We start from the raw sequence: 908,346 nt of genomic DNA on the forward strand, positions 1-908,346 counted from the left end.
CGCCCGGCTTGAACAGGCTGTTGATCCAGTCGGCGATGGCGCCGCCCGAAACGGTTGCGAGTTCCATCTTGCTGATTTCACGCATGATTCACCTTCTGACGAAATCGGATTGGCATGGCCGGCATGCCGGCCGGTGCTATGACGGCAGCAGGCACCGCAGGAACGGTGCCCGGCCTCGCATTACTTCGGTGCCGGCAGGTTCGGGTCGAACAGGCCTTCCATCACGCGGTTGAAGACCTTGAGCGTCTGCTGCGCCCCATTGACCCAGCCGTAGACCTTGCCGCCGAGCAGGCCCAGTCCGGCGCCGACGAGCAGGCCCACACCGGCACTGAGGATGCCTGCGCCCAGGATGCCGCCCGTGCTGCCGCCCGTTGCGGCACCCTTGAAGCCGCCGGCAACCAGGCCTGCAATGCCGCCCAGCACCCCCGCCCCCATGTTGCGGAAAAAGCCGCCGCTTACTTCATTCAATTCCATCGTGGTCAACTCGCGCATTTGAAGTTCTCCTTACAGTTACGCATTGCCGATCGTCGAAAGCCGGATCGGCATCGGCTTTCCCGTCGCGCATCGCGCGCGACGGGCACTCCACTTGCGGCGGCGCTAGGCGGCCGCCGGATCGAACCGCGCGTCGACGCCCATTTCGCGTGCGCTGCCTCGCGCGAGTTCGACGACGCGATCCGCGCTCCGGATCGTCTCCGGCCGGTGCGCGATGATGATCCGCGTGATGTTCATCGCGCGCACCGCGTCGTTGATCAGCCGCTCGCGTTCGACGTCGAGATGGCTGGTCGCCTCGTCGAGCACGAGAATCGCGGGTTTCCGGTAGAACGCGCGGGCGAGCAGCACGCGCTGGCACTGGCCGCCGGACAGCGACGAGCCCATGTCGCCGACGAGGCTCTGATAGCCCATCGGCATCGCCGCGATGTCGTCGTGAATCTGCGCGAGCCGCGCGGCTTCCTCGATGCGCGCCTGGTCGGGCTGCGGATCGAAGAAGCCGATGTTGTCGGCGATCGAGCCGGCGAACAGGATGTCGTCCTGCATCACGCAGCCGATCAGCTCGCGGTGCTGATGGAGCCCGAGCTTGCGGATGTCGACGCCGTCGACGCGCACGCTGCCGTGCTCGGGCGTCAGCAGGCCGAGCAGCACCTTCGCCATCGTGGTCTTGCCCTGGCCCGACGGCCCGACGAGCGCGACCGATTCGCCCGGCGCGATCGAGAACGAGCAGCCGTCGAGCACCCACGGTTCGGTCTCCGTGTAGCGAAAGCGCACGTCGCGCACGTCGATCGCGGGCGCCGCCGCGTGGCCGCCCGCCGCCGGCGCGCGCGGCCTTCGCTTCCATGTCGGCTTCGGCGTCGGTCAGCACGATGTCGGCGAGCCGCTCGCCGTGCAGCCGCAGCATCCGGAAATCGATCACCGTGCCGATCAGGCCCGCGCCGCGCGCCATGAACTGATCGGCAAAGCTGACGAACGCGACCAGCATCCCCGCCGAGAACTGCCCGTCGATCACCTGTTTCGCGGCCAGCCACACGAGCGCCACGCGGCCCGCGCCGGAGATCACGCCCTGCAGCGTCGAGAAGCCGATCGACAGCCGCTGGATCACGACGTTCTTGTTGGTCGTCTCGACCACGGCATTCGCATAGGTCGCCACGCGCGCCTCCTGCTTGTTCGCGAGCTTGATCGCCTGCACGCCGCGGATCGACTCGAGCAGGTTCGATTCCGCGCGGGCCGCGTACACGATGTGTTCCTCGTTCGCCTGCCGGAACGGCCGGTATGCGAGCCAGCGGATCGCGCCGTACGCGGCGAACAGCCCGAGCACGAGCCACGTGAGCGTCGGGCTGTAGACGAACAGCATCGCGAGCGTGACGATCGCCATCGCGCCGTCGAGCAGCGCACCGACGAATTGCGTCGTGAGCGTGCCCTGGATCGTGCCGATCGCGCCGAACCGCGACACGACGTCGCCGATGTGGCGCTGCTCGAAGTACGTCATCGGCAGCCTGAACAGGTGCGAGCAAACGTTTGCCGTCCACTGCACGCCAAGCAGGCTCGAGAACCACGTGACGACCCACGAGCGCAGCGCCGCGACTGCGTTCTGGAACAGCACGACGAGCAGGAAGCCGATGCCGAGCAGCGTCAGCAGATCGGCATCGGCCGACACGAGCACCTGGTCCATCACCCACTGCATGTAGAACGGCGTGACGATGCCGAACACCTCGAGCGCGACCGACAGCAGCAGCACCTGCGCGAATGCCGCGCGGATGCCGGTGACGCCGCCGATGAGCGTCGCCATCGAGATCGATTCGCGCTCGCGCGCCCGCGCGAACGACGGCGACGGCATCAGCTCCAGCGCGACGCCCGTGAAGTGGTCGGACACCTCGGCAAGCGGCACGTCGCGCACGCCGCGCGCGGGATCGTGGATCGTGATCCCGCTGCGCGACACCGACTTCAGCACGACGAAGTGATTCATGTCCCAGTGCAGGATGCACGGGCGCCGCAGCTTGCCGAGCTCGTCGAGTTCGAGTCGCAGCGCGCGCGACGCGAGGCCGAGCCGGTAGGCCATCAGCATCACGTCGTTGAGCGTCGCCCCTTTCAGCGACGGGCTGAAGCGTCTGCGCAGGCTGACGAGGTCGAGATCGCGGCCGTGATAGCTCGCGATCATCCCGACGCACGCGAGCCCGCACTCGGCCGCCTGCGTCTGCAGCATCACGGGCAGGCGGCGGCGCCAGCCGAATTGCAGGGCATCCATCCATTTCATCGTTCAACAGGCTCCATAGCGAATCGAATGCGCGGGGCGTTCATGCCGACGCGCGGCGGCCGAGCGCGTACAGCGGCTCGAGCACCCACTCGATCAGCCGGCGCTGGTCGATCAGCACGTCGGCCTCGAGCGCCATCCCGGGTCGCAGCGTTTCGCGCTTGCCGTACGCGACGATGTCCTGGCGATCGAGCGCGACGACCACGCGGTACAGCTGCTCGGGCACGTTGGTGCGCCCGGTGAGGTTCGCGACCTCCTGAGGCGACAGCGCGGTGCGCGACACGTCGGTCACGCGGCCGAACTGCTGGCCGAATTTCTGGAACGGGTAGGCCTCGTAGCGGAGCACGACGCGCGCGCCGGTGCGCACGAAGCCGATCGCGCGGCTCGGCACCATCAATTGCGCCTCGAGCAATGCGCCCTGCGGCAGCAGCGACACGACCGACTGGCCCGCGTTGACGACCTGCCCCGGTTTCGCGAGCAGCGTCGCAACGACGCTCGCCTGAGGTGCGCGCAGAATCACCGCGCGGCGCGCCTCGTTTTCGGCGATCGACTGGTCGACGTCGGCGAGCTTGCGCTCGATGTCGTTCTGCTGATTGCGGGTATTGAGCGGCAATTCGCGCAGTTGCTGGCGGATCTGGTCGAGCTGCTGCTCGACGTCGAGCCGCTGGCGCGCGAGATCCTGCAGCCGCGCCTGCGCATCGAGCAGCGCGGCTTCCTGCTGCTCGACCTGGCTGTTCGACGCGTAGCCCTGCTCGCGCATCGACTGCAGCTTGCCGAGCTGCCGCTGCGCGAGTTCGGCCTGGCGCGTGCGCTGCGTCTTCTGCAGCGCGATCTGAGCGAGCTGGTCGTTCAGCGCCGCGGTGCGTGCATGCAGCCCGCGTTTCGCCTCGCCGCTCAGTTGCGACTGGCTCGCGAGATCGGTCTCGAGGCGCGCACGCTGAAGATCCAGCTGTTCGCGGACCCGCTCGCGCGTGCCGCCGAGCTCGGTCGCGACTTCGGCCGACACGGCCATCAGCTCGGCGCCGGCCGCGACGGTCTGCCCCTCGCGCACGCGCGTGTCGATCACCGTGCCCGTCAGCGGCGGGATGATGGCCAGCAGCCCTTTCGCGGGCAGCAGCTGGCCGGCGACGCGCTCGCGCTTGGTGTAGGTACCGAGCACGAAGAACGCGACGACCGCAAGCGCCGCAGCCGTCGCGACACCGATCGTCAGCCAGCGCCACGGCGGCGAATACAGGCTGACCGTGCCCATCAGCTTGTGCTTGGTCGCGTCGAGCGCTTCCTGACGGAACAGCGAATCAGTCATGTGTCGCTACCGGTGGGATCGAATGGAGGGAGACGGAATCGCGCATGGTCAGCCTGCCGGGCGGCATGCAATCGCGGCGACGTCCGCTTCGCCGAGCGTGCCGAGCGCGGCCGACAGTTGCAGCCGTGCGCGCAGATAGCGATAGCGCGCGTCCGCGAGATCGCGGATCGCCTCGAAATAGCGCTGCTGCGCGTTGAGTTCGTCGATCTGCGTGCGCAGCCCGACCTCGCGGCCCAGGTGGGTCGACTTCACCTTGCTGTCGGCCGACGCGAGCGCGCGCTCCTGCGCGCGGATCAGCGCGAGGCCGTTGGTGATGCCGAGATAGGCGGCACGGGCGCGCTCGCGGGCCTTGCGGCGTGCATCCTCGAGCGCGTCGCGTGCCTGGTCGCGCCGCCTGTAGGCTTCGCGGCTCGCCGACAGCGGGCCGCCGCCGGCGAACAGCGGGATCGTGACCGTCACGCCGATCATCGACGAACGGGTTTTCGACGTCGTGCCGAACACCGAGTCGAGCCCGTTCTCGTTGGCGCCGCGGCTCCAGTTCGTGCCATAGCTCGCCTGCAGGTTCACGACCGGCAGGTGCGCGCCCGTCGCGGCGACGATGTCGGCCTGCGACTGGTCGAGCTGCTTGCCGGCGATCCGCACGTCGACGTTGTCGCGCGTCGCACCGTCCATCGCGGTCGCTAGATCGGCCGGTGCGGCCGGTGTCGCACATTGCCACGAGATCGGCGCCAGCTCGGCCGCCGTCAGCCCGGTGATCCGCTGCAGCGTGCCGCTCGCGACCGCCAGATCCGTTTGCGCGCCGACCGTGCGCGCCAGTGCTTCGTCGAGATTCGCGCGCGCCTCGTCGACGTCGGTGCGCGTGCCGTCGCCGATCCGCAGCGCAGCCTGCGCCTGGTCGAGTTGCTTGCTGAACGCCTGCTGTGCGGCTTCGGCAGCCTGCAGCACTTCGCGTCCGTACAGGACGTCGAAATAGGCGTTGGCGACGTCGTTGATCAGCGTTTGTGCGGCCTTCTCGTACTCGATGTCCGCTTGGTCGGCAAGCGTGCCGCCACGCTTGAAATCGGCGACGCGCGACACATCGAACAGCGGCTGGGTGACGGTTGCGGAAGCGCTGTGACGGCGGACCGCTGCCGCATACGCCGCAGTGGGCTGGTCCTGCTTCGTGTAGTTGCCGGTGAGTTCCGCGCGTGGCAGCAGCCCGGCAAGACCCTGCCAGCGTTTCTCGCGACCGGCGAGCTGCGCGTTGCGAGCCGCGCCGATGCCCGCATCGAAGCGCCGCGCCGCGTTCACCGCGTCGAGCAGGTCGGCCGCATGCACCGGCCATGCGGCGCCGAGCCAGCCGAGAACGGCCACCAGCCGGAAGGATCGTGTCGAAATCATCTGCCTGTATGCGCCGCTGCATGTCGGTCGCAAGAACCGCGGCGAGGTTACGCCGCAAAGCAGGGGATTATTCAGTCATGCGTGACGGCACGATATCGCCGTTTGTCCAATTTTCGGCTGGTACCGGCGGAGCCGCGAAGGGCGGAATGCGACGGAGCACCGAACGGGGATACCGGCTCGCTGCGCAAAGCACAGGTATGCGCAGCGCTGCAAAAAGGGGAACGCCGAGGAAGTCAGGCCGGAGCGAAATGCGGCCACCAGCTAACGAATCGACAGTTTGACAAGCTAGTCGGTTGCGACGGCAGCGGGTGAGCGCAGCAGAAAGCGGGGGAGAGCGGCGCGTCAGCGCCAGCCGAGCAGCACACGCCCCATCGCATCCAGCCCCATGTCGAACAGGTGCGACACGAACGGCACGAGGTTCGGCACCATCAGCTGCACGAGCAGCAGCCCGACCAGCATCGTCACGGGAAAGCCGACCTGGAACACGCCGATCTGCGGCGCCGCGCGGTTCAGGATGCCGAGCGCAAGGTTCGCGATCAAGAGCGCCGAGACCACCGGCAGCGCGAGCAGCAGCCCCATCTCGAACACGGTCGCGCCGAATGCGGCAAGCGTGCGCCAGCCGGGCGCGTGCAGCAGATCGGCCGACACCGGCAGCGACTGGAACGATGCGGCGAGCGCGGCGAACACCTGCAGATGGCCGTCCACCGCGAGGAACGCGAGCATCGCGACCGCGTTCAGGAAGCGCCCCATCACGGGCGTCGCGCCGCTCGTGTGCGGATCGAAGAAGGTCGCGAAGCCGAGGCCCATCGACAGCCCGATGAAGTCGCCGGCCGCCTCGACGGCCGCGAACACGAGCTGCATCGTGAAGCCCATCGCGACGCCGATCAGGAACTGCGTGACGACGATCCAGATCCCCTGCGCGGAGAATACGGTGACGTCCGGCATCGCGCCGAGCGTCGGCGCGACGACCAGTGCCATGAACGCCGCGACGCCGATCTTCACGCGCACGGGCACCGCCGCGTGACCGACGACGGGCGCGGTCGCGACGAGCGCGAGCATCCGCACGAACGGCCACAGGAAGGCGGTGAGCCAGCCGTTGAGCTGCGCGTAGGTAACCGAGAACATCGCCGCCGGGCGTTAAGCGCGCCTCAGCCGGCGCCGAGCGTCGCGACGTGCAGCAGCGTCTGCCGCAGGTAGTCGAGCATCGTCGTCAGCATCCACGGGCCGGCGATCACGAGCGTCGCGGCGACCGCGAGCAGCTTCGGGATGAACGACAGCGTCGCCTCGTTGATCTGCGTCGCGGCCTGGAACAGGCTCACGACGAGGCCGACCGCGAGCGCGACCAGCAGCAGCGGAGCAGCGAGCAGCAGGCCGACCATCATCGCCTGGTGCGCGAGGGTCATCACTTGTTCGGGCGTCATTGCGCGATTCCTCCGTTGCTCACGTGAAGCTCTGCGCGAGCGAGCCGATCAGCAATTGCCAGCCGTCGACCAGCACGAACAGCATCAGCTTGAACGGCAGCGACACGGTGGACGGCGACACCATCATCATCCCCATCGACATCAGCACGCTCGCGACGACCATGTCGATGATCAGGAACGGGATGAAGACCGTGAAGCCGATCTGGAAACCCGTCTTCAGCTCGCTCGTGACGAACGCGGGCACCAGCAGCGACAGCGGCACGTCCTCGGGCCCCTGCATCGGCGCGGCCTTCGAGATCTTCGCGAACAGCGCGAGATCGGTCTCGCGGGTCTGCTTCAGCATGAAGGTCTTGAACGGCGCGATGCCGCGCTGCACGGCCTGCTCCATCGGCATCGTGCCGTCGGAGAACGGCTTGTAGCCGTCGTTGTACGCACGGTCGAGCACCGGCGACATCACGAAGAAGGTGAGGAACATCGCGAGGCCGACGAGCACCTGGTTCGGCGGCGTCGTCGCGGTGCCGAGCGCCTGGCGCAGCAGCGACAGCACGATGATGATGCGCGTGAAGCTCGTCATCATCAACACCATCGCCGGCAGGAACGACAGCATCGTGAGCAGCAGCATCGTCTGCACGCTCAGCGAATAGGTGGTGCCGCCGTGCGGGCCCGGGCTCGCGTTGAACGCGGGCAGGCCGTTCGCCTGCGCGTACGCGAGCGCAGGGGCGACGCAGAGGATCAGCACGGGCGCGAAGCGCGCCGCGCGACGCAGGAATTCGTGTTTCATCGGAAGGCGGGAACGGAAAGAGGGCGCGGCGCCATGTCAGCGGTCCTTGCCGCGACCGAGCCGCTTCGCGGCTTCGCCCGCGAGCGCGTCGCGAAACCGCGAACCGAACGTGCCGGGCAGGCCGCCTTCGGACGGGGCGGCGCCGGCGGGTGCGTCGGCCGAACCCGATGCCGCGGCGGCGGTTGCCGCCGCCGGGCCGGCCGGCAGCGTGTGCAGCAGCCGCACGTTGCCCGGCGCGACGCCGAGCACGAGCCAGGTGTCGCCGATCTCGACGATCGTCGCGCTTTCCTTCGCGCCGAGCCCGACGCTCGACACGACCTTCAGCGGGCCGCCGCGCCGCGCGGGCTGGAAACCGAAGCGGCGCGCGAGCCACGCGCACGCGAATACGAGACCGATCACGACCGCGAGCCCGACGAGCGTCTGCAACACCGCGCCGATGCCGAGCGACGGCGCGGCCGAGCCGACCGTCACGCTCGACGCGATCGAACCGGCGTGGTTCACCGCGTTCATGTCGGCGGCGACGGCAGGCGCGCTGGCGAGCGACACGAAAAGCGAAGCGGCGACGGCAGGCGCCGCCGCGATCGCGATACGCGCGCGGCGGCCGGGCTTCACGACGTTCACCGGTTCAGCTTCCGGATGCGTTCGGCCGGCGTGATGATGTCGGTCAGGCGGATGCCGAACTTGTCGTTGACGACCACCACCTCGCCCTGCGCGATCAGGCAGCCGTTCACGAGCACGTCCATCGGCTCGCCCGCCATGCCGTCCAGCTCGACCACCGAGCCCTGCGCGAGCTGCAGCAGGTTGCGGATCGCGATCTTCGTGCGGCCGAGCTCCACGGTCATCTTGACCGGGATGTCGAGGATCATCTCGATGTCGTTGTGCGTCGAGTTCGCCGCGGCCTTCGACAGCGGCTGGAACACGCCGGCGCCCGTCGCGCCCGCCTGCACCGGCTGATGGTTCTGCTCGGCAAGCGCGGCGGCCCAATCGTCCAGGCCCTGTTCCTCTTCCGCAGCGGCCGGTGCCGCCTGCGCGTCGGCGGCCGATGCCGCGAGGGCCGCATCGGCGATGGCTTGCACGTCGTCCTCGGGCGTCTGGTTCAGCTCACTCATATCCACCTTCCTTCATCGAATCGCCCGCGCTGATCATCTTCTGCACGCGCAACGCATATTGACCATTGAAAATTCCGTAGCCGCACTCCATCACCGGCACGCCGTCGACCTTCGCGGTGATCGTGTCGGCGATTTCCAGCGGCAGCACGTCGCCCGCGCGCAGGTTCAGGATCTTCTCGAACGTCGACGGGATCTCGGCAAGATTCGCGCACAGCTCGACTTCGGCGGCCTGCACCTGCTGCGACAGCACGCGCACCCAGCGGCGGTCGACTTCGAGCGCCTCGCCCTGGATCGGCGAACTGAGCACGTCGCGGATCGGCTCGATCATCGAGTACGGCATGCAGATGTGCAGCGTGCCGCCCGTCGGCCCGAACTCGATCGAGAACTGCGTGACGATCACGATCTCGTTCGGCGTCGCGACGTTCGCGAACTGCGTGTGCATCTCCGAGCGCACGAATTCGAACTGCAGCGGCCGCACGCTCTTCCATGCGGTCGCGTAGTGCTCGAACACGAGGTTCAGCAGCTTGCCGATGATCCGCTGCTCGGTGGCCGTGAAATCGCGGCCTTCGACGCGCGTGTGAAAACGCCCGTCGCCGCCGAACAGGTTGTCGACGACGAAGAACACGAGGTTCGGGTCGAACACGAACAGCGACGTGCCGCGCAGCGGTTTCACGTGCACCAGGTTCAGGTTCGTCGGAATCGGCAGGTTGCGGGTGAACTCGCTGTACTTCTGCACCTTCACCTGGCTCACGGAGATTTCGGCCGTGCGCCGCATGAAGTTGAAGATGCCGATCCGCAGCAAGCGCGCGAAGCGGTCGTTGATGATCTCGAGGCCGGGCATCCGGCCGCGGACGATTCGCTCCTGCGTCGCGATGTTGTAGGGGCGGACGCCCGATGTGTCGCGCAGCTCGTCGACTGAATCGGTTTCGCCCGTGACGCCCTTGAGGAGGGCATCGACCTCCTCCTGGGACATGAACTCCTGGTGGCCCATGCGCGCTCCTTTCGCGGCCGCGTTACTGGACGACGAATTCGGTAAACAACACGTCGTCGACCTTCGCGCGCTGGTTGCCCGGCTGCGTCGGCTGCTCGATCAGTTCCCGCAGTTCCTTCGAGAGCGAACGTTTGCCGTCCGGCGTCGCGAGATCCTCGGGATGCTTGTTCGACAGCGCGAGCAGGATCCGGCTGCGGATCTCCGGCATCCGCGCGGTCAGTTGCTCCTGCGCCTTCGGGTCGGTGAGCTTCAGCGACAGGCCGACGCGCAGGTAGTGCTGCGCGCCGTCGTCCGACTGCAGGTTCACGGTCAGCGGGTCGAGCGGGAAGAATACCGGCGCGGCTAGCGGCGGCGGCTCGGCGGGCGCGCTCGCATGGCCGACGCCTTCCTTGCTCAGGAACACGTACATGCCGCCGGCTGCGGCGGCGGCCGCGCCCAGCGCGATGACGGCGATGAGCGCGATGCGCTTGAACTTGCCGGAGGAAGCCGGCTTGTCGGCGGTCGGGTTTGCGGTCGTGGAGGCCATGTGAATGCGTGCGTGATGTCTCGTAGCATGCATTGTTCGGCATCCGGGCCGAGCCCGATGGGCGGAAAAGAGGGGGGATTTGCGGCTATCTCAGCCGATTGTCGGCCGGCGCGGCCCGATGCAGGGTGGGAGCAGCGGCGGAAGGCCGTCATTCAGGGCGCGGCCGGGGGTGGCCCGGCACGACCGGCAGGCGCCGGCCGCCCGGCGCGGGTGCTCAGATCGGCAGCAGCGTCAGCAGCGGCGCGATCAGTACCATCGCGACGCCGGCGATCATCATCGTGAGGCTCGACACGACGCCTTCTTCGCTGCCGATCTCGCGCGCCTTCGCGGTGCCCACGCCGTGGGCGGCCGCGCCGAACAGCGCGCCGCGCGCGAGCCGCGTGCGCATCGGCACGAGCGCGAGCACGATCTCGCCGAGCAGCATCCCGCAGATGCCGGTCGCGATCACGAACAGGGCCGTGAGGTCCTTCGGCGCGTGGATCTTGTCCGACACGGCGAGCGCGAACGGCGTCGACACCGAGCGCGTCATCAGCGAGCGCTGCAGTTCGGGCGACAGGTGCAGCAGCTTCGCGAGCAGCAGCGACCCGCACACGCCCGCGCCGATCCCGACCGCGACGCCGACCGACAGCGACAGCCAGTGCCGGCGGATCAGGTCCCGATATTCATAGATCGGCACCGCGAACGCGATCGTCGCCGGGCCGAGCAGCCACATCAGCCAGCGCGTGTCGCGGAAATAGACCGAGTACGGGATGCCGGTCAGCAAGACGAGCAGCACCAGCACGCCCGGCACGAACACGAGCGGCGAGAACAGCAGCGTCTTCCTGTACGCGTAGAGCCGCTTCGACACGAAATACAGCACGACCGTCAGCACGAAGCAGCCGAACGAGATCGCGGTATTCACCTTGTCGGCGGACAGGTTCGACAGCAAGGCAGGCATGCGCGGCTCCGGCTCAGTGGGCGGACACGGCGCTCAGGCGCGCACGGCGGCGTTCGGCGAACACGCGCTGCGCGGCGAGCCGGCGTTCGAGCTTCGCGGCGAGGTCGACCGCGACGGCCACCGCGACCATCACGAACGCGGTGCCCGCGAGCATCACCAGCGCGATGCGCCAGCCGTCCTCGCGGAACAGCCCGCCGTACTGGACGGCCGCGACGGCGGCCGGCACGAAGAACAGCAGCATGTCGGACAGCAGCCAGTTCGCGCCGTCCTTCACCCACGCGGGCGCGACGCGGCCCGAGAACAGCAGCACGAGGAGCACCGCGAGGCCGATCACGCCGGACGGGATCGGCAGCCCGACCGTGCGCACGGCCCAGTCGACCGCCAACCACAGCGCGCCGAGCGCGGCGGCTTGCAGCGCGATCCGGCCGGTGCGCGTCATGCTGCCCGAAGCGGCGGGGCGGGCGGCGGCAGTAGCGGTCGGCTTGGTCATGGCAGGCTCCATACAGATATTCCGTTGATGATGTGAGTATAGGGTTTCCCCTAACCATAAATAAAATGACTTGTCTCTATCCTTTACATTCCAATTCGGAATTCGGTTTGCAACCGTTGCACCAATGTGGGGAGTTTTCGATGGAATTGCGCGCGCTGCGGTACTTCGTCGAGGTGGTCCGCCAGCAGAGCTTCACCGCGGCGGCCGACAAGCTGTTCGTGACCCAGCCGACCATCAGCAAGATGGTGAAGGCGCTCGAGGACGAGATCGGTTCGCCGCTGTTGCTGCGCGACGGCCGGCAGATGGTGCTGACCGACGCGGGGCGGATCGTGTTCCAGCGCGGCCAGGACGTGCTCGCCGCGCAGGCGCAGCTGCAGTCGGAGCTGAACGATCTCGGCACGCTCGGACGCGGCGAGCTGACGATCGGCATCCCGCCGCTCGGCGGTTCGCTGTTCACGCCGATCATCGCCGCGTACAAGCAGCGCTATCCGAACATCGAGCTGAAGCTGTTCGAGCAGGGCGCGCGGATGATCGAGGCGGCGCTGATGTCGGGCGAACTGGAGCTGGGCGGGCTGCTGGAGCCGGTCGATCCGGCCGTGTTCGAGCGGCTGCCGATGGTGCGCGCGCCGCTGTGGCTCGTCGCGCCGCGCGAGTCGCGCTGGGAGGATCAAGCGACCGTGCCGCTCGCGGATCTCGCGCGCGAGTCGTTCGTGTTCTATGCGGAAAGCCTCGCGCTGCACGACGCGGTGCTCGACGCGTGCAGGAAGGCCGGCTTCACGCCGTCGATCGTGAGCCGCAGCGGCCATTGGGATTTCATGGCCGCGCTCGTGCATGCGGGCGTCGGCATCGCGCTGCTGCCGGAGCCGTACTGCCGGCGGCTCGACGCGGGGCAGTTCACGTGCCGGCCGATCGTCGAGCCGGAGATCACTTGGGCGATCGCGCTCGGCTGGCTGAAGAAGGGGTATCTGTCGCACGCGGCGCGCGCGTGGCTGGAAGTGGCACGGGCGACGCTGCCCGTCGCGCCCGTCGACGATCTCGCGTTCGGCGGGTTGCGGGCGAGGGAGTGACGACCGGACGTGGGGACGATCAGACGTGCTGGACGGGGCCCGGATACCGGGCGACGGTGTGATCGTGCGTGAGCAGGGTGATGCCCTCGGAAATCGCCTGCGCGATCAGCAGGCGATCGAACGGGTCGCGATGCACCGGCGGTAGCTGCTCGACGGCGAGGACGTGTGCGCTCGTGATCGGCAGCTCCACATAGCCGGCGTCGAGCAGATTGCGGCGAAGTACATGCGGCTCGACCTGGAAATCGTCACGGTCCAGCCCACGCTTGATGACGATCTCCCAAAGACTCGCCACGCTGAAGAGCAGGGTATGGGCGGAATCCTCGATGAGCGCACGGGCGCGGCCCGGCAGTTCCGCCGCGTCGGCGGCGGCCCAGAGGATCAAATGGGTATCGAGCAACAGCTTCACGCGTCGCCCTCGAACAGTTTCCGGATGTCGTCCCCGCCCATCGAGTCGAAATCGTCCGGGACGCGAATCTGTCCCTTCATGAAACCGATCCGGCTCGGCGGAGCCGGTTCCCGCGTATCGATCGGCACCACCTTGACAAGCGGCTTGCCGGCTTTTGCGATCACGAACGGTTCACCGGCATGGACGGCTTCGTCGATCAGGCGCGATAGATTCGTCTTCGCGTCGTGCATGTTGTAGGTCTGCATGGCATCCCCAATTAAACTAAGTTTAACAACAATTCGGGCTTAGTTTAATTGAGCAGTGAGATCTGCGCAATCAGCCGGAAGATCTAGGACACACGCCGCTGCGCCATGCCGCCATCAATGCCCCATCGCCGGCCCCGCGCCCTTCCTCGGCTTCGTGATCCACACGAGCGCCGCGAGCGCGATGAACATCACCGCCGACAGGTGGAAGAAGTCGTTGGTCGCCATCATGAAGCCCTGCTGCGTGACGAGCTGGTTGAGCTGCGCATTGGCCGTCTGCCCGACGATGCCGAGCTGCGCGAGCGCGCCCTGGTAGTCGGTCGTGTTCTGCGTGTAGACGCTCACCGATTCCGACAGCCGTGCATGGTGGTAGATCGCGTCGTTTTCCCAGAACGTCGAGCTGGCCGCGGTGCCGATCGCGCCCGACAGCGTGCGCAGGAAGTTCGACAGCCCCGACGCGCTCGCGAGCCGCTCGTCGGAGATGCTCGACAGCGTGATCGTCGTCATCGGCACGAAGAAGCACGCGACGCCGATCCCCTGCACGAGCCGCGGCAGGATCACGTGGTTGAACGGCACGTCGAGCGTAAACGTCGCGTTCCACAGCGACACGCCCGCGAACACGATGAACGCGAAACTCGCGACCATCCGCAGGTCGAGCCGGTGCATGTTGCGGCCGATCAGCGGTGACAGCACCAGCGCGAGCAGCCCGACCGGCGCGGTCGCGAGGCCGGCCTTGCCGGCCGTGTAGCCCATCACCGTCTGCAGCCACAGCGGGAAGATCACGACCGAGCCGAAGAACGCCATGAAGCCGAACGAGATGATCAGTGCGCCGAGCGCGAAGTTGCGGTCCTTGAACAGCGACAGGTCGACCACCGGCTCCTTCTCGGTCGCCTCCCACACGAGCATGAACGCGAGCGACACGACCGCGATCAGCGCGAGCGCGACGATGAACGACGAGTTGAACCAGTCGCGGTCCTTGCCGAGGTCGAGCATCATCTGCAGGCACGACACGCCGATCACGAGCAGCGCGAGGCCGACCGCGTCGATCCGCTGCTTCGACGTCTTCGTCTCGCGGCCGCGCAGCAGGAAGTACGCGCAGGTCGCCGAGAACACGCCGATCGGCAGGTTGATGTAGAAGATCCACGGCCACGTGTAGTTGTCGCTGATCCAGCCGCCCAGCAGCGGGCCGAAGATCGGCGCGACGATCACCGTCATCGCCCATAGCCCGAGCGCGAGCCCGCGCTTCGCGGGCGGGTAGCTGCGCATCAGGATCGTCTGCGACAGCGGCACCATCGGCCCCGACACGAGGCCCTGCAGCAGCCGGAACGCGATCAGCGTCTCGAAGTTGGTCGCGAGGCCGCACAGCGCCGACGCGACCGTGAACGCGAGCACCGACAGCGTAAACAGCCGCACCTCGCCGACCCGCCGCGCGAGCCAGCCGGTCAGCGGCACCGCGATCGCGGACGCGACCGAATATGACGAGATCACCCACGTGCCTTCGCTCGTCGCGACGCCGAGGCTGCCCGAGATGGTCGGCACCGCGACGTTCGCGATCGACGTGTCGAGCACTTCCATGAAGGTGCCGAGCGCGAGCCCGACGGTGAGCAGCGCGAGCGCGCCGCCGGTCAGCGGCGCGGGTTCGGCGGCGGGGGAGGCGGCGGATGCCGTGGTGGCGGACATCGGAATCTCCTAGACGCGGCGCGCGCGACGCGCCGGCACAACGCACGGGTGCGCGACGCGGCGCAGCCCGGCCGGGTGGAACGGATCAGGAAAGAAACGCAGCACGTGCCTTGTCATCTTCTGCCCAGACAGAGAAATAAACGAATGCTTAACCTACACATGAGGCCTCCGCGCGCATCAGCAGTCCGGTTCGTCGGGCTTCGGGCAACCGGTCGTGCCGGGCCCGTTGGCGATGAAGCGCTGCAACAGGCCGGTGAGCGTCGCGAGTTCGTCGGCCGAGAAACCGTCGAGCTGCGCGTTGAGCGCGGTCGCGATCAGCGACGGCAGCGCGCGGGCCGCATCGGCGCCGCGCTCGGTCAGCGTCAGCTCGATCATCCGGCGGTCCTGCTCGCTGCGCGAACGCGCGACCAGCCCCTTGCGTTCGAGCCGGTCGAGCATGCGCGTCATCGAACCGCTGTCGTACGACATCTTGCGGGACAGCTCGAACGGCGTGCGCGCATAACCTCGCGACAGCAGCAGGATCACGCCGATCTGCTGTGCGGTGAGGTCGAGCGGCTCGAGCGCGCGATCCATCCGCTCGACGAGCGCCTGCTTCGCCTTCGACAGGTAATAGCCGAGGCTCGTTTCCAGCGCGATGTTCTCGGGATCGTAGAGGCCGCCGGTCATACGATTGCGCACGCAGCAATAGTGCGTTTCAGGTTAAAACGCGCCCAGTATCTTGAAAAATGATTGCTTAGTCAATATTATTTGAGGCAACCAGTTACGACGTGCATGTTGCACTGCCGGAGACTATGTTCTGACCGATTCGCCCGCGCTGCCGGGCACCCGAGGATGTTCGCGATGCTGTTCCTGAAAAATGCCGCCGGCGCGCTGCGCCGCAACCTGACCGATACCGCTCATCATGTGTTTTCCGGGCCGCACCGCGGTTGGAAGATCGCGCTGTACGTGACGATGCTGGTCGTGCCGGGCGGCTCGCTCGCGGCGCTCGGGTTCGCATGGTTCGATCATCGCCGGCAGCGCAATGTGAAGGGCGGCGCACGCCGCACGAGCCAGCCGGCCGCGGCGGAGCCGTCGTCATGGCGGCCCGCCACCGAGCCCGTCCCGGTGCCCGTGCGGTGCCACTGACGTCGCGTCACTCCCGCTTTCCCGACTGTCCTGCCTGTTCCGACTGATCGCCGGCCGCGCCCGCTGCGGCCGCTGTCGCGCGGCTGTCTCGCCGCAAGCGATCCGTAATGGCCGGTAACCCGGCCGCTCGCGCCGGTAACACATTCCGGCCGCCGCGCACCGTACCCTTAGGGCTGCGCGGCTTCCCCGCCGTCAGTTACCATTTGTCCGCCAGCGGCATGACGACCGCATCGCGCGACGCCGCTCGCCGGCCGTCGCGCCCAGACAGGAAAACCACGATGCCGTACGCTCCCCTCCCGCGCGCCCTTCGCCCGCTGAGCGCCGCCGTCGCCGTTGCGACGGCCGTGCTGCTCGCCGGCTGCGCCGTCGGGCCCGACTATCACCGGCCCGACACGTCGATTCCCGCCGCATTCAAGGAAGCGCCGGCCGGCTGGAAGGTCGCGCAGCCCGCCGATCGTGCCGACCGCGGCCCGTGGTGGACGGTCTACAACGATCCGCAGCTCGATGCGCTGATCGGCAAGCTCAATGCGTCGAACCAGACCATCGCGCAATCGGCGGCCGCATACCGGCAGGCGCGCGCGCTCGTCACCGAGGCGCGCGCCGCGTATTTCCCGACCGTCGGGCTGACCGCGTCGGGCTCGCGCGCCCGCACGCCGCGCACGTCGCTGTCGTCGGGCTCGTCGTCGAGTTTCGGCAGCGGCTCGTCCGGATCGATCAGCAACAGCTACAGCGTCGGCCTCGACGCGAGCTGGGAACCCGACCTGTGGGGCAAGGTGAGCCGCACCGTCAGCGCGCAGCGCGCCGGCGAAGCGGCCGCCGCGGCCGATCTCGCGAACGCGCGGCTGTCGCAGCAGGCGCTGCTCGCGCAAACCTATTTCCAGCTGCGCACGTCCGATGCGCTGCAGAAGCTGCTCGACGACACCGTGAAGTCGTACGAACAGTCGTCGAAACTCACGCAGAACCAGTATGCGCAGGGCGTCGCCGCGCGCGCGGACGTGATCCAGGCGCAGACGCAACTGCAGAGTGCGCAGGCGGCGTCGATCGACAACGGCGTCGCACGCGCGCAGTACGAGCATGCGATCGCGACGCTGATCGGCGAACCGGCGTCGACCTTCTCGCTGCCGCCGAACCCGCTCGCGGCCGAGCCGCCGATCACGCCGGTCGACGTGCCGTCCGCGCTGCTCGAGCGCCGGCCCGACATCGCGGCCGCCGAGCGCCGCGCGGCTTCCGCGAACGAACAGATCGGCGTCGCGATTTCCGCATTCTTCCCGACGCTCACGCTGTCGGCCACCGGCGGCTTCCAGAGTTCGGTGTGGTCGCAGCTGTTCACGCTGCCGGCGCGTTTCTGGACGGTCGGCCCGCAACTCGCGGCCACGCTGTTCGACGCGGGGCTGCGCGCCGCGCAGACCGACGCCGCGCGCGCGACCTACGACCAGGACGTCGCCGCGTATCGCCTCGCGGTGCTCACCGCATTCCAGGACGTCGAGGACAATCTCGCGTCGCAGCGCATCCTCGCGCAGGAAATCGACGTGCAGCGGCAGGCCGTCGACAGCGCCGAGCACTCGCTCGCGATCGTCACGAACCAGTACAAGGCCGGCACGGTCGCGTACCTGAACGTGCTGACCGCGCAGACCACCGCGTTCACCGCGCAGCAGAAGCTCGCGACGATCGCCGGGCAGCGGATGGTGTCGTCGGTCGGGCTCGTGAAGGCGCTCGGCGGCGGCTGGGATGCGTCGGACATGACGCGCGAAACGGGCGACATGGCTGCGCCGGCGCCCGTGCCGGCGCCCGGTGCGGCCGCGCCTGCGGCAACCGCATCGTCGGCCGCCGCGCCGCTCGCGCAGAAGTAGGAAGAGAAGAGGGCGACGCGCGCGTCAGCGCATCGCGTCGCCGAAGATCAGCGACACCTCGTTGTTCCCGATCGGGTGGCCGAGCAGGTTCAGCAGCCCCGCGAGGTTCGCCTGCTGCTCGGGCGCCGCATGCGCGGTACCGCGGAACGATCCCTGGCCTGGGCCGAAGCTGCCGTGTCCGTCGAGGAACAGCGGGCCCTGCGTCGTCGACAGGTCGAGATCGGCGCCCGCCCCCTTCGCCTGCAGCACAGCGCGGTACGAACCGAGCGGCTTCACGCGCGACACGCGCGAACTCATCGAGTCGATCGTCACCGTCAACTGGCCGAACGCGTTGTTGCCGAACAGGCGCCAGTCGGTCCAGCCGAGCCGCACGTCGCCCTGCAGGTCGAGCGTGTTGAACGGCGCGCCGAGCCCCGCGAGCAGCGACGCCGGCACGGCCATCGTGCCCGCCGACAGCACCGCGCCACGCCACGTCGCATCGAGCGTGACGGCATCGGGCATCGCCTCGGTCTGGCGCATGCGCATCTGCACGCGCCCGGTCAGCAGCGGCCAGAAGCCGGTGGTCCATTCGACCCGGCCCGGCAGCAGCGTCGCCGCGCTCTGGTCGGCGCCCGGCGCGAGCATCAGCGTGCCCGAGCCGTGCCACAGCGACCCGTCCGGATCGACGAGATTCACGTGTCCGCCGGTCGCGCGCGCGAACTGCGGCGCGATCCACGCGGCCGGCGCGAGCGCGACGAGCGTCACCGCCGTCGCCAGTCCGCCCGCCAGTACCCACGGCAATGCGGTGGCGAGCCGCTTCGTCCATGGCCTCATCGGCCGACCGCCACTTGCGTCATCCACTGCGTCATTTCTGCGTCGACGGTTGCATCACGGCCGTCAGGTCGACCTGGCCGTCGTCCTTCAGCGCGGTCGCGTGCGCCTCGCCGACCTGCACCTTGAACTGCCGGCGCGCATCGTCGAGCCACTGCGTCCACGCCGGAAACGACACGTTCTTCATCTGGATCTGCACGCCGTTGCCGACGATCTGCACCTGCGCACCCTGCAGCCCGTGATCGGACAGCGACGCGGTCAGCGCGTCCTTCAGCGCCAGGCCGGTCGGCGCGACGCCCTGCGCGGCGGCCGTCAGCGACTTCGCCTCGTTCGCCTGCGCGGTCATCTGCGCGAGTTCGCGGCGCATATTCGGCAGCTCGCGCTGGATCCGCGCGCGGCCTTCCTGCGCCGGCGACCACAGCACCGAATACGCGATCGCGACCGCCAGCACGGCGCCGCCCCAGCCGAGCAGCATCTTCTCGCGCTGCGAGCGCTCGCCCCAGAACTGGGTCAGCGTCTGGTTCAGTTGTTCCGTCTTCATGAGCGGCTCCGGATCGTCCATTTGCCCGTATTGCTGTCGACTTCGCCGGACAGGCCGTTGCGCGCGAGGCGCTGCGTGAAATCGGGATCGACCTTGACCTCCGGCTTGAAGCCGACGTCGAGCCGCCGGTCGTGATAGTCGAGCGACGCGATGCCGTTCAGCGGCAGCGCGCCCATCGAGCGCGTCAACCCGCTCGCCAGCGCGAGGAAATCGTTCGGCGACAGCTCGCCGGCCGCCAGGCGCAACTGGTCGAGCTGGCGCTGCATCTGCGCGGGCGGATCGAGCACCGTCGTCGTCTTCGGGAATGCGGACAGCAGCGTCTCGGTGATCTGCGCGGACAGCGCATCGCGCTCGCGCGACAGCTTCCACCAGTGCAGGTTCATCCCGACCACCGCGACGCCGAGCGTCGCCGCGACGAGTGCGATCGGCACGCGCAGGCGCTTCACCGTCGCGCGGTCGAAGCGCCACGGCTGCGATTCGAATTCGAACTGGCACAGATCGAAACGCTCGGTCAGCGCGCGCCGCGCGAACGTGTCGAACGACAGCGGCGCGGCACCCGGCAGCAGCGGGCCGTCGGTGCGGCCGACCGACGCGAGCCGCGGCTCCGCGCCCGGCTCGCCGAGTTCGTACAGTTCAACGTCGCCGCCGCCCGCGAGCGCGGCCAGCGTGCCGGCCGCGCGCGACGCAGGCGCCGCGAAGCCTTCGCCGAGCGCACCGCGCGCAACCGCGAGTTCGAGGCGCGGCGCACCGGCCACGGCCGGCAGCGCGCCGGCTTCGACGAGCGCCGGTTCGACCGCCGTCGCGAGCCCGAGCACGGCGGCGACCGTCGCCGGGCGGGCGGGCGGCTCGACGGCGTCCGCGACAAGCGCGGCATCGGCCGCGACGGCCGCTTCACCGTCGACCGGCGCGGCCGAAGCCGTTTCGGCCGACGTGCGCGGCGCCGGCAGGCAGCGGGTCGCGGGCACCGCGCTCAGGTGCCGGTGGCCGGCCGCCGCGAACGCGTCGCAGATCGCGCGGAACCACGCGCGATCGACCACGGCCAGCACGCGGCGCCCGTCGGGCAGCGCGACCGGATCGAGCGCGATGTGGCAGCCGAGCGGATCCTGGATCAGCTGATCCTCGACGATGTTGGGCAGCGCCTGGCGCAGCTTAGGCCCCTTGAGCGGCGGCACCTTCGCGGCCAGCAGCAGCACGTCGCGCGCGGCGACGATCAGCACCGTCGCATTCGCGCGCGGCAGCAGCGCGAGCGCGGCGCGGCCCGCGCGCTGCACCTGGCCGGCCTTGTCGACGAGCGTGAACGGCAGCTCGGGCCACTGCCATTCCTGCAACGGCACGGCAGGCTCGCGCGGCGGCAAAGAAACAATCAACGTGCTCACAAGAGCTCCTCTCCCGAATGGCGTCGTTATAGCTGGTCGCGGATACGCACGACCCGCGTCGAGTGCGTGGTCGGATCACGATACACGAGCGAGGTGCGATCGACCTCCGCACGTTCGTGCTGGATCCGGCCATGCACGATGAAATAGCTCGAATTGACGTCGACGAGGCTCGAGTCGAGCGTCACGTTCGGCGCGCCGGCGCCGCGCAGCGCGAGCTGCACGTCGCCGACGTTGCGGAAAAACACGGTCTCGCGGCGCGACACCAGCGCCTGCGCGGACGACACGCTCATCCCCGGCATGAGCGCCGCGATCACCTCGGCCGGCGCGGTGTTCATGTTCACGGGCGTCGTGGTCGGCAGCACGGTGACGAACGGGCGCAGCCGCGCGACCATCTCGGGCGTCACGCCGTCGACGTCGAGCAGGCTGTCGACGCCCGTCATCATCAGCGGCGCGGGCCCGCGGTCGCCGCCGGACATGCCGGGATCGTCGGTGAAGCCGCCGCCCTGCTGGTCGGTGGTCACCGGCGCGGTGGCCGGCGCCGTGCCGCCGCCGCCCGGCAGCGTCGGCATCTGGAAGCGCGTGGCCGAATGCATGAGGCCCGCGCGCACCTGCAGCGCGATGCGTTTCGCGAACGCGCCGTCGTAGCCGAGCGTCGTCAGCAGGCGCTGGAACGCCTGCAGCTGCGTGACGTTCAACTGCAGCACGCCGGGCGCCGGCGACGCCACGAGGTTGCGCAGGTTGAACTTCGCCTGCGCGTCCTCGATCGAGCCGGAGATATAGGTATCTTCGCCGCCGTTGTCGTTGGGCGCGCCGATCCGGCCGAGGAAGTCCGACAGCTTCGTCTTCGCGATCGGCACGCCCCAGATCCCGCCGAGATACGTGATGCCGGGCGCCGTATCGCCTTCGGAGCGCAGGATCATCCGCGTCCAGTCGAGCGCACCGCGCGCGACCCACTGCGCCTGCGCGATCACGCGCTGGTTCTCGATGCGGCGGATCTGCACCTGCTGGCGCCACAGCATCCCCGAGACGAGGATCGCCGACAGCGCGACGACGAGCAGCGCGGTGATGATCGCGGCGCCGCGCTGGCGGCCGCGTGCATGCGCGCGCGCGGCGGCGCGGTTGGCGAGCGATGAACGGTGAGGGCGCGCGCGCATCGTCATTCCCCGACGAGGAACACGCGCGTGACCGGCACGCGCAGCGACGTCGCGCCGATGCTGACCTGCAGCCCCGTCACCGCGCGCGGCGGCGGCGCGTTGCCGATCTGCGGCACCTTGAGCGCATCGTTGTTCTGCGCGAGCGCGTCGTCGGCCGTCTGCAGGTTGGTGGTCCAGCCCACGCGCGGCACGTACAGCTTCGCGTCGATCGCGCCGACGCCGCCCATCAACGCGACCCAGCTCCAGCCTTCGACGCTGCTGTCCTTCAGCACGCCTTGCAGCCGGTTCGCATCGTCGAGCGGCGGCGACGCGTAGCGCACGACGCGCCCGCCGGCGATCCGGTAGCGGACCACCTGCAGCCGCGGCGCGGCGCCCGGCACGTCGAATTCGCGAACGATCTGCAGCGTGTTGCCGGCGACGCCGATCGCCGGCTGGCCGGCCTCGTCGTCGGTCGCGGCAAGCCGCGCGTCGATGCGCATCTGGTCGAACATCTGCGCGAACACGCGCTCGTCTTCCATCGCGGACGCAACCTTGTCGCGGCCGCGCATGACCTGGTCGAGCCCGCGCCACGCGAGGATGGCGACCACCGCGAGGATCGCGATCGCGATCATCAGCTCGATCAGCGTGAAGCCCCGGGCGGGGCGCGCGTGCGGGCGTCGCATCGGCGCGTCAGAGCGGACGGCTGGTTTCATTCGCGACCACCGTCACCATCTGCGCGAGCACGCCGGCGCGCCCGGGCATGCTCACCGACACCCGAACGCGCCGGAACACGGGGTTCGGCGTGGCGCTCACGCTCTGCGTGCAGACGAGCTGCACGTTGCCTTGCGAACAGTCGAAGCTCTGGTCGCCGATCTGCGGCCACGCGTGCGTGAGCCGCAACTGCGCGAGCGCGTTGTCGGCGCTCCAGCCGGCCAGCAGCCGGCGATGGAGGTCGGATGCGTTGGTCGCCATCGTGCCGACCGCGCGGATCGACGCGGCGAGCGCGACCGCGATGATCGCGAGCGCGACCAGCACTTCGATCATCGTGAAGCCGCGCGACGAAGAAACGGGGAAGGGCAGGCGACGACGCATCGTCATTGCACCTCGTAGCGGCCGTTGCCGGTGCCGACGATCGTCGCGCTGCCGACGGCCGAATGCAGCGTCACGCGCACCGGCGTGTCGACGCTCTCGGTGCCGAACACGACGCGATTCGCGCGCGTGTCGGAACCCGGGTAGTCGATGTCGGCGCCCGTCACACCGCCGTCCCAGTCGCGCGGGCGCAGCAGGTCGTCGCGCAGCGTGCGCCAGCCGTCGGGCGAGCTCACGTCGAAACGGAAGCCGTGCGCGGTCGGTTGCCATGCGATCGGGCGCGCGCGCACTTGCGCCTCGTCACCGGCCGTCTCGAACAGCAGCGCGATGCGCTGCGCTTCCTCGCGCAGGTCGGTGCGCGGATTGCGCGTCAGCGACAGCGACGCGAGCGACACGAGCAGCCCCGCGATCACGAGCACGACCAGCATTTCGAGCAGCGTGAAGCCGCGCGCGCGTGCGCGCCGCACGCCATGCGTCACCGGCCCGCCATCGGCGCGCGCCGATACGGACGGCGCCGCGCCGCGATGCGCACGGCAATCGCGGCCGCAGCGGGAAGTCGTGCGAATGGCGAGCATGAAGAGCGGGAACGAAGCGTCGGGACGATCAGCGCCGGCTTATTGCCACGAACCGATGTCGGAGTCGTTGCTCTCGCCGCCCTCCTTGCCGTCGGCACCGTAGCTGAACACGTCGATCTCGCCGTGCACGCCCGGATTCAGGTACTTGTACCCGTTACCCCACGGATCGTTCGGCAGGCGCTCCAGATAGCCGCCGTCCTTCCAGTTGTTCGGGATCGGATCGGTGGACGGCTTCTGGATCAGCGCGTTCAGGCCCTGTTCCTGGGTCGGATAACGGCCGTTGTCGAGACGGTACAGCTTGAGCGCCTGCATGATCGTGCCGATGTCCTGCTTCGCGGCGATGCGGCGTGCCTCGTCCGGGCGGCTCATGATCTTCGGCACGATCAGCGCCGCCAGGATCCCGAGGATCGCGACCACCACCATGATCTCGATCAGCGTGAAACCGCGCTGACGACGCACGGCCGCGTTGCGGCGAGTGATCCACGTTTGCATGACTGACTACCTCTTTCCAAAAAATGTCGTCGATTGAGTGACGCGCCCGGCACACCGGGACGATTACCTGACAGCAACCTTCCGGACCCGCGGGCGCGGAGCACGCATTGTAAGGCGCGCATCGCCGAGGGCTTTCACCCAACGCAAATTTCATATACATCCGTACAATAGCGCGCATGAACGCGCTCTCGATCCGGATCCTTTCCCTAGCCCTCTTCGCGGGTTTGTGCGCGACGGCCACCTACTGGGTCGTCACGCTGTCGGCCCGCGAAGCGCCGCTGCCCGCCGCCGCCGCGCGGCCGCCGATCCGCACCGAGGACGCCGCGGCGCTCTTCGGCGGTCAGCTCGACAAGAATCCCGTGCAGGACATCCACCTGTTCGGCATCCTCGCGCTCCAGCGCGGCGCCGCGGCGATCATCGGCGTCGGCGGCGAACCGCCGCGTGCCGTGTCGCTCGGTGCCGAGGTCACGCCCGGCGCGAAGCTCGCCGAAGTCCGCCCCCGCTCGATCATCGTCGACCGCAACGGCGCCCGCGCCGAAATCCAGCTTCCGGCGAACACGCCGTCCCCCGCGATCTACATGCGCTGAACGGAACGGCGACGGCCTCGCCAACCAGTCAGGCCGTCACTGCACCATGTTGTTCAGCTCGATGATCGGCAGCATCACGGCCAGCACGATCACGAGCACGATGCCGCCCATCGCCAGGATCAGCAGCGGCTCGAGCAGGCTCGTCAGGAACATCGTGCGGCGTTCGAGCTCGCGCGCTTCGCCTTCGGCCGCGCGATCCAGCATCGTCGTCACGTCGCCCGTCGCTTCGCCGGAACGGATCAGGTGCACGAGCACCGGCGGAAACGTCTTCACGTTGTTCAGCGCGCGCGACAGCGCGGAGCCTTCGCGCACGCGCACGATCGCGTCGTCGATGTTCGCGCGCATCGCGCGGTTCGACAGCGTCTCGCCGGCCGCCTGCAGCGCGCGCAGGATCGGCACGCCGGCCGCGGTGAGGATGCCGAGCGTGCTCGCGAAGCGCACCGTGTTGTAGCCGCGCACGAGCTTGCCCGCGAGCGGCGCGGTCAGCACCCAGCGGTCGAACGCGAGCCGCGGCCCGTCGCGCGACAGCGTCGCCTTCACGAACCACACGATCAGCGCGACCGCGATCATGATCGCCCACCACCAGTGCCGCACGAATTCCGACAGCGCCATCATCACGACCGTGAGGATCGGCAACTGCTGTTTCGTGCTCGCAAACACGTTGACGACCTGCGGCACCACGTAGCTCAGCAGGAACGTGACGATGCCGAACGCGATCAGCGTGACGATGCCCGGATACGTGAAGGCCAGCAGGATCTTCTGCTTCAGCGCATTGCTCTGCTCGATGTAGTCGGCCAGGCGCGACAGCACGATGCCGAGCTTGCCCGTATGCTCGCCCGCCGCGACGAGCGCGCGGTAGATCTCCGGAAAATCGCGCGGATGCTGGCCCAGCGCATTCGCGAGCGAATGGCCGCCGAGCACCTCGGCGCGGATCGCGGCCATCAGCTCGCGGATGTAGTCGCGCTCGGCCTGCTCGGTCAGCACGCCGAGCGCCTCGTCGAGCGGCAGCCCCGCGATCAGCAGGCTCGCGAGCTGGCGCGTGAGGATCGCCTGTTCGCGCTGCGACAGCTTGCGGCCGAACGCGAGCCGCTGCGTACGCGCGCCGCGCGTTGCGCTGGCGGCCGGCTCGACGACGAGCGGCGTGAGCCCCTGCGTGCGCAACTGGCCACGCGCGGCACGCGCGCTGTCGGCATCGATGACGCCTTTCTGTGGGTGTCCCGCCGCATCGATCGCTTCGAAACGGAATGCCGGCATCGCGCTATGCGCCTCCCGTCACGCGCAGCACTTCCTCGAGCGACGTCGCGCCGGCCGCGAGCCAGCGTTCGGCGTCGTCGCGCAGCGTGCGCATCCCTTCCGCGCGGCCGGTGGCCAGGATCTCCGCGTCGGCCGCGTTGCGATGGATCAGCGAGCGGATCGAGTCGTCGACCAGCAGCAGCTCGTATACGCCGCGCCGGCCCGCGTAGCCCGAATGCCCGCACTTGTCGCAGCCGACCGGATGCCATAGCGTGCGGCCATCCTCGTGCCGCTCTTCCTTGCAGACGGGGCAGAGCTGCCGCACCAGGCGCTGCGCGAGCACGCCGAGCAGCGACGATGCGAGCAGGTACGGCTCGACGCCCATGTCGGTCAGACGCGTGACGGCCGATGCCGCATCGTTCGTGTGCAGCGTCGCGAGCACGAGGTGGCCCGTCAGCGACGCCTGCACCGCGATCTGCGCAGTTTCGAGGTCACGGATTTCGCCGATCATGATCACGTCCGGATCCTGGCGCAGGATCGAGCGCAGCGCACGGGCAAAGGTCATCCCGATCCGCTCGTTCACCTGCGTCTGGCCGATGCCGCCGAGGTCGTATTCGATCGGATCCTCGACGGTCATGATGTTGGTCGTCGCGGTTTCGAGCCGCGACATCGACGCATACAGCGTCGTCGTCTTGCCCGAGCCCGTCGGGCCCGTGACGAGCACGATGCCGTGCGGTCGCGCGATCAGCTTGTCGAACTGGACGAGCGTGTCGCGACCCATCCCGAGCGCTTCGAGGTTCAGGCGCTTCGCATCCTTTTCCAGCAGACGCAGCACCGCGCGCTCGCCGTGCCCGGTCGGCAGCGTCGACACGCGCACGTCGACCGGCCGGCCGCCGACGCGCAGCGTGATGCGGCCGTCCTGCGGCAGCCGTTTCTCCGCGATGTCGAGCTGCGCCATGATCTTGATCCGCGAGATCAGTGCGCCGTGCAGCGCCTTCTTCGGGCGCACGACGTCGCGCAGCGTGCCGTCGACGCGAAAACGCACGACGGACGAGTTCTCGAACGGCTCGATGTGAATGTCCGATGCCTGTTCGCGCGCCGCTTGCGTGAGCAGCGCGTTGATCATCCGGATGATCGGCGCGTCGTCTTCCGATTCGAGCAGATCCTCGACCTCGGGGATGTCCTGCATCAGCCGCGACAGATCGACTTCGCCTTCGACCTCGCCGACCACCTGCGCGGCGCTGCCGTCCTGGCGCGCGTATGCCTGGTTGATCGCCTGCGCGAGCTCGTCGGCCGGCACGCGGTGCACGGAAATCGAGCCGAAGTTGCGCGCGATCTCCGCGAGCGCGGCGTCGCTCGTGCGTTCGCTGATCCACACCTCGAGCGTGTCGTCGAGCTGGTGCGCGATCAGCACCTGGCCGCTCTTCGCGAAGCCGTACGGCAACAGGCGCGCAGCGAGCGGCGACGGCGGCTGCCGTTCGCCCGGCGCGCCGTCGTGGGCGGAAGACGCGCGCACGTCGCTCACTGCGAGGCTCCCGGGGCGGTCAGCGGCTGTTGCGGCACCGCCTGCTGCGGCACGCTCTGCGGCTGCGCGGGCGTCTGCTCCGGCAACGGTTGGGCCGGGACCGGCACGACCTGACGCTGCACCTGCTGGCGGCGCATCTTGTCGAGATCGAACAGGTTCCCTGCCGGTGTGCCACCCTGGCTCGGGCCGAGCGGCATCGGCGGGACGATCGGGTCGTCCTTGTCGCGAATCACGTTGTTGTCCGACTTGTACGCGCCCGTCACGCCCCGGATGTAGTCGTAGCGGTTGGCCGTGACTTCCTGCGCGGTACTGCGATCGGAGATGATCACCGGACGCAGGAACACCATCAGGTTGGTTTTCGCGCGCTGCTTCGATTCCGAACGGAACAACTGGCCGATCCACGGGATGTCGCCGAGCAGCGGCACCTTGCTGTTCGACACCTGATAGTTGTCCTGCATCAAGCCGCCGAGCACGATGATCTCGCCGTTGTCGGCCAGGATCGTCGACTGGATCGAGCGCTTCGTGAAGGTCGGGCCGGTCTGCGCGCTCGTGGTGCCGGCGACGACCGCCGAATCCTCGGTATAGAGCTGCAGCTTCAGGATCCCGCCGTCGGTGATCTGCGGCTTCACGTGCAGCGTCAGGCCGACGTCGCGACGGTCGTAGGTATTGAACGCATTGCTCGTCGTGCCGCTCGTCAGGTTCGAATACGAACCGGTCGCGATCGGCACGTTCTGGCCGACGACGATCTTCGCTTCCTCGTTGTCGAGCGTGATCAGGTTCGGCGTCGACAGCACGTTCGCATCGCTCACGCCCGCGAAATACTGCAGCAGTGCTCCGAGCCCCTGCACGCCGAACATGTTGTGCAGCCAGCCGATGTTGAGGCCCTGGGTCAGCGTCGAGAGGTTGGCCGCCAGCCCGGTGGTGGCTGCCGTGCCGCCGGTCGTCAGGTTGACGATGCTGTTGCCCAGACCTTGCGTGGGGTTCAGGTTCGTGCCGCCGAGAAACTGGCCGCTCGCCACCTGCCACTGGATGCCGAGGTTGCCCTGCGTCGTCGAGTTCAGCTCGACGATCAGCGCTTCGATATAGACCTGCGCACGCCGCGCGTCGAGCTGGTCGATCACCGAGCGCAGGTTCCGGTAAACCGGATCGGACGCGGTGATGATCAGCGAGTTGGTCGCCGCATCGGCCTGGATCATCCCGCCCGGCTGGTTGTCGTCGCCCTTGTCCTTGTCGCCGCCGAGCAGGCCGGCGCTGCCGAGACCGCCACCGCTGCCCGACGAGCCGCCGTACCCCCCCGACGAGGACGACGAACCGCCGAGACCGCCCGACGGCAGCGGCGGGGTGCCGGACGTGCCGGTCGAGAAGTTGCCGCTCGACGACGAGCCGCCGCTCTGGTTGAAGCTGTTCGCATCGTTGGACGATGCCGACGAGCCGCTGTCGCTGCCGCTCTTGCCGAGCATCCCGCGCAGCGTCTTCGCGAGCTTCACCGCGTCGGCGTTGCGTAGCGGCACGACGTGCATGTTGCCGGGCACCGCGCTCGGCGCGTCGAGCTGCTGCACGAGGCGCTTCGCGGCCGCGAGGCGCGATGCGCTCGACGCGCGCAGCATCAGCGAGTTGGTGCGCGGGTCGGCCGTGACCGACACCTTCAGCGTTGCATCGCTGTTGCCGATCGCGCCCGGATCGAGCATTTTCTGCAACTGTGCGGCGAGGTCGATCGCGTTCGCGTTGCGCAGCGGAACGACCTGCACCTGCGCGCCTGCGGCGCTGTCGACGCCCGCGATGATCTGCGCGATGCGGCGCACGTTGTCCGCATAGTCGGTCACGACGATCGTGTTGTTCGCCGGGTAGGCCGTCACCGTGTTGTTCGGCGAGATCAGCGGCCGCAGCACGGGCAGCAGGTTGTTCGCCGATTCGTTGTGCAGCTCGAACACCTGCGTGATCACCTGGTCGCCGCGCGCCTGCGGCGCATTGCCGACATAGGTCGGCACGCCCTGCAGCTTCGCGTCGGCCTCGGGCACGACCTTCAGTACGCCGTGATCCTGCACGAGCGCGAAGCCCTGCATGCGCAGTGCCGACTGCAGCGTCTTCAGCGCCTGGTCTTCCGGCACCGGACGTTCGGCAACGAGGTTGAGCTGCCCCTTCACACGGGGGTCGACGATGATGGTCTTGCCGGTTGCGGCGCCGATCGCCTTCGCGACCTGGTCGATATCCGCATTCACGAAGTTGAGCGTGACCTGAGCGTAGGCGGCCTGCGAGACGATGATGCCGGCGACGACGAGGGTCGTGGCAATGCGCCGCATAACGAAGCGATTTCTTGTCATGGATGAATGGGTCGATGCCGGCTCAGGCCGCTTCCGGCGGTAGTGCTGGGATCCAAGTCCGAAAAAGGCGACATTAGCAGTTTTTCATGTCCGAAATATCACATTGATCCGAAGACTGTCTCACATACGACATGTATCGGGCGAGTCGTATGTGATATGTAAGATTCGGTGCTATATCGGCATGCCGGCCATCGCCCCCGTTTCGAGATGAACCGACACGGAAATGCGGTATAACCCGGCTGTCGTATTTCCGCATGTCGCAACCTGACGGACTGTCGGTATGATACGTGCGACGGGTTTCTCGCCGCACGAATAACAGGCACGGGTTTTCCCGACTCTCACGCATTTTCCTTTCGTTTTCGCACCATGAACAGACGGTTCGCTTCGATTGCGTGGATCGCCGCCGGCGTGTGGTTCGCCAGCGCAAACGCTCGCGCGGATTGTTTCGACGAAGCGGCCAGATACCAGCAGGTCAATCCGCTGATCCTGCGCGCGATCGCCTGGCAGGAATCGCGCAACCGGCCCGGCGCGCTGAACAAGAACACGAACGGCTCGATCGACTACGGCCTGATGCAGATCAATTCGGTCCACCTGTCGACGCTGTCGCGCTACGGGATCGACCGCGGCACGCTGATGGAACCGTGCAAGAACGTATACATCGCCGCGTGGCATCTGAAACAGAAGATGAACCGCTACGGCAACACGTGGCAGGCCATCGGCGCCTACCATTCCGAAACGCCGTCGCTGCGCGACAAGTACGCGCGTCAGATCGCCGGCATCCTGACGCAATGGAAGCTGCTGCCGCCCTCGCCGTGACGCCGCGCCGCATCGCGGCCTGACGCGGCGCCGGCCGGCCGGCGCGCGTTTGATGCACAATGCGGGCTCACGCCGCAGGTTCGCCCGTCCGCGGGCCGATCGCGCCCCGGAAGGGCGCCGCGGCCGCTTTTTCATCTTTTCCGTTGGTGTGTACCGCAATGAACCAGCCGTTGCCCGTCACCGTGCTGTCCGGCTTCCTCGGCGCCGGCAAGACCACGCTGCTCAATCACGTCCTCGCGAACCGAGCGGGCCTGAAAGTCGCCGTGATCGTCAACGATCTCGCGGCGGTCAACATCGACGCGTCGCTCGTGCGCGACGCGCAGGCGCTGTCGCACGTCGAGGAACGCCTCGTCGAAATGTCGAACGGCTGCATCTGCTGCACGCTGCGCGACGACCTGCTCGTCGAGATTCGCAACCTCGCGTCCGAAGGCCGCTTCGACGCGATCATGATCGAATCGACCGGTATCGCGGAGCCGATGCCGATCGCCGAAACCTTCACGTTCGTCGACGACGACGGCGAGTCGCTGTCGAAAATCGCGCGGCTCGACACGCTCGTCACCGTGGTCGACGCGTACAACTTCCTGCGCGACTACGGCTCCGACGACGCGCTCGCGACGCGCGGCATCGCCGCATCGGACGAAGACGACCGCACGCTCGTCGAACTGCTGATCGAGCAGATCGAATTCTGCGACGTGCTGGTGATCAACAAGGCCGATCTCGTCGGCACGGACGAACTCGCGCGCCTGCAGCACATCCTCGCGCGGCTCAATCCGCGCGCGCACCAGGTCGTGTCGAGGTTCGGCAACGTGCCGCTCGACGAAGTGCTGAACACGGGCCGCTTCGATTTCGACGAGGCCGCGAATGCGCCGGGCTGGCTCGCGTCGCTCGATCACGATCACACGCATTGCGACGACCCAGACTGCCATGACGAACATCATGCGCACGTGCACGGCGAAGCCGACGAATTCGGGATCGGCAATTTTGTTTACCGCGCGCGCCGGCCGTTCCATCCGGCACGACTCTGGGCGCTGCTGCACCAGGAGTGGCCGGGCGTGCTGCGCAGCAAGGGCTTCTTCTGGCTCGCGACGCGCAACGACATCGCGGGCTCGCTGTCGCAGGCGGGCGGCGTATGCCGGCATGGCCCGGCGGGTCTCTGGTGGGCCGCGCAGGATCGCGCGGAATGGCCGGACGACGACGAGCTGCTCGCCGAAATCCGCGCCGAATGGCACGGCGATCTCGACGATCGCACGGTCGGCGATCGCCGGCAGGAACTCGTGCTGATCGGCATCGCGCTCGATGCCGATGCATGGCGCGAGAAGCTCGACGCGTGCCTGCTGACCGATGCGGAATTCGCCGTCGGCGCGGCGGGATGGAGCGCGTTCGACGATCCGTTCCCGGCGTGGGATGTCGATTCGCACGACGACGACGATCACGGCGACACGCAAATCGTGCACGCGTAACGGCGTGGTAACGGCTTGTAAAAACAACCGTTAAATCTTGCAAGAGCGGCGCGGACTGTGGCGAAAATGCCGCGCGCGCCCAACAAAAAACCCGCCGAAAGGCGGGTTTTTTTCTGGAACAGGCGCTGGTTTAACGCTTGTTGACGGCGTCCTTGAACGCCTTGCCAGCCGTGAACTTGACCGTCTTGGCTGCCGGGATCTTGATGGTTTCGCCGGTCTTCGGGTTGCGGCCCGTACGTGCTGCGCGCTTGCCCGAACCGAAGCTGCCGAAGCCGATCAGCTGAACCGCATCACCCTTCGACACGGCCTTCTTGATGACTTCGAGCAGCGTGTCCAGCGTTTCGCCGGTTTGAGCCTTGCTGGCGCCCGTTTGGGCGGCGACGGCGTCGATCAGTTCCTGTTTGTTCATTAAGGTTCCTTTATCAGGTTAGGTTGACACGAACAGCGCGAACGCGCCGATTATACGTGCGCGAACCGTGCCGTCGAGAGTCAGACTCCGACGACACAGCGCCGAATCCTGGCCCGCGCGACGCGCCCTCCGGCTTGCCGGCGGCCACCCCGCGGTACGGCGTTGCTATGATAGCGCAGCGCAAACCCAATAACGACAAGGGTTTCAAAGATTTTCATCAGTATTTCGCCGAATGAATCGTCGATTGCCCGTTTTTTGACCTGCGCCAACCGGACAGGATACGCAGCGCGGTCCGCCCGTGCGCCGCCCCGTTGGCTTTTTCCAACGGCCGCTCGGACGACCCCGCGCAATCCCTTGCCAGGCTTGGCTGCCACGTTTTTTGTTTCGCATGCCCGACCGACTTGTTCCCGCCACGCTCGCGCTTCGCGACGACGGCACGCTCGTTTCGCCCGAGTACGGCGACCTCCATCGCGGCGCATCAGGTGCGCTTGCGCATCACCTGTGCGTCTCCGGCAACGGGCTGCCGGCGCGCTGGCAAGGCCGCCGCGCATTCACGATCGTCGCGACGGGATTCGGCGCAGGCAGCCACTTCCTCGCGACATGGGCCGCGTGGCGCGACGATCCGGTGCGCTGCGAGCGGCTGCATTTCGTCGCAGTCGAGCCGCATCCGTTCTCGCGCGACGATTTGCGCCGCGCGGTTTCGCATATCGTTGCGAACACAACCATATCGGCCGACGTCGATGCACTGGTCGACGCCTGGCCGATGCTCGTGCCGGGCCTGCACCGGCTCGAATTCGACGCAGGGCGCGTGGTGCTCACGCTCGCGTTCGGCGATGCAGTCGACATGCTGACCAAGCTCGTCGCGCGCGCCGATGCGTTTTATCTTGACGGCTTCACGTCGTCGGGCGACGCGGATCTCTGCGCGACCGACGTGGTTCGTGCGCTCGCGAAAATCGCCGGCGAAGGCGCGACGTTTGCAACGCATGCGAATTCCGGCGCCGTGAAACACGCACTCGGCGAATCGGGTTTCACGTATCGCGAAGTCGACGATTCGCTCGTCGGCGAATATGCGCCGCGCTGGCGCGCGCGCCGGCACGAGCCGCCGCGCGCACTGCCCGTTGCGGCGCGCCGCGCGATCGTGATCGGCGCGGGCCTGGCCGGCTGCGCGGTCGTCGAACGCCTGGCCGCGCGCGGCTGGGAAGTCACGCTGATCGAGCGGCACGAACGGATCGCGAGCGAAGCGTCGGGCAATCCGGCCGGCGTATTCCATCCGCTGATGACACGCGACGACAACGTCGCAAGCCGGCTCACGCGCAGCGGCTTCCTGCACGCGATCGCACGCTGGCGCGCACTCGAACGCGCGGGCCATGCGTTCGCGCGCAGCACGCACGGGATGATCCATCTCGCCGAATCGGCCGACGACTTCGCGCGGATGCGCGATGCATTCGATGCGTTCGGCGCACCATCCGACTATGCGTCGCTGCTCGATACCGATGCCGCGCGCGCGCATCTGAACCTGCCGGTCGCGCATGGCGGCCTGCTGTTTCCGCATGGCGGCGCCGTCTGGCCGGCCGGGCTGTGCGCGGCGCAATGCGCGGCGGCCGGCGAACGCGTGCGCTTGCTCGCGTCTACCGGTGTCGCGCGGCTCGAGCGGCGGGGCGACACATGGCATGCGTTTGATTCGACGGGCGGCACGCTGGCCGAAGCGCCCGTCGTCGTGCTTGCGAACGCGGGCGACGCCGTGCGTCTCGCGGGGCTGCAGCATGTCGTGCTGCAACCGGTGCGCGGTCAACTCACGCTGCTGCCGCCCGGCACCGCGGCGCCGTTGCCGTGCCCGGCGATCGGCGACGGTTACGCGGTGCCGCTCGACGACGGCACGCTGCTGATCGGCGCGACGTTCGAACCCGACGACGTCGATCCGGCGATGCGCGCGGCCGGTCACATCGAAAACCTCGACCGCGTGCGGCACCTGCTGCCGGGCCTGATCGGCGACGTGCCGGACCTGGGCACGCTGCGCGGCCGCGTTGCATTCCGCTGGGTCGTCGCCGATCGCCTGCCGCTGATCGGACCGCTCGCGGACGAAACGCAGGCCGTTGCGAACGCACGCGCGCTGAGCGGCGCAAAGGCGCGCGACCTGCCGCGCACGCCCGGCCTCTACGGCGCATTCGGCTTTGGCTCGCGCGGCCTCGTGTGGGCCGCGCTCGGCGCCGAACTGATCGCATCGCAGCTCGAAGGCGAGCCGTGGCCGCTCGAGCGCGAACTCGCCGAAGCCGTCGATCCCGCCCGCTTCCTGATCCGCGCGCTGCGCGCGCGCCGCGTCGGCTCGGCCGGCTGACCGGCTTCCTGTCGCACGAATCGCTCACAGTTTTCCGGCTTCCCCGTGCAAGGTTATCCACCCGGCGCTGTGGATAACCTTGCGAAATCCACACGCACTTCATGTGTAATCACAGTGGACGTAAACTGGGCAACTCGGCACAGCTGTGAAACGGCCCCAAAGTTGCTCATCTCAAACTTCTGTGCACGAACAGCCTGTGCAACGGGTTATGGTTTCGCCAACGCATTGATCCGTCAGCGTAAACCGAAGTTATCCACAGAACTGTGCGTCCTTTGTTAACTTCTACTACGTATATATACAGGTAAACCTTTGAAACCAAAGACCTGTGGTGCCGCACAGCGCCGCGAGTCGATTCAATGGGTTCCAGACCGAAAAAGCTGTGGCACAATCGGTTTCCTTCGCGTTCGTCCGGCCAGGCGCCGGACAAGCTTCAATGGAACGGTCGGCACGGTTTCGAATCTGAATCTTCGAGACTGCGCAGTCCGTTCACACACCAGGCCGACAATCCAGATCGGCAACCTGTGCGACTTTCCGCCGGATGGCGGAACAGGCGGACCCCATGTCCCGCCGTCGTCGACCACAACAATCACATTCGGGGCGATACCCAGCCGGCGCGCATCCATTTCTGACGCTTGACCCCGCGTCGCTGGCGGTTGCTTCCAAAGGAGAAGTCACCACGATGAAGTCGGCGTTCTCATTCCTGCCCAACTGGCCGCTCGCGCCGGATGCCGTGTTCTGGGCCGGGCTCGCGCTGTTCGCGGCCGGCCTGTGTGGCGAACTGTGCTATCGCGCATGGCGCCTGCCGCGCATCACCGGTTATGCGGTGATCGGTCTCGTCGCCGGTTCGTTCGGATTCGGCGTGATCGACGCGAGCACCGACGAAACCTCGCGGCTGCTGATCGACGTCGCGCTCGGCCTGCTGCTGTTCGAGCTCGGCAGCCGCCTCGACCTGCGCTGGATCCGGCGCAATCCGTGGCTCGTCGCGTCGAGTCTCGCGGAAGCCACGCTGACGTTCGTGCTCGTGCTGTTCGTGATGCTTGCGCTCGGTGTGTCGGGAATGGTTGCACTCGTGCTGTCGGCGATCGCGATCGCGACGTCGCCGTCGATGGTGATCCAGCTCAAGACCGAACTGCGCGCGGAAGGGCAGGTGTCGCAGCGCCTCATCACGCTGACCGCGCTCAACAGCGTGTACGCGATCGTGCTGACCAAGCTCGTCACGAGCTGGCTGCACCAGGAAGCGTACGGCAACGTGTTCGCGACGATCCTGCAGCCGCTCTACCTGATCGCCGGTTCGTTCATCGTCGCGTATCTCGTCGCGCGTTCGTGCAATTTCCTGTTTCGCCACATGACGTCGACGATGCGCGACGAGCATTCGTTCGTCGCGCTGTTCGGGCTCGTGATGCTGGCGATCGCGGTGGCACAGGCGCTGAAGCTGTCGACGCTGCTCACGCTGCTGCTCGCGGGCATCATCGTGAAGAACCTCGAAGCGCGTCCGCAGCTGTGGCCCGAGCATTTCGGCACGGCCGGCTGGCTGCTGACGGTGGTCCTGTTCGTGCTGACGCTCACGTCGTTCACGTGGGGCGACATCGCGCTCGGCGGGCTGCTCTCGATCGTGCTGATCGTCACGCGGCTCGTCGCGAAGCTGGCCGGCGTCGTCGCGTTCGCGAAGCCGAGCGGCATCGGGATGAAGCAGGGCGTCGCGCTCGGCATCGCGCTCACGCCGATGTCCGCGCTGTCGTACCTGCTCGTCGACGACACCTACCAGCTCTATCCGAATTTCGACCCGCACCTGCGTGCGATCGTGATGTGCACGATCGTGATCCTGCAGCTCGTCAGCCCGTTCGTGGTCTACCGCTGCCTGTCGGCGGTCGGCGAACGCAGCGACAGCAACTGATTCCGGAACCTGCCATGGCACTCGAAACCTTCGTCAATTCCGAACCGTTCACGTTCGGTGTCGAACTGGAGATCCAGGTCGTCAACACGCACAACTACGACCTGACCAAGGCTGCATCCGACCTGATGCGCCTGATCCAGGGCGAGACCTTTCCGGGCAACATCACGCCCGAAATCACCGAGAGCATGATCGAGCTGTCGACCGGCATCTGCCATTCGCACGAGCAGGCGGTCAGCGAACTGCACGCGATCCGCGACGTGCTCGTGAAGGCGGCCGACCAGCTCAACGTCGGGCTCGCCGGCGGCGGCACGCACGCGTTCCAGCAATGGAGCGACCGGCAGATCTACGATGCGCCGCGCTTCCAGTACATCTCCGAGCTATACGGCTATCTGGCCAAACAGTTCACCGTGTTCGGCCAGCACGTGCACATCGGCTGTCCCGATCCCGACAGCGCGCTGTTCCTGCTGCACTCGATGTCGCGCTTCATTCCGCACTTCATCGCGCTGTCCGCGTCGTCGCCGTTCGTGCAGAACGTCGACACGGGCTTCCATTCGGCACGCCTGAATTCGGTGTTCGCGTTCCCGCTGTCGGGCCGCGCGCCGTTCGTGCTGACCTGGGACAGCTTCGAGGAGTACTTCATGAAGATGGTGAACACGGGCGTCGTCAACTCGATGAAGGACTTCTACTGGGACATCCGCCCGAAGCCCGGCTACGGGACGATCGAGGTGCGCGTGATGGATACGCCGCTGTCGGTCGACCGCGCGGCGGCGATCGCCTGCTACATCCAGACGCTCGCGCGCTACCTGCTGACCGACCGGCCGCTGAAGCTGTCGGAGGACGACTACCTCGTCTATACGTTCAACCGTTTCGAAGCGTGCCGCTTCGGGCTCGAGGGCACCTGCGTGAATCCTCAGACAGGTGAACGCCGCACGATCGCAGAAGACATCCTCGACACGCTCGACCGGATCGCGCCGCATGCGGCTGCGCTCGGTTCTCGCGCGGCGCTCGACGAGATCGGTGCGCTTGCCAAGGCGCGCGTGAACGACGCATCGTGGTTGAGAACCGTTTTCAAACAGGAAAAATCGCTGAACGAAACGGTCCGGCAGCAGTGCTTACGCTGGCGCGAATGAAAAAATGTTTTGCAGATTACAGGCTCGACCGCGTCGCGATTCGCTGAACGACGGTCGGCCCGGTTTCAGGCCGAAATCGTTGCCAGTCGCCCTGAAAATCTGTGGATAACCCGACATTCCTCTGCAAAGTCAACGCTCTGCGGGCGGGGTAACCCGGTGGATCATTGCCATTCCCCCGATGGCCGATCCGAACAGGAAAATGCCGATGCGCCCCGTTCCGCGGGTGCGCGGCATTGCAGGCACAACGAAAAAATTCAGTTATCCAGCGATTTTCCACAGAATGCAGGGGATAACTTAGCTGTGCGATTTTCCGCTCTCGCTTAGAATGTCGGCTTTGCGGACACCGGAACGACGCGTGTCTCACCGGTCGCCGCGAATGCGACCGCCGCGTGTGCCTCGCGACGGCCGTGCTGACGCACTCGCAAGAGCGCGTCTGTTTTGAGATGGACATTCGATCTCCACACTACGGCCGCTCGGCATTCCGGGCGGCGGCAAAGCGAAAAGACTATGAGCGAAGGCGTTTACGGGAACCAGGCTTCGGGACGTGTCACCCACAGCCTGCTGCGGTTGAGTACGGCCATGCGAAGCCAGGCATGGGATTGGGCGGAAGGCGCGGGCCTGACGCCGACGCAGGGCGAGATCCTCGTGCTGCTGCTGCAGCGCAAGGGCCCGATGCGGCTCGGCGAGATCGCGCGCGAGACGCAGCTCACCGCGGCGACCACGAGCGATGCGGTCAGCACGCTCGAGACGAAGGGGCTCGTCGAGAAGCGTCGTGCGCTGGACGACGGCCGCGCACTGGCCGTGCGCCTGTCGGCCCGTGGCCGCACGGCCGCGAAGAAGGCGCTGCAATGGCCTGAATTCCTGACGAAAGCGGTCGGCAAGCTCGGCGCGGACGAGCAGGGCGCACTGTATCGCGCGCTGCTGAAGACGCTGCGCGAGCTGCAGGTGGCCGGCGCGACGCCGCCGCAGCGCATGTGCGTGACGTGCGCCCACTTCCAGCCGGGCAAGCTGTCGAAGAAGACCGTGCATTACTGCGCGGCGCTCGACATCTCGATGGCCGACAGCGACCTGCGTCTCGACTGCTCGGTGCAGGAAGAAGCCGACGCGGCGACGCAGAAGAAGACCTGGAAGATTTTCGCAGGCTGACGTCCGTCGATCGACCGGGAGGCCGATGATGAACGCTGAAGTCGTGGCGATCCGCCATGTGCATTTCGAGGATCTCGGGAGCTTCGAGCAGGTGCTCGGCGAACGGGGCCGGCGGGTGCGCTATGTAGACGTCGGGTCGTCGCGGTTCGAGGTGCTCGACGTGCTCCAGCCGTCGCTGTTCGTCGTGCTCGGCGGGCCGCTCAGCGTGTACGACGATGCGCAGTATCCGACGATCGCGCCGCTCGCGGCGCTCGTGCGCCAGCGCATCGACGCTGGGCTGCCGATCCTCGGTATCTGCCTCGGCGCGCAGTTCATCGCCCGTGCGCTCGGTGCGAGCGTCTATCCGGCCGCGCAGCACGAACTCGGCTGGGCGCCGCTGACGCTCACCGATGCCGGCCGCGCGTCGCCGTTGCGCCATCTCGATGGCGCGGCGACATCGATGCTGCACTGGCACGGCGATACGTTCGACCTGCCGGGCGGCGCGATCCATCTCGCATCGACGCCGGCCTGCCGCCACCAGGCATTCGCATGGGGGCAGCACGTGCTGGCGCTGCAATGCCATCCGGAAATCCGCACTGACCGCTTCGAACCCTGGCTGATCGGGAACGCCGGCGAAATCGCGGCGACGCCGGGCATCGACGCCCGCCAGTTGCGCGCCGATACCGCGCAACACGGCCCCGCGCTCGAGACGGCCGCGCGGCGCATGTTCGCGGAGTGGCTCGACAGCATCGGGCTGTGACGCCGCGGGCGGCGCCGTTCGCCGCGAATCCTTGGCCCGGCCCGCATCCGTTGCAGGCCGGCGCATTGCTGCTTGCAACGCGGTTCCCGCCGCGCCGGCAACCTGCTGCCGGCCGTACCTGACCATCCGCTTACTATCGTTTGGGCCATCTGCACGCTTCGAGCCTGCGTGCTACGCTCGTTCGCTCTTTCCCTTTCCAGGCGAGCGGCTTCCATGACTGCGCTGTTTTCCCCGTTCACGCTGCGCGGCGTGACCCTTCCGAACCGGATCGTGATCTCCCCGATGTGCCAGTATTCGGCCGAACGCGGCGAAGCGACCGACTGGCACATGATTCACCTCGGCCATCTCGCGCTGTCGGGTGCGGGCCTGCTGTGCATCGAGGCGACTGCGGTGGAACCCGACGGGCGCATCACGCACGGCGACCTCGGCCTTTGGGACGATGTAACCGAAGCCGCGCTGAAGCCCGTGCTGGCCGCGATCCGCAAGCATTCGCCGGTCCGCGTCGCGATGCAGTTGTCGCATGCGGGGCGCAAGGCGTCGAGCGACGTGCCCTGGCAGGGCGGTCAGCTCGTGTCCGTCGCCGACGGCGGCTGGCTGCCGCACGGGCCGTCGGCCGTACCGCACAAGGAAGGCGAGACGCCGCCGCTCGCGCTCGACGCCGCGGGCCTGAACCGGATCCGCGATGCGTTCGCGGCTGCCGCGAGGCGTGCCGCGCGGCTCGGCATCGACGCGATCGAAGTGCATGCGGCGCACGGCTACCTGCTGCACCAGTTCCTGTCGCCGCTCGCGAACCGGCGCACCGACGAATACGGCGGCTCGCGCGAAAACCGGATGCGTTTTCCGCTCGAGATCTTCGAGATCGTGCGCGCGGCGTTTCCGGAGGACCGGCCGGTCGGCGTGCGCGTGTCCGCGACCGACTGGGTCGAAGGCGGCTGGGAGCTCGACGACACGATTGCGTTCGCGCACGAACTGAAGCGCCGTGGCTGCGACTGGATCGACGTGTCGTCCGGCGGCGTGTCGCCGCTGCAGAAGATTCCGCTGTCGCCCGGCTACCAGGTGCCGTTCGCACAGGCCGTGAAGCGCGCGGTCGGCATGCCGACGATGGCGGTCGGCCTGATCAACGAGCCCGCGCATGCGGACCGGCTCATCGAGGCCGGCGATGCCGATTTCGTCGCGATGGCGCGCGCGATGCTGTACGACCCGCGCTGGCCGTGGCACGCGGCGGCCGAGCTCGGTGCGCAGGTGACGGCGCCGCCGCAGTACTGGCGCTCGCAGCCGCGCGAGCACAAGGCGTTGTTCGGCGACATCGCGTTCGGCCAGCGTTGACGCGTCGAGCGCGCAATATTGCGCGCGATGTTGAACGAAGCAATATCGAACGTGTAGGATGCGGGTGATTCGCCGCATGCCCCGACGCGGCACCGACCGGTGCCGCGTTTTCGTTTGGCGCGCGCCAGGTCGCGATCGCGGCTGTCTTCCATTCATTCGTCTTCACAAGGATTCGTTCGATGAGTTCACGCAGGATCGCGGTGCGCCGCTCGGGAGTACACGGCAAGGGCGTGTTCGCGGTGGCGCCGATCAGGGCCGGCGAACGCGTAGTGGAATACAAGGGCGAGCGAATCTCGTGGAAGGAAGCGCTGCGTCGCCATCCGCACGATCCGAGCGAGCCGAACCATACGTTCTACTTCGCACTGGACGAAGGCGGCGTGATCGACGGCAAGATCGACGGCAACAGCGCGCGCTGGATCAACCATTCGTGCGCGCCGAACTGCGAAGCGGAGGAGGTCAAAGGCCGCGTATATATCCACGCGCTGCGCGACATCGGGCCGGAAGAGGAGCTGTTCTACGACTACGGCCTCGTGATCGACGCGAAGCTGACGAAGAAGCTCAAGCGCGAATACGCATGCCATTGCGGCGCGGCTTCGTGCCGCGGCACGCTGCTCGCGACGTCGGACGACGGCGAGAAGAAGAAAAAGAAGAAGGACAAGAAGGACGGCAAGTCCGAGTCCGGCGCGAAGGACAAGAAAAACAAGAAGTGAAACCGGCGGCGGCGCATCGTGCGCTGCCGATTCCGCAGACGGCCGTCGCGTTGCGCGGCAGTCCTTCCCGTTTCCTTATCCGTCGGGCGGCCCGGTCAACGCTCGCCCGACGCGAATCGCCCGATGGCCGCTCAATGCGCCGACGCGGCGGCCGGCGTTTCGCTGGCCGGTTTCTCCGTGCGCTGGGCGAGCGGCACCCGCACCACGAAGCGCGAACCGCCTTCCGACGCATCCTCGTACGACACGGTGCCGCCATGCATCGCGATGATGTCGTGCACGATCGCGAGGCCGAGCCCGGCCCCCGTCTCGACGCCGTTGCCGCTTTGCGCGTCGCCGCGGAAGAAGCGCTTGAACAGGTCGGACTGCTGGTTCGCGGGCACGCCCGGGCCGTTGTCCTCGACGACGATCTCGGCGGCCGGCTGGCCGTCTTCGAGCGCACTGCGTGCGACGTTCACCGTGATCCGCGCGCCGTCCGGCCGCGCGAGCGGCACGTATTTCAGCGCATTGTCGAGCAGGTTCGCGATCACCTCGCGCAGCAGCACCGGGTTGCCGCGCACGATCAGCTTCTCGTCGTCGCCGGGGTCGTCGCTGCGCTGGAAGCCGAGGTCGACATGCGACGCGAGCGCACGCGGCACCCACTCGGCACCCGTTTCGAACGCCATCGCCGCGAGATCGACGTCGACGAACCGCGCGGCCTGTTCGCCCGGCTCCGCGCGCGCGAGCGACAGCAACTGGTTCGACAGCCGCACCGCGCGGTCGGCGGCCGCGCGCAGTTCGCGCACCGCGGCGAAGGTCTGGTGCGGGTCGCGTGCGACGGCCGCCTGCTCCGCATGCAGCTTCACGGCCGTGAGCGGTGTGCGCAACTGGTGCGCGGCATCGGCGATGAACTTGCGTTGCGCGTCGAGCGCGGTCTTCAGGCGGCCGAGCAGCGCATTCATCGCGCTCGTCAGCGGCCGGATCTCCAGCGGCACCTCGGTTTCGTCGACCGGTTCCAGCGACGTGTGAGTCTGCCGGTTCAGCGAATCGGCGAGATGCGTGAGCGGGCCGAGCTGCTGGTTCACGACGCGCCACACGATGCCCCAGCCCGCGAGCAGCAGCAGCAGCAGTGGCATCATGATCGCGACGAGGAATTCGGCCGCGATCCGGTAGCGGTGCCGCACCGGCTGCGCGACCTCGACGACCATCGGCTTGCCGCCTTCGACATCGTCGACGCGCACCTGCGCGACGCGCACCGCACGGTTGTCGTACTCGGCCTCGAACACGTACGCGTGATGCATGCGGCGCACGTTGATGCCTCGCAGCGGCAGCTTCGGATCGCCGGCGAGTTCCTGTTCGCCGTCGCTGATCCGGTAGATCAGCGCTTCGGCCGGATCGGAGAACATCGCCTGCGCGAGCGGCGGCACCGTGAACGGCGCATCGGGGCCGGCGATCTGGATCTGTTTCGAGATGGCGGTCGCGAGATCGGCGAGCGAGCGGTCGATCACGTGCTGCGTGTATTGCCACGCGAGCCAGTAGGCGATCAGGCCGCTCATCAGCGCGAGCATCGACAGCGGTGCGGCGAGGCGCCGGAGCAGCGAGCGGCGCAGGCTGGTGGTCACAGCCGGATCAGGAGACATTTCGACGGGCAAATGGATAAGCGCCGCTCACGGGGAGCGGCGCGGTCGTGCGCCGGGTGGCGACGCGGAGCAGGGCACACATGCCGGCGGCACGCGGCCGGCCGGTGTGCGGCCGCTCAGACGCTCGCCGTCTGGCGGATTTCCTGCAGCAGGTAGCCGAAGCCGCGCACCGTGACGATTTCGACGCGGCACTGCTCGAGTTTCTTGCGCACGCGGTGCACATAGACTTCGATCGCGGTATCGCCGAGATCGCCGCCGAAGTGCGTGAGGTGATCCTGCAACTGGGCCTTGCTGACGACGCGGCCGTGACGCAACAGCAGCATCTCGAGCACCGCGAATTCGCGCGGCGACAGTTCGAGCGGCTTGTCGTCGTTGAAGATGCGGCGGTCGACGCCCGACAGGCGGACGCCGCCGAGCGACACTTCCGGACGCGGCATGTCGCTGTGCGGGCCGCTGCGGCGCATCACCGCGCGGATGCGCGCTTCGAGCTCGGCCGGCTCGAACGGCTTGAGCATGTAGTCGTCGGCACCCGAGTTCAGGCCCTGGATCCGGTCGTTCAGCTCGTCGCGTGCGGTCAGCACGATCACGGGCGTGTGGCGGTTGGTCTGGCGGAAGCGCGTGAGCAGCGTCATTCCGTCGATGCCCGGCAGGCCGAGGTCGAGGATCACGAGTTCGTGGCGGTTTTGTGCCAGCGCCTGTTCGGCAAAAATGCCGTCATGCACCATGTCGACGGTGAAGCCAGCCTGCTCGAGGCTGCTCTGGATACCGCGTGCGATGGGGCGGTCGTCTTCGATCAGAAGGAGTCGCATGAAGTTCGCTCAAGTACAATGGGTTGGCGGTTCAGGCACGCGGACAGCACGAAGCCGTTTCCACAGGGGCGCCGCATCGCGTGACATCAAGCATGGCGGCCAGCGAACGATTAAATCCAATCATGTCCGATATTTCGATCAACGACCTTGAAGCCGCGATCAATTTCTGGCGCGCCCGCTCGCCGTCGAGCGGCGACGAACTCAAACTCTGCGAAGAGGCCAGCGCGCTCTCCAAGCCGTATGCGCTGCTGATTGTACAGCGCGAAAGCGCGCTGCAACTGGAAGGTTTGGACCCCAAGGCGCGGAAAGCGTACGAGACTTACGTGCGGCTTAAGGATGGCTTGGAAAGCTGAAGGCTTTCGCTGACTACATCCTAGAAAACGTTCAGCGAAATGAAAAGTTGACGCGCCGCGCACCGAACGATGCGCGGCGGTAGAGGAAGGGCTCAGGCGGCGGGTTTCGCGTGCGCGCCGGCGCGGTCGATGAACAGCGCGAGCTCGATGTCGCGTTCGGTCAGGCCGTCGGCGTCGTGGGTCGACAGCGTGACGTCGACGCGGTTGTACACGTTGAACCATTCAGGATGGTGGTTCATTTCCTGCGCCTTGATCGCGACGCGCGTCATGAAGCCGAACGCTTCGTTGAAATCGGCGAAGCGCAGGCTGCGCTGGATCGCGTCGCGGCCCGGCACGGCCGTCCAGAGCGGCAGGCCTTCGAGCCGGGTCTTGCGTTCTTCTGATGTGAGCTTGTGGATCATCTTGCACCTCTCGTTCGGTAACGGCGCTCGTGCGCGGCTGCGCCGCGCGGCGCAGCCGGCACCGGTCATTGTTTCATAGTTGTGGGACGGCCATCCGGGGACGGGCGGACGGGCACCCGGCATCCGGCATCCGGCATCCGGCATCCGGCATCCGGCGCGCGCTGGCGCGCGCTGGCGCGTTACGCGTCGGCGTCGTCGGGCCAGCCTTCGCCCGTGCCGCGATGCAGCACGCGGTCGGTATCGAGCACCGCGCCGGCCGCGAATTCGGGCAGGGCCGCGAGCCGGTCGCCCAGCGCGCGGCCGTCGACGTCGGCGAGCGCGAACAGCTGCGCGAAATCGTCGATCACGAAGTAGGTCTTCTGGAACGTGTCGATCCGGTACTTCGTGCGCATCACGCGTTCGAGGTCGAAGCCGAGCCGGTTCGGCGCCGCGCTTTCGAGGCTGTACAGGCTCTCGCCCTTGCTCGACACGATCCCGGCGCCGTAGATCGACAGCCCGTTCGTGCCGCGCGGGTCGCGGATCAGCCCGAATTCAACTGTATACCAGTAGAGGCGCGCGAGCCGCGCAAGCGCCGCTTCGTCGTCGGCGACCGCGAGCGCGGTGCGGCCGTACGCCTGCATGTAGTCGGCGAACACCGGGTCGATCAGCAGCGGGACATGGCCGAACAGGTCGTGGAAGCAGTCGGGTTCCTGCAGGTAGTCGAGCTGGTCGGGACGGCGCATCCACCAGGTGACCGGAAAACGCCGGTTCGCGAGATGCCCGAAGAACACGCGGTCTGGCACGAGGCCCGGCACCGCGACGATCTCCCAGCCCGTCGCGGGCTTCAACTGGCGGTTCACGTCCGCGAACGACGGCACGCGATCGGCCGGCAGGTCGATCTTGCCGAGCCCCGCGACGAACGCGTCGCAGGCGCGCCCGCGCAGCAGCGCCGACTGGCGTGCATAGAGCTGCTTCCACACCGCATGGTCGACCTGGCCGTAGCGTTCGAGCGGCTGGTCGATGGTGAAATCTGCGCGGGTTTCGAGGCCCGCGTCGAACTGCTCCTGCAGTTTCGCGGTGACGACGGTGGACATGATCAGGCTCTGCACGCTGTGGTTGGGAACCATGCAAGTGTAGAGCGGCCTTCGCGCGGAATGGGCGCAAAGTTGGCGTTGATTTGCCTGATGATGCGATAATCTCGCATCAAATCACGAATCAATGCGGAGAATGCTCATGCTGGAACTCGATCACTTCGATCTCGCGCTGCTGGACGTGCTGCAGCGCTTCGGTCGCGCGACGCATCAGCAGCTCGGCGAGGAGGTGCCGCTGTCGCCGTCGCAGATCGGCCGGCGGCTGCAGCGGCTCGAGGCGGCCGGCGTGATCGAAGGCTACCGCGTGATGCTGCGGCCCGAAAAGCTCGGGCTCGGCGTCACCGCGTTCACGAGCCTGAAGCTCAAGCACCACGGCGATTCGATCATCGAGCAGTTCCAGCAGCAGATCGACGTGCTGCCGGAAGTGCTCGAATGCCATGCGGTGGTGGGCGATGCCGACTACCTGCTGCGGATCGTCGCGCCCGACCTGAACGCGCTGTCGCAGTTCGTGATGAAGAAGCTGATGCGCGTACCGGGCGTCGACAGCGTGCGCTCGAATATCGTGCTGACGACCTTCAAGCGCAACGGCGCGCTGCCGCTCGCGCACCTGGCGCCCGGCGCCGCGTGACGCGGCGGCCAGAGCAAGCCCGCTATTAGCGGGAACCGGCCCCAAGCGGCGCGTACCGCACCGTCGCCGGCGGGGCCGGATCAGGCCGTTTCGTGCGGCGTGTCGGCGTTCAGCAGGTCGACGTACGCGACCGCGACGAGATCGTCCTGCGACACGCCGAGCTTCGTGAACACGTCGTGCGCTTCGGCCTCGCCGCCGGCTTCGTCGTCGTCGGGGCCGAGCACGACTTCCAGTTCGATGAAGTCGCCGAGGCCGTCGACGCGGTCGAGGTGGATGCGCGTGCGGCCTGCGAGGTACACGTGCCGTTCCTTCGTCACGATCCCGCGCGTGGTCAGCGCGGTCGCGAGCAGCGCGTGCATCGCGTCGGGATTCGTCACGGGGCTGCGCGTGTAGTACGACGCCTTCGGGCCGTCGCGGTCGTCGCGCTGGTAGAAGATCAGTTCGGCCGGCGTGCCGTCCTCGAAGCGGCGCAGCTTCAGCCGGCCGCGCGGCACGTCATAGAAGAAATCCTGCTGGCGGTAGAACAGCGGCGCTTCGGCCGCGAGCGTCGCCGCGCGTTCGCGCAGCTGGTCGAATTCGCGGGCGCGGGCTTTGATCTCGATGTTGCGGGCCATGCGGGTCTCCTTCAATCGGGGTCTCGCGGTGTGCGAACGCACAATCTAGCAAAAAGGCGGGGACGGCGGCGTGACGACGGGCAGGGGGCGGCGAGATGACGCGTGTTGCGCGTTGTGCGCGACGCTGGTGCACGGCGTGTGGCGTGTGGCGTGTGGCGTGTGGCGTGTGGCGTGTGGCGTGTGGCGTGTGGCGCGCGGCCCGCGGCCCGCGGCGGCTGCGCCTTCATCAGCACCGCTCATATCGCCCACTGGGCTTCGATCAGCCGCAGCGCGGCTGCGATCGCCGGCTCGTCGCGCCGCTCGGCGAGCGTCACGAACGTCAGTTCGGTCGGCACCGTCACACGTTCGACGATTGCCAGCGCGTGCGCATGCGCTTCGGCCAGCGCGGTCGAGTCGCGCGCGAGCGTCAACCCGATGCCCGATTTGACGAGGTCGAGCATCGACTGCTCCTGATCGACCTCGGCGACCTTCACGGGCTGCGCGCCGGCTTCCGCAAAGCGTCGCGACAGCAGCCGGTGATGCGCGGACGCCGGCGGCGTCCAGATCCACGGCAGCGCGGCGAGCGCACGCCAGTCGTGCGCTCGCTGCACGCGCTCCTTCCAGCCGGCCGGCGCGAGCACGCGGTACTGGAAATGCGTGAGCGTGACGGTGTGGAACAGCGCGCCGTCGAGCTGATCGTCCTCGCCCGGCCGGCCGATGTAGTAGCCGACGTCGAGCGCCTGTGCGCGCACCTGTTCGATCACCCAGCCCGACATCCCGTGCCGCAGCGTCGTCTCGATCTGCGGATGGGTCTCGACCAGCGCGCGCAGGAAGCCGCCGAGCCGCAGGAAACCCGGATCGAGGATCGTGCCGATCCGCAGCCGGCCGCGCACCTCGTGCCGCAGCGCAGCCGCGGCGCGCTGCACGTCGGCGGCCGCGGCGAGCGCACGTTCTGCGTGCGGCAGCAGCGTCTGGCCGTCGCGCGTGAGCGCGAGCCCGCGCGATGTGCGCGTGAACAGCGTGACGCCGAGCGTTTCCTGCAGATGCTTGATCTGCAGGCTGACGGCCGGTTGCGTCAGGTGCAGTTGCGCAGCGGCGCGCGTCAGGTTGCCTTCGCGCGCGACCGTCGCAAACGCGCGGAGCAGGGTGAGATCCATCGTCGTGATATGAGCGCTGCTTATAACGCAGTTCAGCATAACTCATTGGATCGGCGGCCGGCAGCCGGAGTACGCTTCATCGGTCGCGTCGCCCGGCGCGTTCCGGCCGGCATCTGGCCGGGGGTATGGCAGGGCAGGCGGGCGCTGCTGCAGACACCCGCCGTGACGCACTATGCTGGAAATGATGCGCGGTATCGCAGCGCGCGGGATAAAACAACGAGATTGCATGGGACCAGCGTAAGCGCTAACTCCATCCAACCACGCCATGGGACCCGAGTAAGTGCTAAAGCATTAACTCAGGTCGACCGCCGTGGGGATGGAGTAAGTGCTGAAGCGCCAACTCCATCCAGCCACGCCATGGGACCCGAGTAAGTGCTAAAGCACTAACGCTGGTCGACCGCCGTGGGGATGGAGTAAGCGCTGAAGCGCTAACTCCATCCAGCCACGCCATGGGACCAACGTAAGCGCTAAAGCGCCAACGCTGGTCGACAGGAGACAAACAGTGACTACTCAACGCACGCTCGAAGGCGAATTCGATTACGTGATCGTCGGCGCGGGCACCGCAGGCTGCGTGCTCGCGAACCGCCTGACCGAGGATCCCGACATCCACGTGCTGCTGCTCGAAGCGGGCGGCAAGGACGACTATCACTGGATCCATATCCCGGTCGGCTATCTGTATTGCATCGGCAACCCGCGCACCGACTGGCTGTACAAGACGCAGCCCGAAGCGGCGCTCAACGGCCGCGCGCTGTCGTATCCGCGCGGCCGCGTGCTCGGCGGCTGCTCGTCGATCAACGGGATGATCTACATGCGCGGCCAGCGCGAGGATTACGACAGCTGGGCGCAGGAAACCGGCGATGCGGGCTGGTCGTGGGACAGCGTGCTGCCGATCTTCAAGCGCAGCGAGGATCACCATGCGGGCGCGAGCGACGCGCACGGCGCGGGCGGCTTCTGGCGCGTCGAGAAGCAGCGGCTGCGCTGGGAGATCCTCGAATCGTTCGCGCAGGCCGCGCAGCAGACGGGCATCCCGGCGACCGACGATTTCAACCGCGGCGATAATTCCGGGGTCGGCTATTTCGAGGTGAACCAGAAGCGCGGCGTGCGCTGGAATACGTCGAAGGCGTTCCTGCGGCCCGCGATGGCGCGCCCGAACCTGACCGTGATCACCGGCGCGCAGGCGCAGCGCGTGATCTTCGAAGGGCGGCGCGCGGTCGGCGTCGAGTATCACGGCGGCGGCACCGATTATGTCGCGCGTGCGCGTGCGGAAGTGCTGCTGACGTCCGGTGCCGTGAATTCGCCGCAACTGCTCGAACTGTCGGGTATCGGCTGCGGCCGGCGGCTGCAGGCGCTCGGCATCGACGTCGTGCAGGATCTGCCGGGCGTCGGCGAAAACCTGCAGGATCACCTGCAATTGCGGATGGCGTTTCGCGTCGAAGGCGTGCGCACGCTCAACACGCTGTCCGCGCACTGGTGGGGCAAGCTGATGATCGGCGCCGAATATGCATTGCTGCAGCGCGGGCCGATGTCGATGGCGCCGTCGCAGCTCGGCGCGTTCGCGAAATCCGATCCAGACGATCCCGCGCTCACGCGCCCCGATCTCGAATACCACGTGCAGCCTCTGTCGCTCGAACGCTTCGGCGAGCCGCTGCACAGCTTCAACGCATTCACGGCATCGGTCTGCCATCTGCGGCCGACGTCGCGCGGCAGCGTGCATGTCACGACCGCCGATCCGGGCATCGCGCCCGCGATCGCGCCGAACTATCTGTCGACCGACCACGATCGCCATGTCGCCGCGAACGCGCTGCGCCTCACGCGCAGGATCGCGTCCGCGCCGGCGCTTGCGCGCTATCGTCCCGAGGAAATCCTGCCGGGCGCACAGTATCGGACCGAGGCCGAACTGATCGAAGCGGCGGGCGCCGTCGGCACGACGATCTTCCATCCGGTCGGCACCTGCCGGATGGGGCGTGCCGACGATGAGCGCGCGGTGGTCGACAGCCGGCTGCGCGTGCGCGGCATCGCGGGGCTTCGGATCGTCGATGCATCGGTGATGCCGTTCATTACGTCGGGCAACACCAATTCGCCGACGCTGATGATCGCCGAGCGCGCGAGCGACATGATTCGTGCCGATCGCCGCGCGGCGCGCGACGCGACGCCGGTGCGAACGGAGGCCACGGTGACGGCCGCATGACGGCACGCTGACACGCGCGACAGCGGGCCGTCATGCGGGCGCCTGCTGATTCGATATGCGAAACAAGCTGCGGTGCCGTTGCAGCGGCCATGCCGGTTGCGGCGGTTCGAGCGGCAAGATCCATGCGAGCCGCGCTGCTTTTTCAATTGCACGCGTACTGCGCCGTGCGGGCGATCAACAGTCGATGATGCACGTGTCAAAAAAGCGTGGTGAAAAACCGTGCATGGCCGCATGCGGCATCGCGGCCAGCCCTATAAGTGCAAATCCCGATGATTGCACTGCACCAACGGCGCGACAATGTTGCGCAATGTGCATACGCGTCGGCGCGGGAGACCACCCTCGAGGCGTACCACGGCGCCCGGGGGCAGCCGGCTGATCCGCTGACCTGTTCGCGGCCGCTTGCGCCACGCTTCCCGGTGCTTCGCCTGACTTCGTACGGAAGGGAACATGATTCTCGGCGACACGATTCTGGAAACACGCGGACTGACGAAGGAATTCAGGGGTTTCACCGCCGTGAACGGCGTCAACCTGCGTGTGCGGCGCGGCGCGATTCATGCGCTGATCGGGCCGAACGGCGCGGGCAAGACGACCTGCTTCAACCTCCTCACCAAGTTCCTGACACCGACGGCCGGCCAGATCGTCTTCAACGGGATCGACATCACCGACGAGCGGCCTGCGCAGGTGGCACGGCGCGGCATCATCCGCTCGTTCCAGATCTCGGCCGTGTTCCCGCACCTGACCGCGCTGCAGAACGTGCGCATCGGCCTGCAGCGCGCGCTCGGCACCGAATTCCACTTCTGGCGCAGCGAACGCACGCTGAAGCGGCTCGACGATCGCGCGATGGATCTCCTCACGCAGGTCGGCCTCACCGATTTCGCGCACGTGCCGACCGTCGAACTCGCGTACGGCCGCAAGCGTGCGCTCGAGATCGCGACGACGCTCGCGATGGAGCCCGAACTGATGCTGCTCGACGAGCCCACGCAGGGGATGGGCCACGAGGACGTCGACCGCGTGACCGCGCTGATCAAGAAGGTTGCGAGCGGCCGCACGATCCTGATGGTCGAGCACAACATGAACGTGATCGCGGGCATCTCCGACACGATCACCGTCCTGCAACGCGGCGAGGTGCTGGCCGAAGGCTCGTATGCGGAAGTGTCGAAGAATCCGCTCGTCATCGAGGCCTACATGGGCAGTGCCGATGCGGCGCTCGCGGGGGCGCACGCATGAAGCACAGCGAACGGGAGGAACGCGAATTGAGCGGCGTCGAGAGCGGTACGCCCGCGCTGGAGATCACGGGCCTGGAGGCCTGGTACGGGGAATCCCACATATTGCACGGTGTCGACCTGACGGTGCATCGCGGCGAGGTCGTCACGCTGCTCGGCCGCAACGGCGCGGGCCGCACGACGACGCTGCGCGCGATCATGGGCCTCACGGGGCGCCGCAGCGGGTCGATCAAGGTCGCGGGCAACGAGACGATCGGCCTCGCGACGCACCGCATCGCGCATTTCGGCATCGGCTACTGCCCGGAGGAGCGCGGAATCTTCTCGAGCCTTTCATGCGAGGAGAACCTGATGCTGCCGCCGCCGATCGGGTCGCGCGAGCATGCGATGTCGCTCGACGAGATCTACGCGATGTTCCCGAACCTCGCGTCGCGCCGGCAGAGCCAGGGCACGCGGCTGTCCGGCGGCGAGCAGCAGATGCTCGCGGTCGCGCGGATCCTGCGCACCGGCGCGAACCTGCTGCTGCTCGACGAGATTTCCGAAGGCCTTGCACCGGTGATCGTGCAGGCGCTCGCGCGGATGATCGTCGCGTTGAAGGCGCGCGGCTACACGATCGTGATGGTCGAACAGAATTTCCGCTTCGCCGCGCCGCTTGCCGACCGCTTCTACGTGATGGAGCACGGCCGCATCGTCGAGCATTTCCTCGCGGCCGAACTGGAAAGCAAGATGCCGACGCTGCACGACCTGCTCGGGGTGTGACGCCGCCCCGTTTCCCTTGCCGCTAGCCGTGGCGGCCCTCGAATAACCACAACGCATCAGAACAACAGGAGACGTCAATGAAAATGAAGACCCTCGCACACGCCTGTCTCGCGCTCGCGACCGCCGCGTTCACTGCCGGCGCCGCGCATGCCGCGGATACCGTGAAGATCGGCTTCGTCACCGACATGTCGGGGCTTTACGCGGACATCGACGGGCAGGGCGGCCTCGAGGCGATCCGCATGGCGGTCGCCGACTTCGGCGGCAAGGTGCTCGGCAAGCCGATCGAGGTCGTGTACGCGGATCACCAGAACAAGGCGGACATTGCCGCGTCGAAGGCGCGCGAATGGATCGACCGCGGCGGGCTCGACCTGCTCGTCGGCGGCACGAATTCGGGGACGGCGCTGGCGATGGCCAAGCTCGCCGCGGAGAAGAAGAAGGTCTACATCAACATCGGTGCGGGCGCGGACACGCTGACGAACGAGGAGTGCACGCCGTACACAGTGCACTATGCGTACGACACGATGGCGCTCGCGAAAGGCACCGGCTCGGCGGTGGTGAAGCAGGGCGGCAAGACGTGGTTCTTCCTGACCGCCGACTACGCGTTCGGCAAGGCGCTCGAGAAGAACACGTCGGACGTCGTGAAGGCGAGCGGCGGACAGGTGCTGGGTGCGGTGCGGCATCCGCTGTCCGCGTCGGATTTCTCGTCGTTCCTGCTGCAGGCGCAATCGTCGAAGGCGCAGATCCTCGGCCTCGCGAACGCGGGCGGCGACACGATCAACGCGATCAAGGCCGCGAAGGAATTCGGCATCACGAAGACGATGAAGCTCGCCGGGCTGCTGATGTTCATCAACGACGTGCACAGCCTCGGCCTCGAGACGACGCAGGGCCTCGTGCTGACCGACAGCTGGTACTGGAACCGCGATGCGGCATCGCGCCAGTGGGCGCAGCGCTACTTCGGCAAGATGAAGAAGATGCCGTCGAGCCTGCAGGCGGCCGACTATTCGTCGGTGACGACCTACCTGAAGGCCGTGCAGGCCGCCGGCACGACCGACTCCGACAAGGTGATGGCCGAGCTGAAGAAGATCAAGATCAGCGACTTCTACGCGAAGGGCTATATCCGCGCGGACGGCAGCATGATCCACGACATGTACCTGATGGAGGTGAAGAAGCCGTCCGAATCGAAGGAGCCGTGGGATTACTACAAGGTGATCGCGACGATTCCGGGCGAACAGGCGTTCACGACCAAGCAGGAAACGCGCTGCGCGATGTGGAAGTAAGTGCGACGTAGCGGCGCGCAGGGGCGCGCCGCGCGATGGCGGCTGCAGCGATGTGCCCGCTGCGCCGCCCGCGTGTGCAATGCAGAAAGGTTGCGCACGCAACGAAACTCATTCTGACGGCTAAGTCGATGGAAATCTTTGGCATTCCGTTGCCGGCGATGCTGAGCCAGTTGCTGCTCGGGCTCGTCAACGGCTCGTTCTACGCGATCCTGAGCCTCGGGCTCGCGGTGATCTTCGGGCTGCTCAACGTGATCAACTTCGCGCACGGCGCGCTGTTCATGCTGGGCGCGATGCTCGCGTGGATGGGGCTGTCGTATCTCGGGCTGCCGTACTGGGCGATGCTCGTGCTGGCGCCGCTGGTCGTCGGTGCGTTCGGGATCGCGATCGAGCGCTCGATGCTGCGCTGGCTGTACAAGCTCGATCACCTGTACGGGCTGCTGCTGACGTTCGGCCTGACGCTCGTCGTCGAGGGCGTGTTCCGCTCGATCTACGGCGCGTCGGGCCAGCCGTACGACGTGCCGTCGCAGCTTTCCGGCGCAACCAACCTCGGCTTCATGTTCCTGCCGAACTATCGCGCGTGGGTCGTCGTCGCGTCGCTCGCGGTGTGTCTCGCGACGTGGTTCGTGATCGAGAAGACGCGCCTGGGCGCGTACCTGCGCGCGGGCACCGAGAACCCGAAGCTCGTCGAGGCGTTCGGCGTGAACGTGCCGATGATGATCACGCTCACCTACGGCTTCGGCGTCGCGCTCGCCGCGTTCGCGGGCGTGCTGGCCGCGCCGGTGATCCAGGTGTCGCCGCTGATGGGCCAGCCGATGATCATCACCGTGTTCGCGGTGGTCGTGATCGGCGGGATGGGCTCGATCCTCGGTTCGATCGTCACGGGCCTGATGCTCGGCGTGATCGAGGGTTTCACGCGCGTGTTCTATCCCGAAGCGTCGGCCACCGTCGTGTTCGTGATCATGGCGATCGTGCTGCTGTTCCGCCCGGCGGGCCTCTTCGGCAAGGAAAAATGATGCAGAGAAAAGTGCTCTACGGCGTGCTGCTCGCCGCACTGCTCGCCGCGCCGTTCATCGGCGCGTATCCGGTCTTCGTGATGAAGGTGCTCACGTTCGCGCTGTTCGCGGCCGCGTTCAACCTGCTGATCGGCTATACGGGGCTGCTGTCGTTCGGCCATGCGATGTTCCTCGCGACCGCCGGCTATACGACCGGCTATTCGATGCAGACGCTCGGTTTCACGCCGGAGCTCGGCGTGCTCGTCGGCACCGTCACCGCGACGCTGCTCGGGCTCGTCGTCGGGTTGTTCGCGATCCGCCGGCAGGGCATCTACTTCGCGATGATCACGCTCGCGTTCGCGCAGATGGTCTACTTCATCTACCTGCAGGCGCCGTTCACGCGCGGCGAGGACGGCCTGCAGGGCGTGCCGCGCGGCCACCTGTTCGGGCTGCTCGACCTGACGAACGACGTCACGCTGTACTACGTCGTGCTGGCGGTGGTCGTCGCCGCGTGCGCGTTCATCGTGCGGGTCGTCCATTCGCCGTTCGGGCAGGTGCTCGTCGCGATCAAGGAGAACGAGGCGCGCGCGATCTCGCTCGGCTACGACACCGACCGCTTCAAGCTGCTCGCGTTCATCCTGTCGGCCGCGCTCGCGGGGCTGGCCGGCTCGCTGAAGGTGCTCGTGCTCGGCTTCGAGACGCTCTCCGATGCGCACTGGACGATGTCGGGCCTCGTCGTGCTGATGACGCTCGTCGGCGGGATGGGCACGCTGTTCGGGCCATTGCTGGGCGCGGCGCTGATCGTCGCTTTGGAAGACCGGCTCGGCGACATCGGCGAATGGCTCGCGTCGACGACGGGCGTCGCGTGGTTCCATTCGCTCGGCGAATCGACGACGATCGTCACCGGGCTGATCTTCATCGCGTGCGTGCTCGCGTTCCGGCGCGGCATCGTCGGCGAGATGGTCGCGCGGATCAAGCCGCTCAGGGCGTCCTGAGCGTGTGCCGCATGCGTCGCCGCACGTTGATGCGAAGCACCATCCGGCGCGCTCCGGAACGGCGCTGCAGCGGGCTCGAGACGGTGCCGCGCGGCAGGCTGGTGCCCCATTTTCGTGCGGCGATGCACCATAGGGGTAAATGCTAAGTTGCCGTGGTGCTTAAGCCTCTTTAAGATTCACTTCAGTTCTGATGCACCGCGAAACGAATTTGCAGGTGGAGAACGAGGAGACAATCGAGGCACAAAGTGCCCGGACCCCAAAGCGCTGTTGGACGGAATCCAACAGCGCTTTTTCATTTGCGTGCACGGATTTCCACCGATGGTGCATCGGCCTGCGCAATTGCCGTATTCCGCGCTTGCGTTCGCATCGCGTCTTTTCCGCGCTTCGCCGCGTCCCCCGCTTTTCCCTTTCCCGCAATCCGGTCGCAGACGGCGTGTTGCGATGCGCAGGCTGTCCGGGCTTACCCGGTTGGCGTGCGCGAAACGCGTCCGTTACACTTGGCTTTCGCCGACCGCGCGGTCGGGAAAATCGGTCGGCAGTTCTCCTACAAGCACAATGCAGAAGAGGGAGTACGGTTGGATGAGCAGCGCAGGACGATGGACCGGGGCAGGAAGGGCGGCTGGCGCCGCTCGTTCGTCATTGGGTGCGCATCGCGGTATTTCCCGGCCTTCCCGAGCCGTCCTGCGGCCGGTACGCGCGTTCCGGCGCGATTCGCCGGCATGGCGCCTTCGCCGGTCGTTGCGCTCGCACCCGTCTCGGCATGAACCGCCGCTTGTCCGATCTTTCGCCGCGGGCGCGCGTGGCCGGGCCGAGCCTGGCCGGCGCACCTTCCGGCGATCGTTGCGCACGCATCGATTGCCCGCGCGATCCCGCATTTCTTTGCCTTCTTCATCCCGGCGACACTGCTGCTGCGCATCGTGGCAGTCGAACGAACGTGTCGGCCGCGATGTACGCGCACGTGCATGCGCCGCGCTGTCGGGATCCTGTCGCGGTGGCGGCGTTTCACGGGAAAACGAGCGTAGGCGCGGCAATTAGAGATAGTTAAATTATTAACTTGTTTGGGAAACGGGAGCCGCCCGAGCGACCCGCGGATTTTTCGAGCAGCGTTTGGAGACAACGTAAATGAAGATGAATCGATGGATGGAGGCCGTGCTTGCCGCTGGCCTCGTGTGCGCGGCGGCTACGGCGTCGGCGCAGGTGAAGATCGGCGTGACGCTGTCGGCCACCGGGCCGGCCGCGTCGCTCGGGATTCCGGAAAAGAACACGATCGCGCTGCTGCCGAAGGAAATCGCGGGCAAGAGCGTGCAGTACATCGTGCTCGACGATGCGTCCGACACGAGCCGCGCGGTGCAGAACGTGCGCAAGCTGATCGACGAAGACCACGTCGACGCGATCATCGGTTCGTCCGTCACGCCGAATTCGCTCGCGATGCTCGACCCCGTGTCGCAGGGCAAGACGCCGACGATCTCGCTCGCGGCGAGCGCGCAGATCATCGCGCCGATGGACGCGAAGCGCGCGTGGATGTTCAAGGTGCCGCAGAACGACCAGCTGATGGCCGACGCGATCGCCGGCTACATGGCGAAGCACGGCGTGAAGACGGTCGGCTTCATCGGCTTCGCCGATGCGTACGGCGACAGCTGGTACAAGACGTTCAGCGCGGCGGCCGAGAAGAACGGCCTCAAGATCGTGTCGAACGAGCGCTTCAACCGCACCGATGCATCGGTGATGGGGCAGGTGCTGAAGCTGATGGGCTCGAATCCGGATGCGATGCTGATCGCCGGCTCCGGCACGCCGGCCGCGCTGCCGGCCAAGACGTTGAAGGAGCGCGGCTACAAGGGCAAGGTGTACCAGACGCACGGCGTCGCGAACAACGACTTCCTGCGCGTGTGCGGCAAGGACTGCGAAGGCGAGATCCTGCCGGCCGGTCCGGTGCTCGTGACCGACCAGCTGCCGGATTCGAACCCGGTGAAGAAGGCGGCGCTCGGCTACAAGGCCGCATACGAGAAGGCCTACGGCGCGGGCTCGCTGGCGACGTTCGGCGGCCATGCGTGGGATGCGGGGCTGCTGCTGCAGCGCGCGATTCCGGAGGCGCTGAAGAAGGGCCAGCCGGGCAGCGAGGCATTCCGCGAGGCGCTGCGCGCATCGCTCGAAAGCGTCAAGGATCTGCCCGTGTCGCACGGCGTGATCAACATGACGTCGACCGATCACAACGGCTTCGACACGCGTGCACGCGTGATGGTGCAGATCGCCGACGGCAAGTGGAAGCTGCAGGCCGAGTAAGTATCACGTGAAACCGGCGTGCGCGGCGCGAACGGCGCCGTGCACGCCGTGGCAGGGCGCCGGGCCTGACGGGCCGCGCCCGTGCCGCCTGGAACCACCGGGGCTCGCCGCGTGGCGCGCCGACGCGCCGATCTTGCCGTCCGTGCGCGCCGGTTGTTCCCGTCGCCGTTTTTCCGCAGCATTCTCGATACAAGACACGTATGGATCTCTCGATTGCGGCGATCCTCGCGCAAGACGGCATCACGACCGGCGCCATTTATGCATTGCTGTCGCTGGCGCTCGTGCTGGTGTTTTCCGTCACGCGGGTGATCTTCATTCCACAGGGCGAATTCGTCGCCTACGGTGCGCTGACGCTTGCGGCGTTGCAGGCGCAGAAATTTCCCGCCACCTGCTGGCTGCTGTTCGTGATGGGCGTCGCGTGCTTCCTGCTCGAAGTCGGCGGCCTGATCCGGCATCGCGAACGGCGCCATCAGCTCGGCCGCACGCTCGCGACGCTCGGCAGCCGCTACATCCTGCTGCCGCTAGCGGTGTTCGCGATCACGCGCAGTTTTGCCGTGCAGCCGATGCCGATGCTCGCGCAGATCGCGCTGACGCTTGCGATCGTCGTGCCGATGGGGCCGTTCGTCTACCGGCTCGTGTACCAGCCGATCGCCGAGGGCACGACGCTGCTGCTGCTGATCGTGTCGGTCGCCGTCCATTTCGCGATGGTCGGCCTCGGGCTCGTGATGTTCGGTGCGGAAGGCTCGCGCACCAACGGATTCTCGGATGCGTCGCTGTCGATCGGCAGCATGACGGTGTCGGTGCAGAGCATCCTGGTGGTCGTCACGGCGCTCGTGCTGATCGGTGCGCTGTACGTGTACTTCGGCCGCACGATCGCCGGCAAGGCGCTGCGCGCGACGTCGGTGAACCGGCTCGGCGCGCAGCTCGTCGGCATCGGCACGACCGAAGCAGGGCGGCTCGCGTTCACGTTCGCGGCGGGGCTCGGCGTGCTGTCCGGGATCCTCGTCGGCCCGCTGACGACGATCTATTACGACTCGGGCTTCCTGATCGGCCTGAAAGGCTTCGTCGGCGCGATCATCGGCGGCCTCGTCAGCTATCCGCTCGCGGCCGCCGGCTCGCTGCTCGTCGGCGTGCTCGAATCGTATTCGTCGTTCTGGGCGAGCGCATACAAGGAGGTGATCGTGTTCACGCTGATCATTCCGGTGCTGCTGTGGCGGAGCTTCGTGACGCCGCATGCGGAAGAGGAAGAGGAGTGACGCGATGAAGACGATGGTACGCAACAAGACCTTCTGGGTGTTTCTCGTGGTGCTGTTCGCGCTGCCGGTGCTGCCCGGCGCACTGCAGGTGCCCGAGTACTGGATCACGCTGCTCAACTACATCGGCCTCTATGCGATCGTTGCGATCGGGCTCGTGCTGCTGACGGGCGTCGGCGGGATGACGAGCTTCGGGCAGGCCGCGTTCGTCGGCATCGGCGCGTATGCGACCGCGTTCCTGACGACGCGCTACGGTGTGTCGCCGTGGCTCGCGCTGATCGTCGGCGTCGTGCTGACGGCGCTCGTCGCGCTCGTGCTCGGCGTGGTCACGATGCGGCTGTCCGGGCACTTCCTGCCGCTCGGCACGATCGCGTGGGGCCTCGCGCTGTTCTACCTGTTCGGCAACCTCGAACTGCTCGGCAAGTACGACGGGATCAACGGGATTCCGGCGCTGAACCTGTTCGGCATCACGCTCGAAAGCGGCCGCAGCCTGTATTTCCTGATCTGGGCCGTCGTGCTGGCCGCGATCGTGTCGGTGCAGAACCTGCTGAACAGCCGGCCGGGCCGTGTGATCCGCGCGCTGCGCGGCGGCGGCGTGATGGCCGAGGCGATGGGCGTGAACACCGCATGGATGCGCGTCGTGATCTTCGTCTATGCGGCCGTGCTCGCAGCTGTGTCGGGCTTTCTGTACGCGCACCTGCAGCGCGCAGTGAACCCGACCCCGTTCGGCCTGAACCACGGGATCGAATTCCTGTTCATGGCCGTGGTCGGTGGCGTGTCGCACGTGTGGGGCGCGGTGCTCGGCGCAGCGATCCTCACCGTGCTGCAGGACTACCTGCAGACGCTGCTGCCGAAGCTGCTCGGCTCGGAAGGCAACTTCGAGATCATCGTGTTCGGCGTGCTGATGGTGCTGCTGCTGCAGTACGCGCGCCAGGGCGTGTGGCCGTTCGTCGCGAGGCTGTTCCCGCGTGGGCCGCGTGCGCATGTGCCCGAGCACGCCGAACCGTTGCCGCAGCGCGCGAAGCCCGCGGCCGGCGAGCCGCTGCTCGTCGTCGACAACGCACGCAAGCAGTTCGGCGGGCTCGTGGCCGTCAACGACGTCAGCTTCGACGTGAAAGCAGGGCAGATCATCGGGTTGATCGGCCCGAACGGCGCCGGCAAGTCGACCACGTTCAACCTCGTGACGGGCGTGCTGAAACCGACAGGCGGCGCGATCACGTTCCGCGGCGAACGCATCGACGGGCTCACGTCGCGCCAGATCGTCCGGCGCGGCATCGGTCGCACGTTCCAGCACGTGAGGCTGCTGCCGGCGATGACGGTGCTCGAGAACGTCGCGATCGGCGCGCATCTGCGCGGCCATACCGGTGTCTGGCGCAGCATCGCGCGGCTCAATGCACACGAAGAAGCGCAGTTGCTGGCCGAAGCGGCACGCCAGATTCGTCGCGTCGGGCTCGAAAAGCACATGTACGACGAAGCGGGCAGCCTTGCGCTCGGTCAGCAGCGGATTCTCGAAATCGCGCGTGCGCTGTGCTGCGACCCGACGCTGCTGCTGCTCGACGAGCCGGCCGCCGGGCTGCGCTACCAGGAGAAGCAGCAACTCGCCGACCTGCTGCGACGGTTGAAGGCGGAAGGCATGAGCGTGTTGCTCGTGGAGCATGACATGGACTTCGTGATGAACCTCACCGACCGGCTGGTGGTGATGGAGTTCGGCACGCGGATCGCGGAAGGTCTGCCGCAGGACGTGCAGCAGGACCCGGCGGTGCTCGAAGCGTATCTGGGCGGGGTGGAGTGATGACGGACACGACGATGCCGATTCTCGACGTGCGCGGGCTGGCAGTCCGGTACGGGAAAGTGGAGGCGCTGCACGGCGCGGCGATCAAGGTCGGTGCGGGGCAGATCGTCAGCGTGATCGGCCCGAACGGCGCAGGCAAATCGACACTGCTGAACGCGATCATGGGCGCGCTGCCGGTGACCGGGCATGCGTCGGGCGCGGTCGTGTATCGCGGCAACGACGTCGGCGCATTGCCGGTCGAGCAGCGGGTCGCGCGCGGGATGTGCCTCGTACCGGAAAAGCGCGAGCTGTTCAGCACGATGACGGTCGAGGACAACCTCGTGCTGGGCGCGTATCGGCGCAAGCAAGCTGGTGAATCGAACTTCCTCGACCAGCTCGATCACGTGTTCGCGCTGTTTCCGCGGCTGAGGGAGCGGCGCAAACAGGCGGCCGGCACGCTGTCAGGCGGCGAGCGGCAGATGCTCGCGGTCGGCCGCGCACTGATGGGCAAGCCCGACCTGCTGATGCTCGACGAGCCGAGCCTCGGGCTCGCGCCGCTGATCGTGAAGGAGATCTTTCATATCATCAGTGCGTTGCGCGGTACGGGCGTTGCAACGCTGCTGATCGAGCAGAACGCCAGGGCCGCGTTGCAGATCTCCGACTACGGTTATGTGCTGGAGACGGGCGAGTTTGCGCTGGAAGGGCCGGCGGCCGAACTTGCGCAGAATCCGCGCGTGATCGAAACGTACCTCGGGTTGGCGAAGAAGACGGCTTGATAGTCGCGGCGGTTGGCGGGAAACGGACGGCGTGTTTCACGTGAAACACGCCGTTTTTGTTTGTGGGGTTGGAGTAATGTCTCGATGGCCGGTGGTTTGCGGCCAGGGGATAAGTGTCGGGGGAATAGTCGGAAGTTCTGTGTGGTGGCGGTGGGTAATGTGTCCACAGATTCCTGGCGCATGGGTCTCTGCACAGGCTGACGACGTGTCGAATCTCGGGGGATAAGTGCCGGACCAATAACAGGGAAGTCTGTGAGGAGGCGGTGGCACAGGATCTGGCGCCAAGGTTGTCGCGCCGGCCACAGGAATCGATGTCGGTCTGTCCTCTGCGGGCCATTTCCACGCTGATCTGTTTTTTGCACAGCCACGACGATGTGCGCCATTCCGGCCCAGAGCCTTGCTGCAGAAGGCGCGACCCCACGAATTCATTCATCCACAGTCGAAAAAACGCCTAAATGAACGGACCCTACCATTCGGACGGCCTTCGAGTGAAAAGCGAACCCGCTATAATTCGGCCCATACATTTCTCTGATAGGTTCGTGCGCAGCCCTGCGTACGGAATCCACCATGCTTTTTCCCACAGAATTTGACGTCATCGTCGTCGGTGGCGGTCATGCCGGCACGGAAGCGGCGCTGGCGTCCGCCCGAATGGGCGCGAAGACGCTGCTGCTGACCCACAACATCGAAACGCTCGGGCAGATGAGCTGCAATCCGTCGATCGGCGGCATTGGCAAGGGCCATCTGGTCAAGGAAGTCGACGCCCTGGGCGGCGCGATGGCCGCGGCGACGGACGAGAGCGGTATTCAGTTCCGGATCCTCAATTCGTCGAAGGGCCCGGCCGTGCGTGCGACGCGTGCGCAGGCCGACCGCATCCTGTACAAGGCCGCGATCCGCCACCGGCTCGAGAACCAGCCGAACCTGTGGCTGTTCCAGCAGGCCGTCGACGACCTGATGGTCGAGGGCGACCGCGTGGTGGGCGCCGTCACGCAGATCGGCATCCGCTTCCGCGCTCGCGCGGTCGTGCTGACGGCCGGTACGTTCCTCGACGGCAAGATCCACGTCGGCCTGAACAACTATACGGGCGGTCGCGCGGGCGATCCGGCGGCCGTGTCGCTGTCGTCGCGCCTGAAGGAGCTGAAGCTGCCGCAGGGCCGCCTGAAGACCGGTACGCCGCCGCGTATCGACGGCCGCACGATCGACTTCTCGAAGCTGGACGAGCAGCCGGGCGACCTCGATCCGATCCCCGTGTTCTCGTTCCTGGGCCGTGCAGAGCAGCATCCGCAGCAGTTGCCATGCTGGGTCACGCACACGAACGAGCGCACACACGACATCATTCGCGGCGGCCTCGACCGTTCGCCTATGTATACAGGCGTGATCGAAGGCGTCGGGCCGCGTTATTGCCCGTCGATCGAAGACAAGATCCACCGGTTCGCATCGAAGGAATCGCACCAGATCTTCCTCGAGCCGGAAGGGCTGACGACCAACGAGTTCTACCCGAACGGGATCTCGACGAGCCTGCCGTTCGACGTCCAGCTCGAGCTCGTGCATTCGATGCGCGGCCTCGAGAACGCGCATATCCTGCGCCCCGGCTACGCGATCGAGTACGACTACTTCGACCCGCGCGCGCTGAAGGCATCGCTCGAGACGAAGGCGATCAACGGGCTGTTCTTTGCGGGCCAGATCAACGGCACGACCGGCTATGAAGAGGCGGCCGCGCAAGGCGTGCTGGCCGGCCTCAACGCGGGCCGCTACGTGCAGGAGAAGGACGCATGGTGCCCGCGCCGCGACCAGGCATACCTTGGCGTGCTGGTCGATGATCTCGTGACGCGCGGTGTGGCCGAGCCGTACCGGATGTTCACGAGCCGCGCCGAATATCGCTTGAGCCTGCGTGAAGACAACGCCGACATGCGCCTGACCGAGATCGGCCGCGAACTGGGCCTCGTCGACGACGTGCGTTGGGACGCATTCAACCGGAAACGCGACGCTGTTTCACGTGAAACCGAACGCCTGAAATCGACGTGGGTCACGCCGAAGACGCTGCCGCCGGAAGAGGCGACCGCGCTGCTCGGCAAGGCGATCGATCATGAATACAGCCTCGCCGAGCTGCTGCGCCGTCCGGGCGTCAGCTACGACGGCGTGTGCGGCCTGAAAGGCGGCGAATGCGGCCCGGCCGAGCCGCTCGCCGACGATCCGGTGCTGCTCGAACAGATCAAGGAGCAGGTCGAGATCGGCATCAAGTATCAGGGTTATATCGAGCGTCAGGCATCCGAGATCGAACGCAACGACGCGAACGAGAGCACGCGTCTGCCGGACGGTATCGATTACCGCGAAGTGCGCGGCCTGTCGTTCGAGGTGAGTCAGAAACTCAACGAGTTCCGGCCGGAAACGATCGGGCAGGCGTCGCGCATTTCGGGCGTCACGCCGGCGGCGATCTCGCTGCTGATGGTGCACCTGAAGCGCCGCGGCCTCGGCCGCCGTAATGGCACTGCCGCAGAGGCAACGGAGCAGGGGGACGGCGCCGTCCCGACGCAACAATGACGGCGCGTCGCGCGCCGGCGGTTAATCGGGACGTACTGGAACAGATGCTCGTCGACGGCACGACGGCGCTCGGCCTCACCCTGACGGATGCACAACGCAACCAGTTGCTCGACTATGTCGCGCTGCTCGGCAAGTGGAACGCGGTCTACAACCTGACCGCGATCCGCGACCCGAAGCAGATGCTGATCCAGCACATCCTCGATTCGCTTTCGATCGTCCCGCATCTGCGTGGCCGCGCGTCGGCCCGCGTGCTCGACGTCGGCTCGGGCGGCGGGTTGCCCGGGATCGTGCTGGCGATCGTCGAGCCGGACTGGCAGGTCACGCTGAACGATATCGTGCAGAAGAAGTCGGCATTCCAGACGCAGATGCGCGCGGAACTGAAGCTCGCGAACCTGTCGGTGGTCACCGGGCGGGTCGAATTGCTGCAGCCGGGCGTCGAAGTGCCGGAAAAATTCGACATGATCGTATCCCGCGCCTTCGCTGATCTGTCCGACTTCGTTAAACTTGCTCGACATCTGGTCGCGCCGGGCGGATCGATTTGGGCAATGAAGGGCGTACACCCGGACGACGAGATTGCACGGTTGCCGGAAGGCAGCCGTGTGAAGCAGACGATGCGGCTGACGGTGCCGATGCTCGATGCCGAGCGGCATCTGATCGAAGTGGCCGTCGACGAAGCGAAATGAAGGCGCGCGGTACGCGCCGTTTGTTTGAAGGTAAAGGGAACACACCAACGATGGCAAAGATCTTCTGCGTTGCGAACCAGAAGGGGGGCGTCGGCAAGACGACGACATCGGTCAATCTCGCCGCAAGCCTTGCAGCGCAGGAGCAACGAGTCCTGCTGATCGATCTCGACCCGCAGGGCAACGCGACGATGGGCAGCGGGATCGACAAGGCCGCGTGCGAATCGACCGTGTACGAGGTGCTGGTCGACGGCGTGTCGGTGACCGATGCACGCGTGCGTCCGGAAGGCGTCACCTACGACGTGCTGCCCGCGAACCGCGAGCTGTCCGGTGCCGAGATCGAACTGATCAGCATCGACAACCGCGAGCGCCGGCTGAAGGCGGCGCTCGAGCACGTTGCCGACGACTACGACTTCGTGCTGATCGATTGCCCGCCGACGCTGTCGCTGCTGACGCTGAACGGGCTGTGCGCGGCGCATGGCGTCGTGATCCCGATGCAGTGCGAATACTTCGCACTGGAAGGGTTGTCGGACCTCGTCAATACGATCAAGCAGGTTCACGCGAACATGAACCGCGACCTGAAGATCATCGGCTTGCTGCGCGTGATGTTCGATCCGCGCATCACGCTGCAGCAGCAAGTCTCCGATCAACTGAAAGCGCACTTCGGCGACAAGGTGTTCGACGCGGTGATTCCGCGCAACGTGCGCCTGGCGGAAGCGCCGAGTTACGGGCTGCCGGGCGTCGTGTTCGACCGCAGCTCGCGCGGTGCGCAAGCGTATCTGCAGTTCGGTGCCGAGATGATTGAACGCGTTCGCGCGTTCGAGGTGTCGTGATCCGGACATGAGCGAAGCGAGGAAGAAAGACATGAACGCGGTACCAAAGAAGAAGGGCTTGGGACGTGGCCTCGAAGCGCTGCTCGGCGGCAGCGCCGATATCACCGAAGCGGTGAAGATCGAAGGCGCACCGAACACGCTCGCGCTCGGCAAGCTGCAGGCCGGCAAGTACCAGCCGCGGACGCGGATGGACGAAGGCAGCCTGCAGGAGCTCGCGGCAAGCATTCGCGCGCAGGGCGTGATGCAGCCGATCCTGGTACGGCCTATTTCATCAGACAAATACGAGATCATCGCGGGCGAGCGGCGTTTCCGCGCGGCGCGCCTGGCAGGCCTCGACGAAGTGCCGGTGCTCGTGAAGGACGTGTCCGATCAGGCCGCCGCGGCGATGGCGCTGATCGAGAACATCCAGCGCGAGGATCTGAACCCGCTCGAAGAGGCGCACGGCATCCAGCGCCTGCTCGACGAGTTCGGTTTCACGCACGAACAGGCGGCCGAATCGGTCGGCCGTTCGCGCAGCGCGGTGTCGAACCTGCTGCGCCTGCTGAACCTCGCTTCGCCGGTGCAGACGATGCTGCTGGCCGGCGATCTCGACATGGGGCACGCGCGCGCGCTGCTCGCGGTCGATGCGGCAACGCAGATCACGCTCGCCCATCAGGTCGTCAACAAGCGCATGTCGGTGCGCGAAACCGAGAAGCTCGTCGCACATACGACGAAGGAAGCGCCCGCCGTGAAGGCTCGCGCGAAGGACGACGGCGGCCGCGACACGCGCCGTCTCGAGGAGGAGTTGTCTGACCTGCTCGCGTCGACGGTGAAGATCAAGCTCGGCCGCCGCGGGCGAGGGCAGGTGATGATCGACTTCGGCAACCTCGATGCGCTCGAGGGCATTCTCGCGCGGCTGCGCGGCAACGTAGCGACCGAAGAGTAACGAGTTGGCGATGACTGAGACGGGCGCACCGGCGCCGCGCCGGTGGCTCGGATGGCTTGCGCAGGAGCCCGTGCTATCGGTGCTCGTGCTTGGCCTGATCGTGCTGCAATGGGTGCGTCCGCAACCATTTTCCGTACTCGCCGGCCGCGTCGACTGGCAGACGGTCGCGACGCTCGCGGGCCTGCTGATGCTGACCAAGGCGCTCGAGTTGTCCGGCTGCCTGATGTGGCTCGCGCACCGCATCGTGCATCACGTGCATTCCGAGCGCGGGCTCGCGATGCTGCTCGTCGTGTTCGCGGCGGTGCTGTCGATGTGGCTGACCAACGACGTCGCGCTGTTCGTCGTCGTGCCGTTGATGGTGTCGTTGCGCGCGCTGACGCCGCTGCCGTTCCGGCGGCTCGTGATTGTCGTCGCGCTGGCCGTCAACGCGGGGTCCGTCGCGACGCCGCTCGGCAATCCTCAGAATCTATTCCTGTGGCAATTGAGCGGCATGTCGTTCGGCCGATTCGTGGTCACGCTCGGGCCGCTCGCGATCGCGCTGATGGCGCTGCTGCTCGCGCTGACCGCGTGCGCGTTTCGCGCAAAACCGCTCGACCTGTCCGGCGACGTCGTCGCATTGCCCGTGCAGCGCATGCACGCGCTGATCGCCGCGGTGCTGTTCGCGGCATTCGTGCTGCTCGCCGATGCGCACCATCCGCTGCCGGGTCTGGTGGCGGTCGCGATCGTGCTGTTCGTCGTAAAACGTGACGCAGTCCTGAAGATCGACTGGCTGCTGCTGCTGATCTTCGTCCTGATGTTCGTGGTGCTGCGCAGCGCGGCTGCGCTGCCCGTCGTTCACGACGCGATTGCGCATGCGCGTCTCGATTCGCCGCTGCGCGTATTTGCGGCCGGTGCCGTCCTGTCGCAAGGGATCAGCAACGTGCCGGCCGCGATCCTGCTATCGGAATTCACGCACGACTGGCGTGCGCTCGCGTTCGGCGTATCGGTCGGCGGTTTCGGTTTCGCGATCGGTTCGCTCGCGAACCTGATCGCGGTGCGTCTCGCGAAGGAGCCGCGCATGTGGCTGCCGTTCCACCTGGTCTCGATTCCGTTCGCGCTCGTGAGCGCGGCACTCGGCGCGTGGCTGCTCGTGCACGGTTGAGCGTTGCGGATGCGTGCGGCACTGGCGTGCCGTTCGAGTGGCGGGGAGGGGGCGCGACGTTCGCGATGATTGCGAGGCTGTTGATAAGGGCTGCGATTCACAGTCGATCGCCTGTGGTGGTGCGACAACTGATTGGATGATTCGACGCGTCGGCATCCGATCGAATTTCGTGCATCGGGCACGGTTGACCGGCCACAGTGTTTTGCTTGTCCCGGGTGTCGGGCCGAGTCGTTCCGGGCAGCTGCTTCACAGCGGTTTTTCGACGGCGATCGTGCCGCTTCGTTCGAGCCCGCGTCGGGCATCGCTTCCACGCCATCTACCATCACCGGACATTTTTCGAGCAAGAAATACCGGTGCAAAAATTCGACCTTACAACTGTCATCGTACGTCGTCGAATCGCGTGTTTTTCACATGATGAGGCGTCGTTTTACGCAGGTTTTTGTCGCGTCTAAAGCCTTGAATCACTTGCAACTATCGCTTACAATCGCCCGGATTTGTTAGCTAGGCACCCCTGAAAGCTTTCGGAAAGCTTGGGGCCGGGTTCAAGGATTTTGCGGAAGATTGCGATGGCGGGTCAGGCGCCGGACGACAGGCACGATGATCAGCGCACGCAACGCACCGCTTCGGCGGCCGGCGAGCGGCGCGAATCCGACGATGACTGGGATGCCGAGCAACAAGATAACAACATCGTTCCGCTCACGCGGGCAGAAGCCGAGAGGCTGTTCGGCCCGGACGTGAGCAAGCCCTCGCGCGTGACCCCCTACAAGGTGGTGATCGCGCAAGTGGTCTTGTCCCTGGTTGCAACGCTGGCGTGGTGGCTGTTTTCGAAGTCGCCGGGCGCCGCTGCGCAATCCGCGTTTCTGGGTGGAGCGATCGGCTGGGTACCAAGTGCGCTGTTCGTGGCACGACTGAAGGCAGGTGGTTCGGCCACCGTGATGAGCTGGGTGATGGGCGAAGCCCTGAAGCTCGGCCTGACGATCGGGATGTTCGCAGCAGTGGCGTTCGGCTGGGCCGGCGTGCACTGGGTGCCGTTCCTCGTCACGTACCTCGTCGTGCTGAAGACGTACTGGATCGCACTGGCCTGGCGGTAAGCAACAAGCAGCGTGCGGTTTCGACAACGAACCGCACCGGCCCGTTCCCGCAATAGCGTGTTGCGGAACAGGCAAAACGATTTTCGACAATTTGGGTGGCATTAACGATATGGCAGCTAGCGAAGGCACGCGCGGTCCGGATCCGTCCGAGTACATTGCGCACCACTTGCAGAATTTCTCCACCTCGCATCAGACGTCGATTTTCGACATCCACGTCTGGAATCTCGACACGCTGTTCTGGTCGATCGTATGCGGCATCGTGACGATCCTCCTGCTGCGTCTGGCCGCCCGCAAGGCGACGTCGGGCGTGCCGGGCCGTTTCCAGTGCGCGATCGAGATGCTCGTCGAAATGGTCGAAGACCAGTCGAAGGCCATCGTCCACGGCAATCGCACCTTCATCGCTCCGCTCGCCCTCACGGTGTTCGTGTGGGTCGCGCTGATGAACTCCCTCGACTTTCTCCCCGTCGACCTGCCGGGCCGCGTCATCGGCCTGCTCGGTCTGTCGGACGTGATTTCCCACCATCGCATCGTCCCGACGGCCGACCTGAACGGCACGCTCGGCATCGCGCTCGGCGTGTTCGTCCTGATGATCTACTACAGCATCAAGATCAAGGGCGCGGGCGGCTTTGTGCATGAGCTGCTGTCGGCCCCGTTCGGTGCCCACCCGCTGCTGTGGATCCCGAACCTCGCGCTCAACATCGTCGAATATCTCGCGAAGACCGTCTCCCTCGGTATGCGGCTGTTCGGCAACATGTACGCGGGTGAGCTGTTGTTCCTGTTGATCGCCCTGCTCGGCAGCATGTGGAGCTTCGGTGGCGACGCAACGTTCCTCGGCTTCGTTGGTCACGTGATCGCGGGTAGCGTCTGGGCAATCTTCCACATCCTGATTGTTCTGTTGCAGGCATTCATTTTCATGATGCTGACGCTGGTGTATCTCGGCCAGGCGCACGACACGCACTAAGCGCGGCGTGCAAGAAAGAGTCTTCGTTTTAGTTTTTTAAATCTCAGTTCCAAGTCTTTTCACAAAGGAGTGATCATGCAAGCTTACATCGCCAACATCCAGGGTCTGACCGCCATCGGTATCGGCATCATCATCGGCCTGGGTGCAATCGGCGCCTGTATCGGTATCGCGCTGATGGGTGGCAAGTACATTGAAGCCTGCGCACGTCAGCCGGAACTCATCAACCCGCTGCAAACGAAGATGTTCCTGCTGGCTGGTCTGATCGACGCTGCATTCCTGATCGGCGTTGGTGTCGCAATGCTGTTCGCGTTCGCGAACCCGCTCCTGTCGAAGCTCGCAGGCTAAGGTTCCTCGGAAATTTGCGTCCGGCGTGAGCCGGCGCAGGGCGGAACGGAGACTTGGGGCGCTGATCGAATGCAACTCGATGAGCGCCTTACCGTTTCATTTTTCCGGAATAGCAGATAAGGAAACACCGTGAATCTCAACGCAACTCTGTTTGCGCAAATGGTCGTGTTCCTGGTCCTCGCGTGGTTCACGATGAAGTTCGTGTGGCCGCCGTTGATCAACGCCCTCGACGAACGTTCGAAGAAGATCGCCGACGGCCTCGCCGCCGCGGAGAAGGGCAAGGCGGAACTCGACGCAGCGCACAAGCGCGTGGACCAGGAACTCGCGCAGGCCCGCAACGACGGCCAGCAGCGCATCGCCGACGCTGAAAAGCGTGCCCAGGCGGTCGCCGAGGAAATCAAGGCCAACGCCCAGGCTGAAGCCGCCCGCATCGTCGCCCAGGCGAAGGCGGAAGCAGAACAGCAAATCGTGAAGGCGCGCGAAGCGCTGCGTGGCGAAGTCGCCTCGCTGGCCGTGAAGGGCGCCGAGCAGATCCTGAAGCGCGAAGTCGATCAAACGGCCCACGCCCAACTGCTGAATCAACTGAAAGCCGAGCTCTGATCATGGCCGAACTTGCAACCATCGCCCGCCCTTACGCAGAAGCGCTGTTCCGCGTGGCCGAGGGCGGTGACATCGCCGCCTGGTCCACGCTCGTGCAAGAGCTGGCCCAGGTTGCGCGTCTGCCGGAAGTACTGTCGGTCGCGTCGAGCCCGAAGGTGACGCGCACGCAAGTAGCCGAGCTGCTGCTTGCTGCGGTGAAGTCGCCGCTCGTGGCCGGCGCCGAAGCGAAGAACTTCGTGCAGATGCTGGTCGACAATCATCGCATCGCGCTGCTGCCGGAAATTGCCGAGCAGTTCGAGGCGCTCAAGAACGAACGTGAAGGTGCTGCCGACGCCGAGATCGTGAGCGCGTTCCCGCTGAACGGCGCGGATCTCGAAAGTCTCGTCTCGGGCCTCGAACGCAAGTTCAAGCGCAAGCTGAAACCGACGGTCGAAGTCGATTCGTCGCTGATCGGCGGCGTGCGCGTGACGGTCGGCGACGAAGTGCTCGACACCTCGGTTCGCGCGCGCCTCGCATCGATGCAGGCTGCCTTGACCGCCTGAGCGCCACGCCGGCACGCAACAGAATTGACTATCAGGAGCGAATAATGCAACTCAATCCCTCTGAGATCAGCGAGCTGATCAAGAGCCGGATCCAGGGCCTTGAAGCGAGCGCAGACGTTCGCAACCAGGGCACCGTGATCTCCGTGACCGACGGTATCGTGCGTATCCACGGCCTGTCGGACGTGATGCAGGGCGAAATGCTCGAGTTTCCGGGCAACACGTTCGGCCTCGCGCTGAACCTCGAGCGCGACTCGGTCGGCGCGGTGATTCTCGGCGAATACGAACACATCTCGGAAGGCGACGTCGTCAAGACGACGGGTCGCATTCTGGAAGTCCCGGTCGGCCCGGAACTCGTCGGCCGCGTGGTCGATGCGCTCGGCAACCCGATCGACGGCAAGGGCCCGGTCAACGCGAAGCTGACCGACGCGATCGAAAAGATCGCCCCGGGCGTGATCTGGCGCAAGTCGGTGTCGCAGCCGGTGCAGACGGGCATCAAGTCGATCGACGCGATGGTGCCGATCGGCCGTGGCCAGCGTGAGCTGATCATCGGCGACCGTCAGTGCGGCAAGACCGCGGTGGCGCTCGACGCGATCATCAACCAGAAGGGCAAGGACCTGATCTGTATCTACGTCGCGATCGGCCAGAAGGCTTCGTCGATCATGAACGTGGTTCGCAAGCTCGAAGAAACGGGCGCGATGGAATACACGATCGTCGTCGCCGCCACGGCATCGGATTCCGCAGCAATGCAGTATCTGGCACCGTACGCCGGCTGCACGATGGGCGAATATTTCCGCGACCGCGGCCAGGACGCGCTGATCATTTATGACGACTTGACCAAGCAGGCTTGGGCATACCGTCAGATCTCGCTGCTGCTGCGCCGCCCGCCGGGCCGTGAAGCGTACCCGGGCGACGTGTTCTATCTGCACTCGCGTCTGCTGGAGCGTGCGGCTCGCGTGTCGGAAGAGTACGTCGAGAAGTTCACGAACGGCGAAGTGAAGGGCAAGAGCGGTTCGCTGACGGCACTGCCGGTCATCGAAACGCAGGCAGGCGACGTGACCGCATTCGTTCCGACGAACGTGATCTCGATTACCGACGGCCAGATCTTCCTGGAAACCGACCTGTTCAACGCAGGCATCCGCCCGGCAATCAACGCCGGCGTGTCGGTGTCGCGAGTCGGTGGCGCCGCTCAGACGAAGGTCGTGAAGAAGCTGTCGGGCGGTATCCGTACCGACCTCGCGCAGTACCGTGAACTGGCCGCATTCGCGCAGTTCGCATCGGACCTCGACGAAGCGACCCGCAAGCAGCTCGAGCGCGGCCGCCGCGTGACGGAACTGCTGAAGCAGCCGCAGTACCAGCCGCTGCAGGTGTGGGAACTGGCTGTGTCGCTGTACGCCGCGAACAACGGCTACCTCGACGACCTCGACGTGAAGCAAGTGCTGCCGTTCGAGAAGGGCCTGCGCGAAAGCCTGAAGACCAGCAACGCTGACCTCATCAAGCGCATCGAAGACACCAAGGATCTCTCGAAGGACGACGAAGGCGCACTGCGCTCGGCGATCGAATCCTTCAAGAAGTCCGGTGCCTATTGATCCGCGAGTGACACACTGAGGCCGCGCGGGTGCTGATGCGCCCGCGCCGCTTCGGTCAAGGAGCAAGCTATGGCTGGAATGAAGGAAATTCGCGGCAAGATCAAGAGCGTGCAGAACACGCGCAAGATCACGAAGGCGATGGAGATGGTGGCCGCATCGAAGATGCGCCGCGCGCAGGAACGCATGCGCGCTGCTCGTCCGTACGCGGACAAGGTCCGTGCCATCGCCGCGCACATGAGCCGTGCGAACCCGGAGTACCGCCACCCGTTCATGGTGGCGAACGACGGCACGAACACGGCCGGCATCATCCTCGTCACGACGGACAAGGGTCTGTGCGGCGGGCTGAACACCAACGTGCTGCGTGCGACGGTGCAGAAGTTCAAGGAGCTGGAAGAGAAGGGCCAGAAGGTCGAAGCCACCGCGATCGGTAGCAAGGGCCTCGGGTTCCTGAACCGCTTCGGCGCGAAGGTGATGTCGCAGGTCGTGCACCTCGGCGACACCCCGCATCTGGACAAGCTGATCGGCGCGGTGAAGACGCAGCTCGACCTGTACTCGGAAGGCAAGCTGTCGGCGGTTTATATCGCTTACACGCGCTTCGTCAACACGATGAAGCAGGAAGCCGTGATCGAGCAGCTGCTGCCGCTGTCGTCGGAGCACTTCGAGGCCGATGACGGTACGCCGGCCACGTCGTGGGACTACATCTACGAGCCGGACGCGCAGGCAGTCGTCGACGAACTGCTCGTGCGTTACGTCGAGGCGCTGGTGTACCAGGCCGTCGCGGAGAACATGGCGTCCGAGCAATCGGCGCGGATGGTCGCGATGAAGGCCGCGTCCGACAACGCGAAGACGGTGATCAGCGAACTGCAGCTCGTGTACAACAAGAGCCGTCAGGCCGCGATTACGAAAGAACTGTCGGAGATCGTCGGCGGCGCAGCCGCTGTTTAAGCGCGCGCCCGGACGACAACTGCGCCTTTGCGCGAGTAAAGAATCAGGTATTTAAAGGAAAAGCGATGAGTACTGCTGCTTTGGTAGAAGGCAAGATCGTACAGTGCATCGGCGCCGTTATCGACGTGGAATTCCCGCGCGACAGCATGCCGAAGATCTACGACGCGCTTATTCTCGATGGCTCGGAACTGACGCTCGAAGTCCAGCAGCAGCTGGGCGACGGCGTGGTCCGCACCATTTGTCTGGGTGCATCCGACGGCCTGCGCCGCGGTCTGACCGTGAAGAACACGGCAAATCCGATCTCGGTGCCGGTCGGCAAGCCGACCCTCGGCCGGATCATGGACGTGCTCGGCCGTCCGATCGACGAAGCCGGCCCGATCGTGAGCGAACACACGCGCTCGATCCACCAGAAGGCTCCGGCGTTCGACGAACTGTCGCCGTCGACCGAACTGCTCGAAACGGGTATCAAGGTCATCGACCTGATCTGCCCGTTCGCAAAGGGCGGCAAGGTTGGCCTGTTCGGCGGTGCTGGCGTGGGCAAGACCGTCAACATGATGGAGCTCATCAACAACATCGCGAAGGAACACGGCGGTTACTCCGTGTTCGCGGGCGTGGGCGAGCGTACCCGTGAAGGGAACGACTTCTACCACGAAATGAAGGACTCGAACGTTCTCGACAAGGTCGCGCTGGTGTACGGCCAGATGAACGAGCCGCCGGGCAACCGTCTGCGCGTCGCGCTGACCGGCCTGACGATGGCCGAGCACTTCCGTGACGAAGGCCTCGACGTGCTGTTCTTCGTCGACAACATCTACCGTTTCACGCTGGCCGGTACCGAAGTGTCGGCACTGCTCGGCCGTATGCCGTCGGCAGTGGGCTATCAGCCGACGCTGGCTGAAGAAATGGGCAAGCTGCAAGAGCGCATCACGTCGACCAAGAAGGGCTCGATTACGTCGGTCCAGGCCGTGTACGTCCCTGCGGACGACTTGACCGACCCGTCGCCGGCTACGACCTTCGGCCACTTGGACGCAACCGTCGTTCTGTCGCGTGACATCGCTTCGCTGGGTATCTACCCGGCGGTCGACCCGCTCGACTCGACGTCGCGCCAGATCGACCCGAACGTGATCGGTGAAGAGCACTACTCGATCACCCGTCGCGTTCAGCAGACGCTGCAGCGCTACAAGGAACTGCGCGACATCATCGCGATTCTGGGCATGGACGAACTGTCGCCGGAAGACAAGCTGTCGGTCGCGCGCGCACGTAAGATCCAGCGTTTCCTGTCGCAGCCGTTCCACGTTGCTGAAGTGTTCACGGGCTCGCCGGGCAAGTACGTGCCGCTGAAGGAAACGATCCGCGGCTTCAAGATGATCGTCGACGGCGAGTGCGACCACCTGCCGGAACAGGCGTTCTACATGGTCGGCACGATCGACGAAGCCTTCGAGAAGGCCAAGAAGATCCAGTAAGGGTCATGTGATCGGAGTAAGCGCTGAAGCGCTAACTCCCGTCGACCGCCGCAGGGCAAGAGTAAGCGCTGAAGCGCTAACTCTTGCCAACCGCGGCATGGGGCGGGAGTAAGTGCTGAAGCACTAACTCCGGTCGACCGCCGCGGGGCAAGAGTAGACGCTGAAGCGCCAACTCTTGCCAACCGCGGCATGGGACGGGAGTAAGCGCTAAAGCGCTAACTCCCGTCGACAGGAGTCGATATGGCAACCATCAAAGTAGACGTCGTCAGCGCGGAAGAGCAGATCTTCTCGGGCGAGGCGAAATTCGTCGCGCTGCCGGGCGAAACGGGTGAGCTGGGTATTCTGCCGGGCCACACGCCGCTGATCACGCGGATTCGTCCGGGTGCGGTGCGCATCGAAGTCGAGGGCGGCAACGACGAATTCGTGTTCGTCGCGGGCGGCATTCTCGAAGTGCAGCCGGGCGCCGTGACGGTGCTCGCCGATACCGCGATCCGCGGCAAGGACCTCGACGCGGCGAAAGCCGAGGAAGCGCGCAAGCGTGCCGAGGAAACGCTGCAGAACGCGAAGTCGGATCTCGACCTCGCGAAGGCGCAATCCGAGCTCGCGACCGCGATGGCGCAGCTCGAGGCGATCCAGCGTCTGGCGAAGATCCGCAGCCGGCACTGAGCCGCGCCGCGTATCCCGCGAAAGGAAAGCAGCCTTCGGGCTGCTTTTTTTTCGCCTGTCCTTTGCGTGCCGCGGTGTTTCGTCCGGTCGTGCTATTTCATCCGTCCGCCGCGAATTGATGTCAGAGTGTCGTCAGCGGAGCGCGTCATCATCCGCAGTCCGGCCGCCCGTCGCGAGTGTGGCGACGGAGGCGGGCGCAGCAAGCGCCCGCGGTCCGATCAGACAAAAAAGACGGAGACATTCATGGCAGCAGACCTTGGCGTGGGGGCGCTGATCGCGCCCGAAAACGGACTGTCGTATGTGCGCGGCGCGACCGACGTGCCGCTATCCGAAGCGACGATCGGCAGGTTCCTGCGCGATACCGCCGGCCGCTTTCCCGACCGTCCGGCGGTCGTGTTCCGCGAGCAGCAGGTGCGCTGGACCTGGCGCGAATTCGCGGACGAGGTCGACGTGCTCGCGGCCGGCCTCGCCGCGCTCGGGATCGTGAAGGGCGACCGCGTCGGCATCTGGTCGCCGAACCGCAGCGAATGGCTGCTCACGCAGTTTGCGACCGCGCGTATCGGCGCGGTGCTCGTCAACATCAACCCGGCCTACCGGCTGTCGGAACTCGAATACGCGCTGAACAAGGTCGGCTGCAAGGCCGTGATCGCGGCCGAGCGCTTCAAGTCGTCGGCGTATGTCGAGATGCTGCAGACCATCGCGCCGGAGCTCGCGACCGCGACGCCGGGCGACCTGCAGGCGGCACGCGTGCCGAGCCTGCGTACGGTCGTGTCGATGGGCGACGTCGCGCCGGCCGGCATGTTCCGTTTCGCGGACGTGATGACACGCGGCCGCCAGGCCGTCGACCCCGCGCTGCTCGATGCGATCGGCGCGACGCTCGAGTCCTCCGACGCGATCAACATCCAGTTCACGAGCGGCACGACGGGCAGCCCGAAGGGCGCGACGCTCACGCACCGCAACGTCGTCAACAACGCGCGCTCGATCGCGATGGCAATGCGCTTCACCGAGCAGGATTCGCTTTGCATCCCGGTGCCGCTGTATCACTGCTTCGGGATGGTGCTCGCGGTACTCGCGTGCGTATCGAAGGGTGCGGCGATGGTGTTCCCGGGCGAAGCATTCGACCCGGTCGCGACGCTCGCGGCCGTGGCCGACGAACGCTGCACCGCGCTGCACGGCGTGCCGACGATGTTCATCGCCGAGCTCGATCACCCCGAGTTCCCGACATTCGACCTGTCGACGCTGCGCACGGGGATCATGGCCGGCTCGCCGTGCCCGATCGAGACGATGAAGCGCGTCGTGTCGCAGATGCACCTGTCGGAGATCACGATCGCATACGGGATGACGGAGACGAGCCCGGTGTCGTTCCAGAGCTCGACCGACGATCCGCTCGAGAAGCGCACGACGACGGTCGGCCGCATCCAGCCGCATCTCGAAGTGAAGATCGTCGATCCGAGCGGCGACATCGCGCCGGTCGGCGCGACGGGCGAGCTGTGCACGAAGGGCTACTCGGTGATGCTCGGCTACTGGGACGACGACGCGAAGACGCGCGAGGTGCTGGTCGACGGCTGGATGCATACGGGCGACCTCGCGACGCTCGACGCGGACGGCTACTGCAACATCGTCGGCCGGCTGAAGGACATGGTGATTCGCGGCGGCGAGAACGTCTATCCGCGCGAGATCGAGGAATTTCTGTTTCGGCATCCGAAGATCCAGAGTGCGCAGGTGTTCGGCGTGCCCGATGCAAAATACGGCGAGGAGCTGTGCGCGTGGATCGTGCTGCGCGCGGACGAGCAGATGACCGAGGACGACGTGCGCGCGTTCTGCAACGGGCAGATCGCGCACTACAAGATTCCGCGCTACATCCGCTTCGTCGACGAGCTGCCGATGACGGTGACGGGCAAGGTGCAGAAATTCGTGATGCGCGACCGGATGATCGAGGAACTGAAGCTCGACGTGCAGAAGACCGCGTAAGTTGGCCTGCGGCCCGGCGGCGGAAAAACGCGGCGGCCTGCGGGCCGTTGCGTTTTCGATGGACGAAAAAAAGCGGGCTTATTAGCCCGCTAAAAACCACACGCTACGGGGTTAGCGCGAGGAGACCAAAGATGAAACCGAGTCCGGCGGGGGGCCGGAAACGACTCCAACAGGGATGCCCCTGGGAAGGGCTTCGGTACGTGACCGACTGGCTCGCAGCGCTTCGCGTCCGCTCACACTTGGCACACGAGACCGCATCCGTGTTGAAACCGTTGAGGCCATTGTGGGCGAATTACCGACCCATCGCGGTAACAAAGTGTTTCAGGTTGTAACGCCCGCCAGATAAGGCTTTCCGGGATTTTTTGCTGTTTTCGGGGTCCTGAAAAAGGTCATTTTTACCCATATTTTCCGCAGCGTTTTCATCATATGCATACGGCGCGTTTTTCACGCGTATCGGGCGCGATGAATTGCCGATTTACACGTGAGAAAACGCACCGCGCGGCAGATACCGCGCATGACGATTCATTCGTCGGAAAGATTTTGAAACGTGATCGGGATGTGTGGAAGTCGGCCGTTTGGCCGATTCGGGTGATTTCGCGCGGCCGCGGAGTGCCGGGGCAAGGTGGCGATGTGTAACTGCAGCAGGCCGGCCGCCGCCGCGCAGCGATTTCAGCGGGCAGCGGCCACGGGGTCGGTGCCCGTCATCGGCCGCCGCAAAACATGCGCGCTTACTTCAGCCACTTGTCCGAAATCGCCTGGTATTCGCCGGTCGACAGTGCGAGATGCAACCACTGGTCGACGTACTGCTGGAACGCGACATCGCCGCGCGGCACCATGTACGCCTTCTCGCCGAACTGGAACGGCTTGTCCGGATGGACCGAGCACAGCCCCGGATTCAGTTTTTGCTGCAGCTGCGTCTCGGACGCATCCGTCACCATCACGTCCGCCTTGCCCGCGAGGATCTGCTTGAAGATCGTCACGTTGTCCGGATAGACGGTCAGGTTCGCGTGCGTGAAGTACTGCTTCGCGAAACGTTCGTTGGTGCCGCCCGGGTTCACGATCACGCGTGTTTCGGGCCGGTCGATCTGCGCGACGGTCTGGTATTTGTCGGCGTCCGCGCAGCGCACGATCGGCGTCTTGCCGTCGACGACGTACGGCTGCGTGAAGAACACGCGCTTCTGGCGCTCGAGCGTCGTCGATATGCCGCCCACCGCGACGTCGCATTTCGCGACGAAATCGCCGGTCAGGTTCGACCAGCTCGTCTTCACGTAGTCGGCCTTCACGCCGAGCGACTTCGCGAGCGATTCGGCCATGTCGATGTCGATGCCCTCGAAGCGGCCGTCCGCGCGGTAGTACGAATACGGCTTGTAGTCGCCCGTCGTGCAGACGCGCAGCGTGCCGCGCGCGAGCACGTCGTCGAGCCGCGAGCCGGCGCCCGGGGCGGCAGGGGCGCTGCCCGCGCCGGTCTGCGCGTGCGCGGCGGCGCAGCAAAGCAATGCGGCCGCGGCGAGCGTGGCGAATGTCTTCATCGGTCTCCTCCTTCGTTCGGTTCGATATGAGCGTCCGATCATAACGGAGCCATCGCGCGCGTCATATGGCCGCCATCGCATCGGCATGCGCAGCCTGACGCCGGCTGTCCGGTAAAATGCCGCTTTGCCTTCGCATCGTCGCTCCTACCGTGGCCCATAACCTGCTCAACGACACCTTCCTGCGTGCGCTTCTGCGCGAGCCGACCGACTACACGCCGATCTGGCTGATGCGCCAGGCCGGCCGCTACCTGCCCGAATACAACGCGACGCGCGCGCGCGCCGGCAGCTTCCTCGGCCTCGCGAAGAATCCCGACTACGCGACCGAGGTGACGCTGCAGCCGCTCGAGCGTTTCCCGCTCGACGCCGCGATCCTGTTCTCGGACATCCTGACGATTCCGGACGCAATGGGGCTCGGCCTCGACTTCCAGGTCGGCGAAGGGCCGAAGTTTGCGCATCCGGTGCGCACCGAGGCCGACGTCGCGAAGCTCGCGGTGCCGGACATCGAAGCCACGCTCGGCTACGTGACCGGCGCCGTGCGCGAGATCCGCCGCGCGCTGACCGACGGCCAGGGTCGCCAGCGCGTGCCGCTGATCGGCTTCTCGGGCAGCCCCTGGACGCTCGCGTGCTACATGGTCGAAGGCGGCGGCTCGGACGATTTCCGCACGGTGAAATCGATGGCGTATTCGCGCCCCGACCTGATGCACCGGATCCTCGACGTGAACGCGCAGGCGGTGGCCGCATACCTGAACGCGCAGATCGAAGCGGGCGCGCAGGCCGTGATGATTTTCGATACGTGGGGCGGCGCACTCGCGGACGGCGCATACCAGCGCTTTTCGCTGGACTACATCCGCCGCGTGGTCGCGCAGCTCAAGCGCGAGCACGACGGCGAGCGCGTGCCGGTGATCACGTTCACGAAGGGCGGCGGGCTGTGGCTCGAGGAGATCGCGGCGACCGGCGTCGACGCGGTCGGGCTCGACTGGACGGTCAACCTCGGCGCCGCGCGCGAGCGCGTCGCGGGGCGGGTCGCGCTGCAGGGCAACCTCGACCCGACGATCCTGTTTGCGCCGCCGGCCGCGGTGCGCGAACAGGCGCGCGCGGTGCTCGACAGCTACGGCAACCACCCGGGCCACGTATTCAACCTCGGGCACGGCATCTCGCAATTCACGTCGCCCGATCACGTCGCCGAACTCGTCGACGAGGTACATAACCACAGCCGCGCGATCCGTAGCGGAGCCGCCGGCTGAACGCAAGCGCTGTCATGCTGCACTGCGGGGTGACAGCGTTTCGCTGCCGGCGCTAAACAGGGCGCAACCCCGTACCGGTTGCCGATTCGTTGCTTGTCAAGACTTGACTTATACACATTTTCCACGTTGCAGCGCGGTAGAGCCCTGTGTCGGTCAAATTGTCTCGCTATGGTTTGGTAATTTGAATAGCAGCCTTATGGAATAAGGCTCCGCGGGGCACCGCCGCAAACGGCGGAAAACCGCGGAAAACACGGCCCGGCGCGCGTTGCGGCCATTGAGCGGCGAGTTCTCAACAAAGTTATCCACAGGCTGGGCAGGGTATACGGCGATTCCTAATGCGAATCCAAAACTTAGCGCCGAATCTGAAGTTTTACTTTAAGTTCGCTGCCGCGATGCGGGTGCGAGTGCAAGCCGTCCATGCGGCACGTACCGCCGCCGGGGCGCCGTGATGAACGGCACCTACCTGCGCGTCGCGCTCGACCATCCGCTCGCGACCCTGTTCGACTACCGCTGCGATGCGCAACCGGCACCCGTGCCCGGCACGCTCGTGCAGGTGCCGTTCGGCAAGCGGCAGGCCGTCGGGCTCGTCTGCGAAGTGACGACTCACACCGACGTGCCGCCGTCCCGGCTGCGCGCGATCGATGCGATCTGCACCGACTTGCCGCCGCTGTCGGCGGACTGGCTCGCGCTCGTGTCGTTCGCGGCCGACTACTATCAGCGCGGGCGCGGCGAGGTCGCGCTGCCGGCGCTGCCGCAGGCGCTGCGCGACGCCGGACGCTGGGGGCGGCTGCTGGCGCCCGAGGTGCGCTACCGGCCGACGGAAGCCGGTCGTGCGGCACTGCCCGATGCGTTGCCCGCACGCGGGGCCGCGCTGCGACGGCTCGCGCAGGCGCTCGTCGACACCGGCTCGCTGGGGCTGCCCGACGCGCGCGCGCTGCATCCGAAGGCGGCTGCGACGCTCGACGACTGGGCGGCGCGCGGCTGGGTCGACGTCGAGGAGATCGGCTGGAACGACGCGCCTGTACCCAAAGCTGTGGATAACCTGTTGACAACCGGTGGACGAGCCGTGCCGCCGGCGCTCACCGACCAGCAGGCCGAGGCGCTCGACGCGATCCGCGCTGCGCAGGGTTTCGCGCCGTTCCTGCTGCACGGCGTGACGGGCAGCGGCAAGACCGAGGTCTATCTGCATGCGCTTGCGTCGCTGCTCGACGCGCGACCGGACGCGCAGGCGCTCGTGCTCGTCCCTGAAATCAACCTGACGCCGCAGTTCGAGGCCGCGTTTCGCGCGCGCTTCGCGGGTGCGCTCGCCGACGACGCGATCGTCACGCTGCACAGCGGGCTTGCCGAGGGCGAGCGCGCGCGCAACTGGCTTGCCGCGCACACGGGCCGCGCGCGGATCGTGCTCGGCACGCGCCTCGCGGTGCTCGCATCGATGCCGACGCTCGCGTTGATCGTCGTCGACGAGGAGCACGAGCCCGCGTACAAGCAGCAGGAAGGGCTGCGCTACTCGGCGCGCGATCTCGCCGTGTGGCGCGCGAAGCAGCTCGGCATCACGGTCGTGCTGGGCTCGGCGACGCCGTCGCTCGAAACCTGGTGGCAGGCCGAGCAGGGCCGCTACACGCGGCTCACGCTGTCGCGCCGCGCGGTGGCCGACGCGACGCTGCCGACCGTGCGGCTGATCGATCTCGAGGAGGAGCGGCGGCGCGGGCGCGCGTCGATGGGCGGGCTGTCGGGGCCGCTCGTCGGCGCGCTGAAGGCGCGGCTCGAGCGTGGCGAGCAAAGCCTCGTGTTCCTGAACCGGCGCGGCTACGCGCCGCAACTCGCGTGCGACGCATGCGGCTGGGTCGCGGGCTGCCCGCGCTGCAGCGCGTACGTCGTGCTGCACAAGCCCGAGCATGCGCTGCGCTGCCATCACTGCGGCTGGGAGGCGCGCATTCCGCGGTCGTGCCCCGAGTGCGGCAACGTCGACATCGCGCCGCTCGGGCGCGGCACGCAGCGCATCGAGGAGGCGCTCGCCGAGGCCGTGCCGGGCGCGCGCGTGCTGCGGATCGACGCGGACAGCACGCGCCGCAAGGGCAGCGCGCAGGCGCTCTTTTCCGACGTGCACGCGGGCGAGGTCGACATCCTCGTCGGCACGCAGATGATCGCGAAGGGGCACGACTTCCAGCGCGTGTCGCTCGTCGGCGTGCTCAACGCCGACACCGCGCTGTTCTCGCACGACTTCCGTGCGAGCGAACGGCTGTTCGCGCAGCTGATGCAGGTGAGCGGCCGCGCGGGCCGCGCCGGGCTGCCGGGCGAGGTGATGGTGCAGACGCGCTACCCGCGTCACGCGCTGTACCACGCGCTCGGGCGGCAGGATTACGTCGGCTTCGCGAATTCGACGCTCGGCGAGCGCCGCGACGCGCACCTGCCGCCGTTCGTCTACCAGGCGCTGTTGCGCGCCGAAGGGCGCACGCTCGACGCGGCGCTCGCGTTCCTGCTGCAGGCCGCGGCCGCGTTGCCGGGGCTGCCGGGCGCCGATCGCGTGACCGTGTACGACGCGGTGCCGATGACGATCGTCAAGGTCGCGAACGTCCACCGCGCGCAGTTGCTGCTCGAAAGTGCGTCGCGGGCGGCGCTGCAGCATGCGCTGCGCGCATGGCAGCCGGAGCTGCGTGCGCTGAAGGGCGTGCTGCGGTGGAGCGTCGAAGTCGATCCGCTGGATATCTGAGCGGCGCCCGCGCAGCCGTCGCGCGGTGCGCCGCCGCGTTGAAGCCCGGGCCGCCGGGCCCCCTCCGAACCGTCTCTCGTCGCGCGCTCATACCAGGCGGCACACTCGTCGCCACACCCAGTGCAACCCGTTTTCGTCCGCCGCCGTGCGCGCCGGAGGTTGCACGCGCATGTCGAATCGGCTCGATCAGGGAAAACACCGATCCCCGGACCGCGGGCAACTCCTAGGTTGCAACCTTCTAAGTGGCTGATTATATTGACTAACTCAAGGGTGCAACCCATCTCTCAATTTGGTTGCACCTTTTTATTGCGTGCCGTAGGATTTCGCGCATCCTCTCACACCACATTGCCGGGCTCGCACCGGCGCACGAACCCACCATGGCAAGCACGACTCTCGGCGTCAAAGTCGACGACATTCTCCGCTCGCGCCTCAAGGACGCCGCCGCGCGTCTGGAGCGCACTCCCCACTGGCTGATCAAGCAGGCGATCTTCGCGTATCTCGAGCGGATCGAGCACGGCCAGCTGCCGCCCGAGCTGTCGGGCCACAGCGGTGTCACGGAGCTCGCCGACGGTCAGACTGCGGACGGCGACGACGACAACTCGCCGCATCCGTTCCTCGAGTTCGCGCAGAACGTGCAGCCGCAGTCGGTGCTGCGCGCGGCGATCACGGCCGCGTACCGCCGCCCCGAGCCGGAATGCGTGCCGTTCCTGCTCGGCCAGGCGCGCCTGCCCGCGAACCTGCAGGCGGACGCGCAGGCGCTGGCGACGAAGCTCGTCGAGGCGCTGCGCGAGAAGAGTTCGGGCGGCGGCGTCGAAGGGCTGATCCACGAATTCTCGCTGTCGAGCCAGGAGGGCGTCGCGCTGATGTGCCTCGCCGAAGCGCTGCTGCGCATTCCCGATCGCGCGACGCGCGATGCGCTGATCCGCGACAAGATCAGCAAGGGCGACTGGCGCTCGCACGTCGGCCATGCGCCGTCGCTGTTCGTCAACGCGGCGACCTGGGGGCTGATGATCACCGGCAAGCTCGTGACGACCAACAGCGAAGCGGGCCTGTCGTCGGCGCTCACGCGCCTGATCGGCCGCGGCGGCGAGCCGCTGATCCGCAAGGGCGTCGACATGGCGATGCGCCTGATGGGCGAGCAGTTCGTCACCGGCGAAACGATCTCCGAAGCGCTGGCCAACAGCCGCAAGTACGAAGCGCGCGGCTTCCGCTACTCGTACGACATGCTCGGCGAAGCGGCGACGACCGAAGAGGACGCACAGCGCTACTACGCATCGTACGAGCAGGCGATCCACGCGATCGGCAAGGCGGCCGGCGGCCGCGGCATCTACGAAGGCCCGGGCATCTCGATCAAGCTGTCGGCGCTGCACGCGCGCTACTCGCGCTCGCAGCAGGACCGCACGATGAGCGAGCTGCTGCCGCGCGTGCGCGCGCTCGCGCTGCTCGCGCGCCGCTACGACATCGGCCTGAACATCGACGCGGAAGAAGCCGACCGCCTCGAACTGTCGCTCGACCTGCTCGAGGCGCTGTGCTTCGATCCGGATCTCGCGGGCTGGAACGGCATCGGCTTCGTCGTGCAGGGCTACCAGAAGCGCTGCCCGTTCGTGATCGACTACCTGATCGATCTCGCGCGCCGCAGCCGTCACCGCCTGATGATCCGCCTCGTGAAGGGCGCGTACTGGGATAGCGAGATCAAGCGTGCGCAGGTCGACGGCCTCGAAGGCTATCCGGTCTATACGCGCAAGATCTACACCGACGTGTCGTACCTCGCGTGCGCGAAGAAGCTGCTCGCGGCGCCCGACGCCGTCTACCCGCAGTTCGCGACGCACAACGCATACACGCTGGCCGCGATCTACCAGCTCGCGGGCCAGAACTACTACCCGGGCCAGTACGAATTCCAGTGCCTGCACGGGATGGGCGAACCGCTGTACGAGGAAGTCACGGGCCGCGACAAGCTGAACCGCCCGTGCCGCGTGTACGCGCCGGTCGGCACGCACGAGACGCTGCTCGCGTACCTGGTGCGCCGCCTGCTCGAGAACGGCGCGAACACGTCGTTCGTGAACCGCATCGCGGATAAAACCGTGTCGGTGAAGGAGCTGGTCGCCGATCCGGTCGATGAAGCGATGAAGGTCGTGCCGCTCGGCGCGCCGCACGCGAAGATTCCGCTGCCGCGCAACCTGTACGGCGACGAGCGTCCCAACTCGATGGGCCTCGACCTGTCGAACGAACACCGTCTCGCGTCGCTGTCGTCCGCGCTGCTCGCGAGCGCGCATTTCCCGTGGCGCGCGGCGCCGATGCTCGCCGACGACGCGCTCGCCGACGCGCCGGCCCGCGACGTGCGCAACCCGGCCGACCAGCGCGATACGGTCGGCACGGTCAGCGAAGCGACGGCCGAACACGTGAGCGCGGCGCTCGCGCACGCGGTGGCCGCCGCGCCGATCTGGCAGGCGACGCCGGTCGACGCGCGTGCCGATTGCCTGGTGCGTGCCGCCGACCTGCTCGAAGCGCAGATGCATACGCTGATGGGCCTGATCGTGCGCGAAGCCGGCAAGTCGCTGCCGAACGCGATCGCCGAGATCCGCGAAGCGGTCGACTTCCTGCGCTACTACGCCGCGCAGATCCGCGACGAATTCTCGAACGACACGCACCGCCCGCTCGGCCCCGTGGTCTGCATCAGCCCGTGGAACTTCCCGCTCGCGATCTTCATGGGCCAGGTGGCGGCGGCGCTCGCAGCCGGCAACACGGTGCTCGCGAAGCCGGCCGAACAGACGCCGCTGATCGCCGCGCAAGCCGTGCGCCTGCTGCGCGAGGCCGGCGTGCCGGCCGGCGCGGTGCAACTGCTGCCGGGCGACGGCGAGACCGTCGGCGCGGCGCTGGTCGCCGATCCGCGCACGCGTGCGGTGATGTTCACGGGTTCGACCGAAGTCGCGCGCCTGATCAACAAGACGCTCGCCGCGCGCCTCGATCCGGACGGCAAGCCGATTCCGCTGATCGCGGAAACGGGCGGCCAGAACGCGATGATCGTCGATTCGTCGGCACTCGCGGAGCAGGTCGTCGCGGACGTGATGCAGTCGTCGTTCGACTCGGCCGGTCAACGGTGTTCGGCGCTGCGCGTTCTGTGTCTGCAGGACGATGTCGCGGACCGCACGCTGACGATGCTCAAGGGCGCGATGCACGAGCTCGCGCTCGGCAACCCCGACCGTCTGTCGACGGACGTCGGCCCGGTGATCGACGGCGAAGCGAAGCAGACGATCGATACGCACGTCGCGGCGATGAAGGACAAGGGCCACGCGGTCACGCAGCTGCCGACGCCCGATGCGTGCGCGCACGGCACGTTCGTGCCGCCGACGCTGATCGAGATCGGCAGCATCGACGAGCTCAAGCGTGAAGTGTTCGGCCCCGTGCTGCACGTCGTGCGCTACCGCCGCAACCAGCTCGACAAGCTGCTCGAGCAGATCCGCGCGACGGGTTACGGCCTGACGCTCGGCATCCACACGCGGATCGACGAGACGATCGCGCACGTGATCTCGAACGCACACGTCGGCAACATCTACGTGAACCGCAACGTGATCGGCGCGGTGGTCGGCGTGCAGCCGTTCGGCGGCGAAGGGCTGTCGGGCACGGGCCCGAAGGCCGGCGGCGCGCTGTACCTGCAGCGCCTGCTCGCGACGCGTCCGTCGGGCCTGCCGCGCTCGCTCGCGCAGACGCTGATTGCGGACGGCGCGGTCGAAGGCGATGCGCGCGGCAACCCGGCGGCGGCGCTCACGACGCTGCGCGACTGGCTGATCGAGCAGCGCGAACCGGCGCTGGCCGCGCGTTGCGACGGTTATCTCGCGCAGGTGCCGGCCGGCGCGACCGCGGTGCTGACCGGCCCGACGGGCGAACGAAACACGTATACACTCGGCCCGCGCGGCACGGTGCTGTGTGTCGCGGCGACGCCGGGCGGCGCGCGCGCGCAGTTCGCGGCGGTGCTCGCGACCGGCAACCGCGCGTTGTTCGCCGGCGCGGCCGGCGAGGCGCTCGTCGCCGCGCTGCCGGCGTCGCTGAAGCCGCACGCGGCCGTGCGCAAGCAGGCCGACGCGGCGTTCGACGCGGTGCTGTTCGAAGGCGACAGCGACGAACTGCAGACGCTCGTGAAGGACGTCGCGCAGCGGCCGGGCCCGATCGTGTCGGTGCAGGGCGTGTCGGTGGGCGCGTTCGAGAACGGCGACGCGGAAGACTACGCGCTGGAGCGGCTGCTGACCGAGCGCTCGGTCAGCGTGAATACGGCCGCGGCGGGCGGCAATGCGAATTTGATGACGATCGGCTGATCATCCTTGCCGTTCGGATCAAACAAAGAAGCGGCAAGGCGATCCCGAAGCCGCTTCATTTACCCTGGTACCAAGGAGATGCTATGCAACACACGATGAAAAAGGTGGCAGGCGCGACGTTCGTCGCGGTCATGTCGCTGGCGGGGACGGCCCATGCGGATGACGTGAAGATCGGTTACGCAGGGCCGATGACGGGCGCGCAGGCGCACTACGGCAAGGATATGCAGAACGGGATCGTGCTCGCGCTGGAAGACTTCAACGCGACGAACCCGAAGATCGGCGGCAAGCCGGTGAAGTTCGTGCTCAGCACGCAGGACGACCAGGCTGACCCGCGCACGGGCACGACGGTCGCGCAGAAGCTCGTCGACGACGGCATCAAGGGCATGCTCGGCCACTTCAACTCGGGCACGACGATCCCGGCTTCGCGCATCTACGCGAATGCGGGCATTCCGGAAATCGCGATGGCGACCGCGCCGGAATACACGCAGCAAGGCTACAAGACGACCTTCCGCATGATGACGTCCGACACGCAGCAGGGCTCGGTGGCCGGCACGTTCGCGTCGAAGGATCTCGGCATGAAGAAGATCGCGATCGTCGACGACCGCACGGCCTACGGCCAGGGTCTCGCCGACCAGTTCGAGAAGGCCGCGAAGGCCGGCGGCGCGACGATCGTCGACCGCGAATTCACGAACGACAAGGCAGTCGACTTCAAGGCGATCCTGACCAAGCTGAAGGCGGCGAAGCCGGACCTCGTCTACTACGGCGGCGCGGATTCGCAGGCAGCGCCGATGGTCAAGCAGATGAAGGCGCTCGGCATCGCGGCACCGCTGATGAGCGGCGAAATGGTGAAGACGCCGACGTTCCTGAAGATCGCGGGCAACGCATCGGAAGGCACGATCGCTTCGCTGGCGGGCCTCCCGCTCGAAGAGATGCCTGGCGGCAAGGCCTACGCCGACAAGTACAAGAAGCGCTTCGGCGAAGAAGTGCAGACCTACTCGCCGTACGCCTACGACGGCGCGATGGCGATGCTCAACGCGATGAAGAAGGCCGATTCGACCGATCCGGCGAAGTACCTGCCGGTGCTCGCGAAGAGCGACATGGCGGGTGTCACGTCGACGCACGTCGCGTATGACGCGAAGGGCGACCTGAAGAACGGCGGCATCACGATGTACAAGGTCGAGAAGGGCGAGTGGAAGCCGCTGAAGAGCATCGGCGGCAAGTAAGCAGCCTGTGAATCGCGGGCGGCGGCGAAGGTCGCTGCCCGGCCGATCATGCGAAAAAGCCACCGGGCCGTCGGGCCTGGTGGCTTTTTTTATCGGCGTGAGCGGACGCTACTCCTTGCGCACGCGCAGCAGGAATTTCTGCAGCTTGCCGGTCGGCGTGCGCGGCAGCGCCTGCGCGAACGCGAACTCGCGCGGGATCTTGTACGCGGCGAGCCGCTCGCCGCAGAACGCGCGCAGCGCGTCCGCGTCGGGCGCCGCGCCCGCACGCATCACGACGTGCGCGACGACCGTCTCGCCCCAGTCCGGATGCGGGACGCCGACGACGGCCGCCTCGGCGATGTCCGGATGCGCGCCGAGCACGTCCTCCACTTCCTTCGAATAGACGTTCTCGCCTCCGGTCACGATCATGTCCTTCAGCCGGTCGACGATGAACAGGTAGCCATCCTGATCGATTCGCGCGACGTCGCCGGTGCGATACCAGCCGCCCGGTGCGAACGCGGCGCGCGTCGCGGCCGCGTCGTCGAGATAACCGAGCATCATGCTGTCTGCCTTCAGCCAGATCTCGCCGGTCTCGCCCGGCTGCGCATCGATGCCGTCCATCCGCACGACGCGCAGGTCGACGCCCGGGCCGCCGTGGCGGCCGATCGAACCGGCCTTCGCGATCTGCTCGTCCGGATACAGCGTCGTGCCGGCCGGCCCCGTTTCCGTCATCCCGTACACGTGGAAGAACGCGTCGCTGCGATACGCGCGCGCGAGCCGTTCGGCCTGCGCGGCGCCGATCGGGCCGCCGCCGTACAGCCACGCGCGCACGCTCGACAGGTCGAACGCCGCGAAACCGTCGATCGTGTCGAGCGGCAGCGTGTACGACACCGGCGCGCCGAAATACAGCGTCACGCGCTCGCGCTCGACGGTTTGCAGGAAGCGTAGCGGATGGTATTCGCGCAGCAGCACGACGGTGCCGCCCGCGACCAGCGTGCCGCCGAACCAGTTGTTGAGCGGCGACGAATGCCAGATCGGCATCGCCATCAGCGTGCGCTCGTTGCGGCCGATGCCGATCGCGAGCGCCGCCGACATCGCCGCAAGCGTCACGGTGCGGTGGCTGTGCACGCAGCCTTTCGGGCGGCCGGTCGTGCCGGACGTGTAGAGGATCTGCGCGACATCGCCGTCGGCCGGTTCGATGCCCGCGACGCCGTCCATCGTCGCGCACATCGTGTCGAAGCACGGCACGCCGTCGAGCTCGCCTTCGGTCACGAGCCGCCGCGCCGGATGAACGATGCGTTCGATCACCGGCGCGAGCGCCACGTCGAACAGCAGCGCCTTGCTGCGGCTGTGTTCGAGCACGTAGTCGACTTCCGGCGCCTGCAGCTTGTGGTTGACCGGCACGAACGTCGCGCCGAGCCGCCACACGCCGAACATCAGGTCGACGAAGGCCGGCGTGTTGAAGCACATCGCTGCGACGCGGTCGCCGGCCGCGATGCCGAGCGCGCTCAGCACGGCCGCTGCGCGGTGCGAGCGCTCGCGCGCGGCCGCATAGGTGATCGTCGCGGATTCGCTGATGAGGAACGGCTTGTCGGGCGTCGCGCGGGCGGCGCGGTCGAGGGCGGCGACGAGGTTCATCGGGGCTCCGGGCGGGGCGAACGAAGGCGAACGAAGGCGAGCGAACCGGCGTCAGGCCGGATACGCGCGCTGCAGCAGCGCGGCGACGTCGATCGCATGCGGATCGAAGCCGCCCGCGATGCGGCCCCAGTCGGGCGCCGCGAGCCGCGTCACGACGAACGCGTCGGCGACGGCCGCCGGCGCATCGCGGCGCAGCAGGCACGCCTGCGCGACGATCGCGAGCCGCTGCGCGAACACGCGGCCCGACGCCTCGAGCGTGTCGGCCGGCGCGGCAAGCATCGCGCGCAGCGCATCGAGCGCCGCGCGGATGCGCGGTTCGCCCGCACCGAGGTCGGCGAGTTCGGCGAACAGCGCGGCGGCCGCGTCGGGCTCGCGCGACACCGCGCGCAGCACGTCGAGGCACATCACGTTGCCCGAGCCTTCCCAGATCGAGTTGACGGGCGCCTCGCGGAACAGCCGCGCGATCGGGCCGTCGTCGACGTAGCCGTTGCCGCCGAACACTTCCATCACCTCGCCGGTCAGCTCGACCGCGCGCTTGCAGACCCAGAATTTCGCAGCCGGTGTGACGATGCGCTTCCACGCGCGTTCGCGCGGCGAGTCGTCGCGCTCGAACGCGTCGGCAAGACGCATCGCGAGTACGAGCGCGGCCTCGCTTTCGAGCGCGAGATCGGCGAGCACGGTGCGCATCAGCGGCTGTTCGGCGAGCGCGCGGCCGAACGCGTGGCGCTGGCGCGTGTACGCGATCGCCTGCACGACGCCCTGGCGCAGCATCGCCGCGCTGCCGAGCACGCAATTCAGCCGCGTATAGGTGGCCATCTCGATGATGGTCGGAATGCCGCGGCCTTCGTCGCCGAGCATGATCCCCCACGCGTCGTTCAGCTCGATCTCGCTGCTCGAGTTGCTGCGGTTGCCGACCTTGTTCTTCAGCCGCTGGATCTCGACCGCGTTCTTCGTGCCGTCCGGTCGCCAGCGCGGCACGTAGAAGCACGACGGGCTGCCGCCTTCGGTGTGCGCGACGACGAGGTGCGCATCGCACATCGGCGCGGAGAAGAACCACTTGTGGCCGCGCAGCAGGTATTCGCCGCCGCGCCCGCCCGCGCCGACGGGCGTGGCGAGCGTCGTGTTCGCGCGCACGTCGGAGCCGCCCTGTTTCTCGGTCATCCCCATGCCGAACCAGATCGAGCGCTTGTCGGCGACCGGCACGTCGCGCGGGTCGTAGTCGTCGCTGTAGAGCTTGTCGCGCAGCAGGTTCCACAGCGCGGGCTCCTTCTGCAGCACGGGAATCGCGGCCTGCGTCATCGTCGCCGGGCACAGCGTGCCGGCCTCGATCTGGCCGTGCAGGTAGAAGCCGGCCGCGGTCGCGGCCCAGCGGCCGCGGCGCGTATCGCGGAACGCGAGCGACACGAAGCCTTCGTGGCGATACTGGCCGAGCAGCGCGTGCCACGCCGGGTGGAAATCGACGCGGTCGATGCGCCGGCCGCGCCGGTCGAACGCGTTCAACTCCGGCGGGTGCTGGTTCGCTTCGTCGGCGAGTTGCGCGGTGTCGGCGCTGCCGAGCCGCGCGCCGTACGCATCGAGCTGCGGCATGGCCCAGTCGGCGCCGGCGCGGGCGAGCGCGTCGCGCAGCGCGACGTCCGTCGCGAAGAGGTTATAGTCGACCAGTTCGTCGAACTGGTTCGTGATGGCGTGAGTCGATTCGGTCATCGAAGTTGTCTCCGGTCTCATGCTTCGCGGGCGGCCGGCGTCATGCAACACGGGTGGCGCTGCGGCGCTGGTTCCGGCTCCCGGTAAACGCATTCCCTGCTGAATTCCAGAGTAGCAAATATGCCGCCGCGACATGTTCAGGTTCCGGCGCCGCCCGGCCAGCCGGCGGCGCAACCCGCGCCCGCGTTGCGCCGCCGGCCGCGCCAGTCGCGCGCACAGGCGAGCTCCGACGCGCTGCAGCAGGCGTTCGTTCAGCTTTTGCTCGAACGCGGCTACGCGAAGGCGACGATTCGCGAGATCGCGGCCGTCGCGGGCGTCAGCATCGGCACCTTCTACGAGTATTTCGGCGACAAGCAGAGCCTCGCGGCGCTCTGCATCCACCGGTATGTGCTGGCGATGGCCGACCGGCTGCGCGATGTGGCGCAGCGGCTGCGCGGCGCGCCGCGGGCCGAACTCGCCGTGGCGCTCGTCGACCTGCAGGTCGACGCGATCGGCGCCGACGCCGCGCTGTGGAGCGCGTTCTTCGCGCTGGAGCGGCAGGTGTCGCCGCTCGCCGCATACCGCCGGCATTACGACGCATATGTCGCGCTGTGGCGCGACGCGCTCGCGCACGCGGCCGATCCGCCGCCGGCCGCGCGGCTCGACGGGCTCGCACGGATGGCGCATACCGTCTGCTACGGCGGCCTCTCGCAGGCATTGCTGACGCTCGGGCCCGCGCTCGACTTTGCCGCGCTGCGTGGCGAGCTGCGGGCCGTGCTGCTCGCGTATCTGGCGGCGGCGGGCGCGTAGCATCCCTTACGGGTAATGCCTGATTCGCATGTCAGGCCGGCAGGCTGGCCTTGCCGCTGCGTGCTTCATACCTTGAGCCATGAGAAAAATGCATGGCCGCCATGACGAACTTTCGATTGTCCGCCGATATTGGCTGGGGCTAAATCATGCGGCAGATGCAGGGCCGCGCGTGTCGCGCGGGCCAGCCCGAAGGACATCAGAAGGAGGAGTCATGCGAAGCGCCACCGCGCCCCGTTCGAAACTGCCCGACGTCGGCACGACGATCTTCACGGTGATCGGCCAGCTGGCCGCGCAACACGATGCGTTGAACCTGTCGCAGGGCGCGCCGAATTTCGCGCCCGATCCGGTGCTCGTCGAAGGCGTCGCGCGCGCGATGCTCGACGGGCACAACCAATACTCGCCGATGGCCGGCGTGATGGCGCTGCGCGAGCGGCTCGCCGAGAAGACCGAGGCGCTGTACGGGGCGCGCTACGACCCGGCGACCGAGATCACGGTGATCGCGAGCGCGAGCGAAGGGCTGTACGCGGCGATCAGCGCGCTCGTGCATCCGGGCGACGAAGTGATCTATTTCGAGCCGTCGTTCGACAGCTATGCGCCGATCGTGCGGCTGCAGGGCGCGACGCCGGTCGCGATCAAGCTGTCACCCGAGCATTTCCGCGTGAACTGGGACGAGGTGGCCGCGGCGATCACGCCGCGCACGCGGATGATCATCGTGAACACGCCGCACAACCCGACCGCGACCGTGTTCTCCGCCGACGATCTCGAGCGGCTCGCGCAGCTCACGCGCGACACCGGCATCGTGATCCTGTCCGACGAGGTCTACGAGCACGTCGTATTCGACGGCGCGCTGCACCAGAGCGTGGCGCGCCACCGCGAGCTGGCCGAGCGCAGCGTGATCGTGTCGTCGTTCGGCAAGTCGTTCCACGTGACCGGCTGGCGGGTCGGTCATTGCCTGGCGCCCGCCGAGCTGATGGACGAGATCCGCAAGGTGCACCAGTTCATGGTGTTCGCGGCCGACACGCCGATGCAGGTCGCGTTCGCGGAGATCCTCGCGCGGCCGGACAGCTATCTCGGCCTGTCCGCGTTCTACCAGGCCAAGCGCGACCTGCTCGCACGCGAGCTGGCCGATTCGCGTTTCGAGCTGCTGCCGAGCGAAGGTTCGTTCTTCATGCTCGCGCGCTTCCGGCACTTCTCGGACGAAAGCGACAACGATTTCGTGCTGCGCCTGATCCGCGACGCGCGCGTCGCGACGATTCCGCTGTCGGCGTTCTATACCGACGGCACCGACGCCGGCGTGATCCGGCTCAGTTTTTCGAAGGACGACGCGACGCTGGTCGAAGGCGCGCGGCGGCTGCGTTCGCTGTAAGTAAGGAAACCGGCGACGAGGACGTCGCATCGACCAGACCCAGGAGATCACGATGAAGCACACGGCAACCCTGAAACTCGCATTCGCACTCGCGTGCGCAATCGGCTCCGGCGCGGCGCTCGCCGATACGCAGACGCTGCGCTTCGGCCTCGAGGCGCAATACCCGCCGTTCGAATCGAAAGCGCCGAACGGCGACCTGCAGGGCTTCGACATCGACGTCGGCAATGCCGTCTGCCAGACGGCGAAGCTGTCGTGCAAATGGGTCGAGACGTCGTTCGACGGCCTGATTCCCGCGCTGAAGGGCCGCAAGTTCGACGCGATCAACTCGGCGATGAACGCGACCGAGCAGCGGCGCCAGGCGATCGACTTCACGACGATCATCTATCGCGTGCCGACCCAGCTGATCGCGCGCACCGGCAGCGGCCTGCTGCCGACGCCCGAATCGCTGAAGGGCAAGCGCGTCGGCGTGCTGCAGGCGTCGATCCAGGAAACCTTCGCGAAGGCGCACTGGGAACCGGCCGGCGTCGCGGTCGTCGCGTACCAGGACCAGAACCAGGCGTATGCGGACCTCGTGGCGGGCCGCCTCGACGCGACGCTGGTGCTCGCGCCGTCCGGCCAGCGCGGCTTCCTGTCGCGCCCGGACGGCAAGGGCTTCTCGTTCGTCGGCCAGCCCGTGCACGACGACCGGATCCTCGGCAGCGGCATCGCATTCGGCCTGCGCAAGGGCGACGACGCGCTGAAGGCGAAGCTCGACGCGGCGATCGACAAGCTGAAGGCGGACGGCACGGTGAAGTCGCTCGGCCTGAAGTATTTCGGCGATATCGACATCTCGACGAAGTAAGCGGGGCCGCGCGCGATGCAGAACCCGAACCCGGCCGCCGCGGGCGGCGAACAGGGCGGCGCGCCGCTGTCGGACGATGCGCTCGATGCCGTGCTCGTCGCCGAACTGGGCGACGCGCTCGTCACGCGCGCGGCCGACATCGATCCGCGCTACTTCACCGCGTACAACGAGCCGGCCGGCGTGCGACCGCGTGCGCTGGTGCGCCCGCGCAGCGTCGACGACGTGTCGCGCACGCTCGCGCTGTGCACGCGGCTCGGCCAGCCGGTCGTGCCGCAAGGCGGGTTGACGGGGCTCGCACGCGGCGCGGTCGCGCTCGGCGGCGAGGTGGTGTTGTCGATGGAACGCTTCACGGGTATCGAAGCGCTCGACGCGGCGGCCGGCACGATGACCGTGCGCGCCGGGACGCCGCTGCAGACGGTGCAGGAAGCCGCGGAAGCGGCGGGCTTCACGTTCGGCGTCGATCTCGGTGCGCGCGGCTCGTGCCAGATCGGCGGCATGCTCGCGACCAATGCGGGCGGCACGCGCGCGATCCGCTACGGGATGATGCGCGAGCAGGTGCTCGGGCTCGAGGCCGTGCTCGCGGACGGCACGGTCGTGTCGTCGATGAACCGGATGTTGAAGAACAACGCGGGCTACGACCTGAAGCAGCTGTTCATCGGCAGCGAGGGGACGCTCGGCGTCGTCACGCGCGCCGTGCTGCGGCTGCATCCGTTGCTCGCCGCGCCGGCCACCGCACTCTGCCGCGTGCGCGACTACGACGCGGTGGTCGGATTGTGGAACCGCGTGCGCACGCTGCCCGAGGTCGTCAGCTTCGAGGCGATGTGGCCGGCGTTCTATGACTACGTCGCGCGCCACACGCCGGGCGTCACTGCGCCATTCGCAGGTGACGGCGGTTTCGCGGTGCTGATCGAGTGCGCGACGAGCGCGCCGGGCGGCGATGCGCATCACGCGCTGGAAACCGGCCTCGCGGCGGGGATCGATGCAGGGCTCGTGGACGATGCGGTGCTCGCGACGTCGGAGCGGCAGGCGCGCGACCTGTGGACGCTGCGCGAAGGCCTCGCGATCGATGCGCTGCCGCAACTCGTCAACTTCGACGTGAGTTTGCCGACGGGCGAGCTCGGCGCGTTCGCCGAGCGCTGCGAGGCGGCGCTGCGCTCGCGCTGGCCGGCGCTCACGTGCCTGTTCTTCGGCCATGTCGGCGACGGCAACGTGCATATCGGCGTGTCGCTGGCCGGGATGACCGACGCGGACGCCGACGCGCTCGATCACTGCGTGTACGCGGTGGTGCGGGACATGGGTGGCTCGGTGTCGGCCGAGCACGGGATCGGGGTGCTCAAACGTCCTTATCTCGCGCACACGCGCAGCGACGCTGAAATCGGGCTGATGCGGTGCCTGAAGGCTGCGCTGGACCCGCGCGGCATCCTGAATCCCGGCAAGGTGCTTTGACCGAGGCGATTCCCGTTGCTGGCGGGAGTCAGCCTTCGTTACTTGTCAGCCGTCCACCCAGCGCAGCGCGCCGATCTTCAGGTGTTCGACGACGCTGCGCGCCCAGTCGAGCTCCGCATTGAGCAGCACGAGCGCGTGTTCGTTCTGCAGCAGGAACAGGCGCGGCACCTGGTCGGCCTGCGCGGCGTTGCGCAGCGCTTCCAGACGCTCGCGCTCGGCGTCGAGCCGGGTAATCCGGAGTTCGAGCTGGTGTCGTGCATCTTCGGCATCGAGCAGCGGCAGGAACGCGAGGCCGGCACCGAACACCGGATATTCGCGCGCGGGCTCTGCGAGCAGTGCATGCAGCCACGCCTGGCCCGCCGTGTGCCCGGCCTCGGTCAGCGCATACAGCGTGCGCTCGGGAAAGGCGCCGTCGCGCTCGGTGTCGTGCACGGCGATCAGCCCGTCGCGCAGCAGCCGGTCGATCGTCTGATAGAGGCTCGTGCGCTGCCGCACGTTGACGACTTCGTCGTATCCGCGGGCCTTCAGTTGCTGCAGCATCCCGTACGGATGCATCGGCGTTTCGGTGAGCGTCGCGAGGACGGCCAGTGCGAGCGGGGACGGGCGGCTCGTTGACATGAATAGTTATGCGGTATCTAGTAAGAATATAACTATTCTCAATCAGACCATCTTATTTCACAAGGGTTTCAGCCGAGGTGCGAGCGCTTCGCGGCCGGCGCGACGGTTTCCATCGTCGCGAGACCGTGCACGATTCCGCAATCCTCGACCGAATGCTCGCCGACACACTGGCGGCGCAATTCGGTGAGCTGGTCGCGCAGATGCGTGAGTTCCGCGAGGCGCGCGTCGACGTGTCCGATGTGGTCGTCGAGCAGCGAATTGATCGAATCGCAGCGGTCGGCAGGCGTGTCGGTGAGCCGCAGCAGTGCGCGAATCTCGTCGTGCGCCATGTCGAGCGCGCGGCAGTTGCGGATGAAGCGCAGCCGTTCCACGTGCACGTCGGTGTAGTTGCGGTAGTTCGCGTCGGTGCGCTCCGCGTCCGGCATCAGCCCCTCTTTCTCGTAGAAACGGATCGTCTCGGGCGTGCAGCGGGCCGCTTTGGCCAGTTCGCCAATCTTCATGCCTTTCTCCCGTGTAAGGGTTGACCTTGTAGTGGCTTCAGGGTGTTAACTCTACACCGTCAAGCCATAAAGGAGGTTGTCATGACCGACGCCCAGCGTACCCACGACCCACGACACCGCCATGCCGGCGGCGCCGACACGTGCTGCGCCGACGCGCGCGACACGCACGCGGCGACCGTTGCCAACGCGGCGCCGGCGGCCGGCGAGCACGCGCACGGCGACGCCGCATCGCGCGGCCATGACCATGATCACGACCCTGCACGCGGCGACGCGCATCTGCACGGTGCCGAGTGCTCGCACGACCATGCCGGTCATGACGATGCAGGCCACGACCACGATCACGATCATGCGCACGGCGGCGCATATGTACACGGTGCCGCGTGCTCGCACGGCCACGCCGCGCACGATCACGCCGGTCACGACCACGACCACGACCACGACCACGACCACGACCACGACCACGACCACGACCACGCGGCCGGCGACTGCTGCGCCCCCGCCGCGTTGACGCTCGCACCGCTGCCGGTCGCGCAGGCGACCGCATCGGGCCACGTGCGCTCCGCGTTCCGGATCATGCAGATGGACTGCCCGACCGAGGAGACGCTGATCCGCAAGAAGCTCGGCGGGATGAGCGAGGTGTCGGCGCTCGAATTCAACCTGATGCAGCGGATGCTGACCGTCGAGCACGTGCCGGGCGCCCAGCCGGCGATCGAAAGTGCGATCCGCACGCTCGGGATGACGCCCGAGGCCGCAGCGGCCGGCGCGCCGGCGGCGCGCGTCGCCGACGCGCCCGCGAAGCCTTGGTGGCCGCTGGCGCTGGCGGGCGTTGCCGCGATCGCGTCCGAGGGGGCGACCTGGGCCGGCCTGCCCGTGTGGCTGTCGGCGGCGCTCGCGCTCGCGGCGGTGCTCGCGTGCGGGCTCACTACGTACAAGAAGGGCTGGATCGCGATTCGCAACGGCAACCTGAACATCAACGCGCTGATGAGCATCGCGGTGACGGGCGCGATGGCGATCGGCCAGTGGCCGGAAGCCGCGATGGTGATGGTGCTGTTCACGATCGCCGAGCTGATCGAGGCGAAGTCGCTCGACCGCGCGCGCAATGCGATCCAGGGCCTGATGCAGCTCGCGCCGGACACCGCGACCGTGCAGGATGCCGACGGGTCGTGGCGCACCATCGAGGCCGCGCAGGTCGCGCTCGGCGCGGTCGTGCGCGTGAAGCCGGGCGAGCGGATCGGGCTCGACGGCGAAGTCGTTGCCGGCCGCTCGACGGTCAACCAGGCGCCGATCACCGGCGAGAGCCTGCCTGTCGAAAAGACGGCCGGCGATGCCGTGTACGCAGGCACGATCAACGAAGCGGGTTCGTTCGAATACCGTGTGACGGCCGTCGCCGCCAACTCGACGCTCGCGCGGATCATCCACGCGGTCGAGGAGGCGCAGGGCGCGAAGGCGCCGACGCAGCGCTTCGTCGACCAGTTCGCGCGCGTCTACACGCCGATCGTGTTCGCAGTCGCGCTGCTGGTCGCGGTGGTGCCGCCGCTCGTGATGGGCGGCGCGTGGCACGACTGGATCTACCGCGCGCTGGTGCTGCTCGTGATCGCATGCCCATGCGCACTGGTGATCTCGACGCCGGTGACGATCGTGTCGGGGCTCGCGGCCGCGGCGCGGCGCGGGATTCTCGTGAAGGGCGGCGTCTATCTGGAAGAAGGACGCAAGCTCGCGTGGCTCGCGCTCGACAAGACTGGCACGATCACGCACGGCAAGCCGGTGCAGACCGACTTCGACGCGCATGCGACCGACGTCGATGCCGAGCGTATCCGGCACCTCGGCGCGAGCCTCGCCGCGCGCTCGGATCACCCGGTGTCGCAGGCGATCGCGGCCGCGGCGCGCGACGCCGGAACGGCGGCGTTCGCCGATGTGCAGGACTTCGAAGCACTGGTCGGGCGCGGCGTGCGCGGCACGATCGACGGCGCGCGCTACTGGCTCGGCAACCACCGGCTCGTCGAGGAACTCGAGCGCTGCTCGCCGGCCCTCGAAACGAAGCTCGATGCGCTCGAGCGGCAGGGCAAGAGCGTCGTGGTGCTGGTCGACGACACGCGCGTGCTCGGCATCTTCGCGGTAGCCGACACGATCAAGGACACGAGCCGCGACGCGATCGCCGACCTGCATGCGCTCGGCATCCGCACCGCGATGCTGACGGGCGACAACCCGCACACCGCGCAAGCCATCGCGCAGCAGGCCGGCATCGACGACGCGCGCGGCAACCAGTTGCCCGAGGACAAGCTCGCGGCGGTCGGGGAACTGTCGGCCGGCGGCGCGGGCGCGGTCGGGATGGTCGGCGACGGGATCAACGACGCGCCGGCGCTCGCGCGCGCCGACATCGGTTTCGCGATGGGCGCGATGGGCACCGACACGGCGATCGAGACGGCCGACGTCGCGCTGATGGACGACGACCTGCGCAAGATTCCCGCGTTCGTGCGGCTGTCGCGCGCGACGCACCGCGTACTGGTGCAGAACATCGGCTTCGCGCTCGGCGTGAAGATCGTGTTCCTCGGCCTCACGGTCGCGGGGCTCGGCACGATGTGGATGGCGGTATTCGCGGACGCGGGCGCGAGCCTGATCGTCGTCGCCAACGGCTTGCGGCTGCTGTCGTCCTCCGGGGCGTTCGGCGGCGCGCAGGCCACGCGTTGAGGAGCGTGCGATGAGTTTTCTGAAACGGATCCTGGGTGGGCACGGCAGCGGGCACGGCGGTGGGCACGGCAACAGCGGTGGCGGGCATCACGGCGGGCAGCGCCGGGACGGGCACGGCGGCCACGATGCGCGTGGCCGCGATCGTCACGGCTGGGGCTGGCAGGCACCGACCGATGGTCAAGGCGGCCAGGGCGGCAACGCGCCGCTGAGCCAGCTCGCCTGCGCGGGCTGCGGCGCGCTCAACGCGGCGGATGCGCGCTTCTGCGCGCAGTGCGGTACGGCGCAACGCGGCAGGGCTTGCAGCCGCTGCCACGCGGCGCTGGCCGCCGACGCGCGCTTCTGCCCGGGCTGCGGGACACAGGCCGGCTAACGTGCAATCGCCGGCCTGGTTGCCCGCGTCAGAATCGTCGCCGACGGCATGGCCTCTGGAACTGGCGTCGCCCTGGAACAGCGCGCCGGCTCGCCCAAGCGTCCCGGCCCTTCGATCAGCGCAGCGGCAGGTAAATCTCGGTGCGCAGGTCGGCCGGCGCCGCATCCATCGGCGTATTGAGGTACAGCTCGAACGGCGGTGCGTCGGCGGCTTCGCGGCCCGAGTGACGCAGCCAGTCGCCGTAGAGCCACTGGTAGGCCGTCTTCAGGTCCGCATACGGCCCCGTATGCAGCAGCACCGCGTATTCGCCGCCCGCTACCGTCGCGCGTTCGACGGGCGGCACGGGCTTGACGTCCGGCGCACCGTCGGCCGGCATGAAACAGGCCTTCGCGCGCAACTGCGGTTCCGGCGTCGTGTCCGGATCGTCGTAGAAAATGCCGATCATCTTCGCACCCGGGCCGATCAGCCCGTGTTGCCCGACCCACGCGCCGATCCGCGCGAACGCGTCGCCGACCTTCAGGTACGCGCCCGTGTGCGCCACCGCGTAGCCGCGCAGTTCCGGCAGGCGCCGGATCTCGACTTCATGCTTGAACATGTCTTCCTCTCCTCTCTGTAGCGGATAGATGGGCCGGTGAACGCCCGTGCGCCGGTGCTGCGCGGGCAGTACGCCGTATGCGTCGCGAAACGCCCGGGCAAACGCGTGCGTCGAACCGTAGCCCGCGCGCCGCGCGATCTCGTCGAGCGGCCGCGCCGTGCAGACGAGATCCTCGGACGCACGCACGATCCGCATCCGCCGCACCGTCAGCACGATCGACTCGCCGTACAGCGCGCGGTAGACGCGCTGCCAGTGATACGGCGACAGGCACGCGACCTCGGCGAGCCGGTTCAGGTCGAGCGGGCCGTCGAGGTGCGCGCGGATGTATTCGTGGACGCGCGCCACGCTGGCCGCATAGCGGACCCATGCGGGCTTTTCGGTTTTCGTTTCGACTGTCATCGGCGTGTCCGGGCAAGAACCGAAGGCACGGTAGCACGGCCCGAATGGATAAATCTTGCGGAAATGCGTAGCGGTCGACAAATCCGCCCCTTTTTATTTGCCGAAATGGGGTCTTGTCCCCCTGCGATCTATGACTAAAGTTAAAGACGGTGAAATCGGGTGAAGGCGTCATTTTTCTCGGGTAAGTTGCTCAAGCGGCAACGCGCGCCATTCGAAGTACGCAGGTAGTTCGTCGATGTTCAATCGCAACGCCACGTTTTCGGGAGAACAAGAAATGGATGCTTCCAGCTTCATCACGTCGCTGCAGACCACGCTAGGCGGATATCTGCCGAAGATCGCCGGCGCGATCGGCATCCTGGTGATCGGCTGGCTGATCGCGGTGGTGGCGCGGGCCGGCGCGCTGCGCTTGCTCAGCGCGCTGAAGGTCGATCAGCGGATCAACGAAAGCACCGGCCAGGGCGCGTACGTCGAGCGGATCATCGCCGGCGGCCTGTTCTGGCTCGTGCTGCTCGTCACCGCGGTGGGCATCTTCAACGTGCTCAACCTGTACGCGGTTTCCAATCCGTTCTCGCTGCTCGTCACGCATATCGTCAACTACCTGCCGAACCTGATCGGCGGCGCGGCGCTGACGCTGATCGCGTGGCTGATCGCGTCGCTGCTGCGCAGCCTCGCGAACCGCGCGTTGAGGGCCAGCAAGATCGACGACAAGCTGTCCGAAGGTGCGGGCATGCAGCCGATGAGCGGCTATCTCGGCGACGTGCTGTTCTGGCTCGTGATCCTGATGTTCCTGCCGGCGATCCTCGCGTCGTTCGCGCTGTCGGGCCTGCTGTCGCCGGTGCAGGGGATGGTCGACAAGCTGCTCGCGATCGTGCCGAACCTGTTCGCGGCCGCGGTGATCGGCTTCGTCGGCTGGGTCGTCGCGCGCGTGCTGCGCGGCCTCGTGACGAACCTGCTCGTCGCCGCCGGCGCCGACCGCCTCACGCAGCGTCTCGACAGCCCGACGCCGGTGCGCGTGTCGAGCCTGATCGGCACGATCGTCTACGTGTTCGTGTTCGTGCCGACGCTGATCTCCGCGCTCGATGCGCTGAAGATCGACGCGATCTCGGGCCCCGCGACCAACATGCTGAACCAGTTCCTCGGCGCGGTGCCGGACATCGTCGCGGCGATCGTGATCGTGCTCGTCACGTTCTACTTCGCGCGCTTCGTCGCGTCGCTCGCGCAGAAGCTGCTGGAAGCCGCCGGCGTCGACGGGCTGCCGGCCGTGCTCGGCGTCGAGCGCGTGTTCTCGGGGATCCTGCAGCCGTCGGTGCTGGTCGCGCGGCTGATCGTGTTCTTCGCGATGCTGTTCGCGTCGGTCGAAGCCGCGAACCGGCTCGGCTTCTCGCAGGTGCGCGACGTCGTCACGCTGTTCATCGAATTCGGCGGCCATGTGCTGATGGGCGGCGTGATCCTCGTGATCGGCGTGTGGCTCGCGGGCCTCGCGCGCCGCGTGATCGAGCAGGCCGATCGCGAGCACAGCGTGCTGTTCGCGCGCATCGCGCAATTCGCGATCCTCGGCCTCGTGTTCGCGATGGGGCTGCGTGCGATGGGCATCGCGAACGAGATCGTCCAGCTCGCGTTCGGCCTCGTGCTCGGCGCGATCGCGGTGGCCGTCGCGCTGTCGTTCGGCCTCGGCGGCCGCGAAGCGGCCGGCAAGCTGCTTGACCGCTGGTTCAACCAGCGCAGCGGCGGCCAGTAAGCGTGGGGGACCCGGCCGCCTCGTGCGGCCGGATGGCACGCGCGACGACCGCGGTTGGCGTTTCCGCAAGCGAAATGTCAGCCGCGATCTTTGCCGAATTTCGATAACACGTCGTTTAATGACTCTCTAGCATCGATTCTCAGTCGCGCAGGCCGTCAGGCCCGGCGCATTTGAGGAGAAAGTCCGATGAAAGCAGAGTCGAATGGCCGGCCCGCCGCCGGCGCCAAGTCGTCCGGCCAGCCCGCGCTGCAGCAGACGCTCGGGACCTGGCAACTGTGGGGCATCGCGGTCGGCCTCGTGATTTCCGGCGAATACTTCGGCTGGAGCTACGGCTGGGCGAGCGCCGGTACGCTGGGTTTCGTCGTCACCGCGCTGTTCGTCGCGGCGATGTACACGACCTTCATTTTCAGCTTCACCGAGCTGACGACGTCGATCCCGCACGCGGGCGGCCCGTTCGCGTATGCGCGCCGCGCATTCGGCCCGACCGGCGGTTATCTCGCCGGTGCGGCGACGCTCGTCGAGTTCGTATTCGCGCCGCCCGCGATCGCGCTCGCGATCGGCGCATACCTGCACGTGCAGTTTCCGGGGCTCGAACCGAAACACGCGGCGATGGGCGCGTATCTCGTGTTCATGGCGCTGAATATCGTCGGCGTGCAGATTGCCGCGACGTTCGAGCTCGTCGTCACGCTGCTCGCGATCTTCGAGCTGCTGGTGTTCATGGGCGTCGTGTCGCCGGGCTTCGCGTGGAGCAACTTCATGAAGGGCGGCTGGTCGGGCGCCGATCATTTCAGCGTCGGCGCCTTCCACGGGATGTTCGCGGCGATCCCGTTCGCGATCTGGTTCTTCCTCGCGATCGAGGGCGTCGCGATGGCCGCCGAGGAAGCGAAGAACCCGAAGCGCTCGATTCCGATCGCCTACGTGGCCGGGATCCTGACCCTCGTCGCGCTCGCGATCGGCGTGATGGTGTTCGCCGGCGGCGCGGGCGACTGGACCAAGCTCGCGAACATCAACGACCCGCTGCCGCAGGCGATGAAGTACATCGTCGGCGCGAACAGCGGCTGGATGCACATGCTCGTGTGGCTGGGGCTGTTCGGTCTGGTCGCATCGTTCCACGGGATCATCCTCGGCTATTCGCGCCAGATCTTCGCGCTGGCCCGCGAAGGCTACCTGCCGGAGTGGCTCGGGAAGGTGCATCCGCGCTTCAAGACCCCGCATCGCGCGATTCTCGCGGGCGGCGTGGTCGGCATCGCGGCGATCTACAGCGACGAGCTGATCCAGTTCGGCGGGCAGACGCTGACCGCGAACATCGTGACGATGTCGGTGTTCGGCGCGATCGTGATGTATATCGTGAGCATGGCGTCGCTGTTCAAGCTGCGCCGCTCGCAGCCGAACATGGCGCGGCCGTTCCGCGCACCGCTGTACCCGATCTTCCCGGCATTCGCGATTCTTGCGGCGCTCGTCTGTCTCGCTACGATGGTGTACTTCAACGGGCTGGTCGCGCTGGTGTTCGTCGGCTTCCTCGCGGTGGGCTACGCGTACTTCCTCGCGACCCGTTCGCAGCGCGCGAGCGCGCCCGGCGACGCGCTGCTGGAGGAGTGAGCATGGCGAAGGTAAACGGCCGTTCCTGACGGCATCCGGCGCGCCCCGTCGAACGGGCGCGCCGTCGGCTTTTGGCAAGGAAGGAGACTCGCACGATGTCCTATACGGAGACGATCGGTCCGCGCACGTACCGCTTCGCGGACCTGAAGACGCTGCTCGCGAAGGCGAGCCCGCTGCGTTCCGGCGACCAGCTCGCCGGCGTCGCGGCGGCAAGCGAGGAGGAGCGCGTCGCCGCGAAGATCGCGCTCGCGGGCGTGCCGCTGAAGGCGTTCCTGAACGAAGCGGTGATCCCGTATGAAGACGACGAGGTCACGCGCCTGATCGTCGACGATCACGACGCTGCCGCGTTCGCGGAAATCTCGCATCTCACCGTCGGCGACTTCCGCAACTGGCTGCTGTCGCCCGCGGCCGACGGTGCGGCGCTCGAACGGATCGCGCCGGGCCTCACGCCGGAGATGGTCGCGGCCGTGTCGAAGCTGATGCGCAACCAGGACCTGATCGCGGCCGCGCGCAAGCGCCGCGTGGTCACGCGCTTTCGCAACACGGTCGGGCTCGCCGGCCGGATGTCGGTGCGGCTGCAGCCGAACCACCCGACCGACGACGTGAAGGGGATCGCCGCGTCGATGCTCGACGGGCTGATGTACGGCTGCGGCGACGCGATGATCGGCATCAACCCGGCGACCGACAGCCTCGCGGCGATCGTGAAGCTGCTCGCGATGATCGACGGGTTCCGCGAACGCTACGGCGTGCCGACGCAGTCGTGCGTGCTCACGCACGTGACCAACACGATCGCGGCGATCGAGAAGGGCGCGCCGGTCGATCTCGTGTTCCAGTCGATCGCGGGTACCGAGAAAGCGAACGCGAGCTTCGGGATCTCGCTCGCGCTGCTCGGCGAGGCGCGCGAGGCCGCGTTGTCGCTGAAGCGCGGCACCGTCGGCAACAATCTCATGTACTTCGAGACGGGCCAGGGCAGTGCGTTGTCGGCGAACGCGCATCACGGCGTCGACCAGCAGACCTGCGAAGTGCGCGCGTATGCGGTAGCGCGCAAGTTCGAGCCGTTCCTCGTGAACACGGTGGTCGGCTTCATCGGGCCCGAATACCTGTACGACGGCAAGCAGATCATCCGCGCGGGGCTCGAGGATCACTTCTGCGGCAAGCTGCTCGGCGTGCCGATGGGCTGCGACATCTGCTACACGAACCACGCGGAAGCCGACCAGGACGACATGGATACCTTGCTGACGCTGCTCGGTGCGGCCGGCATCAACTTCATCATGGGGATTCCGGGCGCGGACGACGTGATGCTGAACTATCAGAGCACGTCGTTCCACGACCAGCTCTACGTGCGCGAGGTGCTCGGCCTGCGCCGCGCGCCGGAGTTCGAGGAGTGGCTGGAGACGATGGAGATCGCCGATGCGCACGGCGCGCTGCGTGCCGCGTCGGCTCGCGTGCCGCTTCTGGCCGGCGCGAACGACTGGATGGGGTTGTCAGCATGAGCGATGCCGTCGAAAAAAATCCGTGGGGCCAGCTGAAGTCGTTCACGAACGCGCGGATCGCGCTCGGCCGCGCGGGCAACAGCCTGCCGACCGCGCCGCTGCTGGCCTTCAACCTGTCGCACGCGCAGGCGCGCGACGCCGTGCACCAGCCGCTCGACGCCGATGCGCTGCGGCGCGAAATCGAGGCGGCCGGCCTGCTGCCGACGCTCGGCGTGCAGAGCGCCGCGCCGGACCGCGACCACTATCTGCGCCGGCCCGATCTCGGCCGCAAGCTTTCCGATGACAGCCGCGGGCTGCTGGCCGGTTACGGCGCGGCGCTCGACGAGGCGCCCGACGTCGTGTTCGTGGTCGGCGACGGGCTGTCGGCGTTCGCGGCCGCGAAGCAGGCGCTGCCGCTGCTGCAGGCGGTGCGCCCAAGGCTCGACGCGGACGGTTGGCGGATCGGCCCGGTGGTGGTCGCGAAGCAGGCGCGCGTCGCGCTCGGCGACGAGATCGGCGAGCTGCTGCGCGCGAAGGTGGTTGCGATGCTGATCGGCGAACGGCCGGGGCTCAGCTCGCCGGACAGCCTCGGCGTGTACCTGACGTGGGCGCCGAAGGTCGGCTGCCACGACGCGCTGCGCAACTGCATCTCGAACGTGCGGCCCGAAGGGCTGCCGCACGCGGCCGCCGCGCACAAGCTGCATTACCTGATGACGCATGCGCGCAGGCTCGGGCTGACCGGCGTCGGGCTGAAGGACGACAGCGACGCGCTGCTGCCGCAGGCGGAAGCGGAGCGGATCGGGGCGGCGTGACAGCGCGGTGCGCGACTGCGTGCGCCGCGGCTACCTGAACAGCCGCTCGCACAGGAAATCGACGAACACGCGCAGCTTCGGCGACAACTGCCGGCTCGACGGCCACACGATCGAGAACTGTCCCGGCGCGATCCGGTAGTCGTCGAGCACGGTCACGAGCGCGCCGTGTTCGAGCGCGTCGCGTGCGAGGAAATCGGGCATGTAGCCGATGCCGAGCCCCGCGAGCACGGTGCCGCGCAGCGCTTCCATGTTGTTGCAGGTCATCGCGGTGCGCAGCTTCAGCGGCGTGCCGTCGTCGGCCGCGAGTGCCCAGTCCTGCAGCTTGCCGGTAGTCGGGAAGCAATAGCGCACGCATTCGTGCGCTTCGAGATCGCGCGGCGTGTGCGGCGTGCCGGCCCGCGCGAGATACGCAGGCGTCGCGCACAGCACGAATGCGAACGGGCCGAGCCGCCGCGACATCAGGCTCGAATCCGACAGCGGGCCGCTGCGGATCACAGCGTCGAAGCCGCCTTCGACGACGTCGACCATCCGGTCGTTGAAATCGAGATCGAGCTCGACGTCCGGATAGCGCTGCCGGAACTCGGGCAGCACCGGCAGCAGGAAGCGGTAGCCGATCACCGGCAGGCTCACGCGCAGCTTGCCGCGCGGGCGCTGCGCCGATGCCGTCACGGTCGCTTCCGCATCGCGGAAATCCTCGAGGATCCGCTGGCAGCGTTCGTAGAAGTGCCGCCCCTCTTCAGTGAGCGTGACGCGCCGCGTCGTGCGGTTGAACAGGCGCACGCCGAGCGACTGCTCGAGTTTCGCGATCGTCTTGCCGACCGCGGACGCCGAGATGCCGAGCGCACGGCCGGCCGCGACGAAGCTCAGCGCTTCGGCAGTGCGGACGAAGGCGACGATGCCGGTCAGGTTTTCCATCGAATCGAAGTGCATGCGCCGACGAGCGCGGCTGAGGGGATTGCGGAATTCTAGTCCGTTATATGTGGAACTTCGCGTGGTTTTTCGCGGATTGAATCGGATTTATCTTCTGTCGCTCTGGCGGCGCATCCGCGCCGGCTTTTCGAGGAGCGATGATGGATCACCCGTTTTCAGCCGTATCGGCGGTTTCGGCGCGCCGGCGCGCGTGGGTGCTGGCCGCCGTTTGCATGGCCGCCGTCGCGCTGCCGCTGTCGTTTTCGGGCGGCGCGGTCGCGACGCCGGCGATCGGCCGCGACCTGCATGGCGGCACGGTCGCGATGAACTGGATCACCAACGCGTTCATGCTCGCGTTCGGCAGTTTCCTGATGGCGGCCGGCGCGCTGGCCGACCAGTTCGGCCGCAAGCGGCTGTTCGCGATCGGCGTCGGCGGTTTCACGTTGATGTCGGTTGCGCTCGCGTTCGCGCCGTCGATGCTCGCGGTCGACCTGCTGCGCGCCGCGCAAGGGCTCGCGGCGGCCGCGGCGCTCGCGGGCGGCACGGCCGCGCTCGCGCAGGAGTTCGACGGCGCGGCGCGCACGCGCGCGTTCAGCCTGCTCGGCACGACCTTCGGCATCGGGCTCGCGTTCGGGCCCGTGCTGGCCGGCGGCCTGATCGGGCACTACGGCTGGCGCGCGATCTTCGTCACGAGCGCGGTGGCCGGCGTGCTGTCGCTCGCATTCGGGCTGCCGCGCATGCATGAGTCGCGTGACCCGCATGCGACGGGGCTCGACTGGCCCGGCACGGCCGCGTTCACCGCCGCACTGACGCTATTCACGTTCGGCGTGATCGAGGCGCCCGCGCGCGGCTGGACCAGCGTGCTCGTGATCGTGCTGCTGGCCGGCGCGGCGCTCGGCGCATGCGCGTTCGTGACGATCGAGACGCGCGTCGCGCGGCCGATGCTCGACCTGTCGCTGTTCCGCATCGCGCGCTTCGTCGGCGTGCAGGTGCTGCCGGTGTCGACCTGCTGCTGCTACATCGTGCTGCTCGTCGTGCTGCCGCTGCGCTTCATCGGCATCGACGGCTTCAGCGAGATCGACGCCGGCTGGCTGATGCTCGCGATCTCCGCACCGATGCTCGTCGTGCCGTTCGCCGCGGCGACGCTCACGCGCTGGCTGTCGGCCGGCGTGATCTCGGCGCTCGGGCTGGTGGTCGCGGCCGGCGGGCTTATGTGGCTGGGTGAAGCGCTGCGCGGCGGCGCGGGGCCGGCGGCGATCGCGCCGATGCTTGCGATCGGCGTCGGCGCCGGGATGCCGTGGGGGCTGATGGACGGGCTGTCGGTGAGCGTCGTGCCGAAGGAGCGCGCGGGGATGGCGACGGGGATCTTCAGCACGACGCGCGTGGCCGGCGAGGGGATCGCGCTCGCGATCGTCGGCGCGGTGCTGGCCGCGCTCGCTCAGACGGGGCTGCGGCAGGCGGCTGGTGCTGCCGGCACGCCCGATGCGACGCTGCGTGCGGCTGCGCGGCTCGCGGCCGGCGATCTCGCGGGCGCGGCTGCTGCGTTGCCGGGCGTCGGTCATGCGGCGCTGCTCGCGAGCTATACGCATGCGTTCGACCGGTTGCTGACCGGGCTGGCCGTCGTCACGGTGCTGTGCGCGGTGGTGGTGTTCGTGTTTCTCGGCGGGCGGCCGGCGGCTGAAGCGGGCGACGACGCGGACGGGCATGCGCCTGCCGACGCGCCCGCGCGCAGCCGGATCGAACCGGCCTGTGCGGAGACGCACGGGCGATGAGTGTTGCGTCGTCACGCATGGGTGCTTTGGCGATGGCGGCCGGAGCGCCCGTGCAGTGCTGTATCACCGCCTTCGCACGCTGACGATCCGCCAATCGCATCACATCACGCCAGCACCAGCGGCGGCAGTGCCGCATCCATGCGCACCTGCGCGTGCTCCACCTCGATCACCACATAGCGCCGCGCGTCGGGCCACAGATGCGCGCGGCTTCCCGCATCCTCGTCGATCGTCGCGCGGCCCTGCACGAGCCAGGTCGTCTGGCGTACGAAATCGACGAACAGCAGCGCGACGGCCGGATTCACGAGCAGGTTGCCGATCGTGTTGAACAGATTGTTGCCTGCGAAGTCGGGCAGCACGAGCGTGCGGCGGTCGGGGATGTCGACGAGCGGTTCGAACGCGCCGTCGGCGCGCGGCTGGCGGCCGCGGTACGAGCAGTCGCTGTCGCCCGTCGCGTCGGCGGTCGCGACGATCAGGAACGCCTGCTCGCGGATGAACGCGACGGCGTCGTCGGTCAGGGGGGCCGGGTCGCTCATGGTGTCGGCCGGCGCGAACGCCGCTGCGTGTGGACGGGATGCGCGATTCGCACGCAAGCGACATGCCATGCGTCGCGACCTGTATGCCTGTGCGGTCCGGCACAGCCGCTGTGGAAATTCAGAACACCGGCTACCCCGCTGCGCAGTCGCGGTGTTCCGAATCGGCACACCCGCCGTGCTGCGTGCGTGAACACGGCACGGCGCGCACGCGGGCCGGCCGTGGTCGTCGTGCTTCCGTTCCGCTCCCGTCCGTTTGGCACGCATGTTGCGTAAACCGATGCAGCGCGATCCAACCGGCGCTGTACTTACACAAGCACGATGAACAGGAGACATGTATGAACCCGTTTGACCTGAAACAACTGGGCCTCGACGTCGAATACCCGTACCGTCAGCAGTACGACAACTACATCGGCGGCAAGTGGGTGGCGCCGGTGAAGGGCGAGTATTTCGAGAACGTGTCGCCGATCAACGGCCAGCCGTTCTGCCGCATTCCGCGCTCGGGCGCCGACGATATCGAGCTGGCGCTGGACGCCGCGCATGCCGCGCGCCGCAAGTGGGGCAAGACGTCCGTGGCCGAGCGCGCGAACCTGCTGCTCGCCGCCGCCGACCGGATGGAAAAGAACCTGAAGCTGCTGGCCGTGGCCGAGACGATCGACAACGGCAAGCCGCTGCGCGAGACGATGGCGGCCGACCTGCCGCTCGCGGTCGACCACTTCCGCTACTTCGCGGGCTGCATCCGCGCGCAGGAAGGCGGCATCTCCGAAATCGACGACAACACCGTCGCGTACCACTTCCACGAGCCGCTCGGCGTCGTCGGCCAGATCATCCCGTGGAACTTCCCGCTGCTGATGGCCGCGTGGAAGCTCGCACCGGCGCTCGCGGCCGGCTGCTGCGTCGTGATGAAGCCGGCCGAGCAGACGCCCGCGTCGGTGCTGGTGCTGATGGAACTGATCGGCGACCTGTTCCCGGCCGGCACGATCAACATCGTGAACGGCTTCGGCAAGGAAGCGGGCGAAGCGCTCGCGACCAGCAAGCGGATCGCGAAGATCGCGTTCACGGGCTCGACGCCGGTCGGCAAGCACATCCTGCGTGCCGCCGCCGACAACCTGATCCCGTCGACGGTCGAACTGGGCGGCAAGAGCCCGAACATCTTCTTCGCCGACGTGCTCGATCGGGAAGATGCGTTCCTCGACAAGACGCTCGAAGGGCTCGCGATGTTCGCGCTGAACCAGGGCGAAGTGTGTACGTGCCCGTCGCGCATCCTGATCCAGGAATCGATCTACGAACGCTTCATCGAGAAGGCCGTCGCGCGCGTCGAGCGCATCAAGTCCGGCCACCCGCTCGACCTGCAGACGATGATCGGCGCGCAGGCGTCGCAGCAGCAGCTCGACAAGATCCTGTCGTACATCGACATCGGCCGCGGCGAAGGCGCGCAATGCCTGACGGGCGGCGAACGCACGGCGCCGGCCGCCGAACTCGGCACGGGCTACTACGTGAAGCCGACGATGCTGCTCGGCAACAACAAGATGCGCGTGTTCCAGGAAGAGATCTTCGGGCCGGTCGCGTCGGTGATGACGTTCAAGGACGAGCAGGAAGCGATCGAACTCGCGAACGACACGTTCTACGGGCTCGGCGCGGGCGTGTGGACGCGCGACGGCACGCGTGCGTACCGGATGGGCCGTGAGATCGAGGCCGGCCGCGTGTGGACCAACTGCTACCACCTGTACCCGGCGCACGCGGCGTTCGGCGGCTACAAGCAGTCGGGGATCGGCCGCGAGACGCACAAGATGGCGTTGTCGAACTATCAGCAGACGAAGTGCCTGCTGGTCAGCTACCAGGCCGAGGCGCTCGGGTTCTTCTGACCCGATCGTCAACGCAGTGGCGAAGCGCCGGGACCGGCCGGTCGGCAAAGCAGCGCCGGCAGTACGGTTGCCGGTGTTCGGCGGTGACACGCGTGATGCGCGGGCTGCGTAGAACGTTCGACGGCCGGGCGATGTTTGCCCGCCCGTCGCGCGGCTCACGCGCGGGTGCGATGTGCTGACTGCCTGCCATCCGGTCACCCGGCACTTCGCCATTTTCGACTTCGACATCCGACACCCGGCGCAGGCCTCGCACCGTCGCGGCCAGCGCCGGAAACGATACCGGCCGCCGCGGGTTCGCTGCGGCCCGGTGTGCCGATGCGTGTAACGAAAACCGGCATGGCAGACCTTCCCCGATCCTTTCCGCGCCACCCCGTATTCCACGCGGGCGAACTCGACGCACAGCACCGCTTCGGCGTGGCGGACGAAGCCGAGCGGATGAGCGACGCCGTCACGACGCGCGTGAGCATCGGCGTGCGGCAGTTCGTCGAAACGCAGCCATTCATGTTCGTCGGCACTGCATGCGGGGGGCGCGCAGCCGTGACCTGTGACATCGTGCAGAGCCTGCGCGACGCGAACGGCGACCTGCTGCCCGTCGTCCGCGTGATCGACACGAAGACGCTGCGGTTCGCGTTGCCCGCGCACGGCGACGGCCGGCTCGACGCGACAGCGTGCGACGGCAGCGGGGTCGGATTGCTGTTCGTCGATTTCGTGCGCGGCATCCGCTACCGGATCAACGGCCGCGCGACGCTGCGTGCCGATTTGCCCGAAGCGGACGCGGCGCCCTGGCCGGCCGGCAGCGCGATCGTCGAGCTGGCGGTCGCGCAGGCGTACGGCAACTGCGGCACGCGGGTCGTGCGGCTGAAACCGGCCGGGTAGCCGGTATTCGGTAGCCGGTGGCGACGGCGGCGAATATGCGCGGTCGCGGCGCGGATCGCACCGGCGGCGTGCGCGGCACGCCGCCTTCGGGTGCGCCCGTATCGCGCGAGCCGGCCGGGTAGCGTGAAATGACGGGTTGTGCGCCGGGCCGCGCGGTTCGGCACGGGACTTGCGTGACAGATGCGGTTCCGGGCAGGTGAGGGAGAACACGATGGATCAACACGTGGCGAGTATCGAAGAACCGACGGCCGAAGACACGCGTCGCAACGCGCAAGGCGACGACGCGCTGGCCGGGCAGGCCGTCGTCAGCGTCGCGCACGACGCGGACGAGCAGGCGCGCAACCTGATCGGCTGGCGGCAGACCTACGACCAGCTCGCGGCCGGCCGCTTCGTCGGCACGCTGACCGAGCTGCCGCTCGACACGATGAAGCTGTTTCGAGAATCGACGAGCCACCTGCTGCGCCAGGCATGCGAGGTGCGCGGCGATGCATACTGGTTCGGCATCCCGCTCGTGTGCGACGGTACGGCACGCGTCGATGCATGCCGGATCGGGCCCGGCGCGCTCGCGTTCCGGCCCGGCAACGTCGAATTCGAGCTGCTGACGCCCGCGCAGTTCTCGATCTACGGCGTCGTCGTGCGCGGCGACGTGCTGCGCCGCTATGCGGAGGAGGTCGAACGCCGCGCGCTCGACGAGCGGCTGTTCACGCAGCGCGTGATGCAGGTCGGCGATGCGCGGCTCGCGCGCCTGTGCGCGCTGCTCGGCCGCCGGCTCGACGGCGCGGTGGCCGTGGCCGGCCCGCTGCCAGATGCGCAGCGCGACGATCTGCAGGCCGAGGTGCTGGCCGCACTGTTCGATGCGTGCGCGCAACCGGGCGACGACGGTGCCGGCCGCGCGCCGTCGACGCGCCGCTGGATCGTCGAGCAGGCGCGCGACTACGTGCTTGCGCACCGCACGCGCCCGGTCGGCGTGCCCGAGCTGTGCGAACAGCTGCACGTGAGCCGGCGCACGCTGCAGTACTGCTTTCAGGACGTGCTCGGGATGGCGCCCGCGACCTATCTGCGCACGCTGCGGCTGAACGGCGCGCGGCGCGATCTGTGCGGGCGCGCGGCCGGCTCGGTGCAGGACGTCGCGGAGGCGTGGGGCTTCTGGCATCTCAGCCAGTTCGCGACCGATTACCGAAGGCTGTTCGGCAAGCGGCCGTCGGAGACGCTGCGCGATCGCGCGGCGATGGTCGCGGCGGGGTGATCACGGCGTTCCGGCTGGCTGCCGCGCGCTGTTTTCTTATCCGGTGATCGCCGCCGCTTCGCGCGGCGCCGGCCACGCGAGCGCATCCCAGTCGATCGCGCGATACGTGGCCTCGACCGCCGCGAGATCGTCCGGCCGCTCGCTGCGATGCAGCCCGTGCAATTCGGCCGGCACGTCGAGCGCGACCGGCACGCAATGCGGATAGTCGCGCACGCGCAGCGCCGGCCCGATCGTCGTGAAACACGCGAGCGTCGGCACGTCGAAACCGTCGGCGAGATGCAGCGCGGCCGTGTCGGGCGCGAACAGCAGGCTGGCACCCTTGATCCATGCGATGAAGCGCGCGGTGTCGGTCGCGTCGCCGCTCACGTCGGTGTAGGCCGGATGCGCGACGGGGTCGAACCCGGCCACCGGCAGCCCGTAGCGTTGCGCGAGCCGTTCCACGAACGCCGCGCGTAGCGCGGGCGGCACGCTGCGCACCGCGGTGCTCGCATTCGGACAGAACAGCACGTACGGCCGCTGCCATGCGGCCGGCAGCGCGGGCAGCGGCAGCCGCGCGAGCCAGCGGTTGCGCTTCGCGGCGGCCGGCACGGCGGCCGGGTCGGCGCCGAGCGCGTCGAGGAAGAAATCGATCATCGGCAGCCGCGCGAACGCGGGCCAGTACAGGTGATTGCCGACGTCGATGCACGGCGCGTCCGCGGGCAGCGCGTCGACGGCGCACGGCAGCGTGCGCGACGGCGCGACGACGTCGGCCGCGAGCGCATACAGCGCGTCGACATAGCGCGGCGTGCGGGCCGGCCGGTACAGCGTGAAACGCAGGCCCGCGTGCGCCGCGCGCAGTGCGGCGAGCGCGGTCAGCCCGATCACCGAATCGCCGAGCGTGACGCCCATCCCGTTGATCACGTGCACATGCCGCGCGGCGTCGTAGTCGAGCCGGAATGGCCGATGCGCGGCATGCAGCAGGCCGAGCGCGGGCGCGGCAGGCACGTGGCCGACTGCGCGGGTGCTGCCGTGCTCGACGTCGTACGGCGCGACGAGCGTGCCGTCCGGCGCGAGCAGCGTGCCGGGGAGCACGAGCGCGTCGTCGTGCGACAGCGCGACGCCGGACGGCGCGGTGCGCGTTTCCACCGTTATCCGCCGCGCGCGCGGCGGCCCTGCTCGCGGATCTGTTCTAGCGTCGCGGCCGGCGTGCTGGCGTCCTGCGGGATGCGGATCTCGATCAGCGCCGGCAGCCCGCAGGTCAGTGCGCGCTCGAGCGCGGGCGCGAAATCGGCGGTGCGCTCGACCGTCTCGCCATGCGCGCCGAACGCGCGCGCATACGCGGCGAAATCGGGATTCGTGAGCCCCGTGCCGTGCACTCGGCCCGGGTAGTTGCGCTCCTGATGCATGCGGATCGTGCCGAAATGCCCGTTGTTGACGACGATCGCGACGATGTTCAGTCCGTACTGCATCGCGGTGGCAAGCTCGTTGCCGGCCATCATGAAGCAGCCGTCGCCCGCGAGCGCGACGACGGCCCGCGACGGGTACAGCGATTTCGCGGCGAGCGCGGCCGGGATGCCGTAGCCCATCGCGCCGCTCGTCGGCGCGAGCTGCGAGCGGAAGTGCCGGTACGCGAAGTGGCGATGCAGCCAGATCGCATAGTTGCCGGCGCCGTTGGTCAGGATCGCGTCGTGCGGCAGGCGCTCGCGCAACTGCACCATCACGTCGCCGAGCTGGACGTCGCCGGGCATCGGCAGCGGCGCATGCCATTCGCGGTACGCGCGATGCGCGTCGGCGGCCGTGCCGGCCCACGCGGGGTGATCGGGCGGTTCGAGCGCGGCGAGCGGCGCGGCGATCTCGGGCATCCCCGACACGATCGGCAGGTCGGCCGCATACACGCGGCCGAGCTCGTCCGCGCCCTGGTGCACGTGGATCAGCGTCTGGCGGGTCTTCGGGATGTCGAGCAGCGTGTAGCCGCCGGTCGTCGCTTCGCCGAGGCGCGGCCCGATCACGAGCAGCAGGTCGGCGTCGCGGATGCGCTTCGCGAGCGCCGGATTGATCCCGAGCCCGACGTCGCCCGCATAGTTCGGGTGCGCGTTGTCGATCGTGTCCTGATAGCGGAACGCGCACGCGACCGGCAGTTGCCAGCGCTCGACGAAGGTGCGCAGGTTCGCGCACGCGTCGGGTGTCCAGCCGCTGCCGCCGACGATCGCGAACGGCCGCTCCGCGCGCGCGAGCCGCTCGCGCAGTTCGTCGATCTGCGCGGCCGACGGCGCGGCGGCGACGCGTTTCGCGGCCGGCACGACGGGCTGCGGCGCGCACGCTTCGGACAGCACGTCTTCCGGCAGCGCGAGCACGACCGGGCCCGGACGGCCCGACATCGCGACGTGGAACGCGTGGCTCAGGTATTCGGGGATGCGGCGCGGGTCGTCGATCTGCGCGACCCATTTCGCCATCTGGCCGAACATCCGGCGGTAGTCGATTTCCTGGAAGGCTTCGCGGTCGAGGTGCTCGCGTGCGCACTGGCCGACGAACAGGATCATCGGCGTCGAATCCTGGAATGCGGTGTGCACGCCGATCGACGCATGCGTCGCGCCGGGCCCGCGCGTGACGAACGCGATGCCGGGGCGGCCCGTCAGCTTGCCGACGGCCTCGGCCATGTTCGCGGCGGCCGCCTCGTGGCGGCAGACGACCGTCTGGATGCGCGCGGTGTCGTCCGCCAGCGCATCGAGTACGGCGAGGAAACTCTCGCCCGGCACGCAGAACACGCGTTCGACGTGATTGGCGAGCAACGCATCGACGAGCAGTCGCGCACCGGTGGTGGCGCGCGGCTCGAGATCCTTGGAATGCGACATGGGCTGCCGTCTCCCTGGGTAGCGGGACGTACAGCTTACGCCTGTCGGCGGGGCCGTGAAAAGTGTCGGAACACGGAGTGATCCGGACGGCGCGTCGCCCGTGTTGGCCGGATGCGGTTGGCCGAAAGGGTGACTTGTGCGTGATCGCTCGAGCTACGGATGTCGAGGCGAATGCGGGTCTCGATCATCGATGCCGCACCTCCCAAGTAACAATAAAACGGGAGGCCATTCAATAGTAAAATTTCCCGGGATGACTAACGGTATCGAGAATCCATCATGGCAACCGAAACGATCGATCAAAAGACGCTCGTCCAGCTCGTCGAGGCCGGCGCCGTGCGCGCCGCGCGCGTGATCGGCTGCGGCAACGGCTGGGCCGTTTCGGCCCGTTGCGGCACAAGCGAACGGCTCCTGTCGGCCAAGCGCGGCGACGTGCGCGTGTTCCGCCGTTTTGAAACGCTGGTCGGGTTTCTGCGCGAAATAGGCATCAGCCGGTTCGATGTGGACGCGTCGGATTTCGACCCGGATGCAGCCGGCCGGGCGACCCGGCCCGATCGTGCGGCCGCGCTGAAAGCGGCCCATGAAGCGGCCGTCCACGACCGCTGGTTTCGCGAGCAGGTGCAGCAGGCGCTGGACGATCCGCGCCCGTCGATTCCCGATGCCGAGGTCAGCGCAGAGTTTGCGTCGCGCCGTGCCGCGCTGCGTCAACGGATCGCGGGCAAGCGGGGTAATGCTGCTTGACCCTCGCGCTGCATTGGCACCCGAAGGCGCGCGAGGACCGCGCCGCGATCATGGACTACATCGGCCGGGACGACCCGCTGGCCGCGCTCGAACTGGACGAGCGATTGGAGGAGCGGGCCGCGGCGTTGCCCGCGTGCGCCGAACTGTATCGGCAAGGGCGCGTGGCGGGCACACGCGAGCTGGTGGTCGCGCCGAACTACGTGCTCGTGTATCGCATCCGGCCGGCCGACAACATCGTGGAGATCCTCCGCGTATTGCATGCGCGGCGGCAATGGCCGTGATGCATCGCGCCGGGCTCGGTGCTCGACGCTATTCACCAAGTGTCGGAACGGGGCTGAATCAAGCCATCAAGCACCGGAGGAACATCATGACGGGAGGGGAAAGATGGAAGTGCCAGTGTTCGCTTACGGATCGAGGCACCGCCCATTGAGCATACCGCTGCCGAACGGATCGTCATGTACACACATGGATTTACATGATATCGGAAACGATCTAAAGTACATCCGACGTACATCCGGATCGGAGATCGACATGCATACCACCAGGGTATTTCGGAACGGCAACTCGCAGGCCGTACGGATTCCAGCAGACCTTGCTTATGAGCGTAGCGATATCGAGCTGGAAATCGAGCGGGTGGGTGACGAAATCCGTATTCGGCCTATGCGGCGGCCTCTGACCTGTGTGCTCGAGAAGTTTGCGAAATTCGGGCCGGATTTCATGTCCGAAGGACGCGGCGATCAGGAGCAGGCTGAGCGCGAGGGTCTGTGATGCCGCGCTACATGCTCGACACCAACATGTGCATCTATCTGATGAGGAATCAGCCGGAGCAGGTCGCAAGACGGTTTGCGCAGTGTTACACGGGGGACGTCGTGATGTCGGCGGTCACGTATGCCGAGCTCGAGTACGGTGTCGCGGTGTGCGCGAATCCTGACCGGGAGCGTCTAAATCTTGCCGCGCTGGTCGAGGATATTCCCGTTGCGCCGTTCGATGTGGCGGCTGCGCAAGCGTACGGTCCTGTTCGCGACGCGACCCGCGAACGGAAGAAGGATCATCTCGACAAGCTGATCGCGGCCCACGCTGTGTCGCTCGATGTCGTCCTCGTGACCAACAACGAGCGGGACTTCGCGAGCTATCCGGGGTTGCGACTGGAAAACTGGCTGAACGATTCGTGTCCGTGACTACGTCCGGCGGTAATGCGGGACGTCAATCCGCCTCGCGTTACCGTCGGACCCGGCATCAGCACTCGACGATATTCACCGCCAGCCCGCCGCGCGACGTTTCCTTGTACTTCGTCTTCATGTCGGCGCCCGTCTCGCGCATCGTCTTGATCACCGAGTCGAGCGACACGTAGTGCGAGCCGTCGCCGCGCAGCGCCATGCGCGCCGCGTTGACGGCCTTCACCGATGCCATCGCGTTGCGCTCGATGCACGGGATCTGCACCATCCCGCCGACCGGGTCGCAGGTGAGGCCGAGGTTGTGCTCCATGCCGATCTCGGCCGCGTTCTCGACCTGCTGCGGCGTGCCGCCGAGCACCGCTGCAAGCGCGCCGGCCGCCATCGAGCAGGCGACGCCCACTTCGCCCTGGCAGCCGACTTCCGCGCCCGAGATCGACGCGTTGAGCTTGTAGAGAATGCCGATCGCGGCGGCCGTCAGCAGGAAGTCGATCACGCCCTGCTCGTTCGCGCCGGGCGTGAAGCGCGTGTAGTAGTGCAGCACGGCCGGGATGATGCCGGCCGCGCCGTTGGTCGGCGCGGTGACGACCCGGCCGCCGGCCGCGTTTTCCTCGTTGACCGCGATCGCGTACAGGTTGATCCAGTCGATCATCGACAGCGGGTCCTGCAGCGCGCGCTCCGGGCTTCCCGTCAGCGTGCGGTACAGCTGCGGCGCGCGGCGCTTGACCTGGAACGGGCCGGGCAGGTTGCCGTCGGCATCGGGGTTGCCGATCCCGCAGCCGCGCGACACGCACGACTGCATCACGGCCCAGATCTTCAGCAGCCCGTCGCGCGTCTCTTCCTCGGTGTGCCACGCGCGCTCGTTTTCCCACATCAACTGCGCGATCGACTTGCCGGTCGACTCGGTCAGCGCGAGCAGCTCCGCGCCGGTGCGGAACGGGTGCGTCATCTGCTCGGCCGCGCTCAGCACCTTCGTGTTCGGCGCACCGGCCGTCACGACGAAACCGCCGCCGACCGACAGGTACGTGCGCTCGACCAGCACCGCGCCGTTCGCGTCGGACGCGCGCAGCTTCATCCCGTTCGGATGCTCGGGCAGCGCCTGGCGGTAGAACGCGATGTTCTCCTTCAGCACGAACGGCACCGGATGCGTGCCGAGCAGCGCGAGCTTCTTCGACTTGCGGACGTCTTCCAGCCGCGCGTCGATCGTGTCGGGATCGACGGTGTCGGGCGCGTCGCCGAGCAGGCCGAGCATCACGCCGCGGTCGGTGCCGTGGCCCTTGCCGGTGGCGCCGAGCGAGCCGTACAGCTCGACCTTCACGTGGGCCGTCGCATCGAGCTGCCCGTCGCGCTCGAGGCCCTGGACGAACATCAGCGCCGCGCGCATCGGTCCGACCGTATGCGAACTGGACGGACCGATGCCGATCTTGAAGAGGTCAAACACGCTGACTGCCATTTCGATACCTGCCTTGCTTATAAGAGTAGTGCTAGCGCGCCTGCAATGGCAGGCACGCGGCGAGCCATGCGGGCGGCGTCGGGGAAAGCTGCTGCGCGACGCGGGCATAGCGCCCGTCCAGCCGCGCGGCCAGATGAAAGAGTTCGGTGGCGTTTTTCGGGTCCCACTGCCCCGTGTAGCCCGGCAGGCCGGCCTCGCGGCGCTTCGCGTCGAACGGCACCGGCGAATTCACGAATTCCTCGTGGGTTTTCTCGCCGAGCGCGTACGGCACGAGCCAGTCGAGCGCGGCCGCGAGCGTCGCGCCGTTCGCGCCGCGCTCGCGCAGCCAGTTGCGGTTGAAGCGGCGCGCGGCGAGCGCAGCCGTCACCAGCGGCTGCAGGTCGTACACCGCGTAGTGCAGCGCATCGCGTTCCTCGAAGTCCCACGTCTTGCCGTCCGGGCCGATGTTGTCGGCGAGATGCTCGACGAACAGCCGCTGCGCGGCGTTCATCATCCTGCGGTCGCCGAGCGTGAACGCGGACAGCGCGATCAGCTTGATCCGGTGGCTCTGCCAGTTGTTGCGCCAGGTGCCGGTGAGCGGACGCTTCTGCGCATCGATCTGCGCGACATAGGCGGCGCCGAGCTTCGCGATGAACGCGGCCGTCGCGTTGCGGGTCTTCACCGGCAGCGCGCTCGCGGTCATGTCGTACGCGATGATCAGGCTTTCGAAGCGCGTCTCGTCGATCGGGTTGAAGCTCGGCTGGTAGGTCGCGACCCACGCGGACAGGAAGCGGTCGACGAGCTGCAGGTAGCGCGGCGCGTTCGTCACGCGCCAGGCGAGCGCCGCGTCGCGCATCAGGTCCATGTCCTTCAGCGCGGCGGCGCTCTGGTCGTAGATGCCTTCGTGCGGCAGCGTGCCCTCGGTGTGCACGCGCGGCATCGCCTTCGGCTGCTCGCCGATGCGCGCGTCGACGCTGCGGATCAGCGCCTGCACGCCCGGCTCGGCCTGGGTCGTCTCGCTCGCCTGCAGTGCCGGCGCCGCGCAGAAATTCATCGCCGCGCGCGCGCTGCCGGCCGCGCCGAGGCCGGCAGCGGCGAACGACAGCGACGCGACGAGCATCGGCACGAACCGGCGCGTGCGCGGCCGCTTCTGCGTTGCACCATGGCCCGGAAACATCGGACGCACCATGCGGAACTCCTTCATTGGCTGGATCGCGTGTGATGTTAGCCGGATTGGCGGACGAACGCGCACCGGTTCCGGCGGCGAACGCAAAAACCGCACGCAACACGGAGTTGCGTGCGGTGCGATCACCATCGGACGGCTCGGGGCCTGGCGCGCGTTATGCGTATTCCGACATCGGCACGCACGAGCAGAACAGGTTGCGGTCGCCGTACGCATTGTCCGCGCGGCCGACCGGCGGCCAGTACTTGTTCGTGCCGAGCGATGCGACCGGGTACGCAGCCTGCTCGCGCGAGTACGCGTGCGGCCATTCGTTCGCGGTGACGACGGCCGCCGTGTGCGGCGCGTGACGCAGCGGGTTGTCCTCGCGGTCGGCGCGGCCTTCCTCGACCGCGCGGATTTCCTCGCGGATCGCGATCATCGCGGCGATGAAGCGGTCGAGTTCTTCCTGCGATTCCGATTCGGTCGGCTCGACCATCAGCGTGCCCGGCACCGGGAAGCTCATCGTCGGCGCGTGGAAGCCGTAGTCCATCAGGCGCTTCGCGACGTCGTCGACGCTGATGCCGCTCGAATCCTTGATCGGACGCAGGTCGAGAATGCATTCGTGCGCGACCAGCCCGCCCGGGCCCGAGTACAGCACCGGGTAGTGCGGCGCGAGGCGCTTCGCGATGTAGTTCGCGTTGAGGATCGCGGTTTCCGTCGCGGCGGTCAGGTTCTTCGCGCCCATCATCGCGATGTACATCCACGAGATCGGCAGGATCGACGCCGAGCCGTACGGGGCGGCCGACACCGCGCCGATGCCGTTTTCGTCGCGCGCGTAGCCGGTCGAACGCTGGTTCGGCAGGAACTTCGCGAGGTGCGCGCCGACCGCGACCGGGCCGACGCCCGGGCCGCCGCCGCCGTGCGGGATGCAGAAGGTCTTGTGCAGGTTCAGGTGCGACACGTCGCCGCCGAACTGGCCCGGCGCGGTCAGGCCGACCATCGCGTTCATGTTCGCGCCGTCGACGTACACCTGGCCGCCGTGCGCATGCACGATCTCGCAGATCTCGCGGACGTTCTGCTCGAACACGCCGTGCGTCGACGGATACGTGATCATGATCGCCGCGAGGTCCTTCGAGTGCTGCTCGGCCTTCGCCTTCAGGTCGGCGATGTCGACGTTGCCCTGCGCGTCGCAGGCGACGACCACGACCTTCATGCCGGCCATGTGCGCGGATGCCGGGTTCGTGCCGTGCGCGGACGCCGGGATCAGGCACACGTCGCGGTGGGCTTCGCCGCGCGATGCGTGGTACGCGTGGATGATCAGCAGGCCCGCGTACTCGCCCTGCGAGCCAGCGTTCGGCTGCAGCGACACGGCCGCGTAGCCGGTGGCCGCGACGAGCATCTGCTCGAGCTGGTCGATCATCTCGCGGTAGCCGACGGTCTGGTCGGCCGGCGCGAACGGGTGGATGCCGCCGAACTCGGGCCACGTGACGGGCAGCATTTCCGACGTCGCGTTCAGCTTCATCGTGCACGAGCCGAGCGGGATCATCGAGCGGTCGAGCGCGAGATCCTTGTCCGACAGGCTGCGCAGGTAGCGCAGCATTTCGGTTTCGGAATGGTGGCGGTTGAACACGTGGTGCGTCAGGTACGCGCTCGTGCGGTCGAGGCCGGCCGGCAGCGCGGCGACGCCGGCGAGGCCTGCGTCCAGCGCGTCGACGGCCGGCGCGGTGCCGCCTGCGGCCTGCGCGAACACGGTGAGGAGATCGGCGAGGTCGTCGCGCGTCGTCGTTTCGTCGACCGACACGCCGACTTGCGTGTCGCTCACGCGGCGCAGGTTGATGCGCTTCGCCTTCGCGAATTCGTGAACCTGCGCGGTGCGCGCGCCGGTGTCGATCGTCAGCGTGTCGAAGAACGTGTCGTTGACGGTCGCGAAGCCGAGCTGCTTCACGCCGGCGGCGAACAGCGCCGCGATGCGGTTCACGCGCAGCGCGATCGTCTTCAGCCCGTGCGGGCCGTGGTAGACCGCGTACATGCTGGCCATGATCGCGAGCAGCGCCTGCGCGGTACACACGTTCGACGTCGCCTTCTCGCGGCGGATGTGCTGTTCGCGGGTTTGCAGCGCGAGGCGCAGCGCGGGCTTGCCCTGCGCGTCGACCGTCACGCCGACGAGGCGGCCCGGCATCTGGCGCTTGAATTCATCGCGCACCGCGAGATACGCGGCGTGCGGGCCGCCGAAGCCCATCGGCACACCGAAGCGCTGCGTGTTGCCGATCGCGACGTCCGCGCCCCATTCGCCGGGCGGCGTCAGCACGGTGAGCGCGAGCAGGTCGGCCGCGACGACCACGTGGCCGCCGGCCGCGTGGATCGCTTCGGTGAGTGCGCGGTAGTCGCGCACGTCGCCGTTCACGCCCGGGTATTGCAGCAGCACGCCGAACGCGTTCGCCTGTGCCGCGTCGGCGGCCGGGCCCGTCTTGATCTCGATGCCGATCGGCAGCGCGCGCGTGCGGATCACTTCGAGCGTCTGCGGCAGCACGTCGTCGGCGACGTAGAACACGTTCGACGCCGGCTTGCCGGTGCGCTGCAGCAGCGTCATCGCTTCGGCCGCGGCGGTCGCTTCATCGAGCAGCGACGCGTTCGAGATCGCGAGGCCCGTGAGGTCGGTCACCATCTGCTGGAAGTTCAGGAGCGCCTCGAGGCGGCCCTGGGAAATTTCGGGCTGGTACGGCGTGTAGGCCGTGTACCACGCCGGGTTTTCGAGCACGTTGCGCAGGATCACCGCCGGCGTGTGCGTGTCGTGGTAACCCTGGCCGATATACGAGCGGAACACCTGGTTCTTGTCCGCGAGAACCCGCAGCGCGGCGAGGGCTTCGGCCTCGCTCTTCGGCTGCGCGAACGGGCCGAGCGGCAGCGTTTCGGCGCGGCGGATCGAGGCCGGGATCACGGCGTCCATCAGGGCGGCGCGCGACGCGAAGCCGAGCGTATCGAGCATGGCCTGCTGGCTGGCGGCGTCGGGGCCGATATGGCGTTCGGCGAACGCGTCGTGCGTTTCGAGCGCGGCGAGCGAGAGGGGCGTGCGGTTCATCAGGCGGTCCGGGTGTTCGAGCTTCATGGCGTGACTCTGGTCCCGCGCGGGACGGGGCGGCTGGCCGGCCCCGCGCGGTTCGGGTAAGGAAATTAGTCGATCAGCTTGGTGTAGGCGGCAGCGTCGATCAGCTTGTCGGTCGATGCGCCGGCCGCGAGCTTGATCTTGAAGAGCCAGCTCGCGTACGCGTCGCCGTTGACCTGATCCGGCGCGTCGACGATCGCGCCATTGACTTCGACGATCTCGCCGGACACCGGCGAGTAGATGTCGGATGCAGCCTTCACCGATTCGACGACGCCGACCGCGTCGCCCGCGGTCACCGACTTGCCGACTTCGGGCAGTTCGAGGAAGACGATGTCGCCGAGCGTGCTCTGCGCGTGATCGGTGATGCCGACCGTCAGCGTGCCGTCTGCTTCGGTGCGGATCCACTCGTGTTCGTCGGTGTATTTCAGATCGGCCGGGACGTTGCTCATCGGATGCTCCTGGATAAAAGGGTGTGATTCGTTCTGCTGGCGTGCCGCCGGGGCGCGCCGGATGTGGTTTGCGCCGGGCGCCATCTCCCGGCTTCCCGGGAGGAGGCCCCCCGGCCGTTACGCAGCGAGGACCTTGCCGTTGCGCACGAACGGCAGTTTTACCACGCGCGCGGGAAGATTCTTGTCGCGAATTTGCACCTGGACCGTGTCGCCGACCTGGACGGCCGCCGGCACGCGTGCGAACGCGATCGATTCCTGCATCGACGGCGAGAACGTGCCGCTCGTGATCTCGCCTTCGCCGTGCGGCGTGACGACCTTCTGGTGTGCGCGCAGCACGCCGCCCGCCTTGCCGTTTTCCTTCTGCAGGATCAGGCCGACGAACGCGGCGCGCGTGCCGTCGCGTTCGAGCGCGGCGCGGCCGATGAAGTCGCGCGGCGCGGTGAGGTCGACCGTCCACGCGAGGCCCGCGTCGAGCGGCGACACGGTGTCGTCCATGTCCTGGCCGTACAGGTTCATGCCGGCCTCGAGGCGCAACGTGTCGCGCGCGCCGAGCCCGCACGGGCGCACGCCGTTTTGCTGCAGTGCGTTCCACAGCGCTACGACGTGCACGGCCGGGACGATCACCTCGAAGCCGTCTTCACCGGTATAGCCGGTGCGCGCGACGGTGAGATCGCCGAACGGCGTGCCGGCGACCTGCGCGGCGTTGAACGGCTTCAGCTCGCTCGTCGCGGCGCGCGCGGCGGGCACCGTCGTCCAGACCTTTTCGCGGGCGTTCGGGCCCTGAACGGCGACGATCGCGAAATCGCGGCGCGGCGCGATCGTGAGGCCGTAGCCGCCTTGCTCGTTGAGCGTGTTGAACCACGCGATGTCTTTCTCGGCGGTGCCGGCATTGACGACGACGCGGAAGAAATCTTCGGTGAAGTAATAGACGATCAGGTCGTCGACGACGCCGCCCTGCGGATTGAGCAGGCACGTGTAGAGCGCCTTGCCGGGCGTCTTCAGCTTGCCGACGTTGTTCGCGATCGCGTGCTCGAAGAACGCGCGCACGCGGCTGCCGGTGAAATCGACGACGCACATGTGCGACACGTCGAACATGCCGGCGTCGGTGCGCACGGCTTCGTGTTCTTCGATCTGCGAGCCGTAGTTGACGGGCATGTCCCAGCCGCCGAAGTCGACCATGCGGGCATTGAGCGCGCGGTGCGCGGCGTTGAGCGGGGTGTGATTCAGTGCAGTCATCGAGGCCTCAGGCAAGGCGCTTGCGCGCGGATCAGAACGGCCATGTGCCGACCACCGCGGCCGACGGGCTGCGAGCGATCCGGTACATGCCCCTCTGTCCTCGATACCTGAGAGATTGCGCCGCGGGCAAAGCCCGGCGAGCGCGCGCCCCTTCGGTGGGCAGCTTGCCCGCGCAGCATGTGCGCAGCGGGCTACTGCCGCTCTCCAGAGTGCGGGGAGTGCGGCCCGCGCAATGCGCGGACGGGATTCCCCGACGCGGTCGGTCCTTTTGCCTGAGAGTTTGCGGGTGTGCCCCTTCGGCGGCGCGACCGGCGTTGCAGCAACGCGGTCACACGCTCTCCCGACGCGTGCGGGCGACTGTACGCGAGCGGGTGGGCCTTGTCAATTTGGGCAAAAAAATGTCGCTTCACGACAAGCGGCGGCAACCGGTGCCGCCGCTTTTTTCCACTCCGGCGGGCGCCGGCGCGTTACTCGCCGATCGCGCGCGCGGCCGTGTCGAGTTCCTGGTTCAGCACGCGCTGCTCGTCGCCGGACAGGCCGCCGCTGTGCTGCGCGGCCATGTCGTTCGCTTCCTGGCGGATCACGTCGAGGCGGTGGTGAAGCTGCGCGCCGTACGGCGGCGGATAGTAGCCGCCGTTCACGCGCGCATCGATGCGGCGGTGCAGGTTGTCGATCCGGCCCTGGATCTGTTGCGCCCGTTCGTTCGCGACGACCTGTGGATTCGGCCGCGGCGGGGGCGCCTGACGGACCGGCTGCTGCGGCTGCACGATACAGGCCGCGAGCGAGGAAACCAGCACGCAGCACACTGCTGCGCGAATCAACCGTTGCATCAACATTCTCCTGACGGATTGGTGTCGGATCGACTTTTTTGAGAAACGCGTCAGACACGTGTACCGCTGACTTTCGTTCCCGCGGCATTTGTAACCGAATGTTCCGGTTGCCCCGGTACACGCGTGCCGGCCGGCTGCAACCGGCCAGCGCGCGGTGTCAGACCATGCGGCGCACGAACGGCAGCCGGCGGCCGTCGTGCTCGCTCTGCGCGGCGAGCTCGATGATCGTCATCACGTCGACGGCGTCCTGCGCGGTGACGGGGAACGGCGCGCCGTCGCGGATCGACGCGGCGAGCGCGCGGTAGAACTCCGCGTACTGGCCGTCGAGCGTCGGCACCGGGCGCTCGACTTCGATTTCGCCGTCGAGCACGCGCAACAGGCCGGGCGGGTTGCCGCCGCCGAACTCGACGTCGTCCGCGGTGAGGCCGGCCTTGAGCTGGTCTTCCTGCGTGTCGAGCCCGAACTTCTGGTAGCTGCCGCGCGTACCGTGCAGCGTGAAGCGCGCGGGTTCGATCGCCGACAGCGCGCTCGCGTGCAACGCAACGTCCTTGTCCGGATAGCCGAGCAGCAGGTGCACGAAATCGGGCGCCGTGCCGTTGTCGCGGCGCGTCTTGACGGTCGCGCTCACTGTTTCCGGCACGCCGAACAGCGCGAGCGCCTGGTCGATCAGGTGCGGGCCGAGGTCGAGCAGCAGGCCGCCGCCGCGGGCGGGCTCCTCGCGCCAGCGCGTGCGCGGCGTCGGCCGGAAGCGGTCGAAGTGCGACGCGAAGTAGGTGAGCCGGCCGAGCTCGCCCGATTCGATGACACGGCGCACGGTCAGGAAATCGCCGTCCCAGCGGCGGTTGTGGAACGGCGCGAACAGCCGGCTGCGCGCGTTCGCGAGCCGCGCGAGCGCAAGTGCTTCGTCGGCGGTGAGCGTGACCGGCTTGTCGACGACCACGTGACGGCCGGCTTCGAGCACCTGGCGTGCGAGCGCGAAGTGCGTGTCGTTCGGCGTGGCGATCACCACGCACTCGATGTCGTCGAGGCCGAGCAGCGTGTCGAGGTCGGGGACGACGCGCGCGCCCGGATACGCGGCCCGTGCGCGATCGGGCTGGCCCGTCGCGATCGCGGCGACTTCAGTGCGGCCGCTCGTGGCGATCACGGGCGCGTGGAACGTCGCGCCGGCGAAACCGAAACCCATCAAACCAATCCTGAGCAATGACGACATGGCAATTCCTGGCTGCGAAGGAAATTAAAGGATGGCGCGCCGAGGCGGCGCGAAGACGACCGGCTATTTTGGCATGGCGCCGCCGCTCGTACTGGCGCGTTGGGCGAAATGCGCGGAGAGACGCGGCGCATGCGCAAAGGAAGCCGGCATTTGCGCGAGACCGCGCACCGTGCGCGCGTGGCTGCCTGCCCGGCTTCGCGGTAAACGGCGCGTCGCGCGGGCGCTGAGCCGTGTCATGCGGCCGCCCGCTGCCGCACGGCGGCCGCGACCTGTGCGGCCCACACGGCGCATGCGGCTGCGCCGGGGTGGAAGCCGTCCGCGGCCATCAGGTGGCGCTCGAGCGGCAGCGCGACCCGCAGGAACGTGCAATGCGGCTGCGCGGCGGCCCAGCCGGCGAGCGCCGCGTTGAGCCGTTTCGCGCGCAGCCCGAGATACCACGCGAGCGGCTGCGGCAGCGCCGGAAAGCGTTCCATCGGCGGTACTGCCGACAGGATCACGTGCCCGACCCGGAAGCGCCCGGCGAGCGTCCGGACGAGTTCTGCCTGCGCCGCCTGCCAGCGCGCCGGCGGCACGCCGCCCGTCACGTCGTTGACGCCGAGCGACGTCACGGCCACGTCGAACGGCTCGGCCGGCTCGGCAGCGAGCCAGTCGACGAGATCCCGGGTGGTCAGGCCCGTGCGTGCGAGCAGCTTCCAGCTCACGCGGTGCGTGGCCGCCAGTTCGCTCGCCAGTTGCCCGGACAGCGCGTCGCGCTGCGTCGCGACGCCGACGCCCGCGGCGGCCGAATCGCCGACCACCAGCACGCGCAGCGGCGGGCCGTCGCCGGCCACGCCGTCGCGCGGGCCGGCCGCCTCGGGCAGCCGCGGCGTGACGCGCCGCACGTAGCGCCCCTGTGCGAACAGCAGCGGGCCGAGGGCGGCGGTGGCGAGCGGGTATCCCATGGTGTCGATCCGGTGGTGTTTCAGACGTTTCAAGCGGTTCAGGCGGGCCCGGCACGGGGCGCCGCCGGTGTGTGCGTATTGTGGCCGATCGGTGCGCGAACGGGGCCGGATTGGCCGGACGGACGGGGTGCGACCGGCCGATCCGCCCGCACGGCCCCGTCCGGCGGCGCTCCCGAAATACGCGCCGCCGACGTGTTAACATGCGCGTCCTGCCCGCGTGTCCGCCTGCTTCGCCAGCCTGCCGCGCACGGCATCCTCCCGGCGTTCCGCCGTCAACCGCAACACCATCCGCCATCATGTCCGCAGGCCTCAATTCCGCCCAGAACGAAGCGGTGCGCTACCTCGACGGTCCCTGTCTCGTGCTCGCCGGCGCGGGCAGCGGCAAGACCCGCGTGATCACGCAGAAGATCGCGCACCTGATCGAAGCGAAAGGCTTCGAGCCGCGCCACATCGCCGCCGTCACGTTCACGAACAAGGCGGCCGCCGAAATGCGCGAGCGCGTGGGGAAGCTGCTCGAGGGCAAGACGCTCACCACGCCCGGCAAGGAAGGCCGCAAGGTGCCCGTCAACCAGCTCACCGTCTGCACGTTCCATTCGCTCGGCGTGCAGATCCTGCGTCAGGAGGCCGAGCACGTCGGCCTGAAGCCGCAGTTCTCGATCATGGATTCGGACGACTGCTTCGGGATGATCCAGGAGCAGCTCGGCACCACCGACAAGGGGCTGATCCGCAAGATCCAGAGCATCATCTCGCTGTGGAAGAACGGCCTGATCATGCCCGACGAGGCGATGGCGATCGCGGCCAACGAGGACGAGCACCAGGCCGCGCTGGTCTACCGCAACTACGTCGCGACGCTGCATGCGTACCAGGCGGTCGACTTCGACGACCTGATCCGCCTGCCCGCCGAGCTGTTCGCGAAGAACGAGCAGGTGCGCGACCGCTGGCAGAACAAGCTGCGCTACCTGCTGATCGACGAGTACCAGGACACCAACGCGTGCCAGTACGAGCTGCTGAAGCTGCTCGCCGGCCCGCGCGCCGCGTTCACGGCGGTCGGCGACGACGACCAGGCGATCTACGGCTGGCGTGGCGCGACGCTCGAGAACCTCGCGCAGCTCGGCAAGGATTTCCCGAAGCTGCACCTGGTCAAGCTCGAGCAGAACTACCGGTCGACGGTGCGGATCCTGACCGCGGCGAACAACGTGATCGCGAACAACCCGAAGCTGTTCGAGAAGAAGCTGTGGTCCGAGCACGGGATGGGCGATTCGATCACCGTCACGCCGTGCAACGACGAGGAGCACGAGGCCGAATCGGTCGTGTTCCGGCTGTCCGCGCACAAGTTCGAGCGGCGCGCGCAGTTCCGCGACTACGCGATCCTGTATCGCGGCAATTTCCAGGCGCGGATCTTCGAGCAGGTGCTGCGGCGCGAGCGGATCCCGTACGTGCTGTCCGGCGGCCAGTCGTTCTTCGACAAGGCCGAGATCAAGGACCTGTGCGCGTACCTGCGGCTGATCGCGAACGCCGACGACGATCCCGCGTTCATCCGCGCGGTCACGACGCCGCGCCGCGGGATCGGCAACACGACGCTCGAGGCGCTCGGCTCGTTCGCTGGGCAGGCGAAGGTGTCGCTGTTCGAGGCCGTGTACATGGGCGGCATCGAGGCGCGGCTGTCCGCGCGCCAGGTCGAGCCGCTCAGGATGTTCTGCGACTTCATCCAGCGCCTGACCGAGCGCGCGGACAAGGAGCCCGCGACCGTCGTGCTCGACGACATGATGGAGGCGATCCACTACGAGGCGTACCTGTACGACGCGTTCGACGAGCGCCAGGCGCAGTCGAAGTGGCAGAACGTCCTCGAATTCCTCGAATGGCTGAAGCGCAAGGGCACGAAGCCCGAGACGGAGGCCGTCGACGGCGAGGCCGAAGGCTTCCACAATGCGGACGGGCTCGCCGATACGGGCAAGAACCTGCTCGGCCTGATCCAGACCGTCGCGCTGATGTCGATGCTCGAGGGCAAGGACGAGGATCCGGATGCCGTGCGGCTGTCGACCGTCCATGCGTCGAAGGGGCTCGAGTATCCGCACGTGTTCCTGGTCGGCGTCGAGGAGGGCATCATGCCGCACCGCGGCGGCAGCGAGGACGACGGCCCGATCGACAGCGAGCGGATCGAGGAAGAGCGCCGGCTGATGTACGTCGCGATCACGCGCGCGCAGCGCAGCCTGCACCTGAACTGGTGCAAGAAGCGCAAGCGGGCGCGCGAGACGGTCGTGTGCGAGCCGTCGCGCTTCATCCCCGAGATGGGCCTCGACGAAGCGCCGCCGCCCACGCCGGAAGAAGCGCCGATGTCGCCGAAGGATCGGCTCGCGAGCCTGAAGGCGTTGCTGCAGAAGTGATGTGATGCGGCGGCGCCGTCGGGCGCACGGCGATCCGGCGGCCCGGCAAAACAAAACCCCCGCGATGCGTGTGCTTCGCGGGGGTTTTTTACGGGTGGGCCGGCGTTACTTCGACGCGTTGACCATGTAGTCGACGGCTGCCTTCACGTCGGCGTCCGACGCGGTCGATCCGCCCTTCGGTGGCATCGCACCCTTGCCGTGCAGCGCGTAGTTGTAGACCGTATCCATCGATTCCTTCAGGCGCGGCGCCCAGTCTTCCTTGCTGCCGAACTTCGGCGCGCCGAGCACGCCTGCCGCGTGGCAGGCCTGGCAGGTCGACGTGTACAGCGCCTTGCCGGCGGTTGCCGCATCGGCGCTGGCCGGAGCGGCCGCGGGCTGTTCGCCGGCCTTCGGGATCGCGGCCATCGCGGCCTGCGCCGCGGCGATCTGCGCGCTCGCGGCGTCGGCCGCACCAGATGCGCCTGCCGCACCGCTGGCGGGCTGCGCCGCGTTGGCGGCCGGCGCGGCCGGTTCGGGGAAGTTCGCGCCGTCGTTGTTCGCCATGTAGACGATCGCACGGGCGATTTCATAGTCGCTGACGTCGTCGGGGCTCGTGCCGCCGCGCGGCGGCATCGCGCCCTTGCCAGCGAGGGCCGTCTTCAGCAGCGTGTCGAAGCCTTGCGAGATGCGCGGCGCCCAGTCGTCCTTGTTGCCGAACTTCGGCGCGCCGGCGGCGCCCGTGCCGTGGCAGGTCACGCAGACGGCCTTGTAGACTGCCTCGCCGGTCTTGTACGTGCGGGGCGCGTTGGCGTCCTTCACGTCGACCTGCGCGAGCGGCTTGATACGTGCGGCGACCTGCTCGTCGGACAGCGCGTCCGTGCCGGCGCCGGAACGGAACGCATGGTTCGCATAGGTGGCGAACAGGATGATCAGGACGATCGGGATCGCGAACGACGCGATGATGACGGCAACCAACTGCCCGGGGGTTTTGACGGGAGATTCGTGGGGTGCTTCGCTCATGCTTGCCTCGTCTCCATGAATAGGAATTGTGAGCGCGGTGCAACGGCAAAATGGCAGTCCAATGAAGCACGGACGATTATAGACGGAACGTTTACATCACGGCGAGCGGCGCGATGGCGCGTGTTTACCCGCACGCAGCGCGGCCCGGCGGCGATTCGGCAGGCAAGGTGGACGCGTCATGGGAAACCGGGTATCCTTGCCGTCTTGCCAATTGTGGGCGGCCTGTATATTGGGGTCGTTTCACTGTCACACGCGCCCGTAGCTCAATGGATAGAGTACTGCCCTCCGAAGGCAGGGGTTGCTGGTTCGATCCCAGCCGGGCGCGCCAAAACATGCCTGTTCAGGCTCTCGTCGGTTTCTCCGTACTACCGCTTCCCTTCCCGCAGTGAAATCGCAGCCAACTGGCGGCCATCAGCGCCTTTCGGTGTCGTGATCCTTGATCGGCTGAGTCTGTGCTTGCCTAGCGTCCCCCTTCCGAGCCAATCGCATCGCACGGCTCCGGGCAGGACCGGCGGACAGGCGTCTCACCGCATCGCCGTTATGCGAGAATCGCCCGCAACGACAACTCCAAGCGTCGATCGCGGCGGCCGTCCGCGCATCGCGCCGACTCCCGATGGCTGCCATCCCGTCTTCCTCGACCGCAGTCGATGCCCGCACGCTGACCGATGCGCAGCAAGCCTTGCTCGCGCGCCTGCACGCGTATTCCCCCGACGACCCGAACGCGCCGCTGCCGTACAGCCGGCGCCTCGCCGACGCCGAAGGATGGTCGCACGAGCACGCGCTGGCCGTGATCGACGAATACAAGCGCTTCGCGTTTCTCGCGCAGGCGGCCGGGCACCCGGTCACGCCGTCGGTCGCGGTCGATGCCGCGTGGCATTTCCACCTGCAATACACGCTCGAATACTGGGACGTCTTCTGCGCCGGTGTGCTGCGCGCGCGGCTGCATCACATGCCCGGCACGGGCGCGCCGGACGAAGCCGCCGTGTACGCGCAGCGCTATCGCGACACGCTCGACAGCTATCGACGGCTGTTCGGCCGCGAGCCGCCGGAGTCGATCTGGCCACCTGCGGACCTGCATGCCGCGCCCGGATCGCCGCAGCCGGACCTGCCGGCCGCGGACGAGCCGGTCGAACCGGATTCGCCGGCCGCCCCGCCGGCCGGCAGGACCTGGCGCAACCGGCTGCCGAAGCTCGTGTGGCCGGCGGCCGCCGCGAGTGTCGCCGCGACCTGCGCATCGGCGCAGGACTTCGACGTGCTGGACTACACAGGGCCGCAGTTTCTCGCGTTCTACGTGCCGGCCTGCATCGTCGCGTTGCTGCTGATCGTGGGCCTGCAACAGATCGAGTATCGCTACCGGCGCTGGGGCGCGCGCGCTCGCGAAGCACCGTCGAACCTGACGGTCGAGGAAGTCGCGTATCTCGCCGGAGACGAATCGAGGGCTGTGCAAGTCGCGACGCTGTCGCTCATCCAGGCGGGCGCGATCGACCTGAGGATGGCGGGGCGACTGGGCGCGCGCGTGCAGAGCATCGACGTGACGCGCGCCGGCGCATATGCGGACGAATGCTACTGGCTGGATGGGCAACCGGGCGGGGAGGCCAGCTTCGGCGCGTTCCGGCAGCTTCTGGCGCGTCGGTTCTCCGAATATGCGGATTCGTTGCGCAACTGCGGCTGGTTTTGGGCGCCCGGCGAGATGCGGACGGCGCGCATGGCCGCGCGCACGATTGCGCTGCTGGTGCTCGGCACGGGCGCGGCGAAACTGGCGGTCGGGCTGAGTCGAGGGCGGCCGGTCCTGTTGCTCGTCATCTGCATGGCGGCGTTCGCGATCGCATACTGCTTCGTCGCGCGGCGCCTGACCGGATTCGGGCGCGGCGGCCTGACGGTGGGTGGGAAGGCGTCGCTTGACGCATACCGGAGCGCACGCCGCGGCGAGTCCGATTCGCCGGACGAGTCGCTCTGGGCTGCCGCGCTGTTTGGTGCGGGAGCGTTGGCCGGCACCGCGTGGGCCGTGCATTCGAGTGCGCTGATGGAGCCGCCGCCGTTGATGCGGGCCACGATGGCGGCGCGTACGGGCGGTTCGGATTCGTCCGGCAGCAGCGGCTCGTCGTCGAGCTGCGGTTCGTCGAGTTCGTGCAGTTCCAGCTCATGCGGTTCGAGCAGTTGCGGCGGGTGCTCGTCGAGCAATTGAGCGCGAATGGTGCGGCGTGTGTGGGTGAGGGCGGGTTGGCCGGATCGAGGCGACGCTGCTGCGGAAGTCGACCCCGGGACGCCGTGATGGAACAGCGGGCGCCTGCCGCCGGGCGCCGAAGGCAAGTCCATTTCGATGCCGGCCCTATCCTGGCAGTTGACTCGGGATCAGACCAGCCTCATCGACAGAACAGAAGTCAGAACGCCGTTCTTATTCGTTGTCGGTTGTTGTCGCGTGCTTCCTATACTGCATCGTCCATGATCGCGGCCGATGTGCCGCGTCGTTTCCCCGTTCCTGCCAGGCGGCCCAGGCATCGAGCCGCGGCGCCGGCACACTTGCGATCGCGAATGAACGTTACGACCTCCGACGACTGTATTGGCGTGTTGCCCGACCATCCGTGGGCGAAGCATTTCATTGTGCTGGGCTACCGGGATGGTGCCGTTTCGTCTATTCCAAACAATTTCTTCCGCGACTGGCTCGACGAAGAGGCGCAGGTCGGCACCTTTCATATCGGCCGTTGCTCGGGGCTTGGTGTGGGCTCGATCGTGAAGTACGACCAGGGCCATCAGAAACTCGTGATCGGCAAGAACGTGGCCGGCGGAATGCGCCTGCGTTTCCTGCTGAACGGTCAGCACGAGATGCGCACCATTTCCACGAGCATGTTCAGCATTTACGGTAACGGCCTCGTAAACGCGCCGATGCCGCAATACGCGGATACCGTGATTCACAACGACGTCTGGATCGGCGATGAAGCGCTGTTCCTTGGCGGTAGCCAGATCGAGAGCGGATGCGTGATCGGCGCACGGGCCGTCGTTCCGCCCAATTTCCGCACCGAGGCTTACGGGATCTATGCGGGTTCGCCGGCCCGTCTGGTTCGCTTCCGCTTCACGGAGAAAGTGCGCGAACAACTGCTGCAGCTCGCGTGGTGGGATATGCCGCTCGACTGGATCAAGCAGAACAACGACGCATTTCTTGTCGATCTCACCGCCGACGAAGGGCGTGCGCTCGACACCCTCGCGGCGCTCAAGGAGGCCAAGGACCGTGCTGTAAGCACGTCCGGGCACCCGGCCGCTGCACCGACCGCCATCTGACCGTCCGTTCGCGATGCGGGCACATCGCCGCATGACATGATGTCTGCTTCCGACGATTCCGCGCCCGTTCAACAAGCCGCGACCCTGTGCCAGGACGGACGGTTCGCCGACGCACTGTCGCTCGTCGCGCCGCTGCTCGACGCGCCGGCGCCGGACGTTGCGGCGCTGCACGTCGCAGCCGTCTGCGCGCTCGGCCTGAACCGGCTGGCCGACGCGGAGGCCTGGTGGCGGCGGGCGATCGACGCGATGCCGGTGTTCGATCCGCCATACGACGGCCTCGACGCGCTGCTCGTGTCGCAGGGGCGGCTGCCCGAAGCCGAGGCGATCGTCCGCCGGCAGCTCGCTTCCGTCACGCCGTTGCGTGCATCTCACCATCACCGGCTCGGCAAGGTGCTCGAAGCGCTCGGCCGGCTCGACGAAGCCGAACAGGCGTTCGGGCAGGCGCTGCTGATCGAGCCGCAGTCCGCCGACGTGCTGACCGATCTCGGCAACGTGCTGCGCGTTCTCGGCCGGCCGGCCGAGGCGGAACTCGCGTACCGGCTCGCGATTGCGGTTCGCGCCGACCACGCGCTAGCGCACGCGAATCTCGGCGCGATCCTCATCGACATGCAGCGGCTGCCGGAAGCGGAAGCGGCGAGCCGGCAGGCGCTCACGTTTTGCCCGGACCATCCGGAAGCGCATTACAACCTCGGCATCGCGCTGCAGAATCTCGATCACCTGCCCGAAGCGGAGGCGGCCTATCGCGATGCGATCCGTTGCCGCCCCGGCCTGCCGCAGCCGCACAACAATCTCGGCTGCGTCCTGCGCGCGCAGGGCCGCCACGACGAAGCGACGGCCGCGTTCAGCGACGCGCTCGCGCTCGCGCCGCAGATGGCCGAAGCACATTACAACCTGGGCACGACGTTCGAGCATGCCGGCCGCCACGACGACGCCGAACGCGCGTACCGCCGCGCGCTCGAGCTGCGCGCCGACTATGGCGATGCCCGTTTCGGGCTGGCGACGCTGTTGCTCGGCCTTGGCCGGTTCGAGGAAGGCTGGCGCCGCTACGAATCGCGCTACGAGCTGTCGGCGTTCGTGCATCGCCGGACGCGCGAGGTGCTGCGGTGCGCGCAGTGGCAAGGCGAGCCGCTCGCCGGCAAGACGCTGCTCGTCTGGCAGGAAGACGGCCTCGGCGACATGCTGCAGTTCAGCCGCTATTTCGCGGAATTTCGCGCGCGGCACGCGGCGCGCGTGGTCTTCGCGTGCCAGCCCGCGCTGCATCGGCTGATGGAGACGGTCGACGGCGTCGACGAAGTGCTCGATCACGATGCGGCCGCGGCGCGTGTGCAGGAATTCGACTACTGGACAAGCCTGCTGAGCGCGCCGCTGCACGTCGGTACGACGCTCGACACGATCCCGCCGCCGGTGCGGCTCGTGCCCGATCCCGCCCGCGTCGCACGCTGGCGCACGCGCCTCGATGCGCTGCCGGCCGGCCCGCGCGTCGGGCTCGTGTGGAAGGGCAACCCGAAGCATCACAACGATGCGCACCGCTCGCTGCCGTCGCTGGCTTTGCTGACGCTGTTGTGGAGCGTTTCAGGCGTGAATTTCGTGAGCCTGCAGAAGGGGCAGGGCGAGGACGAGGCGCGCGATCCGCCGGGCGGGCTGCCGTTGCTGCATCTCGGCTCGGAGATCGACGACCTCGCGGATACCGCTGCGATCGTCGCGCAGCTCGATCTCGTGGTGTGCGTCGATACGTCCACCGCGCATCTGGCCGCATCGCTCGGCAAGCGTTGCTGGGTGCTGCTGCCGAATCAGGACGTCGACTGGCGCTGGATGCACGACCGCGACGATTCGCCGTGGTATCCAGGCACGGTGCGGCTGTTTCGGCGTGGGCGCGACGAGAACTGGATTCAGGTGGCCGAGCGCGTGCGCGGGGCGTTTGCGGCGTATTTTGGAGCGAACGACGTGCCGTCTTGCGCGTTCGTGGAGACCGGTGGCAAGCGTTGAATGTCGCGACGACCGCAACGCGCCGGCCGGCCCTTCGCGCGAGCACCGGGAATTACCCGCCTTTGCCGAATCTGTTCGTCGTTTCGAATCGATCGCGCGTCGCTAGAATCAACGCGTTTTCGGGGCAACGTCCGACCGGCAGTATCGGGCACGTGTTCCCGTCATGCATGACATCGACCAAGGCCGGCCATGAATAACTGGAAGTTTGTCCCTGTTGAAAGCCTCGTGAGCGAGGAAGCGCTCGCGCGCGCGCAAGCGTTCGATCTCGATCGCCACGTCGTCGAGACGACGGTGCGCGGGCTCACGTTCCGCTGGCTCGCGCCGAGCAAGCGACTGTTGTGGATGGCGGCGGGTCTCGAATACATCGAACCGGAACTGCTGGACTGGATCGACCGGTTGCCGCCCGCATCCGTCTACTACGATTTCGGCGCGAGCAACGGGATCTTCGCGCTGTATGCCGCAAAGCGCGGCCTGAAGGTGATCGCGATCGAACCCGATCCGTCGAACTACTTCCTGCTGTCGTGGAACGCGTACCTCAACGCGCAGGACGGGCTCGACATCCAGGCGTTCAACGTGGCGGCTTCCGACCGGTTCGCGATCGACCAGCTGTACATCCGCAAGATGGAACTCGGCGCGCACGAGAAGATCGTCGGCCAGCCGTCGCTGGTGTCCGGCGAAACGTTCGCGCCGAACCACGTGCATGCGATCCAGGTCGTCCACTTCGATCGCTGGCGCGAGCAGTTCGGTCTGCCGCAGCCCGAGTACGTCAAGATCGACGTCGACGGGCACGAGGTTCCGCTCATTGACGGCGCGACACAGGGACTGGGCGCGTGCAGGCAACTGCTGATCGAGATCGAGGACGCGAAGATGGACCTGCTCACACGCCGTCTCGGCGAGCTCGGTCTGACGATCGCGAGCAAGCATCCGGTGCAGAACTACGCGGGATTGTGGAACTGCATCTTCGTGCGCTGATCGCCGAGGCCCGCCGCAACGCGGGCCGCGCTCAGAATCCCGACAGATAGACCTGCCGGTCGACGGCGGTACGGTAGGCGCTGACGAATCCGCGATGGCTCCATTGATCGCACGAGAAATCGTCGAAGCGGCACGACAGCGACAGTTTCCAGTCGGTGATGTCGCTGGTGAGTGTCCGGTGCACGAGATAGGGCGACATGAAGAGCACGTTCCCTGCGTCGATCTCGAGGTCGCAGGCGCCGTCGATCTCCTGGTCGTCGAGCACGTAGCCGCGATCGGTCTGCTCGCCAGGCCACAGTCCGCGCCGATGGCTGCCCGGGACGATGCGCAGTCCCGGCGCTCCTTTGCGCACATCGGCGATCGACGTCCATGCGATCACGCCGCGAGAGGACGTTCCCATGCTCGGCCAGTCCTGGTGATACGGCAGCCCGTAGTTGTTGCCGATGCGATCGTTCGCCGTGTAGTGGGTGACGATCGGGCCCGTCTGCACCGGCATCGCGATGCCGAGATGGCGGTCGAGCGCGGCAGTCAGCTCGGGGGAGCAGAAGAAGCGCTTCACGTCGATATCCTCGGCGAGCAGCTTGATGATGTTGCGGTTGCGCATCGCGTCGTCGCCGAATCGCGGAATGAAATGCCGCTCGAACTTCGTCCGCACGACGTGCATCAGCGATTGCAGCGCATTGTTCGCGACGATCGCGTAACCGAGTTCCCGAAAATCGCCAGCGATCACATCCATTCCGTCTCACCCTGTATTCCGCTGCCGACCTGCGCTTGCGCGTAACCGAAGCCGGTCGCGCCGAAGCCGTCGCCGTTGTAGAACATGTACAGGCGCTCGCCGACCTGCACGACTTCGGGATACGCGACCATGAACCCGTCCCAGCCGCTCGGCGACACGTCGAGCCCCGCATCCTCGTCACGTCGCCGCCAGGCGATGCCGTCGGTCGATTCGGCATAGCCGATCCGGTAGCTGACCGACGAGCGCTCGCGGTAGCCGTCGTGGCTGCGCTTGCAGAACCACATCCGGTAAAGGCTGCCGTCGAAATGGACCGATGCGCGTGCCAGTCCGCCTTCGTGGTCGTCGAGGTAGTCGATCGCGACGCGGCCGCCGCGTGTCCAGTGAATGCCGTCGCGCGATTCCGCGTATTTCAGGTGATAGCGCGCCTCGGGCTTGCCGTCGACCAGCGTCCAGCCGGTGCACGACAGATACCAGTTGCGCCAGATTCCATGCTCGATCCGGACGCAGGTCGTGCCGCAGAAATACGGCTCGTCGGCCGTGCGGTCCATCACCGGCCCGTCGAACAGGCGCCGGTAGCGTCGGCCGCCGTCCTCGCTGATCGCGAGGCCCACTGCGTTGTGGTACGGAATCGTATTGCGCACGTTCCAGCCGATGTAATACAGATAGCGAACGCCGTCGTGCTCGACGACCGACGACGGCATCGTGCCGCAATCGTCGAACGCGCCCAGCGCGCCCGGCGGCAGCACCGGTTCCGGATCGATGGAGACGATTTCGGCGGGCGCGCTTGCGCGGACGGCCATGCTCGCGATCGCGCTGCGATTACCAGCGTCGCGGCTGCTGAACAACAGTTGCAGCGTATCGCTGTCGACACCCGCTACCGTCGGAATCTGCGCGTGCGATTTCGCCCAGGGCAGCCGCGCATCGGGCGCATAGATCAGCCCCCGCTTGTCCCAATGTAAGCCTGCCACGGGCTCTCCTAGATCTTCAGGTCGGTGCTGGCCATTGCGAGCTTGACGGCGGGATTGCCCTTGTACACCGACCAGGGTTCGGTCGATTTCGTGATCGCGGATGCCATCGTGACGAACGTGCCTTCGCCGATCGTCACGCCGTCGCGCAGCGTGGCGTTCACGCCGACGAAGCTGTACGCGCCGATATCGCAATGACCGGACATGACGACATGCGAGGTCATCGTCACGTGATCGCCGACGCGCCCGTGATGCCCGATATGGTTGCCGCTCCACAGCACGACGTTGTTGCCGATGGTCGTGAACGGCTGCAGCGTGTTGTCTTCGAGGATGAAGCAGTTCTCGCCGATCGTGTTGTGGCAGACGGTCGCGCGCGAGCTGACATAGCTGATCAGCGAATAGCCGCGGGCCTTGAGCTCGTTGAAGATCTTTTCGCGCTCGCGGTTCATCCGCTTCGGCGACATCGGCGCGAAGAAGCTGAACTCGCCGGGCGGGTGGGACTCGACGACGTCCTCGAACGCGATCACGGGCAGGCCCTTGAACGTGCCGCTTTCCGGCAGGTACTGCCGGTTCACGCAGAACGCGGCCACCGTATGCGGCGAATCGTGCTCGAGGTAGTAGTGCGCGAGTTCCGCATAATCCTGCAGGCCGAACAGAATGACGTTTGCCATCAGTTGTGCTCCCTGTACACGTACGTCGTGTACTCGTACAGCCCGTAGTCGTGCCGCAGTACGTAGTGGCGCGACAGCTCGCGCGACAGGAAGTGCGTCAGCTGCGTGACCGGTACATGGAACAGGTCGTCGCGCTCCCAGTCGACTTCCTTCGACATCACGTTGAACGCGATGCCCTTGCGCGCCTTCGGGAACACGACGCGCAGCACGCGCGAGAAATAGTCGAACATCTCGTCGTAGCCGAGCTCGCGCTTCTCGGTGAAGACGCCGTTCATCACGATGTAGTCGTATTCGCCGAGCCGGTCGGGCTCCGCGAGCACGTCGACGCACTGGTAGGCGTTGTCCGGATACTTGCGTCGGGACAAGTCGCAGAACGCCGGGGACGCATCGAGCCCGGCATAGCGCAGGCCGTCGACGCCGTGGTCCAGCATGTACTGGTACAGATGCGACGCCCCGCAGCCGAAATCGAGCAGCGTGGCGGGCGCCGAGCCGGGCTTCACCAGGTCGAGCATCACGCGATATCGCGTGTCGGCGTCCTCGGCATTGGGCCAGTCCACGCCGCGATGCGTATCGCCGTGACGCTCGAGGCACGACTCGTAGTGACGGATGAGGGTGTTATGAAGATCGTCTTTCATGACAGCGTGGCGCCAGCCAGCAGTTGGTCGATCGACGCGTCGTCGTTGCACATCAGCACGTCGATGATCGACAGCGCGGGAACGAATGCGCCGCGAACGGGCGTGTACGGCGCGAGTCCGGGTGTCAGGAACTTCAGCTGCAGGCCGGCGGCGGCGAAAGCGTGCGGGTCGTACAGTTCCTGCCCGCCGACCGGGTTCACGTAGATGTCCGCGTGCTCCTGCCGGCCGATGTCGATGATGCGCGCCTGGGCCTTCAGGTCCGCGTTCGCGTAGCGTCGCGACGTGGCGACGATGTTCGTGTCGAGCCGCAGGTGGTTGCGCAGCGTGATCAGGCCGTGCAGCAGGAAATCGGCGAGGTTGGGCGCGTCGTGCATCAGGATGCGTTCGACGACCGGAAACACGCGCGCGAAATGCGGCGAGCGTGCATAGCTCTGATGGATCGTGCGCAGGATCCGGGGCCGCCACGCCGCATCGTCCGCGACTTCGATATCGCAGATAAGCCGGTTCTGGCTCGCCTGCCGCAACGGCATGGTGATCATGTGCGGCGCGCCGTTGACGTTGATGCGGTTGCGATTGATCCAGCCGCGATTGATGAAGCTCACGTCGTCGAACACGACGAACGTGTCGACGCTGGCCATCAACTGGAAATAGCCGACGTACGGGAAGAAGTACGGCTGCATGACCGCCAGCGTGCGTTCAGCTTGCATGTTGCGTCAGGCTCGCCTCGGCCAGCACGATGTCGATGATCCGGTCCTGGTCGTGCGCGGTGAGCGCCGGGTAGATCGGCAGGCACAGCACCTGATGCGCGATTTCGCTGGCGACGGGCAGGTTCGAGCGTGCCGACGACGGCAGGCCGCGATAGGTCGGGAACTCGCTGATCAGCGGGTAGAAGTACCGGCGCGCCGCGACATTGTGCGCACGCAGCGCATCGTAGATCGCGTCGCGCGTCACGGGGAAGTCGCGGGTGATGCGCACCGGAAAATACGAATGATTGCGGGTGCTGTGCTCGGGAACCGGGGGGAGCAGCAGGCCCGACACGTTTTTCAATGCCGCTCGATAGCGTTCATCCACGCGCGCGCGACCGTCCGCGATCCGGTCCATGTGCTGAAGCTGCAGCAGGCCGAATGCCGCCTGTACTTCGTTCATCTTGCCGTTGATGCCGGGGCCGATCACCGTCACTTCGTCGACGAAGCCGAAGTTCTTCAGATGATCGATGCGGCGCTTCGTCTTCGCGTCGCGGCAGATGAGCGCGCCGCCCTCGAACGTGTTGAAGATCTTGGTGCCGTGAAAGCTGAGCACGGACATGTCGCCGAATTCGAGCACCGAGCGGCCGTGGCGACGCACGCCGAATGCATGCGCGGCGTCATAGAGCACGCGCAGGCCGTAGGTGTCGGCGATCCGTTCGATCGCGTCGACGTCGCACGGGTAGCCGTAGACATGTACGGGCAGGATCGCGGTCGTCTGCGGCGTGATCGCCGCTTCGATGCGCGCGGCATCGAGATTCATGGTCACCGGATCGATATCGACGAAAACCGGGCGAATGCCGTTCCAGTGCAGCGCGTGCGTCGTGGCGACGAAGCTGAACGGCGTCGTGATGACTTCGCCGGTGATTTTCATCGCCTGCAGTGCGGTGATCAGCGCGAGCGTCGCGTTGGAAAACAGCGAAATATGCTCCACACCCAGGAATTCGCAGAGCGACCGTTCAAGCTCCGCATGGAAGCGGCCGCCGTTGGTGACGATCTTGCTCTCCCAGATCTGGTTCAGATACGGGAGGAACTCGTCCAGCGGAGGCATGTAGGGCTGTGTGACGGGTATGAGCTTGTCCATGATGCTGTCCCGAAGTCGTACGTCTCGAGCGCAAATGCGCACACCGGTGATCGTGAGAACACTCTAGCGGGTGCGACGCCCGGCTGATCGGCCGAGCAGGAGGCGGTTTGCGAGTCAATTCGCGGTAATGCCGCCGCTCGCTCGCCGGGCCGGCCGGTCGCGCCGCATGCAACCGGCCCGTGCGTTCAGCCGGCCGCTTCGTGGACGAGCATCGAGGTCGGCCGGTCGGGCAGGACCGCATCGAACGAGACCGGCGCATCGCCCGCGCACCAGCGGCGCCACATCATCCGCAACGCGACCGACAGCCCCTGCGCGACGACGTCGGGATGGAACGGCGCCGACGCTAGGCAGCGGTCGCGCAGGCCGCTGCGCAGCGTCTGCAGCATGTCGGGATCGTCGGCGAGCGCGATCGCCTTGCGGACGAACTCGTCCTTGTCGTGCGCAATGAAGGCGTCGAGATCGACCCGCTTGAGCCAGCTTGCGGAGCCGCGGGTCGGGATCGAAAACCCGGCGAGCGTCACGGTCGGCACGCCCATCCACAGCGCGTTGAGCGTCGTCGTCGAGCCGGCGTACGGGAACGTGTCGAGGCAAATGTCGACGCGATGATGCTGCTGCAGATAAACGGGGATGGTCGCGCGCGGCTGGAACGTCAGGCGCGCGGGATCGATGCCTTCGGCCGCAAACCAGCCGGCGATCGTGTCGCGATCGCGATCCTGCTCGATCGCGCCGATCACCATCCGCGCGTCGGGCTTCGCGCGCAGCACCGCGGCCCACAGCGCGATCACGTCCTGGCGCAGCTTGTTGAGCCGGTTGAAGCTGCCGTAGGTGACGTAGCCGTTGTGCAGCGCAGGCAAGCCGTTGACGGGCGGGCAGTTCGCCGGCGGCGAGTACGGCGCGAGCGCGGGCATGCGCACGATTTTCTCGACGAACTGGTCGTCCAGCTCGCCGGCCGGCGTGACGATGCTGTCACTGAGGTAGTAGTCGATCGTGCTCATGCCGGTCGTGCCCGGGTAGCCGATCCACGATGCCTGCAGCGGCGCGGGTTTGCGTGCGAGCGCGACCAGGCGGTTGCGGCCGGTGTGACCGGAGAGATCGATCAGGATATCGATGCGATCGTTGCGGATCTGTTCGGCGAGCGCGGCGTCGCCCAGCGTCGTCACGGTTTTCCACGTGGTGGCGTGCGCACGCAGTTTGGCGGTGACGTGATCGTCGATCACGAAGTTGTAGTAGAAGTGCAGCGATAGATTCGGGTCGCGGCTCAGGTGTTCGACGACGGGCAGCAAGTAGTGCGCGACCGCGTGGTTCAGCAGGTCGCCGGACACGAAGCCGATCCGCAACGCGCGCTCGGGGTCGCGAGAGTTGGCGTAATTTTTCGGCAGTACGTGTCTTTCGTGCCGTTTGCCGAATGCGCGATGTTCGTCGAGCAACATCTGCGGCGTGTTGGTGTCGTCGTGAATCAGGCTGAACAGCAGCGAACTGTGCGACACGCTGTCGTTCGGATCGATTTCGATGGTGCGCCGCAGCCAGGGAACCGCTTCCTGCGCGGCGCCCTGGTCCAGCAGCACGAAGCCGAGTGCCCCGTTGGGCGATGCCGCATGCGGCGCCAGTTCCACCGCGCGTCGGCATGCCGCGACGGCTTCCTGCTGGCGCCGCAGCCCGTGCAACGCGATGCCGAGAATCCGGTGCGCCTCCACATTCGTCGCTTGTGCGGCAATGATCAGGCGGCATTGGGTTTCCGCTTCCTGGAGCCGGGTCATGAGTCGCAGCGTATCGGCGAGCAGCGTCCGCAACAGGAGGTCGCCGGGAAAGCCTTCAAGTGCGCGATAGGCGATATCGATCATCTCGGCGTATTGCAGGTCTCTGTAAAGCGAGACCGCAAGGGCACGCAGGCACGCGGCGTCGTCCGGATATTCGGCGACGAGTCGCCGCGCGAGCGCGAGCGCTTCCGCCGATCGTTTCTTGTCGAAGAGTCCGGCGTGCTTCTGCAGCTTGTGCAACGGCGCTTTGCGCACGGGGCCGGCGGGGACGTCGCCGTTGGTGCTTTCGTGGGGCGCGTTCCGGGACGAAATATTCAGCGTGATGCCGGCCGGGCTGCCCGGGCCGGCGGCGGGTGCCGTGGGAAACGTCGCGGTGGGCGTTGCCATTTGCGAGATCAGGCCGTCCAGTGCGGGGCCGTGTACGCCGCGCTGCTGTGCCATTTCGACGGCGATCCATGCGGCAGGTGCCTGGTCCGCCCGGTACAACGCGTTGATGTAGCTGACCCAGCATTGGCCATTGCCGGGATTTTCCCCGAGCGCGATCTCGAAGTGCGGAATCGCGTCGGCCGGCTGCCCGGCGTCGACCAGCAGCACCGCGAGGTTGTAGTTCGCTTCCGCGTGTCCCGGGACGGCATCGAGGATCGCGTCATACAGCGCTTTCGCATCGTCGAACGCGCCGTCGTGATGGCGCTCGATGGCATTCTGCATGACGAGTGCGATATCTTGCTCGAACTGCTGCTCCGGGCTGAGCGTGGCGCGATCGGACGAGTCGAGTGGAAGCATGGCGGGGGACGCGGTTATTCGGTGTTTATCATTATCAGTAACGTGCGGTCGCGCCGAACTCGCGAGATGGTGCCAAAAGCGCGGCCAATTCCATCGATTGGACAGGGATGACGCGGCGGAGCGGCGACATACCGGATGCACAAAAAAACGCCCGCACGAGGCGGGCGGAGGCGAACGAGCACGCCCTCACATCAGCGCGTAGTTCTTGTTGTCGGGTTGGCGCGCGCAGGTTGGCGCGGCGTTTGCGGTGCGTTAGCGGCTCGCGACGTTCTGGTACTGGCCGACGGCCTGCACGCGGCCCATCGCCGCCTGGTATTCGTCGGTCAGCTCCTGCTGCGCGCGTTGCGCGTCGGCGAAGATACGTTCGTTGCTGGCCTGCATGCGGCGGATCGCGGCGATACCGGCCGGCGGCTGGTCGGCCGCGAGCAACGCGACGAGCGGCTCGCGCGCGTCGACGAGGCGTGTCGCCTCGATCCAGTCGGCCATCGATGCCGCATGTTCGATCGCATCGGTGAGCGCGTCGAGCTTCGCGATCAGTTCGGTCTGTTCCATCGTGGCTCTCCTGTCCGGCCGGCGGTCAGCCCTTGTTGTTCGACATCGCGCCGGCGCTGTTCGCGCCGCCGAACAGCTGCGTCAGGTACTGCGAGTTGCTGTTCATCGTCGCCATCAGCGTGTTGAGCGCGGTGAACTGCGCCTGGTACTGCTTGGTCAGCTGTGCCGCGTAGTTCGACAGGTTCGTCTGCTGCGTCGTGACGCTCTTCAGGTCGTTGCTGAGCGCCGTCGTGCGCGCGGCGATCAGCCCGTTCGTCTTCGTGTAATTCGTAATGTTCGTCGTCAGCTGCTCGCCGATTCCGTTCGTCGAGTTGAACAGCGACGCGACGCCCGACGGGTTGCTCTGCAGCGCGGTGTTGAGCGTCGTGCTGTCGGTCTTCAGCGTGCCGTCGGCCTGCAGCGTGACGCCGATCGACGCGAGGTTGATCGTCGAGCCGTTGTTGTTCACGCCGCTCGCGACGATCGACGCAAGCGAGTTCTTGATCGTGTTCAGCGTCGAATCGCCGAGCAGCGGGCCTTGCGACGACGCGCCGGACGTGAAGCTCGACAGCGAGCCCATCGTCGTGACGAGCGTGTTGTAGAGCGTCACGAAGTTGTTGACCGCGGCGGCCTGGGTTTTCGTATCGGTGGCGACCGTCAGCGTCTGGGTCTGGTTCGCGTTGACGGCGGCCGTGGTCAGGTTCAGCGTGACGCCGGTGATCGCGCTCGTCACGGTGTTGCTCGCGCTCGTGCCGGCGATGCCGTTGATCGTGAACGCAGCGTCCTGCGCGGCCGTGCTCTGCTTCCACGCGGCGCTGCCGTTCGCGGACGTGAACGTCGACTGGCCGCCCGTCGTGCTGGCCGTCGACGTGACGCCGAGGCTGGACAGGCCGTTGTCGCCGGACACGTTGCTGAGCGCGACGCTGATCGTGTTCGCCGCGCCGGTCGGCGTCGAGCTGAGCACGAGGTGCGCGCCGTCGCTGCCGTTGACGACCGATGCGACGATGCCCGGGTTGCCGGCCGTGCTGTTGATCGCAGCGGCGATGCCGGACAGCGTGTTGTTCGTGCTGTTGACGTCGACCGTGAACGACTGGCTGCCGAGCGACAGCGTCATCGTGCCGGTGCCGAGCGCCGTCGACGAACCGAACGCGGCCGACGACAGCGACTGCGACGTCGCGATCTGCGTGACGCCGACCGAATAGCTGCCGGCGACGGCGCCGGCGCCGGCGGTCGCGGTAAGGCCGGTGCCGCTCGCGGTCGCGGTGAAGGTGTTCTGCAGCGAGCCGTTCGACAGCGTCGTGAGGCTGGTCTGCAGCGCGCTCAGCGCGGCCGAAAGGGCGCCGTACGCGGAAATCTGGGTGTTGTCGCTGGCCTGCTTCGCGTTGAGCGCGGCGCTTTGACCGGCGGTCTTCGCATTGACGAGCGCCGTCACGAGCGAGTTGACGTCCATCGACGAGTTGCCGGTCGAACCGCTGATGATCGATTGCGCGGCTTGCTGCAGCTGGCTGTTGGCCGCGTTGGTGGCGGAATTGACGGCGGAATTGATCGTCGACATCGTGTTGCTCCGTGCGGCGGATGATCCGTGAAATGCTGGGTGAAGACCTGGCTGCGGGGCGAAGCCCCGCGCGCCAAGCGTTTGCGGCCGGGCCGCGCGTTACGCGGGGCCCGGCCGTCGGTTGCTACGCGATTACTGCAGGAGCTTCAGGACCTGCTGCGGCAGCGAGTTCGCTTGTGCGAGCACCGAGATGCCTGCTTGCTGCAGCACCTGGTTCTTCGACATGTTCGCGGTTTCCTGCGCGAAGTTCGCGTCGGTGATCTGCGACTGTGCCGACGACAGGTCGGTCGATTCTGCCTGCTGCGCCGTTGCGATCGCCGTGAAGCGGTTTTGTGCCGCGCCGAGTGCTGCCTGCACGTTGTTCACCGTTTGCAGCGCGTTGTCGATCGACACCATCGCGACGTTCGCACCGCTGACCGTGCTGATGTCGAGGTTCGACACGGTCTTCGGCGTGTTGACGGCGTTGATCTGCGCGATCGCATTGTTGATCGCCGTCAGCTGTGCGGCGGTGGTGCCTGCGCCCGTTGCGCCCGATTGCAGCGACAGCGCGCCGACTGCCGTGCCCGTGCCGGCCGTTGCGTTCGAGCCGAACACTGCCGTTGCTGCACCAGCGGCAATGCCCTGGCCGTTCTGGTCCGTGAACGAGTAGCCGCCCTTGCCGTCGGAAATCACGTTGATCGCGGTGATCGCTGCGGCCGAACCGGTATATGCGCCGGCTGCGTCAAGGCTCAGGCCCGTCACCGTGCCGACCGTCTGGCCCTTCTGCACCAGGCCGCCGCCGATCTTCGCAGCCGACATGCTTTGGCTCAGGTCCAGCGAAATCGTCTGGCCGACGTTCGCGCCGACCTGGAACGACACGATGCCTGCCGAGCCGTCGAGAATGTTCGTGCCGTTGTACGTCGTTTGCGACGAGATACGGTTCACTTCCTGGATCTGCTGCGCAACTTCCTGTTGCAGTGCTGCCTGGTCGGTCGTGGACATCGTGCCCGTCGACGCCTGGACGGCCAGCTGGCGGATACGCTGCAGGCTGTTCGTCAGCGACGACAGTGCGCTCGATGCCGTTTGGATCATCGACACGCCGTCGTTCGCGTTCGACACGCCCTGGTTCAGGCCGTTGATCTGCGTTTGCATCCGCGTCGAAATCGCGAGGCCGGCTGCGTCGTCGGCTGCGCTGTTGATGCGCTTGCCCGACGACAGACGCGTGATGGCTTGCGACAGTGCGCCTTGCGAGCCGTTGAGGTTCTGCTGAGCAACCAGCGAGTTGATGTTGCTATTAATTCCGAGCATGGAAAAATCTCCTGTTTAAGCCGAAAGCCCTGGAAAGCCGTTTTGGCGTCGGCGGAAGCACTCGTTCATTGCTGGCCGCCTCAGAGCAGGATTTCGGCGTGCCAAAACAAAACTTGAGGGGTGCGTTGAGATTCGTCCCGATTTTTTATCGTTCTTTGTCATTTCGGACGGGGTGGGTCAGATGCCCGGTTAACAGGGGGCAGAGACCGGCCCTGGCGACGGAGTTGCAAGGCTGTGCACACGGAATCGACAAAAGGATGGTTTTGTCTGTGATTCCCTGATATGATGGCGGGCTGAATTGAGATTTCTGTCACGCCTTTGCCGGTTTCGGCATGTCTGCTGGCAGTCAAACGCGGCGCTGCACGCGGTTGTGAAGCGTACTCGCGGTGCTTTCCGCCTCTCTTTTCCGGCCTCCGAGGCCGTATTTCCGCTCGTTTCGCCTGTTGTGGGGACGCTCGGATGGCCGGTGCGTGGCGCTTGGCCGCTACGTTTTTGACCGTTTAAGCAATTTAGGAACGACATGACGACGATTCTTCTGAAAGAAAACGAGCCGTTCGAAGTGGCGATTCGCCGCTTTCGTCGCGCTATCGAAAAAAATGGCCTGATCGCTGAACTGCGCGAACGCCAGTCTTACGAAAAGCCGACCGCAGTCCGCAAGCGCAAGAAGGCAGCAGCCGTCAAGCGCCTGCACAAGCGTCTGCGCAGCCAGATGCTGCCGAAGAAGCTCCACTAAGAGCGTCTTACGGTTTGCCGCGAAACGGCGGAGTGTGTCTCGAAAGAGGCCGCTCCGCCGTTTTGCTTTTGGAGGCCGGGGGAAAGTCCCGATGCCGTGTCGGCGAGGCCGCCGACACGCGCGTGCCGGTGATCTATCTGTCGCTCGCGGTCGGTCGTGCCGGCGTCGTCACGCGCCGCGCGGTGACTGGACGGGGCGGAGCCGATGCAGGCTCACTCAGGGTGATTGGGTTGGCGGCCGTCAGCCCGCCTTGCGCCGGCGTGCCGGCTGCTTGCCGCCGAGTGCCGCGCATTGCGCGTGGCACGGGCAGCCGGCCTCGTGATCGTTGACCATGCCGGTCGCCTGCATCAGCGCATAGCAGATCGTCGAACCGACGAACTTGCAGCCGTACGCCTTCAGCGCGTTGCTGAGCGCGTCGGACTGCTCGGTCGACGCGGGCGCGTCGCGATACGACTCCCATGCGTTCTGGACCGGCGTGTTGCCGACGAACGACCACAGGAACGCGGCGAGCGACCCGTGCTCGTCGCGGATGCGCTGCACGGCGCGCGCGTTGGTCACCGCAGATTGCACCTTCGCGCGGTTGCGCACGATGGCGGGATTCTCCAGCAGTTTCTCGATGTGCTTCGGCGTGAAGCGCGCGACGGCGTCGACATCGAAATCGGCGAACGCTTCGCGATAGCCCGCGCGCTTGTTCAGGATCGTCGACCACGACAGCCCGGCCTGCGCGCCTTCCAGGATCAGCATTTCGAACAGGTGGCGATCGTCGTGCGACGGCACGCCCCACTCGGTATCGTGATAGTGAGCATCCGCTTCCGTCTTCACCCAGTTGCACCGCTGCGACATCGTCTGCCTCGTTTTCAGTGTCGGTTCGATCGCGCCAGCATAGCGGAAGCCCTTTTCGCGGGATAGCCGGCCGAACGGCAGATGGGCGCGCGGTACCGATCCGGTTAAGCTTGGCGCCTGTTCGAATCAGCGGGATGAAGGCATGGCGACATTACTTTTTGCGATCGGCATCGACGGCGGCGGCACGGGTACGCGCGCGGTGCTGGCCGACCGGCACGGGCGCGAGCTCGCGCAGGGGCGCGGCGGCCCGTCGGGGCTCGGTCTCGGCATCGAGCGTGCGTGGGCGTCGATCGGCGCAGCCTGCGCGGATGCGTTCACGCAGGCCGGCTTTGCGTTCGACTGGCCGCAATGCGCGCTCGGCTGCGGGCTCGCAGGCGTCAACAATGCGGCATGGCTCGCCGCGTTCCGCGCGCAGGCGCCGCTCGGCGCGCTCGCAATCGAGAGCGACGCGTATACGACCGTCGTCGGCGCGCACGGCGGCGCGCCGGGGCTCATCGTCGCGCTGGGCACCGGCAGCATCGCGGCGGCGCTCGATGCGGGCGGCGTATGCCGGATCGCGGGCGGCTTCGGCTTTCCGTCCGGCGACGAGGCGAGCGGCGCGTGGCTCGGCGTGCGTGCGCTCGCATATGCGCAACAGGCGCTCGACGGCCGCGTGCCGCGCGACGCGTTCGCCGACGCGCTGCTCGCGGAAACGGGCGCGCAGGATCGCGACGCGCTCGTCCAGTGGTCGTGCGATGCGAACCAGACGATCTACGCGCGGCTCGCGCCGGTCGTGTTCGCGCACCGCTCGCACCCGGTCGCGGGCGCGCTGATCGCGCAGGCCGGCGAAGAGATCGGCAAGATGATCGATGCGCTCGATCCGCAGCAGGCGCTGCCGGTCGCGCTGTGCGGCGGGCTCGCGGATGCGCTCGCGCCGGCCGTGCCGGCGCGCCACGCCGCGCGGCTGCGCGCGCCGCTCGACGATTCGGCGCACGGCGCGCTGCGGCTCGCGCTGCAGGCGCTGCGGGCGGCGGAAGGTGCTTGAATGTGGCTGAACGTGTCTGACGCGGGTTGACGGCGCGCCGCAGCGGCGCCGAAGGCGGCGCCTGACCGGGAACCGTCCGGCGCGCAGCCGGGCGCGACGTTAGAATGGCCGTTCCGCAGAGCCCTGAGCGCCATTCTTCCGTCCCATGTACAAAGTCATCGCCACCGATCTCGACGGTACCCTGCTGAACAGCGACCACCAGCTCGATCCGTACACGATCGATACCGTCCGCCGGCTCGAGCGCGACGGCCTGCAGTTCGTGATCGCCACCGGGCGCCATTACGCGGACGTCGCGGGCATTCGCGACGTGCTCGGCATCCGGCCGTACCTGATCACGTCGAACGGCGCGCGCGTGCATGCGCCGGACGACACGACGATCCACGCGCAGGACATCGATCCCGCGATCGTCCGCGGCCTCGTGCAGCCGGACGTCGTCGGCACGCATGGCCGCGTGATCGTCAACCTGTTCACCGACCAGGGCTGGCTGATCGACCGCGATGCACCGCACCTGCTCGAATTCCACCAGGATTCGGGCTTCCGGTACGACGTGATCGACATGCCCGCGCACGACGGCGCGGATATCGCGAAGGTGCTGTATATCGGCGAACCGGCCGATCTGGCGCTCGTCGCCGAGCAGATGCGCGTGCGGTTCGGCGATGCGCTGTACGTCACGTACTCGCTGCCCGACTGTCTGGAAGTGATGACCGCGAACGTGTCGAAGGGCCGTGCGCTGCGCACGGTGCTCGCGCGGCTCGGCGTCGATACCGGTCACTGCATCGCGTTCGGCGACAACATGAACGACATCGACCTGCTCGAAACCGCCGGCCACGCGTTCATGATGAACAACGCAAATCCCGACCTGGTCGCGCGGCTGCCGCACATCCCGCGAATCGGCAACAACTTCGATGCGGGCGTCGCCCGCCACCTGCGCACGCTGTTCTCGCTCGAGGACAACGTCGCTGCTTCCTGAGCGAACAACCCGAGCGTGCTTCCCGCGCGGCAATGAAAAACGGGCGCCAGGGGCGCCCGTCGAAATTGCCTGCCTCGATGTTCTTCGACAGCGTGAGGCTCGCTGTTCTGCTCGCGTGACCCCGTAGTGTTTTATTCGCTTGTGCGAGCCGATGCCGGCAGCAGGTCGACGGCGTCGTCGCGCCCCGCGACCAGCGGGTAGATGATCCCGGCGAGTACCGCGCCGATCAGCGGTGCCACCCAGAACAGCCAGAGCTGGCCGATCGCGTCGCCGCCGACGAACAGCGCCGGGCCGGTCGAGCGCGCCGGGTTCACCGACGTGTTGGTGACCGGAATCGAGATCAGGTGAATCAGCGTCAGGCACAGGCCGATCGCGATCGGCGCGAAGCCGGCCGGCGCGCGCTTGTCGGTGGCGCCGAGGATCACGAACAGGAAGAAGCCCGTCATCACGACTTCGCAGATGAACGCCGCAGCCAGCGAGTAGTGGCCGGGCGAGCGCTCGCCGAAGCCGTTCGTCGCAAAGCCGCTGCCGACGACGTCGAAGCCCGGCTTGCCGGTCGCGATCAGGTACAGCACGAACGCGCCGAGCGTCGCGCCGACAACCTGCGCGACGATGTACGGCGCGAGATCGCGTGCCGGGAAACGCCCGGCAACCGTCAGGCCGACGCTCACCGCCGGATTCAGGTGGCAACCCGAAATGTGGCCGATTGCGAATGCCATCGTCAGCACGGTCAGGCCAAAGGCAAGTGCGACGCCGGCAAAGCCGATGCCGAGGCCCGGAAAGGCGGCGGCCAGCACGGCGCTTCCGCACCCGCCGAGCACCAGCCAGAACGTGCCGAATACCTCTGCAGCGAGACGCTGAGAAAGATTCATGTAAGGACCTCGTCCAAGTGGATTGAAGACAACCGGTCGACACGACGGATTTATTCCGTCGCCCGGAATTGGTCTGGATTATAGGAAATGAATCGGGTCCGGGAGGGTCAACGATTGTTAAATTTGAATGGCTGACGAATGCCTTTTATTAGAATAAGCCCGCATTCTCGATATAGCCGAATTGGTTAAAGATGACAGTATTTATTTCGAAGGGTAGGGCGGCAGTGCGGATGGCGTAACGGATGTTTGTGTCCCGGTCGGATTCGCCGGGGCCGCATCATCGAAAAGGGAGTCGAAAAAATGTCTCAATACGCGAAACTCAAGGCGCAGATCGCCGATCTGCAGGCCCAGGCGGACGACGTACGCCGCCAGGAAGTGGCGGCGGTGATTGCCGACGTTCAGCGAATGATTGCCGAATACGGCCTGACGGCCCAGGACCTGGGCTTCGCGGAGCGGGCGCGGCGCGGCCGCCCGCCGAAGAAGGCGCCGCTGCCCCCGAAATACCGTGATCCGAAGTCGGGTGCGACCTGGAGCGGGCGCGGCAAGCCGCCGAATTGGATCGCCGGGAAAAACCGCGATCGATTCCTGATCGAATGACTGAAAGCCAAAAAGAAAGAGCCGCATCGTCGATGCGGCTCTTTTGCTTTGCGGTTTTGCGCGCCGATTTCGGCGCGGATTTTACGGAATATTTCCGCGCGGATTTCCGCGTCAGGCGCCTGCGACCCGGCGCAATGCCGGTTGCCTGGTCGCCGTGCAAAGCGATTCGTAAGTCTCGACATAACGCTGCGCCATGGCCTTCGAGCTGAAACGCGTGTCGAAACGTTCGCGGATCGCGGTGCGCGACAGGCTGTCGATCCGGTGCAAGGCGCCGACCGCGCCCTGCACGTCCTCGACGATGAAGCCGGTCACGCCGTCCTCGATCACTTCCGGCACCGAGCCGCGATTGAACGCGACGACCGGCGTACCGCAAGCCATCGCCTCGATCATCACCAGGCCGAAGGGTTCCGGCCAGTCGATCGGGAACAGCAGCGCCTTCGCACCGGACAGGAACGCGGGCTTCTGCGCTTCGTTGATCTCGCCGATGAATTCGACGTGTGCCTGGCCGAGCAGCGGCTCGATCACTTCCTTGAAGTAGTCGGCGTCGGCCTTGTCGACCTTCGCGGCGATCTTCAGCGGCAGCCCGCTTTGCGCGGCGATCCGGATCGCCGTGTCGACGCGCTTTTCGGGACAGATCCGGCCGAGGAACGCGAGGTATTCGGGCTTCACGCCCGGCTGCGGCGTGAGCAGCGTGTCGGGCAGCCCGTGGTACACGGTGCCGGCCCACGCGGCCTGCGGCAGCGGCTTGCGCTGGTTGTTCGAGATCGACACGACCGGCGCGTCCGGGAACGAGTCGAACACGGGCTGCAGCTCCGGCAGGTCGAGGCGGCCGTGCAGCGTCGTCACGTACGGCGTGTCGAGGCGCGACATCAGCGGGAACGGCAGGTAGTCGAGGTGGAAGTGCAGCACGTCGAATTCATGTGCGACGCGGGCGACCTGCTCAAGGAGCCGCATGTGGGGCGCCATCGAATCGCGGATCGACGGGTCGAGCCGCAGTGCGCGCGGCCAGGCCGCCTCGAGGCGGGCCGACGTGACGGAGTCGCCGCTGGCGAACAGCGTCACGTCGTGCCCGAGTTCGACGAGCGCCTCGGTGAGGTAGGACACGACACGCTCGGTGCCGCCGTAGAGTTTCGGCGGGACGGCTTCGTAAAGGGGCGCGATCTGGGCAATTCGCATGGATGTTCTCCGATGTCGATCCGTGTGGGCGCTGCGGCGCCGATGCGGATCCCCTACAAGGTTGCGGAACTCGCCGACGCACGCTGTTGGCGGTACGTGGCCGGGCCCTGGGCGGGGTGCGCGGGGCGCCGGACGGCAAGCTGCGGGGCGGGCCGGCACGGCTCGCGCCGCCGCCCATTGGAGTCCATTATCGGTATCGGCCTGAGGGGTTCGAGTGTTTTTTCAAACACTTAAGGCTTGTTACACGATGAAATACGCAAAAACCCCGAGAAAAAGGGCGGGAAAACATAAATCGAGACAGAATCAACTATTGTTGCGCCATCGTGAAAAACCACTATAATTTTTACCGATCCGATTGTCGGCGGCCTTGCCGGCAAGCCTTCCGCCATTGCGCGGCGGCCATCGGGCCCATCTCGGCCGAATTCGCGCCGTCACCCGCTTTCCCGATTGCCTCCTTTCAATTCGCCTTGTCGGAAAAATTCCTACACGGTTTACAGACAAATCCTGCGCGGCATACGCCACTTCGCTGATACCGACATAAATGCCGTTTGGCCAAAATTCGCCCTGTAAGAATATAAACGAGCCGACTGAGCGCCAGGTGCGCCCTGATCGAGCAAACGTTGTCATAACACGAATGGCCAAAGCAAAGCTCTTTAACGGGGGAATCATGAGCGCTACCAGCGAAATGCTCAGTGAGATCAAAGAGGTCAACCTGTCGTACCTCCTCCTCGCGCAACGCCTGTTGCGGGAAGACAAGGCGATGGGCATGTTCCGCATGGGAATTTCCCAGGAACTTGCCGACGTGCTCGCGAACCTCACGCTCGCACAGACCGTGAAGCTCGCCGCGTCGAACCAGATGCTGTGCCGCTTCCGCTTCGACGATCACGCGCTGCTGTCGTCGCTCGCCGACAAGGGCCGCAGCGATGTCGTCGCGCATGCCCACTCGGCCATCCTGATGGCCGGGCAGCAGGTCGAAGGCGTCCGCTGATCCATCCCGCCTTGCGTTTGTCCCGGCGTGCCGCGCCGGCCGGCAGCGTATTGGCCATCCATCCGAACCACGTCAAGCGGACAGTTATCACCATGGCAAGCAAAAGCGTCGTGATCGAGGTGAAGGAAATCACCCTCGCCATCGAACTGATCGAACTGGGCGCCAGGCTGCAGTTGCTGGAGGCGGAGACGAGCCTGTCGCGGGACCGTCTGATCAAGCTGTACAAGGAACTGAAGGGCGTGTCGCCGCCGAAGGGGATGCTGCCGTTCTCGACCGACTGGTTCATGACGTGGCAGCCGAACATCCACTCGTCGCTGTTCTACAACATCTACCGGTTCATGCAGGACCACGGCCGCTGCGAGCCGATCCAGTCGATCGTGAAAGCGTACCGGCTCTATCAGGAGCACGTGAACCTGTCCGGCGACGAGGCCGCGCTGAGCCTCACGCGCGCGTGGACGCTCGTGCGCTTCTTCGATTCGGGGATGCTGCAGATGACCCCGTGCACGCGCTGCGGCGGCCACTTCGTCGCGCATGCGCATGATCCGCATCAAGGTTTCGTCTGCGGCCTGTGCCAGCCGCCGTCGCGCGCGGGCAAGACCCGCAAGGCCGCCGCCGCGCGCGCCGAACTGGCCGCCGCCGCGGCCTGAGCGCCGGGCAGGGCCGGGCGGGGCGCGAGCGGCTGCCGCGGGCCGCGCGAACCGTCTGCCGACTGCTGGTAAACACCGTCGGGCCGCCGCCGGGCGGCCGCGAAAGTTTTCCTGCCGACTGCCGTAAACCTGTTTAACGGCGATCTTCCCGCCGGTCTTTCATGAGGGACAGGCAGTGCTGATTATCGTGGGAACACTCGTGACGCTGTTGTCGGTCTTCGGCGGTTATGCGCTGGCAGGCGGGCATCTGGGCGCCCTGATCCAGCCCATCGAGATCCTGATGATCGTAGGCGCCGGCGTCGGCGCATTCATCCTCGGCAACGGTGGCAAGACCATCATGGCCACGCTGCGCGTGCTGCCGACGCTCTTCAAGGGCTCGAAATACACGAAGGACGTCTATATGGAGCTGATGGCGCTCCTGTACGTGCTGCTCGCGAAGGCGCGCAAGGAAGGCACGCTGACGCTCGAGGCCGACATCGACGATCCGGAAAAGAGCCCGATCTTCACGCAATACCCGAAGATCCTCGCCGATCACCACATCGTCGAATTCCTGACCGACTACCTGCGCCTGATGGTGGGCGGCAACATGAACGCGTTCGAGATCGAGAGCCTGATGGACGAGGAGATCGAGACGCACCACTCGGAAGGCGAAGGCCCCGCGCACGCGCTGATGCGCGTCGGCGACGCGATGCCGGCGTTCGGCATCGTCGCGGCCGTGATGGGCGTCGTGCACACGATGGCGTCCGCGGACAAGCCGCCCGCGGTGCTCGGCGCGATGATCGCGCAGGCGCTGGTCGGCACGTTCCTCGGGATCCTGCTGTCGTACGGGCTGATCGGGCCGCTCGCGAGCCTCGCGGAGCAGCGCGTCGCCGAGTCGACCAAGATGTTCCAGTGCATCAAGGTGACGATCCTCGCGACGCTGAACGGCTATGCGCCGGCGATCGCGGTCGAGTTCGGCCGGAAGGTGCTGTTCTCGACCGAGCGGCCGTCGTTTTCCGAGCTCGAAGAGCACGTGCGCCGCGTGAAGGCGAAGTGACGCGGAGCGACCAATGAGCAAGAGCAAGGATCGCGCGATCGTCGTCAAGCGGGTGGCCCCGGCGAAGAAGGGCCACCACGGCGGCGCATGGAAGCTCGCGTACGCGGACTTCATGACCGCGATGATGGCGTTCTTCCTGCTGATGTGGCTGCTGAGCTCGGTCACGCCGGTGCAGCTGAAGGGGATCGCCGAATACTTCAACACGCCGCTGAAGGCCGCGCTGTTCGGCAGCGGCGACCGCAACTCGCAGGACTCGAGCATCATCAACGGCGGCGGCCGCGACCTGTCGAGCACCGACGCCGGCACGCTGCGCCGCACCGACGGCACGACGTCGCTCGCCGAGCGCGTCGCGAAGCCGGTCGACGAGCATGCGCAAGCGCAGGCGCAGGGCGCGATCGAGCGGCTCGAGCAGGCGCGCCTGCACGACCTGCAGATCAAGCTGATGGCCGCGATCGAGGCCAACCCGACGCTGCGCCAGTTCAAGCAGCAGATCCGCATCGACTCGACGCTGATGGGGCTGCGCATCGAGATCGTCGATACGCAGAAGCGGCCGATGTTCGCGATGTCGAGCGACCACGTCGAGCCGTACATGCGCGACATCCTGCGCGAAATCGGCAAGACGCTGAACGACGTGCCGAACCGGATCATCGTCCAGGGCCATACCGACGCCGTGCCGTACGCAGGCGGCGAGGGCGGCTACAGCAACTGGGAACTGTCGGCCGACCGTGCGAACGCGTCGCGCCGCGAGTTGATTTCCGGCGGCATGGACGAGGCGAAAGTGCTGCGCGTGCTCGGCCTCGCGTCGACGCAGAACCTGAACAAGGCCGACCCGCTCGATCCGGAAAACCGCCGGATCAGCGTGATCGTGCTGAACCGCAAATCCGAAGAAGCGCTGATGCGCGACGACGCGACGACCACGACGCTGTCGGCCGACGCGGCGGGCTCGAAGCTGCTCGCGCAGCAGCTCGCCGGCCCGGTGCCGGCCGCGCGTCCGGCGGTCGCGAGCGCCGCCGCCGCGGCGCCGAAACCCTGACGTTCCCGAGATTCCGAGACAGACATGATCCGAACCATTCTCGCCATCGACGACTCCGCGACCATGCGTGCGCTGCTGCAGGCAACGCTTGCGCAGGCCGGCTACGACGTGACGGTGGCGCCGGACGGCGAAGCCGGCTTCGACATGGCCGCGACCGCGCCGTACGACCTGGTGCTGACCGACCAGAACATGCCGCGCAAGAACGGGCTCGAGGTGATCGCCGCGCTGCGCAAGCTGACCGCGTATGCGAACACGCCGATCCTCGTGCTGACGACCGAAGGCAGCGATGCCTTCAAGGACGCCGCGCGCGACGCGGGCGCGACCGGCTGGATCGAGAAGCCGATCGATCCGGTCGTGCTGGTCGACCTGGTCGCGACGCTGTCCGAGCCGGCTGCCTCCTGAAATGAACGCGACGAATCCAACCGGTGACCGGGCATGACTCTCGATATCACGCAGTTCTACCAGACCTTTTTCGACGAAGCGGACGAGTTGCTCGCGCAGATGGAGCAGCTTCTGCTGAACCTCGACGTCGACTCGCCCGACCCCGAAGACCTGGCCGCGATCTTCCGCGCCGCGCATTCGATCAAGGGCGGCGCGGCGACGTTCGGCTTTTCCGCGCTGACCGATACGACGCACATCCTCGAATCGCTCCTCGACCGCGCGCGCAACCATGAGTTGACGCTGACCAAGGAGATGATCGACGCGTTCCTCGAGACCAAGGACGTGTTGTCCGACCAGCTCGTCGACTACCGCGCGAGCGCCGAACCGGACGCGGCAGCCGCCGCGACGATCTGCGCGAAGCTCGAACGGCTGAAGGCCGAGAGCGGCGCGGCCGCGCCTGCCGCGCCGGTCGCCGCTGCTGCCGCACCGGCTGCCCCGGCTGCCCCGGCCGCACCGACCGCGGAGCCCGCCGGCGGCGGCGATCGCGCGCCCGATCATGTGGTCGAGCAGGCCGTCGCGGCCGCGCATCCGGCGGCCGACGCGGGCGAAGACGGCCCGCACCTGAAGATCACGCTGGCGGGCGTCGACGCGAAGGACCGGGAACTGCTCAGCGAAGAACTCGGCAACCTCGGCCGGATCGTCGGCCGCGAGGAAGCGGGCGCCGACCTGACGCTGTGGCTCGAATCGGACGTGCCGTCCGACGACATCGTCGCGGTGTGCTGCTTCGTGATCGACGAAAGCCAGATCCGCATCGCGCACGGCACGGCGCCGGCCGCGCCGGCGGCACCGGCTGCCGCGCAGGACGCCGCTGCACCGGCCGCCGAACCGGCTGCCGCCGCGCAACCCGCCGCGCGGGTCGAGGTATTCGCGCCGCAGGCCGCCGCGCCGCAACCGGCCGCACCGGCACCGGCTCCCGCTCCCGCAGCCGTCGAGCCGGCCGCGGCAACGCAACCGCCGCAGCAACCCCAACGGCCGCAGGCCGAACATGCGGCGCAGGCCGCCGCGCATCACGACGACAAGCGCCCGCGCCCGGCCGCCGCGGCCGCATCGGGCGCCGAAGGCAGCTCGATCCGCGTCGGCGTCGAGAAGGTCGACCAGCTGATCAACCTCGTCGGCGAGCTCGTGATTACGCAGGCGATGCTCGCGGAGACCGCGAGCGCGTTCGATCCGGCGCTGCACGACCGCCTGTTCAACGGGATGGCGCAGCTCGAGCGCAACGCGCGCGACCTGCAGGAAGCCGTGATGTCGATCCGCATGATGCCGATGGACTACGTGTTCAGCCGCTTCCCGCGGCTCGTGCGCGACCTCGCCGGCAAGCTCGGCAAGCAGGTCGAGCTCGTCACGTTCGGCCAGGCGACCGAGCTCGACAAGAGCCTGATCGAACGGATCATCGACCCGCTCACGCACCTCGTGCGCAACAGCCTCGACCACGGGATCGAAACCGTCGACAAGCGCGTCGCCGCCGGCAAGGACGCGGTCGGCCAGCTCGTGCTGTCGGCCGCGCATCACGGCGGCAACATCGTGATCGAGGTCAGCGACGACGGCGCGGGCCTGAACCGCGAGCGGATCCTCGCGAAGGCCGCGAAGCAGGGCATGCCGGTGTCCGACAACATCAGCGACGACGAAGTCTGGCAGCTGATCTTCGCGCCGGGCTTCTCGACCGCCGAGACGGTGACCGACGTGTCGGGCCGCGGCGTCGGGATGGACGTCGTGAAGCGCAACATCCAGTCGATGGGCGGCCACGTCGAGATCACGTCGCAGGCCGGCCGCGGTACGACCACGCGGATCGTGCTGCCGCTGACGCTCGCGATCCTCGACGGGATGTCGGTGAAGGTCGGCAGCGAGATCTTCATCCTGCCGCTGAACTTCGTGATGGAGTCGCTGCAGCCGTCGATCGACGACATCTACACGGTCGGCAACGGCGAGCGCGTGGTGCGCGTGCGCGGCGAATACCTGCCGCTGGTCGCACTGCACGAGGTGTTCTCGGTCGAGGACGCGCGCACCGACCCGACGCAGGGGATCGTCACGATCATGCAAACCGAGGGGCGCCGCTTCGCAATGCTGATCGACGAACTGGTCGGCCAGCAGCAGGTGGTCGTGAAGAACCTCGAAACCAATTATCGCAAGGTGCACGGCATCTCGGCGGCGACCATCCTCGGCGACGGCAGCGTCGCGCTGATCGTCGACGTCGCGGCGCTGAACCGAGAAACCCGTGCGACGCACGGCGCCCGAGCCGGCGCCGAGCTCGCGATGTTCTGACTCTCGCCATTCAACCGATTGGGGGCAAACGTGTCTGCTGAAGTCCAAATGATTCATCCGGCCGCGGCGAACGCGGCCAATGCGACAACCGGCCGCCGCGACGCGGCGCAAGGCGACGCGACGGGCCAGGAATTCCTCGTGTTCACGCTCGGCGACGAGGAATACGGGATCGACATCCTGAAGGTGCAGGAAATCCGCGGCTACGACAGCGTCACGCGCATCGCGAACGCGCCGGACTTCATCAAGGGCGTGATCAACCTGCGCGGCATCATCGTGCCGATCGTCGACATGCGGATCAAGTTCCATCTCGGCCGCGTCGAGTACGACCACCAGACCGTCGTGATCATCCTGAACGTCGCGCACCGCGTGGTCGGGATGGTGGTCGACGGCGTGTCGGACGTGCTGACGCTGCAGACCGACCAGATCATGCCGGCGCCGGAATTCGGCGCGACGCTGACGACCGAGTACCTGACGGGCCTCGGCACGGTCGACGGCCGGATGCTGATCCTGATGGACATCGAGAAGCTGATGTCGAGCCGTGAAATGGCGCTGATCGAGACACTCGGCGGGTAAGCGCGCCGCGCGCGCAGGAATTTCGGGAGAATCTGCAATGTTGCATAACTGGTCGATCCGCACGACGCTGACGGCGGTCGGACTCATCCTCGTGTGCCTGGCCGCCGCGGTCGGCGGGCTCGGCCTCTACGCGCTCAATCACGCGAGTCGTTCGCTCGATGAGATCGCGCACGTCGACCTGCCGGCGATCCACACGCTGGACGACACGGCCGCGCACCTGCTGCGCTCACGCGTTGCGCTCGACCGCTTCCGTACGCTGACCGAAGCCGGCAATGCGGCCGAGGCGGCGAAGGTGCTCGACCGGGCGCAGGAGCTGTATGCGAAGTCGAACCAGAACTGGCAGGCGTTCCAGTCGCTGCCGAAGCTCGGTGTCGAGCAGGCGCTCCTCGACGAGCTCACCGCCCGCTACACGACGATCATGAAGGAAGGCGTCGAGCCCGAATTTGCCGCGGCGCGCGCGGGCGACATGGCGGCGTACCACGCGATTGCCGACGCGAAGATCAGCCCGCTGTTCGTCGCGTTCGACCAGACGGCGGCGGCCGTGATCGCGTCGCTGCAGAAGCGCGCGGAAGAGCGCCGTGCCGCGACGCAGTCGCAGATCTCGCTGATGGTCGCGCTGATCGCGGCCGGCATCGCGATTGCGTTCGTGGTCGTGATCGCGATCCGCTTCGCGATGCGCGGGCTGATCGTGAAGCCGCTCGAGGACGCGATCGCGCACTTCGAGCGGATCGCCGGCGGCGATCTCACGCAGCCGGTGAACGTGTCCAGCACGAACGAGATGGGCCGCCTGTTCGGCGGCATCAAGCGGATGCAGGACGCCGTCACGACGATGGTGCAGTCCGTGCATCGCGGCACCGAATCGATCGACGTCGGCGCGCGCGAGATCGCGACCGGCAACATCGACCTGTCGCAGCGCACCGAGGAGCAGGCCGCGTCGCTGCAGGAAACCGCATCGAGCATGGAGCAGCTGACGGGCACCGTGCGGCAGAACGCGGAGAACGCGCGGCAGGCGAGCCAGCTCGCGGTGAACGCGTCGGACATCGCGACGCAGGGCGGCGAGGTGGTCGGCCAGGTCGTGTCGACGATGCAGGACATCGCGACGAGTTCGGGCAAGGTCGTCGACATCATCGGCACGATCGAAGGCATCGCGTTCCAGACCAACATCCTCGCGCTGAACGCGGCGGTCGAAGCCGCGCGTGCGGGCGAGCAGGGCCGCGGCTTCGCGGTGGTCGCGGGCGAGGTGCGCTCGCTTGCGCAGCGCAGCGCGAGCGCCGCGAAGGAAATCAAGCAGCTGATCGGCGATTCGGCCGAGAAGGTCGACAGCGGGTCGGCGCTCGTCGCGCGCGCGGGCTCGACGATGGACGAGATCGTGCAGGCCGTGCGCCGCGTGACCGACATCATGGGCGAGATCAGCGCCGCGTCGGAAGAGCAGTCGACCGGCATCGAGCAGGTCAACCGTGCAGTCAGCCAGATGGATTCGGTCACGCAGCAGAACGCGGCGCTCGTCGAGCAGGCAGCGGCCGCGGCCGCGTCGCTCGAGGAGCAGACGCGCCAGATGAAGGCGATCGTGTCGGGCTGGCGCGTGACGGGCGGCATCGTGCTCGCGCCGGCGCGCGGCGTCGCGCGGCCGGGCGCGCATGGTTCGGCGAGCGTGCCGGCACTGCCGTCGGAGCCGCGTCGCGACGCGGCGCCGGTCGCCGCGCTGCCGGCGCCGCAGGCGGCGGCACAACCGGCACGGCGCGCCGCGCCGGGGTCGCATGCGGCCACGTCGGCGGCGGGCGCAAGCCAAGCGAAGCGCGCGGCGGACTCCGATGCGCGCACGCAGAAGGAAGCACCCGCGTCCCGCGGCGCCGCTGCAGGCGGCTACGGGCCGCGTCTCGCGAAGTCGGCCGCCGCCCCGGCGGACAAGCCGGCCGCGAAGCCCGCGCTCGTGCGCCCCGCGCTGAACGGCGAGAAGCCGGCGCTGGCCGCGGCCGGCACGTCCGACGACGACTGGGAGACCTTCTAAGCCATGCCGAACGCGCGCGCGCCGTTTCGACCCGATGCACCGGATGCCTCGCCTCGCGCGGGCGAGCCGGGGCGCGACTTCGCGTTCACCGGCGCGGATTTTGCCCGCATCCGCGCGCTGATCCACCAACGCGCGGGGATCTCGCTGTCCGAGCACAAGCGCGACATGGCGTACAGCCGTCTCGCGCGGCGGCTGCGCGCGCGCGGCCTCGACACGTTCCGCGACTACCTCGACCTGCTCGAGCAGGAAGACGATCCGCTCGAGTGGGAGGCGTTCACCAACGCGCTGACGACCAACCTGACCGCGTTCTTCCGCGAGTCGCATCACTTCCCGATCCTGTCGGAGTTCGTGAAGGGGCGGCCGGCGCCCGTGTCGGTATGGTGCTCGGCGGCGTCGACCGGCGAGGAGCCGTACTCGATCGCGATCACGCTGATCGAGGCGCTCGGCGAATCGGCGGCGCGCGGCGCGTCGATCCTCGCGACCGATCTCGACACGCAGGTGCTCGCGAAGGCGGAAGCCGGCATCTATACGTACGACCAGGTCAAGCACCTGTCGCCCGAGCGGCTGAAGCGCTTTTTCCTGAAGGGCACGGGCGCGCAGGCCGGCCGCGTGAAGGTGCGTCCCGAGCTGCGCGCGATGATCCGCTTCGAGCAGCTGAACCTGACCGATGCGGACTACGGGATCGCGAAGCCGTTCGACGCGATCTTCTGCCGCAACGTGATGATCTATTTCGACAAGCCGACGCAGGGGCAGGTGCTGTCGCGCTTCGAGCCGCTCGTGAAGCCGGGCGGGCTGCTGTTCGCCGGCCATTCGGAAAACTTCACGTACGTCACGCAGGCGTTCCGCCTGCGCGGGCAGACGGTGTACGAACTGACGCGCGACGCCGCGCAGGGTGCGCGGCCGCGTGGCGCGCAGGCGCCCGCGGCGGCCGCCATGCCGTCGCGCGTGCCCGCACGGGCCGCGGACGCCGCGCCCGCCTATGGAGATCGCGGATGAGCGCACTGCCGATCGCGACCAATCGCTATTTCGACAACCACTTCGGCCGTCCCGGCGTGAAGCTGTTGCCGAACGAGTTCTACACGACGTCCGAGGACATGGTGCTGATGACCGTGCTCGGCTCGTGCGTCGCCGCGTGCCTGCACGACCCGTACGCGGGCATCGGCGGGATGAACCACTTCATGCTGCCCGACGACGGCACCGATCCGGGCGCGGCCGCGTCGGAATCGATGCGCTACGGTGCGTATGCGATGGAAGTGCTGATCAACGAGCTGATCAAGGCCGGCGGGCGCCGCGAGCGCATCGAGGCGAAGGTGTTCGGCGGCGCGGCCGTGCTGGCCGGGATGACGACCATCAACATCGGCGATCGCAACGCGGATTTCGTGCGCCGCTACCTCGCGCTCGAGCGCATCCGCATCACGGCGGAAGACCTGCAGGGCGTGCACCCGCGCAAGGTCGCGTTCATGCCGCACACGGGGCGCGCGATGGTGAAGAAGCTGCGGCTGCAGGTGCCTGGCGTCACCGAGCGCGAAGCCGCGCTCGCGCGCGAGGCCGAGCGCGCCGCACGGCCGCGCGCGCACGTCGAGCTGTTCGCGGCGAAGCGGCCGGCCGCGCCGCAGCCGGCGCGCCCGCGCATCGAACTGTTCGGCGCGCGCAGCGCGAGCCCGGGCGGCACCGGCGCGGGCAGTGCCGGCGGCGTGCGGGCGGCGAACCCATATGCCGGGAGCCCGGGCGCCGGAAGCGCGTACGCGGGGAACCTATCGAAAAAGCAGGAGGCATGACCGCAGTGCAGAAGATCAAAGTATTGTGCGTCGACGATTCGGCGCTGATCCGCAGCCTGATGACGGAGATCATCAACAGCCAGCCCGACATGGCGGTGTGTGCGACCGCACCCGATCCGATCGTCGCGCGCGAGCTCATCAAGCAGCACAACCCCGACGTGCTCACGCTCGACGTCGAAATGCCGCGCATGGACGGGCTCGACTTCCTCGAGAAGCTGATGCGCCTGCGGCCGATGCCGGTCGTGATGGTGTCGTCGCTGACCGAGCGCGGCTCGGAGATCACGCTGCGCGCGCTCGAGCTCGGCGCGGTGGATTTCGTCACCAAGCCGCGCGTCGGGATTCGCGACGGGATGCTCGACTACGCGGAAAAGCTCGCCGACAAGATCCGCGCGGCGTCGCGCGCACGCGTGCGCCAGGCGCCGCAGCCGCAGGCCGCCGCGCGCACGGCGGACAGCCAGGCGGCCGCGCCGATGATCAACAACCCGCTCGTCAGTACCGAGAAGCTGATCATCATCGGCGCGTCGACGGGCGGCACCGAGGCGATCCGCGAAGTGCTGACGCCGCTGCCGCCGGATGCGCCGGCGGTGCTGATCGCGCAGCACATGCCGCCCGGCTTCACGAAATCGTTCGCGCAGCGGCTGAACGGCCTGTGCCGGATCGCGGTGAAGGAAGCCGAGCACGGCGAGCGCGTGCTGCCGGGCCACGCGTACATCGCGCCGGGCCATGCGCACCTGCTGCTCGCGAGAAGCGGCGCGAACTACATCGCGCAGCTGTCGGACGAGCCGCCGGTGAACCGTCACCGCCCGTCGGTCGACGTGCTGTTCCGCTCGGCGGCGACGCACGCGGGCAAGAACGCGATCGGCGTGATCCTCACCGGGATGGGCCGCGACGGCGCGGCCGGCCTGCTGGAAATGAAACGCGCGGGCGCTTACACGTTCGCGCAGGATGAAGCGAGCTGTATCGTGTTCGGGATGCCGCGCGAGGCGATCGCGCTCGGCGGTGCGGACGAGGTTGTGCCGCTCGCCGACATGAGCCGCCGCGTGATGGCGCGACTGGCGACGATGGGCGACCGCGTGCAGCGCGTGTGAATGGAATGTCACGGGGCGCGTGCCACGATACGCGTCCTGACGGAAACGAATCTGGAAAGGAACGACGATGGACAAGAGCATGAAAATCCTGGTGGTGGACGATTTCCCGACGATGCGCCGGATCGTCCGCAACCTGCTCAAGGAACTGGGCTACACGAACGTCGACGAAGCGGAGGACGGTGCGGCCGGTCTCGCGCGGCTGCGCGGCGGCGGCTTCGAATTCGTGATCTCGGACTGGAACATGCCGAACCTCGACGGCCTCGCGATGCTGAAGGAAATCCGCGCGGACGCGACGCTCACGCACCTGCCGGTGCTGATGGTCACGGCCGAGTCGAAGAAGGAGAACATCATCGCGGCCGCGCAGGCGGGCGCGAGCGGCTACGTCGTGAAACCGTTCACGGCCGCGACGCTCGACGAGAAGCTGAACAAGATCATCGACAAGATGGCGAAGACCGGGAGCTGACGTGAACGAGCCGATCCATGCGGCGCTCGCCGGCGCGGGGTTCAGTGCCGACAGCCACCCCGAAGGCGCCGATCTCGCGAGCGACCGCATTCTCGCGCGCATCGGCCAGGTCACGCGCGCGCTGCGCGATTCGATGCGCGAGCTCGGGCTCGACAAGCATGTCGAGCGCGCGGCGGAAGCCGTGCCCGATGCGCGCGACCGGCTGCGCTACGTCGCGACGATGACCGAGCAGGCCGCGGTGCGCGTGCTGAACGCGATCGAGGTCGCGAAGCCCATGCAGGAGCGCATCCAGAACGAGGCTGAGGCGCTTGACGCGCGTTGGGCGCAGTGGTACGCGGCGCCGATCGAGCACGCGGAAGTGCGCGAGCTGATGGACGATACGCGCACGTTCCTGCGCACGCTGCCCGAGTCGACGTCGGCGACCAGCGCGCAGCTGCTCGAGATCATGCTCGCGCAGGATTTCCAGGACCTGACCGGGCAGGTGATCAAGAAGATCATGGACATGGTCTACCTGATCGAGCAGCAGCTCCTCACCGTGCTCGTCGAGAACATCGCGCCCGAGCGGCGCGAGCAGTTCGCGGCCACCGCGGCCGCGCTCGCGGCCGAGCAGATGAGCTCGACCGGCAGCCCGGAGTCGCTGCTGAACGGCCCGCAGATCGCGCCGGAAGGCAAGTCCGACGTGGTCCAGGACCAGGGACAGGTCGACGACCTGCTCGCGAGCCTGGGCTTTTGAGCTTGCTGCAGTGCATCGGCGCGCTCCGTTTCGCGGGGCCGTCCGATGCGCGCGTCACGCCGTTCCCGCCACGTTTTCCCACGCTCGCCGTGCACGCGCGCACCCTGTTCGGGCTGCGTCGAATTGACACTTCGACACACTCAGCAGGCATACTACGCGTCAGCAGTAATGGAGCGTCATTCGTACGATTTCATATGTTGACCGGCGGCGCGGGCACGATGGCTGTGCCGCCGGCAACGAAGCCAGTCCCTTGGGGGGGAACGTGAAGCTGAAACGCTTGGGCTGGGCCGTCGCACACGCGACGGCTGCAATGGGTGTGCTGTGGACCGTCCACGCACACGCGGAACTGGGCGGCGCGCCGATGTCGCCGCCGGCGGACGATCGGGCTGCAACCGTGCGTGCGATGCAGCGCGCGATGCGTTCGGCCGATGGCGTGCAGACGAGCACGGCCGCCTATACCGTCCGCGAGATCACGCTCGGGTCGGGCACCGTCATCCACGAATACACGTCGGCCGCCGGCAGCGTGTTCGGTCTCGCATGGCGCGGGCCGACGATGCCGGATCTCGCGTCGCTGCTCGGCAGCTATTTCCCGCAGTACACCGCCGGCGTCCAGGCGGCGCATGCGGCGCACGGCTGGCGCGCGCCCGTGTCCGTCGACACCAGCGGCCTCGTGATCCGGACGGGCGGCCACATGGGCGCCTTCTCGGGCCAGGCGTGGCTGCCGGCGGCACTGCCTGCCGGCCTCGCCGGCAACGACATCCAGTGACAGCGGGAGAGCGATCTTGAGAATTCCTCGTACATTCAAGCGCTGGCTCGGCGTGCTGGGCCTCGCGGCCGCGACCGCCGTGCTCGTGACGGCATGCGGCGGCGGCGACGACGGCGGCAGCTCCGGCAACAACGGCGGCAGTAACGGTAACGGCAACGGCTCGAGCGTGTCGGACGGCAATACCGCGAATACGGCCGTCATCACCGTCGGCACCGGCGTCGCGAACGTGATCAACATCCCGACCGTCAACGTGAAGGTCTGCGTGCCGGGCACGTCGAACTGCCAGGTGGTCAAGAACGTGCTCGTCGATACCGCATCCTACGGGCTGCGGCTCGTCGGCAGCGCGGTGTCGGGCGTGCTCGGCAACCTGCCGCAGGTGACGAGCGGCGGCGCGCCGGTCGCCGAGTGCGGCAAGTTCGTGTCGAGCTACACGTGGGGCTCGGTGCGCACGGTCGACCTGTCGATCGGCACCGAACAGGCGAACTCGCTGCCCGTGCAGATCATCGGCGACCTCGGCACGACGAGCGTGCCGACCTCGTGCACGAACGGCGGCGCGTCGGCCAACTCGGCGAGCGCGCTCGGCGCGAACGGGATCCTCGGCATCGGGCCGGCGCCGGTCGACTGCGGCACGACCTGCGCGACGTCGACGTCGTCGAGCAACAACTACTACGCGTGCCCGAACGGCAATGCGAGCTGTGCGGTCGCGCTCGTGCCGGTCGCGCAGCAGGTGGCCAACCCGGTTCATCATTTCGCGAACGACAACAACGGCGTGATCGTGCAGATGCCGAACGTCTCGAGCAGCGGGCAGGCCAGCGCGACGGGCCTGCTGATCTTCGGGATCGGCACGCAGGGCAACAACGGGCTCGGCGCGTCGACCGTCATGACGTCGACCACGACGGGCGACGTCAGCGCGTCGTTCCTCGGCAGCACGGTGACGGCTTTCTTCGATACCGGTTCGAACGCGTATTTCTTCAACGATTCGGCGCAGACGGTCTGTTCGAGGAACTCGCAGTTCTACTGCCCGTCCTCGACGACCACCTATACGGCGACGCTGACCGGCCAGAACAGCGCGAGCGGCACCGTGTCGATGCCCGTCGCGAACGCGGATACGCTGTTCTCGAACGCGTCGACGTTCGCGTTCAACGACATCGCGGGCCCGTTCGGTTCGTCCGGATGGCTCGACATCGGCATGCCGCACTTCTACGGCAAGACGATCTACTTCGGGATGGACAAGCGCTCGAGCGGCGGCGCGGCGCCTTTCGTCGCGTTCTGACGCGGCACGGCCGCAGGCAGCAAAGAGGGGGCGAGCGATCGCCCCCTTTTTTATCCGGAGGTTGCGCGCGCACTACGGATCGGATCGCCGCCGTGTGTGCGCGCAGCGCCTACGATGTAAGACCGGCACCGGTGCCGGCACGACATCGAGGAGGCAGCGTCATGAGCCCGCGCATACAACGCATCACGCCGTTCCTGTGGTTCGACCGCGACGCCGAGGCGGCCGCCGGTTTCTACGTGTCGGTGTTCGACAACGCGCGCATCGTGCACGTCGCGCGCTACGGCAAGGCCGGCGCGCACGCGTCCGGACAGGCCGAGGGCACGGTGATGACGGTCGCGTTCGAGCTCGACGGGCAGGCGTTCGTCGCGCTGAACGGCGGCCCCGTGTTCCAGATCACGCCGGCCGTATCGTTCGTCGTCAACTGCCGCGACCAGGACGAGATCGACCGCTACTGGGCGCGGCTGTCCGAAGGCGGCGACGAGCGTGCGCAGCAGTGCGGCTGGTTGCGCGACCGCTTCGGCGTGTCGTGGCAGGTCGTGCCCGCGCAGATGTCCGAACTGATGACGGGCGATCCGGCGCGCGCCGAGCGTGTGATGGCGCAGGTGATGACGATGAAGAAGCTCGATCTCGGCGCGCTGCAGCGGGCGGCGGCCGGTTAGGGCCCAGGCCGGAGGCCGGCGCTTACCGCCGTCGTATGGTCGAGAAAGTGGCGGCCGGGCCCGTACGCGGTGCTTTCGATGCGCGCGGCGGCGGCCGGCGCGACGGCGCGCCCGCCCGCATCGACCGACACCGATTCGATCTCGACGACCGGCACGCACCAGGCCGCGCGAGCGCGTTCCGCCGGTTGGCCATGCGCGTCGAAACAGCGGAACGCGAAGCTCGCGGCGACATCCGGTGCGCGCCAGGTTTGCGTCGACCCGTTCCACGCATAGCGCACGACGATCGTGCCGGGATGCGGCGCGCCCGGCGCCTGCGCACCGGGCGGCAGGTCGGGCGTACCGGGCGTGCCCGCGCAGCCGGCGGCGAGCGCGCAGGCGAGCGACAGCAGCGGAGCGAGCGGATGACGGAACACGATGCGATGCGAGCGGGATCGGGAATGGCGAAGGGTGGCGCGACCGGCGCGCTCGCGTCATGCCGATCGGCCGGTAAATCGAATGCCGCACGCCTGGATCGATTATCGATCGCGTCGGGATTCATTCGGTTGTAATCAAACGCCGGATTATCCGAGGGTATGGTTTCTGTCAGGTCTTCAAGATTATTAAAATGACGCGGCATGCAAGCCGGCGGAGCCGCATTACGCTATGACAGCCGTTCCAGAGCCGGTGCGACGGGGTTTCGCCTGGCCGGCATGCGAAAAGAGATGGAGCCTGTCGAAATTCGAACATATAATTCCCGCGTTGTTTCCGGGGTCGTAAATATAAAACAGGAGGGTAATAAAATGAATTTTTCCGAGGCTGTTCGTTCCGTACTCAATCAATACGCGAAATTCGAAGGCCGTGCGCGTCGTGCCGAATACTGGTATTTCGCGCTGCTGAGCTGCATTCTTTCGATCGCCGCGCAGGTGATCGGCGCGATCGGCCGCGACGCGGGCCTGATCGCGCTGCTGCTGCTGGGCGCGATCTTCCTGATTTCGCTGGCGCTGATCATTCCGGGCATCGCGGTCAGCGTGCGCCGCCTGCACGATACGGGCCGCTCGGGCTGGTTCCTGCTGCTCGGGCTCATTCCGGTCGTCGGCCCCATTCTGCTGCTCGTGTGGATGTGCTCGCGCGGCACCGCAGGCCCGAACCGCTTCGGCTCGGATCCGATCCCGGCGGTCTGAGCGCCGCCTGCCCCGACGCGACGCCGTCGCGTCGGGGCCTGACTTCCCCGTTTTCTCCGCTTCACCGTTCCCCGTTTCACTCCGCCACCGTCCCGTCCGGGAACCTTGCCGGAAACCTCGCTCCACCGTTGCGCCGATCGCCGCGTTTTTCCGCCGCATCGCACCCCGTCGCGCGCCGCTCCGTCCCCATCCAGCCTCGTTCGCACCGGCTCGCCCGATTCCCCGAAATACCCCCCTTTCCCGGCTTTGCTCGACCGATCGGCGTTTGACGCCTCCATGAATAATCGGTGTCACTGGAAAGCGGCATTCCGCCGTACCCGACTGGAGGCCCCGTGGCAGACGAGAGCGATCTCGACAAGACCGAAGCCGCCACTCCCAGGCGCCGCGAGAAGGCGCGCGAGGAGGGGCAGGTCGCGCGTTCGCGCGAACTGGCTTCGTTCGCGCTGCTCGCGGCCGGGTTCTACGGTGCATGGCTGCTCGCGGGCCCGTCGGGTGCGCATCTGCAGGCGATGCTGCGCGGCGCGTTCACGTTCGACCGCGCGACCGCGTTCGACACGAACCGGATGCTGTCGGCGGCCGGCAGCGCGAGCCTCGAAGGCTTCGCCGCGCTGCTGCCGATCCTCGTGCTCACCGGCGTCGCGGCGCTGCTCGCGCCGATGGCGCTCGGCGGCTGGCTGATCTCGCAGAAAACCTTCGAACTGAAGTTCGACCGCCTGAACCCGATCTCGGGCCTCGGCCGGATCTTCTCGATCCAGGGGCCGATCCAGCTCGGCATGTCGCTCGCGAAGACGCTCGTCGTCGGCGGGATCGGCGGCATCGCGATCTGGCGCAGCAAGGACGAGCTGCTCGGCCTCGCGACGCAGCCGCTCGGCGCGGCGCTGCCCGACGCGCTGCATCTCGTCGCCGTGTGCTGCGGCACGACGGTCGCCGGGATGCTGGTGGTCGCCGCGCTCGATGTGCCTTACCAAATCTGGCAGTACAACAAGAAGTTGCGCATGACGAAGGAAGAAGTGAAGCGCGAGCATCGCGAGAACGAAGGCGATCCGCACGTGAAGGGACGGATCCGCCAGCAGCAGCGCGCGATCGCGCGCCGCCGGATGATGGCGGCCGTGCCGAAGGCCGACGTGGTCGTCACGAACCCGACGCACTTCGCCGTCGCGCTGCAATACACGGACGGCGAGATGCGCGCACCGAAGGTCGTCGCGAAGGGCGTGAACCTCGTCGCCGCGCGCATCCGCGAACTCGCGGCCGAGCACAACGTGCCGCTGCTCGAGGCGCCGCCGCTCGCGCGTGCGCTGTATCACAACGTCGAAATCGAACGCGAGATTCCCGGCTCGCTGTACTCGGCCGTCGCCGAAGTGCTCGCGTGGGTCTACCAGCTCAAGCGCTTCCGTTCGGAAGGCGGCGCGTTCCCCGCGGTGCCGGTCGATCTCGACGTGCCGGCCGAACTCGACAAGGGCACGTCGGTGCCCGCCGACGATGAACGCGAGGAAGCCGAAGACACGCTCGGCACGCAAGGAGCCACGTGATGATTAGCCCCCACGCTCACATTCGTTCGCTGCCCCCCGAGGGGGCGGCTGCCTCCCTTGGGGCGGCCCGGCGGGAGGCAGCATGAGCACCCCGACCGGCCTGTTCGCGAAGCGCACGAACCCGTTCGCGGGCACCAACCTGCGCGCGCTCGCGGGCCCCGTCCTCATCTGCATGATCCTGGGGATGATGATCCTGCCGCTGCCGCCGATGCTGCTGGATCTGCTGTTCACGTTCAACATCGCGCTGTCGGTGATGGTGCTGCTCGTCAGCATGTACACGATGAAGCCGCTCGACTTCGCGGCGTTCCCGAGCGTGCTGCTGTTCTCGACGCTGTTGCGCCTGTCGCTGAACGTGGCGTCGACGCGCGTCGTGCTGCTCGAGGGCCACACGGGCCCCGACGCGGCCGGCCAGGTGATCGAGGCGTTCGGCCACTTCCTCGTCGGCGGCAACTTCGCGGTCGGCATCGTCGTGTTCGTGATCCTGATGATCATCAACTTCATGGTGATCACGAAGGGCGCGGGGCGGATCGCCGAAGTGTCCGCGCGCTTCACGCTCGACGCGATGCCCGGCAAGCAGATGGCGATCGACGCCGACCTGAACGCGGGCCTCATCAACGAGGAACAGGCGCGCAAGCGCCGCCTGGCCGTGTCGCAGGAAGCCGAGTTCTACGGGTCGATGGACGGCGCGTCGAAGTTCGTGCGCGGCGACGCGATCGCGGGCCTGATCATCATGGCGATCAACGTGATCGGCGGGCTGATCGTCGGGATGGTCCAGCACGACATGAGCTTCGCGGCGGCCGGCACCAACTACACGCTGCTGACGATCGGCGACGGCCTCGTCGCGCAGATCCCGTCGCTCGTGATCTCGACTGCGGCCGGCGTGATCGTGTCGCGCGTCGCGACCGACGAGGACATCGGCACGCAGATCACCGGGCAGCTGTTCACCAACCCGCGCGTGCTGACGATCACCGGCGTGATCATCGTGATCATGGGGCTGATCCCGGGGATGCCGCACTTCGCGTTCCTCGCGCTCGGCGGCGGCGCGATCTGGCTGGCCCGCACGCAGACGAAGCGCGCGGCGGCCCGCAAGGCGGCCGGCGACGTGACCGACATCGCGCCGCCCGCCGTGCTGCCGTCCGATAGCCACGAGGCGACCTGGGACGACGTGCAGCTGATCGACCCGCTCGGCCTCGAAGTCGGCTACCGGCTGATCCCGCTGGTCGACAAGAACAGCGACGGCGAGCTGCTCAAGCGCATCAAGAGCATCCGCAAGAAATTCGCGCAGGAAATCGGCTTCCTGCCGCCGGTGATCCATATCCGCGACAACCTCGAACTGCGGCCGAACGCATACCGGATCGCGCTGAAGGGCGTCGAGATCGGCATCGGCGAAGTGTTCCCGGGCCAGTGGCTCGCGATCAACCCCGGCCAGGTGACGGCCGCGCTGCCGGGCGCCCTGACGCAGGATCCCGCGTTCGGGCTGCCGGCCGTGTGGATCGACGTCGCGCTGCGCGAACAGGCGCAGGTGTACGGCTACACGGTGGTCGACGCGAGCACGGTCGTCGCGACGCACCTGAACCATCTCGTCGTCCAGCACGCTGCCGAGCTGCTCGGCCGCCAGGAAGTGCAGGCGCTCGTCGAGCGCACCGGCAAGGACGCGCCGTCGCTCGTCGAGGACCTCGTGCCGAAGACGATCTCGCTGACGACGCTGCAGAAGGTGCTGCAGAACCTGCTCGAGGAAGGCGTGCCGATCCGCGACATGCGCACGATCCTCGAGGCCGTGTCCGAACATGCGGGCCGCGGCGACGCGTTCGAGATCACCGCCGCGGTGCGGCTCTCGCTCGGCCGCGCGATCACGCAGCAGTGGTATCCGGGCGCGGGCGAGATGCAGGTGATGGGCCTCGACTCGAATCTGGAGCGCGTGCTGTCGCAGGCGCTCGCCACCGGCGCGAATCCGGGCCTCGAACCCGGCCTCGCGCACAACCTTCTGACCGGCACGCAGCAAGCGATGCTGCGTCAACAGAATCTCGGGCTGCCGCCGGTGCTGCTGGTGCAGCACGCGCTGCGCGCGATGCTCGCGCGTTTCCTGCGCCGCAGCCTGCCGCAATTGAAAGTGCTGTCGTATGCCGAAGTGCCGGACACACGCACGATCAAAGTCGTTAACGTCATCGGGGGTTCCGCTTGAACATTCGCAAATTCACCGGCGCAACGAGCCGCGACGCGCTTCGTCTCGTGCGCGAGGCGCTCGGCGCCGACGCGGTCGTGCTGTCGAACCGCACGCTCGATGACGGCAGCGTCGAAATCGTCGCATTGGCCGATTCGGACCTGGCCGCGGTGACGCCGCCGGCCGCCGCACGGCCGCGCATCGCGGCGCCGCGCGTGCCGGATTCCGTGCCGGCCGCCGCGGTGCCGGGCATCGTGTCGCGCCCGGGCGCCGCGTTCGCGCGCCCGAGCGTCAATCCGTATGCGGCGGGCGATGGCGGGCTGCCGGACGTGTTCTCGTCGGTGTTCGGCGCAAGTGCCGAAGCGAACGAAACGGACGACGCGGACGACGCGGACGAGACGGCGGCGCAACCTTCGACGATCGATGCGGACGCAGCGGCAACGCCGTCGACCGCCGCACCGGCCGCCGGATGGCCGGCCCCCGCTTCCGAACCCGCGCCGTGGCTCGTCGAGCACGCGAAGCGCCTGACGCAGCAGCGCGATGCGCTGATCGCGCGCACGCAGGCGACGCCTGCTGCGCCGCAAGCGAGCGCACCCGCGCCGCAGGGCGCCGCGAGCGCATCGTCGCCCGACTGGGCACGCGACATCGTGCGCGATGCCGAACGCCGGATGCCGGCCGCCGCCCCGCGCAAGCCCGACACGAACGCCGCGAACGCCGCGAACGCCGCGAAAGCGGCCGAGCGCACGCGCCTGTCCGCCGACACCGCCGCCGCGGTGGCCGATGCGGTGAAATCGCGCGTCGAGCGAATCGTCAACGACACGGTGATGCACGAGCTCGGCGAACTGCGCGGGATGATGGAAGAGCAGTTCGACAGCCTGATGTGGCACGACCGCCAGCGTCGCAGCGCCGTGCACGGCGCGCTGACGAAGCACCTGTTCGCGGCCGGCCTGTCCGCGCAGCTCGTGCGGATGCTCGTCGACAATCTGCCGTCCGGCGACGACGCGCAGACCTTCGAACAGGCCGCCGAATGGGCGCAGTCGGTGCTCGCGGCGAACCTGCCGGTGCTCGACAGCGAGGACGCGCTGATGGAGCGCGGCGGCGTGTTCGCGCTGATGGGGCCGACGGGCGTCGGCAAGACCACCACCACCGCGAAGCTGGCCGCGCGCTGCGTGATGCGCTTCGGCGCGAGCAAGGTCGCGCTGCTGACCACCGACAGCTACCGGATCGGCGGCCACGAGCAACTGCGCATCTTCGGCAAGATCCTCGGCGTGCCGGTGCACGCGGTGAAGGATGCGGGCGATCTCGCGCTCGCGCTGTCCGAACTGCGCAACAAGCACATCGTGCTGATCGACACGATCGGCATGAGCCAGCGCGACCGCGCGGTGTCCGACCAGATCGCGATGCTGCACGGCGCGAACGCACCGGTGCAGCGCCTGCTGCTGCTCAACGCGACGAGCCACGGCGACACGCTCAACGAAGTCGTGCAGGCGTACCGCAGCGCGGGCGAGCATCCGGATCTCGCCGGCTGCATCCTCACGAAGCTCGACGAGGCGACCCACCTCGGCGGCGTGCTCGACACGGTGATCCGCTACAAGCTGCCGGTTCACTACGTGTCGACCGGCCAGAAGGTGCCGGAGAACCTGTATGTCGCATCGACCAAGTTCCTGCTGAAGAGCGCGTTCTGTGTGCCGCGCGACGGCTCGCCCTTCGTGCCGCAAGACGAAGACATGCCGACGCTGCTCTCCGCACTGACCGCACGTTCCACCGCCGAGCTGCACGAGGTGCGATTTGGATAAACGAATCATCGACCAGGCCGAAGGGCTGCGGCGCCTGCTGGCCGGGCGCGCGTCGCGCATCGTCGCGGTGACGGGCGGGCCGGCGGGTGTCGGCTGCACGTCCACCACCGTGAACCTGGCGGCGGCGCTCGCGTCGCTCGGCAAGGACGTGCTCGTCGTCGACGAGCGCGCCGACGTGCATTCGGCCAGCGCGACGCTCGCGGGCGCGTGGCTGCGCGACGGCGAGCGCACGCGGGTGGCCGCCGGCTTCGGCCTGTGCGCGGCCGCGCGGCTCGCGCGCGCCGGCTACAGCGACACGCAACTGAGCGACTTCATCGACGGCCCGGCCGACATCGTCCTCGTCGACGCGCAGCTCGGCGCCGACGGCTCGTTCTCGGCGCTCGCGCGCGAAGCGCACGACGTGCTGGTCGTCACGCGGGTCGCCGCGCAGGCGATCACCGAGGCGTACGCGTGCATGAAGCGGCTGCATTTCGCGCACGCGTTCGCGCAGTTCCGCGTGCTGACCAATCACGTCGGCAGCCATGCGGATGCGAAGACGGCCTTCGACAACCTCGCGGGCGTCGCAAGCCGCTACCTGACGGTGTCGATTGCCGACGCGGGCTGCGTGAGCGCCGATCCGCTCGTCGAGCATGCGCGCGAGCTGACGCATGCGGTGGTCGACGCGTTCCCGTCGGCGGCGGCCGCGCGCGACTACCGGCAGATTGCCGCCGACCTGCTGTACTGGCCGATGCGCCCGCGTTCGGGGGCGGACCGCGCCGTTCACGCGGGCGGCAAGCCGTCGTATGAAGCGGGCGCGGCACACGCCGCGTGAGCGCTACCGGAAGGAGAGAGCCATGATGTACAACGCTCAAGGAAAGATGTCCCAGGCCGACGTGCTCGCGCAATATGCGCCGCTCGTGCGTCGCCTCGGGCTGCAGCTCGTCGCGAAGATGCCGGCGAGCGTCGACCTCGACGACCTGATCCAGGCCGGCATGATCGGCCTGATGGACGCGGCCGGCCGCTACAAGGAAGACCAGGGCGCGCAGTTCGAGACCTACGCGACGCAGCGCATCCGCGGCGCGATGCTCGACGAGCTGCGCAGCAACGACTGGCTGCCGCGCAGCCTGCGCAAGACGTCGCGCGAGGTCGAGCACGCGGTGCACCAGGTCGAGCAGCATCTCGGCCGCTCGGCGAGCGAGACCGAGATCGCGCTGCACCTGAACATGCCGCTCGACGAATACCAGGGGATGCTGCAGGACCTGCACGGCAGCCAGCTCATCTACTACGAGGATTTCGACCGTGCGGCCGACGACGAGCCGTTCCTCGACCGCTATCGCGTCGATCACGCCGATCCGCTGTCGGCGCTGCTCGACGAGCACCTGCGCGAGGCGCTCGTCGAGGCGATCGAGCGGCTGCCGGAACGCGAGAAGCTGCTGATGTCGCTGTATTACGAACGGGGTCTGAATCTGCGCGAGATCGGCGCGGTGCTCGAAGTGAGCGAATCGCGCGTGTGCCAGCTGCACAGCCAGGCCGTCGCGCGGCTGCGCGCGCGGCTGCGCGAACAGGCGTGGGTCGGCGCGGAGTCCTGACCCTTTCTCGACGGCAACGCGCGCCGACGCCGCGCGCTTGAATCGCTCGCGCCGCTTGCGCATTTTGCGCGCCGATTTGCTACAATCCCTCCCGTTTTCCGAGGAGCGTTGCGACGGACCACTCTGCGTCCGCCAGGCTCGGAAGGCTTCACCAAGCAGCCGTGCGGCGCGCGTTTCGCGACCGTCGCGCCGGCTCCGCTTCCTGAACGGCGCTCACGTCACCAATCTAGAACTTTTTTAGAAAGGAGGGCGTGATGAACGCCATTATCGATTCGCAAGCTTCCAAGGATTACGTCGTCGCCGACATGGCGCTGGCCGGCTGGGGCCGCAAGGAACTGAACATCGCCGAGACCGAAATGCCGGGCCTCGTGCAGATCCGCGACGAATACAAGGCGCAGCAGCCGCTGAAGGGCGCGCGCATCGCCGGTTCGCTGCACATGACGATCCAGACCGGCGTGCTGATCGAGACGCTGAAGGCGCTCGGCGCGGACGTCCGCTGGGCCTCGTGCAACATCTTCTCGACGCAGGACCACGCAGCGGCTGCGATCGTCGAAGCCGGCACGCCGGTGTTCGCGTTCAAGGGCGAGTCGCTCGACGAATACTGGGAGTTCTCGCACCGCATCTTCGAATGGCCGAACGGCGAATTCGCGAACATGATCCTGGACGACGGCGGCGACGCAACGCTGCTGCTGATCCTCGGCTCGAAGGCCGAGAAGGACCGTTCGGTGATCGCGAAGCCGACCAACGAGGAAGAAGTCGCGCTGTACAAGTCGATCGCGAAGCACCTCGACATCGACGCGACCTGGTACTCGAAGCGCCTCGCGCACATCAAGGGCGTGACCGAAGAAACCACGACCGGCGTGCACCGCCTGTACCAGATGGAAAAGGACGGCCGCCTGCCGTTCCCGGCGTTCAACGTGAACGATTCGGTCACGAAGTCGAAGTTCGACAACCTGTACGGCTGCCGTGAATCGCTCGTCGACGGCATCAAGCGCGCGACCGACGTGATGATCGCGGGCAAGGTCGCGGTCGTCGCCGGCTACGGCGACGTGGGCAAGGGCTGCGCGCAGTCGCTGCGCGGCTTGGGCGCGACCGTGTGGGTCACCGAAATCGATCCGATCTGCGCGCTGCAGGCGGCGATGGAAGGCTACCGCGTCGTGACGATGGAATACGCGGCCGACAAGGCCGACATCTTCGTGACGGCGACCGGCAACTACCACGTGATCAACCACGATCACATGAAGGCGATGCGCCACAACGCGATCGTCTGCAACATCGGCCACTTCGACTCGGAAATCGACGTCGCGTCGACCCGCCAGTACCAGTGGGAAAACATCAAGCCGCAGGTCGACCACATCATCTTCCCGGACGGCAAGCGCGTGATCCTGCTGGCGGAAGGCCGCCTCGTGAACCTCGGCTGCGCGACCGGCCACCCGTCGTTCGTGATGTCGAACTCGTTCGCGAACCAGACGCTCGCGCAGATCGAGCTGTTCGTGCGCGGCGGCGAGTACGAGAACAAGGTGTACGTGCTGCCGAAGCATCTCGACGAAAAGGTCGCGCGCCTGCACCTCGCGCGCATCGGCGCGAACCTGTCCGTGCTGTCGGACGAGCAGGCTTCGTACATCGGCGTGCAGAAGGACGGCCCGTTCAAGCCGAACCACTACCGCTACTGATGCGCCGCCGCCGCCGTGCCGTGCGCGCCCCGCTGCGGGGCCCGCGGTGCGGCGGCGGCACGGCGCCGGATCGCCGGCCGTTGCGTTGCGTCTTCGGGCGCGCGCGGCGGCCGGCGGCGGCCACTGATCGCACTGATCGACAACCGAACCGGAGCACTCCATGAGCGTCATCCTCACCTGGGTCATCAACGCGCTCGCGCTGCTGATCATCACGTACCTCGTGCCGTCGATCCACATCAAGAGCTTCGGCACCGCGCTGATCGTCGCGGTCGTGCTCGGCCTGATCAACACGGTGATCCGCCCGGTGCTGATCCTGCTGACGCTGCCCGTCACGGTCGTCACGCTCGGGGTGTTCATCCTCGTCGTGAACGCGCTGTGCTTCTGGTTCGCGTCGTCGCTGCTGAAGGGCTTCGAGGTGTCGGGATTCTGGTCCGCGTTCTTCGGTTCGATCCTGTACAGCATCGTGTCCTGGCTGCTGTCCGCGCTGATCTTCGGCCAGCGCGACATCGGCTGACCCCTTTCGAATCATGAAACCGATCGAACTCTCGTTTGAATTCTTCCCGCCGAAGACGGCGGACGGCGTCGAAAAGCTGCGCGCAACCCGTGCGCAGCTGCTGCCGCTGAAGCCGAAATTCGTCTCCGTGACGTTCGGCGCCGGCGGCTCGACGCAGCAGGGCACGCTCGATACCGTGCTCGACATGCAGAAGGACGGCCTCGAGGCCGCGCCGCACCTGTCGTGCATCGGCTCGTCGCGCGACAGCCTGCGCGCGATCCTCGACCAGTACCGCTCGCACGGCATCCGGCATATCGTCGCGCTGCGCGGCGACCTGCCGTCGGGGATGGGCGCGGTGGGCGAGCTGCGCTATGCGTCCGAGCTCGTCAGCTTCATCCGCGCCGAGCATGGCGACTGGTTCCACATCGAGGTCGCGGGCTACCCCGAGTACCACCCGCAATCGCGCTCGCCGAAGGCCGATCTCGAGAATTTCGCGCGCAAGGTGAAAGCCGGCGCGAATTCCGCGATCACGCAGTACTTCTTCAACGCCGACGCGTATTTCCGCTTCGTCGACGATGTGCGCAAGCTGGGCGTGGACGTGCCGATCGTGCCGGGCATCATGCCGATCACGAACTTCTCGCAGCTGATGCGCTTCTCCGAGATGTGCGGCGCCGAAGTGCCGCGCTGGATCGCGCGCCGGCTCGAGAGCTTCGGCGACGATCGCGAAGCGATCCGCGCGTTCGGCGCGGACGTCGTCACCGATCTGTGCCGGCGCCTGATCGACGCGGGCGTGCCGGGGCTGCATTTCTACACGCTGAACGCAGCGACCGCGACGCGGACGATCTGCGAACGGCTCGTCGTGTAAGCGCCGCCGCGCGTTTTGCATGCGCAAAAGCCCCGCCGGTCTTGCCGGCGGGGCTTTTTTTCGATGCTTGCGTCAGCGCTGTGCCTGCATCAGCGGCGGGCGGCGGTCGAACCACGGCCGTGCCTGTTCGAGCTGCCGCGCGAGCCTGAGCAGCAGCGCGTCGTCGGTATGGCGCGCGGCGAACTGCACGCCGATCGGCAGCCCGCGCGCATTCCAGTAGAGCGGTACCGACATCGCCGGCTGGCCGGTCAGGTTGAACAGCTCGGTGCAGCCGGCCCACGCGAACGCCTTCTCCGACGACTTCGCGAGCATTTCCTTCAGCAGCGGTTTCACCGGCAGCGCGGCGAGCAGCTTCATCTGCGCCGATTCGAACGGCGTCGGCTGCAGTTCGCCGATCTTCACCGGCGGCCCCGCGAGCGATGCGCACAGGATCACGTCGTAGCGCGACACGAGGCCGGCCACCTGCACGGTGAGCTGGCGCTGCCACTCGAGCACGTCCGGCAGGCGCGTGCGCGCGAGGCGCCGGCCGACCACGGCCATCGCCCACGTCGCCGCTTCGAATTCGCCGCGGCGCGGCGCGCGGCCGGTCAGTGCGCGCGCGCCGAGCACCATCTCCTCGGCGATCGTCGCCCACAGCGTGAGAAAGGTTTCGGCCGCGCGCGCGTAGTCGATGTGCAGCGTCGCCGGCTCGACGTGGTGGCCGAGCGATTCGAGCAGCACGGCTGCGTCGTCGAGCGCCGCGCGCGTGTCGTCGGCGAGCGCCGGCGCGAGCATCGGATCGACGACGAGGCCGATCCGCAGCGGGCCGGGCGGCGTATCGAGTTCGCCGAGGAACGTGCCGGGCGCGCCGTGCGGCAGCGTCTGGCCGGTCGTCACGTCAAGCAGCAGCGCGCTGTCGCGCACGCTGCGCGAAACCGCATGCTGGACGACGAGCTCGCCGTTCGACGGCTGGTCGACGAGCATCGGGTTGCGGCTCGGCTTCAGGCCGAACAGCCCGCAGCACGATGCCGGGATGCGGATCGAGCCGCCGCCGTCGGACGCATGCGCGAGCGGCACGATGCCGGCCGCGACGGCCGCCGCCGCGCCGCCGCTCGAGCCGCCGGGCGTGTGGTCGAGATTCCACGGGTTGCGGCACGCGCCGAACAGTTCGGGTTCCGTGTACGGCATCTGGCCGATCTCCGACGTGTTGGTCTTGCCGAACACGTTGAGGCCGGCCGCGCGGCTGCGCGCGATCACCGGCGAATCGTCGCCGGGCACGAAATACCGGTAGTGCCGGCTACCCATCGACAGCGGCAGCCCGGCGACCGCCGCACCGAGATCCTTGACGAGATACGGAACGCCCGCGAACGGCGCGTCGGCGCCGGGTTCGGGCGCGGAGGCCGCGCGCTGGCGCGCGGCGTCGTAGTCCTGCAGCACGATCGCGTTGATCGCGCCGTTGACCGCTTCGGCCTGGCCGATCGCGGCATCGAGCAATTCGCGCGGGCTTGCCTTGCGGTCGCGTACGAGCGCGGCGAGGCCGATTGCGTCATGCGCGAGATAGTCCGAGTGCATCGCTGTCACCCCCGTTGTGACTCGTGGCGATGAATGGAGAATAACGCGGGCCCGGCGCGATGGGCCCGCGGCGGGGCGTTTTTACAGGTGCTCGGCGAGGAACGTCAGCGTGCGGCCGTGCGCGAGCGCCGCCGCGCGCTGGTTGTACGACGCGCGGTCCGTGCAGTTGAAGCCGTGCTCGGCGCCCGGATACACGTGGAACGATGCGTGGCCGCGGCCGGCGAACGCGGCCTTGACCTGATCGACGGCCGCGAGCGGGATCCCGTGGTCGTTTTCCGCGTAGTGGAACAGGATCGGCTGCGTGACCTTGCCGGCCAGATCGAGCGCGTTCTGGATGCCGCCGCCGTAATAGGCGACCGCCGCGTCGAGCTTGCCGGCTGCGGCCGTGCGGTACGCGAGCTGGCCGCCGAAGCAGTAGCCGATCGCGGCGAGCTTGCCGGCCACTTCGGGGCGCGCACGCAACGCGTCGGCCGCCGCGCCGATGTCCGCGACCGCGAGACCGACGTCGGTCTTTTTCAACAGCTCGATGCCCTTGTCGCGATCCGCGCCTTCGTAGGTCAGCTCGACACGCGGCTGCGTGCGCCAGAACACGTCCGGCGCGAGCGCGACGTAGCCGTCGGCCGCGTACTGGTCGGCGACCGCGCGGATGTGCGAGTTCACGCCGAAGATCTCCTGGATGATGATGACGGCAGGGCCCTTGCCGCGCTTGGGCAGCGCGAGATAGCCGCCGAAGCTGTCGTTACCGGTCGGGATGTCGATCCATTGGGCAGTCACGTTTTGAACTCCTGGCGTACGGGGTGCGCCGAGCGCGCCCCGGGTGGAATAGGGCGGCCTAGTGTGCCACCAATCGTCAGGTGTTGCAGGGCACGCGCAACGCGTGCGCCTGCCGCGCGCGCCCGCTTCTCGCGCAGCGATCGTTTCGATCTCGATTATTCATTTTTCGGCGACGAGCCGCTTCGATAGAGTCGATGTAGCGGCTTTTACAAAGCGCTTTCGCGCATCGTCATCGAAGGATTCGTCATGCCTGCCCGTCCGTATTCCACCCCCTTTTCCGAACGCTTCGGCCTGCGCCTGCCGCTCGTGCAGGCGCCGATGGTCGGTGCGACCACGGCCGCGATGGTCGCCGCCGCATCGAACGCCGGCGCGCTCGGCAGCCTCGGCGCCGGCGCGTTCGAGCCCGACCGTCTCGCGACCGAAGTCGCGGCGATCCGCGCGGCGACCCATCGCCCGTTCGCGGTCAACCTGTTCGTGCTGCCGGACGCCGCACCCGATGCGGCGACCGTCGCGCGCGCACTCGCGGCGATCGATCCGCTGAACGCGACGCTCGGGCTGCCGCCGGGCACCGCGCCCGCGCGCTACGCGCCCGACTTCCGCGCGCAGCTCGATGCGCTCGTGTCGCTGCGCGTGCCGGTCGCGAGCTTCACGTTCGGCGTGCTCGACGCCGCCGACGTCGCGCGCCTGAAGGCCGCCGGCACCTATGTGATCGGCACCGCGACGCACGTGGCCGAAGGGCTCGCGTGGCAGGCGGCCGGCGCCGACGCGCTGTCTGCGCAGGGCGCCGAGGCGGGCGGCCATCGCGGCACGTTCATCGGCGCTGCCGAAGACGCGCTGATCGGCACGTTCGCGCTCGTGCCGCAGCTCGTCGACGCGACGGGCCTGCCCGTGCTCGCCGCGGGCGGCATCATGGACGGGCGCGGGATCGCGGCCGCGCTCGCGCTCGGCGCACAGGGCGCGCAGCTCGGCACCGCGTTCCTGACCTGCACGGAAAGCGCGATCGCGGCGGACTGGAAGGCACGCCTGCTGGCTTGCGCGGATACGTCGACGCAGGTCACGCGCGCGATCACCGGCCGCCATGCGCGCGGGCTGCGCAACACGCTGATGGCGCGGCTCGGCGAGCGTGTGGCCGACGCCGCGCCGTACCCGGTGCAGAACGCGCTGACGCAGCCGCTGCGCCAGGCCGCCGCGCGCGCGAACGACGGCGACTACCTGTCGCTGTGGGCCGGGCAGGGCGCGCCGCTCGCACGGCGGCGCGGCGATGCGTTGACGACGTCGCAGCTCGTCGCCGCGCTCGACGCCGAATGGCGCGCATTGGCCGCCTGAACGGGGCGCTTCATCGACCGCCCGAACCGTTCGTATCGAGCGACGAAACGCGCGTGTTGTCACGCGCGTTTCATTCAATGATCGCGGGCACAAAATACCGAATCGAAATGCCCCGGGAATCGCTTGAAACCACCTTTCGACAAGCTGCCGGAAACTAGCGGAAACCCTTATTCGGCGCGGCTTGTAGCGATATTCGAGTCATCATTCCAAAGTGCGCATATCGGTAGTGTTACCACTACCCCAAAAAAGTCCCACAAATTAATTTGATCACCTACACTTGCGCGCAAGTACGGACGGGCGGTTGCTAAAAGCGGCTGTTTTCACGTGCTTGAGGCCAAGTGCATGAAGGATGCAACCGGCGAATCGTCCAGTGAATGCAAACACAGGGATGGCAGCGGGGCACCGGGCGATGGCGTTTTTTGGGACCGAAACTGGAGACTTACATGAATATCAAAATGCAGAAGCTGTTGCCGATCACCGCAGCGGCGATGCTGTGCGTTGCAGCTGCAAGCAACGCTGCCGCCGATCAAGTCGTCAAGATCGGCCACGTCGCGCCCTTGACGGGCGGCATTGCCCACCTGGGCAAGGACAACGAAAACGGTGCGCGTCTCGCAGTCGAGGAGATCAACGCGAAGGGTCTCACGGTCGGCGGCCAGAAAATCACGCTGCAACTCGACCCGCAGGATGACGCGGCCGACCCGCGGCAGGCCACGCAGGTTGCGCAGAAGCTCGTCGACGACAAGGTCGTCGCCGTCATCGGCCACCTGAACTCGGGCACGTCGATCCCGGCCTCGAAGATCTACAGCGATGCGGGCATCGTGCAGATCTCGCCGTCGGCGACCAACCCGGCCTACACGCAGCAAGGCTTCAAGACCACGTACCGCGTGGTGGCGACCGATGCGCAGCAGGGCCCGGCACTCGCGAACTACGCGCACTCGAAGGGCATCAAGAGCGTGGCGGTGGTCGACGATTCGACCGCATACGGCCAGGGTCTCGCGAACGAGTTCGAGAAGAAGGCGAAGGCGCTCGGCCTGAAGGTGATGTCGCACGACGCGACGAACGACAAGGCGGTCGACTTCCGCGCGATTCTGACCAAGATCAAGGGTGAGAACCCGGACGCGATCATGTACGGCGGCATGGACGCCACCGGCGGCCCGTTCGCGAAGCAGGCGAAGCAGCTCGGCCTGCGCGCGAAGATCCTCGCGGGCGACGGCGTGTGCACGGAAAAGCTGGCCGACCTGGCCGGCGATGCGACCGACAACGTCGTGTGCTCGGAAGCCGGTGCTTCGCTCGAGAAGATGCCGGGCGGCGGCGCGTTCAAGGCGAAGTACGAGAAGCGCTTCGGCCAGCCGATCCAGATCTACGCACCGTTCACGTATGACGCCGTGTACATCGTCGCCGACGCGATGAAGCGCGCGAACTCGGCGGACCCGGCGAAGATCCTCGCGGCGATGCCGGCGACGAACTACACGGGCGTGATCGGCACGACGACCTTCGACTCGAAGGGCGACCTGCAGCACGGCGTGATCTCGCTGTACAACTACAAGGGCGGCAAGAAGTCGCTGCTCGACGAAGTGAAGATGTAACGCAACAGGCGGTCGACAGTAGGGGCGAAAGCGCGCATGCAGCAACGCATGCGCGCTTTCTTTTTGGCCGACGGGCGCGATGCCGTCAGATCTTCAGATGCGCGAGCACCTTCGGCGCGACGGCCGCGACGAGCGCCGCGCACAGCGCGACGACCGACAGGCCGATCGTCAGGTTCGCGGCCTGGGCGACCGCGCCGATCACGACCGGGCCGAACAGCAGTCCGAAATACGCAAGCCCGGCCACATGCGCGAGCCCTTCGGCCGCGTGGATGCCTTTCACGCGCGCGGCGGCCGCGAACAGCACGGGCATCATGTTCGCGAGGCCGAGGCCCATCAGCGTGAAGCCGGTCAGCACGGTGGCCGGATAGGGCAGCAGCAGCGCGCCGATCATCCCCGCGCACGCGAGCGACGCGCTCGCGAACACGAGCTGCGGCGCGCCGAAGCGGGCGCGCACGGCGTCGCCCGCGAAGCGCGCGATGGCCATCCCGCCCGAGAACGCCGCGTACGCGGCGCTTGCGAGCGCGGGGCTCGCCGCGACGACGTCGCGCATGTAGACCGTCGCCCAGTCGTACATCGCGCCTTCGGCGATCAGCGCGACGAGCGCGATGCCGCCGAGCATCCACAGCGCGGGCGAGCGCCAGCGGTTGCCTCCGCCGTGCGCGTGTTCGTGGTGCGGCACATGCGGCAGCACGGCCGGGCTCGCGGCCACGAGCACCGCGGCGCTTGCCGCGGCCGCAAGCGCGAGATGCACGGCCGGCGCCATGCCGGCCGACAGCAGCGCGCCGCCGGCCGCCGCGCCCGACATCCCGCCGATGCTGAACATGCCGTGCAGCGACGACATGATCGGCTTGCCGAGCGCGATCTCGACCGCGCTGGCCTCGGCGTTCATCGCGACGTCGAGCGTCGCCATCGAGAAGCCGAACAGCGCGAGCACGCCGAGCAGCATCCAGTAGTCGGGCACGACGAGGATCAGCGCCGCGCACGCGGACATCACGAGCCCGCCCGCGAGGCACGCGGTGCGCGAGCCGACGCGCGCGATCCAGCGCGCGATGGTCAGCATCGCGGCGATCGAGCCGCCGGCGACCGCGAACAGCGCGATCGACAGCAGGCCGGGGCTCAGCGCGAACTTGTCGCGCACGGTCGGCACGTGCACGCCCCACGACGCGTACATCATGCCGGCGACGAAGAACAGCGCCATCGACGCCGTGCGCGCACGCTGGCGGGCCGGGAGCGGCAGCACGCGATGCGCGTCGGGCGGCGCGGCGAACGGGGACGACGATTCGGGGGAGGCGGATTCGGACACGGAAGGCTCGTCAAAGGATGCGAGGACGCACGCGGCGTCCGTCGGAATCGTCCGATTCTATCGAACCGCTTACGATCCTGCCGGGCGCTGCCCGTTCGGTGGATGATCCGGCGATCCGGTCACGTCGCGGCAGCGCGCCGTCCGTCCGGTGCCTGGCGCCGCATCGGCCGTTCGGCCGATACGCGGCGCGCGGCGCCCGCGGGTAACATCGAAGCGCACGCGGCGTGCCCGAAGCGCCGCCCTTCGACCGCAGGAGTCTTCTTGAACATCGATCCCGCCTTCGCCCTGCATCTGCTGCACCGCTGCGCGCTCGGCACGCTCGCCACCCATGCGCGCGATCCGCAGGGCTTCCCGTATCCGACGGTCGTCCCGTTTGCGCCCGATGCAAGCCATCGGCCCGTGATCCTCGTGAGCGGCCTCGCCGAACACACGCGCAATCTCGCCGCCGATCCGCGCGCGGGCTTCCTCGTCGTCGACGCGCCCGACGGCGACGTGCTGAACGCCGAACGCGCGACGCTGCTCGGCCGTTTCGTGCCGCTCGGCGACGATCCGCACGTCACCGCGCGCTACCTGCGCTACGAGCCGGACGCCGCGCGTTATCTCGCGCTCGGCGATTTCACGTTTTGGGCGCTCGATATCGAGCGGCTGCGCTATATCGGCGGCTTCGGGCGCATGGGCTGGGTCGACGGCACGCATCTCGATGCGCTGCCGCCGCTTCGGTTCGACGAGGAACAGGCACTGTGGGACGCATACGATGCCGGCGATGCGCGCCGCGACGGGCTCGAGTTGCTCGGCGTCGATCGCCACGGCGCCGACTGGCGGTGCGACGGCCGCCGCGTACGCACGCCATTCGACGCGCCGCCGGCCGATGCCGGCGCGCTGCGCGACCGGCTGATCACATGCGCGCGGGATGTGGCGTGACGTCGCGGGTTGCCGGTTTGTCCGTTCAGCAAGCCGCACCATTCGATTTTCGCAAACCTCTCGTCCTATGAAAGCTTTGATTTTTAGTATGCAGGGTAATTGCGTATGTTGATAGCCTTAATAGACGATCGCTAATGTCCTAATCTCTGTGGAGGAGCGTAAAAATTTGAGAAAAGGCCGCATCCGGTCAAAATGACATGTGCGAATTTCAATTGACCTCGGGATTTTCATGAATCCCGCTTCTATCAAATCTTTTTTGTGCTAATCTCTGCCTTCGAAAATCCGAGGCACATATATTTCATGAATGGTGAGCTGGCTGCAGACCGGCGCCATTAGTCAGATAGAAAGGGAAACTATGTCTTCTTACAAGGACCTGCTGGCCCAGCGGGAAAAGCTGGAGAAGCAAATCGAAGAAGCGAAGTCGCGTGAATACGCTGAAGTGCTGAATGACGTGAAGCAGAAAATTGCCGACTACGGCTTTTCGCTCGCCGAACTCGGCCTCAACCGCGCGAAGGCAGGTAAGGTTGGCCGTCCGCGCGCAGGCGTGGCCGCGAAATACCGCGATCCGGAAACGGGCGCGACGTGGTCGGGCCGCGGCAAGCCGCCGCGCTGGATCGCCGGCAAGAACCGCGAACAGTTTGCGATTTAAACGTCTGTTTAAGTCGTCTGCCTCAAAAGAGCCGCGTGTCCGTTCAGGAGCGCGGCTTTTTTGTTTCCGGACACTCGTCGGTGTGCGGAAGTTTGTCATGAAACTGTAATAATCCGGCGTGAATGAAAATGCGACACGTTCGCATAAGCGATTGATTTGAATGAGGAATTTGTTGATATTGGCGAGTCTCGCGGGGCGCTTTTGATAGAATTGCGTATCGCACACCGATATCTCATATTTCATGTCCACGTTTTCCGGCGACGCGCAAAGCGCAGATAAGCACGCAGTTGCGCGCAAGAGTACGCTCGTCAGTATTGTGCTGAATGTCGTGCTTGCGACATTTCAGATCGTCGTCGGCACGATTGCGCATTCGCAGGCGTTGATTGCCGACGGTGTGCATTCGATTTCCGATTTGATCTCGGATTTCGTCGTGCTGGTTGCGAATCGGCATAGCGGCGCATCGCCGGACGCCGACCACAATTACGGGCACAGCCGCTACGAGACGGTCGCGTCGCTGTTTCTCGGCGCTATCCTGATTGCGGTCGGAATCGGCATGCTCTGGCGCGCCGGCGACCGCCTCGTTAATCTCGAAAACATCCCGGCCGTGCATTTTTCCGCACTGGTCGTCGCGCTGACGGTGCTCGTGTCGAAAGAAGCGCTGTTTCGCTACATGCTGCGCGAGGCGCGGCGCGTGCGCTCGGCGATGCTCGTCGCGAACGCATGGCATGCGCGTTCGGACGCCGCGTCGTCGCTCGTCGTCGCGATCGGCATCGTCGGCAGCCTGGCCGGCGTGCGGCTGCTCGACCCGATCGCGGCGGCTATCGTCGGCTTCATGGTTGCGCGCATGGGCTGGACGTTCGGCTATGACGCGCTGCAGGACCTTTCCGACCGCGCGCTCGACACGACCGACACGGCCGAAATCCGTGCGCTGCTCGTGGAGACTCCCGGCGTACGCGACGTGCACGACCTGCGCACGCGCAAGATGGGCGATGCCGCGCTCGTCGACGCGCATATCCTCGTCGATCCGAAGATCTCCGTCTCCGAAGGGCATTACATCGCCGAGACCGCGCGCGCACGTGTACTGTCCGACCCGCGCGTGCTCGATGCGCTGATCCACGTCGACCCCGAGAACGATGCGGCGCGCCGTCCGGCGCTCGCGCTGCCGCCGCGCGGCGAGATCGCGGCACGGCTCGAGGCCGCGCTCGCGCAGCGCGGCCTGCGTGCGGCGGCGATCAACCTGCATTACCTGAGTACGGGGCTCGAGATCGACGTGACGCTCGCGAGCGATCCGGGCGACACCGATGCGGCGCTGGCCGGCCGGCTCGACGCCGACGCGCTCAAGCGCGAGTTCGGCGCGCGCCGGATCGGCTTCACGCGCACGATGCCCGCGCAGGCGTGATGCGATGCCCGCGAGCGCGGGCCGTCCGCGCGGGGCCGCGCGTTACAGCGGCAGTTGCGTGTCGAACTTGATCTCGCGCAGCACGACGCTCGTGCGCACCTGCGACACGGCCGGGATCTTGAAGATGCGTTCGTGCAGGAACACGTCGTAGGCCTTGATGTCGGGTGCGACGATCTTGAGGATGTAATCGGCTTCGCCGGTCGTGCTGTAGCACTCGGTGACTTCCGGGCAGGTCGCGATCTCGCGCTCGAACTGCTCGACGCCGCCTTCGTTGTGGCGGGTCAGGTGCACGTGCGCGAGCGCGCACACGTGCAGGCCGAGCTTCTCGCGATCGAGCAGCGCCGTGTAGCGCTGGATCACGCCCGACTGTTCCATGTCCTTGATGCGGCGCCAGCACGGCGTGCTCGACAGCCCGACCTGGTCGGAGATTTCCTGTACGGAACGGCGCGCGTCGAGCTGCAACAGGCGAAGGATTTTTTGCGAAAAGGAATCGAGCGTCACCTGCGCCTCCATGCGGCAGCTACAACACGCTGAATGTTAGAGGGCCGGGAAAGGAAAGGCAATCTGGCGTGGCGCTGTTGAGCGAGATTCGCTAATTTGCTCGCGGATCCGTGGGGTTTTGTCCCGTCCCCGCGTTTTCCGACCGATCGGTATCCGACACCGCGAGGCCCGCGAGCGCGGCCTGCTGCCGGCGCAGGTCGGCGAGCATGTTGCAGAACAGCGCGCCTTGCTCGATCGCGTCGTCGAGCGCGACGTGCGTATGCGGATGGTCGTCGAACCAGTGCTTCGGAAAGCGCGGCTTGATCGCCTTGCGGTACGGCAGGCCCGTCATCGCGAACGCGAGCGTCTTGATGTCGAGCGCCGACCAGGAGAACGGGCAGCGCCCTGCGAAGCGCATCATGTACCAGAACATGAACGTGAAGTCGAAACCGGCCGGCATCGCGACGAACACGGGCTTGCCGGGCAGCGCCTCGACCCAGTCGACGTACGCGACCAGTGCCGCCTCGGGCGCCTGCAGGTCGCGCCGGCACGCGGCCCACGCTTCGGGCTCCGTCTTCCACCATGCTTCCTGCACCGGATGCGCCTGTGCGCCCGGCAGCGTCTCGAGGTTCGCCGAGAACGTCGCGATCAGCTGCTTGTCCTCGGTATAGGCGGCCGATGCGAAGCTCAGCATCGAATGCGGGCCCGGAATCGGGCCGTCGGCCTCGACGTCGGTGCTGACGTAGATTTCCTGAATGGCGGTCTGGTTCATCCGAACACCTTGTCGGACACGAACGGGTTCGTGCGGCGCTCGTCGCCGAACGTCGACACCGGGCCGTGACCCGGCACGAACGTGACGTCGTCGCCGAGCGGCCACAGTTTTTCCTTGATCGAACGGACAAGGTCTTCATGATTGCCGCGCGGGAAATCGGTACGGCCGATCGAGCCCGCGAACAGCACGTCGCCGACGATCGCGACGCGATGCGCGCGACTGAAGAACACGACGTGGCCGGGCGTGTGGCCCGGGCAGTGAAAGACCTCGAGCGTTTCGTCGCCGAACCGCACGGTGTCGCCGTCGTTCAGCCAGCGGTCCGGCTCGAAGGCTTCGGCGGCCGGAAAACCGAAACGCTCGCTCTGTGTCGGCAGCTTCTCGATCCAGAAGCGCTCTTCTTCCTGCGGCCCCTCGATCGGCACGCCGTAGTGCGTCGCGAGCGTCTTCGCGCCCGCGCAGTGATCGATGTGCCCATGCGTGAGCAGCACCTTTTCGACCTGCACGTTCTGCCGCGCGACTTCCTGTTCGATCCGGTCGAGATCGCCGCCCGGATCGACGACGGCGGCGCGGCCCGTCTTCTCGCAGACGAGCAGCGAGCAGTTCTGCTGGAACGGCGTGACCGGAATGAGCGTGACTTTCATGGAGATACCGGCGGCTAAAAGGAGCGATTGTACCGGTCGCGCGCGCTGCCTGCCGCCCTTGCGGCGCACCGCGCGACGCGCGTCTACGGGCAATCCCGGAGCATGTCGATTGTTACCGCCATAGCGAGAATCAATGGTCCGGCCGGGCGCCTTTTCGAGATGGCGTTTTGATTTATGTATAATGCGCCCCATTGCGCGTGAATTTCACGCAATTCGCTGGTGTTTCGGCCCCGTTAAAAGAGGCGTCGAAATCACCGTCAAGCATCAGCCGCCGGGGAGTCCGGCGGTGTATCCAGCACCGAGCATTCGGTGCTCACGTCTTGTCCGGCCGGGTGCTGCGCGCCCGCCTGCGGCCCTGCTGCCGCGCCGCCGGATGAGGCCTGTGCCGCCGTTCCTGTGCGTTGGTCGTATCGACGCGCGCGAACGTGAAGCCATGTTCGATGGCGGCATGTGGGGTCTGGTCAGGCTGTTGGGGACAGGTTGCGCCAGACGTGAAAGCTAATCAGGACGGTTGCGGCATAGACGAAAGCCGCGCCCATGCTAGCCGCCTGCTCGCATTCGAGCGGGGCGTGCACGCATTTGCCGTCCGGGCCGCGTATGTGCGCTGTGAAACAGCGTCGTGAAGGAGCGGCCCGAACCAGAAGGCGACACGTCGATGAACGTACGATTTCCGAGTCGATTCGGGACCATTGCATTATTTTTTGCGCTGACGGGCTGTGCGGTGCCACCCAGCCAGACCACCGGAAGCGCGAACCAGAAGAACGCGGTCGACAAGACGGCCGCTGCCGCGAAGACGGGCAACGACAAGCAGCAACTGAATTTCGATTCCGCACTGGCGTCGATGCCGGCTGCCGACAGCAAGGACGCGAAGAAGCCGTCGCTGGCGGACGCCGAGCCGATCGACGGCAAGGATGTGTCCGACTTCCGCCAGACGGGGCGCGCCTCCTGGTACGGCCGGGATTTCCACGGCCGCCGCACCGCGAACGGCGAGCGTTTCAACATGAACGCGCTCACCGCCGCGCACCGCACGCTGCCGCTGTCGTCGTACATCAAGGTGACGAATTCGTCGACCGGCAAGTGGGTCGTCGTGAAGGTCAACGATCGCGGGCCGTTCAAGCGCGGCCGTGTGCTCGACCTGTCGTACGCGGCCGCCAAGGTGATCGGCCTCGTGCACGCCGGCACGGGCCGCGTGAAGATCGAAGGGCTGTCGCCGCAGGAAGCGCGCGACGCGCGCGACGAAATGCTCGCGTCGGTCTCGGCGAAGTAACGCGGCGGATCGTCCGCTCATGCACAAAGGGCTGCCTTCCGGCAGCCCTTTGTCGTTTCCGCGCGGCGCCGTCGCGCGTCAGCCTTCCTTCAGCGCGAGCGCGCGCGCATACAGCGTGTTGCGCGACGCGCCCGTCAGCGCGGCCGCGAGCTTGGCCGCGCTCTTCACCGGCACTTCTTCCAGCAGCAGCCTGAGCAGCGCGTCGTGCGCGGTGTCGTCGGCATCGCCGCTCGTCGCAGGCGCACCTTCGACGACCAGCACGAATTCGCCGCGCTGCCGGTTCGCATCGCCGGCGAGCCAGGTCTGTCCTTCGGCCAGGGTGCCCTGGAACAGTTGCTCGTGTAGCTTGGTGAGTTCGCGCGCGATCAGCAGCCGGCGCGCGGGGCCGAACGCGTCGGCGAGCGCGGCGACGGTTTCGGCGATCCGGTGCGGTGCTTCGTAGAACACCAGCGCGTACGGGTGCGACACCAGCGCCTGCAACGCGGTCGCGCGCTGCCTGGCCTTCGGCGGCAGGAAGCCCGCGAACGTGAACGCGCCGGCCCAGCCGCCGGCCACGCTCAACGCGGTCACGGCCGCGCTCGCGCCCGGCAGCGGGATCACCGCGAAGCCGGCCTCGCGCACTGCGTCGACGAGCCGCGCGCCGGGGTCCGAGATGCCGGGTGTGCCGGCGTCCGATACGTATGCCACGCGTTCGCCGGCGCGCAGCAGTTCGATCACGCGCTGCGCGGCTTCGCGTTCGTTGTGCTCGTGCACGGCGACGAGCGGCTTCGAGATCCCGTAGCGGGCGAGCAGCTGGCCCGTGTTGCGGGTGTCTTCGGCCGCGATGCGGTCGACGAGGCCGAGCACGTGCAGCGCGCGCAGCGTGATGTCGGCGGTGTTGCCGATCGGCGTGGCGACCACGTAGAGCGCGGCGCTCGGGTAGTGCTGCGTATGCGCGAGTTCGAGGAGGGCAGTCATGGCAGGCAATGCGCGCAATCGCGGCGCAAGCGGAACAAGGACGGCATTGTGCCACGCGGCGCCGGCGCGGCCGGATGGCGGGCGCGGTTTGCCGCGCGCGGGTGACAACTTTTCCGGTGCGGCGCGATCCAAACCGGTCGGCGCGGCATTCGAACAGCGGGCGCGGCAGTTTCTCGAACGCCGCGGCCTCGTGTGCATCGCGGCGAACGTGACGATGCGCGGCGGCGAGCTCGATCTCGTGATGCGCGAACCCGACGGCGTGCTCGTATTCGTCGAAGTGCGCGCGCGGCGCAGCATCCGGCATGGCGGCGCGGCCGCGAGCGTCGGCTGGCGCAAGCGGCGGCGCCTGGTCGCCGCGGCGCTCCAGTTCTGGGCGCGGCACGGTGCCGGCGCCGCGTGCCGTTTCGACGTCGTCGCGTTCGAGGCCGGGCGGCTCGCATGGCTGCGCGACGCATTTCGTACCGACGATGCGTAGCGGCGAGCTGTGACGAGATGTAAAGAGTTCTTGCCGGACCGCTGGAGAGGGTGCCGGAGTACGGTAAACTCGCCGCACCCACGATGTCGCGCGATGCGTGCCACGCGCCCAGTTCACCAGGAATCGATGTCAGTCGAACGTATTCAGCAACAATTTCGCGACAGCGCGGCGCTTCATGCCGAAGCGGCCGACGCGCTGTCGTTGCCGATCGCAGCCGCGGTCGACGCGATGTTCGCCGCGCTGGCGAACGGCAACAAGATCGTCGCGTGCGGCGACGGCCCGTCGGCCGCCGCCGCACACTATCTCGCGGTGTCGCTCGTCGGCGGCTTCGAGCGCGAGCGTCCGGGCCTGCCCGCGATCGCGCTGGCCACCGATGCGTCGCAGGCCGGCCTCGCGGGCGCGGCGGCCGCCGGGCAACTGTTCGCGCAGCAGGTGCGCGTGCTCGGCCAGACCGGCGACATCCTGCTGGTGCTCGACCCGACCGGCGCGTCGCCGCGCGTGCTGGCGGCCATCGACGAAGCGCACGAGCGCGAGATGACCGTCGTCGCGCTGACGGGCGGCAACGGCCACGCGGTCGCGGCCGCGCTGTCCGACACCGATATTCCGATCAGTGTGCCCGCCGTCCGCGCGGCGCGCATCCACGAAGTCCATCTGCTGACTATCCACTGCCTGTGCGACGGCATCGACGCGATGCTGCTGGGTGAGGATTGAACGAAGGAGAGCCGTCGATGAATCAAAGTCGCGTCAAACAGACGCTCGTCAGAACCACGCTGCTTGCCGCGCTGACGGCGGGCCTCGCCGTGTCGCTGCAGGGTTGTGTGCTCGGGGTCGTGGGTGCAGCGGCCGGCGGCGGCGCGCTGATCGCGACCGATCGCCGTACGCTCGGTGCGCAGACGGAAGATCGCGAGATCCAGGTCAAGGCGCTTTCGCAGATCAACAACGGGCTGCCCGACCAGTCGCACGTGAACGTGACGGTGTTCAACCGCCGCGTGCTGCTGACGGGCGAAGTGCCGAACAATGCGTCGAAGCAGCGTGCCGAGGAAATCGTGCGCGGCATCAACAACGTGAACGGCATCGTCAACGAGCTGTCGGTCGAGCCGGCGGCGTCGCTGTCGTCGCGTGCGAACGACTCGTACCTCGAAGGGCGCGTGAAGTCCGAGCTGATCGCGACGAAGGGCATTTCGGCGAACTACTACAAGGTCGTCAGCGAGCGCGGCAACCTGTACCTGATGGGTCTCGTGACGGTCGACGAAGGCAATCGCGGCGCCGAAGCCGCGAGCCAGGTGCCGGGCGTCGAGAAGGTCGTGAAGGTGTTCCAGTACGTCAAGCCGCAGGACGCGCAGGCGCTGCAGGCCGCGTCGCCCGCGAGCGGCGCATCCGGCACGCAGGCTGCCGCCGCGCCGGCGGACACCGCGACGGTCGGGGCGGTGCCCGACGCGTCGGTGCAGTCCACGCCGCTGCAGCCGCCCGCGCCGATCTCGAATTCGTCGAACGTGCACCCGGGCAACCCGAAGGCACCGCCGCAATGAAGATCGTGCAGATGAAGCAGATGAAACAGTGGATGGTGCAGGGCGCCGCGGCCGCGGTGCTCGTGGCCGGTACGTTAGGCGCCGCGCATGCGGACGTCGGCGACGGCCTGAAGGTGGCGCGCGGCAACGCATGCATGGGCTGCCACGCGGTCGACCGCAAGCTGGTCGGCCCGTCGTTCAAGGATATCGCCGCCCGCTACAAGTCCGATCCACAGGCCGTGGCGAAGCTGCAGAAGAAGGTGAAGGAAGGCGGTTCCGGCGTCTGGGGTGCGATTCCGATGCCGGCGCACCCGCGCATGAGCGACGCCGACGTCCGTTCGGTGGTCGAATGGGTGCTGGCTGGCGCGCCGTCAAAGTGACGCTTCAGGGGTGCTGAAACCCCTATTGCCAAGCGCGGAAATGCATGTGTATGATGGTCGACTGTTGGGGCGGTAGCTCAGCTGGGAGAGCGTCGCGTTCGCAATGCGAAGGTCGGGAGTTCGATCCTCCTCCGCTCCACCAACGGAATTTGAAGGGCTCGGTCGTATGAGACTGGAAGGATAATTTTGCACCGAGTGCAGGGTTATGCTTCTTTTCACAAAGTGCAGCCTTATGTTTCGCAAATAGAAAGCCGGCCTTGCGCCGGCTTTTTGCTTTTCTGTTCGATATCAGCGTGCACGCACGTTTCTCCGCCAGCTCTTTTTCAGCCGCGCGCGCTCCCGCTCGAATTGCTTGAGGCTCTTAACGGCTCCCAGGTGGCCGACATGCCGTTGCCAATTGTTGATCGCTGTTCGCTGGCCCCGTGCTTTTACGCGACCTCGGCGACCGGCGCCTTGTCCGCCTCATGCGGGATTCCGTCAATTTTAGTCAGATTGTGTCGGCAAACGGCATGGATAGTCGTCGGGCGTCGAATTATCCCCACAAATTTGATATCTTCGCTGTCACAAATCGGTAGTGTGACCGTGCCGTGACGCGAGTCGCAAAGCCGAATCCAATACGTTTACAACAATATTGAGAGAACGGCTGTGTCGATAAGCGAAACAATAAGCAGCTTCGCATCGGGGGTGGTCGACTGGAACCGTCGGCCGGTAGCCTTGAATTTTGGCAAGGCGCAAGGCGCATTGGGGCACTTGCTTGCGCTGCAGCACGCGCACGTGCACGAAGGGCTGATGACCGGTATTCACGGGCATCTAACCTGTGTGTCGCCCCGCCACAATCTGTCGCCGCGGTTGTTCCTCGGCGTCCCCGTCTCAATCCGGCTTGTTACCGACCGGGGCCAGTTGCACCTCGTCAATGCAATCGTCCAGGACGTGCAGATCGGCCAGAGCGACGGCGAGTTGTGCGTGTACCAGCTTACCGTGTGCGACGCGTTGTCGTTGATGGACAAGCGTACGAATTCCCGCGTATTCCGCCAGAGCAGTGTCGTCGATATCCTCGCGACGTTGTTCAACGAATGGCGTCATCGCAGCCCGGCGCTGGCTGCTGCCTTCGAATTCGACCTGTCCGGCTTGAGTCGCGACCGGTATCCGGCACGCGAGCTGACCCGGCAGGTCAACGAATCGGATGCGAAGTTTGTGCGCCGCCTGCTGCGGCGCGAAGGCATCACGGTGTTTGCCAATGCTGGCTCGGCCAAAGGCGCGCGCGACAACCACGACGACACGCCCGTACATACGCTCGTGTGCTGTGACGAACCGATGTCGCTGCCCGAAGCACCGGCCGGCACGGTACGACTGCATCCGCGCGACGCCGCCACGGAGGAGCGCGACACCGTCACGCTGTTCGCACTGCATCAGCGGCTGACGCCTGGGCAGGTCGGCCGTCCGTCATGGGACTACAAGAAGGCGCGTATCGACGAGTCGATGGTCGCCACGAGTCTCAATCAGGGCGAGGCCGGCAACGATCTTGCGCAACTGCTGACCGACGTCGCGATCGACATCCCGCATATGGGCGACTCGTGGAACGACCACGAGCGCCTCACACGCGCCCGGATGCTTGCGCATCAGTTCGAAGCCGAGCGTTACGATGGCGTGAGCAGCGTGCGCGACCTGGCCGTCGGCGCTTGGATCACGTTGACCGGCGACCCCGAATGGGACATGCAGACCACGGACAAGCGGCAGTTCGTGATCACGTCAATCGACCACGACGTCTGGAACAACCTCCCGAAAGGACTGACCGACCGAGTGCAGGCGCTGTTTGCGGCGAGCCGGCACCTTGCCTATCCGTCGCCGTCCCGGCAGCCGGCGGCGGCAGCCGAACCCGACACGCGCTACGAGAACCGCTTCACGTGCGTGCGCCGGGGCGTACCGCTCACGCCGGCATACGATCCGAAGATCGACCTGCCACCCGTGCACCTGCTCACCGGTACGATCGTCGGTCAGCAAGGCGAGGAAGTGTTCTGCGATGCCGATGGCCGCGTACGTGTGCGGATCCACGGCCTCGATCCGGTAGATCATGCGCACGCCCAGGGGGCGGGCACGAACGACAACGCCGGCGACAGTGCGCCGATCCGTGTCGGAGCGAGCCTCGCGGGTGGAAGCTTTGGTTCGCTTTTTCTGCCGCGTGTCGGCATGGAAGTCTTGATCGGCAGCCTCGGCGGCGATCCGGACCGGTTGATCATCATCAATGTGCTGAGCAACGGCGTGAACCCGCCGGCGGCCTTCACCCATATCGGCAACCTTCCCGGCAACCGCTACGTGTCGGGGATCAAGACCAAGGAAATCAAGGGGCGTCGGTATAACCAGCTGCGTTTCGACGACACGCCGGGTCAGATTTCCAGTCAGCTGGCGAGCGAACATGCGCATTCTCAACTGAATCTGGGGTATCTGACGCAGCCCCGTCAGGACGGCCGAGGTCAAGACCGTGGAGAGGGCGCGGAATTGCGCACCGACGCGGCCGCCGCGCTGCGGGCCGCACAAGGGATTCTGCTGACGACCTACGCGCGCTCGCAGGCGAGCGGCGGTCAGCTCGATCGTGATGAGTTGCTGCGGCTGCTCGGCGAGTGCACCGAGTTGTTCAAGTCGCTGGGCGACTACGCAGGTCAACATGGCGGACAGGCGAGCGATACGGCGGGCCAGCAGGCAGTCGCCGCGGCGTTCAAGGGCTGGACGCCCGGTAGCGGCGGCGGTGCGTCGGGCACCGGAACCGGCGATGCGGCCGGATCGCAGGCGCTGATGGCGTTCGGTGCGCAAGCCGGCTCGGTCGCGATGACTCCGAAGACCCACGTGACGTACGCCGGCGAGAACATCGACCAGGTCGCGCAGCAACATGTCCAGCTGACCAGCGGCCAGCGCATCACGCTGCACGGCGGCCGCGGTGTCGCGATGTTCGCGCACAGCGATGGCGTCTCGGCGATCGCGAATCAGGGCAAGGTGACGCTGCAGAGCCAGAACGACGACACGCAGATCGATTCCGCGAAGAACATTCAGTTCACTGCGGCCGGTGGCAAGCTCGCCGGCATGGCGAGCGACGAGGTGGTCTTCACGACGTCCGGCGGTGCCTACCTGAAACTGCACGGCAGCGATATCGAGCTGGGGTGCCCCGGCACGTTCACGGTGAAGTCCGCCGGGCACTCGTGGCAGGGGCCGGCGAGCATGAGCACGGACATGCCGAAGTTCGACCATGCGCCGCTCGGGCGCGTGCCGAAGCTCGTGCGACCGACCGACGGTCAGGCCGTAGAGGGCATGCAGGCGGAAATCACGAAAGCGTCGGGCGAGGTGGTGAAGGGGCAATCCGACGCAGCGGGCAAGCTTGCTCCCATCCAGAGCAACCAGTTCGAACCATTCGTCGTGAATTTCTTCAAGAACAAGACCTGACCGGGGGATAAAAAAATCATGGCAGACACTGCCGATACAGCACCGGCTAGTCCGGTTGCATCTGAAAACAATCCGTCGGCGCAGGCCGCAGCGAACGACGGTGGCGGTCTCGATCCGCGCACGCCTTCAGGCGGGGGCGCGTCGGGGGGCGGGGACGATTCGCAGAATCGCTATCTGGTCGCAAACGGCAATGGCGTGATGACGCTCAGCCAATCGGACTACCTGTGCGTGATGCAGATGCCATTGCCGGGCATCGTGATTTTTGTGCATGGGGTGAACTCGGAGGGCGAGTGGTTCGAACCGGGCGAAGAGGGTCTGTGCGCCGGCCTGAACCAGCGGCTCGGACGCCTAGACGATCATCTGACGCATCGCGGTCCGCAGGCCGGCCAGATGGGACCGATGCATTACATGAAGAGCCTGACCGATGATGGGTTCATCAACCCGAAGCTCACGTCGAAAACCTATCTGCAACCGGACGAAAATACCTACTCGCCCGTCATTCATTTCCGTTGGGGCTACAAAGCGAACGCGGAGGAATTGAAGCGCTACGGCGATGCGATCTTCCTGAACGAACAGAACTACTGGGGTGGTGGCCCATTCGCGAATGGTTGCGGCAGCCTGCCGGATTTGTGGAATGCGGGCGTCGATCCGCGCATCTTCGGGTTCATCAACGTGCAGGGCATCAATCCCACGCAGCGCCCGATCTTCGAAACGCCGCCGCGCATGTACAACGTGATGGGGGCGCTGCGTCTGGCGAAACTCATTGGGTCTATCCGCAAGGCTCAGAATGATGTCCCGATCACGGTGGTGTGCCATAGCCAGGGCAATATGGTCGGCATCGCCTCCGCGTTCCTCGGTGACCGGCTGTCGAAGAATGCGGGTGTGAGATGCGTGGCCGACACCTATGTGCTCGCCAACCCGCCGTATGGCATCGTCGGCGCCATCGAGGGGGACAACTCGCCTTTTATGGAGCACTGGACCGAGCGTAACGACCAAGATTCGAAGGGCAACCGCGGTCGGGTCGACTCGCAGGCGCGGGTGAAGACCCTCAAGGCGTTCTTCGAACTGATCGCGCAGAGCAAGGATGCGGAAGATCAGCGCGACCCGCTCGACTACCGGATGATGATGGCAAACATGAAGCCGGGCGAAGACGGCAAGCCCGCCTACGATCCCGATAGTGACAGGAAGCAGTATGGCGTCCAGAACCACACCTATGGGCGCGTGACCCTGTACTCGTGCCCGCACGATCAGGTGATTTCCGCAGCCCCGGTGCAGGGGATGGGCTGGCGAGGATTGCATCCGAAAGAGGTCGAGCTTGTGAAGGGCGCGAGCCTGTTTACGCAGCGCGTGTTCGCCACCAACTTTCAGGTCGGCCAGGCATCCCCTGTCGTCTATCGGACGTGGGAGCATGACTGGCGCTACAACAAGGGCTCGTCAAAGCTGTTTTTCTATCCCACATCGCCCCCCGCCAAATACAACCTGGTCAAGGCGCTGCGAGGCAATGAGCACTGGTATGGCAAGGTTGGCACCATTGCGATTGCTCCTGCGTTGTATATCGTGACGGCGGCGACTTCGGCGTTCGGTATGTTTCGCACCAACGCGGACCCGCCGAAGGATTGGCACGTCCTGTGTGATGCGCCGGGCCTGCCAGAGCCGTTCTTCCCGCAGGCGATCCGCTATGGGGCGGTCGTACACGTCAGGGACGGCAATGCGGAAAGTGATTTCAATGAGGACAACGATCCGGTGGCGGCTGCGCGTAACAAGAACAAGACAAGCATCAACACGACTGATCCGTACGACACGTATAAGGCCAAGGGCAAGCATGCAGCCGAGATGGCACCCAAGGGCGATGCAGACAGCGAGGCGTCACAGCGCTACGAGGATCGTGCAATCGCACGCATGGAGGCCCGTCACAACAATAACCCGGACTGGGTCAAGGACGACGTGGTCATCGGAGAGGCTGGACCCAACGCCCAAATGCCCGAGGGGTATGAAAAGTGGCGAAACAAGCAGATCGTGCACATCCTCGGCCAGGCCGTGAATAACCCGACGAACCATTCGACGATCATGACCAATCCAAAGCACGCCAGGTTGGCGCTGGCCTACGATGTCGCGATCGGCATTTGTCGAATCTCGCTCAAACAGTTGAACGAGTTTCGGGTTGAAGCAGACTGGCGGTTCGGTAATCAGTTGGGTGACGATAATCCCAATAATGTTTATTCAGAATATTTCAACTATGGCACGATGAAAAAGGAATCGCTTGTCGATTGGGTCTCCGGTGACCATGAAGCGACGCTGCCAGATACGATCGACGACACGCGGCAAGGTGGTACATTGCTCGGTATCGGGGAGGTGATATGAGATCGCTTTTTGCCTCCCGCTCACGACGGCTCGCCCTGGCATTCGCGTCAGCATTGCTTGTAATTGGCGCCGTGGCAATTGAAGTGACCGGTTATGGCCACCAGACGCGAAGTATGGGAGAAGAAATGACACGATGGGTAGGATTGCCGGCCTTGGCTGGGATTGCTGTTTTTGCGTTTGCCACGGCATGGTCATCTGCGAACGTGGAGGCCGCACAGCCCGTTTCGGCACAGGCTCCGTCCGCGTCTGTTCAGGAGAAACCATTTGTCGCCCAAGTCGTTGGGCTGGAGTGGCTCAATCCTCTGCAGCGTCGCGACTATCCGACGGAATGGCAATTACTGTGGACGATGGGGCTCGTCAAACCGAACAGGAACGACGACATGGTCAGAACAGACCCCCAGAGCTTTTCATCGGTTAAACCCGTCGCTATCGTTGCGGATGGGAACGGCGGTGATGAATCTTTAAAGGGGTTTTATAAGAAATACATCAGCACTCTACTTATTATGCTTCACAATAAGTACGCGATGAATGGACATTATTTTTATACGGTTCAGCCATCCGACAAGCGACGCTGGCGGGAGTTGGCGGGAATCCGAGTTGAACTCGCGATTCCTGCACGACTCCCTCCTCAGGAGGCCCGTTCGCGTCTTAGCAACGAGATGATCACGGCTTTTTCAATTGGGAGCAAATCTTTCCCCGATCTGTGGAGTAAGGATACGCCACCGGATATTCAGATCCACGTCGGCGGTGCCAATGCCGGCTTCACGTCACTGAACGCAGCGCTCGACTATCTGCAGAAGCATCCGCAGGAAAGTGTGTGGGTGATGAACTGGGACGCGCCAAGCTTTCCGCCCAAAGACGAGCAGATGAACGAAAACCTCACAGTGCTGTTTCTCGCCGGCCCTGATCTGAAGACCGAACGCGAGCCGCTCGCATGGATCGGCAAGGCTGCAACGGGCAAGGTGAGCGACTACGAGGCGAAGGCCGGCACCACGCGTGCTGTCCAGGCATGGAAGGCGACGATCGCGCAGGCTGCCCATAACGCCAACGTCGACCCTGCAAGCATCCAGTTCGTCGTGCACGATGCGGGCAAGGGCAGCGATTCGGCATCGGCGCGTCTGGCCTCGCTGTCGCAGACGCTCACGGAAACGCTGCCTGAATTCGACTATACGAAGCAGGTCTTCAACACGCCGGCGCTGCTCGGCGACATGGGCGCCGGTACGGCGCTGACGAACGTCGCACTCGCGATCGGCCGGATCAATCATTTCGGCGGCAATGCGCTGGTTGCCGGCACAACGGACGCTGGCCATCCGACCGCCGTTGTCATCCTTCCGCCGTCCAAGCTCACACCGATCAACCCGAACGGCGACTGGTTCCGTGCACGCGGCGAAGACAACGCCTATCTCCCGTGGTGGGGGCGTCGTCACGACACGAACTACGGCATCCAGGGTTACTCGTACTGAGGAGCATCCATGCGCGGCATCATTCGTGTAGGCGACGTGCATAGCCACGGTGGTCGTGTGGAGACCGGTGCCGCGAACAGTGAAGTCATGGGGCGCGCTGTCGCGCGCCAGGGAGATCGCTGTACGTGCCCGCTGCATGGCGAGGTTGTGATCGTCGATGGTGAGGCAGGTTTTGATGTGGAGGGCGCCCCAGCGTCGTTCGACGGTCATAAAACGTCGTGCGGCGCGGTGCTGATTTCTTCCGTACCCACCTCTGGGCTTGCCTAAGCCGGACGTGATGACACATCCCGACTTCCCCGGAGCAGCGCAGTATCGCTTCGTTCGATCCGCACCTCTTTGAAAGAACATAGAGCGGAGATATCGGAGCAGCCCTGACCAAGTGCAAAAAGATGTGCGTCACGCGCCAACACTCTGCTGCGGGAACGCCTTGACGGGCGAGAGCTCAAGTGCAGGAAGATGGTACCCGCCGAGTGCAAGAACTTCCGTCCTGTCTCGGTCGCAAAACCGAGCCCTTTTTGTTTTCAGGGCGCTCTGCATGGGGCGACCGCACCCGGCAGCCTCGATCCTATTCATTGATCGCGTCGCGCCCGCGTGCCGATCCGGCCGGCGCACGCTTCACCGCGCGGTAGTGCCGTCGGGCCTTCGCGACGTTGCCGCAGGTCGCCATGTCGCACCACTTGCGGCGTCCCGTCTTGGAACTGTCGATGAACAGCCACGCGCAATTCGATCCTGCGCACATCCGCAGCCGCCCACTCGGCAACGCTTCGAGAAGCGTCACGGCGCCGAGCGCGATTCGGTGGGCGGGCAGATGCAGGTCCACCACGCCTGCCGTGTCGGGTGGGTCGCTGAATGCGACGCGCCCTTCGATCGCGACCAGCCGCCGGCCGTTGATTGCACGTCGCCATGCCTGCTCCAGCGTTTCCAGATCCGCCGCGACCGGTGCGACTTCATGCACGAGCGCGCCGAAGATGCCGAACAGCGCTTCACGCAGGCGCTTGGCGTCGCGCAGCGCGCGGTCGGCCGCGGCCGGCGCTTCGGCCGCGCGGGCCGCGAGCTGCTTCAGGTCGCGCGCGGGCAGGGTCGACGGCGCGGCCAGCCATGCGAGCCAGGCGTCGTAGTCGGGCAGCCAGTCGCGCGGCGCCCGATCGCGACCGGTCACCGTATTCACGAAGTCGAGGGCCAGGTGGCCGCCAACGAAATCGCGGGCCACGAACGTATGGGCTTCCATCGCCGCTGACGTGTTGGACATGGGGTAAATCGATGCTAACCTTTCAAAACACTTTAAAAGGTTAGCACACCCGGCGGGCCGGCGATCGTGCGAGGAGAAATCATGACGGTGTCGACCGCTTCACCCGACCTGCGGGACGGGCATCCGCAAACCGGCGTCGCTCGCCCGGTCGAGTTCATCGCCGCGCCCAGCAGCCTCGGCCTGCGGCCGAACGCGGCCGGCCGCGAGCCCGAGACCTGGCGCGGCCCCGAGGTGCTGCTGGCCACCGGCCTCGCCGCGCGTCTCGGCGCGCGCGTGTCGTGGCTCGCGCATCCCGCCTACGCATTCGAGCCGCAGTCCGGCACGCGCATTCGCAACGGCGTGTCGATCCGCGACTTCTCGCTCGAACTGGCCGGGTATGTCGTCGATGCGCTCGGGCGGCACGCGTTTCCGGTCGTGCTCGGCGGCGATTGCAGCGTGCTGCTCGGATGCCTGCTGGGCAACCGGCGGGCCGGCGGCAGGGGGCTGGTCCACGTCGACGGGCACAGCGATTTCTTCCATCCCGGCAACTACGACACCGCGCAGCGGCTCGGTTCCGCGGCGGGGATGGATCTCGCGCTGGCGACCGGGCGAGGGGAGCCGCTGCTGACCTGCTGGCCGGATCTCGACGGCCCGCTCGTCGACGATCTCGACGCGTGCCAGATCGGCGAGCGCGATGCCGAAACCGACGCCTTCGAGGCTGCGTATGGCGATATCGTTCGCACCGCGATCACGCGCGTGACGATCCAGCAGTTGCTGGCGCGCGGGCCCGGCGTCGTCGCCGGCGAGCTGGTCGACTGGCTGCATCGGCGCTCGCTCGGGCGAACCTGGCTGCACGTCGATCTCGACGTACTCGATCAGGCGCAGCTTCCGGCCGTGGATTCGCCCGGTTCGCCGGGGCTGGACTTCGACGGGCTCGACGCGTTGCTCGGTCCGCTCGTCGCGTCGGGCCGTATCGCGGGGATCGACTTCACCATCTACGACCCGGGGCTCGATCCGGAGCTCGCGTACGCCGATCGAATCGCGCACAGCATCGCCGATGGCGTGGCCGCGCTGCCCGTGCCGCGCGGTTGATAGCGAGCGCGATCGTTCGAACCCGGCGCGCACACGCCGCCATCCGCCTGTCCGTGACGAAGCGCGGCGGGCGGGCGTTTCGGCGCGACGCGAACGTATCGCCGTTCTTATCCCCGCCCGAAACTCGGCCGCTTCGGATCGTACGTCCACCCCGGCACGAGATAGCGCATCGCGACCGCGTCATCGCGCGCAGTGCCGCCCACCTCGTTGTACAGCGCATGCGCGGCCTCGACCTGCGCCATGTCGAGCTCGATCCCGAGCCCCGGCCGCTCCGGCACGGCCACCTTGCCGCCGACGATCGCGAGCGGCTCGCGCGTGAGCCGCGCGTCGCCTTCCTGCCAGATCCAGTGCGTGTCGATCGCGGTGATCGTGCCGGGCGCGGCGGCCGCCGCATGCGTGAACATCGCGAGCGACACGTCGAAGTGGTTGTTCGAGTGCGAGCCCCACGTGAGCCCCCAGTCGCGGCACAGCTGCGCGAGCCGCACCGAGCCCTGCATCGTCCAGAAATGCGGATCGGCGAGCGGGATGTCGACCGCCTGCAGCCGCACCGCATGATCCATCTGCCGCCAGTCGGTCGCGATCATGTTGGTCGCGGTCGGAATGCCGGTCGCGCGGCGGAATTCGGCCATCACCTCGCGGCCCGAATAGCCGCCTTCCGGCCCGCAAGGATCCTCGGCGTACGCGAGCAGGTGGCCTTGCCCGCGGCACAGCGCGACGGCCTCGTCGAGCGACCATGCGCCGTTCGGGTCGAGCGTCGTGCGCGAGTCCGGGAAACGCACCTTGATCGCCGCGATCGCTTCCATCTCGTCGGCGCCGGCCATCACGCCGCCCTTCAGCTTGAAGTCGGCGAAGCCGTAGCGCTCGACCGCGGCCTCGGCCTGCCGCGCGATCGCGGCCGGCGTGAGCGCCGCTTCGTTGCGCAGCCGGAACCACGCGTCCGATGCGTGCGTCTCGTCGCGATACGGCAAATCGGTGCGGCGCCGGTCGCCGATGTAGAACAGGTACGCGAGCATCGGCACCGCGTCGCGCTGCTGGCCTTCGCCGAGCAGCGCCGCGACCGGCACGTCGAGATGCTGACCGAGCAGGTCGAGCAGCGCGGCCTCGATCGCGGTGATCACGTTGTCGAGCCGCAGGTTGATCTCGTGCGGCTGGCGCAGCACGGCCGCTTCGCCGGCCGACGTCACCTCGTGCCGGATCGTGCGGCCCGCACCTGCACCCGCGCCGGACAGCGCCGCGCGCACTGCGTTGAGCGTCGCCTGGTAGCGTCCGATCGACTGGCCGACCACGAGATCCGTCATGCGCTCGAGCGCATGGCGGATCCCTTCGCCGCCCGGCACTTCGCCGACGCCGGTGTGCCCGCTGCTGTCGTCGAGGATCACGAGGTTGCGCGTGAAGTAGGGCGCGTGTGCGCCGCACAGGTTGAGCAGCATGCTGTCGCGGCCGGCGACGGGAATCACCTGCATGCGCGTGACGCGCGGGGTGCCGGCACGGCGGGATTCGGACATCGGTTCGCTCCTGGTTCCGGTGGCGCGCGGGCTGCCGGACGCGCCGGCGCGGCCCGCGCCGTTCAATGAAGCTCGACGCGGCGGATCTCGCCGACGACGAACAGGTAGCAGATCACGGCGACGAGCGCGTGCGCGACGACATAGACGAGCGCGCCGTTGAACGAGCCGCTGCGGTCGACGATATAGCCGATCGCGATCGGCGTCGTGATGCTCGACAGATTGCCGCACGTGTTGAGCAGCGCGCCGCTCAGCCCCGCGATCTGGCGCGGCGCGGTGTCCGCGTTGACGGCCCAGCCGAGCGCGCCGAGCCCCTTGCCGAAGAACGACAGCGCCATGAACAGCACGACGAGCACGTGCGAATCGGTGTAGTTGCAGACGATCATCGACATCGACAGCAGCATGCCGAGCACGATCGGCACCTTGCGCGCGACCGACAGCGAGCGGCCCTGCCTGAGCAGCGCGTCGGACACGACGCCGCCGAGAATCCCGCCGAGGAACCCGCACACGGCCGGGATCGACGCGACGAGCCCCGCGTTGAGGATCGACATCCCGCGCGCCTGCACGAGATAGACCGGAAACCACGTGATGAAGAAATAGGTGAGCGCGTTGATGCAGTACTGCGCGACGTACACGCCGATCAGCATTCGGCTCTTCAGCAGCGCCTTCACGTGACGCATCGACGGGCCGCCGCCGTGCGCGCCCGTCGCCTGGTCGATGTTGACGAGCGCGCCGCCTTCGGCGAGATAGTCGAGTTCCGCGCGGTTGATGTTCGGGTGGTCCTTCGGGTCGTACATCGTGCGGTTCCACACCGCGACGAACGCGAAGCCGAGTACGCCCATCACCGCGAACACCGACTGCCAGCCGAACGCGTGCACGAGCCAGCCCATCAGCGGCGCGAACACGACGGTCGCCGCGTACTGCGCGGCGTTGAAGATCGCCGACGCGGTGCCGCGCTCGGCGGCCGGGAACCACGCGGACACGATCCGGCTGTTGGCCGGAAACGACGGCGCCTCGGCCGCGCCGACCAGGAAGCGCAGCCCGAACAGCAGTGCGAACGCGGCCGCGCCGCCGAAGAAGCCGATCGCGCCCTGCAGCAGCGTGAACAGCGACCAGAAGAAGATGCTGAACGCGTAGACGATGCGCGACCCGTAGCGGTCGAGCAGCCAGCCGCCCGGCAGTTGCGCGACCACGTACGACCAGCCGAACGCGGAGAAGATGAAGCCGATCTGCACGTGGCTCAGGTGCAGCGCGCGGGCGAGGCTCGGTCCTGCGATCGCGATCGCCGCGCGATCCGCGTAGTTGATCGTCGTGACCGCGAACAGGACGGCCAGCACGAGCCAGCGCACGCGCGTGCGCCGGGCCGTTGCCGACGCGGACGCCGGCAGCGCTTGAAGCGGATTCATGACTGTCTCCTCCGAAAGGCGGAAGGTTGCCGTCGTGCGGCAGGCGCGTCGGGTGCGCGCGTTATGGGTGCAGGTGCCGCCGGCCGGAGGCCGGGCGCCGGACGCCGATGCAGGCAGGACGTCCGGGCCATTCTGTCATGTCGATATTTGCGCTTTCATGCCAATTGCTGATTTGATCGATTCAGCATTTGAATCGATCGAGTCATTCGATCGCTCGGGCGCGCGCGCCGTCCACCCCGGCGCCATGATGGCGCTCCACGTGCCGCACGAGAAACTCGACGGCGGCGCGCACGCCGGGCAACTGGCCGCGCCGGTGCGGCATCAGCAGCGTCGTCGTGACGGTGCCCGCCCGCCAGCCGGGCAGCACGCGCGCGAGCGCGCCGGACGCAAGTGCATCGCCAGCGATCCAGTCGGGCAGGCAGGCCATGCCGATGCCGGCCATCGCAGCCTGCAGCAGCAGTGTCGATTCGTCGGCCAGCAGGCGGATGCGCGGCGCCACGTCGACGGTGTCGCCGCCGCGCTGCAGCCGCCACGGCTGCTGGCCCGGATGGAGCCCGTCGTGCCGCGCGAGGTCGGCCGGTTCGTCCGGTGTGCCGGCACGCGCGAGATAGCCCGGCGACGCAACGACGATGATCGGCGACGTCGCGAGCGGTCGTTGCACGAGCGCGGAATCGGGGAGCGGGGCGAAATGGCTGCGCACCGCGATGTCGAATCCTTCCTGAGCGATGTCGACGAGGCGGTCGCTCGCGTGAATCTGCAGCAGCAGCTTCGGGTGCGCGATGGCCAGCGCCGGCAGGCAGGGCGCGAGGATGTGCTGCGCAACCGGCACCGAGCTCGTGATACGCACGATGCCGGCCGGTTCGGCGGCCTGCCGCAGCACCGCGTCGCGCGCGCTTTCGGCCTCGATCACGGCCGCGCGCGCATGGTCGAAGAACTCGGCGCCCACCGGCGTCAGCCGGAAGCTGCGCGACGTGCGATGCACGAGCCGCGCGCCGAGCGTGCGCTCGAGCTCGGCAACGCGCTTGCTCACCGTCGATTTCGGCAGGTCGAGCCGGCGCGCGGCCGCCGACATGCTGCCTGCGTCGACCGCCTGCACGAACAGATAGAGATCGTTCAGATTCACTGTCAGCGTCCACAAAAAGAAACGACGGGTTTCGATTCTAGCGGCTACTGCGTCATCGTTCGCCGTGGGAGCATGACCGCTCGTTCAACTTTCCGCGGAATACCCCGATGTCCCCGATCCTTCTCTACGGCGTTCCCGCCGGCTGCTCGTTCGGCTCGATCGTCGCGCTCGAATGGGCCGGCCACCCGTACCGGCTGTCGCGCATCACGATGCCGGGCCTCGTGACGAGCGACGCGTTCCTCGCATTGAACCCCGTCGCCGAGACGCCGGCGTTCGTGACCGCAAACGGCGACGTGCTGACCGAAAGCCTCGCGATCCTCGGCCACATCGGCGTGCAGGCGCTCGACAGCGGCCTCGCGTTCCGCCAGGGCAGCGTGGATTTCGACCGGCTGAACCGGATGCTGGCCTGGTTGAACACGACGTTCTTCAGCGCGTTCGGCGCGCTCTGGCATGTGTACGAACACGGCAGCGAAGGCGCCGAGAAAGCGGCCTTGCAGGCATACGGCCGCGGCAAGGTGCTGAAGGCGCACCGGCAGCTCGAGGCGCTGCTCGCGCGAGGCGAGGGCCCATGGCTGCTGGGCGCGCAGCGCACGCTGGCCGACGCATACTTCGCCGGGCTCGCCCGCTGGGCCGACTATCACGCGGTGTTCGAGCGCGACGCGTTTCCACGCATCGCCGCGCTGCGTGCGCAGCTCGCCGACGACGCAGGCGTGCGCTTCGCGCACGCAGTCGAGGAAAACCTGCCGCTGCCGGCGTCGCTGGCGTTCGAAGGACATGTGTCGCTCGACGACGTGCTCGCAAGCGCGCACGGCCTGGCGATTCCGCTCCGGACGATCTGATCGCGCAACGCGATCGCCCAAAGGGTGGGGGGGGGCTGGCGATATTTTTACCCGGATGATATTGACATCCAATTTATACCCGGATAAAAATAGCGCCATTCCGATTCCTGCCTGCGGGCGACCACGATGACAACTTCCACGCTCCTTCCTTCGTACACGGCCTTCGACGGCCACCGGCGGCTCGCGTCGGGCCCGCTCGCGACGGTCGCACTCGCGGTCCGGCAAGCCGGCGATGCAACGTCCGGCACGATCCTGATCTTCGACGATGCGACAGGCCGCACGATCGACCTCGACCTGCGCGGCACGGCGGACGATATCCGCGCGCGCTATGCGCCGCCGCCGGCCGACGCGTCGGGTGCGGCCGGCGAGCCGGCCGGCGCGGGCGAGCAGCGCGGCCGCGGCCGGCCGAAGCTCGGCGTCGTGTCGCGCGAGGTCACGCTGCTGCCGCGTCACTGGGAATGGCTCGGCGCGCAGCCGGGCGGCGCGTCCGTCGCGCTGCGCAAGCTCGTCGAGGACGCGCGGCGCACGCATGCGGAGGCCGACCGGCGCCGCGACGCGCAGGCGCGCGCGTACCACTTCATGTCGGCGATGGCGGGCGACCTGCCCGGTTTCGAGGAGGCTGCGCGGGCGCTGTACGCGAACGACGCGGTACGGCTGGCCGAGCTGGTCGCCGGATGGCCGGACGACATACGCGGCCATGCGCTCGCGCTGGCGCGCGGCGACCTGCCGCCGTCCACCGAAGACTGCTGACGGAACGTCCGACGCGATGACCACATTCGATCTGAACCGCGGCGCGATCGCGCCGGTCGCCGACGAGGTCGATCTCGTCGACCTGCGCGTGACCGGCGCCATCCCGAGCGAACTCGACGGCACGCTGCTGCGCAACGGCCCGAATCCGCCGGGCGGCCGCTTCGAAGGGAACGACGTGCTGTCGTGGTGGCCGGAAGCCGCGATGCTGCACGCGATCGCGTTCGAACACGGCCGCGCGGCCGGCTACCGGAACCGCTGGGCGCGCACGCGCCGCTGGGCCGCCGTGCATGCGCCCGCGCAGGCGCCGCATCTGCCGGACACCAATCCGAACGTGAACGTGCTGCAGCACGCCGGCGAATTGCTCGCGCTGGCGGAGGGCGGCGCGCCGTTCGCGATCACCGCCGCGCTCGATTCGCGCGGCGTGTCGGAGCGGCATGCGGGTTTCGACGGCGGGATGACCGCGCATCCGAAGGTCGATCCGGAAACGGGCGAACTGATCGCGTTTCGTGCGGACTGGCGCGCGCCGTGGCTGCGCTACGGCGTCGTCGACGCGCAGGGCGTGCAGCGCGTCGATATCGCGCTCGACGTGCCCGCGCCGTCGATGATGCACGACCTCGCGATCACGGAAACCCGCAGCCTGCTGCTCGACCTGAACGTCGGCTACGACTTCTCGATGCTGAAAGACGGCCACCGGATGCCGCTGCGCTGGCACGACGACCGGGCCGCGCGCATCGGCGTGATCGCGCGCCACGGCGGCGACGTGCGCTGGTTCGGCATCGAGCCGTGCTTCATCCAGCACGTCGTGAACGCGTACGACTGCGACGAATCGTGCATCGTGCTCGATGCGGTGCGCTATCCGTGGTACCTGCGGCTCGACGCGCGTACGGGCCGCTTCGCCGACAACCCGGTCGGCGAGCTGTGGCGCTACGTGATCGATACGGCGAACGGGCTGATCGACGAAGGGCCGCTCGACGACGGCGGCATCGAGCTGCCGCGGATCAACGAAAGCCGGACGGGGCGCCGCTACCGCTATGTGTATGCGGCCGAGCAGCCGAACAATACGGAAATGCGCGGCGTGATGCGCTTCGACCACACGCGCGGCACGACGACGCGCTACGCGGTGCCGGCCGGCGACCAGAACGGCGAGCCCGTGTTCGTGCCGCGCCCGGGCGGCGTCGACGAAGACGACGGCTGGCTGCTGGTGATGGTCTACCGCGCGGCGACGGATACGAGCGACGTCGTGATCCTCGATGCGCGCGCGATCGATGCGGGGCCGGTCGCGACCGTGCACCTGCCGCGCCGCGTGCCGGCCGGCTTCCACGGCGCGTGGGTGCCGCGCGTGCGCTGAGCGGCCGTGCGCGTCACTGCGCGCGCAGCGCGTCGACGATCTTCAGCCGCGCGGCGCGCATTGCCGGCAGGAATCCGCCGACGAGCCCCATCACGAGCGAGAACATCAGCGTCTTCACGACGATCGCGGGCGTCAGCACGAAACGGAACGACAGGTCCGCGAAGGTCTGGAAGTTGGTCGTCGAGAACGACGCGAACTGCATCAGCGACGCGCACGCGAGCCCCGCGACGCCGCCGACGAAGCCGAGCAGCAGCGCTTCCAGCAGGAACGCGGCGAGCACGCTCATGCGCTTGAAGCCGAGCGCGCGCAGCGTGCCGATCTCGGCGACGCGGTTCGCGACCGACGCATACATCGTGATCATCGCGCCGATCATCGCGGCGATCGAGAAGATCGTCGACAGCGTGATGCCGAGGATGTTGATGAACTTCGACAGCGCCTTCGACTGGTCGCCGTAGAAGGTCTGCTCGCGCTTCGCCTCGTCGGTCAGCCGCGGGTCGACGTCGATGTCGGCCTTGAAGCGCGCGAAGCCGTCGGCGCTCGGGATGCGCAGCACCATCGACGAATAGCTGGTGCGCCGGAACGACTGCATCAGCTGGTCGACGTCGCCCCAGATCTCCGAATCGAAGCCGCTGCCGCCCGCGTCGAAGATGCCGACGATGGTCCAGTCGCGCTGCGCGAAATGCAGGCTGTCGCCGAGCTGCGTGCTGCTGAAGCCTTTCGCGATCGCGCTGCCGACGATGATTTCCGACGAGCCGGGCGCGAACATGCGGCCGGCCGCCAGCTTCACGTGCGGGCGCAGCGCGAGGCCGGACGGCGACACGCCGCGGATCACGACGTTCGACGGCTTGCCGCTCGACGTCTTCACGAGCGAGATCAGCACCACGGCTTCCTTCGACACGAGCGGCCGGCCGTCGGGGCCGAGCGCGACGGCCGGGTGCATCTCGAGCGCGTTGGCCTGCTGGTGGTCGATCGAACTCTGGATCTCGGTCTCGGCGCCCTTGCGGATCACCACGGCGTTGTCGGGTTCGCCGGTCGACACGAGCGTCTGGGTGAGCCCCGCGTCGAGCATCTGCACCGTCGCGAACACGAAGATCACGAGCGCCATCCCGCCCGCGGTGAGCGCGGTGGTGAGCCGCCTGGTCCACAGGTTGCGCGCGATGTAGGTAAGCGGGATCGTCATGCGCGTGCCTACCCGATCGCCCGCAGGCCTTCGACGACGCGCACGCGCGCCGCCTGCCACGCCGGCACGATCGCGGCCGCGACGCCGACCGCGACCGAGCACGCGGCCTGCAGCACGACCGTCTCGGCCGACACCCTGAACACCGGGAAGATGCCACCGGCCGCCTGCTTGAACAGGCTCGCGGCGGGCGGCGTCGCGAGGATCCCGAGCCCGCCGCCGGCCACCGCGATCACGACCGATTCGCCGAACACGATCAGCGCGAGGAAGCCGGGCCCGAAGCCGAGCGCTTTCAACGTCGCGTATTCGGCCGTGCGTTCGCGCGCGCTCATCGCCATCGCGTTGGCCATCACGGCCATGATGATCAGGATCACCACGTACGACACCAGGCGGATCGCCGCGATGATCTGGTTCGACATCGCGACGAAGCCGAGCTGGAACGCCTGCTCGGTCTCGGTCAGCGTCTCGGCGAGCGAGTTCTTGAACACGGCGTCGACGTTGCGCGCGATCGTCGCGCCGTCGTCCGGGTTCGCGACGCCGAGCACGAATACGCCGACCTGGTCGGCTTGTTTCGGCGTGCGCTTCCGTACCGTCTCGTTCAGGTAGTCCCAGTGGAACACCATCTGGCGTGTGATCGTCGAATCGTCGCGGCCATCGAGGATCCCGCGCACGACGAAGTCCCACGTACCGGGATAGATCGTGCCCTTCAGCGGGATCACGTCGCCGATCTTGAAGCCGAACTGCGTCGCGAGCTGGCGCCCGACCAGGCAGCCGCGGCGGTCGCGGTTGTAGTCGGCGCGCTGCTGCGCCGGGATGATGAATTCCGGATACAGGTCGAGATAGTTCTCCGACACCGCGAAGCTCGCGAAGAAGTTCTTCGGGTCGCGGTAGATGCCGCCGAACCAGTTCGAGCGGACCACGGCCGTCACGCCGTCGATGCCGCGTATCCGGTTCTCGTAGCTGACCGGCAGCGGAAATACCAGCGAGATCGCATTGCGCGTGACGAGCCGTCCGCTGGACGCGGCGGCCGCGCCCGCGTACCACGCGTCGACGACGGTATGCAGCAGCCCGAACGCCAGCACCGCGATCGTGAGCCCGAGCACGGTCAGCAGCGTGCGCAGCCGGTGCCGCAGCGCGTTGCGCGCGATCAGCTTCAGCACGTACATCGCGCGCGCTCCCGCAGCCGGTCAGCCGGCGTGCCCATCGATCAGCTCCCCTTTTTCCAGATGCACGACCGATCGCGCGGCGTCGGCCGCGTGCGCGTCGTGGGTCACCATGATGATCGTCTTGCCGAGCTCGGCATTCATCCGCTGCAGCATCGCGAGCACGTCGGTGGCCGACGCGCGGTCGAGGTCGCCGGTCGGCTCGTCGGCGACGATCAGCACGGGATCGGTGATCAGCGCACGCGCGATCGCGACGCGCTGCTGCTGGCCGCCCGACAGCTCGGACGGGTAATGGGTCATCCGGTCGCCGAGGTTCACCATGTCGAGCACGAGTTCGACGCGCTCGCGCCGCTCGCGGCGCGACAGGTGCGTGAGCATCAGCGGCAGCTCGACGTTCTCGAACGCGGTGAGCACGGGCATCAGGTTGTAGAACTGGAAGATGAAGCCGACGTTCGCCGCGCGCCATTCGGCCAGCTGCGCCTCCGCGAGCTGCGAGATGTCGAGGCCGCCTACGCGCAGCTCGCCGCTGTCGGGCCGGTCGATGCCGGCCACCAGGTTCAGCAGCGTGCTCTTGCCGGAACCCGACGGCCCCATCAGCGCGACGAAGTCGCCTTCGCCGATATCGAGCGTGATGTCGGTCAGCACGGGCACGATCTGGTTGCCGCGCCGGTACGACTTCGCGACGTGGCTGATCTCGACGAGGGGCGGCGGCGCGTCGTTCACGCTGGCGCTACTTCTTCGCGACGGCCACTTTCGCGCCGTCCTTCAGCTTCGCGCCCGGCGCGAGCACGACCGTATCGCCGGGTTTCACGCCGCGGATCGCGACCAGCTCGCCGATTCGCATGCCGGTGGTCACGGCCGCCGCGCGCACGGTGTCGTCCTTCACGACGAACACGACCGGCCGGCCGTCGCGCTCGACGACCGCGCTCGCCTGCACGGCCGTCACGGGCTGCCGGTCCTGCGCCGACACGGGCTTCGACAGGAACGCGATCTTCGCGCTCATGTCGGGCAGCACGCGGTCGTCGCGGTCGACGAAGCGCACCTTCACGAGCACGGTGGCCTTCGAGCGGTCGACGGTCGGCACGATGCGCGACACGCGGCCCGCGAAGCGCAGGTCGGGCAGCGCGTCGAGCTGGATCTCGCACGGCTGCTCGGCGCGGATCTTCGCGATGTTCGATTCGGCGACGTCGGCCTCGACTTCGAGCGTGTCCATGTCGGCGATCGTCACGACTGCGCCCTTGCTGTCCGATGCGGACGAGAACGGCGTGATGTTGTCGCCGACGTTCGCATGCTTCGCGAGCACGATGCCGTCGAACGGCGCGCGGATCACCGTCTGGTCGACCGCGACCTGCGCGGCCTGCGCATTGGCGTCGGCGGACGCGATCGCGGCTTCGCCGCTGTTGAGCGACGCGCGCGCCTTGTTCACGCGGGCCGTGTCGATGTCGAGCTGCGCGGCCGGCACGGCGCCCTTCGGCGCGAGTACCGCGGTGCGGCGCAACGCGATTTCGGCGTCCTTCAGCTCGGCCTGCTGCACGCCGAGGTTCGCGCGGGCGACCTTCGCCTGGGCGAGCGCCTGTGCCCGCGACGCCTCGACGTCGCGGCTTTCGAGGCGCGCGATGATCTCGTCCTTCTTCACACGCGTGCCTTCGAGCACGCCGAGCCATTCGACGCGCCCCTGGCCCTTCGACGCGACCGCGGCCTTGCGCTGCGGCACGACGTAGCCGGTCGCATTGAGCTGCGTGTCGTTCTGGTACGGGTAGGCGGACGTGACGGACGTGGTTTCGACCGTCGGCCGGCCGGTGAGCGCGACGCCGGCGACGATCGCGACGATGACGAGCGCGGCGGCGACCGCATAGCGGACCCACCGGCGCCGCCGTGGCACCGGTGCGATCGGACGCCGGTCGATTTTCAGTTTGTCCAGATTGTGATCGGGCAATTTGAGCGCCTCGCGACGGCGGCGGTCTGGCGACCGGCCGCGATCCGGTTTCCGGGGAAAGGGACGGATGGACGCCCAGTATAGCGTCGCGGGGCAGCGCGCGAGAGCCGGTTTGCCGGGCCGCCGCGGCTGCCGGCGGACGGGCCGCGCGATGCCGGATACGCATGCCGGGGCGGCCGGAAACCGACGTCGTCGGGGAAAACCCGAGAGGCGCAAGCCGCGTGTCAACTTGCCGCGAAGGCGGCGCGTTATGGAGCCAGTACGTCAGTCTTTGCCGCGGCGAAACGGCGCAAGCCGGTCGCCCGGCGGCGACCGGAAATCCCGGCGCGACTGGCGTTCCGATGCGAATGCCTCGCATCTCTCACCGGTACGTTTGACTTTTTCTCCGCTAAAGGAAGAACAATGAAGAAGACGCTCGCTTCGATCATGACCGCAGCATTCGCACTCGCATCGGTTTCGGCATTCGCACAGGAGTCGGCGTCGTCGCCGGCAGTCGGTGCGGCTCCCGCTTCCGCACCGGCGAAGAAGGATCACAGCAAGCCGAAGCACCAGCTGAAGACCCACGGTTCGGCGAAGGGCAAGGCGAAGGCTGCTGCTGCTTCGGCTGCAGGCACGAACGACAAGGGCACGCAGAACTAAGCGATTCGCCCGGGGCCGGCGCTGCCGGCCGCCCGTCGAAAAACCCCGCATGCTCCGGCATGCGGGGTTTTGTTTTTTCAGGCGTCGCCGGGGCCGGCCGGCGGCGCCGGCGCGCGCATCGCGTCGACCACCGAACGCATGCGCCGCCAGTGCGAGCCTTCCCAGAACACGCGCCGGCAAACGTCGCACGCGGCAAAGCGCCGGTGCCGCTGCCGGACCCCGTCCGGCACGTGCGGCGCGGCGGCCTCCGCGTCGAGCGGATGCAGCGGCGCATTGCAGCGCAGGCACAGCCGGAACGGCCGCATGTGCGGCGCGAGATCGAGCCGTTCGAACAGTTCGCGCAACTGGTCGGCCGGCTGCACCGCGTGCAGGTAGCAGCCTCGCGCGACCGCGCGCCGCTTGAGCAGCTCGCGGTCGCGGGTCAGCACGACCCGGCCCTCGCGGCCGGCGAGCGCCGCGAGCTCGTCGTCGCGGTAGTGGTTGTCGTAGCAGGTGTCGAAGCCGGCGAGGCGCAGCAATTGCGCGAGGCCGCCGAGATGCGCGTCGGCGACGAAGCGCCATTGTTCCGGTTTCGGCGCGGTTGCACCGTTTACCGCCGGCTGCGCGCGCTCCGGAAAGGCTTCGACACGGTCGCCGTCGTCGAGCGGCCGGTCGAGCGCGGCCGGCGCGTCGTTCACGCGGAGCCGGCCGATTTCGGTATGCGGGACGCCAAGCGCCTCGATCGCATGCTTCACCGTCGCATCGCGCGCGCACGCGTGCCCGAACGCGCGGTCGCGCTGCGCGCGCGGGAGAAAGGCGTTCAGTTCGCCGTGGAAGCGGAAGGTCGCGGTCGCCATCCGTGCAGTATCGCACCGCGCCCGGCCGGCGGCAGGCGCTGCAGACGGCCGGCATCTGTGTTTAACTCGCGGCTTCACGGAGCGAAGGAGCGGGCAATGGATCTTGGGTTTATCGGGCTGGGCGAAATGGGGCAGGCGATCGCGACGAACCTGCTGAAGGCGGGGCACACGGTGCGGGTCTGGAACCGGTCGCGCGAGCGGGCCGAGCCGCTCGCGGCATTCGGCGCGCAGATCGTCGACACGCCGGCCGACGCATTTCGCGGCGACGCCGTGTTCTCGATGCTCGGCGACGACGCGGCCGCGCGCGCCGTGTTCGACGACGCGCTGCTCGCGCAGGCGCCGCGCGGCCTGATCCACGTGAACATGGCGACGGTGTCGGTCGCGCTCGCCGAATCGCTCGCGCATGCGCACGCGTCGCGCGGCATCGATTACGTCGCCGCGCCGGTGATGGGGCGGCCCGACGTCGCGGCCGCCGCACGCCTGACGATCATGGCGGGCGGCCCGGCCGAGGCGATCGACCGCGTGCAGCCGTTGTTCGACGCGATCGGCCAGAAGACCTGGCGGTTCGGTTCGCTGCCGCAGCACGCGAACGTCGCGAAGATCGCGGCGAACTTCACGCTCGCGTCGGCGATCGAGACGCTCGGCGAGGCGTCCGCGCTGCTGGGCGCACACGGCGTTGCGATGCGCGACTTCCTCGACGTGATCACGAGCAGCGTGTTTCCGGGGCCCGTCTACGAAGGCTACGGCTCGATGATCGCCGAGCGTCGCTACGAGCCCGCGCGCTTCAAGGCGCGCCTCGGGCTGAAGGACGTCCGGCTCGCGCTGGAGGCCGGCGACGCCACGTCGGTGCCGCTGCCGGTGGCGAGCGTCGTGCGCGACAGCCTGCTCGATGCGCTCGCGCACGGCGGCGGCGAGCAGGATTTCGCGGTGCTCGGCGAAGTCGCGCTGCGCCGCGCGGGCCGTTGATCCCGGGCGCGACAGGAGCGCGGCGCGCACGGCATAATCGGCGTTTCGTCTTTCTACTTTCTTTCACGCAGAGGCGGGCATGAACTTGCATACGTGGTGGCTTTTCGTGGCGACGGTGTTCGTCGTGTCGGCGATTCCGGGCCCGAACATGCTGCTCGTGATGACGCATGGCGCGCGGCACGGGCTGCGGCGCTCGTCGGCGACGATGGCCGGCTGCCTGAGCGCGCTGGTGCTGATGCTGTCGGTATCGGCGGCGGGCCTCGGCGTGTTTCTCGAAGCGTGGCCGACGATGTTCAACGCGCTGCGCTTCGCGGGCGCGGCCTACCTGATCTATCTCGGCGTGAAGGCGTGGCGGGCGCGCGTCGACGATGCGCCGTCGGCCGCCGACGTCGAAACCGTGTCGCGCCAGGCTGCGTCGGCATCGCGCTGGGTACTGTTCCGCAACGGCTTCCTGGTCGCGGGCAGCAATCCGAAGGCGATCCTGTTCGCGGCCGCGCTGCTGCCGCAGTTCATCAACGCGGCCGAGCCGACACTGCCGCAGTTCGGCATCCTCGTCGTCACGTTCGCGGTGATCGAGGTGAGCTGGTACCTCGTCTATGCATCGTTCGGCACGCGCATCGGCGCGACGCTGAAGAGCCAGAGCGTCGCGAAGATCTTCAACCGGCTGACGGGCGGGTTGTTCGTCGGCTTCGGCGCGATGATGGCGCTGGTCCGTCACTGATCCCGGGCTGACTCAGGCGCGCCGAACGCCCCGTCCCTCGCAAGGGGGCGGGGCGTTCGTCTTTGTGCGCCCAGCATGGGCGCACTCCTGCGAGTGAAAGTCTCGCCATGAGTTGATCACAGCGAATGAAGCGAAGCGCAACTGCGTGAGGGTGACCGAGCGTGGGGAGGAAGCGTGGAGCGTAAGCTGCGAGCCGATGGACAAGAATCGGATAGAAGGCGCTGCCGAGCAGGGCGAGCGGGCAAAGAGCCGCGAAGCTCTTGTGATCAAGGCGAAGTGGCGTAAATCCGGCGGTTGTGCAGCGAAGGAGTGCGTTCTTACCTGGGGAGATCTCGCCTCATGCCTGAAAGGGCGACGGTGGTAAGCCGGAGCGAGAAGTCAGCAGAGGCCGTAGTAGCTGCCGGTTGTGGGCGAAGGGCCGAACGAGTAGGAGGGCCGAAGGCCGTGTCGCTCGAACGTGCAGTGCATCAGAAGCCCGCGAGTGCGGGGCGCAATGCGGGAAGGCGAGGTGAAGCCGAGCCTGAAGTAGTGCGTGATGAAGCACGGCCGGCGCGATTCGAAACCGGAGGTTCAGGGCGAGATGACCTGCTTGCGCAGGCGCTCGCGAGAGCGAATCTGGTGATGGCGTGGAAACGCGTCAAAGCCAATCGCGGCAGTGCCGGGGTGGATGGGAAGTCGATCGCCGAAACGGCGGAGGCCCTGAAGACGCACTGGCCCCGGATTCGGGAAGCGTTACTGGAGGGAAGCTACCGGCCCCAGCCGGTGCGGCGCGTCCAGATTCCGAAGCCTGGTGGCGGGATGCGTGAACTGGGGATTCCGACGGTGACGGATCGACTGATCCAGCAAGCCCTGCTGCAAGTCTTGCAGCCCATCATTGACCCGACCTTCTCAGAACACAGCTACGGCTTCCGGCCGGGGCGTCGTGCGCGTGACGCGGTGCTGATGGCCCAACGGCATGTGCAGGACGGCTACCGGGTGGTGGTCGATGTGGATCTGGAGAAGTTCTTCGATCGGGTCAATCACGACATTCTGATGGAAAGGCTGTCGAGGCGGATCGCGGACAAGGCCGTGCTGCGGCTGGTTCGCCATTACCTTGTGGCCGGGATCATGGATGGCGGGGTGGTCATGGAGCGCCACGAAGGCACGCCGCAAGGCGGGCCGCTGTCGCCACTACTGGCCAATGTGCTGCTGGACGAGGTGGATCGTGAATTGGAGAAGCGGGGTCATCGCTTCGTGCGTTACGCCGATGATTGCAACGTATACGTGTGCAGTCGTCGGGCGGGCGAACGGGTGCTGGATGGCTTGCGTAAGCGCTATGATCGACTTCACCTGAAGGTGAACGAAGCCAAGACGGCGGTAGTGGCCGCGCACGGACGCAAGTTCCTGGGCTACGCGTTGCTGCGTAGTGCCGGAGGCCGAGTCAAATGCACGGTGGCCCGAAAGGCGTTGGAGACCTTCAAGCAGCGCATCCGGGAGCTGACTCGCCGCTCGGGCGGACGTAGCCTGCCGCAGAGTGTGGAGCGACTACGGGCGTACTTACTGGGGTGGAAGGCGTACTTCCAGCTGGCGCAGACGCCCAAGGTGTTCCGCGCACTCGACGAGTGGATCAGACACCGGCTGCGCGCGATGCAGCTCAAGCACTGGCGTCGGGGCACGACGATGTATCGGGAGTTGTTGGCGCTCGGCGCCTCGGAAGCGGACGCTCGCAAGGTGGCCGCAAACAGCTGCAGTTGGTGGCATAACAGCCGCCTGCGGTTGAATCGAGCGATGCCGATCGCCTACTTCGACCGTCTCGGCGTGCCTCGACTCTCATGACCTCAACTGCTCGAACCGCCCGGTGCGGACCCGCATGCCGGGTGGTGTGGGAGGGGATCGGTCAGGCTGCCTGACCGCCCCTATCCCGATTTGCGTCCGCTTCACGTTCGCTCATGCACGCGGGCGAGTCGACGCCGCCGCGCCGGCCAGGCGCCCGGCCGAGAGGCCGAATGCGGCGGCCGCACCGGCGAACGTGAACCCGACGCCGCACACCGCACTCCATCCGCCCGATGCCCACGCGCTGCCCGCGAGCGCCGCGCCGAGCGCGCCGCCGACGAAGAACAGCCCGACGAACAGCCCGTTCAGGCGCCCGCGCGCGGCCGGGTTGAGCAGGTTGATCTCGCGGCGGCCGATCGTCTGGTCGACGATGACACCCGCGTCGAGCAGCACCGCGCCGCCGGCGAGCAGCGCCAGTGCGAGACCGCGATGTGCATGCGCGTCGAAGCCGAACCAGCCGGCGCCCGCGATGCCGAGCACGACGAGCGCCGCGAGCATCGTGCCGTGCGCGATCCGCTGCGCGGCCGGGCCGTATCCGCGGTCGCCGGCGCGGCCGGCGAGCGGCGTGACGATCGCGCCGCTGGCGCCGGCGAACGCGAACAGCGCGATCCCGTGCAGGTCGAGGCCGAACGGCGGCTGCGCGAGCCGCAGCCCGACGGCGGTCCAGAACGCGCTGAACGCGGCCATCGCGAGCGCGGCTGACAGCGCATGCCGGCGCAGCACCGGTTCGTCGGCGAGCAGGCGCCCCATCGACGCGAGCAGCGCGCGATAGCCGGCCGTGATCGACGGCGTGCGCGACGGCAGGCGCAGCGCGAGCACGACGGCGATCGCCGCGTTCGCGAGCGCGGCCAGCGCGTAGAACGCGCGCCAGCCGGCCGAGCCCGCGATCAGGCTCGCGAGCGGCCGCGACAGCAGGATGCCGAGCATCAGCCCGCTCATCACGTTGCCGACCGCGCGGCCGCGCTGCGCTTCGGGCGCCATCGACGCGGCCATCGGCACCAGCATCTGGATCACGCTCGACGCGGCGCCGGCTGCGAGCGTCGCCAGCAGGAACACGGAGCCCGACCGCGTGAACGCGGACAGCGCGAGCGCAGCCGCGCATGCAACGAGCGTCGCGACGATCAGGCGGCGGTTCTCGAGCAGGTCGACCAGCGGCACGAGCAACACGAGCCCGGCCGCGTAGCCGAGTTGCGGCAGCATCGCGACGAGGCCGGCGAGGCCCGCCGGCAGGTGCAGGTCGGCGCTGATCGGGCCTGTCAGCGGTTGCGCGGCGAACAGGTCCATCACGATCACGCCGACCGTCGCGGCGAAGAACAGCGTCATGCCCGCGCTCAGCGCGGGCGGCGCGTCGACGGGCGTGCGAACGGCGGCGGGACAGGAGTCGGCAGGGCAGTTCATCGGAAGCCTGGGGTGTGGGGCGAAGGACTTCCCATCGTAGGCGGCGGATGTTTATGCGACAATTGAAATATGTCTAATATGATTATGCGAGTTTGTTTTGAATACGCGTGATCTCCTGGCGTTCGTCGCGGTGGTCGACAGCGGGTCGATGGTCGCCGCGGCTGCGAAGCTCCACCTGACGCAGCCGGGCCTGACGCGGCGCGTGCAGAATCTCGAAACGCTGCTCGGCATGCCGCTGCTCGAACGACAGAGCAAGCCGCTGAAGCCGACCGCCGCCGGGCGCGACGTCTATGCGCTCGCGCGCAACGTGCTGGGCGCGGTCGACGAACTGATGGCGGCGGGTGCGCCGGACAGCGAGCCGTCGGGCGAGCTACGCATCGGCGTCCCGCCGTTCCTGTCCGAGCTGGCGCTCGAGCGGCCGATTGACCGGCTGCGCGACGCGTTCCCGCGCCTGACGCTGCGCGTGACGGCCGGCTGGTCGCCGGCGCTGATGCAGGGCATCGAGCGCGGCACGCTCGACGTCGCGGCCGTGATGGTGCCGGCGAGCGCGGTGCTGCCCGACGCGTTCACCGCGACGCTGCTCGCCACGCAACCGACGGTGCTCGTCGCCGCGCGCGACTTTCCGCTGCCGGACGGTCCGCTGTCGCTCGACACGCTGTCGGGTTTTCCGTGGGTGCTGAGCCAGGACGGCTGCGGGATGCGCTCGGCGCTGAGCCGCGCGCTCGGCGCGGCCGGACTGCCGTTCGACGTCGCGGTCGAGGCATTCGGCTCGGAGCTGCAGCTGTCGCTCGTCGCGCGCGGCGCCGGCATCGGGATCGCGCCGCCGAACGCGCTGGCGCGCAGCGCGCATCGCGATGCGCTGAGGGTGGTGGAAACGGCGGGGCTGGAGACGCGGATCAACGTATGGATCGTGCACGGCGCGCTGCCGGGCCGCCTGGTGCGGCCCGTCGCGCTGCTGCGCGACGCGCTGGCCGAGGTGCTGGACGGGGAGATCGGGAAGGGGTCAGAAGCCAGCGAAGCGATTTAGAGCCGGCGTTCGAGGGAAAATCCTTATTTTCTCTACGGAAATGTTGCATTGCGGAAACCGATTCGCTATAGTGGCACCTGTCTCCTCCATGTCTCCTCTGATATGGATTCAGCCCGCCTCTTAGGCGGGCTTTTTTTTGCCTGCGATTTTGCCGCGGCGTTCCATTCTTTCCATTCGTCGTCCGTCGCCGGGCTCAGAACTTGTACGTCATCCCGACGTAGCTGATGATCGGGTCGGCCTTCAGGTCCGATTTCGACTCTGCGAGCACCGAACCGTCGGCCGCCTTGATCGTCACCGTCGACGTCGTCTTCAGCGGGATATACGTCACCGACGCGATCAGCCCGAAATGCTCGGTCATGTTGTACTGCAGGCCCGCGTTGAACACCGGCTGCCATGACGACGACGCCTTCGCCTCCACCGATGTCGTCCCCGGCTTGCCCGCGCCCGCCGCGAGAATCGCGCCGAGGTTGTCCTGCGTCTGCTTGATGAAGTTCGTGTTGAGCTGCAGGTCGCTGAACCAGTTGTACGACACGCCGAGGCCGAGGAACGGCCGGAACTTCGCGGTCGCCTGCCCGAAGTAGTACTGCAGCAGCACGGCCGGGCTCCACTGCCGCACGCTCTTCACGATCGGGTTGACCGATGCCAGCCCGATGTTCTGCGTGCCGAGCGCGCCGGCCGGGCCGGGCGGCTTGATCGTGCCCTGGCCCGACACCTTGAACACCGGCGGCACGCCGGCCACCGACGTGACCGCGATATGGTCGGTCAGGAAGTGGCTGATCGTCAGGCCGACGGTGTCGGCGCCGCTCGTGCGCAACCCGGTGCCCGGCGACGTGAACGACGGCGGCAGCCGCAGCGGCGTGTTGATCGGCGTCGGCGCGACGTTGGTCGTCATCGGCGTGCTGCTCTGCTGCGGCATCACGTGGAACCAGCCCAGCGTGACGACGTTGCTGCCGGCGCTCTGCGCATGCGCCGCGAGCGGCGCCAGTGCGGCGGCGCCGGCCGCCGCGCAGAGAAGGGTTTTCTTCATCACGGCTTCCCTCCGCTTACTGGACGAACGCGCCGATCGTGAAATACGGCGTCGATCCCGCGTTATCGAGGAAACCGAACACGCCACCCGAGAAGATGAACTTGCCGGTCGGCGACGTGCTGCCCGAACCCGTGTGGATCGTCGTGACCGTACCCGGCACCTTCTGCGTGTAGTCGAGGTCGAGCACTCGCGTGAGCGATGCCTGAGACGGCTGGAACGGATCGAGCAGCGTCGCCTGGGTGTTGATCAGCGCGGTGGTCCGGTAGTTGAACTCGCTGTCGACGCCGATGTACTCGCCGTTCTGCGAGCCGGCCGCGACCGCCGTCTGCGGCGCGAGGATCGAGATGCTCGATTCGTCGTCGGCGGTGAGGCCCGGCACGCCGTTGCTGTCCGGCGTCGGGTTCGGGTTCGCGACGCCGGTGCGCACGAGAATCGGCACGAGCTGGTTGCGCAGCTTGCCGACGATCATGAAGCCCTTGCCCTGCGGCGTCGCCGACAGCGTCGGCTTCAGCTGGCTGCGGTAGTTGTTCGACTGGAACGCGCCGCTGCCGTCCGCGGACTGCACGAAGTTCGTGCCCTGCTGCGCGCACGCGCCGCCGGCGAACTGACCGGTCGTGTCGCACTTGGTCCACGAGCCGTCCGCGTTGATCGTCACCTTCGCGTCGATCGACGCGGGCGCGAAGTTCTGCGACGGCACCTCGCCGAAGCCGACATGGCTGTACGTGCCCGCGACTTTCGTGATGTCGGTCTCGATCGACGAGAAGCCGATGAACGGGTAGTACGGGAATTTCGTGTCGGGCACCGCGGCCTGGCCGAGCACGCCGCCGAACTGGATTTCCTTGCCGGGAATCGTGCCGCCGGCGACGCCGAAGCCGACGAAGATCCGTGCCGGGCGCGTCGAGTCGAGGCTCGCGCCGTTCAGCCGGAATGCGCACTGGTTCAGCTTGTTGGTCGGCAGCAGCGTTTCCTGCGTGAGCGTGCCGCTGTCGACGGTGCCCGCGCGGGTCGGCACGACGGTGCCGGTCGTTTGCGGAACCGCCGATTCGACATACGTGACCTGCCAGGTCATCTTGGTCGTGTCGAGCTGGACCTTGGCGAGTTCGCCGCTGCCCGCGCCGCCGGTAAACACGGTGCTGTAGTCGAGCGACGCGGGACAGAGCCGGTCTTCGACGAGCGGGGGCGGGTTGTCGCTGCCGCCGCCGCATGCGGAAAGAAGGGGGGCGGCAAAGGCCGCCGCCAGAATGAGGTTGCGCTTCATGTTGCTCCTCCAGATTTGTCTTGTGTGGCGGCCAGCTCCCTGTCGGCCGCTTCTGTTGCTTGTGCTCGTCCTGCGTGCGCGGTGCCGCGCGCTTCGTCCGTCGCGCGGCGGCGGGTGTGCCGCCGCCGCGTCCTCGATCGCTACTTGCTGATCTGCGCGCCCACGCCGAAGTACGGTGTCGACGAAGTCGTCGAGTTCGCCGACGTCGACGTGACGCCGCCGTTCACCGTGCCCTGCACGAGTGCCGCGTACAGCCCGCCCGTTGCGATCACCACGCCCGATGCTGACGGGTAGGTCGCGCCGCTCGGCGGCGTCGTCTTCGCGTTCAGCAGACCCGGCGTCGCCTGGCCGTAGTCGAGCGTGAAGCCGTCTTCCTCGGCCTGCGTGGTCGGGTTGATGAACGACGCGTTGCTGCCGCGGATCAGCGCAGCCGTGTACTTGAAGTTCGAGTCCGCGCCCGCGTAGCCGCCGTCGATCGCACCCGACGTGATTGCCGTCGCCGCGCCGAGCACCGCGATGCCCGATTCGTCGTCGACCTGCGCGTCCGTGTGCAGCGGCGGCGTGCCGAGGTTCACGTTGCCCGTGCGCACGATCACCGGCACCGTCGCGCCGTTGAGCTGGCCGATCACCATGTGCGCGGTCGCCGACTTGCCGGTCGCGCCGACGATCGGCAGTTGCGTCTGCGGCAGCGTCTGCGGTGCCTTCGTGCTGTCGAAGTAGCCGCCGTTCGCGCTCGCCTTCCACGGGTCGCCGGTCGTCTGGCAGCCGCCCGAACCGGTCGACGTGCACGCGCCGTTCGCATCGAACGTCTCGCTCGAGTTCGATCCCTTCGTCGCGTAGTTGCCCGACGGCACGAGGTGGTAGATCAGCGCGTTGTACGTGCCCGGCAGCTTCGTGAGGTCGGTCGTCGTATTCGCGAAACCGAGGAACGGATAGAAATCGAAGTGGCGGTTCGGCACCTGGCCGACGTTCTGCACGATGCCCGGGATGATGGTCAGCCCGTCGTACTGGATCGTCGCGCCGGGAATGCCGCCGCCCGCGACACCCATGCCGACGAGCAGCATCGGCGGGTTCGCCTGGTTGAAGTCGGCGGCCGTCGAATAGGTCGAGCCGTCCGGCGCGGGGCCCGTGCCCGGCGTGAGAACGAACGCGCAGCGCGTCTGCTCGGCGGTCGGCAGCGTGCCGGTCGGCGGGTGGATGGCCTTGCCGGTGATCGTCGTGCCGACGCGGCTGGGCGTGACGGTGCCCGTCTTCAGCGGAATCGGCGATTCGAGCCACTTGAGCGTGTACGTCATCGCGACCGCGTCGATGTTGACGCTGACGATCTCGCCGCTACCGGCGCCGCCGAGATACGTGCTCTTCACGATGTCGGCGTTGGCCGGACACAGCGAACCGTTGACGGGCTGTGACGGCGGCGGCCCTTGCGTGCCGCAGCTCGATCCGGAACATTGGGGCGCATTGATCGGCGCGAGCGCGCCGCCGGAATCCCCCCCACCACAGGCAACCAGGAAAGGGGCAATGGCAAAGGCCGTTGCCACCCCCTTCGATAAGGCGTGCGACATGCCGCTGTCTCCAATCGTTTAATTGTGCGAGCTAATGTCGCTGCCTTGATTTTTGCTGTCAATTGATGAACTCGTCTAAAAAAGGCGATTGAAACGGATGCCGTGTTTTTAATCCTTGTCCGACATGGCATTCGGTAAGAATTAAAACGGATGAAGGGCTGTCGAAAGCTGCCGGAGTGGGGGATGTGCCACGCCCGGGAGGCTGTCGAAGAGCCTTCGCGCGTATAACGGTGGCGTTTAAAGCGGGCGGTATCCGGTTTATCCCTATTCGGGATTGACTGGAGAAAGAAGGGGGCAATTAATTCGCTGGTAATCGCGCAATGGAAAGCTTGTAAATAATTGTAAATGCGCGAACAGAATTTTATTTATTGCCTGATATGGGTAAATAAAAAGCCGGCCAGCGGCCGGCTTTGCATCGCAAGAGAGGATGATCAGCGCGTGAGGCCCGCATCCTCGGCCGCGCCGATGCTGAGGTTCATGCACTGGATCGCGGCGCCCGACGCACCCTTGCCGAGGTTGTCGAGGCGCGCGACCGTGACGAAGCGTTCTTCGTTGCCGAACACGAACAGGTCGACACGGTTCGTGTCGTTGTTCGCCTGCACGTCGAAGAAGCCGCCGTCGAGGTTCGCGTCCGCGTTGAACGGCGCGACGCGCACGAACGCTTCGTCCGCGTAGTACTCGGCGAACACGCGCTGCACGTCCTGCGGCGTCGCACGCTTCGCGAGCTGTTCGGGCGTGAAGTAGGTCGTCACCGCGAGGCCCTTCAGGAACGGGCCGACGATCGGCGTGAAGATCGGCGGGTTCGCGAGGCCCGTGTGCGCGGCCATTTCCGGCAGGTGCTTGTGCGTGAGGCCGAGTGCGTACGGGCGCGGGCTCGCGAGCTTGCCGCCCGGCGCCGCGTTCTCGTAGTCCGCGATCATCGACTTGCCGCCGCCGCTGTAGCCGGTGATCGAGTAGCTGTGCGCGGCGAACGTCGGCGCGACGATGCCCGCATCGACGAGCGGACGCATCGCGAGCACGAAGGCCGATGCGTGGCAGCCCGGCACCGCGATACGCTTCGACGTGCGAATCTTCTCGCGCTGCGCGCGGGTCAGTTCGGGCAGGCCGTAGGCCCAGTCGGCGCTCGTGCGGAACGCGGTGCTCGCGTCGATCAGCGTCGTGTTCGGGTTCTCGACGAGCGATGCCGATTCGCGCGACGCGACGTCCGGCAGGCACAGGAACGTGACGTCCGACGCGTTGATCAGGCGGCGGCGCTCGTCGACGTCCTTGCGCTTCGCTTCATCGATGCGCAGGATCTCGATGTCGTTGCGCGCCGACAGGTATTCGAAGATCTTGAGGCCGGTCGTGCCTTCCTGGCCGTCGACAAAAACTTTGGTGCTCATTTCGCTCTCACTGGATGAAACGGGGGCCCGCGCCCGGAGACCGCCATTTTAAGACGTCATCTGGCGCGCCTGCACCGCGCGGGGCGAAAAAAAGACGGCCGGCGGGCCGTCTTGTGTCCCTTTGATGCCTGCCGGCGCGGGCGCCGGGGCGGGCTCAGCGGGCGCCGGCGGTCCAGCGGGCCGTTGCTTCGGCGATGCGCCGGCCAAATACCTTCCCGGTCTCGAGGTCGCCCGGCAGCGGGCCTTCGTCGGGCGTCGCATCGGCCGGCGACTGCGCGAGCAGGCCCGTGGAGCCGCCGAGGTAGTTGATGTCGTTGCGCGTGGCCGCCTTCGAGTTGGCCGGCATCAGGCTCGTGCCGACCCACACCATCCCATGCTGCATCGACAGCGTGACGAAATATTGAATCGTCGAGAACTTGTCGCCGTTCATCGTCGCGGAGTTCGTGAAGCCCGCGGCGATCTTGTCCTTCCACTTCTGCGTGAACCACGCTTTCGACGTCGCGTCGGCAAACTGCTTGAACTGCGCCGACGGGCCGCCCATGTAGGTCGGCGCGCCGAAGACGATCGCGTCGGCCGCGTCGAGGGCGGCCCAGCCCGCGTCGTCGAGGTCGCCGACGGCGATCAGGCGTACGGCCGCGCCGGCGTCCTGCGCGCCCGCGTGAACGGCCTCGGCCAGTTTCTGCGTGTGACCGTAGCCGCTGTGATAGACGATGACGATGTTCGACATGAAGCGTTCTCCGGAAAGGGACGGGAACGGCGGCCGCAGCGGCCTGCCGCGTCACGCGTCGCCGGCGGGCGGCGCGACCGATGCGCGGCGTGTGATGCCGCGACCGGTGACGACGAGTCTAGCAAGCCGAAATGACGGGAAAACGCGCGCATGCGGCGCACTGAAATTCGCGGCGGCCGGCAAGCGCGGCGCGGCGGCGTGGCGTCGCGTGGTGCCCGCTACTGCCGTCACTGCCCGTAGCTGACCGTGAATTGCGCGCTGCCGATCGCGAGCGTGCCGATCTCGTGCTCGAACATCGGCGCGGGTCGGCCCTGCGCGATGCGCAGGTCGTCGCCCTTCAGCGCGTAGACGGTGATCACGTAGCGGTGCGGCTTGCCGGGCGGCGGGCATGGGCCGCCGTAGCCGTCGATCCCGAAGTCGTTGCGCGCCTCGATCGCGCCGATGCGCCGCAGGAAGCCGGACGCGCTCGCGTCGGCGGGCAGGCTCGTGACCGTGGCCGGGATGCCCGCCACGGCCCAGTGCCACCAGCCGCGCCCGGGCGCGTCGGGATCGAAGATCGTGACCGCGTAGCTGCGCGTGCCGGGCGGCGGGTTGTGCCACGCGAGCTGCGGCGAGTGGTTCTTGCCCTTGCAGTCGCCGCGGTCGAACACGTTCGCGGCGCGGACGGGGCCGCCGGGCGTCAGGTCGTCGCTCGACACGATGAACGGGCCTTCCGCATGAACGGGCAGCGCCGCGAAGACGGCGGTGCAAACGAGGAGAGCGATGAACGGAGACGGGCGACCCGATGGCGCAGGCGGAGTGATCCGGCGATCCACACGCATATGGCGCTTCTCCCGTCACGTGGGCCGGACCGATGCTCCCGGCGTTGTTGGCGTTGTGCGTTGCCCGCGTAGCTGATGGCGGCGATGGATCAAGTCTAGCATTAGGGTTCGATGAGCGATGCACACCGCGACCCGCGGTCGCGACCGGTTCTTGCGCGGAACGACGGACAAAAAAAAGCCGCCTGCGATGAAGCAGGCGGCTTTTTCAGCCGGGGCGCCGGCATGCATGCCGGCGCGGCGTCACTCCTGGGCGCCCGTCGCGCCGCCGTGCGCGGCCGACCACTCGGCCGGCGCGTGCAGGAATTTCTCGACTTCGTCGAGCGTCTTCGTCTCGAAGTAGCCCGAAGCCTTCGCGACGCGCAGCACGTCCCACCACGTCGCCAGCGCGTGCAGGTCGACGTCGATGTCCTTCAGGACCGACACGCTTTCCTTGAAGATGTCGTAGTGGAACAGCACGAAGCAGTGGTTCACCGTCGCGCCCGCGGTACGCAGCGCGTTGACGAAGTTGATCTTGCTGCGGCTGTCGGTCGTCAGGTCTTCCACCAGCAGCACGCGCGAGCCTTCTTCCAGATGGCCTTCGATCTGCGCGTTGCGGCCGAAACCCTTCGGCTTCTTGCGCACGTACTGCATCGGCACCATCATCCGGTCCGCGATCCATGCCGCGAACGGGATGCCGGCCGTCTCGCCGCCCGCCACCGCGTCGATCTGCTCGAAGCCGATGTCGCGCGTGATCGTCGTTTCCGCCATTTCCATCAGCGCACGGCGCACGCGCGGATACGAGATCAGCTTGCGGCAGTCGATATAGACGGGGCTTGCCCAGCCGGACGTGAAGATGAACGGTTTTTCGGCGTTGAAGTGCACCGCCTGCACTTCGAGCAGGATTTTGGCGGTCGTATCCGAGATCGACTGACGATCGTAGCCTGTCATGGGCATTCCTTGGGTGTTGAGCGAGGAGCGGGCGCGGGCCCGGTGGCGCAGCACGGGAACCCGGCCGGGGGCTGGGGGCGCGATCGGAAGGCCGATCGCATCGCTGCGCGCGTAGCCCACTATTTTACCCGATTCAGGCCGGTTTTCGGCGGAATTCGCGCGGGTTCGCGATGCCGCCCGCCACCGGCGAAACAAGCGGGGGCGGATCGCTCCGATGCGATGCCGGGGATGCGGCGCTGCACCAACATGTGTCATGCGCGGGGTGTACACTAGGCGACCCTTAGAAATCGTTCAGTACTTTGTACTTTCCTCTTGCCACCCGCCAAGGTTCGATGGCGTGCCGACCCGGCGCGTCGCGTGCCGTCTCGCAGTCGACCATCCCCTCGATTCAAGCAGACGCGGCCGAAGGTGCTGTGTACTGAACCGTCAAAATTTCGCATGTCTCTCGCAGGTCAATCATGGACGAACAACTGAAGCAGGCCGCTCTCGCTTATCACCTGAACCCGAAACCCGGCAAGATTTCGGTCACCCCGACCAAGCCGCTGTCGAACCAGCTCGATCTGTCGCTCGCGTATTCGCCGGGCGTCGCCGCCGCGTGCGAGGCGATCCACGCCGATCCGCTCGACGCGCAGAAGTACACGTCGCGCGGCAACCTCGTCGGCGTCATCACGAACGGCACGGCCGTGCTCGGTCTCGGCAACATCGGCCCGCTCGCCGCGAAGCCGGTGATGGAAGGCAAGGGCTGCCTCTTCAAGAAATTCGCGGGCATCGACGTGTTCGACATCGAACTGTCGGAGTCCGACCCCGACAAGCTCGTCGAGGCGATCGCGATGCTCGAGCCGACGCTCGGCGGCATCAACCTCGAGGACATCAAGGCGCCGGAATGCTTCTACATCGAGCAGAAGCTGCGCGAGCGCATGAAGATCCCCGTCTTCCACGACGACCAGCACGGCACCGCGATCATCGCGTCGGCCGCGATCCTGAACGGCCTGAAGGTCGTCGGCAAGAAGCTGTCCGAAGTGAAGCTCGTGTGCTCGGGCGCCGGCGCCGCGGCCATCGCGTGTCTGGACCTGCTGGTGAACCTCGGCCTGACGAAGTCGAACATCCTCGTCGCCGATTCGAAGGGCGTGATCTACGAAGGGCGCGGCAATCTCGATCCGTCGAAGCAGCGTTATGCGGCCACGACCGACGCGCGCACGCTCGCCGATGCGATCGTCGGCGCGGACGTGTTCCTCGGCTGCTCGAGCGCGGGCGTGCTGAAGCAGGATATGGTCAAGACGATGGGCGACCGGCCGCTGATCCTGGCGCTCGCGAACCCGGAACCGGAAATCCGCCCGGAAGACGCGAAGGCCGTGCGCCCGGACGCGATCGTCGCGACCGGCCGTTCGGACTACCCAAACCAGGTCAACAACGTGCTGTGCTTCCCGTTCATCTTCCGCGGCGCGCTCGACGTCGGCGCGACGACGATCACGGAAGAAATGAAGCTCGCGTGCGTGCGCGCGATCGCCGAGCTGGCCCAGGAAACCGACCAGAGCGAGGAAGTCGCGAAGGCGTATGAAGGCCACTCGCTCGAATTCGGGCCGGAATACCTGATTCCGAAGCCGTTCGACCCGCGCCTGATCATCAAGATCGCGCCGGCCGTCGCACAGGCCGCGATGGATTCGGGCGTCGCGACGCGTCCGATCCAGGACATGGACGCGTACCGCGAGCAGCTCGGCGCGACCGTCTACCGCACCGGCATGGTGATGCGCCCGGTGTTCGCGACCGCGAAGAAGAAGCAGGCCCGCATCGTGTTCGCCGAGGGCGAGGACGAGCGCGTGCTGCGCGCCGCGCAGTTCGTGCTGCAGGAAAAGATCGCACAGCCGATCATCGTCGGCCGTCCGTCGGTCATCGAGATGCGCCTGCAGAAGATCGGCTCGAAGCTGAAGGCCGGTGTCGATTTCGAGATCGTCAATCCGGAAGACGACACGCGCTATCACCGCTACTGGCAGGCGTACCACGACATCGCCGCGCGCGACGGCGTGACGCCGGAAGTCGCGAAGGCCGCGATGCGCAAGTTCAACACGCTGATCGGCGCGATGCTCGTGCACCTGGGCGACGCGGACGGGATGATCTGCGGGATGATCGACACGTTCCACAGCCACCTGAAGTTCATCGATCAGGTGCTGGGCCGTGCGAAGGGCGCCGAGCACTTCGCGGCGATGAACCTGCTGATGCTGCCGGGCCGCAACCTGTTCCTGTGCGACACGTACGTGAACGAGCAGCCGAGCGCCGAACAGCTCGCCGACATGACGATCCAGGCCGCGGCCGAGATCGAGCGCTTCGGCATCACGCCGAAGGCCGCGCTGCTGTCGAACTCGAACTTCGGCAGCGCGCCGTCGTCGTCGTCGCGCCGCATGGCCGAGGCTCGCAAGCTGATCGTCGAACGTGCGCCGAACCTGGAAGTCGACGGCGAAATGCACGGCGACGCGGCGCTGTCGGAAGTGATCCGCAAGCAGGCCTTCCCGGGCACGACGCTGTCGGGCGAAGCGAACCTGCTGATCATGCCGAACGTCGAAGCGGCGAACATCGCGTACAACCTGCTGAAGATGGTCGGCGGCGAAGGCGTGACGGTCGGCCCGTTCCTGCTCGGCGCGGCGCAGCCGGTCCACATCCTGACGCCGGCCGCGACCGTGCGCCGGATCATCAACATGACGGCCGTTGCCGCCGCGAACGTGAACACGAAGTAAGTTCGCGCCCGCGTGCGCCGCGCTTCAGGCGCGGCGCAATGAAAAACGCCACGGAACCTGCGTCCCGTGGCGTTTTTTTATCGTGAATCGCTACCGGCGCGGCGGGTGTCCGAGCTGCGAATGCCCGCCGCGCGCCGTTACGCGACCTGCTGGTGCGACTGGCCGCCCGCCGGCGAACGCCACTTCGCGAGCAGCGTGTTCCACTTCGTGCGAACCGCGCGCAGGTTGTTCTCCTTCACGTGGCCATAGCCGCGAATGCCGTCCGGCAGCGCCGCGAGCTCGAGTGCGAGCGGGCGGTTGGCCGCGTTCAGCCTGCCAAGTACTTCGCCGATCAGCGCTTCGTACTCGCCGATCAGCGCGCGCTCGGTGCGGCGTTCCTCGGTACGGCCGAACGGGTCGAGCCCCGTGCCGCGCAGGAACTTCGCCTTCGCGAGCAGCCGGAACGCCGACATCATCCACGGGCCGTACGCCTTCTTCACGAGATGGCCGTGCGCGTCCGTCTTCGCGAACAGCGGCGGCGCGAGGTGGAACTTCAGCTTCCAGTCGCCTTCGAACTGCGCGGACAGGCGCGCGAGGAACGCCGGATCGGACTGCAGCCGCGCGACCTCGTATTCGTCCTTGTACGCCATCAGCTTGAACAGGTTGCGCGCGACCGCTTCGGTCAGTTGCTCCTGCATCGTGTCGCCGTCCGCCAGCGCGCGCTCGGCCGCGCGCACCTTGTCGACGAACGCCGCATAACGCGATGCGTACGCGGCGTTCTGGTACGCGGTGAGGAATTCCACGCGCTTCGCGATCAACGCGTCGACCGCCTTCTTCGTGTGCAGCGCGATCACCGTGGCGCCTTGCGCGGGGCGCGCATCGCCGGCCGCGGCCTGCTTCACGCTCGCCAGGTCGTATGCGGCGCGCCGGCCCCAGTCGAAGGCCGCGCGGTTCTTCTCCACCGACACGGCGTTCAGCTCGATCGCGCGTTCGAGCGACGCGAGCGTGAGCGGCAGCCAGCCTTTCTGCCATGCGTAGCCGAGCACGAACGGGTTCGTGTAGATCGCGTCGCCGAGCAGCGCGACCGCGAAGCGGTTCGCGTCGATGAAATCGACGGCAACGCCTGCCGCCGCGCGGATGTCGTTCTCCGCGGACACGCCGGGGAACGCCCAGTTCGGGTTCTTGATGAACTCGGCGGTCGGCGTCTGCGCGCTGTTGACGACCACGCGCGTCGCATCGTGCCGCATCCGCGACGTGCACTCGTCGCCGGCCGTGACGATCGCGTCGCAGCCGATCACGAGGTCGGCTTCGCCCATTGCGATCCTCGTCGCGTGGATGTCGGTCGGCGCATGCGAGATCTGCACGTGGCTCATCACGGCGCCGCCTTTCTGCGCGAGGCCCGTGACGTCGAGCACGGTCACGCCCTTGTTCTCAAGGTGCGCGGCCATCCCGAGCAGTGCGCCGATCGTGACGACGCCCGTGCCGCCGACGCCCGTGACGAGCACGCCGTACGCGCGGTCGATGTCCGGCAGCGTCGGTTCCGGGATCGGCGGCAGCGCAGCGCCGTCGACCGAAACCGCCTTCGGCTTCTTCAACTGGCCGCCCTCGACCGTGACGAAACTCGGGCAGAAGCCCTTCACGCACGAAAAGTCCTTGTTGCAGCTCGACTGGTTGATCTGGCGCTTCGTGCCGAACTCGGTTTCCAGCGGCTCGACCGACAGGCAGTTCGACTGCACCGAGCAGTCGCCGCAGCCTTCGCATACCGCTTCGTTGATCACGACGCGCTTGGCCGGGTCCGGATAGGTGCCGCGCTTGCGACGGCGGCGCTTCTCGGTTGCGCAGGTCTGGTCGTAGATCAGGATCGTCGTGCCGGCGATCTCGCGCAGCTCGCGCTGCACGTCGTCGAGCTGGTCGCGGTGATGGATCGTCACGCCCGGCGCGAGCAGCGCCTTCTGGCTGTCGTACTTCTCCGGCTCGTCGGTGACGATCACGATCTTCTTCGCGCCTTCGGACGCGAGCTGGTGCGTGATCTGCGGCACCGTCAGCACGCCGTCGACCGGCTGGCCGCCCGTCATCGCGACCGCATCGTTGTAGAGGATCTTGTAGGTGATGTTCGCCTTCGACGAGATCGCCGCGCGCACCGCCAGCAGGCCCGAGTGGAAATAGGTGCCGTCGCCGAGGTTCGCGAACACGTGCTTCTCGTCCGTGAACGGCGCCTGGCCGATCCACGGCACGCCTTCGCCGCCCATCTGGCTGAAGGTGCTGGTGCTGCGGTCCATCCACACGGTCATGTAGTGGCAGCCGATGCCGGCGATCGCGCGCGAGCCTTCCGGCACGTTGGTCGACGTGTTGTGCGGGCAGCCCGAGCAGAACCACGGCTTGCGCTCGGTCTGCACGTGCGGCTTCGCGAGCGCCATTTCCTTCGCGTTGATCACCGCGAGCCGCGCGGCGATGCGCGCGCGCACGTCGGACGGCAGCTCGAACTTCTCGAGGCGCGTCGCGATCGCCTTCGCGATGATCGCGGGCGACAGTTCGTAGTGCGCGGGCAGCAGCCAGTTGCCCATCGGCACCGACCATTCGCCGCCGGCGCCGTCCTTCTCGTCGAACTTGCCGAACACGCGCGGCCGCTGCGCGTCGGGCCAGTTGTACAACTCTTCCTTGATCGCGTATTCGAGGATCTGGCGCTTTTCCTCGACGACGAGGATTTCGTCGAGGCCGCGCGCGAATGCCTGCGCGCCCTGCGCTTCGAGCGGCCATACGCAGCCGACCTTGTAGAGCCGGATGCCGATCCGCGCGCAGGTTTCGTCGTCGAGGCCGAGGTCGGTCAGCGCCTGGCGCACGTCGAGGTACGCCTTGCCGCCGGTCATGATCCCGAAGCGCGCGCTCGGCGAATCGATCTCGATCCGGTCGAGCTTGTTCGCGCGCACATAGGCGAGCGCCGCGTACCACTTGTAGTCGAGCAGCCGCGCTTCCTGCACGAGCGGCGGGTCGGGCCAGCGGATGTTCAGACCGCCGTCCGGCATGATGAAGTCGGTCGGCAGCACGATCTCGGTGCGATGCGGGTCGATGTCGACCGACGCCGACGATTCGACGACGTCCGTCACGCACTTGAGCGCGACCCACAGGCCCGAGTAGCGGCTCATCGCCCAGCCGTGCAGGCCGAAATCGAGATATTCCTGCACGTTGGACGGGAACAGCACGGGCAGCCCGCAGGCCTTGAAGATGTGCTCGGACTGGTGCGCGAGCGTCGACGATTTCGCCGCGTGGTCGTCGCCGGCGAGCACCAGCACGCCGCCGTGCTGCGACGAGCCGGCCGAGTTCGCGTGCTTGAAGACGTCGCCGGTGCGGTCGACACCCGGGCCTTTGCCGTACCACATACCGAACACGCCGTCGTGCTTCGCGCCGGGGTACAGGTTCACCTGCTGCGAGCCCCACACGGCGGTGGCGGCGAGATCTTCGTTGATGCCGGGCTGGAAGACGATCTGGTGGGCCGCCAGGTACTGCTTGGCCTTCCAGAGCGACAGATCGAGGCCGCCGAGCGGCGAGCCGCGATAGCCGGAGATGAAGCCGGCCGTGTTGAGACCGGCGGCGCGGTCGCGTTCCTGCTGGAGCATCGGCAGGCGCACGAGGGCCTGGATGCCGCTCATGTACGCGCGGCCGCGTTCCAGTGTGTATTTGTCATCAAGCGTGACGGACTTCAGCGCGGCTTCTAGCGACGCGCGTTGGCCTGCGTCTAGCGGGGCATTCATTAACAGTCTCCTCCACCCAGTTTGGGATCACCAAAACTCGACTGCTCCGGCGTCTTGTGAACGCGTCGACAGTGGCCGGCATATTGGCCGGTTTTAAGCGATGGTAGCACTGGGGCAAACCCGCCGCCCATCGGCCGGAATGCGGCGGCGCACCAGGAAAAAGGGCTTGACCATGCGTTACATCATGTAAATGCATGTAAAGCCGGCTCCATCTGCGGGCAAATGCCGTTAATCTTGTCGGCCTGCCGGAGGTGCCCGGCCGCGTTGGTTCGTTTCGACGCAATCGGGGAGGCGCCGGCAGTTTTACAGGAGGTGCAATGAACACACGTCATATCCAGAGTTTCCTGATCGTGTCCGCCGCGTTTTTCGCGATGACCGGCCCGGTGCGCGCGCAAGGCGCGAGCGCACTGGCGGCAGCCGGCGTGCAGATGCGTCAGATCGTGCCGGCCCAGGATGCCGTCGCGCAGCCGGCGGCAGAATGCGTCGTCGAGTCCAAGGCGAACGCGCGTTGATCCGGTCGCGCGGCCGGCAGGCCGCGCCGGAATGTGAAAAGGGCGGGAATCGTCGGATTCCCGCCCTTTTTTTTGTGCCGCCGGATCGTGCGGCCGGCCCGGTTGCCTCGGGCCGCCGCTCGCCGGACGCGTCAGGCCTTGTCCTGCACGACGCCGCGGCGGATCTGGTCGAGCTCGATCGATTCGAACAGCGCCTTGAAGTTGCCTTCGCCGAAGCCCTGGTTGCCCTTGCGCTGGATGATCTCGAAGAAGATCGGCCCGATCTGGTTCTCGGTGAAGATCTGCAGCAGCAGGTCGTCGCGCGCGCCGTCGATCAGGATCTTGCGCTTCTTCAGCTCGTCCAGCGATTCGCCGTGGTTCGGCACGCGGCGGTCGACGAGCTCGTAATACGTGTCGATCGTGTCGAGCAGCTTCACTTCCTTGCCGCGCAGGCCGTCGACCGCGCCGTAGATGTCGTTCGTGCCGAGCGCGATGTGCTGGATGCCTTCGCCGTGGTACGCGTCGAGGTATTCCTGGATCTGGCCGGCCGTGTCCGAGCCTTCCTCGTTGATCGGAATGCGGATCTTGCCGCACGGCGACGTCATCGCCTTCGACTTCACGCCCGTCACCTTGCCTTCGATGTCGAAGTAGCGCACTTCGCGGAAGTTGAACAGGCGTTCGTAGAACTCGGCCCATTCCTGCATGCGGCCGCGATGCACGTTGTGCGTCAGGTGGTCGATGTAGGTGAGGCCGTGACCGACCGGGTTCGGGTTCGCGCCGGCGATCGGCTCGAAGTCGACGTCATAGATGCTGATGTCGCCGATCGCGCCCGGTTGTGCGCCGTTCTTGCCGCGCCAGCGGTCGACGAAGTAGATCAGCGAATCGCCGATGCCCTTGATCGCCGGAATGTTCAGCTCCATCGGGCCCGTCTTGTTGTCGAAGCCCCATGCGCCGAGTTCGAGCGCGTGCTTGTATGCCTTCGCGGCGTCCTGCACGCGGAATGCGATCGCGCAGATCGACGGGCCGTGCAGGCGCGCGAAGCGTTGCGCGAACGAATCGGGTTCGGCGTTGATGATGAAGTTGATGTCGCCCTGGCGGTAGACCGTCACGTCCTTGTGGCGGTGGCGCGCGATCGCGGTGAAACCCATCCGTTCGAACAGTTGTCCGAGCGCTTTCGGGTCCGGCGCCGTGTATTCGATGAATTCGAAGCCGTCGGTGCCGACGGGGTTGTCCCAGTTGGGGATCTGCATGTCGTGTCTCCTGTGCGGGGCGATCGGCCGGGGCGACGTGCGCGTGCCCGGCCCGGTTCGATGTCGAAGGCGGCGCACGCGTCGGCGTGCGCAACGAATCGGTACGTGCGACAAAGTGTAGCGGGCGGCCGCGAGCGGAAACTTGCGAACTTAATCGTCCGTGCCTACGATGACGCAATTTCCAGTCTCTAAACAATCATTGGAGGGCAGAAGATGGCGCAAGCCGAATTGGATGCCATCGACCGGCGGATCCTCGCGATTCTTCAGGAGAACGGGCGCCTGTCGAACCAGGAGATCGCCGAACGCGTGAACCTGTCGCCGAGCCCGTGCCTGCGGCGGATCCGGCGGCTCGAGGAGATCGGCGTGATCACCGGCTATGTCGCGCTGCTGGATCCGCAGAAGCTCGGGCTCGACCTGCTCGCGTACGTGAGCGTGCGGCTCGAGAAGCGCGGCGGCCTGGCGCCGGTGCGGGCCGACGAGACGTCGGCCCGCGCGGGCGCGACCCACGCGGAGCTGTTTCGCGCGGCCGTGCAGACCTGGCCGGAAGTGGTCGCGTGCCACGCGATGACGGGAGACATGGATTACCTGCTGCGCGTGCAGGTCGAGGACATGGCGCATTTCTCCCGCTTCGTGCAGGAGCACTTGCTGCATCACCCGTCGGTGATCGACGTGAAGACGAGCTTTTCGCTCGAATGCTTCAAGGAGACGACGGCGTTGCCGATTCGTTCGGTGCGCTAGCGCGCGCCGATGGCGGAGGAAGGGGAAAAGGGGGCCGGGCGTGCCGCAGCAGCGCGCCCGGTCGGCCGATGTTACGCCGTCAGCGCGGCCGGCATCAGCGATTCGATGAACTTCGACGTGCGGTGCGCCTGGCGCTTGAGCGCGTAGTCGAACACCGCGGCCTGTTCCTGCAGCATCTCGGCGATGATCGTCGAGTGGTCGGCCGGCGGCAGCGACAGGTACGCATCGGCTTCGCCGTACGCGTACTCGATGCGCATCCCGGATTTCTTCGCGATGTGCATCATCGTCGCGTTACGCGACAGGCAGTGCATGTACAGCATCGTCACGTGCGTGTTGCGGCTGCGGATCGCCGCGCGCTCGAACAGCTTCGAGCCGACGCCGCGGCCGCGTGCGCTTTCGAGCACCGACACGCCGAATTCGGCCGTGCGCTTGTCGCCCTCGGCCGGCAGGTAGGCCAGGTGGCCGACGCCGATCAGTTCGAGTTCGTGGTCGAACACGCCGAACACGGTGTCGCGACCGAAGTCGATCGTGCGGACATAGTTCTCGATCACGTGATCGGGCACCATCTGGCCGAAGCGCAGCAGGCGGTCCTCTTCGTCGAGCGAGAGAAAGTGGGTGAGCATCTGCTCACGGTCTTTGGAAGCCAGTTCCCTGACGAGAACCGGCGCACTACCGGCGGTGCCGACGACATCGGCATTGCCGTTCAATTGCGTGTTCATCGTGGGTTCCTCAATATGTGACCGTACAGCGGGTTGTGCAACGCAACAGCATTTTACCCGACCGTCGGCCCCTGGATTGGGGAAAACCCGTATTTAACCTTATTTATGCTGGAGGATGAATTCTAAATCCGCTTAGTTAATCATGTATCTATTTGATTTTTAACGGATTTAAAATTCATCATATGAAATGCGCGACGGGCCGCCGCAGTGTGCCCGTCCTGCAACGCTTGCTGCTGTGCGGCAATCAGGCCGCCGTCGACAGCCCGCGTTCGATCAGGTCGATCACCTGCTCGGCGAAGTCGCGGTAGCCGAGACGGCCGCCCGGCTTCAGCCACGTGAACGTCCAGTTGATCATCCCGAACACCATCATCGTCACGGATGTCTGGTTTTCCTTCGAGATACGGTCAGGGTACGCGCGCGCGAGCTGCCGCGTGAACGCTGCGACGATATCGCGCTGGCGGTCGAGCACGATCTCGCGCTGCGCGTCCTCGAGGTACTTCACGTCGTTGAGCAGCGCGACGTGACGGCTGTGCGACGTCTCGTATTCGGAGAGGAACGCGCGCACGAGCTCCGCGAACGCGTCGCGCTCGCTGAGGCCGCGCCGCTGGCTCGCCCCTTCGACCTCGGCGATGATCAGCATCAGCCGCTTCGTGTAGCGGTCGAGCAGGTCGAACAGGATCGCTTCCTTGCTCTCGTAATAGTGATAAAGGCGTGCCTTCGACGTGCCGCTCGCGGTCGCGAGATCGGACATCGACGTGCTCGGGTAGCTCGTCTGCGCGAATTTCTCGGCGGCGAGATCGAGGATCTGCTCACGCTGGGATTCGTGGTCGGGCGCTCGGGTACGGGCCATGGTCGAATGCGGAAGATTAGCGGTGCGCGGTGGCCGCGCGGGCCGCGCGCACCTGCGTGAAAGAGAGGGCGGCGGGCGCGTCGTCCTGCAGCTCGAGCCGGCCGGCCGCCGCGAGTTCGCGGCAGCGCCACCAGGCGATCGAGTCGCTGACGAACAGGCTGCCGCGGTCGGCGTCGGCCATGATGCTGCCGACGAGGCGCCGCGCGGGCAGCCAGTCGGTTTCCGCGCGCGCGACGATCAGCGCGTCGAGATCGGCGTAGTAGCCGCTCTTGATCGTGTTACTGACCCAATAGCGAAGTTCGGCGTTCAGGTGCTTCGCTTCCTGCCATTCGAGCGCGAGGCGGCCGATCCGCAGCACCGAGATCGGCGCGGCCGCCGGCCGTTTCCGCGCCAGTTCCGCGGGCGAGAACATCCCGGTCGAGCATGCCTGGTCGGTGCGCGACAACGATGCGCGTTGCGCCGAGTCGAGATCGGCGGCCGACAGCCGCACTTCGTTCAGGCGCTGCGGGACATTGCGCAGGTGATAGGCGACGCGGCGCAGCAGCAGCTTGTCGCCGACGCTCGGCGCGTGCCACACGACCACCTGGCCCGCATCCATCGCGAGCTGGTCGAGGCGCGCGAATTCGTCTTCGATTTCCGCGTTCCAGTCGGGGATCTGGTCGCCGAGCACGCGCTCCCAGAAGGCGGCGCGCGTGTCGGGCGTCTCGTCGGCGCCCTTCAGCGGCCCGACGCCGAGATCGTCGAGCAATCCGACGACGCGTTCGTCGCGTCCGGCTTGCGCGAGTGCCTCGCTCAGCGACGCGGCGGCGGTGCCGCCCTGAATCACATGAATGGTACTCATCGGCCTGTCGTCAACAAAAGAAAGCCGCCGGCCGGGCGGACGTTGCGATGTCCAGCCGGCCGGCGGCCCCTAGTGTAAGCGAGATGTGTGACGGCGAGAAACCGTCCGGCGCCGCGACGCGATGCCGCTCAACGCTCGTCGAAGCTCACGACGACCTTGTCGCTGATCGGATGGCACTGGCACGTGAGCACGAAACCGTCCTTCACTTCGTGCGCCTCGAGCGTGTAGTTCTTCTCCATCCGCACTTCGCCCTCGATCACCTTCGCGCGGCACGTGCAGCACACGCCGCCCTTGCACGCGTACGGCAGCGCGAGGCCCGCGCGCAGGCCGACGTCGAGCAGGCTCACGCCTTCGTACGGCAGGCGCAGCTTGCGCTTCTTGCCGTCGAGCACGATTTCCAGCTCGGCGGCCGGCGTCTGGTCGGTGATCTCGACGACCGGCGCGCCGGCCTGCGGCAGCGGCGTGCCGAAGCGCTCGACATGCACCTTCGCCTGCGGCACGCCGGCCGCCTTCAGCGCCGCTTCGGCCGCGTCCATCATCGGCGCGGGGCCGCAGATGAACGCCTCGTCGATCGCGTCGGCCGGCATCAGCGTAGCGAGGAATTCCGCGCATTTCGCCTGGTCGAGCACGCCGTTGAACAGTTCGACGTCCTGCTGGTCGTCCGACAGCACGTGATAGAGGACGAAGCGGTTCATGTAGCGGTTCTTCAGGTCCTCGAGCTCCTCCGCGAACATGATCGCGTCGACGCTGCGGTTGCCGTAGATCAGCGTGAACGTGCTGCGCGGCTCGAGTTCGAGCGTCGTCTTCACGATCGCGAGCACGGGCGTGATCCCCGAGCCGCCGGAAAACGCGACGTACTGCTTGCCGTGGTCCGCGTTCAGGTGCGTGAAGAAGCGGCCGTCCGGCGTCATCACGTCGATCGTATGGCCCGGCTTCAGCGTATCGAATGCGAAATTCGAGAAGCGGCCGCCGCGCACGCGCTTGATGCCAATGCGCAGTTCGCCGTCGCGGTCGTAGTCCGTCGTGCCGACGCAGATCGAATACGAGCGGCGCGTCTCCTCGCCGTCGATGTGGGTCTTCAGCGTGACGAACTGGCCTTGCGTGAAGCGGTACGCGTCGCGCAACTCCGGCGGCACGTCGAAGGAGACGGTCACGGCGTCGGCGGTCTCGGGCCGCACGTCGCGGATACGCAGCGGATGAAATTGCGGGGTCGCCATATTCAGTAGGGTTTGAAGTAGTCGAAGGGTTCGCGGCAGTCGACGCAGCGATACAGCGCCTTGCAGGCCGTGGACGCGAATTGCGCGAGACGCTCGGTGCGGGTGGAGCCGCAGCGCGGGCAGGCGGGCGCCGCGACGGGCCGCGGCACGAAGCGCACGACGTTTTCCCGCGGCGCGGCGCTGCCGCACTGGCCGACCGGCGGCGCGATGCCGTACGCGCGCAGCTTGTCTCGCGCTTCCTGCGTGATCCAGTCGGTCGTCCACGCGGGCGCGAGCACCGTCTCGATCCGGTGCGGCGGGAGGCCGGCCGCCTGCAGCGCGGCGGCGACATCCTCGGCGATCTGCGACATGGCCGGGCAGCCCGAGTAGGTCGGCGTGATCACGACTTCGAGCAGGCCGTCGTCCGCGCGGCGGACGTCGCGCAGGATGCCGAGCTCGCGGATCGACACGACCGGGATCTCGGGGTCGGGCACGGCTTCCAGCACGTCCCATGCACGGGCGAGCAGCGGATCGTCGTGACGCGCGGCGGGCGCGGCGTCGGCGGGGGCGGCGGTCTGGACGGACATCGTCGGGCTCCGTGGCGTTGGCCGGTTACCAGGTCGCGCCGGGGTGCTGGCGCGCGAGGCTCTGCATTTCCGCGAGCAGGTAGCCCATGTGCTCCGAGTGCTCGCCCTGCTTGCCGGTCGTCACGTGCATCACGGGCGCCGGCAGCGTGAGCGTCGCCTCGGCGAGCGCATCGTCCACGTCCGCGCGCCATGCGGCTTCGATCGCGGCCGGCGCCGGGCCGATGCCCGGTGCGGCGATCGCGTCGTCGATCGCATCGGCTGCGAAGAATTCGCGCGTGTACGGGGTCAGGTAGTCGAGCGCATCCTGCGCGCGACGGTGCGATTCGTCGGTGCCGTCGCCGAGGCGAACGAGCCACTCGCGTGCGTGCTGCACGTGATAGCGGGTTTCCTTCACCGATTTCGCGGCGATCGCGGCGAGTTGCGTGTCGGTCGACGTTTCCAGCGCGGTCCACACGTGCAGCATCAGCGCCGCATAGAGGAAGTTGCGCACGATCGTCACCGCGTAGTCCTTGTCGGCGTGCGCGGTGCCGGAGACCGGGCCGTAGTGCGGCAGCTCGGCGAGCGTGAAGTTCGCGAACTCGCGCTCGGTACGGAAGTACGCGTAGTCGTCCTCGGTCTTCGTCGCGCCGGTGAGCTGACGCTCGAGTTCGGCCGCGTGCGTATACAGCATGCGCGCCTGGCCGATGAGGTCGAGGCTCATGTTGGTGAGCGCGATGTCTTCCTCGAGGATCGGGCCGTGGCCGCACCATTCGGCGTTGCGCTGACCGAGGATCAGCGCGTTGTCCGCGAGGCGCAGCACGTAGGAGAGGTGTTCGGGCGTGATCGTCATGGCGCGGGCGTTACATGTGGTTGACTTCGTCGGGCAGCGTGTAGAACGTCGGGTGACGGTAGATCTTGTCGCCCGCCGGCTCGAACAGTTCGGCCTTCTCGTTCGGATCCGATGCGGTGATCGCCGACGACGGCACCACCCAGATGCTCACGCCTTCCTGGCGGCGCGTGTAGACGTCGCGCGCCATGCGCAGCGCCATCGACGCGTCGGCGGCGTGCAGGCTGCCGCAATGCTTGTGATCGAGGCCCTGCTTGCTGCGCACGAACACTTCCCAGATCGGCCATTCCTTGTTCATCACTTTCTCCTGATTCCTGAATTCGATGGTGCCGCTCAGGCGGCGTGCTGTTCGGCGCGGGCGCGGCGCTTCGCTTCGTGCGCGAGCGCGGCTTCGCGCACCCATGCGCCGTCCTCGTGCGCTTTCACGCGGGTCGCGAGGCGTTCCTTGTTGCACGGGCCGTCGCCGTTGACCACGCGCCAGAATTCGTCCCAGTCGATCGTGCCGTAGTCATGGTGGCCGCGCGCGTCGTTCCACTTCAGGTCGGGATCGGGCAGCGTGACGCCGAGCACCTTTGCCTGGTCGACTGTCGCGTCGACGAACTTCTGCCGCAGGTCGTCGTTCGAGATCCGCTTGATGCCCCATTTCGCGGACTGGCTGCTGTGGACCGAATCGGCGTCGCTCGGGCCGAACATCATCAGCACCGGCCACCACCAGCGGTTCACGGCCTGCTGCACCATCGCGCGCTGCGCGTCGCTGCCCTTCATCATCGACAGCAGTGCGTCGAAACCCTGGCGCTGGTGGAACGACTCCTCCTTGCACACGCGGATCATTGCGCGCGCGTACGGGCCGTACGTGCAGCGGCACAGCGGGATCTGGTTCATGATCGCGGCGCCGTCGACGAGCCAGCCGATCACGCCGACGTCAGCCCAGGTCGGCGTCGGGTAGTTGAAGATGCTCGAGTATTTCGCCTTGCCTGCGTGCAGCGCGTCGATCAGCGAATCGCGCGACACGCCGAGCGTTTCGACCGCGCTATAAAGATAGAGGCCGTGGCCGGCTTCGTCCTGGACCTTTGCGAGCAGGATCGCCTTGCGCTTCAGGCTCGGCGCGCGCGAGATCCAGTTGCCTTCCGGCAGCATGCCGACGACTTCCGAATGCGCGTGCTGCGAGATCTGGCGAACCAGCGTCTTGCGATAGGCGTCGGGCATCCAGTCTTGCGGTTCGATCTTGCCGTCCGCGGCCATCACCGCATCGAACCGCGCCTGCTCGGGCGACTCGGCTGCGGCGTCGAGCGGCGCGACGTTGCCGGGGATGTCGAGGGATTGCGTGTACATGGCGAGATTCTCGTCCGGTTGAATGTGTGCGCAGTATAAACCAACCGACCGGTCGGTTAATAAATTTCTTGAGGATTTGCGGTGGGACTCGGGTAAACGAGGGACGTGGGGGCCTGATCAGGTTGCGCGAGCGCGGACCGCCGCGTGAATCGCGCGTCTTCTGCGGCACAATGCCCGCTTTCCGATGAGGATTTTGCCGATGTCATTCCGAAGCAGTTTCGCCGCGGCCGTGCTGGGCGCGGCCGTTTTCGTGTCGCCGTTCGCGGCTTCGGCCGCGCCGGCAGGATGGGTCGCCGCGTGGGCGACCGCGTTGCAGCCGATTCCCGACCTTGCCGCACCGCCGCCGCTTTATCGCGCACCCGACGTGGCCGGGCGTACCGTGCGCCAGATCGTCTACCCGACGGTGTCGGGACGGGCCGCGCGAATTCGCATGAGCAATGCATACGGTCACGCACCGCTGGTCGTCGAGGCCGCGAGCCTCGCGCGCGCCGGCAGCGGCGCTGCACTCGCCGGCGGCGCGGCCGTGCCGGTCCGGTTCGGCGGCAAGGCGTCGGTCACGCTCGCGCCGGGCCAGGAACTCGAAAGCGATCCGGTGGCGATCGACGTGGCGGCGGGGCAACCATATGCCATCAGTCTCCAGATGGGACCGAATCAACGGATGATGGTCTGGCACCGTGTGTCGAACCAGTTCAACTATGTCTCTGCGCCGGGCGATCACGTGAACGATCCGGGCGCCGCCGCGTTCCGCACCCGTTTTACCCAATACGCATGGGTGACCGAGCTGGCCGTCGAGGCCGGTTCCGCGCGCGCCAGCGTAGCCGCGATCGGCGATTCGATCACCGACGGGCTGCGTTCGAGCGTGAACCGGAACCGCCGCTGGCCGGACGCGCTCGCGCGTCGGCTGGCGGCGTCGGGCGCCGATTCGATCGGCGTTGTGAATCTCGGCATCAGCGGGAACCGGCTGCTCAGCGATTCCGCGTGCTACGGCACGTCGCTGGGGGCGCGGTTCGAGCGCGATGCGCTGTCGCGCGCGGGCGTGAAGGCAGCGGTCGTGCTGATCGGGATCAACGACATCAACTTCGCGGCGATGCCGCCGCGCGCGGGGCTCGATTGCGACCATCCGCACACACAGGTCACGGCCGCGTCGCTGATCGACGGCTATCGTCGGCTGATCGACGCGGCACACCGCCAGGGTGTGAAGGTCTTCGGCGCGACGCTCACGCCGGCCGGGTTGCCGGCCGGGCGCGAGGCGATCCGGCTCGAGGTGAACCGGTGGATCCGGAGTGGTGGAGGGTTCGACGGCGTGGTCGACTTCGATGCGGTGCTGCGCGATCCGGCGCGCCCGAGCGTGCTGCAGCGTCGATACGACAGCGGCGACGGCATCCATCCGAGCGATGCGGGCTACACGGCAATGGCCGACGCGGTACCGGTCGAGCAGTTGCAGGCTGCCGTGGGCGGCAAGTGACGCGCTCCTATATATAGAGGAAGCGTTGCCGGCGGCCCGGACGCCAATAGCGACACCCGGCCCATTCTGTTCAAAGCCACCGTGCGCGATAGCGCACGGTGGCTTTTTCAAAATAATTTCACGAAGGGGCTTGCGCGAAGGGTGCGGGGTGCATAGAATCACGCCTCTTTCGCGCAAACGGAAACGCGGCGCGGGAGAGGGAAGCGAAGTCGGTGATGTGCAGCAGGTTGGGCGCACGGCTGGCGCAGGAAGATGAACCCCGCAGTCGCAACGGAGCAGTTAAAAAGTTGTTGACGATCTGCGAAACACGGTTCATAATCTCGCTTCTCTGCTGCTGAAAACGCAGCGCTGCTGAGAAACAAACGGTTTCTCGCAGACATGCTCTTTAAAAATTAACAGCCGATAAGTGTGGGCGCTTGATGGAAGCGAGCTGATCTTCGGATCAGAAAGCGAAAGTATCAAGAGTCTCACACTAAAGTAAGTCAGGTTTATGAAGCAATTCATATTCCTGTCAGCTTTGAGTGAGCGACCGGTTCTTAACTGAACCGAAAACAGTAACAGGTTTAAACTGAAGAGTTTGATCCTGGCTCAGATTGAACGCTGGCGGCATGCCTTACACATGCAAGTCGAACGGCAGCACGGGTGCTTGCACCTGGTGGCGAGTGGCGAACGGGTGAGTAATACATCGGAACATGTCCTGTAGTGGGGGATAGCCCGGCGAAAGCCGGATTAATACCGCATACGATCTACGGATGAAAGCGGGGGACCTTCGGGCCTCGCGCTATAGGGTTGGCCGATGGCTGATTAGCTAGTTGGTGGGGTAAAGGCCTACCAAGGCGACGATCAGTAGCTGGTCTGAGAGGACGACCAGCCACACTGGGACTGAGACACGGCCCAGACTCCTACGGGAGGCAGCAGTGGGGAATTTTGGACAATGGGCGAAAGCCTGATCCAGCAATGCCGCGTGTGTGAAGAAGGCCTTCGGGTTGTAAAGCACTTTTGTCCGGAAAGAAATCCTTGGTTCTAATATAGCCGGGGGATGACGGTACCGGAAGAATAAGCACCGGCTAACTACGTGCCAGCAGCCGCGGTAATACGTAGGGTGCGAGCGTTAATCGGAATTACTGGGCGTAAAGCGTGCGCAGGCGGTTTGCTAAGACCGATGTGAAATCCCCGGGCTCAACCTGGGAACTGCATTGGTGACTGGCAGGCTAGAGTATGGCAGAGGGGGGTAGAATTCCACGTGTAGCAGTGAAATGCGTAGAGATGTGGAGGAATACCGATGGCGAAGGCAGCCCCCTGGGCCAATACTGACGCTCATGCACGAAAGCGTGGGGAGCAAACAGGATTAGATACCGTAGTCCACGCCCTAAACGATGTCAACTAGTTGTTGGGGATTCATTTCCTTAGTAACGTAGCTAACGCGTGAAGTTGACCGCCTCGGGAGTACGGTCGCAAGATTAAAACTCAAAGGAATTGACGGGGACCCGCACAAGCGGTGGATGATGTGGATTAATTCGATGCAACGCGAAAAACCTTACCTACCCTTGACATGGTCGGAATCCTGCTGAGAGGCGGGAGTGCTCGAAAGAGAACCGGCGCACAGGTGCTGCATGGCTGTCGTCAGCTCGTGTCGTGAGATGTTGGGTTAAGTCCCGCAACGAGCGCAACCCTTGTCCTTAGTTGCTACGCAAGAGCACTCTAAGGAGACTGCCGGTGACAAACCGGAGGAAGGTGGGGATGACGTCAAGTCCTCATGGCCCTTATGGGTAGGGCTTCACACGTCATACAATGGTCGGAACAGAGGGTTGCCAACCCGCGAGGGGGAGCTAATCCCAGAAAACCGATCGTAGTCCGGATTGCACTCTGCAACTCGAGTGCATGAAGCTGGAATCGCTAGTAATCGCGGATCAGCATGCCGCGGTGAATACGTTCCCGGGTCTTGTACACACCGCCCGTCACACCATGGGAGTGGGTTTTACCAGAAGTGGCTAGTCTAACCGCAAGGAGGACGGTCACCACGGTAGGATTCATGACTGGGGTGAAGTCGTAACAAGGTAGCCGTATCGGAAGGTGCGGCTGGATCACCTCCTTTCCAGAGCTTCTCGCAAAGTTGAGCGCTCACGCTTATCGGCTGTAAATTAAAGACAGACTCAGGGGTCTGTAGCTCAGTCGGTTAGAGCACCGTCTTGATAAGGCGGGGGGCGTTGGTTCGAATCCAACCAGACCCACCATTGTCTGACGTGTCGGTGATCGTTAGCGCTTTGGCGCTTACGAGTACCCCAAGCCGACCGGCTCACACCTGAGGATATTCTGTACATGGGGGCATAGCTCAGCTGGGAGAGCACCTGCTTTGCAAGCAGGGGGTCGTCGGTTCGATCCCGTCTGCCTCCACCAATCTTCAATGACAAGCGTTCGACGTAGTCGAACTTTTGTCATTGGCGATTGAGCCAGTCAGAGTGATATGAGTAACACCATATCGGCTGTCGTTCTTTAACAATCTGGAAGAAGTAAGTAATTTGGATAGCGGAAGCGTCTTGAGATGGACGTGAAAGTTATCCGGGTTGTGATTGTATCGATGTATCTCAAGATGATTCGAACTCTATGTTTGACTCAATTGGAATACGGCACAACGCGAGAACTCAACCTGTAACGAGACAGACTCGTTATAGGGTCAAGCGAACAAGTGCATGTGGTGGATGCCTTGGCGATCACAGGCGATGAAGGACGCGGTAGCCTGCGAAAAGCTACGGGGAGCTGGCAAACGAGCTTTGATCCGTAGATGTCCGAATGGGGAAACCCGGCCCTTTTGGGTCATCCTGGACTGAATACATAGGTCCAGTGAAGCGAACGCGGTGAACTGAAACATCTAAGTAACCGCAGGAAAAGAAATCAACCGAGATTCCCAAAGTAGTGGCGAGCGAAATGGGATGAGCCTTGCACTCTTTATTTGTATTGTTAGCCGAACGCTCTGGAAAGTGCGGCCATAGCAGGTGATAGCCCTGTAGGCGAAAACAGTATGAAAGAACTAGGTGTGCGACAAGTAGGGCGGGACACGTGAAATCCTGTCTGAAGATGGGGGGACCATCCTCCAAGGCTAAATACTCGTGATCGACCGATAGTGAACCAGTACCGTGAGGGAAAGGCGAAAAGAACCCCGGGAGGGGAGTGAAATAGATCCTGAAACCGCATGCATACAAACAGTCGGAGCCTCGTAAGGGGTGACGGCGTACCTTTTGTATAATGGGTCAGCGACTTACGTTCAGTAGCAAGCTTAACCGTATAGGGCAGGCGTAGCGAAAGCGAGTCCGAATAGGGCGTTCAGTTGCTGGGCGTAGACCCGAAACCAAGTGATCTATCCATGGCCAGGATGAAGGTGCGGTAACACGTACTGGAGGTCCGAACCCACTAACGTTGAAAAGTTAGGGGATGAGCTGTGGATAGGGGTGAAAGGCTAAACAAACTTGGAAATAGCTGGTTCTCTCCGAAAACTATTTAGGTAGTGCCTCGTGTCTCACCTTCGGGGGTAGAGCACTGTCATGGTGGGGGGGTCTATTGCAGATTCCCCCGCCATAGCAAACTCCGAATACCGAAGAGTGCAATCACGGGAGACAGACATCGGGTGCTAACGTCCGGTGTCAAGAGGGAAACAACCCAGACCGCCAGCTAAGGTCCCCAAATATAGCTAAGTGGGAAACGAAGTGGGAAGGCTAAAACAGTCAGGAGGTTGGCTTAGAAGCAGCCACCCTTTAAAGAAAGCGTAATAGCTCACTGATCGAGTCGTCCTGCGCGGAAGATGTAACGGGGCTAAGCTATATACCGAAGCTGCGGATGCGTGCTTTGCACGCATGGTAGGAGAGCGTTCCGTAAGCCTGCGAAGGTGCGTTGAAAAGCGTGCTGGAGGTATCGGAAGTGCGAATGCTGACATGAGTAGCGATAAAGGGGGTGAAAGGCCCCCTCGCCGTAAGCCCAAGGTTTCCTACGCAACGTTCATCGGCGTAGGGTGAGTCGGCCCCTAAGGCGAGGCAGAAATGCGTAGCTGATGGGAAGCAGGTCAATATTCCTGCACCATTGTTAGATGCGATGGGGGGGGACGGATCGCGGAAGGTTGTCCGGGTGTTGGAAGTCCCGGTCGCTGCATTGGAGAAGGCGCTTAGGCAAATCCGGGCGCGTAATTCAAGGGTGCGGCGCGAGCTCCTTAGGGAGCGAAGCAATTGGAAGTGGTTCCAAGAAAAGCCTCTAAGCTTCAGTCTAACGATGACCGTACCGCAAACCGACACAGGTGGGCGAGATGAGTATTCTAAGGCGCTTGAGAGAACTCGGGAGAAGGAACTCGGCAAATTGGTACCGTAACTTCGGGATAAGGTACGCCCTTGTAGCTTGACTGGCCTGCGCCAGGAGGGTGAAGGGGTTGCAATAAACTGGTGGCTGCGACTGTTTAATAAAAACACAGCACTCTGCAAACACGAAAGTGGACGTATAGGGTGTGACGCCTGCCCGGTGCCGGAAGATTAAATGATGGGGTGCAAGCTCTTGATTGAAGTCCCGGTAAACGGCGGCCGTAACTATAACGGTCCTAAGGTAGCGAAATTCCTTGTCGGGTAAGTTCCGACCTGCACGAATGGCGTAACGATGGCCACACTGTCTCCTCCCGAGACTCAGCGAAGTTGAAGTGTTTGTGATGATGCAATCTACCCGCGGCTAGACGGAAAGACCCCATGAACCTTTACTGTAGCTTTGCATTGGACTTTGAACCGATCTGTGTAGGATAGGTGGGAGGCTATGAAACCGGAACGCTAGTTTCGGTGGAGCCGTCCTTGAAATACCACCGGTTTGTTTGAGGTTCTAACCTTGGCCCGTGATCCGGGTCGGGGACAGTGCATGGTAGGCAGTTTGACTGGGGCGGTCTCCTCCCAAAGCGTAACGGAGGAGTACGAAGGTACGCTAGGTACGGTCGGAAATCGTGCTGATAGTGCAATGGCATAAGCGTGCTTAACTGCGAGACCGACAAGTCGAGCAGGTGCGAAAGCAGGTCATAGTGATCCGGTGGTTCTGTATGGAAGGGCCATCGCTCAACGGATAAAAGGTACTCTGGGGATAACAGGCTGATACCGCCCAAGAGTTCATATCGACGGCGGTGTTTGGCACCTCGATGTCGGCTCATCTCATCCTGGGGCTGTAGCCGGTCCCAAGGGTATGGCTGTTCGCCATTTAAAGAGGTACGTGAGCTGGGTTTAAAACGTCGTGAGACAGTTTGGTCCCTATCTGCCGTGGGCGTTGGATATTTGAAGGGGGCTGCTCCTAGTACGAGAGGACCGGAGTGGACGAACCTCTGGTGTACCGGTTGTCACGCCAGTGGCATCGCCGGGTAGCTATGTTCGGAAGAGATAACCGCTGAAAGCATCTAAGCGGGAAACTCGCCTTAAGATGAGATATCCCTGGGGACTAGATCCCCTTGAAGGGTCGTTCGAGACCAGGACGTTGATAGGTCAGGTGTGTAAGCGCAGTAATGCGTTCAGCTAACTGATACTAATTGCCCGTAAGGCTTGATCCTATAACAAGTCTGCCTTGTAGATCGGCGCCGTGCGCAAGCACTGGCTGCGATCCAAAGCGACATGTTGGATTCTCGTGTGTGATACACACAACCCCAAAATTACTGCTTCTTCCCGATTGGTCGCGCTGCGAAGCAACGCGACAACCCTCTTTGCCTGATGACCATAGCGAGTCGGTCCCACCCCTTCCCATCCCGAACAGGACCGTGAAACGACTCTACGCCGATGATAGTGCGGATTCCCGTGTGAAAGTAGGTAATCGTCAGGCTCCCTAAGCCAAGAACCCCCGCCCGTAAAGGCGGGGGTTTTTGCATTTCAGCGGCGGAAATGCAGGGCACGCCAAGCAACGGCGGCGCAGTCGGAGCCAGAGTGCCGAAGGTGTTGATCCGGGCAGTGCCGTCCATCTCCAAGATTCGTCAGGCACGCTCAGGCCAATCAGGTTGCCCCACCCGATGGCAGATCGAGCTGCCGTGACCCATCATCACCCCATCTGCTGCTCGCCGCGACGGCGATTAATTCTGCACCCTGGCTGATCAGGCGGCCGGCAAATTTCTTCGCTGCAACCTCATTCCCCGATCTGCTATCACCGGATACGGACTGGCGTAGCGTAGTCCTGCCTTTCAACGATCAGCCATCTCGCCGTGATCGCCGGCATCTTGAGCGCATCCTCGGCCAAAATCACAATTGTCGTTCAACGGTTTCAGGGTGCCGCTTGTGTCTCCGATCGCCGTATCGATTGCCCGCAACGGTCAACATGAAGAATCATCCGGCGATCACTGATCGACTTGCGCCATTCGCATGAGCCAAACATCAACTGTCGCACGCCAGATTTTCGGAGTGTTTTTGCTGCAAGTTGTGAACAACTTGCGCCACGTAAAGCCGCGCGGTTGTATAGCGTCAAGTCGCTATCGGGCGTTATTTCGTATTCAAAATCACTGATTTTTCTGCAAAGTTGCTTCCTTGGGCGCAGTGGAGGTATGTGGCCGGGCGGCAGGCTGCAAGAAGTCAGGCAGCGTCAGGCAGCAACACCCGCGGGCTCGTGAGGTGGCCGTCCTTAGAAACCCACACGGTTGCTCTTGACCGGCACTGGTCGGCTGTCTCGCAACACGTAGATCTCCTCGGCGAGCGAATAGACGGTACCGCCGAGGCAGCCCCGACCTTCTCCCGTTAGCGTGAAGTGCGCACCACCGATATCTACGGTGGTTGATCGTACCGTGCATGTAGTACTTCGATCGCCGAGCGCGAAGTGTTCGGCCGGCGGAAACCGGTGGGTCGTATTCCGATCTTGATCCAGAATCGGCACGAGCATCGCCGGGCAGCAAGTGACGGACGTCGACAACTGCGCGTCGCAGGTCAGCTTTCCGGCGTCCTCGGATGTATGAGGCGCGGCGAAAGCTCCTGCGCCGAAGCCAGCGCAGACATCCGCGTTCAGTTGAGCGAGGCGGGCATGGCACGGACGGGCGGGATGCCGTGTGAACGCCCGCGGATTCGTTGCGACAGGCCGACAAGTTGCTGCTGTTGGCTGGTTTGCGCGACGGATCGGCTGGAGCAATGCTGCATTGCTGAGCGTCCGCCGCGACGGTGCCGCCGCGCGCGAGGCAATCGGGTGCGTGGGGTGCATATCGTTGCCAAGCAGCGGCCGCAGCACGTCGGGGCTGGCCGTGGTCGGACTGATCTTGTCGCGCGTCATTTCCGGAGCCTACTGCGACGAGGTACACCGATACATCATCGAGCAGCCACGAATATGCGGTCGCATCCAGGCTCGTCGCGCGCGCCAGCGACGCCCGTCGAGCCAAGGTGGCCGGCGCCAGCGTCGAGGACAGGTTTCAGCCGCTCATAGGCGGCAAGTGCGGCGGCCTCCTTCGGGCGTCCCCGAGGCGTGGCTGGTCGGCCAATGCCTGTTGGCGGATCTTCACGATCGTGCTCGAGTGACATCAGGCATCTGCTGGACCGGAGGCACATGACGACCATCACAAGAGCGAGCGGGCGTATCAGGATTCGTACCGGGAACGGGCAGGCGACTCGGCATGCATCGCGCCTTCCGGTGAAGCCGGCTAAGACAGGGGGGGAGGGGCCACGATTCCGTGCCGGAAGCCCGCGCCTGGTCTCAGATGCAACTACCGAAAACGCGCGAGAGTCCTGTTGTGCGTACCGCCTGCAGGTTGCGAACAGGCAGCCTGCAGTACCGGATACGAAGCCTCTGTTTTCCATCGATAGAGAGGCTAAAGGCCCTCACGAACACTGAGCGGGGATCATCGAAGCTGCCCGGCACGAAATTTGCGGAAATTTTGCGTCTACCCGCTTGGCATTGTGCGCGAGAGGTCGTATGATGGCGGTCTTTCGTTTTTAGCGCAGATGCAGATCGGCGCTGAAGGCGGAGTCTGACGAAGATGTGGCGCCGATCGGCAATATCTCGTGCTTGCCTTAGCCGGGCAAGGGCGGAGGATCGGTGGTAGCGCAAGTGTCGGGAAGAGGGTTGAAAATAATCTTCCTGATGTGCTTGACAAGAGTGCGATGCACCCCCATAATCGTCAGTTCTCTACGGAGGGGTGCCCGAGTGGCTAAAGGGGGCAGACTGTAAATCTGTTGGCTTACGCCTACGTTGGTTCGAATCCAACCTCCTCCACCAAGATATCAGCGTAGTTGAGCGGTAGGGAATCGTTAGTAGCCCGTGCGGGTGTAGCTCAATGGTAGAGCAGAAGCCTTCCAAGCTTACGACGAGGGTTCGATTCCCTTCACCCGCTCCAGACCGCGAAGTTGAAGCGTAAAGCGCCCATGTGGCTCAGTGGTAGAGCACTCCCTTGGTAAGGGAGAGGTCGGCAGTTCGATCCTGCCCATGGGCACCAGTAGCAAAAAGTCAGTGTCTTGTTTGCGCGCGGCGCAACCTGTGAAATTCCTTTTGGGAGTTGAAAATGGCCAAGGAAAAGTTTGAGCGGACCAAGCCGCACGTGAACGTTGGTACGATTGGTCACGTTGACCACGGCAAGACGACGCTGACGGCAGCGATCACGACGGTTCTGACGAAGAAGTTCGGCGGCGAAGCGAAGGCATACGACCAGATCGACGCGGCACCGGAAGAAAAGGCGCGCGGCATCACGATCAACACGGCACACGTCGAGTACGAAACGGCTAACCGCCACTACGCACACGTCGACTGCCCGGGCCACGCTGACTATGTGAAGAACATGATCACGGGCGCGGCACAGATGGACGGCGCGATCCTGGTTTGCTCGGCAGCAGACGGCCCGATGCCGCAAACGCGTGAGCACATCCTGCTGGCGCGTCAGGTTGGCGTTCCGTACATCATCGTGTTCCTGAACAAGTGCGACATGGTGGACGACGCTGAACTGCTCGAGCTGGTCGAGATGGAAGTTCGCGAACTCCTGTCGAAGTACGACTTCCCGGGCGACGACACGCCGATCGTGAAGGGTTCGGCGAAGCTGGCGCTGGAAGGCGACACGGGCGAGCTGGGCGAAGTGGCGATCATGAGCCTGGCCGACGCGCTGGACACGTACATCCCGACGCCGGAGCGTGCAGTTGACGGCGCGTTCCTGATGCCGGTGGAAGACGTGTTCTCGATCTCGGGCCGTGGTACGGTGGTGACGGGTCGTGTCGAGCGCGGCATCGTGAAGGTCGGCGAAGAAATCGAAATCGTCGGTATCAAGCCGACGGTGAAGACGACCTGCACGGGCGTTGAAATGTTCCGCAAGCTGCTGGACCAAGGTCAGGCAGGCGACAACGTTGGTATCCTGCTGCGCGGCACGAAGCGTGAAGACGTGGAGCGTGGCCAGGTTCTGGCGAAGCCGGGTTCGATCACGCCGCACACGCACTTCACGGCTGAAGTGTACGTGCTGAGCAAGGACGAAGGCGGCCGTCACACGCCGTTCTTCAACAACTACCGTCCGCAGTTCTACTTCCGTACGACGGACGTGACGGGCTCGATCGAGCTGCCGAAGGACAAGGAAATGGTGATGCCGGGCGACAACGTGTCGATCACGGTGAAGCTGATCGCTCCGATCGCGATGGAAGAAGGTCTGCGCTTCGCAATCCGCGAAGGCGGCCGTACCGTCGGCGCCGGCGTCGTCGCCAAGATCATCGAGTAAGCCAGTTATTCGTTGATCGACAGTTTTGGGGCTGGCAATAGCCGGCCCCAGCATGGTTTAGGGGTATAGCTCAACTGGCAGAGCGTCGGTCTCCAAAACCGAAGGTTGGGGGTTCGATTCCCTCTGCCCCTGCCAAAAAATAGCCACGTGTCCTACGTGGCATTTGTTTTAAGGTGTTATGGCGAATCCATCCGTCGAAACTGTAAATACCTCCGGCGATAAGCTAGTGCTGGCCCTGGGCGTATTGCTGGTGTTGGCCGGATTCGTGGGCTTCTTCTGGCTGGCCAATCAGCAGTGGTATGTCCGCGGTGCCGCGTTGGCGGTAGGTATCATCGCTGGCGTGGCCGTCGGGCTGATGTCCGCACCTGGCAAGAGCCTCATCGCGTTTGCCAAGGATTCGTACAAGGAAGTCCGGAAGGTCGTTTGGCCCACCCGCAAGGAAGCAACGCAAACAACACTCGTCGTGTTCGGTTTCGTGCTCGTGATGGCGATTTTCCTCTGGTTGAGTGACAAATCGATCGAGTGGGTAATTTTCTCGGCGATTCTGGGTTGGAAATGATATGAGCGATACTCCGGCATCCCCGAGCGGAAAACGTTGGTACGTCGTGCACGCCTACTCCGGTATGGAGAAGAGCGTGCAACGTGCGCTTCAGGAGCGCATCGAACGTGCTGGCATGCAGGACAAATTCGGTCAGATCCTGGTTCCGACCGAAGAAGTGGTCGAAGTCAAAGGCGGCCACAAGGCTGTGACCGAGCGTCGTTTCTTCCCCGGCTACGTGCTGGTGGAAATGGAAATGACGGACGAAACGTGGCACCTCGTGAAGAACACCGCGAAGGTCACCGGCTTCGTCGGCGGTGCGCGTAACCGCCCGACCCCGATTTCCCCGAAGGAAGTCGAGAAGATCATGTCGCAGATGCAGGAGGGCGTCGAAAAGCCGCGCCCGAAGACCCTGTTCGAAGTTGGCGAGATGGTGCGTGTCAAGGAAGGCCCGTTCACGGACTTCAACGGCACCGTCGAAGAAGTCAACTACGAAAAATCGCGCGTGCGTGTGTCGGTCACCATCTTTGGCCGCTCAACCCCGGTCGAACTCGAGTTCGGCCAGGTCGAAAAAGTTTGATCCCGATTCGGTGGGCAGCCTCGGCTGCCCACCTTCGCGCTTACGGCCCGCGTTACGGCCGTTGAGGAGCGTCAGTAGCCAGCGGCGAAAGCGCGTTATCACTCACCGAACGCCGCCTGGCGTTCCAACGAGGTTTTCAAATGGCAAAGAAGATTGTCGGCTTTATCAAGCTGCAGATCCCTGCAGGTAAAGCCAACCCGTCGCCGCCGGTCGGTCCGGCACTGGGCCAGCGCGGCCTGAACATCATGGAGTTCTGCAAGGCGTTCAACGCGCAGACTCAAGGCATGGAGCCGGGTCTGCCGGTGCCGGTGGTCATCACGGCATTCGCTGACAAGAGCTTCACGTTCGTGATGAAGACGCCGCCGGCGACCGTCCTGATCAAGAAGGCGGCGAAGGTGGACAAGGGCTCGAGCAAGCCGCACACCGACAAGGTCGGTTCGATCACGCGCGCTCAAGCCGAAGAAATCGCGAAGACCAAGATGCCGGACCTTACGGCAGCTGATCTGGACGCAGCCGTTCGCACCATCGCTGGTAGCGCACGCTCGATGGGCATCACTGTGGAGGGCGTGTAAATGGCTAAGATCTCCAAGCGCCGTCAGGCATTTGCCGCCAAGGTTGATCGTCAGAAGCTGTACGCGATCGAAGACGCACTGAGCCTCGTGAAGGAATGCGCGAGCGCGAAGTTCGACGAGTCGATCGACGTCGCAGTCCAGCTCGGCATCGATGCAAAGAAGTCGGACCAGGTCGTTCGTGGTTCGGTCGTTCTGCCGGCCGGTACGGGCAAGTCGGTTCGCGTTGCCGTGTTCGCGCAAGGCGAAAAGGCCGAGCAGGCTCGTGCAGCAGGCGCGGAAATCGTCGGTATGGAAGACCTGGCTGAGCAGATCAAGGCTGGCCAGATGGACTTCGACATCGTGATCGCTTCGCCGGACACGATGCGTATCGTCGGTACGCTCGGCCAGATCCTTGGCCCGCGCGGCCTGATGCCGAACCCGAAGGTCGGTACGGTCACGCCGGACGTCGCAACCGCCGTCAAGAACGCGAAGGCTGGTCAGGTGCAATTCCGTGTCGACAAGGCCGGTATCATCCACGCGACCATCGGCCGTGCATCGTTCGAGCCGACCGCGCTGCGTTCGAACCTGTCGGCGCTGATCGAAGCGCTGCAGAAGGCAAAGCCGGCAACGAGCAAGGGCGTGTACCTGCGCAAGATCGCACTGTCGAGCACGATGGGCGTCGGCGTGCGTGTCGACCAGGCTACGCTGGCAGCACAGTAAGCAAGTATTCAGGCCGCTTCGCTTGCGAAGCGGCCTTCATGGGCTTTGGGCGGTTGTTCGTGCAGCAAGGCGGGCAACCGGTTATCAAAGACCGTTGGTGGGGCGCAGCAGGCAGGCGATCCCTTAATTCAAGCCAACGCAGATGGCGAACCCGAAAAAGTTTTGCAGTGGTGAAGCCGCAGGCCGTGAAGCGATTCGCGGCGTGAGGTGGAAATACTCCTAACGAGGTCGGACGCCGTTGTTGAACGAGGTACGTGAGGTTTCGTGCCGAACGTATCGTTTCTGGAGGCTAACCGTGCCGCTTAATAGAGAAGACAAGCAAGCCGTCGTAGCTGAGGTTTCCGCGCAAGTCGCGAAGGCCCAGACCGTTGTGCTGGCTGAGTATCGTGGAATTGCGGTTGGCGATCTGACCAAGCTGCGCGCGCAAGCGCGTGAGCAAAAGGTTTACCTGCGCGTGTTGAAGAACACGCTGGCGCGTCGCGCTGTCGAAGGTACGCCGTTTGCTCCGCTGGCAGAGCAGATGACTGGTCCGCTGATCTACGGCATCTCGGAAGATGCAATTGCTGCTGCTAAGGTCGTCAACGACTTCAGCAAGAGCAATGACAAGTTGGTCATCAAGGCTGGTTCGTTCGATGGCAAGGTGATGGACAAGGCTGGCGTGCAAGCGCTGGCAAGCATCCCGAGCCGCGAAGAACTGCTCTCGAAGCTGCTGTTCGTTATGCAATCGCCTGTTTCGGGCTTCGCGCGTGCTCTGGCCGCGCTGGCCGAGAAGAAGCAAGCGGAAGCTGCGTAATCGAACGTGCATCAGCGTCATTGATCGCTGGCTGTATCCGAATTCAATTTAGGAGTATTTCAAATGGCAATCGCAAAAGAAGACATCCTGGCAGCAGTCGAAGGGATGACCGTTCTGGAACTGAACGAACTGGTCAAGGCGTTCGAAGAGAAGTTTGGCGTGTCGGCAGCTGCAGTGGCAGTCGCTGGCCCGGCAGGCGGCGGCGCTGCTGCTGCTGCTGAAGAGAAGACCGAGTTCACGGTCGTTCTGGCTGAAGCAGGCGGCAACAAGGTTGCAGTCATCAAGGCAGTTCGCGAACTGACGGGCCTGGGCCTGAAGGAAGCGAAGGACCTGGTTGACGGCGCACCGAAGGCTGTCAAGGAAGGCGTCGACAAGGCTGCATCGGAAGAAGCCAAGAAGAAGCTGGAAGACGCGGGCGCGAAGGTCGAAATCAAGTAAGTTTCGACGCGCTGTGCGAAGGCTGGCGGTATTTTCACCGCCGGCCTTTTTGTGCTTTGTGGGGACGTTATTCTGGCACTCATTCGGGAGCACGAATAATCGGCCCCAGAGGCCAAAGAAAACCGCCTGATCGTTGTCATTGGTCACGATTGGCGGTTCTCTTTGTCTTCTGAAGCGACTGCAGAAGGCAAGTTTGGTCGGGTAGCGGGCAACACAGGCATCCGCTGCCGTCAGCCAGCGGTTGGTAGCGGCCAACCACCAAGCTTCTCGGCTCGTTCAAGCCGTCGGACGGCCATCGGGTCTCAGTCGGTGAACACTCGGGTTTGAAACGTCCAGGTATTCCGCCTCGATAGCACCCGCCGTGATTCGGAGATCGTATGCAATATTCCTTCACCGAGAAGAAGCGCATTCGCAAGAGTTTCGCGAAGCGCCCCATCGTTCACCAAGTTCCTTTCTTGCTGGCTACCCAGCTTGAATCATTCAGCACGTTTCTGCAAGCCGATGTGCTCGCGACGCAACGCAAGCCTGAAGGTTTGCAGGCCGCGTTCACATCGGTATTTCCCATTGTTTCGCACAACGGCTTCGCGCGCCTCGAGTTCGTGAGCTATGCGCTGTCCGCGCCGGCATTCAACATCAAGGAATGCCAGCAGCGCGGCCTGACGTACTGCTCCGCGCTGCGCGCGAAGGTCCGCCTCGTCATCCTCGACAAGGAATCGCCGAACAAGCCGGTCGTCAAGGAAGTGAAGGAGCAGGAAGTGTACATGGGCGAACTTCCGCTCATGACGCCGACGGGCTCGTTCGTCATCAACGGCACCGAGCGTGTCATCGTCTCGCAGCTGCACCGTTCGCCGGGCGTGTTCTTCGAACACGACAAGGGCAAGACGCACAGCTCGGGCAAGCTGCTGTTCTCGGCACGGATCATTCCGTACCGCGGCTCGTGGCTCGACTTCGAATTCGATCCGAAGGACATCCTGTACTTCCGCGTCGACCGCCGCCGCAAGATGCCGGTCACGATCCTGCTGAAGGCCATCGGCCTGACGCCGGAACAGATCCTCGCGAACTTCTTCGTGTTCGACAACTTCACGCTGATGGACGAAGGCGCGCAACTCGAGTTCGTGCCCGAGCGCCTGCGTGGTGAAGTCGCGCGTTTCGACATCACGGATCGCGATGGCAAGGTCATCGTCCAGAAGGACAAGCGGATCAACGCGAAGCACATTCGCGACCTCGAAGCCGCGAAGACCAAGTTCATCTCGGTGCCGGAAGACTATCTGCTCGGCCGCGTGCTGGCGAAGAACGTCGTCGACGGCGATACCGGCGAAGTGATCGCGAGCGCGAACGACGAAGTCACGGAAAGCGTGCTCGAGAAGCTGCGCGAAGCGGGCATCAAGGACATCCAGACGCTCTACACGAACGATCTGGACCAGGGTCCGTATATCTCGTCGACGCTGCGTGTCGACGAAACGACCGACAGGACGGCCGCGCGCATCGCGATCTACCGCATGATGCGTCCGGGCGAGCCGCCGACCGAAGAAGCGGTCGAGGCACTGTTCAACCGTCTGTTCTACAGCGAAGAAGCGTACGACCTGTCGAAGGTCGGCCGCATGAAGTTCAACCGCCGCGTCAGCCGTGACGAGATCACCGGCCCGATGACGCTGCAGGACGACGACATCCTCGCGACGATCAAGATCCTCGTCGAGCTGCGCAACGGCAAGGGCGAAGTGGACGACATCGACCACCTCGGCAACCGCCGCGTGCGTTGCGTCGGCGAACTGGCGGAAAACCAGTTCCGCGCCGGTCTCGTGCGTGTCGAGCGCGCGGTCAAGGAACGCCTCGGCCAGGCCGAAAGCGAAAACCTGATGCCGCACGACCTGATCAACTCGAAGCCGATTTCGTCGGCAATTCGCGAGTTCTTCGGTTCGTCGCAGCTTTCGCAGTTCATGGACCAGACCAACCCGCTGTCGGAAATCACGCACAAGCGCCGTGTTTCCGCACTGGGCCCGGGCGGTCTGACGCGCGAGCGTGCAGGCTTCGAAGTCCGCGACGTGCACCCGACCCACTACGGCCGCGTGTGTCCGATCGAAACGCCGGAAGGTCCGAACATCGGCCTGATCAACTCGCTCGCACTGTACGCGCACCTGAACGAGTACGGCTTCCTCGAGACGCCGTACCGCAAGGTCGTGGACAGCAAGGTGACCGACCAGATCGACTACCTGTCGGCGATCGAGGAAGGCCGCTACATGATCGCGCAGGCGAACGCCGCGATCGACGAGAACGGCACGCTGATCGACGAACTCGTGTCGTCGCGTGAAGCCGGCGAAACGATGATGGTCACGCCGGACCGTATCCAGTACATGGACGTTGCACCGTCGCAGATCGTGTCGGTCGCAGCCTCGCTGATCCCGTTCCTCGAGCACGACGATGCGAACCGTGCACTGATGGGCTCGAACATGCAGCGTCAGGCCGTGCCGTGTCTGCGTCCGGAAAAGCCGGTCGTCGGTACGGGCATCGAGCGCACCTGCGCGGTCGACTCGGGCACGACGGTTCAGGCGTTCCGCGGCGGCGTCGTCGACTATGTCGATGCAGGCCGTATCGTGATTCGTGTGAACGACGAAGAAGCGGTCGCGGGTGAAGTCGGTGTCGACATCTACAACCTGATCAAGTACACGCGTTCGAACCAGAACACGAACATCAACCAGCGTCCGATCGTGAAGATGGGCGACAAGGTCTCGCGCGGCGACGTGCTGGCCGACGGCGCCTCGACGGACCTGGGCGAGCTCGCGCTCGGCCAGAACATGCTGATCGCGTTCATGCCGTGGAACGGCTACAACTTCGAGGATTCGATCCTGATCTCGGAGAAGGTCGTGGCCGACGATCGCTACACGTCGATCCACATCGAAGAGCTGAACGTCGTTGCACGCGACACGAAGCTCGGGCCGGAAGAAATCACGCGCGACATCTCGAACCTGGCGGAAGTCCAGCTCGGCCGTCTCGACGAATCGGGCATCGTGTACATCGGTGCTGAAGTCGAAGCGGGCGACGTGCTGGTCGGCAAGGTCACGCCGAAGGGCGAGACCCAGCTGACGCCGGAAGAGAAGCTGCTGCGCGCGATCTTCGGCGAGAAGGCCTCGGACGTGAAGGACACGTCGCTGCGCGTGCCGTCGGGCATGAGCGGTACCGTGATCGACGTCCAGGTGTTCACGCGTGAAGGCATCCAGCGCGACAAGCGTGCGCAACAGATCATCGACGACGAACTGAAGCGCTACCGTCTCGACCTGAACGACCAGCTCCGCATCGTGGAAGGCGACGCGTTCCAGCGTCTCGCGCGCATGCTCGTGGGCAAGGTCGCGAACGGCGGTCCGAAGAAGCTCGCGAAGGGCACGAAGATCGACCAGGCTTACCTGGAAGACCTCGACCACTACCACTGGTTCGACATCCGCCTGGCGGACGACGAAGCAGCGGCGCAGCTCGAAGCGATCAAGAACTCGATCGAGGAAAAGCGTCACCAGTTCGACCTCGCGTTCGAAGAGAAGCGCAAGAAGCTCACGCAAGGCGACGAACTGCCGCCGGGCGTGCTGAAGATGGTCAAGGTGTACCTCGCGGTGAAGCGCCGTCTGCAGCCTGGCGACAAGATGGCAGGCCGTCACGGTAACAAGGGTGTGGTGTCGAAGATCGTCCCGATCGAAGACATGCCGTACATGGCCGACGGCCGTCCGGCAGACGTCGTGCTGAACCCGCTCGGCGTGCCGTCGCGGATGAACGTGGGTCAGGTTCTGGAAGTGCACCTCGGCTGGGCCGCGAAGGGCCTCGGCTGGCGTATCGGCGAAATGCTGCAGCGTCAGGCGAAGATCGAGGAACTGCGCGTGTTCCTGACGAAGATCTACAACGAGTCGGGCCGCCAGGAAGATCTGGAAAGCTTCACCGACGACGAGATCCTCGAACTCGCGAAGAACCTGCGCGAAGGCGTGCCGTTCGCAACGCCGGTGTTCGACGGTGCGACCGAGGAAGAAATGGGCAAGATGCTCGACCTCGCGTTCCCGGACGACATCGCGGAACAGCTCGGCATGAACCCGTCGAAGAACCAGGTCCGTCTGTACGATGGCCGCACGGGTGAAATGTTCGAACGTCGCGTGACGCTTGGCTACATGCACTACCTGAAGCTGCACCACTTGGTCGACGACAAGATGCACGCGCGTTCGACCGGTCCGTACTCGCTCGTCACGCAGCAGCCGCTGGGTGGTAAGGCGCAGTTCGGTGGCCAGCGTTTCGGTGAAATGGAAGTGTGGGCACTCGAAGCGTACGGCGCGTCCTACGTGCTGCAGGAAATGCTGACGGTGAAGTCGGACGACGTGACCGGCCGGACGAAGGTGTACGAAAACCTGGTCAAGGGCGATCACGTGATCGATGCAGGCATGCCGGAATCCTTCAACGTGCTCGTGAAGGAAATCCGCTCGCTCGGTATCGATATCGATCTCGACCGCAATTAATCGGACTACGGAGAGAAAGCAATGAAAGCTCTGCTCGATCTATTCAAGCAAGTCCAACAGGAAGAAGTTTTCGACGCGATCAAGATCGGTCTGGCTTCGCCTGACAAGATCCGTTCGTGGTCGTTCGGCGAAGTGAAGAAGCCGGAGACCATCAACTACCGTACGTTCAAGCCGGAACGCGATGGTCTCTTCTGCGCGAAGATCTTCGGGCCGATCAAGGACTACGAGTGCCTGTGCGGCAAGTACAAGCGTCTGAAGCATCGCGGTGTGATCTGCGAGAAGTGCGGCGTCGAAGTGACGCTGGCGAAGGTGCGCCGCGAGCGCATGGGCCACATCGAACTGGCCTCGCCGGTCGCGCACATCTGGTTCCTGAAGTCGCTGCCGTCGCGTCTGGGCATGGTGCTCGACATGACGCTGCGCGACATCGAACGCGTGCTGTACTTCGAAGCGTACGTGGTGATCGAACCGGGCATGACGCCGCTGAAGGCGCGGCAGATCATGACCGAAGAGGATTACTACAACAAGGTCGAGGAATACGGCGACGAATTCCGTGCCGAGATGGGCGCGGAAGGCGTGCGTGAACTGCTGCGCGCGATCAACATCGACGAGCAGGTCGAGACGCTGCGCACCGAGCTGAAGAACACCGGCTCGGAAGCGAAGATCAAGAAGTACGCGAAGCGCCTGAAGGTCCTCGAGGCATTCCAGCGCTCGGGCATCAAGCCCGAGTGGATGATCCTCGAAGTGCTGCCGGTGCTGCCGCCGGAACTGCGTCCGCTCGTGCCGCTGGACGGCGGCCGTTTCGCGACGTCGGACCTGAACGACCTGTATCGCCGCGTGATCAACCGTAACAACCGGTTGAAGCGTCTGCTCGAGCTGAAGGCACCTGAAATCATCGTCCGCAACGAAAAGCGGATGCTGCAGGAAGCCGTCGACTCGCTGCTCGACAACGGTCGTCGCGGCAAGGCGATGACGGGCGCGAACAAGCGTCCGCTGAAGTCGCTCGCCGACATGATCAAGGGCAAGGGCGGTCGTTTCCGTCAGAACCTGCTGGGCAAGCGCGTCGACTACTCGGGCCGTTCGGTCATCGTGGTCGGCCCGACGCTGAAGCTGCATCAGTGCGGTCTGCCGAAGCTGATGGCGCTCGAGCTGTTCAAGCCGTTCATCTTCAACAAGCTGGAAGTGATGGGCGTCGCGACGACCATCAAGGCTGCGAAGAAGGAAGTCGAGAACCAGACGCCGGTGGTGTGGGACATCCTCGAAGAGGTGATCCGCGAGCACCCGGTGATGCTGAACCGTGCGCCGACGCTGCACCGTCTCGGTATCCAGGCGTTCGAGCCCGTGCTGATCGAAGGCAAGGCGATCCAGCTGCACCCGCTCGTCTGCGCGGCGTTCAACGCCGACTTCGACGGTGACCAGATGGCCGTCCACGTGCCGCTGTCGCTCGAAGCGCAGATGGAAGCGCGTACGCTGATGCTGGCGTCGAACAACGTGCTGTTCCCGGCCAACGGCGATCCGTCGATCGTGCCGTCGCAGGATATCGTGCTGGGTCTGTACTACGCGACCCGCGAAGCGATCAACGGCAAGGGCGAAGGCCTGTCGTTCACGGGCGTGTCGGAAGTGATCCGCGCGTACGAGAACAAGGAAGTCGAGCTGGCATCGCGCGTCAACGTGCGGATCACCGAAATGGTCCACAACGAAGACAAGTCGGAAGGCGCACCGGCATTCGTGCCGAAGATCTCGCTGTACGCGACGACCGTCGGTCGCGCGATCCTGTCGGAGATCCTGCCGCACGGCCTGCCGTTCTCGGTGCTGAACAAGCCGCTGAAGAAGAAGGAAATCTCGCGCCTGATCAACACGGCGTTCCGCAAGTGCGGTCTGCGCGCGACGGTGGTGTTCGCCGACCAGCTGATGCAGTCGGGTTTCCGTCTCGCGACGCGCGCCGGCATTTCGATCTGCGTGGACGACATGCTCGTGCCGCCGCAGAAGGAAACGATCGTCGGCGACGCCGCGAAGAAGGTGAAGGAATACGACCGCCAGTACATGTCGGGTCTCGTCACCGCGCAGGAACGCTACAACAACGTGGTCGACATCTGGTCGGCGACGTCGGAAGCGGTCGGCAAGGCGATGATGGAGCAGCTGTCGACGGAGCCGGTGACGGACCGCGACGGCAACGAGACGCGCCAGGAGTCGTTCAACTCGATCTACATGATGGCCGACTCGGGCGCCCGGGGTTCGGCGGTGCAGATTCGTCAGCTGGCCGGTATGCGTGGCCTGATGGCGAAGCCGGACGGCTCGATTATCGAGACGCCGATTACCGCGAACTTCCGCGAAGGCCTGAACGTGTTGCAGTACTTCATCTCGACCCACGGTGCACGTAAGGGTCTGGCTGATACGGCACTGAAGACCGCGAACTCGGGTTACCTGACGCGTCGTCTGGTTGACGTCACGCAGGATCTGGTCGTGGTGGAAGACGATTGCGGCACGTCGAACGGCGTCGCGATGAAGGCGCTGGTCGAAGGCGGTGAAGTCGTCGAAGCACTGCGCGACCGTATCCTCGGCCGCGTCGCGGTCGCGGACGTCGTGAACCCGGAAACGCAGGAAACGCTGTACGAATCGGGCACGCTGCTCGACGAAACGGCGGTCGAGGAAATCGAACGCCTCGGCATCGACGAAGTGCGCGTGCGCACGCCGCTGACCTGCGAAACGCGTTACGGTCTGTGCGCGGCCTGCTACGGCCGTGACCTCGGCCGCGGCTCGCTCGTGAACGTCGGCGAAGCAGTCGGCGTGATCGCGGCACAGTCGATCGGTGAACCGGGCACGCAGCTGACGATGCGTACGTTCCACATCGGTGGTGCGGCATCGCGTGCGGCAGTGGCCTCGTCGGTCGAAGCGAAGAGCAACGGTATCGTGCGCTTCACGGCGACGATGCGCTACGTCACGAACGCGAAGGGCGAGCAGATCGTCATTTCCCGTTCGGGCGAAGCGATGATCACCGACGACTTCGGTCGCGAGCGCGAGCGTCACAAAGTGCCGTACGGTGCGACGCTGCTGCAGCTCGACGGCGCGACCATCAAGGCAGGCACGCAGCTCGCCACGTGGGATCCGCTGACGCGTCCGATCATCACCGAGTACGGTGGTACGGTGAAGTTCGAGAACGTCGAGGAAGGCGTGACGGTCGCGAAGCAGATCGACGACGTGACCGGCCTGTCGACGCTGGTCGTGATCGACGTGAAGCGTCGCGGTTCGCAGGCTTCGAAGAGCGTGCGTCCGCAGGTGAAGCTGCTCGACGCGAACGGCGAAGAAGTGAAGATTCCGGGCACGGAACACGCAGTGCAGATCGGCTTCCAGGTCGGCGCACTGATTACCGTGAAGGATGGCCAGCAGGTGCAGGTCGGTGAAGTGCTCGCACGTATCCCGACCGAAGCGCAGAAGACGCGTGACATTACCGGCGGTCTGCCGCGGGTGGCGGAACTGTTCGAAGCGCGTTCGCCGAAGGATGCCGGCATTCTCGCGGAAGTCACCGGTACGACGTCGTTCGGTAAGGACACGAAGGGCAAGCAGCGTCTCGTCATCACGGATCTCGAGGGCAACCAGCACGAGTTCCTGATCGCGAAGGAAAAGCAGGTGCTGGTCCACGATGCTCAGGTCGTCAACAAGGGCGAAATGATCGTGGACGGTCCGGCCGATCCGCACGACATCCTGCGTCTGCAGGGTATCGAGGCGCTGTCGCGCTACATCGTCGACGAAGTGCAGGACGTGTATCGTCTGCAGGGCGTGAAGATCAACGACAAGCACATCGAGGTGATCGTTCGCCAGATGCTGCGTCGTGTGCAGATCACCGACAACGGCGATACGCGCTTCATCCCGGGCGAACAGGTCGAACGTTCCGACATGCTGGACGAGAACGATCGCATGATCGCCGAGGACAAGCGTCCGGCTTCGTACGACAACGTGCTGCTCGGTATCACGAAGGCGTCGCTGTCGACCGACTCGTTCATCTCCGCGGCATCGTTCCAGGAAACGACCCGCGTGCTGACCGAAGCGGCGATCATGGGCAAGCGCGACGATCTGCGCGGCCTGAAGGAAAACGTGATCGTCGGCCGTCTGATTCCGGCCGGTACGGGGCTCGCGTTCCACAAGGCACGCAAGGCGAAGGAATCGTCGGATCGCGAGCGTTTCGACCAGATCGCAGCAGAAGAGGCGTTCGATTTCGGCACGCCGAGCACGCCTGCTGCGGAAGAGCCGCAACAGCACCCGGCAGCCGAATAAGCGCGGGCGGCGCGAGCCGCCTCGCCTCGCTGTCATCGAAACCGCCCGGTTTTGCCGGGCGGTTTTTTTTATCCGTCGTTCACGCGCATGACGCGCTTGCGCATCGCCGGCACCGGCTGCCTGCGAGCGGCGCTCCACATGGCTGCAGGTGCTGTCGCAGGCATCGCGATCGCTTGCGGTACGGCCTCCGCAGGCCCGTCATGCGCGCGAACGAACCCTGTCCGATCGGCCAACGTTGCACGATTCGCCACGCGTCGCGCGAGCGGGTTGTTAAAATTGCGGTCATCCTTCCGCCGTCCTCGTTCTCACTCATGTCCCGCGCCCTCGAAATTCTCGACGAAGTCTTTGGTTATTCCGCATTTCGCGGCCAGCAGGGCGAGATCGTCGAGCACGTCGCCGGCGGCGGCGATTGCCTCGTGCTGATGCCGACCGGCGGCGGCAAGTCGCTGTGCTACCAGATCCCGGCGCTGCTGCGCCGCGAGACCGGGCAGGGCGCCGGCATCGTCGTGTCGCCGCTGATCGCGCTGATGCAGGACCAGGTCGCCGCGCTGCGCGAAGTCGGCGTGCGCGCGGCCTACCTGAATTCGACGCTGTCGGGCGCCGAAGCCGCGGCGACCGAGCGCGCGCTGCGCGAGGGCGAGATCGACCTGCTGTATGTCGCGCCTGAACGGCTGATGACGGGGCGTTTCCTCGAGTTGCTCGAGCGCGCGAAGATCGGCCTGTTCGCGATCGACGAAGCGCACTGCGTGTCGCAATGGGGGCACGATTTCCGTCCGGAATACATTCAGTTGTCGGTGCTGCACGAGCGGTTTCCGTCGGTGCCCCGCATCGCGCTGACCGCCACGGCCGACGCGATCACGCGCGACGAGATCATCCATCGCCTCGCGCTCGACGACGCGCGCGTGTTCATATCGAGCTTCGATCGCCCGAACATCCGCTACCGGATCGTCGAAAAGGACAACGCGCGTTCGCAATTGCTCGACTTCATCCGCGCCGAACACACGAATGCCGACGGCACGACTGACGCAGGCGTCGTCTATTGCCTGTCGCGCCGCAAGGTCGAGGAAACAGCCGAGTGGCTGAAGGCGCAGGGCGTGCGCGCGCTGCCGTATCACGCCGGAATGGAGTTCGAGGTGCGGCAGAAGCACCAGGAAATGTTCCAGCGCGAGGAGGGCATCGTGATGTGCGCGACGATCGCGTTCGGCATGGGCATCGACAAGCCCGACGTGCGCTTCGTCGCGCACCTGGATCTGCCGAAGAGCGTCGAGGGCTATTACCAGGAAACCGGTCGCGCGGGCCGCGACGGGATGCCCGCGAATGCGTGGATGGCGTACGGCCTCGGCGACGTCGTCCAGCAGCGCAAGATGATCGACGAGTCCGACGCGGACGACGCGCACAAGCGCGTGCAGACGTCGAAGCTCGACGCGCTGCTCGGGCTGTGCGAGACGATCTCGTGCCGCCGCGTGCGGCTGCTGAACTACTTCGGCGAGGCGAGCCAGCCGTGCGGCAACTGCGACACGTGCCTCGAGCCGCCCGATTCGTGGGATGCGACGCGCGAGGCGCAGATGGCGCTGTCGTGCGTGTTCCGCGCGCAGCGTTCGAGCGGCTTCAACTTCGGTTCGAGCCATCTGATCGAAATCCTGCGCGGCGGGCGCACCGAGAAGGTGTTGCAGCGCGGGCATGACCAGCTCAGCACGTTCGGGATCGGTGCGTCGCTATCCGAGCCCGAGTGGCGCGCGATTTTCCGGCAGCTCGTCGCGTACGGCTACCTGGCGGTCGATCATGGCGGCTTCGGCGCGCTGATGCTGACCGAGGCCGCGAAGCCCGTGCTGAAGAACGAGGAGAAGGTCACGCTGCGCCGCTACGTGAAGCCGCAGCGCACGCGCCAGTCGTCGAGCCGCAGCGGCACGCGCGTCGATCCGACGGCCGGCATGGGCACGCGCGAGCGCGCACGGTGGGATGCACTGCGCGCGTGGCGCGCGGAAACCGCGAAGACGGACGGCGTGCCGGCCTACGTGATCTTCCACGACGCGACGCTCGCCGAAATCGCGCGCAACGCGCCGGAGACGATCGACGACCTGCGCCATATCCCCGGCATGGGCGTGCGCAAGCTCGAGCGCTTCGGCGACGAGATCATCGACGTCGTCGAATCGGCCTGACACAGGTGTTCCGACCCTTCCGGTAAACCGCGCGGCCGGCCGGCGAATCACGCAAGCCGTTGACTTAGTTGGTATTTCCGGAATATCATGTTTGGTTCCGGTATTCGGTGGGCCGAGTCGCGTTCGAAGGTTCGCGTCCGTTTCGCCGGTTCGGAAGTCAACTGTGCGCCGATTTTCGCTTTGCCCGAAATCGATGTGCAGATTTTGTTCAATTTCAGGAATAAACAATGCCAACCATCAACCAACTGGTTCGCAAAGGCCGTCAGTCGGAAACGACGAAGAGCAAGAGCCCGGCCCTGCAGGACTGCCCCCAGCGTCGCGGCGTGTGCACCCGTGTGTACACGACGACGCCGAAGAAGCCTAACTCGGCACTCCGTAAGGTTGCCAAGGTTCGTCTGACGAACGGCTTCGAAGTGATTTCGTACATCGGCGGTGAAGGCCACAACCTGCAGGAACACTCGGTTGTGCTGATCCGCGGCGGCCGTGTGAAGGACTTGCCGGGTGTGCGTTACCACATGGTTCGCGGCTCGCTGGATACCCAGGGCGTCAAGGACCGTAAGCAAGCGCGCTCGAAGTACGGCGCGAAGCGTGCAAAGGCTGCCAAGTAAGCAGTTTTTGATCAGGGATCGCCTCTGGGCGGTCAAGGCGGGAGTGCCGGATTGCCGGTGCTGTCGAGTAAGTGGTCACCCGGCCAAGCTGGTTAGTCGTGAAGATGTGATCGGGTTTGTTGGTGGCCGCGGAGCTGGATGCAGCTCCAACTGAACAAGTAAAGGAAGAATCATGCCGCGTCGTCGCGAAGTCCCCAAGCGGGAAGTGTTGCCGGATCCGAAGTTCGGCAACGTTGATGTAGCCAAGTTCATGAACATGCTGATGCTGTCCGGCAAGAAGTCGGTCGCAGAGCGCATCGTTTATGGCGCATTCGAACAGATCCAGACCAAGGGTGGCAAGGACCCGCTGGAAGTGTTCACGGTTGCGCTCAACAACGTGAAGCCGGTGGTCGAAGTGAAGAGCCGTCGCGTTGGTGGTGCCAACTATCAAGTTCCGGTCGAAGTGCGCCCGTCGCGTCGTATGGCATTGGCGATGCGCTGGCTGCGCGAGGCTGCGAAGAAGCGCAGCGAGAAGTCGATGGCCCTGCGTCTGGCAGGTGAACTCTCCGAAGCGGCCGAAGGCCGTGGCGGCGCGATGAAGAAGCGCGATGAAGTTCACCGCATGGCAGAAGCCAACCGCGCGTTCTCGCATTTCCGTTTCTAAGCGCCTGGCTGGGCTGTTAGCGGAAATAAATTCCGGGCGGGTGCGCTTTTCAGGCGCCTCGCCCGTTTGTGTTGAAGCATGATGCAGCAGGGCTGCATCATGCCATCCCAGTAGAGGATCAAAGTGGCTCGCAAGACTCCTATCGAGCGCTACCGCAATATCGGTATTAGCGCTCACATCGACGCCGGCAAGACGACGACGACCGAGCGCATTCTGTTTTACACCGGTGTGAACCACAAGATCGGTGAAGTTCACGACGGCGCAGCCACGATGGACTGGATGGAGCAGGAACAGGAGCGTGGCATCACGATCACGTCCGCTGCTACCACGGCCTTCTGGAAGGGCATGGGCGGCAACTATCCGGAACACCGCATCAACATCATCGACACCCCGGGCCACGTCGACTTCACGATCGAAGTGGAGCGCTCGATGCGCGTGCTCGACGGCGCTTGCATGGTGTACTGCGCAGTGGGCGGCGTGCAGCCGCAGTCGGAAACGGTGTGGCGCCAGGCGAACAAGTACAAGGTGCCGCGTCTCGCGTTCGTCAACAAGATGGACCGTACCGGCGCGAACTTCTTCAAGGTCTACGACCAGCTCCGTCTGCGCCTGAAGGCGAACCCGGTTCCGGTCGTGGTGCCGATCGGCTCGGAAGAAAACTTCAAGGGCGTGGTCGACCTGATCAAGATGAAGGCAATCATTTGGGACGAAGCGTCGCAAGGCACGAAGTTCGACTACGTCGACATCCCGGCCGAACTCGCCGAGACCTGCAAGGAATGGCGCGAAAAGATGGTCGAGGCGGCTGCTGAAGCCAACGAAGACCTGATGAACAAGTACCTGGAAGAAGGCGATCTGCCGGAAGCCGACATCGTCAAGGCGCTGCGCGACCGTACGATCGCGTGCGAAATCCAGCCGATGCTGTGCGGTACCGCGTTCAAGAACAAGGGCGTGCAGCGCATGCTCGACGCCGTGATCGATTTCCTGCCGTCGCCGGTCGACATCCCGCCGGTCAAGGGCGAACTCGAAAACGGCGATTCCGCAGAGCGCCGTGCGGCGGACGACGAGAAGTTCTCGGCGCTCGCGTTCAAGATCATGACCGACCCGTTCGTCGGCCAGTTGATCTTCTTCCGTGTGTACTCGGGCGTGGTGAATTCGGGCGATACGCTGCTGAACTCGACGAAGGACAAGAAGGAACGTCTGGGTCGTATTCTGCAGATGCACGCGAACCAGCGCGAAGAAATCAAGGAAGTGCGCGCAGGCGACATCGCTGCTGCGGTCGGCCTGAAGGAAGCGACCACGGGCGACACGCTGTGCGATCCGGCGAACCCGATCATTCTCGAGCGCATGGTGTTCCCGGAGCCGGTGATTTCGCAGGCTGTCGAGCCGAAGACCAAGGCTGACCAGGAAAAGATGGGCCTCGCGCTGAACCGCCTGGCGCAGGAAGATCCGTCGTTCCGCGTGCAGACCGACGAAGAGTCGGGCCAGACCATCATTTCGGGCATGGGCGAGCTCCACCTCGAAATTCTGGTCGACCGGATGAAGCGTGAATTCGGCGTGGAAGCAACCGTCGGCAAGCCGCAGGTTGCCTACCGCGAAACGATCCGTTCGACGGCGAAGGATGTCGACGGCAAGTTCGTCAAGCAGTCGGGTGGTCGCGGCCAGTACGGTCACGCGGTCATCACGCTCGAGCCGAACGAACAGGGCAAGGGCTACGAGTTCTTCGACGAGATCAAGGGTGGTGTGATTCCGCGTGAATACATCCCGGCGGTCGACAAGGGTATCCAGGACACGCTGAAGTCGGGCGTGCTGGCAGGCTTCCCGGTCGTCGACGTGAAGGTTCACCTGACGTTCGGTTCGTACCACGACGTTGACTCGAACGAAAACGCGTTCCGGATGGCCGGTTCGATGGCGTTCAAGGAAGCGATGCGCAAGGCGAACCCGGTCGTGCTCGAGCCGATGATGGCTGTCGAAGTCGAGACGCCGGAAGACTACATGGGCAACGTGATGGGCGACCTGTCGGGCCGTCGCGGTATCGTCCAGGGCATGGAAGACATGGTTGGCGGCGGCAAGATCGTGCGCGCCGAAGTGCCGCTGTCGGAAATGTTCGGTTATTCGACGTCGCTGCGCTCGCTGACGCAAGGTCGTGCAACGTACACGATGGAGTTCAAGCACTACGCTGAAGCTCCGCGCAACGTTGCCGACGCGATCATCAGCGCGAAGTCGAAGTAAATCTGAAGCTATCAACCGATTATTTTTTGAAAGAAGAGAATCATGGCAAAGGAAAAGTTTGAGCGGACCAAGCCGCACGTGAACGTTGGTACGATTGGTCACGTTGACCACGGCAAGACGACGCTGACGGCAGCGATCACGACGGTTCTGACGAAGAAGTTCGGCGGCGAAGCGAAGGCATACGACCAGATCGACGCGGCACCGGAAGAAAAGGCGCGCGGCATCACGATCAACACGGCACACGTCGAGTACGAAACGGCTAACCGCCACTACGCACACGTCGACTGCCCGGGCCACGCTGACTATGTGAAGAACATGATCACGGGCGCGGCACAGATGGACGGCGCGATCCTGGTTTGCTCGGCAGCAGACGGCCCGATGCCGCAAACGCGTGAGCACATCCTGCTGGCGCGTCAGGTTGGCGTTCCGTACATCATCGTGTTCCTGAACAAGTGCGACATGGTGGACGACGCTGAACTGCTCGAGCTGGTCGAGATGGAAGTTCGCGAACTCCTGTCGAAGTACGACTTCCCGGGCGACGACACGCCGATCGTGAAGGGTTCGGCGAAGCTGGCGCTGGAAGGCGACACGGGCGAGCTGGGCGAAGTGGCGATCATGAGCACGGCCGACGCGCTGGACACGTACATCCCGACGCCGGAGCGTGCAGTTGACGGCGCGTTCCTGATGCCGGTGGAAGACGTGTTCTCGATCTCGGGCCGTGGTACGGTGGTGACGGGTCGTGTCGAGCGCGGCATCGTGAAGGTCGGCGAAGAAATCGAAATCGTCGGTATCAAGCCGACGGTGAAGACGACCTGCACGGGCGTTGAAATGTTCCGCAAGCTGCTGGACCAAGGTCAGGCAGGCGACAACGTTGGTATCCTGCTGCGCGGCACGAAGCGTGAAGACGTGGAGCGTGGCCAGGTTCTGGCGAAGCCGGGTTCGATCACGCCGCACACGCACTTCACGGCTGAAGTGTACGTGCTGAGCAAGGACGAAGGCGGCCGTCACACGCCGTTCTTCAACAACTACCGTCCGCAGTTCTACTTCCGTACGACGGACGTGACGGGCTCGATCGAGCTGCCGAAGGACAAGGAAATGGTGATGCCGGGCGACAACGTGTCGATCACGGTGAAGCTGATCGCTCCGATCGCGATGGAAGAAGGTCTGCGCTTCGCAATCCGCGAAGGCGGCCGTACCGTCGGCGCCGGCGTCGTCGCCAAGATCATCGAGTAATATCGACGATCCGCGGATCCCGACGGGGTCCGCGATTCCACGGTATGCGGTTGTACCGTCGAAACCGGGTGTCCAGCTTGCGCTGGCACCCGGTTTTGTTTTTCCGGTGCTTCGTTGCATGGGCCGAGAAACCCGCACCACCGCTCCAGAATTTCGTGTAGAATCGCGGGCTTAGCAGTGGAAGTACTGTCCGGAACCTGATGTCTCGCTCCCCGCAGGCGTCATGTTTCACGTTCTTTTAGTGTCCGGCGATGCAACATCGCCTCGCTCTTTTCAAGGAATCGTCATGCAGCAACAGAAAATCCGCATTCGCCTGAAGGCTTTCGACTATCGTCTGATCGATCAATCGGCTGCCGAGATCGTCGATACCGCGAAGCGGACTGGCGCAATCGTCCGTGGTCCGGTGCCGCTGCCGACGCGCATTCAGCGTTTTGACATCCTGCGTTCGCCGCACGTCAACAAGACGTCGCGCGATCAGCTCGAAATCCGCACCCACCAGCGCCTGATGGACATCGTCGATCCGACCGACAAGACGGTTGACGCGCTGATGAAGCTCGATCTGCCGGCTGGCGTCGACGTGGAAATCAAGCTGCAGTAAGGCTTCCAGCACCGAACGGCTTGCCGGGCGGTGCTAAGTCTTTGTATTGCTTGCGGAAATCGAGGGGTCGGGCTATACTGTTTGGCTTTTCGCGTATTCGCGTAAAAAAGTTGGGCCTTGCGTGCCCGGCATTTTGTAAATCAGCCCCGACCAATCGCAGTCGGGAATGGAGAAAATGATGAGCCTTGGACTCGTAGGTCGCAAGGTTGGCATGACCCGTATCTTCACGGCTGAAGGGGATTCGATTCCCGTCACCGTGCTGGACGTGTCGGACAACCGCGTGACGCAGATCAAGACTGTTGAAACCGACGGCTACACGGCCGTGCAGGTTGCATTCGGCTCCCGCCGCGCCTCGCGCGTGACGAAGCCGCTGGCAGGTCATCTCGCCAAAGCCGGTGTCGAAGCCGGTGAAATCCTCAAGGAATTCCGCATTGACGCGGCCAAGGCAGCCGAGCTGTCGAATGGCGCCGTGGTCGGTGCAGATCTTTTCGAAGTGGGCCAGAAGGTCGACGTGCAAGGCGTGTCGATCGGTAAGGGCTACGCCGGTACGATCAAGCGTTACAACTTCTCCTCCGGCCGTGCCACGCACGGTAACTCGCGCTCGCACAACGTGCCGGGCTCGATCGGTATGGCGCAGGATCCGGGTCGCGTGTTCCCGGGTAAACGCATGACGGGTCACATGGGTGACGTGACCGTGACGGTGCAGAACCTCGAAATCGCTCGTATCGACGCAGAGCGCAAGCTGCTGCTCGTCAAGGGTGCGATTCCGGGCGCGAAGGGTGGCAAGGTTTTTGTCACGCCGGCCGTCAAGACCAAGGGGGCGAAATAATGGAACTCAAGCTCCTGAACGAAAATGGTCAGGAAGGTGCAGTGGTCAACGCATCGGACGTCGTGTTCGGTCGTGACTACAACGAAGCGCTGATCCACCAGGTCGTCGTCGCTTACCAGGCGAATGCTCGCCAGGGTAACCGCGCGCAGAAGGACCGCGAGCAGGTCAAGCACACCACCAAGAAGCCGTGGCGCCAGAAAGGTACGGGCCGTGCTCGTGCCGGTATGTCGTCGAGCCCGCTGTGGCGTGGCGGTGGTCGTATCTTCCCGAACTCGCCGGAAGAAAATTTCTCGCACAAGGTCAACAAGAAGATGCATCGCGCAGGTCTCTGCTCGATCTTCTCGCAGCTGGCCCGTGAAGGCCGTCTGTCGGTCGTCGAGGACATCATCCTCGAAGCGCCGAAGACCAAGCTGCTGGCCGAAAAATTCAAGACCATGGGTCTCGACTCCGTGCTGATCATCACCGACACGGTTGACGAAAACCTGTACCTGGCTTCGCGCAACCTGCCGCACGTGGCAATTGTCGAGCCGCGCTACGCTGACCCGCTGTCGCTGATCTACTTCAAGAAAGTGCTGGTCACGAAGGCTGCGGTCGCCCAGATCGAGGAGTTGCTGTCATGAGCGAGATTCGCAAGAACGATCATCGTTTGATGCAGGTCCTGCTCGCACCGGTGATCTCGGAAAAGGCGACGCTGGTTGCCGACAAGAACGAGCAAGTCGTGTTCGAAGTCGCGCCGGATGCCACGAAGCAGGAAGTGAAGGCGGCTGTCGAGCTGCTGTTCAAGGTTGAAGTTGACTCCGTCAACGTGCTGGTTCAGAAGGGCAAGCAGAAGCGCTTTGGCCGTTCGATGGGCCGCCGCAAGGACGTGAAGAAGGCGTACGTTTGCCTGAAGCCCGGCCAGGAAATCAACTTTGAAGCGGAGGCCAAGTAATCATGGCAATCGTTAAAGTTAAACCGACTTCGCCGGGTCGCCGCGCGATGGTCAAGGTGGTCAACAAGAACCTGCACCAGGGCAAGCCGTTCGCGGCACTGCTCGACTCGCAGAGCTCGACCGCCGGCCGTAACAACAACGGCCGCATCACCACGCGCCATAAGGGCGGTGGCCACAAGCAGCACTATCGTATCGTCGATTTCCGTCGCACGAAGGATGGCATCCCGGCAAAGGTCGAGCGTCTCGAGTACGACCCGAACCGCAGCGCGAACATCGCGCTGGTGCTCTACGCAGACGGCGAGCGTCGCTACATCATCGCCCCGAAGGGCCTGACCGTCGGCCAACAGCTGATGTCGGGTTCGGAAGCGCCGATCCGTGCAGGCAACACGCTGCCGATCCGCAACATTCCGGTCGGTACGACGATCCACTGCATCGAGATGCTGCCGGGCAAGGGCGCGCAAATGGCGCGTTCGGCTGGCACGTCGGCCATGCTGCTGGCGCGCGAAGGCGTCTACGCGCAGGTTCGCCTGCGTTCGGGCGAAATCCGCCGCGTGCACATCGAGTGCCGTGCAACGATCGGTGAAGTCGGCAACGAAGAGCATAGCCTGCGCCAGATCGGCAAGGCTGGCGCGAACCGCTGGCGCGGTATCCGCCCGACGGTGCGTGGCGTTGCGATGAACCCGGTCGATCACCCGCACGGTGGTGGTGAGGGCAAGACGGCTGCAGGTCGCGACCCGGTGAGCCCGTGGGGTACGCCGGCTAAGGGTTACCGCACCCGCAGCAACAAGCGCACGACGACGATGATCGTCCAGCGCCGTCACAAGCGTTAAGGAGTAGGCAATGGCACGTTCTGTTAAAAAAGGTCCGTTCTGCGACGCCCATTTGCTGAAGAAAGTTGAGGCGGCTGCAGCTTCGCGCGACAAAAAGCCGATCAAGACCTGGTCGCGTCGCTCGACGATTCTGCCGGATTTCATCGGCCTGACGATCGCTGTTCACAACGGCCGTCAACACGTTCCGGTGTACATCTCGGAAAACATGGTCGGCCACAAGCTTGGCGAGTTCGCACTGACCCGTACGTTCAAGGGTCACGCAGCCGACAAGAAGGCCAAGAAATAAGGGGCAATCAAGATGGAAGTGAAAGCAATTCATCGCGGTGCCCGCATCTCGGCGCAAAAAACGCGCCTTGTGGCTGACCAGATCCGCGGTTTGCCGGTCGACAAGGCGCTGAACGTTCTGACGTTCTCGCCGAAGAAGGCGGCTGGCATCGTGAAGAAGGTTGTGCTGTCGGCAATCGCGAATGCGGAGCACAACGAAGGCGCCGATATCGACGAGCTCAAGATCAAGAGCATCTACGTCGACAAGGCTGCATCGCTCAAGCGTTTCACCGCGCGCGCCAAGGGCCGCGGTAACCGCATCGAGAAGCAATCCTGTCACATCACTGTGACGGTCGGGAATTAAGGAGCCATACGATGGGACAGAAAATTCATCCGACTGGCTTCCGCCTGGCTGTCAGCCGTAATTGGGCTTCGCGTTGGTACGCGAACAACAACAATTTCGCGGCGATGCTGCAGGAAGACATCGGTGTTCGTGAGTACCTGAAGAAGAAGCTGAAGAACGCTTCGGTCGGTCGGGTCGTCATCGAGCGTCCGGCAAAGAACGCGCGCATCACGATTTACAGCTCGCGTCCGGGCGTCGTCATCGGCAAGAAGGGCGAGGATATCGAACAGCTGAAGACGGAACTGCAACGCCGCATGGGCGTTCCGGTCCACGTCAACATCGAAGAGATCCGTAAGCCGGAAACCGATGCGCAACTGATCGCTGACTCGATCACGCAACAGCTCGAGCGCCGGATCATGTTCCGTCGCGCGATGAAGCGTGCGATGCAGAACGCGATGCGTCTGGGTGCCCAGGGCATCAAGATCATGAGCGCCGGCCGTCTGAACGGTATCGAAATCGCTCGTACGGAGTGGTATCGCGAAGGTCGCGTGCCCCTTCACACGCTGCGTGCCGATATCGACTACGCGACTTCGGAAGCGAAGACGACCTACGGGATCATCGGCGTCAAGGTGTGGGTGTACAAGGGCGACACGCTCGGCCGCAATGACGCACCGGTGGTGGAAGAAGTAGCCGAAGACAAGCGTCCGCGTCGCAATGCGCGTCCGGGCGATCGTCGTCCGCGCCGTGACGGCGAAGGCGGCGCTCCGGGTGCTCGCCGTGGCGCACCGCGCCGTGGCGCCGGCAAGCCCGAAGACGGCAAGACTGGAGAATAACGATGCTGCAACCGAAACGCAGAAAGTATCGTAAAGAGCAGAAGGGTCGTAACACCGGCAAGGCGACGCGCGGCAACGCAGTGTCGTTCGGTGAATTCGGCCTGAAGGCGATCGGTCGCGGTCGTCTGACCGCACGTCAAATTGAAGCGGCGCGTCGTGCAATGACGCGTCACATCAAGCGTGGCGGCCGCATCTGGATCCGGATCTTCCCGGACAAGCCGATTTCGCAGAAGCCGGCCGAAGTGCGTATGGGTAACGGTAAGGGTAACCCGGAGTACTACGTCGCCGAGATTCAGCCGGGCAAGATGCTCTATGAAATGGACGGCGTAACCGAAGAACTGGCACGCGAAGCGTTCCGTCTGGCTGCAGCCAAGCTGCCGCTGAAGACGGCATTCATCGTGCGCCAGCTCGGCGCCTAAGGAGAAAACATGAAGGCTTCCGAACTTCTCCAGAAAGACCAGGCCGCGCTCAACAAGGAGCTGGCGGACCTGCTGAAGGCGCAATTCGGCCTGCGCATGCAACTCGCGACCCAGCAGCTCACGAACACGAGCCAGCTGAAGAAGGTTCGTCGCGACATCGCACGTGTGCGGACCGTCATGACTCAGAAGGCGAACCAGAAATGAACGATAGCGTGAAAACCTCGCTGAAGCGGACGCTGGTCGGTCGGGTCGTCAGCAACAAGATGGACAAGACCGTCACCGTGCTGATCGAGCACCGCGTCAAGCACCCGATCTACGGCAAGTATGTCGTGCGCTCGAAGAAGTACCACGCGCACGATGAAGCGAACACCTGCAACGAAGGCGATCTCGTCGAAATCCAGGAAACTCGTCCTGTTTCGAAGACGAAGGCCTGGACGGTGTCGCGCCTCGTCGAAGCAGCTCGCGTCATCTAAGCGGGCCGTGCGGTAGGCAGTAACAGGCACTTCTCCACGAAGTGCTTGAAATCGCAAAGTTTTTGCTTGCGTGACCAGGGTTATTTGTTATAATCCTGGTCTTCCCTCTTTATGGGAGCCCCGTCGCGGGCGAAGTTGGTGGGGGAAGCGGACTGGCGCCAGCCTGTCCGAAAGATTCACCGAATTGCGATGGCGGGTTTCGTTTGCCGTCGCTGCTGTTCCAACCCAAGCAGCCGATTGGCTGACGGGACCAAGACTGACCGAATGCATCATGGTGGTGCATCCGGATTAAGTTGGGAAAGACAAACCATGATCCAGACCGAATCTCGGCTCGAAGTAGCCGACAACACGGGTGCACGTGAAGTCCTGTGCATCAAGGTGCTCGGCGGCTCGAAGCGTCGTTATGCCGGCATTGGCGACATCATCAAGGTGAGCGTCAAAGAGGCAACGCCGCGCGGGCGCGTGAAGAAAGGCGAAATTTACAACGCCGTGGTGGTCCGCACCGCCAAGGGTGTGCGCCGTCAAGACGGCTCGCTGATCAAGTTCGACGGCAACGCCGCTGTGCTTTTGAATAACAAGCTCGAGCCGATCGGCACCCGTATCTTCGGGCCGGTGACGCGTGAGCTGCGTAGCGAACGATTCATGAAGATCGTTTCGCTGGCGCCGGAAGTGCTGTAAGGAGTCGCGATGAACAAGATTCGCAAGGGTGACGAAGTGATCGTCGTTACCGGCAAGGACAAGGGCAAGCGCGGCGTCGTGCTGGCTGTCGGTGCTGAGCATGTGACGGTTGAAGGTATCAACCTCGTCAAGAAGCATGTGAAGCCGAACCCGATGAAGGGTACGACGGGCGGCGTGGAAGCGAAGACGATGCCCCTGCATATTTCGAACGTCGCACTGGTCGACGCGAATGGCAAGGCGTCGCGTGTTGGCATCAAGGTCGAGGAAGGCAAGAAGGTTCGCTTCCTGAAGACGACCGGTGCCGTACTGAGCGCCTGACGCAGCGGAGTAAAAAATGGCTCGTTTTCAAGAGTTTTACAAAGAAAAGGTTGTGCCCGGCCTGATCGAGAAGTTCGGTTACAAGTCGGTCATGGAAGTGCCGCGCATCACCAAGATCACGCTGAACATGGGTCTTGGCGAAGCGATCGCTGACAAGAAGATCATCGAGAACGCCGTTGGCGACCTCACGAAGATCGCTGGTCAGAAGCCGGTCGTGACGAAGGCGCGCAAGGCAATCGCAGGCTTCAAGATCCGCCAGGGTTATCCCATCGGCGCGATGGTGACGCTGCGTGGTCGTGCGATGTATGAATTCCTCGACCGTTTCGTGACCGTTGCCCTGCCCCGCGTGCGTGACTTCCGCGGCGTGTCGGGTCGTGCTTTCGATGGCCGTGGCAACTACAACATCGGTGTGAAAGAGCAGATCATTTTCCCCGAAATCGACTACGACAAGATCGACGCACTGCGTGGGCTGAACATCAGCATCACGACGACTGCGAAGACCGACGACGAAGCAAAGGCTCTGCTCGCCAGCTTCAAGTTCCCGTTCAGAAACTGAGGTTACCGTGGCTAAACTGGCACTGATCGAACGTGAAAAGAAGCGCGCCCGCCTGGTCGCGAAGTTCGCAGCAAAGCGCGAAGCGCTGAAGGCGATCGTCGAAGACCAAAGCAAGTCGGAAGAAGAGCGCTACGAAGCACGCCTGGAGCTGCAGCAACTGCCCCGCAACGCAAACCCGACCCGCCAGCGTAACCGCTGCGCGATCACGGGCCGTCCGCGTGGCACGTTCCGTAAATTCGGCCTCGCGCGTAACAAGATTCGTGAAATCGCATTCCGTGGCGAGATTCCTGGCCTGACCAAGGCGAGCTGGTAATAGGAGAAACGTAAATGAGCATGAGTGATCCTATCGCCGATATGCTGACTCGCATCCGCAACGCGCAGATGGTCGAGAAGGTATCGGTCGCGATGCCCTCGTCGAAGGTCAAGGTTGCAATCGCGCAAGTCCTGAAGGACGAAGGTTATATCGACGATTTCGCGGTGAAGGCTGAAGGCGCGAAGGCAGAACTGAACATCGCGCTGAAGTACTACGCTGGCCGTCCGGTCATCGAACGCCTCGAGCGCGTGTCGAAGCCTGGCCTGCGCGTCTACCGCGGTCGTAACGACATTCCGCAGGTCATGAATGGCCTCGGCGTGGCAATCGTGTCGACGCCGAAGGGCGTGATGACCGACCGCAAGGCGCGCGCTACCGGCGTCGGCGGCGAAGTCATCTGCTACGTCGCTTAAAGCCGAGGAGAGAGAAACATGTCTCGAGTAGGTAAGAGCCCGATCGCGCTGCAAGGCGCGGAAGTCAAGCTGGCCGACGGTGCAATCACCGTCAAGGGTCCGCTGGGCACCATCACGCAAGCGATCAATCCGCTCGTGAACGTGGCGAACAACGACGGCACGCTGAATCTGTCGCCGGTCGACGAAAGCCGCGAAGCAAATGCACTGTCGGGCACGATGCGCGCGATCATCGCGAATGCCGTGCACGGCGTGACCAAGGGTTTCGAGCGCAAGCTGACGCTGGTTGGCGTCGGTTACCGTGCGCAAGCGCAAGGCGACAAGCTGAACCTGTCGCTGGGTTTCTCGCACCCGGTGGTGCACCAGATGCCGGAAGGCGTCAAGGCTGAAACCCCGACGCAAACCGAAATCGTGATCAAGGGGATCAACAAGCAACAAGTCGGTCAAGTAGCTGCGGAAGTTCGCGGTTACCGTCCGCCGGAGCCCTACAAGGGCAAGGGCGTGCGCTATTCCGACGAGGTTGTGATCCTCAAAGAAACGAAGAAGAAGTAAGGGTGCGCAATCATGGATAAGACTCAATCTCGCCTGCGCCGCGCTCGCCAGACGCGTATCAAGATCGCTGAGCTGCAGGTCGCGCGTCTCGCCGTGCATCGCACGAACACGCACATCTACGCTCAAGTGTTCTCGCCCTGCGGCACCAAGGTGCTGGCCAGTGCGTCGACGCTCGAGGCAGAAGTGCGCGCCGAGCTCGCCGACAAGTCGGGCAAGGGCGGCAACGTTAACGCCGCGACGCTGATCGGCAAGCGTATTGCCGAGAAGGCAAAGGCCGCCGGCATCGAATCCGTCGCCTTCGACCGCTCGGGCTTCCGCTACCACGGCCGCGTTAAAGCGCTGGCTGAGGCCGCTCGCGAAGCTGGGCTCAAGTTCTAAGGAAGGAATTCGTCATGGCAAAGATGCAAGCGAAAGTTCAGGCTGACGAGCGCGACGACGGCCTTCGTGAAAAGATGATTTCGGTCAATCGCGTGACCAAGGTCGTGAAGGGTGGCCGTATTCTCGGCTTCGCCGCACTGACCGTGGTTGGCGATGGTGATGGCCGCATCGGTATGGGCAAGGGCAAGGCGAAGGAAGTGCCGGTCGCTGTCCAGAAGGCAATGGAACAAGCTCGCCGCAACATGTTCAAGGTGCCGCTCAAGAACGGCACGCTGCAGCACGAAGTGCACGGCAAGCACGGTGCATCGGCCGTCCTCCTCGCTCCGGCGAAGGCAGGTACGGGCGTGATCGCCGGCGGCCCGATGCGCGCAGTGTTCGACGTGATGGGCGTTCAGAACGTTGTGGCTAAGAGCCACGGTTCGACGAACCCGTACAACCTCGTTCGCGCCACGCTGGACGGCCTGCGCAAGCAGTCCACCCCGGCAGACATCGCGGCGAAGCGCGGCAAGTCCGTCGAAGAAATTTTGGGCTAAGCCCGGGTGGTCACCATGTCTGAAAAAACTGTCAAGGTTCAGCTCGTTAAGAGCCTGATCGGGACCCGCGAATCGCACCGCGCGACCGTGCGTGGCCTGGGCCTGCGCCGACTCAACTCGGTCAGCGAGCTGCAGGACACGCCGGCGGTCCGCGGCATGATCAACAAGGTCTCGTACCTCGTTAAGGTCATCGCGTAAGCGGCCCTACGGATCAAGGAGTTGATATGGAATTGAATAACCTGAAGCCGGCAGCTGGCGCCAAGCACGCCAAGCGTCGCGTCGGCCGTGGCATCGGTTCGGGCCTCGGCAAGACGGCTGGCCGTGGTCACAAGGGTCAGAAATCGCGTTCGGGCGGCTTCCACAAAGTCGGTTTCGAAGGCGGTCAGATGCCGCTGCAACGTCGTCTGCCGAAGCGCGGCTTCACGTCGCTGACGAAGGAATTCGTCGGTGAAGTGCGCCTGGGCGACCTCGAGAAGCTGCCGGTCGACGAGATCGATCTGCTCGCACTGAAGCAAGCCGGCCTGGTCGGCGAGCTGACGAAGAGCGCAAAGATCATCGCGACGGGTGAACTGAAGCGCAAGATCGTCGTGAAGGGTCTCGGTGCCACCAAGGGTGCGCGCGCTGCGATCGAAGCGGCTGGCGGTTCGTTCGCCGAGTGACACGCGTAGCGCGTCGTCACTTGCATTCATCGGAGAAGGTACTTGGCTAACAGCCCGAGTCTTGCAAAACCCGGTCGAAGCACGGCGAAATTCGGCGATCTGCGTCGGCGAGCGATGTTCCTGCTCCTGGCGCTGATCGTCTATCGCATCGGCGCGCACATTCCCGTGCCGGGCATCGATCCGGATCAACTGGCTAAGCTGTTCCAGAGCCAGGCGGGTGGCATCCTGGGCATGTTCAACATGTTCTCGGGTGGCGCACTTTCCCGCTTCACGATCTTTGCGCTGGGGATCATGCCGTACATTTCGGCGTCGATCATCATGCAGTTGCTGGCGATCGTCTCGCCGCAGCTCGAGGCGCTGAAGAAGGAAGGGCAGGCAGGGCAACGGAAGATCACGCAGTACACGCGGTATTTCACCGTGGTGCTCGCGACCTTCCAGGCGTTCGGTATCGCGGCTGCGCTGGAAAACCAGCCGGGCCTCGTCACCGATCCCGGCATGCTGTTCCGTCTGACGACGGTCGTGACGCTGGTTACCGGCACGATGTTCCTGATGTGGCTCGGCGAGCAGATTACCGAGCGTGGTCTGGGCAACGGTATCTCGATCATCATCTTCGGCGGGATCGCAGCAGGGTTCCCGAATGCCGTCGGTGGGCTGTTCGAGCTGGTGCGTACGGGTTCGATGAGCATCATTTCGGCGATCATCATCGTCGTTCTGATTGCCGCGGTGACTTACCTGGTCGTGTTCATCGAACGCGGTCAGCGGAAGATCCTCGTGAACTACGCGAAGCGCCAGGTCGGCAACAAGATCTACGGCGGGCAGTCGTCGCACCTGCCGCTGAAGCTGAACATGTCGGGCGTGATTCCGCCGATCTTCGCATCGTCGATCATCCTGTTCCCGGCAACGATTCTCGGCTGGTTCAGTACCGGTCAGCCGACGGGAAGCTGGATTTCCAATACGTTGCATAACGTTGCGGAAGCGCTGAAGCCGGGCCAGCCGGTCTATGTGCTGCTGTACACGCTGGCAATCGTGTTTTTCTGCTTCTTCTACACCGCACTGGTGTTCAACAGCAGGGAAACCGCGGACAACCTGAAGAAGAGCGGCGCGTTTGTTCCGGGCATCCGTCCGGGCGATCAGACCGCACGATATATCGACCGCATCCTCACGCGTCTGACGCTGGCCGGTGCGATCTACATCGTCTTCGTGTGTCTGCTGCCGGAATTCCTGGTGCTGCGCTGGAACGTGCCGTTTTATTTTGGTGGAACGTCGCTGCTGATCATTGTCGTCGTCACGATGGACTTTATGGCGCAGGTGCAGTCGTACGTTATGTCGCAACAGTATGAGTCGCTGCTCAAGAAGGCCAACTTCAAGGGCGGCAACATCCCAATGCGTTAATAAGGACTATGGCCAAAGACGATGTAATCCAGATGCAGGGTGAGGTGATCGAAAACCTCCCGAATGCGACCTTCCGTGTGAAGCTGGAAAACGGCCATGTCGTGTTGGGGCATATCTCCGGAAAGATGCGGATGCACTACATCCGCATTCTCCCGGGCGACAAGGTGACGGTTGAGTTGACGCCTTACGATCTGTCTCGTGCGCGGATCGTGTTCCGGGCGAAGTGATTTGAAAAAAGGGTATTATCATGAAAGTGATGGCATCGGTTAAGCGCATTTGCCGCAATTGCAAGATCATCAAGCGCAAAGGCGTCGTTCGCGTGATCTGCAGCTCGGATCCGCGCCACAAGCAGCGCCAAGGCTGACCGCGCGTTTGTTTGCGCTTTTTGTTTGAGGAAAAACAATGGCTCGTATCGCAGGGGTTAACATCCCGAATCACCAGCATACCGAGATTGGCCTGACGGCAATCTTCGGTGTCGGCCGCACGCGCTCGCGCAGCATCTGCGTGGCAGCTGGCGTGGAATTCTCGAAGAAGGTCAAGGACCTGACCGACGCAGATCTCGAAAAGCTGCGTGAAGAAGTGGGCAAGTTTGTCGTCGAAGGCGATCTGCGCCGTGAAGTGACGATGAACATCAAGCGCCTGATGGACCTCGGTTGCTACCGTGGCGTCCGTCATCGCAAGGGCCTGCCGATGCGCGGTCAGCGTACGCGTACGAACGCACGTACCCGTAAGGGTCCGCGTCGTGCAGCGCAAGCGCTGAAGAAGTAAGCGGAACTGACAGTTACAGGAAAACGTAATGGCTAAGGCTTCGAACACCGCGGCGCAACGCGTTCGCAAGAAGGTTAAGAAGAACGTCGCTGAAGGTGTGGTTCACGTCCACGCGTCGTTCAACAACACGATCATCACGATCACCGATCGCCAAGGCAACGCGCTGGCATGGGCGACGTCGGGCGGCCAGGGCTTCAAGGGCTCGCGCAAATCGACGCCGTTCGCTGCTCAGGTCGCAGCCGAGTCGGCTGGCCGCGTCGCGATGGAATATGGCGTGAAGAATCTGGAAGTGCGGATCAAGGGCCCGGGCCCGGGTCGCGAGTCGGCGGTGCGTGCACTGCATGGCCTCGGCATCAAGATCACCGCGATTTCGGACGTCACCCCGATTCCGCACAACGGCTGCCGCCCGCCGAAGCGTCGTCGTATCTAAGAATGTGCTGGCACGCACGTGCTAGCGCATTGCCTGTCGCCGCTCAGCGTCGACGGGCGTTGCTTTTTTGATTGACTAAGCCCACCGTTCGCCCCAAAGGGAGCGGACTAGCGCGGATTTCGATCCGCGTGACTGATTGATAAAGGAATGCAAAGTGGCACGTTATATCGGCCCCAAAGCCAAGCTGTCCCGCCGTGAAGGCACCGACCTGTTCCTGAAGAGCGCGCGCCGCTCGCTCGCCGACAAGTGCAAGCTCGACAGCAAGCCGGGTCAGCACGGCCGTACCTCGGGCGCACGTACGTCCGACTACGGTACGCAGCTGCGCGAAAAGCAGAAGGTCAAGCGTATCTACGGCGTGCTGGAGCGTCAGTTCCGCCGCTACTTCGCTGAAGCCGACCGCCGCAAGGGCAACACGGGTGAAAACCTGCTGCAACTGCTCGAGTCGCGCCTCGACAACGTCGTGTATCGCATGGGCTTCGGCTCGACCCGCGCTGAAGCGCGTCAGCTCGTGAGCCACAAGTCGATCACGGTGAACGGCGTCGTCGCGAACGTCCCGTCGCAGCAAGTGAAGGCGGGTGACATCGTCGCGATCCGCGAAAAGGCGAAGAAGCAGGCGCGTATCGTCGAAGCGCTGTCGCTGGCCGAGCAAGGCGGCATGCCGAGCTGGGTTGCAGTCGATGCGAAGAAGTTCGAAGGCACGTTCAAGCAAATGCCGGAACGCGCTGACATCGCAGGCGACATCAACGAAAGCCTGATCGTCGAATTGTATTCGCGTTAATCCGATTGACGGCCGAGGTACCCCGATTGCGTTGCGCAAGGAAGGGCCTCGGCTGTTTATTTTCTGGTTGTTACCGGTCAGCCTTATCGGTGTAACGAGCCGAGGGTATTGAAAAGGAAAGCCCATGCAAACCAGTTTGCTGAAACCCAAGATCATCGCCGTGGAATCGCTTGGCGAGAACCACGCGAGGGTGGTCATGGAGCCGTTCGAACGCGGTTACGGCCATACCTTGGGCAATGCGCTTCGCCGCGTGCTGCTGTCGTCGATGGTTGGCTACGCGCCGACCGAAGTCACGATCGCGGGCGTGGTGCACGAGTACTCGACGCTTGATGGCGTGCAAGAAGACGTCGTCAACCTGCTGCTGAACCTGAAGGGTGTGGTGTTCAAGCTGCATAACCGTGACGAAGTGACGGTTACGCTGCGCAAGGAAGGCGAAGGCGTCGTCACGGCCGGCGATATCGAGCTGGCTCACGATTGCGAAGTCATCAACCCGAATCACGTGATCGCGCACCTGTCGAAGGGCGGCAAGCTCGACGTTCAGATCAAGATCGAGAAGGGCCGCGGCTATGTGCCCGGCAACGTCCGTCGCTACGGCGAAGACACGGCCAAGATCATCGGCCGCATCGTCCTCGACGCATCGTTCTCGCCGGTTCGCCGCGTGAGCTACGCTGTCGAAAGCGCACGTGTCGAGCAGCGTACCGACCTCGACAAGCTCGTGATGAACATCGAGACGAGCGGCGTGATCACGCCGGAAGAAGCGATCCGTCAATCGGCCCGCATCCTGGTCGACCAGCTGTCCGTGTTCGCGGCACTGGAAGGCACGGAAACGGCTGCCGAGGCACCGTCGCGCGCACCGCAGATCGATCCGATCCTGCTGCGTCCGGTGGACGATCTCGAGCTGACGGTTCGTTCGGCGAACTGCCTGAAGGCCGAGAACATCTACTACATCGGCGATCTGATCCAGCGCACGGAAAACGAGCTGCTGAAGACGCCGAACCTCGGTCGCAAGTCGCTCAACGAGATCAAGGAAGTGCTCGCTTCGCGCGGTCTCACGCTGGGCATGAAGCTCGAGAACTGGCCGCCGGCTGGTCTCGACAAGTAAGCCCGGTTGTTGCTGCAGTTGGCAAAGATGCGGATTTTCCTTTAAAATCCGCATCTTGCTTTTTTCGTTACCGGCCCGTGCACCCTTTGAGGTGCGATAGAAGAGCTGGATCAAAACTTTGAATCAAGGAAACTGAAATGCGCCATCGTCATGGTCTGCGGAAACTGAACCGCACGAGCAGCCACCGTCTGGCTATGCTCCGTAACATGTCCAACTCGCTGATCGAGCACGAAGTCATCAAGACGACGCTGCCGAAGGCGAAGGAACTCCGTAAAGTCGTCGAGCCGCTGATCACGCTCGGCAAGAAGCCGTCGCTGGCAAACCGTCGCCTGGCGTTCAACCGCCTGCGCGATCGTGACTCGGTGGCGAAGCTGTTCGACGTGCTCGGTCCGCGTTTCGCGAACCGTCCGGGCGGCTACCTGCGCGTGCTGAAGTTCGGCTTCCGCGTCGGCGACAACGCACCGATGGCACTGGTCGAGCTGCTCGACCGTCCGGAAGTCGACGAAACGGAAAACGTGCAAGAAGCTGAATAAGCTTCCGGTACGCAGCAGTATCTGAAAGGGGCCGAGCGATTGCTTGGCCCTTTTTGTTTTTGAGACGCCGGCTGCGATCGATTGTCGCAGGCCGGCCCCGGCAGCGTTGCGCGGGCTGCGCTACGATACGGGGCAATCGGCGTAGTTCCCAGATGGGCAACCCGCGCCGGCAGGAGCCGGTAGACCAGCCAGGAGTGCACGGATGATAGTGGTGCTGATGCTGACGACGGTACCCGATGCGGCGACGGCAACTGCGCTCGCCGACGGTGCGCTCGACGCGCGGCTTGCCGCGTGCGTGTCGGAGCTCGGTGCGATCAAGTCGCGCTATCACTGGCAGGGCAAGGTCGAAACGGCCGACGAGATCCAGTTGTTGTTCAAGACGAGCCCCGTGCGGGCGCTCGAACTGGAGCGATTTATTCTTGCGCATCATCCGTACGAGACGCCCGAAATCGTCTCGTGGCAGGCGACGGCATCGGCCGCGTACGGCCAGTGGGTGACCAGCGAAACTCAACGTCTATTTCATGTTTAACGGTATGGCGCTTCCCGTGCGCGTGCGCGCGCTGCGGCTTCTTGCAGTCCTGTTGTCGTTCGCGCTCTTGCTGGGCGGGCTGTCCGTCGCGCGCGCGGCCGACGATTTCCTCGATCCGGCGGTCGCTTTCAAGTTCAGCGCGAGCGAATCGCCGGGACAGGTGGACGTCCGCTTCAAGGTCGCCAACGGTTATTACCTGTATCGCGAGCGGTTCGCGTTCGCGGTGAAGAGCGGGCAGGCGACGCTCGGCGAGCCCCAATTGCCGGCCGGCCATGTGAAGTTCGACCAGACGTTCCAGAAGGACGTCGAGACCTATCGTGACGAAGTCGTGGTGCACGTGCCGGTCAAGCAGGCGTCGGGGCCGTTCGAGCTCGCGGTGACGTCGCAGGGGTGCGCGGACGAAGGGATCTGCTATCCGCCGGCCGAGCACGTCGTGCAGGTCGACGGCGCCGCGCTGGGTGCAGCCGCATCGTCGTCCGGCGAAACGGCTGCCGCGGGCAACTGGCTCGACAAGGTCACGAGCGCCGATTTCGCGCAGTCGCTGCTCGAAGGGCACGGCTTCTTCACGATCGTCGCGCTGTACTTCGTCGCTGGCGTCGTGCTGAGCCTCCTGCCCTGTTCGTACCCGATGATTCCGATCGTGTCCGCGATCATCATCGGCCAGGGCACGCGCGCGACGCATGCGCGCGGCTTCGCGCTGTCGCTGACCTACGTGGTCGGCATGGCGCTGGTCTATACGGTGCTCGGCATCGCCGCGGCGCTGGTCGGCCAGAGTCTCGGCGCGTGGCTGCAGAACCCGTGGGTGCTCGGCGCGTTCGGCGTGCTGCTCACCGCATTCGCCGTATCGCTGATTTCGGGCAAGGACATCGCGCTGCCCGAGCGCTGGCAGAACGGCGCGGCCGGGGCATCCAGCGCGCGCCAGGGCGGCCATTTCGCCGCGGTTGCCGCGATGGGCGCATTGTCGGCGCTGGTCGTCGGCGCATGCATGACGGCGCCGCTGTTCGCGGTGCTCGCCTTCATCGCGCACACCGGCAATGCGCTGCTCGGCGGTGCGGCGCTGTTCGCGATGGGGCTGGGGCTCGGCGTGCCGCTGCTGGTCGTCGGCGTCGGTGCCGGGACGGTGCTGCCGCGTGCGGGCGCGTGGATGGATGGCGTGAAGGTGTTCTTCGGCATCGTGCTGCTCGCGGCCGCGCTGTGGATCGTGTGGCCCGTGCTTGCGGGCGGCCTGAAGATGGTGCTCGCCGCGTTGTGGCTGCTCATCGCGGCCGCGGCGCTCGGGTTGTTCACGCCGAATGCCGGCGCCGCGTCGATCTGGCGCCGCCTGGGTCGCGGCGTGGGCGCCGCGCTCGCGATCTGGGCGGCGACGCTGCTCGTCGGTCTGGCTGCAGGGTCGACCGATCCCGTCAAGCCGCTGGCCGTGCTTGCGGCTCGCACGGTTGCGTCGGGCGGTGCGGCGGCGGGCGCGGCAGCCGCGCAGGACGGGCCCGCGTTCGCATCGGTGCGCTCCAGTAGCGAGCTCGACGCGCTGCTGAAGACGTCGGGCCGGCCCGTGATGCTCGACTTCTACGCCGACTGGTGCGTGAGCTGCAAGGAGATGGAGCATCTGACGTTTACCGACGCGCGCGTGCAGGCGCGGCTCGCGAAGCTTCACCTCGTGCGCGCGGATGTCACCGCGAACAACCCGGATGACCAGGCGCTGCTCAAGCGCTTCAACCTGTTCGGACCGCCGGGCATCATCTTCTTCGACCGCAGCGGCAACGAAATCGGGCGCGTGGTCGGCTATCAGGCGGCCGAGACGTTCCTGCGCAGCCTCGATCGGGCTGCTGTCCCGACGGTATGACGCTGCCCACTGGGGGCGGCTGTGAACCGGGGTGCTCGCGCGGCATGAGCTGACGATTCGACGTCGGCTGGCAGGCGGCCTCGATCGGCGGCAAAAACGGCGGAACACCGAGGTGTCCCGCCGTTTTTCCTTACGCCTGCCGGCGCGCGATCAGCGTTGCGCTTTCAGCAGACGCGCGGCGTCGAGCGCGAAGTACGTGAGCACGCCGTCTGCGCCCGCGCGCTTGAACGCGAGCAGCGACTCGAGCACGACCTTGTCGTGGTCGAGCCAGCCGTTCATCGCGGCAGCCTTCAGCATCGCGTATTCGCCGCTCACCTGGTACACGTAGGTCGGGAAGCGGAACTCGTCCTTCACGCGACGCACGATGTCGAGGTACGGCATGCCGGGCTTGACCATCACCATGTCGGCGCCTTCGTCGATGTCGAGGCGCACTTCGCGCAGCGCTTCGTCACTGTTCGCCGGATCCATCTGGTAGGTCATCTTGTTGCCCTTGCCCAGGTTGGATGCCGAGCCGACCGCGTCGCGGAACGGGCCGTAGAACGCCGACGCGAACTTGGCCGAGTAGGCCATGATGCGCGTATGGATATGGCCGTCGCTTTCCAGCATCTCGCGGACCGCGCCGATGCGGCCGTCCATCATGTCCGACGGCGCGACGATGTCGACGCCTGCTTCGGCCTGCGCACGCGCCTGGTCGACCAGGATCTCGATCGTGTCGTCGTTGATCACGTAGCCGTTCTCGTCGAGCACGCCGTCCTGGCCGTGGCTCGTGTACGGATCGAGTGCGACGTCGGTCAGCACGCCGAGCTCGGGGAAGCGCTTCTTCAGCTCGCGCACCGCACGCGGGATCAGGCCTTCCGGATTGGCTGCCTCGCGGCCGTCAGGCGTTTTCAGCGACGGCTCGATGGCCGGGAACAGCGACAGCACGGGCACGCCGAGTTCGACGCATTGCTCGGCGACGTGCATCAGCAGATCGACGGACACGCGCTCGACGCCGGGCATCGACGGCACCGGCTGCCGTTCGTTGGTGCCGTCGACGACGAACACCGGATAGATCAGGTCGTCGGTGGTCAGGCGGTTTTCGCGCATCAGGCGCCGGGAGAAGTCGTCGCGGCGCATCCGGCGCGGACGATGAAGCGGATGGAAGCTCATGTCGATTGGGCAGAAATCAGGGCAGTAAGGACCTTACGGAACCCTTAGGTCATTTTCGGGAGCGTTGGTATATGATAGCGATCGAGCGGCACGCGTCGCGTGCAACTCCCCGCTTCTCCTCCCTGAGCGGGTGCCTGTCGTTTTTCGATTAGGCTGTTTGACCCGCCGTTAAACGGCGGGTTTTTTTATGAGCCGGCCGAATCCGCAGGCGCCGTCAGGTGCGCGCCGCCGATCCCGGCCGCGCGTTGCCCGATCATTGTGCTACAGGCTCGCTTTTTTCGTCGGCGACGGACGGCCGCACCCAGCTCTCGATCAGCTCATGCGCCTCGTCGAGCCCCGTGCGCTTCAGCGCGGAGAACAGCTGGACCGTCAGCTTGCCCTGGACGCCCTGGTCGCGATACGCATCCAGCCCCTTTTGCGTGGTCCGCAGCGCATTGATGCTTTCCTGCCGCGTCAATTTGTCGCACTTCGTCAGCAGCGTGTGGATCGGCTTGCCGGTCGGCGTGAACCACTCGATCATGCGGCGATCGAGATCGGTCAGCGGACGGCGCGAATCCATCATCAGGATCAGGCCGCAGAGCTGCGAGCGGGTCGCGAGGTAGGACGACAGCAGCATTTCCCAGTGCGCCTTCGCGGCGCCCGGCACTTCCGCGTAGCCGTAGCCGGGCAGGTCGACGAGGTTCGCGACGGGCTCGGCGGCCGGGCCGACGGAGAAGTAGTTGATATGCTGCGTGCGGCCGGGCGTCTTCGATGCGAAGGCCAGCCGCTTCTGGTTGCACAGCACGTTGATCGCCGTCGACTTGCCGGCGTTCGAGCGGCCCGCGAACGCGATTTCCGGCTGTACCGTCGGCGGCAGGTCGCGCAGATGGTTGACGGTCGTGTAGAAGCGGGCTTGATGGAGCAGAAAGGCCATGGGAACCGGAAGGACGGGCGGCGCGAGCCGCTTGGTGGAGGCGGGGTAGCCCCGATAGGCGCGGGAGCTTTCAACACGATATTGTACAATACGGCGGTTTTACCGAAGGCCACCGGGCGCCTGCCTCGCGCTTTTATGTGGCTTCTGCGGTAGACTGGTCGCCGTCGTTTTTTGCAGAACCTCAAATTCCCACAAGACGAAACAGGGTGTGCGAATGAATCGACTGTGCAAGTCTCTGATGGTGCTTCAGGTTGCAGCAGGGTTCGTAGGTATCGTAGCGGAGGCAAACGCGGCGGATGCGGCAAAGCCGGATCTCGACCGCGGCAAGGCGATTGCCGGGCAGGTCTGCGCGTCGTGTCACGGCGCCGACGGCAATAGCGCGTCGGGCAGTTTCCCGAAGCTTGCCGGCCAGCATCCCGAGTATCTGGTCAAGCAGTTGAACGACTTCAAGACGCAGCCGGGCGCGAAGGGGCCGGTGCGTACCAACGCGGTGATGGTCGGATTCGCGAGTGCGCTGAGCGCGGACGACATGCGCAACGTCGCCGCGTACTACGGGTCGCAGACGACGAAGCTCGGTACCGCACGCGATGCGGCGACCGTGCCGATCGGCCAGAAGATCTATCGCGGCGGCATCGCGGAGAAGGGCGTGCCCGCCTGCGCGAGCTGCCACGGGCCGACCGGGCAGGGGCTTCCGGTCCAGTACCCGCGTCTGTCGGGGCAGTGGGCCGATTACACGGTCGCGCAGTTGACCGCGTTCCAGCAGGGAGTTGGCGCGCGCAACAACAACGACGCGATGCATCAGATCGCGACGCGCCTGTCGGACAACGAGATCAAGGCCGTCTCGGATTACATCGCGGGCCTGCGTTGAGCGGCCGGTCGCGAATGGAATGACCGGGCGCCCGAAGGGCGTCCGGAGTCAGAACAAGAAAAGGGTGGGGCGCCGCACCGTTGCGGTTGCCTCGCCCTTTTTTGTCAGCACTCGCCGGGCCAAGCCGGGATGAAGAGGCTTGCAGGCGATGGGGGGCTGCGCCCCCCAGGCGAACACAGTGAGCGTGGGGGCTGTTTCCCCTTAGTCGGAGTTTGAATGAGCGTTACCACGTCGGGGTTGCAGTCGAAGTCGGGTCAGGGTGCGTCGAAGCGCGCGGTCGAGCTACTGAGCTCGATGCGTTTCGCGATCGCGCTGCTGGTGGTGCTGTCGATCGCGAGCATCGTCGGCACGGTCCTGACCCAGGACGATCCGTATCCGAATTACGTGAACCAGTTCGGGCCGTTCTGGGCGGACATCTTCCGCTCGCTCGGCCTGTACAACGTGTACAGCGCGTGGTGGTTCATGCTGATCCTGATCTTCCTCGTCACGTCGATCTCGCTGTGCGTGATCCGCAACGCGCCGAAGATGCTCGCCGATGCGAAGAGCTGGAAGGACAAGGTCCGCGAAGGCAGCCTGCGCGCGTTCCACCACAAGGCCGAGTACACGGCTTCCGGCACGCGCGCGACCGTTGCGGCGACACTCGCCACGTTCGTCACCAAGGCCGGCTACAAGCACGTCGTGCGTGAAACCGACGGCGCGACGCTGATCTCCGCGAAGCGCGGTGCGATGACCAAGTGGGGCTATATCTCCGCGCACCTCGCGATCGTCGTGATCTGTATCGGCGGCCTGCTCGACAGCAACCTGCCGATCAAATTCCAGATGTGGATGTTCGGCAAGAGCCCGGTCAACACGAGCGCGACGATCAGCGAGATCTCGCCCGACCATCGCCTGTCCGCGTCGAACCCGACGTTCCGCGGTTATGCGTGGGTGCCCGAGGGCCAGTTCGTGTCGACCGCGATCCTGAACCAGCCGAGCGGCTCGCTGATCCAGGACCTGCCGTTCTCGATCCAGCTCAACAAGTTCATCGTCGACTACTACACGACCGGCATGCCGAAGCTGTTCGCGAGCGACATCGTCGTGATCGATCGCGAGACCGGCCGGAAGATCCCGGCGCGCGTCGAGGTCAACAAGCCGTTCACGTACAAGGGCGTGTCGATCTACCAGTCGAGCTTCCAGGACGGCGGCTCGCAGATGCAGATGACGGCCTACCCGATGACGGGCGGCAATGCGAAGACCTTCCCCGTGCAGGGCACGATCGGCAGTTCGGCGCCGCTGCAGATGCCGGGCGCCGACGGCGATACGATCGAGTTCTCCGATTTCCGCGCGATCAACGTCGAGAACATGATCGACGCGAACGGCAAGCCGGACGTGCGCGGCGTCGCGAAGACGGCGTCGCTGAAGGAGGCGTTCGACGAACGGCTCGGCTCCGGCGCGAAGACGTCGAAGCCGGTGCAGCTCCACAACATCGGCCCGTCCGTGCAGTACAAGATCCGCGGCAAGGACGGCCAGGCGCGCGAATTCAACAACTACATGTTGCCCGTCGACATGAACGGCGTGCGCGTGTTCCTCGCCGGCGTGCGCGCGAGCCCGAACGACCCATTCCGCTACATGCGGATTCCGGCCGACAGCCAGGATTCGATCGGCGAATGGATGCACCTGCGCGCCGCGCTCGAAGATCCGGCCGTGCGCGCCGAAGCCGCCGCGCGCTTCGCGCAGCGTTCGCTGCCGGGCACCGACGCATCGCTGCGCGGCCGCCTGCAGGACAGCGCAGCGAAGGTGCTGACCCTGTTTGCCGCCAGCGACGACAGCGTCGGCCGCGGCGCCGACGGCCAGCCGATCGGCGGCTTCCAGGCCGTGGCGACGTTCATCGAACGCTCGGTGCCGAAGGCCGAGCAGGAGAAGGCCGCGAGCCTGCTGCTGCGGATGCTCGAGGGCTCGATGTGGGAGGTGTGGCAGATCGCGCGCGAGCGGGCCGGCGAGCCGTCCGCCCAGCAGGGCACCGACACGATCCGATTCGTGCAGAACGCGATCAATGCGCTATCCGACAGCTTTCTGTATGGATCGCCCGTCTATCTGCAGCTAGACTCATTCAAGCAGGTGCAAGCTTCGGTATTTCAGCTGACGCGCGCACCCGGCAAGAATCTGGTGTATCTTGGCAGCCTGCTGCTGGTCGCCGGCATCTTCTCGATGTTCTACGTGCGCGAACGGCGCCTCTGGTTCTGGCTCAAGGATGCCGGCCCGGGTGTCGAGGTGGTGATGGCGATGTCCACGGCCCGCAAGACCTTCGATTTCGAGAAAGAATTCGTGCAGACGCGCGACGCGGCCGGCGTCGCCTTGCGCGCCGCACCTCGCGACGCCGCGCCCGCCGGTGCGGCATCGACGGCCCGCCCGCCTGCCGGCGGCGGTTCCGATTCCGAGAATTCCACCCGGTAACATCATGGATCTCACGCAAGTTTCCTCTTCCCCCCGGGCGTCGGCCCAGGCCCCGGTTTCGGCGCCGCTGTTCGACGACCGTCCGTTTCTCGCGCGCCTGTCGCTGATCGACTGGCTGTTCGCACTGGCGCTCGTGGCGGGAGCGGGTTATGCGCTCGTGCACTACAACGCGCACATGGATTACTACGACAAGGCGGTGATGCTCGGCACCGTGCCGGCGCTCGTCGCGCTCGGCTGGCGCTGGAAGCCCGCGCGGCTGATGATGGCGTCGATCGCCGTGCTGTCGCTGCTGTCGATCCAGATCTACCAGGGCGATCTCGCGCGCGCCGATTCGGCGTTCTTCCTCAAGTACTTCCTGTCGAGCCAGTCGGCGATCCTGTGGATGAGCGCGTTGTTCGTGCTCGCGACGATCTTCTACTGGATCGGCTTGCTCGCGCGCTCGGAAACGGGCGCCGCGATCGGCCAGAAGCTCACGTGGGTCGCCGTGCTGATGGGCTTCACGGGGCTGATGGTGCGCTGGTACGAGTCCTACCTGATCGGCGCCGACGTCGGGCATATCCCCGTATCGAACCTCTACGAAGTGTTCGTCCTGTTCAGCCTGATCACCGCGCTGCTCTACCTGTATTACGAAGGCCACTACGGCACGCGTTCACTCGGCGCGTTCGTGCTGCTGGTCATCAGCGCGGCGGTCGGCTTCCTGATGTGGTACTCGGTCGCGCGCGATGCGCAGCAGATCCAGCCGCTCGTGCCTGCGCTGCAGAGCTGGTGGATGAAGATCCACGTGCCGGCGAACTTCATCGGCTACGGCAGCTTCGCGCTGTCGGCGATGGTGTCGGTCGCGTACCTGATGAAGGAGCGCGGCGTGCTCGCCGATCGCCTGCCGACGCTCGAAGTGCTCGACGACGTGATGTACAAGTCGATCGCGGTCGGTTTCGCGTTCTTCACGATCGCGACGATCCTCGGCGCGCTGTGGGCGGCCGAGGCATGGGGCGGCTACTGGAGCTGGGACCCGAAGGAAACCTGGGCGCTGATCGTGTGGCTCAACTACGCGGCGTGGCTGCACATGCGGCTGATGAAGGGCCTGCGCGGCGCGGTTGCCGCGTGGTGGGCACTCACGGGCCTGCTCGTGACGACGTTTGCATTCCTCGGCGTCAACATGTTCCTGTCCGGGCTGCACAGCTACGGCAAGCTGTAAGATTTCGGCCGCTCGTCCGACTACAAGACCGCCGGTGCACTGCGTGCCCGGCGGTTTTCTTTTGTAACGGGTGGGCGATCCGGGCGTCGAACGGCGCATGACGGGCCGGGTCGAACGCTGATGAAGCGTGCGCGCGGCGCATGCAGGAGGAGCAGCACGATGTGGATCAAACGCCCTTTGCGGAACGTACTGACCGGCGGTGATATTGCGCACAGCGAGATCACGCCGCGCGCGGTGTTCGAGAACCGGCGGCGCGTCTTGCAGGCGGCCGGTCTCGCGGCGGCGGGCGGGCTGCTCGGCGGCAGCGGCGCGGCATTTGCCGCGTATGCGTCGCCCGACGCGCGGGCGGCGAAGCTCGCGGCGAAAACGAACCCGAAGTTCGTCGCGGCCGACAAGGTGACGCCGTTCAAGGACATCACGTCCTACAACAACTTCTACGAATTCGGCACCGACAAGAGCGACCCGGCGCAGAACGCCGGCACGCTGCGGCCGCGCCCGTGGCGCGTGAGCGTCGAGGGCGAGGTGCTGCACCCGAAGGTGTTCGATCTCGACGAGCTGCTGAAGCTCGCACCGCTCGAGGAGCGCGTGTACCGGCTGCGCTGCGTCGAAGGCTGGTCGATGGTGATCCCGTGGATCGGCGTGCCGCTGTCCGAGCTGATCAAGCGTGTACAGCCGACCGGCAATGCGAAATACGTGCAGTTCATCACGCTGGCCGATCCGTCGCAGATGCCGGGCCTCTCGACACCCGTGCTCGACTGGCCGTATTCGGAAGGGCTGCGAATGGACGAGGCGATGAATCCGCTGACGCTGCTGACGATGGGTGTCTACGGGCAGGTGCTGCCGAACCAGAACGGCGCGCCGGTGCGAATCGTCGTGCCGTGGAAGTACGGCTTCAAGAGCGCGAAGTCGCTCGTGAAGATCCGCTTCGTCGACCAGCAGCCGAAGACGAGCTGGAACACGTACGCAGCGAACGAATATGGCTTTTATTCGAACGTGAATCCGAACGTCGATCATCCGCGCTGGAGCCAGGCGACCGAGCGGCGCATCGGCGAGGACGGCTTCTTCACGCCGAAGCGCAAGACGCTGATGTTCAACGGCTACGGCGATCTGGTCGCGTCGATGTATCAGGGCATGGACCTGAAAAAGAACTTCTGAGCGCGACGGTGAGAAACGACATGCCTCCTTCGACGCTGACGCCCGCGCGCGCAGCCGGCACCGGATCGACCGCACGCGCGACCCGGGCCGGTGCGATTCGTACCGGCGCGCCGCGCTGGCTCGTGCCGGCCAAGGTGCTGGTTTTCGCGGCCGGCCTCTATCCGCTTGCGCGTCTCGTGCTGTTCGGGCTGACCGACCGGCTCGGCGCGAACCCGATCGAATTCATCACGCGTTCGACCGGCCTGTGGACGCTCGTGATGCTTTGCATCACGCTGGCCGTCACGCCGCTCCGGCGCATGACGGGCTTCGCGACGCTGCTGCGCTTTCGCCGGATGATCGGGCTGTTCGCGTTCTTTTACGCGACGCTGCACTTCACGACCTACCTGTGGTTCGACAAGTGGTTCGATGTCGTCGCGATCCTGAAGGACGTCGGCAAGCGCCCGTTCATCACGGTCGGCTTTGCCGCGTTCGTGCTGCTGATCCCGCTCGCCGCGACGTCGCCGCGTTCGATGGTGCGCCGGCTCGGCCGCCACTGGGCGACGCTGCACGGCGCGATCTACGCGATCGCGCTGTTCGGCGTGCTGCACTTCTGGTGGATGAGGGCCGGCAAGCACGATCTCGCGCAGCCGAAGCTTTACGCGGCGATCGTCGCCGTGCTGCTCGGCTGGCGGCTGGCCGCATGGGGATGGCGGCGCGTGCGCGCGTGACGGCACGGCCTGCAAAAACAAAAGGCGATGACCGGGAAGTCATCGCCTTGTTTCGCGATCTGCGCGGACGCCGTCGCGTCGTTACTGCGCGACGGCCGAGCCTGACGCCGGCGCGGGCATTTTCGATGCGCCGCTCGACAGTTCGGGCGTCAGCGTGAGCGGCGTGCCGGACGAATCGGGCACACTGTCGGATGACGCGTTTTCATCGGTCGGCTTCACGTCCGACGGCGGGGTGTCCTGCTGCTGGATCGGCTTGGGCAGCGGAGGCACGGTAGGCAGATAGAGCGGGCCGCTTTGACCGCAGCCGGCAAGAATCGCCAAAGCCGCTACAATCGCGCTCATCCGGAAAACGACTCGCATGATCGTCCCTGAACAATTGAACCGATAGAGTTTAGCATGTCCGATACCGAATACCTGACCCGTGCCGAGGCCGTGCTGACGGCCGTCGAGCGTACCGTCGACACCGCGAACGACGGCGACCACGACATCGATCTGGAGCGCAACGGCAGCGTCCTGACGCTGACGTTCGAGAATGGCTCGAAGATCATCGTCAACCTGCAGCCGCCGATGAAGGAAGTGTGGATCGCCGCGAAGGCGGGCGGATTCCACTACCGTTTCATCGACGGCGAATGGCGCGATACGCGCACCGGCACCGAGTTCTACGCGGCGCTCACCGAATACGCGACGCAGCAGGCCGGCCTGCCGATCACGTTCAGCGCGTGACGGCCGGGGCGCCGGGCCCCGAACGTCGTACCAAAAGAAAAAGCGCCCCGCGGTTCATTCACGGGGCGCTTTTTTCATGTCCGGGGCCGCGGGTCAGTGGCCGCGGAACAGGTTCATGATGTCCTGCTTTTCCTGCTCGTCGACGTGCGGCGCCGGCGCCGCTTCGTCGACGTTCTGCGCGGCCGGCGCCTGCGGCACACCGACCGTCGACACGAAACCGTGCCCCGGCGTGAAGTCGGTGAAGTACAGCTCGCTGCCGAGCGACTCGACGCCGTCCGGCACCGTCGGCTTGAACTCCGGCACGCCCTTCAGCGCCGCGCCCATGTAGTCGATCCAGACGGGCAGCGACAGGCCACCGCCGGTTTCGCGATCGCCGAGGCTGCGCGGGTTATCGTAGCCGATCCACGCGATCGCGGCGAGCGTGTGCTGGTAGCCGGCGAACCACGCGTCGTGCGAATCGTTCGTCGTGCCGGTCTTGCCCGCGAGGTCGGTGCGCTTCAGGACGTTGGTCCGCGCGCCCGTGCCGCGCTGCGCGACGCTCTGCAGCAGGCTGTTCATCACGTATGCGTTGCGCGCGTCGATCGCGCGCGGCGCGTTCTGCTCGGCGACGAGCGGCTGCGCGCGTGCGACGATCGCGCCGTTCGGATCGGTGACTTCGGCGATCAGGTACGGATTGACGCGGTAGCCGCCGTTCGCGAAGACCGAGTACGCACCGGCCATCTGCAGCGGCGTGACCTGGCCCGCGCCGAGCGCCATCGGCAGGTAGGCCGGATGGCGCTCGGCGTCGAAGCCGAAGCGCGTGATGTACTGCTGCGCGTACTTCGTGCCGATGTGGTTCAGGATCCGGATCGACACGAGGTTGCGCGAGCGCTGCAGCGCGGTGCGCATCGACATCGGGCCTTCGAAGCCGCCGCCGTAGTTCTTCGGCTCCCACGGCTGGCCGCCCGTTTCGGCGGCGCTGAAATACAGCGGGCCGTCGTTGATCACGGTTGCCGGCCCGAGGCCCTTGTCGAGCGACGCCGAGTAGATGAACGGCTTGAACGACGAACCCGGCTGCCGCCACGCCTGCGTGACGTGGTTGAACTTGTTCTTGTTGTAGTCGAAGCCGCCGACGAGCGAGCGGATCGCGCCGTCCTGCGGGATGATCGACAGGAACGCGCCTTCGACCTGCGGCAACTGCGTGATCGACCATTTGCCGGCGTCGTTCTTCACGACGCGGACGATCGCACCGGGGCGGATGCGGCGGTTCGGCTGCGCGTTGGTCGACAGCGCGCCCGACGCGAAGCGCAGGTTGTCGCCTTCGATCGTCGCCGTGCTGCCGTCGATGAACGCGACCGTGATCTGGCGCGGGCTCGCGGCCGTGACGACCGCGGCAATCAGTTCGCCGTTGTCGGGGTGCTCGAGCAGCGCGTCGTCGATCGCCTGTTCGCGGTCGTCCGCACCGGCCGGCAGCTCGATGAAGCCTTCCGGCCCGCGATAGCCGTGCCGGCGCTCGTAATCCATGATGCCCTTGCGCAGCGCGGTGTACGCGACCTGCTGGTCCGCGGAATCGATCGTCGTGACGACGTTGAAGCCGCGCGTGTAGGTTTCCTCGCGGTACTGCGCGTACATCATCTGTCTGACCATTTCCGCGACGTACTCGGCGTGCACGCTGAAATCGCGGCCCGGGCCCTTGACGACGAGCGGCTGCGCGACGGCCTCGTCGTACTGCTCGCGCGTGATGAAGTTCAGCTCGAGCATCCGCTGCAGGATGTATTCCTGGCGTACCTTCGCGCGCTTCGGGTTCACGACCGGGTTATACGCGGACGGCGCCTTCGGCAGCCCCGCGAGCATCGCCGCCTCCGCGAGCGTGATGTCCTTCAGGTCCTTGCCGAAATAGACCCGCGCGGCGCTCGCGAAGCCGTACGCGCGCTGGCCGAGATAGATCTGATTCATGTAGACCTCGAGAATCTGATCCTTCGTCAGCGCGCGCTCGATTCGGTACGCGAGCAGCATCTCGTAGATCTTGCGCGTGTAGGTCTTCTCGCTCGACAGGAAGAAGTTGCGCGCGACCTGCATCGTGATCGTGCTCGCGCCCTGCGATGCATGGCCGTTCGTCAGCGCGACGAAGCCGGCGCGGATGATGCCGGTGAGGTCGACGCCGCCGTGATCGTAGAAGCGTGCGTCCTCGATCGCGAGGATCGCCTTCTTCAGCGAGTCGGGCACGTCCTTGAAATGGACGACGTCGCGGCGCTCTTCGCCGAATTCGCCGATCAGCACGTGATCGGACGTATAGATGCGCAGCGGCACTTTCGGGCGATAGTCGGTCAGCGCGTCGAGCGACGGCATGTTCGGCCACGCGACGACGAGCGCGTAGCCGAGCACGAGGCCGCCGGCCACGACGAGGGCCACGCACATCGCGGCGAAGCCGAGCAGGACTTTTTGCCACCAGGGACGCTTCTTCGGCTCCGGGGCGGGAGGCGGGGACGTAGGAGTCGTGGATTGCATAGGCATACCGGAAAACAGTCTCGCGATTATAGCTGCCCGGTAAGACCGGTCCTGACACGGGGGCTGCCCGCCGAAAAGCCGCGGGTTGCCGTGTCTTCAGCATAGCCCGCGCGCGGCCCTTTCGAGCCGATGCTGGCCGTTCGGCCGACTGTCGGCCGAACGCGCCGCTTTGCAGAATCTGGTCTCGGAAACGCGGCGTGGGCCGCGACGATCGCGGGAGGCCGGGATGGCGGGACGATGGATGGCGCGGTTCGCGCAGGGCAGGCACGGGGCGACGGGAATCGACGTCGGGGCGGACGAGGTGAGGGTGGTCGCACTGAGCCGGCGCGCCCGTGCTGTCGATGTGCGCGTCGAGGGGCTCGAGCGGGAGCCGGTCGGGTTGGCGGGCGGGCCGGAAGACGCGCGCTGGGCGGCGGTCGCGCGCTCGCTGGCGGCGGCCGTGTCGCGGCTGTCGGCGGCGGGTGTGCGGTGCGAGGCGTGCGGCGTGATGGCGCTGTGCGATGAAGAGATCCGCACCGCGACGCTCGACCTGGCCGGGCGTGACGACGTCGAGGATGCCGCGCGGCAGGCGGCCGAGCGCATTTCGGGGCTGGCGCCGGACAGCCTCGCGTTCGACTGGCGGCAGGATGACGGCGCGCAGTCTGGCGAGATCGAGGTCGCGGTGGCCCCGCTGGCGCTGCTCGAACGGCGGATCGACGTGGCCGCCCAGGCCGGTGTCGACCTGACGGCCGTCGACGGCGAGTCGGCGGCCGCGCTGCGCGCGTTGCGTTATGCGGCGCAGTTCGAGCTCGACGCGCATGGTCCCTATGCCGCGCTCTGGTTCAGCGACTCGGGCGTGCGAGCGTGGCGGGTCGACGGTGCGCTGGCCGCGCAGGTGCTCGCGCTGTCGGGCGGGGTGCCGGAGGCGTTCTCCGACGCATTGCGCCAGCGCGTGCTCGGGGCCGTGCGTTGCGTACTCGTGGCCGGGGACGAGCGGTGCATCGCCCGCTTCGGGACGTCCGTCGCCGATATCGGCGACGTACTCGGCGTAGTTGCGGTGCCGTTCGACTGCACGGGCTGGGATGGGCAGCCGTGCCCGCCCGCCGGCATGCCGGGCGGCCCGGCATTCGCCGTCGCGTTCGGGTTGGCGTTGCGCGGGGTGTGGGAATGATGACCGGTCGCATGCCGGCACGCGCGTCCGGGCCGGCTGCGGTCGATCGTGCGGGGCTCGGCGGTTTCAACCTGCTGCCGTACCGCGAGCGGCTGGCGCGGGCGTTGCGACGTCGCCGGGCCGCGCAGTGCGGGACGGCAATCCTGCTCGGCGTGCTCGGCGCCGGTCTGTGGACGGGCGCTGCCGCATGGCTGCGGTGGCGCGCGGACGCCGAGCGCGCAAGCGTGGAGACGCGGCTGCGGCAGTTGCAGCCGCGGGTGGAAGTTGCGACGCGCGCCGCCGGTGCAGCGGCCGCCGCCGCTCGGCGCGGCGCGCGGGCAGCCGAGCTCGCCGCGCCTTACCGGCGCGTCGCAGCGCTGCTGGCGACGCTGGCGCAGGTGCGAGACGACGCGGTTCGGCTCGACACGCTGCGCACGACACCGACGGGTGCCGAGCTCGATGCGCGCGCCACGAGTTACCGTGCGGCCGAGCGATGGCTCGCCGGGATGGCGCGCGAGCAGCGGGACTGGCGGATCGATATCGACGCGTTGAAGCCTGCTTCGGATGCACCGGTCGCGTCGACGGGGATGCCGTTCCGGTTCTCGGTCCAACTGCGCTGGCGCGATGCGATGTCGTCGCGGAAGGCGGCGGGAGGCGGCGCATGATGGCGATCGCGCATCGGCCTGCGTCGCGCGGTGAAGCATGGCTGCGCGGCATGCGGCGCGTGTCGCCCGAGGCTGCCCATGCGGCCGGCTGCATATTCGCGTTCGCAACCGTGCTGGCAGGCGGGATTCATCTGGCGAATGCCGCCGACTGGAGCGGGCTCGCGCACAGTCGCACGTTGCTGGCAGAGGCGCAGGTGCGTGAGGCCGATGCACAGCGCGTGCTTGCGGTCGCCGGGCAGCGGCGCAACGCAGATCCGGCACCAGCGCGCGATGACCGCTTGTCGCCTGCGCCGGAATGGGGCGCGCTGATGCTCGAACTGGCCGATCTCGCAGCGTCGAGCGGGCTGCGTCGCGTATCGATCGAACCGCAGCAAGCCGGCGGCGCGGCGCCGGACGGCCGGCGCACGGTGCGTATCGCCGCGGATGGCGGTTTTCGCGCGTTGTTGCACGTGGTCGGCGGACTGGCGAGCTTCCCGGTGCTGGCGGTGCCGTCGGCGCTGCGTGTCGAGCGAGGATTGCAGGCGGCGCGCGTGGAAATGTCCGTCGACGTTTTTCCGGCGCTGCCGGCGGCAACTGGCGCTGGCGGCACGGTGTCGGTTCCGGCAGCGGCGCTCGACGAGGACCCGTTCGACACGGCTGGCTTGTCCGCAGCGGATGATCAGGCGGCCCGCCTGGCCGGCACGATTCGCGACGCGCGCGCCGGTCTCGCGCTGTTCGACGGCGGCGACGGCACGTTCACCGCCGTGGCGCCCGGCGAAGCGCTCGGGGCTGCGCGCGTGGTGCGCGTCGAGCCTGCGGCCGTGACGCTCGCGACGGCGGACGGGGCGCACCGGCTCGTCCTCGATGACGGAGGCCGGCCATGATGAAGTATGGATGTCGGGCACTCGCCGTCGTCTGGGCCGGATTGATGGCGGCCGGGGCAAGTGCGTCATTGCCACCGCTGCCGGCCGTCTGGCCAGCAGCGGTGATGGATGCACAGGTGCCGGGCCTGCCGCCGCCCGGAGGCTTGGCCGATGGCGTGGATGATGCCGTGTCGGCGGAGGTCGGCCCGCAACGGTTCGATCACGCGGCTCACGCGGCGCTTCAGGCGGAAACCGCCGCTCCGGCTCCCCGGCTGGAGGGGCCGCCGATCCCGTTGGCGCCGCCGGCCCGGATCAGCGACGACGCGTCACGGCAACCGGGCGACGCGGACGACACGCGTCGAATCTCGCTGAATCTGCAGGGCGTCGGTCTCGCAGCTGCATTCGACGCGTTCGCCCGGTTCACGGGGCTCAATATCGTCGTCGGCGAGCAGGTGCGCGGCACCGTCACGTTACGTCTGAACAATGTTCGCTGGCGCGATGCATTCGACACGCTGCTCGACACGCACGGGCTCGCGATGTCGCGGCGCGGCAACGTGATATGGGTCACACCGGCGGCCGAACTGGCCGCGCGCGAACGCGAGCGCTTCGAGATGCACGCGCGGGCGGCCGATCTGGAGCCGCTCGCGAGCCGTACGTTCGCGCTGCACTACCCGCGCGCGCAGGACGTGCAACGGCTGCTGGCCGGCGCGACCGGCCAGCGCCTGCTGTCGAAGCGCGGCGCCGCGGCGGCCGATCCGCGCACGAACCTGCTGTTCGTCACCGATCTCGAACCGCGTATTGCACAGATCGCGGGCCTGATCGACGCGATCGACCGGCCGTCGCGGCAGGTCCGGATCGAGGCGCGCATCGTCGAGGGCGAACAGGGCTTCTCGCGCAACCTCGGCGCACGCGTCGCGCTGCGTGCGCAGGGGCGCCCGCCGTCGGGCGACGGCACCACGTTCACGGCGGATGCGCGCAACGCGCTCGACCTTGCCGCGCGGCCGCTCGGCGGCTTCGAGGCGGCAACCGCCGGCTTCACGCTGTTCGCCGCTCCGCTCAGCCGCGTACTCGACATCGAACTGAGCGCACTCGAAGCGCAAGGGCGGGGACAGATCGTTTCGCGTCCACGCGTGGTGACCGCCGATCGCGTCAAGGCCATCGTCGAGCAGGGTTCGGAGCTGCCGTACCAGGCGAAGGTCGGCAACGGCGTGAGCGGCGTGCAGTTCCGCCGCGCGACGCTCAAGCTCGAGGTCGAGCCGCAGATCACGCCCGACGGGCGCGTGGTGCTCGACCTGGACGTGACGAAGGACAGCGTCGGCGAGCCGACGGCGGCCGGCCCGGCGATCCATACGAAGCACGTGCAGACGCGCGTCGAGGTCGAGGACGGCGGGACGGTCGCGATCGGCGGGATCTACGAGCAGTTGCACCGGAACGATGTGACGCGGGTGCCGCTCTTGGGCAAAATACCGATTCTGGGCGCGCTTTTCCGGCACCGCGCGCAGCGCGACCAGCGCAGCGAACTGGTCGTCTTCATCACGCCGACCGTCGTCGATGCGCGCTGCGATGCGCGCGGCACGGCTGGCGCGGATCCCGACAAAACGGGGCCGGAAGCCGCCGGCGCAGGCTCGACAAGGCAGCCGCTTTGCCAGTAAGCTGCGCCACACACCAGCAAGATTGAAGCAGAGGAAGCCGTTGCAAGCGCGGGACCCACATGCAAACGTATTTTTCGTCGGCCTTATGGGAGCGGGTAAGACCACCGTGGGCCGTGCGGTCGCGCGTCGTCTCGACAGGACGTTCTTCGACTCCGACCACGAAATCGAGGCCCGCACGGGCGCGCGCATTCCGGTGATCTTCGAGCTGGAGGGCGAGGCCGGGTTTCGCGATCGCGAAACGCAGGTGATCGCCGAGCTCACGCAGCGCGAGAACATCGTGCTCGCGACGGGCGGCGGCGCGGTGCTGCGCCCGGAAAATCGCGAGTGCCTGAAAAGCAATGGCATCGTCGTCTATCTGCGTGCCAATCCGCACGATCTGTGGCTGCGCACGCGCAAGGACAAGAACCGCCCGCTGCTGCAGACCGAAGATCCGAAGGGGCGCCTCGAAGCGCTCTACGAAGTGCGCGACCCGCTGTACCGCGAATGCGCGGATTTCGTCATCGAGACCGGCCGTCCGTCGGTCAATGGTCTCGTCAACATGGTGCTGATGCAACTCGAACTGGCGGGCGTCATCGCCAAGCCGCTACAAGCATGATTACTGTCAACGTCGATCTGGGCGACCGCGCCTATCCGATTCATATTGGCGCCGGCCTGATCGGCCGCGCGGAGTTGTTCGCGCCTCACATCAAGGGTTCGTCCGTCACGATCGTCACGAACACGACGGTCGATCCGCTTTACGGCGACACGCTGCGCGCGGCGCTCGCGCCGCTTGGCAAGCAGGTGTCGACGGTCGTGCTGCCGGACGGCGAGGCGTACAAGAACTGGGAAACGCTGAACCTGATCTTCGACGGCCTGCTGACCGGGCGCGCGGATCGCAAGACGACGCTCGTCGCGCTCGGCGGCGGCGTGGTCGGCGACATGACGGGCTTTGCCGCCGCGTGCTACATGCGCGGCGTGCCGTTCATCCAGGTGCCGACCACGCTGCTGTCGCAGGTCGATTCGTCGGTCGGCGGCAAGACGGGCATCAACCACCCGCTCGGCAAGAACATGATCGGCGCGTTCTATCAGCCGCAAGCCGTGATCGCGGACATCGGCGCGCTGGCGACGCTGCCCGACCGCGAACTGGCGGCCGGCGTCGCCGAGATCATCAAGACCGGCGCGATCGCCGATGCGGAATTCTTCGACTGGATCGAGGCGAACGTCGACGCGCTGAACCGTCGCGAGCCGGCAGCGCTCGCGCACGCCGTGAAGCGCTCGTGCGAGATCAAGGCGAGCGTGGTCGCGGCCGACGAGCGCGAAGGCGGCCTGCGCGCGATCCTGAACTTCGGCCACACGTTCGGCCATGCGATCGAGGCCGGGCTCGGCTACGGCGAGTGGCTGCACGGCGAGGCGGTCGGCTGCGGGATGGTGATGGCGGGCGACCTGTCGGTACGGCTCGGCATGCTCGACGAAGCGTCGCGGCAGCGGCTCGACGCGGTGATCGCGGCCGCGCACCTGCCGACCCGCGGGCCCGCGCTCGGCGATGCGCGCTATATGGATTTGATGCGCGTCGACAAGAAGGCTGAAGCCGGCGCGATCAAATTCATCCTGCTGAAGCGATTCGGCGATACGCTGATCACGCAGGCGCCGGACGAAGCCGTATTCGCTACACTGGCGCAGACAACCCGGTAACGGCGGCCCGGATGCCCCGGCGCCCCTGACATGGAGGAGACGTGAGCGAGACATCCAGCAGCACACTGCCCGAAGCCGGCCGCGCATCCGCTGCGCCGGTGGCCGAGCCGCCGACGCTGGCGGCGCTGGAAGCCCATCTCGCTCCGTATGCCGCCCACGCGTCGCAATCGTGTGGCCGCCGCCATCCGGAAACGCCGCCGGCGGCGCGCACCGAATTCCAGCGCGACCGCGATCGCATCGTCCATTCGACCGCGTTTCGCCGGCTCGAATACAAGACGCAGGTCTTCGTCAATCACGAAGGCGACCTGTTCCGCACGCGCCTCACGCACAGCCTCGAAGTCGCGCAGATCGCGCGCTCGGTCGCGCGCAACCTGCGCCTGAACGAGGATCTCGTCGAGGCGATCTCGCTCGCGCACGATCTCGGCCATACGCCGTTCGGCCATGCCGGCCAGGACGCGTTGAATGCATGCATGCGTGACCACGGCGGCTTCGAGCACAACCTGCAGAGCCTTGCCGTCGTCGACGAGCTCGAGGAACATTACGGCGCGTTCGACGGGCTGAACCTGTGCTTCGAGACGCGCGAAGGCATTCTGAAGCACTGCTCGCGCGAGAACGCACGCAAGCTCGGCGCGCTCGGCGAGCGCTTCCTGCAGGGCCGGCAGCCGTCGCTCGAAGCGCAGCTCGCGAACATCGCGGACGAAATTGCCTACAACAATCACGACGTCGACGACGGCCTGCGTTCCGGCCTGATCACGATCGAGCAGCTCGCGGAAGTCGAGCTGTGGCAGCGCCACTACGAAGCGGCGCTCGCCGAATTCCCGCATCTCGAAGGCCGCCGCCTCGTGCACGAGACGGTACGCCGCATCATCAACACGCTGATCGTCGACCTGATCGACGAGACGACGCGCAATCTCGCGCGTGTCGCGCCCGCGTCGCTCGACGACGTGCGCGCCGCGCCGCCGCTCGTGTCGCACAGCGCGACGGTCGCCGCGCAGGCGGCCGCCCTCAAGCGTTTCCTCTTCAAGAACCTGTATCGCCACTACAAGGTGATGCGCATGGCGAGCAAGGCGCAGCGCGTCGTCACGGGGCTGTTCGACGCGTTCATCGACGATCCGCGTCTGCTGCCGCCGCCGTACCAGTCGGACGACACAGCGCAGCAGCCGCGTCTCGTCGCGCACTACATCGCCGGAATGACCGACCGCTTCGCGCTGAAGGAATATCAGCGCCTGTTCGTCATCAACGACAACTGACTGTCACAAACGATCACTAGACTTCGCCGGTTCAATGGCGACGGGAATGTTGCATACGCTGTTGGTAACGTTTTCATAGGAGAGGTCGATGAAGAAGAAGCCTGCGGGGACCATGGTTCGTTCGATCGCGCTCGGCGGCGCGCTGATGTTCGGGGTGCAGCACGTGGCGTTCGCCGCGACGGAGATCCAGTTCTGGCATGCGATGGAGGCCGCGCTCGGCGAGCGGGTCAACGCGATTGCCGAGCAGTTCAACGCGTCGCAGAGCGACTACAAGATCGTGCCGGTCTTCAAGGGCACCTACGATCAGGCGCTTGCTGCCGGCATCGCCGCCTATCGCAGCGGCAACGCGCCGGCGATCCTCCAGGTCTATGAAGTCGGCACGGCCACGATGATGCAGGCGAAGAAGGCCGTCGTGCCCGTCTACGACGTGTTCAAGCAGGCCGGCGTGCCGCTCGACGAAAAGGCGTTCGTGCCGACCATCTCGAGCTATTACAGCGACGCGAAGACGGGCCATCTCGTGTCGATGCCGTTCAACAGCTCGACGCCGGTGCTGTACTACAACAAGGACGCGTTCAAGAAGGCCGGGCTCGACCCGAACCAGCCGCCGAAGACGTGGGACGACGTGAAGGCCGATGCCGAGAAGCTGCGCAAGTCGGGGATGGCGTGCGGCTTCACGACCGGCTGGCAGGGCTGGATCCAGCTCGAGAACTACAGCGCATGGCACGGGCTGCCGTTCGCGAGCCGCAACAACGGTTTCGACGGCACCGACGCGGCGCTCGAATTCAACAAGCCGCAGCAGATCGCGCACGTCGCGTTCCTGCAGCAGATGGCGAAGGACGGCACGTTCACGTACGCGGGCCGCAAGGATGAAGCATCGGCGAAGTTCTACAGCGGCGACTGCGGGATCCTGACGACGTCGTCGGGCGCGCTCGCGAACGTGCAGAAATTCGCGAAGTTCAGCTACGGCACGGGCATGATGCCGTACGACGCGAACGTGAAGGGCGCGCCGCAGAACGCGATCATCGGCGGCGCGAGCCTGTGGGTACTGGCCGGCAAGGATCCGGCGACCTACAAGGGCGTCGCGAAATTCCTCGCATACCTCGCATCGCCGGCCGTCGCCGCGAAGTGGCACCAGGACACGGGCTACCTGCCGGTCACGACCGCCGCGTACGACCTCACGCGCCAGCAGGGCTTCTACGCGAAGAACCCGAGCGCCGAAACCGCGATCAAGCAGATGCTGAACAAGCCGCCGCTGCCTTACACGAAGGGGCTGCGTCTGGGCAACATGCCGCAGATCCGCACGATCGTCGACGAGGAGTTCGAGCAGGTCTGGGCGCAGAAGAAGTCGCCGAAGGACGCGCTCGATTCGGCGGCCTCGCGCGGCGACGAACTGCTGCGCCGCTTCGAGAAGTCGGGCGGCTGAGCACGCATCGCTTCGTGCCGCCGGCCGCGCCGCGCATGCGTGCGTGCGTGCGGTCCGGCGGCGCGGTTTCCTTTCCGTTTCGCCTGACCGGATATCCGCGATGCAATCCCGTTCCCGCTTCGGTACGAGCCTGGTGCCGTACCTGCTGATCGCGCCGCAGCTCGCGATCACCGCCGTGTTCTTCCTGTGGCCGGCCGGCGTCGCGCTGTGGCAGTCGACGCAGATGCAGGACGCGTTCGGCACGTCGAGCGAATTCGTCGGCTTCGCGAACTTCACGCACCTGTTCGCCGATCCGCTGTACCTCGATTCGTTTCGCACGACGCTCGTGTTCAGCTCGCTCGTCACGGTGAGCGGGCTCGTCGTGTCGCTGCTGCTCGCCGCGTGCGCCGACCGCGTGATCCGCGGCGCGCGCGTGTACCGCACGCTGCTGATCTGGCCATACGCGGTCGCACCGACGATCGCGGCCGTGCTGTGGGCATTCCTGTTCAACCCGAGCATCGGCCTGATCACCTATGCGCTCGCGAAGGGCGGCATCGTGTGGAACCATGCGCTGAACGGCGAGCAGGCGATGTTCCTCGTCGTGCTCGCGTCGGTGTGGAAACAGGTGAGCTACAACTTCCTGTTTTTCTACGCGGGCCTGCAGGCGATCCCGCGCTCGCTGATCGAGGCGGCGGCGATCGACGGCGCGGGGCCGGTGCGGCGCTTCTTCAACATCGTGTTGCCATTGCTGTCGCCGACGAGTTTCTTCCTGCTGGTCGTGAATCTCGTCTACGCGTTCTTCGACACCTTCCCGGTGATCGACGCGGCCACCGGCGGCGGCCCGGCGCAGAGCACGAAGACGCTGATCTACAAGATCTTCGCGGAGGGCTTCCAGGGGCTCGACATCGGCAGCTCGGGCGCACAGTCGGTCGTGCTGATGATCATCGTCGTCGGGCTTACGGTGATCCAGTTCCGCTTCGTCGAACGCAGGGTGCAATACGCATGATCGAAAATCGCAAGGGCTTCGACCTGTTCTGCCACGCGGTGCTGGTCGCGGGCATCGTGCTGATCGTGTTCCCCGTCTACGTCGCGTTCTGCGCGGCGACGATGAATGCGCAGGAAGTGTTCACGGTGCCGCTGTCGCTGGTGCCGAGCACGCATCTGTTCGAGAACATCGCGTACATCTGGGGGCACGGCAGCGGCGGCACGACGGCGCCGTTCGGCCGCCTGCTCGTGAACAGCTTCGCGATGGCGCTCGGCATCGCGGTCGGCAAGATCGCGATGTCGATCCTGTCCGCGTACGCGATTGTCTACTTCCGCTTCCCGTTCCGCAACACGGCGTTCTGGCTGATCTTCGTCACGCTGATGCTGCCGGTGGAAGTGCGGATCTTCCCGACCGTGCAGGTCGTGTCGACGCTGCACCTGACGAACACCTACGCGGGGCTCACGCTGCCGCTGATCGCATCGGCGACCGCGACGTTCCTGTTCCGCCAGTTCTTCATGACGCTGCCCGACGAGCTGATGGATGCCGCGCGCATCGACGGCGCGGGCGCGCTGCGCTTCTTCTGGGACGTCGTGCTGCCGCTGTCGAAGACGAGCATCGCGGCGCTGTTCGTGATCACGTTCATCTACGGCTGGAACCAGTATCTGTGGCCGATCCTGATCACGACGGAGGCATCGCTGTCGACCGCGGTGGTGGGCATCAAGACGATGATCGCGAGCGGCGACGCCGCGACCGAATGGCAATACGTGATGGCGGCGACGCTGCTGGCGATGATTCCGCCGCTCGTCGTCGTGCTGGCGATGCAGCGCTGGTTCGTGCGCGGCCTCGTCGATTCCGAGAAATGAATGACGGACGGCAACCGGGAGAAAGACCAAGTATGGCTGCGCTGAGCTTGAAGGGCGTCAGGAAATCCTACGACGGCAAGCAGCATGTGCTGCATGGCATCGACGTCGAGATCGCCGACGGCGAATTCATCGTGCTGGTCGGCCCGTCGGGCTGCGGCAAATCGACGTTGCTGCGGATGATCGCGGGGCTCGAGAGCGTGACGGATGGCGAGATCGCGATCGGCGAGCGCGTCGTCAACGCGCTGGAGCCGAAGGATCGAGACATCGCGATGGTGTTCCAGAACTATGCGCTGTACCCGCACATGACGGTCGCGCAGAACATGGGCTACGGGCTGAAGATCCGCGGGATCGAGCGTGCGGCGATCGACTCGCGGGTGGCCGCGGCCGCGAAGATCCTCGAGCTCGAGCCGCTGCTCGCGCGGCGGCCGCGCGAGCTGTCGGGCGGCCAGCGGCAGCGCGTCGCGATGGGGCGCGCGATCGTGCGCGAGCCGTCGGTGTTCCTGTTCGACGAACCGTTGTCGAACCTCGACGCGAAGCTGCGCGTGCAGATGCGGCTCGAGATCCAGCGGCTGCATGCGCGGCTCGCGACGACGAGCGTCTACGTGACGCACGACCAGATCGAGGCGATGACGCTCGCGCAGCGTGTGATCGTGATGAACCGCGGCTACGCGGAGCAGATCGGTGCACCGGTCGACGTGTACGAGAAGCCGGCGACGGTGTTCGTCGCGGGCTTCATCGGCTCGCCCGCGATGAACCTGATGCACGGCCGGCTGTCGGACGACGGCGCGACCTTTACGGTCGCGGGCGGCGGCCCCGCGCTGCCGGTCGCCGGCGCGCCCGGTATCGGCGCGGAGATCGCCACCGGGCGCGACTGGGTGCTCGGCGTACGCCCCGAACACATGACGCCGCAGCCGGGCGTCGCGCAGGCGACGCTGCCCGTCGACTCGTGCGAGCTGCTCGGCGCCGACAATCTCGCGCACGGCCGCTGGGGCAACCACGACGTCGCGGTGCGCCTGCCGCACGCGGACCGTCCGGCGCGCGGCACGGCGCTGGCGGCCGCGCTGCCCGCGCACCGGCTGCATTTCTTCGATCCCGAAACCGGCAAGCGTGCCGGCTGAACCTGCTGCATTTGCCGAGAGGCCGACGATGACTTCCCGTACCGACTGGCCTTATCCGCGCGTCGTCGCCCATCGCGGCGGCGGCACGCTCGCGCCGGAGAACACGCTCGCCGCGCTCGACGAGGGGGCGCGACGCGGTCACCGGATGGTCGAGTTCGACGCGAAGCTGTCGGCCGACGACGTGACGTTCCTGCTGCACGACGACACGGTCGACCGAACCTCGAACGGCCAGGGGGCAGCGGCGGGCATGCGTTATGCGGCGCTGGCCGCGCTCGACGCGGGCGCATGGCTCGACGCGCGCTTCGCGGGCGAGCGGATGCCGACGCTCGAGGCGGCGGCGGCGCGCTGCATCGCGCACGGCCTGGCCGCGAATGTCGAGATCAAGCCGTGCCCGGGGCGCGAGCGCGAGACGGGGCAGCGCGTGGCGGCCGACGCGGCCGCGTACTGGCGCGATGCCGAGATCCCTCCGCTGCTGTCGTCGTTCTCGTTCGATGCGCTGCAGCAGGCGCGCGCGACCGTGCCGGCGCTGCCGCGCGGGATGCTCTACGAGGCCGTGCCGGACGACTGGCATGCGCAGGTCGTCGACGCGCTCGGCTGCGTATCGTTGCATGCAGACCACAAACGGCTCGATGAACCGCTCGTGCGCGCGATCAAGGCGGCCGGGCTGCGCATCCTGGTGTACACGGTGAACGACCTCGAACGGGCGCGCGAACTCGCGCGCTGGGGCGTCGACGCGGTCTGCACTGACCGGATCGACCTGATCGCCCCCGATGCGCTGGACGATATCGCGTAGCGGGGCCGGTCCCGCGCGATGGCGGGTGCGGGAAGACCCTGAGACAAAAAAACGACGCCCCGACGGGAATCCCGCCGGGGCGTTTTGCATCGTGGAGACGTTACGTCACGAAAATTCCGCTACAAATTGCAGCAGGATTAACCATTCCCCAAATATTCGACTACGCTTAGAAGCGGTAGCCGACGTTCAGATACGTGACGATCGGGTTGAGCGAGATCTTCGCTTTCGACGTTTCGGTCAGGGTGCCGACCGGCGTCCGGCGGGCCGTCGTGAAGGTCGCGGTCACGCTGACCGGGATGTACGAGATCGACAGGCCTGCGAACCAGTGTTTCGTGAAGTTGTACGAGAAGCCGGCGTTGAAGACGGGCGCCCACTGGTTGCTGGTCGTTGCGCTGGTCGGGCCGCCGAGCACGCCGTTCTCGAACGTGCCGTTCGTGATCTTTGCGCCGGTGAACCAGACATACGTCGCGCCGACGCCGACATACGGACGGAACTTCGCGTTGGCGTCGTTGAAGTGGTAGCGAAGCAATACGGCGGGGCTCCACTGGTACGCACGGCCGAGTACGCCGAACTTTTCGAACTGACCCTTGCCGGTAATGTCGAACTTCGGCGGTATCCCCATAACGAGCTCGGTGGAGATGTGGTCGGTGACGAAGTAGCCAGTTGCGAGCCCAAGCGTGTCGGCGTCATTGATGCCGGCGCCCGTGTTGGGAATCGATTGGTTGATGGGCGTGCCGCCAACGCGGTACACGAACAGCGGGTCGCTGCTGTCCTGCGGCGACAGGTGGAACCAGCCGGTGCTGACGTAGAAATCACCTGCGGATTGTGCGTGTGCCGTACCGCCCGCAAACGTGAATGCGAGCGCTGCGGCCCCCGTAATGGCCAGTTTTCGTTTCATTGTGTCTCCTCCGATCAAAGGCGTGCTCATTATGACGACTGCGTTTAAAACCAAACAAGCTCGTAAGTTAGAGTTTTCACCCTAGGATTAGTACGACCGTACGTATCCGCGCACCGACAGGACGGGCATTCTACGCAGGTGCGCATTTTCGGACCTCCGGGTATTTCCTAACGCGTTCAAACGGACATTCAGCATGGCACGGTTAGCACGACTCTACGTTCCCGACCAGCCGCAGCACGTGATACTGCGCGGCCTGGATCAGCAACCCGCGTTCGTCGACGACCAGGACTACGAACTCTTCATCGATTGCCTGAAGGCCGCCGCGCGCGATCATCACCTGTCGGTGCATGCCTATGTGCTGCTGCCGCGCCAGGTGCAACTCCTCGTGACGCCGAGCGACGAGGCGAGCCTGCCGAAAGCGATGCAGGCCGTCGGTCGCCGCTACGTCGCGCATTTCAACCGGCGCTATTCGCGGCGCGGCACCCTGTGGGAAGGCCGCTATCGCGCGACCGTGATCGAAGGCGAGCGCTATTTCCTGCTCGCGAGCCGCGTGGTCGAGATGAGCCCGGTGCGCTCGCAGCTCGTCGCGACGCCCGAAGCCTATCGCTGGTCGAGCTACCGGCATCACGTCGGGCTCACCGTCGACAGCCTGATCACCGACCATCCGCTCTACTGGGCGCTCGGCAACACGCCGTTCGACCGCCAGCGTGCGTACAAGGAGCTGTGCGAGCAGCCGCTCGACGAGCGGCAGGCCGACCAGTTGCAGCAGGCGACGCTGAAGGGCTGGGTGCTCGGCGGCGAGAACTACCGCGAGTGGGCGGCGCGCACCGCGAACCGGCGCGTGTCGCCGCTGCCGCGCGGACGCCCCAGAAAGGTGCGCGAGAACACGCCGCCGATCCAGCAATAACGCGGGAACGGCGGCCGGGAAGCGGCGCTGCGGGCGCCGCTTCTTTTTGCACCAAAACGATACAGCCCCAATAAAACAGCACCAGATCGAAGCATCCGTTTAATTGGGGTTCGATCAAGCTGTTTTTGTTGCTATTCCTTTGATTCGTCGCGTATATTCCGAATTCCGGTGGCCCGGGCGAAGCATGCCCACCCACTGTCGGCCGCGCCGTCTCCCGTCGGGAGCGGGATCGACGGCAACAACAAAACGGTTCAACGGCCCTCCAGGCCCCCTTTACGACGGTGTCCCCATGAACGACCACCAGCAGCCGCTCGCCGCGGTGCCCGCCGCACAAGGTCTGTACGACCCGCAAAACGAACACGACGCCTGTGGCGTCGGCTTCGTCGCTCACATCAAGGGCAAGAAGAGCCACGAGATCATCCAGCAGGGTCTGAAGATCCTCGAGAACCTCGATCACCGCGGCGCGGTCGGCGCCGATCCGCTGATGGGCGACGGCGCGGGCATCCTGATCCAGATTCCGGACGCGTTCTATCGCGAGGAAATGTCGAAGCAGGGCGTGATGCTGCCGCCCGCCGGCGAATACGGGGTCGGGATGATCTTCCTGCCGAAGGAAAACGCGTCGCGTCTCGCGTGCGAGCAGGAGCTCGAGCGCACGGTGAAGGCCGAAGGCCAGGTCGTGCTCGGCTGGCGCGACGTGCCGGTCGACCATGCGATGCCGATTTCGCCGACCGTGAAGGCGAGCGAGCCGCTGATCCGCCAGATCTTCATCGGCCGCGGCAAGGACATCATGGTGACGGACGCGCTCGAGCGGAAGCTGTACGTGATCCGCAAGACGGCGAGCCACCGCATCCAGGCACTGAAGCTCAAGCACGGCAAGGAATACTTCGTGCCGTCGATGTCGGCGCGCACGGTCGTCTACAAGGGGCTGCTGCTGGCCGGCCAGGTCGGCGTGTATTACCGCGACCTGCAGGACGCGCGCGTCGTGTCGGCGCTCGCGCTCGTGCACCAGCGCTTCTCGACCAACACGTTCCCGGCGTGGGAACTGGCCCACCCGTACCGGATGATCGCGCACAACGGCGAGATCAACACCGTGAAGGGCAACGTGAACTGGCTGAACGCGCGTACCGGCGCGATCGCGTCGCACGTGCTCGCCGACGATCTGCCGAAGCTGTGGCCGCTGATCTACCCGGGCCAGTCGGACACCGCATCGTTCGACAACTGTCTCGAACTGCTGGTGATGGCCGGCTACCCGCTCGTGCACGCGGTGATGATGATGATCCCGGAAGCGTGGGAACAGCACACGCTGATGGACGAGAACCGCCGCGCGTTCTACGAATACCACGCCGCGATGATGGAGCCGTGGGACGGCCCGGCCGCGATCGCGTTCACCGACGGCCGCCAGATCGGCGCGACGCTCGACCGTAACGGCCTGCGTCCGGCGCGCTACATCGTCACGGACGACGACCTCGTGATCATGGCGTCGGAAGCCGGCACGCTGCCGATCCCCGAATCGAAGATCGTCAAGAAGTGGCGCCTGCAGCCGGGCAAGATGTTCCTGATCGACATGGAACACGGCCGCATCATCGACGACAAGGAACTGAAGGACAACCTCGCGAACGCGAAGCCGTACAAGAGCTGGATCGACGCCGTGCGCATCAAGCTCGACGAGATCGAGCCGAAGGCCGAGGAAGTCGCGGCCGGCCGCACGCAGGGCGCCGCGCTGCTCGACCGCCAGCAGGCGTTCGGCTATACGCAGGAAGACCTGAAGTTCCTGATGGCGCCGATGGCGCTGCAGGGCGAAGAGGCCGTCGGTTCGATGGGCAACGACTCGCCGCTGGCGGTGATGTCGAACAAGAACAAGACGCTCTATCACTACTTCAAGCAGCTGTTCGCGCAGGTCACGAACCCGCCGATCGACCCGATCCGCGAGAACATGGTCATGTCGCTCGTGTCGTTCATCGGCCCGAAGCCGAACCTGCTCGACACGAACAACATCAACCCGCCGATGCGTCTCGAAGTGTCGCAGCCGGTGCTCGACTTCAAGGACATCGCGAAGATCCGTGCGATCGACCAGTACACGGGCGGCAAGTTCAGCGCGTACGAACTGAACATCTGCTACCCGGTCGCTTGGGGCAAGGAAGGCATCGAGGCGCGCCTCGCGTCGCTGTGCGCGGAAGCCGTCGACGCGGTGAAGTCGGGCTACAACATGCTGATCGTGTCGGACCGCAAGACGGACGCCGAGCACGTCGCGATTCCGGCGCTGCTCGCCACGTCGGCGATCCACACGCACCTCGTGCAGCAAGGGCTGCGCACGAGCACGGGCCTCGTCGTCGAAACGGGCTCCGCGCGTGAAACGCACCACTTCGCGCTGCTCGCGGGCTACGGCGCGGAAGCCGTGCACCCGTACCTCGCGATGGAAACGCTCGCGAAGATGGCCGAGGGCCTGTCGGGCGACCTGTCGCCGGAGAAGGCCGTCTACAACTTCACGAAGGCAGTCGGCAAGGGCCTGCAGAAGGTGATGTCGAAGATGGGCATCTCGACGTACATGTCGTACACGGGCGCGCAGATCTTCGAAGCGCTCGGCCTGTCGAGCGACCTCGTCGAGAAGTACTTCAAGGGCACGGCGTCGAAGGTCGGCGGCATCGGCCTGTTCGAAGTCGCGGAAGAGGCGATCCGCCTGCACCGCGACGCGTTCGGCGACAGCCCGGTCCTGCGCGACATGCTCGACGCGGGCGGCGAGTACGCGTACCGCGTGCGCGGCGAAGACCACATGTGGACGCCGGATTCGATCGCGAAGCTGCAGCACGCGACGCGCAGCAACTCATACCAGACGTACAAGGAATACGCGCACCTGATCAACGACCAGACCAAGCGTCACATGACGTTCCGCGGCCTGTTCGAGTTCAAGGTGTCGCCGGCGAAGGCGATTTCGATCGACGAAGTCGAACCGGCGAAGGACATCGTCAAGCGCTTTGCGACGGGTGCGATGTCGCTCGGTTCGATCAGCACCGAAGCGCACGCGACGCTCGCGATCGCGATGAACCGGATCGGCGGCAAGTCGAACACCGGCGAAGGCGGCGAGGACGAAAAGCGCTATCGCAACGAACTGCGCGGCATTCCGATCAAGTCGGGCGAGACGCTGAAGTCGGTGATCGGCGACGAGATTGTCAGCGACATTCCGCTGAAGGACGGCGATTCGTTGCGCTCGAAGATCAAGCAGGTCGCGTCGGGCCGCTTCGGCGTCACCGCCGAGTACCTCGCGTCGGCCGACCAGATCCAGATCAAGATGGCGCAGGGCGCGAAGCCGGGCGAAGGCGGCCAGCTGCCGGGCCACAAGGTGTCCGAATACATCGGCAAGCTGCGCTATTCGGTGCCGGGCGTCGGCCTGATCTCGCCGCCGCCGCACCACGACATCTACTCGATCGAGGATCTGGCGCAGCTGATCCACGACCTGAAGAACGTGAACCCGAGCTCGAGCATCTCGGTGAAGCTGGTGTCGGAAGTGGGCGTCGGCACGGTCGCGGCCGGTGTCGCGAAGGCGAAGGCCGATCACGTCGTGATCGCCGGCCATGACGGCGGCACGGGCGCATCGCCGCTGTCGTCGGTCAAGCACGCCGGTACGCCGTGGGAACTCGGCCTCGCCGAAACGCAGCAGACGCTGGTGCTGAACCGCCTGCGCGGCCGCATCCGCGTGCAGGCCGACGGCCAGATGAAGACGGGCCGCGACGTCGTGATCGGTGCGCTGCTCGGCGCGGACGAATTCGGCTTCGCGACGGCACCGCTCGTCGTCGAAGGCTGCATCATGATGCGCAAGTGCCACCTGAACACGTGCCCGGTCGGCGTCGCGACGCAGGATCCGGTGCTGCGTGCGAAGTTCAAGGGCCAGCCCGAGCACGTCGTGAACTACTTCTTCTTCGTCGCCGAGGAAGTGCGCGAGATCATGGCGCAGCTCGGCATCGCGAAGTTCGACGACCTGATCGGCCGCGCCGACCTGCTCGATACGCGCAAGGGCGTCGAGCACTGGAAGGCGAAGGGCCTCGACTTTTCGCGCGTGTTCTACCAGCCGGAAGAATGCGAGGACGTCGCGCCGCGTCACGTCGACGTGCAGGATCACGGCCTCGAGCGTGCGCTCGACCACGTGCTGATCGAGAAGGCGAAGGCCGCGATCGAGAACGGCGAGCATGTGTCGTTCATCCAGCCGGTGCGCAACGTGAACCGCACGGTCGGCGCGATGCTGTCGGGCGTGATCGCGAAGAAGCACGGCCATGACGGCCTGGCCGACGACGCGGTGCACATCCAGCTGAAGGGCACGGCCGGCCAGAGCTTCGGCGCGTTCCTCGCGAAGGGCGTGACGCTCGATCTCGTCGGCGACGGCAACGACTACGTCGGCAAGGGCCTGTCGGGCGGCCGGATCATTATCCGGCCGACCAACGACTTCCGCGGCAAGTCCGAGGAAAACATCATCTGCGGCAACACGGTGATGTACGGCGCGATCGAAGGCGAAGCGTTTTTCCGCGGCGTCGCGGGCGAGCGCTTCTGCGTGCGCAACTCGGGCGCGACGGCGGTCGTCGAAGGCACGGGCGACCACGGCTGCGAATACATGACGGGCGGCACGGTCGTCGTGCTCGGCGAGACGGGGCGCAACTTCGCGGCCGGCATGTCGGGCGGCCTCGCGTACATCTACGATCCGGAAGGCATGTTCGCGGCGAAGTGCAACAAGTCGATGGTCGCGCTCGAGCCGGTGCTGCAGCAGGCCGAGCAGGAGCGCACGGTCGATCGCGCACTCTGGCACGCAGGCACGACGGACGAAGCGCTGCTCAAGGGGCTCGTCGAGCGTCATTTCCAGTTCACGGGTTCGCCGCGCGCGAAGTCGCTGCTGGAAAACTGGGACGCGGCGCGCCGCCAGTTCGTGAAGGTGTTCCCGCACGAATACAAGCGCGCGCTGGGCGAGATCGGTGCGAAGAAGGCAGCGAAGGAAGTGCTGGCCGCCTGAGCGACGAACGACATAGCGAATGCCGCGCGCGCATGATTGCCGCGCGCGGCTCCCCCACCCGATACACCGAACAGAAGAGCACCTTATGGGCAAGGCAACCGGTTTTCTGGAGTTCGAACGCCGCCACGAGGCGTACGAAGCACCGCTCACGCGCGTGAAGCACTACAAGGAATTCGTCGCGGCACTGACCGACGCGGACGCGAAGGTCCAGGGCGCGCGCTGCATGGATTGCGGCATCCCGTTCTGCAACAACGGCTGCCCGGTCAACAACATCATCCCGGACTTCAACGATCTCGTTTACCGCCAGGACTGGCAGCAGGCGATCGAAGTCCTGCACTCGACCAACAACTTCCCGGAATTCACGGGCCGCATCTGCCCGGCGCCGTGCGAGGCCGCGTGTACGCTCGGGATCAACGAAGACCCGGTCGGCATCAAGTCGATCGAGCACGCGATCATCGACAAGGCCTGGGCGGAAGGCTGGGTGAAGCCTGAGCCGGCTGCGCACAAGACGGGCAAGAAGGTTGCCGTCGTCGGCTCGGGCCCTGCGGGCCTCGCCGCCGCGCAGCAGCTCGCGCGCGCGGGCCACGACGTGACGGTGTTCGAGAAGAACGACCGTGTCGGCGGCCTGCTGCGCTACGGGATTCCCGATTTCAAGCTCGAGAAGTGGCTGATCGACCGCCGCATGCGCCAGATGGAAGCGGAAGGCGTGACGTTCCGCACCAGCGTGTTCATCGGCAAGGATCCGCTGCCCGAGTCGATCGGCAGCCTCGCGAAGGAAACCATTTCGCCGGACACGCTGAAGGAAGAATTCGACGCGGTCGTGATCGCCGGCGGTTCGGAAACGCCGCGCGACCTGCCGGTGCCGGGCCGCGAGCTCGCGGGCGTTCATTTCGCGATGGACTTCCTGCCGCAGCAGAACCGCGTGAACGCGGGCGACAAGCTCGTCGACCAGCTGCTCGCGAAGGGCAAGCACGTGATCGTGATCGGCGGTGGCGATACGGGTTCGGACTGCGTCGGCACGTCGAACCGTCACGGTGCGAAGCAGGTCACGCAGTTCGAACTGCTGCCGCAGCCGCCGGAAGAGGAAAACAAGCCGCTCGTGTGGCCGTACTGGCCGATCAAGCTGCGCACGTCGTCGTCGCACGAGGAAGGCTGCGAGCGCGACTGGGCGGTCGCGACGAAGCGTCTCGAAGGCAAGAACGGCAAGGTCGAGAAGCTGATCGCGGTGCGCGTCGAGTGGAAGGACGGCAAGATGCAGGAAGTGCCGGGCTCCGAGTTCGAGATGAAGGCCGATCTCGTGTTGCTCGCGATGGGCTTCACGCAGCCGGCAGCGCCCGTGCTCGACGCGTTCGGCGTCGCGAAGGACGCGCGCGGCAATGCGCGTGCGGCGACCGAAGGCGATCGCTCGTACTACACGTCGGTCGACAAGGTGTTCGCGGCAGGCGACATGCGTCGCGGCCAGTCGCTGGTGGTGTGGGCGATCCGCGAAGGCCGCCAGTGCGCGCGCTCGGTCGATGCGTACCTGATGGGGCATTCGGAACTGCCGCGCTGAGCTGAATACCGCGAGCGGGTTTCGACGAGAGCCGGGCGTCCGAAAGGGCGCCCGGTTTTTTTGTGGGGCCGGCGGGCGGCGATGGACCGACCGCATGCGGTTCGATGCCGGCCGGCGAGCGACGTCATTGCATCGGCGCTGCCGGGTTGAGCGGAAACATTTGAATCTTCCCGAAGCCCGTGACGCGATGCTCGCAATCGATCGTAGCCATGTAGCTTGCTTCGCGCGACTTCAGATCGAATGCCCACCAGCCGAGCTTGTCGGCATGGTAGCGGGGTGTGCCGGCGAATTCGATTGCGTCCGGATCGATGCCGTGCACTTTGACGAACGTGAGAATTTTCGCCTCGAGTTCCGCGACGGAGGCGTCGGGACAATAGCCGTCGTCCCGCTCGTATCTGGCAATCCCGACGACGAGGAACAACACGACGAGCGCGATGGCTGAAGCGCCGAGAATCAGTACGAGACGAATGGCGTGGCGAGTGAAGGTCGAGATCATGAGCGCGTCCGGAGATTGTTCTGGTCGGTGAAGTTGAATCCCCCTCGCACCCCGTTTCGGCGATCCGGAACGGTGTCCGGGTCTGGTGTCGGACGAGCGGCATCCGAAAGATATTTCGACGTCCGGATTTTCCAGCCGAGTGAGCGAACCTGCTGCCAAGTTCGGTTGTATGGTCGCGCCGACAACACGCAATTTCGCGAAGCGTCGTCTAACCTGATGACATCCAGCCGCGATTTTTCGACATCTCATATCCTTTCGTTTTGTAATAATCCTTGAAAACTGTCATATCATGTCGCCCCTCGGGCCGCGTTCGCGGTGGTCGCATGTGACTGACCCTATTTACAAGGACTCTGGATGGAAGCATTCGTGCATGGGCTGATCGACGCCGTCAACGGCGTGTTGTGGAACTACGTGCTGATTGCGCTGCTGCTCGGTGCCGGTGCGTGGTTCACGGTGCGGTTCCGGATGATCCAGCTGAAGGCGCTGTTCCTCAGCATGAAACTGGTCGGCAGCAAGGGCGAGCCGGGCAGCATCTCGTCGTTCCAGGCGTTCGCGACCGGGCTCGCGAGCCGCGTCGGCACCGGCAACATCGCCGGCGTCGCGGTCGCGCTGACGGTCGGCGGGCCGGGGGCGATCTTCTGGATGTGGATGACGGCGCTGGTCGGGATGTCGTCCGCGTTCGTCGAGGCGACGCTCGCGCAGATCTTCAAGGTGTCGCACCCGGACGGCAGCTATCGCGGCGGCCCCGCTTACTACATCCAGACCGGCCTGCGTTCGCGCGGCTTCGGCGTGCTGTTCTCGCTGTCGCTGATCCTCGCGTTCGGCTTCGTGTTCAACGCGGTGCAGGCCAATGCGATCGCCGATGCGTTCCATACGTCGTTCGGCTGGAGCCGCGAGACGGTCGGCCTCGGTCTCGTGCTGCTGAGCGCGCCGATCATCTTCGGCGGCATCCGCCGCATCGCGACGGTCGCGCAGGTGATCGTGCCGCTGATGGCGATCGGCTATCTCGGGCTCGCGGTCTACGCGGTCGCGACGCACATCGCATTGGTGCCGGACGTGATCGCGCTGATCGTGAAGAGCGCATTCGGCCTCGAGCAGGCGGCGGGCGGCCTGACGGGCTATGCGGTCAGCCAGGCGATCGCGATCGGCGTGAAGCGCGGGCTGTTCTCGAACGAAGCAGGGATGGGCAGCGCGCCGAACGCGGCCGCGACCGCGAGCACGCGGCACCCCGTCACGCAGGGGCTGATCCAGATGCTCGGCGTGTTCGTCGACACGATCGTGATCTGCAGCGCGACCGCGTTCGTGATCCTGCTGTCGGGCCAGTACGAGCTCGGCACCGGCATGGAAGGCGCGGCGCTCACGCAGCGCGCGATCTCGAGCCACGTCGGCGACTGGGGCGGCATCTACATGGCCGTCGCGATCTTCTTCCTCGCGTTCTCGTCGGTGATCGGCAACTACGCGTATGCGGAAGGCAACGTCGAATTCATCACGAAGCGGCGCGGCGTGCTGCCGCTGTTTCGCGTCGCGGTGCTCGGGATGGTGATGTTCGGCAGCGTCGGGCAACTGCCGCTCGTGTGGGCGATGGCCGATACGAGCATGGGGCTGATGGCGATCGTCAACCTGATCGCGATCCTCGCGCTCGGCAAGTATGCGCACGCCGCGTGGGCCGACTATCGCCGCCAGCGCGCGGCAGGTATCGCCGATCCGGTGTTCACGCGCAACACGATCCCGGAACTCGCGCGCGTGCTGCCGGCCGACGTGTGGGGCGAGCACGGTCCGCTGCCGCAGCGTCCGGTTTCGGCCGAAGCGGCGAGCGCGCCGCGTGCCGCGGTGAGCGAGTCATGAACGGCGACCGGCTCCGTGCGTTCGTCGCGCTGATGCCCGATGCGGCGTCGCGCGACGCCCTGCACGCGTTGCCGGTCACCCGCGGTGCGCGGCGCACGCTGCCCGCGCAACTGCACCTGACGCTCGCGTTCATCGGCGCGATCGAACGGGAACGGTGCGACGCGCTGGCCGCGCACCTGCCCGCGCTCGCAGCCGCGCATGCGCTGCCGCTGCTGCCGGTCGAGCGGATCGCGTGGTGGCCGAGCTTGCCGCGCGCGAGGCTGATCGTCGCGGAACTCGAGGCCGATCCGGCCTGCGTCGCGCTGAATGCCGGGCTGGCGGCGCTGCTGGCTGAACTCGGCGTGCCGGTCGACCGGCGGCCGTTCAGGCCGCACGTGACGCTCGCGCGGCTGCCGCGTGACGCGGTCGGACAGCCCGCGCACGGCGGCGCGCCCGGGCGGCCGGTCGTGCTGCGCATCGAAGCGCTGACGCTGTTCGAAAGCCGGCTGTCGCACGAGGGTGTGTCGCATCGGCCGATCGTATCGGCGCCGATCGCATGGGCGGACGGCCGGGCGGTGCGGTGAGCGGTGCTCGCGATGCATGGCGATGGCTGCGCGTATCGCGCCAGCGCATCGCGTCGACGGTGTCGCCCGGCGCCGAGCCTACCGGCCGTAGCGCGCGAGCGTCAGGCCCGACAGGTCGATCTCCGGCTCGCGTCCGGTGACGAGATCCGCGACCACCTTGCCCGAACCCATCGACATCGCCCAGCCCGTCGAGCCGTGGCCGACGTTGAGCCAGAGCCCGTCGATCCCGCTCGCGCCGAGCAGCGGCGGCCCGTCGGGCGTCATTGGCCGGCGGCCGACCCAGAAACGCGCCGATGCGCGATCGGCCGCGTGCGGGAACCAGTCGTCGAGCACCTTCATCAGCGTATCGAGCGCCTGCTGCCGCAGCGCCGCGTGCCGGTTGCCGAGCTCCGCGGTGCCCGCGACGCGCAGCGTCGGGCCGAAGCGCGTGATCGCCGTCTTCAGCGATTCGTCCATCAGCGCGGCGTGCGGCGCCTTTTCATCGTCGACGACCGCGAGCGTCGCCGAGTAGCCTTTCACCGGATACAGCGGCACGTCGATGCCGTGCGGCCGCAGCAGGCCGGCGCTGTCGACGCCGAGCGCGACGACGATCGCGTCGGCGGCGAGCGGGGCATCACTTCGTGCGGCGGCGCCTTCGTCCAGTGAATCGATCCTCACGCCGCGCACGCTGTTGCCCGCGACGTCGAGCGCGCGGATCGCGGTGCGAAAGCGGAACGTGACGCCATTCGCTTCGCACAGCGCGCGCAGTTCGCGCGTGAAGCGTGCGCAGTCGCCGGCTTCGTCGTCGGGCAGGTAGATGCCGCCGACGGGCGCCTGCCGTGCCCAGCGCAGGCCCGGCTCGATCGCCGTGCAGCCGGCCGCGTCGAGTTCGCGAAACGCGATGCCGGCATCGCGCAGCACCTTCAGCGCGGGCTGCATCATCTCGACGTCGAATGCGCCGCGCAACAGTTGCAGGTAGCCGCGACTCGCGCCGTAGTCGAACGGATAACGGTCGCGAAACGCATGCAGGCACGCGCGGCTGTAATACGCGATGCGCTGCATGCGCTGCTTGTTCACGCGGAACCGCTCGAACTCGCATTCGCGCAGCCAGCGCGCGATCCAGCGCCACTGCGCGGCGTCGAGCGTCGGCCGGAAGATCAGCGGCGAAGCGGGCTTGAACAGGTACTTGAGGATCTTGCCGGGCATTCCCGGCGCGGCCCACGGCGTCACGTAGCCGGGCGCGATCACGCCCGCGTTGCCGAGGCTCGTCGCCTGTGCGACGTCGGCCTCGCGTTCGATCACGGTGACGTCGCAGCCTGCTTCGCGCAGGTGCCACGCGGTGGTGACGCCGATCACGCCGGCGCCGAGAACGATCACGTGCATGCGGTTTCCGGAACGAAGAGGGCGCTCACGACGCGACGGCCGGATCGTCGACGAGCGACTTGCCGCGCGTTTCCGGCAGCACGAGCGCGGCGACGATCACGAGCAGGTAGCCGCCGCCCGCGACGAGGCCGATCGCCTTCACGAGCGACATCGATTGCGACAGCGAGCCGACGAGGATCGGGAAGAACGAGCCGAGCCCGCGGCCGAGGTTGTAGCAGAAGCCCTGGCCCGAGCCGCGGATCGCACCCGGATACAGCTCCGACAGATACGCGCCGACGCCCGCGAAGATCCCCTGCACGACGATGCCGAGCGGGAAGCCGAGCAGCAGCATCGCGGTATCGGTGATCGGCAGCATCGTGTACGCCATGCCGAGCGAGAACGAGCCGATCGCGAACAGGATGAACGACGCGCGGCGGCCGAGCCGGTCGGACAGGATCGCGCCGACTACGTAGCCGACGAACGAGCCGACGATCAGCACGACGAGATAACCGCTCGTGTTGAACACGGACAGGTGGCGGACGGTTTTCAGGTAGGTGGGCAGCCACGTCGTGATCGCGTAGTAGCCGCCGAGCATCCCGGTGCACAGCGCGCTGCCGAACAGCGTCGCGCGCAGGTGCGGCGGCGAGAAGATCTCGAGGAAGTGGCCCGACACGCGGCCTTCGTCGCGGGCGCGGCGCGTGGCCGTGTAGATGTCGGGATCGCTGACGTTGCGGCGGATGTACAGGATCCACAGCGCGGGCACGATGCCGATCCAGAAGCACGCGCGCCACGCGACCTGCTCGGGCAGCAGCGCGAAGAACGCCCAGTACAGGATCGCGGCCGCGGCCCAGCCGAACGACCAGCTGCTTTGCACGGTGCCGACGGCCTTCGCGCGATGCTCGGGCGAGCGGATCGTCTCGGCCATCATGATCGTCACGACCGACCATTCGCCGCCGAAACCGAAGCCCTGCAGCGTGCGCGTCGCGAGCAGCTGCCAGAACGAATGCGTGAAACCGGACAGGCACGTGAACAGCGCGAACGTCGCGATCGTCCACTGCAACACGCGCACGCGGCCGTAGCGGTCGGCGAGGATGCCGGCGGCCCAGCCGCCGACTGCCGACGAGATCAGCGAACTCGTCGCGATCATCCCGGCCTCGCTCTTCGTCATTCCCCACGTGGCGATCAGCGTCGGGATCAGGAACGAGTAGATCATGAAGTCGAACGCATCGACCGCGTAGCCGCCGAATCCGGCGTACAGCGTCTTGCGCTCGCGCGACGACAATTCGTTGAACCACTGGAATGCCTGCATGCTTGCCGCCCCCTCTCGTCTCGTCTCGTCTCGCACTGCCGCGTGGCGGTTATTTTACGGTCGCGATGCGGCCGGCCAAAAAGGCCGATGCAGGTTCGTGCGGGAAAGCGGGTAGACGGGAAGGAGGGGGCGATGCCGCTTCAGAGCGTCAGGCCGCCGTCGACGTGGATGACCTGGCCGGTGATCTGCCGCGCCGCGTCCGACAGCAGGAACGCGATCAATGCAGCGACGTCGTCGGGTTCGGCGATCCGGCCGAGCGGTGTCGCCTGTTCGGCCTGCGCCCACGCGGCGGCGTTGCCGGCGCTCGGCCCGTGGTCCTTGCGCGTGAAGCCGGGCGCGACCGCGTTGACGGTGATGCCGCGCGCGGCGAATTCGGCGGCCGCGGTGCGCACCAGCGACTCGAGCGCGGCTTTCGCGGCGGCGGTGGCCGCGAACGGCGCATCGGCGCGGTAGCGGTGCGCGACGAACGAACTGAGCGCGACGATCCGCGGCGCGGCCGACGCTTCGAGCAGCGGCCGCGCGCGGCCCGCGAGCGCGGAGAACGCGCCGGGCATCGCCGCGAAGGCGGACGCGAGCGCATCCGCGGAAAGATCGGAAAAGGCCTGCCGCGCGGCGAAGCCGGCGTTCGCGACGAGCTGGTCGAGCCCGCCGAAGCGCGCGGCGGTTGCATCGACGAGCGTGGCCGCGACGCCCGGCGCGGCGAGATCGCCGGTGAGCGTGATGCATTGCGCGCCGGCCGCCGTGCAGGCGCGCTCGACTTCGGCGAGCCGGGCCCGCGCCGCATCGTCCGCGCCGCGCGCGTGCAGCGCCAGCGCGATGCCGGGCGCCGCGAGCCGCCGCGCGAGCGCCGCGCCGATCCCCGAGCCTGCGCCGGTGATCAGCGCGATCCGCACGATGTGCGCGGCGCGTGCGCTCACGCAGCCACCTTGTCGCCGGCGTTTACGCGCTCGACGTTGATCGTGCCGACGTGGAACGCGGCCAGCGACTCGCGATGCGCGATGCTGACGATCGCGGCTTTCGGCAGCCGTTCGGCGAACAGGTGGTACAGGCGTGCCTCGTTGTCGGCGTCGAGCGCGCTGGTCGCTTCGTCGAGGAACAGGAAGTCGGGCTTGTGCAGCAGCACGCGTGCGCCGGCAAGGCGCTGCTGCTCGCCCGGCGACAGCACGCGCGTCCAGTGCGCGGTTTCGTCGAGGCGCTCGACGTAATCCTCGAGGCGGCATGCGCGCAGCGCGTCGCGGCACGCGTCGTCGCTGAACGTGTCGGGTGTCGCCGGGTAGGTGAGCGCGGCCTTCAGCGTGCCGATCGGCAAATAGCTCGTCTGCGGCACGAACATCATCCGCGCGCCGACCGGCGCGTCGATCGCACCGTCGCCGAACGGCCACAGGCCCGCGAGCGCGCGCATGAACGTGCTCTTGCCGGAACCCGACTTGCCGATCACGAGCCAGCGCGAACCCGGCTCGATCGTGACGTTGCCGATCTCCGCGAGCGCGTTGCCGTTCGGCAGCGCGAGCTTGAGCGACGACGTCGACAGCTTGGCCGCGTCGACGTAGTGCAGGTTGATGCCGCCGTGCTCGGTCGCGGGCGACAGGCTTTCCTTCAGGTGCGACGTGCCCATCACGCGCTTGAATTCGCGCAGACGGTTGACGGTGGCGCGCCATTCGACGAGGGTCGAGTAGCTGTTGATGAACCACGAGAACGAATCGCTGACGGTGCCGAACGCGGACGAGATCTGCATCAGCACGCCGAACGAGAACGCGCCCGCGAAGTACCGCGGCGCGGCGACGACGAGCGGGAAGATGATCGCGATCTGCCCGTAGAAGCTCAGCACGAACGTGAGGCGCTTCGTGTACTTCATCACGCGCCACCAGTTGTCGCGGATGCGCATGAAGAGGTTTTGCGCGTTGCCGGTCTCGGTTTTCTCGCCGTCGTAGAACGCGATCTGCTCGGCGTTCTCGCGCACGCGGATCAGCCCGAAGCGGAAATCGGCCTCGACGCGCTGCTGCTGGTAGTTGATCGACACGAGCGGATGGCCGACCTTCTGGATGATCAGCGAGCCGACCACCGCGTACAGCGCGGCCGCCCACACCATGTAGCCGGGAATCGAGATCGGCGTGGCGCCGAGCGTGAACGTCAGCGCACCGGCGAGCGACCACAGGATCGTGATGAACGACACGAGCGTGACGACCGTCGACAGCAGGTCGAGCGACAGCGCGAGCGTCGTGGTCGAGAACGACTGGAGGTCGTCGGTGATCCGCTGGTCGGGGTTGTCCGCGAGGCGGTCGCGTTCGATCCGGTAGAACGCGCGATCGCCGAGCCACTGGCCGAGAAAACGGTCGGTGAGCCACTGGCGCCAGCGGAAGCCGAGCATCTGCCGCAGGTAGCGGCCGTACACCGCGAGGATGATGAACGCGAACGCGAGCGCGGAGAACTGCATCAGCAGGTGCGGGAAGTCGTGGACGTCCTTCGACTGCAGCGCGTTGTAGAACTCGGCGTTCCACTTGTTCAGCCGGACGTTGATCCACACCACGCAGAGGTTGATCGCGATGATCGTGACCAGCAGCCCCCACGCGATTTTCCATTCGGACGATACCCAGTAGGGCTTGATGAGGCTCCATGCGGATACCGGGCGCTCGTCCTGCGGCGCGTCGGAGGCGGCGGAGCGGACGGGGTCGATCGATTGGGTCATGTGCTTCCTGATGAGTAGCCGGCGCGCGGGCCGGGCGAAGCCGGGTGCGCGCCGCGATACGGCATGCCGGGGCGAGGCGCCGACTGACGGCGGGCGTTGCGGATGGTCGCCCGCGCGTCTTAAACGGCGCTTAAGGGCCGGCGGTGACGCGGCAACCGGCCGCTCGCGCGGCCGGCCTGCGGGCATTGTGCCAGAGCGGCGCAGCGCGCCGGCGAATTTGCCGCAGGGGGACAGTTTGCGGCGCTTTCCGCTTTTATGGTCTAATGGCCGACGACGAAACAGGGGTGCTTTGCATGCGGCCGGCGGAAGTTCAGCGCGGTGCGGCGAGGCTGAGAAAGACCCTTCGCACCCGATCCGGGTAATACCGGCGAGGGAAGTTTCTGATCCCGCCGGGCCGCGCTGGCTGCCATCCCACATGGTCAGCGCCCGAGTCCCGCCCGGCCGGCCTTTGCTGCCGGTTTCGTCCTTTGGGTACGCGCATTGCGCGTTACGGAAGGAATGATGACCGCACAATCTTCAGTCTTTTGCATGGCTCCCGGCCCGATGTCGCGTGCGTTCGCACGGGACGGCGCGTGCGCGTCGACGTTCGTCGTGCGCGCCCGCGCGGTTCGCGAGGAGCGTGCGCGATGAACGTCCAGGATTCACGGCCAGCACGGCCCGATTTCGCGGTGCTCGGCGGCGGCCTCGTCGGCCGCCTGATCGCATGGCGGCTCGCGGGCGACGGGCATCGCGTCGCGCTCTACGAGCGCAGCGGCCCGGACGGCGAGCAATCGGCCGCGTGGATCGCGGCCGCGATGCTCGCGCCGCTCGCGGAAGCGGCGAGCGCGGAGCTGCTGATCACCGAGCTCGGCGCAGCTTCCCTCGCACGCTGGCCGCAGTGGCTCGCCGAGCTGCCCGAACCCGTGTTCTTCCAGCATCACGGCACGCTCGTCGTCTGGCATCACGCGGACCGCGCGGAGGCGCCGCTGTTCGAGCGGCGGGTGCGCGCGAACGCGCCGGCCGACCTGTTCGACGGCGGCTTCGTGACGCTCGCGGGCGCACAGGTCGATGCGGCCGAGCCCGCGCTCGCGGGCCGCTTCGCTCGCGGCCTGTTGCTGCCGCGCGAAGGCCAGCTCGACAACCGTCAGGCGCTGCGCGCGCTCGCGGCGGGCCTCGTCGAACGCGGCGTCGACCTGCACTGGCACGTCGCGATCGACGACGCGAACCTGCCCGCCGCGCATTTCACGATCGATTGCCGCGGGCTCGGCGCGAAACCAGCGCTGCCCGCGCTGCGCGGCATCCGCGGCGAAGTCGCGCGCGTGCATGCGCCCGGCATCGGGCTCACCCGGCCCGTGCGGCTGCTGCATCCGCGCTATCCGCTGTATATCGCGCCGAAGCAGGACGATCTCTACGTAATCGGCGCGACCGAGGTGGAGGGCGAGGACATGTCGCCCGTCAGCGTGCGCTCCGCGCTCGAACTGCTGAGCGCGGCGTTCTCCGTGCATCCGGCGTTCGGCGAGGCGCGCATCCTCGAACTCAATGCGCAGTGCCGGCCGACGCTGCCCGATCATCGCCCGGCGGTGATCTGGGACGGCGCGTCGACGCTCGCCGTCAACGGCCTGTACCGGCACGGCTTCATGATCGCGCCGGAAGTCGCGCACGCGGCGGCGGCGTTCGCCGAAGCCGCACTCGGCGGCGCGTTCGGCGATGCCGACGCGTTCGCCGCGTGGCGCGCTGCCGCGCGCTGGCCGACGCTCCTTCATCACCGCAACGACGCGCGCCAGCCGGCCTGACGCGCGCCGCCGATAGAATCCGACCAAGCCTCATGGATATCCAGATCAACCAACAGACCCTGACGCTGCCCGACGGCGCGACGGTGGCCGACGCGCTCGCCAAGTACGGCGCGCGTCCGCCGTACGCGGTCGCGCTGAACGGCAACTTCGTCGCGCGCACGCAGCATGCGGCGCGCGCGCTCGCGGCGGGCGACAAGCTCGACGTCGTGCACCCCGTCGCGGGCGGCTGAGCGCCGCCGGTTCGTCCCCGCATTTCCAGGAAAACGACATGACGTCCCTCACATCCGCCGACGCGCTGACGCTGTACGGCGAAACCTTCGCGAGCCGCGTGCTGCTCGGCACGTCGCGCTATCCGTCGCTGCAGTCGCTGTCCGATTCGATCGCCGCGTCGCGGCCGGGGATGGTGACGGTCGCGCTGCGCCGCCAGATGACGGGCGGCACGGCCGAAGCCGGCTTCTTCGACCTGCTCAAGCGCCACGCGGTGCCGCTGCTGCCGAACACGGCCGGCTGCCAGACCGTCGCCGAGGCCGTGACGACCGCGCACATGGCGCGCGAGGTGTTCGGCACCGACTGGATCAAGCTCGAGCTGATCGGCGACGACTACACGCTGCAGCCCGACCCGGTCGGGCTGATCGAGGCCGCCGCGCAACTGGTGAAGGACGGTTTCAAGGTGCTGCCGTACTGCACCGAGGATCTCGTGATCGGCCGGCGCCTGCTCGACGTCGGCTGCGAGGCGCTGATGCCGTGGGGCGCGCCGATCGGCACGGGCAAGGGCGTTGTGAACCCGTACGGCTTGCGCGTGCTGCGCGAGCGGTTGCCCGACGTGCCGCTGATCGTCGACGCGGGGCTCGGCGTGCCGTCGCACGCGTGCCAGGTGATGGAGTGGGGTTTCGACGGCGTGCTGCTGAACACGGCCGTGTCGCAGGCCACGCACCCCGAGATCATGGCGCGCGCGTTTGCGCAGGGCGTCGAGGCCGGCCGTGCCGCGTATCTCGCCGGGCCGATGGACGCACGCGAAACCGCGCACGCGAGCACGCCGGTCGTCGGGATGCCGTTCTGGCACCAGGACGGGGGCGACGCATGAGCGCGCGTTTCGCCGACACATTCTGGCCGCCGGCCGACGAACTGGCCGAAGCGGCCGAGCGGATTCGCGCACGGCTCGGCGACTGGCCGGGCACTGCGGCACCGTGGCGGCTTTGCATGGCGGCGCCCGACATGCCGGCCGACGGCGACGTGCTGATCGTGTCGGCCGGCGACCGCACCGCGCAGGCGCGTGCGTCGGCCGCGTCGCGGCCGGCGTCGCCCGATGCGGTCGCGATCGAATTCGACGAGCAGGGCGCGGTGCTGCATGCGGCGGGCGCGCGCTACGCGCTCGACGCCGCGCATCCGCTCGCGGACGACTGGATCGCGGCGCTCGCCGCATTCCTCGATTGCGGCTTCGCGCCGGTCGACGCACTGGTGCTCGCGCTGGCGTGGCGCGACGGCGACGAGACGCGCGCGGCCGACGCGTGGCCGGTCGACGCCGCGCGGTTCCCGCGCGTCGCCGGGCTGCCGGCCGCGCCCGAGCCCGCGTTCGCGCCATGCCCGGCGCAGCTCGGCCTCTATCCGGTCGTGCCGGACGCCGAATGGGTCGAACGCGTGCTCGATTGCGGCGTGCGGACCGTGCAACTGCGCGTGAAAGGTGCGACGCCGGACGCATTGCGCCGGGAAATCGCGCGTGCGGTCGCGGCCGGGCGTCGTTATCCCGATGCGCGCGTGTTCATCAACGATCACTGGCAGATCGCTGCAGATGAAGGTGCGTACGGCGTTCATCTGGGTCAGGAAGACCTCGAGACGGCCGATCTGGCCGCGATCGCGCGCGCGGGCCTGCGGCTCGGGCTGTCGAGCCATGGTTATTACGAAATATTGCGGGCGCTGCACGAGCGCCCGAGCTATCTCGCGCTCGGCCCCGTGTACGCGACCGCGACCAAGGCCGTTGCCGCGCCGCCGCAGGGCCTCGCACGGATTGCCCGCTACGCGCGCTTCGCGGGCGCGCGGGCGCCGCTCGTCGCGATCGGCGGAGTGGGGCTCGACAGGCTGCCGGACGTGCTGGCGACGGGCGTCGGCAGCGTCGCGGTGGTCAGTGCGGTCACGGGAGCAGCCGACTATCGGACAGCGCTTATTGCATTGCAGCAATGTTTTCCCGGACAATTTGACAATCATTGACCGCAGGGCCCGGAACGGCGTCACGACATCATTCCAATGCAGGCCCTATAATTCGGCGTTCTGCGTAAAAGGACTGTCAGCTCCGTGAGCCCCACTCCTACCGAGACCCTGCTGGAACTTCGCGATGTCGACTTTGGCTACGGCGACCGCCTCGTCCTGTCCAACCTGAACCTGCGTTTCGGGCGCGGGCAGGTCGTCGCGGTCATGGGCGGGTCGGGTTGCGGCAAGACGACCGTGCTGCGCCTGATCGGCGGCCTCGTGCGCGCGCGCCGTGGCCAGGTGCTGTTCGACGGCGCCGATGTCGGCGCGCAAACGCGCGACGGCCTGTATGCGCTGCGCCGCAAGATGGGCATGCTGTTCCAGTTCGGCGCGCTGTTCACCGACATGTCGGTGTTCGAGAACGTCGCGTTCGCGCTGCGCGAGCACACCGACCTGCCCGAAGACCTGATCCGCGACCTCGTGCTGATGAAGCTCAACGCGGTCGGCCTGCGCGGCGCGCGCGACCTGATGCCGTCCGAGGTGTCGGGCGGGATGGCGCGCCGCATCGCGCTGGCGCGCGCGATCGCGCTCGATCCGCAGCTCATCATGTACGACGAACCGTTCGCGGGCCTCGATCCGATCTCGCTCGGCATCACCGCAAACCTGATCCGCACGCTGAACCAGGCGCTCGGCGCGACGTCGATCCTCGTCACGCACGATGTGCCGGAATCGTTCGCGATCGCCGACTACGTGTATTTCCTGGCCAACGGCGGCGTGCTCGCGCAGGGCACGCCCGACGAGCTGCGCGCGTCGACCGACCCGAGCGTGCGGCAGTTCATCGACGGCGCGCCGGACGGGCCGTTCAAATTTCATTACACGAGCCCGCCGCTTGCAGCGGATTTCGGGCTCGGCGGAGGGCGCGCATGATCAGCGCGATCGGACGTTACGTCATCGGCGGCCTCGAGCGCACGGGCTACGGCACGCGCCTGTTCGTGCGCCTCGTGCTGGAATTCTTCCCGCTGCTGCGCCGGCCGCGGCTTGTCACGAAGCAGATCCACTTCCTCGGCAACTATTCGTTCGTGATCATTGCCGTGTCGGGGCTGTTCGTCGGCTTCGTGCTCGGCCTGCAGGGGTATTACACGCTGAACCGCTACGGATCCGAGCAGGCGCTCGGCCTGCTGGTCGCGCTGTCGCTCGTGCGCGAGCTTGGGCCGGTCGTCACCGCGCTGCTGTTCGCGGGCCGGGCGGGCACGTCGCTCACCGCCGAGATCGGCCTGATGAAGGCCGGCGAGCAGCTCACCGCGCTCGAGATGATGGCGGTCGACCCGATCAAGACGGTGATCGCGCCGCGCATGTGGGCGGGCATCATCGCGATGCCGTTCCTGGCCGCGATCTTCAACGCGGTCGGCGTGCTCGGCGGCTACTTCGTCGGCGTCGTGCTGATCGGCGTCGATCCGGGCGCGTTCTGGTCGCAGATGCAGGGCGGGGTCGAGGTCTGGGCCGACGTCGGCAACGGCGTGCTGAAGAGCATCGTGTTCGGGTTCGCCGTGACCTTCATTGCGCTGTACCAGGGGTATGAAGCGAAGCCCACGCCCGAAGGCGTGTCGCGCGCGACCACCAAGACGGTCGTGTTCGCGTCGCTCGCCGTACTCGGCCTCGATTTCCTGCTGACCGCGCTGATGTTCAGCTAGGCCTCAGCCAAGCCATATTTTGGGATGACGATGAAAAAGACTGCTCTCGACTTCTGGGTCGGCCTGTTCGTGGTGGTGGGCTTCCTTGCGGTGCTGTTCCTGGCGCTGAAGGTCGGCAACATGAGCTCGCTGTCGTTTCAGCCGACCTATGCGGTGAGGATGAAATTCGACAATATCGGCGGGCTGAAGCCGCGTGCGGCCGTGAAGAGTGCCGGCGTCGTGGTCGGCCGCGTGAAGTCGATCGGCTTCGACACGAACACCTACCAGGCGCTCGTGACGATCGATGTCGACGGCCAGTATCAGTTCCCGAAGGATTCGTCGGCGAAGATCCTGACGTCGGGCCTGCTCGGCGAGCAATATATCGGCCTCGATCCGGGCGGCGACACCGAAATGCTGAAGGCAGGCGACACGATCACGATGACGCAGTCGGCGATCGTGCTCGAGAACCTGATCGGCCAGTTCCTGTACAGCAAGGCCGCCGATGCGGGCGGCGCGAAGCCGGCAGCCGGCGCGTCGGCCGCGCCCGCTCCGGTGGCGGTGCCGGCGTCCGCCGTGTCCGCTGCGTCCGGTTCGGCAGCGCAATAACCACACGAGAGAATACAAGAGGGGAATGACCATGCAGACGATCCGCATCAGGCACGCCGCGCTCGCGGTGGCGGCAGTCGCCGCGTTGAGCGGTTGCGCGACCGTGCAGACGCCGACCAAGGGCGATCCGCTCGAAGGCTTCAACCGGACGATGTACAAGTTCAACGACACGGTCGACACGTACGCGCTGAAGCCGGTCGCGCAGGGTTACCAGAAGGTCGTGCCGCAGCCGGTGCGCGACAGCGTGACGAACTTCTTCTCGAACATCGGCGACGTCTACGTCGCCGCCAACAACATCGTGCAGTTGCGGATCGCGGACGGCGTCGGCGACATCATGCGCGTCGTGATCAACACGGTGTTCGGCGTCGGCGGCCTGTTCGACGTCGCGACGATCGCGAAGCTGCCGAAGCACACGGCCGACTTCGGGGTCACGATGGGCCGCTACGGCGTGCCGTCGGGCCCGTATCTCGTGCTGCCGCTGCTCGGCCCGAGCACGGTGCGCGACACGGCCGGCCTCGGTGTCGACTACGTCGGCAACCCGCTGACCTATGTGAAGCCGGACGGCCTGAGCTGGGGCCTGTTCGGCGTGAATCTCGTCAACACGCGCTCGAACCTGCTCGGCGCGGGCGACGTGCTGGACGCCGCGGCGCTCGACAAGTATTCGTTCGTGCGCAACGCGTACCTGCAGCGCCGCCAGATGCTGATCGACAATGCGCGCGGCGAGGCAGGCTCGACGGCAAGCAACGACGCGCTGCCGAAGTACGACCTGCCGGACGACGGCGCGGCACCGGCGGCCGGCGCGGCCGGTTCGGCGGGTGCAGCGGCGGTGGGTGGTGCGGTGGCACCGGCGGGCGCATCGGGCACGGCGGTTGCTGCCCCGGCATCGGGCGCGGCCGTTTCGCCGAACCCGGCCAGCGAAACGAACGTGCCGGCGATGCAGGTGGCGCCGCCGTCTCCGGGCGGGTTCCGCTTCCCGAGCATCCGGCTGCACTGACGGATTTACATTCGTTACAGCCGGAAACGATTCAGTCGGTAGCGCGCGCGAACTTGCGCGTAAGCTACCTTCTCCAATCTTTGCATCGACTCATTCATGCAGGTCACTATGATGAAAAAACTGTTCCTGATCCCCGTTTTCGCGGCGCTGTTCTCGTTCGGCGGCGCAGCTCACGCGCAAGTCGACCAGTCGAACCCGCAGGCGCTGATCAAGACGGCGACGCAGCAAGTGCTCGACGAAGTCAAGCAGCAGACGATCAAGCAGGGCGACACCAATCGCATCATTACGATCGTCAACAAGGACATCCTGCCGTACACCGATTTCCGCCGCACCACGCAGCTCGCGATGGGCCGCAACTGGCGCACGGCGACGGCCGAGCAGCAGCAGCAGATTCAGGAGCAGTTCAAGCTGCTGCTGATCCGCACGTATTCGGGCGCGCTCGCGCAGCTGAAGCCGGACCAGCAGATCCAGTACCCGCCGTTCCGCGCGGATCCGGCCGATACCGACGTCGTGGTCAAGACGGTCGCGATGAACAACGGCCAGCCGGTCCAGATCGATTACCGCCTGTACAAGTCGTCGAACGGCTGGAAGGTGTATGACCTGAACGTGCTCGGCGCGTGGCTGATCCAGACGTACCAGCAGCAGTTCAACGAGAAGATCCAGCAAAGCGGCGTGGACGGCCTGATCCAGTTCCTGACGCAGCGCAACCAGCAGCTTGCCTCCGGCAAGCAAGCGTCGTGAGCGGCTTCGAAGCCGGCTCCTCGCTGACCGTCGCGAGCGCGAAGTCCGCGCTCGCGGACGGTCTTGCGCGCGTCGGCGCGGGTGCGACCGCCGTCGATTGCGCGGCGCTGACGCAGTTCGATTCGTCCGCGCTCGCCGTGCTTCTTGCATGGCAACGCGCCGCCAAATCGCGCGGCGCGACCCTCGACATCCTCAATCTCCCCCCGAAGCTCGCCAGCCTCGCGCGCGCCTATGGCGTCGACGCGCTCATCGAAGGCGCCGAGCGACATTGACGCTGTCCGACCGGAGCCTGCCGCGCCAGCCGGCGCGCGCAAGCTTCGGGCCGCGCGCCTTCTGCGCCGGCTCCACCAGCCGGTTTGCCCTATAATCAAGCGTTTTGCGGGGCAGCCAATCGGCGTCCGGCCCCCATTTTCTTTCGCAGCAAGCACAGAATAGGCGTCGCGGCCATTGCGTCGCGCACAGTCATGTCAGCCATAGAAATCCGTCATGTCAAGAAGCGCTACAAGTCGCTTCAGGCGCTCAAGGGCGTCAGCCTGTCGGTCGAGGAAGGCGAGTTTTTCGGTCTGCTCGGCCCCAACGGCGCAGGCAAGACCACGCTCATCAGCATCCTCGCCGGGCTTGCCCGGGCCGACGAAGGCAGTATCTCGGTGCTTGGCCACGACGTCGTCAAGGACTTCCGTGGTGCGCGCCGCGCACTCGGCGTCGTGCCGCAGGAACTCGTTTTCGACCCGTTCTTCACCGTCCGCGAGACGCTGCGCATCCAGTCCGGCTATTTCGGGCTGCGTCGCAACGACGACTGGATCGACGAAGTGATGGCCAATCTCGACCTCACCGAGAAGGCCGATGCGAACATGCGCGCGCTGTCGGGCGGGATGAAGCGCCGCGTGCTCGTCGCTCAGGCGCTCGTGCACCGGCCGCCGGTGATCGTGCTCGACGAGCCGACCGCCGGCGTCGACGTCGAATTGCGCCAGACGCTGTGGAAATTCATCTCGCGCCTGAACCGCGAGGGTCACACGATCGTGCTGACCACCCATTACCTCGAGGAAGCCGAGTCGCTGTGCGACCGCATCGCGATGCTGCGCCGTGGCGAAGTGGTCGCGCTCGACCGCACCGACGCGCTGCTGCGCCGCTTCGCGGGGCTGCAGCTCTACCTGCGCCTGGCGACCGGCGCGCTGCCGGCCGAGCTGCGCGGGCTGGAGACCGATCCGGCCGCACGCGCGCCGGGCGAGCACCTGCTGCGCCTCACGAGCTACGACGATGTCGAACGCATCCTCGCGCAGTGCCGCGCGGCGGGCTGCACGTTCGACGAGATCGAGGTCCGCAAGGCCGACCTCGAGGATGTGTTCGTCCAGGTGATGAACGGGGCCGAGGTGATCGAGGGTCTGGCATGAGCGGTTTTCAAACGCTGTTCTACAAGGAACTGCTGCGCTTCTGGAAGGTGTCGTTCCAGACCGTGTGCGCGCCGATCGTGACGGCGCTGCTGTATCTGACGATCTTCGGCCACGCGCTGTCGGGCCGCGTCGAGGTGTATCCGGGCGTCGAGTACGTGAGCTTTCTCGTGCCGGGCCTCGTGATGATGAGCGTGCTGCAGAACGCGTTCGCGAACAGCTCGTCGTCGCTGATCCAGTCGAAGATCACCGGCAACCTGGTGTTCATGCTGCTGCCGCCGCTGTCGTACCGCGACATCTTCGGCGCGTACGTGCTCGCGTCCGTCGTGCGCGGGCTCGCGGTCGGCGCGGGCGTATTCGTCGTGACGATCTGGTTTATCCCGATGCATTTCGCGGCGCCGCTGTTCATCATTGCGTTCGCGCTGCTCGGCTCGGCGATCCTCGGCACGCTCGGCTTGATCGCCGGGATCTGGGCCGAGAAGTTCGACCAGCTCGCCGCGTTCCAGAACTTCCTGATCATGCCGCTGACGTTCCTGTCCGGCGTGTTCTATTCGACGCACTCGCTGCCGCCCGTGTGGCGCGAGATCTCGCGTCTCAATCCGTTTTTCTACATGATCGACGGCTTCCGCTTCGGGTTCTTCGGCGCGTCCGACATCAACCCGTTCGCGAGCCTCGCGATCGTTGCCGGTTTCTTCGTGCTGCTCGCGATGGTCGCGATGCGGCTGCTCGCGACCGGCTACAAACTGCGTCATTGATATCGACAGGCAGCGGCCGCCCCGGGGCGGCGCGCGCCGACAGGAGCCTTACACCATGTTGCCGACTCCCGAACAGGTCAAGCAATACATCGCCGGCGGCCTCGCCTGCACGCATCTGGAAGTCGAAGGCGACGGCCAGCATTTCTTCGCGACGATCGTGTCGGCGGCCTTCGAAGGCAAGCGGCCGATCCAGCGGCACCAGCTCGTCTATGCGGCGCTCGGCGATCGCATGAAGCAGGAAATCCACGCGCTCAGCATGAAGACGCTGACGCCCGCCGAATGGCAGAACGCATAACCGGAATTCACTGAGTGCAAGTCACCGTCAACGAGCGCGACGCCGTCCAGAGCGTCGCCACGGCACACCCGGCCGCCAACGGGGAATTGCAGGGACATGGGATGGACAAGCTCGCGATCGAAGGCGGCCGCCGCCTGTCCGGCGAGATCGTCGTGTCGGGCGCGAAGAACGCCGCACTGCCGATCCTGTGCGCGGGGCTGCTCACCGCCGATCCGGTCGATCTCGACAACGTGCCGAACCTCAAGGACGTGCGCACCACGCTGAAGGTGCTGAACCAGATGGGCGTGAAGAGCGAGACCGACGGCTGCCGCGTGCAGCTCGACGCGTCGCGCGTCGACAACCTCGTGGCGCCGTACGAGCTCGTGAAGACGATGCGCGCGTCGATCCTGGTGCTCGGGCCGCTGCTCGCGCGCTTCGGCGAGGCGAAGGTGTCGCTGCCGGGCGGCTGCGCGATCGGCGCGCGTCCGGTCGACCAGCACATCAAGGGCCTGCAGGCGATGGGCGCCGAGATCAGCATCGAGCACGGCTTCATCGAAGCGCGCGCGAAGCGCCTGAAGGGCGCGCGCATCGTGACCGACATGATCACGGTGACGGGGACGGAAAACCTGCTGATGGCCGCGACGCTCGCGGACGGCGAAACGGTGATCGAGAACGCGGCCCGCGAACCGGAAGTGAGCGATCTCGCACACTTGCTGGTCGGGATGGGCGCGAAAATCGACGGCATCGGCACCGATCGCCTCGTGATCCAGGGCGTCGAGCGCCTGCACGGCGCGCGCCATTCGGTGATTCCCGACCGCATCGAGGCCGGCACGTTCCTGTGCGCGGTCGCGGCGGCGGGCGGCGACGTGATGCTGACGGGCGTGCGCCCGAATATCCTCGACGCGGTGATCGACAAGCTGCGCGAAGCCGGCGTATCGATCGAGGAAGGCGACAGCTGGCTGCGCGTGAAGATGGACCGCCGGCCGTCGGCGGTGACGATCCGCACGTCGGAATACCCGGCGTTCCCGACCGACATGCAGGCGCAGTTCATGGCCCTCAATACGGTCGCGACGGGCACCGCGCAGGTCGTCGAGACGATTTTCGAGAACCGCTTCATGCACGTGCAGGAGCTGAACCGGCTCGGCGCGAACATCACGATCGACGGCAACACCGCGCTCGTGACGGGCGTCGAGAAACTGTCGGGCGCGAACGTGATGGCGACCGACCTGCGCGCGTCGGCGAGCCTCGTGATCGCCGGGCTGCGTGCCGACGGCGAAACGATCGTCGACCGCATCTATCACCTGGACCGCGGTTACGACCGCATGGAAGCCAAACTGACCGCCGTCGGCGCGAACGTGCGCCGCCTCTCCGGGAGCCAAGCATGAGCGTGCCGCTGACCCTCGCCCTGTCGAAGGGCAGGATTTTCGAGGAAACCCTGCCGCTGCTCGCCGCAGCCGGCGTGCAGGTGGCCGAGGATCCGGAAACGTCGCGCAAGCTGATCCTGCCGACGACCGACCCGAACCTGCGCGTGATCATCGTGCGCGCGAGCGACGTGCCGACCTATGTCGAATACGGCGCGGCCGATTTCGGCGTGGCCGGCAAGGACGTGCTGGTCGAGCACGGCGGCTCGGGCCTGTACCAGCCGATCGATCTGAACATTGCGCGCTGCCGGATGTCGGTGGCCGTGCCGGCCGGTTTCGACTACGCGAACGCGGTGCGCCAGGGCGCGCGCCTGCGGGTCGCGACGAAGTACGTCGAAACCGCACGCGAGCATTTCGCGGCGAAGGGCGTGCACGTCGACCTGATCAAGCTGTACGGCTCGATGGAGCTCGCGCCGCTGGTCGGCCTGGCCGACGCGATCGTCGACCTCGTCAGCTCGGGCGGCACGCTGAAGGCGAACAATCTGGTCGAGGTCGAGGAGATCATGGCGATCTCGTCGCGCCTCGTCGTGAACCAGGCTGCGCTGAAGTTGAAGCGCGCGGCGCTCAAGCCGATCCTCGACGCGTTCGAACGCGCGTCGCAGAATGGCGGTTGAGCGCATCACCGTAACGGAACTCCCATGGCCATCACCATCCGCAAACTCGATTCGACGAGCGACGGCTTCGACGCCGCGCTGCGTGCGGTGCTCGCATTCGAAGCGAGCGAAGACGAGGCGATCGAGCAATCGGTCGCGCAGATACTCGCCGACGTGAAATCGCGCGGCGACGCCGCGGTGCTCGAGTACACGAACCGTTTCGACCGGCTGAACGCGGACAGCGTCGCCGCGCTCGAACTGCCGCAGGATGAACTGCAGACGGCGCTCGACGGCCTCGCGCCGAAGGCGCGCGCGGCGCTGGAAGCGGCCGCGGCGCGTGTGCGCGCGTACCACGAGAAGCAGAAGATCGAGTGCGGCACGCATAGCTGGCAATACACGGAAAGCGACGGCACGGTGCTCGGTCAGAAGGTCACGCCGCTCGACCGCGTCGGCCTGTACGTGCCGGGCGGCAAGGCCGCGTATCCGTCGTCGGTGCTGATGAACGCGATTCCCGCGCGCGTCGCGGGCGTCGGCGAGATCGTGATGGTCGTGCCGACGCCGGACGGCGTGAAGAACGACCTCGTGCTCGCCGCGGCGCTGCTCGGCGGCGTCGATCGCGTGTTCACGATCGGCGGCGCGCAGGCGGTCGGCGCGCTCGCGTACGGCACGGCAACGGTGCCGCCCGTCGACAAGATCTGCGGGCCCGGCAATGCATACGTCGCGTCGGCGAAGCGCCGCGTATTCGGCACGGTCGGCATCGACATGATCGCGGGGCCGTCGGAAATCCTCGTGCTGTGCGACGGCACGACCGATCCGAACTGGGTCGCGATGGACCTGTTTTCGCAGGCCGAGCACGACGAACTCGCGCAGTCGATCCTGCTGTGCCCGGACGCCGCGTTCCTCGAGCGCGTCGAGAAGGCGATCAACGAGCTGCTGCCGTCGATGCCGCGCCAGGACGTGATCCGCGCGTCGCTCGAAGGCCGCGGCGCGCTGATCAAGGTGCGCGACATGGCCGAGGCATGCCGGATCGCGAACGACATCGCGCCCGAGCACCTGGAAATCTCGGCGCTGGAGCCGCAGCAATGGGGCCAGCAGATCCGCCACGCGGGCGCGATCTTCCTCGGCCGCTACACGAGCGAGAGCCTCGGCGACTACTGCGCGGGCCCGAACCACGTGCTGCCGACGTCGCGCACCGCGCGCTTCTCGTCGCCGCTCGGCGTGTACGACTTCATCAAGCGCTCGAGCCTGATCGAGGTCAGCGCCGAAGGCGCGCAGACGCTCGGCGAGATCGCGTCCGAACTCGCGTACGGCGAGGGGCTGCAGGCGCACGCGAAGAGCGCCGAGTTCCGGATGAAGGGGTAACCCGCGCGTTCTGCGCGGGGCCGGGGCGGGCGCCGACGCGCCGCCCCCGGTTGAGGAGACGCAGCGCAGGGCGGCAGCCGCCGCCTTGCCGACCATTTGATGCCGGCGCGACGCACGCCGGCTTGAAACCATGACGACGCCACAAGACATCATCCGCCGCGACGTGCTCGCGATGACGAGCTACCCGGTGCCGGACGCGAGCGGGTTCGTGAAGCTCGACGCGATGGAGAACCCGTATCCGCTGCCCGAACCGCTCGCCGCGGCGCTCGGCGAGCGTCTCGCGCAGGTCGCGCTGAACCGCTATCCGGCGCCGCGCCCGGCCGCGCTGCTCGACAAGCTGCGCCACGCGATGGGCGTGCCGGCCGCATGCGACGTGCTGCTCGGCAACGGGTCGGACGAAATCATCAGCATGATCTCGGTTGCGTGCGCGCAGCCGGGCGCGAAGGTGCTCGCGCCGGTGCCGGGCTTCGTGATGTATGAACTGTCCGCGAAGCTCGCGCAGCTCGAATTCGTCGGCGTGCCGCTGAAGGCCGACCTGACGCTCGACGTCGACGCGATGCTCGCGGCGATCGCCGAGCACCGCCCGGCGATCGTCTATCTCGCGTACCCGAACAACCCGACCGGCACGCTGTACGACGATGCCGACGTCGAGCGGATCGTCGCGGCCGCGCGGCACAGCCTGATCGTGATCGACGAGGCGTACCAGCCGTTCGCCGAGCGCTCGTGGCTGCCGCGCGCCGCCGAATTCGACAACGTCGTCGTGATGCGCACGGTGTCGAAGCTCGGCCTCGCGGGCATCCGCCTCGGCTATCTGGTCGGGCGGCACGCATGGCTGACCGAATTCGACAAGGTGCGTCCGCCTTACAACATCAACGTGCTGACCCAGGCGACCGCCGATTTCCTGCTCGACCACCTCGACGTGCTCGACGCGCAGGCGGCCGAACTGCGCGCGGAACGCACGCGCCTCGCGCAGGCCGTGGCCGCGCTGCCGGGCGCGACGGTGTTCCCGAGCGCCGGCAATTTCCTGCTGGTGCGCGTGCCGGACGCGGCCGCCGTGTTCGATGCGCTGCTCACCGAGCGGGTGCTGGTCAAAAACGTGAGTAAAATGCATCCGTTACTGGCCGAATGCGTGCGGCTGACCGTCGGTTCTCCCGACGAAAACGCCCGCCTGCTGGCCGCTTTGAAACTCGCGCTGCCCGGTTGAGCCCAGGGCGCGGCGGCGCGCGACGATCAATCCCCATTTACATCAGACTCAATCAAGGAATTGCCATGCGTGTGGCGGAAGTCGTTCGCAATACCAGCGAAACGCAGATCCGTGTGAAGCTCGATCTCGACGGCACCGGCCGGCAGAAGCTGGCCACCGGCGTGCCGTTTCTCGACCATATGCTCGACCAGATCGCGCGACACGGTCTGGTCGATCTCGAGGTCGAAGCGCATGGCGACACGCATATCGACGACCACCACACGGTCGAGGATGTCGGCATCACGCTCGGGCAGGCCGTCGCGAAGGCGATCGGCGACCGCAAGGGCATTCGCCGCTACGGCCATTCGTACGTGCCGCTCGACGAGGCGCTGTCGCGCGTCGTGATCGACTTCTCGGGCCGGCCGGGCCTCGAATTCCACGTGCCGTTCACGCGTGCGCGGATCGGCACGTTCGACGTCGACCTGTCGATCGAATTCTTCCGCGGTTTCGTGAACCACGCGGGCGTCACGCTGCACATCGACAACCTGCGCGGGATCAACGCGCACCATCAGCTCGAGACGGTGTTCAAGGCTTTCGGCCGTGCGCTGCGCGCGGCGGTGGAGCTGGACGAGCGTGCGGCGGGGCAGATCCCGTCGACGAAGGGCAGCCTCTGAACTTCCGAACGGACGGACGCCAAGGACAACCTCACGGCTTCGGCGCGCGCGCCGGCTTGCGATGGATCTGCTCAAATCGTTCATTTCGCTGCTTGCGCTGATCAATCCGATCGGCGCGGTGCCGTTCTTCCTGAGCCTGACGGCGCAGCAGACGGACATCGAGCGGCGCCGCACGATCCGGATCGCGTCGGTGTCGGTGTTCTGCGTGATGACGGTGACGACGCTGCTCGGGCAGCAGATCATCGACTTCTTCGGCATTTCGGTCGGCTCGCTCGAAGTGGGCGGCGGGATCATCATGCTGCTGATGGCGATCAACATGCTGAACGCGCAGATCGGCAACACGCGATCGACGCCGGAGGAGCGCCACGAGGCCGAGCTGAAGGACAACATCGCGGTCGTGCCGCTGGCGATTCCGCTGCTCACGGGCCCCGGCTCGATCAGCACGGTGATCATCTATGCGGCGAACTCGCGTCACTGGTATGAGCGGGCGGGGCTGATTGCGATCGGCGCGGTCCTGGCTTTGCTGTGTTTCGTCGCGATGCGGCTCGCCGAGCCGATCGCGAACTGGATCGGCCGCACGGGCATCAACATCGCCACGCGGCTGATGGGTCTGATGCTGTCGGCGCTGGCGGTGGAATTCATCGTCAATGGACTGAGGGCGCTACTGCCTGCACTGAGATGAAAACTTCGATTGCGATTGTGGATTATGGGATGGGTAACCTGCGCTCGGTCGCGCAGGCGCTCAAGAAGGCCGAACCGGCCGCCGACGTGGCGATCGTCGACACGCCGGCCGCGATTCGCGCGGCCGACCGCGTCGTGCTGCCCGGCCAGGGCGCGATGCCCGACTGCATGCGCTGCCTCGGCGAATCGGGCCTGCAGGAGGCCGTGATCGAGGCGTCGCGCACGAAGCCGCTGCTCGGCGTGTGCGTCGGCGAGCAGATGCTGTTCGACTGGAGCGCGGAGGGCGACACGAAGGGCCTCGGCCTGCTGCCGGGCAAGGTCGTGCGCTTCGAACTCGACGGCCGGCTGCAGGACGACGGCTCGCGCTTCAAGGTGCCGCAGATGGGCTGGAACCGCGTGCGTCAGACGCAGCCGCACCCGCTGTGGGACGGCGTGCCCGACGACGCGTATTTCTACTTCGTGCACAGCTATTACGTGACGCCGGACAACCCGGCGCATACGGTCGGCGAAACGGCCTACGGTGCGCCGTTTACGTCCGCGGTCGCGCGGGATAACCTCTTCGCGACCCAATTTCACCCCGAGAAAAGCGCGGAGGTCGGGTTGCGTCTGTATCGCAACTTCGTACACTGGAAACCGTGAACGTCGCGTGCGTGCCACAATCGGCGGGCCGGAGAGGCCCGTCTTGCGGGGCTCGCGCGCCTAAGCGCCGAAAGAGTTGTACTAAACTAGCGAGACGGCGCGGTACCGGATTGGCCGGTACGCGCCGGATTCTTTTCTTCCTCCACGACGATACCCGATTGCTATGTTGCTGATTCCGGCCATCGATCTCAAAGACGGTCAGTGTGTGCGCCTGAAACAGGGCGATATGGACCAGGCCACGATTTTCTCCGAGGACCCGGCGGCGATGGCCCGCAAATGGGTCGATCTCGGCGCCCGGCGGCTCCATCTGGTCGACCTGAACGGCGCGTTCGCCGGCAAGCCGAAGAATCTCGAGGCGATCGAAGCGATCCTCGACGAAGTCGGCGATGAAATCCCCGTACAGCTCGGCGGCGGCATCCGCAGCCTCGAGACGATCGAGAAGTATCTCGACGCGGGCCTGTCCTACGTGATCATCGGCACGGCGGCCGTGAAGGATCCGGGCTTCCTGCAGGACGCATGCACCGCGTTCGCCGGCAACATCATCGTCGGGCTGGATGCGAAGGACGGCAAGGTCGCGACCGACGGCTGGAGCAAGCTGACGGGCCACGAAGTGATCGATCTCGCGCAGAAGTTCGAGGACTACGGCGTCGAGTCGATCGTCTACACGGACATCGGCCGCGACGGGATGCTGCAGGGCATCAACATCGAGGCGACCGTGAAGCTTGCGCAGGCGGTCGGCATTCCGGTGATCGCGAGCGGCGGCCTGTCGAACCTCACGGACATCGAGAACCTGTGCGAAGTGGAAGAGCACGGCGTCGAAGGCGTGATCTGCGGCCGTGCGATCTACTCCGGCGATCTCGATTTCGCGGCCGCGCAAAAGCGCGCGGACGAACTGAACGGCGAGCTCGACAACGCGTAAGCGCGGTTGTCCCGTTCGCCGGGGCTGCCCGCAGGGCGGCCCCGACCGGAAGCCTCGCGCGAGGCTTCCGTAACCGGCCGTCCCATCGCGGCATTTGGCGCAACATCATGGCTCTAGCTAAACGCATCATCCCCTGCCTGGACGTGACCGCCGGGCGTGTCGTCAAGGGCGTCAATTTCGTCGAGCTGCGCGACGCGGGCGACCCCGTCGAAATCGCCCGCCGTTACGACGACCAGGGCGCCGACGAACTGACGTTCCTCGACATCACCGCGACGTCCGACCAGCGCGACCTGATCCTGCCGATCATCGAGGCGGTGGCGTCGCAGGTGTTCATTCCGCTGACCGTCGGCGGCGGCGTGCGCGCCGTCGAGGACGTACGGCGCCTGCTGAACGCGGGCGCGGACAAGGTCAGCATGAATTCGTCGGCGGTCGCGAACCCGCAACTCGTGCGCGACGCGGCCGACAAGTACGGCTCGCAGTGCATCGTCGTCGCGATCGACGCGAAGCGCGTATCGGCCGACGGCGAGACGCCGCGCTGGGAAGTGTTCACGCACGGCGGCCGCAAGGGCACGGGCCTCGACGCGATCGAATGGGCGCGCAAGATGGCCGAGCTCGGCGCGGGCGAGATCCTGCTCACGAGCATGGACCGCGACGGCACGAAATCGGGTTTCGACCTCGCGCTCACGCGCGGCGTGTCGGACGCGGTGCCGGTGCCGGTGATCGCATCGGGCGGCGTCGGCTCGCTGCAGGATCTCGCGGACGGCATCAAGGATGGCCGTGCCGACGCGGTGCTGGCCGCGAGCATCTTCCACTACGGCGAGCACACGGTCGGCGAGGCGAAGCGCTTCATGGCCGACCAGGGCATCCCGGTGAGGCTGTGATGAATACGGAAACGAAATCCCTGCCCGCGTGGCTCGACAAGGTCCGCTGGGACGACCACGGCCTCGTGCCGGTGATCGCACAGGAAGCATCGACGAACGACGTGCTGATGTTCGCGTGGATGAACCGCGAGGCGCTGGCGAAGACGATCGAGACGCAGCGCGCGGTCTACTATTCGCGCTCGCGCAAGCGCCTGTGGTTCAAGGGCGAGGAGTCGGGCCACGTGCAGCACGTGCACGAGGTGCGGCTCGACTGCGACGAGGACGTCGTGCTGCTGAAGGTCGAGCAGGTGTCGGGCATCGCGTGCCACACCGGCCGGCATTCGTGCTTCTTCCAGAAATTCGAGGGCACCGTCGACGACGGCGACTGGGTCGCGGTCGAACCGGTGCTGAAAGATCCCGAACACATCTACAAATGACGCAATCGACCGAAGACACGCTGCTGCGCCTCGCGGCCGTGATCGATAGCCGCAAGGGCGGCGACCCCGATCAATCGTACGTATCGCGCCTGTTCCACAAGGGCGACGACGCGGTGCTGAAGAAAATCGGCGAAGAGGCGACGGAAGTCGTGCTGGCCGCGAAGGACGTGCGCCAGGGCGGCGCGCCGACCGCGCTCGTCGGCGAGGTGGCCGACCTGTGGTTCCACTGCCTCGTGATGCTGTCGCACTTCGACCTGAGCCCGGCCGACGTGATCGCCGAGCTCGAGCGCCGCGAAGGGTTGTCGGGCATCGAGGAGAAGGCGCTGCGCAAGCGCCGCGAGCGCGAGGAAAACGGCGGGTGACACGCATCGGCCCGCCGCGGTGGCGACAGTGCGGTAAGCTGTAAGAATTGTCATCTAACGGGGGTAGCATCATGACCGATACGCCAAGCCAGTTTCCGCCGCCGTCGGTGCCGGGGGCCGCGGACGCCGAACGCCTGAACGGGTTGCGCACGCTGACTCACGTGCTCTATGGCCTCTATGCGTTTCATTGGCTGACGGGCGGCGTCACGGGCATCATCGCGATCATCATCAACTACGTGAAGCGCGGCGATGTGGCCGGCACGCCGTACGCCGATCACTTCGAGTGGCAGATCCGCACGTTCTGGCGCGCGCTGATCGCCTATGTGATCGGGTTCGCGCTGGCGTTCGTGGTGGTCGGATTCGCAGTGATGTTTGTCACATGGATTTGGACGCTGTACCGTATCATCAAAGGTTGGCTGTACCTGAACGACAACAAGACGCTCGATCCGCAGGCGTGGTTCTGACCGGCCGCGGCGGGCGTTTCGCAGGAGCAACATGAGTCACGATCCGAATTGCCTGTTCTGCAAGATCGCGGCAGGCGAGATCCCGAGCACGAAGGTGCACGAGGACGACGAATTCGTCGCGTTCCGCGACATCCGCCCGGCGGCCGAGACGCACGTGCTCGTGATTCCGCGCCGGCACCTGCCGACGCTGTCGGCGGTGAGCGACGGCGATGCGCCGATGCTCGGCCGGCTGATGTTGTTCGTCGCGCGCCTCGCCGACCAGCTCGGCGTCGCGTATACGGGAGGCGAAACCGGTTTTCGCACGGTGATCAACACGGGCCCCGGCGGCGGGCAGGAGGTTTACCACCTGCACGCGCATATCCTGGCCGGCCCGCGTCCGTGGCATCGGATGGGTTGACGGCGCGGGGCGTTTTCCCCGCATCGATAGTCGAAGCCGGCGCGTCGCCGGCGATTTGCGCCGCGCAGCGGCGTGGTTGAGGAGAGGTTTCATCATGGGTGGATTGAGCATTTGGCACTGGCTGATCGTGCTGCTGATCGTCGCGCTGGTTTTCGGTACGAAGAAGCTGCGCAACATCGGCAACGATCTCGGCAGCGCGGTTAAGGGCTTCAAGGACGGCATGAAGGAAGGCGAAACGCCGGCCGACGCGCAGCAACTGCCGCGCTCGGGCTCGGTCGACGTCAACGCGAAGGAAACGACGCGTTCCGATTCGAACAAGGCGTAACGCCGGCACGCTGACAGGCATTCGCGATGCTGGATCTCGGTCTTACGAAGATGGCGCTGATCGGCGTCGTCGCGCTCGTGGTGCTCGGCCCCGAGCGCCTGCCGCGCGTCGCGCGTACGGCAGGCGCATTGTTCGGCCGCGCGCAGCGGTACATCAACGACGTGAAGGCCGAGGTCTCGCGCGAAATCGAACTCGACGCGCTGCGGACGATGAAGACCGATTTCGAGTCGGCCGCGCGCAATGTCGAGACGACGATTCACGACAACCTGCGCGAGCACGAGAAGGAACTGAACGACACGTGGCATTCCGCGGTCGGCGGTCTTAACGACGCTTCCGGCGATGCCGGGTCGTACGGTTCCGATACGCCGGCGGCGCCGTCGTGGCGCGGCAGTACGGCCGCGCTCGCGCCGAAGCGCCGCAACTGGCGTGTCAAGCAGGCGGCGACGCCTGTCTGGTACAAGCGCGCGATCACCCGCCGCACGCACGTGCAGTCGGGCGCCGCGCGTGTCGCGCGCCACCAGCCGGCCAGCCTGCGCCGGCCGACGCGCTTCTTCTGAGTCGAGCGCATGCTCGCTCGTCAATCCTACCGAGGGCCGGTGTGAGCGACCCCCAGCAGAACCCGGGCGACGCCCCGGAAGAAACCTTCATTTCCCATCTCGTCGAGCTTCGCGATCGCATCATTCGCGCGGGGCTGGCCGTGATCGTCGTGTTCCTCGGGCTCGTCTACTGGGCGCCCGACATCTTCAAGCTGCTCGCGCGGCCGCTGATGCAGAACCTGCCGAAGGACGGCAAGATGATCGTCACCGACGTCACCGGCTCGTTCTTCGTGCCGATGAAGGTCACGATGCTCGTCGCGCTCGTGATCGCGCTGCCGGTCGTGCTGTACCAGATCTGGGCGTTCGTCGCGCCGGGGCTGTACCAGCACGAGAAGAAGCTCGTCGTGCCGCTCGTCGGCAGCAGCTACTTCCTGTTCCTGTGCGGGATGGCGTTCGCGTACTTCTTCGTGTTCCCGACGATCTTCCGCGTGATGGCGCACTACAACGCGCCGCTCGGCGCCGAGATGACGACCGACATCGACAACTATCTGAGCTTCGTGCTCGGGATGTTCATCGCGTTCGGGGTCACGTTCGAGGTGCCGATCGTCGTCGTGCTGCTCGTCCGGATGGGCGTGCTGACGGTGAAGAAGCTGAAGGAGATCCGGCCGTACGTGATCGTCGGCGCGTTCGTCGTCGCCGCGGTCGTCACACCGCCGGACGTGTTCTCGCAACTGATGCTCGCGCTGCCGCTGATCGTGCTGTACGAGGCCGGGATCCTGGCCGCGCGGTTCTTCGTACCGAAGAAGCGGGCCGAAGAGGGCGAGGCGGAGAACGGCGAAGCCGCGAGTTGACGACGGTGCGCCGGGCGGCGCGCGGCGGATGGCCTTCTTCCGGCCATGCCTGTGCGGCCCGGTGGCGTTGTGGGCGGGAAAGCGGGCGTTGAAGCCATGTCCGCGGCAACAAGGTCTTCGATGCAAAGCAAAAGGGCAGCCACCGGCTGCCCTTTTGCGTTTCCGTTCACGGTCGGCACGCCGACCGTGAACGTCATTCGGTATCGCTGTCCTGTTCGTCGAGCGCCTGCTTCGGCGGCGGCGGGCGCTTGCCGATCACGACGTTCACGTCGAACTCCTTGCCCTTGCGCACGACGTGCACCTTGGTCGGCGTGCCCGGCTTGATCTGCGCGACGACGTTCAGCAGCTTCGTCGTATCGGTGATTTCCTCGCCGTTGACCGTGACCAGGATGTCGCCCGGCTTGATGCCGGCCTTGTCGGCCGGGCCGCCCTGCAGCACGCCCGCGACGATCGCGCCCGATTTCTGCTGGAGCCCGAACGACTCGGCGATCTCCGGCGTGACGTCCTGCGGCTCGACGCCGATCCAGCCGCGCGTGACCGAACCCGTCGTGATGATGCTTTCGAGCACGGTGCGCGCAGTCGATACCGGAATCGCGAAGCCGATGCCGAGCGAGCCGCCCGAGCGCGAGTAGATCGCCGTGTTGATGCCGAGCAGGTTGCCGTTCACGTCGACCAGCGCGCCGCCCGAGTTGCCGGGGTTGATCGGTGCGTCGGTCTGGATGAAGTTCTCGAACGTGTTGATGCCGAGGTGGTTGCGGCCGAGCGCGCTGATGATCCCCATCGTAACCGTCTGGCCGACGCCGAACGGGTTGCCGATCGCGAGCACGACGTCGCCGACCCGCGACTGGTCGGAGCGGCCGAGCGTGATCGTCGGCAGGTTCGTCATGTTGATCTTCAGCACGGCGAGGTCGGTCTCGGGATCGCTGCCGATCACCTTCGCGGTGGCCGTGCGCCCGTCGGCGAGCGCGACCTCGATCTGGTCGGCGCCGTCCACGACGTGCTGGTTCGTTAGAATGTAACCTTCAGGGCTCACGATAACGCCCGAGCCGAGGTTGGCTGCCGGTTCGTCCTGCTGCTTGCGGGCGTTGCGGTCGCCGAAGAAGTAGCGGAACAGCGGATCTTTCGCGCGCGGGTCGGGCGGCAGCGAGCCGTCCTTGCTGGAGAATACGTTGACGACGGCCGGCATCGCCTTCTGCGCGGCTTCGGCGTACGACGTGGTCGCCGGCGCGCCGCCGATGCCCGGCGCGACTTCCCGCAGCGCAACGATCGGCGTCGCGAGCTGCTTGCCGAGCTGTCCTTGCCGTTGCAGCCATTGCGGCTTGAGCGTCACGACGATGAACATCAGCGCGAGCAGCACGGTAACCGCCTGCGCGAAGAACAGCCAGAAGCGTCTAAGCATCTGAATGGATTAGAGGTTTATATGGATCGGATCGAACTTGAATTGTACTTGAACAATACCCTTGAAACCGCGCGCTTCAAGGACTATTGCCCGAACGGTCTCCAGGTCGAAGGGCGCCGCAAGATCGAGAAGATCGCCACCGGCGTGACGGCGTCGCTCGCGTTCCTCGAAGCCGCGCTCGAATGGGGGGCAGATGCCGTGCTCGTCCATCACGGCTATTTCTGGCGCAACGAGGCGCCGCAGATCACGGGCCGCAAGTACCAGCGCCTGAAGCTGCTGCTCGCGAACGACCTGAACCTGTTCGCGTTCCACCTGCCGCTCGACGCGCATCCCGAATTCGGCAACAACGCGCAGCTCGGCGAGAAGCTCGGGCTGATCGGCGAGCAGCGTTTCGGCGACGGCGACCTTGGCTGGATGGCGACGCTGCCGATGCCCGTCACGCTCGAGCACTTCGTCGCGAAGGTCGAGCGCACGCTCGGCCGCACGCCGCTCGTGTTCGGCGATCCGGACCTGCAATTGCGCCGCATCGCGTGGTGCACGGGCGCCGCGCAGAGCTATTTCGACGCGGCGATCGACGCCGGCGCGGACGTGTTCCTGACGGGCGAGGTGTCCGAATACGTGACGCACACGGCCGCCGAAAGCGGTGTCGCGTTCGTTGCGGCAGGGCACCATGCGACCGAACGTTACGGAATCCAGGCGCTTGGCGCCCACTTGTCGGAAGAATTCGATCTCGAACACCTTTTTATCGATATTCATAATCCGGTCTGAACGCCGGATTTGCGGCAGCGCATCGAAATTCCGAAATGTAGCAGGCGCTTAAAAGAGGAATGATTTAATCGCTCCGGTAGTGGGGGATAACCCTTAACTATCAAACACTTCGAAGGGATTTTCATCTCCGGGCCTTGTAAATGACGACTCCATTCGAGCAAACTAGCGGCGGAATGGAAAGTCGTGACGGAAAATCCAACTCAGAAGTGGGGCGTGTGATGCGAGACAAGGAAGAGAAACGCGTCGACAGCGGCCGCCGTACCTGGCTGATTGCGACATCCGTAGCAGGTGGCGTGGGAGGCGTAGCCACCGTCATACCTTTCGCGGCGTCGCTTGCGCCGTCCGCGAAAGCGAAAGCGGCCGGTGCACCGGTCGAGGTCGACATCAGCAGCCTGAAGCCCGGCGAGATGGTCACCGTGCCGTGGCGCGGCAAGCCCGTCTGGATCCTGAATCGCACCGATTCGATGCTGGCCGACGTGGTCAAGGCCGACAAGGAAGTGGCCGATCCGACCACGAAGTCCCCGTATTCGATGCCGTTGCCCGCGTATTGCGCGAACGAATATCGCGCGCGGACCGATCGCAAGAACATTCTCGTCGTGATGGCCGTATGTACGCACCTCGGCTGCACGCCTAGCCAACGCTTCACGCCGGGGCCGCAGCCGAACCTGCCGGACGACTGGCCGGGCGGTTTCCTGTGCCCGTGCCACGGTTCGACCTACGACCTCGCCGGCCGTGTGTTCAAGAACAAGCCGGCGCCTCAGAATCTCGACATCCCGCCCTACATGTTCACGTCGGCGACGACCCTCGTGATCGGCAAGGACGAGAAAGGAGAAGCGTGATGGCCGCCGACAACAAGGAAGTCTCCACGACAGGTCTCACCGGCTGGATCGACCAGCGCTTCCCGCTCACGTCCACGTGGAAGAAGCACGTTTCCGAGTACTACGCGCCGAAGAACTTCAACTTCTGGTACTTCTTCGGCTCCCTCGCGCTGCTCGTGCTCGTCAACCAGATCGTCACGGGCATCTTCCTGACGATGAACTACAAGCCCGACTCGACGCTCGCGTTCGCGTCGGTCGAGTACATCATGCGCGAGGTGCCGTGGGGCTGGCTGATTCGCTACATGCACTCGACCGGTGCGTCGATGTTCTTCGTGGTCGTCTACCTGCACATGTTCCGCGGGCTGCTGTACGGGTCGTACCGCAAGCCGCGCGAGCTCGTGTGGATCTTCGGCTGCGCGATCTTCCTGTGCCTGATGGCCGAGGCGTTCTTCGGCTATCTGCTGCCGTGGGGCCAGATGTCGTTCTGGGGCGCGCAGGTGATCGTGAACCTGTTCTCGGCGATCCCGTTCGTCGGCCCGGACCTGTCGCTGTGGATTCGCGGCGACTACGTCGTGTCCGACGTCACGCTGAACCGCTTCTTCGCGTTCCACGTGATCGCGATTCCGCTGGTGCTGGTCGGCCTCGTGATCGCGCACCTCGTCGCGCTGCACGAAGTGGGGTCGAATAATCCGGACGGCATCGAGATCAAGGCGAAGAAGGACGAGAACGGCATTCCGCTCGACGGCATTCCGTTCCATCCGTACTACTCGGTGCACGATTTCCTCGGCGTGTGCGTGTTCCTGATGGTGTTCGCGCTGATCGTGTTCTTCTCGCCGGAGATGGGCGGCTACTTCCTCGAGGCGAACAACTTCGTCCCGGCGAACCCGCTGCAGACGCCGCCCGAGATCGCGCCGGTCTGGTACTTCACCGCGTTCTACGCGATGCTGCGCGCGACCACCGACCCGTTCAAGCTCGTGCTGATGATCGTGATCGCGGTGCTCGGCGTGCTTGCGCTGATCCGCGCACGCGGCAAGTGGAAGGCCGGGCTGCCGGTGCTGGCCGCGGCGATCGTCGTGTTCATGTACCTGACGGAGTCGAAGTTCTGGGGCGTCGTCGTGATGGGCTCGGCGGTGATCACGCTGTTCTTCCTGCCGTGGCTCGACCGCAGCCCGGTGAAGTCGATCCGCTACCGGCCGCTGTTCCACAAGGTGTTCCTCGGGATCTTCGTCGCGGCGTTCCTGACCCTCGCGTTCCTCGGCACGCGGCCGCCATCGCCGGCTGCGACGCTGATCGCGCAGGCCTGCGCGCTGATCTACTTCGCGTTCTTCCTCGGCATGCCCGTCTGGACGCCGCTTGGCACGTTCAAGCAGCCGCCGGAGCGGGTGCGCTTCAAGCCCCATTAACGTGAGCGAGGAGAGAACGACATGAAGAAACTGCTTTCGACACTCGCGCTTATCGGGGCGACCGCGTGTGCGCTGCTGGCGGCGCCGGCCGTGCGGGCGGAAGGTAATTTTCCGCTCGACCGGGCGCCCGATAACACGGAAAATCTCGTTTCGCTTCAGCACGGCGCGCAATTGTTTGTAAACTATTGCCTGAACTGCCACAGCGCGAACCTGATGCGCTACAACCGTCTGACGGATCTGGGCATATCCCAGAAGGAGATCGAAACGAATCTCCTGTTCACGACCGACAAGGTCGGGAACACGATGTCCGTCGCGATGCGGCCCGAAGACGCGAAGAACTGGCTCGGCACCTCGCCGCCCGACCTGTCGGTCGTGGAGCGCGCGCGCGGCCGCGACTGGCTGTATACGTATCTGCGGAGTTTCTACCGCGACGATACGCGGCCGACCGGCTGGAACAACGCGGTGTTCGAGAACGTCGGCATGCCCCATGTATTGTGGCAACTGCAGGGGCAGCGCATTGCCAAATTCGAAGACAAGACGGACGAGGAGACGGGCGAGAAGGTCCACACGCTCGTCGGCTTCCAGCAGGTCACGCCGGGGACGCTGTCGTCGCCGGACTACGACGCTGCGGTTGCCGACCTGGTGGCCTATATGACATGGATGTCCGAGCCGGCCCAGCAGACCCGCAAGCGCCTCGGCGTGTGGGTGCTGGTCTTTCTCGGTGTCCTGACTTTCCTGGCCTGGCGGCTCAATGCCGCGTACTGGAAAGATATCAAGTAAACACGCCTGACCGGCGTGGGGCCGGCGCAACGCGGAACCCGTGAAAGGGGTTTCGCCGCGTGCCGGCCCTCGGCTTTTTTGAGGAAACGCAAATATGATGGTTCTGTATTCCGGCACAACTTGCCCGTTCTCCCAGCGTTGCCGGCTGGTGCTGTTCGAGAAGGGCATGGACTTCGAAATCCGTGACGTCGACCTGTTCAACAAGCCGGAAGACATTTCGGTGATGAACCCGTACGGTCAGGTGCCGATCCTGGTCGAGCGCGACCTGATCCTGTACGAATCGAACATCATCAACGAGTACATCGACGAGCGCTTCCCGCATCCGCAACTGATGCCGGCCGACCCCGTGCAGCGCGCACGCGCACGCCTGTTCCTGCTCAACTTCGAGAAGGAGCTGTTCGTTCACGTCAGCACGCTCGAGAATGAGAAGGGCAAGGCAGCGGAGAAGAATCACGAGAAGGCACGCCTCGCGATCCGCGATCGCCTGACGCAGCTCGCGCCGATCTTCGTGAAGAACAAGTACATGCTCGGCGAGGAGTTCTCGATGCTCGACGTCGCGATCGCGCCGCTGCTGTGGCGTCTGGATCACTACGGCATCGAGCTGTCGAAGAACGCTGCGCCGCTGATGAAGTACGCGGAGCGGATCTTCAGCCGTCCGGCCTATATCGAAGCACTGACGCCGTCCGAAAAGGTCATGCGTCGTTGATGATGCAATGAAGGCAAGACGGAGCGGGCGGCGCGGCGTGCCGCGCGCCCGCTCCGGGTTCGAGGATTGTGATGCAAGAGATTTCAACGAAGCCTTATCTGCTGCGCGCGTTGTACGAGTGGTGCACCGATAACGGTTACACGCCGCATATCGCGGTGAGGGTCGACAACTCGACGCGCGTGCCGCGTCAGTTCGTGCGTGACGGCGAGATCGTGCTCAACATCAGCTTCGAGGCGACGAGCCAGTTGCAGATGGGCAACGAGTGGATCGAGTTCACTGCCCGGTTCTCCGGGAAGGCGCACAAGATCGAGATTCCGGTTGCCAACGTGCTCGCGATCTATGCGCGCGAGAACGGGCAGGGGATGGCGTTCCAGGTCGATGCGGTCGCGGGCGAAGGTGAGGATTCGGGCACGTTCGACGAAGACGCTGTGCAGGCGGATGACGTGCAGCGCGACGAATCGTCGGCCACGCTGACGCCGGTCGCCGACAGCGGCGCGAACGAGGAACCCTCCGAAGGTGCCGACGAACCGCCGAAAACCGACGGCGACGGCTCGAAAGGCGGCAGCAGACCTCGCCTCAAGATCGTGAAATGAGGTAGAATCTCGCGCTTACGCCGGCTTAGCTCATCTGGTAGAGCAGTTGATTTGTAATCATCAGGTGGCGGGTTCGAGTCCTGCAGCCGGCACCATATTGAACGAAGGGCCGGGAGATTTATTCTCCCGGCCCTTTGTCTTTTCTGCTTCGCAAGGCGACATATGTGACGTCGGCCGCATGCCTGCTTCGGCACACGGAATGTGCCGAAGCAGGCATGCGGGATTTCCTTCGCGACCCGGCGCCGCGCATCGCTAAGCGATGCCGTTGCGCCGCAGCCAGTCTTCCAAGCAGTGCCTGCATACCGATTTCCCGCTTTCGAGCAGGTGGATGCTGCGGTCGCCCGATTCCATTCGATAGATGCCTGCGGAAAGATCGATATCCGGTCCCAACACACGAAGAAGGAAGGCTTCGTCGAACCAGAATTCGTTTTCTGCTTTCGGTGAAATCACGACTACCTTGATTAGCCGACCGTGCGGCACCGCGTCACGCCGATCGATCAAGGCTGCCGTGGTTGGCGATGTGCGCGAACCGAACGCAATCCCGTGGATGTCGCACTTGACGAGCGGGCCGCTCACAGTCGCATTGTCGGCGACGATCGCCGTGTCGAACGCGCGTGACACGGGCGTCGGCGAGTGCGGTTGTTCGCCTGATCGTACGAGCAGCTCATCCAGGCAATCCGGGCAAACGGGCGCGCACGCCTGGTCGAGCAACGCGATCTTTCGCAGCTCAGTAACATGTGCGACGCCGTCGACAGAGTTGGCGGCTACCGCATGCTCGTCCAGATCCGCGCGAGTCATCCATGCAACATGACTCCGTTTGGGGCGATCCAGCGAGACCCGCACCAATTCATCGGGTTCGAATCGTCCGCGCTCGCGGATCCGGTCGCCGACGCGTTTCGCTGCCACGGTGAATGGCCGGACGCCGTGCCTGGGGCACAACGTTGGAGACATCATCTGTCGTTACCTCGTCATCGATTACTTCACACGCGGGCCGACGCCATGTCGGTTGAGGAATGCCCACGCACGCTTGCCCCCCGCCGGAACGTCGGCTCCCCCGGCGTTGAGCACGTCCATCACGTGCGTCATGCAGCTGTTGTTGGACACGTCATAGGCGCCGTCTGATACCTTCGCGCTACCGGCGCGTCTCTTGTCGCGCCGGAATTTCTGTGCTGCACCGACGTCCGGTATATCGAAGGTGGCACTGTTGACCGGTTCACCTGACGTTAGGCTACTGACGCGTACGATCCAGGTTTTGTCACCGTCAATGTCCTGTTCACTGTGCACGTTGCCGGATATGGTCTTGACCGTGTAATGCCCGGTAGCACCACCGATATGGTGGTATCAGTAGATCACGCATTTGCGCAGGATCGTCTGGCCAAGGGCATCGAGCTCGAAAAGAGCACGCCGAAAGACCTCAACAACGAGTTCCACATTACCTTTGCTCAGAAAAAGAAAAATGCAGATCGTTAAGACGTGGTGCATCACCGTCCTGGTTTCGGTGCTGGCGGGCGGCAGTACCGTCGCATTTTCCCGACCGTTGGTGCAAGACTGCCTGACACAGGCCGAGGTCAAGCAGATGGACCGCGACTTCTGGGCGACTTTCCCGTCGCTGGACGGTTTCGCCGCCTACGCAGCGCCGAAGTTTTCGCTGGGTACCAATATCACGGAGCTTTCGCAGTCGCTTGCAGCAACTGCGAGCGGTCCTGCGCGGGCGCGTGTCGTCGCCGCATTCCTTGCCCAGCATCCGGACGTGTTCGGATCGTTCAAGACCGCGCACGACTCGGCATACCTCTACTATCCCGGGCACGATCACAGTCCGGATGCCGTGCGTACTTCGTCGACGTTCCCTGTCGGGCAGTGCGTTTCCGAATTCAATTACTCGACCGATCTGAGTCATGCCCAGTGCGTCGCCGGGCAGCGTATCCGGGCATACAGTCTGTCGTTCATCAAGGACAAGGGGCGCGTGATGCTGCGAACGGGCGTGCTCGGACTCGACTCCTGCAACTGAACTGCGCGCCGCTGCACGGACTGACGCCCTGAGGCTTCTGTCGGGTAAGCGGCATGGCGGCGGCAAGTTGCGACAGTCCTGCGCGTAGAGGCAGATAGCGTCACATCTGCCTGAACAACCCCGCATACGCGCGACTGACCGGCAGCATCTCCCGCTGCCCGCGCACGCGAATCCGCAACCTTCCGAGCAAGTCGCGCTCGACCCGATCGATCGCCGCATACGCGACGATCACGCCGCGGTGCACCTGCGCGAATCGCTCCGGGTCGAGCCGCTGCATCAGTTCCTTCAACGGCGTGCGAATCACGAGCCGTTCGCCGGCTGTGACGACTTCCGTGTACTTGTCCGAAGCCTGGAAATACAGCACGTCGTCGACCGATACGAGCCGCGTCGCATCCTTCACGCCCACGGTCAGCCAGTGGATCGGTGCGGCGTCTCGCGATTGCGCCGCCTGCGCGAGCGCATCGGCGTGCGCGACGGCCGGCCCGCCGCGCTGGAGCTTCGCGATACAGCGCAACAGCCGCTCGTCCGTCACCGGTTTCAGCAGGTAGTCGACCGCCGCGCGATCGAACGCGTCGACCGCATATTCGTCGTAGGCCGTGACGAACACGGCATGCACGTCGGGCACCAGCGCAGCCAGCTTCAACCCGTCGATGCCGGGCATCCGGATGTCGAGAAACGCGATGTCCGGGCGCGGCGACGCGTTCAACGCGGCCAGCGTTTCGACGCCGTTGCGCGGCATCGCGACGATCTCCAGTTCGGGCCAGAGCTGTCGCAGCCGCTGCGCGAGCGATGCGGACAGGTTCGGTTCGTCGTCGGCGATGAGGGCGCTCGGCATGTCATTCGATCGGAATCAGCAGGGTGGCGGTGACACCGTGCGCGGCGCCGGTGTTCGTCTCGACGGTGACGCGGCCGCGCTCGCCGTGCAGCGTCCTGATGCGCGCGGCGACGTTGGCGAGCCCGACGCCGCCATGCAGGTGCGTGTCGCTTTTACCGAGGCCGACGCCCGTGTCGATCACGTTCAATTCGAGCCTGTCTCCTCGCATCCTTCCGCGAATGACGATTACGCCGCCGTCGATCGACGGCTCGATCCCGTGCAGCAGCGCATTCTCGACGAGCGGTTGCAGCAGCAGCGGCGAGAACGGCAACGTGTGCAGATCCGCCGGCACGTCGATCGCATACGACAGCCGCTCGCCGAGCCGGATCGACGCGATCTTCAGCAACGCGTCGACGAGTTCGAGCTCTTCGCCGAGCGTCGACGTCGCATTGCGCGTGCGTCGGAGGCTCGCACGCAGGTATCGGTTCAGGCTGTCGAGCATCGTCGATGCGCGCGCCGGATCTCGCTCGATCAGGCTCTGCACGTTCGCGAGCGTATTGAACAGGAAGTGCGGTTCGATCTGCGCCTGCAGCAGCGCCAGGCGCGCGGCCGTCTCGGCCTGGCGTGCTTCGGCGGCTTCGCGCCGCTCGGTTTCGAGCGTCGCACGCATGCGCATGGATTGCAGGAACAGCGACACGCACACGAACAGGACAGCCGAGACCAGGAACGACGACCCGTAGTTGTCCCACGTGACGATGCGTGCCGAACCGAACACATGCGGCACCGTCCCGCCGACGATCGCCGCCGCGATCTCGAATCCGGCGAAAACGCTGACCGGCGCGATCACGACGGCCTTCAGCGCGAGCCCCGACACGCGTGGCAGCAGCCGGTTGGCGGCAACACTCAACAGCAGCGCGCAGAAGCCGACAGCGTTGGCGACGACGAGGTAGGAGACGACGGGTTCGTTGAAATGGATGACCCAGAAGCCCAGGCCGACGACCGAGTTGAAGCACACAAGCCCGAGCAGCGCGATCGGATCGCGCAGCCATCGCGGCGCGCTGCCGGCGCGCGGCTGCGGAATCGGCGAAGTGTCGGGCGTGGCTCGCATGGTGTCGGGTGAGTGTGGGCGCGCGATGCGCATAGGGCCTGACCTTACCGCCGGATGTGCAGGCAGCGCACGAACTGCGACGAACGGTGCGCGGCTTCGACGAAGCGCATCGGCCGCCGACGGTTGGCCGGTTTCGGTCACGAGTTTAGTGGAACGCGTTGCAGAAGGACATCGGGCGACACCGGTTTCGCGCCGCGCACGAAACGCCGATCGGTCGTCGAAGCTGGGCCTTTCAGACATTTCCGGCTGCCGGATTCGATGGTGTGCCAATCCTTCCGGTTCGCCGAACGACCGTCGCCACGACGCGCAATTCGTCCGCGAATTCCTGCCTCCCGTCGCAAGCCGTGCCGCCGGAAAGGATCGGACAGTACGGTGTAGCCGTGTCCATACCGATCAGGCGACTCCAACCATGTCCGCGCTCTTTCACCTGAAGCCTTACGTGTATGTGATGTTCTGCATGCTGCTCTACATCGGCGTCAAACGCTGTTTCCCGCGCGAGGTGCCGGCGGCACGACCGCTGATCTCGCCCGTTGCGTTCGGGATGCTCGGCATCGTCAGCCTGAACGGACTTTTTCCACGCGCCGGCGTCGACGCGAATGCGATCGCGCTGGCCGCTGTCCTGACCGGCGCCGCGCTGGGCTGGCTGCATGCGAGCCGCTGGCGGCTCGCGTACCGTGCGACGTCGTCGGGCTTGCGCGTGCGCCTGCCCGGCGATGCGAGCCTGCTCGTCACGCTGATGCTGACTTTCGTCGCCGAAACCTGCATGCATTACGCGGTTGCCGCACGCGAGCCGTGGGCAGCCGCGAGCGGCTTCGCGATGTTGTCGTTCGCGGTTTGGGGCGTGCTCGTCGGGATGCCGCTCGGGCGTGCGGTGAACGTGGTCGTGCGCTGCATGCGCGATGCAGGCGAATCGGCACGCAGCGGCATCCCGTATTCGATCGATCCGCGCTGACGGGCGGGCGCGACAAGGAAAGCGGGAAAGCGCGCGGCTGGCGGACACGAACGCGAGGCAGTTCATCTTCGGCAACCGGATCGGCATCGGGCCTGACGCGCGTGCGATGCGCGCCGTTGCGCCCCCGTTTTGCTGTCACGGTCGCGTCACGATGCGCCCATAAGGTTGCACGTTCCCGTCTTGGCGGCATCGCCGGAACCGGGGCGTGCGCAACCTGCTTCCGACGACGTGCCCGCGTCGCAGGCGGGCAACCGGGATCTCGCTCCCGGCGGCGCACCGTCCATGCCCCCCACCATTTCATTCGAAAGCAGGATCGACGCCGATTCGAACCGGATCGCGAACGATCAGGAGACCTGGACCATGTTGAGTCCGCATGAATTCTCGATGCTGCTGCGCATTGCGCGTACGCCGGACAGCGTCGATCAATCGAATCCGGCCTTCGCCGTGCTGGTTGAAAAGCGGCTGGTCGTCGATACGCAGGTGCGCATGAGCGCGGTAGCCGTGCGCCCGGCGCTGACGCCGATCGGCCAGATGCTGCTGGCGCGCTTCGACGAAGCGGCCTGAGAGGAAGCGTCACGCCTTCATCGAGACGAAGGGCGTGACGCATCGAAACGCCGAACCGCTTACTGCGCGACCGGCACCGTCACGTCGCTGCCGAACCAGTGCATCGAGATCTTCTTCAGCGTACCGTCCTTTTGCAGCGAAGCCAGCGCGTCGTTGATCGCCTTCTCGAACTTCGGGTTGCCCTTGCGGAACGGGATCGCCATTTCCTGCTTGCCGCCGTTCAGCACCGCGCCCGCGCGCAGCGGCAGGTTCGACGTCTTGATCATGTACGGCAGCATCAGGCGATCGTCGAGCGTCGCCTCGATCCGGCCCGCGGCGAGGTCGCGCAGCTTCTCCGGCGCGCCCGGATACGTCTGCACCTCGATGCCCGGCACGGTGCGCGCCATCTGGTCGTAGTTGGTGCCGAGCGTCACGCCGAGCTTCTTGCCCTTGAAATCGTCGAGCGACTTGAAGTTGCGCGTGTCGTCCTTGCGCTGGATCAGCTGCGCGGCCGAGTACGTGTACGGCTGGCTGAAGTCGAGCACTTCCTTGCGCTGCGGCGTGATCGTGACCTGGTTGACGATCACGTCGAACTTGCCGGCCTGCAGGCCCGCGATGATGCCGCTCCATTCGGTCGGGATGAACTGCGTCTTCACGCCGAGCTTGCCGGCGACCGCGTTCGCGACGTCGACGTCGAAGCCTTCGAGTTGACCCGACGTGCCGCGCGAGTTGAACGGCGGATACGTGCCTTCGAGGCCGACGCGCAGCACGCCGGCTTTCTTCACCGAATCGAGCAGGTCGTCCGCGTGCGCGGCGACGGCCGTGAAGCCGAGGGCCGACGCGAGCAGCAGGCCCGACAGCAGGAACTTCGAACGTTTCATCGCAGATCTCCAGTGTTCAGTACGGTGTTGTGGTGAGCGCCGGGCGCCGGCCGCGCCCGGTGGGCCGTAATACGGGCACGTAGACACTACTCGCAACCGCGCCGCGCCGGAAGTCGAATTGGCCCTGATTGCAATCGATTTCATGGGGGAGAGGCGACTGACTTACTGTGGCGTGGACAGGAATCGGCTCGGCTGGGGCGAGCAATTCGGTGAGCAGTCCCGCTCGGATATTTTCCGATTGCACTCGAAATGTTCTTTTAAATCAGGTCATATTTCGGGTTCGTGCTGTAATTTGTCTGTAAAATCGCGCGAGCGGAATCAAATGCCGGCGCCATCCGAGGGCGCGTCAAAAGAAGAAAAGGCCGTAGTCATGAACATGCAGAACACAATTGCCGCATTGCGCGGCGGGTTGCTTCAGCAGGACCGGCTGCTGAAGCTCGACACGCCGTTGGGGGCCAATGTCCTGACCGTGCAGCGGGTGGTCGGCCGTTCGCGCATCGGGCGCGCGTACGAGTTCACGCTCGACGTGCTGTCGACCGATAGCGATCTGGAACTCAAAAAGCTGATCGCGCAGCCCGTCACGTTGTGGATCCAGCAGAGCGACCGCAGTTACCGGCCGATCAACGGATACGTGCATACCGCGCGCCGGCTGGGCGCCGACGGCGGGCTCACGACATATCAGCTCGCGTTCGCCGATTTCACCCATTTCCTGAAGTTCCGCCGCGATCAGCGGCTCTGGAACGACGCGACCGTCGACCAGATCATTTCCGACGTGCTGAACAAGCATCCGCAAGCGCAGGGCCATTTCCGCTTCGCATTGTCGAAGCCGCTGCCGAACCGTTCGTACACGCGCCAGCACGACACCGACTGGCATTTCGTGCATCGGCTGATGGAGAACGAAGGGCTCTACTGCGCATGGCAGCAGGCCGACGACGGCAAGTCGCATACGCTCGTGATCACCGACAACCTGCAGGCGTTCGCGCCGCTGTCGCCGGAGGCCGTGCGCTTCTATCACGGCGGCGCGGCCAGCGAGGCCGACGCGTTCACGCAATGGTCGGGCACGCGTACGCTGCAGAGCGTGACGCGCACGACGCGCACGTTCGACTACAAGAATCCTTCGCAGCCGTCGAACCCGAAAGGCACGTCGCTGCCGACGATGGGCGGCCAGGGCGAGTTGCCCGATCAGCTCGAAGTCTACGAGTACACGGGCGCTTATACATACCTGGACCAGACGCGCGGCGACCATCTGACGAAGGTCAGGATGGAGGAATGGGAGTCGCAGGCAAAGCGCTTCCATGGCGCGGGTGGCGTGCGCGCGATCGATGCGGGCCGGCGCTTCACGCTGGCCGACCATCCCGAGCACGATCGCGATCCCGCTGATCAGCGCGAATTCGCCGCGATCGAGGTGGCGTGGTGGATCGAGAACAACCTGCCCGTCGCGAGCGACGGCGCGGACTTTCCATATAGTCTGCGCGAGGCATTGACGCAGGTGCAGGAGCGCTACGGCGCCGATCCCGCATTTCGCGTGCCGCACGAGGATGGCTCGACCGGCTTCTATCTCGTCGAAGTCGAAGCGCAACGCGCGAGCGTGCCGTATCGCAGCCCGTTCGAGCATCACAAGCCGGAGATGCATCTCGAGACGGCGATCGTCGTCGGGCCGCAGGGCGAGGAAGTCTATACGGACGCGTTGAACCGGATTCGCGTGCAGTTCGTGTGGGACCGCCTGAACCCGGGCAACGAGAACGCGTCGTGCTGGGTGCGCGTCGTGCAGTCGGATACGGGGGGCGGCTACGGCGGCGTGCACGTGCCGCGCATCGGCGAGGAAGTACTGATCGACTACGTCGGCGGCGACTGCGACCGCCCGCTCGCGGTCGGGCGCGTGTACAACGGCGCGAACCAGCCGCAGTGGCATACCGACGGGATCCTGTCCGGATATCGGTCGAAAGAGTATTCGGGCGGCGGCTACAACCAGCTCGTGATGGACGACGCGACCGGGCAGAACCGCGTGCAGCTGATGAGCAGCAGCGCGAACAGCCTGCTGCATCTCGGCTACATCATCGACCAGAGCGGCAATTCGCGCGGCGCGTATCTCGGCAGCGGGTTCGACCTGCGCTCGGATGCGTACGGCGCGGTGCGGGCGAGCCAGGGCCTGTACGTGACCACGCATCCGAAGGCGGCGAACAGCCAGCCGCTCGACGTGAAGGAGGCGCAACAGCAGCTCGTGACGGGCGAGAGCCTGGTCGAGGCGATGTCGGGCGTGAGCGAGCAGCATCAGGCGGAAAGCCTGAAGGACGCGCAGGACACGATGCGCGCGTTCACGGACGCGACGCAGGACAGCGCATCGGGCAGCGCGTCCGGCGGACGCACGGCGGGCGGCGGCACGGGCAACGCGAACGCGTTCAAGGAACCGGTGATGCTGTTCGGCAGCCCGTCGGGAATCGGGATGTCGACGCAGCAGTCGGTGCATGTGGTCGCGAACGATCACGTGAACGTCGCGAGCGGGCAGAGCGTGCACGTTGCGGCGGGCAAGTCGCTGATCGGCAGCATCGGGCAGAAGCTGAGCCTGTTCGTGCAGAACGCGGGGATGAAGCTGTTCGCGGGCAAGGGCAAGGTCGAGATCCAGGCGCAGTCGGACAACGTCGAGGTGACCGCGCAGAAGGCGGTGAAGATCGTGTCGGCGACCGACCGGATTGAAATCGCGGCCGATCAGGGAATCTTGCTGACGAGCGGCGGCGGGTATATCCGCATTCAAGGCGGGAACATCGAGATTCACACGCCGGGTGCGGTGGATGTGAAGGGCGCGTCGCATACGTTCGCTGGGCCGGCGAGCATGGGGTATCCGTTGCCGAGCCCGCGGCCCGATCAGCCGGGGCAACTGGAGTTGTTTCACAAGTACGTGAACGGCGAGGCCGTGAAGGGCGGGTTGTTCACGGTGAAAGACGTGAACGGCGCGGTGCTGAAGAAGGGTGCGCTCGACAACAGCGGCTACACGGTCGTGAGCGGGCTGCCGCCCGGTGCGGTGCGTGTCGAGTTCGGCAAGGACCCGCGCGAGTCGGATCAGCCGGCGAACTACTTCAAGCAGGCGAAGTGGCCGGCGGAGCCCGTCGAGCCGTCGCCGGAAGCGGCGCAGGCCACGGCGACTGGGCAGCTTGCCAGCCAGTTGCAGGGGATGACGCCTGCAGCGGCAACGGCTGCCATGGGGCTCGTGAGCGGCGGTGGCGCAGGTGCTGCGCTGGGCGGGCTGGCGAGTTCCGCGTTGCCGGCTGCGGCGACTGCGCTGGGTGGGGCGGGCGTGGCGTCTGCGTTGCAGACGGCTTCGAGCCTGAGCGGTGCCGCGAAGCAGGTGGCCGGGATGGTGCAGGCTGCACGGCAAGGCGGGCTCGCGGCGCTGGCCGCGCCGGCGGCGAACGCAGCATCCGGGGCGCTGCAGGGCGCATTGCCCGGTGTCGCGGGGATTGCGGGCAAGGGCGCGACGACGGTGGCGTCAGCGGCCGGTGCGACTGGCATGAAGCTGCCGACGAGCGGGTTCGGCGGACCGCTGAAATCCTGAGAGGGCGGCGCGTCAGCCGTCAAGAACAACTAAATCGCGATTTGAACGAAAAACGACATGGCACAACAACTTCCACCGGGCGCCGAGAAGGAACAGGCTGTTTCCTGGCTCAGTGATATTTCGCCGAAGGATGTCGCGGCGGGGGGCGATCGCTTCAATCAGTGGTTGCTCCGCATCAGCGGCAATCACATTTCGTTCGAGGATCTCAAGACCGTTGCAAGCGCGGTACCGATCATCGGCAACCTGATGGCGTTTTACGATGCGGTGTGCGACATCGTGACGATCATCGAGAAGCGCAGCGCCAATTTGCTCGATTATCTCGGGCTTGCGATCAACCTGATCGGCGTTATTCCAGTTCCGCCGCCGCTGGCGTCGTTCCGCCTGTCGGCGCGGCCGCTGCTCGGGCTCGTGCGCAATCAGTTGCTGGTGTCGCGCGGCAATCTCGGCGCGGCGATCATTTCGGTGCTCGTCACGCACGTCAATGCCGCAGCCGCGACCGAAATCGAAAATTTCCTGAAGACGCTGCAGGACGTTCTTGTCGAGCTGCTGAACGACTGCGCTGCGAAAGCGCAGGAATTGATGGTCGGGCTTGCGACCGGACTGGAACTCGCGCTCAAAGGACAGCTTTTCGACAGCAGCGCAAACGTGCAGCGTACCAAGCAGATCGCGCGGAAGATGGACGATCGGTCCTGGTACAACCCGATGCTGGTGGTCGACGCGTTCGAGTACGGCTACGAAGGGTCGATCGCGCTGGGCAAGGACGTCGGGAACGCGACGGCCGGGGCTGCCGCAAAGCTCGCGCCGGATTCGTGGCTGCAACCGTTCCGCGATATCGTTACGTTCCTGAAGACCGAGGCACCGAAGGTCGCGAAGGCGATCCGCGATCTGAACGGCAGCGAAGAGGGCAAGATGCTGTGGCTCATCGCGCAGCTGGTCCAGGCGGTTGCACAGGTACGTTTGCGCGGGAAACCCCACGAAAAGACGGCGGATGTGCCGCCCGGAGGCAAGGGGAAGGCGCGGAACGATCGCCCTCAGGAGCCGGTCGGCATGACCGGGCAGCAAGCGCGAGCGGGCGGTGCGGGCCAAAGTCCATGCAAGGGTTGCCAGATCGGCGCGTCGCCTGCATCGATCGATTTCGCATTCGGCGACGAGACGTTCACGCATACGGATTTCGAACTTCCCGGTGCGTTGCCGCTCGTCTGGGCTCGCACGTATCGATCGCGTCTGTCTGCATACGACGACGGCGAACTCGGCGCGCGCTGGCTTACGCCCTATACGACGCGCATCGATGTCGACGGCGATACCTGGTTCTATCGAGACGCGAGCGGACGCAGCATCGAATATCGCGCGCTTGCCGTCGGTGGCGTGCATGACGATCTCGCGGAGAACCTGACGCTGTCGCGCCTTGACGATACGTGGCTCACGATCGCGTACGGTTACGACGCATTGCACGTGTATGAACGGCGCGGCGATGCATTCCGGCTGGCGATGCAGAAGGATCGCGCGGGCAACACGATCACGCTCGATTACGATGCGCTCGACCGCGTCGCGCGGTTGATCGACGCGAGCGGCAACGTGCTGTCGTTCGAGCACGACAAGCACGGGCGGATCGTGCTGATCGAGCAAGTGCTCGATGGCGGCGAGCGTCGCACGCTTGCGCGCTACGCATACGATGACCAAGGCGATCTCGTGCGCGCTACCGATCGGCACGGCAACGCGTGGAGCTATGAGTACCATCGACATCTCGTCACCCGCTACACCGATCGTACCGGCCGCGGGATGACGCTCGAATGGGACGGTGCAGACGCTGACGACAACGCAAATGCGAAATGCGTGCGCGAGTACGCGGACGACGGCAGCCTCGACATCCGTCTTGCGTGGCATCCGAACATTCGTCTCACCTACGTGACCGACGCGCTCGGTCAGATGACGCGCTACTACTACAACATCAACGGCTACGTTTACCGGATCGCCTATCCCGACGGAAACGAGGAATGGTTCCGGCGCGACGCGCACAACAATCTGACGCTGCATATTCTGCAGGATGGCAGCATCGAGCAGATGAGGTACGACGCGCGCGGCAACCTCACGTGGCACGAGCGTCCGGACGGCAGCATTGTCGAGATGGGTTACGACGACAAGGACCAGATGGTTCGGCTCGTCGATCCGAACGGCCATGTCTGGCAGCGCAAGTACGACGATGCAGGCAATCTCGTCGAGGAGATCGATCCGCTCGAGCACTCGACGAAGTACGCATACGGCGACAAGGGATTGCCGACGCAAATCACTGACGCGAAAGGCGGTACGAAGATACTCGAGTACAACAAAGCTGGGCAGCTTGCCAGCTATACGGATTGTTCTGGCAAGAAGACAGAGTGGGCATATGACGATGTCGGTCGCGTGATCTCGACGAAAGACGCAGCGGGCAGCATTACGGCCTATCGCTACACATCGAACGGCCAATTGGCAGAGGCCCGTTCGCCTGCCGGTGTTGAGCAGTTGAATTTCGACGCCGAAGGCCGTTTGCTGCGGCACACCGATCAGTTGAATCGATCGACGCGATACAGTTATGACGCAGCTGGGCGAGTTGCAAGCCGCACTGATGCGCTCGGTCAGATGCTTGCGTATCGCTATGACCGTCTTGGTCGGCTCAGCGTATTGACCGACGCGAATCACGCAACGTATCAATTTCACTACGATCCGGCGAGTCGACTGATTGAGGAGGTTGGTTTCGACGGTAAATTGACACGCTATGAGTACGATCCTCAAAGTGGCAGCTTGGTCGCCGTGCACGAGGCCGGCAATGTGACAACCGTCGATACCGACGCGAACGGCCGTCTGCTCAAGCGTACGGCAGGCGAGAGTGAGGAGCGTTTCGCGTATGACGCTAGTGGTCGCCTGATCGAGGCCTCGAACCGCTATAGCCGCGTACAATTTTTCTTCGATGCGGTCGGCAACCTTGTGCGTGAGCATCACGCCTATCGGGTGTTCGGCGAGCAACGAAGCTACGTGTGGCATCACGAGTATGACGAGCTTGGCAATCGGCGACGCACTGTGCGGCCGGACGGTCATTCGATCGACTGGTTGATTTACGGCTCCGGCCACGTGCATGGGATGCTGCTTGATGGCGAGGAGCGTGTGCAGATCGAGCGGGACGATCTTCATCGCGAGACGGTGCGGATGTTGTCGAGCAAGATTGGGCAGCGCACGAACTACGATCCGGCAGGACGCATGCTGCAGCAGACGATCCAGCGGGCAACGTCGCCCGCACCGCTTGCCGAGCGGTGTTACCGGTATGACGCGGCAGGACAACTGTCTCGGATCGAAGACAGTCGCAAAGGCGGAATCGACTATCGATACGATCCGGTCGGGCGACTGACCGAGGCGATCAGTCCGGTTGCGACGGAACGGTTTGCATTCGATCCAGCGGGCAACATTGTCGATCCGGCGCATTTGCTGACGGAGCGCGCATCGCGGCCAAGTCCCGTGCGGCCAGAGAATACGTTGCCAGCCGAGGTGCCGAAAGTGGTCGGCAACTTGCTGAGGAAGTATGCCGGGATGCATTTCGAATACGACGAAAGGGGGAACCTCATTCGTAAGCGTACGCCGGCGGGTGAGCAGGTGTACGAGTGGGATGGGTTCAACCGCCTTCAGGCGGCGCATGTGACTGAGACGCTGCGGCAGTGCGAGGCAAGATATTTTTACGACGCGTTCGGGCGGCGGATCGCGAAGGAGATGAACGACGAGCGCACCGTGTATGGATGGGACGGCGACACGTTGGCGTACGAAAGTGATGCTACGCGCAGCACGCACTACGTATACGAGGCTGGCTCGTTCGTGCCACTCGCACAATACGTGACGGACCGGGTGGCGGGAATTCCGACACCGGGGTGGAAAAGCACCGATCGGTACGTACCAGAGGAAGATCCGTTACAGAGAGTGCCGGAACGGACCAGCGACGCGGCGGTATTCTATTACCACTGTGATCATATCGGCTCGCCGCAACTGATGACCGACGAGTTGGGTGATGTGGTGTGGGAGGCGTCATACAAGGCCTGGGGTGAGGCGCACGCGGTGATCGAGCGTGTTTCGAAGGTGGCAGGGACTGCGCCGAGGAATCTGCTGCGGTTTCAGGGGCAGCAGATGGATGAGGAGACGGGCCTCGCTTACAGTCGGCACCGGTACTACGACGCAAATGTCGGGCGATTTATCAGCGCCGACCCTATTGGCTTGGCCGGTGGGCTGAATATCCACCTATATGCGCCGAATCCGGTGGGTTGGACCGATCCGCTGGGTTTGTCTCCGGCGACTTTGCTGAAGAATATTGCAGCCGTTAGAGCTGGTCGGAGCGTGACAGTTTGCTCGTTCAAAGAGGCGGCAGCCACGTTGTTCGGGGCGTTCCCTGACGCGCAAAAGTCTGCGGGCTCGGGAAACAAGTCAGCGGAGAAAACCTCTAGAGATAAGGCTGCCTTCAAGGCAAATCGACAGAATGAGAGTGGTCGAGCGTCATATCATATGGATTATCAGGTCAATCCTGAAACGGGGGTTTTATATGGGCATGAATCGCTTCCAGACGGGCATCCGCATAAAACAACGCCGCACATTAATGTGATTACGCCTGATGGTGATAGGCTTGATATCTTTGTTGAGCAAAAAAAAGCGTGCCCATTGAAAAGGAAATGAAATGAGTGAGTGGCAGGTTGACTTTGAAAAGGTGGCTGGCAAGATCGGCGGGAAGAAGGGTTTGTGGGTTAATCGAAAGTATGAGCTCGATGGCGAGCCCGCAAGCAGTGAGTTTTTTATAAAAAAAACGGAGGCTGGATTTAAAGTCGGGTTTGATGATTATTTCGATAAGTATGAGGATGCTGTTGATCTGTATTTTGTTTACTTGAGGGCGAATTTTTCAGAATTGAAGCGTGCTGTCGAGTTTGCGTTGCGCGAAGGGTTTGTTGGTGTTGATGAATTGATGGGGTGATTGGGCTGTTTCTTAATATTGCTACTCAGTCTCAACGCCAGAGAGGGAGCGGTGGAAATTATGCAGCGGAGCGCTGTGTCGCATATAGGGCTCTTCGGCAAGCAGGTCTGTCAGAGAGCGAGACGCGTTGCCATATCATGCGGAGCGATGCTCACTTTGCCAACTTGGATGTGACTGGTGATGCGCCAATCCGAATACCGGGAAATCGAAGCAGTTCGGCTGGGATGTGGTAGCGTGAACGGATGGATTACGTCGGCGATGGTTCTGGAAATCATCAAGATATGTGCTCTGATTTCAAAGAATGATTTTTTCGCTTGGAGGAAGAGGGAAACTTCGAAGTGAGTGCGCCATCCGAAATAAAGACTGTGATTTTGGAGTGCCTGGGAGGGAATTCCCCGAGTGAGAGCGACCTGGTGCGAGTCGGAGTCCCGGATGAGAATTATGTTCTCAGTCATTCCGCCGTGTACGAAATAAATCCCAGTTCGCCATCGGATCGTGACAAGCGAATTCAAATGAATTTGATAGTCGATGGTTTTGAGAGCGACCTGACTCTGATTTTGCGTGCTCACAAGCGAGAAGGGGGGGATGAAGTTCGTATTTACGGTGCTCCCACGCTTTAGGCCGGCACGGGCCGCGTGCGCATGACCGACAAGCTCGAAGGCCTGAATGTCGGTCTGGCACTACGAATATGACGAGCTGGGCAATCGTCGGCGGACTGTACGGCCCGACGGTCACGCGATCGACTGGTTGATGTAGGGATCAGGGCATGTGCACGGGATGCTGCTGGATGGCGGGGAGCGCATGCAGTTTGAGCGTGATGAGCTCCATCGCGAAACGGTGTGGATACTTGTCGAGCAAAGTCGAGCAACGTACGCACTATGATCCTGCGGGGCGCGTGCTGCAGCAGACGATTCAGCGCTCGACGTCGCCCGTACCGCTCACCGAGCGGCGGTATCGCTAACGCGAATCGACGGCAGCCGCAGGGGGGGGCACTGACTATCGGTATGACCCGGTTGGACGCCTGATCGAAGCCGTCAGTCCGGTCGCGGAGGAGCGATTCGCGTTCGATCTGGCCGGTACGTACCGGAGGACGATCCCCTGCAAAAAGTGCCGGAGCGCCGGGCGGAAGCCAAACTGTTCTATTACCACTGCGACCAGATCGGGACGCCGCAGTTGCTGACGGATGACGTCGGTGACATCGTGTGGGAGGGGGCATACACGGCGTGGGGTGAAGTGCGGGAGGTGATCACGCGGGCGTCGACGACCGAGGGGGGCATGCCGAGGAATTCATTGCGATTCCAAGGGCAGCAGGCGGACGAAGAGACGGGGCTCGCCTATAACCGGTATCGGTATTACGATCCTGCAACAGGGCGATTCATCTCAAAGGACCCTATAGGACTTGATGGAGGTATCAACGCTTATCAGTATGCTCCGAATCCGATCGAGTGGGTCGACCCGCTTGGCTTGGCTCGAATTCCGAAATCGGTTAAGGATAAAGTTGCGCAAGAGAATCAAGATTTCTTTGGAAAGGCGACGTGCGAATGCTGCGGCGTTGATGTTGTTCCAGGAAAGAAGAGTCAGCGAGGCGTTACACCGCCAACCAATGAGCGTCAGTTTGACCATATTGAACCAGACGTGCTAGGCGGTGCGAATGATGAGGCAAATACTCAGGTTCTGTGCCGTAAGTGTAATAGGCGACTGTGGGACAGAATCAAGGATAACTTCAAGCGACTCAATCGCTTGGGGCGTACGCCATGCGATAGCTGAAGAGGGAATATGCGAGAAATTCGGAAGATTATTTTTAGATTGAAGAAGGATGAAGATGGATATCCTCCGATGGAATTTGAATCCATGTGGGGGATATTTTCGGATGAGTCATCGTGTGTCGTCGACAATGTGCCGTATTACGTGTATGGAGTAAGTAAAGGAGACGCGGTGGCGATAGAGAATGTCGATGGTGAGCTGTTTGTTTCATCTGTAATTTCTCGGGGAGGGCATTCAATTTTGAGAGTGTTTGCCGAAGATCCAGGCACCAAAGCGTCACTCATTTCTGAGTTGAAATTGCTTGGGGCGCAGTGCTCTGCCACGAGGGGGCTCTCCCTTTTTGCCGTTGATATTCCTCCGGAAATTGACTTTACAAAGATTGACGCATTTCTCGCGTCTCGATGTGATGGCGAGCATCTCGCATATGAAGACGCATGTTTGCAGCACGGTGGCATCGATGGTGATCGGGTACGAGAATGCGAGTCGCTTGCGTCAGTTCCTCTACGACTGCACTGAGGTGCGTAATGCATTGAGAGAGTTACCACCCACCCTTTAATGCTGTCTTCCAGATCGATGCATCGAGTACCAAGGGGAAGAATTAATAGTGTTGGACGCTCGGTTTTCCGGCGATGTTGAAGAATCGCGTATGGTCGGCATACAGTTGCCCATTCAATGAAGTCACGGAAATCGCTCGCTGGGATTCGATCAAGGGCCGCTAACGCGGTCTCTGATGTATGCGGTCACATGTGGGAGGCGTCGTACAAGGCGTTAGGGCGAAGCGCGGGAGGTGATTGCTCGGTTGCCGAAGACAACGGGAATCGTGCGGAGGAATCCGGCGCAGTTTTAGGGACATCAGATTGATGACGAGACGGGGATCGCTTATAACTGGTATCCGTACTACGTATCGAAGCGATGGTCGGCTCGTATCGAAGGACATCATCGGGCTGGTGGGTAGGATCAACTTTGATCAGTATGCTAGATAATCTAGCAGTGCTGGATTGATCGACTTGAGTTCGCGAAGCGATGCGGGTGATCATGTAGCGTTGAGCTACACCTAATCAACCGGGTCCCCGATCGTCTGGCTATCAGAGTTCTCACATCATGCAGCGCGTTGGGTTGTCGCCGCGGCTTCGTAAGCGAGGTTGGGAATTGTCCGATTTGGATAGCCAACTGGAAGATTGACGTTTTGGACTGGTGAAGTCGCCTATGCGAATAGTAATTGTGCCTTTAATCCTTCTCGCGCTTGCGACAGCTTCACATGCTTACGATTTTCGGCCAAGAGCCGCCGCCTCCCCTGATCTGACGCATCCAAAGCTCTTCAAAGCCAACGGCCTGAGCTTCCAGCTCCCTGCGGACTGGAAGGTCACGGCAAACGATCGACTCCGGGACACCGATGGCCGGGGCGTCAGTATCGAAGCCGACAAGTCCGCACTCGAAGTACTGAATCTGGACGTTGTTGTTCAGGTGCTGCGAACCAAGGTCGCACCTTCGTTCGAAGGTACTGCGCAATATCTTTACGAGAGCCAGGTGGACGACAAGTCCGCTCAATACACGAAGCCGGACTTTGCGCCGATCATGCTGAGCGACAAATACCCAGCGCTCGCTTCGCGCTATACGCACAAGATCTTCAACGACGATGAGCTCTATGCGCATCGTCTCGATCTCGTCACCAGCAAGGTCTGCGGCAAAGGTTGGACCTGCGTTGTCTTCTCGTCGGGATTGGCTGCTAACGAGAGCGCTGCGAAGCAAGGTATGGCCAAGATCTATGAAACGATCCGCTATCAACCTTGATATAGCGCGATCGATTCGCACGCGTCGTGACAGTTTTCGTGGCCGTTCAGTCCTCACGAGAAAGCAGCCGAGCAGGCTGCGTCTGTATCGGGGTGGCATCCGCATATCGTGACGCGGCGAGGCATCGTCAACGTGACCTGCCCGGGCGAGCGTCGGAACCGTCAACGTTCGAAACGTCGAGTGTCGAATTTCGTGGTTCATTGGCATAATCACGGCCTTTGACGATACGGATGCGCTGGATGCCACTGTTTCGCGTTCCAGGTGCCGCAGGGCGATAGGACACATCCGCCGAACCCGCAGGGATTCGTTGACGGCACCTGGGTGAAGCGTTCCCGTGCAGCGTGATTCGAATCGGCCGCCGCTTTTATCCGATGCCACGAACGTAATGCCTACCTCGACCGATACGGCGACTGCAGTCAGCCTGAAACAAGTCCTAGAAACCCCCGGCGATTTCTCCGGATGGCTCTGTCTGCCGCCGATGCCGTGGACGCTCGATACCGAGGGCGCATTCTCCGACGACACGAAGGACGCTGACGAACACACGGCGCCCGTCATCGCAACCCAACCCGGCTGGCAGATCACATTGAACAGCTCAACGATCGAGGACATCGTGATCAACGCGCATGACCAGATCGACGAACCTACGCTTGCGCAGTTGTTCGATGCGTTCGTGTTCTACGTCGAAAACGACGCATTCATTCTTTTCTGACGACGCGCAACGAGCGCGCCGAAACAAAAAAAGGACCGCTCAGCGGTCCTTTTCCTCATGAGGCGACGCTCTCGCGAAGCACCCATCAAGGCAACGAAATCGTCAAATTAGCCGACTCCGGCCCCACCTTGATCACCTGCGAATAAGGCGCGAGCGCCTGCAGCGTCTTGTCCTTCAGATACGAGTTGAGTCCGAGGAACCCAAGCAGCGCAACCAGCGCAAACACCGCCCCGATCGCCCAAACCGGCACCTCGCGCTTCAACCGGTGCGCGATCTGATCCGGCAACGGCCAGTGCGGCGCAAACGGAGCCCGCTTGCCCTTCATATGCGCGATCTCGTCCCCCAGCCGCGCCGTCAGATAAGCGAGCTTCTCCGGCCCTTCGAGCAGATACTTCCCCTGGAATCCGAGCAGCAGGCACATATGAAACACCTCGAGCGACTGCAGCCGCGCCGCGCCTTGCGCACGACATTCCTCGAGATACTGAAAGAACTTCTCGCCCGCCAACTGCTCGCCGAACAGCACGAGCTGCAGCGGCCGGCGCTCCCAGTCCGTGCGGATCTTGTACTGCGACGACAGCACCATCTCGTCGATGGCCGCGCAGAACGCGAACTTCGCGGCGTACACATCCTCGGCGGCGATATTCAGCTTCTTCGCGCCGCGCTCGAAATCCGACAGGAATTCCTGGATCCGCGTGCTGAACTCGCTCGCGCTGTCCGGCTCGCGGCCGTTCTTGAGCAGGAACAGCATGAAGAAGCCGTCGTACAGCAAGTCGAGCAGCGAACGGGCCTGGAACGCGGAGTCCGTCGACGCCGGAGTATGCATGGGTGCCGGCGCGTTGTCGCCGAACAGGGAAGGCGCGTAGCTCATGATGTGACCGCGATCAGTTCGAACTTCAGGTCATTGATGCCAGTCGGCGCATAGATCATCGCGGACTGGGCCTGCAGCATGCGCTCGTACAGCGCGCCGCGCGAATCGAGCGAGAAGTAGCACGCGCCCGGCCGCACCGGAATCGCGGGCGGCACCTGCGGCGTGTACGACAGCCGCACGCCGGGCATCGCCGACAGTACGAGCTTGTCGACGTCGTCGGGCGCACCGACCTTGAAGCGGGCCGGCACGGCATCGACGAGCTCGACGCTCGGCATGTCCGCGGACACCGCCAGGTAGAACTCGGTCTTGTCGTCGATCTTGCCCGAATCGAGGCGGCCGAGGTGGAACGACGGACGCACCTCGTCGAGCGTGATCGCGAAGTAGCGTGTCGAGATCACGGTGTCGAGCAGTTCGCGCAGCATCAGGTCGAGACGTGCAAAACTCGGCCCCGGATCGTCGTGGCGGTACACGGGCAGGTCGGCGAGCGTATAGCCCTTCGAGAACGTCATCAGCTGGCCCGCGAGGCGCAGCAGTTCCTGGAACAGCCGCTCCGGATGCAGCGCCGCGTGCTGGTGCAGGTGCGCGAGCGTCGCGAACGCGGCGTTCGCGGTATGCAGCAGCCAGAACGACGCGATGTCACCCGAGCGGAATTCGATGATGTTCTTCGACGGCTCGCGGTGGAACCCGTACAGCGCGTTCACCTTCGCCTGCAGCGCGTCGACCAGCTGGCGCAGCCGCTGGTGCAGGATCGGCGACGCGTCGATCGCGAGGCACGGCGGCACGAAGCTGTCGTCGATCTCGAAACCGGACGTCGCAGTGCGGCGCACGCGCACGAGCGGCACCGACAGCAACTGGTCGCGCGGTTCGCTGTGCGCGATCAGCTTGACCTGCGTCTTCAGGAACGTGATGTCGGCTTCGGCCGCGTCGGTGAAGTTGTCGGCGACGCTCGTCTGCTCGCTGACGAAGCGCGTCATGAAGCCTGCGGCCGGATCGTCGCTGTAGTTGGTGCCGTTCTCGCGCAGCGGGTGCAGCGCGAGATAGAACACGAATTCGTTGATGCCGTCGGGCAGCGTGTCCAGCGCGATCGGCGGCGGCAGGTCGTCGGCCTGCGGCGCGGCATACAGCGCGCCGTCCGGGAACACGAGCGCGAGATCGGCAACCCGCAGCACGTTGCTGCCGAGTGCGTCGCGGTCGATGCGCACGGAGCGCACGCCCCAGTTGTACGGCTGGATCGCCTGGATGGACTCGAACAGGCGCGCCTCGTGGTACGCGTCCTGTCGCTGAAAGTGTTGAGGCCGGAGGAACAGCCCTTCCCCCCACAGCACCTTGGCCGAATAACTCATGTCAAATCCGGTTAATGTGGCGTTGCGATGTAATCGATTTGTTCGTGCCCGAATTAAATCGCCAATTGTTAACTCTTGTTAATTGACATTCGTGCGTCATGTTTAACCGCAGGACACCGAGGAAAGCATATTCAGCGGTTGTGAAGGCGCACCCTGTTGCGGTGCGATGACGGTGCCGTCGGTGACCGTCATCGCGCAATTATGCAGGCCGATGATTATGCCGGATTTCTCCGACTTCGCCGGATCGAACGTCAGTTTCCATCGTTGCAGTGCGGGATCGCGGAACAGCGCGACGATGCCGAATGCCTGCGCTTCGCGCGAGACTTTTTCGGTCGCCGTATAGCGCTGGCCCGGAATCAGCGTGATTTCACGCACATTCAGCAGGTCGGCGCCGAGCGCGGCCTTTTCCTTGGTCGGATCGGTAAACGCGTCGAACGGCGCCTGCTGGAACGACGTCGGATCCTTCAGCGCGTAGAGCCGCACGACGAGCGCGAGCGGCTTGTGGTCGGTCGCGGCATTCAGGTTCGGCGCGGCGGCGAGCGTGATCCCGAGATTGCGCGGCGGCTTCTGCGAGTCCGGCAGCTCGGGCTTGCCGATGCCGGCGGCCTGCATCACGGCGCTTGCGGCCGAGCCGAGCAGCGGGGCGGCCGCGCATCCGGCCAGAAGGGCGCAGGCAACCAGCGGCAGCGCGTAGCGAATCATGGACGATCTCATCGTGTTTCCGGCGTGCCGCCTTTATCCCTGTCAAAACTGCCGGGTATTTCCGCGTTCGCCGCGCATCCCCGACATTGAATCGCTCAACTATTAAGCACGCCTGCGTCGCGGCAAGCGCCCGGAAATTTTTTCCGCCACCCGGGCGGCGCGTCGTGCGGCCAGTAAAACTTGCGCATCCCGGCCGAAGGAAAAACCGCCGCGAGCCCGCAGCGAGAGGTCATTCGAGGGGGTAGCGCCCGGTTTTAAAAGGAATTACTCTTCACACGACGATTGAATTATGAAAAATTGATCGGTACTATACCCGCGCGCTTCTTGCAAAGCAAAAGAACCAGATTCTCAACGATTTTAAAACTCACGCGCCGGTGGATATAACGATGAAAGACCGTCTCTTCGCAAAACTGTCTGGGGTAGTGCTGGCTTGCGGCGTGATCGCCGGCTGTGCGAGCCAGTCGACCACGCCGCCGAGCGCCGAGGTTTTCAACAAGTCGCTGGCCGATGCGGACGCCGTTGCGAAGTCGGGTGATCAGGACAAGGCCCTCGGCCTGTACCAGCAGCTCGCGAAGTCGGATCCGACGCGCGAGGAGCCGTGGTCGCGCATCGCGCAGATCCAGTTCGCACAGAACCACTACGGGCAGGCGATCGTCGCCGCCCAGGAAGCGCTGCAGCGCGATGCGACCGACCGTCAGGCGAAGAGCGTGCTGGCCGTCGCCGGCCTGCGGATCGCGACGCAGTCGCTCGGCGAATTGCGCCAGGATGCGTCGCTCGCGGGCGACGCGAAGTCGGACGCGCAGACGCTCGCGAAGCAGCTGCGCGACACGCTGGGCGAATCGGCGCTGTTCCCGCCGGAGCAGAAATCGCAAACGAAGAAGATCCGCCGCCCGATTCACCGCCCGAAGGTGGCAGCCGGCGCGGCGGCAGCAGCGGACAGCGGCGCCACGACGCCGCCTCCGCCCCCGCCGACGTCGAGCGGCAGCGCGCCGCAGAAAGGCGGCGCCGACCCGTTCAGCGCGCTGCGCAACTGACGCGAAAGCAACTGACGCGAAAACCACAACTAACCTGGGAGCCGTCGATGGCCAAGAAAGAAAGCATTCAGAAAAGCTTGCAGAAAATACGGCCGCCGCGCGTCCAGCTGACCTATGAGGTCGAGAAGGGCGACGCGATCGAGGTGAAGGAGCTGCCGTTCGTCGTCGGGGTCGTCGGCGATCTGGCGGGCCAGTCCGAAATCGAGCAGCCGAAGCTGCGTGACCGCAAGTTCGTCAATATCGACCGCGACAACTTCGACGACGTGATGAAGGCGATCGAGCCGCGTGCCGCGTTCCAGGTGGAAAACCGCCTGAGCCCGGAAGGCGGCAAGTTCGCGGTCGACCTGAAGTTCCGCTCGCTGTCGGATTTCAGCCCGGACGAAGTCGTCGAACAGGTCGAGCCGCTGCGCCGCCTGCTCGAGGCACGCTCGAAGCTCGCCGACCTGCGCAACAAGCTCGCCGGCAACGACAAGCTCGAGGATCTGCTGTCCGAGGTGCTGAAGAACACGCAGCAGCTGCAGGAGCTCGCGAAGGGCACCGGCGGCGACAAAGACGGCGAATGACGACGGAGTGTTGAGATGAACCAGCAAACGGCTGCGGCCCAAGCCAGCGGCGCGGAATACGCCGCCGGGACCTCGTTGCTCGACGACATCGTCGAGAAGAGCAAGGTCGCGAAATCCGATTCCGAACATGCGCGTGCGAAGGACCTGATCGGCGAACTCGTGCACCAGGTGCTCGACGGCACGGTGATCGTGTCGGACAACCTGTCGGCCACGATCGACGCGCGCGTCGCGGAACTCGACCGCCTGATCTCGACGCAGCTTTCCGCGGTGATGCACGCGCCGGAATTCCAGCGCCTCGAAAGCACGTGGCGCGGGATGGATTACCTGGTCAAGGAAAGCAATACGGGCCAGACGATCAAGATCAAGGCGCTGCACGCACCGAAGCGCGACCTCGTGCGCGACTTCAAGGGTGCGAGCGAGTTCGACCAGAGCGCGCTGTTCAAGAAGGTCTACGAAGAAGAATTCGGCACGTTCGGCGGCTCGCCGTTCGGTGCGCTGATCGGCGATTACGAGATCTCGCGCCAGCCGGAAGACATGTACTTCATCGAGCAGATGTCGCACGTCGCGGCGGCCGCGCACGCGCCGTTCATCGCGTCGGCGTCGCCCGAGCTGCTCGGCCTCGAGTCGTTCTCCGACCTCGGCAAGCCGCGCGATCTCGGCAAGGTGTTCGATACCGTCGAATACGCGAAGTGGAAGTCGTTCCGCGACGCCGAGGATTCGCGCTACGTCGGCCTGACGCTGCCGCGCTTCCTCGGCCGCCTGCCGTTCAATCCGAAGGACGGCCAGACCGCGGAGAACTTCAACTTCGTCGAGGACGTCGACGGCACCGAGCACGACAAGTACCTGTGGTGCAACGCCGCGTGGGCGTTCGCTGCGCGCCTGACGGCCGCGTTCGACGACTTCGGCTGGTGCGCGGCGATCCGCGGCGTCGAAGGCGGCGGCCTCGTCGAGGACCTGCCGACCCACACGTTCAAGACCGACGACGGCGAAGTCGCGCTGAAGTGCCCGACCGAGATCGCGATCACCGATCGCCGCGAGAAGGAGCTGAGCGACCTCGGCTTCATCCCGCTCGTCCATTGCAAGAACTCAGATTACGCCGCGTTCTTCGCTGCGCAGTCGGTGCAGAAGCCGAAGAAATACAGCACCGACAGCGCGAATGCGAACGCCGTCCTGTCCGCCCAGCTTCAGTACATCTTCTCGGTATCGCGCGTCGCGCACTACCTGAAGGCGATGATGCGGGACAAGATCGGCAGCTTCGCATCGGCGCAGAACGTGGAGACTTTCCTCAACCGGTGGATTTCGCAGTACGTCCTGCTCGACGACAACGCCTCGCAGGAACAGAAAGCGCAATTCCCGCTGCGCGAGGCATCCATACAAGTGTCGGAGATTCCGGGCAAGCCGGGCTCGTATCGTTCGGTCGCATTCCTGCGCCCGCACTTTCAGCTCGACGAACTCTCGATTTCTCTGCGACTTGTCGCTGATCTGCCCAAACCGGCAAATTCATAAGCGAGTAAATCGCCCGGGCGGGCCGCCTGGGTAGGACGTTAAAACCACCTCTTTGGGGAGTCGAAGGGCCATGTTACATATGCACTTGCAGTTTGGTAGTCCGGCGGTGAAGGGCGAATCCGCGGACAAAGACCATCAGGGCTGGATCGAACTGAAATCGTGGGATCACTCGATCGTTCAGCCGCGTTCGGCAACCGCATCGACCGCTGGCGGTCACACGATGACGCGTTGCGAGCACGGCGACATGATTTTCACGAAGGAAATCGATTCGTCGAGCCCGCTGCTGTACCAGCACGCTTCGGGCGGCACCACGTTCGACGAGGTGACGGTCCATTTCTCGCGCGCAGACGGTGAAGGCAAGCGCGTGCAGTATCTGGAAGTCAAGCTCAAGTACGTGATCATCTCGAGCATCGCCCCGAGCGTTCGCGAAGAAGGTCTGCCGCTCGAGACGTTCTCGCTGAAGTACGCGGCCGTGCAGTGGAAGCAAACCCAGCAGAAGATCGGCGGCAACCAGGGCGGCAACACGCAGGGCGCCTGGAGTCTGACGAAGAACGACAAGACCTACGCGGTCTAAGGTCGGTTGCGGCAACGGGGCGCACGGCGTCCCGTTGCCGTTTTCGTAGTTCATACCGGCCGATGAAACGATTCGAACCCAGTTTTCTCGACAAGCTGTTCGACGACGAACCGCACCTGCCGGCCTCGGCAGCGATGCGGCAATTGTCGCTGGACGAGCTCAAGACCACGGTCGCCCGCGACGTCGAGGCGATCCTCAACACCCGTATCGCGCACACCGAGAACGAGCTGGCCGCGCTGCCGGAATGCCAGAAATCGGTGCTGACCTACGGGCTGAACGATTTCGCGGGGCTGAGCCTCGCGAGTCACTACGACCGCGCGTTCATCTGCAAGTCGATCCAGCAGGCCATCGCGCGCCATGAGCCGCGCCTGCAGCAGGTACAGGTGACGTTCGAGCTGAACGAGCAGGCGACCAATGCGCTCTACTTCGCGATCCAGGCGCTGCTCGTCGTGCACCCGGCCGAGGAGCCGGTGAATTTCGACGCGATGCTGCAGCCGTCGACGCTGCAGTACTCGGTCACGCGCGCACGCGCCGCGAGAATGCAGTAAATCAAGCCGCCGAGCGGGCCGGACCGCCCGGTGGTCGATCAGGTCCGGCAGGAAATATTGAGGTTCGGGGTCGTCGATGGAAGAATTGCTGCCGTATTACGAGCGCGAATTATCGTTTTTGCGGCGCTATTCGCGAGATTTCGCCGAACGCTATCCGAAGATCGCGGCGCGGCTCGCGTTGTCCGGCGAGCATTGCGAGGATCCGCACGTCGAGCGGATGATCGAGTCGTTCGCGCTGCTCGGCGCGCGCATCAACAAGAAGCTCGACGACGACTACCCCGAATTCACCGAAGCGCTGCTGGAAGTGCTGTATCCGCACTACCTGCGGCCGTTCCCGTCGTGCTCGATCGCGCAGTTCACGCCGGCGTCGCCCGGCCAGCAGACCGAGCCGGTCGTGATCGGCCGCGGCACCGAGCTGAAGAGCCGCCCGATCCGCGGCGTGCAGTGCCGCTTCCGCACCGCCTACGACGTGACGCTCGCGCCGATCCGCATCTCGGAAGCGCGCTACACGCCGGTCGCGCTCGCGCCGAGCGCGACGGTGCTGCCGTCCAACGCGACGGGCGTGATCTCGATCACGTTCGAGTCGCTCGCTGCGCAGCTCGATCTCGGCGCGCTGAAGGTGCCGACGCTGCGCGCGCATCTGCACGGCGAGCAGTCGTTCGTCGCCGCGCTGACCGACTGCCTGTTCGTCAACGTGCTCGGCGCGTATGTCGAGCCCGAACGCAACGGCCGCTGGACCGCGCTGCGCAAGCTGCCGATCGAGCAGGCCGGCTTCGACGAAGACGACGCATTGATCGATTACCCGGCGAAATCGCATCCCGCGTATCGCCTGCTCACCGAATACTTCGCGTTCCCCGACAAGTTCGATTTCGTCGATTTCGACCTCGCGGCGATCGCGCGCGCGTCGGGCCGCTGCCAGCGCGCGACGCTGCATCTGGTGCTGCAGGACGTGCGCAGCGATTCGCACGTCGCGCGGCTGCTCGAGCTGCTGACGGCAAGCCACTTCCGGCTGTTCTGCACGCCGATCGTCAACCTGTTCCGGCAGCACGGCGAGCCGATCCGCATCACGCACCGCGCGGTGTCCTACCCGGTGATCGCCGAGGCGCGCCGCGCGTTCGCGTACGAGGTGTACTCGATCGACTCGGTGAAGCTCGTCAGGCAGCAGGCGCATGAGGAATCGGTGATCGAGTTCCGGCCGTTCTATTCGCTGCATCACGGCGAAGCGGCGCGGATCGGTCACTACTGGTTCGCGCGCCGCAACGACTGGGTCGCGCAGAAGAGCCCCGGCTACGAAACCGAGATCTCGATCGTCGACATCGACTTCGAGCCGACGTCGCCGCAGACCGACACGCTGAGCCTCGACCTCACCTGCACGAACCGCGACTTGCCGGCGATGCTCGCGTTCGGCCTCGAAGGCGGCGACCTGTTCCAGGAAGGCGGCGCGCAGACCAGCGGCATCTCGATGCTGCGCCGCCCGACGCAGAGCGTGCGCTTCGAGCGCGGCCGCGCCGCGCACTGGCGGCTCGTGTCGCACCTCGCGCTCAATCACGTGTCGCTGGTCGCGCACGGCCTCGCGCCGCTGAAGGAAATGCTGACGCTGTACGACCTGCGACGCACGGCCGTGTCGATGCGCCAGATCGACGGCCTCGCCGGCATCGAGCAGCGCGGCGCGGTGCAGTGGCTGCCCGGCAAGCCGTTCGCGACCTTCGTGCGCGGCATCGAGATCCGCCTGACGATCGACGAGGAACACTTCGTCGGCGCGAGCCTCGCGTCGTTCGTGCGCGTGCTCGACAGCTTCTTCGGGCTTTACGTCCACCTCAACAGTTTCGTTCAACTAGTCGTCGTGTCGAAACGCACCGGCGAGGAGATCATCCGATGCAAGCCCCGGACCGGCGAATCGATCCTGGCGTAGTCGACGCGCTGCTCGACGAGCCGCACCGCTTCGAATTCTTCCAGGCGGTGCGCGTGCTCGAAGGGCTGTTCGCGCGGCAGGCGTCGGATGCCCCCGGCGCATGGCGGCAGGGCGATGTGGTCGCGCAACGCATCGAATTCCGCAACACGCTGTCGCTCGGTTTTCCGCCGAGCGAGATCGAGGGCGCGCGCTCGTTTGGCGACGACGGCACGCTGCTCGATTCGGGCGAGCAGCGCGGTGCCGCGCTCGCGGCCGGCGAGCTCGGCCACGTCGAGCTGACGCCCGCGTTCTTCGGGCTGCTCGGCGGGCAGGGCGCGCTGCCGCTGCACTACACCGAGCAGATCGTCGCGCGCGAGCACCTGAAGCGCGACCACGCGGCGCGTGCGTTCTTCGACGTGTTCTCGAACCGCGCGACCGCGCTGTTCTATGCGGCGTGGAAGAAATACCGGCTGCCGTTCCACTACGAGCTCGACCGCGACGAGCGCTACCTGCCGCTGCTGCTCGCGATCGCGGGCGTGCCGAGCGACGAGGTGCGCGACAGCCTCGCGGCCGGCGCGGGCGGCGTGCTCGACGAAGCCGTTGCCGGCTACGCGCTGGCCGCGCGGCACCGGCCGATGTCGGCCGCGTACCTGCAGCGCACGCTGTCCGACTATTTCCGCGTGCCGGTGAAGATCGACCAGTTCGTCGGCAAGTGGTACGACGTGCCGCCCGACCAGTTGAGCGTGCTCGGCGAGGTCAACGCGGTGCTCGGCGCGACGGCGCTGGTCGGCGAACGCGTGTGGCAGCGCGACATGCGCGCGCGGATCGTCGTCGGCCCGCTGTCCAAGCGCGACTACGAGGCGTTCCTGCCCGGCGGCGCGCACGCCGTCGCGCTCGAACGGATGCTGACGCTGCTCGCCGGCGTCACGCTCGAATACGAGGTGAAGCTGGTGCTGAAGCGCACCGAGGTCGGCGCGAGCGTGCTCGGCGCGGGCTCGCGGCTCGGCTGGGACGCGTTCCTCTGCACGCGCGACGCGATCGAGGATCGCTCGGACGCCCGCTACGAACTGCACGTGATTCACTGATTCCTAACGACAACAAACACGCAATCGAACCTGAGATCGACGCCATGAGCACGCCTCTGAAGACCCTGATCACGAAACTGAACCCGCTGTGCCGGCACGCGGCCGAGCGCGCGGCGAGCGCGTGCCTGGCGCGCGGCCACTACGAGGTCGATCTGGAGCACCTGTTCCTCGCGTTGCTCGAGGAGCCGGCGGGCGACCTGCCGCTCGCGCTGCGCGCGAGCCGCGTCGATCCGCATGCGCTGCGCGCGGATCTCGAGCGCGAGCTGACGCGCCTGAAGACCGGCAACACGCGTACGCCGGTGTTTTCGGTGCACCTGATCGCGCTGTTCGAACAGGCGTGGCTGATCGCATCGCTCGATTCGCAGCTCGGCCGCATCCGTTCGGGGCACCTGCTGCTCGCGCTGCTGACCGCGCCGGACCTCGCGCAGTTCGCGCAGCGGATGTCGTCGCAGTTCGCGGAAGTGAACGTGACGGACCTGAAGCACAAGTTCGACGAGATCGTGGCAGGGTCGAGCGAAGCCGAGCCGCGCCAGGCCGATACCGACGACGGCGGCGTGGCGCCGGCCGTCGACGGTGCCGCGCCCGCAGCCGGCCCGTCGAAGACGCCCGCGCTCGACACGTACACGACCAACCTCACGCAGCGCGCGCGCGACGGCAAGATCGATCCGGTGATCGGCCGCGAAGCCGAGATCCGCCAGGCGATCGACATCCTGATGCGCCGCCGCCAGAACAATCCGATCATGACCGGCGAGGCCGGTGTCGGCAAAACCGCGGTCGTCGAGGGCCTCGCGCTGCGGATCGCGGCCGACGATGTGCCGCCGCCGCTCTCCGGCGTCGCGCTGCACGTGCTCGACATGGGGCTGCTGCAGGCCGGCGCGAGCGTGAAGGGCGAGTTCGAGAACCGGCTGAAGAGCGTGATCGACGAAGTGAAGAAGAGCGCGCATCCGATCATCCTGTTCATCGACGAGGCGCACACGATCATCGGCGCGGGCGGCCAGGCCGGCCAGAACGATGCGGCGAACCTGCTGAAGCCGGCGCTTGCGCGCGGCGAGCTGCGCACGATCGCCGCGACGACGTGGAGCGAATACAAGAAGTACTTCGAGAAGGACGCGGCGCTCGCGCGGCGCTTCCAGGTCGTGAAGGTCGAGGAGCCGAGCGAGCCGCTCGCGGCCGCGATGCTGCGCGGCATGTCGGGCCTGATGGAGAAGCATTTCAACGTGCGGATTCTCGACGACGCGATCACCGAGGCCGTGCGCCTGTCGCACCGCTACATCAGCGGCCGCCAGCTTCCCGACAAGGCGATCAGCGTGCTCGACACCGCATGTGCGAAGGTCGCGCTCGCGCACAGCGCGACGCCGGCCGCGATCGACGACACGAAGAAGCGCATCGAGCGGATCGACGCGGAAATCGCGTCGCTGGAACGCGAGGCAGCGGGCGGCGCGCCGCACGACGAGCGGCTCGGCGAGCTGCGCGGCGCGCGCGACACGGCGCTGGAGCAACTCGTAAAGGACGACGCGCGCTACGAAGCCGAGCGTGCGATCGTCGCCGAGATCACCGAATTGCGTGACACGCTCGACAAGGCGCGCGGCCCGTCCGAGGACGGCCAGCCGGTCGACGTGCAGGCGACGCGCGACAAGCTCGCGGAGCGCGTCGCGGCGCTGCACGCGCTGCAGGGCGGCGAGCCGATGGTGCCGCTGCAGGTGGATGGCCACGTCGTCGCCGAGATCGTCGCCGCGTGGACGGGCATTCCGCTCGGCCGGATGGTGAAGGACGAGATCGACACCGTGCTGAACCTGCAGCCGCTGCTGACCGCGCGCGTGATCGGCCAGGACCACGCGCTCGACGCGATCGCGCAGCGCGTGCGCACCGCGACCGCGAACCTCGAGGATCCGAACAAGCCGCGCGGCGTGTTCATGTTCGTCGGGCCGTCGGGCGTCGGCAAGACCGAGACGGCGCTCGCGCTGGCCGACATCCTGTACGGCGGCGAGCGCAAGATGGTCACGATCAACATGAGCGAGTACCAGGAAGCGCACAGCGTGTCGGGCCTGAAGGGCTCGCCGCCCGGCTATGTCGGCTACGGCGAGGGCGGCGTGCTGACCGAGGCCGTGCGCCGCAACCCGTATTCCGTCGTGCTGCTCGACGAGGTCGAGAAGGCGCACCCCGACGTGCTCGAGATGTTCTTCCAGGTGTTCGACAAGGGCACGATGGACGACGCGGAAGGGCGCGAGATCGATTTCCGCAACACGCTGATCATCCTGACGTCGAACGTCGGCTCGTCAGCGGTGATGCAGGCGTGCCTGAACAAGCCGGCCGAGGAGTTGCCCGATCCGGACGCGCTCGCCGAGACGCTGCGCCCGCAGTTGTACAAGACGTTCAAGCCCGCGTTCCTCGGCCGGATGAAGGTCGTGCCGTACTACCCGATTTCCGACGACGTGCTGGCCGAGATCATCGAGCTGAAGCTCGAGCGGATCCGCCGCCGGATCGACGCGAACCACAAGGCCGCGTTCGAATGGGACGAGTCGCTCGTCGAGGCAGTGCTCGCGCGCTGCACCGAGGTCGATTCGGGTGCCCGTAACGTCGACCATATCCTGAACGGCACGCTGCTGCCGGAGATCGCGGGCCACGTGCTCGGCCGGATCGCCGACGGCGCGGCCATCGCGCGCATCGCGGTGCGCGCGGACGAGGCGGGCGAATTCGCCTATACGGTCGAATGAGCCCCCGCGCGCGACATCTGATGCATCAACGGATTCACTGAACCATGCCGATCAATCTCCCCGACCTGCTGACGCCGATCAGCGATGCGTCGCCCAGCGGCGACGACCTGCTGTTCTCGAACGAATTCGACGCGATCCAGGACGCGCGGCGCTACGACGATCCGACGCTCGACCAGGGCGAATGGGTGACCGAGATCAAGGAGGCCGACTGGGGCTTCGTCGTCGACCATGCGGGCGAGCTGCTGCGCACGCGCACGAAGGACCTGCGGCTCGCCGTGTGGCTGACCGAGGCGCTCGCGCTCGAGGACGGCGTCACCGGCCTCACCGAAGGCTATGCGCTGCTCGAGGGCCTGTGCCGCGAGTTCTGGGACACCGTGCACCCGCTGCCCGAAGGCGACGACACCGAGTACCGGCTCGGCAACGTCGCGTGGCTGGCCGGCCGCACGGCCGAGCTGCTGCGCGCGGTGCCGTTGACGGACGGCGCGTCGAACGCGTTCAGCACGCTCGACTGGGAAGTGGCGCAGCACGTCGCGCAGTCGATCAAGCGCGACCCCGAACACGCGGACGACATCGCGCGCGGCAAGCCGTCGATCGACCAGATCGATGCGTCGCGGCGCGTGACGTCGATCGCGTTCTACACGGCGCTGCTGGCGAACCTGAAGGCATTCGAATTCGCGCTCGACGCGTTCGAGGAGCGGCTCGTCGAGCGCGCGGGCGATTCGGCGCCGAGCTTCCGGCAGGCGCGCGACGCGTTCGAGACCGTGTACCGGCTCGCCGAGCGCTTTGCGCGCGAGCAGGGCTATACGGGCAGCGCGCCGCACACGCAGGCGGCGCAGCAGGCGCAGCCCGAGCGCATCGAGCCGGTGTTCGGCAATTCGATTCAGACCGAGGAGACCCACGTGCAGTCGCAGACCGCTTTGCGTCCTCCGGTGACGCAGATGATCGCCGGCATCCAGAACCGCGCGCAGGCCGTCGACCAGTTGCGTGCGGTGGCGCGTTATTTCCGCCAGACCGAGCCGCACAGCCCGGTCGCGTACCTTGCCGACAAGGCGGCCGAATGGGCCGACATGCCGCTGCACAAGTGGCTCGAGAGCGTCGTGAAGGACGACGGCTCGCTGTCGCATATTCGCGAGCTGCTGGGGGTGAGGCCGGACGAGCAGTCGTGAGCGGCTGCCTGTTGACCTGAGAGCGCGTGCCCGGCGGGCTCGCGGCAGACAAGAACAGGATTGACGCATGAACGTGAGCGAACTGGCACAGGCGATTCGCGGTGGCCTGATTCAGCAGGACCGCCTGCTGAAGGTGGACATTCCGTCGTTACCGAACAATGCGCTCGTGCCGCGTCGGGCCGTGACCCGTTCCGAACTGGGGCGCGATTTCAGCGTCTCGCTCGATCTCGTTTCCACCGCGAGCGACATCGAGCTCAAGACGCTGATCGCGAAGCCGATGACGCTGTGGATCCAGCAGGCGAACCAGTCGTATTTGCCGATCAACGGTTATATCCATACGGCGCGCAGGCTCGGCGCGGACGGCAGCCTGTCGAGCTACCAGCTGACTTTCGCGTCGTGGATGCACTTCCTCAAGTTCCGCAGCGACATGCGGTACTGGCAGGACCAGAGCGTCGACGCGATCCTCGCCGATGTGTTCGACGCGCATCCGCAGGCCAAGGGGTGGTATCAGTTCGCGCTGTCGAAGCCATTGCCGTCGCGCTCGTACTGCCGTCAGAGCGAAACCGACTGGAACTTCGTGCATCGCCTGATGGAAGACGAAGGGCTGTTCGGTTTCTGGCGGCATAGCGAGGACGGCAACGCGCACACGCTCGTCGTGACCGATGACCTGCATGCCGTCGATGAACTGTCGCCGAAAACCGTCAGGTTCGACCACTCGGGAACGGGTAGCGAAACCGCCGGCTTCACGCAATGGGCAGCGTCGCGGACCTTGCAGAGCACGTTGCATACGACGCGTACGTTCGACTATAAGTCGCCGTCCTCGCCGGGCAACCCGAACGGCACGACGTTGCCGACGAAGGCCGGTCAAGGGGATCTGCCGGGCCAGGCCGAAATCTACGAATACACCGGCGCGTATACGTATGCGGGCCAGGACCGCGGCGAACATCTGTCGAAGATTCGCCTCGAAGAATGGGAGTCGCGTGCGAAGCGCTTCTTCGGCGTGGGCGGCGTGCGCGGGATCGACGCCGGCCGGCGCTTCACGCTGGCGGATCACCCCGAGCACGACCGCGATGCGGCGCAAGACCGGGAATTCGCGGCATTGAAGGCGTCGCGGTACATCGAGAACAACCTGCCGATCTCGGACCACGAAGCGAATTTTCCGCACAGCCTCCAGGATCGGCTTGCGCAGGTGAAAGCCGGCCACGGTGAGGCGGCCGCATTCGAAGTCGGGCATGACGACGGTTCGGCCGGGTTCTATCTCGTCGAAGTCGAAGCGCAACGCGCGGCCGTGCCGTATCGCAGCCCGCTCGAACATCGGAAGCCCGCGATGCAGCTCGAAACGGCCGTCGTCGTCGGGCCGAAGGGCGAAGAGGTCTACACGGACGCACTGAACCGGATCAAGGTCATGTTCGTCTGGGACCGGCAGAGCGACGGTCGCGAAAACGCGTCGTGCTGGGTGCGCGTCGTGCAGTCGGATACCGGCGGCGGTTATGGTGGCGTTCATATTCCGCGGGTCGGCGAGGAGGTGATGATCGGCTACATCGGCGGGGACTGCGACCGGCCGATCGTGATGCATCGCGTCTACAACGGCGCCGCCAAGCCGCAGTGGCATAGCGACGGAATCCTGTCGGGCTTCCGGTCGAAGGAGTATGCGGGATCGGGTCACAACGAGATGGTGCTCGACGACGCGACCGGGCAGAACCGGGCGCGCCTGTTCAGCAGCAGCGCGAATTCGCTGCTGCATCTCGGCTATCTGATCGAACAGAGCGGCAACACGCGCGGCGCGTATCTCGGCTCGGGTTTCGACCTGCGCACGGATGCTTACGGTGCGGTGCGTGCGGCACAAGGGCTGTATGTCACGACGCATCCGAAGCAGGCGAACAGCCAGCCGCTCGATGTGAGCGAAGCGCAGCAGCAGCTCGCCAATGCCGACGGGTTGCTCGAGTCGATGTCGCAGATCAGTGAAATGCATCAGGCCGAAAGCCTCGGTACCGGGCACGATGCGCTGAAGCAATTCACCGATGCCACGAAGAACAGCGTGGCGGGGGCGTCATCGGGCGGCAGGACCGCCGGCGGCGGGACGGGGAGTGCGAATGCGTTCAAGGAGCCGGTGATGCTGTTCGCGAGCCCGGCGGGGATCGGGATGGCGTCGCAGCAGTCGGTGCACCTGTCTGGCGATCAGCAGGCCAATATCGTCAGTGGCCAAAGCACCTTCATCACCAGCGGGAAGTCGTTGATCGCCGGTATCAGGGATCGCATCAGCCTGTTTGCCCAGAATGCCGGGATCAAACTGTTCGCGGGCAAGGGCAAGGTCGAGATTCAGGCGCATGCGGACAGTATCGAGATGACCGCGCAGAAGGTCGTCAAGATCGTGTCGTCGACCGAGAACGTCGACGTGGCCGCCAAACAGGAGATCCTGCTGACCTCAGGCGGCGCGTACGTGCGGATCAAGGGCGGCAACATCGAGATTCACGCGCCGGGGAAGATCGACATCAAGGGCGCCCAGCACGCATTCAGCGGCCCGACAAGCATGCCGTATCCGCTGCCCGCCATGCCGGGCGGCACGTGCAAGCAATGTGTGCTGAATGCGCATAGCGGGCGCGAATCGATGGTCGAGGCGGATTGATGGGTGACGTGAGCAACATCGGCAACGCGGGCGATGGGAGCGATGCAGCCGACATGAGCGAGGCCGTCGACGCCGCGCCGAATCCGCGGGAGCCGGAATGGCCGGCATTTCTGGAGGCGCTGAAGGCGTCGCTGACGGGCGAGACCAGCGAGGGCCGGCCGATGCGACTGTACGCGATCGTCGATACGCGCGGTTATCAGGAGCTGGATACGCAGCTCGTGACGGTGCACGGCCTGCGCTACGCGTCGCTCTGGACGGATACCGGTCTCGACGCCTATACGGATATCGCACCGTACCTGATTGCCTTCGACCGCCAGGCACTCGACGACGAGGGAGGCGAGCAACATCGGCTGCTGCGTCAGCTGTGGCTGGATGCGGTCGATCTGCACGCGGTGACGTGGCTGTGGTCGACGTGGTCGTTCGATGCGCTCGATGCGCATCTGCGCAGATATGTGAAGTACGCGCTGCCGAACGGTCGCGCGTATTACCTGTTCTTCTTCGACAATCATGTATTCGGACGGCTACGGCTGGTGTGGAGCGATACGCAGGCGCAGCAGTTCGCTGCGCCGTTCGGCGAGATCCGCTATCGCAATCGGCGGCTTGAGGAAGTCGTGTGGCGCAACGATGCGCCGGCGTCTGCCGGGGCCGCGCAGGCAGGCGATGTGCAGGGCTTGAGCGAAAAGCAGCATGCGCAACTGATCGAACTCGGCTATCCGGACAAGCTCGTGCTGAAGTTTCGCGAGACGATGGCGGCGGCGGTCGATCACCTGTCCGATGGCGAACTGTACGAGCAGGTTGTCGAGCAACTCGATCGCGCAGCGGGGCACGGGATCTCCGGCGAAGCGGAGCTGCTCTGCTACGTGGTGATGGGCGTGCAGGTTGCACCGAAGTTCGACGAGCATCCGGCGGTCAAGGCGAGCCTCGAAGCGGCGTCACGCGGGGAAACCGGCGTCGACACGGCGCTGATGGCGATCGACGATGCGACGTGGGATGCGATTCGCGATGCGCATGAGCGGGAATTGCTGGAGGCGCGCGGTGGCGTGGCGTAGGTCGGTGCTGGCGGTGGGCCTGGTTGCGGTGGCTTGGAGCGCGTGCGGGAAATCGGAGCCGGTGTATAGCGGGATTTCGGTGATCGCTCACAACTATCTGCCGTACAACCTGGATGGATTTACGATCAGCGATGCTTACGGAAACAAGGCGGGTGGTGGGAATAGCTTGCCGGGTGGCGGAGGGGGAGTGACTTGTTGCTACAAGCTCCAAGGTACTGAGTTCACGGTCAAATGGAACTATGTCGACGTCGACCAGTGGCACAAAGGTAACGAGGAGACGCTTCACGCCGAGGCAAAGGTCGTAATGCCGCCATCGCAGGCACCGGAGAAGGTGGGCGATCGAATTATCGAGGTTCATTTTTACCCCGATCGTCACGTCGAGCTGCAGTTTCCCGGCGCACTGATGGATGCGTCACGCATTCCGATGATCAATGTGTCACGTTGGATGTCGAGCCACTATCAGGCGCAGTTGAGCAAACGATACGACGAGCGTGACGATCAGCAGTTTCGCCGCATTGTCCGCGTGGTAGCGATGGCATGGTTGAAATACCGCCTCACCGATCTCGACGATCTGCAGCAGTACGCGTACTACAACCTACTCGTGAACAGCCGGTTCGATGCGCATCCTGAGGTTCAGCGCGTCCTGCAGTCAACCACCGGCAAGCCGGGGATGTTCGCGAAGTCGATGCAGTCGCTGCCGAAGCGCGTGTTGTCCGTGTTGGCAAACGACGAGTTCGAAGCGGCGGCGGTGCCGGCGATATCCGATGGCTTGCTGCCACCGCCGCATGCGGCGGATGTAGAGCAATGAGATTGCCGATTCTGGTGAGTCGTGTTCTGGCAGGGGGCTTGCTCGCGGTGGCCGTGACTGCATGCGGGAAGTCGGAACCGACATACAGCGGGATTTCCGTCATTGGCCGGAATTATCTGCCGTACAACATGAGTGGCTTCACCATTACCGATGCATTTGGAAACAAGGCGAGCGGAGGTGGCGACGACCCACCGGGAGCGGGGGGCGGTAGCGTGAAATGTTGCTACAAGCTCAAGGGCACGGAATTTTTCGTCAAGTGGAACTACTACGATGTCGACCAATGGCACAAAGGGGACAAGCAGATGTTCCACGGCGAGACGAAAGTGTCGATGCCGCAGTCCCAGTTGCCCGACGAGGTGGGTTCCCGAATTCTCGAAGTGCATTTCTTCCCGGACCGGCATGTCGAGTTCCAGCTTCCCGGCAAGATCCTTGACGATTCACGCCTGCCGATAGTCGATGTCGTGAGATGGATGAAGCAGTATCAGGCGCAACTGGACAAGCGATACGACGAACGCGAAGACCAGCAGTTTCGTCGTATTGCCCGTATCGTTGCGTCTGCGTGGTTGAAATACCGTCTGACCGATCGTGACGATCTGGAGCAGTACACGTACTTCGGTTTGCTCGTAAACAGCCGATTCGATGCCCATCCCGGGGTTCAACGCAGCTTGCAGACGGCGGCCGGTCAGCCGGGTGCGGTCGCGAAGGCAATGCAATCGCTGCCGAAGAATGTGCTGTCCGCGTTGACGAGCAACAACTTCGAACCCGTGACTGTCCCGCTGATTCCGGACGGCTTGCTGCCGCCGCCGCGTGCGGAGGCGGCGCGGCATAGCTGATTGCGTCGGGAGCGGTTCGGGCAATGAGAGGCGGAGGCGCCTGACGACACAGGTGAGCGATACCGATGCAATCGATACGTCGGCAGGGCATGCTGGGCAATATTCGGAAGGAAAACATCAGTGAATAGAGCAATGAGATTTTCGAGTCTGATGAGTCGTGTTCTGGCAGGGTGTCTGCTCGTGATGGCCATGGCGGCATGCGGCAAGTCGGAGCCTACATACAGCGGGATTTCGGTTATGGCCCAGAACTATCTGCCCTATAACCTGGATAAATTCACGATCACCGATGCTTATGGCAACAAGGCTAGCGGCGGTGGCGACAGCATGCCGGGTGGCGGTGGGGGCGTGACTTGTTGCTATCAGCTCAAGGGGACCGATTTCACCGTCAAATGGGACTACTACGACGTTGACCAGTGGCATAAGGGGGACGAACAGACGTTTCACGCCGAAGCAAAGGTTGCGCTGCCTCCGTCAAAGGTTCCGGAGAATGTGGGCACCCGAATTCTTGCGGTTCATTTTTATCCGGATCGTCACGTTGAGCTTCAGTTTCCCGGCGCGCCGACGGATGACTCGCGTATTCCGATGATTGATGTGTCTCGCTGGGTTGCGAGTCACTACCAGGGGCAGTTGAACAAGCGATACGACGAGCGCGAGGATCAGCAGTATCGTCGCATTGCGCGCATTGTCGCCGCTGCGTGGCTGAAATACCGGCTAACCGATGTCAACGATCTTGAGCAGTACGCGTATTTCGATCTACTCGTGAATAGCCGATTCGACACGCACCCCGAGGTCCAGCAGATACTGAAAACTACCGGTAGCAAGCCCGGTTCGTTCTCGAAGTCGATGCAAGCGCTGCCACAGAGCGTTTTGTCTGAACTGAAAAGCGATAAATTCAAGGCGGTTGCGGTGCCGGCCGTTCCCGTGGGGCTCTTGCCGCCGCCGCGGGCAGAGGAGAAAAACCATGGCTGAGAAAATCAAGCTCGACCCGGACGATACGACTCCAACATCGGTGTACATACAGGTTGCCCGCCAAAACGCGACCATGTATCCGAAGGGCGATTGCCTGCCGTGCGGAGCAACGATACGCATGGGATTCTTCTTTGATGCATTTGGCCGCAATCGTGACATTGACGATTCGGCGAGCTCTCAGTACTCGAACATTTCGCGGCTCTGGGAAGCACATCGTGAAATGAAGGACGAGCGACGGCCTGTGAACCAGTTCTGGTATCGCTACTATTACTCGGGCCTGGGTACACCGCTGAACAACGACAGCGATACCGACGCTGTGGGCAATGCAGTCAAGGCTGCAGCCATGATAGGGGCGAAGAAAGCCGTTGGTGCTGCAAAAAAGATTGGCGAGTCATATGCGCGAGTCAAGGCGCCGATTGATCAGGCCGACCTTGGCAAGCGCGCCAAGGCGGCGGGGATGGAGATTCTCGGGGGGGACTTTTCATTCCGGCCAATCGAGAAAGCATTCGAGGATTTCCGCAAGGATATCGAACGCATTCCCGCACAGGCACGGCGCATCACGAACGTGCTGAACGCGTCGCCGGAACGACTCTGGGAACGGACCAAGGCTACCGGCAGGCTACTGTGGCGCAACGCCAAGAATGACGCCAAGGCTAATATCAGGGGTAACCCGATCAAGACGGCATTGGCGGTTGCACGCGGCCTTTTCGTCGGACTGGTGATGGAGAATGTGCCGATCGCACGTGACAACGCGGTCATGGCAGAAGTCTTCGGAACGGGCGTCGATACCCGCCTTATCGCTGCGAAAAAACAGTTCGAGGCTGCATACAAAGAAGTGAAACAGAAGATGCCAAAGATCCGCGTCATTGAGGTATCGGTGTTCGGCGCGGATCGCGGCTGCGTACTGGCTCGGGCGTTCGTCAACGATTTGGCAGAGAAGTACAAGCGCAGGGACGATACAGATCTGGCAATCGACGGCGTCTCCATTCAAATCAAGTTTGTCGGTTTATTCGACGCAGTTTCGTCGATCATGTCGGAAGAGGCTGGCGAACTGATCGGAATGGTGCCTTATATGGGCCTGATCAAACCAAACTATAAAGACCGCCACCTTGGCATACCCGCGAGCGTGCAGCGCTGTGTTCATTTCGCTGCTGCTCATGAAATGCGTTTCTATCAGCGCCTTGACAGTCTGGAAAAGACGCGCGGCGAGCAGTTTCTTTATCCTGGAACGAGTTGCGATGTCGTTGGCGGTGCGGTGAGTGGTTCGCTCGGTCTGAATGCGGAGCTGATGAGGATACCGCTTCGCGACATGCTGCTGGAGGCACTGAAGGCCGGTGTGGCGATAGACATGATGGAGGATCTGTACCTCCATAAGCGAAAGACCTTTGACAAGTTTTCGATCGCTCACCCCATCAACTGCGACGGCAAGCAATACCGCATCAAGCAACTCGTCGACGCCTACCGCGCACTCATCCCTCGCAAACCTGGTGTCGATTTCGTCGAGCACTCGAAAGTATTCCTGCGCTGGATTGCCGTCCGCTACCAGGACCCCGAGTTCCGTCGCACGATGTCCGATCCGGTTGCCGACTGGAAGCGAAACATGTCCGACGCCGACCTGCAGCGCAAGACGGCGAAGTCTCAGCTCGACTGGGAACTGCAGCGGCAAGGCATCAACATGAGCATGCTGGCCAGCCGCAGCCAGGCCGACCAGGCGACGTTGCGCGGAATGAAAGCGGCCAGCGACGCGGCGCAGAAGCGTTACGAGAAGCTGATCGCGGAAGCACCGAAGGACTACACGACCGTGTGGGAGCGACTTCACAAGGAGTCGGAAAAGATGCTGCGCCGCGCGTCCCTTCAGGACGGCCTGCGGCAATCTGCGGAGCGCATCCGCAACATGCCGGATTCGTGGGATTCCAACAACAAGGCGAGCGCGGATGCGGTCGAGGCGTTCATGCTACCCGAAGCCCAGATGGAGCTCGTGTCGGCCTGGAAGGAAGGGATCGACGGCAAGCACCCGCTTCCGCCGGACGTGATGGCGCTATTCGACATGCTCGTCCACGATACGTTGCTGACGAGCTGGCAGGACCACGTGCTCGCGCCGTCGCTGTACTTTCGCACGCGGGACAAGGACGAATTCGGCTCGTCCGATATCGAAAAGGAAGCAAAGAAGCGCAAGAAGGACGATCTTGCAGCCGCGCGTATCGACCAGGCTGCCAAGCAAAGCCAGGAGTGGGCGAGGGGCTACAAGGGGGGCGCAACCCCCACCCATTGAGGGCCGTTCACTGCAAAAGAAAACGGGCGGCGCATCGCTGCCGCCGCCCGTCGTGTGCCGTGCTGCCCCGCAAAGGAGCAGCCGATCGATCCGTTACTGCCCCACCCGGAACTCGATCCTCCGATTCCGCGCCCTTCCATCCGCCGTGTCGTTCGGCGCGATCGGCTGATCCGGCCCGACGCCCGTCGTCGTCATCTGCTGCGGCGGGATGCTCTTCGTGATCAGGTAACCCTTCACCGCGTCCGCGCGCGACTGGCTCAGCGCGATGTTCGACGTCCGGTTCCCCGAGTTGTCGGTGTGGCCGATGATGTCGACCGTGCGGTTCTGCATCTTCGCGAGCGCGGCCGCCATCTGGTCGAGGATCAGCTTGCCCTGCGGCGTCAGCGTCGCGCTGCCCGTCTCGAACTCGATCGTCCGGTTCGCGAGCGTCTGGTCGAGCACGCCCTGCTCGGATGCCGACACGCGCAGCCCGTTCTTGATCGTGTAGGTCGGGTTCAGCGTGTTCGCCATGTCGCTCGCGAGCTGCTGGCGCTGCGCCTCGTTGTGCACCTCGCCCTTCATCTCGATCTGCGTGCCGTTGATCTTCAACTGCCCCTTGCTGATCTGCTTGAGCTGCGCGCCGAGCAGCTTCTGCACGTTCGCGCTCCAGTTCGGCGGCGTCGCGACGTCGCCGACCTCGATCTGGTCGACGACGTTCGCCGCGCCGTAGGTATCGCGCAGCTTCTGCAGCACGGCGGCCTTGGTCGCCTCGTCGGGCACCTTGCCGCCGGCGACGACCTGGCCGGGCGCTGCGTTCGCGGGCGGCGGCGTGATGGTGCCGGCCGTGCCGTGCACCACCGTGCCGGACGCGGTCGCAGGCGCGGCGCCGGGGTTCGGGTTCGACGACGGCAGTGCGGTCGTCGCGACCGAGCCGTTGCCGACCGGCGTGACGGTCGCGCCGGTGTTCTGCGCGAAGGCTGCGCCGCTGGCAACGAGGCCGGCGGCTAACAGAGCGGCGAGGGCGGGCGACAAGCGCGGGCGCCGGGCGTGAATCGTGCGATGCATCCCGTCAGCCTCCGATGAACGCTTCGCGGAACGCGTCGATCGCGACGCGCAGCGAGAGTTGCGGTTGGTCGAGGTAGCTGACGAGCTTGCTGATCTGGTGATCGTTTTGCGCATGGGCGTCGATCCACTCGGGATCGTCGATGTCGATGTTGTGGGCGGCGTAGGTCTGCGGATCGACAACGCTCAGCAGCGTCTTCGCCGACGCGCCGTTGAAGCCGATGATCAGGCGTTCGCGTTCGGCGATCGAGCCGATGAAGATCGCGAGCTCGAAGTCGGCCTGCGCGACGAACGGCGCGATCAGTTCGAGCCAGAACGCGGCGACGAGGCTGCGATAGAACGGATCGACCGGCAGCGGCAGCGTGAGGCCGCGCTCGATGTGCGACGAGCCGCTTTGCATCACCGGCCGCAGCAGCGAGCCGAGCGCGAGCATCGCGCCGCGCAGCCGCACGGGGTGGCCGCTTTCGAGCAGCATCTGCTGCAGGCCATACAGCGACTGGTGTTCGACGAAATCGTTGAAGGTGCCGTCATGCGACGTGCCCGGGCCGCCGACGTCGATCGGCACCTGCGTGTCGCCGAGCGCCTGCAGCGCGCCGGGCGGCTCTTCCTTGCCGAGCAGCGGCGGGATCTGCGTGGCGACGCGCGACCACAGCCGCGCGAACGCGAGCGGGCTGCGCGCGAGGAACGCGAGCGGCCGGTCGACCTCGAGCGCGGTTGCGCCGAGGAACGGGAAGCGGCGCATCGACACGTCGTGGCTCGCGACCATGTGGCCCGCGATCGCGAGCTTGCTGCGCGAGCCGAGGAACGCGAAATGCATCGGCTTCGCATCCTCGTAGACGAGCTTCCAGCGCGGGTCTTCCGCGAGCAGTTCGAGCGCCTGCGCGATCCAGCGATCGAGCGTCTGCAGCAACTGCGGATTGTGCGGGCTCTTCACGAAGTCGCCGCGCGACGGAATCTTGCCGAAGTAGGCGATTTGCGCCTGTACGGTTTGCGTCATTGCGCCCCCTGTGCATTCGTTGCGTTGGCGGCCGCGATGGCCGGCGCTGCGCCCGGCGTGCCCGTGCCGGACTGGGTCGCGTTCTGCGCGGCGCCCGCGCTCGCGTCGGCGACCGACGACGGCAGTTGCAGGCCGCGCAGGCTCTGCTGCTGCGGCTGGTCGCCGCCGCCGCCCGTCGGTTGCGACGTGCTGATGATGCGCATCGTCACCGACACGTTCACGCTGCCCTGCACCCACGTCAGGTCGAAGGTGCCGTCCGGACGGCGCTTGCGCTGCGCCGAGTTGATCAGCTTCTCGAGGCCGTAGCGGCCCGGCTCGTTGACGAGCTGCACCGTGCGGCCGTCGAAGGTCGTCGCGGACAGCGTCGCGCCCGGCGAGCCCTGCGGGTTCGGCCACACGAAGTTGGTCCACTGCGGCGGCGTGTTGCGGTAGCGCAGTTGCTGCCCGTCGATCGCGATCGTGTATTCCGTCGTGCCCGTGCTCGGCTGCGGCAGGATCTGGAACACCGTCTGCGGCTCGGACGCCGCGGCCGCGCCGCCTGCCGCCCCGCCCGCGAGCGGGGCGACCCAGCGCGCGAAGCCGTTCGTGAAGTCCGGCGTGAGCCCGATGCCCATGTCGCCCCACGTGCGGGCGGCGAGCGTGTCGCCGCGGCGCACCGCGAGCGGCCCGAGCGTCGTGCCGACGAACTTCGCGATCGAGCCGTCCGGACCGAATACCTGCGCGATCTCGCCGGCGCCGGCCTCGACCTTCGCATTGGCCGCGAACGGGTACTTCGTCGCGAGCGAGTTCTGGAACGGCTGGTAGACCTGCGCGTTCCACACCTTGTTGACTTCGGCGCTGGCCGGCTGGATCACGACCGCGAACGCCTGCATCAGCGGCCGCACGAGCAGCGGGCGCAGCGACTTGCGTTGCGAATCGGTGAGGCCCGTCAGCATCTGCTCGTCGACGAGCTTCAGCGACTCGGCGAGTTCCGAACCGTTGCCGTCGAGCGTCTGCTGCATCAGCTGGCGCGCGCCGGGGCCCGGGTCGCCCTGGTTCTTGATCACGTTGAAGCGGGTCCGGACCTTCGACAGCGAATCCATGTAGCCCTTGAGCATCGACGTGCCGTCATGCGTCGCGACGATCCGCGCGAGCCCGATGAACTCCTGGCCGACCGGACCCATCGGCACCTCGGCCGGATTGCCGTTGATGTCGATGTTGGCGGCCGCCACCTGGCCGGCCTGCGAGCGCGAGAACAGTTGCTTGACCCAGTTCACGACGCCCGTCTGCGCCTTCTTGATCGCCACGTTCGCGAGCGACGGGTTGTCCCACGACGTCTGGTCGTACGCGGTCTCGAGGATCTTGCGGATCGGCGAATCCTGCGGGTCGCCGAGGCGGTTCATCCCGTCGACGGCCTGGCCGAAGCTGCTGAAGCCCTGCACCGCGATGCCCTGCATGAACTTCTGCCAGTGCTGCGCGTACTCGGTCTTGTACATGCCGACCAGCGTCTTCTGGATTTGCTCGGGGCTGCCCTCGAGCGTCAGGTCGTCCTGCGTCGACGTGTTCAGCACCCAGTCCTTCGCCTGCAGTTCCTTGGTCGCCGCGTCGCGGATCGCCGGCTGCACGTAGTCGAACCACGCTTCGCGCGTGAACGTGCCCGGAATCGCGTAGCTGCCGGCCACCAGCCCCTGGTTGCCGTCGCCGACGATGCGCGCGATGGTCATCGGCGCGAAGCGGGTCGACGCGCGCGCCTTGATTTCCTCGTAGACGCGCTGGCGGGCCGGCATGCCGCGCACCACGCGGCGCAGGTTCTCGCGGGTCTGGTCGACGAGCGCGAGGTTCGCGTCGATCATCGGCCAGTCGTTGTCGTTCACGCGGGCGAGGTAGAACGAGATCATGCGCTCCGCGCTCTTGATCATCTCGTCACGCGGCATGTTGCCGCGATTCGTCTCGAGCCAGCCGCGCCAGAAGCGGGCGAGCTGGTCGGTCAGGTGCGCCTGCTCGACGTGGCGCTTGTCGGACAGCATCAGGTACGTCTTGAGCGCGTTGTACGCGTCCTGCACGTTGGTCGGCGACGCGTCGCTGTAGAGGCCGCCCTGCGGCGCGGCCGGCTGTTGCGGCGCGGCGGCCGGCGCGGTGCCGGACGCGGCCGGTGCGGCGCCTGCCTGCGGTGCTGCGCCCGCCGCGTTCGTCGAGACCGGCATCGTGCCGCCCTGCACGGCGCCCGATTCGGGCGGGCGGGTCATCGGCACGAGCTGCTCGGGGTGCGCGTTCACGTCCTTCATGAACGACGCGAGGTTCTGCGACACGGGGGCCAGCAGGATCTGGCGCACGCCGTTGTAGTACTCGGTCAGCAGGTGCTGCTCGAGACGGTCGCCCTGGTACAGGCCGAGCGACACCGACAGTGGCTTGTCGCGGCGGAACTGCTCGAGCTGCTCGATCCGGTCTTCCAGGATGTCCATCGCCTGCAGGCGCGACTGCAGGTCGTTGCGGCCCTGCTGCAGGCGCGTGACGTTGTCGAGGTCGGCCTGCACGTTCGAGACCAGCTGCTGGTTGCCGATCGTCGACCAGGTCCAGCCGCCGAGCGCGAGCGCGAGCGCCGCGACGAAGCCGAAGAAGGTCGCGTAGCGCAGCCGCGTCTTGGTCGGGCTGGCGAACTGGCGCACCGTCTGGCGGTCCGCGAAGATCACCTTTGAGAACAGGTCGCGCAGGAAGAAGCCGTTCTTCGAGAACGCGCTGTGCGGCTTCGGCAGCGCGGTTGCGTCGAGGCCGAAGCGGTGCGCGATGCGCTGCGCGGCCGCGCTGTTGGTTTCGCCTTCCTGCAGCGCGCTGGTGAAGTAGAAGCCGCGGAAGATCGGCTTGTACTGGAACGGGTTGTTCTCGAACAGCGTCGCGAGGAACGCGCGCAGCGACGGCTTGATCGTCGAGAATTCGAGCGGGAAGCTCAACTGGCCCGGCGACAGCTGGTTGCCGCGCGACAGCGACAGCTGCGCGACGCTGATCTCCTTCAGCCCTTCGTAGAGTTCCTCGAAGTGCGTGTCGAACTGCGCGACCACGTCGCGCTTGTCGTCGGGCTCGTAGGGCAGCGTGGCGCCCCACACGCGGTCGTACTCGTGCTTGTCGCTGCTGCTGAAGAATTCGGTGAAGCCGGTGATCAGGTCGGCCTTCGTGAACATCACGTAGACCGGCGCGAACACCTCGAGCTTTTCCGTCAGCTCCTGAACGCGCTGGCGGAGGTTTTTCGCGAGGTTGATCGCGAATTCGGGGCGGTTGCCGGTGAGTTCGGCGATGCTCGCGGTGACGATGATGCCGTTGATCGGCGCCTTCGGGCGATAGCGCTTGAGCAGGCCGAGGAAGCCGAGCCACTCGCTGCGGTCTTCCTCGTGCACCGAATAGCGGCCGGCCGTGTCCAGCAGGATCCCTTCGGTCGTGAAGAACCAGTCGCAGTTGCGCGTACCGCCGATGCCGTGGATCACGGCGCTGTTCTTGTCCGCGAACGGGAACTGCAGGCCGGAATTGAGCACGGCGCTGCTCTTGCCCGCGGCCGGGTTGCCGATCACGATGTACCACGGCAGTTCGTACAGCGCGGAGCCGCCCGAGACCTGGCCGATCTTCGACGTCTTGATCGTCTTCACCGCGTCCGACAGGCGCGTGCGCAGCACGTCGAGGTCGGCCGTCTTCGCGTCGGGCGCGAGCGCGGCGGCGGCGGCGGCGGGTGCGGCGATCTTGCCGGTTTCCGCCTGCTCTTCCAGCACCTGGCCGAGCTGCTGGTTCGCGCGCTTCACGCGCCAGCGGCGCCACAGCGCGACGACGAGCCACAGCGCGAGGATCGCCGCGAACGCGATCGCCGCCCACAGGAGCGGCAGCTGCAGCATGTCGGCGACGATGAAGAGGATGGCCGCTAGCGCGACGATCCCGACGATCGAGAGCGTACGCGGATGAGTCAGCACGTTGAGGATGCGTTGCATAGGACGTTCAGGTTCCGGTGCGATTCGGTGAGGCGACGCAGGCGCGCCGAGCGGCAAGGGTGGCGCCGCGATGTGTCGCCATGCTGTCAAACGGGATGAAGGGGGCCGGCATCAATGCGCCCGCGGCATCGGAGAAGGCGCGCGCATTAATGAAAGGACGCTGTGAGATTTAAAACGGAAGCGGCGGCCGCAAAAAATCGCGCACCGGAATGCCCGATTTTTTGCGTCGCCCGTATCGTTTCCTGCCGGGATATTAAAAAGCCCCATGCCGCCCTCATTATTTCCTGTCCGGCAGCCCTGGCTAGCTGCCGCGTCCCAGTTTAAAACCGGGTTTATGGTATTCCACGTGCCCGAGATCCATCATTTTCCAGCGGCCCCCCCAGGTCAGGCCGACCTGCTCGGCGACCTGGCCGTACAACTGGTAGCCGCGCATCGCCCACGGATCTTTCTCGGAAATGACCAGCTTGCCGTCGCGCAGGAATGCATTGTCGGCCGCCAGCCCGAATTGGTGATAACTCTGGAAGGCCGCCGCATTGGTCACGTTGCTGCCCATCTGCGCCAGCCGGTTTTGCCGTTCCGGGCTCCGGTAACCTTCCAGCAGCGCCATTTCATAACCGTATTGTTCGTGCATGATCTTGTAGACCAGCAGCAAACGCGTACGGAAATCCGGGTCCAGCAGGTTCCAGTCGCGGCTCGCATCCTTCAGCGCCGGGCGCACCTGTTCGACTTCCCGGGTGGCGAAGACTTCCGGCGGCAGCGGCGGAGGCGGCACGAGCTGTTCGCCCTGCAGCAGCGCGGCGATCTTCTCGTCGGGCACGCGCGCCGTGTCGTCGTACTGGAACAATTGCCGGCCGCGTAACGCAATGGCGACCAATGGCGGCGTCGCAAGAATACCTGCCGATACCGTAATCATCAAGCGCCGCCGAACCAGTAAATTTTGCACATCGTTTAATGCGCCGCGCGTAGCGCTTGCCGATTTAACAATCTGACTCCGCGTACGCGTGGCGCGATCGTTCGCACGGCGCGTAAGACGGCCGTGAAACTGGGCGACGGATTCGAAAACCGTCGCGCGGATACCCGGTAAAAGCAACAGTGCCGCAACCGCGACGGCAAGGGCGAAATAGGCGACGAGTGCGACGGCAATCAACGAAATCCCCGGAAATTGGAATTGATTGTGTTTTGCAATGCTTGCTCTTAGAATCAGGCTGCTTTGAGAGGCCGGGCTATATTATCGCGGTGAATTAAACCAGGATTCAATGAGACGCTGAATGAGTGCGCCGGAAAATTCAAATTCGAAAACTCCACCCAGCCTGCTGTCCGATACTAAACCGGAAGGCAACGGAGGAGCTCAGCAGTCTCGCATTCTCGCGAATCTGGAAGGGCGTGTCACGCCGCCCGCCGAACCGGCGCGCCGTTCGCTGAAGGCACCGATTGCGGCCGTCGTGGCATTGGTGGTTGCCGTCGGCGGCTGGGGCGCATGGCGCATGCAGCAGCATTCGGGCGAGCAGGCCGTCGCTGTCACGGCTGCAGCCGCGCCCGCAGCGGCCGAGCCGGCCAAGGCCGCACCGGCCAGCGGTGCCGCCGTGCAGGTCGCGCAGAATGGCGCGTCCGCCGCGCAGCCGGCCACGATCGTCAACGACGATTCGGCTTCCCGGACCGTTGCGTCCGCATCGTCCGCGTCCGGCGCGGACAACAGCCGCCTGTCGCGCGCGCTCGCCGATGGCGCCGACGACGCATCGGGCACAGCCACGGCCGGCGCTGCCGCAGCCGCCACGGCCGCAGCGGCAGCGACGACGAAAACTGCGAAGGCCGACGCCGCGAAGAGCACGAAGGTCGCGCAGGGCAAGGCCAACACGAAGGCCGAGACGAAGGCTGAAGCCCGCAAGCATCGCAAGGAACAGGAAGCCGAGCTCGCGCAGGCGAAGAAGCGCCGCGATGCGGCGTCGACGCGTACCGCGAATGCGAAGGCGGCCGGGAAGGACGATCCGGATGCCGATCTGCTCGCTGCGCTCGTCGCGCGCACGAAGCCGGCCGACAAGAAACTCGCCGCGCAGAAGGCGCAGGCCGTGCCGACCAAGACGGCGGCGGCGACCGGTTCGCTTGGGGCGCGCGTGAAGGAGTGTTCGGAGCGCGGCTTCTTCGAGGATCAGTTGTGCCGCTGGCGCGTCTGCGACGGCCACTGGGGCAAGGACCCGGCGTGCCCGAACGCCGCGCAGTCGGAGACGCGGCAGTAACGCGTCCTGCGCATGCCGCGATGCCGTATCTGCGCCGCCCGTTGGGCGGCGCGTTGCTTTTGGGCATGGAAGCTGCCGGTATCATGCGGCGTGACACTGTCACGAGTGCGTCACGCCCGTCGGGCATACGTCTCCTTTCTTTTCCCGGCGCGGGCCCGCGACCCGCGATGTGCGGCGCGCCGCGCATCGCACGACTTTCGACACGATGGACCTGATCGTACAGACTTACGGCGCCGATACGTCCGGCATGGTGTGCGGCTTCCGCTTCGTTCCGGGCGGATCCGGCGCAATGCTCGACGCCGATGCGGCCGCCGCGTGGCTGCACACGTGCCGCGAGCGCGACGCGGTCGCGTCGGACGATTTCGTCTGGCTGCACTTCAATCTCGCGCACGGCGCGAGCGAGCGCTGGATGCGCACGCATCTCGGGCTGCCGGACAGCTTCTTCGCATTCCTCCACGAAGGTTCGCGCTCGACGCGCATCGAGCAGGAAGACGGCGCGTTGCGCGCGATCGTCAACGACGTGATGTTCAACCTCGAGCTGACGCCGTCGGAGATCGCGACGCTGTTCGTCCACGTCGAGCAGCGCATCATGGTCACCGCGCGGCTCAAGCCGCTGCGCTCGGTCGACACGCTGCGCGCATGCGTGCGCGACGGCGAGCAGTTCCGGTCGCCAGCGGAACTGCTCGTGCACCTGCTGCGCGACCAGGCCGACCTGCTGATCCAGATCATGCGGCGCACGAGCATCGACGTCGATCGCATCGAGGATCGCTTTTTGTCGCAGCGGCTTACGTCGAGCCGCATCGAACTCGGCGCGATGCGCCGCACGCTGACACGCCTGCAGCGCATGCTTGCGCCCGAGCCCGGGTCGATCTTCCGGCTGCTCGCGAAGCCGCCCGCGTGGCTGCACGTGGAAGACACGCAGGAGCTGCGCGAATCGACCGAAGAGTTCTCGCTGGTGCTCGGCGATCTGTCGGGGCTCAACGAGCGGATCAAGCTGTTGCAGGAAGAGATCGGGTCGCGTCTCGACGAGCAGAACAACCGGACGCTGTTCACGCTGACGCTCGTGACCGTGATCGCGCTGCCGATCAACATCGTCGCCGGCTTCTTCGGGATGAACGTCGGCGGCGTGCCGTTCTCGGAGAACAAGCACGGCTTCTGGCTGATGGTGCTGCTCGTCGCGGGCTTCACCGCGCTCGCCGCATGGTGGGCGTTCCGACGTCGCGACGATCGCTAGCGCCGGCGCCGTTTCGGCGCGTCAGCGCAGCAGCGCGATCGCGCGTTCGCCGATCACCATCCCGAGCAGGCCGACGAGCGCGACGAGCGGCGGGGCCGGCGAGCGCACGTGCAGCAGCGCATACAGCACGCCGACGCCGAGGCCCACCGCGAGCGAAGTCAGGTAATCCATCATGGCGGTCTCCCGTGCGGTCCGGCGTCAGGGCTTGAGGATGACGCGCTCGCGCGCACCGGCCAGCACCGCGCGATACGCGTCGTGTGCGCGTTCGAGCGGGTACACGTAGTCGTCGCCGATCGGGAACGGGCGCAGCGTGCCGTTGCCGAAGCCGGGTGCGAGCGTGTCGAGGATCTGCGCGACCGCGGCGCCGCCGAGCTGCAGCGAATCGATACCCACGTACGTATGCTGGCCGCGATAGAACGCGAAGATGTCGAACGGCACGCTGCGGTCGATCGTCGAGATGAAGATCTGCCGCGCACCGATCGCCATCGATGCGTTCGCTGCTTCGAAATACGGGCTGCCGACCGTGTTGTAGACGATGTCCGCGCCGCGGCCGCCGGTCGCCGCGTGCACGGCATCGGCGACGGGCCAGCGCGACGCGTCGATCATGTGCACGTCGCCCGATGCATGGCCGCGATAGCCGCCGGGGCCGCGCTCGACGCCGATCACGGTCGCGCCGCGCGCGGTCGCCAGCTGGATCGCGGCCTGGCCGACCTTGCCGTTTGCACCGAACACCAGCACGACGTCGTCGGCCGTCGGCATGCCGGCCCGGCGCAAACCCTCGTATGCGGTGACGAACGGCACACCGACGCCGGCCGCTTCGTCGAGCGTCAGCACGGCCGGCTTGCGGCGCACCAGTGCCGCGTCGAGCACGAGCCATTCCGCGTGCGAGCCGTCGCGCCCCACGCCGAGATCGCCGCCCGATCCCCACACGGGCGCGCCGATCGACTCGGCCGGGCCGCTGCGCACGATGCCGGCCCAGTCGCGCCCGGGCGTGCGCGGCCACACCGCGTGCGGCATGCGGCCGAGCGCGGCCTTCACGTCGCTCGGGTTGACGCCGGCCGCGCGCACCTCGATCAGCATCTGGCCGTCGGCCGGCACGGGTTGGTCGATTTCCCTGACGCGCGCGTCGAGCGACTCGATGTCGGCGGCGGGGGCGTCGAAGCGGATGCTGCGCATGATGGTCTCCGTGGCGGATGGCTGCCGCGCTGCCCGGCGGGCCGGCGCGTGCAACGAGTGGAAAGGATGAATGCAGTCTAGTTGGGGCGGTTTGACACGGAAATATGCAAAGGTGGATGATTGTTTTGCGATTTGCGCATAGCAAAACCCGAGGCCCCCTGAATGGACGACTTCCTTTCCCCGCATCTGGCGCTGTTCGTCGACGTGGTCGACCAGCAGAGCTTCTCGGCGGCCGCGCGCCGGCTGGGCGTCGCTGCGTCGTCGGTCACGCGGCGCATCGACCGGCTCGAGGCGCAGCTCGGCATCCGTCTCCTGCATCGCACCACCCATGCGCTGCGGCCGACCGAGGCCGGGCAGTTGCTGTACGGGCGCGCGCTGCGGATGCTGGCCGAGCTGCGCGGCCTGCAGGAAGACCTGCACAGCCAGCACGACGAGCCGAGCGGGCTGCTGCGCGTCGACTGTCCGGCGCCGTTCGGCCGCCTGCACTTGATGGCCGCGCTGGCCGCGTTCATGCAGCGTCATCCGGCGCTGCAGGTCGACCTGGTGCTGACCGACAGCATGGTCGACCTGCAAGGAGCGCGGCTCGGTTCCGACGTCGATCTCGCGGTGCGCATCGGCCCGCTCGAGGACACGCGCTTCGTCGCGACCGTACTGGCGCCGCAGCGGCGCGTGCTGTGCGCGAGCGCGGCCTACCTCGCGCGGCGCGGCGAGCCCGAATCGCCCGACGCGCTCGCCGGACACGACTGTCTCGCGTGGCATGGCGCGCCGCCGCCGGGCGCCTGGCGCTTCGGCGACCGCCGCCACGTGCCGGCGCAGCCGCGGTTTCGCAGCAATCATTCGGAGGCGTTGCTCGAAGCCGCGATCGACGGGCTCGGTCTCGCGCACCTGCCGACCTGGCTCGCCGGGGATGCATTGCGCGACGGACGGTTGCGCGCGGTGCTGCCGCAGTATGCGGCGGCGCCCGAGCACGCGACGATCCACGTGTTGCGCCAGCAGGCGCGCGGCAGCGCGCGTGCGTCGCGGCTCGTCGCGTTCCTGGCAACGTGGTTCGCGCAGCCGGCGTGGGATGCCGCGTGGGCGTGAGCGCAAGAAGGCGCGTCGGGCGATAGCGCCGCGCCGACAGAAAAAAGGGCCTCGCTCGCGAGGCCCGTCAAAGGTCGGGAGGAGGTACGCCGGCCGGCGCCGCAGGCTGCGCGGCACCGGCCGGACGCGCACCGTTACTGCGTCACTACCTTGCGCGGCTTGAAGATGCCCTGGTATTGCAGGGCCGGGCGTTCCTTCGTCGCCGGCGCGATGCCGCCGAAGGTCGGCGTCTGGCGCAGCTTCATCGCGGCCGGCGAAGCGACCGAACCGATCGACGTCGAGCGCGAAGCCGGCGCGAGGTTGTTCGCGACCAGCAGCGCGGCCTCGCTCTTCAGGTTCGACAGCAGCACCGGATCGGACGAGCCGTTGACCTGCGTGAGCAACCCGCTCCAGGCCGCGTCGCTGTAGTTCACGACGTAGTAGTCGAGCCCGCTCGGGTCCGCGACCACGCCCGTGCAACCGTCGATCCGCGTTTGCGTCTGCGTGTCCTTCAGCGCGAGCGTCGTGCGTTGCGCGAGACCCTGGCCGTACGCGAGCGTGATCGGCACCGTCCACTGCAGGCCCGGATACGCGTTCTTGTTCGGGAACGGCTGCTGCTTCAGCGTGACGATCGTCTGGTTCTTCGTCAGGTCGCACTGCGTGTCGAGCGAGATCAGCGGCACGCCGGTCTGGCGCACGTAGCTGTCGCCGATCGCGCCGACCGACTGGCCGCTCGCCTTCGACAGCGCGTCCCACAGGCGCTTCGGCGTGCCGTTGCCGAACGAGTAGTCGACCAGGTACTGCTGCAGACCCTTGCGCAGCGTCTGTTCGCCGAGATAGTTCTCGAGCGTCTTCAGCACGTGGCCGCCCTTGTCGTACGTGAACGCGCTGGCGCTCAGCACGAAATCGTTCGACGCCCAGCCGTTGAAGTTCGGCGCGACCGGGAACGCGTTCGGGCCGATGTCACGATTGATCACGCGGTACTTGTTCTTCACCTGGTCGAGCCAGCTGAACTCGTCGGGGAAGAACTGGATCGTCGTCTTCGTCTCGAAGAACGTCGCGAACGATTCGTTGAGCCACACGTTGTCCCACCAGTCGGTCGTGACGAGGTCGCCGAACCACTGGTGCGCGACTTCGTGCGTCAGCACCTCGTTGCCGTAGCGCGACATCGGCTGGCCCGGCTGCGGCAGGATGTCGTCGGCGAACTCGAGGATCGACCCCCAGTTCTCCATCCCGCCGAAGTTCAGGTCCTTCTGCTCCTTGAACGCGTCGTTCGCGGCGACCGTGTCGAACTTCGTCAGCGGCAGCGCGATGCCGGTGTAGCGGTAGTAGTAGTCGAGCGCCTGCTTGGTGCGGTCCATCGCCGGCTTCGCCCAGTCCTTCATGCCCGGCGGCGTGAACACGCGCAGGTGCAGGCCGCCCTTGCCGCCCGGCAGCGGGCTCGTGAAGTCGTCCTCGTAGGTGTCGAACAGGCCGCCGCCGAAGAACAGCAGGTACGACGGCATCGGCGGGGTCTTCTCGAACTGCACGAGCTTGTAGCCGCCGCCGATGCTGGTGGACGGCTTCTCGGCCGCGTTCGACACGACGCGCCAGCTTTGCGGCACTTCGGCCGTCACTTCATAGGTCGGGCGGAACGCCGGCTCGTCCCAGCCGGGGAACCACTGGCGCGCCAGGTTGGTTTCGCCCTGGGTGAGGATCGCGCCGCTCGTCGTGCCGTCGGTGCTCTTCAGGTCGACGCGGAAGATGCCTTCCGCGGCCGAGCAGCCCGGATACGGATCGTCGCCGCAGCTGCCGCCCGTCTTCGTGACGGGATCGTCATACGACTTGAAGTTGATGATGCCCGACCACTCCATGTGCAGCGAATAGTTGCCCGGCGAGATCGTGCCGCTCACGGGGCGCAGCTGGTAGAAGTCGCCCTTGTCCTGCGGCGTCGCGATCAGCTGGATGTTGCCCGGCTGCAGCGTGATGCGGCCGTTCGTGAACTTGATCCGGTGGCCGGCGATCACGATGTTGTTGACCGGCTTCAGCACCTTGATCTCGACGTCGGCGCGGCCGTCGAACGCGTTCAGCGCTTCGTTCGGGCGGAACCACAGCCGGTAGTTCACGGGTACGACGGTGTCCGGCAGCTCGACAGGCGACACGCTCTTGTCGACGTTGGATGCGCTCGGCGGAGCGGTGACGGCGGGCGACGAGCCCGAGTGCGGCGCGCCGGCGGAGCTGAGCGCGGAAGCCGAGCCCGCGCCGCCGTCGTCGCCGCCGCACCCGGCGAGCGCGAGTGCGGCGACGAGCGGCAGATAACGCATCTTGCGAATGTTGATCGACATGACTGAAACCTCGATTGTTGAAAGAATCGTTCAGTGCTGCGAAAACGCCGGCAAAAGCAATCCCCTCGCCGTTAATCAACAGCGATGAAAATGCCAATGACGGATTATTCGAAAAAGACGGCGGCCGACTACGTGAAGGTAATCATGGTTTACTGCCCCCTCTGGATTTCCGGATGTCGGTTAACTTGCCGGTTCAAAATGGACGAGCGCGTGTTGTACTGAATTGATTTCGCGCGCACGACACGGGGCCGCACGCCCGGCACGGGCGCGCAATCCCTTTGAACCGACGACCTACGGGGCTGGCCGGGCCAGTCCGCAGGACGGAAGGAAGGCGGGTCGCCGTTCCGTAAATTCGCCGTCATGCGGCTTCAAGGTTTGTCGGCCAGCTCGAAGGATGCGTAAATATACTTGATGGTTTTAGGTAAAGGAAACGAAAAATTTAGAAGATGCATCTATTGAATTTTTCCCGCTTCATTGAATGCTGGAAGTCATTAATACGCTTTCCGTTTAGCCGATGGCTTCGTAGTTTTAATCTATTAACGATCTGGCGAGGTTGCGAAAACTACGAAATCCGGCGTGCCGCGGCACGCTCGGTACAATGCATCGACGACCCGTTCACCGATTGCCGCGAGGAGACCTTCCGATGCCACGAGCCCTGTTCCGTATCGCGCCGCTGCGCGCCGTGCTGCTGCTGTTCGCCGCCGTGTTCCTGCTCGGCGGTTGTGCGGGGCTGACGCGCGACCCCGTGCGCGTGTCGGTCGCCGGGCTCGACCCGCTCGTCGGGCAGGGGCTCGAGATGCGTTTCAGCCTGAAGCTGCGCGTGCAGAACCCGAACGATGCGCCGATCGAGTACGACGGCATCTCGGTCGCGCTCGACCTGAACGGCACGCCGTTCGCGAGCGGCGTCAGCGATCGCTCGGGCACCGTGCCGCGTTTCGGCGAGGCCGTGCTCGACGTGCCGGTTTCCGTGTCGGCATTCGCCGCCGCGCGGCAGGCGTGGAACCTGCCCGGCGCGGCTGCGAACGGCGAGCTGCCGTATGCGCTGCGCGGCCGGCTCGCCGGCGGCGTGCTCGGCACCGTGCACTTCAACGACGCGGGCACGCTGCGCCTGCCCGCGATGCCGGGATGGGGCGGATAGCCCGGGCGCCGCGCGGATGCCGGCGCCATGCCGGACGAAGCGGCGCGTGCGCGCCGGCCCTGACGATTCCTGACGATTGAATTGCACCGGCCTTGCGTTTTCCCGGCGGGATCGCGCTTAAACTGGCCGGGTCCGGAGGGCCGGACGAACTTTCACCCGAGGGGATCCCAATGGCAGCGAAATTCGTCATCAAGAAAGCGAGCGACGGTCAGTTCCTGTTCCACCTGAAGGCCGGCAACGGCGAGATCATCCTGCGCAGCGAGCTCTACAAGACCAAGGCGTCTGCGGAGAACGGCGTCGCGTCGGTGCGCAAGAACGCGCCGGACGACGCGCGCTACGAGCGCAAGACCGCGAGCAACGGCCAGTTCATGTTCAACCTGAAGGCCGGCAATCACGAGATCATCGGCACGAGCGAACTGTACAAGGCCGAAGCGGGCCGCGAGAACGGCATCGCGTCGGTGAAGCAGAACGCACCCGACGCGGCGCTCGACGACGAGACCTGACGCGCGCGTCCCGGGCGGCGGTGCGTGCCGCCGCCCGCGCTTTGCCGCGCGGGCAAAGCGCGGTATGGTGTGAGCCGCGCGGCGCGATGCCGCCGCCCGTTGAAGCCAACCGTAACCGAGTTCGCGTGACCGATTTCCCCGTTTTCCACTGGACCGACGCCGACGGCGCCGATCATGCCGTGCGCTGGCGCTCCGAAGCCGGTGTGCAGCCGCCGAAGCGCGCGGTGCCCGCCGACGACCGCCTCACTGCCGACGCGGCCTACCGCCTTGCGTGCGAGGGTACCGCGCTCGTCTGGCAGGGCGACTTCCAGAATGCGCGCCAGCTCGTGCAGGCGATGGCGCGCCGCGTCGAGCGCAAGCCGAAGAAGGCGAAGGCCGCGGCCGGCGCCGACGCATTCAACCTGCATCGTCTCGCGCAGTCGCAGCGCGCCCGCACGCTCGGGATGCTATTGATCCCGCTCGACGCCGATTACACGATCCCGCTGCGCCGCGCGCCCGACGTGCGCGCCGCGTGCGAGGAGGCGTACGGGCCGGGCGGCGCGCCGTCGGTCGTGTCGCTGCGCGAACTGCTCGGCCTCGTCGGCGCGCATGAGTGGCGCAAGAAGGGCGTGCCGATCCCGGCGCTCGGCGGCGCGCCGATCCATCCGCACTACGGCGTGTTCTCGCCGGTGCGCGGCGAATATGTCGAACTCGTCGCGCGCGCGCCGCTGCCGGCGACGTCGCTCGCGTTCGACGTCGGCACGGGCACCGGCGTGCTCGCGGCCGTGCTCGCGTCGCGAGGCGTCGAGCGCGTCGTCGCGACCGACCAGGATCCGCGTGCGCTCGCCTGTGCGCGCGAGAACGTCGCGCGGCTCGGTCATGCGGATCGCGTCGACGTCGTCGAGGCCGACCTGTTTCCGGCCGGCCGTGCGCCGCTCGTGGTCTGCAACCCGCCCTGGGTGCCGGCCCGGCCGAGCGCGCCGATCGAATACGCGGTCTACGATCCCGACAGCCGCATGCTGCGCGGTTTCCTCGCCGGGCTCGCCGCGCATCTCGAGCCGGGCGGCGAGGGCTGGCTGATCCTGTCCGATTTCGCCGAGCACCTCGGCCTGCGCCCGCGCGACACGCTGCTGCAATGGATCGACGAGGCGGGCCTGGTCGTGCTCGGCCGCGACGACATCCGCCCCGCGCACCCGAAGTCGACCGACGCCGACGATCCGCTGCATGCGGCACGCCGCGCCGAGGTCACGTCGCTGTGGCGGCTCGGCGCCCGAGCCTGACCGCGCATTTTCGGTAAACTGTCACTCTCCCTCACGAATTCCCGCCGCCGGGCCGTGGTCGACCGACCGTGGCCCGGCGCCGCATCACGATGTCGAACAAGACCCACGAAATCCGCCCGGAGCAATCCGTCGAGCTGCTGAAGGAACTGCACATCCTCACCCGCGACGGGAAGCTGAACCAGGACAGCCGCCGCAAGCTGAAGCAGGTCTATCACCTGTTCCAGTTCATCGAGCCGCTGCTGGCCGGCGTGCAGGCCGACAAGGGCAGCGTGACGCTCGTCGATCACGGCGCCGGCAAGTCGTATCTCGGCTTCATCCTGTACGACCTGTTCTTCAAGCAGCAGCCGGGGCACGGCACGCCGGCGTTCGCATCGCACGTGTACGGGATCGAGACGCGCGAGGAGCTCGTCACGCGCTCGGCCGAGCTCGCCGCGCGGCTCGGGTTCGGCGGCATGTCGTTCCTGAACCTGTCGGTCGCCGATTCGATCACGTCGCCGCAGCTGCCCGAAACGGTCGACGTCGTCACCGCGCTGCACGCGTGCGACACGGCAACCGACGACGCGATCCGCTTCGCGCTCGCGAAGCGCGCGCAGCACATCGTGCTGGTGCCGTGCTGCCAGGCGGAAGTCGCGGGCGTGCTGCGCCGGAACAAGGGCAAGTCGCTCGCGAACGCGCTGACCGAGGTGTGGCGGCATCCGCTGCATACGCGCGAATTCGGCAGCCAGATCACCAACGTGCTGCGCTGCCTGCAGCTCGAAGCGCATGGCTACCAGGTCAGCGTGACCGAGCTGGTCGGCTGGGAGCATTCGATGAAGAACGAGCTGATCATCGCGCAGTACAAGAACCTGCCGCGCCGGCGGCCCGGCGAGCGGCTGAACGAGATCCTCGGGATGTTCGGGCTCGCCGAACTGAACGAGCGCTTCTTCGTGCCGGAGGCCGCGGCAGCGGGCGGCGAGGCCGTCGAGCCGGCCGAAGGCTGACGCGCGGGCGGGCCGAACCGCGTAGCGGCCGGCGCGAGCGCGCGGCGCATCAGACGTCGTCGCCCGGCCGGCGCATCCATTCGCGCCAGCCGTCGTGGCCGAGGCGGCGCAGCGTTTCCTGATTCTTTTCATAGATCGCGGACGCGTCCGGGAACGCGTCGACCGCACGCGCGATGCTGTCTTCGCGCAGCAGGTGCAGGATCGGATACGGCGCGCGGTTCGTGTAGTTCTCGATGTCGTCGGGGTCGCTGCTTTCGAACCGGTATTGCGGATGGAAGCTCGCGATCTGCAGCACGCCGTCGAGCCGCAGTTGCTGCACGAGCCGATCGGCGAAGAACAGCGCATCGTTGTAGTCGACGAAATCGGCGAACGCATGCGGGAAGATCACGAGCGTCGTGTCGACCTGCTGCGGGTCCGCCGCGTCGAGCGCGCGCAGCTCGGTTTCGAGCTCGGCGAGCGCGTCTTCCAGCGTCGTCGCTTCGCTGATCGCGTAGCGCACCTGTTCCTTCACATAGACGCTTTTCGCGAACGGGCACAGATTGAGCCCGATCACCGCACGCGCGAGCCAGTGCCGCGTGGCAGCGAGGATGTCGTCGTGCGATTCGGGGCGGGTGTCGGTCATCGTGAAACCAGTCGGGCGGTGGAGCGGAGAGGGCCGCATTGTAGCGGGCACGCCGGGTTCGGGCGTGCGCCGCCCGTCATGCGCACGCGGCCTCGATCAACTGCGTGACGAGCGCGGGCGCGATACCGATCGGCGTTTCGCCGTGCCGGTAGGTCTGGCTCGCCGCATAGATGCCTTCGACCACCAGCGCGAGCGCATCGGCGAGCGCCTGCGGCTGGCGGGCGCCGGCGTCTTCGCACAGCGCGACGAGCCGCTTCATCAACTGTTCCTTGTTCTGCGCGACGCGCTCGCGCGCCGGGTGCGACGCATCCGGGAATTCCGCGGCGACGTTGACGAACGGACAGCCGCGATAGTCCTTCTGCGTCGCGCGCTCGGCAAGATCGACGAAATACTGGATCAATTGCGCCTTCGGCTGGCCCGGATGCTTGGCGACGCTCGTGTCGAGACGCTCGAAGAAGCACGCGTCCATCCGCTCCAGGTACGCGAGGATCAGCTCGTCCTTCGACGAGAACTGGCGGTACAGGCTCATCTTGTTGACGCCCGCGCGCTCGACGACCGCCTCGACGCCGACCGTGCGAACGCCTTCCCGGTAAAACAGCTCCTCGGCGGCGCGCAGCAGGTGCTCGTGCGCAGTGGCCCCGTCGATCGGCCGGCGCGTGCGGCGCGCCAGCGGTTTGGCGGCTTCGATGCCGGACATGATGACCCTCGACTACGTGATGAATTGCTTGACATGTTACCGACTGGTAACTACGATCGCAACACAGTTGTGACCGGTCGGTAACAATGCTGGTCGGATCGACAGACAAATGCCAAGCGTCGGCCCGGGTCAGCCGATGCAGTGTGCGGCGGAGGTGGCCTGGCTGGGTAGGGCGGAGCAGGTGCGATGGCGCCGGAGCCGCCAACTGGAGAAGATGACGATGAACTGGGCGGTGACACGAATCGGCGGGCGCTTCCACTACGGATGGCTCGCGGCGGCGGTGGTATTCCTGATCCTGCTGGCGGCAGCCGGCACCCGCGCGACGCCGAGCGTGCTGATGGTGCCGCTCGAACGCGAACTCGGCTGGAGCCGCGCGGCGATTTCGCTGGCGATCTCGGTGAACATCGCGCTGTACGGGCTGACGGGGCCGTTCGCGGCCGCCGCGATGCAGCGCTTCGGGCTGCGCCCGACGATCCTCACCGCGCTCGTGACGATGAGCGCGGGCGTCGCGCTGTCGTCGATGATGACGCAGAGCTGGCAGATGGTGGTGATCTGGGGCCTGATGGTCGGCTGCTCGACGGGCGTCGTCGCGCTGACGCTGTCCGCGACCTTCGTCACGCGCTGGTTCCATGCGCGGCGCGGCCTGGTCATGGGCATCCTGACCGCGAGCACGGCCACCGGCCAGCTCGTGTTCCTGCCGATGCTAGCGGCGATCGCGCAGCGCCATGGCTGGCGGCCGGTCGTGCTGGTCGTCGCGGTAGCGGCCGCGATCGTGATTCCGCTCGTCGCGTTCCTGCTGCCCGAACGGCCGGCCGACGTGCAGTTGCGCCCGTACGGCGAGCCGGCCGATGCGCCGCCCGCGCTCGACGCGACGAAGGACAACCCGCTCGCGGTCGCGTTCCGCACGCTGCTGATGGCGAGCCGTTCGCGCGACTTCTGGCTGCTGTTCTTCAGCTTCTTCATCTGCGGCGCGAGCACCAACGGCTACGTCGGCACACACCTGATCGCGATGTGCAGCGACTACGGGATGACCGAAGTGCAGGGTGCGTCGCTGCTCGCGGCGATGGGCGTGTTCGACCTGTTCGGCACGACGCTGTCGGGCTGGCTGTCCGATCGTTACGACAACCGCGTGCTGCTGTTCTGGTACTACGGGCTGCGCGGGCTGTCGCTGATCTACCTGCCGCATGCGTTCGGCATCGATTTCTTCGGGCTGCCGCTGTTCGCGATGTTCTACGGGCTCGACTGGATCGCGACCGTGCCGCCGACCGTGCGGCTCGCGACCGACGTGTTCGGCAAGGCCGCGGCGCCGGTCGTGTTCGGCTGGATCGTCGCCGGCCACCAGCTCGGCGCGGCATTCGCGGCGCTCGGCGCGGGGCTGCTGCGCGCGAGCCTCGGCACCTACACGATCGCGTCGATGATCTCGGGCGGGTTGTGCATCGTCGGTGCGCTGATCGTGCTGCGAATCAACCGCGGCCCGTCGCGTGCGGCAGCGCAGGCAGCCTGAGCACGGTGGCCCGGCCGGCCGCACCGCATGCGGCCGGCCATTGCAGGCACGGTGATTTGCATAGCGCGGGAGGATCGGGCGCGCAAACGCTCAAGCGGGTATGCTTGCGGTTCGCCAGGCGTTCGCGCCCCTTCATCGATGTCAGCGAGGAACCGCATGTCCGTCAAACCTGCTCCCACCACTGTTTCGATTCACGATCTGATCGCGGGCCGGTGGAGCCCGCGCGCGTATTCGGATGAACCCGTCAGCGCCGGCGATCTGCACGCGGTGCTCGAAGCCGCGCGCTGGGCGCCGTCCGCATACAACGCGCAGCCGTGGCGCTTCATCGTATTCGAGCGCACGCAGGACGAAGACGCATTCAAGCGCGCATTCGCGACGCTGGTGCCGTTCAACCAGGGCTGGAATGCGCCGGCGCCCGTGCTGATCGCGGTGACCGCGCATACGCTTTCGCCTAAGGGCGAACCGGCGCCGACCGCGCTGTACGATGCAGGCGCCGCGGCGATGTCGCTGGTGCTGCAGGCGCACGCGCTCGGCCTCGCCGCGCACCAGATGAGCGGTTTCGACGCGAAGGCGTTCCGCGACGCATTCGCGATTCCGGCCGACGTCGCGATCGTATCGATCATCTCGCTCGGCCACTACGGCAACGTCGACAAGCTCGATCCCGTGCTGCGCGATCGCGAGAAGGCGCCGCGCACGCGCCATGCGATCGGCGAAGTCGTGTATGCGAGCGCGTGGAAGAAGAGCTTCGACGCGGCAGCCTGACCTGCCAGGCGGGCGGCTGCATCGTGCATCCCGTCCGCGCGCATCTCCGGCGCGCCAGGCCGCGCGCCGTCGTCACCGAAGCCCGTTCCGCGGCACCGGTGGCGGGCCCGGTTGTGATCCCGCGGGCTTCATGTTAAAAAGCCCGTCCTTTCCGTTTTCGCGCCGGCCCTGCTGCGGCAACTTCCCATGACTTACTGCGCGATCGATTTCGGCACGTCCAATTCCGCCGTGGCGCTGCCCGACGGCGACGGCATGCGCCTCGCGCCCGTCGAGGGCGACCACCTGACGCTGCCCACCGCGATCTTCTTCAACAACGACGAGGAGACGGTCGAGTACGGCCGCGCGGCGCTGGCGTCCTATATCGACGGTTTCGACGGCCGGCTGATGCGTTCGATGAAGAGCATCCTCGGCTCGCCGCTCGCGGAAACGACGACCGATCTCGGCGACGGCAGCGCGATCGCGTACACCGAAATCATCGCGCGCTTCCTGACGCACCTGAAGCGCAAGGCCGAAGCGCGCGCGGGCGCGCCGATCGGCCGCGCGGTGCTCGGCCGGCCCGTGTTCTTCGTCGACGACGATCCGCGCGCCGACCGTCTCGCGCAGGATCAGCTCGAGGCGGCCGCGCGGTCGGTCGGCTTCGCGGACGTTCACTTCCAGTACGAACCGATTGCCGCCGCGTTCGACTACGAATCGCGCCAGCAGGCCGAACGCCTCGTGCTCGTCGCCGACATCGGCGGCGGCACGTCCGACTTCTCGCTGGTGCGCGTCGGGCCCGAGCGGATGGTGCGGCTCGAGCGCAAGGACGACGTGCTGGCTCACCACGGCGTGCACGTCGCGGGCACCGACTATGACCGGCGTGTCGAGCTGGCGGCGATCCTGCCTGCGTTCGGCTACCGTTCGCTCGACCCGGAAGGGCGCGAGCTGCCGAACAAGATCTACTTCGATCTCGCGACCTGGCACCTGATCAATACGGTCTACACGCCGAAGCGGCTCGGCGAGCTGAAGCTGATGAAGCACCTGTACCAGGATGCGCGGCAATACGACCGGCTCACGAGCGTGGTCGAGCAGCGGCTCGGGCATGCATTGATGGCGCGCGCGGAAGAAGCGAAGATCGGCGTCGCGGCGGGCGGGGAGACGATGATCGACCTGAACGACGTGGAAGAAGACCTGCTGATCGCGTTCGATTCCGATCGTCTCGTCGATGCGAGCCGTGACGACACCGCGCGCATCGTCGACGCCGCGCGCGAGACGGTGCGGCTCGCGGGCGTTGCGCCGCGCGACGTCGGCGCACTGTATTTCACCGGCGGCTCGACGGGGCTCGCGTTCCTGTCGGGTGCGCTCGCGGGCGCATTCCCGGATGCGCAGCCGGTATTCGGCGACCGCCTCGCGAGTGTCGCGACGGGGCTCGGCATTCACGCGCAGCGGCTGTTCGGCTGAATGCAGGCAGCCGCATTCCGCCGTGCCGGATTGGCGCACAAAAACAAAAAGCCCCGCCGAAGCGGGGCTTTTTTACATCAAATCTCGCGCAGAACTTACAGCGGCTTGATGTTCGCAGCTTGCAGACCCTTCGGGCCCGTCTTCACTTCGAACTCGACCTTCTGGTTTTCTTGCAGCGTCTTGAAGCCTTCGGTGCGGATTTCCGAGAAGTGCGCGAACAGATCGTCGCCGCCGCCTTCCGGGGTGATGAAGCCGAAGCCCTTTGCGTCATTGAACCACTTGACGGTACCGGTTGCCATGTTACTTGTTCCTAAAAAGATAAAACGGGGCCGAAGCCCATGGGGTGCGGAAAATCAAGGAAGGGGTAATAGGACCAACCGGAGTACCGTTGATGGGCGAACTACGAAAGAACCAATTCACTCGCCGCTTGAAATCCTGCGAAGTCCTTTATACGGCTAATCGATCGTGTGGTCAACCGTATTTCCATGCTCTCAGGGTTATTGCGTATATCAGGTTTACAAAGCTTGCAGGCGATGCGAATTTTTTGTAGGGGCCGAACGATTTTGGCGCCACGTTCGAGGTGCAACCGTTAAACTACGCGCCGCGCGGACGGGTTGCCCCGATCGGATGACTCGTCCCCCCAAGAATGCGTGCGCGGTGCAGTCCGAGCCGATCCCGGACTGCGGGCCGACCATGCTTTTTGAGACACAGGAGAGGATGTGAAGAGTTCTATTCAACGGAACATCGGCCCGTTTGCATTGATGCTGACGGGGCTGGGTTCGATTATCGGCTCGGGCTGGCTGTTCGGCGCCTGGAAGGCCGCGAAGATTGCCGGTCCGGCGGCGATCTGCGCATGGATCATCGGCGCGGTCGTGATTCTCGCGATTGCACTGACTTACGCCGAACTGGGCGCGATGTTCCCCGAGTCGGGCGGCATGGTGCGCTATGCGCGCTATTCGCACGGTTCGCTGGTGGGCTTCATCAGCGCATGGGCCAACTGGATCGCGATCGTCTCCGTGATCCCGATCGAGGCCGAAGCGTCGATCCAGTACATGAGCACGTGGCCGTATCCGTGGGCGCACAGCCTGTTCGTGAACGGCGAGTTGACGACACCCGGGCTGCTGCTGTCGGCCGTGCTGGTCGTCATCTACTTCATGCTGAACTACTGGGGTGTGAAGGCCTTCGCGCGTGCGAACACCGCAATCACGATCTTCAAGTTCCTGATCCCCGGCCTCACGATCCTCGGCCTGATGCTGACGAGCTTCCATTCGGAGAACCTCGGCACTGCATCCAATGCAAGCTTTGCGCCGTACGGCTGGTCGGCGGTGCTGACCGCGGTCGCGACGAGCGGCATCGTGTTCGCGTTCAACGGCTTCCAGAGCCCCGTGAACCTCGCGGGCGAAGCGCGCAATCCGTCGCGCAGCGTGCCGTTCGCGGTGATCTCGTCGATCCTGATCGCGCTCGTGATCTACGTGCTGCTGCAGGTGGCCTACATCGGCTCGGTGAATCCGGCCGACGTCGCACAGGGCTGGTCGCACTTCAACTTCTCGTCGCCGTTCGCGGAACTCGCGATCGCGCTGAACCTGAACTGGCTCGCGATCCTGCTGTACGTCGACGCGTTCATCAGCCCGAGCGGCACCGGCACGACCTACATGGCGACGACCACCCGGATGATCTACGCGATGGAGCGCAACAACACGATGCCGAAGATGTTCGGCAACGTGCACCCGCTCTACGGCGTGCCGCGCCAGGCGATGTGGTTCAACCTGCTGGTCTCGTTCATCTTCCTGTTCTTCTTCCGCGGCTGGAGCTCGCTCGCGGCAGTGATCTCGGTTGCGACGGTGATCTCGTACCTGACCGGCCCGATCAGCCTGATGGCGCTGCGCCGCGCGGCGACCGACATCGAGCGCCCGCTGTCGATTCCGCTGATGAAGCTGATCGCACCGTTCGCGTTCGTCTGCGCGTCGCTGATCCTGTACTGGGCGAAGTGGCCGCTGACGGGCGAAATCATCCTGCTGATGATCGTTGCACTGCCGGTGTATTTCTACTTCCAGGCGAAGTCGGGCTGGACCGGCTGGGGTGCCGACCTGAAGGCCGCATGGTGGCTGGTCGCGTACCTGCCGACGATGGCCGTGCTGTCGCTGATCGGCAGCAAGGAATTCGGCGGTCACGGCTATCTGCCGTACGGCTGGGACATGCTGATCGTCGCTGCGATTTCGCTCGTGTTCTACTTCTGGGGCGTGAGTACCGGCTACCGGACCCAGTATCTCGACGAGCGCGAGACGCACGACGAGATCCTCGAAGGGGTCGGTGTCTGACGCGTGACCTGCCGCCGGATTCGGCGGCGGCGGGAAGCAGTGAAAAAACCCGCCCGGGCAATGCCCGGGCGGGTTTTTTGTTTGTTGTCGCCGGTTGTCTCGCGGAATTCAGGCGGCCGCGCTCGCGAACACGTAGTTCGTCATCGCGAGCACGCGCTGGTAGGTGCCGAGCGACTGGATGCCGAGCTGGTAGTCGTCGTCCGCCGCGCCGAGCGCCGTGAACACCGGCAGCAGATGTTCGTCGGTCGGATGCATCAGCGCCGCATGCGGTGCCTGCCGGCGGTAGTCGAGCAGCGCGTCGACGTCGCGCGCGGCGAGCTTCTCCTCGAACCAGCCGGTGAATTCCGCCACGCGCGGGTCCGCATCCTCGGGCGCCGCGCCGAAATCGGCTGCGCGCAGGTTGTGCGTGATCTGGCCCGAGCCGATCACCATCACGCCTTCGTCGCGCAGCGGCCGCAGCGCGCGGCCGAGCGCGAAGTGGTGGGCCGCGTCCGCGCGCGGCTGGATCGACAACTGCGCGACCGGCACGTCGGCCTCCGGGAACATCAGCAGCATCGGCACCCACGCGCCGTGGTCGAGCCCGTGCTCGGTCGTCGCGGTCGCGATGCCGGCTGCGTTCAGCAGCGCGGCCGCTCGCTCGGCGACGTCAGGGGCGCCCGGCGCCGGATAGCGGATCTCGTACAGCGCGCGCGGAAAACCGTAGAAGTCGTGGATCGTTTCCGGGTGTGCGGCGACGCTCGCGACCGGCTGTTGCGTGCCCCAGTGCGCGGACAGCATCAGTACCGCGCGCGGGCGCGGCAATTCGGCGCCGAGGTGCGTGAACGCACCGGACGGCAGCGTCGGGTCGATCGGCAGCGTCGGCGCGCCGTGGGACAGGTACAGCGAAGGCAAGCGGTTCATGGCGGTGGCCTGCAAAAGGGTTTGCCTGTGACTATAGGCGTGCACCTGACATTGATAAATCCGCGCCAGAGAATTTGATTGATGCTTGTTTGTTGATAATCGTCGCGATGCAATGCGTTCTGGTGTGGGTAGACGTCAGTACGCGTGAAATCGAATGAATTGCCGATTGAATCGGTGAAGATGCGCGAAGAAGCGGGTGTGGCGATCGGCTTACTGCGCGTGCCGGATGCCGGCCCACGGTGTCGTCAGCGGTGCGCTGAGCGCGAACAGGTCGAGCACGCGGGTGACGGTCTGGTCGACGAGTTCCTCGATCGTCTTCGGCATCGCATAGAACGCGGGCAACGGCGGAAACACGATGCCGCCCATTTCGGTGACGGCGGTCATGTTGCGCAGATGCGCGAGGTTGAACGGCGTTTCGCGCACCATCAGCACGAGACGGCGGCGTTCCTTCAGCGTGACGTCGGCCGCGCGCGTGATCAGGTTGTCGGACAGCCCGTGCGCAACGCTCGCGAGCGTCTTCATCGAGCATGGCGCGATCACCATCCCGTCGGTCGCGAACGAGCCCGACGCGATCGTCGCGCCGACGTCGCGCACCGAATGCACGACGTCCGCACGGCTTTCGACATCGGCCTTCGGCAGCTTCAGTTCATGCTGGATGTTGAGCCAGCCGGCGTTCGAAATCAGCAGATGCGTTTCGACGCCGCCGGCGGCGCGCAGCAGGTCGAGCAGCCGCACGCCGTAGATCGCGCCGGTGGCGCCGGTGATCGCGACGATCAGCCGGCGTGGCGGCGCGCTGGGAGATGCCATCGAAAGGGTGGGACGGGTCGGGCGTGTTAAGCGGCTGCGAACAGTTGCTGCAGCTCGCCCGACTGGTACATCTCCATCATGATGTCCGAGCCGCCGACGAATTCGCCCTTCACGTAGAGCTGCGGGATGGTCGGCCAGTTCGAGAATTCCTTGATGCCCTGGCGGATTTCGTCGTCCTCGAGCACGTTGACCGTCTTGAACTGGTCGACGCCGCAGGCCTTCAGCACCTGCACCGCGCGGCCCGAGAAGCCGCACATCGGGAATTGCGCGTTGCCCTTCATGAAGAGCACGACCTGGTTTTCGTCGACGATTTGCTTGATACGTTGTTGGGTGTCCATGACTGACCTTGCGTTTGCGGGGCGTTAGATCGAAATGATAGCGGATTTCAACCGGGCGGGCCGGGCATCAGCCCGGCAGGCGGCCGCCGGTCGTGCGTTCGATCGCAGCCAGATCGGCGAGCGATTCGACTGCGACGAAGCCGTGCGACGACAGCACTGCGCGGACGGCTTCGGCCTGGTCGTAGCCGTGCTCGATCCACAGCGTGCCGCCCGGTTTCAGGTAGGCGCCGGCGCCCGCGACGATCGTGCGGATCGCGCTGAGGCCGTCGGCGTCGTCGGTAAGCGCGCCGCGCGGCTCGAAACGCAGATCGCCCTGCGCAAGGTGCGGATCGTGCTGCGCGATGTACGGCGGGTTGCTGACGATCGTGTCGAATGCGAGCGCCGGATCGAGCGCCGCGTACCAGTCGCTCTGCAGCCAGTGCAGCGGGCCGCCGGGGCGGTGCGCGTCGAGCAGCTTGCCGGCGTTGCATTGCGCGACTGCGAGCGCGGCCGGCGAACGGTCGAGCGCCCACACGCGTGCATCGGGACGCTCGGCCGCGATCGATACGGCGATCGCGCCGCTGCCGGTGCCGAGATCGAGCACGGCCGGATGCGGCAGCCCGTCGATCGCGTCGAGCGCGGCTTCGACGAGCAGTTCGGTTTCGGGGCGCGGGATCAGCACGTCGGGCGTCACGTCGAACGGCCGGCCGAAGAATTCGCGCATCCCGACGAGCTGCGCGACCGGCTCGCCGGCCACGCGGCGCGCTTCGAGCGCGCGATAGCGTTCGACCGCGGCAGCGTCGAGCGGCGTGTCGCCACGCGTAATCAGTTGCGTGCGGGTCCAGCCGAGCGCGTGCGCGAGCAGCACGCGCGCATCGACCGCGTCGAGCGGCGACGCGCGCAACAGTTCGTCGGCGGTAGTGTCGGGCATCGCGGCCTCAGTCGGCGTCGCCGAGCGACGCGAGCAGTTCGGCCTGGTGCTCGCTGACGAGCACACCGATCAGTTCGTCGAGATCGCCGTCCATGATCGCCTCGAGCCGGTACAGCGTCAGGTTGATCCGGTGGTCGGTCATCCGGCCCTGCGGGAAGTTGTACGTGCGGATCCGCTCCGAGCGGTCGCCGGAGCCGATCAGGCTCTTGCGCGTCGCCGCTTCCTTCGCGTGCTGCTCGTGATACTGCTTGTCCTTGATGCGCGCGGCGAGCACCTTCAGCGCGCGATCCTTGTTCTTGTGCTGCGAACGGTCGTCCTGGCACTCGACGACGATTCCGGTCGGGATGTGCGTGACGCGCACCGCCGAATCGGTCTTGTTGATGTGCTGGCCGCCCGCGCCGGACGCACGGAACGTATCGATCCGCAGGTCGGCCGGATTGATCTCGATCTCGCCGATCTCGTCGGCTTCCGGCATCACCGCGACCGTGCACGCGGACGTATGGATGCGCCCCTGCGTCTCGGTCGCCGGCACGCGCTGCACGCGATGGCCGCCCGATTCGAACTTCAGGCGCGAATACGCGCCCTGGCCCGCGATCCGCACGATCACTTCCTTGTAGCCGCCGAGATCCGACGCGCTCTCCGACATCATCTCGACCTGCCAGCGATGGCGTTCCGCGAAGCGCAGGTACATGCGCAGCAGGTCGCCCGCGAACAGCGCCGATTCGTCGCCGCCCGTGCCCGCGCGGATTTCGAGGAAGATGTTGCGATCGTCGTTCGGATCCTTCGGCAACAGCATTTTCTGCAGCTCGACCTCGAGGCGGGCCATGCTTTCTCGCGCGCTGCGGATCTCGTCCTCGGCGAAATCGCGCATCGACGGATCGGCGAGCAGTTCCTGCGCGGCCGTTTCGTCGCTGCGCGACTGGCGCCACAGCGCGTACTGCTCGACGACCGGGCCGAGTTCCGCATGTTCGCGCGTCAGCTTGCGGTACTGGTCGAGATCGGCCGTGACGTTTTCGCGGCTCAGCAGGTCGTTCAGTTCGGCCAGCCGTGTGGACAGCTGGTCGAGCTTGCGTTGCATGCTCGTCTTCATGGTGTGGAGCGGCGCTCCCGGGCAAGGGTATTCGGAAAGGATAGGCCGGCTCGCGGCCGGCGGCAGGGCAACCGGCCGGCGCTAGTGGCCGGACTGGTCGTTCGACCGCGGCGCGTGCTGGTAGAAGCCACGCATCAGGTCGATCAGCGAATCGCGATCGGCGCCGTTCACGCGGTTGAGCGCGCTCGTCGGGCCGTGGATCAGCTTGTTGGTCAGCGCCTGCGACAGCGCTTCGAGCACGGCGGCCGGATCGTCGCCGCGTGCGAGCAGCTTCTGTGCCTTGTCGACTTCGGCACGGCGCAGCGCGTCGGCCTGCGTATGCATGTGACGAATCACCGGCACGACGCTGCGCGTGTCGAGCCATTGCATGAAGTTCTGCACACGCGTCTCGATGATCGATTCAGCCTGCGCGACCGCCGCCTGGCGCGATGCGTTGCCTTCGCGCACGATCGCGCCGAGATCGTCGACGGTGTAGAGGAACACGTCCTTCAGCTTGCCGACCTCGGGCTCGATGTCGCGCGGCACCGCGAGGTCGACCATGAAGATCGGCCGGTGGCGGCGTGCTTTCACCGCACGCTCGACCGCGCCGAGGCCGATGATCGGCAGCGTCGACGCCGTGCACGACACGATGATGTCGAATTCCTGCATGCGGGCCGGCAGATCCGACAGCGGCATCGCGCGGCCGTTGAAGCGTTCGGCGAGCCGCTGGCCGCGTTCGGCCGTGCGGTTCGCGACGACGAGTTCGCGCGGGCCTTGCGCGGCGAAGTGCGTCGCGCACAGCTCGATCATCTCGCCGGCGCCGATGAACAGCACGCGCTGATCCGACACCTTTTCGAAGATCCGCTGTGCGAGGCGAACCGCGGCGGCGGCCATCGACACCGACTGCGTGCCGATCTCGGTCGTGCCGCGCACTTCCTTCGCCACCGCGAATGTGCGCTGGAACAGCTGGTTCAGATAGGTGCCGAGCGCGCCGGCTTCCGTCGCGGTGCGCACGGCGTCCTTCATCTGGCCCAGAATCTGCGTTTCGCCAAGCACCATCGAATCGAGGCCGGATGCGACGCGGAATGCATGGCGGACCGCTTCCGACTGCGGTAGCGCGTAAACATGCGGGGCGAGCTCGTCGACGGGAATCCGGTGATACTCCGACAGCCAGCGGAGCGCGCCTTCACGTGCTGCGCGATCGTCGGTCGCGCAATACAGTTCGGTGCGGTTGCAGGTGGAGAGGATCGCCGCTTCGGGCGTGTTGGGTGCCTGGGGCCCGAGAAACACGTTCTTGAACGTGACGAGAGCCGGCTTGATCTGCTCGAGCGGAAACGCCACGCGTTCGCGCAGGGCGACAGGCGCAGTGTGGTGATTGATTCCGATCGTGAGGAGTTGCATATCGAGGGCTATCGTTTAGCCCCATATTATAGCGTTTCAGCGATTTCCTCACTCGCCGCATACCGGGCATCGGTGTGGCACGGCCGGGAATTTGGGGGCTCGATCGGCACGCGTTCGAGCTGGTAGCCATAGCCGTAGAGCGGCAACAGGCGGTAGCCATGCTCCGGAAGCAGCTGCAACTTGCTGCGCAGCCGGGACGCATGCGTATCGAGCGTGCGCGACTTCATGTCGCGGCGGCGGGCCCACACCGTTTCGAGGATATGGGCGCGCGACACGGGCCGCGACAGGTTCGCGAACAGCAACTGCGCGAAGCGGAACTCCTTGGGCGTGAGTGAAACGATTGCGTTGCCGAAGCGCACAAGGCAATGCGTGGCGTCGAATGCGTATTCGCCATACATTTCGCGCGAGCGGGTCGGCGGCCGGCGCACGCCGGCGCGCCGGCTCAGCGCGTTGACGCGCGCGAGCAGTTCGGGCCCGCTGACGGGGCGCACGAGGCAATCGTCGGCGCCCGCGTGCAGGCACGATACGATTTCGCTTTCGCGCGGCAACTGCATCACGGCGATGGCCGGCAGCCCGGGCAGGATCGCCTGCGCGCGCGGTATGACTTCCTCGGCGGGCTGGTCGCCGGCCCAGTTGCCGGTGATCAGCATGTCGCAGGTGTCGGTGGCGAGCCATTCGAAGAACGCCGTGCTGGACGAAAACGCGTGGCACACATGACCGCCTGCAAAGAGCAGGCGGTTCAGGAGCGCGGCATGACGCGCCTCCGGATCGATCAGAGCGATTCGCATGAGAGTTTCTTCAATACGGCAGCCGGTGCGCGCTTGCCATAACGTCGAGTCGGCCCCTACACTCGAACGTTCGCGGCGCCCGGCTGGTCTCGGGTTCGATGGATGAATCGATGCTAGCCGCTGGCAACGTTCACGCCTATGGGACGAATCTGAATTTATAGAAGGCGTCGAATGAACTGGTTTGGAATCCTTGTCCTGGGAGCGGCCGTCGGGCTGTTCGGCCGATGGCTGCACCCGATGCGGCGCACGGGCCGGCCGGCGTGGTGGATCGCGGTACTCGTCGGCATCGTGGGTGCGGCTGCCGCCCGCATGGCCGGCAATCTCTCGGGACTGTTTTACGATGGCGAGACGCTCGAATGGCCGGTCTGCACCGGCGTCGCGTTCCTTGCCGTAGCCGTGACGGTCGCGCTGTCGGCCCGTCGCTGAATGCTCTCAGGTGAAATCATGAATGCCCGTCTTCCCGAAGTCTCGTCGGTGCCGGCCCGCCTCGCGCTGCTGCGCGGCGCCATGGCCCGCGAGGATCTGGCCGCCTATCTCGTGCCGTCCGCCGATCCCCATCTGTCCGAATACCTGCCCGAGCGCTGGCAGGCCCGCCGCTGGCTGTCCGGCTTCACGGGCTCGGTCGGCACGCTGGTCGTGACCGCGGATTTCGCGGGGCTGTGGGTCGACAGCCGCTACTGGGTGCAGGCCGATGCCGAACTGGCCGGCACGGGCGTGCAGTTGATGAAGATGACGGGCGGGCAGCAGAGCGCGCCGCACGTCGACTGGCTCGCGCAGAACGTGGCAGCGGGCGCGACGGTCGGCGTCGACGGCGCCGTGCTCGGCGTCGCGGCCGCGCGCGGGCTGACGGCCGCGCTGAGCGCGCGCGGCATCGCGCTGCGCACCGACCTCGACCTGCTCGACGCGATCTGGCCCGAGCGCCCGGGGCTGCCCGGCGACGCGGTGTTCGAGCACGCGGCGCCGCAGGCGGACACGACGCGCGCGAGCAAGCTGGCCGAAGTGCGCCGCGCGATGCACGCGCAGGGCGCGCAGTGGCATTTCGTGTCGACGCTCGACGATCTGGCCTGGTTGTTCAACCTGCGCGGCGCCGACGTCAACTTCAATCCCGTATTCGTTGCGCACGCAATGATCGGTGCCGATCGCGCGACGCTGTTCGTCGCCGACGGCAAGGTGTCGCCGGCGCTGGCCGCGTCGCTCGCGCAGGACGGCGTCGACGTCCGTGCATACGATGCCGCACGCGCATCGCTCGCGGCGCTGCCCGACGGCGCGACGCTGCTGGTCGACCCGCGCCGCGTGACGTTCGGCACGCTCGAGGCCGTGCCGGCCGGCGTGAAGCTCGTCGAGGCCGTGAATCCGTCGACGTTCGCGAAGTCACGCAAGACGTCCGCCGAGATCGAGCACGTGCGCGTGACGATGGAGCACGACGGCGCCGCGCTCGCGGAATTCTTTGCGTGGTTCGAGCAGGCCGTGAACCGCGAGACGATCACCGAACTGACGATCGAGGAGAAGCTCACGGCTGCGCGCGCACGGCGCCCCGGCTATGTGTCGCCGAGCTTCGCGACGATCGCCGGCTTCAACGCGAACGGCGCGATGCCGCATTACCACGCCACGCCCGAGTCGCACGCGACGATCGCCGGCGACGGCCTGTTGCTGATCGATTCGGGCGGCCAGTACGTGACGGGCACGACCGACATCACGCGCGTCGTGCCGGTCGGCACCGTCAGCGACCTGCAGCGGCGCGATTTCACGATCGTGCTGAAATCGATGATGGCGCTGTCGCGCGCACGCTTCCCGCGCGGCATCCGCTCGCCGATGCTCGACGCGATCGCGCGCGCGCCGATGTGGGCGGCCGGGCTCGACTACGGCCACGGCACGGGGCATGGCGTCGGCTATTTCCTGAACGTGCACGAGGGCCCGCAGGTCATCTCGCACTACGCGCCGGCCGAGCCGTACACGGCGATGGAAGAGGGGATGATCACGTCGATCGAGCCGGGCGTGTACCGCCCCGGCCAGTGGGGCATCCGGATCGAGAACCTGGTCGTGAACCGCGCGGCCGGGAAGACCGAGTTCGGCGATTTCCTCGCGTTCGAGACGCTGACGCTGTGCCCGATCGACACGCGCTGCGTGCTGATCGAGATGCTGCACGACGAAGAGCGCGCGTGGCTGAACACGTATCACGCGACGGTGCGCGAGCGCGTCGGCCGGCACCTGAGCGGCGACGCGAAGGCATGGCTCGACACGCGCACGCAGCCGATCTGACGCGACGTGCGATAACGGCCGGACGACGGCCGAACAACAATAGCGAGGGCAACACATGGCGGACACCGCAGTGATCGTGGTCGACATGCAGCGCGGACTGGTGGAGCGGGCGCAGCCCGCGTACCGGCTCGACGACGTGGTGTCGGGCATCAACCGGTTGACGGCGGCGGCACGCGCGGCGAACGCGCCCGTGTGCTTCGTGCAGCACGACGGCGACGCGGACGACGACATCGTGCCCGGCACGCCGGGCTGGGAACTGCATGCGGGGCTGGTCGTCGGGAGCGACGACTGGCGCGTGCGCAAGCAGGTGGGCGACTCGTTCCACGACACGCCGCTCGCGGCGCAGCTCGACCGCCACGGCATCCGTTCGGTGCTGATCTGCGGCTATGCGACCGAGTTCTGCGTCGATTCGGCCGCGCGCCGTGCGGCACTGCTCGGCTACCGGACGACCGTCGTGTCCGACCTGCATACGACGAACGAGCGTGCGCACCTGTCGGCCGCGCAGATCGTCGCGCATCATCACTTCGTCTGGGCAAACAATTCGCTGTCGGGCAACGCGGTCACGCCGCGTCCGCTCGCCGACGTGCTCGCCGCGGAGTTCGCATGACGATCAAGGCGGTGGTGTTCGATTTCGGCGGCGTGCTGATCGACTGGAGCCCCGACTACCTTTACCGGCAACTGATTCCCGACGAGGCCGAGCGTCGCTGGTTCCTCACGCATGTCTGCGCGATGGACTGGGTGATTCGCCAGGACGGCGGGCAGACGATCGAGGAAGGTACGGCCGAGCTCGTCGCGAAGTTTCCGGAGCACGAGGTGCTGATCCGCGCGTTCTACGCACGCTGGCACGAGATGATCGGCGGCGTGCTCGACGAAGGCGCCGCGCTCGTCGACCGGCTCGACGCGCAGGGGATGCCGCTGTTCGGGCTGACGAACTGGTCCGCGCAGACGTTTCCGTATGCGTGGGACAACTTCCCGGTCCTGCGGCGGTTCAGGGACATCGTCGTGTCGGGCCGCGTGAAGCTCGTGAAACCCGATCCGGCGATCTACCGCGAGATGCACGCGAGAATCGATCCGCACCTGCCGGGCATCGCGCCGCGCGAGCTCGTGTTCATCGACGACAACGCGAAGAACGCCGCGGCCGCAACGGCGCTCGGCTGGCACGGCATTCATCACACGAGCGCGGCGCAGACTGAGGCGCGGCTGCGCGAACTGGGCGCGCTCGCGTAGGCGGCGGGCGAGCGATCGTCAGATGAAAAAAGCGGGCCACGAGCCCGCTTTGTCATTTTGCCGATCCGGAAGGAAGCGGCCACCTTCGGCATCCGGCCCCGCGTTGCCGCAGTGCCGGGCGCCCGGGCCGCGCCGCTCAGCGGGTGATCGGCTTGTAGCGCAGTCGGTGCGGCTTCGCGGCTTCCTCGCCGAGGCGCGCGCGCTTGTCGGCTTCGTACTCCTGGTAGTTGCCGTCGAAGAACGTGACCTGCGAATCGCCTTCGAACGCGAGGATGTGCGTCGCGATCCGGTCGAGGAACCAGCGATCGTGCGAGATCACCATCACCGAGCCCGCGAATTCGAGCAGTGCGTCTTCCAGCGCGCGCAGCGTTTCGACGTCGAGGTCGTTCGACGGTTCGTCGAGCAGCAGCACGTTGCCGCCCGAGATCAGCGTCTTCGCGAGGTGCAGGCGGCCGCGTTCGCCGCCGGACAGGTTGCCGACGATCTTCTGCTGGTCGCCGCCCTTGAAGTTGAAGCGGCCGATGTACGCGCGCGACGGCGTCTCGTACTTGCCCACCGTCAGCACGTCGGCGCCGCCCGAGATTTCCTCGAACACGGTCTTCGAGCCGTCGAGCGCATCGCGGCTCTGGTCGACGTACGCGAGCTTCACCGTCGGGCCCATCACGACCTCGCCCGAATCCGGCTGCTCCTTGCCCGTCAGCATCCGGAACAGCGTCGACTTGCCGGCGCCGTTCGGGCCGATGATGCCGACGATCGCGCCGGCCGGGATCTTCAGGTTCAGGTTGTCGATCAGCAGGCGGTCGCCGAACGCCTTGCTGACGTTCTTGAACTCGATCACTTCATTGCCGAGGCGGTCGCCGACCGGAATGAAGATTTCCTGCGTCTCGTTGCGCTTCTGGTATTCCTGGCTGTTCAGCTCCTCGAAGCGCGCGATACGCGCCTTCGACTTCGCCTGGCGGCCCTTCGGGTTCTGGCGCACCCACTCCAGTTCCTTCTTGATCGCCTTCTGGCGCGCCGACTCCGACGCTTCTTCCTGCTTCAGGCGCTCTTCCTTCTGGTCGAGCCAGCTGCTGTAGTTGCCCTTCCACGGAATGCCGTGGCCGCGGTCGAGTTCGAGAATCCACTCGGCCGCGTTGTCGAGGAAGTAGCGATCGTGCGTGACGGCGACGACGGTGCCCGGGAAGCGCACCAGGAACTGTTCGAGCCAGTCGACCGATTCGGCGTCGAGGTGGTTGGTCGGTTCGTCGAGCAGCAGCATGTCGGGCTTTTCGAGCAGCAGCTTGCACAGTGCGACGCGGCGCTTTTCGCCGCCCGACAGGTGCTCGATCTTCGCGTCCCACGCCGGCAGGCGCAGCGCGTCGGCGGCCACTTCGAGCTGCTGCTCGGGGCTGCCGCCGTCGCTCGACGCGAGGATCGCCTCGTACTTCGCCTGTTCGGCCGCGAGCGCGTCGAAGTCGGCGTCCGGCTCGGCATACGCCGCGTAGATTTCTTCAAGCTTCTTGTTGGCCTGGAACAGGTCGCCGAGGCCTTCCTCGACGGCTTCGCGCACCGTCTTCGTCGGGTCGAGCTGCGGTTCCTGCGGCAGGTAGCCGATGTTCAGGTTCGGCATCGGCGTCGCTTCGCCTTCGATGTCCTTGTCGACGCCCGCCATGATGCGGATCAGCGTCGACTTGCCCGAGCCGTTCAGGCCGAGCACGCCGATCTTCGCGCCCGGAAAGAACGACAGCGAGATGTCCTTCAGGATCTGGCGCTTGGGCGGCACGATCTTGCCGACCCGGTTCATCGTGAAAACGTATTGGGCCATTTGGGTGTGAAAGTCAGAAGTTGAGACGGCCGCGCAGCGCGCTGGCAGGGCGGCGTCGGGTGATTCGGTACGGAGCGTGCCGCGCAAGGCGCGGCGGCGTCGCCGAGTGGCGGCGGCGCGAGCGGCTATTGTACTTCGCCGCCGGGTGTCGCTGGCACGACGCAGGCATTCGGGCGCGCGGCGTTCACAGCCACGCGGCGACGCCGCCGTGCCCCGAGCACGTGCCGCGCCGGTGGCGGCTGAAGCTGTACGTGCCGTCGCGGCAGCGCGCGCTTGCGCCGTCGGGCACGCGGCCCGATTTCGAATGGGCGGGCGCATGCACGGTTTCGCCGTCGCGGTTGCGATACGTGTCGTGACGGTCGAGATCGGCTTCGTTGCCGTAGCCGTTGCCGTAGCCGGGCGGTGCGCGGTACGCCTGCGCGGAAGGAGGCAGGGCGGCGCACGCAACGAGGAGCGCGATCGACAGCGTCGCGACGTGTGTCGCGCGGCGGAGCAGGGCAGGCATGGTCTCTCTCGGTCTGTTGTTATCGATGTCGGGCCGATGGCCCGCGCCGCATGTTAGCCGATCGGCCATGGATCGGCGCCGGCGCCTCGCGGTGGAGCGACGTCAAGCCGCGCCGGACATCGATGCCGCGCCGTTGGCCTGTGCGGCGTCGAGAATCCAACGGCGGAACGCGGCGATCTTCGGCCGTTCCGCGTGATGCGGCGGATAGACGAGGTAGTACGCGAAATCGTCGAGCCACGCGACGTCGGCGAGCTGCACGAGCCGGCCGCTTTCGAGCTCGCCGCGCACCATCGCGGCCGGCAGCAGCCCGGCGCCCTGGCCGGCGACGATCGCCTGCAGCAACAGGCCCGAGTCGTCGAACGCGGGGCCGCGGGGCGGGCCGAAATCGTCGATACGCTGTGCGCCGAACCAGATGTGCCAGCCCTTGCGCTCGGCATCGTGCAGGTGCGGCCAGCCGACGAGATCGGCCGGTGTCGCCGGCATGCCGAGCCGCGCGACGAGTTCGGGCGACGCGAGCGCGACGATTTCCACCGTCAGCAGGCGTTCGCTGCACAGCCCGATGTAGCGCCCGAGGCCGTGACGGATCGCGACGTCGACGCCGTCGCGCGCGAAATCCGCGAGTGCATGGCTCGTGACGATCTGCAGGTCGACGTCCGGGCACGCGTGCCGGAACTGCGCGAGGCGCGGCACGAGCCACGCGGACGCGAAGAACGGTGTGACGCTCACCGTCAGCACGCCGCTGTCGGCGGCACCTGACACGCGCTGCGACGCATCGGCGATCTGCCGGAACGCATTGCGCACCGGCGGCAGGTAGTCGCGGCCGGCGGCCGTCAGCAGGATGCCGCGGTTGACGCGCTCGAACAGCTGCACGCCGAGATGCGTCTCGAGCGTGCGGATCATCTGGCTCACCGCGCCGGGCGTGACCGACAGCTCCTCGGCCGCCGACTTCACCGACAGGTGGCGGGCGGCCGCTTCGAATGCACGCAGCGCGTTGAGTGGTGGCAGACGGGAACGATTCATTCAGTTTTTCTAAAGCGAAAGGCCGACGAAATATCGTTTGAGACGACGCGTACGCGCGAGTACCGTTGTCGCATCGGATCGCATTCTTCAGGGCTGCCTCGCGGCGGCCGATGTGATCAACATAGTTCAACTATATCCATGAGGCAATCCGGACGCCGCGCGGCGTCCGGAGGGACCTGAGAGGAGCATCGTCATGAACCGTCCGGGCGCGTCGCGCCTTTTCTACGGCTGGTACGTGGTCGCGGCCGCGTTCGCCGTCACGTTCGTCGGGTTCGGCAGTGCGTATACGTTCAGCGCGTTCGTCGAGTCGCTGCAGCGCGATTTCGCCGCATCGCGCGGGCAGATCTCGCTCGTGTTCTCGCTCGCCGGCTTCCTGTATTTCGGCTTCGGCATCGTCAGCGGGCCGCTTGCCGATCGCTTCGGCTCGCGGCGGCTCGCCGTCGCCGGCATGCTGCTGACGGGCGCCGGGCTCGCCGCCGCCGGCGCCGCGCACACGCTGCTGCAGGTTTATGTCGCGTATGGGCTTGGCGTCGGTCTCGGCGTCGGCTGCGCGTACGTGCCGGCGGTCGGCGCGGTGCAGCGCTGGTTCATCCGCCGGCGCGGCTTCGCGTCGGGGCTCGCGGTCGCGGGGATCGGCGTCGGCACGCTCGCGATGCCGCCGCTCGCGTCCGCGTTGATCGCGCATGTCGGCTGGCGCGGCGCGTATTTCACGCTGGCAGCGATCGCGGTGGTCCTGGGGGCAGGCATGTCGCTGCTGATCGAGAACGATCCGCGCGGGCGCGGGTTGTTGCCGGATGGCGATGCGGCCAGCGACGGCGGCCGGAATACCGGTGCTTCCGGAGCCGGCGCGGCCGCCACGACGGTGCACGCTGGCGCGACGGTGCGCGAGGCCGTCACGTCGCGGCCGTTCGCGAGTCTCTACGCCGCCTGTCTCGTATGCTCGTTCGGCGTATTCGTCCCGTTCGTCCACCTCGTGCCGTACGCGCTCGATCATGGCGTCGCGCCATCGACGGCCGTGCTGCTGCTCGGCGCGATCGGCGTCGGCAGTACGGCCGGCCGCTTTTTCCTCGGCGGCCTCGCCGACCGCTTCGGCCGCCGCGCATCGCTGCTCGCGATGTTCGCGGGCATGACCGTTGCGCTCGTCGCGTGGGCGGGCGCCGGCACCGTTGCGACGCTTGCCGCGTTCGCACTCGTGTTCGGCGTGTTCTATGGCGGCTGGGTCGCGGTGCTGCCGGCGGTCGTGATGGACTATTTCGGCGGCCGCAACGTGAGCGCGATCATCGGCATCCTGTACACGAGCGTCGCGTTCGGCACGCTGATCGGGCCGGCCGCTGCCGGCTTCATCTATGACGCGGGGGGCGGCTATCTCGTGCCGATCCTCGCGAGCGCCGTCGCGAATGCGATCGCGTTCGCCATCGTCGCGACCACCGGACGCGCGCCGGTGGCCGCGCGAGCGACCGGCGGATAGGCGCACATCGCTGGGCGCGCCGCGCGATTTCCGATAGGGTGGCCGGACCGTCAACCGTCGACCAACGGTCGAGGAGGCATCGTGACATTCGACGAAGTCCGGCAGATCGCGCTGGCGTGGCGCGGCGTCGAGGAAGGCACGTCGTACGGCACGCCCGCACTCAAGGTGAAGGGCAAGCTGCTCGCGCGGCTGCGCGAGGACGGCGACACGCTCGTCGTCAAGGGCGTCGGCCCCGACGAACGCGCGTGGCTGATCGAATCGGAACCCGACGTGTATTACGTGACCGATCACTACGCGGGCTCGCCGATCGTGCTGGTGCGCCTGTCGGCCGCGCATCCCGACGCCGTGAAAAACCTGCTTCTGCGAGAATGGCACGCCATCGTGCCTGCCAAATGGCGGGACGAAGCCGCGCGCGGCGGGAACTGAGCGTCCGGCGCGCGACGCTGCGGGATTGCCTTTGACGGAAGCGCCCTGACGGCGCGCGAGCCGGCGCCGACCCGACCAGGCGTTGCATCGGTTCGCGTCGATGCAACAAGTGGTCCCATCGAAATTCTTCAATTGGTTCTTAGTGAAGAACCGTTTGATGCTTACACTCCTTCGCTTCGAAGGCGGCTGACGAAAGCCGACGGAACGGGCGCACGCGATGCGCCGGCGCCTCGTGCGCCGCATCGCCCACGCAGCTTCGCAGACTGCGCGGCGCGTCCCACCGGAACGGTCCCCGATCCGGCCTCGGGCCTGCATGCAATGCAGGCGCCGTGCCTGGCCCGGCTCAAGAACGACAACTCCCCGCGCCGCCTTCACGCGACACCCGGTCGTACCGGAACCGTTTTTTGGAGAGAGACAGATGAGTGGAAGCAACACAGGCCTCGGCACGGGCCTGAAGCAGCGTCACGTGACGATGATGTCGATTGCCGGCGTCATCGGCGCGGGCTTGTTCGTCGGCTCCGGCCACGCAATCGCGGAAGCCGGTCCGGCGTCGATACTCGCGTATGCGATCGCGGGCGTGCTGGTCGTCCTGGTGATGCGCATGCTCGGCGAGATGGCCGTCGCGCATCCGGACAGCGGGTCGTTCTCGACCTATGCCGATCGCGCGATCGGCCACTGGGCCGGCTTCTCGATCGGCTGGCTGTACTGGTGGTTCTGGGTGCTCGTGATCCCGATCGAGGCAACGGCTGCGGCAACCATCCTCAATGCATGGTTCCCGGGCATCGCGACCTGGATCTTCGCGCTCGGCATCACGCTGCTGCTCACCGTCACCAACCTCTTTTCCGTCAAGAACTACGGCGAATTCGAATTCTGGTTCGCGCTGATCAAGGTCGTCGCGATCGTCGTGTTCCTGTGCATCGGCGGCGCGGCGATCGTCGGGATCATTCCGGCGCCGGCCGTATCGGGCGTGTCGAACCTGTTTGCGCATCAGGGCTTCATGCCGAACGGCGCTGGTGCGGTGCTGGCGGCGATGCTGACGACGATGTTCTCGTTCCTCGGCACCGAGATCGTGACGATCGCGGCCGCCGAATCGGACAACCCGCAGCGCCAGATCGTGCGTGCGACGAACTCGGTGATCTGGCGCATCACGCTGTTCTATCTCGGCTCGATTCTCGTCGTCGCGGCCATCGTGCCGTGGAACGACCCGCTGCTGCCGAAGCACGGCTCGTATCAGCGCGCGATGGAGCTGATCGGCATCCCGAACGCGAAGGCGATCATCGACGTGATCGTGCTCGTGTCGGTCGCGAGCTGCCTGAATTCGGCGCTGTACACGGCGTCGCGGATGCTGTTCTCGCTGTCGAAGCGCAAGGACGCGCCTGCGTTCCTGCATCGCACCGATTCGACCGGCACGCCGCGTGCGGCCGTGCTCGCGTCGACGGCATTCGGCTTCGTGACCGTGATCGCGAACTACCTGATGCCGGAGCAGGTGTTCGGCTTCCTGCTCGCGACGTCGGGCGCGATCGCGCTGCTCGTGTATCTCGTGATCGCGATCTCGCAGCTGCGGATGCGCAAGACGCTCGAATCGAGCGGCGCCGACCTGACGCTGCGGATGTGGATGTTCCCGTGGCTCACGTGGGCCGTGATCCTGTTCATCTGCGGCACGCTGACCGTGATGTTCGTCAGCGAGGCGCACCGGATGGAAGTCGGTGCGACGGCCGTGCTGGCGTTGATCGTGTTGTTGGCGTCGTGGCTGAACAAGCGCGGCCGCGATGCGCAGGCGGATGCGGGGCGGCGGGTGTCGGCGACGTGATGGAGTGATGTGACGGCATGGCGGTGAGCCGCCTGTCATGAACGTGGCCCGATCGGCGTTAGCCGGTCGGGCCATTTGTTTTGTCGAGGTAAACGGATGCACTTACCCGTGGCAACCCCGGGCGGTCGGCAATAGGGCGCGGCGTTGAAATTTGGAGTCGCAAAAATCGAATTCGTCTGATTTCATCGACGACGGCAACTTCATACATTGATCACTTCGACAACCGAAGTGAATGATGAAATCGACGCGCGATCAGCGGTCGTGCCGGGAGGGTGGCAGATGGCGAATGAGAACATGCGGTTGAGTGAAGCGGGTTGGGCTGAACTGCGTCTGCGGGAAAGCGCGGTCATGGCGTACTACAACGATCAGGCGAACAACTGTACCTATGGCGTCGGGACGCTTGCTCATACCGGGCCGTGCACCCCGGAAGAACTGCGGAGGCCGGTTACGCCGGTGCAAGTGAATGCGCAACTCGCGGTCCGTGTCGGCCGGGCGGAGGCCGCCGTGCGACGCCATGTCCCGACTCGGCAATTGACGCAGTTGCAATTCGACGAACTCGTCAGCTATACCTACAATGCCGGCAACACTGGCGCACTGGCCGCGCTCCGTTCCGCGAATCAGAGCAACGACGCTGGCGTGGTGTCGCACATGAATCAGCGTGTCTGGATTCATCCGCGAGACGCGAATGGGCGCCGCCTGGCACCTGTTCGTTCGACCGGCCTTGTCAACCGGCGTCGGCTCGAATCGGCGCCGTTCCAGCCACAGCAGGGGGCGCAGTGAGAAGGGCCATGATCGGGTTGTTCGTGCTGGCGTCGGTGAGTGTGTTTGCCGGCCAGACGCCGGCCGATGAGATAGCGGCACGCAGCGGTTTGCCGGCGAGCGAGGTCGACGCGCTGCTCAGCGACTGCGATTCGAATCAGACAAGCATGAATTTCTGTGCGTGGCGCGATCAACTCGTCGCCGAGCGAGAATTGCAGCAGGTTGTCGACAAGCAGGTGAATCAGCAGCCACAGCGCAAGAAGGCGCTCGATGTGCGGATCGCAAAGTGGAAGAAGGCGCGCGACACATCATGCGAAAAATCGGCGCGCAAAGCATGGGGCGACGGTTCGATGCGTCCTGCAGCACAGGCGATCTGCGCGACGGCGGCGACGAAGGAAATGACGAAAAAATTGTCGGCGAGCGCTTCCCGCAAACCTTCATGAGTCGCTTGGGAATAAAGAAAGGCCCGCTGCTCGCGGGCCTTTCCGGGTTTCTGTGACACTGCACGAAACAGCGTCGGTTGATACGCTCAGACGTTGAACAGGAAGTTCATCACGTCGCCATCGTGCACGACATATTCCTTCCCTTCCGCGCGCATCTTGCCGGCTTCCTTCGCGCCCTGTTCACCCTTGTAGGCGATGAAGTCGTCGAACGCGATCGTCTGCGCGCGGATGAAGCCGCGCTCGAAGTCGGTGTGGATCACGCCGGCCGCCTGCGGCGCCGTGTCGCCGGTATGGATCGTCCACGCGCGCACTTCCTTCACGCCCGCGGTGAAGTAAGTCTGCAGGCCGAGCAGCTTGAAGCCCGCGCGGATCACGCGGTCGAGGCCCGGCTCTTCCATGCCCATGTCGGCGAGGAATGCTTCCTTGTCCGCATCGTCGAGATCGGCGATTTCCGCCTCGATCGCCGCGCACACGGCGACCACCGGCGCATTCTCGCTCTCCGCGTACTTGCGCACCGCATCGAGGTGCGGATTGTTCTCGAAACCGTCGTCCTTCACGTTGGCCACATACATCGCCGGCTTCGCGGTGATCAGGCAGAACGGCTTGAGCAGCGCCTCTTCGTCGTCCGACAGCGCGAGGCCGCGCACGGCCTTGCCCTGGTCGAGCTGCGCGCGCACCTTGTCGAGCACCGCGACGAGCTTGGCCGCTTCCTTGTCGTTGCCCGACTTCGCGGCCTTCGAATAGCGCGTGAGCGCCTTCTCGACGGTGCCGAGGTCGGCGAGCGCGAGTTCGGTGTTGATCACCTCGATGTCGTCGATCGGGCTGACCTTGCCGGCGACGTGAATGACGTTCTCGTCCTCGAAGCAGCGCACGACGTGCGTGATCGCATCGGTTTCGCGGATGTTCGCGAGGAACTGGTTGCCGAGGCCTTCACCCTTGCTCGCGCCCGCGACGAGGCCGGCGATGTCGACGAATTCGACGACGGCCGGCACGACACGCTCGGGGTTGATGATCTCCGCGAGCGCCTTCAGGCGCGTATCGGGCACTTCGACGATGCCGACGTTCGGCTCGATCGTGCAGAACGGGTAGTTCTCGGCGGCGATGCCGGCCTTGGTCAGCGCATTGAACAGGGTGGACTTGCCGACGTTGGGCAAGCCGACGATGCCGCATTTGAGGCTCATGGAATCCTTCGAACGGGTAAAGCGGCGCGGCCGGACAGGGCACGGCGGCGCGGGAAAAAGGGCGGCCGGCGCTTGGGGCGCGTCGAGCCGACGGTCAAAGGCGCTATTGTACCGTGCCGACGCCCCGGTTTCCGGGCTTGCGCCGATCGGTCGATGCGGCGGGCCGCCGCGCCGCCGCGTCCACCTGCGATTCTGCTGATTTCCCGCAAAGTCCGGCCGCGTAAGGGTTTGGCCCCACGGCTATAATGCCCGCCATGACTGCCCACCACTCCTTCGACGTCGCCGTGGTCGGCGGCGGGCTCGTCGGCAAGACGGCCGCGCTCGCGCTGACCCAGTCCGGCTACAAGACTGCCTTGCTTGCCCAGCCGGCCACGCCGCGCCCCGCCGATCTCGCGTTCGACACGCGCGTGTACGCGCTGTCGTCCAGTTCGCAGGCCTTGCTCGAGCGGCTGCGGGTCTGGCAGGCGCTCGACCACGGCCGGCTCGCGCCTGTTTACGACATGCGTGTGTACGGCGATGCGCACGCCGAACTGCATTTCTCCGCGTACCAGGCCTCCGTGCCGCAGCTCGCGTGGATCGCCGAATCGTCGCTGGTCGAGACGTCGCTCGATGCCGCGCTGCGGTTCCAGCCGAACCTCACGTGGTTCGATGCGCGTGCGCAGGGCTTCGACGTGCGCGACGATGCGGCCGTGCTCACGCTGTCGTCGGGGCAGGTGCTCGAAGCCGACCTCGTCGTCGGCGCGGACGGCGCGCATTCGTGGGTACGGTCCCAAATGGGGGCCAAAGTAGAACGGCGCGACTACCGGCAGACGGGCGTCGTCGCGAACTTCAAGGCGTCGCTGCCGCACCGCGAGACGGCTTACCAGTGGTTCCACGAAGGCGAGATCGTTGCGCTGCTGCCGTTGCCGGACGGCCACGTGTCGCTGGTATGGTCCGCGCACACCGCGCATGCGGACGAACTGCTCGCACTCGATCCGGCGCAGCTCGCGGCCGAGGTCGAGCGCGTGTCGCATGGCCAGGTCGGCACGCTCGAATGCGTGACGCCGGCCGCCGGCTTCCCGCTGGCGTTGCAGACGGTCGACAAGCTGATCGCGCCGCGCGTCGCGCTCGTCGGCGATGCCGCGCACCTGATCCACCCGCTCGCGGGGCAGGGGATGAACCTCGGCCTGCGCGACGTCGCGGCGCTCGCCGACGCGATCGCCGGCAAGGAAAGCTTCCGCAATCTGGGCGATACGGTGCTGCTGCGCCGCTACGAGCGTTCGCGCCGCGAGGACATCCGCGCGCTGATGGTCGCGACCGACGGCCTGCAGCGGCTGTTCGCGGTGCCGGGCCCGCTCGCGAAGGCCGTGCGCAACGCGGGCATGGCGTTCGTCGGCGCGCAGCCGCTCGTGAAGCGCTGGCTCGTGTCGGCCGCGCTCGGCTGATCGAACCTTCGGCCGATTCGCCGGTCGGACTCGGTTCCGTTACGGCGTACACTGTGCCGTGCATACCGATTGAGCTGAAGGAAGATTTCGATGAAAAAAACGATCCGGATCGCGTCGCTGGCGCTGGCCGTCACGATGGCGACGCTGGGCTGCACCGCGCAGGCCGACCAGACCACCGATAAGCTGAAAGCCACGCTGCAGGCCCGACTCGGCAACGACGCGCCGATCAAGAGCGTGTCGAAATCGCCGGTCGCGGGCCTTTACGAAGTGAACCTCGGCTCGCAGATCATCTATAGCGACGCGGCGGGCGACTACGTGCTGCTCGGCGACCTCGTCGACACCAAGACGCACAAGAACCTGACCGACGCACGCCTGTCCGAAATCAACAAGATCGACTTCGCGAGCCTGCCGTTCGCGAATGCGATCAAGGTCGTCAAGGGCAACGGCGCACGCAAGATCGCGGTGTTCTCCGATCCGAACTGCCCGTACTGCAAGAAGCTCGAGACGACGCTGCAGTCGGTCGACAACGTCACCGTCTACACGTTCCTGTACCCGGTGTTGTCGCCGGATTCGACCGCGAAGTCGAAGGCGATCTGGTGCGCGACCGACCGCGCGAAAACCTGGCAGGGCTGGATGCTCGATCACCGTGCGCCGTCCGGCGCCGGTACCTGCGATACCAGCGCGCTCGACAAGAACCTCGCGCTCGGCCGCGGGATGAACGTCACCGGCACGCCGACGATCTTCCTGCCGGACGGCCGCCGCCTGCCGGGCGCGGTATCGGCCGACCAGCTCAACCAGGCGCTCGCCTCGAGCAAGTAACCGACCGACACGCCGGGCCACGTGGCCCGGCCAGCGAGGGGCGCCCGCATGATCTGCCGGCGCCTCTCTTCGTTTTCGCCGCCGTATTCGACCGATTGCCACGATGACCCAGCCGATCCGTTATTCGATTGTCCCGAAAGATCTTGCCGCGCACCTGTTCGAAGTGTCGGTGACGGTCGCCGACCCCGACCCCGAAGGCCAGCGCTTCTCGCTGCCGGTGTGGATTCCGGGCAGCTACCTCGTGCGCGAGTTCGCGCGCAACATCGTGACGCTCGGCGCGTTCAACGACGCAGGCCGCAAGGTGCGGATCGCGAAGACCGACAAGCATACGTGGCAGGCCGCGCCCGTGACCGGCGCGCTGACGCTGCGCTACGACGTGTATGCATGGGACCTGTCGGTGCGCTCTGCGTATCTCGACGAATCGGGCGGCTTCTTCAATGCGACGGCCGTGTTCCTGAGCGTCGCCGGCCGCGAGGACGCGCCGTGCGAAGTCGACATCGCGAAGCCGTCCGGCGCGGCATTCCGCGCGTGGCGCGTCGGCACCGCGCTGCCCGAGGCGCGCGGCACGAAGCGCTACGGCTTCGGTGCGTATCGCGCAGCGAACTACGACGAGCTTTCCGACCATCCGGTGACGATCGGCGAATTCGCGCTCGCGACGTTCGACGCGCACGGCGTGCCGCACGACATCGTGGTCGCGGGGCGCGTGACGCAGCTCGACCTGGAGCGGCTGCGTACCGACCTGAAGCGCGTGTGCGAGGCGCAGATCGCGTTGTTCGAGCCGAAGTCGAAGAAGGCGCCGATGGACCGCTACGTGTTCATGACGCTCGCGGTCAGCGACGGCTACGGCGGCCTCGAGCATCGCACATCGACCGCACTGATCTGCAACCGCACCGACCTGCCGGTGAAGGGGCGGCCCGAGACGACCGAAGGCTATCGCACCTATCTCGGCCTGTGCAGCCACGAGTACTTCCATACGTGGAACGTGAAGCGCATCAAGCCGGCGGCGTTCGTGCCGTACGACCTGACGCGCGAGAATTACACGTCGCTGCTGTGGCTGTTCGAAGGCTTCACGTCGTATTACGACGACCTGATGCTGGTGCGCAGCGGGCTGATGTCGCAGGACGAATATTTCGCGGCGCTCGGCCGCACGATCGGCGGTGTGCTGCGCGGCACTGGGCGACTCAAGCAGAGCGTCGCGGAAAGCTCGTTCGACGCGTGGATCAAGTACTACCGCCAGGACGAGAACGCGACCAACGCGATCGTCAGCTACTACACGAAGGGTTCGCTCGTCGCGCTCGCGTTCGATCTCGCGATCCGCGCGCAGACGCGCAACCGGAAGTCGCTCGACGACGTGATGCGCCTGCTGTGGCAACGCTACGGGCGCGATTTCTATCGCGGCAAGCAGGCGGGCGTCGCGGAAGACGAAGTCGAGACGCTGATCGAAGAGGCGACGGGCGTCGCGCTCGGCCGCCTGTTCGCCGACGCCGTGCACGGCACGCGCGACCTGCCGCTCGGCGAGCTGCTCGCGCCGTTCGGCGTGACGCTCGCGCCGGATATCGCGAATGGCGCGGCCGCGAAGCCGACGATCGGTGCGCGCTTGCGCGGCGGCGCGGACTGCACGTTCGCGGCTGTCTATGAAGGCGGCGCCGCGCATCGCGCGGGGCTGTCGGCCGGCGACACGCTGATTGCGGTCGACGGGCTGCGCGTCACTGGCACCAACCTCGATGCGCTGCTCGCGCGCTACCGGCCGGGCGACAAGGTCGAGGTTCACGCGTTTCGCCGCGACGAGCTGCGTACCGCGAAACTGAAGCTCGACGGTCCGGAGATCACGCGCTACCGGCTGACGTCGGCCGCGAAGCCGGCCGCGGCATCGAAGGCCCGGGAAGCCTGGCTGAAGGGCTGAGTGCACGGCAGCGGCAATCGGGGCGCGATCGAGGATTGTTCTGCTGCTGCAACAATCCGTCGCCCTGAACCCGCTTTTTCCGGCAAATGCGGCCACGCACAATGGCGTCACTCGCGCTACCGAAGCGCAACCCAACCGGAGCATGACATGACGACCATTCTGCAAATCAATTCCGCTGCGCGTTCGCAAGGCGCGCAATCCACGCTGCTGGCCAACGAACTGACGGCAAAGCTGCAACAATCGAACCCCGGCGCGAAGGTCGTGGTTCGCGACCTGCTGGCCGACGCGCTGCCGCACCTCGACGAATCGGTGCTCGGCGCGTTCTTCACGCCGGCCGACCAGCGCAGCGCGGAGCAGAATGCGATCGTCGCGAAGAGCGATGCACTGATCGCCGAGCTGCAAGCCGCCGACATCATCGTGATCGGCGCGCCGATGTACAACTTCGGCATCTCGTCGCAACTGAAGACGTACTTCGACTGGATCGCACGCGCAGGCGTCACGTTCCGCTACACCGAGAACGGTCCGGAAGGCCTGATCAAGGGCAAGAAGGTCCACGTGGTGACGGCCCGCGGCGGCAAGTACGCCGGTACGCCGAACGACAGCCAGACGCCGTACCTGCGCACGTTCCTCGGCTTCGTTGGCATGACCGACGTGAGCTTCATCTTCGCGGAAGGCCTGAACCTCGGCCCGGATGCGCAGAGCGCCGCGCTCGCCAGCGCACGCGAAGCGATCGCTGCCGCGTAAGGTCGATGCGGGTGCGACGCACCCGCTGCATCGCCAGAAAAAAACGCCGCGTCCCTGAAGGGGCGCGGCGTTTTTGCATTTTGGCCGGCGACAGAACCGGCTCGACCGTTACGCGAGCGTCTCGGCCGCTTCCGGCAGGCGCCAGTCGATCGGTTCGCGGCCTGCTTCGACCAGATAGTCGTTCGCGAGCGTGAAATGGCGGCAGCCGAGGAAGCCGCGGTGCGCGGACAGCGGCGACGGATGCGGCGCCTCGAGCACGCAATGCGCACTCGTGTCGAACAGTGCGCGCTTCGCCTGCGCGTGCGCGCCCCACAGCATGAAGACGAGCCCGCGATGGCGGCCGGCGAGTTCGCGGATCAGCGTGTCCGTGCATTGCTCCCAGCCGCGCTTCGCGTGGCTCGCGGCCGCGCCGCGCTCGACCGTCAGCACGGTGTTGAGCAGCAGCACGCCCTGGCGCGCCCACGTGTCGAGGCAGCCGTGGCGCGGCGTGTCGTGACCGAAGTTCGCGGCGATTTCCTTGAAGATGTTGCGCAGCGACGGCGGCGTGCGGACGGCTGGCGGCACCGAGAACGCGAGGCCGTGCGCCTGCGGCGTGCCGCGATCGTCGCCGTGGTACGGGTCCTGGCCGAGGATCACGACCTTCACGTCGTCCGGGCTCGTGAGGCGCAGCGCGCGGAACACGTCGGTCGGGTAGACCGTCTTGCCGGCCGCACGCTCGTCGTCGACGAAGCGGCACAGCGGCGCGTACGCGTCGCTGTCGGTAAACGGTTTCAGCACGTCGCGCCAGACGGCCGGCAGCGCGTCGAATTGCGCGGCGAGGTGCGGGACGTCGGCGGCAACGGGCTTCGGCGCCGTGGCGGCCGGGGCCGGCGCGGCGGCTTTCCTAGCGGGCTTGCGCCCGGCCGCGGGCGACGCGGAAACCGGGGACGGAATATCGGCCGGTGCCGTTTCCGGCACGGGATCATCGAACAGCGACGCCTGTTGCGGCGCGCGGGAAGTCTTGCGGGTTGCCATGCGTGATGCGTGTTTATTGCGCGCGCAGCCGGTAGCCGCGCTGCGCCTTGCTGATGTTTTCGGGAGCGAGGCCCGGCAGCGCCTGCTGCAGTTCGGCGGCGAGCGTCGCGAGCGCCGCTTCCGGGCCGTCGATCAGTTCGAGTTCGATTTCGCTGATCGGTTCGCGGCGCGTTTCGTGTTCCGCCTGGACGACGATTTCGCCGAGGTCCACCGCGGCTTCGACGGTTGCGCCGCCGATTGCGATGCGCCACAGCGTACGCGAAAAATCCGTGCGGAACAGCGCGGACAGCGCGCCGGCCGCGTCGCTCAGCGCTGCGGCGGCTTCCGGCACGTCGCAGGCCGCGACGAGCGCATCGATCTCGAGCGCGTCGCCGGCCACCGGCAGTTCCCATTCGTGGCGGCGATGCAGGCCGCCTTCCGCGCTGCCGACCGTCTTGAACGTCTGCAACCAGCCGTGCGGCGTGCGGCGCACGCGCACCGCGCTCTTCGAGCGGGCCAGCGCGAGATCGGGCGTGTCGTAATAGACATTCGCGAGCGTGATGTCTTGACCGGGTTCGCCGGTCAGCGTCTCGAAGAAGCGCCGCGCGGCATCGGCCTGGCCGGCCGGCAGCGCGAGCTTGATTTCCTTTTCGATCGCCATCAGAAGAACATCCGCGCGAGTTCCTCGCCCGGCTGGTCGGCGCGCATGAACGCTTCGCCGACGAGGAACGTGTTCACGTTCGCCGCGCGCATCGTGTCGACGTCGATGCGCGACAGGATGCCCGATTCGGTCACGACGATGCGGTCCGGCGGAATCATGTCGAGCATGTCGAGCGTGGTCTGGATCGACGTCTCGAACGTGCGCAGGTTGCGGTTGTTGATGCCGAGCAGCGGCGTCTTGAGCGTCAACGCCTGCTCCATCTCGTTGCGGTCGTGCACTTCGACCAGCACCGCGAGGCCGAGCGAGTGCGCATACGCTTCGAGATCCTGCATCAGCGGCGTGTCGAGCGCGGCGGCGATCAGCAGGATCGCGTCGGCGCCCATCGCGCGCGCCTCGAGGATCTGATATGCGTCGACGATGAAGTCCTTGCGCAGCACGGGCAGCGCGCAGGCTGCGCGCGCCTCTTCGAGGTAGCGGACGCTGCCCTGGAAGAACTGCTCGTCGGTCAGCACCGACAGGCACGCGGCGCCATGCGCCGCATACGAGCGCGCGATGTCGGCCGGCACGAAATGCTCGCGCAGCACGCCCTTCGACGGGCTTGCCTTCTTGATTTCGGCGATCACGGCGGCATCGCCGGCCGCGTGCTTCGCACGCAGCGCACCGACGAAGTCGCGCAGGTCGCGCGCGGATGCGTCCAGCTTCAGTGCCTCGAGCGGCGTGCTGCGCATGGCCGCCGCGACTTCTTCGCGCTTGACGGCGATGATTCGGTCGAGAATGTCGCTCATGTGGGTTCCTGCTTGAGTCGTAAGGGGAGTCAGCGCTTGAACTGCTGCGTGAAGCGCACGAGTTCGTCGACTTTCGCGCGCGCCTTGCCGCTCGCGATCGCTTCGCGGGCGAGCTGGATGCCGTCCGCGATCGATTCGGCGACGTTCGCCGCATAGAGCGCGGTGCCCGAGTTCAGCGTGACGATCTCGCGGGCGACGCCCGGCTGGTTGTCCAGTGCGCCGAGCAGCATCGTGCGCGATTCTTCGGCATTTTCCACCTTCAGCGTGCGGTTCGACACCATCTGCAGGCCGAAGTCCTCCGGATGGATCTCGTATTCGTGCACCTTGCCGTCGCGCAATTCGCCGACGAGCGTCGCGGCGCCGAGCGACACCTCGTCCATCCCGTCCTTGCCGTACACGACGAGCACGTGCTGCGCGCCGAGGCGCTGCATCACGCGCACCTGGATGCCGACGAGGTCGGGGTGGAACACGCCCATCAACTGGTTCGGCGCGCCGGCCGGATTGGTCAGCGGGCCGAGGATGTTGAAGATCGTGCGCACGCCGAGCTCGCGGCGCACGGCCGCGATGTTCTTCATCGCCGGGTGATGGTTCGGCGCGAACATGAAGCCCATGCCCGTTTCGGCGATCGACGCGGCGACCTGGTCCGACTGCAGGTCGATGTTCACGCCGAGCGCCTCGAGCACGTCGGCGCTGCCGGACTTGCTCGACACGCCGCGGTTGCCGTGCTTCGCGACCTTCGCGCCGGCCGCCGCCGTGACGAACATCGACGCGGTCGAGATGTTGAACGTGTGCGAGCCGTCGCCGCCGGTGCCGACGATGTCGACGAAGTTCGAGTTGTCCTGCACGTCGACGTGGTTCGCGAATTCGCGCATCACGGTCGCGGCGGCGGCGATCTCGCCGATCGTCTCCTTCTTCACGCGCAGCCCGGTGATGATCGCGGCAGCCATCACGGGCGACATGTCGCCGCGCATGATGAGCCGCATCAGGTGCAGCATCTCGTCGTGGAAGATCTCGCGGTGTTCGATCGTGCGCTGCAGCGCTTCCTGCGGGGTAATCGTCATCATGAGGCTCCCGTCAGGCGGCTTGTGCGGCCGCGGCGCGGGCCTGCTTCAGGAAATTCTCGAGCAGCGCATGGCCGTGCTCGGACAGGATCGATTCCGGGTGAAACTGCACGCCTTCGACCGGCAGCGTCTTGTGGCGCACGCCCATGATTTCGCCGTCGTCGGTCCATGCGGACACCTCGAGGCATTCGGGCAGCGATTCGCGCTCGATCGCGAGCGAGTGGTAGCGCGTGACGTCGAAATGCTTCGGCAGGTCGGCGAACACGCCGCGGCAGTCCGTTTCGATCCGGCTCACCTTGCCGTGCATGATGGTCTTCGCGCGCACGACGCGGCCGCCGAATGCCTCGCCGATCGCCTGGTGGCCGAGGCAGACGCCGAGGATCGGCTTCTTGCCCGAAAATTCGCGCAGCACGTCGAGCGTGATGCCCGCGTGCTGCGGGTTGCTCGGGCCCGGCGACAGGCAGATCGCGTCGGGATTCAGGCGCGCGATCTCGTCGAGCGTGATTTCGTCGTTGCGGTACGTGTGCACGTCCTCGCCCAGTTCGCCGAAGTACTGGACCAGGTTGTAGGTGAACGAGTCGTAGTTGTCGATCATGAGCAGCATGGTCAGTCTCCGGTCAGAAGTCGCTATCGAGGCCGTCCTGGACCTGTTCGGCCGCACGCAGCACTGCGCGCGCCTTGTTCTCGGTCTCTTGCCATTCGGATTCGGGCACCGAATCCGCGACGACGCCGGCCGCCGCTTGCACATACAGGTTGCCGTTGTGGATCAGGCCCGTGCGGATCGCGATCGCGAGATCCATCTCGCCCGAGAACGACAGGTAGCCGACTGCGCCGCCGTACAGCCCGCGCTTGATCGGCTCGAGCTCGTCGATCAGCTCCATCGCGCGTACCTTCGGCGCACCGGACAGCGTGCCGGCCGGGAACGTCGCGCGCAGCACGTCGTAGTTCGTCATGCCGGGCTTCAGCTTGCCTTCGACCGAGCTGACGATGTGCTGCACGTGCGAGTACTTCTCGATGACCATCTTGTCGGTCACCTGCACCGAGCCGATTTCCGCGATGCGGCCGACGTCGTTGCGCGCGAGGTCGATCAGCATCACGTGCTCGGCGATCTCCTTCGGATCGTTGAGCAGTTCGGTCGCGAGTTCCGCGTCGCGCTCGGGCGTGTTGCCGCGCGGTCGCGTGCCGGCGAGCGGGCGAATCGTGACGATCTGGTCTTCGCCGCGCTTTTCCTGGCGCACGAGGATTTCCGGCGATGCGCCGACCACGTGAAAATCACCGAAGTTGTAGTAGTACATGTACGGCGACGGATTCAGCGAACGCAGCGCGCGATACAGCGACAGCGGATTGTCGCGGTACGGCTTGGTCAGCCGCTGGCCGACCTGGATCTGCATCAGCTCGCCGGCCGCGATGTATTCCTTCGCCTGGCGCACCGCGGCCAGATAGTCTTCCTTCTTGAACTCGCGGAACGTCTCGGTGCGCACGCTCGCCGACGTGACGGGCGGCTGCACGGTCGTGCGCAGGCGCTGCTTCAGTTCGCGCAGGCGCTGTTTCGCCTTCGCGTAGGCTTCCGGCTGGCCCGGGTCCGCATAGATGATCAGGTAAAGCTTGCCGGCGAGGTTGTCGATTACCGCGACTTCCTCGGTCAGCAGCAACTGGATGTCGGGCAGGCCGAGATCGTCGCGCGGCGCGGTGTTTGCGAGCTTCTTCTCGATGTAGCGCACCGCGTCGTAGCCGAAGTAGCCGGCGAGACCGCCGCAGAAGCGCGGCAGGCCCGGACGCTGCGCCACCTTGAAGCGCGCCTGGAACGACTCGATGAACTGGAACGGGTCGCCGTCATGCGTTTCGACGACCTGGCCGTCGCGCACGACTTCCGACACGCCGTTGCGGGTGCGCACGAGCGTGCGTGCGGGCAGGCCGATGAACGAGTAGCGGCCGAAGCGTTCGCCGCCGACCACCGATTCGAGCAGGAACGAGTTGGCGCCCGCGCGTTCGGGCTGGGCCAGCTTCAGGTAGAGAGACAGCGGCGTTTCGAGATCGGCGAGGGCTTCCGCGATCAGCGGGATGCGGTTGTAGCCTTCGTTCGCGAGCGATTGGAATTCGAGTTCGGTCATGTTCCGGTCCTGTTCGGGACGAGCGGCGCGTGCGCCAGGGATCACTTGACGCTGCGCGGGTTGCCGTCGGCGAAAGGGCGGTCGATCGAGAAGTGCCTGTTGCCGGCCGGCAGTCCGGGCGTGAACGTCGCGAGCCTGCGGCCGATCCTGAACGCAAGCGTTCGGACGCGGTGGAACTCGAGGTGGTGCGACGATCGGCGCGCGGATGCGCAGCGAGATAAAAAACGGCGCTGAAGACGTGCTTCAGCGTACCTCATCGAAGAGGTTAGCGCGACCAGCGACGCCAGGGCCAGGCTCCCCGGTCGATGCTGCTCAGACTCCGTTTTTTATTCAGAAACATGCGGATGGAAGAAATAATCAGAGGGTTGGCCGGCCGGCGTTGTGCGCGGTGATCGCGCGGGCTGCGACCAGCAACGAATCGACTATACCATCCGAATTTATCGTTTGTATAGCTTTGCCGTGGTTGTAGCCGTACGGCACCGTCAGCGTCGCCATCCCGGCCGCACGGCCCGCCAGCGCATCGTTTTCCGAGTCGCCGATCGCGACCGCCGCGTCCGGCGCGACGCCGAGTGCGTCGCAGGCCGTCAGCATCGGCAGCGGGTCGGGCTTCTTGCGTGCGACGCTGTCGCCGCCGAGCACGATGCCGAAGCAGTCGGCCAGCCCGTATTGTTCGAGCAGTTCGACCGCGAAGCGGTGCGGCTTGTTCGTCACGCACGCGAGCCGGATGCCGGCCGCGCGCAGCGCGTCGAGACCGGCGGCCACGTCCGGATAGAGGCGCGTATGGCGGCCGTTGATCTTCGCGTATTCGGTCTGGTAGATCGCCAGTGCGTCGTCGAAGCGCGCGTGCGCCTCGTCGGCCGGGAAGCGCGGCTTCAGCACGCTCCGGATCAGGTGTTCGGAGCCCTTGCCGACGTAGCCGATCACTTCGTCGCGCGACGTGGCCGGTGCGTCGAGCCGCGCGAGCATCCCGTTCAGGCCGGCCGTGAAATCGTCGGCCGTGTCGACCATCGTGCCGTCGAGATCGATCAGCGCCGCGTCGATGCGCGGCGCGGCGAAGCGGATCGGGGCGGCGTTCGTTGCGGCCCCGGCCGGCGCACGGCCGGCGAGCGACGATTCGGCCACGGCGTCAGCTCCGCTCGACGGTGGCGAGCGCGGCGCGCATCTCGTCGATCACCTTGCGGTAGTCGGGCTTGCCGAAGATCGCCGAACCCGCGACGAAGGTGTCGGCACCGGCCGCCGCGATTTCCGCGATGTTGTCGGTCTTCACGCCGCCGTCGACCTCGAGCAGGATCTCGCGGCCCGTGCGCTCGGTGTACGCGTCGATACGTGCGCGTGCTTCGCGAAGCTTGTTCAGCGTTTCCGGAATGAACGACTGGCCGCCGAAGCCGGGGTTGACCGACATCAGCAGCACGAAGTCGAGGCGGTCCATCACGTGGTCGAGGTAGTTCAGCGGCGTGGCCGGGTTGAATACGAGGCCGGCCTTGCAGCCGTGGTCGCGGATCAGCGACAGCGTGCGGTCGATGTGATCGGAGCCTTCCGGGTGGAAGCTGATCAGGTTCGCACCGGCCTTCGCAAAATCGGGCACGATCCGGTCGACCGGGCGTACCATCAGGTGCACGTCGATCGGCACCTGCACGTGCGGGCGGATCGCTTCGCACACGAGCGGGCCGATCGTCAGGTTCGGCACATAATGGTTGTCCATCACGTCGAAGTGGATCCAGTCGGCGCCGGCGGCGACCACGTTGCGGACTTCTTCGCCGAGCCGTGCGAAATCGGCCGACAGGATGCTGGGAGCGATGCGGAATTGGGTCATGGCAGGGGGAGCGGGGACGTTGCGGCGCAAAACCGACATTCTACCGCCCGGCGGCCGGCTCGCGGCGGCAGGCCGTGCGGTTGCGGCCCGATTCCGCATCAAGCAGAATGCCGAACCAAAGCGGCGCGTCCGCGGCCCCGTCGCCCATGCCGGCACGGACAGTCACCCTCCAGTGGAAACACCATGAGTCAGTATCAGTTCACCGTTTCGGTGAAAACCAGCTACTTGCCGGAACAATCCGACCCCGATCGCCGTCAATACGCATTCGCGTACACGCTGACGATCCGCAACACGGGGCAGGTCGCGGCGCAGCTGATCGCGCGTCACTGGATCATCACGGACAGCGAGAGCCACGTGCAGGAAGTGAAGGGGCTCGGCGTCGTCGGGCATCAGCCGCTGCTGCAGCCGGGCGAGCATTTCGAATACACGAGCTGGGCCGTGATCGCGACGCCGGTCGGCACGATGCGTGGCGCGTACTTCTGCGTGGCGGAGGACGGCGAGCGTTTCGAGGCACCGGTCGACGAGTTTGCGCTGCACATGCCGCGCACGCTGCATTGAGCGTACGGAGCGCGTCAGCGCGGCTGGCGATCGTTGTTGCGGGCGTGCTTCTTTCTGCCCGACGACGTCCACACGACGATGAAGATCAGCAGGGCAAGCGCTACGAAGGCTTCGAGCGCGAAGATGAGCATCGGATATTGGTCGAGAAAATCTGACATGGCGGTTTCCATCAAGAACGGACATTGTATGTGGTTTGGGCCCCGGCTAGCCGGCTGGGTTGCGGCGGCCGCGGCGGCGGCGCTGCTTGCAGCGTGCGGCGGCGCGCCGACGCGAACGTCTGCGCTGAAACCGCCGACCGGCACGGCGATCGTGTCGGGGCAGGTTGCCGCGAAGCGGCTCACGCCGGTTGCATGGCAGCAGGTGCCGGGCTGGCAGGACGATTCGCTGCTCGGCGCGACGGCTGCGCTGCGGCAGAACTGCGCGCGGCTAGCGCGCCAGCCGGCCTGGCAGCGCGCTTGTGCGGCCGCCGACCGGCTCGACGAACTCGACGTCAGCAGCGCACGCACCTTCTTCGAAACGTATTTCACGCCGTTCCAGCTCGCGAACACCGACGGCACGCTCGACGGGCTCGTGACCGGCTATTACGAGCCGCTGCTGCATGGCTCGCGCGTGCGCCGCGGCCCGTATCAATACGCGCTCTATCGCTGGCCGGCCGGTTATCGCGCGGGCGCCGCGCTGCCTGCGCGCGCGCAGCTCGAGCGCGCGGGCATCCTGAACGGCAACGAACTCGTGTGGGTCGACGATCCGATCGAGGCGTTCTTCCTGCAGGTGCAGGGCTCGGGGCGCGTGCTGCTCGACGATGGTTCGGTGATGCGGGTCGGCTTCGGCGGCACCAACAACCAGCCGTACCGCTCGATCGGCAAGTGGTTGCTCGATCGCGGCGAGCTGACGCCCGCACAGGCGACGATGCAGGGTATCAAGGCGTGGGCGAAGGCGAATCCGAACCGCGTCGATGCGTTGCTCGACACGAATCCGCGGTTCGTGTTCTTCCGCGACATGCCGACCAAGGAAGACGCGCCGCACGGCGGCGCGGACGGCCCGATCGGCGCGCTCGGCGTGCCGCTGACGGCGGAGCGGTCGATCGCGGTCGATCCGTCGTCGATCCCGCTCGGCACGCCCGTGTTCCTGCAGACCACGCGTCCGCTGACGAATACGCCGATGAACCGGCTCGTGTTCGCGCAGGATACGGGCTCCGCGATCAAGGGCGGCGTGCGGGCCGACTATTTCTGGGGACTCGGTGACGACGCAGGCGACCAGGCCGGCCGGATGAAGCAGGTCGGCCGGATGTGGCTGCTGTTCCCGAATTCGTGACGTGAGGCGGCGCCGGCTGCTCGGGGCCGCCCGCGCATGAGGTGCGGCATTCGTGGGCGCGGCGGTGCGCGTGGAGTGCGTCGGTTTGAGAGCGGTGCACCCGTGTGGTTTGAGTCTGTGTGATGCGCCTGTCGCGTTGAACGACGTCGCGGAACACAATAAATAGCCCGATTGGCGTTGGCCGATCGGGCTATTTTTTTGTTGCGCAACGGGATTGCCTCTCCGCGCGACGCACGCGCAGCGTCTGCCGTCAGCCCTTGCGCTTGTCGACGACGCGGCGCGCCTTGCCGACCGAGCGCTCGATCCCGTTCACGGGCAGCACGTTGATCACGGCCGTCACGCCGATCAGCGACTTGATGTCATGCGCGAGCGCCTGTTTCGCCGCGTGGATCGCCGCCGTATCCGGAGCGGTGTCGGGACAGGGCTCGACGTTGAGCGTCAGCACGTCGAGCGGGCCTTCCTTCGTCAGTACGATCTGATAGTGCGGTGCGAGCGCGCGCTGCTTGAGCAGCTGTTCCTCGATTTGCGTCGGGAACACGTTGACGCCGCGCACGATCATCATGTCGTCCGAGCGGCCGGTGATCTTTTCCATCCGGCGCATCGTGCGAGCGGTGCCGGGTAACAGGCGCGTGAGGTCGCGTGTCCGGTAGCGGATGATCGGCAGCGCCTCCTTCGTCAGCGACGTGAACACGAGCTCGCCGAATTCGCCGTCCGGCAGCACTTCGCCGGTTTCCGGATCGATGATTTCCGGATAGAAGTGATCTTCCCAGATGGTCGGACCGTCCTTGGTCTCGACGCATTCGGACGCGACGCCGGGGCCCATCACTTCGGACAGCCCGTAGATGTCGACCGCGTCGATGCCCATCCGCTGCTCGATCGCGACGCGCATGTCGTTGGTCCATGGCTCCGCGCCGAAGATGCCGATGCGCAGCGAGCTCTGCACGGGATCGAGGCCCTGGCGCTCGATTTCGTCGGCGATCGACAACATGTAGCTCGGCGTCACCATGATGATGTCGGGCCGGAAATCCTGGATCAGTTGTACCTGCTTCTCGGTCTGGCCGCCGCCGAACGGGATCACGGTCAGTCCCGCACGTTCGGCGCCGTAGTGCGCGCCGAGCCCGCCGGTGAACAAGCCGTACCCGTAGCTGACGTGTACCTTGTCGCCGCGACGTGCGCCGGCGGCGCGGATCGAGCGCGCGACGAGATTCGCCCACGTGTCGATGTCGCCGGCCGTATAGCCGACGACCGTCGGCTTGCCGGTCGTGCCCGATGACGCGTGGATGCGCGAGATTTGGTCCTGCGGCACGGCGAACATCCCGAACGGGTAACTGTCACGCAGGTCGCCTTTCGTCGTGAACGGGAAGCGCGACAGGTCGGCGAGCGTTTTCAGGTCGTCGGGATGCACGCCCGCATCGTCGAACTTGCGACGATAGACGGGAGAGTGGTCATACGCATGCCGGAGCGACCACTTGAGGCGTTCGAGCTGCAGCGCGGTCAGCTCGTCGCGTGAGGCGGTCTCGATCGGCTCGAGCGGTAGCGGGGTAGTCATGCATGTCTCCAGTGTTTGTTATGTGCGAGCCGTTGACGTCAGCGGTCTTCCGGGATGACCGTGCCCTTGATCTGGGCGGATTTGCCGCGAAACATCGCGACCGTTTCGCCTGTCTGGTTCGTGACACGGATGTCGTAGATGCCTTGGCGGCCGGCGCGCGCCTGTTCGATCGCCTCGGCCGTCAGCACGTCGTTGCCGTGCACGGGGCGCAGGAATTCGATCGAGCAGCCGGCAGCGACCGTGTTCAGGTTGTACGAGTTGCACGCGAACGCGAACGTCGAATCGGCGAGCGTGAAGATGATCCCGCCGTGGCAGGTCTGATGCCCGTTCAGGAATTCGGACCGCACGCGCATCTGCAGGCGTGCGTAGCCGGCGCGTACTTCCGCGATTTCCATCCCGAACGCGCGGCTGCATGCATCGGCGTCGAACATGGCCTGCGCGGTGGCGCGGGCGAGCGCATCGGGATCGAGCGTGGCGGTGGCGGCCGTCATGTCAACGCCCCTCGAAGCGTGGAGCACGCTTCTCGACGAATGCCTTCACGCCTTCCGCGTAGTCGTGCGACTGGCCCAGCTTGCGCTGCATGTCGCGTTCCAGGTCGAGCTGCTGGTCGAGCGTGTTCGTGACGCTGTCGCGCATCGATTGCTTGATCGATGCGATCGCGAGCGTCGGCTGCTGCGCGAGCTGGGTCGCGAGCTGGCGGGCTGATGCGGCGAGTGCGTCGTCGTCGACCGCACGCCAGATCAGGCCCCACTGTTCGGCCTGTTCGGCGCCGAGCTTGTCGCCGGTCAGCGCGAGCCCCAGCGCACGTGCCATGCCGACGCGTTGCGGCAGGAACCATGTGCCGCCTGAATCGGGCACGAGCCCGATCTTGACGAAGGCCTGGATGAAACTGCTCGAGCGGGCGGCGAACACGAGATCGCATGCGAGCGCGAGATTCGCGCCGGCGCCGGCTGCCGTGCCGTTGACGGCGGCGATCACCGGCAGCGGCAGACGCTGCAGGCGGCGGATCAGCGGATTGAAATGCTCGTCGATCAGCGTGCCGAGGTCGGTGGACGCGCCCGGCGTGAAGTCGAGGTCGGCGAGGTCCTGGCCCGCGCAGAAGCCGCGTCCCGCACCCGTCAGAATCAGCGCGCGTGCGCCGGCCGCTTCGACTTCATCGAGAGCCGACTGCAGTTCGCGATGCATCGCCCGCGTGAAGCTGTTCAGCTTGTCGGGGCGGTTGAGGGTGATCGTGGCCACGCGCGCGGCCTGATCGATATCCAGCTGAATCGCCTGATAGGACATGCAGTGTCTCCTTCATGACTTCGTTATAGGCGCGCGGCGCATCGGTTACACGCGTTCGATCGCGAGTGCGATGCCCTGGCCGACGCCGATGCACATCGTACAGAGCGCAAAGCGGCCGCCCGTACGCTCGAGTTGATGGAGCGCCGTGGTCACGAGCCGGGCCCCCGATGCGCCGAGCGGGTGACCGAGTGCGATCGCGCCGCCATTCGGGTTCACGCGCGGATCGTCGTCGGCGACGCCGAGCATGCGCAGTACCGCGAGACCCTGCGACGCAAACGCCTCGTTCAACTCGATCACGTCGAACTGGTCGATGGTCATGCCGAGCTGGCGCAGCAGTTTCTGCGTGGCCGGCGCGGGGCCGATGCCCATCACGCGCGGCTCGACGCCTGCCGTCGCCATGCCGATGACGCGCGCGCGGCGGCGCAGGCCGTACTGATCGGCTGCCTGTGCATTGGCGAGCAGCAGCGCGCACGCGCCGTCGTTGACGCCCGATGCATTGCCGGCCGTTACAGAGCCGTCGGGACGCACGACGCCCTTCAGCTTCGCGAGTGCTTCGAGCGACGTCTCGCGCGGATGTTCGTCGCGCGACACGACCACCGGATCGCCCTTCTTCTGCGCAATCGTGACGGCGACGATTTCCTCGGCGAGCGTGCCGTCCTGCTGCGCACGCGCGGCCTTCTGCTGGCTGCGCAGCGCGAACAGGTCCTGGTCGGCGCGGCTGATGTTGTAGTCGACCGCGACGTTCTCGGCCGTCTCCGGCATCGAATCGACGCCGTGAAGCTGCTTCATCAGCGGATTGACGAAGCGCCAGCCGATCGTCGTATCGTAGATGTCGGCCTGGCGCGCGAACGCGCTCGTGGCCTTGCCCATCACGAACGGCGCGCGCGTCATGCTCTCGACGCCGCCGGCGATCATCAGGCGCGCTTCGCCCGACTTGATCGCGCGCGCGGCCGTGCCGACCGCGTCCATCCCGGAGCCGCACAGCCGGTTCAGCGTCGTACCCGGCACGGCGGTCGGCAGGCCCGCGAGCAGCGCCGACATGCGCGCGACGTTGCGGTTGTCTTCGCCTGCCTGGTTCGCGCAGCCGTAGATCACGTCGTCGATCGCCGTCCAGTCGACGTTGCGGTTGCGCTCGATCAGCGCCTTGAGCGGCACCGCGCCGAGATCATCGGCACGGACATCTTTCAGGGCGCCGCCGTAGCGGCCGATGGGGGTGCGAATCGCGTCGCAGATGTAGGCGTCTGTCATGGGCGTATCGATGAGCAACGAACCCGCCGGGTGGCGGATTCGTTCATGGTAGAGAACTTGGCGGCGTTTGCACGTCCGCCGTTCGGGTTATGCCGTTTGGCCGGCTTCCGCGGGTACCGCCTTCGGGGCAACATGGACGCGGCTTTGCACCACACGGAACCGGTTGGCGACGAATGCCGGGTCGGCCAGCGCCGCGTTGGCAGCCGGGTTGGCTCCCGTGCCGTGGAAATCGGAGAACGCGGCCGACTGGTTGACGAACACGCCGCCCGTCAGATTGATCGACAGCGCGACACTGCCGCGCACTGCTGCATCGTGGGCGGCGTCGACGATTGCGTCGTCGGTGCTGTAGACGGAGAGGGTCAGCGCGCCGTGTTCCGCCGCGATTTCACCGGCGAGATCGAGCGACTGCGCGGTCGAGTCGGTCGCGATCACGAACGAGATCGGGCCGAACCACTCCTGCGTGAATTTCTCGCGATCGGTCACGTCGAGTTGCAGCACGAGCGGTGTGCGCACACGGGCATCGGGGAACGCGGGGTGCTGAAGGGCCACGCTGTCGGCGAGTACGCGGCCGAGCTGGCGGGCGTCGTCGATACGTGCGGTCACGCCGTCGTTCTGAATTGCGCCGATCAGTTCGACCGAGCGTGCCGGGTCTCCGGTGAGTTTTTGCACGGCAACCGCGATGGCTTGCGCGACTTCGTCGAAGCTCGCATGGCCGTCCGCCGTCCGAATGCCGTCGCGCGGCACATAGATGTTCTGCGGCGCCGTGCACATCTGGCCGGAGTACAGCGCCAGCGAGAACGCAATGTTCTTGGCTGCGGCCTTCAGGTCGTCGGTCGAGTCGATCACGATCTGGTTGACGCCGGCCTTCTCGGTGTAGACCTGTGCCTGGTGGGCATGGCGTTCGAGCCACGTGCCGTTCTGCGTGCTGCCCGTGAAGTCGATCAGCTTGATCTCGGGGCGCAGCGCGAGGTCCTGAACGAGGGCGCCGTCGTTGGGCTCGGTCGCAAGGAGCGTGACGACGTTCGGATCGAACCCGGCTTCGCGCAGCACGTCGCGGGCGATCCGGACCGTGATTGCAAGCGGCAGGATCGCACCCGGATGCGGTTTGACGATCACGGTGTTACCGGTTGCCAGATCGGCGAACAGGCCTGGGTAGCCGTTCCAGGTCGGGAACGTGCAGCAGCCGAGCACGAGCCCCGTGCCGCGCGGGACGATCGTGTAGCGCTTGTGCATCGCGAGCGGCGGGTTCTTGCCTTGCGGCTTTTCCCAATGCGCATCGGCCGGGATGCGGCGCAGTTCGTCCCATGCATAGGCGACAGCCTCGAGCGCACGATCCTGCGCGTGCGGGCCGCCGGCCTGGAACGCCATCATGAATGCCTGCCCCGTGGTGTGCATCACGCTGTAGGCGATCTCGAAGCTCGCGCGGTTCAGGCGCGCGAGGATTTCGAGGCTGACGCCGATCCAGGCGCTGGGGCCGGCTTCGCGCCACGTGCGTTGCGCGGCGGCTGCGGCGGCGATCAGTGCGTCGGGCGTCGACTTCGGATACCGGATGCCCAGTGCGATGCCGTACGGCGATCGCTCCGCGCCGACCGCTTCGCCGGACGCCGGCTGGTCGAGTGCGAACGTCTTGTCGAGGTGCGACTTGAAAGCTGCTTCGCCGTCTGCGTTCGCGCTTTCCCCGTACACTTTGGGACTCGGCATTTCGGCGAACGGGCTCCAGTACCCGCGGCTCTCGATGGCGGCGAGTGCGTGCTTCAGCGTGTCTTCGTGCTTCGTGAACAGTGCATGGGTCATGGCGGCGGCCTGATGGACGATGAGAGGGGTTGGATCGATTAATTAACCGACCGGTTGGTCGGAGAATGTTAGCATCAAACTATTCGCATGTGCGAGGCGTTTCTCATTTCATTGATCGAGGAGAAATAGATGGCTTACGAGAACATCCTGGTGGAGACCCGGGGGCGTGTCGGGCTGGTTACGCTGAACCGTCCGAAGGCGCTGAACGCGCTGAACGATGCGTTGATGGATGAGTTGGGCGATGCACTGAAGGCGTTCGATGCGGACGACGGCATCGGCGCGATCGTCGTGACGGGGAGCGAGAAGGCGTTCGCAGCCGGCGCGGACATCGGCATGATGGCCACCTATTCCTATATGGATGTTTACCGGGGCGACTACATTACGCGCAACTGGGAGACGGTCCGTCAGATCCGCAAGCCGATCATTGCCGCGGTGTCGGGTTTCGCGCTGGGCGGCGGTTGCGAGCTCGCGATGATGTGCGACATCATCTTCGCGGCGGACACGGCCAAGTTCGGCCAGCCGGAGATCAAGCTTGGCGTCATGCCGGGCGCAGGCGGCACGCAGCGTTTGCCGCGCGCGGTGTCGAAGGCGAAGGCGATGGACATGTGCCTGACCGCGCGCTTCATGGACGCCGCCGAAGCGGAGCGAGCCGGGCTCGTGTCGCGCGTGCTGCCGGCCGACAAGCTGCTCGACGAGGCGGTTGCGGCCGCGGCGACGATCGCCGAGTTCTCGCTGCCGGCGGTGATGATGGTCAAGGAGTCGGTGAACCGCGCGTACGAGACGACGCTGGCAGAAGGTGTCCACTTCGAGCGCCGGCTGTTCCATTCGCTGTTTGCGACTGAGGACCAGAAGGAAGGGATGGCGGCATTCGTCGAGAAACGGAAGCCCGAGTTCAAGAACCGCTAAGTGGGCTGCGCAGCGGCAGCTGTCTGGCGACTGGTTGGCACCGGTTGCGGCGTAGTCGCCCGGCCCGTCGAGCCCCAAGTCACCGTGCGCGATAGCGCACGGTGACTGTTTCAAAATAATTTCACAAAGGGGCTTGCGCGAAGGGTGCGGGGTGCATAGAATCACGCCTCTTTCGCGCTAACGGAAACGCGGCGCGGGAGAGGGAAGCGATGCTGTTGTGGGGTTGGTGGTAGCGAGCCCGAGCAGCACACGAAGATGAACCCCGCAGTCGCAACGAAGCAGTTAAAAAGTTGTTGACGAGCTGCGAAACACGGTTCATAATCTCGCTTCTCTGCTGCTGAAAACGCAGCGCTGCTGAGAAACGCGAAGTTCCTCGCAGAAACGCTCTTTAAAAATTAACAGCCGATAAGTGTGGGCGCTTGATGGCAGCGAGCTGATCCTCGGATCAGAAAGCGAAAGTATCAAGAGTCTCACACTAAAGTAAGTCAGGTTTATGAAGCAATTCATATACCTGTCAGCTTTGAGTGAGCGACCGGTTCTTAACCGAACCGAAAACAGTAACAGGTTTAAACTGAAGAGTTTGATCCTGGCTCAGATTGAACGCTGGCGGCATGCCTTACACATGCAAGTCGAACGGCAGCACGGGTGCTTGCACCTGGTGGCGAGTGGCGAACGGGTGAGTAATACATCGGAACATGTCCTGTAGTGGGGGATAGCCCGGCGAAAGCCGGATTAATACCGCATACGATCTACGGATGAAAGCGGGGGGACCTTCGGGCCTCGCGCTATAGGGTTGGCCGATGGCTGATTAGCTAGTTGGTGGGGTAAAGGCCTACCAAGGCGACGATCAGTAGCTGGTCTGAGAGGACGACCAGCCACACTGGGACTGAGACACGGCCCAGACTCCTACGGGAGGCAGCAGTGGGGAATTTTGGACAATGGGCGAAAGCCTGATCCAGCAATGCCGCGTGTGTGAAGAAGGCCTTCGGGTTGTAAAGCACTTTTGTCCGGAAAGAAATCCTTGGTTCTAATATAGCCGGGGGATGACGGTACCGGAAGAATAAGCACCGGCTAACTACGTGCCAGCAGCCGCGGTAATACGTAGGGTGCGAGCGTTAATCGGAATTACTGGGCGTAAAGCGTGCGCAGGCGGTTTGCTAAGACCGATGTGAAATCCCCGGGCTCAACCTGGGAACTGCATTGGTGACTGGCAGGCTAGAGTATGGCAGAGGGGGGTAGAATTCCACGTGTAGCAGTGAAATGCGTAGAGATGTGGAGGAATACCGATGGCGAAGGCAGCCCCCTGGGCCAATACTGACGCTCATGCACGAAAGCGTGGGGAGCAAACAGGATTAGATACCCTGGTAGTCCACGCCCTAAACGATGTCAACTAGTTGTTGGGGATTCATTTCCTTAGTAACGTAGCTAACGCGTGAAGTTGACCGCCTGGGGAGTACGGTCGCAAGATTAAAACTCAAAGGAATTGACGGGGACCCGCACAAGCGGTGGATGATGTGGATTAATTCGATGCAACGCGAAAAACCTTACCTACCCTTGACATGGTCGGAATCCTGCTGAGAGGTGGGAGTGCTCGAAAGAGAACCGGCGCACAGGTGCTGCATGGCTGTCGTCAGCTCGTGTCGTGAGATGTTGGGTTAAGTCCCGCAACGAGCGCAACCCTTGTCCTTAGTTGCTACGCAAGAGCACTCTAAGGAGACTGCCGGTGACAAACCGGAGGAAGGTGGGGATGACGTCAAGTCCTCATGGCCCTTATGGGTAGGGCTTCACACGTCATACAATGGTCGGAACAGAGGGTTGCCAACCCGCGAGGGGGAGCTAATCCCGGAAAACCGATCGTAGTCCGGATTGCACTCTGCAACTCGAGTGCATGAAGCTGGAATCGCTAGTAATCGCGGATCAGCATGCCGCGGTGAATACGTTCCCGGGTCTTGTACACACCGCCCGTCACACCATGGGAGTGGGTTTTACCAGAAGTGGCTAGTCTAACCGCAAGGAGGACGGTCACCACGGTAGGATTCATGACTGGGGTGAAGTCGTAACAAGGTAGCCGTATCGGAAGGTGCGGCTGGATCACCTCCTTTCCAGAGCTTCTCGCAAAGTTGAGCGCTCACGCTTATCGGCTGTAAATTAAAGACAGACTCAGGGGTCTGTAGCTCAGTCGGTTAGAGCACCGTCTTGATAAGGCGGGGGCGTTGGTTCGAATCCAACCAGACCCACCATTGTCTGACGTGTCGGTGATCGTTAGCGCTTTGGCGCTTACGAGTACCCCAAGCCGACCGGCTCACACCTGAGGATATTCTGTACATGGGGGCATAGCTCAGCTGGGAGAGCACCTGCTTTGCAAGCAGGGGGTCGTCGGTTCGATCCCGTCTGCCTCCACCAATCTTCAATGACAAGCGTTCGACGTAGTCGAACTTTTGTCATTGGCGATTGAGCCAGTCAGAGTGATATGAGTAACACCATATCGGCTGTCGTTCTTTAACAATCTGGAAGAAGTAAGTAATTTGGATAGCGGAAGCGTCTTGAGATGGACGTGAAAGTTATCCGGGTTGTGATTGTATCGATGTATCTCAAGATGATTCGAACTCTATGTTTGACTCAATTGGAATACGGCACAACGCGAGAACTCAACCTGTAACGAGACAGACTCGTTATAGGGTCAAGCGAACAAGTGCATGTGGTGGATGCCTTGGCGATCACAGGCGATGAAGGACGCGGTAGCCTGCGAAAAGCTACGGGGAGCTGGCAAACGAGCTTTGATCCGTAGATGTCCGAATGGGGAAACCCACTCCTTTTGGAGTATCCATAGCTGAATACATAGGCTATGTGAAGCGAACGCGGTGAACTGAAACATCTAAGTAACCGCAGGAAAAGAAATCAACCGAGATTCCCAAAGTAGTGGCGAGCGAAATGGGATGAGCCTTGCACTCTTTATTTGTATTGTTAGCCGAACGCTCTGGAAAGTGCGGCCATAGCAGGTGATAGCCCTGTAGGCGAAAACAGTATGAAAGAACTAGGTGTGCGACAAGTAGGGCGGGACACGTGAAATCCTGTCTGAAGATGGGGGGACCATCCTCCAAGGCTAAATACTCGTGATCGACCGATAGTGAACCAGTACCGTGAGGGAAAGGCGAAAAGAACCCCGGGAGGAGTGAAATAGATCCTGAAACCGCATGCATACAAACAGTCGGAGCCTCGTAAGGGGTGACGGCGTACCTTTTGTATAATGGGTCAGCGACTTACGTTCAGTAGCAAGCTTAACCGTATAGGGCAGGCGTAGCGAAAGCGAGTCCGAATAGGGCGTTCAGTTGCTGGGCGTAGACCCGAAACCAAGTGATCTATCCATGGCCGGATGAAGGTGCGGTAACACGTACTGGAGGTCCGAACCCACTAACGTTGAAAAGTTAGGGGATGAGCTGTGGATAGGGGTGAAAGGCTAAACAAACTTGGAAATAGCTGGTTCTCTCCGAAAACTATTTAGGTAGTGCCTCGTGTCTCACCTTCGGGGGTAGAGCACTGTCATGGTTGGGGGGTCTATTGCAGATTACCCCGCCATAGCAAACTCCGAATACCGAAGAGTGCAATCACGGGAGACAGACATCGGGTGCTAACGTCCGGTGTCAAGAGGGAAACAACCCAGACCGCCAGCTAAGGTCCCCAAATATAGCTAAGTGGGAAACGAAGTGGGAAGGCTAAAACAGTCAGGAGGTTGGCTTAGAAGCAGCCACCCTTTAAAGAAAGCGTAATAGCTCACTGATCGAGTCGTCCTGCGCGGAAGATGTAACGGGGCTAAGCTATATACCGAAGCTGCGGATGCGTGCTTTGCACGCATGGTAGGAGAGCGTTCCGTAAGCCTGCGAAGGTGCGTTGAAAAGCGTGCTGGAGGTATCGGAAGTGCGAATGCTGACATGAGTAGCGATAAAGGGGGTGAAAGGCCCCCTCGCCGTAAGCCCAAGGTTTCCTACGCAACGTTCATCGGCGTAGGGTGAGTCGGCCCCTAAGGCGAGGCAGAAATGCGTAGCTGATGGGAAGCAGGTCAATATTCCTGCACCATTGTTAGATGCGATGGGGGGACGGATCGCGGAAGGTTGTCCGGGTGTTGGAAGTCCCGGTCGCTGCATTGGAGAAGGCGCTTAGGCAAATCCGGGCGCGTAATTCAAGGGTGCGGCGCGAGCTCCTTAGGGAGCGAAGCAATTGGAAGTGGTTCCAAGAAAAGCCTCTAAGCTTCAGTCTAACGATGACCGTACCGCAAACCGACACAGGTGGGCGAGATGAGTATTCTAAGGCGCTTGAGAGAACTCGGGAGAAGGAACTCGGCAAATTGGTACCGTAACTTCGGGATAAGGTACGCCCTTGTAGCTTGACTGGCCTGCGCCAGGAGGGTGAAGGGGTTGCAATAAACTGGTGGCTGCGACTGTTTAATAAAAACACAGCACTCTGCAAACACGAAAGTGGACGTATAGGGTGTGACGCCTGCCCGGTGCCGGAAGATTAAATGATGGGGTGCAAGCTCTTGATTGAAGTCCCGGTAAACGGCGGCCGTAACTATAACGGTCCTAAGGTAGCGAAATTCCTTGTCGGGTAAGTTCCGACCTGCACGAATGGCGTAACGATGGCCACACTGTCTCCTCCCGAGACTCAGCGAAGTTGAAGTGTTTGTGATGATGCAATCTACCCGCGGCTAGACGGAAAGACCCCATGAACCTTTACTGTAGCTTTGCATTGGACTTTGAACCGATCTGTGTAGGATAGGTGGGAGGCTATGAAACCGGAACGCTAGTTTCGGTGGAGCCGTCCTTGAAATACCACCGTTTGTTTGAGGTTCTAACCTTGGCCCGTGATCCGGGTCGGGGACAGTGCATGGTAGGCAGTTTGACTGGGGCGGTCTCCTCCCAAAGCGTAACGGAGGAGTACGAAGGTACGCTAGGTACGGTCGGAAATCGTGCTGATAGTGCAATGGCATAAGCGTGCTTAACTGCGAGACCGACAAGTCGAGCAGGTGCGAAAGCAGGTCATAGTGATCCGGTGGTTCTGTATGGAAGGGCCATCGCTCAACGGATAAAAGGTACTCTGGGGATAACAGGCTGATACCGCCCAAGAGTTCATATCGACGGCGGTGTTTGGCACCTCGATGTCGGCTCATCTCATCCTCGGGCTGTAGCCGGTCCCAAGGGTATGGCTGTTCGCCATTTAAAGAGGTACGTGAGCTGGGTTTAAAACGTCGTGAGACAGTTTGGTCCCTATCTGCCGTGGGCGTTGGATATTTGAAGGGGGCTGCTCCTAGTACGAGAGGACCGGAGTGGACGAACCTCTGGTGTACCGGTTGTCACGCCAGTGGCATCGCCGGGTAGCTATGTTCGGAAGAGATAACCGCTGAAAGCATCTAAGCGGGAAACTCGCCTTAAGATGAGATATCCACGGGACTAGATCCCCTTGAAGGGTCGTTCGAGACCAGGACGTTGATAGGTCAGGTGTGTAAGCGCAGTAATGCGTTCAGCTAACTGATACTAATTGCCCGTAAGGCTTGATCCTATAACAAGTCTGTTTTACAGACAGCGGTTGAATGACCGCGATGTGCTGATACGCACAACCCCAAAATTACTGCTTCTTCCCGATTGGTCGCGTTGCGAAGCAGCGCGACAACCCTCTTTGCCTGATGACCATAGCGAGTCGGTCCCACCCCTTCCCATCCCGAACAGGACCGTGAAACGACTCTACGCCGATGATAGTGCGGATTCCCGTGTGAAAGTAGGTAATCGTCAGGCTCCCTAAGCCAAGAACCCCCGCCCAAAAGGCGGGGGTTTTTGCATTTCAGCGGCGGAAATGCAGGGCACGCCAAGCAACGGCGGCGCAGTCGGAGCCAGAGTGCCGAAGGTGTTGATCCGGGCAGTGCCGTCCATCTCCAAGATTCGTCAGGCACGCTCAGGCCAATCAGGTTGCCCCACCCGATGGCAGCTCGAGCTGCCGTGACCCATCATCACCCCATCTGCTGCTCGCCGCGACGGCGATTAATTCTGCACCCTGGCTGATCAGGCGGCTGGCAAATTTCTTCGCTGCAACCTCCTTCCCCGATCTGCCTATCACCGGATACGGACTGGCGTAGCGTAGTCCTGCCTTTCAACGATCAGCCATCTCGCCGTGATCGCCGGCATCTTGAGCGCATCCTCGGCCAAAATCACAATTGTCGTTCAACGGTTTCAGGGTGCCGCTTGTGTCTCCGATCGCCGTATCGATTGCCCGCAACGGTCAACATGAAGAATCATCCGGCGATCACTGATCGACTTGCGCCATTCGCATGAGCCAAACATCAACTGTCGCACGCCAGATTTTCGGAGTGTTTTTGACCTGAGACGGAATTTTGTGACCAATCAGGCAGTGAGTCTCGTGTCGATATTATCGGAATCCAGCCAGGCTCGACGGACCGTAGCGGGAGGTTGATAGCGATGTGCGCTATGGGGCCGGCGCTCGTTGTAGAACTGCCGCCAGCGTTCGATGAGCACCTTGGCCTCGGCGCGGCTGCGGAACCATTCCCGGTTCAGCAATTCGTCGCGCAGCTTGCCGTTGAAGCTCTCGACGAACCCGTTTTGCCACGGACTGCCGGGCGCGATGAAGGCCGGGCCGATTTCAGCATCTCGCAGCCAGCGCATGACCTTGGCAGCGGTAAATTCGGCGCCGTTGTCCGACCGAACGAATGCGGGCTTGCCGTACAGCCGCATCAGTCGCGACAGCGTCAGAATCACATCCTGCGACCGCAGGCTGGCGTCGACCTCGATCGCCAGGCACTCGCGGGTGTATTCGTCGATCACGCAAAGCATCTTCAACGCCCGCCCATCCACCAGTTGATCGTGCACAAAGTCGTAACTCCATACCGAATTGGGTTGTGTCGCACCGGGCAGGCGAATGTCGTTGCCACAACGACGACGGCGAGGACGCCGCCGCGGAATGTTGAGCTGCAAGGCTCGCCACATTCGCCGCACGCGCGATTCGCCCAGCGCCAGCCAAGCCGACATCCGCCGGTAGCCGAAACGCGGCACTTCCTGAGCGGCCGCGATCAGTCGCTCGCCCAGGCTCCGATCCTTCTCCGGTTGCTTGAGCGTATAGGTTGCCACCCGGCGACTCAGCCCCAGGTAGCAACATGCCTTGCGTTGCGAGAGCCCCCGCCGAGTCAGGACTTCCAGCGCTTCGCGCCGGCCCGTCGGGGTGCTCATTTTTTTCGGCTGAATTCCTTCAGGCCGTCGATCACCAGCATCTGCTCGGCGATCAGGCGCTTGAGCCGATCGTTCTCCGATTCCAGCTCCTTAAGTCGACGCGCGTCAGCCACGTCCATCCCGCCGAACTTGTTGCGCCAACGATAGAAGGTCTGTTCCGAGATGTTGTGGCGCTTGCACAGATCCTTCACCGGCTCATCCCGGCTCTCGGCCTCTCGCAAGATGCGGATGATCTGCTCGTCGGTAAATCGCTTCTTCATCGAGTTCTCCTTGCCTCTAGGATAAAAGAGAACTCACTTGCCAAATGGCTACAAGAAACGCCTCAGGTCAGACTAAATAACCCAAGATCCGTACGAAATAAACGCTTTATCCGGCGTGCCCACGTAAAATTTGCGAATCCCCATCTCTGCATTCAAAACGATGAACGCCGCCACACAGGTAGCCCGGGCCGTTTGCCCGCACGATTGTCCGGACACGTGCGCCATGCGTGTGACCGTCGAAAACGGCAAGGCGATCAAGGTCACGGGCGATCCCGACCATCCGCCGACGCAGGGCGTGTTGTGCACGAAGGTCAGCCGATATGCCGATCGGGTTCATCATCCCGATCGCCTGACGGTCCCGCTCAAGCGTGTCGGCGCGAAGGGGGAGGGGCGCTTCGCACCGATCAGCTGGAGCGAAGCGTTCGACGAGATCGGCCGCCGCCTCGGTGAAATCGCCGCGCGCGAACCCGAAGCGATCGTGCCGTACAGCTACGCGGGGACGATGGGACTCGTGCAGGGCGAGGGCATCGCCCAGCGGCTCTTCCACAAGCTCGGCGCATCGCGGCTCGAACGCGCGATCTGCGCGGCCGCCGGTGCAGCGGGGCTGCGTTACACGTATGGCGGTAGCCTCGGCATGCACCTCGAGCATTTCGAGGAAAGCGAGCTGATTCTGATATGGGGCGCAAACCCGATCGCGTCGAGCCTGCACTTCTGGACGCGTGCGCAGGAAGCGAAGCGCCGTGGCGCCCGTCTTGTCGCGATCGACCCGTATCGTTCGCTGACAGCGGAGAAATGCCATCAGCACATCGCGTTGAAGCCGGGTACCGACGGCGCCTTTGCGCTCGGCATGATGCACGTGCTGATTACCGAAGACCTGCTCGATCACGACTACATCGCCCGCCATACGCTCGGTTTTGACGCACTCAAGGCGCGGGCGATGTCTTATCCGCCCGAACGCGTCGCGCAGATCTGCGGCATCGACGCGTCGGAGCTGATCGACCTTGCTCGTCGTTACGGTGCGACCCGCAAGGCGTCGATTCGCCTCAACTACGGCATGCAGCGCGTTCGCGGCGGCGGTAACGCCGTGCGCGCGATTGCGAGTCTGCCGGCGCTGACAGGGGCCTGGCGGGATCGGGCTGGCGGGCTGTTGCTCTCGTCGTCGGAATCCGCGCCGGTCAACCAGCAGGCACTGCTGCGCCCGGATTTGATGCCGGGTTGGCCGCACAAGCTGCCGCGCATCATCAACATGAACGCGATCGGCGATGCGCTGTTGCACGCGGGTGACGCAACGTTCGGGCCCAAGGTCGAGGCGGTGATCGTGTACAACTCGAATCCGGTGGCAGTCGCGCCGGATTCCTCGAAGGTTGCAGCAGGGTTTGCGCGCGACGATCTGTTCACGGTCGTTCTCGAGCATTTCAAGACCGATACCGTCGATTTCGCCGACATTGTGCTGCCGGCGACCACGCAGCTGGAGCACCTGGACGTCCACAAATCGTACGGCCACACCTATGTGATGGCAAACCTGCCGTCGATTCCGCCGGTCGGAGACGCGCGGCCGAACACAGAGATCTTTCGCGGCATCGCGCGCAGCATGGGGCTCGACGAGCCGGCGCTTTATCACAGCGACGAAGAGGTCGCGCGCGCGGCGCTCCGGTGGGACGATCCGGCGCTCGACAGCGACTGGGACACGTTGAAGCGGGAAGGCTGGCTGAAGCTGAAGCTGCCGGACGCACCGTTCGCGAATGGCGGTTTCCGCACGCCATCCGGCAAGTGCGAGTTCTACAGCCCGCGGCTCGAGCAGATGGGCATGGACCCCGTTCCCGATTACCTGCCGCCTTTCGAATCGGCCGAGGCCGCACCCGAACTCGCCGCGCGCTATCCGCTCGCGATGATTTCGCCGCCGGCCCGCCACTTCCTGAACAGCACGTTCGTGAACGTCGACAGCCTGCGCACCACGGAAGGCGAGCCGCACCTCGACATGCACCCGTCCGACGCCAGTGCGCGCCGCATCGCGGACGGCGACGTCGTACGCATCTTCAACGACCGCGGATCCATGCAGGCGCTCGCGAGAATTACCGATCGCGCACGTGCTGGGCTCGTTGTCGGGTTGTCGATCTGGTGGAAGAAGCTGTCGCCGGACGGCAGGAACGCAAACGAAGTGACGAGCCAGGCGCTGACCGATCTCGGCAATTCGGCGACGTTTTACGATTGTCTTGTGGAAGTTGAGCGAATTTGATCGAATATTCCCGTATGATCAGACGATTTTTCGCGGAAGTTCGAAGTGGACATCTAACCCTGTTGTCTCGGGACGGGCGAGCCGCTACGATGCGTTTTAGCACGACCATTCGAAAATCTGTGAGGAGACGCGCAGTATGGAAAAAATTTGGCTGAAATCGTACCCACCCGGCGTTCCAGCCGAAATTGACGCGTCTCCTTATCCGTCCGTCCCGGACCTCCTCGACGAAAGCTTCCGGCAGTATCGCGATCGCACGGCATTCGTCTGCATGGGCAAGGGCATCACGTACGGCGAACTCGACAAGCTGTCGCGCCAGTTCGGCGCGTGGCTGCAATCCCGTGGTCTCGCGCGCGGTGCGCGCGTCGCGATCATGATGCCGAACGTGCTGCAGTACCCGGTGACGATCGCCGCGGTACTGCGCGCCGGCTATACCGTCGTCAACGTCAATCCGCTCTACACGCCGCGGGAGCTCGAACATCAGTTGAAGGACAGCGGCGCCGAGGCGATCGTCATCCTCGAGAATTTCGCGTCGACGCTGCAGGCCGTCATTGCGAATACGGCCGTCAAGCATGTCGTCGTCGCGTCGATGGGCGACTTGCTGGGCATCAAGGGATGGCTCGTCAATTACGTCGTGCGCAACGTGAAGAAGATGGTGCCTGCGTGGCAGTTGCCGTCGTTCACGCGCTTCAAGGCAGCGCTGTCGGAAGGCGCGCGACAGGCGTTCAAGCCGCAGAAGATCGGCCCCGACGACGCCGCGTTCCTGCAATACACGGGCGGTACGACCGGCGTCGCGAAGGGTGCGACGCTGCTGCACCGGAACATCGTGTCGAACGTGCTGCAGGCCGGCGCCTGGCACCATCCGGCTCATGAGAAGTACCCGGAGGTGAAACAGTTCGTGACGGTTGTCGCGCTGCCGCTGTATCACGTGTTCGCGCTGACCGTCTGCGGTTTCCTGACGATGCGCACGGGCGGGATGGGCATCCTGATCCCGAACCCGCGCGACATCGGCGGGATGATCAAGGAACTGAAGGGCTACCAGATCTCGACGATTCCGGCCGTCAATACGCTGTACAACGCACTGCTGAACCATCCCGAATTCAGTCAGCTCGACCTGTCGAAGCTCGTGATCGCCAACGGCGGCGGCATGGCGATCCAGGAGAGCGTCGCGAAGCGCTGGTATGAAAAGACCCATACCGCGATCATCGAAGGATACGGGCTGTCCGAGACGTCGCCGGTGGCGACCTGCAACCCGGTGACGGCGACCGAATACAGCGGGACGATCGGCTTGCCGCTGCCGTCGACCGAAGTGGCGATTCGCGACGACGCCGGCAACGACGTCGCGCTCGGCGAGCCCGGCGAGATCTGCATCCGTGGGCCGCAGGTGATGGCCGGCTACTGGAACCGGCCCGACGAGACCGAGAAGGTCATGTTCCCGGACGGCTTCTTCAAGACTGGCGACGTCGGCGTGATGGATGCGCGCGGTTACGTGAAGATCGTCGACCGGAAGAAGGACATGATTCTCGTGTCCGGCTTCAACGTGTATCCGAACGAAGTCGAGGACGTGGTGGCGTCGCATCCGGGCGTGTTCGAGGTGGCGGCCGTCGGCGTGCCGGACGAGCATTCCGGCGAAGCGGTGAAGCTGTTCATCGTGAAGAAGGACCCAGCGCTCACCGACAAGGATATCCTTGCTTACTGCAAGGAGCGGCTCACCGGGTACAAGCGGCCGAAACTGGTCGAGTTCCGCACGGAGCTGCCGAAAACGAACGTCGGCAAGATCCTGCGGCGCGAGCTGCGCGACGGACGCGCGTAACGGACGCGCGTAGCAGCGCGGTTGAACGGAAGAGCCCGGCTTGTGCCGGGCTTTTTTGTTTGCGGCACGGATCGGAAGAGGTGGTTTCCCGCAGCGGCCGGCGTCTGGCCGTGGGTTTTCGCGCAGCGAACGGACACGGAGCTCCGGCGATGCGTGCAACGCGACCGGCCGGTCCGCCGCGCACCCGTCTTGCCACCGCACCGGAAAAGAAAAAGGCGCCCGAAGGCGCCTTCAATATGCTGCGGCTTGTCAGACAAGCTGATTAGAACTTGTGACGGATGCCGACGCGTGCTGCGACCTGGTTGCTGGTGCTCGAACCTGCGAGACCGTTGATCGCTGCCGTTGCCTGAACGACATTGCCTTTCGCGTCGAGCGCGTTGCCCGATGCGTGCTGGTACACGCCGATCACGTAGACGTCGGTGCGCTTCGACAGGAAGTAGTCGACGCCCAGCGAGCCTTGGTGGTACTTGGCTGCCGAGTTGCCGTCGATCTTGCTGCCTTGCGTGTAGTCGTACGCTGCGCCGAGAATCAGCGCCGGGGTCAGCTGATACTTGAAGTTGATTTCGCCGTTGTTGAACGTCGCGGTCTGGTTCACGAACGGACCGACCGAGAAGCCCTTGAACTTCGTGTTCGAGTACGTCGCGCCGATCGTCGCTGCGCCGAACGTGTAAGCGCCGCCTGCACCGATGACCTGGTACGTGTTCGCGTTGTTCGCGTATGCGCCGTAGACCGGCGACGATACCGCCGTCGTCGCAGCCGTCGAGCCGTTGTTGAACATGCCGCCGAAGTTGCCCGGCGTGCGTGCGTTCAAGTAGCCGACACCCAGGACCAGCGGGCCGTTGTTGTAGCCTGCGCCGAGCGACCAGACCTGGTTCTTCGAGAACTGGCCTGCCTGACCGCCGAAGCTGTACAAGCCGCCGAACGTGAAGCCGCCGTACGACGGGCTCGTGAACTTGACCGCGTTGTTTACGCGATAGGCGTTGTTGAAGTTGTCGAGGTCGCCCGGGTGAGCGGCGATGTAGCCGCCCCACTGGTCGCCTGCCTCAAGCGGGCCGACGAAGTCGACGACGGAGTCGTACTGACGACCCAGCGTGACCGTACCGTACTGGCTCGACAGGCCGACGTAAGCCTGACGGCCGAACATCAGGCCGCCCTGACCAAGCTTGCCGCTGTTCACGTCGAAACCGTTTTCGAGGGTGAAGATTGCCTTCAGGCCGCCACCGAGGTCTTCGGTGCCGCGCAGGCCGAAGCGGCTGCCTTGCATCACGCCGCTGGCCATGCTGTACAGGTGCTTGCCACCCGCGTTGTTGTTGAAGAGCAGGCCTTCATCGATGATGCCGTAAAGCGTCACGCTGCTTTGCGCATGAGCAGCGCCAGCGAACGCGCCCAGCGCGACGAGCGCGAGAAGCGACTTTTTCATTAACGGATCTCCAAGAATCACTGAATTTTTTTGGCGGGGCAGATAGTTATGTTCTGTTGACGGGCCCCATCAACTTCGCAAGAAGTCGCACGTAATGTAGCAAAACCGTTTTTTGCCACAAAGCGAAATGCCGCAGCTCAAGGTCGCCATGTTTCCTTTATGCAACAATGGTTAAAATCACGGGTTAACCGCAATTTCCGCTGAATAATCAAGTCGGATACGCAGCGGACTCGTGCTCTCGCCGCCCGCGGCGGCACATGCAGCCAGGAGAACAGGATGGTGTTGGATGAACTGATCAGCGAATTCGATCGCGGCCTGCGATCGCTGACCGGCATTAGCCGGATGAGCCGGCCGGTGCCCGCGCCGGCCGCCGCGCCGGACGTCGAGCTGACGCCCGCGGAGCGTACGCATGCCGCAGGGCTGATGCGCGTGAACCACGTCGGTGAAGTCTGCGCGCAGGCGCTCTATCAGGCGCAGAAACTCACCGCGCGCACGGCGTCGGCGAAGGCGATGTTCGAGGAGGCCGCGCGCGAGGAGGAGGACCACCTCGCGTGGACTGCGCACCGCCTGAAAGAGCTCGATTCGCGTCCGAGCCTGCTGAACCCGCTGTGGTATGCCGGCGCGCTCGCGATCGGCGTGGCGGCCGGCACGCTCGGCGACAAGGTCAGCCTCGGTTTCATGGCCGAGACGGAGCGGCAGGTCGAGAGTCACCTGGAAGGCCATATGTCGGAGCTGCCGGCGACCGATACGGCGTCGCGTGCGATCGTCGACCAGATGCGCATCGACGAGGTGAAGCACGGCAAGGCCGCGACCGACGCCGGCGGAATCGAACTGCCGCTGCCTGCGCGGATGCTGATGCGTGCCGCGTCGAAAGTCATGACGAGCACTGCATACTATCTGTGAGATTTGCGCCGGGCGACGCATGACGTCGCCCCGGCTCACCGCCCCCGATACCGCCCGTTTATTCCACGTTTTCCCTCCCCCGAAAGCCCCGTCCGCACGCCCGTCTGGCCCGTCTTTCTCATGTATCACCTTCACATGTTGCACTAGCTCATTCATTTATAACGGTTTTTGGAATGAGGGGGCGCATGAGCATGTGCGCGTAAGTCCTTGTTCTAACTAACAAAATTCGTCAAAAAAGCGGGCCGCTCCCTTGACCGTGCCACACCCTTCCTCTAAAGTGGGAGACAGTGTGAGAAAGTGTATTTTTGTGTGATTTGGCGGGCTATTCCGGCTAAATTCTCAGCATTGGTCGGGTACTTCGGTGCCCTGAACGGGAGAGCGGAAAGTGTTCCAAGGGGCGTCGGCGCTGACGCTCGATGCGAAAGGGCGGATGTCGGTGCCGGCTCGCTATCGCGAAGCGCTGCAAGGACAGGCAGAAGGACGGGTGACTGTGACCAAGCACCCGGACGGCTGCCTGTTGCTGTTTCCGCGCCCCGAATGGGAAGTGTTCCGCGCCAAGATCGCCGCGCTGCCGATGGACGCGCACTGGTGGCGGCGAATTTTTCTCGGCAATGCGATGGACGTCGATCTCGACAGCGCGGGCCGGATTCTTGTATCGCCCGAGCTGCGCATGGCAGCCGGACTGGAAAAGGAAGTCATGTTGTTGGGAATGGGTAGTCACTTCGAGCTGTGGGATTCGCAGACCTACAACGCGAAGGAGCAGGCGGCGATGGCGCAGGGCATGCCCGACGCGCTGAAGAATTTCACGTTCTGATTGCGGTGACGGAGACGCCCGCGATGGGAAACGAATTGCAGCATCGGACAGTGCTGTTGGATGAAGCGGTCGAGTCGCTCGTGACGCGGCCGGACGGCGTTTATGTCGACGGCACGTTCGGGCGCGGCGGCCACAGCCGCGCGGTGCTCGCGCGGCTGGCGGCGGCCGGGCGGCTGATCGCGTTCGACAAGGATCCGAGGGCGATCGAGACGGCGCAGGGCATCGAGGATGCGCGCTTCTCGATCGTGCATGACAGCTTTGCTTCGATGCGCGACGCGCTTGCGGCGCGCGGCGTCGAGAAGGTGTCCGGTGTGTTGCTGGACCTGGGCGTGTCCTCGCCGCAGGTGGACGATCCGGCGCGCGGCTTCAGCTTCCGCGCCGATGGTCCGCTGGACATGCGAATGGATCCGACGCGTGGCGAGTCGGCGGCCGAATGGCTCGCGCGGGCTTCGGTGCAGGAATTGACGGAGGTGATACGAGATTATGGGGAAGAACGGTTTGCTTTTCAGATTGCAAAGGCGCTTGTTGCTCGCCGGGCAGAGTCCGACCGTCTTGGGCCTCTCGACACCACGGGCGAGCTTGCCCAAATCGTGGGTCACGTCGTCAAAACCCGTGAGAAGGGCAAGGATCCGGCAACCCGCACCTTTCAGGCTATACGGATTCACGTCAATCAAGAGCTTGCGGACCTGCAAGTCGTACTAGACGCGGCACTGTCGTTGCTGGAGCAAGGGGGGCGGCTGGTGGTCATCAGCTTTCATTCACTCGAGGACCGGATCGTCAAGCGATTCATGCAGGCGCACGCCAGTGCGCCTGCGGTCGATCGTCGCCTGCCGATCCGTGCCGTCGATCTCCCGAGCCCGCCGCTCAAGATCATCAGCCGCCAGTTTCCGAGTGAAGCGGAGGTCGCCGCGAATCCGCGCGCCCGGTCCGCCGTGATGCGCATTGCGGAGCGCGTCACGCCATGAGCCGCTTCAATATCTTCCTGCTGATCATCGTGATGGGCTGCGCGCTGTCGGTCGTCAACTCGACGAACCAGCAGCGGCAGATCTTCATCCAGCTGCAGCGCGCGCAGTCGCAGGAGCGTCAGCTCCAGCAGGATTACGCGCAGCTTCAATATCAGCAGAGCGCGCTGTCGAAGACGTCGCGCATCGAGCAGCTTGCGAACGATTCGCTGAAGATGCAGCCGATCACGACCGGCCGCACGCAATACCTGACGCTGCCGCCGGGCGCCGCGAAGGCGATCGACGCGCCGATCCCTGCTTCGGCCGACACGGCCGGCAAGGGCAAGGGGGGCGCGCGATGAAGCCGTCGCAAAAGCGCCAGAACGTGAAATTCACGTCGAGCCCCGTGCTGGGCGTGCATCTGCCGATGTGGCGCTCGAAGCTCGTCGTGTTCATGCTGTTCATGGCGTTCGTCGCGCTGGCCGCGCGGGCGTTCTGGATCCAGGGGCCCGGCAACGCGTTCTACCAGAAGCAGGGCGAAAGCCGCTACCAGCGCACGCTCGAGCTGCCCGCGACGCGCGGCAAGATTCTCGACCGTAACGGGCTCGTGCTCGCGACGAGCCTGCCCGTGCGCGCAATCTGGGCAATTCCCGACGCGGTGCCGGACGATCTCGATGCCGACAAGGTCAACCAGCTCGGCAAGCTCCTCGGCATGACGTCGAAGGAGCTGCGCGTGAAGCTGTCGCAAGACAAGGGTTTCGTCTACGTAAAGCGCCAGGTGCCGATCGACATCGCGGACAAGGTCGCCGCGCTCGACATTCCGGGCATCTATCAGCGCAACGAATACAAGCGTTTCTATCCGGAAGGCGAGATCACCGCGCACCTGATCGGCTTCACGAACGTCGAGGACGAAGGGCAGGAGGGCGTCGAGCTCGGCGACCAGAAGATGCTGTCCGGCACGTCGGGCGTGCGCCGCGTGATCAAGGACCGGATGGGGCACATCGTCGAGGACGTCGCCGAGCAGATCCCGCCGCACAACGGAACCGACGTCGACCTGTCGATCGACAGCAAGATCCAGTACATCGCGTACGCGAACCTGAAGGCCGCCGTCGAGAAGTTCAAGGCGAAGGCCGGCGCGGCGATGGTCGTCGACGTGCGCACCGGCGAGGTGCTCGCGCTCGTCAACTACCCGACGTACAACCCGAACGACCGCTCGCGCATGACGGGCGAGCAGTTGCGCAACCGGATCATGACCGACGTGTTCGAGCCGGGTTCGATCATGAAGCCGTTCACGGTGTCGCTCGCGCTCGACCTGCATCGCGTGACGCCGAACACGCTCGTCGAGACGGGCAACGGGCATTTCGTGCTCGACGGCGCGCCGATCACCGACGACGCGGGTTTCGGCACGCTGACGGTCGGCGGCGTGATCCAGAAGTCGAGCAACATCGGCGCGACGAAGATCGCGATGACGATGCGGCCCGAGGAAATGTGGAATATGTATACCAGCATCGGCCTCGGCCAGGCGCCGAAGGTCGGCTTCCCGGGCGCGGTGGCCGGCCGCCTGCGGCCGTGGAAGAGCTGGCGCCGCATCGAGCAGGCGACGATGTCGTACGGCTATGGCCTGTCGGTGTCGCTGTTCCAGCTCGCGCGGGCGTACACGGCGATCGCGCACGACGGCGAGCTGATGCCCGTGACCATTTTCAAGACCGACCCCAACCAGCAGGTCGCGGGCACGCAGGTGTTCAATCCGACCACCGCGCGCGAAGTGCGCGCGATGCTCGAGACGGTGGTCGCGCCGGGCGGCACGTCGCCGGATGCGGCCGTGCCGGGTTATCGCGTCGGCGGCAAGAGCGGTACCGCGTACAAGCATGAAGGCCATGGCTATACGCGCAAGTACCGCGCATCGTTCGTCGGCATGGCGCCGATGCCGAATCCGCGCATCGTCGTCGCGGTGTCGGTCGACGAGCCGACCGCCGGCAGCCACTTCGGCGGCCAGGTGTCCGGCCCCGTATTCTCGGCGATCGCCGGCGACACGATGCGTGCGCTGAACGTGCCGCCGAACATGCCGATCAAGCAACTGGTCGTGTCTGACGATTCGCCGGCAGCACCTTCCGCAGCGGGGCCGCAAAAGCTGGCCGCGGGTGGCGGTGCGAAGCATATGATCGTGTCCAGCACGACGCGTAATTCACCAGGAGTTGTTCGATGAGCGCCGCCCGCAGTTCCCATCCGGCGCATCAGCAGATCGCAGCCGCGCTTGCGTGGCTGCGTCAGCATGTGGCCCCCGCCGCGCAACTGCATGCCGACACGCGCAGCCTCAAGGCTGGCGACGTGTTTGTCGCGTATGCAGTCGACGGGGCAGACAACCGCGCCTTCATTACCGATGCCGTCGCACGCGGCGCGGCCGCCGTGCTGTATCAGCCGGAAGGGCTGGCCGCTGCGCCGGCCGTGCCCGTCGCGCTCGCGGTGCCGGCGCTCGACCAGCTTGCCGGCGAGATCGCCAGCGGCTGGTATGGCGACCCGAGCGACAGCCTGCTCGCGGTGGGCGTGACCGGTACGAACGGCAAGACCTCGTGCACGCAGTGGATCGCCGCCGCGCTGACGGCGCTGCACCAGCCGTGCGCGGTAATCGGCACGCTCGGCAGCGGGATGCCAGGCCAGCTCGTGCCGACGGGCTTCACGACACCCGACGCGTCGCAGCTTCAGCGCAGCCTTGCGCAGTTGCGCGACGCGGGCGCGCGGGCCGTGGCGATGGAAGTATCGTCGCACGCGCTGCATCAGGGGCGCGTGAACGGTACGGCGTTCGACATCGCGGTATTTACGAATCTCACGCAGGATCACCTCGACTATCACGGCACGTTCGACGCGTACGAGGCGGCGAAGGCGAAGCTGTTCGCATGGCGCGGCCTGCGCGCGGCGGTCGTCAACCGCGACGACGCAGCCGGCCAAAACCTGCTCGAGAAGCTGGCCGGCCGCGTGCGCACGATCGCGTACGGGATCGGCGACGCGCAGGTGCCCGACGCCGATCGCGAACTGGTCGCGCTCGACGTGCGCGCCACCGCGACCGGCACGGCATTCCGCCTGCGTTCGTCGTGGGGCGACGCGGACGTCGAAGTCGGCACGCTCGGCACGTTCAACGTCAGCAACCTGCTAGCCGTGCTCGGCTCGCTGCTCGCGGCCGACGTGCCGTTCGACGCGGCACTCGCCGAGATCGAACGGCTCGAGTCCGTCAACGGCCGGATGCAGCGGCTTGGCGGCCGGCTGCAGAACGACGAACCGCTCGTCGTGATCGACTACGCACACACGCCCGACGCGCTCGAGAAGACGCTCGACGCGCTGCGCCCGATCGCCGCGGCGCGCGGCGGCCGGCTCGTCTGCATGTTCGGCTGCGGCGGCGATCGCGATGCGACGAAGCGGCCGCTGATGGGCGCGATCGCGGAACGGCTCGCCGACGAAATCGTCGTCACGAGCGACAACCCGCGCAGCGAAGATCCGCAGCGCATCATCGACCAGATCGTCGCGGGCATGACCATGCCCGCTCGCGCACGTCGTATCGAGGATCGCGCGAGCGCGATCCTGCAGGCGGTGCGCGGCGCCGCCCGCGAGGACGTCGTCGTGCTGGCCGGCAAGGGCCACGAAGCGACGCAGGAAATCATGGGCAAGAAACGTACGTTCTCCGATCAGGATCACGCGCGGCTCGCGCTGGCAGCGCGAGCGACGCACGGCAAGGGAGGCGGCGAATGACGATGCTCAGTCTCGACGAAGCCGCTCGCCTGATTCCCGGCGCAACCGTTCACGGCGACGCGGGCGTCACGTTCGACCGTGTGTCGACGGACAGCCGCACGGTCGGCCCGGGCGACCTGTTCGTCGCGCTGAAGGGCGAGCGCTTCGATGCGCACGACTTCCTCGGCGATGTCGCGGCGCGCGGTGCTGCCGCGGCGCTGGTCGCGCACGTGCCGGCGGGCCTCGCGATGCCGGCGATCGAAGGCGGCGAAACGCGTGCCGCGCTCGGCGCGCTCGCGCACGGCTGGCGCAAACGATTCCCGCTGCCGCTCGTCGCGGTGACGGGCAGCAACGGCAAGACGACCGTCAAGGAAATGATCGCGTCGATCTTCGCGGCGGCGGTTGGCGCCGACGCGCGGCTCGCAACCGCCGGCAACCTGAACAACGACGTCGGCCTGCCGCTGACGCTGCTGCGCCTGTCGGCCGCGCATCGCCTCGCGGTGATCGAGCTCGGGATGAACCACCCGGGCGAGACCGAAATCCTCGCGCGCCTCACGGCGCCGACGGTCGCGCTCGTCAACAACGCGCAGCGCGAGCACCAGGAATTCATGGCGACGGTCGAAGCCGTCGCGCTCGAACACGCGGCCGTGATTCACGCGCTGCCGCCGGACGGCGTCGCGGTGTTCCCGGCCGACGATGCGTACGCGGGCATCTGGCGCGTCGCGGCGACGGGCAACCGGATCCTCGATTTCGCGCTGAACGATGCCGACCGGCAGACCGAAGCGCAGGTCACGGGCCGTCTGCAAGGCGGCGAACTCGCGATCGACACGCCGGCCGGCGCCGTCACGGTGCGGCTGCGTGCGCTCGGCGAGCACAACGCGCGCAACGCGCTGGCCGCGACGGCCGCGGCGCTGGGCGCCGGCGTCGCGCTGTCGGCGATCAGGCAGGGCCTCGAATCGTTCGAGCCGGTCAAGGGCCGGCTGCAGGTGAAGCAGGCGATCGCCGGCAGCCTCGCGGGCGCGACGGTCGTCGACGATACGTACAACGCGAACCCCGATTCGATGCGTGCCGCGATCGACGTGCTCGCCGCGCATCCGGCGCCGCGCGTGCTGGTGATCGGCGACATGGGCGAAGTCGGCGACGAAGGGCCGGCGTTCCATCGCGAGATCGGCGCCTATGCGCGCGAGCGCGGGATCGACGCGCTGTTCGCGCTCGGCGATGCGTCGCGCGATGCCTGTACGGCATACGGCGACACGGCCCGCCATTTCGACGACGTCTGCGCGCTCGTGTCGGCGCTGCTCGCGGCGGGCTACGGCGCGCAGGCGACGGTGCTCGTGAAGGGCTCGCGGTACATGAAGATGGAGCGCGTGGTCGACGCGCTGACGAACCAACCCGCAGCGGGCGCGACGCCCGCTGCCCACTGAGTAGAAGGAAGGAAGCATGCTGCTGGCGCTGGCGCAATGGCTGCAAGGAGACGCAAGCTTTTTGCGCTTGTTCACGTACCTCACGTTCCGGGCGGTGATGGCCACCATCACCGCGCTGGGGATCGGGCTCGTGTGCGGACCGTGGGTGATCCGCAAGCTGACGCAAATGAAGGTCGGGCAGGCCGTGCGCAAGGACGGTCCGCAGACGCACCTCGTCAAGTCCGGCACGCCGACGATGGGCGGCGTGCTGATTCTGATCGGCATCGCGGTCGCGACGCTGCTGTGGGGCGACCTGACGAACCGTTTCATCTGGATCGTGATGCTCGTCACGTTCGGTTTCGGCGTGATCGGCTGGGTCGACGATTACCGCAAGGTCGTCCACAAGGATCCGCGCGGGATGTCGTCGCGCGAGAAGTATTTCTGGCAGTCGGTGATCGGCCTGTTCGCGGCCGTCTACCTCGCCTTCAGCGTGTCCGAGGCGAACAACGTGCGCGTGTTCGACCTGTTCATGGCGTGGGTGCGCAGCGGGCTGTCGATGGGGCTGCCGGCCCGCGCCGACCTGATGCTGCCGTTCCTGAAGTCGATCAGCTACCCGCTCGGCGTGTGGGGCTTCATCGTGCTGACCTACTTCGTGATCGTCGGCGCGAGCAACGCGGTGAACCTGACCGACGGCCTCGACGGCCTCGTGATCATGCCGGTCGTGCTGGTCGGCGCGTCGCTCGGTGTGTTCGCGTACGTGATGGGCAGCGCGGTGTATTCAAAATACCTGCTGTTCCCGCACATCCCGGGCGCGGGCGAACTGCTGATCTTCTGTTCCGCGATGGGCGGGGCAGGGCTCGCGTTCCTCTGGTACAACACGCACCCCGCGCAGGTGTTCATGGGCGACGTGGGCGCGCTGGCGCTCGGCGGCGCGCTCGGCACGGTCGCGGTGATCGTGCGCCAGGAAATCGTGCTGTTCATCATGGGCGGCATCTTCGTCGCGGAAACGCTGTCGGTGATGCTGCAGGTTTCGTGGTTCAAGTACACGAAAAAGCGCTACGGCGAAGGGCGGCGCCTGCTGAAGATGGCGCCGCTGCATCACCATTTCGAATTGTCCGGCTGGAAGGAAACGCAGGTGGTGGTGCGTTTCTGGATCATCACGTTGATGCTGTGCCTGTTCGGTCTGACCACCCTCAAGCTGCGGTAAAGGAAAGGTAACAAGGATGTCTGGCGAGATGTTTGGAGATCGGCAACGGCCGATGGTGCTCGTACTGGGGCTCGGGGAATCGGGTCTCGCGATCGCGCGATGGTGCGCGAGGCACGGGTGCCGGCTGCGGATTGCCGATACCCGCGAGGCACCGCCCAACCTTGCCGCGCTGCAGGCCGAAGGCATCGATGCGGAGTTCGTCGGCGGGCCGTTCGCGCCTGCGTTGCTCGACGGCGGCGTCGAGATCGTCGGGCTGAGCCCGGGCCTGTCGCCGCTCGAGCCGGCGCTCGCGGCGCTGGTCGCGGCCGCGAACGAGCGCGGGATCGCGGTGTGGGGCGAGCTGGAGTTCTTCGCGCAGGCGCTGCGCGCGCTCGGCACGAGCGGCTACCAGCCGAAGGTGCTCGCGATCACCGGCACCAACGGCAAGACGACGACGACGAGCCTCACGGGCCTGCTGTGCCAGCGCGCGGGCAAGAAGGTCGCCGTCGCAGGCAACATCAGCCCGGCGATGCTCGACCGGCTCGCGGGCGCGATCGACGAAACGGCGCTGCCCGACGTGTGGGTGCTCGAACTGTCGAGCTTCCAGCTCGAGACCGCACGCACGTTCGCGCCCGATGCGGCCGCGATCCTCAACATCACGCAGGACCACCTCGACTGGCACGGCAGCTTCGACGCGTACGCGCACGCAAAGGGCCGGATCTTCGGCGCGACGACGACGCGCGTGCTGAACCGCGACGACGCGGCCGTGATGAAGTTCGCGCCGGCAGCGGGCGTGGCCGACGCGCCGCGCACGGTCACGTTCGGCCTGAACGAGCCGACCCAGGACGGCGACTACGGGCTGTCGCGCGACAACGGCATCGCATGGCTGGTGGAAGCCGTCGATCGCGAAGCGCCGGAGGAAGCGGCGCCGACCCGCCGGCGCAAGCGCGACGCCGCGCATACGCCCGACATCGCGCAGAAGCGCCTGATGCCGGCCGACGCGCTGCGGATTCGCGGGCTGCACAACGCGGCGAATGCGCTGGCCGCGTTCGCGCTCGCGCGTGCGATCGATCTGCCGGCTGCGCCGCTGCTGCACGCGCTGCGCGAATACCGCGGCGAAGCGCATCGCGTCGAGGTGATCGCGACGATCGACGACGTGGACTACGTCGACGACAGCAAGGGCACGAACGTCGGTGCGACGGTTGCCGCGCTCGACGGGCTCGCGCAGAAGATCGTGCTGATCGCCGGCGGCGACGGCAAGGGGCAGGATTTCGCGCCGCTGGTCGCGCCGGTCGCGCGCTGGTGCCGCGCGGTGATGCTGATCGGCCGCGATGCGCCGGCGATTCGCGACACGCTCGCCGAAACGGGCGTGCCGCTCGCCGATCACGCGACGCTCGAAGGTGCGGTGCATGCAGCGGCCGACCTGGCGGAGCCGGGCGATGCGGTGCTGCTGTCGCCCGCGTGCGCGAGCCTCGACATGTTCAGGAACTACGCCCATCGCGCGGACGTGTTCCGTGCGGCGGTCGACGAAATCGCCATCGACAAAGGAGCGACGCCATGAGCTGGTCCGATCGCCTCGTCTCCCGTTTCAACGACCGGCGCGATGCCGGCGGCAACGCCGCGGGCGGTCGCGTCGCGTCGGCCACGCGCGCCGCGACGGGCGGCCTCGCGAGCGTCGTCAACGGCGTGCGCCCGAGCCGCTCGCGGATGCTCGACTTCGACTACTCGCTGCTGTGGGTGGCGATCGCGCTGCTCGGGCTCGGCGTCGTGATGGTGTACTCGGCGTCGATCGCGATGCCCGATTCGCCGAAATACGCGTCGTATCACGATTACGCGTTCCTGATGCGCCACTGCGTATCGCTCGTCGTCGCGTTCATCGCGGCGGTGATCGCGTTCCGCGTGCCCGTGTCGACGTGGGACAAGTACGCGCCGCATCTCTTCCTGATCGCGCTCGTCAGCCTCGTGATCGTGCTGATCCCGCACGTCGGCAAGGGCGTGAACGGCGCGCGCCGCTGGATTCCGCTCGGCATCACGAACATGCAGCCGTCGGAAGTCATGAAGCTCGCGGTGACGATCTATGCGGCGAACTACACGGTGCGCAAGCAGGAATACATGCAGAGCTTCGCGAAGGGCTTCCTGCCGATGGCCTGCGCGGTCGGCCTCGTCGGCGCGCTGCTGCTGCTCGAGCCGGACATGGGCGCGTTCATGGTGATCGCCGCGATCGCGATGGGCGTGCTGTTCCTCGGCGGCGTGAACGGCAAGCTGTTCGGCGGCCTCGTCGCGACGGCAGTCGGTACTTTCACGATGCTCGTTTGGCTGTCGCCGTGGCGTCGCGAGCGGATCTTCGCGTATCTCGATCCGTGGGACGAGCGCTACGCGCAGGGCAAGGCCTACCAGCTCACGCACTCGCTGATCGCATTCGGCCGCGGCGAGTGGTTCGGCGTCGGCCTCGGCGGCAGCGTCGAGAAGCTGAACTACCTGCCCGAAGCGCATACCGACTTCATCCTCGCGGTGATCGGCGAGGAGCTCGGTTTCATCGGCGTGATGGTCGTGATCCTGCTGTTCTACTGGATCGTGCGCCGCGCGTTCGAGATCGGCCGCCAGGCGCTCGCACTCGACCGCACGTTCGCCGGGCTGACGGCGAAGGGCATCGGCATCTGGTTCGGCGCGCAGACGTTCATTAACATGGGCGTGAACCTCGGGCTGCTGCCGACCAAGGGCCTGACGCTGCCGCTGGTGAGCTACGGCGGGTCCGGCATTCTGCTGAACTGCGTCGCGCTCGCGGTGCTGCTGCGGGTCGACTACGAAAACCGGGTGTTGATGCGCGGAGGGAAGGTATGACCTCCTCGCGACGCACGCTGATGGTGATGGCAGGCGGCACCGGGGGCCACGTGTTCCCGGGGCTCGCGGTTGCGCACCGGATGGAAGCGGCGGGCTGGCGCGTCGTGTGGCTCGGCAATCCGGCCGGGATGGAAGCGACGCTCGTGCCGAAGCACGGCATTCCGATGGAGTACGTGCGGTTCGGCGGGCTGCGCGGCAAGGGCTTGAAGACCAAGCTGACGCTGCCGTTCAACCTGCTGCGCGCGTGCTGGCAGAGCCTTGGCGCGCTGCGCCGCGTGCGGCCGGACGTCGTGCTCGGGATGGGCGGCTACATCACGTTCCCGGCGGGCGTGATGACCGCGCTGTCGGGGCGTCCGCTCGTGCTGCACGAACAGAATTCGATCGCGGGCCTGACGAACAAGGTGCTCGCGAAATTCGCGAAACGCGTGCTCGTCGCGTTCCCCGGCGCACTGCCGCACGCGGAATGGACCGGCAACCCGATTCGCACGGAACTTGCGCGCACGGAAGCGCCCAAAGCACGCTATGCCTCGCGCAGCGGCCCGCTGAACGTGCTGGTCGTCGGCGGCAGCCTCGGCGCGGCTGCGCTGAACGAAGTCGTGCCGCGCGCGCTCGCGCTGCTGGCGCCGGGCGAACACCCGCGCATCGTGCACCAGGCCGGCGCGAAGCATATCGACGCGCTGAAGGCGAATTATGAAGCGGCCGGTTTCACGGCCGGCGATGACGTGCGGCTCGTGCCGTTCATCGATGACATGGCGGCCGCGTATGCGGCGGCGGATCTCGTGATCTGCCGCTCGGGCGCGATGACGGTGTCGGAGATCGCGGCGGTGGGCGTGGCGGCGCTGTTCGTGCCGTTCCCTTACGCGGTCGACGATCACCAGACGACCAACGCCGCGTTCCTCGCCGATGCGGGCGGGGCGGTGCTGGTGCAACAACGCGACCTGTCGGCGGATTTGCTCGCCGACTGGCTGCGCGGCCAGACGCGGGCGTCGCTCGCGGACATGGCGGAGCGTTCGCGCTCATTGGCGAAGCCCGAGGCCACCGATGAAGTCGCGCGCGTTTGCGCGAAGGTGGCCGGCGCGAACCTGGAAATATTGCAATGAAACATATCGTCAAACACATTCATTTCGTCGGGATCGGCGGCGCGGGCATGAGCGGCATCGCCGAAGTGCTCGTCAACCTCGGCTACGAGGTCAGCGGCTCGGACCTGTCGCGCAACGCGGTGACCGATCGTCTCCAGGCGCTCGGCGCGCGGATCGCGATCGGCCACGACGCGGCGAACATCGAGGGCGCGAACGCGGTCGTCGTGTCGACGGCCGTGCGTTCGGACAACCCGGAAGTGCTGGCCGCACGCCACCAGCGCGTGCCGATCGTGCAGCGCGCGGTGATGCTCGCCGAACTGATGCGCCTGAAGCAGGGGATCGCGATCGCCGGCACGCATGGCAAGACCACGACGACGAGCCTCGTCGCGAGCGTGCTCGCGGCCGGCGGCCTCGATCCGACCTTCGTGATCGGCGGACGGCTGATCAGCGCCGGCGCGAACGCGCGGCTCGGCACGGGCGACTTCATCGTCGCCGAGGCCGACGAGTCGGACGCGTCGTTCCTGAACCTGTATCCGGTGATCGAAGTCATCACGAACATCGACGCCGACCACATGGACACCTACGGCCACGATTTCGCGCGGCTCAAGCAGGCGTTCATCGAATTCACGCAGCGCCTGCCGTTCTACGGCAGCGCGGTCGTGTGCGTCGACGATCCGAACGTGCGGCAGATCATCCCGTTCATCTCGAAGCCGGTCGTGCGCTACGGCCTGTCGCCGGACGCGCAGGTGCGCGCGGAAGACATCGATGCGCGCGACGGCCGGATGTATTTCACGGTGATCCGCGAAGGGCGCGCACCGCTCGCGGTCGTGCTGAACATGCCGGGCCTGCACAACGTGCAGAACGCGCTCGCGGCGATCGCGATCGCGACCGACCTCGGCGTGGCGGACGACGCGATCCAGCAGGCGCTGGCGGAATTCAACGGCGTCGGCCGGCGCTTCCAGCGTTACGGCGAAGTGCCGACCGCGGACGGCGGCCAGTACACGCTGATCGACGATTACGGCCATCACCCGGTCGAGATGGCCGCGACGATCGCGGCCGCGCGCGGCGCGTTTCCGGGCCGCCGCCTCGTGCTGGCGTTCCAGCCGCATCGCTACACGCGCACGCGCGACTGCTTCGACGATTTCGTCAACGTGCTGTCGACGGTCGATGCGCTGGTGTTGACGGAAGTCTACGCGGCCGGCGAGGCCATGATTTCAACGGCCAACGGCGACGCGCTGTCGCGCGAGCTGCGTGCGGTGGGGAAGGTTGACCCGGTGTTCGTCGCGACGGTCGACGACGTGCCGGACGCATTGGCGAAGGTCGCGCAGAACGGCGACGTGGTGATCACGATGGGCGCGGGTTCGATCGGCGGCGTGCCGGCGAAGCTCGTGCAGAACACACAACAGAAGGCATGACATGAGCGGGATCGATCCGAAACGTTTCGGCAAGGTGGCGGTGTTGTTCGGCGGCGAATCCGCCGAGCGCGAGGTGTCGCTCACCTCGGGCCGCCTCGTGCTGCAGGGCCTGCGTGACGCGGGCGTCGATGCGCATCCGTTCGACCCGGCCGAGCAGCCGCTGTCGGCGCTGAAGGACGAAGGCTTCGTGCGCGCGTTCAACGCGCTGCACGGCGGCTACGGCGAGAACGGCCAGATCCAGGGCGCGCTCGATTTCTACGGGATCCGCTACACGGGCAGCGGCGTGCTCGGGTCGGCGCTCGGTCTCGACAAGTTCCGCACGAAGCTCGTGTGGCAGCAGACGGGCGTGCCGACGCCGCCGTTCGAGACGGTGATGCGCGGCGACGATCTCGCGGCGCGCGCGCCGGAAATCGTCGCGAAGCTCGGCCTGCCGCTGTTCGTGAAGCCGGCGAGCGAAGGCTCGAGCGTCGCGGTGCTGAAGGTGAAGACGGCCGACGCGCTGCCGGCCGCGCTGCAGGAAGCCGCGACGCACGACAAGATCGTGATCGTCGAGAAGAGCATCGAGGGCGGTGGCGAATACACCGCGTGCATCGCCGGCGATCTCGACCTGCCGCTGATCAAGATCGTGCCGGCGGGCGAGTTCTACGACTACCACGCGAAGTACGTCGCCGACGATACGCAGTACCTGATCCCGTGCGGCCTGCCGGCCGAACAGGAAGCGGAGCTGAAGCGCATCGCGCGCCGCGCGTTCGACGTGCTCGGCTGCACCGACTGGGGCCGCGCGGATTTCATGCTCGACGCGGCCGGCAATGCGTATTTCCTGGAAGTGAACACGGCCCCCGGGATGACCGACCATTCGCTGCCGCCGAAGGCTGCGCGCGCGGTCGGCATCAGCTATTCGGAGCTGGTCGTGAAGGTGCTGTCGCTCACGCTCAACGACTGACGCAGGAACGAAACGACGTATGTGGAACAACGTTCGCCAACTTAACCTTGCCGCCAGCGCGCTGTACGCGCTGCTGCTGCTCGTGTTGGCGGCGGCCGGCTGCTACTGGCTGATCCAGCGCCCGACGTTCGCGCTGCGGGAAATCCGGATCGACGGCGACACCGAGCACATCAACTCGCCGACGGTGCGCGCGGGCGTGGTCGGCCGGCTGAAGGGCAATTTCTTCACGGTCGATCTCGATACGGCGCGCGCCGCGTTCGAGCAGATGCCATGGGTGCGGCACGCGAGCGTGCGCCGGGTGTGGCCGAATGCGCTGGCTGTCACGCTCGAGGAGTACAAACCGCTCGGGACCTGGGGCAGCGACCAGCTGGTGAGCGTCGACGGCGAGCTGTTCACCGCGAACCAGGGCGAACTGGACAAGGAGCTGCCGGCGTTCGACGGCCCGGAGGGCAGTGCGAAGGAAGTCGTCACGCGGTATCGCGACTTCGGGAAATGGTTTGCGCCGCTGAAGGCGGCGCCGGAAGAAGTGACGCTGTCGGCGCGGTACGCGTGGACGGTGAAGCTGTCGAACGGCATGCAGGTCGAGCTTGGCAAGGAACGCAACAGCGACACGCTGCATGACCGGAGCCAGCGCCTTGTCGCGGCCTGGCCGGCCGTCACGGAGCGTTGGGGCAACGACATCGAGTACGCGGACCTGCGCTATCCGAACGGATTCGCGATTCGCGCGGCAGGCATGCGGTTCCTGACCGATACCGACAAGCGCAAGAAGTAACGAGAGATCACACGCAAGAGCACTTTATGAGCAAAGACTACAAGGATCTGCTGGTTTCCCTCGACATCGGCACGTCGAAGGTGGTGGCCATCGTCGCCGAGCTGAAAGGCGAGGGTCACTACGAGGTGATCGGCCTCGGCCAGAGCGAGTCGAAGGGTCTGAAGAAAGGTGTGGTGGTCAACATCGAGGCCACCGTGCAGTCGATCCAGCGCGCGCTCGAGGAAGCCGAGCTGATGGCCGACTGCAAGATCACCAACGTGTTCACGGGGATCGCGGGCAGCCACATCCGCAGCTTCAACTCGAGCGGGATGGTCGCGATCAAGGACAAGGAAGTCACGCAGACCGACGTCGCGCGTGTGATCGAGACCGCGAAGGCGATCAACATCCCGACCGACCAGCAGGTGCTGCACATCCTCACGCAGGAATTCATCATCGACGGCCAGGAAGACGTGCGCGAGCCGATCGGGATGAGCGGCATCCGCCTCGAGGTGAAGGTGCACATCGTGACGGGCGCGGTGAGCGCCGCGCAGAACATCGTCAAGTGCGTGCGCCGCTGCGGGCTGGAAGTGAACGACCTGATCCTGCAGCCGCTCGCGTCGTCGCTGGCCGTGCTGACGGAAGACGAGAAGGATCTCGGCGTGGTGCTGGTCGACGTCGGCGGCGGCACGACGGACATCGCGATCTTCGCCGAAGGCGCGATCCGCCACACCGCGGTGATTCCGATCGCCGGTGACCAGATCACGAGCGACATCGCGATGGCGCTGCGCACGCCGACGCCGGATGCGGAAGACATCAAGGTCGGCTACGGGATCGCGAAGCAGGCGCTCGCCGATCCGGACGAGATGGTCGAAGTGCCGGGCCTCGGCGAACGCGGCCCGCGCACGCTGTCGCGCCAGGCGCTCGCGGCCGTGATCGAGCCGCGCGTCGAGGAACTGTTCTCGCTCGTGCAGCAGGTCGTGCGCGAGTCGGGTTACGAAGAACTGCTGAGCTCCGGCGTGGTCATTACCGGCGGTGCCGCGATGATGCCGGGCATGGTCGAGCTCGGCGAAGACATTTTCCTGAAACCGGTGCGCATCGGCGCGCCGGAGTATGCAGGCGGCCTCTCCGACGTCGTGCGCAATCCGCGCTACTCGACGGCGATGGGGCTGCTCGTCGAAGGCAGTGCTCAGCGCATGCGCGGCCGCAAGGTCGCCGTGCAGTCCGGCAACGCGGGGCAGGTTTTCTCGCGGATGAAGGAATGGTTCCTGAGCAATTTCTGACGAACCGAATCGAAATTCGCGCTGGTGCCGGCGGCTGGCGCGCGACAGGGGGTTGCCCGATCTCCTGCCGAATAACGGCCGATTAGCAGTCATTCTCTTGACGGAGGCAACATGGAATTCGAAATGCTGGAAACCGAGACCAACGGCACCATCATCAAGGTGGTCGGCGTTGGCGGCGCTGGCGGCAATGCCGTCCAGCACATGATCAACCGCGGCGTGCAGGGCGTCGACTTCATCGTGATGAACACGGACGCCCAGGCGCTGTCGCGTTCGCGTGCATCGTCGGTGATCCAGCTTGGCAACACGGGCCTCGGCGCCGGTGCGAAGCCGGAAATGGGCCGTGCGGCAGCGGAAGAAGCGCGCGAGCGCATTGCCGACGCACTGCGCGGCGCGCACATGGTGTTCATTACGGCCGGCATGGGCGGCGGTACGGGCACGGGCGCGGCACCGGTGGTCGCGCAGATCGCGAAAGAGATGGGCATCCTGACGGTCGGTGTCGTCAGCAAGCCGTTCGAGTTCGAAGGCGGCAAGCGGATGCGCGTCGCCGAAGCAGGTTCGCAGCAACTGGAGGATCACGTCGACTCGCTGATCGTCGTGCTGAACGACAAGCTGTTCGACGTGATGGGCGACGACGCCGAGATGGACAAGTGCTTCCAGTGCGCGGACGACGTGTTGAACAACGCGGTCGCAGGCATCGCCGAAATCATCAACGTCGACGGCCTCGTGAACGTCGACTTCGAAGACGTGAAGACGGTGATGGGCGAGCAGGGCAAGGCGATGATGGGCACGGCGACGGTCGCCGGTGTCGATCGCGCACGCCTCGCGGCGGAACAGGCCGTGGCGAGCCCGCTGCTCGAAGGCGTCGATCTGTCGGGCGCGCGCGGCGTGCTGGTCAACATCACGTCGAGCCGTTCGCTGCGCCTGTCGGAAACGCGCGAAGTGATGAACACGATCAAGAGCTACGCGGCGGAAGATGCCACGGTGATCTTCGGTGCGGTGTACGACGACGCAATGGGCGATGCGTTGCGCGTGACGGTCGTGGCAACGGGTCTGGGCCGTGCGGCGAAGAAGCAGCAGTCGGCTCCGATGACGCTGCTGCGCACGGGTACGGACAACCAGCCGGTCAGCGCGGTGTCGCATGGCTATGCGCAACCGCATCACGTCAGCACGGCCGACTACGGCGCGCTCGATACGCCGGCGGTGTGGCGCAACTCGCGCGAAACCGCGGCATCGCACGTGCAGGCGCTGCAGGAGAAGGGTGTCGACACCTACGACATCCCGGCTTTCCTGCGCAAGCAGGCTGACTGACGCAAACACAGGCGAAGCCGCGGCGGATTCGCCGCGGTATCGCCGGCGTGACGGATGCTGCGGACCACGACAGGCCGCGTCGGATGCGACGCCGGGCCGGGAAGCGTGCCCTCTTCGCTTCGGCGGGGCGGGATGGGCCGTGCTGTCCGCAACACGCCGAAAAACCGTATCGCTATGAGGGACCAGCCATGATTCAAGTGGGCGACGCGCTGCCCGACGTGCAGTTGTTCGAGTTCATCGACGACGCGCGCGAAGGGTGCACGCTGGGGCCGAATGCCTTCAGCGTGCGCGACCAGGTTGCGGGAAAGCGGGTGGTGATCTTCGGATTGCCGGGCGCTTTCACGCCGACCTGCTCGGCGCAGCATGTACCGGGCTACGTCGAACACGCCGAGCAACTGCGCTCGGCGGGTATCGACGAGATCTGGTGCGTGTCCGTCAACGACGCATTCGTGATGGGCGCATGGGGACGTGATCTGCACACCGCGGGCAAGGTGCGCATGATGGCGGACGGCAGCGCGGCTTTCACTCATGCGCTGGGGCTGACGCAGGATTTGTCCGCGCGTGGCATGGGAATTCGTTCCCTGCGCTATGCGATGGTGATTGACGGCGGTGTGGTCAAGACGCTGGCCGTCGAGGCGCCGGGCAAATTCGAAGTGAGCGATGCGGCGAGTGTTCTCGCGACGTTGACGTCCTGATCGTGCGGTGCGCCGTTGCCTGCCGGCAACGCTGCTCACCAGCCTCAGGACGGTTGTAACACGGGCTGATGACCGGAAACGCCTCCGTTCCGGGCATCGGCCCGTCCCGTATCGGCGCGGGTAAACTGCCGAAACAGGTTGATACGCAGTTTCAAACAGCGTTGAATAGGGAATTACGCTATAATCTCATCTATCGAATATAACTCCTGATTGATATCTTCAATCAAGACGAAGAACACCATGCTGAAGCAGCGCACCATCAAATCGATCGTGAAGACCGTGGGTATCGGTCTGCACTCGGGCCGCAAGGTCGAACTGACGCTCCGTCCGGCGGCGCCCGGCACGGGCATCGTCTTCTCGCGCGTCGACCTGCCCACGCCCGTCGATATTCCCGCATCGGCCATGTCGATCGGCGACACGCGGCTCGCGTCGGTGCTGCAGAAGGATGGCGCGCGCGTGTCGACCGTCGAGCACCTGATGTCGGCGTGCGCGGGGCTCGGCATCGACAACCTGTATGTCGACGTGACGGCCGAGGAAATCCCGATCATGGACGGCAGTGCCGCGTCCTTCGTGTTCCTGATCCAGTCCGCCGGCATCGAGGAGCAGAACGCGCCGAAGCGGTTCATCAAGGTGACGAAGCCGGTTGAAATCCGCGACGGCGACAAGTTCGCGCGTCTCGATCCGTTTTTCGGCTTCAAGCTGAAATTCACGATCGACTTCCGTCACCCGGCCGTCGACAAGACCGGCCAGGAACTCGAGGTCGATTTCGCGAACACGTCGTACGTGCGCGAGATCGCGCGCGCGCGCACGTTCGGGTTCGCCCATGAAGTCGAAATGATGCGCGAGCTCGGCCTGGCGCGCGGCGGCAGCATGGACAATGCGATCGTGCTCGACGAGTACCGGATCCTGAACAACGACGGGCTGCGCTACGACGACGAGTTCGTGAAGCACAAGATGCTCGACGCGATCGGCGACCTGTACGTGGTCGGCCATCCGCTGCTGGCGTCGTACACCGCGTACAAGTCGGGGCACGGGCTGAACAACGCGCTGCTGCGCGAACTGCTCGCGCACGAAGACGCATACGAGATCGTCACGTTCGACGATCCGCAGGCCGCGCCGAGCGGCTTCGCGTTCGACGCGCAGACTGCGTTCGCCTGACCGGCGTTCGGCACCAGCAAAAAAACGGCCTGCGGGCCGTTTTTTTATTGGCAGGCCGCCGCCGGCGGCGCGCTCAGCGTGGCGATTTCGCGCCGTGCCGTGCCGCCATCCTTGCGAGCGCGGCCTGCAGCGGCGACGGTTCGAGGTGGTCGGCGAGGTCGCGCAATGCGGCGGCACCGACCGAGGTCATCCGCGCCTGCTTCACGTGCGGCGGCTCGGGCGCGTCCTTCGGACGCACGCGCACGCGCAGCGTCGCGACGGGCCAGCCGCGCTTCTGGAGATCGCCGAGCAGCCGCGGCTCGACCTGCCGCAGCCGCGCGGCCAGCGCATTGTGAGCGGCAAAGAGGGTCAGGGTGCCGTCCTTGACGAACCCCGGTTCGACATGATTCGCAAGATAGTCGGGCAGGAGCGCGGACAGATCGCGCTGCAGCGACGCGATCTGCTCGACGCCGGCGCGCAGCGCAGTGAACGCGTCGGTGCGGCCGAGCACTTCGGACACGGGTTGCGGGCGATGCGCGGCGAGCGGGCCGAAACGCTTGGAAAATCGGTTCATCGAGGCATTCTTCGGGCGCGCACGCGCGCGGACGTTGACGCCGATTGTACCCGCGCCGGCCCGTGCACGGGCGGCTTTCGCCCCGTCCGCCCGGCCTCGGCGCGCAATGCCCGTCCGGCCGAGACGCGGGCGCACGCGTCCTCGCGTGCTAAAATTCACCGTTTGAGTCCACTAATTCGCTAAGCCGCCGAGGCTCGGGCGTCGGGGCGTGCAATACGCGCCGGACGCCGGTGCTGCGACGCAGGATCCGATCCGATGACAACCGGTTTTCTCCAGAAAATTTTTGGCAGCCGCAACCAGCGGCTCGTCAAGCAATACCAAAAGACCGTCACGACGATCAATGCGCTCGAAACGCAGATCGAGAAGCTGACGGACGACCAGTTGCGCGGCAAGACGGATGAATTCCGCCAGCGGGTCGCGGCCGGCGAGTCGCTCGACAAACTGCTGCCCGAAGCGTTCGCGGTCTGCCGCGAGGCAAGCCGTCGCGTGCTGAAGATGCGGCACTTCGACGTGCAGTTGATCGGCGGCATGGTGCTCCACTACGGCAAGATCGCGGAAATGCGCACCGGCGAAGGCAAGACGCTCGTCGCGACGCTGCCCGTGTACCTGAATGCGCTGGCCGGGCGCGGCGTGCACGTCGTGACCGTCAACGACTACCTCGCGCAGCGCGACGCCGAATGGATGGCGCGCCTCTACAACTTCCTCGGTCTGTCGGTCGGCATCAACCTGTCCGGCATGGAGCACGACCAGAAGCAGCAGGCCTACGCGGCGGACATCACGTACGGCACGAACAACGAGTTCGGCTTCGACTACCTGCGCGACAACATGGTCTACGAGACCGACGCGCGCGTGCAGCGGGCACTGAATTTCGCGGTCGTCGACGAAGTGGACTCGATCCTGATCGACGAGGCGCGCACGCCGCTGATCATCTCGGGCCAGGCCGAGGATCACACCGAACTGTACGTGCGGATGAACGCGCTGCCGCCGCTGCTCGAGCGCCAGATCGGCGAGGAGAAGGCCGACGGCACGGGCGTCGAGAAGCCGGGCGACTACACGCTCGACGAGAAGTCGCGCCAGGTGTTCCTGACGGAATCGGGCCACGAAAAGGCCGAGCGGCTGCTCGCCGAATGGGGCCTGATCGGCGATGGCGAGAGCCTGTACGCGCCGCAGAACATCACGCTGATGCACCACGTGTACGCGGCGTTGCGCGCCCACACGCTGTTCTACAAGGACCAGCACTACGTCGTGCAGAACGGCGAAGTGGTCATCGTCGACGAATTCACGGGCCGCCTGATGGCCGGCCGCCGCTGGTCCGACGGCCTGCACCAGGCCGTCGAGGCGAAGGAACACGTGAAGATCCAGAGCGAGAACCAGACGCTCGCATCGATCACGTTCCAGAACTACTTCCGGATGTACGCGAAGCTCGCGGGCATGACGGGTACCGCGGATACCGAAGCGTACGAATTCAACGAGATCTACGGTCTCGAGACGGTCGTGATCCCGACCAACCGTCCGCCGAAGCGGATCGACAAGCAGGACCAGATCTACAAGACGGCCAAGGAGCGCTACGACGCGGTGATCCGCGACATTCGCGACTGCTACGAGCGCGGCCAGCCGGTGCTGGTCGGCACGACGTCGATCGAGAACTCCGAGCTGCTGTCGCACCTGCTGAAGCAGGCCGGGCTGCCGCACGAAGTGCTGAACGCGAAGCAGCACGAGCGTGAAGCCGCGATCGTCGCGGAAGCCGGGCGTCCGAAGCGCGTCACGATCGCGACCAACATGGCCGGTCGAGGCACCGACATCGTGCTCGGCGGCAACGCCGAGAAGCAGGCCGCGTTCATCGAGGCCGACGAAGCGATCCCGGCCGACGAAAAGGCGCGCCGCATCCAGCAGTTGCACGACGAGTGGGAAACGCTGCACGAGCAGGTGAAGGCCGCGGGCGGCCTGCACATCATCGGCACCGAGCGCCACGAATCGCGCCGGATCGACAACCAGCTGCGCGGCCGTGCGGGCCGCCAGGGCGATCCGGGCTCGTCGCGCTTCTACCTGTCGCTCGACGATCCGCTGCTGCGCATCTTCGCGGGCGATCGCGTGCGCTCGATCATGGATCGCCTGAAGATGCCGGAAGGCGAGGCGATCGAGGCCGGCATCGTCACGCGTTCGATCGAATCCGCGCAGCGCAAGGTCGAAGCGCGCAACTTCGACATCCGCAAGCAGCTGCTCGAATACGACGACGTGTCGAACGACCAGCGCAAGGTCATCTACCAGCAGCGCAACGAACTGCTCGAAGCACACGACATCACCGAGACGATCACCGCGATGCGCCACGGCGTGATTACCGAAGTCGTCCGCCAGTTCGTGCCGGAAGGCAGCATCGAGGAGCAGTGGGACGTGCCCGAACTCGAGGAAGCGCTGCGCAACGACTGGCAGCTCGACCTCGCGATCCAGGAAATGGTGAACGAGTCGACGTCGATCACGGCCGAGGAGATTCTCGACGCCGTGACGACGGCCGCCGACGAGCAGTACGACGCAAAGGTCGCGATGGTCGGCCGCGAATCGTTCAGCGCGTTCGAGCGTTCGGTGATGCTGCAGACGGTCGACCGCCTGTGGCGCGAACACCTTGCGGCGCTCGATCACCTGCGCCAGGGCATCCACCTGCGCGGTTATGCGCAGAAGAACCCGAAGCAGGAATACAAGCGCGAAGCGTTCGAGCTGTTCGCCGCGATGCTCGACGCGATCAAGCAGGAAGTCACGCGGATCGTGATGAACGTGCAGATCCAGTCGCCGGAGCAGCTCGAGGAAGCGGCCGAGCAGATCGAGGAGCGCAGCGGCCATCTCGAGAACGTCGAGTACCAGCACGCCGAGTTCGCTGAAGCCGCCGCACCGGTGGCCGGCGGGGCAGCCGTTGCGGCTGCTGCTGCGACGGCCGACATGGTCGGCAGCGCAATGGCCCACAGCGGCCCCGGCGGCGAGCAGCCGAAGGTCGGCCGCAACGATCCGTGCCCGTGCGGCAGCGGCAAGAAGTACAAGCACTGTCACGGGAAGCTGTCATGATCGACGGCGGCGCGCGTCACGCGCGCCGCTTCGTTCGCAGCTTCGAGTGAGTGATGTGAGTTGCGGCGGCCCGCGCGTGCGGCCGCCGGTTCTTCCAATCGATGCCGGCGTGTGCCGGCATTTTCCATCCGGCAGGTGTGCCCCATGGCTGTCAATTTTCCGTCGATCGATCCCGCCCAACTGCATCCCATCGCCGGCGTCACGCTCGGTTGGGCGGAAGCGAACATCCGCAAGCCGAATCGCAAGGACGTGCTGGTCATCTCCGTCGACGAAGGGGCGACGGTCGCGGGCGTGTTCACCGAAAACCGTTTCTGCGCCGCGCCGGTCACCGTCTGCCGCGAGCATCTGGCGAAGGTGCGCGCGGGCGGCGCGGGCATTCGCGCGCTCGTCGTGAATACGGGCAATGCGAATGCCGGCACCGGCGAGCCGGGCCTCGTGAACACCCGCGAGACCTGCACGGAACTCGCGCGCCTCGCGGGCATCGAGCCGGCGCAGGTGCTGCCGTTCTCGACCGGCGTGATCCTCGAGCCGCTGCCGATCGACCGCCTGAAGGCCGGCCTGCCGGCCGCGCTCGCGAACCGCAAGGCCGCGAACTGGTTTGACGCCGCGCAGGCGATCATGACGACCGACACGCTGCCGAAGGCAACGTCGCGCCAGGTCGCGATCGATGGCCATACGGTTACGCTGACGGGCATCAGCAAGGGCGCCGGCATGATCAAGCCGAACATGGCGACGATGCTCGGCTTCCTCGCGTTCGACGCGAACGTCGCGCAGCCGGTGCTCGACACGCTCGTGAAGGAAGTCGCCGACCGCTCGTTCAACTGCATCACGATCGACGGCGACACGTCGACGAACGACTCGTTCATCCTGATCGCGTCGGGCAAGAGCACGCTGCCTGCAATCACGTCGACCGATTCGCCGGCCTATGCAGCGCTGCGCGATGCGGTGACGGAAGTCGCGCAGGTGCTGTCGCAACTGATCGTGCGCGACGGCGAAGGCGCGACGAAATTCATGACGGTGCAGGTCGAAGGCGGCAAGAGCGTCGCCGAATGCCGCCAGATCGCGTACGCGATCGGCCATTCGCCGCTCGTGAAGACGGCCTTCTACGCATCCGACCCCAACCTCGGCCGGATTCTCGCGGCGATCGGCTATGCGGGCGTCGCGGATCTCGACGTCGGCAAGATCGACCTCTATCTCGACGACGTGCTCGTCGCGAAGGCCGGCGGCCGCAATCCGGCCTACCAGGAAGAGGACGGCCAGCGCGTGATGAAGCAGAGCGAAATCACGATCCGCGTGCTGCTCGGCCGCGGCGACGCGCAGGCCACCGTGTGGACGTGCGACCTGTCGCACGATTACGTGAGCATCAACGCGGATTACCGCTCCTGACCGGGAGTGTTCGAACGACATGGACAAGCTTGAACAGTTTCTGACGCGCGCGGAAGCGCTGCTCGGCCGGCTCGAGGGGATGCTGCCGCCCACGCCGGCGGCCATCGACTGGAACGCCGCGCACGCGTTCCGCTGGCGCAAGCGCCAGGGGCGCGGCTACCTGCAGCCGGTGCCGGCCGTATCGTCGATCACGCTCGGCGACCTGTACAACATCGATCGCCAGAAAGGGCTGATCGAGCAGAACACGCGGCAGTTCGTGCAGCAGAAGCCGGCCAACAACGTGCTGCTGACCGGCGCGCGCGGCACCGGCAAGTCGTCGCTGATCAAGGCGTGCCTGAACGCGTATGCGAAGGACGGGCTGCGCCTGATCGAAGTCGACAAGGACGATCTGCACGATCTCGGCGACATCGTCGACCTGATCTCGCAGCGTCCCGAGCGGTTCATCGTGTTTTGCGACGACCTGTCGTTCGAGGAAGGCGAATCGGGTTACAAGGCGCTGAAGGTCGCACTCGACGGCTCGATCGCCGCGCAGTCGGACAACGTGCTGATCTACGCGACGTCGAACCGCCGCCATCTGCTGCCCGAGTACATGAGCGACAACGAGTCGTACAAGCATCTCCCGGATGGCGAGATTCATCCCGGCGAAGTCGTCGAGGAGAAGATCTCGCTGTCGGAGCGCTTCGGCCTGTGGGTCAGCTTCTATCCGTTCAAGCAGGACGACTACCTCGGCATCGTCGCGCACTGGCTGCGTCATTTCGGCTGCGCGGATGCGGAGATCGAGTCCGCGCGCGGCGACGCGCTCGTATGGGCGCTCGAGCGCGGTTCGCGGTCGGGGCGCGTCGCGTGGCAATTCGCGCGCGACTGGTCGGGTCGCAAGGAGCAGGCATGAGCACGGATTTCGCACAGGGCGCCGTGCGCGCGCCGGATGGCCGCAAGGTGACGGAAGTCGCGGTTGGGGTGATGGTGCAGCCGGATGGCCCGGTCGGCCGCTGCCGTTACCTGCTCGCGCAGCGGCTGCAGGGCAAGCCGTATGAAGGCTACTGGGAGTTTCCGGGCGGCAAGCTGGAGGCCGGCGAGAGCGTCGAGGACGCGCTGGCGCGCGAACTGCACGAGGAACTCGGCATCGTCGTCACGGCGAGCCATCGCTGGCACACGCTCGAACACGATTATCCGCACGCGTACGTGCGGCTTTATTTCTGCAAGGTGACGGGCTGGACCGGCGAGCCGCACAGCAAGGAAGGGCAGGCGTTCGTGTGGCAGCAACTGCCGGTCGACGTCGCGCCGCTGCTGCCGGCGGCGCTGCCGGTGCTCGAACTGCTCGAGAAGGAAGCGGCGTCGCAATGATGCCGCGGCGGCCTGCCTGAAAGGCGGGCCATATCGCCGGCGGGCGGTGCCGCGCGCCGCTCAGCTGTCGCGGCGGTCGTCCGTGCCGTCTTCTTCCGACGAAGGGCCTTCGTCGGACGTACCGCCGATCCGGTACTTTTCCGCAGCCCAGGCGCCGAGGTCGAGCTGCTTGCAGCGAGCCGAACAGAACGGGCGGAACTGATTTTCAGGGATCCAGCGCACTTCGGCGCCGCACGACGGGCATTTCACAACGGTAGTCATACGAAAGCGTCGATCCGGCACGCGGCCGTTACAGATTGCACAGAGTCAGGTGGAACGGTACGTCGATGTCCACCGCGCGCGGCCGCACATCGCCGTCCTGCATGGTGAACCGTACCCACAGCATGTATTTGTTCGCGCTCGCTTCGGGAATGACGCGCAACTCCGGCGGCACGCGCACCTGCATCAACTGGTACGTGCGGCCGGACAGCATCTGCTGGTAGCTGCCCTGCATCGCCATGACCTTCGACGCCTGGCCCGATTCGCGCGCGAGGCGCAGCACGATCGACGCGGCGTCGCGCAGCGGCAGCATCGGCATGATCCACTTCGCGATGTCCTGGCGCCGCTGCTCGGCGGGCCATTGCTGCCACGCGTAGTACGACGGCAGGTCGAACTTGCAGGTGCCGCCGGGAATCACCGCGCGACTGCGGATGCTGGCGAGCCACTCGTTGTCGATGAGGTGCTGCCCGGTCTTGCCCTGCATCTGCGCGAGATTCGCGAGCGTCTGCTCGATTTCGCCGAGCACGGCTTCGAGCGCGTTCTGCTCGATGCCCGGATTACCGCGAAAGGGGGCGAGCGTCTGGCGTTGACGTTCGAGCTCCTTCATCAGATCCGATTTCAGGTCCGCGCGGCCGGTTACCTCGGCGATTTCGAACAGCGTCGTCAGCGCGACGTGGTGTTCACGCGGGTCCTCCTGAGCCAAGAAGAACGCGAAGCGCTCGAACAGGTCTTCGAGGCGCAGCAGCGTGCGAATTCGCTCGTTGAACGGATACTCGTAAAGAATCAAGCGCGCTCGCCTCTAGGGTAGGAATTGAAACAATGCAGCACATTCTAATGCTCACTCTCTACCCTAGCAACGCACCAATTTCGTACGCCATCACGATCGCGCACGAGGGTCAGTGCGCGGCGGCCGCGAATCCGAGATAGCGTTGGTGCAGCGCATCGACCTGCGCGGCGAGCGCATCGGGCGTCGTCGCGTCGTTGACGATCACGTCGTCGGCCGCCGCGAGACGGGCTTCGCGCGTCGCCTGTCTCGCGATGATCGCCTCGACCTGCTCGCGCGTGAACCCGTTGCGCTGCATCACGCGCGCGATCTGCGTCTCGACCGGGCAGTCGACGACGAGCACGCGATTGCTGCGCGCCTTCCAGTTGCCCGACTCGACGAGCAGCGGCACGACGAACATCACGTACGGGCCCTGCGCTTCGCGTGCGTCGCGATCGGTTTCCGCGCGGATCAGCGGATGCGTGATCGCTTCGAGGCGCCGGCGCGCGTCGTCGTCGCTGAAAATCAGTGCACGCATCTTCGCGCGATCGAGCGAACCGTCCGCGGCAACGAAGCTGCGGCCGAATGCCTGTTCGATCGCAGGCATCGCGAGGCCGCCGGGCGCGGTGATGCGGTGGGCGATCAGGTCGGTATCGACGAGCGATGCGCCGCGGGCGCCGAACAGGTCCGCGACGGTCGTCTTGCCGCTGCCGATGCCGCCGGTGAGTCCTACTGCGAACATGTCAGCCTCCGAGCGCCGCGTAGAAAGGGGTGCCGAAAAACAGCGTCGCGACGCCGCCCGCCGCGAGGAACGGGCCGAACGGAATCGGCTCCTCGAAGCGCATGCGGCCGCGCCAGGTCGCGACGAGCCCGACGGTCGCGCCCGTCACCGCGGCGAACAGCACGACCTGCGGCAGTGCGGCCCAGCCCATCCACGCGCCGAGCGCGGCGAGCAGCTTCAGGTCGCCGAAGCCGATGCCCTCGATGCCGCGCAACCATTTGAACAGCCAGTAGATCGACCACAGGAACAGGTAGCCGGCCATTGCGCCGATCACGGCCGAGCGCAGCGACGTGAACGTGCCGCCGAGGTTCAGCACGAGCCCGGCCCAGAGGAGCGGCAGCGTCATCGAATCGGGCAGGTAGCCGGTGCGGATATCGATCGCGCTCATCGCCAGCAGCGCGGCGCACAGCGCGAAGGCGGCAAGCGCGGCGACGGTCGGGCCGAACGCGGCGAGCGAGCCGGCGGCGAGCAGTGCGCACGCGAGTTCGACAAGCGGATAACGGATGCCGATCGCGTGGCCGCAGCGGCGGCAGCGTCCGCGCAATATCAGGTAGCTGACGAGCGGGATGTTTTCCCATGCGCGCAGCACGTGGCCGCAATGCGGGCATGCGCTGCGCGGGCGCCACAGATCGTAGCGCGGCGGATAACCGTCATCGGGGGCGGTGCCGGCGTTGCCGGTCGCTTCGGCGATCTCGGCCTGCCATGCGCGCTGCATCATCACGGGCAGCCGGTGCACGACCACGTTCAGGAAGCTGCCGATGCAAAGGCCGATGACGACCGCGAACGCATACTGCAGCGCGGGCGGCAGCATCGCCAGCGCGAACAGCGTGCTCTCGGGCGAATCGGGAACGGCGGACAGGGGCGCGGGCGTCATGAGGCTCAAGGTTCGGACTAAAAGGCGACAGAATCGGTTGCGATGCTACACCACGTTGCCGAGCTGAAGGATGGGCAGATACATCGCGATCACGAGGCCGCCGACGAGTGCGCCCAGTACGATCACGATCAGCGGTTCGCCGAGCGCCGCGAGCGTATCGAGACGCGCGTCGAGCTGGCGTTCGCACAGCGCGGCGAGGTCGGCGAGCATCGTGTCGAGCGCGCCGGTCTCCTCGGCGACGGCGATCGGCTGCACGACGTCGTCCGGAAAGCAGCCGGCCGACTGCATCGCATCGGCGAGACGCGCGCCGCGCAGCACGCGTGCCGCGATGTGCGCGGTGGCCTGCTCGAACACCGGATGGCCGGCCGTGCGCTCGAGCGTGGCGAAGGCGTCTGCGAGCGGCACGCCGGCACCGAGCAGCGTCGCAAGCGAGCGGCACCAGCGTGCGGCTGCGAACCGCGTGAGCGCGCTGCCTGCGAGCGGGGCGTGCAGCAGGCGCCACGCGAGCGCATGGCGCAGCGGCGCCGAGCGCCGAAGCGCGTGATGAGCGGCAAGCCCCGTTGCCGCGGCACCGGCCACGAGCACACCGCCCCACGCCGACAGCGCGGAGGACAGCGCAAGCAGTGCACGGGTCGGCGCCGGCAGTGCGGTGCCGAATCCGTCGAAGATCTGCCGGAACGTCGGCACGACCCACACCATCAACGCAGCCGAGATCGCGAGCGCGAACAGGATGACGGCTGCCGGATACGCGAGCGCGGCACGCAGCTTGCGCCACTGCGCGTCGGCACGCTCGCGGTGTTCCGCGACCCGTGTCAGCACGATGCCGAGCGAGCCGGACGCTTCGCCGACCTCGATCAGCTGGCGATACAGCGTGCCGAACTGCGCGGGATAGCGGGCGAGCGCATCGGCGAAGCGCTGCCCGCCGACGATCTCGCGGGCGAGGCCCGCGGCGATGCGCGGCACGCCGTCGCGCGTGCGCGTGCGCGCGAGCATCTCGAGCGACGGCGCGAGCGGCAGCCCGGCCTGCAGCAGGCTCGCGAGCTGGCGCGTGAAGCGCGTGATGTCGCGTGCGCCGGCCGTCGGCGGCCGGGCCGGCCCGCGGACGTCGAGCGACAGCACCGCGATGCCGTCGCGCGCGAGCGCGGCGCGCGCAGCCGCGGCGTCGAAGGCAATGACGGCCCCGCGGCGCGGCGTGCCGTCACGGCGGCGGCCGCGCCACGCGAAGCGGGTTTCGCGTGGCGGCGTGCGCATGCTCAGGCCGCCGGTGTCACGGCGACGGCTTCCGCGATGCTCGTCGTGCCGTCCCGGACGCGCGCGAAGGCCGCGTCGCGCAGATTGCGCACGCCTTCGGCCGCCGCGCATTGCGCGAGTTCGCCGACGCTCGCTCGCGCGACGATGCGTTCCGCCAGTTCGGGCGATACCGGCATCGTCTGATGCAGGCCGATGCGGCCGCGATAGCCGATACCGTGACACGCGGAACAGCCGCGCGCGACGAACGGCCGCCATCCGGCTGCCAGGGCCGCCGGGTCGCAGCCGGCTTCCCGCAGTACGCGCGCCGGTGCGTCCGAGTGCATGCGGCACGCGACGCACAAGCGCCGGACGAGGCGCTGCGCGGTGACGAGGTGCAGCGCGGCCGCGAGGTTGTACGGCGCGACACCGATGTCGAGCAGCCTCGCGACGGCGGCCGGCGCGTCGTTCGTGTGCAGGGTCGACAGCACGAGATGGCCGGTCTGCGCGGCCTTGATCGCGACGTCGGCGGTCTCCGCATCGCGAATCTCGCCGACCATGATGATGTCCGGATCCTGTCGCAGCAGCGCGCGCAGCGCCGTCGCGAACGTGAGCCCTGCCTTTTCGGCGACACCGACCTGGCTGATGCCGTCGAGCTGAATCTCGGCGGGATCCTCGACCGTGCAGACGTTGTGTGCGTCGCGATCGAGCATCTGCAGCGCGCAGTAGAGCGACAGCGTCTTGCCGCTGCCGGTCGGGCCCGTGACGAGCACGAGGCCGTGCGGTGCACGTATCGCGGCTTCCATTGCTGCTGCCTGCTGCGCGTCGAAGCCGAGGCGGGCGAGCGTCAGATCGGGCGGCAGCGTTTCGAGGCGACGCAGCACGAGCTTTTCGCCGAACAGCGTGGGCAACGAACTGACGCGATAGTCGCCGCGCGTGCCGCCGTCGATCGCGATGCGCAGCCTGCCGTCCTGCGGCAGCCGCCGCTCGGCGATGTCCATGCGCGCGAGGACCTTGATCCGCGTGACGAGCGCGTCGCGCAGGTGTAACGGCGGCCGCGCATGTTCGTGCAGCACGCCGTCGATGCGCAGGCGGATGCGCCAGCCGGCTTCGAACGGTTCGACGTGGATGTCGGATGCGTCGCGCACGCGTGCCGCGTGAAGCGTGTCGGTCAGCAGCCGCACGGCCGGTGCGTCGTCGAGTTGGGCCGCGTCGAGCGCGTATGGTGCGGCGGCGGGCGACGCATCGGAGTGGGCGGGCGGCGGCTGCGTGCGCAGCGGCGCCCCGGGAGGAGGGAAATGCATGTGAGCCGGCGCGTCGGCCGCCTGTTGAACGTGATCTGCAGATGGTCGCGCGTCGCGGGCGGCGCCGGCAGTCGGCCGTTCGGCTAACGCAGGGCGGTGCGTGCGGTGCGCGCGCCGCGCGGCTTGAAGAGCTTGACGGTGCGCACGGCCTGGTCGTCGCTGCGCATCACCTCGAGCATCACGTCGCCGATTTTCAGGCACACGTCGTCTTCCGGAATTTCCTCGAGGGTTTCGAGAATCAGCCCATTCAGCGTCTTCGGCCCGTCGGTCGGCAGCTTCAGGTGCAGCCAGCGGTTCAGTTCGCGCAGCGGCATGCCGGCCGTGACGATGCATTCGCCGTTCTCGTCCCAGCCGCCCGCGCGTTCGCTGCGCGGCATCGACGTCGTGAATTCGCCGATCAGCTCCTCGATGATGTCTTCGGGCGTGACGAGCCCTTCGAGCTCGCCGTATTCGTTGACGACGAGCGCGGTACGCTGCCGGGTCTCCTGGAAATACTGGAGCTGCTGAACCACCGGCGTGCCCGACGGCACGTAGTACGGCTCGGCGAGCAGCGAGCGCAGCGTTTCGCGGTCGAACTCCTGGTTGTGCAGCGCGGTCAGCGTCTTGCGCACGTGCAGCACGCCGAGCACCTTGTCGATGTCGCCTTCGTAGACGACGAGCCGGTTGTGATAGCAGGTTTCGAGCTGGTGCAGGACGTCGTCGAGCGGCGCATAGAAGTTGAGCGATTCGATCTGGCGGCGCGGCACCATCACGTCGTCGACCGTGATGTTCTCGAGGTCGAACAGGTTGAGCAGGATGCTGCGGTGCTTGGTCGGCATGAAGCTGCTCGACTCGAGCACGATGGCCCGCAGTTCGTCGGTGGACATCCGCTGGTCGCGGCCCTTCTTCGTGTTGATGCGCAGCACCCACAGCACGCCGTTCGCGAGCGCGTTGACGAACCAGACGACCGGCTTGAACACGCGCATCAGCGGCGCGATCACGAGGCTCGCGGGCAGGGCGATGCGTTCGGGGAAGGTCGCGCCGACGATCTTCGGCGCGATTTCCGCGAACACGATGATCAGGAACGCGACGATGCCGGTCGCGATCGACAGCGCGAGATTGTTGCGGCCGAACGTATGGAGCGCGAGCGACGTCGTCAGGACCGGGATGATCGTGTTGAACAGGTTGTTGCCGATCAGGATCACGCTGAGCAGCAGGTCAGTACGCGTGAGAAGCCCCTGGGTGGTCTTCGCGCCGAGTGCGCCCTGGCCGGCGAGATGCTTCAGCCGATGGCGATTGAGCGCCATCATCGCGGTCTCGGAAATGGAGAAGAAGCTGGAACAGAGGAGAAGCAGGAAGACGGCGCCGATTTGCGCCCATAAGGGAATTTGGTCCACGCGTCGGAAAGGGCAGTGAAGGACAGGAATGGAGGGAATATAGCAGAGGCCGGCGACCGCGATGTGTCGTGCGCGACACGATGGGCCCGCAGCGGCCGGGCAAAAAAAAACCGTGCACGCAGTGCACGGTTTTTTACAAATCTGGTCGGGGTGAGAGGATTCGAACCTCCGGCCTCTACGTCCCGAACGTAGCGCTCTACCAGGCTAAGCTACACCCCGATTTGGACTCTTCCGATTTCGCAGTCTTCTTCAAGACCGCTGCGTCGTCGAGCAAGAACATAACTATAACGACGTTTCTTCGAAAATGGAATACCTTGGCGAAGAAATTTTTCGAGACGGGGGAATCGCACCGTGTCGAACGTGCGTCGTCGCAGCAGTGGCGACGACGCACGCAATGCGTTTACGACTGCCGCGACGTCGAGTACGAGCACAGCGCGAGCAGGCTCTCCTTATAGATCGAATCGGGGAACGCGGCGATCGCTGCCGCTGCCGCCTGCGCTTCCTGGCGTGCGCATTCGAGCGTGTGATCCAGCGCGCCCGAACGTGTGATCGCTTCGAAAATCGTGTCGAAGCGATCGGTGCCGCCCTGTTCGATCGCCTCGCGTGCAAGCGCCGACTGTTCCGGCGTGCCGCGTTCGATCAGGTAGATGAGCGGCAGCGTCGGTTTGCCTTCGCGCAGGTCGTCGCCGGCATTCTTGCCCATCGCCTCGACGGTGCCCGCGTAGTCGAGCCAGTCGTCCATGATCTGGAACGCGGTGCCGATCCGGCGGCCGTATTCGGCGGCGGCGGCTTCGGTCGGCGCATCGGCGCCGGCGAGCACCGCGCCGAGACGCGCCGACGCCTCGAACAGTTTGGCTGTCTTGTAGCGGATCACCTGCATGTAGCGCGTTTCGTCGACGTCCGCGTCGTGCATGTTGAGGAGCTGCAGCACCTCGCCTTCGGAAATGATCGTCGTCGCTTCGGACAGGATCTCCATCACGCGCATCTTGCCGACGCCGACCATCATTTCGAACGAGCGCGAATAGAGGTAATCGCCTACCAGCACGCTCGCCGCGTTGCCGAACAGCGCGTTGGCGGTCTGGCGGCCGCGGCGCAGCTCGGATTCGTCGACGACGTCGTCATGCAGCAGCGTGGCCGTATGGATGAACTCGACGACGGCGGCCAGCACGTGCCGCTGGTGCGACGTCTCGCCGAGCGCGCCGGCGACGAGCAGCAGCAACGCCGGACGCAGCCGCTTGCCGCCCGCGCCGATGATGTACTCGGCGATCTGGTTGATCAGCAGCACGTCGGACGCGAGGCTTTGCCGGATAACGCGATTCACCTGCTCCATGTCGCTGGTGATCGGAGCGAGCAGGTGGGCGGCGCTGAGGGTGGGGGAGGCGGTGGACGACGACATGATGATGGAATTGGGTGATGCCGCGGATTATAAGTCGAATCCGAGATCTCCCGGTCTGTCGGACGTGCCGCAGCCGCGATTTTGGCCGTCCGGCCGAGGCCGGCGTACGGCAATCGTCGATCGGTTTTGACTTGGGTGCTAACCCCATGTATAATCACGTGTTTTCCGCGCGTGGTGTGCGGAAAAATTGGATCCAGAGTGAGGTTCTCAATGTACGCGGTCATAAAAACCGGCGGCAAGCAGTACAAGGTTGCCGTTGGCGAAAAACTCAAAGTAGAACAGATACCGGCTGACATTGACGCTGAAATCACGCTCGACCAGGTTCTCGCAGTGGGCGAAGGCGAATCGATTAAGTTCGGTACGCCGCTGGTCAGTGGGGCTTCCGTCAAGGCCACCGTTGTGTCGCACGGTCGTCACGCCAAGGTCACCATCTTCAAGATGCGTCGCCGGAAGCACTACCAAAAGCACGGCGGCCACCGCCAGAACTACACTGAGCTGCGCATCGACGCGATCAACGCGTAAGCGCCTCGGTTAAGGAGCAATCAGATGGCACACAAAAAGGCAGGCGGCTCTTCCCGGAACGGCCGCGACTCCGAGTCGAAACGTCTCGGCGTGAAGGTGTACGGCGGCCAGGCAATCAATGCCGGCGGCATCATCGTGCGTCAGCGCGGCACGCGCATGCACGCAGGCGAGAACGTCGGCATGGGCAAGGATCACACCCTGTTCGCGCTGGTCGACGGTCACGTGAAGTTCGCGACGAAGGGCGCGGACAAGAAGCATCTGGTCATCGTCGTCCCGGCGGCTGCCTAAGTTCAGGCACCCACGGGCTTCGAGCCGAAAGGCCCCGCAGTCTTCGCGGGGCCTTTTTTATTTGGCCGCCGGGCGCATGTGCGTTCCGGCGACCGTCGTGCAACCGGCGTACGATCGGCCGAACGGCAGATTGTTCAAGCGCGCCGGCGCGCGGCACAATAGCGGAAATACTGGGCGGAGTGACGAATGAAGTTCATTGACGAAGCACGAATCGAAGTCATCGCCGGCGACGGAGGCGATGGCAGCGCGTCGATGCGCCGCGAGAAATTCGTCCCGTTCGGCGGGCCGGACGGCGGCGACGGCGGCCGGGGCGGTAGCGTCTACGCGATCGCCGACCGCAACATCAACACGCTGATCGACTACCGTTACGCGAAGAAGCACCTGGCGCGCAATGGCGAAAACGGTCGCGGCTCGGATTGCTACGGCAAGGGCGGCGACGACGTCACGCTGCGCATGCCGGTCGGCACGATCATCAGCGACATGGATACCGGCGAGCTGATCGCCGACCTGACCGAGCACGACCAGCAGGTGATGCTCGCACAGGGTGGCTCTGGCGGCCTCGGCAACCTGCATTTCAAGTCGAGCACGAACCGCGCGCCGCGTCAGAAGACAGACGGCAAGCCCGGCGAGCGGCGCATGCTGAAGCTCGAGTTGAAGGTGCTCGCCGATGTCGGCCTGCTCGGTATGCCGAACGCGGGCAAGTCGACGTTCATTTCGTCGGTGTCGAATGCGAGGCCGAAGATCGCCGACTACCCGTTCACGACGCTCGCGCCGAATCTCGGCGTGGTGCGCGTCGGCCCGAGCAAGAGCTTCGTGATCGCCGACATCCCGGGGCTGATCGAGGGCGCAGCCGAAGGCGCGGGCCTCGGGCATCAGTTCCTGCGTCACCTGCAGCGCACCGGCGTGCTGCTGCATCTTGTCGATCTCGCCCCGTTCGACGAAAGCGTCGATCCGGTCGCGGAAGCGACTGCGATCGTCGGCGAGCTGCGCAAGTACGATGAGGCGCTGTACGAGAAGCCGCGCTGGCTCGTGCTCAACAAGCTCGACATGGTGCCGGAAGACGAGCGCGAGGCGCGCGTCGCGGATTTCCTCGAGCGCTTCGGCTGGGACGGCCCCGTGTTCGAGATTTCGGCGCTGACGGGGCAGGGCTGCGAAGCGCTGTGCTACGCGATCTACGATTACCTGTCCGAGCATTCGGACGCGCATCGCGCGGCGGAGGCGGAAGATCTCGCGGCGGACGTGCGTTTCCGCGATGCGCCGCCTGCGAACGGCGGTGCAGTGCCGGGCGACGACGCCTGAGCGGTTCCGGAATGCGCCGGGCGTGCCGCCCGGCGTCGGCGTTCAATCGCGCCCGGCCGGGCAGGCATCAGATACAGGAGACAGTGCAGGATGCGTTCGATCATCGCGGATTCGAAGCGATTGGTGGTGAAGGTGGGCTCCAGCCTCGTGACCAACGACGGCAAGGGGCTCGATCATGCTGCAATCGGCCGCTGGGCCGCCCAGATCGCCGCGCTGCGCGCTCAGGGCAAGGAAGTCGTGCTCGTCAGTTCGGGCGCGATTGCCGAAGGGATGCAGCGGCTCGGCTGGAGCAAGCGGCCGCGCGAAATCGACGAGCTGCAGGCCGCCGCCGCAGTCGGCCAGATGGGGCTCGCGCAGGTCTATGAAAGCCGTTTCACCGAACACGACATCCGCACCGCGCAGATCCTGCTCACGCACGCCGACCTGGCGGACCGCGAGCGTTACCTGAATGCGCGTTCGACGCTGCTCACGCTGCTGCGGCTCGGCGTCGTGCCGATCATCAACGAGAACGACACGGTCGTTACCGACGAAATCAAGTTCGGCGACAACGACACGCTCGGTGCGCTCGTCGCGAACCTGATCGAAGGCGATGCGCTGATCATCCTGACCGACCAGTCGGGGCTGTTCACGGCCGATCCGCGCAAGGATCCGAACGCGACGCTCGTCGCCGAGGCCAATGCGGGCGCGCCGGAACTCGAGGCGATGGCGGGCGGTGCGGGCTCGAGCCTCGGCCGCGGCGGGATGTTGACGAAGATTCTCGCGGCGAAGCGTGCGGCGCACAGCGGCGCGAACACCGTGATCGCGAGCGGTCGGGAGTCCGACGTGCTCGTGCGTCTGGCGGCCGGCGAGGCGATCGGCACGCAACTGATCGCACGTACCGCGCGGATGGCGGCGCGCAAGCAATGGATGGCCGATCACCTGCAGGTGCGCGGCCATGTCGTGATCGATGCCGGCGCGGTCGAGAAACTGACGGCCGGCGGCAAGAGCCTGCTGCCGATCGGCGTGACCGGCGTGCAGGGCGCGTTCGCGCGCGGCGAGGTGATCGCGTGCGTCGGTCCCGACGGGCGCGAAGTGGCGCGTGGGCTCACGAACTACAGCAGCGCCGAGACGAAGCTGATTCAGCGCAAGCCGAGCGGCGAGATCGAGACCGTGCTCGGCTACATGCTGGAGCCTGAACTGATCCATCGCGACAACCTCGTGCTGGTGTGACTGTCCGCTCCGGATCCGGTAGCCAAATAAAAAGCCCGCGTGATGCGGGCTTTTTGCATGGTGCGGGACGGAGCAGGCGGCTCGTGCCGCGTACCGTCAGCGCAACTGGCTCATTGCGGTGCGGTGAAACCGGATGTTCTCCAGGATCTGCTTGGTCGAGCCTTGCGGCATCTTGTTCGCGCAGAAATAGTCCTGATAGAGCGACGAGTGGTACGCATTCAGTTCGCCGTTCTCGATGCGCCGCCAGTCGTTCTCGACCGTGCGGTCCCAGCCGTCGTGTTCCGCATTCAGGCCGGCGTACTGCCGCCATTCGTAGGTGTCGCAGCGGATGCCTTCGTAGTTCACATTGCGCGCGCCGGCCGGGCTCGTGATGACGACGGCGTAGCGCACGACGCCATCGGTGCCGACCGCGAGCGACTTCGCATCGACGAAGAACTTGAGCGGCGTGTTCTGCGATACGTTGAACGGCAGCAGGTCGCCCGTCTGCGGCAGCGGCGGCAGTGTGTCGACCGCGTTTTCCTTCCAGGTGCCCTGGCGGTCCAGCAGATACACGAACTCGCTGTCATCCTTGTTGGTCGGCGTCTTCGAATTCGCGCAACCGGCCAGCATGGCCGCTGCGGCAATCGATGCGAGCGCGAGAGCAATCGCTTTCAATATGCATTCCTCGTAAAAAAAGGGCGCGACACAAGGTCGCGCCCGGTCATGCAGTCCGACTCGTCATTTGCCGACGATCACGTGGGGCGGCATCTCGTCGAGCGTGCCCGCTTCCACTTCGATCTCCGAACAGACTACCGATGTGTCGACAATCGTCAACGTCTGCTGGGCCTGTGCGCCGATGACGCGCGGATAGCGCGACAGACGCGGCCCGCGCGGCTTTTCGGCTCGCTGCGCCGGGCGGCGCAGGAAGCGCGACAGTTCCGTCAGCGCCAACTGATAGACATCCCGCTTGAACTCGATCACCGCATCGAGCGGCACCCAGTACTCGTTCCAGCGCCACGCATCGAACTCCGGGTGATCGGTCGCGCGCAAGCAAATGTCGCAATCGCGTCCAACCATCCGCAGCAGGAACCAGATCTGCTTCTGGCCGCGGTAATGACCGCGTACTTCGCGTTTGATGAACTTGTCAGGCACCTCGTAACGCAACCAGTCGCGAGTGCGGCCGATTATCTTGACGTGTTCCGGATGCAGGCCCGTTTCCTCGTGCAGTTCCCGGTACATCGCCTGCATGGGGGTCTCGCCGTACTTGATCCCACCTTGAGGAAACTGCCAGGAGTGCTCGCGGAGCCGCTTGCCCCAAAACACCTCGTTGCGCGCGTTCAAGAGGATGATGCCGACGTTCGGGCGAAAGCCTTCACGATCCAGCATACAACCACCTTCGAATCCTTTAAAATTGCTTTGATTATAAACAGATAACGGGCGCTGCGCACCGTGACGGAGCGAATCCGCGCGGGGCACACCGGCTGAATTGTCCCTGATTAGTCTGCTACGTCATCTGCGCCATCGTCGTTCGTCGCGCGCAGCTTTTTCACCTTGAAACTTTTTCGGGCGCCCCGCCTGGGGGCGCCGTTTTTGGAACCGTCCGCATGAAAGCTTCCCGTTTCTTTATCGGCACCCTGAAAGAAGCACCCGCCGACGCAGAGATCGTCAGCCACAAGCTGATGGTACGCGCCGGCATGATCCGTCGCGTCGCCGGCGGCATCTATAACTACCTGCCGGTCGGCCTGCGTTCGATTCGCAAGGTCGAGGCGATCGTGCGCGAGGAAATGAACCGGGCGGGCGCCATCGAGCTGCTGATGCCGGCCGTGCAGCCGGCCGAGCTGTGGCAGGAATCGGGCCGCTGGGAACAGTACGGCCCCGAGCTGCTGCGCTTCAAGGACCGCAAGGACAACGATTTCGTGATCGGGCCGACGCACGAGGAAGTCGTCACCGACATCGCGCGCAACCAGATCAAGAGCTACCGGCAGATGCCGGTGAACTTCTACCAGATCCAGACGAAGTTCCGCGACGAGATCCGTCCGCGCTTCGGCGTGATGCGCGGCCGCGAATTCATCATGAAGGACGCATATTCGTTCGACAAGGATGCGGCCGGCCTGAACGAGTCGTATCGCAAGATGTACGACGCGTACGTGCGCATCTTCACGCGCCTCGGCCTCGAGTTTCGTGCGGTCGCGGCCGACAGCGGCTCGATCGGCGGCAACTTCTCGCACGAGTTCCACGTGATCGCCGACACCGGCGAGGACGCGATCGCCTACTGCCCGACGTCCGAGTTCGCGGCGAACATCGAGGCGGCCGAAGCGCTGCCGCTGATTGCCGAGCGCGCTGCGCCGGCAGAAGCGATGGAAAAGGTCGCGACGCCGGGCAAGGCGAAGTGCGAAGCCGTCGCCGAACTGCTGGCCATCCCGCTCGAGCGCACGATCAAGTCGATCGTGCTCGCGACCGACAACGAAGGCGCCGAGCCGACCATCTGGCTCGTGATGCTGCGCGGCGACCACGACCTGAACGAGATCAAGGTGTCGAAGCTGCCGGGCCTGAAGAACCACCGCTTCGCGACCGAACAGGAAATCGTCGAGTGGTTCGGCACGCCGCCGGGCTACCTCGGCCCGGTCGGCACGAAGAAGCCCGTGAAGGTGATCGCGGACCGCACGGTCGCGAACATGAGCGACTTCGTCGTCGGCGCGAACGAGGTCGACTATCACATCGCGGGCGTGAACTGGGGCCGCGACCTGCCCGAGCCGGACGTCGCCGACGTGCGCAACGTGCAGAAGGGCGACCCGTCGCCGGACGGCAAGGGCGTGATCGACATCTGCCGCGGCATCGAGGTTGGCCACGTGTTCCAGCTCGGCACCAAGTACTCGGAAGCGCTGGGCGCGACGTTCCTAGACGAGTCGGGCAAGCCGCAGCCGATGCTGATGGGCTGCTACGGCGTCGGCGTCACGCGCATTCTCGGCGCGGCGATCGAACAGAACTTCGACGACCGCGGCATCATCTGGCCGGAGTCGATCGCGCCGTTCGAGGTCGTGCTGTGCCCGATGGGCTATGACCGCAGCGAAATGGTGCGCGAGACCGCCGACAAGCTGTACGCGGAACTCGTTGCGGCCGGCATCGACGTGATCCTCGACGACCGCGGCGAGCGTCCGGGCGTGATGTTCGCCGACTGGGAGCTGATCGGCGTGCCGCATCGCCTCGTGATCGGCGAGCGCGGCCTGAAGGAAGGCAAGATCGAGTATCAGGGCCGCCGCGACGCCGAAGCGACGCTGCTGCCGGTCGACGCGGCCGCGGCGACGGTCGCGGAGAAGATCCGCGCCGCGCTCGCGCACTAAGCGCGGCGACCGGGGGACACGATGGAATACACGTTCCTGTCGGCCACCGTGCTCCTGGTGCTGATCACCGATCCGCTCGGCAACATCCCGCTGTTCATTACGGCGATGCGGGACGTGCCGCGCGAGCGGCGCGTGAAGCTGATCCTGCGTGAAGTGGGGATCGCGTTCGTGATCCTGCTGTTCTTCATGGTGGTCGGCGACCGCTTCCTGCGGATGATGAACCTCACCGACCTGTCGTTGCGGCTCGGCGGCGGGATCGTGCTGTTCCTGATCGCACTGCGGATGATCTTCCCGCATCCGGACGGCGCGCTCGGCAGCGATCCGCGTGCGGGAGGCGAACCGTTCATCGTGCCGCTCGCGATTCCGGCACTCGCCGGGCCGTCGGCGCTCGCGACGGTGATGCTGCTGACGTCGCAGGCGCCGGGCAAGATGTTCGAGTGGGTCGGCGCGCTGACGGTCACGATGCTCGTCTGCGCGGTCACGCTGGTATTGGCCGAACGGATCCAGCAGTGGCTCGGCGAGCGGACGGTCGCGGCGTTCGAGCGGCTGATGGGCCTCGTGCTCGTCGCGATTTCGGTCGAGATGCTGCTGGCCGGCATCCGCGCGTTCGTGCACCAGCTGTAGGGCGGCGCGCACACGAAAAAAAGCGGCGCTCCGGGAAACCGGAGCGCCGCTTTCTTTTATATAGCGGGCAGCGCGGCGATCAGACGTTCGCGGTCAGCGCGCGGATCGTCGGCAGGTTGCGCCAGTAGCCCTTCGCATCCATCCCGCAGCCGAACACGTAGCGGTCCGGCACCGAGAAGCCGCAGAAGTCGGGGTGCAGCGGTTTGGCCTTTGCGAGCGTCTTCTCGCACAGCACGGCCGACATGAAGCGCTGCGCGCCCATGTCGAGGATGCGGTCGCGGATCGCGGCCATCGTCTCGCCTTCGTCGAGGATGTCGTCGAGCACGAGCACGATCCGGTCCTTCACCGACTCGCGCGGCGCGACGCGCCAGTGCATCTCCGGGCTGCCCTGCGTCGTGTTGCGGTAGCGGGTCAGGTGGATGTAGTCGAATTCGAGCGGGAAATCGAGATGCGGCAGCAGCATCCCGGTAAACACCGCGGCGCCGCCCATCACCGAGAGAACGAGCGGGAACGCATCGCCGATCTCGGCGCGGATCGCGTCGGCCATCCGGGCGATCGACGCGTTGACGGCGTCGGCCGAGACGATCTCTTCGGAGTGGTCGAAAATGTGGAGGGCTTCTTCGCGGTTCATGTGTTCTGGCGGGCAGTCGGTATACAAATAAGGATGAAGCAGAACGGACGGCGCGCGCTACAGCAAAAACCCGCGCGCCGGCCGACGGGCGGAATCAGCGCATGCCGGGCATCATGCCCTTCAGGCCGCGCATCATCTTCTGCATGTTGCCGCCCTTCAGCTTCTTCATCATCGTACGCATCTGGTCGTACTGGTTCAGCATCCGGTTGACTTCCTGCACCGGCACGCCCGCGCCGGCCGCAATGCGGCGCTTGCGCGTCGCCTTGATGATTTCGGGTTTCGCGCGCTCGGCGGGCGTCATCGAGCTGATGATCCCTTCCATCCGGCGGATCTGCTTTTCGGCCTGGCCCATGTCGGCGCCGGCCGCCGCCTGCTGGAATTGCGCGGGCAGCTTGTCCATCAGCGACGACAGGCCGCCCATGTTCTTCATCTGCGAGATCTGCGCGCGGAAATCGTTCAGGTCGAAGTCGCCGCCCTTCTTGACCTTGTCGGCGAGCTTCTGTGCGGCCTGCACGTCGACGCCGCGCTGCGCTTCCTCGACGAGCGCGAGGATGTCGCCCATGCCGAGGATCCGGTTCGCCATCCGGTCGGGGTGGAACACCTCGAGGCCGTCGAGCTTTTCGGCGACACCGACGAACTTGATCGGCTTGCCCGTGATGTGGCGCACCGACAGCGCGGCGCCGCCGCGCGAATCGCCGTCGAGCTTGGTCAGCACGACGCCGGTGAGCGGCAGCGTGTCGTTGAACGCCTTCGCGGTGTTGACCGCGTCTTGGCCGAGCATCGCGTCGACGACGAACAGCGTTTCGGCCGGCTTCAGCGTGCTGTGCAGCGCGGCGATTTCCTGCATCATCGCCTCGTCGATGCCGAGGCGGCCGGCCGTGTCGACGATCAGCACGTCATGGTAGTGGCGCTTCGCCCAGTCGACGGCCGCCAGCGCGATGTCGACGGGCTTCTGGTCCGGCGTCGACGGGAAGAAGTCGGCGCCGACCTGTTCGCTCACCGTTTTCAACTGCATGATGGCGGCCGGACGATACACGTCGCACGACACGGTCAGCACCTTCTTCTTGTACTTCTCGCGCAACAGCTTCGCGAGTTTGCCGACGGTCGTGGTCTTGCCCGCGCCCTGCAGGCCGGCCATCAGGATCACGGCGGGCGGCGTGACCGCGAGATTCAGCTCGGCGGCCTTGCCTTCGTAGTCGCCGCCGATCACGGCGGTCAGTTCCTTCTGGACCACGCCGACGAGCGCCTGACCCGGCGACAGGCTGCTGATCACTTCTTCGCCGAGCGCCTTTTCCTTGACCTTGGCGATGAATTCGCGGACGACCGGCAGCGACACGTCGGCTTCCAGCAGCGCGAGACGCACCTCGCGGAGCATCTCCTGCGTGTTGGCCTCGGTGAGCCGGGCCTCGCCGCGCAGCGTCTTGACGACGCGCGCCATCCGTTGAGTGAGATTGTCGAGCATGGGGAGCGATGGACAGTGGGGCCCGAAGGCGCGGCGGAACCGAACAAAGGGAGCCGTCGCGGGAAGGGGGCCTAGTGTAAACTTCGAACATGGATATTGTACTGTATGCCCTCACCGCATTCCTGTACGGCGGCCTCGCCGTCGCAGGCTGGCGCACGCACCGCCAGGGTGCGACGCCGCTCGTCGCGAGCGTGCCGGCCGTGCCGGTTCCCGCGTCCGCCGCGTCCGGGATGAGCGGGGCCGGCCGCGCGCTGCTGTTCGCCGCGCTCGTCGCGCACGGCGTGCTGCTCCACATGACGATTTTTCCGAACGACGCGATGGTGTTCGGCTTCGCGTTCGCGCTGTCCGCGATGTTCTGGCTCGGCGCCGGCATCTACTGGATCGAGAGCTTTTTCTTCCCGCTCGACAGCCTGCGCCTGCTGGTACTGCCGCTCGCGTGCGGCGCGTCGCTGCTGCCGCTGGTGTTCGGCGGCGTGCGGGTGCTGCCTTATGCCGCAGCGCCGCTGTTCAAGCTGCACTTCCTGATCGCGAACATCGCGTACGGCCTGTTCGCGATCGCGGCGCTGCACGCGATCCTGATGCTGATGGTCGAGCGGCGCCTGCAGTCGCTGCGCAACGGCGGGCGCGACGGCTCGACCGGCTGGATCGCGAGCTGGCTCGAAACGCTGCCGCCGCTGCTCACGCTCGAGAAGCTGCTGTTCCGCCTGATCGGCGCCGGCTTCGTGCTGCTCACGCTGACGCTCGCGTCGGGCATCCTGTTCAGCGAGCAGGTCGACGCGCGCGCGCTGCGGCTCGACCACAAGACCGTGTTCGCGATCCTGTCGTGGCTGATGTTCGGCGGCCTGCTGGTCGCCCGCAAGACATCGGGCTGGCGCGGGCGCGGCGCCGCGCGCTGGGTGCTCGTGTCGTTCGCCGCGCTGCTGCTCGCGTATGTCGGCAGCCGGTTCGTTTTCGAGGTGCTGCTGCACCGTTCCGTGGTTTGACCGCAGGTTTCCGATGCGACAGATTCTTCTCCTGATTCTTCTCTTCTTCGCCGGTTCGTGGCTCGCACGCAAGCTGCGCCAGGCCCAGGAGCACGCGCAGGCACGCACCGGCCGCGGCGCGGGTGACGGCGGCGCGCCGGGTGCCGGCGCTGCGCGCCCGAACGGCGACACGCGGTCGCTGCCCGAGCCGATGGTGCGCTGCGCCGAATGCGGCGTGCATGCGCCGAAGGGCGACGCCGTCGCCGCGGGCGGCGAATACTTCTGCAGCGCCGAGCACGCACAGCGCCACGCCGCGCGCGCGAGCGGTCACGACGCACGATGAGCGGCGCGCCGCCGTTGTCGGTCGACGCGAACGGCTGGGTGCGCGAAGCGCGCCATGCGCCGTCGCCGAACTTCGAGGCGCGGCCCGCGGGTGCGGTGCCGACGCTCGTGGTCGTCCACAACATCAGCCTGCCGCCCGGCGAATTCGGCGGCGACGCGATCGAGGCGCTGTTCCTGAATCGCCTCGACTGCGATGCGCACCCCTATTACCAGAGTCATCTGCGCGGGGTGCGCGTGTCCGCGCACTTCCTGATCCGCCGCAGCGGTGAGCTCGTGCAGTTCGTGTCGTGCGACGAGCGCGCGTGGCACGCGGGCTCGTCCGAGTTCTTCGGTAGGGCGCGCTGCAACGATTTCTCGATCGGCATCGAGCTCGAAGGCGCGGACGACGTGCCGTTCGACGACGCGCAGTACGCGATGCTCGCCGCGCTCTCGCGCGCGCTCGCCGCACGTTATCCGGTCGACGCATTCGCGGGGCACTCGGACGTCGCGCCGGGTCGCAAGACCGACCCGGGCCCGCATTTCGATTGGCAACGCTTCGCGAGCGATGCCGGTTTTTCCGCCGGATACTTTCCTTTCCGTCAGTACTGATCGCGGGGTTTTTTGACCGGAGAAAGTTTTTTCTCCGACCAATGCCTTGTCGTGTCGGCGCGCGAGCGATGTCAAGACCTCTATCGCAAATTATCCGTTTTGACCTCGTCCGAATGTCCACTATACTTGGTGCCAGTTGAGCAGTTCTGCACTAGATATAGTGTGTGTCGCAGGGGAAACCCCGAGCGGCACCGGCCGGCGGGCAACGCCGGCGGACGGGGTTCTCAGGGCGGCGCGTCGGGCCGGGCGGTCAGAGCGTCGCGATCAGCGCAGCGAATTTCGACGGGGCAGGGTACACATGACGAAGCACACGACCGGCTCGGTTGTCGCGCATCGACCGAACCGGCTTCCCCGACGCATCGCTCGCCTCTTACCGCTCGCGCACCGCATTGCGCAGCGTTCGTTTTAATCCGCGGTTCTCTCCGCACCATCCAACACCAGGAGCTTTGCACATGCAAACCACCGACAACGCGACGTCCCAGTACGAGAGCGCCTCGAGCCGTCCGCTCGGCGGGACCGAACAGGGCGCGCAAGCGCTCGCGCCGCAAGCCACGTTCGCCGACTACAAGGTGATCCGCCGCAACGGCAGCGTGGTGTCGTTCGAGCCTTCGAAGATCGCGATCGCGGTGACCAAGGCTTTCCTGGCCGTCAACGGCGGGCAGGGCGCGGCATCGGCGCGCGTGCGCGAGCAGGTCGAACAGCTGACGCACAACGTGGTGCGCGCGCTCGTGCGCAGCCGCCCGAACGGCGGTACGTTCCATATCGAAGACATCCAGGACCAGGTCGAACTCGCGCTGATGCGCGGCGGCGAGCACAACGTCGCGCGTGCGTACGTGCTGTATCGCGAGAAGCGTCACCTCGAGCGCCAGCATGCGGGCGAGGAGGCAGCGGCGGCAGGCGGCGAGTCGAGCACCGGCATCAACGTCGTCGACAACGGCGTCTCGCGTCCGCTCGACATGAACGCGCTGCGCGCGCTGATCGTGTCGTCGTGCGATGGCCTCGGCGCTGCGGTTAACCCTGAGCCGATCGTCGCGGAGACGGTGAAGAACCTGTACGACGGCGTGCCGATGAGCCAGGTCTACGACTCGGCGATCCTCGCTGCGCGCACGATGATCGAGAAGGACCCGGCATACAGCCAGGTCACGGCCCGCATCCTGCTGCACACGATCCGTCGCGAGATCCTCGGCGAGGAAGTGGTGCAGGCCGAGATGTCGGCCCGCTACGCGGAATACTTCCCGCAGTTCCTGAAGCGCGGCGTCGACGCCGGCCTGCTCGACGACAAGCTGCTGCAGTTCGACCTGAAGCGCCTCGGTGAAGCGCTCGACGCGAACCGCGACCTGCAGTTCGGCTACCTCGGCCTGCAGACGCTGTACGACCGCTACTTCCTGCACGTCGACGGCACCCGCATCGAAATGCCGCAGGCATTCTTCATGCGCGTCGCGATGGGCCTGTCGCTGAACGAGATCGACCGCGAAACGCGCGCGATCGAGTTCTACAACGTGCTGTCGAGCTTCGACTTCATGAGCTCGACGCCGACGCTGTTCAACTCGGGCACGCACCGCTCGCAGCTGTCGTCGTGCTACCTGACGACGGTCGCGGACGATCTCGACGGCATCTATGAAGCGCTGAAGGAAAACGCGCTGCTGTCGAAGTTCGCAGGCGGTCTCGGCAACGACTGGACGCGCGTGCGCGCACTCGGCTCGCATATCAAGGGCACGAACGGCAAGTCGCAAGGCGTGGTCCCGTTCCTGAAGGTCGTGAACGACACGGCCGTTGCGGTCAACCAGGGCGGCAAGCGCAAGGGCGCGGTCTGCGCGTACCTCGAATCCTGGCACCTCGACATCGAGGAATTCCTCGAGCTGCGCAAGAACACGGGCGACGATCGCCGCCGTACGCACGACATGAACACGGCGAACTGGATTCCCGACCTGTTCATGAAGCGCGTGATGGAAGGCGCCGACTGGACGCTGTTCTCGCCGTCGACCTGCCCGGACCTGCACGACAAGTTCGGTGCCGATTTCGAGAAGGCTTACACGGCTTACGAAGAGAAGGTCGCGCGCGGCGAGATCAAGCTGTTCAAGAAGATCCCGGCGCAGCAGCTCTGGCGCAAGATGCTCGGCATGCTGTTCGAGACGGGCCACCCGTGGATCACGTTCAAGGATCCGTGCAACATCCGCTCGCCGCAGCAGCACGTCGGCGTCGTCCACTCGTCGAACCTGTGCACGGAAATCACGCTGAACACGAGCGACACCGAAATCGCGGTGTGCAACCTCGGCTCCGTGAACCTGCTCGCACACCTGGTGAAGCAGGCCGACGGCAGCTACGCGCTCGACCACGACAAGCTGAAGCGCACGATCAGCGTCGCGATGCGCATGCTCGACAACGTGATCGACATCAACTACTACGCGGTGCCGAAGGCGCGTAACTCGAACCTGAAGCACCGCCCGGTCGGCATGGGCATCATGGGCTTCCAGGACTGCCTGCACCTGCTGCGCACGCCGTACGCGTCGGAAGCGGCGGTCGAGTTCGCCGATCGCTCGATGGAAGCGGTCTGCTACTACGCGTACTACGCGTCGACCGAGCTGGCCGAAGAGCGCGGCCGCTACTCGAGCTACCGCGGCTCGCTGTGGGATCGCGGCATCCTCCCGCAGGACACGCTGAAGCTGCTGACGGAAGCGCGCGGCGGCTACGTCGAGGTCGACACGTCCGAGTCGCTCGACTGGACGACGCTGCGTTCGCGGATCGCCGCGCACGGCATGCGCAACTCGAACTGCGTCGCGATCGCGCCGACGGCGACGATCTCGAACATCATCGGCGTGTCGGCGTGCATCGAGCCGACCTTCCAGAACCTGTACGTGAAGTCGAACCTGTCGGGCGAATTCACGGTGGTGAACGAGTTCCTCGTTCGCGACCTGAAGGAACGCGGCCTGTGGGACGAAGTGATGGTCGCCGACCTGAAGTACTTCGACGGCATGCTGTCGCGCATCGACCGCATCCCGGCCGACCTGCGCGCGATCTACGCGACCGCGTTCGAAGTCGATCCGACGTGGCTGGTCGAAGCCGCATCGCGTCGCCAGAAGTGGATCGACCAGGCGCAGTCGCTGAACATCTACATGGGCGGCGCGTCGGGCAAGAAGCTCGACGAGGTCTACAAGCTCGCGTGGCTGCGCGGCCTGAAGACGACCTACTACCTCCGCACGATGGCGGCGACGCACGTCGAGAAGTCGACGGTCGCACACGGCGCGCTGAACGCGGTGCCGACGGGTGGTTCGAGCAGCGGCGGCGCGCAAGGCGCGGCAGGCGGCTTCGGTGCGGCAGGCGGCGATGCGTCGTCGGGCGCGATCGGCGCAGCGGCGGCACTCGCGCCGGTCGAGGCCGACGGTCCGGTGTGCACGATGCGTCCGGGCGATCCGGGCTTCGACGAATGCGAAGCGTGCCAGTAACGCAGCGCGCCTGACCTGAAGATGTGCCGTGCGGCGCGCACGACGACCGATCGAGGTTGAAGTGTGCGCCGCTCTCAACTAAAAAAATGATAAGGAATCTGTAACGCGGCACCAGCGTTGCAGGCAGCGACAAGCGATCGAAACATCCCCGACGACGTCGCGTTTCGATCAGCGTTCGATGCGTCGAGCGCACCTCGCGATACACGCGCGACACACGTCGCGCTCTGCATGAACGACGATGCGTTGCTCAAAGTGTTGTATCGAGGTCGCAACGCGAATCGAAAAAAGGATTTTTCGTGAGCGAACCCTTTTATCGCTCAGGAAAAGATGGTACAAACCGTTCTAAATTGATGGTGAGAATTTATGCTCAACTGGGATGACGAGAAGACTGCCGTAACTCCCGCGAGCGGAGCGCAGCACAATGCGATGCGCGCCCCCGCAGGAGTGGCTGTCGGAATGCAGGCTGCGTCGCCTGCCGCCCATCAGGTCCGCGACATTTTCGAAGGCGATCTTGCGGTGCCGCCGCAAGCATCGGCTGTTCCCGCCGGCGGTTCGGAAGCGCGGGTCAATGTCGCCGACAAGCGCATCATCAACGGCCAGACTGACGTCAATCAGCTGGTGCCGTTCAAATACAAGTGGGCGTGGGAAAAGTATCTGGCCGGTTGCGCGAACCACTGGATGCCGCAGGAAATCAACATGTCCCGCGACATCGCTCTGTGGAAGGACCCGAACGGTCTGACCGAGGACGAGCGCCGCATCGTGAAGCGCAACCTCGGCTTCTTCGTGACGGCCGATTCGCTCGCGGCGAACAACATCGTGCTCGGCACGTACCGCCACATCACGGCGCCCGAGTGCCGGCAGTTCCTGCTGCGCCAGGCGTTCGAAGAGGCAATCCACACGCACGCATATCAATATATTGTCGAATCGCTCGGTCTCGACGAAGGCGAGATCTTCAACGCGTACCACGAGGTCGCGTCGATCCGCGCGAAGGACGAATTCCTGATCCCGTTCATCCACACGCTGACGGACCCGGCCTTCAAGACCGGCACGCTCGAAGCGGATCAGAAGCTGCTGAAGTCGCTGATCGTGTTCGCCTGCATCATGGAAGGCCTGTTCTTCTATGTCGGGTTCACGCAGATCCTCGCACTCGGCCGCCAGAACAAGATGACGGGTGCTGCAGAGCAATATCAGTACATCCTGCGCGACGAGTCGATGCACTGCAACTTCGGCATCGACCTGATCAACCAGATCAAGCTCGAGAACCCGCATCTCTGGACCGCGGAATTCCGCGCCGAGATTCGCGAGCTGTTCAAGCAGGCTGTCGAACTCGAATACCGCTACGCCGAGGACACGATGCCGCGCGGCGTGCTGGGTTTGAACGCGTCGATGTTCAAGAGCTATCTGCGCTTCATCAGCAACCGCCGTTGCCAGCAGATCGGCCTCGATCCGCTGTACCCGAACGAGGAAAACCCGTTCCCGTGGATGAGCGAGATGATCGACCTGAAGAAGGAGCGCAACTTCTTCGAGACGCGTGTGATCGAGTATCAGACGGGGGGCGCGCTGTCCTGGGAATAACCCGCAGCAGCGAACCCGTCACATGATGGAGCAGCCGGCGGCCTCTCGGCCCCGGCCCAAGGTTTAGGAGCAAGAACGCCTGATGCAAAGCATGCCCGGTGCCTTAGCGGCCCAACGACACGACAGGCACTTTGCGAACCCTTCAGTGGGATGGGCAAACTTCCCTCCGGATAAAGCGGACGGCCGTGTGGCGGTCCGCTTGATCAAGCGATTAGGGGTAGCGGCGCGAGGTGCGCCGGCTACCGACTTGATTTGGCGCGCGAGGCCATGTGGTCACGCGCGCCATACCGTATTCATTAGCGTAAGCGCGCGGTATCCGCGTACGCCGATGAATAGCCCGCTTCGAAGCGCACGTCCTGAACAGCGTCCGCGGGAAGCGGGTTTTGACGAAGGGTGTAGTTTGAACTGACTCTCATCTGAACCTGAAGGAGAACAACATGGCTACCGCCAAGAAGAAACCGGCTGCTAAGAAAGTTGCTGCCAAGAAGACCGTCGCGAAGAAGGCCGCTGCTCCGGCGAAGAAGGCCGCTGCAGTGAAGAAGGTTGCTGCGAAGAAGGTCGCGGTGAAGAAGGTTGCCGCGAAGAAGGCAGCACCGGCGAAGAAGGCCGCTGCGAAGAAGGTTGCGGCAAAGAAGGTCGCAACGAAGAAGGTTGCAGCCAAGAAGGTCGCAGCGAAGAAAGTCGCAGTGAAGAAGGTTGCTGCGAAGAAGGCAGCGCCGGCCAAGAAGGCCGCTGCGAAGAAGGTTGCAGCCAAGAAAGTCGCAGTGAAGAAGGTTGCTGCGAAGAAGGCCGCACCGGCCAAGAAGGCTGCTGCCAAGAAGGCCGCGCCTGCGAAGAAGGCTGCTGCCAAGAAGGCTGCGCCTGCGAAGAAGGCCGCTGCGAAGAAGGCTGCACCCGCCAAGAAGGCTGCCCCTGCTGCGAAGAAGGCTGCCGCTCCGGCGAAGAAGGCTGCTGCTCCGAAGAAGGCCGTCGTGAAGAAGGCTGCACCGGCAACGACCGCGTCGACCGCATCGGTTGCGCCGGCATCGGGCGTGAAGACCGCGCTCAACCCGGCAGCGGCATGGCCGTTCCCGACCGGCAGCCGTCCGTAATCGCGGCTGACCAGCATCACCCGGGCACTCACGTGGTGTCCGTGGGTTGAGTAGCGCTACTCAATCAGTCCCGCCATCTGGCTCAGGTGGCGGGATTTTTTTCGTCCGTATTCGCCCATGTACCGGCCGCGGCGAGTACGGACGAAAAAAAACGCATGTGCAGCTTCGCACATGCGTTCGACTGCGGCTTGCGCCGCATGCTGAGGTACCCGGTTAGTGCGTGACGCGCGTGACGCCGCCGCTCGACAGCAGCCGCACACGCTCGCCGGCGCGGAACGCTTCGCCGCTTGCTGCCTGCGTGATCGAGCGCAGGTCGCCGTTGTCGAGGCGCACGGTGATTTCGACACCGTTCGCCGTGCTGAGGTTTTCGCCGACCGCGTTGCCCGCGACCGCACCGACGAGACCGCCGGCGATTGCCGTCAGGATCGATCCCTTGCCGCCGCCGATCGCGCTGCCTGCGACCGCGCCGAGTGCGCCGCCGCCGAGCGTGCCGATCGCGCTGCCGCCGCCGTCGGACTGGATGCGAACCGCACGGACGCTTTCGACCGTGCCCATGCGGACCGTCTGTTCGCGCTGCGCCTGGCCGACGCTATAGACATCTGCCGAACCGGGTGCCGTGAAGCAGCCGGCGAGGGTCAGCGTGGCAGTCAGCATGGCCGCGAGCGTGAGGTTTTTTTTCGTCAACATTTTGGCTCTCCCACAATATTCATTTGAGACTGTAACCGAATGCAGCCTCGAAGCGCGCGTCGATTTCGGTGCGCGTCAGTACGTAAGTCTGGGGCCCCTGGTGAGCGATCTTGATCGAGCCCATCAGGCTCGCGAGGCGGCCCGTGGTTGCCCAGTCGAGGCCGTTCTCGATACCGTACAGCAGGCCGCCCCGGAAGGCATCGCCGCAGCCGGTCGGATCGACGACACGCTCGGCCGGCACAACCGGAATCTGCTCCGTGCCCTGCTTGTGGCGGATGGTCGCGCCGTGCTCGCCACGCGTAATGACGAGGGCGTCGACCCGGCTGGCGATTTCGTCTTCGGACCATCCCGTTTTGTCGCTCACCAGCTTGGCCTCGTAGTCGTTGACCGCGACATAGGTCGCAAGTTCAATGCTGCGGCGCAGCGTCGCGCCGTCGAACAGCGGCAGGCCCTGGCCAGGATCGAACACGAACGGCACACCGGCCTTGGCGAGCTCTTCCACGTGCTGCACCATCCCGTCGAAGCCGTCGGGGCCGACGATCGCGAGCTTGATGTCCGGCGCGTCGCCCGCATGGTTCAGGTGCGACTGCATCATCGCGCCGGGGTGGAACGCAGTGATCTGGTTGTTGTCGAGATCGGTCGTGATCATCGCTTGCGCCGTGTACGTATCGGGCAACACGCGAACGTGATCGCAGCGCAGGCCGAGCTGGTCGAACCGGTCGAGATACGGCTGCGCGTCGAGCGCGCCCATCGTCCCCATCATGCGCGCATCGCCGCCGAGCAGGTGCAGCGCGTACGCGATGTTGCCCGCGCAGCCGCCGAATTCGCGGCGCATCGTCGGCACGAGGAAGCTCAGGTTGATGAGGTGCACCTGGTCGGGCAGGATGTGCTCGCGGAACCGCCCTTCGAAGGTCATGATGGAGTCGTAGGCGATCGAGCCGCAAATCAGCGTAGCCAAGGTGTGCGTTCCTGTAGAAATGAGAGGCCCTGCGCGACAGCGCCGCGCGGAGGGCGCGGCGCGGCAGGGGACAGCGGGGAAATGCTTACTTCAGTGCGGCGAGCGCGGCGTCGTAGTTCGGCTCGTCCTTGATCTCGCCGACGAGTTCCGCGTGGATCACCTTGTCCTGCGCGTCGAGCACGACGACGGCACGTGCGGTCAGGCCGTTCAGCGGGCCGCTCGTCACGTCGACGCCGTATGCGTTCGCGAACGCGCGGCCGGTGCGGAACGTCGAAGCCGTCACGACGTTCGCGAGGCCTTCGGTCGTGCAGAAGCGCGTGGCGGCGAACGGCAGGTCGGCGGACACGACGACCACGACCGTGTTGTCGAGCGACGACGCGGCTTCGTTGAACTTGCGGGTCGACGTCGCGCAGGTCGGCGTGTCGAGGCTCGGCACGATGTTCAGCACCTTGCGCTTGCCGGCGAAGCTGGCGAGCGACAGGTCGGCGAGGTCCTTGCCGACCAGCTTGAAATCGGCGGCTTGGGCGCCGACGGCCGGGAACGTGCCGGCGAGATCGATCGGGTTGCCACCCAGCGTAACTTTGCTCATGTTCGTGCTCCGAAATAGCGCGCCGCTCGGGCGCGCGGGTTGAGACGGGCGCGCAGGCGCGCGCCGCGGCGCGTCACGGATAGAAGATCTGGACGCGGAAATTCGAGGCGGGCGTGCCGTTCGTTTCGACGCGGACGATCATCGTCTGCGTCTTGCCGGGCGGCAGCCCGGCGTCGATCGGCGTGCCCGGGCGCACGTAGTCGCGCGGCGCGAGCACGCGGCGCACGGTCACGTGATTGGTGTCGTCGAGCAGCGTCAGTTCGAGCGACGGGTACGCGAGCGCGACACGGTAGCGGTTCGTCAGCGGCACCTTCAGCTCGAGCACGCGCGGGCCGTCGAGCTGGCGCAGGTCGGTCGCGTCGAGCCGCAGGCCGTCGATCGCGCGCGGCGGCGCGACCGTGCAGCCGAGCGGCGCGCAGGCCTGACGGAACCAGCCCTGCGTGACGGGCCAGTAGATCATCAGCGTCTCGCGCTGCCACCATGCGAGTTGCGCAACGAGCAGGAAGGCCAGTACTGCGGCGACCAGGCCGCCGAAAAAGCCGCCGAGCAACCCGCGCCGCTGCGGCGCGCGCGTCTCGCGCGTGACGGCGAAGGGCGGGCGATCGTCGTCGGTCAGCGCGGCCGGGAACGGCGCGGCGGGCGCGTCGGTGATCGCGGCCGGTGTTTTGTCGTGCCGGGCGACGGCGTCGGGCTCGGATCCGGTTTCGGGTGCGGTTACGGCCGGCGCCGGAGCGAACGCAAAACGCGGCTCGCGCGGCGCGCGCTCGTCGTCCGGTACGGCGAAGTGCGCGTGGCCCACGGGTCCGGTGTCGTCGGTAGCGGCTTCTGCTTCCGACGGAATGTGGGCGACGAAGCGGGGCTCATGCGGGTCGCGTTCGACCGGGGGCACGACGGGCGCGGGCGATGCTTCGGCTTCCTGTTCCGTCTGCGTCGAATGCGGTTCGGCCGGTTGCACGGCGTCGGCGGATGCATCGAGCTCGGTCGGGGACGGGAACGGCGCGGGCGTACCCGACAGGTGAACGATGCCGGCTTCGGTGGACGGGAGCGCGAGCGGCACCAGCGGCGCGGCGCGCACGGTCTGCACGTTGTGCTGCAGCGACGGATCGACGCCGGCGTCGAGCCAGGGCGCCCACATGTCCCAGCCTTCGGGCTTGTAATCGGTGTCGGACGGCAACCCGGCCGGCGCGTCGGCGGCGAACAGCCGTGCGGGCGTGGCCTGATGGTGCGCGTCGCCGTTCTCCGGCGCGGCAGCCGTTTCGGTCAGTGCCGGTTCGGGCTGCTGCGCGTGCTCGGGAACGAGCGATTCCGACGCGTTGAAGACTTCGTGGCAACGCCCGCAGCGCACGAGCCCTTCATGCAGCGAGAGCTGTTCCTGCTGCAGTCGGAAGACGGTTTCGCAATGGGGGCAGCGCGTCGCAAGAAGCATGTCGAGCCGGGCGGCCTGCTGGCCAGAGTGAAGGACAGCGCTATTCTAATGGCTTTCCCGCCGGGTTCCGGCAAGGCAGACCCAACCTTCGTGTTCGCGCCAGACCGAGATGTCGATGTAGCGCGCATAGACGGCTGCGACTTCGTCCGCCTGGCGCGCGAGCACGCCCGACAGCGCGATGCGCCCGCCCGGTTTGACCTTGGACGCGAGCATCGACGCCATCAGCTTCAGCGGGTTCGACAGGATGTTCGCGACGACGATGTCGAATTCGCCGTCCGGGCACGCATCGGGCAGCCCGTACGTGACTTCCGCGCGATTGCGTTCGCTGTTCTGCCGTGCCGATTCGACCGCCTGCGGATCGATGTCGATGCCGATGACGGGGGTCGCCCCGCATTTTTTCGCGAGGATCGCGAGAATGCCGGAGCCGCAGCCGTAGTCGAGCACCGACTGGCCGGGCTTCACCGACTGTTCGAGCCATTCCATGCAAAGGCGCGTGGTCGGGTGGCTGCCGGTGCCGAACGCGAGACCGGGGTCGAGTTCGAGTACGAGCGCGTCGGGATCGGGCGCGTCGTGCCACGACGGCACGACCCAGATCCGCTCGCCGATCGGGATCGGCTCGAACTGCGATTGCGTGAGCCGCACCCAATCCTGTTCCTCGACTTCGCGGACGTCGAATTTCGGTGCCTCGGCGAGGCCGATCTCGTTCGCGGCCGCCGCGAGCAGCACGGCCGGCTCATGGTCGGGCGACAGCAGCGCGACCACGCGCGAGTGCTGCCACGCGGTGCGATCGGGCACGAGGCCGGGCTCGCCGAAGAGCGGCTGTTCGTCGGGCGTGTCGGCGTCGGCGTCCTCGACGGACACCGACAGCGCGCCGAGGTCGAGCAGCGCGTCGGACAATGCCTCCGCATGCTCACGGGCCAGTTCGACGACGAGTTCGCGATAGCTCATGCTTACGCTTCTTCCGGTGCGACCTGCTGCTTCTGCGCGAGCCGGTTTTCGAGGTAGTGGATGCTGGTGCCGCCTTCGACGAACTTCGAGTCGATCATCAGCTCGCGGTGCAGCGGGATGTTGGTCTGGATGCCTTCGACGACCATTTCCGACAGCGCGATGCGCATCCGGCTGATCGCCTGCTCGCGGGTCGCGCCGTAGGTGATCAGCTTGCCGATCATCGAATCATAGTTCGGCGGCACGAAATAGCCATTGTAGGCATGCGAGTCGACGCGCACGCCGGGGCCGCCCGGCGTATGCCACGACGTGATCCGGCCCGGCGACGGCGTGAACTTGAACGGATCTTCTGCGTTGATCCGGCATTCGATCGCATGTCCGCGGAACTGGATGTCGCGCTGGCGCAGCGCGAGCTTCTCGCCGGCCGCGATGCGGATCTGTTCCTGCACGATGTCGACGCCCGTGATCAGTTCCGACACCGGGTGCTCGACCTGCACGCGCGTGTTCATCTCGATGAAGTAGAACTCGCCGTTTTCGTACAGGAATTCGAACGTGCCCGCGCCGAGGTAGCCCATCTTCTTGCACGCGTCCGCGCAGCGGTCGCCGATGCGGTCGATCAGGCGGCGCGGAATGCCCGGTGCCGGTGCTTCCTCGATCACCTTCTGGTGGCGGCGCTGCATCGAGCAGTCGCGCTCGCCGAGCCAGATCGCGTTCTTGAACGCGTCGGACAGCACCTGGATCTCGATGTGGCGCGGGTTCTCGAGGAACTTCTCCATGTACACCTGCGGGTTGCCGAACGCACGGCCGGCTTCCTCGCGGGTCATGTTGACCGCGTTGACGAGCGCGGCCTCGGTGTGCACGACGCGCATCCCGCGCCCGCCGCCGCCGCCTGCCGCCTTGATGATGACCGGATAGCCGATCGCGCGCGCAATCTTGACGATCTCCTTCGGATCGTCCGGCAACGCGCCTTCCGAGCCCGGCACGCACGGCACGCCGGTCTTGATCATCGTCTGCTTGGCGGTGACCTTGTCGCCCATCATCCGGATCGTTTCCGGGCGCGGGCCGATGAACGTGAAGCCCGACTGCTCGACGCGTTCCGCGAAATCGGCGTTCTCCGACAGGAAGCCGTAGCCGGGATGGATCGCCTCGGCATCGGTGACTTCCGCGGCGCTGATCAGCGCCGGCATGTTCAGGTAGCTCAGGTTCGACGGAGCCGGGCCGATACAGACGGCTTCGTCCGCGAGGCGCACGTACTTGGCTTCCTTGTCGGCTTCCGAGTAGACGACCACCGTCTTGACGCCGAGCTCGCGGCACGCGCGCTGGATGCGCAGCGCGATTTCACCGCGATTGGCAATGAGGATTTTTTCAAACATAGCGAGTATTCGTCTCTTCGAGGGGCGCGCGAACGGCGCCTGGCGAGCATCGGCGGCGCGCGGCCGGAAGGCCGCGCAGCGGGCTTAGCCGATCACGAAAAGCGGCTGGCCGTATTCGACGGCCTGGCCGTTCTCGACGAGGATTTCCTTGATCACGCCGGCCTTGTCCGACTCGATCTCGTTGAGCAGCTTCATCGCTTCGATGATGCAGATCGTCTGGCCTTCCTTGACCGTGTCGCCGACCTGGACGAACGGGTCTGCGCCCGGCGACGGCGCGCGATAGAACGTGCCGACCATCGGCGACGTCACGACGTGGCCTTGCGGGACGGCCGGCGCGGCTGCGGCGCCGGCTGCCGGTGCAGCGGCACCGTCGGTCGGCAGCGCGGCCGACGGAGCGGGCGCGCTGATTTGCGGGGCATACCCAGCCGTCGGCTGTACGTAGACCGGCGGTGCGTTCTTGACGATGCGCACCTTGCCTTCGCCTTCCGTCACTTCCAGCTCGGAGATGCCGGATTCGGAGACGAGGTCGATCAGAGTTTTCAGCTTACGAAGATCCATCGGGAATTCCCCTTTCAATACGTGAAAGCGCCGGTTAGGGGCCGGCGCTGAATCTAGATCGCGAATTCAGCCGCGCGACGTGCCTTGCAGCTTGTCCAGCGCGTACTCGAGCGCGTACAGATAACCTTTCCAGCCGAGCCCGCAGATCACGCCTTCGGCCTGGTCGGAAAAGTAGGAGTGGTGCCTGAACGCTTCGCGGCGATGCACGTTCGACAAGTGAACCTCGACGAACGGGATGCCAACGCCGGCGATCGCGTCCCGGATCGCGACGCTCGTGTGCGTATACGCGGCCGGATTGATCAGGATGAAATCGGTCTGTTCCTCCCGCGCGGCCTGGATGCGGTCGACCAGCGCGCCTTCATGGTTGCTCTGGAACGACGACAGTTCGGCGCCGGCTTCCCGGGCGCGCGCGGCAAGCGCCTGATCGATCTGCGCCAGCGTGACGCGGCCGTACACCTCCGGTTCCCGGGTGCCGAGAAGGTTCAGGTTCGGGCCGTGCAGCACCAGCAATCGTGTCATGGTCGCTTCTATTTCTGCGGAATTGCGCGAACTTTAGCGCTATTTAGAGAAATTTGTCTAGTTTTGCCGAACGGCCGAATTCGCCGGACCTGCAAGAATTACCGGTGCGGATGCAAAGTATCGGCGAATTCACGCGAAATTGCGGCGATCGACGGGCAAATTGCCGCGAACGTGCGGGCCGGCGTTCGGGCAGGTTACAGCGCGTCGAGCGTCTTTTTCAGCTCGGCCGGCTGGATTTGTCCCAATTTTGTCTCGCGAATCTTGCCGGTTTCGTCGATGACGACCGTAAACGGCAACGCGCCAGCCGTATTCCCGAAATTACGGGCCAGATCGGCGCCCGCATAACCGCTGACGAAAACCGGATAGTCGACCTTCACTTTCTGCAGAAAGTTCTTCACGTTCTGCTCGGAATCGACGCCGATCCCGATGAAACGGATGCCTTTCTGTTTGTACTGATGCGACAGCGCGACGAGCTCGGGCATCTCTTCGACGCACGGGCCGCACCACGACGCCCAGAAATTGACGACGACCTTCTGGCCCTTGAAGGCGGACAGCGTAGCCGGCTTGCCGTCGACACCCGTCAGCGCCGCCGCCCACAACTGGTCGACCGGGCTGCCCGCTGCGGCGGGCGAGGCGACGGCGGCGCCGTCGTCGGCATTGCCGCGGAACCAATGGCCGGCGGTAATCCCGCCGGCGACGGCGGCGGCCGCGACCACCGCGAGCGCCAACATGCGTTTCATCATCATCGTTGAATCATTCAGGTTCGGAAGGGGCTTTGCCTGCTTCGACGAGCGTGCGCAGCGCGGCGGCATCCGCACGGGCGACCCGGCCGCGCGAGTCGGCCTTGACCGCGCCGCGCAGGTCGTCGCTCGCATAGAGCGCGAGGTGGATGCCGATCGCGTCCACATCGCGCCGCGGGCGCCACAGGAAGCTCAGCGTCTCGACGTCGCCGCGGCCCGCGAAGTGCCGCGTCTCGGACACGTCGTACTGGATGTTCTGGTTCAGCAGGTAGATCGCGACGTCCTTCGGGTTGTCGGTGAATGCCTGCAGATGGATATCCGAATGCGCGTTTGCGGTGCCGTTCAGCACGGCGCCCGTCACATACGGACGGAACTCGGCGAGCCGGCGCATCCAGTCGAGCGCGATCTCGCGCAGCAGACGCAGTTCGTCCGGCTGCGTGTCGCTCTGGAACAGTGCGAGGTACTCGCGCAGTTCTTCCTCGATCTGATCGTTATCCGGCAGCCATTCGCCGGCAACGCGCGAATCGCCGAGCAACTGGCGCGCGGCCTTGCGTTTCGCGCCGGCATAGTCCAGCCCGTCCTCCGCGATCAGGCGGGCGGCGGACTGGGCGATTTCCTCGCGGACGCGCCGCGGGTCGACAAGAGGTTTGCGAGACATGATCCGGCAATCATACTAGATCGCCGCGGCGCCCGAACGCGGGTGCGGCGGCCTGCCGCCCGGTGCGCCGGCGGCGTTCGCGCGCATCGTTCCGGCCGCCGGGCACGGCAGGCCGTCAGTTACAATACTGCTCTTTGTGTCGCGGCGACGAGCGCCGGTCGCACGGCCTGTCCGGCGCGCCGCAGACGCATCTTTTCCGAATCGACGGCGCCCGGCGGCGCGAAAGCATTCATCTATGCACATCCACATTCTTGGCATCTGCGGCACCTTCATGGGCGGTCTCGCCGTACTCGCGCGCGAGGCGGGCCACACGGTGACGGGTTGCGACGCGGGCGTCTATCCGCCGATGAGCACGCAGCTCGAGGCGCAGGGCATCACGCTGATCGAGGGCTACGGCGCCGAACAGATCGACCTGAAACCGGACCTGTTCGTGATCGGCAACGTCGTCACGCGCGGTAATCCGCTGATGGAGGCGATCCTCGATCGCGGCCTGCCGTACGTGTCGGGCCCGCAGTGGCTCGGCGAGCACGTGCTGGCCGGCAAATGGGTGCTCGCGGTCGCGGGCACGCACGGCAAGACGACCACGTCGTCGATGCTCGCGTGGCTGCTGGAAGACGCGGGCCTGAACCCGGGTTTCCTGATCGGCGGCGTGCCGCTGAACTTCGGCGTGTCGGCGCGGCTCACCGATTCGAGCTTCTTCGTGATCGAGGCCGACGAATACGATACGGCGTTCTTCGACAAGCGCTCGAAGTTCGTCCATTACCGGCCGCGCACCGCGGTGCTGAACAACCTTGAATTCGATCACGCCGACATCTTCCCGGATCTCGCCGCGATCGAAACGCAATTCCACCACCTTGTGCGCACCGTGCCCGGTGTCGGCCGGATCGTCACGAACGGCCGCTCGGACGCGCTCGAGCGCGTGCTGGCGCGCGGCTGCTGGAGCGAGGTCGAGCGGTTCGGCGTCGACGGCGGCTGGCAGGCGTTGCCGGCCGAGGACGGCGTGCCGGTCGACGAGCGCTTTGCCGTGTATTCGCACGCGGAGCGTGTCGGCGAAGTCGCGTGGCAGGTGCAGGGCGATCACAACCGGATGAACGCGCTCGCGGCGATCGCCGCCGCGCGCCACGTCGGCGTGCCGCCCGCGCAGGCCGCGGCCTCCCTCGCGGCGTTCCGCAACGTGAAGCGCCGCATGGAAGTACGCGGCAGCGTGGACGGCGTGACCGTCTACGACGACTTCGCGCACCATCCGACCGCAATCGAAACCACGATCGCCGGCCTTCGTGCGCGCATCGGCAGCCGGAATGCCCGCATCCTCGCGGTACTCGAGCCGCGCTCGAACACGATGAAGCTGGGCGTGATGAAGGCGCAATTGCCCGCGAGCCTGGCCGATGCCGATCTCGTGTTCGGCTACGGCGCGCCGACCGGGCGTGACGCGCTCGGCTGGAATCTCGGCGAGGCGCTCGCGCCGCTCGGCGACAAGGCGCGCGCGTTCGACGATCTGCACCTGCTGGTGAAGGCCGTCACCGAGGCCGCACGCCCGGGCGACCACGTGCTCGTGATGAGCAACGGCGGCTTCGGCGGCGTGCACCAGAAGCTGCTCGATGCGCTCGGGAGCCGCACGTGATCCTGTATCTGCACGGCTTCCGGTCGTCGCCGGAATCGCAGAAGTCGCGGCTGCTTGCCGCGCGCATGGCCGAACTCGGCCGCACGGCCGAGTGGCGGTGCCCGTCGCTGTCCGTGTCGCCGCTCGACGCGATCGCCGTCGCGGAAGCCGAGGTTGCCGGTGCGCGCGACGTGACCGTCATCGGCAGCTCGCTCGGCGGCTATTACGCCACGTGGCTGGCCGAAAAGCACGGCTGGAAGGCCGTCCTGCTGAATCCGGCCATCGTGCCGCAGCGCGATCTCGAGCAGCATCTGGGCGAACAGCCGCTGTGGCACGGCGGCGGCACGATCGTCGTCGAGCGCCGTCACCTGCACGAGCTCGACGCGCTGCGCGTGCCGGCGATCACGCGTGCCGAGCGCTACTATCTGTTCGCGGCGACCGGCGACGAAGTGCTCGACTATCGAGAGATGCTGGCCCATTACCCGGGCGCGAAAACGCGCGTGATCGAAGGCAGCGATCACGGCATCAGCGAATTTGCCGACTATGTCGACGACGTTCTCGCGTTTTGCGACGGAAAAGCGCGATAAACCGGCCGCGTGCCGATCGAATCCCCATCATCATGCGGCGCCGCCGATGCGGCGTCCGGCAGTCTGAACGAGAGTACTGAGTGAACGTTTTCTTCGAGGAATCGGGCAGTTTCAAGGCGGGCAGCGTGCTGTCGCGCCAGGGCGACGCATTTCAGGTCGAGTTGCCCGGCGGGCGGCGTGCGAAGGTGCGCGCGAAAGACGTGCTGATCGAATTCGACAAGCCGGCCGCGGGCGAACTGATGCAGGAGGCCGACACGGCCGCGCAGCAGATCGATCTGGATTTCCTGTGGGAATGCGCGCCGGCCGACGAGTTCGCGTATACGGCGCTGGCCGAGGAGTACTTCGGCGCGGCGTACGGCCCGGTCGAGCGCGCGGCGCTGGTGCTGCGGCTGCATGGCTCGCCCGTCTACTTCCGCCGCAAGGGGCGCGGCCAGTACCAGCGCGCGCCGGAAGAGCAGCTCAAGATGGCGCTCGCGGCGCTCGAACGCAAGCGCCAGCAGGCGCTGGTCCAGGCGCAGTATGAAGAGGAACTGAAGGCCGGCAAGCTGCCGGAAGCGTTCGCGGGCAAGGTGCTCGGGCTGCTGACGCGGCCGGACAAGAACGCGATCGAATACAAGGCGATGGAAGCGGCGGCCGGCGCACGCGGCGTGTCGCCGGCGCGGCTGATGCTCGACTGCGGCGGCATCGCGTCGCCGCGTGCGCTGCACGAGGCGCGCTTCCTCGCGGAATTCTTCCCGCACGGCACGGGCTTTCCGCCTGTCGCGGTCGGCGCGCTGCCGGACGACCTGCCGCGCGCGAACGTCGAGGCGTTCTCGATCGACGACATCACGACGACCGAAATCGACGATGCGTTCTCGGTCGAACACCTGTCCGACGGCCGCGTGCGGATCGGCGTGCACATCGCGGCGCCGGCGCTCGGCATCGTGCGCGGCGACGCGGTCGACGCGATCGCGCGCACGCGCCTGTCGACCGTCTACATGCCGGGCGACAAGATCACGATGCTGCCGGACGACGTCGTCGACGTGTTCACGCTGAAGGAGGGCGATTACCGCCCGGCGCTGTCGCTGTACATCATCGTCAACCGCGAAACGCAGGACATCGTCGCGAACGAGACGCGTGCCGAACTCGTGTTCGTGAAGAACAACCTGCGTCACAACACGCTGGACGAGCTCGTCAACGAAGAGACGCTCGCGGCCGGCACCGGCGACTACCCGCACAAGGACGACATCGCCGTGCTGTGGCCGCTCGCGCAGGCGCTGTTCGAGAAGCGCCAGCTCGCGCGCGCGGGCTACGGCCTGAAGCGCGAAGTGCAGCGCAACACCGACTACAACTTCTACGTCGAAGGCGAGCACGTGTCGATCACGCCGCGCCGCCGCGGTTCGCCGCTCGACCTGATCGTGTCCGAGCTCGCGATCCTCGCGAACTCGACCTGGGGCGCATTCCTGCACGACCACACGGTGCCTGGCATCTACCGCTCGCAGCGCGGCTTCGGCGCGCCGGGCCCGAAGCGCACGCGGATGCAGACGACGGCCGCGCCGCACGAAGGCCTCGGCGTGCCGCAGTACGCATGGAGCACGTCGCCGCTGCGCCGCTACGTCGACCTCGTGAACCAGTGGCAATTGCTCGCGTGCGTGCAGCATGGCGTCACCGCCAAGCTCGCCGCGCCGTTCAAGCCGAAGGACGCCGACCTGTACGCGGTCGTGCAGGGCTTCGACGACACCTACACCGCGTATGCCGACTACCAGCGCCGGATGGAATATTTCTGGTGTCTGCGCTGGCTCGCGCAGGAGCAGAAGAAGCAGGTCGTCGCGAGCGTCGTGAAGGGCGATCTCGTGCGCCTCGAGGAAATTCCGCTGCTGCTGCACGTGCCGGGGCTCGGCGTGCATGCGCGCGGCACGCGCGTGCTGCTCGACGTGATGTCGCTCGACGAGCTGACGATCGAGGCGTCGGTGCGGTTGCTGAACGTGCTCGACGCGCCGACCGTGACCAGCGGCGATGCGGCCGAGGAAGAGGATGACGCCGAAAGCGGCGACGACACGCTGATCGACGCGGAAGACGCTTCGGCCGAAACCGAGGCGGAAGCGCTGGCCGAAGCGGACGGTGCGGCGGCAGGTGACGGTGGCGAAGCCTCGCGCGGCAACGACGGCGAACAGGGGCGCGCATCATGAACGCGGTTGCGTCGACGAGCGGCGCCGACCGCTACGTGGTGTTCGGCAACCCGGTGGCGCACAGCAAGTCGCCGTTCATCCACGCGCAGTTCGCCGCGCAGACCGGCGAGGCGATCGAGTACGCGCACCGGCTCGCGCCGGTCGACGGCTTCGAAGCGGCCGTGCGCGCGTTCGTCGCCGAAGGCGGTCGCGGCGCGAACGTGACGGTGCCGTTCAAGCTCGAAGCGCACGCGCTCGCCGACACGCTGTCGCCGCGCGCGGCGGCGGCGGGCGCGGTGAACACGCTGCGCATCGACGCCGACGGAAGCATCTACGGCGACAACACCGATGGCGTCGGTCTCGTGCGCGACATCGAAGCGAACCTCGGCGTGTCGCTCGCGGGCGCACGCATCCTGCTGCTCGGTGCGGGCGGCGCCGCGCGCGGGGTCGTGCTGCCGCTGCTCGAGCGCGCGCCGCTGTCGATCACGATTGTGAACCGCACCGCAAGCAAGGCCGAGGCGCTCGTCGGCCAGTTCATGCAGGCCGCACACGATGCGGGCTGCACGCTCGCGGGCGGCGGCCCCGATGTGGTGCGCGCGGAGCCGTACGACGTGATCGTCAATGCGACGGCCGGCAGCCTCGATGCCGCGCTGCCGGCGTGCGACGCGGCCGCATTCGGCGCGGGCACGCTGGCGTACGACATGATGTACGGCGCGCAGCCGACCGTGTTCATGCAGCATGCGGCGTCGCTCGGCGCACGCACGGCCGACGGGCTCGGGATGCTCGTCGAGCAGGCGGCCGAATCGTTCTTCATCTGGCGCGGCGTGCGGCCGGACGGTGCACCGGTACTTGCCGCGCTGCGCCAGGCGCTCGCGGCGAGCTGAACGGAGCGCGGCACGTGGTGGCGGTAAGCAGCACGCAGCGCACGCGAGCGGTGAGCCCGGCTCGCTGGATCGTCTACGCGGGTGCGGTGTTCGCGGGCGCGTGGCTCGCGACGCAGCTGTTCTATCTCGCGCAGATCGCGTTGTGGTCGTTCGTGAACCCGGGTTCGACCGCATTCATGCGCACCGACGCGTGGTGGCTGTCGCGCGACAAGCCGCCTGCGCAGATCCAGCACCAGTGGGTGCCGTACGACCAGATCTCGCGCAACCTGAAGCGCGCGCTGATCGCATCCGAAGACTCGACCTTCGCGACCAACAACGGCTACGACGTCGATGCGATCCTGCAGGCGTGGGAGAAGAACAAGGCGCGCGGCCGGATCGTCGCGGGCGGTTCGACGATCACGCAGCAGCTCGCGCGCAACCTTTTCCTGTCGCGCGAGAAGAGCTATATCCGCAAGGGGCAGGAGCTCATCATCACGTGGATGCTCGAAACGGTGCTCGACAAGGAGCGGATCTTCGAGATCTACCTGAATTCCGTCGAATGGGGCCGCGGCGTGTACGGTGCCGAAGCGGCCGCGCGCTATTACTACAGGATTCCCGCGAGCCGGCTCGGCGCGTGGCAGTCGGCGCGTCTCGCGGTGATGCTGCCGAAGCCGCGCTGGTTCGACGCGCATCGCGGCTCGGCCTACCAGGCACAGCGCGCGGCAATCATCGCCCGCCGGATGGGTGCGGCCGCGCTTCCGCAATCGGAGTGAACGGCGCGCTCGCGCCGCCGCATTGTCCGTTCTGCCGTCAATGCGCCATTGGTGCGCTGCAGCGCATTCCTGTCGCGTGCATTTCGGGCCACATCCTTTAGACGAATTCATCTATTTCGCTTTGCTGAGCAATGCCCGTGACTGCGCGATTTTGTTTGCCGATATGGCGCGAAATCCGCGCTTTTTTAGTATTCCCGGGTAAACACGAAAGACGTTGAAAGCAGCGCGAAATGCAACGTTTCGCGAACCGAAGCATTCCTGAAAGGTGTGCGCCGCACCGGCCGCCGGCCAAATATTTCAAAATTTTTCAAAGCCGATGTGCTCGCGTATATTGGCCAGCGCCTCGGCTTATCGGCCGCAATCGAGGCGGGGGGCGGCTTATCCGGCTGCTCGACACAAAAAACATCCGAGAGAAGGAAAGCAACGATGCCAGCGAGCAAAGCGAAGCTGTTGTTGGGGGTGGTTTTTTCTTCGCTGATTCTGACGGCCTGCAACGACGACGTGACATCGTCCGCTGCTGCGAGCGCCGACAACTCAGCCGATCCCGCCAGTCAGGTGGACAGGGCGTACAACGATCCGAACAGTTATTCGTCGAGCGCGAACGCGTCGCTCGACGCCTCCGCCGCGGTCGAAAAGGCCGCCGTCACGCATCACCAGATCACGCTGAACGGCAAGACGATCCGCTACACGGCCACGGCCGGCCACCTCGTCGCGCGCAATCCGCAGACGGGCGCGCCCGAGGCATCGTTCTTCTACGTCGCCTACACGGCCGACAACCAGCCCGCGGCGAAGCGGCCCGTCACGTTCCTGTACAACGGCGGCCCCGGCTCGGCATCGGTGTGGCTGCACCTCGGCTCGTTCGGCCCGCGGCGGGTCCAGACGGGCGACCCGAACGCGAACGCGTCGACGTTCCCGTTCGTCGACAACCAGGAAAGCCTGCTCGACACGACCGACCTCGTGTTCGTCGATGCGATCGGCACCGGCTTTTCCGAAGCGATCGCGCCGAACACGAACCAGACGTTCTGGGGCGTCGACCAGGACGCCGGCGCGTTCCGCGATTTCGTGACGCGCTACCTGACCGTGAACCAGCGCAACGATTCGCCGAAATACCTGTTCGGCGAGTCGTACGGCACGCCGCGCACCGACGTGCTCGCGAACCTGCTCGAGACGGCCGGCGTGAAGCTTGCCGGCATCGTGCTGCAGTCGTCGATCCTGAACTACAACACGAACTGCGATATGGCGAGCGACTATGTCGGCAACTCCAACAACGGGTCGAGCCCGGTGAGCTGCGCGGGCTTCGCGCCGTCCTACGGCACCGTCGGCGCGTACTACCAGCTCGACAATCCGAACCCGTCGAACCTGCCGCAGTATGCGGACCAGATGCGCCTGCTGACGGCCGGCAGCTACGCGCCCGCCGTGAACGCGTACCTGGCGAGCCATACGCCGCCGCCGCCGAATCTCGTCACGACGATGGCGAACTCGACCGGCGTGAAGCAGGCGCTGTGGAACGCGAACTTCAACGTGATCCCGACCTTCTTCGACAACAGCTTCCAGCTGTCGCTGATTCCGGGCACGCTGATCGGTCGCTACGACGCGCGCGTGAACGTGCCGGTGTCGAGCCCGCTCGCGGCGGACGGCGATCCGTCGAGCACGTTCATCACGAAGCCGTTCACCGACACGATCGGCAGCTACCTGCCGAACGAGCTGAAGTACACCGCGCAGTCGGCCTACTCGTTGAGCAGCAATGCGATCAACACATGGGACTGGACGCACGACGGCCTCGCGATGCCCGACACGATCCCCGATCTGGCCGCTGCGCTGACGCTGAATCCGTCGTTGAAGGTGCTGTCGCTGAACGGGTATCACGACATCGCGACGCCGTTCTACCAGACCGAGCTCGACCTCGCGCGGCTCGGGACGCAACCGAACCTGACGATCAAGGACTATCAGGGCGGACACATGGTCTATCTCGACGATACGTCGCGTCCGCAGGAGAAAGCCGACCTCGTGACCTTCTACAACGCGGCCGCGCACTGATGCGATACGCGACGCCGGCGAATGGCGCCCCCGGCGGCGCCTCGCCTGCCGTCGACGACCTCATTCCAGACTGGAGCCTGATATGAAGAATCGTTTCATCGTCGTTGCCGCGGCGCTCGTTTGCGCCGCCGCTGCAGCATCCGTATCCGCGTTCGCTCAGGAGAGCGACGCTGCCGCACCGGCGCGTGCGCGCCAGGCGCAGCTCGGCGATCCGTACGTGCCGCCGGCCGCGCGCAAGCCGACCGCCGGCACGCAGACGACGGGCGCCGCGCTGCATGCGCAGGTGGTGCGCAAGCTCGCGCGGCAGTTCGACTCGGCCGATACGCAGAGCACAGGTTCGATCACCGAGGCGCAGGCGCGCGCGGCCGGGCTCGGTTATGTCGCGAACCACTTCCGGCAGATCGATTCGGGCGGCAGCGGCCGCGTGTCGTTCGCCGACGTGCAGCGCTATATGCAGGCACGCAGCACGAGCCAGCAGTAAGCGCGGCGCGTGGTGAACAAACGGGGGCGGAACCTGCTGCGCGGCGGGTTCCGCCCCCGTGCACATGGCGCGGCCGTCGCGTCACGCGCGCAGCGTATCTCGCCTGAATTCTCATTATCTGGACAACGCATTCAAATATTGGAGACGAGTGCGTGCGCTCCTACAATCCGAAGCACATCGACAGCTTCGGACCCACGCATCGCGCGGCGCCCGACGCACACGGAGACACATTCCATGAAGTTCGCCGGGCGCCTTATTCGGTGCATCGACCGCCGCCACGCCGCAGCATCGGACGCAGTTCCGGCGCCGCGCGAGCGGCTTCACCGATTCCGTTGAAGAAGCCCGCCCCATGACCAAGATGCCCGACTCCCTTGCCCTCGATGCCCGGCGCGCGACGCCGGACGATGGGTCGCTGACCGACAGCATCGGCGCGACCAGCACGCCGCTCGATCTCGCCGCACAGCAGGCCGGCACGCAGACGCTGCTGCGCGGTCTCGCGATCCTCGAGGCGATCGCGAACGGCGCGCGCGACATGCGCGCGATCGGCGCCGCGCTCGGCACGACACGCAGCACGACGCACCGCCTCGTCAGCAGCCTCGTGCAGGCGCGCTACCTGCGCCAGGTGCAGGGCGGCTACCTGCTCGGCCCGAAGCTGATCGAGCTCGGCACGATCGCGCTCGAGCAGATGCCGCTCACCGCGGTGGCGCGGCCGCATCTCGAAGCGCTCGCGGAAGCGACGCTCGACACGATCCATCTCGGCGTGCGCGACGGCGACGACGTGCTGTACATCGACAAGATTCCCGGCACGCGCGGCCTCGAGATGCGCTCGCGCGTCGGCCACCGGATGCCGCTCGCATCGACGGGCATCGGCAAGGCGATGATGCTCGACCTCGATCCCGACCTGTGGCGCTCGCTGTTCGAGGCCGCGCGGCGCGCGCTGGCCGGCGTCAATTTCAAGCCCGACAACCGGCCGGAGACGAGTGCGTTCCTGCAGCGCATGGCCCATTACGCGGCCGGCGGCTATACGTTCGACCTCGAGGAGAACGAGGCGTCGATCCGCTGCGTGGCCGCGCCGATCCGCGACGCATCGGGTGCGATCGTCGCGGCCGTGTCGGTCGCGAGCACGATTCCGTACATGCCGCACGACCGGATGGACGAACTGATTCCTCTCGTGCAGCGCGAAGCGCGAGCCATTTCCGCGGAACTGGGCTGGAGCCCGCCGCAGGGTACCCGCAGGATCAAACGATGACGACTTCGACCCGGGCCGTTCCGGTTGCCAGCTCCGCCACCCCGTCGCTGATCGCGCTCGACTGGGGCACGACGTCGCTGCGCGCGTATCTGTACGACGCGCACGGCGCGCTCATCGACACGCGCAGCCGCGCGGCGGGCGTCATGCACGTGCCGGGCGGCGGCGCGCGCGCGTTCGACGCGGTGTTCGAGGACGCCTGCGGCGACTGGCTCGACCGCACGCCCGGGCTGCCGGTGCTCGCCGCCGGGATGGTCGGCAGCGCGCAGGGCTGGCGCGAGGCGCCGTACGTCGCGGTGCCGGCCGGCGCCGACGCGCTTGCCGCGGGTCTTATTACAGTGACGACGTCGCGCGGCGCGACGGTATCGATCGTGCCGGGCGTGATCGCGACGGGCGAATTGCCCGACGTGATGCGCGGCGAAGAAACGCAGATATTCGGCGCGCTCGCGAGCGATCCCACGCTTGATGCAGATCGTTCAGGGGTACTGATCGGCTTGCCGGGTACGCATGCCAAATGGGCGTGGGTCAAGGACGGGCTGATCGAGCGCTTCCAGACCTTCATGACGGGCGAGCTGTTCGCGGCGCTGCGCGACCACACGATTCTCGGCCGCACGATGCGCGCGGGTGCGTTGCCCGATCATGCGGCGTTCGTGCACGGCGTGTCGGTCGCGCGCGGCGCGCAGCGCACGGGGCTGCTCGCGACGATTTTCAGCACGCGCACGCTCGGCCTGACCGACCGGCTCGCGCCCGACGCGCAGGGCGACTACCTGTCCGGCCTGCTGATCGGCCATGAGCTCAATGCACTCGACGCGATGCTCGCGGAGCGCGGCATCGCGCTCGCGGACCAGCCGCTGCTGCTGATCGGCGACGACGGCTTGTGTGCGCGCTACGTCGATGCGCTCCAGGTATTCGGCCACACGCACGCGCGGGTCGTCGCGCATGCGACCGAGCGCGGCCTGTGGCGGATCGCATCGCGCGCCGGGCTCGTGCGCGCGGACGGCGAGCCTATCCTGGCCGACCAATGAACTGATTGCAGAGGAACCCAGTCATGCCGTCCGACCTTACGTTGCCCGCGCCGTACACGCCCCACGCCGCACTGATGCGCGCGTTCGATGCGTGCCCGCTGATCGCGATCCTGCGCGGGATCACGCCCGCCGACGCGGCCGACCACGGGCATGCGCTTTACGAAGCCGGCTTCCGGATCGTCGAGGTGCCGCTCAACTCGCCGGATCCGTTCGACAGCATCGCAAAGCTGCGGCGCGCGTTGCCCGACGATGCGATCGTCGGCGCGGGCACCGTGCTGCGTGCCGAGTATGTCGACCGCGTGCAGGACGCGGGCGGCGCGCTGATCGTGATGCCGCACAGCGACGCGGCGGTGATACGCCGCGCACGCGAGCGCGGCCTCGCGAGCGCACCGGGCGTCGCGACGCCGACCGAAGCGTTCGCGGCGCTCGCGAACGGCGCCGACGTGTTGAAGATGTTCCCGGCCGAGCAGCTCGGCGTGACGGTCGTGAAGGCATGGCGCGCGGTGATCGACCGCGCGGTGCCGCTGATCCCGGTCGGCGGAATTTCGCCGGACAACATGCAGCCGTTCCTCGCGGCCGGCGCGAACGGCTTCGGGCTCGGCTCGGCGCTGTACCGGCCCGGCCAGGCGGCCGACGCGACCGCGGCGAACGCGCGCGCGTTCCAGGCCGGATTGCGCGTCGCGCGCGGCGGAGCCGCATGATGGGCCGCCTCGCGGGCAAGGTCGCGATGGTGACGGGCGCGGGCCGCGGAATCGGCGCCGCGATCGCCCGAGCGTTCGCGCGCGAAGGCGCGGCCGTCGCGCTCGTCGATCTCGACTTCCCGCAGGCGCAGCACACGGCCGCCGCGATCGCGCACGACGTCGACGGCGCGCGCGTGCTGCCGCTGCACGCGGACGTCGCGCGTCAGGATGCGGTGCGCGATGCGCTCGCGCAGACCGAAGCGGCATTCGGCCCGCTCGACGTGCTGGTGAACAACGCGGGCATCAACGTGTTCGCCGATCCGCTGACGATGACCGACGACGACTGGCGCCGCTGCTTCGCGGTCGATCTCGACGGCGTGTGGCACGGCTGCCGCGCGGCGCTGGAAGGCATGGTCGAGCGCGGCCGCGGCAGCATCGTGAACATCGCGTCGACGCATGCGTTCCGGATCATCCCGGGCTGCTTTCCGTACCCGGTCGCGAAACACGGCGTACTGGGGCTCACGCGCGCGCTCGGCATCGAATACGCGGCGCGCAACGTGCGCGTGAACGCGATCGCGCCGGGCTACATCGAGACGCAGCTCACGCGCGACTGGTGGGACGCGCAGCCCGATCCGGCTGCCGCGCGCGCCGAGACGCTCGCGCTGCAGCCGATGAAGCGGATCGGCCGGCCCGACGAGGTCGCGATGACGGCCGTGTTCCTGGCGTCCGACGAGGCGCCGTTCATCAATGCCGCGTGCATCACCGTCGACGGCGGGCGCGCGGCGCTGTATCACGACTGACGCAACGATTCGAAAGACCGCACGTGCGACGGCCGCGCGCACGCTGCGTCGAAACCAACAAGCGGCTGCATCCTGTTCGATGAAAACAAGGAGACACTGGAGATGAAACGCAGAACGTTCGTAACGCTGGCCGCGGCAGCCGCGGTGGTGATGGGTAGCCCGGTTGCGCACGCGGCAGACCCGGTCAAGATCGGCTTTCTGGTGAAGCAGCCGGAAGAGCCGTGGTTCCAGGACGAGTGGAAGTTCGCCGAGATGGCGGCGAAGGAAAAGGGCTTCACGCTCGTGAAGATCGGCGCGCCGTCGGGCGAAAAGGTGATGAGCGCGATCGACAACCTGTCCGCGCAGAAGGCGCAGGGCTTCATCATCTGCACGCCCGACGTGAAGCTCGGGCCGGGCATCGTCGCGAAGGCGAAGTCGCACAACCTGAAGATGATGACGGTCGACGACCGCCTCGTCGACGGCGCGGGCAAGCCGATCGAAGCGGTGCCGCACATGGGGATCTCCGCGTACAACATCGGCAAGCAGGTCGGCGACGGCATCGCGGCCGAGATCAAGAAGCGCGGCTGGAACGTGAAGGAGGTCGGCGCGATCGACATCACCTACGAGCAGCTGCCGACCGCGCACGACCGCACGAGCGGCGCGACCGACGCGCTGGTGGCCGCCGGTTTCCCGAAGGCGAACGTGATCGCGGCGCCGCAGGCGAAGACCGACACCGAGAACGCGTTCAACGCGGCGAACATTGCGCTCACGAAGAACCCGCAGTTCAAGCACTGGGTCGCGTACGGCCTGAACGACGAGGCCGTGCTCGGCGCGGTGCGTGCGGCCGAAGGGCGCGGCTTCAAGTCGGACAACATGATCGGCATCGGCATCGGCGGTTCCGATTCGGCGCTGAACGAGTTCAAGAAGCCGCAGCCGACCGGCTTCTACGGCACCGTGATCATCAGCCCGAAGCGTCACGGCGAGGAAACCTCGGACCTGATGTACTCGTGGATCACGCAAGGCAAGGCACCGCCGGCGCTGACGCTGACGACCGGCATGCTCGCGACGCGCGACAACGTGTCGAAGGTGCGCGAGGAGATGGGGCTCGCGTCGAAGTAAGCGGCCCGCCGGCTGCCGCGGCGATGCGGCGGCCGGCGGTCGATCGATTGGGAAGTGAGGAGACGACGTGTCAGCGGCACTGCGTTTTGACAATATCGGCAAGGTATTTCCCGGCGTGCGCGCACTCGACGGCATTTCGTTCGACGTGCATGCGGGCGAGGTGCATGGCCTGATGGGCGAGAACGGCGCGGGCAAGTCGACGCTGCTGAAGATTCTCGGCGGCGAATACCAGCCCGATGCGGGCAGCGTGCTGGTCGACGGCCAGCCCGTGCAGTTCGCGAGTGCGGCGGCGTCGATCGCGGCCGGCATCGCGGTGATTCACCAGGAGCTGCAGTACGTACCCGACCTGACGGTCGCGGAAAACCTGCTGCTCGGCCGCCTGCCGAACGCGTTCGGCTGGGTGAAAAAGCGCGAGGCGAAGCGCTACGTGCGCGAGCGGCTCGCCGCGATGGGCGTCGACCTCGATCCCGACGCGAAGCTCGGGCGGCTGTCGATCGCTCAGCGGCAGATGGTCGAGATCTGCAAGGCGCTGATGCGCAATGCGCGCGTGATCGCGCTCGACGAACCGACGAGCTCGCTGTCGCATCGCGAGACCGAGGTGCTGTTCAAGCTCGTCGACGACCTGCGCGCGCAGGGCCGCGCGCTGATCTACATCTCGCACCGGATGGACGAGATCTACCGGCTGTGCGATGCGTGCACGATCTTCCGCGACGGGCGCAAGATCGCGTCGCACGATGCGCTTGCCGACGTGCCGCGCGAGCGGCTCGTCGCCGAGATGGTCGGGCGCGAGATTTCGGACATCTACCATTACGCGCCGCGCGCGCTCGGCGACGTGCGGTTTTCCGCCGAAGGCGTCGACGGCCCGGCGCTGCGCGAACCCGCGAGCTTCTCGGTGCGCGCGGGCGAGATCGTCGGTTTCTTCGGGCTGGTCGGCGCGGGCCGCAGCGAACTGATGCGGCTCGTGTACGGCGCGGACCGCCGGCGCGCGGGCGTGCTGACGCTCGACGGCGCGCGCATCGACGTGAAGCGCACCGGCGACGCGATCCGCCACGGCATCGTGCTGTGCCCCGAGGACCGCAAGGAAGAAGGGATCATTGCGATCGCATCGGTCGCGGAGAACATCAACATCAGCTGCCGCCGCCATTCGCTGCGCGCGGGGCTGTTCATCGACCGCAAGACCGAAAGCGAAACGGCCGACCGCTTCATCCAGCGGCTGAAGATCAAGACGCCGAACCGGCGGCAGAAGATCCGCTTCCTGTCCGGCGGCAACCAGCAGAAGGCGATCCTGTCGCGCTGGCTCGCGGAGCCCGACCTGAAGGTCGTGATCCTCGACGAGCCGACGCGCGGGATCGACGTCGGCGCGAAGCACGAGATCTACGACGTGATCTACCGGCTCGCGGAGCGCGGCTGCGCGATTGTGATGGTGTCGTCGGAACTGCCGGAAGTGCTCGGCGTGTCCGATCGCATCGTCGTGATGCGCGAAGGCCGGATCGCGGGCGAGCTGCCGCGCGAACAGGCGAACGAGCACGCGGTGCTGAACCTCGCGCTGCCGCAGACGAGCGCCGCCCAGGCGGCCTGACGCGGCGCACGACATTCGAATCGACCAGGCGCGGCGTGGGCCGCGCGATGCAGGAGCAGGAGACACAATCATGCAAGTCAGGGAAAACCTCGCCGGCGCAGCCGTGAAGCAGTCGGCCGACGCGCTGGTTCCACAGCAAAGCGACCGGCAGAAGTGGTGGCAGCACCTCACCGAGTACAGCCTCATCGCGATCTTCGCGGTGATGTTCATCACGATGTCGCTGACGGTCGATCACTTCTTCTCGATCGACAACATGCTCGGCCTCGCGCTGTCGATCTCGCAGATCGGCATGGTCGCGTGCACGATGATGTTCTGTCTCGCGTCGCGCGATTTCGACCTGTCGATCGGCTCGACCGTCGCGTTCTCGGGCGTGCTGTGCGCGATGGTGCTGAACGCGACCGACAACACGTTCGTCGCGATCATTGCGGCGGTCGCGGCCGGCGCCGCGATCGGCTTCGTGAACGGCGCGGTGATCGCGTACCTGCGCATCAACGCGCTGATCACGACGCTCGCGACGATGGAGATCGTGCGCGGGCTCGGCTTCATCGTGTCGAAGGGGCAGGCGGTCGGCGTGTCGTCGGATACGTTCATCGCGCTCGGCGGCTTGTCGCTGTTCGGCGTATCGCTGCCGATCTGGGTCACGCTGCTGTGCTTCATCGCATTCGGCGTGCTGCTGAACCAGACCGTGTACGGCCGCAACACGCTCGCGATCGGCGGCAACCCCGAGGCGTCGCGGCTCGCCGGGATCAACGTCGAACGCACGCGCGTGTACATCTTCCTGATCCAGGGCGCGGTGACCGCGCTCGCGGGCGTGATCCTCGCGTCGCGCATCACGTCGGGCCAGCCGAACGCCGCGCAGGGCTTCGAGCTGAACGTGATCTCCGCGTGCGTGCTCGGCGGCGTGTCGCTGATGGGCGGCCGTGCGACGATCTCGGGCGTCGTGATCGGCGTGCTGATCATGGGTACCGTCGAGAACGTGATGAACCTGCTGAACATCGACGCGTTCTACCAGTACCTGGTGCGCGGCGCGATCCTGCTCGCGGCGGTGCTGCTCGACCAGCTGAAGAACCGCGGCGTACGCGACTGACCTGATTTCACGGAGACGAACCGCATGACCATCGACACTTCCGCGCACGACCCGCACGCCGCGAGCCATGCGCGCTTTGCGCGATACCCGAGCCTCGAGGATCGCGCGGTGCTGATCACGGGCGGCGCGACCGGCATCGGCGCGTCGTTCGTCGAGCACTTCGTGCAGCAGGGCGCGCGCGTCGCGTTCGTCGACCTCGATGCGGCCGCCGGCGCCGCGCTGGCGGAAAGCCTCGCGCACGCACGTCATGCGCCGCTGTTCATCCAGTGCGACCTGACCGACATCGATGCGCTGCGCCATGCGATCGACGCGATCCGCGCGCGCATCGGCGCGATCGCGGTGCTCGTGAACAACGCGGCGAACGACACGCGCCACGCGATCGGCGACGTGACGCCCGAGTCGTTCGACGCGGGCATCGCGGTGAACCTGCGCCACCAGTTCTTTGCCGCGCAGGCGGTGATCGACGACATGAAGCAGCAAGGCGGCGGCGCGATCGTCAATCTCGGCTCGATCAGCTGGATGCTGAAAAACGGCGGCTATCCCGTCTACGTGATGGCGAAGGCGGCCGTGCAGGGCCTGACGCGCGGCCTCGCGCGCGACCTCGGTCCGTTCGGCATCCGCGTGAACTCGCTGGTGCCCGGCTGGGTGATGACCGACAAGCAGCGCCGGCTGTGGCTCGACGACGCGGGCCGTGCGGCGATCAAGGCCGGCCAGTGCCTCGATGCCGAACTGCTGCCGGCCGACCTCGCGCGGATGGCGCTGTTCCTCGCGGCCGACGACAGCCGGATGATCACCGCGCAGGACGTGATCGTCGACGGCGGCTGGGCCTGACCGTTCGCACCGACCCGCATCGTTTCTTCGACGAAGGAAAGGAGCTCATCATGACCGCCACGCCCTCGCGCGCATCGTCGTCCACGAGCCAGTCGCGCCGTGCCCGCCTGGCCGCCGCCGCGCAGCCGGTCAGCCCCGGCCCGCAGACGGCCGCATTCGCGCAGGGCGTGGGCGCCGCGCATGCGGCGGCCGTCTCGCTGTCGAATGCGTCGCTGCGGCTCGACGTGCTGCCGCATCTGGGCGGCGGCATCGCGCGCTTCGACTGGCGCGGCGACAACGGTGCGCTGGTGCCGGTGTTTCGCCGCTGCGAGCATCCGGAGACGGCGACGGACCCGAACGAGCTCGCGTGTTATCCGCTGCTGCCTTACTCGAACCGGATCGGCGGCGCACGCTTCGAATGCGACGGGCGCAAGGTCGCGGTGCCGCGCAACCGGCGCGACGAGCCGCTGCCGATCCACGGCGACGGCTGGCTCGCGCCGTGGCAGGTGGACGAGGCGACCGACACGACGCTGCAGTTGTCGCTCGATCGCGCGGCTGGCGCGCCGTATGCGTTCCGCGCGATCCAGTCGTTCGAACTCGACGACACGACGCTGTCGATCGCGCTGACGATCGAGAACGCGGGGCGCGCCCGGCTGCCGTTCGGGCTCGGCGTGCATCCGTTCCTGGTGCGCGACGCGGTGACCGAGCTGGCCGCGGCGGCCGGCGGGCTGTGGTTGTCGGGCTCCGATTTCCTGCCGGTGCGGCACGTGAGCGTGCCGCCGGCCTGGCAGTTCGGCGTCGCGTATCCGCTGCCGGGTGCGCTCGTCAATCACGCGTTCACCGGCTGGGGCGGCCACGCGACGGTGAGCTGGCCGCGCCGCGGGCTGTCGCTGACGGTCGCGGCCGACGCCGACGCGTACGTGCTCTATACACCGCCCGGCGAGGATTTCTTCTGCTTCGAGCCGGTCGATCATCCGATCAATGCGGTGAACCTGCCGGGCGGCGCAGCCGCGCACGGAATGACGCTGCTCGCGCCGGGCGAGCGGCTCACGCGGCGTTTCGCGTTCACCGTCGGGCGCGCCGATGCGCGCGGCAATGCCGCGACTCGCGAGGCGCGCCGAAGACGCGGGTAAAATACGCGGTCTACCAATGGTTTGCCGCGAGTACCCGCCATGTCTTCCCCGCTTACTTTCATCGAATCGCTGCGCGCCGCGTGGCAGCGCACGAATTCGCTGCTGTGCGTCGGCCTCGATCCCGAGCCGTCGCGCTTTCCCGTGCAGTTCGACGGCCAGCCCGACGCGATCTTCGAATTCTGTCGGCAGATCGTCGACGCGACCGCGCAGTACGCGAGCGCGTTCAAGCCGCAGATCGCCTATTTCGCCGCGCATCGCGCGGAAGACCAGCTCGAACGGCTGATCGCGCACATCCACCTTCAGCATCCGGGCCTGCCCGTGATCCTCGACGCGAAGCGCGGCGACATCGGCAGCACGGCCGAGCAGTACGCGCGCGAAGCGTTCGAGCGCTATCGCGCGGACGCGGTCACGGTGAACCCGTACATGGGCTACGACTCGGTCGAGCCGTACTTCGAGCACGACGGCAAGGGCGTGATCGTGCTGTGCCGCACGTCGAACCCGGGCGGCTCCGACCTGCAGTTCCTGGAAACGGGGGGGCGGCCGCTGTACCAGGTCGTCGCGGATCTCGCGGCGAACAAGTGGAACGCGAAGAACGGCCAGCTCGGCCTCGTGGTCGGCGCGACGTTCCCGAAGGAAATCGAGATCGTGCGCGGGATCGTCGGCGACATGCCGCTGCTGATCCCCGGCATCGGCGCGCAGGGCGGCGACGTGCAGGCGACCGTCAGCGCCGGCCGCACGGCCGACGGCACGGGCATGATGATCAACTCGTCGCGTGCGATCCTGTACGCGAGCAACGGCGAGGATTTCGCCGAAGCCGCGGCGCTCGCCGCGCAGAAGACCCGCGATACGATCAACGCGCATCGCTGAAATGCACGGGCCGCCCGTTCGGGCGGCCGACTTTCCGGCAGGCCCGCACCGGCGGGCCGGTGCCGCTTTCCCGCTCAACTTTCCTGCTTCCTCCGCCTGCCCGGTCAGCCCTCGCGCTCGTCGAGCAGCTTCAATAGCCCGCGCAGCGCATGCACGGCCGCCTGCGTGCGGATCTGTTCGCGGTCGCCCTTGAACACGAGCGTTTCGACGTCGGTATGAAGCCGGTTGCTCCAGCCGAACGACACGGTGCCGACCGGCTTTTTCTCGCTGCCGCCCGCCGGGCCCGCGATGCCCGTGACGGACAGCGCGACCTGCGCGCGGCTGTTGCGCAGCGCGCCTTCGGCCATCGCGCGCGCGACGGGCTCGCTGACGGCGCCGTGCTTGTCGATCAGGTCGGGCGGCACGCCGATCATGTCGATCTTGGCCTGGTTCGAATACGTGACGAAGCCGCGCTCGAACCACTGGCTGCTGCCGGAGATGTCGGTGATCGCCGCGGCGATCATGCCGCCGGTGCAGGATTCGGCGGTGGCGAGCGTCAGGTGCTCGTCACGCAGCTTGTTGCCTGCGCGGATCGCAAGCTGGTGGACGACGGAATCGGTTGGCATGCGCGTCGGGAAACGGGAGTCGGGAAATCGGTCAGCCGACGACGGAGCGCCACAGGGCGATCACGAGCAGCGTCATGAACGCGGCGACCAGGTCGTCGATCATGATGCCGAGCCCGCCTTTCAGGCGGCGGTCGAAATAGCGGATCGGCGGCGGCTTGAGCATGTCGAAGAAGCGGAACGCGACGAACGCCCACAACTGGCCGATGAAGGTCGCCGGCGTGACGAGCAGCATCACGAGCCAGATCGCGACGATCTCGTCCCAGACGACGGCGCCCGGATCGGACGTGCCCATCTTCCTCGCGGTGAAACCGGTGATCCACGTGCCCGCCGCGAAGCCGGCCGCGATCAGCACCCACCATTCGGGTACCGTCAGGTAGCGGCTCAGCACGACGAACGTGAGCCAGCCGAACAGCGAACCGAACGTGCCGGGCATGATCGGCGCGAGCCCGCTGCCGAAACCGAGCGACACGAGGTGCGCCGGATGCGACAGCATGAAGCGCGCGCTCGCGCGCTTCGGCGCATTCCCGTTCGGTGCGGCGCCGGGTTCGGCCGCGGCGTGCGCGGGCGTCGGGTCAGTCTGCATGGAAGTGGTCGAAGCCGTGCAACGTGAGAGCCAGGGGCGCGCCGGCGGCGTCGCGCCACGCGATCGCGGGCCGCTCCGACGGCGCGGACAACGCGCGTATTGTACCGATTCGCGCGACCGGCACGCCGGCCGTCGCGCCGGCCGCTTCGACCGCCGCGCGGGCCGCGGCCGGGGCCGTGAAGCACAGCTCGTAGTCGTCGCCGCCCGCCAGCGTGCAGCGGCGCTGCACGTCGGGCGGCAGCGTCGCGAGCGCGGCCGAGCGCGGTACCGCGTCGGCGTCGATCTCGGCGCGCACGTTCGAGCGTGCCAGGATGTGCTGCAGGTCGCCGGCGAGGCCGTCGGAGATGTCGAGCGCCGCGTGCGCGACACCCGCGAGCGCGAGGCCGAGCGCGACGCGCGGTTCGGGGCGCTCGAGCGCGTGCCGGAACGCGGCCGCTTCGTTCGCGCCGGCCGCCCATTCGCCGCGTGCGACGCCGAGGCCGGCGCGTGCGTCGCCGAGCATGCCGGACACCCAGACGTCGTCGCCGTCGCGCGCGGCATCGCGCCGCAGCGCCGCGTCGGGCGCGACTTCGCCGAATACGGTCACGCACAGGTTCAGCGGCCCGCTCGTCGTGTCGCCGCCGACCAGCTCGCAGCCGAATCGCTCGGCGAGCGCGAACAGCCCGTTGCTGAACGCCTCGAGCCACGCCGCGTCGGCGCGCGGCAGTGCGCACGCGAGCGTGAACGCGCGCGGCTCGGCGCCCATCGCCGCGAGGTCGGACAGGTTGACCGCGAGCGTCTTGTGGCCGAGCGCGTCGGGCGCGACGTCGGGGAAGAAGTGGCGGCCCTCGACCAGCATGTCCGTCGAAATGGCCAGCAATTTCCCGGATCGAGGTGCGATCAGCGCGCAATCGTCGCCGATGCCGAGCGTCGACGCGCGTGCGCCCTGTGCCGCGCGGCGCGCGAAGAAGCGATCGATCAGCGAAAACTCGGAGAGGGCGGCTGGCACGGCGGGTGGATCCGATACGGTTCAGGGAACGGCATTGTACGAGGCGAACGGCGGCGTTCCTGCACCGTTCGGTTCATTTTTGTCGCGGCTGTCGCACCCGAATCGCCGGTCTGGCGGCCTTCGATTGGCGCTACAATGCCGTCGAACAGTTATTCTAATCCGCCCGTCACGAGACACATGTCCACCCAAGCCTCCTCCAAAGCCAAGCTCCGCGAAGCCGCGCTCGACTATCACGAATTCCCGACTCCGGGGAAGATCGCGATCGCCCCGACCAAGCAGATGATCAACCAGCGCGACCTCGCGCTCGCATATTCGCCGGGCGTGGCGTATGCGTGCGAGGAGATCGTCGAGAACCCGCTCAACGCGGCGCGTTTCACCGCGCGCAGCAACCTGGTCGGCGTCGTCACGAACGGCACGGCGGTGCTCGGTCTCGGCAACATCGGCCCGCTCGCGTCGAAGCCGGTGATGGAAGGCAAGGCCGTGCTGTTCAAGAAGTTCGCTGGCATCGACGTGTTCGACATCGAGCTGAACGAGTCGGACCCGCACAAGCTCGTCGACGTGATCGCCGCACTGGAGCCGACCTTCGGCGGGATCAACCTGGAAGACATCAAGGCGCCTGACTGCTTCATCGTCGAGCGCGAAGCGCGCAAGCGGATGAAGATCCCGGTGTTCCACGACGACCAGCACGGTACCGCGATCGTCGTGGCCGCGGCCGTCACGAACGGCCTGAAGGTCGTCGGCAAGGACATCAAGAAGGTGAAGCTCGTCGCGTCCGGCGCGGGCGCGGCCGCGCTCGCGTGTCTCGACCTGCTGGTCGACATCGGCCTGCCGATCGAGAACATCCTGGTGACCGACCTGGCCGGCGTGGTCTACAAGGGCCGCACCGAACTGATGGACCCGGACAAGGAGCGTTTCGCACGCGAAACCGACGCGCGGACGCTGGCCGAAGTGATCGAAGGCGCGGACATCTTCCTCGGCCTGTCGGCCGCGGGCGTGCTGAAGCAGGAGATGGTGAAGGGCATGGCCGAGCGCCCGCTGATCCTCGCGCTCGCGAACCCGACGCCGGAAATCCTGCCGGAACTCGCGCTCGAAGTGCGCCCGGACGCGGTGCTGGCCACGGGCCGTACCGACTACCCGAACCAGGTCAACAACGTCCTGTGCTTCCCGTTCATCTTCCGCGGCGCGCTCGACGTCGGCGCGACGACGATCACGCGTGAAATGGAGATCGCGGCCGTCAATGCGATCGCCGAGCTCGCGCAGCAGGAACAGAGCGACATCGTCGCGACCGCGTACGGCATCCAGGATCTGTCGTTCGGCCCCGAATACCTGATTCCGAAGCCGTTCGACCCGCGCCTGATCGTGAAGATCGCGCCGGCCGTCGCGCAGGCCGCGATGGACGGCGGCGTCGCGACGCGCCCGATCGAGGACATGGAGGCGTACCGCGTCCATCTGCAGCAGTTCGTGTATCACAGCGGCACGACGATGAAGCCGATCTTCCAGATCGCGCGCAGCGCGCCGGCGGAGAAGAAGCGCGTCGTGTTCGCGGAAGGCGAAGAAGAGCGCGTGTTGCGCGCCGTTCAGATCATCGTCGACGAAAAACTCGCGACGCCGATCCTGATCGGCCGGCCGTCGGTGATCGAGCACCGTATCCAGCGCTACGGCCTGCGCCTGAATCCGGGTGTCGACTTCACGGTCGTCAACACCGAGCACGACGAGCGCTACCGCGACTTCTGGCAGTCGTACCACAAGCTGATGGCGCGCAAGGGCATCAGCGAGCAGCTCGCGCGCGTCGAGATGCGCCGCCGCACGACGCTGATCGGCGCGATGCTGGTGAAACGGGGCGAAGCGGACGGGATGATCTGCGGCACGATCAGCACCACGCACCGCCACCTGCACTTCATCGACCAGGTGATCGGCAAGCGCCCCGGCTGCAGCGTTTATGCGGCAATGAACGGCCTCGTGCTGCCGGGCCGCCAGATCTTCCTGGTCGACACGCACGTGAACGTCGATCCGACCCCGGAGCAACTGGCCGAGATCACGATCATGGCCGCGGAAGAAGTACGCCGCTTCGGTATCGAGCCGAAGGTCGCGCTGCTGTCGCATTCGAATTTCGGCACGAGCAACGCGCCTTCGGCGCAGAAGATGCGCGATACGCTCGCGATCCTGCACGAAACCGCACCGGAACTGAAGGTCGACGGCGAGATGCACGGCGACGTCGCGCTCGACGCGGCGCTGCGCAAGGAAATCCTGCCGGAATCGACGCTGGAAGGCGACGCGAACCTGCTGATCCTGCCGAACATCGACGCCGCGAACATCGCGTACAACCTGCTGAAGACGGCCGCCGGCAACAACATCGCGATCGGGCCGATCCTGCTGGGTGCTGCCCAGCCGGTGCACGTGCTGACCGAATCGGCGACCGTTCGCCGCATCGTCAACATGGCGGCGCTGCTGGTCGCCGACGTGAACGCCGCGCGCTGAGCGAAAACGAACGCGCCAGGCCGGTCGAACCGGCGTGGCGCGTCGGGCGAAATTGTAAACAAAAGCAAAAAGAAGCGTGCCCGCAATGGGCACGCCGTCGGGCAGGGCGCAAACGCGCTTCCCTCAAAGCAACAGCAGCATCTCTCCACTCCAGGTAACGAGCGTGGCAAGGAGGCAGGGTCTTGCCATACGAAAGATGCCGCCTGCATTTTATCTTATGTAAGATAAATGTAGTGCAAATTCGGTAAGAAATACGCACATCCGCGCGTCGTCGGGCTTTCGATTCCCAAACGGACATTGATTCGCGCGGCCAATAACGCTACGCTAACGCCTTTGTTGGTCGTCAACTACTTGATTTAACAGCGGGAACCCTGGTTCATGGCACGCAAGTGGCTCCGCAACGGCGCGCTCGCGTCCGTCTTCGCGATGTTCGCGATGGGTATCGTCGGCACGCCGACGGGCAGTCTGGTTTCCGCCGCTTACGCACGGGAGGCCGTTTCGGCCGACGTGGCCGCCAGCGGGCTCGATACGATCCCGACCGCCCGTCTTCCGCGCGAGGCCGTGACCACGCTGGGACTGATCGGCGCCGGCGGCCCCTATCCGTACGAGAAAGACGGCGTCGTGTTCGGCAACCGCGAGCGGATTTTGCCGAAGGCGAAGCGCGGCTACTACCATGAGTACACGGTGCCGACGCCGCGTGCCCGCAATCGCGGCGCGCGCCGGATCGTCTGTGGCGGGCCATTGCGCCGGATCGACAACTGTTATTACACGGGCGACCACTACAACAGTTTTAAACGTATTGTTGAATGACTTCGGGACGAATGGCATGAGCGACTCCATCTACGCGCACGATTCGGCGGCGGCGGAACTGTTCGCGGCCGGCGACGGCAACCTGTTTCAGCGCGTGATTCAACTGAACGCGGCGGCACAGGCCGTCGGCGCGCCGGAGCAACAGGAAGCCGAGCCCGGGCTTTCATCGAACGAGGAGCCTATGAGCCTTTTCACGACCGTGCGACCCAATCTCGTGCAGTCGATCCGCGCGTTCCGCGTGCAGGATCTCGCCGACGAAGCCGGTCGGCTCGGCCAGCACTTCCTGTACGCGTATTGCGGCGCCGCGCAGTCGAAGCAGGAAGTGATGGAAACGATCGCGACGTCGTTCCTGTTCCCGAAGCATTTCGGGAAGAACTACGACGCGCTGTACGACTGCCTGACCGACCTCGTCGCGAAGGCCGGCGCGCAGCCCGGTTTCGTGATCGTCCTCGAAGGGCTGCCGATCGCGCAGAAGTTCGACAAGGAAGGGCGCGAGACGCTGCTCGACGTGTTCCGCGAGGCGGCCGAGTTCTGGGCCGAGCGCAAGGTCGCGTTCCGCGTGTTCTACTCGTTCGCGTAAGCGCGAATCGGCCTGCGGCTCGCCGCGGCCGGCACGGCGAAAAGCCCGCTTCGAGCGGGCTTTTTTGCGTGTGCGCGGCCGGCCCGACAAAATTCCTTATCGATATCGAGCCGTTGAAAGCGGCGCGCTAACGCGCATCGCCGCGCGTCGACGTCATGCTGCGGCGCCTGCCCGGTCGCGCATCACCATCCGCCCCAGCGCGCTGCCAATGCCGCGAGCACGGCCGCGCCGGCCGTCTCGGTGCGCAGCACGCGCGGGCCGAGCGACAGTGCTGTGAATCCGCGTGCGCGCGCCGCGTTTTCCTCGTCCGGCGACAACCCGCCTTCGGGCCCGATCAGCAGCGTGACGGGCGCTCCGGGCGGCGTGTCTGGCAGCGACGCGAACGGGATGCTCGCGCGCGGCGACAGCAGCAGCCGCAGTTCGCCGTCGGCCGGCGCGGCCGACAGCGCATCGAGCCACGCGTTGAAGCCGAGTACCGGCGCAACCTCGGGCAAGCGGTTGCGCCCGCACTGTTCGCACGACGCGCGCACGACGCCGCGCCAGTGCGCGACGCGCTTGTCCGCGCGTTCGCCTGCGAGCTTCACGACGCCGCGTGCGGTCGACAGCGGCACGATCGCCGCGACGCCGAGCTCGACGGCCTTCTCGATCACCCAGTCCATCTTGTCGCCGCCGGCGATCCCTTGCGCGAGCGTCACGCGATAGGGCGGCTCGGCCTCGGCCGGCTCGAACGCGTCGATCTGCGCGAGTGCGCTGCGCTTGTCGATCTCGACGAGCCGCGCGCGGTATTGGCCGCCCGTGCCGTCGAACAGCGCGAGCACGTCGCCGGGCTGCAGGCGCAGCACCTGAGCGTGGCGCGCGACGTCGGCCGGCAGCGCGAGCGTGGCGTCGGCGCGCAGTGCCGCGTCGACGAAAAAGCGCGGCACGGCCGCGGTGGTGGTGGCTTCGTTCATGCGTGTGGCGGTTTCGGTCATGCGTCGAGATGGCGCGCGAGCGCCCAGCGGTAGCCGTCGAGATCCTCGATCTGCGCGAACCGGTCGCCCCAGAACTGGTCCTGCGGCGCGCTCAGCGATTTCGCGCCCGCGTCCAGCGCGCGCTGCCAGGTTGCGTCGACATCGTCGACGTACAGATAGAACGACTGCGGCGCGGTGGCGTGCGCGCTTTTCGGCGTGAGCGCGATCGAGCCGAATGCACCTTCGGGTGCGAACATCACGATCAACTGGCCGCGGTAGACCATCTCGACGTGCATGATCGCGCCGTCCTCGTCGTGCACGTCGCGCAGCTCGAAGCCGAATGCGGCCTTGAAGAAATCGATGGCCGCGCGCGCGTTGCGTACGGCCAGGTATGGCGTCAACCAAGGCACGTTGGCCGGACGTGGATCGGTCATCGGTAGTTCTCCTGCATGGGGGAAAGCGGAACGGCTCGGCTGCCCGGACGCTCAGCGGCGAGCGCCCAGTGTATCGCGCAGCGTGTGCGGCAGGGCAAAGAGGGACGCATGCAGCCGCGCGTCGTAGTAGCGCAAGCCCTGGACGTGGCGCGCGGCGAGCCGTTCGTCGATGTCGTGCGCGAACAGCGCGGCCGCATCGAGCGTGTCGCTCGCGATCGCCATCAGCCACTGCGAACCGTACAGCGGCACGTGCGCGGACAGCGGATCGACGACCGCGAAGCTCGCGCGCAGGTCGTCGAGCAGCGCGGCGATGCGCGCGGCGTGGAACACCGGCGAGCCGAGATGCATCGAGATCGCGCCGCACGGCGTGAGGATCCGCTTGAGCCGCGCGTAGAACGCGCGTGTGTAGAGGCCGGCCGCCGGCGAATCGGGCGGCGTGAGGTCGAACACGACGAGATCGAAATGCTCGATGGTCGACTCGACGAAATGCGCGGCGTCGCCGATCACGAGCTCGACGCGCGGGTCGTCGAGCGCGCCCTGGTGCACGTCGTCGAGATAACGACGCGCCATCCCGACCACCTCGTCGTCGAGCTCGGCGATCACGATCCGCTCGATGCACGCGTGCTTGAGCAACTGGCGCGCCGCACCGCCGTCGCCGCCGCCGAGCACGAGCGCCTTCTTCGGTGACGGATGCGCAAGCGCGGCCGGGTGCGTCATGCACTCGTGATAGACGTATTCGTCGCCGACCGACGTCATCGGCCGGCCGTCGAGCGTAAACAGGCGGCCGAGCTGCGGGGTTTCCCAGACTTCGATCTGCTGGTGCAGGGACGCGACGCGCGCGAGCCGCCGGGCATTCGGGAAGCCGTAGGTGGCATCGGGCGTGGGGTGAAAGAGTAGCGTGGTGCTCACGGGCGGGCCGCTAGGGGCAGTCGGTTCTGACGTCTGAATTATAGGAGGCGCGCGGTTTGGCGGAAAACCGTGCCGGAACACCGCGCGCCGACAAGGGAAATGTCGGCCCATCTGTTAAAATGACGAGCTTTGCAGCCCCGTCCGTAGGCTCCGTCCGCTTCGCGTCCGTCAGGCGCCGCACCGCGCGCCGGGAACGATTGACGCTCGAGCTTCCGGATGCCGCCGTGCCCCCGTTTCCTCGACTCGTTCTCCGGACTCGACATGACGACTTCGTCTCCCGCCTCCACCACCCTGATGGCCAACGCGATCCGTGCGCTCGCGATGGACGCCGTCCAGCAAGCGAACTCCGGCCACCCCGGCATGCCGATGGGCATGGCCGAAATCGGCGTCGCGCTCTGGTCGCGCCATCTGAAGCACAACCCGACGAACCCGCACTGGGCAGACCGCGACCGCTTCGTGCTGTCGAACGGCCATGGCTCGATGCTGCTGTACTCGCTGCTGCACCTGACCGGCTACGACCTGCCGATCGAAGAGCTGAAGAACTTCCGCCAGCTGCACTCGAAGACGCCGGGCCACCCGGAATACGGGATCACGCCGGGTGTCGAGACGACCACCGGCCCGCTCGGCCAGGGCCTCGCGAACGCGGTCGGCATGGCGCTCGGCGAAGCGCTGATGGCCGACGAGTTCAACCGTGACGGCGCGAAGATCGTCGATCACCACACGTACGTGTTCCTCGGCGACGGCTGCCTGATGGAAGGCATCTCGCACGAAGCCTGCTCGCTCGCGGGCACGCTGAAGCTGAACAAGCTGATCGCGCTGTACGACGACAACGGCATCTCGATCGACGGCGACGTCGTGAACTGGTTCCACGACGACACGCCGAAGCGCTTCGAAGCGTACGGCTGGAACGTGATCCCGAACGTGAACGGCCATGACGTCGACGCGGTCGACGCGGCGATCGCGAACGCGAAGCTGTCGGACAAGCCGACGCTGATCTGCTGCAAGACGGTGATCGGCAAGGGCGCGGCGACCAAGGCCGGCGGCCACGACGTGCACGGCGCGGCGCTCGGCGCGGAAGAAATCGCGAAGACGCGCGAAGCGCTCGGCTGGAAGTGGGAGCCGTTCGTGATTCCGCAGGAAGTCTATGCGGCATGGGACGCGAAGGAAGCCGGCAAGCGTGCCGAGAACGACTGGGACGCGACGTTCGCGCAATATCGCGCGAAGTTCCCGGCAGAAGCCGCCGAATTCGAGCGCCGGATGGCCAACCAGCTGCCGGCCGACTGGGCGCAGAAGGCTGCGGCGATCATCGCCGGCGCGAACGAGCGCGCCGAGACGGTCGCGACCCGCAAGGCTTCGCAGCAGGCGATCGAAGGGCTGGCCGCTGCGCTGCCCGAACTGCTCGGCGGCTCGGCCGACCTGACCGGCTCGAACCTGACCAACTGGAAGGCGTCGAAGGCGGTTCGCGCGAATCCGGAAGGCGCGGGCGTCGTGCTGGGCAACCACATCAACTACGGCGTGCGCGAATTCGGCATGAGCGCCGCGATCAACGGCCTCGCGCTGCACGGCGGCCACAAGCCGTTCGGCGGCACGTTCCTGACGTTCTCCGACTACAGCCGCAACGCGCTGCGCGTGGCCGCGCTGATGAAGGTGCCGTCGATCTTCGTGTTCACGCACGATTCGATCGGCCTCGGCGAAGACGGCCCGACGCACCAGTCGATCGAGCACGTGTCGAGCCTGCGCCTGATCCCGAACCACGACGTGTGGCGTCCGGCCGACACGGTCGAGACGGCCGTTGCCTGGACGCACGCGGTTGCCGCGGATCGTCCGTCGAGCCTGATCTTCAGCCGCCAGAACCTCGCGTTCAACCCGCGTACCGACGCGCAGATCGCCAACATCGAGAAGGGCGGCTACGTACTGAAGGACTGGGACGAGGAAATCGTCGCGCGCAAGATCATCTTGATCGCGACGGGTTCGGAAGTCGAGCTCGCGATGAAGGCCGTCGAGCCGCTCGCGCAGCAGGGTATCGCGGCGCGCGTCGTGTCGATGCCGTCGACCAACGTGTTCGACCGCCAGGACGCCGAATACCGCGAACGCGTGCTGCCGCACGGCGTGCGCCGCGTCGCGATCGAAGCCGGCGTGACGTCCTTCTGGCACAAGTACGTCGGCCTCGAAGGCGGCGTCGTCGGGATCGACACGTTCGGCGAATCGGCGCCGGCCGGCGTGCTGTTCAAGTACTTCGGCTTCACCGTCGAGCACGTCGTCGAGACGGCCAAGGCCGTGCTGGCCTAAAAGCAATTCGCGACGCGCGCCACCCGTTGCGCGCGTCGCACCGTGAAGCTGCACGAAACGAATTTTTTCAGCCATCAGGAGATAGACCATGACGATTCGCGTCGCAATCAACGGCTACGGCCGTATCGGCCGCAACACGCTGCGCGCGTTTTATGAAAACGGCAAGAAGCACGATCTCGAGATCGTCGCGATCAACGACCTGGGCGATGCGAAGACCAACGCGCACCTGACCCAGTACGACACCGCGCACGGCAAGTTCCCGGGCGAAGTGTCGGTCGACGGCGACTACCTCGTCGTGAACGGCGACAAGATCCGCGTGCTGGCGAACCGCAACCCGGCCGAACTGCCGTGGGGCGAGCTCGGCGTCGACGTCGTGATGGAGTGCACGGGCTTCTTCACGACCAAGGAAAAGGCAAGCGCGCACCTGAAGGGCGGCGCGAAGAAGGTGATCATCTCGGCGCCGGGCGGCAAGGACGTCGATGCGACGATCGTCTACGGCGTGAACCACAACGTGCTGAAGGCCGAGCACACCGTCATCTCGAACGCATCGTGCACGACGAACTGCCTCGCGCCGCTCGTCAAGCCGCTGAACGACAAGATCGGCCTCGAAACCGGCCTGATGACGACGATCCACGCGTACACGAATGACCAGGTGCTGACGGACGTCTATCACGAAGACCTGCGCCGCGCGCGTTCGGCCACGCACAGCCAGATCCCGACGAAGACGGGCGCTGCTTCGGCCGTCGGCCTCGTGCTGCCGGAACTGAACGGCAAGCTCGACGGTTACGCGATCCGCGTCCCGACGATCAACGTGTCGATCGTCGACCTGTCGTTCATCGCCAAGCGCGACACGACGGTCGAGGAAGTCAACGCGATCATGAAGGAAGCGTCGGAAGGCTCGCTGAAGGGCATCCTCGGCTACAACGACGCACCGCTGGTGTCGATCGACTTCAACCACAACCCGGCTTCGTCGACGTTCGACGCGACGCTGACCAAGGTGTCGGGCCGCCTCGTCAAGGTGTCGAGCTGGTACGACAACGAGTGGGGTTTCTCGAACCGCATGCTGGATACGGCTGTCGCGTTCGCGAACGCGAAGTAATCCCGCACGTTGCGCGGCCGCGGCAACGCGGCACGCGCGGCGAACGAGCCCGGCCCGGTTTTCCGGCCGGGCTTTTTTGTTGTCGCGAGCCGCGAATGCGTCGTCACCGCGCCGCCGTCACCTGCTCGAGCGCGTCGACGAACGCACGCTTCAGCGGGCTGTCGAGGTCGGTCCATGCGAGGCCGATGCCGGTGCGGTAGCCGGCCAGGTCGAGCGGCCGCGCGAGCACGTTCGGCGGCAGCGCGCTGGCGGCTTCCGCCGGGATTAGCCCGATGCCCATCCCCGCCGCGACGAGCGCGAGCATCGTCGTGAATTCCCCGAACTCCTGCGCGATCTCGAGCGTCGTGCCCGCGCGGCTCAGCGCGAGCAGCATGTCGTCGTGAAAGCCGGGCGCATAGCGGCGCGCGAGCACGAACGCGGGCTGGCCGCGTAGCGCCGCCGGCGGGATCGTGTCGTGCGCGACGAGCGGATGGTCGAGCGGCAGCGCGACGACGAAGCCTTCTTCCAGCACCACGCGCGTGTCGATGCCCGCATACGCGGCCGGCAGCCGGATCATCCCGAAATCGATCCGCCGGTCGCGCAGCGCGGCGATCTGGTCGGGCGTCGGCATGTCCTTCAGTTCGAGCGCGATCAGCGGATAGCGCTCGCGCATCGTGCGCAGCACGGCCGGCAGCAGCGCGGGCAGCACCGACGACACGAACGCGATCCTCAGCGTGCCGATCTCGCCGCAGCTCGACAGCCGCGCCATCTGTTCCGCGCGCGCGGCCTGCTGCAGTGTCGCGCGCGCTTCCGGCAGGAACACGCGCCCCGTGTCGCTCAGTTCGACCTTGTGGCGGTCGCGCTCGAACAGCCGCGCACCGAGCTCTTCCTCGAGCGCCTTGATCTGCATGCTCAGCGCAGGCTGCACGATGAACAGGCGCTGCGCCGCGCGCCCGAAATGCAGCTCTTCCGCGAGCGTGACGAAGGCGCGCAATTGCTTGAGTTCCATGGGCGGCGGGCAGGAGAGGGCGGTAATCAGATTTCATGATAACCGGATCAAAAAAGACCATTGGCGCAGCCTCGGGCCGGCAGCAGAAGATACCGTCGACGCGAGACCGGCCGCGACGGGCAGCCGGCTCCACTGGCACGAGGAGACATGCATGACCAACGCACTTGAACGGTTCCGTCTCGACGGCCGCCGCGCACTGATCACGGGTTCCGGACGCGGGATCGGGCTGACGCTCGCCCGCGGGCTCGCGGAAGCCGGCGCGGCGATCGTCATCAACGATCGTAATGAAGAGAAGGCTGCGACGCTCGCGCGCCATTTTCGCGACGAAGGCTTCGCGGCCGACCATGCGGTGTTCGACGTCGCCGAGCATGCGCAGGTGCGCGCGGCGATCGACGACTTCGAGGCGCGCGTCGGTGCGATCGACATCCTCGTGAACAACGCGGGCATCCAGCGCCGCGCGCCGCTCGACGCATTCGAGCCCGACGACTGGCATGCGCTGATGCGCGTGAATCTCGACGGCGTGTTCAACGTCGCGCAGGCCGTCGCGCGTCACATGATCGCGCGCGGCCATGGGAAGATCATCAACATCTGCTCCGTGCAGAGCGAGCTCGCGCGGCCGACGATCGCGCCGTACGCGGCGTCGAAGGGCGCGGTGCGGATGCTGACGAAAGGGATGTGCGCCGACTGGGCGCGCCACGGCATCCAGGCCAACGGCCTCGCGCCCGGCTATTTCGAAACGGAGCTGAATCGCGCGCTGGTCGACGACGCGGCGTTCTCGGACTGGCTGTGCAAGCGCACCCCGGCCGGCCGCTGGGGGCGCGTCGACGAGCTGTGCGGCGCGGCGATTTTCCTTGCGTCGGCCGCATCCGATTTCGTCAACGGCCAGACGCTGTTCGTCGACGGCGGCCTGACGAGCGCCGTATAGGGAGGAAGGTCATGCGTATGCGTTGCATGTGTGTCGTGATCCACGGGCCGAACGACCTGCGGGTCGAGGAACAGGACGCGGGCGAGATCGGCCCGGGCCAGGTGCGCGTCGATGTCGCGATGGGCGGCATCTGCGGGTCCGACCTGCATTACTTCCGGCACGGCGGCTTCGGCGCGATCCGGCTGCAGCAGCCGATGGTGCTCGGCCACGAGGTTGCCGGCACGGTCGCGGAGGTCGCGCCGGACGTGACGTCGGTGAAGGTAGGCGATCGCGTCGCGGTCAATCCGAGCCGGCCGTGCGGTGCGTGCCGCTACTGCCTCGAAGGCTTGCCGAACCAGTGTCTGGACATGCGCTTCTACGGCAGCGCGATGCGGATGCCGCACGTGCAGGGCGCGTTTCGCAACGCGCTCGTGTGCGACGCGGCGCAGTGCGTGAAGGTCGCCGATCATGTGCCGCTGTCGCTCGCGGCGCTCGCCGAGCCGTTCGCGGTCGGGCTGCATGCGGTGTCGCGTGCGGGCCCGCTGATCGGCAAGCGCGTGCTCGTGTCGGGCTGCGGGCCGATCGGCGTGCTGGCGGTCGCGGCGGCGCGCGTGCACGGCGCGGCGGAGATCGTCGCGACCGACGTCGTCGAAGCACCGCTGGAAGTGGCCCGCGCGCTCGGCGCCGACCATACGATCAATGCGGCGGCCGATGCCGGATGGGTCGAGCGCTACGGCGCCGACAAGGGCACGTTCGACGTGATGATCGAGTGTTCGGGCAATGCGCGCGCGTTGCGCGACGGGCTGGACGTGATGCGTCCGCGCGGCGTCGTCGTGCAGCTCGGGCTCGGCGGCGATGTCAGCCTGCCGCAGAACGTCGTGGTCGCGAAGGAGTTGTCGATCTGCGGATCGTTCCGCTTCCATGCGGAATTCGCGCTCGCGGTGCAACTGATCAACGCGGCGCGCGTCGACCTGCGGCCGGCCATCACGCGCGTGTTCCCGATGCGCGACGCGAACCTCGCGTTCGAACTGGCCGGCGACCGGCAGCGCGCGATGAAGGTGCTGATCGATTTCGCGGGCGAGGCCGCGTGATCGTCCGGCGCCGGCGCGTGCTTTTTTCGTGATCGACGCGAATCCGATCGCTGCGGTGTGATGCTCGTGCGGCGTGCGCCGCACGGCCGTCAGGCGCCGGGCGTCGGGAAGAAGATGCCCGCGCGCTGCGCGGCGTTCGCGATGTGCGTTTCGATCGCGCTGCCCGCGGCGGCCGCATCGCGCGCGATCAGCGCATCGACGATCGCGCGATGCTCGTGCCACGTCGACAGCAGCAGCTCGCGCCGGTAGAACGGCATGCGCTGGCTTTCCTTCATGATGTCCGCGCTGCCGCGCAGGATCGATTCGATCGCCGCGTTGCCGGCGAGATGGATGATCCGCATGTGGAAATCGAAGTCGAGCTGCGACGCCTCGTCGAGCGCGTTTTCGGTCAGCGCGACGTGCAGGTCGGCGAGATTGTCCTCGAACCACGCGATGTCGTCGTCGCTGACCACGCGCGCAGCCATCCGCGCGGCGAACCCTTCGAGCGCGTAGCGCATCTGGTAGGTATCGGGCGGCGACGACTGCTCGGCAAACTGCCACGCATGCGCGGCCGTTGCCTGCGCGCTTTCGACGTACACGCCCTTGCCCGCGCGGATGCGCAGCATCCCGAGCGCCTCGAGCGTCGACAGCGCCTCGCGCAGCGACGCACGGCTGATCTCCAGCTCCTCGGAGAGCTGACGCTGGGCCGGCAGCAGGCTGCCGACCGGATAAACGCCTGCCTCGATCCGGTCGCGGATCGTCGCGATGGCGGCGTCGGTCACGGTATGCGGAACATTTTTCATGATGTGAACGATGGCCGGTCTGACCGGCATTGTAATCCGCACGGGCGCAGCGCACGACCGCACTACGGGAAAGCCACGATCAGACCCGTTTTCGGGGCCGCCGGACGCATGCGAAGGGGGGCGGGAAATCCCTATTTTGTCCGTCCTTGACGTCACTATATCGGCTTCCTACTATCCACCATAACATCACTGGTCTTACCAGTATGAACAGACGAAACTGCAACCGTTGGATCGGGAGAGCGCCGTGTCGAAATTCCTCAATTCGCTGTTTGGCCGGGTAGTCGTCGCATTGATCCTGGGGGTCGCGCTCGGCGCGTTCTTCCCGCATTTCGCCGAGTCGCTGCGACCGCTCGGCGACGGCTTCCTGAAGCTCATCAAGATGGTCATCGGCCCGATCGTGTTCTGCGTCGTGGTCAGCGGGATGGCCAACGCCGGCGACCTGAAGAAGGTCGGCCGGGTCGGCCTGAAGGCCGTCATCTACTTCGAGATCATGACGACGCTCGCGCTCGGCATCGGCCTCGTGCTCGCGTGGGTCACGCGCCCGGGCGTCGGGATGAACATCGACCTGCATTCGCTCGACGCGTCGTCGCTCGCGTCGTACGCGAAGAACGCCGAAAGCCTGAAGGACACGGCCGGCTACCTGATGAAGATCATCCCCGACACCGCGATCGACGCGTTCGCGAAGGGCGACATCCTGCAGATCCTCGTGTTCGCGGTGCTGTTCGGCTCCGCGCTGTCGCTGCTCGGCGACAAGGCGCAGCGCGTCAACTCGCTGATCGAGGAGCTGTCGCACGTGTTCTTCCGGATCATCGGCTTCATCATCAAGCTCGCGCCGCTCGGCGTGCTCGGCGCGATCGCATTCACGACCGGCAAGTACGGCGTCTCGTCGCTCAAGCAGCTCGGCTACCTGGTCGCGGTGTTCTACCTGAGCTGCTTCGTGTTCGTCACGGTCGTGCTCGGCATCGTGATGCGGCTCGCGGGCTTCTCGGTGTTCAAGCTGATCCGCTACCTGCGCGAGGAGCTGTCGATCGTGCTCGGCACGGCGTCGTCGGATGCGGTGCTGCCGCAGGTGATGCGCAAGCTCGAATACATGGGCGTCAAGGATTCGACGGTCGGCCTCGTGATCCCGACCGGCTATTCGTTCAACCTCGACGGCTTCTCGATCTACCTGACGCTCGCCGTGCTGTTCATCGCGCAGGCCACCAACACGCCGCTGTCGACGCATGACCTGATCGTCGTGCTGCTCGTGTCGCTCGTCACGTCGAAGGGCGCGCACGGGATTCCCGGTTCGGCGATCGTGATCCTCGCGGCGACGCTGTCGGCGATCCCGGCGATTCCGGTGCTCGGCCTCGTGCTGATCCTGCCGGTCGACTGGTTCGTCGGCATCGCCCGCGCGCTGACCAACCTGATCGGCAACTGCGTCGCGACGGTCGTCGTCGCGGTGTGGGAGAACGATATCGACAAGGTTCGCGCGAAGCGCGTGCTGAACCGCGAGCTGCGCTACGTGCCGGCCGAAGAGGAAGGCCGCGCGACCCCGGTCGCCGGCGACCAGGCCCACGCGCTCTGAGCGCGGCTTGTCGCGCGGGGCGGCTTTGCCCCCGGTAGTCCCGCGCGATCGATTTACATGCGGCCGGCGCCTCGATGCGCCGGAACTCAATCAGAAATTGCTTTGCATGGGACGGGAGTAAGCGCTGAAGCGCCAACTCTCGTCGACCGCGAAGCATGGGATGGGAGTAAGCGCTGAAGCGCCAACTCCCATCGACAGGAGACGACATGGCAGCCCCCATCCTCGATCCGAACGCGCCGGCCTTCACGCGGCGCTACATGAACCTCGCCGACCCGCGCCTCGGTGCGCAGGCTTTGTTTGCGAGCGACGAGTTCTTCGCGCCGAAAGAGCGCATGCTGAACCCCGAGCCGGCGGTGTTCATCCCCGGCAAGTACGACGACCACGGCAAGTGGATGGACGGCTGGGAAACGCGCCGCAAGCGCACGACCGGCCACGACTTCTGCGTGGTGCGGCTCGCGCGGCCGGGCGTGATTTTCGGCGTCGATCTCGATACGAGCCACTTCACCGGCAACTTCCCGCCGGCCGCGTCGATCGAGGCGTGCGTCGCCGACGGCGACACGCCGCCCGACGATGCCGAATGGCGCACGATCGTCCCCGCGACGACGCTGCAGGGCAATTCGCATCACTACGTGAGCGTCGACGACGCGCAGCCGGTCACGCACCTGCGCGTGAACCTGTATCCGGACGGCGGGCTCGCGCGGCTGCGCGTGTACGGCCAGCCGCAGCGCGACTGGCGCCATGTGCCGGCCGGCGAACTCGTCGATCTCGCGGCGATCGAGAACGGCGGTTATCTGGTGGCCGCGAACAACCAGCACTTCGGCCCGGCATCGCAGATGCTGATGCCGGGGCGCGGCGCGAACATGGGCGACGGCTGGGAAACGCGGCGCCGCCGCGAGCCCGGCAACGACTGGGCGATCGTCGCGCTCGCGCGGCCGGGCATCATCCGGCGCGTCGAGGTCGACACGGCGTTCTTCAAGGGCAACTTCCCCGACCGCTGCTCGCTGCAGGCCGCGCGGGTCGCGGGCGGCACCGACGATTCGCTGGTCACGCAGGCGATGTTCTGGGCCGAATTGCTCGGCGAGCAGAAGCTGTCGATGGACCACGTGCATACGTTCGACCAGCTCGCGGCGCTCGGCCCCGTCACGCACGTGCGTTTCAACATCTTCCCGGACGGCGGCGTGTCGCGCCTGCGTCTGTGGGGCGAGCCGGCTTGAAGGAGGGCGACGGCATGAGCGGACCCCATATCCTGCGCGTCGAGCGCCTGACCCGCGAAGCGTTCGCGCCGTTCGGCGACGTGATCGCGCTCGAAGGCGCGCGGCATTTCCCGATCAACGGCGGCACGACCGAGCGCTTCCACGATCTCGCGACGATCGACGTCTGCGCGGACGGCGGCCGGCCGCTCGTCAGCGTGTTTCGCGCGCAGCCGCGCGCGCTGCCGGTCGCGGTCACGCTGATGGAGCGCCATCCGCACGGCAGCCAGGCGTTCATCCCGCTCGCGGCCGTGTCGCGCTACGCGATCGTCGTCGCGCCTGCCGGCGAATTCAGGCCCGAAGCGATGCGCGCGTTCCTGGCCGAAGGCTGGCAGGGCGTGAACTATGCGAAGGGCGTCTGGCACCATCCGCTGCTTGCGCTCGACGCGGTCAGCGATTTCGTGATCGTCGATCGCGGCGGCCCGCAGCCGAACTGCGACGAGATCCCGCTCGACCGTGCGTGGGCGCTCGAGTTCGAGCCGGCCTGCGCGAGCACGGCCTGACGCGGCGCGCAGCCGGGGTCGGGTTCCGGTTGCGGGCCGCGCGAGATCGCCGAAGGGTGTTCGGCAGCATTCCGAACCGGCTCGTGCGCGATGCGCGGCACGATCCCGAAAAGAACACGGCCCGGGCGGCGAGATGCCGGCCGGGCCGTGCTTCGTGCGCGCGGCGCGCGATTCAGTGCTTGCGGTGCGGGCAGTTCTCGGTCGTGCAGGAACCGTACATCGCGAGCGAGTGCTCCTGAAGCCGGAAGCCGCGCTCCTTCGCGATCGCCTGCTGGCGGCCTTCGATCTCGGCGTCGAAGAATTCCTCGACGCGGCCGCAATCGAGGCACACGAGGTGGTCGTGGTGCGAGCCTTCGTTCAGTTCGAACACGGCCTTGCCGGATTCGAAGTTGCTGCGCGAGAGCAGGCCGGCCTGCTCGAACTGCGTCAGCACGCGGTAGACGGTGGCGAGCCCGATGTCGAGCTGCTCGTTGAGCAGGTTCCGGTAGACGTCTTCCGCCGTCAGGTGGCGCACGGGGCTCTGCTGGAAGATCTCGAGAATCTTGAGGCGCGGTAGGGTGGCCTTTAGCCCGATATTCTTGAGATCCGTCGGATTGGTCATGGCTAGGCATCCCTAGAGTACAATGCAGGGCTTCAATGTTACCGGCTTTTCGCCGTTCCAGATACACGCGCGGCCTGCGACGCAGGCCAGCACGGTGAAGGAAATGATCCCAGAAACGCTTTCGCACTTTCAGAGGAGTCGCATGCGGAGTGCCATCATCGCTGCCGCCGCCGTTGCGGCGCTGGCTGGTTGTTCGTCGTACGACAGCGTGACGCAGCGCATCGCGCAGAGCATCACGCCCTATCGGATCACCGTCGTGCAGGGCAACTTCGTGTCGCAGGAGAAGGCCGCACAACTGCAGGTCGGCATGACGCGCGAGCAGGTGCGCGCATTGCTCGGCACGCCGCTGCTGGCGGACATGTTCCACGCCGACCGCTGGGATTACCTCTTCTACTTCAAGCGCGGCTCGACGTCGATCGTCCAGCAGCGCGATCTCGTCGTGACCTTCTCGGGCGATCGCCTCGCGGGCTGGACCGGCGCCGAGAACCTGCCGTCCGAGCTCGACCTGCTGGCCGATATCGACGGCGATCGCGGCGGCAAGAAGGCGAAGGCGGCCGCGGCGGCGAAGGCCGCTTCAGAGGCGGCTGCCGCGCGCGCTGCACAAGCGGCGAGCGCGTCGGAGGCTGTCGCCAGCCCGTCCGCCGTGCCGGCGTCCGGCGCGGTGGTCGACCAGGATGCGAACGCGCAGGCCGCCCGCGCGGCGAACCGCGCGACCAACCAGGTGTCGGGTCAGGGCTCGAACGCGCGCCGCTTCACGCCGTCCACGCAGGCTGCCGGCGGTGCGCCGGTGCCGGGCGGCCAGCCGCCGGGCGCGGTGCCGGCGATCCAGCCGCAGTTCCAGTTCCATCGTCCGCCGCAGCCGAACGCGTCGAGCGAGGCGTCGCCGCCGGTCGGCCCGCAAGGCTCGGACACGCTGCAGAACCAGCCGATCACCGCGCCGGCCCAGTCGCAGTAAGCGGCCGGCGTGCGGAAACGGGCGGCTCGCGCCGCCCGCCTTTAGACCTGTCGTGTAGAAAGCCATGAAGATTGCGATTGCCGGCGCATCGGGCCGAATGGGCCGGATGCTGATCGAAGCCGTTCTCAACGATCCCGACGCACAGCTCGTCGGCGCGCTCGACCGCGCCGATTCGCCGTTCCTCGGCCAGGACGCCGGCGCGTTCCTCGGCAAGGAAACCGGGATCAAGCTGACCGACGACCTCGACGCCGTGTTCGTGCAGGCCGACTACCTGATCGATTTCACGCGCCCGGAAGGTACGATCGCACACGTCGAGGCCGCGCTGCGCCACGACGTGAAGCTCGTGATCGGCACGACCGGCTTCACCGCCGAGCAGAAGGCCGAGCTGCAGGCCGCCGCGGGCAAGATCGGCATCGTGTTCGCGGCGAACATGAGCGTCGGCGTGAACGTCACGCTGAAGCTGCTCGAATTCGCGGCCAAGCATTTCTCGCACGGCTACGACATCGAGATCATCGAGGCGCACCACCGCCACAAGGTCGATGCGCCGTCGGGCACCGCGCTGATGATGGGCGAAGCCGTCGCCGGCGCGCTCGGGCGCTCGCTCGACGATTGCGCGGTGTACGGCCGCCACGGCGTGACGGGCGAACGCGATCCGTCGTCGATCGGCTTTGCCGCGGTGCGCGGCGGCGACATCGTCGGCGATCACACCGTGCTGTTCGCCGGGATCGGCGAGCGCATCGAGATCACGCACAAGTCGTCGAGCCGCGTGTCGTATGCGCAGGGCGCGCTGCGCGCGGTCCGCTTCCTGTCGGCGCGCGGCGCCGGCCTGTTCGACATGCAGGACGTGCTCGGCCTGCGCTGACACCCAACGGGGAAACTCCGATGGCGATTCCCACCGGCGTTGTCCACTACCTCGAAAGCGGCGATGCGATCACGCACGCCGTTGCCTATGTGCTGCTGGCGATGTCCGTCGCCAGCTGGTGCTTCCTCTTCATGAAAGCCTGGCTGCTGTTCCGCGCGAAGCGGCAGGGGCCGCGCGCGCTCGCCGCGTTCTGGCGTGCGCCGTCGCTCGACGCGGGCATCGCCGCGCTCGCCGGCGCCGATCGCGAGCGCGTATTCGCGCCGCTCGCCGAAGCCGCGCGCGACGCGGCCGACGATCACGATCCGGCCACGCTGGCCGCACGCGTCGAGCGCAGTGAGCGCGTGCTGCGCGCGTTGCGCCACTCGATGCTGCGCTCGCAGCGGCGTCTCGAATTCGGCCAGGTGCTGCTCGCGTCGATCGGCAGCACCGCGCCGTTCGTCGGGCTGCTCGGCACCGTGTGGGGCATCTACCACGCGCTCGGCAGCATTGCCGCGAGCGGGCAGGCGCAGATCGAGAACGTCGCGGGGCCGGTCGGCGAGGCGCTGATCATGACCGCGTTCGGGCTTGTCGTCGCGATTCCGGCCGTGCTGGCCTACAACATCCTCGGGCGGCTCGTGCGGCAGCTCGCCGAGGAGCTCGACGGCTTCGCGCGCGACCTGCATGTGTTCGTGTGCGCGCAGGAATCCTGACGCGCCCATCCGGGAGGAGCAACCATGGCATTCGGCGGACTCGAGCACCACAAGACCTCCGCGCCGATGGCGGAGATCAACATGACGCCGCTGATCGACGTGATGCTCGTGCTGCTCGTCATCTTCATCATTACCGCGCCGCTGATGACGCATGCGATCCGGCTCGACCTGCCGAAGGTCGCGGCCAGCGTCGCGCGCGACACGCCGCAATCCGTCACGCTGTCGATCGACGACGCGGGCAAGCTGTACTGGGACGACGCGCCGGTTGCGCTTGACGCGCTGCCCGCGCGCTTCCGGGCCGCCGCCGCGGGCGGCGCGCCGCCCGAGCTGCGGCTGCGTGCGTCGCGCGCGACGCGCTACGACGTGATCGCGCAGGTGATGGGCGCCGCGCAGGCCGCGGGCCTCGTGCGGATCGGCTTCGTGACCGACGTGCCGCCGCAGGCGGGCGGTTCCGTCGTGCCGTCTGCGGTGCCGGCGAACCGCTGAGCGGATCTTCCGGCCGGTCCGCGCCCGCCGCGGGATCGGCCGACCGCCGCGAGACCGGCCGAATGGGCCGGCGCGGGCGGTATAATCATCGTTTTTCCCGGTTGGCAGGCTTTTTCAGGTAACCCGGAATTTTCCAGGCTACCCGGGCATGCTGCGGGTTACCCGGAAAATACCCGGAAACCGTGAACAGGTCCGGCAACAGCGAACCTGCAGGTCCGCCGGGCAAGCACGACTTTCGATCCACTCCAGCGCGCGAGCTGTCGCTGCGCGCCGCTTAAAGCCTAGTCCGAACCACACCATGCACGAGAGATACGTACCCGCCGACGTCGAAGCCGCCGCCCAGGGCGACTGGCGCGCAGCCGATGCCTACAAGACGAAGGAAGATTCGCAGAAGCCGAAGTTCTACTGCGTGTCGATGCTGCCGTACCCGTCCGGCAAGCTGCACATGGGTCACGTGCGCAACTACACGATCAACGACGTGATGTACCGCTATCTGCGGATGAACGGCTACAACACGCTGATGCCGATGGGCTGGGATGCGTTCGGGATGCCGGCCGAGAACGCCGCGATGGCGAACGGCGTGCCGCCCGCGAAGTGGACCTACGACAACATCGACTACATGAAGGGCCAGATGCAGTCGATGGGCCTCGCGATCGACTGGTCGCGCGAGATCGCGACGTGCAAGCCCGACTACTACAAGTGGAACCAGTGGCTGTTCCTGAAGATGCTCGAGAAGGGCATCGCGTACAAGAAGACGGGCACCGTGAACTGGGACCCGGTCGACCAGACCGTGCTCGCGAACGAGCAGGTGATCGACGGCCGCGGCTGGCGTTCGGGTGCGCTCGTCGAGAAACGCGAGATCCCGATGTACTACCTGCGGATCACGCAGTACGCGGATGAGCTGCTGAACGATCTCGACGGCCTCGGCTGGCCCGAGCGCGTGAAGATCATGCAGCAGAACTGGATCGGCAAGAGCTTCGGCGTGAACTTCGGCTTCCCGTACGAACTCGACGGCGAGAAGAAGCTGCTGCGCGTGTTCACGACGCGCGCCGACACGATCATGGGCGTCACGTTCTGCGCGGTCGCGGCGGAGCATCCGCTCGCCACGCGCCTCGCACAGGACAAGCCCGAGCTGCTGGCGTTCATCGACGAATGCAAGCGCGGCGGCGTCGCCGAGGCCGACGTCGCGACGATGGAGAAGAAGGGCGTCGCGACGGGCTTCTCGGTCACGCATCCGCTGACGGGCGAGCCCGTCGAGGTGTGGATCGGCAACTACGTGCTGATGAGCTATGGCGAAGGCGCGGTGATGGGCGTGCCCGCGCACGACGAGCGCGACTTCGCGTTCGCGAAGAAATACGACCTGCCGATCAAGCAGGTGATCGCGGCCGAAGGCCAGACGTACTCGCTCGACGCGTGGCAGGAGTGGTACGGCGACAAGGAAGTCGCGGCCTGCGTGAACAGCGGCAAGTACGACGGCCTCGCTTACGGCGCGGCGGTCGACGCGATCGCGGCCGACCTGAAGGCCGGCGGCTTCGGCGACAAGCAGGTCACGTGGCGCCTGCGCGACTGGGGCGTATCGCGCCAGCGCTACTGGGGCACGCCGATCCCGATCATCCACTGCCCGTCGTGCGGCGACGTGCCGGTGCCGGAGAAGGATCTGCCCGTCGTGCTGCCGGAAGACCTCGTGCCGGACGGCTCGGGCAACCCGCTCGCGAAGTCGGAAGCGTTCCTGAACTGCACGTGCCCGAAGTGCGGCGCGGCCGCGAAGCGCGAAACCGACACGATGGATACCTTCGTCGATTCGTCGTGGTACTTCTCGCGCTACACGGCGCCGGACGCCGAGACGATGGTCGACGCGCGCACCGACTACTGGATGCCGATGGATCAATACATCGGCGGCATTGAGCACGCGATCCTGCACCTGCTGTATTCGCGCTTCTGGACCAAGGTGATGCGCGACCTCGGCCTCGTGAAGTTCGGCGAGCCGGCGAAGAACCTGCTCACGCAGGGGATGGTGCTGAACGAGACGTTCTACCGCGAAGACGCATCGGGCAAGAAGACCTGGTACAACCCGGCCGACGTGACGGTCACGCACGACGACAAGGGCCGCCCGGTCGGCGCGACGCTGAACACGGACGGCCAGCCGGTCGTGCTCGGCGGCATCGAGAAGATGTCGAAGTCGAAGAACAACGGCGTCGATCCGCAGGTGCTGATCGACCTGTACGGCGCCGATACCGCGCGCCTGTTCACGATGTTCGCCGCACCGCCCGAGCAGCAGCTCGAGTGGTCGGGCGCCGGCGTCGAGGGTGCGAGCCGCTTCCTGCGCCGCGTGTGGAGCTTCGGTTACGCAAACCGCGAAGCGCTCGCCGCGCGCGCGGGCTTCGACGCGGCCGCGCTCGGCGAAGCCGACAAGGCGCTGCGCCGCGAGATCTACAGCGTGCTGAAGCAGGCCGATTTCGACTACCAGCGCCTGCAGTACAACACGGTCGTATCGGCCGCGATGAAGATGCTGAACGCGGTCGACGGCGCGAAGGGCGCGACGCCCGGCGTGCTGCGCGAAACGTACGGCGTGCTGCTGCGCGTGCTGTACCCGGTCGTGCCGCACGTCACGTTCGAGCTGTGGAAGGCGCTCGGCTACGCGGACGAATTCGGCCCGCTGCTCGACGCACCGTGGCCGAAGGTCGACGAGGCCGCGCTCGAGCAGGCCGAGATCGAACTCGTGCTGCAGGTGAACGGCAAGGTGCGCGGCGCGCTGAAGGTCGCGAAGGACGCAAGCCGCGAGGCGATCGAAGCCGCGGCGGTGGCCGACGACGCATTCGCGAAGTTCAGCGACGGCAAGCCGGCGAAGAAGATCGTCGTCGTGCCGGGCCGCCTCGTGAACATCGTCGTCTGACGGCCGCCGGCCGTCGGACGTACCCAGAAGGAGCGAAGGTGATCCGCAGATCGTTTTTGATGCTCGTCGGCAGCGCGGTCGCGCTGTCGGCATGCGGCTTCCAGTTGCGGGGCCAGCAGGACTATGCGTTCAAGCACCTGCTGGTGGCCGGCGCGCCGGCGCCCGTCGAGGCGCGGCTGACGCGCCTCGTCGAGGCCGGCAGCGACACGAAGATCGTCAAGTCGGCGGACGACGCCGACGCCGTGCTGCGCATGTGGGAGTCGCGTGGCCAGAACACGCTGACGCTCAACAAGTACGGTTCGGCGCAGGAATACGCGCTGTTCTATACGCTGAACTACACGCTGACGAGCAAGGACGGCACCGTGCTGATCCCGCCGAGCGCGATCGCGCTGAACCGCGCGATGACGTACAGCGACCAGTACACGAACGCGAAGGCGCAGGAAGCCGACATCCTGTACGGCGACATGCAGAACGATGCGGTCGACCAGTTGATGCGGCGTCTCGCGATCGTCCACTCGCTGACGCCGGCGCCGGAGGACGTGGTGCCGGGCGTCGCGCCGCGCGCGCCGCTGCCGCCGCCGCCGCTCTGATCGACGGCGCACGCACCGATGCAATTGCGACTTGATGCGCTGGAGCCGCACCTCGCGAAGGGGTTGGCCGGGCTCTATACCGTCTACGGCGACGAGCCGCTGCTCGCGCAGGAAGCATGCGACCGCATTCGTGCGGCCGCGCGCGCGGCCGGCTTCACCGAGCGTTCGGTGCATACGGTCGAGCGCGGCTTCGACTGGAGCGTGCTGCTCGGCGCGACCCAGGCGATGTCGCTGTTCGGCGAGCGCCAGCTGATCGAGCTGCGCATTCCGTCGGGCAAGCCCGGCAAGGAAGGCGCCGACGCGCTGAAGACGCTCGCGGCCACCGCCAATCCCGATGCGCTGTTGCTCGTCACGCTGCCGCGTCTCGATGCGGCCACGCAGAAATCCGCGTGGTTTACCGCGCTGCAGAACGGCGGCGTCGCGCTGAAGATCGATCCGGTCGACCGCGCGCAGCTGCCGAACTGGATCGGCCAGCGTCTGTCGATGCAGGGCCAGCGCGTCGCGGCCGGCGACGACGGGCGGCGCGCGCTGCAGTTCATCGCGGAGCGCGTCGAGGGCAACCTGCTCGCCGCGCACCAGGAAATCCAGAAGCTCGGGCTGCTGTATCCGCAGGGCGCGCTGTCGTTCGAGCAGGTGCACGATGCGGTGCTGAACGTCGCGCGCTACGACGTGTTCAAGCTGAACGAAGCGATGCTCGCCGGCGACGCCGCGCGGCTCGCGCGGATGATCGACGGGCTGAAGGGCGAGGGTGAGGCGATCGTGCTCGTGATGTGGGCCGTCGTCGAGGAACTGCGCACGCTGCTGCGGATCAAGCGCGGCGCGACGGCCGGCAAGCCGCTGGCGACGCTGCTGCGCGAGAACCGCGTGTGGGGTCCGCGCGAACGGCTGATCGGCCCCGCGCTGAACCGCGTGTCGGAACCCGTGCTCGAGAAGGCGCTCGCGTTCGCCGCGCAGCTCGACCGGCAGGTCAAGGGGCTCACGGCCGTCGTGCCGGGCCGCCGCACGCAGGACCAACCGCCGCCCGATCCGTGGGACGGGCTGTTCCAGCTCGCGATGACGGTTGCGGGCGCACGCGGCGAGCGACCGCCGACCGCGGGTCGCGTGCGGCGTTAAGCCCCGTTCGGGCCTTCAGCGCGCGCTGCACAACCCGCTTACAATGCTTCGAAAGCCGGGGCGGCCATCCGCGGCGCGGCCTTTCGGCCGCCGCACCATACGGATGGCCCACCCGCGGATAGCCGCCCCTCGCTTCCCCACGAATTCATGCCGCCCAACGCGGCTTGCTTCTCGAGTCACACGATGGATATCGATCAGTACATGACCGACCTGGGCCGTCGCGCCCGGCACGCTTCCCGCGCGATGGCGCGCGCCAGCACGGCCGCGAAGAACGCGGCGCTCGACGCCGTGGCCCGCGCGATCGAACGCGACGCGCAGGCGCTGAAGGACGCGAATGCACGCGACGTCGCCCGCGCCCGTGAAAAGGGGCTCGATGCGGCGTTCGTCGACCGCCTGACGCTGTCCGACAAGGCGCTGACGACGATGGTCGAAGGCCTGCGCCAGGTTGCGTCGCTGGCCGATCCGATCGGCGAGATCGGCAACCTCAAGTACCGCCCGAGCGGGATCCAGGTCGGCCAGATGCGCGTGCCGCTCGGCGTGATCGGCATCATCTACGAGTCGCGCCCGAACGTGACGATCGACGCGGCCGCGCTGTGCCTGAAGTCGGGCAACGCGACGATCCTGCGCGGCGGTTCCGAAGCGCTCGAGTCGAACACGGCGCTCGCGAAGCTGATCGGCGAAGGGCTCGCGGCGGCCGGCCTGCCGCAGGACGCGGTGCAGGTCGTCGCGACGGCCGATCGCGCGGCGGTCGGCAAGCTGATCACGATGACCGAATACGTCGACGTGATCGTGCCGCGCGGCGGCAAGAGCCTGATCGAGCGCCTGATCAACGAGGCACGCGTGCCGATGATCAAGCACCTCGACGGCATCTGCCACGTGTACGTCGACGATCGCGCCGACCTCGACAAGGCACTGACCGTCTGCGACAACGCGAAGACGCACCGCTACGGCACCTGCAACACGATGGAGACCTTGCTCGTCGCGAGCGGCATCGCGGCGAAGCTGCTGCCGCCGCTCGGCAGGCTGTACCGCGACAAGCAGGTCGAGCTGCGCGTCGACGCGGCCGCGCGCGCGGTGCTCGCCGACGCGGGCGTCGGCCCGCTCGTCGATGCGACCGAGGAAGACTGGCATACCGAATATCTCGCGCCGGTGCTCGCGATCAAGGTCGTCGACGGCCTCGACGCCGCGATCGAGCACATCAACCAATACGGCTCGCATCACACCGATGCGATCGTCACCGAGGATCACGACCGCGCGATGCGTTTCCTGCGCGAGGTCGATTCGGCGAGCGTGATGGTCAACGCGTCGACGCGCTTCGCGGACGGCTTCGAATTCGGCCTCGGCGCGGAAATCGGCATCTCGAACGACAAGCTGCACGCACGCGGCCCCGTCGGCCTGGAAGGGCTGACGTCGCTGAAGTACGTCGTGCTCGGGCACGGCGAAGGCCGCCAGTAAAGCGAGGCGCACAACCGATGGCAATGCTCTGGGTCAAGACGTTCCATATCGTTCTGATCGCCGCGTGGTTCGCGGGGCTGTTCTACCTGCCGCGCATCTACGTGAACCTGGCCATGGAAACCGATCCGGCCGCCGTGCGACGCCTGCTGCTGATGGCGCGCAAGCTGTTCCGCTTCATGACGATGATCGCGGTGCCGGCGCTGGCCTGCGGGCTGTGGCTCTGGCTCGCGATCGGCATCGGCCAGGGGCAGGGCTGGATCCATGCGAAGGTGACGGTCGTGCTGCTGCTCGTCGTCTATCACGCGTATTGCGGGCACCTGCTGCGGGTGTTCGAGCGCGGCGAGAACCGCCGCACCGACAAGTGGTACCGCGTGTTCAACGAGCTGCCGGTGCTCGGCATGCTCGCGGCGGTCGCGCTGGTCGTGATCAAGCCGTTCTGAGCGGTGCGGCCGGCGAGGCTGCCGGCACCGATTCATGCGCAACGGCGCCCTTCGGGGCGCCGTTGTTCGTTTACGCACGGGTTCCGTGTGATTCTGTTCAATCCTTCGTGCCGTCGTCGATCCGCCGGCGCGTGATCGCTTCCTTCGCACGGCCGACCCGTTCCATCAGCGCGGGGCCGCGCGACAGCGCGACGCCGACCGCGAGGATGTCGCCGATCGCGAGATGCGACATCCGCGACGTCATCGGCGAGAACACGTCGGTTTCCTCGGCGACGTTCGACGCGAGGCTCACCGTCGCGAGCTTCGCGAGCGGCGAATGGCTCTGCGTGATCGCGACGACTTTCGCGCCGCACGCGAGCGCGGAGCGCGCGGCGTCGACGATGTCGCGCGTGCGGCCGGTGTTCGAGATCGCGACGACGACGTCGTGCGGCCCGAGCAGCGCCGACGACATCGAGAACGTGTGCGGATCCGAATACGCGACGCTCGGCACGCCGAGCCGGAAGAACTTGTGCTGGATGTCCTGCGCGGCGATGCCCGAGCCGCCGGCGCCGTAGAACTCGATGCGCGACGCGTTCGACAGCAGCGCGATCGCATCGGCGACGCTGCCCGCGGACAGGCTGTTGCGCACCTCGATCAGCGCGCCGATCGTGCGGTCGAACACCTTGCCGATGATGCCGGGCGCCGGTTCGTCGGGCTCGACGTCGCGATACACCGACGACACGCCCGGCGCGACGCTCTGCGCGAGCCGGATCTTGAATTCGCGAAAGCCGCTGCAGCCGAGTGCCTGGCAGAAGCGCGCGATCGTCGGCTGGCTGACGCCCGCGCGCGTCGACAGCTCGGTCATCGCGAGATCGAGCACCTCGCGCGGTGCGGCGAGGATGTAGTCGGCGAGCTTGCGCTCGGACGGGCGCAGTTCGGCGCGGATCGCTTCAATGCGAGGCAGCATGGGGCAGTGGCTGGAAATCGGGTTCGGATGAGCGAGTGTATCGCAATCGAATTGTAGAAAATCTACAAGAAAATACTAGCGTTATTGCAGTGCCTCCGGTGCGATGGCGATGAGGGTAATTAGGGTTTTCACTAGGTAAAGCCTTGCTGGTGGCGGGAATGAGGGTTGCGCGCGAATCGATCTGCATTGCATGCTTGTAGTTTTTCTACTAGACTGGCTTCGTTCGGTCGATGCATTCGACCGTCCCCACGATTCCAACCGCCGGTGTCGGCCGGCATACAGGAGCGCCCAGCATGACGTCGCTGCACCCCACTCTGGCGAAGGTCACCGAACGCGTGATCGCCCGCAGCCAATCGACCCGTTCCGCCTATCTGCACCGCATCGACGGCGCGCAGGGCAAGTTCCCGGCGCGCGGCGCGCTGTCCTGCGCGAACCTCGCGCACGGCTTCGCGGGCCTCGAGGGCAGCGACAAATTCGCGATCAAGACGATTCGCGAGCCGAACATCGGCATCGTGTCCTCGTACAACGAGATGCTGTCCGCGCATGCGCCGTACAAGGATTTCCCCGACATCATCAAGGCCGCCGCGCGCGAGAACGGCGGGGTCGCGCAGTTCGCGGGCGGCGTGCCGGCGATGTGCGACGGCGTCACGCAGGGCAACCCGGGGATGGAGCTGTCGCTGTTCTCGCGCGAGGCGATCGCGATGGGCACGGCGATCGCGCTCACGCACAACATGTTCGACGCGGCGCTCTGCCTCGGCATCTGCGACAAGATCGTGCCGGGCCTCCTGATCGGCGCGCTGCAGTTCGGCCACCTGCCGACCATCTTCGTGCCGGCCGGCCCGATGACGAGCGGCCTGTCGAACGACGACAAGGCGAAGATCCGCCAGCAGTTCGCGACCGGCCAGGTCGGCCGCGACGCGCTGCTCGAAGCCGAATCGGCCGCGTATCACGGCCACGGCACCTGCACGTTCTACGGCACCGCGAACAGCAACCAGATGCTGATGGAGCTGATGGGCCTGCATCTGCCGGGTTCGGCGTTCGTCCATCCGCACACGCCGCTGCGCACCGCGCTGACGGCCGAGGCCGCGCGCCGCGTGCTCGACCTGACCGTCGAGCGCGGCCACTACACGCCGATCGGCCATGTGATCGACGAGAAGGCGATCGTCAACGGGATCGTCGCGCTGCTCGCGACGGGCGGCTCGACCAACCACACGCTGCACCTCGTCGCGATCGCGCGCGCGGCCGGCATCCTGATCGACTGGAACGATTTCGACGAACTGTCGGCCGTCGTGCCGCTGCTCGCGAAGATCTACCCGAACGGCAAGGCCGACGTGAACCACTTCCACGCGGCGGGCGGCGTCGCGTTCCTGGTGCGCAACCTGCTCGAAGGCGGGCTGCTGCACGAGGACGTGACGACAGTTGCCGGCAAGGGGCTGTCGCACTACACGAAGGAGCCGAAGCTGATCGACGGCAAGCTCACGTGGGTCGACGGCGCGGCCGAGAGCCACGACACGAAGGTGCTGCGCGGCATCCGCGATCCGTTCCAGCCGGACGGCGGCCTGCGCCTGATGCAGGGCCGGCTCGGCCGCGGCGTGATCAAGATTTCGGCGGTCGCGCCCGAGCACCGCAAGGTGACGGCACCCGCGATCGTGTTCGATTCGCAGGAGGCCGTGCAGGAAGCGTTCGATCGCGGCGAGCTGAAGCGCGATTTCGTCGCGGTCGTGCGCTTCCAGGGCGCGCGCGCGAACGGGATGCCCGAGCTGCACCGTTTGACGCCGCTGCTCGGCGTGCTGCAGGATCAGGGCTTCCACGTCGCGCTCGTCACCGACGGCCGCATGTCGGGCGCGTCGGGCAAGGTGCCGGCGGTGATCCACGTGTCGCCGGAAGCGCTGCTGGCCGGTCCGCTCGGCAAGGTGAAGACGGGCGACACGCTCGTGATCGACGCGGAAGCCGGCGTGCTCGACATCGAGGTCGACGACGCCGAGTGGCAGTCGCGCCCGGTCGCGCAGCCGCAGCACCAGGCCGAGAACGAAGTCGGTTTCGGGCGCGAACTGTTCGGCGTGTTCCGCGCGGCCGCGGCGCCGGCCGAGCAGGGCGCATCGGTTTTCGGGACGCTGGTCGGCGAAACGGCCGTCCGCGTCGACGCATGAATTTCAAGGAGCGAATTTGATGAAGACGATTGCTGAAATCGTGAAGCTGGGCCCGGTCATTCCGGTGCTCGCATTCGACTCGGTCGAGCAGGGCGAGCACGTGTCGCGCGCGTTGCACGCGGGCGGCGTGAAGGTGCTCGAGATCACGCTGCGCACGCCGGCCGGCCTGGAGGCGATCCAGCGCGCGAGCCAGCTCGCGGACGACATCGTCGTCGGCGTCGGCACGATCACGAAGCCCGAGCACTGCGCGCAGGCGAAGAAGGCCGGCGCGAAGTTCGGCGTGTCGCCGGGCCTGACGAAGGACCTGCACCTCGCGTCGCTCGACGCGGGCCTGCCGCTGCTGCCGGGTGTGATGACGCCGAGCGACATCATCCAGGCGCTCGAATTCGGCTACGAGATCGTGAAGTTCTTCCCCGCGCAGCAGGCGGGCGGCGTGCCGATGCTGCAGGCGTTCCACGGCCCGTTCCCGGCGCTGAAGTTCTGCCCGACGGGCGGCATCACGGTCGACACCGCGCCGAATTTCCTGAAGCTGCCGAACGTCGTGTGCGTCGGCGGCTCGTGGCTCACGCCGAAGGCGGCGCTCGCCGCGCAGGACTGGGCCGAAGTCACGCGCCTCGCGCAAGCTGCGAGCCAGCTGCCCCGTTAAGACTTGTACGGAATGACGGTTTGACCCTCGGAAGACAAGCGCTTAGTGCTTGTTTTACCGAGGGTTTTTGCTGATGGAACCGGTTCTATCCGCGAACCGTAAAGATAAGTAAAATTCAGCGTCCTGACGGTGGGAGTCTCCCCGCTGTTTCGGAGACCTGCATAGCCGGGCATACTCGCAACGATCCGCCCGGTTCGAATAATCCCAAGGAGGAGTCCACATGGGGGCTGTCCAAGGCAGCATGCTGCTCATCTATACCGTGATCGCGATCGTGGCGTTGATCGTGATGATCGCGCGGTTCAAGATCTATCCGTTCCTGGTGCTCATCATCGTGTCGCTCGGCCTCGGCCTGGTGGTCGGGATGCCGATGGACAAGATCGTCAAGTCGTTCGAGACGGGCAACGGCAATACGCTCGGCCACATCGCGATCGTCGTCGGCCTCGGCACGATGCTCGGCAAGATGATGGCCGAATCGGGCGGCGCCGAACGGATCGCGACCACGCTGATCGACTGGTTCGGTGAAAAGAACATCCACTGGGCGATGATGTTCGTCGCGATCATCGTCGGCCTGCCGGTGTTCTTCGAAGTCGGCTTCGTGCTGCTGATCCCGATCGCGTTCAACGTCGCGAAGCGCACCGGCAAGTCGCTGCTCGTCGTCGGCCTGCCGATGGTGGCCGGCCTGTCGGTCGTGCACGGGCTGATCCGCCGCACCCGGCCGCGCTGCTCGCGGTCCAGCAGTACGGCGCCGATATCGGCAAGACGATCGCATTCGGCCTGATCGTCGGCGTGCCGACCGCGATCGTCGCGGGCCCGCTGTTCGCGCTGACGATCTCGAAGTTCGTGAAGCTGCCGGAGAACAACCCGCTCGCCGCGCAATTCGTCGACACGCACACCGAAGGCAAGAAGCGCGAACTGCCGGGCTTCGGCATCACGCTCTTCACGATCCTGCTGCCGGTGATCCTGATGCTGGTCGGCAGCTGGGCCGACCTGGTGTTCGCGCCGAAGACGCTGCCGAACAACCTGCTGCGCTTTGCCGGCAACTCGGACGTCGCGCTGCTGATCGCCGTGCTCGTGAGCTTCTTCACGTTCGGCAAGCTGCAGGGCTTCAACCGCGACCAGATCCAGAAGTTCTGCGGCGAGTGCCTGGCACCGATCGCCGGGATCACGCTGATCGTCGGCGCGGGCGGCGGCTTTGGCGGTATCCTGCGTGATAGCGGGATCTCGCAGCAGATCGTCGCAACCGCCACGCAGGCGCACCTGTCGCCGCTGCTGCTCGGCTGGTTCGTCGCCGCGCTGATTCGTCTGGCCACGGGCTCGGCAACGGTCGCGATGACGACGGCCTGCGGCATCGTCGCACCGATCGCGGCGGCATCGGGCGCGGCGGTCCGTCCGGAACTGCTGGTGCTCGCGACGGGCTCGGGCTCGCTGATCTTCTCGCACGTGAACGACGGCGGCTTCTGGCTGATCAAGGAATATTTCGGGATGACGGTCGGCCAGACGTTCAAGACCTGGACGCTGCTCGAAACGATCATCTCGGTGCTCGGCCTGAGCTTCACGCTGCTGCTGAGCATGGTTTTGTAACAAGGGGTAGTCAATGATTCTGATCGCAATGGGCGTGTCGGGCGCGGGCAAGTCGCGAATCGGCGAAATGCTGGCGGAACGCCTGTCGTGCAGCTATACCGACGGCGACGCGTTTCACAGCGCGGCGAACAAGGAAAAGATGCACAACGGCATTCCGCTCACCGACGACGACCGCTGGCCGTGGCTGCGCTCGATCCGCGAGGCCATCGAGGAAAAGCAGCGCGCGGGCGAGACGGCCGTGTTCACGTGCTCGTCGCTGAAGCGTTCGTACCGCGACGTGCTGCGCGGCACCGACACCGACGTGCGGTTCGTGTACCTGCAGGGTTCGTTCGACGTATTGCGCGAGCGCCTGAAAACCCGCACCGGCCATTTCTTCGATCCGTCGCTGCTGAAGAGCCAGCTCGACACGCTCGAGGAGCCGGGCCCGGACGAAGCGATCGTGGTCAGCATCGAGCTGACGCCCGAACAGATCGTCGATCAGGTGATGGTGAAGATCGGCCTCGCGCAGCAGCACTGAGCGCGATTCGCGGCAATCGTGATGAAAAAGGCGCCCTTCGGGGCGCCTTTTTCATTGGCGGCGCGCCAGCCGGTCAGGCCGCGTGCGCGCGCTTCGCGATGCCGTCGAGCAGCACGTCGAGCATCGTGTCGTGCACGATCTCCGGATCGAGCTGCGCATAGAGCGGGGCGGCCGACCTGACGAGCGGATGCTCGGTGTCCGACAGCGCGTTCATTTCCTCCAGCTCCACGTCGTTCGCGGGCCGCGTGAGACCGCCGGCCTCGGCGGCGGCAAGCCCGATCACGCTCGCATACCATCCGACGCACACCGACGGCAGCGCCGTGTGCGGGATGCCGGCGTCGACCAGCGCGCGGTGTACGGCCTCGATGTGCGCGAGATCGGCCGGCCCCGTGCTCATGTGACGCTGCAGCAGCGCGAACGCGGCCGGGTGGCGCAGCGCGAGCGCGCGGTACTGGCGCGCGAGATCGCGCAGCCGCTCGCGCCACGGCTGAGCATCGTCGACCGGCACGAGCGAGCGCGACAGCGCGTTCGCGATCGCGCGGTTCAGGCCGTCCTTCGACTTGAAGTGATACAGCACGCTCATCGGGTCGCAGCCGACCGACTGCGCGAGCTTGCGGACGCTGAACGCGGCTTCGCCGACGTCTTCGAGCAGCGCGAGCGCGGCCGCGACGATCGCGTCCTTGTCGAGGCCGCGCGGGCCCTGGGCGGGTTTGTCTTTCATCGATGCGGGCTGGCAGCCGGAGCGGGGCCGGTCGTAAACTTGACGAAAGCTTATTCTACACTGTAGAATTATTTCTGCGGTGTAGAAATTGGGTGTCCCGGCACTTTTCAATGCGTGCTTTCGCACGGTCCGGGACCCAGGCGGCACGAGCGTGTCCGCCGTCAACACGGGCCATCGCGCCCTTTATCTCGTTGACACCCAAGTGGAACCGGCTGCCCCACCCGCGAAGCCAGAACGGCTCATCGTCAGGCGGCCCAAGACCATGCAAGTGCAATCATGACTTCCAATCACCAACCCCTGATCCAGGGCGAATCGCGTTTCGAGCAAACGCAACTGAACATCGAGAAAGACAACTGGAACTGGTGCAACCCGGCCCGCTATGACGGCGAGCGCCCGGCCAACTGGTACGAGGCGTCGCTGTCGCGCCCCGCGAACAGTGCGCCGCTCGCGCACGACGCCGTGTGCGACGTGCTCGTGATCGGCGCGGGCCTGCTCGGCGCATCGGCCGCGCTGCATCTCGCGGAAGCGGGCGTCGACACGATCCTCGTCGACAAGCATCACGTCGGCTCGGCCGCATCGGGCCGCAACGGCGGCCAGTTGACGCCCGGCCTCGCGCGCTGGGAAGCGGCCGACATGATCGACCACCTGTCGCACGACGACGCGAAGCGGCTGTGGCGCTTCGCGTCGACCGAATCGATGGACCTGATCGATGCGATCGGCGCGCGTTACGCGCTCGATCTCGACCGCAAGCGCGGCCACGTCACGGCGGCGGTCCACCCCGGCCACATGAGCGCGCTGCTCGACGGCGCGGATGCGCGCCGCCATCTCGGCGACGCGGGCGTGACGCTCGTCGGCCGCCATCAACTGCACGACGAATACGTGCGCTCGGGGCTGTACCACGGCGCGGCGATCGACGCGATCGGCGGCCAGATCCATCCGCTCGCGCTGGTGCGCGGCCTCGTGCACGGCTTCCGGCTGAACGGCGGCGCGCTGTTCGAGGGCACCGAGGTGCTCGACCTCGACGAAACGCCGGCAGGCGTCGTCGCGACGACGCCGGGCGGCACGATCACCGCGCGCAAGGGCGTCGTGCTCGCGCTGCACAACACGACGTTCCGGCTGCTCGACGGCGGCAGCACGACGACCGTGCCGTTCTTCACGTACGTGAGCGTGACGGCGCCGCTCGACGTCGATGTCGCGACGCTGATGCCGGCCGGCATGCCCGTGTACGACACGCAGTTCCAGATCGACTACTACCGGCCGGTGCGCGGCAACCGGCTGCTGTTCGGCGGGCAGGGCACCGGGTCCTGCTGGGCACAACCCGACGTCAACGCGTATCTGCTGACGCGGTTGAACACGGTGTTTCCGCAGGCCGACGGCAGTTTCGCGCTCGACTACTGCTGGAGCGGCGTCAGCGACTTCACGCTGAACGGCGCCACCGACAGCCGCAAGACCGACGGCCGCGTGCCGATGTACATGGTGCAGGGCTGGAGCGGCCACGGCGTTGCGCAGACGGTGCGGATCGGCAAGGCGATCTGCGACGATTTCGTCGGCCGCAACGACGATTTCTCGATGCTGACCGGCATCGACCATCGCGAGATTCCGCTCGGCCGGCAGTTGTCGCCGATCGCGATCCCGGCCGCGAAGGCGGCGATGAGCGTGATGAGCGCGCTCAACCCGGGCCGGATGATTTCGTTCTGAGCGCCTGAAAGGAAAAAGCCCGATGCGATTGTTCGCATCGGGCTTTTGTTCGTCCTGCGACGGCGGTGCTTACGCGATCCGCTTCGCGAGTTCGACGGCCTTGCCGATGTACGACGCGGGCGTCATCGCGAGCAGGCGGTCCTTCGCGTCCTGCGGGATCGCGAGCGTGCCGACGAACTGCTGCAGCGCTTCGCGCGTGATGCCCTTGCCGCGCGTCAGCTCCTTCAACTGCTCGTACGGGTTCTCGATGCCGTAGCGGCGCATCACCGTCTGCACCGGCTCGGCGAGCACTTCCCAGCAGTTGTCGAGATCTTCGTTCAGGCGCTGCGGGTTCACTTCGAGCTTGTCGAGGCCGCGGATCAGCGAGTCGTATGCGAGCAGCGAGTAGCCGAGCGCGACGCCCATGTTGCGCAGCACCGTCGAGTCGGTCAGGTCGCGCTGCCAGCGCGACACCGGCAGCTTGTCGGCGAGGTGGCGCAGCGTCGCGTTCGCGAGGCCGAGGTTGCCTTCCGAGTTCTCGAAGTCGATCGGGTTGACCTTGTGCGGCATCGTCGACGAGCCGATCTCGCCGGCCTTCGTCTTCTGCTTGAAGTAACCGACCGAGATGTAGCCCCACACGTCGCGGTCGAGGTCGAGCAGGATCGTGTTCGCGCGCGCGACCGCGTCGAACAGCTCGGCCATGTAGTCGTGCGGCTCGATCTGGATCGTGTACGGGTTGAACGTGAGCTTCAGGCGGTTTTCGATCACGTCGCGCGAGAACGCTTCCCAGTCGAATTCCGGATACGCGGACAGGTGCGCGTTGAAGTTGCCGACCGCGCCGTTCATCTTGCCGAGGATCTCGACCTTCTCGATGCGTGCGATCGCACGGGTGAGACGCGCGGCGACGTTCGCGAGTTCCTTGCCGAGCGTCGTCGGGCTGGCCGGCTGGCCGTGCGTGCGCGACAGCATCGGCTGTTCGGCATGCGCGTGCGCGAGCGCGACGAGGCGCTGGTAGACCGTGCGCAGCGCCGGCACGATCACGTGCTCGCGCGCGCCGGCGAGCATCATCCCGTGCGACGTGTTGTTGATGTCCTCGGACGTGCACGCGAAGTGGATGAATTCGCTTGCCTTCTCGAGTTCGGCCTGGCCCTTCACCGATTCCTTCAGCCAGTATTCGACGGCCTTCACGTCGTGGTTCGTCACGCGCTCGATTTCCTTGATGCGCGCGGCGTCGTGCGCGGTGAAGCGCTCGGCGAGCTGCAGCAGGAACTGTTCGGATGCGTCGGAGAAGCGCGGGACTTCCGCGAAGCCGGCGCGCGACAGCGCGATCAGCCAGTGCACCTCGACGGTGACGCGGTGGCGCATGAAGGCGGCTTCGGAGAGCCAGTCGCGCAGCGCTTCGGTCTTGCTGGCGTAGCGGCCGTCGATGGGCGAGAGCGCGGTGAGGGCGAAAAGCGTATCGGGACGAGTGTCGGACATGATCGGGCGGGCCTTGGGGCCGGGTCGAGCGAGGGGAGGGAGAATCCGACATTTTACCATCGGCGCGCGACGATCCCGGCCGCGCGCAGCCGGCGGGCGCCGCAGCGTGCCGACGCCGCCCCGGAGCCGCCCCGGAGCCGGTGCGCAGCGGGCCGCCGGGCCGGGCGCGCCGCAGCCGGCCGGGCCCGCCCGCCGGTAGAATGCAGGCTTCTTCCCGACCGCCGCCCGCCGCGCCCGCCTGCATGGAACTGAAATGGCTCGAAGACTTCGTTTCGCTCGCGGAAACGCGCAGCTTTAGCCGGTCCGCCGAACTGCGGCACGTGTCGCAGCCGGCGTTTTCGCGGCGCATCCAGGCGCTCGAAGCGTGGCTCGCGACCGAACTGATCGACCGTTCGGTCTATCCGACGCGGCTCACGCAGGCCGGGCAGATCTTCTACGAGCAGGCGCTGACGATGCTGTCGCAGGCGCACGAGGCGCGCACGCTCCTGCGCGGCCACGTCGGCGCGCCGGTGCCGACGATCGAGTTCGCGGTGCCGCACACGCTGTCGCTCACCTATTTCCCGCGCTGGCTGCAGCGGATCGAGGCGAAGATGGGCCAGGTCCACACGCGGCTGCGCGCGCTGAACGTGCACGACGCCGTGCTGTCGCTGGTCGAGGGCGGCTGTGATCTCGTGATGGGCTACCACCACCCGAGCCACCCGGTCGCGCTCGATCCGGCGCGCTACGACATGCTGATCCTCGGCAGCGAGCCGATCAGCCCGTTCTCGGCGCCCGGCCGCGCGGGCCGGCCGCGCTATACGCTGCCCGGCACGGCCGACGCGCGCGTGCCGTACCTGTCGTATACGCCGAACGCGTATCTCGGCCGGATGACGGAAGTCATCATCGCGAACGCGCCGACGCGGCTGTTCCTCGATCGCGTCTACGAAACCGACATGGCCGAAGGGCTGAAGGCGATGGCGCTCGCGGGGCACGGCGTCGCGTTCCTGCCGCACAGCGCGGTCGAGGACTCGGTCGCGGGCGGCCGGCTGATCCGGCTCGACCGTGCGGCGCGCGGCGGCGCGCATCCGTTCACGCTGACAATGGAGATCCGGCTCTATTGCGACAAGCTCGCGCTGCAGGGCGACGATCCGCGGCAGAAGCTCGTGCGCGCGCTGTGGGAGGTCGTGCGCGACGAACTGCGCGAGACCGCCGGTTAGCAACTGGCTAGCCATCGGCGACTGCGCACGATCGACCGCGACCGGCTGACGGCGAGCTTGCCGCGCCTGTCGGACGGCTGTCCGGCGGCCGGCCCGCGCGCGGGCAACGCGATTGTTCGCGGACGCGATGCGCGGCCGATCGCGTGCGTTCTTGCGCAAATCGACCGCAGATTTGCGAAAAATCGCGATCATGCAAGAAACGCATAATCGAATAAGCAAACGGCATTGGATAAAAAAAACGGGTTTTTCGACAATGTGCGCACCTGTTGACCGTTGGAGCATCCATGTCTTCGCAATTGCAGTCCATCCCGTCCTACCTGCACGCCGACGATCTCGGCCCGTGGGGCAACTATCTTCAGCAAGTCGATCGCGTCGCGCCGTACCTCGGCTCGCTGTCGCGCTGGCTCGAAACGCTGAAGCGCCCGAAGCGCATCCTGATCGTCGATGTGCCCATCGAGCTCGACAACGGTACCGTCGCGCACTTCGAGGGCTATCGCGTGCAGCACAACGTGTCGCGCGGCCCGGGCAAGGGCGGCGTGCGCTACCACCAGGACGTGACGCTGTCGGAAGTGATGGCGCTGTCCGCATGGATGTCGGTGAAGAACGCGGCCGTGAACGTGCCGTACGGCGGTGCGAAGGGCGGCATCCGCGTCGACCCGCGCAAGCTGTCGCGCGGTGAGCTCGAGCGCGTGACGCGCCGCTACACCAGCGAAATCGGCATCATCATCGGCCCGAACACCGACATTCCGGCGCCGGACGTCAACACCAACGAACAGGTGATGGCGTGGATGATGGACACCTTCTCGATGAACCAGGGCCAGACGTCGACCGGCGTCGTGACCGGCAAGCCGATCGCGCTCGGCGGTTCGCTCGGCCGCAAGGAAGCGACGGGCCGCGGCGTGTTCGTCGTCGGCTGCGAAGCGGCGAAGAAGAAGGGCCTCGAGATCGAAGGCGCGCGCATCGCGGTGCAGGGCTTCGGCAACGTCGGCGGCATCGCGGCGAAGCTGTTCCAGGAAGCGGGCGCGAAGGTGATCGCGGTGCAGGATCACACCGGCACGATCTACCGGCCGGCCGGCCTCGATTCGAACAAGCTGCTCGACCACGTCGCACGCACGGGCGGCGTCGCGGGCTTCGAAGGCGCGGAGCCGATGCCGAACGACGAGTTCTGGACGGTCGAGACCGACATCCTGATCCCGGCGGCACTGGAAAACCAGATCACCGAGAAGAACGCGGCGAAGATCCGCACGAAGATCGTCGTCGAAGGCGCGAACGGCCCGACGACGACGGCGGCGGACGACATCCTGAGCGCGAACGGCGTGCTCGTGATCCCCGACGTGATCGCGAACGCGGGCGGCGTGACCGTGTCGTACTTCGAGTGGGTGCAGGATTTCTCGAGCTTCTTCTGGACGGAAGACGAGATCAACCACCGTCTCGAGCGCGTGATGCGCGAAGCGTTCGCCGGCGTGTGGGCGGTCGCGGAAGAGCACAAGGTGACGGTGCGTACGGCGGCGTTCATCGTTGCGTGCACGCGCATCCTGATGGCGCGCGAAATGCGCGGCCTCTACCCCTGATCATTGACTATGATCTAGCCATGACGCAATCCAACCGGTTGCGTGCATGAACCCTCGCGGGCGGTGCCGAATCCGGTGCCGCCCGCGCGCGCATTGGGGCGCGCAAAGGGTGCCCGGAGCCGGGAGGAGGGCGCCGGACAGCGCGATTCGTAGTTCGGTAAACAACCAGTACTTTCAAAAATATTACTTTGATACACTGGCGCGGGTTTTAGCCAAGGAGATGACCAAAATGAAATACCACAAGGCAGTCCTGATGGTCGCGGCGCTCTGCGCGTTCGCAAGCGGCGCGCATGCTCAGGAGACGGGCACGCTGAAGAAGATCAAGGACACGGGCGTAATCGCGCTGGGCCACCGCGAATCGTCGATCCCCTTCTCCTACTACGACCAGAGCCAGCAGGTCGTCGGCTATTCGCGCGAATTCCAGCTGAAGGTGGTCGACGCGGTGAAGAAGAAGCTGAACCTGCCGAACCTGCAGGTGAAGAACATCCCGGTCACGTCGCAGAACCGCATTCCGCTGGTGCAGAACGGCACGGTCGATATCGAGTGCGGCTCGACGACCAACAACACCGAGCGTCAGCAGCAAGCTGCGTTCTCCGACACGATCTTCGTGATCGGCACGCGCCTGATGACGAAGAAGGATTCGGGCGTCAAGGATTTCGCGGACCTGAAGGGCAAGACGGTCGTGACCACCGCCGGCACGACGTCGGAGCGCCTGCTGCGCAAGATGAACAACGACAAGCAGCTCGGCATGAACATCATCAGCGCGAAGGATCACGGCGACTCGTTCAACACGCTGGAATCGGGCCGCGCGGTCGCGTTCATGATGGATGACGCGCTGCTCGCGGGCGAGCGCGCGAAGGCGAAGCAGCCGGGCGAGTGGGTGATCGTCGGCACGCCGCAATCGGAAGAAGCGTACGGCTGCATGATGCGCAAGGGCGATGCTGACTTCAAGAAGGTCGTCGACGACGCGATCTCGCAAGTCGAGAAGTCGGGCGAAGCCGCGAAGATCTACGCGAAGTGGTTCGAGAACCCGATCCCGCCGAAGGGGCTGAACCTGAACTTCCCGCTGTCCGATTCGATGAAGAAGCTGTACGCGAACCCGAACGACAAGGCACTCGACTGACCGCACGGCCGTTGATGCAGAAATGACGCTAATGAGACGGAAGAGGCCACGCTTCTTCCGTTTCTTTTTGCTGGAGTCTTGCCCATGTCTTACCACTGGAACTGGGGCATCTTCCTGAGCCCCGTGTCGACCGGCGAGCCGACGACTTATTTCGGATGGCTGATGTCCGGCTTCCGGGTGACGATCGAAGTGTCGCTCGCCGCCTGGGTCATCGCGCTGATCGTCGGTTCGTTGTTCGGCGTGCTGCGCACGGTGCCGAACAAATGGCTGTCCGCGATCGGCACCGCGTACGTGTCGATCTTCCGGAACATTCCGCTGATCGTGCAGTTCTTCATCTGGTATCTCGTGATACCGGAACTGCTGCCCGCATCGATCGGCACCTGGATCAAGCAGTTGCCGCCGGGCACGCAGTTCTTTACCGCGTCGATCGTCTGTCTCGGCCTGTTCACGGGCGCGCGCGTGTGCGAACAGGTGCGCTCGGGGATCAACGCGCTGCCGAAGGGCCAGCGCGCCGCCGGCCTCGCGATGGGCTTCACGCAATGGCAGACGTACCGCTACGTGCTGCTGCCCGTTGCGTACCGGATCATCGTGCCGCCGCTCACGTCGGAATTCCTGAACATCTTCAAGAACTCCGCCGTCGCGTCGACGATCGGCCTGCTCGACCTGTCCGCGCAGGCGCGCCAGCTCGTCGACTACACCGCGCAGACCTATGAGTCGTTCATCGCGGTCACGCTCGCGTACGTGCTGATCAACCTCGTCGTGATGTCGCTCATGCGTTGGATCGAAGGCCGTACGCGGCTGCCCGGCTATATCGGAGGCAAGTGATGCATCAGTTCGACTGGAGTAGTATTCCCGGCGCGCTGCCGACGCTGTGGACGGGTGCGATCGTCACGCTGCAGATCACGCTGATCGCGATCGTCGTCGGGATCGTGTGGGGCACGCTGCTGGCACTGATGCGGCTGTCGGGCGTCAAGCCGCTCGCGTGGTTCGCGCAGGGCTACGTGACGGTGTTCCGCTCGATCCCGCTCGTGATGGTGCTGCTGTGGTTCTTCCTGATCGTGCCGCAGCTGCTGCAGGGCGTGCTCGGGTTGTCGCCGACGATCGACATCCGCCTCGCGTCGGCGATGGTCGCGTTCTCGCTGTTCGAAGCCGCGTATTATTCCGAGATCATCCGTGCCGGCATCCAGTCGGTGCCGCGCGGGCAGGTGAACGCCGCGTTCGCGCTCGGCATGAACTACGCGCAGGCGATGCGCCTCGTGATCCTGCCGCAGGCGTTCCGCGCGATGGTGCCGCTGCTGCTCACGCAGGCGATCGTCCTGTTCCAGGATACGTCGCTCGTGTACGTGATCAGTCTCGCGGACTTCTTCCGCACGGCCGCCAACGTCGGCGATCGCGACGGCACGACCGTCGAGATGGTCCTGTTCGCCGGCGCATGCTATTTCGTGATTTGCTCGTTGGCGTCTGTTCTCGTCAAGAGTCTCCAGAAAAAGGTCACACGATGATTTCCATCAAGAACGTTTCCAAGTGGTACGGCCAGTTTCAGGTTCTTACCGACTGCACGACCGAGGTCAAGAAAGGCGAAGTGGTCGTCGTGTGCGGCCCGTCGGGCTCCGGCAAGTCGACGCTGATCAAGACCGTCAACGGCCTCGAGCCGTTCCAGCAGGGCGAGATCCTCGTGAACGGCCAGTCGGTCGGCGACAAGAAGACGAACCTGTCGAAGCTGCGCTCGAAGGTCGGGATGGTGTTCCAGCATTTCGAGCTGTTCCCGCACCTGTCGATCACCGAGAACCTGACGCTCGCGCAGATCAAGGTGCTCGGCCGCGGCAAGGACGAAGCGGCCGACAAGGGCATGAAGCTGCTCGATCGCGTCGGCCTGAAGGCGCATGCGCACAAGTATCCGGGCCAGCTGTCGGGCGGCCAGCAGCAGCGTGTCGCGATCGCGCGCGCGCTGTCGATGGACCCGATCGCGATGCTGTTCGACGAACCGACGTCCGCGCTCGATCCGGAGATGATCAACGAAGTGCTCGACGTGATGGTCGAACTCGCGCAGGAAGGGATGACGATGATGGTCGTCACGCACGAGATGGGCTTCGCGAAGAAGGTCGCGCATCGCGTGATCTTCATGGACAAGGGCGCGATCGTCGAGGACGACCGCAAGGACGATTTCTTCTCGAATCCGAAATCGGAGCGCGCGAAGGACTTCCTCGCGAAGATCCTGCACTGAGCGTTCGCGCACTGCGTGCGTTTCGCGCGCGCCAATGCGAAACCGCCCGGCCGAGCGCCGGGCGGTTTTTTTTGTGCGCCGTTACCAGCTGTACCGGTAGCCGACCTGCCCGACGATGCCGCGCCGGTACGCGCCGCCGATGTTGCGCGCGATCTTCGCGTTCGCGTACAGCTCGCCCGACTTGCCGAAGCCCGCGGTCACGCCGACGCCGAGCTCGTACCACGTGCGGCCGAGATGCGTCGCGAACGGCGTGCCGCCGACGACGGTCTGGCCGGGCGACAGGAAGTCGTGCAGCACGTCGGCCGTGAAGTACGGCGTCGCGGCGCCGCCGCCCGAGTTCGCCTCGAGGTTCGGCCGGAAGATGCGCACGCCGACGCGGCCGCGCAGCGCATGCGTCGTCGTGCCCGACACGGCGGACACGTTGTCGTTGAACCCGTTGAGCTTCAGGTACTGGTACATCAGTTGCGCCTGCGGCTCGATCGCGATCGGCGTGCCGCCGATGCCGAACGGCTTGCCGACCTCCTGCGACAGCGCGATGCCGAAGCCGTTCTGCGACGCCTCGTTGCCGTAGCTGTCGCGATAGCGGTTGCCGTAGTGCGTGACCTGCCCGACGCTGTCGAAGTACGTGCCGTCCGTCAGGTAGCGCGTCCAGTAGCCGCCGACGCTCTGCGCATGCATCTCGACCGAGCCCGTCGACGTCGACAGGTTCGGCGAGTCGGCGCGCGCCATGTCGCTGAAGCTCGCGTTCGACACGCCGATGCTGGCCGTCACGCCTGCATGCGTGCTGCTGCCGCCGGGCGCCTGGTCGAGCGTCCAGTCCTTGCCGAACTGCGCGAAGAACGTGCGCTCGTCGGCCGCGAAGCGGCCCGCGTCCGCATCGAGGCTCTGGCCGCCGATGCGGCCCCACACGCCATCGCGGTTGCCGGGCTGCTGCTTGCCGAGGTTGTAGATGTCGCCGACGCGCTCGTGCAGCTTGCCGAGCGTCGAGAAGCCGTAGTCGGCGTTCAGTAGCGGCGTCAGTGAGTAGCCGGCGACGCCCGGACGATACGCGAGCGTGCCGCTGCCGCCATTTCCGCTGCCGCCGCCGGACGGGTGGATCGTCGGGTCGCCGGGGTCCGTCGGATCGAGCTGCGAGCGCAGGTACCAGCCGTTCGCGTCGCCCTGGCCGCCGCGATAGAGCCGGTATTCGTATGCGCCGGCCTGTACCGGGCCCGCGAGATGGAACGCCGACGCGGCGGTCGTGCCGCCGTTGGCCGTGACGACCACGGGAATCCCGTCGCCGGTCGTCTTCGCGCCGGTGCCGGCCGTGTTGGCGATCTTCAGGCCGGTCGTGCCGCTCGCGGCGCCGCCGTTCACGATCAGCCGGTCGGTCGGCGATGCATCGGCGCCGAGATACGTGTTGAGTGCGATCGTGCCGCCGTTGCCGATATAGCTGCCGGTCGTCAGCGTCTTGTAGCTGCCCGTGAGCGTCGGCGAGCCGGCCGGCGCGGCGAACGCGACCAGACCCGCGTTGTCCAGGCTGCTCAGCACCGAGCTGCCCGTCATGCGCCACGTGCTCGTGCCGTCGATCGTCAGCGCGACCGGATCGATCGTGCCGGTCAGCGTCGTGCCGTTCGCGAGGAACACGTTGCCGGTGCTCGACGCGTCGGAGACGATGTCGCCCGTGAGGTTCACCGCCGACGCGTTGAACGTCACGTTGCTGCCGTTCGCGAGGTTCAGCAGCGTACCGTTGCCGGCCGTCACGACCGTGCCGTTGCGCACCGCGATGTCGGCCGTGCCGCCGCGCGCGGCGAATGACGGCCCGGCGGCGGCCGTCACGCTGCCGCCGTCGACGAGCACCGAGCTCGTCGCGCCGTTCGCGAGCGTGTCGGACGTCAGCACGCCGGCCGTCGCGCCCTTGAGCGTCGTGCCGGTCAACGCGAGCACGCCGCCGCTGTCCGCGGTCGCGCCGTTGCCGGCCGCGCTGGCGATCGCCGATCCCGTATCGCCGATGCGGCCGCCGTTGCGCGCGACGACGCCGTCGGCCGCGGCACCCGATGCGGTGACTTTCGCGCCCGACAGCAGCGCCGTCGCGCCACCGTCCATGACGACCGCGTGCGCGCCGGCGCCCGTCGTCGCGACGGTCGTGCCGTTGGCCGTGAGCGTCGAATCCGCGCCCGATACGAACAGGCCGCGCGCGTTGGCGCCGGCGGTGCGGACGACCGTTGCCGCGTCGGTCGCGATGCGCGCGCCCGCGCCGGTCGATGCGAGGCCGTCGGCGCCATTGCCGGTGGTCGCGATCTGCGTGCCCGACAACGCGATCGCGGTGTTCGCGCCGAGGTTGCGGACCCCGCTGCCCGAGCCGCCGACCGCGATCGACGTCGCGCCGGCCGCGAGCCCGCCGCCCGATACGGTCGAGTCGATCAGCACGCCGTCGGCGCTGCCGTTCGCGACGACGGTGCCCGCGCCCGACAACGCGACCGATGCGCCGGCGCCCGTCAGGCGCACGCCCGCGATGCCATCGTCGGCTTCGATCGAACCCGTGTTGGCGAGCGTCGCCGACGCACCCTTCACGAGCGCGCCGGTGCCGTCGGCTACGCGGATCGTCGACGCGTTGTTCACCGTGCCGAGCGTGCCGGCCACGACGCCCGTCGAGCCGGCGCCCGTCAGCAGCACCGTGTCGCGGTTCTCGAGCGTGCCGAGGTTTTGCGCGACGAAGCCCGTCACGCCGGCGGTCGACGACGCGACGGCGGCGTCGTTGATCAGCGTCGTCGCGACCGGCGCGCCGGCATTCGCGCCGGCGAGGTCGTGCGCCTGGCCGTCGACGACGCCCGCGGTCGCGCCGGCCGCGTTCAGGTTGATCGTCGCGCCCGCATCGATCGTGCCCTTCGCGCCGCCTTCGACCGCGATCGCGATGCCGTTCGCGCCGTTGACGTTGTAGATTGCGTTGCCCGTCGACAGCGTGGTGCCGGCGTCGGTCGCGAGCACGCCGCGCGAATGCTGGCCGTTGACGTCGGTCGTCAGCGCGCCGGCTGCCGACCTGCCCGTGTAGGTCGCGCCGCCCGCGACACGGAACAGCGTCGAGTCGTCGGTGTCGACGCTGAGGCGCCGCGCGGCGACGTTGATCTTCGAGCCCGCGCCATACGCGTAGAAGCCGATCTGGTTCGTGCCCGACATGAAGGCCGGCACCGCGTTCGCGCCGACGTCGATCGTCGCGCCCGAGCGCGCGTGCACGCCGATCGCGCCGGTGCCCGTCAGGTTGAGCGCGCCGTCGAGCGTGGCCTTCGCGAGCGGCCCTTCGGCCCAGACGCCGTAGTTGCGCGTGCCCGAGGCCGGATCGAGGCCGCCGGCCACGTTGATCGTGCCGGTCGACGTCACGACCGTCGCTTTCGTGCCGGTCCCGACGACCATGATGCCGATGCCGTTCACGCCGTTCAGCGTGATCGTGCCCGTGTTGGTCACGGTCGCGGCGCTATCGGCCGCAAGCATGCCGACGTTCGCGAGCGGCGTGCCGGGCGCCGCGCCGTTGACGACGATCGAGCCCGCGTTGGTCAGCGTGCCGGACGACGAGCCGATGCTCGCCAGCGCGGCGCCGTTCTGCGTCTGCGAGCCGATCACGATCGTGCCGAGGTTGCTCGCGGTGCCCGATGCGCCGAGCAGGATGCCGTACGCATGCGCGGACAGTGCGACGTCGTTCGCGGCCTCCGGCGACGCGGCGTCATACTGGGCCGCGCGGCCGAGGTAGATCGTGCCGCCGGCTTCGTTCGTGAAGCTGCCGCCGGCGACGAGGCCGCCGATCACCTGGCTGTCGAGCGTCGTCGCGTTGACGCCGACGTTGATCGTGCCGGTGTTCGACCCGCTCGCGCCGTCCGTCGCGGCCACCGCGTAGTTCTGCAGGTCGGGGCGATTGCCGACGAGGTTCCACGCGCCGACGTTCATCACGCCGTTGTTGACGAACGTCGTGCCCGCGCCATTCGCGTATACGCCGTTGCCTTCCGTGTACGCGTTGAAGCCGAAATTGCCCGGCTGCGCGCTGCCGCCCGTGTTGAAGTTGTCGCCGGACGCATACCCGGACGAGATCGCGCCGTTGTTGACGCCGCTTGCGCCGGTCAGCAGGCGCACGAGCGTGAAGTCGCCCGACAGGCGGCCGTCGTTGACGAAGCGCGCGCCGTTTTCCGCGAGGACCGCCGAGCTGGAGTCGATCGTATCGGTGCCGCGGAAGTCGATCTGGCCGTCCTTGCCGATGTGCAGCGTCGCATTCGCGCCGGTGCCGTGCATCACCGACAGGTGATCGATCGGCAGCGTGTTCTTGTCGCCCGCGGATACGTTGTTCGCGTACTGGAAGGTTTGCTGCGAGAACGTGACGGCCTGGCCGAACGCGCTGTCGTAGGCTGCTTGCGAGCCGAGCGCACCGCTTTGCACCGAGCGCACCAGAAAGTCGTTGTAGGCGGCCAGCGACGCGGCATCGGTGACGTTCCAGGCGCTGCCGTCGAACGCGGTGAATTTGCCCGCGTAGGCCGGCACGTCGAGCCGGATGCTGCCGACCGGGCCGCCGCTCGCGAGATAGTCGCCGGTGCCGAGCCAGATCTGGTTGCGCGAATTCCAGTTGACGACGCTTTTCGCCGAGCCCGTACCGTCCGCGAAGGTCAGGTCGGTCTGCTTCGGCGCGATCGAGATCGCGTTGCCGGCCGCGTCGGGCGCGTTCGCCGGATTGCCGATCGACACGTTCAGCGTGCCGCCGGAGTTGTCGACGGTGCCGATCCGCGTGTTGACGTACTGGTTGCCGTTCACGTCATGGTAGACGGGCACGTTGGTCGAGCCGGCCGTCGACGCGGAGAACGCGGACGAGTTGTAGGTGGCGACCGACGTCCGGGTGTCCGTGATCGAATCGGGCGTGCTGATGCTCTGCGTCTTGCCGCCGAGCGACAGCAGCGGCTGGTTCGGGTTGCCCGAGACGACGGTCGCGCTGCCGATCGGCGTGAGGGTGTAGCCGGGGTCGCCGCCGGCGCCGGTCCATGCACCCGTCACGCCGACCGTGTCGCCGCCCGACACGGTGGTTGCGCCGGCCAGGTTGTCGTTGACGGTCGGGCTGAAACTGCCGAGCGCGCAGGTGCCGCCGCTCGCGACGGCCGCGCCGCTGCCGCAGGTCGATGCGTACGCGGAGCCGGCCGACAGCGCGGCCAGCGCGGCGCCGAGCGCGGCGACGCGAAGCGGCGACCGGCGTGTTGCCGTGTGTGCAGCGCCGCGGCTTGCGCCGGATTCGCCGCCCGAGCGCTTGCCGCGCGCCCGTGCCGTTTCCGCAACCGCGACCCAGCAGCCGGCGGTTTCGCTCCATATCGATCGAAATGAGTGATTCACGACAAGCCCCTCTCTCTTTTTTTGAAGTGGTATTCACCGCGGTGCAGTGAAATCGCAATCCGCGGTGGAGTAATGGCCTGAATGGACGTGCAGCGGCCGTGGCCGTTTCTGCGCCAATCGTGATTCGTTACACCGAGGATGGGAGGAGTCTAATGATCGGAAGGGTGGCCGATTGTCAAAAAAATAATGAATGTGGCAATAATGCCGACTTCATTCGGTATTTTTTGATTGTGTGATGAATCGAACTGAAAGCCTTTGTGGGTAAGGGTTTGGGTGGTTTTGTCAGCGTGGGCGCGTGATTGCCGGATCGGTGGGGTGGCGCACGGTTCGCATCGGGGTGGTGCGTTAGAATGCGGTTTCCGGATTATATGTGCTCCGGATTTTCGGATTTATTTATTTCGGATTTGAGTTATTTTCGCTTGGAAATTAATAAAATCAAGCGAATGTTGTGTCGCATTGAATCGATATGCCGGAATGTAGTCCGGATGAAACGAAACCGGCACGCGGCAGGCGATTTTCCCCGACGGTGAAAGCCGTACGCATCGCGTGCGCACGAAATCGCCCGCCACGCCCGAACGTTGCGGACGACGGTCTCGCCGTGCGGGAATTGGAAAGCGGGAAGGGCGCCGGCGCGCGGCGCTCAGAAGTCGATCGCGTCGTCGGAATCGCCGTCGGCGGCGGTGGCGAGCGCTTCGCGTGATTCGCGCGGTGCCGAGGCCGACGCGTCGAGCGCCGGATTGCGCAGCTTCTCGAGCACGCGTTCGGGCACCGGGATCTGCATCCGCGCGGCGACGTCGCCGCACTGGAACATGATCAGCTCGCCCGGCTCGAACGCGGTCCAGACCTCGTTGTCGGTGAGCGGCTGCGTCGCGATCACCGCGACACGATCCTCGGGCGTCGTGTATTTCGCGAAGTCGATCGACAGGTCTTCGTCGACGAGATGCGCGGTCGAGAACGGCCAGCGCCGCACGAGGTAGTGCAGCCGTGTCGAGCAGTGCGCGAAGAGCGCCTGGCCGTTCGACATCAGGAAGTTGAACACGCCGTGATCGGTGATGCCGCGCGTGAGCTCGCCGACGCGTTCGAACAGTTCCGGCAGCGGCGGCTGCGCGCCGGGAAATGCCTCGCGCAGCCCCTGCATCAGCACGCAGAACGCCTGTTCGCTGTCGGTCGTGCCGACCGGGTGGTAGACGCTGCCGTCCATGTTCGGCGCGTAGTCCTGCAGGTCGCCGTTATGCGCGAAGATCCAGTGCCGGCCCCACAGCTCGCGCATGAACGGATGGCTGTTCTCGAGCAGGATGTGCCCTTGCGTCGCCTTGCGGATGTGCGCGATCGTGTTCTTGGACTTGATCGGGTAGCGCTTCACCATTTCGGCGATCGGCGAGGTAGCCGATGCCTGGTGATCGATGAACAGGCGGCAGGCCTTGTCTTCGAAGAACGCGATGCCCCAGCCGTCGGCATGGTGATCGGTGAGCCCGCCCCGGGCCGCGAAACCTGTGAAGGAGAATGTGACGTCCGTCGGCGCGGCGCAGTTCATTCCTAGGAGTTGGCACATTTTACTTGGGGCGGCAGGCAGAAGCGGGGGGTAACGAACCGGGCGAACCCCGGTACAATGCGGCTTCTAGCATATCACCGAGCCCTGAGCGGTAAAAAGCGGATTCCGCTGGCCAAAGGCCTCGTGTTGCGGTTTGCCGTCAGTCGGCCCGCGCACGCGTGTTCCGGCCCCGCTGATGGCCAGTCCGTTCCTCACGACGCCTCCTATGACTGCCTCGAACGCTTCCTCCCCGGCGACGCTTTCGCTCGCCCGTCCCGACGACTGGCACCTGCACCTGCGAGACGGCGACATGCTGGCCGCCGTGCTGCCGCACACCGCGCGCCAGTTCGGCCGCGCGATCGTCATGCCGAACCTGAAGCCGCCGGTGACGACCACCGCACAGGCGCAGGCCTATCGCGAGCGCATCCTCGCCGCGCTGCCGGCCGGGATGACGTTCGAACCGCTGATGACGCTGTACCTGACCGACAACACGCCGCCCGACGAAATCCGCCGCGCGCGCGAAAGCGGCTTCGTGCACGGCGTGAAGCTGTATCCGGCAGGCGCTACGACGAACTCGGACCACGGCGTCACCGATCTCGCGAAATGCGCGAAGACGCTCGAGGCGATGCAGGAAACGGGCATGCCGCTGCTCGTGCACGGCGAGGTGACCGATGCGTCGATCGACCTGTTCGACCGCGAGAAGGTCTTCATCGACCGCGTGATGACGCCGCTGCGCCGCGATTTCCCGGGCCTGAAGGTCGTGTTCGAGCACATCACGACGAAGGACGCGGCCGACTACGTGCGCGATGCCGACGCGGCGCCCGGCCTGCTCGGCGCGACGATCACCGCGCATCACCTGCTGTACAACCGCAACGCGCTGTTCGTCGGCGGGATTCGCCCGCACTACTACTGCCTGCCCGTGCTGAAGCGCGAGACGCATCGCGTCGCGCTGGTCGAGGCCGCGACCTCGGGCAACCCGCGCTTCTTCCTCGGTACCGACAGCGCACCGCATGCGCGCGGCGCGAAGGAAACCGCGTGCGGCTGCGCAGGCTGCTACACGGCGCTGCACGCGCTCGAACTGTATGCGGAAGCGTTCGACCACGCCGGCGCGCTCGACAAGCTGGAAGGCTTTGCGAGCTTCTTCGGCGCCGATTTCTACGGGCTGCCGCGCAGCGCCGAGACGGTCACGCTGCGCCGCGAGGCGTGGGAACTGCCGCGCGAGATCTTCGCGGGCGACACGCCGGTCGTGCCGCTGCGCGGCGGCGAGACGATCGGCTGGAAACTCGCGTGAGCGGCGCGCCGCCGCGCGGAGCCGGCCACACGGCCGGCAGCGGGGCGGCGGATTGCGCGCGGATCGACTGGTCCGCGCCGTGGCTTGCACAGTACGCGGAGCCCGGCCGCGCCGCGCAGGCGGCCGCACGGGCGGGCGATGCCGCGCTGCTCGACGCGCTGAACGGCGTTTTGCGCGACGGCGGGCGCATCAGCGGTCGCGGCAGGCCGCTGCGATTCGTGCCGCAGGCCGAACTGCCGCCTGGTGTCGCGTACGAGACCCATATTGCCGACACCGGCGGCGTGCCGACCCGCCACAATCTTCACGACTTCTTCAATGCGCTCGTCTGGTTCGCGTATCCGCACATCAAGGCCGCGTTGAACGCGCGCCAGGCCGCCGCGATCGACGCGGCGGGCGGCGTCGGGCCTGTGCGCGGCACGCTGCGCGATGCGCTCACGCTGTTCGACGAGAATGCCGCGCTGTTCGTGACGGCCGACCGCGCGCTCGTCGATGCGCTGCGCGGCTTCGACTGGCAGCGGCTGCTGGTCGCCGCACGCGACGCGTGGGGCACGCGCTGCGAAGCGCGGCTCGTCGGCCATGCGCTGCTCGAGAAGCTCGTCGCGCCTTACAAGTCCTGCACGGCGCACACGTGGATCGTCGAAGTGAGCGCCGACTATTTTTCGTGGCCCGACGCGCAGCGCACTGCGCATGTCGATGCGCGTGTCGCCGCCGAACTCGCGACGCGCGAGTTGACGAGCCGCGATTTCTCGCCGCTTCCGGTGCTCGGCGTGCCGGGCTGGTGCGACGCGAATGCCGGCGCCGCGTTCTACGACGATCCGGCCGTATTCCGCAGCGGTCGCCGCACGCGCGCAGCCGGCGGCGGCGCGCAGTGCTAGAATGCGCGTCGCAAAGCAGGCCAGGCAGTCGCGGCCTCGCCGCCTTCGGGCGCGCGGGGGCGAGGAAAGTCCGGACTCCACAGGGCAGGGTGATGGCTAACGGCCATCCGTGGCGACACGCGGAACAGGGCAACAGAAAGCAAACCGCCGATGGCCCGGCGCAAGCCGGGATCAGGTAAGGGTGAAACGGTGCGGTAAGAGCGCACCGCGGCGACGGCGACGTTCGCCGGCACGGTAACCTCCACCCGGAGCAATTCCAAGTAGGCAGGCGCGCATCTTCGGATGCAGGACGGGGCCCCCGTCTCGTCTGCGGGTAGGAAGCTTGAGCGCGTCAGCAATGGCGCGCCTAGAGGAATGGCTGCCACGCGCTGTGCGCTTCGGCGCGCAGCGTGCACAGAATCCGGCTTATCGGCCTGCTTTGCCATTCGAATGCGAAAGGGCCGGCGTCTCCTTGCGGAGCGCCGGCCCTTTTTTCGTGCGCGAGCGCCGTGCGTTCAGGCGGCGACGATGTCGAACGAATGCGTGAGTTCGGCCGTCTTCGCGATCATGATCGACGCGGAGCAGTACTTGTCGTGCGACAGGTTGATCGCGCGTTCGACCGTGGCCGGGTTCAGGTTGCGGCCGGTGACGGTGAAGTGGAAGTGCACCTTCGTGAACACCTTCGGGTCTTCGCTCGCGCGTTCGGCCTTCAGCGTGACCGAGCAGCCGGTGACTTCCTGGCGGCTCTTCTTCAGGATCAGCACGACGTCATAGGCCGTGCAGCCGCCGGTGCCGAGCAGCACCATTTCCATCGGGCGCGGCGCGAGATTATGGCCGCCGCCTTCGGGCGCGCCGTCCATCGTGACGAGATGCCCGCTTCCGGTCTGGGCCGAAAACGCCATGCCGTCCTGACCCATCCAGCTTACTTTGCATTCCATGCTTGCACTCCAGCGTTGCCTGATTCGGATTCGATCCGGCATTGTAGCCCGCAGCGCTTCGGTCGGCTGATGCGGTGCACGACGTGCAGCACCGGAGCCGCGCGAGCGGTGCGCGACAGCGTGCCGAGCGGCGATTTCCCTGTTGTTTTTAGGGGTTTTACTCTAGGTGCGGGCTATCTTCGCTCGCCTTGGCCGGAGTCATGTGATTGATTTTAAACATGAAATTGAATTTTTCTGCCAATCGTCCGAAATTTCGCATTATGGTTTTTGATTTCGCAATGCAAATTTTCTTGTGAAGCCGGTGGTGCGTTCGTATAATGAGCCTCATTGGTTGTCGCGCTGCGGCAACCTCCGAATGTCTCCTCCACCCTCCTCCTAAGGTGGATTAAGCCCGAACCAGCCGTTCGGGCTTTTTTTCGTCCCATGCAAACATCGGCGCGCGGCTTGCGCGCCCCGGCATCCCCCGACAATCATTACGCAGGCTGCCGTGCGGCCGGCTGCGATGTCGCGTCGGGCGGTGTGCCGCGCAAGCGTGCGTCGGGTGCCGGCGCGGTCACGGCCGACGCATGGCCGTGGCCGCGTGCGCAGAAGTGGCGGACGCGTTCGCGCACCGCACGCAGGCGGGCGACGCGATCCTCGGCATGGGCGGTCCGGGCTTCGGCAATGCGCGCATCGAGCGCGTCGAGCTTGGCTTCGCAGCCGACCTGGGCGGCGACGGCAGGCGCCGCGGCGGCCAGCAGCGCGGCCGCGAAGAAGGGCGTAAGTCGTTGTTTCATCATGCTTGTTTGTTGTTTTCCGTATTCGGCCGGTCTGGCGCGGCAAGGTCATGTGCCGCGCGTCGATGGGTGCCTCCCCGGGCGCTCGGATCGCCTGGCTTGTCGGGGCACGACCGAATTTTCGCCCATTTCGGGCGCCGCGGACACGGGACGTGGATTCCCTTTGACCGCGTTGCCGTATTTCCTTTATAATTCAGGGCTTTTCCGCATTCATGCCCACGGAAAAAGAACAGGGAGAGCCTGCACCGCGCCTCGAAGCGCACACAGACAAGCAGGAAGAACACATCGGGCAAAGCATTTTTTTTGGATCGATCATGAAGACGTTTTCCGCAAAAGCCCATGAGGTGACGCGCGAATGGTACGTGATTGACGCGACGGATAAGGTTCTCGGCCGTGTTGCCAGCGAAGTGGCACGCCGTCTGCGCGGCAAGCACAAGCCTGAGTTCACCCCGCACGTCGACACTGGTGATTTCATCATCATCATCAACGCGAGCAAGTTGAAGGTCACGGGCAACAAGACGCTGGACAAGAAGTACTACCGTCACTCGGGCTACCCGGGCGGTATCTATGAAACGACGTTCGGCAAGATGCAGGAACGCTTCCCGGGCCGCGCGCTCGAGAAGGCGGTCAAGGGCATGCTGCCGAAGGGCCCGCTCGGCTACGCGATGATCAAGAAGCTGAAGGTCTACGCAGAAGCGACGCATCCGCATTCGGCTCAACAGCCGAAGGCGCTCGAGATCTAAGGGGACCCACATGATCGGTAACTGGAACTACGGTACGGGCCGCCGCAAGAGCGCAGTCGCACGTGTCTTCATCAAGGCTGGCAAGGGCGACATCATCGTCAACGGCAAGCCCATCGCTGACTACTTCTCGCGCGAAACGTCGCTGATGATCGTGCGTCAACCGCTGGAACTCACGAACCACGGCCAGACGTTCGACATCAAGGTGAACGTGAACGGCGGCGGTGAAACGGGTCAGGCAGGCGCAGTGCGCCACGGCATCACCCGTGCACTGATCGACTACGATGCGACGCTGAAGCCGTCGCTGTCGAGCGCAGGCTTCGTGACGCGCGATGCGCGTGAAGTCGAGCGTAAGAAGGTCGGTCTGCGCAAGGCACGCCGCGCCAAGCAGTTCTCGAAGCGTTAATTCCGCTTCATGGCCGCACCGCTTTCGGGCGGCGTCCGCCGGAAAAACCGCCAGCTTTCGCGCTGGCGGTTTTTTTATGCCCGCTGCGAGGCCCGTGCTGCGGCGGCTCGCACGGGCAGGTTTGATGAAATCGACAAGAACCTATTGATTTCATGGACTTCAGCACGATCTTCTGATCGGCCCTACAATAGCGGCTAAAGCTTCTTGGAGAGTTCGCAATGAACGCTGTTACCGAATCCGCAGCAACGACGACCGAAATGCCGCTTCCGTTCGTCTTTACCGACGCAGCGGCCGACAAGGTCAAGCAACTGATCGACGAAGAGGGCAATCCCGACCTGAAGCTGCGCGTGTTCGTGCAGGGTGGCGGCTGCTCCGGCTTCCAGTACGGCTTTACGTTCGACGAGGAAGTCAACGAGGACGACACCGTGATGAACAAGAACGGTGTCCAGCTCCTGATCGACTCGATGAGCTACCAGTATCTGGTCGGCGCCGAGATCGACTACAAGGACGACATCAACGGCGCCCAGTTCGTGATCAAGAACCCGAACGCGACCACCACCTGCGGGTGCGGTTCGTCGTTCTCGGTCTGAGCGCACGACAGATCAGCGCCGGTTCGCCGGAATGAAAAACGGGGCATGAAGCCCCGTTTTTTTATGCCCGTGCGCGGCGCCTGCCGGGCGGCAGGCTTTGCGTCAGCCCGGATAGAGCGCGCCGAGCACGCGGTGGCCGGCCGCACCGGTGACCGTCGCGAGATTGCCGGGCTGGCGCGCGGTGAAGCGGTACGCGAGCCACGCGAACGCGAGCGCCTCGACCTGTTGCGGCGGCACGCCGAGCGCGGCCGTCGTATCGACCGTGGCCGGCACGCCGGCCTCGCGCAGCGCGTGCCGGAGCGCGTCGAGCAGCACCGGATTGCGTGCACCGCCGCCGCACACGAAGACGGCCTTGCAGCCGGGTGCGTGCTGCGCGATCTCCCGTGCGACCGAGACCGCGGTGAGTGCCGTGAGGGTTGCCTGCACGTCCTCCGGCGCGACCTGCGCGAACGCGGCGAGCTTCGCGTCGAGCCACGCGGGATTGAACAGGTCGCGTCCGGTGCTTTTCGGCGGCGGCGCGGCGAAATACGGTTCGTCGAGCAGCGCATCGAGCAGCGGCACGTGTACGGTGCCGCGCGCGGCGAACTTGCCGCCGTCGTCGTAAGGCTTGCCCAGATGGCGGGTCGCCCACGCGTCGATCAGCGCATTCGCGGGGCCGCAGTCGAAGCCGCGCACGTTGCCGCCTTCGCCGGGCAGAATCGTGATGTTGCTGATCCCGCCGAGATTACAGACGACGCGCGTCTCGCCCGGCGCACCGAACACCGTCGCATGGAACGCCGGCGCGAGCGGCGCGCCGTGGCCGCCGGCAGCCACGTCGCGGCTGCGGAAATCGGCGATCACATCGACATGGGTCAGCTCGGCGAGCAGCGCCGGGTTGTTGAGTTGCCGCGTATAGCCGCGTTCGGGGCGATGGCGCACCGTCTGGCCGTGCACGCCGATCGCGCGAATCTCGTCGCGCGACAGCCCCGCGGTGCGCTGCAATTCGTGGCAGCACACCGCGTAGCGCGTGACGAGCGCGTTCGCCGCGAGCGATTCGCGGTCGATCTCGTTGTCGCCGGGCTGCTGCAGCGCGAACAGCGCGTCGCGCAGCGATTGCGCGAAACCGACGAACGCTTCCGCGAGCACGGCCGGCGCCTTGCCGGCCTCGAAACGCACGGCGACGCCGTCGACGCCGTCCATGCTGGTTCCCGACATCAGCCCGAAGTAGATGCCGTCGGCCGGATGGACGTTTTGCGGCTGTCGTTGCGGCACGTTGGGTTCTCCTGGATCGTACGGCGCGGGCCCGTGCCGCGCACCTTGCGCCCGATTATCCGCGCAACGTGACGCGCCGTTAAGCGATGCGCGCGCAAGTTATGGGAAAATCCCTGTTTTTGCGACATTCTTCCTGGCACCGATGAGCACCGAACCCAGTTCCAAGCCCGTTTTCCCGATCACCGACGAAGTCCGGCATGCGCTCGCCGTCACGAAGCGCGGCGTCGACGAGCTGCTGATCGAGGAGGAGTTCGCGCAGAAGCTCGCGCGCAGCGCGGCCACCGGCACGCCGCTTCGCATCAAGCTCGGCCTCGACCCGACCGCGCCCGACATCCACATCGGCCACACGGTCGTGCTGAACAAGATGCGTCAGCTGCAGGACCTCGGCCACACGGTGATCTTCCTGATCGGCGATTTCACGTCGCTGATCGGCGATCCGTCGGGCCGCAACGCGACGCGCCCGCCGCTCACGCGTGAGCAGATCGAGTCGAACGCGAAGACCTACTTCGAGCAGGCCGCACTCGTGCTCGATCGCGAAAAGACCGAGATCCGCTACAACAGCGAATGGTCGATGCCGCTCGGCGCGGACGGGATGATCAAGCTCGCGTCGCGCTACACGGTCGCGCGGATCCTCGAGCGCGAGGACTTCACGAAGCGCTTCCAGGGCGGCGTGCCGATCTCGATCCACGAATTCCTGTACCCGCTGATGCAGGGCTACGATTCGGTCGCGCTGAACGCCGATCTCGAACTCGGCGGCACCGACCAGAAGTTCAACCTGCTGGTCGGCCGCGAACTGCAGAAGCAGTACGGCCAGGAACAGCAGTGCATCCTGACGATGCCGCTGCTCGAAGGCCTCGACGGCGTCGAGAAGATGTCGAAGTCGAAGGGCAACTACGTCGGCATCAGCGAGAAGCCGACCGACATGTTCGGCAAGCTGATGAGCATCTCGGATACGCTGATGTGGCGTTACTTCGAACTGCTGTCGTTCCGCAGCATGGACGAGATCGTCGGCTTCAAGCGCGAAGCCGAAGGCGGCCGTAACCCGCGCGACTTCAAGGTGCTGCTCGCGCAGGAAATCGTCGCGCGCTTCCATTCGCAGGCCGACGCCGAGCGTGCGCTCGAAGACTTCAACCACCGCGCGAAGGGCGGCGTGCCGGACGACATTCCGTCGGTCACGCTCGCGGGCGCACCGCTGGCGATCGGCCAGTTGCTGAAGCAGGCCGGCCTCGTGCCGTCGACGAGCGAAGCGCTGCGCAACATCGAGCAGGGCGGCGTGAAGATCGACGGCGCGACCGTGTCGGACAAGGGCCTGAAGGTCGAGGCCGGCGAGTTCGTCGTGCAGGTCGGCAAGCGTCGCTTCGCGCGCGTCACGCTGACCGCATGATCGCGCTGATCCAGCGCGTGAAGCGCGCCGACGTGCGCGTCGGCGACCGCACGACGGGCGAGATCGGCGCGGGCCTGCTCGCGCTGGTCTGCGCGGAGCGCGGCGACACCGACGCGGCGGCCGACAAGCTGCTGGCGAAGATGCTCGGCTACCGCGTGTTCAGTGACGCGGCCGGCAAGATGAACCTACCGGTGTCGAATATCGACGGCGCGGGTCGCGCAGGCGGCCTGCTGCTCGTGTCGCAGTTCACGCTGGCGGCCGATACCAACAGCGGGCTGCGCCCGAGCTTCACGCCGGCCGCGCCGCCCGACGAAGGCGCGCGGCTGTTCGACTATTTCGTCGCGGCCGCGCGGGCGCGCCATCCCGTCGTCGAGACGGGCGAGTTCGGCGCCGACATGCAGGTATCGCTCGTCAACGACGGCCCCGTGACGTTCTGGCTGCAAGTGCGGCCCTGATGCTTCCCCGGAGACGCGCCGCGATGGCCACCACGCAGATTCTTTTCATCCGCCATGGCGAGACGGCCTGGAACCGCATCAAGCGCATCCAGGGGCATATCGACATCCCGCTGGCCGATTCGGGGCTCGCGCAGGCGCAGCGACTGGCCGCGCGGCTCGAGCGAGAGGCGCGCGAGGGTGCGCGGCTCGACGCGGTCTATTCGAGCGACCTGATGCGCGCGCAGCAGACCGCGCAACCCTTTGCCGATGCGCTCGGGCTGCCGCTGCAGTTGCGGGACGGGCTGCGCGAACGCTCGTACGGCGCATTCCAGGGGCACGACAGCGCCGAGATCGAGGCGCTGTTTCCGGACGCGTACGCGGCCTGGCAGACGCGCGATCCGGGCTTCGCGCCGGAAGGCGGCGAGTCGCAGCGTGCGTTCTATCACCGCGTGCTGCATGCGCTCGAGCCGATCGTCGCCGCGCATCCGGGCGGCCGGATCGCGTGCGTCGCGCATGGCGGCGTGCTCGACTGCGTGTACCGTTTTGCGAATGGTCTCGATCTGTCGGCGCCGCGCAACTACCAACTGCTCAATACGAGCATCAACGTCGTCGATTACGTGGATGGCCGCGCGCAGGTCGTGCAGTGGGCCGACGTGTCGCACCTTGACGCCGAGAGCGACGACGACGGCTATCGCAAGGTGCTCTGAGCACGCGGGGCCGGCCGGGATTCCCCCTTCCTCCTGCGTGACGCTTACTGCGGCAGCGCGTGGCGCGCCTTGTAGTCGGGCGCGTATGCGATCTTGCCAGGCTGGTCGGCCGTGATCGGCTGGCGCAGCTTGTCGAATTCCCCGTTGGTTTGTCACAGGTATTTGACAGTAAATTGAAATAATCTGAAGAGGCGAATCGTCAGGCGGAAGGTGCGCCGTCGGGCGGAGGCGCGGTCGCGCGACGGCGCGCACGCTTCGACGCGCCGTTGACGAGCGCCCAGCGCAGCACGGGTGCGACGGCCCGTACGCCGGGCCGGACCACCGCGCGTCGCAATGGCGCGAACGTCGACACGCGGAGCATCCGCTGCGCCCACGGCGGCAGCAGGTCGATCCCGGCATGCATCACCAGCGACGCGGCCGGCCGCAGCGCGGGCTTCGCGACCGGCACATTCAGCAGGATGGACATCACCTCGAAGGTATGCGGTCCGGCCTCGAGTTCGGGCTGCATGCGCGCGAGATACGCGGCGACCTCGGCGCGCGAACGGGGCACCTCGTGCGCGCCGAGCAGTTCGGCGATCAACGCCGTTTCGGCGTAATAGCGGTCCTGCAATTCGCCCGACAGCGCCGGATTCACGTAGCACAGGTGCGCGGCGAGGAAGCTCGATACTTCCGCGATATGCACCCAGGTCAGCAATGCCGGATCGTCGGCGCGGTACGGCCGACCGTCGGGCGCGGTACCCGATACGCGCGAGTGGATCGTTTTCACGCGCTCGATCAGCGCGAGCGCGTCCGCGCGACTGCCGAACGTCGTGCCCGTGATGAAGGTGGCGGTGCGCCGCAAGCGGCCGAGGATGTCGGTGCGAAACGACGAGTGATCCCAGACGCCCGCGAGCGCGAGCGGATGGAGCGCCTGCAGCAGCAGCGCGGCGATGCCGCCTGTCATCATCGACGTGAAGTCGGCATGCACGCGCCAGCAGACGGCATCGGGGCCGAACAGCCCGGGATCGCCGGGCGGTGAAGAGAGATCGAGCGACGGGCCGCCGCCGCCCACGGTCAGGTGCGTGATGCCGGCCACGAGCCGCTTGCGGATCGGCTCGGCCCAGCGCGGGCCCGGTGCGGGTGCGGCGGGGTGGTGGCTAGGCGGCGTCGTCATGGCTGGCGTGGCTCGGGCGGCCGGTTACTTCCCGGCGGGCGTATCCCACATGCCGCGTTCGGTGCTGCCGGCGTCGGGCGCGGAGAGCCCGAAGTGGCGATATGTGAGCAGCGTCGCGACACGCCCGCGCGGCGTGCGCTGCAGGAAGCCCTGCTGGATCAGGTACGGCTCGAGCACGTCCTCGATCGTGTCGCGCTCCTCACCGATCGCCGCTGCCAGGTTGTCGATGCCGACCGGGCCACCGTCGAACTTGTACAGGATCGCTTCGAGCAGCTTGCGGTCCATCAGGTCGAAGCCGACCGGATCGACGTCGAGCATCGCGAGCGCGGCATCGGCCACCGCCGCGGTGATCTGGCCGTCGGCCTTCACTTCCGCGAAGTCGCGCACGCGGCGCAGCAGCCGGTTCGCGATCCGCGGCGTGCCGCGCGAGCGCTTCGCGATTTCCAGCGCGCCGTTCGGATCGATCTGCGCGTTCAGTAGCGACGCCGAGCGCCGCACGATGCGCGACAGTTGATCGGCGTCGTAGAACTCGAGGCGCGAGACGATCCCGAAACGGTCGCGCAGCGGGTTGGTCAGCATCCCCGCGCGGGTGGTCGCGCCGACCAGCGTGAACGGCTGCAGGTCGAGCTTCACGCTGCGCGCGGCCGGACCTTCGCCGATCATGATGTCGATCTGGTAATCCTCGAGTGCCGGATACAGGATTTCCTCGACGACCGGCGACAGCCGGTGGATCTCGTCGATGAACAGCACGTCGTTCGCTTCGAGGTTCGTCAGCAGCGCGGCGAGATCGCCCGCGCGTTCGAGCACGGGGCCCGACGTCTGGCGCAGGTTCACGCCCATCTCGCGCGCGATGATGTGCGCGAGCGTCGTCTTGCCGAGACCCGGCGGCCCGAACAGCAGCACGTGGTCGAGCGGCTCGGAGCGGCGCTTGGCCGCTTCGATGAAGATCTCGAGCTGGCCGCGCACCTTTTCCTGGCCGACGTAGTCGTCGAGCTGGCGCGGCCGCAGCGCGCGTTCGAACACCTCCTCGTGCGACGAGGTGGGCGTGGCGGCGATGATCCGCTGCTCGGTGGCGAGTTTGTCGGTTTCAATCATGCGGCCATTGTACCGCGCGCCGCTCGCGGTCCGAACTGGCCGGACGGCCGACTGGCGCGCGCCGCGCGGCGGCGCGACACTGCGTCCGACAGTCGGTTCCGGCGGGCGTTACGCCTTCGACAGCGCCTTCAGCGCGAGCTTGATGCCTTCGGACACGCCGGTGCCGGCCGGCACGTTCTTGATCGCGGCGAGGCCTTCCTTTTCGGAGTAGCCGAGCGCGAGCAGCGCGTTGAGGATGTCGGTCGCGTGGTCGGACGCCGACGCGGCGCCGGCGAGCGCGCCGAGGTCGGCGCCGAGTTTGCCCTTCAGCTCGAGCAGCAGGCGCTCGGCCGTCTTCTTGCCGATGCCGGGCAGGCGCGTGAGGCGCGCGGCGTCCTGCATCGTCACGGCCTGCGCGAGCTCCTGCACGCTCATGCCGGACAGCACGGCGAGCGCCATGCGCGCACCGATGCCGGTGATCTTCAGCAGCTCGCGGAAGGTCGTGCGCTCCTGCGGCGTCAGGAAGCCGTACAGCAGGTGCGCGTCCTCGCGGACGATCTGCTGCGTGAGCAGCACGACGCGCTCGCCCGTCTGCGGCAGGTTGTAGAAGGTGCTCATCGGCACGTCGATTTCGTAGCCGACGCCGTTGCAGTCGACGAGCAGGTGAGGCGGGTTCTTTTCGAGCAGGATGCCGGCGATGCGACCGATCATGGATGGCGGGATGCGAGGAAGAAAGCGCGAGTGTAGCGCACGCGCGGCGCAATGCCGATGGGCTTGGCCGTCAGGCCGATGCGGTGCGTGTCGCGTGTGCGCTGCGCGCGGGCACAACAGTCGGTCCGGTGTGCCGGGCGATGGCGCGCGCCGGCATCAGCCGACCAGCCGCCCGCGCCGCACGCGCAGCCCTTTCTTCGCGAGCGCCGGCGCGAGGCCGCCGAGCGTGCTGAGCGTGTTGCCGCCGTGCGCATGGCAGATCGCCATGCCGAGCGCGTCGGCCGCATCGGAGCCCGGTTGGCCGGAGAGGTTGAGTAGCCGCGTGACCATTTCCTGCATCTGCGTCTTGGTCGCGCGGCCGTAGCCCACCACGGCCTGCTTGAGCTGCAGCGCCGTGTATTCGGCGACCGGCAGCCCGCCCGCGACGAGGCCGCAGATCGCGGCGCCGCGCGCCTGGCCGAGCAGCAGCGTCGACTGCGGGTTCACGTTGACGAACACCTTTTCGATCGCGGCCTGGTCGGGCGCATGTTCGCGCACGATCGTCGACACGCCCTGGAAGATCGTGCCGAGCCGGGTGGCCAGATCGGCCGTCGGCGTGCGGATCACGCCGCTCGTGACATAGGCGAGCCGGTGGCCGCTGACGTCGATGACGCCGAAGCCGGTGACGCGCAGGCCGGGGTCGATGCCGAGAATTCGCATGAGTGAGGAGAGATGCGTGATGCAGCGATACTACAACGAATGGCGCGGCGAGCCGGTCGCACAGTCGCGCGCCGGTGCCGCGCAATAAAAAACCCGGCGGGTGCGACGCCGCCGGGTTGTCGTGCAACGGCCGCGCGGGCCGCATGCGATCAGTGACGGAAGTGGCGCACGCCCGTCAGGATCATCGCGATGTTGTGCTCGTCGGCTGCCGCGATCACTTCGTCGTCGCGCACCGAGCCGCCCGGCTGGATCACGCAGGTCGCGCCGGCCGCGACGACGACGTCGAGGCCGTCGCGGAACGGGAAGAACGCATCCGACGCGACGGCCGAACCGGCCAGCGTCAGGCCCGCGTTCTGCGCCTTGATGCTCGCGATGCGAGCGGAATCGACGCGGCTCATCTGGCCTGCGCCGACGCCGAGCGTCATGCCGTTGCCGCAGAACACGATCGCGTTCGACTTCACGTACTTCGCGACGCGCCACGCGAACAGCAGGTCGTCCATTTCCTTCGGCGTCGGGTGGCGCTTCGTGACCACGCGCAGCTCGTGCGGCTGCACGTTCTTCGAATCGAGCGACTGCACGAGCAGGCCGCCGCCCACGCGCTTCAGGTCGAATGCGTTATGGCCGTCGCCGAGCGCGATTTCGAGCAGGCGCACGTTCTGCTTCGCGGCGAACACCTGCTTCGCGGCGTCGGAGAACGACGGTGCGATCAGCACTTCGACGAACTGCTTCGCGACAGCCTGCGCGGCCGCTTCGTCGACTTCGCGGTTGAACGCGATGATGCCGCCGAACGCGGAGGTCGGGTCGGTCTGGAACGCCTTCGCGTACGCGTCGGCCGAGTCGTTGCCGACCGCGACGCCGCACGGGTTCGCATGCTTGATGATCACGCAGGCCGGCGCGTCGAACGTCTTCACGCATTCCCACGCCGCGTCCGAATCCGCGATGTTGTTGTACGACAGTTCCTTGCCCTGCAGCTGGCGGTAGTTCGCGAGCGCGCCGGCCGGCGTCGTGATGTCGCGGTAGAACGCCGCGCTCTGGTGCGGGTTCTCGCCGTAGCGCAGGTCCTGCACCTTGTCGAACGCCATGTTCAGCGTCGCCGGGTACGCATTGCGCGATGCGTGCTTCAGCTCGTCGGTCAGGCTCGTCAGGTAGTTCGTGATCGCGCCGTCGTATTGCGCGGTGTGCGCGAACACCTTCGTCGCGAGGCGGAAGTTGGTCGGGTAGCCGACCGTGTTGCCGTTCGCCTTCATTTCGTCGAGCACGACCGCGTAGTCGGCCGGATCGACGACGACCGTCACGTCGCGGTGGTTTTTCGCGGCCGAGCGCAGCATCGTCGGGCCGCCGATGTCGATGTTCTCGATCGCGTCGGCGAGCGTGCAGTCGTCCTTTGCGATCGTCGCGACGAACGGATAGAGGTTCACGACGAGCAGGTCGATCGTCGGGATGCCGTGCTGTTCCAGCGCCTGCATGTGCTCGGGCAGGTCGCGGCGCGCGAGGATGCCGCCGTGCACCTTCGGGTGCAGCGTCTTCACGCGCCCATCGAGCATTTCCGGAAAGCCCGTGTAGTCGGCCACTTCGGTAACGGGCAGGCCCGCGTCGGCGAGCAGTTTCGCGGTGCCGCCCGTCGACAGCAGCTTGACGCCGAGGTCGGACAGCGACTTCGCGAAGTCGACGATGCCGGTCTTGTCGGAAACGGAAATGAGCGCTTGCTTGATCATGATGGAACCACCAATAGCCAGGGAAACGGGGACGGGACGGCCGACTACAGCAGGCCGTGCTGCTGCAGCTTCTTGCGCAGCGTATTGCGATTGATGCCGAGGTACTCCGCGGCGAGCGACTGGTTGCCGCCTGCCTGTACGAGCACGACCTCGAGCATCGGCTTTTCGACGCAGGACATCACCATTTCATAGACGTCGTGCGGATTGGAGCCGTCTAGATCCCGGAAATACACGTCCAGGCTCTCGCGGACACATTGTTCGATGTTGTGCTTGCTCATGCTGCTAACTGGTTATGGTCGTCCGACTCGCCCTGGCCGTTTTCCTCTTCGTCATCGACGTAGACGAGATGGTCCGACAGCGCCTTTTGCGCGTCGAAGAATGCATTGACGGCGGCGAGTTGCTCGCGGGTGGAATCGAGCGTGTTCATCCTGTGCCGGAACCCGTTGGCACCGGAAAGGCCGCGAGTGTACCAGCCGATGTGCTTGCGCGCAGTACGGACTCCCGTGAATTCACCATAGAAAGCGTAGTGGTCTTCCAGGTGTTCGTTCATCACGTGCTGGATCTCGTCGATCAGCGGCGGGGGCAGCAGCTCGCCGGTTTGCAGGAAATGATCGATTTCGCGGAACAGCCACGGCCGGCCTTGCGCGGCGCGACCGATCATCAGCGCGTCTGCACCGGTTGCATCGAGCACGGCCTTCGCTTTTGCGGGCGACGTGATGTCGCCGTTCGCGACGACCGGAATTCGCACGGCCGCCTTCACGGCCGCGATGGTGTCGTATTCGGCATCGCCGCGGTACAGGTCGGCGCGCGTGCGGCCGTGCACGGTGAGCATCGCGATGCCGGCGGCTTCGGCCAGCCGCGCGACCGTGATCGCGTTCTTGTGCTCGCGATCCCAGCCGGTGCGGATCTTCAGCGTGACGGGCACCGCATCGGGCCCCGTGCCGACCGCCGCGACGACGGCCTCGACGATCCGCTGCACGAGCGGCTCGTTCTGCAGCAGCGCGGAGCCGGCCGCGACGTTGCAGACTTTCTTCGCCGGGCAGCCCATGTTGATGTCGATGATTTGCGCGCCGTTGTCGACGTTGTAGCGGGCCGCTTCGGCCATCATCGCCGGATCGGCGCCGGCGATCTGCACCGCGATCGGCTCCACTTCGCCTGCGTGGTTCGCGCGCCGCATCGTCTTCGCGCTTTTCCACAGCTGCGCGTTGGACGCGACCATCTCGGACACGGCGTAACCGGCCCCCAGCCGCTTGCACAGCTGGCGGAACGGACGATCCGTCACCCCGGCCATCGGGGCGACGAACAGGTTGTTACGCAATACGTGAGAGCCGATAACGGGCATCGCAATGGCACCGCCCGCGACCGGCGCGGGCATGAAAAGGGCGGAGGGAAAACGCGCATTTTACCGTATTCCCATGCCCCGCCGATTTGACCCGGTTTGTGTGGTCCGGCCGGGGGCACCGTGCGGTGCCCTCGCGCGTCAGTTGCGCTGGCCGAACATCATCTGGCGCGCGATCGCCTTCTTGAGCGGCGGCACGAATTCGAGCGCGGTGAGCGCGGCGCCGCGCAGCAGCGGGAGCGGACCCGCATCGATCGTGAACAGCCGCGCCAGCGTGTCGGTCGCGCCGATCGTGAAGCGCCGGTCGAGCGCGCGGCGCGCGTTGAAGGTCGCAAGTGCGGTCGCATCGAAGCCTTGCGCGGACAGCGCGTCGACGAGCGTATGCGCGTCGCGCAGCCCGAGGTTGAGCCCCTGGCCCGCGACGGGGTGCAGGGTTTGCGCGGCATTGCCGACGATCGCGACGCGGCCGCTGACGAGCGTTTGCGCGGCGTTCAGCCCGAGCGGGAACGACGCGCGGCCCGCGATCGCGACGAACCGGCCCATGCGTTCGCCGAACGCGCTGCCGAGCTCGCGCAGGAACGCGTCGTCGGGCAGCGTCGCGCGGCGCGCCGCTTCGTCGGGCGTGCAGCACCAGACGAGCGCGTAGTCGGCCTGGCGCGGCCCGCCGAGCGGCAGCAGCGCGAGCGGGCCTTCGTGCGTGAAGCGTTCCCATGCGACGTTCGGGCGCGGCGCCGATACCGTGACCGTGCCGACGAGCGCGGTCTGCCCGTAGTCGCGGCGATGCTTGCCGGCGTCGGCCTGCTGTTCGTGGAACAGCCCGCCTTCGGCGTTGATGACGATGCGCGCGCGCAGCGTGCGCTCGCCCTGCGGGCCGTCGAGCGTCAGCGTGACGCCGTCGGCGTCCTGCTGCGGCGCGCGCGCGGTGGTCGACGTGAGCCAGTCGACGCGCGTGCCGTGCACGGCGCCCGCGAGCGCCTGCACCAGCGAGCCGTAGCGCACGACATAACCGAGCGCGGCGAGGTCGTGCTCGTCGCGGTCGATCAGCGTGCGGCCGAAATGGCCGCGCTGCGACACGTGGATATGTTCGATCGGCGTCGCGTCGGCAGGCCACGCGAGCGTGTCGAGCAGCACGCGGCTGCCGTGCGACACGGCGATCGCGCGCGGGTCGTTCATGCTCGCGGCCGGTTCGCGCGCATCGATCAGCGCGATCGACGCGTGCTGCGTTGCGCTGCGGCGCGCGAGCCAGCCGGCGAGCGCGAGCCCGACGGGGCCCGCGCCGACGATGGCGAGGTCGTAATCCGGTGTGGCCGGGGAGGAAGCGGTCGTCATCTTGATTCGTGAAACGGAGGTAACGGTCGGCAGCGGCCGGTCATGCGCCCGCGCGCATCAGCGCTTCGATCTCGGCGGCGTCGACAGGCACGCCGCGCGTGATCAGCTCGCAGCCGTGCTCGCGCACGATTGCGTCGTCCTCGATGCGGATGCCGATGTTCCAGTACTCGGGCGGCACGTCGTCGGCCGCGCGCACATACAGGCCGGGCTCGACCGTCAGCGTCATGCCGGGCTTCAGCGTGCGCCACGGCAGCGCGCCGTTGCCGTCGCGCTCGGCGAGCCGCTCGCGGTAGTCGCCGCAGTCATGCACGTCCATGCCGATCCAGTGGCCCGTGCGGTGCATGTAGAAGCGCGTGTACGCACGCTCGGCGATCACGTCGTCGACGTTCGAGAAGCGCGCTTTCGGGATGATGCCGGTATCGAGCAGCCCTTGCGCGAGCACGCGCACGGCCGCATCGTGCGGCGCCTCGAACGGCACGCCCGCGCGTGTCGCATCGATCGCGGCCTGCTGCGCGGCGAGCACGATGTCGTATAGCGCACGCTGCGCGGGCGAGAAGCGCCCGTTGGCCGGGAACGTGCGCGTGATGTCCGACGCGTAGCCGTCGAGTTCGCACGCGGCGTCGATCAGGATCAGGTCGCCGTCCTGCGCGGCCGCGTTGCCGGCCGGGTAGTGCAGCACGCACGCGTTCGCGCCGGCCGCGACGATCGAGCCATACGCGGGTGCCTGCGCGCCGTGCTTGCGGAACGTATACAGCAACTCGGCCTCGAGTTCGTATTCGCGGATGCCGGGGCGGCACGCCTGCATCGCGCGGCGGTGCGCGAGCGCGGAGATGTGCGCGGCGCGCATCATGATCGCGAGTTCGTGCTCGTCCTTCACGAGCCGCATGTCGTCGACGAGCGGCGTGAGATCGAGCATCGCGTCCGGCGCGGCGACGCCCGTGCGCGCAAGCGCGCGCACCGCGTCGAGCCAGCCCGCGAGCTGCCGCTCGAAATCGGCCGACGCGCCGAACCGGTAGTGCACGGTGCCCGCATCGGCGAGCAGGCGCGGCATCTCGGTGTCGATCACGTCGATCGCGAACGCCGCGTCGAAGCCGAACGCGTCGCGCGCGGCTTCGGGCCCGTAGTGGAAGCCTTCCCAGATCTCGCGGTCGACATTCTTGCCGCGGCAGAACAGGATCGACTCCGGCGCGCCGTGCGGCGCGGCCGCGTTCAGCACGAGCACGGCATCCGGTTCGGTGAAGCCCGTCAGGTAGTGGAAGTAGCTGTCGTACCGGTACGGGTAGGCCGTATCGCGGTTGCGCAGCAGTTCCGGCGCGGTGGGGACGATGGCGACGCCGCCGCCGGCGGCGCGCAGTGCGGCAAGCACGCGTTCACGGCGCTGGCGGTAGACGTCGACGGCGATGGCGATGGCGGTATCGTGGGGCGCATTCATCGTGCGATTGTAGCGCCGCGGGACGCGGCGCGTGAGAGAGGGGCGGGAAGCCGCGCCGGAAGGCCCGCGGCGGCGGTTGTTGCAAACCATCCACAGGCCGGCCGGGCGATTTTCTACCGCGCGACGCTGGCCGGTTATGATCGGCGACAACGTATACTCTCGGCGGTTCCCTTAAAAAGGCAGATGATGAAATTAATCGGTTCGCTCAGCAGCCCGTACGTCCGAAAGGCGCGGATCGTGCTCGCTGAAAAGAAGATCGACTACAAGCTGGAGCTCGAGAACGTGTGGGCGCCGGAGACGGATATTCATGCATCGAATCCGCTCGGCAAGGTCCCGTGCCTCGTGATGGAGGATGGTGCCGCGGTGTTCGATTCCCGCGTGATCTGCGAATACGTCGATACGCTGTCGCCGGTCGGCAAGCTGATTCCGCCGTCGGGCCGCGAGCGCGTCGAAGTGCGCTGCTGGGAAGCGCTGGGCGACGGCGTGCTCGACGCGGCGGTCGCGATTCGTCTCGAACACACGATGCGCGACGAGGTGCAGCGCAGCGCGAGCTGGATCGCGCGCCAGCAGCGCAAGATCGACGATGCGCTCGTTGCGATGTCGCAGGGCCTGGGCGGCAAGACGTGGTGCGTCGGTAATCATTACTCGCTCGCCGACATCGCGCTCGGCTGCGCGCTCGGCTATCTCGACTTCCGGATGCCCGAGGTCAACTGGCGCGATCGCCACCCGAACCTCGACAAGCACTTCGTGAAGCTGCTGCAGCGGCAATCGTTCGCCGACACGCTGCCGCAGAACTGAACCGCTGCCGGCCACGCAGTCACACATTCGGCAGACGAAAGAAAAGCGCCCCGCGGGGCGCTTTTCTTTTTGCCGGGCCGCCCGGTACCTGGGCGGCCGCGAGCGTCACTCGATCGACGCGTAGACGGTCTCGCCGAGCGTAAACGAATCGCTGCGCGCGATCGGCCACCACTTGTCGTACAGCGAGAAGCCGCAATGGTTGCCGTCGAGCAGCGCGCCGGGCTTCAGGTATTTCAGCAACTGCGACATCAGCCGGACCTCGTGCGGCGCGACGCGCTGCACGATGTGATGCGCGCGCAGCTCGGACGGATGCGCGAGGCCGGCCGCCTGCACGAGTTCCTGCAGTGCGTGCAGCGTATTGCGGTGGAAGTTGTACACGCGGTCGGCCTTGTCGGGCACGACGAGCGCGCGCTGGCGCACCGGGTCCTGCGTCGCGACGCCGGTCGGGCAGCGGCCCGTGTGGCAGGTCTGCGCCTGGATGCAGCCGACCGCGAACATGAAGCCGCGCGCCGAGTTCACCCAGTCCGCGCCGATCGCGAGCGTGCGCGCGACGTCGAACGCGGAGATGATCTTGCCGCTCGCGCCGATCTTCACGCGGTCGCGCACGCCGATCCCGACGAGCGTGTTGTGCACGAGCAGCAGCCCTTCCTGCAGCGGTACACCGACGTGGTCGGTGAATTCGAGCGGCGCTGCACCCGTGCCGCCTTCCGCGCCGTCGACGACGATGAAGTCCGGCACGATGCCGGTTTCGACCATCGCCTTCGCGATCCCGAAGAACTCCCACGGATGGCCGACGCACAGCTTGAAGCCGGTCGGCTTGCCGCCCGACAGTGTGCGCAGGCGCTCGACGAATTCGAGCAGCCCGCGCGGCGTCGAGAATTCCGAATGCGTGGCGGGCGAGATGCAGTCCTTGCCCATCGGCACGCCGCGTGTCTCGGCGATCTCCGGCGTGATCTTCGCGGCCGGCAGCACGCCGCCGTGGCCGGGCTTCGCGCCCTGCGACAGCTTCACCTCGATCATCTTGACCTGCGGATCGGCGGCCTGCTTCGCGAACTTGTCGGGATTGAACGTGCCGTCGTCGTTGCGGCAGCCGAAGTAGCCCGACGCGATTTCCCAGATGATGTCGCCGCCGTTCTCGCGGTGGTATTTCGACAGCGAGCCTTCGCCGGTGTCGTGCGCGAAACCGCCTTTCTTCGCGCCGAGGTTCAGCGAGCGGATCGCGTTCGCGGACAGCGAGCCGAAGCTCATTGCCGAGATGTTGAAGATCGAAATGTCGTACGGTTGCGCGCGATTCGCGCCGACGCGGATGCGGAAATCGTGGTTCGGCAGCTTCGTCGGCGCGAGCGAGTGGCTGATCCATTCGTGCGCGACGGCCTTCACGTTCAGCTCGGTGCCGTACGGGCGATTGTCGGCGACGTTCTTCGCGCGCTGGTAGACGAGGCTGCGCTGCGCGCGCGAGAACGGTTTCTCGTCGGTGTCGTCTTCGACAAAGTACTGGCGGATCTCGGGGCGGATGAACTCGAACAGGAAGCGGAAGTGGCCCCAGAGCGGGTAGTTGCGCAGGATCGCGTGGCGGTCCTGCTTCAGGTCGTACAGGCCGAGCACGACGAGGGCGGCGGGGATCAGGATCCACAGCCAGGAGAGTGCGTGGATCGACGCAAGCGAGGCCGTCGCGGCGAGCAGCAGGACGGCACACCACATCGCCAGATAGCGTCTTGAAAGCATGGGGACTCCGTAAGAATCTTGAAATACCGCCATGCGTGCGCTGCGCGGCGGTCTGCCGGCCTCGGCGGAATCATGTTCCGCCGGGCGCGGCGTGCCGCAAGTCTAAACCGAATGTGTGTCAGCGTGCTTCGGCGAGCGCCGGTGCGTGGCCTTCCGCGGGCGCTGCCTGGCCGGGCTGGCCGGTTGCCGCGAACTCGATGATGCCGCCGCCGAGACAGATCTCGCCGTCGTACAGCACGGCCGACTGGCCGGGCGTGACGGCCCACTGCGCGTCGTCGAACGCGAGCGAGAAGCGCTCGCCGCCGGCACGTGCAAACGTGCATGCGGCATCGGCCTGCCGGTAGCGCGTCTTCGCGCCGCATGCGAAGCCTTCCGCCGGCGGCTCGCCGGCGACCCAGCTCACGTTGCCGGCGACGAGCTGCCGCGACAGCAGCCACGGATGATCGTGGCCCTGCACGACATACAGCGTGTTCGACGCGATGTCCTTCGCGGCGACGAACCACGGCTCGCCGCTGCCGCTCTTGCTGCCGCCGAGGCCGATGCCCTTGCGCTGGCCGAACGTGTAGAACGCGAGGCCGATGTGCTCGCCGACGACCTTGCCGTCGGGCGTCTTCATCGGGCCGGGTTTCGTCGGCAGGTAGCGGTTCAGGAAATCGCGGAACGGCCGTTCGCCGATGAAGCAGATGCCGGTCGAATCCTTCTTCTTCGCGTTCGGCAGCCCGATCTGCGCGGCGATCTCGCGCACCTTGGTCTTCGGGATCTCGCCGAGCGGGAACATCGTCTTCGACAGTTGCGCCTGGTTCAGCCGGTGCAGGAAGTACGACTGGTCTTTCGTATGATCGAATGCCTTCAGCAGTTCGAAGCGCCCGTCGCGCTCGCGCACGCGCGCGTAGTGGCCGGTCGCGATCATTTCCGCGTCGAGCGACATCGCGTGATCGAGGAATGCCTTGAACTTGATCTCGGCATTGCACAGCACGTCGGGGTTCGGCGTGCGGCCGGCCGAGTATTCGCGCAGGAACTCGGCGAACACGCGGTCCTTGTATTCCGCTGCGAAGTTGACGGCTTCCACGTCGATGCCGATCAGGTCGGCCACCGACACGACGTCGATCCAGTCCTGGCGCGTCGAGCAGTATTCGCCGTCGTCGTCGTCTTCCCAGTTCTTCATGAACAGGCCGACCACGTCGTAGCCCTGTTCCTTCAGCAGCCACGCGGTCACCGACGAATCGACGCCGCCCGACATGCCCACCACTACACGGCGCTTGCTCATTTGTTGACCGCCTGACGTTCGAATGCTTCGGGGCGCGGCGCGACCGAATGCGTGTGCACGAAATCGAGCGGAATGCGCCGCCCGGCGAGATAGTCGTCGACGCAGCGCATCACCGCGGGCGAGCGATGGCGCTCGCTGCATGCGCGCAGTTCGTCGGCCGTCATCCACAGCGTGCGGACGATGCCGTCGTCGAGCACGTGGCCCGCGACCGGCTCGCCGGCCGTGCCGCAGAACGTGAAACGCAGGTAGGTCGCGCCGGCGCTGCCGGGGCGGTCGTAGTGCGCGAGATAGACGCCGACGAGCGCGTCGGGCGTGAACGGGTGCGCGGTTTCCTCGAGCGTCTCGCGGATCACGGCGTCGGCCAGCGTTTCGCCGGCTTCGAGATGGCCGGCCGGCTGGTTGATGCGCAGGCCCGTCGAGGTTTCTTCCTCGATCACGAGAAAGCGGCCGGCGTGCTCGACGAGCGCGGCGACCGTCACATGCGGGGTCCAGATTTCGGGTTTCATGGTTCGGCATTTTACCGGTTGCGCCCGAACGCTGCCCGGCATCTCGTTAGACGAATCCGACCCCCGCAAATCGTCCGTCCCGCCGACGCGTGGCGCTACGAGCCGGGTTAATGTCGCATTCGAGCACGATCGTGCGGAATGTGCTGGCGCAACCATCGCTTTCGGTTAAAGTGCAGCGTGAACGCCGTTGCCCGTGAGCCGGTAAGTCAGCCTGTCCGGCTCGTTGTGCAGTAAAAATCGCAAGAAAAGAAATACTGACAATGACTGGAGGAACTGACGATGCATATTGGAGTGCCTGCTGAAACGCGGGCGAACGAGGCGCGTGTGGCTGCGACGCCGGAAACCGTGAAGAAATACGCGGCTGCCGGCCATCGCGTCAGTATCGCGAAAGGGGCCGGCGTCGCAGCCAGTTATCCCGACCAGGCCTACGCGGCCGCCGGTGCCGAATTGACCGACCAGTCGGCTGCTTTTGATGCCGACATCGTGTTGAAGGTTCAGGCGCCCACCGACGCGGAGCTGCCTTCGCTGAAGCGCGGCTCCGTGCTGGTCGGCATGCTCGAGCCGTTCAACGGCGAGCAGGCGGCGAAACTGGCCACGGCCGGCGTGACGGGCTTCGCGCTCGAAGCCGCGCCGCGCACGACGCGCGCGCAGAGTCTCGACGTGCTGTCGTCGCAGGCGAACATCGCGGGCTACAAGGCCGTGCTCGTCGCCGCGGCGCTGTATCCGCGCTTCTTCCCGATGCTGATGACGGCCGCGGGCACCGTGAAGGCCGCGCGCGTGCTGATTCTCGGCGCGGGCGTCGCGGGCCTGCAGGCGATCGCGACCGCGAAGCGGCTGGGCGCCGTGATCGAGGCTTCCGACGTGCGGCCGGCCGTGAAGGAGCAGATCGAGTCGCTCGGCGCGAAATTCCTCGACGTCCCGTTCGAAACCGACGAAGAGCGCGAGGCCGCGCAGGGCGTCGGCGGTTATGCGCGCCCGATGCCGCCGTCGTGGCTCGGCCGCCAGGCCGCGCTCGTGCACGAGCGCGCGAAGCAGGCCGACATCGTGATCACCACCGCGCTGATTCCCGGGCGCCCGGCGCCGACGCTGATCTCGGTCGAAACCGCGCAGTCGATGAAGCCCGGCTCGGTGCTCGTCGATCTCGCGGCCGGCCGCGGCCCCGAATTCGACGGCAGGAAGAGCGGCAACTGCCCGCTGACGGTCGCCGACCAGGTGATCGTGCACAACGGCGTGACGATCGCCGGCTACACGAACCTCGCATCGATGGTCGCGTCGGACGCGTCGGCGCTGTACGCGCGCAACCTGCTCGACTTCATGAAACTGATCGTCACGAAGGAAGGCACGCTGAACATCGACCTGACCGACGACATCGTCGCCGCGACGCTGCTGTGCCGCGATGGCGAAGTCACGCGTAAATAACGGGGGAGACATGGAAGTCATCAATCACACGGTGATCAACGTGATCATCTTCGTGCTGGCGGTGTACGTCGGCTACCACGTCGTCTGGAACGTCACGCCGGCGCTGCATACACCGCTGATGGCCGTGACCAACGCGATCTCGGCGATCGTGATCGTCGGCGCGATGCTCGCGGCGGCGCTCACCGTCGGCGTGACCGGCAAGTTCTTCGGCACGCTCGCGGTCGCGCTCGCGGCCGTCAACGTGTTCGGCGGCTTTCTCGTGACGAGGCGAATGCTCGAGATGTTCCGCAAGAAGGAGCCCAAGCGTGTCGAGGGCGGCAAGGAGGGCGCGCGATGAGCATGAACGTCGTTACGCTGCTGTACCTCGTCGCATCGGTGTGCTTCATCCAGGCGCTCAAAGGCCTGTCGAACCCGAAGAGCGCGCGGCGCGGCAACCTGTTCGGGATGGTCGGGATGGCCATCGCGATCCTCACGACGGTCGCGCTGATCGTCAAGCAGGCGGCCTGGCTCGGCGCGAACCTGCCGCTCGGCATTGCGCTGGTGCTCGGCGCGCTGGTCGTCGGCGGCGGTGTCGGTGCGTTCGTCGCCGCGCGCGTCGAGATGACGAAGATGCCGGAACTCGTCGCGGCGATGCACTCGCTGATCGGTCTCGCGGCCGTGTGCATCGCCTATGCGGTGGTGTCGGAGCCGGAAGCGTTCGGGCTCGTGCCGCAGGACGCCGTCGCGTCGAACTTCATCCCGTACGGCAACCGCGTCGAGCTGTTCATCGGCACGTTCGTCGGCGCGATCACGTTCTCCGGGTCGGTGATCGCGTTCGGCAAGCTGTCGGGCAAGTACAAGTTCCGGCTGTTCCAGGGCGCGCCGGTCGTGTATGCGGGCCAGCACCTGATCAACCTGATGCTCGCGATCGCGATGCTCGGCTTCGGCATCCTGTTCGTCATCACGCAGGCGTGGCTGCCGTTCATCATCATGACGGCGATCGCGTTCGTGCTCGGTGTGCTGATCATCATCCCGATCGGCGGCGCGGACATGCCGGTGGTCGTGTCGATGCTGAACTCGTACTCGGGCTGGGCGGCGGCGGGCATCGGCTTCTCGCTGAACAACGCGATGCTGATCATCGCGGGCTCGCTGGTCGGCTCGTCGGGTGCGATCCTGTCGTACATCATGTGCCACGCGATGAACCGTTCGTTCTTCAACGTGATCCTCGGCGGCTTCGGCGGCGAGGCGGCGGCCGGCGGCGCGGCGGGCGCGCAGGAGCAGCGCCCGGTGAAGTCGGGTTCGGCCGACGACGCGGCGTTCATGCTCGGCAACGCGGAATCGATCGTGATCGTGCCGGGCTACGGGCTGGCCGTCGCCCGCGCGCAGCACGCGCTGAAGGAGTTGACCGACAAGCTGATCGAGAAGGGCGTCGACGTGCGTTATGCGATCCACCCGGTTGCCGGGCGGATGCCGGGGCACATGAACGTGCTGCTCGCGGAAGCGGAAGTGCCGTACGACATCGTGTTCGAGATGGAGGACATCAACGGCGAGTTGGGCCAGGCCGACGTGGTGCTCGTGCTCGGCGCGAACGACGTCGTGAACCCGGCCGCGAAGAACGATCCGAAATCGCCGATCGCGGGGATGCCGATCATCGAGGCTTACAAGGCGCGCACGGTGATCGTCAACAAGCGCTCGATGGCGTCCGGCTACGCGGGCCTCGACAACGACCTGTTCTACATGGACAAGACGATGATGGTCTTCGGCGATGCGAAGAAGGTCATCGAGGACATGGTGAAGGCCGTCGAGTAACGCGCGCACCGGCAACCCGGGCGCCTGCTGCAACGCAGGGGCGGCCCGCCCGGACAGGCCCGACCGGCGCAAGCCGGCCGGGTCTTTTTCATGGCGCGACGAGGCTCGCGATCCGGCGATCGCGTCAGCGCATCGGCGCTTCCGCGATCCGCATGTAGTCGGCGATCCGCCGTCCTTCCATGTCCGGAAACTGCTCGTGCACGGTGATGTCGCCCATCCGCGCGATGTCGAAGGTGCGGAAATCGTCGCGCAGCTCGCACCACGCGCCGATCGTCCAGCGGCCGCCCCAGTAGACGAGCCCGAGCGGCCACACGCGGCGTTGCGAATGCGCGCCGAGCCGGTCGCGGTAGCCGAAGCTGACGATGTGGCGCGTGTCGATGGCCTGGTGGATCGCGTCGACCTTCGCGCAAAACGTCTCGTCGATATGGAACGACGGCGCGAACACGGGCAGGCGGTCGAGCGCCGTGCGCTTGTCGGCCGGCATCGCCGACGCGATCTTCGCAAGTGCCGAGCGGGCGCCGCTCGCGAAGCGCGCACCGCCCCAGGTCTCGAGCATGCGCGCGCCGGTGGCGAGCGCCGCGAGCTCCTCGGCCGTGAACGTGAGCGGCGGCAGGCTCGCGTTGCGGTTCAGCCGGTAGCCGATGCCGGCTTCGCCTTCGATCGGCACCCCTGACAGTTGCAGGTCGCGCACGTCGCGATAGACCGTGCGCGGCGACACCGACAGCCAGTCGGCAAGCTGCTGCGCGGTCGTGAGACGGCGCCCGCGCAACAGCTCGGCGATCTGGAACAGGCGGTCGGCACGGCGTGTCATGGCAGCACCTCGATTCCAACGGCTAAGGGGACTTCGCGATGATAGCGCCGCGCCGCCCCGATGGCCGATGCGCTCAATGGCATTTCGGCGCGTGCAGGCCGACGCGGTTGCCTTCGGTATCGATCAGGTAGCCGATGTAGCCGTAGTTGTTCGGCAGCTCGACGACGGAGCCTTGCACGATGCCGCCTGCGCGCTTCGCGCGTTCGAGCGCCGCGACGACCGAGTCGCCGGCGTTCAGGTAGACGAGCACGCCGTTCGCGCTCGGCTTCATCTGCTGCGGATCGAACACGATGCTGCCGCCCGTGCTCGACGCCTCGTGATCGAACATCGCCATCGGCACGCCGCCGATCACTTCGCGCTGCAGCGTGGTTTGCAGCATGGTTTCGTAAAAACGGATCGCGCGATCGAAATCGAGGGACGGAATGTCGAACCACGCGATCGCGCGTTCCAGGGTTGCGGTGGCAGTTGCGGACGTCATGACGAACTCCTTGTTGCGTTGTTATTCGGGTTCTGTGTGGAAACCAGCGTTGCATTGCGCCGGGATTGCAGTGTGAGCGCGGCCTGCTGACACCGTATTGTCAGTAGAGTTGTCATCCTTGACATGCAACTGTTTGGTTGCATAATGAGGCCATCGACCCGGGAGCGGCATGGATCTCGTTTTCAAGGCGCTGGCCGATGCCACGCGCCGTCAGTTGCTCGACCTGCTGCATGCGAAAAGCGGCCAGACCCTGTCCGAGCTGTGCGACGGACTCGCGATGAGCCGGCAGGCCGTGAGCAAGCATCTCGCGCTGCTCGAGGCCGCGAATCTCGTCGCAACCGCATGGCGCGGCAGGGAGAAGCTGCATTACCTGAATCCGGTGCCGATCCACGACATCGCGGAACGCTGGATCGGCAAGTTCGAGCGTCAGCGCCTGCAGGCGCTGGCGGATCTCAAGCGCGGGCTGGAAGCGGCCCGCGGCACAGGAGACGACGATGGCTAACCCCGCCTTTGTGTACGTGACCTTCATCGCGGCGACGCCCGAGCGCGTGTTCGACGCACTGACCAACGCCGAGCTGACGAAGGACTACTGGGTCCGGCATCGTAACGCATCGCCCGACTGGCGGCCGGGATCGCGGTGGGAACATCAGGACTACGACGATCCGTCGCGGGTCGACATCGTCGGCGAAGTGGTCGAGAACGATCCGCCGCACCGGCTGGTCGTCACGTGGCGTGCGCCGTCGGGAGACGGCGAGGAATCGCGCGTGACCTATCTCGTCGAGCCGCACGAGGGCGTCGTGAAGCTGACCGTCACGCACGACGGGCTCGTGGCCGGTTCGGAGATGGATCGCGGGATTCGCGGCGGCTGGCCGGTCGTGCTGTCGAGCCTGAAGACGCTGCTCGAGACGGGGCACGCACTGCCGTTCACGATGGCGCGCTGGTCGAAGTCGAAGCACTGACGCGCGCCGGCGGGAGGAGCGCGCGGGCGCCGCGATGGCGGCCCCGCGCGACGGTGTCGCTTACGCGTCGCCTTCCGGCGCGGCCGGGCGCGCCTTCACGCTGCCGGCGATCAGGTCGAAGCGGAACAGCCGGCATTCGAGCGCGCCGTTGAACAGCGGCGTCTTCGCCGATTCGCGCAGCCGCAACTGGCCCGGCAGCGAACGGTCGGACGTCAGCAGGAATGCCTGCCAGCCCGTGAAGCGCTGCTTCAGCGCATCGCCGAGCGCGTTGAAGAACTCGCTGTCCGGCGCGTCGGTGTGCGTGCGGCGGAACGCGTCGTCGTTGCCGCGGTTGCGGCCGGTTTCGCGCACCTCGCCGCGCGCGCTGCGGCCGCGCACTTCGATCCGCTCGCCGTACGGCGGGTTCGCGAGGATGATGCCCGGCCCGTCGCACGGCGGCGTCATCCCGCGCGCGTCGACTTGCTTGAGCCACACCGACGGCACGCCCGCGCGCTCGAGGTTCGCGCGCGCCTTTTCGAGCATGTCGCCGGAAATGTCGCTGCCGTACACGCCGAGCGCATCGCCGCGCTTGCCGCGCGCCGCGCGCTTCGCGTCCAGCGCCGGCACCTTCAGCCCCTGCCATGCGGTGATGTCGTACTGCTTGAGCTTTTCGAAGCCGAATCGGCGTTCGACGCCCGGCGCCACGCCGAGCGCGATCTGCGCGGCTTCCGCGAGGAACGTGCCGCTGCCGCACATCGGGTCGTACAGCGGCGTGCCGGGCGTCCAGCCCGTCAGGCGCAGGATGCCGGCCGCGAGGTTCTCGCGCAGCGGCGCCGCGCCCTTGTCGAGGCGCCAGCCGCGCTTGAACAGCGGCTCGCCCGACGTGTCGAGGTACAGCGTGCACTCGTTGGCCGTCAGGAACGCGAACACGCGCACGTCCGGCGCACCCGTGTCGATGCTCGGGCGGGCGCCGGTCTTGTCGCGCATCCGGTCGCAGATCGCGTCCTTCACGCGCAACGTCGCGAATTCGAGGCTTTTCAGCGGCGACTTGATCGCGGTGATGTCGACGCGCAGCGTCTGCGTCGCCGCGAACCAGCGCTCCCACGGCTGCTCGAGCGCGAGCGCATAGACATCCTGCTCGTTGCGGTACGCGCGGTGCGCGATCTTCAGCAGGATCCGGCTCGCGATCCGCGAATGGAGGTTCGCGGCCATGCCGGCGGCCCAGCCGCCGCTGAAATGGACGCCGCCCGGCACCTGCGCGCCCGCGGTGAACGGCGCGCCGTTCAGGTGGCGGCCGGCGATTTCGGCCAGCTCGGCGGCAAGCGCCGCTTCGAGGCCGCGCGGGCAGGGGGCGAAGAATTCGTACAGGGTGGGCGAGGACATAAGGCGGGTGAGGACGTGCAAAAGTCCATCATTGTACGCGGCGCGGGCGACCGGGGCCGGCGTTTCGGCGCGGCGGCGCAGGCGCGACGGCCGCGTTCGCGCGGGGAGGCCGGCGCAGCGGCGCCCGGTGGGGCACCGCCGCGCCGCCTCAGGCTCAGTGCGCGCCCGGCTGGCCGGTGCGCGCGGCCTGGCCGGCGGCCGGCCAGAACAGCGCGAGCGGATTCGACAGAACCGTGCGCACGATCGCGGCGACGAGCGCGCGCACCTTGGTCGGGCGCAGGCTGCGCGAGCGCACGGCCATCGTGAACGCGAGCGCGAAGCTCACGAGCACGTTGAGGATCGCCATGCTGAGCACGCCGGCGCCGGCCCACCACAGCTCGGGCGTCCCGAGCGCACCCTTGCCCAGCACGCCGAGCGCGATCCCGATCGAGCCGGCCGACAGCGTCACGTGCCGGACCTCGAACGGGAACATGAACACGGTGACGATCGCCGGAACGAGGCCGAGCATCAGGCCGAGGCCGACGTTCGCGACCACGCCCGCGACGTTCGACCGGCAGAAGTGCGCGAGCTTCGCGGCGCCGGCCGCGCCGAGCGTCAGGCGCAGCCGGCGGTTGTAGGTGAGCGCGTCGCCGACCCGGTGCAGCACGAACCAGTTGTCGGCCCAGCCCGCGAGCAGGCTCGACGCCCACAGCAGCACGCCCGTCAGCGCCGCGTAGAGCGGCGTCGGGCCGAGCAGCGAGAACGAGTGCAGCGTCGCGTGCGCCTTCTCCGGCGAGATCAGGTTCGCGTGCAGCACATTGCCCGCGAACAGCTGCACGAGCAGGCACACGGGCAGCACGACGAGCACGTTGCCGGAAATCGCGGCCGCCTGCGTGCGGATCAGCGCGATCACCGACGACACGAACGCCTTCACGCCTTCGTCGTGGCCGGTGTCGTCGAGTTCGCGCGCGAGCGTCGGCGCGGTCATCGCGGGCTGCTTGGTCGCGAGCGTGAAGTGCAGGAAGTGCATCAGCATGAAGCTGGCCGCGTAGTTGACGCCCGCGAGCAGCCCTTCGAGCATCGACTGCAGGTGCGCGCCCGTGATCGCGAACTTCACGCACACGGTCACGACCGTGACGAGGCCGCCGCCGGCGGCCATCCGCAGCATCTTCAGGTACTCGGCGCGGCCGCGCGAGATGTAGTGCTCGCCGGTGTCCGCGTTGGTCTCGACGAGCTTGCGCGCGAACAGCGAGAAGTTGCTGCGCACGAGGTGCGTGACGCTCTGGCTGTTCTGGTTCGCGTCGACCAGCTCGGCCGTCAGGCGTGCCATCCCGTGCAGGTCGTCGCGTGCCATCCACGCGTTCAGCAGCGTTTCGGCGCGCAGGATGCGCATGCGCATCCGTTCGACCTGGAACACGATGTCGACCGACACGCCGTTGCGGTACAGGTGCGAGAACACGTTGTCGACCGCGATCCGGCATTCGTCGAGCAGCACGCGCAGGTAGTTCACCTCATGCAGCAGCTTGCTCGGGTCGCCGCCGTCCTCGACGGCCGCGTGCGCGGTCTCGACCGCGAGCATTGCACGCGTGAGGCGATAGAGCGGCTGCGTTTCGAGCGGCTGGCGCGCATCGTCGTCGGACAGCCGGCTGCGCACCGTCTGCGACAGGCCGGTCGAGCTGATCTGGCAGGTCAGGTTGTGCAGCGCGGCCAGCAGGTCGCGCGAGAACGAGCCGGGCTCGTGGCGCTCTTCGTCGGTGACGTCGAACGAGAACAGCTCGGCGAGGCGCGCGAGCAGGTCGTCGGGCAGCGCGTCGATCCATTGCGCGTCCCCGGGTGCCGGGAACATCAGCGTGAACAGCGCCGACAGTTCGCGGCGGTTCGGCGCGGGCGGGATCAGCGACGAGTCGATCCGCTCGAACAGCGCGCCGAAGAAGCCCGAGTGCACGGGCATGCCGGCGTCGCACAGCAGCGAGATGCCGTCGCACTCGCGCAGGATGCCGCGCAGGATGCGCGCGGCATGCGATTTCCATGCGGGGTTGCGATCGAGCACGTGGAACAGGTAGCGCAGCCGCGCATGGGCCGGATACGCGCGTGCGTCGGCGTCGCGCTCGGCCGGCGCGTCCTGCATCGTGCCGTTGCGGCGCAGCCAGTGCGCGAGCTCGATCAGCCATTCGCTGCGCTCGGCGTACGACGCATCGGCGTCGGCGTGCGCGAGCAGCGCATCGAGCTGGTGGCCGGCATTGCGCGACGCGCGCCACTTCTTGATCAGGGTCGTCAGGGAACGAAACATAAACGGAATAGCGAAAGCCCTGGACGGGCGGGTTCGGGATGCCGGCCGGGAATGCGGCACGGCGCCGGGGAGAACGGGTGAGACGGGGCCGGTTGCCGGACGATGCGCGGCGACCCGCGGTACGGCTGCCCCGCTGCGGTGCACGCCGATCGCGTCCGGGCGCCGGGAGGCACGGCAGTCGGGCCGAACGCGGCCCGGCGCCGCCGGCTCGCGCGCACGACGAGCGGCGCGAGCCTGAAAGTGCGTAGGATCGTCAATCGGGCCGGAAAACGCAAGCCGACCGCGTTGCATGGTGCCGGTTCCGGCCGACTTTGCCAAACAATGCAAAGTCGCCGTTCGGCCGATGAAGCGCTATGCGATCGGCTGCGGCAGTGTCATGCAAGCGGCTGCCGGCAGACGCGCCGCGTCGGACCAAGCCGCACCGGCGAACGGTTCTTCGGATGTCCGTCAGCGCTGCCGGCTCATGCGCCGCCGGATTTGCCCGTCGCGCCGGCGTCGCCGCCGGACGTCGGGATTGCCGGGCACGGCACGACCGGCGCGGCGGCCGTCTTGCTGCCGGCCGCGGGCGCCGTCGCGGGCGTCGTGCCGCGGCTTGCGGCCATCGCGCGCACGCCGGCCGCGGCCTGCGTGGCGATCACGTCGAGCGCGCGCCGGTGGCCGGCGACGAGCGCGTCGTAGCTGTCGGCGACCGGTTCCGCGACGCTCGTGCGGCAGGTCATCACGGCCTGCGTGCCGAGCGGGCGCACGCTCCACACGGCGTCGACCGCTGCGCGCTTGCCGGGCCACGACTCGAAGCGCTGTACGTTCACGCTGATGCGATACACGGGCACGCCGGGCGGGTACGCGGAATTCGCGACGTCGATCGTGCCGAGCTGCGCGGCGAGATCGTCCGACAGCGCGCGGCGGATCTCGTCGGCGGGCGGCGACGCCCAGCGTTCCTGCTCGAGCACGTCGACCTGCGCGGCGTTCTTCTGCACGACCAGCTGGTTCTTCGCGACCTGCTCGGGCACGCCGACGGACGGCACCTCGATCAGGAACGCCGGGTTGGCCGGCGCGGTGCGCACCGGGGCCGCGGCGTCGGCCGGGCTGAGCGTGTAGAACCGCGCGGGCGGCGAGCTGCACGCGGCGAGCGCGAGTGCGGCGAAGGCCGCCGCCGCGCCGCTCGCGAAACCGTTCACGCGTGTCGTCATTGTTTATCTCCTGGCTTGCCCTTGAGCAGCGATTCGGGGTGACGCTCCAGATAATCGGCGAGCGCGTTCAGCGACTGCAGCGTGCGCGTGAGCTCCTTCAGCGCGCCGCGCACGTCGGATTGCAGCGGCGAATCCTGCTGCAGCGTCGCCTCGGCGGTCGAGAAGGTCTGCTTCGCGGCCGACAGCGTGTCGCGCGCTTCCGGCGCGACCTGCGTGTCGAGCTGCTTGAACAGCTTGTCGGCGTTCGACAGCGCGCTGTTCAGGTTCGCGCCGATCTGGTCGAACGGCACCTTGTCGAGCTTCTTCGCGATGTCGGCGACCTGCAGCTGCAGTTCGTCGAGCGTGTTCGGCACGGTCGGCAGTTCGAGCGGCTGGCGCGCCGTGTCGATCTTCACGACCGGCGCCTTCGGGAAGAAGTCGAGCGCGACGTAAAGCTGGCTCGTCAGCAGGTTGCCGGTGCGCAGCTGGCCGCGCAGCCCGTGCTGGACGAGCCGCTCGACGATCTCGCGGCGCGCCGGTTCGCCCTTGCTCTCGATCGTTTCGCGGAAGCGGCGGCCGAGGCGCTCCGGATACACGTTCATCGTCACCGGCATCGTGAAGTTCTTCGTCTTCGGATCGTAGTCGATGCCGATGTTCGTCACTTCGCCGAGCACGATGCCGCGGAAGTCGACCGTCGCGCCGACGGCGAGCCCGCGCAGCGACTGGTTGAAGTTCATCACGACCTGCAGCGGCTGGCCGTCCGGGTCGCGCATCGCGTCGCCCTCGTCGGAGGCCAGGCGGAACGTCGTGTTGTTCGGCGCCGTCGTGCCGCTGCCCTGGTTCGGCGGCGTCTGGAATGCGATGCCGCCGAGGATCACCGTCGCGAGCGACTGCGTGTTCAGCTTCAGGCCGCTCGAGTCGAGCCGCAGGTCGACGCCGCTGGCCTGCCACCAGCGCGAGTTCACGCCGACGTACTGGTCGTACGGCGCAGTAACGAACACGTTGACCGTGACGCCCGTGCCGTCCTTGTCGAGCGAGAAGCCGACCACCTGGCCGACCTGCACGCGGCGGTAGTAGACGGGCGAGCCGATGTCGACCGAGCCGAGCGAATCGCCGCGCAGCACGTATTGCGTGCCTTTCTGGTCGCCCGTGACGGCGGGCGGCGTTTCGGAGCCCGTAAAGTCGGTCAGCGTATCCTGCCCGTGGCCGGCGTCGACGCCGATATACGCGCCGGACAGCAGCGTGCCGAGCCCCGACACGCCGGTCGCGCCGACGCGCGGCCGCACGATCCAGAAGCGCGAGCCCTTGACCGCGAAGTCCTCGGCTTCCTTCTTGAGCTGCACCTGGACGAGCACGCGCGACAGATCTTTCGACAGCTTGATCGTCTTGACCATGCCGATCTCGACGTCCTTGTACTTGACCTGGGTCTTGCCGGGCTCGAGCCCTTCGGCGCTGTGGAAGCTGATCGTGATTTCCGGGCCGCGCTCGCGCACGGACTTGATCACGAGGCCGATGCCGATCAGCGCGGCGATCAGCGGCACGAGCCACACGAGCGACGGCAGCCAGCCGCTTTTCGTCGAGATCGTCGGATCGGGCGGCCGGGGCTGGTCGTGCTGCGGGCCTTGCGGACTATTCATGGTGATTCCCTGAGGTTTCTACTGGATCCCAGATCAGGCGGGGATCGAACTGCATCGATGCGAGCATCGTCAGGATCACGACCGAGCCGAACGCGAGCGCGCCGGGGCCGGCCGTGATGACGGCGAGCGAACGGAAATGGACGAGCGCGACGGTGAGCGTCACGACGAAGATGTCGAGCATCGACCAGCGGCCGATGCGCTCGACGATCCGGAACAGGCGCGTGCGCTGCAGCGGCCGCCAGGTGGTGCGGCGCTGCGCGCTGATCACGAGGATCAGCAGCACGCCGAGCTTGAGCATCGGCACGAGGATGCTCGCGACGAATACGACGACGGCGAGCGGCCAGTCGCCCGACACCCAGAAATAGATGACGCCGCTCATGATCGTGTCTTCCTGCGAGCCGACGATCGACGCGGTGCGCATGATCGGCAGCAGGTTCGCCGGAATGTAGAGGATCGCGGCCGCGAGCAGCAGCGCCCAGGTACGCATGATGCTGTTCGGGATGCGGAAATGCAGCGCGGTGCCGCAGCGCGCGCAGTGCGCATGCGGCCGGTCGAGCGTCTGCACGAGTCCGCACGTGTGGCAGCTCGCATAGCCCTCGCGGGCGGCGGTCGGCGTCGTCATCGGCGGGCGGCCTCGGGCGGCGGCGCGGCGGTGTCGGGCGGCTCCGGCTGTCCGGGCGGGCGCCCGGCGCGCAGGTCGTCGGCGATGTCCCACAACGTGCGCGGATCGAACATCAGCACGACGGCGATCATCAGCGTGAGCGCGGCGAACGCGAACAGCGCGGCATCGGGAACGACACGTGCGAGGCTCACCATCTTCACGATCGTCACGACGATCCCGAGCATGAACACCTCGATCATGCCCCATGGCCGCACGAGTTCGATCGCGCGCAGCACCAGGTTGAAACCGGGCGGCACGACGCCGCGCCGGATCGGCAGCAGCAGGTACAGCAGCGCGGACATCTCGACGAGCGGGAACAGCACGGTCGAGCAGAACACCATCACGCCGACGGCCGCCATGTCCTGGCGCCACAGCGAGTCGATCGCGCCGATCAGCGTCGTCTGCACGCGGTTGCCGTTCACGTCCATTTCGAGGATCGGGAACGCCTGCGCGATCGTGAACGTGATCAGCGCCGCGAGCGCGAGCGCGCAGATCCGCTCGATCTGCGTGGTGCTGTCGCGATAGAGCAGTGCGCCGCAGCGCGGACAGCGCGCAATTTCGCGGTGGCCGAGGCGCGGTTTGTGCAACAGTGCGTCGCACTCGTGACAGGCAATCAGGTCGTTTCGTTGCATGGAAAAAGCGGTTGCGCGACGGCGGGAAAACGCGTCGACGGGGCCGAAACCCGCGCCAATCTTACCAAAACGCCTTTTTCGCGGTGTCAACGATCGTATGGTTAGTGACCGATCGGTAACATGGCGGGAAGCGGGCAGCAGGCTGACACGCCTGTCCTCAGAGTCCGCGCGGGTCTAAAGGTTGCGGTAGCATGGCGCCCTTGACAAGCGTCGGACTCATGGCCGGCGCGGCTGTTCGCTGAACTGAGGAACCCAAGATGGCATCGAATTCGCTGCCGGCCACGCCGGTACGCTATACGCAGAGCGCGATCGCGCTGCACTGGCTGATCGCGCTGCTGATCGTCTGCGCCTTCGCGCTGGGCTGGGTGATGACGGACATCCCCGGCTTCACGCCGACGAAGCTGAAGTACTTCTCGTGGCACAAGTGGCTCGGCGTGACGGTGTTCGCGCTGGCCGTGGTGCGCGTGCTGTGGCGCGCGACGCACGTGCCGCCGCCGCTGCCGGGCGGCACGCCGGCGTGGCAGCGTGCGGCGTCGCACGGCGTGCACATCCTGCTGTACGTGCTGATGCTGGTGATCCCGATCACGGGCTACCTGTACAGCTCGGCGTCGAACATCCCGGTCGTGTACCTCGGCATCGTGCCGCTGCCGCGGCTGATCGATCCCGATCCGGTGCTCAAGGAAACCTTCAAGACGCTCCACGTGTCTTTGAATTACATTCTGCTTGCGCTCGTGTCGCTGCACGTGCTCGCGGCGCTCAAGCACCAGTTGTTGGACCGCGACGGCCTGCTGTCGCGGATGCTTCCCTTTGCCAAATGAAGGATTCCATGAAAGTGTCTTTCTCCCGCTCCATGCTGACCGCGTTCGCCGCGGTGTCACTTGTCGCGTCGGGCGCGGCGCTCGCCGACGTCGATCTCGCGAAGAGCAAGGTGTCCGCCGTGTCGAAGCAGATGAACGTGCCGACCGAAGGCGCGTTCAAGAAGTTTTCCGCGCAGGTGAAGTTCGATCCGGCGAAGGCCGCGCAGGGCAGCGCGCAAATGACGATCGACGTCGCGAGCTATGACCTCGGCGACAAGATGTACAACGACCAGGTCGCGGGCAAGGACTGGTTCGACGCGAAGGCGTATCCGCAGGCGACGTTCGTGTCGTCGGCGATCGCGCCGGCCGGCGGCAACAAGTACAACGTGACCGGCAAGCTGACGATCAAGGGCAAGTCCGAGGCCGTCACCGTGCCCGTCACGGTCACGCAGAGCGGCGCGACGCAGACCTTCGACGGCGTGCTGCCGATCAAGCGTTCGGCGTTCAACGTCGGCACCGGCGAGTGGAAGGACACGTCGATCGTCGCGGACGAAGTGCAGATCAAGTTCCATCTGGTCGCCACGAAGTAAGCGGCGGCCTGTCGCATCACCCGAATGCCGCGCGAGGGCGCGGCGCCGTTCCAAGGAGAATGAGTTGAAAAAGCATCTGATGATCGCCGCCGGCGCACTGGCCGCTTCGCTGTCGTTCTCGGCATTCGCCGACAGCGCGACCTACCAGTTCGACCCGAGCCACACGTACCCGAGCTTCGAGGCCGACCACTTCGGCGGCCTGTCGGTCTGGCGCGGCAAGTTCGACAAGTCGAAGGGCTCGGTGACGCTCGATCGCGCGGCGAAGACCGGCACGGTCGACGTGACGACCGAGGTCGGCTCGATCAGCACGGGCAGCACGAAGCTCGACGAGCACCTGCAGACGGCCGAGTTCTTCGACGCATCGAAGTACCCGGAAGCGACCTACAAGGGCGCCATCAAGTTCGACGGCGACAAGCCGGTGTCGGTGGTCGGCAACCTGACGCTGCATGGCGTCACGAAGCCGCTGACGCTGAAGATCGATTCGTTCAAGTGCATGCCGCACCCGATGCTCAAGCGTGAAGTGTGCGGCGTCGACGCGGTCGGCGAATTCAGCCGCGACGATTTCGGCCTCGACTACGGCAAGCAGTACGGCTTCAAGATGAAGACGAAGCTGCTGATCACGGCCGAAGCCGTCAAGCAGCAGTAACGCCGTCGGCCGGGCCTGCCGCCGCGCCGGCCCGCCGCGAGCCAACCGCCGCGTTCCCGTTACCGGGGCGCGGCGGTATTTTTTTGCGCGCCTATAATCGCCCGAGCGCCGCTCGCGGCGCCCGGCGGGCCGACGGCGCGGGCGTGGCCGCGGCCGCCTCGAACAGAACGTACAACGACAAGGAGATCGCCGATGCATGCCGCCACGCAGTCCCGTTCCATTGCCTCGTCGCCGCGCGTGTGGCGCGCGGTGGTCGCCGCGTCGATCGGCAACGCGCTCGAGTGGTTCGATCTCGTCGTCTACGGCTTCTTCGCGGTGACGATCTCGAAGCTGTTCTTTCCGGCCGGCAACGACACCGTGTCGCTGCTGCTCACGCTCGGTACCTTCGGCGTGTCGTTCTTCATGCGGCCGCTCGGCGCGATCGTGCTGGGCGCGTATGCCGACCGCGCGGGCCGCAAGGCCGCGCTCACGCTGTCGATCCTGCTGATGATGGTCGGCACGCTGATCATCGCGGTGCTGCCGACCTACGAGACGATCGGCGTCGCCGCGCCGGTGATCCTCGTCGCCGCGCGGCTGATGCAGGGTTTCTCGGCCGGCGGCGAGTTCGGCAGCGCGACCGCGTTCCTCGCCGAACACGTGCCGGGCCGGCGCGGCTTCTTCGCGAGCTGGCAGGTCGCGAGCCAGGGGCTCACGACGCTGCTCGCCGCCGGTTTCGGCACCGTGCTGAACGCGCAGCTGTCGGCCGCGCAGATGGCTTCGTGGGGCTGGCGCGTGCCGTTCTTCTTCGGCCTGCTGATCGGGCCCGTCGCGTACTACATCCGCGCCAAGGTCGACGAGACGCCCGAATTCCTCGCGGCCGAGGGCACCGCGAGCCCGCTGCGCGACACGTTCGCATCGCACAAGGCGCGCCTGGTCGCCGCGATGGGCGTGGTCGTGCTCGGCACCGTCGCAACCTATCTCGTGCTGTTCATGCCGACCTACGGCGTCAAGCAGCTCGGCCTCGCACCGTCCGCCGCGTTCGCGGCGATCCTCGTCGTCGGCGTGATCCAGATGGCGTTCGCGCCGCTCGTCGGCCACTGGTCGGACCGTTACGGCCGTGTGCGCGTGATGATCGCGCCGGCCGTCGGCATCCTCGTGCTGATCTATCCGGCATTCGCGTATCTGGTCGCGCATCCGGGCTTCGGCACGCTGATCGCGCTGCAGGTGCTGCTCGCATTCCTGATGACCGGCTACTTCGCGGCGCTGCCGGGCCTGCTGTCCGAGGTGTTTCCGGTGCAGACGCGCACGACCGGGATGTCGCTCGCGTATAACGTCGCGGTGACGATTTTCGGCGGCTTCGGGCCGTTCATCATCGCGTGGCTGATCCGCGCGACCGGGATGAAGACCGCGCCGAGCTTCTACCTGATGTTCGCAGCCGTGCTGAGCCTCGCGGCGCTGGTCGTGCTGCGCCGGCGATTCGGCTTCCGGTAGAAGGGCGGCGGCGCGTCAGTTGCCGCCGCGTTCGCACACGGGCTGCGCGGGCATCAGTTGCGCCGGCGCGTCGACGGTCCGCACGGGGCGCCCCGCGAGTGCGGCGAGCGCCTGCTGCAACTGCCAGTCGTCGGCGGTGCCGAATGTGCGCTGCGGCAGCGCCGCGCTCTTCGACGTGTCGACCTTCGCGCGTACGCGCGCTTCGCGCAGCTTTTGCCGTTCCTTGCGCACGGGCGCGAACGGGTCGGGCGCCAGCCGGTCCGCATACGGCGCGCGTGCGAGATCGACTTCCCGGTACCACAGCAGCACGCCGTCGACGTCCGAGTCGCGGCGCGGCGGCACGAGCCAGTCCGGCACGACGCCGTAGCCGTCCATCGGCCAGCCGTTCGGCCGCAGGTTGCGCGCGAACGTGAAATTCAGGCGCGTGCCGTCGATCAGGTCGACGCCCGTCTGCGCGAGCCCCTTCCCGTAGGTCGGCATGCCGAGCAGTTTTGCGCGGCCGAGATCCTTCAGCGCCGCCGCGGTCGCTTCGGCGGCCGATGCGCTCTGTCCGTCGACGAGCACGACGAGCGGCACGGTCCGCCACCAGTCGTCGGCCTGCAGCGGCGCGAGCGGATCCTGCCCGTGCATCACCGGCAGTTCGTAGTCGGGCCAGTTGGTCGAGAAGCGGCGGCGGTGGGTGTCGCCGCGCTCGACCGTCACCATCGCGGTGCGGTCGCGTCCGGCGAACAGCGCGGCGATGCCGATCGCCGCATTGAGCGCGCCGCCGCCGTTGATGCGCAGGTCGAGAATCATCCCTTTCACCGGCGGGCCCGCGCGGCGCGCGACCTGCACCGCGTCGATGAAGTCGCCGACCGCCGGCTCCGGAAAGCTCGACAGACGCGTGTACACGATGTCGCCGTCGAGCCGCTTCGCGATCGCCGGATGCGGCTTGACGATCGCGCGCACGGGCGCGAAGTTCAGCACCGCATGGTTCGGGCCGCGCTGCACCGTGAGCTTCAGCGGGACGCCCGCATCGCCCTTCGCGAGTTTCACGAGCTCGCTATTGTCGATGCCGACGACGCTTCGGTCGTTCATCGCGACGACGAGATCGTCGGGACGCACGCCGGCCTTCTCGGCCGGTGCGTCGGGAATCACGTCGATGATGTGCAGCCCGTCGGGCCGCGTCTCGAAGACGATCCCGATGCCGGGTGTACCGTCGCGCGAGCGTCGTTCGTTGTCGCGCCGCTCCTGCTCCTCCTTCGCGTTGAAGAAGCGTGCGTACGGCAGCGTCTTGATCCCGTCGTGGGTCGCGGCGTCGAGCAGCTCGCCGATGTCGACGTCGGTCAGGTGCTGCTTCTTCAGCACTTCGACGGCGGCCTTCAGTTCGCAGATCTGCGGCTCCCAGTCGGGCGGGCAGGGTGACGGCGATACGGCGGCAGGCTGGGAGGCCGAGGGAACAGGCGGGGCGACGGGTTGTGAGACAGGCGGCGCGGCTGTTGGTGCGGATGCCGACTGTGCGCCGGCAGGTTGCGTGCACGGCAGCAACGCAGCTGCGACGGCTGCGCAGCCGGCGAGGCGACGAACGACACACATCGGAGGCATCATCGGGACCGCATGTTCGGACGGGGGGCGAGGGTGCTTGCACGCCGGCGAGTGGCCGGCATGCTGCTGGGCAGGGCGGAGACGATTGTAGCCGACACCCGTGACGGCGCCTGTCGGGCTGGCCGCGCGCCGCACGACAGCGGCCAGCGCGCATGAAAAAAAAAGCCGGTCCAAACAGGACCGGCCTTCTTGCGTTTGCCGAAACGGCGCGGCGCTTAAACCTGCGCGCCCGCGTTCGGATCGTCCGGATCGTGCGCGGTCTTCTTGTCCTTGATCAGGTCTTCGCGCTTGATGCCGAGCCACATCGCGAGCGAGCCCGCGACGAACACCGACGAGTAGATGCCGAACATGATGCCGACCGTCAGCGCGAGCGCGAAGTAGTGCAGCGTCGGGCCGCCGAAGAAGAACATCGACAGCACCATCATTTCCGTCGACGTGTGCGTGATGATCGTCCGCGACATCGTGGTCGTGATCGCGTGGTTGATCACTTCCTGCACGCTCATCTTGCGTTCGCGGCGGAACGTCTCGCGGATCCGGTCGAAGATGACGACCGACTCGTTGACCGAGTAGCCGAGCACCGCGAGGATCGCCGCGAGCACCGCCAGCGAGAACTCCCACTGGAAGAACGCGAAGAAGCCGAGAATGATCACGACGTCGTGCAGGTTGGCGATGATGCCGGCGACCGCGTACTTCCATTCGAAGCGGAACGACAGGTAGATCACGATGCCGATCACGACGCACGCGAGCGCGAGCAGGCCGTCGGTCGCGAGCTCCCGGCCGACCTGCGGGCCGACGAACTCGACGCGCTGCAGCGTGACGTCCGGGCTCTGCGCCTTCAGCGCGGTCATCACCTGGTCGCTCTGCTGCGCGGACGTGAGGCCTTCCTTCAGCTGCAGCCGGATCAGCACGTTGCGCGACGTGCCGAAGTTCTGCACCTGCGCGTCGGCGTAGCCGAGCTTGCCGAGCGTCGCGCGCACGGGTTCGAGCTCCGCCGCCTGCTGGTACTGCACCTCGATCACCGTACCGCCGGTGAATTCGACGGACAGGTGCAGCCCGCGGTGGAACAGGAAGAACACGGCGGCGAGGAACGTGACCAGCGAGATCACGTTGAACACCAGCGCGTGCCGCATGAACGGAATGTCTTTACGGATGCGGAAAAATTCCATGGTCTCGTCTCCGGGGCCTTATTGGGTCGAGCCCGGTTTCTTCGGCGACACGCCTTGCTGCGCGCGGTTGCGCAGCTGCGGCTTGCCGGCGCGCGGCGCATTGCCCTTCGCGGGTGCGGCGAGCTTCGCGGCGCGCGCGGTGTCGGTCGATTCGTCCGCGTCGGTGAACGACGCGGCGGCAGCGGCGCCTTCCGGCCTCCACACCTGGCCGATCGCGAGCGACTTCAGCTTCTTGCGGCCGCCGTACCAGAGGTTGACGATCCCGCGCGAGAAGAACACCGCGGAGAACATCGACGTCAGGATACCGAGGCAGTGCACGATCGCGAATGCGCGAACCGGGCCCGAGCCGAACGCGAGCAGCGCGAGGCCGGCGATCAGCGTCGTGACGTTCGAGTCGAGAATCGTCGCCCACGCATGCGCGTAACCGGCCTGGATCGCGAGCTGCGGCGGCTGGCCCGCACGCAGTTCTTCACGCACGCGCTCGTTGATCAGCACGTTCGAGTCGATCGCCATGCCGAGCGCGAGCGCGATTGCGGCGATACCGGGCAGCGTCAGCGTCGCCTGCATCAGCGACAGCACGGCGACGAGCAGCAGCAGGTTCACCGACAGGCCGATCACCGAGACCACGCCGAACAGCATGTAGTACGCGATCATGAACACGGCGATCGCGCAGAAGCCCCAGATCACCGAGTGGACGCCCATCTTGATGTTGTCGGCGCCGAGGCTCGGGCCGATCGTGCGTTCCTCGATGATGTCCATCGGTGCGGCGAGCGAACCGGCGCGCAGCAGCAGCGCGAGGTCGGCCGCGGCCTGCGGCGTCGGCTGGCCCGTGATCTGGAAGCGGTCGCCGAGTTCGGACTGGATCGTCGCGACCGTCAGCACTTCGCCCTTGCCCTTCTCGAACAGCACCATCGCCATCGGCTTGCCGATGTTGTCGCGCGACACCGTGCGCACCGCGCGGCCGCCGGCCGAGTCGAGGCGGATGTTGACCGACGGACGCTGGTGTTCGTCGAAGCCGGCCGATGCATCGATGATGCGGTCGCCGGTGAAGATCACGTCCTTCTTCAGCAGCACGGGTGCCTGGATGCCCTGCGTGAACAGCTCCTCGCCCGGCGGAACCGGGTCGTTCGGGTTCGGGTGCGTGTTGATCGGGTCGGCGAGGCGTGCCTCGAGCGTCGCGGTGCGGCCGATGATGTCCTTCGCCTTCGCGGTGTCCTGCACGCCCGGCAGTTCGACGACGATGCGGTCGCTGCCTTGCTGCTGCAGGATCGGTTCCGACACGCCGAGTTCGTTCACGCGGTTGTGGAGCGTCGTCAGGTTCTGCTTGAGCGCGGCGTCCTCGACGGACTTCTGCACGGCCGGCGTGAACGTGCCGACGACCTGCGTGCCGCCGCCGCCGGGCTGGGTCGCCCATTGCAGTTCGGTGACCGACTGCGCGAGCACCTTGCGGGCGTCTTCGGCGGTCTGCGCATCGCTGAAGTTGACGACGACGGACTGGTCGACGCGGCTCACGCCGCCGTCGCGGATGTTCTTGTCGCGCAGCAGCGAGCGCGCGTCGGATGCGTCGGAGTCGAGCTTCTTCGTGAGCGCGCCCGTCATGTCGACCTGGAGCAGGAAGTGGACACCGCCGCGCAGGTCGAGGCCGAGATACATCGGCAGCGCGTGCAGGGCAGTCAGCCAGCGCGGCGACGCGCTCTGCAGGTTCAGCGCGACGACGTACTGCGGATCGTTCGGGTCGGTGTTCAGCGACTTCTGCAGCAGGTCCTTGACGCGCAGCTGCGTATCGGTGTCCTTCAGGCGCACGCGGATGTTCGCGCTGGTCGCCGTGTTCTCGAAGGTGACGTCGTCCGGCGTGATCTGCGCGGATGCGAGCGCCGATTCGACCTGGGTCAGCGTGGTCGAGTCGAGCTTGACCGTGGCCTTGCCGCTCGACACCTGCACCGCCGGCGCTTCGCCGAAGAAGTTGGGCAATGTGTACAGAAGGCCGATGGCGAGCGCCACGACCATCACGACATATTTCCAGAGTGGGTAACGATTCATGAGGGGGCCGAACGGGTGGTTGGCGTGAAAGCGTCGCGTCCGGCGCCGCGGCGGCCCGCTCTCTCAGGCGGGCACGGCGCGGGGGGCCGGACGCTCGGTGAAGGGCTTACAGCGACTTGATCGTGCCCTTCGGCAGAATGGTCGTGACCGCAGCCTTCTGCACGGTGATTTCAGTGCCTTCGGCGATCTCGACGCCGATGTAGCCTTCGGTGACCTTCGTCACCTTGCCGACGAGGCCGCCGCTCGTGACGACTTCGTCGCCCTTGGCCATGGCCGCGAGCATGTTGCGGTGCTCCTTCTGACGCTTCATCTGCGGACGGATCATGATGAAGTAGAGCACGCCGAACATCAGGATGAGCGGCAGGAAGCTCATCAGGCTCGATTCGGCGCCACCGGCACCTTGAGCGAAGGCATTGGAAATGAACGGCACGTTGGTCTCTCCGTAGGGGAAGATCGAAAAATAAGCCGGTTATTCTACCACCGGCCCCATGCGCAAACGGCGCAGCAAATGCGCTTTCGGATCAAGCTGTTAAAGCACGAACCGGCACCATTGCGACTTGTTTGGAAAGGCAATTGTAATATTTGGCGGTCGGGTCCGGCAGTCGGAGCACGTTATTTAGTACACGTCCTATGTGACGAACCGCCGCGCGGCCCGTCAGTCGACGCCTCTGGCGCGGTCCTCCGCGAAGCGCTGGCGGAACGCGTCGAACGTATGGGTCTCGATCGCTGCGCGGATCTCGCTCATCAGCTGCAGGTAGTAGTGCAGGTTGTGGATCGTGTTGAGCTGCGCGCCGAGGATTTCGCCGACGCGGTGCAGGTGATGCAGGTAGCCGCGCGAGAAATTCCGGCACGTGTAGCACGCGCAGCTCGCATCGAGCGGCTTCAGCGAGTTCTTGTGCGTCGCGTTGCGGATCTTCACGTCGCCGAAGCGCGTGAACAGCCAGCCGTTGCGCGCGTTGCGGGTCGGCATCACGCAGTCGAACATGTCGATGCCGTTGGCGACGCCCTCGACCAGGTCCTCCGGCGTGCCGACGCCCATCAGGTAGTGCGGCTTGTTGGCCGGCAGCTTCGGGCCCACGTGCCGCAGCACGCGCATCATGTCTTCCTTCGGCTCGCCGACCGACAGCCCGCCGATCGCGAGGCCGTGGAAGCCGAGCTCCGACAGGCCCGCGAGCGATTCGTCGCGCAGGTCCTCGAACATCCCGCCCTGGACGATCCCGAACAGCGCATTCGGGTTGCCGAGCCGGTCGAACTCGTCGAGCGAGCGCTTCGCCCAGCGCAGCGACATGCGCATCGATTCGGCCGCTTCCTTGTGCGTGGTCGGCACGCCGTCGGTCGCGTACGGCGTGCATTCGTCGAACTGCATCACGACGTCGGAGTTCAGCACCTTCTGGATCTGCATCGACACTTCCGGCGACAGGAACAGCTTGTCGCCGTTGATCGGCGACGCGAACGTGACGCCGTCCTCGGTGATCTTGCGCAGGTCGCCGAGCGAGAACACCTGGAAGCCGCCCGAATCGGTCAGGATCGGCTTGTTCCAGCCCATGAAGCCGTGCAGGCCGCCGTGCGCGTCGATCGTGTCGAGGCCGGGGCGCAGCCACAGGTGGAACGTGTTGCCGAGGATGATCTGCGCGTTGATCTCGTGCAGCTCGCGCGGCTGGATCGCCTTCACGGTGCCGTACGTGCCGACCGGCATGAAGATCGGCGTTTCGACCACGCCGTGGTTGAGCTTCACGCGGCCGCGGCGCGCGTGGCCGTCGGTCGCCAGCAGTTCGAATTCGAGCCCGCCCGCCGGGCGGTCGTGCACGGGGGCGTGCGTATCGTGATCGTGGGATGAGCCTTCGGTCATCGCGTCATTCTCCTTGCTACCGGAAAACAGTCCGGCGCATGTTGAAAGCGCCGCCGGCAAGCCGGCGGCGGGGAAAAGGGGGGGGCGCGCCATCGTAGCGCGCGGCGGGCGAACGGCGGCCGCGCTGCGTGCGGGCCGTCGCGCCTGCCGCGCTTAAACGCGCGGCGCCTCCGGCGTGTCGCGCCGCGTGAGCAGCATCGCGTCGCCGTAGCTGAAGAAGCGGTAGCGTTGGTCGATCGCGTGCCGGTACGCGGCGCGGATCGTCTCGACACCCGCGAACGCCGACACCAGCATCAGCAGCGTCGACTTCGGCAGGTGGAAGTTCGTGACGAGCCGGTCGACCACGCGAAAACGATAGCCGGGCGTGATGAAGATGTCGGTCTCGGCCTGCGTCGCCGCGAGCGGGCGGCCCGCTTCGTCGGCCGAGCGCGCGGCGGCTTCGAGCGCGCGCATCGACGTCGTGCCGACCGCGATCACGTTGCCGCCGCGCGCGCGGGTCGCGGCGATCTTGTCGACGAGCGACTGCGGCAGGTCGTACCACTCGCTGTGCATCTTGTGCTCGGCGATGTTGTCGACGCGCACCGGCTGGAACGTGCCGGCGCCGACGTGCAGCGTCAGCGTCGCGCGCTCGACGCCCATCGCATCGAGCTTCTCGAGCATCGGCTGGTCGAAGTGCAGCCCGGCCGTAGGAGCTGCGACCGCGCCGGGATTGCTCGCGTAGACGGTCTGGTAGCGCGTCTCGTCGGTTGCGTCGGGATCGTGCTCGATATACGGCGGCAGCGGCAGGCGGCCGTACTGCTCGATCAGTGCGAGGCACGGCTCGGGGAAGTGCAGCGTGAAGAACGGCTCGACGCGCTCGCCGACCGTCACGTCGAACGCATCGGCGAGGCGCAGCGTCGTGCCGGCGCCCGGCGACTTGCTCGCGCGGATCTGCGCGAGCGCCGTGTGCGTGCCCGTCACGCGTTCGATCAGCACCTCGATCTTGCCGCCGCTGGCCTTCTGGCCGAAGAAACGCGCCTTCAGCACCCTGGTATCGTTGAAGACGAGCAGGTCGCCGGGTGCGATGCACGACGGCAGCTCGGTGAAACGGCGGTCGACGAGGCGCGCGGGCTCGACGGTGCGGTCGACCTCGAGCAGGCGGCTCGCGGTGCGGTCGGGCAGTGCGGTTTGCGCAATCAGCTCGGGCGGCAGATTGAAATCGAAATCGGAAAGCGTGAACATGCGGGCTGGTTCGAAGCGGCCGGCGGGCGTCGCCGGCAGGGCGGAAACGCGTAAATGGGGCGCGCGAGCCGCTATGATGACGGGATGCGCGGCCTGGCCGGCGTCGTTCGTTCGGACGACGTGAAAGCCGCTATTGTACTTGCCTTGCGAAGCACCCAGACGATCCGATGCCTGTGTCACCACGCCGTTCCACCGCCACCGTTGCCGATTCCGCCGATCCGTTCGACACGGAGGATGTTGCGTTGCCCGCGCATCGCGCGGCGGAGCGTGACGCGCAGGATCCTGCCGAGCCGCAGCGCGCCGCGCCGCGCCGCGCCGGCCCGAAGCGCGGCGCCGACGGGCGGCTCGCGCAGCCGGCCGCCGCCGCGCCCGATGCCGAAGGCGCCGCCGCGAGCGACGAAGCGGGCGCAACCGGCACGAAGCGCAAGAAGAAGGCGGCCGCCGACAAACCCGTGAAGACCGTCGACAAGCTCGCGAAGCTCGGTCTCACGCGCTCGATCGATCTCGTGCTGCATCTGCCGATGCGCTATGAGGACGAAACCACGCTCACGCCGATCGGCGAACTGCTGCCGGGCGGCATTGCGCAGACCGAAGGCGTCGTGTTCGACAACGAGGTCGCGTACCGGCCGCGCCGCCAGCTCGTCGTGAAGATCCAGGACGACGACGGCGAGCACCTCGTGCTGCGCTTCCTGAATTTCTACGGCTCGCAGGTCAAGCAGATGGCCGTCGGCCAGCGGCTGCGCGTGCGCGGCGACGTGCGCGGCGGCTTCTTCGGGATGGAGATGGTGCATCCGGCGGTGCGCGTCGTCGACGCGGATACGCCGCTGCCGCAGGTGCTCACGCCCGTCTATCCGAGCACGGCCGGCGTGTCGCAGGCCTATCTGCGCAAGGCGATCGAGAACGCGGTCGAGCGCACGCCGCTACCCGAGCTGCTGCCGCCCGAGATCGATCGCGCGTACCTGCGGCCGCTCGGCGTGCCGTCGCTCGAGCAGGCCGTGCGCATCCTGCACCACCCGGGCGTCGATTCCGACGAAGCCGCGCTGATGGACGGCTCGCATCCGGCGTGGACGCGCATCAAGTTCGAGGAACTGCTCGCGCAGCAACTGTCGCTCAAGCGCGCGCACGAGGAGCGCCGCACGCGCGCGGCGCCCGCGATGCCGCGCCGCACCGCGAGCGATGCCGATGCGCTGACCACACGGCTCTACGCGGCGCTGCCGTTCACGCTGACCGGCGCGCAGTCGCGCGTCGTCGACGAGATTGCGCACGACCTCACGCTCGCGCACCCGATGCAGCGCCTGCTGCAGGGCGACGTCGGCAGCGGCAAGACGGTCGTCGCGGCGCTGGCCGCCACGCAGGCGATCGACGCTGGCTACCAGGCCGCGCTGATGGCGCCCACCGAAATCCTCGCGGAACAGCACGCGCGCAAGCTGCGCGCATGGCTCGAGCCGCTCGGCGTCACGGTTGCGTGGCTGGCGGGCAGCCTGAAGGCGAAGGAGAAGCGCGCGGCGATCGAGGCGGCCGCGCTCGGCACCGCGCAGCTCGTGATCGGCACGCACGCGATCATCCAGGACACGGTCGAATTCGCGCGGCTCGGCCTCGTGATCGTCGACGAGCAGCATCGCTTCGGCGTCGAGCAGCGTCTCGCGCTGCGCGCGAAGGCCGCGAACGCGGCCAACGGCGCGCGCGATTTCCAGCCGCACCAGTTGATGATGTCGGCCACGCCGATTCCGCGCACGCTCGCGATGACGTACTACGCCGATCTCGAAGTCTCGACGATCGACGAGCTGCCGCCGGGCCGCACGCCCGTGCTGACGCGCCTCGTCGGCGACGCGCGGCGCGAGGAGGTGATTGCCCGCGTACGCGAGGCCGCGCTGACGGGGCGCCAGGTGTACTGGGTGTGCCCGCTGATCGAGGAAAGCGAGACGCTGCAGCTGCAGACGGCCGTCGAGACCTACGAGACGCTCGCCGCGGCGCTTCCCGAGCTGAAGGTCGGGCTCGTGCACGGCCGGCTGTCGCCGGCCGACAAGGCGGCCGTGATGGAAGCGTTCACGCGCAACGACGTGCAGCTGCTGGTCGCGACGACCGTGATCGAAGTCGGCGTCGACGTGCCGAACGCATCGCTGATGGTGATCGAGCACGCGGAGCGCTTCGGCCTCGCGCAGCTGCACCAGTTGCGCGGCCGCGTCGGGCGCGGCACTGCGGCGTCGGTGTGCGTGCTGCTGTACACGGGGCCGCTGTCGATTACCGGCCGCGAGCGGCTCAAGACGATGCGCGAGACGACCGACGGCTTCGAGATCGCGCGGCGCGACCTCGAAATCCGCGGTCCCGGCGAATTCCTCGGCGCGCGCCAGTCGGGCGCGGCGATGCTGCGCTTCGCGAACCTCGAGACCGACGGCTGGCTGATCGATCCGGCCCGCGAGGCCGCAACGCGACTGATCGCCGCGTACCCCGACGTCGTCACGCAGCATCTCGCGCGCTGGCTCGGCGCTCGCGAGCAGTACCTGAAGGCCTGATCCACCGGTTCGGGGCCGGATCCTGAGCCGCCAAAACCGTCGATCGACGCATCGCGATGCAGAGAAACTTGGCGAACCGGTGCCAGAGGGTGTATAAATTAAACCTATCGCATGTATATCTCTGATTGACCCACAATGACGCTGACTGAATTGAAATACATCGTCGCGGTCGCGCGCGAGCGGCATTTCGGCCGCGCGGCCGAAGCATGCTTCGTGAGCCAGCCGACGCTGTCGGTGGCGATCAAGAAGCTCGAAGACGAGCTCAACGTGCAGATTTTCGAGCGCGGCGCGAGCGAAGTGAGCGTGACGCCGATCGGCGACCAGATCGTCACGCAGGCGCAGCGCGTGCTCGAGCAGACCTTCGCGATCAAGGAGATCGCGAAGCAGGGCAAGGACCCGCTCGTCGGCCCGTTCCGTCTCGGCGTGATCTACACGATCGGGCCGTACCTGCTGCCGACGCTCGTCAAGCAGATGATCCAGCGTGTCCCGCAGATGCCGCTGATGCTGCAGGAGAACTACACGCTGAAGCTGCTCGAACTGCTGAAGCAGGGCGAGATCGACGCCGCGATCATGGCGCTGCCGTTCCCGGAAACCGGCCTGATGGTGCGCCCGCTGTACGACGAGCCGTTCGTCGTCGCGCTGCCGGCCGGCCATCCGTGGGAGAAGCGCGAGGAAATCGACGCCGAGGACCTGAAGCAGGAAACCATGCTGCTGCTCGGCAACGGCCACTGCTTCCGCGATCACGTGCTCGGCGTGTGCCCGGAGCTGATGCGCTTCTCGCAGACGGCCGACGGCATCCAGAAGACCTTCGAGGGCTCGTCGCTGGAGACGATCCGCCACATGGTCGCGAGCGGCGTCGGCATCACCGTGCTGCCGCGGATGTCGGTCACCGAGGTCGGCCCGCGCGCGAACGGCCCCGATGCCGAGTTGCTGTCGTACGTGCCGTTCCACGAGCCGGTGCCCGACCGCCGCGTGGTGCTCGTGTGGCGCAAGAGCTTCACGCGGATGCCCGCGATCGACGCGATCAGCGATGCGATTTCCGCATGCGAACTGCCGGGCGTCGCGAAGCTCGACATGCCGGCGACGATGAACTGACCGAGCCGCGGCTGCGTGCGTGACAACACGATGAACGGGGTCTTGCGACTCCGTTTATTTTTTCCTATCGCATAGATGAAATTAATCAAATTCAAATAATCGATAGATTTGCCTAAAATTCTCTACATGGATCGGCGTCATGTCGACGGTCGATTTGCACGCTGAATGCAAGCGTCAAAGGAGGATGTCATGATGCGGTCGGTATTGCAGCACGCGCAGCGGAACATCCCGTCGTGCGACGAGGTCGTACATCGCGCCAGGGTTGCGGTTCGGCGCCTGCGTCCGATTGCGTTCGCATACCTGGCGGACCGTGTGTATGGCGGATGAACGTTGCCGCATGCCGGTCCTGCGTGCCCCCGCGTCACTGCCGCCAAGCCATGAGAGAGCATCGCATGTCCGAAAGCTGGAACACCACGCGCATCACCGGCACGACGCCTGCCGGGGGCCGGTTCCCGGAGCGCCCCGCCTGCGGCGCGTCGCAGCGGGAACGCGCGGCGAAGGCCTCGCACGACATTCCGTAGTACGACAGGAGGGACCCTACCTGTTCCGTTTCCCATCCCCGCAATGACACTCCACAGACAGCGCCCGGCATGCCGCCGGAGCGAGCAGGTGGAGGCATACGAGCAAGCCAAGGAGAAAACGCATGTCGACCGAAACGAAGTGCCCGTTCAACCACACCGCAGGCAGCGGCACGACGAACAAGGACTGGTGGCCGAATCAGCTGAACCTGAACGTCCTGCACCGGCACTCGGCGCTGTCCGATCCGATGGACAAGGATTTCGACTACGCCGAGGCGTTCAAGAAGCTTGACCTCGCGGCAGTGAAGAAGGACCTGCACGCACTGATGACGACGTCGCAGGACTGGTGGCCGGCCGACTTCGGCCACTACGGCGGCCTGTTCATCCGCATGGCCTGGCACAGCGCCGGCACGTACCGCACGGCCGACGGCCGCGGCGGCGCGGGCGGCGGGCAGCAGCGCTTCGCGCCGCTCAACAGCTGGCCGGACAACGTGAGCCTCGACAAGGCGCGCCGGCTGCTGTGGCCGATCAAGCAGAAATACGGCCGCAACATCTCGTGGGCCGACCTGCTGATCCTGACCGGCAACGTCGCGCTCGAATCGATGGGCTTCAAGACCTTCGGCTTCGCCGGCGGCCGCGTCGACACGTGGGAGCCGGACGATGTCTACTGGGGCTCGGAAAAGATCTGGCTGGAACTGAGCGGCGGCCCGAACAGCCGCTACTCGGGCAAGCGCGACCTCGAAAGCCCGCTCGCCGCGGTGCAGATGGGCCTCATCTACGTGAACCCGGAAGGCCCGGACGGCAACCCCGACCCGGTTGCGGCCGCGCACGACATCCGCGAGACGTTCGCGCGGATGGCGATGAACGACGAAGAGACGGTCGCGCTGATCGCCGGCGGCCACACGTTCGGCAAGACGCACGGCGCCGGCCCGGCATCGAACGTCGGCCCCGAGCCGGAAGCCGCGGGCCTCGAGCAGCAGGGTCTCGGCTGGAAGAGCGCGTTCGGCACGGGCAAGGGCGCGGACGCGATCACGAGCGGCCTCGAAGTCACGTGGACGTCGACGCCGACCAAGTGGAGCAACGACTTCTTCAAGCACCTGTTCAGCTACGAGTGGGAGCTCACGAAGAGCCCGGCCGGCGCGCACCAGTGGGTCGCGAAGGACGCCGGCGAAGTGATTCCGGATGCGTACGACGCGTCGAAGAAGCATCGCCCGACGATGCTGACGACCGACCTGTCGCTGCGTTTCGACCCGGCATACGAAAAGATCTCGCGCCGCTTCTACGAGAACCCGGCCGAGTTCGCCGATGCGTTCGCACGCGCGTGGTTCAAGCTCACGCACCGCGACATGGGGCCGCGTGCGCGTTATCTCGGCCCGGACGTGCCGGCGGAACACCTGCTGTGGCAGGACCCGATCCCGGCCGTCGACCACAAGCTGATCGACGACGCCGACGTCGCGGCGCTGAAGGCGAAGGTGCTCGCATCGGGCCTGTCGGTGTCGCAGCTCGTGTCGACCGCATGGGCGTCGGCTGCGACGTTCCGCGGTTCGGACAAGCGCGGCGGCGCGAACGGTGCGCGCATCCGCCTCGCGCCGCAGAAGGACTGGGAAGTGAACCAGCCGGCTGAACTCGCGAAGGTGCTCGCGACGCTCGAAGGCGTGCAGAAGGCGTTCAACGACGCGCAGACGGGCGGCAAGAAGGTGTCGCTCGCCGACCTGATCGTGCTGGCCGGTGCGGCCGGCGTCGAGCAGGCAGCGAAGAATGCGGGCGTGGCGGTGACGGTGCCGTTCGCACCGGGCCGTGCGGATGCGTCGCCGGAGCAGACCGATATCGACGCGATGGCCGTGCTCGAGCCGCTGGCGGATGGTTTCCGCAACTTCCTGAAGCATGCGTACAAGACGCCGGCCGAGGCGCTGCTGGTCGACAAGGCGCAACTGCTGACGCTCAGCGCGCCCGAGATGACGGTGCTCGTCGGTGGCCTGCGCGTGCTCGGCACGAACGTCGGCGATGCGAAGCACGGCGTGTTCACCGACCGTCCGGAAACGCTGACCAACGACTTCTTCGTGAACCTGCTCGACATGGGCACGGAGTGGAAGCCGGTGTCGGCCGCGAACGACGTGTTCGAAGGGCGCGATCGCGCGACGGGCAAGGTCAAGTGGACGGGTACGCGCGTCGACCTGATCTTCGGCTCGCACGCGCAGCTGCGCGCGCTGGCCGAGGTGTACGGCAGCGCGGATGCGAAGGAGAAGTTCGCACGCGACTTCGTCGCGGCCTGGAACAAGGTGATGAACCTCGACCGCTTCGATCTCGCATGAGCCTGGCCGCCGCGTAATGCGGCAGTGCGGTAACGCAGCAACGCAGTAACGTGAAACGGCCGGTCGAACGACCGGCCGTTTTTTCTCGAACCGATGTCTTGTCGAAGGAGTGACGACCATGACGCAAATGATGCTGGACATGCGCGCCGCGTTCGCGGCGCCGGTCACGCGGGCGCCGGCCGCGATCGTGCGGCGCTTCGTCGGTTTTGCGATCGTTGGCGGCGGTGCGGCCGTGCTGGTCGCGCAGGCGCTGCACGCGCTTGCGCCGGTTGCGGGCAACTGAGCGCGAAATTTCGCGTGGGCCGAACCTGTCCCTTGATTTCCGTGCATCGCTGCGCCGCCGTGTGCAGCGGGCCCCGGCGGCCCGAGCGCGTCCGGCGGCTGCCGACTGCGGGCCGCGCCGACATGACGGGAAGCGCCGCTCGGCTCTAAAATGCCGGGATTCTCTTCCCGGTGCTTCGCCATGCTTGCCCGCTTTCCCCTGTATCTGCGGCTCGTCCGGATGGACAAGCCGATCGGCAGCCTGCTGCTGCTTTGGCCGACGCTCAATGCGCTGTGGATCGCGTCGGACGGCCACCCGCGCTGGCCGCTGCTCGTGATCTTCACGCTCGGCACGCTGCTGATGCGCTCGGCCGGCTGCGCGATGAACGACTACGCCGACCGCGATTTCGACCGCCACGTGAAGCGCACGGCCGACCGGCCGCTGACGTCGGGCAAGATCCGCGCATGGGAAGCCGTCGCGATCGCGGTCGGGCTGTCGTTCATCGCGTTCCTGCTGATCCTGCCGCTGAACACGCTGACGAAGGAACTGTCCGTCGTCGCGCTGTTCGTCGCGGGTTCCTATCCGTTCATGAAGCGTTTCTTCGCGATTCCGCAGGCGTACCTCGGCATCGCGTTCGGCTTCGGCATTCCGATGGCGTTCGCGGCCGTGCAGGACACGGTGCCGGCGATCGCGTGGGTGATGCTGGTCGCGAACATTTTCTGGTCGGTCGCGTACGACACCGAATACGCGATGGTCGATCGCGACGACGACATCAAGATCGGCATCCGCACGTCCGCGCTGACGTTCGGCCGCTTCGACGTCGCGGCGGTGATGGCGTGCTATGCGGCGACGCTCGGCATCTACGTGTGGATCGGCGTGACGCTCGGTTTCGGCCTCGCGTACTGGGCCGGCTGGGCTGCGGCGGTCGGCTGCGCGCTGTATCACTACACGCTGATCAAGGACCGCGAACGGATGCCGTGCTTCGCGGCATTCCGGCACAACAACTGGCTCGGCGGCGTGCTGTTCGCAGGGATTGCCGTGCATTACCTGCTGGCCGGCAACTGAGCGAAGCCGCGCGCCGGCGCGCGTTGCCAATAAAAAAGCGGCCCGATGGCCGCTTTTTTGACGTCCGGTGCCGGGGCGCCCGGCACCACGGGCGCGCTTACGCGCGGCCGAGCTCGTCGCCCATTTCCTTCGCGCGTGCCTCGGCCGCGAGCGCGCCGCGCACGATCGCTTCCTTCACGCCCTGCGCGTCGAACGACGCGAGCGCGGCGGCCGTCGTGCCGCCCTTCGACGTCACGCGCTCGCGCAGCACGCTCGCCGGTTCGCCCGATTGCGCGGCGAGCTGCGCGGCGCCCGCGAACGTCGCGACTGCGAGCGCGCGACCCTGTTCGTCGTTCATGCCGAGGCGGCGTGCGGCTTCCTGCAGCGCTTCGATGAAATAGAACACGTACGCGGGGCCGCTGCCCGAAATGGCCGTGACGGCGTCGAGTTGCGATTCGTCGTCGAACCATACGATCTCGCCGACCGCGCCGAGCACGTTCGACGCGAGTTCGCGGCCCGCCGCGTCGACGCCCGGCAGCGCGGCGAGGCCCGTCACGCCCATGCCGACGAGCGCGGGCGTGTTCGGCATCGTGCGCACGACGCGGGCGTAGTCGCCGAGCCAGCGCGCGAGGTCCGTGCCGCGAATGCCGGCCGCGATGCTGATCACGAGCTGCGACTTCAGGTGCGGCGCGAGCGCCTGCGCGACGTCCTTCAGCACCTGCGGCTTCACCGCGAGCACGACCGCGTCGTAATCGGCGAGCGTCGCGTCGACGGCCGCGCCGGTGCGCACGCCGAATTGCTGCGCGGCGCGCGCGCGGACGTCCTCGTTGATGTCGATGGCATACAGGCCTTCAGCGGCGACGCCGCGCTTGATCAGGCCGCCGATCAGGGCCGCGGCCATGTTGCCGCCGCCGATGAATGCGATTTTCATGATGTCCGATTGAGCGAGTGAGTGAACGGAAAGGCGGAAAGGGCGCGGCGCTCAGTGCGAATAATCGCGCGCGCCGAAGATCGCGGTGCCGACGCGCACGATCGTCGCGCCTTCGAGCACGGCCGCGTCGAGATCGGCGGACATGCCCATCGACAACGTGTCGAGCGGCAGGCCGCCGGCACGCAATGCGTCGAACAGCGCGCGCAGCGCGCGATGCGGTGCGCGTTGCGCCTCGATATCGCCGGCCGGTTCGGGGATCGCCATCAGGCCGCGCAGCCGCAGCGACGGCAGCGCGGCGACCGCGCGCGCGACGTCGGCCACGTCGGCCGGCGCGACGCCGCTCTTCGACGCCTCGCCGCTGATGTTCACCTGCACGCACACGTTGAGCGGCGGCAGGTGCGCGGGGCGTTGTTCCGACAGGCGCTGCGCGATCTTCAGCCGGTCGACCGAATGGACCCAGTCGAAGCGCTCGGCGACCGGGCGCGTCTTGTTCGATTGCAGCGGCCCGATGAAATGCCATTCGAGCGACGCGCGCAGATCGGCGAGCGCGTCGATCTTGTCGATCGATTCCTGCACGTAGTTTTCGCCGAATGCGTGTTGCCCGGCCGCGTGCGCGGCGCGTACGTCGTCGGCTGGAAACGTCTTCGAGACGGCGAGCAGCGACACGGTGGCGGGATCGCGGCCGGCCGCGCGGGCGGCGTCGGCGATGCGGCGATGAACGGATTCGAGACGGGCGGCGAGATCGGACATGACGGGCACGAAGGCAGGCACGGAAGCAGGCACGAAGCGGATGCGCCGCGGCACGCGGTGCATCGATCCGCCCATTATACGGACGCCGCGCGCGACGCCCGCGTCAGCCGTACAGCAAATGCTCGACGAGCTGGACCCAGTGGACGACCGGAATCTGCGTGCCGCTTTGCAGGTGCGCGATGCAGCCGATGTTGCCGGACACGATCATCTGCGGTTCGAGCGCCTGCAGCTTCAGCAGCTTCTGCTTGCGCAACCGGTACGACAGCGACGGCTGCGTCAGCGAATAGGTGCCGGCCGAGCCGCAGCACAGATGGCTGTCGGCCGGCAGCCGCACGTCGATGCCGAGCGTCTCGAGCAGGCGTTCGACCTTGCCGCGCGACTGCTGGCCGTGCTGCAGCGTGCACGGCGGGTGGTACGCGACGGTATGGATCGCGCGGCGCCGTGCGAGCGTCGCGAGCTCGGCCTCGAATGCGAGCAGCACGTCGGAGATGTCGCGCGTCAGCGAGACGATGCGCTGCGCCCGCTCCGCGTAGGCCGGGTCGTCGCGCAGCAGGTGCGCGTATTCGAGCACCGTCGCGCCGCAGCCCGACGCGTTCATCACGATCGCCTCGGCGCCTTGCTCGACATGGGGCCACCATGCGTCGATGTTGCGGCGCGCGTCGTCGAGCGCCTCGTCGTGATAGTTCAGGTGCAGGCGGATCGCGCCGCAGCAGCCCGCGTCGGGCGCGACGACCGTCTCGATGCCGAGCGCGTCGAGCACGCGCGCGGTCGCGATGTTGATGTTCGGCAGCATCGACGGCTGCACGCAGCCGCCGAGCATCAGCATCTTGCGCGTATGCGTGCGGTGCGGCCATTCGAGCAGCCGCGTGCGCGGCGGCACCTTGTCGCGCAGCCGCTTCGGCAGCAGCGGCCGCACGTGCTGGCCGAGCCGCATCATGGGCGAGAACAGCGCGGCGTTCGGCACGAGGCTCGCGAGCACGCGGCGCACGATCCGCTGCTGCACGGGGCGCCGCACCTGCGCCTCGACGTGCTTGCGGCCGATCTCGACGAGCCGGCCGTACTGAACGCCGGACGGGCAGGTCGTCTCGCAGCTTCGGCACGTCAGGCAGCGGTCGAGATGCTGCTGCGTGCTGCGCGTGACGGGCGCGCCTTCGACCATCTGCTTGATCAGGTAGATGCGCCCGCGCGGGCCGTCGAGTTCGTCGCCGAGCAGTTGATAGGTCGGGCAGGTCGCGGTGCAGAACCCGCAATGCACGCACTTGCGCAGGATCGCGTCGGCTTCGTCGCCGTCGGGCGTGTTGCGGATGAAATCGGCGAGGTTCGTTTGCATCGAGCCCTCAGAGATCGGGGTAGAGCCGGCCGCGGTTGAAAATGCGCGCGGGATCGAACGCGGCCTTCAGCCCGCGGTGGATTTTCATCATCGGGGCGGGCAGCGGCGTGAACACGCCCGCGCTGCGGTCGTACGTGTCGCCCGCGCGGAACAGCGTCGCGTGGCCGCCGGCCTGCTTCGCGCTCATGCGCACGGTCTGCGCATCGGCGTCGGTGATCCACCAGCGCTGCGCGCCGCCCCATTCCATCAGCTGGGTGCCGGGCAGGTGCATCGGCTCGGTGATCGACGGCAGCGCGAGGCGCCACAGCGCATAGCCGGGCGGAATGCCGTTGAAGAACGGATCGGTATGCTCGCGCAGGCCGGCCCAGAAGCGCTCGGCTTCGACCGCGTCGACGACTTCGCCGCCGAGCAGCGCCTTCGCGGATTTCACGGCCGCTTCGGCGCCCGACAGGCGAAGCACGAGCGTGCCGTTGCGCCACGCGCTCGCGCTGACGGGCAGCGGATGGCCGCCCCATTCGTTGAGCTTGCGCACCGCGTCGGTCGCGGTCATCTCGAACTTCAGCGTGACTTCGGCGACGGGCATCGGCAGCACCTTGATCGACAGGTCGAGCATCAGCCCGAGCGTGCCGAGCGAACCGGCCATCAGCCGCGACACGTCGTAGCCGGCGACGTTCTTCACGACCTGACCGCCGAACCGCAGCACCTCGCCGCGGCCGTTCATCAGCGTGACGCCGAGCACGAAATCGCGCGGTGCGCCGCAGGTGGCGCGGCGCGGGCCCGCGAGGCCCGCCGCGATGCAGCCGCCGACGGTGGCCGCGCGGCCGAAGTGCGGCGGCTCGAACGGCAGCATCTGGCCGCATTCGGCGAGGACGGCTTCGAGCTCGGCGAGCGGCGTGCCCGCGCGGACCGTGACGACGAGTTCGGCCGGGTCGTACGACACGATGCCCTGAAACGCGCGCGTGTCGAGTATTTCGCCCTCGAGCGCCTGGCCGTACCAGTCCTTGGTGCCGCCGCCGCGAATCCGCAGCGGCCGGCCGTCGGCGCTGGCCGCGCGGATGCGCTCGGCCCATCCGGCGACGATGTCGTCCTCTTCCATGTTCTGTTGCTGCCTCGACTTGTTGTTCGGTCGATTGTACCGGGGTGGCGCGATTCCACATCGCGACTATCCCTAAGCCCCGTATTGCAGACCGCATGCCCGCGCCGCCGCGCGAACGGGCCGCGCGGGCACGGCAGCAGGGTGCGCGCCGTGCCGCCGGCGCGCGCCGCTCAGAAGCGCGGCAGGTCGGGGTGCGGCAGCAGCCCGCCGCGCACGTGCTGGCGGCCGTACTCGGCGCAGCGCGCGCGGGTCGGGATGCCCTTGTCGGGGTTCAGCAGCCCCGCGGGATCGAATGCGCGCTTGACCGCGAAGAACGCATCGCGCTCCTGCGGCGAGAACTGTACGCACATCGAATTGAGCTTCTCGATGCCGACGCCGTGCTCGCCCGTCACGCTGCCGCCGAATTCCACGCAGCATTCGAGGATTTCCGCGCCGAACGCCTCGGCGCGGTGCAGCTCGTCCGGATCGTTCGCGTTGTAGAGGATCAGCGGATGCATGTTGCCGTCGCCCGCATGGAACACGTTGATGCAGCGCAGCCCGTAGCGCGTCTCGAGCTGCTCGATGCGCGCGAGCAGCGGGCCGATCGCGCGGCGCGGCACGGTGCCGTCCATGCAGTAATAGTCGGCGGAAATACGGCCGGCGGCCGGGAACGCGTTCTTGCGGCCCGACCAGTAGCGCAACCGCTCCTGTTCGTTGCGCGACACCTGGATGCGCGTTGCGCCGTGCTCGCGCAGCACGGCCGTCATCCGCACGATCTCTTCGGCGACTTCTTCCGGCGTGCCGTCCGATTCGCACAGCAGGATCGCCTTTGCGTCGAGGTCGTAGCCGGCGTGCGTGAACGCCTCGACGGCCTGCGTCGCCGGCTTGTCCATCATCTCGAGCCCGGCCGGGATGATGCCCGACGCGATGATCGCCGCGACTGCCTCGCCGCCCTTGACCACGTCGTCGAAGCTCGCCATCACGAGTTGCGCGGTCTGCGGCTTCGGGATCAGCCGCACCGTGACTTCGGTGACGATCGCGAACATCCCTTCGCTGCCGATCATCACGGCGAGCAGGTCGAGGCCCGGCATGTCGAGCGCGAGCGAGCCGAACTCGACGATCTCGCCGTCGATCGTCACCGCGCGCACGCGCATCACGTTGTGCACGGTCAGCCCGTATTTCAGGCAATGGACGCCGCCGGAATTTTCCGCGACGTTGCCGCCGATCGTGCAGGCGATCTGCGACGACGGATCGGGCGCGTAATACAGGCCGTACGGCGCGGCGGCTTCCGAGATCGCGAGGTTGCGCACGCCGGGCTGCACGGTCGCCGTGCGCGCGTACGGGTCGACTTCGACGATGCGCGTGAAGCGCGCGAGCGACAGCACGACGCCGAGCGCGATCGGCAGCGCGCCGCCCGACAGGCTGGTGCCCGCGCCGCGCGGCACGATCGGCACTTCCATGCGGCGGCAGATCTGCACGATCCGCTGCACCTGCGATTCCGTTTCGGGCAGCGCGACCGCGAGCGGCAGGCGGCGGTACGCGGACAGGCCGTCGCATTCGTACGGCGCCGTGTCTTCGTCGCGGTACAGCAGGCAGTGCGTCGGCAGCACGGCCATCAGGGCCTGCACGACTTCGCGCTGGCGCTGCGCGCGTGCTGCGCTCGACAGTTCGACGGGAGCGTTCATGGGGTCTCCTGCAGCAGGCTGCGCGCCGTCGCGCCGCCGTCTCAGCACGTGAAAATCTTGCCGGGATTCATCAGGTTGCGCGGATCGAGCGCGAGCTTGATCGCGCGCATCGTGTCGATCGCGTTGTCGCCATGCTCCTTCGGCAGGAACCGCATCTTGTGCAGCCCGACGCCGTGCTCGCCCGTGCAGGTGCCGCCGAGGCGCAGCGCGCGCTCGACGATCCGGTCGTTGATGTGCTCGGCTTCGGCGAGTTCCTCGGGCTTGTCGGGATCGATCAGGATCGCGACGTGGAAATTGCCGTCGCCGACGTGGCCGACGATCGGGCAGGGCAGCGACGACGCGCGCAGGTCGACTTCGGTTTCCTCGACGCACGCGGCGAGCTGCGAGATCGGCACGCAGACGTCGGTCGTCACCGCGCGGCAGCCCGGCTTCAATTGCAGCATCGCGAAGTACGCGTTGTGGCGCGCGGCCCAGAGCCGGCTGCGGTCCTCCGGGCGGGTCGCCCATTCGAAGCCCTGGCCGTTGTTCTGGCCGGCGAGCGCCTGCACGAGTTCGGCCTGTTCCTTCACGCCGGCCTCGGTGCCGTGGAATTCGAAGAACAGCGTCGGCGCTTCGGCGAGCGTCAGGTTCGAGTGGCGGTTGATCGAGCGCACGGCGAGCGAATCGACGAATTCGACGCGCGCGATCGGCACGCCGATCTGGATCGTCTCGATCACGGTGCGCACCGCGTCGCCCATCGTCGGGAACGTGCAGATCGCGGCCGACACGGCTTCGGGCAGCGGGTGCAGGCGCAGCGTGATCTCGGTGATCACGCCGAGCGTGCCTTCGGAGCCGACGAACAGGCGCGTGAGGTCATAGCCGGCGGACGATTTGCGCGCGCGCGAGCCCGTTTTCACGACGCGGCCGTCGGCGAGCACGGCGGTCAGGCCGAGCACGTTCTCGCGCATCGTGCCGTAGCGCACGGCGTTGGTGCCTGATGCGCGGGTCGCGGTCATCCCGCCGATGCTGGCGTCGGCGCCCGGGTCGATCGGGAAGAACAGGCCGGTGTCGCGCAGCGCTTCGTTGAGCGCCTTGCGCGTGATGCCCGGTTCGACCGTCACGGTCAGGTCTTCGGCGTTGATCGACAGCACGCGGTTCATTTCGGACAGGTCGAGCGATATGCCGCCGCGCACCGCGAGCAGGTGGCCTTCGAGCGACGAGCCTGCGCCGTACGGAATCAGCGGCACGCTGTAGAGCGAGCACAGCGACACGGCTTCGCGCACGTCGTCCGCGCTGTGCGCGAACACGACGGCATCGGGCAGTTGCGGATCGAACGGCGATTCGTCGCGGCCGTGGTGCTCGCGGACCGCGTCGGCGGTCGACACGCGCTCGCCGAAGGCGGCGCGCAGCGCATCGAGCATGGCGGGGGGAAGCGGGCGGCGCGTGGCGGCAGGCGGGGCGGGGTGATTCACGAATGTCTCCTGACTGCTTGTCGAACTTTCGGCCCATTCTACGCTGTAACGCCTGCTGCGAGCCTCGCCGCGGGCTGCGATAATCGTGCTTCAACCCAACCGGGCCGCATCGCGGCCGCGTACGAGAGGACATTCGCATGGGCAACCGCTTGAGCAAGATCGCGACACGCACGGGCGACGACGGCACCACCGGCCTCGGCGACGGACGGCGCATCGGCAAGGACGACGTGCGGATCGCGGCGATCGGCGACGTCGACGAACTGAACTCGAATCTCGGCGTGCTGCTCGCCGAGACGCTGCCGGACGATGTGCGCACCGCGCTCGTCACGATCCAGCACGACCTGTTCGATCTCGGCGGCGAGCTGTGCATCCCCGGCCATGCGGTGCTCGACGACACGCATCTCGCGCGCCTCGACCGATGGCTCGCCGACTACAACGCGACGCTGCAGCCGCTGAAGGAATTCATCCTGCCGGCCGGCTCGCGCGCGGCGTCGCTTGCGCACGTGTGCCGGACGGTGTGCCGCCGCGCGGAGCGCTCGATCGTCGCGCTCGGCCGCGACGAAACGCTCAACGATGCGCCGCGGCGATACGTGAACCGGCTGTCCGACCTGCTGTTCGTGCTGGCGCGCGTGCTGAACCGTGCCGACGGCGGGACGGACGTACTGTGGGAGCGCGGGCGCGTCCGCTAGCGCGCCGTGGCGCTGTTGCGCACTGCGACAATTTGTCCGGGTGAAGCAGGTTTTTAAACATGTATCTTATGGGCATGTTTAACGGAGAACCGAACATGACCCAGATCACCGCTGACCAGATGGCTCGCGTGAAGGCCACTGCCCCTGTCCTCGCCGTGCACGGCGCGACGATCACGAAGCATTTCTACCAGCGCATGTTCGCGCGCCATCCGGAACTGAAAAACCTGTTCAACCAGACGCACCAGAAGACCGGCAGCCAGCCGGAAACGCTCGCGAAGGCGGTTTATGCGTATGCGGCGAACATCGACAATCTCGGCGCGCTCGGCGGTGCGGTGTCGCACATCGCGCACAAGCACGCGAGCCTGAACATCCGCCCCGAGCATTACCCGATCGTCGGCGAGAACCTGCTCGCGTCGATCGTCGAAGTGCTCGGCGACGCGGTCGATGCCGATACGCTCGAAGCCTGGCGCGTCGCGTACGGCCAGCTCGCGCAGATCCTGATCGGCGCCGAGGCCGACCTGTACGCGGGCGCCGCGTGGAGCGGCTTCCGTCCGTTCAAGGTGGCGCGCAAGGTGCGCGAGAGCGACGAGATCACGTCGTTCTACCTGAGCCCGGCCGACGGCGGCGCGGCGCCGACCTTCGAGCCGGGACAGTACGTCACGGTGAAGCGCTTCGTCGGCGATCTCGGCGTCGACCAGCCGCGCCAGTACAGCCTGTCCGACGCGCCGCACGGCAAGTGGCTGCGTATCTCGGTGAAGCGCGAGTCGGGCCAGCCCGAGGCGATCCCGGCCGGCAAGGTATCGACGCTGATGCACGACGGCGTGGAGGAGGGCGCGATCGTCGAAGTGACCGCGCCGATGGGCGAATTCTCGCTGAAGCGCGGTGTCGAGACGCCGGTGGTGCTGATCTCCGGCGGCGTCGGCCTGACGCCGATGGTGTCGATGGCGTCGACGCTGGTGTCGGAAGGCAGCAAGCGCGACGTGCGCTTCGTCCATGCATGCCGTTCGGGCGCGGTGCACGCGTTCCGCGACTGGCTGAACGATGCGGTGCGCGAGCACGCGAACGTCAAGCGCACGGTGCTGTACGAACTGGTCGGCCCGGACGATCGCGCAGGGATCGACCATGACCTCGAAGGGCGGCTCACGCCGGAACGCGTGAAGGAATTCGCGCTGGTGCCGGGCGCCGACTACTACATCTGCGGCCCGATCGCGTTCATGAAGGCGCAACGCGATGCGCTGGTCGCGCTCGGCGTCGCGCCGGAACGCATCAATACCGAAATCTTCGGCTCGGGCGCGCTCGAGTGATGCGCTGACGGGTGGTCTCCGGCCAATAAAAAATGCCCGGCGCGAGCCGGGCATTTTCGTTGCGATGCCAGTGATCAGTTGCCGCTGCCGCGCGCCACGCGCCGCGCCTTGACCGACTCCGCGAGGCCTTCGAGCACCTTCACGCTGTCGTCCCATGCGATGCACGCATCGGTGATGCTCTGGCCGTAGGTCAGCGGGCAGCCTTCCTTCAGGTCCTGACGGCCTTCGACGAGATGCGACTCGATCATCACGCCGACGATCCGCTCGTCGCCCGCCGCGATCTGGCGGCCGATGTCCGCGCACACCGGGATCTGGTTCTCGTGCTTCTTCGAGCTGTTCGCGTGGCTCGCGTCGATCATCAGGCGCGCGGCGAGGCCGGCCTTGCCGATGTCCGCGCAGGCGGCGTTCACGCTGTCCGCGTCGTAGTTCGGCGTCTTGCCGCCGCGCAGGATCACGTGGCAATCCTCGTTGCCGGCCGTCGACACGATCGCCGAGTGGCCGCCCTTCGTCACCGACAGGAAATGGTGCGGTTGCGATGCAGCCTTGATCGCGTCGACCGCGATCTTCACGTTGCCGTCGGTGCCGTTCTTGAAGCCGACCGGGCACGACAGCCCCGACGCGAGCTCGCGGTGCACCTGCGACTCGGTCGTGCGCGCGCCGATCGCGCCCCACGAGATCAGGTCGGCGATGTACTGCGGGCTGATCATGTCGAGGTATTCGGTCGCGGCCGGCAGCCCCATCTCGTTGATCTGCAGCAGCAGCTCGCGCGCGGTGCGCAGCCCTTCGTTGATCTTGAAGCTGTTGTCGAGGTGCGGATCGTTGATGAGCCCCTTCCAGCCGACCGTCGTGCGGGGTTTCTCGAAGTACACGCGCATCACGATTTCCAGTTCGCCCTTGAAGCGCTCACGCTCCTTCACGAGCCGGCCCGCGTATTCGATCGCCGCCTTCGTATCGTGGATCGAGCACGGCCCGATCACGACGATCAGCCGGTCGTCCATCCCGTGCAGGATGCGGTGCATCGACTGGCGCGAGTTGTAGATCAGCTCGGACGCGGCTTCGGAGCACGCGAATTCGCGGATCAGGTGGGCGGGCGGCGTCAGTTCCTTGAGTTCGCGAATGCGGACGTCGTCGGTATTGTGCGGGGGCATGCTGTTTCTCCTGGTTTTGCGGGCGCCGTTCGGTCAGTGCGCGTGCGGCAGATTCATCAATTCAAGCGATTCAGTGGTTTCGGTCGGGGCCGTGGGACCGCTGCGGCGGCGACCGGGTGCGAAGGGCGAAAAAAAACCGCCGGGTTCGCCGGCGGTTTTTTCGGGAATTTCGGTTGCGCTTTACGCGCCATCAACCCTCTCGATCCGCCAGCGGTCTGAGATGCCAAAAAAAGTAAAAATAAAACTTGGCGGACATGACGGAGATTCGGTTCGTCAAAAAAGTTGATTCAGAATTTATACCCCGTCGCCGGGCGGCTGGCAACCGGGAGGCGTCAAAAATGCGGACAATCCGCGCGTTTTCTTCAAAATACGCGGATTGTCTGCGCTGCGATGCGGTTATGCCGTACCGCCGACCGTCATCTTGTCGATCCGCAGGGTCGGCTGGCCGACGCCGACCGGCACGCTCTGGCCTTCCTTGCCGCACACGCCGACGCCCGTGTCGAGCGACATGTCGTTGCCGATCATGCTCACGTACTTCAGCGATTCGGGGCCGCTGCCGATCAGCGTCGCGCCCTTCACCGGGTAGGTGATCTTGCCGTTCTCGATCATGTACGCCTCGGACGCCGAGAACACGAACTTGCCGTTCGTGATGTCGACCTGGCCGCCGCCGAAGTTCACCGCGTACAGGCCGTTCTTCACCGACGCGATGATTTCCTGCGGATCCTTGTCGCCGTTCAGCATGTACGTGTTCGTCATGCGCGGCATCGGCAGCGCCGCGTACGACTCGCGCCGTGCATTGCCCGTGACCGGCATCTTCATCAGGCGCGCGTTCAGCGTGTCCTGGATGTAGCCCTTCAGGATGCCGTCCTCGATCAGCGTCGTGCACTGCGTCGGGTTGCCTTCGTCGTCGATGTTCAGCGAGCCGCGGCGGTTCGGCAGCGTGCCGTCGTCGACGACGGTCACGCCCTTCGCGGCGACCTGTTCGCCGATCCGGCCCGCGAATGCCGACGAGCCCTTGCGGTTGAAGTCGCCCTCGAGGCCGTGGCCGATCGCCTCGTGCAGCAGCACGCCCGGCCAGCCCGGCCCGAGCACGACCGTCATCGCGCCGGCCGGCGCGGGACGTGCGTCGAGGTTCACGAGTGCCGCGTGCACGGCGTCGTCGACGTAGCGCGACAGCACTTCATCGGTGAAGTAGCCGTAGTCGAAGCGGCCGCCGCCGCCGCCGGAGCCGATCTCGCGGCGGCCGTTCTGTTCGGCGATCACCGTGACCGACACGCGCACGAGCGGGCGGATGTCGGCCGCGAGTGCGCCGTCGCTGCGCGCGACGAGCACGACGTCGTATTCGCCGGCGAGGCCCGCCATCACCTGCGTGACGCGCGGGTCGCGGCCGCGCGCCATCTGCTCGATGCGTTCGAGCAGCTTGACCTTGGCCGTCGCGTCGAGCGACGCGAGCGGGTCGGACGGCAGGTACAGGTCGCGGCCCGAGATGCCCTTCAGCGACGTCGCCGCCTTGATCTTCTGCCGGCCGCCGCCGGCCGCCGCGATCGCCTTGGTGGCCGCGGCCGCCTGCGCGATCGCTTCCGGCGACAGGTCGTCGGAATACGCGAACGCGGTGCGGTCGCCCGCGACCGCGCGCACGCCGACGCCCTGGTCGATGCTGAAGCTGCCCGACTTGACGATGCCTTCCTCGAGGCTCCACGCTTCGCTGCGGGTCGCCTGGAAGTACAGGTCCGCGTAATCGACGCGATGCGTGAAGATGTCGGCGATCGTGCGCGTGAGCAGGCTTTCGTCGAGGCCGTACGGCGTGAGCAGGATGTCCTTCGCCAGCGCGAGGTTGCGGATGCCGGGTTCGATGATGTTCATGCGGATATCGGGGTTTCTCAAAAAGTTGTCGGGTGCTTCTGGGCAGATGGGTTGGCCGCGCGGCGTTTCAAGCGGCGCGGCGGATTCAGGTCAGCACGCGGTGCCGCCACGCGGGCAGGCTCTGGCGCACGTCGGCGATGCGCTGCGGATCGATCGCACCGAGCACGACGCTTGCGCCCACGTCGCGGACCGCGACGACTTCGCCCCACGGGTCGATCAGCATGCTGTGGCCCCAGGTGCGCCGGCCGTTCTCGTGCTTGCCGCCCTGAGCGGCCGCGAGCACGTAGCACTGGTTCTCGACGGCCCGCGCGCGCAGCAGCGTTTCCCAGTGCGCGCGGCCCGTCGTATACGTAAACGCGGACGGGACGACGATCATCGCGCAGTCGCCCATCCTGCGATACAGCTCCGGAAAGCGCAGATCGTAACAGACCGACAGGCCGACCCGCCCGAACGGCGCGTCGAACGCGACGACCGTATCGCCCGCGCGGATCGTGCGCGCCTCGTCGAACGACTCGTCGCCTTTCTCGAAGTTGAACAGGTGGATCTTGTCGTAGCGCGCGGCCTCGTTGCCGGACGGATCGAACACGAGCGTCGTGTTCAGCACGCGATCGGGCTCCGGCGCCTTCAGCGGCAGCGTGCCGCCGATCACCCAGATGCCGTGGCGGCGCGCGGCGTCAGCGAGGAAGCGCTGGATCGGGCCGTCCTGGTAGGGTTCGGCGAGCGCGAGCTTGTCGGTGTCGCGGTGGCCCATGAAGCAGAAATACTCGGGCAGCAGCACGAGCTGCGCGCCTTCGCCGGCCGCTTCCGCGATCAGGCGGCGGGCTTCGGCGAGATTGCGCGTGACGTCCGGCGTGCTCACCATCTGCAGCGCGGCGACCCGAAAGGGCGTGGCGGAACGGGTGTGGTCGGTCATCGCGGGATCGGTTGCGTCATAAATGGGGTGCGGCCCGGCAGCGCGCGGAACTCAATGGTTCGTTGCATCGGCCGGACCGTGATTCATCTTACCCTGATCGCCCCGCACCCGCTCGATGTGCGGGTGCGCCCACGAGCCCGTGATCGCGTAGTCGAGCGCGAACGCGCGCGACAGCGTCTCCGACAGCGCGTAGTTCGCGGCCAGCACGCCGACGCCGAGCAGCGGATTGACGATCGCGGCTGCGATCGCCGCCGTGCCGGCGCCGATCTTCGGGGCGACGTGCGCGTGCAGGTCCTGCGTTTCGGCGCCGAGGTCGACCGCACCGCGCACCGTCACGTTCGCGGGCCCCGTCGTCATCGAGAAGTCGTCGGTGCGCGCGATCCCGTTCGAGATCCGGCCGGTGCCCGTGATCTTGTCGAACGGCAGCCCCTTGCCGACCACGTCGCGGAAATTCAGCGTCAGGAAGCGCGCGAGGCTCTGCAGGCTCAGTACGCCGAGCAGCTTCGCCGCACCCGGATCGACCTTCAGGATCTGCCCGTGCTCGAGGTCGAGCGCGACCTGGCCGCCGAGCGACGGGAAGTCGACCGCGGTCGGGCCGCCGCGCCAGCCGACCTTGCCCGTTACCGTGCCGTGTCCGTCCGCGAGCGTGCGCGGCAGGCCGACGCGGTCGAGCAGCGCGCCCGCGTTGTCGATGTCGAGCTTGAAGTCGAACACGGTGCGGCGCGGCGCATCGTTTTCGTCGGCGCCGCGTGCGAGCGCGCGGCGCGACGTGCGCCAGTTGCCGGTCGCCGTCAGCTTCGCGGCCGGATTCGACAGTTCCAGCTTGTCGAGCTGCCACACGGGCGTGCCGTCTTCGTCGATGTTGCGCGCGTTGACGACGAGGCGGCCGATGTCGTGGGCGCGCGCGACGACCTGGTCGACGATCAGGTCGATCGACGGTATCGGGCGGTCGGTCGGTGTCGGCAGGTTCATCGCGCGGCCGACGAGGTCTTGCTGCGCGCTGTCCGGAATCACGAGCTTCGCGAGCCGCGCGTTCAATACGCCCGCGCCGTTGTGGCCGCCGCCCGGCGCCCACGACAGGTAGCCCGACACCTGGTTCGACGCGATGTTCGCCTGCCACAGCTCGTCGACGTGCGATGCGCCGACGATCACGTTTTCCCAGTTGCGCTTGAGCAGCTTCAGCGTGCCGAAGTGGAACGCGAAGCGCTTCGGCGCGAAGCTCGCGAGATCGACGCGCGGTGCGGCCTGCGGCTCCGGCGCGCGCGGCGTGTCGGGCTTCAGCGTGCGGGCGAGCGCGAGCCACGCGTCGGCATCGAGTTCGTCGACGTCGACGGCCGCGCTCACGCCGTCCTGCGGCATGTCGGGCATCCGGTGGATGCCCATCGCGCCGCGCACCGCGCGCAGCGGCTGGCCGCGCGTCGCGTCGAGCAGGTAGGTCGCGGACACGGGGCCGAGCGTCAGGTCGGCGTGTTCGAGGCGCTTGCCGTCCGCCTGCGGCGCCGGCTGCAGCGTGAAGCTGAACGGCATCGGCGTGCCGGCCGCCTTCGCGAACGGCGCCGGGAAGTCCAGCGCGACGCCGGTCAGGTCGGAGCGCGCGGCGACGTCGGGCAGGCGGCCCGGCGTGCCGCGCACGGCGACCTTGTACGGCGCGTCGCCGATCACATGTTCGAGCAGCGCCGCGGCCGCGCCGTGCAGGTTCAGCCCGCGCGCGGCGTCGAGCGCGAGCCGGCCGTCGACGTCCACCGCGTACGGGCCGTGCGACCGGAAGCTGCCGTTCGCGTGTACCGGACCGCCGAGGAATCGGCCCGACAGGTCGTGCAGCGACGCGCCGGCATCGGTGAAGCGGACCTGGCCGCGCAGCGCGGACAGCGGCGGCACGCCGTCGGCCGACAGCGTGTTGCCGCCGAACGCGAGCGCGCCTTCGATGGCCGTGTGCTTGTGCGCGATGCGCTGCGGAATCGTCAGCTTGAGCGACAGCGCCGCGGGGCCCTGCGCGTCGAGACGCTGCGCCACGTGGCCGCTCATCGCGCCGAGCGAGCTGTTGTCCGCGTAGTCGAGCAGGTCGGCGAGCGGGCCGTTCGCATGGCCTTCGATCACGAGCGGCGAATCGGCCGGGCGGCCGAGATCGTCGATGCGGCCCGTGACCTTCGTCAGCGCGACGCGCTTGTAGTGCGCGCGGCCGATGTCGAAGCGCAGCTTGTTCTGCGCGAGCTCGAACACGCCGTCGATTCCGTCGAGCGCCGGCCAGACGCTCGGCGTGCCGTTCGCGAGCTTGCGCGGCGGATACGGCGTCGGCTCGAAGCGGCCGCCGGTGAACGGCGCGACGATGTGGAACACGCCGGCGTCCGGCTCGTGTTCGAACGGGAATTTCTCGAGCGGGCCGCGGGCGACGATCGACGCGCCCTTGGTCACCTTGCCGTCCTGCAGCGCGTGGCCGAGATAGTTGCGCAGGTGCTCGGACATCCCGGTCGGCAGGTAGCGCGGAATGCGCGCCACCGACGCGCGCGCGAAATCGGCGCGCAGGTCGAGCGAGCCGCGGCCGTGGCCGGGGTTCGTGTACGAGCCCGACACCGCGATTTCTGCATCGGGGTTCGAGACGAGCAGGTCGGGCAGCGTCACGTCGACGCGCGCGTGCTTGTCGCCGGGCACGGGCGTGACCACCCATTTGGCGTTGCCGCGCAGCCGGTCGAACGTCAGGCGCGGCTCGTCGAACTCGCCGGGCACCGTGACGGCTGCGTTGACCGTGTCGAAATGCGCGGCGCCGCCCGTCTCGTTCGCATCGACGCGGCCCCACAGGTTCTCGACGCCCGGCCAGCCGGCACGCGGGTGGCCGCGCGGCGACAGGCCCGGCGGCGGCTCCTGCGCGGCGAAGCTGATGCCCTGCAGGTCGCCGAGGAAGCGGTAGCGGACGATCGGCGCGGCGCCGGTGCGCCGCTCCTCGTCGGCGAGTTCGGCCCGCGCGGGTTTCGCGCGCTCGACCTCGATGTGATAGTTCGACACCATCCCGCGCGGGTCGATCTTGACCAGCTCGTTGCGCAGGTGCGCCGGCAGCGGCAGCCCGCGGATGAATTCGCTGAGGATGCCGAGATCGACGCGGTCGCCGACGACGCTGATCAGTTGCCCCTGGCTGGCCGTCGGCACGCGGTAGCGGGCCGTCAGCGTCGACAGCGCGAGCGAGCGCGCGAGCGGCGTGCCGTCCGGCAGCGGCGGCTGGCCGAGTTCCGCGTTGAAGCGCGTCAGGTGCAGCGTGTAGTCGTGGCCGGCATCGAGCACCATGTCCCAGCCGAAGCCGACCGTCGGCACGTCGAGCCGCGGTTGCGTCGGACGCACGCGCAGCGCGACGTCGGCACCCTGCAGGTCGCCGCCCGCCGAGCGCAGGTGGCCGTCGCTGAAGGTCGCCCAGATCGCGTTGTCGATCCGGCCCGCGTGGATCATGAGCGGTATGTCGAGGTAGCGGGCGAGCGTCTGCAGATCGACGGGGCCCGTCGACAGGTACGCGTCGCCGGTCCAGTTCGACGGCTTGCCGACCGGCGCGAGCGCCTTGTGCGTGAAGCGCGCGCGGAAATCGAGCGGGCCGAGCAGCAGCGTGCCGTTCGCGGGCGCCTGCAGCGCGGCCCTGTGTACGCGACCGTGGTTGAGCACCGCGATCCGGATGCCCGACAGCACGAGTTCCGGCGCGTCGTGCTGCGCGTCGCGCCAGCGCAGCGTGCCGCCGCGCAGCACGATCGCTTCCTGCCTCAGCAGCCACGTGCCGAACGTGTCGCTGCCGCCGTGGGTGGTCGCCACGCCGACGCCCGCGACGCTCAGCGAGCCGTCGGCCGCGCGCGCGACGACGAGGTCGGGCTGGTCGACGATCAGGCTCGACAGCGCGGGCGACAGCCGCAGCAGCGACATCCACGACAGCGCGGCCGTCGCATGCGGCACCGACAGCGCGACCTTGCCGTCGCGGCCGCGGATCGTCAGGTTCGTGAGTTCGACGCCCGGCTGCATGCCGGACCAGTTCGGGGAAAGCTTGCCGATCGAAAGCTGCGCGTGGAGCTTGTCGGAGACGACGCGCTCGATGCGCGGGCGGAATTCGTCGATGCGGGGCAGCAGCACGTAGCGCAGCCCGAGGAACGCGCCGGCCGCAACGAAGTAAGTGCCGATCCCGACGGCCAGCGTCACCTTGAACACGCGACGCAGGACTGGATGATCGTGCTTCGGAGGTCCCGCTTCGGGCGCAGCTACGGCGGATTCCTGACGGTCGGACATGCGGCGGACGGGCGGCGATATGGTAGTTTTGCAGACTGACGTTGAAATGTATCACACGGGTTCGTGCCGGCGGCCGTTGCGGCAGCACGGCACGGGCTTTCCGGCGCGCGGTTTCGCGGCGGACGCACGCGCGTCCCGCGATGCCGCGCCGAGTCCACGGGGCCGGCCGGCAGCGGGGCGCGCACGCGTATGCCCGCGCCGGCCGGCCTTACCGCCAGGCCCGCTTCTCGATGACCGACGCTTCCGCCCTGATCAGCACGTCCTATTCCCGTTATATCGCGCGCGCGGCCGCCGCGCGGCCCGCACTGGCCGAGCAGGTGGCCGCGTGGGCCGCCGCGCCGCTCGCCCGCGCGCAACTCGATGCGCGCCTCACCGAACTGCTCGCGATGCCGGACGGCGCGGCCGCGCCGTCCGAGGAGCAACTGAAGCGCGCGCTGCGGCAACTGCGCGCCGAGGCGTTCGGCGCGATCGCGGAGCGCGACCTGCGCGGGCTGGCGGACGTCGCCGAGGTGACGGGCGCGATGACCGATCTCGCCGAAGTGGCCGTGCAGCGCTCGCTGGCGCTGCTGTCGGCCGAACTCGAGGCGCAGTACGGCGAGCCGCGCGGCGCCGACGGCCAGCGCGTCGTGCTCGGCGTGGTCGGGATGGGCAAGCTCGGCGGCCGCGAGCTGAACGTGTCGTCGGACATCGACCTGATCTTCGTGTACGAGGACGACGGCGAGACGACCGGCGGCGCGCGCGCGCCGCTGTCCACGCAGGAATACTTCACGCGGCTCGGCCGGCGCCTGATCGGCGTGCTGTCCGAGGTCACGGCCGACGGCTACGTGTTTCGCGTCGACATGCGGCTGCGCCCGAACGGCGATTCGGGGCCGCTCGTGTGCAGCATCGGGATGCTCGAGGAATATTTCTACGTGCAGGGGCGCGAGTGGGAGCGCTATGCATGGATCAAGGGGCGGCTCGTGTCGGAAGGCGACAGCGACGCGGCGCGGCGGCTGGAGTCGCAGCTCGAGTCGATCGTCAAGCCGTTCGTGTATCGCCGCTATCTCGATTTCGGCGTGATCGGCGCGATCCGTTCGCTGCACCAGCAGATTCGGCAGGAAGCCGCGCGCCGCGCGTCGATGCGGCCCGACAAGGCCGACGACATCAAGCTCGGCCGCGGCGGGATTCGCGAGATCGAGTTCAGCGCGCAGGTGTTCCAGCTGATCCGCGGCGGCCAGGATGCAGAGTTCCGCGTGCGGCCGACGCTCGCGGTGCTGCGCCATGCGCAGGCGCGCGGGCTGATCGGCGAGGACGTGTGCGCACGCCTGACCGACGCTTACACATTCCTGCGCACGCTCGAGCACCGGCTGCAGTACCGCAACGACGCGCAGACGCACGCGATGCCGGTCGAGCCCGACGAACGCGCGGCACTGGCCGCGTCGCTCGGCTTTGCCGACTATGCGGCGCTGATGACGGTGCTGGACGAGTACCGGAACTTCGTCGAGGCACAGTTCGACCAGATCTTCGCCGACAAGGTGACCGGCGCGCCCTGCGGCGCAGGCGAAGAGACGGCCGCCGCGTGGATCTGGAGCGGCGCGCTCGCCGACGACGGCGAGGACGACGCGCTCGCGGCCCGCCTCGACGGCCTCGGCTTCGCCGATCCGGCGGCGGTGCTCGCGCGGCTGCGCGCGGTCTGGCAATCGTCGCGCTACACGGGCCTGCCGGAAAAGAGCCGGCACCGCTTCGACCGCGTTGCCCAACGCGCGCTGGAGGCCGCGCCGCGGATCGACGCCGCGCGCCGCGACGACACGATCGTGCGCCTGTTCGACCTGCTCGAGACGGTCAGCCGGCGCGGCGTCTATCTCGCGCTGCTGACCGAATATCCGGCCGCGCTCGACCGCGTGCTGTCGGTGCTCGGCGCGACGCGCTGGGGCGGCGGTTACCTGATCCGCCACCCGCAGCTGCTCGACGAACTGCTCGACGACGAGGCGATCGCGAGCCCGTTCGACTGGCCCGCGTTCAAGGACGCGCTGCGCGCGCGCCTCGCGGCGGCCGACGGCCCCGAGCAACAGATGGACCTGCTGCGACACGCGCAGCACGCGGAGGTGTTCCGGATCCTGCTGATCGATCTCGCCGGGCAGCTGTCGGTCGAGCATGTGAGCGACCGGCTGTCCGAGCTGGCCGACGCGGTGCTCGACGTGACGATCGAGGTCGTCTGGTCGCAGCTCGCGAAGCGCCATCGCGACGTGCCGAAATTCGCGGTGATCGCGTACGGCAAGCTGGGCGGCAAGGAACTCGGCTACGCATCGGATCTCGACCTGATCTTCCTGTACGACGACCCCGACGAGCGCTCGGCGGACGTCTACACGACCTTCACACGGCGGCTCATCACGTGGCTCACGACGGCGACGGGCGCGGGCGCGCTGTTCGACATCGACCTGCGGCTGCGGCCGAACGGCGAGGCAGGGCTGCTTGTCACCGATCTCGACGCGTTCCGCCGCTACCAACTGCGCGAGGGCGACGCCGCGAATACCGCGTGGGTATGGGAGCACCAGGCGCTGACGCGCGCCCGCTACAGCGCGGGCGACGCGCAGATCGGCGCGGACTTCGAGGCGATCCGCCAGCAGGTGCTGACGACGCCGCGCGACGGCGGCGTGCTCGCGAAGGAGATCGTCGACATGCGCGGCAAGGTGTTTGCCGGCCACCCGAACCAGACCGATCTGTTCGACCTGAAGCACGATCGCGGCGGGATGGTCGACATCGAGTTCATCGTCCAGTACTGGGTGCTGCTGCACGCGTCGAGCGACGCCGAGCTGATCCGCAACACGGGCAACATCGCGCTGCTGCGCGAGGTCGCGCGCTTCGGGCTGATGGGCGCGGACGAGGCCGAACGCGTCGGCGCGGCCTACCGCAAGTACCGGAAGCTGCAGCACAAGCTGCGACTCGACGGGATGGAGAAGGCGCGCGTCGATCCGGCCGAGGTGGCCGACGAGCGGGCGGCCGTGACGGCGCTGTGGACGCGGGTGTTCGGAGCGGTCGAAACGGGCGTTTGAACGAGGGCAGAGCGCCTGCGGGCGCTTCGTCCGCAGGCGCTCTGCCGTGAAAGCCGAACGGTGCGAGCCCGTTCGGCGTGGGCGGGACAGTGGGACAGCCCGACGGCCGCGTCAGGCCGCCAGCATTTCCTTCGCGTGTTTGCGCGTCGTCGCCGTGATCTCGAGCCCGCCGAGCATCCGCGCGACTTCCTCGATCCGGTTGGCGCGATCGAGCGCGACGACTGTCGACACCGTGCCGCCGCGGTCGTCGGCACCCTTCGCAACCTGGAAGTGGTGGTCGCCGCGCGCGGCGACCTGCGGCAGGTGCGTCACGCACAGCACCTGGCGGTCGCGCCCGAGCTGGTGCAGCAGGCGGCCGACCACTTCGGCGACGCCGCCGCCGATCCCCGTATCGACTTCGTCGAAGATCAGCGTCGGCGTCGGGCTCGCCGCGCTCGCGATCACGGCGAGCGCGAGGCTGATCCGCGCGAGCTCGCCGCCCGACGCGACCTTTGCGAGCGGCCGCAGCGGCACGCCGGCATGCCCGGCGACCCGGAACTCGACCTGCTCGAGCCCGTGCGGGCCGCCGTCGGCGAGCGGCACGAGCGCGACTTCGAAACTTCCGCCTGCCATCGACAGTTCCTGCATGCCGGCCGTGACGGCCGTGCCCAGCGCCTTGGCGGCCTGCGCGCGCGCCTTCGACAGGTGTTTCGCGTCGGCGAGATAGGCTTCCCGCGCCTTGGCCTGCACCGCCTCGAGCGCGCCGAGATCGGCGGCCGCGTCGAGCGCGGCGAGCTGCGCGCGGCGAGCCGCATGTTCTTCGTGCAGCGTGTCGGGCGGTAGCCGGAACTTGCGGGCGGTCGAGTGCAGCGCATCGAGACGCGTTTCGACCTGCGCGAGCCGCTCGGGATCGAGATCGACGCGCTGCGCATAGTGCGACAGCGAATAGACGGCTTCCTGCAGCTGGATTTCGGCCGGTTCGAGCGACGCGAGTGCGTCGCCGAGCGCGGTGTCGTAGTCGGCGAGGCTGCGCAGCTTCGACACGATCGCGCCGAGCTGCGCGAGCATCGCGTCGTCGGACTCGGACAGCGCGTTGAGCGCGCCGCGCACGCCTTCGATCAGGTTCGCCGAATGCGACAGGCGCTTGTGCTCGTTGCTGACTTCGTCCCATTCGCCGGCTTGCGGCGCGAGCTTGTCGAGCTCCGCCAGCTGCCACGCGAGCTTTTCGCGTTCGAGCTGCAGCTCGCGCTCGTGCGCCTTCGCGGCGTCGATCGCCTGCGTCGCGTCACGCCAGACGCGCCACGCGCGCGCGACGTTCGCTGCATCGGCGACGAGCCCCGCGTGCGTGTCGAACAGCTCGCGCTGCGCGTCGGGCCGCATCAGCAACTGGTGCGCGTGCTGGCCGTGGATGTCGACGAGCATCTCGCCGAGTTCGCGCAGTTGCGCCAGCGTCGCGCTGGTGCCGTTGATGAACGCGCGCGACCGGCCGTTCGCGTCGATCACGCGGCGCAGCATCACGGTGTCCTCGGCGTCGAACGCGTGTTCGTCGAGCCAGCGCGCGACGCGGTCGTGCGGCGTGAATTCGGCCGTGATGTCGGCGCGGCCGCAGCCGGTGCGTACGACGCTCGCGTCGGCACGTTCGCCGAGCGCGAGGGCGAGGGCGTCGATCAGGATCGATTTCCCGGCGCCGGTTTCACCGGAAAAGACGGAAAAGCCGCTGTCGAATTCGAGATCGAGCGCGGCCACGATGACGAAGTCGCGGATCGAGAGGTGGCGGAGCATGGTGTCGGGCGGTGGGGCGTCAGGACGCCGTGTCGTCGTCTTCGTTCGACGCGTGTTCGTTCCAGTGCAGCTTCTTGCGCAGCGTCGCGTAGTAGCTATAGCCGATCGGGTGCAGGAACGGCACCGTGTGCTTCGAGCGGCGTACCTCGATCGTGTCGTTCAGTTCGAGCGAGGTGAACGACTGCATGTCGAAGTTCACGTTGACGTCGCGCCCGCCGACGATCTGGATCGCGATCTTGGATTCGTCGGGCAGCACGATCGGCCGGTTCGACAGCGCGTGCGGCGCGATCGGCACGAGCACGATGCCCTGAAGCTGCGGATGGAGGATAGGGCCGGCCGACGACAGCGCGTACGCGGTCGAGCCCGTCGGCGTGGCGACGATCAGGCCGTCCGAACGCTGGTTGTACATGTACCGGCCGTCGACCGACGCGCGCAGCTCGACCATCCCGGAGAAGCCGCTGCGGTTCACGACGACGTCGTTGAACGCGAGCGCGTGGTAGATCGGTTCGCCGTCGCGCATGATCCTGGCCTCGAGCAGCGAGCGCTCCTCGCGCTCGAACTTGCCCGCCAGCATCACGGGGACGAGCGCGTGCATGTCGGCCGCCGCGATGTCCGTGATGAAGCCGAGCCGCCCGTGGTTGATCCCGATCAGCGGTGTCCGGTACGGCGCGAGCTGGCGGCCGATGCCGAGCATCGTGCCGTCGCCGCCCAGCACGACCGCCACGTCCGCACGCGCCCCGATTTCGGCCGGGGTGAGCGCCGGATAGCCGGTGATGCCGAACTCGCGCGCGGTATCGCCTTCGAAGACGACCTCGAAGCCCAGCTTCGCCAGGCTGGCAGCCAGTGTGGCGAGCGGCTCGGCGATGCCGGGCGTGTTGCTCCGGCCGACGAGCGCGACAGTATTGAACTGATTACCGGTTTTCATGCCGGCATTACACCATAGCTCGTTGACGAAAAGAACCGGCTGTGCGCGGACGGGGCCGGATCGTGCCGGCCCGCGCAACGGTGGCCGACGCCACTCGCCGCGGTCGCGCGGTTGCGCTAAAATTTTCCACCATGCTAGATCCTCGCGCACGAACCCTCCTGAAAACCCTGATCGAACGGTATATCGCCGACGGTCAGCCAGTCGGATCGCGCACGTTGTCCCGTTATTCCGGGCTCGAGCTGAGCCCGGCGACGATCCGCAACGTGATGTCCGACCTGGAGGAGCTCGGCCTCGTGTCGAGCCCGCACACGTCGGCCGGCCGCGTGCCGACGCCGCGCGGCTACCGGCTGTTCGTCGACACGATGCTGACGGTCGAGGCGCCGATCGACGCCGAGGCCGTCGCGCGGCAGGTGCAGAACACGCTGCAGGCCGGCGAGCCGCAGCAGCGGGTGGTGGCTGCCGCCGCGAGCGTGCTGTCGAACCTGTCGCAGTTCGCGGGCGTCGTGCTGACGCCGCGCCGCAGCCACGTGTTCAAGCAGATCGAGTTCATGCGCCTGTCGGACAAGCGCATCCTGCTGATCATCGTCACGCCCGAGGGCGACGTGCAGAACCGGATGCTCGCGACGCCGCGCGACTATTCGCCGTCGCAGCTGACCGAGGCGTCCAACTACATCAACGCGCATTTCGCCGGCCTGTCTTTCGATGAGGTGCGCCGCCGCCTGCGCGACGAGATCGACCAGTTGCGCGGCGACATGACCACGCTGATGCACGCGGCCGTGACGGCCAGTACCGAGGTGCCCGACACCGAGGACACCGTGCTGATTTCCGGCGAGCGCAACCTGCTCGAGGTGGCGGATCTTTCGTCCGACATGGCGCGGCTGCGCAAGCTGTTCGACGTGTTCGACCAAAAGACGGGCCTCCTGCAACTGCTCGACGTGTCGAGCCACGCCCAGGGCGTGCAGATCTTCATCGGCGGCGAATCGACGCTCGTGCCGATCGAGGAAATGAGCGTCGTCACCGCGCCTTACGAGGTGAACGGGCAGATCGTCGGCACGCTCGGCGTGATCGGCCCGACCCGCATGGCGTACAACCGCGTGATACCGATCGTCGACATCACCGCGCGCCTGCTGTCGCTCACGCTGAGCCAGCAATAGCCAGCGGTAACCAGCCCGATCCCGCCCCGTCATCGTGCCGCGGCGCCGCCTGCGCCGACAGTCGGCCGAACGGCACGGGGCGGCCCGCTATAATTGAGAGCCGTCCGGTCCCGTGCCCCGAGCACGTTCTTGCCCATGCGTTTCGATCTTGAGCCGCCTTCGAGCACCGCGGCCGCCCATCGCATCGGCGTGCTGCTGATCAATCTCGGCACGCCCGACGCCCCCACGCCGCGCGCGGTGCGGCGCTATCTGGCCGAATTCCTGTCGGATCCGCGGGTCGTCGAAATCCCGCAGGCCGTCTGGCAGGTGCTGCTGCGCACGCTGATCCTGCCGCTGCGCGGCCGCGCGTCCGCGAAGAAATACGCGGCCGTGTGGATGCCCGAGGGCTCGCCGCTGCGCGTGCACACCGAGCGCCAGACCGACGGCGTGCGGCATCTGCTCGTGTCGAACGGCTATCACGTGCTGGTCGATTACGCGATGCGCTACGGCAGCCCGAACATTGCGCACGCGCTCGCGCAGTTCAAGCGCTCGGGCGTCGAGCGCGTGCTGCTGATGCCGATGTATCCGCAATACTCGGCATCGACCACGGCCACCGCGTTCGATGCCGCATTCGGCGCGCTCGCGCGCATGCGCAACCAGCCGGAGGTGCGCACGGTGCGGCACTACGCCGACCATCCGGCCTATATCCACGCGCTTGCCGAACAGGTGCGCCAGTACTGGGCGCAGCACGGCCGGCCCGACTTCGCGGCCGGCGACAAGCTCGTGCTGAGCTTTCACGGCGTGCCGAAGCGCACGCTCGACCTCGGCGACCCTTATCACGACCAGTGCCAGCAGACGGGCGCGCTGCTGATGGCCGCGCTCGGGCTGTCGACGACCGAATGCCGCGTCACCTTCCAGTCGCGCTTCGGCAAGGCCGAATGGCTGCAGCCTTATACGGCGCCGACGCTGCGCGAGTTCGGCGAGGCCGGCGTGCGGCGGGCCGACGTGTTCTGCCCCGGCTTCACGGCCGATTGCCTGGAGACGATCGAGGAGATCGGCATGGAAGTGCGCGACGAATTCCTCGCCGGCGGCGGCAAGGCATTCCACCGCATTCCGTGCCTGAACGGCGCGCCCGCGTGGCTCGGCGCGATCGGCGAGATCGTCGCCGAGAACCTGCAGGGCTGGCCCGTCAGGGCCGCGCAGCCCGAAACGGTGAGCTGACATGGAACGAATCGCTCGCTCGCTTCATTCGCTGCGCCCTGGGGAGGCGGTTGGCCTCCTTGGGGCGGCCCGGCGGAGGCCGACATGAACTACAAGATTTCCACGGAACCGGGCGCGAAGCTGCGCATCGACAAATGGCTGTGGGCGGCCCGGTTCTTCAAGACGCGCTCGCTCGCGACCGATGCAGTCGACAAGGGGCACGTGAAGATCGGCGGCGCGGCGGTCAAGCCGGCAAAGGAGGTGCGCGTCGGCGACGAGGTCGAGATTGCGATCGACGGCATCGTCTGGCACATTGCCGTGCTGGGCGTGTGCGACGTGCGCGGGCCCGCGAGCGTCGCGCAGACGCTTTACGTGGAAACGGAAGCGGGGCGAGCCGCGCGGCTCGCCGAACTGGAGCGGCGCCGCACGTATCGCGAGCCGGCGGCCGAACTGCACGGCCGGCCGACGAAGCGCGACCGGCGCATCATCGACAGATTTTCTGGTGGGAGCTGAACATCTGGTCGAAGGTCGCCCGCGCGCTTCCGTATTCGGTCGTGCGGTCGGTAACGGCTCCCGACAGGCAGATGGTGGTGGTGCCGGCAATGAGTACCAGCGCGACCACCGATATCGCAAAGGTCAGTTTCACGGTACTCCCCTCGAGAAGAAGGGTGAAAACGGCGCCAGGTGGATTGGATGTAAGGCGACGGTCAGCTAGGGTAAACACGCTTTTCCGGCGCTTGACTGGAGTGTAGTGCAGCCGCGCTGTGCCGAGCTAGTACTTGCCTGGTAAGCGTTGTTACAGCCCGTTTCGCCCGGTCTGGCGAACTCTGCGGGGAATGCACCGGCGAGACGCGCGGTTGTTTCGCGGCATTGGAGAATGCCGGCGAATAACCCTCTTGAAATCGCAGTTTTCACCCTTATTTGCACCAACGATGTGCGGTGCCGCCGGGTATACGATCCGGCGGTTGCCGATTTGGCTTCAACCTCTAATCGACTTTCAGCGACATGGAAAACACGCAAGAGAACCCGTCTACCCAATCGGCCGAAGACATCGGCAGCGAGAAGCAGGCGGCGCAAGGCGCCGCTCCCGCCGCCGAAGCAGCCGACGCGGCGCTCGCGGAGGCTCAAGCCAAGGTCGCCGAGCTGCAGGAGAGCTTCCTGCGGGCGAAGGCCGAGACCGAGAACGTGCGCCGCCGCGCGCAGGACGACGTCTCGAAGGCGCACAAGTTCGCGATCGAGAGCTTCGCGGAACACCTGCTGCCCGTGCTGGACAGCCTGGAAGCGGCCGTCAGCGACACGTCCGGCGACATCGCGAAGGTGCGCGAAGGCGTCGAACTGACGCTGCGCCAGCTGACGAGCGCGCTCGAGAAGGGCCGCGTCGTCGCGATCAACCCGGTCGGCGAGAAGTTCGATCCGCACCAGCACCAGGCGATTTCGATGGTGCCGGCCGAGCAGGAGCCGAACACCGTCGTCACGGTGCTGCAAAAGGGCTATACGATCGCCGACCGCGTGCTGCGTCCGGCGCTCGTCACCGTCGCGCAGCCGAAGTAAGGCCGTCGCGATGGTTCCCGCCGGCGTCGATCCGGCCGCGTTCGACGCGTTCGACATGCAGGCGCTGGCCGCCGACACGTTCGACGCGGGGATCGAAGGCGCCGGCGACGCGCTCGCGGTGGTGTTCTTCTGGGGCGTCGACTGCTTCAACTGCGAGATCGCGAAGAAGGCGATGCTCGCCCAGCCGGACGCGATCCGCGCGCTGGACCTGAAGTGGTTCCATTGCAACGTGTACGAACACCATCAGCTCGGGCGCCGCTTCGGGCTGCACGGCGTGCCGACGTGGTTCTTCTTCCACCGCGGCAAGCGTCTCGGCCGCGCGACGGGCTGGCATGGCCTCGCGCAGTTCCAGGCGGCCGTTTCGGCGGCGCGCGCGAAGATCGCGGCGGCAAGCCGTGAATCGGCTGGCGGCGATCCGGCGGCCGGCGATCCGGCGGCCGGCGATCCGGTAGCCCGTGGCGATTGAAAAAATTTAATATCCGCATCGCCTGTCGGGTCTTGAAAACGGACCGGACGGACGCATTTCGGAAACAGAGTTGAATTCTGGCGCGCGAAACCGCCAAAAAAGGCAGGGTTTCGTGCAGCAAACAGGCATTTCTGGAGATTAGGAAAATGGGAAAGATCATCGGTATTGACCTCGGCACCACGAACTCGTGCGTCGCCATCATGGAAGGCAACCAGGTCAAGGTCATCGAGAACTCGGAAGGCACGCGCACCACGCCGTCGATCATCGCGTACATGGACGACAACGAAGTGCTCGTCGGCGCGCCGGCCAAGCGTCAGTCGGTGACCAACCCGAAGAACACGCTGTTCGCGGTGAAGCGCCTGATCGGCCGCCGCTTCGAAGAGAAGGAAGTCCAGAAGGACATCGGCCTGATGCCGTACACCATCATCAAGGCCGACAACGGCGATGCATGGGTCGAGGCACATGGCGAAAAGCTCGCGCCGCCGCAGGTTTCGGCGGAAGTGCTGCGCAAGATGAAGAAGACGGCCGAAGACTACCTCGGCGAGCCGGTCACGGAAGCCGTGATCACGGTGCCGGCTTACTTCAACGACAGCCAGCGCCAGGCGACCAAGGACGCCGGCCGCATCGCGGGCCTCGAAGTCAAGCGGATCATCAACGAGCCGACGGCAGCCGCGCTCGCGTTCGGCCTCGACAAGGCAGAGAAGGGCGACCGCAAGATCGCCGTGTATGACCTCGGCGGCGGCACGTTCGACGTGTCGATCATCGAGATCGCGGACGTCGACGGCGAAATGCAGTTCGAAGTGCTGTCGACCAACGGCGATACGTTCCTCGGCGGCGAAGACTTCGACCAGCGCATCATCGATTACATCATCGGCGAGTTCAAGAAGGAGCAGGGCGTCGACCTGTCGAAGGACGTGCTCGCGCTGCAACGCCTGAAGGAAGCCGCCGAAAAGGCGAAGATCGAGCTGTCGTCGAGCCAGCAGACCGAAATCAACCTGCCGTACATCACGGCGGACGCGTCGGGCCCGAAGCACTTGAACCTGAAGATCACCCGCGCGAAGCTGGAAGCGCTGGTGGAAGACCTCGTCGAGCGCACGATCGAACCGTGCCGCATCGCGATCAAGGACGCGGGCGTCAAGGTGTCGGACATCGACGACGTGATCCTGGTCGGCGGCCAGACCCGCATGCCGAAGGTCATGGAGAAGGTGAAGGAGTTCTTCGGCAAGGATCCGCGCCGTGACGTGAACCCGGACGAAGCCGTCGCGGTTGGCGCGGCGATCCAGGGCCAGGTCCTGTCGGGCGACCGCAAGGACGTGCTGCTGCTCGACGTGACCCCGCTGTCGCTCGGCATCGAGACGCTCGGTGGCGTGATGACGAAGATGATCAGCAAGAACACGACGATCCCGACGAAGCACGCGCAGGTGTATTCGACGGCGGACGACAACCAGGGCGCCGTGACGATCAAGGTGTTCCAGGGCGAACGCGAAATGGCGGCAGGCAACAAGCTGCTCGGCGAGTTCAACCTCGAAGGCATCCCGCCGGCACCGCGCGGCGTGCCGCAGATCGAAGTGACCTTCGACATCGACGCGAACGGCATCCTGCACGTCGGCGCGAAGGACAAGGCGACCGGCAAGGAAAACAAGATCACGATCAAGGCCAACTCGGGTCTGTCCGAGGCTGAAATCGACCAGATGATCAAGGACGCGGAAGCGAACGCAGCGGAAGACCACAAGCTGCGCGAGCTGGCCGATTCGCGCAACCAGGGCGACGCACTGGTCCACAGCACGAAGAAGGCGCTCGCCGAGTACGGCGACAAGCTGGACGCGGGCGAGAAGGAAGCGATCGAAGCGTCGCTGAAGTCGCTCGAGGAAGTGCTGAAGGACACGTCGGCCGACAAGGCGGCGATCGACGCGAAGGTCGAGGAACTCGGCAAGGTTTCGCAGAAGCTCGGCGAGAAGATGTACGCCGACATGCAGGCCCAGCAGGCGGGTGCCGCCGGCGCGGCGGGTGCAGCGGAAGGCGCGGCCCACGCGGGTGGCGCGCAGCAGGCTGCCGACGACGTCGTCGACGCCGAGTTCAAGGAAGTGAAGAAGGACTAAGCCGGGTTGCAACGGCACCGCACGCCGCGCGCTCGAACGCGCGCGGCGCGGCTGACAAGCGGTCTGTCTTTCCTTCCGGATGGCCGGATCGACTCCACGCCTGGCGGGCTTCGCGGCCCTCCGGGCACATTTGTTTTTTGGCGGGTGCTGCGCGAGCCGTCCGCGGACGGGCGCAGCGCCAGACGAGTCGAGAGACTTTACTGCGGGCGAAAGGAGCCGCCGCGTGCGCGATGCGTGGCGGCACAGTGAATCGATATGGCGAAACGGGATTACTACGAGGTTCTGGGCGTCGCGAAGAATGCGGGCGACGACGAAATCAAGAAGGCATATCGCAAGCTTGCGATGAAGTATCACCCTGACCGCAATCCGGACAGCAAGGATGCGGAAGAGCATTTCAAGGAGGTGAAGGAGGCCTATGAAATGCTGTCGGACAGCCAGAAGCGGGCCGCGTACGACCAGTACGGCCACGCGGGCGTCGATCCGAACATGGGCGGTGCGGGCGCACAGGGCTTCGGCGGCTTCGCGGATGCATTCGGCGACATCTTCGGCGATATCTTCGGCCAGGCCGCGGGCGGCGCCGCGCGCGGCGGCCGCGGCGGCCCGCAGGTGTACCGCGGCGCCGACCTGCGCTACAGCATGGAAATCACGCTCGAGCAGGCCGCGCACGGCTACGACACGCAGATCCGCGTGCCGAGCTGGGTGTCGTGCGAGGTCTGTCACGGGTCGGGCGCGAAGCCCGGCACGAAGCCGGAAACCTGCCCGACCTGTCACGGCCAGGGCACGGTGCGCATGTCGCAGGGCTTCTTCAGCATCCAGCAGACCTGCCCGAAGTGCCATGGCACGGGCACCTATATCCCTGAGCCGTGCGTGCACTGCCACGGGTCGGGCAAGGTGAAGGAAACCAAGACGCTCGAAGTGAAGATCCCGGCCGGGATCGACGACGGGATGCGGATCCGCTCGGCCGGCAACGGCGAGCCGGGCATCAACGGCGGGCCGCCGGGCGACCTGTACGTCGAGATCCACATCAAGCCGCACTCGGTGTTCGAGCGCGACGGCGACGATCTCCACTGCCAGATGCCGATCCCGTTTACGACCGCCGCGCTCGGCGGCGAGATCGAGGTGCCGACGCTGGCCGGCCGTGCGTCGTTCCCGGTGCCGGAAGGCACGCAGTCGGGCAAGACGTTCCGCCTGCGCGGCAAGGGCATCAAGGGGCTGCGTTCGAGCATCGCGGGCGATCTGTACGTGCACGTGCAGGTCGAGACGCCCGTGAAGCTGACCGACCAACAGCGCGACCTGCTCAAGCAGTTCGAGAAGTCGCTGGCCGAGGGCGGCGCGCGTCACAGCCCGCAGAGCAAGAGCTGGTTCGACCGTGTGAAGAGCTTCTTCGAGTAACGGCATGACTGAAGGCAGCGAGAGCGCGTCGTTCGCGCTCTTGGACGATTGCGACTCGACCGCGTCCGCGCGGTCGAGTCGCTTGTATTCCGGCTTCGTGCACGAACGCGTGTGCACGGATCCGGCGCGGCTCGACGAAATCGACGCGGCGGTGGCGCAGGACCTGCGCGACGGGCTGCATGCGGTGGTCGTCGGCGATTACGAATTCGGACGCAACCTGCAACGAGCGCAGCCGGGCGATGCCCCGCTGCGCTTTTTGCTGTATGCGCGCTGCGAGCGCTTGTCGCGCGACGAAGTCGACGCGTGGCTCGCGCAGCAGGACGGCGGCGGTTCGCCGTCGATCGCGGGCGTCGCGCATGTCGCGAAGAGCGTGTCGCGCGACGCGTTCGACGCGGCGATCGCCGCGGTGCACGACGCGCTGCGCGCGGGCGATTCGTACCAGATCAACTACACGTACCGGCTGAATTTCGACGTATTCGGCACGCCGCTCGCGCTGTACCGGCGGCTGCGCGCGCGCCAGCCCGTGCGTTATGGCGCGCTGATCGCGCTGCCGGGCGGCGCGTGGGTCGTGTCGTGCTCGCCGGAACTGTTCGTCGAGAAGCACGGCGACGTGCTGCGCGCGCGGCCGATGAAGGGCACCGCGCCGCGTTCGGCCGATCCCAGCGAAGATGCGGCAGCTGCCGCGTTCCTCGCGAGCGATCCGAAGAACCGCGCGGAGAACGTGATGATCGTCGACCTGCTGCGCAACGACGTGTCGCGGATCGCGCGCACCGGTACGGTCCGCGTGCCGGCGCTGTTCTCCGTCGAGCCGTATGCGTCGGTGTGGCAGATGACGTCGACGGTCGAGGCCGGCTGGCGCGACGGCACGACGTTCGCGCAGATGCTGCGTGCGCTGTTTCCGTGCGGATCGATCACGGGCGCGCCGAAGCACATGACGATGCAGTTGATCGACACGATCGAGTCGACGCCGCGCGGGCTCTATACGGGTGCGATCGGCTGGCTCGATGCGCCGCAGGACGGCGCCGGTTCCGATGCGCGCGGCAATCGCGCGGCCGGTTGCGGCGATTTCTGTCTGTCGGTCGCGATCCGCACGCTGACGCTGGCTGCTACCGTCGAAGGCGCGGCTGGAGACGGTGCGGCCGCCGCCGCTACCGAAGAAACACGCGATCCGGCAACGGCAACCGCAACCGCCGACCGGCGCCGCGGCACGATGGGCGTCGGCGCGGGCATCGTGCTCGACAGCGTCGCGGCCGACGAATATGCGGAGTGCGAATTGAAAGCGCGATTCCTGACGGACGCCGATCCCGGCTTCCAGTTGTTCGAAACGACCGCCGCCACGCGTGCGGACGGCATCCGGCATCTCGATCGTCATCTCGCGCGGCTGCAGCGCAGCGCGGATGCGCTCGGCTTCCGCTTCGACGCCGATGCGTTGCGCCGCGAGATCGACGCGCGCTGCGCGGCGCTCGACGGCGACGGGCCTTACCGGATGAAGCTCTCGCTCGCGAAGGACGGCACGGTCGAGATCGTCGCGGCCCCGCTCAAGCCGCTGCCGGCGGGGCCGGTCGGCGTGCTGCTGGCGTCCGCGCACGGGTTCGCGCCGACCCGCGCGAGCGATGCGCTGCTGCTGCACAAGACGACGCGCCGCGCCGAATACGACCGCGCGTGGCAGGCGGCGGAGGCGCTCGGCGGCTTCGACATGCTGTTCGTCAACGAGCGCGGCGAGGTGACGGAGGGCGGGCGCTCGAACCTGTTCGTGAAACTCGACGGCCAGTGGGTGACGCCGCCGCTGGCGTGCGGCGTGCTACCGGGCGTGATGCGCGGCGTGCTGCTCGATGACCGTGCGTTCGGTGCGGCGGAGCGCGTCGTGACCTGCGACGATCTTGCGCGCGCGCAGGCGCTGCTGCTGACCAACGCGCTGCGCGGCGCGCTCGACGCGGTATTGAAGTAACGAAGCGATGGATCGCACACCGCGCTCATGCCGGTGCCGCGACGCTTTTCATCGATGCAGCGACCAACAAAAAGCGCGGCGCCCCGCAAAGGGCGCCGCGCTTTTTTCATATCCGGGTGCCGGCGAACGCGCCGCCGGCCGTACACGTCAGAACGAATGTTCCGGACCGGGGAACGAACCGTCCTTCACCGCGCGCACGTACGCTTCGACCGCCGCCTGGATGTTCGGCTGGCCCTGCATGAAATCCTTCACGAAGCGCGGCCGCTTGCCGGGGAAGATCCCGAGCATGTCGTGCAGCACGAGCACCTGCCCCGAGCAGTCCGCGCCCGCGCCGATGCCGATCGTCGGAACGCGCAGCATGTGCGTGACCTCGGCCCCGACGAGGGTCGGCACGGCCTCGAGCAGGACGACCTGCGCGCCGGCCGCTTCGACCGCGCGCGCATCGCGCAGCAGTTGCGCAGCGCCGGCCTCGGTCTTGCCCTGCACCTTGAAGCCGCCGAACGCGTGCACCGATTGCGGCGTGAGACCCACGTGCGCACACACGGGCACCGCGCGCTCGACGAGGAAGCGGATCGTATCGGCGAGCCATTCGCCGCCTTCGAGCTTGATCATCTGCGCGCCCGCGCGCATCAGCTTGACGGCGCTCGCGAATGCGTCGGACGGCGTGCCGTACGTGCCGAACGGCAGGTCGGCCATGATCAGCGCGCGCGGCTGCGCGCGTGCGACGCAGGCCGTGTGATACGCGATGTCGTCGAGCGTGACGGGCAGCGTGGTCGTATGGCCCTGCAGCACGTTGCCGAGCGAATCGCCGATCAGCAGCACGTCGGCGCCCGCGCGATCGAGCAGTGCGGCAAAGCTCGCGTCGTAGCACGTGAGCATCGCGATCTTATCGCCGGCGTCGCGCATTGCCTGCAGCTTGGGCACCGTCACGGCAGGCCGGCTCGATTCCTGGAGATAGGTCATGGGAAATTCGGTTCGATGGGTGAAGAACGACAGGCGGGACGCGTCAGAGCGTCGTCTCGCCCTTGACGAAGAATTCCTTGCGGCCGCGCATCGTCTCGATGCGCTCGATCAGCAGCGCAAGATCTTCGGGGGAATCCAGCGGGTTCAGGTGTTCCGCAGCGACCGTCAGCACCGGCGTGCGGTCGTAGTGGTAGAAGAATTCGTTGTACGCGTCGACGAGCGAGCGCAGGTACGTGTCGCTGATCTGCAGTTCCATCGGCAGCCCGCGCTTCTGGATGCGCGAGAACAGCACTTCGGGGCTCGCCTGCAGATAGACGACGAGGTCGGGCGACGGCGCCTGCGGCACGTCCACGTGCGTCGCGATCGACCGATAGAGCTGCCATTCGTCTTCCGGCAGGTTCAACCGCGCGAAGATGTCGTTCTTCTGCGGCATGAAATCGGCGACGACGGGTCGGCCCGTTTCCAGCGCGCCGACCAGCTCGCGCGCCTGCTGCGCGCGCTGCAGCGCGAACGACAGCTGCACGGGCAGCGCGTAGCGCGCGGTGTCGCGATAGAAGCGTTCGAGGAACGGGTTGTCCTGCGGGCGTTCGAGCAGCGTCTGCATCGACCAGCGCTCGGCGAGCAGGCGCGCGAGCGTCGTCTTGCCGACGCCGATCGGGCCTTCGATCACGAGATAGCGGTGCGGGGCGCGCAGGTCGGGGGCGGTGACGGTCAGCGGAGTGGGGTTCATCGGCAGCGGTTCTTGTCGGTGTCGTCGCCGGCCGCGAGCGCCTTCTGCATCAGGCACTGGCAAGTCTGTACCTTTTCGACGCGCTGGTCCGCGACGGCGGCGAGGAACGCATCGGCGCGGCCGCGCGCGGGGATGTCGAGTGCCGGCTCGATCTCGACGAGCGGCACGAGCGCGAATGCGCGGTCGGTGAGGCGCGGGTGCGGGACGATCAGGTCGGGTTCGTCGATCGAGTCGGCGCCGAACAGCAGGATGTCGAGGTCGAGCGTGCGCGGCGCGTTGCGATACGGGCGCTCGCGCCCGAAGTGATGTTCGATCTTCTGGCAGAGCGCGAGCAGCTCGCGGGCAGACAGCGTCGTGTCGAGCTTGACGGCGCAGTTGTAGTAGTCGTCGCCGCCCGCTTCGAACGGCGCCGTGCGATACAGGCTCGATTTGCCGAGGATCGAGATGGTGCGCTGCTGTGCGAGGCACACCACCGCGTCCTTCAGGGTCTGGCGCGCATCGCCGAGATTCGCCCCCAGTCCGATATATGCAACCGTCATGGCATCACTTCCTACGTCGTTCGCCGGCGCGTGCGTCAGTCGTCGGAACCGCCCGCGGTGTCCGGTGCCTGCTCGGCAGCACCTTCACCCGGCTTGCGGTTTCGCGCGCCGCCGCGGCGGCGCCGCTTGCGGGGCGATTTTTCCTTCGAGCCGCCCTGCGTGAGCAATGCCTCGCGGGCAGCCGCGTCGCCTTCGATGAAATCCGTCCACCACTGTCCGACATCCGCATCGAGCTCGCCGGATTCGCAGCGTAACAGGAGGAAATCATACCCCGCTCTAAACCTTTGGTGTTCCAGCAGCCGCATCGCGCTGCGGCCCGAGCGTTTCTCGAGGCGCAACTGCAGGCCCCAGATCTCGCGCATGTCGGCCGAATAGCGCTTGTGGATCGCGAGTTTCTCGGTCTGCATGTCGATCACGTCGTCCATCGCGCGATGGAGCGCCGGCACCGGAATCTCGCCTTCGGCCGTGTATTGCTCGAAGCGCTGGCGCATGTCGTGCCACAGCAGCGTCGCGAACAGGAAGCCGGGCGATACCGTCTTGCCGGCGCGTACGCGCGCGTCGGTGTTGTTCAGCGCGAGCGTGATGAACTTCTCGCCCTGCGGCTGTTCGAGCACGACGTCGAGGAGCGGCAGCAGCCCGTGGTGCAGGCCTTCCTTGCGCAACTGCTTCAGGCACGCGAGCGCATGGCCCGACAGCAGCAGCTTCAGCATTTCGTCGAACAGGCGCGCGGCCGGCACGTTGTTGATCAGGTCGGCCAGCGCGTTGATCGGCTCGCGCGTATGCGGCTCGATCTCGAAGCCGAGCTTCGCCGCGAAGCGCACGACGCGCAGCATCCGCACCGGATCCTCGCGGAAACGCGTGGCCGGGTCGCCGATCATCCGCAGCAGGCGGGCGCGCATGTCGGCCATCCCGTCGTGGTAGTCGAGCACCGTCTGCGTCGACGGGTCGTAGTACATCGCGTTGATCGTGAAGTCGCGGCGCGCGGCATCTTCATGCTGCTCGCCCCACACGTTGTCGCGCAGCACGCGGCCGCTCGCGTCGACCGCGTGCGTGTGGCGATCGAGTTCGTCGCGCTTCAGGCGCCTCGGCGGCTCGGCCGACGGGGCAGCCTCGGGCGGCGCGTCGACCAGCGCGCGGAACGTCGACACCTCGATCAGTTCCTGGCCGAACTGCACGTGGACGATCTGGAAGCGGCGACCGATCAGGCGCGCGCGGCGGAACAGGCGCTGCACCTCGGTCGGCGTCGCGTCGGTCGCGACGTCGAAGTCCTTCGGCGCGATGCCGAGCAGCAGGTCGCGAACCGCGCCGCCGACGATGAACGCGCGAAAGCCTGCCTGCTGCAGCGTGTCGGTCACGCGCACGGCATTCCTCGAGATCAGCGACGGATCGATCTGGTGCACGCTGGCCGGCACGACGGTCGGCTCATGGTTGCTGCGCGGCTTCTTCGCGCCGCCGCGTGCGCTTTTCGTGGGGCGTGGGGCAGCAGGGGCCGCTTCGTCGGCCTGAGCCGCTTCGGGGGGCGTTTGCTGGGCTTCGTCCTGGCCGAGCAGCTTGCGGATGAATTTTTTGATCACGACGTTCAGAATAAATCGAGGATACGCCAGCCGCGGGTGCTTGCATGCGCACGCAGCGTGTCGTCAGGGTTGGTCGCGATCGGGTCGGTGACTTTCTCGAGCAGCGGGATGTCGTTGTGCGAGTCGCTGTAGAAGTAGCTGTGCGCGAAGTCGTCCCAGTGCTTGCCCAGCGACGCGAGCCATGCTTCGGTACGCACGATCTTGCCTTCGCGATAGCTCGGCGTGCCGGTCGGCCGGCCCGTGTACGGCGAATCGGGATGCCCGTCGGTCGTTTCGACCTCGCATGCGATCAGCGTATCGACGCCGAACGCGGTCGCGATCGGGCGCGTGATGAATTCGTTGGTCGCCGTCACGACGCAGCACAGGTCGCCCGCGTCGAGGTGCTTGCGCACGAGTTCGAGCGCGGCGGGCGTCATCGCGGGCCGGATCACCTCGTGCATGTACTGCTCGTGCCATTCGGCGAGCTGCGCGCGCGAATATTTCGCGAGCGGCGTGAGCATCGCCGTCAGGTACGCGTGGATGTCGAGCTTGCCGGCCTTGTAGTCGGCGAAGAACTGATCGTTCTGACGCGAGAAGCTTTCCGCGTCGACGATGCCGAGCTTCACCATGAAGCGGCCCCATTCGTGGTCGCTATCGGTCGGGATCAGCGTGTGATCGAGGTCAAAGAGTGCCAGATTAGTCATGGAAGCGCATTTTACTCGAAGCGGTTCGGGCCCGTGCCCGGTGGTGTGATGTCGTCGCCGGGACGCGCGAGCATGCGGCGCAGCAGCGGCAGCGTGACGGCGCGTTTCTGTTCGAGCGAGAAGCGGTCAAGCGCGTCGAGCAGCGCCATCAGGCTCGGCATGTCGCGGCGGAAATGGGTCAGCAGGTAGGCGGCGATGTCGTCGGTGAGCGCGATCCCGCGCTCCTTCGCCGCGAGCTTGAGCACCGCGATCTTGCCGGCGTCGGACGGCGGCGACAGGTGGAACACGAGCCCCCAGCCGAGGCGCGTGCGCAGATCCTCTCGCACGTCGAGCGCGAGCGGCGCCGCGGGGCCTGCCGCGACGAACGCGCTCGACGGATGCGCGCGGACTTCGTTGAACAGGTTGAACAGCGCGACCTGCTGCGTGTCGGTCATCCGGTCGCAGTCGTCGATCGCGTAGATGCCGATGCGCGGGTCGAACGTGAACGCGCCGAGCGGGCTCTGCGGCGTCAGGTAGCGCGCATAGCCGTACGATGCATCGCTCACGAGCGCCTGCAGCAGGTGGCTGCGGCCGCTGCCGGGCTCGCCCCAGATGTAGAACGACCGGTCCGGCACGGGGCCCGCCGCGAGCGCGAGGTCGAGCTTCTGCAGCCGCGTGACGAGCTCGTCGTTCTCCTCGCTCATGATGAAGTTGTCGAACGTGGCGGGCGGCGGCGTGCCGAGATCGAGCGTCAGTTGACGGGACACAGTCACAATGCGGGTCGGTTGAGAATACGCGTGCCGTACGCCGGGCACGCGCCGGGGACCGCGGCTCCATGGGCTGCACGCGCGACCGCACGCACGGCGGCGCGCCGGTTTCGGCGCGGCTCGCTGGGCGATGAAAACGGGGACGTGTTGACCAAGATGCAATCCCTGACGATTCGGTGCTGGGAATTCCGGCCAACGGGCCGGCTTCGGGTAAAATCGCATTTTACCGACCTTCTCGCATTCCCCCATGAATCCTCCGAAATCTGCTCCCGACGCTCAGGGTCTGTCCTATCGCGACGCAGGCGTCGACATCGACGCTGGCGACGCGCTCATCGACAAGATCAAGCCTTTTGCGAAGAAAACCCTGCGCGACGGCGTGCTCGGCGGCATCGGCGGGTTCGGCGCGCTGTTCGAGGTGCCGAAGAAGTATCGCGAGCCCGTGCTCGTGTCGGGCACCGACGGCGTGGGCACCAAGCTCAAGCTGGCGTTTCATCTGAACAAACACGACACCGTCGGCCAGGATCTGGTCGCGATGAGCGTGAACGACATCCTCGTGCAGGGCGCCGAGCCGCTGTTCTTCCTCGACTACTTCGCGTGCGGCAAGCTCGACGTCGACACGGCCGCGACGGTCGTCAAGGGCATCGCTCAGGGCTGCGAACTGTCGGGCTGCGCGCTGATCGGCGGTGAAACGGCCGAAATGCCGGGCATGTACCCGGACGGCGAATACGACCTGGCCGGCTTTGCGGTCGGCGCGGTCGAGAAGAGCAAGATCATCGACGGCAGCACGATCGCCGAAGGCGACGTGGTGCTGGGCCTCGCATCGAGCGGCATCCACTCGAACGGCTTCTCGCTCGTGCGCAAGATCATCGAGCGCGCGAACCCCGACCTGTCGGCCGATTTCCACGGCCGCTCGCTCGCCGACGCGCTGATGGCACCCACGCGCATCTACGTGAAGCCGCTGCTCGCGCTGATGCAGAAGCTGTCGGTGAAGGGCATGGCGCACATCACGGGCGGCGGCCTCGTCGAGAACATTCCGCGCGTGCTGCGCGAAGGCCTCACGGCCGAGCTCGACCAGAACGCGTGGCCGCTGCCGCCGCTGTTCAAGTGGCTGCAGGAGCACGGCGGCGTCGCCGACGCGGAAATGCACCGCGTGTTCAACTGCGGGATCGGCATGGCCGTGATCGTCGCGGCGGCCGATGCCGATGCAGCGATCGCCGACCTGACCGCCGCCGGCGAACAGGTGTGGAAGATCGGCACCGTGCGTGCGACCCGCGAAGGCGAGGCGCAGACGGTCGTGGTCTGACGCGCCACCAGCAGCAGATGCAGCAAGAAAAGCCGCCCGGAGTCGATCCGGGCGGTTTTTTTTCGGGTGCCGCGGGTGGCGCCGATGAAGGAGGGACGACGATGACCGAAGACGAACATGCGATCCGCGAGCTCGTGGAAAACTGGTTCGTGTCGAGCCGGCGCGGCGATCTGGCGACCGTGCTCGACCTGATCGCCGACGACGCGATCTTCATGGTGGCCGGCAAGCCGCCGTTCGACAAGGCGGCGTTCGCGGCCGCGTCGCGTGAAGCGAACGCGGGTGCGGAGCACGCACCGAAGGTCGACGGCCGCTATCGGATCGACGAGCTGCGCGTGATCGGCGACTGGGCGTACATGCGCAATTTCCTCGAGATCGACGCGACGCCGCCGGGCGGCGAAACGATCCGCCGCTCGGGCCATACGCTGACGATCTTCCGCAAGGCCGGCGGCCGCTGGCAGCTCGTGCGCGATGCAAATCTCGTGACGCTCGCGCACTGAGCGCGGCGATGCGTACGGCGGCGCCTGTCGCCGCTCAGGCGGACGGCCGCGGTGCGCCCGCCGGCCGCGTGCCGGCCAGCAACGGCGGCACGAGCAGATAGAGCAGCGCGGCGGCAGCCCATACGAGCCCCGGCCACGTCGCGCGCGTCGCCGCATAGGTCGCGGTGACGACCAACGGGCCCGCCACGCCGATCAGGCTGGCCACGCTCGCGAGCGTGCCCTGCAGTTCGCCCTGGCGCGCATCGTCGACCTGCCGCGCGAGCATCGCCTGCAGCGCCGGCAGCGTCATGCCGCCCGCCGCGAACAGCGGCAGCAGCGTGAACGGCACCCATGCGGCGGTCGCGAACGCGATCACCGCGAGCCCGAGCGCGTCGCCCGCGAGCCCCAGCGCGAGCGCGCGACGCTCGCCGAGCCGCGCGATCAGCGGCCCGATCGCGAACGCCTGCGCGAGCGCATGGCACGCGCCGTAGCCCGCGAGCGACAGCCCCGCGATCGGCGTCGACCAGCCGAAATGTTCTTGGCCGTACAGGATCCACAGCGTCGCGGGCGCCTGCGATACCAGCGCGACGATCACGTAGATGCCGATCAGCGGCACGAGCGCGGGTGCGCCGCTCAGCCGGCGCAGGCTCGCGAACGGGTTGAGCGCGGCGACCGCGCGGCCTGCGCGGGCCGAGCGCGGCCGCGATTCCGGCAGCGCGCGCCATACGAGCACGAGATTCAGCGCATTGAGCAGCGCGGCCGCGACGAACGGCGCGCGCAGGTGCAGCGCGCCGAGCAGCCCGCCGATCAGCGGGCCTGCGATGAAGCCGATGCCCATCATCGCGCCGAGCTGGCCGAAGCGCCGTGCGCGGTCGGGTTCGGCCGTGACGTCGGTGACGTACGCGGTCGCGACCGCCACGTTCGCGCCCGTGATGCCCGCGATCAGCCGCCCCGCGTAAAGCCAGGCAAGCGTCGGCGCGAGCGCCATCAGCAGGTAGTCGAGCGCGGCGCCCGCGAGCGACGCAAGCAGCACGGGCCGACGGCCGAAGCGGTCGCTCAGCGCGCCGAGCAGCGGCGCGCACAGGAACTGCGCGAACGCGTACAGCGCGAGCAATACGCCGTAGTGCGTGTCGGTGCTGCCCGCGCCGGCGAGCGAGCGCAGCAGGCCGGGCAGGATCGGCATCACGATCCCGACGCCGATCGCATCGAGCAGGACCGTGGCCAGGATGGCAATCAGGGACGGATTCAAGGGGGTGACTCTATCGATGATAGAGTGGCGATTATTCCATAGTTTCCCTATCGGTGATAGAGATGAAGGACACAGGGGCGCGATTGACGCGCGACACGGTATTGCGCGCGGCGCTCGAACTGCTTGATGAAGTCGGTATCGACGGGCTGTCGACGAGGCGGCTCGCCGAGCGGCTCGGCGTGCAGTCGCCGACGCTTTACTGGCATTTCAAGAACAAGGCCGAGCTGCTCGACGCGATGGCCGAAGCGATCATGCTCGAGCGCCACGGCGCGTCGCTGCCGCGGCCTGGCGAAGCGTGGGATGCGTGGCTTGCCCACAACGCGCGCAGTTTCCGCCACGCGCTGCTCGCCTATCGCGACGGCGCGCGCCTGCATGCCGGTACGCGGCCGCGTGCGCTGCATTTCGGTTCGATCGAACGCAAGGTCGCGCTGCTCGGCGAAGCGGGCTTCGCGCCGGATGAAGCGGTCGACGTGATGTATGCGCTCGGCCGCTTCGTGGTCGGATGGGTGCTGGAGGAACAGGCAGAGCAGGACGGTGAGGCCGATGCGCCGCTGCCGGACGCGGCCGAGTATCCGCTGCTCGCGAAGGGCTGGGCCGCGCTGCGCGAGCGCGGCGGCGACGAAGCGTTCGAGCGCGGCGTCGCGCTGATCGTCGATGGCGCCCGAGCGCATCTGGCAGCGCGCCGGCGCGGCTGACGCGGGCTGCCGGCGGCCCGCTCAGCCCGGCGCGCGGCCGTCGAGTACGCGTTCGAGCGCGTCGAGCGCGCGGGCCGTCGAGTCCGGCGCGATGCAGTCGACGACGATCCGTTCCGGCATCGCGCGCAGCCAGGTGAGCTGGCGCTTGCACAGCTGGCGCGTCGCGAAGATGCCCTTGTCGCGCATCGTCCGGTAGTCGGTGTCGCCGTCGAGGAATTCCCACGCCTGCCGATAGCCGACGCAGCGCATCGACGGCAGGTCGGGATGGAGATCGTCGCGACGGCGCAGCCGTTCGACTTCGTCGATGAAGCCCGCGTCGAGCATCGCGTCGAAGCGCTGCGCGATGCGTGCGTGCAGTACCGCGCGATCCGACGGTTCGAGCGCGACCGGCACGAAGCGGTACGCGGCGGCCGCATCGTCCGCGCGCCGCGGCGCGGCGAGCAGCGCCGACATCGGCTGCCCGCTCAGCATGAAGATTTCGAGCGCGCGCTGGATCCGCTGCGAATCGTTCGGCGCGAGCCGCGCGGCCGTGTCGGGATCGACCTGCGCGAGCCGCGCGTGCAGCGCGGGCCAGCCGTCGCGCGCGGCGTCGGCGTCGAGCTGCGCGCGCACGTCCGGATCGGCGCCCGGCAGGTCGTTGAGCCCCTGCGTCAGCGCCTTGTAGTACAGCATCGTGCCGCCGGCGAGCAGCGGCGTGCGACCGCGCGCGGCGATCTCGCCGATCAGGCGCAGCGCATCCGCGCGGAATTCCGCGGCCGAATACGCGTCGGCCGGGTCAATGATGTCGATCAGGTGATGCGGCACGCTCGCGCGTTCTTCGCGAGTCGGCTTCGCGGTGCCGATATCCATGTCGCGGTAGACGAGCGCCGAATCGACGCTGACGATCTCGATCGGGCGGCGCGCGGCGAGCGCCAGCGCCGCGGCCGTCTTGCCCGAAGCGGTGGGGCCGAGCAGGCAGGCGATCGTCGTCGGGGTGGACTGCGAAGGAGCGCTCATTGCCCGCGCATGAAGAGACGGTCGAGATCGTTCAGCGTGAGCTGATACCAGGTCGGACGGCCATGATTGCATTGGTCCGCGCGCTCGGTCGCTTCCATCTGGCGCAGCAGCGCGTTCATCTCGTCGAGCGTCAGGCGCCGGTTCGCGCGCACCGCGTGGTGGCACGCGAGCGTGCCGAGCAGTTCGTGCTGGCGCTCGGTGAGCACGCGCGAGCCGCCGAACGCATGCAGGTCGGCGAGCACCGCGCGCGCGAGCGACTGCAGGTCGGCATCCTTCAGCAGCGCCGGCACCGCGCGGATCGCGAGCGTCGTCGGCGACAGCACCGCGAGATCGAAGCCGAGCGATTCGAGCGTGTCGCGTTCTTCCTCGACCGTGCCGATCTCGACCGGCGTGGCCGTCATCGACACCGGCAGCAGCAGCGACTGCACGGCGACCGAGCGATCGGTGAGCGCGTTCTTGAACTGTTCGTACAGTATCCGCTCGTGGGCCGCGTGCATGTCGACGATCACGAGCCCGTGCGCGTTCTGTGCGAGCACGTAGATGCCGTGGATCTGGCCGAGCGCGAAGCCGAGCGGCTGCTCGTCGTGCGCGGTGGCGGCGATCGGCGACGCAGTGAAGCCCGGCAGCGGCGCACCCGGCGCGTCGGCCGAATCGCGGGCGACGGTGGTCGTGCCGTCCGGCGTGCCAGCGCCGCTGTCCTTGCGGCCGAACAGCGCATCGTAGAGCGCGAGCGGCTGCGCGACGGGCAGCGTGCCCTGCGTCATCCGCGCCTGGCGCATCCAGGTGTTGCCCGCCGACGATGACGACGGCGACGAGAAGCCGCTGCCGCCGGTGGCCTGGCCGTGGCCCTGGCCGAGCGGCGTGTCCAGGAACGATGCGGGTCCGCGCGGCGCAGGCTCGATATGCGCGGCGTGACCGCCCGCGGTGGTTTCCGGCGACGCGCCCGCGTGGCGCGCGAGCGCGCGCTGGACCGCGTGGAACACGTACTGGTGGATCGAGCGCGAATCGCGAAAGCGCACCTCGATCTTCGACGGATGCACGTTCACGTCGACGGCTTCGGGCGGCAGGTCGAGGAACAGCACGTACGACGGGTAGCGGTCGCCGTGCAGCACGTCCTCGTAGGCCGCGCGCACCGCATGTGTCAGCAGCTTGTCGCGCACGAAGCGGCCGTTGACGAAGAAATACTGCTGGTCGGCGCGCCCGCGGCTCGCGGTCGGCAGGCCCGCGCAGCCGTAGACGGCGAGCGGGCCGGCCTGCTCGTCGAGCGGCAGGTGCGCGGTCGCGAAGCTGTCGCCGAGGATCTTCGCGACGCGCTGCGCGGGCTCGGTCGCATTCCAGTGCTCGACGGCCTTGCCGTTGTGCAGCACCGAGATCGCGACGTCCGGCCGCGCGAGTGCCGCGCGGCGGATCATTTCCAGGCAGTGGCCGAACTCGGTCTGCTCGCTCTTCAGGAACTTGCGCCGCGCGGGCGTGTTGAAGTACAGCTCGCGCACCTCGATCGTCGTGCCGGTCGAGCCGGCGGCCGGTGACAGCACGCCTGTCTGCGCATCGATCTTCATTGCATGCGCGGCGTCGGTGGTCCGGCTCGTGATCGACATCTCGGCGACCGATGCGATCGACGCGAGCGCTTCGCCGCGGAACCCGAGCGTCGCGACCGCCTCGAGCTCCTCGAGCGAGCGGATCTTGCTGGTGGCATGGCGCATCAGCGCGAGCGCCAGCTCGTCGGGCGGAATCCCGCAACCGTCGTCGGTGATCGAGATGCGCTTGACGCCGCCTTCTTCCAGCACGATGCGCAGCGTCGTCGCGCCGGCATCCATTGCATTCTCGAGCAGTTCCTTGACGACCGACGCCGGGCGTTCGACGACCTCGCCCGCGGCGATCTGGCTGATCAGCTGGTCGGGCAGGGGCTGGATCGCGCGCAGCGGGCGCGGAGCAGGGGCGGGCGCGGCGCCCGCGGCCGTTTCGGTGATATCGGACATGGCCGAATTATAGCGAGGCGGCGGATGCGTGCCGGGGCGACCGGCGGTTACGTTTTTTCACGGAGCCTTAAGGTAGTTTCGGTATGATGGCTCCGTCGCGCGCGCCGCCTTGGCCGGCGGGTGCTTCCGCCTTTTCGACCATTCCGGCCCTTTCGCCCTTTCGCCTTCGAGGAATCGCATTTGGATACGCTGCTTCATTTCGTCAACCTTGTCCTGCATATCGACGCATTCCTCGGCGATTTCATCCGGCAGTACGGCGCATGGGTCTATCTCGTCCTGTTCCTGATCGTGTTCTGCGAGACGGGGCTCGTCGTGTTCCCGTTCCTGCCCGGCGATTCGCTGCTGTTCATCGGCGGCGCGTTCGCGGCGACAGGCGAAATGAACGTCGGCGCGCTGATCGTGCTGCTGCTCGTCGCGGCGATCTCCGGCAACACCGTGAACTACCTGATCGGCCGCTGGGTCGGCCCGAAGGTATTCAATACCCATATCCCGGTGCTCGAGCGCTTCCTCGATCGCGCCGCGCTGCAGAAGACCCACTCGTTCTACGACAAGCACGGCGGCAAGACGATCGTGCTCGCGCGTTTCATCCCGGTCGTGCGTACGTTCGCGCCGTTCGTCGCGGGTGCGTCGTCGATGAGCGCCACGCGCTTCCAGCTCTTCAACGTGATCGGCGCGCTGGTCTGGGTGCTGCTGCTCGTGCTGCTCGGCTATTTCTTCGGCAACATCCCGTTCGTCCGCCAGTACCTGAACGTGATCGTGCTGGTCGGCATCGGCGCGGCGATCGTGCCGGTCGCGCTCGGCGCGGTATGGAAGCTCGTGCGCGGGCGGCGGTCGGACCATGCGCAGAAGACGGGTGGGCGCTGAGCGGGGCGCTTCGCTTCCTTTTCGGTGCAAAAAAAGCGCGGCAATTTGAATTGCCACGCTTTTTTTTCGTCCGGCGCCGCCGTTACGCGTTGCGATGCAAGAGCGGCGTTTCGGGCGTCGGGTATTGCGCGTCGCGGAACGTCTCGATGATCACGCGGTTGGTATCGCAGTACACCTGCCAGTAGTTCTCGGGTGCCGTGGACGGGCGCACGAACAGCAGCGGGCCTTCCGGCGTGAACTGCAGCACGCCGACGTCCGGCGCCGGGTCGGTCAGCACGTTCGGGATCTGCTGGATCGACGTCTTCAGGCGATTGATCGCGTCGACCGCGTCGACGCCGTTCGCGATCTTCGCGGTTAGGTCGACGCGGCGGTGCGACGTTGCGCTGTAGTTCGCGATGTTGTCCGAGAAGATCTTGTTGTTGCCGACGATCGTCACGATGTTGTCGGCGGTGACGATCGTCGTGCCGAACAGGCCGAGCTCCTTCACCGTACCCGTGACGCCGCCTGCGCTGATCACGTCGCCGATCTTGAACGGGCGCAGCACCTGCATGAACACGCCGGCGGCGAAGTGCGCGAGCAGGCCGCCCCAGGCCGTGCCGATCGCGAGGCCGAGGCCGGCGAGCAGCGCGGCGAACGAGGTCGTCTGCACGCCGAAGATCTGCAGGATCGCGAGGATCAGCAGGATCGTCAGCAGCACGCCGACGACGGAGGTCAGGTAGTCGGTGAGCGTCGGGTCGACCTTGCCGCTGCGGCGTACGACCTTGCCGAGCAGGCGCGTGCCGATGCGGATCGCCCAGCGGCCGATGAACCACAACACGATCGCGGCGAGAAGGTTGAGGCCGAAGTCGAGGCCGCGGGTCATCAGGAATTGCTGGGCGGTGGCGAGGTCGGGCATGGAGTCTCCGGGAGGGGGAAAGGTGAAGATCGAACGTAAGGGGGCTCGATCGATGGGCCCTTTATAGCCGACGCGGCGTCATGAGACAACGGGCCTGGTGGTCGGCGCGTTCATCAACGCTTGCCGGAGACCTCGATCCGCAACGATTCCTTATATCTCTGTCTATTTGCGGTTCACGCGCCGCGCCTGACGGCGCGCACGGCGCCGGCCGCTACTTCTGCCGCGGCCCGAACGGCCGCTGCTGCACGTCCGCCCCGTGCGCGACGATCGCCATGCCCTCCGGCACTTCCTCCCACGCGCCGCGCAGGTCGACGAGCGGCTCGGACACGACCATGAACGCGTCGTCGCCGACTTCGGCGATGCGCGGGTCATGCGGATACAGCTCGTGCAGGTGCTTGAACGACGTGCTGTGGAACAGCGAACGCGATTGCCGTTCGCTCGAGTAGCGCACCGCGATGATCCGTTCGCCGTCGGTCGCGCAGACCGTCATGTTGAGCGGGTCGGCCACGCGATGCCGCGCGGCGGTTTCCTCGACCACGCCGGCCATCCGTTCGAGCGCCTGCAGCGGCATCTGCTCGAGGCCGTACGTCAGCGCGAGGCGGAACATCAGCTCGGAATCGGTCGAGCCTTCGAGCGTCGGGAACAGTGCTGGATCGACCTTCATCGTCAGGTCGCGGCGCAGCTTGTGGAAGCCGCGGATCAGCCCGTTGTGCGCGAACAGCCAGCGGCCGTGGCGGAACGGGTGGCAGTTGGTTTCCTGCACGGGCGTTTCGGTCGCCGCGCGGATATGCGCGATGAACATCCGCGAGCGGATCGCGCGCGCGGCTTCGCGCAGGTTGCGATCGTTCCACGCGGGATGCACGGAGCGATAGCGGAACGGCAGTTCGTCGGGGTGCCCGTACCAGCCGATGCCGAAACCGTCGCCATTGGTGGTCGTGGCGCCGAGCTCCGAATGCAGGCTCTGGTCGATCAGCGAATGCTTCGCGCGGAACAGCACGGTCTCGAGATGGATCGGATTGCCCGTATAGGCGAGCCAGCGGCACATGGAGCGCTCCCTCACGATGAATCGTTCGCGCATGGTAGCCGACTTCGCCGCGCGGCCGCGTCTGCGGCCTGCCGGCACGGTTGTCCGTGCGAGCGCGCTGCCCAATGCTCACATGTAACGCACGCGCATGCGCAACCGCCCGGCCAGGCGGCCGGGCGTCGCGCAGCGAGGCGGCCCGCGACGGCGCCGCCGCGGCCGTCATGCTCAGTCGCCGAGCGCGTCCATCACGCGCGCCGAATAGACGAGCGCGGCACCCGCATTCAGCGCAATTGCGACGCCGAGCGCTTCCGCCACTTCCTCCCTGGTCGCGCCATGCTTTGTCGCTTCGGCCGTGTGAACGGCGATACAGCCGTCGCAGCGCGTCGTGACGGCCACCGCGAGCGCGATCAGCTCGCGCGTTTTCGCGTCGAGATGGCCCGTCTTGGCGCCGGCCCCTGCCAGCGCCTGGTAGCCGGCCAGCGTATCGGGCGACAGCTTGGCGATATCGCCGATGCGCGTCGAGAGTTCCTTCCGGTATTCGTTCCAGTTCAGCATGATGCGTCCTTTCGAGTAGAGGTGAGGAGGGCGGCGGGCGCCGCGATCTCGGGGGATGCAGGGCTATTCTGATCGTTCGCGCTGAGGGTTTCGATACGTTAGAGTGTCAATTTTTAGCGCGATCGTCTCATGGATGCATTGAGTCAACTGTTGTCGCTGGGCCGCAGCCATGTCGAACTCGACGTGCGTTGCCTGCTCGACGGGCCGTTCGCGATGCCGCACGACCCGTTGCCGCCCGGCGAGGCGGCGTTCCACCTGCTGCTGGCCGGCACGTGCCGGCTGCGTACCGCCGACGGGCGCACGCTGCAACTCGCCGACGGCGATTTCGTGCTGCTGCCCGCGGGTGGCGCGCACGACCTGCTCGACGCGGGAGCCGGCCGGTCGCGGCCGGTCGCGCCGCTGCGCGAACCGGCCGCCGCCGGCGGCGCGGTGGTCCCGGTCAAGTCGAATCTCGATCCGGCCGAATCGGGCAGTGCGAGCGTGGACCTGCTGTGCGGACGTTTCGTCTATGCGCGCGGCGCGGGCGAACTGCTGATGCGCACGCTGCCGCAGGTGCTGCACGTCGGGTTGCGCGAGGCGTCGGGGTTCGCGCCGCTGCAACTGCTGACGAGCGTGCTGCGCAGCGAGGCGTCGAATGTGCAGCCGGGCGCCGGCGCGATCGTGAATGCGCTCGGCCAGGCGCTGCTCGCGTATGCGTTGCGCGCGTACGGCCGCGACGCGCGCGTGCCGTCCGGCTGGCTCGCGCTCGCGGCCGATGCGCGGCTCGGCCCGTCGGTCCAGGCCGTGCTGCAGGCGCCGGAGCAGCCGTGGACGGTCGAGTCGCTCGGCGACGCAGCGGCGATGTCGCGCGCGACCTATGCACGGCATTTCCGCGAGAAAGCCGGGATGAGTGTCGGCGCGTTCGTCGCGCAGATCCGGATGATGCATGCATGCGCGCTGTTGCAGGATACGCAGCGCGGGCAGGCGGAGATCGGCCAGGCGGTCGGTTATCAATCCGAGGCGGCCTTCGGCAAGGCGTTTCGCGCGGTGCTCGGCACGACGCCCGGGCGCTGGCGGCGCGCGCAGCGCGGAACGTAAGACTGCAGGCGAGGTCGTCTTGTGGCGAGCGCCAAAGCTGCTACCATGCGCGAAACGCAGTTCAACGAAAACGATTTCGAACAACAAGAAAGAGAGGGCAAAGCAATGAACCAGACCACCATCCAGCAGCCGTCGTTCGCATTCGTGGCCGCGTCGTGGGCCGCACTGATCGCAGGTTTTGCGGCATTCCTGATCGGGCTCTGGAACGCCGGCATGCAGCTCAACGAGAAGGGCTACTACTTCACCGTGCTGGTGTTCGGTCTCTATGCGGCGATCTCGCTGCAGAAAAGCGTCCGCGATCGCGCGGAAGGCATTCCCGTCACCGGCATCTACTACGGCATCAGCTGGATCGCGCTGCTGCTGTCCATCGCGCTGCTGGTCGTCGGCCTCTTCAACGCAACGCTGCAGCTGAGCGAGAAGGGCTTCTACGCGATGTCGTTCGTGCTCGCGCTGTTCGGCGCGGTGGCCGTGCAGAAGAACACGCGCGACCTGCAGGGCGCGAAGCCGCGTTATACCGACGCCGATTCCGCGCCGTCCGTCCAGGAGTAACGGCACACGGGGCGGGCGCCTGCGAAGGCCGCCCGTTTCGAGACGACGCCAGCTGCGCCCCGCATTCGCCGGCGTGCCGCAGGCTCCCCGTCCATTCGTTTCATCCGTGCCGCTGCGCATGACGATGGAGATATTCAGGATGCCAGACATCACAGACATCGCACCGCGCACGCGCTCGGTAGCCCGTGGCGTGGCCGCGAAGGCCGCGCTCGTGCTGGAGACGAACAACCTGCGCGGCGGCGCCGGCCTCGCACAGGCCGTCGACAGCCTGAAGCGCCTCGTGTCGGCGCTGTCGAAGCAGACCGTGCCGCCCGCGGCACTCGCGCAATGGATCATCACGCACGACGGCTTGCCCGCCGATGCGTGCGCACAGATCGTCGCGCTGGCCGGCCGCCCGATCGACTTCGTCGAGATCGGCGCGAGCACCGGCTACTACGATGCGAAGAACGACGGTTTCGATCGCGTCGACGCGGCTCGCTGCGACATCGTCGTGTTCGGCGATGCCGATTGCCGGCCGGCCGACGACTGGCTCGAGCAGCTGCTTGCACCGTTCGCACGCGATGCCGGCGATGCACCCGTCGCGGTGGCGGGGCGGACCAGCTATGCGCCGAACGTGCTCGGCATCGCGCTGACGTCGATCGATTTCATGTATTTCCCGAGCCCGCTGCGCGACGGCGCGACACGCAACTTCTACGCGAACAACGTCGCGTTCCGGCGCGACGTGTTCGCGCAATTCCGCTACGAGCCGCTCGACGGCGTCTATCGAGCCCATTGCCAGGTGATGGGGCTGCGGATGCAGGCGGCCGGCGTGGCCGTCGAGTTCGCGCCGGCCGCGCATACCGAGCATCGGCTGCCGGACACGCATCGCGAATCGCTGAAGCTGCGCTGGATGCGCGGCGAGGACAGCGTCGGGCTGACGCCGTATCTCGTGAACGCGTACCTGCCGCGCCAGTGGCAGTGGCTCGGCCGCAGCGGCCCGCTCGGCCCGTTCTGCGTGATGGCGATGCGGCTCGGATACAGCCTGCGCGCGCTCGATCGCCAGCAACTGCCGCGGCTTGGCGCCGTCCGTTATCTCGCGGCCGTCGGCGTCACGATCGCCGCGTCCGCCGTCGATACGCTCGGCGCGCTCGCGCGCGGTTTCGGGCTCGCGGGACGGGCGTCGGCCCGGCGCGATCTCGAAGCGCTGTCCTATCACCGTCATTGAAACGGCACCGCGCACCGCGGCCCCGCCACTCCGACTCCCTGCATTCATCCCGACGACCATGCCTTCATTCGCCACCCGAGTTGCCTGCCTCGCCCTGTTTGCCGCCAGCGCCGGCGCCCATGCCGCGCCGGTCGATCACGCGGGGCGCGGGATCGTCCACTTCGCGTCGCAAAGCGGCTGCCCGTTCGCGAGCGCGGCCGCGACGGACTGCAATCGCGTCGCGCTCGATGCGCCCGACGTTCACGCGAGCATCGATACCGACGCGCACGCGATCGTCTTTTCGAGCGACGCGAATCGCCGCACGAAGGACGTGCTCGGCGACGTGCTGCTGCAGGGCACGGGCGTCGACGGCGACGGCCGGCGCGTGCCGTTGAGCGTCCACGTGCTGCTGCGTCGCGACGGTGCGAAATGGGGTCGCGACGTGTACGTCCATGCGCCGGTGCACGGCAAGTTCACCGATGTCCGCATCGATCCGTATCGCGTGCGCGTGAAGGAAGGCGACACCGAGCGCGACGTGCTGACGCCGGACGAAACGCTCGCGCTGTTCGCGCATCCGTCGCTGGCATCGCGGCTCGCGCGGCATCTCGTGAAGGTGAGCGCGACCGATCCGAAGCAGCCGTCAGCCGACGACATCACGATCGCGCTCGGCGTCGGCGGCCTGACGAAGCCGGTCGCACGAGCGAGCTTCACGTCGAACGCGCCGCACGATGCGGACGTCGATCGCGCACTCGCGGCCGGTACGTGGTCGATTCGTTTCGAAGCACTGAGCAATCACATTCCGGTGTGGGTCGCGCAGCGCGAGCTGTTCCTGTTCGGTCTCGACGGCAGCGCGCTGTTGAAGGAGGTGCGCGAGCGCGGTTTCAGGAAGAACGACCGGATCGAATTCGGCGCGCGCGGCGGCAGCGGCTATCTGCGCGTGAACGGCCGCGAGGAGGCATTCGCGGGCGCGGCCGCATCCGCGCATGCGTTCATGCAGGAAAGTTTCGTCGGCCTGATTCTCGGCTGGCGTCGCGATCCGGCTGCCGCTGCGGCATCCGCGACGAAATCCGCGTCCGCACCGGGCGTGCCGGCATGACAGCGGCAAGCGAACTGCCCGCATCGCCGCAGGCGATGCACGGCGAGCGCTTCGACTGTCTCGATGTGCCCGTGCCGCACGGCGCGGCGCGGGTACGTGCGTATCTCGTCGATCGCATCAAGCGGGCGGCGATCCGGCAGCTTCATCGCAGCGCGCATGGCGAGCGCTGGATGCTGCGCATGTACCTGATCGGCGAAGAAGCGACCGAGTGCGCGTTGCACGACGACTGGACCGGACAGCCGCCGGACTGGCTCGCGCCGCGCATCGAGCAGCATCTCGCGGACGAGCGCCGCCACGCGGCCGCGTTTGCCGAGGCGCTGCGCCTGCGCGGTGTCGCGGCTTCGACGGAGCCGCACGAGCCCGACTGGCTGAGCCGGCGCAAGATCCTGCGATGGCGCCGGCTCGCGCAGCGCTACGCGCCGCAGTTCGCGCAAGGCGTGCTCGTGCCGGCCTATGCGACGGGCCTGTGCGCGGAACAGATGGCGATGCGCGTGCTGGCGCGACACTGCGCGACGATCGGCGACGCGCATCCGCTGTATCCGCTGCTCGCGCGCGTGCTCGCCGACGAGACGCGGCACGTCCGGCTCTGTTCGGACACGCTGCGCCGTCTCGTCGCGCCGTCCGAGGCGGCGCATCTCGCCGCGTTGCTGGACGAGATCCGCGCGATCGACGCCGGTTTCGGCGTGACGGGGGCGCTGGCGATGTACGCGGCCGGCTGGATCCAGTCGCTTCGTCCGCGCGCATGATGCCGCGGATCGTCTATCTCGCGACGGCCGACGCACGCGGCCATCTGATGCGCGCGCAACTGCTCGTGCATGCGTTGCGCACGGCCGGCGCGCAGGTCGACGTGCTGACGACGTCCGATGCGGGGCAGGCATTCCTGTCCGCGTTCGGCATCGACGCGCCCGTGCTGTCCCGTTACTACGCGGTGCAGTTCGACGCACGGCAGAACATGCTGCGCGATGCGACCGATCGCAATGTCGCGCACTACGTGTTCAGGCCGACGCGCATGCTGCGCGACATCGCGCGGCTGCGTGCGATCGTCCGCGATGCAGATCTCGTGATCAACGACTCGTTTCATCCGGCGCTGCTGTTCATGGGCGCGATACCGGGCTGGCGGCGCCGTATCGTTCATGTGTATGGCGGCAGCCTGCGCCGCGCGTTGACCGCGAATTTCGATGCGCGGCTGCCGCGTGCGCTGGCGCGTGCGTTTGCGCGGATCGTCGACTGGCAGATCGATTCGGCGCGGTGCTGCATCGAGCACGATTTTGCGTACGAGGTGACCGACGCTGCGCAGCGATCGCGCGAGCATTGCAGGTTGCCGACGCCGGTGCCGGTCGTCGCCGAACTGCCGGCTTCGGAGCCGGCTGTCGCCGCCGTTTATCTGAATCCGCACTTTCGCGATGTCGCGCTCGCCGATGCGCTGTCGGCCGGCATGCGCGACGCGGGGCTCGCCGCGCACCGCGTGGGCGAGGGTTACGCCGGGCACGACGGCTGGACCGGTGTCGATACCGACTGGGCGATGCGTGCCGCGCACGCGCCGCTGATCGTGTCCGCACCCGGAATGGCCGCGCTGTCGATTGCGCGCGTATATCGCCGCCCGATCCTGCTCGTGCTGACCGATCAGCCCGAGCAGGCGAGCAATGCCGCGCGCGCGGCACGGCTGCAGCTCGTGCATCGCATCGTCACGTGGCGCGGCGATGCGGCCGCGTTTCGGCAGGAGGTCGGGCAGGCCGCTGCGGACCTGATGCGCAATCCGGGTACGCGAGCTGGAACGATCGCCGGCCGCGAGCATGCGTGTGCGCGCGAGGATGCGTGGACGTCGCGCATCCTCGCGCTGCGGCCGCATGCACGGACGGCCGATGCGGATCCCCGATGCGAGGCGCCGGCGCCGCGATGAACACGATGCTGCTTCGTGACGATCGTCGACCCGATATCCGGCAGATGCTGGCCGCGACGTTCGGCATGACCGCGGGCCTCGCGATCTTCATTCTGCTGGAGCGCAGCGTCACGCCGCGCTACGTGTTCGCCACGCCGATCGATGCGCGGATTCCGTTCATCGCATGGTCGTGGTTCGTCTATGTCGGCTTCTTTCCGTTCGTGATTGCGCTCGCCGCGTATGCACGGCCGCCCGCGTTCGCCGCGTTCAAGGAGGCCGTGCTGATCGCATTCGTGCTCGGTGTCGTCTGCTTCCTGCTGTTTCCGGAAGCCGTGCCGCGGCCCGACGTCGCGGAGATCGGCAATACGTTCGTGCGCGACCGTCTCGCGCGCATGTGGCAGCTCGATCTCGCGGCCAACGGTTTTCCGAGCCTGCATGTCGCGGTGACGTGTCTTGCGTGCCGGATGCTGACGGACCGGCGCTGGAGCCGGCATCGGTTCGTGGCGACGGCGATCGGTCTGCTGATCTGTGCGTCGACGCTCACGCTCAAGCAGCATACGGTCGCCGACGTATTAGGCGGTGTCGCGCTCGCGATGGTCGGCGCGCTGTGGGTCGAGCGGCGTTCGCTGCGCAGGAGGCTCGCGTGACGACGGATGCCCATGTTCATCACGCCGGGCCGAACGCCGAGCTTGCGTTGTTCGTGCCCGATCCCGCGCTGTTTCGCGTGAGCGCGCCACGTGTCGGCGCTGCGCTGGCAGGCGACTGGCTGATGATTGCCGGGGCGTTCGCGATGGCGATCGCGTTCCCGCATCCGCTCGTATACGCATTTGCCGCGGTCGTGATCGCGCGCAGCCAGCTTGCGCTCGCGGTCATGATGCACGAAGGCGCGCACGGGTTGCTGGCACGGAACCGGCGCGTCAACGACGTGCTGGGCCAGTTGTTCGCGGCCGGCCCGCTGTGGCTGTCGCTGCGCACGTATCGTGCGGGGCATCTGAAGCATCATCGCGCGCCGATGCAGCCTGACGATCCCGTCGCGCTGCTGTTCGGCGTGCACGACTATCCGGTGACGCGCGGCCGGCTGATCGGCCGCCTGCTCGCGTACGCATGCGGGATCGGCTACGTGACGAGCGTCGTGAAGCTCGCGCGCGGCGAGTTTGCGCATGCGTTGCCGACGGTCCGGAAATCACGCGCGTATGCGGCGTGGGAAGTCGCGTCGATGCTGGCCGGCAACGGCTTGTTGTTCGGTGCGCTCGCACTGGCCGGACATCCGCTGTTGTACATCGGGTTGTGGATCGTGCCGTCCGTCACGCTGTTGCCGCTCGTCGGGCAGGTGCGCGCGATCTTCGAGCACGCGGGGCTGCCGGCTTGCGACGACCAGAGCCGCAACGCGCGCACGATCATCCGGCGTTCGTGGCAGACGTTCCTGTTCGGGCCGCACGCGATCCATTTCCATATCGAACATCACCTGTACATGCGGATGCCGTTTCATAACCTGCCGGTCGTGCATCGACAACTCGCGCAGCGGCAGTTGTTGCCTGAAGGCAATCTGTACGCGGGATACGGTGCGGTGCTGCGTGACGTGAGCGTGCGCTGACTTGCGAGCGGGGATTGTGCGGTTGTATGCGCCGGGGCGACGGTGGACGAGGATGCCGGATGCTTGCGCGCACAATCGGATACGAAGTGGAAATTTCGAGCCCGACACGGCAAGAGGCAGACGCAAAAAAGCCTCCACGCGGGAGGCTTCAATTGCAACTATCGAAAAGATAGATGGTAGGGTGGGAGGGACTCGAACCCTCGACTCTCTGATTAAAAGTCAGATACTCTAACCAACTGAGTTACCACCCCACGTCCTCAAAAACTGCTCGAGAACGAGAAAAACGGCTTCAGGCTGTAGCTGATGCGGCTTGCTTGCGACCCAAAGAGCAAAAGATTATAGCGACGGATTTTCGGTGAGTCAACAATCCGCCACGATAATTATTTGATCGTTTCGAGCTTGCCCTGCGCCGTCTGCGCCGCGTTCGACCCGGCGTACTGCGACACCACCTGCTCGAACGTCTTCTTCGCGGCCGCCTTCTGGCCTTGTTCGAGCTGGTTCGTACCGATCGCCACGAGGGCGTCGGCCGCGCGCGGGTGTTGCGGGTACTTGCTGACGATCCCTTGCCACGTCGCCGTCGAACCGCGGTAGTCGCGCAGCGCGTATTGCGCGTTGCCGAGCCAGTACTGCGCGGTCGGCTGGTGGGGGCTCTGCGGATACTTCGCGATGAAGCTGCGGAACGAAGCCGCCGCCGCCTTGAAGTTGCCGTTGCGGAACTGCTGCTGCGCCGCGTTGAGCGCATCCGTTTCACCCGGCTGCACGGTGCCTTCGACACCGTCGATCGTCGCCTGCTGCGGCTCGAACTTCTTGAGCCGCGTGTCGAGATCCTGGTAGTACTCCTTCTGCTGCCGCTCGAGCGTCGTCAGCCGGTTCGTCAGGTCCTCGTTCTCGCCGCGCAGCGTCGCGACCTGCTGGTTCAGCTGGTCGAGACGGCCGGATTGATCGAGGATCGTACGCTGGGCGGCGGACAACTGGCTCGCCAGGTTGTCGGTCTTGCTGCGCAGGTCGAGCACGGCGCGGCGCGCTTCGTTGTCGTCGAACACGCCGGCGTGCGCCGGCGCGGCCGACCACGCCGCGCCGGCGACGCAGAATGCTGCGGCAACGCGCAGCCAGGATACACGATGCGTCATACGGCGATTCTTCCGTTACTTACTGTTGGTAGACGAGGTCTGCGCGACGGTTCTGCGCCCACGACGCTTCGTCGTGACCCGTTGCCTGCGGCTTTTCCTTGCCGAGGCTCACGGCTTCCATCTGCGAATCGTTCACGCCGAGCAGCGCCATCGCGCGGCGGACGGCTTCCGCACGCTTCTGGCCCAGTGCGAGGTTGTACTCGCTCGTGCCGCGTTCGTCGGTGTTGCCCTGGATCAGCACGTGGCGCTGCGGATGGCTCTTCAGGTACTGAGCGTGCTGCTGCATCAGCGGCTGGTACTCGTCCTTCACCGAATAGCTGTCGAAGTCGAAGTAGATGCTGCGCTTCGCGAGCGGGCTGTTCGGGTCGTTCAGCGGATCGACGTTCACTTGCGCGACGTTGTCGGCGCTCGGTTGCGTGCCGACTGCACCCGCGTTTGCCTTGTCGTCGAGCTTCACGCCCGATTTGCACGCTGCGAGCGCGCTGATCATCATCACGGCCAGAGCCAGACGAGCTTTATTCGACATCATGGTTACTCTCCTTGTGGTCATTGCATGAAGGGCCCCCAAGACGGCTCACGAACGGAGCCGCCCTGGACGGACAGGATCTGTGGCGGCGCGCTGCCGTCGGAGGGCACTGCAGCCAGAACGTTGCGACCACCCGACTGGGTAGCGTACAGAAGGTACTGGCCGTTTGCCGCGAAGCTCGGCGATTCGTCGTGATTCGTATTCGTGATGGCGTTCGCCGCGCCGGATTGCAGATCCTGAACGTACAGCTTGAAGCCCCCACCGGTGCGGGAGATGTAGGCGAGCAGCTTGCCGTCCGGGCTCACACGCGGGCTCGTGTTGTAGCTGCCGGTAAAGGTCACGCGCTGCGCGGCACCGGCGCTTTCGCCCTGTGCTGGCATCCGGTAGATCTGCGGCGCGCCGCCGCGATCGCTCGTGAAGTAGATCCAGCGGCCGTCCGGCGAGTAGTACGGCTCGGTGTCGATCGAGCTGCTCTGCGTGAGACGGCGCAGGCCGCCGCCGTTCGCATTGACCGTATAGATTTGCGTGTTGCCGGTCAGCGACAGCGCGACGGCGAGCGTGTTGCTGTCCGGCGACCATGCCGGTGCGCTGTTGTTGCCCTTCTGGTCCGAGACCATGTAGCGGCGGCCGGTCGGCAGGTCATGGATGTAGACGATCGGCTTCTTGCGCTCGAACGACACGTACGCGACCTTCGTGCCGCTCGGCGACCAGGCCGGCGAGATGATCGGCTCGGTGCTCGACAGTGCGATGCGCGCGTTCTGGCCGTCCGAATCCGAGATCTGCAGCTGGTAGCGATTACCGGTCTTGATCACGTACGACAGGCGCGTGGCGAACACGCCGCGCACGCCGAGCAGCTTCTGGTAGATGTAGTCGGCGATCTTGTGGCCGGCCGTGCGCAGCGTGGTGTCGGTGGCCGTCAGCGACAGGCCGCCGAGGCTTTGCTGCTTCACGGTGTCGTACAGGATGAAGTTGACCTTGTACTGGCCGTTCGCGTCGCGGTTCACGCTGCCGGCGACGAACGCATTTGCGCCCTTGGCCTTCCATGCGCCGAGATCGACCGAGGCGGTCTCGGGCACGGGCGTGCTGCCCGCGTCGATGTTGGTGAATTTGCCGCTGCGGGCGAGGTCGGCGCGGACGATCGACGTGACCTGCTGCGGCAGGCCCGCCTCGTTCGCGAAATTCGCGGTGGCAATGGGGAACTGGGTCGAACCGACACCGGTGATCAGCACGTTGACCTGGGCGTTAGCGGCGCTGCCCGCCGCAATCAGACACGAGGCCACGAGTGCCCTGAAACCTAGTTTTGTCATCAAACTCATGCTTCTTGCTTCCCGTATGACTTGGATCGCTGCGCAACCGCAGAGAGACAGTAAAAATACCCGATTCGTTCCCGTCCGACAGCGACGCCCGGAGTGTAAGCGTATTTCCTTTCACTCCGCCGCCTTGAAGGTAATCGTAATGTCCGACGGGGTACGACCGTTAGAATCGGGCGGCAACGGGACCGATGCCTGGATCGCATTGACCACGGCTTGATCCCACCCCGAATTCCCGCTGGAGCGGGAGACCGATGCGCTCAATACGTCACCGGACGGCGTGCACCGAATCTTGACGACGGTGGTCAGGCCTGCTCGCTCGCCGCCCCAAACGATGTTCGGCTTGACGCGGCGGCGCACCTTGTCGGCATAGCCGGGCGATGCGGCGTTGCCGCCGGAGCCCGTGCCCGTGCCGCTCTTCGCGAGGCCTTCGCCGCCGCCTTCGCCGGCGCCGGACAGACCCTGCATCTGAGCGAGACGCGCGCTGCGTTCGCGGTCGAGCTTCGCCTTCGCCGCCGCATCGGCTTTTGCGCGCGCCGTGGCTTCGGCCTTCGCCTTGGCCTGGGCTTCCGCCTTCGCCTTCGCGGCCGCGTCGGACTTCGCCTTCGCCGCCTGCTGCGCTTCGAGCTGCGCCTGCTTCTGCTGCTGGAGTTTCTGCTGTTCGAGCTTTTGCTGCTCGGCGAGCTGCTGTTGCTTGAGCTTGTCGGCCTGCTTCTGCCTGTCGCGTTCCGCGGCCTTCTGCGCGGCGAGCGCGGCAGCCTGCTGTGCCGCCAGCTGCGCGCGCCGGGCGTCCTCTTCCTGCTGGGCCTTCAGTTGCTGGGCGCGGCGCTGCTGCTCGAGCAGCGCTTCGCGCGCGGCTGCTTCCTGCTGCCGCTTCTTCTGCTGCAGCGCGATGTCGGCCTGTTCGTCGCGCACCGGGGGAGGGGGCGGCGCGACCTTCGCGGGCGGCGTCACGACAGGCCGCGGCGCGGCGACGTCGGGCACTTCGGTCCACAGCTCGGCTTCGGCGCCGGCCGGCGTGCTGTTCTGCCACTGCACGCCGTGATAGAGAAACAGCGCGAGCAGCACGTGCATCAGCGCGGCGAGCGCGAATGCACGCCAGGTGCCGCGCTCGCGAGGTGGCCGAGGCGGATAGCCGGTGCTGCGCAGGGATTGCTGCCGGTTCATTGCGATTTGACGAGGAGGCCGACGCGCTTGACGCCGCGCGCCTTCAGATCCGACATCACGGTCATGACCGCATCGTACTGCACGGTCTTGTCGGCTGCGATCACGACCGGCTGGTCGGGATGATCGGCCTGCCGGGCCGAGATGAAGCCGTCGAGCTCGGCCTTCGTCATCGTGTCTTCCTGGGTCGCGCCCGAGTCGCCCTTGTACTTGACGCTCATCGTGCGGTCGGCCTTGATGTTGACGACGACGGGCGGCGTCTGCTCCTGCGGCGCGGCATTGCCGACGGTCGGCAGGTTGATGATCGACGGGGCGACGAGCGGTGCGGTGACCATGAAGATCACGAGCAGCACCAGCATCACGTCGATGTACGGCACGACGTTGATGTCGGCCATTGCGCGGCGCGAGCGGCCGCCGCGCATGCTGGATCGGATGGGACTTCCTGCCATGGCGAGCTCCTTACTGGGCCTGACGCTGCAGGATGTTCGAGAACTCTTCGATGAAGGTCTCGAAGCGGATCGCGAGGCGGTCGATGTCGTGCGCGTAGCGGTTGTACGCGACCACCGCCGGAATCGCGGCGAACAGGCCGATCGCGGTGGCGACGAGCGCCTCGGCGATGCCCGGCGCGACGTTCGCGAGCGTGGCCTGCTGCACGTTCGCGAGGCCGCGGAACGAGTTCATGATCCCCCAGACCGTGCCGAACAGGCCGATGTACGGGCTGACCGAACCGACCGATGCGAGGAACGCGAGGTTCGCTTCGAGCACGTCCATTTCACGCTGGAACGACGCGCGCATCGCGCGGCGTGCACCGTCGAGCACGAGGCCCGGATCGCTGAGGCGCTTTTCCTTCGCCTTCAGGAATTCGCGCATGCCCGATTCGAAGATCCGCTCGAGCGCGCCGATCGTGTGGCGGTTGTTGGCCGCACTCTGGTACAGCGCCTGCAGGTCGCCGCCCGACCAGAAATCCCTCTCGAAGCGTTCGGTCTGCGCGCGTGCGCGGCGGATCGCAAACCACTTGCGGAAGATGAAGGTCCACGACATCAGCGACAGCAGCAACAGCAGCCCCATCACGGCCTGGGCCAGCACGCTCGCGTTGAGGACGAGGGAAATGATCGACAGGTCTTGAGAAGTGTTCATAGAGGTTTGAGTAACGTCCCTTCGGGGCGCCCGGTATGCGTGCGGCGCGGCGCGCCGGCCGAGCCTGGCGCCGAACCTTGCTTAGTATCGAATCAGGAAGGCAAGTTCATAGGCTTTGTCTAAACGGCGCTCAAGCGAGCTTCGTTGACAATACAGTCTGCCCGGTATCGATGACGGGCCCGCGGTGCAGCGCGTCGAGCACGGCCGGCGGGATGGCCGCGGGCCGGATACCGTTACGGTCGACGCAGCCGAGGCGGATATGTCCGGCCACGAGCAGCGTGTCGCCACACCAGGCTTCCTGCGTGAATTCCACCGATGCGCGGCCGATGCGTCCGGGCCGGCTCGTGATCGCCAGCGTGTCGTCGAGTCGCGCCGGTGCGCGGTAGTCGAGCGACGTGCTGCGGACGATGAAGATCGCGCCGGTGTCGTCGGCGAGCCGACGCTGGTCGATGCCGCATGCGCGCAGCCACTCGGTGCGGGCGCGCTCGAAGAACTTCAGGTAGTTGGCATAGAAGACGATGCCGCCTGCATCGGTATCCTCGTAGTACACGCGCACCGGCCAGGTAAAGCCGGAACGCCCTTCCGGGGAGCGGGTAGGCTGAGTCATGGCGCGCATTCTACCGGAACGCAGGAACCGGATTCGTAACCGTTTCGTAACGGAATGTAGTACGACGCGGCACACCGCGGGCCGGCCGGAGGCCGGCCGCGGCTGCGCGCGATGGGTCAGCCGCGATGGATCGTGAGGCCCGCCGGCGCCTGGGCGACCGGCATCATCTCGATCGTGTTGATGTTCACGTGTGCCGGGCGCGTCGCGATCCAGTAGATCGTGTCGGCGATGTCCTCGGACGTGAGCGGCTGGACGTTCTGGTACACGTTCGCCGCCTTCGCGTCGTCGCCGCGGAAGCGGACGTTCGAGAATTCCGTGCCGCCGCACAGACCCGGCTCGATGTCGGTCACGCGCAATGGCGTGCCGATCAGGTCGGCGCGCAGGTTCAGGCTGAATTGTCGGACAAAAGCCTTGGTTGCGCCGTATACGTTCCCGCCCGGATACGGATAGGTGCCGGCAACCGAACCGAGATTGAAGATATGGCCGCGGCCGCGCTCGATCATGCCGGGCAGCAGCGCGTGCGTGACGGTCACCAGGCCCGAGCAGTTCGTGTCGATCATGGTCTGCCATTCGTCGAGGCTGGCCTTGTGGGCCGGCTCGACGCCAAGCGCGAGGCCGGCGTTGTTGACGAGCACGTCGAGCGCCGCGAATTCGGCGGGAAGGGCGGCCGGCACGGCTTCGACGGCCGCGCGGTCGCGCACGTCGAGCTCGAGCGGCAGAAGGGCATCGCCGAGCTCGGCGGCGAGCGCATCGAGACGATCCTTGCGACGCGCGGTCGCGACGACGCGGTGGCCTCCTTTGACGAAGGCACGGGCGATGGCGGCGCCGAAGCCGGCGGACGCGCCTGTGACGAACACGATCATTGCTGCTCCTGGTCGATAACAAAGTAGCGGGTGATATCCCGCAAGCCTACTGAGATTGCCGCACCGCGGCAAGGCGGCAAAGCGTTTCGGCACGGGCGCGTAGAGTCTGGCCCCAATTTCTCCCGGCGCGCTGCCGTGCGGTTGCCTATTCATGACGCATCCAATACACTAACGCGCTCATCACCCCTGCGTGACTGGCGATAGAACCCTTCGGGTTCAAGGTGGAGCATCCCACCGTGAAGCGCGGGGCGCCGTTTTTGCCGTTCGCCTGGGCAGCCGTTGTGCGCCGTCGCGTGCATCGCCGGTGGCTGTCCTGCCTCGCGTCATCCGGATTCTTCCGCCACGTCGAGCTGGTCCCGCCAGCAGCGCACCGTACTCGGCCACCCCGGTCAACCTGTACACACTTAACGGAAACCGTATGTTTGACAGAGCCCAAAGCACCATCGCGAACGTCGATCCCGAAGTCTTTGCAGCGATCGAGCAGGAAAACCGCCGCCAGGAAGATCACATCGAGCTGATCGCGTCGGAAAACTACACGAGCCCGGCCGTGATGGCCGCGCAGGGCTCGCAGCTCACGAACAAGTACGCGGAAGGTTATCCGGGCAAGCGCTACTACGGCGGCTGCGAGTACGTCGATGTGGTCGAGCAGTTGGCGATCGACCGCGTGAAGCAGCTGTTCGGCGCGGAAGCCGCGAACGTGCAGCCGAACTCGGGTTCGCAGGCGAACCAGGGCGTGTTCTTCGCGATGCTCAAGCCGGGCGACACGATCATGGGCATGAGCCTCGCGCACGGCGGCCACCTGACGCACGGCTCGCCGGTGAACATGTCGGGCAAGTGGTTCAACGTGGTGAGCTACGGCCTGAACGAGAACGAAGACATCGACTACGAAGCGGCCGAGAAGCTCGCGCAGGAACACAAGCCGAAGCTGATCATCGCGGGCGCGTCGGCGTTCTCGCTGAAGATCGATTTCGAACGTCTGGCTAAGATCGCGAAGTCGGTGGGCGCGTACCTGATGGTCGACATGGCACACTACGCGGGCCTGATCGCGGCCGGCGTGTACCCGAACCCGGTGCCGCACGCTGATTTCGTGACGACGACGACGCACAAGAGCCTGCGCGGCCCGCGCGGCGGCGTGATCCTGATGAAGTCCGAGTACGAGAAGCCGATCAACTCGGCGATCTTCCCGGGCATCCAGGGCGGCCCGCTGATGCACGTGATCGCGGCGAAGGCGGTGGCGTTCAAGGAAGCGCTGTCGCCGGAATTCAAGGCATACCAGGAAAAGGTGGTCGAGAACGCGCGCGTGCTGGCTGAAACGCTGGTGAAGCGCGGGCTGCGGATCGTGTCGGGCCGTACGGAAAGTCACGTGATGCTGGTCGACCTGCGCGCGAAGAACATCACGGGCAAGGCAGCGGAAGCGGCGCTGGGTGCGGCGCACATCACGGTGAACAAGAACGCGATCCCGAACGACCCGGAAAAGCCGTTCGTGACGAGCGGCGTGCGCCTGGGTTCGCCGGCGATGACGACGCGCGGCTTCGGGCCGGCGGAAGCGGAGCAGGTGGGCAACCTGATCGCCGACGTGCTGGACAACCCGGAAGATGCAGCGACGATCGAGCGCGTGCGTGCGCAGGTCGCCGAGCTGACCAAGCGTTTCCCGGTCTATCGCTGATCGACGATGCGCTGCCCGTTCTGCCGGCATGACGACACGCAGGTCGTTGACTCGCGCGTGTCCGAAGATGGCGCCGCGATTCGGCGGCGCCGTCGCTGCTCGGCTTGCGACAAGCGCTTCACGACGTACGAGCGGGTCGAGCTGTCCCTGCCGTTCGTCGTGAAGAAGGACGGCAGCCGTACGGAATTCGACCGTCGCAAGATCGTCGCCAGCATGCAACTCGCGCTGCGCAAGCGGCCGGTTGCTGCCGACGCGATCGACGCGGCGGTCGCCCGCATCGAATATCAACTGCTCGCGACAGGCGAGCGTGAAGTGCGTAGCGAGAAGCTCGGCGAACTCGTGATGAACGAGTTGCGCGGCCTCGATACGATTGCTTATGTCCGCTTCGCATCGGTGTATCGCCGGTTCGAGGACGTTTCCGAATTTGCCGACGTGATCGAAGAGTTCCGTCGCGCCTCTCCCGCCAAGACTCCGCGTAAGCGCTGACGCGCTGCGTCCGTTCATCGTCTTCTCCGTTGGTTCAGTTCGCGCCGATTGTGTCGGTCGCGATCGCATGTCGCCAGTCGGCCGTTCGGCAAATGGCGTGCGTCCGCATACGTCGCTACAGTCGTCGCATCACCTTGGCGGAGGACGACTGCGATGGGACTGCGCTATCCATCCTTGAAAAACGTGGTACGACGCTCGGGCGGGTTCACGCTCGTCGAGCTGATGGTCGTTATCGCGCTGGTGGCCGGGCTCGCGCTCCATGCGGCGCCCGCGTTCGACCAGTGGCGCTTGCGCGAACGCGTGGACGCGCGCTCGCTTGCGTTGCTCGGGGCGCTGTCGTTCGCACGTACCGAGGCGACGCGTCTCGGCGTGCGCGTCACGCTGTGCCGGGCCGGGAACGACGGCGCCTGTTTGCGTGCCGGCGAGCGGTGCGATCCAGCCGAATGGTCGTGCGACTGGCTCGTCAGCGGGCAATTCGACGGGCAGTCGCGCGTGCTGCGGCGCTATCCGCGCGATGCCGAAGTGGCCGTCGCGGGCGCCGCGCACGATCTGGCTTTCGCACCGCCGGTCGGCCAGGCGATCGGCGGAATCCGGCGTTTCGAATTGCGTCCGCGCCGCGACCCGTCCGGAGCCGACGACGCACGCGCTTCGCGTTGCGTGCGGATTGCGGCGGGCGGCCGCGCGCGCGTTGTCGCCGGCCGTTGCGACGCGGCGTGATGACCATGCGCAACGCAATGCGCGGCACGTCGCTGATCGAGGCGATGCTGGCCGTCGCGCTGCTCGCGACCGTGATGCTGGCGGTGGCCGGCAGCCAGCTTGCGATGGCGCGCACGCAGCGGGCGACGATCTGGCGTGAACGCGCGCTGTGGCTGGCCGATGCGCGTATCGAGCGCCCGCGCGCCGGCGCAGGAGCCGACGACGGTCTCGCGGCGCTGGCGGCTGCATCGTTGCCCGGCGGTGCGATGACGCTCGACGACGAGCCGGCCGGCGTCCGGTACGCGATTGTCGGCTGGAGAGGCGGCAATGCAGCGGTTTCGCCGCGATGCGAAGGTGCAGGTGCATCGGCGCAGCCGCCGTCTTGCGTCCGGATTCCGTTTCGGGAGGCTGGTGCAGATGAACGCTGATTGCCGCATGCGTGCGCATACGCTGCTCGAAGTGCTGATCGCGATGACCGTCGGTCTCCTCGTGCTGGCGGCAGCCGGTGCGCTGTATCACGCGCAGCGCGTTGCGCAGCGGCGCGCGGAAGACGGGTTCCGGATGCGCGATGCAGCCGGCACCGCGCTGATGCTGATTGGCCAGCAGCTCCAGATGGCGGGATTCCGGCCGCTCGATGCCGAAGGTGCGTCGTCGTTGCCGCCGGTGTTCGGTTGTTCGATGGCGCGCGTGCGCGGCGACGGTGCGCAGGTGCGGTGCGAACCTGCGCGCGCTTCATCGGACGCGCTGCTGATCCGGTATGTCGGCGATGCCGTGTCGACGTGGCCGACGGTGAGCGGCCAGGTGTCGGATTGCCTCGGGCAGGGTGTCGGCGTGTCCGGCGAACGGGCTCCGGTGGAGAACCGCTTCGATGCGCACGTCAGCCCGTCGACGGGCGAGCCCGAACTGTACTGCGAAGGAAACGGCCGTCCAGGCACGCCACAGCCGGTCGTGTCGGGCATCGATCAGTTGCGTGCGCGCTATCTTCGCCGCGGTGGCATGCAGTTCGTCGATGCCGATGCAATGCGTGTCGACGACTGGCGCGATGTCGTGGCCGTGCATGTCTGCGTGCGGGCGCGCGGCGAACCGATGCGCGAGCCGGCCCGTCACGTCGACTGCGACGGTCGCGCTGCGGTTGCACAGGACGGCCATGCACGTTTGACGCTGCATCGTGTCGTCGCGTTGAGGAATGCAGCGATCGCATTCGACGATACGTTGCGCGACGCAACGCACGCACGCGAGGTGTTGCGATGAGCGAAGCAGGACGATACGCGCGGGAGATATCGCGATGCGTTGCGGCAGGCGACATGCATGGGCGCATTGTGGCAAACGGTGACGAACCGAGGCAGGCCGCGCGCACGGGAGCCGAGGCAACGAACCGGTGCGAGCCGCGCATACGTTTCCGGTCGGCCGGTCGCGATTGGCGTCGCGACGCGGGCCTCGCATTGCCCGCAGTGATCGCGGTCGGTGCCGCCGTTGCGGCACTGACAGGCACGTGGTTCGAATCCGCGCTGACGGAATCGCGCCGTACACGTGCGTTGTCGGATCGGCTGATCGCATTCCACGCGGCTGATGCCGCGCTCGCGGCGTGCACCGCGCGATTGCTCCGTGGCTCGGCACCCTACGTGAACGAAGGCGAATCGCGCGCGGAGCCCGACGCGTGGCGGCGCATGCCGGCGATGGCGGCCGCCGAAGCGTTCGCGCCGTTTGCCGGATGGCCGATGGCCGCGCAGCCGCCGCGATGCCTGATCGAGGCGTGGCGCGGGGCAGGGCCGATCGGCGGCCGCGCTTACGTCGTCACCGCGCGTGGTGTTGGCGCGCACACGTCGAGCGCCGTCTGGCTGCAGCACCAGGTTGCAATACGCGACGGACGCATCGTCGCGCTGCGCTGGCGGCGCGTCGCGGCGGTGCTTCGATGAACGGTTCCGCGTCCGTGGACCGATCGGCGGGATTCACGCTGCTCGAGCTGATGATCGTGCTCGCGATCGTCGCGGTGCTGGCCGGATGGGGCATCCCGTCGTATCGCGAGCATGTCGTGCGCGTTCACCGCGCGTCGGCGGTGTCCGCGCTGTATCGGGCGGCCCAATATCTCGAAACGCTGGACGGTGCGCCGCCGCCGGCATTGCCGGACGCGCTCGCGCAGGCGCCGCCGGACGGCCGGGCCGTTTATCGATTGACGCTCAGGCGGCCGGACGGCGACGACTCGCCGGTAACCTACGAGCTGGAAGCAAGCCCGCTCGACACGGGCCCGATGCACGACGATGCGTGCGGCGCCTTCACGCTGCGTTCGGACGGGACGAAGGGCAATGCGCGACGGGATGGCGCCGACGAACAGGGTGCTGCTTGCTGGGGCATGCGCTGAATTCGCACGAAGGGCGCGCAACGGCGCATGGCCGTGCGCGCCGGTCGCCGAGTATCAGTCGTCGTGTGCGTCGAGCTCGCGCTCGTCGCGCGACTGCTTCCAGATCCGGTAGACCTCCCATGCGGCGAAGCCGAGCGTGCCCCACTTCAGCGCGGGGCCCGCGCTCGCGCGCAGCAGCGAGCGAACGGGTTTCGCCAGCACGAGCGACGCGAGCGAACTCAGCATCGGATACTGGTTGACGAGGTGGCCGAGGCTCGCGTTCAGGTTTTTTGCGGACTGGCTGAACTTGCTGCCGGAAAGGCCGGGGATGAATACCTTGAGCCAGCTGAAGCGCGTGACGGCCTGGCGCATTTCGCCGGCGGCCGCCGCGAGTTCGAGCCGCTCGACTTCGGATCGCAGGATCAGCAATTCCTTGCGGAGCGCGCGATGTTGCGATGCGCTCCAGTGCGATCGCGACGAATGGGGGCGGTGTGCATTGCCCGTGACGTTCTGGCTCATGGCGCGTCGGCGAAGTAGGTGGGAAGGGTGAACACGACTGCGTTCACGGCTTGCCGCGGAACAGTTCGCGGTCTTTGTCGAGTTCGGCGAGCGTCGCCTCGAACACGGTCGGCGCGTCGCGCAGGCCCGAGCGCGCCTTCAGCGCGCACACGATGCCGCCTGCGGCATACAGCGCGGTGATCGCTGCGAGCGATTGCCAGCGATAGGTATCCCAGAACGCGATCGCGACGAGCACGGTCAGGCTCATGAGCGCCATCGTCGCGAGCATCATTGCGGCGAGCCCGAGGAACAGCACGCCCATCAGGCGTTCCTTCTCTTCGGCAAGCTCGATGCCCACCAGTTCGAGGCGCGTTTGCAGAAGCCCGATCGCGGAGCCGACGAGGCGGCGCAGCGGTCCTTGGCCGGATGGCTGCGAGGTGGTGTCTGTCGTCATGGGTGAGGTGCTTGCGCGTGCAGTGAGCAGCTAGGACAAAGCCGGCCGGCGGCAACCGCCGGTCGGCTTCGACGCCCGCAGGCCGCGCGACGCGGCCCACGGGACGGAACGGCGCAGCGCGCGTTACTTGCGGTTGATCAGCAGACCGATCAGCACGCCGACGCCGGCTGCAACGCCGATCGACGTCCACGGATGCTCGTGCACGTAATCGTCGGTCGCGCGCGCGGCCTTCTTGCCTTTCTCGACGACCACGACCTGGACGTCGGCTGCCTTGTCCTTGGCCTGCTTCAGGCGCGACATGGCTTTCTCGCGCAGCTCGGCCGCACGGTCGCCCGTGCTGCTGGCGGCTTGCTTGAGCAGGTCTTCGGCGTCCGCGAGAACGGTTTTGATATCCGACATCAGTTTCTCCTTGTTGATTTCCGACATTGCAACTCCCTTCGTGCTGTCATGCTGCAGGTTCACATCGTAGCGAAACGCCTGCCTGCTGGCGAGCCGGGAAGACGCACGGCGGCAGTGCAAGTTCGCATGGTAAACGATTTGTAATTATCGGCGGAGCGGCAAACGAGGTGAAAAGTTTCCCACGTGGCCGGCCGTCTTGCCGCGACACCGCGCAAAAATGACAAAAAAGTATGAATATCAAACGGAATAATCGTTCGCACGGCCCATTGCTTCCCGTAAGCTGATGGACTGTCCCGTGCCATACGGCGCGCGGTTTCAACCAGCATCGTTCGAGGAGGGAACATCATGAGTCTGCGTCTTGGCGACATCGCACCGGATTTCGAGCAGGAATCGAGCCTGGGCCCGATCAAGTTTCACGAGTGGCTCGGCGACAGCTGGGGCGTCCTGTTCTCCCACCCGGCCGACTACACGCCGGTGTGCACGACGGAACTCGGGCTGACCTCGAAGCTGAAGGGCGAATTCGAGAAACGCAACGTGAAGGTGATCGCGCTGTCGGTCGACGGCGTCGAATCGCACAAGGGCTGGATCAACGACATCAACGAAACGCAGTCGACGGTCGTCGGCTTCCCGATCATTGCCGATGCGGACCGCAAGGTTTCGCAGCTGTACGACATGATCCATCCGAACGCGAACGAAACGCTGACGGTGCGCTCGCTGTTCGTGATCGACCCGAACAAGAAGGTGCGGCTCACCATCACCTATCCGGCCAGCACGGGCCGCAACTTCGACGAAGTGCTGCGCGTGATCGACTCGCTGCAACTGACCGACAACTACAAGGTCGCGACGCCCGGCAACTGGAAGGACGGCGACGATGTCGTGATCGTGCCGTCGCTGCAGGATCCGGAAGAGCTGAAGAAGCGTTTCCCGAAGGGCTTCAATGCGGTGCGTCCGTATCTGCGCCTCACGCCGCAGCCGAACAAGTAAGCATCGGCGCGTGAACGCGGTACCGGGCCGGCGGCCCGGATCGCGGATCCGATATCGGATGAAAAACGGCCCGCCCGGCAGTCATGCCGGGCGGGCCGTATCTTCTTGCGCGTACGCGGCATCGCTGCCGGGCGCGCCGCATCCGGACGATCAGAAGAATGCCTGGATGCCTGTCTGCGCGCGGCCGAGGATCAGCGCGTGGATGTCGTGCGTGCCTTCGTACGTGTTGACCACTTCGAGATTCACGAGGTGGCGCGCGACGCCGAATTCGTCGGAGATGCCGTTGCCGCCGAGCATGTCGCGCGCGAGCCGGGCGATGTCGAGCGACTTGCCGCACGAATTGCGCTTCATGATCGACGTGATCTCGACGGCCGCCGTGCCTTCGTCCTTCATCCGGCCGAGGCGCAGCACGCCTTGCAGGCCGAGCGTGATTTCGGTCTGCATGTCGGCGAGCTTCTTCTGGATCAACTGGTTCGCGGCAAGCGGCCGGCCGAACTGCTGGCGGTCGAGCACGTACTGGCGCGCGGTGTGCCAGCACGATTCGGCGGCGCCGAGCGCGCCCCATGCGATCCCGTAGCGCGCCGAGTTCAGGCAGGTGAACGGGCCGCGCAGGCCGCTCACGTTCGGCATCAGGTTCTCTTCGGGTACGAACACCTCGTCGAGGACGATTTCGCCGGTGATCGATGCGCGCAGCCCGACCTTGCCGTGGATCGCGGGCGCCGACAGGCCTTTCCAGCCCTTCTCGAGGATGAAGCCGCGGATCGCGTCCTTGCCGTTCTCTTCGAGCTTCGCCCACACGACGAACACGTCGGCGATCGGCGAATTCGTGATCCACATCTTCGCGCCGGACAGCGAGTAGCCGCCGGGCACCTTCTTCGCGCGCGTGACCATGCTGCCCGGATCGGAGCCGTGGTTCGGCTCGGTCAGCCCGAAGCAGCCGATCCATTCGCCGGTCGCGAGTTTCGGCAGGTATTTCTGCTTCTGCGCGTCCGAGCCGAATTCGTGAATCGGCACCATCACGAGCGACGACTGCACGGACATCATCGACCGGTAGCCCGAATCGACGCGCTCGACTTCGCGCGCGATCAGCCCGTAGCTCACGTAATTGAGGCCGGGGCCGCCGTATTCCTCCGGAATCGTCGGGCCGAGCAGGCCGACTTCACCCATCTCGCGGAAGATGGCTGCGTCGGTGCGTTCGTGGCGGAACGCTTCGGTGACGCGCGGCGCGAGCTTGTCCTGCGCGTAAGCCTGCGCGGCATCGCGCACCATCCGCTCTTCCTCGGTCAGTTGCTGGTCGAGCAGCAGCGGATCGTCCCAATGAAAAGTTGCAGCACTCATCGTCTCATCTCCTGTCGGTCCGCGTTGGCGCTTCAGCGCTTACGCGGACCCCATGCTTTGCGGTCGTCCCCGGTTTGGCCGGGCTCATGCCAAATGATCGCTTGACTGAAGTTCCGCTGTGCGGAACAATGTTTTGCAAATCGAACCCAGTGTAGCACCAGATGACACTTTCAACCATCGACGAAACCATGATCGACGAACGCAAGTTCGTCGTCGCGCTCGCGCGCGGGCTCGACCTGCTGCGCGCATTCCGGCCCGGCGAGACGATGCTCGGCAACCGTGACTTCGCGGAGCGCACGGGGCTGCCGAAGGCGACCGTGAACCGGCTGGCCTATACGCTGACCGTGCTCGGCTACCTGCGCTACGACGAGACGCTCGGAAAGTATGCGCTCGACGCCGGCGTGCTGTCGCTCGGCTACGCGCTGCTGTCGGGCTCGGGGACGATCGATCTCGCGCGGCCGCACATGCAGGCGCTCGCGCGCGAGATCGGCGCGGCCGTATCGCTCGGCTGTCGCGACGGGCTCGACATGATCTATCTGGAAACGATTCGCAGCGAGACCGCGCTGACGCTCGGGCTCGCGCCCGGTTCGCGGCTGTCGATGCTGACGAGTTCGATGGGGCGCGCGTACCTGGCCGTGCAGCCGGAGGACGTGCGCCGCGCGCTTTATGCGGAACTGCATCGCGCGGCCGGCGGCGCGGCCGACGCCGATGCGCTCGTCGCCGCCGCACAGCAAGCGGTGGCCGAGTTTTCGGCGGGCGGTTGCTGCTATTCGTTCCGCGCGTGGCACATGGACGTGAACGCGGCGGCCGTGCCGTTTCGCGAGCCGCGCGAGGGGCGCTGGCTGATCCTGAGCTGCAGCGGCCCCGCATCGTCGATGAACGAGGACGTGTTCCGTACGCAGGTCGGGCCGAAGCTGAAAGCGCTCGCGCAGCGGCTTGGGCAGACGGCGTGAGCAACGCGGCGCGCGGCCATCGCCGTCGCGCCGCAGCGGTTTCGGCTCCGGTTGGTGAGAGAGGGTGGAGCGGGTGAGGGCTGCCGCCGTCTCTTGTGCTGCGGTCGAACCGCGCTCATCATCGTTCGCCAGCTTCCCGACGACGAGGTTTGCGATGTCTCACCCGGAATCAATGGAAGGCGGATGCGCGTGCGGCGCGATCCGCTACCGTATCGCCCACGTTCCGACCGATGCCGGCTTCTGCCACTGCCGGCTCTGTCAGCGCACGACCGGCGCGGCGGTCGTCGCATCGGCATCGGTGCCGATCGACGCGTTCGAATACCTGCAGGGCGAGCCGACCGTCTACGCGTCGAGCGCGTGGGGCGAGCGGCGCTTCTGCGGCCGTTGCGGCGCGCAGCTCGAATACCGGCTTGGCGACGCGCCGAAAACGGTCGAGATCAATTATGCGACGCTCGACGAGCCGTCGCGGCTGCGCCCGGCGTGGCACGTCTGGTATGGGGATCGTTTCCCGGGCATTGAGATCGACGACGATCTGCCCAAGTACGACGATGGCGGACGAGCGTAAGCGGTAACCATCGGCGCAGACGCGCAGACGCGCAGACGCGCAGACGCGCAGACGCGCAGACGCACCAGACGCACCAGACGCGCCAGACGCGCCAGACGCGCCGACGCGCAGACGTCGGGCAGCGGGTCGCGCCACGCGACCCGATCTCGCTATTCCGCAATCAGCACAACACCCGCAACAGGCATCCGGCATCCGGTGCGCCGCTCTCCGCGCGCGCCTGCCGCCCCATCCGTTCAGGCCGTCACGACCTTCGCAAATGCGGGCCCCTGCATGAACCGCACGTCGTGCTGGCGCAGCAGCTCGCACTGCGTCTCGTCGACGACACCGTCGAAGATGAGCGGAATCCGCACGCGCTGCGCATACGCGACGAGCGCCTTGACCATCCCGTCGCGCAACGCGATGCCCGCATCCATCTTGATGTAGTCGGGCCGCGCCATGTCCGATTCGACCGCGAGGATGCGGCCCGGATCGGGCAGCTTGTCCGCGACCTTGAAGCCGTGATGCTGGTAGCTGCGCGTCAGGTAGCCGAGGAAGGTCTTGTGCGCGACCGCGACCGCCGGCAGCTCGATCACGATCCGTTCGGTCGGCAGCCCGAAGCGCTGCAGCACCGACGAGAAATGCTTGCCGTGGTCGTACTTCACGCTCTTGAGCAGCCGTTCGTGCACGCGCAGGAACAGCAGCCCGTGGCGCTGCGCGCCGAAGAAGTTGATCGCGTGCAGCGCGCGCGACAGGCGGTCGATCGCGACGAGCGTCTGGTCGTCGACGGCCGAGTCGACCGGATCGTGTGCGGCACCGGTGACGACCGTAACAGCCTGGAAGCCGAGTTCGTCGCCGTAGCGCTCGATCGCGTCGGTGAACGACGTCGATTGCGGCGCGCCGGGCATCGTCACGTCGTAGATCGGTTCGTAGGCGCTGCCGAGCGTGCGCTCGGGCAGATTCGCGCTCGCGGTGCCGCCTTCGGCAAGCGCGAGGTGATCCCGCAGATACGGCAGTTGCCCGGCACGGGCGACCAGCTCGGGAATGGTGGGCGGAATCATCGGCGTATGAAGGAAAAACGGCGGCCGAACGGGCCGCCTCGTATCTGGATATTAGCAGCGCGCGCCACGCTCGGCTCGGCGTTTCGCTCATATGGTTATCCCGTTCTCGAGCCCGCGCCTAGGGTTTACGTTGATTTCACTATTCGTAATTGGTTTTACTATTCGTAAATCCAGGATTTGTCGCCGATCAAGAAATGCGGCATTCGGGCGCCGCTCGACGGCGCCGTTCGCGAATCAACAGGAAGCAAGGAGCGAGACGTGGCGGTTGACAGGAAAGGCGGGCGGGAGCGCCGGCAGGCGACGGGCGGGACGACAGGCGCGCCGGCGCGCGCACGGCAGGGTTGAGGAGCGGATGGCGACCATGAGCATCGATTACCAGACGCTGAAGTTCGAGTACCGTCCGCGCGCGCATGACGCGGCCGTTCACCCGGTGATCGTCGTCGGCGCGGGCCCGGTGGGCCTGTCGGCCGCGATCGACCTCGCGCAGCAGGGCGTGTCCGTCGTGCTGCTCGACGACGACGACACGCTGTCCACCGGCTCGCGCGCGATCTGCTTCGCGAAGCGCACGCTCGAGATCTTCGACCGGCTCGGCTGCGGCGAGCGCTTCGTCGACAAGGGCGTGAGCTGGCACGTCGGCAAGGTGTTCCTGCAGGACGAGCAACTGTATGCATTCGACCTGCTGCCCGAGGAAGGGCATGCACGCCCCGCGTTCATCAACCTGCAGCAGTACTACGTCGAAGGCTATCTGGCCGATCGCGCGTTCGAGCTGCCGAACATCGACATCCGCTGGAAGCACAAGGTGACGGGCGTCGAGCAATCGGCCGAGCATGCGGTGCTGACGATCGAGACGCCGGACGGCGTCGCGACGCTGCGCGCGCAATACGTGATCGCGGCCGACGGCTCGCGCAGCCCGATGCGCACGATGATGAGCCTCGAAAGCCACGGCCGTACGTTCAAGGACCGCTTCCTGATCGCCGACGTGAAGATGAAGGCGGAGTTTCCGACCGAGCGCTGGTTCTGGTTCGATCCGCCGTTCCACCCGAACCAGTCGGTGCTGCTGCACCGCCAGCCCGACAATGTGTGGCGCATCGACTTCCAGCTCGGCTGGGACGCCGATCCCGTCGCCGAGAAGCAGCCGGAGCGCGTGATCCCGCGCGTGCGCGCGCTGCTGGGGCCGGACGCCGAGTTCGAGCTCGAATGGGTGAGCGTCTACACGTTCCGCTGCCAGCGGATGGAGTCGTTCCGTCACGGCCGCGTGCTGTTCGCGGGCGACTCCGCGCACGGCGTGTCGCCGTTCGGCGCGCGCGGCGCGAACAGCGGCGTGCAGGATGCGGACAACCTCGCGTGGAAGCTGAAGCTCGTGCTCGACGGCCGCTCGGCCGACCGCCTGCTCGATACGTACGCGAGCGAGCGCGAGTTCGCGGCAGACGAGAACATCCGCAACTCGACGCGCTCGACCGATTTCATCACGCCGAAAAGCCCGGTGTCGCGCGTGTTCCGCGACGCGACGCTGAAGCTCGCGCGCGATTGCGAATTCGCGCGCAAGCTCGTGAACAGCGGCCGCCTGTCGGTGCCGGCCGTGCTGGCCGATTCGCCGCTGAACACGCCGGACCGCGACGGCGACGCATTCGCATGCGCGATGCGGCCGGGCGCGGCGGCAGCCGATGCGCCGGTGCGCGCAAAGGGTGCGGCGGGCTGGCTGCTGCAGCACCTGCGCGGCGGCTTCACCGGCGTGCTGTTCGGATTGCCGGGCGACGCGGCCGCGCTCGCGCAGGCCGTCGAAGGCCTCGCGCTGCCGGTGCGGCCGGTGCTCGTCGTGCCGGCCGGGCACGCGCAGCCGGTGGCCGGCATCGACGTCGTGGAGGACGTCGGCGGTTTCGCCGCGCAACGCTATGACGCGAAGCCCGGCACGTTCTACCTGCTGCGTCCCGACCAGCATGTCTGCGCACGCATGCGCACGCTCGACCGTCAGGCGCTTGCCGACGCACTGGCGCGCGCGACCTGCGCACGCTGAATACCGCATTGGACACGAAAAAAACACCGGAGACTCCGTCATGCCCTCACTCGACACCCGCCCGCGCCTGGCCGATCCGGACGCGTTCTATGAAGCGCTGATCGACATGCATCGCGACCTGTCCGACGCCGACAGCCAGCTCGTCAACGCGAAGCTGATCCTGCTGCTCGCGAACCAGATCGGCGACGCCGACGTGCTGCGCGAAGCGATGGCGCTCGCGCGCCAGGGCGTGACGCCGCCCGTGCATCCGGCCGCCGAGGTCGCGCAATGAGCGCGGCGCCGGCCGACGCGCGCGTGCTCGAAGTCGAGCGCGTGATCGACGAGACCCATCGCCCGGGCTTTCACTGGATGCTGCTCGCGTTGTGCGGGCTGTGCCTCGTGATCGACGGTTTCGATGCGCAGGCGATGGGCTACGTCGCACCGAGCGTGATTGCCGAATGGGGTGTGCCGAAGCAGGCGCTCGGCCCGGTGTTCAGCGCGAGCCTGTTCGGGATGCTGCTCGGTGCGCTCGGGCTGTCGGTGCTGGCCGACCGGATCGGGCGGCGCCCGGTGCTGATCGGCTCGACGCTGTTCTTCGCGGTGACGATGCTCGCGACGCCGTTCGCAAGCTCGATTCCCGTGCTGATGGCGTTGCGCTTCGTCACGGGCCTCGGCCTCGGCTGCATCATGCCGAACGCGATGGCGCTGGTCGGCGAGTTCAGTCCGGCCGCGCATCGCGTGAAGCGGATGATGATGGTGTCGTGCGGCTTCACGCTCGGCGCTGCGCTCGGCGGCTTCATCAGCGCCGCGCTGATTCCGGCGCTCGGCTGGCGTTCGGTGTTCTACGTCGGCGGCGCGGTGCCGCTCGTGCTCACGGTCGCGATGGTCGCGCGGCTGCCCGAGTCGCTGCAGTTCCTGGTGCTGAAAGGGCGCGTCGCGCAGGCGCGCGACTGGCTCGCGCGCTTCGCGCCGCAGGCCGGCATCGATGCGAACACGCGGCTCGTCGTGCGCGAGCGCGCCGCGACCGGCGCGCCGGTGGCCGAGCTGTTCAGCCACGGCCGCCTGCCGGTCACGCTGCTGCTGTGGGCGATCAGCTTCATGAACCTGATCGATCTGTACTTCCTGTCGAACTGGCTGCCGACCGTGATGCGCGATGCGGGCTATTCGCCGGGCACGGCGGTGATCGTCGGCACGGTGCTGCAGACGGGCGGCGTGATCGGCACGCTGTCGCTCGGCTGGCTCATCGAACGCCATGGCTTCGTGCGCGTGCTGTTCGCGTGCTTCGCGTGCGCGGCCGTGTCGGTGGGGCTGATCGGCTCGGTCGCGCATGCGCTGCCGTGGCTGCTGGTCGTCGTGTTCGCGGGCGGGTTCTGCGTGGTCGGCGGGCAGCCGGCCGTGAATGCGCTCGCGGGCCAGTATTACCCGACGTCGCTGCGCTCGACGGGCATCGGCTGGAGCCTCGGCATCGGCCGGATCGGCTCGGTGCTCGGGCCGCTCGTCGGCGGACAACTGATTGCGCTCAACTGGTCGAACGATGCGCTGTTCCACGCGGCCGCGGTGCCGGTGCTGTGCTCTGCGCTGTTCGTCCTCGGGCTGGCTGGTGTGACGCGGCGAAACGGTGCGCACGCGCCGAATGCCGCGATGAATTGATGGAGAAAGGAAACGATGACGCTTGACCTGTCGAAACCGGCGACCGCCGGCTACCTGAGCGGTTTCGCGAACGAATTCGCGACCGAGGCGCTGCCCGGCGCGCTGCCGCACGGCCGCAACTCGCCGCAGCGCGCGCCGTACGGGCTGTATGCGGAGCAGCTGTCGGGCACCGCGTTTACCGCGCCGCGCGGCCACAACCGCCGCTCGTGGCTGTACCGCATCCGCCCGGCGGCCGTGCACCGGCCGTTCGAGCCGTACGCGGGCCCGCAGCGGCTCGTGTCGGAATTCGGCGATTCGGCCGACGTGCCGCCGACGCCGCCGAACCAGCTGCGCTGGGATCCGCTGCCGATGCCGGTCGAGCCGACCGATTTCGTCGACGCTCTGGTGACGATGGCCGGCAACGGCTCGGCGGCCGCGATGAACGGCTGCGCGATCCACCTGTACGCGGCGAACCGCTCGATGCAGGACCGCTTCTTCTACAGCGCGGACGGCGAACTGCTGATCGTGCCGCAGCAGGGGCGGCTGTTCATCGCGACCGAATTCGGCCGGCTCGACGTCGAGCCGTTCGAGATCGCGGTGATCCCGCGCGGCGTACGTTTTTCCGTCGCGCTGCCGGACGGCGACGCGCGCGGCTACATCTGCGAAAACTTCGGCGCGCAGCTGCGCCTGCCGGACCTCGGCCCGATCGGCTCGAACGGCCTCGCGAACCCGCGCGACTTCCTGACGCCGCAGGCCGCGTACGAGGATCGCGAAGGCGCGTTCGAGCTGATCGCGAAGCTGAACGGCCGCCTGTGGCGCGCGGACATCGGCCATTCGCCGCTCGACGTCGTTGCGTGGCACGGCAACTACGCGCCTTACAAATACGACCTGCGCCTGTTCAACACGATCGGCTCGATCAGCTACGACCATCCCGATCCGTCGATCTTCCTCGTGCTGCAGTCGCAGAGCGATACGCCGGGCGTCGACACGATCGACTTCGTGATCTTCCCGCCGCGCTGGCTCGCGGCCGAGGATACGTTCCGTCCGCCCTGGTTCCACCGCAACGTCGCGAGCGAGTTCATGGGGCTCGTGCACGGCGTGTACGACGCGAAGGCGGAAGGCTTCGTGCCGGGCGGCGCGAGCCTGCACAACTGCATGTCGGGCCACGGGCCCGACGCGGACACGTTCGAGAAGGCGTCCGCGAGCGACACGACGAAGCCGCACAAGGTCGACGCGACGATGGCGTTCATGTTCGAGACCCGCACGCTGATCCGGCCGACGCGCTACGCGCTCGACACCGCGCAACTGCAGGCGGACTACTTCGAATGCTGGCAAGGCATCAAGAAACACTTCAACCCGGAGCAACGATGAGCGACACCCAAGACTGGCGCGCGACGCTCGACCCGGCCCGCAAGAGCTGGGTCGACACGGCGAACGATCCCGCCTGCGATTTCCCGATCCAGAATCTTCCGTTCGGGATCTTCAGCGACGCGAAGCAGGCGGCGCGCCGTGCGGGCGTCGCGCTCGGCGACCAGATCGTCGATCTCGCGGCGCTCGCGCGCGCGGGCCTCGTGACGCTGCCGGCCGGCGCCGACGCGTTCGCCGCGCCGACGCTCAACGCATTCATCGCGCTCGGCCGCGATGCATGGCGCAGCGTGCGCGTGCAGCTGTCGGACCTGTTCTCGCGCGACAATGCGCTGCTGCGTGACGATGCGGCGCTGCGCGCGCAGGTGCTCGTCGCGCAGCGCGACGCGACGCTGCATCTGCCGGTCGAGATCCCCGGCTACACCGATTTCTATTCGTCGAAGGAGCACGCGACCAACGTCGGCTCGATGTTCCGCGATCCGAAGAATGCGCTGCTGCCGAACTGGTCGGAGATGCCGATCGGCTACAACGGCCGCGCGTCGTCGGTGGTCGTGAGCGGCACGCCGGTGCGGCGCCCAAACGGGCAGCTGAAGCTGCCCGACCAGGAGCGTCCGGTGTTCGGCGCGTGCCGCAAGCTCGACATCGAGCTGGAGACGGGCTTCATCGTCGGCCAGGGCAACGCGCTCGGCGAGCCGATCGCGTGCGAGGACGCGGAAGCGCATATCTTCGGGATGGTGCTGCTGAACGACTGGAGCGCGCGCGACATCCAGCAGTGGGAATACGTGCCGCTCGGCCCGTTCAACGCGAAGACGTTCGCGACGACGATCTCGCCGTGGATCGTCACGCTCGACGCGCTCGAACCGTTCCGCACCGCGCAGCCGGAGCAGGTGCCGCAGCCGCTCGCGTATCTGCGGCACGCGGGCAGGCATGCGTTCGACATCGCGCTCGAAGTGACGCTGCGCGCCGAAGGGGCAGCGCAGGCGACGTCGATCTGCCGCACCAACTTCAAGCACATGTACTGGACGATGGCGCAGCAGCTCGCGCATCACACGGTCGCGGGCTGCAACACGCGGGTCGGCGACCTGATGGGTTCGGGCACGATCAGCGGGCCGACGAAGGATTCGTTCGGCAGCCTGCTCGAACTGACGTGGAACGGCAAGGAGCCGGTTGCGCTGGACGGCGGCGGCAGCCGCGCATTCATCGAGGACGGCGACGAGCTGACGCTCGCCGGATGGTGCCAGGGCGACGGCTATCGCGTCGGCTTCGGCACGTGTGCGGGCAAGATCCTGCCGGCGCGGGGTGCGTGACGGATCGCAGCGTGACACGTAACGCGTAGTCCGGCAGGACAGGGCGGCCCGCTTTGCGCGGGCCGTTTTCGTTTTGCCGGCGCGTGGCGGTGCGTGTGCGCCGATGTGTGACGCCGCGCACGAATGTCGGTGCCAGCGTCTGCGTCAGACCGCGCGTTGCAACGCGGCGCGACGCTCCCACAGCGCCGCCGCGACGAATGCCGCGACGCAGACGACCAGCACGCCGACCAGCGCGTTGCTGCCCAGTTGTTCCATCAATGCGCCCGCAACGAGCGGGCCGCCGAAGCTCGCGGCGCTCCACGACGCCGACACGAGCGAGCTCGCGGTGACGAGCGCCGCGCCGCGGAAGCGTTCGCCGCATGCGACGAGCGACAGCGTGTAGATGCTGCCGGCCGCCGCGCCGAGCACGAACAGCAGCGGCCAGCACAGCCACGGGTTCGCGATCACGAGCGGCAGCAGCGGCAGGCCGGCCAGCACGATCCAGCCCGCGCCGAGGTGCACGCGTTCGCGGCCGAGCTTGTCCGCGAGCCAGCCGATCGGGAACTGCATCGCGGTATCGCCGAACAGCATGATCGACGCGAGCAGCACGGCGGTCGCGCTCGCGACGCCGTGATCCATCGCGTAGAGCGGCAGCAGCGACAGCGCGAGCGTGTCGAACAGCGCGAAGAACCCGGTGCCGATGATCAGCGCGGGCATGCGCGGCAGCACGTCGAGCCAGCGACCGTGCGCTTCGTGATGCGCATCGTCACCCGCGAGCGGCGCGCGCCGGATCGTCGCGAGCGTCGGCAGCGCGAGCAGGAACAGCGCGCCGCACAGTGCGAAGCGGATGCTCGTCGCGCCCGCGATCTGGCTGACGAGCACGGGGCCCGCCATCTGGAACAGCGTGAAATTGGTTGCGTAGATCGCGACGACGCGGCCGCGCGTCGAATCGTCGGCGAGCTGGTTGACCCACGCCTCGCCGATCGTGAACAGCAGCATCAGCGCGGCGCCGCACAGCACGCGCAACACGCCCCACAGGATCAGGCTCGACGTGAACTGCATCAGCGCGGTGGCCGCCGCGAGCAGCACGACCGACACGACGATCGCGCGGCGCGAGCCGATGTGCCGCGCGAGCGCGGTGACGAACGGAACGATCGCGAGGCCGCCGAGGGCCTGTGCGGCCGTCAGCATGCCGACGACGTTGGTGCCGTGTCCGGCTTCGGTCAGTGCGAGCGCGGTGAGCGGCAGCGTGGCGCCGGTCCCGAGGCCGACGACCGCGACGCTCAGGATGAGCGCGAGGAAATCACGATTGAGAATGGCTTTCATCGGCCGGGATGCTACACCGCGGACCTTGAAAGGTCCATGAAGGCCGTCAGGATCGAATGCGTTGCGCGCGCAACGAATGCGCGCCGGCGCGTTACACGTATTCGGTCGGCGCGGCCAGCGGGCGGCGTTCGAGCGACGCCGACCACAGCGTGAGCGCCAGCGCCGCGACGGCCATCGCGACGCCGACCCACGGCAGGTTCACGAGCGACACGCCGGAACCGATCGCCATTCCGCCGAGCCACGCGCCCGTCGCGTTGCCGAGGTTGAACGCACCCTGGTTCAGCGTCGACGCGAGGTTCGGCGCGTCGCTCGCGCGATCGACGATCAGGATCTGCAGCGGCGGCACGATCGCGAACGCGAGGATGCCCCACACGAAGATCGTCGCGAGCGCGGCGAACGGCAGATGCATCGTGCCCGCGAACAGCGCAAGGACGATGCCGATCAGCGCGAGCGTCGCGATCAGCGACGGCATCCGGCGCCAGTCGGCGAGCCTGCCGCCGAGCGTGCCGCCGACCGTCAGCCCGAGGCCGAACAGCAGCAGCACGTAGGTGACCTGACGCGGCGAGAAGCCGGTCACGTCCTCGAGGATCGGCGTGATGTACGTGAACACGCTGAACAGGCTCGCGGACGCGAGCACGCTGATGCCGAGCACCATCAGCACCTGCGGGTGCTTCAGCACGCTGAATTCGCGCGTGATGCTGGTGTCGGGCATCGCGAGGTTCTTCGGCAGGCAGACCGCGAGCGCGGCGGCCGCGGCGATGCCGATGCCGGTAACGGCCCAGAACGTCGCGCGCCAGCCGAACGCCTGGCCGAGCGCGGTGCCGAGCGGCACGCCGAGCACGTTCGCGAGCGTGAGGCCCGTGAACATCAGCGCGATCGCCTGCGCGCGGCGGTTCGGCGCGACGAGGTTGCTCGCGACCACCGAGCCGATCCCGAAGAACGCGCCGTGGCAGAACGCGGTGACGACGCGCGCGGCCATCAGCACCGCATAGCCCGGTGCGATCGCGCAGAACAGGTTGCCGGCGATGAACAGCCCGATCAGACCCATCAGTGCGCGCTTGCGCGGCATCTTCGCGGTGACGATCGCGAGGATCGGCGCGCCGATCGTCACGCCGAGCGCGTAGCCCGACACGAGCATCCCGGCGGCCGGAATCGACACGCCGAGGTCGCGTGCGACATTGGGCAGCAGCCCCATGATCACGAATTCGGTGGTACCGATTCCAAATGCGGCGACGGCAAGGGCGAAAAGAGGCAAGGGCATCGCGGTAGGCTCGGGAAAAGCCGCCGCTCGGGTGGGCGCAGGATGCGCGGTGCGGGCGGACGGGAAGGCGAACGACAGCGCGATTCTACTTCAGTGAAAACCCTGATGCTCGGGGCCAAAACGGATGTTGCCGGCGTGCGACGGGGCAGCGGGCGGGAAGCTCACAATGTGGGATTTGGCGGCGGTTTGCGGCGTGCGAATTTGTCGGGGTCGGAACGATGGTGCTGCCGGGCCGTGCTCAGGAAATTTGAACGACATTTCTCGGAAACCCCAAAAACCGATCCCGATTGACAGCGGGAGTCATATCAGCTGTTCGGGTGGACCGTCGGTGAGCGCGGCTGATCGTGCCGCTTCGGTGCTGGCGTCCGATGTGCGTGGCGCGTTTGCATCCGGTTCCGCGTTCGTGTCCGCAGGCGACGAAGGCGATCCGGCGGCGTCGAGCGCGGCCGGATCGTCCCAGCCGTTTTCGAACAGGCACGCTTCGATCGGCATCCGCGCGGCCCAGCGCTCCTGCTCGAGCATCGGCTTCGCATAGAACGCGTCGACGTGCCCGACGCACAGCACGGCGATCGGCTTCGCGCCGTCGGGCATCCGCAGCAGCGTGCGCAACGCATCGACGTCGAACAGCGACACCCAGCCCATCCCGAGCCCTTCCGCGCGCGCCGCGAGCCACATGTTCTGGATCGCGCACGCGGCGGACGCGAGATCCATCTCCGGCAGCGTGCGGCGGCCGAACACGTGGCGCTCGCGGCCGTCGGCGAGCGCGACGACCAGCAGCTCGCCGCATTCGCGCACGCCTTCGACCTTCAGCCGCATGAATTCGTCCTGGCGCTCGCCGAGCGCGTCGGCGGTCGCGCGGCGCTCGGCCTCGACCAGCGCGTGGATCGCGGTGCGCAGCGCGGGATCGGTGATGCGGATGAAGCGCCACGGCTGCATGAAGCCGACGCTCGGCGCGTGGTGCGCCGCGCGCAGCAAGCGCGCGAGCACGGCCGGATCGACGGGCGCCGGCGTGAAATGGCGCATGTCGCGCCGTTCGAAAATGGCGCGGTAGACGGCGGCGATGTCGGAGTCGTCGAAACGCATGAGCGGGAGGAGGCGGGGTAACGTCGGCGCAACGATAGCAGACGGCGCGCGGGAATCGTTACATCAGTCGCAACAAAACGAGAAATTGTTCATGAAAAAGGCCGGCTGCGCAGCAGCGGGCGCAAGCAAACGATTGCGGTGGCGCCGGCAACCGTCAAATGAGCCAATTTCGTCGATTTGTCAGCGAATCGCCGTCACGACGTTCTGCGGCGTGCCCGCATGCCAGGCCTCGATGTTCAGCAGCGTCGTGTGCGCGATCTCCGCCAACGCCTCGCGCGTGAAGAATGCCTGGTGCGACGTGACGATCACGTTCGGGAACGTCAGCAGGCGCGCGAGCACGTCGTCCTGCAGCGGCAGGTCGGAGTGATCCTCGAAGAAGAGCCCGCTTTCCTCCTCGTACACGTCGAGCCCGAGATGGCCGAGCTGGCCGCTCTTGAGCGCGTCGATCAGCGCCTGCGCATCGACGAGGCCGCCGCGGCCGGTGTTGATCAGCATCGCGCCGTGCTTCATCCGCGCGAGCGTCTGCGTATTGATCAGATGGTGCGTCGACGGCAGCAGCGGACAGTGCAGGCTGACGATGTCGGCCTGGTGCAGCAACGCGTCGAGCTCGACATAGCGCGCACCGAACGCGATCAGCTCGTCGTTGTACGGCGGCACCGAGTGCGCGAGCACATGCATCCCGAAGCCCATCATGATCTTCGCGAACACGCTGCCGATGATGCCGGTGCCGATCACGCCGACGGTCTTGCCGTGCAGGTCGAAGCCGAGCAGGCCGTTCAGCGAGAAGTCGCCTTCGCGGGTGCGCGCGACGGCGCGCGGCAGGCGGCGGTTGAGCGCGAGGATCAGCGCGACTGCGTGCTCGGCGACCGCGTGCGGCGAATACGCGGGCACGCGCACGACCGCGATGCCGAGCCGCTCGGCGGCCGCCAGGTCGACGTGGTTGAAGCCCGCCGAGCGCAGCGCGATCAGGCGCGTGCCGCCGTCCGCCAGCCGTTCGAGCACGGCTACGTCGACGGTGTCGTTAACGAACGGGCAGACGACGTCATAGCCGTGCGCGAGGATCGCGGTTTCCGCGTCGAGGTGCGACGGCTGGAAGTGCAGCCGATAGCCGAACTGCCGGTTGGCGGCGGTAAACGAATCGTCGTCGTACTGCCGGCTGCTGAACAGGATCACGCGCACGCTGCACCTCCGATGGCTGACGCGCGCAGTTTACTGCAGGCCCGTGACGATGTCGGAGCGGTCGGGGCCGCGCGACGGACGCAGGAAGCCGTAATCCTTCCGCTCGCGGGCCGTCTGCGCGCTGAAGTGGTCGAGCGCGTGCTCGACGAAGCTGCGCGTGCGAGCCGGCACGTACTGGCGGTTCGGATAGACGAGCGATAGTTGTGCGTCCGGGTCGTCGATCCGGTAGCCGGGCAGCAGCCGCACGAGCGTGCCGCTGTTGAGCGCGTCGGCGACGCACGGCTCGGGCAGCACCGCGATGCCGGCGCCGGCAATCGCGGCCGCCTGCACGAGTGCGAGCTGGTTGAGCGTGCAGGCCGGGCGCACCGTGACCGAATGCGCGACGCCGTCGTGGCCGACCAGCTGCCACGCGGGCGCATGCTGGTGCGGCGCGAGCGTGACCCAGTCGTGGCCCGGCAGGTCGTCGGGCGCGCGCGGCTCGCCGCGCCGGTCGAGATAGGCCGGCGCCGCGCAGGCGACGAACGGGTTCGGCGCGAGCGCATGGCCGATCAGCGTCGGGTTGCCGTCGAGCCGGTTGCCCGTGACGATGCCGACGTCGTAGCCCGATTCGAGCACGTCGAGCGGCCCGTCGGCGACGGTCAGCTGCACGCGCAGCTCGGGGTAGCGGTGCCGGAAGCTGCTGACGAGCGGCGTCAGCGCGAGCGGCGACAGCAGGCCCGACGCGACGACGCGCAGCGTGCCGGCCGGTTCGCGCACGGCATGCGCGACGGACGACTCGAGGTGGTCGAATTCCTCGAGCAGCGCGCGGCAACCGTCGAGGTAGCGCACGCCGGCCTCGGTGAGCGACAGGTTGCGCGTGGTGCGGTGGATCAGCCGTGTGTTCAGGTGACCCTCGAGCATCGCGATCGAACGCGTGACGAGCGCATTGGACACGCCGAGATGGTGCGCTGCGCGCCGGAAGCTCTGCTGCTCGGCGACGCAGACGAATACACGCATGGTCTGAATCTGGTTCATGGCTTGTGTATTTCTGGCCCGGTTGATTGATTATGGTTGTGATTTTTCGCCGCGCAACCTCGAAAACGCATCGCGCGGCACCCAGTTCTCCCTCGTATCGAAAAATCGGTTTTCGATTCCGCAGACGATTGTTAAATACAGTTGCGATATCCGTCAACCTGAGAAAACGGGCGGGTTGCGGAAAATCGAAATCGCGAGTACCGGTTAAATGTCGGGCTATCTCGCGTGCCTGCCGTTCAAAGGCGGCAGAGTATTGGAATATGCATCGTAGTGGCGAATAATTCGTATGTTAATCAATTGGTTGTTCGTGATTCGATCCGGTTTGCTCAGGTAATTTGGGGAGTCGATCCCTAATACATGCTGCAGTAATGGATGTTTTTACCCGTGCGCGGGTTTTGCGTATCGCATTCCGTGCGGCGATTTTTATCGAACATCCGGTCTATTTCGTTCGATACGCAAGTCGCGCTGAACCGTCGGTATCGATGAAACGCGGCGATATTGGCGGAGAAAATCGCGCGCATGGAACCGTTTCACAACCGGCCGGCAATGCCGTTCCAATCCGGAACGCCGGCGCGCGATGCCTGGGCGGCCGGCTGGCCCGGTCCGGCGACCGGGCCACCGTCGCGCTGTCCGGCCGCGCGTGCCTCTTGCGCGAGGCCGCGGAACGCGGAATGATCGATCAGTTCGCCATGCAGTTGGTTTGGCGGGCGTCCGTGTATTTCCCTTCCTCACCTTTTGCCAGCCATGTCCATCGATTACTCGCCGATCCCCTGTCCCGTCGTCGTGCCGCTCGACGCGATCCTGCCCGAAGAACCGCTGCTGATGATGGGGGCCGGCCCGGTTCCGATCCCGGCCGCCGTCGCGAAGGCGAACACGATCGTGATCAACCACCTCGGTGCGACGATGGCGAAGATCATCGAGCAGGTGAAGGAGATGGCGCGCTACGTGTTCCAGACCCGCACGAAGTGGGTGCTCGGCGTCGCGGGCCCCGGCTCGGCCGCGATGGAAATGGCGATCTCGAACCTCGCCTGGCGCGGCACACGCGTGCTGTCGATCCGCAACGGCTTCTTCAGCGCGCGGATGGCCGAGATGGCCACGCGGGTCGGCGCCGACGTCGCGACGCTCGAAGTGGCCGACCGCGCGGTCGCGAGCCTCGACGAGATCGCGGACGCGATCGCGCGCGAGCGGCCCGAGATCGTCACGATCGTGCAGGGCGAGACGTCGAACACCGTGTGGAACCGCGACCTGCGCGACATCGCTGCGCTCGCGAAGGCGGCCGGCGCGCTGGTCGTCGTCGACGCGGTGTGCACGCTGTCGACGATGCCGCTCGACATGGACGCATGGGGCATCGACGCGGTGATCACCGGCGGCCAGAAGGGGCTGTCATCGATCCCGGGCGTGTCGCTGATCGCGTTTTCCGACGCCGCGTGGGAGCGCATGAAGCATCGCCCGGAGCCGAATACGCACTGGTGCCTCGACATGGCGCTCGCGGAGAACTTCTGGCACAACGCCGGCTATCACTACACGGCGCCGGTGTCGGGCGTGCTCGCGCTGCACGAGGCGCTGCGGCTGGTTTGCGCGGAGACGCTGGAAAGCCGCTTCGCGCGCCACCTGCGCTGCTCGCTCGCGCTGCAGGCGGGTGTCGAGTCGATGGGGCTCAAGCTTTATGCGCCGAAGGACTGCCGGCTCAATTCGGTGGTCGGGATCGAGACGCCGGAAGGGCTCACGCCCGGGATGGTCTGCGGCCATATCTCGAAGCAGTATCAGGTCGAGATCTCGGGCTCGTTCGGGTTGCCGATCGTGCGGATCGGGCAGATGGGCGAGCAGTGCCGCGAACATAACCTGTTCCGCACGCTGCATGCGTTCGGCCGCACGATGGTCGACCTGAAGGTGCCGGTCGACCTGCCGGCCGGCGTCGCGGCGCTCGAACAGGAACTGTCGCGACGCGGCGCGTAACGCCGCACGCGGCCGACCGGCGTCGGGGGCAGGCTGGGCCGCGATCGGGCGATCGCGCTCAGCGGCCCTGCATCGCGCGCCGGTACGTATTCGGCGTCGTACCGTGCGCGTCGCGAAAGCGATGGCTGAAGTGGCCGGCGTTCGCGTAGCCGCAGTCGGCCGCGACCTGCGCGAGCGGCAGCGACGTCGTGCGCAGCAGTTCGCGCGCCCGCGCGAGCCGCTGCTCGGCGACCCACGCGTGCGGCGCGCGGCCGAACGACAGCCGGAACATCCGCGAGAAGTGGTATTCGGACAGCGCGGCGACGTCGGCCAGTTCGCCGAGCGTCAGCGGCTGCGTCAGGTACGTGTCGATGTAGTCGCGCACGCGGCGGCGCACGGCCGGCGCAAGCCCGCCGCGGAACGACGCGTCGGTGCGCGTCGTGCTCTGCCCGCGCAGCAGCAGGCTCAGCACCTCGTGCGCGGTCTCGTTCACGCGCAGCCGCTCGTCGGCATCGTCCCAGCCGTCCAGCGCGAGCGAGCGCAGCAGCGCGGCGACGCGCGCATCCTCGAAATAGGTGCGGTCGGCGAGCTTCAGCTCGCGCGGCTCGCGGTCGAGTTCGCGGATCGCGCGCTGCGTGAAGTGCTCGGGCAGGAAGTACAGGTGAATGAAGTGCATCTCGCCGCGCACCCACCAGCGCGATTCGTGGTCGCCCGGCAGCGCGCACAGCAGGCTCGGCGCGCCGTAGCGCGGCACGCGTTCGCGCTCGGTCCGGTAGCCGCCGTCGAGGTAGCACGACAGCGTGTGGTGGCCGGGCTGCTCGTAGATCGTCTCGCTTTCGTCGGTGATCCGCGTCCATTCGGCGATCGCGAGATGGTCGCCGAGCCACGCGAAGCGCTCGAGCGTCGCGTTCGCGTCGGCGAGCGTGCGGCAGACCGACTGCAGGCCGAACGGCAAATCGCCGCCGGCCAGGGTGGCGGCGCGGTCGACGGGCGGGGCGGAGAGGGAGAAGCTCATGGTGCGACGAGTATAAGCGGGCGCGCCGCACCGGGTGCGGCGGCCGGAAAAAGACCGCAATTCCGGACAATCGGCGCGCGCCGCGCGGCGGCATAGTCGGAGTCCCGTTTCATCTGATTTCCGGACCATCGCCGCCATGAACCTGTCGCTTTATTTCGTCACCGTGCTGATCTGGGGCACCACCTGGATCGCGATCAAGTGGCAGCTCGGCTCCGTGCCGCCGCCCGTGTCGATCGCATGGCGCTTCTGGCTCGCGGCCGCCGTGCTGTTCGCGCTGCTGCGCGTGATGCGCCGGCCGGTCCGGCCGCCGCGCGAAGCCTGGCGCTACCTCGTCGCGCAGGGCTTCGCGCTGTTCTGCCTGAATTTCCTGTGCTTCTACTACGCGGAGCAGGTCGTGCCGAGCGGGCTCGTCGCGGTGATCTTCTCGACCGCGCCGCTGCTGAACTCGATCAACGGCCGGCTGTTCATGGGCCGCCCGCTGCGGCCGTCGGCGATTGCCGGCGCGCTGCTCGGCCTGGTCGGCATCGCGTGCCTGTTCTGGCAGCAGATGGCCGGCCATCTCGACGATCACGCAACCTGGATCGGGCTCGCGATCGCGTTCGCGGGCACGATGTGCTTCTCGGCCGGCAACCTGCTGTCGAGCCGGATGCAGTCGATGGGGCTGCACCCGCTCGCGACCAATGGCTGGGCGATGCTGATCGGCGCGGCGATCCTGACCGTCGGCAGCGCGGTGGCCGGGATGTCGTTCACGCTCGACATGAGCCCGCGTTATCTCGGCGCGCTCGTCTACCTCGCCGTGCCGGGCTCGGTGATCGGCTTCACCGCGTACCTGACCCTCGTCGGCCGGATCGGGCCGGAGCGCGCCGCGTACTGCACGGTGCTGTTCCCGATCGTCGCGCTGGCCGTGTCGACGGTATTCGAGGGTTACCAGTGGTCGCCGCTCGCGGTGATCGGGCTGCTGCTCGTGGTGGCCGGCAATCTCGTCGCGTTCGACCTGACGCGCCGGCTGTTTCTCCGGACGGCGTGACGACGGCCGGACGGGTGACGCGCTGCATGGCGCGACCAGGCGTCAGGTTGACTTGGTTGACTTGGTTTCGATTCGAGGCTAGGCTTGAACCTCCGGTTGGATAAGGAGGCGGAGATGGTCAGGCAGGCTCATGCACTTGAAAGCGCGGCTGCGATTCTCGATGTCGAGACCGAGGAGGCGTTGCGCAGCGCCGTTGGTGCCGCGACCATGCTCGGTCCCGATCGGGCGCGTGCGCTGCTCAAGCTGTCGGACGAACAGCTCGGGCACCTGTTCAAGATCGGCATCGCCCAGGTCATCGATCTGGCGGGCACGATCACGTTCGGCATCGCTGCCGCTGCGACCCGCGACAGGCAACCTTCCGGCCGCACGAAGCAGCATGCGAAGCCGGCGGCACGCGCGGATGCTGCGGCCGCTGATTTCGAGCGGCGCGCGCTGGCCGAACGGCGGGCGCTCGTCGCGCAGGGCGCGCTGCTGCCGGCCGCGGAGATCTGGGCAAGGCTCGGCATGACGCGGCAGGCGCTCAGCAAGGCGGTCGTGTCCGGGCGCATCTTCACGGTCGACGTGGGGGCGGTGCAGTACTACCCGGCCTTTTATCTGACGGGCGATATCGATCGCAAGACGCTGGGAAAGGTGACGCAACGCCTGGGTGGTTTGCCGGGATGGAGCAAATGGCAATTCTTGACGACGCCCAAGGCGTCCCTTGGCAACGTCACGCCGCTGAAAGCGCTGTCGCAAGGAAGGCGCGAAGAGGTGGAGCGTGCCGCGGCGGCGTTCGCGGAGCGCTAGGGGGTGCGGTCGACGTTGAGGCCACCGAGCGAACACTTCGCGAATGCGACGCTGGTTACGCGGGAGATTGCGCCGTCGGCGCTGGTGCGCGTCTCCCGATACGAGACAGGCGAGCCATACTTCGGCAAGTCGGGCGGCAACCGTTTCGACGACCCGCGCCAGCGGCGCCGGTATGGCACCAGCTATTTCGGTTTCGACCTGCACTGCGCGTTCGCCGAGACGGTGCTGCACGACGAAGTCGCGGATCTCGCTGTCGGTGGCTTCCCGCTCGTGACGACCGAGCTTGAGCGCTTCGTGCTTTCGTTCACCGGCTCGCCGCTGACGGTGGCCGTCCTGCACGGCCTGCCGCTGAAAAACCTCGGCGGCGACGGGGCGCTGTCGACCGTCGCACCGTACGATATCCCGCAGCAATGGTCGCTCGCCGTACACGGGCATGGTCGTCGGGTCGACGGCTTTCTGTATATGTCACGTCATCTCAACACGTCGGAAGCGCTTGTGCTCTTCGATCGTGCCGAACCCAAACTCAGGCTCGAGCGCGCCGTTCCGTTCCGGCACCACACCGAGGCTGCCCGCGTGCTGCGGGACTTCAACATATTGCCGCGTTAAGCCGCGTATCGCCGGCCGCCCGCCGGGCGGCTTCGGACGGCATTCCGTCAGAAGGGACGGCGCGCGCGATTCCCCGCGGCCCGTTCATGCGGCCGCGCCGCTCCCGGCAACACGCGCCTGCCGCTGGTACAGCACCATCGACAGTGCGACGCCCGCGGCGGCGGCCACCGCCGCGAACAGGAACACCTGCGGATAGCCGAACGCACCCGCGACATAACCGGCGAGCGGGCCCGTGATGCCGAGCGACAGGTCGAGGAACACCGAGTACGCGGACAGCGCCGCGCCGCGGCTCGCGGGCGGCACGAGCGCGACGGCCTCGACGCCGAGCGCCGGGAAGATCAGCGCGAAGCCGAAGCCCGTCAGCGCCGCGCCGACGAGCGCGACGTGCGGTACCGGCGCGAGCCACAGCAGCACGAGGCCCGAGCATTCGAACGCGAACGACACGATCGCGACGCGGAAGCCGCCGTAGGTCTTGATCGTGTTCGCGAACAGCAGGCGCGCGCCGATGAACAGCGTGCCGAACACGGTCAGCGACAGCGCGGCGTTCGGCCAGTGGCGCGCCGCGTAGTACAGCGTGACGAAAGTCGCGATCGAGCCGAAGCCGGCCGAGCCGAGCGCGAGGCCGAGGCCGTGCGGCAGCACGCGCGTGAACACGCTCGCATACGACATCCGTTCGCCGTGCACGAGCGGCACGGAATCGATCAGGCGCGCGAGGTAGAAGCCGATCGCGGCGAGCGCGATCACGATCACGCCGATCAGCGCCGGATTCAGCGTATGCGCGATCGCGACGCCGACCGGCGCGCCGAGCGCGAGCGCGCCGTAGGTCGCGATGCCGTTCCACGAGATCACCTTCGCGTTGTGCGCGACGCCGACCCGCCCGATGCCCCACAGGATCGCGCCGGTGCCGCACAGGCTCTCGCCGACGCCGAGCACGAGCCGGCTCGCGACCAGCAGCACGAGGCTCGCGACCGGCCAGTGCGCGAGCAGCAGCGCGACGAGCAGCAGCACACCCGACACGCCGCAGCCGACCAGCCCGCGCAGCACCGTCTGCTTCGGGCCGAGCGTATCGGCGAAGCGCCCGGCGAGCGGCCGCGACGCGAGCGTCGCGAAATACTGGACGCTGATCGCGCCGCCCGCGACGATCGCGGAAAAGCCGAGGTCGTCGTGGACGAAGCCCGGCAGCACCGCGAGCGGCAGGCCGATGGTCAGGTAGCAGATGAACGTGAAGCAGACGACGGACACGATTTGCAGCGTGACCGCGAACCCGCTGCGCGGTGGTGTGGCGGAGTCGGTAGACATGGGGTCGGAACGAATGAGCGAAACGGAGCGTGACGAAACGGAAGACGGCACAAAAGGGAATCGGGATTTTCCCATGGAACCGGTTTTCACGCAGGTACCATTTAGTTAATCGCGACCCGTTTTCGCGTATCACGGATCGGCGCCGGCCGCCGGGAAGGCAGTGCGGAAAAGGCGCCGGGCGGCCCCGGCGCTCATATCGCGGCAGTTATATGGGCCTCATGCGTGATGGGCTATGGGTTGCGAAATTTGATGGTGATAGCGTGCAAACTGTCAGAAAGACGTCGGTCGAGCGCTTCGCGCAGGCCGCCTAGCCCCCCAATTGAAGAACCATCGAGACATGAGTGAGCCGATCCGCTTCTACCATCGTCACGCAATCCGCGAAGTCAGCGGCGCGGACGTTACCCGCACCGTGCTGCAGTACCTGCGCGAGGACGCGCATTGCACCGGTACCAAGGAAGGCTGCGCGGAAGGCGACTGCGGCGCGTGCACGGTCGTCGTCGGCGAGCTGACCGACGCCGGCGCGGTCGAGTTCAAGGCCGTCAACGCATGCATCCAGTTCCTGCCGACGCTCGACGGCAAGGCGCTGCTGACGGTCGAGGACCTGCGCCAGCCGGACGGCGCGCTGCATCCGGTGCAGCAGGCGATGGTCGACTGCCATGGTTCGCAATGCGGGTTCTGCACGCCCGGCTTCGTGATGTCGATGTGGGCGCTGTACGAGAAGCACGGCCACGAAGGTTGCGGCAGCGCGTGCGCGAAGGCGAAGGACGTGCCGACGCGCACCGAGATCGCCGACGCGCTGACGGGCAACCTGTGCCGCTGCACCGGTTATCGCCCGATCGTCGATGCGGCCGTGCAGATGTTCGATGCGCCGGCGCCGTCGGCACCGGTCGACGCGGCCGCGCTCGCCCGCACGCTCGCGTCGCTCAGGCGCGACGACACGTTCGACTACGCGACGATCGACGGCGCGCGCTTCGCGGCGCCGCGCACGCTCGACGCGCTGGCCGCGCTGAAGGTCGAACGGCCCGACGCGCGGATTCTCGCGGGCAGCACCGACATCGGCCTGTGGGTCACGAAGCAGATGCGGCGGCTCGACGACCTGATCTACGTCGGCCAGATCGCCGAACTGCAGCGCGTCGCGGAGCGCGGCGACTGGATCGAGATCGGCGCGGGCGTGACGGTCGAGAACGCGTATGCGGCACTGGCCGGCATGTATCCGGAGCTGACCGAGATGTGGAAGCGCTTCGCATCGCTGCCGATCCGCAACGCGGGCACGCTCGGCGGCAACGTCGCGAACGGCTCGCCGATCGGCGATACGATGCCGGGCCTGATCGCGCTCGGCGCGCGCGTCGTGCTGCGCGGCGGCGACACGGTGCGCGAGCTGCCGCTCGAGGCGCTCTACACGGGCTACCAGCAGAAGGACATGGCGCCGCACGAATTCGTCGTCGGCGTGAAGGTGCCGACCCGCACCGGCGCGCGCGCGAAACTGCAGTTCCGCACGTACAAGCTGTCGAAGCGGTTCGACTCCGACATCTCGGCTGTCTGCGCGGCGTTCGCGTTCATCGCGGACGGCGACACGATCCGCGAGCCGCGCATCGCGTTCGGCGGGATGGCCGCGACGCCGAAGCGCGCGGCGCACACCGAAGCCGTGCTCGACGGCGCGCTGTGGCACGAAGCCACCGCGCAGGCCGCAATGCAGGCGCTCGAGCGCGACTACCAGCCGCTGTCCGACATGCGTGCGACGAGCACGTACCGCCTCGATACCGCGAAGAACCTGATGTATCGCTTCTGGCTGGAGACGCGCCCGCACGACCCGCTGCCGCCGCAAGCCCTGAATGTGCGTGAAGTGGCCGCCGAAGCCGGCGCCGACGCGGCGCGCGTCTGAAGACGGAGAACACCGAAGATGAACCAGCAAGCAGAACCGTTCCTGAGCACCCTCGACCCGCAGGCCGACGCCGCGCAGGTGCACGTATCGCGCGCGCACGAATCCGCGCACCTGCACGTCAGCGGGCGTGCCACCTACACCGACGACATTCCGGTCGTCGCGGGCACGCTGCACGCGGCGCTCGGATTGTCGGCGAAGCCGCACGCGAAGATCGTGTCGATGAACTTCGACGCGGTGCGCGCGACGCCGGGCGTGGTCGCCGTGTTCACGGCCGACGACATCCCGGGCGTCAACGATTGCGGCCCGATCATCCACGACGATCCGGTGCTCGCCAAGGGCATCGTGCAGTTCGTCGGCCAGCCGATGTTCATCGTCGTCGCGACGTCGCATGAAACCGCGCGGCTCGCCGCGCGCCGCGCGAAGGTCGACTACGAGGAACTGCCCGCGATCCTGACCGCGCAGGAAGCGCGCCAGGCCGAAACCTACGTGATCCCGCCGCTGAAGCTCGCGCGCGGCGACGCGGCCGCGCGGCTCGCCGCCGCGCCGCACCGCGAGTCGGGCGAGATGCTGCTCGGCGGCCAGGAGCAGTTCTACCTGGAAGGGCAGATCGCGTACGCGGTGCCGAAGGACGACGACGGGATGCACGTGTACTGCTCGACGCAGCACCCGAGCGAGATGCAGCACCTCGTCGCGCACGTGCTCGGCGTCGCGTCGCACAACGTGCTGGTCGAATGCCGCCGGATGGGCGGCGGGTTCGGCGGCAAGGAATCGCAGTCGGGCCTGTTCGCGTGCTGCGCGGCGCTCGCCGCGTGGAAGCTGCTGTGCCCGGTGAAGCTGCGCCCGGACCGCGACGACGACATGATGATCACCGGCAAGCGGCACGACTTCCATTACCGCTTCGACGTCGGCTACGACGACGACGGCCGCCTCGACGGCGTGGCGCTCGAGATGACGTCGCGCTGCGGCTTCTCGGCCGACCTGTCCGGCCCGGTGATGACGCGCGCGGTGTGCCACTTCGACAACGCGTACTGGCTGGGCGACGTCGCCATCGCCGGCTACTGCGGCAAGACCAACACGCAGTCGAACACCGCGTTCCGCGGCTTCGGCGGCCCGCAGGGCGCGTTCGCGATCGAATACATCCTCGACGACGTCGCGCGCGCGCTCGGCCGCGATCCGCTCGACGTCCGCTACGCGAACCTGTACGGCAAGACCGAGCGCAACGTGACGCCGTACGGCCAGACGGTCGAGGACAACGTGCTGCAGGAGCTGCTCGGCGAACTCGAGACGACGAGCGACTACCGTGCGCGGCGCGCGGGCGTGCGCGAATTCAATGCGCGCAATACGGTGCTGAAGAAGGGCATCGCGCTCACGCCGGTGAAGTTCGGGATCGCGTTCAACGTCACGCACTTCAACCAGGCCGGCGCGCTGGTGCATATCTACACCGACGGCTCGGTGCTCGTGAACCACGGCGGCACGGAGATGGGGCAGGGGCTCAACACGAAGGTCGCGCAGGTCGTCGCGCACGAGCTCGGCATCCGCTTCGGCCGGATTCGCGTGACGGCGACGGACACGAGCAAGGTCGCGAACACGTCCGCGACGGCCGCGTCGACGGGCTCGGACCTGAACGGCAAGGCCGCGCAGGATGCGGCGCGCCAGTTGCGCGAGCGGCTCGCGGTGTTCGCGGCGAAGCAGTTCGGCGACGGCAAGGCCGATGCGGCCGACGTGAAGTTCGGCAACGACGTCGTGTGGGTCGGCGGCCAGGGCGTGCCGTTCGGCGAAGTGATCGCGAAGGCCTACCTTGCACGTGTGCAGTTGTGGTCCGACGGTTTCTACGCGACGCCGAAGCTGTACTGGGATCAGTCGAAGCTGCAGGGCCGGCCGTTCTACTACTACTCGTACGGCGCAGCCGTGTCGGAAGTCGTGATCGATACGCTGACGGGCGAGATGCGCACGCTGCGCGTCGATGCGCTGCACGACGTGGGTGCGTCGCTGAACCCGGCGCTCGACATCGGCCAGGTCGAAGGCGCGTTCATCCAGGGGATGGGCTGGCTGACGACCGAGGAGCTGTGGTGGAACCAGGGCGGCAAGCTGATGACGCATGCGCCGTCCACATACAAGATCCCGACCGTCAACGACACGCCGCCCGAATTCAACGTGCGGCTGTTCGAGAACCGCAACGTCGAGGACAGCATCCACAGGTCGAAGGCCGTCGGCGAGCCGCCGCTGCTGCTGCCGTTCTCGGTGTTCTTCGCGGTGCGCGACGCGATCGCGGCGGTCGGCGACTACAAGGTGAACCCGCCGCTCGACGCGCCGGCGACCGGCGAGTCGATCCTGCGCGCGGTGAATGCGGTGCGTGCGGCCCGCGCGGGTCAGGCAGGCTGACATGAAACGACCCACACGCTCACGTTGTTCGCTGCCTCCCGAGGGGGCGGTCAGCCTCCTTGGGGCGGCCCGGCGGAGGCTGACATGAAACGCCCCCCCACGCTCACGTTGTTCGCTGCCCCCCGAGGGGGTGGTCAGCCTCCTTGGGGCGGCCCGGCGGAGGCTGAGATGAAACGCCCCCCACGCTCACGTTGTTCGCTGCCCCCCGAGGGGGTGGTCAGCCTCCTTGGGGCGGCCCGGCGGAGGCTGACATGAACGGGCCCGCACGCTCGCTTCGCACCGCGTCGCCCCCGACGTTCGTGCAGGGCACCGGCCGGCGCAACCGCGCGACCGGCGCGCCGGCGCCGATGCACATCGTGCTGTTCGGCGCCGGGCACGTCGGTCACGCGCTCGTCACGCTGCTCGGCGCGCTGCCGTGCATCGTGCAGTGGGTCGACACGCGCGACGAGCTGTTCCCGGACGAATGTCCGCCGAACGTGCAGCCGGAGCCGACGGACACGCCGGAGGCCGTCGTCGATGCGGCGCCGCCCGGCGCGTACTTCCTCGTGATGACGCACAACCACGCGCTCGACTTCGCGCTCGCCGCGCAGATCATGCGGCGGCGCGACTACGCGTACTTCGGGATGATCGGCTCGCGCACCAAGCGCGTGAAGTTCGAGCGCCGGCTCGCCGCGCGCGGCGTCGATCCGGCGCGGCTCGTGGAGATGGTGTGCCCGATCGGCGTCGCGGGCATCGTCGACAAGACGCCGGGCGCGATCGCCGTGGCCGTGTGCGCGGAGCTGCTGCAGGCGCGCTCGGGCATGCCGGTGGCCGACGCGAAGGCGGCCGCGGCAGGGCGCGCGCGCGACGACGTGTCCTGCGCGCGGTAACGTCGCACGGTCGCGCGTTTTTGCATACACTGCACGGCAACGCGCGGCACCGGGCCGCGCCTTTCCGTGCAGGCGCCATGTCCGATCACCCGATCTATCTCGACGCGCTCGATGCGAGCCTCGTCGCCATCGAGCGCTGGCTGTCCCGCGTCGACACCGCGCCCGCGGCGCTCGACGCGCTGCTCGCGCCGTTTTCCACCGGTTTCACGATGATCCTGACCGACGGCCGCGTAATCGACCGCGACGGCACACGCGCGCTGTTCGCGAAGCTCGCCGGCGCGAAGCCGGGGCTGCGCATCACGTTGTCGGAGATCCGTGTGCTCGCGGCCGACGCATCGCATGCGGTGATCACCTATCTCGAAGCGCAGCACGCGGCATCGGGCGAGCTGCCCGCGCGGCGCGCGACTGCCGTGTTCGAACGTGACGCGGCAGGCGTCGTGCGCTGGACCCATCTGCAGGAAACCTTCTGCACGGCCTGAGCCGTAAGAGCGACCGCGCCGCGTATCAACGCTTGCGGGTGCGGGCGATCGTCAGCTCGTCGGACACGCTCTGCATCAGCGCGCACAGCCACGCGATGTCGGTCGGGCGGTCGGGCTGCGGATGCGTGAGCAGGTAGCTCTTGATGCGCGGGAACGGCACCGGCGGCGTGACGACGACGAGCGGCAGCAACTGCGCGTAGTGCGTCGCGAAGCGGCGCGTCGTCGTGAAGATCAGGTCCGACTGCAGCAGCACCTGCGGCACGATCCCGAAGTAAGGCAGCGTCGTCACGATGCGCCGCGCGAGGCGCGCGCGTGCGAGGCCGATCTCGATCGCGTTGCGCTTGTCGCCGGTGTACGGCGTGGGCGCGACATGCGCGGCCGACGCATACGCTTCGCGCGTGAGCGGCACGTGCGCGAGCGGGTGCGCTTCGCGCATCAGGCACACGATCGTGTCGGAGAACAGGTCCTGGCGCGCGAACTGCGGGTCGGGCTTCGGCCAGTTGCCGATCACGAGATCGAGCGCGCCCGATTCGAGCGCGCCCGCGTGGTCGAGCGCAGGATTCAGCGAATCGATTTCCAGATGCGCATGCGGCGCCGCGTCGCGAAAGCGCTCGATCAGCGTCGGCATGAAGAAATCGTTCAGATAGTCGGGCGCGGCGACGCGGAACGTGCGGCGCGCGGACGACGGGTCGAAATCGCCGTGAGGCGTCGCGATGAAGTCGACCTCGCGCAGCGCGCGCTGCGCGGCTTCGAGCAGCGACGCGCCGTATTCGGTCGGCACCATCCCGGATTTGCCGCGCACGAGGATCGGGTCGTTCAGCGTCTCGCGCAGCTTGCGCAGCGCGGTGCTGATCGCGGGCTGGGTCTGGTTCAGCCTCAGCGCGGCCTGCGTGACGCTGCGCTCGAGCAGCAGCGTGCGCAATACGCGCACGAGCCAGATGTCGAGCGAGGCGGTACGGTCGTCGTCTTCCATCGGTGCGGGTGATTCGGGCGAAGCGTAACCTTACCGCAGCTGCACGTTGCCGTGCGTGATACCGGCCATCACGCCCGGCCCTTCGGCAGCGTGCTGATCCGCTTGACCTCGCTCGATTCGAGCCAGTTCGGCGTGCGCGCGCAGTACAGCACCATCGGCAGCGCGTCTTCACCCCAGAACAATTGCTTGTTCATCCAGAACGTCGGCACGCCGAACACGCCGAGCGCGATCGCGTCGGCATTGTTGCGGGCCAGTTGCGCACTGGTCTCCTCGAATTCGATCAGCTCGTCGCCGTGGCCGACGCCGACGCGTTCGCACAGCGCCGCGAAACCTTCGGGCGTCGACGGATCGTTGCCTTCGCGCCAGATGAAGCGGTACATCTCCAGCACCGTTACGATATCGGCGCGCAGCGCGATCGCGAGGCGCAACACCTTGTCGGAATCGAACGGGTGCGCGGGCGGCATCTTGAAGCGGATCCCGAGCTGTTCCGCGCGAAACAGCGCGTGACGGTACGTGAACACGCGCTTGGCCGGCACGTCGGCGCTCGGGCGTTGACCCCAGTGGCGCTGCAGGTCCATGAGCGACACGGCGACCGGTTCGAACGGCACGTCCGGCCATTTGTCGTGCTGTTCGAGCAGCAGATAGGAGAACGGCGACACGAAGTCGAAGAACCAGGCGGGCTGGGCGGTGTCGAGGCCGGTTGTCATGACGATCTCCAGAGGGTGGGGCATACGGCGGCCTCCATGGTACGCGGGCGGGCGCGCATGCAGCAATGATCGCGGATCGTCCGCCTACGCGGAACCGGGAGTCGCCCGGGGGGCCTCGCCGGCCGGAGGCGACCCGGCGTCGGCTGGTGCCTGCGGCTTTCCGCCGGCGCCGGGCGACCCCGCCGGCGTGTCCTGGTCGTGCGCGGTGAGCCGTTCGCGCACGAAGCCGATGTGCTCGCGCAGCACGTAGAACTGCCCCGCGTAGGCGAGCGGCATCTTCATCCGGTTCACCGCTTCCTCGATGTCGTCGAGCTCGTCGAGCAAGCGGACGCGTTCCTCGGCCGTGTGCTCGCCGAGCGCGCGGCGCTCGAGCGCGATCAGCGCGCCATACCAGCGATAGATGCGCGAGCGCACGCGCCAGCCGTACAGCGACGGCACGAGCCGCAGCCCGGGGATCAGCACGACGATCAGCGGCACGATCACGACGAGCAGCCGGTCGACGAGGCTCGCGACCCAGAACGGCAATCTCCGGTACAGGAAGGTCTTGCCCGACTTGTAGTAGCGCGCGGCATCGTCGGACAGCGGGAAGCCGCGCGTGACGGACGACGGGAATTCGCCCGCGTGCTGCAGGATCGTCGCGTGGCCGTGCACCTCGCGCGCGGCCTCGATCAGCAGGTCGGACAGCGCGGGGTGCAGCGAGTCGCGCGCGACCAGCTCGATCGTCGGCGCGACGGTATGGATGTCGGCGGGCGGCAGGTTCCGGCCGAGATCGTAGACGCCCATCGGCAGCGTGATCGCGGTCAGGTACGGAAAGCGCCGCGCGTACGCTTCGGCCTGCGTGAACGAATACACGTGCACGCCGGGCGCGCGGAACAGTTTCGCCATCACGGGGATCTGCGTCGAGTCGCCGGACAGGAACGCGGCGTCGATCTTGCCGTCGAGCAGCGCGGTCGCGGCGTCCTCGCCGGCGGTCGGCAGCAGCTCGGTCGGGCCGCCCGGCACGATGCCGTTCATCTTCAGCAGCGCGAGGCTCAGCTCGCGCGCGCCGCTGCCTTCCGCGCCGAGCGCGAGCCGCTTGCCCTTGAAGTCGGACAGGCGCGCGACGATCGGGCCGCGGTACATGATCGCGAGCGGCACGTAGCCGATGCTGCCGAGCGATACGAGTTGTTCGTCGCGCTCCTTCGGGCCGATGCCGCTCTGCACGAAGCCGACGTCGACCGGCGCGTTCGGGTTCGACAGCCGTTCGAGGTTCTGCGCGGATCCTTCGGACGATTGGACGTCGAGCGTGACGCCGTTCTTCGCGAGGATGGCCTTGTATTTCTGCGCGGCGTTCCAGTACGTGCTGCCGGGCGGCCCGGCCGAGATCACGAGCGTGGACGGCGGCGCCGGCTGGATCAGCCTGACCGCGAGCCAGACGGCCGCGCCCGCGAGCAGCACGGTCGGGCCGATCGACAGCGCGAGGTCGCGCCACGACACCGCGACGAAGCGGGCGAGGATGCGGCGAGGCGGGCGAGGGAGGGCAGGCTTCATGGGGTAGGCGGATGACGCTGGCGTGACGCATCGATGACGGCCGTCATGGACGATGCGGATTCTCGCGGCGATGGTACCCGGTTTCGCCGCGCATGCGCGAGTCGGGCGCCGCGGCGCGGCGCCGCGACGACAGCGGCGGGCGGCGCTTCGTCAAAAGCTTTGCGCTTCCGCGGGCGCTGGATTACATTGTGCGACGCAGCCGCGCCCGATTCGCGCGCGACCCGGCACGCAATTAGACCGGGCGCGTCCGGCCGGCGGCTGTCCGGCCCGGCCGGCCCGCTATCGCGCGCGCCGGCTGTCGGCCCGTCTCGCCTCTCTCGCATCGCCGTGGAAATCACCGGCTGTCCCGCCCGTTCGCGCGCGGGCCGGCTGTCTTTGGGGGTATCCGGCCGTACTGTGCACGGCCGTTCCGGAGTTACAAGGAGATAGCATGAAGTCGATCGTGTTGAGAGCGTTGGGCGTCGCCGCCGTGGCGGCCTGTTTGTCGGGCAGCGTGTATGCGCAGTCGAGCGATGCGGCGGCAACCGAAGCGCCGGCGGCCGCGACGAGCGCGCCGAAGGCCGCCGCGAAAACCGCGAAGAAGGCGAACCGCAAGCTCGGCTACGCGGTGCGCAAGGCGATTTCGAAGGAAAGCGGCGTGGATGTGGCGAACCTCGTCGTGCGTTCGAAGGGCGGCGCGATCTCGCTGGAGGGCACGATGCCGGCCCAGGATCAGATCGACAAGGCCGAAGCTGCAGCCAAGGGCGTGAAGGGCGTGACGTCGGTCACGAACAAGCTGACGGTCCAGCAGCAGTGATGCCGGGCGGCGGCGCGTGAGCGCCGCAGGTGCCCGCTTTCGGGCGGGCTCCGGCATGCCGGGGCCCGTTTGCGCTTCAAAGTCTGCAAGCCGCGTGCGACGCGGCGGTGGACCGATAACGATATCGAGAGGGCGGCGATGGCGAGGCTCGGGTGGGGCAGGCGGATGGTTTTCGGCGCGGCGCTGGCCGCTGTCGCGATGCTCGGCGCCTGCAACGGCGACGAATCGGCCGAGCGCAACCGGCTGCCCGGCTTCGTGTCCGGCAGCGTGCGCACGACGGCCTACGACGGCGCCAGCGACGATTTGTTGACGGCCGGCCTCGGCAAGACGGGGCTCGCGGCGGCGACCGCACCCGGCTTTGCGAATCCGTCCCGGCCGACGAGCGCCGAGCTGCGCCGTCTCGCGATCTGGTCGAACTACCGCGCGCTCGTCGACATGAGCGCGAACGGCGGCTACGGCCGCTTCTGGGGGCCGAACGTCGACCTCGACGGCAACGACACGCTCGGCGAAGGCAAGATCCCCGGCACCGAATATCTCGCGTATTCCGACGACGGCAGCGGCAGCAAGAACGTGACGCTGCTCGTGCAGGTGCCCGCCAGCTTCGATCCCACGCAGCCGTGCATCGTCACCGCGACGTCGTCGGGCTCGCGCGGCGTGTACGGCGCGATCTCCGCGGCCGGCGAATGGGCGCTCAAGCGCGGCTGCGCGGTCGCGTACAACGACAAGGGCGGCGGCAACGGCGCGCACGAGCTCGGCACCGATACGGTCACGCTGATCGACGGCACGCTCGCCAACGCGGTGCTCGCCGGCACGGCGAGCCTGTTCACCGCGAACGTGACGAGCGGCGATCTCGCCGCGTTCAACAGCCGCTTCCCGAACCGCTATGCGTTCAAGCACGCGCATTCGCAGCAGAATCCCGAACAGGACTGGGGGCGCGCGACGCTGCAGGCGGTCGAGTTCGCGTACTGGGCGCTCAACGAGCAGTTCGGACCGCTGATCGACGGCTCGCATCACGGCGTGCGCTATCGCGCGGGCGACATCACGACGATCGCCGCGTCGGTCAGCAACGGCGGCGGCGCGTCGCTCGCGGCGGCCGAGCAGGACAACCGCGGCTGGATTACCGCGGTCGTGGTCGGCGAACCGCAGATCAACGTGCGGATGTCGCCGAACGCGATCGTGCGCACGGGCGGCCAGCCCGTGCCGTCGTTCGGCCGGCCGCTGGCCGACTACGCGACGCTCGCGAACCTGCTGCAGCCGTGCGCGGCCGCGTCGGCGTCGCTCGCCGGTGCGCCGTACCTGAGCGCGCTGCCGGCCGCGACCACGCAGTCGATCCGCACGCAGCGCTGCGCGACGCTCGCCGCGGCCGGGCTCGTGTCGGGCGCCGACCCGCAGAGCCAGGCCGCCGACGCGCTCGCGCAGCTCCACGCGGCCGGCTATCTGGCCGATTCCGACCTGCTGCAGGCGCCGATGTGGGATTCGCAGGCGATTCCGGCGATCGCGGTCACCTATGCGAACGCGTACACGCGCTCGCGCGTCATCGACAACCTGTGCAATTTCAGCTTCGCGACGACGAATGCGGCGACGGGTGCGGTCGCTTCGCCGGCCGCGTCGCCGATGACGGCCGTGTTCGGCGTCGGCAACGGCGTGCCGCCGACGGCCGGCATCAACCTCGTGTTCAACACGGGCGCGGGCATCGACCACCGGCTCGCGACGCCCGATGCGAGCTTCGCGGGCGCGCTGTGCCTGCGCCAGCTGTGGACGAACGGGATGCTCGGGATGCCCGCGAACGTCGACGCGGTGCGCGTGAACGCGAACCTGCAGGGCAAGCCGGCGATCATCGTGCACGGCCGCAGCGACGCGCTCGTGCCGGTGAACCACGCGTCGCGCGCGTACGTCGCGCAAAACGGCATCAGCGAACGCGGGCGCAGCCAGCTCGTGTTCTACGAAGTGACGAACGGCCAGCACTTCGACGCGTTCCTGCCCGTCGCGGGCTTCGACACGCGCTTCGTGCCGATCCACTACTACAACCTGCAGGCGCTGAACCTGATGTGGCGGCACCTGAAGAACGGCGCGCCGCTGCCACCGTCGCAGGTGATCCGCACGGTGCCGCGCGGCGGCACGCCGGGCGCCGCGCCCGCGCTGACGAGCGCGAACCTGCCGCCGATCTCGGCCGCGCCGGGCGCGAACGCGATCACGACTGGCGCCGGCGCGATCGACGTGCCGCTCTGACGGCGCCCGCCGCGCTGCCATCACGAAGCCGGACAGCCGTCCGGCTTTTTCTTTTGATCGCGTGGAATCGGTCCCGTGCCGCCTTTTATCCGAATGGCGAGTGCCGTAACAAATTATTACTTTACGGCGGTAAATCGGGAACCTAATATGCGCCGGTATTTTCACTTAATTTAATAAATTACAGATACGAGATATTCCTTTCCATTTAATTAATCGATCCTTTCGATTTTATTAAATCGGCTCGAGTTGTGATTGGTCGCTGTTCTGCGATTAATCGGCATCTCGCCGGCGGGGATTGTTCGTCTGCTCTAAGCGAAGCGGCCTTGTCAGGGCTGGCATTGCGGGGCGTGCTTTTGCCGTCGATTGTGTGCGTAAGCGAATGCGCGGAATGAATTCGTATTACTGCGGATTATCGAATTGTCGTGCGCAATGGAATTGATTTCATTGTGCTGTCGCAAAAAATATGGGTGGGGTAAATCGTGCCGATCGGTATTCGCCGATCCGGTAAAAAACTCGGAGTGCGTCGCATAACGAATGCATTCCCGGTGCGGAGCGCCGGCGCAAACGATCCTTTGCGGCCGGCGGTATTTATCGTTCTGTTCGAGAGGCAATAATGACGACACGGAAGTCCTTGAAAGACGGTTTCGCGCTATTTGGAACGACACTGAGCGTGCCGCTCGCCGCCGCCGCCGCGGCCGCGGCGCTGCTCGTCACGGGGTGCGGCGGCGACGACGGGCCGAGCCCGTCCGCTTCGGCTGCAACCGCGGCCGCGACGACGTCCGGTGGCAGCACGTCGGCCAGCACCGACGCAACGGCCGCCGCCGCGGCCGACCAGCCGTACGTCGACAACGACGTGTACGGCACCGGGCCGAACGACGCGGTCACGGATTCGACGGAAGGCGCCGCGGTCGTGCACCGCCAGGTCACGATCGGCGGCAAGACCGTCAAGTACACGGCCACCACGGGCCACCTGACGACGATCGATCCGATCACGTCGGCGCCGAACGCGAAGATGTTCTACGTCGCGTACACGCAGGACAATCCCGATCCGTCGAAGCCGCGCCCGGTCACGTTCTTCTACAACGGCGGCCCCGGCTCGTCGTCGGTCTACCTGCTGCTCGGCTCGTACGGGCCGAAGCGCCTGCAGTCGTCGTTCCCGAACTTCACGCCGCCCGCGCCGTACAAGCTGCTCGACAACCCCGACAGCCTGCTCGACCGCACCGACCTCGTGTTCATCAACCCGGTCGGCACCGGTTATTCGGCGGCGATCGCCCCGGCGAAGAACAAGGACTTCTGGGGCACCGACCAGGACGCGCGCTCGATCGACCGCTTCATCCAGCGCTACCTGACCAAGTACTCGCGCTGGAATTCGCCGAAGTTCCTGTACGGCGAGTCGTACGGCACCGCCCGCAGCGCGGTCGTGTCGTGGGTGCTGCACGAGGACGGCATCGACCTGAACGGGATCACGCTGCAGTCGTCGATCCTCGACTACGCGAACGCGCTGTCCGCGCCGGGTACGTTCCCGACGCTCGCGGCCGATGCGTTCTACTGGAAGAAGACGACGGTCAACCCGACGCCGACCGATCTCGACGCGTACATGGTCCAGGCCCGCAACTACGCGGACAACACGCTCGCGCCGCTCGGGCAGAAGCCGAACCCGCAGGACGGCGGCTTCGTGAACGTGCGGCTGAACCTGAACCTGCAGACCGCGCAGCAGATGGGTTCGTACATCGGTACGGATCCGACGTCGCTGATCCAGACCTTCGGCAACCCGGCCGCGCTCGGCAACGTGCCGTCGTCGAACGACAACCCGCCGTACACGTTCTTCCTGACGCTCGTGCCGGGCACGCAGATCGGCCAGTACGACGGCCGTGCGAACTTCACGGGCAAGGGCATCGCGCCGTACATCCTGCCGAACTCGGGCAGCAACGATCCGTCGATCACGAACGTCGGCGGCGCGTACACGGTGCTGTGGAACAGCTACATCAACACCGACCTCAAGTACACGTCGACGTCGTCGTTCGTGGACCTGAACGACCAGGTCTTCAACAACTGGGACTTCAGCCACACGGACCCGACCGGCGCGAACCGGGGCGGCGGCAATACGCTGTACACGGCCGGCGACCTCGCGTCGACGATGAGCGTGAACCCGGACCTGAAGGTGCTGTCGGCGAACGGCTATTTCGATGCGGTCACGCCGTTCCACCAGACGGAGCTGACGCTCGCGCAGATGCCGCTCGACCCGACGCTCAAGGCGCAGAACCTGACGATCAAGAACTACCCGTCGGGCCACATGATCTACCTGAACGACGCGTCGCGGACCGCGCTGAAGGGCGATCTCGCCAACTTCTACGACGGCATCCTCGCGAACCGCACCGCGCTGCAGCGCGTGCTGAAGCTGCAGGCGCGCACGCAGCAGCTCAAGCAGCAGCAACTGAAGCAGCAGGGGCAGTAAGCGTCGCGGGCGGCCTTGTGCCGCCCCGGATGGACGACAGCCCGATCGGCGCAGGCCGGTCGGGCTGTGTTTTTTGCGGCGGGCGATGGGCCGGCGCGTCGTGCGCCGGCGGGGCAGGACGTGATGAAGGAGGAAAGCGCGGCCGGCCCGCTTACGCGAGCACGAGCCGCACGCCGACCGCGACGAGCGTCGCGGCGAGCAGGTTGCGCAGCAGCCGCTCGGGCGCGCGCGCCGACAGCAGGCTGCCGAGCACGATGCCGGGCAGCGAGCCGAGCAGCAGCGACAGCAGCATCGACCAGTCGACCGAGCCGAGCAGCCAGTGGCCCATGCCCGCGACGAGCGTGAGCGGCACCGCGTGTGCGATGTCGGAGCCGACGATGCGGGTCGTCGCGAGCATTGGATACAGCAGCAGGAGCACGGTCACGCCGATCGCGCCGGCGCCGACCGACGTCATCGACACGAGCACGCCGAGCATGGCGCCCGTGAGCACGGTCGACCACAGCGTGCGCGCGGGGCTCGGCGCGAGCGGGTTGCGCGCGGCGAACGCGGTGAGCTGCGGCCGGAAGATCAGCGCGAGCGACGTGAGCAGCAGCGCGATGCCGAGCACGAGCTGGATCATCCGCGCGGTGCCCGGCGTGTTCATCCCGTGCGTGTGCAGCCACCACAGCGTGAGCGCCGCGGCCGGGACGCTGCCCGCCGCGAGCCGGCCCGTGATGCGCCAGTCGATCGAACCCTTCAGGCCGTGGACCAGCGTGCCGGTGGCCTTGGTCGCGGCCGCGTACAGCAGGTCGGTGCCGACCGCCGTCGCGGGGTGGACGCCGAACAGCAGCACGAGGATCGGCGTCATCAGCGAACCGCCGCCGACGCCCGTCAGGCCGACGAGGATGCCGACGAACAGACCGGACAGGGAGTACAGCAGATCGATATGGGGAAGCGACATCGGAAGCAGGCGGTTATGCGGCGTTCGGCGGCGGCGCGCGGCTGCGGCGCGCGCGTCAAAGTCCGCCATTGTCGCAAAAGTGGCGGGTCGATGTACGACTGTGTTAAAAATCGGCCGCAAAGGCCCGTGCGGCGGGCGGCCGGACGAGTTTGAAACGCTTGTTCGAGCGAGGGCGGGGCCGATAACGGTGACGGCCCGAAAGGTATGACGAACCGGGAATGCGTGCCGCGGCTCGGCACCCGCAAAAAAGGGCGCGACACGGCGCGCCCTGGTTCGATGCCGGCGACCGGCTTGGTCGGCCGGCGGTCAGTGCATCGCGGGGCCGACGCTTTCGACGCCGTTCTGCGGCCGGATGCGCAGCGCGAGGCCGATCAGCGCGGCCGCGGCGGCGAACGCCGCGCCGAACGCGAATGCCGCGTGATAGCCGCCGTTCAGCGCGTCGAGCGGCGCGGCCTGTGCGGCCGCGAGCGCGTCGGTGCGGGCCGCCGCGAGGCTCGCGAGCACCGCGAGGCCGAGCGCGCCGCCCATCATGAACGCGGTGTTGACGATCCCCGACGCGAGCCCGGAATCGGCCGGATCGACGTCGCTCATCGCGGCGAGCAGCATCGGGTTGAACGCGACGCCCGCGCCGATGCCGAGCAGCGTCATACCGGGCAGCACGTGCCAGACGAAACCGCCGTCGACCGGTGCGCGCGAGAACAGCGCAAGGCCGCAGGCCGCGATCAGCAGGCCGGCCGCGATCGGGCCGCGGATCCCGAAGCGCATCACGATGCGCGCCGACAGCCCGAGCGAGAACGCGGCCATGATCAGGTTCGCCGGCAGGAACGCGAGGCCGACCTGCAGCGGCGCGTAGCCGAGCACGCGCTGCATGTACAGCGCGGACAGGAAGAACCACGCGAACATCGCGGCCGCCCACAGCACGCCGATCACGTTCGCGAGCGCGACGTTGCGCGCGGCGAACAGCGTGAGCGGCATCAGCGGATGCGCGGCGCGCGCCTCGATCGCGATGAACAGCGCGAGCAGCGCGACGGCCGCGCCGATCAGTGCGACGGTCTGTGTCGACAGCCAGCCGGCCTCGTTGCCGCCGACGATCCCGTAGACGGCCAGCATCAGCGATGCGGTCACCGTGACCGCGCCCGCGACGTCGAGCCGCGCGGCGCCGGCCGGCGCGCGCATGCGCGGCAGCAGCGCGACGCACATCGCATAGACCGCGATGCCGATCGGCAGGTTGACGAGGAAGATCCAGTGCCACGACAGCGAGCTCGTCAGCAGCCCGCCGAGCAGCACGCCGATGCTGCCGCCGCCCGCGCACACGAAGCCGTAGACGCCCATCGCCCGCGCGCGTTCGCCGGGCTCGGTGAACAGGTTCATGATCAGCGACAGCGAGACGGCCGACACGACCGCGCCGCCGAGCCCCTGCACCGCGCGCGCGGCGATCAGCATCGTCTGCGATTGCGCGAGGCCGCATGCGAGCGACGCGAGCGTGAACACGACGAGGCCCGCGAGGAACATGCGGCGCTGGCCGTACAGGTCGCCGAGCCGGCCGCCGAGCAGCAGGCAGCCGCCGAACGTCAGCAGGTACGCGTTGACGACCCACACGAGGGCCGTTTCGGTGAAATGGAGGTCGGTGCTGATCGACGGCAGCGCCACGTTCACGATCGTGCTGTCGAGCACGATCATCAGCACGCCGAGGCAGAGCACGATCAGCGCGTACCAGCGCTTCTCGCCGTGAATCCCGTGTGTCATGGGCCTGCAGCCTTCTGATAGTTATTTGAAAGGATGCATTGTAGACGTCCTCGGCGCGGGCTTCCTGCCGGTTTGTGGCAGCAGCGACGCGTAGTGGCGTGTCCGGACGGGACGCGCGGGATCGGCGTTGCGCGTGTTACGAGCGCGCCGGCAGTTCGCAGCCGTCGGGGCCGCATGCCGCCGCGTCGCTGCCGGCGAGTTCGACGATACCGTCGCGCCACGCCTGGTCGAGCGCCTGCGCGAACGCGTCGGCCGGCTGCGCGCCCGACACCGCGTAGCGGCCGCCGAACACGAACAGCGGCACGCCGCGCCCGCCGAGCTGCGCGGCGCGCGCGATGTCGGCTTCGACTTCGGCGCGGTAGGCATCGCTGCGCAGCACGTCGTCGACGGTCGAACGCTCGAGCCCCGCTTCGACCGCGAATTCGGTCAGTTGCGCATGATCGAACAGCGAGCCGTGCTCGCAGAAATACGCGCGGTACAGCCGCTCGGTCAGCGCATGCGCGCGGCCGGTCGATTCTGCGAGCTTCACGAGCCGGTGGCCGTCGAGCGTGTCGCCGACGAGCGTGCCGGGCAGGTCGTAGCGCAGCCCGACGCTCGCGGCCGCGTCGGTCACCTGGCGCAGCATCTGGTCGACCTGCGCGGGCGACATCCGGTACTTGCCCGCGAGCATCGCCTCGACCGGCTCGACGGGCTGGCCGGGCATCAGCCGGTACGCGCGCAGCACGACGTCGACGCGGTCGGCGTGCGCGAACGCGGCGAGCGCCTCGTCGAAGCGGCGCTTGCCGATCCAGCACCACGGGCAGATCAGGTCGGACCAGATTTCTACGGTCAGGGTCGGGCGGGCAGTCGGGGCGGGAGCGGTTGTCATGGGCGGTCCGGGCGGCAAAAAAATGTAACCGAGACTATATCATTTCGTGCTTCGACGCCTGGTTCTGGCCGGGTTCGTGCAGAACGGGCCCGCGTCCGACGTGTCACGAAGCGTGGACGCGGAAGTCACGGGCCGACAGCGATTGCCGATGCCTGATGCGGCGGCGGGGCGCGGCGAACCGGTCCGCGGGGCATGCCGCTTGCCGCTTACGCGTCGCCCTGCGTTTCCTTCAGGTGCTTGAGGTGCTTGTAGACCGTCGCGCGCCCCATCCCGAGCACGTTCGCGACATAGTTCGCCGCGCTCTTGCCGCGGAACGCGCCTTCCGCGTAAAGCGCCTCGACGAGCTCGCGCCGGTGCTCGCGCGTGAGCCCGTTCAGCCCGACCTGCCGCTCGCGCAGCCAACCGTGCAGGAACGTGTTGATGCGCTCCTGCCAGTCGTCGCGGAACAGTTCGTCCGGCTGCGCGACGACGCCCGCGCCCTTGATGAACAGGTCGAGCGTCGCGCGCACCTCGTCGAACACCGCGATGTTGAAGTTGATGCACATCATCCCGGCCGGCCGGCCTTCGTCGTCGAACAGCACGTTGCTGACGCAGCGCATCCGCCGGCCGTCCCAGTTCAGCTTCTCGTACGGGCCGATTACGCGCTCGCGCGCCGAATGATCGATTTCCTCGAGCGCGGAATCGTCGCCGACCTCGCGCTTGGACAGGTTGTTCGCGAGATACAGCACGGTCTGGTCGTGCAGGTCGTGGATCACGACTTCCGCGTACGGGAAGAACAACGCGGCGATACCGTCGGCGATCGGCGCATAGCGGGTGAGCAGCAGGTCTTTGACGGGGGATTTCTTCTTGCGCATCGGTGTCGCCATCTCGGGTGGACGGGGGCCGGGCGGCACATCGGGCCGGCGTGCCGGCGCGCCGGTGGCCGGCATGCCCGTGCGCCCGCGCGCGGCCGCCGCGGCGGTTGCGCCATTGTATCGGCCCCGCGCCCGCGTGATGCTCATGCGCGTGTCAGGTGCGTGTACAGCGCATGCGCGATCGCGATGTCCTCGAGCCCGAGGCCGATCGAGCGGAAGAACGCGTGACGCGTGCGCGACGGCGCTGCGCAGGTGCCGGCGACTAGCGCCGGCAGGTCGCCGACGATCCGTCCGGCGTCCCAGCCGTGATCGGCCGCCGCGATCTGCATCTCGCCTGCGCTCGCGGGCGTCGTGTGCCGGTAGTCGCAGTACACGTCCATGTCGGGCAGCCACGCGGGCGGGATCTCGTGCGCACGTGCGACGTTCGTGCTGATCGACGTGACGAGCGCGGGGCGCGTGAGCATCCCGTCGCCGAGCACGGGCGTGCCCGACGACGTACACAGCATCACGACGTCCGCATCGCGCACGCAGGCTTCGACGCTCGCAGCCGCGCGTGCGCGCGGGTCGAGCTCGACGAGCGTCGCCTGCAGCGCCGGGGCGCCGGCGAGCGCGGGCGAGTACACGCGGATCGTCTCCCAGTCGCGCAATGCCGCCGTGTGCCGCAGGTGCGCGAGACCGACCGCGCCCGCGCCGACGATTGCCAGATTGCGCGCGTCGCGCGGCGCGAGGCAGTCGACCGCGAGCGCCGTCGTGCCGGCCGTGCGTTCGACGGTCAGGCGCCCCGCGTCGCACCACATCAGCGGCTGGCCGGTGCGCATCGACATCAGCGCGGTCCAGGCGGTGACGATTGGTCTCCCGTCGGGCTTGCCTCCCGTCACGACGTAAGGCGACAGCTTCGCGCCGAACACCTGCTCGTCGGCGAGCGCGCCGAGATACGTGATGAAGTCGCCGGCCTGGTCGGGAAACAGCGTGAGGGTCTGCGGCGGCTGCACCGCGCGCGCGGAGGCGAGCGACGCGAACATGCGGCGCAGCGTGCCGAGCACGTCGAGCGACGGCAGGGCCGCGCGCACCGCGGCTTCGTCGACGGTCAGCGGCAGGGGCGGGACGGTTTGCGTCATGGGGACATCTCCGGTTGGGGCCGGACAGGGATGTCTCGAAAGACGGTGTCCGGCGGTGTTCGTGATGGACGAAAAGTCTAATATAGACAAACGAAATCTGGAGAATTTTTCTTTTCGAGACTTTGTGTCGTTGCTGTCTTCATGGAAAACATCGGGAAATCAACGGTGTTTTTGACGATCGACGAGATTTCGACGCAGCGAGACAGCGCGCGATCCTCGTATCCCCTATAGTCTAATATAGACTTTTAGTCTATATTTCGCATGCAGGACACGACGTGTCGCCGTGCGGCGGCCGCCTGTGTCGACTGTCGATCAGGCGCCCGGACGAGGGCGCCGCGCGACCGATCTTCATCGCCTCAATCCAGAACAGAAGGACCGTCTCATGAACTGGAAGCTTTCCCTCTGCGCCGCCGCGGCGCTTGCGTGCGCGGCCGTCACGGCCCACGCGGAACAGACCACGTTGCGCTTCGGGATCGAAGCCGCCTATCCGCCGTTCGAGAGCAAGACGCCGGTCGGCCAGCTGCAGGGTTTCGACGTCGACATCGGCAACGCGGTGTGCGCGAAGCTGAACATGAAATGCGTGTGGGTCGAGAATTCGTTCGACGGCCTGATCCCTGCGCTGCAGGCGCGCAAGTTCGATGCGATCAACTCGGCGATGAACATCACCGCGAAGCGCAAGCAGAGCATCGACTTCACGCCGGCGATCTACGTGGTGCCGATCGTGATGGTCGCCAGGCGCGGCTCGCCGCTGCGGCCCGACGTCGCGAGCCTGCGCGGCAAGCATGTCGGCGTGCTGCAGGGCTCGTCGCAGGAGGATTTCCTGAAGGCGCACTGGGCCGATGCGGGCGTGGCCGTCGTGTCGTATCAGGACCAGGACCAGATCTACGCCGATCTCGTCGCCGGGCGTCTCGACGCGGCCGTGCAGGAAGCGCAGACCGCGCAGGACGGTTTCCTCGACAAGCCGGCCGGCCGCGACTACCAGATCGTCGGCGAGCCGCTGAAGGATCCGGCGACGCTCGGCGAAGGCACCGGCTTCGGGTTGCGCAAGGGCGACAAGGCGCTGCAGGCGAAGATCGTCGGCGCGCTCGACGCGCTGAAGAAGGACGGCACGCTGGGCGCGCTGTCGCAGAAGTACTTCAAGCGCGACATCGTCGCGAAGTAAGCACGGCCGCGCGCCGGCCGCGGGGCCGGCGCGCGTCGCATCGAATCTCGACGCTGGGCGGGGAAGCATGGATTTCGACGTCATCGTTCTGGGGGCCGGCATCGTCGGCGTGTCGTCGGCGCTGCATCTGCAGGATCGCGGGCTCCGCGTCGCGCTCGTCGACCGGCGCGCGCCCGGCGAGGAAACGAGCCACGGCAATGCCGGGTTGATCGAGCGCTCGTCGGTCGTGCCGTATGCGTTTCCGCGCCGGCTCGGCACGCTGCTGCGCTATGCGCGCAATCGCTCGGTCGATCTCTATTGGGACTATCGTGCGCTGCCCGCGTATGCGGGCTGGCTCGCGCGCTTCTGGCGCGAATCGTCGCCGCAGCGGCTCGCGGCCGCCGCGCGCGACATGCTGCCGCTCGTCGCGGCGAGCGTCGTCGAGCACGATGCGCTGCTCGCGCGCACCGACGCGCAGCCGCTCGTGCACGACGGCGGGTGGATCGAGGCATTCCGTTCGCCCGCGCTGTTCGACGCGGAAACGCGCGCGCAGCAGCGCGTGGCCGACGCGCACGGGCTGCGGATGACCGTGCTCGACAAGCGCGCGCTGCGCGAACGCGAGCCCGGCGTCGGCGCCGCATTCTGCGGCGCGTTCCATTGGCAGGACCCGAAGACCGTGTCGAGCCCGGGCGGGCTGACCAAGGCCTACGCGCGGCTGTTCGAACGCGACGGCGGCACGTTCGTGCTCGGCGACGCGAAGACGCTCGCGCAGGTGGATGGCGGCTGGCGGGTCGCCACCGAGCGTGGGGCGATTTCGGCGCGCTCGGCCGTGGTCGCGCTCGGGCCGTGGTCCGATCACGTGTTCGCGCCGCTCGGCTACCGGATTCCACTGCGCGCGAAGCGCGGCTACCACATGCACTACCTGCCGACGCGCACGCTGCTGAACGTGCCGGTGTGCGATACCGAGGAAGGCTTCGTCGTCGCGCCGATGGAAGGCGGCCGCCTGCGGCTCACGACCGGCGTCGAGATCGCGCTGCGCGGTGCGCCACCGACCGGCGTGCAGCTCGCGCGCGCCGAGCCGCTGGCGCGCGACGCGTTCGGCATCGGCGAACGGCTCGATCGCGAGCCGTGGCTCGGGATGCGGCCGTGCACGCCCGACATGCGCCCGGTGATCGGGCCCGCGCCGCGCCATCGCCATCTGTGGTTCGCGTTCGGCCATTGCCACCACGGGCTCACGCTCGGCCCCGCGACCGGGCGCCTGCTCGCCGAAATGATGACGGGCGCGCCGACCTATATCGATCCCCGTCCGTACCGGCCTGCGCGCTTCGGTTGAACCGGCGATGCGGCGATGCGGCGCAGGTCCGCGCCGCCGCCGCGCGCGATGCATCGCATTCTCCGGCCGCGATGCGGCCGCAACAATTTTTCATTTGGCTATCCGAATTATCAAAATCCGGGTAATCGGAAATGATCTGCGTAATCGCCGGGAAAGAAATCGCGAAATAAAGAAAATCAGTAAATTAGCGATTTATCAATGCATTTTCATTTCGCTGAAATGCACATTGGGTAGTCGGTCATGACGCTGCATGGCAGCGTCGCAGCCGCACGTTCCGGCGTTACGTGAATGTACCGGAACACGTTACTACGGGGCTCGCAAACGTTACGTTACATCCGCGTTCCGCCTGCCTTTTTCATCAGACGATTCTGGCTCCGCAGCCCGTTTATTTCGCCTGAAATCCATAAAAAAGCGCTATTGCCTGGAAATAGGCTGGTGATTCAATCCGCTTTTTGAATTGGCACGCTTCGTGCAATCCGTCCCCATGCTTTATCAACGTAGTGCCAACCGAGATGGGGTAAATAAGAATGGGACAGAATTTCAAATTGACGGGTGTGGCGCTGTCGGTTGCGACGGTGTTCGGGGTACTGGCTTCGGGTTCCGCGCTGGCGGGGGCCCTCGATTCGCTGCCGATCCCGCAAGTGATCGTCAATCCGCCGACGAACAGCGTGTCGGTCGGGCTGGTCGCGACGGGCACGTCGCCGCTGGGCTCGGTCACCGTGACGACAGGCGGCTCGGGCGCGATCCAGACGTCGCTCGGCAATCCAGGCCAGGTGCTGTCGGGCGCCGTGGGGGCGGCGACGGGCGCACTCGGCGGTGGCGGCGGCACGGTGCAGCCGCTGGCGCCGGTTCAAGGCGTCGTGAATCAGGTGACGGGTGCGCTGAGTGGCGGCAACCCGGCTGGCGCGCTAACCGGCGCATTGAATACGGCGACGGGGACGCTGAGCAATGCGGTTGGCACGGTTACGGGTGCACTGGGTAACGTCGGCGGCGGTGCGAATCCGCTGGCGCCGGTTCAGGGTGTCGTGAATCAAGTGACGGGTGCGGTCGGTGGCGGCAATCCGGCCGGCGCATTGACCGACGCACTCGGTACGGTAACGGGCGCACTGGGCAACGTCGGTGGCGGCTCGAATCCGTTGGCGCCGGTCCAAGGTGTCGTGAACCAGGTCACGGGCGCGCTCGGCAAAGGCAACCCGGCAAGCGCATTGACCGGCGCCCTCGGCACGGTAACGGGCGCCCTGGGCAACATCGGCGGCGGCTCGAACCCGCTGGCACCGATCCAGAACGTCGTCGACCAGGTGACGGGCACGCTCGGCAGCGGCAACCCGGCCGGTTCGCTGAGCAACGCGGTCAACACGATCACGAGCACGCTCGGCAACGTCGGTGGTGCGGGGAGTCCGCTCGCGCCGGTGCAAGGCGTCGTCACGCAGCTCGCCGGCACGCTCGGCAACGACAATCCGGCCGGTGCACTGACGAACGCGCTGAACTCGGTGACGGGTGCCCTCGGCAACCTCGGCGGGTCGAACCCGCTCGCGCCGGTGCAGGGCGTCGTGAACCAGGTCGTCGGCACGCTGTCCGGCGCGGGAGGCGGCAGCCCGATCACGCCGATCACGAACCTCGTCAACGGCCTGCAGAACGCGCTGCCGACCGGCGGCAACGCTGCCGGCGTACTGAACGGTGCACTCGGCTCGGTGACGGGTGCGCTCGGCAACCTCGGCGGGTCGAATCCACTGGCGCCGGTGCAAGGCGTCGTGAACCAGGTCGTCGGCACGCTCGGCGGCAACAATCCGGCTGCGACGCTGAGCAACGCGGTCGGCACGGCCACGGGTGCACTCGGCAATGCAGTCGGCTCCGTCGCGGGCGCGCTCGGCGCGCTGGGCGGCACGAACCCGCTGGCGCCGGTGCAGGGTGTCGTCAACCAGGTCGTCGGCACGCTCGGCAGCGGCAATCCGGCAGGTGCACTGACGGGCGCGCTGAACTCGGTGACGGGTGCCCTCGGCAACCTCGGCGGCACGAACCCGCTGGCGCCGGTGCAAGGCGTCGTCAACCAGGTCGTCGGCACGCTGACGGGCGCGGCGGGCAACAGCCCGATCGCACCGATCACGAACCTCGTGAATGGCCTGACTGGCGGCAGCAACCCGGCCGGCGCACTGACCGGTGCGCTCGGCTCGGTGACGGGCGCACTCGCGAACGGTCCCGCGGCGCTCGGCCAGGCGGCCGGCGCGCTGTCGGGTGCGGCCGGTTCGACGGCAGCGGCAGGCGGCAGCCTGCTCGGTTCGGGCTCGAACGCAGCCGGCGGCACGGCGGGCGTGGTCGGCTCACTGTTGACGACGGGTGCCAACTCGACGGTGACGGTCGTCAATGCGGTCGGCACGTCGGCGGGCACGGCGCTCGGTTCCGCGCCGGGCCTGTCGGTGACACCGCATTCGGGCAACGGCTCGCCGAACAACCCGCTCGCACCGGTGACGACGCTGCTGCAATCGCTGACCGGCGCACTGCCGAGATAACGAGCCGGAAACGCACGGCGGCGCCGTATCGGCCGCCATGCGAAACGGCCGTGCAACATGGGTCGCGCAACGCGGCATGACAGGGATGTCATGCCGCGTTGTCCTTTGGGTTTCCCGCTTTCTTTCGTCGTATGAATGGCCGATACCGGGCCGCCGCCGATCGTCGCAGGGCGGCATGGAATAACCGGCTGCTTTCGTCCGTTTACATACCGAGTCCCGGCACGACCGGCCGGCGGGATAATGGTCTCGACGAAGCCGATCGTCCCGTCCGGCGCCGCCGTGTCGCGATGCCATGTCAAAAGGAGAACGGGAATGAAACGGATGCTTTTCGCCGCCGCGCTGATGGCGGCGATCGTGCGGCCGGCGGCCGCGGAACCGCCACAGGTCGGCGACGGGAAACTGGTCGACGAAGATCACATGACGCTGTACGTGTTCGATCGCGACGCGCCCGGCAAGAGCGCGTGCGACAGCGCGTGCGCGGCCAACTGGCCGCCCGCGATCGCCGACTCGTACGACAAGGCGTCGGGCGCGTGGAGCCTCGTCACGCGCAGCGACGGCAAGAAGCAATGGGCGTACCACGGGCGCCCGCTGTATCGCTGGAAGATGGACCACAAGGCCGGCGACGCGGGCGGCGACGGGATCGGCGGCATGTGGCACGTTGCACGTCCGTAACGGCGCGGCGACGCGCGACGCATCGATGAGCTACGAATCGGACCTGCTGGTGTGGCTGCCCCATCTCACGCGCTATGCGCGTGCGCTGACGGGCGACCGGGCCTGGGCGGACGATCTCGTGCAGGACACGCTCGAGCGTGCGCTGAACCGGCCGCCGCGCGACGGCGGCAACCTGCGTGCGTGGCTGCTGACGCTGCTGCGGCATCGCTTCATCGACCAGTTGCGGGCGCGGCACGAGATCGCGGTCGACGATGCGACGGCGCCGTGGCAGACGATGGCCGCACCGACCGGCGAGATCGGCGGGCTGGTGCTGCGCGACGTGCAGCGCGCGCTGTACCGGCTGCCCGTCGAACAGCGCGAGGTGCTGCTGCTGGTCGCGCTCGAGGAGTTGAGCTATCGCGACGCCGCGCAGGTGCTCGGCGTGCCGGTGGGAACGGTGATGTCGCGGCTCGCGCGGGCGCGCGGGCAGATGCGTGCAATGCTGTCGGACGAGCCGTCGGCGCACGGCACGGCCGCGTTACGGGTAATCGGGAAGACATGATGGACGAACCGCACAAGCCTTCGAACGATCGGGACGACGATGCGTCGGCGCAACTGCTGTCCGCGTTGCTGGACGGCGAGCTGTCCGGGCACGAGCAGCGCGAGATGCTCGAGCGCCTGCAGTCCGATCCGAAGGAGGCCGAACGATTCGCGCATTACCGTGCCCAGCGCGACGCGCTGCAGGCGCTGTTTCCGTTGCCGGGCGCCGCGCCCGCGTTGTTCGTGCAGCGCCGCGCGCCGCGCCGGCGCGCTATCGCGTATGCGTTCGCGGGGCTGGCGGCCGGGCTGCTGATCGGCGTCGCGCTGCATGCGGGCTGGGCCGCGTTCGGCAGCGAACCGGCGTTCGCCGCGCGCGCCGATGTCGCGTATGCGGTGTACGCAGCCGATCGCGAGCATCCGGTCGAGGTCGGCGCGGGCGATCCCGAGCACCTTGCCGCGTGGCTGTCGGCGCGTGTCGGGCGGCCCGTGCGCGCGCCGTCGCTCGACGAATACGGCTACGCGCTGCTGGGCGGCCGCTTGCTGCCCGGCGACGCGGGGCCGGCCGCGCAGTTCATGTACCAGCGGGCGGACGGCAAGCGCGTGACGCTGTACATGACCGCGTACGACGCGCGGCACCTCGCGCCGCGGGCGATGTCGGCCGACGGCCGCTACACGTATTTCTGGTCGGATCGCGGCATGGGCTATGCGCTGTCCGGCCGCGGCGACGAACGGCGCCTGCGCGAGCTCGCGATCGAAGCGTGCGGCGCGCTAGGCGGCTCGACCGACGCGTGGAAAGGATGACGTGCGCGGCGCCGGCAGGGAGCAGGCGATGAAGATGAAGAAGACGATGACGAAGGCACTCGTGCTGATGCCCATGCTCGCGGCACTCGCCGCGGGCGCCACGCTCGCGCGTGCCGACGGCGATGCGCCGGTGCGCGTGCCGGTGGACGCAGACGGCGTGCAGCGGGTGACGATCGTAGGCGGCAGCTATTTCTTCCGCCCGAGCCACGTGATCGTGCGCGCGCACGTGCCGGTCGAGCTGACCGTGTCGGCCGAGCCCGGCGTGGCGCCGCACAGTTTCGAAATCGATGCGCCGCAGGCCGGCATCGCGGTCCACACCGAACTGGCCACGACGCCGAAGAAACTGCGCTTCACACCGGCGCAGCCGGGCCGGTTCGCCTACTATTGCACGCATCGGCTGCTGTTTTTCAGGAGCCATCGCGAGCGCGGGATGGAAGGCGTGCTCGACGTCGAGGCGCCGCCGTGATCGCCGCGTTGCTGGCCGCGAGCCTGATAGGAGCGAGCATGACAGCCGATCCCGTGACCGTTGCGCAGGCACATTTCGACCACGTCCGCTCGTACCGCGCGACGATCCGCTCGTCGGCGCGGAGCGGCGAACACGCCGAAATCCGCTACGCGTACCTGAAACCGGGCTTCGTCCGGATGGATTTCGTGTCGCCTCATCACGGCGCGGTGCTCGCATACGATCCCGGCGACGGCAAGGTGCGGCTGCGCCCGTTCGGCGCACACGCGCCGCCCGCGTTGACGCTGTCGCCGTCCAATCCGCTCGTGCGCGACCGCAGCGGCCACCGGGTCGACCGGTCGGACGTCGGCGAACTGCTGCGCAACGTTCATGCGCTGCAGCAGGGCGGCGCGACGGTGACAGAAGGCGAGGAAGCCGTCGGCGGCCGGACCGCGCTGCGCGTGTCGGTCACGGGCGCGCCCGCGCATGCGGTCGGCGGCGTGCATCGCTACCGGCTGTGGCTGGACGCCGAGGACGGCTTTCCGCTGAAGGTCGTCAGCTTCGCGAACGATGACGACGTGCCGCTCGAAACCGTGACGCTCGACGATATCGAGATCGACGTCGCGTTTCCCGAGCGCTTCTTCGCGCCCTGATCGGTGCGCTGATTCATTGCCCCTGACGCGCATGCCGGAGGCTGCATGGCGGAATACCGGTTCTCGACGACCTGGCGCGTGGACGCCCCGCTCGCGGCGGTCTGGGACGCGATCTACCAGGTCGACCGCTGGCCCGACTGGTGGAAGGGCGCCGTGCGCACCGTCGAGATCGAGCCGGGCGACGCGCGCGGCGTCGGTGCGCTGCACCGGTATACGTGGAAGGGCGCGCTGCCGTACCGGCTGACCTTCGACATGCGCGTACGGCGCGTCGAGCCCGGGCATGCGCTGGAAGGCCGCGCGAGCGGCGCGATCGAAGGCGACGGATGCTGGTCGTTTGCCGACGACGGCGCATGCACCGTCGTGCGCTACGACTGGCACATCCGCACGCAACTGAAGTGGATGAACTGGCTGGAGCCGATCGCGCGCCCGTTATTCAGATGGAATCACGACGTCGTGATGCGCGAAGGCGCGAAAGGGCTTGCGCGGTTGCTGGGCGCGGCGGTCGAGACGGAGGGCCGGACCTTCCGGCCGCTGTCGGGCGCGGGCTGCGCCGATACGTGACGACGTGTGACGGTGCGTGACGGCGATCCGCGCCGCTCAGCACGCGTACGCCATCACCGCATTTTCGACAACGAGCGCAACGTGTTCGCCGACTGCCGGACACCGGTGTCCCGGCCCGCGTACGCGCACGAACACGTCGGATCGGCATCGATGCATCGGCGGGGAGGGCGCGCAAGGGGCGTCCGGCGTACGCGAAGGCGGCGCTGCAGCATGCCGGATCGGCGCCGGCGCAGTTTTTTTGATGCGATGTCGCCGGCCTCAGGAACTCCGTGCTTACCCGGTGTCCAAACGGGGCTGGATGGGATTCGCGGGCCCCTCGGGCCCGCCGGTCGGGCCGGAAACGTTCGTCATGGTTTTGTTTCTAAAGAGTTTTTTGTTGTTTTCGAGCGTTTTTCCCGCTGCCGCGCCGTTCGAAAAATTCGTCCGGTTTCCCTTCTTGAATTTGTCAAAACCCGTCCATATAATTAGCACTCGCTGCACGAGAGTGCTAACAATTCTCTGCCGGGCGTTCCGCCGGGCAGATTCCCCAAGCGTTCTTCAATCTCAGTCAAGAGAGGAGTGAATATGAACCTTCGTCCTTTGCACGATCGCGTGATCGTCAAGCGTCTGGATCAAGAAACCAAGACCGCCTCGGGCATCGTCATCCCCGAAGCCGCTGCTGAAAAGCCGGATCAAGGCGAGATCCTCGCGGTCGGCCCGGGCAAGCGTGACGACAAGGGCGCCCCGATCGCGCTCGACGTGAAGGTCGGCGATCGCGTCCTGTTCGGCAAGTACGCAGGCCAGACCGTGAAGGTCGACGGCCAGGAACTGCTGGTCATGCGCGAAGAAGACATCATGGCCGTGGTCAACGCTAACTAAGCGTCCTTCGACGGTACATATTCCCAAGAATTCAAGGAGTTAGAAGATGGCAGCTAAAGACGTCGTATTCGGCGATTCCGCCCGTTCGAAGATGGTCGAAGGCGTGAACATTCTCGCCAACGCAGTCAAGGTCACGCTGGGTCCGAAGGGCCGCAACGTGGTGCTCGAGCGCAGCTTCGGCGGCCCGACGGTCACCAAGGACGGTGTGTCGGTCGCGAAGGAAATCGAGCTGAAGGACAAGCTCCAGAACATGGGCGCGCAAATGGTCAAGGAAGTTGCTTCCAAGACCAGCGACAACGCAGGCGACGGCACGACGACGGCAACCGTCCTCGCGCAATCGATCGTCCGCGAAGGCATGAAGTACGTCGCATCGGGCATGAACCCGATGGACCTGAAGCGCGGCATCGACAAGGCAGTCGCAGCGGCTGTCGAAGAGCTGAAGAAGATCAGCAAGCCGTGCACGACGAACAAGGAAATCGCACAGGTCGGCTCGATCTCGGCGAACAGCGATTCGTCGATCGGCGATCGCATCGCTGAAGCGATGGACAAGGTCGGCAAGGAAGGCGTGATCACCGTCGAAGACGGCAAGTCGCTGGCCGACGAACTCGACGTCGTCGAAGGCATGCAGTTCGACCGCGGCTACCTGTCGCCGTACTTCATCAACAACCCGGACAAGCAAGTCGCCGTCCTCGACAACCCGTTCGTGCTGCTGCACGACAAGAAGGTGTCGAACATCCGTGATCTGCTGCCGGTGCTCGAGCAAGTCGCGAAGGCTGGCCGTCCGCTGCTGATCATCGCTGAAGACGTCGAAGGCGAAGCGCTCGCAACGCTGGTCGTCAACAACATCCGCGGCATCCTGAAGACCGTCGCGGTCAAGGCACCGGGCTTCGGCGATCGTCGCAAGGCGATGCTGGAAGACATCGCGATCCTGACCGGCGGTCAGGTCGTCGCGGAAGAAACCGGCCTGACGCTCGAGAAGGCAACGCTGGCAGAACTGGGCCAGGCGAAGCGCATCGAAGTGGGCAAGGAAAACACGACGATCATCGACGGCGCAGGCGAAGCCGTGAACATCGAAGCACGCGTGAAGCAAGTGCGCGCGCAGATCGAAGAAGCGACGTCGGACTACGACCGTGAAAAGCTGCAAGAGCGCGTGGCCAAGCTGGCCGGCGGCGTGGCAGTGATCAAGGTCGGTGCTGCGACCGAAGTCGAAATGAAGGAAAAGAAGGCACGTGTCGAAGACGCACTGCACGCAACGCGCGCAGCTGTGGAAGAAGGCATCGTGGCAGGCGGCGGCGTCGCGCTGATCCGCGCTCGCACCGCGATCGCGGGCCTGACCGGCCTGAACGCCGACCAGAACGCCGGCATCAAGATCGTGCTGCGCGCAATGGAAGAGCCGCTGCGCCAGATCGTCACGAACGGCGGCGAAGAAGCCAGCGTCGTGGTGGCGGCAGTTGCTGCAGGCAAGGGCAACTACGGCTACAACGCAGCGACGGGCGAGTACGTCGACATGGTCGAAGCCGGCGTCGTCGACCCGACCAAGGTCACGCGCACCGCACTGCAGAACGCAGCTTCGGTTGCAGGCCTGCTGCTGACGACGGACGCAGCCGTTGCAGAACTGCCGAAGGAAGATGCACCGATGCCGGGCGGCATGCCGGGCGGCATGGGCGGCATGGGCATGGACATGTAATCGACTTCGGTCGATGGTGTCCGGAACGCGCAGCGATGCGCGTTCCAGCCAAAAGAAAAGACCCGCAGCGATGCGGGTCTTTTTTTATTTGCGCGCCGGATTCGCGTGCGCGCGCCGGCCGGCGTTCACGCCCGCCGCGCGTTTCAATGCCGGTGCGACGTCCTCGGCACCGGCTCGACCTTCGTGGCCGGCGGCGTGTCCGCATCGTCGTTGCTGCGCGCCCAGAAGAACCGGTCGGGCAGGTATGCGCCCATGCCGGGCCGGAACGCGTCGCGCACGGCCTGGTACAGGTACTCCTGCGCCTCGCGGACCGCCTCGGGCGGCTCCTGGCCGTTCGCGAGCAGCGCCGCGATGGCCGCGCCGAGCGTATCGGTGATGCCCATCAGCCGGTGCGGCGAGCGATCCCACATGTCCTCGCGGAGCTGGCCTTCCTCGCCGTACAGCGTGTTGACGAGCCGGTGCGAGCCCGTCTCGGACGACAGGATGTACTCGCAGCCCTGCGACAGCAGGTGCGACACGGCCGCATCGAGATTCGGCGCCTCGGCGTCGCCGTCCGGCTGCGCGAGCGCGATCAGCGTCGCGTAGTCGGCGACCAGCAGCGTCGTCTGAGGCGCCAGCAGGTCGGCGATCGATTCGCGCAGGTCGTCGGCCGCGAGCACGTGCTCGTCGTCGAGCGTGAAGTCCGGTGCGAGCACGAGCGGCACGCCGTCGTAGTCGGCGACGACCTCGGCGATCGCGCTGACGACTTCCGCGCGCGTCGCCGCGCCGATCTTGAACGCGGCGACCGGCATGTCCTCGAGCAGCATGCGCGCCTGGGCGGCGACGACGTCGGGATCGAGGCCGGTCACTTCGTCGCAGGCGGCCGAGTCGCGCACGGTGTAGCCCGTCAGGACGGACACGCCGTGGCAGCCCATGCTCGCCAGGGTCATCAGATCGGCTTGGAGGCCGGAGCCGCCGGTGGGATCGGACAGGCCGAAGGTGAGGACGATCGGAGGGGCGTTGCTGGACATGTAAAAATGGGGCAAGAGAAAAACGGGAAAGCGACGGAGATGCGGACGGCGAGGCGAAATGGGCTTTTTCGGCCCTGTGTTGCCCGGCAGGCCGCACTTTTCAGCCATTATGCGGCGGAATCCGGCCCGCACGACGGATTTTTTAGCGCAGCGCAACGTAGTCGCCGGACTCCAGCGCGATTGCTAGGCAGTCCGGCCCCGACACGGTACCATCATGGCTCCCGAATTTACCGACTTTCCCGACGCGGCTTAAGATGGAATACAAGAGCTGGATGTGCCTGATTTGTGGCTGGATTTACGACGAAGAAGCCGGGCTGCCGGAAGAGGGCATTGCCCCCGGCACGCGCTGGGAAGACGTCCCGATCAACTGGACGTGTCCCGAATGCGGCGCCCGCAAGGAAGACTTCGAGATGGTCCAGATCTGACCGGACCTTCAGCCCACGGACACCCCGCTCCGGCCTCGCATCGGCCCGGCGCTCGCGCGCCGGGGTTCGCGCGAGTGGCTTGACGATGACAGGCGCGCGTGTCCATGACGTCCGATCCGGCGAACTTTCCCCTCCCTGACGCACTGCCCAACCCGCGCGGCGGGGCCGTGCGCGCGGCCGACGCGTGGCTAGCGGCGGCCGCCGACGCATTCGAGCGGCACGACGACGCGGCCGCGCCGGTGTCCGCTGCCGCGGCCGTGCTGGCGGAAGCCGGCTGGCTGCCGGCCGCGCGTTTCGCCGGGCAATTGTCGGCCGCCGTGCCGCTCGTCGCCGTCGAGCCGACTTCGGCCGGCTGGCGTGCCGCGCTGCGCGATTTCCGCGCGGCCGTCGGGCGCCACAACCTGCGCGAGCTCGCCTGCTCGCCGGTTCTTTTCGAGCATTTCCGTGCATTGCGCGCACAAAGCGCCGCCGACCTGCGCGCGAACACGCCGCTCGACGCGCTTGCGCTCGTCGGCCGCGCGGTGCCGCCGGCCACGCTGCGCGCGCTGCCCGATGCGTTCGCGACCCGGATACGCGCCCGCTACGAGCAGGCGCTGCTCGGCGTACTGCGCGCGCAGCACGCCGCGCCCGACGCGGCGCTCGACGAACTCGATGCGATGCAGGCCACGCTGGCCGATGATGGCCCGTACGATTTCTGGCGGCTCGCGGCCGCGTGCCTGCGCGCGCTGCGCGCGAGCGGCGCGCCCGAACTGAAGCGCTTTCTCGCGCGGACGAACCTGCTGCTCGGCGAGCAGGCGCAGGGCCTGCGCAGCGCGCCGCCCGAACTCGTGCGCGAGACGGTTGCGCTGTTGTGGCGCGATTTCGCGCTGTTCGGCGCCGCGGCCGAGGACGTCGCGCTCGTCGACGTACTGCACGATTACGGGCTGACGGTCGACTGGCACGTCGCCGGCACGCCGGCGTCCGAAGCGCTGTGGGAGGCCGATGCCGCGCGGGCCGAGCACGACGCGGTCGCCGTCGCGCCGACCCGCGCGCTCGGCGTCGTGACCGTCAATGCACATGCGTATGAGGATTTCCTGCAGACCGCCGATGCGTCGATGGCCGACCTCGCGGCCGATCCGGCCGTGGCCGACACGCGTGCCGCGTGGCGCGCGTCCGGCGCCGCCTACCGGGTCGGTACGGCCGCGTGTGCGCTCGGGCTCGGCCACGCGGCACTGCTGGCCGATACGCTCGGCCTCGCGTGGCGCCGTGCCGCGCACGGCGTACCGCTCGCCGGCGGCGGCCTCGATGCGCACGGTCACGCGTCGGACATGTTGCGCGCGGCGCTGCTGAAGATCGCGGCCGGCGTCGCGCCGCCGGACCTGACCGCGGCGTCCGAAGCGCTCGGTACGGCGCTCGGCCGGACCTGACGAACAAGGGGACGGACACGCGGTGGCGACCCTTGCCGCACGGGCCCGCAACACGCTGCCGACAGTGCCCGCGCGCGTGTTAGAGTGCCGTGTGATCCGCGCGCGCCGTTGCCAGCGTGGCGCGGCGTTGCTTGTTGATCGCGGCCCGGTCAGGTCGCGGCGTCTTTGCTAAAATTCAAACCATGTCAAAGCCTTCCGATCGCATCAATCTCACCAACCAGTTCCTGATCGCCATGCCGAACATGGCGGATCCGACGTTTTCGGGAACGGTGGTCTACCTTTGCGATCACAGCGAGCGCGGTGCGCTCGGCCTCGTCATCAACCGTCCCACCGACATCGACCTCGAATCGCTGTTCAACCGCATCGACCTGAAGCTCGACATCGAGCCGCTGCTGCACATTCCCGTGTACTTCGGCGGCCCGGTCCAGACCGAGCGCGGCTTCGTGCTGCACGAGCCGGTCGAGGGCGCGAGCTACAACTCGTCGATGTCCGTCGACGGCGGGCTGGAGATGACGACGTCGAAGGACGTGCTCGAGGCGGTCGCGACGGGCACCGGCCCGAAGCGCTTCCTGCTGACGCTCGGCCATGCAGGCTGGGGCGCAGGGCAGCTCGAGGAAGAAATTTCCCGCAACGGCTGGCTGACGGTCGCCGCCGATCCGCGCATCGTGTTCGACACGCCGGCCGAGGAGCGCTTCGAAGCCGCGCTCGGCCTGCTCGGCGTCAGCTCGTCGATGCTGTCCGGCGAAGCAGGGCACGCATGAGTGGCGCGAGCGCGCGCGATGCGACGCTCCTGGCGTTCGACTACGGCGAAAAGCGAATCGGGGTCGCGATCGGCAATGCGCTGACGCGCTCGGCCCGCGCGCTCGTCGTGATCCAGAACCTGAACCGCGAACACCGCTTCAAGGCGGTCGGCGACCTGCTGGCCGAATGGCGGCCGGACGCGCTCGTCGTCGGCCTGCCGATGCATCCGGACGGCACGCCGCACGACATGACGCAGCAGGCCAAGCGCTTCGGCAACCAGCTGAACGGCCGCTTCGGGCTGCCCGTCACGTGGGTCGACGAGCGCTATTCGTCGGTCGAGGCCGAGGCCGGGCTGCGCGAGCGCAACGTGCGCGGCCGCGCACGCGCCGAGATGCTCGATGCCGAAGCCGCGCGCGTCATCCTTCAACAGTATCTCGATCAATTGTCCGACCATGAGCACCATTGACGCCGAGGCGCTTTACCGCGCTCTGCTCGACCAGATCCGCGCCGCTTACGGCGCGGCTTTCGCCGAACCGGGCGGCCCGCGGCTCGCCGGCATCTACAGCGGCGGCGCGTGGCTCGCCGAACGCCTCGCGCGCGATCTCGGTGCGCCGGCGTTCGGCGTCGTGAACGTCGCGCTGCATCGCGACGACTACGCGAAGAAGGGGCTGCACAGCCAGGCCAGCCCGACGTCGCTGCCGTTCGATGTCAACGGCGCGCGCATCGTGCTCGTCGACGACGTGCTGTACACCGGGCGCACCGTGCGCGCGGCGCTCAACGAGCTGTTCGACTACGGCCGTCCGGCCGCGGTCGAGCTCGCGGTGCTCGCCGACCGCGGCGGCCGCGAGCTGCCGGTCGCCGCGCGCTTCGCGGGCGGTGCGCTCGACGTGCCGGCCGGCGCGACGCTCGTGCTCGCGCGCGACGATGCCGCGCAGTTCACGCTGCGCGTCGAGGCGCACGGCGCCTGAACGACACGCGAAACCGTATCCCGGGCCGCTGGTTTGCACCGCGGCCCGTTTGCATAGTTGGAATCACGCACACCATGACCACCGACACCACTGGCCGCACCGGCAATCCCGCGGCGGCCGCGAGCCCCGACCGGTTCCGCTACGGTTTCCTGAAGGGCAACCCGCAGCTCACGAAAAACGGCGAGCTGAAGCACCTGCTGTCGATCGAGGGCCTGCCGCGCTCGATCGTCAACCACATCCTCGATACGGCCGAGCAGTTCGTCAGCGTGACGGACCGTGAAGTGAAGAAGGTGCCGCTGCTGCGCGGCAAGTCCGTCTTCAACCTGTTCTTCGAGAACTCGACGCGCACGCGCACGACCTTCGAGATCGCCGCGACGCGCCTGTCGGCCGACGTGCTGAACCTGAACATCAATGCATCGTCGACGAGCAAGGGCGAATCGCTGCTCGACACGATCAACAACCTGTCGGCGATGCATGCCGACCTGTTCGTCGTGCGCCACGCGTCGAGCGGCGCGCCGTACCTGATCGCCGAGCACTGCGCGCCGCACGTGCACGTGATCAATGCCGGCGACGGCCGCCATGCGCACCCGACGCAGGGCCTGCTCGACATGTACACGATCCGTCACTACAAGCGCGACTTCACGAAGCTGCGCGTGGCGATCGTCGGCGACATCCTGCATTCGCGCGTCGCGCGCTCCGACATCCACGCGCTCACCACGCTCGGCGTGCCGGAAGTGCGTGCGATCGGCCCGCGCACGCTGCTGCCGGGCGGCCTCGAGCAGATGGGCGTGAAGGTGTACCACAACCTCGACGAAGGGCTGAAGGGCGTCGACGTGATCATCATGCTGCGCCTGCAGAACGAGCGGATGAGCGGCGCGCTGCTGCCGTCCGCGCAGGAATACTTCAAGACCTGGGGCCTGACGCCCGAGCGCCTCGCGCTCGCCGCGCCCGACGCGATCGTGATGCACCCGGGCCCGATGAACCGCGGCGTCGAGATCGATTCGCAGGTCGCCGACGGTCCGCAGTCGGTGATCCTCAACCAGGTCACGTTCGGCATCGCCGTGCGGATGGCGGTGATGGGCATCGTCGCCGGCAACAACGACTGAGCCCGCTTTCGCGCATCCTTATTCACGCAATCAACGTATTTACAGACAGCGCATGAAGATTCATATCAAAGGCGGCACGCTGATCGACCCGGTCGCCGGCACCGAACGGCAGGCCGACGTATTCGTCGCGGCCGGCAAGATCGCAGCGATCGCCGAGGCGGGCGCGGCGGCGCCGGCCGATTTCAACGCCGCGAAGACCATCGACGCGTCGGGCCTGATCGTCGCACCCGGCCTCGTCGACCTGTGCGCGCGGCTGCGCGAGCCCGGCTACGAGCACAAGGCGACGCTCGCATCCGAGATGGCCGCAGCCGTCGCGGGCGGCGTCACGACCCTCGTGTGCCCGCCGGACACCGATCCCGTGCTCGACGAGCCGGGCCTCGTCGAGATGCTCAAGTTCCGCGCGAGCAACCTGCGCCAGGCGAACGTCCATCCGCTCGGCGCGCTGACCGTCGGCCTCAAGGGCGAAGTGATCACCGAGATGGTCGCGCTGACCGAGTCCGGCTGCGTCGGCTTCACGCATGCCAACGTGCCGGTGCGCGACACGCAGGTGCTGCTGCGCGCGTTGCAGTACGCGAGCACCTACGGCTACACCACGTGGCTGCGCCCGCTCGATGCGTTCATCGGCCGCGGCGGCGTTGCCGCGAGCGGCGCGCTCGCGTCGCGGCTCGGGCTGTCCGGCGTGCCGGTCGCGGCCGAGACGATCGCGCTGCACACGATCTTCGAACTGATGCGCGTGACCGGCGCGCGCGTGCACCTCGCGCGGCTGTCGTCGGCGGCCGGCCTCGCGCTCGTGCGTGAGGCGAAGGCCGAGGGGCTGCCCGTGACCTGCGATGTCGGCGTGAACCACCTGCACCTGATCGACGTCGACATCGGCTATTTCGATTCGCAGTTCCGGCTCGACCCGCCGCTGCGCAGCGAACGCGATCGCGAAGCGATCCGCGTGGCGCTTGCAGACGGCACGATCGACGCGATCTGCTCCGACCACACGCCCGTCGACGACGACGAGAAGCTGCTGCCGTTCGGCGAAGCGACGCCTGGTGCGACGGGGCTCGAACTGCTGCTGTCGCTGACGCTGAAGTGGGCGGACGAGACGCGCACGCCGCTTGCGCAGGCGCTGCGCCGCATCACGTCCGCGCCGGCCGACGTGCTGAAGCTGCCGGCGGGCCGCCTGGCCGAAGGCGGCACGGCCGACCTGTGCGTGTTCGACCCGCGTGCGCACTGGCGCGTCGAGCCGCGTGCGCTGAAGAGCCAGGGCCACAACTCGCCGTTCCTCGGCTACGAACTGCCCGCCTGCGTGCGTACGACGCTCGTCGCCGGACAGATCGCGTTCGAGCGCCACTGAACCACGCCGGACCCTCGCCATGATTGCTCTTCGCAAGCTGCGTCTCGTCTTTCACCTGTTGCGCGGCATGGCGATCGTCGCGCTGCGTTTTTCGCACGTCACGCCCGCGCGCCGTGCCGAGATGACGCGCCGCTGGTCGCTCAAGATGCTGCGGATCTGCGGGATGCGCGTCGTCGTCCACAACGACGGCGCGCGGCTCGACGCGAGCGCGCTCGTGGTCGGCAACCACGTGTCGTGGCTCGACATCTATGCGGTCAATGCGTGGCGGCCGACGCCGTTCGTGTCGAAGGCCGAGGTGCGGCAGTGGCCGGTCGTCGGCTGGCTCGCCGAGAAGCTCGACACCGTGTTCCTGCAGCGCGAGAAGCGCACCGAGGCGATGCGGATCATGCACGAGATGGCCGAGCGCCTGCGCAACGGCGGGCTGATGTGCGTGTTTCCGGAAGGGACGACGTCCGACGGGCAGGACCTGCTGCCGTTCCATGCGAACCTGTTCCAGGCCGCGGTATCGGCCGGCTGCGCGGTGCAGCCGATCTGCCTGATGTACGAGGACGCGCAGCGGCGGCAGTCGGTCGCGCCGGCCTACACGGGCGAGTTGTCGCTCGGCAAGTCGCTCGACATGGTGCTGCGCGGCGGCCCGCTCGTCGCGCATCTGTACGTGTGCGAACCGATCGCGCCGGGCGGCGACCGGCGGGCGACTTCCGCGGCGGCGCGCGACGCGATCGCGGCCGCGCTCGCGTCGATGCAGGAGAAGGTCGGCAAGCCGTCGGCCGAGTCGCTCGCGGAGCTGGCGAAGCATGCGTATCCGGCGACCGAGCTCGGCGCCGGCGGCGCGGCAGGCGATGGGGCGGCCGACGAGCCGGTGCCGGGGCGCGAGGGGTGAGGCGCTTTCTGGTCGGACGACTCAGCGCGTAATCATTCGCCGCCCGGCGCGCCGCACGCTTCGCACTGCACCTGCGTGACCGTGCGCTGCGCCGGATCGGCCGTCAGCCGCACGGCCGACAGCTGGTTCCCCCACACGCATCCCGAATCGAGCGCGACGACGTTCTCGCGCAGCATCAGGCCGAGCGCGGCCCAGTGTCCGAACACGACCGTCACGTCCTCCGTGCGGCGCCCCGGCACGTCGAACCACGGCAGGTAGCCGGGCGGCGCGCTGGCTGGGCCGCCGTTCGCCTTGAATTCCATCGTGCCGTCGGGTGTGCAGAAGCGCAGGCGCGTGAACGCGTTGAACGCGACGCGCATGCGGTCGCGTTTTTTCAGGTTCGGGCTCCACTGGTTCGGCTCGTTGCCGTACAGGCCTTGCAGTGTTTCGCGCCAGTCGGGCGCGCGCAGCGCGCGCTGGAGTTCGTCGGCGAGTTCGAGTGCCAGCGTGGCGTCCCATTGCGGCAGCACGCCCGCGTGTACGAGCAGCATCCCGTTCTCGGCATGCACGAACGGGCGGTGGCGGACCCAGTCGAGTAGTGCTTCGGCATCCGGCGCGTCGAGGATTTCGCCGATCGTGTCGCCCGGGCGTTCGGTGCGCAGGCCGGCGGAGACTGCCAGCAGGTGGAGATCGTGATTGCCGAGCACGGCCGTCACGCGCGGGCCGAGGTCGACCAGCGCGCGCAGCGCGGCGAGGGAGGCAGGCCCGCGGTTGACGACGTCGCCGGCGATCCAGAGCGGCGTGTCGGCGGCGGGCGAAAGCTGGTCGAGCAGCGACTGGAAAGCTGAATGACAGCCTTGGATGTCGCCGATGGCGATGGGGGGGCGGATCATGAGTGGCGAGTCCTGCGAGTTTCCCGGATGAAAGAAAAGTACTCGACGTTCGGCGGCATTTTGCGATTGCAATTCTCTGAAATGTAATTTATTTGACAGGAAATTTCATTTCCGGCAAGGGTGCGGAGCGCTGTATCAAGTTGTTAGCGGCATGGCTTTTGCACGGCGCGGCTCCCTATAATTGTCGTTTTCCCGAACAAAATTAGCATTTCATGACTTTGGCGGCCATGTCGACCGGTTAAAATTCCCGGTTTGGCGCAGCGACCATGGTTGCTTGCTACGAATCTGATGCGGCCGGTGTTCCACGAGCCTGCCGCGCATTACTAGAGGGAGCCTCATGATCCTGGTTACGGGCGGCGCAGGTTTTATCGGTGCCAACTTTGTACTTGACTGGCTGCGCGATTCCGACGAGGCCGTGCTGAACGTCGACAAGCTGACGTATGCAGGGAACCTCCGCACGCTCCAGTCGTTGGACGGGAGCCCGAAGCATGTGTTCGCACGTGTCGATATCTGCGACCGTGATGCTCTCGATGCACTGTTCGCCGAGCACAAGCCGCGTGCCGTGCTCCATTTCGCAGCTGAAAGCCACGTCGATCGTTCCATTCACGGCCCCGCGGATTTCGTGCAGACCAATGTCGTCGGCACGTTCACGCTGCTCGAGGCGGCCCGTCAATACTGGAGCGGCCTGAACGACGCGGACAAGGCGGCATTCCGCTTCCTGCACGTGTCGACCGACGAGGTGTTCGGTTCGCTGTCCGCCACCGACCCGCAATTCTCCGAGACGACGCCGTACGCACCGAACAGCCCGTATTCCGCGACGAAGGCCGGCTCGGACCATCTGGTGCGCGCTTACCATCATACGTATGGCCTGCCGACGTTGACAACGAACTGTTCGAACAACTACGGCCCGTACCAGTTTCCCGAGAAGCTGATTCCGCTGATGATCGCGAATGCGCTCGCCGGCAAGCCGCTGCCCGTGTACGGCGACGGCCAGAACGTGCGCGACTGGCTGTATGTCGGCGATCACTGCAGCGCAATTCGCGAAGTGCTCGCACGCGGCGTGCCCGGCGAGACGTACAACGTCGGCGGCTGGAACGAGAAGAAGAACCTCGAAGTCGTGCATACGCTGTGCGATCTGCTCGACAAGGCCCGCCCGAAGGCCGCGGGTTCGTACCGCGATCAGATCACCTATGTGACGGATCGCCCCGGCCACGATCGCCGTTATGCGATCGATGCGCGCAAGCTCGAGCGCGAGCTCGGCTGGAAGCCTGCGGAAACGTTCGAGACCGGGCTGGCGAAGACGGTCGACTGGTATCTCGACAATCAGGCCTGGGCCGACGAAGTCGCGTCGGGCGAGTACCGCAAGTGGGTCGAGACCAACTACGCGAAACGTACCTGAGGAGCGATGCGATGGCACGTAAAGGCATAATCCTCGCGGGCGGCTCCGGCACGCGGCTGTATCCGATCACGCATGTCGTGTCGAAGCAGCTGCTGCCGGTGTACGACAAGCCGATGATCTATTATCCGCTGTCGACGCTGATGATCTCGGGCATCCGAGATGTGCTGATCATCTCGACGCCGCAGGACACGCCGCGCTTCGAAGCGATGCTCGGCGACGGCAGCCAGTGGGGGATGAACATCCAGTACGCGGTGCAGCCGTCGCCTGACGGCCTCGCGCAGGCGTTCATCATCGGCAAGGAATTCGTCGGCAACGATCCGTCGGCGCTGATCCTCGGCGACAACATCTTCTACGGCCACGATCTCGCGAAGCAGCTCGAACGTGCGCACGCGCAGGAAACCGGCGCAACGGTGTTTGCGTACCACGTGCATGACCCGGAGCGTTATGGCGTCGTCGAGTTCGACAAGTCGTTCCGCGCGCTGTCGATCGAAGAGAAGCCCGCGAAGCCGCGTTCGAACTACGCGGTGACCGGCCTGTACTTCTACGACAATCGCGTGTGCGATATCGCGGCAGACATCAAGCCGTCGCCGCGCGGCGAACTGGAAATCACCGACGTCAACTCGCGGTATCTCAAGGATGGCGCGCTCAATGTCGAGATCATGGGGCGCGGTTACGCGTGGCTCGATACCGGCACGCACGATTCGCTGATCGAGGCGGCCAGCTTTATCGCGACACTGCAGAAGCGGCAAGGCCTCGTGGTCGCGTGCCCGGAGGAAATCGCCTACCGGCGCAGCTGGATCGACGCAGAACAGGTGCTGAAGCTTGCACAGCCGCTCGCGAAGAACGCGTACGGGCAGTACCTCAAGAACATTCTTACGGATCAAGTCGCATGGCCATCCAAGTAACGGCGACGGAGCTGCCCGAAGTCAAGATCATCGAGCCGAAGGTATTCGGCGATGCGCGCGGATTCTTCTACGAAAGCTTCAACGGGAAGGAATTCGCCGAGCAGGTCGAACCGGGCATCGAATTCGTGCAGGACAATCATTCGCGCTCGTCGAAGGGCGTGCTGCGCGGGTTGCACTATCAGGTGCAGCACTCGCAGGGCAAGCTCGTTCGTGTCGTCGAAGGCGAAGTGTTCGACGTTGCAGTCGATATTCGCAAGAGTTCGCCGAACTTCGGCAAGTGGGTGGGGGTCGTCCTGTCGAACGACAATCATCGCCAGCTGTGGGTGCCGCCCGGGTTCGCGCACGGTTTCGTCGTGCTGTCGGATGCCGCGCAGTTCCTGTACAAGACGACCGATTACTGGTTCCCCGAACACGAGCGCAGCATCGTGTGGAACGACCCGGCGATCGGGATCGAATGGCCGATCGATTTCGAGCCGCTGCTGGCGGCGAAGGATGCGGCCGGCAAGCGATTGAGCGAAGCCGAAGTCTATGCGTGAGGTGGGTGTGAAACCTGAACCGACGATCCTCGTGACGGGCGTGAACGGCCAGGTCGGATTCGAACTGCTGCGCTCGCTGCAAGGCCTGGGACGTGTGGTGGCGTGCGACCGCTCGATGCTCGATCTGTCCGATCTCGAGCGCGTGCGCGGTGTCGTGCGCGAGTTGAAGCCGTCGATCATCGTGAATCCGGCTGCCTATACGGCTGTCGACAAGGCGGAGACGGACGTCGACGCCGCGCGTCGCCTGAATGCCGAGGTGCCGCGTGTCTTCGCGGAGGAAGCGGCGCGCAGCGGCGCGGCGCTGGTTCATTACTCGACCGACTACGTGTTCGACGGCACCAAAGAGGGCGCCTATGTCGAAACGGATGCGACCAACCCGCAGAACGTCTATGGGCTGACCAAGCTCGAAGGCGAGCAGGCTATCGCGGCGACGGGATGTGCGCACCTGATCCTGCGCACGAGCTGGGTGTACGGGCGGCGCGGCAAGAACTTTCTGCTGACGATGCTGAAGCTCGGGAGCGAGCGTCCGGAGCTGCGTGTAGTCGCGGACCAGATCGGCGCGCCGACCTGGTCCAAGACCATCGCCACGGCTACGTCGCACATCGTCGCGCAAGCCCTGGCGGCCGACGGATCGGACTGGTGGGCGCGGCATTCCGGCGTCTACCACTTCACGTCGGCCGGCGCGACATCGTGGCACGGCTTTGCCGAAGCCATCTTTGCGAACGTGATGGGCGAGCGTGCGCCGAAGGTCGTGCCGATCCCGGCGAGCGACTATCCGGTGCCTACCAAGCGTCCTTCCAATTCGCGACTGTCGCACGACAAGCTGACCGAAGCATTCGGGCTGCGGTTGCCGGACTGGGCCGATGCGTTGAAGCTGTGCCTGAGTGAGTAACTTGGCCCCATCTCCCTCGCATCAGGAGCGAACCGGTGTCGTGATCGTGTTTTATCGACCGGATCACGGCTGCGTGGCGCGCGCGAACCGGCTCGCCACGGTGTGGCCGTGCGTGGTGATCGACAACACGGAGAGCGTGTCCACCCCGGAAGCGCTTGGGCTGGATTCGCGCATCGACTATGTCCCGAACGGCGCCAACTTCGGTATCGCAACGGCGCTCAACCAGGGTATCGAGCGGCTGATCGCGGCGGGCTGCACGTCGGTATTGCTGTTCGATCAGGACAGCGAGCCCTCGGACGAATTGCTGGTCGAACTGCCCCGGACACTGGCGGCCGAGCGCATGAGCAATCGTCGCGTGGCGCTCGTCGGGCCAGCGTACGAGGATGCGCGGCTGGGTGGAGTCGCACCGTTCGTCCGCTTCGGTTACCTGAAGTTGCGCCGTGTGCAGCCGGACGGCGTGAAGCCGGTCGACGTCGACTTTCTGATCACGTCGGGGTCGTGCGTGAATCTCGAGGTCTGGCGCGATATCGGCCCGATGGACGATGAGCTGTTCATCGATTTCGTCGATCTCGAATGGTGCGTCCGGGCTCGCTCGAAGGGTTATTCGGTGCTCGGCGCGCCGGCGTTGCGACTCACGCACGAACTGGGTGGCGAGCCGGTGAAGGTTTTCGGACGAAGCTACCCCGGGCACAGCCCAGTTCGGCATTATTATCTGTTCCGCAATGCGATCGCGCTGATCCGGCGCGCCTATGTGCCATGGAGCTGGAAGTCGACGGAGCTCGTCAAGATGCCGGTCCGGCTGGTGATCTATGCATTGTTCATGCGGCCTCGCGTCGCACACCTGCGGTTGTCGCTGCTGGGGATCTGGCACGGACTGACCGGTCGGACTGGCGCGCTCTGACGCTCGGGAACGGCCTGTTTTTTCAATTTTCACTCAATTAGAAAGCTTGCATGCTGACTCATTCACTTGCTGACCTCAAACAGAGCATTGCGTCATGGCGGTTGTGGACGCTGCTCGGCTGGCTCGAAATCCGGCAGCGCTATGCGCGCTCGCGGGTCGGGCCGTTCTGGCTCACGATCAGTATGGGCGTGATGATTTCATCGCTTGGCGTGGTCTACGGCACGTTGTTCGGGCAGAAGATGAATGAGTATCTGCCGTTCCTGGCGTGCAGTCTGGTGCTGTGGGGCATGTTTTCGGCAACCATCCAGGAAGGTAGCGTCGCATACATCAATAGCGCGTCCTACATCCGTCAGATGGCGACCCCGAAGCTGATCTATATCCTGCAAGTCGTCTGGCGGAACCTGATCGTCCTCGCGCATAACTTCGTGATCGTCATCATTTTGCTGGCGATCTTCGGCGTAAAGCGTTGGGAAACGTTGCCGATCTTCATTCCGGCGCTTTTCGTTTATGTCATCAACGCGATGTGGATCGCAATGACGATCAGCTTGCTGTCGGCACGGTTCCGCGACCTCCCGCAGATCGTCGGCGCATTGCTCCAGGTTGCGTTCTACGTGACGCCGATTATTTTCCGTCCCAACTCGCTGACCCGCTTTTCATTCATCGTCGAATGGAACCCGCTCGCTTACCTGATTGACGTGGTGCGCAGCCCGCTGATCGGGCAGATGCCGAGCACGACGACATGGGCGGTCACGATCGGCATGGCGCTGATTGGATGGCCTGTCGCGCTGTTCATGACCGGGCGCTATCTCAAGCGCATTCCGTACTGGGTTTGAGGTGCGTAACATGGCATACATTGAACTGAAGAACGTAACGCTCGATTTGCCGATCTTCGACGTGCAGGGGCGGTCGCTCAAGAAACAAGTGCTCCGCATGGGGCGGCGCAACCGGATCGCCGAGGATAACGACGGTGTGATCGTCGTGCGCGCGCTCGATAACGTGAACCTGCGTTTCGAGCGAGGCGACCGCGTCGGCCTGATCGGGCATAACGGTGCGGGGAAATCGACGTTGCTGCGAGCGATGGCGGGCATCTATCCGCCGACGGCCGGTACGGTCTCGCGCGACGGGAAAGTCGTGCCGCTGCTCGATATTGGCCTCGGCATGGACGAGAACTCGACCGGTATGCAGAATATCCGGCTCCGGGGGCTGCTGCTCGGCATGTCCGATTCGGAGGTTCGCTCGAAGCAACGCGAAATCGCCGAATTTTGCGAGCTCGGCGATTATCTCGACCTGCCCATTCGCACGTACTCCAGCGGGATGAAGGTGCGACTCGCGTTTGCGGTGTCGACCGCGGTCGACGCCGAAATCCTGTTGCTCGACGAAGTGATGGGCGTTGGCGACGCATCGTTCATGCACAAGGCCGAGGCACGACTGGCGGATCTGCACAGTCGTGCGGAAGTCGTCGTGCTCGCGATGCATTCGAACTCGGAAATTCGTAAGGTGTGCAACAAGGTGCTCTGGATGGAGCGCGGAAGCGTACGGGCGTTCGGGCCGACGGAAGAGGTCGTGTCGGCATACGAGGCCACAACGGCCTGAGCAAGATCCATATGCGCCGGACCGGTGCATGCCGCGTCGGCCGTTCGCGGGCTCGGTGTGAAGCATGCATGTGCGACGGCTGCGAGAAGGTCCAGCGCAACATAGAGAATCGTCGGGTCGAAGGCGCTGCAACGAGGACGCCGGAAAACACGGCAAGGTGTGGGGTAAATTGAAACTGCTGGAGATACATTCGCTGGCGAAGCGGGCAGCCGGAGGTGGTGGCCTCCGCGCCGTCCTGCGCAAGGCATATGGCGTATATCGCCGCGAGGGCATCGCCGGCGTGATGCACAAGCTCGTTTGGCTGCGGGCCGGCGCACCCGGAATCATTGGTCGCGACGACTACGTCGATTGGGTGTGTCGTTATGACCAAGTCGATGATGCGACGCGGGACGCCATTCGGCAGCACATTGCCGGTTTCAATCGTTTGCCGTTGATTTCCGTGGTCATGCCGGTCTATAACCCCAAGCCCGAATGGTTTGCCGCGGCGATCGATTCGGTACGCGGCCAGCTCTATCCGCATTGGGAATTATGTATCGCCGACGACGTATCGACCGATCCGGCCGTGCGTCAGTTGATCGAGCGCTACATGAGCGAGGACCGGCGTATCAAGGCCGTATTTCGCGAAGAGAACGGGCATATTTCTGCCGCCTCGAACAGCGCGCTGGCGTTGGCGACGGGCGAATGGGTCGCGCTTCTCGATCACGACGACTTGCTGCCGGAACATGCGCTTTACCATGTGGCGAACGTCATCGAGCAGAACCCTTCCGTGCGCATGATCTACTCCGACGAGGACAAGATCGACGAGTCGGGCGTGCGCCACGACCCTTATTTCAAGTGCGCATGGAACCCCGACTTGTTCTATTCGCACAACATGTTCAGTCATCTTGGCGTCTACGAAAGAGCGCTGATGAATGAAGTGGGAGGGTTCCGCGTCGGGTATGAAGGGTCGCAGGACTACGATCTGGCGCTGCGCTGCAGCGAACGCACGGATGTCGCGGCGATCCATCACATTCCACACGTGCTTTATCACTGGCGGGTTCATTCGCGGAGCACCGCCTTCAGCTCGGATGCGAAACCTTATGCCGCGGTCGCCGGAGAGCGGGCGCTCAACGAGCATTTCGAGCGGCGGGGCGTGGACTGCAAGGTCGAGTACATCGGCTACGGCTATCGTGCCCGGTATGCGTTGCCGGCGACGCAGCCGCTCGTCAGCCTGATCATTCCCACGCGCAATGCCGCCCAACTGGTGCGCCAGTGCATCAGCAGCATTTTCGAGAAGACCACGTACGCGAACTATGAAGTCATCCTGATCGACAACGGTTCCGACGATCCGGAGGCGTTGCGCTATTTCGAGTCGATAGCCGGGGATCCCCGTATTCGGGTCTTGCGCGACGACGGGCCGTTCAATTATTCCGCGTTGAACAATGCCGCCGTCGAACATGCGAACGGTGAGCTGATCGCGCTGCTGAACAACGATATCGAGGTCATATCGCCGGACTGGCTATCTGAAATGGTCGCGCTGGCGTTGCAACCGGACGTCGGGGCAGTGGGGGCGAAGCTTCTTTACCCGGACGATACAATTCAGCATGCCGGATTAGTGCTGGGCATTCTTGGCGTAGCCGGGAACGCCCACAAACATCTGCCACGCGCGGCGCGTGGATATTTCGGCAGAGCAGGCCTCATCAACGCCTTCTCGGCGGTAACTGCGGCTTGTCTTGTCGTGCGCACGTCGATCTATCGAGAGGTGGGCGGGTTGAACGAGAAGGATCTGGCGATCGCCTACAACGATGTCGACTTTTGCCTTCGCGTCGGTGAGGCCGGGTATCGAAACGTATGGACCCCATTTGCAGAGTTGTATCACCACGAGTCGGCCACGCGCGGACGTGACGACGATCCGGTCAGGAAAGCGCGCTTCGATCGCGAATTCGAGTACATGAAGCGACGTTGGGAGGACCGCTTGGAGCATGATCCTTTCTACAGCCCAAATCTGACTTTGGCGCGTGACGACTTTGGCTTGGCATGGCCGCCGCGGGTGGAAGTGCCAGCATAGCCGCTGGTGCCGAGCTTCTCGTGCATGCAGTTCTTAGAGATTCATCATTTTTGCGGAGTTGACGTGAACGTATATCCGGTTGTCTTGTGTGGTGGCAGCGGTACCCGGCTCTGGCCGATGTCACGTGGCGGGTACCCGAAGCAATATCTGAGGCTGACGGGCAGTCACACGCTCGTGCAGCAAACGGTACGGCGTTTGCACGGTATGGCGGATGTGAATCCTCCGATCGTGATCACCAATACGGAGCAGCGCTTCCTCGTTGCCGACCAGTTGCGCAGCATTGAAGTGGCGCCTTCGGCAGTCGTGCTCGAGCCGGTGGGAAGGAATACGGCACCGGCGGTGGCCGCCGCCGCGCTGCTCGCACTGGAGCAGACGCCGGATGCGTTGCTGCTCGTGCTGCCTTCGGACCATGTCATTCTCGACGACGCAGTGTTTGCACGAATCGCGTCGACCGCCCGCGACATCGCGAACGAAGGTCACCTGGTGACCTTCGGTATCGAACCGACAAAGCCGCATACCGGTTACGGCTATATTCGCAGCAGCGGCGCACTGGCATCGCATGAAGGTGCCTACGGCGTGGACGCGTTCATCGAGAAACCGGATGGCGCCACGGCGGAGCGGTTTCTCGCGGACGGAGGCTACTACTGGAACAGCGGCATGTTCATGCTCAAGGCGTCCGTGTACCTCGAGGAACTGGCGCGTTTCGAGCCCGCTGTTCTCAAGCAGGTCGAACTGGCGCTCGTGCAGGCGAAGCGCGACGACGATTTCGTGCGACTCGATCCCGCCGCGTTCCAGGAAAGCCCGAACATCTCGATCGACTATGCGGTGATGGAGAAGACCGATCGCGCAGTGATGGTCGCCACGACCGGCCTCAACTGGAGCGACATCGGTTCGTGGGCGGCGCTCGCGGAGATTTCCGCCGCGGACGAGGACGGCAACACCATGCTGGGCGACGTGATGACGGAAGAAGTGACCGACAGCTACATCCGCGCGGATCACCGGATGGTCGCGGCGATCGGCGTCAAGGATCTCGTCATCGTCGAAACAGCGGACGCGGTGCTCGTCACGCATCGCGACGAGTCGGAACGCGTGAAGAAGATCGTCGAACGGCTCAGCGCGATGGGCCGACATGAATCGGTCACGCACCGGAAAGTCGTTCGGCCCTGGGGCTCCTATGAAAGCATCGACCAGGGCGAGCGCTTCCAGGTCAAGCGCATCATCGTGAATCCGGGCTCGTCGCTGAGCCTGCAAATGCATCATCACCGCGCGGAACACTGGATCGTCGTGCGTGGTACGGCACGCGTTTTCAATGGCGATCAGGTGACGCTGCTGAGTGAAAACCAGTCGACCTACATTCCGCTCGGCGTGACGCATCGTCTGGAAAATCCCGGCAAGATTCCGCTCGAACTGATCGAGGTCCAATCCGGGTCCTATCTCGGCGAAGACGACATCGTCCGCTTCGAGGATCACTACGGGCGAGTTGCGGCGTCGTCGTAGACGCCACGTGAATCGCCGAGGCTTTCGATCACATCCGGCAGGCTCGTCATGGACGCGTGCCGGTAACCGAAAGCCCGGTGGCGAAGGTGGAAAGTGGTGTCCGGGCATGCATGCTGCACATGAACGGAGCCACTGTCCGCCGGTCTGGAAATGAACGTAGCCACGGTTGGGACGAGGGTCTTCCCCGGCTGCCAACGTAAAGCAAACATGACTATTGAAACTGCACTGAGAAAAACCCTGCTCGTCATCCCGTCGATCAACGGCGCCAAGCTTCTGGAGCGCATGCTGCCAACGCTTCGGATTCCTGGCGAACTGGTCGTGGTGCTGGATCAGGGGAGTGCGGACAATACTGAAGAAGTATGTCGCAGGGCAGGTGTCGGCCTGCGACAGCTTGGGCGAGCGCACACTTATACCGAGGCGTGCAACATCGGCGCGGAAATGGCCAGGGAGCGCGGGTGTGATTTTGTCTTTGTCGCCAACAACGACATCACGTTTACGACCGATGTAATGCGCGAGCTACTCGCGGAGCTTTTGGCGGATCCCGACCTCGGCATCGTGGCTCCGGCGCAGATCCTCATCGACAAGACCGCCACGCAGAGAAAGCTGGCTTACCGGGTCTACTGGGATCTCGAGACGCTGACTTTCACTCACGATTTCGTCCTGCCTCCAGGCAATACGAAACGTCTCGAAGCTGATTTTTGCGAGCTGACCCTCGCGGGCGTGCGCATGTCGGTCATCGACAAGATCGGTTTTCTCGACAACGAGTATGGGTTCTATCACGAGGATGCGGACTTTGGCTTTCGCGTGCGGGAAGCCGGATACACCTGCGCGTATCTGACCTACTCGCAGATCGAGCACTGGACGAGTTCGACCGTTGCGGAGAAGCCGAGCGAATTCAAGCTCAACTATATCGCGAAGAACAAGCAACTGTTCGCGCAGAAGTTTCTTGGACACTATGTTTCCCACCGGAATCATCACTCGAAAGAGACGAATTCCTGGAATATCGTCAACAAGAATCTTCATCCGTATTTGAGGCGCTATGGCCTCGTTCATCCGGCTGCGCCGGAGCTTGTCTTTTCACATCCGGGCGCAAAGCCTTTCGACTGTCTTTATACGGTTTGGGAAACCACGCGTTTACCCGAGCCGTGGCTGGCATTCAAAGAGGACTACAAAATGGTACTGACCTCTTCCCGTTGGGGAGTGGAGGTACTGAAGCGTGCCGGTTTCGATCGCGTTCATTACGCCCCTCTCGGCATCGAAAGCGATGTCTTTCAGCCGTGGGGGCCGTCGATGCGCTTTGCGGACGGGAAAACCTTCCTGTGGTTTGCCAGCAATCAGTATCGAAAGGGGCTCGACGTCATGGTCAAGGCATGGCGCTCCTTTCATCGAATGCGGCCTGACGCCAGGCTGATCCTGATGGGTACGGGCATATTGAAAGCCATGCCGAGCCCCGACAGCACGCGCATCTGGAGGAATTTTCGGATTGCCGAGTATCTTGCGGAAGGGATCGCCGTTTACGAAAGCGTCGCAGGCATGGATGAGGAGTTTTTGGCGAGCCTCTATCGCAGCGTGGATTTCACGGTTTGTTCGTCCCGCTCGGAAGGGTTCGGGTTCGGTGTTGCCGAATCCATGGCGTGCGGTACGCCAGCCATTTTCGGGAATTTCAGCGGAGTGGCCGACTTTGCGATTCCCGGTGCGTTGTTGCTGAATGGCACCGAGATCCCGGCCGACTACTCTGACAAGGGTTTCGGCACGATCGGGACCTGGTGGGAGCCTTCCGTCGAACATCTGGCGACGTTGCTGCTGGAAGCAAACGACATGGATGCGACGCGATACCGGCTTCTTTCGGAGGCGGGTGTTCGAGCCATTCGCGCGAAGTTTTCGTGGCGCGAATGCAGTCTGTCGATCCGTAGAGCGCTGATTGAGGAAAACGAAGGAAAATTCGCGGCGTCGACAGCGCGATCGAAGGCGTCGGCGAATGCGCGCGGCGAGGGCGGAATGCAACGGTCGCCGTCGCCTGGTGGGGCAGGCTGGTCCCCGGCCGGTCCGGGCGTGTCCATGAGATGGAAAGGCGTTGTCGTGCGAGGGTTCCGACGTGGCGGCTTTCTGGCGACCTTCTTTGCGGATCGTCTGGAGCAACAGGGCTGGAAGCAAGCGCTCGCCGCATCTTCGAAGCAACTGATCGCTCCGTTTTTCCGGACACGGGCGAAGTGGCTCAGGCAGCGCATCACGGGCGAAGGGCAGGTATCGGATCAGCAGGCGCCGGTTCTCCCCATCCGCTTCACGAGCGAACCGCTGGAGTTGCGGGATGGCGTCCTGTTTATCGGATATGCGGAAGGCGCATTGGGATTGGGGCAGGCATTCCGTGCAAACCTGACGGCGGCCGAAGCGGTTGATTTGCCGTTTGCCGTCTACCCGTTCCGAGTGGGGATCGAAAGCCGCTTGATCGGGGAATACATGCCCCATCGGTACGACAAGAAGCATCCGTATGACGTCAACGTGATCGAGGTCGCCTGCGACCAGGTCCCCGCCGTGTTTCGGGAGCTGGACCCACGACTGTTGGCGCAGTCCTACAACATCCTTTGCCCTTATTGGGAGCTTTCGAGGGCTCCGGAGGCCTGGCGCGGAAATCTTGCCCACATTCACGAAATATGGGCACCCAACACATTCATCGCCGACGCGTTCGCGCATATCTTCGACGGACCGATCACCGTCATGCCACCCGCGATGGACGACACCGGCGGAGACCATCCGGGGCGGGCGCACTTCGGCATGGACGAGAAGCGCTTCTACTTCATGTTCAGCTTCGATTACTATTCGTCGCCATTCCGGAAGAATCCGCTCGGTGTCCTGCATGCATTCCGGGAAGCCTTCCCGCTCGGCGATGAGAATGTCGGGCTGGTGATCAAGTCGACCGGGGCTCCCGATCACTTCCCTGATATCAAGGCTGTCGTTAGCGATGCAATGCGACAGGATCCCCGGATCCTTATGTTCGACTCAAACATGGAGCGCAACGAAATGCTTGGCCTGATCCGTTCGTCGGACGCTTACGTGTCGTTGCACCGTGCCGAGGGTTTCGGGCTCGGCATGGCGGAAGCGATGACGTTCGAGCGCATCGTCATTGGTACCGATTATTCCGGTTGTACCGATTTCCTGACTGCCGAGACAGGCTATCCGATTCCGTACCAGTTGCGGCCGTTGGCGCCAAACGAATATCCGTGGTCTGAAGGGCAGTACTGGGCCGAACCCGATCAGGATGCTGCAGTTGACGTGATGCGACAGGTCGCTGCAGATCCGTCGGAAGGGCGCAGGCGTGGCAGGATTGCACGCGACCGCATCTTGCGCAGCTACGGTTCCGTTCCTGTAGGCGATGCGATGCGTGACCGGCTTGAAGTGCTTTGGGCGAAACGTCGAGCCGAACGGTCGTCACGAGATTGAGAACCGGTCGGTTCAACATCTCGTCGCGTGAACGCATGACGTTCATTTAATTGATTTTGCGAAGTTCCTGGCGAGATCGCTTGAAGGGGTAAATTGATACCCTGCCAACATCTCAAACGCAATTCGGAGCACCTTATGACTGTGGACCAACTGAAGCAAACCGTGAAACGCTTTGCGCGACCTTTACTACGTCCGTTGCTGTTTCGCTTGAATCGGCCGTTGATCTTGATCGAGCCTCGGCTCCAACATCTCGAGAACGAACTGCGATCGTCGTTTGCAACCACGGATCGTCTGAAGCAGGAGTGCAGCCGAAGCCAGCGGACGATCGACGACCTGACCAAGGTCTGGTTGCGGGTGCGCAATGACATGAGCGGAATCGACAATCGGCTCACGCATCTGTCGGACATCGAAGCGCGGCTCGACCCGGTTATCGCGACGGCGGTCGAAAAGCGCTTTGAATCAGTGGCGAACAGCTCTGCGAAGTCGATCGACGGTCTTCGACAAGACATGGCGCAGCGCGGTGCCCAAGTCGACGAGACCTTGCGCTACTTGCTCGATCGCGTCGAATTCGTGCGTCGCGAAATGATGTACGAACTGAGTTATGGCGCCGGACGCAACGCCAGCCCGGGCGCCGTGTCGAGTGATGTCGTCGCGAAGGTGTTGGCGCCGGGCAAAGTGGAACAGGCCAGGGCCGCGGGTAGCTTCAAGGTCAATCTGGGGTGTGGTCACATCGCGATGCCGGAGTACATCAATGTCGACGCCCGTGAGGTTCCGGGCGTGGACGTGGTGGCCGATGTCGGCGGCCTGCCTTTCGACAAGGGGAGTGTCGACGAAGTGTTTTCGTCGCATCTCGTCGAGCATTTTCCGCAAGAGGAATTACGTCGGCGATTGTTGCCGCACTGGCGGTCCATGCTGAAACCCGGTGGACGCTTGCGCGCGATCGTGCCCGATGGCGACGCGATGCTCAAGGGGGTCGCGGCAGGAAGCTACTCTTTCGATGACTTCCGCGAAGTGTTGTTCGGAAGTCAGGACTACAACGGCGATTTCCATTTCAACCTGTTGACACCCGAAAGTCTCACGAAATTGCTCGAAGAATCCGGATTCGGGCAGGTCGAAGTGCCTGTTCGTGGTCGCCGCAACGGCCAGTGCTTCGAATTCGAGCTGTCCGCGATCCGCTTGGGATCGATGGACGAACATCAATGAGTGCCAACGGGAAGCCGGCGTGCTGAATCGCAACCGGCATGTGTACCCGTCATTAGAAGATCCAATCGTGCTTTCAGATATCAAGAAGCGCCGCAGGCGAATCCTTATCGTCAGCAATCTATTTCCGCCGCACGTGTTGGGCGGCGCGGAGGTCGTGGCTCGGCGACAGGCGCTCGGCCTTGCGGCGAGCGGTTGCGACGTGGTCGTATTTGCGGGAAGAATTGCGGAAAACGCAGATGCCCGGGGACGTCTCGATCGGGAGGACGACGAAGGGATGGTGGTGTGGCGCACCAGCGTGACATCGTTCGAAGCCAACGACAATTTCAGGAACGACCGCGTCGCTGAGCACTTCAGGGCCATATTGAATTCGGAGCAGCCAGACCTGGTCCACTTTCACAATATGGCCGGTCTCGGGATGCATCTCATTCCATTGGCGCGTCGCCGAGGCATTCCGGTGGTGGTCACGCTCCATGACCTGTGGGGGGTTTGCTACCGCGGCACGAAGCTTCGCGACGACGGTTCGATCTGCGGCAACACGGAAGAGTGCGGAACCCATTGCAGCGCATCGATTCGCCCGCATGATCTGGCGCACCCGGTGCCGATGCGTTTGCGGCGTGATTATGTCACCTGGTGTCTCGGGCACGCTTCGGCGCTCGTGTCGCCGAGCGTTTCCCTCGCCGACGCATACGTGCAAGCGGGCGCGGCCCAGCGCGAGCGAACCTTCGTGATTTCGAACGGCATCGATCTTCGCCCGTTTCGGGAGATGAAGCGCGTGCCTTCTGCGGCGACCCGCTTTCTGTGCGTCGCCTACATGGGGGAGCACAAGGGGATTCCCGATCTCATCGAAGCGGCGAAACGTCTGGCTGGTGACGTGTCGTTGAAAGGGCGCTGGTCGCTCACCATCGCGGGTGACGGCCACTTGCTCGAAGACGTCAGGCGTCAGATTGCCGAATTGGGGCTCAGCGAGACCGTCCAGTGCCTGGGGCGCGTGCCGCGCGACCGGATCATTGAATTGATGAGCGCCAGCGACGTGATCGTGTTGCCTTCGCGGTGGCCCGAGAACGAGCCTGTATCGCTTCTCGAGGCGATGGCGGCGGGGATGGCGCAACTGGCGACGGACGTGGGCGGCATCGGCGCGTTGATCGAGCCGGGAAAGACGGGGACGCTCGTGCCGCCATCGGCTCCGGACCGGCTTGCCGAAGCGATGCAGGCATACATCGACGCCCCCGAGCGCGCGCGCGAAGAGGGCCAAAGGAACGTGGCTCGTCGCGAAGGATATGCGGAAGAAGCCGCAGTCGCGCGCTTGCTCGACGTCTATGAGGACGTGCTGGCGAATCCGCGCTCATTGCCCGGCGAACCGGTGGTGCTGTGCGCGGGTGGCGCGCCGGGCAGTGAAATCGTCGATGCGGTGCAGTCGCTCCATCGGACGGAAGACGAGGTCGGCGCAGGGCGACGCGTGCGCTTGCTGTGGCACGACTGGTTGCCGGCGGACGCGTGGGCCGACGCTGCCGCCTTCTGGAACTGGAGCGAGGACATCGAGTTTGCGGCGGCATTGCAGGCCATCCGATGGGGATTGCCGATCATTGTCTCCGCCGAATGCAAACCCCTGGCGATGGTAGGACAGATGTTCGGTGGCGTTCGTGCCGTCGAGTCCGATGCCGACGTCCGGGGCGCGCTGGCAAGCGTCGCGGTCGATCCTGCGGCATTGCCTCGTGCGTGGAATTCGCGAGGCGCCGCCGACATGCTTGCGGCAATCGCGCCGCAAGCGTCCTTCCATATCCCTTGCCCGGACATTTGGCCATGAATTCGACGAAAGTAGATCAGGTACGGAGGCGCCACTTCGTTATCTGTAACGAGCGCCTGTTGCCGCGCTTCGGGGTGGATCGTCTCCTGTTGGTGCTGGGCCAAAGCCTGGTGCGGCAAGGACATCTTGTTACGTTCGTGTGCCTGCGATGTGACGAGGCCGCAGTTCGACAGGTTTCGCCCGCGTTGCAGGTATGGGACGACGTCGGGCGTCTGTCGATCGTGTCCGCGGAGGAGCGCGCGGCCGAGCATTTGCGTGAACGCTGGAATCAGATGTTTGCCGAGCAGGGGCCCGATGTTGTCATCGTTGGCGGCTGGCCCTTTTTCTCGGCTGCGTCGGTTTGTGCCGAGCGCGGCGCCAAGTCCGTCTTCATCGACGCCGGCGCGGTTCCTCAGGACGGCATGCCGGAGGGCGCGCTGCCGACGCAGCGCGAACTGCGGCGCATCCGGGCGCGCGAACTCCCCCGATTCAGCGCAGTCTTGCCGATAAGCGCGTTCATTCGCGAAACCCAGACCCTGCCGGACAGGGGAAGCGCAGAGGGCGTGGAGACGATCCTGCTTGGCGCCGATCACCTTCAGAGCTCCCTGTTTGGCGCGCCTGACGGCGGTCATGTCGATGACGAGGCATTGAGTCGCGTACGGACGCTCGTCGCGACCGGCTACAAGCCGGTGATGCTGCTTGGGCGTTTCGAGGCATTGGGCTACAAGAATGGCCCGGTCGGTCTGCAGGTATTCGAACGTATCCACGAGAGCGTTCCTGAAGCAAGGCTGCTGGTGCTGGCGCGCGAGGGAGAATTCGCGGTGCCCGAGAAAATCGCCGATGCGGTCGTATTTCTCGGTTTCGTCGGTGATGCCGCGCTCAACGAGATCATGCGCCAGTGCGAATTGGGCATGACCGTGTCGCTCTGGGAAGGCTTTAATTTGCCATTGGCGGAAATGCAGTGGTTGAGTCGGCCGGTACTTGCATTCAGCCTGGGCGCCCACCCGGAGGTCATTGCGGATCCATGGCAACTCTGTGGTCAACCGGACGACATGGTTTACAAGGCCGTGCGCATTTTGAGGCAGGGCGTTCCGTCTCATCTGACCGAGGCGCGGTTCGAGCGGTTTCGCGCGTCCTTTGGTTGGAAAGCGACACTTGACAAATATTTGTCGGCACTGGCGCGCATTGCGGATCAGCCGGTGGGCGAAATGCGTCCTGCGGAATCCGCAGCGACGGAAACGCCGAGGCTGGTGCTGGTGGATTGCAGTAATTCTTCGATCGATCCTGCCAACCCCGGCGTGATTCGCGTCACACGACGTTTGTGCCGAGCGCTTCAGGGTTCAGCCGGGGTGATGCCGGTATTCGTGCGCTGGGATCCGGGCATCGAAGGCTATCGACTGCTCACCGATGGCGAGGGGGAAACGTTGGCGGCCTACGACGGACCTGTGCACATCTCGTTGCGAGACGTGTTCGGAACTGTCGAAAATTGCCTGAAGGTGTTCGGTAACGGTGAAGGTAAGGTTGCGCCCGTATTCTTTTTCCCCGAGGTCGTGCTGGACGGTACGGTCCACAAGCGGGTTTTATGGGCGCGCGCGCGAAATTTCGTTGTCAGTGGCATTTTGTACGATGTCATCCCGATTTCGCATCCCCCGTTTTGTGCGCGAGAGGTCGTCGAGAAGTTTCCCGGCTATCTGGAAGCACTGGCTTCGTTCGATGCCATCTGGTCAATTTCGCGCGAGAGTCTCAAGGAGTTCCAGGGTTATGCCGCGCGGGTCGGACTTCCATGCCCGTCGGGAGACGCCGTTTATCTGCCCGGCCAGTTCGGCGCCAGGCCGCGTGTGCAGGCATTCGCCGACGAGCCCGGTGACGGGGTGTTGACGATCCTCTGTGTCTGCAGCATCGAACCTCGCAAGAACCACCGTACATTGGTGGAGGCCTATCGGTTGCTGCGAGCGCGTCGCCCGGATCTGCCGTTGCAACTCGTTCTGGTCGGTCATCGTTTCGCCGAAGCGGACGACCTGATTGCATGGCTCCAGCATATGATGGAGGAAGATCCAAGTATCAAATGGACCGGCTTGCTGACTGATGAGGCGCTCGCCGATGAGTTTCGTCGCGCCGCCTTTACCGTCTATCCGTCGATTGTGGAGGGCTACGGGTTGCCGATCATGGAGAGCCTTTGGATGGGCACACCCAGTCTGTGCCATTCCGAGGGGGTCATGGCCGAACTCGCGGAAGGGGGCGGTTGCATGACCGTGAACATGCTTGACGAACATGCGCTTGCAACGGCGATGGAGCAGCTGGTCGCGCAGCCGGAGTTGCGTCGCCGCCTGACGCGAGATGCGCTCGATCGCAAGATCTTCGGTTGGGCCGATTATGGCTCGGCAATCGAGGCACGAATCGCGGAGTGCGTCGGCTAAGGCGTTGATCTACCTTGATGGTCGGGGCTGGGGCAAGCGACGCTCGTCGTCGCTCTGCGCAGCGTCGACCACGGGCTGGGTGACCCCGCCTTGTTTTCACGTACAGCAACTCATGCGCGATCGACCTGGCCTCTTGATTGACGGGGGTGTGGTGGTCGATCGAGGTATGCAGGCGTTGCCGATTGTAATAACCGTCAACCCAATGACGAAATCCAGGCGGGCTTGAGGGCACGTTTCCTGGAATCGCGAACGGCGGCGTGGGGAAGATAGCAGCGCTGGATCGGCATGCTCGTCTCCGTCGCACGCATACCGATCTGGAAAGCGCTTCTGCAGAATTATCGCAGCGTGCTCTGCTGGAGAGTCGATTCGGCGCGTTCCGTATCCGGAGTCATTGCATGTTGTTTGTCGTCTTGATGCTGTTTCCAAACAAGACGCCACAAATCTTCTCCGAAGTGAATTTCCCGAGCCTTATGCTTGGTGTCTCGACGTATTTGTGCATTAGTGCGGCAATCGGGATCGTGAGCACGGGGGTCAGGATTCCAATGACAATGCCGGAGGCGAGATAGTGCTCTCGGAAGCCGTTTCCGGTGAGTCGGTCAGCCCAATGTTCGAGCAGTTCGAGGCCCAGCGGATGCAGCAGGTAGAGACTGAATGAAATATCTCCGAGGAACTGAGATACCGGCAGATTGAAGAAGCGCTTTGGCCAGGTATCCTTGTCTTCGGATATCAGGGCGATAAGCAGGAACGCAGTAATTCCCTGGAAGATGACGACATTGGGCGAATCGTATTGAGTAAACAAGGCACCGTAGATCATCAGCAGCATGACGATCGAAGCGTTCACACCTGGTACGTCCTTGGCCAGTTGCTTTCCGAAATTGGTGCAAGTGAGGAAGCCCAGTGCAAAAAGAAACGCATACGTCGAAAAATATGGCAGAAAGCCGAGAATCGGGCTGTCTTTGAATAGCAGGAGCAGGGCAAGCAGGATGACGAGCGCCTGAGCGCCATGTTTTCTGTAAGACCATGCGGCGATCAAGATCAGCGGGGCAGCCAATAGTTCGACAATCAATGTCCAGGCCACGCCGTACATCGTGATCTTGGTCAACGTCGCGTTGACCAGGACGAGGTGCAGGTCCGGCCCCATCCCCCAACCCGCGAATCTATCCATGACGAAGAACATGAGCACATAGGCGGCGAGTGCTACCCAGAGCGGGGGATAGATGCGGAGAATTCGCTTGATCATAAAATCGATTGAACTCTCGGGGATGCTTTTCCGAGACCGCATTAGCGACTCGAGCAATACTTTACCGCTCAACACAAAAAAGATGACGACGGCGAGGCTTCCGTTGAAAGTCGATACGAGCAACTTGGTGGCAACGGCATGGGCGGAGGTTTGCGCCTGCATGGGCAGCATCAGTGCTTCGTGAGCGGCTTTCGACGGAATATTGATGCCGTGATAAATCGCCACCGATAACGCTGCCCAACCTCTGAGACCATCAAGTTGTGTGTTTCTCATTTCGATCCTGCGGATGCCTGAAGTTTTCCCGGGGCGGTGCGTATGTCGTCGCGCCCGCGATCACCGGGCAGTTCAAGGGACGGGCGCCAACGTCGCGCTCCGGCCGGCCGACGTCGGCCTTGGCCGGGAAGCGCCGAAGGCTGGATGGCGCGGGACCACAACGAGGCATGCCGGGACGGAGCCACGGGATGCGGCTCACGCCCTTGTCGACGCCGGAACCCTTACCGGATTATCCCGGTGAATTCTCGAGCATCCATGCCAGCGTCGTCTTCAACGGAATGGGTTGGACGCGTCCGATCGCTCGCTCGAGCTCCGTGCAATTTCCGATCAGCTTGAAAACCTCGTTTTCTCGCACGAACTGCGGGTTGACGCATATCTCCGGAGCCTGTCCGGTCAACTCCTGCATGATGGACAGAACATCGTGAAGTGAATGTCCGACACCGGAGCAAACGTTGAATGTGCGTCCGGCAAAATCGCCTTCAATCAGCCGGCGGTACGCGGACACCACCGAGCGAACATCCGAGAAATCGCGCACGACGTGTAGATTGCCCAACTCGATTCGGGGTGCCTTGTCGCGGAAATGGCGAACGATCTTCGGCAGCACGAATTTGTCGTCCTGTCCGGCGCCCGTGTAATTGAACGGTCTTGCGACGATGATCGGAAGCTTTCCCGCCCACATCCGCGCAACCAGTTCCATCGCGTACTTGCTGATCGCGTAATCGTTTACCGGCGCTGGCGGGACGTTTTCATCGAGTATTTCCCGATCGCTGTTGCCATAGACGTTGGCACTGCTCGCGAGCAATACCGACCGCGGGCGGCACCCGGCATGCTCGAGCGCATCGAGCAGGTTGCGGGTGCCGACGACGTTGGTCTGGTAGATCCCCCCGACGTCGCCATGTTGCACGAATGCGATCGCCGCAAGATGCACGACCGCGTCGGGTTTTTCTGCGGACAGCGTCTGGGCAAGGCCTTCGCGGTCGAGCAGATCACATACGTGCGCTCGCCATGGAATATCCACTTTCTTCGACCGAACGACACCACACACGTCGTGGCCGAATTGAGTCAACTCTTCCGCCAGGTAGCGGCCGGTAAATCCATCCAGCCCTGTTACGAAGACTTTTGCCATGCTTGCTTAAAAGGAGAACCCGGCTTCGTTCCGGCGAATATCCGCCTCGACCATCATCTGGCAAAGCTGCTCAAGCGTCGTTTTCGGCTCCCAGCCGAGTTCCTCGCGCGCCTTGGCCGGATCGCCGATCAGCAAATCGACTTCGGCCGGCCGGTAGAACTTCGGGCTGATCCTGACGATCGTCTTGCCTGACCGCGCGTCGACACCGGTTTCCTGTTCGCCGCTACCTTGCCAGGCAAGCTCGAAGCCCGCCGCTTGGGCAGCCATGGACACGAAGTCGCGAACGGTCTCGGTGCGATTCGTTGCGAGCACGTACGTATCGGGGCGTTCGGCCTGGAGCATGCGCCACATGCCTTCGACGTACTCCTTCGCGTACCCCCAATCGCGCTTGGCGTCGAGGTTGCCGAGTTCCAGCACGTCGAGTTTGCCGAGGCGAATCTTTGCAAGGCTGTCCGTGATCTTGCGCGTGACGAATTCCCGCCCGCGCAGAGGCGATTCGTGATTGAACAGGATGCCGCTGGCACCGAAGATGTTGTAGCTTTCGCGGTAATTGACCGTCATCCAGTGTGCATAAAGCTTGGCGACACCGTACGGGCTGCGGGGATAGAACGGGGTGGTTTCCGTCTGCGGGACGGCTTGGACCTTGCCGAACATCTCGGACGTGCTGGCCTGGTAGAAGCGAATCGCAGGATTGACGATTCGAATTGCTTCGAGCAGGTTCAGCGCACCAAGGCCGGTGATCTGCGCGGTGGTCGTGGGTTGGTCGAACGAGACGCCGACGAAACTTTGCGCCGCGAGGTTATAGACTTCCGTTGCTTGCGTGGTTTGAAGCAGGCGGATGCTGGATCCCAGATCGGTCAAATCGTATTCGACGAGGTGAAGCTGGGGATGGCCGGCAACGCCGATTTCTTCGATCCGCCAAGTGTTCACCGAACTCGTACGGCGATAAGTGCCATACACGGTATAGCCTTTCTCAAGGAGAAGCTGTGCGAGGTAAGCCCCATCCTGGCCTGTAATGCCGGTGATAATTGCAACAGTCATTTGATATTCGGTTGGTTCGTGTATTAAGGTTTCGGTACGCCGCTACATACCGGAGCGCGTACCTGCTTCGGGAACGCGTCGGGTCGACAGCAGCGACCGGCGCTCGCCTGCGACAGGACAGTGAATGTCCGGCCGGCAGCATCGGACGAATTCTATCACCCAAGAAGCGCTGTTCCGCGGCGATGGGCCGGCGAAGGTTACAATTGGCGCGCGCGCCCGCGTGATCCGGAGCCGGAACCCGGGTCACATCGGTCTGCAACGAATCCCTGATATCTCTAACGTTGGCCAATCCAACGCCAGCGCGCAATCGAAGCCTGCATGAACCATACAAGCGCGTCGCCTCCCTCCAATTGCGGACTGTCGGTTTCCCTCGTCGTCTATAAACCCGATCTCGCCTTGCTCGAGCAGACGCTCGCGAGCCTGGGGGCCGCGTGCGAGCGCATGCGTGCCGTCTCGGCGGGGCGCCCGGTCGAATTGTTCCTGGTCGACAATGGCGGCCTTGGCGACGTGCGCGTGATGACCGATCGGCTGCGTGAGCATGGCATCGATTGCCGGTTGCTGACGGGGCACGGCAACATAGGTTACGGTCGCGGTCACAATCTCGCCATCAGGCAAACTACCGGGCGCTTCCATCTGATACTGAACCCGGACATCGATCTGGACCTGCAAGCGCTCGCTATCGGCTGCGAATTCTTCGACACGTCCCCCGATACCGGTTTGGTGGCGCCGTGGATCGGCCACGACACGGGCGATCAGCAATATCTCTGTCGCCGCTATCCAGCGTTGCTCGACCTGCTCGTCCGCGGTTTCCTGCCCGCACGCATGCGCCGATGGTTTGCCGGTCGTCTTGCAAACTACGAAATGCGCGACGTCATCAACGACCGCGATATCGTCTGGGATCCGCCCATCGTCAGCGGCTGCTTCATGCTGTTCCGCACCGACGTCCTGAAGAAACTGGGCGGTTTCGACCCGCGCTACTTCCTGTACTTCGAAGACTACGATCTCAGCCTGCGCACCCATGACGTCGCCCGCGTCGCCTACGTCCCGTCGGTCCGCGTGATCCATCACGGCGGCGGTGCTTCCCGCAAGGGCTTCGCGCACATCCGCATGTTCGCCGCGTCGGCCTTCAAGTTCTACAACCGCTTCGGCTGGAGGCTGTGGTGAGTCATCTCGTCGTCACCGGCGCGAACGGCTTCGTCGGCCGTGCCGTCTGCCGTCGCGCGCTGGATGCCGGGCACACCGTCACCGCACTGGTGCGTCATCCGGGCGGATGCGTCGACGGCGTGCGCGAATGGGTGCACGGCGGCGCCGATTTCGATGGCCTCGACGAAGGATGGCCTACCGACCTGGCCGCCGATTGCGTCATTCATCTGGCCGCCCGCGTGCACGTGATGCGCGACGAGTCGCCCGATCCCGACGCCGCGTTCGATGCCACCAACGTCACGGGCACCCTGCGTCTCGCCGAGGCGGCGCGCAATCACGGCGTACGCCGCATCGTGTTCGCGAGCAGTATCAAGGCGGTCGGCGAGGGTGACGGCGGCGTGCCGATGTCGGAAGCTTTCGAACCTGATCCACAGGATGCATACGGCCGTTCGAAGCTGCGCGCGGAGCGGCAACTCGCGCAGTTCGGCGCGTCGGCGGGGCTCGACGTCGTAGTCGTTCGTCCGCCACTCGTCTACGGCCCGGCTGTGCGCGCCAATTTCCTGCGGATGATGGACGCGGTCGCGCGCGGTATGCCGCTGCCGCTCGGTTCCGTCTCCGCGCGCCGCAGCATCGTCTACGTCGAAAACCTCGCCGATGCGCTGCTGCGTTGTGCATTCGACCCGCGCGCGGCCGGCGAATGCTTCCACGTCGCCGACGACGACGCGCCGTCGGTCACGGGCCTGCTGCGTCTCGTCGGCGACGCGCTCGGTAGGCCGGCGCGGCTGATCGCGGTACCGCCGACCTTCTTGCATGTGCTCGGAAAGCTGACCGGCCGCCGCGCGGCGATCGATCGCCTGACGGGCAGCCTTCAACTCGATACCGGCCGGATCAAGCGCGTGCTCGACTGGCATCCGCCCTATACGACCCGCCAGGGCCTCGAAGCGACCGCCGCATGGTATCGTTCGCGCGATACACAACAATAGTCGACATGCATTTCCCGATTTCCACATGGCCTGCTGCGGTCGTGGTGGCGCTGGCCGCCGCCATCGCATCGACGGCCATCCTGCGCATGCTGCTCGCGACCGGCCTCGCCTGGCGCCTCGCCACCGACATTCCGAACGACCGTTCGCTCCATTCGCTGCCGACGCCGCGCGTCGGCGGATGGGGTATCGTGCCGGTATGCATCGTCGCGTTGTTGACGCTGGCGCCGCGACTGTGGCTGATCGCCATCGCCGCCGCGGGGCTGGCCGCGATGTCGCAGATCGACGACCGGCGCGGGCTGCCGGCCCGCGTGAGGTTCTCGGCACACCTCGCGGCAGTCGTCGCGCTGATCGTCGCCTTTCCGGCCGACGCACCGTGGTGGCTGCTCGTTGGTGTGGGTTTCGCGATGGTCTGGCTGACGAACCTGTACAACTTCATGGATGGCGCCGACGGCCTCGCGGGCGGCATGGCGCTGTTCGGTTTCGGCGGGTACGCGGTCGCGGCGCTGAATGGCGCGCAGGCGTCGCCCGATCTCGTCGTAGCGGGCGCGGCGGTCGCCGGCGCGGCGCTGGGCTTCCTGCTGCTCAATTTCCACCCGGCCAAGCTGTTCCTCGGCGACGCCGGCTCGATTCCGCTCGGATTCCTGGCCGGCGCGCTCGGCTACTGGGGCTGGCGCACCGGTGCCTGGCCGATCTGGTTCCCGGCGCTGGTGTTCGCGCCCTTTATTGCTGACGCATCTGTAACACTTTTGAGACGCCTGTTACGCGGAGAAAAGTTCTGGCAGGCACACCGCGAGCACTATTATCAAAGGATGGTCCGATCGGGCGTAGGTCACGGTCGGACCGCTTTTTATTGGTACCTCATCATGCTCGCGGGCATAATTGTCGCCGTGTGGGCAAAGGGCCGCCCCGAACTGCAGCAATGGCTGTCGTTCTTCGCATGGTATGGCGTCCTGGCATGGTTCGGATGGTTGATCGACATGCGTTGGCGCCGGTTTCAGTCGGCCGCCGAAAACAACTCTTGAGGTTTCCCGCCGATGTTGCGATCCAAGGCATCTTGGCTGTCACTGAGTGCTTTCTTGTTCGACCTGACGGCGGTTGTCGCCGCATGGTTGTTCGCTTATCTCGTTCGTTTCAATGGCAGCGTTCCGCATGATTTCCTGAGCGGCGCGCTGACGGCGCTGACGTGGGTGCTGCCCGTCTACGCGCTGATGTTCCACGGGTTCGGCCTGTATCGCGGGCTGTGGGTGTTCGCGAGCCTGCCCGACCTGATGCGCATCGCGAAGGCGGTGGTCGGCGGCGGCGTGATCGTGATGATCGGCGCCGTGATGTTCCAGCCGATTCCGATCATTCCACGCTCGGTACTGCTTGTGTCGCCGCTGATGCTGTTCCTGGCGATGGGCGGCGCGCGTGCGCTGTATCGCGCGACGAAGGAGTACTACCTGTACGGCGGTCTGGTCGGGAAGGGCAAGCCCGTGCTGGTGCTCGGCGCTGGCACCGCCGGTGCGAGTCTCGCGCGCGAACTGTCGCGCTCCGGCGAATGGCGCCTCGTCGGCCTGCTTGACGACGACGTCACGAAGCAGGGCCGCGAAATCTACGGCTACAAGGTGCTGGGCTCGTTCAACGACCTGAAGCACTGGACCGACGCGATGAAGGTCGAGTACGCGATCATCGCGATTCCGTCGGCGTCGGTCGAGGTGCAGCGTCGCGTCGCGACGCTGTGCGTGCGTGCCGGCGTGAAGGCGATGGTGCTGCCTTCGCTGACCGCGCTGATGCCGGGGCAGGGCTTCCTGTCGCAGGTGCGGAACATCGATCTCGAGGATCTGCTCGGCCGTGACGCCGTGACGATCGACACGCCGCACGTCGAGGCGCTGCTGCGCGGCCGCGTCGTGATGGTGACGGGCGCGGGCGGCTCGATCGGCTCCGAGCTGTGCCGGCAGATCCTGCGCTTCGCGCCGGCGCAGCTTGTGGCGTTCGACCTGTCCGAGTACGCGATGTACCGGCTGACCGAGGAGCTGCGCGAACGCTTCCCCGACCTGCCGGTCCTGCCAATTATCGGCGACGCGAAGGATTCGCTGCTGCTCGACCAGGTGATGTCGCGCCATGCACCGCATATCGTGTTCCATGCAGCCGCCTACAAGCACGTGCCGCTGATGGAGGAGCACAACGCCTGGCAGGCGCTGCGCAACAACGTGCTCGGCACGTATCGCGTGGCTCGCGCGGCGATCCGCCATGACGTGCGTCACTTCGTGCTGATCTCGACCGACAAGGCCGTCAATCCGACCAACGTGATGGGCGCGAGCAAGCGTCTGGCCGAAATGGCTTGCCAGGCGTTGCAGCAGACGAGCGGGCGCACGCAGTTCGAGACCGTGCGCTTCGGTAACGTGCTCGGCAGCGCGGGCAGCGTGATCCCGAAGTTCCAGCAGCAGATCGCGAAGGGCGGCCCGGTGACGGTCACGCACCCGGAGATCACGCGTTTCTTCATGACGATCCCGGAAGCGTCGCAGCTCGTGCTGCAGGCGTCGAGCATGGGGCATGGCGGCGAGATCTTCATTCTCGACATGGGAGAGCCGGTGAAGATCGTCGATCTCGCGCGCGACCTGATCCGCCTGTACGGTTTCTCGGAAGAACAGATCCGCATCGAGTTCACCGGGCTGCGGCCGGGCGAGAAGCTCTACGAGGAGCTGCTCGCGGACGACGAGGCCACGACGCGCACGCCTCATCCGAAACTGCGGATCGCGCGGGCGCGCGAAGTGCCGGACAACCTGCTCGATGAATTGCTGCCGTGGCTGATGCAGCACCGCGTGCTGTCCGACGACGAGGTGCGGCGCGATTTGCGGCGCTGGGTGCCGGAATATCAGACAGCGATTGCGCCGGTGCTGCAGAGCGTGCCGAAGCGGGCGGTTTCCGGCGAGTGATCGAATCGAGGGGTTGTCGCACATAGCCGAAACCAGGTGTTTCGCGAAATCTATGCCGTTCAGTAGAAGTACTGGACGGCATTTTTGTTTGTGGGGTATGCCGGCCCCTTGATTGCATGTCCCCTACAGGATTTGCGCGGCGACATTATTCGAATCAAGGCATGGCTTAAGCCGTTCGCGTCCGCGTGCCGAGCTTATTTGACTGTTGGCTGATTCCTGCATATGTTTTATCAGCGGAATTGAGTTTGGCGAGAACGCCAATTAACGATCGGATGCTGCAATAAAAAGAGGGGTTGCGAAAAATTTAAATAAATAATCAAAAAACAGAGGCCATTCCGATGAAGACCGAGCACATTGCCAGATCGGTGATCGCGGCACTTGCGGTGTTCGCGCTTGCAAGCTGCGGGGGCGGCGACAGCCCGACGGCAGTCACCGAGCAGGCGTACAAGTTGTCGGAACTGCGGGCCGCAGGCAATGTTGTGGGTTTGGCGCCGTTGAGTGCCACGACGCTCGTCCATGTCGCGCTGGTACTCAAGCTCAACAACGAAATCGCATTGGATGGATTCCTGCAGCAAGCAAGGACTCGTGGCAGCGCCAATTTCGGAGCCGTGCTGAGCTCGGCGCAGGTCGCCGCGCAGTACGCTCCCACGGCCGAGCAGGTCGCGACCGTGAAGGCCTACCTGCGAAGTAATGGCTTCACTAACATCAAAGCAGCCGGAAACAACATGATCGTCGAAGCCGATGCCCCGGCCAATGTGGTATCCGGCGTGTTCAGGACGACGCTGGTGCCGGTCGCGATGGCGGATGGCAGCCGGACGCATGTCAACCTCACCGCCGAGACGATGCCCGATCCGATCAGCGGTGTCGTCCAATCGGTTTTAGGACTGGATACAGCGACCCGCTTGCATACGCACAGCGTCCGGGTTCCGCTCGCGGGAGGTGCGCAAAGTGCAAGCGCGCCGTTGGCAGCAGCGGCAGTCACGGTAGGTCATAACCCAACGGCTTTTCCTGGCATCTATTCCGTCGGCAGTGCTCCGACGGCCCGCAACATCACGGTGGGGATCATCGCCGAAGGAAACCTGACACAGCCGCTTATCGACCTGACTACCTTCGAAAGCAACAACCGGCTGCCCGCGGTACCCGTCTCGGTTCTCAATGCCGGGATACCAAGCGCCGACACGAGCGCGAACGTGGAGTGGTCTCTCGATAGCCAGAGCATTGTCGGAATGTCCGGCGGCCTCAAACAACTCACTTTCTACGTTGCGTCATCGTTCTCGTGGATTGATATGGCTTCGGCCATCAATCTGGCGGTGGCAGACAATACCGCCCGGGTCATCAACATGTCCATTGGCGGATGCGAGAACCGGGCACCAACGGCATCGGTCGATGTGCTGCTCAAACTCGCTGTAGCGCAAGGACAGACTTTCTCGATCAGCTCGGGGGATTCCGGCAGCGTTGCCTACGGCTGTTCCGGCACCTCGGTGGAATACCCGGCAAGCTCTCCCTATGTCGTAGCCGTGGGCGGCACAAGCCTGTACACGAACGCGAACGGAAGCTACGCCGGTGAGACGGCCTGGGACGGTAGTGGTGGCGGCATCAGCGTCGTGGAGCCCATTCCCGCCTGGCAGGCGAACGTATCCCAACTCAATGGGCGAGCCTATCGGGGCGTCCCGGATCTTGCGTTCGATGCCGATCCCTACAGCGGTGCGCTGGTCATTGTCGGCGGACAACTGCAGACCGTGGGAGGAACAAGCCTGGCCGCGCCGCTGTTTGCGGCAACCTGGGCGCGCATGCTCTCCGGCTCTTGCGTGACGAACCTGGGATTCGCCGCGCCCACCTTGTACAGCTTTCAAGCAACTACCCCGGCCATCTTCCGCGATGTCACCTACGGGACGAACGGCGCATACAGCGCCGGCCCGGGATGGGACTTCGTGACAGGTTGGGGCACGCCGAATATCAGCGTGTTGCATTCGGCAATATGCGCGCCGACGTCGCCCATCTACGGCGGTATCGTCAATGAAGGTACGACACTGAACCCGGGACAAACACTGTACTCGCCGTCCAGGAACCATGAACTCGTCATGCAGTACGACGGCAACCTCGTGCTTTACAACACGACCAATGGCGCTGCGGCGTGGAATTCAGGAACTTCCGGAAACGCCGCCGCCTATGCGGTCTTCCAGCCTGACGGCAACTTTGTGGTCTACAGCGCGAGTGGCAAGGCGCTCTGGTTCTCGTCGACCAATGGCACGCCTCGTGATCAATACCTGGCCGTTCAGGACGACGGCAACATGGTGATCTACGAATCAGATATACCGATATTTTCCACCGCGACCGCTACGACGGGATACTTCAACTCGTCGAGCGGCCCTGCCGTCTGGAAGGACGGCGTCACCATCAGCAACGGCCAGAGCTTTGCTTCAGGCAACGGCGCAAACGTGCTGGTCATGCAGGGCGACGGCAATTTGGTACTGCTTCGCCAGGGTGTTCCGCAGTGGAATTCCGGTACGTTCGGTCATGCGGGCGCATATGCCACGATGCAAACGGATGGCAATCTGGTCGTCTACAGTTCGACGCACACGCCGCTCTGGTATTCCAACACCAGTGGAAATCCGGGCGCAGTCACCTACGTTCAGGACGACGGTAACGTCGTGATCTATACGCAAGTGCCGCACTGGAGCAGCAATACTGCGGGAAGCTAGTGTTCCGTTCGTTGCGTGGGCGGGCCTTGAGGCACCGTAAACCGCCGGCGTCGGTTGGCGACAGGCCGTATGGCGGCCGGAAGACCGCTAAATTCCCGCGCCGCGTCTTCCTCACCACCATCCACCGCGGCACCCTGAACCGCACGATGCTGAGATAAAGCTACATATAGGTCAGCGGGAACAGCACGACGAACACGAACAGGAGCACCGTGTGCCGCCAGAACAGCGTCGCGGGTATCACCGCGACGAGGCACAGCAGCCGCGCGCGCGGCGACACGCGCTTGGTCAGGTCCTCGACGAGGTCGGACAGGAACGCCGGCAGCCCGCAGGCGGCGATGCCCAGAATGCTGCCGGGCGATCGTCGGATAGCGCCGCGACAAGATCAGCGCGGCAATGACGACCCCGGCGAGGCATTCCGATGCCTCCAACGCGCGGCACGGGCCGCACGTGGAATATCTGCACGCCGGGCGCATGGCTCGATACGTCAGCGTCATTTGACTGTCGGCCGATTTCTGCACATGTTTTCCTCAAGATTGCCGTGCGATTGCCGTAAAGAACGATGTGAAAAACTGAATAAAAAATCTACGTTCGATACCAATCCGATGAAAGCAGAACATATTGCTAGGGGAATGGGCGCGGCACTCATGGTGCTCGCGCTTGCAGGCTGCGGCGGCGGCGATGACGCAAGTCCGGCGGTGGCCACGGCGCAGGCCGGCAAACTGTCGGCGCTGCGAGTCACAGGAAACGCGGTGAGCGCGGCGCCGATGAGCGCAACGGCGCCGGTCCATGTTGCGCTGGTGCTCAAGCTGAATGACGAAGCCGGGTTGAACCGCTTTCTGCAGCAAGCGCGAACGCCCGGCAGCGCCAGCTTCGGGGCCGTGCTGACGTCCGCGCAGATTGCCGCGCAGTACGCGCCCACTGCAGGCCAGGTCGCCACCGTGAAGGCCTATTTGGGAAGTAAGGGCTTCACGAACATCAAGGTGGCCGACAACAACATGATCGTCGAAGCCGATGCCCCGGCCGGCGTGATATCCGGCGTGTTCCAGACGTCGCTCGTTCCGGTCGCGATGGCGGACGGCACCAGCACGCATATCAATACCGCCCCGGAGACGATGCCCGATGCGATCAGCGGGGTCGTTCAAGGGGTTCTCGGGCTCGATACCGCGACTCGCCTGCGTCCGAATTTCGTGCGCGCTTCCAATGCGGGCGTTGCGCCGACCGCCAATGCGTCGCCGACTACTTCCGCGGTCACGGTGGGTCACAACCCGACGGACTTTCCCGGCATCTATTCCGTCGGCAGCACCCCGACGGCTGCCAACACCACGGTCGGCATCATTGCCGAAGGAGACGTGACGCAGCCTGTCATCGACTTGGCGACGTTCGTGAGCAACAACCATCTGCCCGCCGTACCCGTTTCGGTGATCCGTGTCGGGCTACCGAGCGCGGACACGAGCGCGAACGTCGAATGGTCGCTCGATAGCCAGACCATCGTCGGGATGTCCGGCGGCGTCAAGCAGCTCAATTTCTACGTTGCGTCATCGCTTGCCTGGAGCGATATGGCGCTTGCAATCAATCGCGCCGTGATCGACAACACCGCCCGGGTCATCAACATGTCGATCGGCGGTTGCGAGAACTGGGCGCCGACGGCGGCCATCGACACGCTGTTCCAGCTCGCCGTCGCGCAGGGGCAGACTTTCGCGGTCAGTTCCGGGGATTCAGGCAGCGTGGCGTACGGCTGCACCGGCACGTCGGTGCAATATCCGGCGACGTCCCCGTATGTCGTGGCCGTTGGGGGTACCACGCTCTATACGAACGGGAACGGCAGCTACGCGGGCGAGACGGCCTGGGACTCCAGCGGGGGCGGCATCAGTGGCATCGAGCCGATTCCATCGTGGCAGTCGAACGTTCCGGCGCTCAAGGGGCGCGCTTTTCGGGGCATGCCGGACCTTGCGTTCGATGCCGATCCGAACAGCGGCGAAGCAGTCATCGTGGGAGGACAACTCGAGATAGTGGGCGGGACGAGCCTGTCCGCGCCGCTGTTTGCCGCGACCTGGGCGCGCATGCTGTCCGGTGCCTGCGCGACGAATCTCGGTTTCGCGGCGCCCACGCTGTATAGCACTAAAACCACGACCCCATCGAGCTTTCGCGATATCACCAACGGTTCGAATGGCGCATACAGTGCGGGTTCGGGATGGGATTTCGTGACCGGCTGGGGCACGCCGAACGTCAGCGTGCTGTATTCCGCGATATGCGTTCCGACGGCCCCGATCTACGGCGGCGTGATCAACGAAGGTACGATGCTCAAGCCGGGGCAAGTCGTGTATTCGGCTTCCAAAAGCCATGAGCTGGTCATGCAATACGACGGCAACCTCGTGCTTTACAACACGACTAATGGCGCCGCGGTGTGGAGTTCCCGCACGTACGGAAACGCCGGAGCGTATGCCGTGTTTCAGGCCGATGGCAATTTCGTGGTCTACGGCGCGAGCGGCAACGCGCTGTGGTACTCGGCGACCGGCGGGGCGTCCTACGGTCAGTCTCTTGCCGTGCAGGACGACGGCAACATGGTGATCTACCGATCGTCCGTGCCGGTATTTGCCACATCGACCGCTGCCAGCGGATATACGAACTCCACGAGCGGCCCGGCCGTCTGGAAGGGCGGCATTGCCCTCAGCAGCGGCCAAGGTTTTATTTCAGGCAATGGCGCGAACGTGCTGGTCATGCAGGGCGACGGCAATTTGGTGCTGCTTCGCCAGGGCGTTGCGCAGTGGAGTTCGGGTACCTACAATCATCCGGGCGCCTTTGCGGTGATGCAACCGGACGGCAATCTGGTCGTCTACAGTTCGACAGGGACGCCGCTCTGGTATTCCGGTACGAGTGGATATCCCGGTGGAGCCACTTACGTTCAGGACGACGGTAACGTCGTGATCTATACGCAACTGCCGCGTTGGAGCACGAATACCGCGGGGGCCTAGTATTCCGCTCGTCGATTCGCGGCCGCATCGCCACGGTCCCGTCAGCAACGGCGGGCCGTGCGAACCGGCGACGCACCGGCGGCCCGCCACGCTCAATGCCCGCGCCTTTCCTTCCTCACCACCATCCACCGCGGCGCCCTGAACCGCACGATGCTGAGATAAAGCCACACATACGTCAGCGCGAACAGCACGACAAAAACGAACAGATGCACGGTATGCCGCCAGAACAGCGTCGCCGGAATCACCGCGACGAGGCACAGCAGCCACAGGTACGGCGACGTCAGCGAATTGCGCCGCGTCAGATCATGCGCGTGCTTCGTCCCGACCGCCCACCGCATCAGCCGCTTGTACACGAGCATATGAAGATGCACGCCGTCCGGAATCCCAGGCGACATCCCGCGGATGAATTTCTTCCGGTAGATCGAGAAGCACGTCTCGAAGATCGGATACATGAACAACAGCACCGGATACCAAGCGGACACTTCGCGATTGCGCATCACGAGCATGATCGCGAGTTCCGCGAGCATGAACCCGATGAAATACGCGCCGCCGTCGCCGAGGAAGATCAGCCCGGCGGGGAAATTCCACAGGAAGAAGCCGAGCACGGCGCCCATCATGATGATCGACGCGGACATCACGACCGGGTCGTTGACATGGAACGCGACATACGCGAGCGACGCGAACATCATGAAGCTGACCATCGACGCGAGTCCGTTGAAGCCGTCGATGATGTTGATCGCGTTGGCGAGCGCCGCGACCGCGAGCACCGTGACGAACGCCGAGATGGCCACGTAGCCGAGCAGGAAATCGAGCGGCGGCACGCTGATGCGCTTGACCGCGATACCCATCACCCCGAACGCGAGCGCGGCCGCGCCCATCGTGCACAGCAGCCGCGCACGCGGCGACACGCGCTTGGTCAGGTCCTCGACGAGCCCTGACAGGAACGCCGGCATTCCGCATGCGGCGATCCCGAGAATGCTGCCGGCGATCGTCGGATAGCGCCGCGACAGGATCAGCGCGGCAATGACGACCCCGGCGAGGATCCCGATGCCCCCAACGCGCGGCACGGGCCGCACGTGGAATTTCTGCACGCCGGCCAGGTCGCTGTCGACCGAGAATTTCTCGTGAAGGTGCGCGTAGCGCACGATGAACAGCGTGACGAGCAGGGAGACGATGAAGCCGGACGCGAAGCTGAGCATGGGATCGCTCGAAAAATGGACAGCGGATTATACAAAACCGCGCGGGTTGCCCTCCTGCCATCGCCAGTGGTCGGCACACATTTCCTCGATGCCGAGCGTCGCGCGCCAGCCGATGATGTCGGCCGCGGCCTGCGGGTTCGCGTAGCACTCGGCGATGTCGCCCGGGCGGCGCGCGACGAGCTCGTACGGCACCGGGCGGCCCGATGCCTTCTCGAACGCGCGCACGACTTCGAGCACGCTGTAGCCCTGGCCCGTGCCGAGGTTCACGACGAAGCTCGCGTCGCGCTTCGCCAGTGCGTCGAGCGCGGCGATGTGCCCCTTCGCGAGATCGACGACGTGGATGTAGTCGCGCACGCCCGTGCCGTCCGGCGTCGGGTAGTCGGAGCCGAACACGCGCAGTTTTTCCAGCTTGCCGACCGCGACCTGCGCGACATACGGCATCAGGTTGTTCGGGATGCCGGCCGGATCCTCGCCGATCAGCCCGCTCGCATGCGCGCCGACCGGGTTGAAGTAGCGCAGCGTCGCGATGCGCCACGACGGGTCGGACACCTCGAGATCGCGCAGGATCTGCTCGGCGATCAGCTTCGACTGGCCGTACGGGTTGGTCGCGGACAGCGGGAACGATTCGTCGATCGGCGAGCGCTCGGGCACGCCGTATACGGTCGCGGACGAGCTGAACACGAACTGCCTGACGTTGCGCTCGCGCATGACCTTGAGCACGGCGAGCAGGCCGCCGATGTTGTTCTGGTAGTACTCGAGCGGTTTCGCGACCGATTCGCCGACGGCCTTGAGCGCCGCGAAGTGGATCGTGCCGGTGATCGGGTGCGCGTCGAACACCTTCGCGAGCGCGGCTTCGTCGCACACGTCGACCTGGTGGAACGCGGGCGTCCTGCCCGTGATCTGCTCGATGCGCCGCACGGATTCGGCCTTGCTGTTGACGAGGTTGTCGACGATCACGACATCGTAGCCGTTGTCGAGCAGCTCGACGGCCGTGTGCGAGCCGATGTAGCCCGCACCGCCGGTGACGAGGATGGTGCCTTTAGCGGTCATGCTGATGCGCTCCTTCAGAGGGTGATGCCTGTCAACGAATGAATGGTCTGCCGGTAACGTTCGACGACCTGCTGCTCGTCGAATTCAGCCGCGACCTTCTGCCGGCCGCGCGCGCCCATCGCGTCGCGTCCGGCCGTTCCGAGTTCGATCATGCGGAGCAGTTGCTCGGCGAGGCTCGCGCTGTCGCGCACGCGGCACAGGAAGCCCGTTTTGCCGTCGGCGACGACGTCGCGGCAGCCCGGCACGTCGGTCGCGACGATCGGGCGGCCCATCGCCGAGGCTTCCATCAGCGTGCGCGGCACGCCTTCGCGGTACGACGGCAGCACGACGCAGTCGGCGGCCGCAATGTGCGGGCGCACGTCGTGCGCTTCGCCGAGATACTCGACGATGCCTTCGCCGACCCACGCGTCGACATCCGCGCGGCCGATCGCGCTCGGATTGTCGACGCCGAGCGGCCCGAGCAGCTGGAAGCGCGCGTTCGGGTAGCGGGCCCGCACGATGCGCGCGGCCTCCACATATTCGCGCACGCCCTTGTCCCACAGCAGCCGGCCGATCAGGATGAAGACGGGCGCGTCGCCGCCGGGCAGTTGCACGGGCGCGAACTGTTCGAGGTCGACGCCTTCGCCGTGCAGCAGCCGCGCGCGGTCGGGATGCGCGAGCAGCTGCTCGTCGGTGAACGTTGCGAGATCGTCGCGGTTCAGGAACCAGACTTCACGCGGGAAGCGGAACGCGAAGCGGTACAGGCGTTTCGCGACGCTGGCCGCGCGGCTCTTCTGGATGAATACATAACCGAGCCCCGTCGTCACCGCGATCGACGGCACGCGCGCGAGCCATGCGGCGACCGAGCCGTAGATGTTCGGCTTGATCGTGTAATGGAACACGAGATCGGGCTTCAGCGCACGGTAGTGACGCACCAGCGCGGCGAGCGTGCCGAGATCCTCGCGCGGGCTCGTGCCTTTCGATGCGACCGTGAGCGCCACGTAGCGGCAGCCCATCTGCTCGAGCAGCGGCACCGTGCGGTCGTGCGGCGCGATCACGATGACCTCGGCGCCGCGCGCGACGAGCGCACGGATCAAACCGTGGCGGTACGTGTAGATCGCCCAGGCCGTGTTGCAGACGAGCGCGATGCGCAGCGGGGAGGTGGCGGACATGAAAAAAGAAAAAAATAAAGCGTCGAAAATGCCGAAGGGGCCGGATCCGCGCTCAAGCGGACGGCCGCGCGGCGAACAGCGTCTGCTTGATCCGCTGCAGCGTGCGGTACGGCGTCACGAAATGCAGCAGGTTCTTGGCGAGGCCGGCCCAGTCGTACGGGTTCAGCGCGTTGAAGTGGCTCAGCAGCAGCGACAGCGTCGACACCAGCTGGCGCCGGCGTTTGGTCGCGCTGATCCCGCCCTCGTTGAGTTCGTAATAAAGGCCGAGTTCCGGCAGGTTCGCGCAATCGTAGCGTTGCATTAACCGTAAAAAAAGATCGAGATCCTCGGCCGCGCGGTATTTCTCGCGATAGTTGCCGACCTCCAGCACGGCGTCGATGCGCAGCATCACCGACGGATGCACGAGCGGCGAGCGCAGGAAGCGCGTGCGGCGCAGCGTGCGCGGATCGGCGGGCGGCGTCAGCATGAAGCGCGGCTCGCCGGCGCGCGATACGACCTGCGTCCACATGCCGACGCAGGCCACGCGCGAATGGGCGCCGAGATACGCGCGCTCCTTCGCGAGGCGCTGCGGCGCGGCGAGATCGCCGGCGTCGATGCGCGCCGCATAACGAAAGCCGCGTGTCGCGAGCGCGTCGATGCCGGCCGCCAGCGCGCGCTCGATGCCGCCGTTGCGCGGCATGCGCAGCACCTCGATCGCGAGGCCGGGCAGGTCGGGCGCGACGATCGGCGGCGTGCTGCCGTCGTCGACGATCAGCACGTGCACGGGCGCGTCCTCGCGAAACGACGCGAGGGTCCGGACGACGTCGTCGTGCCCGTTGTAGGCCGGCATCAGCACGGCCACGTCGTCGAGCGGGGGCGGGCAATCGGATGACGTCATGTTTGCAGCTTGAAACGGATGTAATAAAAATTGACGGCGGCCGCGGCCAGGTAGCCGGCCGCCAGCCCGACGAGCGCGCCGTACAGGCCGAGCCGCGGGATCGCGAACAGGTTGACGAGCGCGGCGATCGCGAGCGCGAGCAGCCATTTCGACAGCAACACGAATTTTGCTTGATATTTGAGAACGATAAGATTGCCTATCGCCTCGATGCCGGCCGGCACGGACAACCAGACGGCCCAGCGGAAGATGTCGACCGAGGCCTCGTAGCCGCGGCCGAACACCTTGCCGACGATCAGCGGGGCGGCGGCGTCGAGCACGAGCGCGCCGGCCGTCATCAGGCAGGCCGTCATCGCGATCAGCCGGACGATGTTGCGGCGCAGCCGCGCGACGTCCTGCACGCGGTAGACGAATGCGGGCGCGATCGTCTGCGCGAGCATCAGCGCGAGCGTGATCCAGTTCTCGTTGAGCTGCTGCGCGGCCGAGTAGCGGCCGAGATCGGCGAACGACACGTGGCGCTCGAGCATCAGGCGGTCGAGCTTCAGGAACAGGTACATGCAGATGAGGCCGAGCCAGAACACGGTGCCGGCCGTCGCAAAGTGCCTGAACAGCGGTTTATCGAACGTCCAGCCGAGCGCGCCGCCGTTACGATGCCGGTAGTAGAGCAGCAGCGCGAAGCCGATCGCGGCGGCCTCGAGCGCCCACAGCCACCCGAAGCGCGCGGGGCCGGCGGCCGCACGGACCAGTAGCCAGACGAGCAGCGCCTTCGCCAGCGCGGTGATCATGCTGGTGACGAGCTGCGGCTTGCTGTAGGTGAGGCTTTGCAGCCACGCGTTGATCACGCCGACGAACGGCTCGCGGAACACCATCGTGACCGCCAGGCCCGCGAGCATCGCGCCGACCAGCGGATCGAAGGCGCCCGCGGCGATCGCGATCCAGGTCGCGACGAGCGCGGCGGCCGAGACGGCGATGCGCAGCGCGAATGCGCTGCCGAGCACCGCGCCGAGCTGGGCAGGCGGGCGCTGGACGATGGTCGGAACGAGGATTTCCGCGCCGCACACCCAGGTGAGCGGCGCCAGTACCAGGAGGAGCGTATTCGCATACTGCCATTTGCCGAACACGTCCGGCCCGAAATAACGGGCCAGAAGACCGCTGATCGCGATCGCGACGCCGATCTGCGTCAGCCGTTCGAGCCCCAGCCAGACGAGGTTCGCGACGGCCTTCGCGACATCCGGGTTGCCGAAGCGCTTCAGCATGCGCGGCGGCCGCAGGTACGCGGGGCGGCCGGCAGGGCGCCCGGAGGCTGCGGGTTGGCGGCGGCGGGTCGGCTAGGCATTAAAATGGGCGACATGCGCGTCATCAAAACCCGCGATTATAAGTGGGATCGGGGCCGCTCCAGCCGTTCCGTTCCTTGTTTCGCAGGGGCCTGCCTGTATCATGCGCGGCGCCGGCGAGACGCGGCCAGACAATTTTCCATGCACGCAACCGAGAGAGAAGAGAATCGATGATCTCCCAATCCATCTTCAAGGCATATGACATTCGTGGCGTGGTCGGCAAGACGCTCGACGTCGACACGGCGCGCGGGATCGGCCGGGCATTCGGCAGCGAAGTGCGCGCCCAGGGCGGCGACGCGGTCGTCGTCGCGCGCGACGGCCGCCTGTCCGGGCCCGAACTCGTCGGCGCACTCGCCGACGGCCTGCGTGCGGCGGGCGTCGACGTCGTCGACGTCGGCATGGTGCCGACGCCGGTCGGTTATTTCGCGGCGAGCGTGCCGCTTGCGCTGAAGGGCGGCGAGCGCCGCATCGATTCGTGCATCGTCGTCACGGGCAGCCACAACCCGCCCGACTACAACGGCTTCAAGATGGTGCTGCGCGGCGCCGCGATCTACGGCGAGCAGATCCAGGCGCTGTACCGCCGCATCGTCGACGAGCGCTTCGAGACGGGCAGCGGCACCTACGAGCAGGTCGACGTCGCCTATCAGTACATCGCGCGCATCGTCGGCGACGTGAAGCTCGCGCGGCCGATCAAGCTCGTCGTCGACGCCGGCAACGGCGTCGCGGGCCCGCTCGCGACGCGCCTGTTCAAGGCGCTCGGCTGCGAACTCGTCGAGCGCTTCACCGACATCGACGGCACGTTCCCGAACCACCACCCCGATCCCGCGCACCCGGAAAACCTGCAGGACGTGATCCAGGCGCTGAAGGACACCGATGCCGAGCTCGGCTTCGCGTTCGACGGCGACGGCGACCGCCTCGGCGTCGTCACGAAGGACGGCCAGATCATCTATCCGGACCGCCAGCTGATGCTGTTCGCGGAAGAAGTGCTGTCGCGCAATCCGGGCGCGCAGATCATCTACGACGTGAAGTGCACGCGCAACCTCGCGCAGTGGGTGAAGTCGAAGGGCGGCGAGCCGCTGATGTGGAAGACGGGCCACTCGCTCGTGAAGGCGAAGCTGCGCGAGACGGGTGCGCCGCTCGCCGGCGAAATGAGCGGCCACGTGTTCTTCAAGGATCGCTGGTACGGCTTCGACGACGGCCTCTACACGGGCGCGCGCCTGCTCGAGATCCTCACGAAGACGGCCGATCCGAGCGCGCTGCTCAACGGGCTGCCGGACGCGATGAGCACGCCCGAACTGCAGCTGTGGCTCGAAGAGGGCGAGAACTTCCGCCTGATCGACAAGCTGCAGAAAGAGGCGAAGTTCGACGGCGCCGAGGAAGTCGTGACGATCGACGGCCTGCGTGTCGAGTACCCGGACGGCTTCGGCCTCGCGCGTTCGTCGAACACGACGCCGGTCGTCGTGATGCGTTTCGAGTCGGAGACGCAGGAAGGGCTCAAGCGCATCCAGGAGGACTTCCGCCGCGTGCTGACGGCCGCGAAGCCGGACGTCAAGCTGCCGTTCTGAGCGTCGGCGGCCTGCGGGCCGCCAACGGCGCGGCGGCCGATTTAGCGGTCGCGCCATCCCCGAAAAGCGGCGCACGCGACAGCGTGCGGCCGCTTTTTGTCTGTCTGCTCCCCCGGGCGAGATAAAATCGCTCCTTTATGTCTGTCGCCGGCTGTCAGCCGGCGTTTTTTCAGCGTGCAAAAGATCCTGATCGTGCGTGTGTCGTCGCTGGGCGACGTCGTGCACAACATGCCGGTGATCGCCGATATCCGGCGCCGCCACCCCGATGCGCAGATCGACTGGCTCGTCGAGGAAAGCTTCGTCGACCTCGTGCGGCTCGTCGACGGCGTGCGCGAGGTGCTGCCGTTCTCGCTGCGCCGCTGGCGCAAGAAGCCGTTCTCGGGCGCGACGTGGCGCGAGATCCGCGCATTCCGCCGGCGCCTCGCGGCCGAGCAGTACGACCTCGTGATCGACTGCCAGGGCCTCATCAAGACGGCCTGGGTCGCGAGCTGGGCGCGCGGCCCGCTCGTCGGGCTCGGCAACCGCACCGACGGCGCCGGCTACGAATGGCCGGTGCGTTTCTTCTACCGCAAGCGCGTGCCGATCGCGCCGCGCACGCACGTCGTCGAGCGCTCGCGGCAACTCGTCGCGGCCGCGCTGGGCGACCCGGCGCCGACGCCGGCCGATCCGGTCGACTTCGGCCTCGACACGCGCGCGGCGGCGCTCGCGGTGGCCGCGCTCGGCCTGAACCTGCCGGTGCCGTACGTGGTGTTCGTCCATGCGACGTCGCGCGCCGACAAGCAGTGGCCGGACGCCGCGTGGATCGAGCTCGGCCAGGCGCTCGTGCGGCGCGGCGCGTCGCTCGTGCTGCCGTGGGGCAACGACGCGGAGCGCGCGACCAGCGAGCGGCTCGCGAAGGAGTTCGGCGCGGCGGCGATCGTGCCGCCGAAGCTGTCGCTGCCGGCCGTGGTCGGTCTGATCGACGGCGCGGCCGCGACCGTCGGGGTTGATACAGGTCTGGTTCACATCGCGGCCGCGCTGAAGCGTCCGACGGTCGAACTGTACAATTTCGCGACGGCCTGGCGGACCGGCGGCTACTGGTCGCCGAACGTCGTCAATCTCGGCACCGCGGGGCAGCCCCCGTCGATCGCACAGGTGAAGTCGGCGCTCGCGGGCTTCGGTCTCCTGTAACGCCTGTCAATTACGCGAACCGATCATGAGCGAATCCCAGATCATCGAAGTCCCGTCCGCCGACTGGAGCGGACACAACCTGTCGGCACCGCGCGAGCAACTGCTGGCCGCGGTCGAGGAAGGCAAGGTGCTGTATTTCCCGCATCTGCGCTTCGCGATCGAAGGCGGCGAGGAAGCGCTGCTCGATCCGGCGCTCGCCGATCCGAAACGCAAGAACATCAGCCTCGCGCCGAACGGCGGCGCGCTCGCCGGCGTGCTCGGCGACAGCGTCACGCAGTCGGCCGTGCGCGCGCTCGTCGCGCGCTTCCAGCAGCAGGCCGGCACGCTCGTCGACGGCCTGTTTCCTGAATACCGCGGCAAGCTGCGCGTCGCGCCGACGAGCCTGCGGCTGATGCGGGTCGAGACGCGCCAGACGTCGTGGCGCAAGGATGACAGCCGGCTGCACGTCGACGCGTTCCCGTCGCGGCCGAACTACGGCGAGCGCATCCTGCGCGTGTTCACGAACGTGAACCCGGCCGGCGCACCGCGCGTGTGGCGCGTGGGCGAGCCGTTCGAGGACGTCGCGAAGCGTTTCCTGCCGCGCATCAGGCCGCAGCTCCCCGGTTCCGCGTGGTTGCTGAACCTGCTGCACGTGACGAAGTCGCCGCGCAGCGCGTACGACCACCTGATGCTGAACCTGCACGACGGCATGAAGGCCGATCTCGACTACCAGAAGACGAGCCCGCAGCAGACGATGCCGTTCCCGCCGGGCAGCGTGTGGATATGTTTCTCGGACCAGACTTCGCACGCTGTGATGTCCGGCCAGTTCATGCTCGAGCAGACCTTCTTCCTGCCGGTCGATGCGATGGTCCGCCGCGAATGCGCGCCGCTCGGCATTCTCGAGCGCCTGACGGGCAGGGCGCTGGTTTGAGCGCGCACCTGCTTCGAAGCAATACGAGGGCCGCCGCATGCTGAGGGCGATCTATCGCGCGCTGTGGTGGCTCGTCGCACCCGCCGCGGTCATCCGGCTCTATGTGCGCTCGCGCAAGGAGCGCGGCTATCGCGAGCACATCGGCGAACGCTTCGGCCGCGTGGCGGGCCGCTCGCGCGACGACCGTGCGCCGCTGATCTGGGTGCATGCGGTATCGGTCGGCGAAACGCGCGCCGCGCAGCCGCTGATCGATGCGCTGATGCACGCGCGCCCCGATGCGCGCATCCTGCTCACGCACATGACGCCGAGCGGCCGCGCGACCGGCGAACAGATCTTCGGCGATCGCGTGCTGCGCTGCTACCTGCCGTACGACATGCCGGGCCTGGTGCGGCGCTTCCTGCATGCATGGCGGCCGACGCTCGGCCTCGTGATGGAAACCGAGGTGTGGCCGACGCTGATCGACGAGTGCCGCCGCGCGGACGTGCCGCTCGTGCTGACCAATGCGCGGATGTCCGCGCGGTCGTTCCGGCGCGCGGCGAAGTTCGGCGCGGCGACGCGCGACGTGTTCGGCGGCTTCTCGCGCGTGCTCGCGCAGAGCCCGGCCGATGCGGAGCGGCTGACGTCGCTCGGCGCACGCAACGTGACCGTGCTCGGCAACCTGAAGTTCGACATGGCGACGCCGCCGGAACTCGCGGCGCGCGGCCATGCGTGGCGCGACGCGATCGGCGCGCGGCCCGTGTGGGTCGCTGCCAGCACGCGCGAGAACGAGGAGGCGCTGGTGCTGCAGGCGTTCGTCGCGATGCGCACGCCCGGCGCGCTGCTGGTGCTCGTGCCGCGCCACCCGCAGCGTTTCGCCGAGGTCGAGGCGCTCGTCGAGCGCAGCGGGCTCAAGTGCGTGCGACGCTCGGCATGGGCGGCCGACACGGCCGCGCTCGCGGCCGGCCACCCGGCTGCCGAACCGCTGCCGGGCGACGTGACGGTGTTGCTCGGCAATTCGATGGGCGAACTCGGCGCGTACTACTCGGCCGCCGACGTCGCGTTCATCGGCGGCAGCCTGCTGCCGCTCGGCGGACAGAACCTGATCGAAGCGTGCGCGGTCGGCGTGCCGGTGCTGATCGGCCCGCACGTGTTCAACTTCACGCAGGCAACCGCCGACGCGGTCGCGGCCGGCGCGGCGATGCAGGTCGAGGATCCGCTCGATCTCGCGCACGTGCTCGACGCGCTGTTCGCCGACAAGGCGCGGCGCATCGCGATGGGCGCGGCTGGCGCGGCCTTCGCGGCGCGTCACCGCGGCGCGACCGCGCGCACGGTCGACGTGCTCGCGGCGCTGCTGCCGCCCGCCGAACGCGGCGAGCGTGAGCAGCAGGACACTTCCGACAAATAGACGAAGGCGGCGCAATGCCGCCCCGGGCATGCGTGGCGGCGTCGTGTGCCGCCGCCGCGCCGCTCAGACCGTCAGCAAGCCCTTCTTCTCGATGAACGCGATTACGTCCGCGACGCCGTCGAGCGCCTTCAGGTTCGTCATCACGTAAGGCCGCTCGCCGCGCATCTTCTTCGTGTCGGACGCCATCACGTCGAGGTTCGCGCCGACCAGCGGCGCGAGATCGGTCTTGTTGATCACGAGCAGGTCGGACTTCGTGATGCCGGGGCCGCCCTTGCGCGGAATCTTCTCGCCGCCCGCGACGTCGATCACGTAGATCGTCAGGTCCGACAGCTCGGGGCTGAACGTCGCCGCGAGATTGTCGCCGCCCGATTCGATGAACACGATGTCGGCGTCGGGAAAGCGCGACAGCATCCGGTCGACGGCTTCGAGGTTGATCGATGCATCCTCGCGGATCGCCGTATGCGGGCAGCCGCCCGTCTCGACGCCCATGATGCGTTCCTCGGGCAGCGCGCCCGCAACCGTCAGCAGCCGCTGGTCTTCCTTCGTATAGATGTCGTTGGTGATCGCGACGAGGTCGTAGCGGTCGCGCATCGCCTTGCACAGCATTTCGAGCAGCGTGGTCTTGCCGGAGCCGACAGGGCCGCCGATGCCGACGCGCAGCGGCGGCAGTTTCTTCGTGCGGCGGGCGGAGGAGGGAGCAGGTGCGTTCATGGCGAATAGCGTCGTGTTCAGGAGCGGAACAACCGCGAGTACTGGGTTTCGTGCCGCGCGGACAGGATGCCGAGTTGCGGCGCAAACGTGTTGACGGCGTCGGGCGGCGTCGCGAGCGCGCGGCGCACGGCCGCGTCGATCGCGCCGCGCAGCGCGACGATGATGCGTTGCCCGGCGAGCTGGCCGAGCGGCACGGCCTTCAGCGCGGCGGACGTCTGGTTCTCGACCCAGCCGAATGCGTACGCGGCGAGCGTCGCGTCGGCGCCGGCATCGTGCGCGGCGGCCGCGTATGCGAATGCGGTCGGCAGTGCGATCGGCGACATCGATGCGAGCGTCGCGCGGTGCGCGGCATCGCCCCATTCGAGCGATGCGCAGAGCTGCGCGAGCGACCAGCCCATCTGCTCGGTCTCGCGGCGCAGTTCCGCCGATTCGCGGCTCGCGATGAACCACGCGTTTTCGGCGGCGAGCGCGTGCGCGTCATGCGCGTGCCAACGCGCGAGCTGGTGCGCGAGGAACGGCAGCTCGCCGTGCGCGAGCACGTCGGTCAGGCCGCTCGCGATCCAGTCGCGTGCCGAATCGGCGTCGTGGATCAGGTTCGCGTCGAGCGCGGCTTCGAGGCCCTGCGAATAGCTGTATGCGCCGATCGGCAGCGCCGGCGACGCGAGGTGCAGCAGTGCGACGAGTTCAGTGGTGGTCATGGCCGTGGCCGTGCGTGCATCCGGGACCATGCTGATGATCGTGATCGTGATCGTGATCGTGATCGTGATCGTGATCGTGATCGTGATCGTGCGAATGGGAATGCCCGTGGTGTTCGCCGAACACCTGCTGCGCGAGCGCGTAGTCCTCGGCGAACGTCGCGTCGTGCCCGTGCTTGTGGCCGCCGCCGTACGCGCCGGCTTCCGGCTGGAACGGCGCGTTCTCTGCTTCGACCTGCGTGCCGAGCCGGCGCAGCATGTCCGCGAGCACCGGATCGGCTTCGAGCTTCAGGTAGCCGTCGCCGATCTCGACCGGCGTGTGACGGTTGCCGAGGTGGTACGCGGCGCGCATCAGCGTGAGCGGATCGGCCGCGCGCACGAGCAGCACGGCTTCGGGCGCCGCGGCGACGCGCACGAGCGCGCCGTCGTCGGCGACGAGCACGTCGCCGTCGCGCAGCACGGTGCCGCGCGGCAGCAGCACCGCGACGTCCTCGCCGGTGTCGAGCGTCGCCGCGAGGCGGCTCTTGCAGCGGGCGTCATACGCGAGCGTGAGCGTCGGTGCGCGCGCGACGAGCGACGCGGCGAGTTTCACGTTCGGGGCAATGCGTTTGTCGAGGGTGCGCATAAGACAGGAACCGAAAACCGGAAATCAGAACAGGAAATAGCGCTGCGCCATCGGCAGCACCGTCGCCGGCTCGCAGGTGAGCAACTGGCCGTCGGCGATCACGTCGTAGGTTTCGGGATCGACGCTGATCGACGGGCGCCATGCGTTGTGGATCATGTCGGCCTTCGTCACGTTGCGGCAGTTGCGCACCGGCACGATCCGCTTCGCGAGGCCGTAGCGTTCCGCGATGCCCGCATCGGCCGCCATCTGCGACACGAAGGTCAGCGACGTGCGCGCGAGCGCACCGCCGCGCGTCGCGAACATCTCGCGATAGTGGACGGGCTGCGGCGTCGGGATCGACGCGTTCGGGTCGCCCATCTGCGCGACCGCGATCATCCCGCCCTTCAGGATCATCGACGGCTTGATCCCGAAGAACGCGGGCTCCCACAGCACGAGGTCGGCCCACTTGCCGGGCTCGATCGAACCGACTTCGTGCGCGATCCCGTGCGTGATCGCCGGGTTGATCGTGTACTTCGCGACGTAGCGCTTCGCGCGGAAGTTGTCGTTGCGCGCGCCGTCTTCCGGCAGCGCGCCGCGCTGCACCTTCATCTTGTGCGCGGTCTGCCACGTGCGGATGATCACTTCGCCGACGCGGCCCATCGCCTGCGAATCGGACGACAGCATCGACAGCGCGCCGAGATCGTGCAGGATGTCCTCGGCCGCGATCGTCTCGCGGCGAATCCGCGATTCGGCGAACGCGAGATCCTCGGCGATCGACGGATCGAGGTGATGGCACACCATCAGCATGTCGAGATGCTCGTCGAGCGTGTTGATCGTGTACGGGCGCGTCGGGTTGGTCGACGACGGCAGCACGTTCGCCTCGCCGCACACCTTCAGGATGTCGGGCGCATGGCCGCCGCCCGCGCCTTCGGTGTGGTACGTGTGGATCGTGCGGCCCTTGAATGCGGCGACCGTCGATTCGACGAAGCCGGCTTCGTTCAGCGTGTCGGTGTGGATCGCGACCTGCGTGTCGGTGTCGTCCGCGACCGACAGGCAGTTGTCGATCGCGGCGGGCGTCGTGCCCCAGTCCTCGTGCAGCTTCAGCCCGATCGCGCCAGCCGCGATCTGCTCGACGAGCGGCTCGGGCAGGCTCGCGTTGCCCTTGCCGAGAAAGCCCAGGTTGATCGGCCAGCCGTCGGCGGCCTGCAGCATCCGCTCCATGTGCCACGGGCCCGGCGTGCAGGTCGTCGCGTTGGTGCCGGTGGCGGGCCCCGTGCCGCCGCCGAGCATCGTCGTGACGCCCGATGCGAGCGCCTCGTCGATCTGCTGCGGGCTGATGAAGTGGATGTGCGTGTCGATGCCGCCGGCCGTCACGATCAGTCCTTCGCCGGCGATCACTTCGGTCGCGGCGCCGATCGCGATCGTCACGCCCGGCTGGATGTCCGGGTTGCCGGCCTTGCCGATCGCGGCGATGCGGCCGTGCTTGATCGCGATGTCGGCCTTCACGATGCCCCAGTGATCGAGGATCACCGCGTTCGTGATGACCGTGTCGGGCACATCGGCGGATACGCGCTGCGACTGGCCCATCCCGTCGCGGATCACTTTCCCGCCGCCGAATTTCACTTCCTCGCCGTAGGTCGTGAAGTCGCGTTCGATCTCGATCAGCAGTTCGGTATCGGCGAGCCGGACGCGGTCGCCCGTCGTCGGCCCGAACATTTCCGCGTACGCGCGGCGGCTCAAGCGTAGTGTCATCTCGTGATGTTCCTGAAGACCTGAAGAATGGGGCGCGCGCTCAGAGCGGCCCCATCACCTTGCCCTGAAAACCGTAGACGGCCCGATCGCCCGCGAGCGCGACGAGCTCGACGGTGCGCGTCTGGCCCGGCTCGAAGCGCACGGCCGTGCCGGCCGCGATGTTGAGCCGGAAGCCGCGCGCGGCCGTGCGGTCGAACGACAGTGCGTCGTTGACTTCGAAGAAGTGGTAATGCGAGCCGACCTGCACCGGGCGGTCGCCGGTGTTCGCGACGACGAGCGTCAGCGTTTCGCGGCCCGCGTTCAGTTCGTGCTCGCCGTCGTCGGTGAGGATTTCGCCGGGGATCATGCGTTGCCTCACGGAATCGGGTGGTGGACGGTCACGAGCTTCGTGCCGTCGGGGAAGGTCGCCTCGACCTGGATGTCGGGAATCATTTCGGCCACGCCGTCCATCACGTCGTCGCGCGTGAGCAGCGTCGTGCCGTAGTGCATCACCTCGGCAACCGTCTTGCCGTCGCGCGCGGCTTCCATCAGCGCGGCGGTGATGAAGGCGACCGCCTCCGGATAGTTGAGCTTCAGGCCGCGCGCGCGACGGCGTTCGGCCAGCAGCGCCGCCGTGAAGATCAGCAGCTTGTCCTTTTCTCGGGGAGTCAGTTTCATGAAGGCAAACGTTCAGGAAAACGTAATTTTTATCGGTGCGCGCCCAACCGGGCGGACGTGCAGATCATCGTAGCACCGCGCCGTTTTGCGCGCGCCGTGTATCGGTTATGTAAGCAGCAAGGCGCGTGCCATGTGCATGGAACGCAGCGCGATGCGCGTTCGTGGTGCGCGGTGCATGGATAGCGTGCAGCGTCGGATGTAGGGATGCGCCGAAACGGTGCGCGGCGCGGGCGCGCTCAGGTTTGCCAGAGGCGCAGCGGCCGTGCGTCGACGCCGTGCACGATCGGCCGCAGATGCAGCCAGCAATCGGTGAAGTGGCGCTGCAGCGCTTCCATCGACGTCGACAGTGCGCGCACGAGCACGACGCCGGGCGTTACGCAGGTTGCGCCCGCGCGCAGCGTGTCGTCGAACGGCATCCGCGCAGCGAGCGATTCGGCCAGGGCGGCGTCGCACGCGGCGCCGGCGGCCCACAGCGTGCCGTACGCGGGAAAACCCGCGAGGCCCTGCAGCGCGCCGCGCAGCGGATCGTGCGCGTCGAGCAGCGCGCGCTCGGTCCATAGAGGCCGGCCGTCGGCACCGACGAGCGCGGAGGTCGACGCGATACGGCCCGCCGACCAGGTCTCGCCGGCCGCCTGCCGGCCGAGCTGCGTCGCGTCCCAGCCGATCGCGCTCGCGCCTGCGCCGAGCGTCACCGTGAAATCGAGCGCTGCGTGCGCTGCATCGAAGAACAGGTTGTTCTGCGGCAGCCAGTCGAGCTTCGCATTCTCGTCGACCGCGATGCCGATGCGCTGCGTCGCATCGAGGCCGTTCGACTTGTACCACTTGGTCGCGCCGGGCGTCGTCAGCACCGCGTGCGTGCCGGCACCGAGCGCGATGCCGATGTCGAGCCGGTCGCCGCCCGCGACGCCGCCCGGCGGGTGGACGATCACCGCATGGCAGATCGCGTCGCCTTCCGGGTACAGCGGCCGCTGCACGCGCAGCGGGCCGTCGTGCAGCCGGTGCGCGAGCGTCGTGCGTGCGCCGTGCCGCTCGAAGCCGAGTTCGAGGCGGCCGCGCCACGACTTGGCGACGGCGGGGCGGGACAGCGGGGCGTGGGAATCGGGGGCGGACATCGGCGGCGAGCGGGAAACGAGAGAAACGGGCGCGAAGGACGTGGATGCTACCGGAACAATAATCCAGATGCCGCGTTCGTTGAAAGCGCCGCGTGCGGCCGCACCGCGAACCGGCCGCCCGTGCCCGCTGCCGCGCTGCGCGTCACACCGCGATCAGTTCGCGCACGCCGTTCGTCTCCATGTCGCGCGCATCGCCGCCTGCGACGATCTCGCCGCGGCTCATCACCCAGTAGCGGTCCGCGATCGAGCGCGCGAAATCGTAATACTGCTCGACGAGCAGTACCGTCATGTTCGATTCGTCGACGAGCTGGCGCAGCGTGCGGCCGATGTCCTGGATGATCGACGGCTGGATGCCCTCGGTCGGCTCGTCGAGGATCAGCAACTGTGGCTCGCTCATCAGCGCGCGGCCGATCGCGAGCTGCTGCTGCTGGCCGCCCGACAGGTCGCCGCCGCGCCGCGCGCGCATGTCCTTCAGCACCGGGAACAGGTCGTAGATGCGGTCCGGCACCTTCGACGGCGCCTTGCGGCTCGCCGCGCCGACGAGCAGGTTCTCCTCGACGGTCAGCCGCGGAAAGATGTCGCGGCCCTGCGGCACGTATGCGAGCCCGGCCGCGACGCGCGCATACGGCGGCAGCGCGCCGAGCGCGGTGCCGCGCCACGACACGGTGCCGCTCTTCGCGGCGACGACACCCATCAGGCAGCGCAGCAGCGTGCTCTTGCCGACGCCGTTGCGGCCGAGCAGCACGGTGAGCTTGCCGTCGTCGGCGGCGAGGTTCACGTTGCGCAGGATATGGCTGCCGCCGTAGTACTGGTTCAGACCTTCGATCTTCAGCATCGCATCATCGTCCGAGGTAAGACTCGATCACCGCGTCGTCGCGCTTGACCTGGTCGAGCGTGCCTTGCGCAAGCACCGCGCCTTCGGCCATCACCGTCACGCGGCCGGTGTCGCCGGCGAGCGCCGCGACGAATTCCATGTCGTGCTCGACGACCATCATCGAGCAGGTGCCGCGCAGCGTGTTCAGCAGTTCGGCGAGTTCCATCGTCTCGTGGTCGGTCATCCCGGCGGCCGGTTCGTCGAGCAGCAGCAGCGCGGGGCGCTGCATCAGCAGCATGCCGATCTCGAGCCGCTGCTTCTGACCGTGCGACAGCTCGCCGGCTGCACGAAACGCATGGCTTTCGAGGCCGATCAGCGCGAGCGTCTCCTCGATCTTCGCCTGCGCGGTGCGGTCGAGCCGCGCGCGCAGCGACGCGAGCCAGCCCTTGTCGGTCTGCATCGCGAGTTCGAGGTTTTCCCACACCGGATGCTGCTCGAACACGGTCGGCTTCTGGAACTTGCGGCCGATACCCGCGCGCGCGATCTCCGGCTCGCTCATCCGCGCGAGGTCGAGCGTCTGGCCGAGGAACACATTGCCGGCGTCGGGGCGCGTCTTGCCGGTGATCACGTCCATCATCGTCGTCTTGCCCGCGCCGTTCGGGCCGATCACGCAGCGCAGCTCGCCCGCGTCGATCGCGAGCGACAGTTTCTTCAGCGCGCGGAAGCCGTCGAAGCTCACCTCGATATCCTCGAGGTAGAGGATCGTGCCGTGCGACGTGTCGATGCCGGGCGGCACGACGCGACCCATCGATGCGGTGCCGCTGACGGCCAGCAGCTCATCTTCCGGCGGCGGCGTGAATTGGTAGAGGGCCGTTCCGTTCATGCGCGTTTCCCCTTCGCGAGCACGGTTTCGACGAGGCCCATGATCCCGCGCGGCAGCAGCAGCGGCACGAGCACGAAGATCAGGCCGAGGAAGAACAGCCAGTATTCGGCGAAGTACGCGGTAAACAGGCTCTTCGCGCCGTTCACCGCGAACGCGCCGACGATCGGCCCGATCAGCGTGCCGCGCCCGCCCACCGCGACCCAGATCGCCATCTCGATCGAGTTGCCGGGCGACATCTCGCCGGGATTGATGATGCCGACCTGCGGCACGTACAGCGCGCCTGCGATGCCGCACAGCACGGCCGACACGGTCCACACGAACAGCTTGTACGCGAGCGGGCTGTAGCCGAGGAACATCAGCCGCGTCTCGCCGTCGCGCACTGCGGTGACGACGCGCCCGAGCTTGCTCGTGACGATCGCGCGCGCGGCGATGAACGAGAGCACCAGCGTTGCGAACGTCAGCAGCAACAGCACCGTGCGCGTGCCGGGCGACGTGATCGCGAAACCGGCGATGCGCTTGAAGTCGGTGAAGCCGTTGTTGCCGCCGAAGCCCGTCTCGTTGCGATAGAACAGCAGCATCGCGGCGAACGTCAGCGCCTGCGTGATGATCGATAGGTACACGCCTTTCACGCGCGAGCGGAACGTGAAGAAGCCGAACACCCACGCGAGCACGGCAGGCACGAGCACGACGAGCGCGAGTGCCCACGCGAGATGCTGCGTGCCGCTCCAGTACCACGGCAACTGGTGCCAGTCGAGGAACACCATGAAGTCGGGCAGCTCGCTGCCGTACTTGCCGTCGCGGCCGATCTCGCGCATCAGGTACATGCCGATCGCATAGCCGCCGAGCGCGAAGAAGAGGCCATGGCCGAGGCTCAGGATCCCGCAGTAGCCCCATACGAGATCGAGCGCGAGCGCGGCGATCGCGTAGCACATCAGCTTGCCGGCGAGCGTCATCGCGTAGGCGGACAGATGGAATGCGCTCGCTTCGGGCGCGACGAGCGCGGCGAGCGGCACACCGATGCCGATCGCGATGCACAGCGCGACGAGCGCGAGCCATGCGCGGCGCGACAGCAGCGCAGGGCGCGGCGGCAGGCCGAGCGCGAAGCCGTCTGCCGCGCGCGCGGCTGAAGCGGGCTTCGGTGTGCCGGCGACCGGGTTCGACATCGAATCGGTTACGAAAGTCACGTCAAGCCTCCGCGCTGCGGCCCTTCGGGGCGAACATGCCCTGAGGGCGTTTCTGGATGAACAGCACGATCATCACGAGCACCGCGATCTTCGCGAGCACGGCGCCCCAGAACGGCTCGATCGCCTTGCTCGCGAGGCCGAGCCCGAAGCCGCCGAGCACGGTGCCGGCGATCTGCCCGACGCCGCCGAGCACGACCGCCATGAACGAATCGATGATGTAGTTCTGGCCGAGGTCGGGCCCCACGTTGCCGATCTGCGACAGCGCGCAGCCGCCGAGGCCGGCGATGCCCGCACCGAACGCGAACGCATACGCGTCGACGCGTGCGGTCTTCACGCCGACGCACGCGGCCATCCGGCGGTTCTGCGTGACCGCGCGCACGAACAGGCCGAGCCGCGTCTTCGTCAGCACGGCCCACGCGACGAACACCACCGCAAGCGCGAACGCGAGGATCGCGAGCCGGTTGTACGGCAGGATCAGGTTCTGCATCACGGTCACGCCGCCGCTCATCCACGACGGGTTCACGACCTGCACGTTCTGCGCGCCGAACAGCATGCGCGTCGCCTGGATCAGGATCAGGCTCACGCCGAAGGTCGCGAGCAATGTCTCGAGCGGGCGGCCGTACAGGTGCCGCAGCACGAGCCGTTCGAGCACGATGCCGACGAGCGCGGCCGTCGCGAACGACACGGGCACGGCGACGAGCGGATACCAGTCGAATGCGCCGGGCGCATAGCGCTGGATCAGCGTCTGCACGACATAGGTTGCGTACGCACCGATCATCAGGAATTCGCCGTGCGCCATGTTGATCACGCCGATCAGCCCGTACGTGATCGCGAGGCCGAGCGCGGCGAGCAGCAGCACGCTGCCGAGCGACAGGCCCGCGAACAGCGTGCCGACGATCTCGCCGCGGCGCTGCAGCGAATGCAATGCGTCGAGCCCTTGCTGCGCGGCATCGCGCACGCGCGCGTCGGGCTCCGCGTAGCTGCCGTCCGCGTTCTTCGCGACGAGCGGGCGCAGTTGTTCGATCATGTCGAGGTCGCGGCGCGCGGCCACCACCTGCACGGCGTCAAGGCGCTTCGCCGGATCGGCATCGTGCAGCGCGGCGATCGCCCACAGTGCGTCGAGCCGGCGCTTCAGCGCGGGATCGGTTTCCTTCGCGCGCGCGCGGTCGATCATCGGCTTGAGTGCCGGGTCCGGCGACTTCAGCAGCGCATCGATCGCGTCGCGTCGCGCGGCGACGTCGGGCGATGCGAGCGCGAGGCCCGACAGCGCACCCGCGATCTTCGTGCGCAGCAGGTTGTTCAGCATCACGGGCTGCGCGTCGCCGGCCGGCGACGCGGCCTGCGTGAGCGCGTCGTGCGCGGTGTCGCCGCTCTGGATCAGCAGGCGGCCGTCGCCGGTCGCGAGCGCGTCGCCGGTCGACAGCGCGTTGAGCACGGCAACGGCGCGCGGATCGGCATCGGCGGGGAGCCGGTCGATCGCGGACGTCTTCGCGTCGAAGTCGTCGCCGGCAAGCGCGGCGGTATCGGCGGCCGTCAGCGCGAACGCGGCACGCGGCAGTGCACCCGCGAGGGCGGCGCACGCGACGATCGCGACGGCGGCTCGGCGAAAGCGGATAGGCATCGGGAGATCCTGTCGGGCGTGGGAAAGCGGATTCATGCGGCGAGGCGCCGGCGCTTGCGGTTCTTCACGACAAGCACGGCCGGCGCGTCGGCACCGGCATGCGAGCGGCACGTCACGCCGGTGCGCGACGCGCCGCACCGCGTCAGGCCAGCGCCGCGCGCTGCCGGCGCAGGAACGCGGGGATCGACGAGACGATGTCCGGCTTGCCCTGGTTGCCTGCGATGAACGGGCTCCACGGCTGCGCGCGCACCGCGGTCTTCGTCTTCCACACGACGTTGAACTGCCCGTCGCCGCGGATCTCGCCGATCATCACCGGCTTGTGCAGGTGATGGTTGCCGTCCATCGCGAGCGTGAAGCCCGACGGCGCGGCGACGGTCTGGCCGATCATCGCGACGCGCACCTTGTCGACGTCGGTGCTCTTCGCCTTCTCGACGGCCTGCTTCCACATGTGGATGCCCACGTAGGTCGCTTCCATCGGGTCGTTGGTCACGCGCTTCGCGCCGCCCGGCAGGTTGTTCGCCTTCACCCAGGCGGCGAACTGGTCCTTGAACTTGGTGTTGGTCGGGTTCTTCACCGACATGAAGTAGTTCCACGCGGCGAGATGGCCGACGAGCGGCTTCGTGTCGATCCCGCGCAGTTCCTCCTCGCCGACCGAGAACGCGACGACCGGCACGTCGGTCGCCTTGATGCCCTGGTTGCCGAGCTCCTTGTAGAACGGCACGTTCGAGTCGCCGTTGATCGTCGAGATCACGGTCGTCTTGCCGCCCTGCGAGAAGGTCTTGATGTTCGCGACGATGGTCTGGTAATCGCTGTGGCCGAACGGCGTGTAGACCTCCTGAATGTCGGCATCCTTCACGCCCTTCGATTTCAGGAACGCGCGCAGGATCTTGTTGGTCGTGCGCGGATACACGTAGTCGGTGCCGAGCAGGAAGAAGCGCTTCGCGCCGCCGCCTTCCGCGCTCATCAGGTACTCGACGGCCGGAATTGCCTGCTGGTTCGGCGCGGCGCCCGTGTAGAACACGTTGCGCGACATTTCCTCGCCTTCGTACTGCACCGGGTAGTAGAGCAGCCCGTTCAGTTCCTCGAACACCGGCAGCACGGACTTGCGCGACACCGAGGTCCAGCAGCCGAACACGCACGCGACCTTGTCCTGCGTGAGCAGCTGGCGCGCCTTCTCGGCGAACAGCGGCCAGTTCGACGCGGGATCGACCACCACGGGCTCGAGCTTGCGACCCATCACGCCGCCGCTCTTGTTGATGTCGGCGATCGTCATCAGCGCGGTGTCCTTCAGCGACGTCTCCGAGATCGCCATCGTGCCCGACAGCGAGTGCAGGATGCCGACCTTGATCGGGCCGGTGCCCGCATCGGCCGCGTGCGCGAACGGGCTCTTGCCCGCCAGCGCGAGCGCGCCGGCCATCGAACCGAACTTCAACAGACTGCGACGTTTCATCGGGTTCCCCTTGACGTGTTGGATGTGCGTGCGCCGTGGCGGCGCCGGCCATCAGGTAACGCAAGGCATGTGCCAGTCCGCATGCATGCACGCCGGACGTGCCGGTGCGGGCGAATGCGCGGTGCGCGTGACGCTTCGTGCGGCATCAATGGTCCGTTGCGGTGCAGGTTCGCGGGCGCAAATGGTGCACGGACGCGCTTCACCGTTCCGGTGCCTGCACGCGCTACCGGAGCGGCGCGATGGAGCGCTATACGGGCGATACGGGCGACATCGCGTGTTCTCGTCGCAGATCGTCATCGACGACGCGCAGATTGCCGGGCTGTTCGCGATCGTCGCCGATGCGCTGAAGGAAACGGAGCAGGGCGGGAAAGAGAAACGGGCGCGCAGCGCGCGCCCGTTCGGCGGATCGTGTGGCCGGCGCGGCGCCGGTCACCGTATGGCGGCGCGCGATGCGCCGCCGGAGAGATCAGTAACGCGGCACGGACGGATCGACGTCGCGCGACCACGCGTCGATCCCGCCTTGCAGGTTGTACAGCTTCGTGAAGCCGCGCGATTCGAGGAACATCGCGACCTGCGCGCTGCGCATCCCGTGATGGCACACGCAGACGATTTCCGCTTCGTCGTCGAGCTCTTCGCTGCGCGCGGGAATCTGCTGCATCGGGATCGACATGCTGCCGGCGATCTGCGCGGTCGCGATTTCCCAAGGCTCGCGCACGTCGAGCACGATCGGCGCGGGGCGCGCCGTATCGCCGAGCCATTCCGCGAGCATTGCGGGCGTCAGGATCTGCATGGAGGCTCCGCCGCTCAGAACTTGAAGCGCGACGGCTCGATCGCGTTGACGAGGTGGTCGATGTAGGTTTCGAACACGTCGGCGACGCGGTACTGCTTGTCGTCGATGCGCGTGATGATCTGCGCCTTCATCACCGGACGGCCGCCGACGAATGCCGACAGGCGGCCGCCGACCTTCAGCTGTTCGAGCATTTCCTGCGGCACGACGGGCAAGCCGCCCGCGACGCAGATCACGTCGTACGGCGCCTTGCCGGCCCAGCCGCGCGAACCGTCGCCGAGCACGACTTCCGCGTTGGTCACGCCGTCGTTGCGGAGGTTGTCTTCCGCGAACTTCGCGATCGCCGGATCGATCTCGACGGCCGTCACGTGCTGCGCGCGATGCGCGAACAGCGCGGCCAGGTAGCCCGAGCCCGCGCCGATCAGCAGCACGTTCTCGTGCTTCTTGACCGTCAGCTCCTGCAGCACACGCGCTTCGACGCGCGGGAACAGCATCTTGCTGGTGCCGCCGGGCAGCGGCAGTTCGAGATCGGCGAACGCGAGATCGCGGTATTCGGGTTGAACGTAGTTTTCACGCTTGACGATCGACAGCAGGCCCAGGACGTCCAGATCCAGCACGTCCCACGGACGGATCTGCTGTTCGATCATGTTGAAACGCGCGTTTTCGATATTCATGGTGTGGTCACGCAGCCTGGTCGGCCATCAGCGGGGGTAGATAAACTACGCGATTGTACCAAACAGGGCGGCGGTCAAGCCTTCAGGCAGCCTGCAACAGACCTTTACCCTTTGCTCTTCTTGATCTGCGCCTCGAAAGCGAGGTCGAGCTTGCTCGCCTTGCGCGGCTTTTTGGGGCCGAATTCGTCGACGAACTTGACGAACTCGTCGAGCGGCAGCGGCTCGCAGCGCTTCTCGGCGGTGCCGCCGGAGCGGTCGACGAGATAGAACAGGCCGCCCGCCATCGCGACGGCCGCGAATTGCGGGTTGCCGGAGCGGGTCTTCAGGCGTTCGACCGCGTAGGTCGCTTTGGTGGTGCGCATCGTGCGGGTTCTGGCGGAGCGGAAGCCCTACACTGTAGCAAACCGGCGGCACGCCCGCGTGCGGCCGCCGGTTTGGCGCTGGCGCTAGACCGTGCGCGAGTAGCGCTGTTGAGACGTCTGCCCGAGATACGCGTCGAACGCCATCGCGATGTTGCGCACGACCATCCGGCCGGCCGGATGGATCGTCAGGCGGTCGCGCGCGATCGTCAGCAGCCCGTCGCGCTCGAACGGGCGCAGCGCGTCGAGCTCGCGCGCGAAATGATCGGCGAAGCGGATGCCGTGCGCGGCCTCGACATGCGAGAACGGCAGGTCGAGGTTGCACATCAGTTGCGTGATCACGTCGCGGCGCAGCCGGTCGTCGGGCGTGAGCCGCACGCCGCGCACGATCGGCAGCCGGCCCGCGTCGAGCGCGGCGCCGTACGCGGGCAGGTCCTTCGCGTTCTGCGCGTAGACGTCGCCGACCTTGCCGATCGACGACACGCCGAAACCGACGAGGTCGGTATCCGCGCGCGTGCTGTAGCCCTGGAAATTGCGCTGCAGCGTGCCGTTCTGTTGTGCTCGCACGAGTTCGTCGGACGGCCGCGCGAAGTGGTCCATCCCGATGTACACGTAGCCGGCCGACGTCAGCATGTCGATCGCGAGGCCGAGCAGCGCGATGCGCGTTTCGGGCGGCGGCAGCGTCGCATCGTCGATCTGCCGCTGCATCTTGAACAGGTGCGGCATGTGCGCGTAGCCGAACACCGACAGCCGGTCGGGCGCGAGTTCGATGATCGTCTCGAGCGTTCGCGCGAACACGGCGACCGTCTGGTGCGGCAGCCCGTAGATCAGGTCGACGCTGACCGAATGGAAGCCCGTCGCGCGCGCGGCAGCGAGCAGGTCGGCCGTCATCGCGAGCGGCTGGATGCGGTTGATCGCCTGCTGCACGACCGGATCGAAATCCTGCACGCCGAGGCTCAGCCGGTTGAAGCCGATCGTGCGCAGGTGCACGAGCGTCGCGGGCGTGACCGTGCGCGGGTCGATCTCGATCGAGAACTCGGCGTCGGCGTCCGGCGCGAGCGCGAAGTACTCGCGGGTGGCCGCCATCAGCTCGGCCGTTTCGTCGTCGGAAAGAAAGGTCGGCGTGCCGCCGCCCCAGTGCAGCTGCGTGACTGGGCGGGCCGGATCGAACAGCGCGGCCTGCAGCGCCATCTCGCGCTTGAGCTGGTCGAGATACGGGCGCGCGCGGCGGCGGTTGTTGGTCGCGATCTTGTTGCAGCCGCAGTAGAAGCACGCGGTGTTGCAGAACGGGATGTGGAAATACAGCGACAGCTCGCTCGACGACGCGCCGGGGTCGCCGGCCGCGCGCACGTAGTCGGCCGGATCGAAATCGTCGCGGAACTGCAGCGCGGTGGGGTACGACGTATAGCGCGGCCCGTTCGCGCCGTATTTCGTGAGCAAATCGGGACGGAACATTATGTCGGCAGAACCGGAACTCATGATGGTCTCGCGCTTTTCACTTTTCAGATGCTTTCGAGTATATAAACGCGCGATTCGGCTGCATTGCGTAATAACGTCGCAGCCGGCGATGGCACAATGCGGGGTGGGCTGCCGGACACCGCGTCCGGTTGCCGCACCGTTTTTTTGTTGTTCGTTCGAGAGAGCCGAGTGTCCGTCGAAATGCCTGTCCGCCCGGCACCCGCCGATGTCCCGCCGCCGCACGCGTGCCGCGAGGGCTGCGGCGCGTGCTGCATCGCGCCGTCGATTTCCAGCCCGATTCCGGGCATGCCCGACGGCAAGCCGGCTGGCGTGCGCTGCGTGCAGCTCGGCGACGACCTGCGCTGCCGGATCTTCGGCCGGCCCGAGCGCCCTGCGTGCTGCTCGGGGCTGCAGCCGTCCGCCGACATGTGCGGCGCATCGCGCGACGACGCGCTCGCGTGGCTTACGCGCCTCGAGGCGGCGACGCAGCCGACGCCGCGTGGCGGCATGGTGGGGCGGTAGCGGGTTGCCGACCACGTTCGACGCGAATACGACGCATGGAACCCGCGGCGCGGGTTGAAGCACTAACTCCGGTCGTTTGCCCGGCATGGGCGCAGCGCCGACAGCCCGATCGCCGCTGCGCCGGATACAGGAGATTGTTCAAGCATGACCGCACCTCGCGCGCCCGGCCGGCGCCGTTTTCTCGCCGCAACCGTCGGCACCATCGGCGTGACGCTGTCGCTCGCCGCGTGCGCGTCGACGTTCCCGTTCATCCCCGATCACTACACGTTCTCGCGCGGCGACGTGCAGAAAGCCGTCGCGCGCAAGTTCCCGTACCAGAAGACGGTCGCGCAGGTCGTCGACGTGTCGCTCGCGAACCCGGCCGTCAACCTGCTGCCCGACCAGAACCGCGTCGCCGTGCAGCTCGACGCGAATTTCGCGAGCCCGTTCCTGCGCGCGCCCGTCAGCGGCAAGTTCACCGTGTCGGGCCAGCTCGCGTACGACGCGCCGACCCGCTCGGTCGTGCTGAAGGCGCCGTCCGTCGACAGCCTCGTGCTCGACGGCGACGCGCAGATGTATGCGCAACAGGTCGGCGCGGCCGCCGGCCTGCTCGCGACGCAGGTATTGACCAACTATCCGATCTACACGTTCAAGCCTGAACAGCTGCAATTTGCCGGAGTGAACTACGAACCCGGTACAATTACGATTCTTACAAACGGCATACGCGTGGCGATCGTCGAAAAATGACGACGAACCGCGCGGCCGAGCGGGCCGCGCGGCAACCTGGCCCTTCCTTTCGACCATTTCGGAGTTGGGCCACGGATGGACTGGATCCTGATCTGCAAGGCATTGATCCTCGGCGTCGTCGAGGGGCTGACGGAATTCCTGCCGGTGTCGAGCACCGGTCACCTGATCGTCGCGGGCAGCTTCCTGAATTTCAACGATTCGCATGCGAAAACCTTCGACGTCGTGATCCAGTTCGGCGCAATCCTCGCGGTCTGCTGGGAGTACCGGCAACGGATCGCGTCGATCGTGTCCGGGCTGCCGAGCCGGCCCGACGCGCGGCGCTTCACGCTGAACGTCGTGATCGCGACGATTCCCGCGATCGCCCTCGGCCTCCTGTTCGAGAAGAAGATCAAGGCCGTGCTGTTCTCGCCGGTGCCCGTCGCGTTCGCGCTCGTCGTGGGCGGCGCGATCATCCTGTGGGCCGAGGCGCGGCAGCGCGAGCGCGGCGAACCGCCGCGCGTGATGTCGGTCGATGCACTGACGCCGCTCGATGCGCTGAAGGTCGGTATCGCGCAGTGCTTCGCGTTGATTCCCGGCATGTCGCGGTCGGGCTCGACGATCATCGGCGGGATGCTGTTCGGCCTCGACCGGCGCGTCGCCACCGAATTCTCGTTCTTCCTCGCGATTCCGATCATCTTCGGCGCGACGCTCTACGAAACCGTCAAGGACTGGCAGGCGTTCACCGTCGATTCGCTCGGCCTGTTCGCACTCGGGCTCGTCGCCGCGTTCGTCAGCGCGTTCGTGTGCGTGCGCTGGCTGCTGCGCTACGTCGCGACGCACGATTTCACGGTGTTCGCGTGGTACCGGATTGCGTTCGGGCTGTTCGTGCTGCTGGTGGGGTACAGCGGCTGGTTGAACTGGGCGTGATGCAGATACGGAGGCGAGCGCGTTTCCAAAAAAAACGGCCCGATCGGCAGATGCCGGTCGGGCCGTTTTGTCGTCCGGGGCAGCGCAACGTGCTCCGCCTCAGCGCGGAATGGCTTAGTTTGCGCGCTTGCGGAACACCAGGTCCCACACGCCGTGGCCGAGCCGCAGCCCGCGCCGTTCGAACTTCGTCACCGGGCGATAGTCGGGGCGCGGCGCGTAGTCGGCAGCCGTGTTTTCGAGCGTCGGTTCTGCGCCGAGCACTTCCAGCATCTGTTCCGCGTAGTTCTGCCAGTCGGTCGCGCAGTGAATGTACGCACCGGGCTTCAGGCGCGACGCGAGATGCGCGACGAGCGGCGGCTGGATCAGCCGGCGCTTGTGGTGGCGCGCCTTGTGCCACGGATCGGGGAAGAAGATATGCACGCCGTCGAGGCTTTCCGGCGCGAGCATGTGCTCGAGCACTTCGACCGCGTCGTGCTGGATGATGCGGATGTTCGACAGGTTCTGCTCGCCGATCAGCTTCAGCAGCGCGCCGACGCCCGGCTCGTGCACTTCGACGCCGAGGAAGTCGTCGTCGGGGCGGTTCGCGGCGATTTCCGCGGTCGATGCGCCCATCCCGAAGCCGATCTCGAGGATGCGCGGCGCGCTGCGGCCGAACACCGCATTCCAGTCGGGCATCTCCGGCGCATACGGGACGACGAAGCGCGGGCCGAGCTCGTCGAGCGCGCGGCGCTGGCCGGTCGACACGCGGCCGGCGCGCGTGACGAAGCTGCGGATGCGGCGGTGGTGCAGCGGATTGACTTCGTCGGCGCCGTCGGCGGCTTCGTCGGGAATGGCGTCGTCGTGCGGCGGCAGGCCGGCTTCGTTCGGATCGTCGTGCATCATCGGTACAGAGAAAGGCGTTGTTGCGGGCGAGGGCCCGTTGCGCGCAGCAGTGTGTCGGGTGAACCGGCACATGGTACAAAAAAGCCGCCTTCGACGAGGCGGCTTTTGCGCAGGCTGCCGTGCAGCCGGAAAGTGGAGCGGGCGATGGGAATCGAACCCACGTCATCAGCTTGGGAAGCTGAGGTAATGGCCATTATACGACGCCCGCAGAACGCGCAATTCTACAGGGTTTGACGTGAGGATGGCAAGCGGGCGGTTTGGGGTGATGGCAGCGAAACTGGCATGGCTGGATCGTGGGGCGGTGGCGTCGCCGAGAATGGTCGTCAAAGATCGGCCAAAAACGGTCCGTCGACGCGATTTGCTCGATTGGTTGAATCCGCAAATCTGGGGCCATTCCGCCCGAGCCAGGGGGCAGCGCGCTTACACCCGAGCCGGTGTCGAAAATAGACGAGTCGGTGTCGGAAGCATACAAGCCCCGGTAGCGCTTCCGAACTAACGTGACGGATCACTTACCCGATCGTTTGGAGCTGACATGTCCGATTTCATCACCGTTTTGCGCGAAACCTGCCCGACTCCGGTCCTTGACGCGACCAAGTGGAAGCGCATCGGCGGCGATCCGCACACCGTGAACCTCAACGCTTACGTCTCCAAGGACGGCAGCAAGATCATGGGCACCTGGATCTGCACCCCGGGCAAGTTCGAGGTGAACTACGAGAAATGGGAGTACTGCCACTTCCTCGACGGCTACTGCATCATCACGCCGGAAGGCGAGGAGTCGGTGCACCTGAAAGCCGGCGATGTGTTCGTGATTGAACCCGGCATGAAAGGAACCTGGGAAGTGGTGGAGACGGTGCGCAAGTACTTCGTCTTCGCCTGAGCGGGCTTGTAGATTCGTCCACGCATATCGTCGTCGCCCGGATACCTTCCCGGTTCGCGGCCTCTGTCATCGCGGCCCTTGCATGTTGCAAGGGCCCATGCACATTAAGAACAAGATGACGCACGCAGAACGCGTATGCCGGGCGGTTGCGGGGCGTATCCGGGCCTACACCGTTGTTTCGTCCACAGGATTGCCGGGATAGCGATTCGGGCCGGTCGAATGGCTGTCGTGCCCGCGGTATCGGTCCGCGGTATCTTCGCCGCGATCAAGGCCGACTTCTCTGCGACCGTACAGCCGCGGCGGCGCGATAGCCGACACCGGTAACGAACGCCTGCGCCCGGCCGCGCGAGCGCCTATGATGCAGCGGTCTGCTTATCGTTCCGGCCGCACCGCTTGAACCATCGCATGCGCCGGACGCCCCACCGGAACCCGACCATGCGCATCACTGCCATCCATGAGCAAGCGATCCCCGTCTCCCGTTACGCCGACCCGTCCATTCCATCCGGCGGCTTGACGACGAGTGTCGTCGCGGTCGTCACCGACGTCGTGCGCGACGGCCGCCCGGTGACAGGATACGGCTACGCATCGGTCGGTCGTTTCGCGCAGGGCGGCCTGATCCGCGAACGGTTCGCGCCGCGCCTGCTGGCCGCCGCCGACACGCTTGCCGACGAAGCCGGCACCAACCTCGACCCGTTCCACGCATGGCGCGCGATGATGGCCGGCGAAAAACCCGGCGGGCACGGCGAACGATGCGTCGCAGTCGGCACGCTCGACATGGCGATCTGGGACGCCGCCGCGAAGATCGCCAACCTGCCGCTCCATCGCTTTCTCGCCGACCGGCTTGAACGCGTCGCGGCATCACGCGTACGCGTGTACGCGGGCGGCGGGTACCGCTATCCGCATGACGATCTCGCACGCCTGTCGGACGAGATGCGCCGCATCGCCGATCTCGGCTACACGCATGCGAAGATCAAGATCGGCGGCGCGGATCTCGATCAGGACCGACGACGCATCGAAGCCGCCGCTGCCCAACTCGCCGGCAGCTCGCATCTCGCGGTCGACGCGATGAACACGTACGACGCAGCGACCGTGCAAGCGGCCGCGACGATGCTCGCGCCGTTCGGCCTCTGGTGGTTCGAGGACATCTGCGACCCGCACGATCTGCCGCTCCAAGCAGACCTCGCCGCGCGATACTCACCGCCGATCGCAGCAGGCGAAGCACTGTTCTCGCTCGCGGAAGCGAAGCTGCTCGACCGCTACGGCGGCCTGCGCAGCGATCGCGACGTGCTGGTGTTCGACCCGGTGCATTGCTACGGGCTGCCGGGCTATCTGCAGATCGTCGACCACTTCGTTTCGCGCGGCTGGCGGCGCGACGCGTTCTGGCCGCACGGCGGCCACCTGTTCTCGCTGCACGTCGTTGCCGCGCTCGGGCTCGGCGGCGCGGAAGTCAATCCGTTCGCGTTCCATCCGTTCAGCGGACTCGCCGATGGCGAAACCGTCGACGCAGGCTACGCACACGTGCCGCAGGCACCCGGCGTCGGCTTCGAGCTGCATGCCGGCGCGCACGACGCGTTTCGCAAGCTATCGTGCCGCTGACGCGTGAAGCGCGTCGAGCGCGATCAGCAGCGCGTCGCTGCCAGCGCAGACGAGGGCGATGGAGAGCAGATAGGGGCTCGAGATCGAGCGCTTGATGACGAAGGCATCCTTGGGACCGACCGACGTGAGCAGGCCGGCGCCAAGCAGCAGGCCTTCGAGGAAGGCAGAGGTGTCGAGCACGAGCGGGCCGACAACCTCTCAAGCTGAACCGGTGATGGTTACGATGGGAGCAACGTCAAGGGGCGCCGGGGGAGCGTTGTCAATGCCCCGCGCCGCGCCGGTCACGCGCGGCCGGCATCGCCGGCCGCCCACTCCGGCCGCCGCCCGAGCGTGTCGAACAGCCCGACGATCTCGGCCTTCACCTTCTGCACCGCATTGCTGACGAGCGCCGTATCGTGCCAGCACAGCGACAGGTCGCGCGCGAACAGCCGGTGCGCGACCGTCGACAGCTTGAGCTTGCGTTCCTCGATCTCGACGTGCGCGGCCGTCCACGGCAGGATCGTCACGCCGAGCTGCGCCATCACGGCCGCGAACAGCAGCCCGGTCGAGCTCGCCTCGAAGCTGATCTCGTACGACAGCCTGGCCTCGCGCATCGCCCAGTCGACGCGGTTGCGGATCGTGTTCGGCGCGCTCGGCAGCACGAGCGGCATCCGCGCGATCGTATCGAGCGGTACGGGATCGTCCGGCACCGGAAACCCGGGCCACGTGATCAGGTACAGCGTTTCCGTCAGCAGCCGGTGGATCGCGATGCCGCGCGTGTCGACCGCGTCGACGACGATCGCGAGATCGAGCCGCGCGCGTTCGAGCAGCGTGTCGAGATCGGCGCTCGGCGCCTCGATCAGCTCCAGCATGATGCCCGGATAGCGGTCGCGCACCGCGCGTGCGAGCGGTATCGCCAGCACGCGCGCGGTGCTCGACGGCATGCCGACCGTCACGCGGCCCTGCGGCGTATCGGCGTCGCGGCGCAGCAGCTCGCGCGTGCCGTCGGCCTGGCGCAGCAGTTCGAGCGCATGCTGGTAAAGCGTTCGGCCGGCTGCGGTCGGCGCGACGCCGCGCACGCTCCGTTCGAGCAGCTGCATCCCGAGATCCCGTTCGAGATTGCGCATCTGCTGGCTCACCGCGGGCTGCGCGACATGCAGCGCCTCGCTCGCATGCGTGACGTTGCCGCATTCGACGACTTTCACGAAATAGCGCAACTGCCTCAAGTCCATCGCCGCCGTCTCCCGATTCAAGCCATAAGCCAATCCGATCGATCGAGATGAATATCATATTTTTCGGCGATCGAAGGTATTTCTATACTCGTCTCACAAAAGAGCCAGCCTGCCGGCCATCCCGGACCGGACGCGGCAACAGCGCCGGCCCCGCCGGCAAGGAGACGAAGATGTTCAAGGCGATCGACGCGCCGGCGGCCGGCGCGAAGCCGCGGCGCACGCCGCTCACGCGCGAGCAGGTCAAGGGCTTCTGGGCCGTGTACGCGGGCTGGGTGCTCGACGGCGTGGATTCGGTGATCTACGCGCTCGTGCTGATTCCCGCACTGACCGAACTGCTGCCGGCATCCGGCATCGCGGCGACGCCCGCGAATCTCGGCATGTACGGCTCGATCCTGTTCGCGCTGTTCCTGATCGGCTGGGGGCTGTCGTTCGTCTGGGGGCCGCTCGCCGACCGCTTCGGCCGCGTGCGTACGCTCGCCGCGAGCATCCTGATCTATTCGGTGTTCACCGGCGCGGCCGCGTTCGTGCACGACGTGTGGGCGCTGGCCGCGTGCCGGCTGATCGCCGGGATCGGCGTCGGCGGCGAATGGGCGCTCGCGGGCACCTACGTCGCCGAGAGCTGGCCGGAGGACCGCCGCAAGATGGGCGCCGGCTACCTGCAGACGGGCTACTACTTCGGCTTCTTCATCGCGGCCTGCCTGAACTACACGATCGGTGCGACCTACGGCTGGCGCGCGATGTTCCTGTGCGGGCTCGCTCCCGCGCTGCTCGCGGTGTTCACCGTGATGCGCGTGAAGGAACCGGGGCAGTGGCGCCGGCACGACGCGCGCGACGGCGACGCGGCCGACGCGCGGCGCGCGCATCCGCTGCGCGAGATTTTCGCGCCGGCATTCCTGCGCCGTACGCTGACGAGCGCGAGCCTCGTCGGCGTCGCGATCGTCGGGCTGTGGGCCGGCTCGGTCTACGAGGCGAGCGCGGTCAGTACGCTGGCGGCACGCGCGGGCATCGATCACATCGGCGCGATGCGGCTTGCATCGGTCGGCGCGGCGATCCTGTCGTGCGCGACGATCGTCGGCTGCCTGGTCGCGCCGTGGCTGTCGGAACGGCTCGGCCGCCGCGCGGCGCTCGGCGTGTATTTCGCGGGCATGGCCGGTGCGATCGTGTTCGCGTTCGGCTGGGCGTTCTACCAGCCGAACGGGCTCACGGCGTTCATGGTGTCGCTCGCGTTCCTCGGTTTCTTCGGCGGCAACTTCGCGATTTTCTCGCTGTGGCTGCCCGAGCAGTATCCGACGCGCGTGCGGGCGACCGCGTTCGCGTTCAACGCGTCGGTCGGCCGCTTCATCGGCGCGGGCGTGAACTTCCTGCTCGGCGCCGCGATTCACGGCTACGGTTCGCTCGGCGTGCCGGTCGCATGGACCGCGGCCGTGTTCGTGCTCGGCATCCTGATCCTGCCGTTCGCCGTCGAAACGCGCCATCAGACGCTGCCCGAATGAGCGGCGCGCCGCGATCGTTCGGAAACACGCAACATCCCGTCATCAATATCAGGAGTCCGGAATGCAGGCATTACAAGGAATCAGGGTCGTCGATCTGAGTCGCGCGCTGTCGGGGCCGTTCTGCTCGATGGTGCTCGCCGATCTCGGCGCCGACGTGATCAAGGTCGAGTCGGGGCCGAACGGCGACATGAGCCGCGCGTGGGGGCCGTTCGATCGCGGCGTGAGCACCTACTACCTGTCCTGCAACCGCAACAAGCGCGGCGTCTGCGTGGATTTCCGGCAGCCGGCCGGCCTCGACGTCGTGCGGCGGCTGATCGCGCAGGCCGACGTCGTGATCGAGAATTTCAAGGCCGGCACGATGGACGCGATGGGGCTCGGCTACGCCGCGCTGAGCGCGCGCGATCCGCGGCTCGTGATGGGCAGCGTCACCGCGTTCGGCCCGCGCGGCCCGTTGCGCGACTGGCCGGGCTTCGACCAGATCGCGCAGGGTTATGCGGGGCTGATGAGTCTTACCGGCTTTCCGGACGGCGAGCCGACCCGCACGGGTACCGCGATCGGCGATCTCAGCTCGGGGATGTGGGTCGCGACCGGCGTGATGGCCGCGTTGTTCGAGCGCGAGCGCACGGGGCGCGGGCAGCATGTCGGCACGTCGCTGCTCGAAAGCCTCGTCGCGCTGCTGAGCGTGCACGGGCAACGCTACCTGAGCCTTGGCGACGTGCCGCGCCGCACCGGCAATGCGCATGCGGTGATCGCGCCGTATGGCGTGTTCGAGACGGCCGACGGGCCGCTCAACCTCGCGCCGATCACGACCGACATGTGGCTGCGGCTGTGCCGGTTGCTGGACCTGCCCGAGCTGCCGAGCGATCCGCGCTTCGCGACCAACGATGCGCGCGTCGAGCACCGCGACGCGCTGAAAGCGCTGCTCGAAAGCCGGCTGCGCACGCGCGGCAAGCGCGAATGGACGCAGCGTTTCGTCGAGGCCGGGTTGCCGGCCGGGCCGATCAATACGCTCGACGAAGTGTTCGACGATCCGCAGCTCGCGCACTGCGGGCTGGTCGAGCCGGTCGCGCATCCGACGCTCGGAACGCTGCGCCAGGTCGTCACGCCGCTCGGCGGGATGGGCGACGATGTGCCGGCGCCGCGCACGCGCCATGCGCCGCCGCTGCTCGGCGAGCATACGGTCGACGTGCTGCGCGAAGCGGGCTACGGCGACGATGCGATCGACGCGCTGCTGGCGGAGCGTGCGATCTTCCAGGCGGAAGCGGTGGCGGAGGCCCTGCAATGACCGACACGACGAAACACGAAAGCGCATCGCGCGTGACGGTCGACATGATCGGCGAGCGGATCGCGCGCGTGCGGTTCGCGAATCCGGCTCGGCGGCATGCGCTCGACGCACCGTTGCTCGACGCGCTCGTCGCGCGCCTAGATGCGCTCGCAGCCTTCCGTCCGCCGCCCGTCGTGATCCTGTCGAACGACGGCAGCGGCGACGTGTGGAGCGCGGGACACGACCTGCGCGAACTGGCCGACGACCGCGATCCGCTCGCATACGGCAAGCCGCTCGAACGGGCGCTGCGGCGCGTGCGGACCTATCCGGGCGCGGTGATCGCGGCGGTGGCGGGATCGGCGTGGGGCGGGGCGGTCGATCTCGTGATGAGCTGCGACCTCGTCGTCGCGGCACGCGACGCGCGCTTCGCGATGACGCCCGCGAACATCGGCCTGCCGTATTCGACGAGCGGCCTGCTGCGCTTCTACGACAACCTGCCGATCCACGTGTTGAAGGAGATGTTCTTCTGCGCGCAGCCGCTCGATGCGGAGCGCGCCGCGCATCACGGGCTCGTGAACCGGCTGGCCGACGCGGGCGGCGTCGACGATGCGGCGCTCGACGTCGCGCGCACGATTGCCGCGAAGGCGCCGCTCGCGGTTCATGCCGTGAAGGAGCAGTTGCGTGTGCTGCAGGACGCACGGCCGTTGCCGGTCGATGCGTTCGAGCGGATTGCCGAACTGCGCCGGCAAGCGTGCGAAGGCGCGGATTTCGACGAAGGGCTGCGTGCGTTTGCGGAGCGGCGCGCGCCGGTGTTTCGCGGCGTATAGGTGTCCAGGCGTTCAGGTGTCCGGGTGGCGTTGAGGTGCGGCGGTATGCGTTACACGCCGCCGCCGATCGCGTGCACGCCGACGAGCAGCGACGCGCCCACCACGATCAGCAGCAGCGCGTGAATGCGCGAGACCATCACGCACAGCGTCGACGCGACCGCGATCGCGCGTGCGGGCCAGCCGCCGTCGAGCGCCTGCAGCAGCACCCACACCGATGCGAGAATCATGCCGGCCGCGACCGGGCGCAGGCCGGCTTCGAGCGCGATCTGCCAGCGCGCGCCCTGGTGCCGCCGCCACAGGTGCGCGACGCCGTAGATCAGGAACGCGGTCGGGCCGAACAGCGCGAGCGTCGCGATCACCGCGCCCCAGAAGCCGGCCACCTGCCAGCCGATCAGCGTCGCCAGCAGCGAGCCGGGGCCCGGCGCCATCCGCGCAATTGCGAAGTCGTTCACGAACTGCGTGGCGGTCATCCAGTGATGCACGTCGACAACCTGCCGCTGGAGATCGGCGATGATCGCCTGCCCGCCGCCGATCGTCGCGATCGACAGTGGCGCGAACACGCCGAACAGCGCGGCGTAGCGTTGCGACGCGGTCATGGCTTGTCGCTCCCGGCGGGCGTGGTGGCCGCGCGGCGGTATTCGAGCGCGACGCTCAGCGTGCCGCCGATCAGCACGGTCCATACGAGCGGCCAGTGCAGCACCGCGACCGACACGAAGGTGAGCGTCATCACCGCGAACGGCAACGCGCGGCGCGGCAGCCGGCGCACCGCCGTGATCGCCATCGAGATCGACAGCCCGATCGCCGCGGCGGCCGCGCCGGCGAGTGCGACATGCGTGAGCGGGAAGCGCGTGAGGGTCGAGAACGCGACGCCGAACAGCACGATCAGCACGGCCGGCGGCGCGATGATGCCGGTGAAGCCGGCCACCGCGCCGCGCCATCCGGCGAGCCGGTAGCCGATCCAGATCGCGAGGTTCTTCACGTTGACGCCCGGCAGCGCCTGCGACAGCGCGAGGCCGTTGAGGAACGCCTCTTCGTCGAGCCAGCGCCGCTCGTGCACGAAGTCGCGCATCATCCGCCCGCTGAGCCCGCCGCCGAAGCTGGTCAGGCCGATCTGCGCGAACGCGACGAACAGCGCGAGGACGCCGGGCGGCGGCGCATCGCCGGTGGGCGGCGCCGGCGGGGTGGTGGCGGAGGGCGAGGGCATCGTGCGTGCGGCGCGTAGCGATTGGGCGGGCGCCCATGTTAGCAAGCGGTGCCTGTCAGCACGCTGACATCGGTGCGGCGTTGGCGTGATGAAAACCGCAGTCGAGATCCGGCGCAACCGCACGGATTCGAACCGCTGCCGCTATGCGCGCACGACCGTCACGCCCGCGGCCTCGATCGGCTTCGTCAGCGCGGCTTCGGTTTCCTTCTCGACCACGACGGTCTGCGCGAGCGTGATGTCGCCGATCACGAACTGCGACGCCGCGCGCAGTTTCGACTGCGACGCGAGCACGACCGTCTCGGCCGCGCGTTCGGCCAGCGCGCGCTTGATCGCCGCTTCCTCGAAATCGCCGGTACTGAGCCCCGCGACCGGATGCACGCCCGTGACGCCCATGAAGTACAGGTCCGCATGGATGCGCGCGATGCCTTCCATCGCCGCGGCGCCGACAGCGACGATCGAATGCTTGTAGAGCCGCCCGCCGATCAGGATCACATCGATCGACGGATGCGCGGCCAGCGCGACCGCGACGCTCGGGCTGTGCGTGACGATCGTCGCGCGCAGGTCGGCCGGCAGCTGGCTGACGAGCAGCGCCGACGTCGTGCCGCCGTCGACGATCGCCACTTGCCCGGGCGCGATCATCTGCGCGGCCCGCCTTGCGATGCGCCGCTTTTCCGCCGTTTCGAGCACCTCGCGCTGCGCGAACGGCGCGACGGCCGGCGACGCCGGCAGCGCGCCGCCATGCACGCGCTGCAGCAGGCCTTCGGCCGCGAGTTCGCGCAGGTCGCGGCGGATCGTGTCTTCGGACACGCCGAATTGCGCGCTCAGTTCGACCGCCAGCACCTGGCCGTCGCGTGCGAGCGCATCGAGGATCGCTTTCTTGCGTTGAGTCGTCAGCATCGTGTTTGCACGAAATTTCTTGAGATTGCACGAATATGCACGTTACCATGGGCGCCGTCTTTTGTCGAATGGGAGGCTGCAATGGCTGCAACGCGGGAGCGCGTGCGCATCGTCGATACGACGGTGCTGTCCGATGACTGGTATGTGCTGAAGAAGGTGACGTTCGATTTCCTGCGCCGCGACGGAACGTGGCAGCGCCTGAGCCGCGAGACCTACGATCGCGGCAACGGCGCGACCATCCTGCTGCGCAATGCGGGCACGGGCGACGTGCTGCTGACGCGGCAATTCCGGATGCCGGCGTTCGTCAGCGGGCACGACGGGATGCTGCTCGAAGCCGCGGCCGGCCTGCTCGACGACGCGACGCCCGAAGCACGCATCCGCGCGGAGGCCGAGGAGGAGACCGGCTATCGCGTGCGCGGCGTGCGCAAGGTGTTCGAGGCGTTCATGAGCCCGGGCTCCGTGACGGAGAAGCTGCATTTCTTCGTCGGCGAATACGATGCGTCGCTGCGCACCGGCGACGGCGGCGGCGTCGCGGAAGAGGGCGAGGATCTCGAGGTCGTCGAGATGCCGCTGCACGCCGCGCTGGACGCGATAGAGCGCGGCGAGATCGTCGACGCGAAGACGATCATGCTGCTGCAATACGTCGCGCTGCGGGAAACCGCCGGCGCGCGCGCGGCATGACGCCGCTGCTCGTGCTGGTCGCCGGCCCCTATCGCAGCGGCACGGACGGCGACCCCGCGCGCATCGCCGCGAACCTGCACCGGCTGGAAGCGGCCGCGCTCGCCGTGTATCGCCGCGGGCATGTGCCGATGATCGGCGAGTGGGTGTCGCTGCCGCTCGCGGTCGCGGCCGGGTCGCGGCAGGTCGGCGACGAGATCAGCGAGGCGTTCCTGTATCCGGCCGCGCACCGGCTGCTGCGGCGCTGCGATGCGGTATGGCGGATCGACGGCGCGTCGCGCGGCGCGGACGCGGACGTCAGCCTCGCGCGGCAGCTCGGCAAGCCGGTCTATTTCGCGATCGACGATATTCCGGTCGCGCAAGACGATTCGGATAGCTGAGCAGGTGGGGAGGCGCCGGGGCGCGGCATCGCCGGTGCCTCCCTGCGTCGGCTGCCGCGGGAAAAGCCCGGCGCCATGCCGGATCGCAACGTTGCGATCGCGTCATGCCGCTGCATCGCGCATGCGGCGCGGCACCCGAACCGGCGTATGATCGCGACGCGACCCGCGACCCGCGACCCGCGACCCGCGACCCGCGACCCGCGACCCGTTCGACGTTACCGCCGCCCATCATGCCGTTCCCCGATCCCGACGATTCCACCGCTGCCGCCGCACAGCTTCCCGCCGATCTCGTCGCTGCCGCGGTTGACGTGCTCGCGCGCGCCGACGCGTTGCTCGTGACGGCCGGCGCAGGCATCGGCGTCGATTCCGGGCTGCCCGATTTCCGCGGTACGGACGGTTTCTGGCGCGCGTATCCGGCGCTGCGCCACGAGCGTTTCGAATTCCACGAGATCGCATCGCCGCACGCGTTCCGTGCGCGTGCGCAGCTCGCGTGGGGGTTCTACGGGCACCGTCTCGCGCTTTACCGCGCGGCGGTGCCGCATGCGGGTTTCGCGATCCTGCGTCGCTGGATCGACGCGATGCCGAATGGCGGCTTCGTGCTGACGAGCAACGTCGACGGCCAGTTCCAGAAAGCCGGCTTCGATCCGACGCGGATCGTCGAGATCCACGGCTCGATTCACGCGATGCAGTGCCTGCGGCCCTGTTCGGACGACACGTGGGACGCGGCGCCGTTCGTGCCGGACGTCGACGAAGCAACCTGCCGGCTGGTCGGCGAAGCGCCGCGCTGCCCGCACTGCGGCGGCCTCGCGCGACCGAACATCCTGATGTTCGGCGACACCGGCTGGCTCGGTGCGCGCTACGACGCGCAGGAACGTGCGCTGGACGACTGGATCGAGCGGGCCGGGCGCGTCGCCGTGGTCGAGATCGGCGCGGGCACCGCGATTCCGACCGTGCGCCTGCTGAGCGAACGGCTGGGCGCCGACGTGATTCGCATCAACGCGCGAGAGGCACATGCGCGCCGTGCGGACGTGATCGGGTTGAAGGGCGGTGCGCTGGCGACGCTGACTGCGCTCGACCGCGCATGGCGTGGCGGCTGAACGCCACGCCACGGGCTGACCGGCGACGCCCGCGCGGTTACGGCTGGGCGACGAGCGCCTGCACGAGCGCAGGTGCTTGCGGCGAACCGAGACCCGTCACGTAGTCGTAGCCGCCCGCTGCGTTGCAGACGCTGCCGCAATTGCCGTTGGACCCGGTCGTCACGTCGTGAAAGTCGCTGCCGTACGCGGTTTTCCCGACCGTATAGAGCGAATCGTAGGTGCCGCTCAACCGGCTCTTGCCGGCCGCCGCGCGCAGCGAATTCGCGATCGCGACGAGCGCCGACCATTGCGGCGCGCCCGCGCTCGTGCCGCCGACCTGGAACCAGCCCGCCTGCCCCTGGTAGGCGACCGAGTCGTACACCGCGAAACCGCTGGACGGATTCGCGTCGTAGCTGACGTCGGGCACGCCGCGCTTGCCGGCGACCGGAACCGGCCACGCGGTCTGGCCGGCCGGCTCGGCCTCGACGGTGCTCACGCCGCCGCCGCTGCCGCTCCACGCCGCCTCGCCGACGTAGTTGCCGTACGCATCGATGGACAATGTCGTGCCGCCCACTGCCACCACGTACGGCGACGCCGCCGGGTAATCGGTCCCGGCGCCGCTGTCGCCGGACGACGCGACGAACATGACGCCCGCGACGTTGAAGTGGCTGTCGAAGCCGGCCTCGCTGCTGAACTCGCTGCCGCCGAAACTCATCGACACGACCGACGCGCCGCGCTTGACCGCGACGTCGACCGCGGCCAGCAGGTCGCTGAAGCTGGCCGACGCGGCCTCGACGAGCACGATCTTCGCCTTCGGCGCGATCGCATGCACCCATTCGACGTCGAGCGACGTCTCGAGCGCCCAGCCCGAATCGGTCCTGGGCCGTGTACCGCGCGCGTACACCTTGTTGAAGCAGCCGTTCGACGACGTGCAGGCCGGCAGCGAGAACGCGTTGCTGAACACGCCGAGATCGGCCTCGATCTTCGGGTCGTCGTACGCATCGACGATCGCGACGACCATCCCGTCGCCCTGGTTGGCGATCGTGTCGAACCCGTACGCGTGTCGGGTGAGCGCGGGCGTGAGGCCGGATATCGAAGCCGTGCTCGCGCGCGGCTTCGTATGGAACGGCGGGCGCGCGGATCCTTTCGGCGCGCGGTTGCCTTCGACGTAGGAAGGCGGTCCGTTGCCGTCGGCGAGCGCGACGCTCGATGCGAGCAGCGACGCGCACAGCGCCGGAATCAACATGGATGACAGGCGGATATTGTTCATTTTTCGAGTCTCCATGTCGATGGAGTGGGTTGGCGGAACAAGTCTACAAAATCGGCGAAATCAATTGCATGGAATATCGGCCGGATACGGGAATGCCTGATAAGGGAAACTACGCGGAAGCCCCGTGAAATATGGGGTTTTAAAGGTAGGCGTGCAGCGGATGAAGTTACTTTGCCGATTTTTTAAAACGCTGATGGATAATCAATTGGTTTTTAATTGATTTGTAATGTCCTGCGTAATGCGTCGGAAAATATCGAGTGCTGCGGATTCGCGGGAATAATGAAATGCATCGTGCCCGTGCGACACGATCCGGCGCACGACGGCCCGCTCCGCCGGCGTTGCCGCCGCGGTGCGATTCCGCATACAGTTCAGCGTAGGCCGCATCCGCCACGCGGCGTCGTCAGCGAGGAGTGCCCTTGTTCTATTCGATCGTCGCGATCTTCGTCGGCGCCGGGCTCGGCGCGTTGCTGCGCTGGTTCCTGAGCCTCGCGCTCAACGAATTCTTTCCCGAGGTGCCGCTCGGCACGCTCGCCGCGAACCTGATCGGCGGCTACGTGATCGGCATCGCCGCCGTCGTGTTCACGACCCGCGTCGGGCTGCCGCCCGAGTGGCGGCTGTTCGTGATCACGGGCTTCCTCGGTGGCCTCACGACGTTCTCGACCTATTCGGTCGAAGTGATGACGCATGCGTTGCAGGGCGAATTCGGATGGGCGTTTGCGGTGGCTGCCCTACACTTGACTGGATCGTTCGCGCTGACGGCGCTCGGCATGTGGACCGCGCGCGCGTGGCTCGCGGCGGCCTGAGCGTGCCGCCATCGGAGGGAGCGATGGACAGGGTCTTCTTGCGTTTCTATGTGCACGAGCAGCACCGGCTGCACTGGAAACCGCTGTGGGAATGGCTGCTGGAGGAGGCGAACCGGATGGGCGTCGCGGGCGGTTCCGCGTTTCGCGCGATGGCCGGCTTCGGCCAGCATCGCGTGCTGCACGAGGACCGCTTCTTCGAGCTGCAGGGTTCGCTCGCGATCGAGGTCGAATTCATCGTCACCGAGGACGAGGCGCAGCGTTTGCTCGAACGGTTGTCGCGCGAGAAAGTGCGCGTGTGCTACGCGATGATTCCGGCGCGCTTCGGCGTGATCGACACGCTCGGCGCACCGCCGGCGCAAGGGCCGGCGGTGTAGGGGGCAGCGTCGGTCAGATGCCGAAGATCGTCAGCGACACGGCGGCGCGCGTGACGATCATCAGCAGCACCTGCACGATCACGAACAGCAGGATCGGCGACAGGTCGATGCCGCCGAGGTTCGGGATGATGCGGCGCAGCGGGTTCAGGAACGGCGCGGTGAGCTGGAACAGGATCGGCATCGCCGGCGAGCGCGGGTTGAGCCACGACAGCAGCGCCATCAGGATCGTCATCCAGATCACGAGGTTGAGCGCCCACTTCACGACGGTGAGCAGCGCGACCACGACGAGCGTCGGGATCACCGCGGCCGGATCGAAGCCGGCCATCACGACCATCAGCACGACGTAGACGAGCGCGGTCAGCAGCGCGGCGACGACGCTGGCCCAGTCGATGCCGCGTACGCCCGCGATCACGCGGCGCAGCGGCAGCACGAGCCAGTTGGTCGCCTGCAGCACGGCCTGCGTGACGGGGTTGTACGGCGGCACGCGGACGGCCTGCATCCAGACGCGCAGGATCAGCGCGGCGCCGAACAGCGTGAAGACGGTATTGAGCAGAAAACGGGCGATCTCGCCGAACATCGTTGGCATCCTTTTTATACAGTCGAGTAGCGTGCGGCCGCCAACGCCGGATGGCGGCGCATCGGCCGACACCTTATCACGCCTCGTCTCGCGACGGGGAGGGGGGCGCGGCCGTGCGCGCGAGCGACGTTTCGACGGCTTCGGCGAGCGCCGGCAGCGACGCCGGCGGCGCGGCGCGCTTCGCCGCGAGCGCGACCGCGCGGCGCGTCATCAGCGCGTACAGCGTCGCGTGATCGCCGCCGCGCGCTTCGAGCAGCGCCAGCTGGCGTTCGACGATGCCGGTATCGCCGCGCGACACCGGGCCGGCGAGCGCGTTCGCGAGCCCCTTGTCGCGCGCGGTTTCGATCGTGCCGGCGAGCATCGGCAGCAGTGCGCGCAGCGCGGCTTCCTCGTCGAAACCGAGGCCGCGCCACAGCTCGACCGCTTCCGACAGCCCGCACAGCGCGAAGCTCGCCGCGTAGTGCGCGGCCGCGTGATAGAGCATCCGGCCGCCGGCCGGAATCGACAGCGGATGGCAGCCGAGTGCGGCAGCAAGTCGCATCAGCGTCGCGTGCAGCGCGCCGTCGGCTTCGATCGTGACCGAGCAGCCGTCGATGCGCGCGAGGTCGGCGTCGGTGCCGCCGAACAGGTAGAGCGGATGGAAGCCGCCGGTGGCCGCGCCTTGCCGTTTCGCCGGATCGAGCAGCGCGACCGCCGACGCGCCGCTGCAATGGACGACTGCCTGACTGGCGGCGCGCGACGCGTCGAAGCGGAGCGCCGCGGCGGTCGACGCGAGATGGTCGTCGGGAACCGTCAGGAAGATCAGGTCGGCGGCGTCGGCGACCTGCTGCGGCGTGTCGACGGCCCGGCAGCCGTCGATGCGCGCGGCGAGCGCCGCGGCCGATTCGGGCGTGCGGCTCGCGATCGCGACGACGGGAAAGCCGGCCTGCGCGAAGCGCTGCGCAACGCAGCGCGCGAGGCGGCCGGCGCCGATGAAGCCGAGACGGGGTGTGTCGGGAAGAGACATGGCGGCGGACGTAAGCGAAAACGAAGCAGCCGCCAGTATCGCAGGAATGAAGGCGCGGTCGCGTAAGGTCGATTTCCGCGCGGACGCATGTAGTTATTACCGGTATGCGGTGCGATCACACGCGTATTTGCGTCCTGCATCACGGTCGAATTCCGATCAGTGAACCTGACCCCAAAACGTGCTGCGCACGCGCTCCTGTTGAATCGTCGGCGTCCTGTTTCAAATTTGTAATCGTTCATTACGTGTGCGTGTCCGCCGCGCGTGCCGTATCCGGTAAGACTGACCGGCCGTCGCGTCGCGCCCCGACTCGTCGGACGGAATCGCACGACCTGCAAGGCTCGCCGCAGGCTCTGGAAGCCACGCCGCACGGCGGCTCCGGCCGCCTGCAATTGCAATTTGCAACAAATGCGAAACACGCGAGAGGCGGGTTTTCGCTACATTGCTTCCATGCAACGTGCATGCCCGCCGTTGCCGACAGGGGCGCAGAAAATACCGCTCCAGCAGGAGAATCGAAGTGAAAAAGCTCATTCCGTTCATCGCCGCCGCCGCGCTGGGTCTGGGTGCCGCAAGCGCCGCGCAGGCTCACGTGTCGATCGGGGTCGGCATCGGTATCCCGGTCGCGCCCGCGTATCCCGTTTATGCACCGCCGCCGCCCGTGTACTACGCGCCGCCGCCTCCGCCCGTCTACTACGCACCGGCACCGGCCTACTATGCGCCGCCGCCCGCGGTGGTCGTCGGCGGCTACGGCGGTTACTACGGTCGTCCGTACTGGCGTCATGGCTACGGCGGCTGGGGCCATCACGGCTACTGGCGTCGCTGATTCGTCCCGCGCGGCCTGACCGCGCGTGGCAAAACGGCGCAACGTCCCGGGAGGGGCGCTGCGCCGTTTTTCATTGGTGCCGTTGCTCTTGGTGCCGCGGCTCGACGCGTAGCCCGTGCAGGTCGGCTTCGCTTACGCCGCGTGCACGATCAGGTCGCGGTACCCGCCGACGATCACGCTGTACGAGAAATAGGCGAACAGCAGCGCCGACGCGACGTGGCAAGCGCGCATCAGCCCGGCGCCAGCGCGCTTGCGGCCCTGGCTCGCGAGCGTGCACATGAAGAGCGTCCACGCGAGGCCGCCGAGGAAGAAGCCCGACAGGAACACCGACGCGGTGGCCGGCGTGGTCGCGCCGGCTTTCGCGATCAGTGCGCCGCCGACCGCCGCGAACCACAGGATCGCGCTCGGCGACGACATCGCGAGCAGCATCCCGCGCAGGAAACTGCGCCGCGCGCTCGCGCGCGGCGGCGGTGCCTCGTCCGCGTCGTCGTCGGCCGCCCTGGCCGGCGCAAGCGCTTCGCGCGCCATCTTCCACGTGAGGAACAGCAGCACGGCACCGCCGCCGATCCAGACGATCCAGCGCACGGCCTCGAACTGCAGCAGCACGGCCATCCCCGCGAGCGCGAGCGCCGCGTAGAGGAGATCGCCGACGCACGAGCCGACGCCGAGCCAGAAGCCCGGCCGGAAGCCGTGCGACAGCGTCAGCGACAGCATCGCGACGTTCACGAGGCCGATGTCGAGACACAGCGACAGCGACAGGAAGAAACCGTCGGACAGCATCGAGGCGGGAGGAAAGCTCATCTTCGTTGTTCTGGTGGTGGGTGCGATGCACGGCCGGCGGGCGCCGGCTACGGCCTCAGAGTCCGATCTCCTGCCAGAGCCGGTCGACGCGCGCCTTCACGGCCGCGTCCATCTCGATCGGACGGCCCCATTCCCGGTTCGTCTCGCCGGGCCACTTGTTGGTCGCGTCGAGCCCCATCTTCGAGCCGAGGCCGGCAACCGGCGACGCGAAATCGAGATAGTCGATCGGCGTGCTGTCGACCATCACCGTGTCGCGCACGGGGTCGACGCGCGTCGTGATCGCCCAGATCACTTCCTTCCAGTCGCGGATGTTCACGTCCTCGTCGACGACCACGATGAACTTCGTATACATGAACTGCCGCAGGAAGCTCCACACGCCGAACATCACGCGCTTCGCGTGGCCCGCGTAGCTCTTCCTCATCTGGACGATGGCCATCCGGTAGCTGCAGCCTTCGGGCGGCAGGTAGAAGTCGGTGATCTCCGTGAACTGCTTCTGCAGCAGCGGCACGAATACCTCGTTGAGCGCGACGCCGAGCACCGCGGGCTCGTCGGGCGGTTTGCCCGTGTAGGTCGAGTGGTAGATCGCGTCGCGGCGCATCGTGATGCGCTCGACGGTGAACACCGGAAACCACTCCTGCTCGTTGTAATAGCCGGTGTGGTCGCCGTACGGCCCTTCGAGCGCATGTTCGTACGCGGCGGACGCGTTGCCGGCCGGCCGCGGTGGTGCGCCGGCCGGAGCGGGGGCAGGGGTGCCGTCCTGCGGATGGATGAAGCCTTCGAGCACGATCTCCGCGCGCGCGGGCACCTGCAGCGTGTCGACGCCGGGCGTCAGGCACTTGGCGAGCTCGGTGCGGCTGCCGCGCAGCAGGCCGGCGAACTGATATTCGGACAGCGAATCGGGCACGGGCGTCACCGCGCCGAGCGTCGTGGCCGGATCGGCGCCGAGCACGACCGCGACCGGATACGGCTTGCCGGGGTTCTGCAGCGCGAATTCGCGGAAGTCGAGCGCACCGCCGCGATGCGCGAGCCAGCGCATGATCAGCTTGTTGCGGCCGATCAGCTGCTGGCGGTAGATGCCGAGGTTCTGGCGCGACTTGTTCGGACCGCGCGTGACCGTCAGGCCCCACGTGACGAGCGGCCCCGCGTCGCCGGGCCAGCAGGTCTGGATCGGCAGCTTGTGCAGGTCGACGTCGGCGCCTTCCCAGACGATCTCCTGGCACGGCGGCGACGACACCGACTTCGGCGCCATGTCCCACACGGCCTTCGCGAGCGACAGCAGCTTGCCGGCGTCCTTCAGGCTCTTCGGCGGGTCGGGCTCCTTCAGCGCGGACAGCAGGCGCCCGAGATCGCGCAGCGAGCCGAGCGCGGCGTCGTCGCCCGCATCGACGCCCATCCCGAGTGCGACGCGGCGCGGCGTGCCGAACAGGTTGCCGAGCACGGGAAACGCATAACCGGGCGGCGCGTTGAACAGCAGCGCAGGGCCGCCGGCGCGCAGCACGCGATCGCACAGCTCGGTCATTTCGAGCACGGGCGACACGGGTTGCGTGACGCGTCGCAGTTCGCCGAGCGCCTCGAGGCGCTGGATGAAATCGCGTAAGTCTTTGTATTTCATGAAGAAGGTCCGGGCCGCCCGCATGGCGGGCGACGGTGGGCGGGCGCAGCGGCCGGCTGCGGCCCCGAATCGACCGACGATTTTACCCGGCCTGCCGCATGGACGCCCGGCCGCGAAAAAAGTCGATCGCGCGCAAACCCTCTACGGCACGGGGCTCCCGATCTGAAGGGCGGCTTTAAATTACTTTTTGTTATGATTTTGAGATTTTATAGTGTTGACGATCTATAAAACCCTGCTAGAATCCGCTCACATTGGTTGCAGGGTAAAAGGCTTCGAGCCGCCAATCACCGATCTTTGACGCAGCGCGTCACCGTCCGCCGAACCCTGCACGGCGTATTCGACGGTCTTAGTCGTAGTCCCAGCCAGCGCTACCAGACGCTGGTTTTTTGCGTGGGTGCCACCGCGTATGCCCGTCTCGCCCAGTGTGCGAAGGCGTCGGCCTTCTTACACCGTGGCCTCGAACGGTACTTATACCGTTTCCCCGATGCTTGCACGTCCCAACCAAGGCGTGCGGCGTCGTGATTCCGCGGCGCGTTTCTGTCTCGCCATCGAGCTGAGCGAGCCGCACGAGTCATGTTCATGGGAGATGATCTGAATGAACGCTTGGTTATCGTGGCGTCCCACTGAGCAGCATGCGCAAATCGTGCGCAACATGCTGCGTCGCGGGACGCGTGTCAGTCACCATCTATTCAGCGTTGTCGGCTGTCTCGCTGTCGCGGTTGCGCTTGCACTGTGGCTGCTGCCGACCGTACGCGGCACGCTTGCCGCGAAGCTGATGCCGGTCGTATCCGCGGCCGTGCAGGCCGGGCCTGCCCGTTTGCTGTCCGGCCATCCGCTGCCGAACTTCGCGCCTGCCGGCGCGCAGCCGCAGCAGGAAGAGAGTCCCGAAACGGACGCACTTGCGGTCGGCCTCGATGTCGCACCGGAAGCCGCCGCGCAGGGCGATGCGTCCGATCCGGCCCGCAACGGCCCGTCGCCCGTCGCGCTCGCGAAACTGATCCCGACCCAGCGGGTGCCGGCCGACGCGCGCGACGATCGTGCGCTCGCGTCGAACCGCGAACAGGCGCTCGTCGCGACCTATCTGTCGCGCCGTTACCGTATCGCTCAGGAGCCGCTCGGCCAGCTGGTCAAGGCCGCGTTCCAGACCGGCCGTGACGTCGGCCTCGATCCGCTGCTGCTGCTGTCCGTGATGGCGATCGAGTCGGGCTTCAACCCTTACGCCGAAAGCGGCGTCGGCGCGAAGGGCCTGATGCAGGTCATGTCGAAGGTCCATTCCGACAAGTTCGAGTATTTCGGCGGCACCGATACCGCACTGCAGCCGCTCGCGAACCTCCAGGTCGGCGCGCTCGTGCTGAAGGACTGCATCGCCCGCGGCGGCTCGCTCGCGAACGGCCTGCGGCTGTACAACGGCTCGACGAACCCCGACGACAACGCATACGGCGCGAAGGTGATGGCCGAGCGCGGCCGGCTGCGCGACGTGTCGCATGGCCGCAGCGTGCCGGTCAATGCACCGCAGGCGCCGGCGAAGCCGATCGTCACGGCCGCTGCCGTAACGGCATCGGCAGGCGGCGCGAAGCGCGTGCATGCGACGCTCGAAGCCGCGACGTCGACGAAGACGACGGCGTCGAAGGAAGCGTCGCCGCAGAACGACGCGAGCGTCGATACCGTGAAGCAGTCGCACGGCGACCATTCGGAACTCGGCGCGTAACCTGACGCGTACCGCGCGGTTCCGGCCTGCTGGAAATGAGAAAGGCACCCGATCGGGTGCCTTTTCCTTTTGTGGTGCGCGAAACGGCCGGTGTGCCGGCCGCGGCGTCAGTGCTGCCCGAACAGCGTCGCGAGCCGATCGACCGCCTCTTCGAGCCGCGAGTAGGCCGTCGCATAGGACAGACGGATATAGTCGCGCGGCGCATGGACGCCGAAGTCCATGCCGGGCACCAGCACGACGCCCGCGTCGTGCAGCATCGCCTGCGTGAGCGCGGCGCTGTCGCCGGCTGCCGGATGGGCGACGCCGCCGCAATGCGCGTACACGTAGAACGCGCCGTCCGGCATCACCGGAACCGTGAAGCCGAGCCGTTCGAGCGCCGGTGCGATGAAATCGCGGCGGCGCTTGAATTCGAGCCGGCGCGCCTCGTAGATGTCGAGCGTGGCCGGCTCGAAGCACGCGAGCGCCGCGTGCTGCGCGAGTGCGGACGGGCAGATGAACAGGTTCTGCGCAAGCTTTTCGAACGTGCCGACCAGCGCGGGCGGCACGACGAGCCAGCCGAGCCGCCAGCCGGTCATGCTGAAATACTTCGAGAAGCTGTTCACCGTGATGACATCGTCGCCGAACGACAGCGCCGACACGGGCGCCGCGTCGTAGCTGAGCCCCTGGTAGATCTCGTCGACGATCGTGAAGCCGCCGCGTGCGCGCACGGCTTCGACGATTCGCTTCAGTTCGTCGGGTTCGAGCGACGTGCCGGTCGGGTTCGACGGCGACGCGAGCAGCACGCCGCGCGTGCGGTCGCCCCAGCGTGTGCGGACGTCGTCCTCGGTGAGCTGGAAGCGCGCGTCCGGGCCGCTCGGCACGAGCACCGCGCGGCCTTCGGCCGCCGCGACGAAGTGCCGGTTGCACGGATACGACGGGTCGGGCATCAGCACCTCGTCGTCGCGGCCGACGAGCGCGAGGCACGCGAGCAGCAGCGCGGCCGACGCGCCGGCCGTCACGACGATCCGTTCGGGACTGATCGTGAGGCCGTACGCGCGCGCGTAGTGCGCGGCGATCGCCTCGCGCAGCGGCGCAATGCCGAGCGCGCTCGTGTACTGCGTGACGCCGCGGCGCAGCGCGGCCGCGGCTGCTTCGACGACAGGCTCCGGCGCGGTGAAATCCGGTTCGCCGATGCCCATGTGGATAACATCGCGCCCGGAGGACTCGAGCCGCTGTGCCTCCTTCATCAGTTCCATCACATAGAAGGGCTGGATCGCGTCGACGCGTGCGGCGAGCGTGACGAGCGAATCGGCGGTGGTATTCATCGGTCGGGCGGGGCGGGGGAGAGAATGAAAAACGGGCGCTTGCGCGCCCGTGGACAAACAAACGGTATCAGCCGTTGCGGCGCGCCTGCGTTTCGGCGGGGCGCAGCTTCGCGGCGAGCTTGTCGAGCACGCCGTTCACGTACTTGTAGCCGTCGGAGCCGCCGAACGTCTTCGCGAGTTCGACCGCTTCGTTGATGATCACGCGATACGGCGTTTCGACGTGGTGCGTGAGCTCGAACGTCGCGATCAGCAGCACGGCGCGTTCGACCGGCGACAACTGCTCGATCGGACGGTCCAGCGATGGCGTCAGCGCTTCGACGAGCGTCGCGTGCTCGCGGATCACGCCGTGCAGGATGGCTTCGAGCAGCTCCTTGTCAGCCTTGTCGTAACCGAGCGCGCCGCGCAGTTGCGCGTCGATCTCGCCGGAGGGCGCGCTCGACAGCAGCCACTGATACAGGCCCTGCGTCGCCAGCTCGCGCGATTGTCGGCGGGCGCTCTTCTTCATGCGCGCTCCTCTTCGTCGTCTTCGTCCTCTTCTTCGTCCTCGTCATCGTCGCCGAGCTGGTCGAGCGCCATCGTCAGGTTGGCCATCTCGACGGCGACGCGCGCCGCGTCACGACCCTTTTCGGTCATGCGCGCGACGGCCTGCTCGTCGTTTTCGGTCGTCAGGACCGCGTTCGCGATCGGCAGGTTGAAGTCGAGGCCGATGCGGGTGATGCCCGCGCCGCTCTCGTTCGACACGAGTTCGAAGTGGTAGGTCTCGCCGCGGATCACCGCGCCGAGCGCGATCAGCGCGTCGAACTGGCCGCTTTCTGCCAGCTTCTGCAGCGCGAGCGGGATTTCCAGCGCGCCGGGCACCGACACGAGCAGCACGTCTTCACCGGTGACACCGAGGCGCTCCAGTTCCTCGACGCACGCGTCGGCGAGACCGTTGCACACGGGTTCGTTGAAGCGCGATTGCACGATGCCGATACGCAGGCCGTCGCCTTCGAGATTCGGTTGGTATTGTCCGATTTCCATGATCTTGTCCGTGGTGTGGATGAACGGTTATAGGGCGAAAGCGCCGTGGCGGGTTACGCGTTGGACGCCGGGCAGGACTTGGCTTCGCCGCCGGGCATCGGAATGAAGCCCGTGACTTCGAGGCCGTAGCCGGACATGCTGCCCAGCTTGCGCGGATTCGACAGCACCTGCATCTTGCCGACGCCGACATCGCGCAGGATCTGCGCGCCGATGCCGAACGTCTTGAAATCGACCGGCCGGCGCTTCAGCGCAGCGGCCTTTTCTTCCTCGTCGAACGCCTTGAAGACGTCGATCAGGTGTTCCTTCGTGTCGCCGCAGTTGAGCAGCACGATCACGCCGAGGTCGCGTTCCGCGATCTCGCGCATCGCGGCGTCGAGCGTCCACGAGTGCGTCGACACGCCGGTTTCGAGCAGGTCGAGCACCGACAGCGGCTCGTGCACGCGCACCGGCGTATCGACGTCGGGCGACGGCGCGCCGCGCACCAGCGCGATGTGCGGCGAACCGCTCGGCTGGTCGCGGTACAGCACCGCGCGGAACGTGCCGTGCGCGGTCTGCATCGTGCGCTCGGCGATCCGCTCGATGATCGATTCGGTGCGGCTGCGATAGTGGATCAGGTCGGCGATCGTGCCGATCTTCAGACCGTGTTCCTTCGCGAATTCGATCAGGTCGGGCAGGCGCGCCATCGTGCCGTCGTCCTTGATGATCTCGCAGATCACCGCGGCCGGCGTGAGGCCCGCGAGCGCGGTGAAGTCGCAGCCGGCCTCGGTGTGGCCCGCACGCACGAGCACGCCGCCCGGCTGCGCCATGATCGGGAACACGTGGCCCGGCTGCACGATGTGCTCGGGGCGCACGTCGTGCGCGACCGCCGTGGCGATCGTGTGCGCACGGTCGGCGGCCGAGATGCCGGTCGTCACGCCTTCGGCCGCTTCGATGCTGACCGTGAACGCGGTGCCGTACTGCGTGCCGTTGCGGTAGGTCATCAGCGGCAGGTGCAGCTGCTTGCAGCGTTCCTGCGTCAACGTCAGACAAACCAGGCCGCGGCCGTACCTGGCCATGAAGTTGATCGCTTCCGGTGTGACGAATTCGGCGGCGATCACGAGGTCGCCCTCGTTTTCGCGGTCTTCTTCGTCGACCAGGATCACCATCCGGCCGGCTTTCAGCTCGGCGATGATGTCGAGCGTGGAGGCGAGCGTCATAAGGGGGCGAGAAAGAGGAAAGTGCGTATTTTACGCCAGCCGGACGGCGTTTCGGCTGGCGCGGGTTGCGCTCGGCCGGCAAGCGCTCCGGAAGGCGGTGCGGCCGGCCTGCGCGGCAGGCCCGGCCGGGCCGCCGCGCGTCATGCGTCACGCGTGCTCGTTGCGTCCGCCGAGGTAGTCGAGCTTGCCGAGCTCGACGCCGCTGTGGCGCAGGATGTCGTACGCGGTCGTCACGTGGAAGAAGAAATTGGGCAGCACGAAGTTCAGCAGGTACGACTGGCCGGTGAACTCGATCGGGCCGACGCGCATCTTCAGCACGATCTGGCGCGCCTCGCTGCCGTCGATCTGCGCGGCGTCGAAGCTTTTCAGGTAGTCGATCGTCTTCTGGATGCGCGCGTGCAGTTCGTCGAAGGTCTGCTCGACGTCCGGGTAGCTCGGGATCTCGGCGCCGGCGAGCCGCGCGGCGCAGCCCTTGGCCGTGTCGGTCGCGATGTAGACCTGGCGGACGAGCGGCAGCATGTCCGGGTAGAGGCGCGCGCCGACGAACACCGACGGGTCGATCTGCTTCTCGGCCGCGTGCGCCTGCGCCTTGCCGAGGATGTGCTGCAGGTTGGTCAGGCCGCGGATCAGGACGGGCAGCGAAGCCTGGTACATCGAGATGGACATGGGAACGACTCCTGTGGGAAGAGGGGCGGCCGGTACGCGGCGCGTCGTGCGTTGCGGCGTTGAAACCGCTGTCGACGCATCTTAGCGCGACGGCATGACCCGTGCGCGTCGTTGGCCGTTCGGCCGAGGATCGGGCCCGCGAGTCGACGAGCGGATGCGACGGGAATTGTTGCGATGGACCGCAGATATCGGAATCGACCGGCCGACCGGACAGGCGGCGGTTGGAAATGGGGCCAGGGAGTCGTCCCGTCATCGACGAGGCGGTGAAGCGCTGAAAGACGGATCGCCCGACGAGGCGGCAATGCGCTCATGGAGCGGCTCGCCGGTACACGTAGCGGTTCGCGCGCGACGGCCGGCGATTGTCGGAAAACGGCGGCGATGCGGACCCGGGCGGCCCGGGGCCGAACCGCCGGCCCCCATTCTCAAGAAAGCACGAAAAAGGACGATCAGTCCTGATGCACGCCTTGCGACGTCGACAGCATCCGCTCCACATACCGCGCGATCATGTCGACTTCGAGATTGACCTTGTCGCCGGCCTTCAGGTGGCGCAGCGTCGTGACCTCGACCGTATGCGGAATCAGGTTGATCGAGAATTCGCAGCCGTCCGCGCGATCGTCGATCGTGTTGACGGTCAGGCTCACGCCGTTGACCGTGATCGACCCCTTGTACGCGAGATAGCGGCCGAGCTCGCGCGGCGCGACGATCCGCAGCTCGTGCGACTCGCCGACCGGAGCGAAGCGCGACACGGTGCCGAGGCCGTCGACGTGGCCCGACACGATGTGCCCGCCGAGCCGGTCGTGCGCGCGCAGCGCCTTCTCGAGGTTCACTTCGCCGGGTTGCGCGAGGCCGACCGTGCGGTTCAGGCTTTCGCGCGACACGTCGACGTCGAACGCGGCGTCGGTCTTGTCGATCACCGTCATGCACGCGCCCTGGATCGCGATGCTGTCGCCCAGCGCGACATCGGTGAGGTCGAGCCCGCCGGCCAGCACGGTCAGGCGCACTCCGGCATCGGCCGACGTGCCGAGCGGATCGATCGATTCGATGCGGCCGACGGCCGCGACAATTCCGGTAAACATCGTGACGGTCCCGTTCAGTGCGTGGCGTCGGGCGGCGCGACACGCGCCAGGATCCGCAGATCGTCGCCGATCCGCTCGATACCGTGAAACGACAGTCGCGTGCGTGCGTCGAGGCTCGCCGGCGCGGCGAGGTCGAACATGCCGGCCGCGTCGGCGCCCAGCAGGCTCGGCGCGAGATAGACGAGCAATTCGTCGACGCAATGCTCGCGCAGCAGCGAGCCGTTCAGCTTGTGGCCGGCCTCGACGTGCAGTTCGTTGACGCCGCGCGCGCCGAGCGCCGCGAGCATCGCGGGCAGGTCGACCTTGCCGTGCGCATTCGCGAGCGACACGATTTCCGCGCCGCGCGACTTCAACACGTTCGCGCGCATTTCGCCGCTCGCATCGAGCCGGCCGCAGAAGATCAGCAGCGGAGGGCCTTCGAGCAGCCGTGCGTCGAGCGGCAGGTCGAGGCGGCTGTCGACCAGGATGCGCTGCGGCTGGCGCGGCGTGTCGATGCCGCGCACGGTCAGCAGCGGGTTGTCCTCGCGCACGGTGCCGATGCCGGTGAGGATCGCGCAGGCGCGCGCACGCCACGCGTGCCCGTCGAGGCGCGCGGCTTCGCCGGTGATCCACTGGCTTTCGCCGGACGGCAGCGCGGTGCGGCCGTCGAGCGACGCGGCGGTCTTCATCCGCACCCACGGGCGGCCGCGCGTCATCCGCGACACGAAGCCGATGTTCAGTTCGCCGGCTTCATGCGCGAGCAGCCCGCAGCGCACGTCGATGCCCGCGTCGCGCAGCATGCCGAGGCCGCGCCCCGACACCTGCGGATTCGGGTCTTCCATCGCGGCGACGACCTTCGCGACGCGCGCTTCGCTCAGCGCGTTCGCGCACGGCGGCGTGCGGCCGAAATGGCTGCACGGCTCGAGCGTCACGTAGACGGTCGAGCCCGCGACGTCGTGGCCGCGCGAGCGCGCGTCCTTCAGCGCCTGCACTTCCGCGTGGTCCTGGCCGGCCGGCTGCGTGAAGCCTTCGCCGATCACGTCGCCGTCCTTGACGATCACGCAGCCGACGCGCGGATTCGGCGCCGTCGTATACATGCCGCGCGCGGCGAGCGCGAGCGCGCGCTCCATGTGGGCGAAATCGGTATCCGAGAACATGCGCGCGGCCCCGGGTCAGGCGGCGAGTGCCGCGAACGCGCGGCGCGCGGCCGCGAGCGTCGCGTCGATCACCGCGTCGTCGTGCGTGCTCGACACGAAACCTGCCTCGTACGCGGACGGCGCGAAGTACACGCCCTCGTCGAGCATCAGGTGGAAGAAGCGGTTGAAGCGCTCGGTGTCGCTCTTCGTGACTTCCGCGAAGCTGGTCGGCACGCGCTCCGCGAAGTAGAGGCCGAACATCGCGCCGATCGAGTCGGCCGCGAACGGCACGCCGGCCGCGCGCGCTTCGGCCGCGAGGCCGTCGGCGAGACGCTTCGTCTGCGCGGTGAGCGCGTCGTAGAAGCCCGGCGCCTGGATCAGCTGCAGCGTCTTCAGGCCCGCGGCGACCGCGATCGGGTTGCCCGACAGCGTGCCGGCCTGGTAGACGCCGCCGAGCGGCGCGAGGTGGGCCATGATGTCGCGGCGGCCGCCGAACGCGGCGGCCGGCATCCCGCCGCCGATCACCTTGCCGAGGCAGGTGAGGTCGGCCGTGATCCCGTAGTACGCCTGTGCGCCGCCGAGCGCGACGCGGAACCCGCACATCACTTCGTCGAAGATCAGCACGGCGCCGTGCTTCGTGCACAGCGCGCGCAGCGCGTTCAGGAATTCGGACGTGCCGCGCACGAGGTTCATGTTGCCGGCCACCGGCTCGACGATCACCGCGGCGATTTCATCGCCGAACGCGCCGAACGCTTCCTCGAGCGCGGCGACGTTGTTGTATTCGAGGACGGTCGTGTGCTTCGCGATGTCGGCGGGCACGCCGGCCGACGTCGGGTTGCCGAACGTCAGCAGGCCGGAGCCGGCCTTCACGAGCAGGCTGTCCGCGTGGCCGTGGTAGCAGCCCTCGAACTTGACGATGCGGCTGCGGCCCGTGAAGCCGCGCGCGAGACGCAGTGCGCTCATCGTGGCCTCGGTGCCGCTCGACACCATCCGCACCTGCTCGATCGACGGCACGAGCTTGCAGATTTCCTCGGCGATCTCGATCTCGGCCTCGGTCGGCGCGCCGAACGAGAAGCCGTCGGCCAGCACGTTCTGCACGGCCGACAGCACTTCCGGATGGACGTGGCCGACGATCATCGGGCCCCACGAGCCGATGTAGTCGATGTATTGCTTGCCGTCGGCATCCCAGAAATACGGGCCTTGCGCGCGCGCGACGAAACGCGGCGTGCCGCCGACCGAACGGAATGCGCGCACCGGCGAGTTGACGCCGCCGGGAATGGTCTTCTGGGCGCGTTCGAAGAGGATCTGATTATTGGACATGGGCGAAACCTGCGAGAGAAGGGCGCGGGGGCCTGTGCACGGGCCGCGGCGCCTGGGCGGAACGATCGTCTGATTGTACCGGAGACGCGCGCGGCGGGCCCGCGAGACGGTCTGCGGCCTTTCGGCACGCGGACTGGAAAGGAGGGCCCGATTTGTCCCGGCGATCGGCCCGGTTATCGCGGCGGCTTGCGCTTGCCGGTCAGCTCCGCCCAACGCTTCTCGAGCGGGCCTTCGACCATCGGCTTGATCGACGTGCCGGAGCTCTGCGCATCCCAGGTCTGCACCGAGTACGGGTGGACGCGCAGCGCGTCGCGCGCGATCACGACGTCCTGGTGCGCGTCGACCAGCCAGTCGTACACGAAGTCGATGCACAGCCGGTAACCGCGCTTCGTCGACGGATCGGGCACCTCGTACGGCGCGCGCGTCACGTAGCCGGAGCCGAACACGCCCTTGGGCTCCTTCGCGACGCGGTGCAGGAACACGCGGTCGCCCGGCAGGATGCCGCGCGCGAAGCCGCAGCCCCACACGTCATGCACGGCCTCGCCGGCCTTCACGCGCGCGGCGACGTCGGGCAGCTCGGGCCATGGCCATTTCTTGGGGCTCCAGATCAGCAGGAAAGCGGTCATCGGTTCGGTCGTGCGTCGAATTGGTCAGACAAGAGAAGCAGGCAGCAGCAAGCTTAATCGAATCCGCGCGCGATCCCGCGATCCCGCGAGACGGGCGCCGCGCCGGTGTTTCCCGGCCTGCTGCCGCACGCGGCCCGCAGCACGCAAAAAAGTTGCGCGTACAATCATGGGCCCGAGCGCGCCGTCCGCGGCGCGGCCTCCCGTCTTCACCGCCACGCGCGCCCCGATGTGCGCGGGCTCCATTCCGGATACCCATGTCTCACGTCGTCCGGCGCCGGCCCGATGCCCGGCTGATCCTGTTGCTCGGCGCGCTCGCCGCCTGCGGGCCGATCGCCACCGACATGTACCTGCCGAGCCTGCCGTCGATCGCCGACGGCTTCTCCGTCAGCCCCGGCGCCGCGCAGCGCACGCTGACGAGCTTCATGGCCGGCTTCTCGATCGGCATGCTGCTGTACGGCCCGCTGTCCGACACGTGGGGCCGCCGGCCCGTGCTGCTCGGCGGCATCGCGCTGTTCACGCTCGCGAGCATCGGCTGCTTCGTGTCGGGCTCGATCGACATGCTGATCGTCGTGCGCTTCCTGCAGGCGCTCGGCGCCGGCGCCGCGTCGGTGCTGGCACGCGCGATAGCGCGCGACGCGCACGAGCCGAGCGACGCGGCGAAGGTGCTGTCGATGGTCGCGATCGTCACCGCGGTCGGGCCGCTGCTCGCGCCGCTGATCGGCGGCCAGATCCTGCGCTTCTCGGGCTGGCGCGGCGTGTTCGTCGTGCTGGCCGTGTTCGGCGCGGTGTGCGCGGCGACCGCGTACTTGCGCGTGCCCGAAACCTGGCCGAAGGAGCGGCGCAAGAGCACGGCCGTGCTCGCGTCGTTCGCGTCGTACGGGCGCATCCTGTCCGATCCCGTCGCATGGGGGCACATGCTGTGCGGCGGGATGGCATTCGCGTCGATGTTCTCGTACATCACCGCGACGCCGTTCGTGTACATCGAGTATTTCCACGTGTCGCCGCAGCACTACGGGCTGCTGTTCGGCCTGAACGTCGTCGGGATCATGATCGGCAACTTCGCGAACACGCGGCTCGTCGGCCGCGTCGGCTCGCTGCGCATCATCGCGGCCGCGTCGCTCGTGAGTTGCATCGCGTCGCTCGCGGTCGCGCTCGTCGCGCTGACCGGGTGGGGCGGGCTGTGGTCGATCGTCGTGTGCCTGTTCTTCGTCGTCGGCGTGGTCGGGATCCTGTCCGCGAACTGCACGACCGACCTCATGCATCGCTATCCGCACAACGCGGGCGCGTCGGCCGCCGTGTTCGGCGCGATGCAGCTCGCGCTCGGCGCGCTCGCGAGCGTCGCGATCGGCGCACTCGCGGACGGCACGCCGTTCGCGATGGGCGTGACGATCGGCGTCACGGGCGTGCTGTGCTTCGTCGGGCGCTATCTGGTGCTGCGCTGGCACGGACGGGCCGTGCCGGCCGGGGCGTGAGCTGCGGGTTCAAATTTCCCGCCCCTGCATCACTTGGAACGGTCCGACGAGCGATTGTCGAGTCGATAGCTGCGCTTCGGGTTGGTCACGAACCGTTTGACCTGGGCATCGAGTTCCTGACTGTGGTACAGATCCAGGCATTTCAGAAAATCAAACCTGACGCCTTTGATTTCGGATTCGACGATCGGGTTGTGATAGTCGCGAGCAAGAAAACGATTGACCAGCGATTTGCCCACGCCGGGGTTCCGTTCGAGATCGAAGTCGGTCCAATCCATTAGTGCACTGGCGCTGCTTCCCGCGTCCATCGCAGCGGACGGTTCATTCCGATAAGCGGTCGCGATGCATTCGGCGAGCACCATGTCCTTGTAGTTCTGCGCGTAGGTTCGGGCGCCGGCTTGCGGCGACGACGTTGCATCCGTTGCATGACCCGATTGCGCCGCTAACGTCAGTACCCCAAACATCACACACCGGAGCAGCGGATTTTGTCTCATGGCAGACTCCAGAAGTGCGCACGATCGGTGCGGTAATTGGCTCCCGGCTCGTTGAAATAGCACTGATCGTAACAGGTGAGTCCATTGAAAAGGGGCGCATGTCCCGTGGCATTCGACCAGCCTGAAACCTCGAAGAGAATGATTCCCTGCCAGTCCGCCAGGGCGTTGTCTTTCCGGGAAGGCGGGAACTGGATCACGTCTGCTTTGCCCCATCGCTGCTCGAGAAAGCGGATGAGATGCTTGACGCGATAGAAGTACCAGCGCTTGTCCGCACCTGACACGGTTTGCCCTGGAATATGAGGTATCGGCATGCCGGCTTGGCCGAGAATATAGCTCAGTCGCACGGCGCAGGTGTTATCCCAACGTAGCTTTGGATCTCTGCTGTTGATATTGACGGCCACGTTGCCACCAATCGTCAAGGCAACTTTCTCTGCAGAATTTATCGGCGCGTAAATGCGCATTGCTGCTGCCCATGCGGCTGAAAAGCGTGGTCTACGCATATCCCTCTCCGTAAACTGGATGAACGTGATGCTGTCGACGCCAATCCGGATTCGTTGAGAGATGCGCCATTTCTCGCGTCGGACCGGGATGGCGGCATCACGCGGAGTGAAGGAAGTTACCGAGCCTGGACAACTGCTGACAATTGGACTTGTTCGAAAATGGGAGTGTGTACGAACGTATGACGTCACGCACCGCCATTGGGAGAAGGTTTATCGACGATTGCCGGGCCGCTGTTGTTCGGGGCGGTGCCGCTCATGCAAAACACCCCGAACGCCGGGCTTGAATCCAGCGTTCGGGGTGTCGTGGATCGACGGTGTTTCGCCGAAGCTTCAATCCCGCGCGACGTCCTTCGCCGCCGGCGACGCGCCGTGGCTCAGCCAGTCGAGCACGTCGGCCGTTTCGTCGTCGCTCGCGCGCGCCTTCGCCTGCGCGACGGCCTCGGGCAGTTCGCCGTTCGGCGACGCGCGGCGGATCGCGACGCCGACCGCGAGGATGTCGATCATCAGCAGATGCAGGATCCGCGAGATCATCGACAGCTGCGACTCGCGCATCTCGATATGGTCGGTTTCGAGCGCGACGGTCGCGCGCTTCGCGAGCGGCGTGTTGCTCGACGTGATCGCGATCACCTTCGCGCCGGCCTGCATCGCGACGTCGAGCACGCGCAGCAGCTCGGGCGCACGCCCCGACTTCGACACCGCGACGATCACGTCGCCCTTGCCGAGCAGCGCGGCCGACGCGGCCTGCATGTACAGGTCGCCGTACGCGATCGTCGGAATCCCGAAGCGGAAGAACTTGTAGTGCGCGTCCTGCGCGACGATGTTCGAGTTGCCGAGCCCGTAGAACTCGATGCGCCGCGCGCCGTTCAGGATCTCGATCGCGTTCTCGACATGCTCGAAGTTCAGGTGCTCGCGCAACTGCAGGATCGCCGACACCGTGTTGTCGAGCACCTTCGCGCCGAAGTCGGTGGCCGTGTCGCCGAGATGCACCTGGCTGTGGCTCATCGGGATCGTGCCGGTGAGGCCGGTGGCGAGCTTCAGCTTGAAGTCCGACAGCCCCTGGCAGCCGAGCGAGCGGCAGAAGCGGATCACGGTCGGCTGGCTCACGTCGGCCTTGCGCGCGATGTCGACGATCGGATCGTTGATGATCGAGCGCGGATGGTTCAGCGCGAGATCGGCGACGCGGCGCTCGGCCGGCGTCAGCGCATCGCGCATCTGGCGGATCCGCTCGAACACGGCCGACGACGCGCCGCCCGAGCGGTTCGACAGCTGCTCCGCGAGGATCGCCGATACACCGAGGAACGCCGGGTATTCGGCGGTGATCAGGTAGGTCGGGATGTTCTCGAGATAGTGCGTGAAGCGGCCCTTCGCCTCGAAGCGCGCGCGGAACGACGAGCGCGTGAACAGTTCGCCGAGCTTCAGCGCGACGCCGCCGCCGATGTACACGCCGCCGAGCGCGCCGAGCGTCAGCGCGACGCTGCCGGCGAACGCACCGAGAATCCCGCAGAAGCATTCGACCGTCTCGAGCGCGAGCGCTTCGCCCGCATGCGCGCGCTCGACGATCTCGACCGTGTCGACGCTTGCGGCGACGCGCTTCTTGTCGCGCGCGGCGAGCGCGCGATAGATGATCTCCATGCCGGGGCCCGCGCACACGCGCTCGAACGACACGTGCGGAAACTTCTTGCGCGCGTATTGCAGCACCAGGTCCTCGCGCTCGTCCTGCGGCGCGAACGACGCGTGGCCGCCCTCGCTGCCGAGCGCGATCCAGCGGTCGTCGGCCGGAATCAGCCCCGACACGCCGAGCCCGGTGCCGGGCCCGAGCAGCCCGATCACGCTGTTCTGGCGGCGCGTGCCGCCGCCGACCTGCACGCGCTGCGCGTCGGTCAGGCCCGGCAGCGCCATCGCGAGCGCGGTGAAATCGTTGACGACGAGCAGCGTGTCGAAGCCGAGCGCACGGCGCGTCGCCTCGATCGAGAAGCTCCAGTCGTGGTTGGTCATCGTGACCTGGTCGCCGTCGACCGGATTGGCGATCGCGATCGCCGCGTGGTTCACGCGGCTGATCTTCACGTCCTTCAGGTACTTGCGGATCGCGTCGGTGATCGTCGGATAGTCGGCGCCGGGATATACGCGGATCTGCGTGATCTCGCCCGGGCCGGTTTCCAGCGCGAAGCGCGCGTTGGTGCCGCCGACGTCCGCGAGCAGGCGCGGGCCGTCGGCATGCTGACCCGCGACGACCGCCTTAGTTTGCGCACCAGTAGACATCGAGCTGGGTCCCCTTGTCGTTGGCCAGTTGGGAAATCGCGTTCTTCTGCAGCGACGCGGCCGCGGCGTCGAGCACGGCGCGCTTGGCGGGGCCCGCGATCAGCAGGAACAGCCGGTCGACGCGCTTGAGCGCATCGAGCGAAAAGCTCACGCGCGCATGCGGCGCGGCGCCCGGATGCACGGCGACGAAACGCTCGGGCGTCGCGATCGCGTGGTCCCATTCGGGCGCGTCGGCGAAGATCGACGCGGTGTGGCCGTCCTCGCCCATGCCGAGCACCGCGACGTTCGGCACGCGGTAGTCGGCGTTCGCGTTCAGCGCGGCGACGTGCGCGTCGAGCGTGGCGCGCGTGTCGACGAGCGGCAGGAAGCGGGCAGGGGCTGCCGCGTGCTGCAGCAGCGTGTCGCGCACGAGGTGCGCGTTGCTGGCCGCGTCGTTTTCCGGCACCCAGCGGTCGTCGACCAGCGTCACGTCGACGCCGGCCCAGTCGAGCGCCGCATGCGACAGCGTTTGCAGGAACGGGCGCGGGCTCGTGCCGCCGGACACCGCGAGCGTCGGGCGCACGGGGCCGGCGAGCGCGGCGCGCAGCGCATCGCCGACGGCGCGCGCGAGCGCTTCGCTTTGCGCTTCCTGGGTGTCGAAAGCGTGGATCTCGATCACATCTCCTCCGGACTGCTTTGTATGTTCAAATCGTACGAATCGTGGGGCACGTTGCCGCACGCGGTCACGCGCGCGGCAACGGCCTGCATCAGTTTTCTTCTTCGAGCCAGCAGGTGTCGTGCTGCGCGAGCATCGCGCTCGCCGCGGCCGGCCCCCACGTGCCCGCCGCGTACGGCTTCGGCGGCTTCAGCGAGCGTGCCCATTCGTTCAGGATCGGCTCGACCCAGCGCCATGCGGCTTCCTGTTCGTCGCGCCGCACGAACAGCGCGAGCCGGCCGTTGATCACGTCGAGCAGCAGGCGCTGGTACGCCTCCATCTGCCCTTCCTTGAAGAACCGGTCGAATGCGAGGTCGAGGTGCACGCTCGCGAGGTTCATCCCTTCGCCGGGCTGCTTCGCGAGGCAGTACAGGCGGATCGTCTCGTTCGGCTGCAGCCGGATCACGAGGCGGTTCGAACCGGGACGCAGCGCGGTCGGCCCGAGCGCCGAGTGCGGCACCGGGCGGAAGTTGACGACGATCTCCGCGACGCGGTCGGCGAGACGCTTGCCGGTGCGCAGGAAGAACGGCACGCCGGCCCAGCGCCAGTTCTCGATCTCGACCTTCAGCGCGACGAAGGTTTCGGTCTGGCTGTCGGGCTTCACGCCCGGCTCGGTCGCGTAGGCCGGCACCTGCGCGCCCTTGATCACGCCCGCATGATACTGGCCGCGCACGGCAACCTTGCCGATGTCGCGCGGATCGACCGGCTTCAGCGCCCGCAGCACGCGCAGCTTCTCGTCGCGCACCGCGTCGGAATCCATCGAGTGCGGCGGCTCCATCGCGACGATCGACAGCAGTTGCAGCAGGTGGTTCTGCACCATGTCGCGCAGCGCGCCCGTATTGTCGTAGAAATCGCCGCGCGCTTCGACGCCGAGCTCCTCGGCGATCGTGATCTGGATGCTCTCGACCCATTCGCGGCGCCACAGCGGCTCGAACAGCGCATTGCCGAAGCGCAGCGCGAGCAGGTTCTGCACCGGCTCCTTGCCGAGGTAGTGGTCGATCCGGTAGATCTGGCCTTCCGCGAAGATCTCGCCGACCGCGTCGTTGATCGCATTCGACGAGCGCAGGTCGTAGCCGAGCGGCTTCTCGAGCACGATGCGCGAGCCTTCGCTCAGGCCGACCGACGCGAGCGCGTTGCAGATCGGCACGAACAGCGACGGGCCCGTCGCCAGATAGAACACGCGGATGCCGGGCAGCGATGCGATCGCATCGCGCAGCACGACGTAGTCTTCCGCGCGGCCGAGATCGAGCTTCACGTACTCGATGCGCTGGAGAAAGGACTTCCACGCGGCTTCGTCGAACGCCTTGCCGGCCGCCTTGACCGCATGCGGCTTCACATGCGTGTCGACCCACTCGAGATAACCCGCCTGATCCGATTCGTGCCGCGCCACGGCGACGATCCGGCCGCTCTCCGCCAGCATGTTCGCACGATGCGCTTCGAACAGCGCAGGCAGGATCTTGCGCATCGACAGATCGCCGGTGCCGCCGAAAAGTACGAAGGTAAAGCTGGAATCGGTATGCATGTGTCTCCGCCGGGTTTTTGGGGTGCTGGGAAGCAATCCGTAGTGCGATAAAAATATTTTTGACACTGAATTGTAGTTTAACTACAATCCGCCGCAAGGGGTAGCACCTGGGTGAAGAAAAAAAGAAGTGCGGTCGATGAACTGCGCGAGCTTCGCCTTCGGGAGCGCCTTGTGCCGAATGTTATCGGACATTGACGGCGCGCATCGTCCGCGCACCGTTGGCCCCGGGCTCGCGTCGCATCATCGCGGCGGGCCAGAAACACAAAGAGGAGACACGCCGTTGAATCTCGATTCACGCTTTCTGTAAGAGCCCGGCCGGTCATCGGCCCCGTACGCTGCATGCGTCCCGCGGCTCGATTTCCCCGTCGTTATCAAGAAGCCGGTTCCCGGTCAGGGAACCTCACGAGTTGATTCAGTCTGGAGGAGATAAGTAATGAAAGTTCGCTCGATCATGGGTGCGCTCTGCGCGGCAGGTCTGATGGCTGGCGCCGTGGCGGCGCAGGCAGCCGAGAATGTAACGGTGCTGCACTGGTGGACCTCGGGCGGCGAGTCGAAGGCCGTCGGCGTGCTGAAGGACGACGTGCAGAAGCAGGGCTACGTGTGGAAGGACTTCGCGGTCGCGGGCGGCGCCGGCGCCGCGGCGATGACCGCGCTGAAGACCAAGGTGATCAGCGGCGACGCACCGTCGGCCGCGCAGATCAAGGGCCCGCTGATCCAGGACTGGGCCGACCAGGGCGTGCTCGTCAACATCGATTCCGCCGCCGGCGACTGGAAGCAGAACCTGCCGCCGGAAATCGACAAGATCATCAAGTACAAGGGCCACACCGTTGCCGCGCCGTTCTCGGTGCACCGCGTGAACTGGCTGTACATCAACAAGGCCGCGCTCGACAAGATCGGCGCGAAGGTGCCGACCACCTGGCCTGAATTCTTCGCGGTGGCCGACAAGCTGAAGGCCGCGGGCATCCAGCCGGTCGCGATGGGCGGCCAGCCGTGGCAGGACCTGACCCTGTGGGAAGACGTCGTGCTGTCGCAGGGCCCGGCGTTCTACAAGAAGGCGCTGGTCGATCTCGACCAGGCGACGCTGACGTCGCCGCAGATGCTGTCCGTGTTCGACACGGTGCGCAAGATCCAGGGCTACTTCGATACCGGCCGTAACGGCCGCGACTGGAACCTCGCGACCGCGATGGTCATCAACGGCAAGGCCGGCATGCAGTTCATGGGCGACTGGGCGAAGGGCGAGTTCGAGAACGCGGGCAAGAAGGCGGGCAAGGACTACATCTGCGCGGCGGTGCCGGGTACGGCGAATGCGTACACGTTCAACGTCGACTCGTTCGTGTTCTTCCAGCAGAAGGGCGACAAGGCCGCGACGCCGGGCCAGCTCGCGCTCGCGAAGACGATCATGACGCCGGACTTCCAGGAGCAGTTCAGCCTGCTGAAGGGCTCGGTGCCGGTGCGCCTCGGCGTGAAGATGGACAAGTTCGACGACTGCGCGAAGAAGTCGTATGCGGACGAACAGACCGCGATCAAGTCGGGCGGCTTCGTGCCGTCGCTCGCGCACGGGATGGCGCAGAGCGATGCGACCGCCGGCGCGATCACGGACGTCGTGACGAAGTTCATGAACTCGCAGCAGGATTCGAAGAGCGCGGTCGCCGCGCTCGCGAAGGCCGCGAAGGTCAAGTAACGCACGACAGGCGCCCGGCCGGACACGCTTCATCGGCCGGGCGTTTTTGCATGTGCAGCAAACGGGCTCGCCCGCGGGCCCGTGCCGTACCCGGCGCCGGCCCGGCCAGCGTCGCCCTCGTTCCAGGAGTCGAATCAAGTGGCTGCCCCTCTTAGCGGAAACGGATCCGGCGGTGCCGATGCACGGCGTACGTCGCCGATGTCGGCCCTCGCCGATCGCTGGATTCCGAAGCTCGTGCTCGCGCCGAGCGTCGCGATCGCCGTGGTGTTCATCTACGGCTTCATCCTGATTACCGGCTATCTGTCGCTGACCAACTCGCGACTGTTGCCGAACTACGAATTCGACGGCTTCGGCCGTTACTCGGACCTGTTCCAGAACGACGTGTGGTGGACCTCCGCCGCGAACCTCGGCTGGTTCGGGATTCCGTTCATCGCGATCTGCGTCGCGCTCGGGCTGTTCCTCGCGATCCTGCTCGACCAGCGGATTCGCAACGAAGGCGCGCTGCGTGCGATCTTCCTGTACCCGATGGCGCTGTCGTTCATCGTCACCGGCACCGCGTGGCAGTGGATCCTGAACCCGGGCCTCGGCCTCGAGAAGGTGATGCACGACTGGGGCTGGACGAGCTTCTCGTTCGGCTGGCTCGACGATCCGGACAAGGCGATCTTCTGCGTGGTGGTCGCGGCCGTGTGGCAGTCGACCGGCTTCGTGATGGCGCTGTTCCTGGCAGGGCTGCGCGGCGTCGACGCCGAGATCTTCAAGGCCGCACAGGTCGACGGCGCGACGCTGCCGACCATCTACCGCAAGATCGTGATCCCGAGCATGCGGCCGGTGTTCTTCTCGGTGCTGCTGATCCTGTGCCACATCACGATCAAGACCTTCGACCTCGTCGTCGCGCTGACGGCGGGCGGCCCGGGCACGTCGTCGTCGCTGCCGGCGATGTTCATGTATACGTTTTCGTTCAACCGCGGCCAGCTCGGGCTCGGCGCGGCGTCGTCGGTGATGATGCTCGCGACCGTGGTCGCGGTGCTGGTGCCGCTGATGTATATGGAATCGAGGAGCACCCGCAATGCAGCCTAAGATGACGATCAGCCGGGCAGTGATCTACGCGGCGCTGATCCTGTTCGCGCTGTATTTCCTGTTCCCGATCTACGTGATGCTGTCGACGTCGTTCAAGGACCTCGACCAGCTGCGCACCGGCAACCTGCTGACGCCGCCCACCAACTGGACCGTCGAGCCCTGGGTGAAGGCGTGGAGCGGTGCGTGTACCGGCGTGCGCTGCGACGGGATGAAGCCGTTCTTCCTGAATTCGCTGCAGATGGTGATTCCGGCCGTGCTGATCTCGTCGCTGATCGGCGCGTTCAACGGCTACGTGCTCACGCACTGGCGCTTTCGCGGCGCGGACGCGCTGTTCACGATGATGCTGGTCGGCTGCTTCATCCCGTTCCAGGTGATCCTGCTGCCGATGGCGCGCCTGCAGGGGATGCTCGGCCTCGCCAATACGATTCCCGGCCTCGTGTTCGTGCACGTCGTGTACGGGATCGCGTTCACGACGATGTTCTTCCGCAACTTCTACGTGAGCGTGCCGTCCGAGCTCGTGAAGGCCGCGCGCATCGACGGCGCGGGCTTCTTCACGATCTTCACGAAGATCCTGCTGCCCGTGTCGCTGCCGATCTTCATGGTGTGCCTGATCTGGCAGTTCACGCAGATCTGGAACGACTTCCTGTTCGGGATCGTGTTCTCCGGCGTCGATTCGATGCCGATCACGGTGGCGCTGAACAACCTCGTCAATACGTCGACGGGCGTGAAGGAGTACAACGTCGACATGGCCGGCGCGATCATCGCCGCGCTGCCGACGCTGCTCGTCTACATCGTCGCCGGCCGCTACTTCGTGCGCGGGCTGACGGCGGGCGCGGTGAAGGGGTAGGCGCGGCCTTATCCGATACGACGAACCGGCCGCGCACGTCGCGCGGCGCATCGAAACGAACCCGACGCGGCGCCGTAGCGCCGCGCGAGACGAGACAGAGGATTCACAGCATGGCAAGCCTTTCCATCCGTGACGTGTACAAGACCTACCCGAACGGGGTGCCGGTCCTGAAGGGTGTCGACATCGAGATCGAGGACGGACAGTTCCTGATCCTGGTCGGCGGTTCGGGCTGCGGGAAATCGACGCTGCTCAACATGATCGCCGGGCTCGAGACCGTGACGAGCGGCGAGATCTGCATCGACGGCAAGGTCGTCAACGACCTGTCGCCGAAGGATCGCGACATCGCGATGGTGTTCCAGTCGTATGCGCTGTATCCGTCGATGACGGTGCGCGAGAACATCTCGTTCGGCCTGAACATCCGCAAGGTGCCGAAGAACGAGCAGCAGCAGATCGTCGACCGCGTGTCGCAGATGCTGCAGATTCAGCACCTGCTCGACCGCAAGCCGGGCCAGCTGTCGGGCGGCCAGCGCCAGCGTGTCGCGATGGGCCGCGCGCTCGCGCGCGATCCGTCGCTGTTCCTGTTCGACGAGCCGCTGTCGAACCTCGACGCGAAGCTGCGCATCGAGATGCGCGCGGAAATCAAGCTGCTGCACCAGCGCCTCGGCACGACGATCGTCTACGTGACGCACGACCAGATCGAGGCAATGACGCTCGGCGACCGGATCGCGGTGATGAAGGACGGCGTGGTCCAGCAATTCGGCGCGCCGCAGGAAATCTACGATTCGCCGTCGAACCTGTTCGTTGCCGGCTTCATCGGCGCGCCGCCGATGAACTTCATCAACGGCAAGCTGGTCGAGCAGGGCAGCGGGATTGCGCTCGAGATCGACACGGGCCTCGCGCGCAGCGCGCTGAAGCTGCCGTTCGACGCGAAGCGGATGAACGGCCACGTCGGCCGCGAAGTGATCCTCGGCCTGCGTCCGGAGCGCATCACCGACGCACGCAACGCGCACAACGGCGAGGCGTCGAGCCTGCAGCCGATCGACGTGCGCGTCGACGTGACCGAGCCGACCGGGCCGGACACGCACGTGTTCGCGCAGGTGAACGGCAAGCGCATCGTGAGCCGCGTGCATCCGGCCGCGAACCCGCAGCCGGGGCAGACGCAGTCGCTGCTGTTCGACGTGTCGAAGGCCGTGCTGTTCGATCCGGCATCGGAAGAACGGATCGCGTGATGCGGCGTTCGCGCTGAATGAAGGAGAAGGGGCCGACTCGAATGAGCGGCCCCTTTTGTTCTGGCGCTGAAGTTGGCGCTGCGGCGGCAGTCAGTGCGGCAGCCGCACGTCGAACTTGAACGTCGCCAGCCGCGCGGCGAGGATGAAGCCGGTCGCGAGCAGCACGCTGTACACCGAATCGAACTGCAGCCACACGAGCAGCAGGTAGAACCAGCAGCCGACGAATGCGCAGGTCGC

The 908,346-nt window shown here is 66.5% G+C and carries 828 protein-coding genes, 14 tRNA genes, 6 rRNA genes, 1 other RNA gene, 8 pseudogenes and 5 riboswitches (2 of these 862 running past the window's edge); of the genes and pseudogenes, 520 read left to right on the forward strand and 337 right to left on the reverse strand.

Annotated features, from left to right (window positions below; translation table 11 throughout):
• The 15 genes and pseudogenes from MRS60_RS00230 to MRS60_RS00300 form a co-directional block, all read right to left on the reverse strand.
• Positions 1–85 carry the start of a hypothetical protein gene (locus MRS60_RS00230; protein WP_034183783.1) on the reverse strand. 167 nt of this gene lie to the left of the window's left edge, so only the first 85 of its 252 coding nucleotides appear in the window; its start codon is at positions 83–85; its stop codon lies beyond the left edge, outside the window.
• Positions 86–180: 95 nt separating this feature from the next.
• Positions 181–492, reverse strand: coding sequence for a hypothetical protein (locus MRS60_RS00235; RefSeq protein ID WP_034183784.1), 312 nt, complete (start codon positions 490–492; stop codon positions 181–183).
• Between the two features lie 105 nt (positions 493–597).
• Positions 598–1,272 carry an ATP-binding cassette domain-containing protein gene (locus MRS60_RS00240; protein WP_347814841.1) on the reverse strand — a complete coding sequence of 225 codons (675 nt, stop codon included), beginning with the start codon at positions 1,270–1,272 and terminating at the stop codon, positions 598–600.
• Between the two features lie 220 nt (positions 1,273–1,492).
• Positions 1,493–2,746, reverse strand: a pseudogene (locus tag MRS60_RS00245) (peptidase domain-containing ABC transporter); the annotation flags it as partial.
• Between the two features lie 40 nt (positions 2,747–2,786).
• The gene (locus MRS60_RS00250; protein ID WP_034183786.1) at positions 2,787–4,046 is read right to left on the reverse strand and encodes an HlyD family secretion protein; all 1,260 of its coding nucleotides are present in this window, start codon (positions 4,044–4,046) and stop codon (positions 2,787–2,789) included.
• 48 nt (positions 4,047–4,094) lie between these two features.
• Positions 4,095–5,426, reverse strand: coding sequence for a TolC family outer membrane protein (locus MRS60_RS00255; RefSeq protein WP_243565049.1), 1,332 nt, complete (start codon positions 5,424–5,426; stop codon positions 4,095–4,097).
• 342 nt (positions 5,427–5,768) lie between these two features.
• Positions 5,769–6,551 (reverse strand): flagellar biosynthetic protein FliR, encoded by a 783-nt coding sequence (gene fliR, locus MRS60_RS00260; protein ID WP_034183788.1) that lies wholly within the window; start codon positions 6,549–6,551, stop codon positions 5,769–5,771.
• Between the two features lie 23 nt (positions 6,552–6,574).
• Positions 6,575–6,847, reverse strand: a complete 273-nt coding sequence (gene fliQ / locus MRS60_RS00265) for a flagellar biosynthesis protein FliQ (RefSeq protein WP_006401718.1) — start codon at positions 6,845–6,847, stop codon at positions 6,575–6,577.
• Positions 6,848–6,866: 19 nt separating this feature from the next.
• The gene (fliP, locus tag MRS60_RS00270) at positions 6,867–7,628 is read right to left on the reverse strand and encodes a flagellar type III secretion system pore protein FliP (protein ID WP_034183789.1); all 762 of its coding nucleotides are present in this window, start codon (positions 7,626–7,628) and stop codon (positions 6,867–6,869) included.
• A gap of 36 nt (positions 7,629–7,664) precedes the next feature.
• Complete coding sequence (gene fliO, locus MRS60_RS00275; RefSeq protein ID WP_243565050.1) at positions 7,665–8,249, reverse strand: flagellar biosynthetic protein FliO; 585 nt, start codon at positions 8,247–8,249, stop codon at positions 7,665–7,667.
• Positions 8,246–8,737 (reverse strand): flagellar motor switch protein FliN, encoded by a 492-nt coding sequence (gene fliN, locus MRS60_RS00280; RefSeq protein ID WP_034183791.1) that lies wholly within the window; start codon positions 8,735–8,737, stop codon positions 8,246–8,248. Before fliN ends, fliO begins: the two co-directional genes overlap by 4 nt.
• Positions 8,730–9,728 carry a flagellar motor switch protein FliM gene (gene fliM, locus MRS60_RS00285; RefSeq protein WP_034183792.1) on the reverse strand — a complete coding sequence of 333 codons (999 nt, stop codon included), beginning with the start codon at positions 9,726–9,728 and terminating at the stop codon, positions 8,730–8,732. The genes fliN and fliM overlap by 8 nt, the downstream gene beginning before the upstream one ends.
• Before the next feature lie 22 nt (positions 9,729–9,750).
• On the reverse strand, positions 9,751–10,287 hold the full coding sequence (gene fliL / locus MRS60_RS00290) for a flagellar basal body-associated protein FliL (RefSeq protein ID WP_051983809.1): 537 nt from the start codon (positions 10,285–10,287) through the stop codon (positions 9,751–9,753).
• Positions 10,288–10,468: 181 nt separating this feature from the next.
• Positions 10,469–11,191, reverse strand: coding sequence for an LrgB family protein (locus MRS60_RS00295; RefSeq protein WP_034183794.1), 723 nt, complete (start codon positions 11,189–11,191; stop codon positions 10,469–10,471).
• A 13-nt stretch (positions 11,192–11,204) separates the two neighbouring features.
• Positions 11,205–11,681: a CidA/LrgA family protein gene (locus tag MRS60_RS00300; protein WP_034183795.1), complete on the reverse strand. Its 477-nt coding sequence runs from the start codon at positions 11,679–11,681 to the stop codon at positions 11,205–11,207.
• 140 nt (positions 11,682–11,821) lie between these two features.
• Between MRS60_RS00300 and MRS60_RS00305 the strand changes: the two genes are divergently transcribed.
• On the forward strand, positions 11,822–12,748 hold the full coding sequence (locus MRS60_RS00305) for a LysR family transcriptional regulator (RefSeq protein ID WP_034183796.1): 927 nt from the start codon (positions 11,822–11,824) through the stop codon (positions 12,746–12,748).
• 19 nt (positions 12,749–12,767) lie between these two features.
• Here the strand turns inward: MRS60_RS00305 and MRS60_RS00310 are convergent, their stop codons facing one another.
• The 4 genes from MRS60_RS00310 to MRS60_RS00325 all read right to left on the reverse strand — a co-directional run bounded on the left by MRS60_RS00310 (position 12,768) and on the right by MRS60_RS00325 (position 15,742).
• Entirely contained in the window at positions 12,768–13,154 is a 387-nt protein-coding gene (locus MRS60_RS00310; RefSeq protein ID WP_034183797.1) for a type II toxin-antitoxin system VapC family toxin, read from the reverse strand.
• Positions 13,151–13,399 carry a type II toxin-antitoxin system Phd/YefM family antitoxin gene (locus tag MRS60_RS00315; protein WP_060364783.1) on the reverse strand — a complete coding sequence of 83 codons (249 nt, stop codon included), beginning with the start codon at positions 13,397–13,399 and terminating at the stop codon, positions 13,151–13,153. The genes MRS60_RS00310 and MRS60_RS00315 overlap by 4 nt, the downstream gene beginning before the upstream one ends.
• 114 nt (positions 13,400–13,513) lie before the next feature.
• Positions 13,514–15,076, reverse strand: a complete 1,563-nt coding sequence (locus MRS60_RS00320) for a DHA2 family efflux MFS transporter permease subunit (protein WP_105390354.1) — start codon at positions 15,074–15,076, stop codon at positions 13,514–13,516.
• A gap of 177 nt (positions 15,077–15,253) precedes the next feature.
• On the reverse strand, positions 15,254–15,742 hold the full coding sequence (locus MRS60_RS00325) for a MarR family winged helix-turn-helix transcriptional regulator (protein ID WP_034183800.1): 489 nt from the start codon (positions 15,740–15,742) through the stop codon (positions 15,254–15,256).
• Positions 15,743–15,916: 174 nt separating this feature from the next.
• On the opposite strand from MRS60_RS00325, the gene MRS60_RS00330 reads away from it, so the two are divergent.
• Together MRS60_RS00330 and MRS60_RS00335 are read left to right on the forward strand one after the other, a co-directional pair.
• Complete coding sequence (locus MRS60_RS00330; RefSeq protein ID WP_243565051.1) at positions 15,917–16,201, forward strand: multidrug ABC transporter ATPase; 285 nt, start codon at positions 15,917–15,919, stop codon at positions 16,199–16,201.
• Positions 16,202–16,479: 278 nt separating this feature from the next.
• Positions 16,480–18,051: an efflux transporter outer membrane subunit gene (locus MRS60_RS00335; protein ID WP_243565052.1), complete on the forward strand. Its 1,572-nt coding sequence runs from the start codon at positions 16,480–16,482 to the stop codon at positions 18,049–18,051.
• A gap of 24 nt (positions 18,052–18,075) precedes the next feature.
• Here MRS60_RS00335 and MRS60_RS00340 read toward each other — a convergent pair whose 3' ends face one another.
• The 8 genes from MRS60_RS00340 to gspG are packed head-to-tail and all read right to left on the reverse strand — an operon-like array spanning position 18,076 to position 24,067.
• Positions 18,076–18,864 (reverse strand): type II secretion system protein N, encoded by a 789-nt coding sequence (locus MRS60_RS00340; protein ID WP_034183802.1) that lies wholly within the window; start codon positions 18,862–18,864, stop codon positions 18,076–18,078.
• 31 nt (positions 18,865–18,895) lie between these two features.
• Positions 18,896–19,402 carry a type II secretion system protein GspM gene (gspM, locus tag MRS60_RS00345; RefSeq protein ID WP_034183975.1) on the reverse strand — a complete coding sequence of 169 codons (507 nt, stop codon included), beginning with the start codon at positions 19,400–19,402 and terminating at the stop codon, positions 18,896–18,898.
• Positions 19,399–20,778: a type II secretion system protein GspL gene (gene gspL, locus MRS60_RS00350; protein ID WP_105390356.1), complete on the reverse strand. Its 1,380-nt coding sequence runs from the start codon at positions 20,776–20,778 to the stop codon at positions 19,399–19,401. The genes gspM and gspL overlap by 4 nt, the downstream gene beginning before the upstream one ends.
• A 26-nt stretch (positions 20,779–20,804) precedes the next feature.
• Positions 20,805–21,932, reverse strand: coding sequence for a type II secretion system minor pseudopilin GspK (gspK, locus tag MRS60_RS00355; protein WP_243565053.1), 1,128 nt, complete (start codon positions 21,930–21,932; stop codon positions 20,805–20,807).
• A gap of 2 nt (positions 21,933–21,934) precedes the next feature.
• The gene (locus MRS60_RS00360; RefSeq protein ID WP_034183804.1) at positions 21,935–22,594 is read right to left on the reverse strand and encodes a PulJ/GspJ family protein; all 660 of its coding nucleotides are present in this window, start codon (positions 22,592–22,594) and stop codon (positions 21,935–21,937) included.
• Positions 22,595–22,601: 7 nt separating this feature from the next.
• Positions 22,602–23,003: a type II secretion system minor pseudopilin GspI gene (gene gspI, locus MRS60_RS00365; protein ID WP_034183977.1), complete on the reverse strand. Its 402-nt coding sequence runs from the start codon at positions 23,001–23,003 to the stop codon at positions 22,602–22,604.
• 2 nt (positions 23,004–23,005) lie between these two features.
• Entirely contained in the window at positions 23,006–23,575 is a 570-nt protein-coding gene (locus MRS60_RS00370; protein WP_243565054.1) for a GspH/FimT family pseudopilin, read from the reverse strand.
• A gap of 39 nt (positions 23,576–23,614) precedes the next feature.
• Entirely contained in the window at positions 23,615–24,067 is a 453-nt protein-coding gene (gspG, locus tag MRS60_RS00375) for a type II secretion system major pseudopilin GspG (protein ID WP_006751354.1), read from the reverse strand.
• A gap of 176 nt (positions 24,068–24,243) precedes the next feature.
• Between gspG and MRS60_RS00380 the strand changes: the two genes are divergently transcribed.
• A complete protein-coding gene (locus MRS60_RS00380; RefSeq protein WP_034183806.1) occupies positions 24,244–24,654 on the forward strand; it encodes a type II secretion system protein N in 411 nt (136 codons plus the stop codon).
• Positions 24,655–24,690: 36 nt separating this feature from the next.
• Here the strand turns inward: MRS60_RS00380 and gspF are convergent, their stop codons facing one another.
• From gspF to gspD, 3 genes are read right to left on the reverse strand one after another with little or no spacing between them, the layout of a single operon-like run.
• Positions 24,691–25,908, reverse strand: coding sequence for a type II secretion system inner membrane protein GspF (gene gspF / locus MRS60_RS00385; RefSeq protein WP_243565055.1), 1,218 nt, complete (start codon positions 25,906–25,908; stop codon positions 24,691–24,693).
• Positions 25,909–25,912: 4 nt separating this feature from the next.
• Positions 25,913–27,412, reverse strand: coding sequence for a type II secretion system ATPase GspE (gspE, locus tag MRS60_RS00390; RefSeq protein WP_034183808.1), 1,500 nt, complete (start codon positions 27,410–27,412; stop codon positions 25,913–25,915).
• Positions 27,409–29,733: a type II secretion system secretin GspD gene (gene gspD, locus MRS60_RS00395; protein ID WP_243565056.1), complete on the reverse strand. Its 2,325-nt coding sequence runs from the start codon at positions 29,731–29,733 to the stop codon at positions 27,409–27,411. The genes gspE and gspD overlap by 4 nt, the downstream gene beginning before the upstream one ends.
• Before the next feature lie 366 nt (positions 29,734–30,099).
• On the opposite strand from gspD, the gene MRS60_RS00400 reads away from it, so the two are divergent.
• Complete coding sequence (locus MRS60_RS00400; protein ID WP_034183810.1) at positions 30,100–30,549, forward strand: lytic transglycosylase domain-containing protein; 450 nt, start codon at positions 30,100–30,102, stop codon at positions 30,547–30,549.
• A 146-nt stretch (positions 30,550–30,695) separates the two neighbouring features.
• Entirely contained in the window at positions 30,696–32,009 is a 1,314-nt protein-coding gene (locus MRS60_RS00405; protein ID WP_279388939.1) for a GTP-binding protein, read from the forward strand.
• A gap of 130 nt (positions 32,010–32,139) precedes the next feature.
• On the opposite strand, the gene MRS60_RS00410 is transcribed toward MRS60_RS00405, so the two are convergent.
• Positions 32,140–32,418 carry an HU family DNA-binding protein gene (locus MRS60_RS00410; protein ID WP_006401505.1) on the reverse strand — a complete coding sequence of 93 codons (279 nt, stop codon included), beginning with the start codon at positions 32,416–32,418 and terminating at the stop codon, positions 32,140–32,142.
• A 388-nt stretch (positions 32,419–32,806) separates the two neighbouring features.
• Between MRS60_RS00410 and mnmC the strand changes: the two genes are divergently transcribed.
• The 7 genes from mnmC to MRS60_RS00445 all read left to right on the forward strand — a co-directional run bounded on the left by mnmC (position 32,807) and on the right by MRS60_RS00445 (position 41,698).
• Positions 32,807–34,753, forward strand: a complete 1,947-nt coding sequence (mnmC, locus tag MRS60_RS00415) for a bifunctional tRNA (5-methylaminomethyl-2-thiouridine)(34)-methyltransferase MnmD/FAD-dependent 5-carboxymethylaminomethyl-2-thiouridine(34) oxidoreductase MnmC (protein WP_243565058.1) — start codon at positions 32,807–32,809, stop codon at positions 34,751–34,753.
• A 679-nt stretch (positions 34,754–35,432) separates the two neighbouring features.
• On the forward strand, positions 35,433–36,647 hold the full coding sequence (locus MRS60_RS00420; RefSeq protein WP_034183813.1) for a cation:proton antiporter: 1,215 nt from the start codon (positions 35,433–35,435) through the stop codon (positions 36,645–36,647).
• Positions 36,648–36,661: 14 nt separating this feature from the next.
• Positions 36,662–37,777 (forward strand): YbdK family carboxylate-amine ligase, encoded by a 1,116-nt coding sequence (locus MRS60_RS00425; protein ID WP_034183814.1) that lies wholly within the window; start codon positions 36,662–36,664, stop codon positions 37,775–37,777.
• Between the two features lie 507 nt (positions 37,778–38,284).
• The gene (locus MRS60_RS00430) at positions 38,285–38,923 is read left to right on the forward strand and encodes a MarR family winged helix-turn-helix transcriptional regulator (protein ID WP_034183815.1); all 639 of its coding nucleotides are present in this window, start codon (positions 38,285–38,287) and stop codon (positions 38,921–38,923) included.
• Between the two features lie 28 nt (positions 38,924–38,951).
• Entirely contained in the window at positions 38,952–39,662 is a 711-nt protein-coding gene (locus tag MRS60_RS00435; RefSeq protein WP_034183978.1) for a glutamine amidotransferase, read from the forward strand.
• 213 nt (positions 39,663–39,875) lie between these two features.
• Positions 39,876–40,988 (forward strand): NADH:flavin oxidoreductase/NADH oxidase, encoded by a 1,113-nt coding sequence (locus MRS60_RS00440; RefSeq protein ID WP_105390363.1) that lies wholly within the window; start codon positions 39,876–39,878, stop codon positions 40,986–40,988.
• A gap of 179 nt (positions 40,989–41,167) precedes the next feature.
• Positions 41,168–41,698: an SET domain-containing protein gene (locus MRS60_RS00445; protein WP_034183817.1), complete on the forward strand. Its 531-nt coding sequence runs from the start codon at positions 41,168–41,170 to the stop codon at positions 41,696–41,698.
• Between the two features lie 131 nt (positions 41,699–41,829).
• Here MRS60_RS00445 and MRS60_RS00450 read toward each other — a convergent pair whose 3' ends face one another.
• Positions 41,830–43,314, reverse strand: a complete 1,485-nt coding sequence (locus MRS60_RS00450) for a sensor histidine kinase (protein WP_243565059.1) — start codon at positions 43,312–43,314, stop codon at positions 41,830–41,832.
• Positions 43,315–43,430: 116 nt separating this feature from the next.
• Positions 43,431–44,123: a response regulator gene (locus tag MRS60_RS00455; protein WP_006401494.1), complete on the reverse strand. Its 693-nt coding sequence runs from the start codon at positions 44,121–44,123 to the stop codon at positions 43,431–43,433.
• Positions 44,124–44,245: 122 nt separating this feature from the next.
• Between MRS60_RS00455 and MRS60_RS00460 the strand changes: the two genes are divergently transcribed.
• Entirely contained in the window at positions 44,246–44,476 is a 231-nt protein-coding gene (locus MRS60_RS00460) for a DUF3717 domain-containing protein (protein WP_034183818.1), read from the forward strand.
• Between the two features lie 92 nt (positions 44,477–44,568).
• Here the strand turns inward: MRS60_RS00460 and MRS60_RS00465 are convergent, their stop codons facing one another.
• Positions 44,569–44,877 carry a 4a-hydroxytetrahydrobiopterin dehydratase gene (locus MRS60_RS00465; protein ID WP_034183819.1) on the reverse strand — a complete coding sequence of 103 codons (309 nt, stop codon included), beginning with the start codon at positions 44,875–44,877 and terminating at the stop codon, positions 44,569–44,571.
• A gap of 179 nt (positions 44,878–45,056) precedes the next feature.
• Positions 45,057–45,983 carry a phenylalanine 4-monooxygenase gene (phhA, locus tag MRS60_RS00470; protein ID WP_243565060.1) on the reverse strand — a complete coding sequence of 309 codons (927 nt, stop codon included), beginning with the start codon at positions 45,981–45,983 and terminating at the stop codon, positions 45,057–45,059.
• 106 nt (positions 45,984–46,089) lie between these two features.
• On the opposite strand from phhA, the gene MRS60_RS00475 reads away from it, so the two are divergent.
• The gene (locus tag MRS60_RS00475; protein WP_006408082.1) at positions 46,090–46,575 is read left to right on the forward strand and encodes an Lrp/AsnC family transcriptional regulator; all 486 of its coding nucleotides are present in this window, start codon (positions 46,090–46,092) and stop codon (positions 46,573–46,575) included.
• An 80-nt stretch (positions 46,576–46,655) separates the two neighbouring features.
• Here MRS60_RS00475 and MRS60_RS00480 read toward each other — a convergent pair whose 3' ends face one another.
• Together MRS60_RS00480 and MRS60_RS00485 are read right to left on the reverse strand one after the other, a co-directional pair.
• On the reverse strand, positions 46,656–47,189 hold the full coding sequence (locus tag MRS60_RS00480; RefSeq protein WP_105390365.1) for a class IV adenylate cyclase: 534 nt from the start codon (positions 47,187–47,189) through the stop codon (positions 46,656–46,658).
• Between the two features lie 236 nt (positions 47,190–47,425).
• Entirely contained in the window at positions 47,426–48,325 is a 900-nt protein-coding gene (locus tag MRS60_RS00485; RefSeq protein ID WP_243565061.1) for a LysR family transcriptional regulator, read from the reverse strand.
• Between the two features lie 502 nt (positions 48,326–48,827).
• Here MRS60_RS00485 and MRS60_RS00490 point away from each other — a divergent pair.
• The 25 genes from MRS60_RS00490 (at position 48,828) to MRS60_RS00610 (ending at position 78,120) form a co-directional block, all read left to right on the forward strand.
• On the forward strand, positions 48,828–50,513 hold the full coding sequence (locus MRS60_RS00490; RefSeq protein ID WP_243565062.1) for a GMC family oxidoreductase: 1,686 nt from the start codon (positions 48,828–48,830) through the stop codon (positions 50,511–50,513).
• Positions 50,514–50,960: 447 nt separating this feature from the next.
• Positions 50,961–51,740 (forward strand): ABC transporter ATP-binding protein, encoded by a 780-nt coding sequence (locus MRS60_RS00495; protein ID WP_006477266.1) that lies wholly within the window; start codon positions 50,961–50,963, stop codon positions 51,738–51,740.
• Positions 51,737–52,492, forward strand: a complete 756-nt coding sequence (locus MRS60_RS00500; protein ID WP_034183823.1) for an ABC transporter ATP-binding protein — start codon at positions 51,737–51,739, stop codon at positions 52,490–52,492. The genes MRS60_RS00495 and MRS60_RS00500 overlap by 4 nt, the downstream gene beginning before the upstream one ends.
• 77 nt (positions 52,493–52,569) lie before the next feature.
• On the forward strand, positions 52,570–53,769 hold the full coding sequence (locus MRS60_RS00505) for an ABC transporter substrate-binding protein (protein WP_034183824.1): 1,200 nt from the start codon (positions 52,570–52,572) through the stop codon (positions 53,767–53,769).
• Positions 53,770–53,897: 128 nt separating this feature from the next.
• A complete protein-coding gene (locus MRS60_RS00510; RefSeq protein WP_034183825.1) occupies positions 53,898–54,782 on the forward strand; it encodes a branched-chain amino acid ABC transporter permease in 885 nt (294 codons plus the stop codon).
• Positions 54,782–55,756: a branched-chain amino acid ABC transporter permease gene (locus tag MRS60_RS00515; protein ID WP_034183981.1), complete on the forward strand. Its 975-nt coding sequence runs from the start codon at positions 54,782–54,784 to the stop codon at positions 55,754–55,756. The genes MRS60_RS00510 and MRS60_RS00515 overlap by 1 nt, the downstream gene beginning before the upstream one ends.
• Positions 55,757–56,878: 1,122 nt before the next feature.
• The gene (locus MRS60_RS00520) at positions 56,879–58,036 is read left to right on the forward strand and encodes an ABC transporter substrate-binding protein (protein WP_034183826.1); all 1,158 of its coding nucleotides are present in this window, start codon (positions 56,879–56,881) and stop codon (positions 58,034–58,036) included.
• Between the two features lie 200 nt (positions 58,037–58,236).
• On the forward strand, positions 58,237–59,292 hold the full coding sequence (locus MRS60_RS00525) for a branched-chain amino acid ABC transporter permease (protein ID WP_243565063.1): 1,056 nt from the start codon (positions 58,237–58,239) through the stop codon (positions 59,290–59,292).
• Positions 59,293–59,296: 4 nt separating this feature from the next.
• Positions 59,297–61,081: a branched-chain amino acid ABC transporter ATP-binding protein/permease gene (locus tag MRS60_RS00530; protein WP_243565064.1), complete on the forward strand. Its 1,785-nt coding sequence runs from the start codon at positions 59,297–59,299 to the stop codon at positions 61,079–61,081.
• A complete protein-coding gene (locus MRS60_RS00535; RefSeq protein ID WP_131946230.1) occupies positions 61,081–61,836 on the forward strand; it encodes an ABC transporter ATP-binding protein in 756 nt (251 codons plus the stop codon). The genes MRS60_RS00530 and MRS60_RS00535 overlap by 1 nt, the downstream gene beginning before the upstream one ends.
• Positions 61,837–62,403: 567 nt before the next feature.
• Positions 62,404–64,374: a tRNA uridine-5-carboxymethylaminomethyl(34) synthesis enzyme MnmG gene (mnmG, locus tag MRS60_RS00540; RefSeq protein ID WP_243565065.1), complete on the forward strand. Its 1,971-nt coding sequence runs from the start codon at positions 62,404–62,406 to the stop codon at positions 64,372–64,374.
• Complete coding sequence (rsmG, locus tag MRS60_RS00545) at positions 64,371–65,057, forward strand: 16S rRNA (guanine(527)-N(7))-methyltransferase RsmG (RefSeq protein WP_243565066.1); 687 nt, start codon at positions 64,371–64,373, stop codon at positions 65,055–65,057. Before mnmG ends, rsmG begins: the two co-directional genes overlap by 4 nt.
• Before the next feature lie 50 nt (positions 65,058–65,107).
• Positions 65,108–65,887: a ParA family protein gene (locus MRS60_RS00550; protein ID WP_034183831.1), complete on the forward strand. Its 780-nt coding sequence runs from the start codon at positions 65,108–65,110 to the stop codon at positions 65,885–65,887.
• A 31-nt stretch (positions 65,888–65,918) separates the two neighbouring features.
• A complete protein-coding gene (locus MRS60_RS00555; RefSeq protein WP_034183983.1) occupies positions 65,919–66,812 on the forward strand; it encodes a ParB/RepB/Spo0J family partition protein in 894 nt (297 codons plus the stop codon).
• Positions 66,813–66,822: 10 nt separating this feature from the next.
• Positions 66,823–67,953 (forward strand): SLC13 family permease, encoded by a 1,131-nt coding sequence (locus MRS60_RS00560; protein WP_034183832.1) that lies wholly within the window; start codon positions 66,823–66,825, stop codon positions 67,951–67,953.
• Positions 67,954–68,519: 566 nt separating this feature from the next.
• Complete coding sequence (locus tag MRS60_RS00565) at positions 68,520–69,044, forward strand: ATP synthase subunit I (protein WP_034183833.1); 525 nt, start codon at positions 68,520–68,522, stop codon at positions 69,042–69,044.
• Between the two features lie 109 nt (positions 69,045–69,153).
• Complete coding sequence (gene atpB, locus MRS60_RS00570; RefSeq protein WP_034183834.1) at positions 69,154–70,005, forward strand: F0F1 ATP synthase subunit A; 852 nt, start codon at positions 69,154–69,156, stop codon at positions 70,003–70,005.
• A 75-nt stretch (positions 70,006–70,080) separates the two neighbouring features.
• Entirely contained in the window at positions 70,081–70,350 is a 270-nt protein-coding gene (atpE, locus tag MRS60_RS00575; RefSeq protein ID WP_006482730.1) for a F0F1 ATP synthase subunit C, read from the forward strand.
• 129 nt (positions 70,351–70,479) lie between these two features.
• A complete protein-coding gene (locus MRS60_RS00580) occupies positions 70,480–70,950 on the forward strand; it encodes a F0F1 ATP synthase subunit B (protein WP_006751767.1) in 471 nt (156 codons plus the stop codon).
• Positions 70,951–70,952: 2 nt separating this feature from the next.
• A complete protein-coding gene (locus MRS60_RS00585; RefSeq protein WP_034183835.1) occupies positions 70,953–71,492 on the forward strand; it encodes a F0F1 ATP synthase subunit delta in 540 nt (179 codons plus the stop codon).
• Between the two features lie 44 nt (positions 71,493–71,536).
• A complete protein-coding gene (gene atpA / locus MRS60_RS00590) occupies positions 71,537–73,078 on the forward strand; it encodes a F0F1 ATP synthase subunit alpha (protein WP_034183836.1) in 1,542 nt (513 codons plus the stop codon).
• A gap of 69 nt (positions 73,079–73,147) precedes the next feature.
• Positions 73,148–74,023, forward strand: a complete 876-nt coding sequence (gene atpG, locus MRS60_RS00595) for a F0F1 ATP synthase subunit gamma (RefSeq protein WP_034183837.1) — start codon at positions 73,148–73,150, stop codon at positions 74,021–74,023.
• Positions 74,024–74,088: 65 nt separating this feature from the next.
• Positions 74,089–75,483 (forward strand): F0F1 ATP synthase subunit beta, encoded by a 1,395-nt coding sequence (gene atpD / locus MRS60_RS00600; protein ID WP_034183838.1) that lies wholly within the window; start codon positions 74,089–74,091, stop codon positions 75,481–75,483.
• A 240-nt stretch (positions 75,484–75,723) separates the two neighbouring features.
• A complete protein-coding gene (locus MRS60_RS00605; RefSeq protein ID WP_006477288.1) occupies positions 75,724–76,149 on the forward strand; it encodes a F0F1 ATP synthase subunit epsilon in 426 nt (141 codons plus the stop codon).
• 243 nt (positions 76,150–76,392) lie between these two features.
• Positions 76,393–78,120, forward strand: a complete 1,728-nt coding sequence (locus MRS60_RS00610; RefSeq protein ID WP_243565067.1) for an AMP-binding protein — start codon at positions 76,393–76,395, stop codon at positions 78,118–78,120.
• 728 nt (positions 78,121–78,848) lie between these two features.
• Here the strand turns inward: MRS60_RS00610 and MRS60_RS00615 are convergent.
• Positions 78,849–79,649 carry a transporter substrate-binding domain-containing protein gene (locus tag MRS60_RS00615; RefSeq protein ID WP_034183840.1) on the reverse strand — a complete coding sequence of 267 codons (801 nt, stop codon included), beginning with the start codon at positions 79,647–79,649 and terminating at the stop codon, positions 78,849–78,851.
• A gap of 149 nt (positions 79,650–79,798) precedes the next feature.
• On the opposite strand from MRS60_RS00615, the gene hemE reads away from it, so the two are divergent.
• From hemE to MRS60_RS00635, 4 genes are all read left to right on the forward strand, one after another.
• Positions 79,799–80,893 (forward strand): uroporphyrinogen decarboxylase, encoded by a 1,095-nt coding sequence (gene hemE, locus MRS60_RS00620; RefSeq protein ID WP_231944009.1) that lies wholly within the window; start codon positions 79,799–79,801, stop codon positions 80,891–80,893.
• Positions 80,894–81,341: 448 nt separating this feature from the next.
• Entirely contained in the window at positions 81,342–83,603 is a 2,262-nt protein-coding gene (locus MRS60_RS00625) for a primosomal protein N' (RefSeq protein WP_243565068.1), read from the forward strand.
• Between the two features lie 377 nt (positions 83,604–83,980).
• On the forward strand, positions 83,981–87,913 hold the full coding sequence (gene putA / locus MRS60_RS00630) for a trifunctional transcriptional regulator/proline dehydrogenase/L-glutamate gamma-semialdehyde dehydrogenase (protein ID WP_243565069.1): 3,933 nt from the start codon (positions 83,981–83,983) through the stop codon (positions 87,911–87,913).
• An 83-nt stretch (positions 87,914–87,996) separates the two neighbouring features.
• Complete coding sequence (locus tag MRS60_RS00635; protein WP_105390381.1) at positions 87,997–89,136, forward strand: branched-chain amino acid ABC transporter substrate-binding protein; 1,140 nt, start codon at positions 87,997–87,999, stop codon at positions 89,134–89,136.
• A gap of 108 nt (positions 89,137–89,244) precedes the next feature.
• Here MRS60_RS00635 and MRS60_RS00640 read toward each other — a convergent pair whose 3' ends face one another.
• Positions 89,245–90,753: a class I adenylate-forming enzyme family protein gene (locus MRS60_RS00640; RefSeq protein WP_243565070.1), complete on the reverse strand. Its 1,509-nt coding sequence runs from the start codon at positions 90,751–90,753 to the stop codon at positions 89,245–89,247.
• A 51-nt stretch (positions 90,754–90,804) separates the two neighbouring features.
• A complete protein-coding gene (locus MRS60_RS00645) occupies positions 90,805–92,457 on the reverse strand; it encodes an acyl-CoA dehydrogenase family protein (RefSeq protein ID WP_243565071.1) in 1,653 nt (550 codons plus the stop codon).
• Between the two features lie 120 nt (positions 92,458–92,577).
• Here MRS60_RS00645 and MRS60_RS00650 point away from each other — a divergent pair, with 120 nt between their 5' ends.
• The 4 genes from MRS60_RS00650 to MRS60_RS00665 all read left to right on the forward strand — a co-directional run bounded on the left by MRS60_RS00650 (position 92,578) and on the right by MRS60_RS00665 (position 96,899).
• Positions 92,578–93,246 (forward strand): TetR/AcrR family transcriptional regulator, encoded by a 669-nt coding sequence (locus MRS60_RS00650; RefSeq protein ID WP_105390384.1) that lies wholly within the window; start codon positions 92,578–92,580, stop codon positions 93,244–93,246.
• 211 nt (positions 93,247–93,457) lie between these two features.
• The gene (locus MRS60_RS00655; RefSeq protein WP_243565072.1) at positions 93,458–94,612 is read left to right on the forward strand and encodes a pyridoxal phosphate-dependent aminotransferase; all 1,155 of its coding nucleotides are present in this window, start codon (positions 93,458–93,460) and stop codon (positions 94,610–94,612) included.
• Between the two features lie 52 nt (positions 94,613–94,664).
• On the forward strand, positions 94,665–95,453 hold the full coding sequence (locus MRS60_RS00660) for an ABC transporter substrate-binding protein (protein ID WP_034183849.1): 789 nt from the start codon (positions 94,665–94,667) through the stop codon (positions 95,451–95,453).
• Between the two features lie 15 nt (positions 95,454–95,468).
• A complete protein-coding gene (locus tag MRS60_RS00665; RefSeq protein WP_243565073.1) occupies positions 95,469–96,899 on the forward strand; it encodes an FAD-binding oxidoreductase in 1,431 nt (476 codons plus the stop codon).
• Positions 96,900–96,944: 45 nt separating this feature from the next.
• On the opposite strand, the gene MRS60_RS00670 is transcribed toward MRS60_RS00665, so the two are convergent.
• Entirely contained in the window at positions 96,945–97,517 is a 573-nt protein-coding gene (locus MRS60_RS00670; protein WP_034183851.1) for a PadR family transcriptional regulator, read from the reverse strand.
• 68 nt (positions 97,518–97,585) lie between these two features.
• On the reverse strand, positions 97,586–98,017 hold the full coding sequence (gene cadR / locus MRS60_RS00675; protein ID WP_034183852.1) for a Cd(II)/Pb(II)-responsive transcriptional regulator: 432 nt from the start codon (positions 98,015–98,017) through the stop codon (positions 97,586–97,588).
• Positions 98,018–98,098: 81 nt separating this feature from the next.
• Between cadR and MRS60_RS00680 the strand changes: the two genes are divergently transcribed.
• Together MRS60_RS00680 and MRS60_RS00685 are read left to right on the forward strand one after the other, a co-directional pair.
• Positions 98,099–100,705 carry a heavy metal translocating P-type ATPase gene (locus tag MRS60_RS00680; RefSeq protein WP_243565074.1) on the forward strand — a complete coding sequence of 869 codons (2,607 nt, stop codon included), beginning with the start codon at positions 98,099–98,101 and terminating at the stop codon, positions 100,703–100,705.
• 10 nt (positions 100,706–100,715) lie between these two features.
• The gene (locus MRS60_RS00685) at positions 100,716–101,075 is read left to right on the forward strand and encodes a zinc ribbon domain-containing protein (protein ID WP_034183854.1); all 360 of its coding nucleotides are present in this window, start codon (positions 100,716–100,718) and stop codon (positions 101,073–101,075) included.
• A gap of 115 nt (positions 101,076–101,190) precedes the next feature.
• Here MRS60_RS00685 and MRS60_RS00690 read toward each other — a convergent pair whose 3' ends face one another.
• A complete protein-coding gene (locus tag MRS60_RS00690; protein WP_243565075.1) occupies positions 101,191–102,069 on the reverse strand; it encodes an AraC family transcriptional regulator in 879 nt (292 codons plus the stop codon).
• A 274-nt stretch (positions 102,070–102,343) separates the two neighbouring features.
• Between MRS60_RS00690 and MRS60_RS00695 the strand changes: the two genes are divergently transcribed.
• The 4 genes from MRS60_RS00695 to eutC all read left to right on the forward strand — a co-directional run bounded on the left by MRS60_RS00695 (position 102,344) and on the right by eutC (position 107,690).
• Positions 102,344–103,807 (forward strand): mechanosensitive ion channel, encoded by a 1,464-nt coding sequence (locus MRS60_RS00695; protein ID WP_034183856.1) that lies wholly within the window; start codon positions 102,344–102,346, stop codon positions 103,805–103,807.
• Positions 103,808–103,993: 186 nt separating this feature from the next.
• Positions 103,994–105,406 carry an ethanolamine permease gene (gene eat / locus MRS60_RS00700; RefSeq protein ID WP_034183857.1) on the forward strand — a complete coding sequence of 471 codons (1,413 nt, stop codon included), beginning with the start codon at positions 103,994–103,996 and terminating at the stop codon, positions 105,404–105,406.
• 95 nt (positions 105,407–105,501) lie between these two features.
• Entirely contained in the window at positions 105,502–106,899 is a 1,398-nt protein-coding gene (locus MRS60_RS00705; protein ID WP_034183858.1) for an ethanolamine ammonia-lyase subunit EutB, read from the forward strand.
• The gene (gene eutC / locus MRS60_RS00710; protein ID WP_034183859.1) at positions 106,896–107,690 is read left to right on the forward strand and encodes an ethanolamine ammonia-lyase subunit EutC; all 795 of its coding nucleotides are present in this window, start codon (positions 106,896–106,898) and stop codon (positions 107,688–107,690) included. The genes MRS60_RS00705 and eutC overlap by 4 nt, the downstream gene beginning before the upstream one ends.
• A gap of 30 nt (positions 107,691–107,720) precedes the next feature.
• Here the strand turns inward: eutC and MRS60_RS00715 are convergent, their stop codons facing one another.
• On the reverse strand, positions 107,721–108,605 hold the full coding sequence (locus MRS60_RS00715) for a LysR family transcriptional regulator (protein WP_105390430.1): 885 nt from the start codon (positions 108,603–108,605) through the stop codon (positions 107,721–107,723).
• A 155-nt stretch (positions 108,606–108,760) separates the two neighbouring features.
• Here MRS60_RS00715 and MRS60_RS00720 point away from each other — a divergent pair, with 155 nt between their 5' ends.
• Complete coding sequence (locus MRS60_RS00720; RefSeq protein WP_243565076.1) at positions 108,761–110,371, forward strand: MFS transporter; 1,611 nt, start codon at positions 108,761–108,763, stop codon at positions 110,369–110,371.
• Between the two features lie 104 nt (positions 110,372–110,475).
• Here the strand turns inward: MRS60_RS00720 and MRS60_RS00725 are convergent, their stop codons facing one another.
• The gene (locus MRS60_RS00725) at positions 110,476–110,904 is read right to left on the reverse strand and encodes a pyridoxamine 5'-phosphate oxidase family protein (RefSeq protein ID WP_131945749.1); all 429 of its coding nucleotides are present in this window, start codon (positions 110,902–110,904) and stop codon (positions 110,476–110,478) included.
• 335 nt (positions 110,905–111,239) lie between these two features.
• Between MRS60_RS00725 and exaC the strand changes: the two genes are divergently transcribed.
• The 3 genes from exaC (at position 111,240) to MRS60_RS00740 (ending at position 114,888) form a co-directional block, all read left to right on the forward strand.
• Positions 111,240–112,766 (forward strand): acetaldehyde dehydrogenase ExaC, encoded by a 1,527-nt coding sequence (gene exaC / locus MRS60_RS00730; RefSeq protein WP_034183862.1) that lies wholly within the window; start codon positions 111,240–111,242, stop codon positions 112,764–112,766.
• Between the two features lie 336 nt (positions 112,767–113,102).
• A complete protein-coding gene (locus MRS60_RS00735) occupies positions 113,103–113,642 on the forward strand; it encodes a hypothetical protein (RefSeq protein ID WP_243565077.1) in 540 nt (179 codons plus the stop codon).
• Positions 113,643–113,853: 211 nt separating this feature from the next.
• Positions 113,854–114,888 (forward strand): helix-turn-helix domain-containing protein, encoded by a 1,035-nt coding sequence (locus tag MRS60_RS00740; protein WP_105390392.1) that lies wholly within the window; start codon positions 113,854–113,856, stop codon positions 114,886–114,888.
• 36 nt (positions 114,889–114,924) lie between these two features.
• On the opposite strand, the gene MRS60_RS00745 is transcribed toward MRS60_RS00740, so the two are convergent.
• Together MRS60_RS00745 and MRS60_RS00750 are read right to left on the reverse strand one after the other, a co-directional pair.
• Positions 114,925–116,019 (reverse strand): glycosyltransferase family 9 protein, encoded by a 1,095-nt coding sequence (locus tag MRS60_RS00745; RefSeq protein ID WP_243565587.1) that lies wholly within the window; start codon positions 116,017–116,019, stop codon positions 114,925–114,927.
• Positions 116,016–117,719, reverse strand: coding sequence for a thiamine pyrophosphate-binding protein (locus MRS60_RS00750; protein ID WP_243565078.1), 1,704 nt, complete (start codon positions 117,717–117,719; stop codon positions 116,016–116,018). Before MRS60_RS00750 ends, MRS60_RS00745 begins: the two co-directional genes overlap by 4 nt.
• 276 nt (positions 117,720–117,995) lie before the next feature.
• Here MRS60_RS00750 and MRS60_RS00755 point away from each other — a divergent pair, with 276 nt between their 5' ends.
• The 4 genes from MRS60_RS00755 to MRS60_RS00770 all read left to right on the forward strand — a co-directional run bounded on the left by MRS60_RS00755 (position 117,996) and on the right by MRS60_RS00770 (position 119,635).
• A complete protein-coding gene (locus tag MRS60_RS00755) occupies positions 117,996–118,457 on the forward strand; it encodes a hypothetical protein (protein ID WP_034183865.1) in 462 nt (153 codons plus the stop codon).
• A complete protein-coding gene (locus MRS60_RS00760; RefSeq protein ID WP_175748245.1) occupies positions 118,454–118,738 on the forward strand; it encodes a type II toxin-antitoxin system RelE/ParE family toxin in 285 nt (94 codons plus the stop codon). The genes MRS60_RS00755 and MRS60_RS00760 overlap by 4 nt, the downstream gene beginning before the upstream one ends.
• A 250-nt stretch (positions 118,739–118,988) precedes the next feature.
• Positions 118,989–119,225: a type II toxin-antitoxin system VapB family antitoxin gene (gene vapB, locus MRS60_RS00765; RefSeq protein WP_243565079.1), complete on the forward strand. Its 237-nt coding sequence runs from the start codon at positions 118,989–118,991 to the stop codon at positions 119,223–119,225.
• Complete coding sequence (locus MRS60_RS00770; RefSeq protein WP_034183868.1) at positions 119,225–119,635, forward strand: type II toxin-antitoxin system VapC family toxin; 411 nt, start codon at positions 119,225–119,227, stop codon at positions 119,633–119,635. The genes vapB and MRS60_RS00770 overlap by 1 nt, the downstream gene beginning before the upstream one ends.
• Before the next feature lie 58 nt (positions 119,636–119,693).
• Here MRS60_RS00770 and MRS60_RS00775 read toward each other — a convergent pair whose 3' ends face one another.
• The 8 genes from MRS60_RS00775 to MRS60_RS00810 all read right to left on the reverse strand — a co-directional run bounded on the left by MRS60_RS00775 (position 119,694) and on the right by MRS60_RS00810 (position 129,992).
• The gene (locus MRS60_RS00775; protein ID WP_217590123.1) at positions 119,694–121,082 is read right to left on the reverse strand and encodes an L-serine ammonia-lyase; all 1,389 of its coding nucleotides are present in this window, start codon (positions 121,080–121,082) and stop codon (positions 119,694–119,696) included.
• A gap of 31 nt (positions 121,083–121,113) precedes the next feature.
• Complete coding sequence (locus MRS60_RS00780) at positions 121,114–122,250, reverse strand: alginate lyase family protein (RefSeq protein ID WP_243565080.1); 1,137 nt, start codon at positions 122,248–122,250, stop codon at positions 121,114–121,116.
• A 151-nt stretch (positions 122,251–122,401) separates the two neighbouring features.
• Entirely contained in the window at positions 122,402–125,329 is a 2,928-nt protein-coding gene (gcvP, locus tag MRS60_RS00785; RefSeq protein ID WP_243565081.1) for an aminomethyl-transferring glycine dehydrogenase, read from the reverse strand.
• A gap of 65 nt (positions 125,330–125,394) precedes the next feature.
• Positions 125,395–125,775: a glycine cleavage system protein GcvH gene (gene gcvH / locus MRS60_RS00790; protein WP_034183871.1), complete on the reverse strand. Its 381-nt coding sequence runs from the start codon at positions 125,773–125,775 to the stop codon at positions 125,395–125,397.
• Between the two features lie 117 nt (positions 125,776–125,892).
• On the reverse strand, positions 125,893–127,011 hold the full coding sequence (gcvT, locus tag MRS60_RS00795; protein ID WP_243565082.1) for a glycine cleavage system aminomethyltransferase GcvT: 1,119 nt from the start codon (positions 127,009–127,011) through the stop codon (positions 125,893–125,895).
• Positions 127,012–127,095: 84 nt separating this feature from the next.
• Positions 127,096–127,229, reverse strand: a riboswitch (glycine riboswitch).
• Positions 127,230–127,261: 32 nt separating this feature from the next.
• Positions 127,262–127,364: riboswitch (glycine riboswitch) on the reverse strand.
• A 114-nt stretch (positions 127,365–127,478) separates the two neighbouring features.
• A complete protein-coding gene (locus MRS60_RS00800) occupies positions 127,479–127,841 on the reverse strand; it encodes a hypothetical protein (protein ID WP_034183988.1) in 363 nt (120 codons plus the stop codon).
• 157 nt (positions 127,842–127,998) lie between these two features.
• Entirely contained in the window at positions 127,999–129,051 is a 1,053-nt protein-coding gene (locus MRS60_RS00805) for an oxidoreductase (protein ID WP_243565083.1), read from the reverse strand.
• A gap of 233 nt (positions 129,052–129,284) precedes the next feature.
• Entirely contained in the window at positions 129,285–129,992 is a 708-nt protein-coding gene (locus tag MRS60_RS00810; protein WP_243565084.1) for an SGNH/GDSL hydrolase family protein, read from the reverse strand.
• 296 nt (positions 129,993–130,288) lie between these two features.
• On the opposite strand from MRS60_RS00810, the gene MRS60_RS00815 reads away from it, so the two are divergent.
• Positions 130,289–132,376 carry a UvrD-helicase domain-containing protein gene (locus tag MRS60_RS00815; RefSeq protein ID WP_105390403.1) on the forward strand — a complete coding sequence of 696 codons (2,088 nt, stop codon included), beginning with the start codon at positions 130,289–130,291 and terminating at the stop codon, positions 132,374–132,376.
• A gap of 105 nt (positions 132,377–132,481) precedes the next feature.
• Here the strand turns inward: MRS60_RS00815 and MRS60_RS00820 are convergent, their stop codons facing one another.
• Entirely contained in the window at positions 132,482–133,375 is an 894-nt protein-coding gene (locus tag MRS60_RS00820; protein ID WP_034183876.1) for a c-type cytochrome, read from the reverse strand.
• Positions 133,376–133,627: 252 nt separating this feature from the next.
• On the opposite strand from MRS60_RS00820, the gene MRS60_RS00825 reads away from it, so the two are divergent.
• The 5 genes from MRS60_RS00825 (at position 133,628) to MRS60_RS00845 (ending at position 139,609) form a co-directional block, all read left to right on the forward strand.
• Positions 133,628–133,703: transfer RNA gene (locus MRS60_RS00825), tRNA-Arg, on the forward strand.
• A 285-nt stretch (positions 133,704–133,988) separates the two neighbouring features.
• On the forward strand, positions 133,989–135,560 hold the full coding sequence (locus MRS60_RS00830) for a TIGR04222 domain-containing membrane protein (RefSeq protein ID WP_243565085.1): 1,572 nt from the start codon (positions 133,989–133,991) through the stop codon (positions 135,558–135,560).
• A 347-nt stretch (positions 135,561–135,907) separates the two neighbouring features.
• Positions 135,908–136,651, forward strand: a complete 744-nt coding sequence (locus MRS60_RS00835) for an acetyltransferase (protein WP_243565086.1) — start codon at positions 135,908–135,910, stop codon at positions 136,649–136,651.
• Between the two features lie 36 nt (positions 136,652–136,687).
• The gene (locus MRS60_RS00840; RefSeq protein ID WP_243565087.1) at positions 136,688–138,637 is read left to right on the forward strand and encodes a tetratricopeptide repeat protein; all 1,950 of its coding nucleotides are present in this window, start codon (positions 136,688–136,690) and stop codon (positions 138,635–138,637) included.
• A 189-nt stretch (positions 138,638–138,826) separates the two neighbouring features.
• Complete coding sequence (locus MRS60_RS00845) at positions 138,827–139,609, forward strand: FkbM family methyltransferase (RefSeq protein ID WP_081938583.1); 783 nt, start codon at positions 138,827–138,829, stop codon at positions 139,607–139,609.
• A 31-nt stretch (positions 139,610–139,640) separates the two neighbouring features.
• On the opposite strand, the gene MRS60_RS00850 is transcribed toward MRS60_RS00845, so the two are convergent.
• The 10 genes from MRS60_RS00850 to MRS60_RS00895 all read right to left on the reverse strand — a co-directional run bounded on the left by MRS60_RS00850 (position 139,641) and on the right by MRS60_RS00895 (position 150,356).
• Complete coding sequence (locus MRS60_RS00850) at positions 139,641–140,345, reverse strand: phytanoyl-CoA dioxygenase family protein (protein WP_243565088.1); 705 nt, start codon at positions 140,343–140,345, stop codon at positions 139,641–139,643.
• Positions 140,336–141,313: a hypothetical protein gene (locus MRS60_RS00855; protein WP_243565089.1), complete on the reverse strand. Its 978-nt coding sequence runs from the start codon at positions 141,311–141,313 to the stop codon at positions 140,336–140,338. The genes MRS60_RS00850 and MRS60_RS00855 overlap by 10 nt, the downstream gene beginning before the upstream one ends.
• Positions 141,314–141,321: 8 nt before the next feature.
• Positions 141,322–141,981, reverse strand: a complete 660-nt coding sequence (locus MRS60_RS00860) for an acetyltransferase (RefSeq protein WP_243565090.1) — start codon at positions 141,979–141,981, stop codon at positions 141,322–141,324.
• A complete protein-coding gene (locus tag MRS60_RS00865; protein ID WP_175748224.1) occupies positions 141,981–142,616 on the reverse strand; it encodes a class I SAM-dependent methyltransferase in 636 nt (211 codons plus the stop codon). The genes MRS60_RS00860 and MRS60_RS00865 overlap by 1 nt, the downstream gene beginning before the upstream one ends.
• Positions 142,613–143,323 (reverse strand): WbqC family protein, encoded by a 711-nt coding sequence (locus MRS60_RS00870; RefSeq protein WP_243565091.1) that lies wholly within the window; start codon positions 143,321–143,323, stop codon positions 142,613–142,615. Before MRS60_RS00870 ends, MRS60_RS00865 begins: the two co-directional genes overlap by 4 nt.
• Positions 143,313–144,443 carry a DegT/DnrJ/EryC1/StrS family aminotransferase gene (locus MRS60_RS00875; protein WP_243565092.1) on the reverse strand — a complete coding sequence of 377 codons (1,131 nt, stop codon included), beginning with the start codon at positions 144,441–144,443 and terminating at the stop codon, positions 143,313–143,315. The genes MRS60_RS00870 and MRS60_RS00875 overlap by 11 nt, the downstream gene beginning before the upstream one ends.
• A 185-nt stretch (positions 144,444–144,628) precedes the next feature.
• Positions 144,629–146,983, reverse strand: coding sequence for a tetratricopeptide repeat protein (locus MRS60_RS00880; protein WP_175748222.1), 2,355 nt, complete (start codon positions 146,981–146,983; stop codon positions 144,629–144,631).
• 252 nt (positions 146,984–147,235) lie between these two features.
• Positions 147,236–147,535: a flagellar protein FliT gene (locus MRS60_RS00885; protein WP_243565093.1), complete on the reverse strand. Its 300-nt coding sequence runs from the start codon at positions 147,533–147,535 to the stop codon at positions 147,236–147,238.
• Between the two features lie 25 nt (positions 147,536–147,560).
• Positions 147,561–149,069 (reverse strand): flagellar filament capping protein FliD, encoded by a 1,509-nt coding sequence (gene fliD, locus MRS60_RS00890; protein WP_034183888.1) that lies wholly within the window; start codon positions 149,067–149,069, stop codon positions 147,561–147,563.
• Positions 149,070–149,201: 132 nt separating this feature from the next.
• Complete coding sequence (locus MRS60_RS00895) at positions 149,202–150,356, reverse strand: flagellin (protein WP_243565094.1); 1,155 nt, start codon at positions 150,354–150,356, stop codon at positions 149,202–149,204.
• Between the two features lie 520 nt (positions 150,357–150,876).
• On the opposite strand from MRS60_RS00895, the gene rpsU reads away from it, so the two are divergent.
• The gene (gene rpsU, locus MRS60_RS00900; RefSeq protein ID WP_006401410.1) at positions 150,877–151,089 is read left to right on the forward strand and encodes a 30S ribosomal protein S21; all 213 of its coding nucleotides are present in this window, start codon (positions 150,877–150,879) and stop codon (positions 151,087–151,089) included.
• A gap of 240 nt (positions 151,090–151,329) precedes the next feature.
• On the opposite strand, the gene MRS60_RS00905 is transcribed toward rpsU, so the two are convergent.
• Entirely contained in the window at positions 151,330–151,932 is a 603-nt protein-coding gene (locus MRS60_RS00905) for a DNA-3-methyladenine glycosylase I (protein ID WP_034183890.1), read from the reverse strand.
• Between the two features lie 142 nt (positions 151,933–152,074).
• Here MRS60_RS00905 and MRS60_RS00910 point away from each other — a divergent pair, with 142 nt between their 5' ends.
• On the forward strand, positions 152,075–152,956 hold the full coding sequence (locus MRS60_RS00910) for a BadF/BadG/BcrA/BcrD ATPase family protein (protein ID WP_034183891.1): 882 nt from the start codon (positions 152,075–152,077) through the stop codon (positions 152,954–152,956).
• 145 nt (positions 152,957–153,101) lie between these two features.
• Complete coding sequence (locus MRS60_RS00915; protein WP_131948762.1) at positions 153,102–153,926, forward strand: Cof-type HAD-IIB family hydrolase; 825 nt, start codon at positions 153,102–153,104, stop codon at positions 153,924–153,926.
• A 131-nt stretch (positions 153,927–154,057) separates the two neighbouring features.
• On the opposite strand, the gene aqpZ is transcribed toward MRS60_RS00915, so the two are convergent.
• Complete coding sequence (gene aqpZ / locus MRS60_RS00920) at positions 154,058–154,798, reverse strand: aquaporin Z (RefSeq protein ID WP_034183893.1); 741 nt, start codon at positions 154,796–154,798, stop codon at positions 154,058–154,060.
• Between the two features lie 300 nt (positions 154,799–155,098).
• Between aqpZ and MRS60_RS00925 the strand changes: the two genes are divergently transcribed.
• Positions 155,099–155,395, forward strand: coding sequence for an H-NS histone family protein (locus MRS60_RS00925; RefSeq protein ID WP_034183894.1), 297 nt, complete (start codon positions 155,099–155,101; stop codon positions 155,393–155,395).
• A gap of 111 nt (positions 155,396–155,506) precedes the next feature.
• Here MRS60_RS00925 and MRS60_RS00930 read toward each other — a convergent pair whose 3' ends face one another.
• Positions 155,507–156,571 carry a glycosyltransferase family 4 protein gene (locus MRS60_RS00930; RefSeq protein WP_034183895.1) on the reverse strand — a complete coding sequence of 355 codons (1,065 nt, stop codon included), beginning with the start codon at positions 156,569–156,571 and terminating at the stop codon, positions 155,507–155,509.
• A 667-nt stretch (positions 156,572–157,238) separates the two neighbouring features.
• On the opposite strand from MRS60_RS00930, the gene flhD reads away from it, so the two are divergent.
• The 16 genes from flhD to MRS60_RS01010 all read left to right on the forward strand — a co-directional run bounded on the left by flhD (position 157,239) and on the right by MRS60_RS01010 (position 172,316).
• Positions 157,239–157,559 (forward strand): flagellar transcriptional regulator FlhD, encoded by a 321-nt coding sequence (gene flhD / locus MRS60_RS00935; RefSeq protein ID WP_011350590.1) that lies wholly within the window; start codon positions 157,239–157,241, stop codon positions 157,557–157,559.
• A gap of 92 nt (positions 157,560–157,651) precedes the next feature.
• A complete protein-coding gene (gene flhC / locus MRS60_RS00940; RefSeq protein ID WP_011350591.1) occupies positions 157,652–158,206 on the forward strand; it encodes a flagellar transcriptional regulator FlhC in 555 nt (184 codons plus the stop codon).
• A gap of 175 nt (positions 158,207–158,381) precedes the next feature.
• The gene (gene motA / locus MRS60_RS00945; RefSeq protein ID WP_034183896.1) at positions 158,382–159,242 is read left to right on the forward strand and encodes a flagellar motor stator protein MotA; all 861 of its coding nucleotides are present in this window, start codon (positions 158,382–158,384) and stop codon (positions 159,240–159,242) included.
• Positions 159,243–159,255: 13 nt separating this feature from the next.
• Complete coding sequence (gene motB, locus MRS60_RS00950) at positions 159,256–160,275, forward strand: flagellar motor protein MotB (protein WP_034183897.1); 1,020 nt, start codon at positions 159,256–159,258, stop codon at positions 160,273–160,275.
• A gap of 24 nt (positions 160,276–160,299) precedes the next feature.
• Complete coding sequence (locus MRS60_RS00955) at positions 160,300–160,677, forward strand: response regulator (RefSeq protein ID WP_034183898.1); 378 nt, start codon at positions 160,300–160,302, stop codon at positions 160,675–160,677.
• A 33-nt stretch (positions 160,678–160,710) separates the two neighbouring features.
• Entirely contained in the window at positions 160,711–162,975 is a 2,265-nt protein-coding gene (gene cheA / locus MRS60_RS00960; RefSeq protein WP_243565095.1) for a chemotaxis protein CheA, read from the forward strand.
• Positions 162,976–163,023: 48 nt separating this feature from the next.
• A complete protein-coding gene (gene cheW, locus MRS60_RS00965; protein WP_034183900.1) occupies positions 163,024–163,548 on the forward strand; it encodes a chemotaxis protein CheW in 525 nt (174 codons plus the stop codon).
• 37 nt (positions 163,549–163,585) lie between these two features.
• Complete coding sequence (locus MRS60_RS00970; RefSeq protein ID WP_243565096.1) at positions 163,586–165,556, forward strand: methyl-accepting chemotaxis protein; 1,971 nt, start codon at positions 163,586–163,588, stop codon at positions 165,554–165,556.
• A 3-nt stretch (positions 165,557–165,559) separates the two neighbouring features.
• Positions 165,560–166,552, forward strand: a complete 993-nt coding sequence (locus MRS60_RS00975) for a CheR family methyltransferase (RefSeq protein WP_034183902.1) — start codon at positions 165,560–165,562, stop codon at positions 166,550–166,552.
• On the forward strand, positions 166,549–167,334 hold the full coding sequence (gene cheD, locus MRS60_RS00980; protein WP_034183903.1) for a chemoreceptor glutamine deamidase CheD: 786 nt from the start codon (positions 166,549–166,551) through the stop codon (positions 167,332–167,334). The genes MRS60_RS00975 and cheD overlap by 4 nt, the downstream gene beginning before the upstream one ends.
• Positions 167,331–168,422, forward strand: coding sequence for a protein-glutamate methylesterase/protein-glutamine glutaminase (locus MRS60_RS00985; protein WP_034183904.1), 1,092 nt, complete (start codon positions 167,331–167,333; stop codon positions 168,420–168,422). The genes cheD and MRS60_RS00985 overlap by 4 nt, the downstream gene beginning before the upstream one ends.
• Before the next feature lie 67 nt (positions 168,423–168,489).
• Positions 168,490–168,885: a chemotaxis response regulator CheY gene (gene cheY / locus MRS60_RS00990; protein WP_034183905.1), complete on the forward strand. Its 396-nt coding sequence runs from the start codon at positions 168,490–168,492 to the stop codon at positions 168,883–168,885.
• A gap of 1 nt (position 168,886) precedes the next feature.
• The gene (gene cheZ / locus MRS60_RS00995; protein ID WP_243565097.1) at positions 168,887–169,618 is read left to right on the forward strand and encodes a protein phosphatase CheZ; all 732 of its coding nucleotides are present in this window, start codon (positions 168,887–168,889) and stop codon (positions 169,616–169,618) included.
• A gap of 262 nt (positions 169,619–169,880) precedes the next feature.
• On the forward strand, positions 169,881–170,384 hold the full coding sequence (locus MRS60_RS01000; protein ID WP_034183907.1) for a DUF2844 domain-containing protein: 504 nt from the start codon (positions 169,881–169,883) through the stop codon (positions 170,382–170,384).
• 16 nt (positions 170,385–170,400) lie between these two features.
• Positions 170,401–171,657 carry a DUF3443 domain-containing protein gene (locus tag MRS60_RS01005; RefSeq protein ID WP_243565098.1) on the forward strand — a complete coding sequence of 419 codons (1,257 nt, stop codon included), beginning with the start codon at positions 170,401–170,403 and terminating at the stop codon, positions 171,655–171,657.
• A 161-nt stretch (positions 171,658–171,818) separates the two neighbouring features.
• Complete coding sequence (locus MRS60_RS01010; RefSeq protein WP_217590141.1) at positions 171,819–172,316, forward strand: VOC family protein; 498 nt, start codon at positions 171,819–171,821, stop codon at positions 172,314–172,316.
• Here the strand turns inward: MRS60_RS01010 and MRS60_RS01015 are convergent.
• Positions 172,313–172,729 carry a hypothetical protein gene (locus MRS60_RS01015; RefSeq protein WP_243565099.1) on the reverse strand — a complete coding sequence of 139 codons (417 nt, stop codon included), beginning with the start codon at positions 172,727–172,729 and terminating at the stop codon, positions 172,313–172,315. The genes MRS60_RS01010 and MRS60_RS01015 overlap by 4 nt on opposite strands.
• Positions 172,730–173,095: 366 nt before the next feature.
• Between MRS60_RS01015 and MRS60_RS01020 the strand changes: the two genes are divergently transcribed.
• From MRS60_RS01020 to metF, 9 genes are all read left to right on the forward strand, one after another.
• Positions 173,096–173,476 (forward strand): DUF805 domain-containing protein, encoded by a 381-nt coding sequence (locus MRS60_RS01020; protein WP_034183911.1) that lies wholly within the window; start codon positions 173,096–173,098, stop codon positions 173,474–173,476.
• Between the two features lie 332 nt (positions 173,477–173,808).
• Positions 173,809–175,005 carry a flagellar biosynthesis protein FlhB gene (gene flhB / locus MRS60_RS01025; protein ID WP_034183912.1) on the forward strand — a complete coding sequence of 399 codons (1,197 nt, stop codon included), beginning with the start codon at positions 173,809–173,811 and terminating at the stop codon, positions 175,003–175,005.
• Positions 175,006–175,087: 82 nt separating this feature from the next.
• Entirely contained in the window at positions 175,088–177,187 is a 2,100-nt protein-coding gene (flhA, locus tag MRS60_RS01030) for a flagellar biosynthesis protein FlhA (protein ID WP_034183913.1), read from the forward strand.
• Positions 177,184–178,962 carry a flagellar biosynthesis protein FlhF gene (flhF, locus tag MRS60_RS01035; protein ID WP_243565100.1) on the forward strand — a complete coding sequence of 593 codons (1,779 nt, stop codon included), beginning with the start codon at positions 177,184–177,186 and terminating at the stop codon, positions 178,960–178,962. The genes flhA and flhF overlap by 4 nt, the downstream gene beginning before the upstream one ends.
• A complete protein-coding gene (locus MRS60_RS01040; RefSeq protein WP_034183915.1) occupies positions 178,955–179,773 on the forward strand; it encodes a flagellar biosynthesis protein FlhG in 819 nt (272 codons plus the stop codon). Before flhF ends, MRS60_RS01040 begins: the two co-directional genes overlap by 8 nt.
• Before the next feature lie 22 nt (positions 179,774–179,795).
• Complete coding sequence (locus MRS60_RS01045) at positions 179,796–180,530, forward strand: RNA polymerase sigma factor FliA (protein ID WP_034183990.1); 735 nt, start codon at positions 179,796–179,798, stop codon at positions 180,528–180,530.
• Between the two features lie 94 nt (positions 180,531–180,624).
• Positions 180,625–180,752, forward strand: a riboswitch (S-adenosyl-L-homocysteine riboswitch).
• 32 nt (positions 180,753–180,784) lie between these two features.
• Positions 180,785–182,203, forward strand: coding sequence for an adenosylhomocysteinase (ahcY, locus tag MRS60_RS01050; RefSeq protein ID WP_034183916.1), 1,419 nt, complete (start codon positions 180,785–180,787; stop codon positions 182,201–182,203).
• 160 nt (positions 182,204–182,363) lie between these two features.
• The gene (locus tag MRS60_RS01055) at positions 182,364–182,717 is read left to right on the forward strand and encodes a phage holin family protein (protein WP_034183917.1); all 354 of its coding nucleotides are present in this window, start codon (positions 182,364–182,366) and stop codon (positions 182,715–182,717) included.
• 13 nt (positions 182,718–182,730) lie between these two features.
• Positions 182,731–183,561, forward strand: a complete 831-nt coding sequence (gene metF / locus MRS60_RS01060; RefSeq protein WP_243565101.1) for a methylenetetrahydrofolate reductase [NAD(P)H] — start codon at positions 182,731–182,733, stop codon at positions 183,559–183,561.
• Between the two features lie 72 nt (positions 183,562–183,633).
• Here metF and MRS60_RS01065 read toward each other — a convergent pair whose 3' ends face one another.
• A complete protein-coding gene (locus tag MRS60_RS01065; protein ID WP_243565588.1) occupies positions 183,634–185,112 on the reverse strand; it encodes an amidase in 1,479 nt (492 codons plus the stop codon).
• An 81-nt stretch (positions 185,113–185,193) separates the two neighbouring features.
• The gene (locus MRS60_RS01070; protein WP_243565102.1) at positions 185,194–185,886 is read right to left on the reverse strand and encodes a dienelactone hydrolase family protein; all 693 of its coding nucleotides are present in this window, start codon (positions 185,884–185,886) and stop codon (positions 185,194–185,196) included.
• A gap of 246 nt (positions 185,887–186,132) precedes the next feature.
• Between MRS60_RS01070 and MRS60_RS01075 the strand changes: the two genes are divergently transcribed.
• On the forward strand, positions 186,133–187,212 hold the full coding sequence (locus MRS60_RS01075) for an NAD(P)H-dependent flavin oxidoreductase (protein ID WP_217590144.1): 1,080 nt from the start codon (positions 186,133–186,135) through the stop codon (positions 187,210–187,212).
• 443 nt (positions 187,213–187,655) lie between these two features.
• Complete coding sequence (locus MRS60_RS01080; protein WP_034183922.1) at positions 187,656–188,798, forward strand: branched-chain amino acid ABC transporter substrate-binding protein; 1,143 nt, start codon at positions 187,656–187,658, stop codon at positions 188,796–188,798.
• 85 nt (positions 188,799–188,883) lie between these two features.
• Here the strand turns inward: MRS60_RS01080 and MRS60_RS01085 are convergent, their stop codons facing one another.
• The gene (locus MRS60_RS01085) at positions 188,884–190,101 is read right to left on the reverse strand and encodes an MFS transporter (RefSeq protein WP_034183923.1); all 1,218 of its coding nucleotides are present in this window, start codon (positions 190,099–190,101) and stop codon (positions 188,884–188,886) included.
• 261 nt (positions 190,102–190,362) lie between these two features.
• Between MRS60_RS01085 and MRS60_RS01090 the strand changes: the two genes are divergently transcribed.
• The 3 genes from MRS60_RS01090 (at position 190,363) to MRS60_RS01100 (ending at position 193,070) form a co-directional block, all read left to right on the forward strand.
• Positions 190,363–191,022: a HugZ family protein gene (locus tag MRS60_RS01090; RefSeq protein ID WP_243565103.1), complete on the forward strand. Its 660-nt coding sequence runs from the start codon at positions 190,363–190,365 to the stop codon at positions 191,020–191,022.
• Between the two features lie 355 nt (positions 191,023–191,377).
• Complete coding sequence (locus MRS60_RS01095; RefSeq protein ID WP_034183924.1) at positions 191,378–191,671, forward strand: H-NS family nucleoid-associated regulatory protein; 294 nt, start codon at positions 191,378–191,380, stop codon at positions 191,669–191,671.
• A gap of 241 nt (positions 191,672–191,912) precedes the next feature.
• Entirely contained in the window at positions 191,913–193,070 is a 1,158-nt protein-coding gene (locus tag MRS60_RS01100; protein ID WP_105392353.1) for a cation diffusion facilitator family transporter, read from the forward strand.
• 42 nt (positions 193,071–193,112) lie between these two features.
• Here the strand turns inward: MRS60_RS01100 and MRS60_RS01105 are convergent, their stop codons facing one another.
• The 3 genes from MRS60_RS01105 to MRS60_RS01115 all read right to left on the reverse strand — a co-directional run bounded on the left by MRS60_RS01105 (position 193,113) and on the right by MRS60_RS01115 (position 194,963).
• Entirely contained in the window at positions 193,113–193,583 is a 471-nt protein-coding gene (locus tag MRS60_RS01105; RefSeq protein ID WP_006477376.1) for an Lrp/AsnC family transcriptional regulator, read from the reverse strand.
• A gap of 79 nt (positions 193,584–193,662) precedes the next feature.
• Entirely contained in the window at positions 193,663–194,322 is a 660-nt protein-coding gene (locus MRS60_RS01110; protein WP_034183926.1) for an exonuclease, read from the reverse strand.
• The gene (locus tag MRS60_RS01115) at positions 194,319–194,963 is read right to left on the reverse strand and encodes an MBL fold metallo-hydrolase (RefSeq protein ID WP_243565104.1); all 645 of its coding nucleotides are present in this window, start codon (positions 194,961–194,963) and stop codon (positions 194,319–194,321) included. The genes MRS60_RS01110 and MRS60_RS01115 overlap by 4 nt, the downstream gene beginning before the upstream one ends.
• A gap of 655 nt (positions 194,964–195,618) precedes the next feature.
• On the opposite strand from MRS60_RS01115, the gene MRS60_RS01120 reads away from it, so the two are divergent.
• Complete coding sequence (locus MRS60_RS01120) at positions 195,619–196,230, forward strand: septal ring lytic transglycosylase RlpA family protein (protein WP_034183992.1); 612 nt, start codon at positions 195,619–195,621, stop codon at positions 196,228–196,230.
• A gap of 78 nt (positions 196,231–196,308) precedes the next feature.
• Here MRS60_RS01120 and rsmI read toward each other — a convergent pair whose 3' ends face one another.
• Complete coding sequence (gene rsmI, locus MRS60_RS01125; RefSeq protein ID WP_243565105.1) at positions 196,309–197,187, reverse strand: 16S rRNA (cytidine(1402)-2'-O)-methyltransferase; 879 nt, start codon at positions 197,185–197,187, stop codon at positions 196,309–196,311.
• A gap of 46 nt (positions 197,188–197,233) precedes the next feature.
• Between rsmI and MRS60_RS01130 the strand changes: the two genes are divergently transcribed.
• From MRS60_RS01130 to MRS60_RS01170, 9 genes are all read left to right on the forward strand, one after another.
• A complete protein-coding gene (locus MRS60_RS01130; protein ID WP_034183929.1) occupies positions 197,234–197,662 on the forward strand; it encodes a YraN family protein in 429 nt (142 codons plus the stop codon).
• Between the two features lie 126 nt (positions 197,663–197,788).
• Positions 197,789–198,373 (forward strand): SIS domain-containing protein, encoded by a 585-nt coding sequence (locus MRS60_RS01135; protein WP_105392357.1) that lies wholly within the window; start codon positions 197,789–197,791, stop codon positions 198,371–198,373.
• A 17-nt stretch (positions 198,374–198,390) separates the two neighbouring features.
• Entirely contained in the window at positions 198,391–199,191 is an 801-nt protein-coding gene (locus MRS60_RS01140) for a BON domain-containing protein (protein ID WP_034183993.1), read from the forward strand.
• Positions 199,192–199,202: 11 nt separating this feature from the next.
• Positions 199,203–199,550 (forward strand): c-type cytochrome, encoded by a 348-nt coding sequence (locus tag MRS60_RS01145; protein WP_432206990.1) that lies wholly within the window; start codon positions 199,203–199,205, stop codon positions 199,548–199,550.
• A 66-nt stretch (positions 199,551–199,616) separates the two neighbouring features.
• Positions 199,617–199,692, forward strand: a tRNA-Ala gene (locus MRS60_RS01150).
• A 503-nt stretch (positions 199,693–200,195) separates the two neighbouring features.
• Positions 200,196–202,982 (forward strand): type VI secretion system Vgr family protein, encoded by a 2,787-nt coding sequence (locus tag MRS60_RS01155; RefSeq protein ID WP_243565106.1) that lies wholly within the window; start codon positions 200,196–200,198, stop codon positions 202,980–202,982.
• 198 nt (positions 202,983–203,180) lie between these two features.
• Positions 203,181–205,343: a T6SS effector phospholipase Tle3 domain-containing protein gene (locus MRS60_RS01160; RefSeq protein ID WP_432207832.1), complete on the forward strand. Its 2,163-nt coding sequence runs from the start codon at positions 203,181–203,183 to the stop codon at positions 205,341–205,343.
• Complete coding sequence (locus MRS60_RS01165) at positions 205,340–206,806, forward strand: virulence factor (protein ID WP_243565108.1); 1,467 nt, start codon at positions 205,340–205,342, stop codon at positions 206,804–206,806. Before MRS60_RS01160 ends, MRS60_RS01165 begins: the two co-directional genes overlap by 4 nt.
• Before the next feature lie 9 nt (positions 206,807–206,815).
• Positions 206,816–207,073, forward strand: a complete 258-nt coding sequence (locus MRS60_RS01170) for a PAAR domain-containing protein (RefSeq protein WP_081938585.1) — start codon at positions 206,816–206,818, stop codon at positions 207,071–207,073.
• Between the two features lie 298 nt (positions 207,074–207,371).
• Here MRS60_RS01170 and MRS60_RS01175 read toward each other — a convergent pair whose 3' ends face one another.
• Positions 207,372–208,055, reverse strand: a complete 684-nt coding sequence (locus tag MRS60_RS01175; protein ID WP_243565109.1) for a CGNR zinc finger domain-containing protein — start codon at positions 208,053–208,055, stop codon at positions 207,372–207,374.
• A gap of 81 nt (positions 208,056–208,136) precedes the next feature.
• Here MRS60_RS01175 and MRS60_RS01180 point away from each other — a divergent pair, with 81 nt between their 5' ends.
• Positions 208,137–209,126 carry an arginase family protein gene (locus MRS60_RS01180; RefSeq protein WP_243565110.1) on the forward strand — a complete coding sequence of 330 codons (990 nt, stop codon included), beginning with the start codon at positions 208,137–208,139 and terminating at the stop codon, positions 209,124–209,126.
• Between the two features lie 107 nt (positions 209,127–209,233).
• Here MRS60_RS01180 and MRS60_RS01185 read toward each other — a convergent pair whose 3' ends face one another.
• From MRS60_RS01185 to MRS60_RS01195, 3 genes are all read right to left on the reverse strand, one after another.
• Positions 209,234–210,631, reverse strand: a complete 1,398-nt coding sequence (locus MRS60_RS01185; protein WP_131948790.1) for an enolase C-terminal domain-like protein — start codon at positions 210,629–210,631, stop codon at positions 209,234–209,236.
• Positions 210,632–210,693: 62 nt separating this feature from the next.
• A complete protein-coding gene (locus MRS60_RS01190) occupies positions 210,694–212,034 on the reverse strand; it encodes an MFS transporter (RefSeq protein WP_034183933.1) in 1,341 nt (446 codons plus the stop codon).
• Positions 212,035–212,236: 202 nt separating this feature from the next.
• On the reverse strand, positions 212,237–213,157 hold the full coding sequence (locus MRS60_RS01195) for a LysR family transcriptional regulator (protein ID WP_243565111.1): 921 nt from the start codon (positions 213,155–213,157) through the stop codon (positions 212,237–212,239).
• Positions 213,158–213,264: 107 nt separating this feature from the next.
• On the opposite strand from MRS60_RS01195, the gene MRS60_RS01200 reads away from it, so the two are divergent.
• The 3 genes from MRS60_RS01200 to MRS60_RS01210 all read left to right on the forward strand — a co-directional run bounded on the left by MRS60_RS01200 (position 213,265) and on the right by MRS60_RS01210 (position 216,094).
• Entirely contained in the window at positions 213,265–213,996 is a 732-nt protein-coding gene (locus tag MRS60_RS01200) for a glutathione S-transferase family protein (protein ID WP_243565112.1), read from the forward strand.
• A 126-nt stretch (positions 213,997–214,122) separates the two neighbouring features.
• Complete coding sequence (locus MRS60_RS01205) at positions 214,123–214,746, forward strand: DUF2239 family protein (RefSeq protein WP_243565113.1); 624 nt, start codon at positions 214,123–214,125, stop codon at positions 214,744–214,746.
• Positions 214,747–214,762: 16 nt separating this feature from the next.
• Positions 214,763–216,094, forward strand: coding sequence for a carotenoid oxygenase family protein (locus MRS60_RS01210; protein WP_243565114.1), 1,332 nt, complete (start codon positions 214,763–214,765; stop codon positions 216,092–216,094).
• Positions 216,095–216,107: 13 nt separating this feature from the next.
• Here MRS60_RS01210 and MRS60_RS01215 read toward each other — a convergent pair whose 3' ends face one another.
• Genes MRS60_RS01215 through MRS60_RS01230 form a run of 4 tightly spaced genes read right to left on the reverse strand, consistent with a single transcriptional unit; the run spans position 216,108 to position 220,370 of the window.
• Positions 216,108–217,274: an ABC transporter permease gene (locus MRS60_RS01215; RefSeq protein ID WP_217590163.1), complete on the reverse strand. Its 1,167-nt coding sequence runs from the start codon at positions 217,272–217,274 to the stop codon at positions 216,108–216,110.
• An 8-nt stretch (positions 217,275–217,282) separates the two neighbouring features.
• Entirely contained in the window at positions 217,283–218,437 is a 1,155-nt protein-coding gene (locus MRS60_RS01220) for an ABC transporter permease (RefSeq protein WP_131948796.1), read from the reverse strand.
• Positions 218,438–218,458: 21 nt separating this feature from the next.
• Positions 218,459–219,157, reverse strand: coding sequence for an ABC transporter ATP-binding protein (locus MRS60_RS01225; protein WP_034183940.1), 699 nt, complete (start codon positions 219,155–219,157; stop codon positions 218,459–218,461).
• A 7-nt stretch (positions 219,158–219,164) separates the two neighbouring features.
• Positions 219,165–220,370 carry an efflux RND transporter periplasmic adaptor subunit gene (locus MRS60_RS01230; protein WP_034183941.1) on the reverse strand — a complete coding sequence of 402 codons (1,206 nt, stop codon included), beginning with the start codon at positions 220,368–220,370 and terminating at the stop codon, positions 219,165–219,167.
• 402 nt (positions 220,371–220,772) lie between these two features.
• Here MRS60_RS01230 and MRS60_RS01235 point away from each other — a divergent pair, with 402 nt between their 5' ends.
• Positions 220,773–221,009: a hypothetical protein gene (locus MRS60_RS01235; protein WP_034183942.1), complete on the forward strand. Its 237-nt coding sequence runs from the start codon at positions 220,773–220,775 to the stop codon at positions 221,007–221,009.
• A 77-nt stretch (positions 221,010–221,086) separates the two neighbouring features.
• Here the strand turns inward: MRS60_RS01235 and MRS60_RS01240 are convergent, their stop codons facing one another.
• On the reverse strand, positions 221,087–221,845 hold the full coding sequence (locus MRS60_RS01240; RefSeq protein ID WP_243565115.1) for a Mut7-C ubiquitin/RNAse domain-containing protein: 759 nt from the start codon (positions 221,843–221,845) through the stop codon (positions 221,087–221,089).
• A 96-nt stretch (positions 221,846–221,941) separates the two neighbouring features.
• Here MRS60_RS01240 and MRS60_RS01245 point away from each other — a divergent pair, with 96 nt between their 5' ends.
• The 3 genes from MRS60_RS01245 (at position 221,942) to ltrA (ending at position 225,347) form a co-directional block, all read left to right on the forward strand.
• Entirely contained in the window at positions 221,942–222,811 is an 870-nt protein-coding gene (locus MRS60_RS01245; RefSeq protein WP_034183944.1) for an NAD(P)-dependent oxidoreductase, read from the forward strand.
• Positions 222,812–222,890: 79 nt separating this feature from the next.
• A complete protein-coding gene (locus tag MRS60_RS01250; protein WP_034183945.1) occupies positions 222,891–223,532 on the forward strand; it encodes a LysE family translocator in 642 nt (213 codons plus the stop codon).
• A gap of 444 nt (positions 223,533–223,976) precedes the next feature.
• The gene (gene ltrA / locus MRS60_RS01255) at positions 223,977–225,347 is read left to right on the forward strand and encodes a group II intron reverse transcriptase/maturase (protein ID WP_243565116.1); all 1,371 of its coding nucleotides are present in this window, start codon (positions 223,977–223,979) and stop codon (positions 225,345–225,347) included.
• 111 nt (positions 225,348–225,458) lie between these two features.
• Here ltrA and MRS60_RS01260 read toward each other — a convergent pair whose 3' ends face one another.
• Positions 225,459–226,742, reverse strand: coding sequence for an MFS transporter (locus MRS60_RS01260; RefSeq protein WP_243565117.1), 1,284 nt, complete (start codon positions 226,740–226,742; stop codon positions 225,459–225,461).
• Positions 226,743–226,839: 97 nt separating this feature from the next.
• Here MRS60_RS01260 and MRS60_RS01265 point away from each other — a divergent pair, with 97 nt between their 5' ends.
• Positions 226,840–227,769, forward strand: coding sequence for a LysR family transcriptional regulator (locus tag MRS60_RS01265; protein ID WP_034183947.1), 930 nt, complete (start codon positions 226,840–226,842; stop codon positions 227,767–227,769).
• 193 nt (positions 227,770–227,962) lie between these two features.
• On the opposite strand, the gene MRS60_RS01270 is transcribed toward MRS60_RS01265, so the two are convergent.
• The 5 genes from MRS60_RS01270 to MRS60_RS01290 form a co-directional block, all read right to left on the reverse strand.
• The gene (locus MRS60_RS01270; RefSeq protein WP_034183948.1) at positions 227,963–228,796 is read right to left on the reverse strand and encodes an OmpW/AlkL family protein; all 834 of its coding nucleotides are present in this window, start codon (positions 228,794–228,796) and stop codon (positions 227,963–227,965) included.
• 16 nt (positions 228,797–228,812) lie between these two features.
• The gene (locus MRS60_RS01275; RefSeq protein ID WP_243565118.1) at positions 228,813–230,054 is read right to left on the reverse strand and encodes a DUF2957 domain-containing protein; all 1,242 of its coding nucleotides are present in this window, start codon (positions 230,052–230,054) and stop codon (positions 228,813–228,815) included.
• 140 nt (positions 230,055–230,194) lie between these two features.
• Positions 230,195–231,616, reverse strand: a complete 1,422-nt coding sequence (locus MRS60_RS01280) for a DUF2957 domain-containing protein (protein ID WP_243565119.1) — start codon at positions 231,614–231,616, stop codon at positions 230,195–230,197.
• A 431-nt stretch (positions 231,617–232,047) separates the two neighbouring features.
• Positions 232,048–232,998, reverse strand: coding sequence for an N-acetyl-gamma-glutamyl-phosphate reductase (gene argC / locus MRS60_RS01285; RefSeq protein ID WP_105393539.1), 951 nt, complete (start codon positions 232,996–232,998; stop codon positions 232,048–232,050).
• A 154-nt stretch (positions 232,999–233,152) separates the two neighbouring features.
• Positions 233,153–233,725: a flavodoxin family protein gene (locus tag MRS60_RS01290; protein ID WP_034183952.1), complete on the reverse strand. Its 573-nt coding sequence runs from the start codon at positions 233,723–233,725 to the stop codon at positions 233,153–233,155.
• On the opposite strand from MRS60_RS01290, the gene MRS60_RS01295 reads away from it, so the two are divergent.
• A complete protein-coding gene (locus MRS60_RS01295) occupies positions 233,709–233,969 on the forward strand; it encodes a hypothetical protein (RefSeq protein ID WP_243565120.1) in 261 nt (86 codons plus the stop codon). The genes MRS60_RS01290 and MRS60_RS01295 overlap by 17 nt on opposite strands.
• Here the strand turns inward: MRS60_RS01295 and MRS60_RS01300 are convergent.
• Entirely contained in the window at positions 233,953–234,546 is a 594-nt protein-coding gene (locus MRS60_RS01300; protein WP_034183953.1) for a YbhB/YbcL family Raf kinase inhibitor-like protein, read from the reverse strand. The two genes, MRS60_RS01295 and MRS60_RS01300, sit on opposite strands and share 17 nt — an antisense overlap.
• A gap of 240 nt (positions 234,547–234,786) precedes the next feature.
• Entirely contained in the window at positions 234,787–235,473 is a 687-nt protein-coding gene (locus tag MRS60_RS01305; protein WP_034183954.1) for an orotate phosphoribosyltransferase, read from the reverse strand.
• A 458-nt stretch (positions 235,474–235,931) separates the two neighbouring features.
• Between MRS60_RS01305 and MRS60_RS01310 the strand changes: the two genes are divergently transcribed.
• Complete coding sequence (locus tag MRS60_RS01310; protein WP_243565121.1) at positions 235,932–238,202, forward strand: NADP-dependent malic enzyme; 2,271 nt, start codon at positions 235,932–235,934, stop codon at positions 238,200–238,202.
• A gap of 137 nt (positions 238,203–238,339) precedes the next feature.
• On the opposite strand, the gene MRS60_RS01315 is transcribed toward MRS60_RS01310, so the two are convergent.
• On the reverse strand, positions 238,340–241,930 hold the full coding sequence (locus MRS60_RS01315) for an indolepyruvate ferredoxin oxidoreductase family protein (protein WP_034183956.1): 3,591 nt from the start codon (positions 241,928–241,930) through the stop codon (positions 238,340–238,342).
• A 317-nt stretch (positions 241,931–242,247) separates the two neighbouring features.
• Between MRS60_RS01315 and MRS60_RS01320 the strand changes: the two genes are divergently transcribed.
• Positions 242,248–242,442 (forward strand): hypothetical protein, encoded by a 195-nt coding sequence (locus MRS60_RS01320; protein WP_175748175.1) that lies wholly within the window; start codon positions 242,248–242,250, stop codon positions 242,440–242,442.
• Positions 242,443–242,573: 131 nt separating this feature from the next.
• Here the strand turns inward: MRS60_RS01320 and hppD are convergent, their stop codons facing one another.
• A complete protein-coding gene (gene hppD / locus MRS60_RS01325) occupies positions 242,574–243,671 on the reverse strand; it encodes a 4-hydroxyphenylpyruvate dioxygenase (protein WP_034183958.1) in 1,098 nt (365 codons plus the stop codon).
• Between the two features lie 213 nt (positions 243,672–243,884).
• Here hppD and MRS60_RS01330 point away from each other — a divergent pair, with 213 nt between their 5' ends.
• Positions 243,885–244,409: an Lrp/AsnC family transcriptional regulator gene (locus tag MRS60_RS01330; RefSeq protein ID WP_011655746.1), complete on the forward strand. Its 525-nt coding sequence runs from the start codon at positions 243,885–243,887 to the stop codon at positions 244,407–244,409.
• 71 nt (positions 244,410–244,480) lie between these two features.
• Here MRS60_RS01330 and MRS60_RS01335 read toward each other — a convergent pair whose 3' ends face one another.
• The 8 genes from MRS60_RS01335 to paaA all read right to left on the reverse strand — a co-directional run bounded on the left by MRS60_RS01335 (position 244,481) and on the right by paaA (position 250,760).
• Complete coding sequence (locus tag MRS60_RS01335) at positions 244,481–245,128, reverse strand: GNAT family N-acetyltransferase (RefSeq protein ID WP_034183960.1); 648 nt, start codon at positions 245,126–245,128, stop codon at positions 244,481–244,483.
• 244 nt (positions 245,129–245,372) lie between these two features.
• Positions 245,373–245,978 (reverse strand): TetR/AcrR family transcriptional regulator, encoded by a 606-nt coding sequence (locus MRS60_RS01340; protein WP_027783292.1) that lies wholly within the window; start codon positions 245,976–245,978, stop codon positions 245,373–245,375.
• Positions 245,979–245,994: 16 nt separating this feature from the next.
• Positions 245,995–246,819 carry a DUF1835 domain-containing protein gene (locus MRS60_RS01345; protein ID WP_217590166.1) on the reverse strand — a complete coding sequence of 275 codons (825 nt, stop codon included), beginning with the start codon at positions 246,817–246,819 and terminating at the stop codon, positions 245,995–245,997.
• A gap of 128 nt (positions 246,820–246,947) precedes the next feature.
• Positions 246,948–248,036: a 1,2-phenylacetyl-CoA epoxidase subunit PaaE gene (gene paaE / locus MRS60_RS01350; RefSeq protein ID WP_034183962.1), complete on the reverse strand. Its 1,089-nt coding sequence runs from the start codon at positions 248,034–248,036 to the stop codon at positions 246,948–246,950.
• 2 nt (positions 248,037–248,038) lie between these two features.
• The gene (paaD, locus tag MRS60_RS01355) at positions 248,039–248,602 is read right to left on the reverse strand and encodes a 1,2-phenylacetyl-CoA epoxidase subunit PaaD (protein ID WP_034183963.1); all 564 of its coding nucleotides are present in this window, start codon (positions 248,600–248,602) and stop codon (positions 248,039–248,041) included.
• 25 nt (positions 248,603–248,627) lie between these two features.
• Positions 248,628–249,431, reverse strand: a complete 804-nt coding sequence (gene paaC / locus MRS60_RS01360; protein ID WP_096472252.1) for a 1,2-phenylacetyl-CoA epoxidase subunit PaaC — start codon at positions 249,429–249,431, stop codon at positions 248,628–248,630.
• 10 nt (positions 249,432–249,441) lie between these two features.
• Positions 249,442–249,726, reverse strand: coding sequence for a 1,2-phenylacetyl-CoA epoxidase subunit PaaB (gene paaB, locus MRS60_RS01365; RefSeq protein WP_010092957.1), 285 nt, complete (start codon positions 249,724–249,726; stop codon positions 249,442–249,444).
• 35 nt (positions 249,727–249,761) lie between these two features.
• Complete coding sequence (paaA, locus tag MRS60_RS01370) at positions 249,762–250,760, reverse strand: 1,2-phenylacetyl-CoA epoxidase subunit PaaA (protein WP_034183965.1); 999 nt, start codon at positions 250,758–250,760, stop codon at positions 249,762–249,764.
• A 199-nt stretch (positions 250,761–250,959) separates the two neighbouring features.
• Between paaA and MRS60_RS01375 the strand changes: the two genes are divergently transcribed.
• The 6 genes from MRS60_RS01375 (at position 250,960) to rrf (MRS60_RS01400) (ending at position 258,045) form a co-directional block, all read left to right on the forward strand.
• Positions 250,960–252,225 carry an SGNH/GDSL hydrolase family protein gene (locus tag MRS60_RS01375; protein WP_243565122.1) on the forward strand — a complete coding sequence of 422 codons (1,266 nt, stop codon included), beginning with the start codon at positions 250,960–250,962 and terminating at the stop codon, positions 252,223–252,225.
• Positions 252,226–252,790: 565 nt separating this feature from the next.
• Positions 252,791–254,320 (forward strand): 16S ribosomal RNA (locus MRS60_RS01380).
• Between the two features lie 62 nt (positions 254,321–254,382).
• Positions 254,383–254,459: transfer RNA gene (locus MRS60_RS01385), tRNA-Ile, on the forward strand.
• A gap of 87 nt (positions 254,460–254,546) precedes the next feature.
• Positions 254,547–254,622 (forward strand) — tRNA-Ala (locus MRS60_RS01390).
• A gap of 275 nt (positions 254,623–254,897) precedes the next feature.
• Positions 254,898–257,779: ribosomal RNA gene (locus tag MRS60_RS01395) — 23S ribosomal RNA — on the forward strand.
• A gap of 153 nt (positions 257,780–257,932) precedes the next feature.
• Positions 257,933–258,045, forward strand: a 5S ribosomal RNA gene (rrf, locus tag MRS60_RS01400).
• Together the 16S, 23S and 5S rRNA genes with 2 tRNA genes alongside form the textbook arrangement of a ribosomal RNA operon.
• A gap of 786 nt (positions 258,046–258,831) precedes the next feature.
• On the opposite strand, the gene MRS60_RS01405 is transcribed toward rrf (MRS60_RS01400), so the two are convergent.
• A complete protein-coding gene (locus MRS60_RS01405; RefSeq protein ID WP_146120972.1) occupies positions 258,832–259,467 on the reverse strand; it encodes a hypothetical protein in 636 nt (211 codons plus the stop codon).
• Positions 259,468–260,320: 853 nt separating this feature from the next.
• Between MRS60_RS01405 and MRS60_RS01410 the strand changes: the two genes are divergently transcribed.
• The 49 genes from MRS60_RS01410 to dsbD all read left to right on the forward strand — a co-directional run bounded on the left by MRS60_RS01410 (position 260,321) and on the right by dsbD (position 298,408).
• Positions 260,321–260,406: transfer RNA gene (locus MRS60_RS01410), tRNA-Tyr, on the forward strand.
• A gap of 44 nt (positions 260,407–260,450) precedes the next feature.
• Positions 260,451–260,524: transfer RNA gene (locus tag MRS60_RS01415), tRNA-Gly, on the forward strand.
• Positions 260,525–260,548: 24 nt separating this feature from the next.
• Positions 260,549–260,623 (forward strand) — tRNA-Thr (locus MRS60_RS01420).
• Positions 260,624–260,689: 66 nt separating this feature from the next.
• Complete coding sequence (tuf, locus tag MRS60_RS01425) at positions 260,690–261,880, forward strand: elongation factor Tu (RefSeq protein ID WP_006482910.1); 1,191 nt, start codon at positions 260,690–260,692, stop codon at positions 261,878–261,880.
• 59 nt (positions 261,881–261,939) lie between these two features.
• Positions 261,940–262,015 (forward strand) — tRNA-Trp (locus tag MRS60_RS01430).
• A 43-nt stretch (positions 262,016–262,058) separates the two neighbouring features.
• Complete coding sequence (secE, locus tag MRS60_RS01435) at positions 262,059–262,439, forward strand: preprotein translocase subunit SecE (RefSeq protein WP_034183753.1); 381 nt, start codon at positions 262,059–262,061, stop codon at positions 262,437–262,439.
• A gap of 1 nt (position 262,440) precedes the next feature.
• The gene (gene nusG / locus MRS60_RS01440) at positions 262,441–262,998 is read left to right on the forward strand and encodes a transcription termination/antitermination protein NusG (RefSeq protein ID WP_006400672.1); all 558 of its coding nucleotides are present in this window, start codon (positions 262,441–262,443) and stop codon (positions 262,996–262,998) included.
• A 140-nt stretch (positions 262,999–263,138) separates the two neighbouring features.
• Positions 263,139–263,570 (forward strand): 50S ribosomal protein L11, encoded by a 432-nt coding sequence (rplK, locus tag MRS60_RS01445; protein WP_006753591.1) that lies wholly within the window; start codon positions 263,139–263,141, stop codon positions 263,568–263,570.
• On the forward strand, positions 263,571–264,269 hold the full coding sequence (gene rplA / locus MRS60_RS01450; RefSeq protein ID WP_006482906.1) for a 50S ribosomal protein L1: 699 nt from the start codon (positions 263,571–263,573) through the stop codon (positions 264,267–264,269).
• Positions 264,270–264,564: 295 nt separating this feature from the next.
• A complete protein-coding gene (gene rplJ / locus MRS60_RS01455) occupies positions 264,565–265,062 on the forward strand; it encodes a 50S ribosomal protein L10 (RefSeq protein WP_034183754.1) in 498 nt (165 codons plus the stop codon).
• 63 nt (positions 265,063–265,125) lie between these two features.
• The gene (gene rplL / locus MRS60_RS01460) at positions 265,126–265,500 is read left to right on the forward strand and encodes a 50S ribosomal protein L7/L12 (protein WP_034183755.1); all 375 of its coding nucleotides are present in this window, start codon (positions 265,126–265,128) and stop codon (positions 265,498–265,500) included.
• 377 nt (positions 265,501–265,877) lie between these two features.
• A complete protein-coding gene (gene rpoB / locus MRS60_RS01465) occupies positions 265,878–269,984 on the forward strand; it encodes a DNA-directed RNA polymerase subunit beta (RefSeq protein ID WP_034183756.1) in 4,107 nt (1,368 codons plus the stop codon).
• Positions 269,985–270,005: 21 nt separating this feature from the next.
• Positions 270,006–274,253 (forward strand): DNA-directed RNA polymerase subunit beta', encoded by a 4,248-nt coding sequence (gene rpoC / locus MRS60_RS01470; protein WP_034183757.1) that lies wholly within the window; start codon positions 270,006–270,008, stop codon positions 274,251–274,253.
• A gap of 311 nt (positions 274,254–274,564) precedes the next feature.
• The gene (gene recQ / locus MRS60_RS01475; protein ID WP_034183758.1) at positions 274,565–276,412 is read left to right on the forward strand and encodes a DNA helicase RecQ; all 1,848 of its coding nucleotides are present in this window, start codon (positions 274,565–274,567) and stop codon (positions 276,410–276,412) included.
• 227 nt (positions 276,413–276,639) lie between these two features.
• Positions 276,640–277,020, forward strand: coding sequence for a 30S ribosomal protein S12 (gene rpsL, locus MRS60_RS01480; protein ID WP_006400662.1), 381 nt, complete (start codon positions 276,640–276,642; stop codon positions 277,018–277,020).
• A gap of 172 nt (positions 277,021–277,192) precedes the next feature.
• Complete coding sequence (gene rpsG / locus MRS60_RS01485) at positions 277,193–277,663, forward strand: 30S ribosomal protein S7 (RefSeq protein WP_006477195.1); 471 nt, start codon at positions 277,193–277,195, stop codon at positions 277,661–277,663.
• Positions 277,664–277,786: 123 nt separating this feature from the next.
• Positions 277,787–279,889, forward strand: coding sequence for an elongation factor G (gene fusA / locus MRS60_RS01490; protein WP_072445391.1), 2,103 nt, complete (start codon positions 277,787–277,789; stop codon positions 279,887–279,889).
• Positions 279,890–279,931: 42 nt separating this feature from the next.
• Positions 279,932–281,122 (forward strand): elongation factor Tu, encoded by a 1,191-nt coding sequence (gene tuf / locus MRS60_RS01495; RefSeq protein WP_243565123.1) that lies wholly within the window; start codon positions 279,932–279,934, stop codon positions 281,120–281,122.
• 286 nt (positions 281,123–281,408) lie between these two features.
• Complete coding sequence (rpsJ, locus tag MRS60_RS01500; protein ID WP_004199280.1) at positions 281,409–281,720, forward strand: 30S ribosomal protein S10; 312 nt, start codon at positions 281,409–281,411, stop codon at positions 281,718–281,720.
• Between the two features lie 178 nt (positions 281,721–281,898).
• Positions 281,899–282,549, forward strand: a complete 651-nt coding sequence (rplC, locus tag MRS60_RS01505) for a 50S ribosomal protein L3 (RefSeq protein ID WP_006482922.1) — start codon at positions 281,899–281,901, stop codon at positions 282,547–282,549.
• On the forward strand, positions 282,549–283,169 hold the full coding sequence (gene rplD / locus MRS60_RS01510; protein WP_011350675.1) for a 50S ribosomal protein L4: 621 nt from the start codon (positions 282,549–282,551) through the stop codon (positions 283,167–283,169). Before rplC ends, rplD begins: the two co-directional genes overlap by 1 nt.
• Positions 283,166–283,480, forward strand: coding sequence for a 50S ribosomal protein L23 (rplW, locus tag MRS60_RS01515; protein ID WP_004199275.1), 315 nt, complete (start codon positions 283,166–283,168; stop codon positions 283,478–283,480). The genes rplD and rplW overlap by 4 nt, the downstream gene beginning before the upstream one ends.
• 2 nt (positions 283,481–283,482) lie before the next feature.
• Positions 283,483–284,310, forward strand: coding sequence for a 50S ribosomal protein L2 (rplB, locus tag MRS60_RS01520; RefSeq protein WP_006482900.1), 828 nt, complete (start codon positions 283,483–283,485; stop codon positions 284,308–284,310).
• Positions 284,311–284,320: 10 nt separating this feature from the next.
• Positions 284,321–284,596: a 30S ribosomal protein S19 gene (rpsS, locus tag MRS60_RS01525; RefSeq protein WP_004199273.1), complete on the forward strand. Its 276-nt coding sequence runs from the start codon at positions 284,321–284,323 to the stop codon at positions 284,594–284,596.
• A gap of 12 nt (positions 284,597–284,608) precedes the next feature.
• Positions 284,609–284,938 carry a 50S ribosomal protein L22 gene (gene rplV / locus MRS60_RS01530; RefSeq protein ID WP_004199272.1) on the forward strand — a complete coding sequence of 110 codons (330 nt, stop codon included), beginning with the start codon at positions 284,609–284,611 and terminating at the stop codon, positions 284,936–284,938.
• 11 nt (positions 284,939–284,949) lie between these two features.
• On the forward strand, positions 284,950–285,750 hold the full coding sequence (rpsC, locus tag MRS60_RS01535) for a 30S ribosomal protein S3 (protein ID WP_006482899.1): 801 nt from the start codon (positions 284,950–284,952) through the stop codon (positions 285,748–285,750).
• A 2-nt stretch (positions 285,751–285,752) separates the two neighbouring features.
• Positions 285,753–286,169: a 50S ribosomal protein L16 gene (gene rplP, locus MRS60_RS01540; RefSeq protein WP_006482873.1), complete on the forward strand. Its 417-nt coding sequence runs from the start codon at positions 285,753–285,755 to the stop codon at positions 286,167–286,169.
• A gap of 9 nt (positions 286,170–286,178) precedes the next feature.
• Entirely contained in the window at positions 286,179–286,373 is a 195-nt protein-coding gene (gene rpmC, locus MRS60_RS01545) for a 50S ribosomal protein L29 (RefSeq protein WP_006400652.1), read from the forward strand.
• Positions 286,370–286,642: a 30S ribosomal protein S17 gene (gene rpsQ, locus MRS60_RS01550; RefSeq protein ID WP_006752928.1), complete on the forward strand. Its 273-nt coding sequence runs from the start codon at positions 286,370–286,372 to the stop codon at positions 286,640–286,642. Before rpmC ends, rpsQ begins: the two co-directional genes overlap by 4 nt.
• Before the next feature lie 309 nt (positions 286,643–286,951).
• A complete protein-coding gene (gene rplN, locus MRS60_RS01555) occupies positions 286,952–287,320 on the forward strand; it encodes a 50S ribosomal protein L14 (RefSeq protein ID WP_006482918.1) in 369 nt (122 codons plus the stop codon).
• A gap of 9 nt (positions 287,321–287,329) precedes the next feature.
• Positions 287,330–287,638 carry a 50S ribosomal protein L24 gene (rplX, locus tag MRS60_RS01560; protein WP_006477187.1) on the forward strand — a complete coding sequence of 103 codons (309 nt, stop codon included), beginning with the start codon at positions 287,330–287,332 and terminating at the stop codon, positions 287,636–287,638.
• A 16-nt stretch (positions 287,639–287,654) separates the two neighbouring features.
• The gene (gene rplE / locus MRS60_RS01565) at positions 287,655–288,194 is read left to right on the forward strand and encodes a 50S ribosomal protein L5 (RefSeq protein WP_006482882.1); all 540 of its coding nucleotides are present in this window, start codon (positions 287,655–287,657) and stop codon (positions 288,192–288,194) included.
• Between the two features lie 7 nt (positions 288,195–288,201).
• A complete protein-coding gene (rpsN, locus tag MRS60_RS01570) occupies positions 288,202–288,507 on the forward strand; it encodes a 30S ribosomal protein S14 (protein WP_006482884.1) in 306 nt (101 codons plus the stop codon).
• Between the two features lie 14 nt (positions 288,508–288,521).
• Positions 288,522–288,917: a 30S ribosomal protein S8 gene (rpsH, locus tag MRS60_RS01575; protein ID WP_034183605.1), complete on the forward strand. Its 396-nt coding sequence runs from the start codon at positions 288,522–288,524 to the stop codon at positions 288,915–288,917.
• Between the two features lie 18 nt (positions 288,918–288,935).
• Positions 288,936–289,466, forward strand: coding sequence for a 50S ribosomal protein L6 (gene rplF, locus MRS60_RS01580; protein WP_006758786.1), 531 nt, complete (start codon positions 288,936–288,938; stop codon positions 289,464–289,466).
• A gap of 12 nt (positions 289,467–289,478) precedes the next feature.
• Positions 289,479–289,844, forward strand: a complete 366-nt coding sequence (gene rplR / locus MRS60_RS01585; protein WP_006477183.1) for a 50S ribosomal protein L18 — start codon at positions 289,479–289,481, stop codon at positions 289,842–289,844.
• Positions 289,845–289,858: 14 nt separating this feature from the next.
• Positions 289,859–290,377 carry a 30S ribosomal protein S5 gene (gene rpsE, locus MRS60_RS01590; RefSeq protein WP_006482895.1) on the forward strand — a complete coding sequence of 173 codons (519 nt, stop codon included), beginning with the start codon at positions 289,859–289,861 and terminating at the stop codon, positions 290,375–290,377.
• Positions 290,378–290,392: 15 nt separating this feature from the next.
• Complete coding sequence (gene rpmD, locus MRS60_RS01595; RefSeq protein ID WP_006400644.1) at positions 290,393–290,575, forward strand: 50S ribosomal protein L30; 183 nt, start codon at positions 290,393–290,395, stop codon at positions 290,573–290,575.
• A gap of 26 nt (positions 290,576–290,601) precedes the next feature.
• On the forward strand, positions 290,602–291,036 hold the full coding sequence (gene rplO / locus MRS60_RS01600; RefSeq protein ID WP_006482880.1) for a 50S ribosomal protein L15: 435 nt from the start codon (positions 290,602–290,604) through the stop codon (positions 291,034–291,036).
• A 42-nt stretch (positions 291,037–291,078) separates the two neighbouring features.
• Positions 291,079–292,428, forward strand: a complete 1,350-nt coding sequence (secY, locus tag MRS60_RS01605) for a preprotein translocase subunit SecY (protein ID WP_006482915.1) — start codon at positions 291,079–291,081, stop codon at positions 292,426–292,428.
• Between the two features lie 8 nt (positions 292,429–292,436).
• Positions 292,437–292,655 carry a translation initiation factor IF-1 gene (gene infA / locus MRS60_RS01610; protein WP_004521905.1) on the forward strand — a complete coding sequence of 73 codons (219 nt, stop codon included), beginning with the start codon at positions 292,437–292,439 and terminating at the stop codon, positions 292,653–292,655.
• Between the two features lie 20 nt (positions 292,656–292,675).
• Positions 292,676–292,792, forward strand: coding sequence for a 50S ribosomal protein L36 (gene rpmJ / locus MRS60_RS01615; RefSeq protein WP_004199844.1), 117 nt, complete (start codon positions 292,676–292,678; stop codon positions 292,790–292,792).
• A gap of 38 nt (positions 292,793–292,830) precedes the next feature.
• A complete protein-coding gene (rpsM, locus tag MRS60_RS01620; protein ID WP_034183606.1) occupies positions 292,831–293,196 on the forward strand; it encodes a 30S ribosomal protein S13 in 366 nt (121 codons plus the stop codon).
• A gap of 28 nt (positions 293,197–293,224) precedes the next feature.
• On the forward strand, positions 293,225–293,626 hold the full coding sequence (gene rpsK / locus MRS60_RS01625) for a 30S ribosomal protein S11 (protein WP_004197937.1): 402 nt from the start codon (positions 293,225–293,227) through the stop codon (positions 293,624–293,626).
• A 154-nt stretch (positions 293,627–293,780) separates the two neighbouring features.
• The gene (rpsD, locus tag MRS60_RS01630) at positions 293,781–294,404 is read left to right on the forward strand and encodes a 30S ribosomal protein S4 (RefSeq protein WP_006752934.1); all 624 of its coding nucleotides are present in this window, start codon (positions 293,781–293,783) and stop codon (positions 294,402–294,404) included.
• A 124-nt stretch (positions 294,405–294,528) separates the two neighbouring features.
• Positions 294,529–295,506: a DNA-directed RNA polymerase subunit alpha gene (locus MRS60_RS01635; RefSeq protein WP_006477176.1), complete on the forward strand. Its 978-nt coding sequence runs from the start codon at positions 294,529–294,531 to the stop codon at positions 295,504–295,506.
• Positions 295,507–295,643: 137 nt separating this feature from the next.
• A complete protein-coding gene (gene rplQ, locus MRS60_RS01640) occupies positions 295,644–296,039 on the forward strand; it encodes a 50S ribosomal protein L17 (RefSeq protein ID WP_006477175.1) in 396 nt (131 codons plus the stop codon).
• A gap of 202 nt (positions 296,040–296,241) precedes the next feature.
• Positions 296,242–296,568, forward strand: a complete 327-nt coding sequence (gene cutA, locus MRS60_RS01645; protein ID WP_034183607.1) for a divalent-cation tolerance protein CutA — start codon at positions 296,242–296,244, stop codon at positions 296,566–296,568.
• Positions 296,561–298,408 carry a protein-disulfide reductase DsbD gene (gene dsbD, locus MRS60_RS01650; protein ID WP_243565124.1) on the forward strand — a complete coding sequence of 616 codons (1,848 nt, stop codon included), beginning with the start codon at positions 296,561–296,563 and terminating at the stop codon, positions 298,406–298,408. The genes cutA and dsbD overlap by 8 nt, the downstream gene beginning before the upstream one ends.
• Positions 298,409–298,558: 150 nt before the next feature.
• Here dsbD and hemB read toward each other — a convergent pair whose 3' ends face one another.
• Both hemB and yihA read right to left on the reverse strand, forming a co-directional pair.
• Complete coding sequence (hemB, locus tag MRS60_RS01655) at positions 298,559–299,557, reverse strand: porphobilinogen synthase (protein ID WP_034183609.1); 999 nt, start codon at positions 299,555–299,557, stop codon at positions 298,559–298,561.
• Between the two features lie 253 nt (positions 299,558–299,810).
• A complete protein-coding gene (gene yihA, locus MRS60_RS01660; protein ID WP_034183610.1) occupies positions 299,811–300,470 on the reverse strand; it encodes a ribosome biogenesis GTP-binding protein YihA/YsxC in 660 nt (219 codons plus the stop codon).
• Between the two features lie 214 nt (positions 300,471–300,684).
• Here yihA and MRS60_RS01665 point away from each other — a divergent pair, with 214 nt between their 5' ends.
• The 5 genes from MRS60_RS01665 (at position 300,685) to msrQ (ending at position 306,828) form a co-directional block, all read left to right on the forward strand.
• On the forward strand, positions 300,685–301,338 hold the full coding sequence (locus MRS60_RS01665) for a c-type cytochrome (RefSeq protein WP_243565589.1): 654 nt from the start codon (positions 300,685–300,687) through the stop codon (positions 301,336–301,338).
• A gap of 216 nt (positions 301,339–301,554) precedes the next feature.
• Positions 301,555–303,771: a cytochrome c biogenesis protein ResB gene (locus MRS60_RS01670; protein ID WP_243565125.1), complete on the forward strand. Its 2,217-nt coding sequence runs from the start codon at positions 301,555–301,557 to the stop codon at positions 303,769–303,771.
• A 4-nt stretch (positions 303,772–303,775) separates the two neighbouring features.
• On the forward strand, positions 303,776–304,966 hold the full coding sequence (ccsB, locus tag MRS60_RS01675) for a c-type cytochrome biogenesis protein CcsB (protein WP_131947928.1): 1,191 nt from the start codon (positions 303,776–303,778) through the stop codon (positions 304,964–304,966).
• Positions 304,967–305,125: 159 nt separating this feature from the next.
• Positions 305,126–306,121 carry a protein-methionine-sulfoxide reductase catalytic subunit MsrP gene (msrP, locus tag MRS60_RS01680; protein ID WP_243565126.1) on the forward strand — a complete coding sequence of 332 codons (996 nt, stop codon included), beginning with the start codon at positions 305,126–305,128 and terminating at the stop codon, positions 306,119–306,121.
• A gap of 20 nt (positions 306,122–306,141) precedes the next feature.
• Positions 306,142–306,828, forward strand: coding sequence for a protein-methionine-sulfoxide reductase heme-binding subunit MsrQ (msrQ, locus tag MRS60_RS01685; protein ID WP_034183614.1), 687 nt, complete (start codon positions 306,142–306,144; stop codon positions 306,826–306,828).
• Between the two features lie 81 nt (positions 306,829–306,909).
• On the opposite strand, the gene lptM is transcribed toward msrQ, so the two are convergent.
• Entirely contained in the window at positions 306,910–307,188 is a 279-nt protein-coding gene (gene lptM, locus MRS60_RS01690) for an LPS translocon maturation chaperone LptM (RefSeq protein ID WP_243565127.1), read from the reverse strand.
• 36 nt (positions 307,189–307,224) lie between these two features.
• Between lptM and cyaY the strand changes: the two genes are divergently transcribed.
• The gene (gene cyaY, locus MRS60_RS01695; RefSeq protein ID WP_034183616.1) at positions 307,225–307,551 is read left to right on the forward strand and encodes an iron donor protein CyaY; all 327 of its coding nucleotides are present in this window, start codon (positions 307,225–307,227) and stop codon (positions 307,549–307,551) included.
• 93 nt (positions 307,552–307,644) lie between these two features.
• On the opposite strand, the gene MRS60_RS01700 is transcribed toward cyaY, so the two are convergent.
• On the reverse strand, positions 307,645–310,038 hold the full coding sequence (locus tag MRS60_RS01700; protein ID WP_105391648.1) for a penicillin-binding protein 1A: 2,394 nt from the start codon (positions 310,036–310,038) through the stop codon (positions 307,645–307,647).
• Positions 310,039–310,264: 226 nt separating this feature from the next.
• Between MRS60_RS01700 and MRS60_RS01705 the strand changes: the two genes are divergently transcribed.
• The 12 genes from MRS60_RS01705 (at position 310,265) to ugpQ (ending at position 322,408) form a co-directional block, all read left to right on the forward strand.
• Positions 310,265–311,188, forward strand: a complete 924-nt coding sequence (locus MRS60_RS01705; RefSeq protein ID WP_034183618.1) for a competence protein ComA — start codon at positions 310,265–310,267, stop codon at positions 311,186–311,188.
• Positions 311,188–311,832, forward strand: a complete 645-nt coding sequence (locus tag MRS60_RS01710; RefSeq protein ID WP_105391658.1) for a fimbrial protein — start codon at positions 311,188–311,190, stop codon at positions 311,830–311,832. Before MRS60_RS01705 ends, MRS60_RS01710 begins: the two co-directional genes overlap by 1 nt.
• Positions 311,829–312,695, forward strand: a complete 867-nt coding sequence (locus MRS60_RS01715; protein ID WP_243565128.1) for a pilus assembly protein — start codon at positions 311,829–311,831, stop codon at positions 312,693–312,695. Before MRS60_RS01710 ends, MRS60_RS01715 begins: the two co-directional genes overlap by 4 nt.
• Entirely contained in the window at positions 312,692–314,326 is a 1,635-nt protein-coding gene (locus tag MRS60_RS01720; RefSeq protein WP_243565129.1) for a type IV pilus secretin PilQ, read from the forward strand. The genes MRS60_RS01715 and MRS60_RS01720 overlap by 4 nt, the downstream gene beginning before the upstream one ends.
• 40 nt (positions 314,327–314,366) lie before the next feature.
• Complete coding sequence (gene aroK, locus MRS60_RS01725) at positions 314,367–314,921, forward strand: shikimate kinase AroK (protein ID WP_034183621.1); 555 nt, start codon at positions 314,367–314,369, stop codon at positions 314,919–314,921.
• Entirely contained in the window at positions 314,918–315,997 is a 1,080-nt protein-coding gene (gene aroB / locus MRS60_RS01730; protein WP_034183622.1) for a 3-dehydroquinate synthase, read from the forward strand. Before aroK ends, aroB begins: the two co-directional genes overlap by 4 nt.
• 41 nt (positions 315,998–316,038) lie before the next feature.
• Complete coding sequence (locus MRS60_RS01735; RefSeq protein ID WP_432207827.1) at positions 316,039–317,247, forward strand: deoxyguanosinetriphosphate triphosphohydrolase; 1,209 nt, start codon at positions 316,039–316,041, stop codon at positions 317,245–317,247.
• Positions 317,248–317,335: 88 nt separating this feature from the next.
• Positions 317,336–318,670 carry a sn-glycerol-3-phosphate ABC transporter substrate-binding protein UgpB gene (gene ugpB / locus MRS60_RS01740; protein WP_034183624.1) on the forward strand — a complete coding sequence of 445 codons (1,335 nt, stop codon included), beginning with the start codon at positions 317,336–317,338 and terminating at the stop codon, positions 318,668–318,670.
• Positions 318,671–318,770: 100 nt separating this feature from the next.
• Positions 318,771–319,655, forward strand: coding sequence for a sn-glycerol-3-phosphate ABC transporter permease UgpA (ugpA, locus tag MRS60_RS01745; protein WP_243565130.1), 885 nt, complete (start codon positions 318,771–318,773; stop codon positions 319,653–319,655).
• The gene (gene ugpE, locus MRS60_RS01750; protein ID WP_217590725.1) at positions 319,652–320,497 is read left to right on the forward strand and encodes a sn-glycerol-3-phosphate ABC transporter permease UgpE; all 846 of its coding nucleotides are present in this window, start codon (positions 319,652–319,654) and stop codon (positions 320,495–320,497) included. The genes ugpA and ugpE overlap by 4 nt, the downstream gene beginning before the upstream one ends.
• A 32-nt stretch (positions 320,498–320,529) precedes the next feature.
• The gene (locus MRS60_RS01755; protein WP_034183627.1) at positions 320,530–321,615 is read left to right on the forward strand and encodes a sn-glycerol-3-phosphate import ATP-binding protein UgpC; all 1,086 of its coding nucleotides are present in this window, start codon (positions 320,530–320,532) and stop codon (positions 321,613–321,615) included.
• A 28-nt stretch (positions 321,616–321,643) separates the two neighbouring features.
• Positions 321,644–322,408: a glycerophosphodiester phosphodiesterase gene (gene ugpQ / locus MRS60_RS01760; protein ID WP_217590724.1), complete on the forward strand. Its 765-nt coding sequence runs from the start codon at positions 321,644–321,646 to the stop codon at positions 322,406–322,408.
• Between the two features lie 166 nt (positions 322,409–322,574).
• Here the strand turns inward: ugpQ and MRS60_RS01765 are convergent, their stop codons facing one another.
• Positions 322,575–323,306, reverse strand: a complete 732-nt coding sequence (locus MRS60_RS01765) for an OmpW/AlkL family protein (protein WP_131947939.1) — start codon at positions 323,304–323,306, stop codon at positions 322,575–322,577.
• Positions 323,307–323,499: 193 nt separating this feature from the next.
• Here MRS60_RS01765 and MRS60_RS01770 point away from each other — a divergent pair, with 193 nt between their 5' ends.
• The 3 genes from MRS60_RS01770 to MRS60_RS01780 all read left to right on the forward strand — a co-directional run bounded on the left by MRS60_RS01770 (position 323,500) and on the right by MRS60_RS01780 (position 330,758).
• Positions 323,500–324,213, forward strand: a complete 714-nt coding sequence (locus MRS60_RS01770) for a transposase (RefSeq protein WP_027783329.1) — start codon at positions 323,500–323,502, stop codon at positions 324,211–324,213.
• A gap of 289 nt (positions 324,214–324,502) precedes the next feature.
• Entirely contained in the window at positions 324,503–329,206 is a 4,704-nt protein-coding gene (locus tag MRS60_RS01775) for a glutamate synthase-related protein (protein ID WP_217590722.1), read from the forward strand.
• 85 nt (positions 329,207–329,291) lie between these two features.
• Positions 329,292–330,758, forward strand: a complete 1,467-nt coding sequence (locus MRS60_RS01780) for a glutamate synthase subunit beta (RefSeq protein ID WP_034183631.1) — start codon at positions 329,292–329,294, stop codon at positions 330,756–330,758.
• 124 nt (positions 330,759–330,882) lie between these two features.
• Here MRS60_RS01780 and MRS60_RS01785 read toward each other — a convergent pair whose 3' ends face one another.
• Entirely contained in the window at positions 330,883–331,254 is a 372-nt protein-coding gene (locus MRS60_RS01785) for a hypothetical protein (protein WP_243565131.1), read from the reverse strand.
• Positions 331,255–331,608: 354 nt separating this feature from the next.
• Here MRS60_RS01785 and MRS60_RS01790 point away from each other — a divergent pair, with 354 nt between their 5' ends.
• Entirely contained in the window at positions 331,609–333,099 is a 1,491-nt protein-coding gene (locus MRS60_RS01790; protein WP_034183633.1) for an alanine/glycine:cation symporter family protein, read from the forward strand.
• Positions 333,096–333,662 (forward strand): RNA 2',3'-cyclic phosphodiesterase, encoded by a 567-nt coding sequence (gene thpR / locus MRS60_RS01795; RefSeq protein WP_034183634.1) that lies wholly within the window; start codon positions 333,096–333,098, stop codon positions 333,660–333,662. Before MRS60_RS01790 ends, thpR begins: the two co-directional genes overlap by 4 nt.
• A gap of 78 nt (positions 333,663–333,740) precedes the next feature.
• Here thpR and MRS60_RS01800 read toward each other — a convergent pair whose 3' ends face one another.
• From MRS60_RS01800 to MRS60_RS01815, 4 genes are all read right to left on the reverse strand, one after another.
• The gene (locus MRS60_RS01800; protein WP_131947943.1) at positions 333,741–335,024 is read right to left on the reverse strand and encodes a D-amino acid dehydrogenase; all 1,284 of its coding nucleotides are present in this window, start codon (positions 335,022–335,024) and stop codon (positions 333,741–333,743) included.
• Positions 335,025–335,049: 25 nt separating this feature from the next.
• Positions 335,050–336,312: an MFS transporter gene (locus tag MRS60_RS01805; RefSeq protein WP_034183636.1), complete on the reverse strand. Its 1,263-nt coding sequence runs from the start codon at positions 336,310–336,312 to the stop codon at positions 335,050–335,052.
• Positions 336,313–336,452: 140 nt separating this feature from the next.
• Positions 336,453–337,229: an SDR family NAD(P)-dependent oxidoreductase gene (locus MRS60_RS01810; RefSeq protein WP_243565132.1), complete on the reverse strand. Its 777-nt coding sequence runs from the start codon at positions 337,227–337,229 to the stop codon at positions 336,453–336,455.
• The gene (locus MRS60_RS01815; protein ID WP_034183638.1) at positions 337,226–338,998 is read right to left on the reverse strand and encodes an ABC transporter ATP-binding protein/permease; all 1,773 of its coding nucleotides are present in this window, start codon (positions 338,996–338,998) and stop codon (positions 337,226–337,228) included. Before MRS60_RS01815 ends, MRS60_RS01810 begins: the two co-directional genes overlap by 4 nt.
• 270 nt (positions 338,999–339,268) lie before the next feature.
• Positions 339,269–339,391, forward strand: a riboswitch (TPP riboswitch).
• Positions 339,392–339,624: 233 nt separating this feature from the next.
• Between MRS60_RS01815 and MRS60_RS01820 the strand changes: the two genes are divergently transcribed.
• The 29 genes from MRS60_RS01820 (at position 339,625) to tatC (ending at position 361,086) form a co-directional block, all read left to right on the forward strand.
• Positions 339,625–340,770 (forward strand): FAD-dependent oxidoreductase, encoded by a 1,146-nt coding sequence (locus MRS60_RS01820; RefSeq protein ID WP_243565133.1) that lies wholly within the window; start codon positions 339,625–339,627, stop codon positions 340,768–340,770.
• 32 nt (positions 340,771–340,802) lie between these two features.
• On the forward strand, positions 340,803–341,000 hold the full coding sequence (gene thiS / locus MRS60_RS01825) for a sulfur carrier protein ThiS (RefSeq protein WP_243565134.1): 198 nt from the start codon (positions 340,803–340,805) through the stop codon (positions 340,998–341,000).
• A gap of 38 nt (positions 341,001–341,038) precedes the next feature.
• Positions 341,039–341,854 carry a thiazole synthase gene (locus tag MRS60_RS01830; protein ID WP_243565135.1) on the forward strand — a complete coding sequence of 272 codons (816 nt, stop codon included), beginning with the start codon at positions 341,039–341,041 and terminating at the stop codon, positions 341,852–341,854.
• Positions 341,851–342,975 (forward strand): thiamine phosphate synthase, encoded by a 1,125-nt coding sequence (thiE, locus tag MRS60_RS01835; protein ID WP_243565136.1) that lies wholly within the window; start codon positions 341,851–341,853, stop codon positions 342,973–342,975. Before MRS60_RS01830 ends, thiE begins: the two co-directional genes overlap by 4 nt.
• A gap of 84 nt (positions 342,976–343,059) precedes the next feature.
• On the forward strand, positions 343,060–343,881 hold the full coding sequence (locus MRS60_RS01840; RefSeq protein ID WP_006477138.1) for an ABC transporter ATP-binding protein: 822 nt from the start codon (positions 343,060–343,062) through the stop codon (positions 343,879–343,881).
• Positions 343,878–344,645: a lipid asymmetry maintenance ABC transporter permease subunit MlaE gene (mlaE, locus tag MRS60_RS01845; protein ID WP_034183642.1), complete on the forward strand. Its 768-nt coding sequence runs from the start codon at positions 343,878–343,880 to the stop codon at positions 344,643–344,645. The genes MRS60_RS01840 and mlaE overlap by 4 nt, the downstream gene beginning before the upstream one ends.
• Positions 344,646–344,669: 24 nt before the next feature.
• Positions 344,670–345,230, forward strand: a complete 561-nt coding sequence (gene mlaD / locus MRS60_RS01850; protein WP_034183643.1) for an outer membrane lipid asymmetry maintenance protein MlaD — start codon at positions 344,670–344,672, stop codon at positions 345,228–345,230.
• A gap of 31 nt (positions 345,231–345,261) precedes the next feature.
• Positions 345,262–346,224, forward strand: a complete 963-nt coding sequence (locus MRS60_RS01855) for an MlaA family lipoprotein (protein WP_131947955.1) — start codon at positions 345,262–345,264, stop codon at positions 346,222–346,224.
• A gap of 111 nt (positions 346,225–346,335) precedes the next feature.
• Positions 346,336–346,965, forward strand: coding sequence for an MlaC/ttg2D family ABC transporter substrate-binding protein (locus MRS60_RS01860; RefSeq protein ID WP_034183742.1), 630 nt, complete (start codon positions 346,336–346,338; stop codon positions 346,963–346,965).
• Positions 346,962–347,237, forward strand: a complete 276-nt coding sequence (locus MRS60_RS01865) for an STAS domain-containing protein (RefSeq protein WP_174417397.1) — start codon at positions 346,962–346,964, stop codon at positions 347,235–347,237. Before MRS60_RS01860 ends, MRS60_RS01865 begins: the two co-directional genes overlap by 4 nt.
• Positions 347,238–347,429: 192 nt before the next feature.
• Positions 347,430–348,356 carry an ABC transporter ATP-binding protein gene (locus tag MRS60_RS01870; protein ID WP_034183645.1) on the forward strand — a complete coding sequence of 309 codons (927 nt, stop codon included), beginning with the start codon at positions 347,430–347,432 and terminating at the stop codon, positions 348,354–348,356.
• A complete protein-coding gene (locus MRS60_RS01875; RefSeq protein ID WP_105391633.1) occupies positions 348,353–349,108 on the forward strand; it encodes an ABC transporter permease in 756 nt (251 codons plus the stop codon). The genes MRS60_RS01870 and MRS60_RS01875 overlap by 4 nt, the downstream gene beginning before the upstream one ends.
• 55 nt (positions 349,109–349,163) lie before the next feature.
• Positions 349,164–349,403 (forward strand): BolA family protein, encoded by a 240-nt coding sequence (locus tag MRS60_RS01880; RefSeq protein ID WP_006477131.1) that lies wholly within the window; start codon positions 349,164–349,166, stop codon positions 349,401–349,403.
• A gap of 14 nt (positions 349,404–349,417) precedes the next feature.
• Positions 349,418–350,767, forward strand: coding sequence for a UDP-N-acetylglucosamine 1-carboxyvinyltransferase (murA, locus tag MRS60_RS01885; protein WP_243565137.1), 1,350 nt, complete (start codon positions 349,418–349,420; stop codon positions 350,765–350,767).
• Positions 350,764–351,417 carry an ATP phosphoribosyltransferase gene (hisG, locus tag MRS60_RS01890; RefSeq protein ID WP_034183648.1) on the forward strand — a complete coding sequence of 218 codons (654 nt, stop codon included), beginning with the start codon at positions 350,764–350,766 and terminating at the stop codon, positions 351,415–351,417. Before murA ends, hisG begins: the two co-directional genes overlap by 4 nt.
• 24 nt (positions 351,418–351,441) lie before the next feature.
• Entirely contained in the window at positions 351,442–352,758 is a 1,317-nt protein-coding gene (gene hisD, locus MRS60_RS01895) for a histidinol dehydrogenase (protein WP_034183649.1), read from the forward strand.
• Between the two features lie 130 nt (positions 352,759–352,888).
• Positions 352,889–353,962, forward strand: a complete 1,074-nt coding sequence (gene hisC / locus MRS60_RS01900; protein WP_105391631.1) for a histidinol-phosphate transaminase — start codon at positions 352,889–352,891, stop codon at positions 353,960–353,962.
• Positions 353,963–354,027: 65 nt separating this feature from the next.
• Positions 354,028–354,615: an imidazoleglycerol-phosphate dehydratase HisB gene (hisB, locus tag MRS60_RS01905; RefSeq protein ID WP_011546606.1), complete on the forward strand. Its 588-nt coding sequence runs from the start codon at positions 354,028–354,030 to the stop codon at positions 354,613–354,615.
• Between the two features lie 61 nt (positions 354,616–354,676).
• A complete protein-coding gene (locus MRS60_RS01910; RefSeq protein WP_034183651.1) occupies positions 354,677–355,297 on the forward strand; it encodes a MarC family protein in 621 nt (206 codons plus the stop codon).
• Complete coding sequence (hisH, locus tag MRS60_RS01915; RefSeq protein WP_175750211.1) at positions 355,294–355,935, forward strand: imidazole glycerol phosphate synthase subunit HisH; 642 nt, start codon at positions 355,294–355,296, stop codon at positions 355,933–355,935. Before MRS60_RS01910 ends, hisH begins: the two co-directional genes overlap by 4 nt.
• Before the next feature lie 163 nt (positions 355,936–356,098).
• Positions 356,099–356,854, forward strand: coding sequence for a 1-(5-phosphoribosyl)-5-[(5-phosphoribosylamino)methylideneamino]imidazole-4-carboxamide isomerase (gene hisA / locus MRS60_RS01920; RefSeq protein WP_034183653.1), 756 nt, complete (start codon positions 356,099–356,101; stop codon positions 356,852–356,854).
• Between the two features lie 107 nt (positions 356,855–356,961).
• Positions 356,962–357,735 (forward strand): imidazole glycerol phosphate synthase subunit HisF, encoded by a 774-nt coding sequence (hisF, locus tag MRS60_RS01925; protein ID WP_034183654.1) that lies wholly within the window; start codon positions 356,962–356,964, stop codon positions 357,733–357,735.
• Positions 357,735–358,151 carry a phosphoribosyl-AMP cyclohydrolase gene (gene hisI / locus MRS60_RS01930; RefSeq protein ID WP_105391630.1) on the forward strand — a complete coding sequence of 139 codons (417 nt, stop codon included), beginning with the start codon at positions 357,735–357,737 and terminating at the stop codon, positions 358,149–358,151. The genes hisF and hisI overlap by 1 nt, the downstream gene beginning before the upstream one ends.
• The gene (locus MRS60_RS01935; RefSeq protein WP_006485344.1) at positions 358,148–358,513 is read left to right on the forward strand and encodes a phosphoribosyl-ATP diphosphatase; all 366 of its coding nucleotides are present in this window, start codon (positions 358,148–358,150) and stop codon (positions 358,511–358,513) included. The genes hisI and MRS60_RS01935 overlap by 4 nt, the downstream gene beginning before the upstream one ends.
• 71 nt (positions 358,514–358,584) lie before the next feature.
• Entirely contained in the window at positions 358,585–358,977 is a 393-nt protein-coding gene (locus MRS60_RS01940) for a DUF4870 family protein (protein ID WP_034183656.1), read from the forward strand.
• A 31-nt stretch (positions 358,978–359,008) separates the two neighbouring features.
• The gene (locus tag MRS60_RS01945) at positions 359,009–359,374 is read left to right on the forward strand and encodes a histidine triad nucleotide-binding protein (RefSeq protein ID WP_034183657.1); all 366 of its coding nucleotides are present in this window, start codon (positions 359,009–359,011) and stop codon (positions 359,372–359,374) included.
• Between the two features lie 94 nt (positions 359,375–359,468).
• A complete protein-coding gene (tatA, locus tag MRS60_RS01950) occupies positions 359,469–359,699 on the forward strand; it encodes a Sec-independent protein translocase subunit TatA (protein WP_034183658.1) in 231 nt (76 codons plus the stop codon).
• Between the two features lie 26 nt (positions 359,700–359,725).
• Positions 359,726–360,256 carry a Sec-independent protein translocase protein TatB gene (gene tatB, locus MRS60_RS01955; RefSeq protein ID WP_034183659.1) on the forward strand — a complete coding sequence of 177 codons (531 nt, stop codon included), beginning with the start codon at positions 359,726–359,728 and terminating at the stop codon, positions 360,254–360,256.
• A 41-nt stretch (positions 360,257–360,297) separates the two neighbouring features.
• A complete protein-coding gene (gene tatC, locus MRS60_RS01960) occupies positions 360,298–361,086 on the forward strand; it encodes a twin-arginine translocase subunit TatC (RefSeq protein WP_034183660.1) in 789 nt (262 codons plus the stop codon).
• Between the two features lie 193 nt (positions 361,087–361,279).
• Here tatC and MRS60_RS01965 read toward each other — a convergent pair whose 3' ends face one another.
• Positions 361,280–362,485, reverse strand: a complete 1,206-nt coding sequence (locus MRS60_RS01965; RefSeq protein WP_034183661.1) for a S1C family serine protease — start codon at positions 362,483–362,485, stop codon at positions 361,280–361,282.
• Between the two features lie 21 nt (positions 362,486–362,506).
• Here MRS60_RS01965 and MRS60_RS01970 point away from each other — a divergent pair, with 21 nt between their 5' ends.
• The 7 genes from MRS60_RS01970 (at position 362,507) to MRS60_RS02000 (ending at position 367,648) form a co-directional block, all read left to right on the forward strand.
• Complete coding sequence (locus MRS60_RS01970; protein ID WP_034183662.1) at positions 362,507–363,253, forward strand: Nif3-like dinuclear metal center hexameric protein; 747 nt, start codon at positions 362,507–362,509, stop codon at positions 363,251–363,253.
• Positions 363,254–363,471: 218 nt separating this feature from the next.
• Entirely contained in the window at positions 363,472–364,092 is a 621-nt protein-coding gene (gene petA / locus MRS60_RS01975) for a ubiquinol-cytochrome c reductase iron-sulfur subunit (RefSeq protein ID WP_034183663.1), read from the forward strand.
• Positions 364,092–365,474 (forward strand): cytochrome b, encoded by a 1,383-nt coding sequence (locus MRS60_RS01980; RefSeq protein WP_105391628.1) that lies wholly within the window; start codon positions 364,092–364,094, stop codon positions 365,472–365,474. Before petA ends, MRS60_RS01980 begins: the two co-directional genes overlap by 1 nt.
• 21 nt (positions 365,475–365,495) lie before the next feature.
• Positions 365,496–366,254: a cytochrome c1 gene (locus MRS60_RS01985; RefSeq protein WP_105391627.1), complete on the forward strand. Its 759-nt coding sequence runs from the start codon at positions 365,496–365,498 to the stop codon at positions 366,252–366,254.
• Positions 366,255–366,348: 94 nt separating this feature from the next.
• A complete protein-coding gene (locus tag MRS60_RS01990) occupies positions 366,349–366,960 on the forward strand; it encodes a glutathione S-transferase N-terminal domain-containing protein (protein ID WP_006400565.1) in 612 nt (203 codons plus the stop codon).
• A gap of 71 nt (positions 366,961–367,031) precedes the next feature.
• Complete coding sequence (locus MRS60_RS01995) at positions 367,032–367,553, forward strand: ClpXP protease specificity-enhancing factor (RefSeq protein WP_243565138.1); 522 nt, start codon at positions 367,032–367,034, stop codon at positions 367,551–367,553.
• 19 nt (positions 367,554–367,572) lie between these two features.
• Positions 367,573–367,648, forward strand: a tRNA-Thr gene (locus MRS60_RS02000).
• 157 nt (positions 367,649–367,805) lie between these two features.
• Here the strand turns inward: MRS60_RS02000 and MRS60_RS02005 are convergent.
• Complete coding sequence (locus MRS60_RS02005) at positions 367,806–368,459, reverse strand: hypothetical protein (RefSeq protein WP_243565139.1); 654 nt, start codon at positions 368,457–368,459, stop codon at positions 367,806–367,808.
• Between the two features lie 405 nt (positions 368,460–368,864).
• On the opposite strand from MRS60_RS02005, the gene MRS60_RS02010 reads away from it, so the two are divergent.
• Together MRS60_RS02010 and MRS60_RS02015 are read left to right on the forward strand one after the other, a co-directional pair.
• Positions 368,865–369,023: a hypothetical protein gene (locus MRS60_RS02010; protein ID WP_175750206.1), complete on the forward strand. Its 159-nt coding sequence runs from the start codon at positions 368,865–368,867 to the stop codon at positions 369,021–369,023.
• Entirely contained in the window at positions 369,010–369,561 is a 552-nt protein-coding gene (locus tag MRS60_RS02015; protein WP_175750205.1) for a hypothetical protein, read from the forward strand. Before MRS60_RS02010 ends, MRS60_RS02015 begins: the two co-directional genes overlap by 14 nt.
• Before the next feature lie 100 nt (positions 369,562–369,661).
• Here the strand turns inward: MRS60_RS02015 and MRS60_RS02020 are convergent, their stop codons facing one another.
• The gene (locus MRS60_RS02020) at positions 369,662–370,396 is read right to left on the reverse strand and encodes a LytR/AlgR family response regulator transcription factor (protein WP_243565140.1); all 735 of its coding nucleotides are present in this window, start codon (positions 370,394–370,396) and stop codon (positions 369,662–369,664) included.
• A 1-nt stretch (position 370,397) separates the two neighbouring features.
• Positions 370,398–371,420: a sensor histidine kinase gene (locus MRS60_RS02025; RefSeq protein ID WP_432207833.1), complete on the reverse strand. Its 1,023-nt coding sequence runs from the start codon at positions 371,418–371,420 to the stop codon at positions 370,398–370,400.
• Between the two features lie 472 nt (positions 371,421–371,892).
• On the opposite strand from MRS60_RS02025, the gene MRS60_RS02030 reads away from it, so the two are divergent.
• Together MRS60_RS02030 and MRS60_RS02035 are read left to right on the forward strand one after the other, a co-directional pair.
• A complete protein-coding gene (locus MRS60_RS02030; protein ID WP_243565141.1) occupies positions 371,893–372,435 on the forward strand; it encodes a DUF6622 family protein in 543 nt (180 codons plus the stop codon).
• A gap of 360 nt (positions 372,436–372,795) precedes the next feature.
• Positions 372,796–372,999 carry a hypothetical protein gene (locus MRS60_RS02035; RefSeq protein ID WP_131945810.1) on the forward strand — a complete coding sequence of 68 codons (204 nt, stop codon included), beginning with the start codon at positions 372,796–372,798 and terminating at the stop codon, positions 372,997–372,999.
• Positions 373,000–373,058: 59 nt separating this feature from the next.
• Here MRS60_RS02035 and MRS60_RS02040 read toward each other — a convergent pair whose 3' ends face one another.
• Positions 373,059–373,859 (reverse strand): transporter substrate-binding domain-containing protein, encoded by an 801-nt coding sequence (locus MRS60_RS02040; RefSeq protein WP_152862631.1) that lies wholly within the window; start codon positions 373,857–373,859, stop codon positions 373,059–373,061.
• Between the two features lie 370 nt (positions 373,860–374,229).
• Between MRS60_RS02040 and tssI the strand changes: the two genes are divergently transcribed.
• From tssI to MRS60_RS02080, 8 genes and pseudogenes are all read left to right on the forward strand, one after another.
• Positions 374,230–377,409, forward strand: coding sequence for a type VI secretion system Vgr family protein (gene tssI, locus MRS60_RS02045; protein ID WP_243565142.1), 3,180 nt, complete (start codon positions 374,230–374,232; stop codon positions 377,407–377,409).
• A 57-nt stretch (positions 377,410–377,466) separates the two neighbouring features.
• Positions 377,467–382,092: an RHS repeat-associated core domain-containing protein gene (locus MRS60_RS02050; RefSeq protein ID WP_243565143.1), complete on the forward strand. Its 4,626-nt coding sequence runs from the start codon at positions 377,467–377,469 to the stop codon at positions 382,090–382,092.
• Between the two features lies 1 nt (position 382,093).
• Positions 382,094–382,384 (forward strand): hypothetical protein, encoded by a 291-nt coding sequence (locus MRS60_RS02055; protein ID WP_243565144.1) that lies wholly within the window; start codon positions 382,094–382,096, stop codon positions 382,382–382,384.
• A gap of 672 nt (positions 382,385–383,056) precedes the next feature.
• Positions 383,057–383,857: pseudogene (locus tag MRS60_RS34930) on the forward strand (RHS repeat domain-containing protein); the annotation flags it as partial.
• 123 nt (positions 383,858–383,980) lie between these two features.
• Positions 383,981–384,151 (forward strand): annotated as a pseudogene (locus MRS60_RS35020) (HNH endonuclease); the annotation flags it as partial.
• A gap of 69 nt (positions 384,152–384,220) precedes the next feature.
• A complete protein-coding gene (locus MRS60_RS02070) occupies positions 384,221–384,664 on the forward strand; it encodes a DUF4265 domain-containing protein (RefSeq protein ID WP_243565145.1) in 444 nt (147 codons plus the stop codon).
• A gap of 690 nt (positions 384,665–385,354) precedes the next feature.
• Positions 385,355–385,939: a hypothetical protein gene (locus MRS60_RS02075; RefSeq protein ID WP_105393974.1), complete on the forward strand. Its 585-nt coding sequence runs from the start codon at positions 385,355–385,357 to the stop codon at positions 385,937–385,939.
• A gap of 385 nt (positions 385,940–386,324) precedes the next feature.
• On the forward strand, positions 386,325–386,648 hold the full coding sequence (locus MRS60_RS02080; protein ID WP_243565593.1) for a DUF7716 domain-containing protein: 324 nt from the start codon (positions 386,325–386,327) through the stop codon (positions 386,646–386,648).
• 85 nt (positions 386,649–386,733) lie between these two features.
• On the opposite strand, the gene icmH is transcribed toward MRS60_RS02080, so the two are convergent.
• The 3 genes from icmH to tssJ form a co-directional block, all read right to left on the reverse strand.
• On the reverse strand, positions 386,734–387,516 hold the full coding sequence (gene icmH / locus MRS60_RS02085) for a type IVB secretion system protein IcmH/DotU (RefSeq protein ID WP_034183673.1): 783 nt from the start codon (positions 387,514–387,516) through the stop codon (positions 386,734–386,736).
• The gene (gene tssK / locus MRS60_RS02090; protein ID WP_034183674.1) at positions 387,513–388,859 is read right to left on the reverse strand and encodes a type VI secretion system baseplate subunit TssK; all 1,347 of its coding nucleotides are present in this window, start codon (positions 388,857–388,859) and stop codon (positions 387,513–387,515) included. The genes icmH and tssK overlap by 4 nt, the downstream gene beginning before the upstream one ends.
• A gap of 102 nt (positions 388,860–388,961) precedes the next feature.
• A complete protein-coding gene (tssJ, locus tag MRS60_RS02095; protein ID WP_034183675.1) occupies positions 388,962–389,573 on the reverse strand; it encodes a type VI secretion system lipoprotein TssJ in 612 nt (203 codons plus the stop codon).
• 374 nt (positions 389,574–389,947) lie between these two features.
• On the opposite strand from tssJ, the gene MRS60_RS02100 reads away from it, so the two are divergent.
• The 15 genes from MRS60_RS02100 to MRS60_RS02170 all read left to right on the forward strand — a co-directional run bounded on the left by MRS60_RS02100 (position 389,948) and on the right by MRS60_RS02170 (position 409,199).
• Positions 389,948–390,595, forward strand: a complete 648-nt coding sequence (locus MRS60_RS02100) for a tetratricopeptide repeat protein (RefSeq protein ID WP_243565146.1) — start codon at positions 389,948–389,950, stop codon at positions 390,593–390,595.
• Between the two features lie 47 nt (positions 390,596–390,642).
• Entirely contained in the window at positions 390,643–391,158 is a 516-nt protein-coding gene (tssB, locus tag MRS60_RS02105; protein ID WP_006484395.1) for a type VI secretion system contractile sheath small subunit, read from the forward strand.
• Between the two features lie 15 nt (positions 391,159–391,173).
• Positions 391,174–392,664, forward strand: a complete 1,491-nt coding sequence (gene tssC, locus MRS60_RS02110; RefSeq protein WP_039320274.1) for a type VI secretion system contractile sheath large subunit — start codon at positions 391,174–391,176, stop codon at positions 392,662–392,664.
• 70 nt (positions 392,665–392,734) lie between these two features.
• The gene (locus tag MRS60_RS02115; RefSeq protein WP_006477093.1) at positions 392,735–393,238 is read left to right on the forward strand and encodes an Hcp family type VI secretion system effector; all 504 of its coding nucleotides are present in this window, start codon (positions 392,735–392,737) and stop codon (positions 393,236–393,238) included.
• 62 nt (positions 393,239–393,300) lie between these two features.
• Positions 393,301–393,786 carry a type VI secretion system baseplate subunit TssE gene (gene tssE, locus MRS60_RS02120; protein ID WP_034183677.1) on the forward strand — a complete coding sequence of 162 codons (486 nt, stop codon included), beginning with the start codon at positions 393,301–393,303 and terminating at the stop codon, positions 393,784–393,786.
• A 76-nt stretch (positions 393,787–393,862) separates the two neighbouring features.
• Positions 393,863–395,698 (forward strand): type VI secretion system baseplate subunit TssF, encoded by a 1,836-nt coding sequence (gene tssF / locus MRS60_RS02125; protein ID WP_105392229.1) that lies wholly within the window; start codon positions 393,863–393,865, stop codon positions 395,696–395,698.
• Positions 395,662–396,762, forward strand: coding sequence for a type VI secretion system baseplate subunit TssG (gene tssG / locus MRS60_RS02130; RefSeq protein ID WP_034183679.1), 1,101 nt, complete (start codon positions 395,662–395,664; stop codon positions 396,760–396,762). The genes tssF and tssG overlap by 37 nt, the downstream gene beginning before the upstream one ends.
• Positions 396,763–396,806: 44 nt before the next feature.
• Positions 396,807–399,476: a type VI secretion system ATPase TssH gene (gene tssH / locus MRS60_RS02135; RefSeq protein WP_243565147.1), complete on the forward strand. Its 2,670-nt coding sequence runs from the start codon at positions 396,807–396,809 to the stop codon at positions 399,474–399,476.
• Between the two features lie 44 nt (positions 399,477–399,520).
• Positions 399,521–400,642, forward strand: a complete 1,122-nt coding sequence (gene tssA / locus MRS60_RS02140; RefSeq protein ID WP_243565148.1) for a type VI secretion system protein TssA — start codon at positions 399,521–399,523, stop codon at positions 400,640–400,642.
• Positions 400,643–400,709: 67 nt separating this feature from the next.
• Positions 400,710–403,268 (forward strand): type VI secretion system Vgr family protein, encoded by a 2,559-nt coding sequence (locus MRS60_RS02145; protein WP_243565149.1) that lies wholly within the window; start codon positions 400,710–400,712, stop codon positions 403,266–403,268.
• Positions 403,268–404,317 (forward strand): DUF4123 domain-containing protein, encoded by a 1,050-nt coding sequence (locus MRS60_RS02150; protein ID WP_243565150.1) that lies wholly within the window; start codon positions 403,268–403,270, stop codon positions 404,315–404,317. Before MRS60_RS02145 ends, MRS60_RS02150 begins: the two co-directional genes overlap by 1 nt.
• Positions 404,277–405,125, forward strand: a complete 849-nt coding sequence (locus MRS60_RS02155; protein ID WP_131947069.1) for a DUF3304 domain-containing protein — start codon at positions 404,277–404,279, stop codon at positions 405,123–405,125. The genes MRS60_RS02150 and MRS60_RS02155 overlap by 41 nt, the downstream gene beginning before the upstream one ends.
• Positions 405,122–405,958: a hypothetical protein gene (locus tag MRS60_RS02160; protein WP_243565151.1), complete on the forward strand. Its 837-nt coding sequence runs from the start codon at positions 405,122–405,124 to the stop codon at positions 405,956–405,958. Before MRS60_RS02155 ends, MRS60_RS02160 begins: the two co-directional genes overlap by 4 nt.
• 132 nt (positions 405,959–406,090) lie before the next feature.
• Complete coding sequence (locus MRS60_RS02165; protein ID WP_034183684.1) at positions 406,091–406,927, forward strand: DUF3304 domain-containing protein; 837 nt, start codon at positions 406,091–406,093, stop codon at positions 406,925–406,927.
• Entirely contained in the window at positions 406,920–409,199 is a 2,280-nt protein-coding gene (locus tag MRS60_RS02170) for a phospholipase effector Tle1 domain-containing protein (protein ID WP_034183685.1), read from the forward strand. The genes MRS60_RS02165 and MRS60_RS02170 overlap by 8 nt, the downstream gene beginning before the upstream one ends.
• A gap of 93 nt (positions 409,200–409,292) precedes the next feature.
• Here the strand turns inward: MRS60_RS02170 and MRS60_RS02175 are convergent, their stop codons facing one another.
• The 4 genes from MRS60_RS02175 to MRS60_RS02190 form a co-directional block, all read right to left on the reverse strand.
• The gene (locus MRS60_RS02175) at positions 409,293–410,243 is read right to left on the reverse strand and encodes an OmpA family protein (RefSeq protein WP_243565152.1); all 951 of its coding nucleotides are present in this window, start codon (positions 410,241–410,243) and stop codon (positions 409,293–409,295) included.
• Positions 410,244–410,247: 4 nt separating this feature from the next.
• Complete coding sequence (gene tagF, locus MRS60_RS02180; protein WP_034183687.1) at positions 410,248–411,237, reverse strand: type VI secretion system-associated protein TagF; 990 nt, start codon at positions 411,235–411,237, stop codon at positions 410,248–410,250.
• A complete protein-coding gene (gene tssM, locus MRS60_RS02185; RefSeq protein ID WP_243565153.1) occupies positions 411,234–415,184 on the reverse strand; it encodes a type VI secretion system membrane subunit TssM in 3,951 nt (1,316 codons plus the stop codon). Before tssM ends, tagF begins: the two co-directional genes overlap by 4 nt.
• Positions 415,185–415,485: 301 nt before the next feature.
• The gene (locus MRS60_RS02190; protein WP_131947073.1) at positions 415,486–416,331 is read right to left on the reverse strand and encodes a M15 family metallopeptidase; all 846 of its coding nucleotides are present in this window, start codon (positions 416,329–416,331) and stop codon (positions 415,486–415,488) included.
• Positions 416,332–416,452: 121 nt separating this feature from the next.
• Between MRS60_RS02190 and MRS60_RS02195 the strand changes: the two genes are divergently transcribed.
• Complete coding sequence (locus MRS60_RS02195; RefSeq protein ID WP_243565154.1) at positions 416,453–417,418, forward strand: phage tail protein; 966 nt, start codon at positions 416,453–416,455, stop codon at positions 417,416–417,418.
• Positions 417,419–417,623: 205 nt separating this feature from the next.
• Positions 417,624–418,652 carry a transporter gene (locus tag MRS60_RS02200; protein ID WP_243565155.1) on the forward strand — a complete coding sequence of 343 codons (1,029 nt, stop codon included), beginning with the start codon at positions 417,624–417,626 and terminating at the stop codon, positions 418,650–418,652.
• Between the two features lie 24 nt (positions 418,653–418,676).
• Here the strand turns inward: MRS60_RS02200 and MRS60_RS02205 are convergent.
• Positions 418,677–418,823 (reverse strand): annotated as a pseudogene (locus MRS60_RS02205) (DUF1427 family protein); the annotation flags it as partial.
• A gap of 27 nt (positions 418,824–418,850) precedes the next feature.
• On the reverse strand, positions 418,851–419,828 hold the full coding sequence (locus MRS60_RS02210; protein ID WP_243565156.1) for a quinone oxidoreductase family protein: 978 nt from the start codon (positions 419,826–419,828) through the stop codon (positions 418,851–418,853).
• A 162-nt stretch (positions 419,829–419,990) separates the two neighbouring features.
• Here MRS60_RS02210 and MRS60_RS02215 point away from each other — a divergent pair, with 162 nt between their 5' ends.
• Positions 419,991–420,911 carry a LysR family transcriptional regulator gene (locus tag MRS60_RS02215; RefSeq protein WP_034183692.1) on the forward strand — a complete coding sequence of 307 codons (921 nt, stop codon included), beginning with the start codon at positions 419,991–419,993 and terminating at the stop codon, positions 420,909–420,911.
• Positions 420,912–421,045: 134 nt separating this feature from the next.
• Here MRS60_RS02215 and MRS60_RS02220 read toward each other — a convergent pair whose 3' ends face one another.
• Entirely contained in the window at positions 421,046–423,214 is a 2,169-nt protein-coding gene (locus MRS60_RS02220; RefSeq protein WP_034183693.1) for a M1 family metallopeptidase, read from the reverse strand.
• A 14-nt stretch (positions 423,215–423,228) separates the two neighbouring features.
• Here MRS60_RS02220 and MRS60_RS02225 point away from each other — a divergent pair, with 14 nt between their 5' ends.
• The 5 genes from MRS60_RS02225 (at position 423,229) to MRS60_RS02245 (ending at position 427,094) form a co-directional block, all read left to right on the forward strand.
• Positions 423,229–423,441, forward strand: a complete 213-nt coding sequence (locus tag MRS60_RS02225; protein ID WP_161785072.1) for a hypothetical protein — start codon at positions 423,229–423,231, stop codon at positions 423,439–423,441.
• 416 nt (positions 423,442–423,857) lie between these two features.
• The gene (locus MRS60_RS02230) at positions 423,858–424,352 is read left to right on the forward strand and encodes an LEA type 2 family protein (protein WP_034183694.1); all 495 of its coding nucleotides are present in this window, start codon (positions 423,858–423,860) and stop codon (positions 424,350–424,352) included.
• 170 nt (positions 424,353–424,522) lie between these two features.
• Positions 424,523–424,855 (forward strand): YegP family protein, encoded by a 333-nt coding sequence (locus MRS60_RS02235; protein WP_034183695.1) that lies wholly within the window; start codon positions 424,523–424,525, stop codon positions 424,853–424,855.
• A 125-nt stretch (positions 424,856–424,980) separates the two neighbouring features.
• Complete coding sequence (locus MRS60_RS02240; protein ID WP_243565157.1) at positions 424,981–426,114, forward strand: methyltransferase; 1,134 nt, start codon at positions 424,981–424,983, stop codon at positions 426,112–426,114.
• Positions 426,115–426,203: 89 nt separating this feature from the next.
• Positions 426,204–427,094, forward strand: coding sequence for a class I SAM-dependent methyltransferase (locus tag MRS60_RS02245; RefSeq protein WP_034183749.1), 891 nt, complete (start codon positions 426,204–426,206; stop codon positions 427,092–427,094).
• Between the two features lie 49 nt (positions 427,095–427,143).
• On the opposite strand, the gene MRS60_RS02250 is transcribed toward MRS60_RS02245, so the two are convergent.
• Both MRS60_RS02250 and MRS60_RS02255 read right to left on the reverse strand, forming a co-directional pair.
• Complete coding sequence (locus MRS60_RS02250; RefSeq protein WP_243565158.1) at positions 427,144–427,716, reverse strand: DUF1415 domain-containing protein; 573 nt, start codon at positions 427,714–427,716, stop codon at positions 427,144–427,146.
• Between the two features lie 76 nt (positions 427,717–427,792).
• On the reverse strand, positions 427,793–428,413 hold the full coding sequence (locus MRS60_RS02255) for a TetR/AcrR family transcriptional regulator (protein WP_034183698.1): 621 nt from the start codon (positions 428,411–428,413) through the stop codon (positions 427,793–427,795).
• Between the two features lie 220 nt (positions 428,414–428,633).
• On the opposite strand from MRS60_RS02255, the gene MRS60_RS02260 reads away from it, so the two are divergent.
• From MRS60_RS02260 to MRS60_RS02270, 3 genes are all read left to right on the forward strand, one after another.
• A complete protein-coding gene (locus MRS60_RS02260; RefSeq protein ID WP_243565594.1) occupies positions 428,634–429,917 on the forward strand; it encodes an MFS transporter in 1,284 nt (427 codons plus the stop codon).
• A 156-nt stretch (positions 429,918–430,073) separates the two neighbouring features.
• Positions 430,074–430,679, forward strand: a complete 606-nt coding sequence (locus MRS60_RS02265; protein ID WP_034183699.1) for a nitroreductase family protein — start codon at positions 430,074–430,076, stop codon at positions 430,677–430,679.
• 186 nt (positions 430,680–430,865) lie between these two features.
• A complete protein-coding gene (locus MRS60_RS02270; RefSeq protein ID WP_034183700.1) occupies positions 430,866–432,116 on the forward strand; it encodes an Hsp70 family protein in 1,251 nt (416 codons plus the stop codon).
• A gap of 95 nt (positions 432,117–432,211) precedes the next feature.
• Here MRS60_RS02270 and MRS60_RS02275 read toward each other — a convergent pair whose 3' ends face one another.
• On the reverse strand, positions 432,212–432,415 hold the full coding sequence (locus MRS60_RS02275; protein ID WP_034183701.1) for a cold-shock protein: 204 nt from the start codon (positions 432,413–432,415) through the stop codon (positions 432,212–432,214).
• A 420-nt stretch (positions 432,416–432,835) separates the two neighbouring features.
• Here MRS60_RS02275 and MRS60_RS02280 point away from each other — a divergent pair, with 420 nt between their 5' ends.
• On the forward strand, positions 432,836–434,434 hold the full coding sequence (locus MRS60_RS02280) for an APC family permease (RefSeq protein ID WP_034183702.1): 1,599 nt from the start codon (positions 432,836–432,838) through the stop codon (positions 434,432–434,434).
• Between the two features lie 108 nt (positions 434,435–434,542).
• Here the strand turns inward: MRS60_RS02280 and MRS60_RS02285 are convergent, their stop codons facing one another.
• The 7 genes from MRS60_RS02285 to MRS60_RS02315 all read right to left on the reverse strand — a co-directional run bounded on the left by MRS60_RS02285 (position 434,543) and on the right by MRS60_RS02315 (position 440,647).
• The gene (locus MRS60_RS02285; RefSeq protein WP_243565159.1) at positions 434,543–435,334 is read right to left on the reverse strand and encodes a DODA-type extradiol aromatic ring-opening family dioxygenase; all 792 of its coding nucleotides are present in this window, start codon (positions 435,332–435,334) and stop codon (positions 434,543–434,545) included.
• A gap of 210 nt (positions 435,335–435,544) precedes the next feature.
• The gene (locus MRS60_RS02290; RefSeq protein ID WP_034183704.1) at positions 435,545–436,141 is read right to left on the reverse strand and encodes a UbiX family flavin prenyltransferase; all 597 of its coding nucleotides are present in this window, start codon (positions 436,139–436,141) and stop codon (positions 435,545–435,547) included.
• A 26-nt stretch (positions 436,142–436,167) separates the two neighbouring features.
• Positions 436,168–436,479 carry a Grx4 family monothiol glutaredoxin gene (grxD, locus tag MRS60_RS02295; protein WP_006753626.1) on the reverse strand — a complete coding sequence of 104 codons (312 nt, stop codon included), beginning with the start codon at positions 436,477–436,479 and terminating at the stop codon, positions 436,168–436,170.
• A 67-nt stretch (positions 436,480–436,546) separates the two neighbouring features.
• Positions 436,547–437,389, reverse strand: coding sequence for a peptide chain release factor N(5)-glutamine methyltransferase (gene prmC, locus MRS60_RS02300; RefSeq protein ID WP_034183705.1), 843 nt, complete (start codon positions 437,387–437,389; stop codon positions 436,547–436,549).
• Between the two features lie 7 nt (positions 437,390–437,396).
• Entirely contained in the window at positions 437,397–438,479 is a 1,083-nt protein-coding gene (gene prfA, locus MRS60_RS02305; RefSeq protein WP_105392244.1) for a peptide chain release factor 1, read from the reverse strand.
• 81 nt (positions 438,480–438,560) lie between these two features.
• The gene (gene hemA / locus MRS60_RS02310; protein ID WP_034183707.1) at positions 438,561–439,859 is read right to left on the reverse strand and encodes a glutamyl-tRNA reductase; all 1,299 of its coding nucleotides are present in this window, start codon (positions 439,857–439,859) and stop codon (positions 438,561–438,563) included.
• Positions 439,860–439,885: 26 nt separating this feature from the next.
• On the reverse strand, positions 439,886–440,647 hold the full coding sequence (locus MRS60_RS02315; protein WP_034183708.1) for a response regulator transcription factor: 762 nt from the start codon (positions 440,645–440,647) through the stop codon (positions 439,886–439,888).
• Positions 440,648–440,818: 171 nt separating this feature from the next.
• Here MRS60_RS02315 and MRS60_RS02320 point away from each other — a divergent pair, with 171 nt between their 5' ends.
• Genes MRS60_RS02320 through MRS60_RS02335 form a run of 4 tightly spaced genes read left to right on the forward strand, consistent with a single transcriptional unit; the run spans position 440,819 to position 444,133 of the window.
• Positions 440,819–441,073, forward strand: coding sequence for a hypothetical protein (locus MRS60_RS02320; RefSeq protein WP_034183709.1), 255 nt, complete (start codon positions 440,819–440,821; stop codon positions 441,071–441,073).
• 18 nt (positions 441,074–441,091) lie between these two features.
• A complete protein-coding gene (locus MRS60_RS02325) occupies positions 441,092–442,906 on the forward strand; it encodes an aminopeptidase P family protein (protein ID WP_243565160.1) in 1,815 nt (604 codons plus the stop codon).
• 55 nt (positions 442,907–442,961) lie between these two features.
• Positions 442,962–443,513, forward strand: a complete 552-nt coding sequence (locus tag MRS60_RS02330) for a cysteine hydrolase family protein (protein ID WP_243565161.1) — start codon at positions 442,962–442,964, stop codon at positions 443,511–443,513.
• Positions 443,510–444,133: an HAD family hydrolase gene (locus MRS60_RS02335; RefSeq protein ID WP_175750189.1), complete on the forward strand. Its 624-nt coding sequence runs from the start codon at positions 443,510–443,512 to the stop codon at positions 444,131–444,133. Before MRS60_RS02330 ends, MRS60_RS02335 begins: the two co-directional genes overlap by 4 nt.
• Positions 444,134–444,269: 136 nt before the next feature.
• On the opposite strand, the gene ettA is transcribed toward MRS60_RS02335, so the two are convergent.
• From ettA to gcvA, 3 genes are all read right to left on the reverse strand, one after another.
• Entirely contained in the window at positions 444,270–445,937 is a 1,668-nt protein-coding gene (gene ettA / locus MRS60_RS02340; protein WP_034183713.1) for an energy-dependent translational throttle protein EttA, read from the reverse strand.
• A gap of 184 nt (positions 445,938–446,121) precedes the next feature.
• The gene (locus tag MRS60_RS02345; protein ID WP_243565162.1) at positions 446,122–446,442 is read right to left on the reverse strand and encodes a DUF3761 domain-containing protein; all 321 of its coding nucleotides are present in this window, start codon (positions 446,440–446,442) and stop codon (positions 446,122–446,124) included.
• A 102-nt stretch (positions 446,443–446,544) separates the two neighbouring features.
• Positions 446,545–447,462 carry a transcriptional regulator GcvA gene (gene gcvA / locus MRS60_RS02350; protein WP_243565163.1) on the reverse strand — a complete coding sequence of 306 codons (918 nt, stop codon included), beginning with the start codon at positions 447,460–447,462 and terminating at the stop codon, positions 446,545–446,547.
• Between the two features lie 193 nt (positions 447,463–447,655).
• Here gcvA and MRS60_RS02355 point away from each other — a divergent pair, with 193 nt between their 5' ends.
• From MRS60_RS02355 to MRS60_RS02375, 5 genes are all read left to right on the forward strand, one after another.
• The gene (locus MRS60_RS02355) at positions 447,656–448,930 is read left to right on the forward strand and encodes an MFS transporter (protein WP_243565164.1); all 1,275 of its coding nucleotides are present in this window, start codon (positions 447,656–447,658) and stop codon (positions 448,928–448,930) included.
• Between the two features lie 81 nt (positions 448,931–449,011).
• Positions 449,012–449,356 carry an MmcQ/YjbR family DNA-binding protein gene (locus tag MRS60_RS02360; protein ID WP_243565165.1) on the forward strand — a complete coding sequence of 115 codons (345 nt, stop codon included), beginning with the start codon at positions 449,012–449,014 and terminating at the stop codon, positions 449,354–449,356.
• A gap of 418 nt (positions 449,357–449,774) precedes the next feature.
• A complete protein-coding gene (gene gabP, locus MRS60_RS02365) occupies positions 449,775–451,166 on the forward strand; it encodes a GABA permease (RefSeq protein WP_105392250.1) in 1,392 nt (463 codons plus the stop codon).
• Positions 451,167–451,445: 279 nt separating this feature from the next.
• Positions 451,446–451,946 carry a lysozyme gene (locus MRS60_RS02370; protein WP_243565595.1) on the forward strand — a complete coding sequence of 167 codons (501 nt, stop codon included), beginning with the start codon at positions 451,446–451,448 and terminating at the stop codon, positions 451,944–451,946.
• A gap of 8 nt (positions 451,947–451,954) precedes the next feature.
• Complete coding sequence (locus MRS60_RS02375) at positions 451,955–452,368, forward strand: lysozyme inhibitor LprI family protein (protein ID WP_432207828.1); 414 nt, start codon at positions 451,955–451,957, stop codon at positions 452,366–452,368.
• An 86-nt stretch (positions 452,369–452,454) separates the two neighbouring features.
• On the opposite strand, the gene ychF is transcribed toward MRS60_RS02375, so the two are convergent.
• Entirely contained in the window at positions 452,455–453,549 is a 1,095-nt protein-coding gene (gene ychF, locus MRS60_RS02380) for a redox-regulated ATPase YchF (protein ID WP_243565167.1), read from the reverse strand.
• Between the two features lie 245 nt (positions 453,550–453,794).
• Between ychF and MRS60_RS02385 the strand changes: the two genes are divergently transcribed.
• From MRS60_RS02385 to MRS60_RS02400, 4 genes are all read left to right on the forward strand, one after another.
• Positions 453,795–454,973: a UbiH/UbiF family hydroxylase gene (locus MRS60_RS02385; RefSeq protein ID WP_174417273.1), complete on the forward strand. Its 1,179-nt coding sequence runs from the start codon at positions 453,795–453,797 to the stop codon at positions 454,971–454,973.
• A 90-nt stretch (positions 454,974–455,063) separates the two neighbouring features.
• Positions 455,064–455,792: a DsbC family protein gene (locus MRS60_RS02390; protein WP_034183722.1), complete on the forward strand. Its 729-nt coding sequence runs from the start codon at positions 455,064–455,066 to the stop codon at positions 455,790–455,792.
• 103 nt (positions 455,793–455,895) lie between these two features.
• The gene (locus MRS60_RS02395) at positions 455,896–457,695 is read left to right on the forward strand and encodes a M61 family metallopeptidase (protein WP_243565168.1); all 1,800 of its coding nucleotides are present in this window, start codon (positions 455,896–455,898) and stop codon (positions 457,693–457,695) included.
• Between the two features lie 147 nt (positions 457,696–457,842).
• Positions 457,843–458,439, forward strand: coding sequence for an FMN-dependent NADH-azoreductase (locus tag MRS60_RS02400; protein WP_072443039.1), 597 nt, complete (start codon positions 457,843–457,845; stop codon positions 458,437–458,439).
• Between the two features lie 108 nt (positions 458,440–458,547).
• Here the strand turns inward: MRS60_RS02400 and MRS60_RS02405 are convergent, their stop codons facing one another.
• The 8 genes from MRS60_RS02405 to rpe all read right to left on the reverse strand — a co-directional run bounded on the left by MRS60_RS02405 (position 458,548) and on the right by rpe (position 465,863).
• Positions 458,548–459,453 carry a uracil-DNA glycosylase gene (locus MRS60_RS02405; RefSeq protein ID WP_243565169.1) on the reverse strand — a complete coding sequence of 302 codons (906 nt, stop codon included), beginning with the start codon at positions 459,451–459,453 and terminating at the stop codon, positions 458,548–458,550.
• A gap of 13 nt (positions 459,454–459,466) precedes the next feature.
• A complete protein-coding gene (locus MRS60_RS02410; protein WP_175750182.1) occupies positions 459,467–460,093 on the reverse strand; it encodes a CYTH domain-containing protein in 627 nt (208 codons plus the stop codon).
• Complete coding sequence (gene trpC, locus MRS60_RS02415) at positions 460,093–460,878, reverse strand: indole-3-glycerol phosphate synthase TrpC (RefSeq protein WP_034183727.1); 786 nt, start codon at positions 460,876–460,878, stop codon at positions 460,093–460,095. The genes MRS60_RS02410 and trpC overlap by 1 nt, the downstream gene beginning before the upstream one ends.
• A 29-nt stretch (positions 460,879–460,907) precedes the next feature.
• Complete coding sequence (trpD, locus tag MRS60_RS02420; protein ID WP_034183751.1) at positions 460,908–461,939, reverse strand: anthranilate phosphoribosyltransferase; 1,032 nt, start codon at positions 461,937–461,939, stop codon at positions 460,908–460,910.
• Positions 461,940–461,952: 13 nt separating this feature from the next.
• On the reverse strand, positions 461,953–462,543 hold the full coding sequence (locus tag MRS60_RS02425) for an aminodeoxychorismate/anthranilate synthase component II (RefSeq protein WP_243565170.1): 591 nt from the start codon (positions 462,541–462,543) through the stop codon (positions 461,953–461,955).
• Between the two features lie 13 nt (positions 462,544–462,556).
• On the reverse strand, positions 462,557–464,050 hold the full coding sequence (gene trpE / locus MRS60_RS02430) for an anthranilate synthase component I (RefSeq protein WP_105392259.1): 1,494 nt from the start codon (positions 464,048–464,050) through the stop codon (positions 462,557–462,559).
• A gap of 357 nt (positions 464,051–464,407) precedes the next feature.
• Positions 464,408–465,172: a phosphoglycolate phosphatase gene (locus MRS60_RS02435; RefSeq protein ID WP_175750181.1), complete on the reverse strand. Its 765-nt coding sequence runs from the start codon at positions 465,170–465,172 to the stop codon at positions 464,408–464,410.
• A gap of 4 nt (positions 465,173–465,176) precedes the next feature.
• Positions 465,177–465,863, reverse strand: coding sequence for a ribulose-phosphate 3-epimerase (gene rpe / locus MRS60_RS02440; protein WP_011883156.1), 687 nt, complete (start codon positions 465,861–465,863; stop codon positions 465,177–465,179).
• Between the two features lie 183 nt (positions 465,864–466,046).
• On the opposite strand from rpe, the gene apaG reads away from it, so the two are divergent.
• Positions 466,047–466,421: a Co2+/Mg2+ efflux protein ApaG gene (gene apaG, locus MRS60_RS02445; protein WP_034183732.1), complete on the forward strand. Its 375-nt coding sequence runs from the start codon at positions 466,047–466,049 to the stop codon at positions 466,419–466,421.
• A 14-nt stretch (positions 466,422–466,435) separates the two neighbouring features.
• Here apaG and MRS60_RS02450 read toward each other — a convergent pair whose 3' ends face one another.
• Positions 466,436–466,579, reverse strand: a complete 144-nt coding sequence (locus MRS60_RS02450; protein ID WP_014898203.1) for a hypothetical protein — start codon at positions 466,577–466,579, stop codon at positions 466,436–466,438.
• Between the two features lie 28 nt (positions 466,580–466,607).
• On the opposite strand from MRS60_RS02450, the gene mltA reads away from it, so the two are divergent.
• Positions 466,608–467,732, forward strand: coding sequence for a murein transglycosylase A (mltA, locus tag MRS60_RS02455; protein WP_243565171.1), 1,125 nt, complete (start codon positions 466,608–466,610; stop codon positions 467,730–467,732).
• A 250-nt stretch (positions 467,733–467,982) separates the two neighbouring features.
• Here mltA and paaK read toward each other — a convergent pair whose 3' ends face one another.
• From paaK to paaN, 5 genes are all read right to left on the reverse strand, one after another.
• Positions 467,983–469,281 (reverse strand): phenylacetate--CoA ligase PaaK, encoded by a 1,299-nt coding sequence (gene paaK, locus MRS60_RS02460; RefSeq protein ID WP_034183733.1) that lies wholly within the window; start codon positions 469,279–469,281, stop codon positions 467,983–467,985.
• A gap of 38 nt (positions 469,282–469,319) precedes the next feature.
• A complete protein-coding gene (gene paaI / locus MRS60_RS02465; RefSeq protein ID WP_034183734.1) occupies positions 469,320–469,772 on the reverse strand; it encodes a hydroxyphenylacetyl-CoA thioesterase PaaI in 453 nt (150 codons plus the stop codon).
• A gap of 1 nt (position 469,773) precedes the next feature.
• Positions 469,774–470,565 (reverse strand): 2-(1,2-epoxy-1,2-dihydrophenyl)acetyl-CoA isomerase PaaG, encoded by a 792-nt coding sequence (gene paaG, locus MRS60_RS02470; protein ID WP_034183735.1) that lies wholly within the window; start codon positions 470,563–470,565, stop codon positions 469,774–469,776.
• A gap of 45 nt (positions 470,566–470,610) precedes the next feature.
• The gene (gene pcaF, locus MRS60_RS02475) at positions 470,611–471,813 is read right to left on the reverse strand and encodes a 3-oxoadipyl-CoA thiolase (RefSeq protein WP_243565172.1); all 1,203 of its coding nucleotides are present in this window, start codon (positions 471,811–471,813) and stop codon (positions 470,611–470,613) included.
• A gap of 87 nt (positions 471,814–471,900) precedes the next feature.
• Entirely contained in the window at positions 471,901–473,607 is a 1,707-nt protein-coding gene (paaN, locus tag MRS60_RS02480) for a phenylacetic acid degradation protein PaaN (protein WP_243565173.1), read from the reverse strand.
• A 129-nt stretch (positions 473,608–473,736) separates the two neighbouring features.
• Between paaN and MRS60_RS02485 the strand changes: the two genes are divergently transcribed.
• From MRS60_RS02485 to rrf (MRS60_RS02510), 6 genes are all read left to right on the forward strand, one after another.
• Positions 473,737–474,513 (forward strand): enoyl-CoA hydratase, encoded by a 777-nt coding sequence (locus tag MRS60_RS02485; RefSeq protein WP_243565174.1) that lies wholly within the window; start codon positions 473,737–473,739, stop codon positions 474,511–474,513.
• A 568-nt stretch (positions 474,514–475,081) separates the two neighbouring features.
• Positions 475,082–476,615, forward strand: a 16S ribosomal RNA gene (locus tag MRS60_RS02490).
• A gap of 62 nt (positions 476,616–476,677) precedes the next feature.
• A tRNA-Ile gene (locus MRS60_RS02495) sits at positions 476,678–476,753 on the forward strand.
• An 87-nt stretch (positions 476,754–476,840) separates the two neighbouring features.
• A tRNA-Ala gene (locus MRS60_RS02500) sits at positions 476,841–476,916 on the forward strand.
• 275 nt (positions 476,917–477,191) lie between these two features.
• Positions 477,192–480,066 (forward strand): 23S ribosomal RNA (locus MRS60_RS02505).
• A gap of 120 nt (positions 480,067–480,186) precedes the next feature.
• Positions 480,187–480,299 (forward strand): 5S ribosomal RNA (gene rrf / locus MRS60_RS02510).
• A gap of 603 nt (positions 480,300–480,902) precedes the next feature.
• On the opposite strand, the gene MRS60_RS02515 is transcribed toward rrf (MRS60_RS02510), so the two are convergent.
• Positions 480,903–482,002, reverse strand: a protein-coding gene (locus MRS60_RS02515) for an IS3 family transposase (protein ID WP_175750021.1) whose coding sequence is annotated in 2 segments (ribosomal slippage) — positions 480,903–481,750 and positions 481,750–482,002 — 1,101 coding nt in all. Because the reading frame shifts where the segments join, the coding sequence is not laid out codon by codon here.
• A 160-nt stretch (positions 482,003–482,162) separates the two neighbouring features.
• On the opposite strand from MRS60_RS02515, the gene MRS60_RS02520 reads away from it, so the two are divergent.
• Entirely contained in the window at positions 482,163–484,238 is a 2,076-nt protein-coding gene (locus MRS60_RS02520; RefSeq protein ID WP_243565175.1) for a molybdopterin-containing oxidoreductase family protein, read from the forward strand.
• A gap of 136 nt (positions 484,239–484,374) precedes the next feature.
• Positions 484,375–486,048 (forward strand): long-chain fatty acid--CoA ligase, encoded by a 1,674-nt coding sequence (locus MRS60_RS02525; RefSeq protein WP_243565176.1) that lies wholly within the window; start codon positions 484,375–484,377, stop codon positions 486,046–486,048.
• Positions 486,049–486,310: 262 nt separating this feature from the next.
• Here the strand turns inward: MRS60_RS02525 and MRS60_RS02530 are convergent, their stop codons facing one another.
• Positions 486,311–487,468, reverse strand: a complete 1,158-nt coding sequence (locus MRS60_RS02530) for a porin (RefSeq protein ID WP_034182628.1) — start codon at positions 487,466–487,468, stop codon at positions 486,311–486,313.
• Positions 487,469–487,744: 276 nt separating this feature from the next.
• On the opposite strand from MRS60_RS02530, the gene coq7 reads away from it, so the two are divergent.
• From coq7 to lpxC, 18 genes are all read left to right on the forward strand, one after another.
• Positions 487,745–488,371: a 2-polyprenyl-3-methyl-6-methoxy-1,4-benzoquinone monooxygenase gene (coq7, locus tag MRS60_RS02535; RefSeq protein WP_034182629.1), complete on the forward strand. Its 627-nt coding sequence runs from the start codon at positions 487,745–487,747 to the stop codon at positions 488,369–488,371.
• Positions 488,372–488,756: 385 nt separating this feature from the next.
• On the forward strand, positions 488,757–489,185 hold the full coding sequence (mraZ, locus tag MRS60_RS02540; RefSeq protein WP_006487094.1) for a division/cell wall cluster transcriptional repressor MraZ: 429 nt from the start codon (positions 488,757–488,759) through the stop codon (positions 489,183–489,185).
• A 23-nt stretch (positions 489,186–489,208) separates the two neighbouring features.
• A complete protein-coding gene (gene rsmH / locus MRS60_RS02545; RefSeq protein WP_034182630.1) occupies positions 489,209–490,150 on the forward strand; it encodes a 16S rRNA (cytosine(1402)-N(4))-methyltransferase RsmH in 942 nt (313 codons plus the stop codon).
• Entirely contained in the window at positions 490,147–490,488 is a 342-nt protein-coding gene (gene ftsL, locus MRS60_RS02550) for a cell division protein FtsL (protein ID WP_009694564.1), read from the forward strand. Before rsmH ends, ftsL begins: the two co-directional genes overlap by 4 nt.
• Positions 490,485–492,332 (forward strand): peptidoglycan D,D-transpeptidase FtsI family protein, encoded by a 1,848-nt coding sequence (locus MRS60_RS02555; protein WP_034182631.1) that lies wholly within the window; start codon positions 490,485–490,487, stop codon positions 492,330–492,332. The genes ftsL and MRS60_RS02555 overlap by 4 nt, the downstream gene beginning before the upstream one ends.
• Positions 492,329–493,867, forward strand: coding sequence for a UDP-N-acetylmuramoyl-L-alanyl-D-glutamate--2,6-diaminopimelate ligase (locus MRS60_RS02560; RefSeq protein WP_243565177.1), 1,539 nt, complete (start codon positions 492,329–492,331; stop codon positions 493,865–493,867). The genes MRS60_RS02555 and MRS60_RS02560 overlap by 4 nt, the downstream gene beginning before the upstream one ends.
• Positions 493,864–495,270 carry a UDP-N-acetylmuramoyl-tripeptide--D-alanyl-D-alanine ligase gene (locus tag MRS60_RS02565; protein WP_243565178.1) on the forward strand — a complete coding sequence of 469 codons (1,407 nt, stop codon included), beginning with the start codon at positions 493,864–493,866 and terminating at the stop codon, positions 495,268–495,270. Before MRS60_RS02560 ends, MRS60_RS02565 begins: the two co-directional genes overlap by 4 nt.
• Before the next feature lie 16 nt (positions 495,271–495,286).
• Positions 495,287–496,456: a phospho-N-acetylmuramoyl-pentapeptide-transferase gene (gene mraY / locus MRS60_RS02570; protein ID WP_006477019.1), complete on the forward strand. Its 1,170-nt coding sequence runs from the start codon at positions 495,287–495,289 to the stop codon at positions 496,454–496,456.
• A gap of 28 nt (positions 496,457–496,484) precedes the next feature.
• Complete coding sequence (gene murD / locus MRS60_RS02575) at positions 496,485–497,996, forward strand: UDP-N-acetylmuramoyl-L-alanine--D-glutamate ligase (RefSeq protein ID WP_034182634.1); 1,512 nt, start codon at positions 496,485–496,487, stop codon at positions 497,994–497,996.
• A complete protein-coding gene (ftsW, locus tag MRS60_RS02580) occupies positions 497,993–499,276 on the forward strand; it encodes a putative lipid II flippase FtsW (protein WP_034182635.1) in 1,284 nt (427 codons plus the stop codon). Before murD ends, ftsW begins: the two co-directional genes overlap by 4 nt.
• Positions 499,273–500,376, forward strand: a complete 1,104-nt coding sequence (murG, locus tag MRS60_RS02585; RefSeq protein WP_175750259.1) for an undecaprenyldiphospho-muramoylpentapeptide beta-N-acetylglucosaminyltransferase — start codon at positions 499,273–499,275, stop codon at positions 500,374–500,376. The genes ftsW and murG overlap by 4 nt, the downstream gene beginning before the upstream one ends.
• Positions 500,373–501,770, forward strand: coding sequence for a UDP-N-acetylmuramate--L-alanine ligase (gene murC, locus MRS60_RS02590; RefSeq protein ID WP_105389885.1), 1,398 nt, complete (start codon positions 500,373–500,375; stop codon positions 501,768–501,770). The genes murG and murC overlap by 4 nt, the downstream gene beginning before the upstream one ends.
• Before the next feature lies 1 nt (position 501,771).
• Complete coding sequence (locus MRS60_RS02595) at positions 501,772–502,713, forward strand: D-alanine--D-alanine ligase (RefSeq protein ID WP_243565179.1); 942 nt, start codon at positions 501,772–501,774, stop codon at positions 502,711–502,713.
• A gap of 19 nt (positions 502,714–502,732) precedes the next feature.
• Positions 502,733–503,485: a cell division protein FtsQ/DivIB gene (locus MRS60_RS02600; RefSeq protein ID WP_034182639.1), complete on the forward strand. Its 753-nt coding sequence runs from the start codon at positions 502,733–502,735 to the stop codon at positions 503,483–503,485.
• A 26-nt stretch (positions 503,486–503,511) separates the two neighbouring features.
• Positions 503,512–504,744: a cell division protein FtsA gene (ftsA, locus tag MRS60_RS02605; RefSeq protein WP_034182640.1), complete on the forward strand. Its 1,233-nt coding sequence runs from the start codon at positions 503,512–503,514 to the stop codon at positions 504,742–504,744.
• Between the two features lie 111 nt (positions 504,745–504,855).
• Positions 504,856–506,052 carry a cell division protein FtsZ gene (gene ftsZ, locus MRS60_RS02610; RefSeq protein WP_006477012.1) on the forward strand — a complete coding sequence of 399 codons (1,197 nt, stop codon included), beginning with the start codon at positions 504,856–504,858 and terminating at the stop codon, positions 506,050–506,052.
• A 188-nt stretch (positions 506,053–506,240) separates the two neighbouring features.
• Positions 506,241–506,747 (forward strand): peroxiredoxin, encoded by a 507-nt coding sequence (locus tag MRS60_RS02615; RefSeq protein ID WP_217588323.1) that lies wholly within the window; start codon positions 506,241–506,243, stop codon positions 506,745–506,747.
• A gap of 240 nt (positions 506,748–506,987) precedes the next feature.
• Positions 506,988–507,905 (forward strand): UDP-3-O-acyl-N-acetylglucosamine deacetylase, encoded by a 918-nt coding sequence (gene lpxC / locus MRS60_RS02620; RefSeq protein ID WP_105389884.1) that lies wholly within the window; start codon positions 506,988–506,990, stop codon positions 507,903–507,905.
• Between the two features lie 73 nt (positions 507,906–507,978).
• Here the strand turns inward: lpxC and MRS60_RS02625 are convergent, their stop codons facing one another.
• Positions 507,979–508,458: a DUF721 domain-containing protein gene (locus MRS60_RS02625; RefSeq protein ID WP_034182644.1), complete on the reverse strand. Its 480-nt coding sequence runs from the start codon at positions 508,456–508,458 to the stop codon at positions 507,979–507,981.
• Positions 508,459–508,713: 255 nt separating this feature from the next.
• Between MRS60_RS02625 and secA the strand changes: the two genes are divergently transcribed.
• From secA to MRS60_RS02645, 4 genes are all read left to right on the forward strand, one after another.
• Positions 508,714–511,512 (forward strand): preprotein translocase subunit SecA, encoded by a 2,799-nt coding sequence (gene secA, locus MRS60_RS02630; protein ID WP_105389882.1) that lies wholly within the window; start codon positions 508,714–508,716, stop codon positions 511,510–511,512.
• Positions 511,513–511,656: 144 nt separating this feature from the next.
• Positions 511,657–512,898, forward strand: coding sequence for a bifunctional glutamate N-acetyltransferase/amino-acid acetyltransferase ArgJ (argJ, locus tag MRS60_RS02635; RefSeq protein ID WP_243565180.1), 1,242 nt, complete (start codon positions 511,657–511,659; stop codon positions 512,896–512,898).
• Between the two features lie 19 nt (positions 512,899–512,917).
• Positions 512,918–513,787: an ATP-binding protein gene (locus tag MRS60_RS02640; RefSeq protein WP_034182647.1), complete on the forward strand. Its 870-nt coding sequence runs from the start codon at positions 512,918–512,920 to the stop codon at positions 513,785–513,787.
• A complete protein-coding gene (locus MRS60_RS02645) occupies positions 513,784–514,242 on the forward strand; it encodes an NUDIX domain-containing protein (protein ID WP_034182648.1) in 459 nt (152 codons plus the stop codon). Before MRS60_RS02640 ends, MRS60_RS02645 begins: the two co-directional genes overlap by 4 nt.
• Before the next feature lie 60 nt (positions 514,243–514,302).
• Here MRS60_RS02645 and MRS60_RS02650 read toward each other — a convergent pair whose 3' ends face one another.
• The 9 genes from MRS60_RS02650 to MRS60_RS02690 form a co-directional block, all read right to left on the reverse strand.
• Positions 514,303–514,503, reverse strand: coding sequence for a DNA gyrase inhibitor YacG (locus MRS60_RS02650; protein ID WP_034182649.1), 201 nt, complete (start codon positions 514,501–514,503; stop codon positions 514,303–514,305).
• A 28-nt stretch (positions 514,504–514,531) separates the two neighbouring features.
• Positions 514,532–515,287 (reverse strand): cell division protein ZapD, encoded by a 756-nt coding sequence (gene zapD, locus MRS60_RS02655; protein WP_034182650.1) that lies wholly within the window; start codon positions 515,285–515,287, stop codon positions 514,532–514,534.
• A 109-nt stretch (positions 515,288–515,396) separates the two neighbouring features.
• Complete coding sequence (gene coaE, locus MRS60_RS02660) at positions 515,397–516,005, reverse strand: dephospho-CoA kinase (protein ID WP_243565181.1); 609 nt, start codon at positions 516,003–516,005, stop codon at positions 515,397–515,399.
• Between the two features lies 1 nt (position 516,006).
• Positions 516,007–516,918 (reverse strand): prepilin peptidase, encoded by a 912-nt coding sequence (locus MRS60_RS02665; RefSeq protein ID WP_243565182.1) that lies wholly within the window; start codon positions 516,916–516,918, stop codon positions 516,007–516,009.
• 45 nt (positions 516,919–516,963) lie between these two features.
• On the reverse strand, positions 516,964–518,169 hold the full coding sequence (locus MRS60_RS02670; protein ID WP_243565183.1) for a type II secretion system F family protein: 1,206 nt from the start codon (positions 518,167–518,169) through the stop codon (positions 516,964–516,966).
• Positions 518,170–518,171: 2 nt separating this feature from the next.
• Entirely contained in the window at positions 518,172–519,449 is a 1,278-nt protein-coding gene (locus MRS60_RS02675; RefSeq protein ID WP_243565184.1) for a GspE/PulE family protein, read from the reverse strand.
• A gap of 83 nt (positions 519,450–519,532) precedes the next feature.
• Positions 519,533–520,825 carry an HlyC/CorC family transporter gene (locus tag MRS60_RS02680; protein WP_243565185.1) on the reverse strand — a complete coding sequence of 431 codons (1,293 nt, stop codon included), beginning with the start codon at positions 520,823–520,825 and terminating at the stop codon, positions 519,533–519,535.
• A gap of 142 nt (positions 520,826–520,967) precedes the next feature.
• Positions 520,968–521,044: transfer RNA gene (locus MRS60_RS02685), tRNA-Pro, on the reverse strand.
• Between the two features lie 181 nt (positions 521,045–521,225).
• Positions 521,226–522,221, reverse strand: coding sequence for a polyprenyl synthetase family protein (locus MRS60_RS02690; RefSeq protein WP_034182656.1), 996 nt, complete (start codon positions 522,219–522,221; stop codon positions 521,226–521,228).
• Positions 522,222–522,431: 210 nt separating this feature from the next.
• Between MRS60_RS02690 and rplU the strand changes: the two genes are divergently transcribed.
• The 4 genes from rplU to proB all read left to right on the forward strand — a co-directional run bounded on the left by rplU (position 522,432) and on the right by proB (position 525,539).
• Complete coding sequence (rplU, locus tag MRS60_RS02695) at positions 522,432–522,743, forward strand: 50S ribosomal protein L21 (RefSeq protein ID WP_006025184.1); 312 nt, start codon at positions 522,432–522,434, stop codon at positions 522,741–522,743.
• 24 nt (positions 522,744–522,767) lie between these two features.
• Complete coding sequence (rpmA, locus tag MRS60_RS02700; RefSeq protein WP_006476999.1) at positions 522,768–523,031, forward strand: 50S ribosomal protein L27; 264 nt, start codon at positions 522,768–522,770, stop codon at positions 523,029–523,031.
• 186 nt (positions 523,032–523,217) lie between these two features.
• Positions 523,218–524,330: a GTPase ObgE gene (obgE, locus tag MRS60_RS02705; RefSeq protein ID WP_034182657.1), complete on the forward strand. Its 1,113-nt coding sequence runs from the start codon at positions 523,218–523,220 to the stop codon at positions 524,328–524,330.
• A 90-nt stretch (positions 524,331–524,420) separates the two neighbouring features.
• A complete protein-coding gene (proB, locus tag MRS60_RS02710; RefSeq protein WP_034182658.1) occupies positions 524,421–525,539 on the forward strand; it encodes a glutamate 5-kinase in 1,119 nt (372 codons plus the stop codon).
• Between the two features lie 96 nt (positions 525,540–525,635).
• Here proB and MRS60_RS02715 read toward each other — a convergent pair whose 3' ends face one another.
• Positions 525,636–526,193 carry a CNP1-like family protein gene (locus MRS60_RS02715; protein ID WP_034182659.1) on the reverse strand — a complete coding sequence of 186 codons (558 nt, stop codon included), beginning with the start codon at positions 526,191–526,193 and terminating at the stop codon, positions 525,636–525,638.
• 63 nt (positions 526,194–526,256) lie between these two features.
• Complete coding sequence (locus MRS60_RS02720) at positions 526,257–526,904, reverse strand: RNA pyrophosphohydrolase (protein WP_034182660.1); 648 nt, start codon at positions 526,902–526,904, stop codon at positions 526,257–526,259.
• A gap of 218 nt (positions 526,905–527,122) precedes the next feature.
• On the opposite strand from MRS60_RS02720, the gene MRS60_RS02725 reads away from it, so the two are divergent.
• Together MRS60_RS02725 and MRS60_RS02730 are read left to right on the forward strand one after the other, a co-directional pair.
• Entirely contained in the window at positions 527,123–528,859 is a 1,737-nt protein-coding gene (locus MRS60_RS02725; protein WP_034182661.1) for a proline--tRNA ligase, read from the forward strand.
• A gap of 21 nt (positions 528,860–528,880) precedes the next feature.
• On the forward strand, positions 528,881–529,483 hold the full coding sequence (locus MRS60_RS02730; protein WP_217588321.1) for a MarC family protein: 603 nt from the start codon (positions 528,881–528,883) through the stop codon (positions 529,481–529,483).
• 79 nt (positions 529,484–529,562) lie between these two features.
• Here the strand turns inward: MRS60_RS02730 and MRS60_RS02735 are convergent, their stop codons facing one another.
• Positions 529,563–530,114 carry a hypoxanthine-guanine phosphoribosyltransferase gene (locus MRS60_RS02735; protein WP_034182663.1) on the reverse strand — a complete coding sequence of 184 codons (552 nt, stop codon included), beginning with the start codon at positions 530,112–530,114 and terminating at the stop codon, positions 529,563–529,565.
• A gap of 94 nt (positions 530,115–530,208) precedes the next feature.
• Positions 530,209–531,576 (reverse strand): signal recognition particle protein, encoded by a 1,368-nt coding sequence (gene ffh / locus MRS60_RS02740; protein WP_034182664.1) that lies wholly within the window; start codon positions 531,574–531,576, stop codon positions 530,209–530,211.
• 89 nt (positions 531,577–531,665) lie between these two features.
• Here ffh and MRS60_RS02745 point away from each other — a divergent pair, with 89 nt between their 5' ends.
• The 7 genes from MRS60_RS02745 (at position 531,666) to MRS60_RS02775 (ending at position 539,577) form a co-directional block, all read left to right on the forward strand.
• Positions 531,666–532,559: a cytochrome C assembly family protein gene (locus tag MRS60_RS02745; RefSeq protein ID WP_034182665.1), complete on the forward strand. Its 894-nt coding sequence runs from the start codon at positions 531,666–531,668 to the stop codon at positions 532,557–532,559.
• A gap of 13 nt (positions 532,560–532,572) precedes the next feature.
• A complete protein-coding gene (locus tag MRS60_RS02750; protein ID WP_034182666.1) occupies positions 532,573–532,881 on the forward strand; it encodes a PP0621 family protein in 309 nt (102 codons plus the stop codon).
• Complete coding sequence (gene ampD / locus MRS60_RS02755) at positions 532,878–533,468, forward strand: 1,6-anhydro-N-acetylmuramyl-L-alanine amidase AmpD (RefSeq protein WP_175750253.1); 591 nt, start codon at positions 532,878–532,880, stop codon at positions 533,466–533,468. Before MRS60_RS02750 ends, ampD begins: the two co-directional genes overlap by 4 nt.
• 452 nt (positions 533,469–533,920) lie before the next feature.
• Positions 533,921–536,911 carry a ribonucleoside-diphosphate reductase subunit alpha gene (locus MRS60_RS02760; RefSeq protein ID WP_105389875.1) on the forward strand — a complete coding sequence of 997 codons (2,991 nt, stop codon included), beginning with the start codon at positions 533,921–533,923 and terminating at the stop codon, positions 536,909–536,911.
• Positions 536,912–537,274: 363 nt separating this feature from the next.
• Entirely contained in the window at positions 537,275–538,486 is a 1,212-nt protein-coding gene (locus MRS60_RS02765) for a ribonucleotide-diphosphate reductase subunit beta (RefSeq protein WP_034182669.1), read from the forward strand.
• Positions 538,487–538,568: 82 nt separating this feature from the next.
• Entirely contained in the window at positions 538,569–538,895 is a 327-nt protein-coding gene (locus MRS60_RS02770) for a hypothetical protein (RefSeq protein WP_217588320.1), read from the forward strand.
• A gap of 28 nt (positions 538,896–538,923) precedes the next feature.
• Positions 538,924–539,577 (forward strand): histone H1-like DNA-binding protein, encoded by a 654-nt coding sequence (locus tag MRS60_RS02775; protein WP_034182670.1) that lies wholly within the window; start codon positions 538,924–538,926, stop codon positions 539,575–539,577.
• A gap of 213 nt (positions 539,578–539,790) precedes the next feature.
• Here MRS60_RS02775 and MRS60_RS02780 read toward each other — a convergent pair whose 3' ends face one another.
• The 10 genes from MRS60_RS02780 to MRS60_RS02825 form a co-directional block, all read right to left on the reverse strand.
• Positions 539,791–540,264, reverse strand: a complete 474-nt coding sequence (locus tag MRS60_RS02780) for a glycine zipper 2TM domain-containing protein (protein ID WP_034182671.1) — start codon at positions 540,262–540,264, stop codon at positions 539,791–539,793.
• A gap of 19 nt (positions 540,265–540,283) precedes the next feature.
• Complete coding sequence (locus MRS60_RS02785) at positions 540,284–541,222, reverse strand: carbohydrate kinase family protein (protein ID WP_034182672.1); 939 nt, start codon at positions 541,220–541,222, stop codon at positions 540,284–540,286.
• Between the two features lie 85 nt (positions 541,223–541,307).
• On the reverse strand, positions 541,308–541,811 hold the full coding sequence (gene tpx, locus MRS60_RS02790; RefSeq protein ID WP_034182673.1) for a thiol peroxidase: 504 nt from the start codon (positions 541,809–541,811) through the stop codon (positions 541,308–541,310).
• 73 nt (positions 541,812–541,884) lie between these two features.
• A complete protein-coding gene (locus tag MRS60_RS02795; RefSeq protein ID WP_243565186.1) occupies positions 541,885–543,237 on the reverse strand; it encodes a zinc-ribbon and DUF3426 domain-containing protein in 1,353 nt (450 codons plus the stop codon).
• 45 nt (positions 543,238–543,282) lie between these two features.
• Positions 543,283–544,185 carry a 50S ribosomal protein L11 methyltransferase gene (prmA, locus tag MRS60_RS02800; protein ID WP_243565187.1) on the reverse strand — a complete coding sequence of 301 codons (903 nt, stop codon included), beginning with the start codon at positions 544,183–544,185 and terminating at the stop codon, positions 543,283–543,285.
• A gap of 2 nt (positions 544,186–544,187) precedes the next feature.
• Entirely contained in the window at positions 544,188–545,555 is a 1,368-nt protein-coding gene (gene accC, locus MRS60_RS02805; RefSeq protein WP_034182676.1) for an acetyl-CoA carboxylase biotin carboxylase subunit, read from the reverse strand.
• Positions 545,556–545,639: 84 nt separating this feature from the next.
• Positions 545,640–546,113 carry an acetyl-CoA carboxylase biotin carboxyl carrier protein gene (gene accB, locus MRS60_RS02810; RefSeq protein WP_034182677.1) on the reverse strand — a complete coding sequence of 158 codons (474 nt, stop codon included), beginning with the start codon at positions 546,111–546,113 and terminating at the stop codon, positions 545,640–545,642.
• Between the two features lie 66 nt (positions 546,114–546,179).
• Positions 546,180–546,632: a type II 3-dehydroquinate dehydratase gene (aroQ, locus tag MRS60_RS02815; protein WP_011350880.1), complete on the reverse strand. Its 453-nt coding sequence runs from the start codon at positions 546,630–546,632 to the stop codon at positions 546,180–546,182.
• Between the two features lie 194 nt (positions 546,633–546,826).
• On the reverse strand, positions 546,827–547,378 hold the full coding sequence (locus MRS60_RS02820) for a TlpA family protein disulfide reductase (protein ID WP_034182678.1): 552 nt from the start codon (positions 547,376–547,378) through the stop codon (positions 546,827–546,829).
• A gap of 7 nt (positions 547,379–547,385) precedes the next feature.
• Positions 547,386–548,030 carry a hypothetical protein gene (locus MRS60_RS02825; RefSeq protein ID WP_034182679.1) on the reverse strand — a complete coding sequence of 215 codons (645 nt, stop codon included), beginning with the start codon at positions 548,028–548,030 and terminating at the stop codon, positions 547,386–547,388.
• 124 nt (positions 548,031–548,154) lie between these two features.
• On the opposite strand from MRS60_RS02825, the gene mpl reads away from it, so the two are divergent.
• From mpl to pyrF, 17 genes are all read left to right on the forward strand, one after another.
• On the forward strand, positions 548,155–549,651 hold the full coding sequence (gene mpl, locus MRS60_RS02830) for a UDP-N-acetylmuramate:L-alanyl-gamma-D-glutamyl-meso-diaminopimelate ligase (protein ID WP_374955218.1): 1,497 nt from the start codon (positions 548,155–548,157) through the stop codon (positions 549,649–549,651).
• A complete protein-coding gene (locus tag MRS60_RS02835) occupies positions 549,648–550,217 on the forward strand; it encodes a YqiA/YcfP family alpha/beta fold hydrolase (protein WP_105389870.1) in 570 nt (189 codons plus the stop codon). The genes mpl and MRS60_RS02835 overlap by 4 nt, the downstream gene beginning before the upstream one ends.
• Before the next feature lie 80 nt (positions 550,218–550,297).
• Positions 550,298–552,385, forward strand: coding sequence for an RNB domain-containing ribonuclease (locus tag MRS60_RS02840; protein WP_034182682.1), 2,088 nt, complete (start codon positions 550,298–550,300; stop codon positions 552,383–552,385).
• On the forward strand, positions 552,382–553,248 hold the full coding sequence (aroE, locus tag MRS60_RS02845) for a shikimate dehydrogenase (protein ID WP_034182683.1): 867 nt from the start codon (positions 552,382–552,384) through the stop codon (positions 553,246–553,248). The genes MRS60_RS02840 and aroE overlap by 4 nt, the downstream gene beginning before the upstream one ends.
• Before the next feature lie 14 nt (positions 553,249–553,262).
• Positions 553,263–554,000, forward strand: coding sequence for a monofunctional biosynthetic peptidoglycan transglycosylase (mtgA, locus tag MRS60_RS02850; RefSeq protein ID WP_034182684.1), 738 nt, complete (start codon positions 553,263–553,265; stop codon positions 553,998–554,000).
• Between the two features lie 426 nt (positions 554,001–554,426).
• Positions 554,427–556,037: a S10 family peptidase gene (locus MRS60_RS02855; RefSeq protein WP_243565188.1), complete on the forward strand. Its 1,611-nt coding sequence runs from the start codon at positions 554,427–554,429 to the stop codon at positions 556,035–556,037.
• Positions 556,038–556,119: 82 nt separating this feature from the next.
• Positions 556,120–556,518 carry an EF-hand domain-containing protein gene (locus MRS60_RS02860; RefSeq protein ID WP_243565189.1) on the forward strand — a complete coding sequence of 133 codons (399 nt, stop codon included), beginning with the start codon at positions 556,120–556,122 and terminating at the stop codon, positions 556,516–556,518.
• Between the two features lie 349 nt (positions 556,519–556,867).
• Positions 556,868–557,767, forward strand: a complete 900-nt coding sequence (locus MRS60_RS02865; RefSeq protein ID WP_034182687.1) for an IclR family transcriptional regulator — start codon at positions 556,868–556,870, stop codon at positions 557,765–557,767.
• On the forward strand, positions 557,764–558,789 hold the full coding sequence (locus tag MRS60_RS02870; RefSeq protein WP_243565190.1) for a 2-dehydro-3-deoxygalactonokinase: 1,026 nt from the start codon (positions 557,764–557,766) through the stop codon (positions 558,787–558,789). Before MRS60_RS02865 ends, MRS60_RS02870 begins: the two co-directional genes overlap by 4 nt.
• A 23-nt stretch (positions 558,790–558,812) precedes the next feature.
• Entirely contained in the window at positions 558,813–559,490 is a 678-nt protein-coding gene (locus tag MRS60_RS02875; RefSeq protein ID WP_034182689.1) for a 2-dehydro-3-deoxy-6-phosphogalactonate aldolase, read from the forward strand.
• Positions 559,490–560,269, forward strand: coding sequence for an SDR family oxidoreductase (locus tag MRS60_RS02880; RefSeq protein ID WP_034182690.1), 780 nt, complete (start codon positions 559,490–559,492; stop codon positions 560,267–560,269). Before MRS60_RS02875 ends, MRS60_RS02880 begins: the two co-directional genes overlap by 1 nt.
• A 102-nt stretch (positions 560,270–560,371) precedes the next feature.
• Entirely contained in the window at positions 560,372–561,367 is a 996-nt protein-coding gene (locus MRS60_RS02885; RefSeq protein WP_034182691.1) for an arabinose ABC transporter substrate-binding protein, read from the forward strand.
• 67 nt (positions 561,368–561,434) lie between these two features.
• Complete coding sequence (araG, locus tag MRS60_RS02890; RefSeq protein WP_072436351.1) at positions 561,435–562,946, forward strand: L-arabinose ABC transporter ATP-binding protein AraG; 1,512 nt, start codon at positions 561,435–561,437, stop codon at positions 562,944–562,946.
• Between the two features lie 70 nt (positions 562,947–563,016).
• Positions 563,017–564,033, forward strand: a complete 1,017-nt coding sequence (gene araH, locus MRS60_RS02895) for an L-arabinose ABC transporter permease AraH (RefSeq protein ID WP_034182693.1) — start codon at positions 563,017–563,019, stop codon at positions 564,031–564,033.
• A 24-nt stretch (positions 564,034–564,057) separates the two neighbouring features.
• Positions 564,058–564,864, forward strand: coding sequence for an SDR family NAD(P)-dependent oxidoreductase (locus MRS60_RS02900; RefSeq protein ID WP_243565191.1), 807 nt, complete (start codon positions 564,058–564,060; stop codon positions 564,862–564,864).
• A 50-nt stretch (positions 564,865–564,914) separates the two neighbouring features.
• On the forward strand, positions 564,915–565,976 hold the full coding sequence (locus MRS60_RS02905) for an aldose 1-epimerase (protein WP_217588296.1): 1,062 nt from the start codon (positions 564,915–564,917) through the stop codon (positions 565,974–565,976).
• Between the two features lie 39 nt (positions 565,977–566,015).
• Entirely contained in the window at positions 566,016–566,843 is an 828-nt protein-coding gene (pyrF, locus tag MRS60_RS02910; RefSeq protein ID WP_034182696.1) for an orotidine-5'-phosphate decarboxylase, read from the forward strand.
• A 104-nt stretch (positions 566,844–566,947) separates the two neighbouring features.
• Here pyrF and MRS60_RS02915 read toward each other — a convergent pair whose 3' ends face one another.
• From MRS60_RS02915 to thiL, 3 genes are read right to left on the reverse strand one after another with little or no spacing between them, the layout of a single operon-like run.
• Positions 566,948–567,448 carry a CinA family protein gene (locus MRS60_RS02915; RefSeq protein WP_034182697.1) on the reverse strand — a complete coding sequence of 167 codons (501 nt, stop codon included), beginning with the start codon at positions 567,446–567,448 and terminating at the stop codon, positions 566,948–566,950.
• A 31-nt stretch (positions 567,449–567,479) separates the two neighbouring features.
• Entirely contained in the window at positions 567,480–568,031 is a 552-nt protein-coding gene (locus MRS60_RS02920; RefSeq protein WP_243565192.1) for a phosphatidylglycerophosphatase A family protein, read from the reverse strand.
• Complete coding sequence (gene thiL / locus MRS60_RS02925) at positions 568,021–569,019, reverse strand: thiamine-phosphate kinase (protein ID WP_243565193.1); 999 nt, start codon at positions 569,017–569,019, stop codon at positions 568,021–568,023. Before thiL ends, MRS60_RS02920 begins: the two co-directional genes overlap by 11 nt.
• Before the next feature lie 135 nt (positions 569,020–569,154).
• Between thiL and MRS60_RS02930 the strand changes: the two genes are divergently transcribed.
• The 3 genes from MRS60_RS02930 (at position 569,155) to MRS60_RS02940 (ending at position 572,887) form a co-directional block, all read left to right on the forward strand.
• Positions 569,155–571,497 (forward strand): NADP-dependent malic enzyme, encoded by a 2,343-nt coding sequence (locus MRS60_RS02930; protein WP_432206953.1) that lies wholly within the window; start codon positions 569,155–569,157, stop codon positions 571,495–571,497.
• A 378-nt stretch (positions 571,498–571,875) separates the two neighbouring features.
• A complete protein-coding gene (locus MRS60_RS02935) occupies positions 571,876–572,307 on the forward strand; it encodes a ribonuclease domain-containing protein (RefSeq protein WP_034182701.1) in 432 nt (143 codons plus the stop codon).
• Between the two features lie 16 nt (positions 572,308–572,323).
• Entirely contained in the window at positions 572,324–572,887 is a 564-nt protein-coding gene (locus MRS60_RS02940; protein WP_027783519.1) for a barstar family protein, read from the forward strand.
• 182 nt (positions 572,888–573,069) lie between these two features.
• On the opposite strand, the gene MRS60_RS02945 is transcribed toward MRS60_RS02940, so the two are convergent.
• Genes MRS60_RS02945 through speE form a run of 3 tightly spaced genes read right to left on the reverse strand, consistent with a single transcriptional unit; the run spans position 573,070 to position 575,180 of the window.
• Positions 573,070–573,837, reverse strand: a complete 768-nt coding sequence (locus MRS60_RS02945) for a 16S rRNA (uracil(1498)-N(3))-methyltransferase (protein ID WP_243565194.1) — start codon at positions 573,835–573,837, stop codon at positions 573,070–573,072.
• 17 nt (positions 573,838–573,854) lie between these two features.
• Positions 573,855–574,271, reverse strand: coding sequence for a VOC family protein (locus MRS60_RS02950; protein ID WP_034182702.1), 417 nt, complete (start codon positions 574,269–574,271; stop codon positions 573,855–573,857).
• Positions 574,272–574,322: 51 nt separating this feature from the next.
• Positions 574,323–575,180 (reverse strand): polyamine aminopropyltransferase, encoded by an 858-nt coding sequence (speE, locus tag MRS60_RS02955; protein WP_243565195.1) that lies wholly within the window; start codon positions 575,178–575,180, stop codon positions 574,323–574,325.
• 216 nt (positions 575,181–575,396) lie between these two features.
• On the opposite strand from speE, the gene tkt reads away from it, so the two are divergent.
• The gene (tkt, locus tag MRS60_RS02960) at positions 575,397–577,469 is read left to right on the forward strand and encodes a transketolase (RefSeq protein WP_034182704.1); all 2,073 of its coding nucleotides are present in this window, start codon (positions 575,397–575,399) and stop codon (positions 577,467–577,469) included.
• A gap of 88 nt (positions 577,470–577,557) precedes the next feature.
• A complete protein-coding gene (gene gap / locus MRS60_RS02965) occupies positions 577,558–578,568 on the forward strand; it encodes a type I glyceraldehyde-3-phosphate dehydrogenase (protein WP_107314676.1) in 1,011 nt (336 codons plus the stop codon).
• 103 nt (positions 578,569–578,671) lie between these two features.
• On the opposite strand, the gene MRS60_RS02970 is transcribed toward gap, so the two are convergent.
• A complete protein-coding gene (locus MRS60_RS02970) occupies positions 578,672–579,556 on the reverse strand; it encodes a LysR family transcriptional regulator (RefSeq protein WP_243565196.1) in 885 nt (294 codons plus the stop codon).
• Between the two features lie 151 nt (positions 579,557–579,707).
• Between MRS60_RS02970 and MRS60_RS02975 the strand changes: the two genes are divergently transcribed.
• Positions 579,708–580,481, forward strand: a complete 774-nt coding sequence (locus MRS60_RS02975) for an SDR family NAD(P)-dependent oxidoreductase (protein WP_034182706.1) — start codon at positions 579,708–579,710, stop codon at positions 580,479–580,481.
• Between the two features lie 11 nt (positions 580,482–580,492).
• Positions 580,493–581,551, forward strand: coding sequence for an L-idonate 5-dehydrogenase (locus MRS60_RS02980; protein WP_034182707.1), 1,059 nt, complete (start codon positions 580,493–580,495; stop codon positions 581,549–581,551).
• Positions 581,552–581,640: 89 nt separating this feature from the next.
• On the opposite strand, the gene MRS60_RS02985 is transcribed toward MRS60_RS02980, so the two are convergent.
• Entirely contained in the window at positions 581,641–582,363 is a 723-nt protein-coding gene (locus MRS60_RS02985; protein WP_081938529.1) for a FadR/GntR family transcriptional regulator, read from the reverse strand.
• A 214-nt stretch (positions 582,364–582,577) separates the two neighbouring features.
• Between MRS60_RS02985 and MRS60_RS02990 the strand changes: the two genes are divergently transcribed.
• The 3 genes from MRS60_RS02990 (at position 582,578) to MRS60_RS03000 (ending at position 585,653) form a co-directional block, all read left to right on the forward strand.
• Positions 582,578–583,900: a C4-dicarboxylate transporter DctA gene (locus tag MRS60_RS02990; RefSeq protein WP_034182709.1), complete on the forward strand. Its 1,323-nt coding sequence runs from the start codon at positions 582,578–582,580 to the stop codon at positions 583,898–583,900.
• 206 nt (positions 583,901–584,106) lie between these two features.
• On the forward strand, positions 584,107–585,114 hold the full coding sequence (alc, locus tag MRS60_RS02995; RefSeq protein ID WP_034182710.1) for an allantoicase: 1,008 nt from the start codon (positions 584,107–584,109) through the stop codon (positions 585,112–585,114).
• 14 nt (positions 585,115–585,128) lie between these two features.
• Complete coding sequence (locus MRS60_RS03000) at positions 585,129–585,653, forward strand: ureidoglycolate lyase (protein ID WP_105389854.1); 525 nt, start codon at positions 585,129–585,131, stop codon at positions 585,651–585,653.
• A 172-nt stretch (positions 585,654–585,825) separates the two neighbouring features.
• On the opposite strand, the gene fur is transcribed toward MRS60_RS03000, so the two are convergent.
• Complete coding sequence (gene fur, locus MRS60_RS03005; protein WP_034182711.1) at positions 585,826–586,254, reverse strand: ferric iron uptake transcriptional regulator; 429 nt, start codon at positions 586,252–586,254, stop codon at positions 585,826–585,828.
• 142 nt (positions 586,255–586,396) lie between these two features.
• Between fur and MRS60_RS03010 the strand changes: the two genes are divergently transcribed.
• The 9 genes from MRS60_RS03010 (at position 586,397) to MRS60_RS03050 (ending at position 595,737) form a co-directional block, all read left to right on the forward strand.
• The gene (locus tag MRS60_RS03010; RefSeq protein WP_105389853.1) at positions 586,397–587,209 is read left to right on the forward strand and encodes an outer membrane protein assembly factor BamE; all 813 of its coding nucleotides are present in this window, start codon (positions 586,397–586,399) and stop codon (positions 587,207–587,209) included.
• A 64-nt stretch (positions 587,210–587,273) separates the two neighbouring features.
• Positions 587,274–588,071 carry a 4-hydroxy-tetrahydrodipicolinate reductase gene (gene dapB / locus MRS60_RS03015; RefSeq protein WP_175750238.1) on the forward strand — a complete coding sequence of 266 codons (798 nt, stop codon included), beginning with the start codon at positions 587,274–587,276 and terminating at the stop codon, positions 588,069–588,071.
• A gap of 20 nt (positions 588,072–588,091) precedes the next feature.
• A complete protein-coding gene (locus MRS60_RS03020; protein ID WP_243565197.1) occupies positions 588,092–588,760 on the forward strand; it encodes a MotA/TolQ/ExbB proton channel family protein in 669 nt (222 codons plus the stop codon).
• 24 nt (positions 588,761–588,784) lie between these two features.
• Positions 588,785–589,246: an ExbD/TolR family protein gene (locus MRS60_RS03025; protein ID WP_034182715.1), complete on the forward strand. Its 462-nt coding sequence runs from the start codon at positions 588,785–588,787 to the stop codon at positions 589,244–589,246.
• 298 nt (positions 589,247–589,544) lie between these two features.
• Positions 589,545–592,139: a leucine--tRNA ligase gene (leuS, locus tag MRS60_RS03030; protein ID WP_034182716.1), complete on the forward strand. Its 2,595-nt coding sequence runs from the start codon at positions 589,545–589,547 to the stop codon at positions 592,137–592,139.
• 38 nt (positions 592,140–592,177) lie between these two features.
• Positions 592,178–592,729 carry an LPS assembly lipoprotein LptE gene (gene lptE / locus MRS60_RS03035; RefSeq protein WP_034182717.1) on the forward strand — a complete coding sequence of 184 codons (552 nt, stop codon included), beginning with the start codon at positions 592,178–592,180 and terminating at the stop codon, positions 592,727–592,729.
• 18 nt (positions 592,730–592,747) lie between these two features.
• On the forward strand, positions 592,748–593,842 hold the full coding sequence (gene holA / locus MRS60_RS03040) for a DNA polymerase III subunit delta (protein ID WP_217588293.1): 1,095 nt from the start codon (positions 592,748–592,750) through the stop codon (positions 593,840–593,842).
• A gap of 183 nt (positions 593,843–594,025) precedes the next feature.
• Positions 594,026–595,297: a glutamate-5-semialdehyde dehydrogenase gene (locus tag MRS60_RS03045; protein ID WP_034182719.1), complete on the forward strand. Its 1,272-nt coding sequence runs from the start codon at positions 594,026–594,028 to the stop codon at positions 595,295–595,297.
• Between the two features lie 17 nt (positions 595,298–595,314).
• On the forward strand, positions 595,315–595,737 hold the full coding sequence (locus MRS60_RS03050; protein WP_105389850.1) for a CopD family protein: 423 nt from the start codon (positions 595,315–595,317) through the stop codon (positions 595,735–595,737).
• A gap of 97 nt (positions 595,738–595,834) precedes the next feature.
• Here MRS60_RS03050 and MRS60_RS03055 read toward each other — a convergent pair whose 3' ends face one another.
• Positions 595,835–596,683 carry a MurR/RpiR family transcriptional regulator gene (locus MRS60_RS03055; protein WP_027783542.1) on the reverse strand — a complete coding sequence of 283 codons (849 nt, stop codon included), beginning with the start codon at positions 596,681–596,683 and terminating at the stop codon, positions 595,835–595,837.
• A gap of 293 nt (positions 596,684–596,976) precedes the next feature.
• On the opposite strand from MRS60_RS03055, the gene edd reads away from it, so the two are divergent.
• The 4 genes and pseudogenes from edd to MRS60_RS03075 all read left to right on the forward strand — a co-directional run bounded on the left by edd (position 596,977) and on the right by MRS60_RS03075 (position 601,577).
• Complete coding sequence (gene edd, locus MRS60_RS03060; protein WP_105389849.1) at positions 596,977–598,833, forward strand: phosphogluconate dehydratase; 1,857 nt, start codon at positions 596,977–596,979, stop codon at positions 598,831–598,833.
• Between the two features lie 19 nt (positions 598,834–598,852).
• Complete coding sequence (gene eda, locus MRS60_RS03065; RefSeq protein ID WP_034182721.1) at positions 598,853–599,479, forward strand: bifunctional 4-hydroxy-2-oxoglutarate aldolase/2-dehydro-3-deoxy-phosphogluconate aldolase; 627 nt, start codon at positions 598,853–598,855, stop codon at positions 599,477–599,479.
• 220 nt (positions 599,480–599,699) lie between these two features.
• Positions 599,700–601,060: pseudogene (locus MRS60_RS03070) on the forward strand (GntP family permease).
• 13 nt (positions 601,061–601,073) lie between these two features.
• Positions 601,074–601,577 carry a gluconokinase gene (locus tag MRS60_RS03075; protein ID WP_034182723.1) on the forward strand — a complete coding sequence of 168 codons (504 nt, stop codon included), beginning with the start codon at positions 601,074–601,076 and terminating at the stop codon, positions 601,575–601,577.
• Positions 601,578–601,650: 73 nt separating this feature from the next.
• Here the strand turns inward: MRS60_RS03075 and MRS60_RS03080 are convergent, their stop codons facing one another.
• Complete coding sequence (locus MRS60_RS03080) at positions 601,651–602,298, reverse strand: TetR/AcrR family transcriptional regulator (RefSeq protein WP_243565198.1); 648 nt, start codon at positions 602,296–602,298, stop codon at positions 601,651–601,653.
• Positions 602,299–602,574: 276 nt separating this feature from the next.
• Between MRS60_RS03080 and MRS60_RS03085 the strand changes: the two genes are divergently transcribed.
• Positions 602,575–603,996: an NAD(P)/FAD-dependent oxidoreductase gene (locus MRS60_RS03085; RefSeq protein ID WP_243565199.1), complete on the forward strand. Its 1,422-nt coding sequence runs from the start codon at positions 602,575–602,577 to the stop codon at positions 603,994–603,996.
• Between the two features lie 69 nt (positions 603,997–604,065).
• On the opposite strand, the gene purB is transcribed toward MRS60_RS03085, so the two are convergent.
• The gene (purB, locus tag MRS60_RS03090; protein WP_034182726.1) at positions 604,066–605,454 is read right to left on the reverse strand and encodes an adenylosuccinate lyase; all 1,389 of its coding nucleotides are present in this window, start codon (positions 605,452–605,454) and stop codon (positions 604,066–604,068) included.
• Between the two features lie 242 nt (positions 605,455–605,696).
• On the opposite strand from purB, the gene MRS60_RS03095 reads away from it, so the two are divergent.
• The 6 genes from MRS60_RS03095 to MRS60_RS03120 all read left to right on the forward strand — a co-directional run bounded on the left by MRS60_RS03095 (position 605,697) and on the right by MRS60_RS03120 (position 611,568).
• On the forward strand, positions 605,697–606,650 hold the full coding sequence (locus MRS60_RS03095; protein ID WP_034182727.1) for a LysR substrate-binding domain-containing protein: 954 nt from the start codon (positions 605,697–605,699) through the stop codon (positions 606,648–606,650).
• Positions 606,651–606,934: 284 nt separating this feature from the next.
• Positions 606,935–608,221 (forward strand): Glu/Leu/Phe/Val family dehydrogenase, encoded by a 1,287-nt coding sequence (locus tag MRS60_RS03100; RefSeq protein WP_034182728.1) that lies wholly within the window; start codon positions 606,935–606,937, stop codon positions 608,219–608,221.
• A 229-nt stretch (positions 608,222–608,450) separates the two neighbouring features.
• Positions 608,451–609,344 (forward strand): glutamate/aspartate ABC transporter substrate-binding protein, encoded by an 894-nt coding sequence (locus MRS60_RS03105; protein WP_047901132.1) that lies wholly within the window; start codon positions 608,451–608,453, stop codon positions 609,342–609,344.
• Between the two features lie 84 nt (positions 609,345–609,428).
• Positions 609,429–610,169 carry an amino acid ABC transporter permease gene (locus MRS60_RS03110; RefSeq protein WP_034182729.1) on the forward strand — a complete coding sequence of 247 codons (741 nt, stop codon included), beginning with the start codon at positions 609,429–609,431 and terminating at the stop codon, positions 610,167–610,169.
• Positions 610,169–610,846, forward strand: a complete 678-nt coding sequence (gltK, locus tag MRS60_RS03115) for a glutamate/aspartate ABC transporter permease GltK (RefSeq protein WP_034182730.1) — start codon at positions 610,169–610,171, stop codon at positions 610,844–610,846. Before MRS60_RS03110 ends, gltK begins: the two co-directional genes overlap by 1 nt.
• Positions 610,843–611,568, forward strand: coding sequence for an amino acid ABC transporter ATP-binding protein (locus MRS60_RS03120; protein ID WP_034182731.1), 726 nt, complete (start codon positions 610,843–610,845; stop codon positions 611,566–611,568). The genes gltK and MRS60_RS03120 overlap by 4 nt, the downstream gene beginning before the upstream one ends.
• A gap of 81 nt (positions 611,569–611,649) precedes the next feature.
• Here MRS60_RS03120 and MRS60_RS03125 read toward each other — a convergent pair whose 3' ends face one another.
• Both MRS60_RS03125 and MRS60_RS03130 read right to left on the reverse strand, forming a co-directional pair.
• On the reverse strand, positions 611,650–616,905 hold the full coding sequence (locus MRS60_RS03125) for an autotransporter outer membrane beta-barrel domain-containing protein (RefSeq protein WP_243565200.1): 5,256 nt from the start codon (positions 616,903–616,905) through the stop codon (positions 611,650–611,652).
• Between the two features lie 640 nt (positions 616,906–617,545).
• Entirely contained in the window at positions 617,546–618,457 is a 912-nt protein-coding gene (locus tag MRS60_RS03130; protein ID WP_034182733.1) for a class II glutamine amidotransferase, read from the reverse strand.
• A gap of 205 nt (positions 618,458–618,662) precedes the next feature.
• Here MRS60_RS03130 and pyrC point away from each other — a divergent pair, with 205 nt between their 5' ends.
• From pyrC to rnpB, 3 genes are all read left to right on the forward strand, one after another.
• Positions 618,663–619,727, forward strand: a complete 1,065-nt coding sequence (pyrC, locus tag MRS60_RS03135) for a dihydroorotase (RefSeq protein WP_111015300.1) — start codon at positions 618,663–618,665, stop codon at positions 619,725–619,727.
• A complete protein-coding gene (locus MRS60_RS03140) occupies positions 619,724–620,602 on the forward strand; it encodes a DUF3025 domain-containing protein (RefSeq protein WP_243565201.1) in 879 nt (292 codons plus the stop codon). The genes pyrC and MRS60_RS03140 overlap by 4 nt, the downstream gene beginning before the upstream one ends.
• 12 nt (positions 620,603–620,614) lie before the next feature.
• Positions 620,615–621,026, forward strand: an RNA gene (rnpB, locus tag MRS60_RS03145) — RNase P RNA component class A.
• A 70-nt stretch (positions 621,027–621,096) separates the two neighbouring features.
• Here rnpB and MRS60_RS03150 read toward each other — a convergent pair.
• Positions 621,097–621,561: an OsmC family protein gene (locus MRS60_RS03150; RefSeq protein ID WP_072436316.1), complete on the reverse strand. Its 465-nt coding sequence runs from the start codon at positions 621,559–621,561 to the stop codon at positions 621,097–621,099.
• A 431-nt stretch (positions 621,562–621,992) separates the two neighbouring features.
• The gene (locus tag MRS60_RS03155) at positions 621,993–622,298 is read right to left on the reverse strand and encodes a DUF1090 family protein (RefSeq protein WP_105389842.1); all 306 of its coding nucleotides are present in this window, start codon (positions 622,296–622,298) and stop codon (positions 621,993–621,995) included.
• 311 nt (positions 622,299–622,609) lie between these two features.
• Between MRS60_RS03155 and rplM the strand changes: the two genes are divergently transcribed.
• The 3 genes from rplM (at position 622,610) to erpA (ending at position 624,031) form a co-directional block, all read left to right on the forward strand.
• Positions 622,610–623,038, forward strand: a complete 429-nt coding sequence (gene rplM / locus MRS60_RS03160; protein WP_009687896.1) for a 50S ribosomal protein L13 — start codon at positions 622,610–622,612, stop codon at positions 623,036–623,038.
• Between the two features lie 10 nt (positions 623,039–623,048).
• Positions 623,049–623,441 carry a 30S ribosomal protein S9 gene (gene rpsI, locus MRS60_RS03165; protein ID WP_006476904.1) on the forward strand — a complete coding sequence of 131 codons (393 nt, stop codon included), beginning with the start codon at positions 623,049–623,051 and terminating at the stop codon, positions 623,439–623,441.
• Between the two features lie 218 nt (positions 623,442–623,659).
• Positions 623,660–624,031, forward strand: a complete 372-nt coding sequence (gene erpA / locus MRS60_RS03170) for an iron-sulfur cluster insertion protein ErpA (RefSeq protein WP_034182738.1) — start codon at positions 623,660–623,662, stop codon at positions 624,029–624,031.
• A gap of 102 nt (positions 624,032–624,133) precedes the next feature.
• Here the strand turns inward: erpA and MRS60_RS03175 are convergent, their stop codons facing one another.
• Complete coding sequence (locus MRS60_RS03175; protein ID WP_243565202.1) at positions 624,134–625,282, reverse strand: anhydro-N-acetylmuramic acid kinase; 1,149 nt, start codon at positions 625,280–625,282, stop codon at positions 624,134–624,136.
• A 142-nt stretch (positions 625,283–625,424) separates the two neighbouring features.
• Between MRS60_RS03175 and tyrS the strand changes: the two genes are divergently transcribed.
• Genes tyrS through MRS60_RS03190 form a run of 3 tightly spaced genes read left to right on the forward strand, consistent with a single transcriptional unit; the run spans position 625,425 to position 627,807 of the window.
• The gene (tyrS, locus tag MRS60_RS03180; RefSeq protein WP_034182740.1) at positions 625,425–626,666 is read left to right on the forward strand and encodes a tyrosine--tRNA ligase; all 1,242 of its coding nucleotides are present in this window, start codon (positions 625,425–625,427) and stop codon (positions 626,664–626,666) included.
• A complete protein-coding gene (gene dtd, locus MRS60_RS03185) occupies positions 626,663–627,121 on the forward strand; it encodes a D-aminoacyl-tRNA deacylase (protein WP_034182741.1) in 459 nt (152 codons plus the stop codon). The genes tyrS and dtd overlap by 4 nt, the downstream gene beginning before the upstream one ends.
• 23 nt (positions 627,122–627,144) lie before the next feature.
• Complete coding sequence (locus MRS60_RS03190) at positions 627,145–627,807, forward strand: histidine phosphatase family protein (RefSeq protein ID WP_175748706.1); 663 nt, start codon at positions 627,145–627,147, stop codon at positions 627,805–627,807.
• Positions 627,808–628,006: 199 nt separating this feature from the next.
• Here the strand turns inward: MRS60_RS03190 and MRS60_RS03195 are convergent, their stop codons facing one another.
• The 9 genes from MRS60_RS03195 to MRS60_RS03235 form a co-directional block, all read right to left on the reverse strand.
• A complete protein-coding gene (locus MRS60_RS03195) occupies positions 628,007–628,960 on the reverse strand; it encodes an oxygenase MpaB family protein (RefSeq protein WP_243565203.1) in 954 nt (317 codons plus the stop codon).
• A 24-nt stretch (positions 628,961–628,984) separates the two neighbouring features.
• A complete protein-coding gene (ruvB, locus tag MRS60_RS03200; protein ID WP_034182744.1) occupies positions 628,985–630,055 on the reverse strand; it encodes a Holliday junction branch migration DNA helicase RuvB in 1,071 nt (356 codons plus the stop codon).
• A gap of 108 nt (positions 630,056–630,163) precedes the next feature.
• Positions 630,164–630,745 carry a Holliday junction branch migration protein RuvA gene (gene ruvA, locus MRS60_RS03205; RefSeq protein WP_006401679.1) on the reverse strand — a complete coding sequence of 194 codons (582 nt, stop codon included), beginning with the start codon at positions 630,743–630,745 and terminating at the stop codon, positions 630,164–630,166.
• 156 nt (positions 630,746–630,901) lie between these two features.
• Complete coding sequence (gene ruvC / locus MRS60_RS03210; RefSeq protein WP_034182746.1) at positions 630,902–631,444, reverse strand: crossover junction endodeoxyribonuclease RuvC; 543 nt, start codon at positions 631,442–631,444, stop codon at positions 630,902–630,904.
• 149 nt (positions 631,445–631,593) lie between these two features.
• Positions 631,594–633,159 carry a bifunctional phosphoribosylaminoimidazolecarboxamide formyltransferase/IMP cyclohydrolase gene (purH, locus tag MRS60_RS03215; RefSeq protein ID WP_243565204.1) on the reverse strand — a complete coding sequence of 522 codons (1,566 nt, stop codon included), beginning with the start codon at positions 633,157–633,159 and terminating at the stop codon, positions 631,594–631,596.
• A gap of 44 nt (positions 633,160–633,203) precedes the next feature.
• Complete coding sequence (locus tag MRS60_RS03220; RefSeq protein ID WP_006476892.1) at positions 633,204–633,437, reverse strand: Fis family transcriptional regulator; 234 nt, start codon at positions 633,435–633,437, stop codon at positions 633,204–633,206.
• Positions 633,434–634,501: a tRNA dihydrouridine synthase DusB gene (dusB, locus tag MRS60_RS03225; RefSeq protein WP_175748707.1), complete on the reverse strand. Its 1,068-nt coding sequence runs from the start codon at positions 634,499–634,501 to the stop codon at positions 633,434–633,436. Before dusB ends, MRS60_RS03220 begins: the two co-directional genes overlap by 4 nt.
• Before the next feature lie 138 nt (positions 634,502–634,639).
• A complete protein-coding gene (locus MRS60_RS03230) occupies positions 634,640–635,827 on the reverse strand; it encodes a UbiH/UbiF/VisC/COQ6 family ubiquinone biosynthesis hydroxylase (protein ID WP_105389836.1) in 1,188 nt (395 codons plus the stop codon).
• Positions 635,828–635,867: 40 nt separating this feature from the next.
• Entirely contained in the window at positions 635,868–637,259 is a 1,392-nt protein-coding gene (locus MRS60_RS03235) for an aminopeptidase P N-terminal domain-containing protein (RefSeq protein WP_243565205.1), read from the reverse strand.
• A gap of 186 nt (positions 637,260–637,445) precedes the next feature.
• On the opposite strand from MRS60_RS03235, the gene MRS60_RS03240 reads away from it, so the two are divergent.
• Positions 637,446–638,057, forward strand: a complete 612-nt coding sequence (locus MRS60_RS03240) for a glutathione S-transferase family protein (protein ID WP_034183409.1) — start codon at positions 637,446–637,448, stop codon at positions 638,055–638,057.
• Positions 638,058–638,162: 105 nt separating this feature from the next.
• Here MRS60_RS03240 and MRS60_RS03245 read toward each other — a convergent pair whose 3' ends face one another.
• From MRS60_RS03245 to MRS60_RS03255, 3 genes are all read right to left on the reverse strand, one after another.
• On the reverse strand, positions 638,163–639,782 hold the full coding sequence (locus MRS60_RS03245) for an FMN-binding glutamate synthase family protein (RefSeq protein WP_034182750.1): 1,620 nt from the start codon (positions 639,780–639,782) through the stop codon (positions 638,163–638,165).
• Between the two features lie 118 nt (positions 639,783–639,900).
• Positions 639,901–641,049 (reverse strand): tRNA 2-thiouridine(34) synthase MnmA, encoded by a 1,149-nt coding sequence (gene mnmA, locus MRS60_RS03250; RefSeq protein WP_034182751.1) that lies wholly within the window; start codon positions 641,047–641,049, stop codon positions 639,901–639,903.
• On the reverse strand, positions 641,046–641,555 hold the full coding sequence (locus MRS60_RS03255) for an NUDIX hydrolase (RefSeq protein WP_034182752.1): 510 nt from the start codon (positions 641,553–641,555) through the stop codon (positions 641,046–641,048). Before MRS60_RS03255 ends, mnmA begins: the two co-directional genes overlap by 4 nt.
• A gap of 279 nt (positions 641,556–641,834) precedes the next feature.
• Here MRS60_RS03255 and MRS60_RS03260 point away from each other — a divergent pair, with 279 nt between their 5' ends.
• The 3 genes from MRS60_RS03260 to MRS60_RS03270 are packed head-to-tail and all read left to right on the forward strand — an operon-like array spanning position 641,835 to position 644,762.
• Positions 641,835–642,974, forward strand: coding sequence for a Re/Si-specific NAD(P)(+) transhydrogenase subunit alpha (locus MRS60_RS03260; protein ID WP_243565206.1), 1,140 nt, complete (start codon positions 641,835–641,837; stop codon positions 642,972–642,974).
• A 10-nt stretch (positions 642,975–642,984) separates the two neighbouring features.
• A complete protein-coding gene (locus MRS60_RS03265; RefSeq protein ID WP_034182754.1) occupies positions 642,985–643,311 on the forward strand; it encodes an NAD(P) transhydrogenase subunit alpha in 327 nt (108 codons plus the stop codon).
• Positions 643,308–644,762, forward strand: coding sequence for an NAD(P)(+) transhydrogenase (Re/Si-specific) subunit beta (locus MRS60_RS03270; RefSeq protein ID WP_034182755.1), 1,455 nt, complete (start codon positions 643,308–643,310; stop codon positions 644,760–644,762). The genes MRS60_RS03265 and MRS60_RS03270 overlap by 4 nt, the downstream gene beginning before the upstream one ends.
• Positions 644,763–644,886: 124 nt before the next feature.
• Here MRS60_RS03270 and MRS60_RS03275 read toward each other — a convergent pair whose 3' ends face one another.
• Both MRS60_RS03275 and MRS60_RS03280 read right to left on the reverse strand, forming a co-directional pair.
• Entirely contained in the window at positions 644,887–645,573 is a 687-nt protein-coding gene (locus MRS60_RS03275; protein WP_034182756.1) for a helix-turn-helix transcriptional regulator, read from the reverse strand.
• Between the two features lie 73 nt (positions 645,574–645,646).
• On the reverse strand, positions 645,647–646,051 hold the full coding sequence (locus tag MRS60_RS03280; protein WP_034182757.1) for a VOC family protein: 405 nt from the start codon (positions 646,049–646,051) through the stop codon (positions 645,647–645,649).
• A 169-nt stretch (positions 646,052–646,220) separates the two neighbouring features.
• Between MRS60_RS03280 and MRS60_RS03285 the strand changes: the two genes are divergently transcribed.
• Both MRS60_RS03285 and MRS60_RS03290 read left to right on the forward strand, forming a co-directional pair.
• Positions 646,221–646,553, forward strand: coding sequence for an ArsR/SmtB family transcription factor (locus tag MRS60_RS03285; protein ID WP_034182758.1), 333 nt, complete (start codon positions 646,221–646,223; stop codon positions 646,551–646,553).
• Complete coding sequence (locus MRS60_RS03290; RefSeq protein WP_105389831.1) at positions 646,546–647,010, forward strand: SRPBCC family protein; 465 nt, start codon at positions 646,546–646,548, stop codon at positions 647,008–647,010. The genes MRS60_RS03285 and MRS60_RS03290 overlap by 8 nt, the downstream gene beginning before the upstream one ends.
• Positions 647,011–647,070: 60 nt before the next feature.
• Here MRS60_RS03290 and MRS60_RS03295 read toward each other — a convergent pair whose 3' ends face one another.
• The 6 genes from MRS60_RS03295 to MRS60_RS03320 all read right to left on the reverse strand — a co-directional run bounded on the left by MRS60_RS03295 (position 647,071) and on the right by MRS60_RS03320 (position 654,740).
• A complete protein-coding gene (locus MRS60_RS03295; RefSeq protein WP_072436300.1) occupies positions 647,071–648,372 on the reverse strand; it encodes a THUMP domain-containing class I SAM-dependent RNA methyltransferase in 1,302 nt (433 codons plus the stop codon).
• Positions 648,373–648,526: 154 nt separating this feature from the next.
• The gene (locus MRS60_RS03300) at positions 648,527–650,641 is read right to left on the reverse strand and encodes a site-specific recombinase (protein WP_243565207.1); all 2,115 of its coding nucleotides are present in this window, start codon (positions 650,639–650,641) and stop codon (positions 648,527–648,529) included.
• 461 nt (positions 650,642–651,102) lie between these two features.
• Entirely contained in the window at positions 651,103–651,831 is a 729-nt protein-coding gene (locus tag MRS60_RS03305) for a PqiC family protein (RefSeq protein ID WP_034182762.1), read from the reverse strand.
• Positions 651,828–653,447 carry an intermembrane transport protein PqiB gene (locus MRS60_RS03310; protein WP_034182763.1) on the reverse strand — a complete coding sequence of 540 codons (1,620 nt, stop codon included), beginning with the start codon at positions 653,445–653,447 and terminating at the stop codon, positions 651,828–651,830. Before MRS60_RS03310 ends, MRS60_RS03305 begins: the two co-directional genes overlap by 4 nt.
• Positions 653,440–654,069, reverse strand: a complete 630-nt coding sequence (locus MRS60_RS03315) for a paraquat-inducible protein A (RefSeq protein ID WP_034182764.1) — start codon at positions 654,067–654,069, stop codon at positions 653,440–653,442. Before MRS60_RS03315 ends, MRS60_RS03310 begins: the two co-directional genes overlap by 8 nt.
• Positions 654,066–654,740, reverse strand: a complete 675-nt coding sequence (locus tag MRS60_RS03320; protein ID WP_034182765.1) for a paraquat-inducible protein A — start codon at positions 654,738–654,740, stop codon at positions 654,066–654,068. The genes MRS60_RS03315 and MRS60_RS03320 overlap by 4 nt, the downstream gene beginning before the upstream one ends.
• Before the next feature lie 257 nt (positions 654,741–654,997).
• Between MRS60_RS03320 and MRS60_RS03325 the strand changes: the two genes are divergently transcribed.
• From MRS60_RS03325 to MRS60_RS03340, 4 genes are all read left to right on the forward strand, one after another.
• Positions 654,998–655,558, forward strand: a complete 561-nt coding sequence (locus tag MRS60_RS03325; protein ID WP_034182766.1) for a cytochrome b — start codon at positions 654,998–655,000, stop codon at positions 655,556–655,558.
• Positions 655,559–655,566: 8 nt separating this feature from the next.
• Entirely contained in the window at positions 655,567–656,127 is a 561-nt protein-coding gene (locus MRS60_RS03330) for a YceI family protein (RefSeq protein ID WP_034183410.1), read from the forward strand.
• Positions 656,128–656,191: 64 nt separating this feature from the next.
• Positions 656,192–656,773 carry a YceI family protein gene (locus tag MRS60_RS03335; protein ID WP_034182767.1) on the forward strand — a complete coding sequence of 194 codons (582 nt, stop codon included), beginning with the start codon at positions 656,192–656,194 and terminating at the stop codon, positions 656,771–656,773.
• 192 nt (positions 656,774–656,965) lie between these two features.
• A complete protein-coding gene (locus MRS60_RS03340) occupies positions 656,966–658,243 on the forward strand; it encodes an MFS transporter (protein WP_105389829.1) in 1,278 nt (425 codons plus the stop codon).
• A gap of 15 nt (positions 658,244–658,258) precedes the next feature.
• Here MRS60_RS03340 and MRS60_RS03345 read toward each other — a convergent pair whose 3' ends face one another.
• The 6 genes from MRS60_RS03345 to queA form a co-directional block, all read right to left on the reverse strand.
• Complete coding sequence (locus tag MRS60_RS03345; RefSeq protein ID WP_243565208.1) at positions 658,259–659,818, reverse strand: S41 family peptidase; 1,560 nt, start codon at positions 659,816–659,818, stop codon at positions 658,259–658,261.
• 224 nt (positions 659,819–660,042) lie between these two features.
• The gene (gene secF / locus MRS60_RS03350) at positions 660,043–660,993 is read right to left on the reverse strand and encodes a protein translocase subunit SecF (protein ID WP_034182770.1); all 951 of its coding nucleotides are present in this window, start codon (positions 660,991–660,993) and stop codon (positions 660,043–660,045) included.
• Positions 660,994–661,011: 18 nt separating this feature from the next.
• On the reverse strand, positions 661,012–663,033 hold the full coding sequence (secD, locus tag MRS60_RS03355) for a protein translocase subunit SecD (protein WP_034182771.1): 2,022 nt from the start codon (positions 663,031–663,033) through the stop codon (positions 661,012–661,014).
• A gap of 106 nt (positions 663,034–663,139) precedes the next feature.
• A complete protein-coding gene (yajC, locus tag MRS60_RS03360; protein ID WP_034182772.1) occupies positions 663,140–663,463 on the reverse strand; it encodes a preprotein translocase subunit YajC in 324 nt (107 codons plus the stop codon).
• Between the two features lie 225 nt (positions 663,464–663,688).
• A complete protein-coding gene (gene tgt / locus MRS60_RS03365; RefSeq protein WP_034182773.1) occupies positions 663,689–664,882 on the reverse strand; it encodes a tRNA guanosine(34) transglycosylase Tgt in 1,194 nt (397 codons plus the stop codon).
• 153 nt (positions 664,883–665,035) lie between these two features.
• A complete protein-coding gene (gene queA / locus MRS60_RS03370) occupies positions 665,036–666,103 on the reverse strand; it encodes a tRNA preQ1(34) S-adenosylmethionine ribosyltransferase-isomerase QueA (protein WP_034182774.1) in 1,068 nt (355 codons plus the stop codon).
• 167 nt (positions 666,104–666,270) lie between these two features.
• On the opposite strand from queA, the gene recG reads away from it, so the two are divergent.
• From recG to ubiA, 6 genes are all read left to right on the forward strand, one after another.
• The gene (recG, locus tag MRS60_RS03375) at positions 666,271–668,616 is read left to right on the forward strand and encodes an ATP-dependent DNA helicase RecG (RefSeq protein WP_217588272.1); all 2,346 of its coding nucleotides are present in this window, start codon (positions 666,271–666,273) and stop codon (positions 668,614–668,616) included.
• Between the two features lie 135 nt (positions 668,617–668,751).
• On the forward strand, positions 668,752–669,711 hold the full coding sequence (locus tag MRS60_RS03380; protein WP_034182776.1) for a LysR substrate-binding domain-containing protein: 960 nt from the start codon (positions 668,752–668,754) through the stop codon (positions 669,709–669,711).
• A 392-nt stretch (positions 669,712–670,103) separates the two neighbouring features.
• A complete protein-coding gene (locus tag MRS60_RS34935) occupies positions 670,104–670,232 on the forward strand; it encodes a hypothetical protein (RefSeq protein WP_258170479.1) in 129 nt (42 codons plus the stop codon).
• A gap of 122 nt (positions 670,233–670,354) precedes the next feature.
• Positions 670,355–672,541 (forward strand): catalase/peroxidase HPI, encoded by a 2,187-nt coding sequence (gene katG / locus MRS60_RS03385; RefSeq protein WP_243565209.1) that lies wholly within the window; start codon positions 670,355–670,357, stop codon positions 672,539–672,541.
• Positions 672,542–672,659: 118 nt separating this feature from the next.
• Complete coding sequence (locus MRS60_RS03390; protein WP_165948128.1) at positions 672,660–672,824, forward strand: hypothetical protein; 165 nt, start codon at positions 672,660–672,662, stop codon at positions 672,822–672,824.
• A gap of 180 nt (positions 672,825–673,004) precedes the next feature.
• On the forward strand, positions 673,005–673,868 hold the full coding sequence (gene ubiA / locus MRS60_RS03395) for a 4-hydroxybenzoate octaprenyltransferase (protein WP_034182778.1): 864 nt from the start codon (positions 673,005–673,007) through the stop codon (positions 673,866–673,868).
• A 97-nt stretch (positions 673,869–673,965) separates the two neighbouring features.
• Here the strand turns inward: ubiA and proC are convergent, their stop codons facing one another.
• From proC to MRS60_RS03425, 6 genes are all read right to left on the reverse strand, one after another.
• Positions 673,966–674,778, reverse strand: a complete 813-nt coding sequence (gene proC / locus MRS60_RS03400; protein WP_034182779.1) for a pyrroline-5-carboxylate reductase — start codon at positions 674,776–674,778, stop codon at positions 673,966–673,968.
• 51 nt (positions 674,779–674,829) lie between these two features.
• Positions 674,830–675,528: a YggS family pyridoxal phosphate-dependent enzyme gene (locus tag MRS60_RS03405; RefSeq protein WP_034183411.1), complete on the reverse strand. Its 699-nt coding sequence runs from the start codon at positions 675,526–675,528 to the stop codon at positions 674,830–674,832.
• Between the two features lie 103 nt (positions 675,529–675,631).
• A complete protein-coding gene (gene glcF, locus MRS60_RS03410) occupies positions 675,632–676,858 on the reverse strand; it encodes a glycolate oxidase subunit GlcF (RefSeq protein ID WP_034182780.1) in 1,227 nt (408 codons plus the stop codon).
• 7 nt (positions 676,859–676,865) lie between these two features.
• Complete coding sequence (gene glcE, locus MRS60_RS03415) at positions 676,866–677,954, reverse strand: glycolate oxidase subunit GlcE (RefSeq protein WP_105389823.1); 1,089 nt, start codon at positions 677,952–677,954, stop codon at positions 676,866–676,868.
• 170 nt (positions 677,955–678,124) lie between these two features.
• Positions 678,125–679,618: an FAD-linked oxidase C-terminal domain-containing protein gene (locus tag MRS60_RS03420; RefSeq protein ID WP_034182782.1), complete on the reverse strand. Its 1,494-nt coding sequence runs from the start codon at positions 679,616–679,618 to the stop codon at positions 678,125–678,127.
• 41 nt (positions 679,619–679,659) lie between these two features.
• Complete coding sequence (locus tag MRS60_RS03425; protein ID WP_105389822.1) at positions 679,660–681,069, reverse strand: FAD-binding oxidoreductase; 1,410 nt, start codon at positions 681,067–681,069, stop codon at positions 679,660–679,662.
• Between the two features lie 137 nt (positions 681,070–681,206).
• On the opposite strand from MRS60_RS03425, the gene MRS60_RS03430 reads away from it, so the two are divergent.
• Positions 681,207–681,758, forward strand: a complete 552-nt coding sequence (locus MRS60_RS03430; protein WP_034182784.1) for a cob(I)yrinic acid a,c-diamide adenosyltransferase — start codon at positions 681,207–681,209, stop codon at positions 681,756–681,758.
• A 95-nt stretch (positions 681,759–681,853) separates the two neighbouring features.
• Positions 681,854–683,062: an NO-inducible flavohemoprotein gene (gene hmpA / locus MRS60_RS03435; protein ID WP_243565210.1), complete on the forward strand. Its 1,209-nt coding sequence runs from the start codon at positions 681,854–681,856 to the stop codon at positions 683,060–683,062.
• Positions 683,063–683,136: 74 nt separating this feature from the next.
• Here hmpA and aroG read toward each other — a convergent pair whose 3' ends face one another.
• The 5 genes and pseudogenes from aroG to MRS60_RS03455 form a co-directional block, all read right to left on the reverse strand.
• The gene (aroG, locus tag MRS60_RS03440) at positions 683,137–684,210 is read right to left on the reverse strand and encodes a 3-deoxy-7-phosphoheptulonate synthase AroG (protein WP_034182785.1); all 1,074 of its coding nucleotides are present in this window, start codon (positions 684,208–684,210) and stop codon (positions 683,137–683,139) included.
• Positions 684,211–684,400: 190 nt separating this feature from the next.
• Positions 684,401–684,602: pseudogene (locus tag MRS60_RS35120) on the reverse strand (hypothetical protein).
• A 4-nt stretch (positions 684,603–684,606) separates the two neighbouring features.
• Positions 684,607–686,073, reverse strand: a complete 1,467-nt coding sequence (gene tldD, locus MRS60_RS03445) for a metalloprotease TldD (protein WP_021163847.1) — start codon at positions 686,071–686,073, stop codon at positions 684,607–684,609.
• 85 nt (positions 686,074–686,158) lie between these two features.
• Positions 686,159–686,986, reverse strand: coding sequence for a carbon-nitrogen hydrolase family protein (locus MRS60_RS03450; protein WP_034182786.1), 828 nt, complete (start codon positions 686,984–686,986; stop codon positions 686,159–686,161).
• 51 nt (positions 686,987–687,037) lie between these two features.
• Complete coding sequence (locus tag MRS60_RS03455; RefSeq protein WP_243565211.1) at positions 687,038–691,237, reverse strand: YhdP family phospholipid transporter; 4,200 nt, start codon at positions 691,235–691,237, stop codon at positions 687,038–687,040.
• A 230-nt stretch (positions 691,238–691,467) separates the two neighbouring features.
• Between MRS60_RS03455 and glnE the strand changes: the two genes are divergently transcribed.
• Complete coding sequence (gene glnE / locus MRS60_RS03460) at positions 691,468–694,269, forward strand: bifunctional [glutamate--ammonia ligase]-adenylyl-L-tyrosine phosphorylase/[glutamate--ammonia-ligase] adenylyltransferase (protein ID WP_243565212.1); 2,802 nt, start codon at positions 691,468–691,470, stop codon at positions 694,267–694,269.
• A gap of 111 nt (positions 694,270–694,380) precedes the next feature.
• Here glnE and recN read toward each other — a convergent pair whose 3' ends face one another.
• Together recN and MRS60_RS03470 are read right to left on the reverse strand one after the other, a co-directional pair.
• Positions 694,381–696,030, reverse strand: a complete 1,650-nt coding sequence (gene recN / locus MRS60_RS03465; protein WP_034182789.1) for a DNA repair protein RecN — start codon at positions 696,028–696,030, stop codon at positions 694,381–694,383.
• A gap of 19 nt (positions 696,031–696,049) precedes the next feature.
• Positions 696,050–696,955: an NAD kinase gene (locus tag MRS60_RS03470; RefSeq protein ID WP_034182790.1), complete on the reverse strand. Its 906-nt coding sequence runs from the start codon at positions 696,953–696,955 to the stop codon at positions 696,050–696,052.
• A 131-nt stretch (positions 696,956–697,086) separates the two neighbouring features.
• Between MRS60_RS03470 and hrcA the strand changes: the two genes are divergently transcribed.
• From hrcA to MRS60_RS03485, 3 genes are all read left to right on the forward strand, one after another.
• Complete coding sequence (gene hrcA / locus MRS60_RS03475) at positions 697,087–698,109, forward strand: heat-inducible transcriptional repressor HrcA (protein WP_011544637.1); 1,023 nt, start codon at positions 697,087–697,089, stop codon at positions 698,107–698,109.
• Between the two features lie 135 nt (positions 698,110–698,244).
• Positions 698,245–699,309 carry a ferrochelatase gene (gene hemH, locus MRS60_RS03480; RefSeq protein WP_034182791.1) on the forward strand — a complete coding sequence of 355 codons (1,065 nt, stop codon included), beginning with the start codon at positions 698,245–698,247 and terminating at the stop codon, positions 699,307–699,309.
• An 84-nt stretch (positions 699,310–699,393) separates the two neighbouring features.
• On the forward strand, positions 699,394–699,801 hold the full coding sequence (locus tag MRS60_RS03485) for an RNA-binding S4 domain-containing protein (RefSeq protein WP_034182792.1): 408 nt from the start codon (positions 699,394–699,396) through the stop codon (positions 699,799–699,801).
• Here MRS60_RS03485 and MRS60_RS03490 read toward each other — a convergent pair.
• Complete coding sequence (locus MRS60_RS03490) at positions 699,773–699,934, reverse strand: hypothetical protein (protein WP_006476841.1); 162 nt, start codon at positions 699,932–699,934, stop codon at positions 699,773–699,775. The genes MRS60_RS03485 and MRS60_RS03490 overlap by 29 nt on opposite strands.
• 359 nt (positions 699,935–700,293) lie before the next feature.
• On the opposite strand from MRS60_RS03490, the gene grpE reads away from it, so the two are divergent.
• From grpE to MRS60_RS03515, 5 genes are all read left to right on the forward strand, one after another.
• A complete protein-coding gene (gene grpE, locus MRS60_RS03495) occupies positions 700,294–700,839 on the forward strand; it encodes a nucleotide exchange factor GrpE (protein ID WP_034182793.1) in 546 nt (181 codons plus the stop codon).
• A 10-nt stretch (positions 700,840–700,849) separates the two neighbouring features.
• Positions 700,850–701,305, forward strand: a complete 456-nt coding sequence (locus MRS60_RS03500) for a thioredoxin family protein (protein WP_105389818.1) — start codon at positions 700,850–700,852, stop codon at positions 701,303–701,305.
• Between the two features lie 146 nt (positions 701,306–701,451).
• The gene (gene dnaK / locus MRS60_RS03505; protein ID WP_034182795.1) at positions 701,452–703,404 is read left to right on the forward strand and encodes a molecular chaperone DnaK; all 1,953 of its coding nucleotides are present in this window, start codon (positions 701,452–701,454) and stop codon (positions 703,402–703,404) included.
• Positions 703,405–703,659: 255 nt separating this feature from the next.
• Entirely contained in the window at positions 703,660–704,796 is a 1,137-nt protein-coding gene (gene dnaJ, locus MRS60_RS03510; protein ID WP_034182796.1) for a molecular chaperone DnaJ, read from the forward strand.
• A 4-nt stretch (positions 704,797–704,800) separates the two neighbouring features.
• Entirely contained in the window at positions 704,801–706,744 is a 1,944-nt protein-coding gene (locus tag MRS60_RS03515) for a chorismate-binding protein (RefSeq protein ID WP_243565213.1), read from the forward strand.
• A gap of 147 nt (positions 706,745–706,891) precedes the next feature.
• On the opposite strand, the gene panB is transcribed toward MRS60_RS03515, so the two are convergent.
• From panB to hda, 6 genes are read right to left on the reverse strand one after another with little or no spacing between them, the layout of a single operon-like run.
• Complete coding sequence (gene panB, locus MRS60_RS03520) at positions 706,892–707,707, reverse strand: 3-methyl-2-oxobutanoate hydroxymethyltransferase (RefSeq protein WP_034182798.1); 816 nt, start codon at positions 707,705–707,707, stop codon at positions 706,892–706,894.
• 43 nt (positions 707,708–707,750) lie between these two features.
• Positions 707,751–708,437: a deoxynucleoside kinase gene (locus tag MRS60_RS03525; RefSeq protein ID WP_034182799.1), complete on the reverse strand. Its 687-nt coding sequence runs from the start codon at positions 708,435–708,437 to the stop codon at positions 707,751–707,753.
• The gene (gene folK / locus MRS60_RS03530) at positions 708,434–708,976 is read right to left on the reverse strand and encodes a 2-amino-4-hydroxy-6-hydroxymethyldihydropteridine diphosphokinase (RefSeq protein WP_034182800.1); all 543 of its coding nucleotides are present in this window, start codon (positions 708,974–708,976) and stop codon (positions 708,434–708,436) included. The genes MRS60_RS03525 and folK overlap by 4 nt, the downstream gene beginning before the upstream one ends.
• Before the next feature lie 35 nt (positions 708,977–709,011).
• On the reverse strand, positions 709,012–710,550 hold the full coding sequence (gene pcnB / locus MRS60_RS03535) for a polynucleotide adenylyltransferase PcnB (RefSeq protein ID WP_243565214.1): 1,539 nt from the start codon (positions 710,548–710,550) through the stop codon (positions 709,012–709,014).
• A 5-nt stretch (positions 710,551–710,555) separates the two neighbouring features.
• Complete coding sequence (locus MRS60_RS03540) at positions 710,556–711,233, reverse strand: HAD family hydrolase (RefSeq protein WP_034182802.1); 678 nt, start codon at positions 711,231–711,233, stop codon at positions 710,556–710,558.
• A gap of 11 nt (positions 711,234–711,244) precedes the next feature.
• The gene (gene hda / locus MRS60_RS03545; protein WP_279388899.1) at positions 711,245–711,985 is read right to left on the reverse strand and encodes a DnaA regulatory inactivator Hda; all 741 of its coding nucleotides are present in this window, start codon (positions 711,983–711,985) and stop codon (positions 711,245–711,247) included.
• 241 nt (positions 711,986–712,226) lie between these two features.
• Between hda and purM the strand changes: the two genes are divergently transcribed.
• Both purM and MRS60_RS03555 read left to right on the forward strand, forming a co-directional pair.
• Positions 712,227–713,282, forward strand: a complete 1,056-nt coding sequence (purM, locus tag MRS60_RS03550) for a phosphoribosylformylglycinamidine cyclo-ligase (RefSeq protein WP_034182804.1) — start codon at positions 712,227–712,229, stop codon at positions 713,280–713,282.
• A 101-nt stretch (positions 713,283–713,383) separates the two neighbouring features.
• Entirely contained in the window at positions 713,384–713,779 is a 396-nt protein-coding gene (locus MRS60_RS03555) for a YybH family protein (protein WP_034183413.1), read from the forward strand.
• 34 nt (positions 713,780–713,813) lie between these two features.
• Here MRS60_RS03555 and tet(64) read toward each other — a convergent pair whose 3' ends face one another.
• A complete protein-coding gene (gene tet(64), locus MRS60_RS03560; protein ID WP_243565215.1) occupies positions 713,814–715,007 on the reverse strand; it encodes a tetracycline efflux MFS transporter Tet(64) in 1,194 nt (397 codons plus the stop codon).
• A gap of 62 nt (positions 715,008–715,069) precedes the next feature.
• Between tet(64) and tetR the strand changes: the two genes are divergently transcribed.
• Entirely contained in the window at positions 715,070–715,702 is a 633-nt protein-coding gene (gene tetR, locus MRS60_RS03565; RefSeq protein ID WP_034182806.1) for a tetracycline resistance transcriptional repressor TetR, read from the forward strand.
• Positions 715,703–715,723: 21 nt separating this feature from the next.
• Here the strand turns inward: tetR and miaA are convergent, their stop codons facing one another.
• Together miaA and mutL are read right to left on the reverse strand one after the other, a co-directional pair.
• Complete coding sequence (gene miaA, locus MRS60_RS03570; RefSeq protein WP_034182807.1) at positions 715,724–716,698, reverse strand: tRNA (adenosine(37)-N6)-dimethylallyltransferase MiaA; 975 nt, start codon at positions 716,696–716,698, stop codon at positions 715,724–715,726.
• Complete coding sequence (mutL, locus tag MRS60_RS03575; RefSeq protein ID WP_243565216.1) at positions 716,695–718,677, reverse strand: DNA mismatch repair endonuclease MutL; 1,983 nt, start codon at positions 718,675–718,677, stop codon at positions 716,695–716,697. The genes miaA and mutL overlap by 4 nt, the downstream gene beginning before the upstream one ends.
• Positions 718,678–718,857: 180 nt before the next feature.
• Here mutL and MRS60_RS03580 point away from each other — a divergent pair, with 180 nt between their 5' ends.
• Positions 718,858–719,541: a DedA family protein gene (locus tag MRS60_RS03580; RefSeq protein WP_034182809.1), complete on the forward strand. Its 684-nt coding sequence runs from the start codon at positions 718,858–718,860 to the stop codon at positions 719,539–719,541.
• A gap of 82 nt (positions 719,542–719,623) precedes the next feature.
• Here MRS60_RS03580 and MRS60_RS03585 read toward each other — a convergent pair whose 3' ends face one another.
• The 3 genes from MRS60_RS03585 to MRS60_RS03595 form a co-directional block, all read right to left on the reverse strand.
• On the reverse strand, positions 719,624–720,436 hold the full coding sequence (locus MRS60_RS03585) for a mechanosensitive ion channel family protein (protein WP_034182810.1): 813 nt from the start codon (positions 720,434–720,436) through the stop codon (positions 719,624–719,626).
• A 211-nt stretch (positions 720,437–720,647) separates the two neighbouring features.
• Positions 720,648–721,481: a class II glutamine amidotransferase gene (locus MRS60_RS03590; protein ID WP_034182811.1), complete on the reverse strand. Its 834-nt coding sequence runs from the start codon at positions 721,479–721,481 to the stop codon at positions 720,648–720,650.
• A gap of 204 nt (positions 721,482–721,685) precedes the next feature.
• Complete coding sequence (locus tag MRS60_RS03595) at positions 721,686–722,015, reverse strand: carboxymuconolactone decarboxylase family protein (protein WP_034182812.1); 330 nt, start codon at positions 722,013–722,015, stop codon at positions 721,686–721,688.
• A gap of 129 nt (positions 722,016–722,144) precedes the next feature.
• Here MRS60_RS03595 and MRS60_RS03600 point away from each other — a divergent pair, with 129 nt between their 5' ends.
• The 8 genes from MRS60_RS03600 (at position 722,145) to MRS60_RS03635 (ending at position 729,393) form a co-directional block, all read left to right on the forward strand.
• On the forward strand, positions 722,145–723,092 hold the full coding sequence (locus MRS60_RS03600; protein WP_131948300.1) for a cupin domain-containing protein: 948 nt from the start codon (positions 722,145–722,147) through the stop codon (positions 723,090–723,092).
• Positions 723,093–723,197: 105 nt separating this feature from the next.
• Positions 723,198–723,641, forward strand: a complete 444-nt coding sequence (gene yiaA, locus MRS60_RS03605; protein WP_034182814.1) for an inner membrane protein YiaA — start codon at positions 723,198–723,200, stop codon at positions 723,639–723,641.
• A 139-nt stretch (positions 723,642–723,780) separates the two neighbouring features.
• Complete coding sequence (locus tag MRS60_RS03610; protein WP_243565217.1) at positions 723,781–724,845, forward strand: glycosyltransferase; 1,065 nt, start codon at positions 723,781–723,783, stop codon at positions 724,843–724,845.
• Between the two features lie 58 nt (positions 724,846–724,903).
• Positions 724,904–725,920: a hypothetical protein gene (locus MRS60_RS03615; protein WP_243565218.1), complete on the forward strand. Its 1,017-nt coding sequence runs from the start codon at positions 724,904–724,906 to the stop codon at positions 725,918–725,920.
• Positions 725,917–726,666, forward strand: a complete 750-nt coding sequence (locus MRS60_RS03620; protein ID WP_175748729.1) for a hypothetical protein — start codon at positions 725,917–725,919, stop codon at positions 726,664–726,666. Before MRS60_RS03615 ends, MRS60_RS03620 begins: the two co-directional genes overlap by 4 nt.
• Positions 726,663–727,820, forward strand: a complete 1,158-nt coding sequence (locus MRS60_RS03625; RefSeq protein WP_243565219.1) for a hypothetical protein — start codon at positions 726,663–726,665, stop codon at positions 727,818–727,820. The genes MRS60_RS03620 and MRS60_RS03625 overlap by 4 nt, the downstream gene beginning before the upstream one ends.
• Entirely contained in the window at positions 727,817–728,446 is a 630-nt protein-coding gene (locus MRS60_RS03630) for a phosphatase PAP2 family protein (RefSeq protein ID WP_243565220.1), read from the forward strand. Before MRS60_RS03625 ends, MRS60_RS03630 begins: the two co-directional genes overlap by 4 nt.
• The gene (locus tag MRS60_RS03635; RefSeq protein ID WP_243565221.1) at positions 728,443–729,393 is read left to right on the forward strand and encodes a fatty acid desaturase family protein; all 951 of its coding nucleotides are present in this window, start codon (positions 728,443–728,445) and stop codon (positions 729,391–729,393) included. The genes MRS60_RS03630 and MRS60_RS03635 overlap by 4 nt, the downstream gene beginning before the upstream one ends.
• 174 nt (positions 729,394–729,567) lie before the next feature.
• On the opposite strand, the gene MRS60_RS03640 is transcribed toward MRS60_RS03635, so the two are convergent.
• From MRS60_RS03640 to MRS60_RS03680, 9 genes are all read right to left on the reverse strand, one after another.
• Positions 729,568–729,644, reverse strand: a tRNA-Lys gene (locus tag MRS60_RS03640).
• 129 nt (positions 729,645–729,773) lie between these two features.
• Positions 729,774–730,523: a tol-pal system protein YbgF gene (gene ybgF / locus MRS60_RS03645; protein WP_034182819.1), complete on the reverse strand. Its 750-nt coding sequence runs from the start codon at positions 730,521–730,523 to the stop codon at positions 729,774–729,776.
• Positions 730,524–730,542: 19 nt separating this feature from the next.
• Positions 730,543–731,052, reverse strand: coding sequence for a peptidoglycan-associated lipoprotein Pal (gene pal / locus MRS60_RS03650; RefSeq protein ID WP_243565222.1), 510 nt, complete (start codon positions 731,050–731,052; stop codon positions 730,543–730,545).
• 17 nt (positions 731,053–731,069) lie between these two features.
• Positions 731,070–732,365 (reverse strand): Tol-Pal system beta propeller repeat protein TolB, encoded by a 1,296-nt coding sequence (gene tolB, locus MRS60_RS03655; RefSeq protein WP_034182821.1) that lies wholly within the window; start codon positions 732,363–732,365, stop codon positions 731,070–731,072.
• Between the two features lie 111 nt (positions 732,366–732,476).
• Complete coding sequence (gene tolA / locus MRS60_RS03660) at positions 732,477–733,526, reverse strand: cell envelope integrity protein TolA (RefSeq protein ID WP_034182822.1); 1,050 nt, start codon at positions 733,524–733,526, stop codon at positions 732,477–732,479.
• A complete protein-coding gene (gene tolR / locus MRS60_RS03665) occupies positions 733,523–733,972 on the reverse strand; it encodes a protein TolR (RefSeq protein WP_034182823.1) in 450 nt (149 codons plus the stop codon). The genes tolA and tolR overlap by 4 nt, the downstream gene beginning before the upstream one ends.
• Positions 733,973–733,982: 10 nt before the next feature.
• Positions 733,983–734,660 carry a protein TolQ gene (gene tolQ, locus MRS60_RS03670; RefSeq protein WP_034182824.1) on the reverse strand — a complete coding sequence of 226 codons (678 nt, stop codon included), beginning with the start codon at positions 734,658–734,660 and terminating at the stop codon, positions 733,983–733,985.
• 130 nt (positions 734,661–734,790) lie between these two features.
• Positions 734,791–735,276 (reverse strand): tol-pal system-associated acyl-CoA thioesterase, encoded by a 486-nt coding sequence (gene ybgC, locus MRS60_RS03675; protein ID WP_034182825.1) that lies wholly within the window; start codon positions 735,274–735,276, stop codon positions 734,791–734,793.
• A 107-nt stretch (positions 735,277–735,383) separates the two neighbouring features.
• Positions 735,384–736,130 carry an SDR family NAD(P)-dependent oxidoreductase gene (locus MRS60_RS03680; RefSeq protein WP_034182826.1) on the reverse strand — a complete coding sequence of 249 codons (747 nt, stop codon included), beginning with the start codon at positions 736,128–736,130 and terminating at the stop codon, positions 735,384–735,386.
• A gap of 180 nt (positions 736,131–736,310) precedes the next feature.
• Positions 736,311–736,411: riboswitch (ZMP/ZTP riboswitch) on the forward strand.
• A 137-nt stretch (positions 736,412–736,548) separates the two neighbouring features.
• Here MRS60_RS03680 and glyA point away from each other — a divergent pair.
• The 7 genes from glyA (at position 736,549) to MRS60_RS03715 (ending at position 741,337) form a co-directional block, all read left to right on the forward strand.
• Complete coding sequence (glyA, locus tag MRS60_RS03685; RefSeq protein WP_034182827.1) at positions 736,549–737,796, forward strand: serine hydroxymethyltransferase; 1,248 nt, start codon at positions 736,549–736,551, stop codon at positions 737,794–737,796.
• Positions 737,797–737,802: 6 nt separating this feature from the next.
• Complete coding sequence (gene nrdR, locus MRS60_RS03690) at positions 737,803–738,282, forward strand: transcriptional regulator NrdR (RefSeq protein WP_006476792.1); 480 nt, start codon at positions 737,803–737,805, stop codon at positions 738,280–738,282.
• Positions 738,283–738,435: 153 nt separating this feature from the next.
• Positions 738,436–738,999 (forward strand): GspH/FimT family pseudopilin, encoded by a 564-nt coding sequence (locus MRS60_RS03695; RefSeq protein ID WP_243565223.1) that lies wholly within the window; start codon positions 738,436–738,438, stop codon positions 738,997–738,999.
• Positions 738,999–739,406: a type IV pilus modification PilV family protein gene (locus tag MRS60_RS03700; RefSeq protein ID WP_081938558.1), complete on the forward strand. Its 408-nt coding sequence runs from the start codon at positions 738,999–739,001 to the stop codon at positions 739,404–739,406. The genes MRS60_RS03695 and MRS60_RS03700 overlap by 1 nt, the downstream gene beginning before the upstream one ends.
• The gene (locus MRS60_RS03705; RefSeq protein WP_034182829.1) at positions 739,396–740,229 is read left to right on the forward strand and encodes a PilW family protein; all 834 of its coding nucleotides are present in this window, start codon (positions 739,396–739,398) and stop codon (positions 740,227–740,229) included. Before MRS60_RS03700 ends, MRS60_RS03705 begins: the two co-directional genes overlap by 11 nt.
• Positions 740,230–740,432: 203 nt before the next feature.
• The gene (locus tag MRS60_RS03710; protein WP_243565596.1) at positions 740,433–740,894 is read left to right on the forward strand and encodes a hypothetical protein; all 462 of its coding nucleotides are present in this window, start codon (positions 740,433–740,435) and stop codon (positions 740,892–740,894) included.
• Positions 740,891–741,337, forward strand: coding sequence for a type IV pilin protein (locus tag MRS60_RS03715; protein WP_175748735.1), 447 nt, complete (start codon positions 740,891–740,893; stop codon positions 741,335–741,337). Before MRS60_RS03710 ends, MRS60_RS03715 begins: the two co-directional genes overlap by 4 nt.
• Positions 741,338–741,391: 54 nt before the next feature.
• Here the strand turns inward: MRS60_RS03715 and MRS60_RS03720 are convergent, their stop codons facing one another.
• The 3 genes from MRS60_RS03720 to MRS60_RS03730 all read right to left on the reverse strand — a co-directional run bounded on the left by MRS60_RS03720 (position 741,392) and on the right by MRS60_RS03730 (position 742,694).
• Positions 741,392–741,835, reverse strand: a complete 444-nt coding sequence (locus MRS60_RS03720) for a DUF3318 domain-containing protein (RefSeq protein ID WP_034182831.1) — start codon at positions 741,833–741,835, stop codon at positions 741,392–741,394.
• Positions 741,836–741,878: 43 nt separating this feature from the next.
• The gene (locus MRS60_RS03725; protein WP_034182832.1) at positions 741,879–742,268 is read right to left on the reverse strand and encodes a phage holin family protein; all 390 of its coding nucleotides are present in this window, start codon (positions 742,266–742,268) and stop codon (positions 741,879–741,881) included.
• Between the two features lie 123 nt (positions 742,269–742,391).
• Positions 742,392–742,694 (reverse strand): DUF883 family protein, encoded by a 303-nt coding sequence (locus MRS60_RS03730; protein ID WP_026044969.1) that lies wholly within the window; start codon positions 742,692–742,694, stop codon positions 742,392–742,394.
• Between the two features lie 318 nt (positions 742,695–743,012).
• On the opposite strand from MRS60_RS03730, the gene MRS60_RS03735 reads away from it, so the two are divergent.
• Positions 743,013–743,651: a peroxiredoxin gene (locus MRS60_RS03735; protein WP_034182833.1), complete on the forward strand. Its 639-nt coding sequence runs from the start codon at positions 743,013–743,015 to the stop codon at positions 743,649–743,651.
• A 150-nt stretch (positions 743,652–743,801) separates the two neighbouring features.
• Here MRS60_RS03735 and MRS60_RS03740 read toward each other — a convergent pair whose 3' ends face one another.
• Complete coding sequence (locus MRS60_RS03740) at positions 743,802–744,989, reverse strand: acyl-CoA dehydrogenase (RefSeq protein ID WP_034182834.1); 1,188 nt, start codon at positions 744,987–744,989, stop codon at positions 743,802–743,804.
• Between the two features lie 161 nt (positions 744,990–745,150).
• Here MRS60_RS03740 and MRS60_RS03745 point away from each other — a divergent pair, with 161 nt between their 5' ends.
• Complete coding sequence (locus tag MRS60_RS03745) at positions 745,151–745,942, forward strand: IclR family transcriptional regulator (protein WP_243565224.1); 792 nt, start codon at positions 745,151–745,153, stop codon at positions 745,940–745,942.
• A gap of 154 nt (positions 745,943–746,096) precedes the next feature.
• On the forward strand, positions 746,097–746,507 hold the full coding sequence (locus tag MRS60_RS03750) for a GFA family protein (protein WP_131948313.1): 411 nt from the start codon (positions 746,097–746,099) through the stop codon (positions 746,505–746,507).
• 233 nt (positions 746,508–746,740) lie between these two features.
• On the opposite strand, the gene MRS60_RS03755 is transcribed toward MRS60_RS03750, so the two are convergent.
• Entirely contained in the window at positions 746,741–747,544 is an 804-nt protein-coding gene (locus MRS60_RS03755; protein WP_034182837.1) for an EAL domain-containing protein, read from the reverse strand.
• Positions 747,545–747,896: 352 nt separating this feature from the next.
• Here MRS60_RS03755 and MRS60_RS03760 point away from each other — a divergent pair, with 352 nt between their 5' ends.
• The 5 genes from MRS60_RS03760 to fahA are packed head-to-tail and all read left to right on the forward strand — an operon-like array spanning position 747,897 to position 753,838.
• On the forward strand, positions 747,897–749,558 hold the full coding sequence (locus tag MRS60_RS03760; protein WP_243565225.1) for an FAD-dependent oxidoreductase: 1,662 nt from the start codon (positions 747,897–747,899) through the stop codon (positions 749,556–749,558).
• A gap of 40 nt (positions 749,559–749,598) precedes the next feature.
• Positions 749,599–749,829 carry a DUF2783 domain-containing protein gene (locus tag MRS60_RS03765; protein WP_021157152.1) on the forward strand — a complete coding sequence of 77 codons (231 nt, stop codon included), beginning with the start codon at positions 749,599–749,601 and terminating at the stop codon, positions 749,827–749,829.
• Complete coding sequence (locus MRS60_RS03770) at positions 749,826–751,187, forward strand: MFS transporter (protein WP_243565226.1); 1,362 nt, start codon at positions 749,826–749,828, stop codon at positions 751,185–751,187. The genes MRS60_RS03765 and MRS60_RS03770 overlap by 4 nt, the downstream gene beginning before the upstream one ends.
• A gap of 15 nt (positions 751,188–751,202) precedes the next feature.
• Positions 751,203–752,537 (forward strand): homogentisate 1,2-dioxygenase, encoded by a 1,335-nt coding sequence (gene hmgA / locus MRS60_RS03775; RefSeq protein WP_175748740.1) that lies wholly within the window; start codon positions 751,203–751,205, stop codon positions 752,535–752,537.
• Complete coding sequence (fahA, locus tag MRS60_RS03780) at positions 752,534–753,838, forward strand: fumarylacetoacetase (RefSeq protein WP_243565227.1); 1,305 nt, start codon at positions 752,534–752,536, stop codon at positions 753,836–753,838. Before hmgA ends, fahA begins: the two co-directional genes overlap by 4 nt.
• A gap of 144 nt (positions 753,839–753,982) precedes the next feature.
• Here fahA and MRS60_RS03785 read toward each other — a convergent pair whose 3' ends face one another.
• The 5 genes from MRS60_RS03785 to MRS60_RS03805 all read right to left on the reverse strand — a co-directional run bounded on the left by MRS60_RS03785 (position 753,983) and on the right by MRS60_RS03805 (position 759,680).
• Positions 753,983–755,143, reverse strand: coding sequence for an MFS transporter (locus MRS60_RS03785; protein ID WP_034182843.1), 1,161 nt, complete (start codon positions 755,141–755,143; stop codon positions 753,983–753,985).
• 91 nt (positions 755,144–755,234) lie between these two features.
• Positions 755,235–756,404, reverse strand: coding sequence for an MFS transporter (locus MRS60_RS03790; protein ID WP_034182844.1), 1,170 nt, complete (start codon positions 756,402–756,404; stop codon positions 755,235–755,237).
• 300 nt (positions 756,405–756,704) lie between these two features.
• Positions 756,705–757,487: a 5,6-dimethylbenzimidazole synthase gene (bluB, locus tag MRS60_RS03795; protein WP_034182845.1), complete on the reverse strand. Its 783-nt coding sequence runs from the start codon at positions 757,485–757,487 to the stop codon at positions 756,705–756,707.
• A gap of 180 nt (positions 757,488–757,667) precedes the next feature.
• On the reverse strand, positions 757,668–758,666 hold the full coding sequence (locus MRS60_RS03800; protein WP_243565228.1) for a 2-hydroxyacid dehydrogenase: 999 nt from the start codon (positions 758,664–758,666) through the stop codon (positions 757,668–757,670).
• A 30-nt stretch (positions 758,667–758,696) separates the two neighbouring features.
• Positions 758,697–759,680: a LysR family transcriptional regulator gene (locus tag MRS60_RS03805; protein WP_034182847.1), complete on the reverse strand. Its 984-nt coding sequence runs from the start codon at positions 759,678–759,680 to the stop codon at positions 758,697–758,699.
• Between the two features lie 744 nt (positions 759,681–760,424).
• Here MRS60_RS03805 and MRS60_RS03810 point away from each other — a divergent pair.
• Entirely contained in the window at positions 760,425–761,636 is a 1,212-nt protein-coding gene (locus MRS60_RS03810; RefSeq protein WP_034182848.1) for a pyridoxal-phosphate-dependent aminotransferase family protein, read from the forward strand.
• A gap of 58 nt (positions 761,637–761,694) precedes the next feature.
• Here the strand turns inward: MRS60_RS03810 and MRS60_RS03815 are convergent, their stop codons facing one another.
• Positions 761,695–762,630: an AraC family transcriptional regulator gene (locus MRS60_RS03815; RefSeq protein ID WP_243565229.1), complete on the reverse strand. Its 936-nt coding sequence runs from the start codon at positions 762,628–762,630 to the stop codon at positions 761,695–761,697.
• 136 nt (positions 762,631–762,766) lie between these two features.
• Here MRS60_RS03815 and MRS60_RS03820 point away from each other — a divergent pair, with 136 nt between their 5' ends.
• The 3 genes from MRS60_RS03820 to MRS60_RS03830 all read left to right on the forward strand — a co-directional run bounded on the left by MRS60_RS03820 (position 762,767) and on the right by MRS60_RS03830 (position 765,049).
• Positions 762,767–763,657 (forward strand): DMT family transporter, encoded by an 891-nt coding sequence (locus tag MRS60_RS03820; protein WP_131948319.1) that lies wholly within the window; start codon positions 762,767–762,769, stop codon positions 763,655–763,657.
• Between the two features lie 114 nt (positions 763,658–763,771).
• Positions 763,772–764,443: a hypothetical protein gene (locus MRS60_RS03825; protein WP_034183418.1), complete on the forward strand. Its 672-nt coding sequence runs from the start codon at positions 763,772–763,774 to the stop codon at positions 764,441–764,443.
• Between the two features lie 3 nt (positions 764,444–764,446).
• On the forward strand, positions 764,447–765,049 hold the full coding sequence (locus MRS60_RS03830; RefSeq protein ID WP_243565230.1) for an RES family NAD+ phosphorylase: 603 nt from the start codon (positions 764,447–764,449) through the stop codon (positions 765,047–765,049).
• An 84-nt stretch (positions 765,050–765,133) separates the two neighbouring features.
• On the opposite strand, the gene MRS60_RS03835 is transcribed toward MRS60_RS03830, so the two are convergent.
• A complete protein-coding gene (locus tag MRS60_RS03835; RefSeq protein WP_243565231.1) occupies positions 765,134–766,348 on the reverse strand; it encodes an MFS transporter in 1,215 nt (404 codons plus the stop codon).
• Positions 766,349–766,685: 337 nt separating this feature from the next.
• Here MRS60_RS03835 and xdhA point away from each other — a divergent pair, with 337 nt between their 5' ends.
• From xdhA to MRS60_RS03855, 4 genes are all read left to right on the forward strand, one after another.
• Complete coding sequence (gene xdhA / locus MRS60_RS03840) at positions 766,686–768,230, forward strand: xanthine dehydrogenase small subunit (protein WP_243565232.1); 1,545 nt, start codon at positions 766,686–766,688, stop codon at positions 768,228–768,230.
• Between the two features lie 18 nt (positions 768,231–768,248).
• Complete coding sequence (gene xdhB, locus MRS60_RS03845) at positions 768,249–770,612, forward strand: xanthine dehydrogenase molybdopterin binding subunit (protein WP_243565233.1); 2,364 nt, start codon at positions 768,249–768,251, stop codon at positions 770,610–770,612.
• Between the two features lie 251 nt (positions 770,613–770,863).
• Positions 770,864–771,481, forward strand: coding sequence for a xanthine dehydrogenase accessory protein XdhC (gene xdhC, locus MRS60_RS03850; RefSeq protein ID WP_131946011.1), 618 nt, complete (start codon positions 770,864–770,866; stop codon positions 771,479–771,481).
• A gap of 77 nt (positions 771,482–771,558) precedes the next feature.
• Positions 771,559–771,960, forward strand: coding sequence for a nuclear transport factor 2 family protein (locus tag MRS60_RS03855; protein ID WP_243565234.1), 402 nt, complete (start codon positions 771,559–771,561; stop codon positions 771,958–771,960).
• Between the two features lie 25 nt (positions 771,961–771,985).
• Here MRS60_RS03855 and MRS60_RS03860 read toward each other — a convergent pair whose 3' ends face one another.
• The 3 genes from MRS60_RS03860 to MRS60_RS03870 form a co-directional block, all read right to left on the reverse strand.
• Positions 771,986–772,933 carry a LysR family transcriptional regulator gene (locus MRS60_RS03860; RefSeq protein WP_243565235.1) on the reverse strand — a complete coding sequence of 316 codons (948 nt, stop codon included), beginning with the start codon at positions 772,931–772,933 and terminating at the stop codon, positions 771,986–771,988.
• Between the two features lie 68 nt (positions 772,934–773,001).
• The gene (locus MRS60_RS03865; RefSeq protein ID WP_034182858.1) at positions 773,002–773,640 is read right to left on the reverse strand and encodes a DsbA family protein; all 639 of its coding nucleotides are present in this window, start codon (positions 773,638–773,640) and stop codon (positions 773,002–773,004) included.
• 84 nt (positions 773,641–773,724) lie between these two features.
• Positions 773,725–775,170 carry a TAXI family TRAP transporter solute-binding subunit gene (locus tag MRS60_RS03870; protein ID WP_243565236.1) on the reverse strand — a complete coding sequence of 482 codons (1,446 nt, stop codon included), beginning with the start codon at positions 775,168–775,170 and terminating at the stop codon, positions 773,725–773,727.
• 430 nt (positions 775,171–775,600) lie between these two features.
• Between MRS60_RS03870 and MRS60_RS03875 the strand changes: the two genes are divergently transcribed.
• From MRS60_RS03875 to MRS60_RS03885, 3 genes are all read left to right on the forward strand, one after another.
• A complete protein-coding gene (locus tag MRS60_RS03875) occupies positions 775,601–775,966 on the forward strand; it encodes a BON domain-containing protein (protein WP_034182860.1) in 366 nt (121 codons plus the stop codon).
• 138 nt (positions 775,967–776,104) lie between these two features.
• Positions 776,105–778,195 (forward strand): D-(-)-3-hydroxybutyrate oligomer hydrolase, encoded by a 2,091-nt coding sequence (locus MRS60_RS03880; RefSeq protein ID WP_034182861.1) that lies wholly within the window; start codon positions 776,105–776,107, stop codon positions 778,193–778,195.
• 613 nt (positions 778,196–778,808) lie between these two features.
• A complete protein-coding gene (locus MRS60_RS03885) occupies positions 778,809–780,650 on the forward strand; it encodes a S10 family peptidase (RefSeq protein ID WP_243565237.1) in 1,842 nt (613 codons plus the stop codon).
• A 151-nt stretch (positions 780,651–780,801) separates the two neighbouring features.
• Here MRS60_RS03885 and MRS60_RS03890 read toward each other — a convergent pair whose 3' ends face one another.
• The 5 genes from MRS60_RS03890 to MRS60_RS03910 all read right to left on the reverse strand — a co-directional run bounded on the left by MRS60_RS03890 (position 780,802) and on the right by MRS60_RS03910 (position 786,176).
• Complete coding sequence (locus MRS60_RS03890; protein ID WP_034183419.1) at positions 780,802–781,590, reverse strand: sulfite exporter TauE/SafE family protein; 789 nt, start codon at positions 781,588–781,590, stop codon at positions 780,802–780,804.
• Between the two features lie 306 nt (positions 781,591–781,896).
• On the reverse strand, positions 781,897–783,336 hold the full coding sequence (locus MRS60_RS03895) for a DHA2 family efflux MFS transporter permease subunit (RefSeq protein ID WP_034182863.1): 1,440 nt from the start codon (positions 783,334–783,336) through the stop codon (positions 781,897–781,899).
• 136 nt (positions 783,337–783,472) lie between these two features.
• Entirely contained in the window at positions 783,473–784,204 is a 732-nt protein-coding gene (locus MRS60_RS03900) for a DsbA family oxidoreductase (protein WP_131946008.1), read from the reverse strand.
• Between the two features lie 206 nt (positions 784,205–784,410).
• Positions 784,411–785,205 carry a helix-turn-helix transcriptional regulator gene (locus MRS60_RS03905; RefSeq protein WP_034182865.1) on the reverse strand — a complete coding sequence of 265 codons (795 nt, stop codon included), beginning with the start codon at positions 785,203–785,205 and terminating at the stop codon, positions 784,411–784,413.
• On the reverse strand, positions 785,202–786,176 hold the full coding sequence (locus MRS60_RS03910) for an ornithine cyclodeaminase family protein (protein ID WP_217588198.1): 975 nt from the start codon (positions 786,174–786,176) through the stop codon (positions 785,202–785,204). Before MRS60_RS03910 ends, MRS60_RS03905 begins: the two co-directional genes overlap by 4 nt.
• 382 nt (positions 786,177–786,558) lie before the next feature.
• On the opposite strand from MRS60_RS03910, the gene MRS60_RS03915 reads away from it, so the two are divergent.
• The 11 genes from MRS60_RS03915 to groL all read left to right on the forward strand — a co-directional run bounded on the left by MRS60_RS03915 (position 786,559) and on the right by groL (position 797,350).
• Positions 786,559–787,338 (forward strand): ABC transporter substrate-binding protein, encoded by a 780-nt coding sequence (locus MRS60_RS03915; RefSeq protein WP_243565238.1) that lies wholly within the window; start codon positions 786,559–786,561, stop codon positions 787,336–787,338.
• 67 nt (positions 787,339–787,405) lie between these two features.
• Positions 787,406–788,650: an NAD(P)/FAD-dependent oxidoreductase gene (locus MRS60_RS03920; RefSeq protein WP_243565239.1), complete on the forward strand. Its 1,245-nt coding sequence runs from the start codon at positions 787,406–787,408 to the stop codon at positions 788,648–788,650.
• A 527-nt stretch (positions 788,651–789,177) separates the two neighbouring features.
• Positions 789,178–791,157 carry a beta strand repeat-containing protein gene (locus MRS60_RS03925; protein ID WP_243565240.1) on the forward strand — a complete coding sequence of 660 codons (1,980 nt, stop codon included), beginning with the start codon at positions 789,178–789,180 and terminating at the stop codon, positions 791,155–791,157.
• 312 nt (positions 791,158–791,469) lie between these two features.
• Positions 791,470–791,829 carry a COG4315 family predicted lipoprotein gene (locus MRS60_RS03930; RefSeq protein ID WP_034182870.1) on the forward strand — a complete coding sequence of 120 codons (360 nt, stop codon included), beginning with the start codon at positions 791,470–791,472 and terminating at the stop codon, positions 791,827–791,829.
• 25 nt (positions 791,830–791,854) lie between these two features.
• A complete protein-coding gene (locus MRS60_RS03935; protein WP_243565241.1) occupies positions 791,855–792,370 on the forward strand; it encodes a sigma-70 family RNA polymerase sigma factor in 516 nt (171 codons plus the stop codon).
• Positions 792,367–793,149, forward strand: a complete 783-nt coding sequence (locus MRS60_RS03940; protein ID WP_243565242.1) for an anti-sigma factor family protein — start codon at positions 792,367–792,369, stop codon at positions 793,147–793,149. The genes MRS60_RS03935 and MRS60_RS03940 overlap by 4 nt, the downstream gene beginning before the upstream one ends.
• A gap of 28 nt (positions 793,150–793,177) precedes the next feature.
• Positions 793,178–793,615, forward strand: coding sequence for a quinol oxidase (locus MRS60_RS03945; RefSeq protein ID WP_432207829.1), 438 nt, complete (start codon positions 793,178–793,180; stop codon positions 793,613–793,615).
• The gene (locus MRS60_RS03950; protein WP_034182872.1) at positions 793,612–794,244 is read left to right on the forward strand and encodes a LolA family protein; all 633 of its coding nucleotides are present in this window, start codon (positions 793,612–793,614) and stop codon (positions 794,242–794,244) included. The genes MRS60_RS03945 and MRS60_RS03950 overlap by 4 nt, the downstream gene beginning before the upstream one ends.
• Before the next feature lie 45 nt (positions 794,245–794,289).
• Entirely contained in the window at positions 794,290–794,805 is a 516-nt protein-coding gene (locus tag MRS60_RS03955; protein ID WP_243565243.1) for an SRPBCC family protein, read from the forward strand.
• Between the two features lie 564 nt (positions 794,806–795,369).
• Complete coding sequence (locus tag MRS60_RS03960) at positions 795,370–795,663, forward strand: co-chaperone GroES (RefSeq protein WP_026044985.1); 294 nt, start codon at positions 795,370–795,372, stop codon at positions 795,661–795,663.
• Between the two features lie 46 nt (positions 795,664–795,709).
• On the forward strand, positions 795,710–797,350 hold the full coding sequence (gene groL / locus MRS60_RS03965) for a chaperonin GroEL (protein ID WP_031402778.1): 1,641 nt from the start codon (positions 795,710–795,712) through the stop codon (positions 797,348–797,350).
• 143 nt (positions 797,351–797,493) lie between these two features.
• On the opposite strand, the gene MRS60_RS03970 is transcribed toward groL, so the two are convergent.
• A complete protein-coding gene (locus MRS60_RS03970; protein ID WP_034182874.1) occupies positions 797,494–798,360 on the reverse strand; it encodes a hydroxymethylpyrimidine/phosphomethylpyrimidine kinase in 867 nt (288 codons plus the stop codon).
• A 254-nt stretch (positions 798,361–798,614) separates the two neighbouring features.
• Between MRS60_RS03970 and MRS60_RS03975 the strand changes: the two genes are divergently transcribed.
• The 8 genes from MRS60_RS03975 to MRS60_RS04010 all read left to right on the forward strand — a co-directional run bounded on the left by MRS60_RS03975 (position 798,615) and on the right by MRS60_RS04010 (position 805,228).
• The gene (locus MRS60_RS03975; RefSeq protein WP_004186709.1) at positions 798,615–798,785 is read left to right on the forward strand and encodes a rubredoxin; all 171 of its coding nucleotides are present in this window, start codon (positions 798,615–798,617) and stop codon (positions 798,783–798,785) included.
• A 104-nt stretch (positions 798,786–798,889) separates the two neighbouring features.
• Entirely contained in the window at positions 798,890–800,191 is a 1,302-nt protein-coding gene (locus MRS60_RS03980) for a hypothetical protein (RefSeq protein WP_243565244.1), read from the forward strand.
• A gap of 182 nt (positions 800,192–800,373) precedes the next feature.
• Positions 800,374–800,952 carry a YqgE/AlgH family protein gene (locus MRS60_RS03985; RefSeq protein WP_006491354.1) on the forward strand — a complete coding sequence of 193 codons (579 nt, stop codon included), beginning with the start codon at positions 800,374–800,376 and terminating at the stop codon, positions 800,950–800,952.
• Entirely contained in the window at positions 800,949–801,398 is a 450-nt protein-coding gene (gene ruvX / locus MRS60_RS03990) for a Holliday junction resolvase RuvX (protein ID WP_027788201.1), read from the forward strand. The genes MRS60_RS03985 and ruvX overlap by 4 nt, the downstream gene beginning before the upstream one ends.
• Positions 801,385–801,900, forward strand: coding sequence for a bifunctional pyr operon transcriptional regulator/uracil phosphoribosyltransferase PyrR (gene pyrR, locus MRS60_RS03995; RefSeq protein WP_034182876.1), 516 nt, complete (start codon positions 801,385–801,387; stop codon positions 801,898–801,900). Before ruvX ends, pyrR begins: the two co-directional genes overlap by 14 nt.
• A gap of 74 nt (positions 801,901–801,974) precedes the next feature.
• Entirely contained in the window at positions 801,975–803,006 is a 1,032-nt protein-coding gene (locus MRS60_RS04000; RefSeq protein WP_034182877.1) for an aspartate carbamoyltransferase catalytic subunit, read from the forward strand.
• A 52-nt stretch (positions 803,007–803,058) separates the two neighbouring features.
• Positions 803,059–804,348 carry a dihydroorotase gene (locus MRS60_RS04005; RefSeq protein WP_034182878.1) on the forward strand — a complete coding sequence of 430 codons (1,290 nt, stop codon included), beginning with the start codon at positions 803,059–803,061 and terminating at the stop codon, positions 804,346–804,348.
• Between the two features lie 19 nt (positions 804,349–804,367).
• On the forward strand, positions 804,368–805,228 hold the full coding sequence (locus MRS60_RS04010) for a lysophospholipid acyltransferase family protein (RefSeq protein ID WP_217588187.1): 861 nt from the start codon (positions 804,368–804,370) through the stop codon (positions 805,226–805,228).
• 32 nt (positions 805,229–805,260) lie between these two features.
• Here MRS60_RS04010 and MRS60_RS04015 read toward each other — a convergent pair whose 3' ends face one another.
• Positions 805,261–806,100, reverse strand: a complete 840-nt coding sequence (locus tag MRS60_RS04015; protein WP_243565245.1) for a symmetrical bis(5'-nucleosyl)-tetraphosphatase — start codon at positions 806,098–806,100, stop codon at positions 805,261–805,263.
• Positions 806,101–806,437: 337 nt separating this feature from the next.
• Between MRS60_RS04015 and rfbB the strand changes: the two genes are divergently transcribed.
• From rfbB to MRS60_RS04080, 13 genes are all read left to right on the forward strand, one after another.
• Entirely contained in the window at positions 806,438–807,499 is a 1,062-nt protein-coding gene (gene rfbB / locus MRS60_RS04020) for a dTDP-glucose 4,6-dehydratase (RefSeq protein WP_217588181.1), read from the forward strand.
• A gap of 11 nt (positions 807,500–807,510) precedes the next feature.
• The gene (gene rfbA / locus MRS60_RS04025) at positions 807,511–808,404 is read left to right on the forward strand and encodes a glucose-1-phosphate thymidylyltransferase RfbA (protein WP_152863460.1); all 894 of its coding nucleotides are present in this window, start codon (positions 807,511–807,513) and stop codon (positions 808,402–808,404) included.
• On the forward strand, positions 808,389–808,940 hold the full coding sequence (gene rfbC / locus MRS60_RS04030; protein ID WP_243565246.1) for a dTDP-4-dehydrorhamnose 3,5-epimerase: 552 nt from the start codon (positions 808,389–808,391) through the stop codon (positions 808,938–808,940). The genes rfbA and rfbC overlap by 16 nt, the downstream gene beginning before the upstream one ends.
• On the forward strand, positions 808,933–809,832 hold the full coding sequence (gene rfbD, locus MRS60_RS04035; protein ID WP_243565247.1) for a dTDP-4-dehydrorhamnose reductase: 900 nt from the start codon (positions 808,933–808,935) through the stop codon (positions 809,830–809,832). Before rfbC ends, rfbD begins: the two co-directional genes overlap by 8 nt.
• Before the next feature lie 40 nt (positions 809,833–809,872).
• Positions 809,873–810,733, forward strand: coding sequence for a glycosyltransferase family 2 protein (locus tag MRS60_RS04040; RefSeq protein WP_174420097.1), 861 nt, complete (start codon positions 809,873–809,875; stop codon positions 810,731–810,733).
• Positions 810,734–810,783: 50 nt separating this feature from the next.
• A complete protein-coding gene (locus MRS60_RS04045; RefSeq protein WP_152863468.1) occupies positions 810,784–811,566 on the forward strand; it encodes an ABC transporter permease in 783 nt (260 codons plus the stop codon).
• 10 nt (positions 811,567–811,576) lie between these two features.
• Complete coding sequence (locus MRS60_RS04050) at positions 811,577–812,326, forward strand: ABC transporter ATP-binding protein (RefSeq protein ID WP_175919003.1); 750 nt, start codon at positions 811,577–811,579, stop codon at positions 812,324–812,326.
• Positions 812,327–812,609: 283 nt separating this feature from the next.
• Complete coding sequence (locus tag MRS60_RS04055) at positions 812,610–814,373, forward strand: glycosyltransferase family 2 protein (RefSeq protein WP_243565598.1); 1,764 nt, start codon at positions 812,610–812,612, stop codon at positions 814,371–814,373.
• A 63-nt stretch (positions 814,374–814,436) separates the two neighbouring features.
• On the forward strand, positions 814,437–815,870 hold the full coding sequence (locus MRS60_RS04060; protein WP_279388942.1) for a mannose-1-phosphate guanylyltransferase/mannose-6-phosphate isomerase: 1,434 nt from the start codon (positions 814,437–814,439) through the stop codon (positions 815,868–815,870).
• A gap of 207 nt (positions 815,871–816,077) precedes the next feature.
• Positions 816,078–819,308 (forward strand): glycosyltransferase, encoded by a 3,231-nt coding sequence (locus MRS60_RS04065; RefSeq protein ID WP_243565249.1) that lies wholly within the window; start codon positions 816,078–816,080, stop codon positions 819,306–819,308.
• A 135-nt stretch (positions 819,309–819,443) separates the two neighbouring features.
• Positions 819,444–820,511, forward strand: a complete 1,068-nt coding sequence (locus MRS60_RS04070) for a class I SAM-dependent methyltransferase (RefSeq protein WP_243565250.1) — start codon at positions 819,444–819,446, stop codon at positions 820,509–820,511.
• Positions 820,512–820,530: 19 nt separating this feature from the next.
• On the forward strand, positions 820,531–822,315 hold the full coding sequence (locus MRS60_RS04075; protein WP_243565251.1) for a glycosyltransferase family 4 protein: 1,785 nt from the start codon (positions 820,531–820,533) through the stop codon (positions 822,313–822,315).
• Positions 822,312–824,711 carry a glycosyltransferase family 4 protein gene (locus tag MRS60_RS04080; RefSeq protein WP_243565252.1) on the forward strand — a complete coding sequence of 800 codons (2,400 nt, stop codon included), beginning with the start codon at positions 822,312–822,314 and terminating at the stop codon, positions 824,709–824,711. The genes MRS60_RS04075 and MRS60_RS04080 overlap by 4 nt, the downstream gene beginning before the upstream one ends.
• A 115-nt stretch (positions 824,712–824,826) precedes the next feature.
• Here the strand turns inward: MRS60_RS04080 and MRS60_RS35125 are convergent.
• From MRS60_RS35125 to gmd, 4 genes and pseudogenes are all read right to left on the reverse strand, one after another.
• Positions 824,827–824,948: pseudogene (locus MRS60_RS35125) on the reverse strand (IS3-like element ISBvi3 family transposase); the annotation flags it as partial.
• A gap of 151 nt (positions 824,949–825,099) precedes the next feature.
• Positions 825,100–826,224 (reverse strand): acyltransferase family protein, encoded by a 1,125-nt coding sequence (locus tag MRS60_RS04085; protein ID WP_243565253.1) that lies wholly within the window; start codon positions 826,222–826,224, stop codon positions 825,100–825,102.
• A gap of 229 nt (positions 826,225–826,453) precedes the next feature.
• Positions 826,454–827,350 (reverse strand): NAD-dependent epimerase/dehydratase family protein, encoded by an 897-nt coding sequence (locus MRS60_RS04090; protein WP_243565254.1) that lies wholly within the window; start codon positions 827,348–827,350, stop codon positions 826,454–826,456.
• 6 nt (positions 827,351–827,356) lie between these two features.
• Positions 827,357–828,391 carry a GDP-mannose 4,6-dehydratase gene (gmd, locus tag MRS60_RS04095; RefSeq protein ID WP_152863488.1) on the reverse strand — a complete coding sequence of 345 codons (1,035 nt, stop codon included), beginning with the start codon at positions 828,389–828,391 and terminating at the stop codon, positions 827,357–827,359.
• 318 nt (positions 828,392–828,709) lie between these two features.
• Between gmd and MRS60_RS04100 the strand changes: the two genes are divergently transcribed.
• The 5 genes from MRS60_RS04100 to MRS60_RS04120 all read left to right on the forward strand — a co-directional run bounded on the left by MRS60_RS04100 (position 828,710) and on the right by MRS60_RS04120 (position 836,134).
• Positions 828,710–829,555 carry a glycosyltransferase family 2 protein gene (locus MRS60_RS04100; RefSeq protein ID WP_243565255.1) on the forward strand — a complete coding sequence of 282 codons (846 nt, stop codon included), beginning with the start codon at positions 828,710–828,712 and terminating at the stop codon, positions 829,553–829,555.
• On the forward strand, positions 829,552–830,517 hold the full coding sequence (locus MRS60_RS04105; RefSeq protein WP_243565256.1) for a UDP-glucose 4-epimerase family protein: 966 nt from the start codon (positions 829,552–829,554) through the stop codon (positions 830,515–830,517). The genes MRS60_RS04100 and MRS60_RS04105 overlap by 4 nt, the downstream gene beginning before the upstream one ends.
• Positions 830,518–830,522: 5 nt before the next feature.
• Positions 830,523–831,539, forward strand: a complete 1,017-nt coding sequence (locus MRS60_RS04110) for an MraY family glycosyltransferase (protein WP_243565257.1) — start codon at positions 830,523–830,525, stop codon at positions 831,537–831,539.
• Positions 831,540–831,551: 12 nt separating this feature from the next.
• Positions 831,552–833,432, forward strand: a complete 1,881-nt coding sequence (locus MRS60_RS04115) for a polysaccharide biosynthesis protein (protein WP_243565258.1) — start codon at positions 831,552–831,554, stop codon at positions 833,430–833,432.
• 338 nt (positions 833,433–833,770) lie between these two features.
• The gene (locus MRS60_RS04120) at positions 833,771–836,134 is read left to right on the forward strand and encodes a protease pro-enzyme activation domain-containing protein (RefSeq protein ID WP_243565259.1); all 2,364 of its coding nucleotides are present in this window, start codon (positions 833,771–833,773) and stop codon (positions 836,132–836,134) included.
• 217 nt (positions 836,135–836,351) lie between these two features.
• Here MRS60_RS04120 and MRS60_RS35130 read toward each other — a convergent pair.
• Positions 836,352–836,617, reverse strand: a pseudogene (locus MRS60_RS35130) (glycosyl transferase); the annotation flags it as partial.
• A 119-nt stretch (positions 836,618–836,736) separates the two neighbouring features.
• Here MRS60_RS35130 and MRS60_RS04130 point away from each other — a divergent pair.
• Positions 836,737–839,106, forward strand: coding sequence for a protease pro-enzyme activation domain-containing protein (locus MRS60_RS04130; protein ID WP_243565260.1), 2,370 nt, complete (start codon positions 836,737–836,739; stop codon positions 839,104–839,106).
• Positions 839,107–839,198: 92 nt separating this feature from the next.
• On the opposite strand, the gene MRS60_RS04135 is transcribed toward MRS60_RS04130, so the two are convergent.
• Genes MRS60_RS04135 through MRS60_RS04155 form a run of 5 tightly spaced genes read right to left on the reverse strand, consistent with a single transcriptional unit; the run spans position 839,199 to position 844,636 of the window.
• Positions 839,199–840,305 (reverse strand): MraY family glycosyltransferase, encoded by a 1,107-nt coding sequence (locus tag MRS60_RS04135; protein WP_131947833.1) that lies wholly within the window; start codon positions 840,303–840,305, stop codon positions 839,199–839,201.
• A 27-nt stretch (positions 840,306–840,332) separates the two neighbouring features.
• Positions 840,333–841,355 carry a UDP-glucose 4-epimerase GalE gene (galE, locus tag MRS60_RS04140; protein WP_034182899.1) on the reverse strand — a complete coding sequence of 341 codons (1,023 nt, stop codon included), beginning with the start codon at positions 841,353–841,355 and terminating at the stop codon, positions 840,333–840,335.
• A 14-nt stretch (positions 841,356–841,369) separates the two neighbouring features.
• A complete protein-coding gene (locus tag MRS60_RS04145) occupies positions 841,370–842,506 on the reverse strand; it encodes a glycosyltransferase family 4 protein (RefSeq protein ID WP_131947832.1) in 1,137 nt (378 codons plus the stop codon).
• Between the two features lie 52 nt (positions 842,507–842,558).
• A complete protein-coding gene (locus tag MRS60_RS04150; RefSeq protein ID WP_034182901.1) occupies positions 842,559–843,383 on the reverse strand; it encodes a glycosyltransferase in 825 nt (274 codons plus the stop codon).
• A complete protein-coding gene (locus tag MRS60_RS04155) occupies positions 843,380–844,636 on the reverse strand; it encodes an oligosaccharide flippase family protein (protein WP_034183428.1) in 1,257 nt (418 codons plus the stop codon). Before MRS60_RS04155 ends, MRS60_RS04150 begins: the two co-directional genes overlap by 4 nt.
• Before the next feature lie 248 nt (positions 844,637–844,884).
• Here MRS60_RS04155 and MRS60_RS04160 point away from each other — a divergent pair, with 248 nt between their 5' ends.
• The 4 genes from MRS60_RS04160 (at position 844,885) to waaA (ending at position 849,743) form a co-directional block, all read left to right on the forward strand.
• Positions 844,885–846,279: a phosphomannomutase/phosphoglucomutase gene (locus MRS60_RS04160; protein ID WP_243565261.1), complete on the forward strand. Its 1,395-nt coding sequence runs from the start codon at positions 844,885–844,887 to the stop codon at positions 846,277–846,279.
• Positions 846,280–846,453: 174 nt separating this feature from the next.
• Positions 846,454–847,449 (forward strand): lipopolysaccharide heptosyltransferase I, encoded by a 996-nt coding sequence (gene waaC / locus MRS60_RS04165; protein WP_034182903.1) that lies wholly within the window; start codon positions 846,454–846,456, stop codon positions 847,447–847,449.
• Between the two features lie 25 nt (positions 847,450–847,474).
• Positions 847,475–848,359, forward strand: a complete 885-nt coding sequence (locus tag MRS60_RS04170) for a Kdo hydroxylase family protein (RefSeq protein WP_034182904.1) — start codon at positions 847,475–847,477, stop codon at positions 848,357–848,359.
• A gap of 37 nt (positions 848,360–848,396) precedes the next feature.
• On the forward strand, positions 848,397–849,743 hold the full coding sequence (gene waaA / locus MRS60_RS04175; protein WP_243565262.1) for a lipid IV(A) 3-deoxy-D-manno-octulosonic acid transferase: 1,347 nt from the start codon (positions 848,397–848,399) through the stop codon (positions 849,741–849,743).
• A gap of 63 nt (positions 849,744–849,806) precedes the next feature.
• Here waaA and ureG read toward each other — a convergent pair whose 3' ends face one another.
• The 16 genes from ureG to hemN all read right to left on the reverse strand — a co-directional run bounded on the left by ureG (position 849,807) and on the right by hemN (position 864,525).
• Positions 849,807–850,454 carry an urease accessory protein UreG gene (gene ureG, locus MRS60_RS04180; RefSeq protein WP_034182906.1) on the reverse strand — a complete coding sequence of 216 codons (648 nt, stop codon included), beginning with the start codon at positions 850,452–850,454 and terminating at the stop codon, positions 849,807–849,809.
• Between the two features lie 17 nt (positions 850,455–850,471).
• Entirely contained in the window at positions 850,472–851,152 is a 681-nt protein-coding gene (locus tag MRS60_RS04185) for an urease accessory protein UreF (RefSeq protein WP_243565263.1), read from the reverse strand.
• Positions 851,139–851,774 carry an urease accessory protein UreE gene (ureE, locus tag MRS60_RS04190; protein WP_243565264.1) on the reverse strand — a complete coding sequence of 212 codons (636 nt, stop codon included), beginning with the start codon at positions 851,772–851,774 and terminating at the stop codon, positions 851,139–851,141. The genes MRS60_RS04185 and ureE overlap by 14 nt, the downstream gene beginning before the upstream one ends.
• Before the next feature lie 24 nt (positions 851,775–851,798).
• Entirely contained in the window at positions 851,799–853,505 is a 1,707-nt protein-coding gene (gene ureC, locus MRS60_RS04195; protein ID WP_175748770.1) for an urease subunit alpha, read from the reverse strand.
• A gap of 40 nt (positions 853,506–853,545) precedes the next feature.
• Positions 853,546–853,851, reverse strand: coding sequence for an urease subunit beta (locus tag MRS60_RS04200; protein ID WP_105393047.1), 306 nt, complete (start codon positions 853,849–853,851; stop codon positions 853,546–853,548).
• Positions 853,852–853,859: 8 nt separating this feature from the next.
• Entirely contained in the window at positions 853,860–854,162 is a 303-nt protein-coding gene (gene ureA, locus MRS60_RS04205; protein WP_034182911.1) for an urease subunit gamma, read from the reverse strand.
• Positions 854,163–854,398: 236 nt separating this feature from the next.
• Positions 854,399–855,274 carry an urease accessory protein UreD gene (locus tag MRS60_RS04210; RefSeq protein ID WP_243565265.1) on the reverse strand — a complete coding sequence of 292 codons (876 nt, stop codon included), beginning with the start codon at positions 855,272–855,274 and terminating at the stop codon, positions 854,399–854,401.
• 142 nt (positions 855,275–855,416) lie between these two features.
• Positions 855,417–856,109 carry an urea ABC transporter ATP-binding subunit UrtE gene (urtE, locus tag MRS60_RS04215; RefSeq protein WP_034182913.1) on the reverse strand — a complete coding sequence of 231 codons (693 nt, stop codon included), beginning with the start codon at positions 856,107–856,109 and terminating at the stop codon, positions 855,417–855,419.
• A gap of 4 nt (positions 856,110–856,113) precedes the next feature.
• Complete coding sequence (urtD, locus tag MRS60_RS04220) at positions 856,114–856,971, reverse strand: urea ABC transporter ATP-binding protein UrtD (RefSeq protein ID WP_034182914.1); 858 nt, start codon at positions 856,969–856,971, stop codon at positions 856,114–856,116.
• Entirely contained in the window at positions 856,968–858,155 is a 1,188-nt protein-coding gene (gene urtC / locus MRS60_RS04225; RefSeq protein ID WP_243565266.1) for an urea ABC transporter permease subunit UrtC, read from the reverse strand. The genes urtD and urtC overlap by 4 nt, the downstream gene beginning before the upstream one ends.
• A gap of 1 nt (position 858,156) precedes the next feature.
• Positions 858,157–859,776, reverse strand: coding sequence for an urea ABC transporter permease subunit UrtB (gene urtB, locus MRS60_RS04230; RefSeq protein WP_243565267.1), 1,620 nt, complete (start codon positions 859,774–859,776; stop codon positions 858,157–858,159).
• A gap of 142 nt (positions 859,777–859,918) precedes the next feature.
• The gene (gene urtA / locus MRS60_RS04235) at positions 859,919–861,226 is read right to left on the reverse strand and encodes an urea ABC transporter substrate-binding protein (RefSeq protein ID WP_034182917.1); all 1,308 of its coding nucleotides are present in this window, start codon (positions 861,224–861,226) and stop codon (positions 859,919–859,921) included.
• 466 nt (positions 861,227–861,692) lie between these two features.
• Positions 861,693–862,016 (reverse strand): rhodanese-like domain-containing protein, encoded by a 324-nt coding sequence (locus tag MRS60_RS04240; RefSeq protein ID WP_034182919.1) that lies wholly within the window; start codon positions 862,014–862,016, stop codon positions 861,693–861,695.
• A gap of 14 nt (positions 862,017–862,030) precedes the next feature.
• Complete coding sequence (locus MRS60_RS04245; protein WP_034182920.1) at positions 862,031–862,687, reverse strand: protein-L-isoaspartate O-methyltransferase family protein; 657 nt, start codon at positions 862,685–862,687, stop codon at positions 862,031–862,033.
• Positions 862,688–862,791: 104 nt separating this feature from the next.
• Positions 862,792–863,049, reverse strand: coding sequence for a hypothetical protein (locus MRS60_RS04250; RefSeq protein ID WP_034182921.1), 258 nt, complete (start codon positions 863,047–863,049; stop codon positions 862,792–862,794).
• Positions 863,050–863,133: 84 nt separating this feature from the next.
• Positions 863,134–864,525, reverse strand: a complete 1,392-nt coding sequence (hemN, locus tag MRS60_RS04255) for an oxygen-independent coproporphyrinogen III oxidase (protein WP_243565268.1) — start codon at positions 864,523–864,525, stop codon at positions 863,134–863,136.
• A 180-nt stretch (positions 864,526–864,705) separates the two neighbouring features.
• On the opposite strand from hemN, the gene MRS60_RS04260 reads away from it, so the two are divergent.
• The 3 genes from MRS60_RS04260 (at position 864,706) to MRS60_RS04270 (ending at position 866,658) form a co-directional block, all read left to right on the forward strand.
• Positions 864,706–865,026 carry a YkgJ family cysteine cluster protein gene (locus tag MRS60_RS04260; protein WP_243565599.1) on the forward strand — a complete coding sequence of 107 codons (321 nt, stop codon included), beginning with the start codon at positions 864,706–864,708 and terminating at the stop codon, positions 865,024–865,026.
• Between the two features lie 144 nt (positions 865,027–865,170).
• Positions 865,171–865,752 (forward strand): DUF1439 domain-containing protein, encoded by a 582-nt coding sequence (locus MRS60_RS04265; protein ID WP_131947821.1) that lies wholly within the window; start codon positions 865,171–865,173, stop codon positions 865,750–865,752.
• Between the two features lie 75 nt (positions 865,753–865,827).
• A complete protein-coding gene (locus MRS60_RS04270; RefSeq protein ID WP_034182924.1) occupies positions 865,828–866,658 on the forward strand; it encodes an undecaprenyl-diphosphate phosphatase in 831 nt (276 codons plus the stop codon).
• A gap of 114 nt (positions 866,659–866,772) precedes the next feature.
• On the opposite strand, the gene trmB is transcribed toward MRS60_RS04270, so the two are convergent.
• Both trmB and MRS60_RS04280 read right to left on the reverse strand, forming a co-directional pair.
• A complete protein-coding gene (trmB, locus tag MRS60_RS04275) occupies positions 866,773–867,540 on the reverse strand; it encodes a tRNA (guanosine(46)-N7)-methyltransferase TrmB (protein WP_034182925.1) in 768 nt (255 codons plus the stop codon).
• A gap of 133 nt (positions 867,541–867,673) precedes the next feature.
• Positions 867,674–867,748, reverse strand: a tRNA-Gly gene (locus tag MRS60_RS04280).
• 324 nt (positions 867,749–868,072) lie between these two features.
• Here MRS60_RS04280 and MRS60_RS04285 point away from each other — a divergent pair.
• Positions 868,073–868,417 carry a cupin domain-containing protein gene (locus MRS60_RS04285; RefSeq protein WP_152864713.1) on the forward strand — a complete coding sequence of 115 codons (345 nt, stop codon included), beginning with the start codon at positions 868,073–868,075 and terminating at the stop codon, positions 868,415–868,417.
• A gap of 435 nt (positions 868,418–868,852) precedes the next feature.
• The gene (locus MRS60_RS04290) at positions 868,853–870,013 is read left to right on the forward strand and encodes an enolase C-terminal domain-like protein (RefSeq protein WP_243565269.1); all 1,161 of its coding nucleotides are present in this window, start codon (positions 868,853–868,855) and stop codon (positions 870,011–870,013) included.
• Here the strand turns inward: MRS60_RS04290 and MRS60_RS04295 are convergent.
• Positions 869,999–870,193 (reverse strand): hypothetical protein, encoded by a 195-nt coding sequence (locus MRS60_RS04295; protein WP_243565270.1) that lies wholly within the window; start codon positions 870,191–870,193, stop codon positions 869,999–870,001. The genes MRS60_RS04290 and MRS60_RS04295 overlap by 15 nt on opposite strands.
• A 101-nt stretch (positions 870,194–870,294) precedes the next feature.
• A complete protein-coding gene (locus MRS60_RS04300) occupies positions 870,295–871,224 on the reverse strand; it encodes a LysR substrate-binding domain-containing protein (protein ID WP_243565271.1) in 930 nt (309 codons plus the stop codon).
• A gap of 170 nt (positions 871,225–871,394) precedes the next feature.
• On the opposite strand from MRS60_RS04300, the gene MRS60_RS04305 reads away from it, so the two are divergent.
• From MRS60_RS04305 to scpB, 3 genes are all read left to right on the forward strand, one after another.
• Entirely contained in the window at positions 871,395–872,717 is a 1,323-nt protein-coding gene (locus MRS60_RS04305; protein ID WP_034182930.1) for an MFS transporter, read from the forward strand.
• A gap of 61 nt (positions 872,718–872,778) precedes the next feature.
• Positions 872,779–874,002, forward strand: coding sequence for a CaiB/BaiF CoA transferase family protein (locus MRS60_RS04310; protein ID WP_243565272.1), 1,224 nt, complete (start codon positions 872,779–872,781; stop codon positions 874,000–874,002).
• Positions 873,999–874,808, forward strand: coding sequence for a methylmalonyl-CoA decarboxylase (scpB, locus tag MRS60_RS04315; protein ID WP_243565273.1), 810 nt, complete (start codon positions 873,999–874,001; stop codon positions 874,806–874,808). The genes MRS60_RS04310 and scpB overlap by 4 nt, the downstream gene beginning before the upstream one ends.
• A 50-nt stretch (positions 874,809–874,858) precedes the next feature.
• Here the strand turns inward: scpB and MRS60_RS04320 are convergent, their stop codons facing one another.
• The 3 genes from MRS60_RS04320 to MRS60_RS04330 all read right to left on the reverse strand — a co-directional run bounded on the left by MRS60_RS04320 (position 874,859) and on the right by MRS60_RS04330 (position 876,909).
• Entirely contained in the window at positions 874,859–875,404 is a 546-nt protein-coding gene (locus MRS60_RS04320) for a chromate transporter (protein WP_243565274.1), read from the reverse strand.
• Complete coding sequence (locus MRS60_RS04325; protein WP_243565275.1) at positions 875,401–876,012, reverse strand: chromate transporter; 612 nt, start codon at positions 876,010–876,012, stop codon at positions 875,401–875,403. Before MRS60_RS04325 ends, MRS60_RS04320 begins: the two co-directional genes overlap by 4 nt.
• Before the next feature lie 141 nt (positions 876,013–876,153).
• Entirely contained in the window at positions 876,154–876,909 is a 756-nt protein-coding gene (locus tag MRS60_RS04330; protein ID WP_034182935.1) for a DeoR/GlpR family DNA-binding transcription regulator, read from the reverse strand.
• Between the two features lie 81 nt (positions 876,910–876,990).
• On the opposite strand from MRS60_RS04330, the gene MRS60_RS04335 reads away from it, so the two are divergent.
• The 3 genes from MRS60_RS04335 to MRS60_RS04345 all read left to right on the forward strand — a co-directional run bounded on the left by MRS60_RS04335 (position 876,991) and on the right by MRS60_RS04345 (position 879,064).
• Positions 876,991–877,590, forward strand: coding sequence for an NUDIX domain-containing protein (locus MRS60_RS04335; RefSeq protein ID WP_034182936.1), 600 nt, complete (start codon positions 876,991–876,993; stop codon positions 877,588–877,590).
• Positions 877,587–877,967: a DUF4406 domain-containing protein gene (locus MRS60_RS04340; RefSeq protein ID WP_243565276.1), complete on the forward strand. Its 381-nt coding sequence runs from the start codon at positions 877,587–877,589 to the stop codon at positions 877,965–877,967. The genes MRS60_RS04335 and MRS60_RS04340 overlap by 4 nt, the downstream gene beginning before the upstream one ends.
• Before the next feature lie 230 nt (positions 877,968–878,197).
• Positions 878,198–879,064: an SIR2 family NAD-dependent protein deacylase gene (locus MRS60_RS04345; protein WP_243565277.1), complete on the forward strand. Its 867-nt coding sequence runs from the start codon at positions 878,198–878,200 to the stop codon at positions 879,062–879,064.
• 37 nt (positions 879,065–879,101) lie between these two features.
• On the opposite strand, the gene MRS60_RS04350 is transcribed toward MRS60_RS04345, so the two are convergent.
• Positions 879,102–880,313 carry a S53 family peptidase gene (locus tag MRS60_RS04350; RefSeq protein WP_243565278.1) on the reverse strand — a complete coding sequence of 404 codons (1,212 nt, stop codon included), beginning with the start codon at positions 880,311–880,313 and terminating at the stop codon, positions 879,102–879,104.
• 416 nt (positions 880,314–880,729) lie between these two features.
• On the opposite strand from MRS60_RS04350, the gene crcB reads away from it, so the two are divergent.
• Positions 880,730–881,116 (forward strand): fluoride efflux transporter CrcB, encoded by a 387-nt coding sequence (gene crcB, locus MRS60_RS04355; protein ID WP_034182940.1) that lies wholly within the window; start codon positions 880,730–880,732, stop codon positions 881,114–881,116.
• 23 nt (positions 881,117–881,139) lie between these two features.
• The gene (locus tag MRS60_RS04360) at positions 881,140–881,490 is read left to right on the forward strand and encodes a DUF190 domain-containing protein (RefSeq protein WP_243565279.1); all 351 of its coding nucleotides are present in this window, start codon (positions 881,140–881,142) and stop codon (positions 881,488–881,490) included.
• Between the two features lie 13 nt (positions 881,491–881,503).
• On the opposite strand, the gene MRS60_RS04365 is transcribed toward MRS60_RS04360, so the two are convergent.
• Together MRS60_RS04365 and MRS60_RS04370 are read right to left on the reverse strand one after the other, a co-directional pair.
• On the reverse strand, positions 881,504–882,067 hold the full coding sequence (locus MRS60_RS04365; RefSeq protein WP_034182941.1) for a YggT family protein: 564 nt from the start codon (positions 882,065–882,067) through the stop codon (positions 881,504–881,506).
• Between the two features lie 76 nt (positions 882,068–882,143).
• On the reverse strand, positions 882,144–883,073 hold the full coding sequence (locus MRS60_RS04370) for a Rossmann-like and DUF2520 domain-containing protein (protein ID WP_243565280.1): 930 nt from the start codon (positions 883,071–883,073) through the stop codon (positions 882,144–882,146).
• Positions 883,074–883,587: 514 nt separating this feature from the next.
• Here MRS60_RS04370 and MRS60_RS04375 point away from each other — a divergent pair.
• Positions 883,588–883,893 (forward strand): hypothetical protein, encoded by a 306-nt coding sequence (locus tag MRS60_RS04375; protein WP_027783774.1) that lies wholly within the window; start codon positions 883,588–883,590, stop codon positions 883,891–883,893.
• A 132-nt stretch (positions 883,894–884,025) separates the two neighbouring features.
• On the opposite strand, the gene MRS60_RS04380 is transcribed toward MRS60_RS04375, so the two are convergent.
• Both MRS60_RS04380 and MRS60_RS04385 read right to left on the reverse strand, forming a co-directional pair.
• A complete protein-coding gene (locus MRS60_RS04380) occupies positions 884,026–884,694 on the reverse strand; it encodes a LysE family translocator (protein ID WP_243565281.1) in 669 nt (222 codons plus the stop codon).
• Positions 884,695–884,749: 55 nt separating this feature from the next.
• A complete protein-coding gene (locus MRS60_RS04385) occupies positions 884,750–886,306 on the reverse strand; it encodes a UbiD family decarboxylase (protein WP_034182944.1) in 1,557 nt (518 codons plus the stop codon).
• On the opposite strand from MRS60_RS04385, the gene MRS60_RS04390 reads away from it, so the two are divergent.
• Both MRS60_RS04390 and MRS60_RS04395 read left to right on the forward strand, forming a co-directional pair.
• Positions 886,278–886,472 (forward strand): hypothetical protein, encoded by a 195-nt coding sequence (locus tag MRS60_RS04390; protein WP_243565282.1) that lies wholly within the window; start codon positions 886,278–886,280, stop codon positions 886,470–886,472. The genes MRS60_RS04385 and MRS60_RS04390 overlap by 29 nt on opposite strands.
• A gap of 429 nt (positions 886,473–886,901) precedes the next feature.
• Positions 886,902–888,014 (forward strand): lytic transglycosylase domain-containing protein, encoded by a 1,113-nt coding sequence (locus MRS60_RS04395; RefSeq protein WP_034182945.1) that lies wholly within the window; start codon positions 886,902–886,904, stop codon positions 888,012–888,014.
• Between the two features lie 107 nt (positions 888,015–888,121).
• On the opposite strand, the gene MRS60_RS04400 is transcribed toward MRS60_RS04395, so the two are convergent.
• The 9 genes from MRS60_RS04400 to MRS60_RS04440 form a co-directional block, all read right to left on the reverse strand.
• A complete protein-coding gene (locus MRS60_RS04400) occupies positions 888,122–889,318 on the reverse strand; it encodes a pyridoxal phosphate-dependent aminotransferase (RefSeq protein ID WP_034182946.1) in 1,197 nt (398 codons plus the stop codon).
• A 67-nt stretch (positions 889,319–889,385) separates the two neighbouring features.
• Positions 889,386–889,823, reverse strand: a complete 438-nt coding sequence (nusB, locus tag MRS60_RS04405) for a transcription antitermination factor NusB (protein WP_034182947.1) — start codon at positions 889,821–889,823, stop codon at positions 889,386–889,388.
• Positions 889,820–890,338 carry a 6,7-dimethyl-8-ribityllumazine synthase gene (ribH, locus tag MRS60_RS04410; RefSeq protein WP_011351235.1) on the reverse strand — a complete coding sequence of 173 codons (519 nt, stop codon included), beginning with the start codon at positions 890,336–890,338 and terminating at the stop codon, positions 889,820–889,822. The genes nusB and ribH overlap by 4 nt, the downstream gene beginning before the upstream one ends.
• A gap of 53 nt (positions 890,339–890,391) precedes the next feature.
• Positions 890,392–891,534, reverse strand: a complete 1,143-nt coding sequence (gene ribBA, locus MRS60_RS04415) for a bifunctional 3,4-dihydroxy-2-butanone-4-phosphate synthase/GTP cyclohydrolase II (RefSeq protein WP_034182948.1) — start codon at positions 891,532–891,534, stop codon at positions 890,392–890,394.
• A gap of 147 nt (positions 891,535–891,681) precedes the next feature.
• Entirely contained in the window at positions 891,682–892,200 is a 519-nt protein-coding gene (locus MRS60_RS04420; protein ID WP_105393453.1) for a DUF1993 domain-containing protein, read from the reverse strand.
• A gap of 446 nt (positions 892,201–892,646) precedes the next feature.
• On the reverse strand, positions 892,647–893,276 hold the full coding sequence (locus MRS60_RS04425; protein ID WP_243565283.1) for a riboflavin synthase: 630 nt from the start codon (positions 893,274–893,276) through the stop codon (positions 892,647–892,649).
• A gap of 14 nt (positions 893,277–893,290) precedes the next feature.
• Positions 893,291–894,412, reverse strand: coding sequence for a bifunctional diaminohydroxyphosphoribosylaminopyrimidine deaminase/5-amino-6-(5-phosphoribosylamino)uracil reductase RibD (gene ribD / locus MRS60_RS04430; RefSeq protein WP_034182951.1), 1,122 nt, complete (start codon positions 894,410–894,412; stop codon positions 893,291–893,293).
• Between the two features lie 15 nt (positions 894,413–894,427).
• A complete protein-coding gene (hemL, locus tag MRS60_RS04435) occupies positions 894,428–895,711 on the reverse strand; it encodes a glutamate-1-semialdehyde 2,1-aminomutase (protein WP_243565284.1) in 1,284 nt (427 codons plus the stop codon).
• A gap of 173 nt (positions 895,712–895,884) precedes the next feature.
• On the reverse strand, positions 895,885–896,337 hold the full coding sequence (locus MRS60_RS04440; protein ID WP_034182952.1) for a hypothetical protein: 453 nt from the start codon (positions 896,335–896,337) through the stop codon (positions 895,885–895,887).
• A gap of 254 nt (positions 896,338–896,591) precedes the next feature.
• Here MRS60_RS04440 and MRS60_RS04445 point away from each other — a divergent pair, with 254 nt between their 5' ends.
• Positions 896,592–897,809 (forward strand): Bcr/CflA family multidrug efflux MFS transporter, encoded by a 1,218-nt coding sequence (locus MRS60_RS04445; RefSeq protein WP_243565285.1) that lies wholly within the window; start codon positions 896,592–896,594, stop codon positions 897,807–897,809.
• Positions 897,810–897,838: 29 nt separating this feature from the next.
• On the opposite strand, the gene MRS60_RS04450 is transcribed toward MRS60_RS04445, so the two are convergent.
• From MRS60_RS04450 to zwf, 5 genes are all read right to left on the reverse strand, one after another.
• Positions 897,839–898,300 carry a type VI secretion system amidase immunity protein Tai4 gene (locus MRS60_RS04450; protein ID WP_243565286.1) on the reverse strand — a complete coding sequence of 154 codons (462 nt, stop codon included), beginning with the start codon at positions 898,298–898,300 and terminating at the stop codon, positions 897,839–897,841.
• On the reverse strand, positions 898,297–898,800 hold the full coding sequence (locus MRS60_RS04455; protein ID WP_243565287.1) for a type VI secretion system amidase effector protein Tae4: 504 nt from the start codon (positions 898,798–898,800) through the stop codon (positions 898,297–898,299). The genes MRS60_RS04450 and MRS60_RS04455 overlap by 4 nt, the downstream gene beginning before the upstream one ends.
• A gap of 330 nt (positions 898,801–899,130) precedes the next feature.
• A complete protein-coding gene (locus MRS60_RS04460; protein ID WP_034182954.1) occupies positions 899,131–901,059 on the reverse strand; it encodes a bifunctional transcriptional regulator/glucokinase in 1,929 nt (642 codons plus the stop codon).
• On the reverse strand, positions 901,037–901,717 hold the full coding sequence (pgl, locus tag MRS60_RS04465) for a 6-phosphogluconolactonase (protein WP_105393444.1): 681 nt from the start codon (positions 901,715–901,717) through the stop codon (positions 901,037–901,039). The genes MRS60_RS04460 and pgl overlap by 23 nt, the downstream gene beginning before the upstream one ends.
• Positions 901,718–901,805: 88 nt before the next feature.
• Positions 901,806–903,275 (reverse strand): glucose-6-phosphate dehydrogenase, encoded by a 1,470-nt coding sequence (gene zwf, locus MRS60_RS04470; RefSeq protein ID WP_243565288.1) that lies wholly within the window; start codon positions 903,273–903,275, stop codon positions 901,806–901,808.
• A 433-nt stretch (positions 903,276–903,708) separates the two neighbouring features.
• On the opposite strand from zwf, the gene MRS60_RS04475 reads away from it, so the two are divergent.
• From MRS60_RS04475 to MRS60_RS04490, 4 genes are all read left to right on the forward strand, one after another.
• Positions 903,709–904,956, forward strand: coding sequence for an ABC transporter substrate-binding protein (locus tag MRS60_RS04475; protein WP_034182957.1), 1,248 nt, complete (start codon positions 903,709–903,711; stop codon positions 904,954–904,956).
• 138 nt (positions 904,957–905,094) lie between these two features.
• Complete coding sequence (locus MRS60_RS04480) at positions 905,095–906,033, forward strand: carbohydrate ABC transporter permease (protein WP_034182958.1); 939 nt, start codon at positions 905,095–905,097, stop codon at positions 906,031–906,033.
• Entirely contained in the window at positions 906,023–906,880 is an 858-nt protein-coding gene (locus tag MRS60_RS04485; RefSeq protein WP_105393441.1) for a carbohydrate ABC transporter permease, read from the forward strand. The genes MRS60_RS04480 and MRS60_RS04485 overlap by 11 nt, the downstream gene beginning before the upstream one ends.
• 110 nt (positions 906,881–906,990) lie before the next feature.
• Positions 906,991–908,109, forward strand: a complete 1,119-nt coding sequence (locus tag MRS60_RS04490; protein WP_105393440.1) for an ABC transporter ATP-binding protein — start codon at positions 906,991–906,993, stop codon at positions 908,107–908,109.
• A gap of 90 nt (positions 908,110–908,199) precedes the next feature.
• Here the strand turns inward: MRS60_RS04490 and MRS60_RS04495 are convergent, their stop codons facing one another.
• Positions 908,200–908,346, reverse strand: the 3' end of a protein-coding gene (locus MRS60_RS04495; RefSeq protein ID WP_034182961.1) for a trimeric intracellular cation channel family protein. It continues 477 nt past the right edge of the window; the window shows 147 of its 624 coding nt (coding positions 478–624); the start codon falls outside the window, past its right edge; it ends in the stop codon at positions 908,200–908,202.

The sequence above is a fragment of the Burkholderia pyrrocinia genome (assembly GCF_022809715.1).
GTDB lineage: Bacteria > Pseudomonadota > Gammaproteobacteria > Burkholderiales > Burkholderiaceae > Burkholderia > Burkholderia pyrrocinia_C.

Coding starts and splice junctions, on each gene's coding strand:
- MRS60_RS04240 (WP_034182919.1), bottom strand. CDS start 862,016: ATGCAGATCCTGACGCCCGCAATGCTCGCGGAATGGCTCGGCGATACG.
- rplX (WP_006477187.1), top strand. CDS start 287,330: ATGAACAAGATTCGCAAGGGTGACGAAGTGATCGTCGTTACCGGCAAG.
- proC (WP_034182779.1), bottom strand. CDS start 674,778: ATGAAAATCGCATTCATCGGCGGCGGCAACATGGCCGCGGCCCTGATC.
- rplO (WP_006482880.1), top strand. CDS start 290,602: ATGGAATTGAATAACCTGAAGCCGGCAGCTGGCGCCAAGCACGCCAAG.
- MRS60_RS02010 (WP_175750206.1), top strand. CDS start 368,865: ATGCCCGGTAGCACCACCGATATGGTGGTATCAGTAGATCACGCATTT.
- MRS60_RS02595 (WP_243565179.1), top strand. CDS start 501,772: ATGAGCGGGATCGATCCGAAACGTTTCGGCAAGGTGGCGGTGTTGTTC.
- MRS60_RS03405 (WP_034183411.1), bottom strand. CDS start 675,528: ATGTCCGATCTCGCCGCCCGTCTCGAATCCGTTCATCGCCGCATCGCC.
- MRS60_RS02565 (WP_243565178.1), top strand. CDS start 493,864: ATGACGATGCTCAGTCTCGACGAAGCCGCTCGCCTGATTCCCGGCGCA.
- tssK (WP_034183674.1), bottom strand. CDS start 388,859: ATGAGTTATTCGGCCAAGGTGCTGTGGGGGGAAGGGCTGTTCCTCCGG.
- cyaY (WP_034183616.1), top strand. CDS start 307,225: ATGTCCGATACCGAATACCTGACCCGTGCCGAGGCCGTGCTGACGGCC.
- gap (WP_107314676.1), top strand. CDS start 577,558: ATGACGATTCGCGTCGCAATCAACGGCTACGGCCGTATCGGCCGCAAC.
- paaE (WP_034183962.1), bottom strand. CDS start 248,036: ATGGCGACCCCGCAATTTCATCCGCTGCGTATCCGCGACGTGCGGCCC.
- secF (WP_034182770.1), bottom strand. CDS start 660,993: ATGGAATTTTTCCGCATCCGTAAAGACATTCCGTTCATGCGGCACGCG.
- tssE (WP_034183677.1), top strand. CDS start 393,301: ATGAAACGATTCGAACCCAGTTTTCTCGACAAGCTGTTCGACGACGAA.
- MRS60_RS01665 (WP_243565589.1), top strand. CDS start 300,685: ATGAATCGACTGTGCAAGTCTCTGATGGTGCTTCAGGTTGCAGCAGGG.
- MRS60_RS02765 (WP_034182669.1), top strand. CDS start 537,275: ATGCTCAACTGGGATGACGAGAAGACTGCCGTAACTCCCGCGAGCGGA.
- MRS60_RS03380 (WP_034182776.1), top strand. CDS start 668,752: ATGACGCTGACTGAATTGAAATACATCGTCGCGGTCGCGCGCGAGCGG.
- MRS60_RS00535 (WP_131946230.1), top strand. CDS start 61,081: ATGACGGACACGACGATGCCGATTCTCGACGTGCGCGGGCTGGCAGTC.
- MRS60_RS04170 (WP_034182904.1), top strand. CDS start 847,475: ATGAGCGAATCCCAGATCATCGAAGTCCCGTCCGCCGACTGGAGCGGA.
- gltK (WP_034182730.1), top strand. CDS start 610,169: ATGCATCAGTTCGACTGGAGTAGTATTCCCGGCGCGCTGCCGACGCTG.
- MRS60_RS03555 (WP_034183413.1), top strand. CDS start 713,384: ATGACCGAAGACGAACATGCGATCCGCGAGCTCGTGGAAAACTGGTTC.
- MRS60_RS03625 (WP_243565219.1), top strand. CDS start 726,663: ATGATGCCGCGGATCGTCTATCTCGCGACGGCCGACGCACGCGGCCAT.
- MRS60_RS03540 (WP_034182802.1), bottom strand. CDS start 711,233: ATGACTAATCTGGCACTCTTTGACCTCGATCACACGCTGATCCCGACC.
- MRS60_RS03875 (WP_034182860.1), top strand. CDS start 775,601: ATGAAGTCGATCGTGTTGAGAGCGTTGGGCGTCGCCGCCGTGGCGGCC.
- MRS60_RS03880 (WP_034182861.1), top strand. CDS start 776,105: ATGGCGAGGCTCGGGTGGGGCAGGCGGATGGTTTTCGGCGCGGCGCTG.
- MRS60_RS03935 (WP_243565241.1), top strand. CDS start 791,855: ATGAGCTACGAATCGGACCTGCTGGTGTGGCTGCCCCATCTCACGCGC.
- ubiA (WP_034182778.1), top strand. CDS start 673,005: ATGCTTGCCCGCTTTCCCCTGTATCTGCGGCTCGTCCGGATGGACAAG.
- MRS60_RS03275 (WP_034182756.1), bottom strand. CDS start 645,573: ATGACACGCCGTGCCGACCGCCTGTTCCAGATCGCCGAGCTGTTGCGC.
- pyrR (WP_034182876.1), top strand. CDS start 801,385: ATGAGCACCATTGACGCCGAGGCGCTTTACCGCGCTCTGCTCGACCAG.
- tldD (WP_021163847.1), bottom strand. CDS start 686,073: ATGAACATCATCGAACCCGGCATCCGCAACCTCGCGCTGGCGAAGGAC.
- MRS60_RS00530 (WP_243565064.1), top strand. CDS start 59,297: ATGAAGACGATGGTACGCAACAAGACCTTCTGGGTGTTTCTCGTGGTG.
- MRS60_RS04300 (WP_243565271.1), bottom strand. CDS start 871,224: ATGGACTTGAGGCAGTTGCGCTATTTCGTGAAAGTCGTCGAATGCGGC.
- ugpE (WP_217590725.1), top strand. CDS start 319,652: ATGATCGAAAATCGCAAGGGCTTCGACCTGTTCTGCCACGCGGTGCTG.
- MRS60_RS03790 (WP_034182844.1), bottom strand. CDS start 756,404: ATGCCCTTGCCTCTTTTCGCCCTTGCCGTCGCCGCATTTGGAATCGGT.
- dsbD (WP_243565124.1), top strand. CDS start 296,561: ATGTTTAACGGTATGGCGCTTCCCGTGCGCGTGCGCGCGCTGCGGCTT.
- MRS60_RS00420 (WP_034183813.1), top strand. CDS start 35,433: ATGAAGTCGGCGTTCTCATTCCTGCCCAACTGGCCGCTCGCGCCGGAT.
- cheY (WP_034183905.1), top strand. CDS start 168,490: ATGGACAAGAGCATGAAAATCCTGGTGGTGGACGATTTCCCGACGATG.
- MRS60_RS02935 (WP_034182701.1), top strand. CDS start 571,876: ATGGCACGCAAGTGGCTCCGCAACGGCGCGCTCGCGTCCGTCTTCGCG.
- MRS60_RS00330 (WP_243565051.1), top strand. CDS start 15,917: ATGCTGTTCCTGAAAAATGCCGCCGGCGCGCTGCGCCGCAACCTGACC.
- MRS60_RS02690 (WP_034182656.1), bottom strand. CDS start 522,221: ATGTCGTCGTCCACCGCCTCCCCCACCCTCAGCGCCGCCCACCTGCTC.
- rpsQ (WP_006752928.1), top strand. CDS start 286,370: ATGAACGATAGCGTGAAAACCTCGCTGAAGCGGACGCTGGTCGGTCGG.
- MRS60_RS00400 (WP_034183810.1), top strand. CDS start 30,100: ATGAACAGACGGTTCGCTTCGATTGCGTGGATCGCCGCCGGCGTGTGG.
- MRS60_RS03700 (WP_081938558.1), top strand. CDS start 738,999: ATGACCATGCGCAACGCAATGCGCGGCACGTCGCTGATCGAGGCGATG.
- MRS60_RS03725 (WP_034182832.1), bottom strand. CDS start 742,268: ATGACGACAGACACCACCTCGCAGCCATCCGGCCAAGGACCGCTGCGC.
- MRS60_RS03265 (WP_034182754.1), top strand. CDS start 642,985: ATGGAAGTCATCAATCACACGGTGATCAACGTGATCATCTTCGTGCTG.
- aroB (WP_034183622.1), top strand. CDS start 314,918: ATGATTACTGTCAACGTCGATCTGGGCGACCGCGCCTATCCGATTCAT.
- MRS60_RS03610 (WP_243565217.1), top strand. CDS start 723,781: ATGCCAGACATCACAGACATCGCACCGCGCACGCGCTCGGTAGCCCGT.
- erpA (WP_034182738.1), top strand. CDS start 623,660: ATGAACGCTGTTACCGAATCCGCAGCAACGACGACCGAAATGCCGCTT.
- MRS60_RS04000 (WP_034182877.1), top strand. CDS start 801,975: ATGACCACCGACACCACTGGCCGCACCGGCAATCCCGCGGCGGCCGCG.
- MRS60_RS01995 (WP_243565138.1), top strand. CDS start 367,032: ATGCAAGAGATTTCAACGAAGCCTTATCTGCTGCGCGCGTTGTACGAG.
- MRS60_RS03470 (WP_034182790.1), bottom strand. CDS start 696,955: ATGAAAACCGGTAATCAGTTCAATACTGTCGCGCTCGTCGGCCGGAGC.
- pyrF (WP_034182696.1), top strand. CDS start 566,016: ATGTCTTCCCCGCTTACTTTCATCGAATCGCTGCGCGCCGCGTGGCAG.
- MRS60_RS03500 (WP_105389818.1), top strand. CDS start 700,850: ATGGTTCCCGCCGGCGTCGATCCGGCCGCGTTCGACGCGTTCGACATG.
- tssJ (WP_034183675.1), bottom strand. CDS start 389,573: ATGAGATCGTCCATGATTCGCTACGCGCTGCCGCTGGTTGCCTGCGCC.
- MRS60_RS02730 (WP_217588321.1), top strand. CDS start 528,881: ATGGAATACACGTTCCTGTCGGCCACCGTGCTCCTGGTGCTGATCACC.
- MRS60_RS03240 (WP_034183409.1), top strand. CDS start 637,446: ATGAAATTAATCGGTTCGCTCAGCAGCCCGTACGTCCGAAAGGCGCGG.
- MRS60_RS02665 (WP_243565182.1), bottom strand. CDS start 516,918: ATGACGCCCGCGCCCCTGTCCGCCGTTCCCGATTCGCCCGAGAGCACG.
- fliN (WP_034183791.1), bottom strand. CDS start 8,737: ATGAGTGAGCTGAACCAGACGCCCGAGGACGACGTGCAAGCCATCGCC.
- obgE (WP_034182657.1), top strand. CDS start 523,218: ATGAAGTTCATTGACGAAGCACGAATCGAAGTCATCGCCGGCGACGGA.
- MRS60_RS01375 (WP_243565122.1), top strand. CDS start 250,960: ATGTCATTCCGAAGCAGTTTCGCCGCGGCCGTGCTGGGCGCGGCCGTT.
- MRS60_RS01755 (WP_034183627.1), top strand. CDS start 320,530: ATGGCTGCGCTGAGCTTGAAGGGCGTCAGGAAATCCTACGACGGCAAG.
- MRS60_RS03075 (WP_034182723.1), top strand. CDS start 601,074: ATGATTCTGATCGCAATGGGCGTGTCGGGCGCGGGCAAGTCGCGAATC.
- MRS60_RS01345 (WP_217590166.1), bottom strand. CDS start 246,819: ATGAGTACCATTCATGTGATTCAGGGCGGCACCGCCGCCGCGTCGCTG.
- MRS60_RS00770 (WP_034183868.1), top strand. CDS start 119,225: ATGCCGCGCTACATGCTCGACACCAACATGTGCATCTATCTGATGAGG.
- MRS60_RS02980 (WP_034182707.1), top strand. CDS start 580,493: ATGCGTATGCGTTGCATGTGTGTCGTGATCCACGGGCCGAACGACCTG.
- MRS60_RS00930 (WP_034183895.1), bottom strand. CDS start 156,571: ATGCGAATTGCCCAGATCGCGCCCCTTTACGAAGCCGTCCCGCCGAAA.
- hisB (WP_011546606.1), top strand. CDS start 354,028: ATGCGTGTGGCGGAAGTCGTTCGCAATACCAGCGAAACGCAGATCCGT.
- MRS60_RS03630 (WP_243565220.1), top strand. CDS start 727,817: ATGAACACGATGCTGCTTCGTGACGATCGTCGACCCGATATCCGGCAG.
- dtd (WP_034182741.1), top strand. CDS start 626,663: ATGATCGCGCTGATCCAGCGCGTGAAGCGCGCCGACGTGCGCGTCGGC.
- coaE (WP_243565181.1), bottom strand. CDS start 516,005: ATGTTCGCAGTAGGACTCACCGGCGGCATCGGCAGCGGCAAGACGACC.
- MRS60_RS00610 (WP_243565067.1), top strand. CDS start 76,393: ATGGCAGCAGACCTTGGCGTGGGGGCGCTGATCGCGCCCGAAAACGGA.
- MRS60_RS02555 (WP_034182631.1), top strand. CDS start 490,485: ATGAAGCCGTCGCAAAAGCGCCAGAACGTGAAATTCACGTCGAGCCCC.
- MRS60_RS02930 (WP_432206953.1), top strand. CDS start 569,155: ATGCCGTCGAACAGTTATTCTAATCCGCCCGTCACGAGACACATGTCC.
- prmC (WP_034183705.1), bottom strand. CDS start 437,389: ATGCCCGACACTACCGCCGACGAACTGTTGCGCGCGTCGCCGCTCGAC.
- MRS60_RS04475 (WP_034182957.1), top strand. CDS start 903,709: ATGAAAGTTCGCTCGATCATGGGTGCGCTCTGCGCGGCAGGTCTGATG.
- ureE (WP_243565264.1), bottom strand. CDS start 851,774: ATGCGCACCCTCGACAAACGCATTGCCCCGAACGTGAAACTCGCCGCG.
- xdhB (WP_243565233.1), top strand. CDS start 768,249: ATGAACCAGCAAGCAGAACCGTTCCTGAGCACCCTCGACCCGCAGGCC.
- MRS60_RS03835 (WP_243565231.1), bottom strand. CDS start 766,348: ATGTCTACCGACTCCGCCACACCACCGCGCAGCGGGTTCGCGGTCACG.
- MRS60_RS00685 (WP_034183854.1), top strand. CDS start 100,716: ATGAGTTTTCTGAAACGGATCCTGGGTGGGCACGGCAGCGGGCACGGC.
- dnaK (WP_034182795.1), top strand. CDS start 701,452: ATGGGAAAGATCATCGGTATTGACCTCGGCACCACGAACTCGTGCGTC.
- xdhA (WP_243565232.1), top strand. CDS start 766,686: ATGAGTGAGCCGATCCGCTTCTACCATCGTCACGCAATCCGCGAAGTC.
- MRS60_RS02950 (WP_034182702.1), bottom strand. CDS start 574,271: ATGACCGATCCACGTCCGGCCAACGTGCCTTGGTTGACGCCATACCTG.
- MRS60_RS04320 (WP_243565274.1), bottom strand. CDS start 875,404: ATGACCGCGTCGCAACGCTACGCCGCGCTGTTCGGCGTGTTCGCGCCA.
- MRS60_RS01880 (WP_006477131.1), top strand. CDS start 349,164: ATGTTGCCGACTCCCGAACAGGTCAAGCAATACATCGCCGGCGGCCTC.
- MRS60_RS00865 (WP_175748224.1), bottom strand. CDS start 142,616: ATGAAAGACGATCTTCATAACACCCTCATCCGTCACTACGAGTCGTGC.
- waaA (WP_243565262.1), top strand. CDS start 848,397: ATGCTGAGGGCGATCTATCGCGCGCTGTGGTGGCTCGTCGCACCCGCC.
- MRS60_RS03940 (WP_243565242.1), top strand. CDS start 792,367: ATGATGGACGAACCGCACAAGCCTTCGAACGATCGGGACGACGATGCG.
- MRS60_RS00615 (WP_034183840.1), bottom strand. CDS start 79,649: ATGAAGACATTCGCCACGCTCGCCGCGGCCGCATTGCTTTGCTGCGCC.
- mraY (WP_006477019.1), top strand. CDS start 495,287: ATGCTGCTGGCGCTGGCGCAATGGCTGCAAGGAGACGCAAGCTTTTTG.
- MRS60_RS00735 (WP_243565077.1), top strand. CDS start 113,103: ATGGCAGACCTTCCCCGATCCTTTCCGCGCCACCCCGTATTCCACGCG.
- MRS60_RS04335 (WP_034182936.1), top strand. CDS start 876,991: ATGGCTGCAACGCGGGAGCGCGTGCGCATCGTCGATACGACGGTGCTG.
- MRS60_RS01775 (WP_217590722.1), top strand. CDS start 324,503: ATGAACGACCACCAGCAGCCGCTCGCCGCGGTGCCCGCCGCACAAGGT.
- MRS60_RS02200 (WP_243565155.1), top strand. CDS start 417,624: ATGGACCTGATCGTACAGACTTACGGCGCCGATACGTCCGGCATGGTG.
- tetR (WP_034182806.1), top strand. CDS start 715,070: ATGAAGGACACAGGGGCGCGATTGACGCGCGACACGGTATTGCGCGCG.
- MRS60_RS01245 (WP_034183944.1), top strand. CDS start 221,942: ATGGATCTTGGGTTTATCGGGCTGGGCGAAATGGGGCAGGCGATCGCG.
- MRS60_RS01240 (WP_243565115.1), bottom strand. CDS start 221,845: ATGGCGACCGCGACCTTCCGCTTCCACGGCGAACTGAACGCCTTTCTC.
- MRS60_RS00565 (WP_034183833.1), top strand. CDS start 68,520: ATGGCGGGTCAGGCGCCGGACGACAGGCACGATGATCAGCGCACGCAA.
- MRS60_RS01320 (WP_175748175.1), top strand. CDS start 242,248: ATGAACACACGTCATATCCAGAGTTTCCTGATCGTGTCCGCCGCGTTT.
- rpmJ (WP_004199844.1), top strand. CDS start 292,676: ATGAAAGTGATGGCATCGGTTAAGCGCATTTGCCGCAATTGCAAGATC.
- MRS60_RS02675 (WP_243565184.1), bottom strand. CDS start 519,449: ATGCATTTCCCTCCTCCCGGGGCGCCGCTGCGCACGCAGCCGCCGCCC.
- MRS60_RS02775 (WP_034182670.1), top strand. CDS start 538,924: ATGGCTACCGCCAAGAAGAAACCGGCTGCTAAGAAAGTTGCTGCCAAG.
- MRS60_RS02945 (WP_243565194.1), bottom strand. CDS start 573,837: ATGAACGAAGCCACCACCACCGCGGCCGTGCCGCGCTTTTTCGTCGAC.
- gcvA (WP_243565163.1), bottom strand. CDS start 447,462: ATGAATCGTTCCCGTCTGCCACCACTCAACGCGCTGCGTGCATTCGAA.
- flhC (WP_011350591.1), top strand. CDS start 157,652: ATGGCAAGCAAAAGCGTCGTGATCGAGGTGAAGGAAATCACCCTCGCC.
- thiE (WP_243565136.1), top strand. CDS start 341,851: ATGAGCGCGCGTTTCGCCGACACATTCTGGCCGCCGGCCGACGAACTG.
- MRS60_RS02100 (WP_243565146.1), top strand. CDS start 389,948: ATGAAAGACCGTCTCTTCGCAAAACTGTCTGGGGTAGTGCTGGCTTGC.
- MRS60_RS03595 (WP_034182812.1), bottom strand. CDS start 722,015: ATGCTGAACTGGAACGAATACCGGAAGGAACTCTCGACGCGCATCGGC.
- MRS60_RS02760 (WP_105389875.1), top strand. CDS start 533,921: ATGCAAACCACCGACAACGCGACGTCCCAGTACGAGAGCGCCTCGAGC.
- hemA (WP_034183707.1), bottom strand. CDS start 439,859: ATGCAACTCCTCACGATCGGAATCAATCACCACACTGCGCCTGTCGCC.
- MRS60_RS01110 (WP_034183926.1), bottom strand. CDS start 194,322: ATGAACCAGACCGCCATTCAGGAAATCTACGTCAGCACCGACGTCGAG.
- MRS60_RS00670 (WP_034183851.1), bottom strand. CDS start 97,517: ATGTCAACGAGCCGCCCGTCCCCGCTCGCACTGGCCGTCCTCGCGACG.
- MRS60_RS04385 (WP_034182944.1), bottom strand. CDS start 886,306: ATGAAATACAAAGACTTACGCGATTTCATCCAGCGCCTCGAGGCGCTC.
- MRS60_RS00435 (WP_034183978.1), top strand. CDS start 38,952: ATGAACGCTGAAGTCGTGGCGATCCGCCATGTGCATTTCGAGGATCTC.
- MRS60_RS01310 (WP_243565121.1), top strand. CDS start 235,932: ATGGACGAACAACTGAAGCAGGCCGCTCTCGCTTATCACCTGAACCCG.
- MRS60_RS03745 (WP_243565224.1), top strand. CDS start 745,151: ATGACACTTTCAACCATCGACGAAACCATGATCGACGAACGCAAGTTC.
- MRS60_RS04085 (WP_243565253.1), bottom strand. CDS start 826,224: ATGAGAAACACACAACTTGATGGTCTCAGAGGTTGGGCAGCGTTATCG.
- MRS60_RS00465 (WP_034183819.1), bottom strand. CDS start 44,877: ATGATCCACAAGCTCACATCAGAAGAACGCAAGACCCGGCTCGAAGGC.
- alc (WP_034182710.1), top strand. CDS start 584,107: ATGGCAGCCCCCATCCTCGATCCGAACGCGCCGGCCTTCACGCGGCGC.
- MRS60_RS01105 (WP_006477376.1), bottom strand. CDS start 193,583: ATGGAGGCGCAGGTGACGCTCGATTCCTTTTCGCAAAAAATCCTTCGC.
- MRS60_RS00810 (WP_243565084.1), bottom strand. CDS start 129,992: ATGGGATACCCGCTCGCCACCGCCGCCCTCGGCCCGCTGCTGTTCGCA.
- hisF (WP_034183654.1), top strand. CDS start 356,962: ATGGCTCTAGCTAAACGCATCATCCCCTGCCTGGACGTGACCGCCGGG.
- MRS60_RS02875 (WP_034182689.1), top strand. CDS start 558,813: ATGCCGTCCGACCTTACGTTGCCCGCGCCGTACACGCCCCACGCCGCA.
- MRS60_RS02050 (WP_243565143.1), top strand. CDS start 377,467: ATGGCACAACAACTTCCACCGGGCGCCGAGAAGGAACAGGCTGTTTCC.
- ruvC (WP_034182746.1), bottom strand. CDS start 631,444: ATGCGAATTCTCGGCATCGACCCCGGCCTGCGCGTCACCGGCTTCGGC.
- MRS60_RS02520 (WP_243565175.1), top strand. CDS start 482,163: ATGAACGCCGCCACACAGGTAGCCCGGGCCGTTTGCCCGCACGATTGT.
- MRS60_RS02330 (WP_243565161.1), top strand. CDS start 442,962: ATGGCGGACACCGCAGTGATCGTGGTCGACATGCAGCGCGGACTGGTG.
- rplC (WP_006482922.1), top strand. CDS start 281,899: ATGAGCCTTGGACTCGTAGGTCGCAAGGTTGGCATGACCCGTATCTTC.
- MRS60_RS03750 (WP_131948313.1), top strand. CDS start 746,097: ATGTCTCACCCGGAATCAATGGAAGGCGGATGCGCGTGCGGCGCGATC.
- fur (WP_034182711.1), bottom strand. CDS start 586,254: ATGACCAATCCGACGGATCTCAAGAATATCGGGCTAAAGGCCACCCTA.
- MRS60_RS04420 (WP_105393453.1), bottom strand. CDS start 892,200: ATGTCCATCTCGATGTACCAGGCTTCGCTGCCCGTCCTGATCCGCGGC.
- hisA (WP_034183653.1), top strand. CDS start 356,099: ATGTTGCTGATTCCGGCCATCGATCTCAAAGACGGTCAGTGTGTGCGC.
- groL (WP_031402778.1), top strand. CDS start 795,710: ATGGCAGCTAAAGACGTCGTATTCGGCGATTCCGCCCGTTCGAAGATG.
- MRS60_RS00755 (WP_034183865.1), top strand. CDS start 117,996: ATGGCAACCGAAACGATCGATCAAAAGACGCTCGTCCAGCTCGTCGAG.
- galE (WP_034182899.1), bottom strand. CDS start 841,355: ATGACCGCTAAAGGCACCATCCTCGTCACCGGCGGTGCGGGCTACATC.
- tagF (WP_034183687.1), bottom strand. CDS start 411,237: ATGACGCAAACCGTACAGGCGCAAATCGCCTACTTCGGCAAGATTCCG.
- MRS60_RS03120 (WP_034182731.1), top strand. CDS start 610,843: ATGATTTCCATCAAGAACGTTTCCAAGTGGTACGGCCAGTTTCAGGTT.
- paaA (WP_034183965.1), bottom strand. CDS start 250,760: ATGTACACGCAATCCCTCGACATCCCCGGCAACGTCGCGCCGCTCGAC.
- folK (WP_034182800.1), bottom strand. CDS start 708,976: ATGACGGTTGCATATATCGGACTGGGGGCGAATCTCGGCGATGCGCGC.
- MRS60_RS03320 (WP_034182765.1), bottom strand. CDS start 654,740: ATGCAACGAAACGACCTGATTGCCTGTCACGAGTGCGACGCACTGTTG.
- rplV (WP_004199272.1), top strand. CDS start 284,609: ATGGAAGTGAAAGCAATTCATCGCGGTGCCCGCATCTCGGCGCAAAAA.
- MRS60_RS03515 (WP_243565213.1), top strand. CDS start 704,801: ATGACTGAAGGCAGCGAGAGCGCGTCGTTCGCGCTCTTGGACGATTGC.
- MRS60_RS00690 (WP_243565075.1), bottom strand. CDS start 102,069: ATGACAGTCGAAACGAAAACCGAAAAGCCCGCATGGGTCCGCTATGCG.
- MRS60_RS02615 (WP_217588323.1), top strand. CDS start 506,241: ATGATTCAAGTGGGCGACGCGCTGCCCGACGTGCAGTTGTTCGAGTTC.
- MRS60_RS01045 (WP_034183990.1), top strand. CDS start 179,796: ATGATGTACAACGCTCAAGGAAAGATGTCCCAGGCCGACGTGCTCGCG.
- MRS60_RS04460 (WP_034182954.1), bottom strand. CDS start 901,059: ATGTCTACTGGTGCGCAAACTAAGGCGGTCGTCGCGGGTCAGCATGCC.
- pal (WP_243565222.1), bottom strand. CDS start 731,052: ATGATGTCGAATAAAGCTCGTCTGGCTCTGGCCGTGATGATGATCAGC.
- MRS60_RS03025 (WP_034182715.1), top strand. CDS start 588,785: ATGGCATTCGGCGGACTCGAGCACCACAAGACCTCCGCGCCGATGGCG.
- hemL (WP_243565284.1), bottom strand. CDS start 895,711: ATGTCCAATAATCAGATCCTCTTCGAACGCGCCCAGAAGACCATTCCC.
- MRS60_RS01205 (WP_243565113.1), top strand. CDS start 214,123: ATGACAACTTCCACGCTCCTTCCTTCGTACACGGCCTTCGACGGCCAC.
- thpR (WP_034183634.1), top strand. CDS start 333,096: ATGAACGGCGACCGGCTCCGTGCGTTCGTCGCGCTGATGCCCGATGCG.
- MRS60_RS00480 (WP_105390365.1), bottom strand. CDS start 47,189: ATGGCCCGCAACATCGAGATCAAAGCCCGCGCCCGCGAATTCGACCAG.
- MRS60_RS01855 (WP_131947955.1), top strand. CDS start 345,262: ATGCAGACGATCCGCATCAGGCACGCCGCGCTCGCGGTGGCGGCAGTC.
- MRS60_RS02235 (WP_034183695.1), top strand. CDS start 424,523: ATGGCAGCGAAATTCGTCATCAAGAAAGCGAGCGACGGTCAGTTCCTG.
- MRS60_RS00705 (WP_034183858.1), top strand. CDS start 105,502: ATGTCCTATACGGAGACGATCGGTCCGCGCACGTACCGCTTCGCGGAC.
- rplQ (WP_006477175.1), top strand. CDS start 295,644: ATGCGCCATCGTCATGGTCTGCGGAAACTGAACCGCACGAGCAGCCAC.
- MRS60_RS04330 (WP_034182935.1), bottom strand. CDS start 876,909: ATGCTGACGACTCAACGCAAGAAAGCGATCCTCGATGCGCTCGCACGC.
- MRS60_RS04015 (WP_243565245.1), bottom strand. CDS start 806,100: ATGATCCGCCCCCCCATCGCCATCGGCGACATCCAAGGCTGTCATTCA.
- MRS60_RS03945 (WP_432207829.1), top strand. CDS start 793,178: ATGAAGATGAAGAAGACGATGACGAAGGCACTCGTGCTGATGCCCATG.
- rsmI (WP_243565105.1), bottom strand. CDS start 197,187: ATGACTGCCCTCCTCGAACTCGCGCATACGCAGCACTACCCGAGCGCC.
- aqpZ (WP_034183893.1), bottom strand. CDS start 154,798: ATGAATCTTTCTCAGCGTCTCGCTGCAGAGGTATTCGGCACGTTCTGG.
- rpsS (WP_004199273.1), top strand. CDS start 284,321: ATGGCACGTTCTGTTAAAAAAGGTCCGTTCTGCGACGCCCATTTGCTG.
- mnmG (WP_243565065.1), top strand. CDS start 62,404: ATGCTTTTTCCCACAGAATTTGACGTCATCGTCGTCGGTGGCGGTCAT.
- MRS60_RS02220 (WP_034183693.1), bottom strand. CDS start 423,214: ATGTCGATCAACATTCGCAAGATGCGTTATCTGCCGCTCGTCGCCGCA.
- paaD (WP_034183963.1), bottom strand. CDS start 248,602: ATGTCCGTCCAGACCGCCGCCCCCGCCGACGCCGCGCCCGCCGCGCGT.
- hmpA (WP_243565210.1), top strand. CDS start 681,854: ATGACCCAGATCACCGCTGACCAGATGGCTCGCGTGAAGGCCACTGCC.
- flhD (WP_011350590.1), top strand. CDS start 157,239: ATGAGCGCTACCAGCGAAATGCTCAGTGAGATCAAAGAGGTCAACCTG.
- MRS60_RS01235 (WP_034183942.1), top strand. CDS start 220,773: ATGAAGAAGACGCTCGCTTCGATCATGACCGCAGCATTCGCACTCGCA.
- tgt (WP_034182773.1), bottom strand. CDS start 664,882: ATGACCGAAGGCTCATCCCACGATCACGATACGCACGCCCCCGTGCAC.
- MRS60_RS02820 (WP_034182678.1), bottom strand. CDS start 547,378: ATGATGATGAAACGCATGTTGGCGCTCGCGGTGGTCGCGGCCGCCGCC.
- rpmD (WP_006400644.1), top strand. CDS start 290,393: ATGTCTGAAAAAACTGTCAAGGTTCAGCTCGTTAAGAGCCTGATCGGG.
- rpmC (WP_006400652.1), top strand. CDS start 286,179: ATGAAGGCTTCCGAACTTCTCCAGAAAGACCAGGCCGCGCTCAACAAG.
- ribBA (WP_034182948.1), bottom strand. CDS start 891,534: ATGACGCTCGCCTCCACGCTCGACATCATCGCCGAGCTGAAAGCCGGC.
- ettA (WP_034183713.1), bottom strand. CDS start 445,937: ATGGCCCAATACGTTTTCACGATGAACCGGGTCGGCAAGATCGTGCCG.
- MRS60_RS03975 (WP_004186709.1), top strand. CDS start 798,615: ATGGAATACAAGAGCTGGATGTGCCTGATTTGTGGCTGGATTTACGAC.
- trpE (WP_105392259.1), bottom strand. CDS start 464,050: ATGACCGAACTCGAATTCCAATCGCTCGCGAACGAAGGCTACAACCGC.
- rpmA (WP_006476999.1), top strand. CDS start 522,768: ATGGCACACAAAAAGGCAGGCGGCTCTTCCCGGAACGGCCGCGACTCC.
- ftsL (WP_009694564.1), top strand. CDS start 490,147: ATGAGCCGCTTCAATATCTTCCTGCTGATCATCGTGATGGGCTGCGCG.
- purM (WP_034182804.1), top strand. CDS start 712,227: ATGAATCCTCCGAAATCTGCTCCCGACGCTCAGGGTCTGTCCTATCGC.
- MRS60_RS03860 (WP_243565235.1), bottom strand. CDS start 772,933: ATGGAAGACGACGACCGTACCGCCTCGCTCGACATCTGGCTCGTGCGC.
- rpsH (WP_034183605.1), top strand. CDS start 288,522: ATGAGCATGAGTGATCCTATCGCCGATATGCTGACTCGCATCCGCAAC.
- ychF (WP_243565167.1), bottom strand. CDS start 453,549: ATGAGCCTCAAATGCGGCATCGTCGGCTTGCCCAACGTCGGCAAGTCC.
- araH (WP_034182693.1), top strand. CDS start 563,017: ATGCAAGTCAGGGAAAACCTCGCCGGCGCAGCCGTGAAGCAGTCGGCC.
- MRS60_RS02255 (WP_034183698.1), bottom strand. CDS start 428,413: ATGTCCGGCATCGAAGCCGCCAAACCGCTGGCGCGCCGCACGCGCCGG.
- MRS60_RS03920 (WP_243565239.1), top strand. CDS start 787,406: ATGGATTTCGACGTCATCGTTCTGGGGGCCGGCATCGTCGGCGTGTCG.
- MRS60_RS04265 (WP_131947821.1), top strand. CDS start 865,171: ATGACCGCACCTCGCGCGCCCGGCCGGCGCCGTTTTCTCGCCGCAACC.
- MRS60_RS01165 (WP_243565108.1), top strand. CDS start 205,340: ATGAGATCGCTTTTTGCCTCCCGCTCACGACGGCTCGCCCTGGCATTC.
- MRS60_RS04070 (WP_243565250.1), top strand. CDS start 819,444: ATGACTGTGGACCAACTGAAGCAAACCGTGAAACGCTTTGCGCGACCT.
- MRS60_RS01160 (WP_432207832.1), top strand. CDS start 203,181: ATGACGCTCAGCCAATCGGACTACCTGTGCGTGATGCAGATGCCATTG.
- MRS60_RS03855 (WP_243565234.1), top strand. CDS start 771,559: ATGTCCGATCACCCGATCTATCTCGACGCGCTCGATGCGAGCCTCGTC.
- MRS60_RS04365 (WP_034182941.1), bottom strand. CDS start 882,067: ATGTTCGGCGAGATCGCCCGTTTTCTGCTCAATACCGTCTTCACGCTG.
- rplB (WP_006482900.1), top strand. CDS start 283,483: ATGGCAATCGTTAAAGTTAAACCGACTTCGCCGGGTCGCCGCGCGATG.
- rsmH (WP_034182630.1), top strand. CDS start 489,209: ATGGGAAACGAATTGCAGCATCGGACAGTGCTGTTGGATGAAGCGGTC.
- MRS60_RS00885 (WP_243565093.1), bottom strand. CDS start 147,535: ATGGAACAGACCGAACTGATCGCGAAGCTCGACGCGCTCACCGATGCG.
- MRS60_RS01170 (WP_081938585.1), top strand. CDS start 206,816: ATGCGCGGCATCATTCGTGTAGGCGACGTGCATAGCCACGGTGGTCGT.
- MRS60_RS01315 (WP_034183956.1), bottom strand. CDS start 241,930: ATGAATGCCCCGCTAGACGCAGGCCAACGCGCGTCGCTAGAAGCCGCG.
- icmH (WP_034183673.1), bottom strand. CDS start 387,516: ATGAGCTACGCGCCTTCCCTGTTCGGCGACAACGCGCCGGCACCCATG.
- MRS60_RS03895 (WP_034182863.1), bottom strand. CDS start 783,336: ATGACACACGGGATTCACGGCGAGAAGCGCTGGTACGCGCTGATCGTG.
- MRS60_RS04150 (WP_034182901.1), bottom strand. CDS start 843,383: ATGACGTCATCCGATTGCCCGCCCCCGCTCGACGACGTGGCCGTGCTG.
- tolR (WP_034182823.1), bottom strand. CDS start 733,972: ATGGCAGGAAGTCCCATCCGATCCAGCATGCGCGGCGGCCGCTCGCGC.
- MRS60_RS04055 (WP_243565598.1), top strand. CDS start 812,610: ATGCACAAGCTCGTTTGGCTGCGGGCCGGCGCACCCGGAATCATTGGT.
- fahA (WP_243565227.1), top strand. CDS start 752,534: ATGAGCGACACCCAAGACTGGCGCGCGACGCTCGACCCGGCCCGCAAG.
- grpE (WP_034182793.1), top strand. CDS start 700,294: ATGGAAAACACGCAAGAGAACCCGTCTACCCAATCGGCCGAAGACATC.
- MRS60_RS00870 (WP_243565091.1), bottom strand. CDS start 143,323: ATGCAAGCTGAACGCACGCTGGCGGTCATGCAGCCGTACTTCTTCCCG.
- MRS60_RS04210 (WP_243565265.1), bottom strand. CDS start 855,274: ATGTCCGCCCCCGATTCCCACGCCCCGCTGTCCCGCCCCGCCGTCGCC.
- accB (WP_034182677.1), bottom strand. CDS start 546,113: ATGGATCTTCGTAAGCTGAAAACTCTGATCGACCTCGTCTCCGAATCC.
- MRS60_RS02400 (WP_072443039.1), top strand. CDS start 457,843: ATGACGACCATTCTGCAAATCAATTCCGCTGCGCGTTCGCAAGGCGCG.
- atpA (WP_034183836.1), top strand. CDS start 71,537: ATGCAACTCAATCCCTCTGAGATCAGCGAGCTGATCAAGAGCCGGATC.
- paaK (WP_034183733.1), bottom strand. CDS start 469,281: ATGACTACCCCGCTACCGCTCGAGCCGATCGAGACCGCCTCACGCGAC.
- MRS60_RS03045 (WP_034182719.1), top strand. CDS start 594,026: ATGGATATCGATCAGTACATGACCGACCTGGGCCGTCGCGCCCGGCAC.
- MRS60_RS00955 (WP_034183898.1), top strand. CDS start 160,300: ATGATCCGAACCATTCTCGCCATCGACGACTCCGCGACCATGCGTGCG.
- MRS60_RS02940 (WP_027783519.1), top strand. CDS start 572,324: ATGAGCGACTCCATCTACGCGCACGATTCGGCGGCGGCGGAACTGTTC.
- MRS60_RS02720 (WP_034182660.1), bottom strand. CDS start 526,904: ATGCTGGATCGTGAAGGCTTTCGCCCGAACGTCGGCATCATCCTCTTG.
- MRS60_RS03430 (WP_034182784.1), top strand. CDS start 681,207: ATGGGCAACCGCTTGAGCAAGATCGCGACACGCACGGGCGACGACGGC.
- MRS60_RS02030 (WP_243565141.1), top strand. CDS start 371,893: ATGTCCGCGCTCTTTCACCTGAAGCCTTACGTGTATGTGATGTTCTGC.
- MRS60_RS01215 (WP_217590163.1), bottom strand. CDS start 217,274: ATGACGATCCCGCTTACCTACATCGCGCGCAACCTGTGGACCAGGCGG.
- MRS60_RS00550 (WP_034183831.1), top strand. CDS start 65,108: ATGGCAAAGATCTTCTGCGTTGCGAACCAGAAGGGGGGCGTCGGCAAG.
- MRS60_RS03815 (WP_243565229.1), bottom strand. CDS start 762,630: ATGAGCTTCTCCCTCTCCGCCCCGCCCGTCGACCGCGCCGCCACCCTG.
- msrP (WP_243565126.1), top strand. CDS start 305,126: ATGTGGATCAAACGCCCTTTGCGGAACGTACTGACCGGCGGTGATATT.
- MRS60_RS02375 (WP_432207828.1), top strand. CDS start 451,955: ATGATCGGGTTGTTCGTGCTGGCGTCGGTGAGTGTGTTTGCCGGCCAG.
- MRS60_RS01710 (WP_105391658.1), top strand. CDS start 311,188: ATGACCGGTCGCATGCCGGCACGCGCGTCCGGGCCGGCTGCGGTCGAT.
- MRS60_RS34935 (WP_258170479.1), top strand. CDS start 670,104: ATGTCCGAAAGCTGGAACACCACGCGCATCACCGGCACGACGCCTGCC.
- MRS60_RS03080 (WP_243565198.1), bottom strand. CDS start 602,298: ATGAAAGACAAACCCGCCCAGGGCCCGCGCGGCCTCGACAAGGACGCG.
- pyrC (WP_111015300.1), top strand. CDS start 618,663: ATGACTGCCTCGAACGCTTCCTCCCCGGCGACGCTTTCGCTCGCCCGT.
- MRS60_RS04100 (WP_243565255.1), top strand. CDS start 828,710: ATGAACCATACAAGCGCGTCGCCTCCCTCCAATTGCGGACTGTCGGTT.
- fliL (WP_051983809.1), bottom strand. CDS start 10,287: ATGCATGCTACGAGACATCACGCACGCATTCACATGGCCTCCACGACC.
- MRS60_RS04050 (WP_175919003.1), top strand. CDS start 811,577: ATGGCATACATTGAACTGAAGAACGTAACGCTCGATTTGCCGATCTTC.
- MRS60_RS01020 (WP_034183911.1), top strand. CDS start 173,096: ATGAATTTTTCCGAGGCTGTTCGTTCCGTACTCAATCAATACGCGAAA.
- MRS60_RS00645 (WP_243565071.1), bottom strand. CDS start 92,457: ATGACCGAATCGACTCACGCCATCACGAACCAGTTCGACGAACTGGTC.
- rplA (WP_006482906.1), top strand. CDS start 263,571: ATGGCTAAGATCTCCAAGCGCCGTCAGGCATTTGCCGCCAAGGTTGAT.
- MRS60_RS00835 (WP_243565086.1), top strand. CDS start 135,908: ATGAACGTTACGACCTCCGACGACTGTATTGGCGTGTTGCCCGACCAT.
- MRS60_RS01100 (WP_105392353.1), top strand. CDS start 191,913: ATGTCCACGTTTTCCGGCGACGCGCAAAGCGCAGATAAGCACGCAGTT.
- MRS60_RS04445 (WP_243565285.1), top strand. CDS start 896,592: ATGTCTCACGTCGTCCGGCGCCGGCCCGATGCCCGGCTGATCCTGTTG.
- MRS60_RS03680 (WP_034182826.1), bottom strand. CDS start 736,130: ATGATCGTGTTCGTCACAGGCGCGTCCGCCGGCTTCGGCGCCGCCATC.
- MRS60_RS03305 (WP_034182762.1), bottom strand. CDS start 651,831: ATGACGACACGCGTGAACGGTTTCGCGAGCGGCGCGGCGGCGGCCTTC.
- MRS60_RS03270 (WP_034182755.1), top strand. CDS start 643,308: ATGAGCATGAACGTCGTTACGCTGCTGTACCTCGTCGCATCGGTGTGC.
- MRS60_RS01800 (WP_131947943.1), bottom strand. CDS start 335,024: ATGCACGTGATCGTTCTCGGCGCCGGCGTGATCGGCGTCACCACCGCG.
- MRS60_RS00370 (WP_243565054.1), bottom strand. CDS start 23,575: ATGCTCGCCATTCGCACGACTTCCCGCTGCGGCCGCGATTGCCGTGCG.
- MRS60_RS04345 (WP_243565277.1), top strand. CDS start 878,198: ATGCCGTTCCCCGATCCCGACGATTCCACCGCTGCCGCCGCACAGCTT.
- MRS60_RS03735 (WP_034182833.1), top strand. CDS start 743,013: ATGAGTCTGCGTCTTGGCGACATCGCACCGGATTTCGAGCAGGAATCG.
- MRS60_RS04450 (WP_243565286.1), bottom strand. CDS start 898,300: ATGAGACAAAATCCGCTGCTCCGGTGTGTGATGTTTGGGGTACTGACG.
- dapB (WP_175750238.1), top strand. CDS start 587,274: ATGAAGATTGCGATTGCCGGCGCATCGGGCCGAATGGGCCGGATGCTG.
- MRS60_RS01220 (WP_131948796.1), bottom strand. CDS start 218,437: ATGTACGTGCTGAAGCTGATCGCGCGCAACGCGCTGCGGCACCGGCTG.
- MRS60_RS02150 (WP_243565150.1), top strand. CDS start 403,268: ATGGGTGACGTGAGCAACATCGGCAACGCGGGCGATGGGAGCGATGCA.
- ugpA (WP_243565130.1), top strand. CDS start 318,771: ATGCAATCCCGTTCCCGCTTCGGTACGAGCCTGGTGCCGTACCTGCTG.
- MRS60_RS04005 (WP_034182878.1), top strand. CDS start 803,059: ATGAAGATTCATATCAAAGGCGGCACGCTGATCGACCCGGTCGCCGGC.
- hmgA (WP_175748740.1), top strand. CDS start 751,203: ATGACGCTTGACCTGTCGAAACCGGCGACCGCCGGCTACCTGAGCGGT.
- prmA (WP_243565187.1), bottom strand. CDS start 544,185: ATGAGCTATCGCGAACTCGTCGTCGAACTGGCCCGTGAGCATGCGGAG.
- MRS60_RS00560 (WP_034183832.1), top strand. CDS start 66,823: ATGACTGAGACGGGCGCACCGGCGCCGCGCCGGTGGCTCGGATGGCTT.
- MRS60_RS03930 (WP_034182870.1), top strand. CDS start 791,470: ATGAAACGGATGCTTTTCGCCGCCGCGCTGATGGCGGCGATCGTGCGG.
- MRS60_RS00485 (WP_243565061.1), bottom strand. CDS start 48,325: ATGGATCTCACCCTGCTCCGCGCGTTTGCGACGGTCGCGCGCGAAGGC.
- MRS60_RS03705 (WP_034182829.1), top strand. CDS start 739,396: ATGAACGCTGATTGCCGCATGCGTGCGCATACGCTGCTCGAAGTGCTG.
- MRS60_RS04145 (WP_131947832.1), bottom strand. CDS start 842,506: ATGTCCGCCACCTCCCCGCTGCGCATCGCGCTCGTCTGCAACACGGCC.
- MRS60_RS01010 (WP_217590141.1), top strand. CDS start 171,819: ATGAGCCCGCGCATACAACGCATCACGCCGTTCCTGTGGTTCGACCGC.
- MRS60_RS01260 (WP_243565117.1), bottom strand. CDS start 226,742: ATGAACTGCCCTGCCGACTCCTGTCCCGCCGCCGTTCGCACGCCCGTC.
- MRS60_RS00805 (WP_243565083.1), bottom strand. CDS start 129,051: ATGTCGTCATTGCTCAGGATTGGTTTGATGGGTTTCGGTTTCGCCGGC.
- MRS60_RS02170 (WP_034183685.1), top strand. CDS start 406,920: ATGGCTGAGAAAATCAAGCTCGACCCGGACGATACGACTCCAACATCG.
- rplP (WP_006482873.1), top strand. CDS start 285,753: ATGCTGCAACCGAAACGCAGAAAGTATCGTAAAGAGCAGAAGGGTCGT.
- urtE (WP_034182913.1), bottom strand. CDS start 856,109: ATGCTGAAGATCGAAGGTCTGAACCAGTACTACGGCGGCAGCCATATC.
- MRS60_RS03455 (WP_243565211.1), bottom strand. CDS start 691,237: ATGTCCGACCGTCAGGAATCCGCCGTAGCTGCGCCCGAAGCGGGACCT.
- MRS60_RS03220 (WP_006476892.1), bottom strand. CDS start 633,437: ATGAGCAAGCACAACATCGAACAATGTGTCCGCGAGAGCCTGGACGTG.
- recG (WP_217588272.1), top strand. CDS start 666,271: ATGCCTGTGTCACCACGCCGTTCCACCGCCACCGTTGCCGATTCCGCC.
- MRS60_RS00300 (WP_034183795.1), bottom strand. CDS start 11,681: ATGACCAAGCCGACCGCTACTGCCGCCGCCCGCCCCGCCGCTTCGGGC.
- ugpB (WP_034183624.1), top strand. CDS start 317,336: ATGAAGAAGAAGCCTGCGGGGACCATGGTTCGTTCGATCGCGCTCGGC.
- glyA (WP_034182827.1), top strand. CDS start 736,549: ATGTTTGACAGAGCCCAAAGCACCATCGCGAACGTCGATCCCGAAGTC.
- gspK (WP_243565053.1), bottom strand. CDS start 21,932: ATGCGCGCGCGCCCTCACCGTTCATCGCTCGCCAACCGCGCCGCCGCG.
- MRS60_RS01175 (WP_243565109.1), bottom strand. CDS start 208,055: ATGTCCAACACGTCAGCGGCGATGGAAGCCCATACGTTCGTGGCCCGC.
- MRS60_RS00875 (WP_243565092.1), bottom strand. CDS start 144,443: ATGGACAAGCTCATACCCGTCACACAGCCCTACATGCCTCCGCTGGAC.
- rpsI (WP_006476904.1), top strand. CDS start 623,049: ATGATCGGTAACTGGAACTACGGTACGGGCCGCCGCAAGAGCGCAGTC.
- MRS60_RS03315 (WP_034182764.1), bottom strand. CDS start 654,069: ATGACGACGCCGACCGCCGCCCGCGAGGGCTATGCGAGCTGCCACACG.
- rpsE (WP_006482895.1), top strand. CDS start 289,859: ATGGCAAAGATGCAAGCGAAAGTTCAGGCTGACGAGCGCGACGACGGC.
- gcvH (WP_034183871.1), bottom strand. CDS start 125,775: ATGAGCAACGTCCCGGCCGATCTGAAATACACCGACGAACACGAGTGG.
- glcE (WP_105389823.1), bottom strand. CDS start 677,954: ATGGAAGAGGACGACATCGTCGCCGGATGGGCCGAGCGCATCCGCGCG.
- eda (WP_034182721.1), top strand. CDS start 598,853: ATGAAGACGATTGCTGAAATCGTGAAGCTGGGCCCGGTCATTCCGGTG.
- nusB (WP_034182947.1), bottom strand. CDS start 889,823: ATGAAGAAGAGCGCCCGCCGACAATCGCGCGAGCTGGCGACGCAGGGC.
- pcaF (WP_243565172.1), bottom strand. CDS start 471,813: ATGACAGACGCCTACATCTGCGACGCGATTCGCACCCCCATCGGCCGC.
- rfbD (WP_243565247.1), top strand. CDS start 808,933: ATGCGTGAGGTGGGTGTGAAACCTGAACCGACGATCCTCGTGACGGGC.
- bluB (WP_034182845.1), bottom strand. CDS start 757,487: ATGCGTTTCGACGACTCCGACATCGCCGCCGTCTACCGCGCCATTTTC.
- MRS60_RS02855 (WP_243565188.1), top strand. CDS start 554,427: ATGCCAGCGAGCAAAGCGAAGCTGTTGTTGGGGGTGGTTTTTTCTTCG.
- MRS60_RS03985 (WP_006491354.1), top strand. CDS start 800,374: ATGTCAAAGCCTTCCGATCGCATCAATCTCACCAACCAGTTCCTGATC.
- MRS60_RS04120 (WP_243565259.1), top strand. CDS start 833,771: ATGAAGACCGAGCACATTGCCAGATCGGTGATCGCGGCACTTGCGGTG.
- MRS60_RS01330 (WP_011655746.1), top strand. CDS start 243,885: ATGGCGCAAGCCGAATTGGATGCCATCGACCGGCGGATCCTCGCGATT.
- MRS60_RS03925 (WP_243565240.1), top strand. CDS start 789,178: ATGGGACAGAATTTCAAATTGACGGGTGTGGCGCTGTCGGTTGCGACG.
- MRS60_RS02600 (WP_034182639.1), top strand. CDS start 502,733: ATGTGGAACAACGTTCGCCAACTTAACCTTGCCGCCAGCGCGCTGTAC.
- MRS60_RS04010 (WP_217588187.1), top strand. CDS start 804,368: ATGATTGCTCTTCGCAAGCTGCGTCTCGTCTTTCACCTGTTGCGCGGC.
- MRS60_RS00475 (WP_006408082.1), top strand. CDS start 46,090: ATGCTGGAACTCGATCACTTCGATCTCGCGCTGCTGGACGTGCTGCAG.
- katG (WP_243565209.1), top strand. CDS start 670,355: ATGTCGACCGAAACGAAGTGCCCGTTCAACCACACCGCAGGCAGCGGC.
- MRS60_RS00750 (WP_243565078.1), bottom strand. CDS start 117,719: ATGTCGCATTCCAAGGATCTCGAGCCGCGCGCCACCACCGGTGCGCGA.
- gspI (WP_034183977.1), bottom strand. CDS start 23,003: ATGCGTCGTCGCCTGCCCTTCCCCGTTTCTTCGTCGCGCGGCTTCACG.
- MRS60_RS04390 (WP_243565282.1), top strand. CDS start 886,278: ATGAAATCGCGTAAGTCTTTGTATTTCATGAAGAAGGTCCGGGCCGCC.
- hemN (WP_243565268.1), bottom strand. CDS start 864,525: ATGAGTTCCGGTTCTGCCGACATAATGTTCCGTCCCGATTTGCTCACG.
- gspD (WP_243565056.1), bottom strand. CDS start 29,733: ATGACAAGAAATCGCTTCGTTATGCGGCGCATTGCCACGACCCTCGTC.
- rplD (WP_011350675.1), top strand. CDS start 282,549: ATGGAACTCAAGCTCCTGAACGAAAATGGTCAGGAAGGTGCAGTGGTC.
- rplN (WP_006482918.1), top strand. CDS start 286,952: ATGATCCAGACCGAATCTCGGCTCGAAGTAGCCGACAACACGGGTGCA.
- urtD (WP_034182914.1), bottom strand. CDS start 856,971: ATGAACGGAACGGCCCTCTACCAATTCACGCCGCCGCCGGAAGATGAG.
- MRS60_RS03715 (WP_175748735.1), top strand. CDS start 740,891: ATGAACGGTTCCGCGTCCGTGGACCGATCGGCGGGATTCACGCTGCTC.
- MRS60_RS04080 (WP_243565252.1), top strand. CDS start 822,312: ATGAATTCGACGAAAGTAGATCAGGTACGGAGGCGCCACTTCGTTATC.
- atpG (WP_034183837.1), top strand. CDS start 73,148: ATGGCTGGAATGAAGGAAATTCGCGGCAAGATCAAGAGCGTGCAGAAC.
- queA (WP_034182774.1), bottom strand. CDS start 666,103: ATGTTCACGCTTTCCGATTTCGATTTCAATCTGCCGCCCGAGCTGATT.
- MRS60_RS02175 (WP_243565152.1), bottom strand. CDS start 410,243: ATGCATCGCACGATTCACGCCCGGCGCCCGCGCTTGTCGCCCGCCCTC.
- fliP (WP_034183789.1), bottom strand. CDS start 7,628: ATGAAACACGAATTCCTGCGTCGCGCGGCGCGCTTCGCGCCCGTGCTG.
- urtA (WP_034182917.1), bottom strand. CDS start 861,226: ATGAAACGTCGCAGTCTGTTGAAGTTCGGTTCGATGGCCGGCGCGCTC.
- mlaE (WP_034183642.1), top strand. CDS start 343,878: ATGATCAGCGCGATCGGACGTTACGTCATCGGCGGCCTCGAGCGCACG.
- MRS60_RS02020 (WP_243565140.1), bottom strand. CDS start 370,396: ATGCCGAGCGCCCTCATCGCCGACGACGAACCGAACCTGTCCGCATCG.
- MRS60_RS02265 (WP_034183699.1), top strand. CDS start 430,074: ATGTCCGTCAAACCTGCTCCCACCACTGTTTCGATTCACGATCTGATC.
- rplE (WP_006482882.1), top strand. CDS start 287,655: ATGGCTCGTTTTCAAGAGTTTTACAAAGAAAAGGTTGTGCCCGGCCTG.
- MRS60_RS02425 (WP_243565170.1), bottom strand. CDS start 462,543: ATGCTGCTCATGATCGACAACTACGACTCGTTCACCTACAACCTGGTC.
- MRS60_RS00295 (WP_034183794.1), bottom strand. CDS start 11,191: ATGCCTGCCTTGCTGTCGAACCTGTCCGCCGACAAGGTGAATACCGCG.
- trpC (WP_034183727.1), bottom strand. CDS start 460,878: ATGAGCGACATTCTCGACCGAATCATCGCCGTCAAGCGCGAAGAAGTC.
- MRS60_RS00520 (WP_034183826.1), top strand. CDS start 56,879: ATGAAGATGAATCGATGGATGGAGGCCGTGCTTGCCGCTGGCCTCGTG.
- tssC (WP_039320274.1), top strand. CDS start 391,174: ATGAACCAGCAAACGGCTGCGGCCCAAGCCAGCGGCGCGGAATACGCC.
- MRS60_RS02385 (WP_174417273.1), top strand. CDS start 453,795: ATGCCCGCCATGACTGCCCACCACTCCTTCGACGTCGCCGTGGTCGGC.
- ureC (WP_175748770.1), bottom strand. CDS start 853,505: ATGACACTACGCTTGAGCCGCCGCGCGTACGCGGAAATGTTCGGGCCG.
- apaG (WP_034183732.1), top strand. CDS start 466,047: ATGAGTCAGTATCAGTTCACCGTTTCGGTGAAAACCAGCTACTTGCCG.
- MRS60_RS04455 (WP_243565287.1), bottom strand. CDS start 898,800: ATGCGTAGACCACGCTTTTCAGCCGCATGGGCAGCAGCAATGCGCATT.
- MRS60_RS01705 (WP_034183618.1), top strand. CDS start 310,265: ATGGCGGGACGATGGATGGCGCGGTTCGCGCAGGGCAGGCACGGGGCG.
- MRS60_RS01940 (WP_034183656.1), top strand. CDS start 358,585: ATGACCGATACGCCAAGCCAGTTTCCGCCGCCGTCGGTGCCGGGGGCC.
- MRS60_RS03765 (WP_021157152.1), top strand. CDS start 749,599: ATGCCCTCACTCGACACCCGCCCGCGCCTGGCCGATCCGGACGCGTTC.
- MRS60_RS03110 (WP_034182729.1), top strand. CDS start 609,429: ATGTCTTACCACTGGAACTGGGGCATCTTCCTGAGCCCCGTGTCGACC.
- MRS60_RS00515 (WP_034183981.1), top strand. CDS start 54,782: ATGCAGAGAAAAGTGCTCTACGGCGTGCTGCTCGCCGCACTGCTCGCC.
- secA (WP_105389882.1), top strand. CDS start 508,714: ATGACAACCGGTTTTCTCCAGAAAATTTTTGGCAGCCGCAACCAGCGG.
- MRS60_RS01185 (WP_131948790.1), bottom strand. CDS start 210,631: ATGTCCGAATCCCGCCGTGCCGGCACCCCGCGCGTCACGCGCATGCAG.
- MRS60_RS03050 (WP_105389850.1), top strand. CDS start 595,315: ATGGCAATGCTCTGGGTCAAGACGTTCCATATCGTTCTGATCGCCGCG.
- MRS60_RS00695 (WP_034183856.1), top strand. CDS start 102,344: ATGGATGCTTCCAGCTTCATCACGTCGCTGCAGACCACGCTAGGCGGA.
- MRS60_RS01945 (WP_034183657.1), top strand. CDS start 359,009: ATGAGTCACGATCCGAATTGCCTGTTCTGCAAGATCGCGGCAGGCGAG.
- MRS60_RS00440 (WP_105390363.1), top strand. CDS start 39,876: ATGACTGCGCTGTTTTCCCCGTTCACGCTGCGCGGCGTGACCCTTCCG.
- MRS60_RS04115 (WP_243565258.1), top strand. CDS start 831,552: ATGTTGCGATCCAAGGCATCTTGGCTGTCACTGAGTGCTTTCTTGTTC.
- aroG (WP_034182785.1), bottom strand. CDS start 684,210: ATGCCCCCGCACAATACCGACGACGTCCGCATTCGCGAACTCAAGGAA.
- MRS60_RS03255 (WP_034182752.1), bottom strand. CDS start 641,555: ATGAAACCCGAAATCTGGACCCCGCATGTGACGGTCGCCGCGCTCGTC.
- prfA (WP_105392244.1), bottom strand. CDS start 438,479: ATGAAGACGAGCATGCAACGCAAGCTCGACCAGCTGTCCACACGGCTG.
- lpxC (WP_105389884.1), top strand. CDS start 506,988: ATGCTGAAGCAGCGCACCATCAAATCGATCGTGAAGACCGTGGGTATC.
- MRS60_RS00740 (WP_105390392.1), top strand. CDS start 113,854: ATGGATCAACACGTGGCGAGTATCGAAGAACCGACGGCCGAAGACACG.
- MRS60_RS01910 (WP_034183651.1), top strand. CDS start 354,677: ATGGATCTGCTCAAATCGTTCATTTCGCTGCTTGCGCTGATCAATCCG.
- MRS60_RS02645 (WP_034182648.1), top strand. CDS start 513,784: ATGAGCACGGATTTCGCACAGGGCGCCGTGCGCGCGCCGGATGGCCGC.
- MRS60_RS03885 (WP_243565237.1), top strand. CDS start 778,809: ATGACGACACGGAAGTCCTTGAAAGACGGTTTCGCGCTATTTGGAACG.
- MRS60_RS00555 (WP_034183983.1), top strand. CDS start 65,919: ATGAACGCGGTACCAAAGAAGAAGGGCTTGGGACGTGGCCTCGAAGCG.
- rpsL (WP_006400662.1), top strand. CDS start 276,640: ATGCCAACCATCAACCAACTGGTTCGCAAAGGCCGTCAGTCGGAAACG.
- MRS60_RS01275 (WP_243565118.1), bottom strand. CDS start 230,054: ATGAAGCGCAACCTCATTCTGGCGGCGGCCTTTGCCGCCCCCCTTCTT.
- MRS60_RS00425 (WP_034183814.1), top strand. CDS start 36,662: ATGGCACTCGAAACCTTCGTCAATTCCGAACCGTTCACGTTCGGTGTC.
- cutA (WP_034183607.1), top strand. CDS start 296,242: ATGATAGTGGTGCTGATGCTGACGACGGTACCCGATGCGGCGACGGCA.
- MRS60_RS01970 (WP_034183662.1), top strand. CDS start 362,507: ATGGATCGGATCGAACTTGAATTGTACTTGAACAATACCCTTGAAACC.
- tolQ (WP_034182824.1), bottom strand. CDS start 734,660: ATGAACACTTCTCAAGACCTGTCGATCATTTCCCTCGTCCTCAACGCG.
- MRS60_RS01965 (WP_034183661.1), bottom strand. CDS start 362,485: ATGCTTAGACGCTTCTGGCTGTTCTTCGCGCAGGCGGTTACCGTGCTG.
- edd (WP_105389849.1), top strand. CDS start 596,977: ATGACGTCGCTGCACCCCACTCTGGCGAAGGTCACCGAACGCGTGATC.
- MRS60_RS02250 (WP_243565158.1), bottom strand. CDS start 427,716: ATGACCGACACCCGCCCCGAATCGCACGACGACATCCTCGCTGCCACG.
- MRS60_RS01700 (WP_105391648.1), bottom strand. CDS start 310,038: ATGCAATCCACGACTCCTACGTCCCCGCCTCCCGCCCCGGAGCCGAAG.
- MRS60_RS04490 (WP_105393440.1), top strand. CDS start 906,991: ATGGCAAGCCTTTCCATCCGTGACGTGTACAAGACCTACCCGAACGGG.
- rplR (WP_006477183.1), top strand. CDS start 289,479: ATGGATAAGACTCAATCTCGCCTGCGCCGCGCTCGCCAGACGCGTATC.
- rpsJ (WP_004199280.1), top strand. CDS start 281,409: ATGCAGCAACAGAAAATCCGCATTCGCCTGAAGGCTTTCGACTATCGT.
- MRS60_RS02270 (WP_034183700.1), top strand. CDS start 430,866: ATGACTTACTGCGCGATCGATTTCGGCACGTCCAATTCCGCCGTGGCG.
- MRS60_RS02325 (WP_243565160.1), top strand. CDS start 441,092: ATGAATGCCCGTCTTCCCGAAGTCTCGTCGGTGCCGGCCCGCCTCGCG.
- scpB (WP_243565273.1), top strand. CDS start 873,999: ATGACCGACACGACGAAACACGAAAGCGCATCGCGCGTGACGGTCGAC.
- MRS60_RS03805 (WP_034182847.1), bottom strand. CDS start 759,680: ATGAACCAGATTCAGACCATGCGTGTATTCGTCTGCGTCGCCGAGCAG.
- aroQ (WP_011350880.1), bottom strand. CDS start 546,632: ATGACACGATTGCTGGTGCTGCACGGCCCGAACCTGAACCTTCTCGGC.
- MRS60_RS00905 (WP_034183890.1), bottom strand. CDS start 151,932: ATGTCGCAGCGGTGCAACTGGGTGAAGACGGAAGCGGATGCTCACTAT.
- MRS60_RS03010 (WP_105389853.1), top strand. CDS start 586,397: ATGCGGAGTGCCATCATCGCTGCCGCCGCCGTTGCGGCGCTGGCTGGT.
- ribH (WP_011351235.1), bottom strand. CDS start 890,338: ATGGAAATCGGACAATACCAACCGAATCTCGAAGGCGACGGCCTGCGT.
- MRS60_RS02355 (WP_243565164.1), top strand. CDS start 447,656: ATGAACCGTCCGGGCGCGTCGCGCCTTTTCTACGGCTGGTACGTGGTC.
- MRS60_RS03960 (WP_026044985.1), top strand. CDS start 795,370: ATGAACCTTCGTCCTTTGCACGATCGCGTGATCGTCAAGCGTCTGGAT.
- MRS60_RS03000 (WP_105389854.1), top strand. CDS start 585,129: ATGAGCGGACCCCATATCCTGCGCGTCGAGCGCCTGACCCGCGAAGCG.
- purH (WP_243565204.1), bottom strand. CDS start 633,159: ATGATCAAGCAAGCGCTCATTTCCGTTTCCGACAAGACCGGCATCGTC.
- ureA (WP_034182911.1), bottom strand. CDS start 854,162: ATGAAACTGACTCCCCGAGAAAAGGACAAGCTGCTGATCTTCACGGCG.
- tyrS (WP_034182740.1), top strand. CDS start 625,425: ATGAGCACCGAACCCAGTTCCAAGCCCGTTTTCCCGATCACCGACGAA.
- tssM (WP_243565153.1), bottom strand. CDS start 415,184: ATGCAACGCATCCTCAACGTGCTGACTCATCCGCGTACGCTCTCGATC.
- MRS60_RS00640 (WP_243565070.1), bottom strand. CDS start 90,753: ATGAACCTCGTCGCCGCCCTCGACCGCGCCGCCCGCGCGACGCCCGAC.
- MRS60_RS03810 (WP_034182848.1), top strand. CDS start 760,425: ATGTCCATCGATTACTCGCCGATCCCCTGTCCCGTCGTCGTGCCGCTC.
- rplW (WP_004199275.1), top strand. CDS start 283,166: ATGAGCGAGATTCGCAAGAACGATCATCGTTTGATGCAGGTCCTGCTC.
- MRS60_RS04400 (WP_034182946.1), bottom strand. CDS start 889,318: ATGAATACCACCGCCGATTCGCTCGTCACGCTCGCCGCACGCGTCGAC.
- rpsU (WP_006401410.1), top strand. CDS start 150,877: ATGACGACGATTCTTCTGAAAGAAAACGAGCCGTTCGAAGTGGCGATT.
- MRS60_RS03055 (WP_027783542.1), bottom strand. CDS start 596,683: ATGCTGCCTCGCATTGAAGCGATCCGCGCCGAACTGCGCCCGTCCGAG.
- MRS60_RS01190 (WP_034183933.1), bottom strand. CDS start 212,034: ATGAATCCGCTTCAAGCGCTGCCGGCGTCCGCGTCGGCAACGGCCCGG.
- paaB (WP_010092957.1), bottom strand. CDS start 249,726: ATGAACAAGGAATGGCCGATCTGGGAAGTGTTCGTGCGCAGCAAGCAG.
- MRS60_RS02315 (WP_034183708.1), bottom strand. CDS start 440,647: ATGCGAATCGCTCTGATCGATCCGGAGGCGCGTCATGCCGCGCTCCTG.
- MRS60_RS01820 (WP_243565133.1), top strand. CDS start 339,625: ATGAACGTCCAGGATTCACGGCCAGCACGGCCCGATTTCGCGGTGCTC.
- putA (WP_243565069.1), top strand. CDS start 83,981: ATGGCAAGCACGACTCTCGGCGTCAAAGTCGACGACATTCTCCGCTCG.
- hisD (WP_034183649.1), top strand. CDS start 351,442: ATGGCCATCACCATCCGCAAACTCGATTCGACGAGCGACGGCTTCGAC.
- fliD (WP_034183888.1), bottom strand. CDS start 149,069: ATGTCGACGATCAATTCCGCCGTCAATTCCGCCACCAACGCGGCCAAC.
- tssI (WP_243565142.1), top strand. CDS start 374,230: ATGAACATGCAGAACACAATTGCCGCATTGCGCGGCGGGTTGCTTCAG.
- fliQ (WP_006401718.1), bottom strand. CDS start 6,847: ATGACGCCCGAACAAGTGATGACCCTCGCGCACCAGGCGATGATGGTC.
- MRS60_RS04380 (WP_243565281.1), bottom strand. CDS start 884,694: ATGAGCTTTCCTCCCGCCTCGATGCTGTCCGACGGTTTCTTCCTGTCG.
- rfbC (WP_243565246.1), top strand. CDS start 808,389: ATGGCCATCCAAGTAACGGCGACGGAGCTGCCCGAAGTCAAGATCATC.
- MRS60_RS03760 (WP_243565225.1), top strand. CDS start 747,897: ATGGCGACCATGAGCATCGATTACCAGACGCTGAAGTTCGAGTACCGT.
- hisG (WP_034183648.1), top strand. CDS start 350,764: ATGAGCGTGCCGCTGACCCTCGCCCTGTCGAAGGGCAGGATTTTCGAG.
- MRS60_RS04250 (WP_034182921.1), bottom strand. CDS start 863,049: ATGCGCACCACCAAAGCGACCTACGCGGTCGAACGCCTGAAGACCCGC.
- MRS60_RS03485 (WP_034182792.1), top strand. CDS start 699,394: ATGAACTACAAGATTTCCACGGAACCGGGCGCGAAGCTGCGCATCGAC.
- rplU (WP_006025184.1), top strand. CDS start 522,432: ATGTACGCGGTCATAAAAACCGGCGGCAAGCAGTACAAGGTTGCCGTT.
- MRS60_RS02390 (WP_034183722.1), top strand. CDS start 455,064: ATGAAAAAAACGATCCGGATCGCGTCGCTGGCGCTGGCCGTCACGATG.
- MRS60_RS02870 (WP_243565190.1), top strand. CDS start 557,764: ATGACGACTTCGACCCGGGCCGTTCCGGTTGCCAGCTCCGCCACCCCG.
- MRS60_RS03755 (WP_034182837.1), bottom strand. CDS start 747,544: ATGATTCCGCCCACCATTCCCGAGCTGGTCGCCCGTGCCGGGCAACTG.
- ftsW (WP_034182635.1), top strand. CDS start 497,993: ATGAGCTGGTCCGATCGCCTCGTCTCCCGTTTCAACGACCGGCGCGAT.
- ugpQ (WP_217590724.1), top strand. CDS start 321,644: ATGACTTCCCGTACCGACTGGCCTTATCCGCGCGTCGTCGCCCATCGC.
- MRS60_RS03390 (WP_165948128.1), top strand. CDS start 672,660: ATGACGCAAATGATGCTGGACATGCGCGCCGCGTTCGCGGCGCCGGTC.
- MRS60_RS02900 (WP_243565191.1), top strand. CDS start 564,058: ATGACCATCGACACTTCCGCGCACGACCCGCACGCCGCGAGCCATGCG.
- MRS60_RS02405 (WP_243565169.1), bottom strand. CDS start 459,453: ATGGCAACCCGCAAGACTTCCCGCGCGCCGCAACAGGCGTCGCTGTTC.
- MRS60_RS01785 (WP_243565131.1), bottom strand. CDS start 331,254: ATGATCTCGACCTTCACTCGCCACGCCATTCGTCTCGTACTGATTCTC.
- MRS60_RS04110 (WP_243565257.1), top strand. CDS start 830,523: ATGCATTTCCCGATTTCCACATGGCCTGCTGCGGTCGTGGTGGCGCTG.
- MRS60_RS01405 (WP_146120972.1), bottom strand. CDS start 259,467: ATGACGCGCGACAAGATCAGTCCGACCACGGCCAGCCCCGACGTGCTG.
- gmd (WP_152863488.1), bottom strand. CDS start 828,391: ATGACTGTTGCAATTATCACCGGCATTACAGGCCAGGATGGGGCTTAC.
- ruvA (WP_006401679.1), bottom strand. CDS start 630,745: ATGATCGGTCGCATCGCCGGCATCCTGCTCGAAAAGAACCCGCCTCAC.
- MRS60_RS04310 (WP_243565272.1), top strand. CDS start 872,779: ATGCAGGCATTACAAGGAATCAGGGTCGTCGATCTGAGTCGCGCGCTG.
- MRS60_RS02075 (WP_105393974.1), top strand. CDS start 385,355: ATGCGAATAGTAATTGTGCCTTTAATCCTTCTCGCGCTTGCGACAGCT.
- rplM (WP_009687896.1), top strand. CDS start 622,610: ATGAAGACGTTTTCCGCAAAAGCCCATGAGGTGACGCGCGAATGGTAC.
- MRS60_RS02335 (WP_175750189.1), top strand. CDS start 443,510: ATGACGATCAAGGCGGTGGTGTTCGATTTCGGCGGCGTGCTGATCGAC.
- MRS60_RS02650 (WP_034182649.1), bottom strand. CDS start 514,503: ATGACTACCGTTGTGAAATGCCCGTCGTGCGGCGCCGAAGTGCGCTGG.
- secD (WP_034182771.1), bottom strand. CDS start 663,033: ATGAATCGTTACCCACTCTGGAAATATGTCGTGATGGTCGTGGCGCTC.
- MRS60_RS00680 (WP_243565074.1), top strand. CDS start 98,099: ATGACCGACGCCCAGCGTACCCACGACCCACGACACCGCCATGCCGGC.
- hppD (WP_034183958.1), bottom strand. CDS start 243,671: ATGCAGATCCCCAACTGGGACAACCCCGTCGGCACCGACGGCTTCGAA.
- ruvX (WP_027788201.1), top strand. CDS start 800,949: ATGAGTGGCGCGAGCGCGCGCGATGCGACGCTCCTGGCGTTCGACTAC.
- MRS60_RS00660 (WP_034183849.1), top strand. CDS start 94,665: ATGAAGCACACGGCAACCCTGAAACTCGCATTCGCACTCGCGTGCGCA.
- MRS60_RS00860 (WP_243565090.1), bottom strand. CDS start 141,981: ATGGCAAACGTCATTCTGTTCGGCCTGCAGGATTATGCGGAACTCGCG.
- MRS60_RS02450 (WP_014898203.1), bottom strand. CDS start 466,579: ATGTCAGATTTTCTCGACCAATATCCGATGCTCATCTTCGCGCTCGAA.
- MRS60_RS03295 (WP_072436300.1), bottom strand. CDS start 648,372: ATGTCCTCGCCCACCCTGTACGAATTCTTCGCCCCCTGCCCGCGCGGC.
- ftsA (WP_034182640.1), top strand. CDS start 503,512: ATGAGCAAAGACTACAAGGATCTGCTGGTTTCCCTCGACATCGGCACG.
- MRS60_RS01270 (WP_034183948.1), bottom strand. CDS start 228,796: ATGAAGAAAACCCTTCTCTGCGCGGCGGCCGGCGCCGCCGCACTGGCG.
- MRS60_RS02975 (WP_034182706.1), top strand. CDS start 579,708: ATGACCAACGCACTTGAACGGTTCCGTCTCGACGGCCGCCGCGCACTG.
- MRS60_RS04130 (WP_243565260.1), top strand. CDS start 836,737: ATGAAAGCAGAACATATTGCTAGGGGAATGGGCGCGGCACTCATGGTG.
- purB (WP_034182726.1), bottom strand. CDS start 605,454: ATGTCCGACACTCGTCCCGATACGCTTTTCGCCCTCACCGCGCTCTCG.
- MRS60_RS01145 (WP_432206990.1), top strand. CDS start 199,203: ATGAAGCAGATGAAACAGTGGATGGTGCAGGGCGCCGCGGCCGCGGTG.
- murD (WP_034182634.1), top strand. CDS start 496,485: ATGTTTGGAGATCGGCAACGGCCGATGGTGCTCGTACTGGGGCTCGGG.
- MRS60_RS01860 (WP_034183742.1), top strand. CDS start 346,336: ATGAAAAAACTGTTCCTGATCCCCGTTTTCGCGGCGCTGTTCTCGTTC.
- urtB (WP_243565267.1), bottom strand. CDS start 859,776: ATGCCTATCCGCTTTCGCCGAGCCGCCGTCGCGATCGTCGCGTGCGCC.
- MRS60_RS04245 (WP_034182920.1), bottom strand. CDS start 862,687: ATGAATATCGAAAACGCGCGTTTCAACATGATCGAACAGCAGATCCGT.
- MRS60_RS03235 (WP_243565205.1), bottom strand. CDS start 637,259: ATGAATGCGCCCCACGATACCGCCATCGCCATCGCCGTCGACGTCTAC.
- gspF (WP_243565055.1), bottom strand. CDS start 25,908: ATGCCGGCATTCCGTTTCGAAGCGATCGATGCGGCGGGACACCCACAG.
- murC (WP_105389885.1), top strand. CDS start 500,373: ATGAAACATATCGTCAAACACATTCATTTCGTCGGGATCGGCGGCGCG.
- MRS60_RS01985 (WP_105391627.1), top strand. CDS start 365,496: ATGAAGAAACTGCTTTCGACACTCGCGCTTATCGGGGCGACCGCGTGT.
- MRS60_RS02985 (WP_081938529.1), bottom strand. CDS start 582,363: ATGCCGGTCAGACCGGCCATCGTTCACATCATGAAAAATGTTCCGCAT.
- ampD (WP_175750253.1), top strand. CDS start 532,878: ATGAGCGGCGCGCCGCCGTTGTCGGTCGACGCGAACGGCTGGGTGCGC.
- MRS60_RS01980 (WP_105391628.1), top strand. CDS start 364,092: ATGGCCGCCGACAACAAGGAAGTCTCCACGACAGGTCTCACCGGCTGG.
- MRS60_RS02795 (WP_243565186.1), bottom strand. CDS start 543,237: ATGCTTCTTGCGACGCGCTGCCCCCATTGCGAAACCGTCTTCCGACTG.
- MRS60_RS02970 (WP_243565196.1), bottom strand. CDS start 579,556: ATGGAACTCAAGCAATTGCGCGCCTTCGTCACGCTCGCGGAAGAGCTG.
- argJ (WP_243565180.1), top strand. CDS start 511,657: ATGGCTGTCAATTTTCCGTCGATCGATCCCGCCCAACTGCATCCCATC.
- MRS60_RS01080 (WP_034183922.1), top strand. CDS start 187,656: ATGAATATCAAAATGCAGAAGCTGTTGCCGATCACCGCAGCGGCGATG.
- MRS60_RS01635 (WP_006477176.1), top strand. CDS start 294,529: ATGCAAACCAGTTTGCTGAAACCCAAGATCATCGCCGTGGAATCGCTT.
- MRS60_RS04155 (WP_034183428.1), bottom strand. CDS start 844,636: ATGCTGAAGCGCTTCGGCAACCCGGATGTCGCGAAGGCCGTCGCGAAC.
- MRS60_RS00845 (WP_081938583.1), top strand. CDS start 138,827: ATGAATAACTGGAAGTTTGTCCCTGTTGAAAGCCTCGTGAGCGAGGAA.
- ruvB (WP_034182744.1), bottom strand. CDS start 630,055: ATGATTGAAACCGACAAACTCGCCACCGAGCAGCGGATCATCGCCGCC.
- MRS60_RS04325 (WP_243565275.1), bottom strand. CDS start 876,012: ATGCCCTCGCCCTCCGCCACCACCCCGCCGGCGCCGCCCACCGGCGAT.
- MRS60_RS01075 (WP_217590144.1), top strand. CDS start 186,133: ATGCCTGCCCGTCCGTATTCCACCCCCTTTTCCGAACGCTTCGGCCTG.
- MRS60_RS02155 (WP_131947069.1), top strand. CDS start 404,277: ATGAGCGGGAATTGCTGGAGGCGCGCGGTGGCGTGGCGTAGGTCGGTG.
- MRS60_RS02040 (WP_152862631.1), bottom strand. CDS start 373,859: ATGAAACGTTCGAAGTTCCTGCTGTCGGGCCTGCTGCTCGCGTCGGCC.
- xdhC (WP_131946011.1), top strand. CDS start 770,864: ATGAACGGGCCCGCACGCTCGCTTCGCACCGCGTCGCCCCCGACGTTC.
- miaA (WP_034182807.1), bottom strand. CDS start 716,698: ATGAGCGCTCCTTCGCAGTCCACCCCGACGACGATCGCCTGCCTGCTC.
- MRS60_RS02860 (WP_243565189.1), top strand. CDS start 556,120: ATGAAGAATCGTTTCATCGTCGTTGCCGCGGCGCTCGTTTGCGCCGCC.
- MRS60_RS01805 (WP_034183636.1), bottom strand. CDS start 336,312: ATGCAGGCATTCCAGTGGTTCAACGAATTGTCGTCGCGCGAGCGCAAG.
- ahcY (WP_034183916.1), top strand. CDS start 180,785: ATGAACGCCATTATCGATTCGCAAGCTTCCAAGGATTACGTCGTCGCC.
- tkt (WP_034182704.1), top strand. CDS start 575,397: ATGCCGCCGTGCCCCCGTTTCCTCGACTCGTTCTCCGGACTCGACATG.
- MRS60_RS00235 (WP_034183784.1), bottom strand. CDS start 492: ATGCGCGAGTTGACCACGATGGAATTGAATGAAGTAAGCGGCGGCTTT.
- MRS60_RS00325 (WP_034183800.1), bottom strand. CDS start 15,742: ATGACCGGCGGCCTCTACGATCCCGAGAACATCGCGCTGGAAACGAGC.
- MRS60_RS00650 (WP_105390384.1), top strand. CDS start 92,578: ATGCCGCCGCGACATGTTCAGGTTCCGGCGCCGCCCGGCCAGCCGGCG.
- MRS60_RS00315 (WP_060364783.1), bottom strand. CDS start 13,399: ATGCAGACCTACAACATGCACGACGCGAAGACGAATCTATCGCGCCTG.
- MRS60_RS02165 (WP_034183684.1), top strand. CDS start 406,091: ATGAGATTTTCGAGTCTGATGAGTCGTGTTCTGGCAGGGTGTCTGCTC.
- petA (WP_034183663.1), top strand. CDS start 363,472: ATGCGAGACAAGGAAGAGAAACGCGTCGACAGCGGCCGCCGTACCTGG.
- ybgF (WP_034182819.1), bottom strand. CDS start 730,523: ATGACGCATCGTGTATCCTGGCTGCGCGTTGCCGCAGCATTCTGCGTC.
- MRS60_RS03130 (WP_034182733.1), bottom strand. CDS start 618,457: ATGTGCCAACTCCTAGGAATGAACTGCGCCGCGCCGACGGACGTCACA.
- lptM (WP_243565127.1), bottom strand. CDS start 307,188: ATGCGAGTCGTTTTCCGGATGAGCGCGATTGTAGCGGCTTTGGCGATT.
- MRS60_RS00985 (WP_034183904.1), top strand. CDS start 167,331: ATGACCGCAGTGCAGAAGATCAAAGTATTGTGCGTCGACGATTCGGCG.
- MRS60_RS00585 (WP_034183835.1), top strand. CDS start 70,953: ATGGCCGAACTTGCAACCATCGCCCGCCCTTACGCAGAAGCGCTGTTC.
- rpe (WP_011883156.1), bottom strand. CDS start 465,863: ATGACCCAATTCCGCATCGCTCCCAGCATCCTGTCGGCCGATTTCGCA.
- MRS60_RS04370 (WP_243565280.1), bottom strand. CDS start 883,073: ATGTCTCTTCCCGACACACCCCGTCTCGGCTTCATCGGCGCCGGCCGC.
- MRS60_RS02275 (WP_034183701.1), bottom strand. CDS start 432,415: ATGGCAACCGGTACCGTCAAGTGGTTCAATGACGCAAAGGGCTTCGGC.
- msrQ (WP_034183614.1), top strand. CDS start 306,142: ATGCCTCCTTCGACGCTGACGCCCGCGCGCGCAGCCGGCACCGGATCG.
- tuf (WP_243565123.1), top strand. CDS start 279,932: ATGGCAAAGGAAAAGTTTGAGCGGACCAAGCCGCACGTGAACGTTGGT.
- rplL (WP_034183755.1), top strand. CDS start 265,126: ATGGCAATCGCAAAAGAAGACATCCTGGCAGCAGTCGAAGGGATGACC.
- MRS60_RS02670 (WP_243565183.1), bottom strand. CDS start 518,169: ATGCGCACGCCGCCACGCGAAACCCGCTTCGCGTGGCGCGGCCGCCGC.
- trmB (WP_034182925.1), bottom strand. CDS start 867,540: ATGATGCACGACGATCCGAACGAAGCCGGCCTGCCGCCGCACGACGAC.
- mnmC (WP_243565058.1), top strand. CDS start 32,807: ATGCCCGACCGACTTGTTCCCGCCACGCTCGCGCTTCGCGACGACGGC.
- mlaD (WP_034183643.1), top strand. CDS start 344,670: ATGACGATGAAAAAGACTGCTCTCGACTTCTGGGTCGGCCTGTTCGTG.
- paaC (WP_096472252.1), bottom strand. CDS start 249,431: ATGACGATCACGCCCGAACACCTCTCCTACGTGCTGCGCCTCGCGGAC.
- grxD (WP_006753626.1), bottom strand. CDS start 436,479: ATGGACACCCAACAACGTATCAAGCAAATCGTCGACGAAAACCAGGTC.
- tssB (WP_006484395.1), top strand. CDS start 390,643: ATGGCCAAGAAAGAAAGCATTCAGAAAAGCTTGCAGAAAATACGGCCG.
- MRS60_RS00255 (WP_243565049.1), bottom strand. CDS start 5,426: ATGATTTCGACACGATCCTTCCGGCTGGTGGCCGTTCTCGGCTGGCTC.
- MRS60_RS00895 (WP_243565094.1), bottom strand. CDS start 150,356: ATGCTCGGAATTAATAGCAACATCAACTCGCTGGTTGCTCAGCAGAAC.
- ybgC (WP_034182825.1), bottom strand. CDS start 735,276: ATGCGCGCCATGACTCAGCCTACCCGCTCCCCGGAAGGGCGTTCCGGC.
- MRS60_RS01300 (WP_034183953.1), bottom strand. CDS start 234,546: ATGCGTGTGGATCGCCGGATCACTCCGCCTGCGCCATCGGGTCGCCCG.
- MRS60_RS00800 (WP_034183988.1), bottom strand. CDS start 127,841: ATGCAACGGTTGATTCGCGCAGCAGTGTGCTGCGTGCTGGTTTCCTCG.
- MRS60_RS01115 (WP_243565104.1), bottom strand. CDS start 194,963: ATGAAAGTCACGCTCATTCCGGTCACGCCGTTCCAGCAGAACTGCTCG.
- tssG (WP_034183679.1), top strand. CDS start 395,662: ATGCAAGCCCCGGACCGGCGAATCGATCCTGGCGTAGTCGACGCGCTG.
- MRS60_RS01250 (WP_034183945.1), top strand. CDS start 222,891: ATGAACTTGCATACGTGGTGGCTTTTCGTGGCGACGGTGTTCGTCGTG.
- MRS60_RS02230 (WP_034183694.1), top strand. CDS start 423,858: ATGCCACGAGCCCTGTTCCGTATCGCGCCGCTGCGCGCCGTGCTGCTG.
- MRS60_RS04395 (WP_034182945.1), top strand. CDS start 886,902: ATGAACGCTTGGTTATCGTGGCGTCCCACTGAGCAGCATGCGCAAATC.
- rpoB (WP_034183756.1), top strand. CDS start 265,878: ATGCAATATTCCTTCACCGAGAAGAAGCGCATTCGCAAGAGTTTCGCG.
- MRS60_RS02395 (WP_243565168.1), top strand. CDS start 455,896: ATGACCCAGCCGATCCGTTATTCGATTGTCCCGAAAGATCTTGCCGCG.
- MRS60_RS03720 (WP_034182831.1), bottom strand. CDS start 741,835: ATGAGCCAGAACGTCACGGGCAATGCACACCGCCCCCATTCGTCGCGA.
- MRS60_RS01670 (WP_243565125.1), top strand. CDS start 301,555: ATGAGCGTTACCACGTCGGGGTTGCAGTCGAAGTCGGGTCAGGGTGCG.
- MRS60_RS03280 (WP_034182757.1), bottom strand. CDS start 646,051: ATGACGTCCGCAACTGCCACCGCAACCCTGGAACGCGCGATCGCGTGG.
- gspM (WP_034183975.1), bottom strand. CDS start 19,402: ATGAAGACGGAACAACTGAACCAGACGCTGACCCAGTTCTGGGGCGAG.
- MRS60_RS02745 (WP_034182665.1), top strand. CDS start 531,666: ATGGATATTGTACTGTATGCCCTCACCGCATTCCTGTACGGCGGCCTC.
- MRS60_RS02735 (WP_034182663.1), bottom strand. CDS start 530,114: ATGAACCGCGAAGAAGCCCTCCACATTTTCGACCACTCCGAAGAGATC.
- vapB (WP_243565079.1), top strand. CDS start 118,989: ATGCATACCACCAGGGTATTTCGGAACGGCAACTCGCAGGCCGTACGG.
- MRS60_RS00500 (WP_034183823.1), top strand. CDS start 51,737: ATGAAGCACAGCGAACGGGAGGAACGCGAATTGAGCGGCGTCGAGAGC.
- MRS60_RS03105 (WP_047901132.1), top strand. CDS start 608,451: ATGAAATACCACAAGGCAGTCCTGATGGTCGCGGCGCTCTGCGCGTTC.
- MRS60_RS00655 (WP_243565072.1), top strand. CDS start 93,458: ATGCGAAGCGCCACCGCGCCCCGTTCGAAACTGCCCGACGTCGGCACG.
- MRS60_RS02530 (WP_034182628.1), bottom strand. CDS start 487,468: ATGAAAAAGTCGCTTCTCGCGCTCGTCGCGCTGGGCGCGTTCGCTGGC.
- MRS60_RS03590 (WP_034182811.1), bottom strand. CDS start 721,481: ATGTGCCGCTGGCTCGCCTATACGGGCAATCCGATCCATCTCGAGACC.
- MRS60_RS01790 (WP_034183633.1), top strand. CDS start 331,609: ATGGAAGCATTCGTGCATGGGCTGATCGACGCCGTCAACGGCGTGTTG.
- MRS60_RS04290 (WP_243565269.1), top strand. CDS start 868,853: ATGCGCATCACTGCCATCCATGAGCAAGCGATCCCCGTCTCCCGTTAC.
- MRS60_RS00410 (WP_006401505.1), bottom strand. CDS start 32,418: ATGAACAAACAGGAACTGATCGACGCCGTCGCCGCCCAAACGGGCGCC.
- MRS60_RS04065 (WP_243565249.1), top strand. CDS start 816,078: ATGACTATTGAAACTGCACTGAGAAAAACCCTGCTCGTCATCCCGTCG.
- MRS60_RS00335 (WP_243565052.1), top strand. CDS start 16,480: ATGCCGTACGCTCCCCTCCCGCGCGCCCTTCGCCCGCTGAGCGCCGCC.
- MRS60_RS00605 (WP_006477288.1), top strand. CDS start 75,724: ATGGCAACCATCAAAGTAGACGTCGTCAGCGCGGAAGAGCAGATCTTC.
- MRS60_RS03770 (WP_243565226.1), top strand. CDS start 749,826: ATGAGCGCGGCGCCGGCCGACGCGCGCGTGCTCGAAGTCGAGCGCGTG.
- MRS60_RS01340 (WP_027783292.1), bottom strand. CDS start 245,978: ATGGCCCGTACCCGAGCGCCCGACCACGAATCCCAGCGTGAGCAGATC.
- fliM (WP_034183792.1), bottom strand. CDS start 9,728: ATGGGCCACCAGGAGTTCATGTCCCAGGAGGAGGTCGATGCCCTCCTC.
- MRS60_RS00505 (WP_034183824.1), top strand. CDS start 52,570: ATGAAAATGAAGACCCTCGCACACGCCTGTCTCGCGCTCGCGACCGCC.
- MRS60_RS02865 (WP_034182687.1), top strand. CDS start 556,868: ATGACCAAGATGCCCGACTCCCTTGCCCTCGATGCCCGGCGCGCGACG.
- yihA (WP_034183610.1), bottom strand. CDS start 300,470: ATGGCCTTTCTGCTCCATCAAGCCCGCTTCTACACGACCGTCAACCAT.
- MRS60_RS04160 (WP_243565261.1), top strand. CDS start 844,885: ATGATCTCCCAATCCATCTTCAAGGCATATGACATTCGTGGCGTGGTC.
- MRS60_RS04305 (WP_034182930.1), top strand. CDS start 871,395: ATGTTCAAGGCGATCGACGCGCCGGCGGCCGGCGCGAAGCCGCGGCGC.
- eat (WP_034183857.1), top strand. CDS start 103,994: ATGAAAGCAGAGTCGAATGGCCGGCCCGCCGCCGGCGCCAAGTCGTCC.
- MRS60_RS01210 (WP_243565114.1), top strand. CDS start 214,763: ATGACCACATTCGATCTGAACCGCGGCGCGATCGCGCCGGTCGCCGAC.
- recQ (WP_034183758.1), top strand. CDS start 274,565: ATGTCCCGCGCCCTCGAAATTCTCGACGAAGTCTTTGGTTATTCCGCA.
- ftsZ (WP_006477012.1), top strand. CDS start 504,856: ATGGAATTCGAAATGCTGGAAACCGAGACCAACGGCACCATCATCAAG.
- MRS60_RS00720 (WP_243565076.1), top strand. CDS start 108,761: ATGGATCACCCGTTTTCAGCCGTATCGGCGGTTTCGGCGCGCCGGCGC.
- tolA (WP_034182822.1), bottom strand. CDS start 733,526: ATGAACCGGCAGCAATCCCTGCGCAGCACCGGCTATCCGCCTCGGCCA.
- dusB (WP_175748707.1), bottom strand. CDS start 634,501: ATGCCCGTTATCGGCTCTCACGTATTGCGTAACAACCTGTTCGTCGCC.
- MRS60_RS02285 (WP_243565159.1), bottom strand. CDS start 435,334: ATGAACCGCTTGCCTTCGCTGTACCTGTCCCACGGCGCGCCGACGCTG.
- phhA (WP_243565060.1), bottom strand. CDS start 45,983: ATGGTTCCCAACCACAGCGTGCAGAGCCTGATCATGTCCACCGTCGTC.
- rfbB (WP_217588181.1), top strand. CDS start 806,438: ATGATCCTGGTTACGGGCGGCGCAGGTTTTATCGGTGCCAACTTTGTA.
- MRS60_RS02160 (WP_243565151.1), top strand. CDS start 405,122: ATGAGATTGCCGATTCTGGTGAGTCGTGTTCTGGCAGGGGGCTTGCTC.
- MRS60_RS00820 (WP_034183876.1), bottom strand. CDS start 133,375: ATGAGCGAAGCACCCCACGAATCTCCCGTCAAAACCCCCGGGCAGTTG.
- MRS60_RS03585 (WP_034182810.1), bottom strand. CDS start 720,436: ATGCCCGACCTCGCCACCGCCCAGCAATTCCTGATGACCCGCGGCCTC.
- atpB (WP_034183834.1), top strand. CDS start 69,154: ATGGCAGCTAGCGAAGGCACGCGCGGTCCGGATCCGTCCGAGTACATT.
- MRS60_RS02195 (WP_243565154.1), top strand. CDS start 416,453: ATGAGTGCGCCGGAAAATTCAAATTCGAAAACTCCACCCAGCCTGCTG.
- MRS60_RS03450 (WP_034182786.1), bottom strand. CDS start 686,986: ATGACCGACCACACCCGTTCCGCCACGCCCTTTCGGGTCGCCGCGCTG.
- tssF (WP_105392229.1), top strand. CDS start 393,863: ATGGAAGAATTGCTGCCGTATTACGAGCGCGAATTATCGTTTTTGCGG.
- MRS60_RS02640 (WP_034182647.1), top strand. CDS start 512,918: ATGGACAAGCTTGAACAGTTTCTGACGCGCGCGGAAGCGCTGCTCGGC.
- ffh (WP_034182664.1), bottom strand. CDS start 531,576: ATGCTCGACAATCTCACTCAACGGATGGCGCGCGTCGTCAAGACGCTG.
- mltA (WP_243565171.1), top strand. CDS start 466,608: ATGTGGTTTGGGCCCCGGCTAGCCGGCTGGGTTGCGGCGGCCGCGGCG.
- MRS60_RS03155 (WP_105389842.1), bottom strand. CDS start 622,298: ATGATGAAACAACGACTTACGCCCTTCTTCGCGGCCGCGCTGCTGGCC.
- MRS60_RS01305 (WP_034183954.1), bottom strand. CDS start 235,473: ATGACAGGCTACGATCGTCAGTCGATCTCGGATACGACCGCCAAAATC.
- hrcA (WP_011544637.1), top strand. CDS start 697,087: ATGCTAGATCCTCGCGCACGAACCCTCCTGAAAACCCTGATCGAACGG.
- exaC (WP_034183862.1), top strand. CDS start 111,240: ATGAACCCGTTTGACCTGAAACAACTGGGCCTCGACGTCGAATACCCG.
- MRS60_RS01770 (WP_027783329.1), top strand. CDS start 323,500: ATGGCACGGTTAGCACGACTCTACGTTCCCGACCAGCCGCAGCACGTG.
- MRS60_RS01290 (WP_034183952.1), bottom strand. CDS start 233,725: ATGTCGAACATCGTCATCGTCTATCACAGCGGCTACGGTCACACGCAG.
- MRS60_RS02015 (WP_175750205.1), top strand. CDS start 369,010: ATGCAGATCGTTAAGACGTGGTGCATCACCGTCCTGGTTTCGGTGCTG.
- MRS60_RS03955 (WP_243565243.1), top strand. CDS start 794,290: ATGGCGGAATACCGGTTCTCGACGACCTGGCGCGTGGACGCCCCGCTC.
- secE (WP_034183753.1), top strand. CDS start 262,059: ATGGCGAATCCATCCGTCGAAACTGTAAATACCTCCGGCGATAAGCTA.
- ureG (WP_034182906.1), bottom strand. CDS start 850,454: ATGAACGCACCTGCTCCCTCCTCCGCCCGCCGCACGAAGAAACTGCCG.
- rpsM (WP_034183606.1), top strand. CDS start 292,831: ATGGCTCGTATCGCAGGGGTTAACATCCCGAATCACCAGCATACCGAG.
- MRS60_RS04185 (WP_243565263.1), bottom strand. CDS start 851,152: ATGACCACCACTGAACTCGTCGCACTGCTGCACCTCGCGTCGCCGGCG.
- tatB (WP_034183659.1), top strand. CDS start 359,726: ATGCTGGATCTCGGTCTTACGAAGATGGCGCTGATCGGCGTCGTCGCG.
- MRS60_RS02290 (WP_034183704.1), bottom strand. CDS start 436,141: ATGGCATCTCCCAGCGCGCCGCCACGCCGGCTGATCGTCGCGATCACC.
- MRS60_RS02055 (WP_243565144.1), top strand. CDS start 382,094: ATGAGTGAGTGGCAGGTTGACTTTGAAAAGGTGGCTGGCAAGATCGGC.
- MRS60_RS02115 (WP_006477093.1), top strand. CDS start 392,735: ATGTTACATATGCACTTGCAGTTTGGTAGTCCGGCGGTGAAGGGCGAA.
- MRS60_RS00455 (WP_006401494.1), bottom strand. CDS start 44,123: ATGCGACTCCTTCTGATCGAAGACGACCGCCCCATCGCACGCGGTATC.
- aroE (WP_034182683.1), top strand. CDS start 552,382: ATGAACGCGGTTGCGTCGACGAGCGGCGCCGACCGCTACGTGGTGTTC.
- MRS60_RS04045 (WP_152863468.1), top strand. CDS start 810,784: ATGCTGACTCATTCACTTGCTGACCTCAAACAGAGCATTGCGTCATGG.
- MRS60_RS00815 (WP_105390403.1), top strand. CDS start 130,289: ATGTCCGCAGGCCTCAATTCCGCCCAGAACGAAGCGGTGCGCTACCTC.
- paaI (WP_034183734.1), bottom strand. CDS start 469,772: ATGACGGCCGCCACCGCCACGCTCGATCCCGATGCGCTCGCCCGCGCC.
- MRS60_RS03730 (WP_026044969.1), bottom strand. CDS start 742,694: ATGTCGGAAATCAACAAGGAGAAACTGATGTCGGATATCAAAACCGTT.
- MRS60_RS01335 (WP_034183960.1), bottom strand. CDS start 245,128: ATGAACACGCAATTGAACGGCAATGCCGATGTCGTCGGCACCGCCGGT.
- leuS (WP_034182716.1), top strand. CDS start 589,545: ATGCACGAGAGATACGTACCCGCCGACGTCGAAGCCGCCGCCCAGGGC.
- MRS60_RS02915 (WP_034182697.1), bottom strand. CDS start 567,448: ATGCCAACCGATTCCGTCGTCCACCAGCTTGCGATCCGCGCAGGCAAC.
- MRS60_RS01720 (WP_243565129.1), top strand. CDS start 312,692: ATGATGAAGTATGGATGTCGGGCACTCGCCGTCGTCTGGGCCGGATTG.
- MRS60_RS00360 (WP_034183804.1), bottom strand. CDS start 22,594: ATGCGACGCCCGCACGCGCGCCCCGCCCGGGGCTTCACGCTGATCGAG.
- MRS60_RS03195 (WP_243565203.1), bottom strand. CDS start 628,960: ATGACGACGCCGCCTAGCCACCACCCCGCCGCACCCGCACCGGGCCCG.
- MRS60_RS03230 (WP_105389836.1), bottom strand. CDS start 635,827: ATGACGACCGCTTCCTCCCCGGCCACACCGGATTACGACCTCGCCATC.
- MRS60_RS01055 (WP_034183917.1), top strand. CDS start 182,364: ATGAGCGTCATCCTCACCTGGGTCATCAACGCGCTCGCGCTGCTGATC.
- MRS60_RS00880 (WP_175748222.1), bottom strand. CDS start 146,983: ATGCTTCCACTCGACTCGTCCGATCGCGCCACGCTCAGCCCGGAGCAG.
- MRS60_RS01120 (WP_034183992.1), top strand. CDS start 195,619: ATGAACGTACGATTTCCGAGTCGATTCGGGACCATTGCATTATTTTTT.
- rpsC (WP_006482899.1), top strand. CDS start 284,950: ATGGGACAGAAAATTCATCCGACTGGCTTCCGCCTGGCTGTCAGCCGT.
- MRS60_RS00340 (WP_034183802.1), bottom strand. CDS start 18,864: ATGAGGCCATGGACGAAGCGGCTCGCCACCGCATTGCCGTGGGTACTG.
- MRS60_RS02215 (WP_034183692.1), top strand. CDS start 419,991: ATGGACGACTTCCTTTCCCCGCATCTGGCGCTGTTCGTCGACGTGGTC.
- MRS60_RS00850 (WP_243565088.1), bottom strand. CDS start 140,345: ATGGATGTGATCGCTGGCGATTTTCGGGAACTCGGTTACGCGATCGTC.
- MRS60_RS03260 (WP_243565206.1), top strand. CDS start 641,835: ATGCATATTGGAGTGCCTGCTGAAACGCGGGCGAACGAGGCGCGTGTG.
- rplK (WP_006753591.1), top strand. CDS start 263,139: ATGGCAAAGAAGATTGTCGGCTTTATCAAGCTGCAGATCCCTGCAGGT.
- MRS60_RS00725 (WP_131945749.1), bottom strand. CDS start 110,904: ATGAGCGACCCGGCCCCCCTGACCGACGACGCCGTCGCGTTCATCCGC.
- MRS60_RS03900 (WP_131946008.1), bottom strand. CDS start 784,204: ATGACAACCGCTCCCGCCCCGACTGCCCGCCCGACCCTGACCGTAGAA.
- MRS60_RS03285 (WP_034182758.1), top strand. CDS start 646,221: ATGGATCTCGTTTTCAAGGCGCTGGCCGATGCCACGCGCCGTCAGTTG.
- MRS60_RS03330 (WP_034183410.1), top strand. CDS start 655,567: ATGAAAGTGTCTTTCTCCCGCTCCATGCTGACCGCGTTCGCCGCGGTG.
- MRS60_RS02880 (WP_034182690.1), top strand. CDS start 559,490: ATGGGCCGCCTCGCGGGCAAGGTCGCGATGGTGACGGGCGCGGGCCGC.
- MRS60_RS03245 (WP_034182750.1), bottom strand. CDS start 639,782: ATGCTTTCAAGACGCTATCTGGCGATGTGGTGTGCCGTCCTGCTGCTC.
- MRS60_RS00320 (WP_105390354.1), bottom strand. CDS start 15,076: ATGTCCGCCACCACGGCATCCGCCGCCTCCCCCGCCGCCGAACCCGCG.
- rfbA (WP_152863460.1), top strand. CDS start 807,511: ATGGCACGTAAAGGCATAATCCTCGCGGGCGGCTCCGGCACGCGGCTG.
- MRS60_RS02905 (WP_217588296.1), top strand. CDS start 564,915: ATGACCGCCACGCCCTCGCGCGCATCGTCGTCCACGAGCCAGTCGCGC.
- MRS60_RS02525 (WP_243565176.1), top strand. CDS start 484,375: ATGGAAAAAATTTGGCTGAAATCGTACCCACCCGGCGTTCCAGCCGAA.
- MRS60_RS00625 (WP_243565068.1), top strand. CDS start 81,342: ATGAACGGCACCTACCTGCGCGTCGCGCTCGACCATCCGCTCGCGACC.
- rsmG (WP_243565066.1), top strand. CDS start 64,371: ATGACGGCGCGTCGCGCGCCGGCGGTTAATCGGGACGTACTGGAACAG.
- MRS60_RS02825 (WP_034182679.1), bottom strand. CDS start 548,030: ATGTCTCGCAAACCTCTTGTCGACCCGCGGCGCGTCCGCGAGGAAATC.
- MRS60_RS02485 (WP_243565174.1), top strand. CDS start 473,737: ATGGCTTACGAGAACATCCTGGTGGAGACCCGGGGGCGTGTCGGGCTG.
- MRS60_RS02725 (WP_034182661.1), top strand. CDS start 527,123: ATGAAAGCTTCCCGTTTCTTTATCGGCACCCTGAAAGAAGCACCCGCC.
- MRS60_RS03785 (WP_034182843.1), bottom strand. CDS start 755,143: ATGAAAGCCATTCTCAATCGTGATTTCCTCGCGCTCATCCTGAGCGTC.
- MRS60_RS00715 (WP_105390430.1), bottom strand. CDS start 108,605: ATGGAAAACCTGACCGGCATCGTCGCCTTCGTCCGCACTGCCGAAGCG.
- proB (WP_034182658.1), top strand. CDS start 524,421: ATGCGTTCGATCATCGCGGATTCGAAGCGATTGGTGGTGAAGGTGGGC.
- MRS60_RS02210 (WP_243565156.1), bottom strand. CDS start 419,828: ATGCGCAGCATCCGCTTCGACGCCCCCGCCGCCGACATCGAGTCGCTC.
- MRS60_RS00380 (WP_034183806.1), top strand. CDS start 24,244: ATGAACGCGCTCTCGATCCGGATCCTTTCCCTAGCCCTCTTCGCGGGT.
- MRS60_RS03340 (WP_105389829.1), top strand. CDS start 656,966: ATGCATGCCGCCACGCAGTCCCGTTCCATTGCCTCGTCGCCGCGCGTG.
- MRS60_RS01830 (WP_243565135.1), top strand. CDS start 341,039: ATGACGTCCCTCACATCCGCCGACGCGCTGACGCTGTACGGCGAAACC.
- atpE (WP_006482730.1), top strand. CDS start 70,081: ATGCAAGCTTACATCGCCAACATCCAGGGTCTGACCGCCATCGGTATC.
- MRS60_RS01135 (WP_105392357.1), top strand. CDS start 197,789: ATGTCAGTCGAACGTATTCAGCAACAATTTCGCGACAGCGCGGCGCTT.
- MRS60_RS03420 (WP_034182782.1), bottom strand. CDS start 679,618: ATGAACGCTCCCGTCGAACTGTCGAGCGCAGCACGCGCGCAGCGCCAG.
- MRS60_RS03980 (WP_243565244.1), top strand. CDS start 798,890: ATGACGTCCGATCCGGCGAACTTTCCCCTCCCTGACGCACTGCCCAAC.
- MRS60_RS03970 (WP_034182874.1), bottom strand. CDS start 798,360: ATGTCCAGCAACGCCCCTCCGATCGTCCTCACCTTCGGCCTGTCCGAT.
- MRS60_RS00910 (WP_034183891.1), top strand. CDS start 152,075: ATGGCGACATTACTTTTTGCGATCGGCATCGACGGCGGCGGCACGGGT.
- tssA (WP_243565148.1), top strand. CDS start 399,521: ATGCCGATCAATCTCCCCGACCTGCTGACGCCGATCAGCGATGCGTCG.
- hisH (WP_175750211.1), top strand. CDS start 355,294: ATGAAAACTTCGATTGCGATTGTGGATTATGGGATGGGTAACCTGCGC.
- MRS60_RS03615 (WP_243565218.1), top strand. CDS start 724,904: ATGCCTTCATTCGCCACCCGAGTTGCCTGCCTCGCCCTGTTTGCCGCC.
- MRS60_RS04350 (WP_243565278.1), bottom strand. CDS start 880,313: ATGAACAATATCCGCCTGTCATCCATGTTGATTCCGGCGCTGTGCGCG.
- paaG (WP_034183735.1), bottom strand. CDS start 470,565: ATGTCCTATCAGGCGATTCAGCTGGATATCGATCAGGCCGCGCGCGTG.
- nusG (WP_006400672.1), top strand. CDS start 262,441: ATGAGCGATACTCCGGCATCCCCGAGCGGAAAACGTTGGTACGTCGTG.
- MRS60_RS01280 (WP_243565119.1), bottom strand. CDS start 231,616: ATGTCGCACGCCTTATCGAAGGGGGTGGCAACGGCCTTTGCCATTGCC.
- MRS60_RS01065 (WP_243565588.1), bottom strand. CDS start 185,112: ATGCACTCGGACTATCTCGCGCATGACGCAATCGGCCTCGCCGCGCTC.
- MRS60_RS03290 (WP_105389831.1), top strand. CDS start 646,546: ATGGCTAACCCCGCCTTTGTGTACGTGACCTTCATCGCGGCGACGCCC.
- MRS60_RS00915 (WP_131948762.1), top strand. CDS start 153,102: ATGTACAAAGTCATCGCCACCGATCTCGACGGTACCCTGCTGAACAGC.
- MRS60_RS03825 (WP_034183418.1), top strand. CDS start 763,772: ATGGTCAGGCAGGCTCATGCACTTGAAAGCGCGGCTGCGATTCTCGAT.
- MRS60_RS00665 (WP_243565073.1), top strand. CDS start 95,469: ATGCAGAACCCGAACCCGGCCGCCGCGGGCGGCGAACAGGGCGGCGCG.
- MRS60_RS04200 (WP_105393047.1), bottom strand. CDS start 853,851: ATGATCCCCGGCGAAATCCTCACCGACGACGGCGAGCACGAACTGAAC.
- MRS60_RS02750 (WP_034182666.1), top strand. CDS start 532,573: ATGCGACAGATTCTTCTCCTGATTCTTCTCTTCTTCGCCGGTTCGTGG.
- gcvT (WP_243565082.1), bottom strand. CDS start 127,011: ATGACTGCACTGAATCACACCCCGCTCAACGCCGCGCACCGCGCGCTC.
- motB (WP_034183897.1), top strand. CDS start 159,256: ATGAGCAAGAGCAAGGATCGCGCGATCGTCGTCAAGCGGGTGGCCCCG.
- MRS60_RS00450 (WP_243565059.1), bottom strand. CDS start 43,314: ATGTCTCCTGATCCGGCTGTGACCACCAGCCTGCGCCGCTCGCTGCTC.
- argC (WP_105393539.1), bottom strand. CDS start 232,998: ATGAGCACCAAAGTTTTTGTCGACGGCCAGGAAGGCACGACCGGCCTC.
- MRS60_RS00250 (WP_034183786.1), bottom strand. CDS start 4,046: ATGACTGATTCGCTGTTCCGTCAGGAAGCGCTCGACGCGACCAAGCAC.
- MRS60_RS03600 (WP_131948300.1), top strand. CDS start 722,145: ATGGATGCATTGAGTCAACTGTTGTCGCTGGGCCGCAGCCATGTCGAA.
- tuf (WP_006482910.1), top strand. CDS start 260,690: ATGGCCAAGGAAAAGTTTGAGCGGACCAAGCCGCACGTGAACGTTGGT.
- MRS60_RS02770 (WP_217588320.1), top strand. CDS start 538,569: ATGCAAAGCATGCCCGGTGCCTTAGCGGCCCAACGACACGACAGGCAC.
- cadR (WP_034183852.1), bottom strand. CDS start 98,017: ATGAAGATTGGCGAACTGGCCAAAGCGGCCCGCTGCACGCCCGAGACG.
- MRS60_RS02070 (WP_243565145.1), top strand. CDS start 384,221: ATGGAATTTGAATCCATGTGGGGGATATTTTCGGATGAGTCATCGTGT.
- MRS60_RS02345 (WP_243565162.1), bottom strand. CDS start 446,442: ATGCCTGCCCTGCTCCGCCGCGCGACACACGTCGCGACGCTGTCGATC.
- glcF (WP_034182780.1), bottom strand. CDS start 676,858: ATGCAAACGAACCTCGCCGATTTCATCCGCAACACGCCCGACGGCGAC.
- MRS60_RS01875 (WP_105391633.1), top strand. CDS start 348,353: ATGAGCGGTTTTCAAACGCTGTTCTACAAGGAACTGCTGCGCTTCTGG.
- mnmA (WP_034182751.1), bottom strand. CDS start 641,049: ATGAGCAAGCGCCGTGTAGTGGTGGGCATGTCGGGCGGCGTCGATTCG.
- MRS60_RS01935 (WP_006485344.1), top strand. CDS start 358,148: ATGACGCAATCGACCGAAGACACGCTGCTGCGCCTCGCGGCCGTGATC.
- MRS60_RS03325 (WP_034182766.1), top strand. CDS start 654,998: ATGGCATCGAATTCGCTGCCGGCCACGCCGGTACGCTATACGCAGAGC.
- MRS60_RS03345 (WP_243565208.1), bottom strand. CDS start 659,818: ATGTGTGTCGTTCGTCGCCTCGCCGGCTGCGCAGCCGTCGCAGCTGCG.
- MRS60_RS04425 (WP_243565283.1), bottom strand. CDS start 893,276: ATGTTTACCGGAATTGTCGCGGCCGTCGGCCGCATCGAATCGATCGAT.
- rpsK (WP_004197937.1), top strand. CDS start 293,225: ATGGCTAAGGCTTCGAACACCGCGGCGCAACGCGTTCGCAAGAAGGTT.
- MRS60_RS04260 (WP_243565599.1), top strand. CDS start 864,706: ATGCCTGTCCGCCCGGCACCCGCCGATGTCCCGCCGCCGCACGCGTGC.
- MRS60_RS02780 (WP_034182671.1), bottom strand. CDS start 540,264: ATGTTGACGAAAAAAAACCTCACGCTCGCGGCCATGCTGACTGCCACG.
- nrdR (WP_006476792.1), top strand. CDS start 737,803: ATGCGCTGCCCGTTCTGCCGGCATGACGACACGCAGGTCGTTGACTCG.
- MRS60_RS03910 (WP_217588198.1), bottom strand. CDS start 786,176: ATGACGCAAACCGTCCCGCCCCTGCCGCTGACCGTCGACGAAGCCGCG.
- MRS60_RS00840 (WP_243565087.1), top strand. CDS start 136,688: ATGATGTCTGCTTCCGACGATTCCGCGCCCGTTCAACAAGCCGCGACC.
- MRS60_RS04135 (WP_131947833.1), bottom strand. CDS start 840,305: ATGCTCAGCTTCGCGTCCGGCTTCATCGTCTCCCTGCTCGTCACGCTG.
- tssH (WP_243565147.1), top strand. CDS start 396,807: ATGAGCACGCCTCTGAAGACCCTGATCACGAAACTGAACCCGCTGTGC.
- MRS60_RS04285 (WP_152864713.1), top strand. CDS start 868,073: ATGTCCGATTTCATCACCGTTTTGCGCGAAACCTGCCCGACTCCGGTC.
- MRS60_RS03190 (WP_175748706.1), top strand. CDS start 627,145: ATGGCCACCACGCAGATTCTTTTCATCCGCCATGGCGAGACGGCCTGG.
- MRS60_RS01200 (WP_243565112.1), top strand. CDS start 213,265: ATGTCCCCGATCCTTCTCTACGGCGTTCCCGCCGGCTGCTCGTTCGGC.
- accC (WP_034182676.1), bottom strand. CDS start 545,555: ATGTTTGAAAAAATCCTCATTGCCAATCGCGGTGAAATCGCGCTGCGC.
- rplF (WP_006758786.1), top strand. CDS start 288,936: ATGTCTCGAGTAGGTAAGAGCCCGATCGCGCTGCAAGGCGCGGAAGTC.
- zwf (WP_243565288.1), bottom strand. CDS start 903,275: ATGCATACCGATTCCAGCTTTACCTTCGTACTTTTCGGCGGCACCGGC.
- MRS60_RS01765 (WP_131947939.1), bottom strand. CDS start 323,306: ATGAAACGAAAACTGGCCATTACGGGGGCCGCAGCGCTCGCATTCACG.
- fliR (WP_034183788.1), bottom strand. CDS start 6,551: ATGTTCTCGGTTACCTACGCGCAGCTCAACGGCTGGCTCACCGCCTTC.
- recN (WP_034182789.1), bottom strand. CDS start 696,030: ATGCTCCGCCACCTCTCGATCCGCGACTTCGTCATCGTGGCCGCGCTC.
- MRS60_RS04360 (WP_243565279.1), top strand. CDS start 881,140: ATGGACAGGGTCTTCTTGCGTTTCTATGTGCACGAGCAGCACCGGCTG.
- glnE (WP_243565212.1), top strand. CDS start 691,468: ATGACCGACGCTTCCGCCCTGATCAGCACGTCCTATTCCCGTTATATC.
- MRS60_RS02885 (WP_034182691.1), top strand. CDS start 560,372: ATGAAACGCAGAACGTTCGTAACGCTGGCCGCGGCAGCCGCGGTGGTG.
- MRS60_RS00975 (WP_034183902.1), top strand. CDS start 165,560: ATGCCGAACGCGCGCGCGCCGTTTCGACCCGATGCACCGGATGCCTCG.
- ccsB (WP_131947928.1), top strand. CDS start 303,776: ATGGATCTCACGCAAGTTTCCTCTTCCCCCCGGGCGTCGGCCCAGGCC.
- MRS60_RS02320 (WP_034183709.1), top strand. CDS start 440,819: ATGAACTGGTTTGGAATCCTTGTCCTGGGAGCGGCCGTCGGGCTGTTC.
- MRS60_RS02035 (WP_131945810.1), top strand. CDS start 372,796: ATGTTGAGTCCGCATGAATTCTCGATGCTGCTGCGCATTGCGCGTACG.
- mutL (WP_243565216.1), bottom strand. CDS start 718,677: ATGTCCGATATCACCGAAACGGCCGCGGGCGCCGCGCCCGCCCCTGCT.
- MRS60_RS03890 (WP_034183419.1), bottom strand. CDS start 781,590: ATGTCGCTTCCCCATATCGATCTGCTGTACTCCCTGTCCGGTCTGTTC.
- MRS60_RS00510 (WP_034183825.1), top strand. CDS start 53,898: ATGGAAATCTTTGGCATTCCGTTGCCGGCGATGCTGAGCCAGTTGCTG.
- MRS60_RS03695 (WP_243565223.1), top strand. CDS start 738,436: ATGGGACTGCGCTATCCATCCTTGAAAAACGTGGTACGACGCTCGGGC.
- MRS60_RS03820 (WP_131948319.1), top strand. CDS start 762,767: ATGAACCTGTCGCTTTATTTCGTCACCGTGCTGATCTGGGGCACCACC.
- MRS60_RS01715 (WP_243565128.1), top strand. CDS start 311,829: ATGATGGCGATCGCGCATCGGCCTGCGTCGCGCGGTGAAGCATGGCTG.
- MRS60_RS00970 (WP_243565096.1), top strand. CDS start 163,586: ATGTTGCATAACTGGTCGATCCGCACGACGCTGACGGCGGTCGGACTC.
- gabP (WP_105392250.1), top strand. CDS start 449,775: ATGAGTGGAAGCAACACAGGCCTCGGCACGGGCCTGAAGCAGCGTCAC.
- MRS60_RS02920 (WP_243565192.1), bottom strand. CDS start 568,031: ATGCAGACTGACCCGACGCCCGCGCACGCCGCGGCCGAACCCGGCGCC.
- MRS60_RS02370 (WP_243565595.1), top strand. CDS start 451,446: ATGGCGAATGAGAACATGCGGTTGAGTGAAGCGGGTTGGGCTGAACTG.
- MRS60_RS03100 (WP_034182728.1), top strand. CDS start 606,935: ATGTCTTCGCAATTGCAGTCCATCCCGTCCTACCTGCACGCCGACGAT.
- trpD (WP_034183751.1), bottom strand. CDS start 461,939: ATGACGATTACCCCGCAGGAAGCGCTGCAGCGCACGATCGAACACCGC.
- murG (WP_175750259.1), top strand. CDS start 499,273: ATGACCTCCTCGCGACGCACGCTGATGGTGATGGCAGGCGGCACCGGG.
- MRS60_RS02080 (WP_243565593.1), top strand. CDS start 386,325: ATGCCTACCTCGACCGATACGGCGACTGCAGTCAGCCTGAAACAAGTC.
- MRS60_RS03865 (WP_034182858.1), bottom strand. CDS start 773,640: ATGACAACCGGCCTCGACACCGCCCAGCCCGCCTGGTTCTTCGACTTC.
- MRS60_RS00460 (WP_034183818.1), top strand. CDS start 44,246: ATGTCCGATATTTCGATCAACGACCTTGAAGCCGCGATCAATTTCTGG.
- infA (WP_004521905.1), top strand. CDS start 292,437: ATGGCCAAAGACGATGTAATCCAGATGCAGGGTGAGGTGATCGAAAAC.
- rpoC (WP_034183757.1), top strand. CDS start 270,006: ATGAAAGCTCTGCTCGATCTATTCAAGCAAGTCCAACAGGAAGAAGTT.
- hemB (WP_034183609.1), bottom strand. CDS start 299,557: ATGAGCTTCCATCCGCTTCATCGTCCGCGCCGGATGCGCCGCGACGAC.
- tpx (WP_034182673.1), bottom strand. CDS start 541,811: ATGAGCAAAGTTACGCTGGGTGGCAACCCGATCGATCTCGCCGGCACG.
- MRS60_RS01780 (WP_034183631.1), top strand. CDS start 329,292: ATGGGCAAGGCAACCGGTTTTCTGGAGTTCGAACGCCGCCACGAGGCG.
- hisI (WP_105391630.1), top strand. CDS start 357,735: ATGAATACGGAAACGAAATCCCTGCCCGCGTGGCTCGACAAGGTCCGC.
- MRS60_RS02145 (WP_243565149.1), top strand. CDS start 400,710: ATGAACGTGAGCGAACTGGCACAGGCGATTCGCGGTGGCCTGATTCAG.
- MRS60_RS01180 (WP_243565110.1), top strand. CDS start 208,137: ATGACGGTGTCGACCGCTTCACCCGACCTGCGGGACGGGCATCCGCAA.
- metF (WP_243565101.1), top strand. CDS start 182,731: ATGAAACCGATCGAACTCTCGTTTGAATTCTTCCCGCCGAAGACGGCG.
- cheW (WP_034183900.1), top strand. CDS start 163,024: ATGATTCATCCGGCCGCGGCGAACGCGGCCAATGCGACAACCGGCCGC.
- MRS60_RS01990 (WP_006400565.1), top strand. CDS start 366,349: ATGATGGTTCTGTATTCCGGCACAACTTGCCCGTTCTCCCAGCGTTGC.
- MRS60_RS03085 (WP_243565199.1), top strand. CDS start 602,575: ATGACTTCCAATCACCAACCCCTGATCCAGGGCGAATCGCGTTTCGAG.
- MRS60_RS03915 (WP_243565238.1), top strand. CDS start 786,559: ATGAACTGGAAGCTTTCCCTCTGCGCCGCCGCGGCGCTTGCGTGCGCG.
- gcvP (WP_243565081.1), bottom strand. CDS start 125,329: ATGAAGCTCGAACACCCGGACCGCCTGATGAACCGCACGCCCCTCTCG.
- tatA (WP_034183658.1), top strand. CDS start 359,469: ATGGGTGGATTGAGCATTTGGCACTGGCTGATCGTGCTGCTGATCGTC.
- MRS60_RS03870 (WP_243565236.1), bottom strand. CDS start 775,170: ATGAAGCCTGCCCTCCCTCGCCCGCCTCGCCGCATCCTCGCCCGCTTC.
- coq7 (WP_034182629.1), top strand. CDS start 487,745: ATGGTGTTGGATGAACTGATCAGCGAATTCGATCGCGGCCTGCGATCG.
- MRS60_RS01295 (WP_243565120.1), top strand. CDS start 233,709: ATGACGATGTTCGACATGAAGCGTTCTCCGGAAAGGGACGGGAACGGC.
- gspG (WP_006751354.1), bottom strand. CDS start 24,067: ATGCAAACGTGGATCACTCGCCGCAACGCGGCCGTGCGTCGTCAGCGC.
- MRS60_RS00830 (WP_243565085.1), top strand. CDS start 133,989: ATGGCTGCCATCCCGTCTTCCTCGACCGCAGTCGATGCCCGCACGCTG.
- MRS60_RS03310 (WP_034182763.1), bottom strand. CDS start 653,447: ATGAATAGTCCGCAAGGCCCGCAGCACGACCAGCCCCGGCCGCCCGAT.
- MRS60_RS04440 (WP_034182952.1), bottom strand. CDS start 896,337: ATGACCGCTTTCCTGCTGATCTGGAGCCCCAAGAAATGGCCATGGCCC.
- MRS60_RS00525 (WP_243565063.1), top strand. CDS start 58,237: ATGGATCTCTCGATTGCGGCGATCCTCGCGCAAGACGGCATCACGACC.
- atpD (WP_034183838.1), top strand. CDS start 74,089: ATGAGTACTGCTGCTTTGGTAGAAGGCAAGATCGTACAGTGCATCGGC.
- MRS60_RS01815 (WP_034183638.1), bottom strand. CDS start 338,998: ATGACCCAATCGATCGACCCCGTCCGCTCCGCCGCCTCCGACGCGCCG.
- MRS60_RS00495 (WP_006477266.1), top strand. CDS start 50,961: ATGATTCTCGGCGACACGATTCTGGAAACACGCGGACTGACGAAGGAA.
- MRS60_RS02245 (WP_034183749.1), top strand. CDS start 426,204: ATGTCGAACAAGACCCACGAAATCCGCCCGGAGCAATCCGTCGAGCTG.
- cheD (WP_034183903.1), top strand. CDS start 166,549: ATGAGCGCACTGCCGATCGCGACCAATCGCTATTTCGACAACCACTTC.
- thiS (WP_243565134.1), top strand. CDS start 340,803: ATGGATATCCAGATCAACCAACAGACCCTGACGCTGCCCGACGGCGCG.
- holA (WP_217588293.1), top strand. CDS start 592,748: ATGCAATTGCGACTTGATGCGCTGGAGCCGCACCTCGCGAAGGGGTTG.
- tolB (WP_034182821.1), bottom strand. CDS start 732,365: ATGAGTTTGATGACAAAACTAGGTTTCAGGGCACTCGTGGCCTCGTGT.
- MRS60_RS04485 (WP_105393441.1), top strand. CDS start 906,023: ATGCAGCCTAAGATGACGATCAGCCGGGCAGTGATCTACGCGGCGCTG.
- MRS60_RS02410 (WP_175750182.1), bottom strand. CDS start 460,093: ATGGCGATCGAAAAGGAAATCAAGCTCGCGCTGCCGGCCGGCCAGGCC.
- MRS60_RS04340 (WP_243565276.1), top strand. CDS start 877,587: ATGACGCCGCTGCTCGTGCTGGTCGCCGGCCCCTATCGCAGCGGCACG.
- MRS60_RS03150 (WP_072436316.1), bottom strand. CDS start 621,561: ATGCCGGATCGAATCCGAATCAGGCAACGCTGGAGTGCAAGCATGGAA.
- MRS60_RS01140 (WP_034183993.1), top strand. CDS start 198,391: ATGAATCAAAGTCGCGTCAAACAGACGCTCGTCAGAACCACGCTGCTT.
- rpsG (WP_006477195.1), top strand. CDS start 277,193: ATGCCGCGTCGTCGCGAAGTCCCCAAGCGGGAAGTGTTGCCGGATCCG.
- MRS60_RS03740 (WP_034182834.1), bottom strand. CDS start 744,989: ATGAGTGCTGCAACTTTTCATTGGGACGATCCGCTGCTGCTCGACCAG.
- hisC (WP_105391631.1), top strand. CDS start 352,889: ATGACGACGCCACAAGACATCATCCGCCGCGACGTGCTCGCGATGACG.
- yiaA (WP_034182814.1), top strand. CDS start 723,198: ATGAACCAGACCACCATCCAGCAGCCGTCGTTCGCATTCGTGGCCGCG.
- MRS60_RS00775 (WP_217590123.1), bottom strand. CDS start 121,082: ATGGCAGTCAGCGTGTTTGACCTCTTCAAGATCGGCATCGGTCCGTCC.
- MRS60_RS03525 (WP_034182799.1), bottom strand. CDS start 708,437: ATGAACCCCACTCCGCTGACCGTCACCGCCCCCGACCTGCGCGCCCCG.
- MRS60_RS00430 (WP_034183815.1), top strand. CDS start 38,285: ATGAGCGAAGGCGTTTACGGGAACCAGGCTTCGGGACGTGTCACCCAC.
- MRS60_RS02560 (WP_243565177.1), top strand. CDS start 492,329: ATGAGCGCCGCCCGCAGTTCCCATCCGGCGCATCAGCAGATCGCAGCC.
- paaN (WP_243565173.1), bottom strand. CDS start 473,607: ATGACCCATGCACTGTTCACGAAGCACGAAGACACGCTGAAGCACGCA.
- MRS60_RS01095 (WP_034183924.1), top strand. CDS start 191,378: ATGTCTTCTTACAAGGACCTGCTGGCCCAGCGGGAAAAGCTGGAGAAG.
- hemH (WP_034182791.1), top strand. CDS start 698,245: ATGCGTTTCGATCTTGAGCCGCCTTCGAGCACCGCGGCCGCCCATCGC.
- MRS60_RS03020 (WP_243565197.1), top strand. CDS start 588,092: ATGGCGATTCCCACCGGCGTTGTCCACTACCTCGAAAGCGGCGATGCG.
- MRS60_RS00925 (WP_034183894.1), top strand. CDS start 155,099: ATGTCTCAATACGCGAAACTCAAGGCGCAGATCGCCGATCTGCAGGCC.
- MRS60_RS00780 (WP_243565080.1), bottom strand. CDS start 122,250: ATGGTGCGTCCGATGTTTCCGGGCCATGGTGCAACGCAGAAGCGGCCG.
- panB (WP_034182798.1), bottom strand. CDS start 707,707: ATGACCTATCTCCAGGAATCGAGCCGGCCTGCCGTGACGGTGCCCAAG.
- MRS60_RS00305 (WP_034183796.1), top strand. CDS start 11,822: ATGGAATTGCGCGCGCTGCGGTACTTCGTCGAGGTGGTCCGCCAGCAG.
- MRS60_RS00445 (WP_034183817.1), top strand. CDS start 41,168: ATGAGTTCACGCAGGATCGCGGTGCGCCGCTCGGGAGTACACGGCAAG.
- ribD (WP_034182951.1), bottom strand. CDS start 894,412: ATGTTCTCGGATACCGATTTCGCCCACATGGAGCGCGCGCTCGCGCTC.
- MRS60_RS04090 (WP_243565254.1), bottom strand. CDS start 827,350: ATGGCAAAAGTCTTCGTAACAGGGCTGGATGGATTTACCGGCCGCTAC.
- MRS60_RS02260 (WP_243565594.1), top strand. CDS start 428,634: ATGAACTGGGCGGTGACACGAATCGGCGGGCGCTTCCACTACGGATGG.
- MRS60_RS01870 (WP_034183645.1), top strand. CDS start 347,430: ATGTCAGCCATAGAAATCCGTCATGTCAAGAAGCGCTACAAGTCGCTT.
- MRS60_RS03300 (WP_243565207.1), bottom strand. CDS start 650,641: ATGTTTCGTTCCCTGACGACCCTGATCAAGAAGTGGCGCGCGTCGCGC.
- MRS60_RS02625 (WP_034182644.1), bottom strand. CDS start 508,458: ATGAACCGATTTTCCAAGCGTTTCGGCCCGCTCGCCGCGCATCGCCCG.
- cheA (WP_243565095.1), top strand. CDS start 160,711: ATGACTCTCGATATCACGCAGTTCTACCAGACCTTTTTCGACGAAGCG.
- MRS60_RS03905 (WP_034182865.1), bottom strand. CDS start 785,205: ATGAGCATCACGCGGGCGCGGGGCCGATACAATGGCGCAACCGCCGCG.
- dnaJ (WP_034182796.1), top strand. CDS start 703,660: ATGGCGAAACGGGATTACTACGAGGTTCTGGGCGTCGCGAAGAATGCG.
- eutC (WP_034183859.1), top strand. CDS start 106,896: ATGAGCGATGCCGTCGAAAAAAATCCGTGGGGCCAGCTGAAGTCGTTC.
- MRS60_RS00635 (WP_105390381.1), top strand. CDS start 87,997: ATGCAACACACGATGAAAAAGGTGGCAGGCGCGACGTTCGTCGCGGTC.
- flhA (WP_034183913.1), top strand. CDS start 175,088: ATGAGCACCCCGACCGGCCTGTTCGCGAAGCGCACGAACCCGTTCGCG.
- MRS60_RS03620 (WP_175748729.1), top strand. CDS start 725,917: ATGACAGCGGCAAGCGAACTGCCCGCATCGCCGCAGGCGATGCACGGC.
- MRS60_RS03095 (WP_034182727.1), top strand. CDS start 605,697: ATGGAACTGAAATGGCTCGAAGACTTCGTTTCGCTCGCGGAAACGCGC.
- MRS60_RS04270 (WP_034182924.1), top strand. CDS start 865,828: ATGGACTGGATCCTGATCTGCAAGGCATTGATCCTCGGCGTCGTCGAG.